This is a genomic window from Runella sp. SP2 (assembly GCF_003711225.1).
Classification (GTDB): Bacteria; Bacteroidota; Bacteroidia; order Cytophagales; family Spirosomataceae; genus Runella.
Map to the genome: position 1 here is coordinate 6,451,885 of NZ_CP031030.1, position 665,616 is coordinate 7,117,500.

Sequence of the window (665,616 nt, forward strand, 5' to 3'; positions counted from 1 at the left end):
ACTGGTTTGCGGCTCAAACAGGCAACAAAATCCTTGGAGACTGGACGCTCACTGGACTTAACGAAAATCTCTTCGGAGCAGGGCGCCCTACATTTACAGTAGGTACTGCTGCAACTGAGACCCTCACTAAAGGCGGAGCGACACCTACAGGTTCGTTCTTCACAGCTACCGACTTTGTGGGAGCTTTCAAAGATAACGACTGGACAGCGAAGTGGTCTAACTTCTCTTCTGGTACAACAGACTACAGCAAATAAGCTTTTGCTGATTATATTTCGGGGAGTCTTTAAAAGCAGACTCTCCGAAACTATGAAAACACATTTTTCAACCGCGTTCTTTCTCTTTATTGTTGCTTTAAGCGTTCCGCTTTTTTGGGGGTGTAAAAAAGACCCGTACCAAGCCAAAACGTACTTTTCGCAGGCCGAACAAGATACGTTGTTGGCCAATATCATTACTTACACGAGTCAGTACGCCCGTGGAGCGACCAATGCTACTCGCTTTGAATCAAAGTTTCGGCAAGAGTACGTCGGTCGGTTGTCACAATATAAGTTGGTCAATTATTTCATTGCTCCCGACTCCACGCACTATTTCTTTATCACTCGCCCCGTAGGCAGTGGGATGTTTCGGCGAGGCGTAGGAGGGAAGTTTAAATTAGGCCCTAAACAAATGCCCACCGAATACGAAGAGCTTTGGTGTACGCCTCATTTTAAGGAGGAAACCGTGGTACTTGAACGAGGCGGATTTTTGTTCAAAGCAATGACAAAAGAAGGAAATATCGACAAATACTTGACCATGAAAATGTACGTTGAGTGGCCCGACTCCACCCTCAAGTACGATAAAAACATTCACGAATGGGTACCTAGAAACAACCTAGCCATTCCGTTGAAATAAATTCATATTGGTGTCAGATTATAAGAAAAGCCAGAGGCAAATGCTTCTGGTTTTTTTATGTGGTCGCTCTTTGCAAAGCCAATGATATTCATGAATAGAGTAGAAAATTTTAACAAACTGATTTTCAGTCTAAAAAAGAACCATGAAGCCTGTTTTTGTTTTTCTCTTTCTACTCGTTGGCAGGATTCTCCCCCCTGTTTTCGCTCAGTCGTCGCTTAGCCAGCAGATGCGAGCCTCCGCCGAGGCGTTTTTTGGCAGCTTGTCAGATGAACAGAAAAAAGAAGCCTATTTAGCTTTCGATTCAGACTGGCGTTATGATTGGAACTACACCCCGCGCTCACGCAAGGGGCTTCCCCTCAAAAAGATGAACGAAGCCCAGCGAAAAGCCGCCATGCACTTGCTGGAAGTGGCTTTGAGCGACGCGGGAAAAACAAAAGTAAACGACATCATCGCATTGGAATACGTGCTGCGCCAAGTAGAAAAACGTCCCGAAAACGACACCTACCGCGACCCCGAGAATTACGCCTTTTTGGTGTTTGGTACGCCTTCTCCCACACAGCCTTGGGGATGGAGCGTAGAAGGTCACCATATCTCGCTGCATTTTACCCTCGTGGGGGAGACCATTGAGTTTTTACCCAGCTTTTTTGGGAGCAATCCTGCCCTTGTTTTGCCTGGTTTTATCCAAGAAGGAAAACAAGTACTGAAAGAAGAAGCCGAAGCGGCGTTTACCCTTTTACATTCATTGACCCCCGCACAACTTTCCAAAGTAGTACTTTCGGACAGAGCGCCCAGCGATATTGTCACGACTAACACACGGCGCGTCATGCTCGAAAAACGCGAAGGGCTATCTTGGGGAGACATGACCGCCCCGCAGCAGGAGCTTTTTAAAAAGTTACTTCAAGTATATTTTCAACGTTATCACGTTACGCTCAAAAATCAAGCCCTCAAGAAGCTCAACCAAGCCGATTTAAGGTCTATTGTCTTTTGTTGGATGGGTGACCAAGAGCCCGTCAGAGGTGCAGGGAAAGGACATTATTACCGCATTCACGGGCCTACGTTTTTGATAGAATACGATAACACCCAAAACAATGCCAATCACGTTCATACCGTCGTTCGCGATTTAACCAACGACTGGGGCGAAGACCTCCTCAAAGCCCACTACGAAGCAGGCCATCGGAAGTGAGAAGAGTTCCTACTTAACAATCCTAGCCGTAACAGGTACACATTTTTGGGCAGCACATTCGCTCGCAAGCGCATCCGCTTTTTTGAAATTAGGAATACCATAACCCAGCAGATAGTCGGGCGACTGGGCTTGCGTACCCGATTGTTTGAGGTAGTTCATCACCTGAACGTTGGTTAGGTTGGGATGCGCCTGCCAAAAACCTGCTGCCATTCCTGCCAATAACGGTGCCGCAAACGACGTCCCTTGGCTATAGGCATAACTACCGCTAGGCGTAGCCACGACCACAAAACTCCCCTGTGCGGCCACATCGGGCTTCACCCGCCCGTCGGCAGAGGGGCCAATTGAGCTAAAACTCGTCCGAATCCCCGCTGGATTGACGGCCCCTACCGCCAGCACCGAATCGCCATCAGCGGGCGCAGTGATGTACTGCCAAGGTGAACTTCCTGAATTACCAGCCGAAACAACGACCAAAATACCCGCTTGCGCGGCCAAATCAGCGCCACGGGTAGAGAGCGCCACGTCGCCGTTCATTTGGGAATAGGTATAGTTTTGGGCAGGGTTGTCAAACTCACTGTAGCCCAACGAAGAATTGATGATGTCCACCCCAAGGCTGTCGGCGTACTCTGCACCAAACACCCAATAGGCCTCTTCTATCTTGGTTTCGGTGGCATCGTCTTCGGTGCGGAGTAGCACATATGAAGCTTTGTAGGCAGTCCCAATAAGGGTGTCGGGCATGTAGCTTGCCATACACGAAAGTACATTGGTGCCGTGGCTATGGTCGTCATAGACATCGGTTTCGTTATCCACAAAATCAAAGGTTGAAAGCACCCGATTTTCGCTAAACAACGGCTGCAAACTTGGGTGTTGGTTGGCATTCTGAAATCCGCCATCAAGTACGCCAATGAGCATTCCTTCGCCCCGATACCCCGCTGAGTGCATACTATCGGCACACAGCATTTTTACTTGGTTTTCCGAAAAACCGTATCCTTCGGTTGTGGTCGTCCCCCATTTGTCTGTTTTATTATTGGAACGATTTTCAGTCGATACCCGCGCGTTGCGAATATCACCGTTGCCTTCAATGCCTCTGACAAAAGGTAAAGCCAAAATTTGCGAAAGTGTGGTGCTGTTGGTTTCAACAAGTACACCATTGAGCCAACGCGTTTTGTACAATACCTTCGCTCCTAAATTTTTGATGGATTGAATGTACGAAGTATTCGGGGGGAAATCGCGTTCGGAAACTGCAATGTGCTGCCGCTGACGACGAGCAATGGCCCGCGCCGATAAGTATTGCTGTGGATTAGCCGTAGAATACGACGTTCCTGATTTGTCTTTGAAATAAACCAAGTAACGATTTTGGCTTTGTACTGTTTCAAAAGCCATTATCCATACACCGACTACTAATAAAACTTTGCTGAAAAGGTTGCTCATCGTTTATCGTTATTCACCTTTTAGCTCTGAGCAAAGATGATGCTAAACTTTACAAATCTTGGAGGCGGGCTTGATAAAAAATGGAATGTTGACGCTAATACCCTAATTTTGCGGAGGGATCGGTTTTTCTTTCCCCCAAACATCGTAAACGACCAACTCACCCATGTCATCTGCTGATAAAAATCTGAGCGTTTTTACCACCGACGGTCTGCCTGACATCACCCACAAAAAGTTTGTGATTGTAGTAGCCGAGTGGAATTCGGAAGTAACCGAAGCTTTGTTTCAAGGAGCCTACAAAACGCTTGTTGACCACGGAGCGCAAACGCAAAATATCCTTCGTGCCAACGTTCCAGGAAGTTTTGAGCTTAGTTTTGGCTCACAAGTATATGCCCAAAAAGCCGACGTGGACGCCGTGATTGCCATTGGCTGCGTGATTCAGGGAGAAACCAAGCACAACGACTACATCAACCACGCCGTCGCGCATGGCCTCACCGACGTGGCCTTGAAGTACAACAAGCCCGTTATTTTTGGCGTCCTTACGCCCAATACCCTCCAACAAGCCCTCGACCGCGCGGGAGGCATCCACGGCAACAAAGGCGACGAAGCAGCTATCACAGCTATCAAAATGCTGAGTTTACAATAAATAAAAAGTTATACGCATAAAGTAAGCCCTCTAACTCCCTTCTACTGCTAGGAGAGGGGCTAGGGGTGAGGTTAACCATGAAAACTGTCATTATCAAATATAACGCGGGCAATGTGCAGTCGGTGATGTATGCCCTCGACCGCATTGGGGCTGCTTACGAGTGGACCGACGACCCCGAAACCATTTTGGCTGCTGACAAAGTTATTTTCCCAGGCGTGGGTGAGGCCAGTACAGCCATGGCTTACCTGAAAGAGCGGAAACTCGACCAGCTCATCCCGACCCTGCGCCAACCCGTTTTGGGTACTTGCGTGGGGATGCAACTCATGTGTCGCTATTCGGAAGAAAACGATACCACTTGCATGGGGATTTTTGACGTGGATGTACTGCGTTTTCCGCGCGTATCGGGCTTTAAAGTGCCCCAAACGGGTTGGAACGACATTTATGAGTTGAATAACCCACTGTGTGCAGGACTCAATGAACACGATTACGTCTATTATAACCACGGCTATTATGCCCCGCTTTGTGACCAAACGGCCGCCAAAACCAATTACATTTTGGAGTATTCGGCTATGTTGCAAAAAGACAATTTCTTCGCCGCTCAGTTTCACTCCGAAATCAGCGGAAATGTAGGACAACGGATTTTTGAAAATTTCCTGAAATTATAGAAATGCGTACCCTTCTTGCCTTCTTGTTACTCATGTTTTCGTGGTTGAAACCCAACGCCCAAACCAATAGCCGTGCCTATAAAGTAATGCTCGAAGGCATGTATAAACATACGGTGCCTACGGTGAGTTGTACCGATTTAAAAAAGGAACTCAAAAACGTGGTGTTGCTTGATACCCGCGCTAAAAACGAATACGACGTGAGCCATCTTCCCGAAGCGCGTTGGGTGGGCTACGATGAATTTAATCCAAAATCCGTAGCTGATTTGCCCAAAAATACCCCGATTGTGGTCTATTGTACGGTGGGTGTCCGTAGTGAACGGGTAGGAGAGAAACTCAAAGCTGCAGGATTTCAGAACGTTCGTAATCTGTACGGAAGCATTTTTGAGTGGGTCAATCAGGGCAATACCGTCGTGGATAACCAAGGGAAACCTACCCAAAAAGTACACGCCTATTCTCGGACGTGGGGAATTTGGCTCAACAAAGGAGAGAAAGTGTATGAGTGAGTTTTAGAACGATGAGACATTAGTTATAAGAGATGAGTTATGAGAGATAAGACTGATTGAAGATACTACGATGGGCGATTTTTTGGACAAAAATTACTGGGACGAACGTTATTTGAACCACCAAACTGGCTGGGATATTGGCTACGTGTCACCACCTTTGAAACAGTTTTTTGATACCCTCACCGACAAACACCTCCGTATTCTTATTCCTGGGGGTGGAAATAGCTATGAAGCAGCTTACTTGCTCGAGCAAGGATTTGACAACGTAACGGTGGTGGATATTTCGGAAGTGGTATGCCAACGTTTGGTAGATGACTACCAAAAAAAAGGATTACAAGTCGTTTGTGGGGATTTTTTTGAACATTCGGGCGTGTATGATCTCATTGTGGAGCAAACCTTTTTCTGCGCCATTTCTCCTTCATTGCGAACTAACTATGTCCAAAAAATGGTGAAATTGTTGTCGGAAGACGGACTACTTGCGGGACTTTTGTTCAATCGTGCCTTTGAAGGCGGGCCGCCTTTTGGCGGAAGTGTGGCAGAGTACCAAGCCTTTTTCGATAAGGCTGGTTTTAAAGTTACCTTCGATTTGGCTCCTGCTTCTATTCCACCACGAGCAAGAAGTGAAGTGTTTTTTACGGCAAAAAAATAAACGCCACCCACAAGAGCAGCGTCTATTGGCAATCCTAAACCCTAACTACATTAAAAAATAGGATACAAATGATTAGTCGGCAAGTGTCGTTAAGAAACGAACGATTTTAGTAACCGTCGAAACTGCTTGACGAGTGCCTTCGGCACCTTTCTGCGCTTGCTGCGTCACTTCTTTCAAAAGCGAACGCTGTGGCACCACTTCCTTCTTTACTTGGCTTGCCTCTTGCATAGCTTTGCGGGTAGCAAAAACATTGTGTGGGCGGCCAATTGAAAAGGCTGAAGAACTTAACAAACACAGAACGGCGGCGAAGGTAATGGCTTTCATGACTGTATGAGTTTTGATGGTGATTTTGATGGTTGATTTGTCTTCTGGCTGAATGTTGAAACAAAGATATGTGTTTTGTCTGGTATTATGCAATACAAAGTACCTTGTTTTTTGTTTGATTCGTGTTAAGCGGCAAATTTTAAGGACGAATGGCAAGTCATTTTTCTTGTACTGAAATAATTCCTTTCATCCAATAACCGTTGCCTCTAGCGGCGTCGATTATATGATGCAAAGGTGGTATGAAAGGTTGCATCACACCAAAAAAAATTGACAAACTGGCTCTTCTGCCCGATGAATCGGGTAAAATGCTGGGTGAAATGAAAAAGGGAATTGTTGAGGCGAATAGATTAGGGTTCTCTTAGGTACATGGTTTTTCTTTCCCCCAGCACCGTCAATATATCGTTGTTGATGTTGTACCGTCCTTCTTTTGATTCAAGCACAAATGCTCCCGATATAAAAATGGCAGAATAGAGATACTCATTTACGATGTACCACTTAAGTTCGAGGGGAAAAGAATCCTTTTCTGAACCTAGATCCATGCCTTCTATTCGCATCTCGCCCTCTTTAAAGAAGTGTTTTTTAGTGTGGCTAAGAGGCAGTTCATTTTTATAATCCGTCTCAGAAATAACCTTCCATGGCCCCACCAAATCGGTATCTAGCCTGGGTTTTTCAAAATACGCCTCTAAATGGAAAGTAGTATCGTTGTTTTTACGTTCTAACCTTAGCGAGACAGTCGTTTCTTGAAAAGGGGGTGTGTTGTTTAAAAAAACGATAGTTGCGTCCAATTTATCGCTCTTCAGTGCTCCCGTCAGAGGGGAGGTGCCGAGCGTTTTATGATGTAAAAGGGCTTTTAATTCTCCATTTATTAAAGTCCCCTCTAAACCATGATTACTGTAATAACTGGTGTAAAAAGTACCTGTGACTTTCTCTTTAGAAACGTTGAGTGACAACACACATGGCTGTTCCATGAATGTACCTTCATATAAGCCTATTAGATTCTGTTGGGCATAGGCAGAGGCAATTAAGGAAAGATAGCCAAGAAGAAAATAGAATAATCGCATTGTGGGAGGTTGATAACGGCTAAATAATCAGTAGCTTACTATAATTATAAAAACTATATAAGCTAAGTAGCTAGGCAAAGTTAGTTTCTATTATTTGTTATTCAACAGGCTTAGTTGGCTGACAATCTGAATTTTACAATTAACAGATAACGATTAACTATTAACGGGCTGTTACTTAGGCTGTACAGAATTTGATTATTTTTCACACAACAACGAGTTACAAAACGCATGAGGCGGAGCTTGAAATAACTCGCCTCATAACCGTTTTGACGTGTATTTTTATCCCCTTTGGCGGGCTGCCTCGTAGATAATCATTCCCGCAGCCACTGATACATTCAGGGAAGCTACTTTTCCAGTCATTGGAATTTTTACGGCCATGTTTGCGCGGCGAATCACATCAATGGATACGCCATCTTCTTCCGAGCCCATCACAATAGCCGTAGGCGTTGTAAAGTCAATATTTGAAGTAACTTGTGCCGCTTTTTCGGTACAAACTACAACCTGAACACCGCTATCTTGCAAATACTGCACTGTATCTATCAAGTTATTTTCGCGACAGACAGGAAGGTGATTGAGCGCCCCTGAAGAGGTTTTGAGGGCGTCGCTATTGATTTGGGCTGCGCCACGCATAGGGACTACCAACGCATGAACACCCATACACTCAGCCGTACGGGCAATAGCTCCAAAGTTACGGACATCGGTGATGCGGTCGAGAAGCAACAATAACGGCACTTCGCCTCTTTCGTAGATGTCTGCCAATACGTTGTGAAGCGAAACGTAGCGAATCGCGGACATAAACGCAATGACACCTTGGTGGTTTTTTCCCGTAATATTGTTCAGTTTTTCCATCGGAACGCGCTGAACGGGTATTTCGCGCTCGTTGGCTAACTGAATCACTTCGGCGAAACTCTGCTCGCGATAGACCATAATTTTATCAATTTCGGTCCCCGCACGGAGTGCTTCTAAAAGCGGTTGTAACCCAAAAATAAGCTCTTTTTCGCGAGCCTTGTCCACGGGTTTGGTGGTATGAATGCGGCGTTTTGGATTTTCGTCTCGTTGGTATGCCATGGGATTATTTTTAGAGCATGGTAGCAAAAAACCCGTCCGAATATCTTCAGACGGGTTTTTTACCAAAATTTCTCTGTAAAAAAAGCTTATGCTTCAGCCAATTCGATATGAACAAATGACTTGTTGTCACGGCCACGGCTAAACTTAACCACACCGTTTGTCAAAGCAAAAAGCGTATAATCACGGCCTACACCTACGTTACGACCTGGGTGGTATTTAGTACCACGCTGACGAACGATGATGTTACCCGCTACGGCTGGCTGACCACCGAAAATTTTAACGCCAAGGCGTTTACTTTCTGATTCGCGACCGTTTTTCGAACTACCTACACCTTTTTTGTGTGCCATTTCTTTAGGTATTTAAAAATTTCAAAAAGCTATTTAAGAAAAAAATTAAGCTAGGATTGCGTCGATTTTAACCTTAGTCAAAGCTTGACGGTGACCGTTTTTCTTCTCGTATCCTTTACGGCGTTTCTTTCTGAAAACGATTACTTTCTCTCCCTTAAGGTGTTCTACGATTGTAGCCTTTACACTCGCACCGTTTACCGTCGGCGCGCCTACGCTGATGGCACCTGCATTGTCCACCAACAAAACTTTGTCAAATACGAGCGCAGCGTCCAAGTCACCAGCCAAACGGTTGGTAAAGATTTCTTGGCCCTCTTCTACTTTAAATTGCTGTCCCGCGATTTCTACGATTGCGTACATGATGATTATGATTAAAACAGTTTTTTCCAAAAATGGAGTGCAAAAATAATGGATTCCGTAGGATTTAGCAACTTCTGTTTGAAAAATATTAGGGAATTACTTGACATACAGGGCAAAAGTACGTAGCTCGCCCGCCTACTCGGGTCTGTGCAATGTCGGCATGGCCTTCGGGACAGCGTTTGTGTTGGTCGGGATGCTCAAACGGCGAGGCGTCCCACTCACGGGCATGAATCAAAAACGAGCGTGGAAAAAGTCCATAATTGGCCTCGTGCTCGATGGCGGTACGCAACACAAATCCAATCGCTGAGTGAATCCGTTCAAGCTCTGACGGAGTAAGTTCATTGGCCAGCCGCTCGGGGTGTACTTTGGCTTGAAACAAGACTTCATCGACAATCCAATTGCCAATCCCTGCTACGGTACTTTGGTCGAGAAGCACAGGCTTAATCGGAGACTTACGTTTTTGGATAGTTTCAGTCAATTGTTCCAAGGTAATTTCTAAACCATCGGGCGCAATTTTTTTTCGTTTCAAATAATCTTCTACGCTAGAAACGAGTCCAATGCGTTCAAATTTTCGAGGGCAAATAAAGCCCAAATTGAAGCCCGAACGAAAGACAAAAACGATGCGTGCGTGGCGAGGCCGAGGCAACGACGAATGATAATACTCCAAATCGCCCGTCATCCCAAAATGAAGATGTAGCGTATGTCCCCCGTCAGTCAACGCAAACATATTTTTGCCCACCCGCCGAGTAGCCACAAACGACTGTCCCACAAGTGTTTCAGTGAGTGTGGCATAGTCGGTCGTAAGTAGTTTTCGGTCTTCTACCTCAATGGCCTCTATGGCTTGGTGAAGAGAAGTGGCTTCAAAATAATGGCGGTAGGTTTCGACTTCAGGTAGCTCAGGCATGGTTAACTCGCATTAGGTTTGGTTTAGTAACTATTTTTGACACCTATTTGATTTCGTTTGGCCCTGCTTTTGATGAGGTTTTTGGCCTAAAAGCGCACTTAGTGTCAAATCACCAATCTACTTCGTACCTTTGCAGAATCAACCTCTGATATTAGCTGCAAATGAAGTTTGAAGATTATCACATCTCTGGCGTTGTAAAACAAAACCTCGAAAAACTAGGTTTTCGCCGCCCCACTGACATCCAATACAAAGCGATTCCGTCGATTTTGAAAGGAGAAGATGTATTGGCCATTGCTCAAACGGGAACGGGAAAAACGGCCGCTTTTGCGATTCCGATTCTTCATTTGCTCCACGAGCGCAAACGCAATTCTCGCCGCCCTGACGGCGTAAAATGCGTGGTCATGGTGCCTACGCACGAGTTAGCGCTACAAATCACGGAGGTATTTGAACGCCTTGGCAAAGGAAGCGACGTAAAAACGTTGGCGTTGTTTGGCGGAGTAGCCCAAGATCCGCAAATCGCCCGCCTCGACAAGGGTATGGACATTGTGGTAGCCACGCCAGGGCGTTTGTTTGACTTGGTGAGCCAAGGTCATTTACGCCTCGAACGCGTGGAGTTATTAGTACTCGACGAAGCCGACCACATGCTCGATTTGGGTTTTATCAAAGACATTCGCGACTTGCTCAAACACTTGCCCCGCCGTCGGCAAACGCTGTTTTTTTCGGCAACGATTGATGATAAAATCAAAAAATTGGCCTATTCCATCATTCACAGTGCGGCTATTCGGATTCAGATTTCACCCAAAGACCCTGTATCTAAAAACGTTGACCATTTTGTTACGTACGTCGAGATGGACGACAAACGCTTTTTCTTAGAACGCCTCATCAACGAGCACCCAGACAGCAAAATCATGGTGTTTGTGCGGACTAAAGTGCGTGCCGAACGGGTGGCTCATGCCCTCGAGCGCATGGAGATTCAGAGCATGACGCTGCACGGTGACAAAGAGCAAAAAGAGCGTTCGTTGGCACTAGGAGCGTTTAAAAGTGGTAAAACCAAGGTGTTGATTGCGACCGACATCAGTGCCCGTGGAATCGATATTCCAAACGTGGACTATGTGATTAACTACGACTTGCCCGACGAGGTCGAAAACTACGTACACCGCGTGGGGCGTACGGGCCGTGGGACACAACGCGGAAGCGCGGTATCGTTTTGCAGTACGGAGGAAAAACCGAAACTGGCCGCCATTGAAGAATACGTAGGAAAACCTGTTACGGTACTCCAACTCAGCAAAGCCGAATACGACGGTATTGTGGACACAAGCAACGACCCCGCAGGCAATATCAAGTCGCTTCTCCAAGAAATTGAAGACCTCGAAGCCGACAAAAAACTCCGTCAGGGAAGAAAGAGAGGAAAGAAAAAACGAGGATAGGGGCTTGCTTTCAAACCTGATTCATCTTACTACTAAGATCTAGCTCCTCGGGAGCAATAAATACTAGCTTTCTGTTTTAATGCGTTCAACCTAGTTCTTGATAAAAATTAGAGACATGCTACTCTAGGTATCAAGGCGTGCAATAAGTTTTTCTTCCCGTACTCCTACATACTTCAAGAATTATGTATATTTGTTAACAAAGAAATCTGTAAACCACTCATGGACATTCAAGCCCACAAATTAGAATTTTTGTCAGAGTATCTTCGAGTTAATGATGAAACGATACTACTCAAATTGTCTAATCTTTTGCGTCAAGAGCGTCAAAAACGCGTAAAAGATAAGTTGAAACCCATGACTCAGGAAGAACTATCAAGCAAACTCAAAAGAGCAGAAAACGATATTCTGGAAGGTAACGTAATGAACCAAGAAGAGATTGAAGCCTTTTTCAAGAAGAGACCCTAAGCACCTCAGGTTATAATCCCACCCTCAAAACCCCACTCGAAACACCGTTTTACCCACTTCTTCGGTTTGGAGTGAGGCTGAGAAGCCGTGGTTGTGCAAAATCTCACGCACAAGGGTAAGACCAATCCCCTGCCCGTTTTTCTTGGTAGAAAAAAATGGGGTAAACAACTGAGCCGCCACGTCGGCGGAGATTCCTGCGCCGCTGTCGATGATTTCTAACTGGGACGGAGATGTTTTGAAGACGACTTTTCCACCACTTCCGATGCTTTCAAACGCATTTTTAATCACGTTTACCAGCACTTGTTCCAACTGCTGACGGTCGGCGTCGAGCCAAATCGGCTGGGGGTGAAGCGCCCATTCCAATGTTATTTCGCGGCTTCGGGCGTTGAATTCCATCAATTTGGCCATGTTTTCAAGCAATTCGTGCAAGTCAAGGCGCTGTTTTTGGGGCATTGGTAAACGGACAATGTCCGCAAAATTTCGCATAAACTGATTCAGGTGGTCGTTGCGTTCCATCGCTATCCGCACCGCGCTTTGGACGTCAGGGTTTTCGCCCAAATAATATAAAGTCGAGTCTAAAATCGAGTTAACGGCTCCAATTGAGTTGTTGACTTCGTGCGCCATCAAGCGAATGACTTTCCCATAGGCATTTTTTTCGGCGGCCAAAATCTCCGCCGTTAGTTCTTCCAACATCACAAAATACCGAGGAAAACCGCGGTCGATAAAATGGGCTTTTTGGCATTTAAAGAGCGCTACCCCGTTGAAATTGAACGTACGTGCTTCGCCCGTTTTCAAACGACTCAATGCTTGTAGTATCGGATGTGAGCTTTCGGTCAGCGACTGCTGAAGAAGTTGTCGAGCAGGTATTCCCACTATTTCTTCAGCCTTGGGGTTTAGGTCGGTGATGTGTTGGTCAAAATCCAACATCAATATCCCCGTTGGCGAAGTGGCAACGAGTTTTTGGAGAAAATAATGCTGTTCTTGTTGCTGTGTCCGTTCGGTACGAAGTTGGTCAATCATTTGGTTATAGACCTCAATGAGTTGATCCATTTCGTACTTGCCCGTTTTTAAAAATTTAACGTTAAAATCGCGGTCATGAATGGCTTCCACGCCCGTCATCAACAGCTTTAGCGGCTGAATCAGGTCTTGATATACCTGCCACGAAAAAAACAATGAAAGCAAAATGAACGCTTCCGAAAGTATAAACAACAGCGGTTTTGTAAAAAAAATCGCGAACGAAAGTCCCAAGGCTACCAAATGAATGATAGCAATAAAAACGATAAATTTGGTGCCTAGTCTCATAACTCCATGAATTTAGAAGCGCATTACCAACAGATGTGGCTCGCGGCCAACGAAGGATTCGCGAAGGGTCTTTTTGAGTACGACCCGCTGATTGATTCCCCCGCTGATACACGTCGTGGTATTACGCTTATTGCACGGCCGTCGGAAGAAAGTAAGCAGCAAATTCGTACGATGCTTGATGCGTTATTTCTCCTAGAACCTCAGCAATATTACTACCCTTTGACGGATATTCATCTGACAGTCTTGTCGATTATTTCGTGTTACGAAGGTTTTTCACTTTCAACGATTCATCCGCAAGAGTACATTGACCGTATCCGTGAGGTTGTTAAAAAATATGCGGGTTTTCGGGTGCGTTTTTCGGGTATTACTGCCTCCTCAAGCTGTGTACTTGTACAAGGTTTTCCGATGGACGATACCCTAGCTGCCATTCGTAACGACCTCCGAACGACTTTCAAAACATCATCGCTGCAGCATTCTATTGACAAACGTTATAGCATTCAAACGGCGCATTCGACCGTGATTCGTTTCCATGTCCCGCTCGTGCAGCCCGTTGCTTTTGTGGAGCGTCTTCAAGCATTTTATGTGTACGATTTTGGTACGTTTGACGTCAATATGTTGGAGCTTGTTTTCAACGATTGGTACCAGCGTACTGAAAATTCCTTGCTGCTAGCGCCATTTTTTTGGGCTAGTTAATGCCAATCTATTCACGCAAAGTCGCAGTGACGCAAAGAATACAAAAAGCTGATTATCTAAGCCTTAGAAGCTCTACGTGAAGTATCCATTAATTTTGCTTTTTTGCCTCACTTGCAAATTTGCCCATTTATTTACTTTACTCTTCATCAAAAGGGATATTAAACTTTTCCAAACGTCGGTAAAGTGCGGAACGAGTAATGCCCAACGATTTGGCTACGCGAGCGACTTTCCCGCGGTGAAACTCCATTGCCCGACGAATCATCTGAATTTCCATTTCTTCGAGCGTCATGCTACCCACATCTGGGAGGGTCGAAGGAGGAGTGGAGAGTGTCGAATTTTTAGAACCTTGGTAATTTTGTTGAAAATCTTCAATCGTTAGTACGTCGCGATGGCTAATCAGTACCGTACGTTCTACCAAATTTTTAAGCTGTCGAATATTTCCAGGCAAGTTCAGGTTTTTTAGCCACTGTAATGCTTCTCGTGTTACTTGTAAATGGGGGCGTTGGTAGATTTGGCGCAAGTTATCCACAAAAAACTCCACCAACAGTGGAATATCATTGGGACGCTCACGCAAAGCGGGCAAGTGGATGATAATCAAATTGATTCGGTACAGCAAATCTTCGCGAAATGTACCTTTTGCCACCATTTCTTCGAGGTTTCGGTTCGTAGCACAAATCACTCGTACATCCACCGATTTGGTTTTACTACTTCCCAACACCTCGTAGGTTCGGTCTTGCAATACCCGCAACAGCTTGACTTGACTACTGGCGTCGAGTTCGCCGATTTCGTCCAAAAAGATGGTTCCTCGGTTCGCCATTTCAAAGCGCCCTGTGCGGTCAAAACGAGCGTCGGTAAACGCTCCGCGAACGTGCCCAAACATCTCGGACTCAAAAAGGCTGGTCGAAACTCCACCCAAATTGACCTTGACAAACGGTCGCTTGGCACGTTGGCTATTTTGATGGATGGCTTCGGCCACCAATTCTTTTCCCGTGCCACTTTCTCCCAAAATCAGCACCGAGGCATCGGTATGCGCGATGCGGCCAATGGTCTGTAAAATCTGTACCAATTGTGGTGACTCTCCTACGATTTGCGCAAAATCAAACTGCTTGTCCAACGCACGGCGGGAAAGGGCAGTGGGCAAGGGGCGAGGGGCAATCGGTGAGGAATCTGGCATTTCTTCTGCCCTTTGCTCCTTGCCCTTTGCTTCTGAATGGGCCAAAGCCAGGGCCGTCCGCACTGACTGTATCAAATGCGCGTTTTGCCACGGTTTGTTAATAAAATCAGCCGCGCCGAGTTTCATTCCTTGTACGGCCAAGTCGATGGTAGCCCAGCCCGTAATGAGAATCACAGGTAGTGTTGGCTTCAAGGTTTTTAGCTCCTGAAGCATCTGTAACCCATCTCTGCCTGAAGTTTCGTTGGAAAAATTCATATCGAGCAATACCAATGCCACTTCGTGCCGCTTCAGAATCCGAAACGCGTCGTCGGGGTTGTGCGCAACGGCCACGTCAAACCCCTCCTTCCGCGCCAAAAGTGAAAGTGAAGTACAAACAGCAATATCGTCGTCAATGATTAGAAGCATGGGGAGGAGAGCATAGGGTATTGGGCAAAGGGCACGGGCGTTATATTATTTAAGGGCCTTTTGAAAATTTGTAATTTTTCTACTCAATTCTTCTAAACGAGCAAATAACGCCTCTTTTTCCGTAAGTGAGACATAATTTCGTCGTTCTGAAATAATTAGAATATTAGCACACTCATAGCAAGAACGTCTGGCATAATTCAAAAACTGGGAAAATTCTGGTTTCGATGAAGATCCAGCTCCTTCTGCTATGTTATTTGAAATGCTCATCGCTGCCCCCCTAAGTTGTTCTGCAAAACGGTATTTTTTCTTTTCTTCGAGTCTATCCGCAATATCATACAACTCATCGCCTATTTCTATGGCAATTTTCCAAATTTCTAAATCCTCAAACCTAAACTTACGTTCAATCATAGCTTACTGAGAAAGGTGCTGAAAGCTCAAAAATTAACAAAGATACACCGAATTTACCATCCCCATGCCACTCTCCCTCTGCCCTCTGCTTTTTATTCTTCATGCAGCACCACCGCAGGCTGCAACACCGAGGCTTGGCGGCTTGGGTAAAAGGCACAGATACCGACGAGTACGTAAATCGCAATGACAGCCAATAACATACCAAACAAATATACACTCGCTTCCACGTCAAAGACGTTTAGTAGCGGAAATTGAATGGCGAAAAACAAGCCCAGAATCAGCCCAAAGGTGGCGATAACGGCCGTTTCTCCAATAAAATGCCATAAAATTGCTCCCTTGGTAGCGCCCATAGCGCGGCGAACGCCAATTTCTTGCTTGCGGCGATTGATGGTTTGGAACAATACCCCAAACATCCCCAAAGCGACATTGAAGACCAAAAAGCCGCAGATAATCAACAAAATCAAAACAGGCACCAACACCAAGTTATTACGGTTCGATTTCATTTCGCCCATCTGCTGAATTTCGATTGTCCAATCTTTGCCAAGGCGTGCTAGTTCCCGTACAATTTTGGCTTCCTCCTCAGCCCCACTTCCCGCTCTCACTTTTAGCACCATAGTATCGTCCCATTTGTCAGAAGAAGGGCGGAAGAGGGTATTGTCAAGTTCTTGAAAATCACTTTTGTGTTTGTAGTAATCTACCACGCCTACTACTTTCATTTTCTTACTTACTGCTGCCTCTTCGCCATCTCCAATTATTTTTCCAACGGCGTCTTCTGTGCTAAATAACTCTTTGGCCAAGTGTTTGGTGATAACCACAGGCACAAAATTCCCCGCAATATCGCCCTTCGTAAACCAACGGCCTTGCGTTATTTCCATGCTCATTGCTTTGGGAAAATCGGGCTCTACTGAGACAATGTCGCTCGACACTTTTTTCTTGTTATAGGATAGGCTATTGCTCATTGTGCTAAACGTAAACGGCGCGTTGGAGCTTGTATAGGAAAAGCTTTCTACTTCTCGATAGCGCTTCAATTGCTGACTAATCAGCTCTTTGTACTCCGCCTTCGCCGTATCGCTTGAGGTATTGAAGTTGATAAAAGCTACCCAAACGTTGTTGGTTTCTAGGCCAGCGGGCGTCATGTAGTTTTGAAAATTATACACCCCGAGCGAGCAAACAGCAAACAAAATCAAGAAAGAAAAGAAGATTTCGGTCATCATCAGGGAGTTACTTTTTCTTCGCTTCCAGATGAGTTTAAACAAATGTTTTATCATGGCTTTTAATATTTTAAGGCATCTACTACCTGTAATTTTGACATTCTCCAAGCAGGATAAACCCCTGATAATAACCCAAATATTAGGCTAACTAGAATCGCTACTGAGAATACTTTCCAGTTGAAACTCAGGTCGATGTAAGCAATGAGATTGCTTTGGTTAATGTAAAAAATCACCAACGATGACAAAATTAGGGCAATTACACCACCGATGAGGGTCAGGATGATATTTTCAATGACAAACTGCATCACAAGCGTCTTGCTTGACGCTCCAAACGCTTTTCTCACGCCAATCTCTGACGCTCGTTCCATGATTCGACTCATGTTGACGTTTACCAAATTGATGGCGGGAAGCGACATAAATAGCAGAACAACACCAAGGAGAATAGAAATAATGAGCGTTGACCCGTCGCCGTCACCCGAACCTTTTAGCTCGCGCGTAAAGCTCACAAAATAGGTGTCGGCAAATACGTATAATTTGTCAGGGTTAAACCATTTGTCGTCCGTTTTGGTAGGTTTGATTTTAGAGGCAACTGCCTTAAATTCTTCCTGTAATTTGAGCTTATCGTTGGGATTATTAGGCAAAATAAGTGCCATGTAATCTCCCCTTAGCCTTGTCTTTTTCAAATCGGCTTTTGAGGTATTGTAAGGAAAATACAAGTCAGAAGACGTATGAAGGCGTGTGACGGGACATCCTTTCACTACCCCAATGATGCGGTATTTTACGTTATCGACTTCGAGCATTTTTCCAACGGCTGGCTGGCCTTTTCCTACGTACTGGTCACGTACATTGTCATTGATAACCACCACATAATCGTTGTTAGCGATGTTTTGAGCGGTGTACCTTTTTCCTTCTAAGAATTCAAAAGAAGTAACTTCCCAAAAATTAGCATCGGTGTAGCGATACATCACCTTGATTTTGTGGTTATTGAGATAAATATTAATGGTATTGAACATACTCACTGCCGCTACTTTTGCGGGCGTTTTGAGCGTCCGAATGTAGGTATTGATAAACGAAAAACTAACAGGGCCAGAGCTTGAGCCTCCATTTTTGGTATCTTTTTCTTTGATATTCCATACATAAAGCGAATTGTCGCGGTTTACTTCGGGATAACCTGCCGACACCAAGTGGTCGAAAAAAGCCGTGACCACCACCAAGATAGTGAGCGTAAAACTGATGCCAAACAAACTGATAAACGTAAAGAACTTCCGACGTTTCAGCACGGCAAGGGTGATTTTGAGGTAGTTAAATAGCATAGCTTTAAAAGTTAGGATACCTGTGAGCCGTCAAATAATCGAATCAAACGATGTGTGCGCTTGGCCATGTTTTCGTCGTGCGTTACCATTACAATCGTGGTGTTATCGCGCTGGTTGAGGGTGAGTAAGATGTCCATGATCTCGTTACCCATGTTACTGTCCAAATTTCCCGTTGGCTCATCGGCCAAGATAATTTCGGGTTGCCCCACAATGGCTCGTGCAATGGCCACGCGTTGTTTTTGCCCACCCGAAAGCTGGTTGGGATAGTGTTTCATGCGGTTGCTTAACCCTACTTTCTCAAGCGCTTCCGAGGCCAAGCGACTACGTTCGGCACCCGACACGTTGCGGTACAACAAGGGTAATTCTACGTTGTCCAAAACAGGCAAGTCATTAATCAAATGGAAACTTTGGAAGATAAATCCGAGGGTTTGGTTGCGGAAACTCGCCAATTGTGCATCCGAAAGGCCGTTGGTTTGTTTTCCGTCAATTTCCACTTGCCCTTTGGAAGGCTCATCGAGCAGCCCAATGATGTTGAGCAGGGTACTTTTTCCGCAACCCGAAGGCCCCATAATCGACACAAATTCTCCTTTTTCGACGCTCAAATTCACTTTGTTGAGCGCGACTGTCTCTATCGTGGCTGTGCGATAGACTTTTTCGATGTTTTTTAGCTGTATCATGGTTTGTTTTTGGTTTTACCCCGTCCCCTAACCTTCCCCTGTAGGGAAAGAGAATGACTCTCCCCTCCCTACAGGGGAGGGCCAGGGTGGGGTTATTTTAATTTACTGTTGGTTTCAAAATCGTACAACGTCAACTGACGGAGTTTATAATACGCTCCCCAATAATCGCGCAAGGCATAAATATAATCGCGCTTGGCTTGGTCTTTTTCGGTAAAAGCAATGCTCAAATCCGTAATGCTCAAGTTGCCTAATACGTAGCGTTCTTGGGCAATTTTGTATTTTTCTGAGGCAATGCTATCGGCTTCGACGGTGAGCGCTAGCTGGTCGCGAAGCATCTCAAAGAGAGATACTTGGGTGTAAATTTCTTGGCGAAAATTTTGTTGGTCTTGCTCCACAGCATACTGCGTTAGCTGGCGCTGTGCTTCGGCGGTTTTGGTACGCGATTTCGACCGCCCCCAGTCCAAAATCGGGATGTCAAGTTGTAGTTCGACGGTTTGTTGGTCTTGGGGTTTGCGGTACAGTTCAGGCACGGTTTGTCCTCGGTTCGAAAAGCCCATCGTAGCCGTCAGCGTGGCATTCAGCCCGTTGTCGCCTTTGGCTTTGGAGACAGCTCGTTCAGCCTCTAATTTTCGACGACTAAACCCAATGGCATCGGCCCGATTGGCAAATGCCTCCGCAATGGCCTTGTCCGTTGATAATAGCATCGCAACTGGAGGACGTGGCGTGTTCAAAACGAGTTTTCCCTCGTTTTGAACACCAATAAAGCTTTTCAAATTGAGCGACGCGATTTCTAAATCACGCTTTGAAACACCTACTGCTTTTTGGGTTTTGAGCAATTCTAACTGTAGTTGAAGAATTTCGTTGCGACTTGTTTTTCCCAATTCAAATTTCTCTTTGGCTACTTTTAGAATATTATCGGTGTTGGTCAAGTTTGTTTCGGCAATTTGTAAATTGACTTGCGCCAACAACAAATCGAAAAATAATCCACTGGCCTGCAACGAAATTTGTTCCAACGATTCTACGTAGGCTTGTTGGCTTTCGTTAAATTTTAATGGCTCAATTTTTTTGTCCCACTTAAACGAGTTGAAGCGTAGCAACGGCTGCATATACCCAACGGCAAATGGGGTACCGTTGTAAAGGGTATTTTTACGGTCAAAATCATCAAAACGCTGCAACTGCGATGTCGCATAAATACTTCCTCCCGTGGCAGCAATACTCTGGCTCAGCGATAGGTTCAAGGAAGAGTTATTGTTCCGAACAGGTTGGAACTGAATCGTTCCATCGGGCTGACGTACTTCAATAAACGACCGACTGAAAGCGGGCAAGTTTCCGTTGAGGGTTAGTTGAGGTTTGTAGTTCGACAAAAACGTGCGGTATTCCCAGTACTTAGTTTCTTTGGTAGTAGCCGCTTGCCGCGCCGAAATCGACTGATTACGAGCCATTTCTACTACTTCCGAAAGGGTCACCCCTACTTGCCCCCAAAGCAACCCACTTTCTCCCCAAAAGGGTAGTATAAGCGCAATAAATGCGGATATGTATCTCTTTTTCATGCTGTTGTTAGGGGATAAGTTCGACCTCTTTCGCGTTTTTAAACTTGCTCATGTCTGAGATAATCACCTTTTCTCCCGCTTTGATACCCTCCAAAATCTCGACATAATCAAAGTTGGCCAAGCCCACCTTTACCGTGCGGCGCTCGGCTTTGCCGTCGTTGCGAAGGACAAACACATCCTGAACAGGAACTCCCGTAAAACCCGCGCCATTGGTCACTCGGACCACTTTCGAGTGCGCATCCGTAATGGGGAAGACTTCGACCTTCATTTTGGGGCGTAGAAGTTTATGCCCTTTCTCGTCGAGTTGAATGTCAAAATTGACGATGTTGTTTTGAACCGAAGGAGAGATATTCGTCAACGTACCTCTAAGCAACGTCTCATTGACCCTGACCACGACTCCCATTCCGATTCGGATTTGTTCGGCATAATTATCCGAGATGGCACCAATGATTTTGAATCCACTCAAATCGGCCAAACGCGCCAACACTTCTCCTTCTGCGACTTTGGAGCCAATATTTTTGTTGACGTAGGTCAATACCCCCGAGCGGTTCGCCGTGATATTTGCTTGTTGCAGTTTGCGTTGAAGTTCTTGCAAATCTTTCGCCTGAATTTGCGCCTCGATTTCCGACTCTTTGATGTCGGCCTTCACCGTTTGTTGCTTAATCCGAATATCATTTTCGAGTTGGCGTTTTTCGAGTTGGGCGATGCGTAACGTCTGTTCTGCTTGCTCAATGGCCTCCCGTGTGCCTCCTCCTGCACGAAACAGTCGCTTGGCATTTTCTACTTCCGCCCGAAAGCTATTGATTTTTAAGCCTTTGATGGAGTCGTTGATTTTCAAATCATACACGCTTTTATCCAACTCCCAGCGGAGTTTGACGATTCCGTTGCGTTTCAGTTCGAGTTGGTCTTTTTGTTTGTCAAAGCTTAATTGGGTAAACTCTTTGTCCAACTCCAAAATTTTGTCGCCTACCTTCACCGAAGCCCCAGGCTCTAGGTACGTTTGCTGAATGACTGCGGTAATGGGGCTGGTAATAACGGCTTCAAAATCGGGCTGTACTTCGCCCGATGCAGTGAGCGTATTTTCCACGTCGCCCACTTCTGCGGTAGCGAGCCGCACATCTTTTTGGTTGATGCTATTTCCAAAGGAATTTCGCAGCAACCATACGGCAAGGACAATCCCGCTTGTGCCTACAGCTATCCAAAGCCAACGGCGGCGCGATTGTTGCTTTTTACTTTCTTCTGGTAACTCTCTGTCCATTTTTGAAAAATTTTGGCTGTTTTTCTATTAATGGCTTCAATACCTGTACCAGAAGTCAATTGTTTATTTATCAGAATATTAGCTTTGTTTTAAAAAAGAAAAAGTGTTCGATTTCGAACACTTTGTTTGAAAATGAGAACGATAAACAAGCCTTACCGCAAGGCTTCGATTTCTTCTTGCGACAGTCCTGTTAAGCGCATGATAATTTCAATAGGCATATTTTCGGCCAATGCAGAACGAGCAATCAATTTCTTGCTTTCAATCATTCCCTGTTCTATCCCTTTTTCAATTCCTCGTTCTATTCCCTGTTCTATTCCTTTTTCAATTCCTCGTTCTATTCCCTGTTCTATTCCTTTTTCAATACCCTGTTTTAGACCCTCTTGTAAACCTTGTTGTAAACCTTGTTCTAATCCTTCCTGCAAGCCTTCTAAATGCCCTACCGTTTTACCTCTAAGTTCACCTTCTGCGATTGCCGTATCAATCACATTCTTTAAATCTCGGTAATATTTTAGGCTGGCCTCGTATCCTGCCAACTCTGCTGCCGAAAACTTAGCGATTTCAGCTGCTTCAAATAGTTTAGTGAAAATTTTCTCTTGCAAAGCCACAGGGCGCTTTTCCAAATAAGGAAGATGCTTCAGTACATACAGCCATTTATCGTAAGCTGTTTCAAGCTCAGCCTCCGTTTTGGTGAAATGAGGCATTTCTAAATAGATAAACGTCAGTTTTTCGTAAAAAATACGGTTGTTTTGGTCTTTGAGCTTTACTTCGTGGCGGACTTCTTTTTTGTCGCTATCTTCCGTAAAAACAAAATCTAGTATCCCAACGGTATATATTTCGGCTAATTTAAAGTCCCAATCTCCGCGTTTTGCTTGTTCTTGAATCGGAAAAGACGCATAAAATACGCTTCGGTCTTTAAAATAATTTTGTTTCGCTTTTTGCATTTCTACAATAAAGCGTTCTCCGTTTGTCCCTACGCAATACAAATCAAAAATGGCCTTGCGGTCAAGTTCTTTTTGTCCAAGATGTTCGTTTTTAGCATACGACAAATCAGCGATTTTATGACGACTTGGCAGGACGACTTCGTTCAAAAAATCAATCAGCAAGTCCTTATTGGGTTCAGAACCAAAGAGTTTCTTGAAACCAAAGTCAGTGAAAGGGTTTACGTATTTATCTTCTAAGGCCATGAGTTACTAATTTTAAACAAAGTTACCCTTTTATAGATAAACTTTGACGATGAATTACTTTTGTATTAAGTCTAGCTTTTAGGTTTAGACGAAATCAACCACCCAAAGTATCAAGCTGTTACCTAGTTGGGTTATTAATCTTGAATCTTCCACGATTCGTCGCGAAAAATAACCTTTCATTGCGTCAAGGCTAACTTTTTAGACTGACTTTATGTTATAGTTCCAACTTTAATCTTCTCTAACATGGCATTATTTCAACTCAAAATCAACGGCAAAAACTACCCCGTCGATGTAGATGCCAATACGCCGCTTCTGTGGGTATTGCGCGATCACCTCGACTTAGTTGGCACTAAATACGGCTGCGGAATGGCCATGTGCGGTGCTTGTACCGTACACGTCAACGGCGATGCAACGCGCTCGTGTGTGCTTCCAATTTCGGCGGTTTCTGCTGCCAACATCACGACGATCGAGGGGCTTTCAGAAAAAGGTACGCATCCCGTCCAAGAAGCGTGGGATGAAGTGGATGTTCCGCAATGTGGGTATTGTCAAGCGGGTCAAATCATGACAGCTTCGGCTTTACTTTCTAAAAATCCCAACCCATCGGATAAAGACATTGAAGAAGCGATGGTCGGCAATATTTGTCGGTGCGGTACTTACCACCGTATCCATGATGCAGTAAAAGTGGCGGCAACCAAAATGAAAAAATAACCCTACGAACATGAGCACAAATCAATCCAGAAGAGATTTTTTTAAAACGACTGCCGCCGCAGGTGGTGGCTTGGTGTTGGGGTTTAGTTGGTTCTCCTCGGAGGCTTTTCAACCTCAAGTGGTAGGTACAGCCGCCGCTGACGCTATCGACTTCAATGCTTTTTTAGCTATTTCTCCCTCGGGAACTGTTACCATATTTTCTCCCAACCCCGAAATTGGTCAGGGTATTAAAACAGCGTTTCCTATCATCGTTGCTGAAGAACTCGATGCTGACTGGGAAAAGGTAAAAGTGGAACAATCTCCCCTTGATACCAAAAAATTTGAACGCCAATTGACGGGCGGAAGCGGTGCGATTCGCCACTCGTGGGAACGCCTCCGCAAAGCAGGCGCTACGGCCCGTGCGTTGCTTATCGAAGCAGCTGCCCAGCAGTGGGGCGTGCCTGCTAGCGAATGCAACGCCCAAAAAGGAATGGTGGTACACAGCTCGGGCAAGAAATTAGGCTACGGCGACCTTGCCGTTGCAGCCTCTAAATTACCCGTTCCGAAAGAAGTTAAATTAAAAGCCAATTCATCATTCAGCCTCATCGGAAGCCGCGTCAAAGGTGTTGACAATAAAGATATTTTGACGGGCAAAAACTTATTTGGAATTGATTACAAACGCCCAGGTATGCTCCACGCCCAGGTGCAGCGCCCACCTGCTTTTGGTCTTAAACTCAAGTCATTTGATGCCACCGAAGCTAAAAAGATGCCAGGGATTGTCAATGTCGTTTCGTTTGGAAACAAAGTGGCGATTGTGGGTAAAACCAACTGGGAAGTAATGCAAGCCCGCAAGGCGGTGAAAATTGAGTGGGAAAAAGAAAAAGACCTTGAAAGCTCTGCCGACCACGACCGTTTGTTCAAAGAAATGCTTAACGGCACCAACGTGACGGTACAACGCAAAGACGGCGATGTAGAGGCCGCGTTCAAGAATGCCCATAAAATCATTGAAGCAGAATACCAGTGCCCCTTTTTGCCACACTCTCCCATGGAACCGATGAACTTCTTTGCTCATTTCAAAGGAGATAGCATTGAGTTAGCGGGGCCTAGCCAAACGCCCGAAGCTGCGCAGAAACAAATCGCCAAAATGCTCAACATTGCCCCTGAAAAAGTAACGTTGGAGCTTACGCGCATGGGAGGTGGTTTTGGACGCCGTCTTAATACCGATTATGCCGTAGAAGCTGCCGAACTGTCGAGCATCATCAAAGCACCTGTTAAAGTAACTTGGACGCGCGAAGACGACATGACAGGCGGTATTTATCGCCCTGCGGTTCGTTATCGTTTCAAGGCTTCCATCGACAAAGCGGGAAATATGACGGGCTTCATGCTCCACGGAGCAGGTTTAAACGCAGGTAACTCTACCCGCCAAGATAACTTCCCAGCAGGAGCGGTTGACAACTTATTGATTCAATCTTCTGATTATAAATCTCCGATTACGACAGGCCCTTGGAGAGCCCCCATCACCAACTTCTTGGCCTATGCCGAACAAGCCTTTTTGGATGAAGTAGCAATGGCTGCGGGCAAAGACCCTGTGCAGTTCCGCCTTGAGCTGTTGGACAAAGTACAAAAAGCGCCCGTTGGAAAAATCACGTACGAAGTCAATCGTTTCCGTGAAGTGATTAAACTCGCGGCCGAAAAATCGGGCTGGGGCAAGAAGAAAAAAGGAGTCTCTCAAGGCTTTAGCGTTTATTTTTCTCACGCCTCGTACGTAGCGCAGGTAGCCGAAATGACGATGGTTAAAGGAAAGCCCGTTTTGAAGAAAGTATATGCGGCGGTTGACTGCGGAATTGTTATCAACGAAAGTAGCGCCAAAAACCAAATTTACGGTGCAATCGTCGATGGAATTGGCCACGCCATGTACGGCAACTTGACATTTAAGGACGGTGCTCCACAGCAAGAAAATTTCAACAAGTACCGCCTCATTCGATACAATGAAGTGCCCGAAATTGAGGCACATTTTGTGAATAACGGTATCGACCCAACAGGTTTGGGCGAGCCTGCCCTTCCGCCAACGGGAGGTGCATTGGCCAATGCGATTTTTAAAACCACAGGAAAACGCCTCTACAATCAGCCATTTGCCGACCAAGATGGGCCACTCGGTTAGGGTTTGCGGATAGTTACTTGTCAAACCAACTTTTAAGCCTATTTTTGCGTTCGTTTTCAGGGAGGTTGTTTGCTTTCCCAGCAACAATCTCCCCACAATTCGAACATCCAACTACTCAAAATTAGAAGAAATGGCTTCACAGTACGATGTAATAATTATCGGCAGCGGGCCTGGTGGCTACGTAGCTGCTATCCGTGCCTCACAATTGGGCTTGAAAACAGCCATCGTTGAAAAAGAACACCTCGGTGGAATTTGCTTAAACTGGGGTTGTATTCCCACCAAAGCGTTGCTTAAAAGTGCTCAAGTTTTTCAGTACATCAACCACGCCAAAGATTACGGTATCACGGTAGGTAGCGCAGAAGCTGATTTCGGTGCTGTCATTAAGCGTAGCCGCGACGTTGCCAATGGAATGAGCAAAGGGGTAAATTTCTTGATGAAGAAAAATAAAATCGACATCATCGATGGCCTCGGGCGCGTTAAACCTGGCAAAAAAGTAGAAGTTGAAAAAGACGGTAAAAAAACTGAATATATTGCCAACCACATCATCGTCGCTACTGGCGGCCGTGCTCGCCAACTTCCTAACGTCCCTATCGACGGTCAGAAAGTAATCGAGTACCGCAAAGCAATGTCGCTCGAAAAACAACCTAAATCGTTGTTGGTGATTGGTTCAGGAGCAATTGGCGTTGAGTTTGCGTACGTTTACGCAAGCATGGGCACCAAAGTAACCATCGTAGAGTTTATGCCAAACATCGTTCCTGTAGAGGACGAAGAAATCTCGAAAGAGTTGGCAAAACAATACAAAAAACTAGGCGTTGAAATCTATACCAACTCAAGCGTTGAGAAAGTAGATACCAGCGGCGCAGGTTGCGTTTCGACCGTAAAAACTCCTTCTGGCGAAATCAAAATTGAGACTGACGTGGTACTTTCAGCGGCGGGTGTGGTTGCCAATATTGAAAACATCGGTTTGGAAGAAACAGGTATTAAGTTGGAACGTGGCAAAATCGTTACGGACGACTATTACCAAACCAACGTTCCTGGCTACTACGCCATCGGTGACGTTACTAAAGGCCAAGCCTTGGCGCACGTTGCTTCAGCGGAAGGTATTATTTGTGTGGAGAAAATCGCAGGAGAGCATCCGCACCCACTCAATTACAACAACATTCCTGGCTGTACGTATTGCTCACCCGAAATCGCCTCGGTAGGTTATACCGAAAAAGCGGCCAAAGAAGCAGGCTACGAAATCAAAGTAGGTAAGTTTCCTTTCTCAGCCTCAGGTAAAGCAAAAGCTGCAGGCGCTCCCGAAGGATTTGTGAAAGTGATTTTCGACGCGAAATACGGCGAATGGCTTGGCGCGCACATGATTGGAACCAACGTAACCGAAATGATTGCCGAAGTAGTGGTAGCTCGTAACCTCGAAACGACAGGTCACGAAATCGTTAAATCGGTACACCCTCACCCAACCATGTCTGAGGCCATCATGGAAGCGGCTGCCGCAGCCTATGGCGAAGTGATTCACTTGTAAGATAGACATTGCTGGTAGAGTACCTAACTGCCTTTGAAAAAAGCCCTTAGCTCGTTTGGTTAAGGGCTTTTTTCGTTCTTATTTTGCAATAATTAAACCACTCATCCGTTTTGGATTGCGAATTAACACCGCAATCACCACCTTCGCGTCAAATCTCACATAGCCATGACTCGTCTCTTATCCTACTTCATTGTATTCGCTACAAGTGCATTCTTTTTTGCCTGTTCTACCGAAAACGAAAAAAAAACCGTTACCGAAGGCCCCGTTTATACCTTGGTTTTTATGGACAAAACCCAAAGTGTGAACGTTAACAAAGCTTTTGTTACGCAAAAATACCAGCAGATTCTAACTGATTTGGTCGAACAAAACATTCACCAAAAAGGTGATAAACTGGAAGTCTATTTTATTCACGAAAATACCCAAAAAGCCCGTGCTTTGTCGCTCACTTGCCGCACCCAGGTGGATGATGTCAGTCACATGAATGCTACTGACCGTGAAGCGGCCGAAACCACTGCCGACCTTGGCATTCAGCGGGAGCGCATGATTTTCTTGAAACAATTGTTGACAAAACTTAATGTGCAGAATGTAGGAGCGTCGCAGCGCCAAACCGACATTTGGGCGAGTTTGCCCGTTATTACCAAAGCGGCTGAAACGGGTGCTGAGGTACGGGTATATTACCTAAGTGATATGATTGAAAGCATGAAAGGCACCAATCGCCGCGATTTTCACTCTAACCCTCCCAAGGACAATGCGCAAGCGGATGAATGGGCCAAGGCCGACGCCAAACAAATGCAGCAGTATGCCTTGAGTGCGTCTTCTATCAAAATTGCGTTGCCGTTTGAGCCCACAAGCAGTACGAAAGAAAACAACCCTACGGTGACGCAGTATTGGTCAACCCTCCTTCAAGAGTTGGGAGCGGGTTCGGTAGAAGAATTGTAGTGGCTAGCCAAAAAGCTTGCGCCACCCCCATAACAACAACACAAGCAGCAACGCAAAAATGACCAGCACGTACTCAAATTTGAGGTACGAGAAAACCACTATGCGCGTACGATCCACAATCCACATGATGGCAATCGTGGCAAAAATCATGAGTACTAAGCCGCTCAGCTTCTGAAATCCTGGAATGTAATCAAACGACACTACGTTTCGGCGAATTAGCCACAGGGTCAGAAACATGGAAAAAAAAGGAAGAATTTGGGTGTAAATGTTGAAATCGAAAATGCTTCGCCGTTCAAACAAAAACAGATACACGTTGAGGGTCACGGAGAAAATCCCTGGAATACAAATCAAATAAATCAGGAACGCATAGAAGTAGTTCCACGGCGGAATATGTCCTTCATTCTTACCTAGAAGTCCTGCCAAAAACGCCATCAATGGCACTACTGCAAAATAAAAAAGCACCCAATCAGGGCGTTCTCCAATTCGGTCAAAAAACTGTTGTAAGGTCATGGGTTGCGTCAAAAAAAACTTCCCGAAAGGTTGTAGCTTTCGGGAAGTTGCATCATCCTAGTTAAAAATATCCGTAATACCGCCACCCGCATTTTTCTGCTCAGAAGTGAGCTTGTAGTTCGGGTTTGAAATTCGATTAGGGTCGCTTACTTCAAACTCACCTCCTTTGATTTGGTTGGCAAAGGTCTCCAAGCGAGCGTATGCACGTTCATCGTTTGGATTAAAGTCTCTCACAATGCTGTCCAAATCGCGAATGTTGGCTTGTGTGCTGGCAATGTCGCTGGCAATTTGTCCCGAAATCACTTCCAACGCATAGTCTAGCTGCCAATCTTGGCCTTGGCCCAGCACCTTCCGGGCACGAGTGGTAGCGTTGTTGGCCGCAGCCATTGCACGAGACTCCGTTTTAAGCAAGTTGATGCTTGTGGCAAAATCTTTCAATTTTTCGTCAAACGCGTGGCCGTAGCCTACCAATTTGCGATCAAGTTTGGCAAACACATTGGCCCGAGAACCAAACGTGTCCACTAATCGCTTGTACGTTTCTGCTTCCGATACGGCACGGTTCCCGTCGCCAATGGCTGAATTAAGTTTTCCCTCTAAATGTACAAAATCGTCGGTTTCTCGTGCTGCATCACCGCCTTTTTCAATCATTTTGTCTAGCTTCACTTTCAATGCTTTGGCTTCTTCTTGGCAATACACTACTTTTTGACCCGCATCTTTGGCTAGTTTCTCGGCTTTCACCGCTTCTTGTTTCATTTGAATCTTACAAGCGTTGATTTCGGCCTTTACTTTTTCAAATTGTTGACGCGAATCTTTCATCTTGTCCAATTGATCGTCAAGCTCTGCAAAAGGATCCACTTTAATCAAAAACTTGTGCAATCCACGCACCAAACGACGGAATAGTTTAAAAATAAACGGTGCCAGCATTACACCTAATACCACCGTACCTACAACCACCAATGCGGCTAGTGCCTTCGTAAAAGCCGCCACAATGACGGGCAATACGAACATAAAAAAGCCGTATAAAAGGCCCAACATCAGGATAAGTCCCACAAACCAAGCGATGGATTTCTCGCCTTTTTTCCAGTTGGCCATGTTTTCTGGCAACACTTTTAATTTATTTTCTCCACCTTCCAAATGTTTCAAGATGGGCAGGTCGCTCAATTTTGTCAATGCTTGATTATTGTCCATGAGAAAAAGAAAATTGGTTATACTTTGTCAAAAATAGGTTTATTTAGCTTGAAAATCACCTTTGTACGTATCATAAACCGTGGTGTTGATCCAATACGCATCTCGGGTAAAATAGAAGGTTTTTCGCTCTGGATTACCGATTTCGCGAATCGCTTGTAGTACCAACGAAATCCCCGCTAAGCACGCATCACGGTTATACACCTTTTTAGTCGCCTTGTCGAGGTCGCGTGCCATCAACTCTTTCAGCTTTGCATCTTTGACGTTATCAAACTTTCGAGTTTCAAACTCCGACCATCCGTCGGGCGTACGAAGCATGTTGTAAAACTTCAACAAGTCATCGTACTTAAACTCAATGATTTCGTCCTGTACTTTTTCGGGTACCAACCACGTGATGAACTGGTACGAAACGCCACCTGTGGTATAAACAATGTTACGCGTTGCCGACCGAATCTCAGGGTTATCGTTGAGCGACGAACGAATCAGCGGTGCAATGGAGTCTTCGACCATACTTTTTAAATCCTGAACGTAAGCTTCAAATCCGTTGGTACGTTTCAAAATACGTTCCGACAAGCGGCGGGCTCCGTACTCGATGTTATACGATTTGAAGGTATAACGTTCGCGGCCATCGGCACCGACGTATTTCTGCAAAATCCCTCCTTTGGTGTTTCCCCCACCCACATCGACCAAAATCGCTGAATCGAAGTCTTCGCGGGCCAACCCCGCCCTTGCGCCGTAGGTGGCTTCCGCTTTGGCAGGCATATTGATGTTTACGCGCATTCCAAGGTTTTTCTGGGCTAGTGCGTCTAAATCGCCAATGTTAGAAGCAATATTCACCCCCGAAGACGCATAAATGATAAAGTCTTTATTGGTGAGTTTATATACTGACTTTACGTCTTCCATCATTTCTTGCACAAACGCAATTGCTTCTTGAATGTCCGCAGGGCGAAGTTTTCCCCCGTTGGTTTCCATCCCTTTCACCAGTCCTACTGTTTCTTGGCGGTCATAAACCAGCTTATAGCGCAGTTTGTTGTTTTGGAAATAAAAGCCCATCACCGATAATTTTACTCCCTGCGAGCCAATGTCAAACCCGCCGCGATAACCCGCGTATTTGGGGGTTTGAGCTAGTGTTTGTAAGGCTACCATGCAAAAAACAAGAAGCATGAGTAAGCCTTTATTTAAGTATTTTTTCATGTTTCAAAAAGTTTAAACCTAGATATCTACTTCAACATCCTCGTTGTTTTTCGACTTCTTTTTAGGCTTTGCTGGTTCTGCCGACTCTTTTTTCGTTACCGATTTTTTGGTCGTTGCTTTTATTTTTTTAGGTGTGGTTGTTGCCACCTTTTTTGCAGGTTCGGCAGCTTTTGCCACCGCAGGAGCCTCATCAACGGCCACATCGCTTACTTTAGGCTGAACTTTCTCTTCCACTTTCGCGGGTTCTTTGCTGTCCGAAGCAACTTTATCCGTCGAAACCGAAGTACTTGCTCCATTGGACACAGCTACCGTATCTGTATTTGTGGAAGTGGTAGCAGTTGGTTCTTCTTTTCCGTTCTTCAAAATATACCAAGCAGAGCCACCTAACACCCCTGCAACGACCAAAAAGATGAGTACTTTTGAAAAAGTAGTGAGTTGTGACCAAAATCCGCGTTCTTGTTGAGGTTCCATGATTGGTTAATGATTGTTAATTGTTTTAGATTTAGCAACTAAGCTGTTCGAGTATTCAACGAAGTACCGAAACTATTTTAACAGAATCAAGTAGGAATAGCACTTCTCCGTCATAAATCGCTGTAAAACAATAGTTTTACTTCAATTACTCGAACGATTCATTGATTTAACGGTTCAAATGTATAAGGTAGTTGGGTGCTATTTGTAAGATTTTTATGAGTGGTTAAGGGGGTGTAAGAGGTGCGTTTTTTAAGTAAGATTGGTATCATTTTCAAATTTAGAAAATTCTGCAAACAATCTCGACGATACTGTGGGCGTTAATCCGTCATCATTGTTATTATTTTTACACAATAACTCTCTATAACAAACCATGAAAAAGGCAATTTTGGCGTTTTTGGTTCTATCTGCTGCTTTACAAGCCAATGCGCAATTTAATCGCAAATTAGTTTTTGTCGGTGTGCGCGGAGGAGCAAACTTCTCACAACTTCAAACCGAAGGACTGAGCATAAGCCGTCCAGGAGCATCTGTTCAAGATTTTTTTAAAAATAACTCAGCCAATCGCACAGGATATGTAGTTGGAGCTTATGCCCGTATTGGTCGAAAATTATTCATTCAACCAGAGATTCTTTTATCCTCAAAAGGTGGGACATTTGAAATTCTCAAAAGTGGTAGCAGTTCTCCCGTCAATGTTGATGTCAAGTTTAGCCAGATTGATATTCCTGTTTTGGTGGGTTTTAAATTGGGGCCGTTGCGTTTTAATGCGGGTCCGATGGCATCACTCAATGTTGCACAAGGAAGCCAATTGGGAGATGCTTTAAAGGTATATTCTTCTCAGAATATCAACAAGACCATCGAACAAGCTACGTTTGGCTACCAAGCAGGTATTGGCTTAGACATTCGGTCGTTTAATATTGATTTACGTTACGAAAGTGGGCTTTCTAATATTTCGCAGTTGAACTTACAGAACAATGCGCAGTTCAACAGCAAAGTGTCACTATGGCAACTTACGGCGGGTTTTACCCTGTTCTAAAATGAATTCGTCCTGCCGATGAGTCGGCAGGACGATATTTTATCAATTAACCCACTAAAAAAAATCTTTATTCTGATAGAATTGTTTTCTGTTTAAGCTACACGCCGCAATACTGGGCACACTTCGCGAATCCGACGGCGTGATATGGCAATTTCTCTCCCCCCTTGTAACCGCAATGATCGGTCATCCTCACAGTAATCTTGCAAAAACGCCAAGTTGATAATCCAAGATTTGTGTACACGCAAAAACACAGTCTTGTCCAAAATATCGGCATAACTCTTCAGTGTTTTAGACACCAAATACCGTCTTCCGTCACTTGTATAAATATAGGCATAGTTTCCTGAGCCTTCCATGCACACCAACTGACTCATAGGAATTACTATTTGACGCGTACCATTCGGAATAATAATGCTATTGTTTGAATGTGTTCCTGACGAAGCAGGAAAGCTAGTAAGTAGAGGTTGTGTGTTCATGATTATGTCAGTTTTAGCGTGTGAGGGATAGGGGCTTGCCTTCTAATTTGACACAACAAACATACTACAAAAAAAGAGGGGAGTAAAATACGTATAAATACGTAGTGTTTTGTAAGTTGCTGTAATTCAATTATTTAATGTGAGTGGTTGCTTGAGAATGCCGTACTACCACTTGACAAAACACGTAGAAATACGTATATAAAAAAGCCCTGCTCGCATGTTGCAAACAGGGCTAGGGTAAATGGCAAAAGCTAATTATTCTTTGGGAGCTAGTGAGTTTGAAAGTTTGGCTTTGTTGGCAGCCTTCACAATGAGGAAGATTACCCACATTGTAATCAAAAATTGAATACCCACATTGATAAAGCTACCGTAGCGTATTGCTACTTCGGCAGTTTGTGTAGCAGGATCCGCAGCTTTCAAAACAATTTTTAGCGCTGATAAATCAACACCGCCGACAGCTAGTCCTACGACAGGGTTGATAATGTCATCCATAAAGGCAGTTACTACTTTTCCAAAGGCAGCACCTACCAATACCCCGACGGCTAAATCTAGGACATTTCCTTGGGCAATAAACTTTTTGAATTCTTGAAGCATAGTTAGTAGTTGTTTAGGGTTGTGTAGCTAATTTACAAAATCATTTTAAAGTGCCCAATTACCAGCTGTACAAAAAGCCAAAGTTGATTGATTGCGCTAATTGCATTTTAGCTACTTGGTCTTGATCATAAATGGCAATCAGGCCAATATTGACATTAAAGTACTTGGCAAACTTTGCGGTCAATTGAGCATCCAAACGGTTATCGATGGCTGCCAAGTCTTTTGCGCTTGCAAAGGCTTGATAACGCCATTTTAAATTGACGTCTTTCACCAAATCTTTGTTATAGTTCATCACCAATTGCATTATTGCCACTTCGTTCCGAACTGCTTTTCCACGCTCTACACCGTAGTTTGAAAACTTATATTCTGGACTTAAACGGTCGATATCCAAATATAAGTCCTTATTGCCCAAAATCGTTTGTCGAATCGCCCCTGGAGCAAATTGCATGTTGAAAAACTTATTAGGTTTCCACTCCAATCCGATGGCTTCCGTAATGTAGGCTGGTGTAAAGAACCCAGAGATAAATGGTCGTCTATCAGTGGTAAAATCACGGCCATTGGCTACTTGTGACAAAAAGTTTATGTTGGCAAAAAACAGCCATTGTGAATTTGTGCCGAGCTTATACCCGTACTTTGAATCAAAAAAAAGTCGATCGATACTCTTCCGAAAGTCATCACCTCGGTTTTGTATGGCTCCTAGTTGGAACTGAAAATCGTTTACCCAGTTCGTTGGACCTTTGGTGTATTCCCCTTTAGAATTAAGATAAATCCCTAAGGCAATGTTATTGATACCTCCGCCTTGCCAACTATTACTAAATGTACCTTGGCTTAAATTTACCCCAAACTGTGATTTTTTTTTCCAGTAACTGGTGTCTTTTACTGCTTCTTGTGCCCAAGCTCCAATGATTGTAAGGGCCATCATTACAACTAATGTACTAACTTTTTTCATGGTAAAACTGATTTGTTTTCAGCGCTATTTGGTCTATTTATCAAAAATCTCTACTTTTTTAGATTGCAATGCTTGAAGTGGGAAGACGGTTTTTGACTCGCCCGTTTCGAGGGTAATAGAGGTGGTATCAAGGGCAATGATTTTTCCTTTGACATCGTCTATTTGAATAATTTGGCCCTCTTGATACTTGTTTTTGTTGTAAAATGAGGAAAGGAGGTTGGCTAAAATATCTTTTGAGGCAAAGCCATATCCAACTGCAAAGGCCAAAACAATACCACCCATCAAGAGATTAAAACTCGACTCCAATAATTCGGTATTTACACCTGCTTGGCCAAGGGCGCTGATGATGGTAATTACCAAAAAGAACGTAAATACAATTGTTCCTATCAATTTAGCAGAAGGTACATTAAAGGATTTACAAATAGATACCACCGCATTTTTAATGGCTTCTGACACTAAAACGCCAATTTGGAGCATGATAGCCGCCACAATGAGTTGAGGTACAAAATTGACAAGCTTCTCTACCAAACTGGTAATTGCACCGACGCCTAATGTACGCGTAGCATCCGTGATAAAACCAAGCATTATAAAGTAGTACAATACTTTAGATACGATATGACTTAGTTTAATTTCGGTTTGAAGTTGTTTTACAATGCTGACTTCGTTTAGTTTATCGCCAATTTTATCAAAACCTACGCGTGATAATACCTTACTTGTAATTACTGCTAATCCTTTGGCGACGGCATACCCAATCAACAAAATGAAAGCAGCAAAAATAAATCGGGGGACAAACTCAACAAATTGATTGATCAGTTTGGTAAGCGTACTAATGAGTATTTCGGTGAGGTTTGGTAATTGTTTCATTCTAGCTAGAGGTTTTGTCTTGATTAGGTACAGCTTTATTTAGCTCATTGCTTGCCATAGCACCAGCGGCACTAAAAAAATGCCCCACATAGAGCGTTACCAGCTCCATGGTGTTTCTAATCGTGTCAATTTCTGATACGATTGCTTTTTTTAGCGACTCAGGTACCTTATCGTCGGGGTCGATGTCGAAAAAAGGATTACTCATTTTGCGATTTTAGTATTCCTAGTGTTAGTGTTTCAGCCACCATTTCACCAAGAGTGTCAATTTGGTTATAATCAGCATTGTGAACATCGCGCCTTCTAGGTAGCGTTTCTTGAGCTTTTCTTTGGTGCGCTTTAGTCGCATTTTAACGGCGCTCTCAGTCAACCCAAACGTATCTGCGATGTCTTTGATACTAAAGTCGTCTTGATACTTCATGAGTAGAATTGTTCGCTCTTCGTGCGAAATTCCATCCAAAGCCTGACGAAGACGTTTAGCATCCATTTCTATTTCTTCAATATCTTCGCCTTCTTCGGCCACATCAATTGTTTCGGTCAATTCATCTTCGGCCATCTTCTTCGTTAACCTCAACTGATCCATGCAATAGTTGTAGGTAATAGAAAACAGCCAAGTAGAGAATTTTGAAGATTCTTTAAACGTGCCAATCCGTACGATTAATTTCAGAAAAATATCGTGGGTAAAGTCTTCTGCTTTTGCTTGGTCTTTCACAAAAGATAGACACTTCCTATACACCTTATCAGCGTATCGCTCATAAAGTGCTTCAAAAAAAGTGTTGCGTTGCGTGTCAACATACATGCGCACCAACTGCTCGTCGGTATAGTGATTCATTCCAATTGAGTGTACGCTCATTAGGACGGGAAGATAGGTTTAGAGTAACAAGAAAAATTGAAGTAAAATACAGAAAATCTTCTCACACTGCACACAATGAGGCATTTAATTTTGCTCGTTATGGCTATTTAATAAGCTAAATACGTTTATTTATATAATAAAAATACCCTCAGATATAATTTTCTGAGGGTATTTATTATGTCTAAAAGGAATAAACTAGGCGCCGATAGCGATGTGCTTGAATGCCTTAATTGTAAGACCTTTTTGAGTTTTGTCTAATAATTGAGAAATTGTCAATGAACCATCTTTGATAAACTCTTGGTTCAACAAAGTATTCTCTTTGTAGAATTTGTTCAAACGACCCAAAGCAATTTTCTCAAGCATTGCTTCTGCTTTGCCTTCGTTGCGGGCTAGTTCTTTACCAATTTCGATTTCACGCTCAATAACAGCGGCATCCACATCGCCTTTATCCACTGCGATTGGCTTCATAGCTGCGATTTGCATCGCAATGTCACGACCTACTTCTGAAAGGTCAGTTCCTTCAGTTACGCCATCAAATGCGACCAATACACCGCGCTTGTTGTTTGAGTGAATGTATGAGCTAATCGCGTCGGCTGTTACGTTTTCGTAACCTATAACTTCAAGTTTCTCACCGATTTTACCAATCAGTTCTGTGATAAGCTCCTGAAGTGTTTGCCCGTCGGCTTGAGGAGTTGCTAAAAGAGTTTCTTTGTCAGCAGCGTTAGTAGCTACTGCTTGGCTCATGATGTTCATGGCCAAATTTTGGAAACTTTCTACTTTTGATACAGGTTCAGTTTCGCAAGCCAATGCAACGATTTTGCCGTTTTTGCCATCAGGGCTTACATGAACCAATACTACGCCTTCAGATACAACGTTGTCAGCGCGTTTGGCTGCTACTTTTTGACCTTGTTTACGAAGGATGTCAACCGCTTGCTCAAAATCACCATTTGCTTCGGTAAGGGCTTTTTTGCAATCCATCATACCTGCGCCAGTCATTTGGCGGAGCTTGTTTACATCTGCTGCGGTAATTGCCATTTTTTATAAAAGTTAATTTTAGTAATTTAATGATTAATAGGTACTGATTTCCAGTAAAATAAGTGACTTGGTAAAACTACGCAATCGGTTTTGTATTTGTTTTACCTCTTACTTTATGAAATCGTTAAACGGAATAGCCCATAGCCTATGAGCAGCTACGGGCTATCCGACCGCCGCCGAAGCGGTGGTATATATATTGAACTCTTAGTCCTCGTCAGTTACTTTAGCTGCTGGCGCTTCTGAGCCTGTGTCTTCCGAACGCTTTGCGTCTTCTTCTTCGGCCATACGTGCGTCATCACGCTCTTGCTTACGCTCGATGAGTCCTTCTTCGATTGCCTTACCGATGGCAAGGGTAATCAATGAGATTGACTTGTAAGCATCGTCATTTGCGGGGATTACGAAATCTACTTCATTAGGGTTTGAGTTTGTATCACACATGGCGATCACAGGAATACCCAAACGTTTTGCTTCAGCTACAGCAATGTGCTCACGCTTCACATCTACTACAAACAAAGCTGCTGGCAAGCGCGTCAAATCAGCCACACCACCCAACAAACGCTCCAATTTATCTTTTTCACGACCTTTGATAAGGCGCTCACGCTTTGCAATATTGCTTGCAGTAGCTTCGTCGCTCAACAACTTCTCCAAGCTCTGCATTTTTTTCAATGACTTACGAATGGTAGCGAAGTTTGTCAACATACCACCTAACCAACGCTCGGTTACGAATGGCATTTTCAAGCGACGTGCTTCTTCCGACACGATTTCTTGTGCTTGCTTCTTGGTAGCTACAAACATCACTTTACGGCCTGAACGAACTACGCCTTTTACGTATTGGCAAGCTTCGTCAAGTGATGCGATTGTTTTATTAAGGTCAATGATATGGATATCGTTTTTCTCCATGAAAATGTATGGAGCCATACGAGGATCCCACTTACGTGTCAAGTGACCAAAGTGTACACCTGCATCCAACAGGTCTTTGTACTCTAATTGTGCCATTTTATTAGCTAAATGTAAATGTTGTTAGAAAAATTTTAAATACGCAGCACCACGCAACGGACACCATAAGCGTAGTCTGGACTTGGCTAATTTGAAAATTTGATAATTCAGTAATTTGAAAATGGGTGAATTGTAAGCCCTTAATTTTCAAATTTACTAATTCTCCAATTTTCAAATTGAAAGGTATTAGCGTTTTGAGAATTGGAAACGACGACGAGCTTTAGCGCGACCGTATTTCTTACGCTCAACCATACGAGCATCACGTGTCAAGAATCCTTCTTTCTTGAGAGCTGGACGGAACTCCGCATTGATTTCGCACAATGCACGAGCAATCGCCATGCGAGTTGCCTCCGCTTGACCACGAACACCACCACCGCGAACGTTCACTTTAATATCATAACTTGAAGCTACATTAACGGTTGTCAAAGGCTGCTTCAAAATGATTTGGAGCGTTTCGATTGGGAAGTACTCAGCAAACTCACGGCCATTCACCTTGATATTGCCTTCTCCGGCTGATACGTAAACGCGAGCTACGGATGTTTTTCTTCTACCTACTGTGTTAGTAACTTCCATGATTAAAATTTAATTTCTTTCGGTTGTTGAGCGGCATGTGGGTGCTCTGCACCTGCATACACGTGCAAATTAGTGTAAATGCTACGACCAAGACGATTCTTTGGCAACATACCTTTCACGGCCATTTCAATGACTTTGTGTGGTTGCTTAGCCAAAATTTCACGCGGAGTAGCAAAACGCTGACCACCTGGGTGACCTGTGTGGCGAACGTATTCTTTGTCGGTCATTTTCTTGCCAGTCAAACGCACTTTATCGGCATTGATGACAATTACATTGTCTCCACAATCTACGTGAGGAGTGAAATACGGCTTATGCTTACCGCGTAAAATTTTGGCAATTTGGCTAGCCAAACGTCCCAAAACTTCACCCTTAGCATCTACTACTATCCATTCCTTTTGTACGGTAGCAGCGTTAGCCGAAACGGTTCTGTAACTGAGTGTATCCACTTTGTTAAGTGTTTTTTCGTTGAAAATCAATTAATTAACTATATAAACGGGCATTATGAGGCGAAAATCGGACTGCAAATATAGCGGTTTGATTTTTGAAACACAAAATGATTCAAAAAATTAAATTTTTACTGATTTATTCTTTATCCTTGCAGGCGCAGAAGGGCGCGTCATTTCCAAATTGATAACCACCTGCGCCACCATGGCTGTGTTGGTAGTTTTTGTTTTATTAAGACTTTAACATTCGTATTTCAAACCTTCGTCATTCTACATCAATATGCCTCAGTTCGATTTTTTAGTGATAGGTTCGGGGATTGCGGGCCTTAGCTACGCGGCCAAGTTAGCGCGTCATTTTGATACGCAACAAGAAAAAGTTTCGATTGCCGTCATTACCAAAGTTCAAGCCGATGAAACCAACACTAAATACGCCCAGGGTGGCATTGCTGCCGTGTGGTCGGAAGAAGATTCTTTTGAAAAACACATCGAAGATACGATGGTAGCTGGCGGTGGCATTAGCAAACGAAATATCGTGGAAATTGTCGTCAAAGAAGCCCCTGAGCGTATCATGGAGCTGATTTCATACGGTACTCGCTTCGACAAGGAAGCCGACGGTGATTATGATTTGGCCAAAGAAGGCGGACACTCCGACCACCGAATTTTGCACTTTAAAGATGCGACTGGGGCCGAAATTGAACGGGCATTGCTCGATGAGGTAAAACGCCATCCTTCTATTCAGATATTTACGCATTACTTCGCCGTCGATTTGATTACGCAGCACCATTTAGGGGAAACCGTCTATCGCCACCGCGATGATATTAAATGTTTTGGGGCGTATGTGTTAGATACAAAAACGGGAAAGGTTGAGAAATTTTTGGCCAAAACCACTATGCTGGCGACGGGGGGAATTGGAAATATTTACCAAAATACGACCAATCCTCGCATTGCAACGGGCGATGGTATTGCGATGGCCTACCGCGCCAAGGGCGTTTGCGACAACATGGAGTTTATTCAGTTTCACCCAACGGCGCTTTATCAGCCAGGCAAAAAACCCAATTTCCTGATTTCGGAAGCCGTTCGGGGTTTTGGAGGCATTCTTCGCAACAAAAAAGGGGAAACTTTCATGGAGCATTACGACCCTCGGCTTTCGTTGGCCCCACGTGACATCGTAGCGCGGTCGATTGACTCTGAAATGAAAAAATATGGAGATGATCACGTGTATATCGACGTGACGCATTGTGACTACGAAAAATTCATTGAACATTTCCCCAACATTACTGCCTATTGTAAAGAACAGTTGGGAATTGATATTCGTAAAGATTACATTCCTGTCGTGCCAGCACAGCATTATATGTGCGGCGGAATCAAGGTAAATGAGTTTGGACAAACCAATATTTTCTTTTTGTACGCGACTGGGGAGTGTGCTTGCACAGGCTTGCACGGTGCCAATCGTCTGGCGTCTAACTCGCTCTTGGAGGCGGTGGTTTTTGCGCATCGTGCGTTTATCAAAACCATCGAAAACTTGGATGAAGCACGTATCCCTGACAATATACCTGAGTGGAACGATGAAGGAACTACGCACCCCGAGGAAGCTATTTTGGTGACTGAGATGACCAAAGAATTGGAGGCAATTATGTCGAATTACGTCGGGATTGTCCGTACCAATCGCCGCTTGAAACGCGCACACGACCGCGTAGAGCTCATTTATAAAGAACACGAAGAGCTCTACTGGCAGTCGAAAGTGTCGGTGCCGATTATGGAGCTTCGCAACATGATTAATGTATCTTATTTAGTCTTAAAGATGGCCATGGCGCGGCGAGAAAATGTCGGGTTACATTTTAACCAAGACCATGTGAAGAAATAGAAGCAAATATGGCTAGAAGTGATTATTAAGTAAAAGTGCAAAATTAAGCTAGTTTAGAATATCGTCTATTTTAACCCCATGCCTTTAGGCTGTGAATATAATGGAAGTTACTTTGCGTGGGCTTTAGCCCTGATTTTTTGATGACAAAACATTAAAAATCAGGGCTAAAGCCCTAAGTTGTGTTCTTTTTTAGACCCCAGCCTAAAGGCGTGGGGTTAAAAGAGTCACATATTGTTAATAATGTCCAGTTTAATTCTACATAATTACTTAAGTAAAAAGGCAAATTTTGCAAGTGAAGCAAAAGTGCAAAACTAGCTGAATATCAAGGTATTGTAAATTTTTGAGTCTCAATTAATTTTGCATAATTACTTAAGTATTTGTGCAAAATTAATGAAGGTTTCACGCAGAGTCGCTAAGCTTTAGATAATCAGGCTTTTATAGCCTTTGCGTCACTGCGCCTTTGCGTGAATAAATTTGCTCATTTACTTACCCGTAAGCTTTAATCCTTTTGTATGGCTTTGTTGCATGACTATGTTGGTTGCTTTTGACCGTCTTCGGCATTCCTAATTTAGTGAATCGATTTAGACAAGCTGCTTTGATTTGAGTCTCTGTTTGCTGATGGGTCAACAATCGCGTAGCTAATCGTTCACCAAAGCATGCCTTCCATCGAAACATGGCTGTTTCTGCTTTACTACGACGATGATAGCCACATTGCCGCTTCCATATAGTTAAACCGACTACCTCTATTTGTCTAATAGCCTCATTACGAGGATGAACTAAATCATTACCTGCTTGGTCCATCCAGATAATCGCATTCGCACGAGGGGGAATTAAGGGCTGAATGTGACTAATTTCCAATTGCTGATATACTTTGACTTGGTCATAAGCCCCATCGCCACCCACTTTAGCAACAGGCTGTTTAATATCATCCAATAAGGGCTTGACCATATCGGCATCACTGACGGCATTGGTGGTCAACTCAACGGCGTGGATGTCGTTGGTGGACTCATCGATGGCCAAATGTAGTTTGCGCCAGGTACGGCGTTTATCGGCTCCGTGCTTTTTTACCTTCCACCGCGCGGGCGACCCCGTCACCTTCACCATACACCTTTACTCCTGTACTGTCAATGACGATATGAAGGGCTTCGACAATGCCATCCTCACAAGGAACTGGGGCTGTAAAAGTGACTACTTTGGCCTGTCGGCGACATAATTGGGTGTAGCTTGGCATCTGTAGATTCATCTTCATAGTGGCTAATATGCTCTGAATCAGTCCTTGTGTTTGTCGAAATGCAAGTCGAAAAACGGCTTTGAGAGCCAAAGCAGCCTGAATGCACTCGTCGGAATAGCGAAACTGGCCGCCAGCTGCGCGTGGACCTTGATAATACCAATTTGCCAGTGTATCTTCACTAAGCCAAAGCGTAACAAATCCTTTGGAAATCAATGTTTTATTGTAATCAGGCCAGTTGCTTAGTCGGTACTTTTCTTTAGCTGATTGTGTTTTTTTAGCCTTTTTTGGTTTTTTGGGAACTTGGTTGTCAGCTTGGGTAAAAAAGTATAATTTTGGCATAGCACTGGTGCCCATAGGGCGATAACTTTGGAGGTTTGGCAATCTCAAAGTTCGCTATTCCAGTGCTTTTTTTATGCAGATTGTGATGATTTACTATAGCCAGGCAACAAAGCCATTTTGAATACTAATATAAGGGTTATTGTTACTTTGGAAATGCTGGTAATAAAATTTTAGGTGGCGGTGGTGGCGCATCTTTGTGCATAGATGCAAATTCGTTCTCAAACTTTCTAATATCTAATTCCTTAAAAGAATTACGGCCTGTAAAACATAATTCTTTTACTTTCTGATCATAACTTCCATAGTCTGTATGAGCAATAAATGATAATTTTCCCAGAAAAAAAGGCCGTTTATTTCTATATTCAAACCAATAGTATTCAATACTTCCCCAGTATATTCTTTCTGAGTAATCAGTAAAATAATATTTATACGATTTTACATTATTTTTAAAATTTTTGATATTTATCAAAGCATTGTCATATGCTTGCTTATCTACAAAATCATTAATTAAAAACACCAAATTAGTACTATAAATATTATTTTGGACACGTCCTTTACTTTCCCTATTACCAATTCTTGAAATTAAAAAATAGACCCTTCCTTTTTCTGCTAAAGAAGTTATCCATTTTTCCTTGTACATGGGGCAATTATCAAATGAATAACTTTCTATTTGAGATAAAAATGATATGGAATTAACATCAACTTGTCTTTCTTTTAGTAGTCCAACTAACGCCTCGCTCTTTTTAAGTACCCCAGTTACGCACGGTAGATAAAGATCTTTAGCCCAATCAGAACGGCCCTCTTGTGCTAAACGATTTTCCTTTTCTGAGTAACATTTACAAACTGCAGTATTAATGGCCTCATAATATTTGATATTAACTGAATCTGTAAATACGAGTTTTTCACTTTGCCTAAAAAAATGGCAGTTATCAATCAAATGTGCAATAATTTTCCTTGAAATATATTTACGACTGGCTGTATCATTAGGCATAGTAGCCCATAACTTAGCAAAAGAAGGATTATTAATTGTGTGAAGAATAAGAGTATCTGTCTCATTTAAAATTGAATAAGAGTCATAGAAAAACGGATTTTTTTTTACTAACTCTGTGTATTTTTGGCAATACTGGTCTGCAATTTCAGAAAAAAGCTCAGCCGTTTGTGAATGTGCTGTAAATATTTTAAAAAAAGTTATAAAATAGAGTAAAAATCTTTTCATTGATTATACAATTTTAATTAAATGTAAAATGTAGGCAAATATACAACTATCACCAATAATTAAAAATAATTTGCTATCCTTTTCTATATAATTGAAAAAAGTAATCTGTGTGTTATACCCTTGAACGAATAAAGATAGGCGTTAGATGCTTCCCAAGGCCTTTAGGCAAAACCCCTATCAGAGGATTTATGTGTACTTTTTTGTAAATAATATTGCCGCAACATAGATTTTATTATTTTTGGGTGTTTATCAACAAACACCCATTTTTTTACTATTTCTAAACCCTTTTTATGAAACGACCTTCAGAATCCCGCCTCATGCTTTGGGGGGCTACCGCTGCTTTTTGTGCTTATGCCTGCATGTACGCTTTCCGACGAGGAATTACCGCCGCTACTTTTGATGGGATGGTTTTCTGGGGGATTAATTACAAAATTTGGCTGATTACTTTACAGGTTTTTGGCTATGCACTTTCCAAACTCATTGGTATTAAGGTGGTTTCGGAAATGAAACCCGCCCAACGCGCTATTTATTTGTTGTCGTTTGTAGGATTTGCCGAACTTGCCTTGTTGGGTTTTGCCCTCGTCCCAGCCCCTTATAATATTCCGTTTCTGTTTCTCAACGGCCTTCCGCTCGGGATGGTCTATGGCACCGTTTTGGGCTTTTTGGAAGGACGCCGCCAAACCGACGCCCTCGTGGCGGGGCTGACGGCTTCGTTTATTTTTGCGTCGGGTTTTGTGAAAACGGTGGGAAAAACCTTGCTCAACAACGGTATTTCAGAGTTTTGGATGCCTTTTCTGACGGGGTTGATGTTTGCCGTACCACTGGTGTTGGCCGTTTGGGCATTGGCGAAACTTCCCGCCCCTTCGGACGAAGACCGCGCCGAACGTACCGAACGCGCGCCCATGAATGCCGCCGATCGTAGTCGTTTCATCAGTACCTTTTCGGTGGGGTTGATTACCCTGATTGTCTCTTACGTTTTTTTGACGGCTTTCCGCGATTTTCGCGACAATTTTGCCCCTGAAATCCTCAAAACCGCAGGCGTGGACGACCCACTCATTTTTACCCAAACCGAAACCTTTGTGTCGGTTTTTATCCTGATTTTGATGGGAACGTTGCGCTGGGTGAAAGACAACTGGAAAGCGTTTATGCTTATCAACGTGCTTTTGGTGGCGGGTGGGCTTACCGTGGGCGTTAGTACGTGGATGTACCAGCAAGGAATGCTTTCGGCGGGTGTATGGTTTACGCTGACGGGCGTGGGGTTGTATTTGGCCTACGTACCTTGCAACGGCCTTTATTTTGAGCGTTTTGTGGCCTCGTTTAAGTACGTGAGCACGGTGAGTTTTGTGGTGACGCTCGCCGATTGGTGGGGGTACTTGGGAACGGTATTGGTGCTGCTCTACAAAAACTTCGGCCAACCCAACATCAGTTTTCTGGATTTCTTTATCTACGGGGGCTATATTTTGGCAGTAGTATATGTGGTGCTGGTGGTGGTGTCGTTTGGATTTTTTAAGCGCAAGTATGTAAGTTTACAGTAAAACTGCGAGATGTTATTGGCATACAAATAGTGGAACACGGATTGATTAGAGAGCTTATTATTGCTATTGGGGCTCTCTAAATTTTTACTTCGGGTCAGTAATCAATTTTAATTACTGGCCCGAAGTAAATCAACTTTTTTTACTCCCTCGACAAAAACTTCTCAATCTGCTCGCTCGTCAAATACACTTTTCCCGAGCGGGTTTTGATGTGCTCGCGGAAGGCGTTTTTGATGGCATCGCTCCATTTCATGTCGATTTCGCCTGGGGTGAATTTATTTTCGCGGAGCATTTTGTGCCCAAACTCATCTTGTAACGCAATAAACTCGGACTGATTCACTACTTTTTCGGCCAAGTGCGCGGGGATAAAAATCACGCCTTCGGGTTTGCCCAATACCAAGTCGCCTGGCAATACCGACGCCCGACCAATACGAATAGGGCAGTTGATACAGGTCATGGTCATGTCTTTGATGGCCGAGGGGTCGTAGCCACGCGTGAAGCCCACAAAACCATCAATGGCGCTCAAGCCTTCGAGGTCGCGCACGCCCGCGTCGAACACCACACCCGTTTTGGATTTGGCATAAATCGAGTTGCCAAGGTTATCGCCAATGAGCGTGCCGTCGATGATTTTTCCGTACCCATCGGCTACATACACGTCATTAATTTGAAGCGCGTCTATGGGCCATGAGTTGGTGTTGCCTCGGCGGCCTTCGGCTTTGCCTTTTTCTTTGATGGGCTTTTCCATATCGGGGCGGGCAGGCATATACTGCGCCGTAAGTACGCGTCCCACGAGCGGTTTTTCGGGGTGAATGATTTGAAAATTTCCTTCAAACTGATTGTTGTAACCATCTCCCCGCATAATGCCCCACGCTTCTTCGATAGATACATTGGCCAAACGCTTCACAATTTCATCGGGTACTTTAGGACGGCCATCGGGAAAACGTTCGCCTTTCCACTCTTGGGTATAAAACTGAATAAGCTCTTTGGGTGCTTGAATTTGGGCAAATAACGGAGAACTTATTGCCGCCAAGAAAAGGGCTTGGATAACTTTTTTCATAAGTAACAGCCCCCCATCCCCAATGGGGGAGTTTGTTTTAGATGTAGTAATTCCCCCATTGGGGGTTAGGGGGCTGACAAAATTCATACAATTTTACTTCCTACACTTCTATCTTTTTCCATCGGTGATTTTTGAAATATTTTCAGAAAAAATTGACCTAATCTTGTATCGTTAATACAACTCTTAACCGTGCGTACGCACCTAATTGACAAACCCCAATGAAAAAATTTACACAACGTTTTAAGTTGCCCGATTCCCACACCGCTTCCGAAAATAATCGCCGCGACTTTCTACGCAAAGGCTTACTTGGCGGATTATCCATGGGCTTGATGTTTGACGGAAGGCCCGAAAAAGAAATGGAATTTATCACCCAAAAAGTAAAACGTGATTCTAAGCCTTCGGAGCTTAAAATCACCGATATGCGCATTGCTCATTTACAGGGAGTTCCGTTTAAAAGTCCTATCATTCGCATAGATACCAACCAAGGCTTAGTAGGCTGGGGAGAAGTGCGCGACGGCGCTAGTCCCAATTACGCGCTGATGCTCAAGAGTCGTTTGTTAGGCCAAAACCCGTGTAACGTCGAGAAAATCTTCAAAGAAATCAAGCAGTTTGGCGGTCACGGGCGGGCTGCGGGTGGTGTGTGCGGGGTAGAAATGGCGCTGTGGGATTTGGCAGGGAAAGCCTATAACGTTCCTGTTTATCAGATGCTTGGCGGAAAGTACCGTGACGAAGTTCGCCTCTATGCCGATACGCCCGAAATCAGCGACCCAACTACCTTTGCCAAAAAGCTCAAAGAAACCCGCCTCGATAAAGGTTACACTTTTTTGAAGATGGACTTTGGAATTGGGCTGTTGGCGGGCAAACCCGGTATGCTTATCGGGGACAATGTTTGGAAACTTTCGCACCGCGACAATAAAACCAAAACCGTAGGAAACTATGGCATGACCAAGCACCCATTTACACGAATTCAGATTACGGACAAAGGCTTGGAATACATTGCCGAATACGTTAGCAAAATTCGGGAAGGGGTAGGGTACAACATTCCTGTATCAGCCGACCACTTCGGGCATTTTGACGTCAATACGGCCATTCGCTTGGGTAAAGCCGTTGAAAAATACCAGTTGGCGTGGCTCGAAGACTTGGTGCCGTGGTTTTATACCGACCAATGGAAGCAAATCTCAGACGCCATCGAAACGCCTACCCTCACGGGCGAAGATATTTTCTTGAAAGAAGAGTTTATCAAACTCATTAATGCCAAAGCAGTTGACATGATTCACCCCGATTTGGCCTCGTCGGGTGGAATTTTGGAAACCAAAAAAATTGGAGACTACGCCGAAGAACACGGTATCCCAATGGCAATGCACTTTGCAGGTAGTCCGATTTCGTTTATGGCCAACGTACACTGTGCCGCTGCTACCGAAAACTTCGTGGCATTGGAACACCACGGCGTGGACGTGGAAGGCTGGGAGGATATCGTAACGGGTAACAAACCTTTGGTTGTCAATGGCTTTGCTCCCGTTCCTAATAAGCCAGGTTTAGGGGTAGAACTCAACGAAGAAGTAGCGAAGAAGTTTTTGATAAAAGACCAAAAATGGTTTGCTCCCACTGACGAATGGAACGCCAAGGATTCGTGGGACAGAGATTGGAGCTAGAGTTCTGGAGTGTCGAGTGATTGAATGCAGAATGTCGAATCCGTGCTGAGGGCTGCTTTCCGTGCTGAGGGTTGCTCACAATCTGAATTTTTGTGTCGAAGGTTGCTCACAACCTGAATTTTTGTGTTGAGGGTTGCTCACAACCCGAATTTTTGTGTCGAAGTTTGCTCACAATCTGAGTTAAAGTAATTAAACGTCGGTCGGTAAAACGGCTGACGTTTTTTTTGTTTCCAACTATTTGGGGTGTTTGGGCGTCATTGGTTAACGAATTGGAACACTAATGACACTGATTGGACGGATTGTCACGGATAATCTGTGTTTTACTAACTAGGCCCAACCATTAAAAACTGTGAACTTGATGAAAAATGTTGTTTGGATTTTCTTTCTTGTTTTAGGTATTTTTTCGTGCAAAGAAAAGCAGCTTACCCCAGAAGAAATACAGCCTTTGGTAGGAAGATGGAAACTCAATGCCATTGAACCAGCGGGAGATGTAAAAAAATGGGAGTCTGTAGCTTCTAAAGATGGCTACGTATTTGAAATTCGCTACGACGGGGTTATTCTGGATGCCAATGGCTTGCCTGCTTGCTGCGTTCCAAGCTACTTGGTATATCAGGGCAACAAGTTTACCATTGAACCCAAAGAAAAACTTGCACCTAATCCCTCGTGCGCGTTGGTGTTGTGCATGGCTTGTGATACGTGGTATTTGGAACTAGAAAACGGCCAGTTGATAACAAATGCCTGTAATTCGGGTGGTCGTAATAGATTTACAAAACTTTGATTGTTAGAATATTATCCTGTATGATGGAATACGGATGACACTGATTGGACGGATTGTCACGGATAATCTGTGTTTTACTAACTAGGCCCAACCATTAAAAACTGTGAACTTGATGAAAAATGTTGTTTGGATTTTCTTTCTTATTTTAGGTATTTTTTCGTGCAAAGAAAAGCAGCTTACCCCAGAAGAAATACAGCCTTTGGTAGGCAAATGGCGAGTGACTGCCATTGAGCAGGCCGACAAAAAGGAATGGGGAGTTGTGACGCAAAGTGGTCAACACCAATTTGAAATCCGCTATGATGGTGTCGTTCTTGATTCAGATGGTTTATCTACCTGCTGTGGCCCCCTATATCTCAATCTAAATGGTAAAAAATTTAGTATTGTTCCCAAAGAAACAGTTCCCGACAATCCGATGTGTGCTTTGATTAATTGTGTTTATTGTGAAACATGGAACATGGATTTGCAAGACAACGTACTAACGGTTAGTTATTGCAATGGATTAGCACGGGTTCGGTATGTTAAGATTTGAAAAATATAAGCCGCTGAATATCAAATAAATGAATCGATGAAAGCGAAAGGACTACTGTTTTTTTTAGTAACGGTGATATTATGGTCGTGTGATGAAAAGCGTCTAGCTCCTGACGAAATAAAACCTGTAGTTGGAAAATGGATGCTCAATGCCGTAAAGCAAGGGGGCGATGCAAAACAATGGGAACTAATAGACCCCAAAGACGCCACCGTATTTGAAATCCGCTACGACGGCGTTGTTCTTGATGCCAACGGCTTGCCTGCTTGCTGCGCCCCAAAGTATTTGGTGTATCAGGGTAAAAAGTTTACCGTCGAACCGAAAAAAAAACTTGCTCCTAATCCCTCGTGTGCGTTGGTGCTGTGCTTGGCCTGTGATACGTGGTATTTAGAACTAGAAAACGGCCAACTGATAACCGACCTGTGCAACACAGGCGTTCGAAGTCGCTATACAAAACTCTGATTACCTGCCGACTATGCCATCCAGTTTTCGGCGATGCAATTATTTACTGAACAATGTAATAAGTGGTAGGTTTAGTTAACTACTAGTGGGTTAATACTTATCGTAAAATAAAGGATATTGGCAAATTATACTTAACCCGCACCTTTTTGCCGCGTTGTATGCCAGGTTGCCACATGCCACTCATTTCCTTCACTACCCGTAGCGCTTCTTCGTCGCAGCCACTTCCGATGCCTTTTAGTATTTCGTAATTACACAAAGAACCATCTTCACAAACGACAAACGTTAGATATACTTTCCCCGAAACTTTTTTACGAGATGCCTCTGCGGGGTAGCGTAGGTTTTGGGCTAAAAACTGCCCTAATGCGGGGAATCCCCCTTTAAATTGAGCGTTTATTTCAGCTTCCGTGTATGTTCGTACCTCGTCTTTGTCATAAATTGTACCTTTGGTCAACACCCCTGCGGAGTAAAACTCCTCAATATACAAAGTACTATCGGCGAGCTTAGAGACCCACCGTCCTTCTTTCTTACCATTGACCAGCAATCCTTGCTCTCCTTCTTGTTTTACCGCCCAGCCGTTGCCGTCTTTGACGTACTGCTGCCCCGTTTTTGACCAAAGCGCTATCGTGCGAACTGTCGTGGAGCCTGATTCGTTTTTAGGCTCTCTCTGAATGATTTCAGCAATTTGCCCATTGTCGTACCAATGTGTCTCCCTAAAATTGGGGCCATCAACCATCATGTTTTCTTTTAAAACTCCATTGAGGTAATAATGCGAATAGTTCGCTTTGGCAAGGCTATTTTTATACTCTGTCGTGGAAAGCAACTGCCCATTGGTTTGAACTATCATTTCGGGGACGTACGAATTCCAGTCTTGGTCGCGAGCAGTGATACGGTACGCAGGCAACGAATCAATCTTATTTCCGTTTTCAACTTTGTACATCATCGGCTTTTTGGAGTAGTTGGCCGACATATATGGTTTCCACTCTTTTTTCTTAAACTGTTCAAAAACCACGTCCGCAGTCAATACCCCATTGTTATCGACAGGAATCAAGCGGCGGAAGTGGTATTCCTTTGGTTCTTGGGTATATTGGAATTTATCATTGAAATAATCAACCAAGCTGTGCGAAGTGCTGTCGTAATTGGTGATGGGGTTGTCGGGAAAAACGACCGAGTAATTAAACGCTTGTCGTACGGGTTTACCGTCTTTGACTGCTGGCTGCCACGCGCGATATAACCCTACTACCCGTAAGGCTTCTTTATCGGCTTGGGGTTGAATTCCTCTAGTCACTTTTAACTCCGACACACTTCCGTCGGGTTCTATTACCCCGCTCAGAAATACGCGTCCTTTTACGCCCGCCACGCGCGTAGCAAATGGTACTTGTAAGTTGGCCTTGATGTATTCTTGAAACAATGGAGTTCCGCCTTGGGGAGTAGCGGCTTTGTCAACTTCTTGGGCCTGAAAGATGGTTTGGGCGTTGGCTGCTAGGTTTACGAAGCAGAGGAATGCGAAGGTTATTTTTTTCATACGTTTGATGACTGTTTAGACGTAAAACTAACACAACAGTAATAATGTACCAAATTTTTCTTGATAACACGGATTTGGGGGTGTGAGTAATTTATATTTTTATTGTGATGACATTTACGGACGGGGACGTCCGTGACACAAACATTCCCCATGAAAATCGGATTTGTCGTTTCTTTTTTTGATTTCCGCAACGATGTGCGGCGAGTTATTACGGAAGTTGCCCAGCAGCATGAGGTTACCATCTTTGGTCGTCCTGAGAACAAAGAGGAGATTTTACGTCACTTGCCTTCGGGCGTGGAGTTTCGGCTCATCAACGAAAAAAAGGGAGGCTGGTGGAATAGCCTCTGGATAAAACTCTACATCCTCTTCCGACAAATTCCCGAAAGCCGTCACAATTTCTTTTTGATGGAGCTTTTTAAAGCATCGCTTGCTACGGACGCTGCCGTGCTGAAAAAAAATCACCAAATTTTGGCGTGGGTGCGTCGGTTGCCCAAAATCATTTCCTACGATTTTTATCTGAACCGACTTCGGTACCGAGCCCAAACCGACCTCACGGGCATCGACCAGTTTGTGTGTTTTACGGCCATTGCCGACGATTTTTTGATGGCGCGTTTGGTTCACGAAAACCACCCTGTGAAGGTCTATGTCTATAGCTGGGACCACGCCTGTAAACATACCTGTTTTTCGTCGCGGGCGACCTACGTGTGTTGGAACGAGCGCATTCGCGAAGATTTGATTCATTTACAGCACGTATCGCCTTCACGTGCGAGTGTAGTGGGTGCCAGTCAGTTTGCCTATATCGACGAGTACCGCAAAGTGGCGGCTCAGTTGCCCCGTACCTACCATTTTCCTTACGTCTATGTCGGCTGCGCGATTGGCGTCGTTGACCTTGTCCGCGACGAAGTGAGTGTGGTCAAACAAGTGGCTGAAACCCTGCAACAAGCCCGCCCCGATTTGAAGTTGGTGGTTCGGCCGTATCCTGTGCAGGGTAATTGGGAGTTGTACGCACCGTTGCGCAGCTTACCCAATGTGGTGATGGACGACGGTTTCCGAACGTTGGATTTGTCGGTCAAAGACAGCCATATTCTGGAGAAATTTGAGAAGATTGCCAATGCCGATGCCTTTTTTCACATGGGAACGACCATGGGCTTGGAGGCTTGTTTTACCGACACGCCTTCGTTTATGCTCGACTTTGGCTATACTTCTACCGATGGTTTGAGTTTGTACGGTTTTATTCACCAATACCAAAACGACCGACATTTAATTGAACTCGCTCCTCAAAACGATGTACGTTCTACGGAGCAACTGGCAGACATCTTCAAAAACCTGTCTTCGCCTACTTATCGGGTACTCAACGGTTTGGTTCAAAGTCAATATCGAATTAAGTCGTTTGAGGAGTTTGCAAATGACTTGATAGCTGTATAACTTTACTGACTATCAAACCTTAACCAATCACATGAATCTTCTGACTTTTTTTCGGACGTCGGCGTTTGTAGCGTTGACAACTGCAACCGTTTTTGCCCAAACAGGCACCCAACAAAAACCACCTTTGCTGACTGCTGCTGCTCCCGAAACCGTCGGGATGTACAGCGAACGCCTCAGTCGCTTCGATGGCGTTTTGCAGTCGTACATCGACAAAGGCGCATTTCCTGGCGTGGCGGCCATCGTTGTTAGGGATGGAAAAATCGTTTACCACAAAGCCTTTGGCAAGGCCGACCTCGACGCCAACAAGCCTTTGAGCAAAGATGCCATGTACCGCATCGCGTCCATGACCAAGGCCATTACGTCGCTGGCGGTGATGATGCTCCACGAAGAAGGCAAAATCATGCTCGACGACCCCATCAGCAAGTACATTCCTGAGTTTGCCAAGCCCGTCGTCATTGACCAATTTAACCCCAAAGACAGCACCTACACGACCGTTCCTGCCAAACGCGAAATTTCGGTTCGGCATTTGTTGTCGCACATGTCGGGGATTAATTACAACGCCATCGGGAGCGACGACCGCATCAAGGCCGTGTATTCAAAAGCGGGAATTGTGGATGCCTTCACGACCAAAAACCTGACCATTGGCGAAAACATCAAGAAATTAGCCAAGCTACCTCTCACGCATCAGCCAGGTGAAAAATGGACGTACGGCCTCAGCTCCGACGTGTTGGGGTACTTGGTAGAAGTGGTTTCGGGAGAAACGCTAGAACAGTATTTTCAGAAACACATTTTTGAACCCTTGGGCATGAAAGACACCCATTTTTATTTGCCCGATGCCAAGAAAGACCGCTTGGTGCCGATTTATTCCGAAACCAAAGAGAAAACCCTTATAAAAGGGTCGCTCGATAACCTTGGAAGCGACCCCGACTATCCCATCAAAGGGGCTAAATCGTATTTTTCGGGCGGTGGCGGTCTCACCAGTACGGCCTACGACTACGCGGTTTTCTTGCAAATGTTGCTCAATGGAGGTACTTATAACGGCAAGCGCTTATTAAGTCGCCGAGGAGTAGAGTTGTTTACCAATACCAACCAAAGCGGTACGCTATTTCCCGACCCTCGTAATTATTTCAGCTTAGGTTTCAGCGTGATTAATGAAGCAGGGCGCGCCAACGACATTTACAGCAGCGTCGGCACCTTTAGCTGGGGCGGGGCCTTCAGTACGCATTATTTTGCTGACCCAAGGGAGAAAATTTGTGCCGTATTAATGAAGCAAATGTGGCCTACCAGCATGGGCGGCGAACTCGACCGCAAGTTTGATTTAATGATTTATCAAGCACTGGACGACAAGTAAAATTTGCAAGGGGGCAAATTGGCAAAGGGCAAGTTGACAAGTATAATAAAATTTGCCCTTTGCTAACTGTGCGCAAGCATTTAAAACTCTTCTTCGCGTAAATCGGTGCGGGGAGTGTCTGTTTTGCCAATGTTGTCGATGGCGCCGAGGATGCCTGAGCCTTCGCGGCGCTCGACTAAATTGTAGTATTGAAATACAATGGCGATTAGCACCAATGACCGTACCAGTCCGCCTCCAACGGTGGCAATGACCCCACTAATGGTCATCAATACTTCGGTGTTTGCCAGCTTAACCTGCAACGAACTCATGATTGTCAGGATAAGGGTCGGAATTTGAAAAGCGTATCCAATGATGGATGACACAATGCCCATCACAAAGAGAAGTCCAAACGTGGACCACCATTTATCTTTGATGAGGTAAAAACAGCGACGGAAAGTATCACCCAAATCGAGGTTTTCGCGCATCAAAATCATGGTCATGAGCGAAAGCGTGACGCCCAGATAAATGCCAGGAAGTAAGAAAAATACAATACCAGCGACAACGGCGATACCCATCACAAAGTTGAAAATGAGCGCTTTGCCGATATAGCCTTTCAAACGATTCCAGACGATTTCGGGTGTGATGTTTCGATTTCCAGCTTCGTATTCCAAAAAGTAAGCCCCAATGACTAGGGACGAAATAATGTTGGCTAAAATCAAAAAGAAGCTCAACAAAAACACGGTTCCTACCATTTGATAGATACCATCAAAAGAAGAAGAGCCACTTTCGAGTACGCTTTTTTGCATTTCTAAGATACCCGATTGGTAAGAGCCCATAAAAAAACCACCCACCAACGAAAGAGGGCCTGCTATGTATAAAAGGCTAATTGCCAATGGTTTGAAGTTTTGGACAACAAAGTCGAACGTCGCGTTGATTTTTTGTCCAAAATCGCGTTGTTGGAGAAGTATAACAGGTGGTTTCATTTGTGTTGAGAGAGTTGTCGAGGATAAATTACAAAATACCAAATAATAAATACGGCCGAAATCAAAATAATGCTTCCGCTAACAAAAGCGGGCAAGGTGAGGCGTGTGACAAAACTTTCGAGAAAGCCTGCGGTGACAAAAATAGGTACCAGGCCAATGACAATTTTTACCCCTTTTTTGGCACCTTGCTTGAAAGATTCGAGTCGGCTGTAAGTGCGTGGAAACAACAAACTGTGCCCCATCACCAAGCCTGCCGCCCCTGCAATTACAATGGCCGAGATTTCGAGCGTCCCGTGAATCCAAATTTTTAGTACGGAGGTAAGCAGTAGTCCACGTTCAAAGAAAAAGAACTGAAACGCACCGAGCATGACCCCATTTTTGAACAAAATGACAATGGTACCAAATGAGTAAACAATGCCTAATACAAAAGCTACGAAGGAAACCCGAATGTTGTTAAACGTAATTTGCAAAAACATACTTACTTGGCCCGTATGGCCATAGATGGCCAATGGGTCACCATTGTTGATGTTTTCGAGGGTTTGATTGACGTAAGCATCGCCCAAAATAAGCCGAACGAAGGTGTCATCGTTGGCCGCCGAAACCCAACCTAATACGCAAGCCCCCATGAAAAACACAAAAGAATACAAGAGCTTAAACCGCGATTCGTACATGAGCAGAGGCAGCTCCTCGCGCCAAAAACGGGCAACACGATTGCGGTCTTCGCGGCGGTTGGAATAAAGTTTTTGGTGAAACTGTGCCGTGATACCATTGAGGTAGCGCGTTACGTTTGCCTTGGGGTAAAACGTCCGAGCGTATGAAAGGTCGTCGGTCAGTTCGATAAACCGTTCGGTGAGTTGGTCGGGGTCGTGGGTGGGCGTCGATTCGTACGCTTGCCACTTTTCGGTATTTCGTTTTACAAATACGGCTTCTTTCATGAAAAATGCGCAAATGAAGTAGTAACAAACTGCCTGATTTTTCTATTTTGCGCAAAAGTTAGGAAAAACTCCTCACTCATTTGCTAATTGTTTACACACTCTTTATAAAAATATGTCTGTTAGAATCCAAACCTCCCAAAATGTCGATTTAGAATATGAACCTGCGAGCATTGGGGAACGAATCGCTGCCAATCTTATCGACCGCCTTATTTACATTGGTTGGGTGATTGCTTGGATAGTTGCCTACGGCGCAATGGGCAGAGGAAGCGGCACGAGTACGTTTGTGATGATTGTAATCGTTGTTTTGCCCATCATGCTGTACCCAATTTTAACAGAATATTTTTTGAATGGTCAAACCCTCGGTAAGCGCGCCATGCGAATCAGGGTAGTGTTGCTTGACGGAAGCCCAGCCACGCTGGGGGCGTATCTCTTGCGATGGTTGTTGATATTGGTCGATACCGAAATCTTGACGCCATTAGTGGCCATTATTACGATTGCGGCCAACGGAAAAGGGCAACGAATTGGGGACATTGCGGCGGGAACAACGGTGGTCAAAACCACCAAGCGTGTCTTGCTCAGTCAGGTGGTGTACCAAGAACTGCCAGACGATTATTTGGTGACCTATGCCACTGCCAACCAGCTCAAAGACGCCGACATCGAAACCATTCGTCAGGTGTTGCGTACATCAAACGACGAACTGTTGGAACGGACTGCTGAAAAAGTAGCCGAAGTATTGGAAATAACGTCTCCGTTAGAATACCGTACATTTTTGCTGACAGTCGTCAACGATTACGCCTATTTGGCAAACAAAGAGGAACAGTAAGCTCAATATGTCATGGAAATAGTAAAAGATCTCATCAAAGACTATCCTTCGTACGTAGAAATTCCCGTACAATGGGGCGATATGGACGCAATGCAACATGTCAACAATACGGTGTATTTGCGTTACATGGAATCGAGTCGGATTCGGTTTTTCTCAGATATTCTGCGCATTGGTTTTGCGCCAGACGGTGTAGGGGCTATTTTGGCCGAAATCAGGTGTAAATACAAGTTCCCGCTAACTTATCCTGACACAGTCATTGTTACGTCACGTATTATCCCCGAAAGTTGGGATGAATTTAGCGTCCAAATTCAACATTTAGTAGTAAGTAAAACCTACGAGCGGGTAGCGGCAGAAGGGGTAGCTCGCATTGTTTTTTATGATTATCTCAATAAACAAAAAGCGGCGATTCCCGACGCAATCAAAACGAGGTTATTGATGCCTTAGGAGAGAGTATTTTGTTTGTATTTACTACTTTGTCTTTATAAATCAGTACTTTATGTATTTTAATATTGATGCTAAACAGGGGAATCAATACGACGCCATCGTGATTGGCTCGGGGATTTCGGGTGGATGGGCGGCCAAAGAATTGTGCGAAAAGGGTTTGCGTACCTTAGTACTTGACCGAGGGCGCAACGTTGACCATATTACTGACTATCCCACGGCCATGAAAAACCCGTGGGATTTGCCGCACCACAATCGGCTGCCTCCTTCGTTTCGGGAAAAAAATCCGATTGTAAGCCGCTGTTACGCACTAGATGAGGCTACGCAACAGTTTTTTACGAAAGATGACGAACAACCTTACATCCAAGAAAAGCCATTTGATTGGATTCGGGCGTATCAGGTAGGTGGCAAATCGCTGCTGTGGGCGCGGCAGGTGCAGCGCTGGGCCAAATACGATTTTGAAGGCCCTGCCCGTGATGGCTTTGCGGTGCCTTGGCCTGTCACTTACGACGAGCTCGCACCTTGGTACAGTTACGTGGAGCGTTTTGCGGGTATATCAGGAAATAAAGACGGACTCGAAGGGTTACCCGATGGGGAGTTTTTGCCACCTTGGGAGTTGAATTGCGTGGAAAAGCACCTTCAGCAGTCGTTTAAAAAACACTATACCGACCGTCATTTGATTATTGGGCGGTGTGCACACTTAACTAAGCCTCAGCCTTGGCATACAGCTTTGGGGAGGGCACAGTGTCAAGCGCGGCATTTGTGCTACCGTGGCTGCCCGTTTGGGGCGTATTTTAGTTCGCAGTCGGCTACATTGCCTGCGGCTCGCAAAACGGGTAAACTGACCATTCGTCCGCATTCGGTGGTCCATTCTATTATTTATGATGAAAAAGCAGGGAAGGCGACAGGAGTACGAATCGTCGATGCCAATACGCTCGAAACGATTGAGTATTACGCAAAAATCATCTTCCTAAATGCTTCCTGTTTGGCCTCCAACCAAATCTTGTTGAATTCTACCTCAAATCGTTTTTCCAACGGACTGGGCAACGACAATGGTATGCTGGGGCACCATGTAGCTTTTCATAATTACCGAGGTCATGTGTATGCCGACATCGACGGTTTTGAAGATAAATATTACTTTGGTCGCCGACCTACGTCGGGTTTTATGCCGAGGTATCAGAATGTGCACAAACAAGAAACCGACTTTTTGCGGGGTTACTTGGTGGCGATGAGTGCAGCAAGAGGCGGTTGGGGAAGCGCCGCTGGCGAAGAGGGTTTTGGGGCAGCTTGGAAAGAGGCCAATGCAAAACCTGGCCCTTGGCATTTGTCTGTGCAGATTCAGGCAGAGACCATTCCCAAGTACGAAAACCACGTGCGTTTGAGCCAAGATAAAAAAGATAAATACGGTATTCCGCAGTTAATTACGTCGATTGGCTACGATGATAACGATGAGAAAATGTTGAAACATTTTTGGGAAACCAACGTTGAAATGCTAACCAAAGCAGGTTGTAAAAACATTCGGACGATTGATACCAAACAATCCCCTGGGCTTGACATTCACGAAATGGGTGGAGTTAGAATGGGCGCCGACCCCAAGACGTCGCTGGTCAATAAGTGGAATCAACTTCATGCTTGTAAAAACGTGTTTGTGACCGACGGTGCTGCGATGACTTCGATTAGTACCCAAAATCCCTCATTGACGTTTATGGCCTTTACGGCGCGGGCCGTTAATCATGCCGTTGCAGAATTAAAAAAGAAAAATTTATAAACCATCTCTTATGAAAACCATCTCTCGTTTTACCCTCATTGCAGCTTTGCTAACGCTTTGGATATGTAAAAGCTACGTGGTTTGGTCGCAAACTTCGACCGAAACTGCCGTTGCTACCATTGAAAAAGATCGTTTTGCTGCGCTGGTAAGCAAAGACTACGCTTATCTCGACAAAGTACTCGCCGAAGACCTATATTATTGCCATTCAAACGGGTTGATTGACACCAAAACGTCATTTGTACAATCTATTAAAGATGGAAAGCTTACTTACCAAGAAATGGTACCCGAAGATTTGAAGGTGCGTGTTTATGGTAAGACGGCTGTTATCACGGGTATGTGTGCGGCAAAAGTGCTGAGCAATGGCCAACAGCTCAACACACGCTTTCGATTTACGGATGTCTATGTGAAAAATAAAGCAGGTTGGCAAATGGTAAGCTGGCAGTCGCTGAGAATGCCGTAATTTATTTTCTGAAGTAATTACAACCCCAGCGCTGTGGTTTACGTCTTTATTAAAACCCCGGTCAGACGGTAGTCAGACCGAAACTGGACGATAGTCAGACCGAAACTGAAAATGAAGAGCGACCAATAGCCGAACCAACGACGTCTGACTACCGTCTGACGTAAAGTAGGTCAGACGGTAGTCAGACCGAAACCGAAAATGAAGAGCGACCAATAGCCGAACCAACGACGTCTGACTACCGTCTGACGTAAAATAGGTCAGACGGTAGTCAGACCGAAACCGAAAATAAAGAGCGAATAGCCGAACCAATGACGTCTGACTACCGTCTGACGTAAAGTAGGTCAGACGATAGTCAGACCGAAACCGAAAATAAAGAGCGAATAGCCGAACCAATGACGTCTGACGACCGTCTGACGTTCAAAACGTTCAAAATAGGCGGTTAAACCTAGCTTTTACCGCAAAAACTTGCAGAATTTTCAAAAAAAACTGATATTCGGGCGCAATATTTAAGCTTTGGCTTAGGTTTTGTATGTATTGAGGTAGAAAGACACGGTTGTTTTTAAAACATAGCACAGAAAACATGACACGCATTTGTACATTCTTAGGAGCTGCAGTGGTAGGTATTTTCCTATTATCGGGGTGCAAGCCCAATGCCAAACCTCTCAGCGAAATTATAGGACGAGTTTGGAGTGCCCAGACCGTTAAAGAAGGCACGACTACGGTTTATACCAAAGGTGGCGCGAGTAACGCCAAAGCGGGATACGTAAACTTTCGTTTGGATTTGAGTAGCCCAACGGCGGTGTCGTACAAAGAATTTGACGGAAATACTTTTACAGGTCAGTGGGAAGTACAAGAAAGTGCGGCAGGAAATACCCTGACACTCAAAAGCTTGACGCCACAACCTACAGGAACTTCGGGCACGATTCAGTTTACGATTAATTCTGCTTCTGAAACGGAATTGGTACTTACTCGTACGACTGCCAGCCAAAAAACGGGCGGAACGATTAACAACTATGCCTTGGTATCTCCTTAGGATTTTAGAAAAAAATTCGTTAAGCCGCACTCAAAGTGCGGCTTTTTTTGTGCCGACGCATCTATAACGCTCTCTTTTTCGTAGATGTAGCTACATATATTTTACTACCCTACTTAATTGAAAACTTATGAGAAAAGTGTTACTTCTGGCACTGCTGTGCCTGACGAGCAGCGCCTACGCCCAACTAAGTCTGACCGACACGCTGTTGGTGGACATCAAAGACAGCTTGCAATCTCCCGTTCTACTTCCGCAAAAAATGATTTTTACCCAAAAAATGCTTTGGGGACATCATGGGTTAATGCGCCACTGGATTCCGCTCAACCGCCAAAATCGCCAGCAAGAGTTTAAAATCCGTCGAACCATGTTCAATATCCACCAAGCAGCGGGTTTGCTGACCTTTGTGGGGATGGTGGCACAGGGAGTGGTAGGAGGAAAAATGTATAAAAACTACAGTGACGACCTCCGCGCTACCCACCGCGTCCTTGCCAAAGGCGTGAATATTGGTTATACCCTCACGGCAACGATGGCGCTTACCGCTCCTTCTGCCATCGTCCATCGAAAAGGATTTAGTAGCGCCAAAGTGCATCGAATGTTGGCCATGGTGCATTTATTGGGCATGATAGGTACCAACGTCCTAGGCCACCAAATTTCCAAAAATCCTGAGCTAAAACCCTATCACCGCGCGGTAGCCTATACTACCGTGGGGGCTTTTACGGCTAGTATCGTGGTGTTTCAGTTTCGATGATTGGTTTTATTGTTTCTTCCCTAATCGTGTAAATTAGTATGAAAAAGATAATATTTTATGCTTTAGCAGCCATTGGGTTGCTATCGGGCTTTACGTTTGGCCCTAAAACACTTAAACGTAAATTATTCAGTAATAAAGCTAGCTCGTGGATTAGCTACGAAGGAAAACATCCATTGCATTCGTGGAAAGCTGTATGCCGCGAAGTGGATTGCGTAGTGACGTACGACGAAGACGAGGCGAAACTCGAAACTGTCGCCATTAGTGCCAAAGTAATGGCTTTTGATAGTCGCAATACCAACCGCGACTCGCACGCCTTGGAAGCGCTTGAAGCACTGACGTACCCTAAAATCAATTTTACCAGCGCCCAACTTTCGCGAAATGAATCGAATTTAATCATCAATGGAAGTCTCAACTTTCATGGCGTGACTAAACCGATGAGCATCACGACAAAAACCTATACCGAAGGAAACACGATTCGGGTAGAGGGAGCTTTTCCCGTAAAGTTATCGGAGTTCAAGGTCGATCGGCCTTCGCTGCTTTTCGTAAAGATTGAGGACGAAATCACGATTCATTTTTCGTTTACTTTTCGGACGCAGTAGGGGATAAATTGAAATAAAAAGTTGTCAAAGCAAGATTTTTTGATGTCGCCTGCTAACAAGCGGGCGACATTTTCTATTTTTGTTCGACACTTTCGTTTCGTCAACACTAATTAAAAACCTAACAGTCACCCATGTCCAAATCCTTTCTAGTCTTGGCGTTATTGTCCGCCACAGCTTCTGCTCAAATGATATACCCAACCACCCGTAAAGTAGATCACGTGGATGAATACCACGGAACCAAAGTAACCGACACCTACCGCTGGCTCGAAGACGACCGCTCGGCCGAAACAGGCGCGTGGGTTAAAGCCCAAAATGAGGTGACGTTTGCGTACTTGAATAAAATTCCGTTTAAAGGGAAGATATTCAGTGATTTAGAAAAAGCCTATAATTACCCTAAGTATTCGGCCCCCCGCAAAAAAGGCGAGTATTTTTATTTCTACAAAAACGACGGTTTGCAAAATCAGTCGGTGTTGTATCGCCAAAAAGGGCTTAATGGAACGCCTGAATTGGTCATGGATCCTAACAAGCTTTCAGCCGATGGTACGACGCGCTTGACGGTTTTTAATTTATCCAAAAATGGAAATTATGCCGTTTGTGGCTTCTCAAAAGGAGGCTCAGATTGGCAAGAATACCAAATTATGGACATGAAAACCCTTCAAATGCTTTCTGATAAAATTGAATGGGTAAAGGTATCAGGCGCTTCTTGGCAGGGCGATGGCTTCTACTACAGCCGTTATCCCAAGCCTGAAGGAAGCGCTTTGGCGGCCAAAAATGAAAACCACCAAGTGTTTTACCACAAAGTAGGAACCGCACAAGCTGCCGACGAGTTGGTGTATGAAGACAAAGTAAACTTACAGCGTTTTCACGGGGTGTATGTGAGTGAAGATGAGCAATTTGCCTTCTTAAATCTCTCAGACCGTGGAAAAGGAAAAGACGGAAATGCGTTGTTTTATCGTGCCAAAGGCCAAAAGGAGTTTACGCCGATTGTGAGCGAGATTACTAATTTTAGTTACAGTGTGGTTGACAACGTGGCAGGTGGATTTTTGATTAATACCAACGAAAATGCCCCCAACGAAAAAGTAATGCTCTACGAAACCGCTACTAAAACGTGGAAACCGTTTTTGCCCGAAAAACCTGAACCATTGACGGGTGTTGGTACGGCAGGTGGTAAGTTGTTTGCACTTTATTCAAAAGATGTGACGACGCGTGTGTATGTCTATAACATGAAAGGCCAATTGGAAAACGAAGTTCCGTTGCCAGGACTAGGTTCGGCAGGTGGTTTTGGGGGCGAAGACGACGATAAGTTTGTGTTTTATACCTACACTTCGTTTAATTATCCTCCTACGATTTTCCGCTACGACATCGCCACCAAGAAAAGCACGGTGTTCCGCGAGCCAGAGGTGAGTTTCAAACCTACCGACTACGAAACAAAACAAGTATTTTATACCAGTAAAGACGGCACCAAAGTGCCAATGTTTATCACCTACAAAAAAGGATTGAAATTGGACGGTACTAACCCTACGGTTTTGTACGGTTATGGCGGTTTTAACATTAGCTTGACGCCTTCATTTAGCCCAACGCGAATGCCGTTTTTGGATCAAGGTGGAGTGTATGCCCAAGCCAACTTACGCGGAGGAAGCGAGTACGGTGAAGAATGGCACAAACAAGGAATGAAACTAAAAAAGCAAAACGTATTTGACGATTTCATTGCCGCGGCTGAGTTTCTTATCAAAGAAAAATATACTTCATCGGCGCGTTTGGCATTGCAAGGAGGCTCTAATGGGGGCTTGCTGGTAGGGGCTGTCATTAACCAACGCCCCGACTTGTGCAAAGTAGCCTTCCCTGCGGTGGGAGTAATGGACATGCTCCGCTTCCATAAGTTTACCATTGGTTGGAACTGGATTGCTGATTACGGCAGCAGCGATAATGCCGAAGAATTCAAAGCGTTGTATGCGTATTCACCTTTGCACAACATCAAAACAGGAGTAAATTACCCTGCCACGCTCGTAACCACCGCCGACCACGACGACCGAGTAGTACCTGCTCACTCGTTTAAGTACGCCGCCGAATTGCAAGAAAAAGCGGGAAAAAGTAGCACCAATCCGTTATTGATTCGGGTGGATGTGAACAGTGGACACGGGGCAAGCAATACCAAAAAGGCGCTTGAAACTACTGCCGATACGTACGCGTTTATGTTCCAAAACATGGGACTTACGTGGAAGTAAATGTAGTTGACAGTCGATAGTCCATGGTCGATGGTTAATAAAGCAGGATAATCATTAACCATGGACTATCGACCATGAACTGTGAATCATTAACCATGGACTTTTATAAAAAACTTCAAACCAAACCAAATCATGGCTACTGGATTTTTTAATGTACCAGCCCCTAAAAATGAACCTGTAAAATCGTATGCCCCCAATTCGCCCGAAAAAGCGGCTTTGAAAGCGGCTTTGGCGGAAGCACGGAGCAAACAAATTGATATTCCGATGTACATTGGAAGTGAGGAAATTATGACGGATGAAAAATACGCCGTAACTCCCCCTCACGACCACCAACACGTGTTAGGGTATTATTCGTTGGGTGATGCGTCGCACGTGCAAAAGGCAATTGAGGCCGCTTTGGGCGCGCGCGAAAGATGGGCAAACTTGAGCTGGGAACACCGTGCCAGTATTTTCCTAAAAGCAGCCGATTTGTTGGCAGGCCCATACCGCGCGGAAATCAACGCGGCAACCATGCTTGGACAATCAAAAAATGCGTACCAAGCCGAGATTGACGCGGCCTGCGAAATGATTGATTTTCTACGCTTTAACGTTTACTACGCTTCTCAAATTTACAAAGAACAACCGCAGTCGTCGGATGGTATCTGGAACCGCCTTGAGCACCGTCCGCTCGAAGGTTTTGTGTTTGCACTGACTCCGTTCAACTTTACGGCAATTGCTGGAAATTTACCTACGTCAGCCGCTTTGATGGGCAACGTGTGCGTGTGGAAACCTGCCTTGACGCAAGTGTATGCGGCTAACGTCTTGATGAAAGTATTCAAAGAGGCAGGTCTCCCCGACGGCGTCATCAACCTCATTTACGTGGATGGTCCCGTGGCGGGCGATGTGATTTTTAGTCACCCCGACTTTGCAGGAATCCACTTTACGGGAAGTACAAAAGTATTTCAGCACATTTGGAAAACCATTGGCGAAAACCTTCCGCGTTATAAATCGTTTCCAAGAATTGTGGGCGAAACGGGAGGAAAAGACTTTGTGGTAGCGCATTCGTCGGCCGATGCCAAAGCGGTAGCAGTAGGATTGGTGCGCGGAGCTTTTGAATACCAAGGCCAAAAATGTTCGGCTGCGTCGCGGGCGTATTTGCCTTCAAATCTGTGGGATAGCATCAAAAACTACATGGTGGAAGACCTTGCCACGATAAAAATGGGTGGAACCGAAGATTTCTCCAATTTTGTGAATGCGGTGATTGACGAAAAATCGTTTGATAAAATTGCTACTTACATTGCCAACGCCAAAAACGACCCTCGGGTAACGGTCGTTACGGGTGGGAATTGTGATAAATCGAAGGGGTATTTTGTCGAACCCACGGTACTTCTAACCACTGACCCGAATTACACGACGATGTGTGAAGAAATCTTTGGCCCTGTGTTGACGATTTATGTCTATGAGCCAGAGAAATTTGAAGAGACATTGGCCTTGGTAGATGCGACGTCGCCGTACGCGTTGACGGGTTCGATTTTTGCCCAAGACCGCTATGCGATTGAGTTTGCCAGCAAGAAATTGGTGAATGCCGCAGGTAATTTTTACATCAATGATAAGCCAACGGGTGCCGTAGTGGGGCAACAGCCGTTTGGGGGAGCGAGAGCATCAGGCACCAACGACAAAGCAGGCTCTATCCTCAACTTGTTGCGTTGGGTATCGCCTCGTACGATTAAAGAAACGTTTGTCTCGCCTATCGACTACCGCTATCCTTTCTTAGGAGAAGCTTAAAAATAAGTGCTCGGGGTTGCTAAATATGTGCCTGGGGTTGCTCACAACCCCAGGCTGCGAGGGTCGGGTTGTGAGCAACCCGCCCACACTACCCGACCCACGATATTTAGTCCATTTTCTTCTCTTTGAGCAGTTTCTCGTACTCTCGCTCGGTCGCTTTTTTAGTATCGAAGGCAAAGTAGGCGACGATGCCATGAATGGCTAGTCCAAATCCCCACGATAGCCACAAGCCTATGGGAAGTTTGCCATCAGAAAATAAACAAAGCGCCGAAATAAAAGAGTTAACAAGAAGGTAAACAAAAGCGTGCGTTTGAAAACCTACCCGACGGCGAGCAGCTTTCATCAAAAATTCATCGTAGTTGTTTTGATTGGCAGAAGTCATGTTAGTGTTCATGGTCGTAAGGATGTTTATAGTTTAGATTATTGAACGAGTTTGTGTTTTCTGGCTGTTTTGATGATTCAAAGGTAGAGCACAAAGAACAACTCTCTAGCCCTTTCCCGACGAAGTGTAGGTTTGGGCAGATGGAGTTTTTTGTTGAATAGATGAAGGAAACTTCTTTGTAAGAAATTGTATTTTTGTTAAAAAAATAAACTATGGTACAAGCATCCAACCCGCGCAAATTAACTAATGGGCAAGCAATGTTGCTTCAATTATTCGAAAGAGACTTGCCAGAGGAAGAATTAGTAAATGTACGAAATGTACTCACTCAGTATTTTTTTCAAAAGGCTGAACAAGAAGCTGATAAGGCTATGAAAGCCAAAGGGAAAACAATCGCTCAGCTCGATGAAGAAATCCGTGAGTTAAATGAAAAAAGCCGTACTGATGCGCTTAAAAACCTGAGAAATAAATCATGAAAGTGGTTGTAGATACGAATGGTTTTTTGGCAGCAGTACCCTCTAAAGGACGTAATAAATGGCTTTACCACGCTTTTATGTCAGAGAAGTTTATTTGGGTTTTAAGTAATGAAATTATTGAAGAATATACCGAGCAGGTGGGTGAGAAGTTTAGTAGTATTACCGCAGATTTTGTTATGAGCTCACTTTTAACTTCTGCGAATCATTTACGATATGAACCCTCTTATAAATGGCAATTAGTCGAACAAGACCCCGACGACAACAAGTTTGTAGATTGTGCCATCGGGGTAAATGCTGATTATCTCGTTTCAGATGATAGACACATACGTAATCTTCTGAAAGTAAAAGATTTATTTCCGCCTGTTCCTATTGTATCATTCAAAGAATTTAAACGAATCTTAAAATTGATCTAGGTAAGGCTACTCAGTTCCTAAAACTTCAACCCCAAACTCACTAAGAAGTTGCGTCCAGCTTGTGGATAATAGAAATTCTCAGTGTTAGTTTGCCCGCCATAGACGTAGCTATAGGTGTAGCCGTTTGATTCGTACAATTCATTTAAAACGTTGTTGGCCAACGCACTTACCGTGATTTCGTTCAACCACTTGGGTTTGATACGATACACCAAACGTAAATCGTTGGTAAAATATGCTTCCAATCGACGAGCCTCGTTAGAGGTGTTGTCGAGGTATTGCTTGCCTACGTATTTGCTCAACAAAGCCAATTCAAGATTTTTAGCAGGTGTAAAGACCAACTGACTTCCTACCACGACGTTGGGCGAAAAAGCAATGGTTGAGTTGCCATGATTCGTTATTTGGTAGCCGCCGTTTTCGTCGTCGTAGTTGATGACGTATTCGGTGAAATTCTTGATTTTGTTGCGGCTAAATGTCGCGTTTACGTTCCATTTCCACTGCTTGTGAAGCTGGGCACCTGCCTCAATTTCAATCCCTGCGCGGAAACTTTCGGGAACGTTGATTTTGATGGGATTCCCGACGTCGTTCAATTGCCCCGAAACCACCAATTGGTTCTTGTAATTCATATAGTAACCTCCAATCGAAGCCGCTACCCGACCTTTCTGAAAACGATAGCCTAGTTCCAAATCCTGCAACATTTCAGGCTTGGGCTGGATTTGTTGCGTTGATTCCGTAAAGTCATCGCGATTGGGTTCGCGGTGGGCAATGCTGAAAGAAGCAAAAGCCGTACTGCTTTCCGATACTTGGTACGTCAAACCCGCTTTAGGGTTAAAGAAGTTGTAATTAACGTCGTGATTTTGCTGGCGACGCTGGTTATCGTCTCCTTTTACAAAATAGCCAATGGTGCGTAATTGGGCATCGCCAAACACGTTGAGCTTGTCGGTAAGTTGGTAATATACTTTTCCGTACAAGTTAAAGTCCGTTTTTAGCCCGACGTTTTCGTAATAGCGGTGACGGATGGCGCTGTTACTGGCGTAACGAGCCCAAATAACTTCGCCAAAGTGATCTCCGTCGTATTGGTTCCAACCTCCACCAATGTTGGCGGTGAGCTTTTTAAAACTGTTGTAATCCAACGAAAAGGTCGTTCCGTAAAATGAGTTATCCAACCAACGACGACGTACCAAATCGCTCCGACTAATGGTTTGACTTCCTACCACTACGTCGGGCAATTTATAGTTGACTAGTCGGTCGTTGTCGCGGAATTGCTCATAAAAACCACGTCCTTTCACCATAAAACCATTGAGGTTAAATGTCCAGTTTTTAGAAAGTGTATGCGACGAAATCAGTTGATAGTGATCTTGTTGGTAGTTGTCCACTTGGTTGTCGTAGAGGTACAAATTGTACGTACGGCTGTTGGAATTAAGCAAATTTTGGGCGTCACGCTCGTTGAGGCCGTTGCGGTCAATGTAGGCCAAAATCCCTTCACGGTCGCCTTTGAGGCGGGCTTCAGGAGTTCCTTCCCATGCTTGGTAGGTGATTTCTCGCCCTGAAAAAACATTGAGACGGACAGAGCTCTTTTTACCAAAATAAGCCCCTGACAAGTAAAACGATTTCAAGTCGGATTTGGCGCGGTCGATAAAACCATCGGAGGTGATTTTCGACAAACGAGCATCTACCGTAAAGTGGTTGTTGATAAGACCCGTTCCTGCCAATACGGTGTGCTTGAAGGTGTTAAATGAACCCGCCGAGTTGTTGATTTCGGCGTAGGCTTCTTTTCTAAATTCGTTGGTATTGACGTTGACGGTGGCTCCGAAGGCCGCCGCTCCGTTGGTGGATGTTCCGACGCCTCGCTGGATTTGTACGCTACTTACCGACGAGCCAAAGTCGGGCATATTAACCCAAAAAGTTCCTTGACTTTCGGCGTCATTGTACGGAATTCCGTTGATAGTCACGTTGATACGCGTCGCATCCGTTCCTCTGATGCGCATTCCTGTGTAGCCCACTCCCGCACCCGCATCGGAAGTAGTGACAAGCGACGGCGTAAAGTTGAGCAAAATAGGCAGGTCTTGCCCGAGGTTTTGTTTGCTGAGTTCAAGTTTGTCAACATTCGTAAAAGCCACGGCTGATTTCGCGTTGGCACGAGTCGCACTGATGACGACTTCGTCGGCGTTGAAAGTGCTACGTTGAAGTTTAATTACTTTGTCAACGTCCTGCACTTTGATAAAACTAGCTTCATAGCCAACGTATGAAACCTCCAGTAAATCAGTGTCTTTAGGTAAATCTTTGAGAGAGAACTCGCCTTTTTCGTTGGTTGCTGTTCCTCGAAAGCTCCCTGCCCGAACTGTAGCTCCTGGCAAAGGTTTTCCGTCTTCCGCGTCAACGATTTTGCCCGAAACGCTAAGTTGGGCGAGTGCAGGCACGCATAGCAACACTCCCGTTGCTAGGGCCAAAAACCAAGATGTAAATTTTCGCATTGTAACTTCCCTCCGCTGGCATTACCCAGATCAGGTTTTAGGGTATGATCTCAGCCCGTTATTTTGGGGCACCCCTTTTTGAGATATGCTTTTGCGCAAAAGCAACGCAAAGGTAAGCGCATAACTTAGAAAAATGCAAATATGTGCGCTATTTTGCTTTCCGACGTAGCCATTTTTGTTGGATTTTGTACGTCAGCCATGCACTTGCCGCTCCCGTCACTGCGCCCGCCAACACATCACTGGGGTAGTGAAGCCCCAATCTCATGCGCGAATACCCCACGGCACTGGCCCAAGCGTAGGCAGGAACCGCTACGTACCATTTTGGGTAATGTAAAGTCAGGGTAGTAGCGGCGTTGAAAGCCGTCGTAGCGTGCCCCGAGGGGAACGAATAGTTGATGTCTTCTTCTGGAATGCGCGCGGTAAATCGTTGAGGTTCAGCAACGAATGGTCGTTCTCGCAATACAATTCGTTTGGTGATTTGGGTGATAGAACTGGCCACGACAAAACTCCCCAATGCGTGCCAGCCGTGTTGTTGTAAGGTTTTGTTTTTGGTGGCAAAACCCGAGGCTAAATAAACCACAGGAAGGCCAATTCCGATGGGCGTAGTGGTAGAAGAAATGAATTTCTCAAACCGAACGTCGGCAGGCTGTGGTGAACCATATACTTGCTCCAAAAGGCGAGAATCAAGCGTTTGGGCGTGGAGCTGGGAGGCAATTAGCCAACAAAATAAAAAGAGCTTTTTCAACTAATGTGGTGTTTAGGAGGGACTTTCCAAGTTTAAATTAGCGTTGTCGTCGGACTTTAAAGAGCTTCACCAGCGGCCCAACGTAGTCCGCCTTGGAGTCGATACCGACGTAATTGATGTCGTTTTGTCGGGAAAACTGCTCCATTTTTTGACCCAATTGCGAAAACTCATGGCGTATCCGTTTCCGAAACCAAGGCGAAGAGGTATTCACCCACGTCGTTTTATTAGTTTCAGGGTCGCGCATGGGGATGATACCCAGAGGAGGTAAATCAGTCTCGCGTTGGTCGCGCAAGTGAATCATCACCAAATCGTGTTTACGAGCAAGGGCGCGCAAGCTGTGTTCGTAGTTAGTGTCAATAAAGTCAGAAATGAAAATGACAACACTTCGGCGTTTGAGTACGTTAAGTGTAAACAAAATGGCGTCGGCAAGGTTTGTTTTAGTAGATTGTGGTTTCAGCTTGTAAAGTTCCGTAATAAACTGATACCCGTGTTTCATGCCGTTGGAGGGTCGAATGTATTTTTCTTTTTGGTCAGAAAAACACAGTAATCCCACGTGACTAGCCTCCTGAATGGCCGACAACGCCAACACCCCGCAAATCTCTTTGGCCGTGTTGAGTTTTGACTGGGTGGCGTCGCCTACTTGCTGAGAGCCACTGACGTCGAGCAGAAAAAACACGGTTTGTTCTTTTTCCTCGCGGAAGATTTTTACAAACGTCCCGTGGCCTTTGGCCGACACGTTCCAGTCAATCGTCCGAACGTCGTCACCGTATTGGTATTCGCGAAGGTCGGTAAATTCCAGACCAGATCCCTTAAAAACCGAACGGAAACTGCCTCGCATGTCGGCATTGACCGCTTTGCGAATCCGAATTTCGTACTGGCGAATCTTCGTTATAAATTGCTCAATCATTCGTAATTTTGTCGCTGTAACTGTTCAAAAATACAAAAATCGGCCATGATACCACGTCTTTTGTTTTCTTTTTTACTGCTTGGAGCTTTGTTTTCTGGATGCCAAGACGAACCCCAAGTTCCCGAAGGAACGCTTTCGGAAGAGAAAATGTCACAAATCTTGACCGATATTCACTTGTTAGAAGCACGAATTGGGCGGCTCAACATGCCTTCACTCGATTCCTCGACGGTAATTACTGAGTATTTGAAAGGCAAAATTTTTAAGAAGTACGGAATAGACTCTGTAGCGTACAATCGCAGTTATAAATTCTATTCTACCAATCCAGCCTTTATGGAGCGTATCTACGGTGAGATTGTCAAGGAGTTAGAGAAACGACAGAAAAAGAAAGATTATAAAGGAATATAACATCAGAAGTAAGCTTCCCGAAAGTTTCAGACTTTCGGGAAGCTCACATTCTATAGACAGTTCAAGAGAGTTAGCAGATGGCGCTGGAAGACGAATTGAAGAGGGCTATTGTAGCCATGCCCCAAAAAGAAAAAGACAAACTCTTGTTGCGTTTGGTGGCAAAAGATGACATGTTGGTCAAACGTTTGGAGTTTGAATTGATAGAACAAGGAGATACCGTTCAGGAACGCCGTGACGACATCAAACGACGGATTCTGAAAGTAGCCAAAATGACCCACGATAGCCCAGGTTGGATGATGATGGACATGCGGACTTTTAGCGGGGACATAAGCCAGCATATTAAGATTACGAAAGATAAGTACGGCGAAATTGAACTGACGATTTATTTGTTGCTCACGTTTTTTGAGTATCAGTCTGAGATGTTACGTGTTCATAACAGCAAGAGTGATTCGTGTGCGGAGTACATTGCGAAGAAGGCCGACGGTTTGATGAAAAAACTGGCCAAATTTGACACGGATTATTACGTGGACTTTGAAAGAGATGTGCAGCAGCTACTCGATTATATACACAGCCACTGCCCCCGAAACTACGCGCGAACGCTAGATATTCCGAAGCAGTGGCCGTAATGTTTTAAAATCCTGTACTTATTTCTTAACCGCCATCACCATTTTGATGTCGAGCTTGGCACCAATGGCCAATACATCTACGAGGTCTTGCACCGAAACCGTTTGATCGACTTGCAGAATGACCGTTTTATCTTCTACACCGTTAAAAATAGTGGCAAGTTGCGTCTCAAGTTGGTCTTTGGCAACGGGTTCGCGGTCGATAAAATAGTTCTTTTCAGAATCGACTGCCACGGTGGTTTGTTTTTTCTGCATTTGTTGGGCCGCCGACGCCTTGGGCAACATGAGCTTAATGACGTTGGGGTTGACCATGGTCGAAATAATGAGGAAAAACAACATCAAGAAAAACATGATGTCGTTCAAAGAATGGGTAAATACCTCGGGGGCAAATTTACTTTTACGGCGTATTTTCATGATAGCAATGCGTTTGACAAAATTAGCGAGTGATTGGCTTTTGCAACACATCCAAGAAATCAAACGCGCCTGATTGCAATTTAAGCGCAATGCGGTCGATTTTCATGTTCAGCAAGTGATAGCCCATGTAGGCAATCAAACCCACAATCAAACCTGCTCCCGACGTGACCATTTTTTCGTACATACCGCTTGCTACGGTGCTGATATTGAAGTCGTTGGATTGAGAAATGCTGTAGAAAATATTGATGATACCCGAAATCGTTCCGACGAACCCTAACATAGGGGCAATACCTGCCACAACCCCCAAATACGAAAGGTTACCTTCAAGACGAGACAACTCGATTTGGCTGGCGTTTTCGATGGTACTTTCGATGTCTTTGATTGAGTAACCGATGCGGCCAATGGCTCGTTCAAAGATACGACCCGCTGCTGAACGTTGATTACGGCAAAGCGATTCGGCCGATTTGATGTTTCCCTGTTGAATAAAATCCTTTAAATTATCAATAAAGCTTTCGTCGAGCTTGCCGTTGGCGTTGATGGCGAGCCAGCGTTCAATAATCAAAAACAACGTCAGGAAAAACATGATGAGGAGGGGAATCATTACCCAACCACCTTTCATTACTAAATCAAATAGAGAAATTCCTTGTGCAGAGGCTGCGGTAGCTACAGAGTCAACGGCGGTTTGCGCTTGAAGTAGGATCATTACTGTTGGTTTTTTGCTGTGTCAAAAACGGAATGGAATAGGAGAATATTGTTTAGTGGCGTCAAATATACGAATTTCTAGCAGATGTGGCTTTTCCTGTACCGAAAGCCAATAAATAGAAGCCGTTAGGCGCAGTGATTACTACTAAAAATACGGTATTTTTAAATTCATTGTAGCTTTTTAAGTCATCAACCTATCTGTATTCGGTTCCATGCTCGATTCGTTCCCCGCTCGTTCGGCCTCTTCGGCTATTGCACAATTCCGTGATGCCTCTGCTAGTCCTCACTACCACCAAGGAGAGATAGGCTTACTCAATTCGGTCGATTGCGTTATTTTTGGTTTTTATGGCACTGAGTTACACGTGCTGTTGCACCGCTTTTTGTACGATCCATTCAAGGGCTATTGGGCGTTATTGGGCGGGTTTGTGCATCCTGAAGAAAACATTGATGATGCCGCACGCAACACTGTAGAACGCCTCACGGGGCTCGATAATGTGTATATGGAGCAGGTATATACGTTTGGGGCGGTGTATCGTGTGCCTACCGAGCGTGTAATAACGACTTGCTACTATGCTCTCATCGAAGTAGAGCCGACCTTGCCGAAGCTATCTCACGAGTACGGTGCTACTTGGCATCCTATTTCCCAAATACCGCAACTTGACTTGGTCTATGACCACCTTCAGATGTTTCAAAAAGCCCTCGAACAACTCCGCCGCAAGGTGCGTTACCAGCCGATTGGGTTTGAGCTTTTGCCCGATAAATTTACCATGCTTGAGCTCCGAAATCTTTACGAGTCGATTTTGGGACGGCCGTTAGATAAACGAAATTTTAGTAAGAAGATTCTGAACATGAACCTGTTACAGAAACTAAAAGAGAAGCAAAAAGGGACTTCGCGGAGAGGAGCGTATTATTTTCGTTTTGATGAGAAACGTTATCAAGAATTAGCCGCTAAAGGTTTTTTATTTGAGATTTAGCCGCTAATTCTTGATGACACACTGTGCTTTCACTTTTAGCAAAACAGGGGTCCCCAATTGTCTTGAATGTCATTGGCTTTGTCAAACGAGGCAACCCATTGAATAAAAAGCAATCGAAAATCTTCGATGGCTTCGCGCAATACTTCAAGGTAATGTACTTCCTTGAAATCCATCATTTCAAGGCCATAGGTGTGAGCCTCTAAGCTCCGTGCGTGAATCTTAACAAGAACGGCATTTTCCATTCGTAGGCTGTACAAGTCAGCCCCTTCCGCTGCTGCAATTTTTGCGCGAATCAAGGCAGCATCCTGAAAAATGGTCTCGCGGTAGTGATCCATGAAACAGCCGTCGTCTTCAATAAGAGACATTAATGAATCTACAATTTTGTAGATTTCACGGGCTTGTTTCATAATGGGAAGGCTCTCTACGCGACTTCTTTCTTGTTCATAGTTGTGTTTAGCTTCTTCAGGGTCGAAGTTCTCCTCAAAACTGAAGTTTTCATCATCGTTAAAATTAGACATGTTTATGTTGTATGAGTAGGGTTATTAACGTGCAATTTGTAAAACTTTTCGTCTTGAAGCAAAATAGATGTAGATTAAGACAGATTAAAATTTGTGGTTAGAAGGGTAAATTTGGTGAAAGTCATTGATAGGGTATTTTACAGAACGAAAAAGCCTACTATCAGTAATAAAATACTTTTTGTAACTTGAAACCCGAAATATTCACCTTCGCACTTCTATGAACAAACTTTCCTATTTTTTGGTAGCAGCTACCTTCGTTAGCTCGCTTTCTTTGGCACAAGATGTGAAAGAAAGTAAAGGGTTTTACCAGTTCCTGACCGAAGACCCAACTCAAAAGCCCTTTTATTCTGACCGCCAAGGAGTTATTGCTTCCAATGGCATGGTGGCATCAGCGCATCCAGAAGCCTCTAGGGTAGGCGTTGAAATTTTAAAAATGGGAGGCAATGCCGCCGATGCTGCCGTGGCGGTACAGTTTGCCTTGGCGGTGGTGCATCCTTCGGCTGGAAATATCGGTGGTGGTGGTTTTTTTGTGTATCGCACCAAAAAAGGCAAAAATTATACCCTTGATTTTCGGGAAAAAGCCCCGCTCAAAGGCCATAAAGACATGTACCTCGATGCCGACGGGAATGTCATCCAGGGGTTAAGCCTGTCGGGGCACTTGGCAAGTGGAGTACCTGGCTCGGTGGACGGAATGGTGGAAGTCCACAAAAAGTTTGGGAAACTTGCGTGGGCTACGTTGCTCCAACCTGCCATTGATTTGGCCGAAAAGGGAGTTGTGCTGACCGTAAAAGAGGCTACGGGACTTAACCGAATTAAAAATGACCTTAAAAAACTAAATACTGATACGACTTACTTCCGTCGCCCCGATGGTAAAGATTGGGTAGAAGGAGACTTGTTGGTGCAAAAAGACCTCGGACAAACCCTGCGCCGTATTCAACAAAAAGGCCGTGCAGGATTTTACGAAGGCGAAACGGCGGCTTTGTTAGTGGCCGAAATGGAGCGCGGAAAAGGTATTATTTCTTCCGAAGACCTTCTGCAATACCATGCCACTTGGCGTGAACCTTTAGTGGGGAAATTCAAAGATTATAAGCTCATTACGATGCCGCCAGTATCGAGTGGGGGCGTGGCGTTATTGCAATTGATGAAGTTTGTTCAGCCGTATCCACTCAAGCGTTGGGGCTGGCATTCCGATTCTACGATTCAAGTAATGATTGAAGCTGAGCGCCGCGTGTATGCCGATCGTGCGAAGTTTTTGGGTGATCCCGATTTTGTAAAAGTACCTATCAAAGAGTTGACATCAGACGAATATCTGAAAAACCGTTGGAAGGATTTTACGTTCAACAAGGCAACCAATAGCAAAGAAATTGACGGGGGGCTTATTCCTGGTTACGAAAGCTTAGAAACAACGCACTTTTCGATTGTGGACAAGGAAGGAAATGCGGTATCTATCACTACGACCCTCAATGGAGGTTATGGCAGCCGAGTGGTGGTCAAAGGCGGAGGATTTTTGATGAATAACGAAATGGATGACTTTAGCATCAAACCTGGCGTTCCAAATATGTTTGGTCTGATTGGCAACGAAGCCAACGCCATTGCGCCCAGCAAACGAATGCTTTCATCAATGACACCAACGATTTTGGAGAAAAACAAAAAACTGTACATGGTGGTAGGAACTCCAGGTGGCTCAACGATTATCACGTCGGTGTTTCAAACGATTTTGAATGTCATTGAACACGGTATGACCATGCAGCAGGCTGTCAATGCCTACAAGTTTCACCACCAATGGCTGCCCGACAAAACGACGTTTGAAAATGGTGCGTTTACGGAGTCGGTCATAAAACGTTTGCAGGATAAAGGATATATTCTTGAAATGCAACGAAATACCATTGGACGAATGGATTGTATTTTAATCCGTCCTGACGGAACAATGGAAGGAGGCTCTGACCCGCGTGGCGATGATACGAGCATCGGATACTAATGATTCTAACCCTCATTCTAAACCTTACAGGTTTCCAAAACCTGTAAGGTTTGTCCACGGACATGGCCCTAAAGTTATGTTTGCTTTTCACGGCATTGGCCAAGACCACCGTTGTTTTTTACCTTTGGTCGAAGTCTTAAAAGAACAATACACCTTTTACCTTTTTGACCTACCTTTTCATGGTCAAAGCCCCGCCCTGACGGACGAAAAACTGTCGATGGAGGCGTGGAAAGCGTACATCCAAGAAGTATTGTCGGAAGAAGGTATTGAGCGATTTTCGGTGATGGGTTTTAGTATGGGTGGAAAGTTTGCCTTGGCGACCCTTCAGCTGTTAGCTCCTCAGATAGAATCGTGTTGGTTACTAGCTCCCGACGGTATCACCGAAAGCCCGTGGTACCGTTTGGCAACGCGTTTTTGGGTGGCAAAAAAACTCTTCTCTTTCTTTGTTCATAACCTCTCTTCTTTTAAAACCTTGGCAAACATGCTCACTAAAATAGGTTTAGTGAACAAAAGTGCAGTCAAATTTGCCGAATCCACACTCGCTACTCCCGCCCAACGTGAGCGCGTATATCGTTCGTGGATTGGTTTTAGTACAATTCGTCCCAATTGTGCGCTGATTGCGGAATTGGTAAAAAAAAATGACGTAGATGTACGTATTTTCTTGGGAAAATACGACGCTCTTTTGCCACAAAAATACATTTTACCCCTCACCAAACGCCTCCCTTCTATCCCCGTAGTGGTATTATCCACAGGCCATCATCGACTTGTGGATAAAGTAGCGGAATGGTGGAAAAGTTAGCCCTTCCAAGTTTTCAAAACTTGGTACGCCTCGTCTAAAATTGATCTCTTTGAAGTTATTTTTTACCTTCCAGTGATAATTAATGCCTAATTTAAGATAAGGAATCCTGTTGATAGGAAGGGTTTCAATTCGGCCCTTGAGAAGGGGGCGAATGTAGCAAAAATCAAGGGAAACAGAGGAGCCTATAAAATGAGTAAGTCCAAGGGTAAATGAACTTCCAAGGTTCCATTTATTATTTAGATTTTGCAACGAAGCGACTTTTGATTTAACCCGAAAAATATCAAAAGAACCCTGGATGAAAAATTGCCATTTGGCATCGTCAAATAGATACCGTCGGACAAATGGTGAAACGATTCCTTTGTTTTGGACATATTCATCGGGAGATAGAAACGTATTGAGAAGTGTTTGGCTTTTGTAGGAAGGTGGAAGCGAAGCCCCTACGAGCCATTTTTGACGCAAAAAATAGCCCACTTGGGGGCTATGACGGAACGAAACCCCGTTTTTAGAGGCGTGAATACTTTCGTGATAGCCTAGTAAAATTCCTTTTTTACTTTGGGCAAAGAGATAACCACTGATTAGGAGAAAGATACAAATAGTCGCAGTTTTCATTGGCAAAGAGGTTTTGCTCTTTAACGCTTAATGATCGCTAGTAGTATCTTATTGATTTTTAGGAGCAACCACTCGAAGCAATCCAACGACGGAGAGAATGACTAAGCCAATGATGATAACCCTACTTTCAAGTCCTTGGTTGGGGTTTTGAAGGAGTTGTTTGATTTGTTGGGCTTCCATCCCGACCCACACCGCAAGCGCCGTGCGGGGAATCATGCCCAAAAATCCTCCCCAAATGATGTTCCGAAAGCGGAGTCCCATCAATGCAAACATGAGATTGGTAAGGGCAAAAGGCAAGACAGGCGAAAGCTTGGTGAAAAATACAAATCGAATTTCATCCCCGTGGATGCGTTGGAGAAAACGCGCTACTTTGGGAAACTGTGACAAGTAGCGCAGCAGACTGTCGCGGTTGAGGCGCTGCATGAAGGCGTACACCAGAGCGATAGCGGCGAGGTTTAGCAAGATCAATGGTAACAACGCAATCCAACCTAGAAAATACCCAAAAACAAAGGCCAAAAGGGTAGGAGGTGTGAGGGCCAAGGCACAAGCCAACGCGCATACCAACGACGCAATGAACCACTCGGTCGCGCTAAAACTCCGAATGTAACCTTCGTTCTGAACGAGCCACCAACCTACCGCCGAACTGGTAATGAAAGGTAGCACGGTCAAAAAAAATGCCGAGAGACTCGGCATTAGTAATTCTTTTGATGATTTCATCCCTTATGCGTAGGTATTGAGCATCACTGGCATCACGAGCATCAAAATCTCTTCGTCGTCTTCTTTTTCTAGCGGAACAACGATACCCGCGCGGTTGGGCGCCGACAATTCAAACGACAAGGAGTTTGAGTTAACGTTGTTAAGCATCTCAATCAAAAACTTCGCGTTGAATCCAATTTCCATTTCGTCACCATTGTACTCACAAAGCAAACGCTCGTTGGCTTCGTTTGAATAATCCAAGTCTTCGGCCGAAATGACCAATTCGTTAGGAGGCGTCAATTTAAGACGGATTTGGTGGGTCGTACGGTTTGAATAAATTGAAATACGACGAAGCGAGTTTAAGATTTCGCCGCGACTGATGGTCAGCACGTTCGGGTTATTGGTTGGGATGGCGTTTTCGTAATCTGGGAAACGCTCGTCAATCAACCGACAAATCATTTTGATATTGGCAAAGCTAAAAAACGCGTTTGATTGGCTAAACTCAGCCTTTACAGAAACGTTGTCAGGCAACGACGACTTGAGCAAGTTGAGCGCTTTGCGCGGAATAATCATCGTTGTATCTACGTTTGATTTGACATCAAAGCGACGGTAGCGAATCAAGCGGTGGCCGTCGGTAGCTACAAACGTTGCGTGGTTGGCGCCTAGTTGCAAAAATACGCCCGTCATGGCAGGACGAAGTTCGTCGGTGCTAGTGGCGAAAATGGTATTTACAATGGCACTCATAAGGGCGGTAGAAGACAACTCTACTGAAAACGCTCGATTGACCGAGGGAATCTTAGGGAAGTCAATCGGGTTTTCGCCCGAGAGTTTATAACGACCGTTTTCAGACACAATTTCAATCCCAAACGTATCACTATCTACTTTGATGGCGATGGGCTGTTCTGGAAGACCGCGTAAGGTATCTAAAAGTAATTTAGCAGGTATGGCAATCGCTCCTTTGTCCGACGACTCTACTTGGATTTCGGTAATCATTACGGTCTGTAAATCAGAAGCCGTAACGGTAAGCGAACCACCGTCGAGTTGGAATAAAAAATTCTCAAGAATCGGTACGATAGGGTTGGTTGAAACGACGCCGTTGATTGCGGCAAGTTGCTTTAGCAATACTGACGACGATACGGTAAATTTCATAGTAAAACGTATGTTTAATAAACAACAAATTTACGATAAAGTAGCATACTATCAAAAATTATGCCTAACGCTTTTATCGCGTAGATAGAAGTCAACCAGCACCAGTGCGGCCATGGCTTCGACAATCGGTACGGCCCGTGGCAATACGCATGGGTCGTGGCGGCCTTTTCCCTGAACCGTAATAGATTCGCCATTTTGATCCACACTTTCTTGGTCTTGCATAATGGTTGCTACGGGCTTAAAAGCCACGCGGAAGAAAATGTCTTCGCCGTTGGAAATACCGCCTTGGATGCCGCCCGAATGGTTGGTACGGGTACGAACGCGGCCCGTTTCGTCGGTATAAAAAGCATCGTTGTGGGCTGAGCCTTGCAGTTCTACGCCAGCAAAACCACTGCCGTACTCAAAGCCTTTGACGGCGTTGATGCTCAACATCGCTTTGCCCATTTCGGCATGGAGTTTGTCAAAAACGGGTTCTCCCCAACCTACGGGCGCGCCTGTGACGACACAACTGACCACTCCGCCAATCGAATCTCCTTGTTTGCGAATGTCGTCGATGTAATCAAACATCGTTTGCGCCATCTCGGGGTCAGGGCAGCGCACGGCGTTGGTATCGGTAAGCGATAGGTCGAGTTCGTGGTATTCTTTTTCAAGTTTGAGTTTTCCTACTTGCGATACGTATGCTTGTACATCGACGCCGAGGTCTTTCAGTACCAATTTTGCCAAAGCGCCTGCGGCTACGCGGGCGGCCGTCTCGCGGGCCGAACTGCGCCCACCGCCGCGATAATCGCGAACGCCGTATTTGGTTTGGTAGGTAAAATCGGCGTGAGAAGGACGAAACTGCTGCGCAATGTGCGAGTAGTCTTTGCTGCGTTGGTCTTCGTTCCAAATCATCATGGCAATCGGCGTGCCTGTTGTTTTGTCTTCAAAAACGCCCGACAATACCTGCACGGTATCGGCTTCGCGGCGCTGGGTAGTGATGCGCGACTGGCCTGGTTTGCGGCGGTCGAGTTCTTGCTGAATAAAAGCCAAGTCGAAAGGAACACCCGCTGGGCAGCCTTCAACAACTACGCCGATGGCGGCGCCGTGTGATTCGCCAAAAGTGGCTATTTTGAAAAGTTTTCCGTAGGTACTACTCATTATTTCCGAAAGATAAGAAACATACTTATTAACATAAGGACGACCAAAACGTTGGCCACATTGCGAATGATTTTTTGGTAGTCAAACACAAACTTGGTGGTGTCCCAGTGTTCAATTCCGTTATAAATCGACTCCACCGTTTCCCCCGCTAGTTGGGTATTTTGAATGTTTTTTCCCGTAATGACCAGCTTTAAGGTTGAGTGCAACGTGTCGTATTTCTGCTTTTGAGGATTAAAAAATACCCAAAAAACGTTGTTGCTCAGATCAAAAGATCCGTTTTGTTTGGGGATGATTTGGTAACGAAATGTTTTTTCGCCCGCAATTTGCCCCTTTTTTCGCAAAATATTGTCCTCTACATCGGGCGGATAAACATCAAACAGGGCTTTGTTGGTAAACGTAGGCTCTTGAATCGACTTGATATTGCCGTCGCCAATGATTTTAAAATCATAACGGTAGCTTTTGCCCGTTTCTAGTTGAGTCGTGCTAATTTTTTCTTCAAGCCGAAAATTTCCTACCAATACCTGATTGCGAAGCGGGTGAGTAGGCAGGGTTTGGACTTGGATTGACACGGGGCGCGACGAGAAACTAAGAAAGGAAGGTGTTTGTTCTTCGGATAAATTTTTGGCCATTACGCGCATCGTCAGCGTCACGGCGGGAATCCGAATAGCTTGATTATTAAGGGGGAAAAACGACGCTTGGTAAATGCGGTATTCGGTAAAAGCTTTGCCGCCAATTAGGATTGGAATGGCGGGAATCTCTTGGATGCCGAAATTTTCTTCCCAACAGTTGGTAGGTTTGAGGGCTTTAAGGATTTTTTCGAGTTGTTTTTCTACCTCAAAAAAATCCATTTCAGTAGCATTACTTTCCGAAACAAGCAGCGAAAGCCGCAGGTTAAACCCTTCTTCGACATATACTTTGCGTTTATCTACCCGTACCGACAAGAACGCACCCGTAGTTGCTTCTTGCGCAAGTTCAGAATCTATGGCCTCCATTTCGTCAGCTGATTCTTCCGAATTGGCGGTTTTTCCTACTACCACCGACGTTCCTTCCGAACGTAATACCTGTTTATTCACCAAAATTTCGAGCGGCCCCGTGAAGAATGTTCCCGTTTTGATGGGGTAGTAGTTTTGGGAAATGGTGTAGGTGATAACGGTTTTGCCTCCAACTTTGCTCGTAAAGCTCGATCGCGAACTTTCCCGCTTTTGAAAGTTTTTGATGTTATCAGGAAACGAAATAAGCGGGATTGGGTCAATGTCGGTGATTTTTACTGAGATGACAAAAGGCTCGTTAATACCTATTTCAGTCCCGCTAAATTCAACGGAAAAGGGGTTTTCGTCATTTTGCGCCCACGATGAAGATATAGTGCAAAAAAAAATTAAAAAAAGTATATATAAATTCCCCTGTTTCATCGTTATCTTTAATGCAAAATTAACATACTGGGCGTATAAAACTCCTAACCTTTGACGTTAATTTTGTGAAAGTACTTATTCCATCATTCTCTTAGCGTTCGTTAAAATCCTGTTATGATTATGGCAACTATGTTAGAGTTCATCAAAACCGTGCTTGTGAAAGTGAGTTTTGACAAGAAACTGTTTGAAAAAGAGTTACGTAAGGCATTAAAGGTGCTTTTGCCGGAAGATGTTAAGCAATTACGTGCTTGGTGCTATGAACGTTTTAGTGACAAGTACACCTTCATCCTTAATCAGTATTTTAGGAGGCGACGTTTGTCGCTTAACTAGCAAAAGAGCCGCTCTGTTCGAGAGCGGCTCTTTTGTTTTTATAAGGCTAATCCATCGCGTTTTAGCATGGCATTGGGTTTTGGTTCCCGACCTCTGAAACGCTTGTACAATACCATCGGCTTTTCGGTTCCTCCTTTTGAAAGGATATTGTCGCGGAACGATTTAGCAACGTCTTTGTTGAAAACGCCTTTCTCCTTAAAGGCTTCAAACGCATCGGCATCCAATACTGACGACCACATGTACGAATAGTATCCTGCCGAGTATCCTCCCGCAAAAATGTGCGAGAACGACGTACTCACCGCCGTACCAGGCACGATTGGGTAAAGGTCGGTTTTCTCGGCTACTTTTTTCTCTACTTCAGCTACTGATGCACCCGTAGGTTCGCCGTTGTGCCACGCCATGTCGGTTAGGCCAAGGTTGATTTGGCGCGCCATTCCTAAGCCCGAAAGGAAGTTTGACGAGGCTTTGATTTTCTCAATCAACTCATTAGGAATTACTTCGCCCGTTTGATAGTGTTTCGCAAAAAGCTTCAATACTTCTGGTTCAGTACAGAAGTTTTCCATAAACTGGCTTGGAAGCTCCACAAAATCCCACGATACGCTGGTACCGCTCACAGTTTCGTATTTCACGTGCGACATCATGCTGTGCAAAGCGTGACCAAACTCATGGAAGAGCGTTTGCACCTCGCGGAAGGTCAACAACGATGGCTGAGAATCAGTTGGGCGAGTGAAATTACAAACGTTTACCACGTGCGGACGAACATCTTTCGTTCCTTCAAAATGCTGCGAAAGCGTGGTGTTGTTCCAAGCACCCGCACGTTTTCCTGCGCGTGGGAAGTAGTCGCCATACCATACCGAAAGTAATTGGCCTTTTTCGTCAAAAATTTCGTAGGCTTTTACTTCTGGATGCCATACTGGAATGTTTTTGTTTTCCTTGAAAGTAAGTCCGTACAGCTTGTTGGTAAGCGTAAATAAGCCATCAAGTACGTTTTCGAGTTTGAAGTAAGGCTTCAATAGCTCGTCGTTGATGCTGTATTTCTCTTTTTTGAGTTTTTCGGCATAATAACTCGCATCCCAACGCTGCAACACATCTTCCGAGAAACCGTTTTTCTTGGCGTAATCGGTCAATTCTTTCAACTCACGCTGGGCGGCAGGTTTGGCGTAGCTGAGGATTTCGGTTTCAAAGGCCAATACTTTTTCGGGCGTTTCGGCCATGCGCTCTTCCAAAATGTAATTTGCCCACGTTTTGTACCCCAACAACTTGGCTTTTTCGTGGCGGAGTTTTACCACTTTTTGAATAATGGCTTGGTTATCGTTTTTGTCGCCGTTAAAACCGCGTTTGTTGTAAGCCAACCAAAGTTTTTTACGAAGCTCACGGTTGTCGGCATATTGCATAAACGGCCCGTAGCTAGGCGCTTGAAGCGTAAATACCCAGCCTTCTTTGTTGAGGCGTTTCGCAGTAGCTTTGGCACCATCTTTTACAAACGCAGGGAGGCCAGCCAAGTCTTTTTCGTCCGTAATTTGGAGTGCGTACTCGTTGGTTTCGGCCAAATTATGTTCGCTAAATTCAATAGAAAGTTGTGAAAGCTCTTTGTTCATGCCGCGAAGTTTTTCTTTGTCGGCGGCGTTGAGGTTAGCACCGTTACGTGAGAACGACTTGTAGCTTTTTTCGAGCAACATGGCTTCCTCTGTCCCAAGCTTGAGTTTATCGCGTTGGTCCCAAACGGCTTTTACCCGAGCAAACAGCTTCTCATTGAGCGAAATATCGTTGCCATATTCGGTCAACAATGGACTAACTTCGCGAATGGACTTTTGGAGGTCGGGCGTAGTTTCGGCACCGTTTAAGTGGAACATGATGGGCGTAATACGGCTCAATAAGTCGCCTGCGCGCTCAAGCGCCACGATGGTATTGTCGAACGTCGGCTTGGCAGGATTATTGACGATGGCGTCGATTTCCTTGCGGCCTTCTACCATGGCTTCTTTGACGGCGGGCAAAAAGTGCTCAACTTTAATTTTGTCGTAAGGCGGTGTCTGGTGCAGCGTTGGAAAGGGCTGCAAAAGTGGATTATCACTCATGATTGGCGGATTAGTTTGCGCAAAGGCCATACTGCTAACGAGCAGACCCGCGAGTAAACAGTTTGTTTTCATGGAACAAATAAAGTGGTTAGTTGAAAAAGTGCAGCAATTTAGGGCAGATTCTGTACAAATTTATCACCCAAAGTGAGGGATTAGCCCTTGAAAACTAGGCATCTTCTTTCAAAACATAGCCCATTCCCGACTTGGTATGAATGAGTTTGGTTTCAAAATCACGGTCAATTTTCTTGCGGAGAAAGTTAATATATACCTCAACGACGTTGGTGCCGCTGTCGAAATTCATGTCCCACACCTTTTCGGCGATGTCGGCTTTGGACACAATGCGGCCTTTGTTGCGTACCAAGTATTCGAGCAAGGCTAGTTCTTTGGGCGTAAGGTCAACGGTCTGGCCTGAGCGCGTAACGGCTTTGGTATCGACATTGATTTCGAGGTCGGCCACGCGAAGGGTGTTGCCGCCTGCGGGTTCGGTATCCGAATGTGAGCGTTTGAGAAATACGTTAACCCGTGCCAGTAGTTCCCGAAAGTCGAATGGTTTGACAATGTAGTCATCAGCTCCGACGTTGAAACCTTCTATTTTGTCATCGGCTTCGCCCAGTGCCGTTAGCATCAAAATAGGAACATTGGGATTGCGTTGACGAATATTTTTACAAACCTCGTAGCCGTTCATCGACGGCAGGTTGATATCGAGGATAATTAAATCAAAATGATTGGCCGACGCGATTTTGCTACCAATCAGCCCGTCGTAGGCTACTTCGGTATCAAAACCCTTTTCGCGCAGTCCTTTGCTGATGTTCTGGGCAATGCGGGAGTCGTCTTCGACGATGAGTATTCTCTTTAAATCTGTATTCATTCAGTTAATGAAAGTAAGCAATAGGCAAACCGCAAATTGACAATGTAATCAAACTTTAACGCAAAAGACGGAGTGGAAATTCAAAATTGGGCAGGACATCTTCACCTGAGAGCGTTTGGTCAAAAGTGTTTACTTTGCTAATGGTGCCATCGGCGCGGTAAATAAAAACGGTTTCGGAGCTGGGTTGAATCAACCAACCGAGTCGAACGCCATTTTCGATGTATTCGAGCATTTTTTCTTGGGCTTTTTTGAGATGATCACTGGCCGACATGAGTTCAACAACGAAATCGGGGGCAATGGGCGGAAAACGTTCTTGCTCCTCGTCACTCAATTCATTCCAACGTTCATCGCTTACCCAAGCGGCGTCAGGCGAGCGAGTGGCGAAGTTGGGAAGCTTAAATGCCGTTGATGAATCAAATACTTTTCCATCGTGGGATTCAGACCACATGTCTAGGCGAGAAACAATCTTTGTGTTTCTAATGCCTGTTTTTCCTCCAGTGTTTGGCATGATTAAGATGGTTCCGTCTGGATTACGTTCAAAGCGAAGGTGGTCGTTGCGGCGGCAAAACCGATAGAACGCCACATCGTCCATGTCGTCTTCTAACTCCAAGGTAAAAGCCTCGGTTTGTCCAGGTGCAAAGTCATTTACAAGTACCGCTGTCATCGGAAAGTAATTTTTATACGGTAAATATAACGAGTTTTGGGAGAATTTAGTTGTTTTGAGCCAATTACACCTTCACAAACTCATCCATCACTCTTATCCTTTTTTGCACATATGAATTTACACGTGATTGACGCAGGACATTTTAAACTCGACGGCGGGGCTATGTTTGGCGTAGTGCCCAAAACGATTTGGAATCGGTTGGTTCCTGCCGATGAAAATAACCTTTGTAGTTGGGACATGCGCTGCTTACTGGTCGAAGATGGCAACCGACTCATGCTCATTGATACAGGAATGGGCGACAAACAAGACCCCAAATGGCAAGCCTTTTATTATCGCCACGGGGAAGGAGAACTGGTGAAATCTATCGAAAAAGCAGGTTTTGGCGCACACGAGGTGACGGACGTGATTTTCTCGCACCTACACTTCGACCATTGCGGTGGGGGCGTCAAGTGGAACCGCGACCGAACGGGCTACGAACTTACTTTTTCCAAGGCCAAGTATTGGACACATTCGGACCATTGGCAAACGGCGACTCAGCCAAACGCCCGTGAGAAAGCAACGTTTTTTAAGGAAAACATTTTGCCGATTCAGGAAGCGGGGCAATTGTTTTTTTCGGATAAAATTGAAAATCCATTCGGTTCCAATGTGCAGCCTGTTTACGTAGATGGGCATACCGAAAAGATGACCATGCTGAAAATTGCGTACAAAGGTCAAACGGTCGTGTTTATGGCCGATACCATTCCGTCTCATGCGCACATTCCGCTGCCGTACGTGATGGGTTACGACGTGCGCCCGCTTGAAACAATGAAAGAGAAAGAAAAGCTACTCAAAGAAGCTTTGGACGAAAAGTACATTTTATTTTTTGACCACGATCCACTGCACGATTGCTGTACCGTAGAAATGACCGAAAAAGGGATTCGAGTCCAGAACAAAGGCGCACTAGGGGAGTTTTTTTGAAAACTCGTGCCGAGGGTTGCTCACAACCCGACCGTCAGGGGAAGAAACAAAAAAGCGTCGGAAGCTAAGCTATCCGACGCTTTGAGTCAAGACTTTGGTAAGTGAAAATGGGTTATTGTTGGTTAAATTCGCCCAACGCTCTTAGTTCTACTTCTTCACTAACAACTGCCGATGGCATACCGCCTACGCCAAAATCGGTGCGCTTGATAGTGCCTACTGCTTTAAAACCTACTTTGGGTTTTTGAGTACGGCCATCTTTGCCAACCCCTGTCAATGTAAGGTCAAGCGATACAGGTTTTGTTACGCCTTTGATGGTAAGATTTCCGTTCAATTTGTATTTTTTGTCAGCTACTTTTGAGATAGATGTGCTTTTGAAAGTCAACGTTGGGTGGTTAGCAACATCAAACATATCCGCTCTTTTCAAGTGCGCATCGCGGCCTTCATTGTCTGTATTGGCAGTAGCTAAGTCGGCCGTCAATTCAAAAGACGCATCGCTAAAATCTTCCTTAGAAGAAGTGATAGTGGCGTCAAACGTTTTGAAGTTTCCATCTACTTCCGACATTAAAAGGTGGGTGACAGTAAACCCTAACTTTGCGTGAGCTTTGTCAACTTTCCACGTGGTTTGAGCAAAAGTGGCAAACGATACCAACAAGGCTGAGGCTACTAAAGTGATTCTTTTCATTGTGATTGAAATTGATTTGTGAGTCGAAACGAATTTTTGGTTCGAGACAAAACAAGAACAAAGAATTGACATCAAAGGGGAGATTTCGACGGTTATCCGAAAATTATCGGCTGTTCGGTTAGGGGGGCGGCAAGTCGGAGAGGTAGAAAATTTGGGATAAATGGTCGATTGAAAAAGAAAGAAAGTAGAAAACTTAGCACAGGACAGGGGGTAACTAAAAATCAGGCACTTATTTTTCGGACTTTTTACCGTAATTTTACTTTTCAATTCACACGCAATCTGTGTTCCTCCTTTTAATTAGATGACAAGTGTTACGCACTTTACCCTGCTCTGATGCAACCGTTCATTAAACGCTACCGAATCTTACTGCTACACCTTTCATTTTGGTGCGTTTATTTTTCGTTTTTCTTCTACCAAATTCGTTTCCCGATTCGAGGGCAAGAAGTGACTTTTTGGGATGCTTTTAAGAATACTTCGTTTGAGGTGTTGTTTATGATGTTGGTGGTATATCTCAATTATTTCTTTTTCTTATCCCGTTATCTCAAGCATAAAAGCCTACTCCGATACATATTGGAGTTTTCGGTGCCGTTTGCGGTGCTGGTGCGGGCGTTTATTTTGTTAAAACGCCATTTAATCGACGGTAATACCCACAAAATCTGCTATTTCTACGAAGATAAGTTTACCGTAAACGTGGTGTTGACGACGCTTTTTATTGTGATTTTTGTCGGAATGCTCAAATTTGCGGAAGGCTGGCTTGAACTCGAAGCCAAGAAAAAAGAGATTGAAAATGAGAAACTTACGTCGGAGCTTCGGTTTTTGAAGGCACAGATAAACCCACATTTTTTGTTTAATACCCTCAACAACCTCTATTATTTAGCCTTTACCAATTCTCCCAATACGACCGAAGTGATTGCGAAATTATCGCAAATGATGCGGTACATGATTTATGATTCCAACCACCCCAAAGTGCCGTTGGTCAAGGAGATTGAGTACATGGAAAACTACATTAGTCTCGAAAAACTACGTCTCAACGAGCCGATTCCAATTCTTTTTGAAGTCAAAGGCAACATTGATGGCGTGCTGATTGCGCCTCTAATTCTGATTAGTTTTTTGGAAAATGCCTTCAAACACGGCGTGAGTAACAATTTTTCGGGGTCGTGGATCAAAGCTGATTTGGTGATTGAAGGCATGGCGTGTGTCTATACGGTGGCCAACAGTAAATTGCCTATTAATGCGACTCACTCCGACGAATCGTCGGGAATAGGGCTACAAAATGTAAAACGGCGTTTGGAATTAAGTTATCCCGATAACTTTGAATTAGAGGTCGAAGACACTACCGATGAGTACTGTGTACGCCTAAAACTGAACTTAGTATGACCCTTACCTGCGTGGTGGTAGAAGATGAGCCTTTGGCCCGAAACCTCCTAGAACAATACATCCTAAAATTGCCTCATTTGAAGCTTGTAAAATCATTTTCAAATCCGCTGGCGGCGTTTGATTTTTTGCGGACAAATACGGTGGATGTCTTGTTTTCGGATATTCAAATGCCTGAAATTACTGGGATTTCGTTGCTGAAAATTTTGCCCAAAAAACCACTTGTCATTCTGACAACGGCTTATTCGGAATACGCGCTTGAAGGCTACGAACTGGATGTGGTCGATTATCTTTTGAAGCCAATTACGCTAGAGCGTTTTTTGAAGGCGGTCGAAAAAGTGACGCAGCGGCTAGGTGCTTCGGTTTCACAAATGCCCGCGACGCTGCCCGATATTGTGCCAGCGGCTGTTGAAACACCTATTTTACCCTCAATTTTTGTCAAAGACGGGACAAAGCTGGTGAAGATTCGCCTGTGCGATGTGCTGTACATCGAGGGGCTCAAAGATTATGTCGCGATTTATACCAAAGAAAAGAAAATCGTGACGCTCCAAACCCTCAAGTCGCTCGAGGTACAGCTCAGTGCGCATCAGTTTATTCGGGTGCATCACTCGTACATTGTCTCTTTTGACGCCATCGAAGCGATTGACAAAGAGAAAATCCAGATTGGTAAAAACTGGATTCCCATCAGTGATACGTACCGCAAAAGCTTCAAAGAATTTCTGGACAAACACCAATCTTAGCGCGACATCCGCATCGGTACGCCACGCTCGTGGAGGTACTGCTTCAGGGCAGGAATTTCGATTTCTTTGAAGTGAAAAATGCTGGCTGCGAGTCCTGCATCGGCATATCCTTCCGTAAACACATCGTAAAAATGTTCCATCGAACCCGCCCCTCCCGAAGCAATGACGGGGATGTTGGCGTTTTTGGAAATAGCCGCTGTTAGCTCCAAAGAAAAGCCATTTTTGGTGCCATCGGCATCCATCGACGTAAGCAAAATTTCGCCCGCACCGCGCTCTTCCACCTCTTTGGCCCAGTCGAGGGTGTGGAGTTCGGTAGGTTTGCGGCCGCCGTGGGTGTGGACGAGGTGAACCTCATCCCCTTGCCCCTTCTCCTTCCAAGAGAAGGGGGAATCTGACTCCTTCTCCTGAAAGGAGAGGGTTGGGGTGAGGTTTCTTGTATCAATCGCCACCACAATGCACTGACTCCCAAATTCTAACGCCAATTCGTTGATTAAGTCGGGGTTGCGTACGGCCGAGGAGTTGATAGATACCTTGTCGGCGCCTGCGTTGAGAAGAGCCGATACGTCGGCTTTGGACGAAATCCCTCCGCCTACTGTAAACGGAATATTGATGGTATGTGCCACACGGCGTACCAATTCAAGAAGCGTTCCGCGGCCTTCGACCGTGGCCGTAATGTCAAGAAATACCAATTCGTCGGCGCCTTGTTCGGCATAAACGGCGGCCAATTCAACGGCGTCACCTGCGTCGCGAAGATTAACAAAATTGACTCCCTTTACAGTACGTCCATCTTTGACGTCGAGGCAGGGAATGATGCGTTTGGTAAGCATATTTGCTCTTTTGAATTAATATTTCGTAAAGTTAACTTTTTCCATCATGCGCTCAGGGCGGGCGAGGTTCGTAAATCCGTATTGCTCGTACAAGCCGTGGGCGTCGGCCGTTGCCAGCGTCCAGCGTCGGAAGCCTTGTAGTTCAGGAATTTGATTGAAAATGCAATCCATCAGCCACTTAGAAAGCCCTTGGCCACGATAGTCCGATAAAATAAATACATCGCCCAAATACCCATACGTAGCAAAATCCGTAATGACGCGGGCAAAACCGATTTGGGTTTGGTGGTGATACACCCCAAAAGTAAAAGAGTTCTGAATGGAGCGCTCGATGATGTCGAGTGGAATGTTTTCGGCCCAGTACGATTGGGTGGACAGAAAGGGAAGAATCACCGAAGTATCAAGCTTTGATTTGTCTGTTGAAATCAAAAAATCTTCTTTTTGAAATTCATAAACGAGGGTGTCGAGCAGCGCCATGGCGTATGAGGGTCATTGAGGCTGCAAATAACCGAAAAAATGACGGTTTTTGTGCGATTTTACTGGTAGAAGGTCGTCTAATTCGTTTTTACTTTTCCAAAATTTTGCACAAATCGCCCAAAAGGAGCACGGCATTCTTGGTAAGGATTTTTAGAAAGCCGAGCGGCGCATCCCAAATGGGTATAAGTAGAATCAAGTACATTGTGACGGTGCGAAGGTGAATTCATCCATTCATTGACGGCGTATTGGGCAAAATCGAGGTAATTAAATACTTTTAGCAAATGCTTATTGTCACAGTTAAAATACTCAAAACTTCCGTCGCGTTTTCGGCGGCAACAATATTCGGGCGGCGTATCGACCAATTGGTATTGACCAATGTTTTCGGCTACTCGGCTGTATTCTAGGGTGAAGGTTTCAACACGCTGGGTAAGTTTGGCAAAAGAAGGACTGTAGAGGTGGACATGATTATAAAACCCATCTGAATCATGTCGGAGGCAAATTGCTGAGCTGCTTGTTGCAATCCCAATCCATGTTGAAGTGGGGAGAGTCCGTGCGTACGACGGGCGATGTTGGTGGTATGGAAGATAGCCGCATCGAGCAACGCGTAGTTGGGGTGCTTGGCATTGATAGTTTGAGTGACTTCGGGGAGTTTTAAAAAATCATCGGAAGACAGTGAATAGTAGTTGACTGACCCCGTTTGGAAGCTAACCAACAAACCAAAAAGAAATAAAAAGCAAATGGCTCGGCTCATGATGGTTGTTAGAAGGAGTTCGATATTGAAAATAACAACTTATTGACGAAGTTGTCAAGAGGTGCCCGTAAGAATGGCCTTTTTGTGGTAACTTTGCGGCCTTTAACGGATAACCATTAACGACTAACATGTCAGTAAGAGTTCGCTTTGCACCTAGTCCTACGGGGCCGCTTCACATTGGAGGGGTTCGTACGGCATTGTATAATTATTTGTTTGCCCGTAAAAATGGCGGAAAAATGCTCCTTCGTATTGAAGATACCGACCAAAATCGGTACGTGCCTGGAGCAGAAGAATATATTTTGGAGGCGTTGAAATGGGTAGGAATTGAAATCGACGAAGGACAAGGCGTCGGTGGGCCACACGCGCCTTACCGTCAGTCGGAGCGAAAAGAAATGTATCGTCAGTACGCCGACCAGTTGATTAACTCGGGAAAAGCGTACTATGCGTTTGATACCGCCGAAGAAATTGAGGCCATGCGGAAGCGTTTGGAAGAAGCAGGGGCCGATGCCGCTCAGTACAACGCCATCACGCGTTTGCAAATGACCAACTCCCTTACGTTGTCGGCCGAAGAAGTGGCTAGTCGGATAGCCAACGGCGACCCGTACGTGGTGCGTATCAAAATTGACCCCAAGCAAGACATTCGTTTCAAAGACATCATTCGTGAGTGGGTGGTTGTTCACGCATCGACGCTTGATGATAAAGTATTGTTGAAATCGGACGGAATGCCGACCTACCACCTTGCCAACATTGTGGACGACCATTTGATGGGAATCACGCACGTGATTCGCGGAGAAGAGTGGTTGCCGTCGGCACCGTTGCACGTGTTGTTGTATCAGTATTTTGGGTGGACTGCTCCGCAGTTTGCGCATTTGCCGTTGTTGCTCAAACCCGAAGGGAATGGCAAACTTTCAAAGCGCGACGCCGACTTGGGCGGCTTCCCGATTTTCCCATTGCAGTGGACCGACCCTAGCACGGGCACGGTAGCACGTGGTTTCCGTGAAGACGGGTATTTGAAAGATGCGGTGGTCAACTTTTTGGCGTTTTTGGGTTGGAACCCAGGCACCGAGCAAGAAATGTTTACCATGGACGAATTGATTCAAGCCTTTTCGTTGGAGCGTATTCACAAAGCAGGAGCGCGTTTTGATATTACCAAAGCCAAGTGGTTTAACCAGCAGTACATCAAGCAATTGAGCGACGAAGCGTTAGTTTCGAGTTTACAGCTCACAACGGATGGCTCAACCTCTCAACCCCAAACTGGAAACGGTAAACCGATTGACTTGTTGAAAGTTGTCCATTTGATGAAAGACCGTGTGACGTTCCCGCAAGAAATTTTGAGTGAGGCGTCGTTCTTATTTGAAATGCCTGCGGAGTACGAAGAGGCCGTGGTGGCTAGTAAATGGAATGCCGATGCTATCAAGGCCATTACGGCTTATGTAGAAGATTTGAAAGTCTATGAAGGCGACTTTTTAGCGGAGTCGGCCAAAGCAATATGGGCTGCTGCGGCAGAACGAGTAGGAGTAAAAATGGGAAAAGTGATGCAGGCACTTCGCTTGGCCGCCACTGGCGCAGGCCACGGCCCCGATTTGATGCTTGCGATGGAGATTTTAGGCAAAGACGAAGTCATCGCTCGTTTGGAGAAGGCATTGGAGACGTTGCCACAAAAGTAAGAACCAGATGAACGAGTCTTATTATCCATTTGGTCAGCCTCAGATACAATATCGTTATGCCGCTTTATCATAAAACGATGAAAACGAACATTTCAAAAGAAACTACAGTGCGAAAAAGTAATGAGCAAGTAGTAGAAGAAAAGCTGAAGGCGGCGAATACGTTTTTAAAAAAAGCGGATTTGAGTATTGTTCGTAAAGCAATGCTCAAAGAAAAAATGCCGTAAAATCGTGAAGCTTAAAACTACTGAAGTGATAATCACCAATTACCACAGCCACAGCCATTATTGTGATGGCAAAGGCTCTTTAGAACAACAAGTACAAGGCGCGATAGCTCAAGGGCTTCGCGCCTTTGGATTTTCGTCGCATTGCCCCGTTCCGTTTGAAAACCAATGGAGCATGAAAGCCGCTCGCCTCGACGATTATTTGCGCGAAACTGCCGCACTTAAAGAAAAATACAAGGGCCAAATCGAACTGTACATTGGCTTAGAAGTAGATTTTTTGCCCGAAACCCCACCCCCTGCCCCTCCCCAGTTAGGGAGGGGTGAAATAACAGCACCTTTTTCCTCAGCAGGGATAGGGCCTAAAGACTTTCCGATGCTTGATTATTGCGTTGGTTCGGTGCATTATGTGGAGTTAAACCAATTTGGGCAACCTTGGGAAATCGACGGTAGTTCGGTAGAGTTTTTGGCTTGTTTGGATACCCTTTATGACGGGAATATTCAGGTTGCTTTAGAAAAATACTACGGTATCATTCGGCAAATGGTCGAAACCGATGCACCGCCCATTGTGGGGCACTTAGACAAAATCAAAATGCACAACGAAGCACGTCCGCTGTTCGACGAATCGGAAGAATGGTACGTGGCTTTGATGGAAGAAACGCTTCAAACAATTAAAAAAGCGGGCTGTATTGTCGAAATCAACACCCGAGGCAATTACAAACGTGGGCTGGAGTTGTACCCTTCTCCGTGGATTATTGCGCGTATGAATGCGCTCAACATTCCCATTTGTATCAACTCCGACAGCCATCGACCCGAAGAAATTACGGCTTCGTTTCCGTTGGCTTTTGAGGCAGCACGGGCGGCGGGTTATACCCATCAACGGGTTTTGTTAGAAGGAAAATGGCAAGATGTGGAGTTGAATTAAAATAATTGACGAGATTAGCGTCAGTATTATTTTCCTAAACTTCATACATTCCAAAAACCGATGGCAAAAGTACCTTTTATTGATGCGCTCTCGCTACCAGCAGTAGCCGCACCCATGTTTCTTATTTCTGGCCCTCAGCTAGTTATCGAATGTTGTAAAAATGGAGTCGTTGGCACTTTTCCTGCCCTCAACCAACGTACCACCGAAGGTTTTGAAGAATGGGTGGTTCAAATCAAAGACGAATTGGCTCGTTTTGAGCAAGAAACGGGAAAAAAAGCGGCTCCTTTTGGCGTAAACCTCATTGTGCACCATTCCAATCCACGGGTACAGGCTGATTTGATGGTGTGTATCAAACACAAAGTGCCGTTGATTATCACTTCGTTGGGCGCGGTGTCAATGCTGGTCGATGCCGTTCACAGCTACGGTGGATTAGTTTTCCACGATGTTATCAAAAAACGCCACGCCGAAAAAGCAGCCGAAGCAGGAGTGGATGGCTTGATTTTGGTAGCGGCAGGCGCGGGTGGCCACGCGGGAACGATTAACCCGATGTCGTTGGTCGCCGAAATTCGTAGCTTTTTTGACAAAACTATTTTGCTTTCAGGTTGCATCAGTACGGGGCGCGACATTGCGTCGGCCTTGCAAATGGGCGCTGATTTGGCCTACATGGGTACACGTTTTATCAATACTTCCGAAAGTATGGCCGATGAAGCTTACCGTCAGATGATTATCGACAGCGGTGCCAGTGACATCGTTTATACGGCGGCGGTATCAGGCGTTAATGCGAACTTTTTACGACCCAGCCTTGAAGCCATGGGCATTACGGAAGAACTTTGGGGTAAATCAAAAAAAATTGATTTTGGCGAAGAACTTGACGCCGCAAAGGCCGAAGCCAAAGCGTGGAAAACGATTTGGTCGGCAGGGCAGGGTGTGACAACCATCAAAGATAATTTGCCAACGGCGGACTTGATTGCCCGCTTGAGGGCTGAATTTATAGAGGCGCTTCAGCAGCAAGCCAAGGTGCTGGCTAAGTACAGCTAAACACTTTCACAGAACCCCACAAGATATTATAAGCCTTCTTACACATCTTGTGGGGTAATTATTATGATTTAAAAAGCTATTTCTTCAAAAACTCTTTCACCAGCTCCAACTGATCGGTACTTATGAAATCAGCGCCTGCTTCGCGGAGCTTGGCCCAGACGGTAGGGTCTTCGGGGCACGCCCATAAACGGAGTTTTTTACCTTCTTTGTGCACCCGTTGTACCAACGCCTGTAACTTCTGAAACTGCTCGGCGGGTATCTCGTCTTTGCCGCGCCATGTCAGATGATTGTTGTAATTATCACTGACGACAGGCATGAGTTCGGGACTCAGTTTTTTGCCTAAATCAGCAGGTCGGCCATCCAAAGAAGCCAACCGCGTTTTGGCCTTTTGAAGCGTTTCAATGGGGCGATTTCCCGAAATAAAGACAGTGACAGCTCCTTTGGTGGGTGTGTTTCCTTTGTGCGAGGTAAGGATACCACGGTATGACTGCAACAAGTTATCCAAGGCTTTGTAGGTATTTTCTGCTTCCGTCTTAAAGTCAATCATCAAATAAACGGGGCCTTTGTAGTTGGGATAAACAAGGCCATTGTTTTGGTTAATGTGTTCAGTAAGAGGTTTTAAGTATAAGTTTTCGAGTGTGGTAGCGGGGTTGTTGAAGGTTGGGCGTTCGTGCGAGACAAACAACGTATCGTTGATGAGATACACGTCGGCTTCGATGCTCGTGAAGCCTTGTTCAAGGGCATCCCACAATGGCCGCGACTGTTCGTAGTCATTGTGGGCATGGGCGTTTGGCAAGGGTACTACATCGGAGGGAAGCGTAGGCGTTTGTAAGCGTGCAATGGGTTGAATCCAAGCGGTTTCTAGCTCGCCCGCGCTGTACGGATTGTACTTGGCTTTAGAAGAAATAATCTTGGCGCGCACCCATAAATCATCATCAGTTAGGGTATAGCTTGCTTCTGTGCTTTTGAATTCCCGCAAGATTTCCGCTTTGTCTTTTCCTTTTTTAAGGCCAATCAATTGGATGGTGTACGAAATGTCAGGTTCGGTTTTAATCCGAAACGAAAACGACGTGGGTGTTTGGTGTAAAAAAGTAAGTTCGACGCCCGAAGTAGCATAAAATCGCCCTGCTTCCATAGCTTCAATAATGCTACGAGGAGCAAGCGAAGGAGCGTTGACCATCACCCAACCACGCCCTGTGTTGCTGTATTCTAGCCCAAAAAACTGATAATTGTGGCTATCGTCGGTGGCAAGACCGTACATAAGCGGGCGTCCTTGGCGTACAAAATGCGTATTGATTTTATCCCACATCGACTCGGTGCCTTCGCGTTTGGCATCGCCGTAATTGTTGACCAGCGGGTGGCCGTTGTGCACCTCAAAAAAACGCTCGTGTCGTAGCTTCATGAGGTCGTCGGCGGTGATGGCGTAGAAGAAATTGGGATGGTTGATGTGCGGAAACATCGGCTGGCCCGTTTGGCGACGCTGCGCAACGAGCAGGTCGATGTTGTTTTGCATTACTTCGGCTACACTATTACCGCGTTGGGGACGAATGAGGTTTTGCACATTCGTCATGTTGATGTGAATCGGCTTGCTGTCGTAGCTTGTCGATACTTCCTCGCTCTTCAAAATGAGAAATTTGCCTGCTTCATCAAAATACGAGCGGTATTCGCTCAGGTTTTTGAGCCGAACTTTTAGGGAATCATTCGGCCCTTTTTTATACTGTACCCAATCGGGGCCAAAGGTGCGAAGATAACGCTCAAACGTGCGTCGGCGCTCAGGAACGCGGGGCACATTAACCCATTTTTCGCCTTCTTGAAACGTATTGTGGTCAGACAAGCCTACGAAATGATAGCCATTGTTTTTGTACCAATCCATGATCATTTCGGGGTAGTCGTCGCCGTCGCTCCAGAGCGAGTGCGTGTGCAAATTGCCTTTGTACCAGTTTTGAGAAAAACCCAAATGGCAACAACAAATAGCGAAAGAAAGAAGAAACAGACGCATGAGCATAGAAAGTAAGAGGTTTAGTACCATAAGAAACGAACCTCTGTTTTCTAACACTACGCTATGGAAACACTGCTACCAGCTCAATTTCGATGAATTTGTCAGGATGCGTAAGCGCCATAATCCCAAGCGTAGAGCGGGTGGGTTTGGTGGGGTTTTCTTTGGTACCAAAATACTGAGCATACGCGTCGAACCAACCTTGATAATCGTGTTTGTTGCCTTTAAAATGGTCGGGAGTGACATAAATGCGAAGCATCAAAACGTCTTTGAACGTAAGACCTTTGGCTTTTACGGCTTTCTCAAGGTTTTTTAAAATGTTGATGGCCTGCGTTTTAGTGTCTCCAAAACGGGCATAAGAACCTTCCGCCGCAGTACTGTCGGCTACTCCTGCCGTTACTCCACTGGTCCAGAGGAGTTGTTTGCCCGCAGGTACTACGGCTCCCGAAGAAATAGGAGAGGTAGGGCTTCCATAAAAGGAGACTGTTTGAGCGATGGCTTGAAAGGTAACTGAACTGAGAAAAAGCAAAAGTAGCAAAGGTTTCATTAGGGCTAAAATTGGAGTGAATGGATAAAAAATTGTACGTTTTTGATTTATAAACAAAATAAAATTTTTTGTTTATCGAAAATAACAATAAAATCATTTGAGATGCTTGGGCAAGATGTTATTTTTGTTTGGCCGCAACCACCATCTAACCTTTCACACACTTCGACTATGATGAATCGTCGTCATTTTATCAGTGCGGCTGCCCTAACAGGCATGGGAGCTGCGTCAGCAATGGCCAGTTGTGCAACAAAACCCAGTACAAATACAACCTATCACTCGATTCCAAAACTCAAACTTTCTCTTGATCGTATTGTCAAAGAAACAGTAGGGTTACGCCCTTTTCGGGCATCAGGGCCTCGAATAGCGAAAGAAGAGTTGGGGGCAAAAACCATTGTACACAACTACGGGCACGGTGGCAGCGGTTGGTCGTTGTCGTGGGGAACGGGTAACATGGCGCGTCAGTTGGTCTTGACAACAGGAGAGAAAAAAATAGCCGTCATTGGTTGTGGAACGGTTGGACTCGCAACGGCTCGCTTGCTCCAAGAAAAAGGGTGTGAAGTAACGATTTATACCAAAGATTTACCGCCCAACGTCACCAGTAGTGTGGCGACAGGAACGTGGTCGCCTGCCTCGCGCGTGTGCGATCCCAAAATAGCTAAACCAGAATTTAAACAACTGTGGGAAGAAGCTACCCGTTTTTCGTTTCGTACGTTTCAGTTTTTGTTGGGAATCAACGACATCGCCATGTGGGTGGACGAGTACAATGTATTTCCCGAACGTCAATTAGGCCCTACGGATTTGGCGCAGGGCGGAGAGGCGTTTCATTTATCAGGTCTGATTCCCGAACGCCAAGAGCTTTCCTCTAAACAACATCCCTTCAAGGATAAACACGTCAGTTGGCGGTCCAACATGATGTTCAACATTCCGAGCTATCTACACCACCAAATGAGCACTTTTGTGATGTTGGGAGGGAAAATTAAGGTGCATGAAATCAAGAAGTTGGAAGATTTGGATGCACTTCCTGAAAAATGTATCGTAAACTGCATGGGATTAGGCGCCAAGCCCATTTTCAACGACGAAGAGCTTACGCCGATTTCGGGGCAGTTGGCCTGCTTGATTCCGCAACCCGAAATTAATTATAAGCTTACGACCAAAGGGGCGAGTATCATTGCCCGCAAAGACGGAATTTATTTGGGAGGAAACGGCCTCGTGGGCAACTGGGATACCACGCCCAAACGCGAATACACGGAGAAGTTTGTGGATGTACTCCAACAATTGATGAAGGAAATGAAAAGCTAGAAGGAAATAGCCATTTTGACGTAAGGAATTTCACCTTTGTAAAAAACTTCCCCCTCGGATTTCATGTCAAAGCGTTCGTAAAAAGGCTGGGTATCGAGGCGGGCGTCGCACCAAAGAATGGAGGCTCCTGCGGATTGTGCTCGTTCAAAAGTGGCTTTCAGTAATTGACTACCAATGCCCTTGCGTTGGATGTCGGGATGGGTGGCGAATTTTCTAAATCGCGCGATTTTGTGCTCATCTATAAACAACGAAATGACTGAAACCAGCTTTTCATCCAAAAAATAACCCAAATGAATCCCTTGTTCATCGTCGGGTACTTTTACAAACTCAACAGGCTTGTCAGGCCATAATACTTGGTGGCGAAGTGGGTAGGTTTGAGTGGCCGTAATTTCTTGAATCATTATGGTGTAAAATGACAGAGGCACCGTTTTTAAGCGGTGCCTCTGTGCTAGTTTTGTGTGCTAAATATTCCCTGCGGGTCACATTTTTTGGCCAGCAGTTCTCTCATAAACTCGTAGTCGAGCAATTCAATATCGAGTAGCCTTGTCTTATGAAGATTGGCCCATGCAGCGTCATAGTTGCCTTTATGAAATTCCAAGACCGATAGTTTAAGATAAACATTGGCCGAAGCGGAGTCTAATTTTGAAGCCCGTTTTAAGATTTGTTCCGCTTCTATAAGTTCCCAATTTTCTTTGGTTTCTTTGAAGTGAATCAAATCAACGGTGGCCAAATCCACCAACAATCCTACGTTGTTCGAATCAATATCAGCTCCTTTGCGAAGCATTCTTTCGGCATCGGTGAGGTGTCCTTTTTGGAAGCAAACGACGCCTAATCCCCAAAAGCAATCGCTGTTTTTGTTGTCGAGCAAGTATGCCAAATTAAAACGATAACAAGCCGTATCCAAATCGCCTTCCTGCAAATATTCCCAACCACGTGCCGAGAAAAACTGACTTGCTTCGGCGCGGCTGGTAAAGTTTTGATCACACTCGCTCAGGAAATTAATCTCAAACTCGATGTGTTCGATGCTTTTACTGGTTTCCCCAAAAAGCGGCATTAAGTGAAGATTCTTCACCACCGTAGTGGCTTCAGCAGAGGTTTTTGTGCTAGTGTCGGCAGGACGATTACTACTTACAAATTGCATCGTCTGCGCTTCGGTCCAAAACGGAACCAACATCACCACTAATGACCCAATAACTAATTGACTAAATGACAGTATCTCTTTCATCGCTACCTTCTCGTCGGAACGTCATTGAAAACGCTCATTGTTAATTTGTTATTGTATGGACTGTTACTTTTTTCGTCGGTCGTACTTTTTATGCTTCTTTGTGGGTGTGGATGTCTTCTTTGTGGGCTTCGAATTTACAACTTTTTTGTTTTTCTTTTCATGAAAAGCGCCCTTAAATGTGGGGTCTTCTTTTTTACGTTGTGCGTCGATTTCGCGCAAATATTCCTGTTGTTCTTCAAAAGGCGTTTCGGGAACGTCAATTTCGGCAGGAAGTGGTACACGCGGAATCTTCATCCGAATGATGGTTTCGATTTTGGCAATGTGGTATTCGTCCGCAATCGTCATAAACGTAATCGCGTTTCCTTCCTGATTGGCGCGCCCTGTCCGCCCAATGCGGTGAACATAGTCTTCATAAATCAGCGGCACGTCAAAATTAATCACGTGGCTTACCTGAGAAACGTCGATACCGCGAGCCGCAACGTCGGTGGCAATCAGGAGGCGAACGTTGCCATCTTTGAAAGCCTCCATCGAGTTGATGCGCGTATTTTGTCCTTTGTTGGCATGAATAACGCGTACCTCTTCTTCATTAACGACCTTACGCTTCAAAAACTTATAAATGTTCTCCGCAGTTTCGCGAGAACGGGCAAAAATGATGACGCGTTGAAACTCTTCGGCATGTTGAGCAAAATGCTCTACGAGGTTGATTTTGGTTCTAAAATTGGGAACCTCGTACATGACCTGCTCCACCCGTGAGGCAGTGGTAGCTTGAGGCGTTACTTCAACGCGTACAGGGGCTTCGAGGAAGTTTTCTGAAAGCCGTTCTACTTTGGGAGGAAAGGTGGCCGAGAACAACAAATTCTGGCGCTTGCGCGGAATCACTTCCAAAATACGGTTGATTTGGGGCATAAAGCCCATGTCCATCATTTTATCGGCTTCGTCGAGTACGAGTACCGAAAGTTGTTTTACCCCAATTTCACCTCTTAGGTACAAATCCAAGAAGCGACCTGGAGTGGCAACGATGATGTCTATTCCTTTTTGAAGCGTTTCAATTTGGGTTTTAGGGCCGAGGCCACCGTATAATGCCAAATGGCGCAAGTCAGTATATTTGCCTAATTCTGAAACAGCAGCATCAATCTGCATTACCAGTTCGCGGGTAGGAGCTAGAATAAGCGCACGAGGGGTTTGGCCTTGTGCGTACTTGATTTTCATTAGGATAGGCAACAAATAAGCCGCTGTTTTTCCCGTGCCCGTTTGGGCAATTCCTAACACATCATGGCCTTGTAATACCAGCGGAATCGCCTTCTCTTGGATAGGGGAAGGCGTCTCGTAACCTGCATCGGCGATGGCGTTGAGAAGTTGACGGTTGAGGTTAAATTCTTCGAAAGTCACTATAAAACGATTGTTTGTATTGTCTTTTAACGTACTCTTTTTGAAATACATTCAAAGTTACGTGAAGTTTTGTTATCAATCACCCACCGAAAACCGTAACTTTGCAGCAGCAAGTTAATCACTCATCTGCTCAATCTATTCGATTATTCTATGAAATTCGGCGTAGTAGTTTTCCCTGGTTCCAATTGCGACGATGATACCGTGTACACGCTGCGGGTCAATTTAGGACAAGAAGTTATCAAACTCTGGCACAAAGACCACGACCTTCAAGGGTGTGATTTTGTCATCTTGCCAGGTGGGTTTTCGTACGGCGATTACCTTCGTACGGGCGCTATTGCGCGTTTTTCTCCCATTATGAATGAGGTTATTGCTCATGCCAATCGCGGAGGCTACGTGATGGGTATCTGCAATGGCTTCCAAATTTTGGCAGAAGCAGGGCTTGTTCCGGGCGTATTGCTTCGTAACAGCTCTCAAAAATATATTTGTCGTAATGTGTATTTGCAACCTCAAAGCCAATCGACGTTGTTGACGGCAGGCTTGGAGCCAAAGGCGTATAAAATTCCGATTGCCCACGGCGAAGGACGTTATTTTGCAGATGCCGATACGCTCAAAAGCCTCAACGACAACGACCAAGTGTTGTTCCGTTACTGCGACGAAAATGGCCTTATTACAGACCTAGCTAACCCGAACGGTAGTTTGGAAAATATTGCGGGCGTCACCAACGCGGGCAAAAATGTATTCGGAATGATGCCTCACCCTGAGCGCGCTTCGGATGAAGCCTTGGGCAACATCGACGGGCGTTTTATTTTGGAACAACTTGTGGCTGTTACAGCTTAGACCGTTTTAGAAACCTCACAGGTCTAACGTATCGTCAAACCTCCCGAAAGTTACAAAACTTTCGGGAGGTTTTTTTTATGACTACTTTGGTGAAAATTTGAGCAAATAACCATCTTTCCCATCGCCTTCACTCGAAATGTAAAGCGTTCCGTCGGGTGAAAAACAAATGCCTTCGGGTTGGCGGTACAGCGCGGGGTCGAGCGGGATGTTTTGAAGTAAGCCCCCTTCACGTGTCATGACAATGAGCCGATGCCCCGCCGAACTCAGCAAATATACTTCGCCCGTTTTAGGGTGAAACGCAATCCCTGAGGGTTTGAAATCACGTACTTCTTTGCCTTTTAACCCAAAACCTTCGAGATTTTTTTCGGTTATTTCTTGCTGCTGATAAACGGCACGGCGTTTTAGGTCAAACGAATAAATGACCTTTCCCTCTTCTTTTTTGTCTTTTTTGAGGTTTTCTTTCACTGCCAACCATAACCTTTTAGTAACGGGGTCGTAAGTCAAACCCTCAACGTCCAGTTTTTTAGGCAGACTGGTTTCAATGTCGCGGGTTTCTTTGCTACCCATGGTAAAATTGAGCAGTTTTCCATCACTGCGTAAGACGTAGATTTCTCCTTCGGCTACTTCTACCCCTTCGTAGTCGCCAGGTTTGTCAAAAAGGTGCTTCTCAACAATGTCTTGTTTATCCAAGTCATAGACAAATACTTCGCCTTTCTCATCTTGGACGCACAGGAGTTGGTTGTCTTTGTAAAATGACAATCCAGAAATTTCCCGTAAAACTTTCGGAAGGTCGTAGCGTTGGGTAGGTGTGGCAAAGTCGTAGGTAAAAGTTTCGACTTCGGTTGTGGTGGTTGCGTCGTTTTTTTCTTCTTTGGAAGTACAACCCACGAACGAACTGAGGAGGACTGCTAGGGCGAAGGAATAGCTGAGTTTTTTGGTCATGGCGGTGTTTTTGAGCCAATATACAAAAAACTTCGGTATTCAAACTAGGTTTTAAGAAATCTAGGAGTGGGGTTTTGAGAAACCCCACTCACAACACTTTTCAAAGGAGGGCTAGCGCATTGAGATTGTATTGGCTTTGAATTTGGTAGGAATAGCGTTTTTGACGGGTTTGAGCGACATAAAATAAGCGTACATGGCTTCCAAATCTTTGGGTTCCATACCACCGTACATCGTCCAAGGCATCATGGTTTGAAACTCCCCAGCGGCTATTTTGTGCGGTTTGTAAGAACTGTCGGCATAGGCCCTAAAACGAGCTACAAACGATTCTTTCGTCCAGCTACCAATTCCAGTTTCTTTGTCGGGAGTGATATTAGGGGTAATGACTGTACCCGTAGGCATTGGGAACTCACGACCGCCAGAAAACATTTTTTCGGCGATAATTTGACCGTTTTCTGCGGGGGTATGGCATTCGGCACAACCTGCGATGTGTACTAAGTACTTTCCTGTTGCCACAAGATCTGTTTCGGCTGGGCGCTTGGTGGGTTGGGCGTTTTTGGGAATGGTGTTTAGAATAAAATTAAACGGGAAATCGGCTTTAGAGTCAGCAGGTTTGTTGTCGATGGCAGGAAGCGTGCGTAAATACGCCACAATACTTTTGGCATCTTCATCGTCCATGCTGCTATAATAAGGGTAGGGCATAACTGGGAAGAACGCGTGGCCGTCGCGGCTAACTCCCGTGGTGATGGCGCGGTAAATTTCGCCGTCGGTCCAGTTGCCGATGCCAGCAGGGGTGATATTTTTGGAAGTAAAAGCACCAGGGAAGCCCATCGTTTGGTCAAAACGTTCACCTCCTTTGCCAAGCGTACCAGCAACTACAGGCCCCGAAAACAAGCTAAAGTCGCGCGTGCTGTGGCAGTCCATACATACAGTTACGTGATTGGCCAAGTATTCGCCACGTTTGATGCGTGCGGGTGTTTGTTCAATTTTCATGTCGGCGGCAGCGTCCACATTTGGCAGGGCAAATTTTACGTAGGCCATTACGCAAAGCAGACCAACAACGGCAACGCCCACGACGATGCCGAGGATTTTGAAGAGTTTTTTCATACTACGAGAAAAGGAGTTAGAGGTTTAGATAAAGTTGGGTAAAAAATGATGTACCAAAAATACACATTTCCCTGACAAATAGACTACTGAAATTTAGCAAACGGTTATAAAAAATAAGGCCCGCAACTTGCGGGCCTTAAAAAGCTGTTAAACAGCGTATTCTTCTATTTTTTGGAGGAAATCTTGGTAGGTGATTCGGATACCTTCTTCGAGGCCGTAGCGGTGTTTCCAACCCATGCTGTGTAGTTTCGAAACATCCATTAATTTGCGAGGTGTACCGTCGGGCTTGTCGGTGTTCCAGCGCAATTCGCCCTCGTAGCCAACGGTCGCTTTGATTAATTCTGCCAAATTTTTAATGGTAATATCTTCGCCTACTCCGATGTTGACAAACTGCTCGCCATCGTAATTTTTCATTAAGTAAACGCAAGCGTCGGCCAAATCATCGGCGTGGAGAAATTCGCGCAAAGGTGAACCTGTTCCCCAAAGCTCTACGAAAGGTTTATTTTCTGTTTTTGCCTCGTGAAATTTACGAATCATCGCAGGAAGTACGTGCGAATTGTTCAAATCGTAATTATCGTTGGGGCCGTATAAGTTGGTTGGCATCACCGAAATATAATTGCGGCCGTATTGTTTGCGGTACGATTCACACATTTTAATGCCCGCAATTTTGGCGATGGCATACGGTTCGTTGGTGTATTCGAGCGGCCCCGTAAGGAGCGAATCTTCTTGGAGCGGTTGGGGTGCCAATTTAGGATAAATGCAAGACGAGCCCAAAAACATCAACTTTTCCACACCTTCCACGTGAGCACTGTGGATAACGTTGTTTTGAATTTGTAGGTTTTCGTACAAAAAATCAGCGCGATAGATATTATTCGCCATGATACCTCCTACTTTGGCTGCGGCCAAAAACACATAGTCAGGTTTTTCGGCGGCAAAAAAGTCAGCCACGGCTTGTTGGTTGCGTAAGTCCAATTCGCGCGAAGTACGCACGATGATGTTTTGATAGCCCTCTGACTCCAAACGGCGTACCAAAGCCGAGCCTACCATTCCTCGGTGGCCCGCTACGTAGATTTTTGCATTTTTTTCCATATCACAAAAATAACTAAACCTGTGAGGTTTCACAACAGACCTGCAAGGTTTTGAGAACTTAGACCTGTAAGGTTTTTGAAACGTCTGGTTATTCCTCAAACCACACCCGAAAACTTGCGGCGCGGTCTTTACTGATGACTATTTCATCTTTGGAGGGAACACTCAGTACAAGTTCGATTTTGCCCGAATAATGCGTGCGATAACTCTCAATTGCCTCTTTTCGGACGATATATTGCCGATTGGCACGCACAAACTGAACAGGGTCAAGGAGTTCTTCTATTTCGTCGAGCGATTGGTAATCGGTAATGAGACGTTGGTGGTCGGTGGTCACCAGCCAAATGACTTCATCACGGACAAAATAGGCAATGCGAACATCAGCCACCGCGACTACCGAACGTTGGTGGTGGGCCGTAAAGCGGTGTTTGTATTTCTTTTGAGAATGAGGTTTCAAGTCATTCAGTAAGTCCCGAAGTTGTGAAGGGAAAAAGTCGGTGGAGGTAGTCTTTTGCCAACGTTGAAATTTATCGAAAGAGGTTGTAAGTTCTTGTTTGTCAATAGGTTTTAATAAATAGTCAATACTGTTGAGCTTAAATGCCCGAATGGCGTATTCGTCGTAGGCGGTTGTGAAGATGATGGGACAATGGAGTGTTCGTTCCTGAAAAATGTCAAAACTAACCCCGTCCGCCAACTGAATATCTGCCAAAATTAAATCAGGTTCGGGATGCTCATCAAACCACTTTAACGCGTTTTCGACACTCGCCAAAGGGCCATGCAGCAGGGCGTTGGGGTGGAGTTCCCTCACGAGTTTTTCGATATTTTTGGCCACCAAAGGCTCATCTTCAATGATTAGAATGGTCATAGGGCGGGTTGGGTGGTTTAATCAATTAACGGCACATAAGCGACAAATTTCCCATTAAGCTCAATGGTTTCAAATGAGCTATCGGTAAGAAAACCATACAGCGTTCGGAGGTTTTGTAAGCCAAGTTTGTTGGAGGTTTCGACTTTCTTTTTGAGTTGGAGGTTGTTTTCTACTTTCAAGTAAGCACCATCCGTACTGATCCGAATCGTCAGGGGGCGTTCTTGGCTAATGATGTTATGTTTGAGCGCATTTTCAATTAAGATTTGTAGCGTAACGGGGACAATTTTTTTATCATAACTATCTGATTGAATCTGAAAATCAATGAATAATGTGCTTTCAAAGCGTGTTTTGAGCAAAAAAACGTAATTTTTGATAAACTCCAACTCCGTCTGGAGCGACACCAAACCCTTGTCTTTGTGCTGCAAAACGTAGCGAAAAACCTTGGATAATTGTTGCAAAAACTGTCGTGCAAGTTCGGGGCTATCTTGGATGAGGCTATCGAGGGAGGTTAGGCTATTGAACAGAAAATGGGGGTTCAACTGATTTTTGAGGTTGTCGAATTGCACTTGAGCTTTTTCCTTTTCGAGTTCGGCCGCCCGCAGCGCATTTTCGCGCCATTTACGAAACAAATACTCGGCCAAGTGAAGCACATTCAGTAAAACTACCACTACAAATTGGGCAAAATAACCCGCTACTTGTGCCAAAGTTGTGTATTGTTTGTTGATAATATCTTCAAAATTAAACAAACTTATTACCCGCCACATGACAAACCAAGAGAGCATATAAACCACTCCAAAGGTGATTAATACTTGAGGAATAATGCGTAAAAAAATGCCACGTTCATAGGGAAAAACTTTGTCTAAATAACGGTGAAATTGACTAAAAAATCCCCACGAAATAGTCATCATACTCCCCGAAATTAGCATCAAAATAAGGTTGATGTGCCATTGGATGCCAAACACATACCATCGCATGAGAAAAGACAAAAAAAGCATTACGGCGATTACCGTGGCTATAATGCGGGTTTGGGGAGATAGCTTGGCGAACATTCAAAAGAATTTTTGTCAAAGGAAAAAAGTTAGTCTTGAACCACCAACAGTTGGTTTGTAAAGTCCCTAAAAATTGATAGGAAACGGAATTAAACGCGCATGACTACTATATTTGTAAAAATTCGACAATCACTATGGCACTTATTAAATCTGTTCGCGGGCTTTCTCCAAAATATGGTTCAACGTGTTGGTTTGCCGACAATGCTACGGTGGTCGGGGAGGTCATCATGGGCGAACATTGTACGGTTTGGTTTAATGCCGTCGTACGCGGGGACGTCAACACCATTCAAATGGGCGACTATGTCAATATCCAGGATGGGGCGGTGATTCACTGCACTTACCAAAAGACCAAGACGATTATTGGCAATCACGTTTCTATTGCTCACAACGCCATTGTGCATGGTTGTACGATTGAAGACAAGGTGTTGATTGGAATGGGGGCGATTGTGATGGACAATGTACACATCGGAACAGGCTCCATCATTGCCGCAGGAGCAGTGGTAACGCAAGGGAAAGTCATCCCATCAGGGACGATTTGGGCAGGAAACCCCGCCAAATACCTCAAAGATGTCACGCCTGATTTGGGTGAAGTATTTATGCGCACCGCCAACAATTACGTCATGTATGCGGGTTGGTTTCGGGAGGGGGAGTGAACAGTTAAAATACAAAATTTGACTTGACTTCAGTTTGAGAAAAGTTTCCATTATTTAAAAAAATAGGTATGAGAGTTTTTTTACTAATCGCCTTGTTTTTTGTTGCTTGGAGCTCTGCTACGTATGCCCAAAATACGTTTGAACTGACAGGGTCTGAAAGCACTTGTGCTGGTGTTCCTATTACCCTCACGGCTAACAATTGTACAGGAAGTCTGCGCTGGAATACGGGAGAAACAAGTACGACCATTACTGTCGTTCCTACAGTGACGACCACTTACTATGCTACCTGTACTGTCAACGAAGTAAAGACCGTATCAAGCATTTCCCCAATTGTGTTGCCTGTTATTACAGTGAGTTCCAGCACTGGACAGTGCTTTACACCAGGGAACACTACTCTTACTGCCAGCGGAGCACCTAGTGGATTTTCCTTGGTATGGAAAAAAGATGGAAATGTCATTGACGGGGTATCAGGTAATACTTATATCCCTACGCAAGCAGGTAGCTATACGGTCGAACTTCCTCACCAAGGAGAGTGGGTGTTCCAAAGCCACCTCCCTCATGGTCATAGTCTTAACGATATACACATGGCTGACGCCAATATAGGAGTCGCCGTGGGCGATTTAGGCATAATAGAGCGTACGACCGATGGCGGTATCACTTGGAATCCAGTTAGCTCTCCTACTACTAATAATCTTCTAAGTGTTCATTTTATTAATGCTTCAGTCGGTTGGATTGCTGGGGAATACATTCTTTTAAGAACCACCGATGGTGGACTAAGTTGGAATAGTGTAAATAGTGTGAGCACAAGTTATAGCGGATATTATGAGGAGATTACCTTCATAGATGCCAATAATGGTTGGATAGTAGTCAATTCTCCTATGGGTACTCTTTTGAGAACCACCAATGGGGGAGCCACATGGACTATCCAAAATACGGGTATGTACCACCAAAGAGATATTCACTTTATCTCTTCCTTGGAAGGATGGGTAGTGGGATTCGGCACGGCCAAAAAGACTACCGACGGCGGGAGAACGTGGGTGACTATGAATCTGGGGGAGACAGGTCTTCTGAATGATGTATTTTTTGTTTCATCTACGCATGGTTGGATTATTTCTGATGATAAAGTATATCGAACCACTGATGGAGGAAATACGTGGAGTTCAAGTTCCAATGGAGGATCTTCGGTCTTCTTTACAAGTACAATGGAGGGGTGGTTAACGTCTGGAAACGCTATTTACAAGACCATCAATGGGGGGGCAACTTGGGAAATATCTAATCAAAACTCCTCGCCATTGCAAGCTATTTATGCCAGTAGTACAACTAATGTTGTTGCAGCGGGCATTGCTGGGACAATCCTTCAATCAACAAACTCGGGTACTAATTGGGTGAATACATTCAGCCAAACACTTACCTCAGCTATTTCAAGCATAAAGGCAATAAATGCTACGCAAGCCTATTTAGGAGGAGAAAATGGCACAGTCTATAAAACCATCAACGGAGGAAAAACGTGGTTGTCTTTAAATAGTGGTACAAGCAATTATCTAAGAGGTATTGATTTTGTGGATGCCAATACTGGCTGGGTAGTAGGAGATAGTGGGACTATTAGAAAAACAACCAATGGAGGCGCTACGTGGGCTTCTCAAAATGCAGGTTCAGGCTGGAGTTTTAAGAAAGTACAATTTATCAATGCGATAACGGGATGGATATCGCATTCTGGAACCAATATATTTAAAACGGTTGATGGAGGGGCTACGTGGAGCATGGTTAGTACAGGTTACAGCATCAACGACTTTCATTTTGTGGATGCCAATACTGGTTGGGTGGTATCAAGCAATGGTATATTGCTTAAAACTACGGATGGCGGGCAAAACTGGGCAACTGTGCCCTCTGGTACATCAAATTATTTGTCCTTGGTTTATTTTAAAGACATTAACAATGGTTGGGTGGGTGGTGATATTGTTATGAAACGTACTACTGATGGTGGTAGTACTTGGGTTGCTCAGAACATCCCTGGGTTTGGAACAGCCAAGTTAAGTATGTCATTTTCTAATGCCAATGAAGGATGGGTGACTATCCCTTATGACAATGGAGTTTTTAAAACCACTGATGGGGGAAATACATGGGTGTGGCAACCTATTGGACTTTATGATAAATTCGCTCAAATTAGCTTTGCGGATACGCAAAGTGGCTGGGGACTCAGTTATAATGGTGTTATCATGAAATACACTAAAGTTACGACTCCTTGTGTATCTAATTCGGTAATACTTAATATGTTAGCACCAGCGCCTCCGTCTATCACCAGCAATAATCAGCAAAATGTACTTTGCAGTGGTAGTAGCATTACTTTAACGGCTGCGGGTTGTATTGGAACGTTACGGTGGAATACTGGGGCAACGACAAGTAGTATTACCGTAAGCCCCGCTTCAACTACTTCCTATAATGCCTATTGCAAGGATGATAACGGCTGTACATCACAAGCGTTTATGGGAGTTGGTGTTATACCAAAACTACGAATAGACAGTACCCTCGCAGGGCCGTGCCAAACTGTAATATTGAAAGCAGGAAATTTATCAAGTTCAACAACTATTTTTTGGAGAAAAGATGGTGTACCTATTAGTGCTGTCAATGGAAGTACCTTTACAGATGCAAGTGCAGGTAGCTATACAGTAGAACCCATACTGGTAGGGGCATGGGTAAGCCAAACGGGTGAAATAACCCCAAATGATCTAAACAGTGTTGTTTTTCCCACTTCTTCTTTGGGGATAGCTGTGGGTAACAATGGAGTTGTTCTAAAATCAACAGATGGGGGAGCTACTTGGCAACCCCGTCCCAGTGGGGTCAAAGAGCATCTTTCAAGTATTAAAATGGTATCATCATCAATAGGTTGGGCAGTGGGATACAGGGGGACAATTATCAAAACCATGGATGGAGGAGAAAGTTGGATATCACAAAGCTTGAATTCTGAAAGTTCTATAAATGCTGCTTCGTTTGCTGATGAATATAGGGGGTGGGTGATTGCAAGTGGAAGAAATATTTATACTACAGCCGATGGGGGTAATACTTGGATAATGAAACTGAGTATATTGGGCAATGTGTTGTATGATGTAAAAGCAATATCTGCCACTACTGCCTGGGTGGCTGCTAGTTATGGACTCCTTCTTAAAACCACAGATTCGGGTAATACTTGGATGCCTGGACACTTAAATATAACAAGTGCACTAAAGGGTATTACTTTTATTGATGCTTTCAATGGTTGGATTGTAGGAGAAAATAGTACTGTTCTAAAAACTGCCGATGGAGGAAATACTTGGATTCCTCAAGTCGTTAGCGCAGTCAATAACTTGGACAAAATACAATTTATTGATTCAACTACTGGTTGGTTTCGAGGCGATAGTAAAATATATAAAACAACTGACGGGGGAGTGACTTGGAGAGAAGCAAGTGATAATTCTCCTTTTGGATTGAGAAATTTTTTTATGAAAAATGCCAATGAAGGGTTATTGGTAGGAACAAATGGAGCCATTGCTCAAACGAGTGATGGAGCTATTACTTGGAAATCTGTAGGCGAAATTCCCCAACGTTTTTACAGGGATATTCATTTTATCAATGATACTATAGGTTTTGCTGTTGGAAATGGGGTTTTGGCAAAAACCATCAATGGCGGTAAAAAATGGACATCTCAAGTCCTCAATAATAATTACTATGATTTGTTTTTTGTAAATGATACACATGGCTGGATAGTAGGTAGTAAAAACCCTGGTTTTGTCAATGGTATTTTGGCTACAACTGATGGTGGTCAAACGTGGGTACAGCAGCCAGTAGGTGATATGAATAGTTATATTAAGTTTAATAGTGTGTATTTTTTAAATACTTACATAGGGTGGACTGTAAGCGATTTTGGAGGAATTTATAAAACTAATAATGGTGGATTAACGTGGATAAAGCAAAATAGTCCTACCCCTCAAAACCTTAAAAGTGTATATTTCATTGATACGAACCAAGGGTGGGCTGTAGGAGAAGGTGGAGTTATCATTACGACGAATAACGGTGGTGAGACTTGGAAATATCAGAAAAGTACTACTACTACTACGTTTACCTCTGTGCATTTTACTAGTAAGTCTAACGGCTGGGCGGTAGCTTCTGAACAAGAGGGAGTTTATAAAACCATTAATGGAGGTACAACTTGGGTTAAGCAGGATATTGGCCCTAATACGTCTACTATATTTCTCTATAATTATAATGCTCGGGTACAGTTTTTAGATGAAAATAATGGTTGGATATTGGGAGCAGACAATGCCTTTTCAACGACGGATGGTGGTATTACGTGGAAGAAATCGTATCATTTTAATACGAATACTGGTATGTACTTTATTAACCCTACCACAGGGTGGATAGTAGGAAATAATAGAATCATGAAGTTCGAACCCGCCAATACCTGTGTTTCTGAGCCTGTAATAGTAACTTCGATGGGGGTTGGGGCACTCCAAACGGTGAAATCAGGAAATTGGAATGACCCGACGGTTTGGAGTTGTGGGCAAGTACCTTCGATTACCCAAAATGTAATCATAAAATCGCCTCACGTTATTAACATATCGGTTAATCAACCAGCGAAGTGTAAAAATGTTTTAATTGAACAAGGAGCGGTGTTCAACGTACCCATGGGTGCGAACTTTGAAGCGAGTAGTTGGCGATAAAAGTCTACCGAAACACTTTCTCCAATACTGCCTCAAATCCCTCAAAAATAACGGATTGTGCGGGTAGTTGGTCGTAAATGCCACCTAGTTGGTACTGCCCATTTTCGAGATAATAGACATGAATTGGTTTTTCCATTCAGTATAAGAGTACTACTAATGCCATACCTATCTGACTTAACCACAGTGTAGATTATTTCTCAAAAACTGCCTTACTTTACGGTTTAAATCTAAAGCCGATAAATCTGTTCTTTCTATGACGATACAGCCACCTAAAGCCAACAAAAAGCCCCATTCATTAGAAATTCATAACGATGTTCGCGTTGATAACTATTACTGGCTACGCGACCGCGAAAACCAAGAAGTAACCGACTACCTCACGGGCGAAAATGCTTATACTGAGGCAATGATGGCACCTTTCAAAGAGCTGCGAGAGGAATTGTTTGTTGAGATGAAATCGAGAATCAAAGAGCAGGACGAATCGGTGCCGTACAAAGACGGGAACTATTGGTACTATTACCGCTACGAACAAGGCGGCGAGTATCCGATTTATGCCCGAAAGTACCAAACGCTGGACGCTGAAGAGGAAATTATGCTCAATCCCAACGAATTGGCCGAGGGTCAATCGTACTATAATGCTACTTTCCCCGAAATCTCCGACAACGAAGAAATCGCCGCTTTTGGGGAAGATACCGTGAGTCGGCGGTTATATACATTGCGCTTTAAAAACCTCAAAACGGGAGAGTTATACCCCGAGGCAATTCCAGATACCGAAGGTGGAAACTATGCGTGGTCGGCGGATAATCAGACCGTTTTTTACATCCGTAAAGACCCCGAAACTTTGCTTGGCTATCAAGTGTGGCGGCACGTCCTCGGTACCAAGCCCGAGGAAGATGTGTTGGTTTTTGAGGAAGAAGATGACCAATTCTATTTGGGGCTTCACCGCATGAAATCAAAAAAATACATTGCGATTTCGTCAGACCAAAATGGCGTGATGACCGAGTATTTGCTACTCCCCGCCGATGCGCCCACGGCCGAATTTAGGTCATTTTTGCCGCGCCAACGGGGGCATGAGTATTCCGTTGATCATTTTGAAGACCGTTTTTACATCCGAACCAACCTAAACGGGGCGTTCAATTTTTGCTTGATGCAAGTAGCCGAAGCAGCTCATGCCGATACAACGCAGTGGCAAGTGGTGATTCCGCACCGTGAAGAGGTGTATTTTGAGGGATTGGAAGTGTTTCGGAATCATTTGGTGGTGCAGGAGCGTTCGGAGGGATTGCTGCACATACGCGTGATGAACCAGCAAAACCAAACGGAGCATTACCTCAATTTTGGCGAAGCGGCCTACACGGCTTACGTGGGTACAAATCCCGATTTTGACACCACTACTTTGCGTTACGGCTATACTTCGCTTACAACCCCGAGCAGCACGTTTGATTACAACATGGAAACCCGCGAACGGGTGTTGCTCAAACAACAAGAGGTGTTGGGGGAATTTAGCAAAGACGATTACCATACCGAACGCTTGTTTGCTCCTGCTCGCGATGGCGCTTTGGTGCCGATTTCGGTTGTTTATAAAAAAGGATTTGTGAAGGACGGAAACGCGCCTTTGCTCCAATACGCCTACGGTTCGTACGGTTATTCCATCGACCCATCGTTTAGTGCGGCACGGCTGAGTTTGTTGAATCGTGGGTTTGCGTTTGCCATTTGTCACATCCGAGGAGGGCAAGAAATGGGGCGGAATTGGTACGAAAATGGCAAAATGCTGCACAAGAAAAATACCTTCACCGATTTTATTGATTGCGCCCAATTTCTGATTCAAGAAAAATGGACGTCGTCGGCAGGGCTTTTTGCCATGGGAGGAAGTGCAGGCGGATTGCTGATGGGCGCGGTGGCCAACATGGCGCCTGCGCTGTACCGTGGCATGGTGGCTCAAGTGGCGTTTGTGGACGTGGTCACTACCATGCTCGACGAAAGTATTCCGCTCACGACGGGTGAGTACGAAGAATGGGGAAATCCGAATGAACAGGTGTATTACGACTACATGAAATCGTACAGCCCCTACGACAACGTAACGGCGCAAGCCTACCCCAACATGCTCGTCACAACGGGCCTACACGACTCGCAAGTGCAGTACTGGGAACCTGCCAAATGGGTGGCCAAACTGCGCGAATTGAAAACGGATGACAACCTCCTTCTCTTTCATTGCGACATGGACGCAGGCCACGGTGGTGCTTCGGGGCGCTTCAAACGCCTGAAAGACATTGCGTTGGAGTATGCGTTTATGTTGAGTTTGGTGAACTAGGAAGGAGGCTGTTAAATCCTTCTTTTCCTCATTTTTTGGGTTGTAAGGGTAGTAAAACAGCCCTGTAATTCTGGAAGGCGTTGTTGTAGAAGATTAGTCAGAATAGCTTTGATTTGTTCAGTTTCCTTAAAATGATAACGTAACAATAAAACGCTGACCCCTTCGACATGGTGAGAGAAGCCCCATTCACCAAAGTCTTTATCTTCAGTCAATATAATTCTAGGGGGAGTTCGGGAAAATTCAATAATTTCTTCGTCCCGAATTCCCTATTCATTTCATAAACAGAATAGACGTCGATACCTATTGCTCTAATCGCCTCAATAAGTTGATGATCAATATTTTCATCTGCTAAAATCATGCTGCCGAAACAATAGGTTCTTCATTGGCAATAACGTCAGCTGCATATTGGTAAACAGCATGAATATCCTCGTTGGTCAGACTAGGATACATGGCTAATAAATCATCAAGGGTAGCACCTTGAGATAATTTACGCAAAATCAGTTCGACAGTAATACGAGTTCCCTTGATGGTGGGTTTTCCCAGCATTAGTTCATGGTTTGAAACAATACGTTCTTGGTAAGTCATTTTGCAGTCGGTTTTTACAAATATACATAATTACCTAATTTCTTTTCCCCCACAAAGCCAACGCAATTCGTAGCTTATAATACTCATAATGGCCTTCTAAATGCTCAAAAAGCGGTTTGAGGGCAGCCTGGGAGGCGATGCCCAAAGCTTCGGCGGCCTCGGTAATGGCTCGGTACTCGTTTTTGGTGAGGTACTGCCAAAGGTCAATTTCTTGTCCGTCTTCGTAGAGTTTGGCTAGGTGCGAATAAATCGTCAACTCGTTCAAATTCCGTCGCTGCGCGATTTGCTGAGGTGAAAGCCCTTGCTTGTACAAATCGTGGGTTTCGATGTAGGTCATTCCACTGACGATGCGGGTGCCTGGTGCGGTTTTCTCGCGGGCATATTCCAAAATCTCGTTGATAAAAGCCTCGCCGTAGTGCGCTACTTTGGCCTCGCCTACCCCCGAAACTTGAAGCATCTGAATACGGTTGACGGGGCGTTTTTCGGCCATGTCCGAGAGCGTGGCATCGGAAAAGACCACAAAAGGCGGCACATTTTCTTCTTCGGCTAAGCGTTTGCGCACCTTGCGTAGGCGTTCAAAGAGTTCATCGCGGATGATTTCTTTCTTGGTCTTGACGGGCTCTGCTTGTTCTTCTTGGCGTTTGCGTTTTTCTTCGTACGACTCAAAACGTACCAATTCCACCTTACGCTCACCGCGCAAAACGCGCCACGAAATCTCGTTGAGTTTCAGCGAGTGCGCTTCGTCGTAGGCCACGTCCATAACACCCGAATTGAGCATTTGGGTCAAGTATTCGGCCCACTCTTCGGCGCGGAGGTCGCGGCCTACGCCAAAGGTTTTGATTTTATCGTATCCTCGCTCCGTAACGCTACGGTTGTGCGAACCCCGCAAAACATCAACCAGCATCCCCATCGCTATTTTTTGGTCGGTACGGGCAATGGCCGACAAGGCTTTTTGGGCTGATACCGTGGCGTCGAATTTGGAACGGGGGTTGCGGCACACGTCGCAGTTGCCACAATCGCGTTCGACGGTTTCGTTGAAATAACTCAACAAAATACGGCGGCGGCAGTGGTCGGCTTCGGCGTATTGTTTCATGCGGTCGAGCTTGGCAAACTGAATGTCTTTCATGTGTTGCGGCAACTCCGAATTTTCAATCATGTCGCGGCGCATAATCCAATCGGCAAAGCTGTAAAACAACATCGTCGTCGATTTGAGGCCGTCGCGGCCTGCCCGCCCAATCTCTTGGTAAAAACTTTCGACGTTGCTGGGCATGTTGTAATGGATAATCCAGCGCACGTTCGATTTATCAATCCCCATTCCAAACGCTACCGTCGCTACCATGACCTGCACGTCGTCGCGCAGGAACGCATCCTGTACGGCAGAACGGTCTTCGGCGGGCATTTTGGCGTGGTAAAAGCGGGCATTGATGCCTTTGGCGCGTAGTTTGAGGGCAATGTCTTCGGTGGTTTTTCGGGCGAGGCAGTAAATAATCCCCGACTGATTGGGGTGGTCGTGGATGAACTGCTCGATGACTTTGATTCGGTTGCGTCCTGGCAAAACGTTCAGCGAGAGGTTGGGACGGTCAAACGATGCCTCAAAAACGCGCGCGTCGGGAATACCCAATTGTTTCAGCACGTCGCGACGCGTGACGCGGTCGGCGGTGGCGGTGAGGGCAATCATCGGCACGTCGGGGAAGGCCGTTTTTAGGACGTGGAGTTGGGTATATTCGGGACGAAAATCGTGGCCCCATACCGAGACGCAGTGCGATTCGTCCACGGCTAACAGGTTGACTTTTAGACCTCGAACAAAATCCATGCAACTAGGCGTAAGCAGTTTTTCGGGGGCGATGTACAGCAGCTTGACTTCGCCCGCGTAACATTGCCGTTCGATGGCGTATTGTTCGCTGCTGCTGAGGGTGCTATTGAGGTAGGCCGCGCCTACGCCGTTGCCTCGCAGGGCCTGCACTTGGTCTTTCATGAGGGCAATCAGCGGCGACACCACAATCGTGAGTCCCTCGGTCATGAGGGCGGGCACTTGATAACACACAGATTTTCCGCCACCCGTGGGCATCAGCACCATACAATCGTTTCCTGCCGATACCCAATCAATAATTTCCGCTTGCAGTGGCCGAAAAGTGTCGTACCCGAAATACTGTTTTAAAATTTGTTCTTTGGTTTGTCTCATATTGCGGTGTTTTCTTACCAGACCACACTGTTACATCAAGTCGTTGACTGATAAAAAGCTACAAAGTAACCAGTAAGGCTAGATAAAGACAATAGAAAGAAGACAATGGGACGTCTGAAGTTTCAAAAATCCATCGTATAACATTTGTATTAGTTTAAGGATAAAGTTAGTTTTGTGGTAAAGGTTTTGCAAATGCTTTCAGACATAAAGTTTCCAAAAAGTAAGGAGTATCGTTCGGCAACTGAAAATGAACCATTGGCTTTTTACACTGAAGGTTTGTTAGAAAGTACCTATTTGGATTTGTTGCTTGGTTACTTTAGTAGCTCAGCAATCAGTACTTTGTCATTAGGCTTTGCAAAGTTTTTGGCTAATAATGGTACTGTTCGTTTGGTCATTAATCATATTTTGTCTGACAGAGATAAAAAAGTACTCCTCGAAAGCCAGTATGGGATTGATGAAGAGTATTCTGGCTTGCTACAAGACTTTGATAAATTAAGGAAAACCCTCGATAGCTATGGAGAGCATTTTTTTAAATGCTTGGCATGGTTGATTTCGACGAAACGTATTGAGATAAAGTCGGTTAGGCCGAAAGGGAAAGGGGGCATTTCTCATTATAAATCTGGGGTTTTTAAGGACGGAATCAACCAAGTAAAATTCAGAGGCTCCTGTAATTTTACAGCAAGCGGCTTGCTTGAGAACTTGGAAGAGCTTGATATAAAATTATCTTGGGAGGGGGGTAAAGAGGGGATTGAAGAGTACCAAAATTTATTTGAGCAAATCTGGAACGGCGAAGCAAATTATGTTGAGTATGTAGCATTTGCACAAATTGAATCTATCATTGAGCAAAACTATGGGGGACTTGATTTGAATGAGCTTTTAATTGAAGAAGAGGAGCTTATTAAACAAAAAGCACGAAAGAATAATGAACCTAATACACTGAAATCTTTACAGAAAGCCTTGGAAAAAATTGAAACATACTTATCTGAACCAAGATTTCCTTATCCTAGTGGTCCTCGTGAATACCAGAAAGAGGCATACCAAAACTGGCTTAATAACAACAAGCAAGGAATTTTTGCAATGGCAACTGGAACGGGCAAGACAATAACGTCTCTTAATTGTCTTTTACAGGAAATTTTGCATAATGAAGAATATATATACCATTGTATTATCTTAGTTCCAACAATAACTTTGGTAAATCAGTGGGAACAAGAAGCAAGAAAGTTTAACTTTCAAGAAATTATTAAAGTTTCTTCAAAAAGCCAATGGGAAAGTGAGTTAGCCACTACTTTATCGACAGCAAAAAGAATCCCAATTTCATTTGTAATTATTACAACTTATGCTTCTTTTATAAAAGAACGGTTTCAAAAATACGTTCAAAAACTTCCTAACGATACTTTATTTATAGCTGATGAGGCCCATAATATTGGCTCTACAAGCGTACTTAAAAGCTTATCAATATTAACACTTCAAAATCGGATAGGATTATCAGCAACTCCTAAAAGAATTTATGATATTGAAGGAAGTAAGGCAATGGAAGCTTTTTTTAATGACAAAGAACCCTACATTTACTCTTTTTCAATGGAAAGGGCAATAGATGAAGGAATTCTGTGTAAATACTATTATTATCCTCACATAGTAAATCTTACGGATGGTGAACTTGAACAATATATAGAGATAACAAAAAAACTGGCTAAATTTTTTAATAAAAAAACTGGTAGTTTAGATGATAATGAAATAGTTCAAAAATTATTGTTAAAACGGAAAAGGATTATTCATAAAGCGGCAAATAAACTTTCAAAAACACGAGAGATATTAGAAAATCGTTTTAGAATTGAAGGTAATTTAAAGTACACATTTATTTACGTTCCCGAGGGAAATACCCAAGAGATATTGGATGAAGATTCGGATGATGAAGAGTCACTGAGAATTATAAACCAATACACAAGAGAGATAGGAAGGATTGATGAATCTATAATGATTAATCAATTCATAAGTGGGATGAATAATAGAAATGAAATTTTGGAGCAGTTTAAAGATGGAAAAATACACGTTATAGCTTCTATGAAGTGCTTGGATGAGGGTGTAGATATTCCACGTGCAGAATATGCGATATTCTGTTCAAGTACAGGTAACCCCAGGCAGTTTATACAAAGAAGAGGGAGAATTTTACGTACTCACCCTCGTAAAAACATAGCCGTTATCCATGATTTGATAATTGTACCCGACATACAATCATCAGATTCAAATTCAGAAACGTTTAGAGTTGAAAGAAGCTTAGTAGAAAAAGAATTGGAGCGAGTGATGTATTTTGCATCTTTGGCAATTAATCCTTACGAAACTGAAAATGTTTTTTCCAGGGTCTGTGAACATTATGATTTGAATATTTATACAATTCACCAAAACTTGAAATCCCAATGACAAAAGAAGATATACTAAGAACTTTTTTAGAGGATGAATTATTTGTCGAAAAAAAGTACTTAAAGGACGAAGAGGCTAAAAAATTTAGATGGTCTCAACTACATGGAAACAACTTGATTGACGTAATTAAGGTTGCCATAGAAGGTGAACTTCAGAAAGAAAGTGCGAATGTTACTGAAAAAAAGATAAATACACTTTTAAATAGATAATAATGATATTAAAGAGCATTGAGTTAACTAACTTTATGTGCTACGCAGGCACAAATAGGTTTGACTTTACAGAAGGTATAAACGTAATTATAGGTGATAACGGGTATGGAAAATCTAAACTGTATGATGCTTTTTATTGGGTAATGTACAATAAGTGTTTTAATACATCAAAAAAAGATTTTGCTGATACTTCTTCTCTAAAACGTTTGATTGTCTCAGATAAGGCTATTTATGACATTGAGGAGGGGGTTGTAACAGCGTCTGTGGTATTAACTTTTCATAATCTTGAAAAAGATAGTGTTTATATTTTAGAAAGGAGATATAGTATAAAAAAAACGTTCGATAAAATAATAGAAGACCAAGACAGCGAAGAAGTGGTTTTGTTTAAAGAAATGTCCTATTTGAACTCAAGGCAAGTGACAGATAAAGATGAAATAAAAAGAATAAAAAATAACATATTGCCTGATAATATTAAACCTTACATGTGGTTTCAAGGTGAGCAAGTTGAATCAATTATAGATTTTAATAAAAGCGATACACTAACACAAGCAATAAATGTACTTTCTAATATAACAAGATTTGATAATATAATAAACTTAGCGAAATCTCTTCAAGAATCTTCTGCAAAAGAATATCAAAAAAAGCAACGTGATTTAAGCGGAGACAGAGGGAGAAGTGAAAGTTTGGAAGTAGAAAGACAAAAACTATTAGATAAAATAAAAGCTCTTGAACTTCAAGATATTCAGATTCAAGATACTTTAGCTACCGCCGAAGAAAAGTCGGAAAACTTGCTGAATAAGCTAGCAGATGCTCAAAAAATTCGCGAAATAGAAGCCAAAAGAAATGCAGTTGAAAAAAACCTAAATGATGTTCAAGAAGAGTTTGATGAAGAGCAAAAGAACTTACATAAGCGTATGTTTACTAATAAATGGGTTTTAAAGGGTACCGAAAACCTGTTTGAAGATTATAGCAATATTTATAATTTATTTGAGCGTAAAAAACTACAAAAAGAAGCTCAAATACAAGCTAAATTAGACTCTGAGAATGCACTTGTAAAAGAGCTTCAAGCAAGATTGCCTATCGATGTTCCTGAGCCAATACATGTTCACCATATGTTGGAAATTGAACGATGTCTGGTGTGTGACCGCGAAGCCCCTAAGGATTCAGAGGCATGGTTGAAAATAAAGGAGCTTCTTGATCGCTCTCAAATGAAGATAAAGACGTTGGAAGATGAAGAAATGGGTGTGCACAATTTTAGCTTTGATTTAAAGAAACTCTACCAAAATGGTTTAGGGCTAAGTCATAACATAAGAAATATTGATGCAGATATTGCATCGACATATAGGAAGTTGAGGCGCCTTGATAAAAGGCGAAAAGCATTAGTAGAAGAGTTAGCAACGATTGAGTCTGAAAAAAATAGCCTTATTGTAGATGCCGCTTTAAATGTAAGCCAGGCTAATAATCTTTTAAATGAGTTCAATGCGCAGAATGAACTTGTTAAACGTTCTAGCAATCAAATTATTTCAAATGCTAATTTTTTAGCAAAAAATAAGGAAGAACTGGCAAAAATTGACTCTGATTTAAGCAAGTTAGTGGTTGGAGAGATTCCAGCTTATCTTTCTGAAAAAGTAAAAGTGCTAGAGGAGTTTTATCAAGTTGCTCAATCTACCAGAAAAAGAGTTTTCAATAGGCTTGTTAAGCTTTTGGAAGATGAAGCAAATAAGCATTATCAAGAAATGACTCAAAGCAACATGTCTTCAAGAGGTATTATCAAATTAAAAGAGCTAAGTAATGGAAAGAACTATATGCCTGAACTAGTGGATGAACAGGGTAATGTATTATTGCAGCTAAATACGGGCAATATTATTCTTATCAAGCTTGCCACTATCATGGCTATCATTTCTGCACGGCAAGGTTCGCGAGATACTGATTTATATACTTTAATTACGGATGCACCGATGTCTGTTTTCGGGGAAGATTATACGATTGGCTTTTGTAAGACAGTAAGTAAAGTGTACCGACAAAGTATAATTATGAGTAAGGAGTTTTATAAAAATGAAAAGCTTAGAAATCGGCTACTTACTGATGACGAAATAAAACTTGGGAAAGTATATTTAATCACTCCCTCAATTTCGGAAAATGCACGCACAAACCGAAACAGCCTTTCTACAAATATTGAAAAATTGAATTAATAATGGAGTTATTGAAACGTATAAAAGACAGGTCACCAGAATATGATAGCCAATATTATCAAATGATATTGGATTTTACCATTGAACAGGGGGGCAAAGCGGGGACAAGCACGGAAGAAACCCGATGGAAGCAAGGAAAATATTTCTCAACTCGCTATGAAATGTACATGTACGCAGCGCTATTAGGGCTGAAAAAGGACTATAAAATACCTATTGCTTATGGTACAGAAAAAAACAAATTTATCGAGATGCGTTCTTGGCAACCACAAGATATAACTGAGTATATTATTATGGGTGTACTAACAAAATCAGGAATTGACTTTAATGAACTTGAGAATATGGAAGAGAGTAAAGTTGAAAAACAAATTACTGAATTGCGAGGTTTGTTGGAGGAATATGCCAATGGTGGTTTTGATATAATTCGCTCTAAGCGAGAAGAAGACCCCTCATTTTTCCTGCATAATGATAGATGTTTTATTGAATTACTAGACGAATAAACTTTATGCTTTACAGTCAAATCCTTAACCCTTACCCTGACTTTACCGAGGAAAAAGCTAAGAAAGCGGCTGATTTATTGAACGACGTTTTGGAAGGTCGAAAACCTTCTTATAGCCTCAGTCTCTATGATTCGGCTGTGTTACAGGCAGCTAAAGAAGTGATAGAGCGTGTGTTAAAATATGAATTTGGCAGCGATTTTGATGATAACGAATATTGGGAAAGCGAATACCTCAAAGTACTTTACCGCTGGCTCGAAACCATTGCATTTTATGATGCCGATGGAATGTGGTTCTTAAAAGACGTTACTGAATGTAGCTTTGAGGACTTTGACCTTGAATACTACCGTGATGAATTTGCTATGATGCACTTTGATATGAATGTGAGAATAATGCTTAATTTAAGATTAGGCAAAAATTAATTAAGTAATTGACTTGGGCTTATATTAAAGTTATTATAAACCTCTAAATCTTTTGCTGTTCTATTAACCTGTATACCTATTGCCTCCAATATTAATAGAAAAGCGTAACGTTGTTTTGCTTTTTCTGTACTCAGTGTCCCTGTTTCGCTATCCCAAAATATTTGCTCCCAAATTGAGTTTGCAAGATTAAAATTGTCTCTAATAAAGAATTGAAAAGCTTCATTTTCCATATTTCTTTCTCTTGCAACTTTCAAAACAGCAAATAAAATATTTTGTCCTATTGGTCTAAATAATAGACTTGCGCTTCGTTCTTGTCTATTTACATATCCAGTTTCAAAAAAAATGTTTAATGAAGGGATTTCGTTAATTAGTTTCTCAAATAAGTCTATTAGTATACCATATTGTTTTTCTAACTCGCTGTCAGAAATTCTTTGATTACTAAACCTAAAAGTATTAAAACCATTCACATTTATACCAAAAACTGTTTTATTAGTTAATAGTGTCTGTATCCCATCATAAAGAACCCAAATATTAGAAAATTCAGTAGTATTATTTGGACTAATTACTCTCGTTTTATTCCATAAAATTTTGCCAAAAAATCTACTATACTTTTCTACTACCATTCTTGCAAGAATAGCGGAATTGTCATCTTCACTAAGTGCTATTTGTTCAGTTTTATTAACAGGCTTAGCATACCTATTTAAGGTTGAAAAAAGTCGCCGAGTTCTAACTTTTCCTATGTCTTGAGTACCATGGGCAACAAAAATAATCGGAACCTCTTCCTCATTTAAATCTTCGCCTTCTTCAACTGTTTTTCTAATCCCCATTGCTCTATGTTGACCATCAATAGCAAAAATTCGTTCTTCTCCACTTAATGTTAGAATTCCGAATGTCCTCCCTAAGTAATCAAGTGTTTCTTCCGTTAGATTGGCATTAGACTGTGAAACTGTGCTAACATCAAGCTCCTGCCAAGCAGGTTTGCCACCATATATACCTAATATTAAGCTGTTGAAAAATCGTTGCGGTTGTTCATTTAAGTAATTTACGATTTGCCTTGTCCTATTTTCATCAAGTTCTCTTTGTATCCAATCTCCCAATTTAGTTTCTTCATTATAAGCATCAATTTCTTCTGGCAATCTTACTCTTTGAGCAACTTGAATGAATGGCATCAATGTTACATAATAAAGCCAATCGCCTATTTTACCTCTAAGTGTAGGTAATGATAATGGTGGTGATGGCTGAAAATGGCTCTTATTCATAAATATTTTGAAGTTCAGGTTTGATTTTAGCAATTGGAATGAGGGTATTTATGGGAGGAAAGAATATATTCAAAAGCCTTTCTTCACAATTATCCACATTTTGTTGAGCGGGAATCTCTGCATAGTAAAAATAAATATGATCTCTATAAACTTTAAGCATCTCATATACCTTAGAGCGCGGCTTCCCTTTACCACTCTGGTCATTTAAATATTCTTTATAACGGTCATATAACGTTCTATTTGTTTTCCCTACGTAGAATAAATAAGATGTTTCAAAGAAATGTGGGACATTGGGTTTCACTACAAAACAATATATCCCTTTCTCACGCGGAATAGTGCCATGGTTCGATGCTTCAAACCTACATAAGTTCCAAATTAGTGGTATAGGAACATGATTAACTGTATTTTCCCAAAAGGAAGGATAAAGTAGGAATCTTCTTATATGAAACTGAACTGTCGCTTTTTCCTGAAAATTAATATCAAAAGCCATAGAAAAGTATTTTTTAAATAAAACAGGCCGCACAGCCTTCGCTTTCAGCATCGTTTAAAATATCAACTAAGTAATGAGAACGCGTCTTTTTAGCGGTGCGTTCGGCGCGTTTAATGGCATCTTCCTTGATTTGTTGCATACGCTCAGGTGCTATTAACTCCTCAAGTGTTTCGTCTTCATTCCAAGTATAGCCGTCTTTTTCGTAAGCCTGCGCCAAAGCAAACTTATCGGGGTGCTGTTCATAGAGCCAAATCCACTCGATTTTTTGTTGGAAGAAACAAAAATAGCAACCTGAGCGAGAACGGGCGTATTCCCCTTTTTTGCCGTTTACTTCAAATTCTATCTTCTTGTAATAGGCAGGAACACCCACCCCGCTATCCTCTAACAAACGAAAAATATCATTTAAAACCAAAATCTCATCGTTTTCTACTAATGGAAAGTAATCAACTTTTGCTAATGGATAGTCGGTTGTTTTAAGATAGGCAAAGACAATTTTATTAAATGCCTTTGTGTCAGTATCAAGCAATAGCTTGAGTTTTTGTGGACGGCTGAAGGTAGGGGAAAGTGGTTGGTTCAAAAGTTCTTCAAACCTAGTTGATTGATGCTGAGAGGGTAGTTGTTGATAGAAGTCAAGCATGATGGATAAATTGCCATTAGCCAATGCTTTAGCAATTACATCCTCGCTCCAAATATTCTGTCGAAACGGAAAAATGGACTGAATGTTCGATTTTTTAGAAATATATCCTTCGCGGTCTTCATCTCCGCGTATGCCCACGTATGAAATAACGGGCGTGTCTCCTACAAACTTCTCAAAAGGGTCAAGTTTGAGTTTTTTGGTACACCACCGCGAATTTGCTGATGGCAAGTAGCCGCCGTAGCGTGTCAAAAAGTGATCAAAAGGGGCGTGGTCGCTTCCGTCAGCAGCTTGTAATGTTTTTATGGGTTTTTTGAGAAGGTCGTTTAAACGTTCTATCAAGGCATACGTTTCTTCTAGCTCTTTACCCGTGTCACTTGTATAATACTCAATATCCAACTCAGGATACAACTGGTTCATATAGAGCGCAAGAGCTGCACTATCTTTTCCTCCCGAAATACCTAACACGTGTCTAACTTGGCTCATGGTGCTAATAACTCTTTCAAAATGTTGGTCAATGCTACAATATTCAACGATTTATCATCGGAAAGCGTTCGTCTGATGTCGTTTTCCAAGATAGTTGCTTTTTCTAACTTAGTTTTAGGTAAGCGTACCAAATTTTTCTGAATCCCCTCGGCAAAAGAAGAAAACTCAAAGCCTACTGCTTCTTCCTGCTCGGTATTGACATCAACACTTGAAAGATTGGTAAGACTATCTAACTCTAAAATCATTTGACGAAAACGGTCATGGAGTAGCAGCTCATCTTCGTCTTTGAATTTATCAAATCCACGGCCAACTAATGATTGAGCAACGCCATTCAACCACGCTTTTCGGTCGTCTAAGTCCGAATCAATGCGTTGAATGAATGTTTTTTGAGAAGTTAATAGCAAATGCTTTTTAAGGCTTTTAAACCTTTTCTGTAAAGCTATTTGATATGCACTAAACGAAAGGTCTTTGCCTATGCAATCTACCAAAATCACATTTTCAAATCGGCTAATCAACTCATCATGGCTTGTTCTTAGTTCACGAATGGCTTCTTGGAGGCGGTCTGCGTAGTTTGCCAAACTGTCTGCCGAACGTTGAAGCGTATCTATTGAATAGCCTAACGCCGTAGGAAAATCCTCAAAAAAGGTTTTTTCTGGGTCTTTAGATTTAGCTATAGCTTCCCGAATCGCTATTGTTTCGCGGTTGAGACGCTTGGTGGTTTTTGAATACTCTGGCAGCTTATTGTAAAATACGAGTAGAGGTTTAATAGTTTCAATAAATGCTTGATTATCAAACCGTAATCTTGTACTTAGGTTCATTAATCCACGGTAGCTGTTAAATAAGTCTAAACGCACCCCTTCCAAATCAAATGCTTTGATTTCGTATTTATGAGGCACTTTGCCAATCATTTCGAAGACATCGGGTGTTAAAACAGGAACATACCCAGATTCATCACTGAAAAGCGCAAAATCATTCCGTTTGAGAAATAAAAACGTAGGAATCCAAAAATCGATTAGACCTTGTTTTAGTTTGAAGGGACGGCGATTTAATTCGTCTATCAACTCTGAAAGGCGGCGTTTCGATTTTTTTGATTTTTCTAAGAAGGCAATGCAGGTATCCCAAAGTGGTCTAAAAGAAGAATCTGAGGCTATTTCATCAGAAAAATCGACCGATTCAGTATAGAGCTGTACCCCGTTTTCCTTGAGTAAAGTAATGTAAATTGTTTTCTCAGGAGGGAATCGGTCTGCATCAAAACCCAACTCAGGTAAGTGCCAACTATCAACAAGCCTTTTAATGTATTCTTTTTTAGCCGTGATAATAGAACTTGAAAGACGGTGCTTATTGACCAATTCATTTCTAAATGAAGGCGTATCGGGATAGACTTTCACACAAATCTGTGAAAGATATTTGTTGAAATCCGTTTCATTTTTGATTTGAATCTCTTTGCCCTCAAAAACCCATACCACTTCTCCGCTGAAAGTTCTTGCTGTTAAGTAGTTGTTTAAGAGTTTTTTGTGATGATACAACACACTTTCCAACTCCCTCACGGCCACCTTATCTTCGGCATTATCAACCAAGACTTTATTAGTTTTCTCAATCTCAAATAATTGGTCTTTTATCTTGCGGGCGTTTTGATAATACCCATAAATGATTGCTTCCTTCTGACTAGCCGATATGTCCTTTACCGTATCAAGCGGTAATTGGTCGTTAAAAATCAAATTAATAAACCCGTCGGTTTCATCCATTGGGGTTATTTCTATGGGATTTTCTGAAATTCTGTACTCAAACATGCGAGGCGTGCCATTACGTAAAGCATACATTTTTGCCATCACAGGAGATAAGTCCAGGTATTTTGCCAACGAGTTGGCAACGTCATTGATTTCGCTTACTTCATTACTCGCCTCATTTAATGCCAGTTGAATATCAAGGTCAGTCCCTTCAAATAGGATATACCGAGTACTAAACTTGCGATAAATGATGATTTTCCTTCTCTCAAGGTCATCAATCAACGAGCCAGCATTCTCAATTCCTAAACAGTTATGGGCGTAATTCACCAAAAAATTTTTGTCAATGACAGAACCTTTTGGTGTTGTCAATGACAAAAGCCCAATTGTTTTTACCAATTTTTCATAACTGCCTAACTTTTCATCAAACAACCTTTCTACATTTTCTAAAGAGGCTCTTATTCCTGACCAAATCATTAAGTCAGGATTGTTTTTGGAATTGAGAAAAGAATAGAAGTTAAAAATTAAATAATCATAAACATTGGCAATGTTATAAAAAGGATTGCTTGCTGATGCCGTAAAACGCTCCAAACCAGTGTGGTCAGTAGATTCTAAAAAAGAAAATAAGGAGCGTTCATTTTGCCCATATTTTTGCAAGCTCAATGTCAATGCATTAGCTGCCAATAAGTCCAAAGGAAACAACTTGAAGGCAATTTTCTCCGCAAAAGCCTGCTCGGTTTTAAACGCTTTGGTCAACTGAGCTATTTTGAGGGCTTTTTCGATGCGACCTTGTTCTTCCTTGCTTGGATTGCTGTTCAAATGTTCAGCTGCTAAATAAAGGAGTTGTTCAACGGGCTCATTAAAGGTAATTTCTCTAAAACGCCCTTTTACTTTAGACCACTCTTGGCGTTGGGTTTGGTTGAGTGAAAAAGCGTAAGCATCAAAGTTTTGATGAACAGTCGTGAGAAGACAAATATTATGGTCGGAATTGTTGACAAACTCCGTTAGTTGTTGAATGAAATACAGCTCGCGTTCGGGCTCATGCTGTGAGGCATATTCTAGAAATTTCCCAAATTCGTCAACTACCAATACTAAAAGTGGGTTTTTGTCTCCTAAATCATGGTAACGATTGAAAATTTCCGATAAAATATGCTGGGTTTGGTACTTACTGTCATTCACTCCAAAATGACTGGCAAATACCTCAGTAATGGATTTGTACTCACCTACAAAATTGATGAAAGATACATTCGGTTCCGCCAGCCAATTTAGCTTAAAGTAAGGCTTCTTACCGCTAAGGCTTTGTTCAAATGCCCAAAGAAAGGAAGATTTTCCCGTGCCGTAGCTGCCGATAATATTAAATGAGCGTAGTCCCTTCTTGAAATCATTTCCTAATTGGTTTGCCAGTTGAAGCGCATTGGGAGTAGGCAGATAAAATAAATCGCGGTTGGCATCACGAATGATATTAACCGAGGTTGAATATTTAGTGGCCATAGTATTCGTCTAAGATTTGGAAAGGGTCAGGTTTAGAATCGTTTTTAAATTGTAGCTCTCTAATTCCAGCTTGGTCGCTAAACACCACATTGGAATTTTCAGAAACAATTTCCTCTATTTTGGTCAACAGCCCTGTTCGGTTTAAAGCAAAAACAGTTCCTACTTGATTAGGGTCTTGTTCAAGACTGTTGAAGTTCAAAGAAATATCTGTCCCGCTTTGTTGCAGAATACCGTAGAGTACTATCGCACTTGGAAGTGTAGTACGCTCTGTATTTTCAATAACGTAAAACTCCTGTTTGTTTTCTTTTTTCTTATTATTTTCAATTATTTCAGTGTAAACGATTTTATGCCTTAAAAGGTCTATTTCTGTCAAAATACCTGCAAAACTTTCGTCTAAGTCTTTGGATTCAGAACGAAGATACATCTTTTGAAACACACCAAAGTCTGTTTCAACGGTGTTTGGATTTATAGCAGTGCCAGTTTGTTCGGATAACCGTTTGATAAAGCCCAGAAAACTATCTTTTGTAAATTCAATTTTCTCTCTTCGTAACTCATTAAAAATCAGTGAATAGATGCTTGCATGGCCTTTCGTAACTAAATGAAAATGCAGAAGCCAAAGGCTGGCTATATTTTCCAAATAGGGGTCGTAGCCTTCATCATCAAGTAATTTTATACCTAACTGCGTAAGTTTATCATTAGAGTCCAGTAGGTCAAAAGCTTTCATCCAATACCTAATAGAACCTACCATATTTTTGCCGACTCCTAACTCCACTACGGCATCTTCTTTTGTAAAAGAGCCTCCATTTTTTATGAAATCATACCCTTTTTTAAGCCAAAGGTATCGGCATTGAAAGGATTCATGGCCAGAAAATGTGTATTTTAACGTTGTTATACTCATCTATATGTTTGAGAATTTTCGCAAAAGTACAATATATAAAAATGCGGGGTTAATAAAAATTGCTATTTGCCTGTATAGACTCGTTCAATTCCCAAAGCCTCCACAAAGATGGCTGTTTTTAAGACGCGGTAAGTAAGAGAAAAGTTACTAAACTTGTGAAAAGGCGAATTGGCCACGATTATGTACTTTTACTTAACCAAATCACCCCAAGCCATGGAACGAGAAATTAAACTTCGGATTATTTTAGAAAAACCAACGCCTGCTACCGATTTCGGGATTCAGGAAGGGAGTGGGCACAACTACGTCACGCTCCAAAAGCAAAAATCAACAGGCGATGACCTGATGTTTGAAGCATCGGTGCGCGTGAAGCTTTCGGCGGATGGTTCACCCGTTTTTTTAGGGGCGATGACCCAAGGCCCGCCCAAAGAACGTTTTGTCTATATCGACATTGGCCGTGCGGCGGGGCAACTCGATACCCTGTGGAGCCGTCGGCTAAAAATCCCTCTGAAAAGTATTACGTGGGAGCTTATTCAGCAGTTGGAAACTACGCCACAGGCCGCGTTGGAAGTACGTGTGCCAGGCGTTGGTAAAGACGGTGGCCCCAACTGTGGCAGCGCTAAAAACGTGCTTTTTACTTGTCCACAATAGTACAGCCATTGTCCGTTTTTGGACATCTTCATTCTTCTTTATAGGCTTCAAAAGGCCAAATTAGGCCGTTTCCTGTACTGGCACAGGATTTGATTTGCATTATTATAACTAATCATCCTGAATCCCAATTTCAATGAAAAGAACTTTTCTAGGTGAGTTTGAAGAAATCGTTTTGCTCGTCGTTGCGGGCTGTTCTGAAGATGCCTACGGGGTCGTTATTTGGGAGCAGTTGCAGCAACAAACGGGGCGAAATATTACCATCAGTGCGGTACACGCCACGCTGTATCGACTGGAAGAAAAAGGGTTTTTGAGTTCCCAAATGGGCGGTGCTACGGCCGAACGCGGAGGCCGCCGTAAACGATTTTTTACCGTAACGGCCTTAGGAAGCCGAGCCTTACAGGAAATTCAAGTGCTGCGCGACCAGCTTTGGAAAGCCATTCCGCAGGGAAAATTACAGTTGATTGGTCAATAAATCAGTTTACAGTTTTTTATGGCTACCCAAAAAGAAAAATTTGAACCTCAAAACCGCCTCAATGATTCTTTTGAGCCGCCACGTTGGTCAGCTCGTTTGTTGGACTGGTTTGTAGCTCCGCATCTACGTGAAGATTTGCAGGGCGACTTGTACGAAATCTTTCAAAAGCGAGTCGAGCAGGTGGGCATTGTCCGTGCCAAGTGGGAATACACGTGGGCGGTGCTGCATTACCTGACGCCCTTTTTCTTTAAAAGACAACCGAAACAATATCCTCAACCCTTTTTTCCTAATCCAGCTATGATACGCAATTATTTTAAAATCACCTTCCGAAACCTTACTAACAATAAGGTGTATTCCTTCATTAATATCTTTGGTCTGGCTGCGGGTATGGCGGTAGCGATACTGATTGGTCTTTGGATTTACGATGAGTTGTCATACAACAAATATCATCAAAACTATGGCCGCATTGCACAAATAATGCAACACAAAACCTACGATGGAGAAAAAAAGACGGGTACCACTGTTCCACCGTTGGTTGCACAAGAGCTTCGGGACAGCTATGGTCCTGACTTTAGGTATGTGGTGCAGTCATCTTTCACGGATACCCATATTTTAACGACAGGAGAAAAGACCTTCGCCAAATTAGGCAACTATTGTGATTCGCAGATTACCGAAATGCTATCGCTGAAAATGATTAAAGGGTCACGGGCAGGTTTGACGGAACCCTATTCTATTTTAATCTCGGAATCGCTGGCTAAAGTCTATTTTGGAGATGCTGATCCTTTGGATAAAATAATGAAAGTAGATAACAAAGATGACGTAAAAGTTACTGGTGTCTATGAGGATTTACCTAACAATACCACCTTCGGGAAAGTATCTTTCTTTCTGCCTTGGGAGCTTTATAAAATTCAGAATCCTTGGGTCAAGGAGCAAAAAGAATGGAACGACGATTTTACAATGGCGTACGCTCAAATAGCGGACAATGTCGATATGGAAAAAGTCTCGACAAAGATTAGAAACGTCAAACTGAAAAAAGTCGATAAAGAAGCCGCATCTTATAAGCCTGAACTTTTTCTGCAACCGATGAGCCAATGGCATTTGTATTCAGAATTTAAGAATGGCAAAAATACAGGAGGGCGCATCGAATTTGTATGGCTTTTTGGTATTATCGGCGTGTTTGTGTTGCTGTTGGCCTGTATCAATTTTATAAATCTGAGTACTGCACGCTCCGAAAAACGAGCCAAAGAAGTGGGCATTCGCAAAGCAATCGGCTCGGTTCGTAGCCAATTGATAGGCCAGTTTTTTGCAGAATCATCATCTGTTGTTTTGTTGGCTTTTACCGTATCTCTATTATTAGTGGCGCTTATTTTGCCCGTATTTAATGAAGTCGCTGGTAAAAAAATGACTCTATTGTGGTCAAATCCTGTTTTTTGGTTATTGGGAATTGGCTTTAGCCTCTTTACTGCTGCTGTGGCGGGTTTTTACCCAGCGCTTTATCTCTCTGCTTTTCAGCCCATCAATGTTCTCAAAGGAACTTTTCAGGTGGGGCGTTTTGCCTCCATGCCCAGAAAAGCGTTGGTAGTTGTTCAATTTACAGTATCTGTTAGCTTAATTATCGGTACTGTTCTGATTTTCAAACAAATCCAGTTTGCTGCCAACCGCCAGATAGGGTACGAACAAAACGGACTTATTATGATTGAAATGTCCACTGACGACCTTCATTCTCATTTTGCAGCGGTGAGAGCCGACTTACTCAAATCAGGTATAGTCTCCGAAGTGTCAGAATCTTCTAGCCCTGTCACGGGGGTAAATAATAACATGAGTGGTTTGCAATGGAAAGGAAAAGACCCCGCCATGAAAGATGATTTCGCCAATATTCGCATAACGCATGAGTACGGCAAAACAGTGGGCTGGCAATTGAAAGAAGGAAGGGATTTCTCGCGTGAGTTCGCTACAGATTCTTCCGCCGTGATTTTGAATGAGACTGCGGTAAAATACATGGGGCTTAAAAACCCAATTGGAGAAACCGTACGATTTGCAAACCGAGATCATGTGGTAGTGGGGGTAATTAAAGACATGCTGATGGCATCGCCTTATCAGCCGATTAAACAAACTATTTTTTATATGAGAAACAGAGGTTTTGACTATCTGAATATAAAAATTAGCCCTACTGCAAGTACTTCCAAAGCATTGGCTGCAATTCAGGCAGTTTATAAGCGATACGCCCCATCAGTGCCATTTTCTTACAAATTTGCCGACGAAGAATATGCCGTCAAGTTCGGTCAAGAGCAACGTTTAGGAAAGTTAGCGTCTTTCTTTGCTGTACTTGCCGTTCTTATTTCTTGCTTAGGTTTGTTTGGGCTTTCTTCTTTTGTGGCCGAGCAGCGTACCAAAGAGATTGGCGTACGCAAAGTATTAGGTGCTTCGGTGGTCAGTGTTTGGGGACTACTTTCTAAAGAATTTGTGGTATTGGTAGTTATTGCATTTTTCATCGCTAGCCCTATTGCCTATTATTACCTTAATAACTGGCTCCAAAAATATACGTACCGCACCGAACTATCGTGGTGGATTTTTGCCTTGGCAGGCGTAGGGGCTTTGGCTGTTACATTGCTAACGGTCAGCTTTCAAGCCATCAAAGCTGCGTTGATGAATCCCGTAAAATCGCTACGGGCTGAATAGAGATTGAGGGAGAGCTAAAACAAAAAATCGCCGTCGGTAGGACCAACGGCGATTTTCTCTCTCTAACAGCCATAAAAACGAATACGATTATCTATCTAATCATCTTCTTGCTTACCTGTACGTTGGTTAGAGAGGTAGCGTTGCAGAAAAAGTAAAATTATTTTTTCTCCCAATACTCGATTTTTACCTCACTCAACAATCCCGACGGCATAGCTTGCCATTTCGAGGCGTTGAAAGGCTTGTATTGAATATCCACCATGTTGATTTCTTGAAACTTTTTCCAGTCGGGCTGCTGCGTGTCGCGGAGGCGCATGTAGTTGGCCGAGAGGTTGGTTACTTCAATTTCGAGGGTATTTTGTTGCGCTTTCAAACTTCCACCGGGCAGTTCGATACGGAAAGGTAAGCTCCACGCCGTACCGATTTTTTGACCATTGAGCGTCACGTCGGCCACTTCACGGACATCGCCCAAATCTAACACGACTTTACTGGCTTTTTCGATGCCCGCAGGGGCGTCGAAAGTAAACGAATACCGCGCTGTCCCCGAAAAATAACTAGCTGAATCGGATAGCGTTGTCCAAGAGCCAAAGCTAGAAACTGTTTTTGGAGTGGGCAAGTAGGGCTTTCCTTCAATAAATTCGAGTTTTCCATTGCCTTTCAGGGTGAAAGTTTGAGATGGCGATGACGGAACGTTGGAAAGGTTCAAAACCTTTCCAACGTTTGAGTCCAGCTTCAAAAAACACGACTCACCCGAAAGGAGAGAGAGGTGAACCTGTGTTTTTCCTTGTTCCGTTCTGACGGGTAATTCCATTGTTTTGTCGGTCAACGGCTGGTACATATACACTCTTTTAGCAGAAGTAGCGAGCGTAATCCAACCTTCGCTGAAAAGCTGATTTTGGTTGGCGATAAAGTAAACAACTTTGCCGTTTTGTATTTTACAAATGTACCGCAGGCCATTTTTTGCCCACGTTTCTTGGCGAATTTTCTGGTTAGCTAGGATACCTTCCAAGTCTCCAAGACTTGGAAAGTGAGACTGTTGCCCTGTCCACGTTTGGAGGAGTTTTTGGAAAGACGCCGCCCGCTCAGCTTGTCGGGCAAAACCCGTCGGGAGGCTGGGTAAATGTTCCATAAAAATGACCTTAACGCCTGCTTTTGACAACGCTGCGAGGCGCGAAAGGGTCGCTTCGGGTAAGAAGGTGGTGGCAGGAACCAAAATCGTTTTGTATTTTTTTGTGGCTAACGACGCAAAACGTTGCAACTGCTCGTCGGAAATGAAATCAAATGAAAAGCCGTTGTCCCAGAGCCAGTTAGAGAGCTTTCCAAATGGAAGTTTTAACAACCACTTGTCCACGTGGTGAACTTCCAATAAATGGATTCCTCCGCTGGCACGGGCTTTGGTTGCCCACAAGTCGTGTGCTGGAAAATAAACGAGCAGGTCGTTGTCGGCTTGACTGTTTTGCAAAATCGTTTGACAACGTTCTACGTATTTGTTCAACAACGGATAATGTTTCCAAAAGTGGGAATGAACGCCGTAGTTGGTGGAAGCATAAAACAACCAGCCTGGAAACGCCTCGCTTTGGGGCGTGTACGTAGTGCCGTGGTAAAACAAATGGTTGATGCCTGATACAAATAGTTCGTCCAACTGCGGCTTGATTTGCGAAAGTGAAACTTTAAAGTGATTGGCCAACCAAGTGGTACTTTCGGAACTTACCCATTTTTTGGAAGCAAGGTGGGCGGCCGAGCTTGCAAACTTCATGGCAAGTGCATTGGGCGTGCCAAAACGGTCCACCTCGTATTGGTCATCGATGCGTAAGCCTTTGATTGGCAAGCGACTTGTGCCAAAAGACTCGGTTTCGGGAATGTCGGAGGCTTCGTATAAATCGAGCAAGTTGCCTGGCGAACCGTGGGCTTGGTAGCGCGTGATGAAGCCTTGCTTGTGCGACCAATCGGTCCATTTTTTGGCATAATTTTCCAACAACAATTCCGAAAGCGTCTGGTGATAGTCGATTTTGACCAAGGCCGTGGTGGTGTCGGTGAAGGCCGCCCATTGACTTTTAAGGTCGTATCCGCGTCGTTTTTGAAATTCATTCAGAAAATCATCCGTCCAGTTGGCGCCATAAACCTCGTAAGAGTCGTTGTACATAGCGCGAGGACGGTCTTTGAAATTGGCAAACGCCGAGTCAAAACGTTGCACATAATGCGGGATGGCTTTGGCCGAAAACGGGTCAAGTACCAGTCCTTCACCGCCAGGCGCCGCGCGCTTGACGGCCTGCTTGGTGAGTGCGCTTTGAATTTCGCCGTTGACAACCTGCCATTTTTTGGCCGCAAACTCGGGTGATACGTTCGGGCCGCCAAAAGGCCAGCCCGTTCCTGTGGTCATGTCCACGCCTAATCCGAGGCGTTTTCCTTCCCGAACCGTATGGGCAAGAACCTCCATCCAGCGCGGACTTAAATAAGGAATCGCTTGTTTTTCAAGTCCTTTGACGCCATAAATAGGAATGATGTGAACCCCTCCCAGACCTGCTTTGGCGAAGTTTTCGAGCTGCCACGTAATGTCGCTTTCGGTGACGGTACTTCCCATCCACCACCAGTAAGTCCAAGGTTTGGCGGTGTTAAAATCCGTTGAGGAGGAGGCCTTATTGGTCTGAGCGTATGTTTTGATAGACAACGCCAAAAGTAATGCTGCTATCCACGTGTTGAATCTCACTTGTATCGTTGTTTAAAATGGTAAATGACTAGGTTTGAAGATTGTTATGCAATTAAAAAGGCGAAAATGAGATTACTTACCTTCACTCTCCTGCAAATCGTAGGTTTCTCAAATTCAGACTCATTCCAAATTTTAGGGAAGCACGGTTGAAATAGAACATTTTTGCGTCAAAGGGTGTAGTATTGTTGATAAAAATAATGGAAACTTCCCATTTCAAACTAATATAACTATGAAAGACACCGTTCGTATGCGAACTTCGTTGAAAGAAGATTTAGAAATTGCTTTGAATGCACAAGTAAAAATGGAAGCCGAATCTTCGGCAAAATATTTGGCCATGGCTGCGTGGTGTGATCGCAACGGTTATTCTAACAGTGGCGATTTCTTCTTTGCGCAAGCCGACGAAGAACGTGGTCACATGCTCAAAATCTTTAAATTTATCTGCGATATGGGCGGAACGGCCATCACCCCCGATGTGGTTGGAATTCCGCAAGAATATCCTTCGTTCCGTTCGGTATTTGAAACGGCGTTGGAGCAAGAAATTATGGTTTCGCAGGCCATCAACCGCTTGGTAGGCATCAGCCGCCGCCTCGACGATTACGCGACTGAAAACTTCTTGCAGTGGTTTGTGAAAGAACAAATCGAAGAAGAATACATTGCTCGCCGCCAAGTTGAATTGTTTGATGTGATTGGTGAAGAAGGCATTGGCCGTTTTACAATTGACATGGAAATCGCCAAAGTAACCTACCCAGGAGCCGCGGGCGAAGCAGGAGGAGAATAATTTTTTCCCACCTTCCCGAAAGTTTAAAACTTTCGGGAAGGTAAAAGAAAAAAACTTTCGGGAAGGTAATAAAAGCGCATCGTACAAACTACGATGCGCTTTTATTTTTGACTTTGTGTAAAAAATATTTGCTTAAATGTAAAACAAACTTTACATTTGAATCGAAAATCAATTTTTCAAACAAAAACCTATTAACAGCTATGGATACCAAATTACTTTTGCCCAATCGCTTTAAGAGAATCGGTTGGTTGTTGTTTGTACCTTGTTTGGTGCTTACGGTGCTAGCGTTGTTGGAAGTAGCTCCCAGCGTCAGTTTTTTTGATGGCGAACACATTCTTTCCCGTTGGACTTTGGTACAAGTCCCCGAAAAGGGAGCTTTAGCCGCCCTTTTTGATGAAACCTCCAATGACCTTGCGGGAGAAATTTTGATGACACTTACAGCCATTAGTTTCTTTTTTGTAGCCTTTTCGCGTGAACGTACCGATGATGAATGGATTATGAAAACTCGGCTTGAATCTTTACTTTGGGCCTTTTATGCGCATTTAGGCGGCTTTTTATTGTCAGTTTGGTTTTCGTATAGTTTGTCGTTTTATGCTGTACTATCGTGGAATATGCTTACGGCACCGTTGGTCTTTCTGGCACGTTTTCACTGGATTGTTTACGTAAAACCGTTTTTTGAAGAAAGGAGGGCTGCCGCATGAAAAATACGATTCACGTAGAACGAGCTATAAAACGCATGACGCAGGCCGATTTGGCCGAAGCCGTAGGTGTTTCGCGCCAAACCATCAATGCGCTGGAGGCGTCGAAGTATGTGCCGTCGGTCGTGTTGGCACTAAAGATTGCCCGCTACTTTGACAAACCCGTCGAAGCCATTTTTGAGCTGGAGAAAGAGGATTAGAGTAGTATATCGACTAAAAAAGCAACTCAGGACGATACTCGAAGTGCATGGTGTCGTAGTGATACCACTTTCCTCCCCAAATAAAGCCGTGTTTTTCAAAGATTTCTACTACTTGAGCGGCTATTTTATTACGGTAGGAGAGTGGTACATTTTCGTCTTTACAACGACAATCCCACTGCCAATAATGCGATAAATTGAGGTTGATGTCGATGGCTACACCGTAGCTGTGCATACTGAGGCGGTTGGTGCCGCTGATAAGTCGCCACACAAACGTACCCGCAGGATTATCGACGTACTTGAGCAATTCGGGATGACGTTCTAATTCGTCCGAAACGGCTTGAAAATGTTGGTGAACGTTGTTGATTTTTGATACCAATAATTTCTTTTTCAGGGTCTTGGGAAGCCACACAATTTCAACGAGGTTTTTGCGGACTTCGGCTTCGGTGTTTCCGTACATTTTTCTGAAAAAAGGCTCGTACCGAAACCTTCCTGGGTCGTGGTTGAGTTGGGGGGCTTTTTCTTGGCGTTTTTTGGAATATTTCTGCACCAATTGGTCTTCCAAGTCGGCGTTTTGGAGAAGCTCGGCAAAGGTCTTTTTTTGTCCGTCATCAAAAGGCATGAGGGTAGAGTCTTTCCACACAATGCCTCGGGAGGTAGCCCGCACAATGTGGTCAGGGTAAGCCCGCAGGTATTCCGACTGAGCACGGCTAGTGAGGCTGAGTAGGACAGAAAAAACAATAAGAAAAGGCTTGAAAAATGACATTGTTTTGGCTAGTTAGTTTTCCTTAAAACGTCGTACATCACTGGGTTCAAAGGTCCATTCGGGGGTTTCCAACGTCTCGTTTTTAAGTTCGTACCACGGGCTAAGGGCAGGGTTGTTGGGGTTTTTCAAAATCTGAGTTTCTTGGGCGGGCATGTAGCTTTGGGCCAACAAAAACAATTTTTGCCCCGTCTTGGGATTTTGAAGCATGTCAACCACCATCACCGCATGACCGAAAGGTACACCTTTTTGAATAAAAACGTCGCCAATTTTCAGGTTTTGCATGGAGATAGGCTGTAACTCGTCGTGCAAAGAACGAGTGTTGGCCGATGCAAAAATGTACTCCATGTACTTCCAAAACTTTGGATACGAATAGTCGCCTTTGGCGTAGGTGTTGAAATAACGGGGCTTGCCGTCGGCCAAAAAATTAAAATGAATTTTGTCAAACTGCTTTTGCTGAAACAAATACTCCGCCCGCAACCGCATGACGGCATCGGCGCATTGATGAAGGTCTTTTTTCCCAATGCCTAAAGCCACGACCGAAACATAGACGTCGGGGGTGTTTTTGGGACGACCGTCAAAATAGAGTACCTTACTTCCCCAAGGTTTGAGCGGTAGCTGCCGCAAAAATGTCTCAAACGACGTGGCCTCAGCGGCAGTTCGTTGAAACCCCGTAGGTGCAGGAAACCGCGCCGATAAGGTCGTAGCAGCGGGCGATACAGGGACTTGGGCATGGCTGGTTTGGGGTAGAAGACTGACCCCAAAAAGTAGGAAACAGGCAAGGAAGCAGTTCATAACAAAGGGAGTTTTAGGCGACTGCGAAGAAAACGAAGCGATTGAAAATTCATTTTTGCGTAGCTTTAAAAACTTTTTTGAAACACTTCTATGAAACGCCCTTTTTACCTTTTACCGTTGGTGGTGGTTGCCCAATTTGCGGGTACCTCGCTGTGGTTTGCTGTCAATGCCATTTTGCCTGCCTTGCAGGCATTTCATCCCACGACTACGGCGTTTATGCCTACCATGACCACAGCTGTACAGTTGGGATTTGTGATGGGAACGCTGGCCTATTCCTATTTCTCGATTGCCGACCGATTTTCGCCCGTGCGGGTCTTTATGGGCTCGGCGCTGTTGGCGGCGGGTTGCAATTTGGCCGTGTTGGCTACCTACGAATCACTGACGGCGATGTTGTTGGCGCGTTGGGGCGTGGGTTTCTTTTTGGCGGGGGTATATCCCGTTGGGATGAAAATTTGTAGCGATTGGTACGAAGCAGGATTGGGCAAAGCCTTGGGCTATTTGGTGGGGGCATTGGTGTTGGGAACGGCGTTTCCGTACGCCATTAAGTCGTTTTCGTTGACTCTACCGTGGCAATACGTCATTGAAGCAACCTCGGCGTTGGCCGTTGGGGGTGGGCTCGTGGTGGGCTTGCTCCTCCGCGACGGCCCGTACCGTCGGGTGGCGGGGCGGTTTAATCCTGCGGTGCTACGGGAGGTATTTCGGGACAAATCATTTCGCAAATACGCCTTTGGGTACTTTGGGCATATGTTTGAGTTATACACCTTTTGGGCATTTGTTCCCGTGATTGTGAGTGGCTACAACGAACGTACGCATCTCTCTTTGCCCGTGGCTTTGGTTGCTTTTGTGGTGATTGCCTCGGGGGCGTTGGGGTGTGTCCTTACGGGTGAAATGTCGCTTCGGTGGGGAAGTCATCGAACGGCTTGGTGGGCGCTGATGGTGTCGTACTTTTGCTGCGTAGGAAGTGTATTTTTACTTACCTACTCGCCCACCGTCTTTTTGGCTTTTTTGCTCGTTTGGGGCATGAGCGTCGTGGCCGATTCGCCTCAATTTTCGACCTTGGTATCGCTCAACGCCCCTGCTCATTACCGCGCCACGGCGCTTACGTTGGTGACTTCGATTGGCTTTTTTATCACCATCCCAAGTTTGTACCTGATTCAGTGGCTTTTTGGCCTATACGGACACTTTGCTTTGATAGTCTTATGCTTGGGTGGTGCGTTTGGGCTGCGAGCGATGGGGTCTTGGAAAGGGTAAATCGCCGTTTATTTTACCCCAAACACCTGCACTTTGTCTTTGTTTTTGGCCAAAATGACGTAGTTCTTTCCTTGGGCCGTTCGGAGGGTTTTCATGCGGCGTACTTGCCCGCGTACGGCAAAACCTGACTGCGCGGGGCGAACGGGCGCAAAAGTGGGTTGTCCGCTGGCGTTTTTACCCGTATTTTGGAGCAATAAACCATCGTTGCCGTCGTAGCGACCTATTTCGGGCAGCACGTCGAAAAAGTTACCCGTGAGCAATAAATCGGTTTTGCCATCGTGGTTGTAGTCGGTGGCTACAATGCCAAAAATGGGGGATAATTGGGCTTCCAGCGGTAATGCTACTAAGGTAAAGTTTCCCTTGCCGTCGTTGAGCAATAAAGAAGAGGCTGCTTGCACGGCTTTTTTGGTCTCAACGCCTTCGAGTTGGTCGCTGGTAAATAATGCGTCGATGGGTTGCCCTGCGTAATCGACGTGTTTTACGAAACGTTTATTGATAACAGGCAACACTTTTTGCAAATCCGATTTCAAGACCATCGGGTAAGGTTTGCCGTCAGGATTGTACGAAACGATGATTTGTTCTACGGTGCCATTTCGGTCAAAGTCGTTGATATACAGTTCGGCAGGTTCTTTTTCGGAGCACTTGAGTTTGGTATTAAGCCCTAAGTTTCCAACCACAAAGTCGATGTCGCCGTCGTTATCAATGTCCGTGTGTTCAATCACGTTCCACCAGCCTTCCGATTGTGGAACGGTTTGCGGAATGAATTTTCCTTTTTGATTTTTAAGTACCGTAATCGGCATCCAGTCACCGACTACGACCATGTCGGGGTAGGAATCTTTGTCAACGTCGGCCCATTGGGCGTCGGTGACCATACCTAGCTGCCCGTTGGTGAGGGTTTCGGTGGTGACGTCCGTAAAAACGCCTTTACCATTGTTTTGGAGCAGGTGACTTTTGGGGCTGTAACCATACTGCGCCGACACCATCCGACTTCCCACAAAGAGGTCAAGGTCGCCGTCGCGGTCGTAGTCAGCCGCTGCTACGCACGAGCCATTGTCCAATAATTTAGGGAAGGTATTTGATGGCGTAAAATTTCCTTTGCCGTCGTTGAAATAAAGTGCGTCGGCTAAGGCAGGGTCGTTGGGTAAGAACTCATTTCCGCCCCTCACCACCAACAGATCAAGGTCTTTGTCACCATCGGCATCAAAAAACAAAGCGGCGGTTTCGTCGGCTTGACTAGGGGTATTGAACGTGGCTTGGTTAGACTTCGTAAATTTCCCCGCACTTGTTTGTAAAAACAACGCCCGTGGTTTGCCCGCTCCTCCGCCAATATAGGCATCGTCGAGGCCATCGCCGTTGACATCGCCCACGGCCAACGCAGGCCCTTGGGTCGAGTACATCTGCTTGAGAAGGCCGTCGCGGTTGTAGTCAACAAAGGTGTTTTCTTCGTGCAAAAAGTCCAGTCCCGAGGCCGAAGTAAGGTCGTTGAAAGGTAGGTTGGTAAACTGAGGAGGGGTAAATTTCCAAAGGTCGCGGGCCTCGGCGTGGTTCAACGCCAATTCAGTATCGGTTTTGACGTTGGTGAGGGTTTGTTTGCGGTCGTCGGGCCAAATGACCACCAAGGAGTCGATTTGAGGATTTTTTCCCAAACCAAAAACCATCGTTAAATCGCTCGACGACTGAAAACCGCGCGTCGGCATTTGTTGCAAACACTGCATTTGACCTTTTTGATAAATCGACACTTTTGCCCCAATGGCGTGCGGATTGGCACTGGTACCTTTTAAATTGACCCGTAGAAAGTGCGTTTTGAGTTTTTCAACCGAGTGGTTTCGATACACGCTGAGCGGCGAATTGTTGTTGTTGACGACCAAATCTAAGTCGCCGTCATTGTCCAAATCTCCGTAGGCTGCCCCGTTTGAGAAACTAGGTTCGGCCAATCCCCAGGAGGTGGCTTTATCGTCGAAAGCGAGGTTTCCTTTGTTTTTGAACGCAAAATTTGAGATAGGCGTGGTCGAAATCATATCGACAAACTTGCGGTAGTCAAATTTCATTCTTCCCTCCAGCATGGCTTGAATATTGTCTTTATCGGCCAAAAACGCCACATAGTCTTGGTCGGTGAGGTTTTTGATGATACCGTTTGCTACAAACAAATCCTTGAGGCCGTCGTTGTCCATGTCAAAAATCAACGCGCCCCAGCTCCAATCCGTTGCGTGTACACCCGCCATTTGCCCCACTTCAGTGAAAGTAGGAGGGAGGACTGTTTTCTGTTTACCATCGCCCATCGCCTGTGGACTATCGACTGTGGACCGTGGACTCATCGACTGATTCCCCTGATTCAAATGCAGCATATTGCGCATGTATTGGTGCCAATAATCTTGCTTTAGTTTAAATTCAGTGAGCTCGTATCCTTCAAATACGGTGGTGGTTTTGAGGCGTTTATCGTCGCGGGGAAGCATATCGGTCACAAAAACGTCCAAAAGTCCATCGTTGTTAATGTCGGCAATATCCGCTCCCATCGACGACATGCTGATGTGGTTCATGCTTTGTTCCAACGATTCTTTGAAGGTGCCGTTGCGTTGATTGATGTACAAATAATCGCGTTCGTAGAAGTCATTAGACACGTAAATATCGAGCCAATTGTCGCCATTAACGTCTCCCACAGTTACACCCAAGCCAAAGGCAATCAGGCTCCCGTAGATACCTGCTTCTTCGGAGACGTCGGTAAAGCGGATTGGGTTGTTTTTAGATGCCCCTTGCCCTTTGCCTCTTGCCTCTTGCCCCTCGCTGCCTTGAATCATTTCATTCCGAAAGAGCTTGTGGCCACCGAGAGAATCGCGAACGGTACGGATGTTTTGGTATTGCAGTTTGTTGACAGGTGTAAAGCTGTTATTGAGCAAATACATGTCCAAATCGCCGTCGCGGTCGTAGTCAAAAAAAGCAGCATGGGTCGAATATCCCCCATCCACCAGCCCATATTCGGGAGCTTTATCAACAAACGTGGGCACGCCGTCGGGGCCAATGCCTTGGTTGATAAATAACTCATTCCCGCGTTTATCCCCTTGAATGTTACCTGCGTTGCAGACATAAATATCCATGAGACCGTCACCGTTGACGTCGGCAAAAGTAGCGCCCGTGGACCACGCCTTTTTGCCGCCTACGCCCGCTTTGGCCGTAATATCCTCAAATTTCCAGCGTTCTTCGGGGTTTTTGCCTTTGTTGAGGTACAGTTTATTTTCTTCAAAATTAGAGGTTACGTAAATATCCGCCCAGCCGTCGTTGTTGACATCGGCAATGGCCACTCCGCCACCGTTGTAGAAATTGCGGTAGTTGAAGATGTTCAGTTCTTTTTTGTCAAGAATCTGATTGGTAAACTCAATGCCCGTTTCGGACGAAGAAAGTGTTTCAAATAGGTTGTCGTCAGGAGCGGATTGTTGACAACTGCTTGCTCCTAAAAATAAACTGAGAATAATAAATAATGAGGAATGCTTCATTGGTTACTGGGCCATTCTACGGCTGCCTATTTTACAAAAATACGTAAAGCCGCAAGAACTTCCCGAAAGTTCTAAAACTTTCGGGAAGTTGGAGTTGTGAGGGATAAAATTTGGGCTTTATCGTTGTTTTTTGCCAACAGCCAGTACAATTTTCCTGCCGAATTTTTAAACGGTTTGATGTGTCGAACTTGCCCGTAAATCGGCACTTTGGAAAGCTGAATTTCAAACTGATTTTTGCCTTTGTTGAGCAAAACTGTGCCAAAATCGGCGTCGTACCGCCCCATTTGGATGTTGTTGTCGTAAAAATTTCCTCCTAAAAACACATCAGGCAGGTTATCGCCGTTGGCGTCGATAATGGTGGCTGTTTTGTACGGACTCAACTGCGCCAAATACGGCAAAGGTTGAAACTGGAAATTCCCTTTGCCGTCGTTGACAAACACGCCGTTGGCAAATTCATTGGCTTCTAGCACGGCCATTTTTTTGAGCTTATCTTTGCCAAACAGGTTTTCTACCGACGTTTTGGCAAAATCGCGGGCGTGGATGTATTCCTTTTTGATGTAGGGGAATTGTTTATCAGTTTCCATTTTATTGGCAAACAAGGTTTCTTCGCCGTTGAGGTAGTAGGTTAAAATTTGGTCAACGCGGTCGTTTTTATCAATGTCACCTACGTACAAGCGAACAGGCTCTTTTTCAGAGGTTTTGATGCGGCTATTTAATCCCAAATTTCCCGCCAAAATATCCAAATCACCGTCTTGGTCAAAATCGTGCGTCAACGTAAAATTCCACCAGCCTTTTTGGTTGCTTCCAAGGGTTGCTGCTTTTTCAAACCGCCCGTTGTTTTGGTGAAAAACCGTTAGGAATTTCCACTCAATGGACAATAGCAAATCAAGGCGTTGGTCTTTGTTTAAATCCACCAGTTCGGCATTCGTCACCATGCCGATGGTTCGCAGTTCGGGGGCGAGCTGCGTTGTTTTATCCGTAAAGTTCCCTTTGCCATCATTCACGAGCAAATACGAAGTCGGATTGTCGCCGTAGGCTTTGGGAATGGAGCGCCCACCGATGAACAAATCTACCGCTCCGTCGCCCGTAAAATCGAACGCCCGCACGCACGAAGCCGTTACGTAGAGGTCTTTGAAGGCATCTTCTTTGCGCGTCAGTTGGCCTCGTCCATTGTTCAAATACACCCGTGGTTGAAGCTGGTAAGTTTTGCCAAAAAACTCGTTTCCGCCGCTTGCCACCACCAAATCAAGGTGTTTGTCGCCGTTGACGTCGGCCCATTGGGCGTCCACATCTTCGTAAATTAAGTCTTTTTCAAGGGCAGGTTGAGGCAAATTTTGAAACTTACCATTGGCGTTTTGGAGATACACTTTGCTGAGGGCATCGCGGGCATTGCCCATGAAAATATCCTCAAGACCGTCGTGGTTAATATCGGCTACTGCCACCGCAGGCCCTGCCGACGAGGCCAAATGCGGAATGAGTGCTTCGCGGTCAAGTTCGTTAAAGTTGTTTTCTTGGTGGACAAAGTCAAGAGCCAGGGTCGCTGTTTTGTCTTCAAAAGGAACCTTGGGCGACAGTAGTTTTTGCAAACGTTGATAATCAAAACGGGGCAGATTTTCGCTTTGAATGAGTTTAAGCTGTTTTTTCAACTCGCTTTTACGTAACACTTGGTAGGTTTGGTTAGGCCAAATAAAAAGCAGTGAATCCACTTCAGCTATTTTTCCCACGCCCACCACCAAAGGAATCTCAGCACTCGACTGAAAACCACGCACGGGAAACTTTTCGTAGCTAATCACTTCCCCTTTTCGGAATACTAAACACTTAGCCCCAATCGCGTTGCGGTTGCCCGTTTTTCCTTCGGCTTGAAGGGTAATCGACTCGTTGGTCGTCGAAAGGTTTTCGTAGATAAATGCCTTGTCGTTGATGTTGTTGGCAATCACGTCGAGGTCGCCGTCGTTGTCCAAATCGGCATAAATAGCACCGTTGGAAAACGAAGGTTTGTCGTTTTCAATGGCGTTTTGCCAATCAGTAAATTGAAGATTTTGGGTATTGTGGTAAAACTTATTGGGAAGTTTGATTTCGGGCAAAATGTCCACCACGTCGGGGTCATCTTCGTTAAATTCACCCTTGTTCATTTTTTGCTGAATGGCCTCATCCGACACAAACTGAATGTAGTCGATGTCGTTCATTCGTTTAGGAATACCATTTGAAATGAAAATGTCTTTCTTCCCGTCGTTGTCAAAATCCATCATCAGCGGCGACCACGACCAGTCGGTAGCGTGTACGCCCGCGTACATTCCCATTTCTGAAAAAACACCGTTTCGGTTGAGTTGAAGGTTATTTCGGGCAAACTGATAGCTGTAGCCTTGGCGAATTTTGTACTTAAAAATGTTGTAGGAATCTTCCCCTTCCGAACGCTTCAAAATTTCTTTGTCGTTGGGAAGCATGTCGAGCGAGATAATCTCAGGAAGGAGGTCGTTGTTTAAGTCGCCAATGTCAATTCCCATTGAAAACTGACTCGTGTGCATGAGTTGGCGCTCAGAATCTTCGGCAAACGAGCCATTGCGCTGATTGAGGTAGAGGTAGTCGTTTTCGTGAAAATCGTTCCCGATGTACATATCTGGGTAGCCGTCGAGGTTGACGTCGCCTATGCCTACGCCCAAGCCGTAGCCCAGCACGTCGTCGATGATGTGTGCTTGCTGCGTAACGTCCACAAATTTCCCGTTGTCGTTGCGGAAAAATTTATCGCCTGCCGTGGGGTGAGGAGTGCCTTGAAAAGCCGAACGAAAGCCAAATGTACCGTTTTGGTGGACGGAATGATTAAGCTGAAAAAAGTCCAAATCACCGTCTAAATCGTAGTCAAAAAAGGCCGCTTGTGTGCCCAATCCTTTCAAGTCGAGGCCGTATTCTTTGGCTTTTTCTTCGTAAACAGGGATTCCTTTTGCCGTAATTTCTTTGCAAACAAACAACAAATTGCGCCCGTCCAAACTCGGGATGCCGCCTACTTGGCTGATGTAAATGTCCAGTTTCCCGTCTTGGTTGATGTCCACTACCGACACACCGTTGGCCCATGCCTTGTTTTGGTTGATGTTGGTTTGAGCGGTGACGTCTTCAAACTTCATCTTGCCTCGGTTGAGGTATAATTTGTTGTCCGACAGATTTCCCGTGAAGCACAAATCAACGAGCCCGTCGTTGTTGAAATCGCCCGCCCCTACGCCGCTGCCGTTGTAGAAGTACATGTAGTTGAAAATATTGAGCTTGCTATCGGCTTTGAGGGTATTGGCAAACTCGATGCCTGTTTCAGAAGCTTCTAGTAATCGGAATTGGGCAGGCAGTTTGGGCTCATTCGATGATTGGCAGCCCATAAAAATGTAGGCCGCGTAGGTAACGAAACAAAGGGTACAAAAACGATATAAAGGAGTGCGTATTGACATCATCAAAATTCAAAATTATAGGCTAAACTAACAATAGGCGCGCCAAAAATCTGCAAACGTTTGGCTTGGCTAATGTTCTTTTCGGTTTTGAAAAAGACCGAATATACATTCCGACGAGCGTACAAATTATAGACCGTAAAGGCCCATTTTCCTCGGAAGCGACGGTCTTTCATGCTGGGATTGTAAATGTTCCAAGCAAAGTCTAAGCGGTGATAATCGGGTACGCGTTTGTTGTTACGTTCTTCGTAAAACGGAAAGAAATTGTTAAGGTAATTGACAAAACCCACGGGCTGTGTGTAAGGCCGTCCTGTGCTATAAATAAACGTAAAACTAAACGAATTGTGTTTGTCAATGCTGATGTCGAACGAGGTATTGACGCTGTGCGGGCGGTCATAATTGGCACGGTACCAATGCCCGTTGTTGACTTGTTCAATCGAAGGTAAGTCGGTGTAGGTACGGTTAAAGGTACGCGAATAGGTATAGTTGACCCAGCCGTTGAGCCGTCCTTTTTTCTTGGTGAGCATCACTTCGAGGCCGTACGCTTTGCTCAAACCTTGCACAATTTGCGTTTCGGGGTAGGGTTGGAGCAAAAAATCGGCGCCAGGTTTGTAGTCCACCATGTTTCGGGTGAATCGATAGTAACCTTCCACCGAAATCTCATAAATGTCGTTGTAGAACGAATGGTAGTAGCCTGCCGAAAGTAAATTGCTGATTTGGGGTTTGATGTGTAAGTCGCTCGTTTTCCAACGCGACGTAGGAATCGGCGTGGTGGTATTGGAAACAATCTGCAAATATTGACGCATGAGGTTGTACCCAAACTTAAACGATGTCCGTTCGTTTAGGGCATACCGAATCCCGACCCTAGGCTCAAAACCGCCGTAGTTACTGAATACTTCACTGTTTCCCGCTTGTACGGAGTCTATCACGGAGAAGTCGTCGCGTGGTTGTCCCGCTTCGTAATGTCGGTAAAGGGCAGGCCCCAACGTTTGAAAATACGAATACCGAATCCCTACCGAAAGCGCCAGTTGTTTGTTGAAACTGTATTCGTTGTCGGCGTGCCACGCCCATTCGTTAGCGCGTTCGGAAGGCGTGACGATGTTACTTACACTGGCGCTGTTATTAGGAACTAGCTCGCCAGGTTGAATATCGTAACGCGTAAAACTAAGCCCTGTTTCCAGCTTGTAGTTGGTCAATACATAGTTTAGGTTGGACTTGAGTTGCTTCTGCGTCAGGGCCGAATTCAAATCGACGAAATTATCGGTGTCTTTTTCTTGGGTGGAAATTTGTGGGGTATAATGGGCGTAAATGGCCGTAGTTTGAATGTCCATTTTGGGGGAAATTACTGTCAACCAGCGTGCCATAGCGTTGGTAGAAGTATGCTGATAACGGGTAAATTCACCGATGACGTTGGGAAGCCCTGGGAGGAGATTGGTGCTAAAAAGGTCGTAGCTTTTGTAAAACGTACCCGTCAGGGTGTTTTTAGGGTTAATTTTCCAAAATCCTTTCCAAACGCCCTCGCCAAATTTTGCTTTGATGTCTTTGAGTTTATCGGAAGCAATCGGCAACAAAAAATCATTGAACGCCCCGCGTGCCGCCACATAAAACCCAAGCTTGTCTTTGACAACGGGGACGTTGACCATGAGTCGATTTGACACAATGCTAACGCCACCCTTGATTTTGAGACTGTCCAAGGTAGGATTTCGGAGTTTGATGTCGAGTACCGACGCCGCGCGCCCGCCGTACCGACCTGGTACGTTGCCTTTGTACAAATCCAAGGTAGCAACGGCGTCGGGAGGAAACACCGAAAACAACCCAAACATGTGCGTAGGGTTAAAAATGGGCGTATCGTCCAAGAGAATCAAATTTTGGTCGGTGGTTCCGCCCCGAATATTGACTCCGTTGGAGGCTTCTCCCACGCTCGTGACGCCTGGAAGCATTTGAATTCCTCGTAGTAAGTCAACTTCTCCAAAAGCCGATGGAAGTTTTTGGAAGGTCTTGATGTTGATTTGATTCACGCCCAAAATTGGCTGTCGAATGGTTTGATCAAAACCTTTGGTCGTAATGATAACCTCTTCCAGTTGATTTTCGGTTTTATCCAACAGCACGGTTACTTTCAGGCTGCGGGTCATTGGCGGAAAATACTTGGAATAAGGCACGTATCCCACATAACGTATCGCTACGACGTGACTTTGGCGGTCAACGGTCAGGATAAATTCGCCTTTTTCGTCGGTTTTGGTCGCTCCTTTGCTGCGGTTGTGGTCGAGAATAACGGTGGCACCCGCGAGCGGCTGCTTACTAATGGAATCCAACACCGTTCCGCTGATGGTATATATCTGACCCAAAGCGGCAGAGGTGCTCAAAAGCCATCCCAATACTAAGTAAAGTGTGTTTTTCATCGCCAGCCAAGGGGGGGAATAGGTGTGCGGGTAAAACTTGGTTGACAAATGGCCAACGGAATATCAGGACGTTCATTAGACGGATCTTCAAGCACCACGGGGCGGTTGTTGATAAAGCTGAAAAGTCCGTTTGGAAGTCCTCCAGTGGTATTTCGGCGGTCGAGCATTACGCGCACTTCGCTCACCGAAGAGGCCGAAAAATAGCCCAATACCAACTCATTGGCGTCTTTTACATTGCGGATATTTCCCCGCAAAGGCGCAGGGGGCGTATCGGCCAAAGTTCCTGTATTGACGGATTGGTCTTGGAGTAATTTTAGATAACGATAAGTGTTTGGTGACAGGGACATTTGCTGGAGACTTACCAAGCAAGGGTTCGACTGCCGTAGGGGAATTTGGGCGGCTAACCTGTTTTTTTGGGGTTTGCCATTGGTATAAACATCCGATAAAATGTTGATGTCTGAACTGTAAAAAATGTCCCAACAGCGCGATCCGCAGTAATAGTCAAAACGGTCATTGACTTTTAAAGTCAGGTCGCGGTAGCAATCGCCCGTTTCTCCTTGCTCGGTTTCAAACAAATAATAACGCCCTTGGGTGCACGTGGCACAAATGCGCTGAATTTCCCAGTTGACCCACCGCCAGCGGTAAAAATTCTTTTCGTTGGGGTCGTCGTCAAAATCGACATAAATGTCATTGCTCGAAACCTTTTCGCTCGACCCTGCTGCATTGGGAATCCCTGTAAGGTTAAAACCCTCCGATACATTTTTGATGGCTGGAACAGAATACATCGTTTCGATGTCGGTTTCATACACTTTGCCGTTGGCCAACTGAAACCGCAATTGATAGGTATTCCCTGCTTTTGCTCGGAAACCATCGGGACAATAGTAGTAACCCGCCAGTCGTTCTTCTAGCTGAATTTCATCTTTCTGGTTGATAATCAACTTCACAAGGGCTTTCTGCTCAGGGAAATACGACTGCCGCGCTGGGTAAATTTTGGACGTAAAATCGGAGCTTTTAAACGAAGCATCTTTGGGAGTACTAAAAATGGAGACGTACTGAGGCTCGTTTAAATCGGTCAGTGTCCCATCTACCAGTAAGTATTCTTTAGAAGTATAAATATCTGCACTGAAATCGTCCACGCAGCCGATGAGATAGACCAAGCTACACAAGACTCCCATCGCTATTAATAACCGTTGGCGTATCATAGAATCATCATTTTTTTGGTGGTCACTTCCCCTTTTGTATTTCTAAGTAGCACGGTAAAAATGCCCTTTTGAGGAGCTCTGGGGAGGCTATGGTGGGTTTGTTGGTATTGGGTCAGGTTGCCGAGGGAGTGTTTGTAAATCAGGGTTCCTAGTATATCAATCACCTCAATGGTATAATCGTCGGTTGTGGGGGCGATGATTTGCAAGTTTACTGCACCTAAGTCCCGTGCTGGGTTGGGATAAACTATGAGGGCGTCCTGTGCTGGCGGCACAACGTTGGTGAGAACCCCCAAATCGTTACGAATGATTTGGAGCGTGGCGGTCTTATTACAATCCCAATCGAAGGGAATACTTAATTGGAAATTGGCCAAATCATAATAGGCGGTTTTGGCTTTTAGAGGTGAATCTGCTACAAAGCTAATGGGAATCGTTTGCCCATCAAGCAGTACTGCCTTGGGAATGTTCGTTACATTTTTTATTTCCAACAAAATATAACGACTCCCGAGCCCTTGGGCGTAGGTACGTGAGCGGGTAAGCGTTACACCGATGGTATCCGTTTTGGATTTTCCCACCAGTTTGAGGAGCTCGTAATTCTGGTTTGTAAGCACGTTTGGATCTGTGCCTTTGTCGTGGAAAATAGTAAAATCGGAGCTTGGTACCGACACATCTTGAAAAAACTTGATGACTAAACTATCCGAAACGTAAGCATCGGTCGAAGACTTGGCGCTGATGGCCATGGGTACAAAACCGCCCGCAGGTACATACACGGGGATATTTTCGAGGGCTACATTTTCAAAAATATTACCTCCACCTTGATAAGATTTTTTTGACCAAAAATCAAACCATTTTCCATTGGGCAATTGGACTTTCCGCACGAGTAACCCGTGAATCATAACGGGAGCTATGAGTAGGTTTTTTCCAAAAAAGAACTGGTCGTCGATGTTTGCTAGGCGATTGGATGGCTCAAAGTAATCCATCGAAAGGCATAGAGGTCGCCCTGTTGTGGAGTTTTGGTAGGCAAGGCTATAAATATACGGAAGTAGCTGATAACGAAGCTTTATCGCCGCGCGGGTGTTGTTGTAAAAAGGCTGTGACAGAATATACGGCTCGGTAACGTTTCGCTCACCATTGACGCGCATAATGGGGGAAAAAGCCCCAAATTGGGTCCAACGCATGTCCATTTCTTCGTCTTTTGGGGCTTTATCGGAAGGCGTCACGTATCCTCCGATGTCGGAGTGCATATATGCTAAACCTGAGTAGCCCGCATGAATTATCATCGGAATTTGAAGGGTAAACCCTGTCCAATGCCGAGCTACATTGCCAGTCCAAGGCAAGATGCCATACCGCTGTGCGCCCGTCCAAGCTGAGCTTGTGAGATGAAACAGACGACTGGCGGGAAAAGCCGCGCGGTGGTTGTCATAGACCGTTTTGGCCCAAAGCAACGAGTAAAGATTATGGACTTGTACCGAGGGGGTATTGTTATGGACAAAAAACGTGGGATGTTGCGGTGGCTCTAGCCCGATACTCGCCCAGCCGCTAATACCGTCGTTCATCCGCGAGGTTAGTTTGTTGACGAGCCACTGTTGGGTATTGGTTTGAAAAATATCCAGTAAACTGGTCGTATCGCCACTTTGAATAAGGAGTCCCGTGATTCCCGAAAGCGTTTTTGTTAAAAGGCGAAGCGAGTCCAGACTACGGTAATTGGTGGAGGATTTATTGACGTAGGCGGAGTTCATCACCACGGTCTTGACACCTTTTGCCAACCAGTTTTTCATCATGTTGGCAGGTGACGGAAAGCCCGTTTGTCCCCAATTGATGTTTCCAAGGTTGTTGGTATTGCCTTGCCAAGGGGTATTAATGATGATGGCATCTAGGGGGAAGCTCTGACTCTGTAAATTGCTAACTACGTCGTTCAATTCACGCTCGGTACTGTAGCTGTTTTTAGATTGGAGATAGCCCAATGCCCAACGCGGCACCAACGGCTGCCGTCCCGTGAGGGCAGTATATTCGTACAAAATTTCGTCGTTGTTGGCGCCGTTGATAAAATAATACGACCACAGTCCCGTGCTGCTTATTTGGGCATCAATTCGGGTAGAGTCCAATGCGCCTAAATAAGTACGCATATCGCCAGGTAGTGGGCTGTCGAGCAAAAGGCCGTATTGTCCCGACGCCACAAAAAACGGAATGGTGATGCTTTGAGCCAATCCGAATGTCTGCCCAAAAATATCATCAAAATACCACGAACGAAAGGTGTTGGTAAACTCGGAAACTTTTCCTGTCATGTTTACTTTGGATGCCCGTCCACCTGTTCCGTGAAAAATTTCGCTGGGGTCAATGACAAATGAAATCGAAACGTCTTGGTTTTTGTAACCAAAAACGTCTTGTTTAATTTTGGTTTTGCCGTTTGATTTTAGCGCAACCGAAATCGGAGACTTGGTGATTTCTAATTGGCTCGAAGGCGTAACAATCGTCAATGTTGCTGGGGTGTCTATCAACTGAAATTGGCGCAGCGAAAGCGGCTGGCCAACGACCGCGTAGGATGTATCTTGAAAAACGCCGTTGGAAGGAAACTGCGTTACCTTAAAAACGTTGTTCGAGAATACCTGCACACGTACTTCTGCCGACGATCCAACTAAGCGTAGTTCGGTATTTAGAACCGAAAAACGAAGTAAGTTACCTGCGTTTTGTGCTAATAAAGGCCACGAAAAGCAACCGATAAGCGCAATGGTGAGGCTAATACGTTTCCACATTCCTGTCCGCACATTGTTTTTCATAGCGTGGGTTTGGGCTGTTCTATTTTAAATAATTGTGGTATAGAATTGTTCAATAAACTAATCACGTATGGTGCGCCATTGACCTTGACGGGTTTGAGTTGGGTCATTTCTCCCTGTGGCGTAAAGCCCGAAAGGTGGTCGGATACTGCGGCAAAAACACCTTTCCCCTTGTTAATAAGGATTTTCCCCTTGAAAGCATCCAACCGTGAAAACTGAGGAATGAAGTTGTAGTTGTTGCCACCGAGCAAAATATCTTTCAATCCATCATTGTTGACATCGACGCAGTAGGTCGCGTTGATGCACGAAATTTGGGCTTCAACTGGAAGTACCGATAGGGCAAAATTTCCTTTGCCGTCGTTGATGGCTACGGCAGAGTGCATGTAGTTTACTTGTTTGACCGTTGCCTTTGAAAGCACATCGGAGGCAAATAAATCTTTTAACCTTTTGGTTGCGTAAGCAGAGTGTTTCAAACTTTCTTTTTTCAAAATCGGAAACTGTTCCATCATTTCTCGTTTCAGGAGTACGGGACTATCTTCATCGTCAACGGTTTTGGTTAAGATTTTGTCGGTTAATCCATTGTTGTCAAAATCGCTTACCCAAATTTTGATAGGGCTGTTTTCGGAAGCGCGCAACATGAAGTTATCGCCGATGTTGCCCAGCACCAAATCCAAATCTTTGTCATTATCGATGTCCACCGCTTCGATTCTTCCCCAAAAGCCTTGGTAATCTTCTAGCCCTGTTTTGATTTCGTTAAAAGTGCCGTTCTGGTACGCAAATGCCATTGGGTTCATCCAATCACCAACTACTATCAATTCTTTATTTCCATCTCCGTTGATGTCTTCCCACGCGGCATCCCGAATCAACCCTAAAGTTTGGAAGCTTTTGGGGGTACTGTCTTTGAATTTGAGGTTGCCAAGGTTTTCAAAAACGTAGCTGACGGGAGAAAGTCCGTAGGTTTTGGGCAAACTTCTACTGCCGACAAACAAGTCTAAGTCGCCGTCTTTGTCGTAGTCCATCGGAATCACAACGCTGGTATTCATGCCGTTTGGTGGCAAGGCGTTGGCGGCGAGTGAGAAGTTGCCTTTGCCATCGTTGGCATACAAGCGGTCGTTTAAGCCTCGTTGGTTAGGGTCAAGCTCGTTTCCTCCCGCCCCAATGTACAAATCCAAGTCACCGTCTTTGTCGGCGTCAAAAAACACAGCTTCGGTATCTTCAAAATATTTAAAGTCTTCAAAAACCTGTTGTTCCGACTTTTTGAACGAACCGTTGACTTGAAAATACAATTGCCCTGCTTGGTTGGCGGCTCCACAAATGTAAATGTCGTCGGTACCATCGTTATTTACGTCTCCCACGGCTGCCCTTGGGCCTTCCTTTGAGAGCTTGACGGGAATGTTTTTTTCTTGGTAAAAATCCTCGTAGTCGTTTTCCTTGTGGGCATCAAAAGGAGCCTCGGTTTTTGCCAAATACAGCGACAACCGTTCAACAAGCGTAGGAGCAGGGAGCTTTTTGCCACTACTAATGCTCAGTTCGTGGGTTCGGTCAACGGGTAGGTTGTTAAGTTTGCTAATGCGGCCATCGTACCAAGTAATGGTTACGGAGTCAATTTTGGTGATTGAGCCTAACCCAAGCGTTATGGGATATTCGGTACTTGACTGGAAGCCCCGCGCAGGCATGATGTTTTTGCTTAAAATTTGGTCTTTTACATAGACTTTTAATTGCGTTCCGATGGCGTCGCGGTTTTTACCTTCGCCTTTCAGCTTAAACTTAACGTAGTGAACTTCTTTGTTTTCGTTGGTTTTGTTGCGATACACAAATGCTTTTTGGTTGACGTTGTTGACGACCAAGTCCAAATCCCCGTCATTGTCTAAGTCAGCATAAGCTGCCCCGTTTGAAAAGGAAGGGGTTCCAAACCCAAACTCTTTACTGGATTCCTCAAACTTGAGATTGCCTTTATTATGGAAAAAGTTGTTGACGATAGGGCGAGAGGGCATTTTGTTAATGATAGCATCAAAACTTTTTTTCTCTCCTGAAAGTACCATTTCCTGAGAAACTTCCTCGGCGAAGAAATCAATAAAATCTTGGTCAATAACGTCGTGATAAATCCCATTACTAACATAAATGTCAGTTTTCATGTCGTTGTCAGCATCAAACATCAATGCTCCCCAACTCCAATCGCTGGCTTCGACGCCGCTCAAGCACGCAACCTCGCTGTAAGTACCATCTTGGTTGTTGAGTTGCAGGGCATTTTGCATAAATTGGTTATAAAACCCTTTTTGTTGCTTGAGTTTGAAAATATAGTGGTTTTCAAATGAGGTTGTACTTTTTAGGCGGGTTTCGTCGATGGGAAGCATATCGGTCGTAAAAATATCCGAGTAGCCATCGTTGTTAATATCGGCAAAATCAGCCCCCATGGAGGCCAAGCTGGTGTGTCCGATTCGTTTTTCTATTTCTTCTTTAAATGTCCCGTTGCGTTGATTGATGTAGAGATAATCTTTTTCGAAAAAGTCATTTGAAATATAAATATCGGGGTAGTTGTCATTGTTAAGGTCGCCGACGGTCACGCCCAATCCAAACCCAATCAAACTTCCATAAATTCCTGCTTGCTCACTGACATCGACAAACTTGTTGTTGTCGTTTCTAAGTAATTTATCCCCTCCACCTTTCAGATAATCTTTGACGGGCCAGTCTTTGGCGCGTAAGTCGCGGTTATTGTCATAGTTGAGGGTATTGACAGGAATAAAACTATTGTTCAAAATATAACAGTCCAAATCACCATCTAGGTCATAGTCAAAAAAGGCCGCGTGGGTAGTATAACCATCATCGTCGAGGCCATATTCTTTGGCTTTTTCGGTGAAGGTCATGTCGCCATTGTTGATATAAAGAGAATTGCCCTGGTTTTTGATGCGTTTGTCGATGCCCGCATTACAGACATAAATATCCAACAACCCATCGTAGTTAATGTCCACCATCACCACTCCCGTGCTCCACTTGCCTGCGTCGGCAACGCCTGCTTTTTTGGTAATGTCCTCAAATTTAAAATTGCCTTTGTTGAGGTACAGTTTATTTTCACCCATGTTCGATGTCATATAGACATCGGGCAGCCCGTCGTTATTGATGTCGCCTATTCCTACGCCACCGCCATTGTAGAAATTTCGGTAATTGAAGATGTTGAAGTTTTCATTGTTAGTTACCTTATTTTCAAAATCAATACCCGAATTGGTTACCGATTCAAAAAGCCCTTCGGTAGCATCTTCACTTTGGCAACTGGTGAAACCAATGGCGAATAAACTAAGGCAGATATATAGACGAGAATGACGCATGAATGAAATAAGTGCTTGCGCACAGTTAATCGTTATTTGTTATCTGTTAATTGTTTTGGCAATCAATGGAGTTTTTAATCTCGTTTAATTTTGTACAATTAAGTAACAGAGCAAAAGTTTCAGGGTATTTGTTTTAATGCAATTCGTTGATTTTGAATGGATAATAACTGACAGAGCGCAGCGGCGCACCGCAACGGTTAACTTGTGCTTTAGAACTTAAAAGTAAAGTTGCTGAGGCGTGAGCCCTTGGACTTTTAAAAGGGGCTTTTTATAGACAATGAGCCCTTCTATGGGTTTCCAGGTCGCAGGGTTTCCCATGGTGGTGTATTCTCCCACTTGGCCTTTGAGGCGTAAAATAGCTTTTTCTTCGGACAGTGCTTCGAGCGTTATTTCGCCCGATGTCATAATGTATCCTAAACCGCGACGGTTGACGGGGTCTGTCATGCGTCCAATCATGGCGCTGGCTTGGGTTTGGTTGTTGGTATCAACGGCTTTGGTGACGGGTTTGGTAGTAAACCATTGGTCGCCGCCGATAGCAATCACGGTGTTTCCTTGAAATTGGTCGGTAATATTGATGCGGAACGCGTGGTCAAAAGCCGTTATCTCTCCTTTAAAAACACTGCTGTCGCTATAAAATAGCTGATTATCAATGGTAAACAAGACTTTAGCTTCGCCTTCTTTCAAGGTAGCTAGTATTTCGGAAGGTTTTTTTGAAGTTGAAGAACTGGTACAGCTCGATACAGAACTTCCGAACAAAAAAAGAATAAAATAAAAAGATAATGTACGTGCTATCATAGGTGGGGAAAGTCACTAAAAGAAAAATGCCCGATGTAATTCGAGCATTTTTCTTTCAATTTATACTACTAAAGCGGATTAATACCCCTGATTTTGCTTCAAGTTAGGGTTAGATACAAGCGCGATAGCAGGGATTGGGAACAATACAGTGTAAGCCTCTTTGTTGTCAGCACCAACACCCGTAGTAAATTTACCGTAGCGAACTTCTACCGTACGTTTGCCACCTTCCCAGTACAATTCGCGACCGATTTCGTCGAACATACCATCGGTGTTGATTGAGGTAAGTGCTTTTGCTTTGCGGGCAGTTCTGATTGAATTGACCGTAACTAAGGCACCCGCAGCGTCACCACCACGAAGTTGAGCTTCTGCCTTCATCATAAGAGCTTCAGCATAACGCATCAAGATGTACTTACCAGCTGTTGCAGGGTGGTACTTGATAGCGCGGATACCTTTATCTGTCGCAGCACCTGCCAAAGGTACGTCACGAGTGAACGAAAGCACTTTTTGAGTACGAGTATCCACGAGGTCTTTTCCTTTATCGTCGATTTGCTTTCCAATCAAGAAACCATATCCGATACCAGAAAACTCAGTACCATCACCTTTTGCTGGCTTACCGATACGTGGATCATCTTTCTCGAACTTATCGTAGAAGTCAGCCAACGTTGTGAAACCATTCCATCCTGATGGATTTTGGTTGTAGTGCAATGTCATAAACCAGCGGTTCTGAGGCGTACCTTCCAAGCTCACAAAAATGGTTTCTGAGTTACCATCTTTTGAGAATGCGTTGAAGTAGTCAGTATCAAGTTTGTATCCATCAGCAGTGATAGCATTCACATAAGTAATTACTTTGTCCATATCTGCTTTATCAAATGTATATGGACCTGCTGGGTTAGAAGACTTGTAAACGGCTTTGTTCAAGTACAACTTAGCGAGCAAAAAGTTGGCAGCTGCTTTGTTTGCTACACCGTTTGTTGCCGATGGACCCATTTTTGCCAACACTGGAAGGGCTTCTTCCAAATCTTTTACGATAAAGTCGAAAGCTTCAGAGCGAGTCATTACGCGAGGAAGATCATCTACCCCTTGACTAAACTCTCTGAAGGGAACTTGACCATAGAAATCCATTACGTGAAACATGCTAAACGCACGCAAAAACTTAGCTTCTGCTTTCTGAGCCGCTGTTGCGGTCGTAGAAGCCAAAATTTCAGTGGTTTTGAACACGCGTGAATTTAAGCTGTTCCATGTATCACGTACTTGCTGGTGAGTTGCATCCCAAGTATGTTGGTCAAGCGTACGCCATACACCATTATCACCCCAGTCAACCCCACGTGTTGGAGGAATCATTTCGGCAGAAGTATGCATCCCTAATGCGTAAGCATTGGCTTGGTCAGTATAAAACCCTAGGTCTTTGTAAGCAGATTCCAATAGACCAACAGGGTCTCCTGCTACAGGAGTACCACCTTCAGACTGTCTGACAATAGAGTCTTTTTCGTTGTTTACTAAATCAGTACAAGAAGTAATGGTAGTCAAGCCTAGCCCAACTATCAAAGTTCTTACTATGTATTTATTAGTCTTCATTTTTTTGATTTTTTGTTGGTTCTTAAAACGAAATGTTAGCACCGATGGTCCAAGTTCTAGCTCTTGGGTAAGCAGTGTAGTCAATACCAAACGATGGAATACCGTTGATAGACTTGTTGGTGCTTACTTCTGGGTCTTGTCCATCGTACTTAGTGAAGGTCAACAAGTTTTGACCTGTCAAGAATACGCGCAAGTTTGAAATAGTTTTACCATTTACTGGTACACGGTAGCTCAAATTCAAGTTTTGTAAACGAACAAAATCACCTTTTTGCAAGAAACGAGTTGAAACGTCTGGAGCATTCAATGGACCTTCTTTGCTTGTTACCACATTCTTAGTCACGTTACGCCCGTTTGCAAATGATCCTTTTGTAAAGAAAGCATTTTCAGTATTTGAGTAAAGGTAGTTACCAAATACACCGTTGAAGAACAAACTCAAATCCCAGTTTTTGTAACGGAAGTTATTAGTCAAACCACCTGTTACAGTTGGAAGTGGACTCTTTCCGTTCAAGAATTGCTGGAAGTCACCATTAGGATAAAGAGAGTTCCCGTTTTCATCATATCCGCCGAAGTCACGCAAGAAATAAGCAAACAAAGGCTGGCCAGCTGCAATACGTTGTGCAAATGCACCAGTCAAACCTTGACCGTTGATTTCACCTGTATCAAATACCCCATTCAGGTTGTTAACCATGTTTTTGTTGAAACTCGTGTTGAGTAACACTTCCCAACCAAAGTTTGTTTGGTCAACTACTGCACCTGTCAATGAAATTTCTACCCCACGGTTTTGGATGTCAGTATCCAAGTTTTTCCACGTAAATGGCGTTGGAGCAGGTTGTGCTGAAATAACGTAGAACAACAAATCTTTGGTGTTTTTCTGATAGAAATCAATCGTACCAGAAAGACGGTTTTTCAAGATAGCGAAGTCCAAACCTAAGTTGATAGATGACGTTGTTTCCCATTTCAAGTTAGGGTTGTTAAATGCTACTGCGTTCAAACCACCACCTTCGATATTATCAGCACCTTGGTTGATACCCCAGCCACTGTAACGGTCGCGACGGTCATAGACGTTGTGAGGAATTGATTGGTTACCTGTCAAACCATAACCAAAACGAACCGCTAAGTCATCGAAGATATTCTTAGGAGCGAAGCTTTCGTTCATAATTTTCCACTTGGCAGCAAAAGATGGGAAGAAACCATATTTGTTGTTACCCCCGAATTTTGTAGAACCGTCTGAACGTAAAGTAGCTGTCAACAAATATTTGTCATTGATGCCTACGTTTACACGTCCAAAATACGATTGCAATTCATCGGTTTCTGAACTAGAGTTGTTGATAACATTACCACCGAATTTACCTGCATTAGCCGATGCGATGTTATTGATCATCAAATCTAAGTCGTTAGTACGGAAGTTCGCAGCTGTGATATTTTTTGAGAAGCGGCTGAACATCTGGTACGAATAACCCAACAACGCATTGAATGAGATTTTGTTAAACTCTTTGTCGTATGTGAAGTAGTTTTCCCACAATTTGTTGTCAGTTTCGATATCCGCAACGTAAGCACGGCCAATGTTATGAACACCTGTCAACACGAGGTCACGAGAATAAGATGATTTTCTTGAAGAGAATGACTTGTCAAAACCAATCACTGTTTTGAACTTCAAGTTTTTCACAATTTGTAATTCAGCGTTGATGTTACCCAAGGCGCGAAGTGAGTTGGTGTTGTCTTGAGACAAGACAATCATTGCCAATGGGTTAGGCTCTGTGTTGCCTGGCTGATTGAAAGTGCCATCGCTGTTATAAACTGGGCGAGTTGGGTTTGCTTTCAAGATGTTACCTAAAAGCTCTCCTTCAAAACCAGCGTTTTCTGAGATAGGTACGTTAGCGTCTTGGTTGTTTGAAATGTTGATGTTACTCGCAATCGTCAAACGATCATTAAGGAATTTCTTAGAACCGTTGAAACCTAAGCTGTAACGCTTGATGTCTGATTCTTTGATAATCCCTTGTTGGTTCAAATAACCCAATGTAAAGCGGTAGCTTCCGTTATTATCTCCAGCTCCGAAGGCAAAGTTGTGTTGGTTAGTATAACCAGTTCTGAACAATTCATTTTGCCAGTCAGTGCTGCTTTTTTGGTCTTGGCCACCCGCTGCACGGTATTCATCGGCATTTAGCAAATCATAACGCTTTGTGATACTGCTTGCTCCAAGTGAGTAACCGTACTCAAGCGTACCTTTACCTTTTCCTTTTTTGGTTGTAATCAAAACTACCCCGTTAGCACCACGTGAACCGTAGATAGCCGTTGCCGATGCATCTTTCAAGATGTCGATGCTTGCAATGTCCTCAGGGTTCAAGAAGTTCAATGGGTTTTTAGCTGGCTGACGACCAACCCCTGAAGCATCTCCACCCGATGAGGTATTGTCACCTGCCAAAGGTACTCCGTCGATAACGAACAATGGGTTGTTACCACCAAATACTGAAGACGTACCACGGATACGAACGTTGATACCACCACCTGGCTCACCGCTTGACTGCGTGATTTGTACCCCAGCTACGCGTCCTTGCATCAATTGTTCGGGTGATACTACAATCCCTTTTTGGAAGTCTTTTGTACCAATGGCGTTTACAGCACCAGTCGCATCTTTTTTCTTGACTGTACCATAACCCACTACCACTACTTCATTAAGGACTTTGTTGTCTTCGAGAAGAGTTACATCGACAACTGAGCGGCTACCAACCGCGATTTCTTGGTTTGAGTAACCCACGTAACTAAATACGAGTGTGGCGTTTGTAGGAACGGCAACTTTGTAATTTCCATCAACATCCGTACTCGTACCGCGTTGAGTTCCTTTTACTGCAACTGTAACACCTGGCATTCCTGTGCCTGTTCCGTCTTTTACTTTACCAGTGACTTGTCTTTCTTGAGCTTGGACTCCCAAGAAGACCACTGTGAACAAAACTGTCATGGCGATTTTACCAAGGACAGCAAACTGACGAGCGAGTAAAACTCGCCCTACAGAAGGGAAACTGTTCATCATAGGTTTAAAATTGTTTTGTGAATGATTACCTGTTTGGTCCAGTCACTTGGAAGGACTCACTACAAGGTATTTTGGATTGTTCCAAGTATTTCTTGTCCGCAAGTAACCTAACCAGAGAGCAAATTACAATAATAAATTTCTATAATGCAAATTTTGAAAATTAAAAAGGAATAGCCTTTTTGGGTAATAGTGGAGTAAGTTGTACTTTTAAAAGTAGGTAAGGCTATTTTCATGGTAAAAATTTTAGATACGGCCTGCTTTGCCTAACTTTGCACGACATAAACTTAAATCTCTCATTATGAAATTTTTCATTGATACAGCTAATTTGAAAGAAATTCAAGAAGCGTATGATTTGGGCGTTTTGGATGGTGTAACCACAAATCCATCGCTTATGGCCAAAGAAGGAATTACGGGAAAAGCGAATGTAATTGCGCATTACAAAGCGATTTGTGACATTGTGGACGGGGATGTAAGTGCGGAAGTGATTTCGACCGATTTGGAAGGGATGCTTAAAGAAGCGAGTGAGCTTATTGAAATAGATGATAAAATCGTGGTGAAAGTGCCAATGATTAAGGATGGAGTGAAGGCAATCAAAGCGCTTTCTGACCGTGGCATTCGTACCAACTGTACCCTCGTTTTTTCAGCGGGTCAGGCGTTGTTGGCAGCCAAAGCTGGGGCTACTTACGTTTCTCCTTTTATCGGTCGTTTGGACGATATTTCGATGGACGGTATGGAGTTGATTGAGCAGATTGTAGGTATTTACCAAAATTACGGATTTACAACGGAAGTATTGGCGGCGTCGGTGCGTCACCCAGTTCACTTGTTGAAATGTGCGGAACTTGGCGCTGATGTTGTAACTTGCCCACTCAGCGTTATTACATCGTTGTTGAAGCACCCACTTACAGATATTGGATTGGAGAAATTCTTGGCCGATTACAAAAAAGTAAACCAATAATCAGTTTTCAGCAGTTAGCGGTTAGCAGTCACTCAAAGATTGGCAACCGCTAACTGTTGATTCACTAATTGCTAATTGCTGCAAACAAATGACCGCATTTTCTTCGGAACCCATCATTAAGCTTGAAGGAGTAGATATATACCAAAATGGCAACAAGTTGGTATTGTCGGATGTCAATTTTGAAATCAACAAAGGTGACTTTGTGTTTCTGATTGGCCGCACAGGGAGTGGCAAAAGTTCACTATTAAAAACCCTATACGGTGACTTATGGCTTGAATCGGGAAAAGGAAAGGTGGTAGGATATGAATTGCAAAAAATGAAACAAGCAGAAGTGCCGTTTTTGAGAAGAAAACTGGGCATTGTGTTTCAAGATTTTCAATTGTTTTTTGACCGTAACGTTGAAGAAAATCTAGAGTTTGTGCTTCGTGCGACGGGCTGGACGGATAAGTCGGCCATTAAAACACGGATTTCGGATGTGCTAATGCAAGTGGGTCTGGGCACGTCTCCCAAAAAAATGCCACACCAACTTTCGGGGGGGGAACAACAACGCGTGGTGATTGCCAGGGCCATGCTCAATGAGCCCCAAATTTTACTTGCCGATGAGCCCACAGGAAACCTCGATCCAGAGGTAGGAGAGCAAATCATGCAAGTCTTCCAAACCATCAATACCGCAGGAACGGCTATCCTAATGGCTACCCACAATTACGACTTCCTAAAAAAATATCCTGCTCGGGTGGTTAAATGCGAAAATGGAGCGGTGACTGAAATCCAGTAGCGAAGCCCGCAAAATTTTATATTGCTACGAAAAATACAAAATTTTATCTCTCATTTGTCGTTTATTCGATAAATAGTCTTACTTTTGCAAAAGTTTTACTGCACGAACACGCTCGTTCGTCTCTGCGATTTTTTGTGTTAGGGTTTACCCCTTCTTTTCGTCCTCAGAAAATACACGCAGGCCATCTGTTTTAACCTACAGAGACTCTTCGGGCTGCAGTGCTTTTTTAAGCGAGTATTGAGTATTCAGTTTGTGGGTGTGGAGACGCTGTCGCGCCTGTATGTGCTGCTGTACTCTATGCTCCCAACACAATATTCAATATAAACAATACAATGCAAGAAGAAACATTAAGTTTTCAGACGTTGGGCTTATCAGATGAACTGATGCAAGCAACCAACGAAATGGGTTTTGAAAAACCATCTCCTATTCAAGCACAAGCAATTCCCCATCTTTTACAAGGATTAGACGTTATTGGACAAGCGCAAACAGGTACAGGTAAAACTGCCGCCTTCGGTTTGCCAGCGCTTGAACTTGTTGACGTTACTGAAAAACACACTCAAGTACTTATTTTGTGCCCAACGCGTGAGTTAGCGGTTCAGGTTACTGATGAGTTGCGTCGCTTGGCGAAATACAAAAAAGGCGTAAAAATTGAAACGATTTACGGAGGTGATTCGATTGAGCGTCAAATTAAATCGTTGCGTGGGGGAGTACATATCGTTGTAGGTACGCCTGGTCGTACGATGGATATGATGGAGCGCCGCGCCTTGAAATTAGAAAAGGTAAGTTACATGGTGCTTGACGAAGCGGACGAAATGCTTGACATGGGCTTCCGTGAAGATATCGAAAGCATTTTGGAAGAAATGCCAGAAGAACGCCAAACGGTATTGTTCTCGGCGACAATGTCAAAGCCAATCATGGCCATTACGCAGAAATTCCAAAATGACCCTGTACTCGTAAAAGTAACTCGCAAAGAAGTTACAAATGAGAACATTGAACAAGTTTGCTTTGAAGTAAAACAACGTGCTAAGGCGGAAGTAACTTGCCGCTTGATTGATTCTTACGACTTGAAACAAGTAATTATCTTCTGTAATACAAAACGTAAAGTAGATGAAATTACGGAAGAATTGATGGTACGTGGCTACCAAGCGGAAGGACTTCACGGCGATTTGCGCCAAGCCCAACGTAACAACGTAATGGCGAAGTTTAGAGCAGGTACTACGACTATCTTGGTAGCTACTGACGTGGCCGCTCGCGGAATCGACGTGTCGGGCGTGGATGCGGTAATTAACTTTGACCTTCCCCTTGACGAAGAATATTACGTACACCGTATTGGCCGTACGGGTCGTGCAGGTCGTACAGGTAAGGCGTTGACGTTGGTTGCAAAAGACGAAAAATTCCGCCTCCGCCAAATCGAAGGTTACACAAAAGTTCGCATCGAAAAAGGAGTAATTCCTACGTTTGAGGACATTGTGGGCGTTCGTAAAGCTCGTTTTATTGAGCAAGTAGAAAAGGCGGCGACCGAAGGTGATTTGGATATCTACAGCGATATGCTCACGATGTTGCACCACACGACTGGCCTGAGCACTGAAACAATTGTAGCCGCTTTGGTGAAAATCAACATGGGAGTTCAGAAAAGTGAATTTGCGGATACTGACTTGGCATGGGATGAAGACCGTAAGTTTAAAGATAGAAATGGCGCACGTGATGACCGTGGCGGACGTTTCGAAAAACGTGGTGAAGGTAGTGGCCGTTTTGGCGACCGTGACCGTGGTGGCCGTGGTACTGACCGCGATAGCCGTGGGGGTGGTGACCGCCAGAAACGCAATGACCCAGGTATGATTCGCTTGTTTGTGAGCGTAGGTCGCAAAGACCGTGTTCAACCTCGCGACATCGTAGGTGCCATTGCGGGTGAAGCAGGTATCCCAGGCCGCGTGATTGGATCTATTGACATTTTTGATGCGTATTCGTTTGTTGACGTTCCTGAGCGCGATGCTCGTCGTGTGGTAGAAGCCATGAGTGGCAATACCATCAAAGGAAAACCAGTGAATATCGAAGTAGCACGATAGATAAAAAAGTAATCATTGGCAGTTCACAGTTTACAATAGCTCATTATATTGTAAATTGTGGACTGTTTTGTTTTGGGGTATATTTCTCAAACTATTTTGTTTCATACTTGGTTGAGTAAATTGACTTCGGTTGTGAGCAACCGAAGTCGTGGTTATGAGTAACCACGACCACAGCAAGTGCTTTCGGTTATGGAGTAACCACGTTCACGGCAAGTGCTTTCGGTTGCTCACAACCGAAAAGAAGCGGTTACTCATAACCGCGTGAAGTTGCTAAATTCCCATTCGCAAGAAAAATATTAAGGTGTTATGATAGAAAGACCGATAACCGATTGGTTGCCCATTACCAAGAAAGAGGTTGAAAAACGGGGCTGGGACGAAGTGGATGTCGTCATTGTATCGGGAGATGCGTACGTTGACCATCCTGCTTTTGGAACAGCAGTGATTGGCCGAATCATCGAAAGTGAAGGCTTTCGGGTAGCGATTGTGGCACAGCCCAACTGGAAAGACGATTTGCGCGATTTTAAGAAATTCGGACGCCCTAAGTACTTTTTTGGCGTTACGGCGGGTTGTATGGATTCGATGGTAAACCACTACACGGCTAATAAGCGTCTTCGCTCAAACGACTCATACACGCCTGGGGGTGAAGCGGGGTTTCGTCCCGATTATGCCACGACCGTTTATTCCAAAATATTAAAAGAACTCTATCCCGATGTTCCTGTACTTATCGGAGGGATTGAAGCGTCACTTCGTCGCGTAACGCATTATGATTACTGGCAAGACCGTTTGATGCCAACAATTTTGGCCGATTCACAAGCCGATTTGTTGGTTTATGGGATGGGAGAACAGCCTTTGCGCGAGATTTTGCGTCGTTTGAAAGACGGATACGATTTTTCGGGATTACACGATATTCACCAAGTCGCTTATTTGCAAAAAGCATCCGACGAATTGCCTAAGTGGAACGAATGGGAAACGGTCGAGCTGGCGAGCCATGAAGTGTGTTTGCAGGATAAAATCAAGTACGCGGCTAACTTTAAAATTGTAGAAGTAGAGTCAAATAAGTGGCAGGCCAATCGGATTACGCAATTGGTAGGAGAGGACGTATTGGTCATTAATCCACCTTTTAAGGTAATGACCGAAACTGAAATCGACGCTTCATTTGATTTGCCATACACGCGCTTGCCGCACCCAAAATATAAAAACCGTGGGCCGATACCTGCCTACGACATGATTAAGTTTTCGATAAACATGCACCGTGGGTGCTTTGGAGGTTGTAGCTTTTGTACTATTTCGGCGCACCAAGGGAAGTTTATCGCATCGCGAAGCGAAAAGTCGATTTTGAAAGAGGTGGATGAAGTAACGAAACATCCCGAGTTTAAGGGCTATCTCTCGGATTTGGGCGGCCCCTCGGCAAATATGTATCGAATGAAAGGTAAAGACGAGTCGATTTGTGCGCGCTGTACAAGTCCAAGCTGTATTCACCCTGTCATTTGTTCCAACTTGGATACGTCTCATAAGCCCATTACAGAACTTTACCGCAAGGTGGATGAGCATCCAAACATTAAAAAAGCGTTTGTTGGCTCTGGGATTCGGTACGATTTGTTGGTGGATGATTTCAACAAAAACAACAAGGACGGCAATCACGATGAGTACATGGAGCAGTTGATTACGCGCCATGTATCGGGTCGATTAAAAGTAGCGCCCGAACATACCTCTGACGATACGCTTCGAGTTATGCGGAAACCATCGTTTAAGTATTTCAAACTTTTCAAGAAAAAGTACGACCAGATTTCGGACAAACACAACCTCAAACAACCGTTGATTCCGTACTTTATTTCATCGCACCCAGGTTGCGAAGAGGTAGATATGGCCAACTTGGCAGCAGAAACCAAGGATTTGGGCTTCCGTTTAGAACAAGTGCAAGATTTTACCCCAACGCCCATGACTGTTGCGGAAGTAATTTATTACACGGGAGTGCATCCCTACACGTTGAAGCCAGTTTTTACGGCTAAAACCCGCGAAGAGAAGCAGAACCAAAACCGTTTCTTTTTCTGGTACAAACCCGAATTTAGGGATTTGATTCGTAACCGTTTGAATAAGCTCAAGCGTCCTGACTTGGCCAACCGCCTTTTGGGGGGAGGAAATGCTAAAAAGAAATAAAGACGTTAGCCCTTCTTCAACGAAATCACTTCGCTGTAGGCTTCGTTGAGGGCAGCAACCATTTTATTCCATTCAGGGAAACTTGATTTTTTGACCAAAAGCGAGTTCAACGTCCATTGACTGCGAACCACGATTTGGTCATTTTTTTGTTCATAGCTCAGCTTAAACCCAAAGTCAGGGTGCGAAAACGACGCATTGGTAGGAAGGTTGGTGACGGTATATCCTTTTGGAACAGGCAGAATCGTTACCATGTCTTCGATGTGCGTAAACTCGTGTTTCCAGTCATTTTTGCGGCTTTCTTCCATTCGTTTATCAGCCCATGGGCGCGTCAAATGAGGATTAATAAAAAGCTCCCCTGCCGCTTCCTGAACGTAGTCGGGTACTGAAAACGCGTATTGGAGCCGTACAGGTACGTCACGATCTTGAAGTCCTGTGACTACATTTTTTAACAAGGCACATTTGTTAGAACCTCGACTAAGTACATTTTTGTAGTATTCGTCGCGTTGTGGCTCCGAACGGTACTGCACGGCCGATTTGAGCGATGTTTTCCATAGTCCTTGAAAAGTTAAGGTGCCGTTTCCCTTCAATGTTTTTCCATCAATCGAAAGTATCATTGAATCCACTTTGGTATTTTGATTGGCAGGAACAACGGGCACAGGAACGATTTCATACTTGTCTTCCGATGTCATTATCAAGGCTTCTTTGCCTTGGATGTGCGAGGTCGGAAGTCCGAAGTCGATGCGGTCGTCGGTTGCGTCCAAAAATTGCCATTTTCCTTGCCACTTTACCGCCGCAATCATGTGGTTATCCACGCTCATGGAAGGATTTTCGGCATATTTGTAGGGAATGTCACGCGTTCCAATCCACACCAAATACGACGGAATACCTGCCAAATTGAGCATCGACGAAGTAAGACTGGCCATGTCTTTACAATCACCGTAGCGTTTTTGACAAACATCGTTGGCCTGACGAGGAATAAACCCGCCAAGCCCTTCTTCAAAGGCAATGTATTTGACGTGGTCTTGTACCCAATAATAAACCGACCGAATTTTCTCTACTTCGCTTTTGCCCCGCGTCAATGAATCCGTAAGGGCTTTGAGCTGCGAACTGGGCTGCTTGTTAAGGTCTTTGACCAAGCTTTTGTAATAATTAAACAGCTTTTGGACGTCGCCCAATACCTCCTTCGTTTGTCCGTTGGCCGTATAACTTTCGATAAATAAAAACACTTGTGGCACATAATGGCGTAACGAAAGCGATTCCGTTTCCAGAGGCGACGCTTTTAAATTTTGTGCTTTCCACGTATAAACCGTTTTGCCATTTTGGGTTGTTTTGGCAAAAACAATCCCCTTCATATCGCCGTAGGTTTTGTAGGAAACCTTGACGGAAGCGGGAAACGAAACCGAGAATTCACTGTTGATAACAGGTACATAATTCCCAAAAACAAAACCCGAAAGCATATAGGGGCTTTTGACTCTTTCGGTATAGGAAACGGTGCCAATGCCTCCTTCTTTGGCGCCTGGAAAGGTGAATTTTTTAACCTGCATATCGTCAAAAAATATTCCTCCCCCTGGGCTAGGGCGCTCGGTTTTGATGTCGGTGACGGGCGTACGATTATAGCCCGATTTTTCGGGAATGTATGAGACCGCATCAAGGTCTTTGATTTCCTGAAAAGCTTCAGAAAAGTAAATACGTTCGTCGGCAAAAACACTGGCCCGTTTGTCCAAAAACACGCGGTCTTCTTGGTGAAACACGTCGATTTGAAGTTCCCCATTCACAACCTCGATGGCTACTTTTTCGGAGCGATTGAGGTACGCCATTTCATCATTGGGAAACTTCGCTTTCAGTTGCGACAAGTTGACCTTAGGTTGAGCCACTGCCGAAAGATGAGTGGCGAGCAGGGCAAAAAAGAAAAAATGAAACGAAACCTTGAAATTCACCAACGCAAAGCGCATCATACGAGAAGGAATTAGTGTAGTTTCCAAATAACGGAAGGTTAGAAATAAAAGTTTTATTTTGGTGTCTTTATTGTGTTACTCACGGGAGCACGTTTATTTTGTAACAATGCCGCACGAAACTGATAAACTAACAAACTCCTCGCCCGAAGAACTAGAACAGGTGCTTCGGCTACCCAACTTGCTGCGCGATTTGTTGCTACAACTCATAAAAGACTTCCAAACGGCGCAGTTACCCTTAGAGCTCGACATCGACGAACGCTATTCGTTTGAAGAGTTGCGTGAATATTTGACCCAAAAAATAGACGAGCATTTAAAAAAAGGAGGAACACTGAAATACCTCCTAAATCGGGTTGATTTGACCGAAAAACAAATTCACCGCGCCATTCCTACGGCGATTCATGCTAGTTTACAACTACTTGCTGAATTGATTATCAAGCGAGAACTTCAAAAAGTGGTAATTCGGTATTGGTACCGACAGAGTGCTTCGAAAGAGGATTAAAACTGGAAATTTTTAAGTTTTATCGAACATTAGTACTTTTGTGGGTGTTAAACTGACACATTTAACCTGTGAGGAATGAGTAACCGTAATGCGTCTTTGGCGCTTGAGTTGACAACGACTGTTGACGACGAGCGTCCTGTATTTATTTCTGGTAATTTTTGTGAGTGGTATCCTGATATTGAACGGTATCAGATGCAAAAGATAGGAGCAGGAAAGTATCATTTTCAATTTCCCCCCGATTTTCATTTTGAACAACCTCTTGAGTACAAATATACCCGCGGAGGCTGGGATCAAGTAGAGCTGGATGCCTTTGGCGAAGCCCCCCAAAATCGCCGTATTAAAGGTAAAAATACTACCCAAAAGGATTTTGTGCCCCACTGGCGTCGTAATGGCCGCGCGTTTGACGAGACGTACGTACCCACGATTCAGACCGTAGCGGAAGATTTTGAAATACCTCAGCTGGGTAAAAAGCGCCGTATTCGTATTCTTCTCCCGCACGATTACAGTACTTCTACCAAACGATACCCTGTATTGTACCTTCAAGATGGGCAGAACCTCTTTGGTGATGGTTCTATTTTTGGAAATTGGGAAATAGATAAACGCATGGCGGTACTGGCCGAGCAAAACAAAGGCGGTATCATCATTGTGGCCATTGACCACGGAGATGAAGACCGTTTGCACGAATTTGCACCCTACACGCATCCAAAATTTGGCAAAGGAGCGGGGAAAAAGTACGCAAACTTCATCGTTCGTACCCTTAAACCGTACATTGATAAAAATTATCGTACCCGCACCGAGCGCCAATTTACGGGCATCGGCGGCAGTTCAATGGGAGGCTTAATAAGCATATATGCAGGCTTAATGTATCCCGAAACGCTAGGCCGTCTTATGATTTTTTCGCCGTCGCTTTGGGTTTCGGACAAAATCTATTTTGATTCCATCGAATTCTTTAACCCTCTGGAAACCAAAATCTACGTCTATGCAGGAGGGAAAGAAGGACGCTACATGATTCCGAGTGTAGAGCGGCTGAAAGAGGCGATTGAACGACAAGGATGGAACAACGAACGACTTCAATTTAAACTATCGCTCGACCCCGCTGGCGAGCATACCGAAATGCGCTGGGGTAAAGAGTTTCCGAAGGCCGTGGAGTGGCTCTTTGGCTGATAGATAGCCCATTATCAATCATTTTGGCACTTTTATTGCTGTATCCAAAGAAATTTTACCCATTTCTTTGGATACAGTGACGTATCGTTTTATGTGATACTCGAAAAACTCGGTGCCAGTAATGCTAGTTGTCAGGAAAACTATTTTGTGGGGTTTGCTATTGCTGGTGAGCAGTGTATATGCGCAATATCCGCTATTGCTGAAAGATATTAACCTTCAGGCAGACCCGCTTGCTACCTCTGCCACCTTGGGAAGCGACCCGCGCTTTCTTACCAATCACAATGGAATACTTTATTTTACCGCCAAACAAAACGGCTCGACCGTGGGGCTGTGGAAATCATCGGGACGAAATGCTACTACTGCCAAAGTCTTGGATTTGCCAGGCACTGCCTATTCTCTCACGAGTGTGGGAACTTCATTGTATTTTGTAGCTGACCAAACAGGTTATGGTTACGAACTTTGGAAATCAAACGGCACAGCCGCGGGTACGATTCGCGTGAAGGACATCAACGATGGGCCGCTGGGGAGTATGCCAAGTGGTTTGACCAATGTGAACGGAACGCTTTATTTTGTGGCAACTACCGCAGGGACAGGAAGTGAACTCTGGAAGTCGGGGGGAACAGATGCTACCACGGTCATTGTCAGAGACATTGTGACGGGGGCAGGAAGCTCGAACCCTCAACAACTGACCAACGTTAACGGAACACTCTATTTTGTGGCAAACGATGGCGTGAATGGGTACGAGCTTTGGAAAACCAACGGCACGGCGGCAGGAACTACTTTGGTCAAAGATATTAACGCAGGAATAGCAAGCTCGAATCCTCAGTACCTCACCAACGTGAACGGAACGCTGTATTTTACGGCAACCAATGGCACTAACGGCTTTGAATTGTGGAAGTCGGACGGGACGGCTGCGGGGACGGTACAGGTACGGGATATTTGGAGTGGGTCGATGAGTGGAATGCCACATTATTTGACTGTACTCAACGGTACGCTATATTTTGCGGCCAACGATGGACAAACGGGAATAGAACTCTGGAAGTCGAACGGGACGGCAGCGGGGACAGTTCTTGCCGTAGATATTCAAACAGGCAGTGGAAGCAGTGACCCTCGAAACCTCAAAGCGCTCAACGGGCTGCTCTATTTTTCGGCCACCAACGGAGAGGCAGGACAAGAGCTTTGGCGCTCGGACGGCACAGCGGCTGGGACAAAAATGGTGAAGAACATTCGCGTCGGTGGAGAAGGTTCTAACAGTACACCGTCGATGTTTAACCTCCGAAAAGGCATTGTGTATTTTACCGCTTACGATGATTTTGCGGGAAGAGAACTTTGGCAAACCGATGGTACCGAAACGGCCACCAATGTATTGGAGTTATATTCGGGAACAACTGGAAGTGGAATAAGCAACCTTACCGTACTGGGTGATACCCTGTTTTTTACGGCAGATGATGGCAAAAAAGGGAGTGAAATCTGGAAAATAGAAGCCTGTATGCCGCTGCGAATGGCATCGGATACTACAATTTGTCACACAGGGCCGTTGTCATTGCCTGCCCAAGTCGCAAACTATGGCAGCTTTACTACACCAATTTGGCGAAAAGGCTCATACGATGGCCCGATTGTGACGAACCCTACTAACGTGCGATTGGACAGCACTGTCACCACGTTTTATCTTGAAGCACAATACACAACGGGTTGTACAAGTACAGCTAAAATTACCATTCGGACTAGAACCCTACCCGAGAGTGTCGGGAGTATTCGGGTGTTGTTGGAAGGAGCTTATCGGAATGGCGTAGGTTCGATGACAACGACCCTCAACCAGCAGGGGTTACTGCCAGGACAAACGCCCGTAAATCCACTTGCCACTAGAACGCCAGCGGGACAACCATACGCGGGTGCGCCCTGGTATTATATGGGCAACGAAACGGTAGCTACTTATGACCCGTCGGTTACAGATTGGGTATTGGTTTCGCTACGAACCGATCCTGCCAATCCTGCTACGACGGTTTTTAAAGCGGCCGCCTTACTTCAAAATGATGGCTTAGTGCCTAGTATTCAAGGATGCCCGAGTCGATTAAAGGAATACACGGATTATTACGTGGCGGTCGAACACCGTAATCACCTGCCGATTGTGGCGGCCACTCCTACGCTTTTTGTAAACGGAGGGTTTTTCTATGATTTTGGTATTAATCAATCCTACATTCCTGCCAATGCCCCAGCAATTGGGCAAAAGTGGCAGGATACCCGCTACATGATGTATGCAGGCGATATCGTCAAGGGTGCAAGTGCAGAAATAAACGCAAATGATATGACAGTTTGGATACAGACCAATGGTACGTTTGGGAAATATTTGGCAGGAGACATTAACCTCGACGGCGAAGTGAATGCACTTGACAGGATTTTGTGGACAATTAATAACGGTTTGTTTTCGGGGGTAAGGTTTTAATTTGAAGAAATGATGAAGCGTTGTTTTGGGATATTGTTGTTGATAATGGGACTTTTTAGAAATGCCAACGCGCAGGGCATTCCTAAAGAAGTACTGTACGAACCCGACGAAGGGGGCTATCCGCAAGGCTACACGCCCAATGCAAAACTGGGCACTTTTGATTTATCAAGTACTGCCGCAAATGAGCCGTTTCGACACTTGTTAAAGCTCTTTGAAGCCCAAAAAGTAGTTTGGGACGACGTAACGGACTTTCGGGATTATGGCTTTAAAGCGTTTTTTGGCGGAGTAGGCGAGGGCAAACCCAAAGAAAATCGGTACGCGGATATTAATGAAGGTATTTTTCGGGATGCTTTTACGGTGCAGGGTGTAAGTTTTGGGAAAAATCCAGTGTATGTGCCTGACCCAAATCGCTTACTTTCGGCGCAGGGAAAGAATTATCGCTGTTTTAATGCGCCTTTTTTGTCGGTGACGATTGAAAATGTGGACGAAGCGGGAAAATGGAATCCTTTTTTGCTGACCGAATACGAACTCGACCGCCGAGCCAAGTACGCAGGTGATGGGCGAATGGGCTTTCTGCGCTGGGACATCGAGACATTTTCTAATGCCGAGTGGCTGTCTATTTTACGGGGGCGACAAGTGTGGGAAAATGGGAAATACCGCCATGCCTTCAACGGTGGTACCGACCCTACTTACAAAAATTGGGACGATCAACAGTTTTTTGACCACGTTCAGCACCGCTGGAGTTATGTTTTTACGGAGTTGTTTTACAAAACAAAACTCTACAGCAACGGCGCAAAAATTTGGCAGTACGGAGCAGGCCCCATCAACCAAATGGATCCGTTTATCTTCCCTCAGTTTGATGACAACGGCAATATTCACTCAAATTGGGGTGTACCCAACAATCCCATTTGGAAGCTCAAAAACAAATTTAACAATCGTGCTGTCAATGAGGAACTTAACTACATGGAAGCGTGGGATTTTGTGCAGCAATTTGCCATGTGGGCAGTTCTTCAGTATGATTCAAACGTCAATTATTGGGTCAATACCGACATTATTCGGCTGAAAGAAACCCCCAAAACCAACGTAACAGCGGGCGTTCCTACGCGCTACCACATCGTTGACATTGGAGCCGACCCCAATACGCCTTTGCGGAATCGGCGGGTGCGGGTGTCGTTGCACGCCCAAGATGGCAGCCTGCGCAACGCCGATAAAACCTATCGTATTACGTTTCAACATTGGCGGGGTTTTACCGAAATAGATATTCCTGCGGGTAGTAACAGCGTTGAATTAACGACTACTTCGCCTGAACTGGTTTGGCAAACCGACGACCATTTCTTGTTGCTCATTTGGAGTACCATCTACTGCGCCCGTTATCAAGAACCGACCAAACTGGGCTTTTTAAACTGGGAGCCTACGCCGCGTACGTACAACTTTAGCCCTTATTCATTGGCCACAACCGATATTTTTGAACAGCGCGTTTATGATGCAATGGTTGGTTTTGCAAACCTTCAAAATTACGGAGTGGTAAACTGGGAAGCGAACACCGTTGGGAAGGTGAACCCGATGGTACGTGAGAGTATCATTTTAGCCCAAAAGAAGATAGCGCCTTATAAAAACCATATTGAAAATCAGTCACTTGTCCATGTAGATGTGAGTATTGACGGCGGACAAACGTGGATAACGGGTGGGTACCCGCAAACACCTTTTGAAGCGCATTACAATGGCTGGTGGATGGGTGGTTTTTACCAAAACAATCAGCCTTATCCGATGGTGTTTGGATCGTATAATGCTCAGCAACGGACGTTTTTATTTACCCATCTCTCAGGCCGACTTCCTACGGGAACGTTGGGTTATAAAGTACGCGTGAAAATCCCCAATACTTCGACTTCATACACGTTTGATATGTCTTCCACGCGTGAGTTGGGGTATTCGCTCTTTAAGATTTAAAAGCCGTGCAAGTTGTGCTGAGGGTTGCTTACAACCCGACCTTACTGCGAATTTAAGTTGTGCTAAGGGCTGCTCACAACCCGACTAAATCGCTGAATTTATTTCAAAAGCGTAGCGTCAATGGCCTTCCAATCAATGCCTTTCACAATTTCGCGGGCGATTTCGACAGGGGCGGTGATGGTCACGACTAGATTTTCTACCAGTTTGCCGCCTTTTCTAAACTGCGGTTGGTAGCGCGTATCTTGGCCTCTCTGAAGAGGCTTGGTATTCCAGCCACCCAATAAAATCACCGTTTCTTGGCGACCTGTCGCTCCTTTTAAATCGGGTTTTAGCAATACTTCAAGCGCAAGGGTAGCACCTGAGACGTTGATAACCTGAGATGACTGCACCAAGCGTGCGCTTTCAGTATCTTGCAATCGGTAATTACCGAGGTTCATTTCTACGCTTACGGAATAAGTATCTTGAGCGCGCTGGGCGATGGCTTGTGGGTTTTCGGTGTACATCGTGTCGCGGTGAACGTACAACGAAGGCAGGGTCGAAGTGGCAGGTTTCATCGAATCAACCACCGCTTTTCGCGCCGAAGCAATGTCGGCTCGCTCCATGATGAGGTCGTATCGGTCGGTACAAAGGTGTACAAATCCGCCCCATTCTGAGGTGACTTCCAACGCTCCCATCGAATGTTTTTCGTCAAAAGTCTTCCAATTTCCCTGCGGTGTTTTGGTCGTAAACTGTCGTTGGAGTTCTTTCACGACCCGTTCGTAAGCGGCATTTTCTTGGGCAGTCGCTGGGCGGCATTGCGCCTGAATCCAAAGGGGAAGTGAAAGGAAAAGAATACTAAATAAGAGCTTCATTGTGGTTGTGTTGTCGGTTATTCAAAGTTACACTAAAAAACTGTTCTGACCTCAAACTTGTGCTTTTTCGCCACAAATCGCCCCAATTTGGCCACAAACTGTTGATAGCTTATCGCAGAAGTTGTTGGTTTGTTGCCATTAAAACCTATAACAACCATGAAAACATTTTCTTTATTCATCTTTCTTTTAGTGGGCTACGCCCAAACTTCGTTGGCCCAAAAAGACTCAGTCGTCATTCCTGACCCTGACGAGTACGATTGGAGTACGCATCTTTATTTGGGAGCGCCATACATCAACATGAGTATTGGTAATTATGCCCAGCTTAAAAACGCACTTAATCGGCAAGGGATTGATTTTGGTAGGTTTCAGGCCAACTCTATGGCGTCCTATGGTTTTGGAATTCAACGGCAACGCGTCAAAATAGGGCTAGAGATACTGTATGGGTTTAACAGCTCATATACGAGTAAGAAAACAGCTACGCAAACACGGCTAGGTTTTCAAGCATGGAGCGTTACGGTGGGCTACGGGCTTGTCCGTCAGCGCAATCGGCAGTGGTTTTTAAACGCAGGAATAGGGTCTCAAGAAACGCGAGTAAACGTTTACAAAACGGGTACGGCGAGTTCTGCACCAACGGTTTCGTTTGATAATTTGCTTAACTCTCCGACGGTAGGGTATTCACCCACTTTACTCCATCAAAATACATTTCTTGAACTTTCGCTGGAACATACGTTTCGGCCTAAGCGCCCTGTTTCATTCAATCCTGTCGTGAAGTTTGGGTATAGGTACGGTCTAAAACCAAAGAGTTGGGGCAGTGATGCCAATATTTCGTTCCAAAATGCACCTGCGGATCGGCTAAACCAGTTTTTTGTACAGAGTATTTTTGTGATGAGTAAAAACCATAAAAAACTCACCCCTGCCGAGAAAGAGGCACGTCGTAAAAATAGAGAAGCGAATACTTGGGGACTTAATCCGCAATAAAAGCCATGAAAAACGCATTGATGGTTGGGTTGTGGATGGTTTTCGCAACGACAACCAAAGAACTGAACGAGTCGGGCGAGCGAGGAACGTTGGTTTTGTACCGAAGAAAAGACTACTTTTCCTCTGATTTTACCCTCAAAATCAATAACCAACAGGTGAGCCAAAAATTTAGCAACAATGAATATATCCGTTTGGACGTCCCTGCTGGAAGGTTAAAAATAGAAACCGAGGGAAGTTTTATCACCGAAAAACAAAGCATGGCGTTTAGCATCGCACCCAACGAGACGGTGTATCTCAAGGGTATTGTGGACTATGATTACCTGAGCAATGCCTTGTATTTTAAGCGCATAGATAGTGAGCCAGCGACCCGCGAAATCACCAAAACGAAACTCGACGAAACTGCCCTCCGACGAATCGAATGAAACGCCGCACACTGATACCTAGTCGATGGTTCTTCCTTGCCGTACTGTCCCTCGTTGGTGGGTACATTGGCTGGTTATTGACCGAAAGTTTACAAGCACAATTCGGGGAAAATGGGCAAGGAAGAAGCGGGTTTTTTACCTTTCTGTTGAGTTATGTGCTTTTGGTAGGGATTGTGTTGGTATTAGCTTGGCTCAATTTTCGGGGGCCGTTTCGTTGGTGGCTGCTTACGGATAAAAAATGGACGTACTGGACGTGGCTGCTGCTGCTAACGTGGCTGACCTTTGAAGGATTGCAGTTTCGGAAAGGTTACGAGCAAGAATTTGTGGACGAAAACGTCCTCGTCACCTTGGTGTTTGTGGGAATAGTGATTGGATTTGGGTACGTGGCCGACGCGTTTCGGGTACGGCGGGAGCAGTTGGTGCTTCGTCAACAAAAAACTGAAGCCGAACTTCGGGCGTTGAAATCGCAAATCAATCCGCACTTTTTGTTCAATGCCCTCAACACAATTTACAACGAAGCCGATGCCGCCCACAACGAAACGGTGGCGGAGTTGGTGCAGCAATTGGCGGGTATCATGCGCTTTACGCTTCAAGAAACCCAAAAAGATTTTACGACCGTCGAGCGTGAAATTGCATTTTTGGAAAAATACTTGGCGCTCCAGCAAGCACGCCTTCCCAAGCGCGAAGGGCTACGAATTGAAACCCAGTTGGACTACGACGGGCGGCCTGCCCGCATCGCTCCGTTGTTATTGATTCCCTTTGTTGAGAATGCGTTTCAGTACGGTATTAGTTTGCAACAAGAGAGTTTTATTGAGCTGAAACTAGAGGTGGAAGAAGGGGAGCTTGTGTTTCAGATTCGAAATAGTATTTCACCCCAAGCAGCGCAGAAACAAGGCCACGGAACGGGGATAAAGAATGTGAAGCAACGCCTAGAATTTATTTACCCAAGCCGTTACCAGTTGTCTGCGGAAGTAAATGCGAGTGTGTTTGAGGTATTGTTACGGATACAACTGGAAGAAAAATAAAGCACTAAGCAGTTGGATAAAAAATCTCCAACTGCTCATTATAACTTGAAAATGAAGTACTATTTTTTAATTCTAATTCCAGAGAAAGCCAACACCGAAGTAGGAATACTATCGCGTTGAATCCCTGTGTAGCTCAGCTGATTATTTTTAGAAACATCAGGGCAGGTGATGGCATTTTGGGTATTTGAGCCAAGCTTATACGTGAGGGCTAAGTTATTGCCCGACTTGCTTGCAAAAAACATGGTAACGGCATTGAGCTTTACAAAAACGCTGTCGCCGTATTTGTAGTTGACAGTCAGGTTAAAAGGCGAAGAGGTTAATGGTACAGTTTTTATTTTTTGATCCGAATCCATGTAAGTGATTGAAGATGGCCGTTTGTCATCTAACGTGGAGTAGGTTAAATTGTAATTGAGGGTGTAAGTGCACGAGCTGTAGTCTTCGATAGGTGTCACAGGAGTCTCTGATGATGATTGATTACAGCTGGCCACAATACAAGCCAGTAAACTCCAATAAAGAGAAGAGATTTTCATAATAATGGTACTTGCGTTTTTGGTGTTAAGTGTCAAAATTAAAGTGCTCGTCTAGTTTGTCCAAATTGTAAAAGCAGCCTTAAAATAACTTTTGGGTAATGAATACGCCTTATCGCCTTTGAATGAGAATCTTAGAAAAGAGTAAGTTGTTGGTAACTTTTCTTTAGTTTTTCGTCTTGAGGAAAGCAGGAGTACTGTGGCGGAGAATAAAATGAAGCAAAAAATGTTGTAAATTTGTTTAGGCTTAAAAACAGAACAAACATCATGGAAACAAACAAAAAACCCCTTACTCCTGAAGAGCGCCAAGCCAATATCGACCGTTTTATCAAACGTTGGAAAGAAGAGCGAGCAAAGGCGGATGATGAGTTTGAAGCACGTGTCAAATCGCCTGAATATCAGGATATGTTAAAAGAGTTAAGGAAAAAAAATGCAGCAAGAGGAGTTATCATCCCCGAACCAAAAGTATGATTTTCAGTTCCTGAATGGAGAAGAAAATACCTATTCTTTTCAAACACGAAATGAGTTTGTGTATGAAGTTCTTTTTCGACCAACCCCTTACCTTTTTGGGGAGAGTTCGTTGTATGCTGATTTAGTGTATGAATTGATTATTCGAGTGGCGCGTAATAATTCTGTCAAACCCAGCCCGCCTTTTGACCCACTTGTAGCTCCGACCATAGCCGAAATATTTACGGATTTTTATCTTAAAACTCCCCTTACCATCGCCATCTACATTTGCGATTCCTCAGATAACCGTCAGCATATGCGCCAAGCAAAGTTTAATCGTTGGTTTGAGTATTTTGATAAAGATGACTTTACAAAATTGGATGATGTGATTCGAGATTCGGAAGGTAACAGGTATCCTGTTTCGTTGATAGTAAAATACAATAATCCACACCGTAAAGCAATTTTTTTGGCATTTTTGGAATTGATAGAAGGTTACAATCACGAAAAATAAATGATTGCTATAGCGCTTGACGACGAACCTGCGGCTTTGCAAATCTTGCAGCGACACGCGGAGAAAGTCCCTTTTGTGGAATTAAAACACGCTTTTGAAAGCGCAGCCGAGGCGTTGCGGTACCTGCACCAACATCCTGTCGATTTGCTCTTTTTGGACGTACAAATGCCCGATATGTTGGGTACTGATTTTGCACGACTTCTCAAAAACACGACTACAAAAATCATTTTTGTGACTGCCCACGCCGATTATGCCGTTGAAGGGTTTGAATTACAAGCGCTTGATTACCTGCTCAAACCCGTAGAATTTGGCCGTTTTCTCCAAGCTTGCAACCGCGCTTTGGGGCAGCAAGCCAAGCAGACGGGCGAGGCATCGAGTTTGTTTGTGAAAGACGGCTACGATTGGGTGCGGGTCAACGTGGACGAAATTTTATACATTCAATCTGACACCAACCTGCTCTTTATCCACGAGCGCACCCGCAAAGTCACGACCCGCATGACCCTTGGTGAAATGATGGCACAATTGCCTACCGAGAAGTTTTTGCGCATCCACAAATCGTACATTGTTGCTTTGAAAGCCATTCAAAAACTAGAACGCCACCAAGTAACGGTTGGGAGTGTAGCGATTCCGTTGGCAGGAACCTACAAAACCGAATTAGAAGAACGGCTATTGAGGTGAGGTTATTTGTTGATTACTAAAATGCCTTTTGGCAGGGCATCAGTAATTAGTAACTCTTTGATTTGGGGCAAAAAAGCCATTAATGACTCATAAGAATTATCTTTCGTGTCTGCTACAATGACGGTGATTGGATATTTGTCAAAGTTTTGTTGATACGCAAGGTTTTTATCGACAGTAAGTAAAATATCAATACCTTCGATTAGCATCAAAGCTAATAGCTGTCCATTTTTCTTTCCATTCCAGCCTCTTTCTGAAACAGTTGTTACGTCAAATGAAGAAAGGCGGTACTTTAATTTCTTTGGAATATTTTCGTCAAGCAGCACTTTCATAAAAATGGCGTAGCATTTGTTCTGAAGAGAATGTTTGTTGCACTATTTCAAGTAAAGCCACAGCATATTCATGCTTGACGGAGGGGAAATCTTCAAGGAATTCTTCCAACGACACCCCCTTTTCTAAATGCACAAATAAGGACCAGACGGGCACACGGGAGCCTGCAAAAACGGGGGCTCCGCCTAAAATTTCAGGGTCTATGGTGATGATTTCGCTGATTTTCATAGTCTTTGGATGAGAGAATTGATGCAATTTACACAAAGCTCATGAAAAAAGTTACTGTTTCAACGCCTTCTGATAGGTTGCTAGGCAGCGCTCGCGGGCGGCAGCGTGGTCCACAATTGGTTTGGGATAGTCAAAGCTGTTTATTTCAGGAACCCATTGTTTGATGTAAACCAGTTGCGGGTCGAACTTTTGCGTTTGAGACGTAGGATTAAAGATTCTGAAATAAGGCGCGGCATCCGTTCCTGATCCCGAAGCCCATTGCCAGCCGCCGTTGTTGGCCGATAAATCAAAGTCCAGCAGTTTTTGGGCAAAATACGCTTCTCCCCAACGCCAGTCGATGAGCAAATGTTTGGTCAAAAAACTAGCTACCACCATCCTGACGCGGTTGTGCATGAAGCCCGTCGCGTTGAGTTCGCGCATTCCTGCATCCACAATCGGGTAACCTGTACGGCCTTCGCACCATTTTTTAAATTGGGCTTCGTCGTTGCGCCATTCGATGCGGTCATAATCTGCCCGAAACGCTTTGCCTTCGCCCACGTGTGGGAAGTGCCAAAGAATCTGCATGTAGAAATCCCGCCAAATAAGTTCGTTCAGAAATGTTTCGCTGAGGTCTTTGGTGTGACGCGCAAGCTCCCGAATCGAAATTGTTCCAAAGCGCAAATGCACGCTTAACCGAGACGTACCCTGAATCGAAGGAGTATCACGCCGTTCTTTGTAGTTTTTTACTAACTCATCCCGCACTGTTTTTTGGGGGAAAGGTTGTCCTACGGCCTCAAAACCAATCTCGGCTAAACTAGGAAGTGGGAGTGGAGAAGTCTTATAAAAATGTTGAAAGTAAGCTTCTGTCGGATAGGGTTTTAGGTAAAACGAATTTAGCTTTTCTTTCCATTTGCGGCTGTAAGGAGTAAACACCGTGTAGGGCGTTCCTGCACCGCTCAGTACTTCGCTTTTTTCAAAAATACACTGGTCTTTATACGTATAAAAAGCAATTCCGCGCGCATTGAGCCACTCACCAATGGCTTTATCGCGGCGAATGGCGGCGGGTTCATAATCGTGGTTGGTGTAAACTTCGGCGACGTCGTAATGTTGGGTGAGTTCTTCCCAGCAGGCAGCCGCTGAGCCGTGTTTGACCACCAACGTACTGCCCATTTGCGTCAATTGAGCCTGTAATTCTTGCAAGGCTTGGTGAATAAACTCTACTCGTCTGTCACGCTTGTCATCAAGTTTGTCTAGGATTTCGGTATCAAAAAGGAAAACAGGAAGCACAGGATTGCCCGATTTGAGGGCGTGATACAAAGCAGCATTGTCGTGCAAGCGCAAATCGCGACGAAACCAAAAAATCGTAATTGGTTGACTCATAAAAAAAGCGTAGTGTTTTGAGAACAACTACGCTTTTGGAAAGAATGTTTTTGTAAAAATAAAGTCGGTATTACTTCACTTTCTTGCGACGTTCGTACATTTCCCGCCAAGTGGTGAGGACAATGCCTTCTTTGTCCAAAAAAGTTTTCAATTCGGGGTCGAGCATAGCCCAGAAATCTCCGTAACGCGTAGGCCAAGAATCAGTGATTTCTTTGAAATTATCGCTCGGCGCGGCGCAGTGCATGATCACCATGGTGATGCCAGGTTTCGCTTCTTTGAGGAGTTCGATGTACTTCTGGGTTTTCATTTTGCGCAAATTTTCCTCCGTGTTGGGAGTGCCTGCGGGAAGTTTCCAGCCGTAGGTATCGGCAAATAAATCATCTAGCACGGGCAAACCCGCGTTCCACAACATTTTTCCCACTTGCTGAAATTGCTGAATTTCTTGCGCGGGGCTGCTGCGTTCTTTCGCAATGAGGGTGGCATGACCGCCTGGCAGCATAACGGGGATTTTTTCTTGAATGCCTACTTTTACGTAGCGTTCGGTAAAAGCAGGTGAACCAAACAATGTTCCCATGTGCGAGTCGATATGCGAAGGTTCGACGCCAAAACTCCGAAAACGCGCAATTTGTGCCCGAATTTCGGTTTCTACTTCATCGGCGGAGGCGTGCTTTACTACATCTCCGACGTTCGACCACATTGCGCCTTCTTTATCAAGCAACCCTGGTACTTTATCTCGTCCCGAAATCGGAAACCAACGGTAGCCTTTCCACTCCGAGGTCAGCGTGAGGTGAACGCCCGCGTCGGTGTTGGGGTACTTTTGAAGGTATTTCATGTACGCGGGTACCCATCCACAAGGCATCATAACACTTGTTGAATTGGCCACTCCTTTTTCCATCGCAATGATGGTGCCTTGGTTGGCTTCGTACGACATCCCCGCGTCGTCGATGTGGAATAAAATGATTTTTTTGCCTTTGGGATAGCCCAATTTCTCGGCATACGTTTCTTGAGCTTGGCTAGGGCTGTAGAGGAAAGAAATAAGTGCAGCAACAAAAAAAAGCTGTTTCATGGACAAGCAACGGTTATATTTGTTTGTATAAAGCCTTGCAAGGGTAAACCATACCCAATCAAGTCTCGAAGGGAAGTCCTTCTACTTACTTAGCATTCAGATGAAAAGACTATTACGAAAGTCGCTTTTTGGCTTAGGAGGCCTGTTGTTGGCAGGCACGGCGCTTACGTATGCGCCGCCTTTGGTGCATATTCGCAACTATGTGGAGCGGGGCGCAGTCGATATTTTGGACTATAAAAAACATCCCGTTCGGCAGGTGTTGGCGTCGGCTCGACCCGAACCTTGGCCTTTGGATTCTACGCTTAACAAAGCCAAGATTTCTCAAAACTTGATAGATACCCTCGAAAAGTACGAAACCACGGCTTTTTTGGTTTTTAAAGACGGCAAACTCAAGTATGAGCACTACTGGGAAGGCTACGATACCAAAACGCTGAGTCAGTCGTTTTCGGCGGCCAAAAGTGTGATTTCGATGCTTGTGGGAATTGCCCTCAACGAAAATAAAATCAAAAGCTTAGACGAGCCGATTTCGCACTACATCGGGTCTTTTTCGGAGGGAGAAAAAAAGAAAATTACGGTTCGGCACTGCCTCACGATGAGTTCGGGCTTGAATTGGCACGAAAAAGACCGTGGGGTATTTAGCAACAACGCCTACGGATATTACGGCGAAGACATTGCCAAAGTTATCGACAACCTCACGGTTGAAAAGTCCGTCGGGAAAGAATTTGAATACCGCAGTGGCGATACCCAAATCTTGGGTTTGGTGTTGGAAAAAGCCTATAATAAGAAAATCTCAGACTTGGTTTCCGAAAAAATCTTTCAGCGGATTGGTTCTGAAACGGACGCCGTTTGGATGCTGGATAAACCCAAAGGCCGCGAAAAATCGTTTTGCTGTTTTGCTCCCACCGCTCGCGATTATGCCCGTTTTGGACACCTGATGCTTTGGAAAGGAGCGTGGGGCCAGCAGCGGATTGTTTCCGAAAAGTACATGAATCAAGCACTTAGTCCTGCAACTAACCTCCTTGATCCCAAGAGCAATGCACCCTTGCAAGTATATGGTTTCCAGTTTTGGATACAACCGTATAAGAACCTACAAACGGTCAGCATGAGAGGCTTGTTAGGACAATTGGTTTGGGCGATTCCTTCGGAGAATGCAGTGGTGGTACGTTTGGGTCACAAAGAGTCGCCAGAGAAAGTAGGACCGTATTTTCGTCAAGATTCGGAAGCCTATTTAGCGGCGGCGTTGGAGGTACTTGGGCAGTAAGAAGGGTAGCGACTGCCATTTATCCTATCAAATCACCAAACATCCACAAGTTAGTTGAATAATCACGGATAAAGACTGTAATTTTCGGTATAATCTTCTACCTAAATTATGTCTCACATTCTCGAAGCGCATGACATTGTCAAGCAATATGCTACTCATCGCGCCCTTGATGGCGTTAGTCTTAATGTTCCCAAAGGATGTATTTTCGGGTTACTTGGGCCCAACGGTGCGGGGAAAACATCGTTGATTCGTATCATTACCCAAATCACAGCCCCCGATGAAGGGTATGTGTTGTTTGATGGCCAGCGCCTTCAGCCCAACCACATTCAGGACATTGGGTACTTGCCCGAGGAACGTGGTTTGTACAAAAAAATGAAAGTAGGCGAGCAGCTGCTTTATTTGGCTCAGCTCAAAGGCTTGTCGGAGCGCGAAGCCATGGATAAGCTGAAGGTTTGGATAAAAAAGTTTGATATCAAAACTTGGTGGACAAAAAGCATCGAAGACCTTTCAAAAGGAATGCAACAAAAGGTGCAGTTTGTGGCGACGGTGATGCACGAACCTAAACTGATTATCCTGGACGAACCTTTTTCGGGTTTTGACCCCATCAACGCCAACCTCATCAAAGACGAAATTTTGGAGCTTCGCCAACGTGGTACGACGATTATCTTTTCGACCCACCGAATGGAATCCGTAGAAGAGCTCTGCGACCACATTGCGCTCGTTAACAAATCGAGAATTATTTTGAATGGCAGTAAAAAGGAAATCAAAAATCAGTTTAAAGAAAACAGCTACTCGGTACGCTATCATGGTGCATTAGGAGAATTATCTTCTGATTTTGAATTAATTACTACCAAAGATACGGGCGAGGGCGTACAGCAAGCTTCGATTCGATTGGTAGGGGATGCCACCGTTAATCAATTGCTCGGAAACCTCATCCAACAAGTGGAATTGGTTTCTTTTCACGAAAATATTCCTTCTTTCAACGACATTTTTATCAAAGCCGTAGGTAGCGATGCTCCCGACGAATCAAAATAATTTAGGACAATACTATGAAAAACATTTTCCTTGTTCTCAAGCGCGAATACCTCGTACGGGTACGCAAAAAGTCATTCATTGTAATGACCTTCCTAACGCCTATTTTGATTGCGGCTTTTTACGGAATCATTGTTTGGGCGGCAGTAGGCTCGTTTAAAAGCGAGCACAAAACCATTCAGGTGATTGACGAAAGTGGATTGTTCAAAGACAAATTCAAGAGCGATAAAAATACCACTTTTGAGCTCATCAGTGGGCCTGTGGCCACGGCACAGAAGAAACTAAAGGGTAAAGAAGATAACTTACTCGTCCATATTCCTGCTGACATTATGGAGCACCCCAATGGCTTGCAGATTTATGCCGAAAAGAACATTGGGCCTATGCTCAAAAACCGCATTGAGAAGGTAGTTCAGCAGGGGTTGAGAAACATCAAATTGTCAAAAGCAGGAATTACGCAGCAAGTGATTGAAGATGCGAACCAAGATGTTGATGCCCAGACGTATAGCCTTGATGATGAAGGTAAATCTCAGTCGAGCAGTACCATGGCGGCCTACGTGGCAGGCTATGCAGCGGCTTTTTTGTTGTACATCTTTATTCTGGTCTATGGTGCGGGAGTGATGCAAGGGGTCATGGAAGAAAAATCAAACCGTATTATTGAGGTGATTATTTCGTCGGTGAAGCCTTTTCATTTGATGTTGGGTAAAATTTTGGGAGTGGCGGCCGTAGGACTTACCCAGTTTGTGTTGTGGGGACTGCTTACGTTTGGGGTGTCGAGCGCTACTCAAACGCTCTTTGGCTTCAATCGCTTTACAGCTACGGAGGAGGTGATGAAAAAACAAGCCGAGCAAGCCGACCCCGAAGTGAAAAAAGAGATGGAGAAACAACAAAATAATACCTTGCAGACAATCGAAAATTTTTCAAAATCGGCGCAATCGCTGCCACTCGCCAAGATTTTCTTTTGCTTTTTGTTCTATTTCTTGGGCGGGTATTTATTGTATAGCTCGCTGTACGCGGCCATCGGTGCTTCGGTCGAAAACCAACAAGAAGCGGGGCAGTTTACTTTCCCGATTATGCTACCTATCATTGCAGCCATTGTTTTTGCCCAATTGGCCATCAATCAGCCCGATGGTTCGTTGGCTTTCTGGACGTCGATGATTCCGTTTACGTCGCCTGTGGTGATGATGGCGCGGATTCCGTTTGGAGTGCCTGCGTGGGAAATTGCTCTTTCGATGGCGCTGCTCGTGCTTGGGTTTATCGGAACAACTTGGCTTGCCGCGCGGATTTATCGTATCGGTATTTTGATGTACGGTAAAAAGGTGAATTACAAAGAGTTGTCTAAGTGGTTGTTTTATAAAGGATAAATAATTTTCCAAGCCCAACATCCCGAAAGTTCAAACCTTTTGGGATGTTTTTTATTCCCAAAATGTATGGAATCAAAAGAAAAAGTACAAGAAAAAGCAGCGTCGTCAAAGCCTAAAAAATCGGCTTTTCGCGAGTGGGTCGATTCGGTAGTGTTTGCGGTAGTGGCGGCGACCTTCATTCGGTGGCTGTTTTTTACGCCTTTTACCATTCCGTCTTCGTCAATGGAAAAAACGCTACTCGTGGGTGATTTTTTGTTTGTGAGTAACCTCCATTATGGTGCTCGAACCCCCGTGACACCGTTGCAAATTCCGCTGACGCACCAAACCATTTGGGGAACATCGATTCCTTCTTTTTCGACCTTGATTCAGTTGCCGATGTATCGTTTGCCAGGTTTTACCCACATCAAACGCAACGATGTAGTGGTATTCAACTACCCAGGTGATGCCGACGAACCGTTTGAAGATGTGTCGATTGGGAACGGAGGTTATAAAGACTTTCCTGTCGATTTGAGAAATAACTTTATCAAACGTTGCGTGGCTGTTAGTGGTGATGTGCTTGAGATTAAAAACGCAGAAGTGTATATCAACGGCGTAAAAGCTCCCGTACCTCCGCACGCCGAGCTTTATTACCGGATGGAGTCGAGCGATGTGTTGGATGATCGCTTTTTTGACAAAGAAAATATTCAAGATTATAGCGCACTTCCTCCTGATTCTGCGCGGACTGGAATACACAGTTATCAAATCAGAACGACGCCTGAAATCGTTGAAACGCTCAAAAAATACGATTTTGTGCGTTCGATTCAGCAAATAGCTCGCTACAATGCTAGCATCTCAGAACCAGGCATTTACCCCGCAGTACTTGCCCAAAACCAAGAGTTTTACGGGCCTATTCAGATTCCTAAAAAAGGGCTAACCATCACGTTGGATTCGGTTAATATTGCCAAATATGGACACGTGATTAAGTATTTTGACTACAACGATGCCGAAAAAGTAAATGTCACAAAGACGCAAATCAGCATCGACGGCAAGCCACTGACGCAATATACCTTCAAGCAGGACTACTTTTTTATGATGGGGGACAATCGTTATGAGTCGGCCGACTCGCGTTTTTGGGGCTTCGTTCCCGAAGACCACATCGTCGGGAAGGCATTGTTTACGTGGATGTCGATTGACCCGAATCCTAAGTCATTTATTCACAAAATTCGTTGGAACCGCCTATTTAAGTTGATTGAATAGGAGTTACAATGCGTGACGCTTTATAAAAAAAGAGGAGGTTGTAAGCAACCTCCTCGCACAAAATGGTTAACTTCTCCTTAATTAATTACCTCAAACCCACAGTAAGGCACCAATGCCTTCGGAATGCGGATTCCTTCTGGTGTTTGGTTGTTTTCCAGTAATGCGGCCAAAATACGCGGCAACGCCAACGCCGAACCGTTGAGGGTATGTAACAACTGCGTTTTTCCGTCAACTTTATAACGCAACTTGAGGCGATTGGCTTGGTAAGTTTCAAAGTTAGAAACCGAGCTACATTCCAACCAACGGCCTTGCGCACCTGACCATACTTCAAAATCGTACGTGAGTGCCGAAGTAAAGCCCATATCGCCACCGCACAATCGAATGATGCGGAATGGCAATTCCAACGCTTGAAGCAATCCTTTGACGTGTTCCGCCATTTCGTCGAGGGCTTGGTACGACTCCTCGGGTTTGCGTACTTGCACAATCTCTACTTTATCAAATTGGTGAAGGCGATTAAGTCCCCTTACGTGCGCGCCCCAGCTTCCCGCTTCGCGGCGGAAACAAGGCGTGTAACCTACGTTTTTGATGGGTAGCTCGTTTTCGTTTACGATGACATCGCGGTAAAGGTTCGTGATAGGCACCTCTGCCGTCGGAATAAGATATAAATCGTCGGCAGTAGCGTGGTACATCTGACCTTCTTTGTCGGGTAATTGCCCCGTACCAAAGCCTGATTCGGCATTGATAAGGATAGGAGGTTGCACTTCCATGTAGCCCGCTTCTACGGCTTTATCCAAGAAAAATTGAATCATAGCCCGTTGAATACGCGCCCCTTTTCCTTTGTAAACAGGGAAACCTGCTCCCGTGATTTTGGTACCCAGTTTGAAGTCGATGATGTCGTACTGCTCAATCAAGTCCCAGTGTGGCTTTGCCGTTTCGGGAAGCGTTGGTTTTTCTCCCCACAGATATACTTCCACGTTTTCTTCGGGCGTACGGCCTGGCGGAACGCTTTCGTGCGGAAGGTTGGGGAGCAATACCAATGTCGCTTGAAGTTGCTCTTCGACTTCTTTCAGACTTTCTTCCAGCGATTTTGCGCGAACTTTCAAGGTGGAAGTTTGAGCTTTGGCTGCTTCGGCATCTTCCTTCTTGCCCTCTTTCATCAATTGCCCAATTTGCTTGGCTAAAGCATTGGATTGTGCCAACGTAGCGTCCAATTCACTTTGAGTATCGCGACGTTGTTTGTCCAATCCCAAAATGGTATCTACGGCTTCGGTAGCCCCTTTAAAATACTTGCGTTCCAACCCTTCGATGGTTAGCTCGCGGTTTTCGCGGATGAAGTTAATCTGTAGCATTACAAATTAGATATAAGGTTTTCAGGGCTAAAGCCCTTGTGTTACTGTTTACTTCGTATTACCCCAGCCTGAAGACGGTGCGCCGTTGCGACATGGGGTTAAAAGAATTTCATCCTATAACTCCAGCCTTTAGGCTGGGGTATGAACTATGTCGCCACTTCTAAGGGCTTTAGCCCTGACGTACTAACTCTATTGCGCATTAAAAATCGTCTTCATTGCATCTTCGTAATAGAAGAGACGCTCATTGAGGACATTAAGCGCTTCGGCTTTGTCTTTTGACCATACCAAAATCGAAAGGTTGTGCTCCGATGCGCCGTACGAAATCATACGGATAGGAATGTGCTTCATAGCTTCGAATACTTTCAGAGCGATTCCTTCTTTATCGGCTTTGAAATCCCCTACGATACAGATGATTGACAAGTCGCGGTCGTGTTCTTCCAAGTCAGCGATTTCGCTCAACTCGGCCGTGATTTCACTCAAGTGCGTATCGTTGTCGATGGTGACCGATACCGATACTTCCGAGGTTGTAATCATATCGACAGGCGTTTTGTATTTTTCGAAAATCTCAAATACGCGACGTAAGAAACCATAGGCGTTCAGCATACGAGTCGAGTGAATATAAATCGCCGTTAGACCGTCTTTGGCAGCAATCGCCTTGATTTCGCGGTCGGTCGTAGTGGTAGCAATGAGCGTACCAAAGGCTTCTGGCTCCATCGTATTTTTCAAACGAACGGGTACGCCGCGTAATTTGGCAGGAGTAATGGTGCTTGGGTGCAAAATCTTTGCTCCGAAATACGCCAACTCCGCCGCTTCCTCAAACGTCAATTCGCGAATGGGGAACGTACGTTTTACGATGCGAGGGTCGTTGTTGTGCATGCCGTCGATGTCGGTCCAAATTTGGATTTCTTCGGCACGAATCGCCCCACCAATCAATGATGCTGTATAGTCAGACCCACCGCGCTTGAGGTTGTCAACTTCGCCACGAGGGTTGCGGCAGATAAATCCTTGCGTAACCACGATTTGCTTCTCTGGGTGATGGCTAAGCATTTCGCTCAATAGTTGTTCGATGGTTTCCAATTCGGGCTCGCCATCGTGGTCAATACGCATAAAATCCAAGGCAGGCAATAGTACCGAACTTTCACCCACTTCTTCCAAATACGCTTGGAACATCTGCGTACTCATGATTTCGCCTTGTGCCACCAATTCTTTGTCTTGTTTGAGGCCAAAAGGGCGACTCTTCAACACCGAACGAATGAAGTTAAACTCATTGTCAACAACTGCTTGTCCTTTTTGAAGCCCTTCTTCGGTGCTATATAATTCTTTGATAAACGCATCGTAGTGTGCTTTCAAAGCGTCTATTTTTTCTTGTACTTCGGCTTCGTTGTTTGCCTTGGCCGAGTCGCCCATCGAAATCAACGCATTGGTGGTTCCCGAAAGCGCCGATAATACTACGATTTTGCGGCCGCTATCTGCCGTCACGAGATTTCTGATTGAGTGCATCCGTTCGGGTTTTCCTACCGACGTACCGCCAAATTTCCAAACTTGCATTTTGTTACTGAATTATTATTGGTGAGTTGTGTTTGAATCTGATTTAGTGGGTATTGGGCTGCCGTTTAAACATTCCCCAAAGGGCAATGCCAACCCAGATGATATTCACCATGGCGGAGGGAATGGCGCCATACGTAAGGGTATTAACAATGAGAAAGGCGCTACCGACCAAATTGGCCCACAAATAAGCCTTCGTCGTGGCATGTAATCTGCCGCTGATGTTGAGGGCATACGCGCCCACCACTAGCACCGAACCTACCCATCCGAGAATATCTATAATAAGGCGTTCTGTCATTTGCTTTCTATGTATAAAGTATCTGGGCAAAAATCAAGCTCATTGTTCCACGTAACCGTACCATTAAAAACCTTTGCCGAATTAAATAAGGAGACATCTTTAAGTTCTTCAAAAACGCCCTTGTTTAAATAAGGTTTTACATCGAATAAACGTACTTCGTGATTAGAGAAGACAATTTGTAGTTCATAATTACCTAATGGAGTGACTTGTTTTACTCTTGGATTCATTTTTAAGCCTATTTTAAAGGGTCAATTGGGAAAATTTTTTGCCCATTTACAGCTAACTGCCAGTCTGCCATTAAGTCTTCTCGACGTAGCTCAATCCATGCCTCTACCAGTTTTTGTTTGGCTTTTGGCAAATTTCCATCAATCAACTCACCTGATTCGATGGAAAAGACAGCCTCCATCCCGCTGTAACTGACGTGAATATGTGGCAAGTGGTGTTGTTTGTTGTCAAAATAATACAACGAAACAATCAAACCATAGAACATTGATATGACAGGCATATTTTCTGAAATTTTCCGCAAAATTACACGATAAATCGGTACTATCTCGCCCTGCTTACCAATACTTAAAAATTGTCGTGATAATCTTGTAACCTGCTAATACAACGCCCTTTACCGTGCCCGATATTTTAGAAAACCCAATTCGCTTTCGGTAGTTAACCGCTACTTCGGTTGATTTGAGGTGCTGCTTGGCCGCTTTTAGTTGCATTTCGACCGTCCAGCCGTAGGTTTTATCTTGCATGTCAAGGGCCAAAAGTTTATCCCACTTAATGGCACGAAAGGGGCCTAAATCAGTGTATCGAACGCCGTACAGAAGACGTAACAGAAACGTAGCGAGCCAATTGCCAAACACTTGTTGGGGAGTCATGGAGCCACGTTCACGCTTACCTAAAGACCGTGAACCAATGACCATGTCATAATTTTGTTCCAAAATCGGTCGTACTAAATCAGGGAGTTCTTCGGGGTAATCGGAATGGTCACCGTCCAAAAAAACAATAATATCGGGGGGAGTTGCCAACGATTTTACGTAGTCCATCCCGCGTAAACAAGCCCTACCGTAGGCAGGCAGTGCTTCGTGAACAACAGTCGCCCCTGCTTCTTGGGCACGAATGGCTGTTTGGTCGGTAGAGCGGTTATCGACAACGACAATCTCACGCACCCAATTGCGAGGGGTTTCGGAGATTACTTGCCCAATGGCAGCTTCTTCGTTGTAAGCAGGAATAATGACAATAATGTTCAAAAGATTACAATTTGCAGTGAGGAGTTTGCAAAGATAGGGAAACTTTACGGCGATATGTTTGGTTTAGGGAGATAGACTCAAGGCGCTATTTTTCTCAACTCATGCACTGTCAACCCTTACCACTTGCATCCACAGGGGCGTTTCCCCCACTTTTTTTAGATTATATTTCCCAAAAAGACCAGTTGCAGCCATTCTACGGTTTATTCCCTGTTCTTGAAAACTTTGAAAAACAACTTCAGCAAAAGTCCACGTTTAGCCAGCAACACCGTGAAGTGTTGGTGCAATCGCTTGAACGTCAGTATGCTCATTTGAGTCAGAAGCCCGACTTCTCGAGTTTATTGAACGAAAATACATTTACCGTCACCACGGGACATCAGCTCAATATTTTTACTGGACCGTTGTACGTCATTTATAAGATTGTAACGACCATCAACTTGGCGCGTCAGCTCAAAGCTGCTTATCCCAATTATGATTTTGTGCCAGTGTATTGGATGGCAACCGAAGACCACGACTTCGACGAAATCAGTTATTTTAATCTTTTTGGTAAAAAATATACGTGGCAAACCCAACAAAAAGGGGCCGTAGGCCGAATGAACCCGAGAGAGTTGGGGGAAGCGTTGAAAATTTTGCCTGAACGACTGCCTATTTTTGAAAAAGCCTACCTGCGTCACGACAACCTTGCGGATGCTGTGCGTTGTTACATGAACGATTTGTTTGGCAAAGATGGCTTGGTGTGCGTGGATGGTGATGATGCGGCATTAAAACGTTTGTTTTTACCCGTTATCGAAGATGAACTCAAAAATTCAAAGGCGTTTGATTTGGTGAAAAGTACCACGGAAGCCATCGAAAGCCTTGGATACCACACCCAGATTAGCCCGCGCGAAATCAACTTCTTTTATTTGGCGGATGGCCTGCGCGAACGGATTGTAAAAGAAGGCGACGAATACAAAGCGCTCAATTCGGATATTTCATTTTCTGAAGCAGAGATTTTAGCCCTGGCCAATGAGCATCCTGAGCAATTTAGTCCCAACGTTGTACTGCGCCCGTTGTACCAAGAAATCATTTTACCCAACTTAGCCTACATCGGCGGCCCTTCGGAAGTGCCGTATTGGATGCAGTTGAAGGGTGTTTTTGATCATTATCAAGTGCCCTTTCCGTTGTTGTTGCCGCGCAATTTTGCGTTGTATGTAAACGCTGCGAGCCAAAAACGCGCGGAAAAACTAGGAGTGACGGTCGAAAACCTGTTTTGGGATGATGTACGCTTGCGCAAGTCTTTTGTAGAAAAAACATCGACGGTGTCGCTGGAATTGGCGCAGGAAAAGAAGGCGATAGAAGAGGTTTTCAACGACATTTTGCACAAAGCCTTGGCCATTGACAAAACCCTTGAAGGAGCGGTTAATGCCGAAAAAGTGAAAATGCTGAATACACTCGAAAATTTAGAAAAACGCCTTCAAAAAGCCGAAGAGCGCAATCACGAAACGGAAGTAAATCAGTTATTGGGCTTAAAAGCGAAACTTTTCCCGAGCGGAGGGTTGCAGGAGCGTAGTGAAAACTTCCTTAATTTTTATCTCAACGATAGCACATTCATTGAGAAACTATTGGCGCATTTTAATCCCCTTGATTTTTGCTTTAATATTTTGACCGAAGAAGGAGAGTAAGAGATAGAGCTCAACTGCTTAATAGTAAGGGCTCTATCGAAAAGTGTATTTTTAGTGATAGTAGGGTTCAAGTAATGTACACGCCATGAAAAACTATCGATTAAATAAGCTTTATAAGCTATGGAGGCTTGCTACTTTAGGTTTAATATTAGTTGTTTCTTGCTCAAAAGGAGATAGGCCAACTCCCATAAGTTCTGTTATTCCCAGTGGAGAGTTACCCACTATAAAACCTAGAGGGAATGAAAATTACCTAAAGGGGAACTCTGATTATATCTACAACCAAGAGAAGGTAAAGACTTTTGAACTAATTATTAAAGATAAAGATTTAGAAAAGCTCAATTTCGACCCTGTCAATCAAGATTATGTAGAAGGAGCTTTGATATTTGAGGGGGATACGATTAGCCCAATTGGTGTACGTTACAAAGGTTCGATTGGGGCGTTTGCAGGTTGTTTGTCTAATCCAGATTGGACGCGGCCTTCTGGTCAAAAGGTTTGTGAAAAGCTCAGTTTACAAATAAAAATTAACTGGAAAGAGCGCAAAGAGCGTTTTTTTGACTTAAATAAGCTTCAATTTCATGCGCAAAACTACGACAAGTCCCAGCTTCGTGAACGCCTAGCGTATTGGCTTTTTGCCGAAATGGGCGTTCCTTCTCCACGTTCAGTGCACGCACGACTGCTTATCAATAAAAAATATTCGGGATTATACGGCCTAACGGAAGAGGTAGATAATCGCTTTGCGGAATATTTTTATAAAGAAGGTAAAGGGAATATCTACAAGGAAGTTTGGCCACTAAAAGCCAATGGTGAGGTGCAATCGGATGCTGAACTTATCAATGCTTTAAAAACGAATGAAGAGCAGCAAGATATTGGCTTAATCAAAGAATTTGGTCAAGCAATTGCGGCTTCTAACGCATCAAATAACAAAGATGTAGTAAGAAAGTATATGAAAATCAATGAGTTGATGTCATACGTTGTAGTCGATAGAGCCATTCGGCATGACGACGGCCCGTTTCATTGGTATTGTAACAATGAAACCGTCAATTCCTGCACAAACCACAATTACTACTGGTTTGAAGATAAAAAAAATAGAAAAATGCACCTCATTCCATGGGATATGGACGGCACGTTTGAACATGTAATCAAAAATGCGAATGAATATACGTCTTTGGCGGATAAATGGGGTGGGACATCGAATAACTGCCTACCTTTTGCCAAAGGAAGTGGTAATTTAAAACACCGTTCAGCTGCTTGTGAAAAACTGACAGCAGCATGGGTTGCTTTTGATCAGGAATATGCTTCCATCAAAAGCGATTTTCAGACTAATTTCGTTTCAAATGATAAAATACTTACCCAGTTAGACAAATGGGCAAAGCAAATTGAACCGTACATTATTGAAGCAGATAACATTCATAATAAAGACATTATGTATGCTGCAAATAAAAGAACAACGACACTTCTTGTTTGGCAAAATGCAACAAATACTTTGAGAAGCCAAGTAAAAGCCATTCAATGAAATTGTGTTTAAAACGCTCATTGGCTTTTACAATCCAGAAAATTTGTCATTTAACTTTAACTGGCGTTCGGGATTAAGATTGCTTTCTTGAATCAGCATATTGGGCGTAACGCCAGCAAATTGTTTGAAATCTTTGAATTTTTCATTTTTAACAGGTTGTTGGGTGAAACATAACTGTACAAAAATGAGGGCTTAAAACTGGTTTTTAGTGGTAAAAAATCGTTGAACTACGACTTCCCAAAAAATACCTCCCAAATCTGATCCAGCAACGCCTGATTACCCAAAAGTAAATAAGCGACAATTGCCAAATTGAACACATAATATCCGAGTCCAATCAGGTATGGTTTGTAGGTTTTGCGAGTAAAAAATTCTACTACAAACAACAATACCCATAAGCCCAATTGTACAGCTAAACCATTGATAAGCAGGCGTGCTACCGCAGGATTGATAAAGGGTATGACGGTCATCACCATAAACCGGGCATGATAAGCGGGCTTTCGGCGAAAGTAAATAGCCAAACCATAAAAAACCAAGAACACAGGTACATCGAATAGATTGGCAGTGAAAACAGGCAGGCTTTTTTCTCGACTTTGCTCTTGGTTGATAATCAGTAAAAGCGAGACGACCATCAAGGCCACCACTACGTACGACGCTTTGCCTACGAATCGATGCCATTCGAGTTTTTTCTGCACAATCAAAATCGGCTGAACAATGAGCAGCAGTAACCAGATAATGATGAAGAGAGCGTGAAAGTGAGTAACGGTAGTGATGGCAATAGGAACATTGCCAATGTTACGTCAGGCTGTATCAACAAAAGTAAAAATAGGCTTGAGGCCGCTTTTTTGGTTGTGAAATGCTCACTTTGATACGCACAAGTCAGCAACTTATTCCTCCATTTCTCAACTCCTTTTTTGATGATGATACGTTTTTTTGCTTTGTGGGTGATGAATTGCATTTGCGTTTCGGTAGCAAGTGCTCAAGTGACGTACTATGTTGCGCCTAACGGGCAAGATACCCATACAGGTACGCTGCAACGGCCCTTCAAAAGCGTATCCAAAGCCATCTCCCTAGCCAAGCAAGCCAAAGGAGCAAAGGTGAAAATCTATTTGCGTGAAGGAGTTTATTATTTGCCTACTTCCATCACGTTGGATGCTACGGAGGTAAAGGCATCAGCGCTGGAAATCGAAGGATATGCCAATGAAAAAGTGACTATTGGCGGGGGAGAAGCTGTACAGTTAGCATGGAAACCGTTTAAAAACGGTATTTATCAGGCTCAAGTAAGCGGTAATACTGCCTTCGAACAACTTTTTATCAATGGGCAATTACAGCATTTGGCACGTTTTCCCAATTATGACTCCACCGCTCGGGTATTTCATGGAACATCGGCGGAGGCAACAAGCCCCGAACGCGTGCGGATGTGGAGTCAACCCGAAGGAGGGCATGTCCACGCCCTTCACTCGGGCGAATGGGGCGGATTTCACTACCTAATTACGGGCAAAAGCCAAAACGGCGAGTTGGCGTTGGAGGGGGGCTGGCAAAACAACCGCCCGTCGTCGATGCACAAACAGCACCGTTTTGTCGAAAATATTTGGGAAGAATTGGATGCACCCCACGAATGGTATTTTGATAAAAAGACCCGTACGCTGTATTTTATCCCGCCACCAAACTTAAATTTGGCCAAAGCACGGGTGGAAGTATCGGGGCTACATTCCTTGTTTGAACTGCGCGGCACTCCCGAAAAACCGTTGCGTAATGTTCATTTCAAAAACCTGCATTTTATACATACCGAACGTAGCTTTATGGAAACCAAAGAACCGTTGGTGCGCAGCGATTGGACGTTTTTTCGCGGTGGAGCCGTGCTGTTGGAGGGAGCAGAAAACTGTACCATTACCGATTGTGAATTTACCGATTTAGGAGGGAATGCCATCGTAATGAGCAAATACAATAGAAATAATACCGTTAAAGGGTGTTATATTCATCATATCGGGGCGAGTGCCGTAGCGTTTGTGGGTGACCCCAAGGCCGTACGTTCTCCCTCGTTTCGGTATGAATTGTCGATTCCCTACGAGCAACTGGATAAAACTCCTGGCCCTAAAAACAACAATTACCCGCAAGCTTGTTGGGTAGAGGATAATTTAATCCACGATGTAGGCCAAATTGAAAAGCAGGCGACGGGGGTTCAAATCGAGATGTCGGCGCAGATTACCGTGCGTCACAATAGTATTTACAACACGCCAAGGGCTGGAATAAACATCGGCGATGGGGCGTGGGGCGGGCACGTGCTGGAGTACAACGATGTGTTTAACACAGTACTAGAGACGGGCGACCACGGCGCGTTTAATTCTTGGGGGCGTGACCGCTTTTGGTACGCTAACCGACGCTACATGGATAGTCTGACAGCGGTACATCCAGAACTGATACTGCTCGATGCGCAGCAAACGACGATTATTCGTAATAACCGTTTTCGCTGCGATCACGGCTGGGACATTGACCTCGACGACGGTTCTTCTAACTATCACATTTACAGCAATGTATGCCTCAATGGTGGCCTCAAACTTCGGGAAGGATTTTACCGAACGGTTGAGAACAACATCATGGTTAACAACTCATTTCACCCGCACGTTTGGTTTAAAAACAGCCACGATGTGTTTCGGCACAACATTGTGATGAAAAAGTATTTTCCTATTCAAATCAACGATTGGGGCAAGGAGATTGACCAAAATTTATTCCCTGATTCAGCTGCTTTGGCGTTGGCTCAAAAGAACGGCACCGACTCCCGAAGTAAGGCTGGAAACCCTGTTTTTGTGAATGCCTCGCAGGGAAATTATACCGTTAAGAACGCATCGGTGGCGCTAACAGTCGGTTTCAAAAACTTTCTGATGCAGTCGTTTGGTGTGCAGAAAATTTCCCTGAAAAAACGAGCTTTACAGCCTGAGTTTCCAGCACTGCTAACCGACGAATCGGTGGAAGGAAAGGCCGTGGCGATTAATTGGCTAGGCAGTTTGCTCAAAAACGTTGAAGGCTTAGGCGAACGCTCTGCCTATGGCCTTCCCGATGAAACGGGCGTCATCATAACGAGTATCGGTGTCAATAGCCTGTTGTCGAAAGCAGGTTTACAACCCAAAGACGTCATCCGCGTGGCCAACAACAAGCCAGTCAAAACCATTCGCGATTTGCTGGAAGTCTATCAAGAAGTCAACTGGCAGGGGCACATGGAAGTAGAAGCATTGCGAAATCAGCAGTGGGTGAAAGTAAGGCTACCGTTAAAGTAAGGACGTCGAAATATCAGACAATGAATTTCAAGGGGAATTCTCTTGTTTTCGGTTTGTTAAAAAAGGACATGCTGCCAGCAGCAAAAAAAACAAAATAGAAAACCATTCTCTTCCCTGAAAATTCTTGATGACTTGCGGGTGCATTTCATTGATTTTTGCCACTTGCTCGGCGGTAAGGTCAATGAGTGCGTTCATTCGGTGATTTTGAGTTTAGTGTTCTGTTATTCTACTTTTCTTGGATTTTGTCAATAAAGCTACTCCCAACCAATACAAAAGGAAAAATGGTATGCCTGGAATAAAGAATAGCATCAAAAATTCTAACCCTTTGGGAAAGTTAAATTGAATAAAATAAATCATTGTCGCAGTGATTATCCCAAGTAGGCTAAAAATGACGGACACGATTGGTGACCAACTATTGATGTGCCGCAACTTATAAAAATAGATTGAAAGCCATATTATCAACGAAAACTGAATCAGTCGCCCCAATATGCCAATGTTAACAACAGTTGGGCTGTCATAATGTCTTGCGAAATCTTCTACTTTTTTGCCTTGACTTATCCATTCTTTCATTGCTTCGGGATATAGGTAATGATGCCTAAATTCCCAGCTAAACTCGGCAAAAGCAAGAATAAAAACGGCTGTCATCAACCACCTCATTAAACGCTTATCTTTGAACGAGTTGCTCATCAATAGCAAGAGGCCAAATACGCCAAAAAGTATTGCTGCGATGAATAAGAAAATATAGCGTAAATGCTCTCGTTCGGGGTGCTCAAGCATTCTGAGACTGAGGTCAGGGGCGGAGGCTAATCCAAATATACCTATCAATGGGCAAACCAGTAAAAACAAAAATGCACTACCAATGGGCACGCCTTCAAATGATTGTGGGGAATAGTAAAAGAGTAACAAAACCGCCAAAACAATGGCCACTGAAATAGCGGCACAAATGATGATATACCGCTGAAAACTATTTCCCTCCACATAGGGAGAATAGCGGCCAATTAGGCTCATAACCAAAAAAGGGAGTATGATTAAAACGAAGGTTATCAGAATAGATATGGCTTTCCTTTTCATTCGTTTACAAGGGTTTATGTTTTTGCAAACGTAGGAATAGAAAGGAGGGAAAGCATAGTAAAAAAACGACATTTAGTATATCACAGCATTCTCAAAATCAAACCCCGAAGGAACGACGCCCGTAAATTGCTTAAAATCCCGTAACAAGTGATTGGGATCAAAATAGCCACAATGGTACGTTATATCGACCCATTTTAAAGTAGGGTTTTGTTTTCTCAAGTTCATCACCTGATTGAATCGAAGCAGACGCTGATAAATTTTTGGACTTACTCCTATGCGTTCCAAAAACTGACGCTCAAATTGCCGAGAACTTACACAAGCGGCTGACGCTAGTTGGTCTAAGGTTTGCATTCGTAAATTGGTTTGGGTCAGGACAGCGTCGATAGGTAATGCTGCGACTTTACTTCTGCTCAGTTGACGAACCAAATACTCGTTTGTCAAGGAAATAACTTCGGCGTCAGAGTCGGCATTGCAAATGTGTTCTGAAAGCTGCTTCACCTCTCCACCCAACACCGCCGTACTTTCTTCGTATGTATTCGCAAAATACGTCATCGGGACGTTTAGTAGCCGATAGATTCCACCAGGCTGAAATAGTATCTTAAACATACAATACCCATCTGGAACCAGCAGCTTGGTGTTCCCAATTGTTGCCTGCCCCATAATCATCGTATTAAAAGAGGTCATAGGTTTTCCTGTTGCATCAAAGGGCTGGGGCTGGCTGCGGGGGTAAAAATAGAGGCATTGCTCAGGTGCGGGAGACATGGTCAAAGGAACACCACTCCCTTGGCCAAGGCGAAGCAGCCAATATTCTTTTACGAAAGGGCGCAAAAGGGGCGGGGGGAGAAATTTTTGTAACAAAGCAAAGCAGGTTTAGTATCGTTGAAAATACATTAAACCCGCCTGATACACAAAAAGATAGCATTAAAGTTAGTAAACGGTCCAACGTCAGTGTGATAACCGCAGTTTCTCAAAAAACTCAGGGTTAAAGTCAGCCTCTTGGAAGTGCTCTAACACGTAGTCTAACGAGCGCTGTTGGCGTATCCATGCGTCGCAAGTAGCGTGACGAAGGCGAGTACCAAGGGCGTTAAAACCCGTGACTGCCCGTGTGTCTTGGCGATAGTTGATTCGGATGGCGATTTCTTTGCTTGGGTGCTGCCAATAAAAGCTCTGAATGCCGTCGGGGCATTGGGCGGGAACTTCGCCGTAGGTTTGGTATTCGAGGTCAAAAAACTTGGCCGAATTAAAAAATACGCCAGGCTGGTAAGGCGTCCGTTGACCACCAATGGTCTGAGCAACGGTTTCGCCCATGATGCGGCCCGTGTACCAAATTTGCTCCACCGATTTACGGCCTTGTGGAGGTGTGCGGTGTTCGACGCAGTCACCAACCGCATACACGTCAGGGAGATTGGTTTCTAAATACTCATTGACCAAAATTCCGCGTTGCGTTTCGAGGGAAGTAGTACGTAAAAAATCAATATTGGGTTCAACGCCGATTGAAATACCTACCAGCTGACAATCAATCGTTTCGTCCTGCGAAGTGATAACGCGCTCCACCCGTTGAGTACCTTGCATTTCTTTTAGCTCGCACCCAAATCGGAGGTCAATCCCACGTTTTTGGACATGCTGGGTTACAAGAGCAGATTCTTCGGGAGGCAATACACTGCGCCAATAACTCGATTCTCGCACGAGCATAGTTACATGAATGCCGCGCGAATGAAGCATTTCGGCCAATTCGACCCCAATTAACCCACCACCCACGATGACGGCTTGTTTTACTCCTGCCGACGACCGTTCGAGTTTTTCCAAATCCTGAAAACTATAAAGCCCTTGGACACCTTCCAAGTGGGTTTTGGACCAGTCGCCAAAACGAGGCACAGAACCCGTTGCAATGATAAGTTTATCGTAAGAGAGTTCGCGTACTTGAGAGGCAGAAGTGGTTGGTTTTGAAGCTACTTTGGTGAGGCGCTCAAGCAGGGTTGGCTGGTAAATTACCGTTTGGCTGTCGGCCGAAAGAAATAATTTACGTTGGGCAAAATCAACAGATTCAATCGTTCCTCTGACCAACTCAATTTTATTTTTTTGCCAAAACCAATTCTCGTAAGGCTGGGTATGCTCAAACTTGAGATGCCCCATATACACGTACATCAGTGCCGTTCGGGAAAAGAAATAGTCGGTCTCTTTGGAGATAACCGTGATGCGGCAATCGCTACGTTTGCGCAACTCTCGTGCGGCTGTGGTGCCCGCAATTCCATTCCCGATGATAACAACGTGCATATTGAAAAACGGTTATTGCAAGGGTTTAGGCTTTTTCTCGGTCGATTTGCCTTGGGAACCAATGCTAATTCGTAAACCAAAATCTTTGCCTTTACTTACGTCTTCGAGCGATACGAGCATTCCCCCTTTGGCTTTCCACGTAGTACGTTTGCCTTGTTTTGAATCGGGGGCGTATTTTCCCGACAAATAGGTGTCAAATTGATTGTACAAGCTTTGGGCATCATTGGCTTCGTTGAGGTAAATATCCACGCGGATGCCATTGAGGGCTTTGTTGTTGTCGAGGTAATAAAGAATATCAATCGCTTCAAAATTCTCAGTCTCGTGCGTGTAGCCTACGTGGTCGGTACTATCTTCAAATAGCTCAAACTTTTCTTCGGCCTTGATTTTACTCAACGGGTCGCCAAATTTAAAACCACGAAAATCGCCTCCTTGAGGCGTAATGACGAGCTTCAATAGCTCTGATTGATTGCTACTTACAACAGGTGTTTTGACGGCATTGGCGGTATCGGTAGCAGCTTTCTGTTCGGCCGTTTTTTCGTTACTTTTTCCACACGAAAACAAGATTGCGACAACGCCAGCCAAGACTAATAAGTAGGTGTATTTTGGGTAATAATGAGTCATTTCGTCCAAATTTGCTTAAAATCCCTGCTAAGTTAGGGCTAAATACACTTCTATACCAATGACTTACTTCTTTTTAATGGGAAACTAATACTTCGTTGGGCGAAAATCAGAACTCTCGGCCTATCGAAAAATAAGGACGCGCTTCGCCTAATTGATTGACTGAATAGTTGAGCCGTCCCACAAAATTATACCAAGTCACTACATCCAGCCCTATGCCAATACCCATCAAGGGGCGGTTGGCCAATGTGCTGTTGTTTAGTGCACTGTATTGGTTTCGGGTATAACCAAAATCGGCATAGATGTTGGGATAAATTGCCAACGGGAAGGTATTAAACTGACGCATTTTGATGAACTTACTCAAGTTAAATGTTCGGTTTAATAATTGGTAGCGTAAATTGGTTTTAGCTAAGGCAAATTGTTGACCATCAATGACGTACAGTTCATAGCCACGGACAAGGTCAGTACCGTATCCCAAACCCCGCGTCTGTAAAAAAGGCTGGAGGGCGGGGCCAGAAGTTTTGGCTTTGAGACTGTAACTGAAAAAGAGTTTTTTGCCTAGAGAGAAGTATTGGCCATAGTTAGCTGTAGCCTCCCATTGTTGAACATCATCGGAAGAAAAAAGTCCTAATCGGCTAAAAACTATGCCATAATAAAACCCTCTTAAAGGATATTGGACACGGTCGCGACGGTCGAAAAAATGCGAGTAGCTCAGCTGGAAATAACGCTGTTGTCGGCGACCTTCCAAAAAATAATTAGGATTTAGGCGTGCCACGGTATCGCTGAGGTTCGTATGCGAATATTGGGCGGTTATTGAATGAAAACCGTAGAACCGTGGTCGATAGGTAAAAGTAACGTAGGGGTTGAGCCGTTCGCGCATACGGCTGTCGCTCGGGAAAAAAATAAGTTTATCGGCACGGGTACGATAGGGCAAGGTTCGGTTGGTTAGCCGAATCATTCCGACGGTCATGCCTAGTTTTTGTTTTTTACCCAGATAAGGTCGCGAGTAATACAAATCAAGCCGAGGAATAAACCCAAACTCAGCGCGTAGCCGAAGGCGGTCGTTGTTGCCCGTTAGGTTTTGGTGTAAAATGTAAGTTCCGTAAATCGTGCGGCTTAGGTCGCGCCCGCGTTCGTACCACCATTCGTTGAAATTACGGTCGGCGAGTTCAAATACAGGAAAAGCCAGCAAATACCATTGTTCTTTGACAACGACTTCTAAGTCGATAGTCTGAGGAGTTGCAATGAGTTTTCCGTCGTCCGTATAAAAACTCAGTGCAGTGGTGTCATTGTCTAAGCGCTTTTTTTTTAGCTCTACCGTGATGAACAAGTTGGTATTGAGGATTTTGCGGCGGTCGTACTCCAGCAGCGAATCAAGCTTTTGTACCGTAATCACATCGCCTGGGCGCAGGTCCATTTCGCGGCGGATAATGTGCTCTCGGGTCCGAAAATTGCCCGTAAAAGTCACTTGTCGGACAAGGACGTGCTGGGTGGTGTCGCTGCTGCCAAACAGCGAAAGCCAAAAACTATGAAAAAGTGCGAGAAGGAGCATGAAAGGTACATTGTATTGAAATACATTGAAAAAGCATTTCGAATAGCAATTATTTACGGTACTGGAGTTTTTTCTAAAAAGAGAAAGTTTAATTCTTTAATTGAGGTGGCCGCAACTGCAAGAAAATCAATCCCACTCATTTCTCAATTGCTTTTGATATTCAAGGCCGTCAAGTTGTCTTTTCAAAGAACCAAAATGTTTACGAAGGCTTTTTGCATTTTTTTGTTTTTTTACCCGCTCAATGATAGCGTCCCTTTCTTTTTCGGGAGTAGTGTTTTTGATAATCGCAGTCATATATTTGAGGTTTTTTACAAAGATAATAACATTGTTGTTTACTCAATAAACCCATATTTAGCTTTTGCTTTGGCGCGTGATAAGGCATTGAAGTGCCACCATTCGGTCTGAATCGACGTAAATCCTGCCTTTAGCATAACGCGCCGTAGCAGCTTTCGGTTTTCGACTTGCTGTCGAGATAGCTTGCCCGATTTAAGCATTTCGGCTTCGCGTTTTGGTTCGGCGACTGCCCCAAAAAAATCAAAAATAGTGCCCATATCCAGCGGCTTGCCATTTTCGTCGGCGACTGTTAAGTCAACCGCACAGCCAAAGTTATGAATAGAGCCTTTGGCAGGGTCGGCCACAAAATCTTCGCGGCGATTGTAGGGCAAGTGACTCATCCGTGCCCAAAAAATCTTGGTAACACTCAGAGGACGAGCACCGTCGTACACCAACAACGTATAATTGGGCTTTTCTTGTTTTAAAAACTGATTGGCTTTCACCAATTTTTGGGCCGCCATGGGTTGCAAATAAGCGCGCTCTAAGTCGCCATAGACATCTTCTTTGATAAAGTTATCGGTCGTGGAGTACTTGAGTTCCACCTTGAGCGTCGGGTCGAGGGTTTGGATGTCCACTAGACCGTGTTTGATAAACTTTTTCTCCAATGTACCCACCTTTGTCTGGGCATAACCAGCCAACGAAAGGCTTACAAAAATCCACAGCGCAGCGATTCTTCTTCTCCTCTGAAACCAATAACTAATAATCGATACCCAATAACTGGTAACAGTCACCCCAGTAGCCCACTTTGCTTTTAAGAACGTATTATACATCAGGCGTTTGCTTTTTTGTCTCTAATCAATCTCAAAAGTAAGCAGAGTTTTAGCATCTTTTCTAAAAAAATGCGCAATAAAACGGTAATTATTGCCTGCTTTTGTGCTTTAAGTTATGAGTCTGTTCAAACAACTTAAAAAAATTACTAAACCAATGAAATCAAAACAAAAGACCTTATCGGTATCAAGACGTGATTTCGTGCAAAAGAGCGCCTTGGCCGTAGGTAGCTTTTTTATTGTACCCCGCCATGTGATTGGAAAGGGTTATACTGCACCATCTGACAAACTTAATTTGGCTGCCATCGGAGCAGGTGGCAAGGGGAACAGTGATATTTTTAATGCTTCCAATAAGGGTGTTAACAATGTAACGGCTCTTTGCGATGTGGATTTTAATAGTGCCTCTGTCGTCAAGTCTGTTGAGCGTTTCCCTAACGCAACGAAGTACAAAGATTGGCGCGTGATGTTTGAAAAAGAAGGAAAAAACATTGATGCCGTTACCATTTCTACACCTGACCACAACCACGCGGTGATTGCGATGGCAGCCATGCAATTGGGCAAGCACGTCTATGTACAAAAACCATTGACCCACAATATCTACGAAGCGCGTATGCTTACGGAAGCTGCTCGTAAGTACAAAGTGGTGACGCAGATGGGTAACCAAGGCGCGTCGAACCCTGCACAACTACAGATGGTTGAGTGGTTCAATAAAGGATTGGTAGGGCCTGTACATACGGTTCAAATTTGGACCAACCGTCCTGTTTGGCCACAAGGGATTCCTGTACCAACGGGTAAGCCTGACATGCCAGAAGGCATCGCTTGGGACCAGTGGGTAGGGCCTGCGCAGTGGGTTGACTATCACCCAGGCTATCACCCGTTCAAATGGCGCGGTTGGTGGAATTTCGGTACGGGCGCGTTGGGTGACATCGGTTGCCACACCATCGATACGCCGTTCCGTGTATTAGGTCTTAATTACCCAACGGAAGTAGAGTGTAGCATAGGTTCGGTATTCTTGAAAGACTGGAATCCAGAGTGGATTCCTGAAGGATGCCCGCCGTCGGCGTTGGTAGAAATTAAATTCCCTGCCACTGCGAAAAACAAGAGCCCATTGAAAATGGAATGGATGGACGGCGGTTTGCGTCCGTTCCACCCTGATTGGATTCCTGCCAACGAGCCACTTAGCACCGACGGAAACGGCGCGAACGGGGTGTTGATGATTGGTAGCAAGGGAATCATTGCCTGCGACATGTACGGCAACAATCCTAAGATTTATTACAAAAACGGCGACAAAGTAGAAATGGCGAAAGACAGCAAGTATGCTGCGCCAACAAACTTGCCAGAATACGGCCACCAAATCCACTGGACCGAGGCTTGTAAGGCAGGTTTTGGGAGCGACAAGCACAAAGGCTTGACGTCATCGTTTGATTACTCAGGACCACTTACTGAAACGGTATTGATGGGTAACTTGGCGATTCGTAGCTACATGCTTCGTAAACCACAAGGTAATGGCTTCGACTACTACGGTCGTAAGAAGTTGTTGTGGGATGGTAACAACATGAAGATTACCAACTTCGACGATGCGAACCAGTTTGTGTCGCGTCAGTACCGCGAAGGTTGGAAATTGGTGTAAGCTATTTCCCCGACGATGATAAACAAAACGCCCCCGTTTGCTTGGCAGACGGGGGCGTTTTGCTTTGTTACCCTTTCATCGTAATGCGCGAACGCGCACAGACGCCCCCGACGGGCGGGTTAAATTTCGATACGCTGACTTCGATGCTTTCTACGTTGGGGTAGGTGGCGCGTAGTCCTTCGATGATATTGTAGGCAATGTGCTCCAGCAGCCGACTTGGCTTGCTCATTACTTCTACCACCACTTTATATACCACTTCGTAATTGACCGTGTCGCGCAGGCGATCGAGGCGGGCGGCTTCTAAAAAATCGGTTTGGATGGTGACATCAATCGAAAACTTGTTGCCAATTTTTTGCTCCTCATCCGAAGTGCCGTGGTAAGCGAATATCTCAATTCCTTCTAATGCTACTGTTCCCAAAATAAAAGTGTGTAAAGATGAATGAAAGCAAACCTATGAGGTTTCACGGTACAACGTTAGCTAAACCTCATAGGTTTTTGGGGGTTAAATTTGGTCAAAGAATGAACCCTCTTGCTTCGGTTTTTGCTCTTCAGGAGTTGGTTCGTCGGTTGTTTCTTCGGCTACGGGCTCTTCCGTCATAGCCTCGGCCACTACTTCTTGTACGGCCTCTGGTGCAGCTTCTTCCACAGGAGGTTGACTTTCCACGATTTCTTCCACAATCTTCTCCGCTTCTAAGCGAGCTTGTTGGGTTTGCTCTCCTTGCAGAATGGCGTCTGATACTTGCGTTTTAAGGTCTTCAAGACGTTCTGCTACCGTATTTTGGGCAAATTTCTTTTCAAAACGCTCTACGCTGTCCACCGTATTGTTGGCGAGGGTTTTGAGCTGGACAATCAGGTTGTCGCGGTATTTCTCCATGGCTTTGAAATCACGTTCCTGATTTTTAAAATCATTCATGATTTCTTCGCGCACGTATTTTGCTTGGTTTTCGGCATCAATGACGAGCATATTCGACTTCTTCCGCGCTTCGTTGACGAGTTCTTCAGCTTTTTGGCGCGCGTCTTCGATATATTTTTCGGCGGCTGTTTTGGCCTGCTCGGTCATTTGCGTACTGGTATCTTCCGCCGTTTTGAGCATTCTAAACATCGTCAATTCTACTTCCCGAAGTTTGTTGAGCTCTTTTTCGGCTATTTCAAGCTGCATTTTTAGCATCTTGTTTTCGTTGAGCACGCGTTCCCATTCGTGTGACAAAGAGGCCAAAAAAGCATTTACTTCTTCTGCGTCGTATCCACGTAAGACTCTTTGGAAAGTATGTTGACGAATCTCAATCGGCGTGATTTTCATTGTCGTTGTTAGATTTATGCCTGATAATTTGGTGTTAATGTATGAAAAAATCCGCTAAAACACTCAAAAATGCCTTAAATATTGCCATTTAACCATTTTTTTCGTTCTAAAACGGCAGGTTCACTTTCTAATTCTTGCAGTTGGACTGTCCCGTCTCCCAAACTAACCATGTGTAAACCCACCCACGCGAGGGCATCGTTTAAGTGATTTTCGAGGGGTAAATTGCTCAAAATACAGTCGTTCCAGTACCACGGAAGCGCTTCCCCCGCAATTTCTTCAGCCACTGCTTGGTAGTCTTCCATCGTATATCCTACAAAAGGTATGCCAAATCTTTGCCATAAAGTGTACATAACGTCATCAAGTGACCGTTTGTGTCCGTGAATCTTGCGAATGGTTAAGTCAAGAATTAACGCTGCCAACGCCCCTTTATGATACACCGATACTTTTCGCTGCGGTATTCCCTTCTCGTAGCCGTCGAGCCACAAATCCCACGACGACTCTACCAGCGATTGTTGGGCATGACGGCTGTTCTCAAAATGGCGCTTCATGTAGGTTTGTAGCTCGCGATAGTAGCCTTCGTCATTGAAGACGCCCGAACGCCGCAAAAACAAATCACCGTAGTAGGTCGTCACTCCTTCGGCCACAAAGCAAGTCGTGAAGTAATTTTCTTTGGTAAAATCGTACGGCAGTAATTCTTTCGGCCGAATCCGAATGATGTTCCAAGCGTGAAATAGCTCGTGTGAGCTTACGCCGAGGAGGTCGAGGTACAGGCCATCGCCTTCATCGTCAGGGCCAAGGACGACCATCGTTGAGTGGCGGTGTTCAACGCCGTGGTAGTACGGTGTGGGTAAAATCAGGTTTAAAAAGTGATATTCGGGTTCGGGAAAAGAACCCATTGCGGCAATTTGGGCGGCCGAAAATTTCTGAAAATCCGCGACAATTTGCTCCCAATTGGGCTTGATATTTCCTTGCATCCAAACGTAAAACGTGGTATCCTGCACCTGATAAGTACGGTGTTGGAGCGTTTCGGAAGCCATCAAAGGGCTATCGACGAGTTCGTAATAATCTTTGGCGAACAGCGTTTTGGGCGCAGTCTGCTGCAATCCACAGGCAATTTGGTACGTATCGGGAATGGCAAGCTGAAGTGTACAAGATTGGTTCAAAAACGCATCGGCATAGACACAAAGATTTACAGGATTTACATACCAAAAGTCGTTATTGACGTAGCTACTTCCTGCATTTTGAACGTTGGCATAGTAGTTGTAACGAACCACCACTTCCGTTTCGGATCCCGTTTCTACCCGCCAGCGGTCTTTGGTAATTTTCCGATAAGTAAGTGGCTCATTATTTTTATTGAAAACTCCAAAACGCTGAATATTTTTGGCAAAATGCTGTAGCTCATACCTCCCAGGCCGCCAAGCAGGAAGTTGGATTTCGAGATATTCAGTTTCTACGTCGAGAAATGTACATTCGATTTCAATAAAACGGCTTTCTGGATTGGGGGATGATAGGAGATAATACATACGCTGCTGGTCAATGGAGGGGAATAAAACTAGGTAAAAATAGCAAAAAGCGCTTTCCAAAGTCAATTTGTAGTTTCTTTTCCAAAATAATAGTACCTTAAACGTAAATTCTTAACCCTACTTCTAAATGAAAAAAGGCTGCTTATTGGTAGGTTTTTTGGGAATACTTTTTGGTGTAATGGCGGTTGCCCAAAAACGTACTGTACCCCAATCCACTGACTCGTTGGTTCAGTTTTTAACTACGTCTCCCAAAGATACACTCTACCTGCAAGCACTTACTGATTATGCCTGGAAGAAAGTGGATGCGTCTGAGTACAAAGCAGGAGACTCGCTGGCGAAAGTACTGTTGACGTTGGCGCAGCAACTCAAAAACAAAAAGGGAGCGTTTGATTCGTACGATTTGCGGGGGCGGAGTGCGTACGTGCAAGGAAAATACAGTGAAGCGTTGGAGTTTTATAAAAAAACGTTGCAGTTGACTAAATCATCTTCGTTGGGGGCTTCGTCACAACAACGCGCTTTGACGAACGTAGGCATGATTCTTCATTTGATGGGGAACAACGAAGAGGGGTTGAAGTACGTGTTGGAATCTATCAAGATTTTTGAACGAGAGCGTTTACCCAAATTGTCAGGAAGTTCTCCTTACGATATTGCGGCGGCAATCTACCACCTTCAAGGTAAAAATGAGGTGGCACTGAAATACTTTCAGCAGAGTTTGGAAATCAAAACCAAGGAAAAGAATTACCGTGGATTGGCCGTTACCAACAACCGAATTGGGTCGTTGCTGGCCGAACAAAAAGAATACCAACGGGCCTTGTCTTACCTTCAAAAAGCCGATAGTTATGCGCAGCAAGCTAATTATGAGGCGATTATGGTGGATATTGCCATCAATTTATCGTCGGTGTACAGGGCTTTAAACAAACCAAAAGAAGATTTGGCAGCTTTAAAAAAAGGCGAGGAAAGTGCGAAAAGACTTAATCTTACGCATCACCTTGGGGCTATTTACGGGAATTTAGGCCAGTACTACCAATCTCAAAAACAGTTCGAGAAATCAGAAACGTATCTGAAAGACGCGTTATCGATTTTTAAAGAAATTGGCTCGCTCGAATACCAAGGCTATATCTATCAAGCCCTGAGAGAAATGTTTGTGGAAAAAGGGGATTATAAACAAGCTTATGAAAACCAACAAGTAGCCCAAAAACTGAGTGACTCGCTGTTTTCACAACAACAAAAAGCCCGCATGGACGAGTTGAGTATGAAGTTTGAAACCGAGCGAAAAGAGCAGCAAATCAAGCTATTACAAAAGGAATCGGAGCTTCAGTCGCAGCAAAACCGCCTGTGGCTCATCGGCGGGGGGCTGGCGTTGCTGTTGGCGTTGGTGAGCATTGTTTTTGTTATCAACCGCGCAAAGTATCGTCGTTTGCAGGAATCATTGCAGCTGCGCAACAAGATTGCTGCCGATTTGCACGACGAGATAGGAAGCACCCTGAGCAGTATTTCGCTGTTGAGTGGCCTGACCCAAAAGCAATTAGCAGCCAATCAGCCTCAAAAAGCGGAACAAATGGTGGATAAAATTAGCGCAGACGCGCGTCAAATGCTGGAGTCGATGGATGACATTGTGTGGACTATCAACCCCCGTAATGATTCAATGCAGCATTTGTTTACGCGTTTGCGGGAGTATGCCAAGCCGTTGGCGGAGTCGAAGGAGATTGCATTGGATTTTGTGACGGATGCCCAAGTGGAGGCGTTGAGTTTGCCATTGCAAGTGCGGCAAAATGTGTATTTGATTGTAAAAGAGGCGTTAAACAATGCGTTCAAATACGCGCAAGCGAGTAAGATAAGTGTTGAGTTTGGCAAGCAAAACGACCGACTGAACGTAGCCGTGATTGACAACGGCATAGGCTTTGACGTTGAGGCGGTCAATACGCGTAATGGGCTCAAAAACATGAAAAAACGGGCGGAGGAAATTGGCGGGACGTTGCTCATCATGAGCCAAGAAGGACAAAAATCAGAAGTAAAATTGCAATTTAACCTATAACTCATCCTTCGGTTATGCGCAGAAACAAAGTGTTAATGCCCCTCTTTTTTATTGTTTTTTTTGGGGGAACGATGATAGCCCAAATCCCTAATACGCGTGATTCGCTAGTGATGTATCTTAAAACTGCTCCCAAAGACAGCAACTACGTATGGGCGCTCAATCGCTACGCCAATAAGCTTCTCAATGAAACGGATGAATACGATAAAGTGGATTCTGTGCTAAAAATAGCCGAACCGTTAGCGCTAAAATATAACTACATCTTGGGAAAGTACGCCAACACGCGCGTGCGAGCTACGATGTACTATTATAAAACCGATTATGCCAAAGCGTTGGCTTATTTTCAAAAAGCGGTGGAAGAAGCTACACGTTTTCAGCTTCCTGGAAGCATATTATACGAAGCATACAGCAATGTTGTTACGTTGCATAATAGCCTAAACAACTACGATGAGGCGTTGAAAATGTCATTCAAGTGCCTTGAAATGCAAGAAAAATACAAACTCAAGCCGTATGCGAGTATTTATGCGGCCATTGGCGATGCACTCAAAGCCCTTCAGCGTCCGAAAGAGGCGCTTGCTTACGTCAAGAAAGCTATTGTGATAGACAATGAGCAAAAAAATTGGAAGAATGCAGCTATTCACAACAATTCGTTGGGAAATATCTATGATGACCTTTCTCAGCCTAAAGAGGCATTGAAGTATTTTAAATTGGCGCTTTCGCTCGCTAAAAAAGCAGAATTTTTACGCGGGCAAACCGATTATTTGGCAAATACTGGGAGAATGTACCAGCAACTCAAACAGCCCAAAGAGGCAATCCGTTACATGGAACAGTCGTTGCAGCTGGCCGAGCAGCTAGAGGCAGTGACTTCGGTGGCAGTTGCCAAATCAAACTTAGCGTCGGTTTATCGTGAAATAGACCAACCCGAACGGGCCGAAGCGTATTTGAAAGAAGCCCTGGCGCTTGCCAAGAAACAAAATGACGCCGTAAGTATTGCCGAATACCAAGAAAGCTTGTCTGCTTTATACGCCGATAATCAGTCATTTAAAAAAGCTTATCAAAACCTGCTCGAAAGTACAAACCTTGGCGATTCTACGGAAAAAGTGGCAACAGCTCAACAACTCCAAGAACTGATTGCGAAGTACGAAACAAAAGCCAAAGAGCAACAAATTCGGCTGCTCCAACAAGAATCGAAAATCAAAGATCAAGAACTTCTCCAAAACCGCCTGTGGCTCATCGGTGGAGGGCTGGCGTTGCTGTTGGCGTTGGTGAGCATTGTTTTTGTTATCAACCGCGCAAAGTATCGTCGTTTGCAGGAATCATTGCAGTTGCGCAACAAGATTGCGGCCGATTTGCACGACGAGATAGGAAGCACCCTGAGCAGTATTTCGCTGTTGAGTGGCCTGACCCAAAAGCAATTAGCAGCCAATCAGCCTCAAAAAGCGGAACAAATGGTGGGTAAAATTAGCGCAGACGCGCGTCAAATGCTGGAGTCGATGGATGACATTGTGTGGACCATCAACCCCCGTAATGATTCAATGCAGCATTTGTTTACGCGTTTGCGGGAGTATGCCAAGCCGCTAGCGGAGTCGAAGGAGATAACGTTGGATTTTGTGACGGATGCCCAAGTGGAGGCGTTGAGTTTGCCATTGCAAGTGAGGCAAAATGTGTATTTGATTGTAAAAGAGGCGCTAAACAATGCGTTCAAATACGCGCAAGCGAGCCAGATAAATGTCGAATTTAGAGGGCAGAGTGATGAATGGAACGTGGCAGTAATTGACAATGGAGTGGGTTTCGATACTGAGGCAGTGAGCTCTCGCAACGGGCTCAAAAACATGAAAAAAAGGGCGGAGGAAATTGGGGCTAATTTGCTTATTGAATCGGAGCTGCAAAAAGGGAGTGAAATACGTTTAAACTTCAAGAACTAAACCGTAAATCATATATTTATCCGATTTACAACGAGGCTATCGTCCTTTACCTTTGCCTAATAAACGAGAATTACCATGCCACGTATTTCGATTTATGACGACAACGATTCGTTTAGACATACCATCGCGCTCATCATTGAACTGAGCGATGACCTTGAGCTGGTAGGCTCGCATCCTGATGCTACGCGGGTCGTCGAAACTGTTCAAGTTGAAAAGCCCGACGTGGTTTTGATGGACATCGAAATGCCATCTCGAACGGGTATCGAGGCCGTGGCTTTATTGCAACAGTTGATTTCTCCGCCCAAAGTGCTGATGCTGACGGCTTACGAAGATACCGAAAACGTCTTTGCAGCCATCGAGACGGGGGCGGTGGGCTATTTACTAAAAAAAACACCCGCCGAAAAAATCATCGAAAGCATCGACGAAGTACTGCAAGGCGGCGCTGCCATGAGCCCGAGCATTGCGCTCAAAGTGCTGGGTGCTTTCCAAAAGCCCAAACAAAAAATAACCTACGACCTGACGCCCAAAGAAATGGAAGTGCTGCATCGCTTGGTCGAAGGCGACAGTTATAAGCTTATTGCGCACCACTGTCAAATTAGTATCAGTACCGTACAGACGCACATTATGCGGATTTACGAGAAACTTCAGGTCAACTCCAAAGGCGAAGCCATCAATAAAGCCCTTCGTGAAAATGTCATTCAGCTTGCTCGCTGACCGTTAACTCAATTCCTACGACCGTTTACTCAAAACCTATTCTCAAAAAATATACTTTTAGAGAATAGGTTTTTGTTGTAACGTGTTGTTTGATAGGTATTTATGTTTTTGTAAATATACGCGCGTAGTTCTACTGTCATATATTTATACGATTGACGAACCTATATAAATGGGCTATTTTTGTTCTACCCAATAGCAAAAACTATGCGCCGATTTCTACTGTTTTTGTGTTTTATCCTGAGCAAAATAATCTATGCTCAAAACTCTTCCTCTCAGGCCGTAAAGTTGTCGGGCGGGTTAAATGCCTACGCGGGACTTTACCAAGCCAGCGGCATTGACGCTCGCAACCAAACCACACCCTTCGGACTGAGCGGTTCGGTCAATGTGGCCTTGCCAGGAGGCGTCTCGTTGCCTTTTTCTATGGTGTTAGGAAACCAAGGAGCCAGCTTTCGTCAGCCTTTCAATCAGTTTGGCGTAAGTCCTACCTACAAATGGGCAACGGTTCATGCGGGGTATCGCAACGTCCAGTTTTCGCCTTTTACCTTGGCAGGACACACGTTTTTAGGAGGAGGTTTTGAGATAAATCCTGGAAAACTACGTCTGGGAGCAGTGTATGGGCGATTCAATAAAGCCATTTCGACCGACCTCGCCAACCCCGACCAAGCATTGCCTTCGTTTAAGCGGACGGGCTACGCCGTGAAATTGGGCTACGGGACGGCCTCCAACTACGTTGATTTGAATTTGCTCAATGCCGCCGACGACCAAAATTCCATCACCCCCAACGAGTCGATTGCACCTGCCCGTAACACAGTGATAGGGCTTACGTCGCGGTTTACGCTCGTAAAAAAAGTATCGTTTGAATTAGACGCTGCGGGGAGCGCCTACACCCGCGATACCCGCGCGCAGCTGATTCCGTTGGAACAAGGCTCATTGCTTAAAGCTTTCACCGTTTTTATGCCTGCCCAGCTCAGTACGCAGTTGACGACGGCTCTCCAAACGGCCGTGGGCTACCAAAACAAAGTGTTTGGCCTCAAACTCCAATACAAGCGCATTGATCCTAACTTCCAGACGATGGGCGCGTATTATTTCCAAAGCGACATTGTGAGCTATACCGTGGCACCGAGTTTCAATTTGATGAATAGCAAACTGCGGATTATGGGAAGTTTGGGAATTCAAAAAGATAATTTGGCCCAAAACAAAAACGCCCAAACGGGGCGCACGGTCGGTTCGGCGGTGGTGTCGTTCAACCCTTCGACGGCATTTGGGCTTGACTTGCAGTTTTCAAATTATGGCATTAGCCAACAAGCAGGGCTGCGACCCATCATCGACACGTTGCGGCTGGCACAAAACAACCTGAGTTTGATGGGAAACCTGCGTTATAACCTTCAAAATGAGTCCGTTTCTCACTTGTTTACGCTTACGGTTACGCACCAACAACTGTCAGATTTGAACCAAAATACCGCCGAGTTTACCCAAAACCAGAACCAAAACGTGAACTTGAGCTACTTCTTTACGCAATTGGAATCAGGGTTTGGAGTCAATGCCACGGCGAGTTATACCCAGACGTTTTTGCCCCAAAATCAAACGGTTCGTTTTTATGGGCCTACGGTAGGGATAAATCACACGTTACTGGATAAAAAACTGAACGTATCGGCCAGCGGAAGCTATTTGTTCAATCAACAATTAGGACAAAACGGCCAAGTCATTAATGGTTCGGCCAATGCGAGTTACCAGCTTGGCAAGCGCCAGAGCTTGAGTTTACAACTAGGATACCTTAACTCAAATACGGGACAACCCGATCAAAAATTCAATGAACTTAGAGGATCACTTGGTTATGGAATCTCGTTTTAAAAGCCCCCTAACCCGCGCGGCGTACCGTCCCAATGGGGGAATTGTTCGGTTCGTTTGCGGTACAAACCTTTGTTGGTTTGTCATAGGGATGATTTGCTGTGCTTTTTTAGCCCCCATTGGGGGTTGGGGGCAGCAAGTGCAGGTAACGGTCAACGTATTGCCGCCCTACAGCGCCTATTTGCAGGACTACCCAGGCCGAGGTAATCAAGTCCAAATCTTTGTGCGGAATACGACTTCGGCGGCGTTAGAAGTACGTTTTTTGGGAACGATTACGGGCGACAATGGCGTGCGGATTGCTACGCCCCAAAACTTTCGTCCGTTGGTGCCGCTGCGGTTGGCTCCCTTAGAAAACAAGCTACTGACGCGTGCGGACTTGGAAGGCTTGTTTGATTTGGGGCAAATTGAAGTCCAAGGCGTGGACAAAGCCCAACTTTACCGTGGAATGCCCCTGCCAGAAGGCAATTATCAGTTGTGTGTTCAAGCCTTCGACAACCGAAGCAGCCGTCCTCTGTCGGCCGATTTTCCGTTGGGTTGTAGCGGGTTGTTTACCCTCAGAAGCGTAGAACCTCCGATGCTCGTTAATCCCATTTGTGACAGTAAAGTCGCTGCCAATACGCCACAAAATGTCATTTTTTCGTGGACGCCACCCGTGGGGGTATCGCCCGCGCAGGTGAGTTACACGCTGCGAGTGATTGAATTACCCGATGTTCAGCCAGTAGCCGAAAATGTACTGAACAATCAATCCAATGTAATCAGCGGTTTCCCGAACAGCGGTCAGGATAAAAAGCCTACATCTAAACCTACCAAAATTGAAAAAACAGAAATTAAAGTAAATACGTCCAATGCTCTATTGGGATACGACCCCAACGTTTTTATTGATGCCGTAGTGCTGCCGCCATCGGGCGTAGAGGTTAAAAATATTCGGATAAACTCATTTTTATACGGCCCCAACCAGCCTGCCTTGAAGGTGGGAAAACGGTATGCCGTACGCGTTCAGGCGTTTGACGCTTCGCGAAAAATCAATTTTCTGAACGAAGGAAAAAGCCCCGTTTGCTATTTTACGTACGGAGAAGATACCATGCCATTTTTTCCATTAGGGCCTTCGTTTGCAGCCAATGATAGCACAGGAAAACCTAAGCCGATGGTCGTAAAATCTGGAAATATACCCGTCAATTGTTCTTGCAATGCGAGCGAAGTTTCTGATAACCAAGTGGATAACGAGGGTGTTCTGAAAAATAAATCGGCGACCATTGGGCTGTTTACTATGCAGTTGCTCGACAATGTAAAAGAAGTCAATGGCAAATTGAACGGCGATGGCATGATTCCCATTCCGATGGTCAACAGCCAATATGTTAAGCTGCGTGTTCGCCTTTACGATGTCCAATGCAACGCAGCGGGGCGGGTAATTGGCGGTATTGTGCGCGCCCGTTTGAGCAATAAAGCAAACCCTTCTTTGTTTCCTAACTACGATTCGCCTGACTATAAGCCGCCTACGCTTACTTCTAGTCAGATGGGGAACTTGAGCGAGTTTTTTGCTACCCAAAAAGACATGCTCGTTTCTTCCTTGAAAAATGCCAAAGAAAGCATTGGGTTTGAAGTGCCTTTTGGTATAGACAAATCGTTTGGCCCCGTCAATACAGTGATAGCCATTACCAACGTCACCTTTACGCCCAAAAATGCCTATTTTGACGCCAATACGTGGATAAAAGTAGCCAATAGCCAAGTGAATGGCATTCCGTTGAGTGGTTATAACATGTGTATGTCGCCCGACAAACCTTGCGGTGAAGGCATTTTGTACTTGGCCGAAAAAATGCAGTTGTCGCAGTTTTTTGCTCTAAAAGGAATGGACACCGCTCCGCCCAAAGGCCCGTTTGAAGGCCCAGATACCACCGTGGTAACGCACGTTGTTTTTGATGAAAATGGCTACAAACAACTGCGCGTTCATGGCCTGCTGACGCCGCCTGGTTTGGTCAATGCTGAAACCAACGGTCCCGTTGAAATCAGCGTCAATGCGGGTATGGTTAACTTTCAGAACTGGACGGCGCAGTTGTCGTTTCCTAAGTTTTATGTACAGGGCTTGAGCGATTTTAAGTTCGCGATGTTGCCTGGCAAACCTGCGCTGTATGACCACTCCGAAACCACTACGCCTGCCAAGCTGCCCGAGGGATATTTAGAAAACCCCGCGCTTGAATTGAATTTGTGGCAAGGACTTTATTTTCCCGAAATCAGCTTGGAACTCCCCGCTTTTATCAAACGGGCTGATGGCAAACCGCTGACCGTTGGCGTTAGTGATTTGATTTCTGACAACAACGGTTTTTCGGGAAAAGCGTTTGTTACAGGCATTCTGGACTTAGGAGATGGCTCGCTGGACAGCTGGTACTATTCAGTGGATGAGTTATCGGTGAGATTTTTGAAAAGCACTTTTCAAAAATCTCAAATGAAGGGAATGGTGGTCTTGCCGATTTTCAAAAGTAAGGTGGACAAGAATGGCCAACCTGTTGTGGACGAGAAAGGTAAACTTGTTTTTGATCAATCCTCCCAATTGCCCTACACTTGCACCCTTTCCAAAGATCCGCAAGCGGGTTCACTAGGGGTAGAGTTCAGCATTTCGCCCACCGACAAAATGCAAATGGATATTTGGAAAGCGCAATTAGACCTAAACGCCGACAGCAAAATTTTTGTTACGTATAATGCAGAAGGGTTTACCGCAGGGGCTGAATTGAATGGAAAGCTGGACATTGTTACCGATTATTTCAACTTCACAGCGGGCTCTTTTAAAGGATTGAAATTTCAATCTAAACCCGATTATTTTGGTCTAACCAGCCTAAAAATGGGTTCGGCTTCTCCCCAAAAATCCATGGCTGATTTTCCGCTTACCCTCACTGATTATAAATTGGTCAACAACGGTGGCGGTTCGATGGGGTTGAAGTTAATGGGTACACTCGACCTCACGGGCGATGGCGATAAGGGACTTTCGGCAGCGGGGGGCGCTACGATTCTTTTCAAAGTAGGAATGAAAAATGGCCGACCTGACTGGAGTTTTGACAAAATTCAGCCTAATGAAGTATATGTAGATGGCTATTTTGGACCCGTACACGTAGAAGGAGGATTGGCCTTTTTTGACAATGACCCAATTTATGGCAATGGGTTGAAGGGCAGTGTAAAGATGGATATAAATGATTTGTTTGGAGGGGAAGCCGTTGCTCAATTTGGTCGTACATTACCTGCGAAAGGAGATTTTCGGTATTGGTATGTACAGGCCGAAGCTAATTTGGGATCGGCGGCTATTCCTTTTGTTGGCCCGTTGGTACTCAGACGATTTGGAGGAGGGGTATATTCCAAATTAAGGAGAGATGATAAGGAAGGTAAGATTGTCTATATTCCCGATGCAAACATTGGACTGGGAATTAAAGCCAAAGTGGGTATCGGCTTGACTACACCTTCCGTATTTGAAATGGACGGGGGCTTGGACATCGCTTTTAATTCGGAAAAGGGGATTGATAAGATGACAATCGATGTTAGCGCCTGGTTGATTGGAGACAAAATGAACGCCTCCTTGGCTCAAGGTAGTGGAACTATCGACTACGATTTTAAAAATCATATTTTCTCTTCTAATCTCAACATGCACGCGGGCTACGACGTACCACCGCTCATCAGCCTCAGTGCCGATGTTAAAGATACCCGTTTATTGATAGACGGGGTCAAAGGTACTTGGTTTTTGTCATTGGGTATTCCCTCCAACCGCATAGGACTAAATGTTACGCTGGCGAAGCTTGGTAGTTTTGATTTTGGGTCATATTTTATGATGGGAAACTACACGCCAAAAGATGTGGGTGCGCTTCCGCCGCCGCCTTATGGGTTTGAAAAACGGCCAGGTATTTTGCAAGAATTGGGATACAAAGGAACCGCAGGAACTGTTTTTAAAGACAATTCTCCGATGTTGGCCTTTGGTGTTGGCTACAAATTGGGGGCAGATTTTGGCATTGGCCCTTTTCATTTACGCTACGACGGTGCCATTGGGTTTGACTTAGCCTTGGCCAAGAGCGAAGACAAATGCAACGGAAACACGCCTGGTATCAATGGCTGGTATGCCCAAGGTCAAATCTACGCTTATATGCACTTTGCGCTGGATTTGGACATTGATACGTGGGTGTATGAGGGAAGGTTTACGGTCGTAGAGCTAGAAGCCGCTGCTTTGTTGCGCGGAGGCATGGTCAATCCGATTTGGCTCAATGGGCACATTTTGCTCAAATATCGAGTGCTGGGCGGATTGGTAAAAGGACGCGTAAATCTTGAATTTTGGTATAACAAAGGCGAACGCTGCGAACCCGCTTACTCACCGCCCAACCCTTTTGCAGGGCAGCCACTCATTGCCTCGTTGGGGCCTTCTGGCACGAAGCAAAAAGTGTCCATTCTGTCGCCGTATTATGCGGAGTTTAACTATCCCGTAGAAACGGATTTGATTGTTGACCTCGAAATTCCTCAAGGACAAAAAGTGGAAGCAGGAGCACAGGGTACTGTTACGATGGGGCCAGGTGGGGTGCAGATTTTCCACCGTGAGTTTCGGCTTAAATTGAAAGAAAACTTCAACGCCATTGCGACTAGTGTACCCGCCGAATATGCCAATTGTAGCAAAGATAATTCGGGACGGTTTAGCTGGGGCAAGAACGAAGACGGTGATCCTAATTACAGTGCAACGTTTTACCGCAGTACGGCACTTTTGCCTAATTCAACGTATAAAATGTCGATGGGCGTGCAGGTTTTTATTAAAGACAACAGCGGCAAGGTAGTCCCTTATATTTTTAAAAACCAGACGGTAGAACAAACCGAAACTGTTGAGTTTGCGACGGGGCCTTGCATCAGTGTATTGTCTAAAGGGAGTGAAGATGACGCTACTGTGCTCACTTCGTATCCGTACGAAGGACAGCGGTATTTTATGAAAGGAGATGCCGCCTCGACTTTTATTAAGCTCAAAGCCAACTTGTCTTGCTGCCTGAAAAACCTCAATAGCGACGAATTTTATGATTTAAAAGTTCGACTCGTGCCGTTGGAAGGAGTCAAGTTTGCGGAGGTAAACGCTCCGAATGTATTGCTGGCCGATGCCAAATTTGACGGCGACAAAGTGAGCTATAAAATGCCGTTTGGCATCAAAAATAAGACTTTTTACCGCTTTGAATTGGTACGAATTCCGAAAGCCGATTTTGCCGAAAAAATGTACGCTGAAGCCCTGAAAGCCAAAGCCTCGGCCAAAAAAATCACAACGGCCAATATTTACGTAAGTACGGGTGCGAAAGGCTTCAATGGAAGCGTAGCCGCCGCTCAAACGTGGTCAACTTCGGGGAAATTTAATGCGCCAGGCGTTGGAGCGGGTGCAACTGCGAAGGCTGTCAACCAAAAATACGAGGACGTAATAACCGATTATACGGTGGTTTCTGAACAAGAGTACGAAAAAATTGCCCAAGGTTATGGTACTTCGTATAAGGTCAATACTGCCACAGAAAAGATGTTTAGTGACGGCAAGTTTTTCGTTCAAAAGTCAGTTGACAACCTTCAACAGCAACAAAAGCAAGAAGCCGCATTTTTCCAGAGCTTGGAATCGCGTTTGTACAAATACTACTTCAAAACCAGTGAGTTTAGTACGCTCAAGGAAAAGCTGATGGCCACGCAATTCCCTCCGACAGAAACGTCGTTTTGGGGTTTCCTTTCCGATGCCTTGACGACCAAAATGGTGTCCAAAGAAGGATTTGATACGTATGAGCTAAGAACCGAAAAACTGAGTAGTGAGATTGTAAGGCCACCTTTGGTGCTGCTTCGCGCCGACCCAACGAGCAATTGGTTTAAAAATATTGCCATTCCTGTAAGTCAATTGTTAGAACAGGTACGGCCTGATATTTATGACCCTACTGGGACAAATAAGCTATTCAGTGGCGCGTATGGGAAAGAAAACCCCGACAGTCCAAGTAAGGTTTTTGAGCGGGCTATGGTGTTTTTCAATACCATCAATGATGCGCCTCAGCAGCCTTTCAAAAATGAAGATATTGAAGCCCTTTTCCCTTCGGAAAAAAAGAAAAAATAAACGAACAATTGACTGAAAATTGAGAATTATGAAACCACTCGTCACATTGCTAATCGTTGTCGGATTTTTTTCAAACGCCTTGGCGCAGCCAGGTAAAAAAGCAACGGTGACATCGCCAGTCACCGCCGCTAAGACACCTGCCGTGAACTTAAATGTAGTAGAAATGAGCCTGATAGCTAATACGAATGCTACCAGTGCCGATTTAGATGGGTTTAATGTAGCCGATCAAGCGTTGGGTAAAAATGCTTTTGAGGCAAACCAAATCGTGGCTGATGCCAATAAGATGATGATTGAGAAAACCATTTTTGGCGACAATGTCCCCAAAAACTACGGCATCACTTATTGGTCGGACCCAGTCTTAAAATTGTACAACAAACACATTGCGCAAAAACTAGCAGAGCTTATTGAAGCAAATGATGATAAATACAACAGCAACAACCAGGGAATCAATGAGTACATCGCTTCAAAGGTCGCCGATCAGCTTGTTTTGGCGGCAACCAACAACGGGGCTTATGTAAATACGTTGTTAGAAAAGTGGAAAGGCGGCACGCTTGGCCCAGAAACGTTGGAAATGCTCAGAACAAAGACCAAAGAAAAGTTCAAAACGGAGACTTGGACGGCTGATTATCAGCAGCCTAACTATTTTAAAGATGAGTTGTTGGACATTCATTATCAAATGCCTTTTGACTACGTAACAGATAAGTCGAACGGATACTCCTCTACGAACAGCCCTGCCAATACCCGTGGCTTTTTCTTTATGGCTAGCCCAGGAGCGAATGCCAATTGCGCTATTGCGGTTATCATCACCAAAAGCCAAATAGAGATCAATAAAAGCAATAGCAAACTGACTCAGCTATTGCAATCGGCCAAGTGGGGAACGCTCTATCGTCCACTGTTGGACTACAAAAATCAAAGCGCCTTTTTTGACGTACATCAGGTAAGTTTAAATTGGTTACAGGCCATTACGTCGTCCAATCAAGGCGCCATCTTGTTTGATAAAGACCATAATTGCCCGTCGGAAATGGCTTACAGCATTGCCCAAAAAATCCGCTCTGCTTCGGTGTTTAACTCTGCTAAATAATTGACATCATGAAAGTTAATTCATATACCCATCTTCTCGGCCGTGCGACAGTACAAAGTTTGCCCTTTGCCCTTCGCCCTTTGCCTATTGCCCTTTGCTTCTTGCTTTTTGCTTCTTCAGCTTGGGGCCAGCAAAAAAAGACGGCCGTTTCTCCAAAAACTCCCATGGATACGTCGTTGTTAGGGAAATACCGAGTGGGCGTGATGACCAAATCGTTCGGTGACTCGGTGGTGGTACGTTGGGCACCCAACCAATCCTCTTTTTTCAGACAGGCGCTTAAATCGGGGTATTTGCTTACTCGGCGGAGTGTAATAGACAATAAAACTACAAAACTGGACTTTCAAGAGACAATATTGCCTTGGACGCTTGAAGAATGGCTTAAAAATACCGCTCGCCGCGACACCCTAGCAGCGGCTTGTGCACAATTAGTTCATGGGAAAAATACGCCCATCGGAGCTACTGAGGCGGTGACGTTGGATAAAATTCTGGAACAACAAAATCAAAACGACCTGCGCATGATGGTGGCCTTGGTTTTGGCAGATAGCCACCCTCGATATGCCCGCGGAATGGCCTTAGGTTGGGTGGATAAAAAGGTTAAAAAAGGCGTTCAGTATCTCTATTATGTGATTCCGCTAACCGACCCGCAAACGTATCCAGTAGAAGTGGCGGCATCGTCGGTGGTCAATGACGGCCCAGGAGCGCCCCTGAAAATGGTACCTGTTCGTCCCGAATCGGGTGAGCATTTGATAAAACTTAAATGGAACCGCCGTTTGGCCGAATCTGCGTTTTCGTCGTACCACGTAGAGCGCTCAACAGATGGTGGCAAAACTTTCCGTCGGCTCACCAAGCGTCCTTGGATACAGCCCCCCGCCGACCAGATGGATGACATCATTCAATATGCTGACTCCGTTCCTCAAAATTACCGCAACTACCACTATCGAATCTTGGGCATTACGCCTTTTGGTGAATTGGCACCTTCGGAGATGATTGTCGGCATGGGCGTTGACAAAACCCCGCCGCCATCGGTAGAGCAACTCAATGCCAAACACCTCAATGGCGCCAAAGTGAGCGTGACTTGGAAATATCCTACCGCAACTGGCGACGTGGCAGGTTTTGTGGTGGCCAAAGCAACGAATTTAGAAGGTCCTTTTAGCCCGCTCATTACCGAGCCGTTGGGGCCTGCGGCACGTGAGTTTACGGACACAACGGCCATTCCTTATTTGCCCAATTATTACAAAGTAATTGCGGTAGATACGGCCCGAAACTTGGGGCACAGCCTGCCCGTTTATTGTATCATCAAAGACGGGAAAGGCCCTTCAAAGCCCAAAGGGTTGCAAGGGTACATCGACTCGACGGGCTTTGTGCGCGTAGTATGGGACATGAACCCCGAGCCTGATTTGATGGGGTATCGGGTGGTATCGGCAAACGATCGAAAACACGTTTTTACGGTAGATACCAAAGGCTATTTGGCATTGCCAGTTTATAATGATAGCGTGACGCTGAATACCTTGACGCGAAAAAAATACTTTCGGGTCATTGCCTACGACAAAAATTATAATCCAAGCGAAGCTTCTGATATTTTGGAGCTGATTCGTCCCGATAAAATTGCGCCAACGACGCCTGTCATAAGGGACTATGTAGTGAGCGACACCTCAGTAGCGCTTTCGTGGGCACCGAGCAGCAGCGACGACGTAGCGTATCAGTTGCTGTTACGTCGCGGCAAAAGCAGTGAAAGGTGGGTTGAATTGGCAAAATTAACCAAAGACATTTCGACTTATACCGACAAAACCATCAAAGGAAGCGCAGAATACGGCTATGCGTTGGTGGCAGTGGACGAAGCGGGGTTACGTTCAGAAACGTCATTTCCACTCAATGTTCAAACGCCACGCATTACTCCCCAGAAAGTCAATGGAATCAAGGCAATCGTAAATCCAGATAACACGGTGCTGGTTTCGTGGAATTATGCTGTTCCTAATTGCCGCTTTGTGGTTTATCGGGCGGTCGAAAAAGAACCTTTTTTAAGTTATGATTCGGTGTATGATAACCGTCAATACCAAGATAAACGCCCACCAGCAAAAGGCATTGTTCAGTATGCGGTACGGGTTATTTATCCTGATGGATTGGAGGCGAGTTTGTCTTCGGTCGTAAAAGTAGCGCTTAAATAAATGCCTTTCAACGCATTGTATCCATGAAAAAGCTATTCTTATTTTTAGTATTTATCAGTTTTGGGAAAGCCTTTGCCCAAAGCGAAGCGCCTTCGAACTTGGCGGCGGTTGCCGTTTCCAGCAAACAGGTTAATCTGAGCTGGACTGACAATTCTCGACGGGAGTTGGGCTTTGAAATAGAGCGCTCAACGACTTCTGAAACGGCGGGTTTTTCAAAATTAGGAGAGGTAGCAGCCAATGTTGTTGCTTATACCGATGCCAATCCGCCCGCCAATACGTATAGTTATTATCGGGTAAGGGCGAAGTTGACAGCGACCACTTTTAGCGGTTATTCCAACGTGGTTTATGCTTTTCCGCCCGTTGCGCCCAACATTTCAAAAATTGAAGTGAAAGGGACAAACTGGATTGCGATTACGTTTAAGGTACAAGGTGGAAAAGAAAACGGCAATGTCGTTATTCAGCGACGCCAAGGGCAGGGTGGGGCATGGAATACGATTGGTTCGTTTGATTCTAACCTTACGTTTTATGATGACCAAACCGTTCCGTTAGACAACACGGAGTACTGTTATCGGGTGTCTTGGACTGGAGCGCCCAATGAGTATTCTAATATCGCTTGTGCCACTACGCTCGCTTCGCCACCTAACCCGCCGACCAATCTTAGCGCTGTAGCGGTATCGTCAAGCCAAATCAATCTTAGCTGGACGGATGCTTCTAGTAATGAGTCAGGTTTTGAAGTTTTTCGCTCTACTGACAATGCCAATTTTTCTAAAATTGCCGATGTAGGCGCGAATGTAACGACCTACGCCAATACGGGGCTGAATGCTTCTACCCGTTATTATTATTATGTAGGTTCTCAACGGGGCGGTACGCCTTCGCGTACCAAATCCAACACCGCCGATGCCACCACGCAATCGGCCTTGCCCAATACCCCCGCGCGTTTAACGGCCAACGCCACAAGTAGTTCCCAAATCAATCTTTCGTGGGCAGATTTGTCAGATAATGAAACGGGTTTTGAAATAGAACGCAGTACAGATAGCCGAAATTATAGCAAAATAGCCGATGTAGGGGCTGGAACGACGACCTATTCCAACACGGGACTTGTTAGCAATACGCAATATTGCTATCGGGTACGGGCAAAAAATGGAGCGGGAAACTCGGGTTATACCGACCCCGCTTGCGCCACTACCCAAGCGCCGCCCGTAACGATTCCTCGTCCGCCGAGTGGCTTGACGGCCACAGCCACCAGCAGCAGTCAAATCAATTTGTCGTGGACAGACAATGCTTCCGACGAAACGGGATTTGAAATAGAACGCAGCACGGACGGGACAAATTTTGCCAAAATCGCGGATGTAGGCGTGAACACGACGACTTATTCCAATACGGGACTTGTTAGCAATACGCGTTATTGGTACCGCGTTCGGGCAGTAAATTCGGCGGGAGCAAGTAGCTACACCAATGTCGCGGATGCTACTACCCAAGCGCTACCCGTAACGATTCCTCGTCCGCCGAGTGGCTTGACGGCCACAGCTACTAGCAGCAGTCAAATCAATTTGTCGTGGACGGACAACGCTTCCGATGAAACAGGTTTTGAAATAGAACGCAGCACGAACGGGACAAATTTTGCCAAAATCGCGGACGTAGGCGCAAACACCACGACCTATTCCAACACGGGTTTAAATGCTTCGACGCGTTATTGGTACCGCGTACGGGCAGTAAATTCAGCAGGTGCAAGTAGTTATACCAACGTCGCGGATGCTACTACGCAAGCGCCGCCCGTAACGATTCCCCGCCCGCCGAGTGGCTTGACGGCCACAGCTACTAGCAGCAGTCAAATCAATTTGTCGTGGACAGACAATGCTTCTGACGAAACAGGAATTGAAATAGAACGTAGTACGGACGGGACAAATTTTGCCAAAATCGCGGACGTAGGCGCGAATACCACGACCTATTCCAACACGGGTTTAAATGCTTCGACGCGTTATTGGTACCGCGTTCGGGCGGCAAATTCGGCAGGAGCAAGTAGCTACACCAATGTCGCGGATGCTACTACCCAAGCGCCACCCGTAACGATTCCCCGCCCGCCGAGTGGCTTGACGGCCACAGCCACCAGCAGCAGTCAAATCAACTTGTCGTGGACGGACAACGCTTCCGATGAAACGGGATTTGAAATAGAACGCAGTACGGACGGGACAAATTTTGCCAAAATCGCGGACGTAGGCGCGAATACCACGACCTATTCCAACACGGGTTTAAATGCTTCGACGCGTTATTGGTACCGCGTTCGGGCTAAAAATTCGGCGGGAGCGAGTAGTTACACCAACGTTGCAGATGCCACCACTTTATTGGCGGTTCCTGCGACTCCGACCAACCTCACGGCTGAACTCGCAGATTATGACCAAATTCGGTTGACGTGGGGAACGCTGTCGAACGCTACCAACGTCCTCGTTGAGCGTTCAACCAGTCCTACGAGTGGTTTTACACAGATTACCCAACAACCCGCTACAAATACCTCGTACGTGGATTTGGGGTTGAACGAACAAACGACTTACTACTACCGCATTCGCCTATCTAACGCCGCTGGGAACTCAGGATACAGCAACGTAGTGAGTGTAACGACGCCTGAGGTAGTGATTTCGGTGCGGCCGCAGTTGTCGGAAGTAGGCTTGACTGTGGTTGCTTACGGCCAGACGTTACGCATCCAAAACGAGCGTTTTCAGCCGTTGGAATTGGATTGGAAATTGATAAGTCTAAACGGACACCCCATCAAAGCCGACGCAGGGATTGTGGCAGGAAAACAAGCGTGGATACACGACCTAAGTGCGTTGAGAGGAGGCGTGTACGTGGTCATTGTTAATGCCGAAAATCGGGTTTTTTCAACCAAAATTGTGCTCAATTAATTCTCAAAGAATATGAAGACGTTAGCGATAGTTAGTTGTTGTTTTCTGTTGATGTTGGCAGGATGCACGCCCCAAAAAGTAGTTCCTATTACCGATTTGATTGGTAAAAAATGGAAAGCAAAATTGGTAAAAGAAGGCACGCAAGTGGTGTTTAGTTTGGGAGGAACGGCCAACGTGAAGCCAAGTTATGCCAATTTTCGACTGGATTTGAGCGATCCTAAACAAGTCACGTTCAAGGATATTGATGGCCGAACGCTGGTAGGAACATGGACGGTTTCGACAGATAACCAGCGACTTATTTTGGAAAACCTCGTGCCCAAACCCACAGGTACAATTGGGACGGTGGAGTTTTTTATAACCGAAACCCCAACCGCCGACCTGCTAAAATTGGAGCGCACTGCCGAAAGTCGCAAAACGGGCAATAGCATTAATAGCTATGAATTGATTCCTGAGTAACCCTGCAAAAACGCCACCAGCTTGGCAAAGGCCCGTGAACGGTGGCTGATTTTGCTTTTTTCGTCCAGTGTCATTTCGGCAAACGTGTGTATGCTACTTTCAGGAACAAAAATAGGGTCGTAGCCAAAGCCATCGGTGCCGCGCGGGGTGTCGATGATGGTGCCTTCTACAATTCCCTCAAACGAATGGCTTTTTCCTTCCAAGGTAAGTGTAATGACGGTTTTGAAACGTGCTTTACGGTTAGACTCACCAGCCAATTCACGTAAAACGCGTTCAATGTTGCGGGCGTGGTTGCGCTCGCCGCTGTAATAGGCCGAATGAACGCCAGGAGCGCCGTTGAGCGCTTCTATTTCAAGACCAGAGTCATCGGCAAAGCAGTTGACTCTGTAGTGTTCCCACACGTATTCGGCTTTTTGGGCAGAGTTACCCTCAATGGTATCGGTGGTTTCGGGAAGTTCTTCGTTGCACCCGATTTCTTGGAGGGTTTTTAATTCAAAATTATCGCCCAAGAGTGCTTTGATTTCCTTGAGTTTATGGGCGTTGTTGGTAGCAAAACAAAGTTGCATGAGTTAATAGATAAAAGAACAAAAAGCGGCCGAATGGCCGCTTTTTGTGGTATAAAAATAAAATTACTTGCGTTTCGCTTCGACCTCAAAGAGCAGCGGAGAGTAAGCGGGGATTGGTCTTGCACTAGTCGCGCCACTGCCCGTAGCTCCGTATCCGAGGGTAGAAGGGAAGATGATGATGGCTTTTTCGCCGTAACGCATCTTGGCGATACCGTCGTTAAAGCCTTTCACTACCCCACCTGATGCGGTACCTTTAGGGTCAACCACGTTTACATCGACGGTGCCACTGTCAAACTGTTTGCCGTTTCGGATGAGCTTACCAGTATATACAACGCTTACTGTTGTTCCAATTTCAATTTCGGCAGAATCAGGACGAGCCAAGGTCTTTACAAACCGAAGCCCGTTTTCATTGTTTCTTTCTAACCCCAAAATCTTATTGGCTGCTACGTAGTCGTTGATTTGTTCTTCCTGCGTACGTACTTTTAGGATATTAATATCGTAGCGAATGGGAATGTACAATGGGGCTAACAACGAAACATCGCCAGAACCACGCAACGACCACGGTACAAAAAGCGTTACTTTGTCGGTCTCTCTTATTTTTTCATAAGGAGCATTCATCAGTACCTCAAACGACGGCACAGGGTTGAAACGGTAGGCCATTTCATAACCAGTAGTGGTGATGTCGTTGGTATTAAACGAACGGATAAACACATCTCCAAATCCTACTTGACTACTGTCAATGATGGTTCCATCAAGCCGCCTAGCGATGTAGCTAAACGTTACTTCATCTCCAATTTGAGGCTTCTGGAGGCTTGTGTCGGCATTGTTAACGATGTAAAATAAGCCCGTAGTAAGGCTATCAGCCACGAGTTTGTTCGCGCTCAGATAGTTTTTGATTTCGGTCTTATTTTCGAGTGTTTTACGATCTTGGTACACATCCTCCGTCTGTTTGCAAGCAAACATGGTTGCCACTATACTTGCCGCTGTACCTAAAATTAACTTTCCCCTCATTCTTGTTCGATTGAGTGTGTTTGATTGAGTTTGTTTGCGATTTGCAATGGTTGGCTGCTTACTGTTGCCCACCTACTGCGCCAGGCCCTGCGGGAGCTGCTGGTGCTTTTTTCACGTCCACCAATTCAACGTCAAATACCAATACAGAGTTTGGTGGAATCACGCCTGGAGAACCTGCCGTTCCATAAGCTAACGACGATGGAATGATAAACGTACATTTTCCGCCTTTTTTCATGGTCATAATTCCTTCTTCCCAGCCTGGAATCACCATTCCTTGGCCGATAGGGAAGTCGATGGGCTTACCACCACTTTGTGGATTTTTCACTGAGCTATCAAAAACCTTTCCGTCGAGGAGTTTGCCAGTGTAGTGTACGGTTACTACGTTTCCAGCAACGGGCTTCACGCCTGTTCCTTCCTGAGTTACTACATAGTTCAAGCCCGACGCCGTTTCGGTTGCGTTAAGTTTGTTTTTAGCTACGTAGTCGTCGATGATTTTAGCATCCGTTTTCACTTGCTTTTCGCGCGCCGAGGCTTGTGATTTCTGGAATTCTTGCTCATTCTGAACGTCCACAAGTTTTACCGTAAACTGAATGTCCGAACCTTTAGGAATACCTGGAGGGAGCGGTTGCATCATGCGTGTGAAGAGTGAATCGGCACTTACAAAAAACGACGCACTGTCTTGTTTTGAAATCATGGCAAGACCTTCTTCAAAGCTACCTTTGAAAGGAGGTACTTGAAGCATCATTTGCATTGGTTGGCCTTCTTTATAGGTATCACGCAAGACAGAGTCTTTGCTGTTTTTTAATACCAAATGAAACGTAAGAATATCGCCAACTTTTGGTTTGCGGCTATCAGAATGTTCATCGTGAATTTGATATTTAAGACCGGTTTCGCTGACACTAACACGGTTGTTGCAAGCAGCCATGAGGGCAGCTACCGAGAAAAAAGCAATGGTTGATTTAAATTTCATGAAATGAGTGCAAAGCACAGTTTAATTGTATTTGAATTGGGATGCGATTACAAGATTATTTTTTAACGTTTAAAAGCTCATTTTGGTATTCGGGTAATACCGATAATAAAAGCTCAGCGGTTTCTTTTAATGAGGTATTGGTACGCCCACCAGAGGCGTTTTTATGACCTCCTCCCGCAAAGTATTGATGGGCCAAGTCGCGCACCGAAAAATCAGACACTGAACGGAAGGATAGCTTGATTTCGTCGCGGCGTTCGATGATGAGTACCGACATGACGATGTTTTCGAGCGAAAGTCCATAATTAACAATGCCTTCGGTGTCGCCCATCTCCGATTGAAAACGTTTTAATTCTTCGAGCGATAAGGTCATATATACCGTACGGTATTCGGGTAAAACGGTAAGTTTTTCCGACAAAACATATCCTAAAAGCCGTGTACGACTGATGGTATTATTGTCAAAAATAGCCCGATGGACGTCGTTTACTTGCAAACCCGTTTTCATGAGTTCAGCCACGGCAAGGTGTACTTCGGGCGTGGTGCTTCCGTGTCGGAAAGAACCCGTATCGGTCATAATTCCCGCATACAAGCACTGGGCCATGGGCAAGTCCACCAGCGAGGCATCACCTAGTTGCTGAATGAGTTCAAAGACATACTGAGCGGTTGCAGCTTTGGATGTATCCGAAAACACAAAATCGGCAAAGGATTCTGGCTCTAAATGATGGTCAATGAGCACTTTGGTGGCCGTTGAAGCCAGTGCCAGTTCACCCAAGCCTTTGATACGATGCAGGGCATTAAAGTCTAAGCAGCAAATCACCTCGGCATCTTGTATTACTTGCTTGGAGCGTGCTTGAGACTGAACATTTTGGTCGTAAGTAATGACTTCATTAAAGTCAGGCATCCAGCGCAAATTGGCCGAACATTCGTTAGGAATGATGACCGTTGCACTGTGCCCTTTTTTTTGAAGGTATAATTTCCATCCCAAAGAAGAACCTATCGCGTCAGCGTCAGGATTTTGGTGGGTCAAGATGACAACACGTTTTTGGGGCGAATTGATGAGTTCGTAAAATGCGTTCCACTGTTGCATAGCTTGCAAAATTAGCAATTTTCTTAAAAAAGACCTGCTAGGTTTTCAAAACCTGTGTAGTCTGCGTAGTTTTGCCCCACTTTTTTATCGAAAATTGTTCATTTTAAATCACAACATACTAATGGCAACCAACAGAACATTCACCATGGTGAAACCCGACGCTGTAGAAGCAGGGAATGCAGGCGCAATTTTGAAGATGATAGAAGAAGCAGGATTCCGCATTGTGGCGTTGAAAAAAACATTGTTGACCCAAGAGCGCGCAGGACAATTTTATGCTGTACACGCCGAACGTCCGTTTTATGCCAGCTTGTGTGCTTACATGTCATCGGGCCCGATTTATGCGGCGATTTTAGAAAAGGAAAATGCCGTAGCAGATTTTCGTACGTTGATTGGGGCGACCAATCCAGCCCAAGCGGCCGAAGGAACCATCCGTAAATTGTTCGCCAAGTCGCTAGAAGCAAATGCCGTTCACGGTTCTGACTCGGACGAAAATGCAGCGATTGAAGGAGGATTCTTTTTCTCATTGACGGAGCAATTTTAGTGAAAAAATAGCCCAAAAAAACTTTAGGCTTCGAGGTATATCGAAGCCTTTTTTTTTGCCATTTTTCGTGAAACATCAATTTTGTGTAGATTTCACGGGCAAAAAAGTAGGTTTCACGGAAATGTCTTGCGTATGGGGTACAGCAACGCGTATCTTCAATACAGTTATAACCTGTAAAATCCCCCATAAGTAGAGAAATGAAAAATCCCGAAATGAGATTGCGGAAGATGGATTCGTCCGTATTAGTTGCCAAAGAAGAACCGTTTTCGTGTGAAGTATTGAGCAAGCTTTTAGAGAGCGAAGGCTTCGACGTTGTAGGAAGAGCTAACGAGTTGGATGATCTTATTCAGAAGATTCACACCAAGAAACCAAAGTGCGTGATTGTCGAGGCCAACTTGATAGGAAAAGAGACAAGTCACTTACTAAAGCAAATTGCAGAGGCATCGAGCCGACCTAAGATGGTTTTGTTTTTTAATGCCTCTAATTCGAGGGAACTCTCCAAAGCGCTGGACGCCAATTTTAACGGCTACCTGTACTCAGAAGATAAATTGGAGGAGTTGTACAAATGTTTGTTGTATATCCAGACGCAAACAAAATACTACAGCGATGGCTTCAAGGACCTCATGAAGAAGATGGGAGTCAATGAGGTGGATAGTGAAACGCACCGAAAGTTGAAGTCCCTTACGAAGCGAGAGCGGCAGATTCTGTACCTAGTAACCGAGGGGCTGACGGGCTATGAAATAGCCGACTCGTTGTCGATTAGTTATCGAACACTGGCAAATCATAAACAAAATTTAATTCAAAAACTAGGTATTGAGAGCAACCGACATTTACTCAAATTTGGGCTACAGATAAAATCGTACCTCAATACGCTATAGTTGTTTGCTAGGAAGGCTACGGTTTTCACTAAGCGATTTTTTGAAGGCATCCAGCCGAGTACGGGGCATCACGAGCTCTCGTGCTTGGTTGGTACCTTTGACATACACAAGGTATTTTCCTTTTTCCCAGTACGTATAGCTGTTAAGGTGATTCATGTTAATGATGCAACTTCGGTGAATTCGGAAAAAGTGAGTTGGATCAAGCTCTAGTTCTAACACAGATAGGGGTTTGGAGACTTGGAAGCGACCTTTGGGGTGTTCTACAAAGTATTTCTCCTCCACTGTTTCAAAAAAGTAGCAATCGTCAATTCTCAAAAATGCTTCACCCGTTGTGGCTTTCCCGTCAATGAATTTGATGTATTTGTCAGGAGACGCGGGACTATTGACGGTTATGGGGGTATTTATTGAAAATGTAGTAAATGATTTAGGTTCAGTAGCAGGGGCGGCTTCGACAACACTTTGTGGCGGAGCAGGAGGGGCTACTGTTTCTTTAACAACAGTGGCTGCTGGCGAAGAGTGCCGACGAAGTGCAATCGCTTTTTTCTGTGAATGTGTTGGAGTGAACGCATTTATTTCTAAAAAATCGCGAACAAGCGACACATTCAATAAAATATAGCCTAGAATTATGATGAACGGTAGGTACAAAAGATAGGTTTCGATGGTGAAACCATGCAAAATGTATAAATCGAGGTAGCGATTAAACGAGTAGTGGGGGAATTCGCGGAGCAAAAAGCGAACATGTAACGTAACAGGGAAAAAAAGAAAAAATGCTACAAAAAACAGCGGGAGGAATTTTAATTCATACCAAAGAATAGATAGGGTATTAAAGCTGATTTTGCGGATTCCCCAAAAACGGTGGTATATGTCAATTAGGAAGGATAGTATATATAAGGTACAGAACTCTGGTACTAAAATCCCGATTAAGATATTTTTGACATAACTAAAAAATGTCTGATATGAGACATAGATATCTAAGCGAGTTTTGGGGGATACAGCCCACCCGAGAATCTCGCAAAAGATTACTATAACCAACAAGAAAATAACCCCAGTCTTTGGGTTTTTATAGAAAGACCGATTAAGCGTCATCGACTTCATGGCTTCTCTTTAAGTATCAACTGCCTCTGGCAGTGTAGGGTATTGTGACTCACAAAGATACAAAATAGTCAATAGTTACTATAACATTTCATAAATATAGGCATTACTGCGGATTTCCCAGCACGTCTCTCTCCTCTACCTTTGTATCATCCAAAGCGGAAAACTACAGTGGGTTAAAAATAACAAATAATGCACTGGATATCAATAATTTAAAATCAAAAATTTAACTACTACAACAATGAAAAAGTCATTCGAAATCAAAGCAAAAAAAGAATTGAACTCTTTTATCCGGGCTGGCAAATTTTATGCCAAAAATGAAACGGCAAAGGTACTCAACCTTGGTGAATCAGATCCATTTGCGTCTTGCTACAAAATTGTGGTGAACAATGACGTTGAAAATAAGCTAGTTCTTCAATAAATCTCTCTGTCAGCAATGAGCTTTTCAGGTTTTATAAACTATCAGCGTGCGCTTCTCGACTGTGAAAGTGCATTCAATAAAGTGAATTTACACGATGAAGAAGGGTATATGGTAAGGTTTGCGATATTTTCAGCGAATCTTACCAACTTCCTGCCTGAAATCCCTGTTTCGGAACATGCTGAGATGTTTAGAAAACTACTGACGAGCTTGGCATTTGAGACATTTGATCGTAATGTATTGCACATCAGTGAGGTATGTTCGCTCAATGGCGACCTGAAGGCGTTAGAAACCCCAGGTGCTCCGAGTATATTTTGTACGTTTCATTTAGGTTCGTACCGAATCATAGCCAATTTGTTGATTAAAAATGGGCATCATTTTACAACCATTGTAAAAAAAGATGTCTATAAACAGCAGATTGATTCGATGATGGACTATACAAATAGGATGAAAAAAACGTACAAAACGGATAGTGAAGTCCATGTAGTGAGTGCAGAAGACCCTAATATTGTACTAAAACTGCTTAGAGAGTTAAAAGCAGGGAGGTCTTTGCTGGTATATTTGGATGGAAACGTAGGTACAAGTGATGAAAAGCTTGAGAAAATCACGTTTTTAAGCCGAACAATCACTGCCCGAAAAGGAATGGCCTACCTTAGTTATGTAGCTGGGGTGCCGCTAGTGCCAGTGATTTCGTATCGAAAATCGGATATGAGTAATGTCCTTTATATGGGTGAAGGGATATTCCCTAATAAGTCTGTACCCAAAGAGGCATATTCACAGCGAGTTTTACAACAACTTTTTGATTTTTTTGCCAAGTACGTTGCCAATTTTCCCGAACAATGGGAGGGTTGGAATTATATACACCATTCTTTACAGACAGATGAAACGTCGTTATCGCCACCACCCCCTTCGGCCTATCGAAGGTTGAGTTATCAATTCAACGAGCATCGCTACAGTATTTTTGACCTGAAAGAGTCGCCCGTTTTGTTTGATAAACGCTATTATTCTACGTACGAAATATCGGATAGTTTGCGAGATTACCTGCTTGAATCTCCTTTTAGTAATCCTAAAAGGGTGTTGGGAAAACCAATTTTTCAAGAGTTAGTTCGCCAAGAAATTATAATTTGAGTGCAGAAAGTCTCCAAATCTGGAGACTTTTTGTTTTTACCCCCATCCCAAACAGCCATTTTTGGTCAATTTTTGAAAATGCTTCACGGGCAAAAATGTAGATTTCACGGGCAAAAATGTAGATTTCACGGGCAAAAATGTAGGTTTCACGGTTTTGGACTTGAAACGGCGTCATCTGTGTTTGTTTTCGTAGTAATTTCGTCACAGAGAATTTAAGCTCAAAAGCAAAAATCGTCTAGCTGTACAGAGACAGCTTGCTCAACGTTATGTAAGGTAATAGGACAACGTTATGAGGTGTCTCCAATTAACGATGACATAATTTTTCAAAGTAGGGTAAAGTGTGCAACATTGGCCTCATCTCTCTGGGATGGGGCCATGTCTTTTTAGAGCATTCATTGTTTCTTCTTAAAGTGCTTTCAATGAGATTTGGTTTTATGATTCAGCCATTTCGTGTGAGGCAAAGGAAATTCTATACCATATTTTTTATGGACTTAAATTAAGGGTTTTGGCATAGTATTTGACAGTGGAAGGTATATCCCTTGCATTGGTAAAGTATTGTATATCTTATATAGCATACTGGCTTTGCAAGCAGGGGTTCAAAAATTAGACAGTATTACCAACACAACTGTTTTAAATGTATATGTGTCCAAACAAACGCAGAGGTCGGGTCGATTTCTCCGAAGGAGGGAGCTATCGGTCAAAAAGTACTCTTAGGGCGGGGAAATACCCCCAAAAGTTATTGAATTTTACTGAGGGGGCTTCGCAAATGGGGGTGGCTTTGTACAAAAGTCACATTTGCAGAACTGTTACAAAGGTGTATTCTGTGAAGTTGAGTATGCTCTTTGTTATTTTTTTGACAATTAGTACAGCCCAAGCGCAAGTATCTGGGATTGTATTTAGAGATTTTAACTCAAACGGCCAGCGGGATGCTACTACCCAGCTCAGTGAACCATTGGTCGAAGGGGTGGATGTGCAAGCAACTGATGCGACGGGGGCTATACAAACCAAAACAACCAACGCAAGTGGAGCGTATAGCTTTACAGGGCTTACCCTGCCAGTACGCATACAATTTAGTAATATCCCTTCAGGAAATTTTTCTGGGACACACGGCACTGGTTCGTTTTCGAGTGTGCAGTTTTTTAGTGCCAATACTACCACCGCGAATTTAGGGATTTCAAATCCTAACCTCTACAGCCAAACTGCGCCACCGCTGGTAACAAACTGTTACGTTGTGGGGTCTGCGGTAGGTAATACCCAAGACGCTATGATTGGGTTTTCGTATTCGGCAGGTTGTATTGATGCCGACCTCAATGGGGTTTGCGACACAGGTTCTGCCAATACTTTCACAACGCCCGCCCCTTCGCACATTGCAACAGCTACCCAAGTTGGATCAACTTGGGGACTAGCTTATCACCGACCCTCAAAGTCGGTATTTGCAGCCTCTTTTATGAAACGGCACGTTGGCTTCAAACAAAAAGGTAAAACAGGGGTAATATTTAGAATTGAAAACCCAGAAGCTGCGACACCAACCATTACTGAATATGTTGATTTAGACGCTTTAGGTTTTGCCACAAAGCCCCCTTCAGGTGATCCTCACCCCAATGATAATGCCACGGTGGCTGCATGGGACAGAGATGCTAACTCATGGGATTGGGTAGGTAAAATGAGCTTGGGAGACCTAGATATTGATGAAACAGAGCAAAATATTTATGTAGTAAACCTATACGATCGAAAGCTTTATAAAATTCCAATCAAGTCAACTCCTGTGGTTGCAGGAGATATTACGAGCGTTGATATTCCCAAACCCGCCACAAATGATGTGGACAATCGCCCGTTTGCGTTGGGAATCAATAATGGAAAAGTTTATGTGGGAGTTACCAATACGCAGGAATCAACAGTGACGGGTTGGACAGGTGGCGTAACTACGACTGTAAAAGGAACTCGGACAGGATTGGCCATGTATGTTTATGAGTATGATCCTAACACAGGATTCAATACAACTGCGGTGCTAAATGCCCCACTAACTTACACCCGTAAAAATGCGATTAACTCTAGTTTTAAACCTACAAGTGGAACGTGGAACCCTTGGGTGAACGTTTTTACCGCTTTTGACCGTGAAAATAATGGCACTCAGTGTATCGGGGATAGGGCTTATCCTCAGCCATGGCTTACTGATATTGAGTTTGATAATGGACAAATGATACTTGGGGTCAGGGATAGATTTGGAGACCAAACAGGATATAATGCCCTTGAACCAGTGACCAATACTGTCAATCAAAGTACCCCTTGCCAGAACCAGGGGGAAACGGGGCAGTTTAATGGAGTTGCTGTAGGTGATTTATTACGAGCTTCGCGTACTGGAAGTGCAACCACATGGACGCTTGAGTCGAACGGAAGTAGTGGGGGTGTTACTACCTCAGGAGCAGGTAATGCAAATGGGCCAGGAGGAGGTGAATTTTATTATCAACACAGCTACGACAACTTTCACTTTGACATTGGAAACGGAGGTCTTGTGCAAGTGCCTGGGCATAGTAGTGTTGTAGAAACAGCCTATGATGTTATTAACTTAACAGCCGAAGCATATAACGGAGGGATTTTGTGGCATAACAATACCACAGGGAGAAGAATGCAACAGTTTAAAGTGTTTGATACCTCTGGCGGGTCTCCCTTTGCACCAGATAACAACACGCTTGCTAAAGCAAATGGATTGGGAGACCTAGTGGCACTCTCATCGTTACCGACCATTGAAATCGGAAATAGAATATGGAAAGATGCTAATAAAAACGGAATCCAAGACCCTGCCGAGGTGGGAGTCGATGGGGTTGTCATAGAGCTTTTTGAAGGTACAACGACTACAGGATCCCCTACTCAGACGGTTACTTCTGCAACACTCAATGGCCAAAAAGGAACGTGGTATTTTACAAATTTAAAAGCCAACACCGATTATAGAATCAAAGTCAAAACTGCCTTTGGTACGGGGGCATTGGCTACGTGTGCGGCATTTTCGCCCACGGGCCAAGGTACAGTGTTAACAGATAACGACACTGACACAGGCACAATTGCGCTAAAAACAGGGAATCTCGGTGAGAATAACCACTCATTTGATATCGGGGTAATTGAGCCTGTTGGTTCAATAGGAAACTATATTTGGAAAGATGCCAACGATAACGGCAAACAAGATAGTGGGGAAGCAGGTCAAGCAGGCGTTATCGTTCAATTATTACAGGGTGCAACTGTATTGGCAACTGATACAACGGATGCCAATGGTTTGTACGGGTTCTCTAATTTGGATGCTGGAAGCTACCAAGTCAAAATTTTAGTGACTTCTCTACCAGCAGGCTGTGTTATTTCTTCAAAATCCAACGCAGCAGGAGTAGCCGATAGCCTTGATTCTGATTTTGACGCAGCAACTGGCTTGAGCCAATCAGTCACAATTACGCCTACGGGAACGGGTATTGCCAAAGATAACCCAACAATCGACGGGGCACTTTATTCACCCCTAGGCTCTATCGGAAACTACGTTTGGAAAGATACCAATAACAACGGCAGACAAGACAGCGGAGAAACAGGACAAGCGGGTATCATTTTGCAGCTTTTGCAAGGTTCAAGTGTGGTTGATGAAGATACGACCGATGTGAATGGTTTCTACAGTTTCAACAACCTAACCTCGGATACCTATCAAGTTAAGTTGCTTTTGACATCTCTACCAGCGGGTTGCGTTATTTCTTCAAAACCTAATGCCGCAGGAGTAGCCGATACGCTAGATTCTGATTTTAATGCGGCAGGTTTGAGTCATTTGATTACAATTGATACTTCAAAACCAGCGGCTGATACCTTGCGCAACAACCCTCACATCGACGCGGCGCTTTTCTCACCCAAAGGCTCAATTGGAGATTATGTGTGGAAAGACCTGAACGATAACGGTATCCAAGACGATGGCCCAACGGGTGTAAAAGACGTGATTGTGGAGCTATACAAAGGAAGTACAACAGGTAGCCCCATCGCGAAAGATACAACCGATGCCAGTGGTGCCTATGGTTTTACCAACTTAGATGCGGGCGATTATTACGTCAAAGTCGTTGTTACAAGTCTGCCAGTAGGTTGTGTGATTAGTACTAAACAAGATTTGGGCGGCGACGATACCAAAGATTCGGACGTGAATCCAGTCACTGGTTTTAGTGCAAAAATCACGTTAGACCCAACCTTGACGGGACTTTCTAAAGACAACCCAACGATAGATGCGGCCTTGTATTCGCCTAAAGGGTCGATTGGGAATTACGTTTGGAAAGACCAAAACGACAATGGTATTCAAGATGCAAGCGAATTAGGAGTTGCAGGGGTAATTGTTCAATTGTTAAACTCGACAACCAGCGCGGTGCTGGCAACGGATACAACAGATGCCAACGGTTTGTATTTGTTCCCCAACTTGTCGAGTGGCAGTTACCAAGTGAAAATCGTGACAACGAGCCTACCCGCAGACTGTGCACTTAGCAGCCAACAAGACTTGGGTGGCGATGATGAGAAAGATAGCGACTTTAACTCAACCACAGGTTTAAGTCAAGCTGTAACCATCGATGCTTTAGGCACGGGTACAGCAAAAGATAATTTAACGGTGGATGCGGCCTTGTATTCACTCAGAGGCTCAATCGGAGACTTTGTTTGGAAAGACCAAAACGACAATGGTATCCAAGACCCGAACGAATCACCAGTGGCAGACGTAATTGTGCAGTTGTTGCAAGGAGGGAATGTGATAGCGACGGACACGACAAACTTCAACGGTTTGTATTTGTTCCCTAACTTACCAAACGGTACTTACCAAGTAAGAATCGTAACAACCAGTCTGCCTGATAGCTGTGTGATTAGCAGTAAGAAAGATTTGGGTGGTGACGATACAAAAGACAGTGATTTTGACCCAACAACGGCCTTGAGTCCACCTATTACCATCAACGTTTCGGGAACGGGTATCGCCAAAGACAATCCAACGATAGATGCGGCATTGTCAACACCGAAAGGCTCTATCGGAGACTACGTATGGAAAGACCAAAACAACAATGGTGTTCAGGATTCAGGTGAACCAGCAGTGGCGGGTGTAATTGTTCAGTTGTTGAATTCAACAACCAGTGCTGTTTTGGCAACTGATACGACTGATGCGAGTGGATTGTACTTATTTACGAACTTGAAGTCAGGCACTTATCAAGTGAAAATCGTAACGACGAGTTTACCAGCGGGTTGTGTGATTAGTAGTCAACAAAACCTGGGCGGCGATGATACGAAAGACAGTGATTTTGACCCAACCACAGGTTTGAGCCAAGTGGTAACGATTGATGCCAAAGGCACGGGCATAGCCAAAGACAACCCAACGGTGGACGGCGCATTGTTCTCGCCTAAAGGTTCGATTGGCGACTACGTTTGGAAAGATTTGAATAACAATGGTATCCAAGATTCGGGAGAGCCAGGGGTATCGGGAGTAATCATTCAATTGTTGCAAGGGTCAACGGTTGTTGCGACGGACACGACGAACGCCCAAGGATTGTACTTGTTCTCAGATTTATCAAGTGGCACGTACCAAGTGAAAATTGTGACAACCAGTCTGCCTGATAGCTGTGTGATTAGCAGCAAGCAAGATTTAGGCGGTGACGACACCAAAGACAGTGATTTTAACCCAACGACAGGTTTGAGCCAAACGGTGACAATCAATGCAACGGGTACAGGCTTGGCGAAAGATAACCCAACCATTGATGCGGGCTTGTTTACGCCAAAAGGTTCCATCGGAGATTACGTTTGGAAAGACCAGAATGACAATGGTATCCAAGATTCGGGCGAACCAGGAGTGGCGGGCGTAATTATTCAGTTGTTGAAAGGGGCGACGGTTGTAGCAACCGATACAACGGACGCGAATGGTTTGTATTTGTTCCCGAACTTGTTGAGTGGTACTTACAAAGTGAAAATTGTAACGACGAGTTTACCAGCGGGTTGTGTGATTAGTACCAAAAAAGACTTGGGCGGCGATGATACGAAAGACAGCGATTTTGACCCAACCACAGGTTTGAGCCAAGTGGTAACGATTGATGCCAAAGGCACGGGCATAGCCAAAGACAACCCAACGGTGGACGGTGCGTTGTTCTCGCCCAAAGGTTCGATTGGCGACTACGTTTGGAAAGATTTGAATGACAATGGTATCCAAGATTCGGGAGAGTCAGGGGTATCGGGAGTGATCATTCAATTGTTGCAAGGGTCAACGGTTGTTGCGACGGACACGACGAACGCGCAAGGGTTGTATTTATTCTCCAACCTGTCGAGTGGTAGTTACCAAGTGAAAATTGTAACAACCAGCCTGCCACCGAATTGTGTGATTAGTACTAAGCAAAATCAAGGAAGTGACGTTACGAAAGACAGTGACTTTAACCCAACGACAGGTTTGAGCCAAACGGTGACAATCAATGCAACGGGTACAGGCTTGGCGAAGGACAACCCAACGATTGATGCGGGCTTGGTGGTACCGTGTGTTAAATCGAGCGTTACTTTATCGAATGCGCCAGTTTGTTCGGCAGATGTACAAACGTATAGTATTACCTTCACGGTGACCAATAAATTGGGCATTGTGAAAGCGAACAAAGGTACGTTGAGCGGTAACAATCCTTACACCGTCACAGGTATCCCGTCGGGAGCAAGTGTAATCATTACCGATAGCTTGAGTGCTGTCTGTAAATCAGATACGACGATTGTTGGGCCTAACTGTAACTGTAACCCACCAGTACCAGTGTTATTGACGCCAAGTATGGCTGCTTGTATTGGTGATACCTTCCCGACCTTAAAAGCGACGGTGGTAGGTCTGGCAACGGTAGAATGGTTTAGCCAACAAACAGGCGGCACAGTGTTATCAACGGGCTTGAGTTTCAAACCAAGTGGCACAGTGACGGGTACAACGACCTACTACGCCCAAGCGCGCAGTACTGACCAAACCTGTCCAACGGCAGTGAGTACCAGCCGCGTCCCTGCGACGGTTAATGCCCAAACTTGTATTGACACGGTTGACTTAGCATTGAAGAAATCGATTAATACGAAAATAGCACAGGTAGGTGATGTACTTACTTATACGCTAAAAGTTTGGAATGAATCGAACAAAAATGCGACGGGGGTAGAAGTAGCCGATAGTATCGCGACAACGGTACAGTTCATTGCGGGCAGTTTTGTGGCCAGCCGTGGCAGCGCTACAATCAGTGGTAATGCCATCAAGTGGACGATTGGTAACATTGCTGCTAATGGTGACACGGTGACGTTGCGCTACCAAGTGCGAGCAACCCAAGAAGGACTGCACTTTAACACGGCTGAAATTTCGAAAGTTGATCAAAAAGATGTGGATTCGACGCCAGGTAACGGCAACCCAGCTGAAGACGATATCGACCGTCAGTGTTTTAGCGTGCCGTTCAAGGTGTGCCCAACCAACCAAGTGGAAGCATCGGTACCTGCACTTTACACAAATGTTCAATGGTTTAAAGACGGAGGAACAACGCCAGTAGCAACGGGCAATGTGGTTCTGTTTAGTGAAGTGGGTATCTACACTTTCACCGCAACGAATCAGACTTGCCCAGCAGGAGGATGTTGCCCAATCATCATTGAGCCAGGCGTAAACTGTTGCCCAGAGGATTTGTGCGTGCCATTTACAATTCAAAAAAGAAAGAAAAAGTAAAATAAGGCTTTAGCCAATCGCGCCCCCCTTTTTCATCGGAAAAAGGGGGGCTTTTTGTTGGTATTCATTTTAAAAAATAAAATTTAACCAAAATTAGTATTGCACTTAAATTTGGTACATTTATTGCTAGTATATTTAATAGTTGATTTTGGATAATATTTTTACGACAGTTGCTTTCAAAGGCATCCTAAACTGTGGTTTAGGGATGCTTATATCTGCTTTTTAGCCATTTCGGCACTATTTTTGCACTTGTTCTTACTGTACGTTTACAAATGCGATAACTAGCATTTGGTATATTCTTTTCCTACTCTATTATACATACATTTATGATTATCCTCCCAAAGGTGTGTTTGCGCGTTTGCGTAGGCATAGTAGTATCATTAGCAGCATTGCTAATGGTTGGAAAAGCATTTGCACATTCTGTCAAAAATACAGAACGTACTTCTTTGCGGGTTTTCACCTGCGTTTCCCCAAAATTCAATTCTGTAACTGTTACGTCGGCCACTTGTAAAGCGGGTGGAGGAGGCAATAATGATGCTAAGATTGCTTTTACGGCGACGGGGGCAGACAAATACGGTATTTCCCAAGGCACAACCTATGCGGGTCCTGCGTATTCCGCCGCCAAAAACCTTTCATCGGGGGCGGCTGATAGCCTCAACATCGCGAATGTTTCGTCTTTGTGGACAATCCGAGTATTCAATGGAGATAATACCTGCTTTAAGGATACGACAGTAGTGCTGAACTGTAATCGGTGTGTAGTGCCGTGCACAAACATGACGATTTTGGTGGGAGAAATTACCAATGCGGGCGAAAAAGTAATCATTCAGCCTTTAGATCCCAATAGCGGCACCATTCCCTGCTCAATTCCTAACACGGGGGGCGATGGCATTGCGATTGACCAAGTGAATAAAATCGCCTACATCGGTAGCCCTTTTAGTAGCCCCATCAAGGTGTATAGCTTTGCCCAAGCTACCTTTTTGCCGAATGTACAACCGTCGTCGGGGACTAATTCATTTGACATTACGCTTTCGGAAGATAAAAAGTACTTACTACGGGGTGGCACCAACGGTCGGGTAGAAAAAATTCGGATTCAGAATGGGCAAGTTGTGGTTTCGCGAGCAACGTCTTTTTTTTCGGATGGCCAAAATAAAATCTGGGGTGTGGCAGCCTACGGTGGCAAGGTGTATGTAACCACGGGCTACAACGACCTAAATACCGCAGGCAGAAGCACCGTACAGGTAATGGATAGCACCTTGTCGAACCCTGTACGCTTACGAACCCGTAATGATGGGAAAATTTATGTGGGTATTACGGTGGATAAAGACGGTACGCTTTGGACAACGGTGGACGGCTACGGAAACGGGGATGCCGTAGAGCACCTAACGGCGGAAGGAACATTGATAAAAAGTTACCCCATTACGTCATCCAACCAACAATCACGTCGCCGCCCATTCGATATTGACTTTGGCCCCGATGGCAACCTTTACGTGGCTACTTTCTACGGCGATTGTGTTTCTAAACTCACCCTCGATTCGCCCGCTAATCCTGATTTTGGGAAATTTAGTACTTACCTCGGTTTTGAGTCGGGAGTGCTCAGTAAAAACTTGGCGTTTGTATGTGGCGATGTGATTTGCCCCTGCGACCAACCAACGGTGGCCGTGAAAGTGACAGACCCGACTTGTGAAAGTGAGGGAAAGCTTGAATTGACGGCTGTTACGAAAGGGAACAAATTTGGAATTAGCAAAGGCGTTACCTATTCAGGGCCATCGTATGCCAATGCAACCACTTTACCCAATACCTTTCCATTAACGCTTGTCTCAAATATTAATACAACGGCTGATTCTACTTGGACAGTGCGGGTGTTTAACCAAGAAAGCGGTTGTTACAAGGATACCACCGTTACTATAAAAGGCGTTCGTGCCAAATCCCTCATTTCGATGCTAGGCACACCGACTTGCGCTGACGATGCTCTCACGTACAGTTTTACCTTTAGCGTAACCAACAAACTAGGTACGGTTAAAGTAAACAAAGGAACCTTAACGGGCAACAATCCTTACACCGTCACGGGGATTCCTTCGGGCGAAGATGTGATTATTACGGATAGTTTAAGTACAATTTGCAAATCAGATACGACCTTGACAGGGCTAAACTGTAACTGTAACCCATCGTTACCCAAAGTGATAACGTCGAGCTTTACGATTTGCATTGGCGATTCTTTGCCAACACTTCAGGCCGCGATTGTGGGTTTGGCTACGGTTGAGTGGTTCAGTCAGCCTGTAGGAGGCGACATTTTGGCAACGGGCTTGACCTACAAACCAACGGGTATTGTAACAAGTACTACGACCTATTATGCCCAAGCTCGGAGTACAGATCCTGCCTGTCCAGTCGCGATTAGTACGAGTCGCACACCTGCCACTATCAACGCAGACACCTGTACCATTGATTTAGCCCTAAAGAAATTTATTGACAAAAAAATAGCCCAAATTGGCGACACCTTGACTTATACTATAAAGGTATGGAACGAGTCAAGTAAAGGGGCTACGGGGGTGGCAGTCATAGACTCTATGGCAACGACGGTCGCTTTTGTGCCAGGTAGTTTTTCTATGAGCCGAGGCAATGCGATTATCAGTGGAAATGTAATTCAATGGACGATTGGTGAGATTGCTGCCAACGGCGATACGGTTACTTTGACCTACAAAATCAAGGCCATTCAAGAAGGTATTCATTTTAATACCGCCCAAATTTGTACTGCCAATGAGCAAGATGTGGATTCTACTCCTTGTAATAACACGGAAGGGGAAGACGACATCGACCGCAAATGTTTTACTGTGCCTTTTAAACTTTGCCCTACCGAGAAAATCGAGGCGACCGTGCCGCCCAAATATACCAGCGTACAATGGTATAAAGATGGCGGCACAACGCCCATCGCCACTGGGAATAGTATCCTTTTGAGTGATGTAGGGGTATATACTTTTACTGCGACTAATCAAACTTGCCCTGCTGAGGGATGCTGTCCAATTATCATTGAAGAGGGGCTTAATTGTTGCCCTGTCGAATTGTGCATACCTTTTACCATAAAACAGTCCAAAAAAGCAAGAAAATAAATATCCTAAAATTGAAAATTATCAGTTTGGCGTAATTGTTGGTAGGGATAATACTACGTTTTTGGGTTAATATTTTGAGAAATAGAATATAATTAATTAGTGAATGTATTCTATTATTCAAAGTAAATTACCTTTTTTGGTAAAAAAAAGTGCTTTTGGTATGTGTTTTGTTAAGAATGGATACGTAATCATAAATGTATCCTTTTACCCTATTCTTGGCAAAGCTTCATGGCAATTTTACACCGTATCCATCAGCGGGAGTATGCAACGTGGTTTGTGCAATATAGCATAAAAACCTTCGCTCTTCTTGGCATCCTCCTGGGGTCTTTCCAGTTCGTCCAAGCGCAACAATGCTCAATTACCATTAATAAAGTAACCGTTTCGGGCTGTTATTTGTTAAGTGGCCAAAGTAAGGCTACTGTGAGCATTGAAGTCGGCTGGTCGGGCGCACCTGCAAATGATAGTATTGAAGTGACACTTGGTACCGACAAACGGTACATTCGTCCAGGGACGTTTGCCGTAAAATACCCAGCCACAACCGTGATGGGAAACCAGACCATTGTGACGCCTCAAGTGATTGCTTTTGAGGTAAATGCAACTGGAAATAGTTTGCCAATTACGGCCACATTTACCACCCAAGCTTCGTGTAGTGCAACCTCAACGGCTCAATTGCCTGCGGCTTGTCCACCCTTGGTTTGTAGTGGAAATCAGGCAGGAGGGACGGTCTTTAACGACTATGATGCGGATGGAGTAAAAGATGCGGGAGAAAGCAATGGCGTAGCAGGAGTGACTGTCATCGCTTATGATTGTACAGGGGGAATTGCTGCCCAAACGACCACTGATGCTTCAGGGAAATATGTGTTAAATGTCTCTGTTTCAGACTATCCGATTCGGGTAGAGTTTGTAAATCTACCGAGTTATGCGGGGAAAGGGACAATGCAAGGGGCAGACAGCCGCACAACTGTGCAGTTTGTAACAGCCCCCGATTGTACAATTGATTTGGGAATACTTGATAACAATGATTATTGCCAAACGACTCCCCAAGTGGTGGTTCCTTGTTATGTGTATGGAAAGCCAGATGTGGGTAGTTTGAGTGGGCAAATGGATGCTTTGGTGGCATTCGATTATGGCACTACTGGCCCCAAGGACATGTCAAAAATAGCGCTTTTGGCCAAGGCAGAAGAAGTGGGTACATTGTGGGGGGTAGCTTATGATAGATATAAACATAAGGTATATACCTCGGCCACATTGAAACGTCACGCGGGCTTAGGGCCACTCGGTTTGGGAGGAATTTATGTGACAGATATGGCAGCAAACACAGCATCTCAGTATGTTGATGTGTCACAACCACCGCTTAATATCAATGTTGGTGCTACCAATGCGGGTGATCCTTGGTTTGGGGTGACCAATGCCTCACGTGGCCTTAATCCAGACCCTGCTCAACCAAGTGCCGATTCGCTGGCTTTTGAGCTGATAGGCAAAGTCGGAATGGGTGATTTAGAAATTTCCGAAGATGGTAAGTCGCTGTATTTCATTAATTTATTTGACAAAAAATTATACCAAATCGATATTAGCGGGGCTGCCCCAAGTTTGCTAGGCTCTTGGGCAATTCCTGACCCAGGATGTACGGGTGGTACACTACGCCCTTTTGCTACCAAAGTGTATAAAGGGAAAGTGTATATAGGTTCAGTTTGTGATGCTTCTACTTCAACAAAATCAAACCTACGGGGTTTTGTCAATGCTTTTGACGGAACCAATTTCACCCAAGTATTTGATTTTCCATTGACCTACCCCAAAGGAGCGGTTTTGATAAACAATACACCTGCGGTGGTTGATAGAGTAGGTTGGTATCCTTGGACGGACAGCTTTAATACCGTCAATAGCAATACGACCAATGGTACTTTTATACGGGTATTATATCCTCAGCCAATGCTTACCGACATCGAATTCGACATTGACGGGTCGATGGTGTTGGCCTTGGGTGATCGTACTGGTTTGCAGTCGGGATACAATAACTACCGTCCTTCAGGAACGGGTGTATATACTGGTTTAGCAGGAGGTGATGTACTAAGAGCTGCATTTACGAATGGTACGTTTATTCTTGAAAATAATGGAAAAGTGCCAGGACTTTCAGGCTCGGGTGTGAATAATAACCAAGGCCCTGGTTTTGGAGAATTTTATAATGACGATTTCTTAGGAGGAAATGGAGGATTGACGCACGCAGAAATTGCATTCGGAGCGTTGGCGTTAAAACCAGGGTCAGGCCAAGTAATTACGACGGCAATGGATCCAATCGACCAGAACCAAACAGGTACTAACTTTTCGGGCGGGATTCGTTATTGGAGTAATACCACAGGACTTGCGCCAAGCGGTGCTGCCATGGGATTTGTGTTGTACAATACAAACAATGAAGTAGGTACTTTCGGCAAATCAACGGGATTGGGAGATATGGAGATTTTGTGCGAGCTTCCCATGTACCTCGAATTAGGTAACTACGTGTGGAATGACGCCAACAAAAACGGGGTACAAGACCCCTGCGAAAAAGCGCTGAAAGACATCAACGTGACGCTCTACAAAGGCACTACCAAAATAGCGACGACCAAAACAGGCACGAACGGGGAGTATTATTTTTCAACAAAATCTAACCTGACTACGGGAACTTGGGAAGGCACAGGTGCTGATACCACACTTCTACCAAACACAGCTTATAAGTTGGTTTTTGGTGAAGGCCAATTAGTAGGTGGAAAATTAACAGTGGCAGGTTTGGGTCAATTTGACGTAACGCTCAAAGATGCCACGGCCAACAGCGGCAACGACCAAAACGACAGCGATGCGGAAGTAATCAGCGGTGCTTTTTGTATAAATCTTACCACTGGAAATGCAGGAAGTGTCAATCATACTTTTGATGCAGGATTTTATTGTACAAACCCTTCGATTGGCGCTAGTTCAATCGCTGTTACAGCTCCTAAATGTGCTGTTACAGTTCCCCAAAACGATGGAAAAATCAGTTTGAGCAGTGCGATAGCTCCTTATGATAAATATAGGACAAAAATGGGAACGGGTGCATGGAGTGGCGATACGACTTACGCCACAGCCACGGCGATTGGTAGTACTTTCCCCAAAGACTTGGTGACAGGCATTAGCAACGCGGGTGCAACATACACGATTCGTTTTTATAACGGCGAATGTTGTTACAAAGACACGACGATAACTATTGCGCCAGTGGCTTGTTGCGTTTTGCCCGTAGCCTCAGCCACTCCTCAAAAACAAACGATTTGCGTAGGTGGTATTGTTTCAGCCTTCACGGCTACGCCAAGTACGGGCGTAGAATACAAATGGTACGGACCATTAGCAGACACAACGAGCAGCTTAGGCACAGCCGTGAGTGGTGCGACAAGTGCGACCTTCACACCGAGCGGCGCAGCATTGACGACGGTAGGTACAAAATATTACGCAGTGGTAGTAAATACGACGGGTGATGCGAATTGTGCGGATACGGTATTTGTACAATTGGTAGTGAACGCCAAGCCAGTAATTGCTGATGGAAGTGCCACGATATGCGCAGGTGATTCGGTGGATTTGACGTCGAAGATTACGAATTACGATACATATTTGAGTCCAGTATGGACAGTGGGCACGGCGAATGGCACAGTAGTGACGACGCCAGCCTCAGTAAAACCAACGGGAACAACGACATACGTATTGGTTGCTCAAAATGCGGCTGGTTGTAAAGACACGGCGAATGTGGTCGTGACGGTGAATATCAAACCAAATGCAGGCAAAGACACGACCTTGGCTTGTGTGAATGCTGCGACAAATACCTTGTCAACAAGTTATACTTTAGTGCCAAACCCATCGGGTGGAAGTTGGTCACAACTAGGTACAACGCCAACGACAGCGACGATTTCTGGTAACGACGTGACGGGTATGAGTGTGGCAGGCACATATCAGTTCATTTATACTTCGGTAGCAGGTTGCAAAGACACGATTGCGGTGACGGTAGCACCGTGCCCAGTTTGCGTGAAGCCCGATGCAGGTGCTGACGCAGCTTCGGTATGTCAACCGACAAGTACGTCGAAATTGACAGCAGTAACGACAGGTGGCACATGGGCACCAATTGCTAGCCCCGCTAACCCAAGTGCGGCGACGATAGATGCTAATGGCAATATCAGTGGCTTAAATGCAGCAGGCACTTATAAATTTGTGTTTTCAATCACCTCAGGTGGTCAAACGTGTACGGACACCGCGCAAGTGATTGTACTAGCTAAGCCAGTAATTGCTGATGGAAGTGCGACGATTTGCGCAGGTGAGTCAGTTGATTTGACCTCAAAGATTACGAATTATGATACTTATTTGAGTCCAGTGTGGACAATAGAAACAGCAAATGGCACGGCCGTAGCAACGCCAAATTCAGTAAAACCGACTGGCACAACGACTTACGTATTGGTGGCACAAAACGCCGCAGGTTGCAAGGACACGGCGAATGTTGTAGTGACGGTGAATGCCAAACCAAATGCAGGAAATGATACAACATTGGTATGTGCCAATGGTAGTGTGCCATCAAGCGTACAATTATCAGCGGCACCAACGGGGGGCACATGGTCAGCTTTGACGGGCAATCCAACGGGAGCGACCATAAGCAGTTCAGGATTGGTAAGTATCACCAATGCTACAGCACAAGGCAAATCGTTTGATTTTATCTATACGTTGAATGATTGTCAGGATACAGTGAAAGTGATTGTGCCAGTATGTGTACAACCCAAAGGTTCGATTGGCGACTACGTTTGGAAAGACCAAAACGACAACGGCGTTCAAGATTCAGGTGAGCCAGCAGTAGCGGGTGTGATTGTTCAATTATTGAACCCAACAACCAGCGCAGTTTTAGCAACCGATACGACGGATGCGCAAGGTTTGTACTTGTTCCCGAATTTGAACTCTGGCACATATCAAGTGAAGATTGTGACGACGAGTTTACCAGCAGGTTGTGTGATTAGCAGCAAGCAAGATTTGGGTGGCGATGATACGAAAGACTCTGACTTTGACCCAACGACAGGTTTGAGTCAAACGGTGACAATTAATGCAACGGGTACAGGCATTACGAAAGATAACCCAACAGTTGATGCAGGGTTAGTTGTTCCTTGTGTCGCATCCAGCGTAACTTTGACGGACGCTCCCGTTTGTTCGGCAGATGTACAAACGTACAGCATTACGTTTAATGTGTCTAACAAATTGGGCATTGTAAAAGTGAACAAAGGCACATTGAGCGGTAACAATCCTTACACGGTGACAGGTATCCCGTCGGGAGCGAGTGTGATCATTACGGACAGTTTGAGTGCGATTTGTAAGTCAGATACGACGATTGTTGGGCCTAACTGTAACTGTAATCCACCAGTTCCAGTGTTGTTAGCTCCAAGTATGGCCGCATGTATTGGTGATACTTTCCCAACTTTGAAAGCGACGGTGGTAGGATTAGTTACTGTAGAGTGGTTTAGCCAGCAAACGGGCGGAACAGTATTATCAACGGGCTTAAATTACAAACCAAGTGGCACAGTGACGGCGAATACGGTTTTCTACGCCCAAGCGCGCAGTACTGACCCGACCTGTCCAACGGCAGTGAGCACAAGCCGTGTACCAGCGACAATCAACGCCCAAACTTGCATTGACACAATTGATTTGGCCTTGAAGAAGTCAATTAATACAAAAATCGCGCGGGTGGGTGATGTGCTGACTTACACGATTAAAGTTTGGAATGAATGGAACAAGAACGCGACGGGTGTAGAAGTGACCGATAGCATCGCAACGACGGTTCAATTTGTGAGCGGTAGTTTTGTAACAAGTCGTGGCAGTGCGACAATCAGTGGCAATGTGATTAAGTGGAACATTGGCAATGTTGCCGCTAACGGTGACACGGTGACGTTGCGCTACCAAGTGAAGGCGACGCAGGTGGGCGTTCACTTAAACACGGCTGAAATCAGCAAGACCAACGAGAAAGACAAAGACAGCACACCAGGCAACGGTAAAGGTGGTGAAGATGACATTGATCAACAATGCTTCACAGTGCCTTTTGACTTGTGCCCCAACCAAAAGTTGGAAGTGAGTGTTCCTGCGACATTGACGAATGTACAATGGTTCAAAAACGGTGGTACAACGGCAGTTGCGACGGGAAATGTGGTGCTGTTCTCGGAGGTAGGAACCTACACTTTCACGGCTACGAACCAGACGTGTCCAGCCAACGGTTGCTGTCCAGTCATTATTGAAGCGGGGACGAATTGTTGCCCTGTGGATATTTGTGTTCCGTTTACGATCAAGAAGAAAAGAAAATAAATGGGATATTAAATTGCTTTTGGTATCCTTGAAGTGATAATAAGAGGGGATAAAGCTTAGTCTTTATCCCTTTTTTAATGTCCTTTTTGTAAATGTTGGCGTGATTGTTGTGGAATACGTTTCGTTGTTTATAGATATAATATTTTAAAGAATGGATATTAATATTTTTTTAATGTAAATAATTAATGCATCAGTATATACTGAATTTTTAATAAAAATGGATATTGGTATGTGTTTTGCGAGAAATGAATAGATAATGGAATGATTTTTCACTTACCCTATTTGTCGTAAAACTATATGAAATCTTTACTCCGAATTCATCGAGGGGAGTATGCTAATCGGCTGTTTAGTTTTTGGCTACAGTTGATGGCTATCATAGGTATATTCCTGTGGAGTTCCCACGAAACCCAAGCCCAGTGTTCTGTCACTATCAGAAAAGTAACGGTATCGGGTTGTTACTTGGTAGGCAATCAAAGCAAAGCCACCGTCAGTGTGGAAGTTGGCTGGACCAATGCTCCTTCAGGTGGCGTGATTACCGTCACAACAGGTTCTCAGACGAGGACGATTACTCCAGGGAATATCACAGTAAGTTACCCACAAGCAAACAACAGTGCGCCGCTGTCAGGTACACAAACAATTGTGAGTCCTCAGGTAGTGGCTTTTGAGGTAGATGCCAATGGTAGTACAAACAACACCATCACGGCTAGATTTAGTGCAACTTGTACAACATCAACGACATTTAACGCTCCAGCGGCCTGTCCTACGGCCGCTTGTAGTGGAAATAATGTTGGAGGGATGATTTTCAAAGACTTTAATGACAACGGAATCAAGGAAGCGGGAGAAACCGCTGGCGTGCCAGGAGTAGGGGTGAAAGCCATTGCTTGCGACGGTACGGTCTATAACACTACTACTGATGGATACGGCTTTTACTCATTGCCCGTTCCTGCCAATAAGTATCCAGTTCGGGTTGAATTTAGCAATGTTCCCTCTATTTATAAATTAGGGGTAAACGGAACCAACTCACGCACATCCGTGCAGTTTGTTAATGCGCCATCGTGTAATGTCCACTTAGGGCTTGTTAATCCTATTGAATTTTGCTCAGATAACAACCTTCGGGTTTTTGTACCTTGTTTTACGTATGGAGACCCGCTCCAAACAACAGGAGCTTCGGCGGCTAACTTGTCTGCCAATGCCGACGCTTTGGTAAGTGTTCCGTACGGCGTTTCTTCTTCTACTTTTCAGGGCGAACAAATGATTACCAAGGCGAGTAACATTGGAACAGTTTGGGGATTGGCTTATAATAAATACAATAAAAAACTGTTTTTGAGTGCGGTTCTAAAACGCCACGCAGGACTGGGGCCTTTAGGTTTGGGAGGTTTGTACGTGGTGAATTACACAAATTCAGCTTCGCCAACCGTAAGTAACTTCATTAATGTATCGACCATTGGCATTCCTGTTGGTTCAATCGCCAATAACGCTACTCGTGGTTTACAAGCAGACAAAACCCAGCCTAGCCGCGACACCCAAGCGTTTGCTGCCATCGGCAAAGTAGGGATTGGAGACATGGATATATCAGACGATGGTAATAAATTGTGGTTGACCAACTTGAATGATAAAAAACTGTATTCGATTGATATTACTCAGTATAATCAAGATGGTACAACCCTGCCGACCGCTTCTAATGTGACTCCATTTACGGTGCCTGTTACCTGTACGGGAGGAGAGTATCGCCCTTGGGCAGTAAAAGCGTATAATGGAAAAGTATATGTGGGTGGTGTTTGTGATGCCTCTACCTCTACAAAAACAAACCTTAGGGCTTCAGTTTATGAATTGGATGGAACCACGTTTACCCAAATCTTCGATTTTCCATTAACATACCCTAAAGGTTATCCAGCAGCAGCCAATACAAGTATTACAGGTTGGTTTCCTTGGACAGATACCTTTAGTGATTTGCTTGAGGGGACGATTCTGCGCCACCCAGTGCCAATGTTTACTGATATTGAGTTTGACGTGGACGGATCAATGGTATTGGCTTTTGGAGACCGTACGGGGCTTCAAGGAGGTGATGCCAACTATCGCCCAGACAATACTAGCACGACTTTGTACGAAACTAACTCACAAGCAGGAGACATTTTAAGGGCTTTTTATGCGAATGGTACATTTGTATTAGAAAACAATGCCAAGGCTGGCCCCAATGTTGGGTACGGAGCGAATAACTCACAAGGCCCAGGTTTCGGAGAGTTTTATAATGATAACTGGATTCAAGATGGTAATCCAAACCGAATTTGGCACGCCGAGCAAATCATGGGAGCGTTGGCACTCAAGCCTGGTTCTGGTGAGGTGGTTGTAACGACCATTGATCCCGTAGATCAGCAACCCTACGCAGGGGGAGTTCGTTATATGAACAATACCACGGGGTTAGTGACAGGCTCTTATGCGGTCTATGTGACACGTCTCCCTGGGAACTTCCAAGTACCTGGTACGTTTGCCAAAGCAACAGGTTTGGGAGATATTGAGCTCAGTTGCGATAACCTTGACATCATTGAAATAGGTAACCGTGTTTGGTTAGATACCAATAAAGACGGTATTCAAGATGCCTGTGAAAAAGGCTTGAAAGATGTAAACGTGACCCTCTACAAAGGCACGACAAAAATTGCCACTACCAAAACCGATGCCAACGGCGAGTATTATTTTAGCCGTAAATCAAAACTCACAACAGGTACTTGGTCGGCAACGGGAGCAGACACGATTGTATTGCCTAACACGGCCTATCGTTTAGTCTTTGGTACATCGGGACAAATCACGAGTAGCAATGACACCTTGAAAGTAGCAGGCCTTGGCAAGTTTTTACTTACTGCCAAAGACGTAACAACGGGCACTGGCAATGATCATAACGACAGCGATGCTGCTAAAGCCAACGTCGCTGGAGAAGGAGGAAGTTTTCCTGTAATTACCCTTACTACAGGAGTGGCAGCTACGACTGATCACACATTTGATGCAGGTTTTTATTGCGTAGAGCCTTATAACTACAAGGCGGCAGTCACCCAAGCAACGTGTACGGGAATCACGGCCAATAGCGATGCAAAAATTGAGTTGACTGACGTAAAATGTGCCGACAAATATGCGTTCTCGAAAAACTCGGGGGGTAAATTTACGGGAGCTGCCTATGCATCAGCAACGGCTTTGACGGGTACAACCATTACGTTGAACAACTTAGCTAATCCTGCAACTGCCGCAGGTGATACATTCTACGTTCGTTTGTATAATGGCTTGTGCTGTTTCAAAGACACAACGATTATCTTGCCTTTTAAAGATTGTAGCTGTGTACCACCAGTAGTAACAGCAACCCCCAAAAACCAAGTGATTTGTCAAGGAAATACCATCACTGCTTATACCGCGGTCACACTTCCAAGTGCAGGAATAACTTACCGTTGGTATGGCCCATTGACAGATACGACAGGTACGTTAGGAACAGCGATTAGTGGACAAACCAATGCTTCGTTTACGCCAGCAGGAGGTTTTACAGGAAGAAGATACTATGCTGTGATAGCAACGGGAGTTGCCCCGATATGTTCGGATACGGCGTTTGTGTCGTTGACAATTAACGTTCGTCCTGTAGCCAATGCAACGGCCAAACAGCAAACGATTTGCGTGGGTGATTTACCTGCGGCCTTCACCGCAACGCCAAGCACAGGCGTAAGTTACCGCTGGTACGGCGCTTTGAGTGATACGACGGGTAGCTTAGGAACGGCTATTTCGGGCGCGACCAATGCGAGCTATACCCCATCTGGAAGTGCAATTACAACCGTAGGAACAAAGTACTATGCAGTAATTGTGACCAATACCCAAACGTCATGTGTCGATACCGCTTTTGTTCGCTTAGTAGTGAACAAGAAACCAACCGCAGGGGCGGACAGCACAGGAACGAATGCAATATGTAATACAGTAGGCACCATTAATCTTCCCGATGCAGCCTCTGGCGAGACTTGGACCCAATTGGGAAATACCCCAAGTGTAGCGACGATTGACGCACAAACAGGCGTTGTAACAGGTTTGACTAGCCTTGGTACTTATCAGTTTATTCTCAGAAATCCACAAACAAACTGTGCCGATACGGTAGCAGTTGAGGTGAAAAACTGCCAGAAAGGTTCGATTGGGGACTATGTTTGGAAAGATTTGAACGACAATGGTATCCAAGATTCGGGTGAGCCAGGCGTGAAAGGAGTCATTGTACAATTACTGAACGCGACGACAAGCGCGGTACTAACGACTGATACAACGGATGCGAGTGGATTGTACGGTTTCAATGGATTAGAGACAGGTAGCTACAAAGTAAAAATTGTGATTACTAGCCTCCCTGATAGCTGTACGATTAGTAGTAAACAAAACCAAGGTGGTGATGATACCAAAGACAGCGATTTTAGTCCGACAACAGGTGAAAGCCCAGCCGTAGAAATCAATACGTTGGGCACGGGCTTACAAAAAGACAACCCGACGATTGACGCAGGCTTATTTACGCCTAAGGGTTCGATTGGTGATTATGTTTGGAAAGACCAAAATGACAACGGTGTCCAAGATTCAGGCGAGCCAGCAGTGGCGGGTGTAATCGTTCAGTTGTTGAAAGGGACAACCGTTGTAGCAACTGACACGACGGATGCGAATGGCTTGTATTTGTTCCCCAACTTGCTCAGTGGTACTTACCAAGTGAAAATTGTGGTAAGTAGTTTGCCAGCAGGCTGTGTAATTAGTAGCAAAAAAGACCTAGGCGGGGATGATACCAAAGATAGTGATTTTGACCCAACTACAGGTTTGAGCCAAGAGGTGATAATCGATGCTTTTGGAACGGGTATTGCCAAAGACAACCCAACGGTGGACGGTGCTTTGTTCTCGCCTAAAGGTTCAATCGGAGATTATGTTTGGAAGGACTTGAACGACAATGGTGTCCAAGATGCTGGTGAACCACCAGTAGCAGGTGTTATTGTTCAGCTATTGAACGCAACCACGAGCGCAGTTTTGGCGACAGACACAACAAATGCGCAGGGCTTGTACTTGTTCTCTGATTTGTCGAGCGGTAGCTACCAAGTAAAAATTGTGGTAACGAGCTTGCCAGACAGTTGCATCATTAGCAGTAAACAAAACCAAGGCGATGATACTAAAGACAGCGATTTTAGTCCCACTACGGGATTGAGCCAAGTGGTAGAAATTGTGGCGACAGGTACGGGTTTACAAAAAGATAACCCAACGATTGATGCAGGTTTGGTCGTACCATGTATCACAACGAGCTTTACCTTGACGGGAGCGCCTGTGTGTTCGGCGGATGTTCAGACGTATAGTTTAACCTTTAGTGTGACGGGTAAAAATGGTACAATTAAAGTTGATAAAGGCGTATTGAGTGGAAATAATCCATATACTGTAACAGGCATTCCGTCGGGAGCGAGCGTGCGGATTGTGGATACCTTGAGTGCCATTTGCGTCCAAGATACGATTATCACAGGGCCTAACTGTAACTGTAATCCACCTGTGCCAATCTTGTTGGCACCAAGCTTGACGGTGTGTAAAGGTGATACATTCCCTACCTTGAAAGCAACCGTCGTAGGTTTGGCAACGGTAGAGTGGTTTAGTCAACAAACAGGCGGAACAGTGTTAGCAACGGGCTTAAACTACAAGCCAAGTGGCGTAGTGACGGCAAATACCGTATTCTATGCTCAGGCTCGTAGTACCGACCCAACTTGTCCGACGGCGGTGAGTACAAGCCGCGTACCAGCAACAATCAATGCCCAAGATTGTGAAATTGACTTGGCGTTGAAGAAGTTGATTAACAAAAAAGTGGTACAAATCGGCGATACGCTTACTTATACCATCAAAGTATGGAACGAGTCCGCTAACAACGCCTCAGGTGTATCGGTGACTGATTCAATAGCAACTTCAGTTCAGTTTATTGCAGGAAGTTTTGTATCGAGTCGTGGCACGGCAAGCATTACTGGAAGCGTGATTACGTGGAATATTGGAAACATTGCCGCCAACGGAGACACAGTTACATTGACGTATCGCATCAAGGCAATTCAAGAAGGTATTCACTACAATACCGCTCAAATTTGCGCTGCCAATGAAGGTGACGTCGATTCAACGCCTTGTAACAACAACGAAGAGGAAGATGACATCGACCGTCAATGTTTTACAGTACCGATTAAGCTCTGTCCAACCGAGCAAATCGAAGTAAGTGTTCCAGCCAAATACACCAACGTACAGTGGTTTAAAGATGGAGGTACAACGCCAGTAGCCACGGGCAATGCAGTATTGTTAAAAGATGTAGGTAGCTATACCTTCACTGCCACCAACAATACATGTCCAGCCGAAGGTTGTTGCCCAATCATCATCGTACCAGGTGAAAACTGCTGTCCAGTTGATTTGTGTATTCCGTTCACAATCAAGCAGACCAAGAAGGCGGGTAAGAAGCTGTAATATTTGTAGTTAAGAATACCAAGAGAAGGGGTGGTGCTACGGCATCATCCCTTCTCTTTTTTTATCTGGTGCGATTTTTGTGGGGACAAATGCTTTTTTATTTTTGGCTATATATGCCTTTTAGAACTTGTAGTATGTGACAAAATAGAAGATATTTTGGGCTTAAATGGCAATATATATACTTATCGAATAGATTGGTATGCTATTTGATAAGGCGTTTATATGCTGTTTAGTGAACTTTACCGTGCTTTAAATTGAAAAAAGTATGAACCATTTATCCTTCTTACTCCAAACCAAGAATCAGCCCGACCGAAAAACGAAGCTGACAAATTTTTACCTGAATATGCTAGGCTTGCTGTTGCTGGTGGGCTTCCTTACTGCAACAACTACCTATGCTCAGTGTACCCTTACTGCTGAGGTAACCAACATTACCTGTAACAACATGACAACGACAACGACTGCCGACGACAAGTTTAGCTTTACGTTGACAGTCAACTCTACCTCCTCAACTGCCGAAACTGGAGGGTATGTGACGGTTTCTATCAATGGGACAAACGTAGGTGGTCAAAACATTGGGGAAGCCAAAGACTTTACTAACCAATACAACATTTCTGGAGGGGTATTAAACGTAACCATTACCGCAGGAAGTGGGAATTGTTCTACGACTACAACCATTACTCCTCCTCAGGCTTGTTCACCAGGGGCAGGGTGTACTTGGGATCCCCTCAATTTGAATCCTTCGTATGTAACTGTAACTGTCCAACGAGATTGTAAAGGAACTGCTGATGAAAGCGATGATGAGGTTTCTGGAACATTTTCGGTGACAGGAATACCTGCTGGCTACGCTGCCGAATTAGATAGAAAATTAGATGCGAATGGAAACGGGAAAGAGCATATTGAAGGAGGGATTTCTAACGGGCAAGTAGTTAACTGGGGGCCTTATAACGTAAATACGGTAAAATATCCAGGTCAAAATGGATTTGTGCTTTGGTTCATGTTGGAAGGTATCACCGATTGTTTAGGTGATTATTTTGTAATGATACCTGATTGCCCTGCTTGTACTGCCCCAACGCCAACGGGAACAGATGCCAATATTTGTAGTGGAGAAACGGCGATTTTGATGGCTTCAGGTTGTACCAGTGGATATACAGCAACTTGGTTTAGTAATTCAACTTTGACCAGTCAGCTTGGAACGGGCGACAGTTATGAAACGCCTGCCTTGACAACAACTACCAATTATTACGTATCCTGTGTAAAAGACGGCGATGCTACTTGTAAAAGCACAGGCGTTTTGGTGAAGGCCACCGTGAAGCCTTTGCCAACGTTGACAGCAGGCACGCCAACCTGTGCTCAAAATGGATTGACGTATAGCGTAACAGTAACCAGCAACGGAACGATAAGTGCGGATGCAGGAACGGTGAGTGGCACCACAGTGAGTAACATTCCAGCGGGAACGGACGTGACAATTACGGCAACCTTAAATGGTTGTACAAAAGAGGTGACAGTAAGTTCTCCGACATGTCAAATACCATGTACCGCCCCAACGCCAACGGGAATAGGCGCTTCGGTTTGTCCAGACAATACCGCCACCTTAACGGCCAGTGGTTGTACCACAGGTTACACGGCTACTTGGTTTAGCGATTCGGGCTTGAATACTCAAGAAGGAACAGGTAACAGTTTTACAACACCCGTCTTGACTGCTACGACAGACTATTACGTATCCTGCGTGAAAGACGCAGATGCTTCATGTATGAGCACAGGCGTCTTGGTGAAGGCCACCGTGAAGCCTTTACCAACACTGACAGCAGGTACGCCAACCTGTGCTCAAAATGGATTGACGTATAGCGTAACAGTAACCAGCAACGGAAGCATAACGGCTGATGCAGGAACGGTGAGTGGCACAACGGTAAGTAATATTCCAGCGGGAACGGACGTGACAATTACGGCAACCTTAAATGGTTGTACAAAAGAGGTGACAGTAAGTTCTCCGACATGTCAAATACCATGTACTGCCCCAACGCCAACGGGAACAGGCGCTTCGGTTTGTCCAGACAATACCGCCACATTGACGGCTAGCGGTTGTACTACGGGTTACACGGCTACTTGGTTTAGCGATTCAGGATTGAATACTCAAGAAGGAACAGGTAACAGTTTTACAACACCCGTCTTGACTGCTACGACAGATTATTACGTATCCTGTGTGAAAGACGCAGATGCTACTTGTATGAGCACAGGTGTTTTGGTGAAGGCCACCGTGAAGCCTTTGCCAACATTGACAGCAGGTACGCCAACCTGTGCTCAAAATGGATTGACTTACAGTGTAACGGTTACAACCAACGGAAGCATAACGGCTGATGCAGGAACGGTGAATGGCACAACGGTAAGCAATATTCCAGCGGGAACTGATGTGACAATTACGGCAACCTTAAATGGTTGTACAAAAGAGGTGACAGTAAGTTCTCCAACATGTCAAATTCCGTGTACCGCCCCAACGCCAACGGGAACGGGCGCTTCTGTTTGTCCAGACAATACCGCCACTTTAACGGCCAGTGGTTGTACTACGGGTTACACGGCTACTTGGTTTAGCGATTCGGGCTTGAATACTCAAGAAGGAACGGGTAACAGTTTTACAACACCCGTCTTGACTGCTACGACAGACTATTACGTATCCTGCGTGAAAGACGCAGATGCTACTTGTAAAAGCACAGGCGTTTTGGTGAAGGCCACCGTGAAGCCTTTGCCAACGTTGACAGCAGGTACGCCAAGCTGTGCTCAAAATGGATTGACTTACAGTGTAACGGTTACAACCAACGGAAGCATAACGGCTGATGCAGGAACGGTGAATGGCACCACAGTGAGTAACATTCCAGCGGGAACGGACGTGACAATTACGGCAACCTTAAATGGTTGTACAAAAGAGGTGACAGTAAGTTCTCCAACATGTCAAATTCCGTGTACCGCCCCAACGCCAACGGGAACGGGCGCTTCTGTTTGTCCAGACAATACCGCCACTTTAACGGCCAGTGGTTGTACTACGGGTTACACGGCTACTTGGTTTAGCGATTCGGGCTTGAATACTCAAGAAGGAACGGGTAACAGTTTTACAACACCTGTCTTGACTGCTACCAAAAACTATTATTTGTCTTGTGTAAAAACTGGGGACGCAACTTGTAAAAGTAGCGGTGTAACTGTGACTGCAACGGTCAAAACAAAACCAGCACTTTCGATAACGAGCACTACATGTAATGGCACAACGGTAACTGCAACATTCACGGCAACGGCGGGTGCAACGGTAACCGCAAGCGTAGGAACGATATCGGGAAATCAAGTAACGGGTATCCCAAGTGGACAGACATTTAGCATTACTGCTTCTCTAAATGGATGTGACTCGACCGTGTCAGATTCTAAAACCTGCGTACCCAATTGCGATTTGAATGCAACTTTAGGAACTATCAAATGTATCGCAGGTCAAAATACGCCTGAGGTAACAGATGATTCATTTACGTTTGGTTTAACAGTAACCGGGACAGGAGGTGCAAGCAATTTGTGGGAAGCTGTTTATAACGGAACAGTCATTCAAACAGGTGCATATGGTCAAACCAAAACCGTAACAGTAGGATATGCTACTTGGAACGGGGCATCAAGCATGGCCGTTGTTGTTCGTGACAAAGACAATACAAGTTGTACCGATAACATAACTGTCCAAGTACCAAGTTGTTCACCTGCGCCCTGTACAGGCTTTAAGTTTACCAATATCGTAGCAAGTTGTGAAGGTGGTCTTCATAAAATTTGTTTAGATGTATCAGGAACTGGCGGCCGTAAATGGGCGATTAGTTTAAAGCATAGTAATGATTTTAACGTACCAGGTATTGCATTTGCAAACGGTACGGGCGACCAAACTGGGGTTTGTGGAACAATCAGCAGTACTGATTTTGCAATATTACAAGCGTTTGACGCAGATGATTTTATTGTATGGGGAATGCTTGAGTTAGCAGATGGTACGCCAATTTTTGGCACGGGCTGCGAAATCGATTCGGTTGTTCGTTATTCTCCGTGCATCACCTGTCAAGCCCCAACGCCAGTGGGTGTAGGTGCGTCGGTATGTTCAGGTAGTAGTGCTACGTTGACGGCGAGTGGTTGTACCACAGGTTACACAACGATATGGTTCAGCGATGCAGGATTGGGAACACAAGTAGGAACGGGTGCAAGTTACATGACGCCTGTGTTGACGACAAATACCAATTATTATGTGTCATGTGTAAAAGACGGCGACGCCACGTGTAAGAGTAGCGGAGTGACAGTTACTGCAACCGTAAAACCCAAGCCAACGATTAGTGTGACATCAACGACCTGCAATCAAGCGGGTACGTTGTACGATGTAGCTTTTACGGCTACGTCGGGAGCAACAGTTACGGCAGATAAAGGAACAGTGACGGGCAGCACGGTTGTGGGAGTTCCATCGGGCCAAACGGTGAAATTGGTTGTTACGTTGAATGGTTGCAAAGATTCGACCACAGCGACTAAAAATTGTTCTCCAACCTGCCAAGCCCCAACGCCAGTGGGTGTAGGTGCGTCGGTATGTTCAGGTAGTAGTGCTACGTTGACCGCGAGTGGTTGTACCACCGGTTACACAACGATTTGGTTCAGCGATGCAGGATTGGGAACACAAGTAGGAACGGGTGCAAGCTACACGACGCCTGTATTGACAGCAAATACCAATTATTATGTGTCATGTGTAAAAGACGGCGACGCCACGTGTAAGAGTAGCGGAGTAATGGTAACTGCGACGGTTAAACCCAAGCCAACGATTAGTGTGACATCAACGACCTGTAACCAAGCAGGGACGCAATACGATGTCGCTTTTACGGCTACGTCGGGAGCAACAGTTACGGCAGATAAAGGAACGGTGACGGGCAATACAGTCGTGGGAGTTCCATCGGGTCAAACGGTGAAATTGGTTGTTATGTTGAATGGTTGCAAAGATTCGACCACAGCGACCAAAAACTGTTCGGTGCCTTGTGTTGAGTCAACGTTTAGCTTGGTTGGGACGCCAGCTTGTTCTGCCGATTACTCAACCTATTCATTGACGATTCAGGTCAATAATAAAATGGGCATTGTTAAAACTAACAAAGGAATACTTTCGGGTAATAATCCATACACTATTACTGGTATTCCAGCAGGGGAACCAGTGACAATTACCGATAGTCTAAGTGTAATTTGCAAGGCCGACACTATGATTGTTGCTCCTAATTGTAACTGTAACCCAGCCTTGCCTCAGTTGTTGACGCCAAGTTTGACGGCTTGTATCGGGGATACTTTCCCAACTTTAAAGGCAACGGTGGTAGGACTGGCAACGGTAGAATGGTTTAGCCAACAAACGGGCGGAACAGTATTAGCGACGGGCTTGAGTTACAAGCCAAGTGGTACGGTGACGTCTAATACGGTGTTCTACGCGCAAGCACGCAGTACTGATCCGACCTGTCCAACGGCGGTGAGTACAAGCCGCGTCCCAGCGACAATCAATGCGCAAGACTGTACAAAAGAAGTGGACTTAGCATTGTCTAAGTCTATTAGCAAGAAAATAGCTCAGATTGGCGATGTGTTGACCTATACTTTAAAAGTATGGAACGAATCCGTGACAAATGCCACGGGAGTCTCGGTGACAGACAGCATCGCGACTACAGTGCAGTTTGTGAGTGGAAGTTTTGTAGCGAGTCGTGGTAGTGCGACGATAAGTGGCAATGTAATAAAGTGGAACATTGGTAGTATATCGGCCAATGGCGACACAGTGACATTGACTTACCAAATCAAAGTAACGCAAGAAGGAGTTCATTTCAATACGGCGGAGATTTGTACGACCAACGAGAAGGATGTAGATTCGACGCCGTGTAACCACGATGATACCGAAGATGATATCGACCGCGAATGTTTTACGGTGCCAGTGAAGCTATGCCCAGGGGAAGTCGTGGAAGTAAATATTCCTGCGAAATATACCAACGTGCAATGGTTTAAAAATGGCGGTACAACGCCAGTAGCGAGTGGTAACTCGGTGTTGTTCTCCGATTTGGGAAGTTACACTTTCACAGCCACGAACCAGACGTGTCCAGCGGAAGGCTGTTGTCCAGTTATCATCGAAGCTGGTACGAACTGTTGCCCAGTTGATTTGTGTATTCCGTTTACGATTAAACAAACCAAGAAGGCGGGTAAGAAGCTGTAATATTTGTAGTTAAGAATACCAAGAGAAGGGGTGGTGCTACGGCATCATCCCTTCTCTTTTTTTTATCTGGTGCGATTTTTGTGAGTAAAGATGCCTTTTTGGGAGGGAGGGATAGGGCTTCTATTTTTTAGCTCAAATCTGTGATTAAGTATAAAAAAAACGTATATAGGCTATTTTATTTTCTACTTGGCATGTTTTTTGGAGTATTTTTTAGAAGGTAAAAAGGGTATTTTTTGGCGAAAAATTAGATTATTTATACCAGAGTATGGCTATAAAAAATAATTTGTTTTGATAGGAGAGGATATGGATTTTTGATTACAGAATATTTTTTAAACAGTTTTATTTCGTGGGTTATAATGATTTTATACCATGAATATACCAGGGCAAACAGACCGTTAGAAGCCTGCAAATAATATTTGTCCTTTATTTCACTACGTTTTTGATAAGAAATAATTTATGAAAAAGTTAACTACCTTACTTATTGCCTCGTTGCTTTTTAGCAGGTTACTTAATGCACAAACGTGCAAACTCACAGATTATCTTTATTTGAACGATCCTCAGGATTATCAAACACAAGGTTTTGTTCATAAACTTAAAATTGGTACTGGTGGTACACTGACAGAAGTTCCAAACGGCTTAGGGAATATTCCTTGGTTTCCGCAAGGTGGTGGTTTAGGCTCTCCGCACGGATTAGGACAAGATTTGAATGGCAATCTTTATATCGGTGCAAATTCAGATACTGGACCAATTGCTAAAATTACCTGCGAGGGTACTTTAGTCAACCTAAATTTTATCAATGATGCTGGTTATAATATCGTCTCCAAAGATGGGTATTTATTTGTAAACTCTTCGAGTAACAACCGCATCAGTCGTTATGCGCTTTGCGATGGTTCTGCTCAAGGATACGTAACCCTCAATGGAAGTACTCAGCTTGATTGGGGGCTTTTTATTAGCTCAAATGGCACTTTTTATGCAACGACAGGCCTTGATCCCGCATTTGCCAGTGCTACTGGTACGAAAGCTATTTATAGATTTACCCCTACTGATGCTGATTTTGTTAATCATACAAATTACTCTCCATTGGTTTCTGCCAACAACGTGCCGCCAGGTGCAGCAGCAGCGAATCTACCTATTCAGTCTGCATGGCTTTGGGGTATTACTGCCGATGATGCGGGTAATATGTATGTAATAGCTGAAGACCCTTGGTTTAATTATCAAGGTACCACTTGGACGGGCTTTACTTGGATATTAAAATATGATCCTAATGGTAATTTAGTAGCGTGGACAAAAGATGAACAAACAACCACGCCTACAGTTGGATTTAAAGGTGGTCGTGGTATTCTTTATTATCCTGCCGCAGATGTGTTGTATATTGCTGCTGGTCCTCATGGAGATTGTGTTTCAATGATTAAGCCGTCTGATTTATCCTATATGGGTGCGGCAGCAGGGAATGTTCCAAATCAAAACCCTAAAACCCTCCGAATTGCTTCTGAGGCTTGCCCAGTGAATGCTTCAACTAAAGTTGATACAACACTTTGTAACGTTAAAGTGGGAGATAAAATCTTCCTTTCTCAGATCGTTGGAGCTTGTAACGCCCCAATTTGCGGGGGAACCTGGACGGCTGCGCCAACAAACGTAGGTATGTCATTTAATGAATGTGACCTTAGTTTTACTGTTACTGGATTAAACGGATGCGGAAAGTACACGCTTACTAATGTTGGAGGTACATGTGGTGATTTTACTATTGAGGTAAACGTTGATTTTGCCAACATAACTGCATCGGTGATAACTGGTAATCAAACAGTGTGTGCAGGTACGGATCCTGTTGCTTTTTCGGAAAGTACCCCAGCTGCGGGTAGTGGGACGGTTAGCTACCAATGGCAAAAAAGTACCACTTCGTGCACTACAGGTTTTACTGATATTGCAGGGGCTACCAATAGTACCTATGATTCTCCAGTTGTTTCGCAGACTACGTACTATCGGGTAGTGACTTCGGTCGTAGGAGGATGTAACTTCCCACAAAAAAAATGTAGTGATACAAGTAATTGTGTGACCGTTACGGTAATTCCTGCTCCTGCATTTGGGAACCTGACCGTTTCAAATCCAACTTGTACTGGACCCACTGCCAACAACAACGGTGTAATCACCCTTGTGTCGGCTACGAATACTGATAAATGTGGAATTAGCACCTTAGGGGCAGCAACATACGATGGCCCCGCGTATGCTTCGGCCACAGCTTACTCCACCAATAAAAACGTAAAAACGGGTATTCCAAATACGGGTGGGACATATATATTACGGTTGTTTAATGGCTCAAACGATTGCTATAAAGACACGACGATAACTATTGCGCCAGTGGTATGTTGTACGCTTCCCGTAGCCTCAGCCACTCCTCAAAAACAAACGATTTGCGTTGGTGGAACAGCCTCAGCCTTCACGGCAACGCCAAGCACGGGTGTAGAATATAAATGGTATGGCCCACTGACGAATACCTCAGGCAGTTTGGGTACGGCCATCAGCGGCGCAACGACTGCGACTTTTACGCCAAGTGGCGCAGCTTTAAGTACTGCGGGGTCAAAATACTATGCAGTAGTAGTGAATACCACGGGCGATGTGACGTGTGCGGATACGGCCTTTGTCCAGTTGGATGTGAGCAAAATTACAGCTCCCGCAGTGACGGCTCTTTGCCACGCCAACGGTACGCCTGAAGATGGTACAGATGATTACATGACGTTTAGCATTCATGTGTCCACTGAGCCCATGAGCACCAATAAATTTACGGTAACGGCCACGCAAGGCGGGAATCCACTAGCAGTAACGTTATCAAACGGCAGCGCGGCAACTTCGGTAAATTGTGGCTTGAACACCCCATTACGTACGCCAGTAGGAAGCGCGGGCAAAGGCAACGTGACCTTAACAATTACGGACAATGTAACAGGCTGCTCGACGACTGTAGTTGTGACCGACCCAGGAACTTGTGCCGTAACTTGCGTGCAAGGAACGCCTAGTACAGTGACGTATGAGTATGGTACCCAAGTGGACATCACAGAGCTAAACTCATTGCCGATTATTATACCAAAGTTTGACGAACAAGGCGGCACTCGGGTGCTAACATCGGTGAAATTAGAATATTTAGTGGGTGGCAAAACGGCCTTTGTGTTTGAAAACAGCGCAGCCCAATCGCAGTCTTTCAGTGCGACTGCCAGTTCGGAGGCAACGATTAATTTGAATGGGACAGACATCGCGACGAATATGTTAGAGATGGCGATTCCTCAAACGACGTTGCCAGGAGGTATTTTGGTACCAGCGACGGGTAATTGGGCGGGAGATAGTATTCCATCGCCAGTACCCACGCCAACAACCTTGGGTCGCATGGAGTCGTGGGTAAGTGATTATTTGTCTGTTTTCAAAGACCCTCGGGTGGATGCGCGTTGGGTGACGAATGCGACGGGCGATGCGACGGATGACGATGACATGTATATCAACCCGATGATAGCGGATTCGGCGAGTGGAACGTTTACGTATAATACAGCATTGGCGCTGGCTCCCTTTATTGGGACGGGCAATGTGCCTTTAGAAGTGAGTACGTTATCTGGCCTTAGTTTGACAGGCGGTGGAGGCAACTTGCGTGCTTTACAACGGACGCGGGCGTATGCGAGTGCGAAGGTGACATATACATTTGAATGTATTCTGTGCACCAAACCAGTGGCATTAGCGACGCCGAAAGTACAGACAATTTGCGTAGGCAGTACAGCAACGGCCTACACAGCCACGCCAAGTACAGGCGTCGACTACAAGTGGTATGGCCCATTGGCAGACACAACGAGCAGCTTAGGCACAGCCGTGAGTGGGGCAACAAGTACGACGTTTACACCAAGTGGCGCAGCATTAACCACGGCAGGAACGAAGTATTACGCAGTGGTGGTAAACACGACGGGAGATGTGAATTGTGCGGACACAGCTTATGTACAATTGGTAGTGAACGCCAAGCCAGTAATTACCGACGGCAGTGCGACGATTTGCGCAGGCGAGTCAGTTGATTTGACTACGAAAATCACGAATTACGATACCTACTTGAGTCCAGTGTGGACAGTAGGTACGGCGGGTGGTACGGCCGTAACAATGCCAAGTTCAGTGAAGCCAACGGGCACAACGACGTATGTATTGGTAGCACAAAATGCAGCTGGTTGTAAAGACACGGCGAATGTGGTAGTGACGGTGAATGTCAAACCAAATGCAGGCAAAGATACGACCTTGGCTTGTGTGAATGCCGCGACAAATACTTTGGCGACAAGTTATACCTTAGTCCCAAGTCCCGCAGGAGGAAGTTGGACACAATTAGGGACAACTCCAGCGACGGCGACTATTTCTGGCAACAACGTAACGGGTATGAGTGTGGCAGGAACTTACCAGTTTATTTACACAACAACGGCAGGTTGCAAAGACACGGTAGCAGTAACAGTAGCACCGTGCGCAGGTTGTGTGAAACCAAATGCAGGTGCTGATGCAGCGAATGTATGCCAACCAACGAGTACGGCGAAGCTGACGGCAGTGACGACAGGAGGCACGTGGGCACCGATTGGTAGTCCCGCCAATCCAAGCGCAGCAACGATAGACGCCAATGGCAATATCAGCGGTTTGAATGCAGCGGGCACGTATAAGTTTGTCTATTCGGTAACGAGCGGTGGTCAAACGTGTACGGACACGGCGCAAGTGACTGTACTTGCCAAGCCAGTAATTGCCGACGGTTCTGCGACGATTTGCGCAGGCGAGTCAGTGGATTTGACGTCTAAGATTACCAATTACAATACGTATTTGAGTCCAGTGTGGACAATAGGAACAGCAAATGGCACGGCCGTAGCAACGCCAAATTCAGTAAAACCAACTGGCACAACGACTTACGTATTGGTGGCACAAAATGCAGCAGGTTGCAAAGACACGGCGAATGTGGTAGTAACGGTGAATGTCAAACCAAGCGCGGGTAAAGACACGACCTTGGCGTGTGTGAATGCGGCGACAAATACTTTGGCAACAAGTTATACTTTAGTGCCAAGCCCCGCAGGAGGAAGCTGGTCACAATTAGGGACAACACCAACGACGGCAGCGATTACGGGTAACAACGTGACAGGCATGACTATCGCAGGAACGTACCAGTTTATTTACACAACAACGGCAGGTTGCAAAGACACGGTCGCAGTAACGGTCGCGCCATGTGCAGGTTGTGTAAAACCAAATGCGGGAGCTGATGCAGCGAATGTATGCCAACCAATCAAAACAGCGAAGTTGACGGCAGTGACGACAGGTGGCATGTGGGCACCAATTGGCAGTCCAGCCAACCCGTCAGCAGCAACGATAGATGCCAGTGGCAACATCAGTGGCTTGAATGCAGTGGGAACATACCGTTTTGTTTACTCAGTAATGAGCGGCGGTCAAACGTGTACGGACACGGCGCAAGTGATTGTACTTGCCAAGCCAGTGATAGCCGACGGCAGCGCGACGATTTGCGCAGGAGAGTCAGTGGATTTAACTTCTAAGATTACCAATTACAATACGTACTTGAGTCCAGTGTGGACGGTAGGTACGGCGAATGGCACGGTAGTGACGACGCCAGCGTCTGTGAAACCAACTGGTACAACGACGTATGTGTTGGTGGCACAAAATGCGGCTGGTTGTAAAGACACAGCGAATGTGGTAGTGACGGTGAATGCCAAACCAAGCGCGGGTAAAGATACGACCTTGGTTTGTTCAAACGGCAATGTGCAATCAAGCGTACAATTATCAGGGACGCCGACGGGAGGCACATGGTCAGCATTGACGGGCAATCCGACGGGCACGACGGTAAACAGTGCTGGCTTGGTGAGTATCACCAACGCCACTGCCCAAGGCAAGTCGTTTAATTTTGTTTATTCGGTAAATGGTTGTCAAGATACGGTGAAGGTGATTGTCCCAGTTTGTCAACAACCTTGTATTAAATCGTCGATTAGTTCAGCGGCTCCTGTTTGTTCAAACGATGCTCAGACGTATAGTTTTACCTTCACAGTGACCAACAAATTGGGCATTGTGAAAGTGAGTAAAGGTACATTGAGCGGAAGTAATCCATACACAGTAACAGGTATTCCATCGGGTCAGAACGTAATTATTACCGATAGTTTGAGCGCAATTTGTAAGACTGATACGACGATAGCGGGCGTTAATTGTAACTGTAATCCAGCCTTGCCCCAATTGTTGACGCCAAGTTTGACGGCTTGTATCGGTGATACTTTCCCAACGTTGAAAGCGACGGTGGTGGGTCTTGCGACGGTAGAATGGTTTAGCCAACAAACGGGCGGAACAGTATTAGCGACGGGCTTGAGTTTCAAGCCAAGTGGTACGGTGACGTCTAATACGGTGTTCTACGCGCAAGCACGCAGTACTGATCCGACCTGTCCAACGGCGGTGAGTACAAGCCGCGTCCCAGCGACAATCAATGCGCAAGATTGTACAAAAGAAGTGGACTTAGCATTGTCGAAGTCTATTAGCAAGAAAATAGCTCAGATTGGCGATGTGTTGACCTATACTTTAAAAGTATGGAACGAATCAGCGACAAATGCCACGGGCGTCTCGGTGACAGACAGCATCGCGACTACAGTGCAGTTTGTGAGTGGAAGTTTTGTAGCGAGTCGTGGTAGTGCGACGATAAGTGGCAATGTAATAAAGTGGAACATTGGTAGTATATCGGCCAATGGCGACACAGTGACGTTGACTTACCAAATCAAAGTAACGCAAGAAGGCATACATTTCAATACGGCGGAGATTTGTACGACCAACGAGAAGGATGTAGATTCGACGCCGTGTAATGACGATGATACCGAAGATGACATCGACCGCGAATGTTTTACGGTGCCAGTGAAACTATGCCCAGGGGAAGTAGTGGAAGTAAATATTCCTGCGAAATATACCAATGTACAATGGTTCAAAAATGGCGGTACAACGCCAGTAGCGAGTGGTAACTCGTTGTTGTTGTCTGATTTGGGAAGTTACACTTTCACAGCCACGAACCAGACGTGTCCAGCGGAAGGCTGTTGTCCAGTTATCATCGAAGCTGGTACGAACTGCTGCCCAGTTGATTTGTGTATTCCTTTTACAATCAAACAAACCAAGAAGGCGGGTAAGAAGCTGTAAAAAAAGTGAGCTATAAGTAAAAAGCCGTTTCACTCGAAACGGCTTTTTTTATTGGGTAGGATTTTGGAATTGTACTATTTTAATATGTTATTGTAAAATAAAATTTGGTTTTAATCTCGTTTTTAGGCCAATTTAACCCTGTTTTAACCCTTTTATGGGCGTTTTTAGAATTTTCAACAGAATATAATTCCGTTTGTATTTATTTTAGGTCGTTCGTCATTGAAAAATACCCTTCGTCATTAACTGCTTTCGGGAATGGCAAAAACAGGCAATCTTTGTATCAACAAAAAAGCAAAACACAAACAGAATTACAGCCACATACAAATAAATAAAACCATGAAATCGCTTATCACAACCATCGCATTAAGTCTTGTAGGTTTAACCACCGTAGCAGAAGCTCAACCTACTAGAAAATTCACTCAAGCCGAATCTCAGTTATTGGCTACTTTGCCAACTGAAGATGCAAATGCTGCTACTTTCGTATCAGTTTCAACAATGACACCACAAATGCTAATAGCTTCATTGCCAGTAACTGATGAAAATATCGAAACTCCTGCTCCGCGTATCAGTGGTGCAAAATTGTTGGCCTCTTTACCAACTGTTGACGAAAATCCAGGTTTACCAACGGTAAAAATGAACTTTACAAAATTGTTAGCAGCGTTGCCTATCGCAGATGAGTTTACGCAAACAACGGTGTTGATTGACAGTCCATTGAATGTTGATACAAAAAGCCAAGCAACGGCAGTTCGTTTGTCGGAAGAATAAACTAGGTCGCTACACGATTCCAAAAATCAAGATCATAAAAAAGCCCTCCTCTGAGCGATTCAGGGAGGGTTTTTTCTTTGGTGGAAACGTCGAATTAGGAAGGTTTTATACGTTGAACCATGGTTTTTCCTGAGACGACGTCAGTGCCTTTGAGCTCGATAAAAAGCACGTTGGGTGACCAAAAAGAGCCTCCATCAATGCGAATAAAGACGCGACTCAGAATACATTCTTTTTTGTTGATGTCGGTATAAACGTGGTACTTGTTGTAATTATCTTTTCGTAAATGAAGTGGTAATTTTGAGTAAGCCACCGACCGCAAATCGTAACTTCCGTTGCTGTTGGCCTTGACGTTGATGCCGTAGGCAAACTTACGTTGAATAAAATTGAGGTCTTTCCTCATTCCTCCTTCAGGATACCGAATCCAGAAAACGTGTACGGGATCTTCGGCTTCTAAGTTGCCATTTTTGTCCACATTTAGCTCATAGCAAATTGTGTTGGTATTGGGGTCGCGTTGGATATAAAATAGCAGTTCTGGAATCCCGCGGGGCACAGGAAAGGTGTCGGGGTCGGGCAGTGGGGTATTGACCGACGAACCTTCGGGTGAAACGGCAGAGAATAAAAAAGGGATGGCTGTAAATAAAAAGACAAAAAGACTTTTCTTCATAATAACAAGGCTATTGAAGCAGGGCTTCCGACCACGAAAAGACCTTTCGGTATCCGTTGTGAGCGCCAAACTTTAGTACGTTTTCTACTTTTTCAAAATCACTAGAAAAAGGCCCCGATGCTTCGATTTTGATGGTGGCCATGGCGGCACCAAACTCGCCTGCTTCTTGGACAGATGCTCCTTTGATGCGCTGGTATAAATACCCCGCCATGTAGGTGTCGCCGCAACCCGTAGCATCGGCTACTTGGGATGGGGTAAATGCAGGGATTTTGTGAAATACACCATCGGTATAGATAACCGAGCCGTGGCTTCCCAAAGTGATGATTACTTCTTTAACGCCCAAATCTGCCAAATATTCTGCCCCATCTTTCACACGGTGGTGGCCCGTCAATACCTCCATTTCAAATTCGTTGGCTTTTAAAACACCAATATAAGGAAGCAATGCTTTTTTGTCGGCCCAATCGCGATAACGTACTTTTTGATTATCAACGTAACGCAAAAAGCCCTGAATGTCCAACGAAACCATGCCGCGACGCGCCAATTCTTTCACCAACTCCGCCGAAATATCGTCGGAAAGAAGCGGGCCTAAATGGAAAATCCGCGCTTGGAGGTCGGGGAGAGCGGGAACGTCAAAGGGCGTAGCTTTTTGCAAAACGTTTTGCTCGCGGTGGTTTTGGTCAAAGCTGTAAATGTTTTCAAAATACACCGTGTGCTCGCTAGGTAAGGCAAATACTTCGGTGCCTGATTTACGCAATTCGGCGACTACTTTTAACTCTTCTGTCGCTACAGCTGTGATAAGAGCGTAGCTTATTTCGGCATTTTGCAATGCTTTTGAAAAGTAAAAAGAGGTGCCGCCAGGCATGTAGTTGGTTGATTGCGGGGTCACTACCTTATCAAGAGTAATGTGCCCGATGGTGCAAATGTCATACATGGTTGTTAAATATATTGGTGTCTGTGTTTTGTACATTGGGTTGCTCACAACCCGCTCAAGTGTCAAGGGTTGCTCACAACCCGCCGATAACCTCAAGAATCCGAGCAAAGTCATCAATTTCAACGTCAGCTTCCGAACTTACCTCGGTAGTTTCCCAGCCTTTTACGTTGAGCCAAATGGTTTGACAACCAACGGTTTTGGCAGGTACAATATCTTTGCTGTGTGAATCGCCAATGACGACACATTCGTGAGCAGCAAATCCCAGCTCTTTTACGCCCAAAGCATAAATGGCCGCATCGGGTTTACGAACCCCCACAACCGCCGATTCAACAATCGCTTGAAAATACCCCGCAATTCCGAAGTCTTGCAAAACGGTGGACAGATTTCCGTAAAAATTAGAAACCATCACCAAAGGATAGCGTTCGGCCAATTCAGCCAAAACGGGCGCTGCTTGCTGAACGGTACTTTTGGCAAACTGGTAACAGTCCTGGGCAATGGCTTCGCCAAGTGAGGCGGGTAGGTCAATGCCTTCGTTGCGCAAAAACAAAAACTGTTGTTCTACTTTCAGTTGTAACGTATCTAAAAAAGTGTGCCGAGGCTCAATAATTGGGTGAATGGCCAAGGCCCTTTCTCCGTAGGAATAGGCTTTCAGAAAAACTGCTTCTGGTACACCTGCTTGGTGTTTTTCGTAGCTGTCCCAAAGTACCCTTCCCCAATGGAGGCCGTTGGTATCAATAGTGCCTCCGTAATCAAATAGCAATCCTTTTATCATAAGTGACAGTCTGTTAACAGTTATTGGTTAACTGTTAATGGTGTTAAATATCAGTAAGTGAGCTCTTCTTCTTCTTCCTTGACAACAGGTTGCGCTTTTTTTGTTCTCATCATCAATAGTCCGATTCCAATCCAAACCACTTCACGGATGCGCGTTACCAACCCGATGAATACCCCCGCCGTGGCAGGCATACCCACGGCCGTCAGGGCCAGCGCCAAGCCACCTTCGCGGGTGCCGAGCTGCATGGGTAAAAAGAAAATAAGGTTGGCAAACAACGACGACCCAGAGCTGATAATCAGCGAATCGACGATGGACATATTGAGCCCAATGGCTTGGCCTGTAAAGTAAATTTCGGCACAACCCACCACGCGCGCTGCAAATTCGAGCCAAAGTGAAGCGTGAAAGCGAGGACGTCGTTCGGCGTAGAGAATCCGAATTTGGTCGTCGATTTCGTGCAACGTATCGGCTTTGTTGGCCAGCATGGCTTGTACTTTATTCCCGACCCAAGGCAGGCGCGTCAGCAAGCGAAACGTACTGACGGTAAAGCCGCGCTTGTAGGCTCGCATAAACCAAAATCCCAGTATCAGCCCCACCACCAGCATAATCAAACAACCCGTGAGCATCAAAGGAGCCAGCGGCACAAAAGCAAAAATGAGCAAGATAGACGCCAGCCAGAAAATCACGTGCGAAAACATGTGCATCAGGCTGTAGAGCAGCACCGACGAACTTGCTTTCTGGAGTCCCAGCGTGGGCTTTAATTCCATAATGCGGTAAGGCTCACCGCCCAACGCCACAAAAGGCGTGATGTAATTAATCACATAGCCCGTAATGGTGAGTCGCAAAACTGACCCAAATGACAGATTGCTTTGGGGCAAATTAGGTTCCTCAATAATGGCTTTGAACGCCAACGCATTCAGGATATAAATCACCAACCAACTGCCAATGACGGGCACAAACCACCAACCTGTTTTTTGGATATTTTCCCAAATAACCTCAATACCCAAGCCATGCACCATGTACACCAGCGTACCGATGCCAATGGCCATAAACAGGATTTTGTAGGTAACGGCGTTGATTTTCACGTTAGGCAGTTAGTTTTTGGTAAAAATGACGGCTTACTTTTTCCTGACTTACGCACATGTAAATCAAAATGGGGTTAAGCACAAAAATGTCGAAGAGAAAGTAAATCCACGCTTGGTCGATAAAGAGCCACAAAAACAAGAACAGTACGCGGGTGTTGAACTGAACGATGTTGGTATATTTCATCAACGGCTTGTTCATGGCCCGAAAATCGGTGATAAGCCATTCGGGTAAGCCGTTTTGGAAGCGTTCGCGCACTACGCCCAAAAGTTTTTGAAGATTAGGCGAGAAACTTTCTTGTAATTTGGTGTAATTGAGGTAATTACGGGCAACGAGTTTCGGGAAGAAATGATTACTCCACGAAAGGGCATCGTATTCTTTTTGCAAATCGCGGCTGTTGTCTAACTCACTCCCAGAAGTTCCTTTGATAAAAAACAAGTGAACATTTCGGTAGTAGTCAGCCATGGCTGATTGAACGATGTGAGATAATCCTGCAATTACGCCAGGCACCCAAATCAGGGCGCTCCAGCCTTCGTTTTGACTGCGCAAGCAGATAGCGACGTGAATGGCAATGAACCAAAAATCGCCCGCCAGTCCGTCTAAAATACGTCCCAAACGGCTTTTGTTGTTGGTCAAACGAGCCAACTGACCGTCGGCGCTGTCGAGGGAGTTGGCAAACACCAACGATAACATCCCGATGACGTTGATCCACAATTCTTGGTAATAAAAGAGAATCCCCGCCGCTACGCCAAAGAAAATACTGATGATGGTGACGGCGTTGGGCGTAATGCCGATTTTGGCACAAAAAAGTGCAATTTGGTAGCCAATGGGGCGGTAAAACCAAATGTCAATTCGCTCTTCGGTATCGCTGGACTTGAGCGAACTTTGAAATGCACTTGGCTGAGGCGTTTGGGTATCTTTTGTCAATGTCTCCATTCGTTATCGTTAGTATAGGTAATGGTTAAGTATCAACGAGTAACTGATAACAGTTAACTATTTACGGGCTGTAGTTCAAATTGTTCGGCAATGGCTTGAGCGATATAAACGGATGCTTCTTGGCGGCAAGGCGCAAAACTTGGCCAGTCGTTGACGTCGATGAGGTGAAAATTACCGTGTTTGTCGATGATGGCATCGCCTCCGTAGATGTGAATGTTGAGTACTTCTGCCGAGGCGTTGGCGGCTTGTTGTAAGGCTTTTTCGTCAAACGGATAATAAACTGATTGGCCGTTGATGTGTTCGTATTCGGCGTACTTGTGGTGATTGTTGGCGTACGGATAAAACCAGAAGAAAAAGTCGGTGTTGCGTACAGCATAAAACTTTACCAAATCGCCGCGAAGGTGTTCCGAAATAACAGCATCGGGAATTTCGCGCAGGGCGTATTCTTGCAGCATTTCTTTGGCTTCTTCGGCAGTGGCGGCAAACGATACGTCTTCTTTGTGGATGGCATGGAAGTCACCTCTTTTTATCCAAAAACCCTTGCCTGGAAGGTTTTCAAAAACCTCGTCACCGTCATAGTCGGTCGGAACAATGAAGCTTTTGGGGTATGGAATCCCGTTTTCCAACAAGCTCTTGGTCATATTGGTACGGAAGCAGTTTTCAATCCCAAAGCCCGAATTGACGATGATTTTTCCTTCGTTTTCTAACTGTTGTAATTTCTTTACCACCCGTTTTTGACGGGCCATGGTGAAAATGTACTGTTGAGGTATCTCAGTGGCTGCCAAGAAGGTATCTTCGTCCCAAAGCTGGACAGAGTAACCCATTTTTTCGAGCTCTTGGGTAACCAACAAAAAAATCGCACCGTCGTTGCCGACGTGATTTGGTGAAAATTTCTTGTTTCTAGTTACTCCGAGTAATGTTTTGGTTTTCATCGTAAGAATAGTTGATGTCAAATGAGACCTTCCAAGTTTTGAACTCGCTTGTAACCAAACTTGGAAGGTCTTGCTAAGTTTCGCTTAAAAACAATTCGGCGGTTGCGATGTCCCTTACGTGGTCGATATCGACGATTTTTTGGAAGGGAAACGCCTTTAATTGCAATCCTTCGGCGACTAAACGTCGCTGAAAGTTGCGCATTCGATTGGTGCCACTTTCGACCGCCCGCGTTACCTGTGCCAGGGCTTTGCTGCGTAAACAGTAAATTCCGCCTGACACATAGCGAATTGACGAGTCGTTGGTATCACAAAAATCAGTAATGCCAAGTTGTTCGTCGGTACGAACAAACAAGGGGCTTTCATCGTCCACAAACGACGTAACCGCCATCAGCCCGTCGAGCGTAGTTTCAGCTTCAAAAGCTTGTATATACGCCTCGAACTCTTCTTCCTTAAATACGGTGTCGGTGGTAGTTAAGCAAAAAGCGTTGGGTGCTTCGGTACTTTTTAGTAACTCGTAAAAGCTATGAAGCGAGCTAGGCGTTGTTTTTTTTACAATGTGAACAGATACGGGATACTTGGCCTGCAACAAATGCGCTTCGAGTACGGCTGAGTTTTCGTTGATAATAATATGAACGGATTCGGCACGGTTGCGGGCAAAGACCGCAATCAGGCGGTCAATCAGCATTTCGCCGTGCAACTGCACCATGGGTTTTGGAAGGGTAAATCCTTCCTTCGCCAATCGCGAACCTTCTCCCGCTGCTATGATTCCGTAATTCATGTTGGTGTTTGTTATCTGTGTATCTGTTAACCGTTATCTGTGTATCTGTTAACCGTTATTGAACGGATAACTAGTAACCAATAACAGATAACTAATTAAAAATCAAGTCTAAAGCGTGTTCTTACTCCCCACTGAACCGTGTTGGGGTTGTTGAGGTAACTAAAACGGCGTACCAAATCGACCCGAACTAATTTGAAAATATTGGCCACGCCAACGCTTCCTTCAATGTACGGTTGGCTGCCTAGGTTGTAGCTGATGCTACGTCCTTCCGAATCGACGGGGAAACGAAAAACAGAGGCCCCTTTATTAGGATTATTTTCATCGCGAAGGCCACCTACCAAGGCTTTTACGCTCACCACTTCGCGCAATTTGAGGCGCTTTAACAATGGTATCTTGTTGAATAAGAAACCGTTGAAGTAATATTGTACGTCGATGCTCGCGTAGCGGTCACTGACAAACTCAAGGAAATTCATCAAGTTGTAAGAGTTCAATTGGTACGCGTAGGTCTGGTTGGCGCGGTGAATCATCAACAGTGGAAATGGAATGTTTTTGCCAAAAATGTAACCACCCTCGACCGTAACGTCGGCAAAACCGTATTGTGACAGATAAACGCGCTTGGCTACATTTCCCGTAACCGTATGGTAATCAGTTTCTCCCGATAATAGTCCTTTTATCCCAGCGTTGTAGCGCAACGTGAAAATGGGGTAACGGTTGATAAGTGGAGTACGGTAGAGTTTTCCTTGATAAAATTGCTCATTGGGCGCGTAGCGCAACTCTAAGCTCAATTCAGTATTATTGAGTTGGGCTACATTTTGAGCAGCACCGTCGGTGGTTCGTTCGTATTTGAGAATGCCTGCGGGCGTCTGTGCCCACTGCGTAAACCCTAGTCGATACGAAAAGTGGTTGGTAAATTCGCGGATGTATTCCAACTTCAACACATCGTTGTACAGCCAACGGTTATTGTCGCCGCGTTTGAACGACAGCAGGAAGTTGTCTTCTTGGACAAACTGCAATTCTTGCCCAGGAATTTTGGTGTCGCGCTGATAACTCGCCCGAATGTAGTGCAGCGGAAAATGATAGACCGATTTATTGTTCAGCGAAAAGGTACTGCTCGCAAAATATTTCCATTTCTGGTCTTTGAAACCGTATGCCCCATACCCTTCAAAATAGAGTCGATTGCTGAGTTCGGTGGTGGTGCGCCCGCCAAATCGGAGTCGAAAACCTTCCACGGGGTTGAAACTATAAAACGTGTTGGCAGGCCCAATTTCTACTTTTCCAAAAGATTTGTATCCCGCAAAAAACAAGGTAGTGATGTCCATGATTCGACGGAATGACGGAATCGTTTGCAGGGTATCTACGTTGCGGTAGATGTTGCTCTCCATGCGGTCGAGGGGCAGGTGGCGCAAGTTTTGCCAATAGGCTTCATTATTGGTATTTAGTTTGGCAAACGTCGGTGCATTTTCTTGGGCAGGGCCTTTGTAAAGACTATCAGGGCGGGGTTGGTTGGTCAAGAAATTTTTGAAATTTACGATGCGCTGACCATACAATCCTGCGGCTTTTTCACCCAACGAAAACTCCATCCCCAACGACGTTTTGCTGGGGCGATATCGTCCATCTTCCTCTTTTACAAATTCAATCTTGGCCTCAAGGTCACGCATGAAGTTGAGGTTAATGTCTTTGTTTACAGTCAAATACGCATTTTGAACGCTGTAGTTTCCATCGAGGGTGATAAACAGTTTACCCTCAAAAAGCATGTCGGCTTTATTGCGAGGCACAAACCCAAGCTCAATCAACCAAGGCGTTTGGGTTTTGACGGTATCACGAATGAAAAACTTATAAAACGTAGGTGCGGTGTTGGCAATGGGGCTCAAAAGCAGGTTGGTCGCAATCGAGATGTCATTTTTATAAATATCAATGTCTTCGTACAAGCGTCGAAAATAAGCATTTAGGCCGTCGTTGTCGATAAATTTTTGGTCAAATTCTGCCTTGCGGTCGGCCTGTACCCATTGTTTTTTGGTATAGGGGTTTTTACGAAAATATACTTGCGATAGTTTCTCCTGCATGTAAGCAGGTAGCATATTTTTACCGCCCATCCCTGTCGAATCTTGGGTTACAAACAAAAATTGATAATTACGAAAGATACGCTTGTCCTTAAATTCATCCGACAGATTGCTCAGGGCGAGCGATATTTTTTCGTACTGCTCGTACTCCACGTAGTCGTTTTGGGTCATGCGATTTTGCTCTTTGTGGTCAATCACCTGACGAATGAGCTGAACCGCAGGGTTATCCTTGTTGCGGTAGCGTGTGGTTTTTCCCTTAATGACAACCTCCTTGAGCAAAAGCGCATCCACCGCCATTTTGACGTTGATGGTTTGCGTACTGCCTGGCGTAATCGCTTTTTCGATGTTTTGGTAACCGATGTACGTAAACTTAATTTTAGGCTGTTTATTGGGTACGTTGAGTGTGTATTTTCCATCCGCATCGGAGGTAGTTCCGATGGTTGTGCCTACTACCTGTACGTTGACAAAAGGTAGCGTTTCGCCCGTTTTAGCGTCCGAAATGACTCCTTTTACAACCGTTGTGCTTTGGCCGTAGAGAAGGGTAATCGGCAAGAGCAGGACTAATACGATGAGTGTGGTTATCCTTTTCATTTTCTTAATTCAAGAAGACTTTGTTGTTCACGTCTGTTGCTGTAATGGTTATTGTAATCAATTGGCTGTCAAAGCCATTGGTTTTCTCGGTACCAGGTTAGGGTTTCAATAACCCCTTTTCTTAAGTCGTATTTTGGTTGGTAGCCGAGTTGCGATTGGGCGGCGTCGATGCTACAAAACCAGTTTTGGGCCGTCAGTTCTTTGAGTTTTTCGCGGTTAACGACGGGCGTATTTTTTGAAAATGTATAGCCTACTTCTAAAGCCGTTGCGACGATTTTCATCAATCCCAAGGGGATATGAATCCGAACGGGCTTTTTGCCACTCCATGCGTTGAAAATCTCAGCGAGTTCATAACGGTCATAAGCTCCTCCGTCCGATACGTTGAAGGCATGGTTAGCGGTGCTTTGGTGGAGCAGGGCTTTTACCGTTGCATCTGCTAAGTCTTTTACGTAAACAAAGCTGAAACGTTGCGAACCACGACCAATGTACGCGTCAATGCCGCTATTAAGGGTTTTGAAAAGGATGAATAAATCTTTCTCACGGGGTCCATAAACGGCCGTCGGGCGGATGATGGAGGTTCGCAATCCTTTTATTTCAGCTAAATATTGTTCGGCCAGCCACTTGCTTTTCCCGTAATCGGTGACAGGCACTGGTGACGTATTTTCGGTAATCGGTTGTTTTTCAGCGTACGATAATGGCCCAAGGGCGGCCAAACTGCTCACAAATACAAATCGCTTCAGCGGCTGATTGGTTTGGCAGGCGGCTTCGGCCAACCGACGGGTATATTCGGCATTGATAAGGTTGTACGTGGCACTGTCTTTGGCGCGCGTTGCACCCGCTGAGTGGATAATGTACTGGTATTGACCCTTTTCCAAAAACGACCGAAGCGCGTCGGTAGAACGATAATCGGGATACACAAAAACGGGAGCCAATGGCGCAAGGTGCGATACATCACTCGACGGGCGCACTGCGGCATGGACTTCCAATCCCGCTTTTTGGGCTGCCTCAATCAAGTGGTACCCAATAAACCCGCTTGCCCCTGTTATCAAAACCCGACCGCTCATAATTCTTTCTCGTACAACCGATACCGCTTGTATAATTTTGCGTTGATTTGTTCGATGGCGTGGTTCATGAGGTAATTGTCTTCAAGCATCCACGAACATTCGCCACCCGTGATTTTTGTCCCGTACGTGTTTTTAATGATAGAACCGTACAAACAGGCCTCGATGCCCATTTTGCGATAGTTTTCAAGGACGCCAAGCGCCAATACGCGCAAACGAGTAATGTTTTTGCGTTGGGTCAGTAACTTGAAAATACCCGTTGGAAACAACCGACCTCGTTTGATTTTAATCAAGATTTGGTTGAGGTCAGGAACTCCGAGGGCAAAAGCGATGAACTCACCGTCTTTTTCAGCTACTAGGCAAAACCTAGGGTCGAGTAATAACTTCAAATCGTTGGCCAAAAAGTCAAACTCTTTGTCGGTCATGGGGACAAACCCCAAATTTTTATCCCAAGCCTTGTTATATACTTCACGAATCTTGACGGCCTCTTTTTTAAAGTCTTTGAGGTTTACCTGACGAATCGTGATTCCTTTGTTTTTCAAACGGCTTTGCAACACCTCCAACAGTTTGATAGAGCGGTCGTTAGACTCGCTCACTTCCAACTCGTAGGCCAGCAAATCGGTCATTTTTCGCAACCCTATGCTCGACAACAACGTGTCGTAGTAGGGCGCGTTGTAGGTCATCATCACGATGGGTGGGCGTTCAAAACCCTCAACTAACACCCCAGAGGGGTCATTGGTAGAAAAGTTAACGGGACCAATGAGGCGGGTTAAACCTTTCTCTTTCAGGTGATTTGCTGCGGTATCAATCAGTGCTTTGGCGACTTCTTGGTCGTTGATGCAATCAAAAAAACCAAAAAATCCGTCTTGTTTCCCCGTAAATGCGATGTGATTGCCATTGACAATTGCCGCAATTCGACCCACAATATGGTTGTCTTTATAGGCTAAGAACAACTTTACCTGCCCGTGTTCGTGGAATGGATGCTTCTTGGGAGAAAGCATATCACGTTGGGCAATAAAGAGTTCGGGTACGTAATTGGGGTCGTTTTTATACAAATCGTGTGGAAAATCAATGAATTTCCCTACTTCTTTGTTAGACTCTACGGGGGCTATACGAATCATATATGTTGCTTTAGCGCTTCAGGACAAACTTTTTGGGCAACTCGTGCCAATTTATCCACGGCTTCTTCGATTTGGGTGAAGGTATGCGTGGCCATCAGCGAAAAGCGAATGAGGGTGTCTTCGGGGCGTACTGCTGGTGATACAACGGGGTTGACAAATACTCCTTCGTCTTGTAACAGCTTCGTAATAAGGAATGTACGTTCGTTGTTACGGATGTAAATTGGAAGGATTGGGCTTTCCGTTGGGCCTAAATCAAAACCGCTGAGGAGCAATAATTCTTTGGCATAGCGGGTATTGGCCCACAAACGCTCGATGTGAAACGGCTCGGACTCAATAATGTCGAGTGCCGCAATCGTACTCGCCGCCGTAGCGGGGGTCATGCTGGCGCTGAATATGAGCGAACGTGCACGGTGTTTGAGGTATTCGATGGTCTCGTTGTCGCTGGCAATAAACCCTCCCAACGATGCCAATGACTTGCTAAAAGTACCCATAAACAAGTCGGTGTTGTCGGTTTGGCCAAAATGCGAGGCAGTTCCCGCTCCGCGTTCGCCAATAACGCCTAAGCTATGGGCATCGTCCACTAGAACAGACGCATCAAACTCCGCGGCTACCTTATTGAGTGCAGGCAAATCTACAATGTCGCCTTCCATGCTGAAAATTCCGTCGGTCGCAATGAGTTTCACTGCTTCGTCGGGCAGGAGGCTAAGTTTTTTGCGAAGGTCTTCCATGTCATTGTGGGCGTACTTAATGACCTTGGAAAACGATAGCCGACTTCCGTCAATGATGGAGGCATGGTTCATTTCGTCCAACAAAATGTAATCATGGCGACCTGTCAGACTAGAAAGTGCCCCCAAGTTGGCTTGATAACCCGTGCTGAACAAGATAGCGGCCTCTTTTCCTACATAGGCGGCTAGTCGGCGTTCTAGTTCGATGTGAATGTCGAGCGTACCGTTCAAAAACCGTGAACCTGCACAACCTGTCCCGTACTTTTCAGCGGCTTTTTGAGAAGCCTCAATGATGTAAGGGTGGTTGGTTAGTCCTAAGTAAGAATTAGAACCAAACATTAAAACGGGTTTGCCGTTGATGAGAACTTCAGTATCTTGCCCCGACTCGATAGGTCTGAAATAGGGGTAGATTCCTTTCTCTTTAGCAATCGCAGCGTCCTTAAACTCCGCGAGCTTGTTGCGTAATTTGTTTCCCATACTGTCAATAGCGTGTCAGACTTTGATGATACAACCGAACCGATGATCCATCGGCACTTTGATTTTTAGTGTAATGATGGTTAGGTAATGTCCTATCCTTAGAAATACAAACAACTCTTTTTTCAGAATTGTTTGTATAGTAACAGAAAAACTAAGAAGCCGTTTCCGGAACAAACAGGTACTCAGTAATCATGCTGATAATAAGGTCTTTATGGCACTCGGCGAAGCAGTTGAATTCTTCTTCGCTGGTGTTGTGAAGCTTCATGTGCATGTTTTTGCCCACAAAAACGAATTGAAGGCTTCCCATAATGAGCGGTACTAAGTGGTCGGCGCTAATGTCGCGCATCCGACCATTTTTTACTTCTTCCTTGATTTGACTGGTCAATGTGCCGTGTATTAACTCCTTAAACTTCGATAACTCGGGGAGAAGTTGTTCGGGGTCGCGCTGAATTTCTTTCATCAGAAACAGCACCAAGTTGGGTTCTGCCTTCATGACTCTGAAATCCTCTTCAATTAATTCGATTAATTTCTCGCGAATACCGACGGGTTTTTCAAAAATCCTCAGGGTGTTTTGGCAATAGTAGTTGAACAAATCCCTGAAAATCTCAATAAACAATTTCTCCTTGCTTCGAAAATAATAATTCGTCAAAGCAATGTTCATGTTGGCCGCTTCAGCTATATCTCTTGCCGTTGTTCCTGCGTACCCCTTTTTCAAAAAAATAGCCCTTGCCGCTTCTTTGATTCTCTCTTCACTAGACTGAGTAATACATGTCACGATAACCTCCATTTTCAAATTTCCGCAACAAAAGTGAAAACAAATTTTTGATTGAACAACTATTTTAAATACTATTTTTAAACAAATGTTTAAACCATTTGATTAGTACAAGAAAAACTTTTTTTTGACCAATTTTACGAGGCCAAAATAGGTAATATTGAATAGCTACTGATTACCTCAATTGAAGGAGTGCCTGAATTCGAGCGGGCTTTGGTTGGTCTTGGCTTTGAATAGTTTATTGAAAGATTGAGAATGCTCAAATCCCAATTCGTAGGCAATTTCGCTCACAGTCAGCTCGGTAGTGGACAGTTTTTCTTTGGCCTTTTCAATCAGTTTTTCGTGGATAAGCTGCTGAGTAGTGAGTCCGATAAGCTGTTTTAACATACTACTCAGGTATTTGGTCGAGAGGTTAAGCGAATCGGCAACTTGCTGAACTGTCGGTAGCCCTTTTAAGACCAAATCTTCACTGTTGAAATAGGTACTCAATATCTCTTCTAAGCGGGTGAGAATCTGATTGTTGGTGATTTTTCGGGTAATAAACTGCCGTTCGTAAAACCGTTGGGCGTAGGTAAATAGCACGTCCAGCTGGGCAATGATTACGTCTTGGCTGAATTTGTCAATGTTGGCGTGGTATTCTTCACGGATGTTATTGACAATACCGTTGATGGTCGTTTCCTCTTTGTCGGACAAAAATAAAGCTTCGTTGGTCGAGTACCCAAAGAACTCGTACTGTTTAATTTTTTTGGCAAGTGGGGTGTTCCACAAAAAATCAGGGTGAACAAAGAGCATCCAACCTTCTAAGTTTTGAGGGACGACGTTGGCCTCTCCGCGCAAAATTTGACCTGGCGCAATGAAAGCCAACAAGCCTTCGTCGAAGTCGTATTTTTGCTGTCCATAAAATAATTTGTCGCAGCCTCTTTTGAGCGAAACCACATAAAAATCGGAAAGCACAGCCTGAATGTTGGGGGCAGATTTCAGTATTTTGAGGTCAATCATGCCAATAAGCGGGTGCTGAGGCTTCGGCAGGTTCATCAACCGATGAATTTCGGCGATGGACTTGATTCGGTATGGTTTTTCTTGGGGCATAATGTTAAAATTTAAAAGGGTATTTTAACCAAATCAATAATAGCGGCAAAGCTAGAAATGGAATTTCGATGAAGGCCATTTTGACGTTTCCTGCCCGCAACGAAAACGCCATAATCAAGAGAATAACAATCGCATTGAGCAAGTTACCCACAAAAAAAGTTTGAGGAAAGAGGAGCATCAAGCCGATAATAATGGAGAGTGCGCCCACAAAAGGCATGAAGGATTTGGCAATACCCAAGTCGGCCATCATTTTGGCTTGCTCGGCAGTGGCGGGTTGGAAGGCATCCCAGCCGTGTTTGAGGCTCAAAAACGATGAAATGAGCAGGAGTGCGATGGTGACGAATTTCATTGTTGCTTTTGTTTTTTTTAGTTACCCCAATTTTTGGAGCTATTTGATAGTGCAAAGTTCTGCAACAATTAGACAAAGGATGTAGCCAAAAGTCGCAATGTTGTAGCTAAAAATACAAAGAGAAACACAACAATTGGAAAACAGACTAGGGGCTACAACAAAAAGTGGTGCCGAATTGCTTCAGTACCACTTGAGGAGGGCAGAATAAAAATAATCAGAGTGTTACGGCGTAGCTCAGCGTAATTACTTGGATATAAACAGGCTTAAAAGGTTTCTCTTCCAATGCTCCTCGTAGCGTAGCGCGGTGGGTCAGGTAGATGTTTTTGATGAGTTTGATTTTGGTGATAAAAAGGCCATCAAGGGCGCCATTGTCCAATAATTTTTCAGCATAACTCGACTTGATGGCTAAGCGGTATTGCATTTGAAGCCACTTCTTAAATTTGCGATCGTACCAAATGTTCAATTCTGCTCCTTGTTTTTCGATGATTTGTTTGACGTAATCACTCCCGTTGGGTTGATAGCCTTCGGTATATAGCCCAGTGTTTGCAATGGCCTGACTTATAAGTCCATAAATTCGGAAGGTGTAGGGCGAAAGCGAGACTCGAAAAGCTTTGGTAGGTTGCCACTTGATTCCAGGTGAAAGTATCAGTTCGTAGGGGTTCAGAAAACTTTGGACTCTACTACCACCTGTGGTATCTCGAAACATGCCGTCTTCGTAGGTGCTGAACACGCCCGTTTTGGTTTTAGCGATGATATTGATGTTCCATTCACGGTCGGTGGATAACCCTGTGGATAAGTCGTGTAAACTGAGTAGTTCGTCGGCCGTTTTTTGGGTAATGCTTTTTAGACCCGCTTTGTAAAGGGAAAACTGCCAGTGAAATTCGTTGGTCGAAATGATACGGTTTTTGGTATAATTGATATTGAGGTCGATGCCGTTGGTGGTCGAAAAACCTAACCTGCCTGTGTTTGGGACGCCATTAACCTGCATGGTATGCGAGAGATTGAGGCCCAAATTGATGGCAATTTCCCAGGCTTTGGCCGTAGTGTCTTCCTCAATTGCAGTGGAATCGGCCTGGGCTAGTACATTTTTCCCAAAAAAAATAACCCAAACCAATAATAGTTTTGAAAAAGTAGCCATAAAAGTAAAGATGGATGATAGCGTATTTAGGTAAAAGCTCAGTTCTTTTTCCCGTAAAACACCACTGTTTTTGAGGGTGTTGGGTCGGGAGCAATAACCCCTAGTTCACCATTGATAAAGGTGACGAGCTTGGTAGAGCCTTGGTATCCTTCTATTTCGCCAGTGGTTGTTTTTTTAAGAATGAGGCCATCGTAGGTTTGAAATGAATCTGCGGCTTTGCCAGCTTTATCGGTAAGGGTAAAGGTGACTTTAAAATTGGCTGATTCGTCACCGACTTTTGTTACTGATATTTTACTGGTGGCTACTACCCCTGCGGCGTTGGTAGCAGGTAGGCTGATGCGCGTAGTTCCTACAGTGTAGTAAGTACCTGTGTATTCGCCTGCCACTTGGTCGGCAAGCGAGGGCTCAACTTCTTTTTGGCAGGAAAAAAATAGGAGTGTGAAAGCTACAAAGAAAAGAGCGTTACGAATGCTGCTAGAAGATTTCATAATGGGTAGGGGAAAAAAGGAAGAAGCAGTTAAATAACCACTTCTTCCGAGTGGGGTTTAAAACTCAATCGTTAACATTTTGCCATTTTCGGTGACCTCATACGTGCCTTTACGAATAAGATAAGAGCTAATTAGTGTATTCTCTAACTCTATTTTGTAAGGCTCTTCGACCACAAATTGATTATTGGCAAAGTGTTTTGAGATAGTCTCACTGGACATCGAGCTTTTGAGGAGATTCACAACGAGTTTTCCATTAGACATACTGGCAGTTCCTATACCTGTGTTGGGCTCTACCGCACTAATGTCAATATCAATCGGGCCTTCCGACTGAAAGCTGCAAACACCTGTTCGGGTACATCCCGAGCTTTTTTTGCCAAACTTGAGTTTTACTTTGATGATGGCGTGAGGACTCGACGACAATTTTGTCGAAGAAGAACCCACAGAAAGAATGTTGTTGTCGTTTGAGAAGATTGTGCTAGATACAATCACGGCGAGTGCAATTAGAAGTTTCATTTTTGTGAGCGTTGATAGTGAAAGAAAAGAACTTTTTGCTCTACAAAACTACACTTGCCCCCCTCCCAAAATCAATCGGTTAAAAGGCGGGTTTTTGAAAAATCCGCCTTTTGGAGGATTTTATTAAATGGTTTTGTTCCAGAACTTTACCGTCGTAAATTAGAAGGGAAAACCCTGTCCTTTACCTCAATGAAACCATTACTCACGCTTGTATTTTTGATGGTAGTACCGTGTTTGGTATGGAGCCAACAAGAACTCATTGATAGCTATCGACAAGAGCTAAAAAAAGAGAAGATTGATACCTCACGCATTCACATTATTGGAGATTTGTCGCGGATGCTCATCATGGACTCCGATACTGCTGAGGCACTTGCTTTGCTGAAAGAAGGCTTGGCATTGTGTAAAAAACACAACTACGAATACGGCTATGGCCTTCTTTACAACTCTTACGGTGTTTATTATTTAGAAACGTCCCGTTACGATGAAGCTGAGGCGTATTTTCAAAAAAGCTGCGAGCATTACCAAAGAAGTAAAAAAGATACGGCGCCGTTGGGTGTAGCTACTGCCTTGGGAAACTTGAGCCTCATTGCTGAGACCAAACGAGACATCGAAAAAGCTGTTCTACTACAGCTACAAGCGCTGGACGTGTGGCAGGCGTCTGCCTTTCCTGAGCGGTTTGTGGCGGTGGGAAATATGTATCTCAATATTAGTAATTTATATACCAAAGTAGGCCAGCACGATAAAGCCATTATTTATACCAAAAAAGCAGTAAAAACGCGCCTTAATGCGGATCTGAAGGATGCTGATTTGGCGACATCGTACATCTATTTGTTGAATAGCTTCATCAAAAACAATCAATTGGATAGTGCCCAAAAATACTTGCTTACCACTCAAACTTTGGTCAACGACCTTAAAAACCCCGTCGTTTATATGCGCTATTACGCCGTGCTGGGAGAAATTGGGATGGCTGAAAAGAACTATGAAAATGCCCTCGGGCAATACCAATTGGCGTTGCAGTATGCTCAACAAACCCAAAAAATGACTTTTCAGATAAGCAGCTCAATGGGCATTGCACGCTGTTATCAAGAATTGAAACGGCCTGCCGAAGCGATTCCATTTTTGACGCAAGCGCTTCAATTAGCCGAAAAAGGGAACCGCCTAGAAGCCAAAACAAGGGCGTTGAAAGGCTTGGCGGAGGCATATCATCAACTCAACAACGACCAACAGGCTTTTGCTTATTTTACCCAGTACAATGCCCTGAAAGACAGCATTCAAGCCGAAGAAACCAAGCTAAAGCTCAACGAGATAGATACCAAATACCAGACAGTGCAGAAGGAGAATCAGATTCTTCAGTTAGAAAAAGACAAAAGCCGCCAAAATACGCTCATTTATGGGTTGGTGGTGGGACTAATTCTCATAGCAAGCATTGGAATATTGATGTATCGTAACGCGGCTAACCAACGAAAAATAGCCCAACAGCAAACCCTTCTGAAAGAAAAAGAAATTCAACAATTACAGCAAGAACGACAACTCGTCGCCACCAATTCTATTTTAAAAGGCCAAGAAGAAGAGCGAACGCGCGTAGCCCGCGATTTGCACGACGGCTTGGGCGGAATTTTAACAAGCGTAAAACTAACCTTAGGGAAAGTGAGAGGAAACTTTATTTTGCCCGAAGCAAGTACGGTCGTATTTGCTCGGGCGTTGGAACAACTAGATCTCGCCATTAATGAAATGCGCCGCGTCGCTCACAGTATGATGCCCGAAGCGCTCGTACGCTATGGCCTGCCTGACTCGCTGAAAGATTTTTGCGAAGATCTCAACGAAACGGGGCAAATCAAGATCCATCTGCAAGTACTTGGGATGGAAAATCGACTTGATTCGTCGGTCGAAGTGGTGCTCTACCGCATCGTGCAAGAATTGCTGAACAATATCCTCAAACATGCCCAAGCCACTGATGCCTATGTGCAGTTGGTTCGGCGAGAAGAAATAATTCATCTGACGGTAGAGGACAATGGTAAAGGTTTTGATGTAAAACAAGCTGAAAACCAGAAAGGCGCAGGAATGCGAAACATCGAAAATCGGGTGGCCTATTTAGGCGGTACGCTGGATATTCAAAGCACAGTAGGAGAGGGTACTTCGGTAGAAATTGAAATAAAATTGTAGCCCAAAACACGATTCGAGATGATAAACGTATTTATAGTAGATGACCACCCGCTAATTACCGAAGGCTTGAAATCGCTCCTCAACGACTGTGAGGATATTTGTGTGGTGGGCACAGCCTCCAACGCCATTGATGCGCTCGAAGCGTTGAAAAAACAGCCCGTTGATGTCGCTTTTTTAGATATTAACCTCCCCGAAATCAGCGGAGTAGAGTTGTGTAAAAAGATTCGGGATAAGCTACCTCACATCAAATGCGTTGCGCTCACAACCTCCAACGAACGGAGTCACGTAAGTCGAATGATGCAAAATGGAGCCATGGGCTATTTGATTAAAAGTTCACCCAAAGAAGAACTGGTCAAAGCCATTCGGCAAGTGCATTTGGGAGGGTATTACATGAATGTGAATGTGCAAGAGGTAACTCCTAAATCGGTACAAGTGCCGTTTTTAACCCGTCGAGAAAAAGAAGTGTTGGGACTGATTTCGGAAGGAATGACCAACAACGAGATTGCAGAAAAGCTTTTTGTGAGTCCAGCTACTGTGAAGACCCATCGCGAAAACTTACTGTTGAAATTTGAGGCTGCCAACACGGCCGCACTCATTAAATTTGCGGCGCAGCAAGGGTTACTTTCAGGCTAATGCCTTCGGAGTCCTTGTTTTATTTGTCACTTCATTCGGGTTTTGAGAAACCCTTGGCATGAGGATTCGGGTTGTGAGCAACCCTCAGCACGAAACTGTTTTGGGTTTTCTGTTTAACCCCTTCGCTCCTTGCCCTTTGCTCTTCGCCCTTTGCTCCTTGCCCTTCACCCTTTCCATCATTTTCCCACACCTTTCCGCATTCGGTAGGCGTTCATGGCGGTTTTGCCCAGTTTGTCAATGAGTTGATAGTTCACAACCACCCCCACGGCAGCGCCGATGCCAGGAATGAGTTGCGCCATTTTTGCCAAATCAATGTAGTCGCGGTACTCTTGTTGAAACGTACGCCAGTCGAAAGCATGTATGTCTTGAGGTAAAAGCTTACTTTTTTCGTCCCAATCGACGATTTGCAGATATACCTCGCGCCGCCGTTCTTGGCTCGAAAACGCCAACTGAAAAATGTGTAGAAGAAAAATCCGCTCCCGATAATCGTTGATGGGGTAGCCATAACAAGCCGTAATGTCGAAAAGGAGCTTCATTTTTAGACTAAGCAGCAACGGAAAGTCGGCCAAAGCCAACCAGAAGCCGCCTGCACCTGCAACACCCCCTTCGGCAGCACCTGCGGTTTTGTAAAAACTAATTCGCCGCCGCACCTCCTCTTCTTGTTCTTCGAGGCTAGTCACAGGGGCGGGGAGTGGCGTGATAAACTCCGCTCCAAAAAGTACGCCGCGCGTCATTTGCTTGATGGTAGTTGTGATGATTTCGTGGATTTTCTCAGGAATCAACCCATTAATCCATTTTTGGGTGGCTTTGGCGAGGCGATTGGCCGCTGAGGGTTTTCGTTGCATTTGACGTTGCCAGAGGCGGAGTTCTTTTGCGATAGTTTCTTCGTAGGGGGTCATAATAGGATGGGTGACGCAGTCAAGTTACTGAAATTTTAAAAATATACGAAAAATAGAAAAACCCTTGGTTGAATTCCCATCCCCAAAAACGCCTCGACGAGGCGCAACCTTTGTAGATGTTGAATGTCCATTCCTAAAACGCCTCGGAGAGGCGTAACATTTTTGGATTGTGGTTGATAATCAAATTGTTATGTGGTATTTTGTGTGAAAAAAAATAGAGGAATAAAAAAAATAAAAAAATAATGAGAAAAAATAGGATTAAAAAACGGCATTCTTGGCATTAGTAATTGAAGCTATCGAAAGATATTCGACTGTACTACTTAATCTGACGTTCTGTGACTCCACACCATTCACATACTGCACTTTGGGATGCTTTTCGCGAAGGCGAACGATGGGCCTTCAAGCGAATTTATGAGCTGTATGCCCAAGAGTTGGTGCGTTATGGGCACAAAATTACCTCAGATGCGCGCCTGATAGAAGACAGTATCCACGATTTGTTTATCGAATTGTGGCAAAGCCGAACTCGCCTCAGTGACACCGATTCCATCAAATTTTACCTGTTTAGGTCGTTGCGAAACAAAATTACGCGGGCGCAGCAGCGAGATGAGTTTTATGCCGCCACCAACGTTGATAATGTTGACAATGCCGACGAAGCAGGTACCATTGAGCACCAATGGATTTCGAACGAGCGTCAAGAGCAGCTATTACGACGCTTGCGGGAAGGCTACCAAACGCTTAGTCCACGCCAGCAACAGGCCATTGATTTACGATTTACCCATCAGTTTAGTAACGAAGAAGTCGCCCAATTGATGGGCGTGAATTATCAATCAGCTTGCCGATTTATTTACACCGCCCTGAAAACATTGCGCGAAACCGTCCGAATTTTTTCGATGGCGCTCACGATGTTTTTTTTCTACTAGCAGAGAAACTCGTTATCCACACCCTATTTTTTAAAATCGAACATCTTTAACCTATGGACTATTACCAATTTACAGCCGAAGAACTTGCCGCCGATGAGTATTTTCGGGCTTGGGTTTGTGCGCCTACGCCCGAGAGTGATGCTTTTTGGCAACAATTTTTACGAGATTGTCCCGAACGTTATTATCAACTTGAAGAAGCACGCCGACTTATTTTGGGGCTTCAAGAATTACACGATTCAAACGCAGAAAGCGTAGCCGCCGCCGTGATTTGGGAGCGAATAGAACATACCATAGATACGTTAGAATCAACGCCGAATGTACGGACGGCGTCGTGGTTTTGGCGCGTAGGAGGCTGGGCAGCTGCGGCAGTGATTGTGCTGACCCTGGGCTTTGCTTGGCAAAGAGGCGCAATTGTTCCTGCCGCAAAAACAGAAGTGGCCACCAAAGCACTACCAGAATGGATGGAGGCCGTTAATTCATCGGACAAAATGATGCTCATTCAACTCTCAGATGGCAGTCGGGTGGAATTAGAAACCAACAGCCGTTTGAAGTACCCGCGTCGTTTTCAGAACGATACGCGTGAAGTGTATTTAGAAGGAGGTGCATTTTTTGACGTAGAAAAAAATCCAAAACGTCCTTTTTTAGTCTTTGCCAATGGCTTGGTGACTAGAGTGTTAGGGACAAGTTTTCATATTGCTGCTTACGAAAAAGACCCCGACGTGACCGTGGCAGTAAAGTCGGGAAGGGTGTCGGTATATGCCGACCGACGCGACCCTCGCCAAGACCCCGAAAGTAAAGGCATTGTGCTCACGCCCAACCAGAAAGCGGTATTTGTCCGCAGTGAGGCAACCATCCGAAAGCTACTCGTTGAAACGCCTACGCTGCTATTGCCACCCGCCGAAATGGCCCGTTTTGTTTTTGACGCCGCACCCGCGCCACTGGTGTTTGCGGCCCTAGAAAAAGCCTATGGCATTGAGGTAGTTTATGACGAAGAGGTATTGAAAAACTGCTTGCTTACCATTAACCTTACCGACGAAAACCTTTTTGAGAAGCTGGAAGTGATTTGTAAAGTCTTAGATGCAGACTATAAATTGATTGATGGTCAGGTGATTATTTATGGCAAAGGGTGTTGATGCCTCACTTGCTAAAGCGATATATTATTAAACCTTTCTACTTAACCCCGTAACCCCAATTTTATACTATGAAACAGTTCTGTTGTTCGTCCTGATGTAAAAAAACACCAGCAGTGGTTGCAACACCGCTGGTGCTGTTAGCCTCCCCTTGTGATTTTGGTCGATCGGCAAGCGTCTCGTAAAAGACGTGAGGGAGGAGTTTTTGCCTAATTCTTAACAAAAACATTCAAATCTAATGAAAACAAAGGTACGTTTCAAACCCCTCTTTTACCACCTTATGAAATTATCACTGATACAATGCCTGCTGGCGGTGATTTTTACGGGTGTGTCGTTGGCCAATGAAGTCAATGCCCAAGAAATTCTCAAGCAAAAAGTGTCTGTACATGTTGAAAATCAGGGAGTAAGGCAAGCGTTGACGGTCATTGAAAAGCAGATTAAAATCCGCTTTGCTTACCGTCCGACGGCCCTTCCTGCCGACCGTAAAATCACGCTAATTGCTTCCAATGAGCCTCTTTCGGAGGTATTGGGAAAACTCACCCGTTCGCTTAGGCTACGTTATGAAATTATCGGGCAGCAAATTATCCTGACGCCCGAAAAAGAAGCGGCTCCAGTTCCTGCGTCATCGGGAGCTTTACCCCGCGAGGCGGTAGTGCCGCTGGCCCGAAAAATTGGCGGGGTCGTCAATGATGAATCGGGTACGGGATTACCAGGCGTCAGTGTGGTCGTGAAAGGTACGACCCGTGGTACGACAACCAACGCCGATGGTCGTTTTGACTTGGAAGTCCCAAACGATAATGCCACGTTGGTATTTAGCTATTTGGGTTATGTTACTCAAGAAGTAATGGTAGGAAATCAGGTTCAACTAACCATCGCGCTCAAAGTCGATGCGAAGTCGTTGGAAGAAGTCATTGTCGTAGGTTACGGAGTACAGCGCAAATCAGACTTGACGGGTGCAGTAGGTACTGTCAAGGGGGAAGCCTTGCAAGAACGCCCCTCGGCGTCGTTGAACCAAGCCCTTTCGGGACGAATTACGGGCGTAAACGTATCGGTTAACTCGGGACGCCCAGGAGGTCGTGCCAACATCCGTATTCGTGGAAATACGTCGGTAAGTGTGGCTAATAACCCTCTGTACGTGATTGACGGGGTGATTTTGAACGCCGCTGACCTTGCCAACGGGAGTACGCCCATGGACTACATCAACCCCAACGACATTGCGTCGATTGAAGTGTTGAAAGATGCCTCCGCTACGGCTATTTACGGAGCGCGCGGTGCCAACGGGGTTATTTTGGTATCGACCAAACGCGGAAGCAAAGACGGTGGGCGGGTCAGCTATGATACCGATTTCAGCGTGGGCGTATTGCCCCGCAAAATTCCGTTGCTGAACTCAGAAGAGTTTTTGCGAATAGAAGATGTTGCCTACGAAAATGCTAGAAAATACGATCCCGTAGGTTGGGCAGGTGGCAAGTATGTTGACCCCAAAACCAAACGGACGAATCCGCTTTTGTTTGACTCCAGCGGTAAGCCGTTGTACAACACCGATTGGCAAGATGAGTCGTTTCGGAAGGCATTGACCCAAAACCACCAATTATCGTTTACGGGTGGAAACTCAAAAGACAATTTTGGGGTGTACTTGGGTTACCGCAACGAGGATGGATTGATGACGGGCTCGTGGTTGAAGCGCTTTTCGGGGCGTTTTGTGGTGGATAGCCAAATCAAAAAATGGTTGAAAGTTGGCGGTGCGTTGAGCTACAACGATCAAAACGAAAGCCAAGTTGACCCGCTTGGCGCGGGAGGTATCATTGCCATGCGTCAGGTGTTGGAGGCGTTACCAATCATCCCTGTACGCTATCCTGATGGCCGTTGGGGAGGAAACGAAGACTACCCAGGAATGGAAGGAGGAGGAAACCCCATCCACGTGGCAACGGAGCGTTTGTATTACCTCAAAACCCAAACCATGTTAGGGAATATTTATACCAATATTACACTTGCTAAAGGGCTAGAACTACGCACAACGCTCGGAACGAATGTTATCAATCAACGGAATGATTACTATGGTGGTCGGACGTTGAATTACATCTCGCGCAACCAAGGAGGAGATGCCTATATTACCAACGAACGCCATAATTCTTGGCAGTTTGAAAACTACTTGACCTACAATACCAAATTTAAGTCGATTCATTCCATCAATGCCTTGCTGGGTTTGGCGTGGCAGCACGTTGATCGTTTCTCGTCGCAAGCAAGAGCCCAACGTTTCCAAGATGATTATTTTCAGTTCAATAATTTAGGGGCAGGGGCGGTGGCCGTGGCGCCGACTTCAAGCACAAGTGCTTATGGCTTAAACTCTTACTTTGGTCGTATCAACTACAGTTTGAAAGAAAAATACCTGTTGACCTTTACGGGGCGTATCGATGGTTCGTCTAAATTTGGTTCGGCCAACCGGTATGCGGTGTTTCCGTCGGCAGCGTTAGCGTGGCGGGTCATCGACGAAGATTTTATGAAAGGCATACCTGTTATTTCTAACCTGAAATTACGCACGAGCTACGGTTTGACGGGTAACTCCGAAATTACGGCCTACCAAGCCTTGGCGGGATTGGGCAACTACTCAGTAATTTTTAACAATACGCGTCAGATTGGTATTGGTGTCAACCGTTTGGCCAACCCTGATTTGCGTTGGGAAAAAACGGCTCAAGTGGATGCAGGTATCGAAGTTGGTTTGTTTAACAACCGCCTGAACCTCGAATTTGATGTTTATCGCAAGCTGACTTCTGATATGCTTTTGAGCGCGCCTGTGCCATCAAGTAGTGGTTATACGACCGTGAGCCAGAACATCGGTAGCATGGAAAACCGTGGGATTGAATTGGGAATTAACTCCGTAAACGTAGCAACCCCTAATTTCAACTGGAGTACAGCCTTTAATATCTCTATCAACCGAAACAAAGTAATTGCCTTGACGGGCGGTGCCGACATTTTCAATGGCTCGACCATCATTCGCGAAGGACAGCCTGTGGGGTCGTTCTTTGGGTTTGTTCACCAAGGCACGTGGAGCTTGGCCGAAGAATCAGAAGCTGCACGTTATTTGAAAAAACCTGGGGACATCAAGTACCAAGATGTAAACCAAGACGGCGTTATCAACGACAATGATCGTGTCATTATTGGCAAAGGGATTCCTGATGGGTTTGGGACGTTGAGCAATACGTTTTCGCACAAAAACTTGGAGTTAATGATAGACTTGCAGTTTATGTACGGCAACGACGTGTTGTTCCGAAGCAAGCACTCTGCCGAAGACCGCACGGGAATTGCCAACAGTTTCAAAACGGTATTGAACGCTTGGACGCCTGAAAGACAAAATACCAACATTGCCCAAACTCGCCCCGTTTCGGCAGGTTATAACACCAACAACGACACCGACCGCGTGCAAGATGGCTCGTTCATTCGTGGACGCAACCTGTTGTTGTCGTACCGCTTCCCGACCAAAATGATTGAGAAAATTCATTTGAACCGTTTGCGCGCGTTTGCATCGGTGCAGAATTTCTTCCTCAGAACCAAGTTCGAAGGTTATGATCCCGAGGTTTCTACCTCAGGTTCGGCTTTCGATCAAGGCGTGGATTTGTACGCTTATCCAAAACCACGGGTGTTTATGGTAGGGTTAAATATCGGTTTGTAATTGTTGTATCACCTTTATTAAAAAGAAATCAAGCATGAACGCGACAGTAAAATATATCAGCCGATGGGTAATTAGCGCAGCGCTATTGGTGTCGGCAGGAAGTTGCTCGGAGTTTTTGGAAGAACCCGACCGCTCAAACTTCACCCTCGAAAACTATTTCACCAAACCCGAACACGCCGAAAGTGTGGTGAACTCCATCTACGAAAACCTCCGCAACGTATTGGGTGGAGGTTTTGGAGGCGCGCCTTGGATGATGCTAGAATTTGCGACGGGCTTGGCCAATACTGAATTGGGGCAAGCCCAAAACAGTATTTTTGTGCGCAACTTGGTCAATAACTCCGATAACGGCTACGGGGCTACGTACTGGACCAACCATTACCGTGGCATTGCCAATGCCAACTTGGCCATTGCCAAAATTCCTGGCATTACGATGAACGAGGCTGCCAAAAAGCGGTATTTGGGCGAGGCACGTTTCTTGCGGGCGTTGTATTACTACGAATTGGTGCGCATTTTTGGAAGTATTCCGTTAATCAAAGACCCTGTTGACCTCAAGTCGCCCGATTTGTACGCACCACAAGCTCCTGTCGAAGAAATTTATAAATTGATTGAAGCTGATTTGGTAGAAGCGGAGGCTTCGGGTTTGCCCAATGCCGATGTGACGGGGCGGGCGTCGCTCGGGGCAGTGAAGTCATTGCTATCTTCGGTATATCTGACGATGGCGGGCTATCCTTTGCAAAAAGGCGCGGAGTACTACAAAAAAGCGGCTGACAAAGCCCAAGAAGTAGTTCAGATGAAGAGCTTTAGTTTGTTCCCATCGTACGACGACTTGCACAATCCTGCCAAGAAAAATACGGGCGAAAACATCTTTATGGTGCAGTTTGCCGCTTTTGTATTGCCTTCCAACTGGCAGACGTCGATTATTCCATACAACCAAGGGATTTCGGCTTATACTGACGAAACGGGTGCGATTTTTGCCAACAAAGAGTTTGTGGAATCGTACGAACAAGGAGACAAGCGGGTCGCCGAAAAGCAATTTTACTATTCGTCGTTTTCGTTGCGCAGCGACCGTACCAAAACGCGTAATTTGGGAGGCTACTATTTGTACAAACATTTTGACAACACCGCCCAACTTTCGACTACTAGCAGTGACTTGAACTGGACAGTATTGCGCTACGCAGAAGTATTGTTGACACTGGCGGAGGCATCAAACGAAGCCAATGGCCCAACTGCGGTGGCGTATGATGCGATCAATGCCGTTCGTAAGCGCGCTGAATTACCTGAATTGAAGGGCTTGAGCAAAGAAGAACTGCGCGAAGCCATTTGGCGGGAACGTTGGTACGAGTTGAGCTTTGAAAACAAAACGTGGTACGACATGGTGCGTCTGCGTAAAGCCTTCAACGTCACAACCAAGAAGTTTGAAAACTACGTGGGTCACAAGTTTTCTTACGGCCCTACGCTCAAAGACCGTGAGTTGCTATTTCCTATACCAACGGCTGAAATCCGTAACAATAGCAAGTTGAAGCAAAATCCTGGTTACTAGGTGCTTACGCACAGTTAAGTGCTAATTGTTATCCGTTAGTCGTTGATTTTGAACAAAAAATCGTAGCGACGAGCCGCGGTTAACGAATAACAGTTAACAAATAACGCATTAAAAGGGTGCATAAATAGATAGAAAGCTTGATTCATACCGTAGGCATCTTTTAATCAGAAGCCTACGGTATAAACTCCAATTTGACTACTTTTTATACAAACACATCGTTTCCTTTTTTTAACCAATACAGAAGCTTAATCAGTACATGCCGATGAACCAACCGACCCACCGTCGCCCGAAAGTCCATACCCTTTGGAGTTTTGGCATTCTTTCTCTTCTATCTCTTCTTATTGCTTGGGTGCTTCCGTCGCAGGGCGTATTGGCACAAAAAAAACCGTTGGTGGTTTTTGTGTGCGGCGACCACGAATACAGTGGCGAACAAACTTTACCATTGATTGCCGCCGAGTTGGAAAAAAACTACGGCGTTCGTACCAAAGTCCTTTCTTCTTATCCTGACCAAAACGCCGAAAAAAACATTCCAGGACTAGAAGCCCTCCGCGAAGCTGATTTGGCCGTGTTCTTTTTGCGCTGGCGGCAGCTTCCCGCCGACCAACTGGCTTTTATTGATGAATACTTAAAGTCGGGAAAGCCTGTGATGGGTTTTCGTACTTCCACCCACGCCTTTAATTTCCCCAAAGGTGACCCTTCGGAAGTTTGGAATGCCTTTGGCGAACGCGCTTTTGGGACGCCTCCAGGTTGGGGCAGAGCGGGGCACACGCACTACGGCCATAAAAGTACTACCGACGTAACCATCATTCCCGAAGCGGCCAAACACCCGATTTTGAGGGGAGTGCCAGCCTCGTTTCATGTGCCTTCTTGGTTGTATCGTGTCAAACCCGATTATCCGCCACAAGGTTCTGTTTCGCTATTGTTGGGAAAATCAGTAAATCCTGACAAAGCGGCAATTGATAATCCCGTAGCATGGACGTGGAAAAATAAGGAAGGCGCAAAAGTCTTCTTTACTACGATGGGGCACCCCGAAGATTTTCAAGAAGAAGGTGTTCAGCGCCTAACCGTCAATGCCATTTTGTGGTTATTAGATAAGCCTGTTCCTAAAAAATGGAAAGGAAAAATCGCGATTCAGGTACCTTATCGTGGTATTGTAAAATAGAAAAGTAAACCCTGTTACATAAATTCCTAAATCCATGAGAAGAAGCGTCCAAGGATTGCTGATCGCTGCCAGTGCGGCGTTCATTGCCTTCAGTGCTTTTCAGCCAGAGTTAGCCACCCCACTGAAAATTGAAAAAGGAACGCATATTTCGTTAATCGGGGGAAACCTTGGTTCTCGAATGCTGAACTACGATTATTTCGAAACCGAAATGCACCTGCGCTATCCTGATAGTCAACTGTACATTCGTAACATGTGCGACGGCGGCGATACTCCAGGTTTCCGACCTCATGCGAGCCGAAATGACCCTTGGGCGTTTCCTGGTGCTGAAAAATTTCAAACCGAATATGCCAATAAATCAGCCAGTGAAGGCTTTTTTGACGCGCCTGACCAGTGGTTGACGCGCCTCAAAACCGACGTGGTCGTGGGAATGTTTGGCTACAGCGAGTCGTTTCAAGGAGCGGCAGGTGTTGCCAACTTCAAAGCCGAGCTGGATGCGTTTATCAAACATACCCTCAGTCAAACCTACAACGGAAGTGCGGCGCCTCAGTTGGTGTTGGTCTCGCCGATTGCGTTTGAGGACTTGTCAAGTTTGCACGATTTGCCCAATGGCGTGAAAGAAAATGCCAATTTGTTGCTCTATACCAATGCCATCAAAGAGGTAGCAACGCGCAACAACCTTTTGTTTATTGATGCTTTCACTCCTTCTAAACAATGGTATGCCGAGTCGAAAGAACCATTGACCATCGACGGTTCGCAATTGACGGAAGAAGGATATAAAAAATTTGGAGTATTTTTGGCCGATAAATTAGCGGGGAAAACGCCTGCCAAGGCCGAAAGCAACCGTACGCTCGTTCATGCGGCCGTAGCAGAGAAAAACTGGATGTGGCACAACGACTTCAAGATTCCCAACGGCGTACACGTCTATGGCCGCCGCTACAATCCGTTTGGCCCCGATAATTATCCTGCTGAAATCGAGAAAATTCGCCAAATGACGGCCATTCGTGATACGGCGGTGTGGTTGGCAGCTTCCAAAGGAGCAAAGATGGATATTGCTGCTGCCGATGCCAAAACTCGGACGTTACCTCCCGTTAAAACCAACTTTAACCCCGACAAAAATGGTAGCCTAACCTACCTATACGGAGAAGAGGCAGTGAGTAAACTGAAAGTGCCTGCGGGATATAAAATTGAGTTGTTTGCTTCCGAAAAAGAATTTACGGATTTAGCCAACCCTGTACAGATGTCGTTCGATAACAAAGGGCGTTTGTGGGTAGCCACCATGCCAAGCTATCCGCACTATAAACCAGGGGATGCCAAGCCGAACGATAAAATCATCATCTTTGAAGATACCAACAACGACGGTAAGGCCGATAAACAAACGATATTTGTCGAAGGGTTGCACTTGCCATTAGGTTTTGAAATTGCTAATGAAGGGGTGTATGTTTCGCAAGGAACGAACCTAAAGCTATTTACGGATACCAATGGCGATGACCGCGCCGATAAAGTAGAAATTTTGATGAGTGGCTTCGACGACCACGATACGCACCACAACAGCAGCGCGTTTTGTGCCGATCCGTCGGGCGCTATTTATACGGGAGAAGGGGTGTTTTTGCACACCAGTGTCGAAACATCGTACGGAACGGTGCGCGCGACCAACGGTGGTTTTTATCGTTATTCACCCCAACTTAAAAAATTGGAACGCACCGCTCAGTTGTCGATTCCTAACCCTTGGGGTATTGCCTTCGACGATTGGGGGCAGCCTTTCTTTGCCGAAACGTCCAGCCCAGATGTGCGTTGGATGTTGCCAGGCTCGGTATTGTCACGCTACGGCCAAGCTACGCATAAGTCGTTTCAGTTGATTGAAAAAGACCATATGGTTCGCCCAACGTCAGGCTTGGAGTTCCTTTGGAGCCGCCACTTCCCCGACGAAGTTCAAGGGGATATGTTGATTAACAATACCATTGGTTTTTTAGGAACAAAACAACACCAAGTGTGGGACGACGGTACAGGTTTTAAAACAAAACACCGCCAAGACCTGATTGTGAGCTCCGACCGTAACTTCCGCCCTGTGGATATGGAAGTAGCGCCCGATGGCTCGTTGTACGTCATTGACTGGCACAATATCCTCATCGGTCACATGCAGCACAACGCCCGCGATCCCCTCCGTGACCACGTTCACGGCCGTATCTATCGCGTGACGTACCCATCGCGTCCGTTGGTTACTCCTGCCAAAATTGACGGTGCTTCGGTAGAAACGTTGTTAGACAACCTAAAACTGCCCGAATACCGTACGCGCTACCGCACTCGCCGCGAACTTCGGGGCCGTAATGCCGCCGAAGTGTTGCCGAAGATGACGAAATGGGCGGCGAGCCTCGACAAAAACGACCCGCGCTACGAGCATCATTTGTTGGAGGCACTTTGGGTAAGTTGGGGATTGGATAAAGTTGATCAAAAACTATTGCGCCAGTTGCTTAAAGCCAAAGATTATCGCGTGCGCTCGGCGGCGGTGCAAGTAGTTCGCTACACAGGCCACCAAGTGCCAGACCAAGCGGCTTTGCTCATGCAAGCGGCCAAAGACGAAAATACGCGCGTTCGCTTGATGGCGATTGTAGCGGCCTCGTGGATTGGTAAAGAAAAAGGTTTGCCAATCTTGGCCGAAGCCGCCAAAAAACCATTGGACGATTGGATGGTGTACGCCCACGAAACAGCGGTGGCTCACTTGAAGGGTCAGAATGTGGTGAAGAAAAAAGAAGCAGAAGTAGTATCGACCTTGAAAGGAGCAGAATTGGAATTGTTCAAGTTGGGTAAAACCATTTATAGCAAAGAAGGCTATTGCGTCACCTGCCACCAAGCCGACGGGAACGGGCTGACAGCTTCGGGCTTTCCACCGTTGGCGGGGACGAAGTGGGTGCAGGGCAACGAAGAACGCCTTATTAAAATCGCCCTCAAAGGACTCATGGGGCCGATTGAAGTAAATGGTAAACAATACCCTGGCCAAGTGCCGATGACGCCGTTTGCGGGCTTGCTCAACGACAAAGAAGTGGCGGCGGTGCTTACCTACGTCCGAAACTCGTTTGGCAACAAAGCCTCGGCCATCACGCCCGAAAAAGTAAAAGAAGTACGGGCAGCCACGGCCAGCAAAAGCGATATTTATACTTCAACAAAGCTCCTGAGCGAGCATCCGTTGGAGAAGTAATAAAAACGCTGTCAGGGTTCGTCAACTACGATAATAAACCCTGACAGCGTTGAAATTCTATGAAGCAGAGGTGCATTGTGTACCTCTACTTTTTTATTTGGAGGCGTTAGCCCGTGCTTTTTCGATGGTTTGTCTCGGTTTGACTATCGTCTGACCGACTCCAAGGTCAGACGATAGTCAGACCGACTATAAGGTAACCCACTACAACACTCCCTTCAAAAACCCCGCCATCTTATTCATCAATTCTTTCTTGGCATACTCAGGGCTGGAGTGTCCTGCGTTGGGGATGTATTCAATCTGAACGGGTAGGTTCTTGCTCTTATAAACACTCATCAATTCAATGGATTGGTTGATAGGTACCTGGATGTCTTGCTCTCCGTGCACAATAAAAAGGGGCGGGGCATTGGCGGTTACCTGATAAACGGGGCTGGCAAGCTTGGCTAAGTCAGGCACTTGCTCAACGGGCTTGCCCAATAAAATGGCCAAGGCAGGCAAGCGCACGTTCAGTCCGTGGGGTGTCGATTGGTTGAGAATGGTCAAGAAATTGGTTGGGCCAAAAAAATCAATGCACGCTTGTACCGATGAAGAAGTGGAGGTGTATTTTCCAAGCGCTCCTTCGAGCGTTGGGTGGTTGTTGGTCGTAGCAACCAACGCCGCCAAATGTCCCCCCGAAGAAGCTCCCCAAATGATGATTTTATCGGCTCGGTAGCCGTAGGTAGCGGCGTTGGCCCTCAAAAAACGAATCGCGGCTTTGATGTCATGCACGGGTGCAGGGAAAGCCTTTTCGGTACTCGCCCGAAAATCAACACTTGCCAGCGCATAACCGTGTTCCAACATTCCCAAGGGCGGGTTTTCTTTACTTCCCGAATGCCAAGCTCCGCCGTGAATCCAAACAATTAAGTAGGGAGAAGGATGCTGCTTGAGTTTATAAATGTCCAGTTGGAGCTTTTTGCCGTCGGCTTCGGCATATACAATGTTTTTGAGAACAAGCGTATCTTTCTGAGCCTGTGCCCAAAACGTAAGAAGGCAAATCCAAAGGGTTAAAAAAGCATTTTTCATAAATTTGAGACACTTGAACAGCTATTTAAACATAAAAGGCTCGCTTGTCCTTTACTGCTTTATTTGGAGACGTTAGCTCGTGCTTTTTTAATTGTCTCTTGAAGCTGGTTCATATCTACTTTTTTCAGCAACTCATTAGCTATTCGGACTTTATTTTCTACAACATTGTAGCCTTGTTTTGGCGATTCTTCTTTTGTTTTCATCTTAAAGAGCGTTTAAAATCAAAAAATAATCATATTGTTGATTAGCCTGAAAAGGCTCAGGTTGTATGTCGTTAAATCCACCCAAAACTACAAATTTCTTTTGAATTTCAGCCAGTTCCCGACTTATTATCAAACGATATAAGCGCTGCCTGCGTTCATCGCTTCCACGAAAATGTACAATAGCGGCAGGGTATTGATTTAAGAAGCTATCTATAATCCTTATCACAGTTGCTAAAACAGTTCTCATGTCTTTGTTTCGTGTTTCGGTTATATCTGACATATTCCCATTTTCCAAAATATCAACCAAAGCCAAATTGTAAATATTGGGTGTATCCAAAGCACTAAAAATTACCTGTTTTCTTACTTGTTTTTCATTGCTCACACTCCAGAAATCATATTTTATTTCGGTTGTGGGGCGTTCATAAGGGTAATAGGGCTTGTCCATCAACTATATAGGTTTTGTTATACTACTTGTCAAAAGTATAAAGTTTTTGGTGCACTTTCTGAATTTTTCCTTACGCTAATAGTTGGCAAAGGAGTAACACTACGATTAGCACATTAATTTCAAAATTTCTGATAGGGAACTAAGGGGAGTTTTTAGAAAACTTGTCTCTATTATATAAAGCGTCTAAGAAATTTTTATCCAAAACCCATAAAATGCAATCGACCTTACTGGATAGTGCGGGTGATGAAGCACCGAAACCGAATGTGCATTCAGTGCTGAACGAAGGAGCTACCAACGAGGAATTGGCCAGCGAAAAACGGGAATGGAATGACAACGAACTGTTTATCCGACAAGCTTTTGTCGAAAACCCTTCTCAGGGTTGTGCGTTGTTGTTTCGCCGTTATCACAAAATCCTGTGCAGCCATGCCGTGCGATTTGTGTATTCCAAAGACATTGCCGAAGACCTAGTAAGTGATGTGTTTTGTCGGTTTTGGAAAACCAAAGCCTACGAAACCGTCACGAGTTCGTATCGTCTTTATTTGTTTAGAAGTGTGCGAAATGAGGCACTTAACTACTTACGTTGGGAGTTCAAAGAAACCGAAACCATCGAGTTGGCAGAATACCGCGAGTCGCCCCGTGGCCAGCAACCCGACCACGCCACGCAATACGAAGAAGTCGTCAAAAAAGTGGAAGAACTCGTCAATACCCTACCTCCGCAATGCCAAAAGGTATTTTTAATGAGTCGTTTTGAGGGAAAAAAATACCAAGAAATAGCCGATGAAATGACCCTCTCCCTCAAAACAGTCGAGGCTCATTTAGGGAAGGCGTTGAGTATCATGCGAAATGGACTCAAAAACCACCTGTGACTAAGGGGAGTTGGCCTATTTCTTATCTAAATAGTAACACACTATCTGAAACAAATGAAACAAGACATAAGTAAAGATTTGATATTCAGTCATTTCGCTCACAAATCTTCGCCTTTACAACGAAAGATGATTGACGAATGGTTGCAAACCGAAGCCAACGAAGAGCTGTATTTCGCGTGGCTCGAAGAGTGGGAGCAGACCCACCCGCAGTACTTACCTCAGAGCGAATTGGCCTTAGAAAATTACGAGGCGTTTTTGGAAGCCAATCCCCAGACCCACCTCCAACCCGAACTAACGGCTTCGGAACCCGCCGTTTCGTCAAACCGTCGCTATTGGTTTCGTTGGTTAGCGGCGGCGTCTGTTGTGTTGGTGCTGGGCGGCGTGGGATGGCTGTTCCGTGGCAGTTTATTATACCAAACCTACCAAACTGCCTTTGGCGAAACCAAGTCGGTAGTGTTGCCAGATGGGAGTAAAGTGACCCTCAATGCCAATTCGTTGCTGCGACTCCCGCGTTTTGGTTTTGGTACAAAAAATCGGGAAGTGTTCTTGAAAGGGGAAGCGAGCTTTTCGGTTACCCATACGCCTGACCACCAAAAGTTTGTGGTAAAAACCAATAAGCAATTTGACGTGGTGGTTTTGGGGACGGAGTTTTCGGTATATGCCCGTCAGCGGATTTCTAAGGTAGTATTGAGCAAAGGAAAAGTGCAGGTGCGCTACCAACAAGGCCGTACCCAAAAACAAATTGTGCTCACACCTGGCGATTTGGTCACGCTCGACCGCGAGAATAACATGGATAAAAAGGCCGTGTCGCATCCTCAAAACTATGCCGCATGGGAGCAAAAACGATTTGTGTTTGAAGAAACGAGCTTGCAGGACGTCGCCTATCTGCTGCAAGAAAACTACGGACTGGAGGTCGAAATCAAAGACAAAGATTTGTCCGAACGGGTCATTATGGGGTCGTTTCGGGCAGAGAACGTTGACCAACTTTTACAATCTATTTCGGAGCTTTTGGATATTAGCGTAGTGAGGCAAGGGAATAGAGTGCAACTGTCTGATAAATAATTAAATAGAAGAATTTAACTTGTGGAAAATATGAAAAAACGATTATCTAACCCTTCTAAGTTTGGGCTTCTTCTCACGGTGATTCTGTTAGGAAATCAGTTGGGACGGACGCAAACGTTTGCCAAAGCCCAAACGGTTATCAAAAAAAACAACGATAGCGCTCGCATGACTGCGCCGCGCCCGCTCAAAGAGGTGCTTAGTGAGCTGATGAAAACGTACCAAGTAGAGATTATGTTTGAGCGCGATGCGGTCGAAGGATTGATTGTTCAAGCAGCGCCCGTCAATCAACAACTGAAGCTTGAAAAAAGCCTAGACAACCTGCTGCGACCGTTGGGGTTGAAGTACAAAAAAGTAAACAGTAATTCTTACTTGATTATTGGTGATCGTAAAAAATCTCCCAAATCGTCCAGTGGCGTTTCGGAACGGTTTCCTGATGCTATTTTGCCTGGACAAGAACTAGAACGAACTGCCACCACGACGGAAGTTCTGACGCCGTTCGAGACAAGGGCGGCGGTTGAGCAAGTGCTCAAAGGGAAAGTCACCGATGCCGAAAAAGGCGATGCACTGCCAGGAGTAAGTGTTTTGATAAAAGGGACAACAAAAGGGACAACCACCAACGTCAATGGCGAGTATTCGCTCCCAATTCCTGACAATGGTGCTGTTTTGGTGTTTAGTTTTGTCGGATACGAGCCCCAAGAAATGGCCATCGGCAACCAAACCCAGTTGAACATAGCCCTGAAAGCCGACATCAAAGCGCTCAGTGAAGTTGTTGTGGTAGGTTATGGTCAAGTCAAAAAAAGTGATTTGACGGGTTCGGTAGCGACGGTGGCCGTTGAGGAAATCAAAAAAGTGGCGGTTACGTCGCTCGACCAAGCCTTGCAAGGACGCGCGGCGGGGGTACAAATCACCCAAAACTCAGGCGCGCCAGGGGGCTCTACCACCATCCGAATTCGCGGAGGAAACTCCATTCAGGGCGATAATGAACCCTTGTACGTTATTGATGGGATTCCGTTCAAAAACGATGGTGCGGGCAGTGGGGCGAGTTTCAACGTGTTGAGTACGCTCAATCCCAGCGACATCGAGTCCATGTCGGTCTTGAAAGATGCTTCTTCTACGGCCATTTATGGTTCGCGCGGGGCCAATGGTGTCGTGATTATCACCACCAAACGAGGCAAAGCAGGCAAATCGACGATTAATCTCGAAAGCTATTATGGCGTGCAGCAAGTACGTAAAAAATATGATGTTTTAAACGGTCGTGAATACGCCCAGTTTGTCAACGACGCCAATACCAACGAAGGACGCGCACCAGTTTATACCCAAGCGCAAGTGGATGCTTTTGGTGAAGGTACCGACTGGCAAAATGAGATTTTTCGCTCGGCCCCCATTTCCAACTACCAGCTTTCGATGAGTGGTGGCGATGAACGAACGCAATACGCGCTTTCGGGGGGGTATTTTAAACAAAAGGGGATTGTGACAAACTCCGATTTTGACCGTTATTCGCTCCGACTCAACTTAGACAGAAAACTCACCAATCGCCTCAAAGTAGGAAATAGTCTCACCGTTAACCGTACCGTGACCAACCAATCGCGTACCGATGGGGATTTGGGAAGCGCAGGATTGGTAACAATTGCGGCTTTGCAGTTCCCGCCCATCCTGCCCGTTTATAACCCTGATGGTACTTACCTTATCACCAGCCCAGCTTTATCTTTTACGGCCGATAACCCCGCTGCTTTGGCCAGAGAGAGCCAAAATACTACGACAGCGCTGCGTGTTTTTGGGAATGTGTTTGGAGAATATCAAATCATGGAAGGCTTGAGTTTCAAAGTGTTATTGGGAGCAGATGCCATCATCCAAAAGCGAGATTCGTACCTGCCGCGTAGCGTAGCGAGTGGTTTGGCACAAGGTGGTGCGGCGTCTATTTTCAATGGACAATCTATGACGTGGTTGAATGAAAATTTGTTGAGCTACACCAAATCTTTTGGCGTCCATAACATCAGCGCCCTTATAGGCTATACCCAACAGGCCAACCGTACCGAAAACAATACGGCGGCTTCGCGCAACTTTGTAAATGATAACTTAAACTCGGGTAATTTGGGGGCAGGTTCGGTACCCTTGGTACCTTCGTCGGGCATTGGTACATGGGGCTTGCAGTCGTACTTGGCCAGAATCAATTATGGTTATAAAGACAAATACCTCTTTACGGCGTCTTTTCGGGCCGACGGTTCTTCGCGCTTTGGAGCCAATAATCGCTACGGATATTTCCCTTCGGCGGCTTTGGCGTGGCGTGTGTCGGAAGAGGATTTCTTGAAAAATGCCCGAGTAATTAGTGACTTGAAATTGCGGGCTACCTACGGTTCTACAGGAAACCAAGATGGCATTGGCAATTATCCAGCGTATTCGCTTTTGGGTACGCAAAATTATATTTTTAGCAATGCGGTTTCGACGGGAATTGGGCCTTCCCAAATTGCCAACCCCGATTTGTCGTGGGAAACGACGACTCAAGCGGATTTGGGTATTGATGTTGGTTTCTTCAACAACCGAATCACATTGGTGGCCGATTTGTACCTCAAACGTACCAAAGATTTATTGCTTAACGTAACCGTTCCGAGTACGTCGGGGTATTCGAGTGCCATTCAAAATTTGGGAAAAGTAGAGAACAAAGGGATAGAATTTAGCCTCTCGTCGCGCAATATTGATAAAGCGTTTAAATGGAATACCGACTTCAATTTTGCCACCAATCGCAACACTGTTTTGGACATTGGCGGTGCTCCCCAAATTTTTGCGGGTCAAGTAGCCAACATTGCCCAAAACGTCAACTCTGGTGTCATTCGGGTGGGCGAACCGTTGGGGTCGTTTTATGGCTACGTGACCAATGGCTTGTATCAAACTACGGATGAGTTGGCGGCACTGAGCGACCCGCAGGCGCGGAAACCAGGCGATCGCAAATATGCTGATTTGAACGGCGATAAGAAGATTGATGACAACGACCGTACCATCATCGGTCGCGCCCAGCCCAAGTTTTTGGGAGGTATTAGCAACTCTTTTTCGTACAAAGGATTTGAGTTAACCCTATTTTTACAAGGGGTTTATGGTAATAACATCTTGAATGCCAATCGGTTTGAATTGGAGTATTTGAACGGAACCAATAACCAAAATCAAGATATGTTGAACCGTTGGACGCCAACAAATACAAACACAGATATTCCAAGGGCTTCAACCACGCGGCCTGCCAACCGTATATCGTCGCGCCAAATCGAAGATGGTTCGTACTTACGGTTGAAAAACGCCCAATTGGCCTATAACCTGCCCGCGTCGGTGATAAAAGCCCTTAATATTCAGTCGTTTCGGGTGTATGTGACTGCACAAAACTACCTGACTTGGACGAAATACTCAGGCTATGACCCAGAAGTAAACCGCTTCGGGCAAGATAGTCGTAGTCAAGGGTTTGATTACAGTAGCTACCCTGCCGCAAAAACCTTGTTATTGGGCATTAATGTCGGTTTTTAATTCATTAAACTCATGAATACAATGAACGCAAAATATATACTTACAGGTCTTTGTCTGACACTTTGTGTTGCGTCTTGCAACGTCTTAGAGCAAACGCCTGAGTCGAATTTTACCCCTGAAAATTTTTACCGAAATGCCGATGACGCCAAAGCCGCAGTAAGTTCGGTTTATGACCTGATGAACACGGCCGAGATGTACAATCAAATCGTGTGGATTTTGCAGGACCAAGCCACCGACGACTCTGAATGGGGCGGAGGACGCTCAACGGCTAACCAAGCCAAAAACGATTTGGATAAATACACCTTTACGCCTGCCACGAGCACTTTTCAATCGCTTTGGGCAGCCACTTACCGTGCTATCAATCGGGCCAATACCGTCATCAGTCGCGTACCTAATGTGACGATGGACAGTGACTTGAAAAACCGATTAATTGCCGAAGCTAAGTTTATGCGTGGTTTTTATTATTTCAACTTGGTGCGCCTGTTTGGGGGCGTTCCGTTGGTGACCAAAGAAACCACTTCGCTCAACGATTTGGCCGTAGCAAGGGCGTCGGTCGATGAGGTGTATCAGCAAGTTATTCAGGATTTTACAGAAGCAGAGGCAGTTTTGCCAGCCACTTACGGAGCGGGCGACCGTGGCCGTGCCACGAAGGGAGCTGCAAAGGCGTTTTTGGCCAAAGTCTATTTGACCCGTCAAGAATGGCCCAAGGCATCGGCAAAGGCCAAAGAAGTAATGGACATGGGCGTGTATGACCTTTGGGCCAACTACGCCGACGTGTTTACCATTGCAAATAAAAACGGAAAAGAGGCCATTTTTGAGGTACAAGCCCTCGGAGGTGGGGTCGGCGAAGGGAGCTTTATGCAGGGCTATATGCGGCCTAATTTTGACCGAGTTAATGGTGTTTCTGGTTTTGGAGATGACCCCGTAACCGAAAACCTTTACCGTGCTTACCGCGCTGACGATAAGCGCCGAAACATCAATTTGCGACTTTACACACCAACGGGTACTCCTGCTGCCCCTGCGAGTGTAGCGTTTCCGTGTTATGTGTATAAATATTTAGACCCCACCGCTACTGCTAATGGAGAAGGGAGCAATAACTTTCCAGTACTGCGGTACGCCGATGTTGTGTTGATGTATGCCGAAGCCCTCAACGAACAAGCCGCTGCTTCTACCGAAGCCTACGCTAACGTCAATCGGATTCGTAGTCGTGCGGGGATTCCAAACTTGACGCCTAACCTTACTCAGGCACAATTTAGAGATAGTTTGCTGCTGGAAAGACGCTTAGAATTGGCCTTTGAGGGACATCGGTGGTTTGATTTGTCCAGACGGAAAAAACTGATAGAAGCCCTGAAAATCCAGAACCCGAGCATCAAGGTCGAAGAGTACCACTATTTGTACCCCATTCCGCAAACGGAGAGAGATTCTAACCCCAAACTAAGTCAAAATCCTGGTTATTAGAGGAGTATTCGTCGTTGAGCAGGGTACAAAAACTTCTATTTTTTTGTGCCTATTCTATTGTGTTCTATGTGTTTTAACTGATATAACACAATAGCCAGAGTAAATCCAAATGCAGTTTTGGTTTATTACCATAGCACGTTGGTTAATGACCCAACTGATGGCGCGAATTGTCCCGCGTACCTGAAAAAACTTTTAAATTCCTAAACCATTCCCAATGAAAAAAACATCCCTTTTAATTTGGCTTTTGGGGGCTATTCTTTTCTTGCCTAGTTTCAAAACCAACCGAACGCCTGCTTCTCACGCTTTGGTTCGTAAAGCCGACGTGATTATCTACGGTGGTACGTCATCGGCGGTGACGGCGGCGGTACAGGTGGTAAAGATGGGTAAAACCGCCATTATCGTTTCGCCCGACAAACACCTTGGCGGGTTGTCGTCGGGTGGGCTTGGGTTTACCGATACGGGCAACAAACAAGTCATTGGCGGGCTTTCGCGGGAGTTTTATCACCGCCTGTACCAGCATTACCAAAAAAACGAGTCGTGGCAATGGCAAAAAAAGGAGGAATATGGCAACAAAGGCCAAGGAACGCCCGCCCTCGACGGTGCCAACCGTACGATGTGGATTTTTGAGCCCCACGCGGCAGAACAGGTTTTTGAAGATTTTGTCAAAGAAAATAAATTGGTCGTGTATCGCAACGAATGGCTCGACCGTTCGGCCAAAGGTGTTGTCAAAAAATCGGGGAAAATTACCTCGTTCCGTACCCTAAGTGGCAATGTTTATGAAGGAAAAATGTTTATTGACGCTACTTACGAGGGTGATTTGATGGCCGCCGCAGGCGTGAGTTACCACGTGGGGCGCGAAGCCAACAGCGTCTATGGCGAAAAGTGGAATGGCGTACAAGTAGGGGTGTTTCAGCATGGGCATTATTTCAAAAAACCAGTGAGTCCGTACAAAATTGCCAACGACCCTAAAAGCGGACTTTTACCCGAAATTTCGTCCGAATCACCAGGTGAAAATGGGTCGGGGGACAACAAGCTCCAAGCGTATTGCTTCAGAATGTGTTTGAGCAACCACCCCGACAACCGCGTGTTTTTTACCAAACCTGAAGGGTATAACCCCGATCGATACGAGTTGGTAGCGCGGGTATTTGCGACGGGTTGGCGCGAGACGTTCGATAAGTACGACCCCATCCCGAACCGTAAAACGGATACCAATAACCACGGGCCTTTTAGTACCGACTACATTGGCAAAAACTACGACTACCCCGAAGCAAGCTACGAACGCCGCAAGGCCATCATCAAAGACCACGAATTGTATCAAAAAGGCTTGATGTATTTCTTGCAAAACGACCCTCGCGTTCCTGCCGACGTGCAAGACAAAATGAAACAGTGGGGCTTACCCAAAGATGAATTTAAGGACAACGGCGGCTGGCCGCATCAGCTATACATCCGCGAAGCACGACGAATGAAAGGCGTTTTTGTAATGACCGAAGCCGATGCTTTGGGCAAAACCAACGTTCCCCAGCCCGTGGGAATGGGCTCATACTCGCTCGATTCACACAATGCCCAGCGTTTTGTGACCTCAGAGGGCTACGTTCAAAACGAAGGCGACATTGGCGTTCATCCTGATAAGCCTTACTCGATTGCTTACGGGGCAATTTTACCCAAAGAAACGGAATGCGCTAACTTGCTTGTGCCCGTCTGTGTATCAAGTTCGCACATTGCTTACGGTTCTATCCGTATGGAGCCTGTGTTTATGATATTGGGACAGTCGGCGGCAGCAGCGGCGGTGTTGTCCATTGAAAACAAGGTTTCCCCTCAAAAATTGCCGTACGAGAAGCTTCGTCAGGTACTTGAGAAGGAGAACCAGCGTTTAGATTGGGAAACAAGCCAAGGGAAATAAGACCAAGGCTTACACAAAATAAACCACATAGCGCACAATTATTGTGAGCTATGTGGTTATCTGCCAAGGTTTGTACAACAGGTTACTGATTTACACTAAAAGCTACTTCTACATTTTCCCACAATAGAGAAACCTTGCCTTTGGGAGAAATGGTATAGAGCAGTTTTTCGTTGAATTGCGACGATTTTTTAGGCTGCACACTCACGCGCAAGGCATCTTGTTTTTCGTCGTACTTGAAAGCTCCCCACTGCACCGCTACTTTGTTGAAAATGAGCGTCCATTTCTCCTCGCTAGGAATGACAAAGAAACCGTATTTGCCCGCAGGCAAGGTAGTGCCTTCAATGGTTGCATCTTTGTCGATTTCAAAAGTGGTAGCCTCGTTGGCCCCCGCCCGCCACACTTGTCCATAAGGCACCAATTCCCCCCACACTTTACGGCCTTTGACCGAAGGCTGACCGTAGCTGAGACTAATCGTAATGCCACCTACTTCTCGAGATACTTGAGCGGGTGGGCTAGGGCGTGTGCTTTTGTCTTGGGCAATGGTGTTGAAACCAAGAAAATAAACCAACGTAAAAGCAAAGAATGTCAGGCTGTTTTTTAGGTACAATTGCATAGCTTACAATAATTTGAGTGGTTAATAAAAATGACTGCGACAAAATTGTGGAACCCTTCAAAAACAACCCGTTCAAACGTGGTTCAAATTGGTGCAAGTTGATTCAAGGAAAACTGGGGAGAACTTTGTGGGAAACTCAAGTAGATTTTAGTCAAAAAACGGTTTATACTACTGACCAAAAAGAAACATTTCTGCTCAGAAAGCAGAACGTTTTCCTCGATTATTAACCGTTGACTATACCGAATGATTCAGATTAACTCCACCCTTACACCTTCTGATTTATCAGCCAAGCTAAACGATTTCTGGGCGCTTTCGGCGCAAAAAATCCGCGCTATTGCCGACCACTACGACGTCGCGAAAGGCTCACCTGTGTTCACCGTACAAGGCCAATACACTACGCGCGGCTGGACCGAATGGACACAAGGCTTCCAGTTTGGCGCGGCTATTTTACAATTTGATGCCACGGGCGACGAAGAATTTTTGGACTACGGTCGCAAAAATACGCTTTCGGTCATGGCCCCTCACGTGAGCCACATTGGCGTGCACGACCACGGCTTCAACAACGTCAGTACCAACGGCAATTTGCTGCGATTGATGCACGAAGGGAAAATTCCTTTTAATGAATGGGAGAAAAATTTCTACGAATTGGCCCTGAAAATTTCGGGTGCGGTGCAAGCAAGCCGCTGGACGACCATCAAAGGCCGCGACGGTGAAGCGAGCGGGGGCTTTATTCATTCCTTTAATGGGCCTCATTCGTTGTTTGTCGATACCATACGCTCTTGCCGCGCTTTGGTGGTAAGCCATCAATTGGGACACGTTTTTCAGGGAGAAAATGATGTTAAAATCAACTTACTCGAACGCGCACTCCAACACATCAAAGCCACGGCCGATTACGCCGTCTATTACGGAGAAGGGCGCGATTCGTACGATATTTGGGGACGTACCGCCCACGAAAGCGTTTTTAATACGAAAGATGGAAACTATCGTTGCCCCAATTCGCAACAAGGTTATACAGGATTCAGTACGTGGACACGCGGCCTGGCCTGGGCAATGTGTGGTTTCCCTGAGCAGCTGGAAGCCCTCAGTCATATTTCGGACGAGGCGTTAGAACCGCTCGGAGGACGCGCGTCTATCGAAGCTATGATGCTCAAAGCCGCCCGCGCTACTTGCGACTTTTTTATTGCGCATACACCTACCGACGGTGTGCCTTATTGGGACACAGGTGCTCCAAATTTACACAAATTAGGCAATTACCTCGACCGTCCCGCCGAGCCTATCAACGACCACGAGCCTGTCGATAGTTCTGCGGCTGCCATTGGCGCACAGGGGTTGTTGCGTTTGGGTAAGTATTTGACAGACAAAGGCGAAGCTGCCGACGGACAACGTTATTGGCAATCAGGACTCACGGTGATGGATACGTTATTGCAAGCGCCTTACGTCAGCACCGACCCTGAGCACCAAGGACTATTGCTACATTCGATTTATCACCGCCCCAACGGTTGGGATTATGTACCAGAAGGTAGTAAAATTCCGTATGGAGAGTCGAGTATGTGGGGTGATTATCACATTCGAGAAGCAGCCTTGTACTTGCAGCGTATTATCAATAACGAGCCGTACTACGCTTTTTTAAACTGTGTAAAATGAGGTCAGACGGCAGTCAGACCTCAAACGAGCATAGGTAATAAAAACTCCGTCTGACTATCGTCTGACGGGGGAAAAGGTCAGACGGCAGTCAGACCTCAAACGAGCATAGATAATAAAAGCCCCGTCTGACTATCGTCTGACGGGGGTAAAGGTCAGACGATAGTCAGACCTCAAACGAGCATAGGTAATAAAAGCCCCGTCTGACTATCGTCTGACGGGGGTAAAGGTCAGACGATAGTCAGACCTCAAACGAGCATAGGTAATAAAAGCCCCGTCTGACTATTGTCTGACGGGGGAAAAGGTCAGACGGCAGTCAGACCTCAAACGAGCATAGGTAATAAAAGCCCCGTCTGACTATCGTCTGACGGGGGAAAAGGTCAGACGGCAGTCAGACCTCAAACGAGCATAGATAATAAAAGCCCCGTCTGACTATCGTCTGACGGGGGAAAAGGTCAGACGGCAGTCAGACCTCAAACGAGCATATAGGTAATAAAAGCCCCGTCTGACTATCGTCTGACGGAGTAATCCAGCAATCACGAACAACAGAACTCCCATGAGCAGCGGAAAATACAAACCCAAATATACCCGAGTGGCCCAGCTAAAAACGACGGCCGATTTGAAGAAACATTTAGAAAATAGCCAGGTTAATTTGGCGTTTGACGAAACCCTATTACCTCCTGCCGAAAGCCCATTTGGTAAAAAGATAATCCTCAAGTCGGGCAAGACGATTGGCAACAGCCTGTGTATTTTACCGATGGAAGGCTGGGATGGCACACTCGATGGAAAACCATCGGAGTTTACCAAAAACCGTTGGGTGAAATTTGCCGTGAGTGGGGCTAAGCTACTGTTTGGTTGTGAGGCGGTAGCGGTATGCCACGAGGGCAAGGCCAATCCCAATCAGTTGGTCATGAACGAAGAAAATTTTGAAGAGTTTGTTCAATTACGGCAATTGATTTTGGACAAACATTATGAGAAATTCGGCACTACCGACGACTTAGTTATTGGCCTGCAACTCACCCACTCGGGGCGTTTTTGCAAACCCAATAGCCACAAAAAATTTGAGTCGAAGATTTTGTACTCGCACCCGTTTTTAAATAAAAAATTTGGCATGGAAGCCGATCACCCCGTCCTGACCGACGAAGAGGTGGACGAAATCATCGACATGTACGTAAAAGCAGCAGTGTTGGCGCAGAAGGCAGGCTACGATTTTGTGGATATAAAGCACTGTCACGGCTACTTGGGGCATGAGTTTTTGAGTGCCATCGACCGCGACGGCAAATATGGTGGAAGCTTTGAAAACCGCACTCGCTACCTCCGCAACATCGTCGCGGGTATCAAACAAGCTGCTCCAGGATTAGAAATGGGGATTCGCCTGAGCGCTTTCGATTTTATACCGTTCAAAAAAGGCACCAACGACCAAGGTGAACCCGAGCAAATGGAGACCTATCCGTATGCGTTTGGGGGACAAAAAGATGGTCTTTCGATTAATTTGACCGAACCCAAAGCCTTTTTGAGTTTGGCACAAGAGTTGGGAATTCAGTTGATATGCGTGACGGGTGGAAGCCCTTATTACACGCCTCACCTGACACGCCCCGCGTTGTTCCCGCCGTCGGACGGTTACTTGCCGCCTGAGGAGCCTTTTGCGGGTGTGAAGCGCCAAATTGATGTGACAGCAGGCTTAAAGGCTGAATTTCCTGAATTGGTGATTATTGGTTCGGGCTATTCCTATCTGCAAGAATGGTTGCCCAACGTGGCGCAATACGTGCTTCGCAATGGCATGGCCGACAGTGTAGGTTTTGGCCGCATGGTGCTTTCGTATCCATCCATGCCCGATGACATGATTCAAGGAAAAACACTCACTCGCAATCTAATTTGCCGTACGTTTTCCGATTGTACCACCGCGCCGCGCCACGGCCTAATCTCGGGTTGCTTCCCGCTAGACCCCTATTACAAAAAACGTCCCGAAGCCGAGGAGTTAAAAGCGATAAAGGAAGGGTTGTAGTGAATGGCATCAAAATAGTAAAAATAAATTAGTAGCAAACAAAAAGTTCGCATTTTGCGAACTTTTTGTTTTAACTTTGCAGAGTATGAGAATACATGCCTTGAAAACATTAAAACAGTTTTGGGAGAAATATCCTGACTCGGAACCAAACCTAAGGCACTGGTATGGTAAGATTGAGGGCAATCACTACAAAACGCCTCAGCAAGTGGTTGCTGATTTTAAAAATGCAGACTTTGTGGGTAATGAAAGAATAGTATTTAACATAGCACGTAATAAATACAGATTAATAGCAGCATTCAACTATGAATTTCAGCTTTGTTTTGTGAAATTTATTGGCACTCATGCAGAGTATGATAAAATAGATGCTAAAACAATAGATTTTGACTCATGGAAGCAATAAAACTTATTAAAACAGAGGAGGATTATGACAAAGCATTGAAACAATTAGAAATAATTTTTCATGCAAAACCTGATACTCCAGAAGGAGATTTGTTGGAAGTAATCTCATTATTAATCCACGAATATGAGCAAAAACATCATAAAATCGTGCCTCTTACTCCATTAGAAGCATTGAAGTACGAAATGGAAGAACAGGGGTTGTCTCAGTCGGGATTGGCTAAAAGAATGGGGTTGAGTAAAAGCACCATTTCCGAAATTCTGGGCGGTAAAAAACAAATGAGTATCAATTTTTTGAAGTTCATTCACAATGAATTAGGAATTCCAGCACATATTTTATTGGCCTATTAAATGAAAAAAGTAGCATTCGTCACGGGAGGGAGCCGTGGAATAGGATTGGGAATTGCGGAGCATTTGGCTCAAAAAGGATTTGACTTAGCCATCAATGGTGTACGAGAGGAAGAGGCTGTGAAAGAAGTACTTGACCACCTACGTTCGTTGGGGGCAGAGGTAATTTACTGCCAAGGTGACATTGCTTCGGGAGAGGCACGGGTGGCGATGCTGGAAAAAATTAATACCCATTTTGGACGGCTAAATGTATTGGTCAATAACGCGGGGGTTGCGCCTAAAGTGCGGGCCGATCTTTTGGAAGCCACCGAAGAAAGCTTTGATTATGTGCTCAATACTAACCTCAAAGGAACGTATTTTTTGACGCAAGCTGTCGCTAATTGGATGGTCAAACAAAAAGAAACATCACCAGATTTTGAAGGAAGTATCATTACCATTTCGTCGATTTCGGCCACGGTAGCTTCCGTCAATCGTGGGGAATATTGCGTGGCAAAAGCTGGATTAGGCATGATGACGCAGCTTTTTGCTGCTCGATTGGGCGAGCTGGGCATACCCGTCTATGAAGTACGCCCAGGAGTCATCAAAACCGACATGACGTCGGGGGTAGCGGCTAAGTACGACAAACTCATCGCCGAAGGGCTGACCGTGCAACCTCGCTGGGGCTATCCCGACGACATCGGCAAGGCCGTGGCTGTCATTGCCGCAGGAGCGTTTCCGTACTCCACAGGTCAAGTATTCGTCATTGACGGAGGTTTGACGCTGGCGCGGTTATAGGAAGCATTTCTAGTATTGATATTCATAAAATACCTTCGTCCCATCGCTCCGCTGAATGGTCATTCGGGATATGCGCCCGTTGCTATCGAAGGTGTAAGTAAATTCAAGGACGCTATTATTGCCACTTGAAATACCCGAGGTGGTGTTTACAGTCATTTTTTTGAGCAAACGGCTGCTATATTTACACAAAAAATCGCCGCGCATCGAAAAATGAGGAGTAATCCAGCTAGTAATTTCTTGACGAATGGTATTGGGAATGTCGGTGTATTCGTAAGAAGCATTTGTTGCTAGTCCTTGGTGATTAACACCACTCCACGAGAGCAAATTCCCTTGGCCATTGTACTCAAACTTAGTGAGCTTCGTCTCATTGGCCATGCTTACCAAAAAACCGTTTTTGTAAAAATAACGGGTATTGACTTCACGCTTAGGGGTACTGGCGGTATTCCCTTTTGAACTTTGGGCCAGTCCTTCAGCATTCAACTGAAATGTCGTTATTTCACCACTTACTTTACTAGAAGCCGTTTTAGTCGCACGGTCAGTTCTTTCTTGAAAAATCGTGTCGTTGCCCGTAACGATGTGAAGAAGTTCGTTGTTTGAACCGTATTTGAAAGAATAAGTGCCCACAAATAGCTGATCAATAGCCACTTTGACCGAAGAAGGCTGTACATTGTTCACGGCAGGAGGCGCAATGTCAGGATGTGTTTTTGCGTAATTTTCTGCTTGTTCTGCTAGGGTAGGCTCATTGGGTTTCAGCGGTTCTGGTTCGGTTTCCAATCCCGCCTGACGACAGGAGAAACTCCCCAATGCCACCAACAACGCGATAAGTAAAAATGAAGCTTTCATAGAAGTAAAGATAGAAACGTTGTAGATGTTTGTTTCTAACTAAAACGCTCTATGAAAGCTAGTTAGTGTGTGAAGGTTATTTTTTTGTTCCCCTTTATTTGCTATTTTTTAAAACGCAGGTACATAAAACTGTAAACGCTTGTCGGAATAACCCCAGCTGCGTAATTGGGCATCACTGTACTCACCCGATACGGTGGTGAGCGTAAAATCACGGCAGGGGTCGCCTTGTGGTTTGGCGTTGATCCACCTAAAAACAGCTTTGTATCGTTGCCCATCGTTGGGGCGAGTTTTGTAGGCATAAAACTGAAATAGCTTGCCGCGATAGCCCCAGCTTTGTAGTTGTGCGTCGGTGAGTTCGTGTTCGGCTATGAGGATAGACTCTCTGCAGTTGGGCATAATCCACCGATACACTGCCGTTACGTTATCGCCGCTTGGCTCTTCCGAATACGCCTCAAACTGAAACGTTTTTTGGGTATAACCCCAGCTAATAAGTTGCTGGTCAGTATAAATACTTTCGGGCAACGACATGAAATCTTTGGTAACGGGCGATATCCAACGATTGACCACTGTAGTTTGTTGGGCGATACTGTGCCCAGCTATGCCTGCCCACAGGCAAAGCGAGAGGAGGAAGGGTTTCATAAATGTATTGTTTTGGGAAGGGTGAAAAGAGTATCTTACTTAGTTGCATTGATAATAAATGCACCATAAGAGGCATCGGTGGCTGAGGTAATGCGTGGAAAATTGGTTATGCCAAAGCCAAAAGTAGCAGCCCAACCTAATGCTTCTTGGGCTCTTTCACGGGCGGTAGTACCCATGATTACATTGTCAGATGTGAGCGTTAAGGAGTTGTTACTTAGATTGTAAGTGAAACTTACGACATCTTCGTTGGTAGATTGGTCTATGAAGACAACCTTTTTGATTCCATTTACTTTTTCTTGACGATAGTTGTACGTTGTATTGCCTATGGTGACGGCACCCGTACTAAAATCCAGAAAATCATTAGGAATACGAGTCGTTGTGCCTCTCTGATTATAAAATGTGTTGTTGGCAGTGTATTTCAACTCCAATTGAACATTGTTCATTTTGTAAGTGCCCAGCAGTGGCCAGGCGGCTTCTACCGCTTTCTGGAAAAGACCGCAGCTTGTAAGCGTAGCAGTGAGGAAAATGGCTACAAACGAGGCAGTATGAATAGGTCGAATGAAGGTCTTCATTGGGTTTATTATCTTGAAGAAATGACTTAGTGTAATTTTTGTAAAGTGGCCTCAAAAAAAGCAAACATGTTTTCAGGATGCTCGGTGTGTACATTGAGGCAAAGCTGCCACAAGCCCCCTTCGGCAGGGAGTTTGCCCAAGACTACCGTAAAAATTTGGTACTCATCCTCGGTTGTTTCTTCGTGTGCAACAACTCCCATTTGGTGAATATGAAACCATACCCGTGCGCTCGTACCTACTACTTCTTTGTAGCGTTGGGTCTTGAAAATAGCTTGGTAGCAGCCATCTTCTGTGATGTCGAACAGAAAACAAGCTAGCCCGCCACTTAAACAATGGTCGAAACAATTGGGCGGATAGGGACCCCAGTGCGCCCGATTGAAAGCGGTGTAATACTCGCTGACGTTGCGTAACAACAAGTGAGATTGAGCCGAAACAGGATATTGTACACTCGACGTGGTTATGGGTGTAGCTTGCTCCCCACACCCCTGCAAATCGGGCGCGAATTTCTGTAGTGTTTGCATGAGAGTACGTGTTTAAAGAAGATTTTATTAAAAAATAGTAGTTATTTGTACAGGTGATACCCCCTCAGCTATCAGTTGCACATTAACAAATAGTTCATCTTGATGCGGTCTGGGGATTCGTTGAGTGACGGGAGGGGGGGCAATGGTGATAAATTCTACCATTGGGTCTTCATTCAGTCGAGATTCTAATACCAATTTCTCTTCTACAAAATCCATCTCAGTGGTTGTGGGAGTTAGGGCTTTCTGATATACAACTGAACCCACAATAGAAAGTGCCGATGTAGATAACGTACCGTTTCCACCGCTAAAATCAAAATCACCTATGGGAGTATCCCAGCGTAGCCATGGAGGAAATTGGCGTGCGTCATCAACGTCTATGCCAGGCCTATCTGTGCCCCAAAGCGTTATTCTTACTTGAAATGGACTTCCGACCTCTTCTAGTGCAAACTTAAATTTGGCCGATACTTTTACCTTTCTGCACCATTCTTGATTGCTGTTTTGTACCCGATCACCACCGATGACCATAGATACATTTTCTACTTTTGCCATGTTTGTATATGTGTTAGAAGTGAAAAATTGATGTAAGCCGAACGATTACTCCTCGCAGTTGAAATAAGAATAAGTCGTTTTGTAGGTGCTGTTAGTAACCCATGTACCAGTACTGTTTCTGTATGAGTATGTTGAAGACACTACCGTAGGATACCCTTTTCGATTCAAAACATATCCGTAATTATCTTCGGATTGTTTGATAAAAGTATTATTGGATTGCCTTTGGTAATACGTAGATTGTTTAATCAACCCATTGGGTGAAATATTCTTTATTTCATCTGGAAAACCCTTGAAAAAATTGTTAGGCATTGCATTGAATGGTTGTAAACCATCTTGATAGGTGTATTCAAGATATTCAGTTATTTTGCCTGTATTATCATATTTTGTGTATAGAGTGTTCCTTCCCCTACTATCGTAGTCATAGGTTTGATAGCCTCTATCTCCTTGTGTAATTCTGATGACACGGCCATTGTCATACTGAAACGGTTGTGTTATAGTGCCATTTTCATTTCTAAAATAAGAAATCTGCTTGCCATTGCTATAGTTTTGTATGATGGTATAGCGCGTAGCTTTATGTGTATATTTAGAAAGTTTTTGTTGGGCATCGTATTCATAGATGGTTTCTATATCCAAACTGCCCTCTGGATAGGTGATTTTTGATAGCAACCCATTCTTATATTCATACTTGATAGCTTTGCCGTCAGAGCGTATTTCTTCAGTCAGAAATCCCTTTTTATCATAGTTATAGGTTGTCGAACCACCATTGCCCGATAGTCGAATTAAATTGTATCGACTATCATATTCATAAGTAGTTTGGTAAGCGCCATGTGTCAATAACTTACAAACTTTTTCAGGGGCAGGCTCTTCGTCGCTGCAACTGTTGCAGACTACGGCTATGGTACAGAATACAAACCATGCAATGAGTTGGTATAAATATGTTTTCATTGTGGGTAATAAGGTTACTTGATTAATTTTTAGATTTTTACGATGTTCAAAAGTTGGAAAAACTTAATCAGGCAAGTTGAATGCTTTTTGAACGGCTTTGTAATCTTGCAAAAACTCGTCTGAGTAGCGAGCGTTGCGTAGAATGGATGCAGGGACTACAACAATTCTAGCTGGAAATCTTGGAATATCTGGGATAGTTTGTCCTGTACCATCCATTGTTCGTCTTTGGATATAAACAGTTGAGCCATGCCCTGCATAAAAACTATACAAACCTGGTTTATTTCCAGTATAGTTGGATGGCAAAATACTAGGCAAAGCCTGCCACCAGTTGCTACCACTGATATCCGATCCTGGCGGTACGACATATACCATAATTAAAGAATTGGAAGTTGTCACTCCACTTGGCAAATTTGTCAATACGTACCCCCATTCATAGTTATTGGTGGTGATAGAAGGGCCCGTAAACTTATATTGAATTACATTCGCAGTACCCGTTTCTCCTTTTGGGCCAGTAGCACCAGTAGTACCTGTTTCACCCTTTTCTCCTTGTGGGCCAGGTTCTCCCTGCGGGCCTTTACATTGGGTAAATAATAGGCTATTGGCCAATAGCGTAGCAGCCACCGCTGTGCGGAAGATTGATTGTGTTTTCATTGTGATAAAACTTTTAAACTGTTTCTACTTCGGCAAAGCCTGTATTGATTTTTGGGCAAATACGACAGGCATCGGCACCCTCTTGCATAAACCAACGGCAGGTGGTTCTGATACTGCACGCAGGTAATAACTCATCGACATGCGGCTCAATATGCGCCAATTGGCGGGCGATGTCGAGTACCATACAATGATGACCCGACCAATTGGCACACCCTTTGGCCGCGCACGGACTGGCAAACCGAAAACGCTGGCCAAGGTCGCGGCCTTGCGAGGCGGTTTCGATAAAGTGTTCGTCTATCTCTATACGTTGAGAGAGTAAGTTCACTTCTCCATTCTGCTTTACTACGCCTAGTAGTACCGCGCCCGCCTTTGGCTCAGCACTGGGGCAAGTGGCTTTTTGGTCGGGTTTCATGTTAGCGAAGTAGTTGAGGTTTTTCAAAAGCGCCTCGAACGGCAAAGTCTGGGAAACTTGCCTTCAACCGATCTAACTGTACTATTTGGCCAGGTTTAGGTTGTTTCCACAGAATGTACCCAAACCACCATTTGGGCCGTTTAGGAAGGACAAAAGGGGGAAATCCAGTGTCTTCTGGATTTTCAGGGTTGGGCTTGTACGCTAAAAGCCCGTCGCTGAATCCATTGTCCAGCTTCGCCAAAAACTGTAAAGTGGTTTGTTGAATGGCTTTTTCCAGTTCTTGGGCTTGTTTTTCGTTGAGGTCTATTCCTCCTAAATTGACCTCAAATTTTGGTGACTGAATCATTGGTTGTTCTTTTATGGTAGTGAAATGCTTAAAAAGTGAATTAAAAAATAACCCTTCTACTGTTTCGTCCCTGTAAAACTAAAATTGATGAAAGGGCTTGAAGTGGTGAGGCGGTAGCTACCTGTAATGTTAAGCGTTTGACCATTGACTGTAACGCGCCCACTATAACTTATACCGTTGCGGTTTCCAGTGACCGCTCCATCATCATAAAACCCTGTTCCTGTCAAGACCAACTGATATGTAGGTGAGGTAATGCCTACCGACGATACATATAAGCGACTGTCAAAGTTTGCTGTCGTTACATTAGCACGGGCATTTTGAATAATGGTCGTGTTGTCTTGTATTGTGCCCACATACGTACCTGCCGCATTGGCCAGTGGGCTGGGGTTGGGGTCTTTTTTCTTGAAAATATTACACGAACTAAGCCCTATACAGGCGATATAAAATAGGATCAGTGAAGTCGTTTTCATGTGTTCTGTAGTAAGCATATTGTGCGATTTTGCTTTCAATCTCTTAGTCGTAGGCCGACAGGACGAGGGAAACAATTCTTTTCATTTTTTTTTAAAAAGAAGAAACCGACGATGGCCGCAGCGATAATCGGTGCAAGACAAATTCGGCAAAACCTCGTTCGTAACGGATTCGGCTGTGCTTACGTTGGGAGGCAAACGCTAGGATTTTTACTTCGGCAAATGCCAGCCTTCCTTCGCCCATTCGGCGAAAAATTTCTAGGGTGTCTCGGTGGCTGTGGGCATCCACTTGAAGTTGTACGCCAAAGGAGTCGCCCGAAGGCAGTGTTTGTGGCAAGGTGTAGAAAGTACTGTCGTTTGGCAAACGCACTTTTACCCAGACAGAATAGCGAGACTTTTTTGGAAAATAATCTTGCAGCGCAATTTTGTAGCTTTCTTGTATCGCCAAGTTGGACAGACGTAATTGGTACGCGTTTATGTCGTCCGATTGGTACGTCGATTGGGCATAGTTGGTAAGCCAGCCACAGCAGAGGGCAGTAATCAGTAGCGGTTTCATGATTGAAAAATGGTTTCAATCAGTTAGTCGCAATAATGGAACAAAAGGGAAACAAACTTATTTTTTTCGCCGCCACCACCAAACTCCCCCCAAAATTCCCAGCCCCAATAACCCTAAACCTAAAACAATAAACTGTAAACCGTCCATAGCCAAAGGGGCAGTGTCGCCGACCAATATCATTCCTGCCCATTGCGAGGGAAGGGCGTCGGCGGCATCACCTTGGTTCAGCCAGTCGAGTTTGGCGCGTTGGAGAGCTTCGTCCTTGGGAAGTCCTTGGTCTAAGTAGTGGTAAAATAGCTTGGTTAACTCGTAGGTTGGTTGGTCTTCTACGCTCCAAAGCGTGGTGATGGTGCTCGGGATTCCTAACGCCGCAAAGCCCCGTGCCAAGCTAAACACACCCTCTCCGCGCTGATTTTGCCCTACGCCAGTTTTGCAGGCGGAAAGTACCAGCAACTGCGCTGCAAAGCGGTCGGCTTGGGTAAGTTCAGACAGACGCAATGCCGCATCGTGAAAATAAATGAGCGGTTCGACGGCCTCGGTACTGTCGGCGTCGGCGTGGGTAAAGAGCTGAATCACCCGCGAATGAGGGGCATAACGCATAAACTGTGCCTTGGTGGCTTCGTTGTTTTTTAGCGTTTTTCCCCACCAAAACTTTTCTTCTACGGCCTCCAAAGCCGCGACCGAGCCTTTGAGCGATGCTTGGCGGAGCGATGGCTGAAAAGTCTCAGGTGCAAACCCAACGAAGCTACGGTGGAATAGTTTGTTACCCTGACGTAAGGAAGGGGCTAAATCTGTCTGGTTTTTTGCCAAAAAATTAGCCGAATAAGTGTAGCTAATGGCGTGGTATTTGAGCAAAAAATCGTTCTGGTTTGGCTGAACGAGCAAGGTCTCAAAGGGCAAAAACACGCCATCTTGGGAGATAATCACGCGTGAGGCGGTCATTCCAAGCGGCTTCCATAGAAGTTGGTAAAGCCGATGGGCCAGCGCACGATACTGCGGATAGTGAGCATTGAGGCGGGAGCGGTCGGCGCAAAGAGAAAGAAACTCGCTGGCCAAAGATTGGTAGTCAGATGGACGAAGGGAAAGGCGAACAAGTCGCGCTTTTTGGTCTAAACAAAAGGCATAAATAGCACTGTCGCCGACAAAGTAAGACACGAACCCCGCCGTGTGTCCCCCCGACCCATTAGTCGAGATGGATTTTTGAAACTCAGCGATAGTTGGGGTACTGTTGTCGTATTTGTAACGGTAATAGGCGGGGTTTGTTGATTCGAGTTGCTTGCGAAAAGCCTCAAAATCGTCGTTAAACTGTTCCAAACGGCGCTGGATACCGCTTCTTTTGGCGTCGTTGGCAGGCAGGCTGGCGAGTTGGTTTTGGAGATTAGCGATGCTGTCGCGTAGGGTACGTTGACGTTTGGCGCTATTTTCCGTCAGTTGTTGATTCGCCCCTAGTTCATTCAACTTGTCGGAGAGCAGAACGGCTTTTGATTTTTCAAAGAAACGAAACGCGGCCTCGGCATCGCCCGCCAAATAACTGGCTTCGATGGCACGTTCGTACATGCCACGCGTTTTTTGCCGCCAAAACAGCTTAGAGCCTTCCCCCACGTGTTCGTAACGCATAAAATCAATCATGCTATCGGCGAGGGCGTAGGTTTTGAGAGCGTTGGTCAGATGGCTTTTGGTGTTGGTCGTTTTGTAGTAATCAAGCCAAGTGTCGGCTTTGTCTTGGATGAGGGTGAGGAGGTATTCTTTGAAGGCTGCCTTTTGAATACTCTTAGCCGTTAGTTGAGACGTTCTAAGGTGCGCTCGAATGGTATTAATTCCCCACTCATAAGAAGATAAAGAATTAGGGAAAAGTTTTCTTGACTTATAACTTTTTCCTATCTGCGTTAAAATACGCATTTTTAAATAAGGTTCTTTAGCTGTATTAAGTGCAATTTTATAAAAATGGTCACCTCTGGGGTAGTTTTTTATAAAATCACTATATAGCAGTCCAATACTTGCATTAGATTCTGCAACTCCTTGTTCATCTTTGTGTAATTGGTAAATAATTAGGGCGTTTTTGTAATTTATTAGAGATTTGTTAAGTTGATTTAGTTTTTTCTGAATGTCAGCTAAGCGTTGGTAGTATGATGCTAAATCATAAAAGTCATTGCCTAATGTTTGCGCAATTTTGATAGCCTCTATGAGCATATTTTCAGCACTATTTAAATTTCCTAAATCGCTGTAATTTAATGCTTGGTGTGCTATGGATTGAGCTAGTGTTAATGTATCATTTTCTAATCTAGCAATAGATTCTGTTTTCTTATCATTATCTATAGAATGCCAATAATCGCCATATCGATGGTAAATACGAGACTGTAAATCATAGGCATACTTCCATTTTCCTTCAAATGATTTTGATTGTTCACCAAAATAAACAGATTTTTTTAGTGAATTCAATGATGCGTTATAATCAAACTTCCAAGTATATTCTAGTAAACCTAAATAATAATATAAGTCTGCAAAATCTTTTTGTGAAAATCTACTAGATTTAGTGCTGTTCAAAACAATAGCTTTGTTTATAAGTTTGTAGGCACTATCAGGTTTGTCAACAAAAATATAAGATGAGATAAGGGCTTTTAGTAATTTTATATAAGAAGAGTCGTTTGTGTAGTTGCATTTAACAAACTGGTAGTTATAATTTTGTAAATTATTTAGTTGACTTCCCCGTTTATTACTAATAATAGATTCTTCTAGTGATTTTATCAATACTCCTTTGGACGTACAAGGTTGACTATGGCCAAAGTAAGGAATTAAAAAAAGGATACCTCCAAATACTTTTATAAAGCATTTGGAGGTGTAGTGATAAAGTTTTGAGATGAATGTAGTTACATGTTGGGATTGCAAATTATTTATTAACCATAACACGTACAATTTTCGTATTTTGAGCATTCGGTTGTGAAGCAATATTCTGTAAAAAATTCTTGATATTGGCCTTGTTCTTATTATTGACATTGACTCCTAGAATAATTCTTGATACATTTTGGCTAATCCCTTGTTGAATTTTTGTGTATAGCCCATATAGGGTAACGGGATTGGGGTCAGATAGTTGAAGTTCTCTATTTGAAAATCCTAAACAGCATCTAGGGCCGCAGTGGACACATGGTTCTCCCAACATTGTTATCGCTTCATTAGGAATAGTTATCATACAGCAAGGGCCTATCTCAGGATTAGAACATTCAACACATGGTGTAATGGTTTCGCTATATTGGGAAGAGATACTTATTAAAAATACACTTTGTTTATCGTATTTTTTTCCTGACGACATTACTTTTGCGTTTGTTCTTATGAGGTATTTTTCTAACAACGCTTGTTTGGTTTTTGCAGGGGTTTTTGGATGGAAATAAACAATGTATTCAGTTTTGGCTCCTTTTTGACCGTGTCCTGATATACATATCTGGAGAAGAAAAAATAATACAAAAAGCTTTTTCATGAAAAAAATGATTTATGTGTTTTTTTTAGTTTCTCTCACTCCACATCCTTCCACCCCTCTAATTTATTCCTCTTTACTTCCTTGAGCAAATTTTGCGCGGACTTTTGAGTTAACGGTTCATTTTTCATCAAAAGCGCGATGGCTTCGTAAAATTTGCCAGGATTTGAGACCAAATCAGTGCGGGTGCCAAGGCGGTGAAAGTGTTCAATGGCTTGGTCGTATTCCTTGAGGCGAAGGGAAACAAGACCCGCATTTTTTTCTGCTTCGGCATTGGTGCTGTCGCGCTGGAGGAGTGCTTCAAAAATAGCCTTGGCCTTTTGCAAGTCGCCTTCGTTGTAACTTTGGATGCCCCATTGCAGGCTATCCGTTTCGGCATTTCCGAGTTTAAGCCCGTCGAGGGTCGAGAGGTTTTTTTCGATGTACGTACTTGCCCATGCTTGGTTGTAATCGCTTTCAACAACCGATTTTCGGAGCCATACGTACCAGCCAATGCCCAAGCACAAAACCACCGAAGCTGCCGCACTCAAGGCATAATAAAAACTGCGGCGACCTTTTTGTTGGAGTTGTTGCCCTAGCTGCGTCAACTCTTCTTTGCGGTGAGCGCGCGCCTCCGCTTGGGCGGCGGCACGGGCTTGCAGCCAAAAAGCGACTTCTTGAGCCAACGCTGGATTGGCCTTGAGTTCTTGCTCAAACTCAGCCCGTTCTGCTTCCGAAAGGGTATGATTAAAATAGTTTTCTATTCGTTCCATAAATAGCTCCCTAGTCCCCAAAGGGAGATTTGTATTTTTCTTTCAATTTTTCTAAACACCGTAATCGACTTGTTTTGGCTACGGCGGCGGTGTTGTAGCCCATCGTTTGGGCAATTTCTTCGTCGGAGTACCCTTCTCCCCACGCCAAAATCATCTCACGGCACTTGTCTCCCAAGGCCCGTAAGTGTTGCTGCAACGTTTCTATTTCACTTTCCACAATCAGTTTTCGTACGGCCGACTGCGTTTCGTCGGGTAGCCAAGCGAGCGCATCTTCCAAGCCAATGCTGTTGGTATGAACCTCCGCTTTGTTAGTCGTATTTTTTCGGATATTATCAACACATTTGTTCGTAAATATCTGAGTTAGATAGGTTTTTAACTCAGAACGCCCCTCAAAACGACGACTGACGACGTGCTCGATGACGGTCAAAATCGCGTCAGAATAAGCGCTTTCGGCATCGTCTTGGCTGATTTTGTGCTTGAAACAGGCTTCCCGAACGAGGTAGTGGTATTTTTCGTACAGTTTATTTTCATAGAGCCGCCTTTGGGTCGTTCCTGCTTGAAGACCTTGCAGGAGGGCGTCATCTTTTAAGACCTTATTAAAAATAAACATTCAGGTAGGGATAAGTGGATTTGCTGTCACTAAAGTGGTAAACGATTTCCAGAAAAACAAGTATTTCTTTTCCCAAATAGCCTTACTGTGCGTAGCTGCTGTACTTCTTTTAAACGATGATACAGTTCATTTCAAACCCTTGACTTCCAATGAAACACACACCTTTTTCCCGCCGTTCGTTTATCAAGACGGCGGCAGTGGGCACGGCTTCGTTGTCGTTGCCAACAATTATCCCTGCCAGTGCTTTTGGGGCCAATGACCGCGTACGCGTTGCCGTCATCGGTATCAATGGCCGTGGAAAAGACCACATTTCTGGCTTTTCAAAATTAGCCAATGTAGAAGTAGCTGCCTTGTGCGACGTAGATAACGTCGTGTTACAAGAAAGAGCGGCTGATTTTGAGAAAAAAAACAACAAAAAAGTCAAGACGTTCCAAGATTTGCGGAAGGTCTATGAAGAGAAAGAAATTGATGCCGTCAGTATCGCTACCCCTAACCACTGGCACGCGTTGGCGGCGATTTGGGCCTGCCAAGCGGGAAAAGATGTTTATGTGGAAAAACCAGGCTGTCATAATATTTACGAAGGTCGAAAACTCGTAGAAGCTGCGACTAAATACAATCGGATTGTGCAGCACGGGGTACAGTTGCGGAGTTCGGTGGCCATGCAAGAAGCCATCAAACACCTCCGCGAAGGACTGATTGGGAATGTCTATATGGCGCGGGCGTTGATTTATAAATGGCGTCCCGACATTGGCAATCAGCCCACGTCGCCCGTGCCTGCGGGGTTGGATTGGGACTTGTGGCAGGGTCCCGCCCAAGCCCGTGCTTTTAGTAAAAATTACGTACACTACAATTGGCACTGGTTTTGGGACTATGGCAATGGCGACATTGGCAACCAAGGCATTCACGAAACCGACCTCGCGTTGTGGGGCTTGGACGTAGGACTGCCCGAAGAAATCACGTCGGCAGGTGGGAAGTTTTTGTGGAATGACTGCAAAGAAACGCCCGAGACGCTGACGTCAACCTACATTTATCCCAAACAAAAAAAGGTGATTGAGGTAGAAGTACGCCCGTGGATGACGAATAAAGAAGATGGCGTGGAAGTTGGAAACTTATTTTACGGCGATAAAGGCTACATGGTTATCAACGGTTACAACGACTATAAAACGTATTTGGGGAAAGAGCGTACGCCAGGCCCTGCCCGCAAAGAAGGCGGCGACCACTACCAAAACTTTATTGATGCTGTGCGTGCCCACGACAAAAAACTCTTGAATGGCCCCGTGGAAACGGCGCATTTGTCGGCTTCGTTGGCGCACTTGGGCAATATCGCCTACCGCCTCGACCGCAAACTCAAGTTTGACCCAACTACCGAAAAATTTGTGGGAGATAAAGAGGCCAACGCGATGCTTTCTCGCAAATACCGCGCTCCTTTTATTGTACCAGATAAAGTATAGAATTCTTGATTCAGAATATCTAAAGCCACCCAAGGTTTCGGCCTGCGGTGGCTTTAATTTTTTAGATAATTGGCCAGCTCAGCGTTATTTTTTACGTAAAGTGAAGGGGCTTTGCCGATAAATTCGGTGAAGTCTTTGATAAAATGCGATTGGTCGTAGTAGCCATAATGGTAAATAAGGTCTTGCCAATCGTCTATTTTCCAGCGTTTTTGGGCTAGTTCGTTGCACAAATGCCCTACCCGACGAATGCGGGTGTAGTATTTGGGACTGACGCCTACTTTTTGCAAAAACTTCCGTTCAAACTGTCGGCGGCATACGTAAAGTTCGCTGATGACATCGTTGATGTTGATAAGTCCGCGTTTATCCACAATGAGGTTCGCGGCAAAGTCAGTACGGTCGGCAACGGGGTTTTTACGAAGAAACTGCACGTTGACAAATTGCTCCAACAGCGCCAAACGCTCACTGTGCGACGACGCCTCTTCTATTTTATCGCTGTATTCATCCACGCATTTTCCCAACACATCACGCAGGTTGGTTCGCTCGTCCGAAAACTCATACATCGGCATCCCAAACAACGTATGCAAGCCCGCAGGCCGAAAAACGATGCCCACCATGCCAATTTGTCCCGAAAGCTGTAACTGATAACTTTTGGTGGCTTGTCCCGTCAGGAAGTTTTTGGGGACGAGTCCGCCGTTTAGCTTTTGAGAAGTAACGCGGTAGGGAGTGCCATAATTGAAGATAATCGACGCAAAACCCGAAGGTGGCGACTCAACGGTGAGGGGCTTGGCCAGTGTTTTACTGTATTCCCAAATGTAGAAACATTCGACAAAGTGCTGTAGGTGCGTAGGTGGAGGAAACTTTCGGTAAAACATGGGGTTAGTCACGGTTTACCGAAAGGTAAGAATTAGTGGAAAAAACCTCAAAAACAACAACTATTATTTATCGAACGGTTACGCACCTGTCAATTGAGCCACAAAATTTTCGTGATTCCAGTTGATGGTTAAGTCCGTGATTTTGTCATTTTCATCAAAACGAAAAACGAAAATATGGTCGCTATTGAATTTCAACCCCTTGCTAGGCAGCCCCATAAATTCCTTTTCTTGCGTTCCAAAAATCGCCACTTTACACGTAACGGTGTCGTCTTCGGAATACATACTATCAACGGTGTTGTCAATGTCGGGAAAGCAGTCCATTAGTAAGCCCCAAACCGCTTTGCCAAATTCGCGGAATAGCCCTTTCCCGCCTTCACCCAGAGGCTGAAACCACACGGTTGCTTCGGGCGTGGCAAGGTTAATCATGCGTTCGGTATCAAGGTCTTGGTAAGCAGAGAAAAATTCGATGCAAGTGCCTTTGCGGGTCAGTTCCGCGATTGACTCGGTCGTCTTTGTTGTTTCCATCTTTTTTATTGTGAGGGTTGGAATGCGTTATTTCGGGTAATTAGGATGCGTTTTTACTTTACGGATTTGGCGTAAATGGCGGTCCACGTGTCCCCATTGAAAAATCAACACTTGGTGCATATTTCGGGGGTTGGGAGTACCAGTAAATTCAAAATGCGCCCGCAAATCAGCTTGAGTAGTCTCAACAAATGCAAGATTGATGGCATGATTTCGCAGAAAGAAAGCCAAATTATTTTTGCCTTCGACAAAGCCCGTTGGTTTGGTGTAGTCGGAGGCGTTATGTTTGGCGTCTTCCATGATAAACTCATTGTAATAGCTGTCGGGGCGGCTGCTGGCGTTGAGTTCGGGAGTTGGTTTGTTCCGAACCCCAATGCTGATTTCACGGTTCCAAATAATCTCCCACAAGGCCAAATGCTCCACAATTTCACCAATAGACCAGCGGTCGGCCGACTCATGAAACGCCCATTGGGCAGGGGTAAGGTTTTGGGTTTCTTTGACCAACTCATCCCGAGTTCGTTTCATATTATCAATCGTGTACTGACGGTCAGCGGCCGTCCACAATTTGGCTGCCGTATTTTCTTGTGCCTGTACAAATGCGACAGTCGTTGTCAATAAAAATAGGCAGAAAAATAGTTTTTTCATAAATGCTGGGGCTATGATTGTAAAAAAACGACTTGCTAAAACAACCCTTCGGCAGGAGGTTTAATGCCTTTGAGACGGAGATAAATGGTCGTTTGGCCGCGGTGGTGGCACACGTGTTCAAACGATTTTGCAAAAACACTTTCAACCGTTAGTTCTTGTCCAAAGACTTTCACTTTTTTCTCAAAATCAGCATCGGGTACGCCTTTCAACGCCTCAATGGTAAAATCAATGCTTTGCATGACGGTTTTGGTGACGGTTGCTTTGGAGTGATCGGCTGATTTTTCGGCTGAACCTTGATACGGACTGGCTTTGCCACTCGCGGCGGAAGCAAAGGCAAAGTTGGCGTCGGCGATGTGCATCATTTGCTGGGCATACGTACGAATTTCTGGCGTAGGCTGAAAGCCGTAGCCATCGTCGGGCATGGCGGCGAGGTATTCGGTCATAAATTTTTTACCCCGTTCCCAATCTGCCAGCAGACGAGACTTGGCGCTTTGGGCATAACTGAGTTGGCCCAATAGAGCGAACATCGACAGGAGTAGTAGTGATTTTTTCATAGAATTGGTACGTTTTAAATGTGATGGTTCAAAAGTAGTGGCTTGTTTTTAGTCGTCATTGTAAAAATGCGACATCTTGTTTAAAAGGAGTCGAGAGGGGCATTTAAACCAACAGAGCCGACTTTCTTAAAAGTCGGCTCTGTTGTCGTCAGATTTAAACAAAAGTGTTTTAAGAATAGATAGCTTCTTTTCCGAATTTTTTCACCAAAAGGTAGTAAACCACCACGCGGAGCTTGCGGTTAACACCTTTGAGCGTTGCCATGGTTTCGGCAATGGCAGCGTCGAGTTCGGGGCCATCGGTCAAGCCCAATTTCCCAATCAAGAAATTTGTTTTTACGCGCTCAAGTTCTTCGGGGTCAGAGGCGGCCACTAACGAAGAATCTTGGTTGTAAATCGAGGGGCCTAAGCCTTTTGCTACGGCAGAGACAAGCGCTTCGTCAGCGGCAACTCCCACACCCGTAAGTTGTTCGATAGATTTCTCTACTACTTCGGCAAATGCACTCATGGTAATAAAGTCTTTTTGTGGTTAAATTGAAATAGGATATACAAATGAATCGAATAATCGGAAAAAGCTTTGAAAAGTACAACTATTTAGTGCCTTTTTTTGATTCTTTTGTAAACATTCCAGCATTGGAGTACTTCGTAGGTAAGGTCGTAGTCGGTCGATAAGAGCAAAAACTCCTCGGAGAAGTCGCAGAAATACCGAAAACGCTCCAAATTTTCGCCACTCAGGTCGGTAGCCTGCCCCGCAATCATCCCAAAACGATAATTAGCCAAGTCGCGGCGGCGTTTTTCTTGCATGAGCATGGCCACTTTTCGGTCTTCTTTGGCCGATTTACTGAACAACTCATACAACAGCGTAATTGGCGACTGTGCCATGGATACGGCCTCCCCAAACGATAAATTCTTTTTGGCTTCGGGTTCGGCGAGGACTTGTTTGATTTCTTTTTCGAGTTGTTGCTCGCGTTTGGAGGCTACCCTTACTTCGGGGAGTTCGATGGCTTTGTCCAGTTTTTTGAGACGAAAAACGATTTCGTCCGCATTGCCATTCCAACGGAAAGCACCCCGTTCGTGGGTGAGACTCGCGATTTCAATCGAATCACCCACCGAAGCATCCAAAAAGAAAACGCCTTCTTTGTTGGTGCGCGTCATGTCGCGGTTTTTTAGGTTGGTAATGGTCGCTAGATTGACCCCTTTGCCCGTTGCGGCGTCCAACACTTTACCCAAAACATATCCTTTTTGGGCAAAAGTTTGTCCAGTTAATATACAAAAGAAGAAGAAGCAACAATATTTAAAGTAATTCACAGGTATAAAAGGTACGGAAATAGACTTAACGCCTGAAAGTTACAAATGTTGTTTGTTGTCTAAAAGCCATTGACGATAATCGCCGTGTTTAATTTGGACAAAAGCGTCGGTGGGTTGGCAATACAGATAGGCCCAAGCTAGTTGTTTCTGCCCAGTTTCGAGTAAAACGGGAATAGGCTCGCGTACGTATTCGGGCTGAGAATCATGAATGCCTTCATAGTAGTCGAGGCTGGGAATAACGGCGTTAAAGTCTGAAATTTCCCAAACTTCCCCGTGAACGAGTGAAGACGTATTTGAATTGAAAATGGCGCCAGGGTAACTACCCAAATCGAATAGCTGTCCAGTAAAGGTGGCTTTCCCTTGCCAAACGGCGTTTTTACGTAATTTTTTCGCAAACGGATTAGAAAACCCTTGCATCAATGTTCCGTACACAAATAAGAGTGAAATGGAGTTTCTTACGTTCATTCGGTTTGTAAAGGGTTAATTTTCAATGGAAAGTCCGAACGTCCAGCGAAAATCGTTTGATTGGCGTCCTGGTACAACGTAACTTTCGTAGGCATTTTCAAATTTTGTGCGCAGGCTAATGTTTTTATTCAAACGATAAGCCATAACAAGGGTGCTACTCCAGCGAAAATTGTTCCGCATCGAAATGGCAGGTTGTAAAAATAATACGCTGTTGATGGTAAAACGCCCCGATGACCCAGGCGAAAATTCTCCAAAAAAACGGGTCGAATTTCGCCATACATCAATGTCGGTACGTTCGATAAAATCGGTGGTTTCGTGTAGAATTAAATTGGTTATCGAAAGGTAAGCGCGTTTTTTCTGAATGATTTTTACCCCGACACCCGCGCCTTGCGACCAGCGGTTGTTGATTTGTCGCAGATTGCTGCGTTCCCAAGCGACAAAACCAAGTCCATAAACAATTTTTTGGTGCCAAAGCGAAGCGCGCAAATCGGCGTTAAACTCTCGCTCGGTGAGTTGGCCGCCTTGTTTCCCATAGACAAACGACGGGCTACTCGATAACTTAAATTTGGAGTTAGGCTTCCAATCCAACGCACTTGAAAATTGCAAGAGCAAGCGTTGAACATTGCCCGTCGAAGCGGTTCCATCGACAGTAAACTTTTGGTAAAAATGACTGCTGCTGTCTTGGTCGGCTTCAGCAACGGCATAGTTGGGGTCTTCTTCATCTTCATCGTCCGACGAAGTAGCGGGCTGAGTAGCTGGTGCTGTTTGTAAAGTATCTGGGACTTGGGCAAAAGAAGGCTGCGAGTACAGTCCTAAAATGAGTAGGGAAAAATAAACGATACGATTCATGTAGCTCAAGGATTGACTACAAAAGTAACTCAAAACTTGGTTACGGCATTAGGAAAAGTTTGGCATTGGTGAAAGTAGTGTTTGTGTTGCCAATAAGCCAATAATACCCCTGTGGAGCGTGGGTTTGAAGTACATACTCGTCTAGCCCACTTGAAACCCACTGAAACGAAATCTCTTGCCCCAACATTGACACAAGTCGTACATCAGAAGGTAAAAGCTTGTGCAGCCGAACCCGAATAGATTGGGCTGAAGTAGGGTTTTCAAAAACCCAGATTTGAGGCTGTTCGGGTTCAATTTTTACGGCAATGATTTTAGAAAACTCCGTGCTTCCGTCCAAATCGGTTTGGCGAAGGCGGTAATAGTTGATTCCCACCAAAGGTGTTAGGTCAGCAAATTGATACGTAGTTTGGGTCAAATGGTCGCCTCGGGACGGCGTTCGGCCAATGGTGACAAACTCTTTCAAATCCGCACTCCGTTGAATATCAAAATGGGAAGAATTGCGCTCCCATGCCGTCCCCCAGTTGAGTTCAATTTGATTGGAAAAAGGTTTTCCTTGAAAATGAGTTAGTTCTACTGGCAGTGGATTGAGAATGACCGTGCCGTTGATGCGTAGATTATCGAGCCGAAGCGCGCCTTGGCTGCTGGTGGCGGCATAGCCATAAATGCGAAAGGTAATAGTACCTTGAGCGTCGTTAACAAAAAGAGGAACGTTTAATCCCGCAAAACCCGAACCGACAGCAGAAGTACCGAGATTATTGGAAAAATTATCTTGACTAGAACGCACCGCGATTTGATTGGGACCGTCGGTGGTGCGGTTGAAACTAAAGGAAATCGAAGAAAGCGAAAAACGGTAGTTGGGAGAAGTCACCGAAACTTCAGCATAATCAGTGGAACTCAGTTCGCCCGTAGGCCAAAATTGAAGACTGACCGCATCACCCGTTTGTCCTGCGGGATAGCCCAAAAGTCGAACGCCAGTGATGTTTAAAGAAGAAACGCTAATGTTGGGGTTGTTACTGTTTCCGTTGGAATTGTTTTCAAAATCCCAAGATGCCGTAAAAGCAAGCTGCCCTTGCGAAACATACGACAACAAACAACCGAGAATGAGTAAGTAGCTTTTGATACGCATAAACCAAGTCGTTTAAACAAGAAGAATCTCTACCTGTTTAAAAGACTTGATTAGGGAAGAAAAGTAACGAAGTGCCTGAAAAACAACGCTTACAATTTTTTGGCTTGGTTCCAATACTCATCCATTTCGGCGAGGGTCATTTCGTGGAGTTGTTTGCCATCGGCCCGCGACTGACTTTCGAGGTAATTGAAGCGTTTGATGAATTTTTTGTTGGTACGTTCGAGAGCCGTTTCGGGGTTAAGGTCAATAAAACGGGCGTAATTGACGAGAGAAAATAGCAAGTCGCCAAATTCTCCTTCGGCTTTTTCGGGGTCAATCACTGAGTCGTCTTCGGCATTGAAATGCTCCTTAAACTCCGCCATTTCTTCTTCTACTTTCTCCCACACTTGCTGTTTTTCTTCCCAGTCAAATCCCGCCCCGCGTGCTTTTTCTTGAATCCGCATGGCTTTCACCAGCGCAGGAAGCGACTGAGGGACACCACCCAAGACCGATTTTTTGCCGTCGCCTTCTTTGAGTTTGATTTGCTCCCAGTTTTGTTTCACTTTTTCCTCGGTATCGGCTTGCACGTCGCCATAAATGTGGGGGTGCCTCACGATGAGTTTTTCACAAATCCCGTGCAGCACGCTCGAAATGTCAAAGTCACCTGTTTCGGAGCCGATTTTGGCATAAAACACCATGTGGAGTAACAAATCGCCCAATTCTTTTTTGACTTCGGGCAAATCATTCTCCAAAATGGCATCTGAAAGCTCGTACGTTTCCTCAATCGTCAGGTGGCGCAGGCTTTGAAGCGTTTGCTTTTTGTCCCACGGGCACTTGGCGCGCAGGTCGTCCATGATGTTTAGCAATCGGTCGAAAGCGAGAAGTTGCTCTAAGCGTTCGGGGGAAATATCAGACAGCGTACGAGTTTGCATAAGTGTTAAATCTATAAAATCACGTCTTCCAACATCTTGATGTACTGAGCGACTCCTTCTTCGATTTCGTGGAGGTAAATAAATTCATCCGCCGTATGCGAACGCCCCGAATGCCCTGGCCCCATTTTGAGCGAAGGGCAGTCGATGAGGGCTTGGTCGGAGGTGGTGGGAGAACCGTAGGTGTTTCTTCCCAAACGAACACCTGCTTGTACGATAGGATGCTCCATCGGAATGCTCGACGGGCGCAAACGTATCGAACGGGCGGCAATTTCTGATTTGATGTTTTTATTGATGATGTCAATGATTTCTTCCAAAGTATATTGGTCAGTCACGCGGACATCAATGGTAAATTTGCAGGAATCAGGAACTACGTTGTGCTGCGTACCTGCGTTGACAATCGTCACCGACATTTTGATGGGGCCGAGCGTAGGAGAGACTTTTGGATACTGGTACGAACGAATCCACTGAATGTCGTCAATGGCTTTGTAGATAGCGTTTTCACCTTCTTCCCGTGCCGCGTGGCCCGATTTTCCGTGCGCAATGCAATCCAAGACCAATAGCCCTTTTTCGGCCACGGCTAAGTGCATTTCGGTAGGTTCGCCTACGATCGCAAATTCGATGGGAGGAAGGTCAGGTACAATCAGTTCAAGGCCCTCACGTCCCGAAATTTCTTCTTCGGCGGTGGCAGCCATCACAACATTGTAGGTCAAATGAGGGTTATCATAAAAATGACAAAACGTCACGATGAGCGAACACAGCGACCCACCCGCGTCGTTGCTACCTAGCCCGAAGAGCTTCCCGTCTTTTTCGAGAGGTTCGTACGGGTTGAGCGTCCAAGACGGATTCGGTTTGACGGTATCGTGGTGAGAGTTGAGTAAAACCGTGGGCTTGCTGGCGTCGAAGTAGCGATTGTAAGCCCAAATGTTGTTTTTTTTGCGGTGGAATGGAATCCCTTTGCGTTGGAAAAATGCTTCAATCAAAGCGGCAGTTCCTTCTTCTTCTCGACTAAACGACTGAGTAGAAATCAGTTGTTTAAGTAATGCGATGGCCTCTTGCGCAAGCGCGTTAGGCGATAGTGTCATGTTTGTTTCAGACATAAAAAGCTGTTTTGTCTGCCGCAAAGTTACGCAAAGGGAATGTATAGTTGACAGCTTGTAGGTTAAAATCCAATGAATACCGTGGGTCGGGTTTTGAATTCGTCAGTGGGGTCGGGTTTTGAGAAACCCTCCACACGGTGCAGAGGGTTTCTCAAAACCCGACTTTTTAATCAAATGTAGTGCAAAGGGTTTCTCAAAACCCCATTATTTAATCAATCAATGAACCTAGTGATTTCCTCCGCCGAACAGTTTCAGAATGATACCCTTCGGCCCATTCTTAAAGCCCAAAATGAGTTGTTAGTAGCGCTATTTCGCCATTACTTACACAAGCGCAAAATCGCATTTGAGCGGTTTTCGCCCGAAGACCAACTGGCTCATATCGAGCAAATTATTCGTAAAGATTTACAATTCAGAAGTTTGTTGTTGGGAACAATTGTAGGTCATTTAAGCCCCGCGCAGTACCTGATTTTCCTTCAAGACGAAGAAGAACTCAACCGCCGAACCATCAACATGCTGATTCGCAGGCTGCAAAGTCAATTAGTGGCGGCTTAGTCAGGGACGTATTCCAGAATGTCTCCAGGTTGGCATTGCAAAGCTTCGCACAGGGCTTCCAAGGTCGAAAACCGAATGGCTTTGGCTTTTCCAGTTTTTAGAATGGAAAGATTGGCGAGTGTTAAGTCCACTTTTTCGGCAAGTTCGGTAAGCGACATTTTACGCTTTGCCATCATTACATCTACGTTTACGACAATTGGCATGGTCAGATTGTGAGTTCTTGTTCTTGTTGAAGTTCGTGGCCTTTGCGGAAAATTTCGGCTAAGATAATGATAGCCAAGCCCATAAGAAAAGTGGTGTTTACTACAAGGAATGGATTAAAGGTAATTCTAAAGGTGTTGTCTATGTTGATTTTGAAAGGTGTAGGCATAGCGAGTGAGTTATGAAATACCTCAAATTTAGTAGCCATCGTGCCAATTTCCTTTTCCAATAAATAAGTACAAAACACATCAAGTGAGTCAAGTAGTGAAAATACCAATAAACTAATGCCGATCCATCGCAGGCGTTGAAAATTGGCAGCAGTGAAAATCTGGTACTTTCTAATGTCTTGTAAAAATAGGTTGATGCAAAAAAGCATAAATAGTAAAAATGCTGATTGAACGATTACTTGTAGCCAAGAGCAAGCTAAGATAAGCCAACTATAGTGCATGTTACTTGCTTTGAGCTGTAGAAAGCCCTTTGCCTCTTTGGGAGGGGTTATACCAAAGTAACTTTTAGCGTTAATAGGGGCCTGGTCTGAGGTTAGCGAAAATGAAGAAATAATGGTGTCAGAGGGTGTGATAAAGCCCATCTGGTAGCGTTTCAAAAGTTCATTATTTCGTTTTTTTAGATGTTCTACATGATGACTTTCATCGGCATTTGCTTTTGTTTTTACTTGGTATGTTTCGGGGAAAAGGGAAGGGGTCGCTTTTGAACGAAAAAGAATAGTCGTATCCATAAACGATTCTCCTAAATCAATGGTGACAGGAACTTTGAAAATTGGGTTGGATAAACTCCCTTGAGATAGTACCACATTTTCTCCAATGCTTAGCGTTCCTTTGCTATCTGATAATTGTTTGTAAAGAATGAATAAAGGAATGGCAATAGTAAAAGCAATGCACAGGTTACAAATCCAATAGAAGACAGAAACGATTTGGGTAAATAACGAGCGTGTCATGTTCGTATGGTTTAAGATTTATTTCAAAAGTAGAAAAATTTATTGAAAAACAATAAATAAATATTTTTTATCAATAATTATTTTCTCTTTGTTAATAAATCGTTTAGTCGTTTTTGATAGAGCTTAGACGTATCCAAATCGCGATGGGTGCCGTTGGGAATCGTAGTAAGGGTGACCTTGGCAGAGGTAGGTTCTTGAAGAAGAAGTTGGCTATTGGTGTAGGGGACGACGCGGTCGTGGGTGCCGTGAAAAAGTTGAATGGGGCAGTGAATGTGCTGAAAACAGCTATCGGTACGAAATTTATAACGGCTCAGCCATTCGTAGGGATAAATGGGCAATTGGGTGCGAAACAAAGTAGGAATATTGGCATAAGGGGCTTCCAAAATCAACAACCGAGGTCGGTGGTTGGCCGCCACGCGCGAGGCCATACCTGTACCTAATGAATACCCATAGACTACGATGGAGTCTTCAACACATTGCTTTCGTACAGCGTTATAGACATAGCCTGCGTCTTGGTGTAAAGCGGCTTCGGAGCGAGAACCCGTGCTTTTACCGTAAGTGCGGTAGTCGTACATGAGGACATCGTAGCCCCGTTGGGTAAAGCGGGAAGCGTACTCGCGCCCCCATCGGGTGAGGTTGTCGCGGTTGCCGTGAAAAAACAAAACAACGCCTTGTCGTGGTTGGGAGGCCGTCCGAAACCAAAGGGCGTTGAGGTGTACGTCAGGGGCAGGTTTAAAGGTGACTTCCTGAAAAGGTTGGGGAAACTGATACCGAAAATCAGCAGAAAGAAGGGTAGGTTGAAACAAGATAAATGGATGCCACGCCCAGAACAGCAGCCCCACTAGCAAGTAAAAAGCGAACAAATAGACCAAAAAACGCAGCATAAGAAAACGAGGCAGGAAAGACCAATCCGAATTTTTGGGGACTTTTCGAATGGACAAATTACAAAAAATCAGCGGAATGTCTTAATTTCGTCTTTTCCCAAGAAACTTTCTGAGAATCAACACCGTTTACTTTTATCCGCTGCAACAACAGCGAAAACCATCATCCCGACGATTCGGGAACAACTATTGTAAATGAATTCAACTGCAAAAAAACAAGAAACAGCGGTTTTGGTCGCTGTCACTACCCAACGACAGTCGCCCGAACAGACCCAAGAGTATTTAGAAGAATTGGCGTTTTTGGCTACCACTTTGGGTGTCCAAACCGTAAAGACATTTACCCAAAAATTAGAACATCCCGATAACCGCACGTTTGTAGGAAAAGGCCGTTTGGAAGACATCAAAATCTTCGTGACGGACAATCCTGTTGATATGATTATCTTCGACGACGAGCTTATTCCGTCGCAAGTACGTAACCTTGAGGCCGAGTTTAAAGACATCAAGGTGCTCGACCGTAGCTTGTTGATTCTTGATATTTTTGCCATGCGTGCCCAAACGGCTCAGGCGAAAATTCAAGTCGAATTGGCTCAGTATCAGTACATGTACCCACGACTTACCCGCATGTGGACGCACTTGAGCCGTCAAAAAGGAGGGGTAGGGATGCGTGGACCTGGGGAAAAAGAGCTTGAAACCGACCGCCGTATTGTCCAAGACCGTATTGCGTTTTTGAAGGATAAATTGGCCAAAATCGACAAGCAAAGCATGACGCGCCGTAAGGAACGGAGCCGATTGGTGCGCGTGGCTTTGGTAGGATATACCAACGTAGGAAAGTCAACGCTGATGCGCCGTTTGGCCAAGGCAGAGGTATTTGCCGAAAACAAACTTTTCGCTACGGTTGACTCTACCGTGAGAAAGATGGTGCTTGATAATATTCCGTTTTTGTTGACAGATACGGTTGGCTTTATCCGTAAGCTCCCCACTACGCTGATTGAGTCGTTTAAATCCACGCTCGACGAGGTGCGGGAGGCGGATATATTGCTGCACGTGGTTGATATTTCACATTCGTCGTTTGAAGAGCAAATTGAGATTGTCAATCAGACCTTGGCCGAAATCAAAGCTGGCGATAAACCGACGATTTTGGTGTTTAATAAAATTGATGCCTACCAGCCTAAATTAGAGGCGTTTGACGAAGTGGTTGAAACGGAAGAGGGCGAAGTAGTGGTAGAGCAGACCAAGGAGAGCGTGTTGGAGAAGTTAAAGCAAAGCTATTTGACGGGAAAATCAGACCACGTTGTGTTTATTTCGGCCCAAAACAAGGAGAATTTGGATGAGCTTCGTGCCAAAATGTTTGATTTGGTGAAAGACAAGCACTTTATGATTTATCCCAATTGGCTTGAGATGCCTTTCACGAACTTTGATTTTGCGGAATAGTTTTCGAAATTCGCGCAAAATTCAGCTGACCCCGTAGTTCAACGGATAGAATAAGCGTTTCCTAAACGCTTGATATGGGTTCGATTCCCGTCGGGGTCACAACTTTGACAAGTAACTCACTGACTGTATGATGGTTGGTGAGTTTTGTTTTTTCTGGGACGCGTGAAGGGACGTTTTTTTGTTCTGCCTCCTTGGTGAGCCGTGCCACTCGTTCGCTCCATTTGTCAGAAATAATATCAGGTCTCATAATTTTCAACTGTTCAATTTCGACATCTTTACGCGGCGTTCTGGGCTGATATGGTAGGCGTGTTGTCTCGTTTTCTTAAATACTGGTTAAACTGCTCAATTGCGGCATCGACGGGTGCCAGCGTCGCCAAAAACTCGTCAATACGGTTTCCAATCAGTGCCTTCACCTGTTGGCGTTGTTCTTCATTGAGCGTTTGAAGTTTGGCGGCAAACTCGGCCTTTATTTGGGCGCGTTCTACTTCACTGGTAGTATTGCCTATTTGGGTATAATACTCGTTTATGAAAGATTCCATGAGTAACTATGCTGCGTTGCCTACATTCCGTAATTGGATAGTCATATTTGAGTCTCGTAATAATTCATCAAGTTCGACCAGATGTTCGTCCAGAAGGTGTTGGTACTGCTCCACAATAAAGTCGGGGCTGTTGGCTGCCTTGTGCCGTTCTATGGCTTCCAACGAGCGTTTAATGAAGTCTAAGAGTCTGGACACTCGTAATGTCCAATCTTCGTTTTCTAGTACTGGTTCCATTAGTTACGCTGCTTTTGCCCCCTGCTCAAATCGAACAATAACCCCATACTGTTTCATTAATTGAGCCAATTCGTCAAAATAGCGCGCGCGTAACTCCATATACTGTTCGATTGCCAAACGGTCGGGTTCGGGCTGTTCAGAGTGTATTTTTATGGCCTCTGATTTACGGGCTATCAATTCGGTGAGCCGTGCCACTCGTTCACTCCATTCGTCAGAAATGATATTTGGTTGCATGGTTTTAAAAGTTAATTTGAATGATTCCTTTCTCTCTTTTATTTACGAAAGACCGCCCAAAGTCAAATTTCCACTGTAAACGGTCAAACTCGAACAGTTGCCTCTGATGATGAGTTTCTGGATAACACTTGACAAAGTACCCGTCAATTTTATTTCCTCTCCTAACTCTTATTTTACGCACTTCTTCTAGTTGTTTCTCGTACCGTTGATATGTACCGAAATCAACAAACGTTACAAGGTCAATGTCATTTGGGTTACGTTTAAGAGTGGTGAAACTCCCATCAATCCACTGATAAAACCCTTCTCCTATAATTTGCTTGAGGTCGGAGAGGTAGTTTAGGTATGCTTCAAAAATGCCTGAACGAGTAGAAGAATGAGTAAAATCAGTAACAAATATTCGCTCAAACGCTGCTAAGTCAGTATCAATAATGTCATAGGGGACTAAATGCCCGTAGTTGTCAAAATCCATTAGTTCATAATTTTAAATACTCCCTGTTTTTCCTGCGTAAAGAAGGGATGTGTCGTCATTCGGTGAGCTGCCTCCTTGCGACTTCGTCTAAATAACATTATAGACAAAGATAATAAAAAACACTACTCTTAAAAAACCAGAAAAGCCTCTTTCGGAGGCTTTTCTGGTAAAATGAAAGGGCTTTTTGTTAAGTAGCTAGGCAAAGTTAGTTTCTATTATTTGTTATTCTAAAAATAGGCTTAGTTGACTGATAATCTGAATTTTACAATTAACAGATAACGATTAGCTATTAACGGGCTGTTACTTAGTCATCAATGGATTGATAAATCACTTGACGGAACAAATTGTTGAGGTTATCACTGCTGCTTTGCGTCTGTTTCATGATTACCCCAATGATTTTTTCTTTGGGGTCGGCAAAATAGTTGGTGTTGAAATAACCACCCCATTCAAACGTCCCCGCACTTCCTTTCGCTCCCTTATCTTCGCCCGCTTTATTGAGGAGTCCGAAGGCTAAACCGTGCGATGAATTGGCCTTTTCGCCACCCAATAAATCGCCTACTTGGTTGCTCAGAATGGTTTGTACTGTTGTGCGACTTAAAAAACGTTTTCCGCCCAATTCGCCGCCGTTGAGGTACATCATCAAAAACGTAGCGTAATCTTTGGCGGTACTTGATAATCCTGCTCCTCCCGAGAAAAATGTTTTTGCCCCTTTAATGGGGTACTCGGTATCGTAAAAAGTGTTGGGGTAGCGCACCCATTGCCCGTTTTGTGGCTTTTGAATCGCCACCAATCGCGAAGCTTTGGCGTCGGGCAAATAGAAGTAGGTATCGCTCATGCCTAACGGTTCAAACAACCGTTTCCGTAAAAACTCATCAAAAGGCATTCCTGACATGAGCTCAATAAAATAGCCCAATACGTCCAAGCCTTCCGAATACACGTACTTTTCGCCTGGGTGATGGTGGAGAGGGAGTTTGGCGAGCTTCTTGATATTATCGCCAATTTTGACAGGTTCGGTTGTAAACAAATCAACAATGCCCGCTTTGTGGTACATGGCCTTGAAACGCTCGTCGGCATCAATGACTCCGTAGCCTAGCCCCGATGTGTGCGTTAGCAAATGACGGATGGTGATTTCTGATTTGACGGGTTCGGTGGTGTAGGTGGAGTCCTGAAATTTGAAGTTTTTGAGAACCGTCTGGTTTTTAAATTCAGGAATGTACTTTGAAATCGGGTCGTCGAGTTGAAATTTTCCTTCTTCCCACAGCATCATCACGGCCGTGGAGGTAATGGCTTTACTCATCGACGCAATCCGAAAAATATCGTCTCGCTTCAAAGAGCGGTTTGCTGCATTGTCGGCCATCCCAAAGGCTTTGTAATAGACAATTTTACCGTTTCGTACGATAAGTGCAGATACGCCTGGAACGCTGCTTTGTACAATCGCATTTTGGAGGACTCCATCGAGGCGGTTGAGTCGCTCCGACGACATGCCGACGGTCTCAGGGGCGGCTTCCGTAAGTGGAGGGGAATTTTTGAGCGATTTGGTTTGGGCTTGAACCAGCCCCGTCGTGAGGCCAAAAAGGCTTAAAAGGAGGAAAACTTGCTTCATAAGGTTCTTGTAAGTTTATGTCCTTAGGAAGCAAGTTTTCGCTGAATTTTACTGATGTGCTAACCGTCTAATGGCTAGTACTTGGCAGGTTGATTCGATTTGGGCGTTGACTTCTTGATAAAGTCGCGAATGTCGTCATTTGATTTTTGAAGGTCTTCCTTGCGCAAATACATCATGTGACCGCTGCGGTAGCCTTTCCAGCTCATGCGGCTCTTGAGTTTTCCAGCAGGATCCATTTGCCACATGTTGTATTGGGCATTGAAATAATCGCAAGCACCGTCGTAATAACCCGACTGCACCAATAAGTGCAAATAAGGATTCTGCGCCATGGCTTGACGCAGGTTTTCGCCCGTTTGGTCATTAGAGCGATCCCAAGGGTTTACGGGGCCAAACATGTAGTATTTGAGGTCGGTTTTGTAATTGAGTTCGTTACGAAGGTACATGTTGATGGCAGGCGTAAACGAGTGCAACCACGACGTCAACTCTGCGTTAAAATCGGGGCGGTCGCCAGCGTCTTTGCGGTCGATGCCTTTGTAGCGAGAATCCAAACGCCCTACTGTGTAGCCTTCGTCACGCAAAAGCTCTTTCCAAAAGTATTGAAGCGGCATGTTGAGGTTGTTTTGAAGAACTTCTTTCTCCGAAACTCCCGTATAACGAGCGAGCTTGGCCGCGATGGCTTTGCGTTTGGCATCATCCAAAAAGCCGCCCATGCTCACGGCAGGGAGAAGCTCATTGATGGTGAAATTCTCAACTTCGGGTAAGAAATCGGTCAAGTCTTTTTTCTGTAAATCTGCAGGAAGTTTTTTGTGGTACCAAGCGGTAGCAGCACAGTAAGGTACTTTCAATGCTGCCTCAGAAGCTTCACCACGCTCGATACCAAGCGTAGTCGGCGATACCAAGATTACGCCGTTGATGTACATCCATTGGTTGCTTTGCAGCTCAAGTGCCAAGCCCGAAACGCGCGTCGTGCCGTAACTTTCCCCGATGAGGTATTTCGGCGAATCCCAACGATTGTTGCGAGTCACAAACGTACGAATCCATTCGGCCAAATATTTGATGTCGGCATTTACCCCAAAAAACTTCGATGTAGGAACATCTTTGCTAACGGGGCGCGAATAACCTGTATTAACGGGGTCAATGAACACAATATCGGCTACGTCCAAAATTGAATAAGGGTTTTTCTTATAGCCATACGGTTGTAGCGGATAGCCCTCGTCGTCGATGTTGAGCAGGACAGGGCCAGTGTAGGCCATGTGCATCCATACCGATGCTGTTCCAGGTCCTCCGTTGAACGAAATAATCAACGGGCGTGTGCCGCGGTCTTTTACATCGCTGCGTTCGTAGTACATGTAAAACAAGCCAGCGATGGCTTTGCCTCCTTCGTCGAAAACGGGCATGGTGCCAGTGGTGGCTTTGTAAGGCACGCGTTGCCCTTTTACGGTTACTTCGCTTTCGGTAACAACAAAGGAATCAGGGTTAAACGGAATGCTCTCACCCGATTTGTCGTCTTTAGAGGGAGCCGTAGAGGTAGAGGCTTGGCGCTCGCCACCGCCAGCGGGGCGCTGTTGGGCATGGGTAAGGTAGCTTCCTACGAGCAAGGCTGCTGCCAAGAGTAATGGTTTTTTCATTTAGGTTTAGTTTGATTGAAAGTTATAATTGACCAGACACGCAATGTGAACGCTTATGCAAGAAAGCACTCTAGGCTACAAATGTAAAATTGTATAGCTTTAAAAGCCTAAAATGTCGCTATATTACCTTAATGATGAGACTACTTTTGGGATGAAAGCCGTAATTTTGGGCTTCATTGAGTAAACATAATCCACCATGCAATTGTACGACGTATTGATAGTAGGCGCGGGGCCTTGTGGGCTGGCGGCTGGGATAGAGGCTGCGAAGGCAGGATTGAGTCATTTGATTCTTGAAAAGGGGAGCATTACGGAGTCGATTCGGCGCTATCCCAAACGAATGCGTTTTTTCTCCACCGCCGAAAATATTGAGATTGGAGGCATCCCGTTTCCCATTTCGGACGTCAAAGCCAACCGCAGTGAGGCGTTGCAGTATTACCGAAAAGTAGCGGGGTATTATCACCTCAACTTTAAATTGTTTACGGAAGTAGCTCAGGTTGTAAAACAAGACGACGAAGTCTTTGAAATTCAGACGGTAGGAGGAGAAAATTACTACGCCAAAAAGGTCATAATCTCGACGGGTTATTTTGACTTTCCTCGCTTTTTGGGGATAAATGGGGAAAAACTTCCGCACGTTTCCCATTACTATGATGAACCTTTTCAGTATTCGTTTTCCAAAGTTGTGATAGTAGGAGGAGCAAACTCTGCCGTGGAGGCCGCGCTGGAAATGTACCGCCACGACGTGGACGTCACTGTCGTTCACCGAGGGGAGGATTTCCGTCCAACTGTGAAGTATTGGCTTATTCCTGACGTCAAAAATCGGGTCAAAGAAGGGAAAATAAAAACCCGTTTCAATAGCCTTACCAAAGCTATTGAGCCGAAGCGTGTATTGATAGAAAATACCCAAACGGGAGAGGAAGAATGGCTTGAGGCAGACTTTGTATTAATGCTCATTGGGTATATACCAGACGGAGCATTGCTTCAGCGGTGTGGTGTGGAGTTGCGCCAACCAAGCATGGTGCCAGTATATGACCCAGAAACCTTTGAAACCAACGTCTCTGGTTTATACTTGTGTGGCACCGTGGTGGCAGGTATTCATACTGAAAAAGTCTTCATCGAAAACGGACGCGACCATGCAGCCGCTATCATTGACCATATTGCGGGTCGTAAGGTACGTAAGGTAAAAGAATTGATTGATCGGATTTAGCGGCCTACCGTCGGTTTATTTTACCATAAAACTGAAGTTGGTACTTTTTGGGAGTAACGTGAAAATGCTTCTGAAACATTTTGTTGAACTTAATCGCCGAAGAGGCACTGTAGCCAATCATCACTGCTACTTCGTTAGCCTTATAACCTTTTTTCAAAAGCGAAGCAGCTTGTTCTAAGCGCTTTGTTGTGTAAAGTTGATAAAATGGCTGTCCATATACTTTTTTAAACAAAGTTTTAAACAAAGCAGGTTTAATGCCATGAATCTTAGTGATTTCTTTTTCTGAAGGGGGAACATTACTGAAATCACCTTGAAGGTATTCATCATGGATTTTTTTTACAATTACAAGGTAATTGTCGTTAGAAACCGAAGCTAAGTCTCTATTAGTGACCGTTTTTGGAGAAGAATATCCATTGTATTTCACTTCAAAAGCAATCTGCTGGCGAACTAATTCCAAACAACATTCTTGAAAGTCTTTTACATTTAAGACAATCATGATTTTTGTGCTTTCAGTTTGAGGTAGCACCGATTTTTCGAGCATACTTCCTTCTTTGGAAGTGCTTGGTTGTAGGGCGATGTTCATAATGATACTTTGGGTAAAATGAGTAACCAAATAATATGCGAAAACAGTCAAAAATTGCCCCAATGTTCAGTAAAATCAATCTTTTTATGGCCAACTGGCCACTAAATGCAATCAACTATTCAAAAATTGCTATATCGTGGTAAAAGTAGTGTCTTTTATTACCATGGAATTAATAGTTTAATTGCCTAGGCAAAATGTAAAATTTTGATTTACTGACAGTTATTAGTAAAATTATTTAAAATACGCTTAGCATTAATATGCTTTGAATTGTAGGATAGCTTGCGCCGTAGCCGTGGGGTTGTCGTCGGTAAGGTGGAGGTGATGAGAAATCGCGCGTTGAGAAAGCTCGTAGAGGTAGGCTTTATCGTAGTAGTTGAGCGAAATATCGGCTACCGTAGCGTAGTCGTGGCGTTGGAGGGCCTCAATGGCGGCTTTGTAGTGCTGGCCGCCAAGGCGTTTTTTGATGCGCTCGGTGGCAGCTTGTAGTAAGGTGTGGTCGTAGCAAGCGTATTCGCGGACGAGGCGTTGAATACGGAGGGCTTTGGGGAGATCAACAAAAACAAACTCCGTCGGTTGCTGCATTTGTTGCCAAAAAGCCAGCGGAATAAAACAACCTCCAATGTGCCGACTTTCGCTTTCGAGCCAAACCCGTTGTTGTGGGTTAAGCAAACGCCATTGTTGATGCAACAGGTTTTCAAATTGCTCAGATGAAGGCTGCGGCGCTTGGCCAATCGCACCGTAGGCTGAGCCTTTATGGTGGGCGATGGCCTCCAAATCAATGACTTGTTCGCCCATTTCGGCCAGTGCACGTAGAATATCGGTTTTGCCGCTCCCTGTTGGGCCACCCAAAATGGCCATGTTTTGCGGGTGCTGAAACGACTCCAAAACGTGATTACGGTAGGCTTTGTAGCCCCCTTCGAGGGTTGATACGCGGAAGCCCGCAGTTCGCAATAACCACGCAAAGCTTCCACTGCGCATTCCTCCGCGCCAGCAGTGAACCAGCGCTTCCCGCTGAGGAGCGACTAAATCGGCTTTTTTGACGAATAAAGCGAGCTTAGGTCCGACCATTTCTAACCCAAGTCGAACAGCAGCATCGCGCCCTTGTTGTTTGTAGCAAGTGCCTACTTTGACCCGTTCATCGTTGCTAAAAAGAGGGATGTTGATAGCGCCAGGAATGTGAGCGTGGCTATATTCGCCTGGCGACCGCACGTCGATGATAGGCAAGCGCTGGGAGGCTTGCAAAAAATCAGCGGGAGAGAGTGCCGTCGCCATGAAATGTTTAGGTTAGTTTTTTCTTAGTCCTTTTGCTACAAGCCGCTCACGTAGTTGGTTTACCATGTAGATTGATGCTTCGATTTCATCTTTACGGATGGCCACACTTTCGATGTTAAAGCCAAAGGGAATGGCGTGTTCGGTACAAAACTCAATAAGTTCATCCGCAATTTGTAAGCAAAGATTCACCGACGTTTCGAGGATGTTTTCAGACTCCAGCAAGGTTTCTTTTACCGAATCAGGCACGTGAATACCCAACCATTCCATGAAGTGGAGTGTTTTTTTTGACCCACAGGCGGAAATGGTAAATACAAACGTCGGAAGGGGCAATTGTTGCGCTTGACAGGTGTTGACGACGGCCGTAAGCATTTGTTTGGCATAGGCTACGTTGAACACACACTGGGACACAAAATAACTGACCCCGCTGGCTACTTTGTCAAGGACGCGTTGGTCTTCGTCGTTGAGAACAGCATGCCGCTCGGGAATGGTTACGGCACCAATGATAGAATCTTGGTCAAATTCCCGCCAAACGGCGTAAGCTTCGGGCAGGCTGGTGACAGGCGTAAAATCAGGCGAGGGGACGCCCACAAACACAGGGTAAAAGCCTTGTTGGGTCAAATCGCTCACCCACTGACGAAGTTCGTCTTGGGTAAACTTTCCTGCGGGGCGATAAATAATTTTGGGAATTTCCAAAGGCGCCAAATGCTGACGGGCAAAATCAAAGGGGTCGAGGGCGGTGATAAATGGAAAAGGCCGTTCTTCCGAAGTGCGACTCGATTCATCTTGGACGTCATACACAATGAGGGCGTCAATGTCCAGCCCTTGCAAACGGGCCAGTGTTTTTTCGGCAATCTCACTTACTTTTTCAGGAGCGGTTTGTGATTTGGGAGGAGTGATTCCGTAGAGCAATAAACCCGACTCTTTTGATTTGATTTTCGTTAAAAACATGCTGCAATTCGTAAATGGAGTTGCAAATGTAGGAAATAGGGGGAAAATACCGAATACATTGTGTGTCGGGCTGCTCACAGCCCGACACACGAAGACTTATTTCTGTCCTTTCAAGATTTTTTCGTAGCGAGGCATGTCTTTAAATAAATCAAGTGCTGCTTTTACTTCGGCATCCGTGCGGAATACGTATTCGCGCTCCCCTTTTTGGAGGTAATAGTGCGACACAATCTCCCGCTCTAGTAAGTGCTTAATGTCCTTTTTGAACATGGCCAAATCGCTTTCTTTGCTGTGACCAAGCTTGGTTTTAAGGGCTTTGAGCTGTTCTTGGATAACATCAAAATACTTTTCTTTTTTTGCCGATGCCTCAAGCGTACCGAGGTCTTTCTCTACCTGCGTTACGTAGTCGTATTCTTTGTCTTTTAGCCAAGTAGAAAATGCTTGATAATCGGCATCAGTTAGCTCAAATTCCTTGGCAGTTTTGATGGTCGGGTGTGCCGCGCGGTAATGCAAGGCATAATCAAACAACAATCCTTTGGCGTTAAGGCTGGTCACAATTGTTGGCAATGCTGGCAGTTCGGTAGCTACATCAGGTTCAACCCCTCCACCGTCATATACCACACGGCCGTTGCGGGTTTTGAAGGCCACTTTGAGCGAGTCAGGTACTTTTGCTACGCTTCCGTCGGGGTTGCGGTGGCTATAATCAATGGCCTGAATACAGCGCCCGCTCGGGATGTAGTACTTGGCAACGGTTACTTTCAATTTGGTATTGTACGACAAATCGCGGGTTGTTTGCACAAGCCCTTTGCCGTAGGTTCTTTGCCCCACCAACACACCACGGTCGTAATCTTGCATTACTCCCGATACAATTTCAGAAGCTGAGGCACTGCGGCCATTGACCAGCACCACCAACGGAATGTCGGTGTCCACAGGCGCCATTGGAGCCGTATAAGTTTTGTTCCACTCCGTTACTTTTCCACGGTTCGATACCACTTCGGCATCCTTGGGAATGAATAAATTACAAATCAATACTGCTTGGTCAAGCAATCCACCTGGGTTTTCGCGAAGGTCGAGCACCAATTTTTTCATGCCTTTTCCTTTGAGTTCCACTAGTGCATTTTTTACTTCGCGGGCAGCCGTTTGGTTAAAGTCTTTGAGGTCGATGTAGCCTACTTCGTTGTCGAGCATTCCGTAATAAGGAACATTGCCTGTCTTGACAAACTCACGCGTTACATTGACTTCAATCAAGTCTTTGGAACCCACGCGGCGCACGGCGAGCTTCACCGACGAATTGGCCTGTCCTTTCATGAGTTTGTCGGGGTTGGCATCTTTGCGGGTTGTGATGTCTATTCCGTCGATTTTGACAATTTCATCACCTACGTGAAGGTTGGCTTTGGCGGCGGGAGAATCTTCCAGAATAGAATAAATGATTTGTCGGCCTTTGTTGGGGGTGATTACTGCCCCGATGCCCGTGTATTGGCCCGTGGTCATGGTGCGATAATCCTCAATTTCGTCTTCGGCGTAGAAGTTGGTGTAAGGGTCGAGGTTTTTAAGCATAGATTCTATGCTCATTTTTGTCAACCGATTGGGGTTGATTTCGTCCACATAATAGCGATTAAGTTCCTTAAACAGCGTGGCATAAATGTCTAAGTTACGGGCGATTTCAAAAAAGCGTTCGTCATTGCGGAAGGCAAAAAAACCTACGGACACAACGCACACAGCGGCAAGAATGAGTTTACGGAAATGTTTCATGGTGGTCCTTTTTATCAAAAACGCGTAAAGTGTCACGAAGTTATGAGATTTCCCCAAAAAAACGAGCGATGCCTCGAAAGACATCGCTCGCCATGGTTGGAAAAGGTTTTTAGACCTTATTTTCCTCCTTCAAACATTTGGAAGAATTGGTCAAGTTTTGGAAGAATAACGATTTCAGTACGACGGTTTACGCTGCGGTTTTTGCTGCTATCGTTCGCTACTTTTGGTACATATTCTCCACGGCCACCTGCGGTCATACGCTCAGGTGCTACGCTGTATTTTTTCTGAAGTGTACGTACTACTGACGTTGCACGCTTGGCACTCAAATCCCAGTTGTCTTCCAACACCGATGCGCTGTTGTACGGTACGCTGTCGGTGTGGCCTTCTACCAAGATGTCGAAATCTTTGCGGTCGTTTACTACTTTAGCAATTTTGCTCAACACTGTTTCAGCTTGTGGCGTAATTTCGTAGCTGCCGTATTTGAACAACATTTTGTCTGAAAGCGAGATATACACCACGCCTTTTTTCACTTCGATGTTTACGTCTTCGTCGTTCACATTATCAAGTGAGCGCTTGAGGCTCATCACCAACGCCAAGTTGAGTGAATCCTTGCGACGCAAGTTTGAGTTCAAATCTTGGATGTAAGAGCTCTGACGGTTCAACGCATCCAACGATTTTTTGATGCTTTCCGCTCCATCTTTACTTACAATTGACAAGTCAGACAAACGGTCAAGAAGGTTGGTATTTGTACGCTTCAAGTACGCCAATTCATCTTCTAATGCTTTGAGCTTAGCACGTTCGTTGGTAACATCACCATCTTTCAACTTGATTTGGTTTTTCAAATCGCTGATGTCATTGTTAAGTTTTGAAGTCAACGCGTCGCAATCAGCCTTGTTTTTGTCCAACAATGCTTGGAGTTCAGCTTTTTCTTTGTTGAGTTGGGCCAGTTGTTTCTTGTTGCAAGATGCAAAGAGGAGAACAGACAATGAAAATAAAATAATTTTTCTCATTTCTTATGAGGTTAAAGTGGATTGTATAGTTAGGTATTTGCTACAAACTTAAAGCGTTTGCTTCAACTTTTCGCTATATAAACTCAATTCTTTGCAATTTTTACCACTCCTAAGGCAATTTTTTTTCAAAAAACGCGATTTGGAATCCTTTTAAACCGTTTTACAGTAATAATAGCTAAATACCCAACGACAGAAATGAAAAACAGAACCTGAAGCAGGGGAAGTAGCGGTTAAATGACTGGATTTACGAAAAAATTCCTATTTTTACGGCCGTTTTCAACCCCCAAATCCAGAATTTTACACATACAATGAGACAAATACTTTTCCGTGAAGCTTTACGTGAAGCCTTGAGCGAAGAAATGCGTCGTGACTCACGCGTGTTTTTGATGGGTGAAGAAGTAGCCGAATACAATGGAGCTTATAAAGTAAGTCAAGGGATGCTTGACGAATTTGGGCCAGAACGCGTTATTGACACACCTATTGCAGAATTGGGTTTTGCTGGTATCGGGGTAGGTGCTGGAATGAACGGTTTGCGACCTATCATCGAGTTTATGACATTCAACTTCTCGTTGGTAGCCATCGACCAAGTGATCAACTCTGCTGCTAAAATCCTTTCGATGTCAGGTGGACAATACAGCTGTCCTATCGTATTCCGTGGGCCTACTGGGAACGCGGGTCAGTTGGGCGCGCAGCACTCTCAAAACTTTGAAAACTGGTACGCCAATACACCAGGTTTGAAAGTAGTTGTTCCGTCAAACCCTTATGATGCAAAAGGATTGTTGAAGGCATCTATTCGTGATAATGACCCCGTTATTTTCATGGAGTCAGAATTGATGTATGGTGATAAAGGCGAAGTTCCTGAAGAAGAATACATCATTCCAATTGGAAAAGCGGAAGTGAAAAAGACAGGTACTGACGTAACCATTGTTTCTTTTGGTAAAATGATTACACGCGTTGTTAATCCTGCCATCGAAGAATTGGCCAAAATGGGTATCAACGCAGAATTAGTTGACTTACGTACGGTACGTCCTATCGATTATGCAACGGTGATTGAATCTGTTAAGAAAACCAACCGCTGCGTGGTGGTAGAAGAAGCATGGCCATTGTCATCGATTGCGACGGAGCTTGCTTACATGATCCAGCGCAAAGCGTTTGATTATTTGGATGCTCCTGTAGTGCGCGTGAACAGCATGGATGTGTCGCTTCCGTATGCGCCAACCTTGATTGAAGCCGCCTTGCCAAACGTAAAACGTACGATTGATGCCGTGAAAACGGTGATGTATCGCAACTAATAAATAGTGCATACCGTAGATAAAAACAAAAAAGCCCCCGACGGGGCTTTTTTGTTTGGCACGATTTTTTAGTGGTATCCTATCATAAAACCATTATTTTTGGAGTTATTCATCCAAAAGTCTTTTTAAACGATGAAACAGCTACTTGTAACCTTCTTTTTAGCCGCTGTGGTGAGCACAGGGCTTTACGCACAGACTTCAGACGCCAAGGCAGATTCGGTCTTTTTAAAGTATTATACGGCCACGGGTGGCAAAGCATTGTGGGATTCGGTTCAAACTTACACCCTCAAACAAGCCTACCGCGCAGGAACGGCCAACGACTTTGATTTGGACATCAAAGCCTCAGTGCCCTCACAAGCAATGGTAAAGGTGCGTACCATTTTAAAACGTGATTTTATTTATGGTATCAAAGCAACCGATGGTTGGCTGAAAATCCCTATTGGAAGCCGTGACAAGGTAACGCAATACCAAACCAGCAACTTGAGCGATAAAGAACGCGAGAACATGCGTCGCGAACTGACAGATATACTTATCCCTTTTGATGATTATACCACCAAAGGCTACATCGCTACCGTCGTAGGAACTGAGCAAATCAACGGTGCCACTGCCACGCAAGTAGAGTTGGAAGGAAAAGGAGTAAAATACAACCTTTATTTTGATGCAAAAACGGGCTTGTTACTCCGCGAAAAGTTGACCCTAGCAACGGGTGAAATTCAAACCCGTGACCATACCAAATACGAAAAATCAAAGTACGGCCTTTCGTATCCTTCAGAAACGACTTATGTAAGTAGCATTGATAAAAAACCGATGAAGGTAACAACGGTGACGGACTTCAACGTGAAGTTTGCCGAAGATCCGTTTGTGAAATAGAAATTTAATTAAGCGGGTATTGAGTGAAAAAAGTAGGTAGAGGCATATTGTTTGTTGTATTGGGGCTACTGCTAGTGGTCGGTTCGGGGGTGGTTTGGCTACAAACTACTTCGGGCCAAGACTGGCTGACCCAACAAGCAGTGTCGTACCTTCGTAAAAAGCTTCATACAAAAGTGGACATAGCCCAAGCCCGCTTTTCATTGCCCGACTGGATTGAACTACGTGGGGTGTATGTGGAGGATTTGCGGCGTGATACGCTACTTGCAGGGGGGCGCCTATACGTGGATTTAGACGTGTGGGGTTTGCTGCAAAGTCGGGTGGGTATCAATGAAATCCAACTGGAAGATATTCGCCTCAAAGCTTACCGTACACTCCCTGATACTACGTTCAATTTTGCCTTTGTTGCCAAAGCCTTTGCGTCCGAAGATACCGCGCCCGATACCACAACCGCACCGTTGGATATGCGATTGGATGCGATTCAGCTTCGGAATGTGCGTTTGTCGTACCAAGATGCCGTCATTGGCACTGATGCCGATCTGTCGCTGCCCGACGCACGCTTTCGGTTCTCGGCTTTTAACCCTTCACTGAACCGCTATCATTTGTCAAAAACCGACATTCGTTCGGGAGGAGTAACGGTGAAAATATACCAACCCCTTCGTCAAGATACGACGAAGACGGTGGCTTCGGCTCCTGCTTCTGACTCGCTTGATTTGAAGCTGGGAACACTGCTCTTGGCAGATTATCGGGTGGTGTATGAAGATGAAAAACAACAAATAAAAACTGCCGTTACCGTTGGGAAAATAGAGGTCGAAGCTGAAAAATTGTTTTTGACCAAACCGCTGGTTGCCCTCAAAAAATTAGGCATTGAAAATACCGACATAACTTTTCGCTCGGGTGATTTTGCCCTCGAACTCCAGCGTTTTCAAACCCAACTGGACAGCTTTCTGTTTGCTCCCGAGCGCATTTCGGGGCAGTTGAAGTCGGGGAGTTGGGTAGAAAAACGACGCGGAGCGGTGCGCCAACTTCGTGCTGATTTTGTCTATACGCCCCGCGAAGTGTCACTACAAAACTTACTGCTGCAAACCAACGAGACGCTTCTTCAAGATCGGGTTGTGCTGCGCTATGCGTCGCTGGATGATTTTTCAAAAAACATAGGAAAAGTGGGCGTGGAGGTGCGTTTGACCAAAAGCCAGCTTGGTTTTAAAGACATCCTTGCTTGGGTGCCTTCGCTGCGCAAAACCCCACCATTTGCCAAAAATCCTGCGGCTATTGTCAAATTTAATGGCCTTGTACAAGGCCGAATCGACGATTTGAGCCTAAAAGGAGTTGACATAAGTACGTTAGAAACAACCCACTTACGGGCCGATGGGCGGATTAAGGGGTTGCCCGACCCGCAACGAATGGCGTTGGACTTAAACATTGCTGACTTATCGTCTTCGCGGCGAGATTTGCAGCGTATTTTGCCCGATAGCGCCCTGCCTGCTACCATCGAATTGCCCGACAACCTGCGTTTATCGGGCAAAGTGAAAGGGAGCTTAGATAATCTGTATTTGGATACCCAATTGGCCTCCGACCGAGGTAATGCGATGTTTGAGGGAAATCTCAAAAATTTTGTAAAAGGCCGCCAGCAAAGCTACGACGGAACGCTGGCATTGCTGGAGTTTGATGCAGGAAAATGGCTCAAACAACCGCCTTCGGAGCTGGGAAAACTTTCGCTTAAAGCAACGGTTGTTGGCCAAGGCATTGACCCCAAAACGCTCCAAGCAGATTTGACTGGTGTTGTTGAAAAGGCCGATGTGAAAGGCTATGTTTATCAAAATTTGGCATTAAAAGGGAGTGTGCGGGAGCAAGTCGGTGACCTAACAGCCGCCATTGCGGATTCCAATGCGACTTTGACATTGGTTGCCAAAGCAGATTTGCGAACGGACTATCCCACGTTTTCATCCCAGTTAGACATTCTAACGCTGCGCCTAAAACCGCTTCATTTGTACGAAGAAGATTTGGAAATCAAAGGGGGAATAAATGCCAACTTTACTTCTACTGACCCCGAAGACCCACGCGGAACGTTCCAAATTACCAATGGAATTTTGGTACAAAAAGGAAAACCCATTCCCCTGCAAAATATTCAAGTCGTGCTTGATAACCAGCAGGGAGAGCGCTTGGCGCGGATAGATGCCCCTTTCTTGAAAGCCAAAGCGACGGGTACGTTTCGCTATGTGCAGTTGGCTGACGTGGTGCTGACTGAAATCAATCGTTATTTTGCGCTTCCCGATGTCTCTTACAAACCCGTGACCAGTCCTTATCGCTTGTCGATGGACGGAAAAATAGCCAATCACCCTGCGATTCAGGTATTTGTTCCTGAACTGACGCGAATGGATACGGTTCGTTTTTCGGTGTATTTGGACAGCCAGCGCGACACTACTTTGTTGGCGCGTATTTCGGCACCGCACGTTGAGTACGATAGCATGGTGGTTAAAAATGCCGATTTTGGGGTGTTAGGAGTCGAAAATCAGGCCAATTACGTGGGGCATGTGGACAACTTTTTGTACGATACCTACCAAATCAAACGGGCTGCCGTAGAAGGCCAAGTAGCTAATAGCTTGGTGGGTTTTAAGGGGTCGTTTAAAGATTCATTATACCAAAAACAACACGAATTGGCAGGCTCACTGGCAAGCGTGGGCAATGCGTATCGTTTGCAACTCGCCCCCAATGGCCTTTTGCTTGACTACAAACCTTGGCAAGCAGCGCCTGCTGGCTACGTTCAGTTTGGCAAAGAAGGACTGTTGGTCAAACAATTTGGTTTGCAACAAGACCGCCAACGACTGCTCATCAACACCACAACCGATACGCCCAACGGCCCCTTGCGGGTTGAAATGGATAGCCTTGATTTGGGCACACTGACCTCTTTGGTGATGGATTCGTTGCAGGTAAGCGGTAAGTTGGGAGGAAATGTGTTGCTACAAAATTATACCGAGTCTGCCGTTTTTACAGGCGACTTAGGCATTGAAGGGTTTAAATATACCAACATCCCAATCGGAGATTTGAAAATCAAAGCGGCCAACGAATCGGCGTCTAAGATTGTGGCGGAAGCGACCTTAAAAAGTCCCCAAAATGATGTGCGTTTGACGGGAAACTACCTGCTGAAAAGTAAAACACCGCTCGATTTGCAGGTGGACATTCGTAAGCTTGGAGCGCAGACAATTGAGGCATTTAGTGCAGGACAGCTTCGTCGTGCCACGGGGGCATTGTCAGGAAAAGCTACCATTAGAGGTGCTACCGATAAGCCGCAGGTAGAAGGTGAGGCGCTGTTTGACAGTGTGGCCTTTAACATAACCAAGCTCGGTGCTACGTACCGCATCCCTAATAGCCGTTTGCAGTTTGCCAATTCGGATATTTTCCTCAAAAAATTTGTGGTTAGAGATACCCTCAACCAACCCTTACAGGTGGATGGAAAAATCAATTGGGCTAATCTACCGAATGTGGCCTATAACCTCACGATTGAAGGAAAAGACTTTACGGTGTTGAACGCCTCACGCAAAGAAAATGACTTCTTCTACGGCAAAGGTATCGTGGATGCCAACTTGCACATCGAAGGCGTAGGAACGAATCCGACGATTGATGGGTCGGTCAAACTCAAACAAGGAAGCGACATTACGGTCATTATGCCTGACGATGATTTGGGCAAGGCAAGTACGGAAGGGATTGTCGAATTTGTGAATAAATCGGACACCACTGCTACCCCAAATGCAGGCGCAGAAACGGCCGCGCCGTTGGCTTTTGGGGCAGGTATTTCGCTCAATTTAGAAGCTGACGACCGCTCACAGTTGACCATTGTGGTGGATGAACTGAACGGAGACAACCTGAAAGTAAAAGGCAATGCGCAGCTCAATGCGGGCATCACACCCGAAGGACAACCGTATATTTTGGGATTGTATGAACTTACCCAAGGGTCGTATAATCTTACGTTTGAAATTTTAAAACGAGATTTTACCATCCAAAAAGGAAGCCGACTGCTCTGGACGGGCGATCCCATGAAGGCCGACGTGGACATTACGGCGGTGTATCCCGTTGTTGCCGATTTGACTCCCCTCCAAGGCAAAGCCGCGCAGTATGGCAAAGTGCCACTTGAGGTATTGCTCAAAATGCAAGGAAGCCTTAGCAATCCACAAATTAGCTTTGAAGTGCGCCCCGACCCTACCAAGGTGTCGGCCAACGTGCGTAGCCGCATCGAAGAAGATGGGGTTTTTAACAACATCAAAGACCCCGTTCAGATGAATAAACAGGTGTTTTCTTTGCTGGTTTTGAATAAATTTATGGGTGAACAATCGTCCGATTTTTTCTCGTCGGTCAATCCCGAAGTAATCGCCCGCCAAAGCGTGAGTAAGCTTTTGACCGATCAACTCAACTTGCTGGCTTCGGATTTGATCAAGGGAGTGAAACTCAATTTTGATGTAAACTCGACTGCCGTAGCAACGGGAAGCGGCAGTGCAGGCCAAACCGACTTGAACGTGGGGTTGAGCAAAGCATTTATGAATGAGCGTTTGACGGTGAATGTGGGTCGAAATTTTGAGATTGAAAGCGGAAATCGCACCCAAAAATCCACGGAATTGGTCGATAACGTCAACATCAACTATAACCTAACCCGCGATGGCCGCTATGCGGTTCGCGCTTATCGAAAAAATCAGTACCAAACCGTATTAGAAGGATTTATTGTAGAAACAGGCGTGAGTTTTGCCGTTGTTTTGGATTATGAAACCTTCAAAGAAATGTTTAAGAAATAGGTTCTCAAATTAAAGATACATGTCAAGAATCACGGCTGTCTGGCTTTTTATGGTTGGAATCGTGCTGAGTAGCTGCTCGGTATCGAAGCACTTGCCTGCGGGAGAGAGCTTGTACATGGGGGCGGAAGTGAAAGTGGTGGCCGACTCGGCAGTATCGGCCAAAGACGCCAAGGCTGTGAAGGAAATGGTAGAGCCCTTGATTCGGCCTGTGCCAAATAGCAGTTTGTTGGGCTTCCCGTACAAAGTTTGGTTCTATTATTTTATGGGTGAGCCTACCAAAGAAAAGAGTTTTCGTGGGTGGTTTCGGAAGCGCTTTGGCGAGCCGCCCGTGTTGGCAAGCCGTCGGGCTGTAACTGCAAACGGCGAAATAGTGACAAATTATCTTCAAAATGAAGGGTATTTCCGTACCGAAGCCTCGGGTGAGTTGGTTGAAAAAGGACGCACCGCCAAAGCCCATTATACGGTCGCACTAAAACCACGGTATTTGATTGAAAACGTCGAATTTGTGGATCCCAGTACGGGCCGAGGTTTTACCCAAGAATTTCTTAAAAACCGCCAATCGTCCCTGCTAAAATCTGGGCAGCCTTACCAACTTTCGGTCATTGAGGCCGAGCGCCAACGGATTGAACGGGATTTGAAACGCGTTGGGTTTTATTACTTTCGCCCCGACTACCTCATTATCAAGGCCGATACCAACCTCAACCGTAATCGGGTGAATTTGTACGTGGAGCTAAAACCCAACACGACGCAGTTGGCCTTAAAAAGGTATTTTATTAAAAATGTCTATGTGATTTCGGACAATGGCCTGCTGCGTTCTGATACCTTAGCGGGGGCGGTGTATCGACGTGGTTTTCAAATTGTGGATCCTGCACGGGCGTATCGTGTTCGGACATTTGCCGATGCCATTGGTTTTCGCCCTAAAGCAATGTATAGCAGCGATATACAAGATGTGTCGTTGTCGCGGCTAATCAACCTCAAGAACTTCAAATTTGTTAAAAATCGCTTTGAACTGCTTCCTCGTTCCGATTCGGCTTTGTTGGATGTGTATTATTATTTGACACCCCTGAAAAAGAAATCGCTGCGGGCAGAATTAAGTGCCGTTACGAAGTCAAACAACCTGACAGGGTCGCAGCTAAACCTGACTTGGATGAACCGAAACCTGTTTCGAGGGGCGGAAATGCTACGCCTAACGGCCAATGCAGGGATAGACGTACAGCTGGGAAGTCAGCGAAATATAAAAGTGCGGGATTATTACCGAACCAGCGTAGAAGGCGAGTTGTCGTTCCCTCGTTTTGTCTTGCCTTTTTACCGAATGAATCCCGCCAAAAACCAAACATTACCCAAAACAACGCTGACGGTAGGGTACGAAGAATTATCTCAAAAAGATTTTTATACCCAAACCTCGGTGAAACTTAACTGGGGCTACATGTGGCGACGAAGCACGCGGATAGAACATTCGTTTACGCCGATTTCGCTCAACATTGTCAAACCCCGAAACATCAGCGAGGCGTTGGTGGATAGCATTACTTCGCCTACTATTCCTTTGCAAGATTTACTTCGGTATTTTAGTATCCTCGAAAACCGTCTCATTTTGGGAGCGCAGTACAACTTCAGCTTCACCCCTCAGCCTGCTTTTGGTAGTAGGGGAAAGTTTGTGTTGAACGCAGGGGCTGATATTGCGGGCAATGTAGCGGGGCTGATTTCCAAAGGCCGCCAAGAAGTGGGTTTGGTGTTTGGGATTCCGTACGAACAATACGCGCGTTTCGACGTTGATATGCGCTACTACTACGATTTTACCCCTTCCATCCGTTGGGCTAATCGCCTCCTTGGAGGGGTGGGAATCCCCTACGGAAACTCGTTTGCCCTGCCTCAGTTTAAACAATATTTTGCGGGTGGAAGCAACGGCATTAGGGCGTTTCGTGGGCGAGCCGTTGGGCCAGGAAGCTACCAGCCCGACTCGCTGAGCTTGTTTGGCTTTACGTCGTTTGGGGACATTCGACTGGAAGCCAATACCGAACTTCGTTTTAAAGTAAATCAGTACATCGAAACGGCTCTTTTTGCCGATGCGGGGAATATCTGGATGTATCGAAATTTCGATAATTCGTTTTATTTTCCCGAAGACAATGCCGTTTTTACCAATAAGTTCTACAAACAAGTAGCCGTAGGAGCGGGGCTTGGTCTGCGCCTGACCTTGCCTTTTTTGTTGCTTCGCTTCGATTTAGCGACACCCCTTCGCAAGCCTTGGCTTCCCGAAACCGACCGCTGGGTGATTCGTCAAATGGATTTTGGAAGCCGTAGCTGGCGAAAAGAAAACTTGGTACTCAACATTGCCGTTGGGTATTCGTTTTAGACTACACTTCTGCCACGCCAAAGGCGCGTTCGGGGGCTTTTCCTTCGGCAATCAGAAAACCGTTGGGCGTCAGGTGCGTAAACTCTTTAAAGTCGCGTACCAAATGTTGATAGTCGTAATAGCCCAATTCGAGCGCAATTGTGAGCCAATCTTTGTGAGGTTGGGCATTTTTGAATTTGACGGCTTTTTCAAAACGCGTAATTCGGTCGAAGGTTTTGGGACTCACGCCGACTCGTTCGGTAAAGACGCGGTGAAACTGGCGTACACTCAAGCAGGCGTCGTTGGCCAAAGAATCCATGACGGGGGCTCTGTTTTGATATAAAAGCACTTGTGCCACTTTATCAATTCCGAGCAGCGGGCGTTTTGATTTTTTGATACACTCTTCCAGAAAACGCTCCGCCAGCAGAATAGCTCCAAAAGGGTCGTCTAAATTGGAAATTTCTTCGTGAACCGAACGAATATTACTTCCCCAAATCGCTTCTGCGTCAATAAACGTGTTGGTCAATTCGGAAGAAGGAAGCCCCGTGAGTCGAAATAAAGCCGTTGGTTGCAACACAATCTGCAACGCCCAAAAATCGCGTCCAATGTATCGGTTTGTCAGCAGCGTATGTTGGCCGTTGAGGGTACATTTTGGGTGCTTTTGCAGTGGTACATCGTTGGAATAACCTACGTTTTGTAAATCTCTTAAATAAAAAACCAAACACTGTTCGGGGCGGGGCACGTAGGCTTTGAAAGGCAATACCTCATTTGTCCCAAACTTAAATCGGATGATTTGATGTTTGCGGACGTATTCTTGCAAATGCAAACTGGGTAAAACGTCTTTCAGGATAACCATTTTATTTGAGGCTTAAAGGTGGTCCTACATTTTTCATGCCGTGCGCCATGGTGATTTGTTGAAATTCTTCTTCGGTGGGGGGCGCTTTCAATTCATTCATTTTTAAGAAAAATTCTTCCATTTTTCCCGCTGGTTGTACCATATAAATCAACTTGCCCTTGTCGCTAAGTTGAATCCAAGTGTGCGGTATTTTTCGGGGCAAAAATATCGTATCTCCTTGATTTAAAATTTCTTCCTTTTCGCCCACACGAAACCGATAGCTTCCTTCTACCACCGTAAAGATTTCGTCTTGGTCGTTGTGTACGTGCAGTACGGGGCCTTCTTTTACATGGCCAATATACTCAAAAACAGCCAATTGTCCATTGGTATCTTTTCCCGAAATTTTAACATCGTTGGGGTTGATACCTTTGTAAGGCGTATGAACCCCAAAACGAGCTTCGCCATTTTTGACGAGGAAAGGTTTAGGGTTACTTTGGGCAAACGATTTGGGGGCAAAACTGCCAGCCGTAGCTACGACCGCCGCAGAAAGAAAGAATCTACGTTGCATACGAATGAAGTAAATTTTGTGCGTGAATGATGACACAAAAGTGGAAAGACGACGGGGAAGGTTGGTGGTAAAAATCGGACGTTTTGGGGCAAGGAGAGTAATTTTTAGGGTTTATTTTCTTTTCTGAGCATTCGCCTTAAACCTTAATCATGTCGCAAAAATCCACCTTACAGCACCTTGTCCAAATTCCCGTTATCGTTGCCGCACTGGGATATTTAGTAGATATGTACGACCTCTTTTTGTTCAGTGTCGTGCGCGTCAATAGCTTCAAAGCTTTGGGCGTTTCGGCCGAGCAGCTTCTTCCAGAAGGGGTTTTCTTACTCAATACGCAGTTGGCAGGTTTGCTGGTTGGTGGTGTGTTTTGGGGTATATTGGGTGATAAAAAAGGCCGTCTTTCTATTCTTTTTGGTTCAATTTTAATGTATTCGCTGGCCAATATTGCCAATGGCTTTGTCCAAACCGTTGAGCAATACGCTTTCCTGCGTTTCATCGCGGGTATTGGCCTTGCGGGCGAGCTAGGTGCAGGAATAACGCTTGTGTCAGAAGTATTGCCCAAAGAAATCAGGGGCTACGGCACCACTGTTGTTGCTACAATGGGGCTGGTAGGTGCCATCATGGCCAATTTTGTGGCTGATTGGTTCGACTGGCGGGTATCGTATTTTGTCGGCGGAGGGATGGGGCTAGTGCTGTTGGTTTTACGCTTAAATGTGTTTGAATCGGGCCTGTTTGAAAAAGTAAAATCGCAAAAAGTCCAAAAAGGCAATATTTTGATGTTGTTCAATAACCGTCGTCGTTTTACGAAATACCTACTGTCGATTCTGATTGGGATTCCCCTGTGGTTTGTGACGGGTGTGCTGATGACTTTCTCGCCTGAATTTGGCAAAGCCGTCGGACTGACCGAGCCGATTGTAGCGGGAAAATGCGTCATGTTTGCCTTTTCGGGACAAATTGTTGGGGATATCGTCAGTGGGTTGGTGAGTCAGTACCTCAAAAGCCGCAAAAAGGTTATGGGACTATTCATCCTGCTTTCGTTCGTATTTATGCTTACGTACCTGTTATTCCCCGTCAAAAGCGTCGATTCGTTTTACATAATTTGTGTGTTATTGGGCTTTTGTAACGGTTACTGGACGATTTTTATCACGATTGCGGCCGAGCTTTTTGGCACAAATCTCCGCGCGACGGTCGCTACCTCCGTGCCTAACGTGGTGCGTGGAACTGCCATCATTCTTACGTCGGCCTTTGTTGCTTTAAAACCCAGTTTAGGAATCATCAACAGCGCCGTAGTGATTGGAACAGTCACGGTAATCATCGCATTGGCATCGCTGTATTTCTTGGAAGAAACTTTCACCAAAGACCTCAATTACGAAGAATGAGTTGAACTCCTATCGAGGGATTGTATATTTTATTACCTTACCGTTAAATGCGACAAAATTTTCGGTAAGGTTTTTTCGTTTTTAGTAAGACTTACCCCCTTTGAGATTAGATTTTGCTTAGAAACGCAGCGTAAACAGCGAAATTTGCGTAAACAAGATAACAACATAATACGTTGAAATTAGGCACAAGATTTGAGGAAGAGGAGAAAGAGACTAAACCAATGAGAAAGCAACCCTACATATTTCTTGTTATTATCGGCTTATGGGCGTTGGCGATGGCGTTGCCTACCCAAGTACACGCGCAATTTGACGTAAAAGGTAAACTGTGTATTCCCGATGTAGAATGTAAGAGTGATTCTGTGACGTTCTCGGATACCCTCAGAACCTCTACGGCTTGGCTTTGGGATTTTGGCGACCCGGGCAGTGGCACCCAAAATACCTCTACCAAAGTCAGCGCCAAGCACTTGTATCAAACGCCTGGGCCTTATACCGTGACGTTGACGCGGACGGTAAATGGTGTGCAGGAAACGGTAACAAAAACTATTAATATCGGGGTGCCTCCGCCGCAGTTTCCAGGATGGCGGCGTGATACGATGATTTGTAAGGAAGATTTGGGAAAATTAATCCTGAACCCTTACCCTTCTAACGCGCCTTCGGGAGCAAAATACCTGTGGTTTCCCAACGGAGATTCTACCCAAACTATGCGCGTGGACAGCTCGGGCTGTTATTCGGTAGAAGTAACCAATGCCGAAGGCTGTACTTACGAAGATCGCATCAATGTGAAGGTTTGTTTGGAACAAAGTAGTCAAGAAGGCGCAAAGTGGTATTTTGGAAACAATGCGGGTTTGGATTTTTCGGGTGGTAGCCCAACCCCCCTCACCAATGGTCAGCTGAATACGCCAGAAGGTACGTCGTCAATTGCCAATTCCAAAGGACAACTTTTGTTTTATACCGATGGGATAAGCATTTATGACAAAGGTGGCGCATTGATGCCATCCAAAGATGGAACGACTACGCCATTGGGGGGAAGTCCGAACTCTACGCAATCGGCTTTGATTGTGCCCAAACCTACCTGCCGAGGATGTGAATACTTGTATTATGTGTTTACAACTTCTGATATCAATGGTACAAAACAACTCAGTTACAGCCTCGTTGATATGCGCCGTAACGGAGGAAAAGGAGAAATTGTAGAAAAAAATCAAGTACTAACCGACAATACAACCGAACGTATTACGTCCGTTCGGAACGACCAAGATTCTACCTATTGGGTTGTAACGCACGATTATAACAGTAATACGTTCAAGGTGTATCACGTGACAAAAGCGGGCATTGAAGGGCCTACGGCTTATCCGTTGGGAACACTGCAAAATACCCCTAGTCAAGCAGAGGGATACATGAAGTTCTCGGCCCAAGATAGTACGGGTTCGAGACGATTGGCGATGGTAGTGCCTGGGCCACCCAAAAACTTGGTACAGATTTATACTTTTAGCGATTCGTCGGGGAGACTTTCCGATCCTTTGACCATTGACATAGGCCCTGCGCCGCCCAAAGCATACGGGGTCGAGTTTTCGCCCGATGGGACTAAAATGTACGTTACACTGCAAAAAGATGACAGTGATACAACCCTATCTCGTCTTTATCAGTACGATATTAGCTTGGGAGACTCTGCCCGTATTGCCGATTCCAAAATACTCATCGACAGCTCGGCGACGCAAGTGTATGGCGCTTTGCAAGTAGGCTCAGATGGGCGTATTTACATGGCTATCAAAGGCAGTGAGTATTTAGGGGTCATTAATTATCCCGACGAAGACTCCCAAGATGAAGTAGTTTTTGTTGAAAGGGGGATTAATTTGGGAGGAAAAACGAGCCAAATAGGCTTGCCCAACTTTGTTTTCAACTTTACCCAAGAGTCCTCTGGGCCAGGTTTTACGTATTCGGATACCTGCTCCAACCAAGCCACCAATTTCCAAGCATCCCCGCTATGTGATCCCATCAAAGATTCTTACACGTGGAATTTTGGAGATGGCTCTGCGCCAATCGTTGGCCAAAACCAACAGGTACAACATACTTACCGAAATCCAGGTACTTATACAGTGAGTTTACGTTTGGTCAACCGCTGTAAAGACACAACCATTACCCAACGAATTACGATTGTAGCTACCCCTGACCCGATTAACCTGAGGTCGCCTATTGATACCTGCGTCAATCGACTGGTGCTGGATGCGGGCGTGCAGGCCGAGCAATATATATGGTTGAGGAATGGCGCGGTGATTGGTCGAACAAAAACGATTACGTTGCAACCCAATGGGGGTTCTGGAACGTACCGAGTGATTGCTGCCAATGGAATAGAAGGACAGTGTCGGGTACAAGGAGTTACGCAAATAACCATGCGAAGACCGCCTGCGTATGTATTGAGCGATACCAGTTTGTGTGTGGGAGGTGGAACAGTCGTATTAGATGGGAAACCTTCTCTTACAAACTGGAATAAATTTCAGTGGAGTACAGGTGAAACTTCACAGACCATCACGGTCAGCAGACCAGGGCCATATTCAGTTCAAGTGACCATCAATGCGGGCACTCCCCAAGCCTGCGTAAACGAAGATACCATTCAAGTTCGAGCCTTACCCAAGGCACGAATGCAAGCGACGCTTACTCCACCTACGGGCTGCACCACGCGCGACGGTAGGATTGTGATTGGGAGTATTACGCCTGCGGGAAATTATGCGTTTAGCTGGTTTGGCCAACCCAATGACACCCCGCTAACGGGCACAGGAAGTACCTTGGCGAATTTAGGAGAAGGAACGTACAAGGTTCGACTGACGGGTAACCCAACGGTTTGTGCCACCGATTCGTCGTTTACCTTGCGGGTGGTTAAAAACCTACGACTGCAACCGACGGTGGTCGATGCGCGTTGTAAAGAGCCTAATGTAGGGGCGATCAACCTTTCTACCATTGCAGGAACGCCTACGCGCTATGTTTGGACCAATGCCACGGGCGGAACCGTGGGCACAAATGCGCCGATAATCAGCAACTTGCTACCAGGAAAATACAACGTGCTGGTAACCGATGCGGGTGGGTGCGATACGACCCTGCGCGACATAACGGTGGGGGTCATTCCAGAAAAATTCTTGAGCCTTGGCCCCGACCGTGAAAAGTGCGTTGGAGATACGGCTTTGTTGGTGCCAACCCTTCCCAATATTGCAGGAAATCAATACCAATGGAGTACGGGAGAAACGACCAACCGAATCACGGTGAGTCGAGCAGGAACGTATTCATTGACAGTGACCAACTCCGTGACGGGTTGTACTGATACCGACAATTTTGTGTATTCATTGGCACCGCGGCCCGTCTATGATTTAAACCGTGATGTAGGTTTGTGTGATTTGGACGTAGGTGCTACGGCGACATTAATTATTCGTCCTACGACGCCAAATTTACGTTATCGTTGGTTTCCACCTCTTGACGCAACAACAATGCGGGTCACCGTCAATCAGGTTGGAACGTACCGAGTAAGCATTACTAGCCCAGCGAGTTGTGAAGTCACCGACTCAGTACAAGTGGTGGTGCGGTGTGAGCCTCGATTGTTTATCCCTGACGCGTTTTCTCCAAACGGGGATGGCCAAAACGACTTATTGGATGTGTATGGCGACCACTTGAGCGATTTTGAATTGAAGATTTTTAACCGTTGGGGAGAAGTTATTTTTTATACCAACGATATGAACGAGAAGTGGGATGGAAAATACCGAGGTACGTTGTATCCTCCGATGACTTATCCTTACGTGGTTTCGTTTAAGTCTGAATTTTTCCCAGACCGCCCTCGTATTTCTCAACGAGGGGCGGTGACGCTACTCCGATAACCAAAAATTACCGTGGGAAAGCCTCTAACACACGCTTGACAATCCCATCAAGCGACGAGTTTTCAATCCAGCGAACGACCATCACGAGTTCATGGTCGGGGTCAACATAAACAATGTTTGTCCCGTTACCAACGTGGTAATAAACGTTCGCTGGAGCACTTGGAAGTGGTTTGCGGTCGGTATTCAAAAACCAGTTCATATACCCATAGGTCGGTTGGGCGGTGGTAGGTGTTGTGGCTTGTTTCACCCACTGCTCTGATAGCAATTGTTTGCCGTTCCAGCGTCCACGATGCAAGGTCAATAATCCAAAGCGTGCCATGTCGTAGGCATTGATAAACATTCCTCCTCCCCAATGCCCGCCGCCACTTACCGACTGCACAGGCTGCCCGTCGAGTACAATCCACGCATTGCGATAGCCCGTCCAGCGCCACGTATTTGACGCCCCAATTTCATCCATGATTCGTTCTTTTAGTACTTGAGGCAGAGGCTTTCGCCAAACGCTCATGGCAGCCAACGCCAGGGCATTTACGCGAACATCGTTGTACTCATATACTGCTCCAGGCGCATTTCGAGGACGCGTCAGCCACTTCGATGCATCGGCATCGGGGCGGTCAGCCCAGTCTGGTTTTCCCCAAAGCGTCCCTTCCCAATCCGAGGTTTGGCGCAACATGTGATCCCACGTAATGCGGCGATTATGCGGCGTATCAAATAAGTTCAAAAGTTCAGGTTTACCAAACTCTTCGGCTGGACGCTGCACGGGTTGTCCGTACAATTCGATGGGGGGAACATAGCCCGCTACCGTGTCGTTCACGCTACGAATCAGACCTTTGTCCACCGCCAGTCCCACCACTGTGGATAAAAAACTCTTGGTGACACTGTGCGTAATATCGCAGCGGTTGGGTTCGCCCCACTGCGCCACAATATACCCTTTGTAAACAATGATGCCTGTTTGGTCGCCACGATCGTTGAAGGGGCCAATGGCAAAACCGTAAGGTTCTTTACCAAAAGTCTGGTAGTGCGACTGCTCCATGCTTCGCGGATTTTTGGACTCCGATGCTTTCGCAAAAGCAATCGCTTCGGCCAATTTGGTAGGGTTTAAACCCAATTCGCTGGGTGTTTTTTGTGCCCACGTATGAGCAGGAGGAAAGTAGGGAGTTGGGGGGGGATTTTTTTGACCAAATGAAGAAATCGCCAATGCCCAAAAAATCAAACCAGTAGCAACAATACGCATAAACAGTGAGTTAAAATGTAAATTTAAAAGTAGGAAATTTTCAAAAAGCAGAAGTACATTTGTTACCACTGTTTTATGTATTCTTGGCAGTATCGTAATCGTATGGAACGTTTTCTCCCTCTTTTTCCTCTGGCCTTGGTAGCTTATCCTACCGAAAATCTCAATCTCCATATTTTTGAGCCGCGTTATCGTCAGCTTATCAACGAATGTATTAACGAACAAAAAACGTTTGGGATTCCAACGTTCATTGGCAACAAACTCCCAGGTTACGGAACCGAGATGGAAGTGGTACGTCTTGCCAAACTTCACGAAGATGGTCGGATGGACATCAAGACGCGGGGAATTCGGGTTTTTAGAATACTTACTTTTCAAAATCCAGTGGCAGGGAAGCTGTATTCGGGAGGGGAGGTGACGTTTTTTGAAGATACGGATGAACCTCAAGCTGCCATGGCTGAATTGCTTTTCCAACTCGACCGCCTCTATACTTTACTTCAAACGAAGGTAGATTTTAATCCTGATGTAGTGCCTTTTTCTTACCAAATTGCCCACAAGATTGGGCTTTCACAAGAAGAAGAGTATCATTTGTTAACGATTCGCTCGGAGAAAGAACGTCAACGGTATATTTTAAAACATTTGAATAAAGTACTTCCAGTAATGTCAGAAATGGAGCGTACCAAAGAACGTATCCGCATGAATGGTCACTTTAAGAACCTCGACCCGTTGAATTTTTAACGGTTTTCTTCTGGTTGTGAGCAACCAGAAGCACGTGTACAGCTTATTTGCCCTGACTTCTAAGCTTTTGCACAGTTTCAATAGATACATCAGCCAACGATGCAATTTTGGCATCATCAAAGCTTGTTTCAGCTAGGAGGGTATTTACAAAATGCAGCTTTTGTGCTTCTACACCCTTTTTCTCTCCTTTGGCTAGCCCTCGCTTTTCTCCCAAGCGACGTTCACGCTCCAACACAAATTCAACAATCCCCATCGTTTCTTTCGGTTTGTTTAACAATAACTCTATCGCTTCGTCAAATTTAACATCATTTTCCCGTTTTCCAAAACGTACGTAAAGCTTCAAAAAACCCATCAATGCCTCTATCTTCCCCCGACTAAAACCCTTACTAACCAACCGCTTGAGCAATTCTACTTTTTGTTTTAAAAGCTCCTCTTCCGTTACTTTCCCCTTCTGCAATGCGACCAAAACTGTCAAGATAATCATCGCAAAAGGATACACTGTGCAGCGGGTTGCTTCCAACCCGCCCTTGCGGCTGAACTGGCGGTTTTCTTCTGGTTGTGAGCAACCAGAAGCACGTGTATGAGCAACCAGAAGCACTATGATTCCTTATTCCCGCATTCGGAAGAGATTTTCTAGGGGGCGTTTTCCTGAAATAATATCGGCAGCAAGTTCGCCCAAGGCGGGGCCGTGCTTATAACCGTGTCCAGAACCTCCTCCTAAAAACCAGCAGTTTTCGGCCTCAGGATGCGTATCCAGAATGAAATTGCCATCGGGTGAGTTTTCGTAAGGGCACACACGATTTTCGACCAAAGGAGCATTTTTTAGCGGGGGAAAACGGTGCGCCATAAAAGCCCGTGCTTTGGTCAAGACCTCCGCATTTGCCACACGTTCTCCGTCCGTTGGGTCAAAAATATCCCCTCGTTTGTCAACTCCAACTTTAAACCCTCGGTACGTGTTCCCTGGAATTCCGTAATAAAAATCTTCGCCGTCGAGGTCAATCCAAGCAGGCATGTGGTCAAAATACGCCGTATGCGAGGCAGGTACCCCCAAATAATAAGCTTCTTGTTTGGTACACGTAATGATAGTTCCAAGTACATCAGGAAACAGCCGCCTTAACCAAGAACCACAGGCAAACACGTACGCATCGGCCGACAACCTCGTACCGTTGGACAAAGACAAAGTTGTCATCTTGCCGTTTTCAATCGCGGTGGGTTGAACCAACGCATTCACATACGTTCCTCCTTCTCGTACAAAAGCTTCGAGTACCGTTTGGCAGCTTTCACGGGCTTTTAGATAACCGCCATGAGGGTCGAGAACGAGGTGGTGTAGGTCGTTGGTATAAATATGGGGATAGCGTTGTGCCGCTTCGGTTTTGGAAATATACTGGTATTCTAAACCGTGTTTTTTCATAAATGGCAGCGTCGCTTCAATCATTTCGGGGGCTTCATCGTAACAAAACCACAGTACACCTGAGTTGAAAAACATTTTTTTGTTCCACTTTTGCTGGTGTTCGCGCCACAACTCAATGGCCCGTACGTTGAGGTCAAAGTAGGTTTCGTTGGCACCATAAGTCGAGCGAATGACCCGCGTTTCGTCACCCGAGCTTGCCCGCGAGTTACCAGGTCCCCAAGCGTCAACCAACGTCACCCGAAACCCTAAACGGCGTAGCCACAAGGCCGTCCAGCCGCCAAAAACCCCTGCGCCCACCACCGCAATGTGCGCGTGAGCGTCAAGCAATGCCCCTTGGCGTGGGGCTTCAAAGATTTGGTTATTTCGGGGAGCAAAGGTAGGTTGAGCAGACATAGGTTTAAGATTTAGGACTTTACTGTATCTTCGCACCAACTTATGAGAATTTTACTAATTCACCAATATTTTCTGGAAGACAACGACGGCGGAGGTTCGCGTTGGAACGAAATGAGTCGATTTTGGCAAGAATCGGGGCACCAAGTCACTGTGCTTGCGGGCATGGTGCATTACATGGGGCATCGTCCTGCCAAATACAATGGGAAATATTTTGACCGTAGCACCAACCAAGACGGAGTGGACGTCATCCGTTGCCACGTTTCGGAGTCATATAATAAAAGCTTTGTCGGGCGGCTGTGGGCGTATTTTTCGTTTACATTTTCGAGCATTTGGGGCGGACTTCGCTACGCCCGTGGTAGTTACGATGTCATTGTGGTAACTTCGCCACCTCTTTTTGTAGGAATTACGGCTTACGTACTTTCCTTGTTCAAACGTACTCCCTTTGTTTTTGAAATCCGCGACTTGTGGCCCGAATCCGCCATCGACACGGGTGTCTTGACCAACGGCGTACTTATCAAATTTGCCTATTGGTTTGAGAAGTTGATGTACCGCAAAGCCCGTCTTATCAATGTACTGACGCCCGCTTTTCGCGATAAATTAATTAGTAATAAAGGAGTTCCTCCGTCAAAAATCATTTTTATCCCCAACGCCGCTGACTTTTCATTGTCGGAAGAATTGCTCCAAACGTTCGATGTTGCCGCTTTTCGTCGTGAACAGCAGTTGGAACAGCATTTTGTGGTAACCTACGTAGGCGCGCATGGTGTTGCCAACCACTTAGTGCAGGTGCTAGATACGGCTGAATTATTGCGTGATACCAACGTTTTGTTTTTGCTGATTGGGGATGGAATGCTCAAGGCCGAACTAAAAGCCGATGCCCAGCAACGTGGCCTGACGAATGTCCGTTTTATTGATTCCGTTCCCAAACGAGATGTGTTTAAATACATTTTGGCTTCCGACGCAGGGGCGTCAGTTCTGAAAAAAGTAGATACATTTAAGACCATTTATTCTAACAAAACCTTCGATTATATGTCTTGCCAAAAGCCTATTTTAATGGCCATTGACGGTGTTTCGAGGCAGTTGTTGGAAGACGCCAATGCAGGTTTGTACGTTGAACCCGAAAATCCAGCCGATTTTGCCGATAAAATTCGTGTATATTTACATAATCCATCGTTGGCAAAACAGCACGGACAAAACGGCTACCGCTACGCCCAAGCCCATTTTGACCGCGAAGTTTTAGCCAGCAAGTACCTAGCAGCATTGCAACAAGTAAAGTAAATTACTCTCCACTCACAACTACTTCATGACTAACGAAACCAATCCACGTTTAGAATTTTTTCGTTCTCAAATCGGCCAACAAATGACCAAAAGCCCATCGGGGCTTGGGCGCTGGCTTAATGGTAAACTTGTTGATATTCAATCCAATGCAATGGTCGTCGAGTTTGTCGTACGCGAAGACATGACCAATCCTATGATGACTCTCCACGGCGGGGCAGCGGCTTCCATTATGGACGATATTGTGGGTATGTTGGTGTTTACCCTAGGCCGTGAATACGCCTATACTTCGGTCAACCTCAACTGTGATTTTCTCAACGCTGCTCGCGTCGGCGATGTACTCACCGCTAGAGCGGAAGTTATTCGCGCGGGTAAAAATGTGATTCATTGCGAAGCACGGATTACCAATGCTGACCAAAAGATTATCGCAAAGTGTAGCACTAACCTGATTCAGACCTCGATGAAGTTGGCGTTTTAAGCAAACTCATGATGTAGCGTTGCGTATGAAATTTTTGGTGATATTGTTGTACCTACTTCCCACCTGTGTGCTGTTTTTGTACAGTTGCGCACAGCTGAGTTTGGTTTGGAATTATTGGCGTCGTCAAGCACCGACGGATGGCCTGAGTCTGCTAACTAGCTTGCCAAAAGTTTGTGTACAACTTCCTATTTACAACGAACGTTACGTGATTGAACGCCTCATTGATGCCGTTTGTGCTTTTGAGTACCCCAAAGAATTGCTTGAAATTCAAGTATTGGATGATTCGACGGACGAGACCATTGCGCTTATCGCCCAAAAAGTAGCGCATTATCAATCAGTAGGGTTTGTCATTTCGCACATTCGTCGGCCTCAGCGTGAAGGCTTCAAAGCAGGGGCGTTGGCCTACGGACTGATGCTCACTCAAGCTGAATTTATCGCAATTTTTGACGCTGATTTTATCCCTGCGTCCGATTTTTTACAAAAAACACTGCCTCACTTTTCCTCGCCTTCGGTGGGGGTAGTACAAACCCGTTGGGGGCATCTCAATGAGTCTTACTCGTTGCTTACTCAGCTCCAAGCTTTCGGGTTAGATGGGCATTTTGTGGTAGAACAGGGCGGCCGAAATGCCAACGGGCATTTTATCAACTTTAACGGAACGGCAGGCGTTTGGCGAGCGAGTTGTATTACCGATGCAGGCGGCTGGTCGTCGGATACCCTCACCGAAGACCTCGACTTGAGCTACCGCGCGCAGCTTCGGGGCTGGCAGTTTGTGTATCTCGAAAAAGTAGAAAGTCCCGCCGAATTACCTGCAACCATGCCCGCGTTTAAGTCGCAACAATACCGCTGGATGAAAGGTGCTGCCGAATGTGCGCGCAAAAACTTATGGAAAGTGTTTAAAAATGAGTCGCTTAGGCTTTCGACGAAAGTCCATGCGGCTTTTCACTTGCTCAACAGTGGCGTGTTTATCGCGGTATTTGCAATGGCGTTACTGAGTATTCCCGCCTTACTTATCACGCACGACTCGCCGCGATTTAATTCGGTATTGGGGATTTTTCAGTTTTTTCAATTAAGTGTTGTTATTCTAGTTGGATTCTACGGCACGACGCACTACGGCCGAAAATCACTATCTGAACTAGCATGGCAATTGCCCTTATTTTTGACCGTCATCATGGGGCTTTCGCTGCATAATTCAATAGCGGTAATTGAAGGATATTTGGGAAAGAAAACGCCTTTTGTCCGTACTCCCAAATGGGGAATTGTTCAACACCAAGGAAATTGGCAGCAAAAAAAGTACCTCGTTCGGAGTCTCAACCCGCTCACTTGGCTGGAGGTAGGCTTGGTTTTGTACTTTGGGTTTGGTCTTGCACTGGGTTTATATTGGCAGACCTACTCGTTGGTTGGGCTGCACAGCATGTTGGTGTTGGGGTACGGGTTTGTGGGTTATTATTCTGTCAAACACTCGTTATCTTGACTTTTTGGGTTGGAAAGGGCAACAAAAAACCCCGCCGTCGCGGGGTTAAATCTTTTGCAAAAGATGGTTGTGTATGACTACAACGCGCCTACTTCTTTCAAAACTGCTTCAATACCTTTTTTATTGATAGTACGAAGAGCTGAAGTAGCCAATTTAATTTCTACCCACTCATTCAAAGAAGGAATAAAAAACTTCTTTGTTTGCAAGTTTGGATAAAACTTACGCTTGGTTTTATTGTTAGCGTGCGATACGTTATTACCAACTCGTGTTCTTTTGCCCGTAATTTCACAAACTCTGGCCATGACAATTGTTGTTTTCAGAATGAGGGTGCAAAAGTCGTGATTTTTTCAAAAAATAACAAGTCTTTTCTGAAAAAAGACTAGCCAAATAGGTCGCCCGTCCTAAATTTAGGGACAATTCCTAGGTGTCGATAAGCTTTTTCGGTGGCTTCTCGTCCCCGCGAGGTACGTTTTATAAATCCTTCTTGAATCAAAAAAGGCTCATAAACTTCTTCAATCGTTTCGGCTTCGTCGCCGCAAGCCGTTGCGATTGTGGTGATGCCGACAGGCCCTCCTTTAAATTTATCAATAATAGTACTTAAAATACGGATATCCATTTCGTCGAGGCCGTGTTGGTCCACATCAAGCGCTTTGAGGGCAATCTCGGCTATCTCTACCGTAATCCGTCCTTTTCCTTTGACTTGGGCAAAATCCCTAGTACGGCGCAATAAATTATTGGCGATACGCGGCGTACCGCGGCTACGGCGGGCAATCTCAAAGGCACCATCGTCTTCAATCGGTGTGCCCAAAATGGCAGAAGACCTTTTTACAATGGATGATAACAGTTGGGCATCGTAATACTCTAGGCGGCAATTGATTCCAAAACGTGCCCGTAAAGGTGACGTAAGCAAGCCCGCGCGGGTGGTCGCACCAATGAGGGTAAAGGGATTCAAGCTGATTTGAATGCTCCGCGCATTCGGTCCAGAATCGAGCATGATGTCGATTTTATAGTCTTCCATGGCCGAATACAAATACTCCTCCACAATTGGGTTGAGGCGGTGAATCTCGTCGATAAACAACACGTCGTTAGGCTGTAGATTTGTCAACAACCCAGCCAAATCGCTTGGTTTGTCCAGTACAGGCCCCGACGATGTTTTCATGGTAGAGCCTAATTCATTGGCAATGATGTTAGAAAGGGTTGTCTTTCCCAAACCTGGAGGCCCGTGAAGAAGCACGTGGTCGAGGGGTTCGCCCCGTTGTTTGGCTGCCGTTACAAAGATTCGAATGTTTTCAAGAATCTTGTCTTGCCCCGCAAAATCACTGAATGACAATGGCCGTAATGCCTTGTCAATTTCTTTTTCGATGGGCGAAAGTGGCTCTTTATTTCCTGATAGATAATCTTGACGCATACATCAAAGATACGTTAAAGTGGTGAATAGCGGAAGTCTTTGTGGACAAAGCGGTGTTTTACCACAAAAAACTAATCTCCTGCAAAGAATAGCCCCTTGATGTAACTTTCCCAGGGTTCGTTTTTATTGAGACGTAGCCAACCGATAAGCCCAAAGTCAGTACGAACCAGAAAATGTTCTTCTAGTTCAAAATCGGGGCGGCCAAATTCAGCCATCACTACTTCAACTTTATAGCCTTTGGGGAGGGTTGCTACTACTTCTTTGGAGGTTTTGTCTTTGTACAACGTAAGCTCTTTCAACGCCACTGATTGTAAACCCACGTAGTAAAAAGGTTGGGTGATTTCGGCGATGGTGTCGTTTTTGATTTGAAACTTCCGACGTTTATCAAACAAGTTGTTGGTATGCCCGCTGACGTAAAAAGTGGTGCTATTAGTCAAAAATAGCTGCAATCCATTGACCGTTCCGAGGTTTTTGCCCGATTTGGTCGCAATCATAAAATTGGGGTCTTCGCTGGGGCCGTGCGAAAACAACACATACAGCGAATCACTGATTTGTGGATGTTTAAAACTGGCCAATCGCTCATAGACAGGGGCGTCAGGGTCGGGGCAATACCAAGGGCTATTTTTGGGAAATTGCGTACATTTTTTTCGACTGAGCTTGATGTTAGTTTTGTCGTAGCCAAATATTACAGGGTTCATCCCGCCATCAATGCGAATTTTGGTCAGTTGTGGAAAATAGTTGGGCGCTTGTCCATAAGCCATGTGTGCCAACAAACCACAGAAAGTCAGGGCTAAAAACAGTTTTTTCATAAAATGTTGATTATAAAGAGACACCAAATCTTTTGCCAAGTTCTTCCAATGATTGTACGACGGGGTCGAGTAAATCGAGACCGTTTTCAAGGCGGTCGGCTTCTATGGCGCGTTCGGGGTCGCCAGGAATCAAGACTTGCTTACCTTCGACGGCCTCGGCCGAGCGAAAACGGCGAATCCACGTATCCATGTGGGCTTTAAATTCGTCGGCAGGACGAAAACCGTCTATCCGCATCGCGCCAAAAAAGTGCCCAGTCCCTTTTCCTACCCCTTCGTTGGCACTCATAAAGCCTGCGGTTGCAAAAGGCGGCACCCAAGGCCCGTAATTAGCCCCCGACAATACGCCCGAAAAAATATCTACAATCGCCCCCAGTCCGTAGCCCTTATGGCTACCGTGCTCGCGGTCAGAGCCAAGCGGAAGCAATGCCCCGCCGTTTTTGATGGGGTTGGAGTCGGTCGTGATGTTGCCTGCCGAATCTTGCGCCCAGCCAAGGGGAGCGGGGAGGTTTTTGCGTTGTAAAATCTCAAACTTACCGTAAGCCGCCGCTGTACTGGCAAAATCGGCGACAAAGGCAGGTTCTTCTTGAGCAGGAACGGCCACGGCAATGGGGTTGGTACCGAGCATTTTTTCCAACGAAAACGTGGGGGCAACCAACGGTGCGGCGTTGGTCATGGCCATGCCTATCATGTCGTGGGGGAGGGCAAGCATGGCGTGGTAGCCCGCAATACCAAAGTGGTTAGAGTTTTGCACCGAAATCCAGCCCGAGCCCACGTTTTTGGCTTTTTCAATGACAATTTCCATGGTTTTTGGCCCCACAACCAACCCGACGCCAGCGTCACCATCGACGACGGCGGTGCTGGGGGTTTGGTGTACAATCTTAATCGTTGGGGTAGGGTTGAGGCGTCCGTGGTCAAACAACCGTACGTAACCTGCTAAGCGAGCGATGCCGTGCGAGTCAACGCCACGCAAGTCGGCGGCAATAAGGACAGTGGCGGCTAGCGTAGCATCTTCTTCCGAAAAACCGATGCTTTGGAATATATTTTTGGTAAAAGTTCGTAGTTGTTCAGCAGAAAACATAGTAAAAGTATCTTGAAATTGTTTGAGCGCAAATGTCGCAAGAAATGCACGAAAGTAAAATAGTCTGCTTCTTGGCTTTGGACAGGAACAGTCAAACTAATTTTAACGATGTATAAGCTAGTAATTTCGCTCGCCTTGTTGATGGGAACTTTGGCCTTTCAAACCCAAGCCCAAAACGTTCTTTCCACCCAAGAAAAAAAGCAAGGTTGGGAATTATTATTTAATGGTAAAGATGTGTCGGGTTGGCATACGTACGGTGGCAAAGGCGTAGGGACGGCGTGGAAAGTAGAAGGTGATGCCCTCAAGCTCGACGTGCCTGTCAGAGCAGGAAACAAAGCCCCCAATGGCGGAGACATCGTTTCAAACGTGCTTGTTTCGGGGGATTTTGAGTTCAAAGCTGACTGGAAAGTAAGTCCATTGGCCAATAGCGGTATTTTCTTTTTTGTGAAAGAAGCGGATCAGTATAAAAACATGCACAACACGGGGCTTGAGCTTCAGGTGTTGGATGATAAAATTTATGAAGGTGCCGCCGAAAACAAACACCGTGCGGGCGATTTCTTTGGAGTCGCCAATGCACGTCTTCGTGAAATCAATCCTGTCGGCGAATGGAATCAGGTGCACGCGGTGTTTCGGAAAAACAAATTAACGATTACACTCAACGGCTTTGTGGTTCAAGAACACGATTTGTCGAGTGCTGATTGGAAGCAACGAATTACCAATAGTCCGCTGAAAAATGCCCCCATTGCCCAAAATCAATTAACTGGCGTGATTGGCTTACAAGATTGGGGAAGTACAGTTTGGTACCGAAACATCAAACTTCGGAAGTTGAAGTAATGGGGCATTGCCTGAAATTTTTCCCGCAGATTTTCGCTGAATAATTGCTTTATGAAGTTCTTGTTCGGCGAAAATCTGCGGGTGAAAAATATTTTTGTACAAAAATCTTATCGCTTCATTGCTACGCGATACAACACTACGGCCATGGCGGCAAATAAGCCTGAGCCAAGGAGTTGGTATCCGCCTTCACCGAAGACTGAAGCAAGGGCGTGTTCGAGGTTGATGTTGGCAAGGGCATTAAAAATACTGTCGTTGACCGAGAGGAGAGCTACAACTACGCCCGCCAATGCACCACCTGCCACCAATCCCGTCGAAAACAAATTCCCTTTGCCCAAGTCAGCGTCTTCTTCTTCGATTCCTTGGCGTTTTGAGTTCCAATTGACAAACGCTTTGACGCACCCGCCCGCAAAAATGGGCAAAGTCGTTGAAAGAGGAAGGTACAAACCCACGGCAAACGAAAGCGCGTTGACTCCCATGATTTCGATGGTGAGGGCAATAAAGACCCCTACCAACACAAACTGCCAATCGAGGTTAAACGATAAAAGTCCTTTGATAAGCGTGGCCATCAAAGTGCCTTGGGGAGCAGGAAACTTGTCGGTGCCAATTGCGTGCTGAATGCCTTGAGCAGCCAAATCAGGCGTAGGTGTGTCGAGCAATTTGACGGTAGCACCGATTACCAACGACGACACAATGACCCCGATGAAAAGGGCAATCTGCTGATAACGTGGCGTAGCGCCCACCAAATACCCCGTTTTGAGGTCTTGTGAAGTGTTTCCTGCATTGGCGGCAGCGATGCAAATCATCCCCCCAATCACCAACACAGCAGGTTCGTACATTTTTCCTGTTAACCCAAACCCAATGAAAACCAACGAAGTAGCCATGATGGTCGCAATGGTCATGCCCGAAACGGGCGACGAACTTGACCCAATAATACCGACAATGCGGCTGGCGACGGTGACGAAGAAAAAGCCAAAAACCACGACCAACACCGCAATCAAAAACTTGGTTAAGAACCCATCACCAGGGATTTGGGGCAAAATCACCATCAAAATTACCAAGGCCAAACAACCAAAAAGCACCACTTTAAACGACAAATCTTGTTCGGTACGGAGGCGAGTGGCATCAGCGCCTGCTTTCATTGAAGCTAAACTTTGGCTGAAGGAAGAGACAATTGTAGGAATGCTTTTAATCAAAGCCATAAAACCACCCGCCGCCACGGCACCTGCGCCAATCTGACGAATATAAGCGCGATAAATGGCCGATGCAGTGTCAGTAAAGCTGTGAGAATCAGGGTTCCAGCCACCTGGGCCGCCTGCGGTAGCGAGGTCTTTGAGGTAGCCCAATTTGATAAGCTGCTCGGCGATGGTATCGGCAGGAACGAGGGTGGCCAAAAGGGGAATGAGCCCCAGCCACGCTAAAAGTCCGCCGCCCACCAACACCGCCGAAATACGAAAGCCAATGATGTAGCCTACGCCCAAATATTCAGGTGTAATTTCACCGCTGACGACGGCTGAGGGGAAGATTTTGCTGGCTTGAGATGAGGCTAATTTGGGTACTTCGGCAATCACGTGTAAGATTTTTTGGAAAAAAGCGTACAACATGGCCACGCCAAGCCCTTGATAGGCTGTTTTGGCAAGGTCACCGCCTTTTTCGCCCGCAATCAACACCGAACCGCAAGCCGTTCCTTCGGGGTAGGGGAGGGTGCCGTGCTCTTGCACAATCAGCGACCGCCGCAACGGAATCATCATAAATGTGCCTAAAAATCCGCCTAAAATCGCTAATGTGAGAATGGTCCAATAATTGAAAAAATCGGCCCCGATGCTTTTGCCTTCTTCAGTCATGGAAAGAAACAAAAAGCCTGGCAAGGTAAACACCACGCCCGAAGCGATGGACTCACCCGCCGAACCCGTGGTTTGAATGATGTTGTTTTCGAGGATGGTGGTGCCTAAAAATTTGCGACCCAGCGAGATAGCCAAAACGGCAATGGGGATAGAAGCCGAGACCGAAAGCCCCGCTTTGAGCGATAAATACACCGTAGCAGCGCCGAATAATACGCCAAAAATAGCACCCATGACGACCGATTTGACAGTAAATTCGGCGACACTACTTTCGTTGGGAACGTAGGGTTTGAAGTCTTTTGATTCCATGAAGCTTTAAGGTTTAGGAGATAAACCTTAAAGATAGCATTGAAATAGAAAACCACAATTAGGTTTCCAAAATCAGCAACATAGCATCATTGGACAAGGCTTCAAATTCCACCTCCGTCACCGAGGAAAGCGATAAGCCATCGCGGGCGTGAAGCAGGCGGTTTTGGACTTCAAATGCACCTTCTATCACAAAAACATACACTCCTTTACCTGCTGATTGCACTTGATAAATATCCTCTACCCGCCCGTCATAACGCCCGATGAAACCTGGCACACACGCATTAAAAAGAGGAAGCAACCGATTCTTTTGCGAAAAATCGAACGTATTTATTTCGGTTTTTGGGGTAAAATCTTCTGGCGGACGCTTCAACCAAATCTGTAAAAAATTCACCAGATGGTCAGGATACGGGTTGGTGACTTTGTAGCTCATCCCTTCCTTTGCCGAAAACACCTGTACTTGCCCAGCTTCAACAAAACCCGTTTGGTTTAGGCTATTTTCATATTCCAAAGCCCCAACCAACGGAATCAAAACCACATCCGTCGCTTGGTCAACCGTCATTTCGAGGCTACGTTCGTAATCAAGGGTGTCGTCGTTCAGCACGCGCAAGGAGCCAAACGGCTCACGGTTTTCGGCTTGGTACGCTCCAAAATTGAAACTATGGTAGCTCCGAAACCAGTCGAGTTGTGACACTCCGCGCTGGTCGGCTAAGAAGATAATGGCGTTGGTTGAGGGCATCATGGTCTATGAATCAATATAATGGGCTACGCGCTTACAACAATGGTGTGGGTTAAAGCATATCCATTGGCAACACTTCCCGAAAGCGTCGCAAGCTCGTTGGCATACCCGTCTCCAAACACGTTGTCTTTTTCGTTGGTGGTATCCGCTTTGCCTTTTTTGTAATAGTTGGTGGCAGTAGTAAATACGGTGTCACATACATCGGCAGGAAAGGCGATTTGGGTGACCAACAATGACTTACCCGTAGCATCATAAATGTGAACGTGGATGTGTACCGCACGACCAGAATACCAGCCTGGGAAAATTGTTGTAAAACCAACGTTCCCTGATGCATCCGTTGTTTGGCGTCCCCGTAAAAAATGAACCGAAGTGTAATTGGTACTTTGCATACCCGTTCCTCCGTATTCTGAGTAGTTGCCGTCGGCATCGCAGTGCCAAATATCAACCAATGCTCCCGAGAGATTTGTACAGTTGTTATTTTTGTTTTTGATGTTAATAGCCACTGTCATCGGGAGACCTGTGCGGTCAGAACGGATGTCTTTCAACACCAAAGAGCTAGGAGTTTTGGTGGGAAACGGCCCTTCGGTTTCCGAATTTGTCACTGTACAGTTAGTGCTCGAAGAGCCATTGGTAGAACCTTGCGATGTGGTAGAACCCGACGTTGACGTGGTGGGGTCAACGGTGTCTTTGCTACAGGCACTTACGAGGGGTGTTACTGCTGCAATTCCTAAAAGTGACAAGCTTCTTTTCAAAAATTCCTTGCGTTCCATATTCGTTTGATTCGTTTGAATGAGTGATTTTAATTACCCATACGTACAAGACATGCACAACGTTGTGCAAAAAGCCTGTTTTGAGGTAAAGGGCTTAAATGTTGCGGTAAACACAGGTCAGACGATAGTCAGACCTGTGTTTACCGCTGTACTCTTCGTGGTCTGACTATCGCCGACCAGTGTTTGAGGACTCTTCTATTCTTCGTGGTCTGACTATCGTCTGACCACGGTGTTTTTGACTATTTTTTTGTCAAGCGTTTGGTTCATGGTTACTTGTTCGACCGAAAGACGGGCGTTGCTTGTTACAGTAAAACTACCCGTTTGAATATAGTTGAGTGTTGCGGCCAAACAGTTTTCCTGCGTATCGCCCCAGTTTTTACTGAGTCCATCCGATACCGCCGCATCAACGGCTAAGCCCGTGTAATAATCCCCTACATTGTTTGCATTTACCGTTTTAAAGGCAATCGGGGCAATGACGTAATCCATCACCTCAAAACCGTACATGCCTACGGGCTTGCCGTGCGTCGTGCTACCAATTGTTTTGACGTCCAGATACGGTTTTAGGTTATTGATAAGTAATTCGGAGGCGGAAGCAGAGGCCGACGACGTGATGAAGAAAATTCGAGAAAGATTCAAAGAACCCGTTTTAGAAAAGCGAATCGTCTCGTTCCACTGCGAAAGTTTGGTGTTGTGAAGATAGCTAAACATCACCGACGACTTGGTGACACTCGTAGGAGCAAGCGCGTTGGCCAGCATAATTTGCGTTTCGACGTCGCCCCCGCCATTATAGCGCAAGTCCACGATGAGTTCGTTGACTCCTGCACTTTCAAAATTGCTCAATACCGCTTTTAGCTCATTCTGCGAAGGCGTTCCTGTAAAGCTATTGAAGACAAAATACCCAACTTTCCGCCCCGCTACGTCGTAGGTTTTGTTAAAAAGTACCGTATTCATCGTGTAAGTCGCGGCTGTTAGCGCAACGGTGGATGTAGTTCCATCCGATTTTTCAAACCCAAACGTCGTAGAAGTCGCATCATAGAAGGCATTAACAATGGCATCATCCGTCATTGACTTTACCGATTGTCCGTTCAGCGTCGTCAGTTTCCAGCCCCGTTCTACCCCTGCTTTTCCCGCAGGCGATTGGTCATATACATAACGCACGCGCAGGTCGTTGTTGGCATCGTATTTTATCCAAAAACCAAAATCTTGCGTTTCGCCGTCCGAAAAATAGCTATTGAAAGTACTCGCCTTTTCCACAAACGACCAGCGGTCTAATGTTTGATAGGTACGCAACGCATCCATCTCACTTTCAGGGTCGGCATACGATCGAGGATTAAACGTAGTAGGAAGTTTATCATACCACAAATAAACATCTTGCATGTACAGCCAAAGCGAATCGCGAATGTCTGCCGTATTTGAGGAGGTATTTGAAGAACTAGAGCCGCTAGAAGTGGTTTGCGGGTCGAGGTTGTTTTGTTTGCAACTAAAAAGGGCAATACAAAACGCTACAGTCATTCCAATAGTAAGTTTTGCCATGTTGCTCATGATACTGTTTTTAAGTTAGGTGAAGAAAAAAAACAGGGAGAGGTATGACAAATTCGGTCGATGCTCAAAAAGTGGATGATTGCGTTAACAATTGCTGTTACGCATATCCTTCTGGGAGCGTTGCAGAAAACCGTACCCGTGGTTTTACGCTGTGCCCGTGGTTTTGTGCCGTGCCTGTGGTTTCTTCGCCGTGCCCGTGGTTTCTCAAAACCACGGACTCGACAGACGCGGTTTTGAGAAACCGCTGACACAGTTGAGAAACCGCTGACACTTACTAGGAGGAAAAACGTTTGAAAAACTCAGTTTCGTAGCTACTTCCAATCGGAATTTCATTTCCACTAAGCGTAATTGTCTTATTCCGAACGTTTTCAATGCGTCGCATGGGTACAATAAACGACCGATGCACTCGTATAAAATCCCGTGCTGGCAGTTTTTCAACCATGCTTTTCATGGTCATACGCGCCACGATAGGTTTCGCATTTTCGAGCTGAATTTTGAGGTAATCGTCTAACCCCTCGATAAACAAAATGTCGGCGATGGCAATTTTATAGGTGCTGTAATCGGCTTTGATGTATAAATATTCAACAGCAAGCTCAGGTTCTGCTTTTTTGATGAACTGAGAATAATCCAGCGCTTTTTGAACTCCCTGCTGAAAACGCTCGAAGGTAAATGGTTTCAAAAGATAGTCAACTGCGCTGAGGTTAAAGCCTTCTACGGCATATTCAGCGTAGGCCGTCGTAAAAATCACCATCGCCGCTTTTGGAATCGCTTTATAGAAATCAATCCCCGACATGGCAGGCATATTTATATCCAAAAAGAGCAAATCCACCTCATTTTCGTTCAAATAAGCCAGCGCCTCGTCGGTACGCGAAAAGGTTTTTTGTAAGTCAATGAAAGGTACTTGACTGCAAAAATGAGAAATCACCCGCAGTGCAGGGGGCTCGTCGTCGATAGCTATTGCTTTGAGCATAGTGGGGTTACGTTTTTTGATTAATATAAAATAACAGGGTTTTGAGAAACCCTTTGCACGTAGGGTCGGGTTGTGAGCAACCCTCTGCACGTGAGGTCGGGTTTTGAGAAACCCTTTGCACGTGAGGTCGGGTTTTGAGCAACCCTCTGCACGGTGCACGGTGGATTTACGCCATCCGCAATTGTAAATCTACCGTAAAACTATCGACGCTATCCCCGATTTTCAATTCATAATTATCAGGGTAGAGCAATTCCAAACGGTTTTTTGTGTTTTCCATTCCTATACCGCTTGACGTTTCTTCATCATAGAATACTCTCACTTTTTTGTTGAAAGTATGCAGTTGTAATACACCCTTTTCTACTGACAACTGTATCCGAATCAGCGATTTTTCCTGAGGATTTACGCCGTATTTAAACACATTTTCGATAAAAGAAATCAAAATCAACGGCGCTATTTTGTATCCATTAGGTTTGCCCTCTATCCCAAAGTTCACTTCCACGGTATCGTCAAGGCGAAGCTTTTGCAATGCCACATAATTTGAGATATATTCAAACTCTTGTGCCAAATTTACCCAATCAGTATCTGCCTCACGCATGACATACCGCATCAACGACGACAGCTTCACCACGGCATCGGCCGTATGCGGCGACTGCTCAATCGCCAACGAATAGATGCTATTGAGCGTATTAAATAAAAAATGGGGGTTGATTTGTGCTTTCAAAAACGAAAGTTCGGTGTTCAGTTTTTCGCGCTCAGTTTGCCGTAAACGATGGTTAATACTCAAAGCTAATGACACAAAAACACCGACCAAAAACAGAAACAGCGCATGACTTAGCTCAAAACCCACAGGAGGCTTATTTCCCGTTGTCATTTCATGAGGAGGTGGAGGGAAATCATGAAGTCTGGTTTCATCATTAGATGGTGGTGGGGGATGGCCATGTTCCTCAAAGCGGCCTTGGTGTATTTTAGGGCCAATCGACGTTCGGTCAATGGAAGTAAGAAGCAGGAAAATAACCCCAAAACCTGCGCCAACACCCAAGGCGTACCGAATGTACTTTTTGGTAAAATAAAAAGCAGGAATTAGGTAATAATAATTTAAGTAAAAGAAGCCCAGCATAAACAAGTACGACCCAAAATTCGTAAGCTCATGCGGGTTTGAGGTCAGGTGAAGGAGTTGTGAAAGCCCATTGGGCGCAAAAATGTAGGGAAGTGCCAAAAAAGCCAATCCCCCAAATACGTGTACCGAGAATTGCCACGCGGGGCTTTTCATAAAAGGGTATTTTTTGGGAAAATTAGAAGCCTCTTTTATTCCTCCCAAATTCTTGCGGTCATCAGGCATAATTTGTCGGTAGATAAGTATTTATAGCATAGGTTTTGGTTTTTGGTATAGATACTCCTACTTTGTCTCCAAATCCTATAATTGTTTGTTCTGTAGTTATGGCCAACGAAGTACTTCTGCAAATTAGCAGTAAACTGAAAGATTACCGCAAGTCGAAAGGAATAACCATTCAACAATTGGCAGATCGTGCCCAAGTAAGCAAGGGACTTATCTCGCAAATTGAAAACAATCGGACGATTCCTTCACTGTTGGTACTCATCAACCTTATTCGCTCGCTAGGGGTGGATTTGAACGATTTTTTTGCCGATGTAGAACAAGCTTCCGAAGCCAAAGTGCTGGTCAAACGCAGTAGCGAGTATCAGTCGTTTGAAAAAGAACAATCCAAAGGCTTTTTGTACAAACGCATCATGACGCGCAATATCCAAAGCCTTCCTACTGACATTGTGATTCTGGAACTAGCTCCCAAAGCTACCCGCGCTTTCATGGTCAAAACCAATGCCTATGAGTACAAATACATCATTAGCGGAGAAGTGGAATACACCGTGGGTGACCAAAAATATACCTTGAGTGCAGGTGACTCCATTTTCTTTGACGCCAATCTCCCACACAAACCCGTCAACGTTGGAGATACGACCGCGTCTATGCTCGTTATGTATTTCTTCAAAGAGTAATTTTGTTTTATCATAAACCCTAAACCTTTACTACCATGAGTCATTTAATTTATGTATTGATCGTTGGTGCTATTTCAGGATGGTTGGCTGGTCAAATAAGACGAGGATTTGGATTTGGTCTTTTTGGCAATATCGTTGTCGGAATCGTAGGTGCTTTCGTCGGAAACTGGGTCTTTGGTCAGCTTGGCGTCTCGTTGGGTGCAGGTTTATTGAGTACAATTCTCACCTCCGTTATCGGGGCATTGTTGGTGTTGTTCGTCATTGGCCTGATTAAAAAGTAGCGCGTTTATCAACATTTTATACCCAAATAGCCCGTATTTTGCGGGCTGTTTTTATTTTAATCACTCCATTTTCTGTTCTTAGTAGTATGAAACCTTTTATTGCTCTCGCTTTTTTCCTCGTGTCTCTATTCGTACACGGTCAATCCGTACGTCCAACCACGGAATCCGTCGCCAAACACATTCAGTTTTTGGCTTCCGATAAAATGAAAGGACGGGGTACGGGAAGCAAAGAGAATAAAAAAGCAGCGGCGTATATCGTCAAACAATTCAAGAAAAATGGACTCACTCCCCTTGGTACCGACGGTTTCTTGCAACCTTTTACGGCCAAAGTACGCCGTGTAGTTGTCCCCGACAGTATTCGTCCTGCTTCAAACGTGATTGGTTTTCTGGACAATGGCGCGCCCTACACCATCGTCATCGGTGCGCACTACGACCACTTGGGCGAAGGCCGTCAAGGAAGCTTGCGTGACGCCAACGCTGTAGGGCAAATTCACAACGGCGCCGACGACAACGCGTCGGGCGTGGCAGGGTTACTAGAATTGGCGCGGTATTTTGCCAAAAACGACGTCAAAGAGTCCTATAATTTCCTCTTTATCGCTTTCGGAGCCGAAGAATTGGGTTTGGTAGGCTCGCGTTACTTTGTGAATAACCCTACTCTGCCGTTGGAAAAAATAAATTTTATGGCCAACATGGACATGATTGGCCGCTATGCTCCCGACCGTGGTGTGGGCATCGGGGGGTACGGTACTAGCGATGCCTGGCCTGCCATTTTTAAGGAAGTGAATGGCGCAAGCGTTAAATTTTTTACGGACAATTCGGGCAGCGGCGGTGCCGACCACGCTTCGTTTTATGCCAAGAAAATCCCCGTTTTGTTTTTCCACACGGGCGGCCACGACGACTACCACAAACCTACCGACGACATCGAAAAAATCGACCTAGCGTCAGAAGTGGGTATCTTAAACATTGAAATTCAGTTGATTGAGAATGCCATGAAGTTGCCTAAGCTGAATTTCACCGAGGTAAGGTAGTTCCGTGGCGGTTATATTCAGGAAGTTTGGTGCTTTATTTACCGTAAACACCAAATTCCTTTCGGTAACCTCATGAGTATTTATCTACGCACCCTTTCGGTGGCGGCAGCCTTGACCGCTGCCACCACACTGGCTTCTTACAAAAGTAGTCCTTCTCCACGCCCCGCTAAAAAGTCAACCGTTGCTGCTGCCGACATCAAAGTGCCTGCGGGTTTTAACGTCACTATTTTGGCCGAAGACTTAGAAACACCTCGGCATCTGGCCGTTTCTAAAGGCGGCGATATTTACGTCAAAATCAACAAACTTAAAGACGGCAAAGCCATTTACCGCCTCCGCGACACCAACGGTGACGGTGTTATCGACGAAAAAATCGGCTTTGGCGATTACAAAGGCTCGGGTATGTACATCCGTGGCGGTTATTTGTACGCGTCGTCTTCTACTAGCGTTTACCGCTATAAACTCAATGACAAAGAAGAAGTTATCGACTATGACCACCCCGAACTCATCGTCAAAGGGCTGGTAGCTCGCGGCCGCGACGAAGCCAAAAACTTGACCGTCGATAACAATGGCTATGTGTATGTAAACGTAGGTTCGTACGACGAAACTTGCAAACAACCTGGTACCAAGCAGGGCATCATGCCTTGCCCGTTGTTGGATTCTATCGGGGGGATTTGGCGCTTCAAAACCGACCGTTTGAACCAATATTACAGCGACGGAATCCGCTACGCCACGGGCTTGAAAAACGTGGTAGGCTTGGATTGGAACTCCACCAATAATTCGCTTTTTGCCCTCATGCACGGTCGCGGGAAGTTCCACGAAGATTTCCCTCAGTATTATACCCCGCAAGACAGCGAAAAATTGCCTGCCGAAACCCTCTACGAACTTCGCCAAGGCGACGATGCGGGCTGGCCTTACGTCTATTATGACCCTTTCCAAAAGAAGAAAATCCTTTGTCCTGAATACGGCGGTGATGGAAAGAAAACGGGCGGCGAAAAGGCGGTGAACCCCGTAGCCGATTTTCCTGCCCACCTTGGCCCTAATGCGTTGTTGTTTTACACGGGCAAAATGTTTCCTGCCAAGTACAAAAACGGTGCGTTTATTGCCTTCCACGGGCAGTCGCCTGTGTTGAAAAAGGGTTACATGGTGGCCTTTGTACCGTTCAAAAACGGCAAGCCTTCTGGCCCTTGGGAGATTTTTGCAGATAATTTTGCAGGTACTGATTTAGCCAAGCCCACAGGCCCCGTTCAACACCGCCCCACGGGCCTCGCCCAAGGCCCCGACGGTGCCATTTACGTCACCGACGATTTGAACGGAACGTTGTACAAGATTACGTATAAGGCTCCTAAGAAATAGGTTTTCCTAATTGCATAAAAAATCCCGCGTCGGTAATTGGCGCGGGATTTTTTGTGTGTGCCTTGGCGGGTGTTCTCATCCACAAATAAGGATAGTCACTTGTGAAATCAGGGAATCGGGAGAGGGTTGGTGATGTTCTTCAATCGCCTCAAATGTTGTGTCACCAACGGACGGGTATTTGTGAAGTAAAAGCAGAAAATCGGAGCGCCGATGCGACCCCATTTAGGGCTAATGTTGGAAATAATACGAGGCTGAATTACTTACGTTCACCACTTTTTCATAATCGCATCAGCGAACCGATACAATGTTGGTGGCTACCGTCGCACGTGCGACCCCGTTTTTTCGCCAGTCAAGTGTCGATGCGCAAAAAGTCCACAGGTGTCTATTGGCCAGTAAGTTGTTGGTGTACAGCTTTGACAAAGTCCACTGCTACGCCTGCAATGTCTGCGATTTGTTCAAAGGTTTTGTTACCTTCATTTAAAAGATATTTAACAAAAGACTCTTTTCCTTTGTCAAGACCTCTCAAAAATAGAACGTCTCTTTCTTCTTTGATATATTCTGCGATGCTGTCCATAGCGTTTTTTAAATTTAGTTCCAAGTTACGAAGCTGAGCTAAAACACGCAACTGATTAAAGTATCTATTTAACGAAAAATCTCCTTTGGTAGTTTCTTTAATACGTACAAGTATCTGTTTTAAAGCACTTTCGGGATTTTCACCCTTGAAATTTGCCAAAATACCCAATATGATTTCTTCAGGCTTGTTCGAGTTAAGGAAAATATGGTAGTCAAGTTCCGAAAACGAAATAAGTGGAAAGCTAAATATTAATCGTTTTCTGTCAAGTTCGGTTGACATTTTAGGCTTGTCCGTACCGAGAAAAATGACAAACTGTTCGATAGGTAGGTCATATTTTCGTTCAAGCATAATGTAATAGTCTGCCATTCGATAAACCATTTCGGGTTCGTCTTTCACTTGAAACTCAATTTGAAGCACAAAAGTCTCTCCTTTTGTATCGGTTACTTTTTTGAGTACATCAGGTTTGCGTTCTTTAGTGTGCTGAATATCATCAGGTAATTCTTCCATAGAAACAGCCGTAATATCAAGCACATTTTGCATGATGCTTGATATTACGGCTTCGATATTTTCTTTGAAAATCTTGTCGTATTGTGCGGGTTGTCGTCCACTTGATTGGCTTTTTTTCTTTTTAGCTTCCATGAAGCAAAGTTACTGAAAATAGTAAGTGTATTAATTAGGTTTAGTACCCCCGATGGCACGAGCGGGATACGCGCGCTTTCGGGGTAAACTCCATAACAAAAAGAGGGTTTGTTCACCATTGCCCGTTAGGCTAGCCGCCCGCCCGAGTTTCGTTTAATCCCGAACGCTTTCAGGATTTCATGGCTTGGCTTTCCGCCACCACGAATGCTTAGTTATTGGTGCCTGTATTGGCCATTGTAGTAGGTCGTTGTCATTCATTTGTCCGAAATAATTCTGTCATACCTGCTAAGAAATATTTCAAATTTACCTTTGTCAACATTATATGACAATGCCCATTTGCTAATGCCTAATGCTAAAGTGTCCAGCAATTCTTTAAAATTAAAAGTTTTCCCCTCGTCTGTTTCTCTGACATATTTTGTTGTTGGGTGAGAAACATAAAACATTAGTCTCTTTACTTTTCCTGATTGCACTTTTCGAGAGTCTAAATTTGTCATATGCAAAACAGAATTTCTAAATTCCCAAAGTTCGTCTGATGTAATACCTAAAGTATTCAAGTCGACATAAGTATCTAGCCATTTGGGAAAGTTTTTATTAGTGTCACCAAATTCTAGATATGAAACTGTGTCAACGCAAATCATTAGCAACTTCATTGAGGAAACATATTGCTTTGCATTGAATAATATTCTTATCGCTTCAATAAAATCGTCGTTGATAAGATTGTCGAAATGAAAACCGCTTTCATCAATATAGTTAACGTACCATTCTTTCTGTTTATCAATATGAACAAATTTGGGTGGACTTGTCATAGCTATTTTTGTCTTTTCATATCCTTCAATAAAGATTTCTCCATTTTTTACTGGTGTCACTACAACTAATGGATTTGAAGATGCACCAAAATGTTGAAAGGCTGTTTCAAAAACTAAAAGCCCGTGTCCCTCGTTACACAAGTTTCTGTATGAAGTGTAGTCTATTCCTTGCCTGATAACATCATTAATTTTTATTTTGAAATTTGCAGGTAGAGGAAATCTTTGAGCATTTTTAAAGTCACTAGAAACATTTTGTTGAAGAAAGAGAACTTTTTCATCATCACTTCCTCCATGGGTATAAGTCACAACTCCTACTTCAGTTATTAAGTCTAAAATAGAATAAACAAATAAATTAAAAATAGTCTCCAAATGTGAGGTCATAATATAGCAAATAACTCTCGGATATCCGAGAGTTATGTCGTAATTTTCATATTTTTTTTGAGTTTTTTTAATATTTTATTACACTATTACTACTGTGCTTTTTGCATTTTTTGCAATACATACAACAATCAAATCACTCTACCTTAAAAGGGTTTACAAAGTTACTTGTGTTACATTAAACTCTGTCCAATTGATTGCATAATTATACAGATTTCCGCGCGATTTAGCAGTAAATTAATAAAAAAGTTATGAGGCAGAAGGCCTCCTGCCTAAGTAGCCCAAATATTCTTTTCAGCAGTATTCTTCTTAATAACATACCGTTGAAAGAAATGATAAATAAAGCTTATTTGTGCGGAGTAATGCTGTTTTTTGGAAGTAAAACAAGCTTCGCCCAAACGGGCAGCGTTCACGAACCTGTGCGCTACGTAGGTGGCATCAGCGCCGACCCGCAAGTCCACGAAGGGCGACTGCGCTATGCCATTGGTGTGGAAAGTCGGCAGACGCTGCGGGTCAACCGTACGCATCCTGAATTGGCCGATGGTTTTGGCTGGACGTACAACCACGCCTCCACCCTTTGTTATTGGAACAACACCTTTTACCAACAATACCTCAGCAACCCCGTCGATGAGCACATCGCCCCAGGCCAAACCTTGGTGGTTACTTCCAAAGACGGCCGAAGTTGGAGCAAGCCCACTGTGGTCTTTCCGCCGTACGTCGCTCCCAAGGGTGTTAAAATCCCCAAAGGCTCAGATGGTTATATGATGCACCAGCGCATGGGCTTCTACACCGCGCCCAACGGCCGTTTGTTGGTGCTGGCTTTTTATGCCCACGCCGAAGAACCGTTTCGGGAAGGGGGAATCGGGCGAGTGGTGCGAGAAGCCTATAAAGACGGCACGTACGGCCCCATTTATTTTATTCGGTACAGCAGCCATAAAACCGTGGATGGGGTTCAGTGGACCGAGAAAAATACCAGTTATCCCTTTTACCAAAAATCAACCGACCAAGGGTTTGTGGAGGCTTGCAACGCGCTTTTGGGCGATAAACTCATGACGCTCCAGTGGCGAGAAGAAGACAACGGCTTAGACGGTTTTTACAAAAACAACCTCGATAAATCGCTTGATATTCAGGCGCTCTCGTATTATCACCGCAAAGATGGCAAGGTTGTCGCTCTCTGGAAACGTTCAAAAGCTGCGCTGTCGGACGACGAAGGAACGACTTTTTCTACGCCTGTCAAAGTACCTACGTTGACCATGGCTGGGGGCAAACAATGGGGACAACGCACCGACGACGGGCGCTATGCCATTTGTTACAATCCCATTGAAATGGACGAACATCGCTTTCCGCTGGTCATCATCACGGGCGACGACGGGGCTATTTTCGACAACATGATTTTGGTACAAGGCGAAGTCCCGCCGCGTCGATTTTTTGGCCGTTGGAAAGATTTTGGGCCTTGTTACATGCGCGGTATGGAGGAAGGAAACGGCAATCCGCCTGGCAACGATATGTGGCTGTCGTACAGCATGAACAAAGAAGATATTTGGATTAGCCGCATTCCTACGCCTGTGCGATACGAAGTCAAAGGCAATATCGCCGATGACTTTAATGCGCTTCAAAACAACGGCTCAGTACCCGACTGGAACATTTATGCTCCGCAATGGGCGCCCGTCACGGTTGTGGCAACGCCCCAAAAGCAAGGAAAATGTCTCGAATTGGCCGACAAAGACCCTTACGATTACGCACGCGCCATTCGGGTGTTTGAAGAAGGCTCCCAAATCGAATGTTCGCTGACGGTATCGCCCGCCCAAAACAAGACGGGTTCGTTGGAAATTGACCTCACCGACCGCTACGGCAACCGCCCTGTTCGGCTACGTTTCGACGACAAAGGCAACATCGTCGTGACCGATGGCGGGACTGAAAAAATCGTCCAAACGTACGATGCTTCGCAATGGTACACATTGACGCTTTCGGTCAATGCTCAACTCACGGGTGGCTCTTTCGACTTGGTTATCAACGGCAAGAAAGTGGTCGAAAAAGCGGCTTTGGCCGAAGCGGTAAAATCAGTAGAGCGGTTGTCGCTACGCACAGGCCCGTACCGCGATTTACCCAACCGCAAAACGCCGAACGAAGACCCTCATCCGCCACTTGTGGGAGCTGATGAACCCGTTGCGCCAGCAGTTTTCTACGTGGATGATGTTATGGTGAAGAAACGATAAATCCGTGAGAGAAACCTGAGAGAAGGAGGGTACTATTGCATTAAAAGTCAGTAGTATAGAAAATTCTTAAACCCCCAAAAACCAGTAATCTCATGGAAGAAAAAAAAATCACTCCACACGCCAACAGTCGTCGCGATTTTTTGAAAGCTTCGTCGGTGGCAGCCACTTCTTTTTTCATTGTTCCTCGTCACGTATTGGGCAAAGGTTTCGTCGCGCCGAGCGATAAACTCAACATCGCGGGAATCGGTGTCGGCGGGAAAGGAAAAAGCGATTTAGCGTCGTTTGCCAATAGCCCAAACGTAAACATTGTTGCCCTTTGCGACGTGGACGACCGCCAGGCCGTTGAATCTCGCACCAAATTCCCCAAAGCCACTTATTACAAAGACTTCAGGGAAATGCTGGCAAAAGAAAACAAAAACATCGACGCTTGTTCTATCTCCACGCCCGACAACACCCACGCCGTGGCGACGCTGGCTGCCATGCAATTGGGCAAACACGTTTATACCCAAAAACCACTGACGCACGACATTTACGAAGCGCGGATTTTGGGCATGGCGGCGAAAAAATACAAGGTAGTTACCCAAATGGGAAATCAGGGTGGCTCGGGCAACGGCGTTCGTCGCATGAAAGAAATCTATGACTCGGGCATTATTGGTGATGTGCATAAAGTATTGACGTGGACCAACCGCCCCGTTTGGCCGCAAGCCATCCCAACCGATAAAACCTACGAAATTCCCAAAGAACTGGACTTTGATTTGTGGCTCGGCCCCGCCAAAAAAGTGCCTTACAACGAAGCGTACTTGCCTTGGAATTGGCGCGGTTGGTGGCCTTACGGTACGGGAGCACTCGGCGACATGGCTTGCCACATCATGGACCCCGTGTATCGTATTTTGCCCATCGACTATCCCACTTCGGTGGAATGTAGCGTAGCAGGGACGTGGACGTTTACCCTCCGTCCACAAGACGATAATCCTGATTGGACGCCTTTTTCGACCTCTATCCACTTGGATTATCCGCGTAAAGACGGCAAAGGCAACATCAAAGTAAGCTGGTACGACGGCGGTATTTTGCCCGAATTACCCGAAGAGTTATTGCCAGGTGAAAGCTTCGGAAACTCCGACGGAGGCGTATTATTCATCGGAACCAAAGGCAAACTCATGGCCGATTGCTACGGTGCTAAGCCTCGTTTGTTGCCTTTGAAAGCCAACGAAACCCTCAACATTCCCGAAACCATACCGCGCGTTCCCAACGAAGACCACTATTTGCAGTGGGTGAATGCGTGCATCGCAGGCTACGGCAAGGGCGTAACCAGTTCGCCGTTTGAATATGCCGCACCGTTTACCGAAAGTATTTTGATTGGTAACTTGGCCATCCGTAGCTGGATGTTGCGAGATAACCCAACTGCCAAGCGTTCGGTTGACCGATATAATGGCCGTAAGAAATTATACTACGACGCTCCTAACATGAAAATTACGAATTATGACTTGGCTAATCAATTTGTAAAACGTGACTACCGCGAAGGCTGGAGCTTAAATTTGTAATTTTTTAGTATGTAATTACTCATAGACCTTCCAAGTTTCCAAAACTTGGAAGGTCTTGCTGTTTTATAAACATAAGTTCAGTAATTATAAACAAAAACCACCACCTTTGTGATTTCACTTTCATTTGTAAAAAAGGAATTGCAAACAATGAATTCGGGAAATATAATAGTGTTTAAGGCATCGGGGCAGGAAATGGAATTGCTGAACAAAAAAATACCTGAGTTACGCCCAGGTGAAATCTTGGTTCAGAACAGCTATACCACCATTTGTGGCAGCGATTTACACACATTTTGCGGGCTACGAAAAGAAAAAACGCCGACGGTCTTGGGTCACGAGATTGTCGGGAAAGTAGTCAAAATAAGCGATGCGCATTCGGGGAAAGATTACTCAGGCGCACCGCTTCTTCAGGGCGACGTCGTTACGTGGAGTATTTTTTCGGCCAATGACCAATCCGACATGGCGCAACGCGGAATGCCCCAAAAATCCGAAAATGTCTTCAAATACGGCCACGCCCTCGTCACCGACGACGACTGTTTTCACGGTGGCTTGGCCGAATATACCATTCTGAAACCCAACACGGCGGTGCTCAAACTTCCTGAGGAAGTGCCCCTTCCCGTGGCGGCAACCATCAACTGCGCCGTGGCTACCGTCGCAGGAGCTTTGCGCCTCGCGGGCGAACTCACCCACAAAACGGTACTTATCACTGGTATGGGTTTGCTGGGTGTTGTTTGTGCAGCGATGTGCCGAGTGGCGGGTGCAGCCAAAATCATCGCCGCCGACATCGACGAACTTCGTTTGCAGCAGTCAATGCCTTTTGGGGTGAGCCAAACGTATTTGCTTCAACATCAGTCTATTGGGGGTTCTATCGATGTCGTTTTTGACATGAGTGGTGCGCCTACTGCCATGGAAGCGGGTATCGAAGCCCTCGGCGTGGGAGGCGTAGCGGTGTGGGTTGGGGCGGTCTTTAAAAACCGTAAAATCGAAATTGACGCCGAGCAAATCATTCGCCGCTTGATTACGATTCGCGGATTGCACAACTACAATTACGACGACTTTGCCAATGCCGTGGCCTTTATTTCTCAGCACCATCGGTCGTTTCCTTTTGAACAGATTGTCGCCAAAGAGTTTTCGCTTTCTGAGGCCGAACAAGCCTTCCAATACGCCCTCAAACACAAACCCCTCCGCGTAGGAATTCGCATAAACCACCTTTAATTTACATGAATTCATCTTTCCGTAGTCAGCAGTGGAAAATGTTGTTGGTCACAATGCTGTGTTATCTGTTTTTTTACACAGGTCGGCACAACTTCGGCTGGGCTGCCAAAGGCATGGCCTCTGCCCTCAACGTTCCTTATTCGTTCATTGGTTGGATTAGCTTTGCCATGTTGTTGGGCTATGCCATTGGGCAATTTATCAACGGCAACCTTGCCGACCGCGTCAGTGCGCGGTTTATGATTGTCACGGGAGCGTATCTGTCGGTACTTACGAATATTGCCATTAGTTACAGCAACTCCATCACCCTCATCCTGATTTTGTGGGCTTTCAATGGATATTTTCAGTCAATGGCTTGGGCGCCTGGCAGCAAACTTATTAGTAATTGGTGGAGCAAAGCCGAACTTGGGAAAGCCTTCGGGTTTTATACCATGGCCGCGGGGTTTTCGTCGGCCGTTACTTACCTACTTTCCATTATTTTGCTCCAGCAAGGCATGGAATGGCGGATGCTTTTCCGACTTCCAGTGCTGTTGTTACTGGTAGCCGCCACCATTTTTTTAATTTTTGCCAAAGACACCCCTTCGCAAGCGGGTTTTACGCTAGACAAAGAACAAGCCTCCGAAAACGTAGTATCAGAAGGTTGGTGGAGTCGCTACCGCACTGTGTTGTCTCATCGCCATTTTTTGTTTACAGCTTTGGCACTCGGTTTTGAAAGCATGGCTCGTTATGGGCTTATTTTTTGGGTTCCCGTTCATTATTTAGGTAAAACGTGGAAAGAAAACCCCAGCAACCTTTGGGTAACGTTTTTGCTACCCGTTGGCATGGCCTTCGGCGCGCTTTCTTTTGGGCTATTGTCCGATACTTTTTTCAAAGGAAATCGCATCCACGCCATTCGTTTTGGAATGGCCGTCAGTGCGGTTATTTCATTGCTCGTTTTTATAACCCCAACGGATAGTTTGGTGCTAGGTGGTTTTTTGATGCTATCAGTGGGCTTTTTTGTTTATGGCCCTCAATCCTGTTTTTGGGCACTCAGTCCCGAGATGTTGGGGCAAACTTACACGGGCACGGGCGTGGGTTTGATGAACATGTGTGCCTACGTTTTTGCCGCCCTTGGCGAACCGTTGTTTGGATATATTATTGACAAAACGGGTAATACCTCCACCATTTTTGTCTTTATTGCAGGAATTTGCTGCTTGTCGGTCGTGATGATTTCATTGGCAAAAAGGGCGTGGGCAAATTCGATTCAACGTGTAGCTTGATAAACAATGGACATTTCTTCGACTTTTACATGGCAACTTTGGGCGTTGGTATTTCTAGGAGCCTTCATCATTGGCTTAGCCAAAGCAGGGCTCAAAGGCGTCGAAATGCTCAACGTGACCATCATGGCCTTGGTATTTGGGGGAAAAGCTTCTACGGGCGTGGTCTTGCCAATGCTTTGCGTTGCGGATATTTTGGCCGTTTTGTACTATAACCGTCACGCCCAATGGAAATATTTTTGGCAGCTGCTACCTTGGATAATTTTTGGAGTGTTGTCGGGCGTATATATTGGAAATTTACTAGAAGAGGCTGTTTTTAAAAAAATTATGGCCTTTATCATCTTACTCATTGTGGGAGTGATGAGTTGGCTCGAATACCGTAAATCGGCTCCTATTCCCACCAGCAAGTGGTTTGCCGCTATGATGGGAATTGTGACGGGGTTTACGACCATGCTGGGCAATTTGGCGGGGCCACTTTCTACCATTTATTTTCTCGCCCTTCGTCTTTCAAAAAACGATTTGATTGGCACCGCCGCTTGGTTGTTTTTAGTGATTAATTTGTTCAAACTTCCGTTTCAGGTGTTGGTATGGCACAACGTGACGGTTGATACTCTTCAGCTCAATTTGATGTTACTTCCTTCGCTGGTATTGGGCTTTTTTGTGGGCATCCGAATCGTTTCTATCATCCAAGACAACAACTACCGTCGGGTGATTTTAGGATTGACGTTGTTAGGAGCGTTGGTGATTTTTATGCGTTAAAGTACAGGTGTTCACCCGTACTTTAACGCATAAATAGGTACTTGACAATTTTTGCATAATTACTCAAGGCCGTTTCAATAGCTCCTCCAACGCATACACTTTCCCATTGACCAACACGTACTTGACGCGTTGGGTATCGTGAATGTCTTGAAGGGGATTGCCTTCAACGATGCTAATATTGGCAATTTTACCTACTTCCAAGGTTCCCAAATCTTTGTCAACCGCCAAGGCTTTGGCAGCGTTGATGGTGGCCGTTTGGAGGGCCTGAAAAGGAGTAAATCCACTTTCCACGTAGTTCCAAATTTCGACGTGCAAACTCGCTCCATAAGGCATGATTGGCGAGTCGGTGCCGCTGGTAATATGTGCTCCTGCATCCAAGAGTTTTTTGGTAGAAGCTCTGGCATTCACATAATTGGCAATCATGGGCGTGGGTTGTTTTCCCATTTGTTGGGCGGTTTCTATCATGGCCGCTCGGTAGTAAGCAGGGTATATTTGCCGAAACTGAGGCGTATTAAACAGGCTTGTATCTTTTGTAATTAAATTCCAAAAACCACCCGACAAAGCCAATGTAGGTGTGATAACCATTTTGGATTGTGCAATGATTTGTACCACATCTTCGTAATTGTGCGCCTTTGACGAAAGTTTTGGCGAGTATCCGCGTCGGCTGGTGGCCGAAATATGCTCTACGGCATCGACGCCGTAACGGGCGGCAGGAAAAATCTCGTGCGACGAAACAGTCATTCCGTGTTGGTGGGCGTATTCGGTGATTTTTTTCTGCCATTCATCGGGCATCCGTACGTACGTTTTGATGAGGTCGTAGCCTAATCGCTTTGCTCGATTTAGCTCCAGTGCCAGTTGGGCTTCCGACCCAATCGCCGTAGCCATGTTGTAATACACCCGACCGCCGTCGGTGAGGGCACCCGTCAGAAAATGAAACGGCCCTGGGCGTTTGCCACTGTGCCACGCTTCGCGTTGTTCTACGGCATCATACGGGTCAGAACCTGGCTCGCGCACCGCCGTGATTCCGTACGATAGCCAAATGCGCCCTGTTTTTTCTCCGTATTGCGCATCCAAATGGGAGTGGGTTTCAAATAAGCCAGGCATCACGGTCAGTTGCGACGCATCTACTTTTTTGTAAGAACTGGGGTAACTAGCACGGTGGGGTTGAATGGCTTTGATACGACTACCTTCGACAATAATATCTACGTTAGTTTTTAATTCGGACGATTTTCCATCAAATAACCTTCCCGCATGAATCACCACCGTTCCTTGAGGTTTGGTATTGGTCCACGTCAAGTCTAAGGGAATGGTTTGTTTGCTAGTGTCGGCCAACGTTACCTTTCGCAAATGGTCGGTAGCGACATAAATAATTGATTTAGAGTCGCCTGTCCACGTGGGAGCTTCGGCTAGCTCGGAAGTAATGGCGCGAGGTTGTCCCGTAAATTGTCCGTCGGCATTCACGTCAATCACCCACAGAAGCGCATCTTTGACATAAGCTAATTTAGTGCCATCGGGTGACCAAATAGGACCATTTCGGTAGCGCATCGCCATGGTTTGGTTGGGAAAGGGGGTATTCATTCCTACGGCTTGACCGCTTTCGGAATTGACCAACAAAAACTTACTGACCCCTTCGCGGTATTTGGACGAATACGCATCCAAAGCTGCCAGTAACACATATTTTCCATTGGGCGACCACGACGGCTGTCCTGGTTGAAACATCGGCTTGTGGACGGCCTTTACTGCACCCGTTGCTAAATCCATGATTTGTAGGACGGTTCCTGTTGCTAAGGTATTCCGTAGTCCTTGTTTCAAAAAAGCTATTTTTTTGCCGTCTGCCAGCCATGAGCCTTGGTACTCATCGTCGGGTGTTTGGGTAAGGGTAGTTATTTTTCGACTCCCAAGCTCCAGCGCATACAGGTCCATATTTCCCGTTCGGTCGGCTGAGAACAACAGTTGTTTACCATCGGGCGACCAAGCAAGGTCAGTTTCGTAGTAGCCGTCATCCGTCAATTTGATAGGTTTGGGTAATCCGATGGTTAATAACCAAATATCCCCCAAAGCGATAAATGCCACTTGCTTGCCATCGGGTGAAACGACTGGACAACGAATTCCTTTGACGGTTTTTACCGAGGAGCCGTCAAAATCATAGGTTTTGCGTTGAAATACAGGCGTACTTACCGTTAATGTCACTTGAAACGGCACTTGTTCCGTACCGCCATCTTCGAGCCCATGTCGTTTGATTTTCCCATCGGACGTGTAAAATAAAGAGCCATTGGCGCCCCACGCCGCCCGAAACGGAAAAACGTCTTCGTCGGCTTTACTTAGAGGGACGATTTTTCCCGTGGCTACCTCTACTGACATCAACGTTGTTTGCGTTCCTGCCAATAATTGATAACTAATCCAGCGTCCATCTTTGCTCCAAGCGGGAGTGGAAGGAGTTCCTTTTCCCGTAGGAGCCAAGAGTTTTTCTACACCATCTGATACAAGATAAATCCCCGCGCCTTCGGTTCGACTCGAAGCGAAGGCAACGATACGGCCGTCGGGAGAGACCGAAGGGGTGTAATCGTGGTCAAGATTGGACGTAATTGCCGTAGCAGCTCCTGAGGCAAGGTCTATTTTCCAAATGTCATAATTTCCATTTCGATCCGACGAACAAAGAATGCTTTTTCCATCGGGTGCCCAAAACGGCTCACGGTGGTCAAACGGGCCCGAACTGTGCTGTGTAAGGTCTTTGCCGTTTTTGTCCACACTCCAAATATGAAACGTGCCTCCCCGATACGACTGAAACGCAATTCGCTGTCCATCAGGACTCCAGCAAGGTTGGCGGTCGTCGCCCATGCCATCGGTGAGCGGTTTAGCCATACCTCCTTTGGCGGGAAGCAGGTAGATAGTTCCCTGTAAATCAATGGCCAGCGTCTCCCCGTCGGGGGAGAGCGCCAAAGCCATGTTTGTTCCTTCACCTACCGTAATTTGCTTCGAGTCCAGCGTTTGGGCTGCCACTCTAAATGCAAAAAATAACATCAAAAGGTGGGATATTCTCATTGGGTTTTAGGGTTAGTTGAACCTACTTATAAATTGCCATCGCGTCAAACACACCAGGTACAGGTTTAGGAGCCAAAGGGTTACCGTTGATTTCGTTTTGTGAATAAATGAACCGAGACGGAAGCCTTGTGCCCGCGTTAGGCGTGAGTTTAATGCCGACAGCACTGGCGCGATTACGGCGTTCGTCGTTCCAACCGATGGTTTGACAGTAAAACGTTACATAACGTTCTTCCAAAATTTCACGGAGTAACGCGTCATTTTTAGCTATTTTATCGGCATTTTCTATTCCACCAGCCTCAAAATCGTTTTCTTCGTAAGGTAAATATTTGTACGTGAAATTAGCCGCAGTTACGCTATTAATGTATCCGCCACCCGTGTTTAAAAAAGCACGGTGTTCGTTTAGAAAAGTAAGCGCATTGGCAAAGTTTCCTGCTCGGATGGCCATTTCAGCCTGCGTCAACTTATTTTCCTGAAAAGTAACCAAAGGGAAAGCGGCATCTACACTCATAAATCCGACTTGAGTGGCTCGTTTTTGGGTATTAGGCTCAATGCGGTTAGGAACGTTGACTCCTTGACGTAAAAAGTAAAAGTTAAAACGAGCCGTTTCATCCGTCTTGGCATTACCTCGATAAGTGGCAGTGAGGGTGGGGTCGGTCAATTTTACCAAATAACAAGGCTCTCCTGTCTTGGTAGCCGCCGCCGCATCACCAATACGGCTCACCGCCAAGAAACTGTAAATAAAATTTTGGTTCTGATTGAGAATCGTTCCGTGTGGCATATACATCGAATTAGCCGCCCTGCTTACCCCTTTTGCCGCAGCTGTAGCAGCTAGTGCGTACTCTTTGGTATCGGTGTAAAACCTAGCTTTGAGGGTATAAGCTACTTCAATCCATTTTTTTGGGTCACCGCCCAACAGTACATCTGTCCCTGCTCTTGGCACGCCTACGCCCGTTTCGAGGTCTTTGATGGCTTCGTCCAAAAGTGTCTGAACTCCTTTGTAAACATCGACTTGTGAATCATATTTGGCGTTAGGGAATTCTTCCAATTGTGCCGCTTGCGAAAAAGGAATGTCTCCGTACAGCGCAGTCATTGTGCCCATATTGTGTGCCATTAATACTTTGGTCATTCCTGCCAATACTTTGATTCCTTGTGGTTCTATTTTGGCCAAAAGCAACCGTGCATTGCGGTGTATTCCGTAGTAACTACTACTCCACATACCGTCGAAATACGACCCAGCAACGTTATATACGTGAAAGTCAGCCCACTGACGATCATACCCAAAATAATATCCCGACCAAATACTCGATAGCAACGAGTTGTACCCTTCGTGCACCGAAGCTACGGCTAATTCGACACCAGTGAACATTAGTTCTGCAGGCGCGTCGGTGGGGTTATTGAGGTCATCGTTCATGTTACTAACCAACGATTCACAAGAAGCCAACAACATTGTGGTGGCTAAGACAAAGGTTGTTATGTATTTTTTCATGAGTCTAAAAGTTAAATCTCATTTTTATAATGAGGTTGGGATGTATCGGTCTGACTACCAGGTCAGACGATAGTCAGACCGATGATTAAGAATTAATAGTTGATACGAATGGAGAAAACAGCTGACTTTGAACCTGGATTGTTAAAATAATCTTGTCCGCGTCCATTTCCTGTGCCATTGAGTGACGTTTCAGGGTCAATGCCCACCACGTCGGTCCACAACAACAAATTCCGCCCCGTTGCCGAGAAACTTACCGAGCCTAATTTTAACTTCTCTTTCAACCAAGGACTGCGCCAGTTGTACGAAAGAGTAGCCTCACGGAGGCGTGTCCAACTACCATCTACCATAAATTGCTCTTGAAGCGCACTGAAACCTTGTCCCAGCGTAGTGTACCAAGCTTGGTCTAGCAACACTGGCCCCGCTCCAAAATCACGGATATTTCCCCGTACCACAGCACCCGCTTCAAACGTTTGTCCGTTGTAGTTTTTGAGCCCACCCGCAGGAATAGTCACTTCGTTTCCGACGTCAGCATGAGTGCCGAAGTTATACATAACTGACTGGGTATTAGGGGCAAATGTAGAGCCTTGGTAAGTTTCAAAAAGGACGTTCAATGAAAAGTTTTTATAGTTAATGTTCGTGCCGAAACCTGCACGATACTTAGGGTTAGGGTCACCAATAACACCATACGTGGGAGCAAGTTGAGGAAAACCATTGGTGTTTAAGTCCAACGACCCATCGGCTTTTCTCAAATAAGTGCCTCCGTACAAGGCAGATAAAGAATACCCTACCTTTGCTACTGAACTTGTCAGCGTACTAAAACCTCCCAATACAATTTGGTCGGTGCCTGCTAAATCTTCGACGCGATTGACGTTACGGCTAATGTTTCCTATCAACTGAATGTCTAAAGCACCACGACGAAACACATCGGCTGAAATCTCACCTTCCCAACCTTTATTTGACATCGTACCTGCGTTGGTATAGCGGCTTGTGAATCCAGTACTAGGTGCGGCTGATACTTCCAGTAATAAATCTTTGATGGTATTTCGATAATACGTGAAGCCTACCGAAAGGCGATCTTCCAAGAAACGTAAGTCACTTCCGATTTCCCACTCTGTTTTGCGTTCGGGACGTAAGAAGGCATCACCTTGTTGAGCTGATTGCACAAAAGCGCCGTTTCCGTAGGCTACACCGCTGGCTGTACCTCCCCAGCCGCCTGTAAATTCGGCCGTAACAAAATCGGTAGTGGTACGATAAGGCTGTGGCTGTACCCCCACAATGCCGTACGAACCTCGCAGCTTTCCAAAGCTCAACCAGCTTAAACCACTGAGTGCTCTTGTTTTAGTAAATTGCCAAGCGACGTCGGCCGAAGGGTAAAAAAACGTACGGTCGGTTTTCTCCCCAAAAGGAGAGCCCGATTCTGCTGCTGCGCCTATATTCACGTACAGCTGATCATAAAACCCTAGGTTGGCTGTGCTGTACAGGCGCGTTGTACGGATGTGGCGTTCTTCATCAAATGGCGTGCGATTGGAGGCGGTGGCGTTACTAGCGTCCATGGGGCCATTCGGAATCAAAAAGTTCACCATTGAGTATCCCAAGTTGAGGAAATCGCGGTTGTTGATGTTCCAGCCTACGATGTATGTTCCAGAGATATTGGGAGTAATGTCTTTCACAGCCCGGGCGATAAAGTCGAAGTTAAGTTCTGTTTCTTTGAGCACTTCCTCGTTATAACTTCCTGTGAATGTACTCCCTGCCGAACCTACTGGATAGTATGTTTTTCGCTCATCGGTATATGAATCTACCCCTCCACGTGCTTTTAGCTCTAACCATTTTTTAGGTTTGAAATTTAGCTCTGTTGCGGTAAGAAAACGGTTGACAGAAGTGGGGTTTTGGAGTTCATTAATAACCCATAATGGAGAATCGTAAATCGGGTTGTCGTTTCCTAAATAGCGGCGATACGAACGCTGGCGAAAAATAGGAGCTGCCGTAGGAGACGAATAGTAGTAACCTTTGTAGTCGCTGTCATCAAAATCAGGTGGAGTACGCACCATTCCCAAGTATAACCCATTTACGTTAGAACCCGTTTGGATACGATTTGATGTTGACTTGATGTAAGAGGTTTTGGTAGAAAGTGATAGCTTATCACCAAACTTGCGGTCGGCATTGAGGCGAAAAGTAGTACGTCGGTAATCGCTTTGCCCACGAATAATTCCTTTTTGGTTAAGGTCACCGACGCTCATGTAATACGTTCCTTGTTCACTTCCTCCGCTGATACTGATGTTGTTATCCACAAAATACCCCGTACGAAATACCTGATCAACCCGTTCATTATTAAAAATTTGTTTAGAGTTTTTCTTCGTAATGGGGTAGTATTTAGTGCCATCTAGTGCCTCAAAATATTGCCCTGTAGTATTCACTTCATCGGCAGCCCCTGAACGATTTTCTATTTTGTCACCCCATGCTCCTGACGCGGTGGGACTGAAAGCACCATTGACACCTTGACCATATTTATCTTGAACTGGGTGCAATACATTCACTTTGTCAATTGAGAGCGACGAGCTAAACGAAATATCCACTTTATTGCTATTTCGGCCTTTTTTGGTCGTGATGACCATTACGCCATTGGCCGCCCGTGACCCCCACAGCGAAGCAGCCGCAGCTCCTTTCAAAATTTGTACATCAGCAATATCATTAGGATTCAAATCATTTAATCGAGATTGTTGACGTACGCCACCTGCCGACTCCCCAATGCTACTATTACTCATGGGAATCCCATCAATAATGACTAGAGGCTGGTTATCACCTGTGATTGTACTTTGCCCCCGAACTTGAATGTACGAACCCGCGCCAGGGTCGCCCGACGAACGCGAAATTTGAACCCCAGCCGCTCGTCCAGCCAATCCATTTATAACGCCAGTTTCGCCCGTACGCGCAATCGCCACGCCTGTTACCTTGGCTGAAGTAGCGCCTTGAATATCTTTATTTTGCTCAAAACCTAACGCCGTTACTGTTACTTCCATCAGCTGTTTGGTGTCGGTTTTGAGTTTAATTGCGAACTCACTTTGATTCCCAATAGAGAGTTCCTGAGAGATCATACCGATAAACGAAACCGTCAATGTCCCCCCTGAGGTCGGTACATTAAGCGAAAACTTTCCTTCGCCATCGGAGGTAGTACCCGTATTGGTTCCTTTTAAAAGAACATTGACGCCAGGCAACACAGCACCGTTGTCGGCGTCGGTAATTTTGCCCGTAATCTTGCGGGTTTGTCCGTAGGTAGTTATACTGAACCAGCCTACAAAAAAAATGAGTAGAGCAGCTTTCATAATGGGTGTTTAGTTTGTTGTTTTGCTTAATTCGCAATAGAAATTAACACCTGATGCTCTATTCGTCAAATTTTAAATATACATTATTAGATAAATTAAAAATATTGTTTGGATTGTTAAATGTGAAAAAAAAGTGAATTTGCAGTATCTATAAAAAATGATATTATGTCGATAAAAATCAATATTACATCGACAAAAAGCGCAGTTTTTGAGGGTTGTGGAATTGTACTTAATCACTTTTTTTGCTTGGCTATGAAACTTAGAATTACCTAAAAAAAAGAAAGAGCTGCCTAAGTAGCAGCTCCTTTGATAAACAGCGTTTTGCCAGAATTACTGATTCATTTTAAGCAATTTAACGGTCTGTATTTGTTTGTTTTCATAATAAATATGCAATAAATACATTCCAGTAACTAACGTTTCTCCAAACTCAATCTCATCGTTCTGTTGCAGCGCGCCATGCTGATATTGCTCAACTCCAATCATATTGGTTAACTTCAACTGCACAATATTTTTATCAGCAACCATTTTAAACGTTGTGGGTGATGGATTGGGAAAAACATAGCTCGTTTCTTTTTCCAATCCCTCTGCGGCGGCTATCCTTGCTGCGGCGCATACGTTCACCGTTTTGCAGTATTGCTTGTACCAAGGCGAAGCCGAATAATTTACCCCTACGCAAACTTGGCCACCCGAAAACCATTGGCCAAAATTAATCGTCACCTTGTAAGGCTGACCCGAAGTCGGCGTAATACTTTGTACTGAACCCGTGCTCCACCACGAATAGTTAGTGGCATTGGCCCGATTGGTGACATTTAACTCAAACGCCTTTACTGAATTGACCGCTGCACAATCATCGCCAATAATATCAGCGGTTGTAGTAGGAGGTGCACTTACCGTCACCGATACCGCCGAAGAAGTGCTCGTTGCTCCTTGATTATCAGTTGCTTTGGCTGTTAAGCTATAAGAACCTGACCCAACGTTTGTCCAGCTAAAAGTGTAAGGGGCTGTGACATCTTCGCCTAGCTTGGTACTACCGTTGTAAAACTCCACCTTAGCAATACTGCCATCCGAATCAGAGGCATTGGCCGCCAACGAGATGGAAGCAGGCGCCGTAAAAGAGGCATTGTTGGAGGGAGCCGTTAAACTCACCGAAGGGGCTTGATTGACAACTGGGGCATTTACCGTGACCGAAACCGCCGAAGAAGTGCTTGTCGCCCCTTGGTTATCAGTCGCTTTGGCCGTTAAGCTATAAGAACCTGCCCCAACGTTTGCCCAGCTAAATTCGTACGGCGATGTCAGGTCTTCGCCCAACTTCGTATTTCCATTGTAGAACTCTACTTTTGAAATGCTACCGTCGTTGTCGGCGGCAGTGGCAACCAGCGCAATCGTTGCAGGTGCCGTAAAGGAGGCATTGTTCGATGGAGCCGTTAGACTCACCGAAGGGGCTTGATTGATAGGAGGTTGTCCCGTGCAAAGTGTTACTGTTTTACAAAACTGCTTGTACCAAGGTGCAGCCGAATAATTGACGCCAACGCACACTTGTCCGCCCGAGAAGTTAGCCCCAAAATTGATATTGACTTTTGAAGGCTGGCCCGAAACGGCCGTAATGCTTTGCGTAGAACCCGTACACCACCATGAAAAACTGTTGGCGTTGGGCAGATTGATGGAATTTAGCTCAAACAATTTTATTTCATTCACACTCACGCAATCAGGCCCAATAATGTCTGAGGAAGGATTGCCAGGGCTATTTACATACACGGTCACACTTCCTGAAGTGGCCACTGAATTTTGGTTGTCGGTCACTTTAGCAGAAATGGTATAGGCTCCCGAGGCTACGTTCGTCCAGTCAAAACTATACGGCGCTGAGGTATCTTCTCCCAGTTTCGTCGAACCATTGTAAAATTCTACTTTCGCGACACTACCATCACTGTCAGCAGCGTTGGCCGCAATCGAAATGGTGGCTGGAGCCGTAAAAGTTGTTCCGTTGGTGGGGGCTGTAAGGGTAATTGTAGGAGGTTGGTTAGGGGCAGGAATCGCCGTCACTTGCACCAGCGACGACGTCAGCGGCCCGCCTGAGTTAAGCAACGCTTTTACGGTTAAATTATACGTTCCTGCTTGGATATTCGACAATGTCAATGAATACGGGGCGGTGGCATCTTCGCCCAGTTTAGTTGTACCATCGTAAAATTCTACCACGGTGGCGGTGGCATTTCCTACGTTGGCCGTAATGGTCAAATTTGCTCCAATCGTTACCGTTGAATTGTTGGCAGGGCTACTAATCGCCACAAAAGGCGTAGGAGGGCCAAAATTATCGGCAGGGTTTAAGATTTTATCTTTGACCCACGTTCCCGATGTGCTAGTATTGTTCCAACCATTATTGCCACAAGCCCCAGGCATCAACGCCGCCGAAGATTCGTCTTTGTCGCAATAACTCCAGTTGCACCAGCTAATTTTCATTCCAGAAGAGTTATTACCCCCCATAAAACTCACCCAATTTTGGGCGTTGTTGTAATCATTCCCGCCGTTTCCTGAATAATTGCTCGTGCCCCATTCCGATACAAACAGAGGTACCGTTTTAATCACATCGTCGATGTAACTTTGGGTATAATGAGAACCCGCGTAAAAGTGGAAGGTGTACATGATGTTGTGGGCGTTGGACCCCGTCAACGGATTAGAACGGACGTCACCTGGCGAACCACTCCACGAAGGAGTTCCTACCAAAATAATGGCGTCGGGGTCGTACTGACGGATGGCTGGGATGACTTGCTCAGCATAACTTTTGACCGACGACCAGTTGACGCCGTTGGGTTCATTGCAGATTTCGTAAATAACGTGTTTTTTACCCGCGTGCTGCTGCGCCATCAACTGAAAAAATTCGATGGCATCGGCGGTGTGCAGGTTAGGGTCGCCAGGGTTCAGAATATGCCAGTCAATGATGCAATACATCCCAAACTGAGCCGACCAATCGACCAACTGATTGACTTTATTCCGCAGACCCACTTTGTTATTCATGTACCCACCTTCGTCCACGTACATGGCTGCCCGAAACACGTCAGCTCCCCAATCGTTAGCCAGTGTTTGTAAAGCCGAAGAATTATAACATTGATCAAACCAATGCAACCCGTGCGAACTCATCCCCCTTAGCTGAATGGGCGTTCCCGCTTCGTTACAAAGCTGTCGGTTGATTACCTGTAAGCGGCCATTGGCCGCCAAGGGAGTAGGGGATTGCCCAAAGGCAAAAGCATGGACAAGTAGAAGGAGCGCAAACACTCCGAAGGTACGTACAATTGCGTTTTTCATACACCTAAAAATTAATGGAACAATAGATAAAAAATATGCCCCCTACGCTATGTTTAGCGAGGAGAAAAATGCCATTAAAAAGTAGGGAAAAATGCGACTAGGGGTAAATATACGCGTTTTTGGCTTTTTTTAGCCCCATTTAGGATAATCTTTTTTTGAGTCTCTAAATAGGCTTTCTTTTGTCTATTTTCTGGATAAAAACTTGTTTGTTTTCAAGAAAATCGTTGCTTTGCATAAGTTCACTTCTTTCATCCCTAAACCTCTATTTTCATGAATACCTTTCCACTTGCTGGGTTTGGTAACCGCTTGGTCGCCCAAATCATTGATAGTATTATTGTCGGGATTGCTTTTAGCCTTATTCTCATTCCTTTCGGTGGGGTAGCTGCGCTGATTGGTCTCAGTTCTGCCGACGCCCTTGAAGGCTCCGACGAAGCTACGGCCGCCGTGATGGGGCTTTTTGGCATTGGACTCATCGTTCTAATTTTGGCCAGTATCTTCACGCCTTTTGTTTACGATGCTTTTATGGTAAGTTCAAACAAGCAAGCTACGTTTGGCAAAATGATTATGAAGATAAAAGTGGTAGGCCCTAGTGGAGAGCGCCTTACGTTCAGTCAAGCGTTAGTTCGTTCTCTGATTAAGTACATTTCAGGCCATTTTTGTATTTTGCTGTGGCTTTGGCCTTTATTTAACCCCGAAGAGCAAGCGTTACACGATTTAGCTGCCAAAAGTTTAGTCATTCGAGAAGCCTAATGATAAAAAAAGTCATTTTAACGGTAACGACCTTGGTCATTACCGTTTTTTATTTTTATTATAATCCTGCTGTTCAGTCGTTTGGGCCACCTTGCCTAATTCACCAAACCACGGGCTTGTATTGCTGGGGCTGCGGTGGGCAACGGGCGTTTCATGCGCTACTTCACGGAGAATTTCGTGGGGCATTTCAGGACAATGCGCTCATTTTCTTGGTTCTGCCGCTTTTAGGCGCGGTTTTGTACGCCGAACTTTTCGACGATGTCCGTCCGTTTCACTATCTTCGCCGCCGCTGGGTAGTCCTCCTAGCCGTAGGAATATTTTTCCTGTTTACGATTATTAGAAACCTAAACGGATTTGAATTTTTAATACCAACAAACTGATTCATCATGCTTACCATTGACCTTCGTTCCGACACCGTTACCAAACCCACTAAAGCAATGCTTGAAGCCATGTTTACCGCCGAAGTCGGTGACGATGTATTCGGCGATGACCCCACCGTCAATGCGTTGGAAACCAAAGCTGCGGCATTATTTGGCATGGAAGCAGCGCTTTTTTGTAGTTCAGGAACCCAAACCAATCAATTGGCCATACGTGTTCATACCCGCCCAGGAACCGAGGTTATTTGTGACAAACTTTCGCATATTTATTTGTACGAAGGTGGTGGCATCGCGCTCAACTCGTTGAGTTCGGTTAAATTGTTAGACGGCGATAAAGGTCGCATTTCTGCGCAGCAAGTACGAGATGCCATCAATAACCCCGACGATGTTCACGCGGCTGTATCGCGGTTGGTTTCTCTCGAAAATACCATGAACAAAGGGGGCGGCTGTTATTACAATTTCAGCGAAATTGAAGCGATTAAAGACGTTTGTACCCAAAATGGTTTGGCACTTCATTTAGATGGAGCTCGCCTATTTAATGCCCTCGTCGAAACGGGCGAAACTCCGTTCCAATACGGACAAGTTTTCGATAGCATCAGTATTTGTTTGTCCAAAGGGCTTGGTTGCCCCGTAGGCTCTTTGTTGTTGGGCAGTAAAGAGTTTATCAAACAAGCCCGTCGAGCTCGTAAGGCCATGGGAGGCGGTTGGCGTCAGGCAGGCTATCTTGCCGCCGCAGGGATGTATGCCCTCGACCACCACGTAGAGCGTCTTCGCCAAGACCACGCTCGCGCCCGAGCCATCGGAGAGCTACTAAAAGGCCGCCCCGAAGTAGAAGAAATTTATCCGATTGATACCAACATTGTCATATTTCGCCTGCCCGAAAGCATCCTTGCCACCGACTACGTAGCCCAGCTTGCTTCCCAAGGTATCAGAGCAGTAACGTTCGGCAAGCACTTGGTACGTTTTGTGACGCACCTTGATTTTACGGATGAGCACCTTTCAGAATTACAAAAACGGCTCTAAAGTTATTTTTCGGTAATAAAATGCGTATTTCTACGCTATAATTTTGCCAAAAAAGTTGGCACTTTTGTTGCTGTAAAATTTTTGTGATTTTTTTTAAACCTTTTTGTACTTTTTCCCGTCTAAAGAAAAAACAGGCAAAAAGATGACTTGTGGTAGTCATGGCCAAAAAGCAATTTTTTATCCATCACAATAGCAAGGCAGAAAGTCCGTTAATTGAGCTAAATTAGTTGTTTTGTTAATTTCTAAATCGTCCGTCAAAGCCATGAAAAAAGTCGTCAAACTCTTGTCAGTTGCTTTAGCAGTGGGTGCAGCCGTATATACATACAAAAAGTTGCAACCTAAAAAAGCATAAAAAAGGGGCGTTGCTGAGGGTCAGCAGCGCCCTTCGCTTTTATTCTTCTATCTGTTTCAAACTCACCGAACAGGCGTTTACTTTTACAAGGGATTTCGGAATTTCTTTTTTTCCATCTTTTTTTTCTCCCTTTTGTTGTTGTTCAATTGCCATCAAAAGCGAGTACGCGTGCATTCCTTCAATCATTCGCGTATCTAATCTTAAGCTCTTCCAAATATCCAGTGCCATCGTCAACTCAGCGACCGCTTCACCAAAAAACTCCGCTCCTTTGCAGTAAAACGTACGACCACTGAGGTAGTGATAAAACGCTTTCAAAGGCTTCGCTAGACGGTTTTGCTCAAACAGCACGTCACACTCTTGCCGAATCTGATTCAATACACGGCTTGCACTTTCATAATCATCACGGCGAAGAGCCACACAAGCTGTACATTTCAACGCTTTAAAAATGTACTTTTTTCGTTCGATGTCGGGACAAATAACTGCTCTAGTAAAGCGAACGTAGTCATCAATGGCACTAGGTTCAAAACAGCACCGATATGCGTAATATTCGGCTTCGTATCGAAACAGTTCAGTAGAATCAAGTGTATTCTCTAACTTGTTTTTATCGATAAGTCTTCCCAACTCTTCGTTAAATTCTTTCGTAATGGCTACTTCTCCGCCTGCCCAAGCAGCTTTCATGACATTGAGCACCAAATGCAGCATAACACGGGAAATGTCCTCATCCACAGCTTCTTGGCTTTTGAGATAGTCGACCATCATAGCGGCACCTTGATATAGCTTTTTAGTCAAGCTCAGTGTCATAACTTTACTACAATCGTACACAAAAATTGAATTAAATGCACTCAAGAAATAGGCCGTCAGAAATTGTTCAGGGTACGTTTTAATCAGGTAAAACAATTCTTGAATCGCATTGGCTTGTTGCCAAGGCTCCAATTGCCCATCCGAAAAAAACATGAATTCTTCCTGTTGCCGAATAGAAAATAACAGGGAATTGCCGTGCCCTACAATATCACGCGGTGACTCATTCTGGAGGGTATATAATTGATAATATCGTTCGACTTTCGTCCGCGCTATTTTTAGTAACTCACTTTCATCAGATATACCCTGCGGCACTTCTCCCGCCCATTTTACAAAACTCGAAAAATCACTGAAATGGGATACGGACAAACTACAAGCCAACACTCGACACAAGCGGTCTAATGTCCTCTTGTCAAAATTGCACGCTGCTGGTTTAGAGCGCATCGTCGTAAAGGCTTTTTTTGCACCCTGTGGTGGGGGTACTTCGCCTAAATGCCGACTCTTTTCAATTTGCACAGTAAACCATTCTACTAGATTTTTATCAGCAGGCTTGGAATAAAGTGTACCTTCTATTGCCCAATCATACAAATTGGTCAATAAGCCTATGTAATAGGCTGAATGAACGGGATTTTGTGAACGTGGCATATAACTATGTGGTTTAGATGCATATACACTAAACGATAAGTTTGCACACGAGAAGTAGTTTGTACAGGGTAAAGTTATCAGATTGTAAATTTCAGGCTAACGGAATTAAAATGCTAATAATAAAAGTAGAAAATTTCAAGAATCTTATTCGGGCCTCCGCAAAGGAACTTCCCCCAATCAATCACAGTTAAATAGGTAAGAAGCTACCCCAAGGATTGGTACGAGTTTTGTGGCTTCTTTATGTTGTTATTCATTTTGAAATGCTCCAAAATCGCTTTATAAAACGGGTTTTTGCCTACTTTGTACGGGGGCTTGTACTTGTTGCTCCCACGTATTTTACGTTCCTAATTATCAAAGAAGGAATTTCATACTTAGATAGTATTTTACCCATCTACATTCATACCGATGCCAAGCATCCACTTTATTTGCCAGGGCTGGGGTTGTTGATTATCGTCTCAAGCATTGTTTTTTTAGGGTTTATTTTTTCCCGCTTCGTACCCCAATCGGTATTTAGTTTTAGCGAAAGTATTTTGAAGAAAATGCCGTTGGTGAGTTTGATATATTACTCTATCAAAGACCTTATTTCGGCTTTTGTGGGCGACAAGCGTAAGTTTAATCAGCCTGTGTTGATTACAATCAACCCGCAGTCTGACCTAAAAAAACTGGGTTTTATAACGCAGAACGACCTTTCTAGCTTCGAGCTTAGTGAGTATGTAGCCGTTTATTGTCCACACTCTTACGCGTTTTCGGGAGAGTTATTTATTGTGGCAAAATCCAACATCAAAATCCTCGACAACGTATCGAGTACTGACGTCATGAAAATGATTGTTTCGGGAGGGGTTTCGGTCAAATAGCTTTACAATCCACGAATGACACGGCGAGCCCACGAGTTACGTCCACGTGGGGTATCTGGCGCTTTAAAAACATCCGTCCAAGTCATTTGCTTCTTGCGCTTCATTGCCCGAATTTTAAGGAAGTAGCCTGCACCAAGGTAAATACAAAACAAGCCCACCAAGATAAAAAAGGCTTCGGTGTTGGTAATGTATTCAAACGTGAGGAAATAACCCATCACGTTGACAATGGTCATAATCCAAAACGTAAGTGAAGTTTGAATGTGGGTAAATCCATTGTCTAAAAGTACGTGGTGCATGTGATTGCGGTCGGCTTTAAACGGAGAGCGGCGGTTAAGAATACGCACCAAAAACACGCGCAATGTGTCGAAAATGGGGACAATGAGAAGCACTACTGCAAGAATAGGCGCATTGAAGAAGGCAGTGGAGTCATGTTGATAGGTGATGTTAAGACGGATAAACTTCACGGCAAAAAATGCCAACAAGAAGCCAACAATCAATGACCCTGTATCGCCCATGAAAATTTTGCTAGTCTTTGAAAAGTTGAATCGCAAAAAGCCCAAAAGTGCCCCCGAAAGCGAGAACGCCATGCAGGCCATTGAGAAATGGTGATTTAACAAAAACCACGTTCCAAAACTCAAACTTGCGATAAAAGCAATTCCTCCTGCAAGCCCATCCACACCATCAATCAGGTTGACGGCATTGATGATAGCAATAAAAATGAAAATTGTGAACGGAATACTGATAATATCTGGAATGTGCGTCCAGCCAAAAATTCCGAAAAAGTGGTCAACTTTCAGTCCTCCAAGTAATATCAAAGTAGAAACGGCTACTACTTGAAGCAAAAGCTTTTTGTTAGGGTCAAGTACTAAAATATCGTCTTTGAGCCCTAAAAAGAACAGTATTGTAAGCCCTACTACGGCCAAGCTTGTTAAGTAGGCATCGGTTTGTTCGTTGGTATGAGGCCACAAAAAATGGGCAATTAGAAGCGAAGCATAAATAGCAATTCCTCCAAACTCAGGTGTCTCTTGCTGGTGAGAGCTGCGGAAGTTGGGTTTCTTTTTCAGTTCCAACAATCCACTGATATTGATAATCACTGGAATAGACGTAATGGCCACAGCGCAGGCAATCAAAAAGGATATAAGGCACTGATACACTTCGTGTTGAAGTATATTTTGATATTGGCTTCTGAGTACGTCTATTAGTATATCTGCATTCATAGAATTCCGTTTCTGCCTTTTTGTCTCTCATAACGGAAGACAAAAATTATAAAAATTAGCTTATCTCACAAAAAACACTTCCGAAAATACGATTCTATTTATTATTCGGTCGTTTTGGTTTGTAAACAAATTGTAAAACCTTTCTAAGGGGTTTGAGCCATAAAGTAAACCAATAGGGCTTCAATCCATTTAGTTGCCATGCTTCTCGATCACTTTGATTGGCCTTTAAGCGATTCCCCACTGTTTTGTTACTTACCCCGCCCGTTCGCATCACGGTAACAATCTCTGGAAGGTAAGTGACCTTTAGACGTTGCTTGTATAGAAAACGTAACATTAATTCGTAATCTGCCGCGCTTCCCAAATCAAGACGATACGTCCCAAGCCGTTCATAAGACGCTTTTTTTACAAAAAACGTTGGGTGAGGGGGCATCCAACCGAAAAGAAATTTTTTTCTATCAAACCCACCCGACTTCCAATAACGTTTTACCTGTGCCGTATCGTTTGCATCTACGTAAACCAAATCGCCATAGATGCCGTCAGCGTCCGTTTCTTTCAACTTTGTCACTAGCTTCTCAATGACTTGGTTGTCTGCATAAAAATCATCGGCATTCAAGATACCTATTACCTCGCCCGTTGCTTGAGCGATACCTTTATTCATCGCATCATAAATCCCTTGGTCTTTTTCAGAGATAAATACAGCAATTTTTGTGCCGTAATTAGCGACTATCTTAGGTGTATTATCGGTTGATTTCCCGTCAATTACGATGTATTCTATATCGTGATATGACTGATTTAGCACCGATTCTATACAACTCCCTAGCGTTTGTTCTCCATTAAAAACTACTGTAATAATACTTACTTTCAAAGCCTCTTGGGTTGGTGATGAAATGATCTCTAACGTTTTAGCGTTACTCCGTTATTTTACGTTCGCGGATCCACTGAGCGGGATTCCCTTGATAAATACCGTACGACTCTAAGTCGCGCACGGCCACGGAATTGACGGCTAACACAGCGTGTGAATGGCAGGTAACTCCTGGACAAACCACCGCTTTGGCGCCAATCCATGTGCCTTCTTCGAGAACAATTTTACCCACCTTCAAATCAAAAGTACTGCGGGTATAGTCGTGGTTCCCAGTTAGGAGCATGGCTCCTTGCGAAAGGCACACATTGTTCCCAATCACAATCTCGGTTAAGCTATCAATCCATACCTCTTCGCCTATCCAGACGTAATCCCCAATTGTAAGTAACCAAGGATACTTAATGTTTACTTTGGGCTTAATCATCACGTTGCGCCCGACTTTCGTTCCAAAGCCTCTCAAAATAAAACACTTAATAGAGGCTGGCAACGGGAAATACGAATTAAAAAAAAGTGCGTTTACCAGAAACCAAAGCACATTTTTCCAAAAAGGCGGATGCTTATACCAACTATTGTCGTACCGAGACAGGTCGGTTTTGAACCGATGATAGGTCTTTTCCGTATTCATTTCGGAAAAATTCAATGATAGCTTGTTTATCTTTTCCAACTCGAAATTCTACTTCAAACAGTTTGGCGTCCACCAAGAAACGATACCACAATCCCTGTAAAAAGTGCCATACTAGCCCTTTTTTACCATCTAGGAAGCCAAACTTTATAAAATAACGATACAAAAAATACGCGAATGGACGGGTAAAAAGGGGTAAGGAAGCATACTTTTGCTTTAAATAGCGCTTCCGTTGCTCTTGGGTACCAAAAAGCTTGGGAATAACGCGCTCTGCTTCTGCAAAATTATACTTTATGTCCAATAAATCAATCACTTCTCGAATGGCATAATTATTATGTTTTTGTGTCCACCACGTGAGGTTATTCAAATTATGGTCCACAATGTCATTTTTGAATTGGACAGTTTCCCCTTCCGAAAGTTTAATGTGTTCATCCATCCACAGCTCCTCGCAAATGCCCTTGTCGCGGTGCCATAAGCGCAATAACCAAATGGGATAATATCCTCCGCGTCGAATCCATTGATTCATAAACATCACACGGCGTTTGACATATACACCAGTAATTGTAGGTGCCAGTCCAGCAAGGGTTTGATTGATTTCGTTGGCCAACTCTGGCATCACGTACTCATCGGCGTCCATGCGCATGAGCCATTTGGTCTGAAAAGGGGTATTTTCAATCCCAAAATTAAACTGCGTGGCGTAGGTAATCCACGGGTTATGAACGACTTTCGCACCTAATGATTCGGCGATTGCCACTGTGCGGTCGGTAGAACCCGAATCCACAATAAAGATTTTGTCCGTAAACACTAGTAAGCTACGGAGACACCGTTCGATGTGCTTTTCTTCGTTGTGCGTGAGGATAATGACTGAAATATCAGATTTCACAGTTGTGCGATTTCAAGCCGCAAATTGTACTTTTTTAGGTTGAAAAGCAAAAAAATGGCCTTAACTTTGTAAAATTATCAGATTATCGACTCTCAATGCAAGCAGTAACCGTTTACCCACCTCTGGCTCCCATTCAAGCCAAAATCCAGTTAGCAGCTTCTAAAAGCGAAAGTAATCGCGCTTTGATTATCAATGCGTTATCGAATTTTGGAGGGCAACTTTCTAACGTCTCAGCCGCTCGTGACACCCAAACGATGCTGCGTTTATTGCAATCGTCGGAAACGGTCGCCGATGTACTTGACGCTGGTACTACCATGCGTTTTCTCACTGCTTATTTTGCGGTGACAGGCCAAAACAAAACCATGACAGGAACGCCACGCATGTGTGAGCGCCCGATCGGGATTTTGGTCGATGCCCTACGCACGCTTGGCGCAGATATTACGTATTTGGGAAAAGATGGATACCCACCAACCCAACTAAATGGTTTTACCTATTCGGGGGAAAATAAGGTAAGAATACGGGGCGATGTGAGTAGTCAGTATATTTCTGCCTTGCTAATGGTAGGCCCTACGCTTCCCGAAGGGATTACTTTAGAGCTTACGGGCGAAGTTGGTTCACGTCCTTACATTGAAATGACACTTCAACAAATGGTTGCTTTTGGAGCAACGTTTGAAGCAGACTGGGAGCAGAAAATTATCCGCGTTCCTGCCCAAAAATATACCCCAACTCACTACCAAGTAGAGTCTGATTGGTCGGGGGCAAGCTATTGGTACAGTGTGGTTGCTTTGGCCGAACAAGCTGAAGTAGAATTATTAGGCTTAAAAGAAAACTCATTGCAAGGCGACAGCGCGATTGTCGATATTATGCGACACATGGGCGTGGAAAGTACCTTCACGGCGCAAGGAGTTCTTTTGACCAAAATTCCTGCTCAAGAAGCTTTTGCTTGGGACTTTACTGACTGTCCTGATTTGGCTCAAACCGTTGCAGCTTGTGCCGTAGCTAAAGGCATTACGGTAACAATGACGGGCATTGAAAGCTTAAAAATCAAAGAAACCGATCGCGTAGCAGCCCTTCAAGCAGAGTTACCCAAAATCGGTGGGGAATTAGTAGAAGTTGAAAGTAATACCAAATACGTGGTAAGACGCACCGTAGCGCCTACAACACAACCTACCATCGAAACTTACGATGACCACCGCATGGCCATGGCATTTGCTCCCGTAGGAATGGTAATGTCTATTGTGATAGAAGAACCGCACGTGGTGGCCAAGTCGTACCCAAGTTTCTGGGAAGACTTGAAAAAAGTCACAACTGTTGCATAAATCGTAGAAGCATCGCTTTCCATACGCCACTACATTTTGATAGCCCGAAGCCAATACCTTCGGGCTAAAATCATTGTTTCATTTTACTGATATTTTCCTCAAAACAATGAAAAATCCCTATTTCTCGCTCTTACAAACGGCTTGGCGATATGCACGTAAGGAAAAAGGGCGATACGTGTTGGTGTATGGCCTTTTTGTCCTTGCCAATGTGATTTTTGCGCTTAATCCTCTTTTATACGGCTGGTTTGTCGAAGCCATACAAAAAGAGGGAACGGGTGTCATCAAGCACGTTTGGATGTATGCGGGTGGCTACTTGTTTTTGATGCTGTTAGAGTGGGCTTTTCACGGTCCTGCGCGGGTCATGGAGCGAGAGCTTGCGTTTAACCTGAGCCGCAATTTTTTAGAAGAACTGTATCACCAGTCGCTGCATTTGCCCGTTCGTTGGCACCAAGACCACCACAGCGGCGCTACCATCAACCGTATTCGAAAAGCCTACGAAGCTTTGAAAGACTTCTTTCAAAACGGCTTTATGTTTTTGCACGCTTTTTCAAAGTTCGTCTTTTCGTTTTTGGCCATTCTTTATTTTTCTCCGCTTTACGGAAGCATTGGCGTTTTGATTGGGGTCTTTACGGTTTGGATTATTTTCAAGTTTGACAAGCCCTTCATCAAAGCCCTCGACGAAACCAACGAAAAAGAACACGTCGTGTCATCGACCTTGTTTGATAGTCTTTCCAACATCATTACGGTGATTACCCTGCGCCTCGAAAAACGCATGGAAAATAGCCTTTTGGCCAAGGTAAAAGAGATATTCCCGCCGTTTCGCCGTACGGTGGTTATCAACGAATGGAAATGGTTTGTGGCCAGCGTGCTCATTGGGGTAATTTATGTGGTGGTTGCTGTTGGGTACGTGTATCAAAACTACGTTCCAAATGAAGTGTTTTTAGTGGGCGGACTGGTCACCTTGTTGGGTTATGTCAATCAATTTACCAGTGTTTTTCAGGATGTTGCGTGGCAATACACCGAAATCATTCGCTATAATACTGATGTTCAAACGGCTCGTTCGATTGGAGAAGCCTACCGTCAGCAGCACCGCGCCGAAGCAACTGAAGTCCTTCCGTCTGACTGGAAAACAATACAAATCAACCAGTTGAATTTTTCGCATCACGATACCTACGACGCTCAAAAATCGGCGCATAGCCTTCATCAATTAAACCTGCGCATTGAGCGAGGCCAACGCATTGCGTTTATTGGAGAAAGTGGTAGCGGAAAAAGTACCCTTTTGGCTTTACTGAGGGGGCTTTACGAACCCGAAAAAGGAGTAAAGCTGAGTATCGATGGAAAACCATTTGAAGGAATTGACCTCATTACGGACACCGTGACGCTGTTTCCCCAAGAACCCGAAATTTTTGAAAATACCATTGCTTACAACATTACGTTGGGACTACCCTTTGAAGAACAAGATATTTGGCAAGTATGCGACACGGCCCAATTTAGCGAAGTAGCCCGTCAACTGCCCAACGGTCTTGAGTCCAACATTCAAGAAAAAGGGGTAAATCTTTCGGGGGGGCAAAAACAGCGTTTGGCGCTGTCTCGTGGTATTTTGGCCGCCCGAAGCAGCGATATTGTGCTACTCGATGAGCCTACCAGCAGCGTTGACCCCAAAACTGAGTCATTGATTTATGAACAATTGTTTGACGAATTTAGGGGCAAAGCCGTACTTTCGTCCCTGCACCGTTTGCACCTTTTGACCAAATTTGACTACGTGTATGTGCTCGAAAACGGCCGAATTGTTGACCAAGGTACGTTCGAGTCCCTCAGGGCCAATAGTCCAGTTTTTCAAGAATTGTGGAAACATCAAGAGAAAACTTCGAGTTAGTGAATCATAACCAAGACATTTATGCTAACCATCAACCCTAAAGACGTTTCAGTACCTGTTTTGCATCATTTTTTGCAAGGTGCGGTGGCGCCTCGCCCCATTGCTTTTGCCAGCACGATTGATGCCGAAGGCAACGTAAATCTCAGCCCATTCAGTTTCTTTAATTTGTTTGGCACAAAACCTCCGACCTTGATTTTTTCGCCCAATCGCCGCGTGCGAGACGGAAGCAACAAACATACGCTGGAAAACGTACAGGTCGTGGACGAAGTGGTGATTAGCATGGTTGACTACGCCATGGTTGAGCAAATGTCGCTGGCGAGTTGTGAATATCCGCGAGGCGTTAATGAATTTGTGAAAGCAGGTTTTACCGAAGTGCCGTCCCAACTGGTGCGCCCGCCGCGTGTTGGCGAATCGAAAGCCGTTTTTGAGTGTAAAGTCAAACAAATCATTTCGTTGGGTGAAGAAGGAGGAGCAGCCAACTTGGTGATTTGTGAAGTAATTCTAGCCCATTTTTCGGAGGATATTTTGGGAGAAGATGGCCGCATCGACCAGCGCAAAACGGATTGGGTAGCCCGTATGGGTGGCGATTGGTACGCACGCGCCTCGGGCGACGCGATTTTTGAAATTCCCAAACCAAGTACTCAAAAAGGCATTGGGGTGGACTTGATTCCTGATTTTATCAAAAATAACCCTGAATTTTCGGGAAATAACTTGGGACGTTTGGGTAACATCCAACAGTTGCCTGAGACCGATAAAATTGAAGCATTTAAAGCCCAACATGCGGGGCAAGATTGGGTAACGACAGCCAAGCAGTACCTTTCGGAAGGAAAAGTAGAACAAGCATGGCTGTCGTTGTTGGCTTCGCAAGGAAGTTAAGCCAACGCTTTCCCTTGCAATATGGGGCGTTTGTCTTTCGCGCCCGACATGCGGTTGATGCTGTTGTCAAAACTTACTGTTAAAGCATCGCCATCAAATTGGCAAATGACGTAATTTCGGTGCGGTGACTCGTAGTAACGTAGCGTTATTTCAAACGTTTTCGGGTCTTTCCACGTACCACTGGCGGCTATTTTGGCGATTTTTTCGGTTTTAATTTTCTGAGAAGCAACCAAATTGGGTCTTGGCAAGTCAGTTTGTCCAAAGACCCATTTTTCTAATCCCACTTCTACTTTATGCTCGCCCGCTGCATCTTTGAGCATAAATTGATACGTACCTCCTTCGCGGTAAGCCAGCGAAATTTGCTGCACATTCATCGAATTTGTTTCGATTTCAAACGCTTTCCCCGATACTTTTACGGCCTCCAAAGGCTTTACATTTCCTTTGGGTGGCAATAAAGCCAATGCTGCCATTCGCTGCTTCAACGCATTGACCGAAGCCGTATTGGCAGGTAACGCCTGCGCTTTCATGGCGGGTAACAAATGCTCCCATACCAAGTCCAAAATCCCCTGCATGTCAGGAGTTTCGCTCGTGATGGCCAGTACTGCGTCTTGGTCGGGCATTACAATCGTGTATTGTCCGTACGCTCCATCGCCTCGGTACGCGTTGTGCTGGCAACGCCAAAACTGATAACAATAGCCTTGAAGCCAATCGTTCTTTTCGTTGGGGCGCGTTGGTTTTGCAGGAGAAGGTTGCTGAATTTTGAAGGTAGTTGCTTCTTCTACCCACGCTGCTGGAATGATTTGTTTGCCATTCCATTTGCCTTTTTGAAGGTACAATTGGCCAAACTTTGCCATGTCTTCGGTACGGACGCGCAAGCCCCACCCGCCCGTGTTGATACCTAACATATCTTCTTCCCAATCAGCCCCTTCAATGCCCAAAGGTTCGAATAAACGAGGACGTAGGTAATCAATGATTTTTTGTCCCGTTACTTTTTGTACAATGGCCGAACACATGTAGGTAGCCATGCTATTGTATAAAAATGTGCTGCCTGGGTCGTTTTGAATCGGGAAAGCCAAAAACGTTTTTATCCAATTGGCTTCATCCCGAATGCTCTGGCCCGTGGGATCCACGCCGTGTCCTACCGACATCGTTAGGAGATCTTTGATCGTCATTTTTGCCAAATAATCACTAACCGTTGCGGGCGCGTATTCGGGGTAAAATGAAATCACTCGGTCGCTGGTTTTAAGCTTGCCTTCATTTACGGCAAACCCTACGGCCGTGGAAGTAAAACTTTTACTCATTGAGTACATGGTATGTTTCAATTCTGCGCGGTAAGGTGCCCACCAGCCTTCGGCCACCACTTGGCCGTGCCGAACGAGCATCATACTGTGAAACTCATGTTTACTTTGAGCAATGGCGTCTAAAAACGCATTGATGTTTGCCGAATCAACCCCTTGTGCTTCGGGCGTACTACGGGGTAACCGAACGGCTGATTTGCTCCAGCTGTCCAACGGCAATGCCGCCGAAAGACCCAGGCTAATTCCTGCCAAACCTAACTGTTGGATAAACTGACGACGCGTAGTTTGCATGCTCTATTTGTATTTTTTTTGTAGAAAAGGAACAAGAATTTTGGCGTATTCACGATAGCCTTGCGGGTTGATGTGTAGGCTGTCTTTGGTATATAGTTCGCTTTTTACCGTACCATTAGGGTGGAATAATGCGGGATTAATATCCACGTACGACAAACGTTTCCCCGTACTGAAGGCTTTTACCATTTGATTGCCTTTGGTCACTTCAGGCCAATGTTGGCGGCGCGACGGCGATAGTTTCATTGACACAAAACAAATGTGAGTTTTGGGAGAACGCTTGTGAATGAGCGATACAAAATCACGATAAGAGTCGAAAAGTTGTTCGGCCGACTTGAATTTTTTTCCTGATAAATCATTCTCTCCTCCGTAAACAACCAATAATTTCGGCTCGTGCGGAATCACCGTTCGTTCTGCATAATGAATCAGTTCGGGAATGGTAGAACCTCCAAAGCCACGGTTGACGACGGGCAATGGGGCTAAGTCGGTTGCCATGTCTTTCCATAGGCGCCAACTGGAACTTCCGTACAAAACTACTTGGCCTTTTTTGATGCCTTTGGTTGCATCTTCTTGCTCAAATTTCTTAATTTCCTCCTCAGAGCGGTCGATTTTATAGTCTAGTGCAAAAGGCTCGGCAATGGGTTGATAGGTGAGGTTACTACGTTGGCAGGAGGCCACTACTAGAAGCAATAAAAAGCTACTTACAAAAAAGTTGCGTTTGGTAAATAAAGGGGTCATAGGTGGAGTGTTTTCTAGTTGAAAGCGCCCAAAGGTTAGAATTTACGCTTAGTCCGAAAAAAAAGCTACCCTAAGAAGGTAGCTTTTTTTGCTCACAAACACTTGACCTAGTTTTCAAAAAAAGATTGTTGATGTGTTTATAATAAGTCTCTTGGCGACGCCGTGAGACGTAGTTACAAGTCAAAGATAAGATATAAAATCGCCATTTCCTCACAAATAGTCCAGTTTTACACAAAAACTAAAATTGTCAGTTGGGGTAGTTCCGACAAACAAAAATCCAACTCTTCATCGAAAAGTCGGATTCTCACATGATACCTAAACCTTTACTCTACTGAAGGATGGAAAACTCTTTTGTTAGATAAAAATCTGATATTGTAACGTCAGGGCACTTCGGCGACCGTTGGGGCTCAGGCGGCCGTCGGTCGCATTTTGATACACTGGACGGTTCTGATAATCGAGCGTAATTTTGGAGTTATGACCTTTAATGAGCCAATTCACCCCAACACTGTAAATACTTGCCGTTTTTGACAAGCGCTGGTAGTTGGCTATTTGAGCCGTGGCGTAGGGCATTAAAGTTCCGTTTTTACCCAATAAGTCGGCGGCGCACAAGTAGCCTAGTTGGCTATAGATCACACTTCCTGTCCCAAACATCGGAAACGCATTGCCTTGCACGCCCGATACCCCCGAAAGTCCTTGGGTAGTTCCACTGGCAGGATTCATGATGCCATTGAAACGCAAATAATTGGGGCCGTAATCGGTATGAAAATAGCCTAAGTATCCCGAAAAGGCAGTTCCTTTAGTCTTATTGATTGGCATATCAGCAAACAATGCCAACGACCACAAATTCATCGCATGATACACCGTGTCTTTGCCTTGGCTGGCGGTGTTCCACATTGCTTTTTTCTGAGAAATAAAGCCACCTTCTAGGTTAAAAATCTTCTTTTTGCCCAAATAAGTACCCGTCATGTAAGGTGTTTGATGCGTGTCTTTGTCGAGCAAATTGTACACCAAAAAACCTTGGTATTGCTTGTGGTGGCCTTTGGCCGCGAAGCTAGCGTTGGTCGAAATCGCAGGTACTGCTGCACCGTTGGTAGTGATGGGGAATGGGTCGGTTAATCCTATACGATAATCCCATTTGCCTACCTGACCACGGGCATAGACGGTGAGTTTGCGAGAAAACTCATCGGTTTGGTCCACAGTGGCTTGCGCAAACACAGGCACATCCATCGTCATAATCGTGGTAACACTCGGTTGGCTAAAGCGTGAAAGCCCATTCAAGATGGTTAGTCCACCTCCAATTTTTAACCAATCTTTGTTGGCAAAAGCCGAATATTCTACCACGGCATCATGGATAAAAAAGCCTACTTTACGGTTGGTCGGCACTCCTTGTGCATTTCCCAAGGCAGGAAAACCGTTCAGGAAGTTGAAGTTATTCATTCCCAATTGGAAATACACAAAGGCGCGGTCAGAAATTTGCCCAAACAACTGTATACGCGTCCGACGAAGACCTAAATCTAAGGTTTGTGAGGCAGGTTCATTTATTACCGTCGTACCTGGATTGCTTTGGTTGAAGCGTACCCAAGTCTGATTCAAAAAAGTAGCTTTAAAGAAGTGCGTACCTGACGCATTGAGGTTATATTTTAACTCATTTTTGTCGGGAGCAGGTTTGACCGAATCCTGTGCCGTAGCAATTCCCCCCGTAAGAAGGAGCATCCAAATAAGGTGCTTCATGGTGCGCTTTTTAAGTATTGTTTGCGCTCACAAAGCACCTACTTGACTATTAATACAGCATGAAAAAAGAATTAAAATCATGTTAAAGCAAAGGTCGTGGACTTAGTTACTAAAAGCCCACTGCAAGAAATCGGGCATTATCCGTGACCAGGTTGCCTGGTCGTGGTGCCCACCTTTTACCTCTACATAACGTACTTCTTTGCCCCATCGAAACCCTTTTCGTTCGAGCTCGGCTACAAGGTCTAATGTATCTTCAATAGAATCAATGACACCGTTGTGGTTTCGGTCGTCTTTCTCATCGTCGGTGCCCGTTTGGAACCAAAAAGTGGGCGCATTTTTTTTAAATTGCTCTCGCCTTACCGACGATTCGCGCACCAAACGGTGCATAATGCGGTCTTGGTGGTCGTCGTAATGATTTTCGTAAGCTCGTTGCCGCCACCAAAACGACCCTGAAAAAACCCCCGCTTTGCCAAAGACTTGGGGATGATGCCACACAATATCAAACGCCGACAAGCCGCTCAACGAAAACCCGCAAAAGACCGTGTGCGGCGGGTCTGTCAGAACCCGATAGTGGTTTTTGATGTAAGGAAGAAGCTCTTCTAATATAAATGAAGTATAAGCACCTGCTTTTGCGCCACGGTGTTTGTAATCGGCTTGGGCTGCCGTGCCGTATTCTTGAATGCGCTCACCGCAATGTATTGCTACAAGAATAAAAGGAGGTACTTGTTGCTGGTGATACAATTCACTTAGTACACGCACCATTTGTAGGCGTTCTAAATCCTGTCCGTCGTTCATGTACAATACGGGATAGGCCGTATTCGTTGCCTCATAGTGAGGCGGTAACACCACGTCCATGACAATGCCGCGATGCAAATGCTGCGAATGAAGTGTTGTGTCGTGTTGTACGACCAGTTCAGAAGGAGTAATGAAGTGTTCCAATTAGATAAAAGCTTTGAAAGGCAACAAAAATACAAATAACCCAATATGGGGTATTAATTTCAAATAATTCATTCTTCCAAACTTTTTTCGGACATTTTTGCGTTTATTTACGAAAACTATCAAAAATTGATTTTAATCCCAAATTTTTCTAATTGCATGAAGTATCCCATCGCGCTGACCCTCACGGTAGTAGCATCAACCGTTGTTTCATTTGCTCAAACCAAGAAAGCGCCCGTAAAACCTGCTACACCTGCTGCCAAAACTGCTGCACCTGCTAAAACTGCTACGCCAGGCAAACCTGCGACAGGCTTAAAAATGACCAATGAGTTAGATTCCGTTGCTTATAGTATAGGTATGAATATTGCCCAAAACTTAAAAGGGCAAGGACTTGATAAAATCAACGTTGGCTTACTTTCTAAAGCCATTCAGGATGTGTTGAAGTCTAGCAAAACCGACCTCGATGATTCTCAGGCACAGATGATTCTTGGCAATTTCTTTAACAAACTCCAAGCCAAGCAGCAGTCGGAAGAAGCCAAAAAATACGAAGCTGTAAAATTAGCTGGCGAAAAGTTTTTGGAAGAAAACAAAAAGAAAAGCGGCGTAGTTACACTTCCTAGTGGTTTGCAGTATGAAATTATGAAAGCAGGTGACGGCCCTAAACCAACGGCCAACAACACCGTAAAAACACATTACCACGGTACGCTTATTGACGGAACGGTGTTTGATAGCTCAGTACAACGTGGCCAACCTGCCGAGTTTCCTGTAGGTGGTGTCATTCAAGGCTGGGTAGAAGCCCTTCAATTGATGCCTGTGGGCTCGAAATGGAAATTGTTTATTCCTTATAACTTAGCATACGGCGAGCGTTCGGCTGGCCCAACCATCAAACCGTATTCTGCCCTTGTTTTTGAAGTAGAGTTGTTAGAAATAGTTAAATGATTTTAGCGGGTTGTCGCTTTTGACATCCACTCGCAAGGCTGGTTTTAGAAGTCGCCACACTAAAGTCAATAAATCAGTTTATGAAAATGAAAAGCCTATTAATCGCCTTAGCTCCAGTGTTGCTGCTTGGTCTGCAACCTGATGATTCTCGCTCGCGGGGAGTGATTGCTTCTCACCCCTCTGCCATTAGTGACGACGACTTGAAGCCTACCATTACCCAAGAAAAGGTGGAGGCGTACGTGACCAAAATTTTCTCGGGATACCATTACCGCAAATTTGGTCTCAACGATTCGTTGTCGAATAAAATGTATGAGAACTATCTCAATGAGATTGACCGTGCAAAGCTTTATTTCTTAGCGAGTGATGTACAGTCGTTTGAAAAATACCGTAACCAATTGGATGAGTCGCTTAGTAATGGTGACTTAACCGCGGCTTACGATATGTACAATACGTTTAGAAAACGCTATCGCGAGCGTAGTGCTTACATTGATAAACTATTGACCAAGCCTTCTTTTGATTTTATGGTCGATGAATCATTCAATACCGACCGCGAGAAAGCAGCTTGGGCTAAAACTCCCGATGAGTTGAATGAAGTTTGGCGTAAACTGATTAAAAACGAGGCACTTGAGCTTAGAATTTCGGGCAAACCCGATTCTTCTATCGTTACTTTACTCAAAGACCGCTACAAAAACCGTGAGCGTAACTTAGGCCGTTTCCGCAGTGAGCAAGTGTTCCAAATGTACATGAACGCTTTCTGCGAAGTGCTTGATCCGCACACGCGGTATTTTTCACCTGCCGATTCTGACCGCTTCAAGCAAGATATGTATCAAGCCCTTGAGGGTATCGGTGCGGTCCTTCGCGAAGACGGAAACTACATCAAAGTAGTAGAAGTAGTGCCAGGTGGACCTGCTTTCAAAGACAAGCGCTTGAAAAAAGATGACCGTATCATCGGGGTAGCCCAAGGCGACGAAGGAAAATACGAAGACATCGTGGGTTGGTACGTGGACGATGCCGTGAAAAAAATCAAAGGAGCCAAAGGAACGGTTGTTCGTTTGCAAGTTTTAGCGGCGGATGCCCTTCCAAGCGATCCCCCAAAAGAAATCCGTTTGGCGCGCGAAAAAGTAAATTTGCAGACTTCTCGGGCTAAAAAGGAAGTGGTTACCATTACTCAAAACAAGCACGATTATAAGATTGGAATTATTCAGATTCCATCGTTTTACCGTGACTTTGAGAGTGCTGGCAAACGTGATAAAGATTTTGCAAGTACTACCCGCGACGTACAAAAGCTATTGGATTCACTCAAAGCTGAAAACGTAGAAGGTATAGTGATAGACTTGCGTAACAACGGTGGTGGCTCGCTTACTGAAGCTATTTCACTCACTGGTTTGTTTATTTCAAAAGGGCCTGTAGTGCAAGTTCGTGAACAAACGGGAGAAACGGAGGTTCAATCGGATCTTAATCCCGAAGTAAATTACGACGGGCCACTCGCAGTACTTACCAACCGTTTCAGTGCGTCTGCTTCCGAAATCTTTGCGGCGGCTATTCAAGACTACAAACGTGGTATTGTGTTGGGCGAACAAACCTACGGCAAAGGTACGGTGCAAACCATGGTGGACTTGAACCAGTGGATTAAAGATCCCGACAAATTGGGCCAAATCAACATTACGGTTGCGAAATTTTACCGTATCAACGGTAGCAGCACGCAGCGCAAAGGCGTGTCACCTGACATTGAGTTCCCGTCGGCGTTTAGTGCCGCTGAGTACGGCGAAAGTTCACAACCAACGGCTCTGCCTTGGGACCAAATCGCTACGGCTCGTTATGATTTGACAAAATACTTGAACGAAAAACAAGTTGAAAAGCTGCGGGAAAAATACCAACAACGCCTCAAAAATGAGCCTGAGTTGAAAACCTTTACGGAAGAACTTGAACTTTTCAGAAAAGCCCGCGAAAATACCGTTGTTTCGCTTCAAGAAACCAAACGTAAAAAAGAGCGTGAAGAAGCAGAAAAGAAACGTCAGGCGTTGAAAAAGTTGGAAACTGAAGAGGAGGATGACGACGAAGGTACGGTAGCTACCAAGCCCGCCGACAAGAAGAAAAAAGATATTTACATGATTGAAACTGAGCGCATCTTAGCCGACTACATCACTTTGTTGAAGTCACCTTCGATGGCCAAACGCTAACTTATGAAATACAAAAAGCACGTTTTTATTTGCGCTAACCAAAAAGATGGTGGCAAAAAATGTTGTGGCGCCGAACACGGAACGGCCCTAGTAGATGCCTTCAAGACATCGTTGAAAGAAAAAAGTCTCCATATTGATATCCGTGCTCAAAAAGCAGGATGCCTCGATGTATGCGCTTTTGGACCTGCCTTAGTGGTATATCCTGAAGGTATTTTTTACGGGAATGTCCAGTTGTCTGACGTCGAAGAAATCGTGGAAAGTCACTTGATAAATGACATCCCAGTCGAACGCTTAAAACTTCCATTCTAAGCCGTTCTTTTGATTTTTGAAAGCCATTGCAGGCTAGTAAACGTTTCAAAACTTTACTTTCTGCAATGGCTTTCTTATTTTTACTAACGCTTAAACCTTCGCCTCCTCTTCATGCTCGAACGTTACTTTTTACTCTCTCATCATCAAACTTCCCTTCGTACCGAGACCATCGCAGGGGTATCGTCATTTTTGGCAACGATGTACATTATCGTCGTTAACCCTGCCATTCTAAGCCAAGCAGGTTTGCCCTTTGGAGCCGTCCTGACGGCGACCGTCTTGCTGTCGTTCTTTTGTAGCTTGATGATGGGGTTATATGCCAAAAACCCGTTGCTCGTTGCGCCAGGCATGGGATTAAACGCCTTTTTCACCTTTACCGTCGTTAAAGGAATGGGTGTGGCGTGGCAGACGGCGCTTGGTGCAGTGTTCTGGGCGGGGGTATTGTTTTTGATATTATCCATTTTCAACGTTCGTACGCACATTGTCAAGGCCATTCCGAAGCCCTTGCGATATGCCATTTCGTCGGGCATTGGCTTGTTTATTACCTTGATTGGTTTTACAAATGCCAAATTTATCGTTGGTAATCCTGCTACGCTCGTTGGGATTGGTAACCTCAAAGACCCTGTACTGGTTACGTTTTTAGTAGGTTTGCTAGTAACGGCGGTGTTGGTAGCCAAACGCGTCACGGGGGGGATTGTCATTGGTATCATTACGACCACCCTTTTGGCCATTCCCATTGGTCGTTGGTGGGGTGATGCGTCAGCGATTAATTTTGGACAAAAAGCCCTCGTCAACTGGAATGGCGTGCTTGCTTCGCCCGATTTTAGCCTTTTGTTTCAACTCGATTTAGGCGGTTCGTTGAGCCTGGCGCTGTTCCCCGTTATTTTTTCTTTTGCTTTCACCGACCTCTTCGACAGCTTATCGACGTTCGTAGGAGTGGCCGAAGCCGCTGATTTGTACGACGAAAACGGCGACCCACGCCACATCAAAGAATCGCTACTAACCGACGCCGTGGCTACTACACTAGCGGGGGTCTTGGGGACAAGTCCAGGCACTGCTTACATTGAATCGGCAGTGGGGATAGAGCAAGGAGGGCGTACAGGTCTAACCGCCGTAATCGCCGCCTTTTTGTTTTTGCCTTTCATGTTTTTATCGCCTTTGCTGTCGGTGGTGCCTAGCATTGCCACTGCCCCTGCCTTGGTGATTGTGGGCGCATTTATGATGAAACCCGTCACCAAAATCGACTGGTCGCGCATGGATGAGGCCATCCCTTGTTTGCTCGCTCTTGTCCTGATTCCGTTTAGTTACTCTATTACGCAAGGCATCATCTTTGGTTTCGTGAGTTGGAGTGTTTTAAAAACGATGACAGGACAAATGAAAGACGTTTCTCCAACACTTTGGGTGATTAACCTTTTTGCCATTGGCTCACTGATTTGGGGACATTGATTTTTCCACTCAATAACTTAATGACAAAAAATAGCGATTCCTGACTACATTTGACTTTCTATTTTTCAATCCATTCAATTTTATTCAAACGCAACAGAACTATGAAAAGAACAGCATCTGCCAACTGGCAAGGAAGTGGTAAAGAAGGCCACGGAACGGTTTCAACGCAAAGCACGGTATTAGACGGAACGCAATATTCGTTCAACACGCGTTTTGCTGATGGCATCGGTACCAATCCCGAAGAGCTCGTCGGGGCAGCCCACGCGGGTTGTTTTACGATGAAATTAAGCTTTGTAATTGGCGAATATGGTCTAACAGCTGATAACATTGATACCAAGGCTACTGTTACTTTTGAAAACGGTGCCATTCCTAACATTCACTTGTCGGTAAAAGCAAGTGTACCAGGCATGACGGCTGAGCAATTTGCCGAAGCTGCTCAAAATGCAAAAGCCAATTGCCCCATTTCAAAATTGTTGAATACCGACATTACCATGGACGCAGAATTGGTGTAGTCCTTTAAAACAAAACGCCAGTCGGATTTTTCCGCTGGCGTTTTGCACTTGTTAAGATGAGGTGGGTTGAATCAATGATTAAATGTACTGATTCAAGATGTTTTCAAATAATTCTTGCTTACCGCTGATTAGCTTCGGCTCGCCATTGGCCACGGCATAGCTGTGGAGGTCTTCCAACGTTAGTTTTCCTGCTTCAAAATCTTGGCCAGCGCCACTGTCAAACGAAGAGTAACGCTCGGTACGAAGTTTGCTGTACGGAGATTTTACCAAAATATCGTTGGCAATCACCAACGAACGCGCAAACGCATCCATACCACCGATGTGAGCGATGAAAATATCGTCGAGGTCGGTAGAGTTACGGCGAGTTTTTGCATCAAAGTTGATACCTCCTGCGGTAATCCCCCCTGCTTCAAGAATCACCAACATCGCTTCGGTTAACTCGCTTAGATTAATGGGGAATTGGTCGGTATCCCAGCCGTTTTGGTAGTCACCACGGTTGGCATCGATACTACCCAACATACCCGCATCGGCGGCCACTTGCAACTCGTGTTGGAAAGTATGTCCTGCCAATGTAGCATGGTTTACTTCGATGTTCAATTGAAAATCTTTCTCCAAACCGTACTGGCGCAAGAAGCCAATCACGGTTGCCGAATCGTAATCGTATTGGTGTTTGGTAGGCTCACAAGGCTTAGGCTCAATGAAGAACGTACCTTTGAAACCATTTTTGCGAGCATAATCACGAGCTACTGTCAAAAACTGCCCTAAGTGATCCAATTCGCGCTTCATGTTGGTATTGAGTAAGCTCATGTAGCCTTCACGACCGCCCCAGAACACGTAGTTTTCACCACCCAACGCAATCGTTGCGTCGATGGCGTTTTTCACTTGTACGCCCGCATGAGCCACCACATTGAAATCAGGGTTGGTCGATGCGCCGTTCATATAACGTGGGTTTGAGAATACGTTGGCCGTACCCCAAAGCAATTTTACCCCACTTGCTTGCTGCTTGCCTTTTGCATAGTCCACAATGGCTTGCATACGGCGTTCGTACTCCGAAATGCTTGGCCCTTCGTCCACCAAATCCACATCGTGGAAGCAGTAGTAAGGTACTCCTAGCTTCGTAATAAACTCAAATGCCGCGTCCATTTTATCTTTGGCACGCTCTACGGCATCTGCTTTGGCATCCCAAGGAAATACTTTTGTTCCTGGGCCAAAGGGGTCAGCGCCTGTTCCGCAGAACGTATGCCAGTAAGCTACGGCAAAACGCAAGTGTTCTTTCATGGTTTTTCCGCCAATGATACGGTTTTCATCGTACCACTTAAAAGCAAGCGGATTGTCTGAATCGCGACCTTCAAACTGAATTTTGGAGATGCCCTTGAAATATTCGGAATTTCCGAGTGTAACTGACATAAAATAAGTTAGTTTAAATGTTTTTTCGAAAGCGTAATTACTACTAAAAGAGCGAATTTTGCTTTCTTACTGATGCAAAAAAAGAAAATAATTGTCAAATTGACAATTTTGTATTTAAACTTGCACTTAACAATCTTTTTTCAAACCATCAAAAAACCGTCAATAGGCTATCATACAGCATATTAACTTTATTATGTGTATATAAAAAAAGACAAAAAAAATAGAAACACTGCCGCTTCTATACACAACTCTGACCGAGTTTTGGTAGTCTTTTTTACCTAAAACTGCGTAGTAAAGAAATCCAAGTATGGTAATTTATTGAGCAAAGTCTCTTTTGACCGAGAGAACCCAAAAATATTCTATGAAACTCTATCGTACCACCAATGGCTTTTATGCCGAGGCTGATGGCCAATTTTATAAAATCCCAACCTTTATTTGGGACGAACTTATCAACCGCGACGATTTGCACGCTTATTTGCGAACCACCATCGCTAGTCTTGCTCCCGAAGCGTCTTTCGACGAAAGCAGCATTGTGGCTCCCGTAGGAACGCAAGAAGTGTGGGCGTCGGGGGTGACGTACTATCGCAGTAAAATTGCGCGGATGGAAGAGTCAAAAGACTCAGGAGGCGATACCTTCTACGACAAAGTATATGATGCCGAACGTCCTGAGTTGTTTTTCAAAAGCCTTGCTCACAAAGTAGTGGGAAGCGGTGGCACGGTCAATATCCGTCCTGATTCGTCGTGGAACGTACCTGAGCCAGAATGGACGCTCTTTGCGACATCAACGGGAAAAATTGTTGGGTACACCATCGGAAACGACATGAGTTCGCGTAGTATTGAAGGAGAAAACCCACTTTATTTGCCTCAGGCCAAAGTCTATGACGGTTCGGCCGCGTTGGGGCCTTGTTTGTACGTACCCGCCGAGCCAATGGCTGTTACGACCACCATCGACATTGAAATTTTACGGAATGACGCAAAAGTATTTGAAGGCCGTACCACCCTCGAACAACTCAAACGCCGCCCTGAAGATTTGGTGAGCTATTTGTTTCGTTCTAATACCTTCACGACGGGGGTTTTCTTAATGACAGGAACGGGCCTTGTGCCTTCCAATGAGTTTACCCTTCAAGTAGGCGACGTCGTCAACATCCGCATTGATAAAATTGGTCAGTTGACAAACACCGTTGCGTTTGCTAAAGCTTAAAATACACCAATCTATATGCAAGATACACTCCCACAGGGCTTTATCCCTGTGATGCTCACCCCGTTTAAAGAAAATGGTGAGATTGATTTCGATGGTTTGACCCAACTTACTGAGTTGTATTTACAAGCAGGAGCAGCGGGTCTTTTTGCCAACTGCCTCTCGTCAGAAATGTATGAACTCAGCGAAGACGAACGCCTTGCCATTACACGTCACGTAGTGGAGGTGGCCAATGGCCGCGTGCCCGTGGTTGCGACAGGAACGTTTGGCGGGCCGATTGCCGAACAGGCTGAATTTGCCAAGAAAATTTACGCCACGGGGATTCAAGCAGTTATTGTGATTACCAGCTTGTTGGCCGATGCCAACGAATCGGACGAGGTGTTTATGGAGCGAATGAACGAGCTTCTTCACTTAACGCCAGGCGTCATTTATGGACTGTACGAATGTCCTGTTCCTTACAAACGTCTCGTTACGGCCAAAGATTTGGGAGAACTCGCCGCAACGGGGCGGGTGGTTTACCACAAAGATACGTCGCTCGACATTGACAATGTAAAAGGCAAAATCGCCGCCACCCAAGGGCAGCGTTTTGGGGTATATGATGCCTACATGGAGCACGCCGTGGCATCGTTGCAAGCAGGTTCAGCAGGGTTATCGTGTATTCAAGGGAATTTCTTCCCAGAGGTTATTGTGTGGTTATGCGCAAACTATAACAACCCTGCCCAGCAAGCAGGCATTGCCCGCGTTCAGCAGTTGTTGATTGAGACCATGCCCGTCATCCATTATGCCTATCCTACGGTTGCTAAGTACTACTTACAAAAACGCGGTTTCCCGATTTCGCTTTATACCCGTCGCAAGGTAGAAGAATGTACGGCAGAAGTAAAAACGGAAGTAGATGCACTCTATGAGCGCGTTGAGGCACTTTCCAAAGAACTGGGAATTAGCTAAATATTTTAGTAGGTATTCCTGCAAATCTGGGATTTAATTCTAGATTTGCAGGAATATCTACTAAAACACCTTCACGGTCAGCCACTATTAGGGCTGGCATTTTTTTTGCCTGTCTTTCACCAAACAATGACTGATAGCCATTAAAAATACCCTTCTCTGCGCTTTTCTTCCTAGTAAAACTAGCTACCTCTCCATGAAATCTTTTCTCTACTTCATCATCGCAATGGCTGGAGCCGTAAGTGCGTTGGCTCAGCGGCAAATTGTACCCGTTAATTTTTCTCAGGTGACGGTCAATGATTTTTTCTGGAAACCTCGAATTGAGAAAGTGCATTCGGCGACGCTCCCCGTGTGCATGACTTACACCGAAGACTCAACGGCTCGTATCCGTAATTTTGAAAATGCAGCCAAACGAAGCGGGCAGCATAAAGGCATTTATTTCGACGATTCGGATGTCTATAAAGTCATTGAAGGCATTGCGTACACCCTCAAAACCACGCCCGACAAAGCCTTAGAAGCCAAAACCGACGAGTGGATTGAGAAAATTGCGGCGGCGCAACTTCCCGATGGTTATTTGAATACGTACTATACGCTCAAGGGACTCGACAAACGCTGGACGGACATGGAAAAGCACGAAGACTACTGCTTAGGGCATTTGATAGAGGGGGCGGTGGCCTATTACGACGCTACCCAAAAACGTAAATTGCTCGATGTATCCATTCGATTTGCCAATCATTTTGATTCGACGTTTCGCCTTCAAAATCGACCTTGGGTAACAGGTCACCAAGAATTGGAGTTGGCACTGGTGAAACTCTACCATACGACCCAAAACGACCGTTACCTCAAACTCGCCGATTGGCTGATTGAGCAACGCGGCAAAGGAAACGGTCGCGGGCAGATTTGGACAGATAAAAATTTTGATGGCGCTCGCTATTGTCAAGACGATGTGCCTGTCCGTGAAATGACCGACATCAAAGGCCACGCCGTTCGGGCCATGTACCTTTACACAGGCATGGCTGACGTAGCTGCCGAAACGGGCGACCGTGGCTACACCCAAGCCCTCGAACGCGTCTGGGCCGATGTTGTAGAGCGAAACATGTACGTCACGGGCGGTATTGGTTCTTCGACCAAAAACGAAGGGTTCACGGTTGATTATGATCTTCCCAACGAATCGGCCTACTGCGAAACCTGTGCTTCGGTAGGGATGGTTTTTTGGAATCAACGTATGAACCTCTATTCGGGAGAGTCGAAGTACGTGGATGTGCTCGAACGTTCGCTTTACAACGGTGCATTGGCAGGTGTGCAGCTAACGGGAAATTTGTTTTTTTATGTCAACCCACTGGCTTCGTTTGGGATGCACCACCGCAAAGCTTGGTACGGCACAGCTTGTTGCCCTAGCAACGTTTCACGTTTGATGCCGTCGGTAGGAGGCTATATTTACAACACTTCGGCGAATACCCTGTGGGTGAATTTGTACGTTGGCAGCACTACTGAAGTGAAATTGGGAAATAACAAAGTGAAGTTTACCCAAAAAACCAACTACCCTTGGGCGGGTGAAGTAGAGTTTAAAGTTGTTCCCGACAGCAGCAAAGTTGACTTTGGAATGAAATTACGCATCCCTGCTTGGTGTGACAAATATACCGTGGAGGTTAATGGAAAAATGATTCCTAATCTCAATTTAGAAAAAGGCTACGTGACAGTTGCGCGCACATGGGCAAAAAATGACATTCTCAAACTTCGCATGGAAATGCCCGTCAAAGTCGTAGCAGCCGACCCGCGCGTACAAGCCAACGTAGGCAAACGGGCCATTCAGCGTGGTCCGCTTGTGTATTGCATTGAAGAGCAAGACAACCGTCATTTGGATTTTGACCAAATGGTGCTTTCGCCCAAAACCCAATTTACAACGGCATTTGAGCCTGCTTTGCTCGGTGGAGTCACTACGATTAAGGCCCAAAACGGAAGCGATAACTTCACGTTGATTCCCTACTATGCGTGGGATAACCGCCAAGCAGGCCGCATGAAGGTATGGATTGACTGGAAGGGGAAATAACGGCAAACGGTTCAGTATCGGAAGTTTAGCTTTGCATTAAGCTCAACTTCCGATAAAAACTTTTTTCTTCCTTCAAAAGCTCGTCGTGCGTGCCGCGTTCGATGATTTTTCCACCGCTTAATACCAGGATTTCATCAGCATGTTGAATAGTGCTGAGTCGGTGGGCAATGACCAAGGTCGTGCGGTTTTTCATCAAATTGGTCAGGGCTTCTTGCACCAATTTTTCCGATTCGGTGTCCAAGGCCGAAGTCGCTTCGTCCAAAATTAAAATCGGTGGATTTTTCAAAATCGCCCGCGCAATGCTCAAACGCTGCCGTTGACCACCTGAAAGTTTGGTGCCTCGGTCGCCGATGACCGTTTGGTAGCTATCGGGTTGTTCCACAATAAAATCGTGGGCATTGGCAATTTTAGCCGCCGCCATCACTTCGGCTTCGGTGGCCTCGGTGCCAAAAGCAATGTTGTTGAAAATGGTATCATTAAACAAAATCGACTCTTGCGTTACAATCCCCATTTGGTCGCGTAGCGATTTTGTGGTGATGGAGCGTAAATCCAGTCCATCAATCAAAATTTTCCCTTCGGTAGGGTCATAAAAGCGCGGAATCATATCCGCAATGGTCGATTTTCCCCCGCCAGAAGAGCCTACAAGCGCAACGGTTTTTCCTTTTTGAAGCGAAAAAGAGATATTTTGTAATACAGGAACTCCTTTTTCGTATTCAAACGAAAGATTTTTTACTTCAATTGATGCGTTAAACTGCTTAAACTCTTGAGCATTAGGGGCATCTTGGACTTCCAAAGGCATGTCAATCAAACGCATGATGCGCTCGCCTGACGCTACTCCGCGTTGGATGCCACTGATGGCGTTAGAAATCTCTTTGGCAGGCCGTAACACCTGTGAAAAAATAATGATGTACGTCACGAAGGTAGAGGCCGAAAGCTCAAAGTTGTCAGAAAGAACCATTGAGCCACCGTACAATAAAATTCCCGCTACGACCGATACTCCCATAAATTCCGACATCGGAGGAGCCAATTCTTGACGAAATACCATCCGCAATAACGCGTGACGATAGCCTTGGTTTTCTTCTTCAAAACGGCGACGAATGACTTTTTCGGCATTAAAACCTTTCACCACTCGAATCCCGCCAAACGTTTCGTCGAGGACGCTGATGATGTTACTCAAACGCTGCTGCACTTCCGAGGCCGATTCTTTGAGCTTTTTGGCTAATGTTCCAATAATAATTCCCGAAAGAGGAATGACGATGAGCGTAAAAAAAGTCAGTTTGACCGACATGGCAAAGAGCGTCACGAAGTAAAAAATGAGCGTAAACAACTCTTTAAATAACGCACTAAACGCCCTTCCGAGCGAGTTTTCGATTTCTTGGACGTCGGTAGTAACGCGGGAAATGAGGTCGCCTTTACGCTCGTTGGAGAAAAACGAAAGGCTCAAACGAATGGCACTGTCAAAGACCGCTTGGCGCAGCTGGGCTACGGTGTGCGCTTTAAAATTTTCAATGATTCGTATTGAAAGGTATTTAAAGACATTTGCCAGAAAAACGCACAACAAAATAGCTCCACAGACAAATTGCAACGCTCCTAGTTTGCCGTATTGTTGAATGGCGTGTCCAAAATAATATTGGAACAAATCGACCAAATAGGCGGCGTCGAAACGGAACGAGGGAAAAACCAGTTGAGACGGAATTTTTGCTTTCCCAAAAAGAACATCTAGTAAAGGTTGAATCAGTGTAAAATTGAGTACCCCAAACAAGCTACCCAATAAAGAGGTAAAAAAGTACGGCCCAACGTATCGGCTAAGCGGGCGGGCGTACTGTAAAATGCGCCAGTAAATTTTCATTTAGATGTGTAAATCAATTTTATCAATGCACAGGCCAACAAGTCCTCACGTTCTAAGTCAGGAAATTGTTGTAAAATATCTTCTATGCTATCGCCCGCTGCAAGGTATTCCAATAACCCTTCTACCAAGTACCTAGTATTTCGGATAGTAGGTTTCCCGTGCCCAATCGTAGGGTTTAACGTAATGCGAGTCAAGAAAGTAGTCTCCATACATTTGTATTTTGCTGCCAAAGTTACTAAATAAAGATAGTGATTGAAAATCATACATAATGTATCATTTTCCGTATTTTTGATAAAAACATAGACCTATGCAAACCTCCACTTCTGTCACTGTTGAAGAATATTTTGATTTACTTCAAAAATCTGATGTCAAACTAGAATACCATGCAGGTGAGGTAGTTGCGATGGCAGGTGCCCAGCCTGCTCATAATCGGATAGCAGCGAATCTTATTTATCTTCTTGAGGGCTGCCTTAGGTCAGGAGAGTGCTTCGTTTTTACCAGCGACCAACTTATCAAAATTGAAGGATGTCAAAAATATGTTTTTCCTGATTTGGTAATTGTTTGTGAAACACCCGTTTATGAGAAAGCGCCGAATGGGTTGGATGCGTTGGAGAATCCTGAAATCATTATTGAGGTCTTATCCGATTCTACCGAAGCCTACGATAGACTGGAGAAATTCGATTGTTACAAAACAATTCCTTCGTTTCGGGAATATGTACTTGTGTCATCTAAAAAGAAGAAAGTGGAAGTTATCAAAAAGTTGAGCGAGGCAGAGTGGCTAAGTCATACCTATAATGAAAACGATACTACGCTTCAAATCGGAGAATGTTCAATAGCTTTGGCCGACATTTATCATAAGGTGATGTTCGGTTAAAACATTCACGAAAAGTGAGTAGAAAACAGTTTTTAATATTTTTTAAAATATATTTGTACTTATTATAAACTGTTCCTGCCTTTATCGTGAAAATGAATCGAAAAATACTTGCTTATCTGTTCAAAAACAGGCTTTTAATAGGAGTGGGCGTGGCGGTCAGTTGTGTAACTACTGCTTGCTTTCTGAATGGAGGTAGTACGTCGGCGGCGACTGTTCCCGACGAGGTTGACTACAATTACCACATCCGACCTATTCTCTCGGATCGTTGCTTTAAATGCCATGGCCCTGATGCCAATAAGCGCGAAGCTGATTTGCGTTTAGATACCGAAGAAGCCGCCTACGCCGCGCTGAAAGACAATGCCAAACTTCATGCGATTGTCCCAGGAAAACCCGACGAGTCGGCGGTATGGCAACGCATTATCACCAAAGATACGGCTGAAATTATGCCGCCTTTGGAATCCAACCTCAAACTGAACGAACACGAGATTGCGCTGATTGAAAAGTGGATTAAACAAGGCGCTAAATACAAACCCCACTGGGCGTTTATTGCGCCAGAAAGACCAAAATTGCCCAGCGTTGACAACGATGCTTGGCCTAAAAACTCCATCGACTATTTTACGTTGGCTAAAATGGAAGAGAATGGCCTAAAGCCCAACGAGGAAGCCGATAAAGAACGGCTTTTGAAACGGGCGGCTTTGGATATTACGGGTCTTCCGCCTTCGCTTGAATTACAGGAACGTTTTTTGAAAGATGAGTCGCCCAATGCCTATGAAAAAGTAGTGGACGAATTGCTAAGTTCAAAACACTACGGTGAAAAAATGGCGATTCCGTGGTTAGATGCCGCTCGCTATGCCGATTCGCACGGGTACCAAGACGATGGACTACGGACCATGTGGCCGTGGCGCGACTGGGTGATTCATGCCTTCAATCAAAATTATAGCTACAGTAAATTTCTGACGTGGCAACTTGCGGGGGATTTGATTGTAAAACGCCAGAAAGGCAATCCCGCCGATCCGCGCATCAAAGAGGCATTGCTGGCAACGGGCTTTAATCGTAACCATAAAATCACGCAAGAAGGTGGGGTGATTGACGAAGAATACCGCATCGAATACGTAACCGACCGTACCAATACGTTTGGGAAAACGTTTTTGGCACTGACCTACGAATGTGCCAAATGCCACGACCACAAGTACGACCCCATTCTACAAAAAGATTATTACAGTGCTTTTGCCTTCTTTAACCAAGTGCCCGAAAAAGGTTTAGTAGGAACCATTGATGCTTCCTTTGCCGATCCTCCAAACCTCAAGTTGACGACCAAAGATGTCAAGAGTATTCTGACCTTTGTCAATAAAACCGATACTGCCGATGTGACGGTAATGGTGATGCAAGATTTGGATACGTTGCGCAAAACGCACGTGTTGGGCCGTGGTAATTATGACCAGCCGACCGATGTGGTTGGGGCTCAAATGCCAAAATTTTTACTCCCTTTTGATACCAAAAAATACCCCGAAAATCGCCTCGGGCTTGCCCAGTGGATGCTTGACCCCAAAAACCCACTGACCGCGCGAGTGTTTGTGAATCGGGTGTGGCAGGAGTTCTTTGGGCGTGGCATTGTCAAAACTGTTGGTGATTTTGGAATGCAAGGAGAGTTACCTTCGCACCCGCAGTTGTTAGACTGGTTGGCAGTGGATTTTCGTACCCACGATTGGAATATTAAGCGTTTGGTAAAACAAATCGTGATGTCGGCGACCTATCGACAGTCGGCCGTGATTACGAAGGAACATTTGGCCAAAGACCCTGAAAATGTGCTATTGGCTCGTGCCCCCCGAATGCGACTTTCGGCGGAGTTAGTGCGCGATTTTGTGCTGTCAACAAGTGGGCTGTTGAGCCCTGCCATTGGTGGGCCAAGTGTAAAGCCTTACCAGCCAAAAGGCTTGTGGGAAGTAGCGACGTCGGGGCGAGGAAGTCTTAAAAGTTATATCCAAGACCACGGCGATAGCTTGTATCGAAGAGGAATGTATGTTTTTATCAAACGAACGGTGCCGCCGCCGTCGATGTTGATTTTTGACGCTTCGAACCGCGACCAATGCGAGGTGAAACGCTCGCGAACCAACACGCCACTTCAGGCATTGGTGATGCTCAACGACCCTGTTGTATTGGAGTCGGCTAGGGTTTTGGCTGAGAAATTAGCCCTTGAGAAAATACCTGACGAAGACAAAATCAAGAAAGCATTTCGCATCGTCGTGTGCCGAACTGGAAAAGATAAAGAACTCAGTGTGCTTGAAAAATATTTTGAAAGTGAGCAATCGGTGTTTGCCAAAGACCCCAAAAAGGCCGCGAAACTGCTGAGTGTAGGAGAACGTCCGCAAGCACGAATCGCTAATCGTCCTATGGTAGCAGCCCTTATGCAATCCATACTGATGATGTATAACTTGGAAGAGGCGATTATGAAATAACTGGGCACGAACACACAACAATTCATTAGAACTATGAATAAGAACGAATTTTTTGAAAGCCGTCTGAATGTCAACCGTCGGCATTTTATGGGAAAAATGGCGGCGGGGATTGGTAGTGTTGCGCTGGGGTCTTTGCTTGTTCCTGATTTGTTTAAGGGGGCAGGTGATGATTCTGAAGAACTGCCTTTGGGGGTTGCTCAGTTTGCACCCAAGGCAAAACGAGTCATTTATTTGTTCCAAAACGGGGCTCCATCTCAGTACGAAAGCTTTGAATACAAGCCGTTGCTCAATAAAATGGCAGGCGAAGAACTCCCCGCCTCGATACGGATGGGACAACGCCTGACGGGAATGACGGCCAACCAAGCCAAGTTTCCGTTGGTTGGGTCTTATTTTAAGTTTGCACAACATGGGCAGTCGGGAATGTGGATGAGCGAGTTGTTTCCCAACATTGCCAATATTGCCGACGACCTCTGCATGATTAAAACCATGAACACCGAGGCCATCAACCATGACCCTGCACTCACTTTTATGCAAACAGGTGCGCAACAAGGTAACCGCCCTAGCATGGGGTCTTGGGTGAGCTATGGTTTGGGTAGTGAAAATAAAAACTTACCTGCGTTTTCGGTGTTGCTATCGCGCGGGAAGGGAAATGGACAAGGGGTGTATTCAAAACTTTGGTCCAACGGATTTTTGGATTCGACGCACCAAGGTGTGGTATTTAGTAGCGGCGAAGACCCGATTTTGTACCTCAATAACCCCGCAAATTCTGACCGAGCGTCGCACCGCAAAATGCTGGATAATCTGGCAGAACTGAACAACATGGCGTTCGACGATTTTGGCGACCCCGAAATCAAAGCCAAAGTGCAGCAGTACGAAATGGCGTATCGGATGCAAACCGCCGTTCCTGAGTTGACAGATTTGAGCAAGGAACCTGACCACATTGTAAAAATGTACGGCCCAGAGTGCTTGGTACCAGGGACGTTTGCCGCCAATTGCTTGTTGGCACGTAAACTTTCGGAAGCAGGGGTACGTTTTGTGCAATTGTATCACCAAGGTTGGGATCAGCACGGAAACATGGTAGGAGAGATGCCATTGCAAGCCAAAGATACCGACCGTGCTTCGGCGGCCTTGATTACCGATTTGAAACAACGTGGCTTGCTCGACGAAACATTGGTGATTTGGGGAGGTGAGTTTGGGCGTACCAATTACGGTCAAGGGACTTCAACCAAAGACAACTACGGCCGAGACCACCATCCACGGGCGTATTGCACGTTCATGGCGGGGGGAGGCGTAAAACCTGGAACGGTCTATGGCCAAACGGATGACTTTGGGTACAACATCGTGCGTGACCCCGTTCATATCAATGATTTTCACGCGACGGTGATGCACTTGATGGGTATCAATCACGAAAAGCTTACCTATAAGCACCTTGGCCGCCGCTATCGCCTGACCGACTTGGCTGGGAAAGTATTGCCTGGGCTAATTGCGTAATTGGCTGGAAGCCTGTTAATAGTCGTCGCTCGCAGGATTCGAGCGACGACCTTAAAATTCGACATTCTGCCCTCTAACCTCGACACTTAAAAAATGTTTCGTTTCCAAACCCTTCTATCTTATTTACTGGTTGGTCTTCATGTATTATTGTTGTTTTTATTGATTTTTCAGGAAAAAGTCATGCTGCCCGTTTGGCTTCAGCCCGTCGGGCGAATGCACCCGATGGTGCTGCACTTGCCCATTGGTCTATTGGTCATTGTGGGGCTACTTTGGCTTTTTAAGCGGGAGTTTGCGGGGGAAAGCTTTGAGAAACTCATGAAATTTATCTTGGGCATAACGGCTTTGTCGGCCGCAGCAGCGGCGTTGATGGGTTTCTTTTTGTCAAGAGAAGAAGGCTACACCGCCGACGTACTCAGTTGGCACAAATACACGGGCATTGGGTTGAGTTTCTTGTGCTATGGGCTGTGGGCCTTGTACCAGACTGCGCAAGAACAGCGTCTTTTTACGCCACTTTTGGGGCTTAGCGCCGTGGCAATGTTTGTGACGGGGCACTTTGGAGCTAGTTTGACCCACGGCGAAGATTACCTGTTTCCCAATGCCGACGCAGCCTCGCAGTTGACTTTTACGGACGACACCCCTGTCTTTGAAGCCGCGATTCAACCCATTTTGAAAGCCAAATGCTACCAATGCCATAACGAACAAAAAACCAAAGGAGAGCTGTTGATGACCACCCTTGCGGGCTTGCTCAAAGGAGGGAAAAATGGGCCGATATGGGTAGCTGGTGATGCGTTAAAAAGTCACCTTATCCAACGCGCTAATTTGCCATTGGAAGATAAAAAACACATGCCACCCAAAGGCAAAGCGCAGTTGGAAGCTGATGAAATTGGCCTACTAACGGCTTGGATTAACGCGGGAGCTAATACCAAACAGAAGGTGGGGCAGTTGGCTGCAAATGATCCCATTAGGGCTTTTTTGAATAATGAAAAAAGTGCCGAGACTCAAGTAGCCAAGTACGATTTTGAGCCTGCTAGTGAAGAAACGATTGAAAAGCTAAACACTCCTTTCCGTGTTATTTTTCCGATTGCGAACGGCTCACCCGCCTTACATACCGATTTCTTTGTGCGTCAGGCTTACAAACAAGAGCAGTTGGGGGAATTGTCCGAAATTAAAGACCAGTTGGTGGCATTGAATTTGTCAAATATGCCCGTCAAAAACGAAGACCTGAAAACCATCGGGCAGTTTGAACAACTTGAAAAATTGGTGTTAAACAATACCGATATTACCGACGCGACTTTGTCGAATTTGCAATCGTTGACCAAATTGAAGTCGTTGTCTCTTTCAGGAACGAAACAGACAAAAACAGGCATGGCGGCATTGGCAAAACTTCCAGCCCTTAAAGAGGTGTTTATTTGGAATACCCCTATTTCGGAGGCCGAAGCCAAAGAACTTCAAAAGCAATACCCTGCCATTCGCTTTGAAATGGGGTACGTACCTACCGATGCCGAAAAATTGAAGCTCAACCCTCCTGTACTGGTCAACGAAAATTTGGTTCTAACCAACGCAACTCCCGTTTCGTTTAAGCACCCTCTCAAAGGTGTTACCATTCGTTATACGACCGACGGAACCTTGCCTGATTCGCTGACGGCACCAGCTTATCAAAAACCGTTTGCGCTGAACGGCTACACCATCGTAAAAGCACGCGCTGTAAAAGATAAATGGTACGCCAGTGATATAGTCGAATACACTTTTTTCAAAGGAGGATACCGCCCGAAAACGGTGGAATTGCTCAATGAGCCTAATCCACAATACATGGGAGAAGGAGGTGGAACATTGGTAAACTTTAAAAAAGGGGAGGCCAACGACTTTAAAAACAAAGCGTGGCTGGGCTACCGAGAGAAGCCGTTGGAAGCACTTTTTGTATTTGATAAACCAACGCCCGTCAAATCAGCGATGTTGAGTATTGGGCGAAATATTGGTGGCTATATCTTTCCACCAGCGTCGATAGAAGTGTGGGCAGGAAACGACCGTACTCAACTCCAATTGATGCAAAAACTGAGCCCTGTGCAACCTACTAAGGATGAGTCGCCTCGAATAGAAGCCATTGAGATGAAGCTGAAGGAAGGTAATTATACTGTTATCAAAGTGATTGCCCGCCCCGTGGCTAAGCTTCCCGAATGGCACGGCGGTAAAGGACAGCCCGCATGGGTGTTTGTGGACGAAGTATTTTTTAATTGAGTACGTATCGTTTTATTTGTAACGTAAACCCTTTTACCTATGAAAAAAGCCCTCAAATGGATAGGCATCGTGATTGGTGCACTAGCAGTAGTGTTGTTTATTGCATTTAAGTTTATGCAAGCAAATACCAAAAAAGCCAGCCCAGAAGCAACGGTTAATTACAAAAAAGACGATACCGAAGTGTCGGTGTTTTATTGTCGGCCTTCTAAAAGAGAACGTGAGATTTTTGGTGAATTGGTACCTTATGGTAAAGTATGGCGTACGGGCGCCAACGAAGCCACGACCTTTACCACCAACAAAGACTTAACCATTGCAGGTAAAACCCTACCAGCAGGAAAATATACCCTTTGGACGATTCCTCAAGAAGACAAATGGACAGTTATCTTCAACAATAAAATGTACGATTGGGGGGTAAGTTTCGGAGGAGAAGCAAGCCGTGAGGAAAGTGCAGACGTTCTTCAAGTAGATGTGCCTGTCACTATATCTTCGATTCCAGTAGAAAAATTTGAAATTTCATTTGACGAAAATCAACCTGCTCTTGTCTTGGAGTGGGATATCACCAAAGTGGTCGTCCCTTTTAAATAACCTAGTCAATGAGCTTGATTTTCTGACGGTTTTGGGGGCTGTTTTCCTTGATTTCAATGGCACAGTCCTCAAAACTTGGTGCAGAAAGAATCGGCCTAAAATTCTTACTAAACCCAAAAGGTTCTTTGGGATAGCCTACCAAGTTTTTATCAAGTTTGCCATTGTCATTGAGGTCGTGATAGACCGCAATGACGTATCTTCCTGCGGGTAAACCCACGACCACTTGCTGTGTGGTTGCTGCGGTAATCGGTACTACTTTAAAGAAATCTGGCTTTGCTTTTGGTCCCGTAAAAGGATTTCCTTCCCGAAAAATTCCGATGCGAAGGCTTCCCTTCGTTTGTGTAATATTGGATACATCCACAGAAACCGAAATAGTGTTTTGATTGTGTGGCTGGTTGCTCTCCTCGTGTGGCTGGTTGCTCTCCTCGTGTGGCTGGTTGCTCTCCTCGTGTGGCTGGTTGCTCTCCCCGTGTAGCTGGTTGCTCACAACCAGCTTAAAACTCGCAATAGCATTCCGAGAGATTTTATTCGTGGCCGATTGAATTGAAAACAGGGCAAAAAGAAGAATTACAAGAAGATTTTGCATGGGATAACGGTGGAGATGGTTTATTGTTTTCATCCTAATTTTTATAACTTAAATGTAAACCAGAAGGTTTGCAATTCGTTGCGAATTGTCTATACTTGCAGAAATACTTGATTTTAAACTTAACCTAGTGATGAAAGAAAAACCCAATTTAAGTTTTTGGCAAATTTGGAACATGAGTTTCGGATTTTTGGGAATTCAGTACGGCTTTGGATTACAGCAGGCCAACATGAGTCCCATCTTCCGATACCTCGGTGCCGACGAAGCTTCAATCCCTGGCCTTTGGCTTGCAGGCCCACTCACAGGGCTATTACTTCAACCGATTATTGGCGCAGTATCCGACCGTAGTTGGTCACCCAAATGGGGCCGTCGTCGTCCGTTTATTTTGGTAGGTGCCCTTGTTGGAAGCCTTGCCATGATTCTCATGCCAAACTCTTCGGCCGTATGGATGGCGGCAGGGTTGATGTGGATGCTCGATGCGGGTCTCAACTCGGCCATGGAGCCTTTCCGCGCTTTTGTGGGTGACATGCTCAACGAAAAACAACGTCCCGTAGGTTTTGCCGTACAATCGTTTTTTGTTGGTTTTGGACAAACCCTCGCCAACCTCATGCCGTACATTTTGCCGTTGCTAGGCATTTCGATGGTGCTCAGTGATGAACAACTAGCCAACGGTATTCCCAATTCGGTACGTTATCCTTTTTACATTGGAGCTGCTTCTATTTTATTAGCGGTATTTTGGACCATGCGGACTACCAAAGAGTATCCCCCTGAAAACGATGACTATAAAAAAGAACACGTTTTTACGGAAGAAGAGAAAAAGTCTATTTCCTTTTGGCACCTATCGCTTGCCGTGGGAGCCGCTATTTTGGGCTTCGGATTCGCCTATTTTTCAGGAGGGTTGGCAACGGGGCTTCAGTGGGGATTAGGAATTTTAATCGGAGGCTATTTGATTTTGATGCTGCCTGTGTTTAAAGAAATTTTAGCGCCTTTGTCGTCGATGCCTACCGTCATGCGTCAGCTTTGGTGGGTGAAATTCTTTACGTGGTATGGACTTCCGTTGATGTGGCAATATTTATCGCTTTCTGTGGCCAAATACGCGTTCAACGCGCCCGATGCCGTTTCTAATCCTACGGGTTTTGAGGAAGGAACGAAGTGGGGTGGTTTGTGTTTTGCCATGTTTAGCGTATCCTGCGCCGTGATTTCGTTTTTTATTCCTCGTATTGTAAAAATCGTGGGTAGCTCGCGCGGAACGCACGCATTATTTCTGGTTCTTGGGGCGATGGGCTTTTTTATGACATTACTTTCCAACGATAAAATGGTCTATCTCGCAGGAATGACCATTATTGGTTTGATGTGGGGTTCTATCATGTCAATGCCTTACTTGATGCTAGCCGCAGCCGTTCCTAAAGAAAAAATGGGTGTATATATGGGGATTTTCAATGGCTTTATTTGCGTGCCTCAATTCATCGGTATGTTGACTGTACCCATTTTCTACAAAACTCTCCTTGGCGATGACCCACGCAATGCCCTTGTATTAGCGGGTGTGTGTATGCTACTGGCAGCAGGGTCTTGTTTTTTGGTAAAAGAACAAAAAGCGTAGAACGAATTAGAAATGAGGGAATTAGGAATTATGAATGAGTGAAATAACGCGAACTTTTCAAGAAATGTGCCTATAGGCACTACCTATTTGTAGTGATAGGGATCTATTTTCTTATTTTAGTGTGCCGTAGGTACACAACATCGCTTACAAGTGGTGTACCTACGGCACACAAGATTGGATGAATCCTCATTGTTCTACAAATGTTAAGCCTCTATGAGGCACAAAACCAAGCACTTATCTTGAAAAGCTCGCGTTAAAACAGAGAGGGGTCTTGAAACTCAAAGCTGAGTTTCAAGACCCCTTTTTTTATCGCTTGTCCCAAACTGCAATTTGGGACAGAAAAGGCTTCGCGTCTCTGACGCAAAATTCTATTTCTTCCCGAAGTTATAGCCTAAGGTCACAAAGAAAATTTTTGACTCTGTGTTGGCATAAGGTTTTACGCCATTTTCTGAAAAATCAGGATTCAAAAAATCATTGAGGTAATACTGCACTTTCAATCCAAAACCTTGTTTGGTTTGAAATCCTGCAAAAACGGCAGGCATAAAAGGGTTAGACCGATTGCTAAACCACTCGTTGAACTTATCAACTTTTTCCCCGTTAATAAATGTTTTTTGCTTGAAGTTAATAGCATACGCAGCTTCGGCACCGCCATAGACATAGAACTTGCGAAGGTCACCGATTTTGATGCCTACAGGAACCCCCAACGCGTACACACGTTGTTTGTATTTAAAGACGTCGGTTTTGACGGTGCCAACGATTGTTTCTTCGGTAATCATTCCAATGTTAGTCAAATTTAAACCCGCAAAAAGGCCCAAGTGGTTGCCTAAATCGACGTTGGCATTGGTACCAATGTTGACAAACATGGTAAAACGTGGGATAGAAGATACCTCTTCACCGTCGCGGGTAACTTGGGCAAATGAGAGCAAGCTAGCATTTCCTCCTTTGGTATAATATACTTTGGAGTTATTTTTTTTCTCAGAATAATTGTCTGAGTCTTGAGCGAAAGCACTGAATGAAGCAGCGAAGGCGAGGGCGAAGATGAACGTTTTCATGGCTATAAATTTGTTTAGTTTAAGAACTGATTTCGATAGCAAGATGCAGCAATGACCCCAAAAAGTTGCGCGATTAGGATAAACGGAACGATTTACGGGATAAGTGGTTTATAATGTAGTTGGAAGAAAAGAAGGCAGCTGGCTTTTGGAAAAAACCTTTAAAAAACAGCAGAAACTTTTTTTGACTTGTGAATATTAATAATTAATTCTAACTTTGCAGCCCATTTTGATAGAGAAGTGAAAGCGCTAACACAGTACGACATAGACATTTACGGCTTAAAAGAGAAGCAATACGTTTACGATTTTGAGTCGAGAAGCGAGTTTTTTGAAGAACTGGAGCAAGAACTCATTGAAAATGGGCATTTTAAGACCCATTTGACGCTGGATAAATCTGCTACGATGCTGATTCTTAATTTTCACATCGTAGGAAACGTAGAATTAGTGTGTGATCGTAGTCTTGAGACGTTTGAAGAGCCTTTAGACATTCAAGAACGGCTAATTCTCAAGTACGGCGACCACAACGAACAGCTTTCGGACGAAATCGAGTTAATTCGTCAAGATACGGTTCGCATCAACGTCGCTAGTCATATTTTTGAGTACATCGCATTGGCGTTGCCAATGAAAAAACTTCATCCTCGGTTCCGAACCGACGAAGAAGAGTTGGAAGACGAAGATGAAATTGAGGGAGTTTTGGTGTATCAAACCCCAGAGGAAGAGACACCCGAAGAGCCCGATGAGGAAGACCCACGCTGGGCGGCCCTAAGAAAGCTGAAAGGCAATTAATACGCACTTTTTTAAGTATTTATAAATAGAAAACGAACAATCAATTAACGACATAAGGTAATGGCACATCCCAAACGAAGACACTCAAGCACACGCCGTGACAAGCGCCGTACGCACGACGCATTGACGGGCAAGGCACTTTCTACTGACCCAACAACAGGCGAAGTACACGTAATGCACCGCGCCCACGTTTTTGAGGGTAATTTGGTTTATAAAGGCAAAGTAGTAGTAGAAGGCTACGCAAAAGTCTAGTTTATAAAGCATTGTATATGAAAGCATTTCATCACAACTTGTATAGAAAGTTGCGGTGAAATGCTTTTTTAGTATTGCTTATCTACTATTTTTACAGCCACTTTCTACCCAATACCTACAATAGAAAAATGAAAATAGGAATAGATGCAATGGGAGGCGATTTTGCCCCCGAGGCAATTGTCGAAGGTGCTGTTCTGGCGACTCCCAATTTGCCGAACAACGTCCAACTCGTACTCATAGGCAAACAAGACATTATAAACGAGCTACTAACGAAGTATGGTTACCAAGGCTCGCAGATTGAAGTGGTACATGCCGAAGATGTAGTAGAGATGGGAGAACACCCTACTAAAGCCTTGTCCCAAAAACCTCATTCGAGCATTTCGGTTGGGTTTAAGTTACTGAAGGAAAAGAATATAGACATCTTTTGTGGAGCAGGTAACACGGGAGCAATGCACGTAGGCGCTTTATTTAGCATCAAAGCGATTGAAGGCATTATCCGCCCCGCCATTGTTGGGCTCGTCCCTCAGAAAAAAGGAGGGTACGCTGCCATGTTAGATATTGGAGCCAACGCAGACTGCAAACCAGAGGTACTCGAACAATTTGGCGTGATTGGTTCAATTTACGCTCAATATACTTTTGGCATCGACAAACCACGCGTGGCGTTGATGAACATTGGTGAAGAAGAGCAAAAAGGCTCGCTCGTAGCCCAGGCAGCACATCAGCTTTTGAAAGAAAATACGCGTATCAACTTCGTTGGTAACATGGAAGGTGGGGACTTTTTTGACGACAAGGCCGATGTAATCGTTACGGACGGCTTTACTGGTAATGCTCTATTTAAACTCGCTGAGTCGTTCTATACAGTTGCCAGTGAGCGTGGTATCAAAGATGACTACATCGACAAGATGAACTACGAAGCGGTGGGAGGAAGTAGCATCGTGGGCGTAAACGGCAATGTGATGATTGCACACGGTATTTCGTCACCAACGGCTATCAAAAACATGATTAGCTGGGCTTGCAAACAAGTAGAAGCTCAAATCCATGTCCATATTGCCAAAGCATTGAGTTGAAACCACCTTTATCGTCGTCCCTCTGAGTTGTAAAGAGGTGAGACCTAATCACTTATATCAAAGTAAAAAATGAGTCAAATTCGCGCGGCTATTACGGGGATACAAGGATACTTACCCGATTATGTACTAACCAACGCTGAGTTGGAGAAAATGGTAGATACCAACGACGAGTGGATTACGGCCCGTACAGGTATTAAAGAACGGCATATCCTCAAAGGCGAAGGACTGGGTACATCCCACATGGCCGCCGAAGCAGTAAAAGGGCTTTTGGCCAAAACAAACACTGCGGCAGGTGATATTGACTTGTTGATTTGTGCAACAACTACTCCCGATTTTGTATTTCCGAGTACAGCCAATCTCATCTGTGATATGGTGGGTATTAAATCCATTGGAAGTTTTGATATTCAGGCGGCTTGCTCAGGCTTTATTTATGCCCTGACGGTAGGTTCGCAGTTTATCGAAACGGGTAAATACAAAAAAGTGATTGTGGTAGGAGCGGATAAAATGTCAGCTATTATTGACTATACCGACCGTACGACCTGCGTGTTGTTTGGGGACGGAGCAGGCGCTGTTTTGCTCGAACCTAACACCGAAGGGCTCGGAATTTTAGATACCATTATCAAATCAGACGGAGCTGGTCAGCCCTTCTTGCACCAAAAAGCAGGAGGAAGCCGCTTCCCCCCCACGCACGAAACGATTGACAAACGCTGGCACTATGCCTACCAAGATGGTCAGTCGGTATTTAAGTTTGCCGTTACCAATATGGCCGACGTTGCGGCTGAAATCATGGAGCGTAACCACCTCTCAGGCGACGACGTGGCGTGGTTGGTACCTCACCAAGCCAACAAACGCATCATTTCCGCAACGGCCAACCGCATGAAAGTCGGGATGGACAAAGTGATGCTGAACATTCATAAATACGGAAACACGACTGCGGCAACCATTCCTCTGTGTTTATGGGATTATGAATCGCAACTTAACAAAGGCGATAATCTCATTTTTGCTGCATTTGGAGGAGGCTTTACGTGGGGGTCGGTATATGTAAAATGGGCGTATTAACGAGGAAACTTCTCAATTCTCAAAAATCAAATTTCGATAAGAGGCTAGGATTATTCGTGGCCTTCAATCTAATGAATTAACGATTCATACTAAAATGGCAACAACTGCAGACATCCGTAATGGATTAGTAATTAATTTTAACCACGATTTGTTTCAAATTGTCGAGTTTCAACACGTTAAACCAGGTAAAGGGGCGGCTTTTGTACGTACAAAACTTAAAAGCCTTACCAGTGGTAAAGTGTTGGACAATACCTTTAACTCAGGGGTGGCAATCTACCCTGTGCGCGTAGAGCGCCGAGAGTTTCAATTCTTGTACAAGGACGAAGCTGGCTTCAACTTTATGGACAATGAATCGTTTGAGCAAATTTCAATCGACGAAAAATTGGTTGACGGGGCTGACTTGATGAAAGAAGGCCAAGTCGTAGAAATTTTATTGAATACTGAAAACGAAGCACCCCTCACGTGCGAACTTCCAGCCACAGTTGACTTGGAAGTAGTATATGCAGAGCCAGGCATTAAAGGCGATACTGCCAACAACCCTCGCAAGGCAGTAGAAGTAGAAACGGGAGCGCGCATCATGGTGCCTATGTTTATCGAACAAGGAGATAAAATCCGCATCAAAACAGCTACCAGAGAGTACTCAGAACGCGTTAAGTAAGACGAAAGTCTCCAACAACCTAACTTCAAACAACAATGGAAATTAAAGACATTCAGAAATTACTCGATTTCATTGCTCACTCTAGTTTGGACGAAGTAAACATCGAAACTGGTGAGTTTAAGGTAAGCGTAAAGCGCAACGCCGTGACTACCGTGGTTGCCGCTGCTCCTGCTCCCGTAGCCGCCGCGCCAGTAGTGGCCGCTCCTGCACCAGCAGCAGCACCCGCTCCTGCTAAAGCGGATGAATCGAAGTATTTGACCATCAAATCACCAATGATTGGTACTTTCTACCGTTCAGGCGGGCCAGATAAACCTTCGTTTGTAGAAGTAGGCGACGAAGTTGCAACTGGAAAAGTGGTTTGTATTGTAGAAGCGATGAAGCTTTTCAACGAAATCGAATCGGAAGTATCAGGTCGTATCGTAAAAGTATTGGTTGAAAATGCTACGCCTGTAGAATACGACCAGCCATTGTTCTTGGTAGAGCCTGCTTAACAATTTCCAAAAACTCATGTTCAAGAAAATACTAATCGCCAATCGCGGGGAGATTGCATTGCGCATTATCCGTACTTGCCGCGAAATGGGTATAAAAACAGTCGCTGTGTATTCCACTGCTGATCGTGATAGCCTTCACGTTCGTTTTGCAGATGAGGCTGTTTGTATTGGCCCTCCGCCAAGCCGACAATCATATTTGAGTATTCCAAATATCATTTCAGCCGCAGAAATTACCAATGCTGATGCCATTCACCCAGGCTACGGGTTTTTGTCAGAAAACGCTGAATTTTCGCGAATTTGTGCCGAATACGGCATCAAATTTATCGGAGCAACGGCCGAGCAAATTAATTTCATGGGGGATAAGTCAACCGCCAAAGCAACGATGAAGGCGGCGGGTGTACCAGTTATCCCAGGTTCAGAAGGTTTGTTGGAATCGGTGGAAGAAGGTAAAGCCTTGGCCAAAGAAATTGGCTATCCTGTTATTGTAAAAGCTACCGCGGGTGGTGGTGGCCGTGGGATGCGGATTATCAAAGATGAAAGTGAATTTCAGAAAGCATGGGACGATGCTAAAATGGAATCAGGAGCAGCCTTCGGAAATGATGGCTTGTACCTTGAGAAGTTTGTAGAAGAGCCGCGCCACATCGAAATTCAGGTAGTAGGTGACCAATATGGCACCGTTTGCCACCTTTCTGAACGCGATTGCTCGATTCAGCGTCGTCACCAAAAATTGGTCGAAGAAACGCCATCACCAATTGTATCCCCAGAGCTTCGTGAGCGCATGGGCGAAGCGGCTATCCGTGGAGCGTCAGCGATTGCCTACGAAGGAGCAGGAACGATTGAGTTTTTGGTGGATAAATACGGCGAGTTTTATTTCATGGAAATGAACACACGTATTCAGGTAGAACACCCAATCACGGAGGAAGTGACTGATTTTGATCTTATTAAAGAGCAAATTAAAGTAGCTGCTGGTGAGCGTATTTCGGGTCAAAATTACTCGCCAAAGCTGTATGCGATGGAGTGTCGTATCAACGCCGAGGACCCTGCCAACGGTTTCCGCCCAAGTCCAGGAAAAATTACGCAGTTGCATTTCCCTGGTGGACACGGGGTTCGTATCGACAGCCACGTATATGCAGGTTATACGATTCCGCCAAACTATGACTCAATGATTGCAAAAGTAATCGTGAGTGGTCAGTCGCGGGAAGAAGTAACAACCCGTATGAAGCGCGCCTTGCAAGAGTTTGTAATTGAAGGTATCAAAACGACGATTCCTTTCCACATTCGCTTGATGGACGATGCAGGCTTCCAATCGGGAATGTTTACGACAAAATACCTCGAAACATTTGATTTTAGTGGTTTGTAATAAAGCACAAAACGGAGTTTCTGTTGCTTAAAATAAACATGGAAAGCGGGCTGTACGGCCCGCTTTTTTTATGCTATCCCAATTAGGATTACAAAGTCGCCGCTAACCAGCTTGAAACTTTGGTACGAGCAGCGGCTTTGGCAACGGCGTCGTCACCCGTTGTTTTTTCGTCGAAAGAGTGGTTGGCGTTTTCGTAAGTCACTAACTCAATGCTTGTTCCTGCACCGTTTAATTTGGCACGGTCGTATTGTACTTGGGTGGCAGCAAGCAAATCATCGTTTTTCCCAATTAGAATCAAAAGAGGGGCGTAGTTGACATATTTGCCCTTGGTAGCATCCGAAACACTTCCAAAATAGCTAAAGAACCCACCGCCAGGATAATAAGCAACGGCTGTTTTGAAACCACCTTGGGCAGGACGAGCAACGGGAGCGGCTACGTTGTAAGTTTTATTTTGATACCAAACGGTCCATTGGCTTTTGGTGACCAATGTAGTATTGACAAGGGCGGCCATCGTGGTAGAACCTCCGTGAGAGAAGCCCATCAACCCAATTCGACTTCCTTGAATGTAAGGCAAGCTGCGCAAATAAGCCAAACCAGCGTAGGCATCGTAGGTGCGTTCGTAGACAGGAGAGCAAATGCTATCGTTGAGCGGAGTACGGCCGCAAAACTCTACAATCGGCTGACCATTTTCAAGGCGGTTGGTGTAGCTATCAATAAACAACGACGCAATTTTCTTGGTCGTAAAATCGGTTGCCCATTCGTTAAAATTGGTTTTCATTTTGTTGGCAGCTACGTTATCGTTTGACCACATTCCGCCGCATCCGTGCATCACAACCATGGCAGGAATCTGCTCGCCAGGTTGGAGGGCAGGCACGTATAGCTTGGCGGTGAGTGTTAATCCTTTGGCGTTTTGGAAGGTGACGTTGTAAACGGTGTCGTTGGTTGCGACGGCGATGGCGTCGGTGGCAAGGCGGGCACTAGCATTAGTTTTAGGGCTAGTTGGAGCTACTACTGTGTTGGATTCTTGGCAGCTTATAACGAAGAGAGAAATGCCTAAAATGGCGATTAAAAGGACTTTTTGAAGAATTGTGTTGAACATTGAACGTACTGATTTGTTTGTTTTCATGGCTTGTATGTGTTTAAAAATTTGACGCTGCAAAGTTGGAGAGGAACCTCAAAGCCTCGAAAAAATCTTCGGTTAGCCTGCCAATTTCGTTACTAAGCCGTGGAATTTTTTGGCTAAACCGTCCGAAAACCATTAGTGCGCAGACAAAAATTTTTGAGAAATTTCAAGTAGCCTCGGCAGAGGCTCAACGTTTGTGGAGATTTAAGGAATTCAAAAGTAGCCTCGGTAGAGGCTCAACATTTGTAGAAAAAAAGCAGACAACGGAACCATTGCCTGCTTTCAAACCATTTACCCTAAACTAAATCCCTGAATTATATACACAAATTCGGTGACTAGACTTTCCAAGTTGCGTTGTTTGTTGAAACCCAAACTTGGAAAGTCAGGATGTTAATGAAACTGTTCTTCTTCGGTCGAGCCTTTCATGGCAACAGTGGCAGAAGTACCCGCGGTTACGGTATTCTGAACCGCATCAAAATAGCCTGTTCCTACAAAAGCTTGGTGTTTCACGGCTTTGAAACCTTTTGCTTGGAGCGCAAATTCACGTTGTTGTAGTTCTGAGAAACCAGCCATTCCGCGTTCTACGTAAGCCGACGATAGCTCAAACATGGCCGTATTGAGGGCGTGAAAGCCTGCCAAGGTAATGAATTGGAACTTATACCCCATCTCCGCAATCTTTTCACGGAAATTCAGCATTTGTTTTTCGTCCATAAACTTCGCCCAGTTAAACGACGGTGAGCAATTGTAGGCTAACAACTTGTCGGGGAACTGACTGCGGATGGCTTCGGCAAACTCACGCGCTAGTCCTAAGTCGGGGTTGCCTGTTTCCATCCAAATCAGGTCGGCATAAGGGGCGTAACTCAAACCACGGTCGATGCCTTGCTCAAGTCCGTTCCGAACGTAGTAGAAACCTTCGGGCGTACGACCCAAGTCGCGACGGATAAATTTCTCATCGCGCTCGTCGATGTCGGATGTGATAAGATTGGCGGCCTCGGCATCGGTACGAGCAATAACCAGCGTAGGTACACCCATGACATCGGTGGCAAGGCGGGCCGCGACCAATTTATTGATGGCTTCTTGGGTAGGAACCAATACTTTGCCGCCTAAGTGACCACATTTTTTGGCCGAAGAAAGCTGGTCTTCAAAGTGTACGCCAGATGCCCCCGCTTCAATCATTTGTTTCATCAACTCAAACGCATTGAGATTACCCCCAAAACCCGCTTCGGCATCGGCTACGATAGGGACAAGCCAGTCGATGTTACCGTCATTGCTCACCGATTGGATTTGGTCGGCCCGCAAAAGGGAATTGTTGATGCGTTTTACGACTGCTGGAACGCTGTCAGCGGGGTAAAGACTTTGGTCGGGGTACATTTGCCCAGCTAAATTGGCATCGGCGGCCACCTGCCAGCCCGAAAGATAAATGGCTTTCATGCCTGCCGCTACTTCTTGCACGGCTTGGTTGCCTGTGAGTGCGCCCAACCCAGCGACCCACTCGTCGTTTTGGAGCAAATTCCATAGTTTTTCGGCTCCCATACGAGCCACCGAGTGTTCGATTTGGTACGAACCCGCTAAGCGAACTACTTCTTCGGCTGTGTAAGGGCGCTGAATTCCGTTCCAACGAGGGTTGGTCGTCCAATCGGCAATGAGCGATTGAATGCGGTCTTGTGTGTTGATTTTCATTGTTGTTGATGTTTGTGATGAAGTGTATTTGATAAAAAAGAGGAAGATGCTAAGCTTCTAAAAGCTCGTAAGCGGGGAGTGTTAAAAAGGACTCGAATTGAGGCTGTGTAACCAAATGGTCAAACAACTCGGCAGCTTGTTCGTAATGGCCTTTGGTAAATGCTTCGATACCAACGTCTTCTTTGATTTTATTGATTTCTTCGATAAAAACGTTTTTGTACCAATTGAGCGTTATTGGGCGTCCATCAAAGGTTTTGACCTCGTGATGCAGCCATTGCCATACCTGTGCCCGCGAAATTTCGGCAGTGGCGGCATCCTCCATCAGGTTATGAATGGCGGCAGCACCTACGCCACGTAGCCAAGAGGCAATGTACAAGATACCAATGTTGATATTGGCACGTAAGCCGTTTTCACTGATGGTTCCTTCCTTGATGTAAACGTCGATAAGCGCTTCGGCTTCGATGCGGTCATGTTGGCGTTTGATGTGTTTTTGGTGAGGCTGAGCACCAAGCAGAGCGTCAAAAGGGGCTTTGGCAACCGATACCAAATCGGGATGCGCAACCCACGTGCCATCAAAGCCAGTTTCTACTTCTAATTGTTTGTCGGCTTCTACCCGTTCGAAGGCAATGCGGTTGACCTCGGCATCGCGGCGGCTAGGAATGAAGGCCGACATCCCACCGATGGCGTGCGCACCTCGTTTGTGGCAGGTTTGAACCAAAAGCCGACAATAAGCCCGCATAAACGGCATTCGCATCGTGACTTGAGTACGGTCGGGCAAGATAAATTCGGGATAATCTTTGAATTTTTTGATGATACTAAAAATATAATCCCAGCGCCCCGCATTCAGTCCTGCCAAGTGGTGACGAAGCTCGTAAATGATTTCGTCCATTTCGAAGGCGGCCAAAATGGTTTCTATCAAAACCGTTGCTTTAATCGTGCCCAGAGGCAAACGAAGCCATTCTTGCGCAGCGATAAATACCTCGTTCCAAAGGCGTGCCTCTAAATGGCTTTCGAGTTTGGGGAGATAGAAATACGGCCCGCTGCCGTTTTGCAACAATTGATGAGCATTGTGGAAAAAATACAAACCGAAGTCGAATAAAGAGGCTGAAATGGCTTGATTATCAATGAGTAAATGCTTTTCGTGGAGGTGCCAGCCGCGCGGACGAACCACCAGCGTAGCTACCTTGTCTTTGAGCTGGTAGGTCTTACCATTTTCAGCCGTAAAGTCGATTTGGCGACGAATCGCGTCGTACAGGTTGATTTGCCCTTCTATCATGTTGCTCCAAGTGGGAGAAGAGGCATCTTCAAAATCGGCCATAAATACATTCGCACCCGAATTGAGGGCATTGATGACCATGCGGCGGTCAACGGGGCCTGTAATTTCGGTGCGGCGGTTTTGTAAATCACTGGGAATGGCATTGACGGTCCAGTCTGCTTCACGAATAGGAGCAGTTTCGGGAAGGAACTGCGGCATTTCGCCTTTTTGAATTGCGATGGTACGAAGGTCGCGCAGACAAAGGAGTTCGAGGCGACGCCCGTTAAAGCGTCGGTGCAGGTGAGCGATAAATTGCAGAGCCTCAGGAGTTAAGATTTGATCGTACTGGCTACACATCGTTCCTGTGATGTCAATGCCTTCAAGGAGGGTGTCGGTTTGAGTACTCATTTTGTTCAAGTGTTGATGAAGTGTAATTGATGTTTCAAAAGTATGTTAGCGAAAAATATAAAACAAGCGAAATTTCGCTAAAATGAAAATTTCTGCAAGATGAAAATTGCTAAGTTGTTGAAAATCAGACAAAAGCTTAAAAAAGAAAATTTGAAAACTATAGTTAATTAGCAAAACAATACTAAACGTGACCAAAAACATTTTTTTATATGAATAGTCCTATTAGCTTTGGTAAATTACTATAGGACACTTCCTCTAATTATAACTTAACCATTCCTTTTTCATGGCAGCAACACTCAAATGCCCCAAATGCGACAGCCTAGAAACTGTCAAGAACGGAATCATCAAAGACCGTCAGCGTTTCCGTTGTAAAAAATGCGATTACAATTTTACGGTCGATAAACTTGGCAAAGGAATAAGTTCCTACTACGTGATTAAGGCGCTTCAGTTGTACATAGAGGGAGTTAGTTACCGTGAAATAGAGCGACTTCTGGGTGTAAGTCACGTGTCGGTGATGAACTGGGTAAAGAAGTATCAGATCAAAATGCCCGACCGAATTACGCACCATGCTACCTACAAAGTGATGAATCACAAAGAGCTGGCTGAGTTTTATGCCGACCGTAAAAATTTGGAAGGAATGGGCATGATTGTGACCGAATTAGGAGATAAGTTTATGATGATTAAATGGGAAAGATTCAAAGATTAATTACACCAATAAGTGCATTGAGGCGGGGGTAACAGATGATGTTACCCCCGTTTTTTTATATTAAATGGCCGTTTATTGCTAAATTACTATATGTTTGCTAAATTAAAATAGATGATTTTTAAGGCGTATTTCCAAAATAGTATAGGGATAACTTCCGACATTGCCTTTGATTTATTGCTTAATCTTCTTCAATGCTATATTTTTCTACTGATTTTTACTTAAAAACAGCCTTTTTGTTCGCTACCTATATGCGTTTAGCATAACAACATCACCCACGCGGATTTTTAAATCCTTTCTTTCACTTTTGTCGAGTGATTATTCAAAAAAATATTTGAATAACACAAAATGAACCGACCTCTTTTTTTAACCTCTTTCTTTTAACGAACCTATGAAAAAGTGTTTAACCTTACTGGTATTGATGGCCAGTAGTCTCTTGGCAACGACGAGTCACGGCCAAGGCTCAACCGATTACGCAACGGGTATCAAACTTGATTTGAACCCCGAAAAAACAAAGTACATTCGCTTCATCACTTGGAATCAAACGTGGTTTAGAGCGACTGAGTTGAACCCTGGAACAACAATCGGCGGAGAAGCCAAGAAAACAAATTTTGATATTTCAGGTCGTCGCCTTAGGATGTTGGCCTATTCGCAAGTAAGCAAACGGTATATGATTTTGGCTCACTTTGGGATTAACAACCAAACATTTATCAATGGCGGTGGCTCAGGAAGTACAGGAACGGGAGGCTACGGAAATGGCAAGAAACCTCAGTTGTTTTTTCACGATTTTTGGAACGAATACCACTTGATATTACCTACAAAAGAAAACAAAAACTCAAGCTTGAGTATTGGGGCGGGGTTACACTATTTTATGGGGTTATCGCGGATGACCATGGCTTCTACGCTTAATTTTTTGGCGGTTGATTCACCGATTTTCTCGTGGGCAACAATTGACAATGCCGACCAGTTTGCGCGCCAATACGGCTTTTTTGCCAAAGGAAAATTGAACAAACTTGAGTATCGCTTTGGATTAAATAAGCCTTTTAATACCAGCCTCACACCTACCAACGTCACAGACGGAGCGAAGGCCGTGGCCGTTGATAATAACGGAAGTAGCAAATGGGCCAAAACGGGCTATGTTGAGTATCAATTCTTGGACTCAGAATCAAACCTGTTGCCATTCAAGGTCGGTACTTATTTAGGTACAAAGCGGGTGTTTAACATTGGCGCTGGGTTTTACAGTCAGCCCGAAGGTACTCGTTCGTCGGTCAACGGTACGCTTGCGAAACACAATGTAAACCTAATGTCAGTCGATGCTTTCTTAGATATGCCTATTGGCAAAAAGGAAAAAAACACGGCTATCACGGTTTATTCGGGCTTTTTCAAGTATAATTTCGGTCCAAACTACTTGAGAAATATCGGCATCATGAACGAAGGAGCCGTTGATGCTACTTACACAGGCACCGATAAAGTAATGGCAGGTGCAGGGAATGCTCAACCTATGATAGGAACTGGAAATATTTTCTATACGCAAGTTGGGGTTTTATTACCCAAAGCTACTGATAAACCCAAAATGCGCGTACAACCTTTTATGGCTTATACCAACAAAAACTTTGATGCTCTTCCCAAAGCTGTGTCGAATTTTGATGCAGGTATCAATTGGTTGATTGACGGACATCACGCCAAAATAACGACCCAGTACTCGTTGCGTCCAGAGTTAACTAGCTCAGGAACAGGGAAGAAGTACGGAGAATTTATTGCCCAACTTCAAATCTACCTCTAATACCTTTTAACCTAATCAAATTTAAAAAACTCACAACCTTTTTAATCATGTCTGAGAAAAAACAAAGTTTAGCGTACATCATCGGAGCTTCGTCGGTTGGTACGCTTATCGAATGGTACGATTTCTACATATTCGGAAGTTTGGCGACTGTAATCGCTACCAAATTTTTCCCGCCCGATAACCCAACGGCGGCTTTCCTTTCGACCTTAGCTACGTTTGCGGCAGGTTTTGTGGTGCGGCCTTTTGGTGCCTTGTTTTTTGGCCGTCTTGGTGACCTCATTGGTCGTAAATATACCTTCATGGTGACCCTGATTTTGATGGGCGGGGCTACGTTCTTGATTGGGTGTATCCCGAGCTACGAAACCATCGGCTTTTTTGCTCCCCTTTTGGTATTACTCCTTCGTTTCTTGCAAGGACTTGCCTTAGGTGGAGAATACGGCGGTGCGGCGACCTACGTAGCGGAGCACTCACCCGCCGAAAAACGCGGATTCTGGACGTCATGGATTCAGACGACAGCGACGATTGGCTTGTTTGTGTCGTTGTTGGTTATCATGGTAACGCGCAACACGCTTGGTACCGAAGCTTTCAACGATTGGGGATGGCGTATTCCTTTTTGGGTATCATTAGTGATGGTAGGGGTGTCGTTTATCATTCGTCGTAATATGCACGAGTCGCCACTTTTTGCCAAAGCCAAAGCCGAAGGAAAAACTTCTGCCAACCCATTGAAAGAGTCGTTTGGCAATAAATACAACTTCAAATTTGTGTTATTGGCGCTTTTTGGGGCTACGATGGGGCAAGGCGTAGTTTGGTACACGGGTCAGTTTTATGCCTTGAGTTTCTTGCAAAAAATCTGTAACGTCGATGACAATCAAGTGAACGTTATCATTGCTTTAGGATTATTGTTGGGTACGCCGTTCTTCGTGATTTTTGCTTCATTGTCCGATAAAATCGGCCGTAAAGGCATTATGTTGGCAGGTATGTTATTAGCGATTATTTGTTATCGCCCAATTTTCGAGAAGATTTACCAAACAACCAATCTCAAAAACAAAGAAGAGATTGTGGCCAATACCAAAGTGGAAGTAAAACGTGCGCTTGCTCCTGATTCTGAAGTTGATTCACTCATTACCACAACCACGACCAAAGAGTTTACCGACGGCACCAAGTACAAAGAAGTAAAGAAAGTGACGATTTTGGCCGATGCGAGCAAAGAAGCTCCTAAGCCTGACGTGAAAAAAACAACTACTATCAACAACAGCGACCGCAACACGCTTGTCTTGATGGTCTTTATCTTGTTGCTTTTTGTAACGATGGCGTATGGCCCTATTGCAGCTTTCTTGGTGGAAATGTTCCCCACTCGTATTCGTTATTCGTCGATGTCGTTGCCGTACCACATTGGTAACGGGGTGTTTGGTGGATTGATGCCTGCGATTGCTACCTACTTGGCAACTCGTGCGAAGGACATCAACGATGCGGCCGAAAAAGCGGGACAAGCGATTGTAAACACCCAACCTTACTTGGAAGGGCTTTGGTATCCAATTATTCTTGCGGGGGTAAGTTTTGTGATTGGCTTACTGTACATTAAAGAAGACAAAAACGCTAACGACTAATCTTTAACCTTTTAAAAGACAACGAATTATGAACGCAATAAAAAGAATATTAGGAATTGTTTGGATTGGTATTGGCCTATACGCAGGCTACTATCTTTTCATCAATCAAGCATTGCCAATGTGGGACAAAGGTGGTACAGACCTCGTGCCTGCCATCATTTATACCTTTATTTTGGCGCCAATCATCGCAGGTGGGATGTCGATACTTGGGTACTATGCACTCACGGGCGAATACGACGAAAAATAAATAAGGTTAGGTTTAGGGTTTATAATTAGGAATGGTTGTCGGGCGTGTTAGAAACCCTCGGCAGCCATTTTTCACATGCTTAATTGTATGTCAAAAACGCGAGAATTGGCCTTGGTGGCTTTGAGTTTACTGGCTTGGGCGTTGTACAACAACCCCATTTTGAGCATTTTCAACCGCTTGAGTTTCAAGTGGCGCACACCTGTGCTGTACATGGGGATTTTTGGAATCTGGTTTTTGATTATTGTTGTCACTTTTTTGATTGTTAATAATACCAACAACCACCATTCGGATGAATAGTTTTTGGTTGATTTTCTGGTCTATATCGTACTTGTTGGTCTTGTTTTTTGTCGCTAACTGGGCCGAACAGCGCTCGGCCAAAGGGCGGAGCTTGGTCAGTAACTCATACGTCTATGCGTTGTCTTTGGCGGTTTATTGCACGGCATGGACGTTTTACGGAAGTGTCGGGCGGGCAGCGGAGTCGGGAGTGGATTTTATTGCTGTTTTTATTGGGCCTACCATTACGATGCCCCTTTGGTGGGTTATTTTTCGGAAAATCATCCGCATTTGTCAAGTTCAACGCATTACCAATATCGCCGATTTTGTGTCGGCACGTTATGGGAAAAGCCAAGCGTTGGGCGTGATTGCTACGATTTTGTGCGTTGTTGGGACGATTCCCTACATTTCGATTCAACTTAAAGCCATTTCTAGCGGGTTTAGCATTTTAACCACCGCCAACGACGCAGGTAATTCGCTTTGGCTGGATAAAGCCTTCTATATTTCAATCGTCCTGACGATTTTTACCATTCTATTTGGGGCGCGCAAACTCGATGCCAACGAACGCCACGAAGGAATGGTGGCCGCCATTGCATTTGAATCTTTGTTTAAGCTGTTTGCCTTTTTGGCCGTGGGCATTTTTGTAACATTCATCGTCTTTGACGGATTCGACGACATCGTTCAGGAAGCATCCAAACTTGTTGATTTACAGCGAATATTTACCATTAAAGAAGAAAATACCAGCGATTGGTTTTGGTATTGTTTCTTGGCTTCTTTGGCCATTATGTTTTTGCCAAGGCAATTTCAGGTAACGGTGGTGGAGAATGTCAACGAAAATCACCTTCGTAAAGCGCTCTGGATTTTTCCGCTTTACTTATTAGTTATCAACATTTTTGTCGTTCCAATTGCGTTGGGAGGGAAAATTTTGTTGGGTACAGCCGTGAAAGCCGACCAATTTGTGTTGTCGATACCGTTGCATTTTAACGAAAAAGCACTGGCTTTTGTGGCGTATCTGGGAGGATTTGCGGCTTCTACGAGCATGATTATTGTGGAATGTACGGCCTTGACGGTGATGTTGACCAACAACCTAGTCATGCCTTGGCTGGTCAGTCGCACCGATTTCCAGCGGCGTTTTGGCGGAGACATGGGGCAGGTTGTCATTACATTGCGGCGCTTGTTTATTGTCCTGCTGATGGCAGGGTCGTATTTATACTACAAAAACGTCAGCGACAAATACAGTTTGGTGTCGGTCGGGATGGTATCGTTTGCTGCCGTAGCGCAGTTTGCTCCCGTGGTATTGGGCGGCATTTTCTGGAAACGAGGGTCGTTGGTGGGAGCCGTGGGAGGACTTTTGGTTGGGGGAGGCGTGTGGTTTTATACCCTGATTATTCCGTCGATGGTGTCGGCGGGGTACATATCGCCCGATATTTTAAGTAAAGGCCCTTGGGGAATGGATTTATTACGGCCTGAGTCGCTGCTGGGCGTAACGGGCCTCGATAATATTTCCCACGGAACGTTTTGGTCATTGTTGTTGAACTTGCTTTTTTACGTAGGTGGGTCATTGTTATCACAACCTACGGCGTTGGAACACAATCAAGCAGTATTGTTTGTGGATGTTTTTAAATATTCAAAAACCTATGAAAGTGCGGTAGCTTGGAAGGGGAAAGCGCTGGTGACGGATATTAAGTCCTTGTTGACAATTTTCTTTGGGAAAAGCCATACCGAAGAAACGCTTCAGCTGTATGCCAAACAGAATAAGCTGGATTTGAATACGAGGTATGCCGACTCTCAAGTGGTAAACTACGCCGAAAAAATGTTAGGAGGAGCCATCGGCGCAGCTTCGGCGCGTATTTTGGTGTCGTCGGTGGCAAAAGAAGAACAAATCAGCGTCGAAGAAGTGATTGATATTCTGAAAACGTCGCAAGAATTAAAGACGTTGAATGAAGAATTAACGAGAAAGTCGGAGGAATTAGAACAACTGACGCAGCAGCTAAAACAAGCCAATGAGCTTCTGCAAATTGCTGATATTCAAAAAGATGACTTTTTGTCAACGGTTACGCACGAAATACGGACGCCATTGACGTCGATACGGGCCTTGTCGGAAATTGTGCATGATAACCCTGATATGGAAGAAGACCAACGATCGCACTTTGTCAATACCATTACCAAAGAATCCGAACGTTTGACCCGACTCATTAACCAAGTGTTGGCCCTTGAACGTTTTGAAACGGGAAAACAGGAGTTAGACATCGACGAATTTTTGATGGAAGATATCATTGAAGAATCGCTGGAAGCGCTCGACCAACTCGCGAAAGAGAAAAACATCAAAATTGAAGTTGCGTATGAAGGTATCTATGGCCCGATTAAGGCCGACCGCGACCGACTTATTCAGGTGATTATCAATTTGGTATCAAATGCGATTAAGTTTTGCCCCGCTGATACGGGAAAAATTGAAATCAATACCCTTCAAACCGAAGCATCTCTATCATTTAGCATATCAGATAATGGCCAAGGCATAGATAATAAATATCAAGAGCTTATATTTGAGAAATTTTACCAAACTCGCGACCAGTCGGTGCGGAAACCGAAAGGTAGCGGACTCGGATTGGCGATTTGCAAAAAGATAATAGAACTGCACCAAGGCACTATTAAAGTAGAAAGCGAGCTAGGTAAAGGAAGTGTGTTTACGTGCGAAATCCCGCTGGATAAAAACTAAAAAAAATGACGGGCATGAAAATTTTGATTGTTGATGATGAGCCTAATATCTTAATGTCTTTGGAGTTTTTGATGAAAAAAGAAGGACATAAAGTGTTTATTGCTCGCGACGGTGCCGAGGCATTTGACATCATCGAGGCGAACATCCCTGATATTGTACTACTTGATATTATGATGCCCAGGGTAGATGGGTACCAAGTCTGCGAATTTATTAAAAAACACGATTCTTATAAACACGCTAAAGTGGTGTTTATGAGTGCAAAAAGCAAAGAAGCGGATATGGCCAAAGGGTTAGAGTTAGGGGCAAGCTTGTACGTTCCAAAGCCGTTTTCTACCCGTGATTTGATGGCCAAAGTAAATGGATTGATACGCGATATTTCTGAAGCAGCAGCCTAAAAATCAGGATGTTATGATGCAAAATAGTAGCTATACCAACTTAGCGAAAAATATTACTATTCCTCGAATATTTTAGATTACTTTTGGATAAAAATTCAGTTGTCCAACTCTCTAATCTTATTCGTCATGGAAGAAAGTAAGTCATCGTCAGGTATTGTTACCAAGGTAATCATTGCGGTTGTGGTGCTAGTATTTATTTATGGTATTTACTGGCTTTTGAACGGTGGTATGGACGGAGCTTCACTCGAAGGAAGCCATTAAGGTTGTCTCAATTTCACCCTCTCAATTGCTTCTGCCATGTTTAGCAATACACAATCAACAAACTATACTTCCCTTTTTGAAGCGAGTTTAGCTAATCCCGAAACCTTTTGGGCTGAACAAGCCGAGCAGATTGCGTGGTTTAAAAAACCCGAAACGATGCTTGGAAAAGACGCCAATGGGCTTGACCGTTGGTATGCAGGTGGGGAGCTCAATACTTGCTATTTAGCGATAGACTACCACGTTCAGCATGGGCGGGGAGCGCAAGTAGCGATGATTTATGACTCTCCCGTTACAAATACTATCCAAAAATACACGTTTGCGGAATTACAAAACAACGTGGCTAAATGTGCAGGAGCATTTCGGGCATTGGGTGTGGAAAAAGGCGACCGAGTGGTGATTTACATGCCCATGATTCCCGAAACGGCGTTTGCCATGCTGGCTTGTGCGCGTTTGGGGGCTGTGCATTCGGTTGTTTTTGGAGGTTTTGCACCACATGAGTTGGCCATACGTATAGAAGATGCCGAACCTAAAGTGGTGATTTCGGCTTCGTGTGGAATCGAGTTTGACCGCGTATTGCCTTACAAACCGCTGCTAGACGAAGCCATCGAATTGGCCGCTTTCAAGCCGAAACATTGCCTTATTTACCAGCGTTCGATGTGTCACGCCCCAATGCTAGAAGGACGTGATGTAGATTATTCGGAAGCCGTCGCGCAGGCCGACCCGACCGAATGTGTGCCCGTGGACGCGACTCATCCACTGTACATTTTATATACTTCAGGAACGACAGGAAAACCCAAAGGTGTCGTGCGCGACAATGGTGGACACGCCGTTGCCCTTAAATTTAGTATGCACCACGTTTATGATGCCCACGCGGGAGATGTCTTTTGGGCGGCATCTGATTTTGGCTGGGTAGTAGGACACAGTTATATTTTGTACGGGCCGTTGATTGCAGGTTGTACAACCATATTGTTTGAAGGGAAACCCGTACGGACGCCTGATGCAGGTACGTTTTGGCGGGTGATTGCTGATCACCAAGTAAAGACATTTTTTACGGCTCCGACGGCGTTTCGGGCGATAAAAAAAGAAGACCCTGAGGCGTTATTGAAAGCCAAGTACGATACATCAAGTTTGCAAAATATTTTTGTGGCGGGCGAGCGCTGCGACCCCCCAACGTTGGAATGGCTCCAAAAAATAGCCCAACTTCCCATCACCGACCACTGGTGGCAAACGGAGTCAGGCTGGCCGATGGTGGCCAATATGATGGGGGTAGAAGCTTTTCCTGTCAAAGCGGGTTCGGCGACTAAGCCTGTGTGCGGCTATAATCTCAAAATTGTGGGCGAAAACGGCCAAGAATTAGAAGCTAATCATGAAGGATATGTGTGCTTGAAACTACCTCTTCCTCCAGGATTTACACCCACGCTTTGGAACGATGACGCTCGTTTTAAAAGTTCGTACCTCAAAAAATTTGAAGGGTATTATTTATCGGGAGATGGGGGCTATGTCGATGAAGATGGCTATGTGTTTATCATGGGGCGCGTGGACGATGTCATTAACGTTGCAGGACATCGCCTCTCGACGGGAGAAATGGAGGAATTTGTGGCGTCACATCCTGCCGTGGCCGAGTGTGCCGTGGTCGGAATCGCCGACGAACTCCGTGGACAACGGCCCGTTGGTTTTGTGGTTTTAAAAGACGGTGTTGCTATTGACGAAACGGCTTTGGAATCGGAGTTGGTGGGCATTGTACGGGATCAGATTGGGGCAGTGGCGTTTTTCCGTACGGCTATTTTGGTGAAGCGTTTACCAAAAACACGTTCAGGAAAAATCTTACGAAAAACGATTCGCCAAATTGCCGATGGAGAATCTTATGCAGTACCATCGACGATAGACGACCCTGTTATTTTGGAGGAAATCGCTGAATGTTTGCAACGTCGAGGAGTAGGGCAAGCTTTTGAAAATCAGAAAATATGAATTTATAATGCCATCATAATGTTAGGTTAGTTTTCGAACGCCAGGCTTGAGTCAAGTCTGGCGTTTTTGTTTGAGGGTGACTTTATGAAACGAACCTCGTCCTTTGGGAAGGCAAAGTTTTTGGTAAAATGAAACGAGACGACAGTTTATGGAAGGCAATTTTGGAAGATATTTTCGACGATTTTCTGCGGTTTTTCATTCCCAATGCGGAAGAATTATTTGATTTTACACGTCCGTTTGAGTTTTTGGACAAAGAATTGGAGCAGATTTTATTGGTTGAACGTGATGATTTTTCTCCCATATACGTTGATAAACTGGTAAAAGTGTTCACGAAATTAGGTGAAGAGCAGTGGATTTTGGTTCACATAGAGGTGCAAGGGAGCACCGACAAAGCGTTTTCGCACCGTATGTTTCAATATTTTTACCGCATTTATGATCGGTATCAGAGGCCGATTACAGCTTTTGCGATTTTGACAGACCGCAACCGAGGCTTTAAGCCTGCGAAGTTTTCTCAAGTTTATTTGGGGACGAGTATTGATTACAGGTTCAATGTCTATAAAGTTTTTGAGCAAGATGCTGACGCTTTAGCGGCGAGTAGGAATCCTTTTGCGATGATTGTCTTGACGGTATTGGTCGCATTGCAGAAGGGGAAAGTAACGGAAGAAGAGCTTTTAAAACAAAAAGTAGAATTGCTCAAGCGGTTGGTTAGTAAGGGTTTTGGTCGAGGAAAGATAGAGGCTTTGATGGGATTTTTGAAGCTTTACGTACGTTTTGGAAAACGGGAAAATGATGTTAAATTTGACGAAGCGATAGAGTTATTGTTAAACAAACCAAAAGAAACGATGGGGATTGTTGAATTTGTGTTGGAGCGTGAACGTCGCTTGGGAGAAAAGCGGGGTTTAGCAAAAGGAGAGAAAAAGGGTATTGAGAAAGGCATCGAAAAGGGGGTAGAAAAAGGGATAGAGACCCAAAAGCGGCATTTTGTAAATACCTTATTATCGGAAACAGACTTTGATGATGCTAAAATTGCGTCGTTGGCTGATGTGACTATCGAAACGGTACAAAAGCTTCGGAAAGAGAGAGGCAATGTAAGCTAATACATATTTGATTACACTCGTTTTCGAACGCCAGGCTTGAGTCAAGTCTGGCGTTTTTGTTTGAGGGTGACTTTGCGTTGTGTTGTTCGTCTTTTGGATAGAACAAGCGTTTGGAGCTTATGAAACGAGACGACAGTTTATGGAAGGCAATTTTGGAAGATATTTTCGACGATTTTCTGCGGTTTTTCATTCCCAATGCGGAAGAATTATTTGATTTTACACGACCATTTGAGTTTTTGGACAAAGAATTGGAGCAGATTTTATTGGTGGAAAGTGATGATTTTTCTCCTCGATACGTTGATAAACTGGTAAAAGTGTTCACGAAATTAGGTGAAGAGCAGTGGATTTTGGTTCACATAGAGGTGCAAGGGAGCACCGACAAAGCGTTTTCGCACCGTATGTTTCAGTATTTTTACCGCATTTATGATCGGTATCAGAGGCCGATTACAGCTTTTGCTATTTTGACAGACCGCAACCGAGGCTTTAAGCCTGCGAAGTTTTCTCAAGTTTATTTGGGGACGAGTATTGATTACAGGTTCAATGTCTATAAAGTTTTTGAGCAAGATGCTGAAGCTTTAGCGGCGAGTAGGAATCCTTTTGCGATGATTGTCTTGACGGTATTGGTCGCATTGCAGAAGGGGAAAGTAACGGAAGAAAAGCTTTTAAAACAAAAAATAGAATTGCTCAAGCGGTTGGTTAGTAAGGGTTTGGGTCGGGGTAAGATAGAGGCATTGATGGGATTTTTGAAGCTTTACGTACGTTTTGGGAAACGGGAAAATGATGTTAAATTTGACGAAGCGATAGAGTTATTGTTAAACAAACCGAAAGAAACGATGGGGATTGTTGAATTTGTGTTGGAGCGTGAACGTCGCTTGGGAGAAAAGCGGGGTTTAGCAAAAGGAGAGAAAAAGGGTATAGAAAAGGGGGTAGAAAAAGGGATAGCGACCCAAAAGCAGCATTTTGTAAATACCTTATTATCGGAAACGGACTTTGATGATGCTAAAATTGCGTCGTTGGCTGATGTGACTATCGAAACGGTACAAAAGCTTCGGAAGGAGAAAGGCAATGTAAGCTAATTTGGCAGTAATAAATAAAAATTTTGAACGATGATATTTTTAGGAAAATCGTTGAAAACCAATGAGAATAAGGTATAGAAGACATTATTCGATGGTATCTATTTCAGACGCCAGACTTGACTCAAGTCTGGCGTTTTTGGTAGGTTTGAAGCATGATTTTTGTCACATTCTATAGAAAATTAGCAATTTTGTGATGATTATTTCACCTAAACGGGAAAATGTTTTGCTATTTTTATACCCACAATTTAGCAACGGACTTTCCTTTTAATAACCTTAATCAATCAAACACCTTTGAAATCATGCTTATTCGTACATTTGAAGAGTATCAGGCCGCTTACCAGCATAGTGTAGAAGACCCTGAAGGTTTTTGGGCAGAAGTGGCTCAAGAATTTAAGTGGCATAAGCCTTGGAAGAAAGTATTAGACTGGAATTTCACTGGCCCTGATGTAAAATGGTTTGTGAATGGTAAAACAAATATTACCGAAAATGCACTTGACCGACACCTACGTGAACTGGGAAATCATCCAGCGATTATTTGGGAGCCAAACGATCCCCATGAGCCAAGTGTGACGCTTACGTACAAAATGTTACATGATCAAGTGTGCCGTTTTTCCAACGTATTGAAACGCAATGGTGTTCAAAAAGGAGACCGCGTTTGTATTTATCTGCCAATGGTACCTGAGGCTGCCATTGCCATGTTGGCTTGCGCGCGCATCGGAGCGATTCACTCGGTGGTGTTTGGTGGTTTCTCGGCACAATCGTTGACCGATCGTATCAATGACTCTGACTGTAAGGTAATTATTACCTCAGATGGTGCAGCGCGTGGCCCGAAAAATATTCCGATGAAAGATACCGTGGATGATGCATTGATTGGCTGCCGTTCGGTCGAAAAAGTGATTGTATTGACGCATACCCGCACACCAATTTCGATGATTAAGGGGCGTGATGTATGGTGGGAAAGCGAAATGAAACAAGTGACGTCTGATTGCCCTCCCGAAGTCATGGATTCGGAAGATCCTTTGTTTATCTTATATACTTCTGGGTCAACGGGGAAACCCAAAGGGGTGGTTCATAGTACGGGTGGTTACATGGTCTATTCGGCTTATACATTCCAAAATGTTTTTCAATATGAGCCAGGGCAAATTCACTTTTGCACCGCCGACGTAGGTTGGATTACAGGGCATAGTTATATCGTCTATGGGCCTCTGTTGAGTGGTGCAACTACCTTGATGTTTGAAGGGGTGCCAACCTATCCTGATGCAGGGCGTTTTTGGGACATTGTGGATAAGCATAAAGTAGATATTTTATATACGGCTCCAACGGCGATTCGTTCGCTGATGGGCTTTGGTTTAAAATACGTTGAAGGTAAAGACCTGAGTTCGCTCAAAGTGTTGGGTTCGGTAGGGGAACCTATCAACGAAGAGGCGTGGAATTGGTACAACGAAAACATTGGAAAAGGCCGTTGTCCAATCGTAGATACATGGTGGCAGACTGAAACGGGTGGTATTTTGATTTCACCGATTGCGGGGGTAACAAAAACCAAACCTACTTATGCTACGCTGCCATTGCCAGGCGTACAACCAATTTTGGTGGATGAAAATGGCGTTGAAATCGAAGGAAATGGCGTGAGTGGTAACTTGTGTATTAAGTATCCATGGCCGTCGATTATTCGTACGACTTGGGGCGACCACGAGCGTTGTCGTCAGACGTATTTCTCTACTTATCCTGAACGTTATTTTACAGGGGATGGATGTTTGAGAGACGAAGATGGATATTATCGTATCACAGGACGGGTGGATGATGTATTAAACGTATCGGGGCACCGTATCGGAACGGCCGAAGTTGAAAATGCTATCAATATGCACGCCGATGTGATTGAAAGTGCCGTAGTTGGTTATCCGCACGACATCAAAGGACAAGGAATTTATGCTTTTGTGATTTGTGAAAACGTGCTTGATGACGAAGATTTGTCGCGCCGTGATATTTTGGCTACCGTAACGCGCATCATTGGGCCTATTGCCAAACCTGATAAAATTCAGTTTGTGAGAGGGTTACCTAAGACGCGTTCGGGTAAAATCATGCGCCGTATTTTGCGTAAAATTGCCGAAGGAGATACTTCAAACTTAGGTGATACCACCACGTTGCTCGACCCAACGGTGGTAGAAGACATCAAAGAAGGGGCTTTGTAGATAATGTGAACTGATACTTGAAAAGGGTTCGAAGCAAATTGCATCGAACCCTTTTTTGTTGGATTTGTAAAAAACGACAGCGCGATACTAACCACGAGAAGTAAGGGGTATATTTTCTGAAATTTTTTCTTTTTAAACAGAAAAGTGAAGTTTCACAACGAATTGTATAGCACCTAGTTCATGGAAAAGTTATTGAAAGAACTTCAACAGGCAGAATTGGAACGTCAGACGCGTCGGTATTTCTTGCAGACACTTGGCGCGGGCGTAGGTGGACTAGGCTTAGGGTCGTTGCTCGGAGGCTGTGGATATAGCTCAAAAGAAAAAATGCCCGCTGCTCCGTTGGTATCGGCCGACCCAATGAACGTTCGGATGCCGCAGTTTACACCCAAAGTAAAACAGGTGATTTATATTCACATGGCGGGGGCACCTTCGCAGTTGGAATTGTTTGATTATAAGCCAGAACTAGAAAAATACCACGGAAAAGATTGTCCTGCTGAATTTTTAGAGGGAAAGAAATTTGCCTTTATCAAAGGCGTTCCTAAAATGTTGGGTCCTAAAGGAAAGTTTGCCCAGCACGGACAATCGGGGGCGTGGGTTTCGGATTATTTACCCTATTTGCAAACGGCGGTTGATGATGTCTCGTTTTTGAAAGCCATGTACACCGACCAGTTTAACCATGCACCTGCACAGTTGCTGATGCACACAGGTAGTGCACGACTCGGGCGTCCTAGCTTGGGAGCGTGGACTGTCTATGGCTTAGGCTCCGAAAATCGAAATTTGCCAGGATTTATCGTATTGGCATCGGGTGGAAAACAGCCTGATGCGGGCAAATCGGTATGGGGAAGTGGCTTCTTACCAACGGTTTATCAAGGGGTTCAGTGCCGTACGGGGGGCGACCCTGTTTTGTACGTATCAGACCCACAAGGGATGAACCGCGACATTCGTAAACAAACCATTGAAGCCATCAATGAGATAAATAAACAAACCTACGAAGAAGTACATGACCCCGAAATATTGACGCGAATTAGTCAGTACGAAATGGCATTTCGGATGCAAATGTCGGTGCCCGAAGTAATGGACGTCAGCAAAGAACCGCAGTATATTTTGGACATGTATGGCGTACAAGCTGGCGAAGGGTCTTTTGCGATGAACTGCCTTTTAGCCCGTAAATTGGTCGAAAATGGTGTTCGCTTTGTGCAGCTTTTTGACTGGGGCTGGGACACCCACGGCACGAGCGAAGACGGCTCCGTAGAAGTAGGGCTTCGGAATAAATGTTTGGCGTCTGACCAAGCAGTAACGGCCTTGTTGAAAGACTTAAAAATGCGTGGATTATTGGACGAAACGCTAGTGGTATGGGGAGGCGAATTTGGCCGAACACCCATGCAAGAAAACCGCGACGGACAAGTGCTTCCCTATTCAGGGCGCGACCATCACCTTGAGGCATTTACGGTATGGATGGCAGGGGGCGGGGTTAAAAAAGGGTTTTCAATGGGAGAAACCGACCCGCTAGGGTACGCAGGGGTAAAAGACCGCACGCACGTCCACGACCTGCAAGCGACAATTCTGCACTTAATGGGCTTCAACCACGAAAAGTTCACGTATCCTTTTCAGGGGCGTAACTTTCGTCTAACGGATACCGCTGGCAAAATCATTACGCCCATTTTGGCTTAAATCCCGTATTTATCCAACAAATAAATTATGGCTGCCATGGAGGCACTGCCAAGGTCTAGTTCGCGTTTGTTTACGTTTTCAAAATTATCGTTGGGAGCGTGGTGTACGTCAAAATACCGCTGAGAATCAGGTTTATATCCAAATAATACGGTGCCTGATTGTGCCAATGGGCCAATGTCAGCGCCACCGCCTCCTGGGCCAATTTCGTGCAAACTATAGGGCGCAAGCAGCTCCTTCCACGTTTGGATTTTAGCTTTTTGGTCTGGACGGCCTACGACCCCAAAACCTTTTGGCGTAAAGCCACCGTTGTCAGACTCTACCGCCGCGATGTGCTTTTCGTTGTTCTGTTTGGCCAAATCCGCGTATTTTATACCGCCGCGCAGCCCATTTTCTTCGTTCATAAACATTACCGCCCGAATCGTGCGTTTGGGCTTGTAACCAATGGCTTTCAATACCCGTAACACTTCAATAGATTGTACACAGCCTGCTCCGTCGTCGTGAGCACCTTCGGCCAAATCCCACGAATCTAAATGGCCACCTACGACGATAATCTCATCGGGAAACTCGCTTCCTTTTATTTCACCCACTACGTTGTGGGAGTCAGCATCGGGCAATGTTTCGCAATTTTGACGGAAGAAAAAAGTCAACGTTGGATTTTCTTTGAGCTTGTTGCTGAGCAGGTTAGCGGCGTTGGTGCTAATCGCTGCGGTCGGAATAAGGGGCGCACCTGTGGCATAACGCATACTTCCCGTGTGCGGAAAATCATCTTGAACGGTACTTACCGAACGGACAATTGATCCTACGGCACCCAAATTTCCCGCTTCGCTGGCTCCGTTGGCGCGTTGTTCAACGGCACCACCGTAAGCTTCAAACGTGTTGAGCTTGGTCGGGTCCATTGGGCGATTAAAAAAGACAATTTTTCCTTTGACTTTTTCTTTGCCCAATTCCCGTAATTGCTGAAAGCTTTTGACCTCAATCACTTCGGCTTCAACGCCTTTAACAGAGGTCGCAATCGACCCGCCGAGGGCAGCAATGGGAACATTGATTTTTTGTTTACCCACGTGAATGTACGCTTCTTCTTTTTTGCCACGCACCCAATGTGGCACTTTTACATCCTGTAAAAACACCCGATCAAACCCCTGCTGTTGCATGAGCTGTTGGGTGTAAACCACCGCTTTTTTAGCCCCTTCGGAACCACTGAGGCGAGGGCCTACTTGTTTGCAGAGATAACGCAGCCATTCGTAGCCTTGGCCGTTGGTGAGTGTTTCGTTGTAAATTTTGCGAATGACGACCGAATCTTCGCGGGTTTGAGCCAGTGTGCTACTAGCCACAAACAACAGAAAAACAAGCTTTTTCAATGGGTGGTTGGTTAGAAGGTTGATGATGTGATTCATCACAAAAATACATTCTATTCCAATATGTCTCCTAGCGCTGTCAAAAGAATTCCCGTTGTAGTAGCATCTTGGTCGGCAAAACGGTGGTAATTCCCTTTCCGCCATTGTTGTAACGTAGGCCAAATTCGTCGAAAACGATTGTCGGGTAAATGGGCGCGTGTTTCCAGAAAATGTAACTTTTCGGCTAAAATCCGAAAATTAGGCGCCGAATTAGGAATTACCCGACTTAGATGGGTATAGATTTTTCGTAACTCGTCGGCTTGCTGCTGTAGCGGAGCAAGCTTGGCGCTGTGCGGGCGAGAAAAACGACTGGTTAGTGTGACTGATTGAAGACTTTTTTGTTGAGTTCCTACCTGCTGAGCACAGTGCTGACGATACTGGATGAGGACTTTGGGAATAAATACGATTTGATTGAGGAGAGAAGCGACAAACGCCATCCAAGTATCGTGTAAAAACTCCGAAATATCGGAAGGAAATGGCAAAATTGCATTCACAAACGATTTGCGTACGGCCATCGTACAACCCGCAACTCGGTTGCCGACGAGTAATACCTCGATACTTCGTCCCTGTTTCCATTGCTCCTGTTGATGGGGACCAAAACGAACAACTTCCCAAAAGTGCTTTTGGAGAGAGTGAGTATATTCATCTACCAAAAGAGCATCCGAAAAAACCACATTTACGGAAGGGTTTTCACTGAAGGCTTTTGATAAATGGGCTACTTTTTCGGGCAGCCAATAGTCGTCTTGATCGGCTAAAAACAAAAGGTCACCTTGGCAAGCGGTCAGCGCTTTTTCAAAGTTCTTGGTTACGCCTAGCTTATGCTCGTTTTGGAAAATACGGACAGGAAAAGGAGCGTTCTTTCCAAATTGTTCGACCAATGCAACAGTATTATCCGTCGAACCATCATCGCAAACGACAAGTTCGTCGGGGAGTAAAGTCTGATTTTGAATGCTTTCCAACTGCTCCGTTACAAATTTTGCACCGTTGTACGTACACATTGCAACCGAAATCAGCGGTCGGTAGTTGGACATATAGTCGATTATCGAGGGTTAGAATAGAGTTTAACTACGCGTCGAGTAAACGCAATAGACGTCGGCAGCCATTGATTAGAATTCGCCGAAGCGCTTTGTTTTTTTGGTAAAAATACGAAGGTTTATGATATGCGTTTGGTAAACTTTTAAAATGAGTGTCATTATTAGCTGTTAGTTCCTTTTGGTATATGTCAAAAAGTGGTTTCACGTCGGGACGAGCACTAAAAGAAAACCTATCTTGGTGAACAGACAAGTTATCTGGACTCGAAAGTCGATAGCCGCTAAAATGGAAAAATACCAAAGGAAAGGTGTCGTTTACCCAAAAGCCATCATTTTTCTGTGACACTTTTCGCTCGTGCATGTTCCAGTAGGCCAAATTATAACCTAAATGTTGACTAACGAGAGCATTGGGATAAAACAACGGAACGTAATTGAGCCATAGTTGGTCGCAGTTCATTCCTTCGGCAAAATTGAAATAGCCTTCGTGCCAAACACGGTCTTCCCACCAGGCTAAAAAACGAGCAGTTTCTTCGGAACGACGGAGCGCAAAAAAACCACCGTTATACAAGCCCGCATTCAAAAAACTACGCAGATGCGGAATCCCCTCGCCAGTGATAGGAGTAACCACGTGTGGTGTAATAACAATACTGTGACTATCAAGGTCTTTTTCGATGGGAGCAACATCTCCAAAAAGGCGAATGTCAGCATCAAAATAGAGTAATTTTTCAACGTCGGGATAGGTTTTGTAAAGCCAACTAGCCATAAAAGGCTTAGCCAAACAACTCAGCTCGAAAACAGTATATCGGTTAAAAAGATTGTGAAAATCGGGGACTTGCTGTTCATTGATTTCAACGATTGTATGTGCACTGACGGACGAAACATCACGGTCGTTGATTTTGTCAAAAAGTCCAATCACCACACGGTAGTCGGGGTTATATTTTACCAAACTATCGGCCATCGTTTTGGCCAGTGCTAAATGACTTAGGGTACAGATTGTAAATGCAAGACGCATTAGAAAAGAAATAGTTTTGAGACAAAAATACGTACTTCTTCTGAGTTTCGGTCGGAGAAGGTCGTTTTTTGATTTTATGGTAATGCCTCCTTTCGTTTTTTATAGATATTCCGCCCCTCTTTGAAAAAGACCTAGTAAAAACGAAAACGAAACCACTTATAGGACAAAACCCTTTGATAACTATTTAAGAGACGTTACACACATGAACCTTTCTAGCTCACGTCGCGATTTTATGAAAGCAACAGCAACTACGCTGCTCGCTCCTTCGATTTTATCAAATTCTTCTATGGCCAGTGCCGCCGACGGTGACATTGTTGGCCACGGTAGCCACCGTTACAAAATTCAGGCAGGCTGGGGTAAACTTGATGCCGCGCAATTTCCCGTTAAAAACTGCCATGAAATGGTCATCGACAGCAAAGGAAGACTTATTATGGTAACGGACGAGACCAAAAATAATATTTTGGTGTACGACCGTTCGGGTAAGTTACTAGAAAGCTGGGGTCACGAATATCCTGGAGGGCACGGCCTTACGCTCTGGAATGCCAACGGTGAAGAGTTTTTGTTTATCTGTGACCCTAACTCTGGAAAAGTGACCAAAACCGACTTGAAAGGGAAAGTTTTAATGACCATTGAACACCCATCCAAAGTAGGAGCTTACAAACCCGAAGATAAATTTTTGCCTACTGAAACTGCCGTTGGCCCAACGGGCGACATCTACGTGGCAGACGGATATGGCTCGCAGTGGATTTTGCAGTACACCTCAAAGGGGGAATTTATTCGGAAATTTGGAGGTTCGGGCGACGAAGATGGACAATTTTCGACCGCCCACGGAATCACCGTCGATTACCGCAATAAATCGAACCCGACCTTGTTGATTACGTCGCGTGCGCACAATGCCTTCAAACGCTTTACATTGGATGGGAAATACCTCTCAACTATCTTTTTGCCAGGAGCTTATGTGTGTCGTCCTGTGATTCATGGCGATACGTTGTATGCAGGGGTATGTTGGTCGCGTTTGCGGTATTTAAACCAGACTCCTAACTCAGGTTTTGTGACAATTTTGGATAAAAATGACAAAGTCATCTCAAACCCAGGAGGAACCAAACCCGAATACCGTAATGGGCAACTTCAATTGATGGTGCAAGACAAAGCCGCGGTTGATGGGATTTTGATGCATTGCCACGATGTGTGTATCGACAACGACGAAAATATCTATATCTGTCAGTGGAATGCCAAACAGACGTATCCAGTGAAGCTTGCAAGAATCTGATAATAGAGTGTCGAGTGGAGAGTGCAGAATTTCGAATGGGATTTTTATTCGACATCGCACGGGCGACCCCGTCTGCACTCTCCACTCGACACTTAAAGTAACCCATTTTTATCGCAGGGCTCTTCGATAAGAGGCGTTAAAGCCGCTACTTCGAAGAGGAATAGAATTGACATAAATCATTTTATTTGTATAATAATTGGATTTAATTGTATATTTCTAAACCTGTTTACGATGAAAACCTTTAATTCTGCTGCCGAGAAAGAAGAATATTACGCCAAACGCCGAAAGAAAGGCTTTGTCATTGGCGGAGTCGGAGCCGCCATTTTGGGTGGCGGATTTATTCTTCAGTACATTTTGTACATGACGGGTCACTCGTTTAATGGCGTTATGTATTCGCTCACCACCATCGGAATATGCCTCGTTATGTACGCTGCCGTTGAAATATTTGGGTGGTAAATCAGTCTATTGCTACCTTTTTTTTGCTTTTACAGATAATTTTTTGGCATTTTGGAGTTCTAAAAGAAAAGACTACCGTAATGCCAAAAAGTTATATTGTTGTTGTGTGGATGTTGGGCTGGGGATTATTTCTTAATCCCGCGTGGGCACAGACCGAACAAACCACGTTGCGTGCTTTGCTTTCTCTGAAAAATCCTTCCCCTAAAAAAACATATTTAGTAACCGATGTAGGCAAAGAAGGAGAATGGCGCTACGACTCTAGCGATAAAGACTCCCCCGCCAACGGTGGAACGGTGCTGGAAAGCGCTAACCGAGCGGTGCAGGGACGATTCAAACGCCAATTTGACCCCAGAACAGGCGTGCACATTGATTGGTTTTTGGACAAGTCGATGGCGACAATCAACGGCGCTTTGTTGGAAGCTGTAAAAGTGAGCGAACGGGTAAATTTTGGGTCTAAAGTCTATGTCATTGCCCCAGTGACGTTAACATCCGATGCGCTGTGGTCGCCGCAGCGATTACGGCTGCATTTTCAAAATACGACCCTGCAAGCACAAAGTGGATTGAAAGTTGTCAAAATCTTAGAACTGCGAGACATTCCCGAACTGGCGCTTTCAGGGGTTGTTTTTTTGGATGGAAATGTAAAAAAAGCACAAATTGCGCAACCTCTGAATGAAGGAGGCAACGCATTTTTGACCATTGTAGCCCCGTCTAATCGTACCACTTCTCGTTTGGAAATTGGCTCGTTGACCATCCAAAATATGCCGATGTGCGGTGTGAATATTGTCACACATAACGATGAACGGGATGAAGGATACCGCCGTATTTTGGTAAAAGCATTTCGTGAAGTCAATGGTTATAATGGGCTCAATATCCAAAATGATGGCTTTGCGGCGTGGGGTTTCAACGTCAAAGGAGCACATCGCTCGGTGGTGATAGATTCGCTTTATGCCTTGCAAGACAATGAACCTTGGGGCGACGCGCCGATTGAAAAATCGTTTTATACCTTCACGTTCGAGAACCAAGTGGATCCTCAGGTTCATAAGCGAAAAGACACCCTCTACATTAAAAACCTGTATGCCAAATATCCTTGTTCGTTGATTTTATACACGCAGGCAGTCAATAACGTACTGATTGACAACTACGTAATGGATGGTGTTCTGAGAAAACCTGCGGTGGCCGATGAAAAAGCATATCCAACCATGCTACGAAAAAACTTGTCGTGGGTAGGGTCAAAACATACGTGGACGTCTTTTAAAAGCCCAAAAAGTAGCTTTCGAGTCAAAAAAATGCGGATTCAGAACACCAATAAAGTTTTTATGAGTGAATCTTCCATCAGCGACATAACGGGTTTGTGGCTCAACAAAGGCATTTCGGGAGCAGTATTTGATTCCATCGAAACGGACGTTCGCATCAAACTCCACGGTGATGGTTATTACTTTGGGTTTCCCAATGTACCCGACGGCAGGCACCGAGTGGGGACGTTCATTAGCCATATTCCTGCTAAACGTAATTATGTTCAGCCATTGAGTGCTGATTTGACAATTGATAAATTACACATTGGGCGAGGCTCAGGGGTAATTTTTGCGATGGGAAATGCTAAAATTGGAAGTATCACGCAAGATAACGACAGTCGCGGAATTTTTGAAAGTCGAGAAAATAGGTTTAAAAATACCGAGATGTTGTACAACGGGTTTATCGTTGATAAGTGTCAAGCAACGGATATTTTGTGGCGTTTTAACTGGTTCGTTAACCAAAAACAATTGACGGACGAAACGGCAGTTCAGGCTGGGGAACGGTATGAGTTTAAGAATTTTACGGGCAATAATTATTTAGAATCGCACACGACGTTTACGGCTTCCAACGAAACTTCATCGTACGTAACTGCCTACCGCTACGACGGCGATGCGACGATTCAGCGCAACGTCGAGCAGTTTCTACAGTTTGTTGAATTTAATTGGACCAACGTCAAAATGAAATTGATTGATGGCTCGTCTAGCAATTTTGTACGGCGTTTTATGCCCACCAAATACACCGAAAAACCACTGCTTCTGAACCTATCTCGTAAGCCTAGACCTTTGAAAGGCTGGAAGATGGATTGGAAAACCAGCGTGTTTACGCAATGTGTCATTGAATAACTGCCCATAAAAAAAGCTCCAACCGTTTTTGGCGATTGGAGCTTTTCAACAACTTCCCGAAAGTTAAAAACTTTCGGGAAGTTCACCAGATTTCTAGTTAGGATAACCTGGGTTTTGTGGTTTCAAGTTAGGGTTGTTAAGCATTTCTTGACGTCCTAACGGTAACAACAAGTGTTTTTCTTGCAATGGGCGATTCGAGCTTAGGTTTACGTGACCAACGAAGTTATCGAAACCATTTGTTGTTTCGTTATACACTTTGCGAAGACGTACCATGTCAAACCAGGTGATTTGCTCATAGCACAACTCGTGCCAACGCTCTCTCCAAACCGCCTCGCGGAAAGTTGTTTGCGTATAAGTACCAAGTGCAGGAGTGGTAAGTTGTGCGCGGTCTCTGATGCGTTTGAAAGCATCGTAAGCAGCTTGTGTAGGGCCACCCACTTCGTTTTGAGCTTCAGCAAATAACAACAACACTTCTGCATAACGAATTTGAGGCACGTTCAAGTTGTTTTGACGAGTTCCTGCCACTCCCGACGTTCCGTTGGCGGTACGGTTGAAGTGCTTGAATACATATGGTGCACCTAGTTCGAATCGAGCTCCGTTACCGTTGGTGAAATACGTAGTGTAGAAATACCCGTCTTGGTCTTTAGCACGCAAGTCACCTGCTTCATACGACTTGTAGAAGAACGAAGTTGGTACTGTACTTCCTGTTCCTGAAGGACCGTTAAAAGTCACAGGTTTGAAGTTAGGATACATGTTATCCATTGGGTTACCAGCTACAACCGTGTTGTATTGAAGCATGAAAAGGTGCTCAAGACGGTTTTCAGTACTTTCTTTGTGTACATCCTCGTACGAAGTGAAGAGGTTGATAGTGCCAGGGTTGGCATTGGCGTAAGTGATTACTTCCAATGCTTTGTCAGCCGCTAGTTTGTAATGAGCTGCTCCTTTGTTGAGAGGGAAACCTGCCATTGTCAAATACACACGAGCCAACTGTGCTTTTACCGCCGCTAAGTTTGCACGTCCACTTACATCCATCCATGCCAAACCTGCTGCTTCAGCAGCAACGAGGTCATCCACGATGAGTTTGTAAACTTCTTCTTGTGGAGCACGGCCCGGCTGGAAATCTTCCGAGCTTGCTGTTTGAGGCTTAGTTACCAATGGAATGTCGCCCCACAAACGTACCGCTGTGAAGTAAGCCGTAGCTCTCAAGAAGCGAGCTTCTCCCAATACCTTCTTTTTCTGCGCATCGGGCATTGTTGTGATCCCAGGTACTTTATCAATTACTTGGTTAGCTTGCGCAATTACTTTATACAAACCGTTCCAATAGTTGACAACGTGCGCAGTGTTTCCGTCGTGAACCAATCCGTAGAGGTTGTTCAAGTCAGAGTTTTGCGCGGTTTCGGTGGTTGAAGTTCCCGTAAGGGCTTCCAACAATTGCCAGTTTGACGAGAAGATACCTGCTCCATCACCCATGAAACGCATATCTGCATAGACAGAGGCCAAAGCCGCTTCTGCGTGGTCTGGAATGGTATAGAAGTTATCGGGAGTAAGGTTTGAAGGGGCTTGTTCGCTCAAGAAATCCGAACAGCTCGAAGGCCCGATGAGAACGGCTCCGATAAGTGCGGCTTTTCCTAGGTTCTTTATAATGTTTAGTTGCATGATAATGTTCAATTTAAGTGAAAGAGTGTGAATTAGAACCCAACCTGAATACCCAACATGTAAGTAGTAGGTTTAGGGTAGTTGTGCCAAATCATCCCTTGTGAGAAAGCACTGTTACCGTCTCCTTGGTTGGTTGGCGTAACTTCTGGGTCACCAACAATCTTGTCTTTCAATGCCAAGAAGAAGTTTTGGGTAGTAGCATACACTCTTAGACGGCTCAACTTCAATTTGCTTGTTACGTGGCTAGGAACTGTGTAGCCCAACAAGAGGTTTCTACCACGAAGGAACGAACCATCTTTGATCCACCATGAGTCAACGTTAGTTACGTAACCTGCGCGTGTGTCACGGATTTCAGCAATCATCGAGTTTTGGTTTTGTGGAGTCCATGCGCCCAATACCGAAGTATAGCTGTTTGCCAATGCCTGACGGTCTTCACTTGCGTGAAGGTTCATCATCATAACGTCGTTTCCGTACGAGAATTGAAGCTCAAGTGTAAGGTCGAAGTTATTATAACGGAACGTGTTTGTCATTGCACCCCATGATTTAGGGCTACCATTTCCGATGATGCTACGGTCAGCGTCAGTAATGGCTTTGTCACCGTTTACGTCAAGGTACTTGATGTCACCTGGAAGAACTGTCAAACCGTTACGGTAACTAGTGTATTTAGCCGCTTCTTCGCGCTCTGACTCGCTCCATACGCCCAAACGAGTAAGTCCCCAGAACGAACCTACTGGCTCGCCGATACGGATGACGTTGGTTGGGTTAGTAAAGTTAGGACCACCTACGTTGAAAATGTCTGAAGGCGTTGCCAACGAAAGTACTTTATTGCGGTTAAATGAGATGTTGAAAGTTGTATTCCACTGGAATCCACCACGGTCGATGTTTACAGTGTTGATACCAAGTTCCAATCCTTTATTTTGCATCGAACCAACGTTTTTACGGATAGTTGCATAGCCGCTTGTACGTGGTACAGGAGCATCCAAAAGCATGTCAGTTGTCTTACGGTAGTAGTAGTCAGCTTCGATTGATACTTTTCCTTTGAAAAGCGAAATCTCCGCACCTACGTCAGCTTGAGCTGTTTTTTCCCAACGCAAGTCTGGGTTAGCCAAACGAGAAAGACCTGTTCCAGCTACGCGAGCATCGCCGTAAATAGTAGCATAGTTAGAGCTTAAAAGAGACAAAGAAGAGTAAGCTGGGATTTCTGAGTTACCTGTCAAACCGAAGCTAGTACGTAGTTTCAAATTAGAAATCACGGCATTGTTTTTCAAGAAATCTTCTTCAGAAACACGCCATGCCAACGCTCCTGATGGGAAGAAGGCAAACTTATGGTTTTCCCCGAATTTCGACGAACCGTCGGCACGTCCAGTAAGTGTTACCAAGTATTTGTTGGCCAATGAGTAGTTGATACGTCCAAAGTATGAGTTAAACGCAAAACGAGACGCTCCTGAGCCTACGCCTGGGTTGGTAGCACCCGCACCCAAGTTATTAAATTCAAAATAATCGGTTGCGAAGTTGTTGATGCTGGCACTCATAGAGAAGAGGTTCGTTTCTTGCCACGAAATCCCCAAAAGGGCTGTCAACGAGTGCTTGTCACCAAACTGTTTGTTGTACGTCAAGTAGTTTTCCAACGACCAGAAGCTTTCTTTACGGTTGCTGGTAGAGGCGTTACCGTTACCACCGATGTTGAGCGTACGCGTTTGTGACTGGTTGTTTTCTTGTGTTTGCACGTTGATACCAAATACTGTACGCATTTCAAGACCTTTGGCAAGGTTGATGTTTGAGTACATGCTTCCTATCGTAGTTTGGGTATTTAGGATATACTTACGACCCATCAAACGGTGCAACGAACTCATGGTTCCTTCGGCGTATGGATAATCGCGGTTGTTGGCATACGTTCCGTCAGCATATTTAGTAGGCATGAACGGGAAGTCTTCCACAATCTGCCGAGCTACGGCATCACCTTGATCGACAATGTTTTCGCTTTGGTTATTGTAGCTCAATGTACCCCCAACTTTCAACCATTTTTTGATTTGATCGTCGATGGTAAAACGTCCAGAATAACGCTTCATGTACGAAGTTTTGAGAAGTCCTTGGTCGTCGCGATAGCCCAATGAGAATGAGTACTGCGTGCGCTCGTTACCACCGCTGAAACCCAACTGATGGTTTTGTGAAAGGCTATTTTGTGACGTTTCTTTGAACCAATCAGTGTCGTAAAGTGGGTTACCGTTGCTATCAAAGATACGTGGATCTGTGCGGCGGAGTTTAGGGTTTAAGTAAGCCCATCTTCCTGCTGCCCAACCTGCTGGGTCATATTTTGCCATGTTTGCCCATGCCAAATCTTCAACGGCAAGGTATTCTTTGGCGTTGAGTACTTGAGGACGGTTTGGCCCGATGGTGTTTACGCTGAAATCAGCATTGTAGGTAACAGTACCTTCGCCTGCTTTTCCTTTTTTTGTCGTTACCAAGATAACCCCGTTGGCGCCACGTGCCCCGTAAATCGCCGTCGAAGAAGCATCTTTCAATACTTCTACCGACACGATGTCGTTCGGGTTGATATAGTCAATTGCCGAGCTAAACTGGTTTTGGTTTCCTTGTGGAAGCATCACCCCGTCCACTACATAAAGTGGGTTGTTTGACGAGTTGATTGAGCTAAAACCACGAACACGAATCGTAGTACGACCACCTGGGCGACCAGAGTTGGTGTTTACTTGTACCCCTGGCATACGTCCCGAAAGGGCTTGCGTCAACGACGGAGCAGGGCGCTCCATAAGTTGCTCGGCTTTTACCGAACCTACGGCACCTGTTAAGTCAGATTTCTTCAAAGTACCATAACCGATAACGACGATTTCTTCAAGTACTTTGCTGTCCACTTTCATGGTCAGGTTGAGCACATTTTGGTTGCCGACTGCTACCTCTTGTGGCTCATAACCAACAAAAGAGAGAACCAATGTTGCTCTTTCAGGTACATCAAGTTTGAACTGACCGTTTGCGTCAGTTACAGTTCCTTTTTGACTTCCTTTAATGACGATGCTAACCCCTGGAAGAGGACTGTTGGTTTCATCCACAACTTTACCTGTGATGGCCTTGTCCACAGCAGTTGCTTCAACAAGAATGGCGTGATTCCGCGTTGGCATCCCTGCTACAGGAGCTGCATAAGCGAAATGGAGGCAGGAGAGAGACAATAGGAGGGGCGCCGAAGAATTTCGTGCCATCCTAACAACCCGCCGATGTGGTTGTAGTTTTCTTTTCATACAAGTTAGAATTCTTTGCTGGTGTGAGCAGCGTTTAGGGTGGAAAATAGGTTAAAGATATAAACTATCACCTCATACAAGGGGTAAGTCTAGGCAAACTACTCTATTGTTTTATAAAAAAAGTGTTAATTGATATAAGTATAATTTAATAATTTTATTAACTGTATGTCTTTTTATTTTCTTCTTATTTTGCCTATTTTAAAAATTTTATGCTTTGGTGGACGCAGCCATGTTTTGGTATAAATGGTATAAGAATAGAAAGGATAGGTCAAGAAAGTATATTGTTGTAGCTTATTTTGATGGGGTTTTGGATGTATTTTGGCTACAACACCTAGAGTAGAATAAACAAAAATTAACGTCGAGTGTGATATTTTAGATTTAGTTACTCAAAAATATGTCTTTTAGTGAGTAAAAATATATAGCATTTTTTGCAAATAAATATTGCATTTTTTGCAAATTACTAGTGCGGGCTGGCTTACTAATAGTTAAAATCTATAATATTGTACAGAGCGAGAGTAAAACAGATGAAATATACAGTAGAAAAAGGTTTTGAAGAAAGTAAATTTTGCTAAAATTGAAAATGACATTAGATAGTATATGTCTTATAATTCGCATTTGTATAAAACAATGGCCTAGTCAAAAAATAGTGTTATATTGATTTTTAACTAAATACAATCACTGTTATGAGAGTGAGCTTTGTCCTGTTGGGGTTTTTAATAGCATTTATTAGGGGGCATCTCAACGCCCAAGTGTCGATAGTGAAAATTCAATTAGAAACTCCCGAAAAAGATGGAAGGATGGTGAGTATGCCCAATAGCCAGGGTGTTCAGAGGATTGTTATGGTACAGGAAGGACAAACAGCTGTTCGTGCAGTGGATTCGACGGGGTATTTAGTAACGTATCAGTTTCAACAGATGAAGAAGGCGGACTTGAAGTTCATTAGCTTTTTTAAGGATAAAACGACCTTAACAATGCAAAATGTGTTTCTCCACTCTAATGATACACTTGTATGTTTGGAAAGGAAAGGACGGTTGATTTTTGAAAAAGGGTCAGCGGTTGATATCAATCGTTTTTTACAAAAATATTTACTGTTGGAGCGGGATTCGTTGCAGCGTCGGCCGTTGATGCGGAATGTTTCGGAAGAAATATACAGGAATCTCATGCGAGACATTGCCGATCGACAGTGGGCGGAGTATCAGGGGTTTCAAAGTAGGCAAGACGAATCTCAAAATGCGTTTGTTCAAGCAGCTATCGAAAGCCAGTATTATCATCGAGTTGTGTTTTATAATGCGACCAAAGATTGGAGAGATGATATGTTTGATGACTTGCAAAGAATACGACAAGTTGAGAGTAGTCCCAAAAAATACCAAGAAGGTCTCACTCCCCGATTGAAGTTATACATTGTTCCGCATGAAGACGCGTGGATGTCGCCTAACTATCGAAGGGCACTGTTGTCGTTTTTGGGAGAAAAGTACGTGGTAGATGAACTTTCGCATAAGGAGCCCTCAAAGATGATGGATTTTTATAATGATGTAGATAAAGCCCTAGCTAATTTACCCAAGACGCGCGAAGAAACCCTGAATTTGGCATTGGCAGAAAAGGGTTTTTGGGTTGCGGAGTCAGAGAAAGGTGCTTTTATTGAACGTTTTGAGCGAGATTTTCCACAGTCAAAGCATTTGTCCGGTATTAAAATGCGGTATTGGAAGAATACACCAATGGTAGTAGGAACTCAAATCCCCTCGTTACCTGCCTTGAACCAAGATAGCACATCGACGACACTTCAACGTCTTGCGGGCAAGAAGACCCTCTTATTACTTTGGAATACGTGGGAAGATAGTTGCCAAGCGGCACTTACTGCATTTGGGACGTTAGGACAAAAAATAAAAAATGTTCAGTTGGCTACGCTTTGTTCCAAGAATCGTTTTGAAAGTTGGAAAAATGCCCTGCGCAACTATCCATTCAATAAGCCCAGCGAGTTTCATTTTTATGCTGATTATCTCATAGGAGATGTGCTAGAGGCAGTTTTTACGACTAAGCGTCCTCTGTTAATTTTATTGGATGAAAAAGGGCGATATGTAGAGTCGGGAAGTCTATTTGACAGTCAGAAAATAAGCCGATGGCTGAAAGAGTAGCGACTTACCAAGTTTTCAAGCACTTGGTAAGTCGCTACGCAATAAATTATAGCTTTTTCAAAAAGAAAGCCGCAATGGCTTTGTTGACGTTGACTTGATTTTGATGTTTCATAAAGTGGTGGGTATCATCGACAATCACTAGGGTTTCGAGGTAAATGTTTTTGTCTTCTAATCGGCGAACGAGGTCGGTACTTTGGCTAAAGCGTACATTACGGTCGTCGTCGCCGTGAATGATAAGTACGGGCGATTTCCACGTATCCATATAGGCAATGGGGGATGATTTCCAAGCTGTTTCGAGGGCATATTGGGCATCGGGCGCGCGGTCGTATTGGTCGGGAAGCACTAGGTTACGCGTTCGCTCGATGGTGCGGTCGTGTACCCCATGAATGTCAACTCCTACGGCAAAAAGCTGCGAATCTTTGCCAAGAGCCATCGCGGTCAGAAATCCACCATACGAGCCACCATATACCCCAATTCGCTTAGAATCCACTTGGCTTTGTTTAGCGAGCCATTCGCCTGCGGCCTTGATGTCAGTGTATTCCGAAGCACCATAACTGCCTCCGTTTTTGGGGTTATGAAACTCAAATCCGTACCCAATTCCCAAACGGTAATTGACCGAAAGAACCACAAATCCCAAACTTGCCAAGTACTGATTCATGGCGTAGGCATTGGCATAGTAGTCAGAATAATGCCAGCCAAGGAGCATTTGGCGAGGCGGTCCGCCGTGGATATAGACAATCGCTGGTTTTTTGGAAGGACCTCCTGCTTTTTCAAAAAGTTGCGCATGAACAGTAAAGCCATCGGGGGTTTTGTACGTAACTTGTTTGGGCGTAACTAATGCAGAAGCGGGATATTGAGTTGGAAGCTTATCGGCGGCTATGAGCTGAGGAGTGGAATTGGGAGTAAGAGTAAGCACGTGTGGCATAGGTGGCCGTTGTGGAGTAGCGCCAATGAATGCTATCGTTGTGCCATCACCAGTTAAAACAGGTGACCATTCCAATCCTGAGCCTGGAGTAACGACTTGCATATCGGCGCGGTCAACGGATACTTTTACTACGTGGCGGCGGTCGATGTCGAGCGGGTCAGTACCTGCATTGGCCGAAAATAACAGCGTTTTTTTGTCAGAACTCAGTTGAATGTGTTCACACATAAAATTGCCAGGAGTAAGCAAAAGAGGTGTACCGCCCGATTCAGTCAACGAGTACAGGTGCGGCCAGCCGTCGTGGTACGCTAAAAAGACAATTCGGTTAGCAGCCCAGTGTAAATTGGTCGTACCGTGGGTGGTAGGGATGGTGCCGTTTAGGCGCTTGGGCGATGTCCAGATAGGCGTGGTTTTGCCCGTGGTAAAATCAAAGGTAAGAATCGACCACAGATTTGGGCGGCGGGCCAAAATAGAATCTGGTTTCCCGCCGAGACCGTTGGTGCGAACAAAGGCCAATTTCTGTCCGTCGGGCGACCAGCGTGGCGATTGGTCACGTTTGAATTGCGGGTCAATCCACCGAATAGGCGTTTGGGCATCGGTATAGACACCAATAAACTGGTGATCGGTACGATTGGATTGAAAGGCAATGCGGCTACCGTCGGGCGACCAAACGGGCGTACTATTGGTGCCACGGGCGGTAAAAAGAACCGTAGCAGGTGCGGTACCGTCGATGGGTACGGTATAAATTTGCCCCCCTCTACTGTAAGCTACTTTATCACTTTTGGGAGAAATGACGGGGTTTTCGCCTTCGCCCAGCGATTTGGGCTCGCCTCCCGAAAAAGGAATACTCCATACTTGAACTTTGGTAGGCGTGGTATTAAAGCTTGGGTTGACGGGGAGATCGTCGTTCCAGTTAGAACCGTGGTCGCCCCCGCGAACATAAATAACCCATTTCCCGTCGGCCGAAATCGCCACACTGCTCAGTTCTTGCCCATCGTCTTGAAGATAATTGGTGAGGCGACGAGCGGTAAACGTTGGCCCTTCGGCGACGTAAATGTTGCGTTGCCCTTGTTCGTTAAAAGCCCAAGTAATGCGAGAGCCTGTGGCGGAGGCCGTTAATTCACTGGGAAATGGATACGCTTTGAGGGCGTCCATGTCAAGTTGTTGGGCAAAAAGGGCCATCCAGCCACCCAAAATGAGGTGAATAAAGAGGGTGTAGAAAAATTTCATACGATTAGGTTTGTGATGTTTTCAAATGTACAAAATAAAGTAGTAGCATCGGAGGTAAATTCGACCCTTTGGGAGGTAGTATGCGTAGCGGCTTTGCTGTATTTTAAAAATTAACCCGTATTTTTCGGACTTATATGTCACCAAACTGATGAAAACGTTTCAAGTCATTTCTCCTGTCGATGGCTCGGTTTATTTAGAACGCGAGTACGTTACAGCTTCCCACATCGAAACAGTATTAACTACTGCCAAAGCTGCCCAAAAAGCATGGAAAGCCGTTCCTCTGTCGGAACGTATTGCCATTTGTGAACGAGCAGTTGCTTATTTTATCGAACACGCCGACGCCATCGGTACTGAGCTAACGTGGCAGATGGGGCGTCCTATTGCTTATACGCCCAACGAAATCCGTCGAGGTTTTCAGGAGCGTGCGCGATATATGATGCAATCCGCTATCGGAGCCTTGTCTGATGTTCCAGTGTCCGAAAAAGAAGGTTTTCAGCGTTTTATCCGCCGCGAAGCCCTGGGGACAGTCTTTGTCGTGGCTCCTTGGAACTACCCCTATTTGACTTCGGTCAATGTGGTTATTCCTGCTTTGTTGTCTGGAAATACCGTCATCCTAAAACATGCTCAGCAAACACCTCTTTGCGCCGAGCGCTACGCCGAAGCGTTCAAAGCGGCGGGTTTGCCAGAAGGCGTGTTCCAATATATTCATACAACCCACGACTACGTAGCACGAATCATCGCCGATTCTCGCGTTGATTTTGTCGCATTTACGGGTTCGGTATCGGGTGGGCACGCTGTGCAGCGAGCAGCGGCGGAGCGTTTTATTGCAACAGGCTTAGAGCTTGGCGGGAAAGATCCAGCCTACGTTCGAGCGGATGCTAACTTAGCGTTTGCGGTTGAGAATCTTGTGGACGGTGCTTTGTTCAATTCGGGGCAGTCATGCTGCGGAATTGAGCGTATTTATGTCCACGAAAAAGTCTATGACGAGTTTGTACACGGTGCGGTGGACTTAGTCAACAAATACATTTTAGGTAATCCGTTTGACGCAGGCACTCACCTTGGCCCAATGGTGCGTACGTCGGCGGCGGAGTTTGTGCGTGAGCAAATCCGCGAAGCGGTAAGCCAAGGTGCAGATGCACTGATTGACCCTTCACTGTTCCCAAGCAATCAGGTAGGGACTCCTTATTTAGCACCTCAGTTGCTGGTCAACGTCAACCACTCGATGCGTATTATGACGGAAGAAACGTTTGGGCCTGCCGTCGGAATTATGAAAGTAAGCAGCGATGAAGAGGCGATTGCGTTGATGAATGACAGTGACTACGGGCTTACGGCGTCGGTGTGGACGGGAGATGCGGATGCGGCACTTTTCATTGGCAATCAGATAGAAACAGGTACGTGGTTTATGAATCGTTGCGATTATCTCGACCCAGAATTGGCATGGACAGGGGTGAAGGATTCGGGGCGTGGTTGTACTTTGTCGGCCTTAGGTTACGAAGCCCTTACACGACCAAAGTCGTTCCATTTGCGCGTGGGAGGGTTTTAAGTGGTAGGTAGGTGAGCAGCAGCATATCACGAAAGTATAGCATCTTTAGCCCTGATTTTGAGTATATTGATATGAAAAGTCAGGGCTGAAGCCTCGTTGGTATTTCTTATTTTAGCGACCCCAGTCTAAAGACATGGGGTTAAAAGAGGGTTAGTGATAAAATGTCAAAAACAACTTCTATGAACCACGTTTTGAGAACAGAAAGAGATTATGACGTTGCTCTTCGTCGAATTGATCAAATTTTTGATGCAGCTCCAGGTACGCCAGAAGGTGACGAAGCTGAGTTACTTGTAGTTTTAATAAAAGATTATGAAAATAAATATCATCCTGTTCTACCTCCTGATCCAATTGAAGCAATAAAATTGACATTGGAAGAAAGAGGAATGAAAGCAAAAGATTTGGTAGGACTCATTGGTTCTAAAGGATATGTATCGCAAATACTAAACCGAAAAAAACCACTAACGGCTGAAATAATGCGGATATTGAATCGACAATTAGGAATTCCTGCTGACATTTTACTTTCGTAGCCACAACAAGTCTTTATGAAACGGCTTTTGTTACTTTTCTGGATAATTGTCTTGGCTGAAGTGGGGCAGGCCCAACAGCGCACTACCGTGTTTTTTGAAGGTTTAGGAACTGGGTTACTTACTTCGGTTGGGGTTGACCAGTTGGTAAAAATCACCCCTTCTTACAAAATAGCCCTCAATGGAGCGCTTGGATTTTTTCCTCTCAATGGACGAAAAATGTACTCTGTTCCTGTTTCGGGGAGTTTATTGTTAGGAAGAGAATCTCATTTCTTTGAGCTAGGAATTGGAATGGCATATGCGCAATTTAGACAGCATTGGAAAAACCCAATGATATTGTTGAATGATGCAGGCATGTATCCTACATCAGAGAAGTATCATGTAAATAAAATCGTAGAACGAGAACAGTATCTCTTCGTTACCACCCGTGTGGGGTATCGTTTTCAAAAGCCAGAAGGTGGATGGTTCTTTAAGGTTGGCTTTACTCCATTAAGTTCTATTTTTTGGGAAGATAAAAGTATTTACAAGGGAGACAACCCATACCCTTCGATAACACATCGTAAAAGCTGGGGGAAAATCGACCGCACTTTCTTGTTGTGGGGTGGAGTGGGGGTAGGTTATACATTGAAATAAGTGATATAAAAAGTGAAAAACACCATAAAAATCGGCCTTTTAGAGTGCGACCACGTTCGCGATGAATTTCGACACATTGCGGGAGACTATCGAAATATGTTTCCTGCTTTGTTTCTACCCCTTGCTCCCGAATGGGAGTTTACCTTTTATGACGTCTCTAACGGGCATTTTCCTGCATCGGTCGATGAGTGCGATGCGTACTTGAGCACAGGTTCTAAGTTTTCGGTTTATGACGATGAGCCATGGATTCATACCCTAAAAGCATTTGTAGCAGATTTGTACGCGCACCAAAAAATCTACGTAGGCGTTTGTTTTGGACACCAGCTTTTGGCGGAAGCCCTTGGAGGTAAGGTGCAAAAATCGTCGGTGGGTTGGTGCGTAGGCGTGCATCAGTTTACGGTTTCGGGGGTACAGTTTGCGGTTGACGGGTTACCTTTGGAGGGAAGTTATCCACAATGGATGCAGCCTTTTCAACAAAACGTCAATTTATTGATGATGTGCCAAGACCAAGTGCAGGTTTTGCCTCCCGACGCGCAGGTACTTGCTACTGCTGCCGATTGCCCCGTGGCGATGTTTCAAGTAGGCCAACGGATGCTCGGAGTGCAAGCACATCCCGAATTTACGGTTCCTTACGAAGAAGCATTGATGCGGTCGCGGGTGGAGCGAATTGGCGAAACCAAGACCCAACAAGGTTTAGAAAGCTTATCTCAGCCCTTAGATAGTGCCTTGGTGGCGCGTTGGATTGTTGAGTTTGTGGCGTCAAGGTTGTAAAAAAAGCGCGAAAGCGCGTTATTTGCCGCTTCAATTGGTCATAACACCCCACTACATGGTTTTTGCGCAATTTCAAGTCAGCGAGCTGGCAGAGTTTCTCAAGTACGGTATTTCAGGATTGAGCGCGATTGCGTTTATTTTATCGTTTTTTTTGCTCAATCGTGAAAGTAGCCGTCCCAAGCCGCGCCCCGAAATGCTACGTTCGATTCGGATGTTTATGGGACTGACGTTGGTGCTGGGACTGGTGTCGGGCGTTGCGGCCATTATGAATCCCGAAAGTTCGTCCAAACCAGAAAAAACAAAAACGACGACAACACCGACGAAAAAAGCCTCATTGATTAGTAAAATAACTAGCCCACGAAAGGAGTGGGTCGTTGAGATTTTTTATGATGCAGGAGCGAAACCATTGGCCGATCAACTGGCTGAGGAGTTGGCCGCTTATAAAGACTATGGGGTGAAAACAACGCAGTTGTCGTCATCACGAAAAAAAGAATTAAAAATAAACCGTAGTCAAATTCGTTACGAACTCGTTGAAAAAGAGACGGCTACGCAGTTGCAAAAACGTTTGGCTAAAATACTTCCCCAAGACGTAAGCCTCAGTCTAAAACAGATTACTTCATCATCGCCCGATTATTTGAGCATCTTTGTATGCGATTAATGCGCAGAGAACGTTAAAAAGACCAACCGTTTGACTTTGTAGAAAAAACAGGTTGTTTGATTCGTAAAACTTTTAATTTTTATACACCCATGATGAAAAAAACGCTCCTTACTGCGTCGCTCGTCGCTTGTGCTGCTGCTGCTTTTGCACAAGGTTATCCAAGTACTCCTCCTGCGGTTTCGCCTATGCCGATGAAACCCGAAATGACCGAAATTTGGGAGCCTGAAGTTGCTACTGTTACTCCAGGCGCAAAAGCAGGAGATGCACCTTCGGATGCTATCATCCTTTTTAATGGTAAAGACCTCTCTCAGTGGGTATCTGCCAAAGATGGCGGACCTGCTCCTTGGAAAATTGTCAATGGCGATTATCTCGAAGTAGTGCCTAAAAGTGGTGACATCAAAACTAAAATGAAATTTGGTGATTGCCAGTTACACCTTGAGTTTAGCGCTCCTGATAAAGTAGAAGGAGTTGGCCAAGGCCGTGGAAACAGCGGGGTTTTCTTCCAAGACCGTTATGAGTTGCAAATTTTGGATTCATACCAAAACCGTACGTACCGCAACGGACAAGCAGGAAGTATTTACAAAGACCACGCGCCGCTCGTAAATCCAATGCGTAGCCCGTCGGATTGGAACGTATATGATGTGGTATATACAGCACCGCGTTTCAAGCCTGATGGCCGTTTGGATGCACCTGCTCGTATCACTGTATTTTTGAATGGTGTGTTAGTACAAAATAATACCACCATCAACGGTTTGACGCTTTACATTGGCCTTCACCACTACCCAGAGGCGCATGGTGAAGATGTGATTCACCTCCAAGATCACAATAACGCGACTCAGTTCCGTAATATCTGGATTCGCAGACTGTAATCGTTACAAAAAAATACCTATGCAGCCCCGAAAAACGCATTTTTCGGGGCTGTCTTGTTTCATAACCTATCAATTTTAACCAATTATCATAATGAAGAAAATTCAGGGTATTGTCCTGTTGTTGTGTGCACTAACTAGCCAAGCCCAACAAGCGGAACTTTGGCTTACAAAAGCAGATAAATCGGTTCTTTTTCAAAAACAACCCGAGAAGTTGTCGTTTGGTACAACGACTAACACGCTTCCCAGTATTTACGTTGATGACACCAAGACGTTTCAAAAAATGGACGGCTTTGGATATACGCTTACGGGTGGTAGTGCGCAGTTGTTGGCAGCAATGAAGCCTACTGAACGTGCAAAATTGTTGAGAGAAATTTTTGCCACAGATCAAAACAACATTGGCGTAAGCTATTTACGCATTAGTATTGGAGCATCCGATTTGAGTGACCATGTGTTTACGTACAACGATTTACCCGCGGACCAAACCGACCTCACACTGGCAAAGTTTACGTTGGCAGAAGAAAAAAAAGAACTGATTCCTGTGTTGAAAGAGATACTTGCAATAGCACCCTCGCTCAAAATTCTTGGTTCGCCTTGGACGCCACCCGCTTGGATGAAGACCAATGCCGCCTCGAAAGGAGGGAGTTTGAAGCCTGAATTTTATGATGTATATGCCCGCTATTTGGTAAAATATATCCAAGAAATGCAAAAAGAAGGGATTCGAATAGACGCCATGACGGTGCAAAATGAACCCCTCCACCCAGGCAACAATCCAAGCCTATTGATGCCGCAGGATGAGCAAGCTGCTTTTATCAAAAAAAGTTTGGGGCCAGTCTTTAAAAAAGCTAAAATCAACACAAAAATCTTGATTTACGACCACAACGCCGATCGCCCTGATTACCCCATTAGTATTTTAAATGATTCAGAAGCACGCCAGTACATTGATGGTTCAGCGTTTCATTTGTACGGGGGAAACATTGAAAATTTACGTGATGTGCACGAAGCTCACCCCGATAAAAACCTGTATTTTACAGAACAATGGATAGGCGCACCTGCTAATTTTGGAGGTGATTTGATGTGGCATGTTAAAAACTTGGTCATTGGCGCTTCTCGCAACTGGTGTAAAACAGTGTTAGAGTGGAATTTAGCGGCTGACCCACAGCAAAAACCCTATACCGAAGGTGGTTGTACTGCTTGTTTGGGCGCCCTTACTATTGGTGAAACAATTGTTCGTAATCCTGCTTACTATATCATTGCGCACGCATCAAAATTTGTTCGGCCCAATTCTGTGCGTATAGCATCAAACGTCACAATGGGGTTATCAAATGTCGCATTCATGACACCAAATGGAAAGACGGTGCTGATTGTTATCAATGAAAACGACAAACAAATAACGTTTAATGTGCGTTATAAAAACAAGCAAATAATGCCTACAATTGAAGGTAAATCTGTAATTACATTTGTTTGGTAATCAATTATATATCAATAGATAAATAATCATTAAGTTTTTTATTTATTGATATATTTTGTATGATATTTTTATTTTAATTTGTCGTGTATTTGCTCGGAATTTCACCAAAATGTTGTTTAAATATTCGAGAAAAGTATGATAAATTTTTGTACCCAAGTTTGTGGGCAATTTCAGATATACTTAGCTTATTATCTAGTAATAATTGACGAGAAAGTTCCATTTTATAGTTTAAGAAATATTGATACACACTTTCACCATATATTTTTTTAAACATATTTTTAAATTTTGTGGATGACATAGCTGCTTCATTTGCCAGTATTTGAATGGTAGGAGGCTGTTTTATGTCATGTAAAAGTAGCTTCTCAGCCTTTGCAATAGCTTCAATGTCTCCTTGTTTGAAATGATACTTAATGGTACTAACCTTATTCTGATTTAACTGCTCAAAAATAATTCTAAGTGTGGCATATATATTTTCTTGAAAAGCCATTATGTCTATCAATGATTCCATGCAATTGGAATTGATATCCTCAAACAATTGCCTCAATCGGGTACTGACTGATTCATAGATTAGGTAGGATGTTTCAGAATTTGCCAGCTGCTTGAGATATGAACCTGATGGTGAATTTGCTGTAAGGGTTTTGAGGATTTTGGTAGGGATAAAAACGCTTAACTCTTTGATAATGTTTTGTTTGTGGGTTTGAATGCTGTAGCTTTTGTCATCGGTATTTAAGGAGGTAATAATCCAATCACCTTTTTTACGATGATTGCTTTTGCCACTACGAACCTCTACAAAATCATTTTTTGAAGAGAAATAGCGTAAAATAAGATACTGATTTGTTGGAATTGAAATATACCTAATTTGAGTGTTTATTGTAAAATGATAGTTTGTTTTATAAATAAAAAGCTCTTGATCTTCCTTACTCATGTTAAATAAAGGTAGCTGTAGTGTCGTAAATTCTACAGTTACTTTTTTATTTGTATCCTCAACTAAGTACAAAAAATGCGACCCTTTGTCAATTATTTGAGGTGCTTGGGATTTGAAAAGTAATTTGTGAAAGTCTTCAGTAAATGGTCCGTTTGGAACGTTTAAAGTTGTGAATTTCATTTGTGTGAAATGTTGTAGTTGAAAAGGGTTTAAATTTGTGGAATATAATTTTTGTAAATAATATTAAAGGTATATTGTTTTACATGTAATGTTTAATATTCCTGCAAATTGTTTGTAATTATAAGTAAATATTTGGTATTTATTAATGAGGCATAAAATTTGAAAGATTGAAAAGTATGAACTTTATTTTAATTCAGTGCCATAATGGGACAACTTATTAGTCTAATTAGACACATTTTAAGAGATTTTTTATGTTTTGGTATCGGTTTTGTTATGGAATAAAAACAACAAAACACTATCCTCTACAATGAAATCTTTTACGATACCATTTATTTGCAAAACGGTAGGGTTTATGCTCTTCTTTGGGTTTTGGGTGAACATTGCCCACAGCCAAGTGACACTTTCGCTTGATTATAAAGCCAAAGCTGGCACCCCAGACACTGTCTTATCGGGTCAATTCTGGACCATGCAGCTCGATTACTCTATTTCAAGTACCACAGCTCCTAACGTTTCGGGGGTAAAAATAGAAGTGGCTGTCCCCGACTTTATCAATAGCATGGAGGGATTGTCAGGAACTACACAAGCACCCCTTGCCAATTTTTCTTTCAATAATACGCCTGGAGCCAAAAAACTCACCATTACTTTTGTAAATCCAGTCCCTACCGGTTCTACAGGGGTGTTGGAATTCAGGATGCGTAGCACCAATGGTGCCACGCCCAACAACACCACCATCGAATCATGTGCTACCTTGACCGATGCCGCCGCCAACACCTCTGGCACTAAGTGCCATGAAATGGTAATCAAGGCCGTGGCTAATTTGTGTGGTTCTAAAACCCTGAAAGGTGGAGGAGCCGTTGGTGTGCCTACGACTTATCGTATTGGTCTGACCTATGGTACCTCCAATATATTTGAAGTGTTTCTGGGTAGCTTAAACGTCTCCAATATTTTGGTGAGCGATACCCTACCCACGGGAGCTACCTATGTGAGTGCCAAGGTAGTTGATGGATTTGGTTCTACAGTGCCGAGCACCATCACCCAAACTGGGAATGTCGTAACGACTACCTTTCCAGATTACGTGATTAATAACATCAATAACTCTGCAAACATTAAATTTTTAGAGATTACTGTCAAATTCGACTCGCCTACCTTTAATGTAGGAGATATAGTGACCAATAAGGCATCGATTACCTTCACGCCGCTGGGAGGTAATCCCGTCACACTCATTAATGGTTCAACTAATTCAGTTTGTACGAGCGATTTGATAGAGACCACCACTTTAGTGGCGGCTGTTACTAATGCTACTTTATTCAAATCAAGAGTTGGCGCTAGTACTGTAAACTCAGGTGCAGATGTGGCTTATGATTTTGGTTTTGCCAATACGGGTAACGTACCCTTGGAGAATGTGGAGATTATAGATACCATCCCCGCACACCTGACTTACAGTGCGATGAGAATGGATGCCTATGGCTCTGCCATTACTGCCCTACAATATCAGACAAACCTGAATTCGACCTGGACTAACTGGGTGGTGACGAATGCACAGAACACTCCGCCGCCACCCTTAGCTGCGGGAGAGAGATTAACGGCTATCAAGTTTATTTTGGCCAATCCTTTTGAGGCTAATGCGACTATCACTGGGACTAATCTAATGGTATTTACGACCGACATCGTAACGACCCCGACTATAGTTACTAACTGTATAGATTGGACTAGTACTACGGCCAACTTGCCTGCTAATCGACGCGCTTGTGCAGCTTCCTATACTATTAATCCCCCTTCTCCTACTGCCAAAGCAAATTATAGCTCAAGTCACTCTCCAGGCTGCGCTACCTATTCTTTAAATCAAGAAATTACATTTACTGGTTCTCTCACTGCCGAAGTAGGCTATGCCAATTTAGAAAATCCAGTGGTGGCCTTTTATACCTTGGATGGCGCAAAGTACGTCCCCAATTCTGAAGTATTTAATGCGAGTACTTCCGGAATCACCACCCCTCCCACATTGACAGTTATGCCTGGTCATGCCACGTTCAGTGGGCAATCTTACACCCTGTATCGCTGGACTTTTCCAACGGGTACTGTTTTACCAACCCAAAAATCCTTTTTAGTTTCCGTAAAAGTGAAGCTGACCAACGCTTTGCCTGGCGGCAGTGGTGTTAATGTTTGGTTTGTGGCTGATGGCTCCAACGTGAGCGACTACGCACCTTTTAATAGTGGTGTTGTTAGTTTTACTGATAAAAAAGATTGGAACTTGGACAATGATACTACCCAAGTTTTCAATGTGGCACCTACGTCGTTTTCATCTTGTCCCCTTGTTGTAACTTCGGTAGCCGAAATGGAATCCATCAAATGGGTAAAAGGTTTGTGCGATACCACCTATTCACGTTTCCCTGCTTTTGGTCAGACGGTGCCAGGAGGTAATGCCGATTATCGTTTGATTGTTAAAAACAAGGGAAATGTTGTCATGAAGGATATTAAAATTGTTGATATACTTCCCTTTATTGGAGATAGAGGAGTGATAGATCCCCAAACCCGTAATTCGGCTTGGCGTCCCAATCTGGCTGATCCCATTGTGGCGCCATCAGGTATTACTGTGTATTATACTACTGTAGGAAATCCCTGCCGAGATGAAGTAAAACAACCCTCAGCTCCTTCGCCTTTCCCTACGGGTTGTGTGCCACCTAATTGGACGACAACACCCCCGTCAGACATTACCAAAGTGCAGGCTGTCAAGATTGATTTTGGAACAAAACAATTAGCGGGCGGAGACTCACTGGTGTTTAATTGGCCAATGCGCGCTCCAGTAAATTCACCAACCAACGACGAAATTGCTTGGAATTCTTTTGGTTTTGTCGCTACTCGTACGGACAATAATCAGGCACTTTTGGCAGCAGAACCACCCAAGGTTGGTATTAAAGTAAAACCAGGGTCACCCGCTTTTTATGGAGACAGAGTCTGGTTTGATACCAACAAAAACGGTATTCAAGATGCTGGAGAAGGAGGAGTGGACGGGATTAAAGTGAAGTTGTTTTCTCCCAAAGTAGCAGGAAGTCAAACCCCCGCTACCGACTCTTTAATTAATTTTACGATTACAGGAAACGGAGGTTTATACAAATTCTCAAACCTCCCTCCTGGTGATTATTATGCTGTATTTTGTTTACCAACTGGCTACAGTATTTCACCAAAAAATGCTGCTGGAAGTACTTTGGACAATGACTCAGATGGAACTCAGACAACTTACGATGGGGGATTAGCTACAATTGTCGCTACCACTAATCTAGTAGCGGATGAGGAGGATTATTCGTGGGATCAAGGTATTTTCTGTGATTTTACCCCTGCGGTTACGGGAGTGCAATCCGTATCTTTGAATAGTTCAGTAACATTGACTGCTAGTGGAGGTACGACATACCTGTGGTCGGGGCCAAATGGCTTTAGTGCTACCACGGCAGCCATTACAATCAATCCAGTAACACCAGCAGATACGGGGACTTATGTTGTAAATATTGAAGTGGGAGCTTGTCGGGCGAGTTTGACAACAGGTATTAAAATAGCTGTTTGTACTAAACCTTTAGCACTAGCAACGCCGAAAGTACAAACGATTTGCGTTGGCGGTGCAGCAACGGCTTTCACAGTAACCCCAAGTACAGACGTGGAATACAAGTGGTATGGCCCATTGGCAGACACGACAAGCAGCTTGGGTACGGCAGTGAGTGGCGCGACGAGTGCAACCTTCATACCGAGTGGCGCAGCGTTAACCACGGCAGGTACGAAATATTATGCGGTAGTGGTAAATACGACAGGTGATGTGAATTGTGCGGATACGGCCTATGTTCAATTAATTGTGAATGCCAAGCCAGTAATTGCTGATGGAAGTGCCACAATATGCGCGGGTGAGTCAGTTGATTTGACTTCTAAGATTACAAATTACAGTACTTATTTGAGCCCCGTGTGGACAATAGGAACAGCAAATGGCACGGCCGTAGCAACGCCAACTTCAGTAAAACCAACGGGAACAACGACGTATGTGTTGGTAGCTCAAAACGCAGCTGGTTGCAAAGATACAGCGAATGTGGTAGTGACGGTGAATGCCAAACCAAATGCAGGCAAAGACACGACCTTGGCTTGTGTGAATGCGACAAATAATACTTTGGCAACAAGTTATACTTTAGTGCCAAGCCCAACGGAGGGGACGTGGTCACAATTGGGCACGACTCCAGCGACGGCGACAATTTCTGGGAATAATGTAACAGGAATGACGGTCACGGGCACATATCAGTTTATTTACACAACGGCGGTAGGTTGCAAAGACACGGTAGCAGTAACAGTAGCACCGTGCGCAGGTTGTGTGAAACCAAATGCAGGTGCTGATGCAGCGAATGTATGCCAACCAACGAGTACGGCGAAGCTGACGGCAGTGACGACAGGAGGCACGTGGGCACCGATTGGTAGTCCCGCCAATCCAAGCGCAGCGACGATAGACGCCAATGGCAATATCAGCGGTTTGAATGCAGCGGGCACGTATAAGTTTGTCTATTCGGTAACGAGTGGTGGTCAAACGTGTACGGACACGGCGCAAGTGATTGTCCTTGCCAAGCCAGTGATAGCCGACGGCAGTGCGACGATTTGCGCAGGTGAATCAGTGGATTTGACCTCAAAAATCACGAATTACGATACCTACTTGAGCCCCGTGTGGACAGTAGGTACAGCGAATGGCACGGTAGTGGCAACGCCAAGTTCAGTAAAACCAATAGGCACAACGACGTATGTGCTGGTCGCTCAAAACGCAGCAGGTTGCAAAGACACGGCGAATGTGGTAGTGACGGTGAATGTCAAACTAAATGCAGGCAAAGATACGACCTTGGCTTGTGTGAATGCAGCGACAAATACTTTGGCAACAAGTTATACCTTAGTACCAAACCCCGCAGGAGGAAGTTGGACACAATTAGGGACAACACCAACGACGGCGACTATTTCTGGCAACAACGTAACGGGTATGAGTGTGGCAGGAACTTACCAGTTTATTTACACAACAACGGCAGGTTGCAAAGACACGGTAGCAGTAACAGTAGCACCGTGCGCAGGTTGTGTGAAACCAAATGCAGGTGCTGATGCAGCGAATGTATGCCAACCAACGAGTACGGCGAAGCTGACGGCAGTGACGACAGGAGGCACGTGGGCACCGATTGGTAGTCCCGCCAATCCAAGCGCAGCAACGATAGACGCCAATGGCAATATCAGCGGTTTGAATGCAGCGGGCACGTATAAGTTTGTCTATTCGGTAACGAGCGGTGGTCAAACGTGTACGGACACGGCGCAAGTGACTGTACTTGCCAAGCCAGTAATTGCCGACGGTTCTGCGACGATTTGCGCAGGCGAGTCAGTGGATTTGACGTCTAAGATTACCAATTACAATACGTATTTGAGTCCAGTGTGGACAATAGGAACAGCAAATGGCACGGCCGTAGCAACGCCAAATTCAGTAAAACCAACTGGCACAACGACTTACGTATTGGTGGCACAAAATGCAGCAGGTTGCAAAGACACGGCGAATGTGGTAGTAACGGTGAATGTCAAACCAAGCGCGGGTAAAGACACGACCTTGGCGTGTGTGAATGCGGCGACAAATACTTTGGCAACAAGTTATACTTTAGTGCCAAGCCCCGCAGGAGGAAGCTGGTCACAGTTGGGGACAACACCAACGACGGCGGCGATTTCTGGTAACAACGTGACGGGTATGAGTGTGGCAGGAACTTACCAGTTTATTTACACGACGACCGCAGGTTGCAAAGACACGGTAGCAGTAACAGTAGCACCTTGTGCAGGTTGTGTGAAACCAAATGCAGGCCCAGATGCAGCGAATGTATGTCAACCGACAAGTACGGCGAAATTGACGGCAGTGACGGCAGGTGGCACATGGGCACCGATTGGTAGTCCCGCCAATCCAAGCGCAGCGACGATAGACGCCAATGGCAATATCAGCGGTTTGAATGCCGCAGGCACGTATAAGTTTGTCTATTCGGTGATGAGCGGTGGTCAAACGTGTACAGACACAGCGCAAGTGGTGGTTTTGGCCAAGCCAGTAATTGCCGACGGCAGTACCACGATTTGCGCAGGTGAGTTGGTAGATTTGACGTCGAAGATTACGAATTACGATACTTATTTAAGTCCAGTGTGGACAGTGGGCACGGCAAATGGCCCGGTAGTAGCCGCACCAAAAACGGTAAAACCAACGGGCACGACGACGTATGTGTTGGTCGCTCAAAACGCAGCAGGTTGCAAAGACACGGCGAATGTGGTAGTGACGGTGAATGCCAAACCAAGCGCAGGTAAAGACACGACCTTGGTTTGTTCAAACGGCAATGTGCCATCAAGTGTACAACTATCAGCGACGCCGACGGGAGGCACATGGTCCGCTTTGACGGGCAATCCAACGGGCGCGACGGTGAGTAGTTCAGGTTTGGTAAGCATCACCAACGCCACCGCCCAAGGCAAGTCGTTTAATTTTGTTTATTCGGTAAATGGCTGCCAAGATACGGTGAAAGTAATTGTACCTACTTGCCCTGCTCCATGTGTAGAGTCAACAATTAGTTCAGCGGCCCCTGTATGTTCAAATGATGCGCAAACCTACAGTTTTACCTTTACGATCAACAATCAGTTAGGCATTGTAAAAGTGAATAAAGGCACGTTGACTGGGACTAACCCGTACACAGTATCGGGTATTCCATCGGGTCAAAGTGTAATTATTACCGACAGTTTGAGCGCAATTTGTAAGGCTGATACAACGATAGCGGGTGTTAATTGTAACTGTAATCCAGCCTTGCCCCAGTTGCTGACGCCAAGTTTGACGGCTTGCATCGGGGATACTTTCCCAACGTTGAAAGCGACGGTAGTGGGACTAGCCACAGTAGAATGGTTTAGTCAACAAACGGGCGGAACGGCGTTGTTCACAGGTTTAAATTACAAACCAAGTGGAACGGTATCTGCGAATACAGTCTTTTACGCCCAAGCGCGCAGTACTGACCCGACCTGTCCAACGGCCATAAGCACGAGCCGTGTACCAGCGACAATCAACGCCCAAACTTGCATTGACACAATTGATTTAGCGTTGAAGAAGTCAATTAATACAAAAATCGCGCGGGTTGGTGATGTGCTGACTTACACCATCAAAGTATGGAACGAATGGACTAAGAACGCGACGGGTGTAGAAGTGACGGACAGCATCGCGACGACGGTTCAATTTGTGAGCGGCAGCTTTGTAGCGAGTCGTGGTAGTGCGACCATCAGCGGCAACGTGATTAAGTGGAACATTGGCAATATCGCAGCGGCAGGCGATACGGTAACGTTACGCTACCAAGTGCGAGCGACGCAGGCGGGAATTCATTTGAACACGGCTGAAATCAGTAAGACCAACGAGAAAGACAGAGACAGCACGCCAGGTAACGGAAAAGGTGGTGAAGATGACATTGACCAAGAATGCTTTACGGTACCTTTTGAGTTGTGCGCTGGCCAGAAGCTGGAAGTGAGTGTTCCTGCCAATTTGACGAATGTACAATGGTTCAAGAACGGAGGTACAACGGCAGTAGCGACGGGAAATGCAGTGTTGTTCTCGGAAGTGGGAGTCTATACTTTCACAGCAACGAACCAGGCGTGTCCAGCGAACGGCTGTTGCCCAGTCATCATCGAAGCGGGTACAAACTGTTGCCCTGTTGACTTGTGTATTCCTTTTACGGTGAAGAAAGTGAAGAAGTAAATTGAAGTTAAAATTTAGTAAGATCCCTCAGTAGGTAAACACCTCTGGGGGATTTTTTGTGTGATAAAAAACTAATAACGGTGTGTGTAAGAGGAACGCTTAAAAGTGATTAGCTGGCGTGTTGGAGCTGGTACTTTTTAGGCGTCACTCCAAAGTGTTTTTGGAACATTTTATTAAACTTAATGGCCGAATTACTGCCATAGCCGACCATTTTGGCCACTTCATTGCACTTGAGCCCTTTACGGAGAAGCTTGCTGGCGTACTCCATTCGTTTCTCAAGGTAAAGTTGATAAAACCCTTTGCCGTAGATTTTCTTAAAAAGACTGCGGAATTGACTGGTGGCTATTTCTAATTGTGAAGCAATCTCCGTTTCCGCAGGGACGTTTTGGGTGTGTTTTCGTTGAATATAATAGTCGTAAGCCCACTCAATTTTTTCGCGTGTACTTAGATGAGAAGGAGGAAGGGCTGATACTGATTCTTCCTTTGGTACATAACCCGCAGATGGAAATACTGAAGCTCCTGCTTTAAGGGACGACGAAAGTACAGGATGATAGACCAACTCAAACGAAATTTGTTTGGACAACAGGAATGAAAGAAGGGTTTGTGTGTCTTGCTGCTCAATCTGTAAACATACTGTTAAATCCTGATTTTTAGGGAGCTCATGGGCTGATGTGATAGGGTGAGAGTTCATGGTTTTCAAAGTTTGGTGAAAAATAAGGCATAATGTATAATAGGTAGATGGATGACGTGGATTAGTATCTTTGGTCACATAAAACCAAAATTTTTTTTACTATTTGTAAACAATCTAATCTTAACATACCAAAAGAAATATGCCTATTATCGCGCTATCGAATTAAATTTGAGGATATATAAACGCAAAATCCCCAACGGTAAAACTCCGTTGGGGACTGAATAAGAGGGGGATAATTCAATTAAGTGGAGACAAGCTTATTTCTTTGAACCTCGTTTGATGGCCTGAAGCAGTGAAAACTCATCGTTGGTATCGCACGAAATTTCCCAAATCATGACGCCACCGCATCCTCGGTCTTTGGCTAGCTTGGTTTTAAGCTCAATCGTATGGATACCGTTATAAAAAGCGCCTTTCCAGTAGTCATCGTAAGGACTTGCGCCGTCTTTTAACAAACCTTTGTAATCGGGTCCATAATTTCCCATTCCTTTTTTAGAGTAAAATGGTAGTCCCAAAATGGCTTTTTTCGCGGCAACTCCGCGCTCTTTTGTCCAATAATCTAAGCTTTTAACGGCCAAAGAATAAGGAGAATGGGCGCGGATATAGCTGGGGCCGTAGTCGTCGTCATAAGCCATCACGTTGACCCAATCCATTTTGCCGAGGGCTTCTTTCTTCATTCCGTACCCTTTTTTGCCGTACGAAATCACTGCGGCGGTTAGTTTTTTGCCTTGGGCGTGGAGCGAATCTCCAAGCTCACTCATAAGCGCTACGTAGTGGTCGGCCGAAGGTGAATCTTCGTCGGGGTATTCCCAGTCCAAATCCACGCCATCCACTTTATAGGTACGAACAAACTTCATCACGTGTTGAACAAACGTGTGACGACCTTCGGCACGTTCGGCCATTTTGTGAAAGCGGGTGTCATCGCCACCGCCGTCGCCAATACCCCATCCGCCAATTGAAATAAATACTTGAATTTTGTGCTGGTGTAGGTACCGAACAAGGCTGTGGAGCGCTTCGGGGTTTCGGAGTGGTTCGAGGGAATCGCCCGTTTTGGCAGGAATGGCAAACGAAAAATTGACATGAGTCAACACATCTACGGGGATTTGTTCTGGAGGTGTATTGGGGACGTAATAGCCAATAACTTTAAAATCATTGGTCTTTTTTTGAGCAAAAACGCCCAAACTTAGCGCTACCAAAGCGCTCGAAATAAAGGGTTTGATGTTCATAGAAACGGGATTTGTGAGAGGATAGTTGAAGATGAAATGGGTTTATACGCTCAAATTTAGCCTTTTTGGACGGAATTGGCTATTTCTTTCCTATTTCAATAGCATCGTCAACGTTTGTCCTTCTTTAAGCTGATGGTTTGCTTCAAAAGTTTTGGTTAGTTTACCAATTGAAAACTTTTCTAACGCAACGTCTCCGTTTAAACTGGAGAGTTTGATGCTAAAGCCATTTCCCATTTTTTTGCACTGAACGGTTCCGTAGGCATACCCATTTGACCAAAAGAAGGTCCCTTCTTGAGAATGAAAAGCCATCGTTTTTTTTACTCCTGAATACTGAAACCCTGAAAGAGCTAATACGGCCCCCCAGCTTGTCATGGCTCGTGCGTAGTGGTGACCACATTCGGCTTCATCAAAAGGGCTACGCTTAGCTCCGTCGTAACGGTCCCGTATATTTTTGATGCAGAGCAAACCCGACTCAGTCTGACCTTCGTAGAGCATTCCGATGGCAGCCGTATATTCAAATCCTGTCATGACTTCTGAAAAATATGGAAATGGGATTTGCGGACGCTCACCACGCGGATAACTCGCCATCAACAAGGCGGCCTCGTCACCCAAGGCGTACGAACGCATATTGTTAAAATGATTCAGCATACTGGAGCGGTAATTGTATTTGAGGATGCTTTGAAGCGTTTTTTGAGCATTTTCGGGCTTTATCAGATACCCAAGCCCATAGACGTGAGCCATGTATTGCCCAATGAGCTGGTCAACCAAACAGCCTTTCCCTAATTGATAGGGTGGGTCTTGGGTGTAAGCGCGGCCGCTGGCTACAGTTGCCATCAAGATTTGGTCTTTATGAGCTGCTGTCTGAACGATTTGTTCGTAATATTCTCCATTGAATAGACGTTCATCGGCAAACTTTTTTCCTCGTTCAAAAAGCTGCCGACATTCTGCGGCAAATATAGGTTCGTTCATCGCATTAGCCATTTCTTCCATCGCACGTAAGGCTCCCAAGTACCAAATTTGCATTTGAGGATTAGGACCATAATATTCTACGTCCATCGTATTGTGTTGACACCCTTCCATGACGCCATCTTTGTCGCCGTCCCAACCTCCTTTAAGCCACGCAAATTGTAAGCTGCGTTTAACTGCGGGATAAAATTGTCGGAGAAATGACGTGTCGCCAGATAGCTGCCAATCGCGATAGAAGCGCATGATGGTGCCCATTTGCCCATCGGCGGCGGCGGCTTTGTAGCGTTGGGCGTTGGTGGCTAGCGGTAACCCCACCCGAAAACTCATAAAACCAGTTTCATCGAGGGCGGGCCCAAACTCCGTTTTGCGCATAGTTTGGGCCAATTGGCCAAATAAAAAACCCGTTGCCTGTTCGTAATTCCATACGTGAGTGCAGGAGCCCTGACACGAGCCGTAGTTGTCCATGCAGCCTTCCCAGCCCATCATGGTGCCATCTTTGATTCGGAAAACAGTTTGTGAACGTAGCGTGCTGAGGTTGAAGAGAGCGGCTTCTTTCACTACCTCAGGTAGCTTGCTTTGCATAAAAGCCCTGACAAACTCAACGGTTTTTTGCTCCAGTTGGGGTAATCGTTCGGCGGCTTTTTGGGCTACGTCCCAAGCGTCGGTGTATTGGGTAGCATAGTAGTTGCCTATACTCTCAGACGACCAAGCAAAGCGGTTGGGGAAATGCCAAGTAATGTAAAATGTATAAACACGGCTTTGATTAGCAGGGATTTGCATCTTTACTGCTAGTGATGCCTGAGGGTCATTATCTACCAGTTTTTCCTTGTCAGTGAGTTCGCCATCAGCACTGAAATCATCCCAAAAATCCAGCAGGGCGTTTTCCCAGTCGTTGCTTCTGGACGAGCGTCGGTACGTGACTCCTGTTTGAGCGGGAGTTACAAGTGCCATTGTGCCCCATTGTTCTGCTGTTTTCTTGACGCTGTCAGAGTACATGAAAATTCCTTGCACTTGACCTGACGTACGGAAGCTATTTTGGTTGTTTTTGGCGCCAATCGGAATCAAATCACCTTTCCAATCCATCCGTGTTTTTGAGCCATCATTACCAATAAAATTACGCATCAAACCACATACCGATACCGTAATGGGCTGATTCGTGGTGTTTTTTACTTCGTATTTTAGTACGGCTAACGGCATTCCGCTGGCATCGGCATCGGTAGGAATCAAAGGGTTAAATGCTTTGAGCCGAACGCTGACGGGGAGGTTAGGGTCAGATAGATTGACTTGACCAAAAGGGTAAGTAGCATCAAACGAAGCGTTACGAAAACGCGGAATACCGTGGTTATCCACTGGGCGCCCCTCTTTGTCCTGATAATCGACGGGGTCGAGTGGACCCATTAGCCCTTTGGTATGCGTTTTACCGTTGGTTTCTCTAATGAAAATTGAAAAAAAAGGCACTCCATTTCCCATCTGTCCCCCACTAAATCCTTTGGCGGGTCGATTCATAATTTCCCAATCTCGGAGTTCGCCTTTGCCCGAAAGAGACACCGTTCCTGTGCCAATACCTCCGAGGGGAAGAGCGATTCGGTACAGGTGATTTTGGTCATAATGCTTCAAAATAGGTACATCTTGTGCGCATACTTGTGGAATAAAACTCCCCAAGAAAGCAATCAGAAAATGAGATTTCATTAGTGAAATGGGGGTATAAAATGTTACTTCTTCAACAACTCCTGCTCTAAGCGTTTCCCTGCTTCTTCATAGCCTGCCGCATTGGGATGAAGCCCGTCGGAGAAAAGGCTTTCATTGATTTTTCCATCTTTTTGCAAAAACCCTTTACCAATGTCCGAAAAACCTACTTTTTCGGCTTTGGTCATGGCTTGGATGGCTTTGTTGAGCGTGGCTACGCGCTCTTCTTGGGCGCGTCGAGGATAAATGCCCAGAAGGGTAATCTTGGCTTGGGGCTGCCGTTTTTGAATGGCTTGTACCAAAAAACGAAGACCTTGCACAATCTCGTCGTCGGTATTGAGCTGGAGGTTGTTGGTGCCAATGTTGATGATAATTTTTTCGGGGGTAATTCCGTCAAATTCATCGTGATAGACGCGCCACAGCACGTTTTCAACCCTGTCCCAACCAAAACCGAAATTGCGCACTTGGTAGGGTTCTACGTATTTCTGCCACGAATCAGCCCCTTTGATGCGGTTGTTAAGTGGTTTTCCACCCCAATTGTGGGTAATGGAGTTACCAATCAAAACCACTTTGGGGGCGTCAGTTTGGTTCAAACGTAGCATATCGTAATGACGGTCTTCCCACACGTAGCTGGCTGGTTCGCGGTTCTGGCGGGTAGGTATCTGCGTTTTGAGCGCTCCTGCGGGTTCTTGCATAATTTCCCGAAGTTTTTTCTCGTACGCCTCAGCGTAGCGCATCATCCCGATGTCGTTGGGGTGCGTCCCATCCACCATTCCTTCGTGGTCGATGTTGATGTCGGAAATAGGCAACGAATACACGCCCGTAATTTTTTCGTTGGCGAGTTGGGCTATTGCTGCGCGGAGGTCTCTGTTGGTGTCTTCAAACAAAGGCTGACGGTGGGGCATCAAATAACCTTCGGTGTAGCCGTCGTGGTCGGTGAGCAAAATCGGCGTGTTGGGGTGTTTGGCGCGAAGGGCTTTTACCGATTCGACAATTCTTTTTTGGAGTTCTTGGTGATCGACGATTGGGACAATCAAATTGGGCAAACAATCCAAAACAAAGACCTTGGCATCAATCTCATTGATAAGCGCAACTACTTCTTTTTCCAAACGGCCGTTGCCCGAAAACCCAAGATTGATGACCGTTCGGTCGAGTTTTCGAGACAGAATATTTGTCCATGCCATGCCTGGGCGAGTAGCGCAAGCGCCTTGGGCAATGGACGTTCCATAGACCACAATCGGTTTTTCGAGGCGCTGAGGTAATACTTTAAATAAACTTCCTTCGGGAACGCCAATTTCTAAATTTCGGACGCTGTTATAAAGAGGTAAAAAAAGTCGGTATTCGCGGCCGAGTTTGTGGTAGTTGTCGTTGGGGCGAAGCTGGGCAAAAACGTACTGAACCGTGTCTTTGAAGCTGTATTTGCCATTGGCCCACTGCCAATTTCCGTCGCTGTCGATTCCGTACAAATCTACGCCACTCACACCCGTGGAGGGCATGTGGGGCATATTGATAGCGCCCGTTACTTTGTAGCGAACGACGATTTGGTCGGCGTTACTCACAAAACGTATCGAAAGCCCTGCGCTGTTACGCGAGAGGTTCCAAACGGCCTTGCGGACGTTGGCTTCGGCCCGCGATGGAAAACGTTGGATGGTGTCGCGCATTTCGCTAGACCAAGCTTGGCCGTCGATGACGGGAAAACTACTGTCGGAAGGTTTCCACCAAACCAATTTCGTCTGGGCAGAGGCAAAAAAGAAGGTTAAACTGAATAGAAAGGTGATGTACAGGCGCATGGATGGGGATTAGGTAAGGGTTTAATTTCGGTAGCAATTTAAAGTAAAATACGCACTCAATAGTATTTACTAGGGGATGATGCGTATATTTTTAACAACTGATTTTCCAACCCTTCAACCTTTCTATTTCAACTAATGACGAAGTCTTCCCGTTACCCTTGGATTTTGGTCGGCCTGCTGTGGGTCGTTGCATTACTCAATTACATGGATCGCCAGATGTTGGCCACCATGCGGCCTTCCATGCAAATCGATATTGCCGAACTTCAACAGGCAACTAATTTTGGTCGATTGATGGCAGTGTTTTTATGGGTATATGCGTTTATGAGCCCCGTAGCAGGAATGATTGGCGACCGATTGAATCGTAAGTGGTTGATTGTCGGAAGTTTGTTTGTTTGGTCAGGTGTGACATTTGCAATGGGCTATGCTACTTCTTTTTCGCAATTGTACGTTTTGCGGGCATTGATGGGAATTAGCGAAGCGCTTTACATGCCAACGGGCTTGGCCATGATTGCCGATTTTCACTCCTCACGTACCCGCTCAATGGCGATTGGGGTTCACCTTTCAGGAAACTACATGGGGCAAGCGCTGGGAGGCTTTGGGGCGACAATCGCTGATAAATTTTCGTGGAATACCGCTTTCCAGTCGTTTGGGATGCTTGGGATGGCGTATGCGGTGGTGTTGATTGTTTTTTTACGAGAAAAAAATAAAAGTGAACAAATCGAAGAAACGGCAAGCCTCAAAAATCAAGAAAAAGTACCATTGCTCAAAGGGCTCGGCGTACTGCTTGGAAACCCTGCTTTTTGGCTGATTTTGCTGCTTTTCTCGGTGCCAAGTTTGCCAGGGTGGGCGGTGAAAAACTGGCTGCCGACGCTTTTTGCCGATAAATTACAGATAGAAATGGGGCAGGCTGGCCCACTTTCCACGATAACGACTTCTTTATCATCGCTCATCGGGGTTATCATTGGGGGGTATTTATCCGACCGTTGGGTGCAAAAGCATTTGCGGGGGCGAATTTATACAAGTATCATTGGTTTGGTGTTGACTATTCCTGCGTTGTTACTCATTGCGTATGGTACAACGATTACCCACGCGATTGCGGCAGGTATGTGTTTTGGGTTAGGTTTTGGGATGTTTGATGGCAACAACATGCCGATTTTGTGCCAATTTGTTTCGGCAAAATACCGTGCTACGGGCTATGGTTTTATGAACATGATGGGAATCATGGCGGGCGCACTTATCACCGAGTGGTTAGGCAAATCGACCGATTCGGGGGGATTGGCAGGAGATTTTGCGCTTTTGGCAGGGGTAGTGTTGGCGATTGTCGTGGTTCAATTGCTTTTCTTGCGCCCCAAAGTGCGTGATTTCGTGGATTAAAAAGATAAATGAATAATACCAAAAGGCCCTTCTGAGTGTTTGTGCACTCAGAAGGGCCTTTTACTTTATGCGGTTTATTTTAGGGCGTTATTTCAAACGTCCAAGCGTATTGACAAGGGATGTTGCTTGGATTGACAGAAGGGGTTATAATCCGTAACACGTTGTTTTTGTAGCTATACTTCACCTCCCCTTTGAATCCTAGCAAGCGAATGTTAGATGGTTTGGCCACATTCTGAATCACAATTTCGTCTTGCCATTTTCGCGTGATGGCATATACCTTACTTCCTTTTTGGGTAAAATAAGTGGTGGATTCTTTGGTGTATGGCGGGGCTTTTTCCCACTTACGCGTTCCGTAAATGGCTTCTCCGTTTACGCGTAGCCAATTGCCTATTTCGTGCAGGCGCTCTTGCATAATGACAGGAATGCGACCGTCGGCGGTGGGGCCGATGTTGAGCAATAAATTTCCACCACGGGCCACAATATCAATGAGTTGGTGGACGAGTTGTTCGCCTGTTTGGTAGCTGTCAAGGTTTTCATTGCGGTTGTATCCAAACGACTCTCCCATACCTCGGCATTCTTCCCAAGGGCGTACAAAGCCTGTTACTTCTTTGTTGTCGGCTCCGCCGTGTCCGTATTCGGAAGTGTAAAAACTCCCGTGTTGGCTTTTGGTGTCATTGCCCCAGCGGTCGTTGACAACAATGCTGTTTTTGACGGGGGATTCGTTGTAGAGCCACGCCAAAAACTCCTCACTGCGCCACGTTTTGGCAGGATGATCCCACTCGCCATCGGTCCATAAAACATCGGGTTGATACCGCGACACCAGGTCTTTCATCTGCGGAATCATTCGCTCGTTGACGTACTGACTCACGTTTGATTTATACACGGGATTAAACCACTCGTACAACGAATAATAATATCCCATCCTAAGATTACGGGCTTTGACCGACTTGGCCAAATCGCCCGCTAAATCACGGTGAGGACCTACATCGACGGCGTTCCAATTCCATGATTGCGGGCTAGGCCACATCGTAAACCCTTCGTGGTGTTTGGAGGTGAGTACTACGTATTTGGCTCCTGCTTGTTCAAACATTTTGGCCCAGTCGTCGGGGCTAAATAGTTCAGCTTTAAAGTCTTGGACAAAATCCTGATACGTTTGATTGCCGTAATTTTTTTTGTGAAACTCCAGAAACTCAGGATGAATTTTGAGATTGGGCGCAAAAAGCCGTTGCCAGTACCATTCCGAGTAGCCACTCCCAAAGCCATCGGCATTAGACTTGGTCGCCCACGCAGGAACGGAATAGACTCCCCAGTGAATAAATATCCCAAATTTAGCGTCTTCAAACCATGCAGGCGTAGGGCGCTGGTCGAGGCTTTGCCAGTTGGGTTGGTATTGGGCGAACGTAAATTGAGTAAGAAAAAGAGAGAAAATGAATATTTTTTTCATCGAAGAAACAGAAAAATTCTGTGTTTTTTCTGTGGGTTTCTGTGTGGAAAGGTATTCCTCACAAATGCACACAGAGGTAGGGCACGCAGAGGTACACAGATGGAGTTAAAAATAAGCCGCCACTTATGCGAGACGAGCGACGGCTTTTAGGGGTTTGATTAAGCTTTTGGAAAATGGCTCTTGGCCATAAACACCTTGCCACCATCGTCGGCGAGGGTAACGGCATAGCTAAACCCGTGATGGAGAGAATAAGCACCGTATTCGCCTTGCTTATTGATAGCGATAAAACCTACCTGAAAATCTTTGGCTTTGGTGGGGTTAATACGAACAATGCGCTCTATTGCAATTTTACAGGCTTCTTCAGGGCTTTTACCTTGACGCATCATTTCAACAATCAAAAAAGCACCCGCTACGCGAAGCACTTCTTCACCTTGCCCAGAACCCGTAGCAGCACCTACTTCATTGTCCACGTACAGCCCCGCACCGATAATGGGCGAATCCCCCACGCGACCACGCATTTTGAAACCCATACCGCTGGTTGTACAAGCCCCCGACAGGTTGCCCGTGGCGTCCATGGCAATGGTACCCATGGTGTCGTGGTTGAAACTGCCATCGTCAAAGAAATTAGGCGCAAAAGGCCCGTGGCCTGCTTTGGTTTTTTGGCCTTTTCCCTGCTGCTGTTCGATGTTGATAACAGGCTTATATTCCGATTTTTTAAGCCACTCCTTATAGGTTTTTTCAGCGTCAGCCGATAGTTTTCCTGATTCTTTCTGAAAACCACTTTCAAGAGCAAACTGAAGTGCTCCGTCGCCTACAAGCTGAACGTGAGGCGTGGTTTCCATCACTTTACGAGCGACCGAAATCGGGTGTTTTATTTGTTCCAATGCCATCACCGACCCGCAGTTGAACTTGTCGTCCATGATGCTGGCGTCGAGCGTTACTTTGCCTTCGCGGTCGGGGTTGCCTCCCAAGCCAACGCAGCAATTGATGGTATCTTCAATCGAACGAGCACCTGCTTCAACCGCATCCAAGGCACGGCTGTTGGGTTGTTTTAGTACTTTCCATGCTACGGCGTTGACGGGTAAGCCGCTGTCCCAAGTCGAAACGACGATGGGTTTGGTAACGACTGATGGCGATGATTTAGCAAATAATTTCCCTACTGATAAAAGGGGCATACTTAACGCCGACCAACGGAGGAAACTTCTTCTTGAATTCATGGTTTTTAGGTTGATTTAGGTTTTACACCTGTTTTTAAAAACCTTACAGGTGTTTTCTTATTTCGTTATTTTAAGCACCCAAGCGTAACTGTTAGGAACTTTTTGTGCCAATTTTTGAGGAACTTGAACCGTGATTTTTCCATCTTTTTGAATCCATTTCAAATTGTCAGGAAAGCCCAAAATGCTAATTTTTGACGTTTTGGTCAAGTTTATTTTCTCAAGGTCAAACGATAGCGGAAAGTTTTCTTTTTCGTCGGCGCAGTAAATGGCGTATGTCAAATTGTCGGCTTTGTGCGTAAATACAAATTTACCTTGTTTGCCAACTACATTGTCGCCGTGTGTTTCGTAAATCGCTTCCCCGTTTATGTTTATCCATTTGCCAATTTCTTCCAAACGCTGGTAGGCTTCGGCATCAAAATCTCCTTCGGGACTGGGGGCGATATTGAGTAGCAAATTGCCATTTTTTGAAACAATATCCGCTAAAATGTGAATTAACTTTCGCGCAGATTTGTAATTTTCCTTTGGTACATAGCTCCAAGAATCGCCCATGGTCATGCAGGTTTCCCACGGAATGGGCATGTAACTGTCAGGAATTTGATGCTCAGGCGTTACGTAGTTTTCAAACTCCCCGGACACCGTTCTATCCACAATCAAAAGCCCAGGTTGCAACTCACGGCCACGTTTGGCGATTTTGGCCATGTCGATGTCTTGGTCAAAAGGAATGGTTTTTTGCCACGAAATAGTCGTGTCAATCGTGCTAAACGGACGAACCCAGCCGCCGTCGAGCCAAAGAATGTCCACCTTTCCGTAGTCACTCATCAATTCCTCAATCTGGTTGTAAGTAAACTTCTTAAAGCTTTCCCACTTCTGAGGATACTTTTTGGGATGGTACGATGGGTTGCGATCTTTAGGCGGGAAATACGACCACCAATAATCATCGGTATGCCAATCGGGTTTTGAAAAATAAGCCCCCACCATAAAGCCTTCGTTGCGAAACGCCCCGAAAACCTCCTTGGCTACGTTGCTGCGAGGGTTGGTGCTAAACGGCGATTTGGTGATTTTATAATCGGTGTATTTAGAATCAAACATACAGAACCCGTCGTGGTGTTTGGTGGTAAAAACCACGTATTTCATCCCCGCATTTTTGGCGGCAGTTGCCCATTTTTCAGGGGCAAACTGAGTAGGGTTAAAAGTGTATTGGAGTCTTTCGTATGCTTTTTTGTACTCGTACCAATTGTCTTTGTACGGCCCACGGCGTTCGCACCATCCTTCGTCTTCGGGGCATAAGCTCCAGCTTTCCACGATGCCCCACTGACTGTACGTACCCCAGTGCATCAGCAAGCCAAACTTTACGTTTTGCCATTGCGCCAGTTTGGTTTTTACTTGAGGGTCGGAGGGAGCAATGTACTTGCTGTGGTTTTGCTCCGAGTGCTGCTGGGCCGAGGCGCTAAGACTCAACAAAGCGATTCCAACCGATAGAAGATATTTTTTCATAGGGCAAAAAAGCCCCAAGCCCCCAAAGGAGGCTTGAGAGATTGGGTGTTTATAAGTTAGGTATTGGGTGCATAAATGTCTAAAAAATGAGCGGACTATGCTTTGAGTAAATGTGGGCGTTCGCGTTCAATTTTCAGGAGAAGTTCCCCAAAAAGTGTGTTGGCCCACGCAAACCACTTACGGGTAAACTTCGAGGCGTCGTCTTTGTCAAACGACTCGTGCATGAAGCCTGTTCCTGCGTGAGTCGATTTTAAGAAACGTAGTTGGGCAGCTATTTCTTGGTCGTTGGTAGAGGTCATGGCCCGCATGATAATACTCATCGGCCAAATCTGATTTACCAGCGTGTGTGGACTGCCAATGCCTTCGGCTGCTTTCCCACGAAAGAAATAAGGATTGGAGTCGCTTAATATAAACCGACGCGTATTTTGATAAATTTTGTCATTGGCATTTACTGCCCCCAAATAAGGTAAACCAAGAAGGTTAGGAACGTTGGCGTCGTCTTGAAAAAGGTAATTCCCAAAGCCATCGACTTCCATGGCATACATAGCCCCGTAGGTTGGGTGATTGACAATGGCATATTTTTTAATAGCCTGTTCTACTTCGTTGGCAAACGCACGACATTCTTGGGCAAACGCAGCATTTTTATAAACGGTCTCCGCAATTTCGCCCAGTTGGCGGAACGAAACGACGGCAAATAGATTTGAAGGAATCAAAAACGGGTACAGTGTTGCGTCGTCTGATGGTCTGAAAATGCTGTGAATGAGACCGTTGGGTTTGGTATTGTTGCCGTACCCATTGCCTGGGACGGTATCCGTTGACCAGGAGGTAGTGCGTCCAAAACTATAGCGGCCACGCCCCTTCAAGCGTTGTTGTTCGCGGCAGGTAGCAATGATAAGCTGAGCGGCTTTGAGCCATTTTTCGTCAAAAACACTTGTGTCTTGGGCGGTTTTCCAATAGTGATACGCCAACCGAACCGTATAACAAAGGGAGTCCAACTCCCACTTACGCTCGTGCAGTTCGGGCTTCATATCGGTATGGTCTTTCAACCATTCGCTGTGCCCAGGGCCGTCGTTAAACGCATTGGCATACGGGTCAATCAGAATACACTCCGTTTGGCGATTAACTACCCCTGCAATGAGTTTTTTCAATGATTCATCTTGCTTTATTAACGGCAAATAAGGCCAAACCTGAGCGGTGCTGTCGCGCAGCCACATGGCATGAATATCGCCCGTAATCACAAAAGTGTCGGGGCGGCCGTCTTTTATTTTATAATGAACAGTAGTATCGAGCGTGTTGGGAAAGCAGTTTTCAAAGAGCCATGCCAATTCGGGGTCTTTGATGGCGTTTTTCATGCGACTGATGGTAGCCTCAATCGTAGAACTGTTGAACTTACGCTGGGCAGCTGGTACGCGAACCGTCGGGAAGGAGTTCGCAAAAACAGCGGGAGTCATTAAAACTCCCGCTCCTGCCATTGAAGTGGTTTTAATAAAATGTCTTCGATTCAATGATGTCATGTGTGATAGGAACAGATCAATGGCATAAAAATAGTGCGAAACGCCGAAAAACGAATGTAAAATTCGGAAAAATAAATGAAGTTTAAAAAAATATTTTAAAATATATGTTTATTTAATGTAAAAAAATCATTAAATAAACATCCTGAGCTAGTTTTCAAGAATATGCTTATTTATTAGCCAAATTTGCAGTATAAGACTCTAATCATACTGGCTTGAAATAGGGGCTTTTGACGAAGAATTTACTTTTTTCGACAGATATATCTATCTTTAGCCCGCTTTCTTAAAAATATCCGTTTACTCAGAGACGATTGGCAAGGTTTTGGCCGTTAAGCTTTTGAGTACGTAAGACCGTTGAAGCATCGTGGGCATTATTACACAAAAATTCTATTTTAGTTCTGTTAAATCGTACGCTATCGCCAGTTTGTCAACCGCCTTGTGGCTGGGTGTTGAATCTGCTGAAGCTCAGACTTCTAACCAAAGTCGGAGAACGGCCGTTCAAGACACTAGCCGTGAGAACCGTCAAAGTCGGCGATTGCTGTATTCTCGTTGGGACGATCGCCCAGGCAACCGTTTCAATTATGTTCCTCCTCGTTCCTCACTTTTTTTACGTGAGCCTAAAAGCCTCACCAATGAGTTTCGATTAGATACCAACCGACGAATGTCGGTCTATGAGCGTATTGGCGACCCCAAATCAGTGCCTCTCAATTACCGAAATCCTCTGAGTATGACTTATGAGGACTTCCAAAAGTTGCAAGACCGACGGGTGTTCAATTACCTCTGGCGTGATTATTCATCGAAGCAAGACGGAAAAGGGGCGTTAGGAGCCAAGGGCTTGTTACCCAAATTGGATTTGCCGCCAGGGTTCGACCGAATCTTTGGGAGCAATGGCATTGACTTTAAACCCAATGGCTTTGTGTTGTTGGATTTTGGCGTCATGCACCAAGAAACCGACAACCCGCTTATTCCGATTCGTCAGCGTAGGGCTACTAACTTTATTTTTAACGAACAAATCAACGTCAACTTCAACGGGAAGATTGGCGATAAGCTGGGATTGTTGACCAACTTCGATACCAAGTCGAGTTTCAATTTTGAAAATCAGCTGAAACTCGATTACCGTCCAGGGAAAGTGAACCAAAACTTACCGAACGTTCCTAACATGCCCAACGGGGCGGGTTTGGGTCAAGGAGTACAGAATGGGCTCAATCAACAAGGGATGGGTGTCGGTCAAATGGGAACTGGCCCGCTCGATTATATTCCCGAAAACGAAAGTATTATTCAAGGGATTCAGGCGGGGAATGTCAACTGGCAGATTCCTTCTCAGTTGATTCCTGGGGTACAGAATTTATTTGGGGCAAAAGTTGACCTTCGTTTTGGACGTTTAACCGCGACGGTCGTGGCTTCGCAACAACGCTCTCGTCAGCAATGTATTACGTTGCGGGGAGGAGCCCAAAACCGTCAATTTGAAATTCGAGCTGATGCTTACGACGAAAACCGCCACTTTTTCTTAGGACAATATTTCCGCGAAAACTACGAGCGTTGGTTGGGTAACTTGCCGATGATTATGTCGGGAGTAACAGTTACGCGTTTGGAAGTATATGTGACCAACCGTACCAACAACACCGAAACCCTGCGCAATCTTGTTGGTTTATCCGATTTGGGGGAGCCTAAGCCGTTTAATACCGCCAACCCGAACGTTCAACCGATTGCAGCAACGCGCCCGTTGGACAATAGATCGAATGGGTTGTACCAAAAAATTACGACAGATGCCAACGTACGCCAAGCCGACCAAACAAGTACGGCCATGGAGCAGACGTACAATCTTCGCCGTGGTGATGATTACGATGTTTTGCGAGGCGCACGTCGATTGAGTGAGCGGGAGTTTAAGTTTCATCCCGAACTGGGTTATATGTCGCTTTTGACCCCCCTTCGGAACGATGAAATCTTGGCCGTTGCTTATGAATATACCTTGAATGGACAAAAATACAAAGTAGGGGAGTTGACCGAAGATTACCAGGCCCGCCCCGAAGACCAGGTATTGGTGTTAAAGTTGCTGAAGTCATCGACGATTCGTAACAATACCAATCACCCCATGTGGAATTTGATGATGAAAAACATCTATTCGCTCAATACCACACAATTGGGGAAACAGAATTTTCAACTTCGGGTCATTTACAAAGATGATATAACGGGGATGGATATTCCTAACTTACAGGAGGGACCCATTGCCAATATCCCGTTGCTACGCGTGATGGGGCTTGATAAATTGAACCCCCTCAATGACCCCGTTTTGGACAATAACCGCAAACCTATTGGGGACGGAAACTTTGACTTTATTGATGGGACAACCGTTGACAGTCGTTATGGACGGATTATTTTCCCAGTATTGGAGCCATTTGGAACAAATTTAGCCAAACAATTTACGGGCGATGAAGTGCTTGCCAACAAGTACGTTTTTAATGAACTCTATCGCTCTACCCAAATTGATGCACAGCAGATTACGGAGAAAAACAAGTATTTCTTAAAAGGTTCGTACCAAGGTTCGATGGGAGGTGCAACGGTGCCTTTGCCGTTCGGGGTGTCCGAAAAATCGGTGATTGTGCGGGCGGGCGGCGTTCAACTTACACCAGGCGTCGATTACATGGTTGAAGGACAGTCGGCGGTGCGAATTATGAACGAAAGTGTGATTAACTCGGGGCGTGATATTGAAGTTTGCTACGAACAGCCCGATTTGTTCCAAAACCAAATTCGTACCTTGTTAGGAACTCGCCTCAATTATACCATTAATCGTTACGTGCAAGTGGGGATGACGGCCATGCGCTTGCGCGAAACGCCCGCAGGATTTTTGACGCGTGCTGCTTTGGGCAACGACCCAGTTAGCAACAGCATTGTTGGTGCTGACTTTACCTTCCGCAAGGATGCACCGTTCTTGACAAAATTACTGGACAAACTACCGTTGATTCAGACGAAAGAAATGTCAAGTATTCAGTTTCAGGGCGAGGTCGCACAGTCATTTGCAGGTTTGCACCCGCAGGTACGAAACCGTATTGTGGTCGATGACTTCGAGTCGGCACGTACCCAGTACGACCTGACCCGTCAACCAACGCGCTGGCGTATGGGAGGAACTCCTCAAAACTTCCCGCAAGGAACACTCGCTAACCCACTAGAATACGGGTATAATCGGGCAAAAATTTCGGCTTATTCGATTGATATTTCGTTTTCTCCCAATGCCCAGATTGGCCTGCCGCAACGTCCTAACATTGTTCAAGAAGATTTTAACAACGTCTATGAGCGTTTGTTTACACCGCAAGAAATCTTTACAGGACGGGGCTTATACTTAGTCAATTTGCCAGAAAATATTCTCGACGTAGCATATTTCCCGAGCGAACGTGGGCAGTACAACTACAACCCAGACCTTGACCCTGACGGGCGCTTGCGCAATCCCCGTAAAAACTTTGGGGCTATTACCCGTGCCATTGGGTCTGATGTGGACTTTGATAATGCCAACGTCGAAATCTTGGAGTTCTGGATGATGGATCCATTCAAAGAAGGGGTGAATGGTGTAGTGAAAGATGGTTTTGTTAACCGAAACAATACCACGGGAGGAAAGCTGTTTTTTAACTTGGGAGAGATTTCGGAAGACGTGATGAAAAACGGACGTTACGACTTCGAGAACGGATTGCCTGTTGGAGAGAAAACAACGACTCCTACCGCAACTCAACCAACCGCAACGGTAGCTCAGACTCCTTGGGGATACAGCACACGTCAACAGTTTATTATTAATGCCTTTACCAATCAGGCTGGTGCACGCGAAAAGCAAGATATTGGGCTAGATGGTTTGAATAATGCCGAAGAACGTACTTTCTTTAACAATTATCTTCAAAGTTTACCCGCCGATTTAAAGACAGAAGCCCGTCAAAGAATTGCGGCTGACCCCTCTGGTGACGACTTTGAGTTTTATTTTAGTGCCAAAGCCGACAGCGCCAATAAGAAAATTGTAGAGCGTTATAAAAACTACATGGGTACTGAAAACAATACACCTGAGTTTGAACGTACCAACGCGATTACAGAAGCGGCCACTAACTTGCCCGACGGAGAAGACCTCAACACCGATAATACCATCAACGACCAAGAAGCGTATTATGAGTATGAGGTTGATCTGAAACCTGGCCAACTCGACGTTGGGAAACCGTACATCGTCGATAAAGTGACAGCTTCCAACGGAGCAGGAGACAATGTTAACTGGTATTTGTTCCGTATTCCCGTACGCGAGTTTACGCGCAAGGTGGGTAATATCAACGGGTTTAAATCCATTCGATTTATTCGCTTGTATATGACCGATTGGGACAATCCTGTGGTACTTCGTTTTGCGCAACTTCAAATGGTGGCGACGCAATACCGCAAATACACAGGCGATCTCAATGCCAAAGGGTTACAAGAGGTACCCGAACCCTACGATGCCCAATTTAAGATTGCGACCGTAAGTGCCGAAGAAAACAGCTCAAGGGTAGTGGCAGGCTCAGATACGAAGAAACAAATTTATGCAGTGCCTCCAGGTTGGCAGCGCGACGTCGATTATACCACGCCAAACCAACGCCCATTGAACGAACAAGCCATGAGCTTGTGCGTGACCAACCTTCGTGATGGCGATTCGCGTGCGGCGTTCAAAAACGTGACAAGCCAAAACATGCTTTTCCGTGAGCGCTTGAAAATGTTTGTCCACATGCACAACGATCAAGACGAAGATGGGCAAGTGTCGGCTTTCTTGCGTTTGGGAACGGATGTGACGGAGCATTATTATGAAGTTGAAGTAACCAAATTACGCGCAACTCGCCCGAATACCGACATTCCAGAGCAAGTATGGCCTGAGCAAAACGAGATTGACATAGAAATGAAGTGGCTCATTGAAGCCAAACAAGAACGCGATAGACAAACAGCCCCTTCGCTGACCGTGCCTTACAGCATTACCAAAACCGATGCTTTAGGACGAATTTATCGAATTACGGTAGTAGGACGGCCCGATTTGAGCAATATCATGGTGACCATGATTGGCTTACGAAATCCACGTTCGGATGACCAAGCGGCGAAAAGTTTCTGTATTTGGGTGAACGAATTGCACGTGCAAGGGTTTGAAAACCAGTCGGGAACGGCGGCTATCGCTAGGGCTGATATTAAACTGGCAGATTTGGGTACCATCCAAGTAGCTGGAAAATGGACAACTTTTGGTTTTGGTGGGGTTCAGCAAAAACTCGCCGACCGCTCTCGTGACAACACCACGGAGTTTAGCTTGTCGTCGGCGTTGGCTTTGGATAAGTTCTTGCCACAACAATGGGGTTTCAAAATTCCTGTGTATGTCAATTATGACTTACGTGAAGTGCGTCCTCATTTTAACCCTTACGATCCTGATACACCTCTGGCGACTTCATTGGCCAATTATGCCGAGAATGACCCCAGAAGGATGCAGCTAGAAAATTCGGCAGTTGAAAAAATGGAGCGACGAGGTATCAACTTCTCAAACGTCCGAAAAACAAAAGTAGGGCCGAATGCCAAACGGCATCTCTGGGACATTGAAAACTTCTCGTTTACGTATGCGTTCAATGAGCAAACACGCCGCAGTAGCTTGCTGGCTGACTATACCCAACGCCAATACCGTGGAGGTATCGTGTACCAATACAGCTTCCCACAAAAGCCGTGGACGCCGTTCAAGACGGTTAAGAGTTTTGAACGTCCTTATTTGGAGCTATTGAAAGAGTTCAATCTTTCGTTGTTGCCAACGCAGGTAGCAGTACGTTTTGATGCCGATCGTAGCTTTGTTAGGACACTGTACCGAACGGGTGATTTGACTTCATTAGGTCAGTCTCCGTTGTATGAAAAATACTTCTTATTCAATCGTTCGTACGATGTGTCTTGGAATTTGACCAAGAGCATCATGCTATCCTACAGCGCATTGGCCAATGCCGTGGTGGATGAGCCTCAAGGTGACATTGATACGAGAGCAAAACAAGATTCGATTTGGAACAATTTGCGCCGATTTGGTCGGACTAGAAACTTTGACCAAAAACTACGTCTGACTTATCGCTTGCCGTTGGATAAAATTCCGTTGCTCGACTGGATGACGGCCGACTATAGCCACAACATTGGCTATCAATACCAAGCCAATTCACTCGGAATCAGCGATACGTTGGGGATTTTTTACGGAAATACCATTCGGAATAGCCTAGACCGAAGCATTCGTGGTAAAGTCGATTTTGTGATGTTGTACAATAAACTTCGCTACTTACGTTTTGCCAATACACCGTCGCCTAAACGGAAAAACTTTGCGCGTAGCCCAGGGGATGATGAAGAAATAAATCGAGAACCAAGCAAATTGCTGAAAAACATTACCCGTTTGTTGATGACCGTGCGTGGTATCGACGTGGATTATTCGCGTCAGGAAACGACGACATTACCAGGGTTTTTGCCTGATGACCCTAACCGATTTGGGTTAGATGCGGCCATGAATGCCCCTGGATTACCTTTTGTATTGGGAAGCCAGGACCGCAATTTCCACCGAGAAGCTGCCGATAAAGGTTGGTTGACAAAAAGTACAATGCTCAACTTACCGTTTATGCAGACGCTCAGTCGGACGTTCCGAATGAACACCCGTTTGGAGCCGTTCAAAGATTTTCGGGTTCAAATTTCGGCGACCTTAACGCGAGGGGATGACTATCGAGAGTTTTATCGGCCATCGACTCCAGGCGGGCCTTACGAAGTCCAAAGCCCGATTCGTAACGGTAATTTCCAAATGTCATTTATGTCGTTCCGAACGGCTTTTGCCAAAATTAATGATGATAATACGTCACCTATTTTCGACCGCTTCAAAGCGTATCGTGAAGATTTTGTGACAATTTTGACCGAAAAGCGCCTCCGTGAGAATCCTAATGAAAAACTGGGCGATTACAATGTTAATTCACAAGATGTACTGATTGCGGCGTTTTTTGCGGCTTACAACGGTAAAGACCCGAAGAAAGACCCCTCAAAAGTACGTACCAACCCATTCCTTGGTTTCCCAATGCCAAACTGGCGGGTGGATTACAACGGTTTGTCGCAGTTGGGCGCTTTCAAAAAGATATTTAGCTCTTTTACCTTGGAGCATAGCTATCAATCGACTTATAGTGTGGGGAATTTCACGTCATCGCTCGACTATCAGTCGATGTCTGTCAACCTTGCGGTGATGAACTATCCGTTGGCAATCTTACCAGGAGACAATGGTCAAGCCGTGCCTGTGTTTGTGATGAGTACGATTTCACTATCGGAGAAATTTGCGCCTTTGATTGGGATTCGCGCCCGTACACAAAATAAGATTGACATGCAGTTTAGCTACAACCAAGACCGCAACGTGGCGCTTAATTTGTCGAACTCGCAAGTGGCGGAGCTGTTTAACCGTGACATAACGGCAACGATTGGTTTCACGCGCAACAACGTACGAATTCCGTTCCGTATCAATGGGGAGTTTAAGAAGTTGAAAAATGACTTGCAGTTCCGCTGTAGCTTTACCATCAGAGATACACGGGCGATTCAGCGTCGTTTTGAAGAGCCTCCTACGGCTACTCAGGGGAATTATAACTTCCAGTTGCGCCCGCAGTTGAACTATACAGTGAGTAAATTGTGGAGCTTACAGTTCTATTTCGACCGTACGTTCAACAATCCTTACGTACTTAACTCGTACCGCCGCTCAGTTACTTCTGGAGGTCTTCAAGTACGATTCAACGTCGCAGAGTTGTAGTAAATACATGTGAGGTAGGTTGCTCACAACCTACCGTTTGACCTAAACAAAAATCCCTCCGAAAGCATCAAAACTTTCGGAGGGATTTTTGTTTTACGGAGTCCCCGACGTTTGTCATCCGACGAAGGAGGGGTTGCTCACATTAGTCGGCTAACTCGAAAATAACTTCGATTTCGATGGCGGCCATGCGTGGCAATGAGCCCATGCCTACGGCACTCCGCGCGCCTACGCCACGCTCGTCTCCCCAGATTTCGGCAAACAGTTCGCTGCAACCATTCATGACGTAAGCGTGTTGTTCAAACTCAGGAATGGCGTTAATCATACCCAATATTTTTACTACTTTGTTGATTTTATCAAGGCTACCAAACTGCGAACGAAGCGTAGAAAGGAGCAAATAACCTGTTTTACGGGCGGCTTCTTTGGCTTCGTCGGCAGTTAGGTCTCTGCCTACTTTTCCCGCAATCAGACTACCGTCAAGTTCCAAGGAGATGTGTCCAGAGATGTACGCTAAATTTCCTGTGACAACGACAGGCGTGTAAACACCCCCTTTGGCTGGCGGAGGTGGTAAGGTGATTCCGAGTTTTGCGAGATTTTGTTCGGCAGTCATAAAAAAATAGTATGGTTGTTAGAAAAATTTACTTTTTATTCATTGATGAGTTGGGTTCCTGCGGTGCCATCATTGACGGCTGTTGCAAGTTGGTCGGCATGACAAATGGTTACTTTGGCCACGCCATTTTGGAGTGCGGCAAAGGCATTGTCGAGTTTGGGTATCATTCCTTTATTAATTACCCCTTCGGCCTTGTAAGCTTGGTAGGCACTTGGGGCAATTTGAGGAATGACGGCATCATCGTTGGTAGGATCAGACAAGACGCCTTTTTTCTCAAAACAATACACCAAGTTTACTTCAAACTGGGTCGCTAAGGCTACTGCCACCGACGAAGCCATGGTATCGGCATTGGTGTTTAGCATACTTCCCGAAGCAGGGTCGAAGGTCAAAGGGGCAATGATAGGTACCAGACCACCACGAAGAAAGGCGGAAAGTTGGTCGCTATTCACCGCTTCGACGTCGCCCACAAATCCGTAGTCGATTTCTTTGACGGGGCGTTTGCGGGCCTTGATCACGGCCGCATCAGCACCCGTGAGCCCAATCGCATTGCTGTCTTTTTGTTGGAGTTTCCCAACGATGGTTTTGTTTACCAAACCTCCATAGACCATCGTGACGACGTTCAACATGGCTTCGTCGGTAATGCGTCGGCCATCGACCATCAAGGTTTCGATGCCTAACTTTTCGGCCACTTGGGTCGCGATTTTTCCGCCACCGTGGATTAATATTTTGTGTTGAGGCAAGCTCACAAACGACGATAGAAAGCGATCGAGGGCTTCAGGATTATCAATGACGTTGCCGCCTATTTTAATTACTAGCAATTTTTCCATAAACTTGACATCTAATTTGGTCGGCAAATTACTGAAATTCCTACGACTCACGCCCCACTATTCGTCAGTATCTCCTTTATGATTCACAAAACCCGTGGCATAGCACTCAATTTTATTCGTTACCGCGAAACGTCGATTATTGCCAAAATCTACACGGAAGAATTTGGTATTCAGAGTTATATCGTGAATGGCGTAAGGTCGGCTAAGTCCAAAACCAACCGAATTGCGTTGTTTCAGCCACTGACTTTGCTCGACTTAGTGGTGTACCACAAGAGTAAAGAACAAACCATCCACCGTCTATCCGAAATTAAATGCAGTTTGCCATTTAAAAGTCTCCCGTTTGATTTTGTAAAATCGAGTATTGCGCTTTTTATCACCGAACTTTTGGTTAAAACACTCAGAGAGGAAGAAACTAATAATCCTTTGTTTGAATTTCTTAGCGAATCCATCACTTATTTGGAAGAAACGACGACGGGATACGAAAATTTTCACCTTCAATTTTTGGCAAAATTTGCGTTTTTTCTAGGTTTTGGTCCCGAAACGGTCAAGGAAATTGAGGAACAACTGGCGGAGAATTTATATCCATATACCCTCGAACCCGAAATGCGAGAGGCAGTACAAATGTTTATACATTTGCCCTACGAAGCCAGGGGGCATTTAGACCGCCTTCAACGTAGCAAATTGCTGGACGCACTCATTTTTTTCTACAAAGTCCACTTGGAAGGGTTAGGAGAAATCAAGTCACTGGATGTCCTTCGAGAGTTGATGCGTTAGTTTTGGGGTTTTCGGTTTACTGTTTGTGGTTTTGGGTTTACTGTTTTCCCAAAAATAAAAACTTCAACCTCTAAACCCCAAACTTACAAACCGTAAACTTAAAAACTACTTCTTCCCCCTTCCTTCTTCGCCAGGGTAGAGGGTTTGGACGATGTCGCTTTGCCAGTATTCTTTGGTGGCAGCATCCATTAATGTGAGTTTTCCGTGAAAAGCGGCGCCTGTATCAACGTTCCAAATGTTGGCACGGTGCATAGGCAAATCGGTTTGGTAATTGAGAGTTGGCGTATGGCCAATAAAAATTTCTTTGAAGCGCTTAAAACGCTTTGGGTAAAGCGTTGAAGAAAGGTTTTTATCCATACCGACTGCTGTTTCCCACAAGGTACGATCCCAGCAGCAAATAGTTTCATCTTCTTCTTGTTCGGGGCCATAGACCGATGTAAAGCCGCCGTGCACAAACAGACGGTTTTGAGAATCAATGTAGTAATATTTCATTTGGCTAAAAAAAGCCAAATGGGCCAGCTTTGCTTCAATGTTGTAGCGTTGATAACTTTTGGCCGTGCTACTTCCGCCGTGTAGCAACCAATGGTGCGGGGCAAGCCCCATTTCAAGCCAGCCCTCACACCATAAATCGTGGTTTCCTTTGATGAAAATACAGGGTTGTTTTGCCGAAAGTTTCATCAAAAAATCAATGACTTGGGCCGATTCGCTCCAGCCATCGACATAATCACCCAAAAAAATGAGCGTATCCTTGGTCGTGACAGTAGCGCGTTGCATTACTTGCTGTAACGCACGTAAACCACCGTGTATGTCACCTATGACCAAGGTTCTTTTCATATAAAATAAGATTAAGCGCCAAAGCTAAGAATGAAAGTGACGTACGCTCGTTTCTGACAGGAAGCAAGTAGGACAACGAGTGTAAAAAGGTAAAAGAGATTTTTCATTGAGGTTGAAAAAAGTTTAGAAAAATGGGAGATGAATGGTAGCAATTATACGTAAAACCCCCCTTGAATCAAAAAGTAAAATTGTTTCTTTGAGATTAATCAGTGAAAAGTTTTTGAGAAGACAATAAAAATGAAACTGGTTAAACCAGCACATAATCAAAAAGTTAAGGGGAATTACTAGCGATTTTTGGCCTTTTTTTACGTGCTCTAAAAAGGAAAAGTGTCAAAAAATTGTATTTTTCAAGGAATTAATTTGAACTTTAATAATTTTTTAATTTTTTTTTAAGGAAACCATTGCAAATATTAAAAATGTATTTACCTTTGTAACGGAAACCTTAAAAACATCACAAAAAATGAAAAAGGCATTTGCATTCTTATTTGTTGCTGGTATGATGACTCTAGCAGCATGTGGCGGTAAAACTGAAGAAGCTGCTACTACTGACACTACAGCTGCTGCTGCAGTTGACACTACTGCTGCTGTTGATACTACTGCTGCTGATACTTCAGCTGCGAAATAATTTTCGCCGCAACAAACGAGTACAACAAATGAAAGCTTTGCGAACCTTCGCGAAGCTTTCGTCGTTTTTATAGCATGATGAAAACGATTGCTGAAAAAATCCGACTCCTTCGCCTCGAAAAAGGCTTTTCGCAAGAAAATGTTGCCGATATGCTCGGTATCTCCACCACAGCTTATGGAGATATTGAACGAGGAAAAACTGACCTGACCCTTTCACGACTTCAAAGTATTGCCCACGTATTTTCGACTTCATTGGGGCATTTGATGGGCGAAGAGGATGCTATTACTTCTCAAATTCAGCAGCTAGAGCTTGAAAAACTGAAAATAGAGAATGAAAAGCTACGCCTTGAAAATCAGCTATTAAAAGAAAAATTGGCGGGAAGAATCATAGTAGATTTACTGCGAGAACGTACGCAAATACCCGCCGAACGACAACGGATTGGTTTTTAAGCTAAGAAATAATAAATCCCTACCCCGACGCTTGTTCACGTCGGGGTATTTTTTTAGGTTTAGGGCGTAAAACCAAATAAACCTATGATGAATCTCGCCGAAATTGCTGGAAAAAACCGTGTCATTGTTGAAAAAGTAACTCCTGAGCTAGACGGAGGACAGTTTTATATTAAAGCCGTTCCCAACGAAGTGATTCAGGTAGAAGCCGATATTTTTTGTGATGGCCACGATAAAACGGCTGCACGCCTCTGTTTTAAGCATCAATCCGAAAAAAAATGGTCGGAAGTACCCATGAGGTTTGTCAATAACGACCGCTGGGAAGGGCAGTTTATCGTTGAAAAAGAAGGAGATTATCTTTATACCATCGAAGCGTGGGTAGATCATCTCGCCTCGTGGGAGCATGAAATTACGCTCAAAGTTCGCGATGCGCAGCACGTCAATAGTGAACTGTTGGTGGGGGCGAGTTTGTTGGAAAAAATCGTAAAAAATGCCTCTAAAGAAGATAAAAAAGCGATTCAGGAAGCGATAAAGGCATTTAGAGATGAAAAACGCTACAACGAAGCGGTGCTATTGGCCATTGGCGAGCAAATGGCCGAATGGATAGAAAAGTACGCGTACCGTGAGAATGTGACTCGTTATAAAGAACTGCGCCTATGGGTTGACCGCCCGAGAGCAGGTTTCTCAACGTGGTATTCGATGTTTCCGCGTTCGGCGGCCAAAGAGCCAGGGCAGCACGGAACTTTCCGTGATGTGATAGATTTGTTGCCCCGCATTGAGCGTATGGGCTTTGATGTACTTTATTTGCCGCCTATTCACCCGATTGGGATGCAGTTTCGGAAGGGGAAAAATAACAATGTGTTGTGCCAACCTGGGGAGCCAGGCGTTCCATACGGCATTGGTTCTGAATTGGGTGGCCACGATGCGATTCATCCCGACTTAGGAACACTCGATGATTTTAAAGCCTTGGTAGCGGCGTGTAAAGCCCACGGAATGGAGATTGCGATGGACTTAGCGATTCAGTGTTCACCCGACCACCCGTGGGCCAAAAATCACCCCGAATGGTTTAAAATTCGCCCTGATGGAACGATTCAATATGCCGAAAATCCACCAAAAAAATACCAAGATATTTATCCCATCAACTTTGAAACCGAAGCTTGGGAGAGCTTATGGTTGGAGCTTCGTCGCATTATTTTTGTGTGGGCCGAGTGGGGGGTGCGCATTATTCGGGTGGATAATCCACACACAAAAGCGTTTGCGTTTTGGGATTGGGTGATTGCCGAAACCAAGAAAAAATATCCCGATATGATATTTTTAGCTGAAGCATTTACGCGTCCAAAAGTAATGCAACGTCTGGCTAAAGGTGGTTATAATCAGTCTTATACGTACTACACGTGGCGAACGTCGAAGGAGGAGTTAGTAGCGTACATGACCGAGTTGACACAAACGGAAATGAAACACTATTTTCGCCCAAATTTCTGGCCAAACACGCACGACATCAACCCGCCATTGTTACAGTCGGGGCACGAGCCTAATTTCTTGATTCGCTATTTTATGGCCGCGACGCTGTCGTCGAATTACGGAATTTTTGGCCCTACTTATGAATTTATGGTACATGAGGCTTTTCCAGGAAAAGAAGAATACTGGAATTCAGAAAAATACGAAATCAAACACTGGGATTGGAACCATACCAACAAATTTACCTACGTGATAACGCAAGTAAACCGCGCTCGAAAAGAGAATGCGGCTTTACAACAAACCAATAACATTACGTTTTGCGACATCAATGACGACCAACTTCTGGCGTATCTCAAGACGCATCCCGACGGTAATCGTATTTTGTGCGTGGTGAATTTGGACGGGTACAACCGTCGAGGTAATACGGTGCGGATTCCATTGCATAAAATTGGGAAAGCAGGTTGGGAAGATTTCATTGTCCACGATTTGCTAACGGAGTCCAAGTACGTTTGGAAAGGAGAGTATAACTACATCGAACTTGATCCGTATCTATTGCCTTTCCATTTATTCCGAATAGAAGATTTGTAATTTTTTAACCTAAGTTCATGCGTTTACAACAAGCGTATGCTGCGGAGCATTTTCGGGAAGAAGCTCATCGACTCGTTGACCAGCTCGCGGATTATTTAGCCGCTGCGCAAAGTCAGCAACTTGAGACAGTCATTCCCTACCAGTCGCCCGAGGAAAATTTGCTTTTCTGGCGACAAAATGCCCAAGAAGGCGTAGGGGCTCCGTCCGATTTTTTTGCAGAAGTAATTCAGCGTTCTACCCATTTGCACCATCCACGGTACATGGGGCATCAAGTGTCGCCGCCGTTGCCGATGGCAGCCATGGCGGGAATGCTGACCAGCTTGTTGAACAACGGCATGGCGGTCTATGAAATGGGACTGGTGTCCAATCCTCTTGAGCGCCTCTTGAGTGAACTGTTGGCTCAAAAAATTGGATTTGGGGCGGAGGCCAGCGGGCTATTGACTTCGGGAGGGACGTTAGCGAACCTCACCGCGCTGCTCACCGCTCGTGCTACTCAGACGGATGTGTGGGAAAACGGCCACGAACAAACTTTGGCGGTATTGGTGTCAGAAGAAGCGCATTATTGTATCGACCGCGCGGCAAGAACCATGGGGATGGGGAGTGAAGGTATTATTAAAATCCCGACCAATGCGCGTTTTCAGATGCGAACTGAGTTGTTGGAAGAGTATTACCAAAAAGCGGTTCAAAGTGGCCGAAAAGTGATTGCAGTTGTTGGAAGTGCCTGTTCAACCTCAACAGGCGCTTACGACGACTTAGTAGCCATTGCCGATTTTTGTAAAAAACATCAATTGTGGTTTCATGTGGACGGAGCACACGGCGGGGCAGTGGTTTTTTCTGAACGCTATAAACCATTGGTAAAGGGCATTGAGAGGGCGGACTCGGTGGTCATTGATTGGCACAAAATGCTATTGACGCCTGCCTTGGCAACGGCTTTACTCTTTAAAAGAAACCAAGATTCGTTTCAAACATTTCACCAAAAAGCGCAGTATCTGTGGGCAAATCAAGGCGCGCAAGAATGGTTTAATTCAGGTAAGCGAACCTTTGAGTGTACGAAACTGATGATGAGTGTAAAAATATACGCCATTCTCAAAACCTACGGAGAGGAGATTTTTACCGAAAATGTAGAGACATTACACGACCTTGCCCTTCGCTTTGCGCAAATCGTACACGAACGGCAAGGTTTTGAATTGGCCTTAGCGCCCGAAAGCAACATCGTGTGTTTTCGGTTTGTGGGAGAGGGGCGCACAGCGGAGCAAATCCAAGTGCTGAATGGTCTCATTCGTCAAAAGCTGCTAGAAGAAGGAGCGTTCTATATTGTTCAGACAACGCTTCGCGACAAATTGTACTTGCGGGTTTCGTTGATGAACCCCCTGACGACCGAGAACGATTTGACGGCTTTGCTAGACGCGATTGAGCGTTTGGCGATGAAAATGTAGGGTAGCTGTTGTAAAGAAAGAAAATATTGTCGTATTTTTCTGAAAATCAACGATATGGACGCTAACTCTTACGACACTATTGCCAACGAATACCGTGATTCGAAGCAATTGGACTTCCGCAAATACATTGAAGAATATACCCTTGAGCAGTTGCTTGGTGATGTAACTGCGTTAAATATTCTTGACTTAGCTTGTGGGGAGGGTATCTACACCCGTAAGCTTAAAAAACGGGGGGCTGCTACCATTTTGGGCGTGGACGTATCCACTCGGATGGTTGAACTCGCGCAAGAAGCAGAAGCCAAAGAGCCTTTAGGGTGTGACTATTTAGTGCAAGACGCGCTAACAATGTCATTAGAGCGGCAATTTGATGTGGTGGTGGGCATGTATTTGCTAAACTACGCGCAATCGGCCGATGACTTACAGCAGTTTTGCCATGTAGTGTACAAACATCTTCCGCCTTCGGGTCGATTTGTGGGATTCAATGACAATCCTCATAACGAACTTCAGCATTATCCTAATTACCGCAAGTACGGTTTTGTAAAAGAATCGACCAGCCAACGAAATGAAGGCGATTTTGTGAGGTATCGAATGTTCAATTTAGATGGGACGGAGTTTAGCTTCAATAATTTCTATTTTCATCCACTTACTTACGAACGTGCTTTTGCCAAGGCAGGTTTTCGGGATTTTCGGTGGCAAGGTCCTTTTTTAGCCCCATCACAAGCCTCATCTGACTACTGGTACGAGTTTATGACTCATCCGCCATTGATTGGTTTCACGGCGGTGAAATAGGTAGGCAAAATTAGGCTAGATTCAAACAACCCAAAGCTATCTTGGAAGTTTTGACGATTTAATGAATTTATAGATTTGTTTTTGTTACAAAAAATACGGTTCACCGTTGAGACGGATCAATTCCAAAATTTGTGGAGCAACTTGGATTGCACGTAGCCAAAAAAAGCACTTAACGATTTTGTTAAGTGCTTGATTGGGAGGCTCTCGAAGCTGGGCTCGAACCAGCGACCCTCTGATTAACAGTCGTAGCCAATGGGTATTTGTTGAGTTTTAGATATTTGTGTTTTTTGATATAAATACTCTGTAAATCAGTAGTTTGTGCAGCTTTATTTTATCCTTGTTTATTGGTGTTATGCGTTGATTCTGTATATTTGTGGTGCAAGTTGTGGTGCAAGTAGATTCAGTTGCACCACAGAAAAACGCGATTTGCACCACAGAAACACATGGCAACTGTAAACTTATATTTCGACACCCGCGCCACCTCAGCGAACGAGGGTTTTATTAAAATCGTGATTACTCACAATCGGGTAAAACGACTTTATACGACTGGCATTAAAACAGACGCCAAACAATGGGAGTGGCTACCCAAAAAAGGCGAAAAGCGGGATAACAGGGTAAAGGACGAAACGCTCTTAAAATTGTACGCTGACATTTATAGCCAACCTAACGGTTTCTACCGACGTGCTGAAAGTATCGTTGAGGCATTAGGCGTAAACTTTTCATTTGATGCGTTCAAAGATGCGTTTGAGAATTGGGGGAAGGAGAAGCCAGCGGAGGACACCGACGACGTTTTTGCAGCCCTCAAAGCCAAAGCCGAGGCAATGAGAAAAGCCGACCGTATTGGTAACGCTTCTAACTATGAACTAGCTGCAAAATCGTTGAGACGTTACGTAGAGAGCATGGGCAACGAGACGCGTAAAGAATTTGGTTTGCCTCCGCGCCACAAAGCCACAAAAAAGAACGAAGAACAACCACCGACAGTTTTACGGTTTCGGCACATTACCCCCAACCTTTTGACCGATTACGAACATTGGATGTTGCACTATGGGAAAACGCCCCAAACGAGCAACCCCAAAAAAGGTAATGTAAAAGCGACGGGGGCAAGCCTGACCACCGTAGGTATTTATTTGCGCCACGTTAGAGCGGTTGTAAACGATGCGATTGAAAACGGCATCTTGACCCGTGAAGCTTATCCGTTTGGCGGAAACCGCTACGTAATACCCGCAGGACAAAACGTCAAAAAAGCGTTATCGAAAGACGACGTTACCAAGATACTACGCTATGAGTGCCAAACAGACAACGAGCAACGCGCCCGCGATTTGTGGGTATTTTCGTATTTATCCAATGGCATGAATTTGGCCGACGTTTGCGCTTTACGTTGGAGTGATTTAGACTCCAAGACAAACAAACTAACCTTTATCCGTAAAAAGACGGCACGAAGCAAAAAGGGAAACCAAAGCAAGATTGTCGCAAAGTTGTTTCCTGAATCGTGGACAATCATTGAAAGACAAGGAAATAAAGACCAAAAATCTACTTCGTATGTATTTCCGTTCCTCAATACCTCTATGAGTGCAGAGCGACAAAAGGCAGTGATTCACCAAGTAGTGAAACTCACCAACAAGTGGATGCAACGCATAGGCCAAACACTACAAATAGAAGGCGACGTAAACACCTACGCAGCCCGCCACAGTTTCGCCACTATCTTACTGCAATCTGATGCACCGCTGGCGTTTATTTCGCAATCGTTGGGGCATACCAATTTAAAGACAACCCAAAGCTATCTTGGAAGTTTTGACGATGAAAAAACCAAGGGTTATTTGGACGCGTTGCTGTAAAAAGCTGTTTGTTAATGAATCAGTTAATTTTTATTTTTGTCTATGAATCAAGAAAAGTACGCGGTTGACATTGACAATACTACCCAAGTCTATGAATTTGTAAGTGTAGGAAGTAAGGGGGCTATTCAAAAGTTAGTACAGTACACGCCTTTGGATGAAAATAGAGAATTTTTCAATTTGGGTTTCGGTGACAAAGACCCTGTTAGTGGAAAGCTGAATGATTTAACAGTAACCAACAACGGAGACACGCAAAAAATTTTGGCTACGGTTGCAGATACGGTACTTCATTTTACAGCACGTTACCCCGATGTTTGGGTATTTGCCACAGGCAGCACCCCCGCCCGTACACGGCTGTATAGAATGGGAATAACCAATCATTTAAACGAAATCGAAAACAAATTTGAAGTATTAGGACTGACTAACGACGGTTGGCAGTCCTTTGAAACAGGAATAAATTACGAGGCATTTTTGGTAAAACGCAAATCCTAAAGACCATGACAGCAATACAAAAAAGTGTAAATAGTACAGAGGATTCAGAACTTGTTACGCAGGTTGTACCCGTTCTGTTTCCCGAACAAATAGCCCGTGCCAAAGCGATTTTGGCTAAACACCCTTTGCCTCCGCAAATCGTGGAAGCGCAGGCCGCCAAAGCCAAAGCCGCTGAACTATGCGAAACCCTTAAAGAATATCGCCAACGCCACCACCTCACCCAAACCGAATTGGCCGACAAAGTAGGGATGCAAAAAGAGTTTATTAGCCGCATCGAAAACGGTAAAGTCGATGTTCAACTTTCTACCTTCCTAAAAATCATTCAAGGGTTAGGCTTACGGGTGATGGTGACGGAGTAAAAATCATGTTAAAATAACACGGGATAACATAGAAACAGACTTGAAAACATGGGAGAGATTGATTTTTTAAAGACCGTCTATGTTAACGAAGACGAGGTGCAAGAGGCATCCGTTTTTTTTGATACGATGACGGATGAACAACGAACAGATATTTTCGCAGCATTTAATGAATACGAAAAACCCGATGCCTATGTTATTACTGATATTTATTACTACCACCTGTTTAGATTTTATAAGAACGCGCAATGGAATGACGCTAATTTGAGGCGGTTATCGTCTAATTATATCTTAAACAAATGGGTGATTTATGGTAAGAGTCTCTACGCCATAGCACACCCAAATAAACCTATTAGCCGTGAATTGATTAAAAATGACCTACAACCGTTTTTGGTTAGTGCTTTTGGCGAAGAAACCAGTTCGTTAATGATTACAAATGAAAGAGGGCAATCAATTAGGTTGAATGTACCTGCTTGTCGATTAGCAGAGTTGGAGTACACCGTAAAAGAAGCATATCGAGAGCAAGCGCAAAAAATTAATTCGGGCTTTACGTATTACAAAGAAGAAATTGGGCTGTGGCTTGAGGATACTTTTAGGATTAAACCACAATTAAGCGGTTTTGTTGACTGGATGCTTAATCATAAAAAAGCCCGTGGGTTCAATATGAAAGTAACAGAAACCGAACGAACTGCTGATTATGTTAAAGCTGATTTGGAGTTTGATTTTACACCACTATACAGCCTAAAAGGTGACGTACTAAAGTCTGATTTGATAAACTACTGCAAGTTTGTGCGAGAGGAATGTAAAAAAATGGCAACTGCCCCAACCGATACCAATGAAGAAAAGAAAAAAATCCAAATTTTACCTGAAAGTATTGAGCCAATTTACAACGCATTAGCCCCGTATTTTCAAGGAAAGAATGCAGAGTTGATGACGGTGCTGGAAGGTGGTGCGATTAGAGAACCTTTACACTTCAACGGAAATGCAAATCAGCTAACTCATGTTTTTTGGCTTGCAAAGAAAAAATGTTGCATATCAGACACTAATAATAAGATTTGTGAGTGGATTTTGAACAACTTTCGATATTCAGGGGGGAGAGAGTTTAAAAAAGATAGCGTGGTAAAAGACCTAAATACGCAAGAAACACGCTGTAGAAATCCCTTACCCAATCTCAATTTTAAGCCTAAATAGAAAAAAAGCATACAAAACGAGTCCTTTTTAAAGTCCTTTTTAAGTCCAGCACTTGAAAGGACTTTTTCTTTTTTTAGATGTTTGTGGCACATTTTAAATTCTTATTATGTCTCAAATAATTTTAAATGGAATCGCGCTTGCAGACTTGTTGAATGAGTTTCGCGCTATTGTAAAAGACGAAGTTGTAAACCTCGCCACCACCCCGCTACAACCCACCGACGGCAAGAAGTACCTGTCGGCTAAAGAAGCGGCTGATTTTTTGGGTATCAAGCAACAAACGCTTTATCAGAACATTAAGCGCATACCGCACGTGAAGAAACACGGTAAACTACTCTTTACCCGTGAAGGACTTATTAGCTATGTAGAACAAAAATGAGGACGACAGCCATGAAAACAAACGACAATCGCCCCCCGAAATCTTTGAATGAAGCTACTTCAAAGATACAAAAAAAGTCTGATGAAATGACAGCCTTTTACCACTATCTAAATGATAAGGTGACAAGCTGTACCGATGCAGCTGTGATGCTGAATATCCCGCAAAAGAACCTGACGCGCTACAAAAGAGAATTGGAAAAGGTAGGGAAATTGCAAGTAGTAAAAATGCAGCGATGCCCGCATACGGGTAGGTGGGTGCAACATATTACGACTGACCCAAAAAAGTTTTCTCCTTCTTCGCAATACCAAATCCCGTTTTCGTAGCTATGACAACTGTAAGTGTTCCCAATAATTTCAACCTCAACGGTGTAGAGGAAGAAATCAAAAAGCCGAAAGCAATAACTGGTTACGAACTATTAAAACAGGACAACGACGAAATACCGTTCTTGGTAGAAAACGTTTTTCAGTCAGTAGGCTTAGGCGCAGTAGTAGGAAGTAGCGACACAGGCAAGTCTAGTTTTTTACGGCAATTAGCTACCAGTATTGCGACAAAGCAGTCTGATTTTTTAGGCTGGAAAATTAACGCTATCTACGATAAAGCGATTTATGTGAGTACTGAGGACGATGCAAGGGCAGTTAGCTTTCTTTTGAAGAAACAGGAGTTGAGCGGAGTATCTGAGGAACTGTACAAGAACCTACAATTTGTCTTTGATACTGAAAACTTACTCGAAACGCTTACAAGCCTTTTAGAAGAAAGTCGCGTTGACTTGATTGTAGTAGATGCTTTTTCGGATTTGTTTAATGGGCAGATGAACGCCAACAATGAGGTCAGGGGCTTTTTAAATAAGTATAGCCAGCTTGCCCAAACGTATGAGTGTCTAATATTGTTTTTGCACCATACTGGAAAACGTACCGAGCAATTTGAGCCGTCGAAAAACAATGTGATAGGGTCACAAGGGTTTGAGGCAAAAATGAGAATCTTGATTGAGTTACGACAAGATTTCATGGAAAAGAACTACCGACACCTTTGCGTTGTGAAGGGTAATTACCTACCAAGCGAGATGAAAACTGAGTCTTTTGTTTTGCATTTCAACGAAAACATGGTTTTTACTAATACCACACGTCGAGTGCCGTATAGTGCGCTTGCAAAGCCTGAAACGAATAAAGGTGATAAGCAAGACTTTGAGGCATTACAGGCGCTTATAGAGCAAGGAATGACCCAAAACAAAGCCGCCGAACAACTCGGAATTGGGAAGGCGAAGGCGAGTCGTTTGATGAAACAATTCAAAAGTGTTTCATAGGTGTTTCACTCTGAAACAGTACGTGAAACAGTCGATTCAGAGTAAATTGAATCTACTAGATTAACATTGGCTTAGGTGTTTCACTGTTTCATTCCCTAGTGTTTGAAACAGTGAAACAGCTTTTTAACTTCAAAGACACTATGAACGTACTTGACAACGACGTTAGTATTTTTGCTAATTACAATACTCCAAGCACCCCAAAAGCCACAACAATACGGCAGTTTTTAACCTCAACAAAGTATCAAGGGGAGGTAGAACGCATACGTGCTACCACTGATAAAACTGAACGTGATAGACTGAAAGCAACCTTGCCCGCAATTACTCCAAGTGGCGTGTTTTCTTACCGTGCCGCTGATTCGTTGGTAAGACACAGCGGCCTAATTTGCCTAGATATTGATTACAAGGGGAACGAAGCAATAGAAAACTTTTTTGATTTAAAGTCGCAATTAATGAGAATCCCTAACGTAGCCTTTTGTATAAAATCAGTATCGGGCAAAGGCTATGCCGTAGGAATCCCCATTGCTTACCCTGAAAGACACAGTCAACACTTTGACGCGCTCAAACGTATCTTTTTGGGGTTGGGACTGATGGTTGATAGAGCGTGCCGTGACGTGTCGAGGTTGAGGGGGTATAGTTACGACCCCGACGTTTATTTGAACGAAAACGCCAATGTATTTGAGTTGTACGATGAGCCAAAAGAAAAGTTGAACAATTACGTACATCGTTCCTTAACGTCTTACGAGGCACAAAACGACCCTTTACAGGCTTGTTTGAAAATTATTCAAAACAGTATCGACGGTGAACGCCACAATGCACTACTTAAAGCAGCACGTTTGGCAGGTGGTTACATTGCGGTAGGGTTATTAGATGAAGCCGTCGCGGTAGTTGAATTAGTGAGTGAATTTTGCAGGCGTGGTTATGATAGACACTATAAGCCGTTAAAAACAATCCACGATGGAATTGCGAACGGCAAATTAGCGCCAATAATACCAAGCAAATAAAACAGATTCAATGTCCTACCCAAAGGATTTGAAAGAACCGACGCCTATTGATTATGTGCCGCAAGTAAAGATATAAACATAAAGGATTGGCAAGGACGTACACTTGATTATTTCCGAAAGTGATAATAGTCATGTTAATCGACAGTCAATAAAGGCAGGGGGGGAGGGTAAAAGTTGGGGCTTTTTACTTGGTTGACCCAAGCACACCCTCCACATACGATAGTGTGCAAAACCCTGATAGGGGGGGGAAGTAAAAGTTTAAAGTTATCGACGCGTTGACCCAAGTACATCTTCTACTCTTATTCTGTCAAAATTAAGTTGTAGGGGGGTATTTGTGGCCTGTAAGGTGTTGATATTTAGTGTTATAGGGCGTGTTTGTTTTATTTTGAAGCTTTATTTAGCCTATGTTTACAATACTGTTAAGGTTTCTAAAACACCACTTAGATAAAAGTTTCTAAGACCATTTGCAAAAAGCCATTCTTGGATATTATTTCAATTTGTTTCGGTTTATAAACCTTAGGTAAATTGGGTATTCAAAATTTGAGTTTAGTATTGTGACAAACACGCTTGAATCAGCAAACTGAACAATTTGTGGTGCAAGTTGTGGTGCAACTAGCAATAAAAAAGGAGTCACGATTTAACGTAACTCCTTGATTTTTAAGGCTCTCGAAGCTGGGCTCGAACCAGCGACCCTCTGATTAACAGTCAGATGCTCTAACCGACTGAGCTATTCGAGAGTTTGACCGTTATCGTTTCCGATTTTGGTGGTGCAAAAGTAGTAGCTTCTGCAATTAGACGCAAGAGTTTTTTGATATTTTTTTGCTGTTTTTTTGATTAAACAGCCTTTTGCTCTTAAAATCAGTCAATTATACACGCTCCAAAATGAGCTCTTTGATGCGTTGAGCGTCTCCTTTGGTAAAGTTTTCAATCACAATTTCGGGCCTTGCACGAGGAATAACTCGAATAGTGGCGAAAAACATGCCGCTGTCAATCTCTACGCCTGAAATGTCGCTGTAAAACACAAACTGCTCGGTGCCGCCAATGAGCTTCTTTAATTTGAAGCTTACTCCTTTGTCGGTCAGGTGTACTTCGTTGGGGCGAACAGGGTCTTTGATGCTACTTGATTTGAATATTTCGTTCATTTGATCGTTAAAATTACGGTGTTGGGTATGTTAGTTTGGGACGTAAACGATTTTTTTTGTTTCAAAAAAATCTTCCTCAAAAAATTCTTGTAAGTTGTAGATTTTGTATTTACGCTTGAGCTCGCTCATTTCTTCGTCTAAATCCCCTCCCTTTAATGCTAATACGCCGTTGGAGATAGAATGAACGTGGTTGCGACTAATTTTATTTTTGACCCAGCCGTGTAAAGGCGTAATTCGGGCTACGGCACGCGTAACAACAAAATCATAGTCGCTATCGGCCTGTTCGGCGCGGCAGTGTTCGGCACGGACGTTGGTGAGGTTAAGCGCTTCGGCCACGGCTTCTACCACTTTTATCTTTTTGCCAATGCTGTCCACCAAATGAAATTCGGCTTCTGGAAACATGATAGCCAACGGTATCCCAGGGAAGCCACCTCCAGTACCTACGTCTAGGATGTTGGCAAATTCGGCAAATTGTACCACTTTGGCAATCGCCAGCGAATGCAAAACATGGCGCTCATAAAGATTTTCAACGTCTTGCCGTGAGATAACGTTGATTTGGGCGTTCCAAAGAGCGTATAAGTCCTTCAAACGAGCAAAACGGTCGTGTTGAGAAGGAGTGAGTTGGGGAAAATATTTTTCGATGATTTCCATAATCAAATGGCTTACCGCCAGCGTACTTTTTTGCGTCGATTGGTCCACATCACCACCGACATAACGATGTAATAAATAAACAAAACAAAGTCCATAAATGGAATCGCAAACCAGCCTACAGATTTGTACAGCTTACGCGAAGCAATTCCTAAAACAATCCATTGGGATAATAGGCGTATTCCAAAAATAGCGGCAATGATAATAATATAGCCTAATTGCAAAGGTGGAAACGATACGCTTCCCCAGACTCCTAAACCAATAAAGAACATCCAATTGAGCACATGTGTTCCCGATAAAACTGATAGCCGAACTTTATTGGGAAATTTGTAGTACTTACTTACGGAGAGGTGGCGTTTCTTTTGCCAGTACCACGCCGCCCAAGTACTTTTGGGGATAGATACCATAAAGGTGTCGGGGTCAAGGCAAACAGCGGTGTTTTGGGCCGTTGCTATTTCGTTCATCAAAAGGTCGTCGTCTCCTCCCGTTACCCGCAAGTGACTATAAAAGCCTTTGTTTTGAAGAAATAGTGATTTACGGTACATCAAATTTCGCCCAACACCCATATAGGGTTTTCCCGCCAAGGCCAAGGATAGGTACTGAACCGCCACGTAAAATGTTTCAAAGCGAATAAGTCGGTTGAGAAACCCGGGCTGCTTTTCGTAAGGGGAAAAACCTACAACGATTTGTTTGTCCGAAGCCAAACACGCAACCATCCCCTTAATCCACTGGTCGGTGGTAGGGCGACAGTCGGCATCGGTCAATAAAATAATGTCATGTTTGGCACTGCGTATGGCCGTTGTGATGGCGTATTTTTTAGGAGTGACGTGGTCGTATTCCTGCTCAATGTGCAAAAAACGAACACGTTTCCATACTTGGGCTTCTGTTTCGGCAAAATCAACCGTGCCATCCCACGAGCGATCATCCATGACAATCACTTCATAGTTGGGATAGTCTTGTTCATTAAGCATTGGGAGCAATGCACGCAAGTTTTCGAGTTCGTTGTGTGCACATACTACGACAGATACCGCAGGAAGCTGGGCAGGGGGCTCGGTAGAGCGCCTAAAGAGCAGTCTGGTAAAAACGCCCAAAATGTAATAAAGCTGAACGACGACCACGGCGCCGAATATGCCTAACGATAGATTAACAACGGGATGTGAAGACCAATCAGGGAAATAAAGTATATCCATGCATTCTCAATAAGTGTGCAAATATAACGGGGTATTTTGGCATACAGAAAGTTGCGGAACTAGATAAACCAATATTGACCTTTATTTTTGCAGAAAAAGTGCACCAAGTGCGCAAAAAATTAATCAAACTAACACGGATGAAATTTGACTTAGTCACCAACGACCCGCATTCAAAAGCCCGCGCAGGGGTTGTTCATACTGACCACGGGGCGATTCAGACGCCTATTTTTATGCCAGTAGGTACGGCGGGAACTGTGAAGGCGGTACACCAACGCGAATTAAAAGAAGACATCAAGGCGCAAATAATTTTGGGAAATACTTATCACTTGTATTTGCGTCCAGGACTGGATATACTCGAAAAGGCAGGAGGGTTACACAAATTTAACGGTTGGAATTTTCCTATTTTGACTGATAGTGGAGGGTATCAGGTGTACTCATTGGCAGGGACGGGGCGTAAGATTACCGAAGAAGGGGTAAAATTTAAGTCGCACATCGACGGCTCTTTGCACTTTTTTACGCCCGAAAGCGTCATGGATATTCAGCGGCGAATCGGAGCAGATATTATCATGGCATTTGACGAATGTACTCCTTATCCGTGTGACTTCTCCTACGCAAGGAAGTCTATGGAAATGACGCATCGCTGGTTGCAGCGCTGCTGCGATCGATTTGATGCGACAGAGTCAAAGTACGGATATAGCCAAACCTTGTTTCCGATTGTTCAAGGAAGTACGTACAAAGACTTGCGGCGTCAATCGGCCGAGTTCATTGCGAGCATGGGGCGAGAAGGAAACGCCATTGGTGGATTATCGGTAGGAGAACCCGCCGAAGATATGTACGAAATGACGGAGTTGGTGTGTGATATTTTACCCAAAGACAAACCTCGGTATTTGATGGGGGTAGGAACACCCGAAAATATCTTAGAGTGTATAGCTCTTGGTATTGATATGTTCGACTGCGTGCTTCCTACCCGCAACGCCCGCCACGGAATTTTGTACACCACACAGGGAGTGATTAACATCCGAAATGAGAAATGGAAGGATGATTTTAGTCCAATTGACGAAACATTGGGGGGGTATGTGAGTTCTTTTTATTCAAAGAGTTACCTTCGCCACCTGATTAAATCAGAAGAAATCTTAGGTTCGCAAATTGCCAGTGTGCACAACCTAACTTTCTACTTGTGGCTTGTGGGTCAGGCTCGTGAGCAAATTTTGGCAGGTACCTTTGCCCAGTGGAAGAACGAAATTTTAAAGAAAATAAACCAGCGGCTTTGAAAATTGGGCAAAAAGAATTTTCTTTAGAAAGCCAAAACATTTTTGAAATAAAAATTGAATCTCTACTTTTGTTGTCGAATTTGGTTCGGAAAGACTATTTTTGCCGTAGTAGAAGTCATTAAGATAAAGATAAACGTATCCCCCTTATTCAACATTACAAAAAGGTTTATTATGAAAAAAGTATTTCTGCTTGTCACGTTCTTAGTGTTGGGAACATGCTTGCTTGAAGCCCAAGCACAGTATAATCCGAAAGCTCCTTATGAAGGTCCCTACAAAATGAACACTTGGTCATTAGGAGTTTATGCGGGTCCAAGTCAGTTCTATGGTGACTTGCGTGAGTATGACTTTTGGCCCGTTGGAACGAATAATTTCGATAGCCAGTCGGAACGTGGAACCATGCACGTGGGTCTAACACTTGGCAAACAACTTACCTACCTTTTTGGAGCACGCCTCGACGTAGGCGGAGGAAACCTCAAGGGGATGAAGCGCCGTATTTACCAGTCGTACTTCAATGCAAACTATTTCCAAGCGGATGTAGCTGCAACGGTTAATTTGAAAGGGTTGCTCTTTGGCCCTACCAAGATGAAGCGTTGGAAAATGGATGTTTATGGTGGTGCAGGTCAAATTTGGTTCCGTTCAACGGCTTATCAGTTAGGCTCAGGTCGTTTGCAACGTCGTTCGGATGATTCTCCGACTTTGCGCAACAATATCACTGAGTTGAATAAAAAAGCTTCTGCTTATACGCAGGAGTGGGTGATTCCTGTAGGCTTCACTACTTCATATGAACTGACGAAAAACCTTGATTTAGGTTTGGATTTCCGTTTGAACAACGTAAATACTGAAAAATTAGACGCTACTGTAGGTGGTGACCCATCGGCGATTTATGATGGCGGAGAAGGTGGACGTTTGTACCAAGGAGGAACCGCTACCAGTTTCTTAGGAACACCTAAAGGTAACTCGGCACTTGATAAGTATGGTTTCTTTGCGATTAGCTTGACGTACAAATTGGGTAAAAACCCACTTCGTGTAGAAAAGAAAAATGGCAAATGGGCGTATGATTTCAATGCTTTGGATGCTGGAAAAGGCTTTTACCACTTGCGTTACACCGATCCTAAGTTGTTGGTTAAACCACCAAAAATCCTTTCATTGGCCGAAATCGATTCAATCGCTAAAGCCAACAAGCCAAAAGAAATCGATCCTCGTTTGTTGATAGATACCGACAACGACGGTGTGTCTGATTACTTCGATAAAGAACCAAATACACCTGCTGGAAGTATCGTAACGGGTGCTGGTCAGAAAATTGATTTCGACAAATACGTGAAAGATGCCTTGCCAGGGATGGCTTGTTCAGAAATCTTTGCCAACGTATTGTTTGATACTGACAAAGCCATCATCAAACCTGAATTCTACGATTTGTTGAACAAAGTAGTAGAGTTGATGAACAAAACACAATGCCGCCTCCAAATGGCTGGTCACGCCGACCGTCGCGCATCTGACCGCTACAACGTAGCCTTGTCTGAGCGCCGCGTAAATGCCGTGAAGCAGTACTTGTCACAGGCAGGTTTGAAAGATCCAAACCGCATTGTGGTGGACGCTTACGGTGCATTCAAACCAATCGCTGACAACGGTACAGTAGATGGATTGAAGAAAAACCGTCGTGTTGAATTGAAATTGATGCCATAGACGCTCAAAATAGCATAATTTGAAACAGCCCTGGCCCGCAATGTCAGGGCTGTTTCATTTGGTACTCAGTGGAGTAGTATGCTATATTTGTGGATTGATTAAAGAACAAAATGTATCAACAACTCCTCAGGAAAGAAAATCAGATAGCTGTCATTGGTTTGGGGTATGTAGGTTTGCCTATTGCCCTAGAATTTGCGAAGTATTTTCGGGTCATTGGTTTTGACATTAACCATAGCCGTGTTGAGCTGATGCAACGTGGCATTGACCCTTCACAAGAATTAGAGGCGTCGGTGTTTGATGGGAAGGATATTGTTTTTACTTCAAACTTGGAAGATTTGCGGCAAGCCCAATTTTTTGTGGTAGCAGTTCCGACACCCGTTGACGATTATAAAGTTCCTGACCTAAAACCTTTAATTGGCGCATCGCACACCATTGGCAAAGTTCTAAAAAAGGGAGATTACGTGATTTATGAATCAACCGTCTATCCTGGGTGTACCGAAGAAGATTGTTTGCCTATCTTGGAAAAAGAATCAGGGTTGAAACTTGGAGCAGATTTTAAAATAGGCTACTCACCCGAGCGAATTAACCCAGGAGATAAAGAACGAACCATCGACAAAATCCTGAAAATTGTGTCGGGAAGTGATGCCGAAGCGTTAGAAGAAATTGCCCAAGTCTATGGCCAAATTATTTCAGCAGGTATTTATAAAGCCCCAACAATTAAAGTCGCTGAAGCGGCTAAAGTGATTGAAAATACCCAACGAGATTTGAACATTTCGCTGATGAACGAGTTGGCGATTATCTTTGACCGCATGGGGATAGATACCAAAGATGTGATAGAAGCGGCGGGGACGAAGTGGAATTTTATCAAATTTTATCCAGGCTTGGTAGGAGGGCATTGCATTGGCGTTGACCCTTATTATTTGCTTTATAAAGCCAAAAAATTAGGATACGACCCGCAAGTCATTCACAGTGGGCGCCGTATCAATGACGGAATGCCTGCCTTTATCGCCAAGCGTTTGATACAAATGCTGATTCAAAAAAGTAAGAGCCCACAAAACGCCAAGGTGCTGGTGATGGGAATTACCTTCAAAGAAAACGTGTCAGATATCCGTAATTCAAAAATAGCGGACTTAATCAAAGAATTGATGAGCTTTTCGGTCAATGTACACATCGTTGACCCGTACGCTTCTCCCAATGAAGTAGCGCACGAATACGGCCTTACGCTGATGGACAAGCCCTCAAACGATTATGATGCAGTGATTGTGTCGGTGGGCCATAATGAGTACAAAGCATTGGATATTGATTACTTTAAACAAATCATGAAAGAAGCTCCCATTCTGATGGATTTGAAAGGAATGTATCGAAATACGGACGAGAAAATAACTTATTGGAGACTTTAACTTCAGTTGATTGCTGGTAGTCCATAGTTGATAGTCCATAGTCCACGGTTGATAGCTTACAGTGATTTTCTGTTGGCTGATGACCATCGACTGCTGATCATCGACCATCGGCCATCGAATTAACTGCCAACTTTAAACAAAATGTACGATTATCTAATTGTTGGTGCTGGATTGTTTGGAAACGTTTGGGCGCACGAAGCCACTAAACGCGGGAAAAAATGCTTGGTCATCGACCGCCGAAACCACATCGGTGGGAACACTTACTGCGAAAATGTAGAAGGAATCAATGTGCACTACTATGGCGCACATATTTTCCATACCAACGACAAAGAGATTTGGGACTACGTGAATTCGTTTGTGGAGTTTAATCGCTACACCAATTCGCCCATTGCTAATTACTACGGGGAGTTGTACAATTTACCGTTTAATATGAACACCTTTTACCAAATGTGGAAGGTGAAAACGCCTGAAGAAGCAAAAGCTAAAATTCAGGAGCAAATTGAGGCGGCTAATATCAAAGACCCTCAAAACTTGGAAGAACAAGCCATTTCGTTGGTAGGAACAGACATCTACGAAAAACTCATTAAAAGCTATACCGAAAAGCAATGGGGGCGTAAATGCGTGGATTTACCCGCTTTTATCATTAAGCGCTTGCCCGTTCGCTTTACGTTTGACAATAACTATTTCAACGATCGCTACCAAGGAATCCCGATTGGTGGATACAACAAGTTGAACGAAGCCTTGCTGGAAGGAACTGATGTGCGTTTGGGCGTAGATTTTTTTCAGAATCGTGCTGAGCTAGAAGCGTTGGCGAAACAAGTGGTTTATACGGGGCAATTAGATGAGTATTTCGGGTTTCAATTAGGGTATTTGGAGTACCGTAGCTTACGTTTTGAGCACCAAACGTTGGATACTGCTAACCACCAAGGAAATGCCGTGGTGAACTATACCGACGGAGAAACAGCGTTTACGCGAATCATCGAACACAAACACTTTGAGTTTGGAACGCAAGAAAAAACGGTAATTACGCACGAATATCCGCAAGAGTGGACGCCAGGACAAGAGCCTTATTATCCTGTCAATGACGATAAAAACGACCGTTTGTTGAGAGAATACCGCAAATTGGCGGAAGCTGAAACCAACGTGATTTTTGGCGGGCGCCTAGCAGAATACCGCTACTACGATATGCACCAAGTGATTGGCTCGGCTTTAGTAAAAGTACGTAAACACTTTGGCGAATAAAACAGGGAAGTTTTACCCAACAAAAAAGCGGAGCAAATACTTGTTCCGCTTTTTTGTTGAAGGATACACCTGCTAAAGAAAAGTGAGTTGCTGATATTCAGGATGGCGCTGGATGTAGATTTTGATAAACGGACAAAGTACGCGCACTTTTAAATGGTGCTTCTGCGCATAGTCCAATACATGTTTGGCTAAACCTGACCCGATCCCTTTCCCCTCCAAAGAAGGAGGTACTTCGGTATGATAAAAGGTGATTTGCTCATCTTCGGTTTGGGCATAATCGACAAAAGCCACTTGCCCGTCAATCCACCATTCAAAGCGGTTTTCTTCGGTATTATTTACAATAGGGACGTTCATTTGTTGTTATTTTAAGTTATCAGCCCAGTTGAAGCGGTCACTTGGTGAAAACTTCCACGGCGCCTGATTAGTTTCAAGGTTGTTAAACATGGCGTTCCAAGAACTTGGTGCTTGGGCTTCGTCCATGATTTTATAACGGCGCAATTGAAGGATAATGTCCAACGGACTAATAAGAACGGGGCATTCCTGAACGCAAGCGTTGCAGGTTGTACAGGCCAAAATCTCTTCTTCGGAGATATAATCGCCAAGCAGGCTTTTGCCGTCGTCTTTAAATTCGCCACCGTTGGCCAGCATGATTTTGCCTACATCTTCCAAACGGTCGCGGGTATCCATCATGATTTTGCGCGGTGAAAGGGCTTTACCTGTCATATTGGCGGGGCAAGAAGAGGTGCAGCGCCCACATTCGGTGCAAGAATAGGCGTCCATCAAGTTTTTCCAACTCAAATCGGTAACGTCTTTTGCGCCAAAACGACCGATTTCGGCGGGAGCCTCGGTGGCGTCAGGTTGGTCTAAACCAAGCATGATTTTTACCTCTTTGGTGATTTCTGGCATATTTTGCATTTCTCCTTTGGAGGTCAGATTGGCAAAATAGGTATTGGGAAAAGCCAAAAAGATGTGAAGGTGCTTTGAGTACGTTACGTACAAAGCAAATGCAAAAATTCCTAAGATGTGTAACCACCACGCGCCGCGCTCAATGGCAATGAGTCCATTATCAGATAAACCTGAATATAAAGGCTGCAAAAAAGTACTAAAGAAAAAACCACCTACCAGCGGATAATGCTCAGCCCCACGTTCTTGCAATAAGGCATCGGCCGCATTCATGCTCAAAATAGCGAACATCAAGACAATTTCCGTTACTAAAATAACGTTGGCATCCAGCGCAGGAAAACCATTTAACTCGCGGTGACGCGTGGGTTGCAAGCGTTCTACGTTGGTGATGTTGCGACGAACTAAAAAAATGACGCATACAACAAGTACTCCCACCGCTAAAAATTCAAAGAAATTAATGAGCACAGGGTAAAAACTGCCCAAAACAGGGGCAAACAGGCGGTGGGTTCCTAACAAACCATCCAAAACGATTTCGAGAACTTCGAGGTTGATGAGCAAAAAACCTGCATAAATGACAAAGTGCATAATTCCTACAATGGGTCGGTCAAACATTTTCTTTTGGCCAAATGCCACCCGAATCATGGTACTTAGGCGCTCATTGGGTCGGTCGGTTCGGTTGTCCGATTTTCCAAGCTGAATCGTTTTTTTGATGATTCCTACCCGTTTTGAAATAAGCCATGCCGTTAGTCCTAACGCCACGGCAAAAAGAACTTGTTGAGCTATCTGCATTTTGGTTTTTAGGGTTGATTGTATTTTGTCATATCGTCGGTGGTCTGCAAGCATACCATTGACAAATATCGTGAAAGTTTACTGAACTCAAACAAGGAGGTGTATATTTGTTTTACGCCCTATTTCTCCCTCAAAGAATGAATCTGACTCCTGATATTCTTAAAAAATACCTGCGCCGTTTGACCAATCTGAGCAGTCGAAACCGTTCGCTGTTGTTATCAACTCTTTCGGCTGACCAATTTTTAGATTGGAAAGCGTTGGATTTTGTGGACAATCGCTCGGCATTTGATGTTTTGAGTGACCTGATTGCCCAGAAAAAAACAGTTCGGTTGAGCCAAGTGATTGACCCGCGTTCGGAAAAAGGCAATGAAGTAAGCAAGCGGTTGCGGAAATTGGCCCGTACGGAGCGATTTATCGAGGAAGAACGTGGTTCGGAGGATTTGTATGTGGGTTATCCGTTTGTGAGAGGGAAATTGATGGATGGTACGGTGATACATGCGCCTTTGGTATATTTTCCAGTAACGCTTCAAAAAAACGAAGAAAACGTCGCCTACTGGGAGCTTCGTCGTCGCCCTGAGCCTACCTTACTCAATCGTAGTTTTTTGCTGGCTTATGGGTATTTTAATCAGGTAACTATCCCCGATGAATTGCTGGAAAAAAACCTAGAAGAACTGAGCCGCGACTCGTTGGTGTTTCGGACGGAGTTGTACGAGTTACTCAAAGAAAGTGCGCTTAAACTCAATTTCAACCAAGCCATTTTTCAAGATACGTTGCAGTATTTTGATGAAAGCTCAAAAGCTGATCTTGAGCTTTTGGAACAAAATGGAGAACTGAAACTATATCCTGAGGCGGTTCTGGGGATTTTCCCACAAGCGGGGAGTTATTTAGCACCCGATTATGAAGCGCTTATTTCGCAAGAGGAAGAACTGGTTGACGATGAGGAGGCAAGTGTTTTTTCGGCTTCAATAAAAGAAGCCAATACGTTCACTGCGTTCCAACAAGATGCCTCGCAAGAACAGGCGCTGTTGCGGGTAAAACAAGGAGAGTCGTTGGTGGTAGAAGGGCCGCCAGGGACGGGAAAATCGCAGTTGATTGCGAACTTGATGACCGATTTTGCTGCGCGTGGTAAACGTGTGCTTTTGGTATGTCAAAAACGGGTCGCGTTGGATGTGGTATATGAACGGCTTCGACAGGTAGGTGTAGCACCTTTTGCGGCACTGATTCACGATTTTAAGAACGACCGAGCAGATTTGTACGCCCAACTTGATGCCCAAATTAGTCAAGTCGATGAGTACCAGAAGCAAAATTATGCGCTGGATTCGATTGTGCTGGAAAGGCAGTTTTTGCAAGTAAGTCGCTCGATTGAACAGCTTTGTAGCGAACTAAACGCCTTCAAAGAGGCGCTTTTTGATGCTAACGAATGTGGTTTGTCGCCCAAAGAACTGTACCTCACCAGTTCGTCGCAGGTGGCCAATATTCCCATTCCTCAGTTTCGACAGTTTCGGTTTGACAACCGCTTGGAGACATTCTTACAAAAGCTGCGTCGGTTGGAGCAATACCAGCGTTTTTTGCCTTCACCGCATCCTTGGGAAGAACGAGTTGATTTTTCCAGCATTGGTTTTCAGGAAATAACAGTGGTAAAAAATACCATTGAAGAAGCTGTTCAAACCTACGAATATACCCAAAAATCGACAAGTGATTGGTTGGGGCAAACACTCAATGCGGCTCATTTATGGGAACTTCATCGCCTGGATGCACAAGTTAGAGCTTGGTACGAACGGTTACAACATCCGCTAAACTGGGATTTTTTTGAACGTAGGATTAGTGGAAAAATGACCAAATCGCTCACACAATGGTTGGCTAAGGTACACAAAAATGGGAAGAAATTCGGGGCTCAATCAGTTTTAATGGATGTGGTTCCGACGGCTGAATTGCCTCGTTTTGAACACCGCCTTGAGGCATTGATACATGCCCGCCAGTCGGTTGTAAAATGGCTTTTTTATTCGGATAAGGATTATTTTCGGCACCTTACGGCTTCTTTGGGTTTAACCTTGGAGTTGACAGATTTGTACCAACTGCGTCAACGACTCGAAAACCGAAAAGCCTTGGAGCAATGGGTGGATGAGGTTGAAAGTAAGTTAACGATTTCTATAAGAGACGCGAACATGAGCCAAACCTTGCTTCGGTGGGAAGAAGTGCATGAAGCAATGGCACAAGCCGAACAACTACAACTTGAAATACAACAAAACGCCCCTTTTCTGGAAAGTTTGGCTTTAAAAGGAAAAGAAGAATGGGAGAGCGTAACAAAGCAGTTGTTGACTTTGGCCTCGGAGTTTTCGGGTAAGTACCAACTTTGGCAACGTTATTTGACCCAAGGGCAGTTGTTGCGATTGGAAGAGTCGGCTGCGTACGGAGCAGAACTAAAAAAAGCGCTTGAGGCAAATTTTGATGCTTTGGTGGAAATGGATTCGTTGAAAAATGAATTATCCGAATCGGAACGAGAAATATACGAAAAGCTGCAAACCGAAACGTCGCATTCTTGGATAGACGTAGTCCAAAACTCATTACGACTGGCTTGGTTGGCGTATTTAGAAGAAAAAAATCCTGTATTAAGGTCGGTTTCATCCTTAAAAATGAGTCAGTGGGAAGAAGAACTCCAGCAGCTGATTGAACAAAAACAGGCGCTGAGTCGGGCGATATTGGGAATGCAACTTCGCGAACAGACATATAAAGAAATTAGCTTTAATCGCTTGCAAAACCGCACAACCTACCGCGAATTGCAGCACCAAGTGACCAAAAAACGAAAAATTTGGCCCGTACGAAAATTGATGGAACAGCACGCCGAAGAAGTTTTTCGCTTGGTACCGTGCTGGATGGCATCGCCCGAAACTGTTTCTGCCGTTTTTCCGCTTAGGCGTGGGTTGTTTGATGTGGTGATTTTTGACGAAGCGTCTCAGTGCTATGCTGAGTACGGCATTCCCGCGATTTATCGGGCCAAACAAGCCGTGATTGTGGGCGATAGCAAGCAGTTGGCGCCGTACGATTTGTACCGTGCGCGTTATGAAGACGAAACCGAAGAAGAGCAGGTCGCTTTGGAAGTGGAGTCGTTGTTGGATTTGGCCAAACATTTCTATTCGGACACGTTGCTACAAGGGCATTACCGAAGCCGTTCTTTGGATTTGATTGATTTTTCAAACCAACATTTTTACAAAAATAAACTTCAGTTACTCCCTCATTTTCAGGATATAAACGAAAACATCCCAGCGATTGAATACGTCAAAGTGGACGGAGTTTGGGAGCAAAATCGCAATAAGCTAGAAGCTGAGAGGGTGGTAGAGTTGGTGAAAATGTTGCAAAATGAGCAACCCAACGCGTCGGTGGGCGTGGTGACGTTCAATTATCCACAGCAACAGCTGATTGAACAGCTTCTGCAAGAGACGGTCGAACAAGGCGAGGTAGGATGGAAGAAGTCATTTTTTGTCAAAAACATTGAAAATGTACAAGGAGACGAGCGCGATATTATTATTTTTTCGGTGGGATACGCGCCTGACGCTCGCGGGCGATTTCGTGCTCAATTTGGGAGTTTGAATGCCCGTGGTGGAGAAAATCGGTTGAATGTGGCGGTCACTCGGGCGCGGCAAAAGGTGTATGTAGTAACGAGCATTTGGCCCGACCAACTGCAGGTAGAAACAGCCCTACATTCGGGTTCTAAACTGTTGAAGTCATACTTAACGTATGCGCTGAATGTGTCTTCGGGTGCCTATCGTCCACGGCCATTGGAACTTTATAAACGACCGTCGAGCTGGCTTTTGAAGCACCGTTTGCAGCAAACTGCATTGGAAAAAGAAGGTACTTTGTTAGAAGAACTTCCTTTTGCGGATTTGACAGTGAAAAAGGGAGATAGCTACGAAAAAGTTGTTTTGACGGATGATGAGTTGTACCAACAAGCGATTTCGGTTAAAGAATCACATGCTTACATCCCGTTGCTGTTGCGAGCCAAAGGATGGAATTTTGAGCGACGTTGGAGTCGTGAGTGGTGGCGAGAAAAGTGATTATTTTATTTGCGTTCCAACGCAATGAAATTGAAAAGCGTCATTGGGGTATAAACACCTTAAACCCCCCGTTTGCCATGAGACGTTTACTTTTACCTATTCTTTTTATTGTTGGTCTCGCACAATGGTCGTGCACCGACCGCTGTACCGAAACGCGTAAGTACAAACGCTTCACGCCTGTGACCATTTCATTGGCTGAAATTCGTCAAGGCGTACGTACCGAAACGGCACATGAACTGGAAACTCCAGGGAAAATCTACGCCAAAGGAAATTATCTATTTATCAACGAGCAAAAAAAAGGCTTACACATCATTGATAATTCTAACCCTGCCGCGCCCAAAATCATTTCATTTATTACCATTCCTGGAAATGGCGACATGGCCGTCCGTGGGAATATTTTGTACGCCGACAGCTATTCTGATTTAGTGGCGTTGGATATTTCTAACCCATTGGAAGTGAAAGAAATAAGTCGTCAAAAAGATGTGTTTCAGACGGGTCAATTCGATGGCGCTTGGTGGTCGCTCAACACAACCACGGGAGCGATTCAGGACCAAAATATGCAGATTGTTACCGAAACCATTCAAACCAACTGCGAAAATAGCAATGGTTCGTGGTGGGGAGGAACATTTTTTGCGATGGATAGCCGTGCTGCTCTTCAGTCGAGCACTGTTCCTTCCAATTCAAATGCGCAAGGGCAAGCGGGCTCGATGGCACGTTTTGCGCTGTATGACAAATACTTATACACCGTCAGCCAAAGCGATATGCAGCTGTTTGATATTGGCATACCATCGCAACCCAAGGCTTCGACAAAAATCCGATTGGGTTGGGGAATCGAAACCATTTTCCCGTACCGTGACAAACTTTTCATTGGTTCTACGACGGGAATGTTTATCTATGACAACAGTAATCCTGAAAACCCGCAACACCTATCGACGTTCCAACACGCCATGTCGTGCGACCCCGTGGTCGTGACCGATAACCGTGCCTACGTGACGTTGCGGTCGGGTACTACTTGTAATCGTGGGCTAAATCAACTCGACGTGATTGACATTACCGATTTGCGGACTCCTCGCTTGTTGAAATCGTATCCAATGCAAAACCCCCACGGCTTGGGCGTTGATTATCCTAATTTATACTTGTGTGAAGGCACGCACGGACTTAAATCATTGAACATTGCCAATGATTTTGACGTAAAACAACTTCAACACCTGAAAGACATGGATGCGTACGACGTGATTCCATTGTCGAACAAAACGCTTTTGATGATTGGCAAGGACGGGCTGTATCAGTTTGACGTTTCAAACGCTTCAGGACTTCGTCAAATCAGTAAAATTCCTGTAAAACGGGTTGAAATTTAAACCACTTTGTCATGCTGGAAGCATCTAAAATAAATTCTTTGAAACAATGGCGTAGTGGGTTGATATTCATCTGCTTACTAGCTTGTACAATCACTGCCTCTGCACAATTTAAGCCTCATTACGTCAACATGACGGAAGTAGGCGGGTTGTTTGGACGAGTGGTGTATGATATTCCGTGGAGCGTTCCCGTTCAGCAACAAGTCGAAAATCGCCTTAGTTTAACGTTGCAAACGTTTAACGGAGTCCAACTCAAACCACGCATGGCCGTGGGGCTCACAACGGGACTGGATTGGTACCAATCGGCCTTATTGATGCCCGTTGCCGCAGGCATCCGCTACGACTTGGCCAAAAGTAAAAACAACGTGACCTTGTTGGGAATGTTGGATGCAGGTTACGGATTTCAATGGCTACATGCCGACGCAACGGGCTACAAAACCGACGGCGGAATGATGATTAGCCCAGGGTTAGGCTTAAAATTTGGCTTAAAATCAGGAAGTGCGTTGTTGCTGTCCCTGAGCTACAAGCGTCAACACGCCAAGTCCACTGAGCCTTTGGGGTGGGGCGAAATAGAGAAGTGGGAAAACCGCGTTTATAACCGAATGGCAGTGCGTTTTGGCTTCGTGTTTTAAGTACCAAAGCACAAATTTGAGTAGTCGCTCGTGTCTCACGAGTGACTACTATTTCTCCGATGGCGCGAGCGTTCCGCTCGTGTCGCTTATTCCAAGGCTTCTAGCCGATAAACTCAAAGCCCATTCCATCGAATTTTCACGCCACCCCGCGAATAGGTCGCAAACATGACAGGAGGGTCAAACGATAGCATCGAAACCTCTTTCACTCCACCGCCTGTATCTTTTTCTGTATAACCCCACATCAGGTGTTTCTTCAATTTTTTCGTTATGTGGTTGGGAAATTGCTCATTTCCTTGAAACATACGGCCTACCCCGTTATCAATCAAAAAATAGTAGCCTTTGTGCTCGAATAAAAAAAAGGGCTTGTAATAATCCGTAATCGCTTCAAAAGTGGCAACGGCTTCAAAACGGTAATAAATCGTGTCTTTGACCGCGCCAATAGATACGTGAACCACTTTTTCTTTTTTCTTCTGTACTTTGTCAATGTATTGATTAAAAATGGTAAGCGTAACACTGTCCTTAATAGTTACTTCCCGAGAAAAGTAAGGTGCTTTACTCTTTTTCTGAGCAAAGGCATTTTGAATCACCAAGAAGCTTATAGAGAGAACGATAATTATTTTCATGCTGCAAGTTGTACTAGATATAACCAATACCGATGGCGCGAGCGTCACCGCTCGTGTCGCTTATTCCAAGGCTTCCAGCCGATAAACTTCGCTGAGCAAAAAGTATTTTCCTATAAATGTTCTAAAAAAAGAAAGAAATAGCCTCTACTCTCATCAACTAATAACAAGGAAGTAATACCTTTCTCATTACTATTTAACTCAAATTTTCCTTTTAATCCCCTTTGAGAAAAATAGTTCTTTTTTATATTCATGGGAATAGGCAACTGAGTCATTGTTGAATCTGTCAATGGTTTAAAATGACCTGTATGGTATAAAGTTTCAAAAAATGAACGGTCATTAACCTCGAACAGTGCTACAATATACTCATCATCCATAAGGAAATTCGTTTCTCCTTCGTGAAAGAAAATAATTTTTGAGTCCGCTGGAAGCTTTGTTTTTGAGATTTGACTAACTACTTTATGAGCATTTCTAGGAGGCCAGAACCCATAGTTCCAACGGTAAGCCACTACTATCAAAAAGCCTACAAAAAGGAGAGCAAAAGCTATTTTTTTAAATCTCTTATTCACGACACTCTAAATAGGTATTTTATAAGAGTAATTTGGTTAAAGGCTTTGTAACTGTTTGAACTCATTAAAACAAACAGCTAGCTAGTATTATTGCTCCAGAGGAGCTATATCTTAGTAGCCAAAATGAATCAGGTCAGAAATCAAGCCCCATCGGGGTAGCCGACGCTCAGTGACCTCTCTCAGCGAACATCAGTTGCCTCGATGGATTTCTTTTGGGAGAAATTTGTTTGTCTTTTTGTACATATAGCCTCGCTGAGGCCGTTTTTTAATGCGTTTGACCTGAGTATTAAGAGAGTGTCAACTGTTAAATATAACTCTTTATACAACTAACTACCTTCCATTGACTAGACTCGTCTTTTTTTAATATGTATTGCAATACCCACCCTCCTCCAACAAGCCTTACTGTCACCTTTAACTCATCTTTTTTTAATTGAGTAAAGCCAGTAACCGCCAGTAAATTTAAAGGCAAATCAGACGCTTTCATAATTTTATTTTCAATGGAATCTACAAAATTTGCATTGTAGTTAATATCCTTATTTAAAATTTTCAATGGCCATTTCTTACGTATTATTTTGCTGAATACTAAAGTAGGAGGTACAGAAGCTACCTTTACTTTATTAATTAAAATCGAATCTTGGAATATAGTTTGAATGACTTTTACAGAATCAGCGTAAACCATTTCGGTCGTAGTTGTGCTTGTGGTATGACAACCAAATAATATTCCTATTGTACTTAAAAGAAAAATAATTGTTTTCATATTAATAATAATTAAGTAAAAATATAGGTTAATTCCTGATGCTTTTAAAAGCATCAGGAAAAATGTGACTATTTTAATTTTTAAAAAATTCATAAACATACTGGCTAGCGTTTTGCTTAGTAATATGTGCTCCAAATGCTTCATTCTCAAATGAATATGCCCACAGTTCTCCAGGCTCTTGTTTGCCCAAAATAGCATTTCCATAGTGAACTACTTCATGGAGTAGTGCTACTGCCAAAAGGAATGCTGTAGCTTGTTTTGTACTTTCCAAGTTTGCGGTTTCTAAACCTCTTACAAAACTGTCTTGTATTTCAATTACTGGAGCAGGATAACCTGGACAAATACAGTGACCAAGTACTGTAGGAGACAAGTCGCCTCTTACCGATGGCGCGAGCGTCACTGCTCGTGTCGCTTATTCCAAGGCTTACAGCCTTTTCATAATAAAAGTTAGCCAGTAGCTTCAATCAAGAGCAGGTAAGGTACTTATTGTAAAATAGTAGTTAGGGGAGTATTGAATCTTTTACTGGATTCTTGGTATTTATTATTATATTTTCTTTCTGGGTTTTATGGCCATAAATAGCTTGAGCATTTTTGCGATTTAAAATTTCTAAAACTTCTAAATCAGAAAAATTTATATTTTTTAAATTTTTGATTTTTTCACTTGGTACTTCTATTCCATTGTATATGAATAACTTATCTTGAGAATGCTCATACTCAGAAATTTTTTGCTTTAAAAGCGAGAGGTTTGATTTTTGTTTTTTTTCGTGATAAGCTTTAGTCTCAATTATAAGAATACTATTCTTGGTAAGATTGGCGTATTTAGCTGGAATAAACTCCCTAAAAAACCTATGCTCAGAGTGTATTTGGTCTTGATTTAAAGATAAAAAATCTAATTCTGAACTTACTTTTTCATCTATGACAATCACAGACTTATCATAGCATGATAGCAAGAAGAAGACCATTAAGCTATATATGAGTAATTTTAAATTATGGGTCATATATAATTATGGTAAGAAATTATTTCAATTCCAGCGCCTCACAAGCTTTTTCGGCGGCCGACTGTTCGGCTTTTTTCTTAGAATAGCCGTTGCCCGTGGCGAAAACTTCACCATCGAGGGTCACTTGTGAAATAAATTCGCGGAAGTGACGGCTGCCATTTTCTTGGACAATCGAAAAACGCACTTCTTTGCCTTCGCGTTGCGCCCATTCGATAAGGCGACTCTTGAAGTTGGCGTTATTATTGATAAGCGCGTCTAGGTCGTAGTGGGTAAGGAGCTCTTTGGTGATGAATTTCTTGGTAAATCGAAATCCTTTGTCCAAATATACCGCTCCGACGAGTGCCTCAAGGGCATCGCCATACATAGAAGAGTTGGGAGGCATTCCCCGACGGTTGCCGTCAAATTCAATCAGACGGTCGAGCCCGATTTTACGGGCAATGCCATTGAGCGTCTCACGATTTACGATTCGTGAGCGGATTTCAGTAAGAAAACCTTCGTCTTTGTAAGGGAATTTTTTGAAGAGATATTCCGCAATGACCATGCCCAATACCGAATCGCCGAGGTACTCAAGACGCTCGTTCGATTCTCTAAATCCCTTAATCGACGTCTCCTTAGACGCTGAAGTATGGCGAAAAGCTAACTGGTAAACCTCTATATTGGAAGGTTTTGCGCCGATGATTAGCTCCACGGCCTTTTTAAACTTCTTATCTGGGGATAAGTTCCCAGGCTTGAAGAAATCAATTATGGGATTTAATACCGTAGGCAATTGGGATGAATTTTATCCTTCAAATTTACGAAATATGACGCAAGTATTATGTCCACCGAAGCCAAAAGTATTGCTAAGTGCAATTTTCACTTCGCGTTCTTGCGCTTTATTGAATGTCAAGTTTAAGCGAGGATTGATTTCTGGGTCATCCGTAAAGTGGTTGATGGTTGGCGGGATAATTCCGTGCTGAATAGCCAGAATCGACGCCACCGCTTCAACAGCTCCTGCTCCGCCCAACAAGTGCCCAATCATTGATTTGGTTGAGCTGATGTTGAGTTTGTACGCATGTTCGCCAAAAAGTCGTTCAATCGCTTTAATTTCTTGAGGGTCTCCAATCGGTGTCGATGTTCCGTGGGTATTTACATAGTCCACGTCCTCAGGGTTGATGCCAGCGTCTTCTAGGGCATTTTTCATACACAAATAAGCGCCGATACCATCAGGGTGGGGAGCAGTGATGTGATACGCGTCCGAAGACATACCACCACCAATAAGTTCCGCGTAGATTTTAGCTCCGCGAGCAATCGCATGGTCATAATCTTCGAGAATCAATCCTGCACCGCCTTCGCCCAACACAAAACCGTCGCGGTCTTGATCGTACGGGCGAGATGCCGTTAAATAATCGTCGTTACGTTCCGAAAGGGCTTTGAGGGAGTTGAATCCACCCACACCAGCTTGCGTAACGGCTGCTTCTGACCCACCCGTCAAGCAAAAATCAATTTTGCCCAAACGAATGTAGTTAAAAGCGTCGATGATAGCGTTGTTAGAAGAAGCACAGGCCGAAACGGTTACGTAAGTAGGCCCACGGAATCCGTGACGCATCGAAAGAATCCCCGAAGCGCTGTCAGCAATCATTTTAGGAATAAAGAACGGATTAAAACGCGGAGTACCGTCGCCTTTCCCAAAAGAAAGCACTTCCTCTTCAAACGTTTTAAGACCTCCAATTCCTGAACCCCAAATAACCCCAGCACGGTCGAGATTTTCTTTCTCAAGGTCTAGCCCGCTATCCTTTACCGCCTCATCGCCAACGACGACAGCAAATTGTGTAAAAAGATCCATTTTACGAGCTTCTTGACGAGGAATAAACTGGGCCATGTCAAGTCCCTTCACTTCGCAAGCGAAGCGGGTTTTGAATTTGGTCGCATCAAATCGGGTGATGGGGCCAGCTCCGCTGACACCGTTAAACAACCCTTCCTTGTATTCCGATAGTGTGTTACCGATGGGCGTCAATGCACCCATACCTGTCACTACCACTCGCTTTAGAATCATAAAATGGATCTATAAGTTACAAAAAATATGCTTATTTGACGTTTTCTTCGAGGTATTTTACTGCTTGACCTACAGTACCGATGTTTTCAGCTTGGTCATCAGGAATTGATACGTTGAATTCTTTTTCGAATTCCATGATCAATTCTACCGTGTCAAGCGAATCCGCACCAAGGTCGTTTGTGAAGCTTGCTTCATCAGTCACTTCGGCTGCATCTACGCCTAATTTGTCAACAATAATTTGTTTTACTTTGCTTGCAATCTCTGACATTTTTGTGAGAAGTTTGGTTCAAAATCGCTGCAAAGTAATGTATTTCAAAGCATATTGTCAAATATAAAATTTCTTCCTTGAAATCATTTCTTCGACAATGTCAGGCACCATGTACCGAATAGAACGATTGTTTTTGATACAATCACGAATATATGTTGCGGATATGTCGAGTAGCGGGGCCGAAATGAATTGTACGGCAGGGTGATTGCCAAATTCGTGAGGAGCGGAATTTGGACGTGGATAAACGTATAAACCATAATATTGAAGGATAGCTTCGTGGTTTTTCCAGTTCTTAAATTGCGCTAAATTGTCTTCTCCAATGATTAATTTAAAGGTGTGTTGTGGGAATTTTTCTTGCAATTTCGTCAGAGTATCAATGGTATAGCTCGGACGAGGCATCGAAAACTCAATGTCGGTTACTTTGAGTTTAGAGTTATCTGAAATGGCACGATCCACCATGTCGAATCGGTCAAACTCGTGCAATAGACTCTTGTTTTTTTTGAACGGATTTTGGGGCGAAACCACAAACCATATTTGTTCGAGGTCGGTCGCCGTGGCCATGGTGTTGGCAATGATAAGGTGCCCCATGTGAATGGGATTAAATGAGCCGAAGAATAGTCCGATTTTCATGCGTCAGCGTATAGAAAAATAGAATTTATCTGCGAAAATCGCCCGTATCTGCGTCTTCCGATGTTCTATTTTGTAGTTTTGTCTGGTCAAAGTTAAGACTAATTACCATGTTAGAAAAAATCAAAGCCTTGTCGAAGGCCTACGCCGCCGCTACCGTGGCTAACCGACATTACTTACATACCAATCCAGAGTTATCGTTTCAAGAGTACAATACGGCAAAATTTGTAGCCAATGAATTGAAACAAATAGGAATTACGCCCCAAGAAGGGGTAGCTGCGACGGGGGTAGTTGCCCTTGTTGAAGGCCGCAATCCAGGCAGCAGAGTAGTGGCACTTCGGGCGGATATGGACGCTTTGCCGATTGTAGAAGCCAATGACGTTCCTTATAAATCACAAAACCCTGGTGTAATGCACGCTTGTGGGCACGATGTGCATACGTCGTCGTTGTTGGCGACAGCGCGTATTTTGCACGAACTCCGCGACGAATTTGAAGGTTCTGTAAAGTTGATTTTCCAACCTGGCGAAGAAAAAATTCCTGGAGGGGCTTCTTTGATGATTAAAGAAGGAGTGCTTCAAAACCCTAGTCCAGCGAGTATTTTAGGACAACACGTAGCACCCAATATTCCCGTGGGCAAAATTGGTTTCCGCGAAGGCATGTACATGGCGAGTACGGATGAATTGTACCTAACTGTAAAAGGAAAAGGAGGTCACGGCGCGATGCCCGATACGCTCATCGACCCCGTGTTGATTGCGTCGCACGTCATTGTTGGGTTGCAACAAGTCATTAGCCGCAACCGTAAGCCTGCCGCGCCGTCGGTGTTGTCGTTTGGAAAAGTGATTGCCAACGGTGCAACCAACGTGATTCCGAACGAAGTATATATAGAAGGTACGTTCCGTTGTATGGATGAAGAATGGCGCGAAGAAGGCTGGAAACGCATTACCAAAATTGCGCAAGGATTGGCCGAAGCCATGGGCGGAAGCTGCGACGTGGAAGTTCGTAAAGGCTATCCTTACCTCAAAAATCATCCCGAACTTACGCGTCGTACCAAAGCAGCGGCGGTGTCGTACATGGGAGCTGAGAACGTGATTGACCTTGATTTGTGGTTGGCAGGTGAAGATTTTGCCTTTTATTCACAAGTAACCGATGCTTGTTTCTACCGTTTAGGAACGCGCAACGAGGCAAGAGGAATTGTTTCGGGCGTACATACGCCTACGTTTGACATTGACGAATCGGCATTAGAAATTGGTCCAGGTTTGATGACATGGTTGGCATTGGAAGAATTAAAAATTAGCTAGGTACAGAGCAATGAAGCAGGTATTGATGCAAATCATGTTGGTTGTTGGAATAATTTCGGTGGTTTTTGGACAAGACACTCCTCCAAAACCAACGCCTTTTGCCGTTTCTAAACACCCTTTTACATACGAGGGGGGACAGTTGATTGTGGGGCAAAGCATCGGAAATTTGGAAAAAGAATACCGTTTGTTGGAAGATGGAGGCATTTATCGCCGCATCAATTCCGCCAAAGAATTGGAGGTATTGGGTGGGCAAACCCCCAAAAATGTAGCTACGGCGTTTCAATCGCTGAAAGACATTGATTTTGAAAAAATAACATTTCAGCATCCAAGCCGTATTTCGTATTTCCTGATTTACAAAAAAGGGAAAAAAGAGCACAAAGTAAGCTGGGGAGATCCCAAACACCCTGCCCCTGAGGGAGCGGTACGGGTCTATAAAGCATTTATGGGGATGATTCCCAAGGAGATGAGACTTTAATAACACCAATCTAAATTCATAATTACATTTCTAAAAACATGCGCTTAAAAGACAAAGTAGCCCTTATTACTGGAGGAAGTAGCGGAATTGGCCGTGAGACGGCATTGTTGTTTGCCAAAGAAGGAGCAGCGGTTGTTGTAGCCGATGTCAATGACGCGGCGGGACAGGAAACTGCTGACCTCATCAAAGCCCAAGGCGGACAAGCGGTCTATGTACGTGCCGACGTATCGAAAGCGGCGGACTGTGAAAACATGGTGGCAGTTGCTGAACAAACATTCGGAAAGTTGAATGTGGTTTTCAACAACGCAGGTATCATGCACAGCGACGACGACAACGCCGTTACGACCGAAGAATCAGTTTGGGATTTGACCATGAATATCAACGTAAAAGGGGTGTTCTTTGGTTGTAAATATGCCATTCCTGCGCTTCGTCGGGCAGGAGGTGGAAGCATCATCAATACGGCTTCGTTTGTAGCCTTGTTGGGTGCAGCCACGCCACAAGTAGCCTACACGGCAAGCAAAGGGGCGGTTCTTTCCATGAGCCGCGAGTTGGCAGTTATTCACGCGCGTGAAAACATCCGCGTAAATGCACTTTGTCCAGGGCCACTTCGCACAGAATTGTTGATGAAGTTTTTGAATACAGAAGAGAAAAAACAACGCCGCTTGGTACACATCCCAATGGGTCGTTTTGGGGAAGCGAAAGAAATGGCCTATGCTGTTCTTTACTTAGCTTCGGACGAATCTTCGTACGTAACGGGTACTGAGTTCCTCGTAGATGGAGGTATCACGGCAGCCTACGTAACGCCTGAATAGTAAGTGGGTCGGGGTGTAAGCACCCCGACCCTAATTAATTCCCCCATTGGGGGCAGGGGGCTTTAAATCACCTGAAACCCGTGCGCGTACGGGTCATCTTCGTCGTCGATGGTGATGGTATTGAGCCCATATACTTTGGCCCAGCCCTGAATACCAGGCACAATAGCTTCAAAATCACCCACTTTGGCCGTATCTTCTACCGTGCCAATGAACTTGCTTCCAATGATACTTTCGTGGATGAACGTATCTCCTTTTTTCAGTTTGCCTTTCGCTGCCCACTGCGCCATACGGGCAGATGTGCCTGTACCACAAGGAGAACGGTCAATGGCTTTATCTCCGTAGAAAACCGCATTTCGAGCGGACGAGGTAGGGTCAATGACTGCACCAGTCCACTCAATATGGCTTAATCCATTGATAGTAGGGTCGTTGGGGTGTACGAAGCTGTATTTTTCGTTGATACGTTGACGCAAAACCCGTGCCCAACCGACGAGCTGCTCGGCTTTGAAATGCTCTAACCCAGGGAAATTTTCTTGCACATCCACGATGGCGTAGAAGTTCCCACCGTAGGCCACGTCCATCTTTAACATTCCCAAATCAGGACACTCTACTTCGATGCCTTCGGCAGCTAGGTACGAAGGAACGTTCACCAATTTTACCCATTTTACTTTGTTGCCTACTTGCTCGTAGCTAATAAGTACCAAGCCCGCAGGTGCTTCCATCCGAACGATGCCAGGGGTTTTGGGTTGGATAAGACCATGTTCGATGGCAATGGTGATGGTGCCAATCGTGCCGTGTCCACACATGGGAAGGCAGCCGCTGGTTTCGATAAAAAGCACCGCAACGTCGTTTTTGGGGTCGTGAGGTGGGTATAAAATACTGCCCGACATCATATCGTGGCCGCGCGGTTCAAACATCAATCCTTTACGAATCCAATCGAATTCACGAAGAAAGTGCTGGCGTTTTTCGCTCATATTGCGTCCTTCCAATAAAGGACCGCCTCCTGCGACTAAGCGTACAGGGTTGCCGCAGGTGTGGGCATCAATGCAGAAAAAGGTTTTTGAAGACACAGCGTAACAGAAATAGTAGTAAAATATCTAAATGAATGTTTGTGTATGAGACCATCATACGAAGCCATAAAAGTAGCGAAAAAAACACGACCCAAACGGAGGATGAAAAAACTTTAAACCCTGCGCCAAAACTATTCAAATACGATGGCTGTTACTTATCTATTGAAACAAACCAATCTTTAGAACGTATGGCCTACCGCGATTTAAAGCCCAAACAGCTTCTCCAACTCCACACGCTTGGCGAACTGAAAGCTGCGGGCTACCAGCCCAAATCTATTAAGCAAGAATTAAGAGATAACCTTATTGAGAAATTACGGGCCAAAGAATCTGTTTTTCCTGGCATTTGGGGGTACGAGGATACTGTTATCCCCGACGTTGAACGGGCTATTTTGTCGATGCACCACATCAACCTGCTAGGGCTTCGTGGACAGGCTAAAACGCGGATTGCGCGATTGATGGTTAATTTGCTCGATGAATACATTCCTGTAGTAGCAGGCTCAGAACTAAACGACGACCCGTTGCAGCCGCTGTCGCGTTTTGCGCGCGACCTTGTGGATGAGAAAGGCGACCACACGCCGATTGCGTGGGTACATCGTCAGGAGCGGTATGCTGAAAAATTAGCCACACCCGACGTATCGGTAGCCGACCTTATTGGGGACGTTGACCCCATCAAAGCTGCAACGCTCAAATTACCTTATTCGGACGAACGCGTGATTCACTTTGGACTCATTCCGCGCTCGCACCGTTGTATCTTTGTTATCAACGAATTGCCTGATTTACAGGCTCGTATTCAGGTATCATTGTTTAATATTTTGCAGGAGGGTGACATCCAAATTCGCGGCTTCAAACTGCGCCTCCCCCTTGATATTCAGTTTGTTTTCACGGCAAATCCCGAAGATTACACCAACCGTGGAAGCATTGTGACGCCTTTGAAAGACCGTATCGACAGCCAAATTGTGACGCACTATCCGAAAACGCTCGAAATTGGGAAGAAAATTACGGCGCAAGAAGCGGTGGTGAAAACTGAGCAGAAAGGCATGGTGAAAGTCAACGAAATTGTGAAAGACTTGGTAGAGCAAATTGCCTTTGAAGCCCGCGACAGTGAATACGTAGATTCGAAAAGTGGGGTATCGGCACGCTTGACGATTGCGGCTTTTGAAAACTTACTTTCGGCGGCCGAACGTCGGGTGTTACTCAACGGTGAAAAAGAAACCTATGTGCGTATTTCAGACCTTTACGGAGCGGTGCCTGCCATTTGCGGAAAAGTAGAATTGGTCTATGAAGGCGAAGTAGAAGGCCCTGTGATTGTAGCTCAAAACTTGATTGGCAAAGCGATTCGTACGCAGTTTTTGACGTATTTCCCCAATCCCGAATCTCTCAAAAAGAAAAAAGGAGCGAAGAACCCGTTCCAAAAAATACAGCAGTGGTTTGGGGAAAATGAAATGGATATTTTGAGCGAACTCACCAACCGCGAATACGAAGCCCGTTTAAAGACAATCGAAGGATTAGATGATTTGGTGGATGATTTTCACCGTGGTTTGAGTCGGGAAGAAAAGCTATTTATGATGGAGTTTGCCCTGCACGGCATGGCCGAACACTCGCTCATTGGTAAACAGATGTTGGACCGTGGACTGCATTTCAAAGACTTGTTGAGCAGTATGTTCTCTGGACCCGATGAGGACGAAGATAATGACGATGTTTTTTAATACCAACCTCCCGAAAGTTCTAAAACTTTCGGGAGGTTTTTTTTGTGCTCGTGGATTCTCAAATCCTTGTGATGTCTTAGGCTTTTGATTCACGCGGTTTTGAGAAACCGCTGGGTTGGGTATGAGTACCCAACTACACAGGTGATGATGTTTTTTAATACCAACCTCCCGAAAGTTCTAACTTTCGGGAGGTTTTTTTGTGCTCGTGGATTCTCAAATCCACGAAAGAGGTTTCTCAAAACCTCGTGATGGCTTAGAATTTGGTCACAGTACTTACGATGGGGATAATTCCGTTTTCGTAACGCTGTTGAAGGAAACTCTGACGTAAGTACGAAGGCAATTCCTCAATCCACTGTTGATAGGCTTTTAAGCCCATTACTTTGGCCACATAACATTCGTGGATAAAGTTGAGGTACTTCACAATATTGAGTAATGACTGATGAAACTTAGGTATGTCGATGTCGGCTTCCACAAAACGTTCAATTTCGCGCTGGGTACCCGAAATTTTCAACCGACTCATGAGGTCAAAGTAGGTCGTTGGTCCCGTATGTTTAGCGATTTCTTCCCAGTGCGTTGTACCAAATTTGGTGATAATTTTTCCAGTTTTTGAGCGCAATGCTTTTTCTGGGTTGGCTTGTAAACGGCGGCGGTAAGCCCGTAAGCGTAAGTCGCGCGTTGTCTTTAAAAACTGAGCAATGTGCGCTTCGGCTTGTTTCGGCGTTTCGAGCGGTTGGAGCAATGCTGGCTCGGTAGTTTGCGGTAATTGATGATAGGTATAGTGCCCTAGCGGCCCATCGACATAAAATCCAATGGATTCAGGATACCACCCTTTGGCAACGTACCCGTTAATAATTTGCCCCACGACGGCTTCAATCGGCACGTCGATTCCTTGGATGGCTAAAAACGCTTTGGCTCCGTATAAGACACTATAGTAGGCTTGCGGAAACGTCCAGTGAAGGGAGTGCTTTTGATAGTTTTCGTCGGTGTAATTGGCGGCGGTTCTGAGCATATATTCGGCGCTCCATGCGTGCAATAACCATTTTTTTGCCGCACCTACGCGTGCGCCTTCCCGTTTGGGATTGAAGCGTTGAAGGGTACTTAATTGGCGAACCTCTTCTAATGGGGTGGTGTGGCGGATGTAGTAGTCTATACTACGAAAATGGTTCAAGAATACCTGCGCAGGAATGGACTTCTGCCACTCTTCGTGCGTGTTTGTTGGTATATTTTGTTGGTTACTTATCATGGCTTTTTGCATTATTCTAGTAATAGAATCTGTTACAAATAAAACGAAAATGACGTTGTTTTAGTTTGTAAAGTGGTGTCGATAAGCTGAGTTTAAGTGGTTGTATTCCATAAAGTTGTTGACTATTGATAGACAATAACTGTGCCAAAAGGGTATGTCTAATTATGGAATTTTAATTTTGGTATTTTTTTTATTTGAAATGATAAGCACGTTAGAAGCCTGTATCTTTGTAGCCAAAAGTCTCTTTATTTCTCACTAAGCCACTTTTTGTGATGATTTTGTATAAAATGAAAGGGTTTCACTGGAGCATTATGCTCTGTATTTTTTTTGCCGTAGGTTGGGTGGGCTGCTCCGAACAAAGCCAAACGGAGGCTGCTCAGTTTTTTTTGAAAGGAAATCTTAAACTTGAGAAAAGAGAATATGCCGAGGCGATTCGCTACTATGACGAAGCAATTCTAAAGCAAGGTGATATGGCCGATGCCTTCTGTAATCGTGGAATTGCCTACTTGCATATCGGTGAAACGGAAAAGGCATTAGAAGATTTTAACAAAGCCATTGAACTAGATAAAAAACTCGACGAGGCGTATTTTAATCGGGCGGGGGCGTTGGTGGACCGTAAAGAGTTTACGCAGGCCGCCGCAGACCTCGAACAGATTCGTAAGAATTACCAAGACTCCACCAATTATTATCTCCGCTGGGGCGATTTGAAATTTAACCAAGGTTATTACGACCAAGCGTTGGCAGAATATGACCGCGCCGTAGCATTGAAAGCAACCAACGTACAGGCACTGGTCAACCGAGGCGTAGCGTATTTTGAAAAAAAAGACTTTAAATCTGCCCAAGTTGATTTTGAAAAAGCCCTGAAACTTGATTCTCAACAACAACTTGCGTATAATAATTTGGCATTGATTTTTGCGCGGCAAAACCAACTCGACCAAGCCGTGAAAATGGTAGAACGCGCCTTGGACTTCGACCCCGTCAATCCCATTTACCTTAATAATAAAGGCTACATCTTACTTTTACAGAACAAAGCAGAAGAGGCAAAAAAGTTGATTGAACGTGCTTTGGAAAAAGACCCTCAAAACAGCTACGCACATCGTAATTTGGGGTTGTACTGGATGCAAACTGGCAATAAAGTAGAGGCATTGGTTGAATTGAAAAAAGCGTATGACCAAAACCCTTCTACCGACCAAATTCATTTTTGGTTAGGTAAAGCCCAAGCCGATAACAACCAAAAGGACGAAGCCTGTCGTACGTGGCAAAAAGGAGAAGCTATTGGCGATGCGGAAGCAGCCTCTGAGCGGAAGAAAAACTGTCGATAAACGACCTTAACAACTTCCCGAAAGCTCAAACTTTCGGGAAGTTTTACCAATGAAAAATACAATTATAGGAATCCTCTTTGCGATGCTTTGGGCGTCGGCATCGGTGGCAACGAAATTTGGAATTCGGTCGGCCGACCCGCTCATTTTGGCCAATGTTCGGTTTTTGCTGGCAGGCACGCTTATGTTGACTTTTGGATATACCTTCGCCAATAGCGAAAAAACACTCCCACGAGGACGTGAATGGGGGCAATTGGCCATTTTTGCCCTATTCAATACAACGTTATATTTGAGTGCCTTTGTCCTTTCGATGCGCGAAGTATCGGCGGGCATCGGAAGTTTATCCACGGCTACAGGGCCGTTGTTTGTCATTGTGTTATCAGCAATATGGCTACAGCGCCGCCTCAAGTGGAACGAAGCCCTAGGGGTTGTATTGGGCCTTTCGGGTGCAGGGTTGGCTACCTGGCCTTTGCTCCAAAATAGCTTTGCTACGCCGCGCGGGCTTTCTATTCTGATGGCTGGAATCGTGTCGGTATCGGCTGCGAGTGTATATTATGCCCGTATCTCGTGGCGATTACCCAACGTGCTTATCAACGGTTGGCAAGTAATGATGGGGGGAATTATGCTACTGCCTTTTACAATCTATTTTGCCGATTGGCAACATACCCGCTGGGACGCGCAATTTTGGGGAGCAGTAGGCTGGTTGATTGTCCCCGTTTCGGTCATTTCGTTGCAGTTGTGGTTTTATCTCCTTCGCTTAGATGCCGTGAGGGCCTCTATGTGGCTTTTCCTTTGCCCCGTTTTTGGGTTTACGTACTCTTCTTTTTTTCTGGGAGAACCTCTTTCTTGGCATACGTTTGTAGGAACAGCACTCGTTGTGGCAGGGCTGTACGTAGCCCAGCGCATCGGTGCCCGTGCCAAGGGTTTCTCAAAACCCGCTTTTGACGCCGAAAAAGGCGAAAGGATATGAGTATCCTTTCGCACGTGTTGTGGCAAGGGTTTCTCAAAACCCGCTTTTGACGCAGAAAAAGGGAAAGGATATGAGTGCCTTTTCGCACGTGTCACATGTCCCAAGCGATTCCAAACCCCACTGCTGGCCGCGACAAAGGCGTATTTTGCAGCGAAAAGCCAATTCTGGGTTGTGCTAAACGGGTATTATAGACACTGACTGCTCGGCGAATTTTTAACGTAGAAATGATATTGGCCGTCAGCGACACGCCGATGGAAGCAAGGTAAGTAGCCCAAAACGTTCGACGGCTTACGTTGGCTGAGCCACCCTCAATTAAATAATAAATGGTAGGAAGCACCGACACCACCGTACCGACCGTTCGAATGACACGTGCACTTTTAAAATAGTGATTCACTTCGGGGTCGTCGAGTTCGCCAAAAGGGATTTCTAACGAATAATTGCTGCGCAAACGAACCCCGCCGTAATAATACCTGCCGTTGGCGCCTACTACAATCGGTTTGAGGTGCGAAAACTGATACTTTTTGAGTAACGCCGCTGTGCTGTCTATGCGAGAAACTTGGGCTTGAATGGCAAGACTGAGCGTCAGAAAGAGGAAAAGAAGCAGATACTTTGTTTTCACAGCAGAGGTTGTATTTTTGTTGAATTACTAACGTTTTTTCTGTTATAAATGGTAAAGATACTAACGGTGAAAGTTCTCAAATATAGTCTTTATTTATTGATTTGTTGGGGATGTTTAGCACGTGCGGAGGCTCAAAGAACCAAAGCAAAACCTGCTGCAAAGCCCATCACCCTAAAAGTGATGACGTTCAACATTCACCACGGTGAAAATAACGTGGGTAAAACCAACCTGACGCGAGTAGTGGAATTGGTGAAAGAGTACCAACCTGATTTTGTGGCGTTGCAAGAGATAGACAGCGTAGTTCCTCGCTCGGGGAAGTTGAATCAGATGCGGATTTTGTCGCTTCTTTCGGATTATCATTCAGCATTTTCGGCCGCGATTGACTTGCAGGGAGGAAAGTACGGCTTGGGGATTTTGTCAAAACGGCCGATTGAGCACGTTCAAAAATTAAAGTTACCCAATCCAGACTCAACCGAACAGCGCATTTTGATGTGTGCATTGGTACCCTTGTCGGAAGGAAAATCAATTCGCTTTTGCAACACCCACCTCGATCACCAATCGGCCTTGAATCGTGGTTTACAAGCAGCGATTATCAACGAAAACCTCCAAAATAGCATTTATCCCGTGATTTTGGGAGGGGATTTTAACGCTACTGCCGACAATCACACGCTAGAGGCTTTGACCAAATATTGGAACGACGCAGGGGCTAACTCAACCCAAGCCACGTACCCAGGCAATGGAAAACGCATTGACTATTTTTGGACGCACTCCTCAGCTCCTTTTAAAGTCGTAGAATATAAGGTACTGGACGAGCCCACCGCGTCTGATCATTTACCCGTGTTAGTCACTTATTCGTTTGGCAAATGAAAGCACTTCTATTTCGAGTTCCAACCGTGGACGACCGCTCGTTTCGGGTGCAGGTGGACGAAGGGGCGCATTTTTATGAACGACTCCATTTTCACCCCGAATTTCAGTTGACGCTCATTTTGGAAGGAACGGGCACGCTGGTCGTTGGCGACCGCATCGACCGTTTTCAGCCGTTGGATTTGCTGTTGTTGGGTGCCGATGTGCCGCACGTCCTCCTCAGCGACCCTGCCTATTTTGAGCGAAACGCGCAGTTACAAATAAAGGCGTGTACCTTTTTTTTTAGAGAAGAATTTTTCTTGCAGTTTTTTGAAAAAACGCCAGAGTTACGGCACATTCACGCCATCTTACAAGACGCAAGGCGCGGGGTGCGGCTGCGGTTTGGGCAACCTACTGATGTAACAAATCAGTTTGAACAAATAGCCCAAAAACGTTCTTTTGAACAATTTACGGCTTTGCTGACCTTTCTTGATTTTCTAACGTTGTCGCAAGACTACGAGCTTTTGGCGGGGGCATCGTACCGAAAACCGAAGCAGCCCGTGGATCAACAGCGGCTGGAAAATGTCTTCAATTTTATCTTAGGGCACTATGCCGACCCCATCACGCTAGAGGACGTGGCCAATGTCGCTAATTTGACTTCGCCTGCTTTTTGTCGGTTTTTGCGTACCCACACGCGCAAAACATTTTCGGAACTATTGAGCGAAGTCCGCATTGAGCACGCGTGTCGTTTGCTCAAAGACTCCACCAAAAGTGTCAGCGAAATTGCCTTCGAATGTGGGTACAGCAATTTATCCAATTTCAACCGTCAGTTTAAACAAATCACCAAACTGACGCCCCGAGAGTACGTAAAATCGGCGGGAGAATTGGGTCAATGAAGAGTAAGGTAACGCTTCCAGAGGTAGTAGTTGGCGGCCATGATGGCTAGTACTACCAACGGAAAAATGGCAAAAGCCGTATGCTCACCCACAAACGCCCACGAAAGAGCAGCGCAGATGAAATTGAAGGTAAAACCTGCATAAGCCCATTCTTTCACGATGGACGAATAGGTTTGCAATAAGCCTATGACGCCGAGCAGTTTGGCCGACCCGACGATGAGTAGAAGGTACATTGGGTAGCCGAGCATTTTAAAGGCTTCTTGTCCATCTTTTTGTTGGGTAACTCCGCCAATGCCATCCATTGTCATAAACAAAACAAAAATAATTGTAGTGGTCCAGTAGCTGATTTTTAGGGCTTTAGGGCTCATGAGTTGGGGTGTTTAGAAAAGTGAAATATCCAGTGATTGCCAAATTTATCGGTAAGCATTCCGAGCGTTGCTCCCCAAAACGTTTGATGGAGAGGTTGAGTAACTACTCCGTTTTGGGCTAATTTTTCAAAGGCAACTTGTGTTTCGTTGAGCTGCTGAAAATAAATAGAAAGGGTGATTGAATTTCCTCCAACCCGTTTATTCCCAAGCATATCTGAGGCTAAAAGCAAGATTTTGCCTTCTTTTTCCAAGACAGCATGTAAGATTTGGTTTCCAACTTCGGCAGGCATTTGGGCTGACATCGGTGACTCTGCCACGGGTTGTAGCCGTAGTTCTCCCCCCAAGCACTGTTGGTAGTACAGCATGGCTTCGCGACAGTTTCCCTCAAAATTGAGGTAAGGCGTGAGTTGTATCATGTCTCCGAAACTTAGGCGTTTGCAGCAGCTTCCAATTGGGCAATGTCTATTTTTTTCATTCCAAGCAAGGCGTTTAAGACCCGTTGGGCTTGTTGTGGGTCAGGGCTGCCAAGCATTTCACTAAGCTGAGTAGGGACAATTTGCCAAGAAACCCCAAACTTATCTTTGAGCCAGCCGCACTGTTGGGCGTTTGGGTCAGCGTCAGCCGATAATTTTTTCCAGTAGTAGTCGATTTCGTCTTGAGTTTCGCCATTGACGATGAACGAAATAGCTTCACTAAAACTAAACTGCGGGCCGCCGTTGAGCGCTACAAAGGGTTGCCCATTTAGTTCAAAGCCAATGGCGAGTACTTGGTCTCCAGAACGGGTAATACGACCCGTACTAGCGTCGCTAAAAATAGAAGTGTAAAATGCGACAGCTTCTTCGGCATTGCCGTTAAACCAAAGATTAATGGAAAGAGGGGGTGTTTTCATGGGTGTTGTGCGATTAATTGATAATGCAAAAGTATAGACGGAATTTATGAACGAAGCTGTGTAAAAACGACAATCTGAGGGGTTGATTCCGACACAGACGGCTTGTACTTTTGTAAAAAACTTCTACCATGAAACACGTCTCGATTTTAGTGCCTGAAACGGCAGTCTCTGCGGCTATCGTTGACCCAAGGTATATGTTTACGGCCGTCAATGAATTTATCAAAGGCCAAGGACGCCCGCCGCTGTTCAATGTGCAATTGGTGGGTATGACCAAAGAAGTGCGACTCAACGATGGCCTAATTTCGATCCATTGCGACGCCGTTATTAGCGACCTTCCCAAAACCGACCTCATCATTGTGCCTGCCGTTAGCGGGCATATCGAGCACGCCTTAGAGCGAAACCAAGCCTTGGTTCCGTGGATAGTTGACCAATACAAACGCGGGGCTGAGGTGGCAAGCTTATGTTTAGGTGCGTTTTTATTGGCTTCAACGGGGCTGCTAAACGGCAAATCATGCTCAACGCATTGGCTTTTTGCCAACGAATTTCGACGAATGTTCCCCGACGTTACCCTCACTGACGACAAAATAATCGTGGAGCATAAAGGTCTGTATTCGAGCGGTGGGGCACATTCGTATTGGAATTTGCTATTGCATTTGGTGGAAAAATACGCAGGTCGAGAAATGGCGATTTTAGCAGCCAAGTTTTTTGTACTCGATATTGGACTCGATAGCCAATCACCGTTTAGCATTTTTAAGGGTCAAAAAATGCACGAAGATCTTGAAATCAAGAAAGTACAAGACTTTATAGAAACCAATTACCAAGATAAAATTACGGTGGACGACCTTTCGGATACGTTTGGAATTGGCCGCAGGACGTTTGAACGACGGTTTAAAAAAGCCACTAATAACACGGTGGTGGAGTATTTACAACGCGTGAAAATGGAAGTTGCTAAAAAACAGTTTGAACTCACCCGCAAAACGGTCAACGAAGTGATGTACGACGTAGGTTATACGGATACGAAGGCATTTAGAGATGTATTCAGAAAAGTGACGGGACTGTCGCCCATTGATTACAAAAATAAGTATAACAAAGACGCGGCCTGATTTTGACCAAAATAGTATCAGAAAGTATTAATCTAAGCCAAAGCAACGAATGTATAGCTTGTACTTTTGTGTCGTAATTATTGGAACAAGCAAAAAGAAATAGACCAAAAATATGAAACCAAGCTGGATTGGAGTTTACCCCGCCGTCACGACGAAGTTTTTCGAGGACGAAACGTTGGACATCAAGATGTTCACGTACAACATCGACGAACAAATCAAAGCAGGAGTGCACGGAATTATCATCTGTGGGTCGTTAGGAGAAAATAGTACCCTAACCTACGATGAAAAACTAACCCTCTTGACGGCGGCCCGCGAGGTGATTGCTGACCGTGTGCCGTTGGTGATTGGAGTGGCCGAAAATAGCACCCGAGTAGCGGTCAATTTTGTAAAAGAAGCCGAGCAAGCGGGCGCTGATGGCATCATGTTGTTGCCGCCGATGCGCTACCCTTCCGACGACCGCGAGACACTCCATTTCATGCACACCGTCGCCGATGCTACTGACCTTCCGTACATGGTATATAACAACCCCGTGGCGTACAAGACCTTTGTAAGCATTCCGATGTTCAAAGATTTGGCTCAAAATGCGCACTTTGAATCCATGAAGGAGTCAACGGGTGATGTGCGTTATATGACGGATATTATCAACGAATTGGGCGGGCGTTTCAAAATCATGTCGGGAGTAGATGACTTGGCACTTGAAAGCCTTTTGATGGGTGCTGACGGTTGGATTGCTGGATTGGTGGACGCCTTCCCGCGCGAAACGGTCGTGATTTATGAATTAGCCAAACAAGGCCGTATCGCCGAAGCCCGCGAGATTTACCGTTGGTTCTTCCCACTGTTGCACTTAGATGTTTCAACGAAGTTTGTACAAAATATCAAATTGGCCGAAGTAGCTACGGGCTTAGGAACGGAGTATGTTCGTCAGCCACGCTTGCCATTGGTAGGCGAAGAACGCGAGCATGTATTGAAGGTAATCAACGATTCATTAGCAAAACGCCCTGTATTGCCACAGATTTAAGCATTTATACACTTTTACCCTACCCTGAAAGGCAATAATCAGCAATGGTTATTGCCTCTTTTTTCGTAAATCAACGATGCCCTATGTGTTCTATGTGTGTTTATTCTATTTGTGTCCTATGTGTTTTAGAATAAAAGTATTTACCCGTAATTTTCAGCACCTTCCTTCAAACGCTGTTGAATGCGTTTACGGAGGGCATCGGGTGACAGGACTTTGATAATTTCCCCGAATCCTAAAATTTCTTTTTCTAATTCAAAGTTGAGTTGGACAAAAAGCTCAAATACAATCCCTTCTTGTTGACGCTCCAACGTTACTTGCGAACTGTGCAATGGCTTGGTTTCTAAGTAAGGTGCGTGGGCCGCAGCCACCCAAAGCCGCACTCGTCGGGGGCGCTGATTAGGGCTGACCGTCACGCCAATGACGTGCTGATAAAACGCTTCGGGCTGTAGGTGCTCGTTGGCTCGAAAGGGCTTGTCTTCGTCGATACTACATTCAATGATTCGGTCGAGTGCCAAGTGAAGAACTTCGGAAAGGTGGTTTTTGACTCCAACTGCAAACCAACGGTTTTTGTACTCTTTGAGCCACCACACATGAAACGTAAATTGGTTGGCTTCTTTGGCTCGAAACGATTGGTAAGTCATCGAAACCGCCTTCTGCCGCACCACGGCTTGGTACAAGGTCTCCAAAAACGACAACCCCCGTAGGTTTTCATTCTTCTCAAAATCAATGACAGTTTGCTGATGGTGTTTGGCCGCATATACGTGCCCTTCTAGCTTTTGAATAACATCCGTAAGCTGTTGAAAATGCGAAAATCCCTTAAACTGACGCAACACCTCCACGGCTTCGTTCATCCGTTGTAAGTCTAGCTCCGTTAGGGGAATTTGGGTTATACTATAAGTTGGGTCTTCGTAAGTGTAATATTTCTTGTCAACCACCACAATCGGTGCGAAGTACCCCAACTTATCGCTTCTCATCATTTGAAGGTCTGCCTGAATCGTGCGGCGACTGATGCCTTTGTCCATTCCTTCGTACTCATACATGGCTTCGGAGACTTTTTCAATGAGGTCTTCGAGCGTCCATTTGCGGTAGCGGTTACGCAAACAAGCGTCAATGGTCTTGTATCTTATAAGGGCGTTGCGGTTGGCGGGCATGGGATAAACCAGTTTTTTTGAAAATTTCCGAAAATAATTTCAACTACGCAAAAAGACTGCGCAGATGGCATCAACCTTTGTATCGTCAAGTTAATGATAACGAACCTGATGCTGGTGTTCATCGCCACATAGTGCCGCCGAAGTATCGCACGGTATGCTGTCGAAATCACCCTAATTTGACTCTTAAACTGTGGGTCGAGGGTTCGAATCCCTCCTTGGCGCAAGCCATGTAACTCAGCTGGGTAGAGTAACAGACGTAGAAGAAGGCCGCTTCACCAAAAATGGTCACCATCGGGCTAATAAGGGCAAAAAACGCTTCTGTGACGGGCATCAAGCCTATCACAGTTTGGAGAAAGCCAGCAAACGGGACAATGCCGTTTTTCGCGTTTGAGGTTCTTTTTGACGAGCAAACTTGGTTTGACAAACAAGCATTACGCTGTTTGGAAAACCAAGGAAAACCGTTGAAAACAATCCTAAACAAAAAAGACAAAAGCCCGATTCCGCCTTCAAAAAACGAAGTGTTTTTTACCCTGAAGCTAAACTGAAACAGTCATCATTAATGCTTAAAATTATGAAAATTGTTCGCATCAACGCCTACCAAGTAGGGCTAGTTTTTCGGGATGAAACGTACGTAAAAGCGATTACGGAGGGCACACACTGGTTGTCGCCTTTCAAGACCGTGAAAATATACAATACTACTCAGCCTTTCGTAGCGCCTTGCGCGTTAGATATTTTACTGAAAGACAACACGTTGGCAGCTATGCTCGACGTGGTTGAGGTAAAAGACAACGAGATTGTGTTGCAGTACGAGAACGAGCTCTTCAAAACGGTGCTCAAGCCAGGGCGTTATGCGTTTTGGAAAAGCATCATCAACTATCACTACGTTCGGGTGGACTTAAGCAAAGTAGAAATCACCGAGGAGATTGATTTGGCCGCACTTGCTGCCAAAGAGGTACTAACGTATATGCGTACTTACACCGTCGAGCCTTACGAAAAAGGGTTGCTTTTTGTGGATGGTAAGCTGCAAAAGATGTTAGAAGCGGGCACCTATTACTGGTGGCGAAACAACCTATCGGTTTTTGTTTCAAAAGTCGATATGCGTCAGTTACAACTAGAGGTAGCGGGGCAGGAGATTTTGACCAAAGACAAAGCGTCGTTGCGCGTCAACTTTCATGTTCAATACAAAGTCGCTGACGTGATGAAGGTACTTGTGGAGAACAAAGAGGTTGATAAACAGCTGTATATTCTTATGCAATTGGCGTTGCGCGAGTACATCGGGACGCTGTCTTTGGACGAATTGCTTGAGAAAAAAGAGGTGATTTCAGAGTTCATTTTAGCCGCAACCGCCGATAAAGTAGCCAAACTAGGCTTCACCCTCGTTGGCTGTGGTATTCGGGATGTGATTTTGCCAGGCGATATGAAAGAAATCATGAACCAAGTGTTGGTAGCGGAGAAAAAAGCCCAAGCCAACATCATTATGCGCCGAGAAGAAACCGCTTCGATGCGTAGCTTACTCAATACCGCTAAACTGATGGAGGAAAACGAAATGTTGTTCCGCCTAAAAGAAATGGAGTATGTCGAGAAAATTGCCGATAAAATCAACACCATTTCGATTGCTGGAGGTGGGCAAGTGCTTGACCAATTGAAGCAGCTTTTCGGAACGGCTAAGTAATGCCTTTTGAGCCATTGATTTTAAAACACATAGGGCACATGAGCATATACACCTAGAAAACATACTATATGGCTATGTACCTATTGTGAAAACTCTATGTGAACTATGTGTTTAACTTAGGTATAAAAGGCGGTTTTGTACTTTATAAAATAAGAACCTTACCCCTTTCTTTCCTTCATATGTTCCGAATTGTACTTTTTGCCCTTGGCTTTTTCGTAGCCGAACAGACGTTGGCACAATCTCCCAAAACCAACATCTTGTTTCTTTTTGCCGATGACCTCCGTGCCGACGCGTTGGGTTGCTACGGAAACCCCTACGTCAAAACCCCCTACCTCGACCAACTTGCCCAAAACGGGACTTTATTCAGCGAAGCCCATATTTTGGGTGGGCTGCACGGGGCGATTTGTGCCCCAAGTCGAGCGATGCTGATGAGCGGAAAAGGGTATTTTCGGGTGACTGACAGGCTCAAAGGCGTAACGACGTGGCCTATGCTCCTGCGTCAGCAAGGGTATCATACGTTTATGACGGGCAAATGGCACAACGAGCCCGAAGCAGTTGGGGCAAGTTTTATGGAGGCTAAAAACGTCATGTTGGGTGGAATGGCGGATCATTATCAAACCCCCATGTGCGACCTCAAAGCCGATGGTACTTTCACCGAACCCGTAAAAAAAGGATTTTCAACCGATCATTTCGCCCAGACGGCGATTGACTTCTTGGAGAAACAAACGTCCGCGAAACCTTTTGTGACTTACGTGGCATTCACGGCTCCCCATGACCCGCGCTCACCTTTGCCCGACTACCTCAAACGCTACGGAACTTCACCGCTTCCGCCCAATTTTATGCCTGCTCACCCGTTCCATTTTGGCAGTAGCATGAGCGAACGCGATGAGATGTTGGCGGCTTTTCCGCGTACGCCCGAGATTATCAGAGCACAGTTGACCGAATATTACGCCATGATTACCCACCTCGACGAGGCGATTGGAAAGATTTTAGCGAAACTCAAAGAAAAAGGATTGGACAAAAATACCCTCATTGTTTTTGCGGCCGACAACGGTTTAGCGATGGGAAGCCACGGGCTGTTGGGAAAACAAAACCTATACGAACACAGCATGAGAGTGCCGCTGATTGTGAGCGGAAAAGGTATCCCCAAAGGACAACGCAGCGATGCCTTTGTGTATTTATTTGATTTGTTTCCTACGTTTTGCCAACAACTAGGAGTCACTGCGCCGAAAGATTTGGAAGGAAAAGACATCTCAGGCATTTTACAAAAACAAACAAAATCGGTGCGAGAACAGGTGTTTACGGCCTATCGCTCGTCGATACGCACCCTGCGTGACCGCCGTTGGAAGTTAATTCGCTATCCTCAGGTGGATTATACGCAGTTGTTCGACCTTCAGTCTGACCCTTATGAATTGAATAACTTGGCCGACAAACCCGAGTACGCCGAAAAAATAAAAGCAATGACCGACGACTTGCGTAAACAGCAACAGTTTTACGGCGACACGGCACCACTAACTGCTTCAGAAATTCTCCCTCAAGTGTTTGATTACAAAAATGTGGTACGGAAGCCTGATCAGTGGCAGCCTAAAGAGGTTTTGGACAAATACTTCAAAGATTAACTTCCGCGTCAATCTGCGGGTATTCCATCTGCGCCAATCTGCGAGAAAAACATTTTCACACAGAAACCCACAGATGGAATGCACACAGAAAAACAGTAAACGTTACCAGAAAATACCTTTTGTAGTAAACGCTCTTAACTTCAAAAATGATGAAAAAATTAAGCTTAATGGGAGGCGTACTGCTCTCATTGATGAGCATCGCAGGCGAAAGCCTAGCCCAAAAAGGAAAATTATATTCGTTTCCCATTGGTATGCAAGCCTATACCTATCGGGCGAGTTTTCCTAAAAACGTAGCTGCGACATTGGATACCCTCAAATCGCTTGGTATCACCGAACTCGAAGGCGGAGCACAAAAAGGAACGACTCCTGCCGAGTTTCGGAAAATGTGCGAAGAACGCGGAATCAGCATTGTGGGAACAGGCGGAGGCTATGATGAATTGGTCAAAGACCCCCAAAAAGCAGCCGAAACGGCCAAGGTTTTGGGCTCAAAATTCTTGATGTGTGCCTGGATTCCGCATAAAGTAAAAGGAGGCTTTACGTTTGAAGAAGCCAAAAAAGCTGTGGAAGACTTCAACCGCATTGGTAAGGTGTTAAAAGAAAACGGCATCACGTTTTGCTACCACAATCACGGCTACGAGTTTCAGCCGTACGAAGGAGGAACGCTTTTTGACTACATCGTCAAAAACACCAACCCCGATTATGTGTCGTTTGAAATAGATATTTTGTGGGCATTTCACGGCGGAGCAGAGCCTGTAAGTTTATTAAAAAAATACGGAAACCGTTTCAAGCTGGTTCACCTTAAAGACCTTCGCAAAGGAGTAAAGGGTGATTTGACGGGAGGTACAGCTCTTGAAAATGATGTCGTTTTAGGAACGGGACAAGTCGATGTGGTTGGGGTAATTCGTGAGGCAAAAAAGATTGGCATTAAACATTATTTTATTGAGGATGAAAGTCCTATTTGGAGTCAGCAAGTTCCCAAGAGCATTGCTTATTTGAAAAGTTTGTAACTAGATTATGCCTTTTATTGAAGCGCCTTTGTTGAAACAAGGGCGCTTTGTTCTTTTTTGATATTTCCCATATTTTCTTCTGTTTGAAATATAAATCTAGTTCAAATCTTTTCTTAAATAGAATTATTTGAATATTATTGCCTCCGCAACTCTCCCGCAACAGCATAAAATTCTTCGATGGTTTAAAACCAAATGGGTGTTAAAACAATTAAGCATTCGCTATTGTTGTTGAGTTGACTATACTAACTAATTAACTAAACTAAATTAAACACCAAATCTATGTTCAAATCTACTGATTCTTCAGTGGCAAAATTCGCTTTTGCTATGGGGATGTGGCTGCTGTCGTTCGTTGCAGTAGCCCAAACCAAAATCGGCGGAACGGTCAAGTCATCGGATGGGTCGCCCATTCCAGGTGCAAACGTGGTTGTAAAAGGAACAACCGTTGGGACGGTCAGTGGGGGGGATGGTATGTATTCTATTACCCTGAATCAAAAGAATGCCATTCTTGTCTTCTCGTCTATTGGATTTCAGTCAAAAGAGGTAGCAGTTGGAAACAACAGTACCATTGATGTAACCCTGACGGAAGACGTGTCAAATCTCCAAGAAGTGGTCGTTACGGGTTTGGCATCGAGCATTAAGCGTTCTAACTTGGCCAACGCGGTGGCAACAATTTCGGCCAAAGAATTGATGGGAACCACCCAAATTCAGACCGTAGATAATGCGTTCTATGGAAAACTGGCAGGGGTCAACATGAACACCAACGGTGGTGCGCCAGGTGGTGGGGTTTCGGTACAGCTCCGTGGGATTTCGTCGCTGGTGGGGGCATCACAGCCGCTTTACATCATTGATGGAGTTTATGCCAACAATGCTGTAAACCGCTCGGGACGTGCTTCGGTGACGGGCGCAGGGGCAGAAACCCAAGACGACGCCTCTAACCGTATTTCGGACTTAAACCCCAACGACATCGAAAACGTAGAGGTACTCAAAGGCCCGTCGGCGGCGGCTATCTATGGTACACGTGCCAATGCGGGGGTTATCATCATCACAACCAAACGCGGAAGTGCGGGTAAAACCAAAGTTTCGTTTGCCCAAGATTATGGAATGGCGACACCTCAGCGCTTGTTTGGGGTGGACAACTGGAGCGAAGCCAAAATCAATACGTTTTTTGCGGCCGCTCGTCGCCCCATCGAACTAGAACGTTTTCGCGCAGCGAACGGTCAAACGTGGGACTATGAAAAGTATTTTTACGGAAACACCGCCCCGCTTTCTAATACCCGCTTGGGTATCTCGGGAGGTAACGAAAAAACGAAGTTCTTTATCTCGGGTGCGTTGACGGATGAAAAAGGGATTATTCGTCGCACGGGCTTTAAACGCTATTCTCTACGGGCTAATATCGACCATAAACTCACCAACGACATTACCCTTTCAGTAGGTTCAAATTACATCAATACCAACTCTGACCGTGGTTTTACGGGAAACCAAAACAACTCAGGGGCAAGTATCGGGTATAACATTGCGTACGTGCCAAACTACTTTAATCTGTTCCCAGATGCAAGTGGTCGCTATCCCGATAACCCTTATTTTGCCGAAAACCCCGTAGCAGTGACAGACCGTGGCATCAACAACACGAATGTCAACCGTTTTATTCAGTCGTTCAACCTGACGGCCAATCTCTACAAATCAGAAAAAGCATTGCTCAAACTCGTGGGGCAAGGAGGTTTTGACTACACCCAAGGCACGACGTTTGTCTATCTTCCTGAAGATTTGCAGTTCCAACGCGCCCAAGGAAACCCTGGGGATGTGATTTGGGGAAAAACCGAAAACGTCAATACCAACTTGCAAGCTGCGTTGGTTTTTAACTGGAACATTGGAAAAGTCAATCTTACATCGCAAGCAGGGGCGGTTCGTCTTAATTTTCGCGAAGACCGTTTGTTGAACCGTTCACGCGGTTTGGCAGGGGGGCAAACCAACTTGCGTCAAGGAACGGTACAAGAGATTTTTGATCAACGCTTTCAGAGCATTACCGACGTCGGGACGTTTATTCAGCAAGAAGCTAACTGGGACGATAAAATCATCGCTACGGCGGGGGTACGTTTGGATAAATCAACCCTCATCGGTGACGCTAACAAGTTTTGGGCTTTCCCAAAAGCATCGTTGGCCATCAACGTAGCCAACTTCGACTTTATTCGTTCTTCTAATTTGTCTTCTATTTTCTCACAAATTAAGCCCCGTGTAGCGTACGGTGAAACGGCGGGGGTACCAGGTTTTGGAACAACTTTTACGCCGCTTAACTCTGCAAACATTGGTGGCTTGCTCGGCTCAGTCGTAACGACTGCGGCAGGGAACGCAGCCATCGAACCTGAGCGTGCGGGTGAGTTGGAGTTTGGATTGGACTTAGGATTATTCAATAACCGAATCCAACTTGAAGCAACTTACTATGACAAACAAACGCGTAGCAATATCCAAAACCTACAGCTTTCGCCTGCCGTGGGGATTAGCACCATTCCTACGAACTTGGCCCAGCTTCAAAACCGTGGGGTAGAACTTTCGTTGGGGGCAACCATTGTTCAAAAAGAAAAAATTCGCTGGAGCTCACGCGTATTGTGGTGGAAAAATGACATCCTTCTTACTAAATTGGGTATTCCTGCTTATAATTCAGGAGCGTTTGGGGTGACATTGGGTACGTTTTTGTACCAAGAAGGCTTCTCGCCTACAACCATCGTAGGAACGCGCCCCGCACGTGATGCTAACGATACGCCCCTTAATACTGATGGAGTTGCGACTGGCGCATTTGTGCTGGGTAACAACCAGCCCGACTTCCAGATGTCATGGAGCAATGAAATCAACTTTTTGAAAAACTTTGATTTCAATATGCTTTGGCATTGGAAAAAAGGTGGCGATAACATCAACTTGACGGAGTTTTTGTGGGATGGTGGTGGAACCTCTCCTGACTGGGACGATGACGATAATAACGACGGTACTCCTAATGGCCGTCAGCGTGGTTTGGCGCCGCACAATGGAGCTGACCGCTGGGTACAAGATGCTACCTACCTTCGTTTGCGCGAGGCGGCATTGTATTACACTGTGCCTACTAATTCGTTGAGTAAATGGTTCAATAACAAAATATCACGGGTGAAAGTAGGTTTCTCTTGCCAAAACCCATTGACATTTACCAAGTACCGCGGTTATGACCCCGAAACTTCTACGTTCGGGTTGCAGGCAGTAGCGTCAGGCGTTGACATTGCTCCGTATCCTACGCAGCGCCGCTTTTTTGGTCATTTAGTTGTTGAATTTTAAAACATGATAAAGACAATGAAAAATATAAACTCGGTTTTTGCAGGGCTGTTGTTGACGATGAGTTCGTGTAACTTTTTTACCCTCGATACGCCCAATGATCCCAACAACCCTTCATTGGGAAGTGTGAGCCAAAATGCGTCGCGGACGCAAGTGCAAAACTTAGTAACGGGGCTTGAGTCGCGTCACCGTGATTACCTTTTTACAGTAACAGCGCTATTTGGAACATTAGGGCGGGAACTTTGGTATCTAAACGCTTCTGACCCGCGTTGGCAAACCGACTGGCTCGGAATGAACGGCCGCCAGGCAACGCCCAATATGTTTGGATATTTGAATACTTACCAGCAACCTTATTTTGCGATTCGTCAGGCTCAGACGGTTCTTGACGCAGTGAACAATACCAATACGTTTACAACCGAAGAAAAAAATGCGATTTCGGGCTTTGCCAAAACGATTATGGCGTACCAGTTTATGATTGTGGCCATGGGGCAATACGAAAATGGTATTCGGATTGATGTTAAAAATGTACAAAACCCAGGGCCATTTTTGCCATTGGCAGAATCGTTTACGCAAATCAAACGTATTTTGGACGAAGGAAATACCGAACTCGGCGGTGGTGGAACGGGTAACTTTCCCTTGCGTTTGACAACAGGTTTTACGGGCAACGGTTTCGGAACGATTGCGGCGCTTCGTCAAATGAACCGTGCGATTGCAGCCCGTTTGGCCCTTTATCGTCAAGATTGGCAAGGAGCATTGGACGCCGTCAACGCGTCGTTTTACAGTGCTACGGGTAGCCTTGAAGCAGGGCCTGCTCACACCTACGGTGCACCACCAGATGCGTTTAATCCGTTGTTTTTTGTGAGAAATGCTGCCACCAACACGATGGTGGTTGTGCATCCGTCGGTACTGCGTGACACAATCGCAGGAGATGCCCGTGTACGTGCGAAGTTCTTCCGCCGTACAGCTGCTGTTTCGGTTACTTCCGACGGAACGCCGCTTGCGGGTCAGTACCAAGACAACCGATATGCAGCGAATACCAGCGAAATTAAGTTTTTCCGTAATGAAGAACTGGTGCTTATCGCTGCCGAAGCCAACGCCCAACTTAATAGAACGACCGAAGCAGTGGCGGCCATCAACCGCATCCGTACGGCTGCTGGAATTGGGAACTACACAGGCGCGACCACCAAAGAAGCCCTCATCGACGAAATTTTGTTCCAACGCCGCTATTCGCTTTGGGGAGAGCCTTGGGGCCATCGTTGGGTTGACTTGCGCCGTTACGACCGCCTTAATGCCACCAACGTTGACGTAAGCCTTGACCGTGGAACCATCTTCAAACAATTGGCGCGTCCGCAAGCGGAAGTCAACTGGGATCAGTACGTGACACCGCGTTAGTCGTTATAATACCTTGCTTACGAAAATCCCTGCTACTCGAAGTAGCAGGGATTTTTTGTGTGGTGTTGGGTGAGTATATATTAATTTTTGAAGATTTTTTAAAATCATTCTAGGGATTTTGGCGACTTGTTTGACTATACACTAACCGAACACCATGCTATGAAGTACCAAACCTTTTCCGATGACCAATTAGTCGATTTTCTGAGGAGCGATAGCCAAGGCGCTTTTGAGGAGATTTACAACCGCTATTGGTATAAATTATTGGGAGTGGCCTACCACGAAACAGGCACCCGCGAAGAAGCAGAAGAATTGGTACAAGACCTGTTTGAAAGCCTTTGGCAAAAACGCCACGTGAGTGTGATACGTCATTTGAGTGCGTATTTGGTGGTTTCAATCAAGCACCTGAGTACGAATTATATCAAGTCGCAAATCACCCAGCGAAAATTTCAAGAATACCTGATTTTTAACGAAATCCGCCAGTCGTACGCGACCGACGAAAGCGTCCAATTTGCCGATTTGTCGAAAGCCGTGGAAGACGCAATGAAAAAATTGCCCGAAAAAAGTGTAGAAGTCTTCAAGTTAAGTCGCTTCGAAAACCAATCGGTCAAGGAAATCGCTCGGCAATTAAATTTATCCGAAAAGGCGGTTGAGTATCACATTACCAAATCGCTAAAAGTGCTCAAAGAACATTTGAAAGCTTTTCATTCTGACAATTAATCCACCCATTTCTTCATAACAAACCAAACACATGAACCAACACGAATTTAATCAGTTGCTTGAAAAGTACCTCGCGGGGGATTGCACGCCCGACGAGGAAAAACTGATTCATGATTGGCAGGCTCATTTACTCCAGAATACATCGCTCACGTTGGAAGAACTAGAAAAAAACAGCGTTAAAAAACGGCTTTGGCAAAATATCCAGCAAACAGTTTGGGTGTCCGAAGCCGACATTGTTCGTCCACGGTGGCGTTGGGTGAGCTGGGCAGCGGCGGCATCGGTGATTGTCATGGCAGGCGTTTTTTGGTGGAATACCCGTCGCATAGACGTAAACGATGTGGCTATTAACCCATTGATAGAAACGCCCAACGGCATTGAAGTAAAAAATACCGCGGCCAATCCGCGAGAAATAAAACTGGAAGATGGCAGCATTGTGCTGTTGAAAACCAACAGCAGTGTTACTTACCCTGAGCATTTTGGGCAAAAAAACCGCAGCGTTTTTCTGAAAGGGGAGGCATTTTTTAAGGTAAAGCACGACCCAACCAAGCCCTTTGTCGTACACGCTGGCGAGCTAGTGACCGAAGTACTTGGGACAAGTTTTACGGTAAAATCGTACGAAGAATCTCAGGCCATTGAGGTTGTAGTAGCGACGGGGCGCGTATCGGTCTATGAAAATTCGACCAAAAAATCACTCCAGCGAAACGGGGTAATTTTGACTCCGAACCAAAAAATTACGTTTGATAAAACCTCTCGGAAGCTCACGCCGAGCCTAATCGAACGGCCCGTGGTGATTCATGTTCCTTCCACGCCGTCTTTGTTTGTATTTGAAGAAACGCCCTTGCCCAAAGTCCTCAAAAAACTGGAAAATGCGTATGGGGTACAAATAATCGTTGAAAACCAAACCCTTAATCAGTGTGTGTTCACGGCCGATTTGAACGAACTCCCACTCCATACCCAACTCGATTTGATTTGTAAATCTATCAATGCCACCTACGAACAGCGCGGTACCAGTTTGTTCATCAATGGCGAAGGTTGTAAGTAAGCGTTTTAAACAGACCTTATAGGTTTTGAAAACCTACAAGGTCTAAAAAAGCCGACAATGCTCGCAACACTGTCGGCCTAGAGTGACCCGCAACCGAATTGGCGTTCGGTCGGTGCAAATTCATTGGCGTGAAGCACCACCGCGGGTAGTTTTTGTCTTTCTAAACCAAAAACATGTTAAAACTATGCAAAAAAATGGACGAACCAAAGCGTTCTTGCTCAAAGCAATGAGAATGACGGTTACTCAACTTGCCATGCTAATCCTGTTTTGTGGGTTGGCCAGTGCCCGCGACACCAAAGCGCAGGAAGTACTGAACACGACCATCTCGCTCAAAATTGAGGCGGTCGAGATCAAGCGCGTATTTAGTACCATCGAAAAACAAGCTGGGGTGAAATTTGTCTATAGTCCCAACGCCATTCGAGCTGACCAAAAAGTCTCATTGGCTACGACCAACAAACTCTCAGAGGTGCTCAAAGAATTGTTACAGCCTCTTCAAATTTCGTACGAGGTGGTGGGGTCACGGATTTTATTGCGCAAAAAAATGCCAGAAAAAGCTGCTCTTTCCGACGAAATATCCACGCCAGTCCCAAACGCGACCGTTCCTTCCGACCAAGTCGTAAAAGGAACGGTGGTGGACAATGAAAAAGGAGAGCCGCTGCCAGGCGTCAGTGTTTTACTGAAAGGTACCCAACGAGGTGCCACCACCAACCCCAACGGAGAGTTTTCGCTCAGTGTACCTAATGGCGATGCCGTGTTGGTATTTAGTTTTGTCGGATATGAGCCCCAAGAGCAAATCGTGGGCAACCGTACCCAAATCAACATCAAACTCAAAGTAGATACCAAAGCACTTGAGGAAGTGGTGGTAGTGGGGTATGGTGTGGTGAAAAAAAGCGATTTGACGGGGTCGGTAGCCCAGGTCAAATCCAAAGAATTAAATTCATTTCCGACGGCCAACGTATTGCAAGCTCTATCGGGGCGCGCAGCGGGTGTGCAAGTAACCCAAAACACAGGAGCGCCAGGAGGAGGCGTCAGTGTACGGATTCGGGGGACAAATTCCATTCAAGGAAGCAATGAACCACTTTATGTGGTGGATGGCTTTCCGACCACAGGTAGTAATCCTACCATTTTGAACAACGTTGATATTGAAAGTATTGAGATTCTGAAAGACGCATCGGCAACGGCTATTTATGGCTCGCGAGGTGCAAACGGCGTTGTGCTGATTACCACCAAGCGAGGCAAATCTGGCAAAACAAAAGTGGATTTTGAAACAAGTTTTACATCGCAAACCCTCATTCGCAAACTTGATTTGATGAATGCCAATGAGTATGCAACTTTTTACAACAAACAAGCCGCTAACGATAATCTAGCTCCATATTTTACGCAAACACAGTTGGATGGCTTTGGGCAAGGGTTCGATTGGCAGAATTTAGTGTTCCAGAAGGCGCCAATGAAGACCACTTCTTTGAACATCAGCGGAGGAAATGAGAAAACCCAGTTTTCGGTTTCGGGGAGCTTTTTTGGGCAAGATGGTATTATCAAAGGCAGTGATTATAAACGTTATTCACTTCGCACAAATCTCACTCATAAAGTAAGCGATAAGTTTAGTGTTAACCTTTCTACTACACTTTCAAGGCTAAAAACCGATCGCCGCGACAGTGAAGGAGGGTCGCGTGGAAATTCCATGATTTCGGCGGCTATTTCAGCACCTCCTACCCTCATGCCATACAATGACGATGGTTCGTACCGTGTATTAGCGATTGCTTATCCATTTGTGGCCACTGATTTAATCAATCCGCTCAACTTTATCAACGAGCAGACCAACCGAATCAAAGCCAACCGCGTATTGGCAAATGCGGCATTGATTTATAACCCCATTCCTGAAATCACGGTCAGAATATCAGGAGGAATTGAAAATGCCGATGACCGTACCGATAACTACACCACGCGCAATTACATCAATTCGCTCGGCCGTGCAAGCGTAAGCACAACGCAGCAAACAAGCTTACTGAACGAAAATACTATCAGTTACAACAAGACGTTTGGGCAAGGGCACAACATCTCGGCAGTAGCAGGGGTTACGTACCAAGATTTTGTGACAACGACGCTTTCGGCTTCGGGCACAGGCTTTTTGAGCGACATTATTGAAACAGGAGGTCTTGGTTCGGCCATTACGCCAGGTATTCCAGAGTCGGGCTATTCCAAAAGTGTACTGCTGTCGTATTTAGGACGAGTTAATTATAATCTTAAAGATAAATACCTGATTACGGCCAGTATTCGCCGCGACGGCTCGTCGCGCTACAGTGATGGCAACAAGTGGGGATATTTTCCGTCGGGAGCCGTAGCGTGGCGGGTTTCGAGCGAAGAGTTTATGAAAACTATCCCGTTTGTCTCCGACCTAAAACTTCGCGCAAGTTGGGGGCTAACGGGGAGCCAAGCCATTAGCCCGTATGCTACCCTCAATCAGCTTTCGTCGTTTCGCACCGTATTTGACGACGCGCTTTTTACTACTTTTTCTCCAGGAACTCGCCTGCCAGGGAATCTGAAATGGGAAACAACGGAGCAAAAGGATATTGGAGTGGACGTGGGAATTTTAAACAACCGGGTACTTCTAACGGCTGATTATTACATCAAAAATACCCGCGATTTACTTAATACGGTCGTTTTGCCTTCGTCACTTGGTTTTACGTCCACCATTCAAAACATTGGTGAAGTTCAAAATAAAGGTTTTGAATTTGGCATTGACAGCCGATTATTTACGGGGGCTTTTAAGTGGGATGTCAACGCCAATATTTCATTTAACCGAAACAAAGTAGTGAAACTTTACGGTGGAGGGGATATTCTCACGGGCAATGTCAACGTAGTCGTTATCAATGACGTGACAAGCATCTTGCGAGAAGGACAACCTATTGGACAGTTTTGGGGATATGTAGAAGACGGTTATACTGAAAAAGGAGCGATTAAGTTCAAAGACTTAGATGGAAACGGTACGATTACCCAGACGGATAAAACCTACATTGGCGACCCTAATCCTAATTTTATCTATGGTTTTAACTCGACAATGTCTTACAAAAACTTCGACTTGTCTTTGTTCATTCAAGGGGTTCAGGGCAATGATTTGTTTAATGTAAGTTCGATTGTTAATACAATGGATTATGGTTTTGGGCTGAATATGCCTCGCGAAGTACTTTATAATCACTGGACGCCAAGCACGCCTAATGCGAAGTATCCGATTATTAGTCGCAACACCACTACGCGTGTTTCCAATCGTTTCATTGAAGATGGTTCGTACCTACGCCTTCGTACCATTCAATTGGCGTATAATTTACCACTTGAGAAATGGGGGGTAAAGTGGGTTCGCAGCGCCCAAGTATATGGTAGTGGCCAAAACTTGCTCACTTTCACCAACTACTCATGGTGGGATCCTGAGGTCAACTCACGCGGTGGCTCTAATTCAACCATTCAAGGGATAGACCACAACAGTTATCCAACGGCTAAGTCGGTGACGGCTGGGCTTCGTGTTAGTTTCTAATTTTTTCAGTTCACTGCTTAATACCCTAGCAATATGAAAAAGTCATTATCTTCTTTTATAAAAATACCTTCAACCCTGTGGAATAAAAAATGGCTGGGAGCTGTATTGGTACTTGGCCTGTCGTCGTGCGAACAGTTATTGAAGGAAGAACCCAAGTTTATCGTTGCCGAAAATTTCTTTAATACTGCGGCAGAGGTAGAGGCTGCCACCAATGCCATTTATAGCCCTCTACGCAGTACGAATTACGCCGTTTATGAAACGTCGTTGGAGTGCCAAGCAGACTACGCCTACGGGCGGGGGAGTTGGGCACCTCTTCACGAACACCAAGGACTCAACGATGCCAACATCAGTCGGGTAGCTGGTTTATGGAATGCGTTTTACCTAAGTATTCGTAATGCTAACCTAGTGATTCAGAATGCTCCAAAAGGCAAGGCGATTAGCCCCGCCGACATCAATAAGTACGTGGGTGAGGCCAAGTTTTTACGCGCATTTAACTACTTTCAACTGGTGCGTAACTGGGCAGGAGTACCGCTTCGTACGGAGGAAAACATGACCCAAATTGATTTGCGTCGTAGTACTGTTGAGGAAGTATATACACTTATCCAAGCCGATTTGAAAGAAGCAGAAACAAACCTTCCCGATAAGCCTGCAAACGTAGGCCGTCCTTCAAAATGGGCTGCTAAGACACTCTTGGCCGATGTGTATTTGACTTTAGGTAAATATACCGAAGCACGTGACAAAGCCGATGAAGTGATAAAAAGTGGGAAGTTTTCGTTGGTACCCATTGCCTCAAAAGCTGACTTTCAAACAAAAGTCTATGGCCCAGAATTGGTATCGACTACCGAAGAAATCTTCTATTTTAAATACACACGGCAAGTGGACCAAGGCAATTACATGCTCTGGATTACCAACCATCCGAGTACGAATCTGTTCAATTTCGGCGGAGCTTACGTAGTGTATGGTCAAACAACCGAGCCATTGTATAAAGGCTGGAATGATGCTGATATTCGCAAGTCGCTTTGGGAAAAAGTAAACATTGGGTTAGGAGCCAATACGGTGATTAGTTCCAAATTTGCTGACCAAAAGGCCATCAGCCAAACGGGAGCAGGAAACGATGACCCCGTGTATGCCTACGCCGATGTATTGTTGATATACGCAGAAGCGGCCACCCGTGTCAACAATGCCCCAACAGCTCAGGCATTGGAGGCGCTGAACCAAGTTCGTCGCCGTGGTTATGGCAAAACCCCTACCGCAGCGTCGTCGGTTGATTTTGTTTTGGCTGATTACAATGCCGCTACGTTTGTGGATGCTGTCATTCAAGAACGTGCGTACGAATTTTTGTATTTGGGCAAACGCTGGCTTGACCTCAAACGAATCGGGAAAGTGAAAGAGGCGATAAAAGCAGCCAAAAATGTCAACGTTGCCGATAAACACTTGCTGTGGCCGATTCCAACTTCGGAGCTTAATTTCAACAAAGCAATGGATCCTGTCAAAGACCAGAACCCAGGGTATTAGTACTTGGGACTTCAAAAAACTACTATATGGAAAAAATGAAACGAAGAGCGGCTTTAGCCTCATTAGGAAGTCTTTCGTTGGGAGTGTCGGCTCCCATATTAGAAAAAGGAGAGGTTCTCCAAGCACCTTATTCCGTAAAAAAAACGAGCTTAAAAACAGACATATTAGTGGTTGGTGGAGGAACAGCAGGTGTGATTGCCGCCATTCAGGCAGGGCGTGCTGGCCGTAAAACCATTTTGGTCGAAAACGGTAGCCAATTGGGCGGCACCACTACTACTGGAGGTGTGGCCTTTCCCGGTATTTTTTTTGCGTGGGGCAAACAGGTCATTAGTGGGATTGGCTGGGAATTGGTACAGGCTGCCGTTGCCATGAACGATGATCAATTGCCGAATTTTTCTATTCCCCATGGCAAAAATCATCCACGGCATCAAGTGCGCCTTAATGGTCAGTTATACGCCATGCTCATCGAAGAAAAGTGCGTAGAAGCAGGGGTACAATTGCGTTTTTATGAAACCCCTACCAAAGTAACGCCGCAAAAAAATGGTTGGCTGGTGCAAACGATGGGAAAAGGAGTTATTGCCGAAATCTCTTGTAACCAACTCATTGACTGTACAGGAAACGCATTTGTGACCTCAATGGCAGGTTATCCTGTATTACGCGAAGCCGAGACGCAACCAGGTTCATTAATGTTTCAAATTGGAGGGTATGATTTTAAATCGTTGGATCTAAAGCTGATTCAAGCGCGTTACCAAGAAGCTATTCAAAAAGGTGAGTTGGTAAAAACCGACTTTCGTAACAATATCGCAGGGGTTTTACGCTCGGCAGGTGACAATATTTCGCACGTTATGGGGGCTGATTCCACTACCTCCGAAACGCATACAGTGGCTAACCTGAAAGGTCGGAAAGCGTTATTGGATACGCTACGGTTTTTGCGAACGTTGCCTGGGTTAGAAAAAACCAAACTGATTGACATGCAAAACGAAACGGCTGTTCGTGAAACATTTCGGATTGATGGTCACTACAAAATTACCCATGCGGACTACGTAACGGGCAAAATGTTCGACGATTCGATTTCGTATTCATACTATCCGATTGACGTTCACGATGAGAACGGAGTCGTGCCCGATCACTTGAACGAGGGCATTGTTCCGACGGTTCCGTTGCGCGCGTTGGTGCCCAAAAACAGCCGTAATTTTTTGGTAGCGGGTCGTTGTGTTAGTAGTGACCGTTTGGCTAATTCGGCGTTGAGGGTACAAGCATCCTGTATGGGTATGGGGCAAGCGGCAGGAGCAGCGGCGGTATTGGCCAATCTTCAAAACAAAAGCCCTTTGGACGTATCTATCAAAGAGATTAGACAGCTTATTGAAGAGCACGGCGGCATTGTCCCGGTTTCACAATGATACAAAAATGCGTTGGAAACGGAAAAAAGTACTTAAAACGGCGTTACTCAGTATTCTATTGAGTAGCTGTTGGCTTGTTTCAAAATCGGGTGAAACTATTCGTTATTTTCAGTCGGCTACGCTTACTCTGCCCATTGCTAAAATAACGCCGTACGTGGTTGATTTTGGAGAAGAAACGGGGATGGATACTTTATTCCAAGCTACTTCGCAAGAAGGGTACCCCGTTTCGTATTTTCGACATATCCAGAGCAATGTTTGTTTTGATGGAAAGTGTCGTATGTTGGTCGTTACGCTCTATTGGAACACAACGGGGCGTTATTTGGGGTTTGAATTGCCCAAAGGCGAGTTTTTGAGTAAAACTGATCATGAACCATTCACTTCTGGCGAATATACCCGCCTAAGTGCTATTTTGGGAGACTCGTTGTCGCCTTTGGGAAGTTTTACCTACAATGCGATAGTACCACGTGCCGCTCCTGATACGGAGAAGGTGGACGCGATTTCGTCGCCTACCGCTCCCGATGTATTAGATCATGTCATCAAGGGTGCGGCTTACACAACCTATAAATTATGGCATTTTGTGTATGGTTCAACCCAGCGAGAAATTGAAAGGCTTACGACAAGAACACTCTCGGCTGATTTACTTTTGAAAGTTCTGGAAAGCAACGATTTGGGGGATAAAATGTGGGTAGTTCATCGTATCGGCCCCTTTATTTCAGAACACGCTTTGCTGCAAGAAAAAGTAATTTCGCTGATTGATAATAATCAGTACAATCTCTCGGTGCGGATTATTGGGATGTTGCCAGTGGCTGACCCGCTGATTCAACGAGGGTTAGCAATGGCTTTTGTAAAACATAATTATGCGATAAAAAAACTGATTGTTGAAAAGCTAAAAACGGCCTCTTTGTTGACATCTGAGGTATTGATGCTCTTGACCTCTACACTTTCGTCGCTTCAGGGGGAATCGGTTAGTAGTTTATTGGAACTTTTTAGACTAAAAAAAGTAAATGACCTTGCAGTCAATAGGGCAGTTGCGGACTTGTTGCGAAGCGATAACTACTTTGTTGCTCGAAAAGCCTACGAATTTCTTACAAAACAAAAAATCAACGATACTTACGTTGAACAACAGATAGTTGCCTTTGAAACCAAGCGAAAGTAAAACTCGACGTTCTGCTACTTCTAATGGAAAGTTACCTCGCGCTGCTATGAAATCATTCAATCGTTGGTTTATTCCTTTGGTATTGAGCGTATTTGCTTTCTTTTCGTTCAAGCAGGGTTCTTCTACATCGCGGCCCAACATCATCTTCCTCCTCACCGACGACCACCGATGGAACGCCTTGGGGGCGATGGGAAATCGAATCATTAAAACGCCTCACTTAGACCAACTTGCCACGCGTGGCGTCCTTTTCAAAAAGGCGTATGTCACGACGTCCATTTGCTGCGTGAGTCGGGCGAGTATTTTGAGTGGGCAATACATGTCGAGGCACAAAATCGAAGATTTTAATACCAGTTTTAAGCCCGCAGCCTTTGCCAATACTTACCCAATGTTGTTGAAAAAGGCAGGTTACCAAATCGGTTTTATTGGAAAATACGGCGTCGGAGAACCCAAAGCGCAACCTAGCAATGCGTTCGATTTTTGGGGGGGTTCGGAAAAACCACAGCCCGATTACGAAATGAAGGACGCAGAAGGCAATTTTATTCACCATACCGATAAAGTCAACAACGACATCCAGCAGTTTTTGGCGCAAACCCAATCAGATGCGCCGTTTTGCTTGTCGGTGAGTTTTAAAGCACCGCACATTCAAGACGGCGACCCGCGCCCGTTCATTGTTCAAGAGCGATACAAACCGATGTACGCCAACGATTCGATTCCTGAGCCCGAAAAAGCCGACCCGAAATACTGGCAATCGTTTCCCGATTTTTTCCGAACCGATAAAAACATCGCCCGCGAGCGCTGGTATTTTCAGTTTGACGGAAATCGAATGTATCAAGAAAGCGTACGGCAGTATTATCGTTTGATTAGCGGCGTGGACGAAGTCGTTGGAAACATGATGAAAACCTTGCAAGACAAAGGTTTAGCTTCTAATACCGTGGTTATTTTTATGGGTGATAATGGCTATTATTTGGGCGAATACGGGATGTCGGGAAAATGGTTTGGCCACGAAGAGTCGATTCGGGTGCCGCTCATTATGTACGACCCCCGTACTCCTCAACTTCGTAAAAAATCTTCCAATCAATTGGCGCTTAATATCGACATTGCCCCAACGATTTTAACATTAGCGGGGGTTCAGGTGCCTGCGGAAATGCAAGGCGTGAACTTGGCGGAACTTGTGACCAAGCCAAAACAACTCGCCCGAAACGCATTTTTCTACGAGCACACGTTTCTGGGTTCACCTCGTTTGCCCAAGGTGGAAGGCGTGGTACGCAACGACCTGAAATACATGAAGTACATTGAGCACAATTACGAAGAACTCTACGACCTCCGCAACGACCCCGATGAGAAAATCAATCGGGCCAAGGACGTAAACTACCTTTCTCAACTCGAAAACATGCGCACTCAGTACCAAACTTGGAAACAAAAAGTGCGTTGACAACCGATAGGTAGGGTAGTGAAGGATAGTTGTGGGTAGTATTTCTTTCAACTTTGCCCGTAGTAGTAGTGAAAACCCTTAACTGATATGTTTCAACGATTTTTTTCCTTGGCAGCCGCCCTGCTGTTGGGCGTTAGCGTGTATGCACAAAGCGACCTCAAGGCCGTTTATTTACGGTGCGAATACAAAATCAACCCCGTAACGGACGTCACTCAGCCTCGTTTGAGCTGGGAGCTGACCTCGGCGGTCAACAGCCAATATCAAACGGGGTATCAAATTTTGGTGGCGACTTCGGTGGCGCTGTTGGAAGAAGGGAAAGCAGATTTGTGGGACAGTAAAAAAGTAGCAAGTGAAGCTACTTCCCAAATTGAATACGCGGGTAAACCGCTGGAATCGCGCCAAATCTGCTATTGGAAAGTAAGGAGTTGGGATAAAAAAAATGGGGCTGGCCCGTGGAGCGAACCCGCTAGGTGGGAAATGGGCTTGCTGCAAAAAAACGACTGGAAAGCCAGTTTTATCGGGCTTAATCTGAATCATTTAGGAAAGGGAAAAGAATACCACCTACCGCCCGCCCCTTTTCTTCGCAAAGAGATTGATGTAAAAGGCCCTATCAAAAAAGCACGACTGTACGTGACGGCGCTTGGGTTGTACGAATTTCAAATCAACGGTCGGAAAATCGGGAACGACTACCTGACTCCTGGTTGGACTGACTACAACAAACGCCTTTATTATCAAACATTTGACATAAGTAAAGACCTAAAACTAGGTAAGAACGCCTTGGGTTCTATCCTTTCTTACGGTTGGTATGCGGGTTATTTGGGGTATGCGTTGCTGGTGAGAAACCCCGTTGTCAAAAACTTTTACGGAGATGTGCCCGCGCTGAAAGCACAGTTGGAAATTGAATACACCAACGGCCAAAAAGAAACGATTGCGACTGACAATACGTGGAAAGCCAACTATGGCCCCATCGTGGAGTCGGATATTCTGAACGGTGAAGTGTATGATGCCAACAAAGAGCTAACGGGCTGGAATCAAACGGGATACAATGAGGCCGCTTGGAAAAAAGTCATTACCGTTTCGGAGAAAGCTGAGCGTCTATTTCAATCTTTCCCAGGTGACCCTGTGCGGGAAGTAGCCCGCTTAACGCCCAAAAATATCAAACAGATTGGGGCAAAGGCATATTTGATTGACATGGGACAAAACTTTGCGGGCATCATCAAGGTGCGTTTTAAAGCGGCCAAAGGCGATTCCATCCTTTTTCGGTTTGGTGAAATGCTGTATCCCGATGGCAAACTTATGACCGAAAACCTCCGCAAGGCGCGCGGTACGGATTTGTACATTGCCAAAGGCGACCCCAACGGTGAAATCTACGAACCTCGTTTTACGTACCACGGGTTTCAGTACGTGCAAGTCGAAGGGCTACAAAATGGCCTCGGAATGAAAGATATTTTGGGGCTTGTGCTGTCGTCGGCTAGCCCCCAAGTAGGAACGTTTGAAACTGATAATGCTTTTGTGAATCAATTATATCATAATATTGTATGGACACAACAGTCTAATTATCTGGAAGTTCCGACCGATTGTCCGCAGCGTGATGAACGCCTCGGTTGGACGGGCGATGCCCAAGCGTACGTAAAAAGTGCCACGCTCAACAACGACATTGCGGCTTTTGGAACCAAATGGGTGGTGGATCTCAACGATGCTCAACTCCCCAACGGCGCCTATCCGCTGTACGCCCCTGCGCCGTCGGTTCGCAAAACCGATACCTATTCGCCTGGCTGGATGGAGGCGGGGATTGTGTATCCGTACCAAATTTTCCGCTCCTACGGCGACACCCGAATCATCAAAACGCACTGGTCGGAAATGAAGAAATTCATGCAGTTTTTGGAAACAAAAAGCAAGGGCGAATACGTGTTTAAGGAAACGGCCTTTGCCGAAGTTGATCCCAAAGGTGGTTTTGGCGACTGGTTGAGTGTGGGCAAAAAAACGCCCCCTGATATGCTGGCTACGATGTATTACGCGTACTCCGCCCAATTGATGCAGGAAATGGCCTTGGCCATTGGCGATGAAAAAGAAGCAAGCCATTTTAAAGAGATAAATGCGAAAGTGAAGGCGGCTTTTCTCAAACATTATACCAACGCCGAAGGGAGATTTATTTGTAACGCCGCAGCGTACGGCGACGGTCGGGGTTATGTTGACGGTGAGCAAGGGTTTGAGGGACATACCCAAACGGCCTATGCTAACGCAATTTTTATGAATCTTTTGGACAGTACCCACACCCTCAAAGCGGCCAAATGGTTGAATGAATTGGTGGTTAAAAACGGCAATAAACTCACCACGGGTTTTTTGGGCGTACGGCCGATGTTGCCCGTGCTTTCAAATACAGGTTACAGCGAAACGGCCTACAAGTTGTTATTCCAAAAAGAATATCCGTCGTGGGGTTTTGAAATTGCCAATGGTGCCAATACGATTTGGGAACGTTGGAACAGCTTCACCAAAGAAGGCGGTTTCCCCGCAGGAATGAACTCATTTAATCACTACGCGTTCGGTTCTATTTGCGAGTGGATGTTTGAAAATATGGCAGGGATTAAAGAAACGTCGCTTGGGTTTAAGACTTTCCTCATCCAACCCGAACCGATGAACGCCAATATCAACTCGCTGAAAGCTACGCATCGTTCAGTTTTTGGTACAATTACCTCGGCTTGGCAGAAAAAGGGCGACCTGATTACGATGACTATTGAAGTGCCTGTTAACACCACAGCCACGATTTGCTTGCCGCCTACGCCAACCAATAACATTACTTTCAACGGAAAAGCGCTGGTTGCCTCTACGGTTAAGCCCAAGTGGATTAACCGTCGTGAGCGCAATACGGTGACGGTTGGCTCGGGCAAATACGTGTTGAGTTACAAGAAATCGGCTTTGTCAGGGTTTTAAACGCTTCCTCACATGAAAACGTTTATCTGTATTTCCCTTAGTTTTTTATGCGTTGAGGTTTGCCTCGCCCAGCGTCCCGCCCAGCCGCCGATGTCACAAGAGCAGTTTACACCCGAAAAACTAGGATACTCCCTGTTTTGGGAAGATAATTTTAATGGGAGTCAACTCGACCCGAAAAAATGGGCGGTAAGGGGAGTGGGGCCACGCGCCTTAGGCTATGTGTCGCCCGAAGCGGTGGAAGTCAAGGACGGTTTTCTGAAATTGCACGCTATCCAAAAAGGAGATAGCATTCTGATTGGGGCGGTGGGTACTCAGGGGAAACTGATGACCAAATACGGCTATTTTGAATGTCGGGCGCAGTTGCAGAAATCACCAGGCGTGTGGGCAGCGTTCTGGATTCAGTCGCCTGACATATCCAAGGGCGAAGACCCCGCCGTTTATGGAGCTGAAATAGATATTTTTGAATTCTTCAAAAAACTGGGTGTGGATATTGTCTCCCATAATGTACATTGGGCGTATGGCCCCAACCAAAAAAGCACGCGCGGAATGCAAAGTTACCTCAAAGGAGTGAGTGAAGGGTTTCACACTTTTGCGTTGGAATGGACGCCCGACAAATACACCTTTTTTATTGATGGGTACAAGTTTTATGAAGTCACCATCGGAATTTCACGGATTGAAGAGTACCTTATTTTAAGCATGGAACTTCCCTCGGAAAAAAATGACCTAAGAAACACCATTTACCCCGACGTATTTTTGGTGGATTACGTGAGGGTGTATAAAAAGTAGGTATTCTGTTGGTTATTGGTCTTTTGAATCGACGTGCAAAACGTGTAAAAAACGGTGCACAAAAGGGGCGAACAGAACCGAAGTTGCTGATAAAAAGGTGATTCCGCTAAAAAGTGCGTAGAAAGACGCAAAAACTTTGGCTACGTCCGAATGAAGCGTATCAACGGGTCCCATGCCTCCTAAAATCATCGCCGCATTATAAAACGAATCTACCCAACCCATGTGCGGGTCGGTAAGGTAGTGGTAGCCCATCGCCCCAATCAACCACGAAATTCCAATCATTCCGACTGCTACGGCAGCATATTTGATAACTCGACGTTGAAAACGAGGTTGAGAAATGACTTTTTGACTGTGGTGTTCAAACATAGCATTAAGTTTTTGTGAAATTGAGAATGAAAAATAGCATTTTGCACGGTCATTTCGTAACCTTGCCAAAATTCATCACACCATGAAGATTTTCTTTATTTGTGCCCTATGCTACCTATTATGTAGCTGCGGAGAGCAATGCGGTATCACAGCCGAACCAGTAGCTGCTATCCGATTCCCCTTTCAAACAGAGGTTTCTATTTCTAAAGTGTCTATATTGGGAGCGTTACAAGATGTGCCAAAAGGGGATGTGCAATTCCCTCTCAATCTCAATGCAGATTCCACCACTTACATTTTTACTCAAACTAATCGTATTGATACATTAACTGTTTACTACAAAAAGCGTATCTATACTGCTAGTAATACTTGTGGTTATGTACTGGATTTAGAAGCACCCACTTCTGGTAAAACCCACACCACTACTTTCAAACAAATTGAAGTAGAATATCGTAGTTATTATACTCCTTTGCGTGGTACCAAATCATATTACCCAGAAGAAGAAAGTGGTATTATTGTCAAAATCAATGAACTATGAAAAAATTAGGTTACTGGATTTTTGTATTGATGCCTCTTTCGATTCAAGCCCAAGATAGTACTTTGAAAATAAGAGCTGTTGGGATTGATGTAGTGAAGAATGTTACGCATTACGTATCTGGCTTTGATTTTCAAAATCCAATCATTGCGGAATGTTTTATACAATTTTTTACCCCTAAACCTAATCATTATTTTAGTATAAGTTTAGGCTACGCAGATATGTCACGAAAAGCCCAAAATCATTTTTTACAATCTTTTAGAGGTTATTCTGTTAAAACGAGTTGGGAACAATACAGTAAAACCAGTAGAAAATTTTTCGGCTATAGTGGGATATTCTCATACGGGACAGTAAAAGGTGAATTAGAAATTAAGGGTAATTATTTCCCTACGTACAAAACAGACACTCCCTACAACCAAGGTATAGGAGTTGCCTTAGAGGGGTTTGCTGGAACCTCAGCTTTACTGTTCAAGCGTATCGAAACGCGATTTTTACTTCGAGGTGGTGCCATTATTGCTGATATAGGTAACCCTCAATTCCCTTACTTAACAGGTTTAGGAATTTCTTATTTGCCAGAAATGCTTTCCTTTAATGTGGGAGCCACTATCCAATTATTTTATCTAATCAAACGTGTTCCTAAATAGGGTGTACGAATAAATGTAGGACTTAGTAGCATTCCTTTAGATTTGTGTGCTATGTGAAAATTCTATGTGGCCTATGTGTTTGTTTTTTCTAATCACCTACAAACTTTCGTACACCCTCCAAACATAATCTCTCAAATTGATATTTTTGAGCTTTTCAAAAAACTGGGTATGAATATTGTCTTCTTTTATTGATGGATAGAAGTTTTATGAAGTAACCATCGGGATTTCACGGATTGAAGAATACCTGATTTTAAGTATGGAACTTCCCTTGGAAAAAATGACCTAAGAAACACCATTTACCCCGACGTATTTTTGGTAGATTACGTGAGGGTGTATAAAAAGTAGTTTTTTTGACTGTAATGCTTAAACATAATTTCTGGTTTTGCCTAAAAAAATAGATATTTGTGTTTTATAACATGCCATGAAAATAAAAATATTCATTATTCTTTTTGGGGTCTTATCCTGTTTAAGCTGTACCGAAGAATGTGGTGTGACGTCAGAACCTACGCTGTCTATCCAATTTAATTGGCGGAGTCCCAAACCTATTTTTACTAAAATTAGGGTAGTTGGTGCTACAAAAGAAATTTCTCCCCAAGGCATAAAGTCCTCCACGGAAGCAGCTTATGGAGATTTGCATTTGCCACTAAACCTAAACGAATCGCAAACAACCTATATTTTTGAACAACAAGGGCGTACTGACACACTCACGGTGTTTTATACAACCAATGTACAGAATTTTAGAAGATGCGGTTACGTATTGGAAATAGTCAAACCAACGACTGGGCGCACCATTTTCTCGACTTTCAAACGAGTCGAGGTACAGTATAATGGGTATTATGCAAGCTACCAAAGCGGTACAGGAGGGGGAATAAACGTTCAAATTGCAGAACTATGAAACAGCTAATGACTTATTTCTTGGTAAGCTTTTCATGGTTGGCAGGAGCCCAAAAGCAGCCGTTACGAATTCAGGCTATTGGGATAGATGGTTTCAAAAATCTCCCTTTTATGGCTTTTTCTCAAAGCGAAACAGTAATAAGTGGTTTGGTGACGAACGAAAAGGCGCGTCTTTATAATCCTAGAATTGGAGAAGTGCATGTGCAGTTGGGGCGCGCAAATACTTCTAAATTGATAACGCTGGGGCTAGGATACGCTTCGTTAGAACATCTACAAGCCCAACGCCTTCAACAACGGATAACGGGGATTTATCTTAAACTTGGCAGAGAACATCATAGTGCTACTAGACATGGGGCCGTGAGTTTCTTTTGGGGATATTACCTTACCCTGTCTCGCACCAAAGCAGAAGGAAACATCGTACTTGACGGCGAGTATTTTCCAAGTTATACCACGGCTGTTCCCTCAAAAGCTGGGGGGGAAGCAGGGGTAGATTTTACTTTAGGAGCGCAATTCTTACTATTTAAACGCCTACAAACACGATTATTGGCACGCAATGCGATGGCTATTTCAGCGTTTGGGAATCGAAATTATCCCTACCTGCCAGGCCAAGGATTGCGGTTGTCTAATGGTTTAGTAACGGGCACGGGTGGGGCAACAGTCCAATTGTTCTATCTCCTTGGGTCGCGATAAAATAAAGTGCTCACAAATTGATTTTTTGTTCTCAACTCAAAACCCGAAATTTGTAAGAATTACCATTAAAATAAATCCAGTATGCTTTCTCGCCGCCAAGAACGCGAACAAATCAGAAAATCCCTCGGCTTTCGTATTTGGAGCGTTGCTTTTACCATTTTTTACCCATTTATTTCGCTTTTTACGTGGATATTTACGGGGATTGTCCTGCTATTTTCGGGGCTTTCTCGCGGGTTAGTGTGGGTGTTGAAGGGAGGTCGTAGCATCTAATGACCAACTATGTGGTAGAGCTGCTGGAAGCAAAAGTAGCTCAGTACAACCAGCCCAATTTTATTCCCAACGACCCCATTAGTATTCCGCATCAGTTTTCGAAGTTACAAGACATCGAAATCATGGGCTTTTGGGCGGCAGTATTGGCGTGGGGACAGCGTAAAACGATTATCAACAAATGCCAAGAGTTGATTCAACTCATGGACGGTGCTCCTTACGATTTTGTTTGTAATCATACCGAGTCAGACCTAAAGCGTTTTCTCAACTTCAAACATCGGACGTTCAACGCGACCGATACCCTCTATTTCCTTCATTTTTTTAAGCACTTTTACCAACATCATCACTCGCTAGAAGAAGCGTTTGTTCAGGCCCTTCCCGTGGAGGCACCTCACGTAGAAAAGGGCCTTGCAGGCTTCCATGAGTTGTTTTTTAGCCTCGAAGATTTTCCAGAACGTACCCGCAAACACATTGCCACGCCCGTACGAAAATCGTCGTGTAAGCGGCTCAATATGTTTCTGCGCTGGATGGTGCGTAAAGACGACAAAGGAGTTGATTTTGGCCTTTGGAATGCCCTTAAACCTTCGCAATTGGTATGCCCGTGCGATGTACACGTAGATCGGGTAGCGCGAAAGCTGGGGCTTATTCAACGTCCTACTACCGACTGGCAAACGGCCCTAGAACTCACCGAAAACCTCAAACAACTCGACCCCAATGACCCTGTTAAGTACGATTTTGCCCTGTTTGGGCTCGGCGTAGAGGGAGAAATGTGAAAATTTGTTTTGGGAGACGTTAATAAAATGCTGATGGAAGTTGTCGTTTTATTGAATTTAATAACTATTTTAGTGTATGTCTTTACAATTTGACTCAAATGGTCACTTATTGCCTCATGACACTGTTGAGGTAACGATGGAAGAAGTGGAACGAAGTTTAGTGTTTAATGAGCATCGTTTGAACCTCTATTTGTCTCTAAAACAGTTTCTTAATGAGGTAAAAGAGCTCGGTATTGTTAAATTTGAATTGTGGATTGATGGAAGTTTTGCTACTCTAAAAAATAGACCTAATGATATAGATGTTATTTGTTTTATCGATAACGACTGGTATGAACATCATTTTCTTTCTTTAAGCGAACTCAGAAAGAAGTTTGTGACACTAGATGCTTACTTTGTAAAAATGTACGCAATTAATCATCCCCAATATCATTTTTCACAATTGGATGTTTTAGATTGGTATCATTTCTTAATTAGAGACCGCAAAAGACGGGCAAAAGGCATTGCCAAAATTCAAGTTGTAGATTATATTACCCTGTAGTATTTATGAAACCTTACGAATCACTCCAAGATGAAATTCAATATACTCTTGAATCTATTGGGCGCGTGAATGCTTCTTTGGTACGACATGAAGCGCAAGCAATTCCTGATTTGTTAGCTATTGAACAGTATAAAGAATTAAAAATAAATTTGACGAAGCAATTGTTGGAATTGCTGGCAGAAATGGATGTTAATGTAGCCATAGCTGCTTGATAGTGTTAGCTAATAAACTCAAACACAACTGCCTCTTCATGCCCTTCAAAGATGGTTGGTACTTGCTTCATGCCCGCTTTTTCTAATACGTGCCGTGAACTATGATGATTAGGATGGATAAAAGCGATGATGGGGCGTCCAGCAAAATTTGTTTGAAGGTGTTTGATGGATGCACGAGTTACTTCAGTGGCGTAGCCTTTTCCCCAAGCTTCTGGTACAAATCCATACCCTACTTCGATGGCATCAGTGTTTTCTACGTGTTTGATTTTGACAAGTCCTACAAACGTGCTACTTTCTTTTTCGTAACAAGCACATAATCCTAGCCCTTCGTTTTCCGAGGCATAAACGAGTTCATTGGCGATGCGCTGGTGGCTGTGCGAAATGTCAGCCGCAGGAGTACGGATGAATCGCATAACATCGGTATCACCTTCGATTCGGAATAAGTCAGCAGCGTCTTCGGGTCGGAAAATGCGGAAATACAGGCGTGGAGTTTCGAGGTAAAGCATAATGAGCGTATTTTGGAGCAAAATTAGGTTTATGACGGTAATTTCACAGTAAATACCTAACTTGTTTTCTTTTAAAAATACTATTTTGCTAGTAAACAAAAGATAAATTGGTTGGAATGATACAAAATCAAGCCAACTAAAAACCAATCGGTTATTTGCACACTAAGACTCCACACTTATGAACAAGCCATTCGTTTTAAATGAAAATACAAAAGGTAAACTAGGTTCTTCAAAAGTAGATGTTGCTATTGCCTTTTATGGAAAGCCGCACCACACAATCATTGCCATAAAAAGCCTGATAGAGCACTGTGGTGAGCATATTGATACCATCTATATTGCCAGAGAGCGAGTACAACCTCATAATGATTACATTGGCATTTATAAGGTGATAGATTACTTTCGAAACACGGGGGTAAATTTATCAGTGTATTATCCGCGCTATTTTATTCCCGTTGGTTTGAGCGATTATGAGCGAACAAAATCTGATTCGCGGTTTCGGCACAGTATCATGTTTCAGTACCCACTTGAAATAACAGATAAAGAGTATTTAGTTGTGATGCACAACGATATGTTATTTCATAGAAATATTGTGGGAGAGATGATTAAGCTAATAAAAGAAGCGCCGCAACATACTATTGGAGTAGGTTCGGTTGGCCAATGTTGGAGCTGTCCAGCAGGGCCTAATTGGGGAAATAAATGCAACAGCAATCGCTATGAACACTATGTGCCTTCGCTAGAAGAAGCAATCGAGCTCACAGAAAAGTACGAAACACCACGTCGTGACATACAGTTGAAAGTTTTGAAAGAAGGAAGGGTTCACCTGCTCCCTGAATGCCGACTTAATGAGTATTGTGCGTTGATTGACGTTCAAAAATACCGCAAAGAAACGCTTCCGAACGGGGATTTAGGTTGTTATGGCGGCTCGTGGGGGGGCGTAGATTTAGGGACTGTTTGGAGCCACGAAATTTACAAAAGAGGGTACAAATTCATCGCTTTTCCCATTGATGATTATGCAAAACATTCGCCCTTTGATAGCTCAGGAAGTGGAACAAAATCTAAAACGCATTTTGAGGTTTACCAAGATGCTGAGCAAAATGCAAAAAAATACCTGGAAGAAAATTATGGACCACTTCAAACAAGCTTCTACATCACTTGGGCATTTGGCCTAGATACCATGAAGCGGGCTGCGTGGCGGTTGGCGATTGCGGTGTATGTGTTTATAAAGAAGTTGATGACGAAAAACTAGCTCATTGATACCTACCAATCTACGCCATAGGCCGATTTTTGAGCTGATTCGATTTCTCTTTGAACTCAGTAGGCGATAGGTTTTTCTTTTTCTTAAAAATACGGCAGAAGTACGAAAAGCTATTGAACCCGCTGGCCATAAAAGCTTCTTTGACGCTCATTTTAGGGTCACGAAGCAGGCTTTCTGCCAATTTTAGACGCTCTTCGATGATAAAATCAATAGGGGTAGAGCCCGTCTCGTGCTTAAACGTACGGTAAAAATTCGACTCACTCATGTAGGCTTTTTCACTTAGCAACTCAATGGTGAGGTCTTCGGTGATATTTTCCCGAATAAAATTGAGTACAAACGAAATACGGTCGTTGTTGGGTTGAGTATAGGACTTTTTAAGGTAAATACTCTTCGATTCAGTTTGTAAAATGCGGATGATGAGCTCTTGCAGGAGCATATCGGCAAAAATATCTTTAGAAGGGTGGTTTTCGGTGAAAATAAAAATAAGTCGTTGCAGGATTTGGTTGATGGCAATGTCGTTGGTAAAATGATAATTATAATCGGTCATGCTCCATTCTTTCCCATTTTGCTTCACGCCACGTTCGTTGAGCAAATTCACGGCCTGTTGGAGTTTGGCTTCGTTGAAGGCCAACGCCAGACACTGCGTAGGGTTTTGTTGGGAGGCTTCAGGAAAATCAATACACATCAATTCGTTAGAGGGTAAAATCACCGATTCACCAGGCAAAAACCCGAACGAAGGCGTATTCTGAAGGTGCATAATTTTCTTACCACGTATCATACTTGCCAATACAGGCTCATGAAACTGCAACATGACTTGCGCGGCCTTTTGGTGGGTCTCAAAAATGTTGAGTTCTGCATTATTGAGCGTATGCAGGGTACGATTCTCCACCAAGGTTTCAAGGCGGCGGTTTTGGTAATGCAAGGGATTTAACTCAACCATGGGGATCTGTTGCTAAAGAATTTGTTGTATTAATTCTTAAAATCATACTAAAAGTACGTCAAAAACGCATAGAATGGTAGTATAGTACAACAGTTGATAGAATAGTGCAATCAGTTGATAGGATAGGGAAAATGGTGAGCAGGATAAGTCAATCAAATGTGATTTTTTGAAGGTTGTTTTGTGCAAAATCTTTTTTGAAACACAAAGCCCTCGAACTATGTCAACTGTAATCACACAACAAAACAACTTGGTGGCAAAGCCCATCTTTAAAACGCATTACGATAACTTCATTGGTGGTCAGTGGGTAAGCCCCGTTAAAGGAGAATACTTTGAAAGTACGTCGCCCGTGGACGGACAAGTATTTACCAAAGTGGCCCGTTCGACCGAAGAGGACATTAACCTTGCACTCGATGCCGCTTGGGCCGCCGCCCCGCAGTGGAATAACAGCTCAGTGACGACACGAAGCAACATTTTGCTAAAAATTGCGGATGCGATGGAGGCAAACTTGGAACTGTTGGCAAGTGTAGAAACGTGGGACAACGGTAAGCCAATTCGCGAAACCAAAGCGGCCGATTTACCTTTGGCGATTGACCACTTCCGCTATTTTGCGGGCGTGATTCGGGCCGAAGAAGGCTCGGCTTCGGAGTTGGATTCCAATACGTTATCACTGATTGTGCACGAACCACTTGGCGTAGTTGGGCAAATCATTCCTTGGAATTTCCCGTTGTTGATGGCCGCTTGGAAAATTGCGCCTGCTTTGGCCGCAGGAAACTGCGTGGTGTTGAAGCCTGCCGAACAAACTCCCGTGGGAATCATGGTGTTGGCCGAATTGATTCAAGATTTGTTGCCAGCAGGCGTACTGAACATTGTCAACGGCTTTGGCATTGAAGCGGGTAAGCCATTGGCATCCAGTCCCCGTATCAATAAAATTGCGTTCACGGGCGAGACCACAACGGGGCAGCTGATTATGCAGTATGCTTCTAAGAATATCATTCCTGTTACGCTCGAATTGGGTGGAAAATCGCCCAATATTTTCTTCAAAAGCATCATGGATGCCGACGACGAGTTCTTCGATAAGTGCTTGGAAGGAGCGACGATGTTTGCCCTCAACCAAGGCGAAGTATGTACGTGTCCGTCGCGAATTTTGGTGGATGAATCTATCTATGATGCCTTTATTGAGCGCGTAGTTGAGCGCATTAACGCCATTAAACTTGGCCACCCGCTCGACCCAAGTACGATGATGGGCGCACAGGCATCGAACGACCAATACCAAAAGATTTTGCACTACATCGACCTCGGTAAAGAAGAAGGTGCGGAGCTGCTGGCGGGTGGTGGCGCTGCTTACAACGAAGGACTTGAAGGTGGATATTATATAAAACCTACTTTGTTCAAGGGCAACAACAAAATGCGCATCTTCCAAGAAGAAATCTTTGGGCCAGTGGTGTGTGTGACTACCTTCAAAACGGAAGAAGAGGCGGTTGCGATTGCCAACGATACACTTTATGGCCTCGGTGCGGGGGTATGGACGCGCGACACGCACCAAGCGTATAAAGTTGCTCGTGCCGTACAAGCGGGCCGTGTGTGGGTCAACTGCTATCACGCATATCCAGCACATGCGCCATTTGGTGGCTACAAGAAATCAGGTATTGGCCGCGAGACGCACAAGATGATGTTGAATCATTATCGTCAGGCTAAAAATATGCTGATTTCGTACGATAAGAACAAGTTAGGATTTTTCTAGCATGTCTAGAATCGCAATAACGGCGGCGGCGGAGCGGGTCATTGACACGCTCCGCGCCAAGTACGGTGCGTTGATGTTTCACCAAAGTGGCGGTTGCTGCGATGGCTCAGCGCCAATGTGTTTTGAGGTGGGGGAGTTGATGTTGAACGAAACCGATATAAAACTGGGAGAAATCCACGGTTGCGATTTTTACATGTCGCGCGACCAGTTTGAGTATTGGCAACATACGCACTTAACCCTCGACGTAGTGCCAGGACGAGGGGCTAGTTTTTCGTTAGAAATACCGATGGGGGTGCGTTTTATTATCAAATCGAGGTTATTACAACCTCACGAGGTATGATTGAAACCTATGAGGTTTGAATTCGGTGGCGTTTTCAAACCTCATAAGTTTTGAAGTATTTCCAAACCCAATGGGCAATAGGCACTGCAACAATGACGCCAATGGCATCGGCCAAGGCATCATACAAATCGAAGGTGCGGCCAATGGGCATAATGTACTGCCAAACTTCAATAAATAAGCCATACAGACTTCCACCAACAATGACCCACCAAGGGTTAGGTTTGGCCCAATACCAAAGCGCCCCCAATATTCCAAATGCCCCAAAATGGTGAAGTTTGTCAGAGCCCATTCCATCGGGCATTTCTTGGCGTGGAATAGAGCAAAGCCCCAAAATAACCACCGTCCAAACGATGGCTATATGGGGCTTTGATAGTATGTTTCGAATCGCTTGAATCATTGATTCTACAAATGCTTCAACAACTCAGCGCCCATGGCGTCGGTACCGAGGATTTTGTCGGCAGGGGTTTCGCTGTTGGCGATGTCGCGCGTACGGAAGCCGTCTTTCAATACTTTGTCAACCGCGGCGATGATGGCGTCTGCTTCGGCTTTTAGGCCAAACGAAATATCCAACAACAACGCTGCCGAAAGAACAGAGGCCAATGGATTGGCTACGCCTTTGCCTGTGATGTCGTGTGCCGAACCGTGGATAGGCTCATAAACGCCCGTGCTGTCGCCTACCGAGGCCGAGGCTAACATCCCCATCGAGCCTGCGATTTGGCTGGCTTCGTCGGTCAAAATATCCCCGAAAAGGTTACCCGTTACCACTACGTCAAAACGACGCGGGTCTTTGATGAGCAACATCGCAGCGGCGTCAATGAATTGGTGTTCTACTTCAACGTCAGGATATTCGGGAGCGATTTTTTGAATCACTTCGCGCCACAAACGGCTCGATTCCAGTACGTTGGCTTTATCAACTGACATCAATTTTTTGCTACGCGTACGAGCCGCTTCAAATGCCTTACGGGCGATGCGCTCTACTTCGTATTTGCTATAAATCATGGTGTCGTAAGCCGTGTTGCCGTCGTCGAGGCGCTCACGTTTTCCAAAATACACGTCGCCCGTCAATTCGCGGAAGAAAAGGATATCGCTGCCTTTAAGGATTTCGGGTTTGATACTAGAGGCTTCCAACAACTCGTCGAACAACTTGATAGGGCGGAGATTGGCATACAAGCCAAGTTCTTTCCGCATTTTCAACAAACCTTGTTCTGGACGTACTTTGGCCGAAGGGTCGTTGTCGTATTTTGGGTGACCTACGGCGCCAAACAAGATGGCGTCCGAAGCGCGCATTTTTACGAGTGTTTCTTCGGGAAGCGGGTCACCCGTGGCTTCGATGGCTACGTGGCCGATGAGGGCTTCGTCGTAGGTAAATTCGTGGCCGAATTTTTCGGCGATACGGTCTAGTACTTGTTTACCAACCGTGGTAACTTCTTGCCCGATTCCATCACCGGGTACGATAAGGATGTGTTTTTTTGCCATTTGTAATTTTGAGTTTTAACCACTGAGTTACACGGAGCGGTCCACCGCAGCGGTTTTTCACCGAGTTTCACAGAGTTTTATAATACGTATCTTTTGATGCCGTTCCGTAAGCTGCTTACATTAAAATTCATCAAATACCCAATTTTGTACTCACCTAAACGCATATAAGTCAACACTTGGGCTGTGTGGACATCATTTAAAGCTTCTACTGATTTCAATTCTAAGACAATTGATTTTTCAACCAAAATATCAATTCGATATCCACACTCAAGTTTTACTTCTTCAAAAATTAGGGGCATTGGTTTCTCTTTTTCAACAAATAACCCTGCTGTTTGTAGTTTGTAAGCTAAACATTCTTTGTAAGCACTCTCTAAAAGGCCAGGGCCTAACTTTGTATGCACTTCATAAGCACATTTTAAAATATTGCCTGTAAGATTATCAAACTCCGTATAACTCCGTGCCATAACTCTGTGATACTCCGTGGTTAATCAATTGTCTTTTAAAGCGAAATCAAGTTCAGCATTTTTTGCGTGGCTTTGATGGCCGAAACCGTTTGGTCAGAGTCTAAGCCTCTGGTCTTGAATTCTTTGGCGTTCCAATTCCACGTAATGACCGTTTCGCAAAGGGCATCCGTCTTTCCACCCGTTGGGATACGGACGGCGTAGTCGGTCAGCAAAGGAAGTTCAAGGCTTTTCTTGGCATAAATCTTCTTCAACGCATTCATAAACGCATCGTACTGACCATCGCCTTGGGCGCTTTCTTCAAACGTCTCGTCCTCAATTTTGAGCTTGAGCGTCGCCGAAGGACGGAGGTCTTTGGAGTGCGTCAGAACATAATTGAGAATCTCAATCTTAAACTCAATCGCATTGGTATCCAACACGTCTGAAATAATGTACGGCAGGTCTTCCTGCGTCACTACTTCTTTGCGGTCGCCGAGTTCGATGATACGCTGCGTTACCTTTTTGAGGTCTTCGTCAGAAAGTTTGATGCCCAATTCGCGAAGGTTATTCTCGATATTGGCCTTGCCCGAGGTTTTACCCAACGCATACGAACGCTTCCGCCCGAAACGCTCAGGCATCAACTCGTTGAAATAGAGGTTGTTTTTCTTGTCGCCGTCAGCGTGAATACCCGCCGTTTGGGTAAACACGTTATCCCCAACAATAGGTTTATTGGCAGGAATCCGCAGCCCCGAAAAGGTTTCAACGATTTTGCTCACCGAAAACAATGACTCTTCCACGACGCCCGTTTGCATTTCTGGCATGAAGTCTTTCAATACCGCAATGGCACTGGCCAATGGGGCATTACCTGCACGCTCGCCCATACCGTTGACGGTCAAGTGCAAACCATGTGCCCCTGCCCGCACGGCTTCCATGACGTTGGCAATGCCGAGGTCATAGTCGTTGTGCGCGTGGAAATCGAAGTGGTGATTGGGGTAGCGCTCCACAATTGCCTTGATGTACGAATACGATTCGGCGGGCGTCAGTACGCCTAACGTATCGGGAAGCAACACCCGTAGAATCGGCTGGGTAGTCAGAAAATCAAGGAATTGAAATACATATTCGGGTGAATTGCGCATTCCATTGCTCCAATCTTCGAGGTAAACATTGGCCGAAATTCCTTTCGATTGTGCCGATTGGATTACTTTTTGGATGTCAGCAAAATGGGCTTCGGGTGTTTTTTTGAGTTGGTGTGTCAAGTGATTGAGCGACCCTTTGGTAAGAAGGTTCATTACTTTTGCTCCCGACTCAAGCATCCAATCAATAGAAGCTTCGCCATCGACAAAAGTAAGCACTTCTACTTTGTCGAGGTAGCCATTTTCTTGTGCCCACTTCGTAATTTTTTGTACTGCTTTTAGCTCCCCCGCCGATACCCGCGCCGAAGCAATTTCAATACGATCCACCTTGACTTCTGTAAGGAGCAACTGCGCCAAAGCCAGTTTCTCCGAAGCCGAAAAAGACACCCCGCTGGTCTGTTCACCGTCGCGGAGTGTCGTATCCATTATTTCAATGTAGCCCCCCTGCCCCCGATGGGGGAGCTGTTTTTTCTCATTCCTCATTACTTGTTTACTATTAATTTTCAACATTTTGAAATAGTGCCCCCATTGGGGGTTAGGGGGCTTAGTAAGGCCGAGCGGCTTCAAATACGCCGATTTCCTCTTTCATGGCTTGTAGATAGTCGATATCGTCGTAACCATTGATGAGGTTGTGTTTTTTGTAGCCATTGATGGCAAATGACTCCGATTCGCCCGTCGCAACAATCGTGATGGTTTGTTCAGGAAGGTTGACCGTCAACTCAGCGTTGGCATCTTTTTCGATGGCTTGGAATATTTTATCCAAAAACTCAGGACTTACTGTTACGGGCAAAATTCCTACGTTGATGGCGTTGTTTTTGAAGATATCGGCAAAAAAGCTAGATACCACGCAACGGAACCCGTAATCGTAGATAGCCCAGGCAGCGTGCTCGCGGCTCGAACCGCTTCCGAAGTTGCGGCCTCCTACTAAGATTTTACCGCTGTACAAAGGATTGTTTAAAACGAAATCGGCCTTGGGCGTATCGTCGCCGTTGTAGCGCCAATCGCGGAAAAGGTTGTCGCCGAATCCCTTGCGCTCAGTGGCTTTCAAGAAACGAGCAGGGATGATTTGGTCAGTGTCCACGTTTTCCAACGGAAGCGGCACTGCCGAACTGGTTAGTATGGTGAATTTATCGTATGCCATGATGAGTGATTATTAGACCCTTTGCAGGGTGACAAATACTGGGTGATAATGTATGCGCAATAGAACTACAAAAACTCCCGTGGGTCAGTGACTTTACCCGTAATAGCGGCGGCAGCGGCTACCAATGGGCTGGCCAACAAGGTACGTGCTCCTGGGCCTTGGCGACCTTCGAAGTTACGGTTAGAGGTACTTACGGCATACTTGCCCGCAGGAATTTTGTCGTCGTTCATGGCCAAGCAAGCCGAGCAGCCTGGCTGGCGCAATTGGAAACCTGCTTCGGTCAAAATATCCAAAATACCTTCTTCTTGGATTTGGGCTTCTACAATGTGCGAGCCCGGTACTAACCAAGCCGTTACGTTGTCGGCTTTTTTACGGCCTTTTACCACCGATGCAAACGCGCGGAAGTCTTCAATGCGGCCGTTGGTACAGCTTCCCAAGAAGACGAAATCAATGGCTTTGCCCAAAATACTTTCGTCTTCGGCAAATCCCATGTAGTTCAATGACTTAGCATAAGAAGCAGCGCCGTCAAGTACATCGGCAGCTTTCGGGATGTGTTTGGTAATACCCGTTCCTAAGCCTGGGTTGGTTCCGTAGGTGATTTGTGGCTCAATGTCGGCCGCATCGTAGGTATATTCCAAGTCGAATGCAGCACCTTCGTCGGTTTTGAGGGTTTGCCAGTACGCCACGGCATTTTCCCAAGCTTCGCCTTTGGGTGATTGTTCACGGCCATTGAGGTAAGCAAATGTTTTTTCGTCGGGGGCAATCATACCACCACGCGCACCCATTTCAATCGACATGTTACAAACCGTCATACGGCCTTCCATGCTCATGTTTTCAAATACATCACCTGCGTATTCTACGAAGTAACCCGTAGCACCACTGGCCGAAATTTGAGAAATAATGTACAATACCGCATCTTTTGGAAGGACACCTTTGCCCAACGCACCGTTGATAGTAATGCGCATTTTCTTTGGTTTGGGCTGCATGATACACTGCGATGCCAATACCATTTCTACTTCTGAGGTACCAATACCGAAGGCAATCGCTCCAAACGCTCCGTGGGTAGAAGTGTGTGAGTCACCACAAACAATCGTCATACCAGGGAGAGTAATACCATTTTCTGGCCCAACTACGTGTACGATACCGTTTTTTTGATGGCCCAAGCCCCAGTGCGAAATACCGTATTTAGCGGTGTTGGTTTCCAACGCCTTGAGCTGATTGGCCGAAAGTGGGTCAGCGACTGGCAAGTGTTGGTTGATGGTAGGGGTGTTGTGGTCGGCCGTGGCAAACGTACGGTTCGGGAACAACACACCAATGCCTCTGCTTTCCAAGCCCAAAAACGCTACGGGGCTGGTTACTTCGTGAATAAAGTGGCGGTCGATGAACAATACATCGGGACCGTCTGCAATCTTGCGGACAACGTGCGCATCCCACACTTTGTCGAAGAGAGTTGTTGGTTGGTTTGACATATCCATTTTGAGATTAATGCAATGGGAGAATAATACGTTACAAAATTGCAGGAATCTTCTCAAAGTGACATGACGCCCTTCGCTCAAACAATAGCGATTTTGGTTCAATTGTATTTTTTTGGCGTAAAACCGTATTTTTCTTTATAGGCTTTGATAAAATGAGAAACACTCTCATAGCCAATTTCCATACTGACTTCCGACACGTTTTTGTTGGCGTTTTTGAGTAAGAAAGCCGCTTGTTCTAGGCGTTTTTGTTTGATCCAATGAGCAGGTGAGGTATTAAATTGGGCTTCAAACTCGCGCTTAAATGCGGATAAACTTCGCCCTGAAAGATGCGCTAATTCGCTTATGGTCAACGGTTTTAGGTAGTAGTTGTTGAGCAGATATTCCAAGTCCGTTTTTTGCCCTTTGTAAATATTAAACAAAATGGTTTTGAGTTGACTGGAGCCGTCGATTTCCAACAAATGAAGCAGCAATTCCTGAAACTTGAGTCGTAAAAATTGATTCAAGTAGGGCGTTTGTGAGTTGAAATAGGGAAAGAGAGAATCAATAAATTTCTCGAAAGCCGAAGAGGAGTGCAGCACTAAAATTGGTTGAGGGTTTTCGACGTCTGCTTTGTCAAACAATGTTTGGTTTTGGCTTACAAACTCTTTCAGTAGCTTCTCGTGGAAGAAAAAAACAAGGCTGCGGTAGTCGCTTCCGATGGATTCGTTCATGGAATAGCAGCCCCGTTGGAAAAACAAAATTTGCCCCTTGCGAACGTGCAGGTCTTGGTTGGGGGAGATAAATTTCTTTTCTCCTTCCAGCACGACAACGACGGCATGTTCTTCAAAGAAAATCTCGTTACGCTCGGGATACACATCGCTTCGGTAGGCCACAAAAGTCGTGTCCTGAATTTTCAGAGACTGAAACTGTTGGGCGCTGATGGAAGAAGGGACGCGAAGCATTGGGGGGCGGTTATCGGTTAATGGTTATCAGTTATCCGACGGAAACGCGCCACCTTTTTTCAGAGCCTCGTATTCGTCGCCGATGGCTTTGTATTGGGATACCAAAAACTTCTGTAATTCTTCATTGAATACTTTTTTGTCGGTTTCCGAAAGAGAATCGTATAAGTCTTTCAATTCTTGGTTGATGGCCGCTTTCTCGGCTTCGTCGCGCGCATTGATGGCACGCACGTGGTATTTTCTGAAATCAAAATTCATTGGTTAGTTCTTTCTTGTTCAAGTATGATATCAATCCACTCTTTTGCATTAGGTACTTCTTCTTGAATAGCATCCCAAACCAAACTATAATCAACTTGGAAATACTGATGAATGAGTATATCGCGTAGCCCAGCCATACTACGCCATTCTACCTCTGGATATTTATAGCGAATTTCATCGGGTACTTTTTTCGCAGCTTCTCCGATAATTTCCAGACTTCGTAGAAAAGCTCTATTGATAAAATCGTCATTAAGGAACGTTTCGTAGTCTATTTTTTTACTATTACTGACTAAAAAAACTAACTCCTTTTGGATATGCTCCAAGTATTCAATCAGTGAAGGAGACATATTCTATTTCTTTTTCGATTTCACGTTGCACAAAAGGAGCTATACCTTCCCAAGTCAGTAAGTCTATTTTTCGTTGAGTTACTTCTTCTAAAAGGGTAGCGAGTTTTATCAAGTTTTTGTATTTCTTCATACCGTCTTTAAATTCCACCAAAAAATCAATATCGCTTTCTTGGTTCTGTTCGTTACGCACAAAAGAACCGAATAAGCCCAGACGAGTTGCCCCAAATTGCTGAATATTGCTTTTATATTGACTGATAAGGTCAAATAATTGAGCTTTATTTTGGACTGGATTTTGCATAACTTTAATCTATCTTAAATCAAAAACTCAAACAAATCAGGTTTATTGTTGATGTACTCAAACTGAATATTGTGCTCTTTCATACGGGTCAAAAGTGGCTCGAAATCTTCTTTGTTTCTCAGTTCAATCCCCACCAAAGCAGGGCCGCGTTCGCGGGCGGTTTTTTTAGAATATTCAAAGTGCGCAATGTCGTCGTTGGGGCCAAGTACATGATTTAAAAACTCCTTGAATGCCCCCGAACGCTGCGGAAAGCGAATGATAAAGTAGTGTTTTAGTCCTTCGTAGAGGAGCGAACGTTCCTTGATTTCTTCGGTACGGGTGATGTCGTTGTTGCCTCCGCCAATCAATAACACTACGTCTTTGCCTTTGATTTCATCTTTGATTTGGTCAAGCGCGGCTACGGTAAGCGCACCCGCTGGCTCAACGACGATGGCTTCTTCGTTATAAAGTTGCAAAATCGTTGAACAGACCTTTCCTTCAGGAATGAGCAAAATATCGTCCAAATTTTTCCGACATACTTCAAACGTATGCTCTCCTGCGCGTTTTACGGCGGCTCCGTCCACAAACTTATCGATGTTGTCGAGCGTGACGACTTGACCTTCTTTGATGGCCGTGTGCATCGTGGGAGAGCCTACGGGTTCTACGCCAATGAGCTTGGTGGCTGGGCTGAGTTGTTTAAAAACGGTGGTAACGCCTGAAGCCAAACCGCCGCCGCCGATGGCAAAAAGTAGGTAATCAATTTTAAAATCGGCATCGCGGAAAATCTCCAAACCCACAGTCCCTTGCCCTTCCATGACCTGTACATCGTCAAACGGGTGAATGAACGTAGCAGCGTGGGCTTCGCAAAAATGCTTGGCCGCGTGGTAAGCGTCGTCGTACGTATCGCCGTGGAGGACTACTTCAATCTGATTTTTACCAAATAGTTTTACCTGTTTTACCTTTTGAGCGGGTGTCGTGCTGGGCATAAAAATAGTGCCACGAACCTGCATTTTGTTGCAAGCATAGGCGACCCCTTGCGCGTGATTTCCTGCGCTGGCGCATACGACTCCTTTTTCGAGGGCTTCGGCCGACAAACTGGCCATTTTGTTGTACGCTCCCCTGATTTTGTACGAACGCACCACTTGCAAATCTTCACGTTTGAAGTAAATATTGGCTTCGTAGCGCTCCGAAAAGTTAAGATTTAACTCCAAATCGGTGTGCTTTACCACTTTACGGATGCGCTCGGCGGCTTGTAATATGTTGTCAAACGTAGGGAAATCTGCGTTTTTGGACTTGTGTTTGTCAGATGCGAGGCTCATAGAAACAGATGAAGTTGGGATAATTGCAAAATCCCCCGAAGTTACACAACTCGGGGGATTTTCTATATTCTCAAATGAAGATACCATAACAACCTCGGTAAGGTTTTGAACGGGACGTCCAATTCTTACCGAGGTTAATACTATTAGTTGCGCTCAGGACGCAAGCTGCGAACGGCAGCACCTGCTTGCCACATTTCAGAATCGCGAAGCTCAGCCAATTCTACTTCGAGTTTCTCACGGTAGTCTGGTTGTGAGTTACGAGTGATAGAGATGTTGGCTTGCTCGCCTGATTTTACTGAGTTGTATAACTGTTGGAACACAGGCTTAGTAGCTTCTTTGAAAGGCTTCCACCAGTCAAGCGCACCACGTTGAGCCGTAGTTGAGCAGTTAGCGTACATCCAGTCCATTCCGTTTTCAGCCACCAATGGCATCAACGACTGTGTTAATTCTTCTACTGTTTCGTTGAAAGCTTCTGATGGAGAGTGGCCGTTTTCGCGCAATACTTCGTACTGAGCCGCGAAAATACCTTGGATTGCACCCATCAATGTCCCACGCTCACCTGTAAGATCAGACGTTACTTCGCGGTAGAAATCGGTTTCAAACAAATAACCAGAACCTACGCCGATACCCATTGCGATACATTTCGTACGGGCTTCGCCAGAAGCATTTTGGAACACCGCAAACGATGAGTTAAGACCTTTTCCTTCAACGAACAAACGACGAAGTGAAGTACCTGAGCCTTTAGGAGCGACCAAGAATACGTCCACATCAGCTGGAGGAACGATACCTGTTTGGTCATTGTAAGTTACCCCGAATCCGTGTGAGAAATACAACGACTTACCAGCAGTCAAATATTTTTTAACGGTTGGCCACAATTCGATTTGGGCTGCATCCGATAACAAGAAACAAATGATTGTGCCTTTTTCTAAGGCTTCTTCGATTTCGAAAAGTGTTTCGCCTGGTACCCAACCATCAGCGATTGCCTTGTCGTATGTTTTGCCTTTACGCTGACCAACGATGACGTTGAAGCCGTTGTCGCGCATGTTAAGGCCTTGGCCTGGACCCTGAACACCGTAACCGATTACCGCGATAGTTTCGTTTGCCAATACTTCACGAGCTTTCTCTAAAGGAAATTCTTCGCGGGTTACTACTTCTTCTACGGTCCCGCCGAAATTGATTTGTGCCATTGAATTGATTTGTTTATTTGGGTAATACAATAACTGTGGTTTTATTTCTTTTGCCAACTAAGCAACAACGACACCCCTGCAGGTAGTTGAATGCCATTCTTAATAAAGATATTTTCACTGTTGAAAATACCGTAAAATACTTTTTGAAAAAGCGAACCGTTCATGACCGTAAAGTCAGAACCTGCTTCTTCGACTTTGCGATGGTGAAGCGGCAATAACCGCGACAACAACCTAAATCCCGCAATGGGAAAAAACAACCAAAAATTAAAATAGCTACTGAAAGTGATTTTGCCTGTGGATTGAAACAGACGCTCTAACAGCGGCCGAGTATATCGCCGAACGTGGTGATTTACGTCGTCGTGCTGGTTCCATAAAAAATTAAACGCAGGAACAGTGACACAGACAAAACCGTTTGGTTTACAAACTCGCTGCATTTCTTGTACCGCCAACTGATGCTCTTCGACGTGCTCAATGACATCGAGCGCACATACTAGGTCGTACGATTGATCTTCAAAAGGAAGTTCAAGAATCGAACCTTGGATGATGTCGAGTGATGGTACTGCTGCTTTGGTAAACTCAAAACACGCTTGGTCGTATTCTACTGACTTGACCGAGCCAAACTCGGTAAGTAGTTCTGAGGTACGTCCTGTGGCAACTCCAATGTTAAGCACTTTGAGAGGTCGGTTATTGCTAAGTTGACCACGCAGGTGGTTCATAATGATTTGGTTACGAACCAAAAACCACCAGTGCTTGCGTTCAATGTGATAATATTCTTTGTAGTACGCCTGATTCATAAGAGGTTAAGGAAATGAGATAGGAAGCATAAGTGAAATGAGGGTACTTACTATCAACAAATAGGTGAGCTGGGAGACAGGAATGTGCTTTCGTAAGGTAGAAAGCATGAAAAAGAAAATCATGTAACCAAACGAAAGCGACCGTGTGCCGTCGGCAACCATGATACTAATGGCTGCGGTAGCCATAAAGCACCCTAGCAACAACCCAAATGTGAGCCAATCTTTGAGCATAACCAAAACGGCCATGCCTGCAAAAATAATTAGCCAAAATCCTTCAAAGCCTCGCGTAAACTTATCTCCCAAAATACTCAAACTCCACCAAGTAGTACGGTGCGAAAGCGCATTGTCATGGCCTATTTTTAAACCGTAGGTGCTTGATAACCAATGTCTAACAATCAAATACAAGCCTGCGCTTACCACCAACGCCGCTGCCTGAAGAGGAATTTGTTTTAAGCGAAATTGCTTGGTTTCAATCACTTCTTTTAGCATCGGTAGCACAAACCATAGCCCCAAGTAGGAGGAGTTGATGATGGCTCGTTCGTCGCACCAAAAAGCCAATTGGGTAAACAAGAGCATCCAAAACGGGTTACGTAGGTAAAAAGCCAATGCTAAAAAACAAAACGGGAACACATCGGCATGACCCAGGTAATTGATGTAAAAATTAGCACCTGCATAAATGGCCGTAAAGCCTGTCAGGAAATAAAACACCAATAACCGATTTTGGAGAATTTGGTAGGTGATTTGAATAACTAACCACAAAAATACCAATCCTACAATGACATGAAGCAAGTACAAACCTGCAACATTGAGGTGCAAGGCATACGCAATGAGTGGTACGGTAAGTCGGAACGTTTGATTGGCTTCGTGTGAACCTGCTTCGTAATCTTTAGGTGTAAATGGGTCAGCACCTTGCTTGATGATGTCATCCCAAAAAAAACCACCTATCGACCCAGGGTGACGCATTTCTTGGTATAAATCACGAAAGCCACGGTCAACAAAGATAAAATTGAATACCAGCAAAGTACTCACTGAAATAGCCAAGGATAAAAATAATACCTTGAATTGCCAGAATCTACTGTCAAAGAACGCTTTAAGTCGGGCTTCTAATCCCTTAAAAGGAGTAGTGAGAGATTGCAGTTGTTCCATGTATTGATTTGAAAAGAACTACAAATAACGCACTTTTATACATAATACTCCCAATGTACTTCTTCGGGTAGGTATTCGACTAAGCCAGCGGGAGTTTTTCCGACGGCTACTCTACCCGATTTTACGAATTCTAAAATACCATACGATTTGATATAGCGGAAGAAATCCAAGATTTCGCTCTCATTGCCCGCTTTCTCAATCACTACATAGTCAAGTCCCCAGTACACCACCCACGCCTTGTAAATTTTGTTGATGGTTTCGATGTCAATCGGTTTGCCACCGATGGGCGTAGCGACTTTAAAGAGGGCGATTTCGTTGTAAACGATTTCATCATCTAAATAACCAAACACGGCAAGTACTTCGACGACTTTCCGAATCTGACGAACAAGCTTTTCGACTTCCTCGCGTTTATCGTGTTTGATGGTGATTGTATAACGCGACACGCCTTGGCGTTCGGTTTCGGACACGGTAAGGCTCTCGATATTAATACGGCGACGGGTAAAGATGACAGTAATCTTATTGAGTAACCCGAAGGTATTTTCTGTAAATACGCAAATTGTGTAAGTGGTCATAGCCCTCGTTTAGTCTAAGCGAATATCGGCAACGGCCGCACCCGCAGGTACCATTGGGAAAACGTTTTCTTCTTTTTCAACTATTACTTCCAACAGGTAAGGTTTGTCTGACTGGAGAAGGCGGTCGAGCGATTCGCCCAAATTCTCGCGGTCGGAACAGGTATGTCCAGCAATTCCAAAACCTTTGGCAATGGTGACAAAATCGGGGTTTTGAAGTTCTACAAACGAATAACGTTTTTTGAAAAACAATTGCTGCCACTGGCGTACCATTCCCAAGTAGTTGTTGTTGAGGATGATAAGTTTGACTGGTAGTCCACTTTGGGCAATCGTGCCCAATTCTTGGATGGTCATTTGAAAACAACCGTCACCGATAAATGCTACCACTTCACGCTCGGGAGCGCCTTTTTTAGCGCCAAAAGCGGCAGGAATGGCAAAGCCCATGGTGCCGAGACCGCCCGAGGCGATGTATGAGCGAGGGTTTTTAAATTTGTAATAACGCGCCGCAATCATTTGGTGTTGACCCACGTCAGCAATCACACAGGCTTCTCCTTTTGTTTTTTCAGAGAGCATGTTCACTACCTCCGCCATTTTGATTTGGCCATCGGCATTCAATTCGCGTTGGGTGATTTTTTGGTCTTCAATGAGGTCGTATTTTTTGAACTCATTTCTCCAAGTGGCGTGGTTGTTTGTTTTGACCAGTGGTAAAAGACGCTTCAGGGTTTCTTTGGCATCACCTACTACAGGCGCGTCGGCCTTGATGATTTTATCAATTTCAGCGGGGTCAATTTCAATGTGAATAACTTTGGCTTGGCGAATGTATGTGGTCGCGTCGCCCGTTACGCGGTCGTCAAAACGCATTCCGATGGCAATCACCACGTCGGCTTGGGTCGTTAAGACGTTAGGGCCGTAGTTGCCGTGCATTCCGAGCCAACCCACGTAGTTAGGATGGTCTATTGGCATCGCAGAAAGTCCTAAAAGCGTACTAGCACATGGAATATCTGTTTTTTCGGCGAAGGCTTTTAATTCTTCTTGCGCACCAGAAATCAATACCCCCTGTCCAAATAAAATGTATGGCTTCTTAGCGTTATTGATAAGTTGAGCCGCTCTTTCAAGGTGTTCATCTTTAGGGATGACACGTGGTTTATAACTGGCAAGTGTTTCCACTTTTTTGTATTCATACGACTTACTCATTAAACTCACTTGAGCATCCCGAGTAAAGTCGATTACCACTGGGCCTGGTTTTCCTGATTTAGCGATATAAAAAGCTTTGGCGATGATGGCAGGCACTTCGTCGGCATTCGTGATTTGATAGTTCCACTTGCAGACGGGAGTAGTTACGCCAATAATATCTGTTTCTTGAAATGCGTCGGTACCTAACAGCGTTGACTTTACTTGTCCGATAATGCAGACCAACGGTGTGCAGTCGATGATGGCATCGGCGATAGGGGTCACTAAATTGGTACCTCCAGGGCCAGACGTTACCAAGCAGACCCCAGGCTTGCCACTGGTACGAGCATAGCCCTGTGCTGCATGACCTGCTCCTTGCTCGTGACGCACCAAGATGTGGTCAAGGCGGTCGGTGTAGTCAAAAAGGGCGTCGTAGGTAGGCATGATAGCTCCCCCTGGGTAGCCAAAAATCACCTCTGTCCCTTCGGCAATAAGCGACTCCATGAGGGCTTGCGCTCCCGACAGAATACGTGGAGCTTCAGTCTGTGCTGGTGTTTGTACTTCTTCGAGGGCAGCGGCATCTTGCGCAGCTACCATAGTCATGTAATTTCCCATGGTTTTGGGGATTTTATGTGTTCAATGACTTGTATTTCAATTTAGGCACTTTCAAAAAATCACTATCATTGGTAGATAGTAAAGTCAAGTTATGGATAATCGCTGTGGCGGCAATGATGGCGTCTGGGAGTTTAATTTTGGCTTTTTTGCGTAGCTCAATGGTTTTTTCAATGACATCATCAGTGAGTTCAATTATCCTAGAACTATTAACCAAATCAGCAATTGTATGCTCCCTATCTACATCACCTTGAAAAGAACGCAATTCTATTTTGACAACAAAACACATATCAGGCGCATCTTCCAATACACTATCCATGAATTCGCTGTTTTCTATGGATAACCTATCATCTAAATAACGACTATAACCAGACGTATCAATTAAATATCCCGTTCCCATTCGTTACGAATATTTTTGAAAAAATCGTCCATTTCTTTTTTCTCTTTTTCTGGCAAATGAGCAAGCGCACCACGAAAACGCCTTAGGTCATTTTTCGGTTTTCTAACGGACGGCTCGTTGAGAGGGAGAATAATTACCTCAACTTGGTCACCAAGTACAAACTCTTCTGGTAACTCTAAACTTATGGTTCGCCCTATAGGCTTTACTATTTCTCTATGTGCGTTCATAACTTATTAAGCGTTTATTTCTCCAAAGTTTCGGTTCGCTAATAGTTTCATTAGTAATACTACTTTTAGAGTTATTTGATGCAGTTATAAGTTTTTTTTGGGGACAAAAATTATAACTGGTTGCTTACGCTTCGTCCGTTACACAACCCTCGCTGGCTGATTTTACGTTGCGGACGTACTTGCCTAATGTTCCTCTGGTAAACGGAGGCTCTGGTTGTTTCCAAAGCTTACGACGTTCTGCCAATTCTTCGTCTGATACGTGCAATTGGAGTACGTTGTTGACGGCATCAATCGTAATTTTATCGCCGTCTTGTACCAAAGCGATGTTTCCGCCAAGGTATGCTTCAGGCGTGACGTGACCTACCACGAAACCGTGGGTTCCTCCCGAGAAGCGGCCGTCGGTAATCATCGCGATTTTATCACCAAGTCCAGCACCCATTACTGCCGAAGTAGGTTTCAACATTTCGGGCATACCTGGTCCGCCTTTAGGGCCTTCGTTGCGAATCACAAGCACGTGGCCTGCCTTCACTTCGCCTTTAGAAATGAATTCAATTACTTCTTCTTCGCGCTCACATACTTTCGCAATTCCCTCAAAACGCTCCCCTTCTTTGCCCGTAATTTTTGCTACGGCACCGCCCGTTGCGAGGTTTCCGTACAAAATTTGTAGGTGACCCGTTGGTTTAAGTGGTGTTTCGAGAGGGAAGATAATCTTCTGACTATCAAAGCTTAACTCAGGAACATCTTCTAAGTTTTCGGCAATGGTTTTGCCCGTTACGGTCAAGCAATCGCCGTGAAGAAGCCCTTTTTGGAGGAGGTATTTCATGATGGCTGGTACACCACCAATCGCCAATACATCTTCCATATAGTATTTACCTGACGGCTTGAGGTCAGCAATCAATGGCGTACGATCCGAAATATCTTGAATGTCTTTCAACGTAAATTCCACTTCGGCTGCGCGAGCAATGGCCAAATAGTGCAATACAGCGTTGGTGGAGCCACCAAGTGCCATTACTACCGTAAGAGCATTTTCAAACGCTTTACGCGTCATAATGTCGCGTGGGCAGATATTTTTTTCGAGCAATTGCTTCATGGCAGCGCCGATGGCAATACACTCGGCTTTTTTACCTTCGTGGGTGGCAGGGTAGGTCGAAGAGTTGGGGAGGGTAAGTCCCATAGCTTCCATCGAACTCGCCATGGTGTTGGCTGTGTACATACCGCCGCAAGCTCCCGCGCCTGGAATCGCATTTTGAATCACACCTTCGTAATCTTCGTCCGAGATGGTTCCCGCAAATTTCTTTCCAAGGGCTTCAAACGCCGAGATGATGTCTAATTTTTGGCCTTTATATTCACCCGTACGGATGGTTCCTCCGTAAACGAGCATTCCTGGGCGGTTGAGGCGGGCCAAGGCCATCATGGCGCCTGGCATATTTTTGTCGCAACCTACGACCGCAATCACGCCGTCGTACCATTGGGCACCTACTACGTTTTCGATGGAGTCCGCAATCAAGTCACGCGAGGGGAGTGAGTAGCTCATTCCAGCGTTTCCGTTGGTCATTCCGTCAGAGACCCCTATGGTGTGGAAGATAAGTCCCACCATGCCGTTTTCTTGAATTCCTTTTTTGACGTGCACCGACAGTCCGTTAAGGTGCATGTTACAAGTGTTTCCTTCATAACCCGTACTTGCAATCCCGATTTGGGCTTTTTGCATGTCTTCTTGGGTTAAACCTACTCCGTAAAGCATGGCTTTAGCGGCGGGGTTGGTCACTTCTTGGGTGAGTGTGCGGCTGAATTTGTTTAGTTGCTCTGACATGATAGAAAGGTTTTTTTACAAAAAAGCCTCACTCGTTGTTGGTGTGAGTGAGGCTTCTGAGGGCAATCTGGTTTCACTCACACCGTTTGGGTGCTAATAATGAGGACCACGACCACGCCTGTTATATTGAACATTTTAAAGCAAATTTTTTCTGTGAGCGAAATTACGCTAATTGCGTAATTGCGTTACAAATAAATAGGGTCAGTTTTTATTTTCCAAACAAAAAACGGTTTTTTTGCTTGGGGGCAACAAAAAAGCCCCTTATCGGTGTGAGAAGGGGCTTTTTTGTTTGGTGGACATGCGCGCCTTGCTCACACTGTGGAGGGTGTAATAATTGAGACGAGAATGACACTATTTTTTGTTCTAATAATCATTTGTTGTATTATTTAAAGAACTTTGCGTTGATAAGAAACTTTTTCTATAACTTTTCCGATAATTAGTAAAAAGGACTCAAATACACAACGCCATGTTAGAGACATTAGGGTACATCGCAGGAATTTTGACGACGGTTGCCTTCGTTCCACAAGTGATGCAAATATATCGAACAAAATCGGCAAAGGACGTTTCTTTGGCCATGTTTTTACTTTTTACCGTGGGTGTAGCGCTTTGGTTGGCCTACGGATTGATGACACATTCGTTTCCAGTGGTGGCAGCCAATACCGTTACTTTGATGCTTTCCTTCGTGATTTTGTATTTCAAGTGGAAATACAGCAAAACCTCAAACACCTAGAAAAGCATAAGGGCAACAACGCTGCCGCGTCATTGCCCTTTCTACTTTTTATTTTAATCAGGTCTTTCTGATTATTCAACAATACTTAGCTTCACTGCATTTGTTTTGCGGTGCTTCGTTACTGGCATACTCAAGGTATTTACAAAAATATCACCTGATTTAAGTTCACCTTTTTCAACCAATACTTTTTTGATGTCTTCGATGAGGTCGTCGCTTGAAAGACCCTCGCGGTCATAATAAATAGCCTTTACTCCCCAATACAACGAAAGCGTGTCAATCAATCGTTGGTTTGAAGTAAAGACGTACAAATTAGCCTCGGGGCGGTGGTGCGACAGACGAAATGCAGTATAACCCGAACGAGTTACGCCAATGATTGCTTTTGCTTGGGTATCACGTGCCAAACGGCAAGCACTCATTACGACGTTATCGTTTAAGACATTAGGGCTGCTATGGTCATTAACTGCCGCATGGTGCTTGAAATAGATTTTGGTTTCCTTGGCATCTTTCGCTGCTTCGGTTTCTTCCACTCTCTTGATGGTCTGAGCCATGCTTGTTACGGCTTCTACTGGATATTTTCCAGAGGCAGTTTCAGCACTTAACATCACGGCGTCGGCGCCGTCGAGTACGGAGTTGGCAATGTCGTTGATTTCGGCGCGCGTCGGGCGTGGGGCGTCAATCATACTTTCCAACATCTGGGTAGCCACGATGACAGGCTTAGCGGCACGGTTACATTTCTCTACAATCATCTTCTGAATCATAGGCACTTCTTCGGCAGGAAGCTCAACCCCCAAGTCGCCGCGAGCTACCATGATAGCATCTGTAATAGCGATGATTTCGTCGATATTATCAATCGCTTCTGGCTTTTCGATTTTAGCCACTACGCGACAATTTTTACCTTTCGACTTGATATAGTCTTTTACTTCTTGAATATCAGAAGCATAGCGTACAAATGAAAGTGCAATCCATTCTACGTCGTTTTGAAGACCAAATTCTAAGTCCTCGTAGTCTTTTTCAGTTACCGATGGCATCGAAACCTTAGTATTAGGAAGGTTTACGCCTTTTTTCGATTTTAAAATACCGTCGTAAATAACTTCGGTCACCACGTCGGTGCCTTCAATACCAACTACTTTTACTTCGAGTTTTCCGTCGTCCATCAAAATCCGTTCACCCATGCGCACGTCGCGGTACATACCTTTGTAAGGTGTACTCACGCGCTCAGAAGTGCCGATGATTTCTTCGTTGGTAAAAACTAATTTTTGTCCTGCCGTAATTTTCACACCATCTTTGTGTTCTACGTTACCGATGCGAATTTTAGGGCCTTGCAAATCTTGTAAAATTCCGACGCTGAAACCATACTTTGCATTGTTTTCACGAATGCGGTTGATACGTTCCTGGTGGTCGGCATGAGTGCCGTGAGAGAAATTGAGACGAAATACGTTTACTCCTGCTTGTACTAATGCTTGGAGCATTTCAGACGTTTCGGAAGCAGGACCTACGGTAGCAACAATTTTAGCTTTTTTGTCAATCATCGTGTTAGGTTTTGATGGGTACAATCACAGGCAATCTACATCTATAGTCACGTCGGTACCTTTTAAGGTCTTGTCCGTCAGAATATCCGTAACTTTTTCGAGTATAAAAGCCTTTGCGGCCCTAAAATTAACTTTTTCGCGTTCGAGTTTTATAAGAATGTCAAACAAAAACCTATTTCGTATGCGTTCGACCAGTGGTGGCTGGGGGCCTAAAACCCTATCTTCACCCATTTTTTCGAGTAAAAGTTGGGTCAATTTCTGGGCTGATTGCAAGGCGGTTGTTTGGTCAAAGTGTTTGACAGTCAGCTTGATAAGTCGGGTAAAAGGAGGGTACTTAAAGTTTTCTCTTTCCTTGATTTCCTCCTCGTACATCCCGATATAATCGTTCGTAATAATTTTTTGTAAAATCTTTTGCGAAGGGTTCCCTGTTTGAATCAAAACCCGTCCTTTTCGGTCGGCGCGGCGTCCAGCGCGACCGCTTACCTGTGTAATCAGTTGAAAGGCGCGTTCGGCCGAGCGAAGGTCAGGAAAATGAATCATTCGGTCGGCATCAAATACGCCTACCGTACTGACATTTTCAAAGTCAAGCCCTTTGCTAATCATTTGAGTTCCGACCAAAATGTCCACGTTTCCCTGTTCGATGTCCTCAATCATTTCTTTGTACGCATTTTTGGCGCGGGTAGTGTCCAAATCCATGCGGGCAATGCGGGCCGTTGGAAAGAAAATTTTGAGCTGGTCTTCCAGCTTTTCAGTGCCAAAGCCTACCGTTCTGACTTTGGTAGAACTGCAACCTGGACACAGCTTGGGTACTTTCTCTTTGTGACCACAATAATGGCAACGTAGCTCGGCGTCTTTTTGGTGATACGTAAGGCTGACCGCGCAGTTTTCGCACTCGCCAATCCACCCACATTCTTCACATTGTAAATAGGAAGAGTAGCCGCGTCGGTTTTGGAAAATAATACTCTGTTCGTTTCGGTTCAGAGCTTCTTGAAGTTCGTTGATTAAAACTGACGAAAACTCAAACTTCATTTTTTTACTTTTTCGCTCTTTTTTGGTGTCAATGAGCACAAACTCGGGCAAGTTGGCTTTGCCATAACGTTCGAGCAATTGCACAAAACCGTAGCGCCCGTTGAGAGCTTGATAATAGGATTCGAGCGCTGGCGTGGCCGAACCTAGCAGCACCTTGGCTTGTTGGCGTTGGGCGGCCACAATGGCGACGTCGCGGGCGTGGTAGCGTGGGGCGGGGTCGTATTGTTTGTAAGAACTTTCGTGTTCTTCATCGACGATAATCAATCCAAGGCTATCGAAAGGCAAGAAAATGGCCGAACGTACGCCCACCACCAACTGAAACTGGCCTGAAACTACCCCTTTCCAAACTTCCACGCGCTCGTTGTCGGAGAATTTGGAGTGGTAAATGCCGAGCTTATCCCCAAAGACTTTTTTGAGGCGAACCACAATTTGGGTCGTGAGGGCAATTTCAGGTAATAGAAACAGTACCTGCGAGCCGCTTGCGAGTACTTGCTGGGCTAAATTAATATATACTTCCGTTTTTCCACTTCCTGTAACACCGTGCAGCAAAACAGTGTCTTTGGATTGAAATTGGGTAATGATTTCGTCAAAAGCGCGCTGTTGGGCGGTGGTGAGGTGGATGTTGGTACCTTCCGAAAAATCGGGAGCTACATCGGCAAAGCGTGAAACGGTTACCTCAAACTCTTCGAGCGTCCCTTTTTTAATCAGCGTACTTAATGCCGAATCGGAGAAAGCATCGTTTTGGGTGAAAAAACTCTTTTCAAGTCCCGCGCGATTAGAATAAGGTACATTTTGAATCGGAACTTGGCTGACATAGCTCATGATAATTTCCTGTTGTTTGGGAAATTTATCAAGCTGGGAAATGAGCTCCATCAAGTTTTCGCGCGTCTCAAAACGTCCATTTAGCTTGACTTTTTTGAGTACTTTGGGCTTGTATTTTTCTTTGACTTCTTCAAAAAGAATAATGGCCCGCTTGCCAATAAGTGACTTAATGATGTGGTTGATGTTTGTCGCACCTACGCGTTTCTCGACCTCTTCGTAAGTGAGGGATTGGTACTTTTTGATTTCTTCCAAAAGATTGGCTTCTTCTTCTGTCAATAAATCGTAGTACTCAAAGTCAGGGTTGTACTGAATCTTGGATTGGCTAGTAATTTTCAAGCCCGAGGGAAGAGCTACGTTTAGTACTTCACCCACCGTACATAAGTAGTAGTCGGCAATCCAATGAAAGAGTTCGATTTGGTAAGGTGTTACTAATGGTTCATCGTCAAGGAGTTCGGCGATGTATCTTGCTTGGTATTTGGTAGGAGGTGTCTGGTGGATTTTTGCCACAACGCCCGTCACTACTCTATTTTTGCCAAAAGGTACTACTACTCTGGCACCATTTTTGATGAATGGATTTATCACCCTTGGAACCCGATAGGTGAATAACTGGGCTACAGGCACGGGCAAAATTAGGTCGGCAAACAGAGTTATCTCTTCTGAGCCAAAATCGTCGTTTTCTGCAATCTGCACGTTGTTTTCAACCGAATGTACGATGCAAGATAGCGCTTTCCCCGCAAAAACTTCAAGCTGGCAAGATATTTGACATAATGGGTTATGTCTAATATCACTTTTACCCCTTTATGAAAATTATGAACTTGGAAATGATTCAGCGGTACCATGACCTGGAGGCCGACGACCCAAAGCTACGGCGTCTTACGGGACTTAAACGCTCAGAATTTGAGCTTCTTCACGGTTATTTTCGTGATGCTTGGAATGCGTATTTTGCGGAGTACACCCTCGATGGTGTAGCGAGACTTAGGCAGGCGTCGGTGCGGAAAAATAGCATTTTTGGAGATACCCATGACGCGCTTCTTTTTGGGCTTATTTATCTAAACGGAAATTTGAGACAAGACCAACTGGCGACTTTCTTTGGAATTGACCAGCCCAAAGCCAGTAAATATTTGAGCCTTATCCAGCGGATTTTACTTCAAGTGATTGAGGCCACGCCCCGAGCGGTGCCTAAAAGAAAGCTGGATAAATTCTTGGATATGCTTTCTTAGTTCATGAATATACCCTGTCTCAAAAAGTGTACCGATAGGCGGTAAAATGAGAACGTAGTTTATGTTTTTCTTTGAGCTAACTAATTGATTGGCATTGTTTTTGTAGGGAGGCGAATCTCAGGATTTATCCCCTTTGAAGGGCAGTTTTATCCTAAATATCGAATAGCTGATTTTTTTGTAAATGGTTGCAAGTGTCTATAAATAAAAGTGTTAGCTTGTTTGGGGGTGGCTGAGAAATTTTTATAGATATTTTTTAGAAACATGCTAGTGAGTGGCAAGGTAATTGAAATATCATTATGTCGAATAGAGATGTTAAAAAACATAAACAGCTTCTCTAATTTCTTTATATACAAAATAGCTCAAATATAATGTATATGAATGGGATATAATTAGCTGAGTGTTATTTAAGACATCTTAAAAAGTAATTTTCTAACCCAGCCAGATGGACAAATTATACCAAAAACCGTTCAGGGTACTTGGTGAAAGTGCTTTGATTACCCCAAATTTTTTCAAAAAATGAAAAGGATTTTACACCTTATTACGAAGGCAAACCACTTTTCTTCCTTTTTAGTGAGTACACTATTAATGGTAATGATAGCCAATCTCGCCTATTCTCAGGTGAGGGGGGTAGTGTATATCGACTACGATTTGAATGGAAAACGAACTGCCGTTAGTCCTACAGAACCTGGCGTTGCGGGTGTTCGGGTACAGTTGTTTGTAGGAAACAACCCTACACCTTTTACAACCACTACCAATGCCTTGGGAGAGTATTCTTTCACCCAAGGCCAAGTGCCCGTTGATAGCATGGCGCGGGTCGAATTTAGCGATTTCCCCGAGACGTTTTCGCCAAGTATGGTAGGCTTACAAAATGCGACAGATGTCCAGTTTGTCAAGGCACCATCATTGGAAACAAATCTCGGAATTGCCAACGATGATGAGTTTTGCCCTGTAACAAAAGAGTTACGGGTTACCACGGCTTGTTATGTGATGGGGGATCCGCTCGCGGGAGGTTCGGCCGCCGATGATCCAGCCCTTATTTTGTTTGACCAAAAAGCAAGTGGATTAGCAGGTGTAGATGACTTTTCTATGGTGAAACTAGCCACAGCGGCGCAGATTGGCTCTACGTGGATATCTTCTTTTCAACGAGACTCACGTCGAATGTTGGTTGGAGCCATTGTACGACGTCACGTAGGTTTGGGACCTTTGGGGACAGGTGGATTCTATTATATTGACTTGGCAAACGGTAATCAGGTAAAAGAGTTCTTGGACGTAAAAACGATTGGAATTGATACGGGGCCAGACCCTCACCTTGATCCTATTACGGGACTCAGTACTTTGCCCGCATCCAAAACAGCTCGAAGCCGGGATTCGCTTTCTTTCCACATGGCAGGAAAAGTAGGTATGGGTGGTGTGCAGTTAACGCGCTATCAGGATAGCTTGTATATGGTCAATTTATATGATAAAAAACTGTACAGCTTTTGCGTAGGTAAGCCACTTACGGCGCCTCATACTGCGGCAGATGCCAATGTGAAAAGCTTTGTCATACCTAATCCCAATTGTTCTAACGGAGATTTTGCTCCGTGGGCACTAAAATATTACCGTAACAAAATGTACCTTGGCGTGGTATGTACCGCCGAAACTTCACAGAAAAAAGAAGACTTGAAAGGAGCAATTTACGAGTTTAACCCTAGGACCTCTCAGTTTAAAAATATCTTTGAATTTCCACTGGGCTACAAACGAGACCCACTAGATGCTACGCAAGGATGTGATACCATCAATACTTGGAAACCATGGTCAGGCATTTTTCCTAAGCAGTGTAACTACCCACTAGGCTCACCAGACCCTCTGAGTGCATTTTTGGTAAATCCACAGCCTATTATTTCAGACATTGAGTTCGATGATGATGGTTCGATGTTTATCGGGATGTTGGATAGAGGAGGTTTGCAAACAGGGCAAAACCAGCCAGGTATTGCGGTGGATGATACACTCAATTACTACGGATTTATGAGTGGTGATTTGCTTCGTGCACATCGTAACCCTGATGGTTCATATAGCATGGAAAGCAATGGTGTTTCTGGGCCATATATTGCTGATGGTCCAAGTGGACCAGGGGTAGCAAGTGCTCGCGATAAAGATGCAGGCCCAGGTGGAGGTGAATTTTTCTTTGAGGATTACTGGATCAACGGACAAGGTACAATTGGCCACGCCGAACTTAATAACGGAGGTATTTTTAAAATCCCAGGCGAAAATGAAATCTTTACCTCGGCTTTTGACCCACTTCATCAGGTATATTTAGCAACAGGATTTTTGGTTTTTGATACCAAAACAGGAAAGCGTAAAAGAGGCTATGCGGTGTATTCTATCCGTGAGGGATCGCTTGGAAAATCAGGAGGAGTAGGTGACTTAACCGCCGCTTGTGAGCCTTCGCCACTTTCTGTTGGGAATCGTATTTGGTTTGATGTTGACCGAGATGGTATTCAAGATCCGAATGAACCTGGGGTGGATGGCCTTGTACTGACACTCCATGATATGCAAAATGGTGGAACGGAAGTAGGCCGCGATACCACAACTAACGGCGGACAGTTTTATTTCTCTGATTTTAATGTAACAGGCGGTTTGAAGAGAAATCACCTGTACGAAATACATCAAAGTACACTTCAAAGTTTGGGAGGGTCTGCAGCTAATGTCATTCAAGCCGCGCAAGCAGCAGGTATAAAAGTTTCCAATTTGCCAGTAAACGCAAATGTTCCTGCCGCTGCAAATATTGCTACCTCCAATGCTAATGAGAATACAGTGGCGAATTTGATGCGACTCGTGCCAATTGATAGTATAATACCAACAAGTAATGTACGTAACTCAGATGCGGTTTATAATGCCGACTCTTCGGCAGCGATAATTGCGTTTAAAACAGGTAACAATGGCGAGAATAACTATACCTTCGACATTGGTTGGATGCTCAACTTACCGCCTGCTTCAATGGGAGACTATGCTTGGTATGATTTGAACCGAAATGGTATTCAAGACCTTAGAAAAGACCCTTTTGGAAACATATTAGGGCCAGAGCTTCCTGCCAAGGGAGTAATCATGGAATTGTATGATGCCAACGATACTTTCATTAAATCAGATACAACGGGCGTGGACGGTAAATACCACATCGACGAAGTTCCTGCAGGTGATTATTATGTGAAGTTTAATCCTGTTTCTTATCCTGCTACAGATTTTGTCGTTACGGACTTAAACAAAGGAACAAATGATTCTTTGGATAATGACATCGAACGAGCAGTGTACAAATCTTCGACTTTTACTTTAGCCCCTAATCAGCATGATCCACGTTGGGACATTGGGTTCTTCCGAACAACTTCGCCTGAGATTTCTGACCCATGTGCTTGTGATTCAACGATTTTATATTTGCCAGGTGATGATATATATACAAAGTATGTATATCGAGAAAAAGTAACAATTAAGGCAACACCAGGCGGAAAATGGGCGATTATCCCGTTTGATGCCAAGAAAAATGTATATACCTACGGCCTTTATGAAGACGATGGCGAAGGCTACATTGATTCCATTGATTTAAATAAAAAGAATTATTTCTTTACCGAAGTACCTGATTCGCTAGGTTTATATGAATTTAAGTTTGCGCATAAATCTCAAGATGGCTACGCTTTGGCGGCCACCGATGGCGTGGATACGCTGAGTATTGGGGCGATTTGTTACGAAGTCAAAGAACAATACGATATGCGACTGGATACGCTTTGCGCCAATGGTGATAAAATTCAGTTGCAGCAAAACTTCCCCAATGGCAAAGCAACTTACTACTTTATCGCTGATTCAGCCTTTGTGTTCAGGGATGGATTTAATGAATTTACGTTGATTGAGGATGCCGTGGCTAGGGGAACAATTACCGAATTGGATCCCAAATTGTATCGTCCTAACTCCGTCATTAGTTTGTACATGAAGTGGGAGCCAAATGGCATAGCAGATAAGAAAGGAGCGTGCCAAAAATCAATGATTCTGAATATAACTATAAGCAATAGTGGCACTTGTACGCCTTTTAAAGACTTAGAACTTACCAAAACATTGGTAGGCGACTGCCGACGAGAGGTGGGGAATACGGTACAGTTTAAAATAGCCGTAACCAATAAAAGTGTAAGTGGAACTCCTGCCGCCGACAGTGTTTACGTACAGGATTATTTGCCCGCCAACTTTACGTTTGTCAGTGCAACGTCAACAAGCGGTGTATTCAATCAGCAAACTTTGAAGTGGGGGCCGTTGAAACTCAATCCAGGCCAAACGGATACCCTGACCGTTTCTGTCAAAATCAACAATGTGGGAGGCTTTATTGGTGGGTCGATTTGTAACGAAGCCGAAATTGTATCAATGGTAGGGTTGGACAGCGACTCTCAGCCAGGAAACAAAGTCATTACTGAAGATGATTATGACATTGCTTGTGTAAGTGTGCCACTGAAAATATGCCCTGAAAGACGCGATACGGTGATTATCTCTGCCCCAGCGGGTTATCAGACATACCAATGGTTTAAAAACGGTACAAAAATTGACGGTGCTACTTCGCAGACCTTAGAAGTGGGCGATGTAGGCTCTTATACCGTTGAGGTATCCGACGGGCAATGTCCAACCAAAAACTGCTGCCCTGCGATTGTGGAAGCAGAGTGTATTTGCCCAGAAGATATTTGCATCCCTGTGATTATTAAGAAGACGAAAGCTAAAAATAAGGCGCTAGTACCGCCCAAATAATGAACAACTAGAAAATACTCCTCAGCGGGATGTGGGGAGTAGTTTCAAAATCTAACATCGAATTGATGATTCGGGCAGAAAAGTACTTAGGTAGGTCTTCTGTCCGAATTTTTTTTTCTACAATTTTTCCTTGTTCTAACAAAAATGAACGCTGCGTACCCGCGAGTAAAAAAGTTGTAGGAGTAACCCACTGTCGTTCATCCCAAAAAACGATATTGGCGTACGACGTATCGGTAAGGTGGCCGTTTTTGACAATGAGCACATCGTCGGCCGTGCCTTTTTGAGCAGCAAGTGCATTCAAACTGCTTCGGTCTTGGTACTTAAATGAGTACGAAATGTCGTTGGCCTCTACGAGTCGAAGCGATTGGATAGTACGAGGTTGGTAGGGCTCAAACTCTATTTTTTCAATGGTTTTTCCGTACGTGACTCGGCACTTAAATAAGCCTAGCTGTAGGTTGGTAATTGGTAAAATTGCTTGCGCTAAATCCGTGGCCATAATCCCTTCAAAGTGCTGTGCTTGAGTACGGTACATACGTTCGTTGTGAAAGCGTAGATTAGACAACTTCCCGTTGAAGAGTCGAAGAGTTTCGATGAATAGTGGCATTAGAAATAGGTAAATAGATTTTGTCAATCATTTCTTGGTATTCGATGTGGACTTGGCTTCGGGCTGTGATACCTCCACCACTCTTAAAGATAAGCTGTTCTCCCGATTGTTCAATAAAACGGATGAGTACGCCGCTGTCAAAATTTTCGCCATCAAATACCCCCGTAATTCCTGTGTAATAGCCGCGCTCATAGCCTTCGGCGCGTCGGATAATATCGAGGGTACTTGGTTTGGGAGCGCCACTAATTGAGCCTGCTGGCAAAAGACGAAAAAGCCAGTTGCCGATAAAATCACGCCAATTTGATGGCATAAGACCCGCAATCTCAGAACTTACTTGCAGCAACGATTTTTGGTTGGTATTCAGGGTATCAAGATAGCGATAACGTTCCACCCATACCTTTTGGGCAATCATACTCAGGTCGTTTCGAATCAAATCTACGATGGTAGCGTGTTCGGCTGCTTCCTTTTTGTCGCTCAAAATACGTTCTTCTGCGTTGGGCAACTGAGCATCAATCGTTCCTTTCATGGGAAACGAAGCGATTCGATTGCCGCGAATTTGCACAAATATTTCAGGCGAAAAACAGACAAACTGCTGCTGCCACCACAGGCGGTATTTGGCTTTACTGTGATAAAAAATCGTTTTTAAATCCAGCTCCGTATGTATTGGGGTAGGAATTGATAAATTTGTCAAAAAAGAATCACCTCGCTTGAGGTGCTCCACCACTAGCTCAAATTTGGGCGTGTAGTCTTCCAAAGAAAGCGGTGATTTTGAAAAGGTAAAAGGCGAAAGATGGGGTGTTGGGTGCGTTGTACCATTGTGAACCCCATTAAAATCAAACAAAATGACCTTTGGGTCGATTTGAGAAAGAGGTAAAACAACAGGACGTTGGGCTAAAAAATCAATAATGAACAAAAAGGGCGTTCGCTCACGACCTAACTGATTCATTTTTTCAATAGCCTCAAGCGTAGAAAGGGTATTTATCATAGTTAATTAAACGCCTACAGTACAAACAATGCGTTGTCGAATCTTTAAAAATATACGTACTACTAACTTATTCGCGCTGTTCGTTTGGGGTGTTTTTTTTCTCCAAACGGCCTATAGCCAGCAAAAAAAATGGAATGTACTCCCGTTCCCAGTAGTTTACTACACCCCCGAAACGCGCTGGGCGTACGGAGGAGCGGTAACTTCAACGTTTCGTTTTCGGTCAGATTCGTTGAATGCTCGCCCCTCTCAACTGAGCCTTGGAGTTGTATTTACCCAAGAGAAACAATCGCTCTACTACTTACCGTTCCAATTGTTTCCTCAAAATGGTAACTATTATTTCTATGGGGAACTGGGTTTTTATCGGTACAACTACTATTTTTTTGGCATTGGTGAAGCTGCCGTTCCCAAAGAATTATACGGGGTAGATTTTCCACGGATTCGTTTGAATGCGTTCAAAAAAATGGGCTCTCATAGCTATTGGGGGCTACGTTATCAGTACGAAGACTATCGAATCACTGAAACAGAACCCAACGGAGCATTTGACCAAGGAGTTGTCGCAGGTTTCCCCCGCTCAATCACCTCAGGTGTGGGACTTGGATGGTTTTACGACTCCCGCGACGTCCTGTTTTATCCCAGCAAAGGAGCTTTTGTGGATGCGGCATACTGGCTTCATTCGCCTATTTTTGGCGGTAATGTGGCCTTTCAGCGCATTACTGCCGACGCAGCTGTGTTTAAAAAAGTTGGAGCACGGATTATCCTTGCTGCCAATATGTACGGTAGTTTCAATTGGGGAAACCCGCCCTTCAATATGCTTTCTGAGATGGGAGGGCCTAAGCGAATGCGAGGTTATTATTTAGGGCGATTTAGAGATAATAATGCGCTTCTGACTCAGGCTGAAGTTCGAGTGCATGTCGTTGGGCGTTTGAAAGTTGCTGGTTTTACATCTTTGGGGGTGATGGGTGCCTCAAAACCTATTTTGAGGTTTTCAAATCCCAAATTTGCGCATGGCGTAGGGCTTCGCTTTGTTGCAAATCGTAAAGATGCGCTCAATGTACGCTTTGACTATGCAGTTGGTAGCGATGGCGGAAACTTTTATTTTACAATCGGTGAAGCATTTTAAGGATGGATACTAAATTTATTTCGGTCATTATCCCCACGCTAAACGAAGAAAAAAACGTTCGTCGTTTGGTAGAAAATATTCAAAAATATGGTCAGCAATACGTAGCAGAAATCATCGTCGTGGACGGAGGAAGTACCGATAATACCGTACAGGTGGCCAAAGAGATAGGCGCTACCGTGGTTGTAAACTCGCTTAGAGGTAGGGCCGCACAGATGAACGCAGGGGCTACGCGAGCGGCTGGGCAAGTGCTCTATTTTGTTCATGCCGATACGCAAGTAGCCGAAAGTTTTGCGGACGACATCCACCAAGCGATTCAGGAAGGCTATCAAGCGGGCGGGTATCGTTTCCGTTTCGATTCTGACCGATGGTTGTTAAAAATCAATAGTTATTGTACGCGCTTCGACTCGCTGTTTGTCCGAGGAGGCGATCAAACCTTATTTGTAACCACCGCTTTGTTTAATAGTTTAGGGGGCTTTGACGAACGTTACGTCATTATGGAAGAATATGATTTTTTGCGCAAAATGTGGAAATCGCACCGTAAACTGTTTAAACTAATCCCGAAAGAGGTGGTGGTATCGGCACGAAAATACGAAACAAATAGCTGGTTGAGCGTGCAGTTGGCAAACTTAGTCGCCGTTCTTCAGTTTAAAATGGGACGAAATCCGCAATACATCGCCCATTTGTACAAAAAGATGTTGAACTATCGCTAGCCTTTTGGGTGTCAGCTTCATATTTTCACGACCATCTTTTGGGAAAACTCTCTTTTTCCTCCATTTTTTTTGCGACCTTTGCCGAAATTTTGTTCCGAAAACGGATAACTAAACAACGGACAAACCGACCAAAAATGGAATTATACCTTGATTCTGCCGACTTTAAAGAGATAGAAACTGCCTTCCAACTTGGATTTTTAGCAGGCCTCACCACAACGCCAACGTTTATGCACCGCGAGGGTGTAACTGACCTCGACGGAATGATTGTGAAATTGTCGAAAATTGTCCCTGTTCTTCAAATTGAAGCCTTGGGTGATAGTGCCGAAGATATCGTAAAAGATGCCGAACGGCAGCTAGCATTGGGCCTTGACCCTGCAAAAACGGTATTTAAAGTTCCCGTTTCACTCGAAGGGGTTCGTGCCTGTAAAATGCTCCGCGACCGTGGTATGATGGTAAACGTACACTTGGTTTATACGATTCAACAAGCGTATATGGCAATGACCGCAGGCGCCAGCTATATCTGCGTATTGGCAGGTCGTATGCAAGATCAAGGGTATGACGCTATTAAGTTAATTGGAGAATGCGTCGAAATGGTAAATTTCTACGGTTCTTCGTCAAAAGTAATGTTCTCGTCGGTGCGTAATGCCGAGCACGTTCGCAATGCGATTGACTTGGGTTGCCACACGATTACAGTGCCTTGGAAAATTATGAAGGTGTTGACTGAAAATAGCTTTACGGCCATTGGCACGCAACAGTTTGTAGAACACACGCGTTTAATTACAGTGACAGTAGGCGAAGCAATCAATGGCGTAAATCCATTGGTGTCAGCAGATACTACGTTGGCCGATGCGATTGTAAAAATGACTGAATTTGGTTTTGGCTCTGTAACGGTGACAAATGCCGACGGAAGCGTGAAAGGCGTATTTACGGACGGTGATTTGCGTCGTAAATTGTCGAGTGAAGGACGTGATGTATTGAGCAAAGCCATCGGTGAGTTTGAATACAAAATGCCTGTTTCTATCGAAGCAACGGCGCTGTTGGATGCGGCCGCTGCACTTTTCAAGAAAACAAGCGTTGATACGATTTTGGTAACTGAAGGTGGCAAACCTGTAGGAATGCTTGATATTCAAGATTTGAAATAATTACGTTGGCTATTTTGGCCAACATAGTACTATTTTACGAAACGGTTCGCCAATTTGGCGAACCGTTTACCATTCACAGAAAACCTTAAAAATATGGATTCGCAAACATCCCAACTACCCGTAATGGAAGCCTTTTATACGCTACAGGGCGAAGGGTATCATAGTGGAAAAGCGGCCTATTTTATTCGTTTGGGCGGCTGCGACGTAGGGTGCGTGTGGTGCGACGTGAAAGAGTCGTGGGATGCTGATATTCACCCCAAACATACGCTAACACAAATAGTAAACGAAGCATTGCAGTATCCTGCACGCATGGCCGTAGTGACAGGAGGTGAGCCGTTGATGTATGATTTGGGGGCGTTGACCACCGAACTGCACAATGCTGGATTTGAGACCAATATCGAAACTTCGGGAGCACACCCATTTTCGGGTACGTGGGATTGGGTTTGTTTTTCGCCCAAAAAATTCAAAAACCCTCATGATAGCATTTATGCGCAAGCCGACGAACTGAAAGTCGTTATTTACCACAAATCAGATTTTGAGTTTGCCGAATACCACGCTGCTCGTGTCAACAAAGACTGTGTGCTGCTACTCCAACCCGAGTGGAGTCGAATGCAAGAAATGACGCCTTTAATCGTTGAGTATGTAAAACAGCATCCCCAATGGCGCGTCTCCTTGCAAACGCACAAATACATGGATATACCGTAGGAATTGGTGGCGACTTGTCGGTCGTAGGGGTGAAGGTTAGTACTTTTTATTTCTTCTTCTGTTCTTTATTATTATCGCCAAGTGTTTTAGCTCAAAACGGGCTAATAAGCGCCAGCGCCCGAAAACTGTACGAGTCGGCAGAGAGGCTGCTCCCTTTTGACAGAGAGCAAGCCTTGAAACTCTACAAAAAAACGATTGAAACGGATAGTTCTTTTGCAGCTCCTTACATGCGGATAGGCCAATTACTCTTTGACTCAAAAGAGACAAAAGAAGGGGCATATCCGTATTTTGAAAAAGCAATAAAAAACGATTCAAACGAAAGAGCCTTTCTTATAATCTATGAAATTTTAGGAAAACGGTACCTTCAAAAAGGAGACTATTCCAAAGCCGAAGCGTATTTTAAAGGGTATTTACGGCTCAGCCCTCAGCCCAAATCGAGCGCTCATCGAAGCGTACTACGTTATTTAAAACAGTGCGAATACGCTCAATACCATCTTCCTAGCACAAAACAGGGCAATCACCAACGTCTTCCTTCTCCTATTAATAAAGCCCTGGCACAGTCTTATCCTGTCCTAACGGCCGATTTGCAGACGCTGATTTATACGCACAACAATGGCGATGAGGATATATTCGTCAGTAAACGAACGGCTCAAGGTTGGACAAACCCCAAAAGTATATCGGGGCAAATTAATAAAGCGACCAATGAAGGGACTTGTTCCATATCGGCAGATGGAAGGTTTTTGGTATTTACGGCTTGCCACCGTAAAACAAATCGTGGAAAATGTGATTTGTACAGTTCGTATAAAATAGGAGAGAGTTGGAGTGTGCCTGTTAATTTGGGTCCTATTGTTAACGGTCCAGGATGGCAGTCACAGCCGTCGCTTTCGTCGGATGGTACTCGTTTATTTTTTTCTTCTGACCGTCAAGGAGGATGGGGAGGAAAAGATATTTGGAGTACTTTACGTGATACAGCAGGTGTGTGGGGCGAACCTGTCAACCTTGGCCCTACTATCAATACAGAGTTTGATGAAATCTCGCCTTTTATTCACTCCAATGGTAATACTCTTTTTTTCGCTTCGGATGGTTGGCCTAGTTTGGGAGGCTTTGATATGTTTATCGCGACCCAAAAGCTGGCTCAGTGGTCACATCCTCAAAATCTAGGCTACCCACTCAATGATTTTGCCGACCAAATGGGATTTTATATTACTCCCGATTGTCAAGAGGCGTTTTATTCGTACCATGATAAGAGTGTACCTAGTGAAAATGGGGCAGTTGTTAGTAGTTTGTGTCATTATTCTTTACCCGACTCGCTCAAGCAACTTTGCCCCGCGATGACCTTTGTAAAAGGGCGAGTGATAGATGCAGAAACAAGACGACCTTTAAAAGCCACGATAGGGGTGTCAGAAAAAGAAGAGCAAATCGCCACTTTTTATTCAGATGACTCGACGGGCGTGTTTCTATTTGTGGTATCCCCACAGGCAAAAACTCAAGTGGAGGTGAAACGTAAAAACTACCTTTCTCAACATTTGAACCTTAGTTTAGCCACCGATTCGTCTTTTCAAAACGGAACTTGGGAAATTCTATTGACGCCGATTAAGGTGGATTCAAATGTTGTTTTACAACACACATTATTTACAAAGAATAGCTCGGCGCTGGTCGTTGCACCAAATTCGGCATTAGAACATTTAGCGGAGTATCTAAAACAAAATGTCGCAACCGAACTTTTGATTGAAGGGCACACCGATGATGTTGGAACGGCGGAGTTAAATTATACATTGTCGCTACAAAGGGCAGAATCGGTAAAAAGATATTTACTTGAAAAAGGCATTGAAGAACAACGGCTACGCGTTAAGGGCTACGGAAAAAGCAGGCCATTGGTACAGCGTGGTTCTGAGCAAGCAAGGCAGCAAAATCGTAGAGTTGAATGTAAAATCGTACAATAGTTAGAAAGAGAGGAGGGTTATTGTGATTTTATTAAAGATAAGGGAAACGACTTGTTTTTGGAAGTTTAATGGGTTGCTTACTAGCGTAGCAGCCTGTTGGGTATTGGGTACATTATTTTCGTGTACACTTCTTGCCCAAGCACCAGCATCCTACCTGCCAACTACCAACAAAAAAGCGGCGGAGGCTTTGGAGAGAAGTACAAAGTTTTACAACGAAAAAAACTTTGAAAAAGCGTCGCAGTTTGTGGATGAAGCGCTCCGCCATGATTCTACCTTGGCAGATGCGTATTTTCGTAAAGGGCAATTGTATGAAGTTTTTACCCAACCTGATTTGGCCTTACAGGCATACCGTAAAACAGTACAACTAAAGCCCGATGCACCTCAATTTGCCCTAGCGTATCAACGTCTCATTGAGCACCAGTTGCGGGAAGGAGACTATGCGCAAGCGAAAAACGATTTAGAACACTACATCACGTTTCTTAAACCCAATAGCATTGCGCAAAAAAGAGCGCAACGACAGCTTCAAACTTGTGTTTACGGAGCAAAGGCCATTCTCAACCCCCTCGTGATTCATCCCGAAGAGCTTTCTGACACGGTCAATCAGTTTATTCTGCAATATTTTCCTGCTTTGACAGGAGATGGCGAAACGTTGCTTTTTACGGGGCTAAAACCCGAAAACGATGAGGATTTATTTATTTGTACCTACAAAAACGGGCGTTGGAGTTCGCCCGTGTCAGTATCGGATAAAATTAATACGGCTGATAACGAAGGCACTGGGACACTCTCGGCCGATGGAAGGACGCTTGTCTTTACTGCCTGCAATCGCCGAGAGGGCTATGGGAGTTGTGATCTATATATTAGCCATAAAGTAGGGGAAGAATGGGATAAACCAAAAAACTTGGGGATAGTTGTTAATTCTCCTTATTGGGAATCGCAACCTGCATTGTCGCCCGACGGGCAGCTGCTTTACTTTATTTCTGACCGTCCAGGAGGTGTAGGTGGGCGGGATATTTGGTACACTACCTTACAACCAAATGGCGAATGGGAAAAAGCGAAAAATTTGGATAAAACCATCAATACTCCCTTTGATGAAGCGTCTCCTTTTTTATATGCCAATGGGCGGACGTTATTTTTTGCATCGGAAGGCCACGAAGGATTGGGCGGATACGACCTGTTTTTTGCAGATAGTACGGCTACTGGTTGGCAAAATCCCCAAAATATTGGCTATCCTATCAATACTTCCGACAATCAAGTGGCACTCGTCATTACTGCTGATGGCAAGTATGGTTACTATTCATTGGATGCAAAGCGAGTCGGAAATCAGCGGGTATCGAGATTGTACCGTTTTCGTTTGCCCGATGAGTTGACCAAAAGGTTTAATACGGCCAATTACTTGCGAGGAGTTGTCACCGATGTTCGTACCAAAAAACCAATTCAAGCAAACATCGAATTAATGAATTTAACAACGGGTAAACGCGTACAATTGCTGTCGTCTGACGCCACTACGGGCAATTACCTCACCACCTTGCCCAATGGCAGTGAGTGGGGATTGTACGTAAGTGCCAAAGGATATTTTTACAAAAGCTTGTCGTTCGATTATAGCCAAAAAAACAATGCGGAAGGGTATCAATTGGATATCGCTTTGGAGCCACTTCAGAGAGAAGCTTATGGCGTATTGAGCAATATTTATTTTGAAACGGGAAAAGCTGAGTTGCAAGAAAAATCCCGAACAGAATTAAGTAAGCTCGTTGAACAACTGCGTTCGCAGCCGTCGCTTCGCATTGAAATCGCAGGCCATACCGACGATGTGGGCGATGCCAAGCAAAATCAGCTACTTTCTCAAAAACGCGCCCAAAGTGTGGTCGATTATCTTGTGCAATTAGGTGTTGCAAAAGAACGTATCAAAGCAGTAGGCTTCGGTGAAGCAAAACCAATTGTTCCTAATATTTCGGACGAAAACCGACAGCTAAATCGCCGTATAGAATGGAGAATATGGTAAGAGATTACATATTAAAATATACCAGAGTACTAATCCCACTTTGTCATCTCAGCCTTTTTTGCTTAATTTTGCAACCGTCTTGCAAAAAGTTGCAAGAAAGACGATGAACGATTTTGCAGGTTAGATTGTAAGTTTTCTAAGAACAGATTATTCTTGAAAATAATCTGGCATCGTCAATTTAACAAACGTTTTTACTAATGTCTTCTGAAAAAGTATCTTGCTTAATCATAGGTTCGGGGCCAGCAGGTTATACTGCGGCTATTTATGCCTCTCGTGCAGGTCTTAAGCCTGTTTTATACACAGGTGGGCAGCCAGGTGGCCAACTTACGATTACTACAGAGGTCGAAAACTATCCTGGGTACCCAGAAGGAGTACAAGGGCCTCAAATGATGATTGATTTCGAAAATCAAGCCCGTCGTTTTGGAACGGATATTCGTTACGGACTAGCCACGAAAGTGGATTTTTCTGATTCAACTCTTCACAAAGTTTGGATTGATGATAATACACTTATTGAGAGTCCATCGGTAATTATTGCGACAGGAGCGTCGGCAAAATGGCTAGGACTAGAGTCAGAACAACGCCTCAATGGCTACGGAGTCTCTGCCTGCGCTGTTTGTGATGGTTTTTTCTTCCGTAACCAAGAAGTAGCCATCGTAGGTGGAGGCGACACGGCTTGCGAAGAAGCAAGTTATTTAGCCAAATTATGTAAGAAGGTATATATGATTGTGCGCCGGGAAGAGCTTCGTGCTTCGCAGGTTATGCAAAATCGGGTAAAGTCAACGCCTAATATTGAAATTCTATGGAATTCTGAAACCGAAGAAATTCTTGGCGACCAAGGTGTAACAGGCGCAAAACTTAAAAATGTTAAAACTGGTGAATCTTATACTATTGACGTAACGGGTTTCTTTGTGGCCATTGGTCATCAACCTAATACTGATATTTTTAAAGATTTTATCGATATGGATGACGCAGGTTACATCCAAACCGTAAAAGGAAGTACCAAAACCAATGTAGAGGGTGTGTTTGCTTGTGGAGATGCCCAAGATAATATTTACCGTCAAGCAATCACCGCAGCAGGTTCTGGCTGTATGGCCGCCTTGGATGCCGAGCGTTATTTAACGGAAAAAGGCATACACTAATTCTGAATCGGTAACAGTAGGCAAATGGGGCTTACTGTTACTTTTTTTAATGGCTCACCGAATTTAATTATAAGTTTTACTCCCATTCCTTGAGTGGGCATGGATACGTTCCCCCCTCTCAAAGAATGGCTAAA

554 protein-coding genes, 2 tRNA genes and 1 riboswitch (2 of these 557 cut by a window edge) are annotated in these 665,616 nt (G+C 44.9%); of the genes, 271 read left to right on the top strand and 285 right to left on the bottom strand.

Translation table 11 applies throughout. The features are described from left to right. The 3 genes from DTQ70_RS25925 to DTQ70_RS25935 all read left to right on the top strand — a co-directional run. Positions 1-254: the 3' end of an Ig-like domain repeat protein gene (locus DTQ70_RS25925; RefSeq protein ID WP_122933489.1), read on the top strand. It extends 1,519 nt beyond the left edge of the window; 254 of the gene's 1,773 nt are visible here — the last part of the coding sequence; its start codon lies off the left edge, out of view; its stop codon occupies positions 252-254. Between the two features lie 52 nt (positions 255-306). Further along, positions 307-888 carry a hypothetical protein gene (locus DTQ70_RS25930; protein WP_122933490.1) on the top strand — a complete coding sequence of 194 codons (582 nt, stop codon included), beginning with the start codon at positions 307-309 and terminating at the stop codon, positions 886-888. A 142-nt stretch (positions 889-1,030) separates the two neighbouring features. Next, positions 1,031-2,071, top strand: coding sequence for a DUF3500 domain-containing protein (locus tag DTQ70_RS25935; protein ID WP_164490212.1), 1,041 nt, complete (start codon positions 1,031-1,033; stop codon positions 2,069-2,071). A 9-nt stretch (positions 2,072-2,080) separates the two neighbouring features. Here DTQ70_RS25935 and DTQ70_RS25940 read toward each other — a convergent pair whose 3' ends face one another. Beyond that, positions 2,081-3,499 (bottom strand): S8 family serine peptidase, encoded by a 1,419-nt coding sequence (locus DTQ70_RS25940; protein ID WP_122933492.1) that lies wholly within the window; start codon positions 3,497-3,499, stop codon positions 2,081-2,083. A 163-nt stretch (positions 3,500-3,662) separates the two neighbouring features. On the opposite strand from DTQ70_RS25940, the gene ribH reads away from it, so the two are divergent. The 4 genes from ribH to DTQ70_RS25960 all read left to right on the top strand — a co-directional run bounded on the left by ribH (position 3,663) and on the right by DTQ70_RS25960 (position 5,959). Further along, the gene (ribH, locus tag DTQ70_RS25945; protein WP_122933493.1) at positions 3,663-4,142 is read left to right on the top strand and encodes a 6,7-dimethyl-8-ribityllumazine synthase; all 480 of its coding nucleotides are present in this window, start codon (positions 3,663-3,665) and stop codon (positions 4,140-4,142) included. Between the two features lie 77 nt (positions 4,143-4,219). Continuing rightward, complete coding sequence (gene hisH, locus DTQ70_RS25950; protein ID WP_122933494.1) at positions 4,220-4,807, top strand: imidazole glycerol phosphate synthase subunit HisH; 588 nt, start codon at positions 4,220-4,222, stop codon at positions 4,805-4,807. A 2-nt stretch (positions 4,808-4,809) separates the two neighbouring features. Beyond that, a complete protein-coding gene (locus tag DTQ70_RS25955; RefSeq protein ID WP_122933495.1) occupies positions 4,810-5,310 on the top strand; it encodes a rhodanese-like domain-containing protein in 501 nt (166 codons plus the stop codon). A 70-nt stretch (positions 5,311-5,380) separates the two neighbouring features. Further along, a complete protein-coding gene (locus tag DTQ70_RS25960) occupies positions 5,381-5,959 on the top strand; it encodes a methyltransferase domain-containing protein (protein ID WP_122933496.1) in 579 nt (192 codons plus the stop codon). 72 nt (positions 5,960-6,031) lie between these two features. Here DTQ70_RS25960 and DTQ70_RS25965 read toward each other — a convergent pair whose 3' ends face one another. From DTQ70_RS25965 to DTQ70_RS25990, 6 genes are all read right to left on the bottom strand, one after another. Then, complete coding sequence (locus DTQ70_RS25965) at positions 6,032-6,283, bottom strand: hypothetical protein (protein WP_164490213.1); 252 nt, start codon at positions 6,281-6,283, stop codon at positions 6,032-6,034. Positions 6,284-6,630: 347 nt separating this feature from the next. Beyond that, on the bottom strand, positions 6,631-7,344 hold the full coding sequence (locus tag DTQ70_RS25970; protein ID WP_122933498.1) for a hypothetical protein: 714 nt from the start codon (positions 7,342-7,344) through the stop codon (positions 6,631-6,633). A gap of 279 nt (positions 7,345-7,623) precedes the next feature. Next, positions 7,624-8,412, bottom strand: coding sequence for a 23S rRNA (guanosine(2251)-2'-O)-methyltransferase RlmB (rlmB, locus tag DTQ70_RS25975; RefSeq protein WP_122933499.1), 789 nt, complete (start codon positions 8,410-8,412; stop codon positions 7,624-7,626). Positions 8,413-8,498: 86 nt separating this feature from the next. Next, positions 8,499-8,759 carry a 50S ribosomal protein L27 gene (gene rpmA, locus DTQ70_RS25980; RefSeq protein ID WP_028524866.1) on the bottom strand — a complete coding sequence of 87 codons (261 nt, stop codon included), beginning with the start codon at positions 8,757-8,759 and terminating at the stop codon, positions 8,499-8,501. 45 nt (positions 8,760-8,804) lie between these two features. Further along, on the bottom strand, positions 8,805-9,116 hold the full coding sequence (rplU, locus tag DTQ70_RS25985) for a 50S ribosomal protein L21 (protein ID WP_122933500.1): 312 nt from the start codon (positions 9,114-9,116) through the stop codon (positions 8,805-8,807). An 88-nt stretch (positions 9,117-9,204) separates the two neighbouring features. Beyond that, entirely contained in the window at positions 9,205-10,020 is an 816-nt protein-coding gene (locus tag DTQ70_RS25990) for an Fpg/Nei family DNA glycosylase (protein ID WP_122933501.1), read from the bottom strand. 161 nt (positions 10,021-10,181) lie between these two features. On the opposite strand from DTQ70_RS25990, the gene DTQ70_RS25995 reads away from it, so the two are divergent. Both DTQ70_RS25995 and DTQ70_RS26000 read left to right on the top strand, forming a co-directional pair. Further along, positions 10,182-11,447 carry a DEAD/DEAH box helicase gene (locus DTQ70_RS25995; RefSeq protein ID WP_122933502.1) on the top strand — a complete coding sequence of 422 codons (1,266 nt, stop codon included), beginning with the start codon at positions 10,182-10,184 and terminating at the stop codon, positions 11,445-11,447. 219 nt (positions 11,448-11,666) lie between these two features. Continuing rightward, positions 11,667-11,909 carry a hypothetical protein gene (locus DTQ70_RS26000; protein WP_122933503.1) on the top strand — a complete coding sequence of 81 codons (243 nt, stop codon included), beginning with the start codon at positions 11,667-11,669 and terminating at the stop codon, positions 11,907-11,909. A gap of 24 nt (positions 11,910-11,933) precedes the next feature. Here the strand turns inward: DTQ70_RS26000 and DTQ70_RS26005 are convergent, their stop codons facing one another. Next, positions 11,934-13,211 carry a PAS domain-containing sensor histidine kinase gene (locus tag DTQ70_RS26005; protein ID WP_122933504.1) on the bottom strand — a complete coding sequence of 426 codons (1,278 nt, stop codon included), beginning with the start codon at positions 13,209-13,211 and terminating at the stop codon, positions 11,934-11,936. Between the two features lie 6 nt (positions 13,212-13,217). Here DTQ70_RS26005 and DTQ70_RS26010 point away from each other — a divergent pair, with 6 nt between their 5' ends. Next, the gene (locus tag DTQ70_RS26010) at positions 13,218-13,904 is read left to right on the top strand and encodes a 2'-5' RNA ligase family protein (RefSeq protein ID WP_122933505.1); all 687 of its coding nucleotides are present in this window, start codon (positions 13,218-13,220) and stop codon (positions 13,902-13,904) included. 136 nt (positions 13,905-14,040) lie between these two features. Here the strand turns inward: DTQ70_RS26010 and DTQ70_RS26015 are convergent, their stop codons facing one another. The 8 genes from DTQ70_RS26015 to DTQ70_RS26050 form a co-directional block, all read right to left on the bottom strand. Then, positions 14,041-15,483, bottom strand: a complete 1,443-nt coding sequence (locus tag DTQ70_RS26015; RefSeq protein ID WP_122933506.1) for a sigma-54 dependent transcriptional regulator — start codon at positions 15,481-15,483, stop codon at positions 14,041-14,043. Positions 15,484-15,528: 45 nt separating this feature from the next. Beyond that, entirely contained in the window at positions 15,529-15,891 is a 363-nt protein-coding gene (locus tag DTQ70_RS26020) for a four helix bundle protein (protein ID WP_122933507.1), read from the bottom strand. Positions 15,892-15,983: 92 nt separating this feature from the next. Next, the gene (locus tag DTQ70_RS26025; protein WP_122933508.1) at positions 15,984-17,159 is read right to left on the bottom strand and encodes an ABC transporter permease; all 1,176 of its coding nucleotides are present in this window, start codon (positions 17,157-17,159) and stop codon (positions 15,984-15,986) included. A 5-nt stretch (positions 17,160-17,164) separates the two neighbouring features. Then, a complete protein-coding gene (locus DTQ70_RS26030; RefSeq protein WP_122933509.1) occupies positions 17,165-18,415 on the bottom strand; it encodes an ABC transporter permease in 1,251 nt (416 codons plus the stop codon). Positions 18,416-18,426: 11 nt separating this feature from the next. Beyond that, entirely contained in the window at positions 18,427-19,092 is a 666-nt protein-coding gene (locus tag DTQ70_RS26035; protein ID WP_122933510.1) for an ABC transporter ATP-binding protein, read from the bottom strand. A 92-nt stretch (positions 19,093-19,184) separates the two neighbouring features. Next, positions 19,185-20,642 carry a TolC family protein gene (locus DTQ70_RS26040; protein ID WP_122933511.1) on the bottom strand — a complete coding sequence of 486 codons (1,458 nt, stop codon included), beginning with the start codon at positions 20,640-20,642 and terminating at the stop codon, positions 19,185-19,187. Between the two features lie 7 nt (positions 20,643-20,649). Further along, positions 20,650-21,900 carry an efflux RND transporter periplasmic adaptor subunit gene (locus DTQ70_RS26045; protein WP_122933512.1) on the bottom strand — a complete coding sequence of 417 codons (1,251 nt, stop codon included), beginning with the start codon at positions 21,898-21,900 and terminating at the stop codon, positions 20,650-20,652. 152 nt (positions 21,901-22,052) lie between these two features. Continuing rightward, positions 22,053-23,084, bottom strand: coding sequence for an Rpn family recombination-promoting nuclease/putative transposase (locus DTQ70_RS26050; protein WP_122933513.1), 1,032 nt, complete (start codon positions 23,082-23,084; stop codon positions 22,053-22,055). 243 nt (positions 23,085-23,327) lie between these two features. On the opposite strand from DTQ70_RS26050, the gene DTQ70_RS26055 reads away from it, so the two are divergent. The 4 genes from DTQ70_RS26055 (at position 23,328) to DTQ70_RS26070 (ending at position 28,393) form a co-directional block, all read left to right on the top strand. Then, the gene (locus tag DTQ70_RS26055) at positions 23,328-23,792 is read left to right on the top strand and encodes a (2Fe-2S)-binding protein (RefSeq protein WP_028524879.1); all 465 of its coding nucleotides are present in this window, start codon (positions 23,328-23,330) and stop codon (positions 23,790-23,792) included. A 10-nt stretch (positions 23,793-23,802) separates the two neighbouring features. Further along, positions 23,803-25,932: a xanthine dehydrogenase family protein molybdopterin-binding subunit gene (locus tag DTQ70_RS26060; protein ID WP_122933514.1), complete on the top strand. Its 2,130-nt coding sequence runs from the start codon at positions 23,803-23,805 to the stop codon at positions 25,930-25,932. Between the two features lie 130 nt (positions 25,933-26,062). Next, complete coding sequence (lpdA, locus tag DTQ70_RS26065; protein ID WP_122933515.1) at positions 26,063-27,454, top strand: dihydrolipoyl dehydrogenase; 1,392 nt, start codon at positions 26,063-26,065, stop codon at positions 27,452-27,454. Between the two features lie 165 nt (positions 27,455-27,619). Further along, on the top strand, positions 27,620-28,393 hold the full coding sequence (locus DTQ70_RS26070) for a hypothetical protein (RefSeq protein WP_122933516.1): 774 nt from the start codon (positions 27,620-27,622) through the stop codon (positions 28,391-28,393). A 3-nt stretch (positions 28,394-28,396) separates the two neighbouring features. On the opposite strand, the gene DTQ70_RS26075 is transcribed toward DTQ70_RS26070, so the two are convergent. Genes DTQ70_RS26075 through DTQ70_RS26090 form a run of 4 tightly spaced genes read right to left on the bottom strand, consistent with a single transcriptional unit; the run spans position 28,397 to position 31,753 of the window. Continuing rightward, positions 28,397-28,903 (bottom strand): hypothetical protein, encoded by a 507-nt coding sequence (locus tag DTQ70_RS26075; RefSeq protein WP_122933517.1) that lies wholly within the window; start codon positions 28,901-28,903, stop codon positions 28,397-28,399. A gap of 57 nt (positions 28,904-28,960) precedes the next feature. Next, positions 28,961-30,091: a hypothetical protein gene (locus tag DTQ70_RS26080; RefSeq protein ID WP_122933518.1), complete on the bottom strand. Its 1,131-nt coding sequence runs from the start codon at positions 30,089-30,091 to the stop codon at positions 28,961-28,963. Between the two features lie 39 nt (positions 30,092-30,130). After that, positions 30,131-31,282, bottom strand: coding sequence for a hypothetical protein (locus tag DTQ70_RS26085; protein WP_122933519.1), 1,152 nt, complete (start codon positions 31,280-31,282; stop codon positions 30,131-30,133). An 18-nt stretch (positions 31,283-31,300) separates the two neighbouring features. Next, entirely contained in the window at positions 31,301-31,753 is a 453-nt protein-coding gene (locus tag DTQ70_RS26090) for a hypothetical protein (RefSeq protein ID WP_122933520.1), read from the bottom strand. A gap of 370 nt (positions 31,754-32,123) precedes the next feature. Between DTQ70_RS26090 and DTQ70_RS26095 the strand changes: the two genes are divergently transcribed. Next, entirely contained in the window at positions 32,124-32,783 is a 660-nt protein-coding gene (locus tag DTQ70_RS26095; protein WP_122933521.1) for a porin family protein, read from the top strand. A gap of 92 nt (positions 32,784-32,875) precedes the next feature. On the opposite strand, the gene DTQ70_RS26100 is transcribed toward DTQ70_RS26095, so the two are convergent. The 10 genes from DTQ70_RS26100 to rplM all read right to left on the bottom strand — a co-directional run bounded on the left by DTQ70_RS26100 (position 32,876) and on the right by rplM (position 39,563). After that, positions 32,876-33,256: a LytTR family DNA-binding domain-containing protein gene (locus DTQ70_RS26100; RefSeq protein ID WP_122933522.1), complete on the bottom strand. Its 381-nt coding sequence runs from the start codon at positions 33,254-33,256 to the stop codon at positions 32,876-32,878. Positions 33,257-33,511: 255 nt separating this feature from the next. Then, complete coding sequence (mscL, locus tag DTQ70_RS26105) at positions 33,512-33,850, bottom strand: large conductance mechanosensitive channel protein MscL (protein ID WP_122933523.1); 339 nt, start codon at positions 33,848-33,850, stop codon at positions 33,512-33,514. Positions 33,851-33,908: 58 nt separating this feature from the next. Further along, positions 33,909-34,799 (bottom strand): DUF3078 domain-containing protein, encoded by an 891-nt coding sequence (locus DTQ70_RS26110; RefSeq protein ID WP_122933524.1) that lies wholly within the window; start codon positions 34,797-34,799, stop codon positions 33,909-33,911. Positions 34,800-34,832: 33 nt separating this feature from the next. After that, positions 34,833-35,663: a mechanosensitive ion channel family protein gene (locus DTQ70_RS26115; protein WP_122933525.1), complete on the bottom strand. Its 831-nt coding sequence runs from the start codon at positions 35,661-35,663 to the stop codon at positions 34,833-34,835. Position 35,664: 1 nt separating this feature from the next. Then, positions 35,665-35,868, bottom strand: a complete 204-nt coding sequence (locus DTQ70_RS26120) for a hypothetical protein (RefSeq protein ID WP_122933526.1) — start codon at positions 35,866-35,868, stop codon at positions 35,665-35,667. Positions 35,869-35,892: 24 nt separating this feature from the next. Further along, entirely contained in the window at positions 35,893-36,513 is a 621-nt protein-coding gene (locus DTQ70_RS26125) for an RNA polymerase sigma factor (protein WP_229600015.1), read from the bottom strand. A 195-nt stretch (positions 36,514-36,708) separates the two neighbouring features. Continuing rightward, a complete protein-coding gene (gene tsf / locus DTQ70_RS26130; protein ID WP_122933527.1) occupies positions 36,709-37,548 on the bottom strand; it encodes a translation elongation factor Ts in 840 nt (279 codons plus the stop codon). Between the two features lie 204 nt (positions 37,549-37,752). Continuing rightward, positions 37,753-38,544 (bottom strand): 30S ribosomal protein S2, encoded by a 792-nt coding sequence (rpsB, locus tag DTQ70_RS26135; RefSeq protein WP_122933528.1) that lies wholly within the window; start codon positions 38,542-38,544, stop codon positions 37,753-37,755. Between the two features lie 186 nt (positions 38,545-38,730). Beyond that, a complete protein-coding gene (rpsI, locus tag DTQ70_RS26140) occupies positions 38,731-39,117 on the bottom strand; it encodes a 30S ribosomal protein S9 (RefSeq protein ID WP_122933529.1) in 387 nt (128 codons plus the stop codon). A 2-nt stretch (positions 39,118-39,119) separates the two neighbouring features. Then, positions 39,120-39,563 (bottom strand): 50S ribosomal protein L13, encoded by a 444-nt coding sequence (gene rplM / locus DTQ70_RS26145; RefSeq protein WP_028524896.1) that lies wholly within the window; start codon positions 39,561-39,563, stop codon positions 39,120-39,122. 277 nt (positions 39,564-39,840) lie between these two features. On the opposite strand from rplM, the gene nadB reads away from it, so the two are divergent. After that, the gene (nadB, locus tag DTQ70_RS26150; RefSeq protein WP_122933530.1) at positions 39,841-41,424 is read left to right on the top strand and encodes an L-aspartate oxidase; all 1,584 of its coding nucleotides are present in this window, start codon (positions 39,841-39,843) and stop codon (positions 41,422-41,424) included. 486 nt (positions 41,425-41,910) lie between these two features. On the opposite strand, the gene DTQ70_RS31140 is transcribed toward nadB, so the two are convergent. From DTQ70_RS31140 to DTQ70_RS26160, 3 genes are all read right to left on the bottom strand, one after another. Then, entirely contained in the window at positions 41,911-42,528 is a 618-nt protein-coding gene (locus DTQ70_RS31140) for an IS5 family transposase (protein ID WP_229600016.1), read from the bottom strand. Continuing rightward, complete coding sequence (locus DTQ70_RS31145) at positions 42,470-43,009, bottom strand: transposase (protein WP_229600017.1); 540 nt, start codon at positions 43,007-43,009, stop codon at positions 42,470-42,472. Before DTQ70_RS31145 ends, DTQ70_RS31140 begins: the two co-directional genes overlap by 59 nt. A 127-nt stretch (positions 43,010-43,136) precedes the next feature. Continuing rightward, complete coding sequence (locus DTQ70_RS26160; protein WP_122933531.1) at positions 43,137-44,207, bottom strand: hypothetical protein; 1,071 nt, start codon at positions 44,205-44,207, stop codon at positions 43,137-43,139. 290 nt (positions 44,208-44,497) lie between these two features. On the opposite strand from DTQ70_RS26160, the gene DTQ70_RS26165 reads away from it, so the two are divergent. Further along, positions 44,498-45,742: a DUF5690 family protein gene (locus DTQ70_RS26165; protein WP_122933532.1), complete on the top strand. Its 1,245-nt coding sequence runs from the start codon at positions 44,498-44,500 to the stop codon at positions 45,740-45,742. A 139-nt stretch (positions 45,743-45,881) separates the two neighbouring features. Here DTQ70_RS26165 and DTQ70_RS26170 read toward each other — a convergent pair whose 3' ends face one another. After that, on the bottom strand, positions 45,882-46,796 hold the full coding sequence (locus tag DTQ70_RS26170; RefSeq protein ID WP_122933533.1) for an RraA family protein: 915 nt from the start codon (positions 46,794-46,796) through the stop codon (positions 45,882-45,884). 218 nt (positions 46,797-47,014) lie between these two features. Between DTQ70_RS26170 and DTQ70_RS26175 the strand changes: the two genes are divergently transcribed. The 4 genes from DTQ70_RS26175 (at position 47,015) to DTQ70_RS26190 (ending at position 50,214) form a co-directional block, all read left to right on the top strand. Beyond that, the gene (locus tag DTQ70_RS26175; protein WP_122933534.1) at positions 47,015-48,448 is read left to right on the top strand and encodes a mandelate racemase/muconate lactonizing enzyme family protein; all 1,434 of its coding nucleotides are present in this window, start codon (positions 47,015-47,017) and stop codon (positions 48,446-48,448) included. A gap of 358 nt (positions 48,449-48,806) precedes the next feature. Then, positions 48,807-49,226, top strand: a complete 420-nt coding sequence (locus DTQ70_RS26180; RefSeq protein ID WP_122933535.1) for a hypothetical protein — start codon at positions 48,807-48,809, stop codon at positions 49,224-49,226. Between the two features lie 112 nt (positions 49,227-49,338). Next, positions 49,339-49,755: a hypothetical protein gene (locus DTQ70_RS26185; RefSeq protein WP_122933536.1), complete on the top strand. Its 417-nt coding sequence runs from the start codon at positions 49,339-49,341 to the stop codon at positions 49,753-49,755. A 36-nt stretch (positions 49,756-49,791) separates the two neighbouring features. Beyond that, on the top strand, positions 49,792-50,214 hold the full coding sequence (locus tag DTQ70_RS26190) for a hypothetical protein (RefSeq protein WP_122933537.1): 423 nt from the start codon (positions 49,792-49,794) through the stop codon (positions 50,212-50,214). 97 nt (positions 50,215-50,311) lie between these two features. Here the strand turns inward: DTQ70_RS26190 and DTQ70_RS26195 are convergent, their stop codons facing one another. Beyond that, entirely contained in the window at positions 50,312-51,736 is a 1,425-nt protein-coding gene (locus DTQ70_RS26195) for an energy transducer TonB (RefSeq protein ID WP_122933538.1), read from the bottom strand. Between the two features lie 150 nt (positions 51,737-51,886). On the opposite strand from DTQ70_RS26195, the gene DTQ70_RS26200 reads away from it, so the two are divergent. After that, positions 51,887-53,161 (top strand): hypothetical protein, encoded by a 1,275-nt coding sequence (locus DTQ70_RS26200; protein WP_122933539.1) that lies wholly within the window; start codon positions 51,887-51,889, stop codon positions 53,159-53,161. A gap of 31 nt (positions 53,162-53,192) precedes the next feature. After that, positions 53,193-54,512 carry a serine hydrolase gene (locus DTQ70_RS26205; protein WP_122933540.1) on the top strand — a complete coding sequence of 440 codons (1,320 nt, stop codon included), beginning with the start codon at positions 53,193-53,195 and terminating at the stop codon, positions 54,510-54,512. 80 nt (positions 54,513-54,592) lie between these two features. Here the strand turns inward: DTQ70_RS26205 and DTQ70_RS26210 are convergent, their stop codons facing one another. Beyond that, positions 54,593-55,474 (bottom strand): hypothetical protein, encoded by an 882-nt coding sequence (locus DTQ70_RS26210; protein ID WP_122933541.1) that lies wholly within the window; start codon positions 55,472-55,474, stop codon positions 54,593-54,595. After that, a complete protein-coding gene (locus DTQ70_RS26215) occupies positions 55,471-56,409 on the bottom strand; it encodes a stage II sporulation protein M (protein ID WP_122933542.1) in 939 nt (312 codons plus the stop codon). The genes DTQ70_RS26210 and DTQ70_RS26215 overlap by 4 nt, the downstream gene beginning before the upstream one ends. 112 nt (positions 56,410-56,521) lie before the next feature. On the opposite strand from DTQ70_RS26215, the gene DTQ70_RS26220 reads away from it, so the two are divergent. From DTQ70_RS26220 to DTQ70_RS26235, 4 genes are read left to right on the top strand one after another with little or no spacing between them, the layout of a single operon-like run. Beyond that, complete coding sequence (locus DTQ70_RS26220; RefSeq protein ID WP_122933543.1) at positions 56,522-57,232, top strand: RDD family protein; 711 nt, start codon at positions 56,522-56,524, stop codon at positions 57,230-57,232. A gap of 12 nt (positions 57,233-57,244) precedes the next feature. Further along, on the top strand, positions 57,245-57,676 hold the full coding sequence (locus DTQ70_RS26225; protein WP_122933544.1) for a thioesterase family protein: 432 nt from the start codon (positions 57,245-57,247) through the stop codon (positions 57,674-57,676). A gap of 52 nt (positions 57,677-57,728) precedes the next feature. After that, positions 57,729-59,441 (top strand): GMC oxidoreductase, encoded by a 1,713-nt coding sequence (locus DTQ70_RS26230; protein WP_122933545.1) that lies wholly within the window; start codon positions 57,729-57,731, stop codon positions 59,439-59,441. A gap of 10 nt (positions 59,442-59,451) precedes the next feature. Continuing rightward, positions 59,452-59,901, top strand: coding sequence for a nuclear transport factor 2 family protein (locus DTQ70_RS26235; RefSeq protein WP_122933546.1), 450 nt, complete (start codon positions 59,452-59,454; stop codon positions 59,899-59,901). 72 nt (positions 59,902-59,973) lie between these two features. Here the strand turns inward: DTQ70_RS26235 and DTQ70_RS30880 are convergent, their stop codons facing one another. Next, a complete protein-coding gene (locus DTQ70_RS30880; RefSeq protein WP_164490214.1) occupies positions 59,974-60,294 on the bottom strand; it encodes a hypothetical protein in 321 nt (106 codons plus the stop codon). A gap of 187 nt (positions 60,295-60,481) precedes the next feature. Here DTQ70_RS30880 and DTQ70_RS26240 point away from each other — a divergent pair, with 187 nt between their 5' ends. The 5 genes from DTQ70_RS26240 to pruA all read left to right on the top strand — a co-directional run bounded on the left by DTQ70_RS26240 (position 60,482) and on the right by pruA (position 66,267). Further along, positions 60,482-60,934, top strand: coding sequence for a hypothetical protein (locus DTQ70_RS26240; RefSeq protein WP_122933547.1), 453 nt, complete (start codon positions 60,482-60,484; stop codon positions 60,932-60,934). A 127-nt stretch (positions 60,935-61,061) separates the two neighbouring features. Further along, positions 61,062-61,679, top strand: a complete 618-nt coding sequence (locus DTQ70_RS26245) for a hypothetical protein (RefSeq protein ID WP_122933548.1) — start codon at positions 61,062-61,064, stop codon at positions 61,677-61,679. Positions 61,680-61,717: 38 nt separating this feature from the next. Then, a complete protein-coding gene (locus tag DTQ70_RS26250; protein ID WP_122933549.1) occupies positions 61,718-62,278 on the top strand; it encodes a YceI family protein in 561 nt (186 codons plus the stop codon). A gap of 131 nt (positions 62,279-62,409) precedes the next feature. Then, the gene (locus tag DTQ70_RS26255) at positions 62,410-64,503 is read left to right on the top strand and encodes a prolyl oligopeptidase family protein (protein ID WP_122933550.1); all 2,094 of its coding nucleotides are present in this window, start codon (positions 62,410-62,412) and stop codon (positions 64,501-64,503) included. Between the two features lie 132 nt (positions 64,504-64,635). Beyond that, positions 64,636-66,267, top strand: coding sequence for an L-glutamate gamma-semialdehyde dehydrogenase (gene pruA / locus DTQ70_RS26260; RefSeq protein ID WP_122933551.1), 1,632 nt, complete (start codon positions 64,636-64,638; stop codon positions 66,265-66,267). Positions 66,268-66,373: 106 nt separating this feature from the next. Here pruA and DTQ70_RS26265 read toward each other — a convergent pair whose 3' ends face one another. Next, positions 66,374-66,661 (bottom strand): 2TM domain-containing protein, encoded by a 288-nt coding sequence (locus tag DTQ70_RS26265; RefSeq protein ID WP_122933552.1) that lies wholly within the window; start codon positions 66,659-66,661, stop codon positions 66,374-66,376. A 200-nt stretch (positions 66,662-66,861) separates the two neighbouring features. Here DTQ70_RS26265 and DTQ70_RS26270 point away from each other — a divergent pair, with 200 nt between their 5' ends. Continuing rightward, on the top strand, positions 66,862-67,122 hold the full coding sequence (locus DTQ70_RS26270; protein ID WP_122933553.1) for a hypothetical protein: 261 nt from the start codon (positions 66,862-66,864) through the stop codon (positions 67,120-67,122). Then, positions 67,119-67,535 (top strand): putative toxin-antitoxin system toxin component, PIN family, encoded by a 417-nt coding sequence (locus DTQ70_RS26275; protein ID WP_122933554.1) that lies wholly within the window; start codon positions 67,119-67,121, stop codon positions 67,533-67,535. Before DTQ70_RS26270 ends, DTQ70_RS26275 begins: the two co-directional genes overlap by 4 nt. 17 nt (positions 67,536-67,552) lie before the next feature. Here DTQ70_RS26275 and DTQ70_RS26280 read toward each other — a convergent pair whose 3' ends face one another. From DTQ70_RS26280 to DTQ70_RS26290, 3 genes are all read right to left on the bottom strand, one after another. Next, positions 67,553-70,006, bottom strand: coding sequence for a TonB-dependent receptor (locus DTQ70_RS26280; RefSeq protein WP_122933555.1), 2,454 nt, complete (start codon positions 70,004-70,006; stop codon positions 67,553-67,555). Beyond that, positions 69,997-70,092: riboswitch (TPP riboswitch) on the bottom strand. (Overlaps the previous gene by 10 nt.) A 62-nt stretch (positions 70,093-70,154) precedes the next feature. Continuing rightward, entirely contained in the window at positions 70,155-70,751 is a 597-nt protein-coding gene (locus DTQ70_RS26285) for a phosphatase PAP2 family protein (protein WP_122933556.1), read from the bottom strand. 37 nt (positions 70,752-70,788) lie between these two features. Next, positions 70,789-71,658 carry a DUF58 domain-containing protein gene (locus tag DTQ70_RS26290; protein WP_206019584.1) on the bottom strand — a complete coding sequence of 290 codons (870 nt, stop codon included), beginning with the start codon at positions 71,656-71,658 and terminating at the stop codon, positions 70,789-70,791. A 45-nt stretch (positions 71,659-71,703) separates the two neighbouring features. Between DTQ70_RS26290 and DTQ70_RS26295 the strand changes: the two genes are divergently transcribed. Together DTQ70_RS26295 and DTQ70_RS26300 are read left to right on the top strand one after the other, a co-directional pair. Then, positions 71,704-72,063: a DUF4296 domain-containing protein gene (locus tag DTQ70_RS26295; RefSeq protein WP_122933557.1), complete on the top strand. Its 360-nt coding sequence runs from the start codon at positions 71,704-71,706 to the stop codon at positions 72,061-72,063. Positions 72,064-72,140: 77 nt separating this feature from the next. Beyond that, positions 72,141-72,689 (top strand): hypothetical protein, encoded by a 549-nt coding sequence (locus DTQ70_RS26300; protein ID WP_028524918.1) that lies wholly within the window; start codon positions 72,141-72,143, stop codon positions 72,687-72,689. Between the two features lie 18 nt (positions 72,690-72,707). On the opposite strand, the gene DTQ70_RS26305 is transcribed toward DTQ70_RS26300, so the two are convergent. After that, positions 72,708-73,100, bottom strand: a complete 393-nt coding sequence (locus DTQ70_RS26305; RefSeq protein WP_122933558.1) for a biopolymer transporter ExbD — start codon at positions 73,098-73,100, stop codon at positions 72,708-72,710. A 22-nt stretch (positions 73,101-73,122) separates the two neighbouring features. Further along, positions 73,123-73,803, bottom strand: coding sequence for a MotA/TolQ/ExbB proton channel family protein (locus DTQ70_RS26310; RefSeq protein WP_122933559.1), 681 nt, complete (start codon positions 73,801-73,803; stop codon positions 73,123-73,125). A gap of 211 nt (positions 73,804-74,014) precedes the next feature. Between DTQ70_RS26310 and DTQ70_RS26315 the strand changes: the two genes are divergently transcribed. Then, positions 74,015-74,776 carry an NrtR DNA-binding winged helix domain-containing protein gene (locus tag DTQ70_RS26315; protein WP_122933560.1) on the top strand — a complete coding sequence of 254 codons (762 nt, stop codon included), beginning with the start codon at positions 74,015-74,017 and terminating at the stop codon, positions 74,774-74,776. A gap of 35 nt (positions 74,777-74,811) precedes the next feature. On the opposite strand, the gene DTQ70_RS26320 is transcribed toward DTQ70_RS26315, so the two are convergent. Continuing rightward, positions 74,812-75,294: a hypothetical protein gene (locus tag DTQ70_RS26320; RefSeq protein ID WP_122933561.1), complete on the bottom strand. Its 483-nt coding sequence runs from the start codon at positions 75,292-75,294 to the stop codon at positions 74,812-74,814. Positions 75,295-75,511: 217 nt separating this feature from the next. On the opposite strand from DTQ70_RS26320, the gene ggt reads away from it, so the two are divergent. Together ggt and DTQ70_RS26330 are read left to right on the top strand one after the other, a co-directional pair. Then, positions 75,512-77,272, top strand: coding sequence for a gamma-glutamyltransferase (gene ggt, locus DTQ70_RS26325; protein ID WP_122933562.1), 1,761 nt, complete (start codon positions 75,512-75,514; stop codon positions 77,270-77,272). A 76-nt stretch (positions 77,273-77,348) separates the two neighbouring features. After that, positions 77,349-78,071, top strand: coding sequence for an alpha/beta fold hydrolase (locus DTQ70_RS26330; protein ID WP_164490215.1), 723 nt, complete (start codon positions 77,349-77,351; stop codon positions 78,069-78,071). Here the strand turns inward: DTQ70_RS26330 and DTQ70_RS26335 are convergent. The 5 genes from DTQ70_RS26335 to DTQ70_RS26355 are packed head-to-tail and all read right to left on the bottom strand — an operon-like array spanning position 78,015 to position 83,071. Then, positions 78,015-78,680 (bottom strand): hypothetical protein, encoded by a 666-nt coding sequence (locus tag DTQ70_RS26335; protein ID WP_122933564.1) that lies wholly within the window; start codon positions 78,678-78,680, stop codon positions 78,015-78,017. The genes DTQ70_RS26330 and DTQ70_RS26335 overlap by 57 nt on opposite strands. Positions 78,681-78,728: 48 nt before the next feature. After that, positions 78,729-79,397 carry a TVP38/TMEM64 family protein gene (locus DTQ70_RS26340; RefSeq protein ID WP_122933565.1) on the bottom strand — a complete coding sequence of 223 codons (669 nt, stop codon included), beginning with the start codon at positions 79,395-79,397 and terminating at the stop codon, positions 78,729-78,731. Between the two features lie 3 nt (positions 79,398-79,400). Continuing rightward, the gene (gene dnaN, locus DTQ70_RS26345; RefSeq protein WP_122933566.1) at positions 79,401-80,525 is read right to left on the bottom strand and encodes a DNA polymerase III subunit beta; all 1,125 of its coding nucleotides are present in this window, start codon (positions 80,523-80,525) and stop codon (positions 79,401-79,403) included. A gap of 51 nt (positions 80,526-80,576) precedes the next feature. Continuing rightward, the gene (gene aroC / locus DTQ70_RS26350; protein ID WP_122933567.1) at positions 80,577-81,662 is read right to left on the bottom strand and encodes a chorismate synthase; all 1,086 of its coding nucleotides are present in this window, start codon (positions 81,660-81,662) and stop codon (positions 80,577-80,579) included. After that, the gene (locus tag DTQ70_RS26355; RefSeq protein WP_122933568.1) at positions 81,662-83,071 is read right to left on the bottom strand and encodes a BatD family protein; all 1,410 of its coding nucleotides are present in this window, start codon (positions 83,069-83,071) and stop codon (positions 81,662-81,664) included. The genes aroC and DTQ70_RS26355 overlap by 1 nt, the downstream gene beginning before the upstream one ends. Before the next feature lie 120 nt (positions 83,072-83,191). On the opposite strand from DTQ70_RS26355, the gene DTQ70_RS26360 reads away from it, so the two are divergent. Then, positions 83,192-83,401, top strand: a complete 210-nt coding sequence (locus DTQ70_RS26360; RefSeq protein ID WP_028524930.1) for a hypothetical protein — start codon at positions 83,192-83,194, stop codon at positions 83,399-83,401. A gap of 38 nt (positions 83,402-83,439) precedes the next feature. Here the strand turns inward: DTQ70_RS26360 and DTQ70_RS26365 are convergent, their stop codons facing one another. From DTQ70_RS26365 to DTQ70_RS26375, 3 genes are all read right to left on the bottom strand, one after another. Beyond that, positions 83,440-85,548 carry a M3 family metallopeptidase gene (locus DTQ70_RS26365; protein WP_122933569.1) on the bottom strand — a complete coding sequence of 703 codons (2,109 nt, stop codon included), beginning with the start codon at positions 85,546-85,548 and terminating at the stop codon, positions 83,440-83,442. Positions 85,549-85,642: 94 nt separating this feature from the next. Beyond that, positions 85,643-86,344 (bottom strand): response regulator transcription factor, encoded by a 702-nt coding sequence (locus DTQ70_RS26370; protein ID WP_122933570.1) that lies wholly within the window; start codon positions 86,342-86,344, stop codon positions 85,643-85,645. A gap of 55 nt (positions 86,345-86,399) precedes the next feature. Beyond that, positions 86,400-87,008, bottom strand: a complete 609-nt coding sequence (locus DTQ70_RS26375; protein ID WP_122933571.1) for a Uma2 family endonuclease — start codon at positions 87,006-87,008, stop codon at positions 86,400-86,402. Positions 87,009-87,119: 111 nt separating this feature from the next. Here DTQ70_RS26375 and DTQ70_RS26380 point away from each other — a divergent pair, with 111 nt between their 5' ends. Then, on the top strand, positions 87,120-87,965 hold the full coding sequence (locus DTQ70_RS26380; protein ID WP_122933572.1) for an MBL fold metallo-hydrolase: 846 nt from the start codon (positions 87,120-87,122) through the stop codon (positions 87,963-87,965). Positions 87,966-88,077: 112 nt separating this feature from the next. Here the strand turns inward: DTQ70_RS26380 and DTQ70_RS26385 are convergent, their stop codons facing one another. Then, positions 88,078-88,647, bottom strand: a complete 570-nt coding sequence (locus DTQ70_RS26385; protein WP_122933573.1) for a YceI family protein — start codon at positions 88,645-88,647, stop codon at positions 88,078-88,080. Positions 88,648-88,980: 333 nt separating this feature from the next. Here DTQ70_RS26385 and DTQ70_RS26390 point away from each other — a divergent pair, with 333 nt between their 5' ends. Next, entirely contained in the window at positions 88,981-90,024 is a 1,044-nt protein-coding gene (locus tag DTQ70_RS26390; RefSeq protein WP_122933574.1) for a sensor histidine kinase, read from the top strand. Continuing rightward, positions 90,021-90,761 carry a LytTR family DNA-binding domain-containing protein gene (locus DTQ70_RS26395; protein WP_122933575.1) on the top strand — a complete coding sequence of 247 codons (741 nt, stop codon included), beginning with the start codon at positions 90,021-90,023 and terminating at the stop codon, positions 90,759-90,761. The genes DTQ70_RS26390 and DTQ70_RS26395 overlap by 4 nt, the downstream gene beginning before the upstream one ends. Here the strand turns inward: DTQ70_RS26395 and hisF are convergent. The 4 genes from hisF to DTQ70_RS30890 form a co-directional block, all read right to left on the bottom strand. Beyond that, positions 90,758-91,588: an imidazole glycerol phosphate synthase subunit HisF gene (gene hisF / locus DTQ70_RS26400; protein WP_122933576.1), complete on the bottom strand. Its 831-nt coding sequence runs from the start codon at positions 91,586-91,588 to the stop codon at positions 90,758-90,760. The genes DTQ70_RS26395 and hisF overlap by 4 nt on opposite strands. Positions 91,589-91,603: 15 nt before the next feature. Next, complete coding sequence (locus tag DTQ70_RS26405) at positions 91,604-92,062, bottom strand: GNAT family N-acetyltransferase (RefSeq protein WP_122933577.1); 459 nt, start codon at positions 92,060-92,062, stop codon at positions 91,604-91,606. 77 nt (positions 92,063-92,139) lie between these two features. Beyond that, positions 92,140-92,424 (bottom strand): CAP domain-containing protein, encoded by a 285-nt coding sequence (locus DTQ70_RS30885; protein ID WP_164490216.1) that lies wholly within the window; start codon positions 92,422-92,424, stop codon positions 92,140-92,142. Between the two features lie 38 nt (positions 92,425-92,462). Then, a complete protein-coding gene (locus DTQ70_RS30890; RefSeq protein ID WP_164490217.1) occupies positions 92,463-92,813 on the bottom strand; it encodes a CAP domain-containing protein in 351 nt (116 codons plus the stop codon). A 128-nt stretch (positions 92,814-92,941) separates the two neighbouring features. On the opposite strand from DTQ70_RS30890, the gene gltX reads away from it, so the two are divergent. From gltX to DTQ70_RS26425, 4 genes are all read left to right on the top strand, one after another. Continuing rightward, on the top strand, positions 92,942-94,480 hold the full coding sequence (gene gltX / locus DTQ70_RS26415) for a glutamate--tRNA ligase (protein WP_122933579.1): 1,539 nt from the start codon (positions 92,942-92,944) through the stop codon (positions 94,478-94,480). 77 nt (positions 94,481-94,557) lie between these two features. Then, on the top strand, positions 94,558-94,704 hold the full coding sequence (locus tag DTQ70_RS30895; protein WP_164490218.1) for a hypothetical protein: 147 nt from the start codon (positions 94,558-94,560) through the stop codon (positions 94,702-94,704). A 4-nt stretch (positions 94,705-94,708) separates the two neighbouring features. Then, entirely contained in the window at positions 94,709-95,623 is a 915-nt protein-coding gene (locus DTQ70_RS26420) for a histidinol-phosphatase (protein WP_164490219.1), read from the top strand. A 60-nt stretch (positions 95,624-95,683) separates the two neighbouring features. Beyond that, on the top strand, positions 95,684-96,661 hold the full coding sequence (locus tag DTQ70_RS26425) for a nitronate monooxygenase family protein (protein WP_122933581.1): 978 nt from the start codon (positions 95,684-95,686) through the stop codon (positions 96,659-96,661). 76 nt (positions 96,662-96,737) lie between these two features. Here DTQ70_RS26425 and DTQ70_RS26430 read toward each other — a convergent pair whose 3' ends face one another. Both DTQ70_RS26430 and DTQ70_RS26435 read right to left on the bottom strand, forming a co-directional pair. After that, positions 96,738-98,660 (bottom strand): histidinol-phosphatase, encoded by a 1,923-nt coding sequence (locus DTQ70_RS26430; RefSeq protein WP_122934570.1) that lies wholly within the window; start codon positions 98,658-98,660, stop codon positions 96,738-96,740. Between the two features lie 61 nt (positions 98,661-98,721). Next, on the bottom strand, positions 98,722-99,204 hold the full coding sequence (locus tag DTQ70_RS26435; RefSeq protein WP_122933582.1) for a RidA family protein: 483 nt from the start codon (positions 99,202-99,204) through the stop codon (positions 98,722-98,724). Positions 99,205-99,372: 168 nt separating this feature from the next. Here DTQ70_RS26435 and DTQ70_RS26440 point away from each other — a divergent pair, with 168 nt between their 5' ends. Then, positions 99,373-100,503, top strand: coding sequence for an FAD-dependent oxidoreductase (locus tag DTQ70_RS26440; RefSeq protein WP_229600018.1), 1,131 nt, complete (start codon positions 99,373-99,375; stop codon positions 100,501-100,503). Here DTQ70_RS26440 and DTQ70_RS26445 read toward each other — a convergent pair. The 3 genes from DTQ70_RS26445 to DTQ70_RS26455 all read right to left on the bottom strand — a co-directional run bounded on the left by DTQ70_RS26445 (position 100,500) and on the right by DTQ70_RS26455 (position 103,168). Further along, the gene (locus DTQ70_RS26445; RefSeq protein WP_122933583.1) at positions 100,500-100,904 is read right to left on the bottom strand and encodes a GNAT family N-acetyltransferase; all 405 of its coding nucleotides are present in this window, start codon (positions 100,902-100,904) and stop codon (positions 100,500-100,502) included. The two genes, DTQ70_RS26440 and DTQ70_RS26445, sit on opposite strands and share 4 nt — an antisense overlap. Positions 100,905-100,951: 47 nt before the next feature. After that, on the bottom strand, positions 100,952-101,728 hold the full coding sequence (locus tag DTQ70_RS26450; protein ID WP_122933584.1) for a M48 family metallopeptidase: 777 nt from the start codon (positions 101,726-101,728) through the stop codon (positions 100,952-100,954). A gap of 63 nt (positions 101,729-101,791) precedes the next feature. Beyond that, on the bottom strand, positions 101,792-103,168 hold the full coding sequence (locus DTQ70_RS26455) for a DEAD/DEAH box helicase (RefSeq protein WP_122933585.1): 1,377 nt from the start codon (positions 103,166-103,168) through the stop codon (positions 101,792-101,794). A gap of 99 nt (positions 103,169-103,267) precedes the next feature. Here DTQ70_RS26455 and purQ point away from each other — a divergent pair, with 99 nt between their 5' ends. Then, a complete protein-coding gene (purQ, locus tag DTQ70_RS26460; RefSeq protein WP_122933586.1) occupies positions 103,268-103,954 on the top strand; it encodes a phosphoribosylformylglycinamidine synthase subunit PurQ in 687 nt (228 codons plus the stop codon). 81 nt (positions 103,955-104,035) lie between these two features. Here the strand turns inward: purQ and DTQ70_RS26465 are convergent, their stop codons facing one another. The 5 genes from DTQ70_RS26465 to DTQ70_RS26485 all read right to left on the bottom strand — a co-directional run bounded on the left by DTQ70_RS26465 (position 104,036) and on the right by DTQ70_RS26485 (position 108,997). Further along, positions 104,036-104,896 (bottom strand): SdiA-regulated domain-containing protein, encoded by an 861-nt coding sequence (locus DTQ70_RS26465; protein WP_122933587.1) that lies wholly within the window; start codon positions 104,894-104,896, stop codon positions 104,036-104,038. 111 nt (positions 104,897-105,007) lie between these two features. Continuing rightward, complete coding sequence (locus DTQ70_RS26470) at positions 105,008-106,000, bottom strand: c-type cytochrome (RefSeq protein ID WP_122933588.1); 993 nt, start codon at positions 105,998-106,000, stop codon at positions 105,008-105,010. A 147-nt stretch (positions 106,001-106,147) separates the two neighbouring features. Beyond that, entirely contained in the window at positions 106,148-107,089 is a 942-nt protein-coding gene (locus DTQ70_RS26475; protein WP_122933589.1) for a GDP-L-fucose synthase, read from the bottom strand. 88 nt (positions 107,090-107,177) lie between these two features. Then, positions 107,178-107,948, bottom strand: a complete 771-nt coding sequence (locus DTQ70_RS26480) for a LytTR family DNA-binding domain-containing protein (RefSeq protein ID WP_122933590.1) — start codon at positions 107,946-107,948, stop codon at positions 107,178-107,180. Positions 107,949-107,965: 17 nt separating this feature from the next. Beyond that, a complete protein-coding gene (locus DTQ70_RS26485; RefSeq protein WP_122933591.1) occupies positions 107,966-108,997 on the bottom strand; it encodes a sensor histidine kinase in 1,032 nt (343 codons plus the stop codon). A gap of 134 nt (positions 108,998-109,131) precedes the next feature. Here DTQ70_RS26485 and DTQ70_RS26490 point away from each other — a divergent pair, with 134 nt between their 5' ends. Both DTQ70_RS26490 and DTQ70_RS26495 read left to right on the top strand, forming a co-directional pair. Further along, positions 109,132-109,650 (top strand): gamma carbonic anhydrase family protein, encoded by a 519-nt coding sequence (locus DTQ70_RS26490; protein WP_122933592.1) that lies wholly within the window; start codon positions 109,132-109,134, stop codon positions 109,648-109,650. Positions 109,651-109,718: 68 nt separating this feature from the next. Next, positions 109,719-114,344, top strand: coding sequence for a YCF48-related protein (locus tag DTQ70_RS26495; protein ID WP_122933593.1), 4,626 nt, complete (start codon positions 109,719-109,721; stop codon positions 114,342-114,344). A gap of 4 nt (positions 114,345-114,348) precedes the next feature. Here the strand turns inward: DTQ70_RS26495 and DTQ70_RS31215 are convergent, their stop codons facing one another. Continuing rightward, on the bottom strand, positions 114,349-114,480 hold the full coding sequence (locus DTQ70_RS31215) for a hypothetical protein (protein WP_255417939.1): 132 nt from the start codon (positions 114,478-114,480) through the stop codon (positions 114,349-114,351). 117 nt (positions 114,481-114,597) lie between these two features. Between DTQ70_RS31215 and DTQ70_RS26505 the strand changes: the two genes are divergently transcribed. Beyond that, a complete protein-coding gene (locus tag DTQ70_RS26505) occupies positions 114,598-116,649 on the top strand; it encodes a S9 family peptidase (protein ID WP_122933594.1) in 2,052 nt (683 codons plus the stop codon). A gap of 11 nt (positions 116,650-116,660) precedes the next feature. On the opposite strand, the gene DTQ70_RS31365 is transcribed toward DTQ70_RS26505, so the two are convergent. From DTQ70_RS31365 to recQ, 3 genes are all read right to left on the bottom strand, one after another. Beyond that, positions 116,661-116,861 carry a hypothetical protein gene (locus tag DTQ70_RS31365; RefSeq protein WP_122933595.1) on the bottom strand — a complete coding sequence of 67 codons (201 nt, stop codon included), beginning with the start codon at positions 116,859-116,861 and terminating at the stop codon, positions 116,661-116,663. Between the two features lie 142 nt (positions 116,862-117,003). Continuing rightward, on the bottom strand, positions 117,004-117,234 hold the full coding sequence (locus tag DTQ70_RS26515; protein WP_122933596.1) for a DUF433 domain-containing protein: 231 nt from the start codon (positions 117,232-117,234) through the stop codon (positions 117,004-117,006). A gap of 34 nt (positions 117,235-117,268) precedes the next feature. Beyond that, a complete protein-coding gene (gene recQ, locus DTQ70_RS26520; protein WP_122933597.1) occupies positions 117,269-119,416 on the bottom strand; it encodes a DNA helicase RecQ in 2,148 nt (715 codons plus the stop codon). A gap of 192 nt (positions 119,417-119,608) precedes the next feature. On the opposite strand from recQ, the gene DTQ70_RS26525 reads away from it, so the two are divergent. Genes DTQ70_RS26525 through DTQ70_RS26545 form a run of 5 tightly spaced genes read left to right on the top strand, consistent with a single transcriptional unit; the run spans position 119,609 to position 125,151 of the window. Then, positions 119,609-121,834, top strand: coding sequence for a DEAD/DEAH box helicase family protein (locus DTQ70_RS26525; RefSeq protein ID WP_122933598.1), 2,226 nt, complete (start codon positions 119,609-119,611; stop codon positions 121,832-121,834). Continuing rightward, positions 121,831-122,043 (top strand): hypothetical protein, encoded by a 213-nt coding sequence (locus DTQ70_RS26530; protein ID WP_122933599.1) that lies wholly within the window; start codon positions 121,831-121,833, stop codon positions 122,041-122,043. Before DTQ70_RS26525 ends, DTQ70_RS26530 begins: the two co-directional genes overlap by 4 nt. Positions 122,044-122,045: 2 nt before the next feature. After that, positions 122,046-124,235 carry an AAA family ATPase gene (locus DTQ70_RS26535; RefSeq protein ID WP_122933600.1) on the top strand — a complete coding sequence of 730 codons (2,190 nt, stop codon included), beginning with the start codon at positions 122,046-122,048 and terminating at the stop codon, positions 124,233-124,235. A gap of 2 nt (positions 124,236-124,237) precedes the next feature. Beyond that, a complete protein-coding gene (locus tag DTQ70_RS26540) occupies positions 124,238-124,732 on the top strand; it encodes a hypothetical protein (RefSeq protein WP_122933601.1) in 495 nt (164 codons plus the stop codon). A gap of 5 nt (positions 124,733-124,737) precedes the next feature. Further along, positions 124,738-125,151, top strand: coding sequence for a hypothetical protein (locus tag DTQ70_RS26545; protein ID WP_122933602.1), 414 nt, complete (start codon positions 124,738-124,740; stop codon positions 125,149-125,151). Here the strand turns inward: DTQ70_RS26545 and DTQ70_RS26550 are convergent. The 5 genes from DTQ70_RS26550 to DTQ70_RS26570 are packed head-to-tail and all read right to left on the bottom strand — an operon-like array spanning position 125,148 to position 132,133. Beyond that, the gene (locus DTQ70_RS26550; RefSeq protein ID WP_122933603.1) at positions 125,148-126,410 is read right to left on the bottom strand and encodes a DGQHR domain-containing protein; all 1,263 of its coding nucleotides are present in this window, start codon (positions 126,408-126,410) and stop codon (positions 125,148-125,150) included. The two genes, DTQ70_RS26545 and DTQ70_RS26550, sit on opposite strands and share 4 nt — an antisense overlap. Next, a complete protein-coding gene (locus DTQ70_RS26555) occupies positions 126,403-126,951 on the bottom strand; it encodes a GIY-YIG nuclease family protein (RefSeq protein WP_122933604.1) in 549 nt (182 codons plus the stop codon). The genes DTQ70_RS26550 and DTQ70_RS26555 overlap by 8 nt, the downstream gene beginning before the upstream one ends. After that, positions 126,914-128,020, bottom strand: a complete 1,107-nt coding sequence (locus tag DTQ70_RS26560) for a phosphoadenosine phosphosulfate reductase family protein (protein ID WP_122933605.1) — start codon at positions 128,018-128,020, stop codon at positions 126,914-126,916. Before DTQ70_RS26560 ends, DTQ70_RS26555 begins: the two co-directional genes overlap by 38 nt. Further along, positions 128,017-131,235, bottom strand: a complete 3,219-nt coding sequence (locus tag DTQ70_RS26565) for a hypothetical protein (RefSeq protein ID WP_122933606.1) — start codon at positions 131,233-131,235, stop codon at positions 128,017-128,019. Before DTQ70_RS26565 ends, DTQ70_RS26560 begins: the two co-directional genes overlap by 4 nt. Next, positions 131,225-132,133, bottom strand: coding sequence for a DUF4007 family protein (locus DTQ70_RS26570; RefSeq protein WP_122933607.1), 909 nt, complete (start codon positions 132,131-132,133; stop codon positions 131,225-131,227). The genes DTQ70_RS26565 and DTQ70_RS26570 overlap by 11 nt, the downstream gene beginning before the upstream one ends. Positions 132,134-132,346: 213 nt before the next feature. Between DTQ70_RS26570 and DTQ70_RS26575 the strand changes: the two genes are divergently transcribed. The 3 genes from DTQ70_RS26575 to DTQ70_RS26585 all read left to right on the top strand — a co-directional run bounded on the left by DTQ70_RS26575 (position 132,347) and on the right by DTQ70_RS26585 (position 135,932). Continuing rightward, entirely contained in the window at positions 132,347-132,781 is a 435-nt protein-coding gene (locus tag DTQ70_RS26575; protein ID WP_122934572.1) for a DUF5990 family protein, read from the top strand. A gap of 133 nt (positions 132,782-132,914) precedes the next feature. Continuing rightward, on the top strand, positions 132,915-133,253 hold the full coding sequence (locus tag DTQ70_RS26580; RefSeq protein ID WP_122933608.1) for a PadR family transcriptional regulator: 339 nt from the start codon (positions 132,915-132,917) through the stop codon (positions 133,251-133,253). An 18-nt stretch (positions 133,254-133,271) separates the two neighbouring features. After that, positions 133,272-135,932, top strand: coding sequence for an ABC transporter permease (locus DTQ70_RS26585; protein ID WP_164490220.1), 2,661 nt, complete (start codon positions 133,272-133,274; stop codon positions 135,930-135,932). Between the two features lie 157 nt (positions 135,933-136,089). Here DTQ70_RS26585 and DTQ70_RS26590 read toward each other — a convergent pair whose 3' ends face one another. Next, a complete protein-coding gene (locus DTQ70_RS26590; protein ID WP_229600164.1) occupies positions 136,090-138,510 on the bottom strand; it encodes a glycosyl hydrolase in 2,421 nt (806 codons plus the stop codon). A 355-nt stretch (positions 138,511-138,865) separates the two neighbouring features. On the opposite strand from DTQ70_RS26590, the gene DTQ70_RS26595 reads away from it, so the two are divergent. From DTQ70_RS26595 to DTQ70_RS26605, 3 genes are all read left to right on the top strand, one after another. After that, a complete protein-coding gene (locus tag DTQ70_RS26595) occupies positions 138,866-139,414 on the top strand; it encodes a ferritin (RefSeq protein WP_122933610.1) in 549 nt (182 codons plus the stop codon). 200 nt (positions 139,415-139,614) lie between these two features. Further along, entirely contained in the window at positions 139,615-140,115 is a 501-nt protein-coding gene (locus DTQ70_RS26600; RefSeq protein WP_164490221.1) for a hypothetical protein, read from the top strand. Continuing rightward, positions 140,112-140,312: a helix-turn-helix transcriptional regulator gene (locus tag DTQ70_RS26605; protein WP_122933612.1), complete on the top strand. Its 201-nt coding sequence runs from the start codon at positions 140,112-140,114 to the stop codon at positions 140,310-140,312. Before DTQ70_RS26600 ends, DTQ70_RS26605 begins: the two co-directional genes overlap by 4 nt. Before the next feature lie 13 nt (positions 140,313-140,325). Here the strand turns inward: DTQ70_RS26605 and DTQ70_RS26610 are convergent, their stop codons facing one another. Both DTQ70_RS26610 and DTQ70_RS26615 read right to left on the bottom strand, forming a co-directional pair. Then, positions 140,326-141,075, bottom strand: coding sequence for a M15 family metallopeptidase (locus DTQ70_RS26610; RefSeq protein ID WP_122933613.1), 750 nt, complete (start codon positions 141,073-141,075; stop codon positions 140,326-140,328). 12 nt (positions 141,076-141,087) lie between these two features. Further along, positions 141,088-141,867 carry a DUF4846 domain-containing protein gene (locus DTQ70_RS26615; protein ID WP_122933614.1) on the bottom strand — a complete coding sequence of 260 codons (780 nt, stop codon included), beginning with the start codon at positions 141,865-141,867 and terminating at the stop codon, positions 141,088-141,090. Between the two features lie 90 nt (positions 141,868-141,957). On the opposite strand from DTQ70_RS26615, the gene DTQ70_RS26620 reads away from it, so the two are divergent. Next, complete coding sequence (locus tag DTQ70_RS26620) at positions 141,958-143,118, top strand: nitrate/nitrite transporter (protein ID WP_122933615.1); 1,161 nt, start codon at positions 141,958-141,960, stop codon at positions 143,116-143,118. 8 nt (positions 143,119-143,126) lie between these two features. Here the strand turns inward: DTQ70_RS26620 and DTQ70_RS26625 are convergent, their stop codons facing one another. The 9 genes from DTQ70_RS26625 to DTQ70_RS26665 all read right to left on the bottom strand — a co-directional run bounded on the left by DTQ70_RS26625 (position 143,127) and on the right by DTQ70_RS26665 (position 165,127). Further along, complete coding sequence (locus DTQ70_RS26625; RefSeq protein ID WP_122933616.1) at positions 143,127-146,606, bottom strand: VCBS repeat-containing protein; 3,480 nt, start codon at positions 146,604-146,606, stop codon at positions 143,127-143,129. Between the two features lie 71 nt (positions 146,607-146,677). After that, positions 146,678-150,040, bottom strand: coding sequence for a VCBS repeat-containing protein (locus DTQ70_RS26630; RefSeq protein ID WP_229600019.1), 3,363 nt, complete (start codon positions 150,038-150,040; stop codon positions 146,678-146,680). Continuing rightward, entirely contained in the window at positions 150,040-152,433 is a 2,394-nt protein-coding gene (locus DTQ70_RS26635; RefSeq protein WP_122933617.1) for a TonB-dependent receptor, read from the bottom strand. Before DTQ70_RS26635 ends, DTQ70_RS26630 begins: the two co-directional genes overlap by 1 nt. Continuing rightward, positions 152,430-153,635, bottom strand: coding sequence for a DUF4249 domain-containing protein (locus DTQ70_RS26640; RefSeq protein WP_122933618.1), 1,206 nt, complete (start codon positions 153,633-153,635; stop codon positions 152,430-152,432). Before DTQ70_RS26640 ends, DTQ70_RS26635 begins: the two co-directional genes overlap by 4 nt. Further along, positions 153,632-156,409, bottom strand: a complete 2,778-nt coding sequence (locus DTQ70_RS26645) for a TIM-barrel domain-containing protein (protein ID WP_122933619.1) — start codon at positions 156,407-156,409, stop codon at positions 153,632-153,634. Before DTQ70_RS26645 ends, DTQ70_RS26640 begins: the two co-directional genes overlap by 4 nt. After that, positions 156,406-159,729 (bottom strand): VCBS repeat-containing protein, encoded by a 3,324-nt coding sequence (locus DTQ70_RS26650; RefSeq protein ID WP_122933620.1) that lies wholly within the window; start codon positions 159,727-159,729, stop codon positions 156,406-156,408. The genes DTQ70_RS26645 and DTQ70_RS26650 overlap by 4 nt, the downstream gene beginning before the upstream one ends. A 216-nt stretch (positions 159,730-159,945) precedes the next feature. Then, positions 159,946-160,524: a hypothetical protein gene (locus DTQ70_RS26655; protein ID WP_122933621.1), complete on the bottom strand. Its 579-nt coding sequence runs from the start codon at positions 160,522-160,524 to the stop codon at positions 159,946-159,948. A 78-nt stretch (positions 160,525-160,602) separates the two neighbouring features. Next, positions 160,603-162,099, bottom strand: coding sequence for a RagB/SusD family nutrient uptake outer membrane protein (locus DTQ70_RS26660; protein WP_122934575.1), 1,497 nt, complete (start codon positions 162,097-162,099; stop codon positions 160,603-160,605). Between the two features lie 22 nt (positions 162,100-162,121). Further along, the gene (locus DTQ70_RS26665) at positions 162,122-165,127 is read right to left on the bottom strand and encodes a SusC/RagA family TonB-linked outer membrane protein (RefSeq protein ID WP_122933622.1); all 3,006 of its coding nucleotides are present in this window, start codon (positions 165,125-165,127) and stop codon (positions 162,122-162,124) included. Between the two features lie 298 nt (positions 165,128-165,425). Between DTQ70_RS26665 and fsa the strand changes: the two genes are divergently transcribed. From fsa to DTQ70_RS26685, 4 genes are all read left to right on the top strand, one after another. Then, positions 165,426-166,082 (top strand): fructose-6-phosphate aldolase, encoded by a 657-nt coding sequence (fsa, locus tag DTQ70_RS26670; RefSeq protein ID WP_122933623.1) that lies wholly within the window; start codon positions 165,426-165,428, stop codon positions 166,080-166,082. 88 nt (positions 166,083-166,170) lie between these two features. Continuing rightward, positions 166,171-166,857, top strand: a complete 687-nt coding sequence (locus tag DTQ70_RS26675; protein WP_028524979.1) for a cell division ATP-binding protein FtsE — start codon at positions 166,171-166,173, stop codon at positions 166,855-166,857. Positions 166,858-167,189: 332 nt separating this feature from the next. Next, a complete protein-coding gene (locus DTQ70_RS26680; RefSeq protein WP_122933624.1) occupies positions 167,190-168,923 on the top strand; it encodes a DEAD/DEAH box helicase in 1,734 nt (577 codons plus the stop codon). A gap of 306 nt (positions 168,924-169,229) precedes the next feature. Beyond that, positions 169,230-171,080 carry a YgiQ family radical SAM protein gene (locus DTQ70_RS26685; protein WP_122933625.1) on the top strand — a complete coding sequence of 617 codons (1,851 nt, stop codon included), beginning with the start codon at positions 169,230-169,232 and terminating at the stop codon, positions 171,078-171,080. Positions 171,081-171,085: 5 nt separating this feature from the next. Here the strand turns inward: DTQ70_RS26685 and DTQ70_RS26690 are convergent, their stop codons facing one another. Beyond that, on the bottom strand, positions 171,086-173,062 hold the full coding sequence (locus tag DTQ70_RS26690) for a DUF3857 domain-containing protein (protein WP_164490222.1): 1,977 nt from the start codon (positions 173,060-173,062) through the stop codon (positions 171,086-171,088). Positions 173,063-173,141: 79 nt separating this feature from the next. Here DTQ70_RS26690 and DTQ70_RS26695 point away from each other — a divergent pair, with 79 nt between their 5' ends. The 4 genes from DTQ70_RS26695 to DTQ70_RS26710 all read left to right on the top strand — a co-directional run bounded on the left by DTQ70_RS26695 (position 173,142) and on the right by DTQ70_RS26710 (position 179,088). Beyond that, positions 173,142-173,534, top strand: coding sequence for a hypothetical protein (locus tag DTQ70_RS26695; RefSeq protein WP_122933627.1), 393 nt, complete (start codon positions 173,142-173,144; stop codon positions 173,532-173,534). A gap of 75 nt (positions 173,535-173,609) precedes the next feature. Next, complete coding sequence (locus DTQ70_RS26700; protein WP_122933628.1) at positions 173,610-174,698, top strand: alpha/beta hydrolase; 1,089 nt, start codon at positions 173,610-173,612, stop codon at positions 174,696-174,698. Between the two features lie 121 nt (positions 174,699-174,819). Next, a complete protein-coding gene (locus DTQ70_RS26705) occupies positions 174,820-177,141 on the top strand; it encodes an ELWxxDGT repeat protein (RefSeq protein ID WP_122933629.1) in 2,322 nt (773 codons plus the stop codon). A gap of 9 nt (positions 177,142-177,150) precedes the next feature. Further along, entirely contained in the window at positions 177,151-179,088 is a 1,938-nt protein-coding gene (locus DTQ70_RS26710; RefSeq protein ID WP_164490223.1) for a hypothetical protein, read from the top strand. A 98-nt stretch (positions 179,089-179,186) separates the two neighbouring features. Here DTQ70_RS26710 and DTQ70_RS26715 read toward each other — a convergent pair whose 3' ends face one another. Next, positions 179,187-179,939: a hypothetical protein gene (locus DTQ70_RS26715; protein WP_122933631.1), complete on the bottom strand. Its 753-nt coding sequence runs from the start codon at positions 179,937-179,939 to the stop codon at positions 179,187-179,189. Between the two features lie 156 nt (positions 179,940-180,095). Here DTQ70_RS26715 and DTQ70_RS26720 point away from each other — a divergent pair, with 156 nt between their 5' ends. Genes DTQ70_RS26720 through DTQ70_RS26730 form a run of 3 tightly spaced genes read left to right on the top strand, consistent with a single transcriptional unit; the run spans position 180,096 to position 182,364 of the window. Then, positions 180,096-180,917, top strand: a complete 822-nt coding sequence (locus DTQ70_RS26720; RefSeq protein WP_122933632.1) for a hypothetical protein — start codon at positions 180,096-180,098, stop codon at positions 180,915-180,917. Between the two features lie 5 nt (positions 180,918-180,922). Further along, positions 180,923-181,339, top strand: coding sequence for a hypothetical protein (locus DTQ70_RS26725; RefSeq protein WP_122933633.1), 417 nt, complete (start codon positions 180,923-180,925; stop codon positions 181,337-181,339). Further along, positions 181,336-182,364, top strand: a complete 1,029-nt coding sequence (locus tag DTQ70_RS26730) for a sensor histidine kinase (protein ID WP_122933634.1) — start codon at positions 181,336-181,338, stop codon at positions 182,362-182,364. The genes DTQ70_RS26725 and DTQ70_RS26730 overlap by 4 nt, the downstream gene beginning before the upstream one ends. Before the next feature lie 59 nt (positions 182,365-182,423). On the opposite strand, the gene DTQ70_RS26735 is transcribed toward DTQ70_RS26730, so the two are convergent. Further along, positions 182,424-182,894: a hypothetical protein gene (locus tag DTQ70_RS26735; RefSeq protein WP_164490224.1), complete on the bottom strand. Its 471-nt coding sequence runs from the start codon at positions 182,892-182,894 to the stop codon at positions 182,424-182,426. 264 nt (positions 182,895-183,158) lie between these two features. Here DTQ70_RS26735 and DTQ70_RS26740 point away from each other — a divergent pair, with 264 nt between their 5' ends. Genes DTQ70_RS26740 through DTQ70_RS26750 form a run of 3 tightly spaced genes read left to right on the top strand, consistent with a single transcriptional unit; the run spans position 183,159 to position 184,527 of the window. Further along, positions 183,159-183,362: a hypothetical protein gene (locus DTQ70_RS26740; protein WP_122933636.1), complete on the top strand. Its 204-nt coding sequence runs from the start codon at positions 183,159-183,161 to the stop codon at positions 183,360-183,362. Next, positions 183,322-183,849 (top strand): DUF6169 family protein, encoded by a 528-nt coding sequence (locus DTQ70_RS26745; RefSeq protein WP_164490225.1) that lies wholly within the window; start codon positions 183,322-183,324, stop codon positions 183,847-183,849. Before DTQ70_RS26740 ends, DTQ70_RS26745 begins: the two co-directional genes overlap by 41 nt. Next, positions 183,850-184,527 (top strand): LytTR family DNA-binding domain-containing protein, encoded by a 678-nt coding sequence (locus tag DTQ70_RS26750; RefSeq protein ID WP_122933638.1) that lies wholly within the window; start codon positions 183,850-183,852, stop codon positions 184,525-184,527. 2 nt (positions 184,528-184,529) lie between these two features. Here the strand turns inward: DTQ70_RS26750 and DTQ70_RS26755 are convergent, their stop codons facing one another. The 4 genes from DTQ70_RS26755 to DTQ70_RS26770 form a co-directional block, all read right to left on the bottom strand. Next, positions 184,530-184,856 carry a hypothetical protein gene (locus tag DTQ70_RS26755; protein ID WP_122933639.1) on the bottom strand — a complete coding sequence of 109 codons (327 nt, stop codon included), beginning with the start codon at positions 184,854-184,856 and terminating at the stop codon, positions 184,530-184,532. Beyond that, complete coding sequence (locus tag DTQ70_RS26760; RefSeq protein WP_122933640.1) at positions 184,840-185,082, bottom strand: DUF433 domain-containing protein; 243 nt, start codon at positions 185,080-185,082, stop codon at positions 184,840-184,842. Before DTQ70_RS26760 ends, DTQ70_RS26755 begins: the two co-directional genes overlap by 17 nt. A 51-nt stretch (positions 185,083-185,133) precedes the next feature. Then, positions 185,134-186,441 carry a deoxyribodipyrimidine photo-lyase gene (locus DTQ70_RS26765; RefSeq protein WP_122933641.1) on the bottom strand — a complete coding sequence of 436 codons (1,308 nt, stop codon included), beginning with the start codon at positions 186,439-186,441 and terminating at the stop codon, positions 185,134-185,136. Positions 186,442-186,511: 70 nt separating this feature from the next. Further along, entirely contained in the window at positions 186,512-187,507 is a 996-nt protein-coding gene (locus tag DTQ70_RS26770; RefSeq protein ID WP_122933642.1) for a polysaccharide deacetylase family protein, read from the bottom strand. Positions 187,508-187,607: 100 nt separating this feature from the next. Here DTQ70_RS26770 and DTQ70_RS26775 point away from each other — a divergent pair, with 100 nt between their 5' ends. From DTQ70_RS26775 to lepB, 4 genes are all read left to right on the top strand, one after another. Continuing rightward, on the top strand, positions 187,608-188,768 hold the full coding sequence (locus tag DTQ70_RS26775; RefSeq protein WP_122933643.1) for a serine hydrolase: 1,161 nt from the start codon (positions 187,608-187,610) through the stop codon (positions 188,766-188,768). A gap of 108 nt (positions 188,769-188,876) precedes the next feature. Further along, positions 188,877-189,803, top strand: coding sequence for an ABC transporter ATP-binding protein (locus DTQ70_RS26780; RefSeq protein ID WP_122933644.1), 927 nt, complete (start codon positions 188,877-188,879; stop codon positions 189,801-189,803). Between the two features lie 14 nt (positions 189,804-189,817). After that, positions 189,818-191,161 (top strand): ABC transporter permease, encoded by a 1,344-nt coding sequence (locus DTQ70_RS26785; RefSeq protein ID WP_122933645.1) that lies wholly within the window; start codon positions 189,818-189,820, stop codon positions 191,159-191,161. A 66-nt stretch (positions 191,162-191,227) separates the two neighbouring features. Next, complete coding sequence (gene lepB / locus DTQ70_RS26790; protein WP_122933646.1) at positions 191,228-192,397, top strand: signal peptidase I; 1,170 nt, start codon at positions 191,228-191,230, stop codon at positions 192,395-192,397. A gap of 77 nt (positions 192,398-192,474) precedes the next feature. Here the strand turns inward: lepB and serS are convergent, their stop codons facing one another. From serS to DTQ70_RS26820, 6 genes are all read right to left on the bottom strand, one after another. After that, positions 192,475-193,746, bottom strand: a complete 1,272-nt coding sequence (gene serS, locus DTQ70_RS26795) for a serine--tRNA ligase (protein WP_122933647.1) — start codon at positions 193,744-193,746, stop codon at positions 192,475-192,477. Between the two features lie 189 nt (positions 193,747-193,935). After that, positions 193,936-195,294: an aspartate kinase gene (locus DTQ70_RS26800; protein WP_122933648.1), complete on the bottom strand. Its 1,359-nt coding sequence runs from the start codon at positions 195,292-195,294 to the stop codon at positions 193,936-193,938. A 43-nt stretch (positions 195,295-195,337) separates the two neighbouring features. Beyond that, entirely contained in the window at positions 195,338-195,589 is a 252-nt protein-coding gene (locus DTQ70_RS26805) for a CBU_0592 family membrane protein (protein WP_028525001.1), read from the bottom strand. Beyond that, entirely contained in the window at positions 195,586-195,816 is a 231-nt protein-coding gene (locus DTQ70_RS26810) for a DUF2442 domain-containing protein (protein WP_122933649.1), read from the bottom strand. The genes DTQ70_RS26805 and DTQ70_RS26810 overlap by 4 nt, the downstream gene beginning before the upstream one ends. Positions 195,817-195,824: 8 nt before the next feature. After that, the gene (locus tag DTQ70_RS26815; RefSeq protein ID WP_122933650.1) at positions 195,825-196,094 is read right to left on the bottom strand and encodes a DUF4160 domain-containing protein; all 270 of its coding nucleotides are present in this window, start codon (positions 196,092-196,094) and stop codon (positions 195,825-195,827) included. Between the two features lie 55 nt (positions 196,095-196,149). Next, the gene (locus DTQ70_RS26820) at positions 196,150-196,833 is read right to left on the bottom strand and encodes a glycosyltransferase family 2 protein (protein ID WP_122933651.1); all 684 of its coding nucleotides are present in this window, start codon (positions 196,831-196,833) and stop codon (positions 196,150-196,152) included. A gap of 101 nt (positions 196,834-196,934) precedes the next feature. On the opposite strand from DTQ70_RS26820, the gene bshC reads away from it, so the two are divergent. Both bshC and DTQ70_RS26830 read left to right on the top strand, forming a co-directional pair. Continuing rightward, the gene (gene bshC / locus DTQ70_RS26825) at positions 196,935-198,491 is read left to right on the top strand and encodes a bacillithiol biosynthesis cysteine-adding enzyme BshC (protein WP_122933652.1); all 1,557 of its coding nucleotides are present in this window, start codon (positions 196,935-196,937) and stop codon (positions 198,489-198,491) included. 85 nt (positions 198,492-198,576) lie between these two features. Next, positions 198,577-200,004: a CotH kinase family protein gene (locus DTQ70_RS26830; RefSeq protein WP_122933653.1), complete on the top strand. Its 1,428-nt coding sequence runs from the start codon at positions 198,577-198,579 to the stop codon at positions 200,002-200,004. 227 nt (positions 200,005-200,231) lie between these two features. Here DTQ70_RS26830 and DTQ70_RS26835 read toward each other — a convergent pair whose 3' ends face one another. Further along, complete coding sequence (locus DTQ70_RS26835; RefSeq protein WP_122933654.1) at positions 200,232-200,696, bottom strand: hypothetical protein; 465 nt, start codon at positions 200,694-200,696, stop codon at positions 200,232-200,234. Between the two features lie 222 nt (positions 200,697-200,918). Between DTQ70_RS26835 and DTQ70_RS26840 the strand changes: the two genes are divergently transcribed. Then, positions 200,919-203,276, top strand: coding sequence for a PDZ domain-containing protein (locus DTQ70_RS26840; RefSeq protein ID WP_206019586.1), 2,358 nt, complete (start codon positions 200,919-200,921; stop codon positions 203,274-203,276). 27 nt (positions 203,277-203,303) lie between these two features. Here DTQ70_RS26840 and DTQ70_RS30900 read toward each other — a convergent pair whose 3' ends face one another. The 7 genes from DTQ70_RS30900 to DTQ70_RS26870 all read right to left on the bottom strand — a co-directional run bounded on the left by DTQ70_RS30900 (position 203,304) and on the right by DTQ70_RS26870 (position 209,894). Further along, a complete protein-coding gene (locus DTQ70_RS30900; protein WP_164490226.1) occupies positions 203,304-203,471 on the bottom strand; it encodes a hypothetical protein in 168 nt (55 codons plus the stop codon). A gap of 15 nt (positions 203,472-203,486) precedes the next feature. Further along, on the bottom strand, positions 203,487-204,284 hold the full coding sequence (locus tag DTQ70_RS26845) for a hypothetical protein (protein ID WP_164490227.1): 798 nt from the start codon (positions 204,282-204,284) through the stop codon (positions 203,487-203,489). 135 nt (positions 204,285-204,419) lie between these two features. Beyond that, positions 204,420-205,175 carry an AraC family transcriptional regulator gene (locus DTQ70_RS26850; RefSeq protein ID WP_164490228.1) on the bottom strand — a complete coding sequence of 252 codons (756 nt, stop codon included), beginning with the start codon at positions 205,173-205,175 and terminating at the stop codon, positions 204,420-204,422. Between the two features lie 117 nt (positions 205,176-205,292). Then, entirely contained in the window at positions 205,293-206,621 is a 1,329-nt protein-coding gene (locus DTQ70_RS26855) for an NAD(P)/FAD-dependent oxidoreductase (protein ID WP_122933657.1), read from the bottom strand. 12 nt (positions 206,622-206,633) lie between these two features. Next, positions 206,634-207,242 (bottom strand): hypothetical protein, encoded by a 609-nt coding sequence (locus tag DTQ70_RS26860; RefSeq protein ID WP_122933658.1) that lies wholly within the window; start codon positions 207,240-207,242, stop codon positions 206,634-206,636. 106 nt (positions 207,243-207,348) lie between these two features. Next, on the bottom strand, positions 207,349-208,791 hold the full coding sequence (locus tag DTQ70_RS26865) for a BamA/TamA family outer membrane protein (RefSeq protein ID WP_122933659.1): 1,443 nt from the start codon (positions 208,789-208,791) through the stop codon (positions 207,349-207,351). 332 nt (positions 208,792-209,123) lie between these two features. Then, positions 209,124-209,894, bottom strand: a complete 771-nt coding sequence (locus DTQ70_RS26870; RefSeq protein WP_122933660.1) for a M15 family metallopeptidase — start codon at positions 209,892-209,894, stop codon at positions 209,124-209,126. A gap of 154 nt (positions 209,895-210,048) precedes the next feature. Here DTQ70_RS26870 and DTQ70_RS26875 point away from each other — a divergent pair, with 154 nt between their 5' ends. After that, positions 210,049-211,521 carry a Gfo/Idh/MocA family protein gene (locus DTQ70_RS26875; protein WP_122934577.1) on the top strand — a complete coding sequence of 491 codons (1,473 nt, stop codon included), beginning with the start codon at positions 210,049-210,051 and terminating at the stop codon, positions 211,519-211,521. 67 nt (positions 211,522-211,588) lie between these two features. Here the strand turns inward: DTQ70_RS26875 and folB are convergent, their stop codons facing one another. The 3 genes from folB to DTQ70_RS26890 form a co-directional block, all read right to left on the bottom strand. Next, complete coding sequence (gene folB / locus DTQ70_RS26880) at positions 211,589-211,939, bottom strand: dihydroneopterin aldolase (protein WP_028525015.1); 351 nt, start codon at positions 211,937-211,939, stop codon at positions 211,589-211,591. A gap of 84 nt (positions 211,940-212,023) precedes the next feature. After that, complete coding sequence (locus tag DTQ70_RS26885) at positions 212,024-212,821, bottom strand: DivIVA domain-containing protein (protein WP_122933661.1); 798 nt, start codon at positions 212,819-212,821, stop codon at positions 212,024-212,026. 74 nt (positions 212,822-212,895) lie between these two features. After that, on the bottom strand, positions 212,896-214,344 hold the full coding sequence (locus DTQ70_RS26890; protein ID WP_122933662.1) for a M61 family metallopeptidase: 1,449 nt from the start codon (positions 214,342-214,344) through the stop codon (positions 212,896-212,898). 127 nt (positions 214,345-214,471) lie between these two features. Between DTQ70_RS26890 and DTQ70_RS26895 the strand changes: the two genes are divergently transcribed. The 9 genes from DTQ70_RS26895 (at position 214,472) to DTQ70_RS26935 (ending at position 233,541) form a co-directional block, all read left to right on the top strand. Further along, positions 214,472-216,379: a tetratricopeptide repeat protein gene (locus DTQ70_RS26895; protein ID WP_122933663.1), complete on the top strand. Its 1,908-nt coding sequence runs from the start codon at positions 214,472-214,474 to the stop codon at positions 216,377-216,379. A gap of 35 nt (positions 216,380-216,414) precedes the next feature. Beyond that, positions 216,415-218,301: a tetratricopeptide repeat protein gene (locus DTQ70_RS26900; RefSeq protein ID WP_164490229.1), complete on the top strand. Its 1,887-nt coding sequence runs from the start codon at positions 216,415-216,417 to the stop codon at positions 218,299-218,301. Between the two features lie 75 nt (positions 218,302-218,376). Next, positions 218,377-219,015, top strand: coding sequence for a response regulator transcription factor (locus DTQ70_RS26905; RefSeq protein WP_122933665.1), 639 nt, complete (start codon positions 218,377-218,379; stop codon positions 219,013-219,015). Positions 219,016-219,219: 204 nt separating this feature from the next. Continuing rightward, positions 219,220-220,866, top strand: coding sequence for a hypothetical protein (locus DTQ70_RS26910; protein ID WP_122933666.1), 1,647 nt, complete (start codon positions 219,220-219,222; stop codon positions 220,864-220,866). Beyond that, a complete protein-coding gene (locus DTQ70_RS26915) occupies positions 220,826-226,942 on the top strand; it encodes a hypothetical protein (RefSeq protein WP_164490230.1) in 6,117 nt (2,038 codons plus the stop codon). Before DTQ70_RS26910 ends, DTQ70_RS26915 begins: the two co-directional genes overlap by 41 nt. Before the next feature lie 28 nt (positions 226,943-226,970). Beyond that, positions 226,971-228,023 (top strand): hypothetical protein, encoded by a 1,053-nt coding sequence (locus tag DTQ70_RS26920; RefSeq protein ID WP_122933668.1) that lies wholly within the window; start codon positions 226,971-226,973, stop codon positions 228,021-228,023. Positions 228,024-228,031: 8 nt separating this feature from the next. Beyond that, positions 228,032-230,188 carry a fibronectin type III domain-containing protein gene (locus DTQ70_RS26925; protein WP_164490231.1) on the top strand — a complete coding sequence of 719 codons (2,157 nt, stop codon included), beginning with the start codon at positions 228,032-228,034 and terminating at the stop codon, positions 230,186-230,188. Between the two features lie 23 nt (positions 230,189-230,211). Further along, on the top strand, positions 230,212-233,085 hold the full coding sequence (locus DTQ70_RS26930; protein WP_122933670.1) for a fibronectin type III domain-containing protein: 2,874 nt from the start codon (positions 230,212-230,214) through the stop codon (positions 233,083-233,085). A 12-nt stretch (positions 233,086-233,097) separates the two neighbouring features. Further along, the gene (locus tag DTQ70_RS26935; protein WP_122933671.1) at positions 233,098-233,541 is read left to right on the top strand and encodes a hypothetical protein; all 444 of its coding nucleotides are present in this window, start codon (positions 233,098-233,100) and stop codon (positions 233,539-233,541) included. Here the strand turns inward: DTQ70_RS26935 and rdgB are convergent. The 4 genes from rdgB to DTQ70_RS26955 form a co-directional block, all read right to left on the bottom strand. Then, a complete protein-coding gene (rdgB, locus tag DTQ70_RS26940; protein WP_122933672.1) occupies positions 233,520-234,107 on the bottom strand; it encodes an RdgB/HAM1 family non-canonical purine NTP pyrophosphatase in 588 nt (195 codons plus the stop codon). The two genes, DTQ70_RS26935 and rdgB, sit on opposite strands and share 22 nt — an antisense overlap. Positions 234,108-234,170: 63 nt before the next feature. Continuing rightward, positions 234,171-235,118, bottom strand: coding sequence for an FKBP-type peptidyl-prolyl cis-trans isomerase (locus DTQ70_RS26945; protein WP_164490232.1), 948 nt, complete (start codon positions 235,116-235,118; stop codon positions 234,171-234,173). Between the two features lie 58 nt (positions 235,119-235,176). Further along, on the bottom strand, positions 235,177-236,088 hold the full coding sequence (locus tag DTQ70_RS26950; protein WP_122933674.1) for an FKBP-type peptidyl-prolyl cis-trans isomerase: 912 nt from the start codon (positions 236,086-236,088) through the stop codon (positions 235,177-235,179). A gap of 55 nt (positions 236,089-236,143) precedes the next feature. Continuing rightward, the gene (locus DTQ70_RS26955; RefSeq protein ID WP_206019587.1) at positions 236,144-237,172 is read right to left on the bottom strand and encodes a bifunctional oligoribonuclease/PAP phosphatase NrnA; all 1,029 of its coding nucleotides are present in this window, start codon (positions 237,170-237,172) and stop codon (positions 236,144-236,146) included. A 121-nt stretch (positions 237,173-237,293) separates the two neighbouring features. On the opposite strand from DTQ70_RS26955, the gene DTQ70_RS26960 reads away from it, so the two are divergent. Together DTQ70_RS26960 and DTQ70_RS26965 are read left to right on the top strand one after the other, a co-directional pair. Continuing rightward, entirely contained in the window at positions 237,294-237,713 is a 420-nt protein-coding gene (locus DTQ70_RS26960) for a nucleoside-diphosphate kinase (RefSeq protein WP_122933675.1), read from the top strand. Positions 237,714-237,910: 197 nt separating this feature from the next. Beyond that, entirely contained in the window at positions 237,911-238,591 is a 681-nt protein-coding gene (locus tag DTQ70_RS26965; protein ID WP_122933676.1) for a response regulator transcription factor, read from the top strand. Here DTQ70_RS26965 and DTQ70_RS26970 read toward each other — a convergent pair. After that, positions 238,586-239,320, bottom strand: coding sequence for a LytTR family DNA-binding domain-containing protein (locus DTQ70_RS26970; protein ID WP_164490233.1), 735 nt, complete (start codon positions 239,318-239,320; stop codon positions 238,586-238,588). The two genes, DTQ70_RS26965 and DTQ70_RS26970, sit on opposite strands and share 6 nt — an antisense overlap. A gap of 604 nt (positions 239,321-239,924) precedes the next feature. Here DTQ70_RS26970 and DTQ70_RS26975 point away from each other — a divergent pair. Further along, entirely contained in the window at positions 239,925-240,104 is a 180-nt protein-coding gene (locus DTQ70_RS26975; RefSeq protein ID WP_028525031.1) for a hypothetical protein, read from the top strand. Positions 240,105-240,119: 15 nt separating this feature from the next. Then, positions 240,120-241,229 (top strand): hypothetical protein, encoded by a 1,110-nt coding sequence (locus tag DTQ70_RS26980; RefSeq protein WP_122933678.1) that lies wholly within the window; start codon positions 240,120-240,122, stop codon positions 241,227-241,229. Here DTQ70_RS26980 and DTQ70_RS26985 read toward each other — a convergent pair. After that, positions 241,219-241,404 carry a hypothetical protein gene (locus DTQ70_RS26985; RefSeq protein ID WP_122933679.1) on the bottom strand — a complete coding sequence of 62 codons (186 nt, stop codon included), beginning with the start codon at positions 241,402-241,404 and terminating at the stop codon, positions 241,219-241,221. The genes DTQ70_RS26980 and DTQ70_RS26985 overlap by 11 nt on opposite strands. 660 nt (positions 241,405-242,064) lie before the next feature. Here DTQ70_RS26985 and DTQ70_RS26990 point away from each other — a divergent pair. The 7 genes from DTQ70_RS26990 (at position 242,065) to DTQ70_RS27020 (ending at position 278,952) form a co-directional block, all read left to right on the top strand. Continuing rightward, positions 242,065-248,919, top strand: coding sequence for an SdrD B-like domain-containing protein (locus DTQ70_RS26990; protein WP_164490234.1), 6,855 nt, complete (start codon positions 242,065-242,067; stop codon positions 248,917-248,919). 326 nt (positions 248,920-249,245) lie between these two features. Further along, positions 249,246-252,023: a DUF11 domain-containing protein gene (locus DTQ70_RS26995; RefSeq protein ID WP_122933681.1), complete on the top strand. Its 2,778-nt coding sequence runs from the start codon at positions 249,246-249,248 to the stop codon at positions 252,021-252,023. 228 nt (positions 252,024-252,251) lie between these two features. Next, a complete protein-coding gene (locus tag DTQ70_RS27000; protein ID WP_122933682.1) occupies positions 252,252-258,347 on the top strand; it encodes an SdrD B-like domain-containing protein in 6,096 nt (2,031 codons plus the stop codon). Positions 258,348-258,644: 297 nt separating this feature from the next. Beyond that, complete coding sequence (locus DTQ70_RS31245; protein WP_122933683.1) at positions 258,645-264,809, top strand: SdrD B-like domain-containing protein; 6,165 nt, start codon at positions 258,645-258,647, stop codon at positions 264,807-264,809. A gap of 265 nt (positions 264,810-265,074) precedes the next feature. Next, positions 265,075-271,026 (top strand): DUF11 domain-containing protein, encoded by a 5,952-nt coding sequence (locus DTQ70_RS27010; RefSeq protein ID WP_122933684.1) that lies wholly within the window; start codon positions 265,075-265,077, stop codon positions 271,024-271,026. Between the two features lie 456 nt (positions 271,027-271,482). Next, positions 271,483-278,187 (top strand): DUF11 domain-containing protein, encoded by a 6,705-nt coding sequence (locus DTQ70_RS27015; RefSeq protein ID WP_122933685.1) that lies wholly within the window; start codon positions 271,483-271,485, stop codon positions 278,185-278,187. A gap of 255 nt (positions 278,188-278,442) precedes the next feature. After that, entirely contained in the window at positions 278,443-278,952 is a 510-nt protein-coding gene (locus DTQ70_RS27020) for a hypothetical protein (protein WP_122933686.1), read from the top strand. Between the two features lie 94 nt (positions 278,953-279,046). On the opposite strand, the gene DTQ70_RS27025 is transcribed toward DTQ70_RS27020, so the two are convergent. The 17 genes from DTQ70_RS27025 to DTQ70_RS27105 form a co-directional block, all read right to left on the bottom strand. Beyond that, positions 279,047-279,616 (bottom strand): DUF4833 domain-containing protein, encoded by a 570-nt coding sequence (locus DTQ70_RS27025; RefSeq protein WP_122933687.1) that lies wholly within the window; start codon positions 279,614-279,616, stop codon positions 279,047-279,049. A 10-nt stretch (positions 279,617-279,626) separates the two neighbouring features. Beyond that, the gene (locus DTQ70_RS27030; RefSeq protein WP_122933688.1) at positions 279,627-280,547 is read right to left on the bottom strand and encodes a PfkB family carbohydrate kinase; all 921 of its coding nucleotides are present in this window, start codon (positions 280,545-280,547) and stop codon (positions 279,627-279,629) included. A 73-nt stretch (positions 280,548-280,620) separates the two neighbouring features. Beyond that, positions 280,621-281,319 (bottom strand): HAD family hydrolase, encoded by a 699-nt coding sequence (locus DTQ70_RS27035; protein WP_122933689.1) that lies wholly within the window; start codon positions 281,317-281,319, stop codon positions 280,621-280,623. 50 nt (positions 281,320-281,369) lie between these two features. Beyond that, on the bottom strand, positions 281,370-282,401 hold the full coding sequence (locus DTQ70_RS27040; protein ID WP_229600020.1) for a lysylphosphatidylglycerol synthase transmembrane domain-containing protein: 1,032 nt from the start codon (positions 282,399-282,401) through the stop codon (positions 281,370-281,372). Between the two features lies 1 nt (position 282,402). After that, complete coding sequence (locus DTQ70_RS27045; protein WP_122933690.1) at positions 282,403-283,335, bottom strand: CDP-alcohol phosphatidyltransferase family protein; 933 nt, start codon at positions 283,333-283,335, stop codon at positions 282,403-282,405. Positions 283,336-283,388: 53 nt separating this feature from the next. Further along, entirely contained in the window at positions 283,389-284,267 is an 879-nt protein-coding gene (locus tag DTQ70_RS27050) for a hypothetical protein (RefSeq protein WP_122933691.1), read from the bottom strand. Between the two features lie 73 nt (positions 284,268-284,340). Then, positions 284,341-285,045 (bottom strand): sugar phosphate nucleotidyltransferase, encoded by a 705-nt coding sequence (locus DTQ70_RS27055; protein WP_122933692.1) that lies wholly within the window; start codon positions 285,043-285,045, stop codon positions 284,341-284,343. A gap of 95 nt (positions 285,046-285,140) precedes the next feature. Further along, positions 285,141-287,696 (bottom strand): DUF5686 and carboxypeptidase-like regulatory domain-containing protein, encoded by a 2,556-nt coding sequence (locus tag DTQ70_RS27060; protein WP_122933693.1) that lies wholly within the window; start codon positions 287,694-287,696, stop codon positions 285,141-285,143. 68 nt (positions 287,697-287,764) lie between these two features. Beyond that, entirely contained in the window at positions 287,765-288,760 is a 996-nt protein-coding gene (locus DTQ70_RS27065; protein ID WP_122933694.1) for an NAD(P)-dependent oxidoreductase, read from the bottom strand. Beyond that, on the bottom strand, positions 288,757-289,878 hold the full coding sequence (locus DTQ70_RS27070) for a hypothetical protein (RefSeq protein ID WP_122933695.1): 1,122 nt from the start codon (positions 289,876-289,878) through the stop codon (positions 288,757-288,759). Before DTQ70_RS27070 ends, DTQ70_RS27065 begins: the two co-directional genes overlap by 4 nt. Then, positions 289,875-291,080: a serine palmitoyltransferase gene (gene spt / locus DTQ70_RS27075; protein WP_122933696.1), complete on the bottom strand. Its 1,206-nt coding sequence runs from the start codon at positions 291,078-291,080 to the stop codon at positions 289,875-289,877. Before spt ends, DTQ70_RS27070 begins: the two co-directional genes overlap by 4 nt. Positions 291,081-291,231: 151 nt before the next feature. Continuing rightward, positions 291,232-291,855 carry a TetR/AcrR family transcriptional regulator gene (locus DTQ70_RS27080; protein WP_229600021.1) on the bottom strand — a complete coding sequence of 208 codons (624 nt, stop codon included), beginning with the start codon at positions 291,853-291,855 and terminating at the stop codon, positions 291,232-291,234. Between the two features lie 177 nt (positions 291,856-292,032). Continuing rightward, the gene (locus DTQ70_RS27085) at positions 292,033-292,941 is read right to left on the bottom strand and encodes an AraC family transcriptional regulator (protein ID WP_122933698.1); all 909 of its coding nucleotides are present in this window, start codon (positions 292,939-292,941) and stop codon (positions 292,033-292,035) included. Positions 292,942-292,945: 4 nt separating this feature from the next. Further along, positions 292,946-293,290, bottom strand: coding sequence for a hypothetical protein (locus DTQ70_RS27090; RefSeq protein ID WP_122933699.1), 345 nt, complete (start codon positions 293,288-293,290; stop codon positions 292,946-292,948). 214 nt (positions 293,291-293,504) lie between these two features. After that, positions 293,505-294,428 carry a hypothetical protein gene (locus tag DTQ70_RS27095; RefSeq protein WP_122933700.1) on the bottom strand — a complete coding sequence of 308 codons (924 nt, stop codon included), beginning with the start codon at positions 294,426-294,428 and terminating at the stop codon, positions 293,505-293,507. A gap of 38 nt (positions 294,429-294,466) precedes the next feature. Continuing rightward, entirely contained in the window at positions 294,467-294,916 is a 450-nt protein-coding gene (locus DTQ70_RS27100; RefSeq protein ID WP_122933701.1) for a hypothetical protein, read from the bottom strand. Positions 294,917-294,973: 57 nt separating this feature from the next. Then, a complete protein-coding gene (locus DTQ70_RS27105) occupies positions 294,974-295,429 on the bottom strand; it encodes a hypothetical protein (protein ID WP_164490235.1) in 456 nt (151 codons plus the stop codon). A gap of 189 nt (positions 295,430-295,618) precedes the next feature. Between DTQ70_RS27105 and DTQ70_RS27115 the strand changes: the two genes are divergently transcribed. Next, on the top strand, positions 295,619-297,592 hold the full coding sequence (locus DTQ70_RS27115) for a tetratricopeptide repeat protein (RefSeq protein ID WP_122933704.1): 1,974 nt from the start codon (positions 295,619-295,621) through the stop codon (positions 297,590-297,592). An 18-nt stretch (positions 297,593-297,610) separates the two neighbouring features. Beyond that, complete coding sequence (locus tag DTQ70_RS27120; protein ID WP_122933705.1) at positions 297,611-298,225, top strand: response regulator transcription factor; 615 nt, start codon at positions 297,611-297,613, stop codon at positions 298,223-298,225. Positions 298,226-298,401: 176 nt separating this feature from the next. On the opposite strand, the gene DTQ70_RS27125 is transcribed toward DTQ70_RS27120, so the two are convergent. Then, on the bottom strand, positions 298,402-299,124 hold the full coding sequence (locus DTQ70_RS27125) for an EcsC family protein (RefSeq protein WP_122933706.1): 723 nt from the start codon (positions 299,122-299,124) through the stop codon (positions 298,402-298,404). Between the two features lie 335 nt (positions 299,125-299,459). Here DTQ70_RS27125 and DTQ70_RS27130 point away from each other — a divergent pair, with 335 nt between their 5' ends. The 6 genes from DTQ70_RS27130 (at position 299,460) to DTQ70_RS27155 (ending at position 310,736) form a co-directional block, all read left to right on the top strand. Then, complete coding sequence (locus tag DTQ70_RS27130) at positions 299,460-300,044, top strand: RNA polymerase sigma factor (protein ID WP_122933707.1); 585 nt, start codon at positions 299,460-299,462, stop codon at positions 300,042-300,044. A 53-nt stretch (positions 300,045-300,097) separates the two neighbouring features. Then, a complete protein-coding gene (locus DTQ70_RS27135) occupies positions 300,098-301,177 on the top strand; it encodes a FecR family protein (RefSeq protein WP_122933708.1) in 1,080 nt (359 codons plus the stop codon). 277 nt (positions 301,178-301,454) lie between these two features. Then, on the top strand, positions 301,455-304,841 hold the full coding sequence (locus DTQ70_RS27140) for a TonB-dependent receptor (protein WP_229600022.1): 3,387 nt from the start codon (positions 301,455-301,457) through the stop codon (positions 304,839-304,841). Between the two features lie 34 nt (positions 304,842-304,875). Then, positions 304,876-306,381 (top strand): RagB/SusD family nutrient uptake outer membrane protein, encoded by a 1,506-nt coding sequence (locus tag DTQ70_RS27145; RefSeq protein WP_122933710.1) that lies wholly within the window; start codon positions 304,876-304,878, stop codon positions 306,379-306,381. Positions 306,382-306,643: 262 nt separating this feature from the next. Then, positions 306,644-307,543 (top strand): ThuA domain-containing protein, encoded by a 900-nt coding sequence (locus DTQ70_RS27150; protein ID WP_122933711.1) that lies wholly within the window; start codon positions 306,644-306,646, stop codon positions 307,541-307,543. Between the two features lie 34 nt (positions 307,544-307,577). Further along, a complete protein-coding gene (locus DTQ70_RS27155) occupies positions 307,578-310,736 on the top strand; it encodes a PVC-type heme-binding CxxCH protein (RefSeq protein ID WP_122933712.1) in 3,159 nt (1,052 codons plus the stop codon). 201 nt (positions 310,737-310,937) lie between these two features. Here the strand turns inward: DTQ70_RS27155 and DTQ70_RS27160 are convergent, their stop codons facing one another. The 3 genes from DTQ70_RS27160 to DTQ70_RS27165 are packed head-to-tail and all read right to left on the bottom strand — an operon-like array spanning position 310,938 to position 312,443. Further along, positions 310,938-311,795, bottom strand: a complete 858-nt coding sequence (locus DTQ70_RS27160) for an alpha/beta hydrolase (RefSeq protein WP_122933713.1) — start codon at positions 311,793-311,795, stop codon at positions 310,938-310,940. Between the two features lie 59 nt (positions 311,796-311,854). After that, on the bottom strand, positions 311,855-311,998 hold the full coding sequence (locus DTQ70_RS30905; protein WP_164490236.1) for a hypothetical protein: 144 nt from the start codon (positions 311,996-311,998) through the stop codon (positions 311,855-311,857). A 1-nt stretch (position 311,999) separates the two neighbouring features. Beyond that, positions 312,000-312,443, bottom strand: a complete 444-nt coding sequence (locus tag DTQ70_RS27165; RefSeq protein WP_122933714.1) for a DUF6934 family protein — start codon at positions 312,441-312,443, stop codon at positions 312,000-312,002. Positions 312,444-312,655: 212 nt separating this feature from the next. Between DTQ70_RS27165 and DTQ70_RS27170 the strand changes: the two genes are divergently transcribed. The 5 genes from DTQ70_RS27170 (at position 312,656) to DTQ70_RS27190 (ending at position 321,236) form a co-directional block, all read left to right on the top strand. Continuing rightward, entirely contained in the window at positions 312,656-313,309 is a 654-nt protein-coding gene (locus tag DTQ70_RS27170) for an RNA polymerase sigma-70 factor (protein ID WP_122933715.1), read from the top strand. 54 nt (positions 313,310-313,363) lie between these two features. Further along, a complete protein-coding gene (locus DTQ70_RS27175; RefSeq protein ID WP_122933716.1) occupies positions 313,364-314,371 on the top strand; it encodes a FecR family protein in 1,008 nt (335 codons plus the stop codon). Between the two features lie 30 nt (positions 314,372-314,401). After that, a complete protein-coding gene (locus DTQ70_RS27180; RefSeq protein ID WP_122933717.1) occupies positions 314,402-317,878 on the top strand; it encodes a TonB-dependent receptor in 3,477 nt (1,158 codons plus the stop codon). A 21-nt stretch (positions 317,879-317,899) separates the two neighbouring features. Next, the gene (locus DTQ70_RS27185; protein ID WP_122933718.1) at positions 317,900-319,336 is read left to right on the top strand and encodes a RagB/SusD family nutrient uptake outer membrane protein; all 1,437 of its coding nucleotides are present in this window, start codon (positions 317,900-317,902) and stop codon (positions 319,334-319,336) included. Between the two features lie 214 nt (positions 319,337-319,550). Further along, positions 319,551-321,236, top strand: coding sequence for an FAD-dependent oxidoreductase (locus DTQ70_RS27190; RefSeq protein ID WP_122933719.1), 1,686 nt, complete (start codon positions 319,551-319,553; stop codon positions 321,234-321,236). 82 nt (positions 321,237-321,318) lie between these two features. Here the strand turns inward: DTQ70_RS27190 and DTQ70_RS27195 are convergent, their stop codons facing one another. Further along, complete coding sequence (locus DTQ70_RS27195; RefSeq protein WP_122933720.1) at positions 321,319-321,849, bottom strand: DUF2911 domain-containing protein; 531 nt, start codon at positions 321,847-321,849, stop codon at positions 321,319-321,321. Positions 321,850-322,092: 243 nt separating this feature from the next. On the opposite strand from DTQ70_RS27195, the gene DTQ70_RS27205 reads away from it, so the two are divergent. The 5 genes from DTQ70_RS27205 to DTQ70_RS27225 all read left to right on the top strand — a co-directional run bounded on the left by DTQ70_RS27205 (position 322,093) and on the right by DTQ70_RS27225 (position 327,013). After that, positions 322,093-323,493 (top strand): glycoside hydrolase family 88 protein, encoded by a 1,401-nt coding sequence (locus tag DTQ70_RS27205; RefSeq protein ID WP_122933723.1) that lies wholly within the window; start codon positions 322,093-322,095, stop codon positions 323,491-323,493. A 553-nt stretch (positions 323,494-324,046) separates the two neighbouring features. Further along, on the top strand, positions 324,047-325,495 hold the full coding sequence (locus DTQ70_RS27210) for an NADH:flavin oxidoreductase (RefSeq protein ID WP_122933724.1): 1,449 nt from the start codon (positions 324,047-324,049) through the stop codon (positions 325,493-325,495). 85 nt (positions 325,496-325,580) lie between these two features. Further along, positions 325,581-325,895: a type II toxin-antitoxin system HigB family toxin gene (locus DTQ70_RS27215; protein WP_122933725.1), complete on the top strand. Its 315-nt coding sequence runs from the start codon at positions 325,581-325,583 to the stop codon at positions 325,893-325,895. After that, a complete protein-coding gene (locus DTQ70_RS27220) occupies positions 325,883-326,242 on the top strand; it encodes a type II toxin-antitoxin system HigA family antitoxin (protein ID WP_122933726.1) in 360 nt (119 codons plus the stop codon). The genes DTQ70_RS27215 and DTQ70_RS27220 overlap by 13 nt, the downstream gene beginning before the upstream one ends. Then, positions 326,243-327,013 (top strand): 3-ketoacyl-ACP reductase, encoded by a 771-nt coding sequence (locus DTQ70_RS27225; RefSeq protein WP_122933728.1) that lies wholly within the window; start codon positions 326,243-326,245, stop codon positions 327,011-327,013. Positions 327,014-327,022: 9 nt separating this feature from the next. On the opposite strand, the gene DTQ70_RS27230 is transcribed toward DTQ70_RS27225, so the two are convergent. From DTQ70_RS27230 to DTQ70_RS27295, 15 genes are all read right to left on the bottom strand, one after another. Further along, positions 327,023-327,856 (bottom strand): hypothetical protein, encoded by an 834-nt coding sequence (locus tag DTQ70_RS27230; RefSeq protein WP_122933729.1) that lies wholly within the window; start codon positions 327,854-327,856, stop codon positions 327,023-327,025. Positions 327,857-327,964: 108 nt separating this feature from the next. Next, positions 327,965-328,495, bottom strand: coding sequence for a hypothetical protein (locus tag DTQ70_RS27235; RefSeq protein ID WP_122933730.1), 531 nt, complete (start codon positions 328,493-328,495; stop codon positions 327,965-327,967). Positions 328,496-328,530: 35 nt separating this feature from the next. Next, a complete protein-coding gene (locus DTQ70_RS27240) occupies positions 328,531-329,067 on the bottom strand; it encodes a hypothetical protein (protein WP_122933731.1) in 537 nt (178 codons plus the stop codon). A 26-nt stretch (positions 329,068-329,093) separates the two neighbouring features. Continuing rightward, positions 329,094-329,588, bottom strand: coding sequence for a hypothetical protein (locus DTQ70_RS27245; RefSeq protein ID WP_122933732.1), 495 nt, complete (start codon positions 329,586-329,588; stop codon positions 329,094-329,096). 27 nt (positions 329,589-329,615) lie between these two features. Then, entirely contained in the window at positions 329,616-330,137 is a 522-nt protein-coding gene (locus DTQ70_RS27250) for a hypothetical protein (RefSeq protein WP_122933733.1), read from the bottom strand. A 45-nt stretch (positions 330,138-330,182) separates the two neighbouring features. Then, entirely contained in the window at positions 330,183-331,082 is a 900-nt protein-coding gene (locus DTQ70_RS27255) for a hypothetical protein (RefSeq protein WP_122933735.1), read from the bottom strand. A 63-nt stretch (positions 331,083-331,145) separates the two neighbouring features. Next, a complete protein-coding gene (locus tag DTQ70_RS31000) occupies positions 331,146-331,733 on the bottom strand; it encodes a hypothetical protein (RefSeq protein WP_206019592.1) in 588 nt (195 codons plus the stop codon). Positions 331,734-331,746: 13 nt separating this feature from the next. Continuing rightward, positions 331,747-332,145, bottom strand: a complete 399-nt coding sequence (locus tag DTQ70_RS27265; protein WP_122933736.1) for a hypothetical protein — start codon at positions 332,143-332,145, stop codon at positions 331,747-331,749. Position 332,146: 1 nt separating this feature from the next. Beyond that, a complete protein-coding gene (locus DTQ70_RS27270) occupies positions 332,147-332,491 on the bottom strand; it encodes a hypothetical protein (protein WP_122933737.1) in 345 nt (114 codons plus the stop codon). A 56-nt stretch (positions 332,492-332,547) separates the two neighbouring features. Beyond that, complete coding sequence (locus DTQ70_RS27275; RefSeq protein WP_164490237.1) at positions 332,548-332,979, bottom strand: hypothetical protein; 432 nt, start codon at positions 332,977-332,979, stop codon at positions 332,548-332,550. Positions 332,980-333,052: 73 nt separating this feature from the next. Continuing rightward, a complete protein-coding gene (locus tag DTQ70_RS27280; RefSeq protein ID WP_122933739.1) occupies positions 333,053-333,514 on the bottom strand; it encodes a hypothetical protein in 462 nt (153 codons plus the stop codon). A 57-nt stretch (positions 333,515-333,571) separates the two neighbouring features. Further along, a complete protein-coding gene (locus DTQ70_RS30910) occupies positions 333,572-335,413 on the bottom strand; it encodes a CHAT domain-containing protein (RefSeq protein ID WP_164490238.1) in 1,842 nt (613 codons plus the stop codon). Positions 335,414-336,401: 988 nt separating this feature from the next. Beyond that, positions 336,402-336,986: a hypothetical protein gene (locus DTQ70_RS30915; RefSeq protein WP_164490239.1), complete on the bottom strand. Its 585-nt coding sequence runs from the start codon at positions 336,984-336,986 to the stop codon at positions 336,402-336,404. A 35-nt stretch (positions 336,987-337,021) separates the two neighbouring features. Then, on the bottom strand, positions 337,022-337,735 hold the full coding sequence (locus tag DTQ70_RS27290) for a M48 family metallopeptidase (RefSeq protein WP_122933742.1): 714 nt from the start codon (positions 337,733-337,735) through the stop codon (positions 337,022-337,024). 10 nt (positions 337,736-337,745) lie between these two features. After that, a complete protein-coding gene (locus DTQ70_RS27295) occupies positions 337,746-338,345 on the bottom strand; it encodes an RNA polymerase sigma factor (RefSeq protein ID WP_122933743.1) in 600 nt (199 codons plus the stop codon). A gap of 149 nt (positions 338,346-338,494) precedes the next feature. On the opposite strand from DTQ70_RS27295, the gene DTQ70_RS27300 reads away from it, so the two are divergent. Continuing rightward, positions 338,495-339,796: a Gfo/Idh/MocA family protein gene (locus tag DTQ70_RS27300; RefSeq protein WP_122933744.1), complete on the top strand. Its 1,302-nt coding sequence runs from the start codon at positions 338,495-338,497 to the stop codon at positions 339,794-339,796. 53 nt (positions 339,797-339,849) lie between these two features. Here DTQ70_RS27300 and DTQ70_RS27305 read toward each other — a convergent pair whose 3' ends face one another. The 11 genes from DTQ70_RS27305 to DTQ70_RS27355 all read right to left on the bottom strand — a co-directional run bounded on the left by DTQ70_RS27305 (position 339,850) and on the right by DTQ70_RS27355 (position 348,142). Beyond that, a complete protein-coding gene (locus tag DTQ70_RS27305) occupies positions 339,850-340,668 on the bottom strand; it encodes a DUF6597 domain-containing transcriptional factor (protein WP_122933746.1) in 819 nt (272 codons plus the stop codon). Positions 340,669-340,746: 78 nt separating this feature from the next. Further along, the gene (locus DTQ70_RS27310; RefSeq protein WP_122933747.1) at positions 340,747-341,193 is read right to left on the bottom strand and encodes an ester cyclase; all 447 of its coding nucleotides are present in this window, start codon (positions 341,191-341,193) and stop codon (positions 340,747-340,749) included. Positions 341,194-341,220: 27 nt separating this feature from the next. Further along, positions 341,221-341,835 carry a DinB family protein gene (locus tag DTQ70_RS27315; RefSeq protein ID WP_122933748.1) on the bottom strand — a complete coding sequence of 205 codons (615 nt, stop codon included), beginning with the start codon at positions 341,833-341,835 and terminating at the stop codon, positions 341,221-341,223. A gap of 35 nt (positions 341,836-341,870) precedes the next feature. Further along, positions 341,871-342,389: a DinB family protein gene (locus DTQ70_RS27320; protein ID WP_122933749.1), complete on the bottom strand. Its 519-nt coding sequence runs from the start codon at positions 342,387-342,389 to the stop codon at positions 341,871-341,873. 169 nt (positions 342,390-342,558) lie between these two features. Beyond that, positions 342,559-342,894 carry a DUF2853 family protein gene (locus tag DTQ70_RS27325; protein WP_122933751.1) on the bottom strand — a complete coding sequence of 112 codons (336 nt, stop codon included), beginning with the start codon at positions 342,892-342,894 and terminating at the stop codon, positions 342,559-342,561. An 86-nt stretch (positions 342,895-342,980) separates the two neighbouring features. After that, positions 342,981-343,616, bottom strand: a complete 636-nt coding sequence (locus tag DTQ70_RS27330; RefSeq protein ID WP_122933752.1) for a hypothetical protein — start codon at positions 343,614-343,616, stop codon at positions 342,981-342,983. A gap of 117 nt (positions 343,617-343,733) precedes the next feature. After that, positions 343,734-344,159 (bottom strand): gamma-glutamylcyclotransferase, encoded by a 426-nt coding sequence (locus DTQ70_RS27335; RefSeq protein ID WP_122933753.1) that lies wholly within the window; start codon positions 344,157-344,159, stop codon positions 343,734-343,736. Positions 344,160-344,174: 15 nt separating this feature from the next. Beyond that, complete coding sequence (locus tag DTQ70_RS27340; RefSeq protein WP_122933754.1) at positions 344,175-345,008, bottom strand: DUF481 domain-containing protein; 834 nt, start codon at positions 345,006-345,008, stop codon at positions 344,175-344,177. Positions 345,009-345,048: 40 nt separating this feature from the next. Beyond that, entirely contained in the window at positions 345,049-346,134 is a 1,086-nt protein-coding gene (locus tag DTQ70_RS27345; protein WP_122933756.1) for a hypothetical protein, read from the bottom strand. Between the two features lie 89 nt (positions 346,135-346,223). Beyond that, the gene (mazG, locus tag DTQ70_RS27350) at positions 346,224-347,045 is read right to left on the bottom strand and encodes a nucleoside triphosphate pyrophosphohydrolase (protein WP_122933757.1); all 822 of its coding nucleotides are present in this window, start codon (positions 347,043-347,045) and stop codon (positions 346,224-346,226) included. A gap of 11 nt (positions 347,046-347,056) precedes the next feature. After that, positions 347,057-348,142 (bottom strand): M20 family metallo-hydrolase, encoded by a 1,086-nt coding sequence (locus DTQ70_RS27355; protein WP_122933759.1) that lies wholly within the window; start codon positions 348,140-348,142, stop codon positions 347,057-347,059. A 219-nt stretch (positions 348,143-348,361) separates the two neighbouring features. On the opposite strand from DTQ70_RS27355, the gene DTQ70_RS27360 reads away from it, so the two are divergent. Further along, positions 348,362-348,694: a glyoxalase gene (locus tag DTQ70_RS27360; RefSeq protein WP_164490240.1), complete on the top strand. Its 333-nt coding sequence runs from the start codon at positions 348,362-348,364 to the stop codon at positions 348,692-348,694. On the opposite strand, the gene DTQ70_RS27365 is transcribed toward DTQ70_RS27360, so the two are convergent. The 3 genes from DTQ70_RS27365 to DTQ70_RS27375 form a co-directional block, all read right to left on the bottom strand. Next, on the bottom strand, positions 348,691-348,897 hold the full coding sequence (locus tag DTQ70_RS27365; RefSeq protein ID WP_122933761.1) for a helix-turn-helix transcriptional regulator: 207 nt from the start codon (positions 348,895-348,897) through the stop codon (positions 348,691-348,693). The genes DTQ70_RS27360 and DTQ70_RS27365 overlap by 4 nt on opposite strands. Positions 348,898-348,899: 2 nt before the next feature. After that, positions 348,900-349,706 carry a DUF2975 domain-containing protein gene (locus DTQ70_RS27370; RefSeq protein ID WP_164490241.1) on the bottom strand — a complete coding sequence of 269 codons (807 nt, stop codon included), beginning with the start codon at positions 349,704-349,706 and terminating at the stop codon, positions 348,900-348,902. A 221-nt stretch (positions 349,707-349,927) separates the two neighbouring features. Beyond that, positions 349,928-350,734 carry an alpha/beta hydrolase gene (locus DTQ70_RS27375; RefSeq protein WP_164490242.1) on the bottom strand — a complete coding sequence of 269 codons (807 nt, stop codon included), beginning with the start codon at positions 350,732-350,734 and terminating at the stop codon, positions 349,928-349,930. Between the two features lie 192 nt (positions 350,735-350,926). Between DTQ70_RS27375 and hflX the strand changes: the two genes are divergently transcribed. Together hflX and DTQ70_RS27385 are read left to right on the top strand one after the other, a co-directional pair. Beyond that, positions 350,927-352,162, top strand: coding sequence for a GTPase HflX (gene hflX, locus DTQ70_RS27380; RefSeq protein ID WP_122933766.1), 1,236 nt, complete (start codon positions 350,927-350,929; stop codon positions 352,160-352,162). Positions 352,163-352,189: 27 nt separating this feature from the next. Then, positions 352,190-352,261: transfer RNA gene (locus DTQ70_RS27385), tRNA-Arg, on the top strand. Positions 352,262-352,437: 176 nt separating this feature from the next. Here the strand turns inward: DTQ70_RS27385 and DTQ70_RS27390 are convergent. From DTQ70_RS27390 to DTQ70_RS27415, 6 genes are all read right to left on the bottom strand, one after another. Beyond that, complete coding sequence (locus DTQ70_RS27390; RefSeq protein WP_122933767.1) at positions 352,438-352,701, bottom strand: hypothetical protein; 264 nt, start codon at positions 352,699-352,701, stop codon at positions 352,438-352,440. A 6-nt stretch (positions 352,702-352,707) separates the two neighbouring features. Next, positions 352,708-352,935 (bottom strand): hypothetical protein, encoded by a 228-nt coding sequence (locus DTQ70_RS27395; RefSeq protein WP_122933768.1) that lies wholly within the window; start codon positions 352,933-352,935, stop codon positions 352,708-352,710. Between the two features lie 3 nt (positions 352,936-352,938). Next, positions 352,939-353,169, bottom strand: coding sequence for a hypothetical protein (locus DTQ70_RS27400; protein WP_122933769.1), 231 nt, complete (start codon positions 353,167-353,169; stop codon positions 352,939-352,941). A 4-nt stretch (positions 353,170-353,173) separates the two neighbouring features. Then, positions 353,174-353,638 (bottom strand): DUF6932 family protein, encoded by a 465-nt coding sequence (locus DTQ70_RS27405; protein ID WP_122933770.1) that lies wholly within the window; start codon positions 353,636-353,638, stop codon positions 353,174-353,176. A 304-nt stretch (positions 353,639-353,942) separates the two neighbouring features. After that, positions 353,943-355,241, bottom strand: coding sequence for a serine hydrolase (locus tag DTQ70_RS27410; protein WP_122933771.1), 1,299 nt, complete (start codon positions 355,239-355,241; stop codon positions 353,943-353,945). Positions 355,242-355,315: 74 nt separating this feature from the next. Then, positions 355,316-356,869, bottom strand: a complete 1,554-nt coding sequence (locus DTQ70_RS27415) for a S10 family peptidase (protein WP_122933772.1) — start codon at positions 356,867-356,869, stop codon at positions 355,316-355,318. Between the two features lie 196 nt (positions 356,870-357,065). Here DTQ70_RS27415 and DTQ70_RS27420 point away from each other — a divergent pair, with 196 nt between their 5' ends. Then, positions 357,066-358,073 carry a YpdA family putative bacillithiol disulfide reductase gene (locus DTQ70_RS27420; protein WP_122933773.1) on the top strand — a complete coding sequence of 336 codons (1,008 nt, stop codon included), beginning with the start codon at positions 357,066-357,068 and terminating at the stop codon, positions 358,071-358,073. 4 nt (positions 358,074-358,077) lie between these two features. Here DTQ70_RS27420 and DTQ70_RS27425 read toward each other — a convergent pair whose 3' ends face one another. From DTQ70_RS27425 to DTQ70_RS27445, 5 genes are all read right to left on the bottom strand, one after another. Then, positions 358,078-358,656: a helix-turn-helix transcriptional regulator gene (locus DTQ70_RS27425; RefSeq protein WP_122933774.1), complete on the bottom strand. Its 579-nt coding sequence runs from the start codon at positions 358,654-358,656 to the stop codon at positions 358,078-358,080. A gap of 252 nt (positions 358,657-358,908) precedes the next feature. Then, on the bottom strand, positions 358,909-359,928 hold the full coding sequence (mnmH, locus tag DTQ70_RS27430) for a tRNA 2-selenouridine(34) synthase MnmH (protein ID WP_122933775.1): 1,020 nt from the start codon (positions 359,926-359,928) through the stop codon (positions 358,909-358,911). A 12-nt stretch (positions 359,929-359,940) separates the two neighbouring features. Beyond that, complete coding sequence (locus tag DTQ70_RS27435; RefSeq protein ID WP_122933776.1) at positions 359,941-360,876, bottom strand: methylenetetrahydrofolate reductase; 936 nt, start codon at positions 360,874-360,876, stop codon at positions 359,941-359,943. A 96-nt stretch (positions 360,877-360,972) separates the two neighbouring features. After that, positions 360,973-362,625: a S41 family peptidase gene (locus tag DTQ70_RS27440; RefSeq protein WP_122934581.1), complete on the bottom strand. Its 1,653-nt coding sequence runs from the start codon at positions 362,623-362,625 to the stop codon at positions 360,973-360,975. Positions 362,626-362,741: 116 nt separating this feature from the next. Next, positions 362,742-363,635, bottom strand: a complete 894-nt coding sequence (locus DTQ70_RS27445; RefSeq protein WP_122933777.1) for an OmpA family protein — start codon at positions 363,633-363,635, stop codon at positions 362,742-362,744. Positions 363,636-363,943: 308 nt separating this feature from the next. Here DTQ70_RS27445 and DTQ70_RS27450 point away from each other — a divergent pair, with 308 nt between their 5' ends. The 4 genes from DTQ70_RS27450 (at position 363,944) to DTQ70_RS27465 (ending at position 372,928) form a co-directional block, all read left to right on the top strand. Then, the gene (locus DTQ70_RS27450) at positions 363,944-364,927 is read left to right on the top strand and encodes a pyruvate dehydrogenase complex E1 component subunit beta (RefSeq protein WP_122933778.1); all 984 of its coding nucleotides are present in this window, start codon (positions 363,944-363,946) and stop codon (positions 364,925-364,927) included. Between the two features lie 132 nt (positions 364,928-365,059). After that, entirely contained in the window at positions 365,060-365,797 is a 738-nt protein-coding gene (locus DTQ70_RS27455; RefSeq protein WP_122933779.1) for a hypothetical protein, read from the top strand. A gap of 23 nt (positions 365,798-365,820) precedes the next feature. Further along, entirely contained in the window at positions 365,821-370,578 is a 4,758-nt protein-coding gene (locus tag DTQ70_RS27460; RefSeq protein WP_122933780.1) for a translocation/assembly module TamB, read from the top strand. Positions 370,579-370,597: 19 nt separating this feature from the next. Beyond that, positions 370,598-372,928: a BamA/TamA family outer membrane protein gene (locus DTQ70_RS27465; protein WP_122933781.1), complete on the top strand. Its 2,331-nt coding sequence runs from the start codon at positions 370,598-370,600 to the stop codon at positions 372,926-372,928. A 1-nt stretch (position 372,929) separates the two neighbouring features. On the opposite strand, the gene DTQ70_RS27470 is transcribed toward DTQ70_RS27465, so the two are convergent. Both DTQ70_RS27470 and DTQ70_RS27475 read right to left on the bottom strand, forming a co-directional pair. Next, a complete protein-coding gene (locus tag DTQ70_RS27470) occupies positions 372,930-373,763 on the bottom strand; it encodes a helix-turn-helix domain-containing protein (protein WP_122933782.1) in 834 nt (277 codons plus the stop codon). Between the two features lies 1 nt (position 373,764). Beyond that, a complete protein-coding gene (locus tag DTQ70_RS27475; protein WP_122933783.1) occupies positions 373,765-374,310 on the bottom strand; it encodes a cupin domain-containing protein in 546 nt (181 codons plus the stop codon). 149 nt (positions 374,311-374,459) lie between these two features. On the opposite strand from DTQ70_RS27475, the gene DTQ70_RS27480 reads away from it, so the two are divergent. Together DTQ70_RS27480 and DTQ70_RS27485 are read left to right on the top strand one after the other, a co-directional pair. Further along, a complete protein-coding gene (locus DTQ70_RS27480) occupies positions 374,460-375,683 on the top strand; it encodes an MFS transporter (RefSeq protein ID WP_122933784.1) in 1,224 nt (407 codons plus the stop codon). Between the two features lie 221 nt (positions 375,684-375,904). After that, positions 375,905-379,540, top strand: coding sequence for a gliding motility-associated C-terminal domain-containing protein (locus tag DTQ70_RS27485; RefSeq protein ID WP_122933785.1), 3,636 nt, complete (start codon positions 375,905-375,907; stop codon positions 379,538-379,540). Positions 379,541-379,547: 7 nt separating this feature from the next. On the opposite strand, the gene DTQ70_RS27490 is transcribed toward DTQ70_RS27485, so the two are convergent. Continuing rightward, on the bottom strand, positions 379,548-380,771 hold the full coding sequence (locus DTQ70_RS27490; RefSeq protein ID WP_122933786.1) for a serine hydrolase: 1,224 nt from the start codon (positions 380,769-380,771) through the stop codon (positions 379,548-379,550). A gap of 102 nt (positions 380,772-380,873) precedes the next feature. On the opposite strand from DTQ70_RS27490, the gene DTQ70_RS27495 reads away from it, so the two are divergent. Beyond that, positions 380,874-381,503: an LON peptidase substrate-binding domain-containing protein gene (locus tag DTQ70_RS27495; protein WP_122934582.1), complete on the top strand. Its 630-nt coding sequence runs from the start codon at positions 380,874-380,876 to the stop codon at positions 381,501-381,503. Positions 381,504-381,546: 43 nt separating this feature from the next. On the opposite strand, the gene DTQ70_RS27500 is transcribed toward DTQ70_RS27495, so the two are convergent. Together DTQ70_RS27500 and DTQ70_RS27505 are read right to left on the bottom strand one after the other, a co-directional pair. After that, a complete protein-coding gene (locus DTQ70_RS27500) occupies positions 381,547-382,101 on the bottom strand; it encodes a hypothetical protein (protein ID WP_164490243.1) in 555 nt (184 codons plus the stop codon). A gap of 9 nt (positions 382,102-382,110) precedes the next feature. Beyond that, complete coding sequence (locus DTQ70_RS27505; protein ID WP_122933788.1) at positions 382,111-383,307, bottom strand: FAD-binding oxidoreductase; 1,197 nt, start codon at positions 383,305-383,307, stop codon at positions 382,111-382,113. Positions 383,308-383,349: 42 nt separating this feature from the next. Between DTQ70_RS27505 and DTQ70_RS27510 the strand changes: the two genes are divergently transcribed. From DTQ70_RS27510 to DTQ70_RS27520, 3 genes are read left to right on the top strand one after another with little or no spacing between them, the layout of a single operon-like run. Further along, a complete protein-coding gene (locus tag DTQ70_RS27510) occupies positions 383,350-384,582 on the top strand; it encodes a glycosyltransferase family 4 protein (RefSeq protein ID WP_122933789.1) in 1,233 nt (410 codons plus the stop codon). A 25-nt stretch (positions 384,583-384,607) separates the two neighbouring features. Next, positions 384,608-385,057 carry a PaaI family thioesterase gene (locus DTQ70_RS27515; RefSeq protein WP_122933790.1) on the top strand — a complete coding sequence of 150 codons (450 nt, stop codon included), beginning with the start codon at positions 384,608-384,610 and terminating at the stop codon, positions 385,055-385,057. A gap of 25 nt (positions 385,058-385,082) precedes the next feature. Further along, complete coding sequence (locus tag DTQ70_RS27520; protein ID WP_122933791.1) at positions 385,083-386,528, top strand: cellulose synthase family protein; 1,446 nt, start codon at positions 385,083-385,085, stop codon at positions 386,526-386,528. 77 nt (positions 386,529-386,605) lie between these two features. Here the strand turns inward: DTQ70_RS27520 and rpmB are convergent, their stop codons facing one another. The 4 genes from rpmB to DTQ70_RS27540 form a co-directional block, all read right to left on the bottom strand. Beyond that, positions 386,606-386,830, bottom strand: a complete 225-nt coding sequence (rpmB, locus tag DTQ70_RS27525) for a 50S ribosomal protein L28 (RefSeq protein WP_028525126.1) — start codon at positions 386,828-386,830, stop codon at positions 386,606-386,608. 77 nt (positions 386,831-386,907) lie between these two features. Then, positions 386,908-387,936: a Holliday junction branch migration DNA helicase RuvB gene (gene ruvB, locus DTQ70_RS27530; RefSeq protein WP_122933792.1), complete on the bottom strand. Its 1,029-nt coding sequence runs from the start codon at positions 387,934-387,936 to the stop codon at positions 386,908-386,910. A gap of 71 nt (positions 387,937-388,007) precedes the next feature. After that, on the bottom strand, positions 388,008-388,745 hold the full coding sequence (locus DTQ70_RS27535) for a hypothetical protein (protein WP_122933793.1): 738 nt from the start codon (positions 388,743-388,745) through the stop codon (positions 388,008-388,010). A 10-nt stretch (positions 388,746-388,755) separates the two neighbouring features. Further along, complete coding sequence (locus DTQ70_RS27540; protein ID WP_122933794.1) at positions 388,756-389,823, bottom strand: Ldh family oxidoreductase; 1,068 nt, start codon at positions 389,821-389,823, stop codon at positions 388,756-388,758. A 108-nt stretch (positions 389,824-389,931) separates the two neighbouring features. On the opposite strand from DTQ70_RS27540, the gene DTQ70_RS27545 reads away from it, so the two are divergent. Then, positions 389,932-390,657 (top strand): DUF1080 domain-containing protein, encoded by a 726-nt coding sequence (locus DTQ70_RS27545; RefSeq protein WP_122933795.1) that lies wholly within the window; start codon positions 389,932-389,934, stop codon positions 390,655-390,657. 107 nt (positions 390,658-390,764) lie between these two features. Here DTQ70_RS27545 and DTQ70_RS27550 read toward each other — a convergent pair whose 3' ends face one another. The 6 genes from DTQ70_RS27550 to DTQ70_RS27580 all read right to left on the bottom strand — a co-directional run bounded on the left by DTQ70_RS27550 (position 390,765) and on the right by DTQ70_RS27580 (position 398,161). Continuing rightward, positions 390,765-392,804, bottom strand: coding sequence for an OPT family oligopeptide transporter (locus DTQ70_RS27550; protein ID WP_122933796.1), 2,040 nt, complete (start codon positions 392,802-392,804; stop codon positions 390,765-390,767). A 58-nt stretch (positions 392,805-392,862) separates the two neighbouring features. Next, entirely contained in the window at positions 392,863-393,543 is a 681-nt protein-coding gene (locus DTQ70_RS27555; RefSeq protein ID WP_122933797.1) for a pirin family protein, read from the bottom strand. 23 nt (positions 393,544-393,566) lie between these two features. Beyond that, positions 393,567-394,310, bottom strand: coding sequence for an intradiol ring-cleavage dioxygenase (locus tag DTQ70_RS27560; protein ID WP_122933798.1), 744 nt, complete (start codon positions 394,308-394,310; stop codon positions 393,567-393,569). A gap of 213 nt (positions 394,311-394,523) precedes the next feature. Continuing rightward, complete coding sequence (locus DTQ70_RS27565) at positions 394,524-395,843, bottom strand: S41 family peptidase (RefSeq protein WP_164490244.1); 1,320 nt, start codon at positions 395,841-395,843, stop codon at positions 394,524-394,526. A 283-nt stretch (positions 395,844-396,126) separates the two neighbouring features. Then, complete coding sequence (locus DTQ70_RS27575) at positions 396,127-396,822, bottom strand: LytTR family DNA-binding domain-containing protein (RefSeq protein ID WP_122933801.1); 696 nt, start codon at positions 396,820-396,822, stop codon at positions 396,127-396,129. Positions 396,823-396,988: 166 nt separating this feature from the next. Then, the gene (locus tag DTQ70_RS27580; protein WP_229600023.1) at positions 396,989-398,161 is read right to left on the bottom strand and encodes a sensor histidine kinase; all 1,173 of its coding nucleotides are present in this window, start codon (positions 398,159-398,161) and stop codon (positions 396,989-396,991) included. Positions 398,162-398,259: 98 nt separating this feature from the next. Between DTQ70_RS27580 and DTQ70_RS27585 the strand changes: the two genes are divergently transcribed. The 4 genes from DTQ70_RS27585 to DTQ70_RS27600 all read left to right on the top strand — a co-directional run bounded on the left by DTQ70_RS27585 (position 398,260) and on the right by DTQ70_RS27600 (position 401,494). Further along, positions 398,260-398,832 (top strand): helix-turn-helix domain-containing protein, encoded by a 573-nt coding sequence (locus DTQ70_RS27585; protein WP_122933802.1) that lies wholly within the window; start codon positions 398,260-398,262, stop codon positions 398,830-398,832. Between the two features lie 35 nt (positions 398,833-398,867). Continuing rightward, positions 398,868-399,113, top strand: coding sequence for a GlsB/YeaQ/YmgE family stress response membrane protein (locus tag DTQ70_RS27590; protein ID WP_122933803.1), 246 nt, complete (start codon positions 398,868-398,870; stop codon positions 399,111-399,113). Between the two features lie 119 nt (positions 399,114-399,232). After that, a complete protein-coding gene (locus DTQ70_RS27595; protein ID WP_229600024.1) occupies positions 399,233-400,141 on the top strand; it encodes a M20/M25/M40 family metallo-hydrolase in 909 nt (302 codons plus the stop codon). Positions 400,142-400,213: 72 nt separating this feature from the next. After that, complete coding sequence (locus tag DTQ70_RS27600) at positions 400,214-401,494, top strand: sorbosone dehydrogenase family protein (RefSeq protein WP_122933805.1); 1,281 nt, start codon at positions 400,214-400,216, stop codon at positions 401,492-401,494. Between the two features lie 382 nt (positions 401,495-401,876). Here DTQ70_RS27600 and DTQ70_RS27605 read toward each other — a convergent pair whose 3' ends face one another. Next, on the bottom strand, positions 401,877-402,707 hold the full coding sequence (locus tag DTQ70_RS27605) for a hypothetical protein (RefSeq protein ID WP_122933806.1): 831 nt from the start codon (positions 402,705-402,707) through the stop codon (positions 401,877-401,879). A gap of 254 nt (positions 402,708-402,961) precedes the next feature. After that, a complete protein-coding gene (locus DTQ70_RS27610; protein ID WP_122933807.1) occupies positions 402,962-403,894 on the bottom strand; it encodes a hypothetical protein in 933 nt (310 codons plus the stop codon). Between the two features lie 329 nt (positions 403,895-404,223). Here DTQ70_RS27610 and DTQ70_RS27615 point away from each other — a divergent pair, with 329 nt between their 5' ends. From DTQ70_RS27615 to DTQ70_RS27635, 5 genes are all read left to right on the top strand, one after another. After that, complete coding sequence (locus DTQ70_RS27615) at positions 404,224-406,107, top strand: hypothetical protein (RefSeq protein WP_122934584.1); 1,884 nt, start codon at positions 404,224-404,226, stop codon at positions 406,105-406,107. 92 nt (positions 406,108-406,199) lie between these two features. Next, on the top strand, positions 406,200-407,648 hold the full coding sequence (locus DTQ70_RS27620) for a Gfo/Idh/MocA family protein (protein ID WP_122933808.1): 1,449 nt from the start codon (positions 406,200-406,202) through the stop codon (positions 407,646-407,648). A 147-nt stretch (positions 407,649-407,795) separates the two neighbouring features. Beyond that, positions 407,796-408,860, top strand: a complete 1,065-nt coding sequence (locus tag DTQ70_RS27625; protein WP_122933809.1) for a zinc-binding dehydrogenase — start codon at positions 407,796-407,798, stop codon at positions 408,858-408,860. Positions 408,861-408,865: 5 nt separating this feature from the next. Next, complete coding sequence (locus DTQ70_RS27630; protein WP_122933810.1) at positions 408,866-410,116, top strand: MFS transporter; 1,251 nt, start codon at positions 408,866-408,868, stop codon at positions 410,114-410,116. 6 nt (positions 410,117-410,122) lie between these two features. Then, positions 410,123-410,872 (top strand): sulfite exporter TauE/SafE family protein, encoded by a 750-nt coding sequence (locus DTQ70_RS27635; RefSeq protein WP_122933811.1) that lies wholly within the window; start codon positions 410,123-410,125, stop codon positions 410,870-410,872. A 63-nt stretch (positions 410,873-410,935) separates the two neighbouring features. On the opposite strand, the gene DTQ70_RS27640 is transcribed toward DTQ70_RS27635, so the two are convergent. The 4 genes from DTQ70_RS27640 to DTQ70_RS27655 form a co-directional block, all read right to left on the bottom strand. Further along, the gene (locus tag DTQ70_RS27640) at positions 410,936-413,914 is read right to left on the bottom strand and encodes an amidohydrolase family protein (protein ID WP_122933812.1); all 2,979 of its coding nucleotides are present in this window, start codon (positions 413,912-413,914) and stop codon (positions 410,936-410,938) included. 22 nt (positions 413,915-413,936) lie between these two features. Beyond that, entirely contained in the window at positions 413,937-415,400 is a 1,464-nt protein-coding gene (locus DTQ70_RS27645; protein WP_122933813.1) for a SusD/RagB family nutrient-binding outer membrane lipoprotein, read from the bottom strand. Positions 415,401-415,492: 92 nt separating this feature from the next. Next, positions 415,493-418,720, bottom strand: coding sequence for a SusC/RagA family TonB-linked outer membrane protein (locus DTQ70_RS27650; protein WP_122933814.1), 3,228 nt, complete (start codon positions 418,718-418,720; stop codon positions 415,493-415,495). Positions 418,721-419,050: 330 nt separating this feature from the next. Further along, on the bottom strand, positions 419,051-422,017 hold the full coding sequence (locus tag DTQ70_RS27655; protein ID WP_122933815.1) for an Ig-like domain-containing protein: 2,967 nt from the start codon (positions 422,015-422,017) through the stop codon (positions 419,051-419,053). Positions 422,018-422,287: 270 nt separating this feature from the next. Between DTQ70_RS27655 and DTQ70_RS27660 the strand changes: the two genes are divergently transcribed. From DTQ70_RS27660 to DTQ70_RS27670, 3 genes are read left to right on the top strand one after another with little or no spacing between them, the layout of a single operon-like run. Next, positions 422,288-422,767 carry an RDD family protein gene (locus DTQ70_RS27660; RefSeq protein ID WP_122933816.1) on the top strand — a complete coding sequence of 160 codons (480 nt, stop codon included), beginning with the start codon at positions 422,288-422,290 and terminating at the stop codon, positions 422,765-422,767. Next, on the top strand, positions 422,767-423,147 hold the full coding sequence (locus DTQ70_RS27665) for a DUF2752 domain-containing protein (protein WP_122933817.1): 381 nt from the start codon (positions 422,767-422,769) through the stop codon (positions 423,145-423,147). The genes DTQ70_RS27660 and DTQ70_RS27665 overlap by 1 nt, the downstream gene beginning before the upstream one ends. A gap of 6 nt (positions 423,148-423,153) precedes the next feature. After that, positions 423,154-424,167, top strand: coding sequence for a low specificity L-threonine aldolase (locus DTQ70_RS27670; RefSeq protein WP_122933818.1), 1,014 nt, complete (start codon positions 423,154-423,156; stop codon positions 424,165-424,167). A gap of 391 nt (positions 424,168-424,558) precedes the next feature. On the opposite strand, the gene DTQ70_RS27675 is transcribed toward DTQ70_RS27670, so the two are convergent. Then, positions 424,559-425,962 (bottom strand): hypothetical protein, encoded by a 1,404-nt coding sequence (locus tag DTQ70_RS27675; protein ID WP_122933819.1) that lies wholly within the window; start codon positions 425,960-425,962, stop codon positions 424,559-424,561. A 260-nt stretch (positions 425,963-426,222) separates the two neighbouring features. Between DTQ70_RS27675 and DTQ70_RS27680 the strand changes: the two genes are divergently transcribed. Then, complete coding sequence (locus DTQ70_RS27680) at positions 426,223-426,816, top strand: DUF502 domain-containing protein (protein ID WP_122933820.1); 594 nt, start codon at positions 426,223-426,225, stop codon at positions 426,814-426,816. A gap of 2 nt (positions 426,817-426,818) precedes the next feature. Here DTQ70_RS27680 and DTQ70_RS27685 read toward each other — a convergent pair whose 3' ends face one another. The 4 genes from DTQ70_RS27685 to DTQ70_RS27700 all read right to left on the bottom strand — a co-directional run bounded on the left by DTQ70_RS27685 (position 426,819) and on the right by DTQ70_RS27700 (position 430,397). After that, the gene (locus DTQ70_RS27685; protein ID WP_122933821.1) at positions 426,819-428,033 is read right to left on the bottom strand and encodes an MraY family glycosyltransferase; all 1,215 of its coding nucleotides are present in this window, start codon (positions 428,031-428,033) and stop codon (positions 426,819-426,821) included. 94 nt (positions 428,034-428,127) lie between these two features. Beyond that, complete coding sequence (locus DTQ70_RS27690) at positions 428,128-428,898, bottom strand: glycosyltransferase family 2 protein (RefSeq protein WP_122933822.1); 771 nt, start codon at positions 428,896-428,898, stop codon at positions 428,128-428,130. Between the two features lie 43 nt (positions 428,899-428,941). After that, positions 428,942-429,517 carry a WcaF family extracellular polysaccharide biosynthesis acetyltransferase gene (locus DTQ70_RS27695; protein WP_122933823.1) on the bottom strand — a complete coding sequence of 192 codons (576 nt, stop codon included), beginning with the start codon at positions 429,515-429,517 and terminating at the stop codon, positions 428,942-428,944. Beyond that, positions 429,459-430,397, bottom strand: a complete 939-nt coding sequence (locus tag DTQ70_RS27700) for a glycosyltransferase family 2 protein (protein WP_122933824.1) — start codon at positions 430,395-430,397, stop codon at positions 429,459-429,461. The genes DTQ70_RS27695 and DTQ70_RS27700 overlap by 59 nt, the downstream gene beginning before the upstream one ends. Positions 430,398-430,492: 95 nt before the next feature. Here DTQ70_RS27700 and DTQ70_RS27705 point away from each other — a divergent pair, with 95 nt between their 5' ends. From DTQ70_RS27705 to DTQ70_RS27715, 3 genes are all read left to right on the top strand, one after another. Then, a complete protein-coding gene (locus DTQ70_RS27705; protein WP_122933825.1) occupies positions 430,493-431,716 on the top strand; it encodes a 3-phosphoshikimate 1-carboxyvinyltransferase in 1,224 nt (407 codons plus the stop codon). A gap of 106 nt (positions 431,717-431,822) precedes the next feature. Continuing rightward, complete coding sequence (locus DTQ70_RS27710; RefSeq protein WP_122933826.1) at positions 431,823-433,592, top strand: ABC transporter ATP-binding protein; 1,770 nt, start codon at positions 431,823-431,825, stop codon at positions 433,590-433,592. Positions 433,593-433,613: 21 nt separating this feature from the next. Continuing rightward, positions 433,614-434,468, top strand: a complete 855-nt coding sequence (locus tag DTQ70_RS27715; protein ID WP_122933827.1) for a flavin reductase family protein — start codon at positions 433,614-433,616, stop codon at positions 434,466-434,468. On the opposite strand, the gene DTQ70_RS27720 is transcribed toward DTQ70_RS27715, so the two are convergent. The 4 genes from DTQ70_RS27720 to DTQ70_RS27735 form a co-directional block, all read right to left on the bottom strand. Further along, on the bottom strand, positions 434,465-436,057 hold the full coding sequence (locus DTQ70_RS27720) for a serine hydrolase (protein WP_122933828.1): 1,593 nt from the start codon (positions 436,055-436,057) through the stop codon (positions 434,465-434,467). The genes DTQ70_RS27715 and DTQ70_RS27720 overlap by 4 nt on opposite strands. Positions 436,058-436,060: 3 nt before the next feature. Continuing rightward, entirely contained in the window at positions 436,061-436,792 is a 732-nt protein-coding gene (locus DTQ70_RS27725; protein ID WP_122933829.1) for a GDSL-type esterase/lipase family protein, read from the bottom strand. A gap of 354 nt (positions 436,793-437,146) precedes the next feature. Further along, entirely contained in the window at positions 437,147-438,523 is a 1,377-nt protein-coding gene (locus DTQ70_RS27730) for a hypothetical protein (protein WP_122933830.1), read from the bottom strand. Between the two features lie 102 nt (positions 438,524-438,625). Beyond that, positions 438,626-439,462 (bottom strand): esterase family protein, encoded by an 837-nt coding sequence (locus DTQ70_RS27735; RefSeq protein ID WP_229600025.1) that lies wholly within the window; start codon positions 439,460-439,462, stop codon positions 438,626-438,628. A gap of 156 nt (positions 439,463-439,618) precedes the next feature. Here DTQ70_RS27735 and DTQ70_RS27740 point away from each other — a divergent pair, with 156 nt between their 5' ends. The 5 genes from DTQ70_RS27740 (at position 439,619) to DTQ70_RS27760 (ending at position 444,842) form a co-directional block, all read left to right on the top strand. Beyond that, a complete protein-coding gene (locus DTQ70_RS27740) occupies positions 439,619-440,398 on the top strand; it encodes an FKBP-type peptidyl-prolyl cis-trans isomerase (protein ID WP_122933832.1) in 780 nt (259 codons plus the stop codon). Positions 440,399-440,484: 86 nt separating this feature from the next. Beyond that, on the top strand, positions 440,485-442,578 hold the full coding sequence (locus DTQ70_RS27745; RefSeq protein ID WP_122934585.1) for a carboxy terminal-processing peptidase: 2,094 nt from the start codon (positions 440,485-440,487) through the stop codon (positions 442,576-442,578). A 3-nt stretch (positions 442,579-442,581) separates the two neighbouring features. Beyond that, positions 442,582-442,887: a ferredoxin gene (locus DTQ70_RS27750; RefSeq protein WP_122933833.1), complete on the top strand. Its 306-nt coding sequence runs from the start codon at positions 442,582-442,584 to the stop codon at positions 442,885-442,887. Between the two features lie 111 nt (positions 442,888-442,998). Then, positions 442,999-444,330: an NCS2 family permease gene (locus DTQ70_RS27755; protein ID WP_122933834.1), complete on the top strand. Its 1,332-nt coding sequence runs from the start codon at positions 442,999-443,001 to the stop codon at positions 444,328-444,330. A gap of 101 nt (positions 444,331-444,431) precedes the next feature. Continuing rightward, positions 444,432-444,842 (top strand): OsmC family protein, encoded by a 411-nt coding sequence (locus tag DTQ70_RS27760; protein ID WP_122933835.1) that lies wholly within the window; start codon positions 444,432-444,434, stop codon positions 444,840-444,842. Positions 444,843-444,920: 78 nt separating this feature from the next. Here DTQ70_RS27760 and xylA read toward each other — a convergent pair whose 3' ends face one another. Next, positions 444,921-446,249 (bottom strand): xylose isomerase, encoded by a 1,329-nt coding sequence (gene xylA, locus DTQ70_RS27765; protein ID WP_122933836.1) that lies wholly within the window; start codon positions 446,247-446,249, stop codon positions 444,921-444,923. Positions 446,250-446,610: 361 nt separating this feature from the next. Between xylA and DTQ70_RS27770 the strand changes: the two genes are divergently transcribed. From DTQ70_RS27770 to DTQ70_RS27780, 3 genes are all read left to right on the top strand, one after another. Further along, on the top strand, positions 446,611-447,450 hold the full coding sequence (locus DTQ70_RS27770; protein ID WP_028525171.1) for a fumarylacetoacetate hydrolase family protein: 840 nt from the start codon (positions 446,611-446,613) through the stop codon (positions 447,448-447,450). 15 nt (positions 447,451-447,465) lie between these two features. Next, positions 447,466-448,392 (top strand): dihydrodipicolinate synthase family protein, encoded by a 927-nt coding sequence (locus DTQ70_RS27775; RefSeq protein WP_122933837.1) that lies wholly within the window; start codon positions 447,466-447,468, stop codon positions 448,390-448,392. A 193-nt stretch (positions 448,393-448,585) separates the two neighbouring features. Continuing rightward, positions 448,586-450,439, top strand: a complete 1,854-nt coding sequence (locus DTQ70_RS27780; RefSeq protein ID WP_122933838.1) for a glycoside hydrolase family 127 protein — start codon at positions 448,586-448,588, stop codon at positions 450,437-450,439. Positions 450,440-450,464: 25 nt separating this feature from the next. Here the strand turns inward: DTQ70_RS27780 and DTQ70_RS27785 are convergent, their stop codons facing one another. Continuing rightward, positions 450,465-452,288 carry an ABC transporter ATP-binding protein gene (locus DTQ70_RS27785; protein WP_122933839.1) on the bottom strand — a complete coding sequence of 608 codons (1,824 nt, stop codon included), beginning with the start codon at positions 452,286-452,288 and terminating at the stop codon, positions 450,465-450,467. Then, entirely contained in the window at positions 452,285-452,497 is a 213-nt protein-coding gene (locus DTQ70_RS27790) for a DUF433 domain-containing protein (RefSeq protein ID WP_122934586.1), read from the bottom strand. The genes DTQ70_RS27785 and DTQ70_RS27790 overlap by 4 nt, the downstream gene beginning before the upstream one ends. Before the next feature lie 98 nt (positions 452,498-452,595). Here DTQ70_RS27790 and DTQ70_RS27795 point away from each other — a divergent pair, with 98 nt between their 5' ends. From DTQ70_RS27795 to DTQ70_RS27815, 5 genes are all read left to right on the top strand, one after another. Beyond that, positions 452,596-453,162, top strand: a complete 567-nt coding sequence (locus tag DTQ70_RS27795; RefSeq protein WP_122933840.1) for a Uma2 family endonuclease — start codon at positions 452,596-452,598, stop codon at positions 453,160-453,162. 92 nt (positions 453,163-453,254) lie between these two features. After that, entirely contained in the window at positions 453,255-455,618 is a 2,364-nt protein-coding gene (locus DTQ70_RS27800; protein ID WP_122933841.1) for a PSD1 and planctomycete cytochrome C domain-containing protein, read from the top strand. 33 nt (positions 455,619-455,651) lie between these two features. After that, positions 455,652-457,109, top strand: a complete 1,458-nt coding sequence (locus tag DTQ70_RS27805) for a DUF1501 domain-containing protein (RefSeq protein ID WP_122933842.1) — start codon at positions 455,652-455,654, stop codon at positions 457,107-457,109. 93 nt (positions 457,110-457,202) lie between these two features. Next, on the top strand, positions 457,203-459,344 hold the full coding sequence (locus DTQ70_RS27810; protein ID WP_122933843.1) for an FN3 associated domain-containing protein: 2,142 nt from the start codon (positions 457,203-457,205) through the stop codon (positions 459,342-459,344). A 39-nt stretch (positions 459,345-459,383) separates the two neighbouring features. Then, positions 459,384-459,929: a DUF2911 domain-containing protein gene (locus DTQ70_RS27815; RefSeq protein ID WP_122933844.1), complete on the top strand. Its 546-nt coding sequence runs from the start codon at positions 459,384-459,386 to the stop codon at positions 459,927-459,929. 1 nt (position 459,930) lies between these two features. Here the strand turns inward: DTQ70_RS27815 and DTQ70_RS31005 are convergent, their stop codons facing one another. Then, positions 459,931-460,515 (bottom strand): DUF2141 domain-containing protein, encoded by a 585-nt coding sequence (locus tag DTQ70_RS31005; protein WP_206019594.1) that lies wholly within the window; start codon positions 460,513-460,515, stop codon positions 459,931-459,933. A 130-nt stretch (positions 460,516-460,645) separates the two neighbouring features. Between DTQ70_RS31005 and DTQ70_RS27825 the strand changes: the two genes are divergently transcribed. Continuing rightward, entirely contained in the window at positions 460,646-462,112 is a 1,467-nt protein-coding gene (locus tag DTQ70_RS27825) for an MFS transporter (protein WP_122933845.1), read from the top strand. A 368-nt stretch (positions 462,113-462,480) separates the two neighbouring features. Here DTQ70_RS27825 and DTQ70_RS27830 read toward each other — a convergent pair whose 3' ends face one another. Beyond that, positions 462,481-463,164 (bottom strand): hypothetical protein, encoded by a 684-nt coding sequence (locus tag DTQ70_RS27830; protein ID WP_122933846.1) that lies wholly within the window; start codon positions 463,162-463,164, stop codon positions 462,481-462,483. Between the two features lie 237 nt (positions 463,165-463,401). Between DTQ70_RS27830 and DTQ70_RS27835 the strand changes: the two genes are divergently transcribed. The 7 genes from DTQ70_RS27835 to accC all read left to right on the top strand — a co-directional run bounded on the left by DTQ70_RS27835 (position 463,402) and on the right by accC (position 468,834). Then, positions 463,402-463,947 (top strand): DUF177 domain-containing protein, encoded by a 546-nt coding sequence (locus DTQ70_RS27835; RefSeq protein ID WP_122933847.1) that lies wholly within the window; start codon positions 463,402-463,404, stop codon positions 463,945-463,947. Between the two features lie 60 nt (positions 463,948-464,007). Then, positions 464,008-464,199 carry a 50S ribosomal protein L32 gene (rpmF, locus tag DTQ70_RS27840; RefSeq protein ID WP_028525183.1) on the top strand — a complete coding sequence of 64 codons (192 nt, stop codon included), beginning with the start codon at positions 464,008-464,010 and terminating at the stop codon, positions 464,197-464,199. Between the two features lie 128 nt (positions 464,200-464,327). After that, the gene (gene plsX, locus DTQ70_RS27845) at positions 464,328-465,266 is read left to right on the top strand and encodes a phosphate acyltransferase PlsX (RefSeq protein ID WP_122933848.1); all 939 of its coding nucleotides are present in this window, start codon (positions 464,328-464,330) and stop codon (positions 465,264-465,266) included. Positions 465,267-465,335: 69 nt separating this feature from the next. Beyond that, positions 465,336-466,325, top strand: coding sequence for a beta-ketoacyl-ACP synthase III (locus DTQ70_RS27850; RefSeq protein WP_028525185.1), 990 nt, complete (start codon positions 465,336-465,338; stop codon positions 466,323-466,325). Positions 466,326-466,419: 94 nt separating this feature from the next. Next, a complete protein-coding gene (gene efp / locus DTQ70_RS27855) occupies positions 466,420-466,983 on the top strand; it encodes an elongation factor P (RefSeq protein WP_122933849.1) in 564 nt (187 codons plus the stop codon). 35 nt (positions 466,984-467,018) lie between these two features. Further along, positions 467,019-467,474: an acetyl-CoA carboxylase biotin carboxyl carrier protein gene (gene accB / locus DTQ70_RS27860; protein ID WP_122933850.1), complete on the top strand. Its 456-nt coding sequence runs from the start codon at positions 467,019-467,021 to the stop codon at positions 467,472-467,474. Between the two features lie 16 nt (positions 467,475-467,490). Next, complete coding sequence (gene accC / locus DTQ70_RS27865) at positions 467,491-468,834, top strand: acetyl-CoA carboxylase biotin carboxylase subunit (RefSeq protein WP_122933851.1); 1,344 nt, start codon at positions 467,491-467,493, stop codon at positions 468,832-468,834. Positions 468,835-468,922: 88 nt separating this feature from the next. On the opposite strand, the gene DTQ70_RS27870 is transcribed toward accC, so the two are convergent. From DTQ70_RS27870 to aceB, 3 genes are all read right to left on the bottom strand, one after another. Continuing rightward, on the bottom strand, positions 468,923-469,960 hold the full coding sequence (locus DTQ70_RS27870) for a dienelactone hydrolase family protein (RefSeq protein WP_164490245.1): 1,038 nt from the start codon (positions 469,958-469,960) through the stop codon (positions 468,923-468,925). A gap of 387 nt (positions 469,961-470,347) precedes the next feature. Next, entirely contained in the window at positions 470,348-471,637 is a 1,290-nt protein-coding gene (aceA, locus tag DTQ70_RS27880; protein WP_122933854.1) for an isocitrate lyase, read from the bottom strand. A 49-nt stretch (positions 471,638-471,686) separates the two neighbouring features. Further along, the gene (aceB, locus tag DTQ70_RS27885; RefSeq protein ID WP_122933855.1) at positions 471,687-473,300 is read right to left on the bottom strand and encodes a malate synthase A; all 1,614 of its coding nucleotides are present in this window, start codon (positions 473,298-473,300) and stop codon (positions 471,687-471,689) included. Between the two features lie 283 nt (positions 473,301-473,583). Here aceB and DTQ70_RS27890 point away from each other — a divergent pair, with 283 nt between their 5' ends. The 13 genes from DTQ70_RS27890 to DTQ70_RS27945 all read left to right on the top strand — a co-directional run bounded on the left by DTQ70_RS27890 (position 473,584) and on the right by DTQ70_RS27945 (position 489,286). Beyond that, positions 473,584-474,006, top strand: coding sequence for a helix-turn-helix domain-containing protein (locus tag DTQ70_RS27890; RefSeq protein ID WP_122933856.1), 423 nt, complete (start codon positions 473,584-473,586; stop codon positions 474,004-474,006). Positions 474,007-474,394: 388 nt separating this feature from the next. Beyond that, positions 474,395-475,786, top strand: coding sequence for a porin (locus tag DTQ70_RS27895; RefSeq protein ID WP_122933857.1), 1,392 nt, complete (start codon positions 474,395-474,397; stop codon positions 475,784-475,786). Positions 475,787-475,833: 47 nt separating this feature from the next. Then, the gene (locus DTQ70_RS27900; protein WP_122933858.1) at positions 475,834-477,393 is read left to right on the top strand and encodes an MFS transporter; all 1,560 of its coding nucleotides are present in this window, start codon (positions 475,834-475,836) and stop codon (positions 477,391-477,393) included. 28 nt (positions 477,394-477,421) lie between these two features. Next, positions 477,422-477,640, top strand: coding sequence for a DUF6814 family protein (locus DTQ70_RS27905; RefSeq protein ID WP_122933859.1), 219 nt, complete (start codon positions 477,422-477,424; stop codon positions 477,638-477,640). Between the two features lie 87 nt (positions 477,641-477,727). Beyond that, positions 477,728-477,937, top strand: coding sequence for a hypothetical protein (locus tag DTQ70_RS27910; protein ID WP_122933860.1), 210 nt, complete (start codon positions 477,728-477,730; stop codon positions 477,935-477,937). Next, positions 477,930-480,629: a sensor histidine kinase gene (locus tag DTQ70_RS27915; RefSeq protein WP_122933861.1), complete on the top strand. Its 2,700-nt coding sequence runs from the start codon at positions 477,930-477,932 to the stop codon at positions 480,627-480,629. Before DTQ70_RS27910 ends, DTQ70_RS27915 begins: the two co-directional genes overlap by 8 nt. A 14-nt stretch (positions 480,630-480,643) precedes the next feature. Beyond that, complete coding sequence (locus DTQ70_RS27920; protein ID WP_122934588.1) at positions 480,644-481,024, top strand: response regulator transcription factor; 381 nt, start codon at positions 480,644-480,646, stop codon at positions 481,022-481,024. 126 nt (positions 481,025-481,150) lie between these two features. After that, entirely contained in the window at positions 481,151-481,285 is a 135-nt protein-coding gene (locus DTQ70_RS31220) for a hypothetical protein (RefSeq protein WP_255417943.1), read from the top strand. Between the two features lie 36 nt (positions 481,286-481,321). Further along, positions 481,322-483,253, top strand: coding sequence for a propionyl-CoA synthetase (locus DTQ70_RS27925; RefSeq protein ID WP_122933862.1), 1,932 nt, complete (start codon positions 481,322-481,324; stop codon positions 483,251-483,253). Between the two features lie 128 nt (positions 483,254-483,381). Beyond that, positions 483,382-484,350 (top strand): Rpn family recombination-promoting nuclease/putative transposase, encoded by a 969-nt coding sequence (locus DTQ70_RS27930; protein WP_122933863.1) that lies wholly within the window; start codon positions 483,382-483,384, stop codon positions 484,348-484,350. A gap of 119 nt (positions 484,351-484,469) precedes the next feature. Further along, entirely contained in the window at positions 484,470-485,426 is a 957-nt protein-coding gene (locus DTQ70_RS27935) for an Rpn family recombination-promoting nuclease/putative transposase (RefSeq protein ID WP_122933864.1), read from the top strand. A gap of 299 nt (positions 485,427-485,725) precedes the next feature. Then, the gene (acs, locus tag DTQ70_RS27940; RefSeq protein WP_122934589.1) at positions 485,726-487,615 is read left to right on the top strand and encodes an acetate--CoA ligase; all 1,890 of its coding nucleotides are present in this window, start codon (positions 485,726-485,728) and stop codon (positions 487,613-487,615) included. A 180-nt stretch (positions 487,616-487,795) separates the two neighbouring features. After that, positions 487,796-489,286, top strand: coding sequence for a DUF1501 domain-containing protein (locus DTQ70_RS27945; RefSeq protein ID WP_122933865.1), 1,491 nt, complete (start codon positions 487,796-487,798; stop codon positions 489,284-489,286). Here the strand turns inward: DTQ70_RS27945 and DTQ70_RS27950 are convergent. Genes DTQ70_RS27950 through DTQ70_RS27960 form a run of 3 tightly spaced genes read right to left on the bottom strand, consistent with a single transcriptional unit; the run spans position 489,283 to position 492,723 of the window. Beyond that, positions 489,283-490,680, bottom strand: coding sequence for a M28 family peptidase (locus DTQ70_RS27950; RefSeq protein WP_122933866.1), 1,398 nt, complete (start codon positions 490,678-490,680; stop codon positions 489,283-489,285). The genes DTQ70_RS27945 and DTQ70_RS27950 overlap by 4 nt on opposite strands. A 14-nt stretch (positions 490,681-490,694) precedes the next feature. After that, positions 490,695-491,711, bottom strand: coding sequence for a glycosyltransferase family 2 protein (locus DTQ70_RS27955; RefSeq protein WP_122933867.1), 1,017 nt, complete (start codon positions 491,709-491,711; stop codon positions 490,695-490,697). 34 nt (positions 491,712-491,745) lie between these two features. Then, positions 491,746-492,723, bottom strand: coding sequence for a glycosyl transferase (locus DTQ70_RS27960; RefSeq protein ID WP_122933868.1), 978 nt, complete (start codon positions 492,721-492,723; stop codon positions 491,746-491,748). A 202-nt stretch (positions 492,724-492,925) separates the two neighbouring features. Here DTQ70_RS27960 and DTQ70_RS27965 point away from each other — a divergent pair, with 202 nt between their 5' ends. The 3 genes from DTQ70_RS27965 (at position 492,926) to DTQ70_RS27975 (ending at position 496,584) form a co-directional block, all read left to right on the top strand. Beyond that, on the top strand, positions 492,926-493,993 hold the full coding sequence (locus DTQ70_RS27965; RefSeq protein ID WP_122933869.1) for a 6-bladed beta-propeller: 1,068 nt from the start codon (positions 492,926-492,928) through the stop codon (positions 493,991-493,993). Positions 493,994-494,224: 231 nt separating this feature from the next. After that, on the top strand, positions 494,225-494,449 hold the full coding sequence (locus DTQ70_RS27970; RefSeq protein WP_122933870.1) for a hypothetical protein: 225 nt from the start codon (positions 494,225-494,227) through the stop codon (positions 494,447-494,449). Between the two features lie 80 nt (positions 494,450-494,529). Next, positions 494,530-496,584, top strand: coding sequence for a hypothetical protein (locus tag DTQ70_RS27975; protein WP_164490246.1), 2,055 nt, complete (start codon positions 494,530-494,532; stop codon positions 496,582-496,584). A 93-nt stretch (positions 496,585-496,677) separates the two neighbouring features. Here the strand turns inward: DTQ70_RS27975 and DTQ70_RS27980 are convergent, their stop codons facing one another. Then, entirely contained in the window at positions 496,678-498,240 is a 1,563-nt protein-coding gene (locus DTQ70_RS27980; protein ID WP_122933872.1) for a RagB/SusD family nutrient uptake outer membrane protein, read from the bottom strand. Positions 498,241-498,272: 32 nt separating this feature from the next. Continuing rightward, positions 498,273-501,374, bottom strand: a complete 3,102-nt coding sequence (locus tag DTQ70_RS27985) for a TonB-dependent receptor (protein ID WP_229600167.1) — start codon at positions 501,372-501,374, stop codon at positions 498,273-498,275. A gap of 875 nt (positions 501,375-502,249) precedes the next feature. Between DTQ70_RS27985 and DTQ70_RS27990 the strand changes: the two genes are divergently transcribed. After that, positions 502,250-503,623: a redoxin domain-containing protein gene (locus tag DTQ70_RS27990; protein WP_164490247.1), complete on the top strand. Its 1,374-nt coding sequence runs from the start codon at positions 502,250-502,252 to the stop codon at positions 503,621-503,623. Between the two features lie 46 nt (positions 503,624-503,669). On the opposite strand, the gene DTQ70_RS27995 is transcribed toward DTQ70_RS27990, so the two are convergent. Further along, positions 503,670-505,775: a prolyl oligopeptidase family serine peptidase gene (locus tag DTQ70_RS27995; RefSeq protein WP_122933875.1), complete on the bottom strand. Its 2,106-nt coding sequence runs from the start codon at positions 505,773-505,775 to the stop codon at positions 503,670-503,672. A 148-nt stretch (positions 505,776-505,923) separates the two neighbouring features. On the opposite strand from DTQ70_RS27995, the gene DTQ70_RS28000 reads away from it, so the two are divergent. The 7 genes from DTQ70_RS28000 (at position 505,924) to DTQ70_RS28030 (ending at position 512,241) form a co-directional block, all read left to right on the top strand. Continuing rightward, the gene (locus tag DTQ70_RS28000; protein WP_122933876.1) at positions 505,924-507,318 is read left to right on the top strand and encodes an aldehyde dehydrogenase family protein; all 1,395 of its coding nucleotides are present in this window, start codon (positions 505,924-505,926) and stop codon (positions 507,316-507,318) included. A gap of 179 nt (positions 507,319-507,497) precedes the next feature. Further along, entirely contained in the window at positions 507,498-507,845 is a 348-nt protein-coding gene (locus DTQ70_RS28005) for a type II toxin-antitoxin system HigA family antitoxin (protein WP_122933877.1), read from the top strand. Between the two features lie 15 nt (positions 507,846-507,860). Next, positions 507,861-508,475, top strand: a complete 615-nt coding sequence (locus DTQ70_RS28010) for a hypothetical protein (protein WP_122933878.1) — start codon at positions 507,861-507,863, stop codon at positions 508,473-508,475. A gap of 12 nt (positions 508,476-508,487) precedes the next feature. Further along, positions 508,488-509,246, top strand: a complete 759-nt coding sequence (locus DTQ70_RS28015; RefSeq protein WP_229600027.1) for a glutamine amidotransferase-related protein — start codon at positions 508,488-508,490, stop codon at positions 509,244-509,246. Positions 509,247-509,301: 55 nt separating this feature from the next. Next, positions 509,302-509,904: a hypothetical protein gene (locus DTQ70_RS28020; protein WP_164490248.1), complete on the top strand. Its 603-nt coding sequence runs from the start codon at positions 509,302-509,304 to the stop codon at positions 509,902-509,904. 92 nt (positions 509,905-509,996) lie between these two features. Next, on the top strand, positions 509,997-510,773 hold the full coding sequence (locus DTQ70_RS28025; RefSeq protein ID WP_122933881.1) for a DUF1080 domain-containing protein: 777 nt from the start codon (positions 509,997-509,999) through the stop codon (positions 510,771-510,773). Positions 510,774-510,864: 91 nt separating this feature from the next. After that, positions 510,865-512,241, top strand: a complete 1,377-nt coding sequence (locus DTQ70_RS28030; protein WP_122933882.1) for a glycoside hydrolase family 30 beta sandwich domain-containing protein — start codon at positions 510,865-510,867, stop codon at positions 512,239-512,241. Positions 512,242-512,314: 73 nt separating this feature from the next. Here the strand turns inward: DTQ70_RS28030 and DTQ70_RS28035 are convergent, their stop codons facing one another. After that, positions 512,315-513,346 carry an AraC family transcriptional regulator gene (locus DTQ70_RS28035; protein WP_122933883.1) on the bottom strand — a complete coding sequence of 344 codons (1,032 nt, stop codon included), beginning with the start codon at positions 513,344-513,346 and terminating at the stop codon, positions 512,315-512,317. Positions 513,347-513,653: 307 nt separating this feature from the next. Here DTQ70_RS28035 and DTQ70_RS28040 point away from each other — a divergent pair, with 307 nt between their 5' ends. Next, positions 513,654-521,093, top strand: a complete 7,440-nt coding sequence (locus DTQ70_RS28040; RefSeq protein ID WP_122933884.1) for an SdrD B-like domain-containing protein — start codon at positions 513,654-513,656, stop codon at positions 521,091-521,093. Between the two features lie 109 nt (positions 521,094-521,202). Here DTQ70_RS28040 and DTQ70_RS28045 read toward each other — a convergent pair whose 3' ends face one another. The 4 genes from DTQ70_RS28045 to DTQ70_RS28060 all read right to left on the bottom strand — a co-directional run bounded on the left by DTQ70_RS28045 (position 521,203) and on the right by DTQ70_RS28060 (position 527,449). Then, the gene (locus DTQ70_RS28045; protein ID WP_122933885.1) at positions 521,203-521,784 is read right to left on the bottom strand and encodes a helix-turn-helix transcriptional regulator; all 582 of its coding nucleotides are present in this window, start codon (positions 521,782-521,784) and stop codon (positions 521,203-521,205) included. 257 nt (positions 521,785-522,041) lie between these two features. Next, positions 522,042-523,007: a glycosyl hydrolase family 18 protein gene (locus DTQ70_RS28050; protein ID WP_122933886.1), complete on the bottom strand. Its 966-nt coding sequence runs from the start codon at positions 523,005-523,007 to the stop codon at positions 522,042-522,044. Between the two features lie 90 nt (positions 523,008-523,097). After that, entirely contained in the window at positions 523,098-525,662 is a 2,565-nt protein-coding gene (locus tag DTQ70_RS28055) for a GH116 family glycosyl-hydrolase (protein ID WP_122933887.1), read from the bottom strand. A 23-nt stretch (positions 525,663-525,685) separates the two neighbouring features. Next, complete coding sequence (locus DTQ70_RS28060; RefSeq protein ID WP_122933888.1) at positions 525,686-527,449, bottom strand: SGNH/GDSL hydrolase family protein; 1,764 nt, start codon at positions 527,447-527,449, stop codon at positions 525,686-525,688. A 135-nt stretch (positions 527,450-527,584) separates the two neighbouring features. Here DTQ70_RS28060 and DTQ70_RS28065 point away from each other — a divergent pair, with 135 nt between their 5' ends. Continuing rightward, positions 527,585-528,823 carry an MFS transporter gene (locus DTQ70_RS28065; RefSeq protein WP_122933889.1) on the top strand — a complete coding sequence of 413 codons (1,239 nt, stop codon included), beginning with the start codon at positions 527,585-527,587 and terminating at the stop codon, positions 528,821-528,823. A gap of 79 nt (positions 528,824-528,902) precedes the next feature. Here the strand turns inward: DTQ70_RS28065 and DTQ70_RS28070 are convergent, their stop codons facing one another. The 4 genes from DTQ70_RS28070 to DTQ70_RS28085 all read right to left on the bottom strand — a co-directional run bounded on the left by DTQ70_RS28070 (position 528,903) and on the right by DTQ70_RS28085 (position 534,492). After that, positions 528,903-530,267, bottom strand: a complete 1,365-nt coding sequence (locus DTQ70_RS28070; RefSeq protein WP_122933890.1) for an alpha-L-fucosidase — start codon at positions 530,265-530,267, stop codon at positions 528,903-528,905. 158 nt (positions 530,268-530,425) lie between these two features. Next, positions 530,426-531,484 carry an isoaspartyl peptidase/L-asparaginase family protein gene (locus tag DTQ70_RS28075; RefSeq protein WP_122933891.1) on the bottom strand — a complete coding sequence of 353 codons (1,059 nt, stop codon included), beginning with the start codon at positions 531,482-531,484 and terminating at the stop codon, positions 530,426-530,428. 57 nt (positions 531,485-531,541) lie between these two features. Continuing rightward, positions 531,542-532,978 carry an alpha-L-fucosidase gene (locus DTQ70_RS28080; RefSeq protein WP_122933892.1) on the bottom strand — a complete coding sequence of 479 codons (1,437 nt, stop codon included), beginning with the start codon at positions 532,976-532,978 and terminating at the stop codon, positions 531,542-531,544. Positions 532,979-533,073: 95 nt separating this feature from the next. Then, the gene (locus DTQ70_RS28085) at positions 533,074-534,492 is read right to left on the bottom strand and encodes a glycoside hydrolase family 125 protein (RefSeq protein WP_122933893.1); all 1,419 of its coding nucleotides are present in this window, start codon (positions 534,490-534,492) and stop codon (positions 533,074-533,076) included. A gap of 361 nt (positions 534,493-534,853) precedes the next feature. Here DTQ70_RS28085 and sprA point away from each other — a divergent pair, with 361 nt between their 5' ends. After that, complete coding sequence (gene sprA, locus DTQ70_RS28090; protein WP_122933894.1) at positions 534,854-542,254, top strand: cell surface protein SprA; 7,401 nt, start codon at positions 534,854-534,856, stop codon at positions 542,252-542,254. 142 nt (positions 542,255-542,396) lie between these two features. Here sprA and DTQ70_RS28095 read toward each other — a convergent pair whose 3' ends face one another. Together DTQ70_RS28095 and argB are read right to left on the bottom strand one after the other, a co-directional pair. After that, entirely contained in the window at positions 542,397-542,861 is a 465-nt protein-coding gene (locus DTQ70_RS28095) for a RidA family protein (RefSeq protein WP_028522147.1), read from the bottom strand. Positions 542,862-542,896: 35 nt separating this feature from the next. Next, positions 542,897-543,688 carry an acetylglutamate kinase gene (gene argB / locus DTQ70_RS28100; RefSeq protein ID WP_122933895.1) on the bottom strand — a complete coding sequence of 264 codons (792 nt, stop codon included), beginning with the start codon at positions 543,686-543,688 and terminating at the stop codon, positions 542,897-542,899. 78 nt (positions 543,689-543,766) lie between these two features. On the opposite strand from argB, the gene recO reads away from it, so the two are divergent. Beyond that, positions 543,767-544,462 carry a DNA repair protein RecO gene (recO, locus tag DTQ70_RS28105; RefSeq protein ID WP_122933896.1) on the top strand — a complete coding sequence of 232 codons (696 nt, stop codon included), beginning with the start codon at positions 543,767-543,769 and terminating at the stop codon, positions 544,460-544,462. A gap of 105 nt (positions 544,463-544,567) precedes the next feature. On the opposite strand, the gene DTQ70_RS28110 is transcribed toward recO, so the two are convergent. Then, a complete protein-coding gene (locus DTQ70_RS28110) occupies positions 544,568-545,296 on the bottom strand; it encodes a metallophosphoesterase family protein (protein WP_122933897.1) in 729 nt (242 codons plus the stop codon). 460 nt (positions 545,297-545,756) lie between these two features. On the opposite strand from DTQ70_RS28110, the gene DTQ70_RS30920 reads away from it, so the two are divergent. The 13 genes from DTQ70_RS30920 (at position 545,757) to DTQ70_RS28170 (ending at position 557,186) form a co-directional block, all read left to right on the top strand. Then, positions 545,757-545,921 (top strand): hypothetical protein, encoded by a 165-nt coding sequence (locus DTQ70_RS30920; protein ID WP_164490249.1) that lies wholly within the window; start codon positions 545,757-545,759, stop codon positions 545,919-545,921. A gap of 74 nt (positions 545,922-545,995) precedes the next feature. Continuing rightward, positions 545,996-546,370, top strand: a complete 375-nt coding sequence (locus DTQ70_RS28115; protein ID WP_122933898.1) for a helix-turn-helix domain-containing protein — start codon at positions 545,996-545,998, stop codon at positions 546,368-546,370. An 84-nt stretch (positions 546,371-546,454) separates the two neighbouring features. After that, the gene (locus tag DTQ70_RS28120) at positions 546,455-548,413 is read left to right on the top strand and encodes an alpha-1,4-glucan--maltose-1-phosphate maltosyltransferase (RefSeq protein WP_122933899.1); all 1,959 of its coding nucleotides are present in this window, start codon (positions 546,455-546,457) and stop codon (positions 548,411-548,413) included. Positions 548,414-548,430: 17 nt separating this feature from the next. Continuing rightward, positions 548,431-549,849, top strand: a complete 1,419-nt coding sequence (locus DTQ70_RS28125; protein ID WP_122933900.1) for an aminotransferase class I/II-fold pyridoxal phosphate-dependent enzyme — start codon at positions 548,431-548,433, stop codon at positions 549,847-549,849. A 54-nt stretch (positions 549,850-549,903) separates the two neighbouring features. Beyond that, entirely contained in the window at positions 549,904-550,638 is a 735-nt protein-coding gene (locus tag DTQ70_RS28130) for a class I SAM-dependent methyltransferase (RefSeq protein ID WP_122933901.1), read from the top strand. 443 nt (positions 550,639-551,081) lie between these two features. After that, entirely contained in the window at positions 551,082-552,473 is a 1,392-nt protein-coding gene (locus DTQ70_RS28135) for a site-specific integrase (RefSeq protein WP_122933902.1), read from the top strand. Between the two features lie 42 nt (positions 552,474-552,515). Continuing rightward, complete coding sequence (locus tag DTQ70_RS28140; protein WP_122933903.1) at positions 552,516-552,962, top strand: DUF6934 family protein; 447 nt, start codon at positions 552,516-552,518, stop codon at positions 552,960-552,962. 5 nt (positions 552,963-552,967) lie between these two features. Next, on the top strand, positions 552,968-553,321 hold the full coding sequence (locus DTQ70_RS28145) for a helix-turn-helix transcriptional regulator (protein WP_122933904.1): 354 nt from the start codon (positions 552,968-552,970) through the stop codon (positions 553,319-553,321). A gap of 48 nt (positions 553,322-553,369) precedes the next feature. Next, positions 553,370-554,509, top strand: a complete 1,140-nt coding sequence (locus DTQ70_RS28150; RefSeq protein WP_122933905.1) for a hypothetical protein — start codon at positions 553,370-553,372, stop codon at positions 554,507-554,509. Between the two features lie 106 nt (positions 554,510-554,615). Beyond that, positions 554,616-554,885 (top strand): helix-turn-helix domain-containing protein, encoded by a 270-nt coding sequence (locus DTQ70_RS28155; RefSeq protein WP_122933906.1) that lies wholly within the window; start codon positions 554,616-554,618, stop codon positions 554,883-554,885. An 86-nt stretch (positions 554,886-554,971) separates the two neighbouring features. Next, entirely contained in the window at positions 554,972-555,208 is a 237-nt protein-coding gene (locus DTQ70_RS28160; protein ID WP_164490250.1) for a hypothetical protein, read from the top strand. Positions 555,209-555,210: 2 nt separating this feature from the next. Beyond that, on the top strand, positions 555,211-556,185 hold the full coding sequence (locus DTQ70_RS28165) for an AAA family ATPase (protein ID WP_122933908.1): 975 nt from the start codon (positions 555,211-555,213) through the stop codon (positions 556,183-556,185). A 140-nt stretch (positions 556,186-556,325) separates the two neighbouring features. Then, the gene (locus DTQ70_RS28170) at positions 556,326-557,186 is read left to right on the top strand and encodes a BT4734/BF3469 family protein (protein ID WP_122933909.1); all 861 of its coding nucleotides are present in this window, start codon (positions 556,326-556,328) and stop codon (positions 557,184-557,186) included. 663 nt (positions 557,187-557,849) lie between these two features. On the opposite strand, the gene DTQ70_RS28175 is transcribed toward DTQ70_RS28170, so the two are convergent. The 4 genes from DTQ70_RS28175 to DTQ70_RS28190 form a co-directional block, all read right to left on the bottom strand. Next, positions 557,850-557,923: transfer RNA gene (locus DTQ70_RS28175), tRNA-Asn, on the bottom strand. A 129-nt stretch (positions 557,924-558,052) separates the two neighbouring features. Further along, positions 558,053-558,328: a hypothetical protein gene (locus DTQ70_RS28180; RefSeq protein ID WP_028522138.1), complete on the bottom strand. Its 276-nt coding sequence runs from the start codon at positions 558,326-558,328 to the stop codon at positions 558,053-558,055. Between the two features lie 30 nt (positions 558,329-558,358). After that, positions 558,359-558,979, bottom strand: coding sequence for a 16S rRNA (guanine(527)-N(7))-methyltransferase RsmG (gene rsmG, locus DTQ70_RS28185; protein WP_122934590.1), 621 nt, complete (start codon positions 558,977-558,979; stop codon positions 558,359-558,361). A gap of 11 nt (positions 558,980-558,990) precedes the next feature. After that, complete coding sequence (locus DTQ70_RS28190; protein ID WP_122933910.1) at positions 558,991-560,166, bottom strand: glycosyltransferase; 1,176 nt, start codon at positions 560,164-560,166, stop codon at positions 558,991-558,993. Positions 560,167-560,303: 137 nt separating this feature from the next. On the opposite strand from DTQ70_RS28190, the gene tgt reads away from it, so the two are divergent. The 4 genes from tgt (at position 560,304) to glf (ending at position 565,762) form a co-directional block, all read left to right on the top strand. Next, entirely contained in the window at positions 560,304-561,437 is a 1,134-nt protein-coding gene (gene tgt / locus DTQ70_RS28195; protein WP_122934591.1) for a tRNA guanosine(34) transglycosylase Tgt, read from the top strand. A gap of 171 nt (positions 561,438-561,608) precedes the next feature. Then, a complete protein-coding gene (locus DTQ70_RS28200; RefSeq protein WP_122933911.1) occupies positions 561,609-563,120 on the top strand; it encodes an OmpA family protein in 1,512 nt (503 codons plus the stop codon). A 110-nt stretch (positions 563,121-563,230) separates the two neighbouring features. Beyond that, on the top strand, positions 563,231-564,520 hold the full coding sequence (locus DTQ70_RS28205; RefSeq protein WP_122933912.1) for a nucleotide sugar dehydrogenase: 1,290 nt from the start codon (positions 563,231-563,233) through the stop codon (positions 564,518-564,520). Positions 564,521-564,661: 141 nt separating this feature from the next. Then, entirely contained in the window at positions 564,662-565,762 is a 1,101-nt protein-coding gene (glf, locus tag DTQ70_RS28210; RefSeq protein WP_122933913.1) for a UDP-galactopyranose mutase, read from the top strand. A 72-nt stretch (positions 565,763-565,834) separates the two neighbouring features. Here the strand turns inward: glf and DTQ70_RS28215 are convergent, their stop codons facing one another. Further along, positions 565,835-566,116 carry a GNAT family N-acetyltransferase gene (locus tag DTQ70_RS28215; protein WP_122933914.1) on the bottom strand — a complete coding sequence of 94 codons (282 nt, stop codon included), beginning with the start codon at positions 566,114-566,116 and terminating at the stop codon, positions 565,835-565,837. A 6-nt stretch (positions 566,117-566,122) separates the two neighbouring features. Then, positions 566,123-567,454, bottom strand: coding sequence for a (Fe-S)-binding protein (locus DTQ70_RS28220; RefSeq protein ID WP_122934592.1), 1,332 nt, complete (start codon positions 567,452-567,454; stop codon positions 566,123-566,125). A gap of 137 nt (positions 567,455-567,591) precedes the next feature. On the opposite strand from DTQ70_RS28220, the gene DTQ70_RS28225 reads away from it, so the two are divergent. The 3 genes from DTQ70_RS28225 to DTQ70_RS28235 all read left to right on the top strand — a co-directional run bounded on the left by DTQ70_RS28225 (position 567,592) and on the right by DTQ70_RS28235 (position 573,493). Then, positions 567,592-571,506 (top strand): AAA domain-containing protein, encoded by a 3,915-nt coding sequence (locus DTQ70_RS28225; protein WP_122933915.1) that lies wholly within the window; start codon positions 567,592-567,594, stop codon positions 571,504-571,506. A 77-nt stretch (positions 571,507-571,583) separates the two neighbouring features. Beyond that, positions 571,584-572,864: an LVIVD repeat-containing protein gene (locus DTQ70_RS28230; protein ID WP_122934593.1), complete on the top strand. Its 1,281-nt coding sequence runs from the start codon at positions 571,584-571,586 to the stop codon at positions 572,862-572,864. 11 nt (positions 572,865-572,875) lie between these two features. Then, positions 572,876-573,493, top strand: a complete 618-nt coding sequence (locus tag DTQ70_RS28235; protein ID WP_122933916.1) for a hypothetical protein — start codon at positions 572,876-572,878, stop codon at positions 573,491-573,493. Between the two features lie 113 nt (positions 573,494-573,606). Here the strand turns inward: DTQ70_RS28235 and DTQ70_RS28240 are convergent, their stop codons facing one another. From DTQ70_RS28240 to nadD, 9 genes are all read right to left on the bottom strand, one after another. Beyond that, complete coding sequence (locus DTQ70_RS28240; protein ID WP_122933917.1) at positions 573,607-574,116, bottom strand: hypothetical protein; 510 nt, start codon at positions 574,114-574,116, stop codon at positions 573,607-573,609. 110 nt (positions 574,117-574,226) lie between these two features. Next, positions 574,227-574,682: a hypothetical protein gene (locus DTQ70_RS28245; RefSeq protein WP_122933918.1), complete on the bottom strand. Its 456-nt coding sequence runs from the start codon at positions 574,680-574,682 to the stop codon at positions 574,227-574,229. A gap of 304 nt (positions 574,683-574,986) precedes the next feature. Beyond that, positions 574,987-575,439, bottom strand: a complete 453-nt coding sequence (locus DTQ70_RS28250; protein WP_164490251.1) for a hypothetical protein — start codon at positions 575,437-575,439, stop codon at positions 574,987-574,989. 73 nt (positions 575,440-575,512) lie between these two features. Beyond that, positions 575,513-575,809, bottom strand: coding sequence for a hypothetical protein (locus DTQ70_RS28255; protein ID WP_164490252.1), 297 nt, complete (start codon positions 575,807-575,809; stop codon positions 575,513-575,515). A 130-nt stretch (positions 575,810-575,939) separates the two neighbouring features. Further along, a complete protein-coding gene (locus tag DTQ70_RS28260; RefSeq protein ID WP_122933921.1) occupies positions 575,940-576,437 on the bottom strand; it encodes a hypothetical protein in 498 nt (165 codons plus the stop codon). A gap of 19 nt (positions 576,438-576,456) precedes the next feature. Then, complete coding sequence (gene rnc, locus DTQ70_RS28265) at positions 576,457-577,203, bottom strand: ribonuclease III (protein ID WP_122933922.1); 747 nt, start codon at positions 577,201-577,203, stop codon at positions 576,457-576,459. 12 nt (positions 577,204-577,215) lie between these two features. Continuing rightward, complete coding sequence (gene fabF / locus DTQ70_RS28270) at positions 577,216-578,469, bottom strand: beta-ketoacyl-ACP synthase II (RefSeq protein WP_122933923.1); 1,254 nt, start codon at positions 578,467-578,469, stop codon at positions 577,216-577,218. 31 nt (positions 578,470-578,500) lie between these two features. Next, complete coding sequence (locus DTQ70_RS28275) at positions 578,501-578,737, bottom strand: acyl carrier protein (protein WP_028522122.1); 237 nt, start codon at positions 578,735-578,737, stop codon at positions 578,501-578,503. A gap of 57 nt (positions 578,738-578,794) precedes the next feature. Next, positions 578,795-579,367 (bottom strand): nicotinate (nicotinamide) nucleotide adenylyltransferase, encoded by a 573-nt coding sequence (gene nadD, locus DTQ70_RS28280; protein ID WP_122933924.1) that lies wholly within the window; start codon positions 579,365-579,367, stop codon positions 578,795-578,797. Between the two features lie 107 nt (positions 579,368-579,474). Between nadD and DTQ70_RS28285 the strand changes: the two genes are divergently transcribed. From DTQ70_RS28285 to DTQ70_RS28295, 3 genes are read left to right on the top strand one after another with little or no spacing between them, the layout of a single operon-like run. Next, positions 579,475-580,662, top strand: a complete 1,188-nt coding sequence (locus DTQ70_RS28285) for a M20 family metallopeptidase (protein WP_122933925.1) — start codon at positions 579,475-579,477, stop codon at positions 580,660-580,662. 10 nt (positions 580,663-580,672) lie between these two features. Further along, positions 580,673-581,137 (top strand): hypothetical protein, encoded by a 465-nt coding sequence (locus DTQ70_RS28290; RefSeq protein WP_122933926.1) that lies wholly within the window; start codon positions 580,673-580,675, stop codon positions 581,135-581,137. Positions 581,138-581,175: 38 nt separating this feature from the next. Continuing rightward, positions 581,176-581,949: a glucose 1-dehydrogenase gene (locus DTQ70_RS28295; protein ID WP_122933927.1), complete on the top strand. Its 774-nt coding sequence runs from the start codon at positions 581,176-581,178 to the stop codon at positions 581,947-581,949. 62 nt (positions 581,950-582,011) lie between these two features. On the opposite strand, the gene DTQ70_RS28300 is transcribed toward DTQ70_RS28295, so the two are convergent. Next, positions 582,012-583,016 (bottom strand): 4-hydroxyproline epimerase, encoded by a 1,005-nt coding sequence (locus DTQ70_RS28300; RefSeq protein ID WP_122933928.1) that lies wholly within the window; start codon positions 583,014-583,016, stop codon positions 582,012-582,014. Between the two features lie 188 nt (positions 583,017-583,204). On the opposite strand from DTQ70_RS28300, the gene DTQ70_RS28305 reads away from it, so the two are divergent. Next, positions 583,205-584,722, top strand: a complete 1,518-nt coding sequence (locus DTQ70_RS28305; protein ID WP_122934594.1) for a magnesium chelatase — start codon at positions 583,205-583,207, stop codon at positions 584,720-584,722. Between the two features lie 253 nt (positions 584,723-584,975). Here the strand turns inward: DTQ70_RS28305 and DTQ70_RS28310 are convergent, their stop codons facing one another. Further along, a complete protein-coding gene (locus DTQ70_RS28310) occupies positions 584,976-585,965 on the bottom strand; it encodes a hypothetical protein (protein ID WP_164490253.1) in 990 nt (329 codons plus the stop codon). 287 nt (positions 585,966-586,252) lie between these two features. On the opposite strand from DTQ70_RS28310, the gene DTQ70_RS28315 reads away from it, so the two are divergent. Continuing rightward, entirely contained in the window at positions 586,253-587,287 is a 1,035-nt protein-coding gene (locus tag DTQ70_RS28315; RefSeq protein ID WP_164490254.1) for a tetratricopeptide repeat protein, read from the top strand. A 49-nt stretch (positions 587,288-587,336) separates the two neighbouring features. After that, on the top strand, positions 587,337-588,254 hold the full coding sequence (locus DTQ70_RS28320; RefSeq protein ID WP_122933931.1) for a DMT family transporter: 918 nt from the start codon (positions 587,337-587,339) through the stop codon (positions 588,252-588,254). A 91-nt stretch (positions 588,255-588,345) separates the two neighbouring features. Here DTQ70_RS28320 and DTQ70_RS28325 read toward each other — a convergent pair whose 3' ends face one another. Beyond that, positions 588,346-588,873 carry a hypothetical protein gene (locus DTQ70_RS28325; protein ID WP_122933932.1) on the bottom strand — a complete coding sequence of 176 codons (528 nt, stop codon included), beginning with the start codon at positions 588,871-588,873 and terminating at the stop codon, positions 588,346-588,348. 48 nt (positions 588,874-588,921) lie between these two features. Here DTQ70_RS28325 and DTQ70_RS28330 point away from each other — a divergent pair, with 48 nt between their 5' ends. Together DTQ70_RS28330 and DTQ70_RS28335 are read left to right on the top strand one after the other, a co-directional pair. Continuing rightward, positions 588,922-589,740, top strand: a complete 819-nt coding sequence (locus tag DTQ70_RS28330) for an endonuclease/exonuclease/phosphatase family protein (RefSeq protein WP_122933933.1) — start codon at positions 588,922-588,924, stop codon at positions 589,738-589,740. After that, positions 589,737-590,612, top strand: coding sequence for an AraC family transcriptional regulator (locus DTQ70_RS28335; protein ID WP_122933934.1), 876 nt, complete (start codon positions 589,737-589,739; stop codon positions 590,610-590,612). The genes DTQ70_RS28330 and DTQ70_RS28335 overlap by 4 nt, the downstream gene beginning before the upstream one ends. Here the strand turns inward: DTQ70_RS28335 and DTQ70_RS28340 are convergent. Genes DTQ70_RS28340 through DTQ70_RS28350 form a run of 3 tightly spaced genes read right to left on the bottom strand, consistent with a single transcriptional unit; the run spans position 590,606 to position 591,869 of the window. Continuing rightward, entirely contained in the window at positions 590,606-590,980 is a 375-nt protein-coding gene (locus DTQ70_RS28340) for a DoxX family protein (RefSeq protein ID WP_122933935.1), read from the bottom strand. The genes DTQ70_RS28335 and DTQ70_RS28340 overlap by 7 nt on opposite strands. Continuing rightward, on the bottom strand, positions 590,977-591,396 hold the full coding sequence (locus DTQ70_RS28345; RefSeq protein WP_122933936.1) for a VOC family protein: 420 nt from the start codon (positions 591,394-591,396) through the stop codon (positions 590,977-590,979). Before DTQ70_RS28345 ends, DTQ70_RS28340 begins: the two co-directional genes overlap by 4 nt. 11 nt (positions 591,397-591,407) lie before the next feature. Continuing rightward, positions 591,408-591,869 carry a VOC family protein gene (locus DTQ70_RS28350; RefSeq protein WP_122933937.1) on the bottom strand — a complete coding sequence of 154 codons (462 nt, stop codon included), beginning with the start codon at positions 591,867-591,869 and terminating at the stop codon, positions 591,408-591,410. 128 nt (positions 591,870-591,997) lie between these two features. Here DTQ70_RS28350 and DTQ70_RS28355 point away from each other — a divergent pair, with 128 nt between their 5' ends. Beyond that, positions 591,998-592,972, top strand: a complete 975-nt coding sequence (locus DTQ70_RS28355; protein ID WP_122933938.1) for a GlxA family transcriptional regulator — start codon at positions 591,998-592,000, stop codon at positions 592,970-592,972. Positions 592,973-593,084: 112 nt separating this feature from the next. Further along, a complete protein-coding gene (locus DTQ70_RS28360) occupies positions 593,085-593,990 on the top strand; it encodes a dihydrodipicolinate synthase family protein (protein ID WP_122933939.1) in 906 nt (301 codons plus the stop codon). 140 nt (positions 593,991-594,130) lie between these two features. Here DTQ70_RS28360 and DTQ70_RS28365 read toward each other — a convergent pair whose 3' ends face one another. Next, entirely contained in the window at positions 594,131-595,141 is a 1,011-nt protein-coding gene (locus DTQ70_RS28365) for a YafY family protein (RefSeq protein ID WP_122933940.1), read from the bottom strand. Between the two features lie 571 nt (positions 595,142-595,712). Between DTQ70_RS28365 and DTQ70_RS28370 the strand changes: the two genes are divergently transcribed. The 14 genes from DTQ70_RS28370 (at position 595,713) to DTQ70_RS28435 (ending at position 618,633) form a co-directional block, all read left to right on the top strand. Beyond that, positions 595,713-596,813, top strand: a complete 1,101-nt coding sequence (locus DTQ70_RS28370) for a slipin family protein (protein WP_122934595.1) — start codon at positions 595,713-595,715, stop codon at positions 596,811-596,813. A 179-nt stretch (positions 596,814-596,992) separates the two neighbouring features. Then, positions 596,993-598,432 carry a sulfatase-like hydrolase/transferase gene (locus tag DTQ70_RS28375; protein WP_122933941.1) on the top strand — a complete coding sequence of 480 codons (1,440 nt, stop codon included), beginning with the start codon at positions 596,993-596,995 and terminating at the stop codon, positions 598,430-598,432. A gap of 149 nt (positions 598,433-598,581) precedes the next feature. Further along, positions 598,582-599,439 carry a sugar phosphate isomerase/epimerase gene (locus DTQ70_RS28380; RefSeq protein WP_122933942.1) on the top strand — a complete coding sequence of 286 codons (858 nt, stop codon included), beginning with the start codon at positions 598,582-598,584 and terminating at the stop codon, positions 599,437-599,439. Between the two features lie 279 nt (positions 599,440-599,718). After that, positions 599,719-602,736, top strand: a complete 3,018-nt coding sequence (locus DTQ70_RS28385; RefSeq protein ID WP_122933943.1) for a SusC/RagA family TonB-linked outer membrane protein — start codon at positions 599,719-599,721, stop codon at positions 602,734-602,736. 15 nt (positions 602,737-602,751) lie between these two features. Beyond that, a complete protein-coding gene (locus tag DTQ70_RS28390) occupies positions 602,752-604,125 on the top strand; it encodes a RagB/SusD family nutrient uptake outer membrane protein (protein ID WP_122933944.1) in 1,374 nt (457 codons plus the stop codon). Between the two features lie 159 nt (positions 604,126-604,284). Further along, positions 604,285-604,842: an RNA polymerase sigma-70 factor gene (locus tag DTQ70_RS28395; RefSeq protein ID WP_122933945.1), complete on the top strand. Its 558-nt coding sequence runs from the start codon at positions 604,285-604,287 to the stop codon at positions 604,840-604,842. A gap of 31 nt (positions 604,843-604,873) precedes the next feature. After that, positions 604,874-605,884: a FecR family protein gene (locus DTQ70_RS28400; protein ID WP_122933946.1), complete on the top strand. Its 1,011-nt coding sequence runs from the start codon at positions 604,874-604,876 to the stop codon at positions 605,882-605,884. 184 nt (positions 605,885-606,068) lie between these two features. After that, entirely contained in the window at positions 606,069-609,413 is a 3,345-nt protein-coding gene (locus DTQ70_RS28405; RefSeq protein WP_229600028.1) for a TonB-dependent receptor, read from the top strand. A gap of 33 nt (positions 609,414-609,446) precedes the next feature. Beyond that, entirely contained in the window at positions 609,447-610,928 is a 1,482-nt protein-coding gene (locus tag DTQ70_RS28410) for a RagB/SusD family nutrient uptake outer membrane protein (protein WP_122933947.1), read from the top strand. 26 nt (positions 610,929-610,954) lie between these two features. Further along, on the top strand, positions 610,955-612,328 hold the full coding sequence (locus DTQ70_RS28415; protein WP_122933948.1) for an FAD-dependent oxidoreductase: 1,374 nt from the start codon (positions 610,955-610,957) through the stop codon (positions 612,326-612,328). Between the two features lie 7 nt (positions 612,329-612,335). After that, positions 612,336-613,484 carry a hypothetical protein gene (locus DTQ70_RS28420; protein ID WP_122933949.1) on the top strand — a complete coding sequence of 383 codons (1,149 nt, stop codon included), beginning with the start codon at positions 612,336-612,338 and terminating at the stop codon, positions 613,482-613,484. 46 nt (positions 613,485-613,530) lie between these two features. Then, on the top strand, positions 613,531-614,916 hold the full coding sequence (locus DTQ70_RS28425) for a sulfatase (RefSeq protein WP_122933950.1): 1,386 nt from the start codon (positions 613,531-613,533) through the stop codon (positions 614,914-614,916). 87 nt (positions 614,917-615,003) lie between these two features. Next, positions 615,004-617,847: an alpha-L-rhamnosidase gene (locus tag DTQ70_RS28430; RefSeq protein WP_122933951.1), complete on the top strand. Its 2,844-nt coding sequence runs from the start codon at positions 615,004-615,006 to the stop codon at positions 617,845-617,847. A 12-nt stretch (positions 617,848-617,859) separates the two neighbouring features. Then, the gene (locus tag DTQ70_RS28435) at positions 617,860-618,633 is read left to right on the top strand and encodes a family 16 glycosylhydrolase (RefSeq protein WP_122933952.1); all 774 of its coding nucleotides are present in this window, start codon (positions 617,860-617,862) and stop codon (positions 618,631-618,633) included. Positions 618,634-618,645: 12 nt separating this feature from the next. Here DTQ70_RS28435 and DTQ70_RS28440 read toward each other — a convergent pair whose 3' ends face one another. Beyond that, positions 618,646-618,999, bottom strand: coding sequence for a hypothetical protein (locus DTQ70_RS28440; protein ID WP_122933953.1), 354 nt, complete (start codon positions 618,997-618,999; stop codon positions 618,646-618,648). Positions 619,000-619,081: 82 nt separating this feature from the next. Here DTQ70_RS28440 and DTQ70_RS28445 point away from each other — a divergent pair, with 82 nt between their 5' ends. From DTQ70_RS28445 to DTQ70_RS28480, 8 genes are all read left to right on the top strand, one after another. Continuing rightward, positions 619,082-619,534 (top strand): DUF6452 family protein, encoded by a 453-nt coding sequence (locus DTQ70_RS28445; RefSeq protein ID WP_164490255.1) that lies wholly within the window; start codon positions 619,082-619,084, stop codon positions 619,532-619,534. After that, positions 619,531-620,175 carry a hypothetical protein gene (locus tag DTQ70_RS28450; protein ID WP_122933955.1) on the top strand — a complete coding sequence of 215 codons (645 nt, stop codon included), beginning with the start codon at positions 619,531-619,533 and terminating at the stop codon, positions 620,173-620,175. Before DTQ70_RS28445 ends, DTQ70_RS28450 begins: the two co-directional genes overlap by 4 nt. Before the next feature lie 421 nt (positions 620,176-620,596). Next, positions 620,597-621,070: a hypothetical protein gene (locus tag DTQ70_RS28455; protein ID WP_122933956.1), complete on the top strand. Its 474-nt coding sequence runs from the start codon at positions 620,597-620,599 to the stop codon at positions 621,068-621,070. Continuing rightward, on the top strand, positions 621,067-621,759 hold the full coding sequence (locus DTQ70_RS28460; RefSeq protein WP_122933957.1) for a hypothetical protein: 693 nt from the start codon (positions 621,067-621,069) through the stop codon (positions 621,757-621,759). Before DTQ70_RS28455 ends, DTQ70_RS28460 begins: the two co-directional genes overlap by 4 nt. A gap of 81 nt (positions 621,760-621,840) precedes the next feature. Next, the gene (locus DTQ70_RS28465; RefSeq protein WP_122933958.1) at positions 621,841-622,029 is read left to right on the top strand and encodes a hypothetical protein; all 189 of its coding nucleotides are present in this window, start codon (positions 621,841-621,843) and stop codon (positions 622,027-622,029) included. Further along, positions 622,029-622,799: a TIGR02757 family protein gene (locus DTQ70_RS28470; protein ID WP_122933959.1), complete on the top strand. Its 771-nt coding sequence runs from the start codon at positions 622,029-622,031 to the stop codon at positions 622,797-622,799. The genes DTQ70_RS28465 and DTQ70_RS28470 overlap by 1 nt, the downstream gene beginning before the upstream one ends. Positions 622,800-622,875: 76 nt before the next feature. Further along, entirely contained in the window at positions 622,876-623,337 is a 462-nt protein-coding gene (locus DTQ70_RS28475) for a DUF6932 family protein (RefSeq protein ID WP_122933960.1), read from the top strand. A 5-nt stretch (positions 623,338-623,342) separates the two neighbouring features. Beyond that, a complete protein-coding gene (locus DTQ70_RS28480; protein WP_122933961.1) occupies positions 623,343-623,549 on the top strand; it encodes a hypothetical protein in 207 nt (68 codons plus the stop codon). Between the two features lie 5 nt (positions 623,550-623,554). Here the strand turns inward: DTQ70_RS28480 and DTQ70_RS28485 are convergent, their stop codons facing one another. Beyond that, positions 623,555-624,055 carry a GNAT family N-acetyltransferase gene (locus DTQ70_RS28485; protein WP_164490256.1) on the bottom strand — a complete coding sequence of 167 codons (501 nt, stop codon included), beginning with the start codon at positions 624,053-624,055 and terminating at the stop codon, positions 623,555-623,557. Between the two features lie 178 nt (positions 624,056-624,233). On the opposite strand from DTQ70_RS28485, the gene DTQ70_RS28490 reads away from it, so the two are divergent. After that, entirely contained in the window at positions 624,234-625,301 is a 1,068-nt protein-coding gene (locus DTQ70_RS28490; RefSeq protein WP_122933963.1) for a hypothetical protein, read from the top strand. 19 nt (positions 625,302-625,320) lie between these two features. Here DTQ70_RS28490 and DTQ70_RS28495 read toward each other — a convergent pair whose 3' ends face one another. Further along, positions 625,321-626,250 (bottom strand): AraC family transcriptional regulator, encoded by a 930-nt coding sequence (locus tag DTQ70_RS28495; RefSeq protein WP_122933964.1) that lies wholly within the window; start codon positions 626,248-626,250, stop codon positions 625,321-625,323. Between the two features lie 217 nt (positions 626,251-626,467). Here DTQ70_RS28495 and DTQ70_RS28500 point away from each other — a divergent pair, with 217 nt between their 5' ends. Both DTQ70_RS28500 and DTQ70_RS28505 read left to right on the top strand, forming a co-directional pair. After that, positions 626,468-627,991, top strand: a complete 1,524-nt coding sequence (locus DTQ70_RS28500; RefSeq protein WP_122933965.1) for an aldehyde dehydrogenase family protein — start codon at positions 626,468-626,470, stop codon at positions 627,989-627,991. A 1-nt stretch (position 627,992) separates the two neighbouring features. Then, positions 627,993-628,331 carry a DUF779 domain-containing protein gene (locus tag DTQ70_RS28505; protein ID WP_122933966.1) on the top strand — a complete coding sequence of 113 codons (339 nt, stop codon included), beginning with the start codon at positions 627,993-627,995 and terminating at the stop codon, positions 628,329-628,331. Positions 628,332-628,365: 34 nt separating this feature from the next. On the opposite strand, the gene DTQ70_RS28510 is transcribed toward DTQ70_RS28505, so the two are convergent. The 19 genes from DTQ70_RS28510 to ilvD all read right to left on the bottom strand — a co-directional run bounded on the left by DTQ70_RS28510 (position 628,366) and on the right by ilvD (position 645,050). Continuing rightward, positions 628,366-628,728: a VanZ family protein gene (locus DTQ70_RS28510; protein WP_122933967.1), complete on the bottom strand. Its 363-nt coding sequence runs from the start codon at positions 628,726-628,728 to the stop codon at positions 628,366-628,368. 5 nt (positions 628,729-628,733) lie between these two features. After that, the gene (gene leuB / locus DTQ70_RS28515; RefSeq protein WP_028522076.1) at positions 628,734-629,807 is read right to left on the bottom strand and encodes a 3-isopropylmalate dehydrogenase; all 1,074 of its coding nucleotides are present in this window, start codon (positions 629,805-629,807) and stop codon (positions 628,734-628,736) included. Between the two features lie 77 nt (positions 629,808-629,884). Then, on the bottom strand, positions 629,885-630,271 hold the full coding sequence (locus DTQ70_RS28520; RefSeq protein ID WP_122933968.1) for a GxxExxY protein: 387 nt from the start codon (positions 630,269-630,271) through the stop codon (positions 629,885-629,887). A 35-nt stretch (positions 630,272-630,306) separates the two neighbouring features. Beyond that, entirely contained in the window at positions 630,307-631,806 is a 1,500-nt protein-coding gene (locus DTQ70_RS28525) for an alpha-isopropylmalate synthase regulatory domain-containing protein (RefSeq protein ID WP_206019598.1), read from the bottom strand. Between the two features lie 118 nt (positions 631,807-631,924). Then, positions 631,925-632,521, bottom strand: a complete 597-nt coding sequence (leuD, locus tag DTQ70_RS28530; protein WP_122933969.1) for a 3-isopropylmalate dehydratase small subunit — start codon at positions 632,519-632,521, stop codon at positions 631,925-631,927. 65 nt (positions 632,522-632,586) lie between these two features. Continuing rightward, entirely contained in the window at positions 632,587-633,990 is a 1,404-nt protein-coding gene (gene leuC / locus DTQ70_RS28535) for a 3-isopropylmalate dehydratase large subunit (RefSeq protein ID WP_122934598.1), read from the bottom strand. Positions 633,991-634,094: 104 nt separating this feature from the next. Next, complete coding sequence (locus DTQ70_RS28540) at positions 634,095-634,937, bottom strand: helix-turn-helix domain-containing protein (RefSeq protein WP_122933970.1); 843 nt, start codon at positions 634,935-634,937, stop codon at positions 634,095-634,097. Positions 634,938-634,964: 27 nt separating this feature from the next. Continuing rightward, positions 634,965-635,192 carry a hypothetical protein gene (locus DTQ70_RS28545; protein ID WP_122933971.1) on the bottom strand — a complete coding sequence of 76 codons (228 nt, stop codon included), beginning with the start codon at positions 635,190-635,192 and terminating at the stop codon, positions 634,965-634,967. Next, a complete protein-coding gene (locus tag DTQ70_RS28550) occupies positions 635,189-635,539 on the bottom strand; it encodes a DUF86 domain-containing protein (protein WP_122933972.1) in 351 nt (116 codons plus the stop codon). Before DTQ70_RS28550 ends, DTQ70_RS28545 begins: the two co-directional genes overlap by 4 nt. Then, complete coding sequence (locus DTQ70_RS28555; protein ID WP_122933973.1) at positions 635,520-635,837, bottom strand: nucleotidyltransferase family protein; 318 nt, start codon at positions 635,835-635,837, stop codon at positions 635,520-635,522. Before DTQ70_RS28555 ends, DTQ70_RS28550 begins: the two co-directional genes overlap by 20 nt. A 14-nt stretch (positions 635,838-635,851) precedes the next feature. Continuing rightward, entirely contained in the window at positions 635,852-637,135 is a 1,284-nt protein-coding gene (gene ilvA / locus DTQ70_RS28560) for a threonine ammonia-lyase (RefSeq protein WP_122933974.1), read from the bottom strand. 143 nt (positions 637,136-637,278) lie between these two features. After that, positions 637,279-638,322: a ketol-acid reductoisomerase gene (gene ilvC, locus DTQ70_RS28565; RefSeq protein WP_122934599.1), complete on the bottom strand. Its 1,044-nt coding sequence runs from the start codon at positions 638,320-638,322 to the stop codon at positions 637,279-637,281. Between the two features lie 41 nt (positions 638,323-638,363). Further along, complete coding sequence (locus tag DTQ70_RS28570) at positions 638,364-639,116, bottom strand: class I SAM-dependent methyltransferase (protein WP_122933975.1); 753 nt, start codon at positions 639,114-639,116, stop codon at positions 638,364-638,366. 6 nt (positions 639,117-639,122) lie between these two features. Further along, the gene (locus DTQ70_RS28575) at positions 639,123-640,262 is read right to left on the bottom strand and encodes a hypothetical protein (protein WP_122933976.1); all 1,140 of its coding nucleotides are present in this window, start codon (positions 640,260-640,262) and stop codon (positions 639,123-639,125) included. A gap of 35 nt (positions 640,263-640,297) precedes the next feature. Next, positions 640,298-640,834 carry an acetolactate synthase small subunit gene (ilvN, locus tag DTQ70_RS28580; protein ID WP_122933977.1) on the bottom strand — a complete coding sequence of 179 codons (537 nt, stop codon included), beginning with the start codon at positions 640,832-640,834 and terminating at the stop codon, positions 640,298-640,300. Between the two features lie 9 nt (positions 640,835-640,843). Next, positions 640,844-642,604, bottom strand: a complete 1,761-nt coding sequence (ilvB, locus tag DTQ70_RS28585) for a biosynthetic-type acetolactate synthase large subunit (protein WP_229600029.1) — start codon at positions 642,602-642,604, stop codon at positions 640,844-640,846. Positions 642,605-642,629: 25 nt separating this feature from the next. Continuing rightward, on the bottom strand, positions 642,630-643,013 hold the full coding sequence (locus tag DTQ70_RS28590; protein ID WP_206019600.1) for a PIN domain-containing protein: 384 nt from the start codon (positions 643,011-643,013) through the stop codon (positions 642,630-642,632). Next, on the bottom strand, positions 642,995-643,240 hold the full coding sequence (locus DTQ70_RS28595) for a hypothetical protein (protein ID WP_122933979.1): 246 nt from the start codon (positions 643,238-643,240) through the stop codon (positions 642,995-642,997). The genes DTQ70_RS28590 and DTQ70_RS28595 overlap by 19 nt, the downstream gene beginning before the upstream one ends. 124 nt (positions 643,241-643,364) lie before the next feature. Then, on the bottom strand, positions 643,365-645,050 hold the full coding sequence (gene ilvD / locus DTQ70_RS28600; protein ID WP_122933980.1) for a dihydroxy-acid dehydratase: 1,686 nt from the start codon (positions 645,048-645,050) through the stop codon (positions 643,365-643,367). A gap of 466 nt (positions 645,051-645,516) precedes the next feature. Here ilvD and DTQ70_RS28605 point away from each other — a divergent pair, with 466 nt between their 5' ends. After that, the gene (locus DTQ70_RS28605) at positions 645,517-645,780 is read left to right on the top strand and encodes a SemiSWEET transporter (protein ID WP_122933981.1); all 264 of its coding nucleotides are present in this window, start codon (positions 645,517-645,519) and stop codon (positions 645,778-645,780) included. A 71-nt stretch (positions 645,781-645,851) separates the two neighbouring features. On the opposite strand, the gene pyk is transcribed toward DTQ70_RS28605, so the two are convergent. Continuing rightward, complete coding sequence (pyk, locus tag DTQ70_RS28610; RefSeq protein ID WP_122933982.1) at positions 645,852-647,309, bottom strand: pyruvate kinase; 1,458 nt, start codon at positions 647,307-647,309, stop codon at positions 645,852-645,854. A 24-nt stretch (positions 647,310-647,333) separates the two neighbouring features. After that, positions 647,334-649,850, bottom strand: a complete 2,517-nt coding sequence (gene priA, locus DTQ70_RS28615) for a primosomal protein N' (protein ID WP_122933983.1) — start codon at positions 649,848-649,850, stop codon at positions 647,334-647,336. Positions 649,851-649,960: 110 nt separating this feature from the next. Between priA and DTQ70_RS28620 the strand changes: the two genes are divergently transcribed. Together DTQ70_RS28620 and DTQ70_RS28625 are read left to right on the top strand one after the other, a co-directional pair. Continuing rightward, positions 649,961-650,380: a transposase family protein gene (locus DTQ70_RS28620; RefSeq protein WP_122933984.1), complete on the top strand. Its 420-nt coding sequence runs from the start codon at positions 649,961-649,963 to the stop codon at positions 650,378-650,380. A 591-nt stretch (positions 650,381-650,971) separates the two neighbouring features. Then, on the top strand, positions 650,972-655,135 hold the full coding sequence (locus DTQ70_RS28625) for an SdrD B-like domain-containing protein (protein ID WP_164490257.1): 4,164 nt from the start codon (positions 650,972-650,974) through the stop codon (positions 655,133-655,135). A gap of 7 nt (positions 655,136-655,142) precedes the next feature. Here the strand turns inward: DTQ70_RS28625 and DTQ70_RS28630 are convergent, their stop codons facing one another. After that, positions 655,143-655,739 carry an aminotransferase class IV gene (locus tag DTQ70_RS28630; protein WP_122933986.1) on the bottom strand — a complete coding sequence of 199 codons (597 nt, stop codon included), beginning with the start codon at positions 655,737-655,739 and terminating at the stop codon, positions 655,143-655,145. After that, a complete protein-coding gene (locus DTQ70_RS28635; protein ID WP_122933987.1) occupies positions 655,690-656,724 on the bottom strand; it encodes an aminodeoxychorismate synthase component I in 1,035 nt (344 codons plus the stop codon). Before DTQ70_RS28635 ends, DTQ70_RS28630 begins: the two co-directional genes overlap by 50 nt. A gap of 28 nt (positions 656,725-656,752) precedes the next feature. Here DTQ70_RS28635 and DTQ70_RS28640 point away from each other — a divergent pair, with 28 nt between their 5' ends. The 8 genes from DTQ70_RS28640 to DTQ70_RS28675 all read left to right on the top strand — a co-directional run. Beyond that, positions 656,753-657,844 (top strand): BamA/TamA family outer membrane protein, encoded by a 1,092-nt coding sequence (locus tag DTQ70_RS28640; protein WP_122933988.1) that lies wholly within the window; start codon positions 656,753-656,755, stop codon positions 657,842-657,844. A 2-nt stretch (positions 657,845-657,846) separates the two neighbouring features. Continuing rightward, positions 657,847-658,554, top strand: a complete 708-nt coding sequence (locus DTQ70_RS28645) for a TIGR04283 family arsenosugar biosynthesis glycosyltransferase (RefSeq protein WP_122933989.1) — start codon at positions 657,847-657,849, stop codon at positions 658,552-658,554. A gap of 134 nt (positions 658,555-658,688) precedes the next feature. Next, on the top strand, positions 658,689-659,696 hold the full coding sequence (locus DTQ70_RS28650; protein WP_122934601.1) for a transaldolase family protein: 1,008 nt from the start codon (positions 658,689-658,691) through the stop codon (positions 659,694-659,696). Between the two features lie 93 nt (positions 659,697-659,789). Beyond that, complete coding sequence (locus DTQ70_RS28655; protein ID WP_229600030.1) at positions 659,790-660,401, top strand: 7-carboxy-7-deazaguanine synthase QueE; 612 nt, start codon at positions 659,790-659,792, stop codon at positions 660,399-660,401. Further along, positions 660,356-662,344 carry an OmpA family protein gene (locus DTQ70_RS28660; RefSeq protein WP_122933990.1) on the top strand — a complete coding sequence of 663 codons (1,989 nt, stop codon included), beginning with the start codon at positions 660,356-660,358 and terminating at the stop codon, positions 662,342-662,344. The genes DTQ70_RS28655 and DTQ70_RS28660 overlap by 46 nt, the downstream gene beginning before the upstream one ends. A gap of 103 nt (positions 662,345-662,447) precedes the next feature. Beyond that, positions 662,448-664,343 (top strand): OmpA family protein, encoded by a 1,896-nt coding sequence (locus DTQ70_RS28665; RefSeq protein WP_229600031.1) that lies wholly within the window; start codon positions 662,448-662,450, stop codon positions 664,341-664,343. Between the two features lie 197 nt (positions 664,344-664,540). Further along, the gene (trxB, locus tag DTQ70_RS28670; protein WP_122933992.1) at positions 664,541-665,482 is read left to right on the top strand and encodes a thioredoxin-disulfide reductase; all 942 of its coding nucleotides are present in this window, start codon (positions 664,541-664,543) and stop codon (positions 665,480-665,482) included. A gap of 99 nt (positions 665,483-665,581) precedes the next feature. Continuing rightward, a protein-coding gene (locus DTQ70_RS28675) for a M23 family metallopeptidase (RefSeq protein WP_122933993.1) crosses the window boundary here: on the top strand, positions 665,582-665,616 show its 5' portion. The gene runs 1,081 nt beyond the window's last position; the window shows 35 of its 1,116 coding nt (coding positions 1-35); the start codon lies at positions 665,582-665,584; its stop codon lies beyond the right edge, outside the window.

Bases quoted from the DNA above. Each gene is read 5' to 3' on its own strand.
- DTQ70_RS28135 (WP_122933902.1), top strand. From the start codon at position 551,082: ATGGCAACTGTAAACTTATATTTCGACACCCGCGCCACCTCAGCGAAC.
- DTQ70_RS27150 (WP_122933711.1), top strand. From the start codon at position 306,644: ATGAACCAACCGACCCACCGTCGCCCGAAAGTCCATACCCTTTGGAGT.
- DTQ70_RS28475 (WP_122933960.1), top strand. From the start codon at position 622,876: ATGTCTTTACAATTTGACTCAAATGGTCACTTATTGCCTCATGACACT.
- DTQ70_RS28020 (WP_164490248.1), top strand. From the start codon at position 509,302: ATGGTTTTTGCGCAATTTCAAGTCAGCGAGCTGGCAGAGTTTCTCAAG.
- DTQ70_RS27580 (WP_229600023.1), bottom strand. From the start codon at position 398,161: ATGCCTGATGACCGCAAGAATTTGGGAGGAATAAAAGAGGCTTCTAAT.
- DTQ70_RS26930 (WP_122933670.1), top strand. From the start codon at position 230,212: ATGAAAAAGCTATTCTTATTTTTAGTATTTATCAGTTTTGGGAAAGCC.
- DTQ70_RS26250 (WP_122933549.1), top strand. From the start codon at position 61,718: ATGAAAAAGATAATATTTTATGCTTTAGCAGCCATTGGGTTGCTATCG.
- DTQ70_RS27670 (WP_122933818.1), top strand. From the start codon at position 423,154: ATGCTTACCATTGACCTTCGTTCCGACACCGTTACCAAACCCACTAAA.
- DTQ70_RS28170 (WP_122933909.1), top strand. From the start codon at position 556,326: ATGAACGTACTTGACAACGACGTTAGTATTTTTGCTAATTACAATACT.
- DTQ70_RS26935 (WP_122933671.1), top strand. From the start codon at position 233,098: ATGAAGACGTTAGCGATAGTTAGTTGTTGTTTTCTGTTGATGTTGGCA.
- DTQ70_RS26370 (WP_122933570.1), bottom strand. From the start codon at position 86,344: ATGAATACAGATTTAAAGAGAATACTCATCGTCGAAGACGACTCCCGC.
- DTQ70_RS27400 (WP_122933769.1), bottom strand. From the start codon at position 353,169: ATGCAACCAAATATCATTTCTGACGAATGGAGTGAACGAGTGGCACGG.
- DTQ70_RS26000 (WP_122933503.1), top strand. From the start codon at position 11,667: ATGGACATTCAAGCCCACAAATTAGAATTTTTGTCAGAGTATCTTCGA.
- DTQ70_RS27220 (WP_122933726.1), top strand. From the start codon at position 325,883: ATGGAAGCAATAAAACTTATTAAAACAGAGGAGGATTATGACAAAGCA.
- DTQ70_RS27455 (WP_122933779.1), top strand. From the start codon at position 365,060: ATGAAACAGCTACTTGTAACCTTCTTTTTAGCCGCTGTGGTGAGCACA.
- DTQ70_RS27375 (WP_164490242.1), bottom strand. From the start codon at position 350,734: ATGCTGCGTTTTTTGGTCTATTTGTTCGCTTTTTACTTGCTAGTGGGG.
- DTQ70_RS26440 (WP_229600018.1), top strand. From the start codon at position 99,373: ATGATGAATCGTCGTCATTTTATCAGTGCGGCTGCCCTAACAGGCATG.
- DTQ70_RS27195 (WP_122933720.1), bottom strand. From the start codon at position 321,849: ATGCAATTGTACCTAAAAAACAGCCTGACATTCTTTGCTTTTACGTTG.
- DTQ70_RS28525 (WP_206019598.1), bottom strand. From the start codon at position 631,806: ATGGATACGACACTCCGCGACGGTGAACAGACCAGCGGGGTGTCTTTT.
- DTQ70_RS28375 (WP_122933941.1), top strand. From the start codon at position 596,993: ATGTTCCGAATTGTACTTTTTGCCCTTGGCTTTTTCGTAGCCGAACAG.
- DTQ70_RS27895 (WP_122933857.1), top strand. From the start codon at position 474,395: ATGAAAAAGTGTTTAACCTTACTGGTATTGATGGCCAGTAGTCTCTTG.
- DTQ70_RS27280 (WP_122933739.1), bottom strand. From the start codon at position 333,514: ATGAAACCGCTACTGATTACTGCCCTCTGCTGTGGCTGGCTTACCAAC.
- DTQ70_RS26470 (WP_122933588.1), bottom strand. From the start codon at position 106,000: ATGAAAAAACTCTTCAAAATCCTCGGCATCGTCGTGGGCGTTGCCGTT.
- DTQ70_RS27185 (WP_122933718.1), top strand. From the start codon at position 317,900: ATGAACGCAAAATATATACTTACAGGTCTTTGTCTGACACTTTGTGTT.
- DTQ70_RS27000 (WP_122933682.1), top strand. From the start codon at position 252,252: ATGGCAATTTTACACCGTATCCATCAGCGGGAGTATGCAACGTGGTTT.
- DTQ70_RS28295 (WP_122933927.1), top strand. From the start codon at position 581,176: ATGCGCTTAAAAGACAAAGTAGCCCTTATTACTGGAGGAAGTAGCGGA.
- DTQ70_RS28550 (WP_122933972.1), bottom strand. From the start codon at position 635,539: ATGTCTCCTTCACTGATTGAATACTTGGAGCATATCCAAAAGGAGTTA.
- DTQ70_RS26745 (WP_164490225.1), top strand. From the start codon at position 183,322: ATGCAGCAAGAGGAGTTATCATCCCCGAACCAAAAGTATGATTTTCAG.
- DTQ70_RS28605 (WP_122933981.1), top strand. From the start codon at position 645,517: ATGTTAGAGACATTAGGGTACATCGCAGGAATTTTGACGACGGTTGCC.
- DTQ70_RS26560 (WP_122933605.1), bottom strand. From the start codon at position 128,020: ATGAGCCAAGTTAGACACGTGTTAGGTATTTCGGGAGGAAAAGATAGT.
- DTQ70_RS28655 (WP_229600030.1), top strand. From the start codon at position 659,790: ATGGATTCGCAAACATCCCAACTACCCGTAATGGAAGCCTTTTATACG.
- DTQ70_RS28435 (WP_122933952.1), top strand. From the start codon at position 617,860: ATGAAAACGTTTATCTGTATTTCCCTTAGTTTTTTATGCGTTGAGGTT.
- DTQ70_RS31145 (WP_229600017.1), bottom strand. From the start codon at position 43,009: ATGGGCACCAGTGCTATGCCAAAATTATACTTTTTTACCCAAGCTGAC.
- efp (WP_122933849.1), top strand. From the start codon at position 466,420: ATGGCAACAACTGCAGACATCCGTAATGGATTAGTAATTAATTTTAAC.
- DTQ70_RS26475 (WP_122933589.1), bottom strand. From the start codon at position 107,089: ATGGAAAAAAATGCAAAAATCTACGTAGCGGGCCACCGAGGAATGGTA.
- DTQ70_RS28010 (WP_122933878.1), top strand. From the start codon at position 507,861: ATGAAACGGCTTTTGTTACTTTTCTGGATAATTGTCTTGGCTGAAGTG.
- DTQ70_RS26905 (WP_122933665.1), top strand. From the start codon at position 218,377: ATGCCACGTATTTCGATTTATGACGACAACGATTCGTTTAGACATACC.
- DTQ70_RS27930 (WP_122933863.1), top strand. From the start codon at position 483,382: ATGAAACGAGACGACAGTTTATGGAAGGCAATTTTGGAAGATATTTTC.
- DTQ70_RS26160 (WP_122933531.1), bottom strand. From the start codon at position 44,207: ATGAAAAGATTTTTACTCTATTTTATAACTTTTTTTAAAATATTTACA.
- DTQ70_RS28180 (WP_028522138.1), bottom strand. From the start codon at position 558,328: ATGAACGAAATATTCAAATCAAGTAGCATCAAAGACCCTGTTCGCCCC.
- DTQ70_RS30895 (WP_164490218.1), top strand. From the start codon at position 94,558: ATGAAAACGAACATTTCAAAAGAAACTACAGTGCGAAAAAGTAATGAG.
- DTQ70_RS26405 (WP_122933577.1), bottom strand. From the start codon at position 92,062: ATGGCGCTGCTCGACACCCTCGTTTATGAATTTCAAAAAGAAGATTTT.
- DTQ70_RS28460 (WP_122933957.1), top strand. From the start codon at position 621,067: ATGAAACAGCTAATGACTTATTTCTTGGTAAGCTTTTCATGGTTGGCA.
- DTQ70_RS26760 (WP_122933640.1), bottom strand. From the start codon at position 185,082: ATGAAAATCAGCGAAATCATCACCATAGACCCTGAAATTTTAGGCGGA.
- DTQ70_RS26430 (WP_122934570.1), bottom strand. From the start codon at position 98,660: ATGCGTCTGTTTCTTCTTTCTTTCGCTATTTGTTGTTGCCATTTGGGT.
- DTQ70_RS27405 (WP_122933770.1), bottom strand. From the start codon at position 353,638: ATGGATTTTGACAACTACGGGCATTTAGTCCCCTATGACATTATTGAT.
- DTQ70_RS26075 (WP_122933517.1), bottom strand. From the start codon at position 28,903: ATGACCTTACAACAGTTTTTTGACCGAATTGGAGAACGCCCTGATTGG.
- DTQ70_RS26255 (WP_122933550.1), top strand. From the start codon at position 62,410: ATGTCCAAATCCTTTCTAGTCTTGGCGTTATTGTCCGCCACAGCTTCT.
- DTQ70_RS27105 (WP_164490235.1), bottom strand. From the start codon at position 295,429: ATGAAACTTCTAATTGCACTCGCCGTGATTGTATCTAGCACAATCTTC.
- DTQ70_RS26085 (WP_122933519.1), bottom strand. From the start codon at position 31,282: ATGAAAAAATACTTAAATAAAGGCTTACTCATGCTTCTTGTTTTTTGC.
- DTQ70_RS28050 (WP_122933886.1), bottom strand. From the start codon at position 523,007: ATGAACATCAAACCCTTTATTTCGAGCGCTTTGGTAGCGCTAAGTTTG.
- DTQ70_RS27585 (WP_122933802.1), top strand. From the start codon at position 398,260: ATGGCCAACGAAGTACTTCTGCAAATTAGCAGTAAACTGAAAGATTAC.
- DTQ70_RS26550 (WP_122933603.1), bottom strand. From the start codon at position 126,410: ATGAATAAGAGCCATTTTCAGCCATCACCACCATTATCATTACCTACA.
- DTQ70_RS26390 (WP_122933574.1), top strand. From the start codon at position 88,981: ATGCAACCGTTCATTAAACGCTACCGAATCTTACTGCTACACCTTTCA.
- DTQ70_RS26290 (WP_206019584.1), bottom strand. From the start codon at position 71,658: ATGATTGAGCAATTTATAACGAAGATTCGCCAGTACGAAATTCGGATT.
- ribH (WP_122933493.1), top strand. From the start codon at position 3,663: ATGTCATCTGCTGATAAAAATCTGAGCGTTTTTACCACCGACGGTCTG.
- rsmG (WP_122934590.1), bottom strand. From the start codon at position 558,979: ATGGAAATCATCGAAAAATATTTTCCCCAACTCACTCCTTCTCAACAC.
- DTQ70_RS27965 (WP_122933869.1), top strand. From the start codon at position 492,926: ATGAACCTTTCTAGCTCACGTCGCGATTTTATGAAAGCAACAGCAACT.
- DTQ70_RS26955 (WP_206019587.1), bottom strand. From the start codon at position 237,172: ATGCAACAGTGGAACGCATTTTACGAACTCATCAATTCGCCCCAAAAA.
- DTQ70_RS26645 (WP_122933619.1), bottom strand. From the start codon at position 156,409: ATGAAAAACAATGTGCGGACAGGAATGTGGAAACGTATTAGCCTCACC.
- DTQ70_RS28085 (WP_122933893.1), bottom strand. From the start codon at position 534,492: ATGACATCATTGAATCGAAGACATTTTATTAAAACCACTTCAATGGCA.
- DTQ70_RS27410 (WP_122933771.1), bottom strand. From the start codon at position 355,241: ATGAAGCAAGTTTTCCTCCTTTTAAGCCTTTTTGGCCTCACGACGGGG.
- DTQ70_RS27315 (WP_122933748.1), bottom strand. From the start codon at position 341,835: ATGAAAAAACTATTTTTCTGCCTATTTTTATTGACAACGACTGTCGCA.
- bshC (WP_122933652.1), top strand. From the start codon at position 196,935: ATGCACTGTCAACCCTTACCACTTGCATCCACAGGGGCGTTTCCCCCA.
- DTQ70_RS28285 (WP_122933925.1), top strand. From the start codon at position 579,475: ATGTTAGAAAAAATCAAAGCCTTGTCGAAGGCCTACGCCGCCGCTACC.
- DTQ70_RS28495 (WP_122933964.1), bottom strand. From the start codon at position 626,250: ATGGTTGAGTTAAATCCCTTGCATTACCAAAACCGCCGCCTTGAAACC.
- DTQ70_RS28080 (WP_122933892.1), bottom strand. From the start codon at position 532,978: ATGAAAAAATATCTTCTATCGGTTGGAATCGCTTTGTTGAGTCTTAGC.
- DTQ70_RS27125 (WP_122933706.1), bottom strand. From the start codon at position 299,124: ATGACCCCCTACGAAGAAACTATCGCAAAAGAACTCCGCCTCTGGCAA.
- DTQ70_RS26020 (WP_122933507.1), bottom strand. From the start codon at position 15,891: ATGATTGAACGTAAGTTTAGGTTTGAGGATTTAGAAATTTGGAAAATT.
- DTQ70_RS27985 (WP_229600167.1), bottom strand. From the start codon at position 501,374: ATGCCAACGCGGAATCACGCCATTCTTGTTGAAGCAACTGCTGTGGAC.
- DTQ70_RS27675 (WP_122933819.1), bottom strand. From the start codon at position 425,962: ATGCCACGTTCACAAAATCCCGTTCATTCAGCCTATTACATAGGCTTA.
- DTQ70_RS26220 (WP_122933543.1), top strand. From the start codon at position 56,522: ATGTCTGTTAGAATCCAAACCTCCCAAAATGTCGATTTAGAATATGAA.
- serS (WP_122933647.1), bottom strand. From the start codon at position 193,746: ATGCTACAGATTAACTTCATCCGCGAAAACCGCGAGCTAACCATCGAA.
- DTQ70_RS28235 (WP_122933916.1), top strand. From the start codon at position 572,876: ATGCTGGAAGCATCTAAAATAAATTCTTTGAAACAATGGCGTAGTGGG.
- DTQ70_RS26090 (WP_122933520.1), bottom strand. From the start codon at position 31,753: ATGGAACCTCAACAAGAACGCGGATTTTGGTCACAACTCACTACTTTT.
- leuD (WP_122933969.1), bottom strand. From the start codon at position 632,521: ATGGCATACGATAAATTCACCATACTAACCAGTTCGGCAGTGCCGCTT.
- DTQ70_RS28465 (WP_122933958.1), top strand. From the start codon at position 621,841: ATGCTTTCTCGCCGCCAAGAACGCGAACAAATCAGAAAATCCCTCGGC.
- DTQ70_RS26890 (WP_122933662.1), bottom strand. From the start codon at position 214,344: ATGTATTATCTCCTATCATCCCCCAATCCAGAAAGCCGTTTTATTGAA.
- DTQ70_RS26315 (WP_122933560.1), top strand. From the start codon at position 74,015: ATGCTCGATTCGTTCCCCGCTCGTTCGGCCTCTTCGGCTATTGCACAA.
- DTQ70_RS31000 (WP_206019592.1), bottom strand. From the start codon at position 331,733: ATGAAAACACAATCAATCTTCCGCACAGCGGTGGCTGCTACGCTATTG.
- DTQ70_RS28415 (WP_122933948.1), top strand. From the start codon at position 610,955: ATGGAAAAAATGAAACGAAGAGCGGCTTTAGCCTCATTAGGAAGTCTT.
- DTQ70_RS27635 (WP_122933811.1), top strand. From the start codon at position 410,123: ATGGACATTTCTTCGACTTTTACATGGCAACTTTGGGCGTTGGTATTT.
- DTQ70_RS27425 (WP_122933774.1), bottom strand. From the start codon at position 358,656: ATGAACATCGCCCTACAACCAAGCACTTCCAAAGAAGGAAGTATGCTC.
- DTQ70_RS27070 (WP_122933695.1), bottom strand. From the start codon at position 289,878: ATGATTCGTATAGCCCCCGTAGAGTCTAACAAAGAAGTAGGGAAATTC.
- DTQ70_RS26465 (WP_122933587.1), bottom strand. From the start codon at position 104,896: ATGACCAAAAAACTCAGCTATTCCTTCGCCCTAGCAGTCCTCCTCAGT.
- DTQ70_RS28405 (WP_229600028.1), top strand. From the start codon at position 606,069: ATGCAAAAAAATGGACGAACCAAAGCGTTCTTGCTCAAAGCAATGAGA.
- DTQ70_RS26505 (WP_122933594.1), top strand. From the start codon at position 114,598: ATGACGATACAGCCACCTAAAGCCAACAAAAAGCCCCATTCATTAGAA.
- DTQ70_RS28410 (WP_122933947.1), top strand. From the start codon at position 609,447: ATGAAAAAGTCATTATCTTCTTTTATAAAAATACCTTCAACCCTGTGG.
- DTQ70_RS28140 (WP_122933903.1), top strand. From the start codon at position 552,516: ATGAATCAAGAAAAGTACGCGGTTGACATTGACAATACTACCCAAGTC.
- DTQ70_RS28035 (WP_122933883.1), bottom strand. From the start codon at position 513,346: ATGAAATTCACAACTTTAAACGTTCCAAACGGACCATTTACTGAAGAC.
- DTQ70_RS27825 (WP_122933845.1), top strand. From the start codon at position 460,646: ATGAAAGAAAAACCCAATTTAAGTTTTTGGCAAATTTGGAACATGAGT.
- DTQ70_RS27255 (WP_122933735.1), bottom strand. From the start codon at position 331,082: ATGAAAACATATTTATACCAACTCATTGCATGGTTTGTATTCTGTACC.
- DTQ70_RS27520 (WP_122933791.1), top strand. From the start codon at position 385,083: ATGAAATTTTTGGTGATATTGTTGTACCTACTTCCCACCTGTGTGCTG.
- DTQ70_RS27160 (WP_122933713.1), bottom strand. From the start codon at position 311,795: ATGAAAAATGCTTTTTTAACCCTTTGGATTTGCCTTCTTACGTTTTGG.
- DTQ70_RS28045 (WP_122933885.1), bottom strand. From the start codon at position 521,784: ATGAACTCTCACCCTATCACATCAGCCCATGAGCTCCCTAAAAATCAG.
- DTQ70_RS26295 (WP_122933557.1), top strand. From the start codon at position 71,704: ATGATACCACGTCTTTTGTTTTCTTTTTTACTGCTTGGAGCTTTGTTT.
- DTQ70_RS27240 (WP_122933731.1), bottom strand. From the start codon at position 329,067: ATGAAGACCTTCATTCGACCTATTCATACTGCCTCGTTTGTAGCCATT.
- DTQ70_RS27480 (WP_122933784.1), top strand. From the start codon at position 374,460: ATGTCGCAAAAATCCACCTTACAGCACCTTGTCCAAATTCCCGTTATC.
- DTQ70_RS28385 (WP_122933943.1), top strand. From the start codon at position 599,719: ATGTTCAAATCTACTGATTCTTCAGTGGCAAAATTCGCTTTTGCTATG.
- pruA (WP_122933551.1), top strand. From the start codon at position 64,636: ATGGCTACTGGATTTTTTAATGTACCAGCCCCTAAAAATGAACCTGTA.
- DTQ70_RS26980 (WP_122933678.1), top strand. From the start codon at position 240,120: ATGAGCTTTTCAGGTTTTATAAACTATCAGCGTGCGCTTCTCGACTGT.
- DTQ70_RS27470 (WP_122933782.1), bottom strand. From the start codon at position 373,763: ATGGTTATCCTGAAAGACGTTTTACCCAGTTTGCATTTGCAAGAATAC.
- DTQ70_RS27550 (WP_122933796.1), bottom strand. From the start codon at position 392,804: ATGGAATCAAAAGACTTCAAACCCTACGTTCCCAACGAAAGTAGTGTC.
- DTQ70_RS27320 (WP_122933749.1), bottom strand. From the start codon at position 342,389: ATGAAAAAATCACTACTACTCCTGTCGATGTTCGCTCTATTGGGCCAA.
- DTQ70_RS26620 (WP_122933615.1), top strand. From the start codon at position 141,958: ATGAAACGCCCTTTTTACCTTTTACCGTTGGTGGTGGTTGCCCAATTT.
- DTQ70_RS27250 (WP_122933733.1), bottom strand. From the start codon at position 330,137: ATGGCAAAAGTAGAAAATGTATCTATGGTCATCGGTGGTGATCGGGTA.
- DTQ70_RS26735 (WP_164490224.1), bottom strand. From the start codon at position 182,894: ATGAAAATCTCTTCTCTTTATTGGAGTTTACTGGCTTGTATTGTGGCC.
- DTQ70_RS26715 (WP_122933631.1), bottom strand. From the start codon at position 179,939: ATGAAGCTCTTATTTAGTATTCTTTTCCTTTCACTTCCCCTTTGGATT.
- DTQ70_RS26570 (WP_122933607.1), bottom strand. From the start codon at position 132,133: ATGAGTATAACAACGTTAAAATACACATTTTCTGGCCATGAATCCTTT.
- DTQ70_RS27490 (WP_122933786.1), bottom strand. From the start codon at position 380,771: ATGCGTATTGTTGCTACTGGTTTGATTTTTTGGGCATTGGCGATTTCT.
- DTQ70_RS26375 (WP_122933571.1), bottom strand. From the start codon at position 87,008: ATGACAGCGGTACTTGTAAATGACTTTGCACCTGGACAAACCGAGGCT.
- DTQ70_RS26395 (WP_122933575.1), top strand. From the start codon at position 90,021: ATGACCCTTACCTGCGTGGTGGTAGAAGATGAGCCTTTGGCCCGAAAC.
- DTQ70_RS26700 (WP_122933628.1), top strand. From the start codon at position 173,610: ATGAGTAACCGTAATGCGTCTTTGGCGCTTGAGTTGACAACGACTGTT.
- DTQ70_RS28650 (WP_122934601.1), top strand. From the start codon at position 658,689: ATGGAATTATACCTTGATTCTGCCGACTTTAAAGAGATAGAAACTGCC.
- DTQ70_RS28110 (WP_122933897.1), bottom strand. From the start codon at position 545,296: ATGAAAAGAACCTTGGTCATAGGTGACATACACGGTGGTTTACGTGCG.
- DTQ70_RS26245 (WP_122933548.1), top strand. From the start codon at position 61,062: ATGAGAAAAGTGTTACTTCTGGCACTGCTGTGCCTGACGAGCAGCGCC.
- DTQ70_RS28320 (WP_122933931.1), top strand. From the start codon at position 587,337: ATGAAAAATACAATTATAGGAATCCTCTTTGCGATGCTTTGGGCGTCG.
- DTQ70_RS26635 (WP_122933617.1), bottom strand. From the start codon at position 152,433: ATGAAAAACACACTTTACTTAGTATTGGGATGGCTTTTGAGCACCTCT.
- DTQ70_RS27575 (WP_122933801.1), bottom strand. From the start codon at position 396,822: ATGCTCAAAGCAATAGCTATCGACGACGAGCCCCCTGCACTGCGGGTG.
- DTQ70_RS27950 (WP_122933866.1), bottom strand. From the start codon at position 490,680: ATGAATCACATCATCAACCTTCTAACCAACCACCCATTGAAAAAGCTT.
- DTQ70_RS28625 (WP_164490257.1), top strand. From the start codon at position 650,972: ATGATAGCCAATCTCGCCTATTCTCAGGTGAGGGGGGTAGTGTATATC.
- ggt (WP_122933562.1), top strand. From the start codon at position 75,512: ATGAACAAACTTTCCTATTTTTTGGTAGCAGCTACCTTCGTTAGCTCG.
- plsX (WP_122933848.1), top strand. From the start codon at position 464,328: ATGAAAATAGGAATAGATGCAATGGGAGGCGATTTTGCCCCCGAGGCA.
- nadD (WP_122933924.1), bottom strand. From the start codon at position 579,367: ATGAAAATCGGACTATTCTTCGGCTCATTTAATCCCATTCACATGGGG.
- DTQ70_RS28160 (WP_164490250.1), top strand. From the start codon at position 554,972: ATGACAGCCTTTTACCACTATCTAAATGATAAGGTGACAAGCTGTACC.
- DTQ70_RS27395 (WP_122933768.1), bottom strand. From the start codon at position 352,935: ATGGAACCAGTACTAGAAAACGAAGATTGGACATTACGAGTGTCCAGA.
- DTQ70_RS27995 (WP_122933875.1), bottom strand. From the start codon at position 505,775: ATGAAATTTTTCTACACCCTCTTTATTCACCTCATTTTGGGTGGCTGG.
- DTQ70_RS28540 (WP_122933970.1), bottom strand. From the start codon at position 634,937: ATGCTTCGCGTCCCTTCTTCCATCAGCGCCCAACAGTTTCAGTCTCTG.
- DTQ70_RS26785 (WP_122933645.1), top strand. From the start codon at position 189,818: ATGAAAAACATTTTCCTTGTTCTCAAGCGCGAATACCTCGTACGGGTA.
- DTQ70_RS26060 (WP_122933514.1), top strand. From the start codon at position 23,803: ATGAGCACAAATCAATCCAGAAGAGATTTTTTTAAAACGACTGCCGCC.
- DTQ70_RS28430 (WP_122933951.1), top strand. From the start codon at position 615,004: ATGTTTCAACGATTTTTTTCCTTGGCAGCCGCCCTGCTGTTGGGCGTT.
- DTQ70_RS27565 (WP_164490244.1), bottom strand. From the start codon at position 395,843: ATGGCAAAACTTACTATTGGAATGACTGTAGCGTTTTGTATTGCCCTT.
- DTQ70_RS26280 (WP_122933555.1), bottom strand. From the start codon at position 70,006: ATGCGAAAATTTACATCTTGGTTTTTGGCCCTAGCAACGGGAGTGTTG.
- DTQ70_RS26650 (WP_122933620.1), bottom strand. From the start codon at position 159,729: ATGCGTCATTCTCGTCTATATATCTGCCTTAGTTTATTCGCCATTGGT.
- DTQ70_RS28000 (WP_122933876.1), top strand. From the start codon at position 505,924: ATGAAAACGTTTCAAGTCATTTCTCCTGTCGATGGCTCGGTTTATTTA.
- DTQ70_RS28340 (WP_122933935.1), bottom strand. From the start codon at position 590,980: ATGAGCCCTAAAGCCCTAAAAATCAGCTACTGGACCACTACAATTATT.
- DTQ70_RS28205 (WP_122933912.1), top strand. From the start codon at position 563,231: ATGTATCAACAACTCCTCAGGAAAGAAAATCAGATAGCTGTCATTGGT.
- DTQ70_RS25970 (WP_122933498.1), bottom strand. From the start codon at position 7,344: ATGCGATTATTCTATTTTCTTCTTGGCTATCTTTCCTTAATTGCCTCT.
- DTQ70_RS27025 (WP_122933687.1), bottom strand. From the start codon at position 279,616: ATGAAGAAAAGTCTTTTTGTCTTTTTATTTACAGCCATCCCTTTTTTA.
- DTQ70_RS26580 (WP_122933608.1), top strand. From the start codon at position 132,915: ATGAAAAGAACTTTTCTAGGTGAGTTTGAAGAAATCGTTTTGCTCGTC.
- DTQ70_RS26950 (WP_122933674.1), bottom strand. From the start codon at position 236,088: ATGAAATTTAAATCAACCATTGCTTTTTTCTCGGTAGCTGCCCTCATG.
- DTQ70_RS27945 (WP_122933865.1), top strand. From the start codon at position 487,796: ATGGAAAAGTTATTGAAAGAACTTCAACAGGCAGAATTGGAACGTCAG.
- DTQ70_RS26985 (WP_122933679.1), bottom strand. From the start codon at position 241,404: ATGACGCCGTTTCAAGTCCAAAACCGTGAAACCTACATTTTTGCCCGT.
- DTQ70_RS28620 (WP_122933984.1), top strand. From the start codon at position 649,961: ATGAAAATTATGAACTTGGAAATGATTCAGCGGTACCATGACCTGGAG.
- DTQ70_RS26600 (WP_164490221.1), top strand. From the start codon at position 139,615: ATGGATACCAAATTACTTTTGCCCAATCGCTTTAAGAGAATCGGTTGG.
- DTQ70_RS26195 (WP_122933538.1), bottom strand. From the start codon at position 51,736: ATGAAAAAAATAACCTTCGCATTCCTCTGCTTCGTAAACCTAGCAGCC.
- DTQ70_RS27215 (WP_122933725.1), top strand. From the start codon at position 325,581: ATGAGAATACATGCCTTGAAAACATTAAAACAGTTTTGGGAGAAATAT.
- DTQ70_RS27035 (WP_122933689.1), bottom strand. From the start codon at position 281,319: ATGATAAAAGGATTGCTATTTGATTACGGAGGCACTATTGATACCAAC.
- recQ (WP_122933597.1), bottom strand. From the start codon at position 119,416: ATGAGACAAACCAAAGAACAAATTTTAAAACAGTATTTCGGGTACGAC.
- DTQ70_RS26720 (WP_122933632.1), top strand. From the start codon at position 180,096: ATGAAAACATTTTCTTTATTCATCTTTCTTTTAGTGGGCTACGCCCAA.
- DTQ70_RS27540 (WP_122933794.1), bottom strand. From the start codon at position 389,823: ATGTTTTCTGCTGAACAACTACGAACTTTTACCAAAAATATATTCCAA.
- DTQ70_RS27360 (WP_164490240.1), top strand. From the start codon at position 348,362: ATGAACCTAGTGATTTCCTCCGCCGAACAGTTTCAGAATGATACCCTT.
- DTQ70_RS26725 (WP_122933633.1), top strand. From the start codon at position 180,923: ATGAAAAACGCATTGATGGTTGGGTTGTGGATGGTTTTCGCAACGACA.
- DTQ70_RS26885 (WP_122933661.1), bottom strand. From the start codon at position 212,821: ATGAAAATCACGCCGATTGAGATTCGTCAACATACTTTCCAAAGAGTC.
- DTQ70_RS26265 (WP_122933552.1), bottom strand. From the start codon at position 66,661: ATGAACACTAACATGACTTCTGCCAATCAAAACAACTACGATGAATTT.
- DTQ70_RS28240 (WP_122933917.1), bottom strand. From the start codon at position 574,116: ATGAAAATAATTATCGTTCTCTCTATAAGCTTCTTGGTGATTCAAAAT.
- DTQ70_RS27750 (WP_122933833.1), top strand. From the start codon at position 442,582: ATGAAATACAAAAAGCACGTTTTTATTTGCGCTAACCAAAAAGATGGT.
- DTQ70_RS28395 (WP_122933945.1), top strand. From the start codon at position 604,285: ATGAAGTACCAAACCTTTTCCGATGACCAATTAGTCGATTTTCTGAGG.
- DTQ70_RS27475 (WP_122933783.1), bottom strand. From the start codon at position 374,310: ATGCAACGTAGATTCTTTCTTTCTGCGGCGGTCGTAGCTACGGCTGGC.
- ilvN (WP_122933977.1), bottom strand. From the start codon at position 640,834: ATGACCACTTACACAATTTGCGTATTTACAGAAAATACCTTCGGGTTA.
- DTQ70_RS27060 (WP_122933693.1), bottom strand. From the start codon at position 287,696: ATGAAAAGGATAACCACACTCATCGTATTAGTCCTGCTCTTGCCGATT.
- DTQ70_RS27620 (WP_122933808.1), top strand. From the start codon at position 406,200: ATGGAAGAAAAAAAAATCACTCCACACGCCAACAGTCGTCGCGATTTT.
- DTQ70_RS27095 (WP_122933700.1), bottom strand. From the start codon at position 294,428: ATGGCTACTTTTTCAAAACTATTATTGGTTTGGGTTATTTTTTTTGGG.
- DTQ70_RS25930 (WP_122933490.1), top strand. From the start codon at position 307: ATGAAAACACATTTTTCAACCGCGTTCTTTCTCTTTATTGTTGCTTTA.
- DTQ70_RS26810 (WP_122933649.1), bottom strand. From the start codon at position 195,816: ATGAATCCAAGAGTAAAACAAGTCACTCCATTAGGTAATTATGAACTA.
- aceA (WP_122933854.1), bottom strand. From the start codon at position 471,637: ATGAAAATCAACACACAAGACCGCATTCAATCGCTCATTGCCGATTGG.
- DTQ70_RS26120 (WP_122933526.1), bottom strand. From the start codon at position 35,868: ATGAGTAATCCTTTTTTCGACATCGACCCCGACGATAAGGTACCTGAG.
- leuB (WP_028522076.1), bottom strand. From the start codon at position 629,807: ATGGCAAAAAAACACATCCTTATCGTACCCGGTGATGGAATCGGGCAA.
- DTQ70_RS26585 (WP_164490220.1), top strand. From the start codon at position 133,272: ATGGCTACCCAAAAAGAAAAATTTGAACCTCAAAACCGCCTCAATGAT.
- DTQ70_RS27135 (WP_122933708.1), top strand. From the start codon at position 300,098: ATGGACTATTACCAATTTACAGCCGAAGAACTTGCCGCCGATGAGTAT.
- DTQ70_RS27810 (WP_122933843.1), top strand. From the start codon at position 457,203: ATGTTTCGTTTCCAAACCCTTCTATCTTATTTACTGGTTGGTCTTCAT.
- DTQ70_RS28445 (WP_164490255.1), top strand. From the start codon at position 619,082: ATGAAGATTTTCTTTATTTGTGCCCTATGCTACCTATTATGTAGCTGC.
- DTQ70_RS27015 (WP_122933685.1), top strand. From the start codon at position 271,483: ATGAAAAAGTTAACTACCTTACTTATTGCCTCGTTGCTTTTTAGCAGG.
- DTQ70_RS27710 (WP_122933826.1), top strand. From the start codon at position 431,823: ATGAAAAATCCCTATTTCTCGCTCTTACAAACGGCTTGGCGATATGCA.
- DTQ70_RS27045 (WP_122933690.1), bottom strand. From the start codon at position 283,335: ATGGAGACATTGACAAAAGATACCCAAACGCCTCAGCCAAGTGCATTT.
- DTQ70_RS27645 (WP_122933813.1), bottom strand. From the start codon at position 415,400: ATGAAAAAATACATAACAACCTTTGTCTTAGCCACCACAATGTTGTTG.
- DTQ70_RS26800 (WP_122933648.1), bottom strand. From the start codon at position 195,294: ATGCAAGTTTGGAAATTTGGCGGTACGTCGGTAGGAAAACCCGAACGG.
- DTQ70_RS26360 (WP_028524930.1), top strand. From the start codon at position 83,192: ATGGCAACTATGTTAGAGTTCATCAAAACCGTGCTTGTGAAAGTGAGT.
- DTQ70_RS28120 (WP_122933899.1), top strand. From the start codon at position 546,455: ATGATGAATCTCGCCGAAATTGCTGGAAAAAACCGTGTCATTGTTGAA.
- DTQ70_RS26555 (WP_122933604.1), bottom strand. From the start codon at position 126,951: ATGCTGAAAGCGAAGGCTGTGCGGCCTGTTTTATTTAAAAAATACTTT.
- purQ (WP_122933586.1), top strand. From the start codon at position 103,268: ATGAAATTCGGCGTAGTAGTTTTCCCTGGTTCCAATTGCGACGATGAT.
- DTQ70_RS27210 (WP_122933724.1), top strand. From the start codon at position 324,047: ATGAGCAGCGGAAAATACAAACCCAAATATACCCGAGTGGCCCAGCTA.
- DTQ70_RS26875 (WP_122934577.1), top strand. From the start codon at position 210,049: ATGAAATCAAAACAAAAGACCTTATCGGTATCAAGACGTGATTTCGTG.
- DTQ70_RS31215 (WP_255417939.1), bottom strand. From the start codon at position 114,480: ATGGAAAAACCAATTCATGTCTATTATCTCGAAAATGGGCAGTACCAA.
- DTQ70_RS27775 (WP_122933837.1), top strand. From the start codon at position 447,466: ATGCAAGATACACTCCCACAGGGCTTTATCCCTGTGATGCTCACCCCG.
- DTQ70_RS27235 (WP_122933730.1), bottom strand. From the start codon at position 328,495: ATGAAACCCTTCCTCCTCTCGCTTTGCCTGTGGGCAGGCATAGCTGGG.
- DTQ70_RS28040 (WP_122933884.1), top strand. From the start codon at position 513,654: ATGAAATCTTTTACGATACCATTTATTTGCAAAACGGTAGGGTTTATG.
- DTQ70_RS28380 (WP_122933942.1), top strand. From the start codon at position 598,582: ATGAAAAAATTAAGCTTAATGGGAGGCGTACTGCTCTCATTGATGAGC.
- DTQ70_RS27145 (WP_122933710.1), top strand. From the start codon at position 304,876: ATGAACGCGACAGTAAAATATATCAGCCGATGGGTAATTAGCGCAGCG.
- DTQ70_RS26380 (WP_122933572.1), top strand. From the start codon at position 87,120: ATGAATTTACACGTGATTGACGCAGGACATTTTAAACTCGACGGCGGG.
- DTQ70_RS27535 (WP_122933793.1), bottom strand. From the start codon at position 388,745: ATGAAAAAACTGTTTTTAGCCCTGACTTTCTGTGGTTTGTTGGCACAC.
- DTQ70_RS27705 (WP_122933825.1), top strand. From the start codon at position 430,493: ATGCAAGCAGTAACCGTTTACCCACCTCTGGCTCCCATTCAAGCCAAA.
- DTQ70_RS26320 (WP_122933561.1), bottom strand. From the start codon at position 75,294: ATGTCTAATTTTAACGATGATGAAAACTTCAGTTTTGAGGAGAACTTC.
- DTQ70_RS28065 (WP_122933889.1), top strand. From the start codon at position 527,585: ATGACGAAGTCTTCCCGTTACCCTTGGATTTTGGTCGGCCTGCTGTGG.
- DTQ70_RS27355 (WP_122933759.1), bottom strand. From the start codon at position 348,142: ATGTCTGAAACAAACATGACACTATCGCCTAACGCGCTTGCGCAAGAG.
- DTQ70_RS26095 (WP_122933521.1), top strand. From the start codon at position 32,124: ATGAAAAAGGCAATTTTGGCGTTTTTGGTTCTATCTGCTGCTTTACAA.
- DTQ70_RS28595 (WP_122933979.1), bottom strand. From the start codon at position 643,240: ATGAACGCACATAGAGAAATAGTAAAGCCTATAGGGCGAACCATAAGT.
- DTQ70_RS27085 (WP_122933698.1), bottom strand. From the start codon at position 292,941: ATGCCCCAAGAAAAACCATACCGAATCAAGTCCATCGCCGAAATTCAT.
- mscL (WP_122933523.1), bottom strand. From the start codon at position 33,850: ATGCTTCAAGAATTCAAAAAGTTTATTGCCCAAGGAAATGTCCTAGAT.
- rpmF (WP_028525183.1), top strand. From the start codon at position 464,008: ATGGCACATCCCAAACGAAGACACTCAAGCACACGCCGTGACAAGCGC.
- DTQ70_RS26055 (WP_028524879.1), top strand. From the start codon at position 23,328: ATGGCATTATTTCAACTCAAAATCAACGGCAAAAACTACCCCGTCGAT.
- DTQ70_RS27090 (WP_122933699.1), bottom strand. From the start codon at position 293,290: ATGAAATTCGTCACCATCGCACTCCTGCTCATTTCATCGTTTTTGAGC.
- DTQ70_RS28345 (WP_122933936.1), bottom strand. From the start codon at position 591,396: ATGATACAACTCACGCCTTACCTCAATTTTGAGGGAAACTGTCGCGAA.
- DTQ70_RS28060 (WP_122933888.1), bottom strand. From the start codon at position 527,449: ATGCGCCTGTACATCACCTTTCTATTCAGTTTAACCTTCTTTTTTGCC.
- DTQ70_RS28500 (WP_122933965.1), top strand. From the start codon at position 626,468: ATGTCAACTGTAATCACACAACAAAACAACTTGGTGGCAAAGCCCATC.
- DTQ70_RS28165 (WP_122933908.1), top strand. From the start codon at position 555,211: ATGACAACTGTAAGTGTTCCCAATAATTTCAACCTCAACGGTGTAGAG.
- DTQ70_RS26960 (WP_122933675.1), top strand. From the start codon at position 237,294: ATGGCAACCAACAGAACATTCACCATGGTGAAACCCGACGCTGTAGAA.
- DTQ70_RS27205 (WP_122933723.1), top strand. From the start codon at position 322,093: ATGATTCAGATTAACTCCACCCTTACACCTTCTGATTTATCAGCCAAG.
- DTQ70_RS26610 (WP_122933613.1), bottom strand. From the start codon at position 141,075: ATGTCATTTTTCAAGCCTTTTCTTATTGTTTTTTCTGTCCTACTCAGC.
- DTQ70_RS28630 (WP_122933986.1), bottom strand. From the start codon at position 655,739: ATGCCACTATTCATCGAAACTCTTCGACTCTTCAACGGGAAGTTGTCT.
- DTQ70_RS27445 (WP_122933777.1), bottom strand. From the start codon at position 363,635: ATGAGAAAAATTATTTTATTTTCATTGTCTGTTCTCCTCTTTGCATCT.
- DTQ70_RS28470 (WP_122933959.1), top strand. From the start codon at position 622,029: ATGACCAACTATGTGGTAGAGCTGCTGGAAGCAAAAGTAGCTCAGTAC.
- DTQ70_RS31220 (WP_255417943.1), top strand. From the start codon at position 481,151: ATGGAAGAAAGTAAGTCATCGTCAGGTATTGTTACCAAGGTAATCATT.
- DTQ70_RS26080 (WP_122933518.1), bottom strand. From the start codon at position 30,091: ATGGACAATAATCAAGCATTGACAAAATTGAGCGACCTGCCCATCTTG.
- DTQ70_RS27340 (WP_122933754.1), bottom strand. From the start codon at position 345,008: ATGAATCGTATCGTTTATTTTTCCCTACTCATTTTAGGACTGTACTCG.
- dnaN (WP_122933566.1), bottom strand. From the start codon at position 80,525: ATGAAATTTACCGTATCGTCGTCAGTATTGCTAAAGCAACTTGCCGCA.
- DTQ70_RS27365 (WP_122933761.1), bottom strand. From the start codon at position 348,897: ATGCCAATTGTCGTAAACGTAGATGTAATGATGGCAAAGCGTAAAATG.
- DTQ70_RS28225 (WP_122933915.1), top strand. From the start codon at position 567,592: ATGAATCTGACTCCTGATATTCTTAAAAAATACCTGCGCCGTTTGACC.
- DTQ70_RS27465 (WP_122933781.1), top strand. From the start codon at position 370,598: ATGTCAAGAATCACGGCTGTCTGGCTTTTTATGGTTGGAATCGTGCTG.
- hisF (WP_122933576.1), bottom strand. From the start codon at position 91,588: ATGCTTACCAAACGCATCATTCCCTGCCTCGACGTCAAAGATGGACGT.
- recO (WP_122933896.1), top strand. From the start codon at position 543,767: ATGATTCACAAAACCCGTGGCATAGCACTCAATTTTATTCGTTACCGC.
- DTQ70_RS27740 (WP_122933832.1), top strand. From the start codon at position 439,619: ATGAAGTATCCCATCGCGCTGACCCTCACGGTAGTAGCATCAACCGTT.
- rpsI (WP_122933529.1), bottom strand. From the start codon at position 39,117: ATGGAAGTTACTAACACAGTAGGTAGAAGAAAAACATCCGTAGCTCGC.
- xylA (WP_122933836.1), bottom strand. From the start codon at position 446,249: ATGTCAGTTACACTCGGAAATTCCGAATATTTCAAGGGCATCTCCAAA.
- DTQ70_RS27180 (WP_122933717.1), top strand. From the start codon at position 314,402: ATGAAAAAACGATTATCTAACCCTTCTAAGTTTGGGCTTCTTCTCACG.
- DTQ70_RS28315 (WP_164490254.1), top strand. From the start codon at position 586,253: ATGAAAGGGTTTCACTGGAGCATTATGCTCTGTATTTTTTTTGCCGTA.
- DTQ70_RS26275 (WP_122933554.1), top strand. From the start codon at position 67,119: ATGAAAGTGGTTGTAGATACGAATGGTTTTTTGGCAGCAGTACCCTCT.
- DTQ70_RS31140 (WP_229600016.1), bottom strand. From the start codon at position 42,528: ATGGTGAAGGTGACGGGGTCGCCCGCGCGGTGGAAGGTAAAAAAGCAC.
- DTQ70_RS27655 (WP_122933815.1), bottom strand. From the start codon at position 422,017: ATGAAAAACGCAATTGTACGTACCTTCGGAGTGTTTGCGCTCCTTCTA.
- DTQ70_RS28485 (WP_164490256.1), bottom strand. From the start codon at position 624,055: ATGCTTTACCTCGAAACTCCACGCCTGTATTTCCGCATTTTCCGACCC.
- DTQ70_RS26895 (WP_122933663.1), top strand. From the start codon at position 214,472: ATGAAAAAAGGCTGCTTATTGGTAGGTTTTTTGGGAATACTTTTTGGT.
- DTQ70_RS27265 (WP_122933736.1), bottom strand. From the start codon at position 332,145: ATGAAACCCGACCAAAAAGCCACTTGCCCCAGTGCTGAGCCAAAGGCG.
- DTQ70_RS27785 (WP_122933839.1), bottom strand. From the start codon at position 452,288: ATGAAAATTTACTGGCGCATTTTACAGTACGCCCGCCCGCTTAGCCGA.
- DTQ70_RS28390 (WP_122933944.1), top strand. From the start codon at position 602,752: ATGAAAAATATAAACTCGGTTTTTGCAGGGCTGTTGTTGACGATGAGT.
- DTQ70_RS26330 (WP_164490215.1), top strand. From the start codon at position 77,349: ATGTTTGCTTTTCACGGCATTGGCCAAGACCACCGTTGTTTTTTACCT.
- DTQ70_RS25995 (WP_122933502.1), top strand. From the start codon at position 10,182: ATGAAGTTTGAAGATTATCACATCTCTGGCGTTGTAAAACAAAACCTC.
- DTQ70_RS28305 (WP_122934594.1), top strand. From the start codon at position 583,205: ATGGCCTACCGCGATTTAAAGCCCAAACAGCTTCTCCAACTCCACACG.
- DTQ70_RS26040 (WP_122933511.1), bottom strand. From the start codon at position 20,642: ATGAAAAAGAGATACATATCCGCATTTATTGCGCTTATACTACCCTTT.
- DTQ70_RS28645 (WP_122933989.1), top strand. From the start codon at position 657,847: ATGGATACTAAATTTATTTCGGTCATTATCCCCACGCTAAACGAAGAA.
- DTQ70_RS26165 (WP_122933532.1), top strand. From the start codon at position 44,498: ATGAAACGACCTTCAGAATCCCGCCTCATGCTTTGGGGGGCTACCGCT.
- DTQ70_RS26305 (WP_122933558.1), bottom strand. From the start codon at position 73,100: ATGAAAATACGCCGTAAAAGTAAATTTGCCCCCGAGGTATTTACCCAT.
- DTQ70_RS27390 (WP_122933767.1), bottom strand. From the start codon at position 352,701: ATGGAATCTTTCATAAACGAGTATTATACCCAAATAGGCAATACTACC.
- rpsB (WP_122933528.1), bottom strand. From the start codon at position 38,544: ATGGCACAATTAGAGTACAAAGACCTGTTGGATGCAGGTGTACACTTT.
- DTQ70_RS28480 (WP_122933961.1), top strand. From the start codon at position 623,343: ATGAAACCTTACGAATCACTCCAAGATGAAATTCAATATACTCTTGAA.
- DTQ70_RS28055 (WP_122933887.1), bottom strand. From the start codon at position 525,662: ATGAAATCTCATTTTCTGATTGCTTTCTTGGGGAGTTTTATTCCACAA.
- DTQ70_RS27225 (WP_122933728.1), top strand. From the start codon at position 326,243: ATGAAAAAAGTAGCATTCGTCACGGGAGGGAGCCGTGGAATAGGATTG.
- DTQ70_RS27610 (WP_122933807.1), bottom strand. From the start codon at position 403,894: ATGACCTCACATTTGGAGACTATTTTTAATTTATTTGTTTATTCTATT.
- DTQ70_RS26860 (WP_122933658.1), bottom strand. From the start codon at position 207,242: ATGACTCATTATTACCCAAAATACACCTACTTATTAGTCTTGGCTGGC.
- DTQ70_RS28660 (WP_122933990.1), top strand. From the start codon at position 660,356: ATGGCGCGTCTCCTTGCAAACGCACAAATACATGGATATACCGTAGGA.
- DTQ70_RS28640 (WP_122933988.1), top strand. From the start codon at position 656,753: ATGCGTTGTCGAATCTTTAAAAATATACGTACTACTAACTTATTCGCG.
- DTQ70_RS28260 (WP_122933921.1), bottom strand. From the start codon at position 576,437: ATGACCCATAATTTAAAATTACTCATATATAGCTTAATGGTCTTCTTC.
- DTQ70_RS27510 (WP_122933789.1), top strand. From the start codon at position 383,350: ATGAGAATTTTACTAATTCACCAATATTTTCTGGAAGACAACGACGGC.
- DTQ70_RS26100 (WP_122933522.1), bottom strand. From the start codon at position 33,256: ATGAACACACAACCTCTACTTACTAGCTTTCCTGCTTCGTCAGGAACA.
- DTQ70_RS27515 (WP_122933790.1), top strand. From the start codon at position 384,608: ATGACTAACGAAACCAATCCACGTTTAGAATTTTTTCGTTCTCAAATC.
- DTQ70_RS27165 (WP_122933714.1), bottom strand. From the start codon at position 312,443: ATGGACAAGCCCTATTACCCTTATGAACGCCCCACAACCGAAATAAAA.
- rdgB (WP_122933672.1), bottom strand. From the start codon at position 234,107: ATGCAACTTTGTTTTGCTACCAACAACGCCCATAAACTCAAGGAAATC.
- DTQ70_RS27605 (WP_122933806.1), bottom strand. From the start codon at position 402,707: ATGGAAGCTAAAAAGAAAAAAAGCCAATCAAGTGGACGACAACCCGCA.
- DTQ70_RS26365 (WP_122933569.1), bottom strand. From the start codon at position 85,548: ATGAAAACAAACTGTTTACTCGCGGGTCTGCTCGTTAGCAGTATGGCC.
- DTQ70_RS26110 (WP_122933524.1), bottom strand. From the start codon at position 34,799: ATGAAAAAAGTTAGTACATTAGTTGTAATGATGGCCCTTACAATCATT.
- DTQ70_RS28555 (WP_122933973.1), bottom strand. From the start codon at position 635,837: ATGCAAAATCCAGTCCAAAATAAAGCTCAATTATTTGACCTTATCAGT.
- DTQ70_RS26010 (WP_122933505.1), top strand. From the start codon at position 13,218: ATGAATTTAGAAGCGCATTACCAACAGATGTGGCTCGCGGCCAACGAA.
- DTQ70_RS26485 (WP_122933591.1), bottom strand. From the start codon at position 108,997: ATGTTCGCCAAGCTATCTCCCCAAACCCGCATTATAGCCACGGTAATC.
- DTQ70_RS27640 (WP_122933812.1), bottom strand. From the start codon at position 413,914: ATGAGAATATCCCACCTTTTGATGTTATTTTTTGCATTTAGAGTGGCA.
- DTQ70_RS28365 (WP_122933940.1), bottom strand. From the start codon at position 595,141: ATGCCCGCCAACCGCAACGCCCTTATAAGATACAAGACCATTGACGCT.
- DTQ70_RS25990 (WP_122933501.1), bottom strand. From the start codon at position 10,020: ATGCCTGAGCTACCTGAAGTCGAAACCTACCGCCATTATTTTGAAGCC.
- DTQ70_RS26435 (WP_122933582.1), bottom strand. From the start codon at position 99,204: ATGAAACCTTTGCTACTTTTGCTTTTTCTCAGTTCAGTTACCTTTCAA.
- DTQ70_RS27270 (WP_122933737.1), bottom strand. From the start codon at position 332,491: ATGATTCAGTCACCAAAATTTGAGGTCAATTTAGGAGGAATAGACCTC.
- DTQ70_RS28115 (WP_122933898.1), top strand. From the start codon at position 545,996: ATGATGAAAACGATTGCTGAAAAAATCCGACTCCTTCGCCTCGAAAAA.
- DTQ70_RS26490 (WP_122933592.1), top strand. From the start codon at position 109,132: ATGGCACTTATTAAATCTGTTCGCGGGCTTTCTCCAAAATATGGTTCA.
- DTQ70_RS25960 (WP_122933496.1), top strand. From the start codon at position 5,381: ATGGGCGATTTTTTGGACAAAAATTACTGGGACGAACGTTATTTGAAC.
- DTQ70_RS28455 (WP_122933956.1), top strand. From the start codon at position 620,597: ATGAAAATAAAAATATTCATTATTCTTTTTGGGGTCTTATCCTGTTTA.
- DTQ70_RS27850 (WP_028525185.1), top strand. From the start codon at position 465,336: ATGAGTCAAATTCGCGCGGCTATTACGGGGATACAAGGATACTTACCC.
- mnmH (WP_122933775.1), bottom strand. From the start codon at position 359,928: ATGGCGACGGCACTCTCTCCCGCTGATTTTTTGCAAGCCTCCCAGCGC.
- DTQ70_RS27955 (WP_122933867.1), bottom strand. From the start codon at position 491,711: ATGTCCAACTACCGACCGCTGATTTCGGTTGCAATGTGTACGTACAAC.
- DTQ70_RS26235 (WP_122933546.1), top strand. From the start codon at position 59,452: ATGAAAACCATCTCTCGTTTTACCCTCATTGCAGCTTTGCTAACGCTT.
- DTQ70_RS26870 (WP_122933660.1), bottom strand. From the start codon at position 209,894: ATGTATAATACGTTCTTAAAAGCAAAGTGGGCTACTGGGGTGACTGTT.
- DTQ70_RS27720 (WP_122933828.1), bottom strand. From the start codon at position 436,057: ATGCAAACTACGCGTCGTCAGTTTATCCAACAGTTAGGTTTGGCAGGA.
- fsa (WP_122933623.1), top strand. From the start codon at position 165,426: ATGAAATTTTTCATTGATACAGCTAATTTGAAAGAAATTCAAGAAGCG.
- DTQ70_RS28400 (WP_122933946.1), top strand. From the start codon at position 604,874: ATGAACCAACACGAATTTAATCAGTTGCTTGAAAAGTACCTCGCGGGG.
- DTQ70_RS28490 (WP_122933963.1), top strand. From the start codon at position 624,234: ATGAACAAGCCATTCGTTTTAAATGAAAATACAAAAGGTAAACTAGGT.
- DTQ70_RS27335 (WP_122933753.1), bottom strand. From the start codon at position 344,159: ATGAACGTAAGAAACTCCATTTCACTCTTATTTGTGTACGGAACATTG.
- DTQ70_RS26770 (WP_122933642.1), bottom strand. From the start codon at position 187,507: ATGAAACAGCTTTTTTTTGTTGCTGCACTTATTTCTTTCCTCTACAGC.
- pyk (WP_122933982.1), bottom strand. From the start codon at position 647,309: ATGATTGACAAAAAAGCTAAAATTGTTGCTACCGTAGGTCCTGCTTCC.
- ruvB (WP_122933792.1), bottom strand. From the start codon at position 387,936: ATGCGTCAAGATTATCTATCAGGAAATAAAGAGCCACTTTCGCCCATC.
- DTQ70_RS27715 (WP_122933827.1), top strand. From the start codon at position 433,614: ATGCTAACCATCAACCCTAAAGACGTTTCAGTACCTGTTTTGCATCAT.
- aroC (WP_122933567.1), bottom strand. From the start codon at position 81,662: ATGAGTAGTACCTACGGAAAACTTTTCAAAATAGCCACTTTTGGCGAA.
- ilvC (WP_122934599.1), bottom strand. From the start codon at position 638,322: ATGGCACAAATCAATTTCGGCGGGACCGTAGAAGAAGTAGTAACCCGC.
- DTQ70_RS28075 (WP_122933891.1), bottom strand. From the start codon at position 531,484: ATGAATTCAAGAAGAAGTTTCCTCCGTTGGTCGGCGTTAAGTATGCCC.
- DTQ70_RS26480 (WP_122933590.1), bottom strand. From the start codon at position 107,948: ATGACCATTCTAATCATTGAAGATGAGCCTTTGGTGGCCAAAAATATC.
- DTQ70_RS26660 (WP_122934575.1), bottom strand. From the start codon at position 162,099: ATGAAGACTAATAAATACATAGTAAGAACTTTGATAGTTGGGCTAGGC.
- DTQ70_RS27050 (WP_122933691.1), bottom strand. From the start codon at position 284,267: ATGAAAACCAAAACATTACTCGGAGTAACTAGAAACAAGAAATTTTCA.
- DTQ70_RS27760 (WP_122933835.1), top strand. From the start codon at position 444,432: ATGAAAAGAACAGCATCTGCCAACTGGCAAGGAAGTGGTAAAGAAGGC.
- DTQ70_RS26625 (WP_122933616.1), bottom strand. From the start codon at position 146,606: ATGAAGCATTCCTCATTATTTATTATTCTCAGTTTATTTTTAGGAGCA.
- DTQ70_RS26310 (WP_122933559.1), bottom strand. From the start codon at position 73,803: ATGATCCTACTTCAAGCGCAAACCGCCGTTGACTCTGTAGCTACCGCA.
- DTQ70_RS27685 (WP_122933821.1), bottom strand. From the start codon at position 428,033: ATGAATGCAGATATACTAATAGACGTACTCAGAAGCCAATATCAAAAT.
- DTQ70_RS26750 (WP_122933638.1), top strand. From the start codon at position 183,850: ATGATTGCTATAGCGCTTGACGACGAACCTGCGGCTTTGCAAATCTTG.
- DTQ70_RS26775 (WP_122933643.1), top strand. From the start codon at position 187,608: ATGAAAAGACTATTACGAAAGTCGCTTTTTGGCTTAGGAGGCCTGTTG.
- DTQ70_RS26070 (WP_122933516.1), top strand. From the start codon at position 27,620: ATGACTCGTCTCTTATCCTACTTCATTGTATTCGCTACAAGTGCATTC.
- DTQ70_RS28370 (WP_122934595.1), top strand. From the start codon at position 595,713: ATGAAAATTGTTCGCATCAACGCCTACCAAGTAGGGCTAGTTTTTCGG.
- DTQ70_RS26780 (WP_122933644.1), top strand. From the start codon at position 188,877: ATGTCTCACATTCTCGAAGCGCATGACATTGTCAAGCAATATGCTACT.
- aceB (WP_122933855.1), bottom strand. From the start codon at position 473,300: ATGAGTACTCAAACCGACACCCTCCTTGAAGGCATTGACATCACAGGA.
- DTQ70_RS28275 (WP_028522122.1), bottom strand. From the start codon at position 578,737: ATGTCAGAGATTGCAAGCAAAGTAAAACAAATTATTGTTGACAAATTA.
- DTQ70_RS27660 (WP_122933816.1), top strand. From the start codon at position 422,288: ATGAATACCTTTCCACTTGCTGGGTTTGGTAACCGCTTGGTCGCCCAA.
- DTQ70_RS27325 (WP_122933751.1), bottom strand. From the start codon at position 342,894: ATGAGTGCATTTGCCGAAGTAGTAGAGAAATCTATCGAACAACTTACG.
- DTQ70_RS27420 (WP_122933773.1), top strand. From the start codon at position 357,066: ATGCAATTGTACGACGTATTGATAGTAGGCGCGGGGCCTTGTGGGCTG.
- DTQ70_RS26035 (WP_122933510.1), bottom strand. From the start codon at position 19,092: ATGATACAGCTAAAAAACATCGAAAAAGTCTATCGCACAGCCACGATA.
- DTQ70_RS26030 (WP_122933509.1), bottom strand. From the start codon at position 18,415: ATGCTATTTAACTACCTCAAAATCACCCTTGCCGTGCTGAAACGTCGG.
- DTQ70_RS26180 (WP_122933535.1), top strand. From the start codon at position 48,807: ATGAAAAATGTTGTTTGGATTTTCTTTCTTGTTTTAGGTATTTTTTCG.
- DTQ70_RS30900 (WP_164490226.1), bottom strand. From the start codon at position 203,471: ATGAACGCACTCATTGACCTTACCGCCGAGCAAGTGGCAAAAATCAAT.
- DTQ70_RS27815 (WP_122933844.1), top strand. From the start codon at position 459,384: ATGAAAAAAGCCCTCAAATGGATAGGCATCGTGATTGGTGCACTAGCA.
- DTQ70_RS26765 (WP_122933641.1), bottom strand. From the start codon at position 186,441: ATGAGTCAACCAATTACGATTTTTTGGTTTCGTCGCGATTTGCGCTTG.
- DTQ70_RS26230 (WP_122933545.1), top strand. From the start codon at position 57,729: ATGTATTTTAATATTGATGCTAAACAGGGGAATCAATACGACGCCATC.
- DTQ70_RS28635 (WP_122933987.1), bottom strand. From the start codon at position 656,724: ATGATAAATACCCTTTCTACGCTTGAGGCTATTGAAAAAATGAATCAG.
- DTQ70_RS26270 (WP_122933553.1), top strand. From the start codon at position 66,862: ATGGTACAAGCATCCAACCCGCGCAAATTAACTAATGGGCAAGCAATG.
- DTQ70_RS26830 (WP_122933653.1), top strand. From the start codon at position 198,577: ATGAAAAACTATCGATTAAATAAGCTTTATAAGCTATGGAGGCTTGCT.
- DTQ70_RS27170 (WP_122933715.1), top strand. From the start codon at position 312,656: ATGCAATCGACCTTACTGGATAGTGCGGGTGATGAAGCACCGAAACCG.
- DTQ70_RS27905 (WP_122933859.1), top strand. From the start codon at position 477,422: ATGAACGCAATAAAAAGAATATTAGGAATTGTTTGGATTGGTATTGGC.
- DTQ70_RS27695 (WP_122933823.1), bottom strand. From the start codon at position 429,517: ATGAATACGGAAAAGACCTATCATCGGTTCAAAACCGACCTGTCTCGG.
- DTQ70_RS26680 (WP_122933624.1), top strand. From the start codon at position 167,190: ATGCAAGAAGAAACATTAAGTTTTCAGACGTTGGGCTTATCAGATGAA.
- DTQ70_RS26335 (WP_122933564.1), bottom strand. From the start codon at position 78,680: ATGAAAACTGCGACTATTTGTATCTTTCTCCTAATCAGTGGTTATCTC.
- DTQ70_RS26855 (WP_122933657.1), bottom strand. From the start codon at position 206,621: ATGCACGTTGTTATCATCGGGAATGGAATTGCGGGCACCACAGCCGCA.
- leuC (WP_122934598.1), bottom strand. From the start codon at position 633,990: ATGTCAAACCAACCAACAACTCTCTTCGACAAAGTGTGGGATGCGCAC.
- DTQ70_RS26455 (WP_122933585.1), bottom strand. From the start codon at position 103,168: ATGTATTTCAAAAAGAGTACGTTAAAAGACAATACAAACAATCGTTTT.
- DTQ70_RS27305 (WP_122933746.1), bottom strand. From the start codon at position 340,668: ATGTTTTACCGAAAGTTTCCTCCACCTACGCACCTACAGCACTTTGTC.
- DTQ70_RS27435 (WP_122933776.1), bottom strand. From the start codon at position 360,876: ATGTTTTTAACGAAAATCAAATCAAAAGAGTCGGGTTTATTGCTCTAC.
- DTQ70_RS27870 (WP_164490245.1), bottom strand. From the start codon at position 469,960: ATGAAAACAAACAAATCAGTACGTTCAATGTTCAACACAATTCTTCAA.
- DTQ70_RS26215 (WP_122933542.1), bottom strand. From the start codon at position 56,409: ATGAAAGAAGCCGTATTTGTAAAACGAAATACCGAAAAGTGGCAAGCG.
- DTQ70_RS27485 (WP_122933785.1), top strand. From the start codon at position 375,905: ATGAGAAAGCAACCCTACATATTTCTTGTTATTATCGGCTTATGGGCG.
- DTQ70_RS28005 (WP_122933877.1), top strand. From the start codon at position 507,498: ATGAACCACGTTTTGAGAACAGAAAGAGATTATGACGTTGCTCTTCGT.
- DTQ70_RS27745 (WP_122934585.1), top strand. From the start codon at position 440,485: ATGAAAAGCCTATTAATCGCCTTAGCTCCAGTGTTGCTGCTTGGTCTG.
- DTQ70_RS30910 (WP_164490238.1), bottom strand. From the start codon at position 335,413: ATGCGTATTTTAACGCAGATAGGAAAAAGTTATAAGTCAAGAAAACTT.
- DTQ70_RS27600 (WP_122933805.1), top strand. From the start codon at position 400,214: ATGAGTATTTATCTACGCACCCTTTCGGTGGCGGCAGCCTTGACCGCT.
- DTQ70_RS27665 (WP_122933817.1), top strand. From the start codon at position 422,767: ATGATAAAAAAAGTCATTTTAACGGTAACGACCTTGGTCATTACCGTT.
- DTQ70_RS26210 (WP_122933541.1), bottom strand. From the start codon at position 55,474: ATGAAACCACCTGTTATACTTCTCCAACAACGCGATTTTGGACAAAAA.
- DTQ70_RS28150 (WP_122933905.1), top strand. From the start codon at position 553,370: ATGGGAGAGATTGATTTTTTAAAGACCGTCTATGTTAACGAAGACGAG.
- DTQ70_RS26975 (WP_028525031.1), top strand. From the start codon at position 239,925: ATGAAAAAGTCATTCGAAATCAAAGCAAAAAAAGAATTGAACTCTTTT.
- DTQ70_RS28450 (WP_122933955.1), top strand. From the start codon at position 619,531: ATGAAAAAATTAGGTTACTGGATTTTTGTATTGATGCCTCTTTCGATT.
- DTQ70_RS27345 (WP_122933756.1), bottom strand. From the start codon at position 346,134: ATGCGTATCAAAAGCTACTTACTCATTCTCGGTTGTTTGTTGTCGTAT.
- accB (WP_122933850.1), top strand. From the start codon at position 467,019: ATGGAAATTAAAGACATTCAGAAATTACTCGATTTCATTGCTCACTCT.
- DTQ70_RS27505 (WP_122933788.1), bottom strand. From the start codon at position 383,307: ATGTCTGCTCAACCTACCTTTGCTCCCCGAAATAACCAAATCTTTGAA.
- fabF (WP_122933923.1), bottom strand. From the start codon at position 578,469: ATGATTCTAAAGCGAGTGGTAGTGACAGGTATGGGTGCATTGACGCCC.
- DTQ70_RS26425 (WP_122933581.1), top strand. From the start codon at position 95,684: ATGGCAAAAGTACCTTTTATTGATGCGCTCTCGCTACCAGCAGTAGCC.
- DTQ70_RS26175 (WP_122933534.1), top strand. From the start codon at position 47,015: ATGAAAAAATTTACACAACGTTTTAAGTTGCCCGATTCCCACACCGCT.
- DTQ70_RS26995 (WP_122933681.1), top strand. From the start codon at position 249,246: ATGATTATCCTCCCAAAGGTGTGTTTGCGCGTTTGCGTAGGCATAGTA.
- DTQ70_RS28095 (WP_028522147.1), bottom strand. From the start codon at position 542,861: ATGACTGCCGAACAAAATCTCGCAAAACTCGGAATCACCTTACCACCT.
- DTQ70_RS28510 (WP_122933967.1), bottom strand. From the start codon at position 628,728: ATGATTCAAGCGATTCGAAACATACTATCAAAGCCCCATATAGCCATC.
- DTQ70_RS26450 (WP_122933584.1), bottom strand. From the start codon at position 101,728: ATGAAAGAGATACTGTCATTTAGTCAATTAGTTATTGGGTCATTAGTG.
- DTQ70_RS26695 (WP_122933627.1), top strand. From the start codon at position 173,142: ATGCCGCACGAAACTGATAAACTAACAAACTCCTCGCCCGAAGAACTA.
- DTQ70_RS28190 (WP_122933910.1), bottom strand. From the start codon at position 560,166: ATGGATATACTTTATTTCCCTGATTGGTCTTCACATCCCGTTGTTAAT.
- DTQ70_RS26385 (WP_122933573.1), bottom strand. From the start codon at position 88,647: ATGAAAAGAATCACTTTAGTAGCCTCAGCCTTGTTGGTATCGTTTGCC.
- DTQ70_RS26740 (WP_122933636.1), top strand. From the start codon at position 183,159: ATGGAAACAAACAAAAAACCCCTTACTCCTGAAGAGCGCCAAGCCAAT.
- DTQ70_RS26920 (WP_122933668.1), top strand. From the start codon at position 226,971: ATGAAACCACTCGTCACATTGCTAATCGTTGTCGGATTTTTTTCAAAC.
- DTQ70_RS28330 (WP_122933933.1), top strand. From the start codon at position 588,922: ATGGTAAAGATACTAACGGTGAAAGTTCTCAAATATAGTCTTTATTTA.
- rpmA (WP_028524866.1), bottom strand. From the start codon at position 8,759: ATGGCACACAAAAAAGGTGTAGGTAGTTCGAAAAACGGTCGCGAATCA.
- DTQ70_RS26190 (WP_122933537.1), top strand. From the start codon at position 49,792: ATGAAAGCGAAAGGACTACTGTTTTTTTTAGTAACGGTGATATTATGG.
- DTQ70_RS26545 (WP_122933602.1), top strand. From the start codon at position 124,738: ATGCTTTACAGTCAAATCCTTAACCCTTACCCTGACTTTACCGAGGAA.
- gltX (WP_122933579.1), top strand. From the start codon at position 92,942: ATGTCAGTAAGAGTTCGCTTTGCACCTAGTCCTACGGGGCCGCTTCAC.
- DTQ70_RS27790 (WP_122934586.1), bottom strand. From the start codon at position 452,497: ATGGAGACTACTTTCTTGACTCGCATTACGTTAAACCCTACGATTGGG.
- DTQ70_RS31245 (WP_122933683.1), top strand. From the start codon at position 258,645: ATGAAATCTTTACTCCGAATTCATCGAGGGGAGTATGCTAATCGGCTG.
- DTQ70_RS27100 (WP_122933701.1), bottom strand. From the start codon at position 294,916: ATGAAATCTTCTAGCAGCATTCGTAACGCTCTTTTCTTTGTAGCTTTC.
- DTQ70_RS27650 (WP_122933814.1), bottom strand. From the start codon at position 418,720: ATGAAAGCTGCTCTACTCATTTTTTTTGTAGGCTGGTTCAGTATAACT.
- DTQ70_RS28250 (WP_164490251.1), bottom strand. From the start codon at position 575,439: ATGAAAACAATTATTTTTCTTTTAAGTACAATAGGAATATTATTTGGT.
- acs (WP_122934589.1), top strand. From the start codon at position 485,726: ATGCTTATTCGTACATTTGAAGAGTATCAGGCCGCTTACCAGCATAGT.
- DTQ70_RS27770 (WP_028525171.1), top strand. From the start codon at position 446,611: ATGAAACTCTATCGTACCACCAATGGCTTTTATGCCGAGGCTGATGGC.
- DTQ70_RS27960 (WP_122933868.1), bottom strand. From the start codon at position 492,723: ATGCGTCTTGCATTTACAATCTGTACCCTAAGTCATTTAGCACTGGCC.
- DTQ70_RS28145 (WP_122933904.1), top strand. From the start codon at position 552,968: ATGACAGCAATACAAAAAAGTGTAAATAGTACAGAGGATTCAGAACTT.
- DTQ70_RS27780 (WP_122933838.1), top strand. From the start codon at position 448,586: ATGAAATCTTTTCTCTACTTCATCATCGCAATGGCTGGAGCCGTAAGT.
- DTQ70_RS26050 (WP_122933513.1), bottom strand. From the start codon at position 23,084: ATGGCCTTAGAAGATAAATACGTAAACCCTTTCACTGACTTTGGTTTC.
- DTQ70_RS26115 (WP_122933525.1), bottom strand. From the start codon at position 35,663: ATGAAACAATTACCAAACCTCACCGAAATACTCATTAGTACGCTTACC.
- DTQ70_RS26590 (WP_229600164.1), bottom strand. From the start codon at position 138,510: ATGGGAAGTACCGTCACCGAAAGCGACATTACGTGGCAGCTCGAAAAC.
- DTQ70_RS27555 (WP_122933797.1), bottom strand. From the start codon at position 393,543: ATGATGCCCTCAACCAACGCCATTATCTTCTTAGCCGACCAGCGCGGA.
- DTQ70_RS26515 (WP_122933596.1), bottom strand. From the start codon at position 117,234: ATGACTTACCAAGAACGTATTGTTTCAAACCATGAACTAATGCTGGGA.
- DTQ70_RS26685 (WP_122933625.1), top strand. From the start codon at position 169,230: ATGATAGAAAGACCGATAACCGATTGGTTGCCCATTACCAAGAAAGAG.
- rplU (WP_122933500.1), bottom strand. From the start codon at position 9,116: ATGTACGCAATCGTAGAAATCGCGGGACAGCAATTTAAAGTAGAAGAG.
- DTQ70_RS27805 (WP_122933842.1), top strand. From the start codon at position 455,652: ATGAATAAGAACGAATTTTTTGAAAGCCGTCTGAATGTCAACCGTCGG.
- DTQ70_RS27625 (WP_122933809.1), top strand. From the start codon at position 407,796: ATGAATTCGGGAAATATAATAGTGTTTAAGGCATCGGGGCAGGAAATG.
- DTQ70_RS28220 (WP_122934592.1), bottom strand. From the start codon at position 567,454: ATGCAGATAGCTCAACAAGTTCTTTTTGCCGTGGCGTTAGGACTAACG.
- DTQ70_RS26845 (WP_164490227.1), bottom strand. From the start codon at position 204,284: ATGAGCCTAATTGGCCGCTATTCTCCCTATGTGGAGGGAAATAGTTTT.
- DTQ70_RS26640 (WP_122933618.1), bottom strand. From the start codon at position 153,635: ATGATACGCCAACGGTTATTAATAGCGATGGGAGTCTTGTGTAGCTTG.
- glf (WP_122933913.1), top strand. From the start codon at position 564,662: ATGTACGATTATCTAATTGTTGGTGCTGGATTGTTTGGAAACGTTTGG.
- DTQ70_RS26125 (WP_229600015.1), bottom strand. From the start codon at position 36,513: ATGAGCGTACACTCAATTGGAATGAATCACTATACCGACGAGCAGTTG.
- DTQ70_RS27115 (WP_122933704.1), top strand. From the start codon at position 295,619: ATGAAACCATTACTCACGCTTGTATTTTTGATGGTAGTACCGTGTTTG.
- DTQ70_RS28310 (WP_164490253.1), bottom strand. From the start codon at position 585,965: ATGATAAGTAACCAACAAAATATACCAACAAACACGCACGAAGAGTGG.
- DTQ70_RS30920 (WP_164490249.1), top strand. From the start codon at position 545,757: ATGAAAAAGGCATTTGCATTCTTATTTGTTGCTGGTATGATGACTCTA.
- DTQ70_RS27890 (WP_122933856.1), top strand. From the start codon at position 473,584: ATGGCAGCAACACTCAAATGCCCCAAATGCGACAGCCTAGAAACTGTC.
- DTQ70_RS26200 (WP_122933539.1), top strand. From the start codon at position 51,887: ATGAAAATCGGATTTGTCGTTTCTTTTTTTGATTTCCGCAACGATGTG.
- tsf (WP_122933527.1), bottom strand. From the start codon at position 37,548: ATGGCAATTACCGCAGCAGATGTAAACAAGCTCCGCCAAATGACTGGC.
- DTQ70_RS28425 (WP_122933950.1), top strand. From the start codon at position 613,531: ATGAAATCATTCAATCGTTGGTTTATTCCTTTGGTATTGAGCGTATTT.
- DTQ70_RS28290 (WP_122933926.1), top strand. From the start codon at position 580,673: ATGAAGCAGGTATTGATGCAAATCATGTTGGTTGTTGGAATAATTTCG.
- DTQ70_RS28125 (WP_122933900.1), top strand. From the start codon at position 548,431: ATGCGTTTACAACAAGCGTATGCTGCGGAGCATTTTCGGGAAGAAGCT.
- DTQ70_RS28360 (WP_122933939.1), top strand. From the start codon at position 593,085: ATGAAACCAAGCTGGATTGGAGTTTACCCCGCCGTCACGACGAAGTTT.
- tgt (WP_122934591.1), top strand. From the start codon at position 560,304: ATGAAATTTGACTTAGTCACCAACGACCCGCATTCAAAAGCCCGCGCA.
- hflX (WP_122933766.1), top strand. From the start codon at position 350,927: ATGAATTCAACTGCAAAAAAACAAGAAACAGCGGTTTTGGTCGCTGTC.
- DTQ70_RS26755 (WP_122933639.1), bottom strand. From the start codon at position 184,856: ATGAAAGTGCTGCTTGACGAAAATATTCCAAAGAAATTAAAGTACCGC.
- DTQ70_RS27970 (WP_122933870.1), top strand. From the start codon at position 494,225: ATGAAAACCTTTAATTCTGCTGCCGAGAAAGAAGAATATTACGCCAAA.
- DTQ70_RS26535 (WP_122933600.1), top strand. From the start codon at position 122,046: ATGATATTAAAGAGCATTGAGTTAACTAACTTTATGTGCTACGCAGGC.
- DTQ70_RS27245 (WP_122933732.1), bottom strand. From the start codon at position 329,588: ATGCAAACACTACAGAAATTCGCGCCCGATTTGCAGGGGTGTGGGGAG.
- DTQ70_RS28155 (WP_122933906.1), top strand. From the start codon at position 554,616: ATGTCTCAAATAATTTTAAATGGAATCGCGCTTGCAGACTTGTTGAAT.
- DTQ70_RS27920 (WP_122934588.1), top strand. From the start codon at position 480,644: ATGAAAATTTTGATTGTTGATGATGAGCCTAATATCTTAATGTCTTTG.
- DTQ70_RS26225 (WP_122933544.1), top strand. From the start codon at position 57,245: ATGGAAATAGTAAAAGATCTCATCAAAGACTATCCTTCGTACGTAGAA.
- DTQ70_RS27730 (WP_122933830.1), bottom strand. From the start codon at position 438,523: ATGAAGCACCTTATTTGGATGCTCCTTCTTACGGGGGGAATTGCTACG.
- DTQ70_RS27175 (WP_122933716.1), top strand. From the start codon at position 313,364: ATGAAACAAGACATAAGTAAAGATTTGATATTCAGTCATTTCGCTCAC.
- DTQ70_RS26655 (WP_122933621.1), bottom strand. From the start codon at position 160,524: ATGATAGCACGTACATTATCTTTTTATTTTATTCTTTTTTTGTTCGGA.
- DTQ70_RS26205 (WP_122933540.1), top strand. From the start codon at position 53,193: ATGAATCTTCTGACTTTTTTTCGGACGTCGGCGTTTGTAGCGTTGACA.
- DTQ70_RS27290 (WP_122933742.1), bottom strand. From the start codon at position 337,735: ATGGAACGAATAGAAAACTATTTTAATCATACCCTTTCGGAAGCAGAA.
- spt (WP_122933696.1), bottom strand. From the start codon at position 291,080: ATGGGAAACAAATTACGCAACAAGCTCGCGGAGTTTAAGGACGCTGCG.
- DTQ70_RS28575 (WP_122933976.1), bottom strand. From the start codon at position 640,262: ATGGAACAACTGCAATCTCTCACTACTCCTTTTAAGGGATTAGAAGCC.
- DTQ70_RS27310 (WP_122933747.1), bottom strand. From the start codon at position 341,193: ATGGAAACAACAAAGACGACCGAGTCAATCGCGGAACTGACCCGCAAA.
- DTQ70_RS26730 (WP_122933634.1), top strand. From the start codon at position 181,336: ATGAAACGCCGCACACTGATACCTAGTCGATGGTTCTTCCTTGCCGTA.
- DTQ70_RS27935 (WP_122933864.1), top strand. From the start codon at position 484,470: ATGAAACGAGACGACAGTTTATGGAAGGCAATTTTGGAAGATATTTTC.
- DTQ70_RS26045 (WP_122933512.1), bottom strand. From the start codon at position 21,900: ATGGACAGAGAGTTACCAGAAGAAAGTAAAAAGCAACAATCGCGCCGC.
- DTQ70_RS28215 (WP_122933914.1), bottom strand. From the start codon at position 566,116: ATGAACGTCCCTATTGTAAATAATACCGAAGAAAACCGCTTTGAATGG.
- DTQ70_RS26170 (WP_122933533.1), bottom strand. From the start codon at position 46,796: ATGAAAAAAGTTATCCAAGCCCTTTTCTTGGCGGCAATAAGTTCTCCG.
- DTQ70_RS27975 (WP_164490246.1), top strand. From the start codon at position 494,530: ATGCCAAAAAGTTATATTGTTGTTGTGTGGATGTTGGGCTGGGGATTA.
- ilvA (WP_122933974.1), bottom strand. From the start codon at position 637,135: ATGAGCCTCGCATCTGACAAACACAAGTCCAAAAACGCAGATTTCCCT.
- DTQ70_RS26630 (WP_229600019.1), bottom strand. From the start codon at position 150,040: ATGATGTCAATACGCACTCCTTTATATCGTTTTTGTACCCTTTGTTTC.
- DTQ70_RS28030 (WP_122933882.1), top strand. From the start codon at position 510,865: ATGAAGAAAATTCAGGGTATTGTCCTGTTGTTGTGTGCACTAACTAGC.
- DTQ70_RS27230 (WP_122933729.1), bottom strand. From the start codon at position 327,856: ATGAAAGCTTCATTTTTACTTATCGCGTTGTTGGTGGCATTGGGGAGT.
- DTQ70_RS26910 (WP_122933666.1), top strand. From the start codon at position 219,220: ATGCGCCGATTTCTACTGTTTTTGTGTTTTATCCTGAGCAAAATAATC.
- DTQ70_RS28520 (WP_122933968.1), bottom strand. From the start codon at position 630,271: ATGGCACGGAGTTATACGGAGTTTGATAATCTTACAGGCAATATTTTA.
- DTQ70_RS28590 (WP_206019600.1), bottom strand. From the start codon at position 643,013: ATGGGAACGGGATATTTAATTGATACGTCTGGTTATAGTCGTTATTTA.
- DTQ70_RS27440 (WP_122934581.1), bottom strand. From the start codon at position 362,625: ATGAAACATTTCCGTAAACTCATTCTTGCCGCTGTGTGCGTTGTGTCC.
- DTQ70_RS27190 (WP_122933719.1), top strand. From the start codon at position 319,551: ATGAAAAAAACATCCCTTTTAATTTGGCTTTTGGGGGCTATTCTTTTC.
- DTQ70_RS28070 (WP_122933890.1), bottom strand. From the start codon at position 530,267: ATGAAAAAAATATTCATTTTCTCTCTTTTTCTTACTCAATTTACGTTC.
- DTQ70_RS28420 (WP_122933949.1), top strand. From the start codon at position 612,336: ATGCGTTGGAAACGGAAAAAAGTACTTAAAACGGCGTTACTCAGTATT.
- rpmB (WP_028525126.1), bottom strand. From the start codon at position 386,830: ATGGCCAGAGTTTGTGAAATTACGGGCAAAAGAACACGAGTTGGTAAT.
- DTQ70_RS25955 (WP_122933495.1), top strand. From the start codon at position 4,810: ATGCGTACCCTTCTTGCCTTCTTGTTACTCATGTTTTCGTGGTTGAAA.
- DTQ70_RS26710 (WP_164490223.1), top strand. From the start codon at position 177,151: ATGATGAAGCGTTGTTTTGGGATATTGTTGTTGATAATGGGACTTTTT.
- DTQ70_RS26005 (WP_122933504.1), bottom strand. From the start codon at position 13,211: ATGAGACTAGGCACCAAATTTATCGTTTTTATTGCTATCATTCATTTG.
- DTQ70_RS26900 (WP_164490229.1), top strand. From the start codon at position 216,415: ATGCCCCTCTTTTTTATTGTTTTTTTTGGGGGAACGATGATAGCCCAA.
- DTQ70_RS26805 (WP_028525001.1), bottom strand. From the start codon at position 195,589: ATGACAGAACGCCTTATTATAGATATTCTCGGATGGGTAGGTTCGGTG.
- rlmB (WP_122933499.1), bottom strand. From the start codon at position 8,412: ATGGCATACCAACGAGACGAAAATCCAAAACGCCGCATTCATACCACC.
- DTQ70_RS30890 (WP_164490217.1), bottom strand. From the start codon at position 92,813: ATGAGCCGAGCCATTTGCTTTTTATTTCTTTTTGGTTTGTTGGTTAGC.
- DTQ70_RS28130 (WP_122933901.1), top strand. From the start codon at position 549,904: ATGGACGCTAACTCTTACGACACTATTGCCAACGAATACCGTGATTCG.
- DTQ70_RS27980 (WP_122933872.1), bottom strand. From the start codon at position 498,240: ATGCAACTAAACATTATAAAGAACCTAGGAAAAGCCGCACTTATCGGA.
- DTQ70_RS26925 (WP_164490231.1), top strand. From the start codon at position 228,032: ATGAAAGTTAATTCATATACCCATCTTCTCGGCCGTGCGACAGTACAA.
- DTQ70_RS26540 (WP_122933601.1), top strand. From the start codon at position 124,238: ATGGAGTTATTGAAACGTATAAAAGACAGGTCACCAGAATATGATAGC.
- DTQ70_RS27055 (WP_122933692.1), bottom strand. From the start codon at position 285,045: ATGAATTACGGAATCATAGCAGCGGGAGAAGGTTCGCGATTGGCGAAG.
- DTQ70_RS26915 (WP_164490230.1), top strand. From the start codon at position 220,826: ATGAACTTAGAGGATCACTTGGTTATGGAATCTCGTTTTAAAAGCCCC.
- DTQ70_RS27830 (WP_122933846.1), bottom strand. From the start codon at position 463,164: ATGAAAACGTTCATCTTCGCCCTCGCCTTCGCTGCTTCATTCAGTGCT.
- DTQ70_RS28025 (WP_122933881.1), top strand. From the start codon at position 509,997: ATGAAAAAAACGCTCCTTACTGCGTCGCTCGTCGCTTGTGCTGCTGCT.
- DTQ70_RS26495 (WP_122933593.1), top strand. From the start codon at position 109,719: ATGAGAGTTTTTTTACTAATCGCCTTGTTTTTTGTTGCTTGGAGCTCT.
- DTQ70_RS26565 (WP_122933606.1), bottom strand. From the start codon at position 131,235: ATGGCCACTAAATATTCAACCTCGGTTAATATCATTCGTGATGCCAAC.
- DTQ70_RS27680 (WP_122933820.1), top strand. From the start codon at position 426,223: ATGCTCCAAAATCGCTTTATAAAACGGGTTTTTGCCTACTTTGTACGG.
- ilvD (WP_122933980.1), bottom strand. From the start codon at position 645,050: ATGTCAGAGCAACTAAACAAATTCAGCCGCACACTCACCCAAGAAGTG.
- DTQ70_RS26185 (WP_122933536.1), top strand. From the start codon at position 49,339: ATGAAAAATGTTGTTTGGATTTTCTTTCTTATTTTAGGTATTTTTTCG.
- DTQ70_RS27755 (WP_122933834.1), top strand. From the start codon at position 442,999: ATGCTCGAACGTTACTTTTTACTCTCTCATCATCAAACTTCCCTTCGT.
- DTQ70_RS26605 (WP_122933612.1), top strand. From the start codon at position 140,112: ATGAAAAATACGATTCACGTAGAACGAGCTATAAAACGCATGACGCAG.
- DTQ70_RS27120 (WP_122933705.1), top strand. From the start codon at position 297,611: ATGATAAACGTATTTATAGTAGATGACCACCCGCTAATTACCGAAGGC.
- DTQ70_RS28440 (WP_122933953.1), bottom strand. From the start codon at position 618,999: ATGTTTGAACACCACAGTCAAAAAGTCATTTCTCAACCTCGTTTTCAA.
- DTQ70_RS25965 (WP_164490213.1), bottom strand. From the start codon at position 6,283: ATGAAAGCCATTACCTTCGCCGCCGTTCTGTGTTTGTTAAGTTCTTCA.
- DTQ70_RS27725 (WP_122933829.1), bottom strand. From the start codon at position 436,792: ATGACCCCTTTATTTACCAAACGCAACTTTTTTGTAAGTAGCTTTTTA.
- hisH (WP_122933494.1), top strand. From the start codon at position 4,220: ATGAAAACTGTCATTATCAAATATAACGCGGGCAATGTGCAGTCGGTG.
- DTQ70_RS26575 (WP_122934572.1), top strand. From the start codon at position 132,347: ATGGAACGAGAAATTAAACTTCGGATTATTTTAGAAAAACCAACGCCT.
- DTQ70_RS27590 (WP_122933803.1), top strand. From the start codon at position 398,868: ATGAGTCATTTAATTTATGTATTGATCGTTGGTGCTATTTCAGGATGG.
- lpdA (WP_122933515.1), top strand. From the start codon at position 26,063: ATGGCTTCACAGTACGATGTAATAATTATCGGCAGCGGGCCTGGTGGC.
- DTQ70_RS27925 (WP_122933862.1), top strand. From the start codon at position 481,322: ATGTTTAGCAATACACAATCAACAAACTATACTTCCCTTTTTGAAGCG.
- DTQ70_RS27795 (WP_122933840.1), top strand. From the start codon at position 452,596: ATGCAAACCTCCACTTCTGTCACTGTTGAAGAATATTTTGATTTACTT.
- DTQ70_RS27010 (WP_122933684.1), top strand. From the start codon at position 265,075: ATGAACCATTTATCCTTCTTACTCCAAACCAAGAATCAGCCCGACCGA.
- DTQ70_RS27155 (WP_122933712.1), top strand. From the start codon at position 307,578: ATGAGAAGAAGCGTCCAAGGATTGCTGATCGCTGCCAGTGCGGCGTTC.
- DTQ70_RS26025 (WP_122933508.1), bottom strand. From the start codon at position 17,159: ATGATAAAACATTTGTTTAAACTCATCTGGAAGCGAAGAAAAAGTAAC.
- DTQ70_RS27900 (WP_122933858.1), top strand. From the start codon at position 475,834: ATGTCTGAGAAAAAACAAAGTTTAGCGTACATCATCGGAGCTTCGTCG.
- DTQ70_RS26530 (WP_122933599.1), top strand. From the start codon at position 121,831: ATGACAAAAGAAGATATACTAAGAACTTTTTTAGAGGATGAATTATTT.
- DTQ70_RS26445 (WP_122933583.1), bottom strand. From the start codon at position 100,904: ATGATTCAAGAAATTACGGCCACTCAAACCTACCCACTTCGCCACCAA.
- DTQ70_RS27630 (WP_122933810.1), top strand. From the start codon at position 408,866: ATGAATTCATCTTTCCGTAGTCAGCAGTGGAAAATGTTGTTGGTCACA.
- DTQ70_RS26615 (WP_122933614.1), bottom strand. From the start codon at position 141,867: ATGAACTGCTTCCTTGCCTGTTTCCTACTTTTTGGGGTCAGTCTTCTA.
- DTQ70_RS27800 (WP_122933841.1), top strand. From the start codon at position 453,255: ATGAATCGAAAAATACTTGCTTATCTGTTCAAAAACAGGCTTTTAATA.
- DTQ70_RS27275 (WP_164490237.1), bottom strand. From the start codon at position 332,979: ATGCTTACTACAGAACACATGAAAACGACTTCACTGATCCTATTTTAT.
- DTQ70_RS28230 (WP_122934593.1), top strand. From the start codon at position 571,584: ATGAGACGTTTACTTTTACCTATTCTTTTTATTGTTGGTCTCGCACAA.
- DTQ70_RS28335 (WP_122933934.1), top strand. From the start codon at position 589,737: ATGAAAGCACTTCTATTTCGAGTTCCAACCGTGGACGACCGCTCGTTT.
- DTQ70_RS26705 (WP_122933629.1), top strand. From the start codon at position 174,820: ATGCTAGTTGTCAGGAAAACTATTTTGTGGGGTTTGCTATTGCTGGTG.
- DTQ70_RS27910 (WP_122933860.1), top strand. From the start codon at position 477,728: ATGTCAAAAACGCGAGAATTGGCCTTGGTGGCTTTGAGTTTACTGGCT.
- DTQ70_RS28200 (WP_122933911.1), top strand. From the start codon at position 561,609: ATGAAAAAAGTATTTCTGCTTGTCACGTTCTTAGTGTTGGGAACATGC.
- DTQ70_RS26355 (WP_122933568.1), bottom strand. From the start codon at position 83,071: ATGAAACAGGGGAATTTATATATACTTTTTTTAATTTTTTTTTGCACT.
- DTQ70_RS26595 (WP_122933610.1), top strand. From the start codon at position 138,866: ATGAAAGACACCGTTCGTATGCGAACTTCGTTGAAAGAAGATTTAGAA.
- DTQ70_RS25940 (WP_122933492.1), bottom strand. From the start codon at position 3,499: ATGAGCAACCTTTTCAGCAAAGTTTTATTAGTAGTCGGTGTATGGATA.
- argB (WP_122933895.1), bottom strand. From the start codon at position 543,688: ATGGAAAAATTGCTAGTAATTAAAATAGGCGGCAACGTCATTGATAAT.
- DTQ70_RS26965 (WP_122933676.1), top strand. From the start codon at position 237,911: ATGAAAAATCCCGAAATGAGATTGCGGAAGATGGATTCGTCCGTATTA.
- DTQ70_RS28505 (WP_122933966.1), top strand. From the start codon at position 627,993: ATGTCTAGAATCGCAATAACGGCGGCGGCGGAGCGGGTCATTGACACG.
- DTQ70_RS30915 (WP_164490239.1), bottom strand. From the start codon at position 336,986: ATGAAAAAGCTTTTTGTATTATTTTTTCTTCTCCAGATATGTATATCA.
- DTQ70_RS27615 (WP_122934584.1), top strand. From the start codon at position 404,224: ATGATAAATAAAGCTTATTTGTGCGGAGTAATGCTGTTTTTTGGAAGT.
- DTQ70_RS26865 (WP_122933659.1), bottom strand. From the start codon at position 208,791: ATGCTCCTTCTCGCACTTTTTCATAGTTTTTGGCTTTCGCTGTTTGGC.
- DTQ70_RS26815 (WP_122933650.1), bottom strand. From the start codon at position 196,094: ATGCCTGTCATATCAATGTTCTATGGTTTGATTGTTTCGTTGTATTAT.
- DTQ70_RS27415 (WP_122933772.1), bottom strand. From the start codon at position 356,869: ATGAAAAAACCATTACTCTTGGCAGCAGCCTTGCTCGTAGGAAGCTAC.
- DTQ70_RS28355 (WP_122933938.1), top strand. From the start codon at position 591,998: ATGAAACACGTCTCGATTTTAGTGCCTGAAACGGCAGTCTCTGCGGCT.
- DTQ70_RS26300 (WP_028524918.1), top strand. From the start codon at position 72,141: ATGGCGCTGGAAGACGAATTGAAGAGGGCTATTGTAGCCATGCCCCAA.
- nadB (WP_122933530.1), top strand. From the start codon at position 39,841: ATGCCTCAGTTCGATTTTTTAGTGATAGGTTCGGGGATTGCGGGCCTT.
- DTQ70_RS27300 (WP_122933744.1), top strand. From the start codon at position 338,495: ATGAAACACACACCTTTTTCCCGCCGTTCGTTTATCAAGACGGCGGCA.
- DTQ70_RS27450 (WP_122933778.1), top strand. From the start codon at position 363,944: ATGAGACAAATACTTTTCCGTGAAGCTTTACGTGAAGCCTTGAGCGAA.
- DTQ70_RS27295 (WP_122933743.1), bottom strand. From the start codon at position 338,345: ATGTTTATTTTTAATAAGGTCTTAAAAGATGACGCCCTCCTGCAAGGT.
- DTQ70_RS26675 (WP_028524979.1), top strand. From the start codon at position 166,171: ATGACCGCATTTTCTTCGGAACCCATCATTAAGCTTGAAGGAGTAGAT.
- trxB (WP_122933992.1), top strand. From the start codon at position 664,541: ATGTCTTCTGAAAAAGTATCTTGCTTAATCATAGGTTCGGGGCCAGCA.
- DTQ70_RS25935 (WP_164490212.1), top strand. From the start codon at position 1,031: ATGAAGCCTGTTTTTGTTTTTCTCTTTCTACTCGTTGGCAGGATTCTC.
- DTQ70_RS28570 (WP_122933975.1), bottom strand. From the start codon at position 639,116: ATGAATCAGGCGTACTACAAAGAATATTATCACATTGAACGCAAGCAC.
- DTQ70_RS26340 (WP_122933565.1), bottom strand. From the start codon at position 79,397: ATGAAATCATCAAAAGAATTACTAATGCCGAGTCTCTCGGCATTTTTT.
- DTQ70_RS28350 (WP_122933937.1), bottom strand. From the start codon at position 591,869: ATGAAAACACCCCCTCTTTCCATTAATCTTTGGTTTAACGGCAATGCC.
- accC (WP_122933851.1), top strand. From the start codon at position 467,491: ATGTTCAAGAAAATACTAATCGCCAATCGCGGGGAGATTGCATTGCGC.
- DTQ70_RS26990 (WP_164490234.1), top strand. From the start codon at position 242,065: ATGCTCTTTGTTATTTTTTTGACAATTAGTACAGCCCAAGCGCAAGTA.
- DTQ70_RS27020 (WP_122933686.1), top strand. From the start codon at position 278,443: ATGGCAAAAACAGGCAATCTTTGTATCAACAAAAAAGCAAAACACAAA.
- DTQ70_RS26525 (WP_122933598.1), top strand. From the start codon at position 119,609: ATGCTTTCAGACATAAAGTTTCCAAAAAGTAAGGAGTATCGTTCGGCA.
- DTQ70_RS27560 (WP_122933798.1), bottom strand. From the start codon at position 394,310: ATGGAACGCAAGGAATTTTTGAAAAGAAGCTTGTCACTTTTAGGAATT.
- DTQ70_RS27065 (WP_122933694.1), bottom strand. From the start codon at position 288,760: ATGAGCGGTCGGGTTTTGATAACAGGGGCAAGCGGGTTTATTGGGTAC.
- DTQ70_RS30905 (WP_164490236.1), bottom strand. From the start codon at position 311,998: ATGAAAACAAAAGAAGAATCGCCAAAACAAGGCTACAATGTTGTAGAA.
- DTQ70_RS28545 (WP_122933971.1), bottom strand. From the start codon at position 635,192: ATGAATTTTGATTTCAGAAAATACCACGTGCGTGCCATCAATGCGCGC.
- DTQ70_RS26015 (WP_122933506.1), bottom strand. From the start codon at position 15,483: ATGCTTCTAATCATTGACGACGATATTGCTGTTTGTACTTCACTTTCA.
- DTQ70_RS26665 (WP_122933622.1), bottom strand. From the start codon at position 165,127: ATGATGAACAGTTTCCCTTCTGTAGGGCGAGTTTTACTCGCTCGTCAG.
- ilvB (WP_229600029.1), bottom strand. From the start codon at position 642,604: ATGACTATGGTAGCTGCGCAAGATGCCGCTGCCCTCGAAGAAGTACAA.
- DTQ70_RS26945 (WP_164490232.1), bottom strand. From the start codon at position 235,118: ATGAGGGGAAAGTTAATTTTAGGTACAGCGGCAAGTATAGTGGCAACC.
- DTQ70_RS27030 (WP_122933688.1), bottom strand. From the start codon at position 280,547: ATGTATGACATTTGCACCATCGGGCACATTACTCTTGATAAGGTAGTG.
- DTQ70_RS26240 (WP_122933547.1), top strand. From the start codon at position 60,482: ATGACACGCATTTGTACATTCTTAGGAGCTGCAGTGGTAGGTATTTTC.
- DTQ70_RS27495 (WP_122934582.1), top strand. From the start codon at position 380,874: ATGGAACGTTTTCTCCCTCTTTTTCCTCTGGCCTTGGTAGCTTATCCT.
- DTQ70_RS26840 (WP_206019586.1), top strand. From the start codon at position 200,919: ATGATGATACGTTTTTTTGCTTTGTGGGTGATGAATTGCATTTGCGTT.
- lepB (WP_122933646.1), top strand. From the start codon at position 191,228: ATGGAATCAAAAGAAAAAGTACAAGAAAAAGCAGCGTCGTCAAAGCCT.
- DTQ70_RS31005 (WP_206019594.1), bottom strand. From the start codon at position 460,515: ATGCAAAATCTTCTTGTAATTCTTCTTTTTGCCCTGTTTTCAATTCAA.
- DTQ70_RS27140 (WP_229600022.1), top strand. From the start codon at position 301,455: ATGAAATTATCACTGATACAATGCCTGCTGGCGGTGATTTTTACGGGT.
- DTQ70_RS27545 (WP_122933795.1), top strand. From the start codon at position 389,932: ATGTATAAGCTAGTAATTTCGCTCGCCTTGTTGATGGGAACTTTGGCC.
- DTQ70_RS27915 (WP_122933861.1), top strand. From the start codon at position 477,930: ATGAATAGTTTTTGGTTGATTTTCTGGTCTATATCGTACTTGTTGGTC.
- mazG (WP_122933757.1), bottom strand. From the start codon at position 347,045: ATGCAAACTCGTACGCTGTCTGATATTTCCCCCGAACGCTTAGAGCAA.